The organism is Paenibacillus sp. FSL R7-0313, from assembly GCF_037969885.1.
Taxonomy (GTDB): domain Bacteria; phylum Bacillota; class Bacilli; order Paenibacillales; family Paenibacillaceae; genus Paenibacillus.
In genome coordinates this window covers 6,168,882-6,913,689 of record NZ_CP150219.1, presented here as the reverse complement: position 1 = coordinate 6,913,689, position 744,808 = coordinate 6,168,882, and the positions used below count along the sequence as shown (strand labels likewise).

At 46.2% G+C, this 744,808-nt stretch carries 690 protein-coding genes, 7 tRNA genes, 4 pseudogenes, 3 riboswitches and 2 other annotated features; of the genes and pseudogenes, 535 read left to right on the top strand and 166 right to left on the bottom strand.

Features of this window, described 5'->3' with window-relative positions; all coding sequences use genetic code 11:
* Positions 1-508: 508 nt before the first annotated feature.
* Together NSQ38_RS30310 and NSQ38_RS30305 are read right to left on the bottom strand one after the other, a co-directional pair.
* A complete protein-coding gene (locus tag NSQ38_RS30310) occupies positions 509-1,351 on the bottom strand; it encodes a 1,4-dihydroxy-6-naphthoate synthase (protein WP_339785961.1) in 843 nt (280 codons plus the stop codon).
* The gene (locus tag NSQ38_RS30305) at positions 1,348-2,253 is read right to left on the bottom strand and encodes a futalosine hydrolase (RefSeq protein WP_082762993.1); all 906 of its coding nucleotides are present in this window, start codon (positions 2,251-2,253) and stop codon (positions 1,348-1,350) included. Before NSQ38_RS30305 ends, NSQ38_RS30310 begins: the two co-directional genes overlap by 4 nt.
* Positions 2,254-3,478: 1,225 nt before the next feature.
* On the opposite strand from NSQ38_RS30305, the gene NSQ38_RS30300 reads away from it, so the two are divergent.
* From NSQ38_RS30300 to NSQ38_RS30250, 11 genes are all read left to right on the top strand, one after another.
* Positions 3,479-3,868, top strand: a complete 390-nt coding sequence (locus tag NSQ38_RS30300) for a GntR family transcriptional regulator (protein WP_091034217.1) — start codon at positions 3,479-3,481, stop codon at positions 3,866-3,868.
* Positions 3,861-4,763 carry an ABC transporter ATP-binding protein gene (locus NSQ38_RS30295; RefSeq protein ID WP_339785958.1) on the top strand — a complete coding sequence of 301 codons (903 nt, stop codon included), beginning with the start codon at positions 3,861-3,863 and terminating at the stop codon, positions 4,761-4,763. The genes NSQ38_RS30300 and NSQ38_RS30295 overlap by 8 nt, the downstream gene beginning before the upstream one ends.
* Positions 4,738-6,765 carry a hypothetical protein gene (locus NSQ38_RS30290; protein WP_339785955.1) on the top strand — a complete coding sequence of 676 codons (2,028 nt, stop codon included), beginning with the start codon at positions 4,738-4,740 and terminating at the stop codon, positions 6,763-6,765. The genes NSQ38_RS30295 and NSQ38_RS30290 overlap by 26 nt, the downstream gene beginning before the upstream one ends.
* Positions 6,766-7,054: 289 nt before the next feature.
* Positions 7,055-8,176, top strand: coding sequence for a hypothetical protein (locus NSQ38_RS30285; RefSeq protein ID WP_339785952.1), 1,122 nt, complete (start codon positions 7,055-7,057; stop codon positions 8,174-8,176).
* A gap of 94 nt (positions 8,177-8,270) precedes the next feature.
* Positions 8,271-9,284 (top strand): alpha/beta hydrolase, encoded by a 1,014-nt coding sequence (locus NSQ38_RS30280; protein ID WP_339785949.1) that lies wholly within the window; start codon positions 8,271-8,273, stop codon positions 9,282-9,284.
* A gap of 52 nt (positions 9,285-9,336) precedes the next feature.
* On the top strand, positions 9,337-9,873 hold the full coding sequence (nikR, locus tag NSQ38_RS30275; protein ID WP_339785946.1) for a nickel-responsive transcriptional regulator NikR: 537 nt from the start codon (positions 9,337-9,339) through the stop codon (positions 9,871-9,873).
* 286 nt (positions 9,874-10,159) lie between these two features.
* A complete protein-coding gene (locus tag NSQ38_RS30270) occupies positions 10,160-11,818 on the top strand; it encodes an ABC transporter substrate-binding protein (RefSeq protein WP_339785944.1) in 1,659 nt (552 codons plus the stop codon).
* Positions 11,819-11,860: 42 nt separating this feature from the next.
* Positions 11,861-12,856: an ABC transporter permease gene (locus NSQ38_RS30265; protein ID WP_339785942.1), complete on the top strand. Its 996-nt coding sequence runs from the start codon at positions 11,861-11,863 to the stop codon at positions 12,854-12,856.
* Positions 12,853-13,860: an ABC transporter permease gene (locus tag NSQ38_RS30260; RefSeq protein WP_339785939.1), complete on the top strand. Its 1,008-nt coding sequence runs from the start codon at positions 12,853-12,855 to the stop codon at positions 13,858-13,860. Before NSQ38_RS30265 ends, NSQ38_RS30260 begins: the two co-directional genes overlap by 4 nt.
* A 2-nt stretch (positions 13,861-13,862) precedes the next feature.
* A complete protein-coding gene (locus tag NSQ38_RS30255; RefSeq protein WP_339785936.1) occupies positions 13,863-14,819 on the top strand; it encodes an ABC transporter ATP-binding protein in 957 nt (318 codons plus the stop codon).
* Positions 14,809-15,426: an ATP-binding cassette domain-containing protein gene (locus NSQ38_RS30250; RefSeq protein WP_339785933.1), complete on the top strand. Its 618-nt coding sequence runs from the start codon at positions 14,809-14,811 to the stop codon at positions 15,424-15,426. Before NSQ38_RS30255 ends, NSQ38_RS30250 begins: the two co-directional genes overlap by 11 nt.
* Positions 15,427-15,605: 179 nt before the next feature.
* Here the strand turns inward: NSQ38_RS30250 and NSQ38_RS30245 are convergent, their stop codons facing one another.
* Positions 15,606-16,799 (bottom strand): MalY/PatB family protein, encoded by a 1,194-nt coding sequence (locus tag NSQ38_RS30245; RefSeq protein ID WP_339785930.1) that lies wholly within the window; start codon positions 16,797-16,799, stop codon positions 15,606-15,608.
* A gap of 411 nt (positions 16,800-17,210) precedes the next feature.
* On the opposite strand from NSQ38_RS30245, the gene NSQ38_RS30240 reads away from it, so the two are divergent.
* Positions 17,211-17,897 carry a stalk domain-containing protein gene (locus NSQ38_RS30240; protein ID WP_339785927.1) on the top strand — a complete coding sequence of 229 codons (687 nt, stop codon included), beginning with the start codon at positions 17,211-17,213 and terminating at the stop codon, positions 17,895-17,897.
* Between the two features lie 118 nt (positions 17,898-18,015).
* On the opposite strand, the gene NSQ38_RS30235 is transcribed toward NSQ38_RS30240, so the two are convergent.
* Complete coding sequence (locus tag NSQ38_RS30235) at positions 18,016-20,031, bottom strand: S9 family peptidase (RefSeq protein WP_339785924.1); 2,016 nt, start codon at positions 20,029-20,031, stop codon at positions 18,016-18,018.
* Between the two features lie 505 nt (positions 20,032-20,536).
* Here NSQ38_RS30235 and NSQ38_RS30230 point away from each other — a divergent pair.
* From NSQ38_RS30230 to NSQ38_RS30205, 6 genes are all read left to right on the top strand, one after another.
* Positions 20,537-21,094: an STM3941 family protein gene (locus tag NSQ38_RS30230; RefSeq protein ID WP_339785922.1), complete on the top strand. Its 558-nt coding sequence runs from the start codon at positions 20,537-20,539 to the stop codon at positions 21,092-21,094.
* 43 nt (positions 21,095-21,137) lie between these two features.
* Positions 21,138-22,004, top strand: coding sequence for an aldo/keto reductase (locus tag NSQ38_RS30225; protein WP_339785919.1), 867 nt, complete (start codon positions 21,138-21,140; stop codon positions 22,002-22,004).
* A gap of 224 nt (positions 22,005-22,228) precedes the next feature.
* On the top strand, positions 22,229-22,615 hold the full coding sequence (locus NSQ38_RS30220; RefSeq protein ID WP_036606428.1) for a GntR family transcriptional regulator: 387 nt from the start codon (positions 22,229-22,231) through the stop codon (positions 22,613-22,615).
* The gene (locus NSQ38_RS30215; protein ID WP_339785916.1) at positions 22,608-23,306 is read left to right on the top strand and encodes an ABC transporter ATP-binding protein; all 699 of its coding nucleotides are present in this window, start codon (positions 22,608-22,610) and stop codon (positions 23,304-23,306) included. The genes NSQ38_RS30220 and NSQ38_RS30215 overlap by 8 nt, the downstream gene beginning before the upstream one ends.
* Entirely contained in the window at positions 23,303-24,043 is a 741-nt protein-coding gene (locus NSQ38_RS30210) for a hypothetical protein (RefSeq protein ID WP_339785913.1), read from the top strand. The genes NSQ38_RS30215 and NSQ38_RS30210 overlap by 4 nt, the downstream gene beginning before the upstream one ends.
* A 181-nt stretch (positions 24,044-24,224) precedes the next feature.
* The gene (locus NSQ38_RS30205; protein ID WP_091034173.1) at positions 24,225-24,728 is read left to right on the top strand and encodes a hypothetical protein; all 504 of its coding nucleotides are present in this window, start codon (positions 24,225-24,227) and stop codon (positions 24,726-24,728) included.
* Between the two features lie 119 nt (positions 24,729-24,847).
* On the opposite strand, the gene NSQ38_RS30200 is transcribed toward NSQ38_RS30205, so the two are convergent.
* Together NSQ38_RS30200 and NSQ38_RS30195 are read right to left on the bottom strand one after the other, a co-directional pair.
* Positions 24,848-25,732, bottom strand: coding sequence for a WYL domain-containing protein (locus tag NSQ38_RS30200; RefSeq protein ID WP_339785911.1), 885 nt, complete (start codon positions 25,730-25,732; stop codon positions 24,848-24,850).
* Complete coding sequence (locus NSQ38_RS30195) at positions 25,680-27,035, bottom strand: WYL domain-containing protein (protein ID WP_339785909.1); 1,356 nt, start codon at positions 27,033-27,035, stop codon at positions 25,680-25,682. Before NSQ38_RS30195 ends, NSQ38_RS30200 begins: the two co-directional genes overlap by 53 nt.
* A 371-nt stretch (positions 27,036-27,406) precedes the next feature.
* Here NSQ38_RS30195 and NSQ38_RS30190 point away from each other — a divergent pair, with 371 nt between their 5' ends.
* From NSQ38_RS30190 to NSQ38_RS30180, 3 genes are all read left to right on the top strand, one after another.
* The gene (locus tag NSQ38_RS30190; protein ID WP_339785907.1) at positions 27,407-28,900 is read left to right on the top strand and encodes a TROVE domain-containing protein; all 1,494 of its coding nucleotides are present in this window, start codon (positions 27,407-27,409) and stop codon (positions 28,898-28,900) included.
* Positions 28,901-28,926: 26 nt separating this feature from the next.
* Positions 28,927-29,730, top strand: a complete 804-nt coding sequence (locus NSQ38_RS30185) for a nucleotidyltransferase domain-containing protein (RefSeq protein WP_339785904.1) — start codon at positions 28,927-28,929, stop codon at positions 29,728-29,730.
* A gap of 161 nt (positions 29,731-29,891) precedes the next feature.
* On the top strand, positions 29,892-30,524 hold the full coding sequence (locus NSQ38_RS30180) for a copper amine oxidase N-terminal domain-containing protein (protein ID WP_339785901.1): 633 nt from the start codon (positions 29,892-29,894) through the stop codon (positions 30,522-30,524).
* Positions 30,525-30,652: 128 nt separating this feature from the next.
* On the opposite strand, the gene NSQ38_RS30175 is transcribed toward NSQ38_RS30180, so the two are convergent.
* Entirely contained in the window at positions 30,653-31,045 is a 393-nt protein-coding gene (locus NSQ38_RS30175; RefSeq protein ID WP_339785898.1) for a RidA family protein, read from the bottom strand.
* 277 nt (positions 31,046-31,322) lie between these two features.
* On the opposite strand from NSQ38_RS30175, the gene NSQ38_RS30170 reads away from it, so the two are divergent.
* A complete protein-coding gene (locus tag NSQ38_RS30170) occupies positions 31,323-31,574 on the top strand; it encodes a hypothetical protein (protein WP_047841868.1) in 252 nt (83 codons plus the stop codon).
* A 68-nt stretch (positions 31,575-31,642) separates the two neighbouring features.
* Here NSQ38_RS30170 and NSQ38_RS30165 read toward each other — a convergent pair whose 3' ends face one another.
* Entirely contained in the window at positions 31,643-32,431 is a 789-nt protein-coding gene (locus NSQ38_RS30165; protein WP_047841869.1) for an S-layer homology domain-containing protein, read from the bottom strand.
* 225 nt (positions 32,432-32,656) lie between these two features.
* Positions 32,657-33,577, bottom strand: coding sequence for an AEC family transporter (locus tag NSQ38_RS30160; protein WP_339790792.1), 921 nt, complete (start codon positions 33,575-33,577; stop codon positions 32,657-32,659).
* A 121-nt stretch (positions 33,578-33,698) separates the two neighbouring features.
* On the opposite strand from NSQ38_RS30160, the gene NSQ38_RS30155 reads away from it, so the two are divergent.
* The 3 genes from NSQ38_RS30155 (at position 33,699) to NSQ38_RS30145 (ending at position 36,529) form a co-directional block, all read left to right on the top strand.
* A complete protein-coding gene (locus NSQ38_RS30155; RefSeq protein ID WP_339785895.1) occupies positions 33,699-34,214 on the top strand; it encodes a mismatch-specific DNA-glycosylase in 516 nt (171 codons plus the stop codon).
* Between the two features lie 142 nt (positions 34,215-34,356).
* The gene (locus NSQ38_RS30150; protein ID WP_339785894.1) at positions 34,357-34,932 is read left to right on the top strand and encodes a sigma-70 family RNA polymerase sigma factor; all 576 of its coding nucleotides are present in this window, start codon (positions 34,357-34,359) and stop codon (positions 34,930-34,932) included.
* Positions 34,910-36,529: a hypothetical protein gene (locus NSQ38_RS30145; RefSeq protein WP_339785892.1), complete on the top strand. Its 1,620-nt coding sequence runs from the start codon at positions 34,910-34,912 to the stop codon at positions 36,527-36,529. Before NSQ38_RS30150 ends, NSQ38_RS30145 begins: the two co-directional genes overlap by 23 nt.
* A gap of 228 nt (positions 36,530-36,757) precedes the next feature.
* Here the strand turns inward: NSQ38_RS30145 and NSQ38_RS30140 are convergent, their stop codons facing one another.
* Positions 36,758-37,819 (bottom strand): LacI family DNA-binding transcriptional regulator, encoded by a 1,062-nt coding sequence (locus NSQ38_RS30140; RefSeq protein WP_339785890.1) that lies wholly within the window; start codon positions 37,817-37,819, stop codon positions 36,758-36,760.
* Between the two features lie 383 nt (positions 37,820-38,202).
* Here NSQ38_RS30140 and NSQ38_RS30135 point away from each other — a divergent pair, with 383 nt between their 5' ends.
* On the top strand, positions 38,203-39,522 hold the full coding sequence (locus tag NSQ38_RS30135; RefSeq protein ID WP_339785888.1) for a glycoside hydrolase family 125 protein: 1,320 nt from the start codon (positions 38,203-38,205) through the stop codon (positions 39,520-39,522).
* 303 nt (positions 39,523-39,825) lie between these two features.
* Here NSQ38_RS30135 and NSQ38_RS30130 read toward each other — a convergent pair whose 3' ends face one another.
* Both NSQ38_RS30130 and NSQ38_RS30125 read right to left on the bottom strand, forming a co-directional pair.
* Entirely contained in the window at positions 39,826-40,881 is a 1,056-nt protein-coding gene (locus tag NSQ38_RS30130) for a Gfo/Idh/MocA family oxidoreductase (RefSeq protein ID WP_339785885.1), read from the bottom strand.
* A 48-nt stretch (positions 40,882-40,929) separates the two neighbouring features.
* Positions 40,930-41,817, bottom strand: a complete 888-nt coding sequence (locus tag NSQ38_RS30125; protein ID WP_289391380.1) for a sugar phosphate isomerase/epimerase — start codon at positions 41,815-41,817, stop codon at positions 40,930-40,932.
* A gap of 129 nt (positions 41,818-41,946) precedes the next feature.
* Between NSQ38_RS30125 and NSQ38_RS30120 the strand changes: the two genes are divergently transcribed.
* Complete coding sequence (locus NSQ38_RS30120) at positions 41,947-42,843, top strand: AraC family transcriptional regulator (protein ID WP_339785883.1); 897 nt, start codon at positions 41,947-41,949, stop codon at positions 42,841-42,843.
* 282 nt (positions 42,844-43,125) lie between these two features.
* On the opposite strand, the gene NSQ38_RS30115 is transcribed toward NSQ38_RS30120, so the two are convergent.
* Positions 43,126-43,809, bottom strand: a complete 684-nt coding sequence (locus NSQ38_RS30115) for a serine/threonine protein kinase (RefSeq protein WP_338591644.1) — start codon at positions 43,807-43,809, stop codon at positions 43,126-43,128.
* A gap of 514 nt (positions 43,810-44,323) precedes the next feature.
* Between NSQ38_RS30115 and NSQ38_RS30110 the strand changes: the two genes are divergently transcribed.
* Positions 44,324-45,241, top strand: coding sequence for a PD-(D/E)XK nuclease family protein (locus tag NSQ38_RS30110; protein ID WP_036606467.1), 918 nt, complete (start codon positions 44,324-44,326; stop codon positions 45,239-45,241).
* Positions 45,242-45,408: 167 nt separating this feature from the next.
* Here the strand turns inward: NSQ38_RS30110 and ald are convergent, their stop codons facing one another.
* Positions 45,409-46,542, bottom strand: a complete 1,134-nt coding sequence (gene ald / locus NSQ38_RS30105) for an alanine dehydrogenase (RefSeq protein WP_339785880.1) — start codon at positions 46,540-46,542, stop codon at positions 45,409-45,411.
* Positions 46,543-46,731: 189 nt separating this feature from the next.
* Between ald and NSQ38_RS30100 the strand changes: the two genes are divergently transcribed.
* Complete coding sequence (locus NSQ38_RS30100; protein ID WP_339785878.1) at positions 46,732-48,402, top strand: PucR family transcriptional regulator ligand-binding domain-containing protein; 1,671 nt, start codon at positions 46,732-46,734, stop codon at positions 48,400-48,402.
* A 59-nt stretch (positions 48,403-48,461) separates the two neighbouring features.
* Here NSQ38_RS30100 and NSQ38_RS30095 read toward each other — a convergent pair whose 3' ends face one another.
* A complete protein-coding gene (locus NSQ38_RS30095; protein ID WP_338591651.1) occupies positions 48,462-48,752 on the bottom strand; it encodes a hypothetical protein in 291 nt (96 codons plus the stop codon).
* 436 nt (positions 48,753-49,188) lie between these two features.
* Here NSQ38_RS30095 and NSQ38_RS30090 point away from each other — a divergent pair, with 436 nt between their 5' ends.
* Positions 49,189-51,258: a hypothetical protein gene (locus tag NSQ38_RS30090; RefSeq protein WP_339785875.1), complete on the top strand. Its 2,070-nt coding sequence runs from the start codon at positions 49,189-49,191 to the stop codon at positions 51,256-51,258.
* A 47-nt stretch (positions 51,259-51,305) separates the two neighbouring features.
* On the opposite strand, the gene NSQ38_RS30085 is transcribed toward NSQ38_RS30090, so the two are convergent.
* Positions 51,306-53,021, bottom strand: coding sequence for a sigma 54-interacting transcriptional regulator (locus NSQ38_RS30085; RefSeq protein WP_339785873.1), 1,716 nt, complete (start codon positions 53,019-53,021; stop codon positions 51,306-51,308).
* Between the two features lie 451 nt (positions 53,022-53,472).
* On the opposite strand from NSQ38_RS30085, the gene NSQ38_RS30080 reads away from it, so the two are divergent.
* Complete coding sequence (locus NSQ38_RS30080; protein WP_339785870.1) at positions 53,473-54,540, top strand: hypothetical protein; 1,068 nt, start codon at positions 53,473-53,475, stop codon at positions 54,538-54,540.
* Positions 54,541-54,769: 229 nt separating this feature from the next.
* Here the strand turns inward: NSQ38_RS30080 and NSQ38_RS30075 are convergent, their stop codons facing one another.
* Complete coding sequence (locus NSQ38_RS30075; RefSeq protein WP_339785869.1) at positions 54,770-55,693, bottom strand: proline dehydrogenase family protein; 924 nt, start codon at positions 55,691-55,693, stop codon at positions 54,770-54,772.
* A 214-nt stretch (positions 55,694-55,907) separates the two neighbouring features.
* On the opposite strand from NSQ38_RS30075, the gene pruA reads away from it, so the two are divergent.
* A complete protein-coding gene (gene pruA, locus NSQ38_RS30070; RefSeq protein ID WP_339785868.1) occupies positions 55,908-57,455 on the top strand; it encodes an L-glutamate gamma-semialdehyde dehydrogenase in 1,548 nt (515 codons plus the stop codon).
* 128 nt (positions 57,456-57,583) lie between these two features.
* Positions 57,584-58,888 (top strand): RNA polymerase factor sigma-54, encoded by a 1,305-nt coding sequence (rpoN, locus tag NSQ38_RS30065; protein ID WP_339785867.1) that lies wholly within the window; start codon positions 57,584-57,586, stop codon positions 58,886-58,888.
* A 124-nt stretch (positions 58,889-59,012) separates the two neighbouring features.
* On the opposite strand, the gene NSQ38_RS30060 is transcribed toward rpoN, so the two are convergent.
* Positions 59,013-60,446 carry an aspartate ammonia-lyase gene (locus tag NSQ38_RS30060; protein WP_339785864.1) on the bottom strand — a complete coding sequence of 478 codons (1,434 nt, stop codon included), beginning with the start codon at positions 60,444-60,446 and terminating at the stop codon, positions 59,013-59,015.
* A 334-nt stretch (positions 60,447-60,780) separates the two neighbouring features.
* Between NSQ38_RS30060 and NSQ38_RS30055 the strand changes: the two genes are divergently transcribed.
* The 3 genes from NSQ38_RS30055 (at position 60,781) to NSQ38_RS30045 (ending at position 64,082) form a co-directional block, all read left to right on the top strand.
* A complete protein-coding gene (locus tag NSQ38_RS30055) occupies positions 60,781-62,058 on the top strand; it encodes a methyl-accepting chemotaxis protein (RefSeq protein ID WP_017690252.1) in 1,278 nt (425 codons plus the stop codon).
* 198 nt (positions 62,059-62,256) lie between these two features.
* A complete protein-coding gene (locus NSQ38_RS30050; RefSeq protein WP_339785861.1) occupies positions 62,257-63,102 on the top strand; it encodes a hypothetical protein in 846 nt (281 codons plus the stop codon).
* A gap of 272 nt (positions 63,103-63,374) precedes the next feature.
* Complete coding sequence (locus tag NSQ38_RS30045; RefSeq protein ID WP_339785859.1) at positions 63,375-64,082, top strand: hypothetical protein; 708 nt, start codon at positions 63,375-63,377, stop codon at positions 64,080-64,082.
* A 148-nt stretch (positions 64,083-64,230) separates the two neighbouring features.
* Here NSQ38_RS30045 and NSQ38_RS30040 read toward each other — a convergent pair whose 3' ends face one another.
* Positions 64,231-65,205, bottom strand: coding sequence for a ring-cleaving dioxygenase (locus tag NSQ38_RS30040; protein ID WP_074093825.1), 975 nt, complete (start codon positions 65,203-65,205; stop codon positions 64,231-64,233).
* A 455-nt stretch (positions 65,206-65,660) separates the two neighbouring features.
* Here NSQ38_RS30040 and NSQ38_RS30035 point away from each other — a divergent pair, with 455 nt between their 5' ends.
* Positions 65,661-66,422, top strand: coding sequence for a TIGR02206 family membrane protein (locus NSQ38_RS30035; RefSeq protein WP_339785857.1), 762 nt, complete (start codon positions 65,661-65,663; stop codon positions 66,420-66,422).
* 139 nt (positions 66,423-66,561) lie between these two features.
* Here NSQ38_RS30035 and NSQ38_RS30030 read toward each other — a convergent pair whose 3' ends face one another.
* From NSQ38_RS30030 to NSQ38_RS30020, 3 genes are all read right to left on the bottom strand, one after another.
* Entirely contained in the window at positions 66,562-67,356 is a 795-nt protein-coding gene (locus NSQ38_RS30030; RefSeq protein ID WP_036612094.1) for an SDR family NAD(P)-dependent oxidoreductase, read from the bottom strand.
* A gap of 203 nt (positions 67,357-67,559) precedes the next feature.
* The gene (locus NSQ38_RS30025; protein ID WP_036612099.1) at positions 67,560-67,823 is read right to left on the bottom strand and encodes a YqkE family protein; all 264 of its coding nucleotides are present in this window, start codon (positions 67,821-67,823) and stop codon (positions 67,560-67,562) included.
* 484 nt (positions 67,824-68,307) lie between these two features.
* Entirely contained in the window at positions 68,308-68,955 is a 648-nt protein-coding gene (locus NSQ38_RS30020; RefSeq protein WP_339785854.1) for a peptidylprolyl isomerase, read from the bottom strand.
* A gap of 257 nt (positions 68,956-69,212) precedes the next feature.
* Between NSQ38_RS30020 and NSQ38_RS30015 the strand changes: the two genes are divergently transcribed.
* A complete protein-coding gene (locus NSQ38_RS30015; RefSeq protein ID WP_339790789.1) occupies positions 69,213-70,427 on the top strand; it encodes an MFS transporter in 1,215 nt (404 codons plus the stop codon).
* Positions 70,428-70,529: 102 nt separating this feature from the next.
* Here NSQ38_RS30015 and NSQ38_RS30010 read toward each other — a convergent pair whose 3' ends face one another.
* The 3 genes from NSQ38_RS30010 to NSQ38_RS30000 all read right to left on the bottom strand — a co-directional run bounded on the left by NSQ38_RS30010 (position 70,530) and on the right by NSQ38_RS30000 (position 71,416).
* Complete coding sequence (locus NSQ38_RS30010; protein ID WP_339785851.1) at positions 70,530-70,721, bottom strand: hypothetical protein; 192 nt, start codon at positions 70,719-70,721, stop codon at positions 70,530-70,532.
* A 39-nt stretch (positions 70,722-70,760) separates the two neighbouring features.
* The gene (locus NSQ38_RS30005) at positions 70,761-71,132 is read right to left on the bottom strand and encodes a hypothetical protein (protein ID WP_036611534.1); all 372 of its coding nucleotides are present in this window, start codon (positions 71,130-71,132) and stop codon (positions 70,761-70,763) included.
* 122 nt (positions 71,133-71,254) lie between these two features.
* Positions 71,255-71,416, bottom strand: a complete 162-nt coding sequence (locus tag NSQ38_RS30000; protein WP_017690239.1) for a hypothetical protein — start codon at positions 71,414-71,416, stop codon at positions 71,255-71,257.
* Positions 71,417-71,561: 145 nt separating this feature from the next.
* Between NSQ38_RS30000 and NSQ38_RS29995 the strand changes: the two genes are divergently transcribed.
* Both NSQ38_RS29995 and NSQ38_RS29990 read left to right on the top strand, forming a co-directional pair.
* The gene (locus NSQ38_RS29995) at positions 71,562-71,843 is read left to right on the top strand and encodes a hypothetical protein (protein ID WP_017690238.1); all 282 of its coding nucleotides are present in this window, start codon (positions 71,562-71,564) and stop codon (positions 71,841-71,843) included.
* Between the two features lie 153 nt (positions 71,844-71,996).
* Positions 71,997-73,895, top strand: coding sequence for a HAMP domain-containing sensor histidine kinase (locus NSQ38_RS29990; RefSeq protein WP_339785848.1), 1,899 nt, complete (start codon positions 71,997-71,999; stop codon positions 73,893-73,895).
* Positions 73,896-73,969: 74 nt separating this feature from the next.
* Here NSQ38_RS29990 and NSQ38_RS29985 read toward each other — a convergent pair whose 3' ends face one another.
* Together NSQ38_RS29985 and NSQ38_RS29980 are read right to left on the bottom strand one after the other, a co-directional pair.
* A complete protein-coding gene (locus NSQ38_RS29985) occupies positions 73,970-74,230 on the bottom strand; it encodes an NHLP leader peptide family RiPP precursor (protein ID WP_339785846.1) in 261 nt (86 codons plus the stop codon).
* A 36-nt stretch (positions 74,231-74,266) separates the two neighbouring features.
* Positions 74,267-75,214, bottom strand: coding sequence for a hypothetical protein (locus NSQ38_RS29980; protein WP_339785842.1), 948 nt, complete (start codon positions 75,212-75,214; stop codon positions 74,267-74,269).
* A gap of 447 nt (positions 75,215-75,661) precedes the next feature.
* On the opposite strand from NSQ38_RS29980, the gene NSQ38_RS29975 reads away from it, so the two are divergent.
* On the top strand, positions 75,662-76,399 hold the full coding sequence (locus NSQ38_RS29975; RefSeq protein ID WP_339785839.1) for a hypothetical protein: 738 nt from the start codon (positions 75,662-75,664) through the stop codon (positions 76,397-76,399).
* 37 nt (positions 76,400-76,436) lie between these two features.
* Here NSQ38_RS29975 and NSQ38_RS29970 read toward each other — a convergent pair whose 3' ends face one another.
* Positions 76,437-77,690, bottom strand: coding sequence for an acyltransferase (locus NSQ38_RS29970; RefSeq protein WP_339785836.1), 1,254 nt, complete (start codon positions 77,688-77,690; stop codon positions 76,437-76,439).
* A 140-nt stretch (positions 77,691-77,830) separates the two neighbouring features.
* Complete coding sequence (locus tag NSQ38_RS29965) at positions 77,831-78,826, bottom strand: LCP family protein (protein ID WP_339785833.1); 996 nt, start codon at positions 78,824-78,826, stop codon at positions 77,831-77,833.
* A gap of 184 nt (positions 78,827-79,010) precedes the next feature.
* On the opposite strand from NSQ38_RS29965, the gene NSQ38_RS29960 reads away from it, so the two are divergent.
* From NSQ38_RS29960 to NSQ38_RS29945, 4 genes are all read left to right on the top strand, one after another.
* Positions 79,011-79,562, top strand: a complete 552-nt coding sequence (locus NSQ38_RS29960; protein ID WP_339785830.1) for an undecaprenyl-diphosphatase — start codon at positions 79,011-79,013, stop codon at positions 79,560-79,562.
* A 206-nt stretch (positions 79,563-79,768) separates the two neighbouring features.
* On the top strand, positions 79,769-81,508 hold the full coding sequence (locus tag NSQ38_RS29955) for a methyl-accepting chemotaxis protein (RefSeq protein WP_339785827.1): 1,740 nt from the start codon (positions 79,769-79,771) through the stop codon (positions 81,506-81,508).
* 345 nt (positions 81,509-81,853) lie between these two features.
* Entirely contained in the window at positions 81,854-84,847 is a 2,994-nt protein-coding gene (locus NSQ38_RS29950; RefSeq protein WP_339790786.1) for a glycoside hydrolase family 9 protein, read from the top strand.
* A gap of 88 nt (positions 84,848-84,935) precedes the next feature.
* Entirely contained in the window at positions 84,936-88,211 is a 3,276-nt protein-coding gene (locus tag NSQ38_RS29945) for a glycoside hydrolase family 48 protein (protein WP_339785824.1), read from the top strand.
* 78 nt (positions 88,212-88,289) lie between these two features.
* On the opposite strand, the gene NSQ38_RS29940 is transcribed toward NSQ38_RS29945, so the two are convergent.
* Positions 88,290-88,424, bottom strand: coding sequence for a hypothetical protein (locus NSQ38_RS29940; RefSeq protein ID WP_339785821.1), 135 nt, complete (start codon positions 88,422-88,424; stop codon positions 88,290-88,292).
* A 312-nt stretch (positions 88,425-88,736) separates the two neighbouring features.
* On the opposite strand from NSQ38_RS29940, the gene NSQ38_RS29935 reads away from it, so the two are divergent.
* Entirely contained in the window at positions 88,737-89,531 is a 795-nt protein-coding gene (locus tag NSQ38_RS29935) for an SH3 domain-containing C40 family peptidase (protein WP_074093837.1), read from the top strand.
* A gap of 120 nt (positions 89,532-89,651) precedes the next feature.
* Here the strand turns inward: NSQ38_RS29935 and NSQ38_RS29930 are convergent, their stop codons facing one another.
* Positions 89,652-90,560 carry an ArsR family transcriptional regulator gene (locus NSQ38_RS29930; protein ID WP_339785818.1) on the bottom strand — a complete coding sequence of 303 codons (909 nt, stop codon included), beginning with the start codon at positions 90,558-90,560 and terminating at the stop codon, positions 89,652-89,654.
* Between the two features lie 179 nt (positions 90,561-90,739).
* On the opposite strand from NSQ38_RS29930, the gene NSQ38_RS29925 reads away from it, so the two are divergent.
* On the top strand, positions 90,740-92,245 hold the full coding sequence (locus NSQ38_RS29925) for an alpha-N-arabinofuranosidase (protein ID WP_091034043.1): 1,506 nt from the start codon (positions 90,740-90,742) through the stop codon (positions 92,243-92,245).
* A 527-nt stretch (positions 92,246-92,772) separates the two neighbouring features.
* On the opposite strand, the gene NSQ38_RS29920 is transcribed toward NSQ38_RS29925, so the two are convergent.
* Positions 92,773-93,525, bottom strand: a complete 753-nt coding sequence (locus tag NSQ38_RS29920; RefSeq protein ID WP_339785815.1) for an MBL fold metallo-hydrolase — start codon at positions 93,523-93,525, stop codon at positions 92,773-92,775.
* Between the two features lie 132 nt (positions 93,526-93,657).
* Here NSQ38_RS29920 and NSQ38_RS29915 point away from each other — a divergent pair, with 132 nt between their 5' ends.
* Positions 93,658-94,089 (top strand): Lrp/AsnC family transcriptional regulator, encoded by a 432-nt coding sequence (locus NSQ38_RS29915; protein WP_339785812.1) that lies wholly within the window; start codon positions 93,658-93,660, stop codon positions 94,087-94,089.
* A gap of 40 nt (positions 94,090-94,129) precedes the next feature.
* On the opposite strand, the gene NSQ38_RS29910 is transcribed toward NSQ38_RS29915, so the two are convergent.
* From NSQ38_RS29910 to NSQ38_RS29900, 3 genes are all read right to left on the bottom strand, one after another.
* Positions 94,130-94,630 (bottom strand): hypothetical protein, encoded by a 501-nt coding sequence (locus NSQ38_RS29910; protein WP_339785809.1) that lies wholly within the window; start codon positions 94,628-94,630, stop codon positions 94,130-94,132.
* Positions 94,631-94,734: 104 nt separating this feature from the next.
* The gene (locus tag NSQ38_RS29905) at positions 94,735-96,552 is read right to left on the bottom strand and encodes an ABC transporter ATP-binding protein (protein ID WP_339785807.1); all 1,818 of its coding nucleotides are present in this window, start codon (positions 96,550-96,552) and stop codon (positions 94,735-94,737) included.
* Entirely contained in the window at positions 96,545-98,287 is a 1,743-nt protein-coding gene (locus NSQ38_RS29900) for an ABC transporter ATP-binding protein (protein ID WP_339785805.1), read from the bottom strand. The genes NSQ38_RS29905 and NSQ38_RS29900 overlap by 8 nt, the downstream gene beginning before the upstream one ends.
* 360 nt (positions 98,288-98,647) lie before the next feature.
* Here NSQ38_RS29900 and NSQ38_RS29895 point away from each other — a divergent pair, with 360 nt between their 5' ends.
* The 8 genes from NSQ38_RS29895 (at position 98,648) to NSQ38_RS29860 (ending at position 110,107) form a co-directional block, all read left to right on the top strand.
* Positions 98,648-99,571: an S-layer homology domain-containing protein gene (locus NSQ38_RS29895; protein ID WP_339785802.1), complete on the top strand. Its 924-nt coding sequence runs from the start codon at positions 98,648-98,650 to the stop codon at positions 99,569-99,571.
* Positions 99,572-100,395: 824 nt separating this feature from the next.
* On the top strand, positions 100,396-101,367 hold the full coding sequence (locus tag NSQ38_RS29890) for an ABC transporter permease subunit (RefSeq protein ID WP_133386662.1): 972 nt from the start codon (positions 100,396-100,398) through the stop codon (positions 101,365-101,367).
* 15 nt (positions 101,368-101,382) lie between these two features.
* Positions 101,383-102,291 carry a carbohydrate ABC transporter permease gene (locus tag NSQ38_RS29885; protein WP_036668765.1) on the top strand — a complete coding sequence of 303 codons (909 nt, stop codon included), beginning with the start codon at positions 101,383-101,385 and terminating at the stop codon, positions 102,289-102,291.
* A gap of 41 nt (positions 102,292-102,332) precedes the next feature.
* The gene (locus NSQ38_RS29880; protein WP_339785798.1) at positions 102,333-103,928 is read left to right on the top strand and encodes an extracellular solute-binding protein; all 1,596 of its coding nucleotides are present in this window, start codon (positions 102,333-102,335) and stop codon (positions 103,926-103,928) included.
* A 107-nt stretch (positions 103,929-104,035) separates the two neighbouring features.
* Entirely contained in the window at positions 104,036-105,322 is a 1,287-nt protein-coding gene (locus tag NSQ38_RS29875) for an alpha-L-fucosidase (protein ID WP_339785795.1), read from the top strand.
* Between the two features lie 63 nt (positions 105,323-105,385).
* Complete coding sequence (locus tag NSQ38_RS29870; RefSeq protein WP_339785791.1) at positions 105,386-106,408, top strand: carbohydrate-binding family 9-like protein; 1,023 nt, start codon at positions 105,386-105,388, stop codon at positions 106,406-106,408.
* Between the two features lie 7 nt (positions 106,409-106,415).
* On the top strand, positions 106,416-109,049 hold the full coding sequence (locus NSQ38_RS29865) for a transglutaminase domain-containing protein (RefSeq protein ID WP_339785787.1): 2,634 nt from the start codon (positions 106,416-106,418) through the stop codon (positions 109,047-109,049).
* Positions 109,050-109,054: 5 nt separating this feature from the next.
* Positions 109,055-110,107 (top strand): glycoside hydrolase family 18 protein, encoded by a 1,053-nt coding sequence (locus tag NSQ38_RS29860; protein WP_339785784.1) that lies wholly within the window; start codon positions 109,055-109,057, stop codon positions 110,105-110,107.
* Positions 110,108-110,306: 199 nt separating this feature from the next.
* Here NSQ38_RS29860 and NSQ38_RS29855 read toward each other — a convergent pair whose 3' ends face one another.
* Both NSQ38_RS29855 and NSQ38_RS29850 read right to left on the bottom strand, forming a co-directional pair.
* Positions 110,307-112,607: an AraC family transcriptional regulator gene (locus tag NSQ38_RS29855; RefSeq protein WP_339785781.1), complete on the bottom strand. Its 2,301-nt coding sequence runs from the start codon at positions 112,605-112,607 to the stop codon at positions 110,307-110,309.
* Between the two features lie 316 nt (positions 112,608-112,923).
* Positions 112,924-114,438, bottom strand: coding sequence for a glycoside hydrolase family 43 protein (locus tag NSQ38_RS29850; RefSeq protein ID WP_339790783.1), 1,515 nt, complete (start codon positions 114,436-114,438; stop codon positions 112,924-112,926).
* A 178-nt stretch (positions 114,439-114,616) separates the two neighbouring features.
* Here NSQ38_RS29850 and NSQ38_RS29845 point away from each other — a divergent pair, with 178 nt between their 5' ends.
* Positions 114,617-115,480, top strand: coding sequence for a helix-turn-helix domain-containing protein (locus tag NSQ38_RS29845; RefSeq protein ID WP_339785778.1), 864 nt, complete (start codon positions 114,617-114,619; stop codon positions 115,478-115,480).
* Positions 115,481-115,559: 79 nt separating this feature from the next.
* Here NSQ38_RS29845 and NSQ38_RS29840 read toward each other — a convergent pair whose 3' ends face one another.
* The 4 genes from NSQ38_RS29840 to NSQ38_RS29825 all read right to left on the bottom strand — a co-directional run bounded on the left by NSQ38_RS29840 (position 115,560) and on the right by NSQ38_RS29825 (position 118,839).
* Positions 115,560-116,129, bottom strand: a complete 570-nt coding sequence (locus tag NSQ38_RS29840; RefSeq protein WP_339785776.1) for a YdeI/OmpD-associated family protein — start codon at positions 116,127-116,129, stop codon at positions 115,560-115,562.
* 11 nt (positions 116,130-116,140) lie between these two features.
* On the bottom strand, positions 116,141-116,650 hold the full coding sequence (locus NSQ38_RS29835; protein WP_339785774.1) for a DinB family protein: 510 nt from the start codon (positions 116,648-116,650) through the stop codon (positions 116,141-116,143).
* 83 nt (positions 116,651-116,733) lie between these two features.
* Positions 116,734-117,651: a YafY family protein gene (locus NSQ38_RS29830; RefSeq protein WP_339790780.1), complete on the bottom strand. Its 918-nt coding sequence runs from the start codon at positions 117,649-117,651 to the stop codon at positions 116,734-116,736.
* 270 nt (positions 117,652-117,921) lie between these two features.
* A complete protein-coding gene (locus NSQ38_RS29825; RefSeq protein WP_017690213.1) occupies positions 117,922-118,839 on the bottom strand; it encodes a winged helix-turn-helix transcriptional regulator in 918 nt (305 codons plus the stop codon).
* Positions 118,840-119,236: 397 nt separating this feature from the next.
* Between NSQ38_RS29825 and NSQ38_RS29820 the strand changes: the two genes are divergently transcribed.
* The 8 genes from NSQ38_RS29820 (at position 119,237) to NSQ38_RS29785 (ending at position 128,861) form a co-directional block, all read left to right on the top strand.
* Positions 119,237-120,148 (top strand): glycoside hydrolase family 43 protein, encoded by a 912-nt coding sequence (locus NSQ38_RS29820; RefSeq protein WP_053061664.1) that lies wholly within the window; start codon positions 119,237-119,239, stop codon positions 120,146-120,148.
* 132 nt (positions 120,149-120,280) lie between these two features.
* The gene (locus NSQ38_RS29815; protein ID WP_339785771.1) at positions 120,281-121,621 is read left to right on the top strand and encodes a sugar ABC transporter substrate-binding protein; all 1,341 of its coding nucleotides are present in this window, start codon (positions 120,281-120,283) and stop codon (positions 121,619-121,621) included.
* Positions 121,622-121,778: 157 nt separating this feature from the next.
* Positions 121,779-122,669, top strand: a complete 891-nt coding sequence (locus NSQ38_RS29810) for a sugar ABC transporter permease (protein WP_036611613.1) — start codon at positions 121,779-121,781, stop codon at positions 122,667-122,669.
* Between the two features lie 26 nt (positions 122,670-122,695).
* Entirely contained in the window at positions 122,696-123,538 is an 843-nt protein-coding gene (locus NSQ38_RS29805) for a carbohydrate ABC transporter permease (protein WP_036611483.1), read from the top strand.
* A 56-nt stretch (positions 123,539-123,594) separates the two neighbouring features.
* Positions 123,595-125,016 (top strand): arabinan endo-1,5-alpha-L-arabinosidase, encoded by a 1,422-nt coding sequence (locus tag NSQ38_RS29800; RefSeq protein WP_339790777.1) that lies wholly within the window; start codon positions 123,595-123,597, stop codon positions 125,014-125,016.
* Positions 125,017-126,290: 1,274 nt separating this feature from the next.
* Positions 126,291-127,271, top strand: coding sequence for a family 43 glycosylhydrolase (locus tag NSQ38_RS29795; RefSeq protein ID WP_339785768.1), 981 nt, complete (start codon positions 126,291-126,293; stop codon positions 127,269-127,271).
* Positions 127,272-127,468: 197 nt separating this feature from the next.
* A complete protein-coding gene (locus NSQ38_RS29790; protein ID WP_339785765.1) occupies positions 127,469-128,314 on the top strand; it encodes an EcsC family protein in 846 nt (281 codons plus the stop codon).
* A 58-nt stretch (positions 128,315-128,372) separates the two neighbouring features.
* Positions 128,373-128,861 (top strand): YbaK/EbsC family protein, encoded by a 489-nt coding sequence (locus NSQ38_RS29785; RefSeq protein WP_339785762.1) that lies wholly within the window; start codon positions 128,373-128,375, stop codon positions 128,859-128,861.
* A 420-nt stretch (positions 128,862-129,281) separates the two neighbouring features.
* On the opposite strand, the gene NSQ38_RS29780 is transcribed toward NSQ38_RS29785, so the two are convergent.
* Positions 129,282-130,556 (bottom strand): MFS transporter, encoded by a 1,275-nt coding sequence (locus NSQ38_RS29780; protein WP_339785760.1) that lies wholly within the window; start codon positions 130,554-130,556, stop codon positions 129,282-129,284.
* Between the two features lie 247 nt (positions 130,557-130,803).
* Here NSQ38_RS29780 and NSQ38_RS29775 point away from each other — a divergent pair, with 247 nt between their 5' ends.
* Entirely contained in the window at positions 130,804-131,022 is a 219-nt protein-coding gene (locus tag NSQ38_RS29775) for a hypothetical protein (RefSeq protein ID WP_339785759.1), read from the top strand.
* Between the two features lie 365 nt (positions 131,023-131,387).
* Here the strand turns inward: NSQ38_RS29775 and queF are convergent, their stop codons facing one another.
* The 6 genes from queF to NSQ38_RS29745 form a co-directional block, all read right to left on the bottom strand.
* Positions 131,388-131,879: a preQ(1) synthase gene (gene queF / locus NSQ38_RS29770; protein WP_076209554.1), complete on the bottom strand. Its 492-nt coding sequence runs from the start codon at positions 131,877-131,879 to the stop codon at positions 131,388-131,390.
* Positions 131,880-132,027: 148 nt separating this feature from the next.
* Positions 132,028-132,801 (bottom strand): 7-carboxy-7-deazaguanine synthase QueE, encoded by a 774-nt coding sequence (gene queE, locus NSQ38_RS29765; protein ID WP_339785757.1) that lies wholly within the window; start codon positions 132,799-132,801, stop codon positions 132,028-132,030.
* On the bottom strand, positions 132,794-133,285 hold the full coding sequence (gene queD, locus NSQ38_RS29760; protein ID WP_036611465.1) for a 6-carboxytetrahydropterin synthase QueD: 492 nt from the start codon (positions 133,283-133,285) through the stop codon (positions 132,794-132,796). Before queD ends, queE begins: the two co-directional genes overlap by 8 nt.
* Complete coding sequence (queC, locus tag NSQ38_RS29755) at positions 133,282-133,962, bottom strand: 7-cyano-7-deazaguanine synthase QueC (RefSeq protein WP_339790775.1); 681 nt, start codon at positions 133,960-133,962, stop codon at positions 133,282-133,284. The genes queD and queC overlap by 4 nt, the downstream gene beginning before the upstream one ends.
* A 366-nt stretch (positions 133,963-134,328) precedes the next feature.
* Complete coding sequence (locus NSQ38_RS29750; RefSeq protein WP_036668803.1) at positions 134,329-135,033, bottom strand: AIM24 family protein; 705 nt, start codon at positions 135,031-135,033, stop codon at positions 134,329-134,331.
* Positions 135,034-135,051: 18 nt separating this feature from the next.
* A complete protein-coding gene (locus NSQ38_RS29745; protein WP_036611459.1) occupies positions 135,052-135,507 on the bottom strand; it encodes a hypothetical protein in 456 nt (151 codons plus the stop codon).
* Between the two features lie 331 nt (positions 135,508-135,838).
* Between NSQ38_RS29745 and NSQ38_RS29740 the strand changes: the two genes are divergently transcribed.
* The 3 genes from NSQ38_RS29740 (at position 135,839) to NSQ38_RS29730 (ending at position 138,041) form a co-directional block, all read left to right on the top strand.
* Positions 135,839-136,006 carry a hypothetical protein gene (locus NSQ38_RS29740; protein ID WP_167544395.1) on the top strand — a complete coding sequence of 56 codons (168 nt, stop codon included), beginning with the start codon at positions 135,839-135,841 and terminating at the stop codon, positions 136,004-136,006.
* 207 nt (positions 136,007-136,213) lie between these two features.
* Positions 136,214-136,918 carry a hypothetical protein gene (locus tag NSQ38_RS29735; RefSeq protein ID WP_339785754.1) on the top strand — a complete coding sequence of 235 codons (705 nt, stop codon included), beginning with the start codon at positions 136,214-136,216 and terminating at the stop codon, positions 136,916-136,918.
* Positions 136,919-137,069: 151 nt separating this feature from the next.
* The gene (locus tag NSQ38_RS29730) at positions 137,070-138,041 is read left to right on the top strand and encodes a WYL domain-containing protein (protein ID WP_339785752.1); all 972 of its coding nucleotides are present in this window, start codon (positions 137,070-137,072) and stop codon (positions 138,039-138,041) included.
* Positions 138,042-138,107: 66 nt separating this feature from the next.
* On the opposite strand, the gene NSQ38_RS29725 is transcribed toward NSQ38_RS29730, so the two are convergent.
* On the bottom strand, positions 138,108-138,779 hold the full coding sequence (locus NSQ38_RS29725; protein WP_339785750.1) for a 3'-5' exonuclease: 672 nt from the start codon (positions 138,777-138,779) through the stop codon (positions 138,108-138,110).
* A gap of 434 nt (positions 138,780-139,213) precedes the next feature.
* Between NSQ38_RS29725 and NSQ38_RS29720 the strand changes: the two genes are divergently transcribed.
* A complete protein-coding gene (locus NSQ38_RS29720; protein WP_339785748.1) occupies positions 139,214-141,160 on the top strand; it encodes an FAD-dependent oxidoreductase in 1,947 nt (648 codons plus the stop codon).
* Positions 141,161-141,529: 369 nt separating this feature from the next.
* Entirely contained in the window at positions 141,530-143,314 is a 1,785-nt protein-coding gene (locus NSQ38_RS29715) for a proline--tRNA ligase (RefSeq protein WP_339790772.1), read from the top strand.
* A gap of 601 nt (positions 143,315-143,915) precedes the next feature.
* Here the strand turns inward: NSQ38_RS29715 and NSQ38_RS29710 are convergent.
* The 3 genes from NSQ38_RS29710 to NSQ38_RS29700 form a co-directional block, all read right to left on the bottom strand.
* A complete protein-coding gene (locus NSQ38_RS29710) occupies positions 143,916-145,715 on the bottom strand; it encodes a 5'-nucleotidase C-terminal domain-containing protein (protein WP_339785747.1) in 1,800 nt (599 codons plus the stop codon).
* Positions 145,716-145,887: 172 nt separating this feature from the next.
* Positions 145,888-146,304 (bottom strand): ImmA/IrrE family metallo-endopeptidase, encoded by a 417-nt coding sequence (locus NSQ38_RS29705; RefSeq protein ID WP_101314157.1) that lies wholly within the window; start codon positions 146,302-146,304, stop codon positions 145,888-145,890.
* A gap of 42 nt (positions 146,305-146,346) precedes the next feature.
* The gene (locus tag NSQ38_RS29700; RefSeq protein ID WP_082219000.1) at positions 146,347-146,790 is read right to left on the bottom strand and encodes a helix-turn-helix domain-containing protein; all 444 of its coding nucleotides are present in this window, start codon (positions 146,788-146,790) and stop codon (positions 146,347-146,349) included.
* Positions 146,791-147,482: 692 nt separating this feature from the next.
* Between NSQ38_RS29700 and NSQ38_RS29695 the strand changes: the two genes are divergently transcribed.
* The 7 genes from NSQ38_RS29695 to NSQ38_RS29665 all read left to right on the top strand — a co-directional run bounded on the left by NSQ38_RS29695 (position 147,483) and on the right by NSQ38_RS29665 (position 153,543).
* Positions 147,483-147,965, top strand: a complete 483-nt coding sequence (locus NSQ38_RS29695; protein ID WP_017690187.1) for an ArpU family phage packaging/lysis transcriptional regulator — start codon at positions 147,483-147,485, stop codon at positions 147,963-147,965.
* A gap of 42 nt (positions 147,966-148,007) precedes the next feature.
* Positions 148,008-149,738 (top strand): GAF domain-containing sensor histidine kinase, encoded by a 1,731-nt coding sequence (locus NSQ38_RS29690; RefSeq protein ID WP_339785745.1) that lies wholly within the window; start codon positions 148,008-148,010, stop codon positions 149,736-149,738.
* A gap of 18 nt (positions 149,739-149,756) precedes the next feature.
* Positions 149,757-150,491, top strand: coding sequence for a response regulator transcription factor (locus NSQ38_RS29685; protein ID WP_339785742.1), 735 nt, complete (start codon positions 149,757-149,759; stop codon positions 150,489-150,491).
* A 194-nt stretch (positions 150,492-150,685) separates the two neighbouring features.
* Positions 150,686-151,261, top strand: coding sequence for an NAD(P)H-dependent oxidoreductase (locus NSQ38_RS29680; RefSeq protein WP_339785740.1), 576 nt, complete (start codon positions 150,686-150,688; stop codon positions 151,259-151,261).
* Between the two features lie 52 nt (positions 151,262-151,313).
* Complete coding sequence (locus NSQ38_RS29675; RefSeq protein ID WP_338591805.1) at positions 151,314-151,772, top strand: VOC family protein; 459 nt, start codon at positions 151,314-151,316, stop codon at positions 151,770-151,772.
* On the top strand, positions 151,769-152,404 hold the full coding sequence (locus NSQ38_RS29670; protein ID WP_339785737.1) for a VOC family protein: 636 nt from the start codon (positions 151,769-151,771) through the stop codon (positions 152,402-152,404). Before NSQ38_RS29675 ends, NSQ38_RS29670 begins: the two co-directional genes overlap by 4 nt.
* Before the next feature lie 188 nt (positions 152,405-152,592).
* The gene (locus tag NSQ38_RS29665) at positions 152,593-153,543 is read left to right on the top strand and encodes a hypothetical protein (protein ID WP_339785735.1); all 951 of its coding nucleotides are present in this window, start codon (positions 152,593-152,595) and stop codon (positions 153,541-153,543) included.
* Between the two features lie 95 nt (positions 153,544-153,638).
* Here NSQ38_RS29665 and NSQ38_RS29660 read toward each other — a convergent pair whose 3' ends face one another.
* A complete protein-coding gene (locus NSQ38_RS29660; protein ID WP_339785733.1) occupies positions 153,639-154,121 on the bottom strand; it encodes a hypothetical protein in 483 nt (160 codons plus the stop codon).
* A gap of 576 nt (positions 154,122-154,697) precedes the next feature.
* On the opposite strand from NSQ38_RS29660, the gene NSQ38_RS29655 reads away from it, so the two are divergent.
* Positions 154,698-156,548, top strand: coding sequence for a DUF4127 family protein (locus NSQ38_RS29655; RefSeq protein ID WP_339785731.1), 1,851 nt, complete (start codon positions 154,698-154,700; stop codon positions 156,546-156,548).
* Between the two features lie 4 nt (positions 156,549-156,552).
* Here NSQ38_RS29655 and NSQ38_RS29650 read toward each other — a convergent pair whose 3' ends face one another.
* The gene (locus NSQ38_RS29650) at positions 156,553-156,897 is read right to left on the bottom strand and encodes a DUF3139 domain-containing protein (protein ID WP_339785729.1); all 345 of its coding nucleotides are present in this window, start codon (positions 156,895-156,897) and stop codon (positions 156,553-156,555) included.
* 434 nt (positions 156,898-157,331) lie between these two features.
* On the opposite strand from NSQ38_RS29650, the gene NSQ38_RS29645 reads away from it, so the two are divergent.
* The 16 genes from NSQ38_RS29645 to NSQ38_RS29570 all read left to right on the top strand — a co-directional run bounded on the left by NSQ38_RS29645 (position 157,332) and on the right by NSQ38_RS29570 (position 170,045).
* Complete coding sequence (locus tag NSQ38_RS29645) at positions 157,332-158,255, top strand: hypothetical protein (RefSeq protein WP_339785727.1); 924 nt, start codon at positions 157,332-157,334, stop codon at positions 158,253-158,255.
* 173 nt (positions 158,256-158,428) lie between these two features.
* Positions 158,429-158,629 carry a hypothetical protein gene (locus NSQ38_RS29640; RefSeq protein ID WP_339785725.1) on the top strand — a complete coding sequence of 67 codons (201 nt, stop codon included), beginning with the start codon at positions 158,429-158,431 and terminating at the stop codon, positions 158,627-158,629.
* Entirely contained in the window at positions 158,629-160,092 is a 1,464-nt protein-coding gene (locus tag NSQ38_RS29635) for a phage tail sheath subtilisin-like domain-containing protein (protein WP_339785723.1), read from the top strand. The genes NSQ38_RS29640 and NSQ38_RS29635 overlap by 1 nt, the downstream gene beginning before the upstream one ends.
* Positions 160,093-160,314: 222 nt before the next feature.
* Positions 160,315-160,722 (top strand): phage tail tube protein, encoded by a 408-nt coding sequence (locus tag NSQ38_RS29630; RefSeq protein WP_339785721.1) that lies wholly within the window; start codon positions 160,315-160,317, stop codon positions 160,720-160,722.
* Between the two features lie 174 nt (positions 160,723-160,896).
* Positions 160,897-161,331 (top strand): hypothetical protein, encoded by a 435-nt coding sequence (locus NSQ38_RS29625; protein WP_017690174.1) that lies wholly within the window; start codon positions 160,897-160,899, stop codon positions 161,329-161,331.
* 35 nt (positions 161,332-161,366) lie between these two features.
* Positions 161,367-161,489: a hypothetical protein gene (locus NSQ38_RS29620; protein ID WP_256337973.1), complete on the top strand. Its 123-nt coding sequence runs from the start codon at positions 161,367-161,369 to the stop codon at positions 161,487-161,489.
* Positions 161,490-161,513: 24 nt separating this feature from the next.
* Positions 161,514-163,259 carry a hypothetical protein gene (locus NSQ38_RS29615; protein ID WP_339785719.1) on the top strand — a complete coding sequence of 582 codons (1,746 nt, stop codon included), beginning with the start codon at positions 161,514-161,516 and terminating at the stop codon, positions 163,257-163,259.
* A 56-nt stretch (positions 163,260-163,315) separates the two neighbouring features.
* Positions 163,316-163,948, top strand: coding sequence for a LysM peptidoglycan-binding domain-containing protein (locus NSQ38_RS29610; RefSeq protein ID WP_339790769.1), 633 nt, complete (start codon positions 163,316-163,318; stop codon positions 163,946-163,948).
* Complete coding sequence (locus NSQ38_RS29605; RefSeq protein ID WP_339785716.1) at positions 163,945-164,934, top strand: phage portal protein; 990 nt, start codon at positions 163,945-163,947, stop codon at positions 164,932-164,934. The genes NSQ38_RS29610 and NSQ38_RS29605 overlap by 4 nt, the downstream gene beginning before the upstream one ends.
* On the top strand, positions 164,927-165,337 hold the full coding sequence (locus NSQ38_RS29600) for a hypothetical protein (RefSeq protein ID WP_145146389.1): 411 nt from the start codon (positions 164,927-164,929) through the stop codon (positions 165,335-165,337). The genes NSQ38_RS29605 and NSQ38_RS29600 overlap by 8 nt, the downstream gene beginning before the upstream one ends.
* A complete protein-coding gene (locus NSQ38_RS29595) occupies positions 165,330-165,785 on the top strand; it encodes a DUF2634 domain-containing protein (RefSeq protein WP_339785714.1) in 456 nt (151 codons plus the stop codon). Before NSQ38_RS29600 ends, NSQ38_RS29595 begins: the two co-directional genes overlap by 8 nt.
* Positions 165,786-165,789: 4 nt before the next feature.
* Positions 165,790-166,929 carry a baseplate J/gp47 family protein gene (locus NSQ38_RS29590; RefSeq protein WP_339785712.1) on the top strand — a complete coding sequence of 380 codons (1,140 nt, stop codon included), beginning with the start codon at positions 165,790-165,792 and terminating at the stop codon, positions 166,927-166,929.
* A 137-nt stretch (positions 166,930-167,066) separates the two neighbouring features.
* Positions 167,067-167,657, top strand: coding sequence for a YmfQ family protein (locus tag NSQ38_RS29585; RefSeq protein WP_339785710.1), 591 nt, complete (start codon positions 167,067-167,069; stop codon positions 167,655-167,657).
* Positions 167,657-169,168 carry a tail fiber protein gene (locus NSQ38_RS29580; protein WP_339785708.1) on the top strand — a complete coding sequence of 504 codons (1,512 nt, stop codon included), beginning with the start codon at positions 167,657-167,659 and terminating at the stop codon, positions 169,166-169,168. Before NSQ38_RS29585 ends, NSQ38_RS29580 begins: the two co-directional genes overlap by 1 nt.
* 13 nt (positions 169,169-169,181) lie before the next feature.
* Positions 169,182-169,460, top strand: a complete 279-nt coding sequence (locus tag NSQ38_RS29575) for a hypothetical protein (protein ID WP_339785706.1) — start codon at positions 169,182-169,184, stop codon at positions 169,458-169,460.
* A 42-nt stretch (positions 169,461-169,502) separates the two neighbouring features.
* The gene (locus NSQ38_RS29570; RefSeq protein WP_339785704.1) at positions 169,503-170,045 is read left to right on the top strand and encodes a phage holin family protein; all 543 of its coding nucleotides are present in this window, start codon (positions 169,503-169,505) and stop codon (positions 170,043-170,045) included.
* Between the two features lie 127 nt (positions 170,046-170,172).
* On the opposite strand, the gene NSQ38_RS29565 is transcribed toward NSQ38_RS29570, so the two are convergent.
* On the bottom strand, positions 170,173-170,472 hold the full coding sequence (locus NSQ38_RS29565) for a hypothetical protein (protein ID WP_339785701.1): 300 nt from the start codon (positions 170,470-170,472) through the stop codon (positions 170,173-170,175).
* A 207-nt stretch (positions 170,473-170,679) separates the two neighbouring features.
* On the opposite strand from NSQ38_RS29565, the gene NSQ38_RS29560 reads away from it, so the two are divergent.
* The 10 genes from NSQ38_RS29560 (at position 170,680) to NSQ38_RS29515 (ending at position 192,151) form a co-directional block, all read left to right on the top strand.
* Positions 170,680-171,636 (top strand): glycoside hydrolase family 25 protein, encoded by a 957-nt coding sequence (locus tag NSQ38_RS29560; protein ID WP_339785698.1) that lies wholly within the window; start codon positions 170,680-170,682, stop codon positions 171,634-171,636.
* A gap of 941 nt (positions 171,637-172,577) precedes the next feature.
* Positions 172,578-174,227: an ABC transporter substrate-binding protein gene (locus tag NSQ38_RS29555; RefSeq protein ID WP_339790767.1), complete on the top strand. Its 1,650-nt coding sequence runs from the start codon at positions 172,578-172,580 to the stop codon at positions 174,225-174,227.
* Positions 174,228-174,401: 174 nt separating this feature from the next.
* Positions 174,402-175,406 carry an ABC transporter permease gene (locus tag NSQ38_RS29550; protein ID WP_017690144.1) on the top strand — a complete coding sequence of 335 codons (1,005 nt, stop codon included), beginning with the start codon at positions 174,402-174,404 and terminating at the stop codon, positions 175,404-175,406.
* A 230-nt stretch (positions 175,407-175,636) separates the two neighbouring features.
* On the top strand, positions 175,637-176,536 hold the full coding sequence (nikC, locus tag NSQ38_RS29545) for a nickel transporter permease (protein WP_253431493.1): 900 nt from the start codon (positions 175,637-175,639) through the stop codon (positions 176,534-176,536).
* 1,338 nt (positions 176,537-177,874) lie between these two features.
* Positions 177,875-179,755 (top strand): molecular chaperone HtpG, encoded by a 1,881-nt coding sequence (gene htpG / locus NSQ38_RS29540; RefSeq protein WP_076327316.1) that lies wholly within the window; start codon positions 177,875-177,877, stop codon positions 179,753-179,755.
* A gap of 690 nt (positions 179,756-180,445) precedes the next feature.
* Entirely contained in the window at positions 180,446-181,861 is a 1,416-nt protein-coding gene (gene dgt, locus NSQ38_RS29535) for a dGTP triphosphohydrolase (RefSeq protein WP_076209597.1), read from the top strand.
* Positions 181,862-181,903: 42 nt separating this feature from the next.
* The gene (locus NSQ38_RS29530; protein WP_339790764.1) at positions 181,904-182,908 is read left to right on the top strand and encodes an MsnO8 family LLM class oxidoreductase; all 1,005 of its coding nucleotides are present in this window, start codon (positions 181,904-181,906) and stop codon (positions 182,906-182,908) included.
* 285 nt (positions 182,909-183,193) lie between these two features.
* A complete protein-coding gene (locus NSQ38_RS29525; protein ID WP_338591911.1) occupies positions 183,194-184,906 on the top strand; it encodes a methyl-accepting chemotaxis protein in 1,713 nt (570 codons plus the stop codon).
* A gap of 486 nt (positions 184,907-185,392) precedes the next feature.
* On the top strand, positions 185,393-190,993 hold the full coding sequence (locus NSQ38_RS29520) for a X2-like carbohydrate binding domain-containing protein (protein WP_339785696.1): 5,601 nt from the start codon (positions 185,393-185,395) through the stop codon (positions 190,991-190,993).
* Positions 190,994-191,173: 180 nt separating this feature from the next.
* On the top strand, positions 191,174-192,151 hold the full coding sequence (locus tag NSQ38_RS29515; protein WP_339785693.1) for an RNA methyltransferase: 978 nt from the start codon (positions 191,174-191,176) through the stop codon (positions 192,149-192,151).
* 178 nt (positions 192,152-192,329) lie between these two features.
* On the opposite strand, the gene NSQ38_RS29510 is transcribed toward NSQ38_RS29515, so the two are convergent.
* A complete protein-coding gene (locus NSQ38_RS29510; protein WP_339785691.1) occupies positions 192,330-193,286 on the bottom strand; it encodes a D-2-hydroxyacid dehydrogenase in 957 nt (318 codons plus the stop codon).
* A gap of 207 nt (positions 193,287-193,493) precedes the next feature.
* Here NSQ38_RS29510 and thpR point away from each other — a divergent pair, with 207 nt between their 5' ends.
* Both thpR and NSQ38_RS29500 read left to right on the top strand, forming a co-directional pair.
* Positions 193,494-194,096, top strand: a complete 603-nt coding sequence (gene thpR / locus NSQ38_RS29505) for an RNA 2',3'-cyclic phosphodiesterase (protein ID WP_339785690.1) — start codon at positions 193,494-193,496, stop codon at positions 194,094-194,096.
* A 130-nt stretch (positions 194,097-194,226) separates the two neighbouring features.
* Positions 194,227-195,084: a cell wall hydrolase gene (locus NSQ38_RS29500; RefSeq protein WP_091033869.1), complete on the top strand. Its 858-nt coding sequence runs from the start codon at positions 194,227-194,229 to the stop codon at positions 195,082-195,084.
* 274 nt (positions 195,085-195,358) lie between these two features.
* Here the strand turns inward: NSQ38_RS29500 and NSQ38_RS29495 are convergent, their stop codons facing one another.
* Complete coding sequence (locus tag NSQ38_RS29495) at positions 195,359-196,573, bottom strand: glycosyltransferase (protein ID WP_339785689.1); 1,215 nt, start codon at positions 196,571-196,573, stop codon at positions 195,359-195,361.
* Between the two features lie 382 nt (positions 196,574-196,955).
* Between NSQ38_RS29495 and NSQ38_RS29490 the strand changes: the two genes are divergently transcribed.
* The 4 genes from NSQ38_RS29490 to NSQ38_RS29475 all read left to right on the top strand — a co-directional run bounded on the left by NSQ38_RS29490 (position 196,956) and on the right by NSQ38_RS29475 (position 205,682).
* On the top strand, positions 196,956-197,537 hold the full coding sequence (locus NSQ38_RS29490; protein WP_036611349.1) for a TetR/AcrR family transcriptional regulator: 582 nt from the start codon (positions 196,956-196,958) through the stop codon (positions 197,535-197,537).
* Between the two features lie 206 nt (positions 197,538-197,743).
* The gene (locus NSQ38_RS29485) at positions 197,744-200,026 is read left to right on the top strand and encodes a YhgE/Pip domain-containing protein (protein ID WP_339785687.1); all 2,283 of its coding nucleotides are present in this window, start codon (positions 197,744-197,746) and stop codon (positions 200,024-200,026) included.
* A gap of 671 nt (positions 200,027-200,697) precedes the next feature.
* Positions 200,698-205,296, top strand: a complete 4,599-nt coding sequence (gene gltB, locus NSQ38_RS29480) for a glutamate synthase large subunit (RefSeq protein WP_339785685.1) — start codon at positions 200,698-200,700, stop codon at positions 205,294-205,296.
* Positions 205,297-205,526: 230 nt separating this feature from the next.
* Positions 205,527-205,682 (top strand): hypothetical protein, encoded by a 156-nt coding sequence (locus NSQ38_RS29475; RefSeq protein ID WP_221819112.1) that lies wholly within the window; start codon positions 205,527-205,529, stop codon positions 205,680-205,682.
* Between the two features lie 97 nt (positions 205,683-205,779).
* Here NSQ38_RS29475 and NSQ38_RS29470 read toward each other — a convergent pair whose 3' ends face one another.
* Positions 205,780-206,148: a helix-turn-helix transcriptional regulator gene (locus NSQ38_RS29470; protein WP_017690127.1), complete on the bottom strand. Its 369-nt coding sequence runs from the start codon at positions 206,146-206,148 to the stop codon at positions 205,780-205,782.
* 378 nt (positions 206,149-206,526) lie between these two features.
* Between NSQ38_RS29470 and NSQ38_RS29465 the strand changes: the two genes are divergently transcribed.
* The 28 genes from NSQ38_RS29465 (at position 206,527) to NSQ38_RS29330 (ending at position 233,792) form a co-directional block, all read left to right on the top strand.
* Entirely contained in the window at positions 206,527-206,931 is a 405-nt protein-coding gene (locus NSQ38_RS29465) for a hypothetical protein (RefSeq protein ID WP_339785683.1), read from the top strand.
* A gap of 155 nt (positions 206,932-207,086) precedes the next feature.
* Positions 207,087-207,845 carry a CpsB/CapC family capsule biosynthesis tyrosine phosphatase gene (locus NSQ38_RS29460; protein WP_105597655.1) on the top strand — a complete coding sequence of 253 codons (759 nt, stop codon included), beginning with the start codon at positions 207,087-207,089 and terminating at the stop codon, positions 207,843-207,845.
* A 38-nt stretch (positions 207,846-207,883) separates the two neighbouring features.
* Positions 207,884-208,633 (top strand): Wzz/FepE/Etk N-terminal domain-containing protein, encoded by a 750-nt coding sequence (locus tag NSQ38_RS29455; RefSeq protein WP_017690124.1) that lies wholly within the window; start codon positions 207,884-207,886, stop codon positions 208,631-208,633.
* Complete coding sequence (locus NSQ38_RS29450; protein WP_221819114.1) at positions 208,614-209,291, top strand: CpsD/CapB family tyrosine-protein kinase; 678 nt, start codon at positions 208,614-208,616, stop codon at positions 209,289-209,291. The genes NSQ38_RS29455 and NSQ38_RS29450 overlap by 20 nt, the downstream gene beginning before the upstream one ends.
* A 189-nt stretch (positions 209,292-209,480) precedes the next feature.
* Positions 209,481-210,383: a UTP--glucose-1-phosphate uridylyltransferase GalU gene (gene galU, locus NSQ38_RS29445; protein ID WP_339785681.1), complete on the top strand. Its 903-nt coding sequence runs from the start codon at positions 209,481-209,483 to the stop codon at positions 210,381-210,383.
* Positions 210,384-210,418: 35 nt separating this feature from the next.
* Complete coding sequence (locus NSQ38_RS29440) at positions 210,419-211,078, top strand: sugar transferase (protein WP_047844154.1); 660 nt, start codon at positions 210,419-210,421, stop codon at positions 211,076-211,078.
* 34 nt (positions 211,079-211,112) lie between these two features.
* Complete coding sequence (locus NSQ38_RS29435) at positions 211,113-212,489, top strand: O-antigen ligase family protein (RefSeq protein WP_339785679.1); 1,377 nt, start codon at positions 211,113-211,115, stop codon at positions 212,487-212,489.
* Complete coding sequence (gene pssD, locus NSQ38_RS29430) at positions 212,486-212,944, top strand: PssD/Cps14F family polysaccharide biosynthesis glycosyltransferase (RefSeq protein WP_036668906.1); 459 nt, start codon at positions 212,486-212,488, stop codon at positions 212,942-212,944. The genes NSQ38_RS29435 and pssD overlap by 4 nt, the downstream gene beginning before the upstream one ends.
* Positions 212,941-213,420, top strand: a complete 480-nt coding sequence (gene pssE, locus NSQ38_RS29425; protein ID WP_339785677.1) for a PssE/Cps14G family polysaccharide biosynthesis glycosyltransferase — start codon at positions 212,941-212,943, stop codon at positions 213,418-213,420. The genes pssD and pssE overlap by 4 nt, the downstream gene beginning before the upstream one ends.
* A gap of 37 nt (positions 213,421-213,457) precedes the next feature.
* Positions 213,458-214,525: a glycosyltransferase family 4 protein gene (locus tag NSQ38_RS29420; protein ID WP_338591952.1), complete on the top strand. Its 1,068-nt coding sequence runs from the start codon at positions 213,458-213,460 to the stop codon at positions 214,523-214,525.
* Between the two features lie 21 nt (positions 214,526-214,546).
* Entirely contained in the window at positions 214,547-215,491 is a 945-nt protein-coding gene (locus NSQ38_RS29415; RefSeq protein WP_338591954.1) for a glycosyltransferase family 2 protein, read from the top strand.
* A gap of 11 nt (positions 215,492-215,502) precedes the next feature.
* Positions 215,503-216,525 (top strand): glycosyltransferase, encoded by a 1,023-nt coding sequence (locus NSQ38_RS29410; protein ID WP_339785676.1) that lies wholly within the window; start codon positions 215,503-215,505, stop codon positions 216,523-216,525.
* Positions 216,526-216,568: 43 nt separating this feature from the next.
* On the top strand, positions 216,569-217,474 hold the full coding sequence (locus NSQ38_RS29405; RefSeq protein ID WP_339785673.1) for a glycosyltransferase: 906 nt from the start codon (positions 216,569-216,571) through the stop codon (positions 217,472-217,474).
* Between the two features lie 8 nt (positions 217,475-217,482).
* Entirely contained in the window at positions 217,483-218,859 is a 1,377-nt protein-coding gene (locus NSQ38_RS29400; protein ID WP_338591963.1) for an oligosaccharide flippase family protein, read from the top strand.
* Positions 218,846-219,874: a polysaccharide pyruvyl transferase family protein gene (locus tag NSQ38_RS29395; RefSeq protein ID WP_338591965.1), complete on the top strand. Its 1,029-nt coding sequence runs from the start codon at positions 218,846-218,848 to the stop codon at positions 219,872-219,874. Before NSQ38_RS29400 ends, NSQ38_RS29395 begins: the two co-directional genes overlap by 14 nt.
* A complete protein-coding gene (locus NSQ38_RS29390) occupies positions 219,871-221,253 on the top strand; it encodes a sugar phosphate nucleotidyltransferase (protein WP_339785670.1) in 1,383 nt (460 codons plus the stop codon). Before NSQ38_RS29395 ends, NSQ38_RS29390 begins: the two co-directional genes overlap by 4 nt.
* A gap of 31 nt (positions 221,254-221,284) precedes the next feature.
* The gene (locus NSQ38_RS29385; protein ID WP_339785668.1) at positions 221,285-222,616 is read left to right on the top strand and encodes a UDP-glucose/GDP-mannose dehydrogenase family protein; all 1,332 of its coding nucleotides are present in this window, start codon (positions 221,285-221,287) and stop codon (positions 222,614-222,616) included.
* A 13-nt stretch (positions 222,617-222,629) separates the two neighbouring features.
* On the top strand, positions 222,630-223,550 hold the full coding sequence (locus tag NSQ38_RS29380; RefSeq protein ID WP_338591972.1) for an LCP family protein: 921 nt from the start codon (positions 222,630-222,632) through the stop codon (positions 223,548-223,550).
* A 21-nt stretch (positions 223,551-223,571) separates the two neighbouring features.
* Entirely contained in the window at positions 223,572-225,731 is a 2,160-nt protein-coding gene (locus NSQ38_RS29375; RefSeq protein WP_339785666.1) for a hypothetical protein, read from the top strand.
* 10 nt (positions 225,732-225,741) lie between these two features.
* Positions 225,742-226,326, top strand: coding sequence for a VanZ family protein (locus tag NSQ38_RS29370; RefSeq protein ID WP_339785664.1), 585 nt, complete (start codon positions 225,742-225,744; stop codon positions 226,324-226,326).
* A gap of 84 nt (positions 226,327-226,410) precedes the next feature.
* The gene (locus tag NSQ38_RS29365; RefSeq protein ID WP_339785662.1) at positions 226,411-226,932 is read left to right on the top strand and encodes a hypothetical protein; all 522 of its coding nucleotides are present in this window, start codon (positions 226,411-226,413) and stop codon (positions 226,930-226,932) included.
* A gap of 251 nt (positions 226,933-227,183) precedes the next feature.
* Positions 227,184-227,435: a hypothetical protein gene (locus NSQ38_RS29360; protein WP_143023589.1), complete on the top strand. Its 252-nt coding sequence runs from the start codon at positions 227,184-227,186 to the stop codon at positions 227,433-227,435.
* Between the two features lie 32 nt (positions 227,436-227,467).
* Entirely contained in the window at positions 227,468-228,376 is a 909-nt protein-coding gene (locus NSQ38_RS29355) for an ABC transporter ATP-binding protein (RefSeq protein ID WP_047841976.1), read from the top strand.
* Positions 228,369-229,160 carry a DUF2705 family protein gene (locus NSQ38_RS29350; protein WP_338591987.1) on the top strand — a complete coding sequence of 264 codons (792 nt, stop codon included), beginning with the start codon at positions 228,369-228,371 and terminating at the stop codon, positions 229,158-229,160. Before NSQ38_RS29355 ends, NSQ38_RS29350 begins: the two co-directional genes overlap by 8 nt.
* Before the next feature lie 174 nt (positions 229,161-229,334).
* On the top strand, positions 229,335-230,408 hold the full coding sequence (locus tag NSQ38_RS29345; RefSeq protein ID WP_081745953.1) for an AI-2E family transporter: 1,074 nt from the start codon (positions 229,335-229,337) through the stop codon (positions 230,406-230,408).
* Positions 230,409-230,624: 216 nt separating this feature from the next.
* Positions 230,625-231,020 carry a GntR family transcriptional regulator gene (locus tag NSQ38_RS29340; RefSeq protein ID WP_264931832.1) on the top strand — a complete coding sequence of 132 codons (396 nt, stop codon included), beginning with the start codon at positions 230,625-230,627 and terminating at the stop codon, positions 231,018-231,020.
* Positions 231,021-231,361: 341 nt separating this feature from the next.
* Positions 231,362-232,144 carry a DUF5808 domain-containing protein gene (locus NSQ38_RS29335; protein ID WP_339785660.1) on the top strand — a complete coding sequence of 261 codons (783 nt, stop codon included), beginning with the start codon at positions 231,362-231,364 and terminating at the stop codon, positions 232,142-232,144.
* A gap of 58 nt (positions 232,145-232,202) precedes the next feature.
* Positions 232,203-233,792 carry a stalk domain-containing protein gene (locus tag NSQ38_RS29330; RefSeq protein WP_339785658.1) on the top strand — a complete coding sequence of 530 codons (1,590 nt, stop codon included), beginning with the start codon at positions 232,203-232,205 and terminating at the stop codon, positions 233,790-233,792.
* A gap of 121 nt (positions 233,793-233,913) precedes the next feature.
* Here NSQ38_RS29330 and NSQ38_RS29325 read toward each other — a convergent pair whose 3' ends face one another.
* On the bottom strand, positions 233,914-235,272 hold the full coding sequence (locus tag NSQ38_RS29325) for a hemolysin family protein (RefSeq protein WP_091033797.1): 1,359 nt from the start codon (positions 235,270-235,272) through the stop codon (positions 233,914-233,916).
* A 376-nt stretch (positions 235,273-235,648) separates the two neighbouring features.
* On the opposite strand from NSQ38_RS29325, the gene cls reads away from it, so the two are divergent.
* Both cls and NSQ38_RS29315 read left to right on the top strand, forming a co-directional pair.
* Positions 235,649-237,088 carry a cardiolipin synthase gene (gene cls, locus NSQ38_RS29320; protein ID WP_047841979.1) on the top strand — a complete coding sequence of 480 codons (1,440 nt, stop codon included), beginning with the start codon at positions 235,649-235,651 and terminating at the stop codon, positions 237,086-237,088.
* Positions 237,089-237,436: 348 nt separating this feature from the next.
* A complete protein-coding gene (locus NSQ38_RS29315) occupies positions 237,437-238,348 on the top strand; it encodes a YitT family protein (RefSeq protein ID WP_036611290.1) in 912 nt (303 codons plus the stop codon).
* Between the two features lie 55 nt (positions 238,349-238,403).
* Here NSQ38_RS29315 and ligD read toward each other — a convergent pair whose 3' ends face one another.
* From ligD to NSQ38_RS29290, 5 genes are all read right to left on the bottom strand, one after another.
* Positions 238,404-239,294: a non-homologous end-joining DNA ligase gene (ligD, locus tag NSQ38_RS29310; RefSeq protein ID WP_133386729.1), complete on the bottom strand. Its 891-nt coding sequence runs from the start codon at positions 239,292-239,294 to the stop codon at positions 238,404-238,406.
* Positions 239,295-239,334: 40 nt separating this feature from the next.
* Positions 239,335-240,285: a DNA ligase gene (locus NSQ38_RS29305; protein WP_339785655.1), complete on the bottom strand. Its 951-nt coding sequence runs from the start codon at positions 240,283-240,285 to the stop codon at positions 239,335-239,337.
* A gap of 35 nt (positions 240,286-240,320) precedes the next feature.
* Positions 240,321-241,433 carry an endospore germination permease gene (locus NSQ38_RS29300; RefSeq protein WP_339785652.1) on the bottom strand — a complete coding sequence of 371 codons (1,113 nt, stop codon included), beginning with the start codon at positions 241,431-241,433 and terminating at the stop codon, positions 240,321-240,323.
* Between the two features lie 177 nt (positions 241,434-241,610).
* The gene (locus NSQ38_RS29295) at positions 241,611-242,480 is read right to left on the bottom strand and encodes a VOC family protein (protein ID WP_339785650.1); all 870 of its coding nucleotides are present in this window, start codon (positions 242,478-242,480) and stop codon (positions 241,611-241,613) included.
* A gap of 317 nt (positions 242,481-242,797) precedes the next feature.
* Positions 242,798-243,712, bottom strand: coding sequence for a Ku protein (locus tag NSQ38_RS29290; protein WP_339785647.1), 915 nt, complete (start codon positions 243,710-243,712; stop codon positions 242,798-242,800).
* Between the two features lie 263 nt (positions 243,713-243,975).
* Between NSQ38_RS29290 and NSQ38_RS29285 the strand changes: the two genes are divergently transcribed.
* The 7 genes from NSQ38_RS29285 (at position 243,976) to NSQ38_RS29255 (ending at position 250,390) form a co-directional block, all read left to right on the top strand.
* Entirely contained in the window at positions 243,976-244,272 is a 297-nt protein-coding gene (locus NSQ38_RS29285) for a hypothetical protein (RefSeq protein WP_338592010.1), read from the top strand.
* Positions 244,273-244,276: 4 nt separating this feature from the next.
* Positions 244,277-244,453 carry an H-type small acid-soluble spore protein gene (locus NSQ38_RS29280; RefSeq protein WP_026081228.1) on the top strand — a complete coding sequence of 59 codons (177 nt, stop codon included), beginning with the start codon at positions 244,277-244,279 and terminating at the stop codon, positions 244,451-244,453.
* A 263-nt stretch (positions 244,454-244,716) separates the two neighbouring features.
* Positions 244,717-245,199: a tRNA (adenosine(37)-N6)-threonylcarbamoyltransferase complex ATPase subunit type 1 TsaE gene (gene tsaE / locus NSQ38_RS29275; protein ID WP_339785645.1), complete on the top strand. Its 483-nt coding sequence runs from the start codon at positions 244,717-244,719 to the stop codon at positions 245,197-245,199.
* Positions 245,200-245,201: 2 nt separating this feature from the next.
* Positions 245,202-246,050: a tRNA (adenosine(37)-N6)-threonylcarbamoyltransferase complex dimerization subunit type 1 TsaB gene (gene tsaB, locus NSQ38_RS29270; RefSeq protein ID WP_339790762.1), complete on the top strand. Its 849-nt coding sequence runs from the start codon at positions 245,202-245,204 to the stop codon at positions 246,048-246,050.
* Between the two features lie 18 nt (positions 246,051-246,068).
* Complete coding sequence (gene rimI, locus NSQ38_RS29265) at positions 246,069-246,590, top strand: ribosomal protein S18-alanine N-acetyltransferase (protein WP_036668955.1); 522 nt, start codon at positions 246,069-246,071, stop codon at positions 246,588-246,590.
* Positions 246,587-247,642, top strand: a complete 1,056-nt coding sequence (tsaD, locus tag NSQ38_RS29260; protein WP_133386735.1) for a tRNA (adenosine(37)-N6)-threonylcarbamoyltransferase complex transferase subunit TsaD — start codon at positions 246,587-246,589, stop codon at positions 247,640-247,642. The genes rimI and tsaD overlap by 4 nt, the downstream gene beginning before the upstream one ends.
* Positions 247,643-247,733: 91 nt before the next feature.
* Positions 247,734-248,092, top strand: a binding site (T-box leader).
* 67 nt (positions 248,093-248,159) lie between these two features.
* Positions 248,160-248,499: a binding site (T-box leader), on the top strand.
* A gap of 331 nt (positions 248,500-248,830) precedes the next feature.
* Positions 248,831-250,390, top strand: coding sequence for a 2-isopropylmalate synthase (locus tag NSQ38_RS29255; protein WP_339785643.1), 1,560 nt, complete (start codon positions 248,831-248,833; stop codon positions 250,388-250,390).
* 635 nt (positions 250,391-251,025) lie between these two features.
* Here NSQ38_RS29255 and NSQ38_RS29250 read toward each other — a convergent pair.
* Complete coding sequence (locus NSQ38_RS29250; protein ID WP_338592023.1) at positions 251,026-252,984, bottom strand: ABC-F family ATP-binding cassette domain-containing protein; 1,959 nt, start codon at positions 252,982-252,984, stop codon at positions 251,026-251,028.
* 279 nt (positions 252,985-253,263) lie between these two features.
* Here NSQ38_RS29250 and NSQ38_RS29245 point away from each other — a divergent pair, with 279 nt between their 5' ends.
* The 11 genes from NSQ38_RS29245 (at position 253,264) to NSQ38_RS29195 (ending at position 261,367) form a co-directional block, all read left to right on the top strand.
* On the top strand, positions 253,264-253,902 hold the full coding sequence (locus NSQ38_RS29245) for a 5-formyltetrahydrofolate cyclo-ligase (RefSeq protein ID WP_339785640.1): 639 nt from the start codon (positions 253,264-253,266) through the stop codon (positions 253,900-253,902).
* A gap of 15 nt (positions 253,903-253,917) precedes the next feature.
* The gene (gene moaC, locus NSQ38_RS29240; RefSeq protein ID WP_280530852.1) at positions 253,918-254,421 is read left to right on the top strand and encodes a cyclic pyranopterin monophosphate synthase MoaC; all 504 of its coding nucleotides are present in this window, start codon (positions 253,918-253,920) and stop codon (positions 254,419-254,421) included.
* A 37-nt stretch (positions 254,422-254,458) separates the two neighbouring features.
* A complete protein-coding gene (locus NSQ38_RS29235) occupies positions 254,459-254,944 on the top strand; it encodes a MogA/MoaB family molybdenum cofactor biosynthesis protein (RefSeq protein WP_017690080.1) in 486 nt (161 codons plus the stop codon).
* 208 nt (positions 254,945-255,152) lie between these two features.
* The gene (gene tatA, locus NSQ38_RS29230; protein WP_036668966.1) at positions 255,153-255,401 is read left to right on the top strand and encodes a twin-arginine translocase TatA/TatE family subunit; all 249 of its coding nucleotides are present in this window, start codon (positions 255,153-255,155) and stop codon (positions 255,399-255,401) included.
* Between the two features lie 78 nt (positions 255,402-255,479).
* Complete coding sequence (gene tatC / locus NSQ38_RS29225) at positions 255,480-256,262, top strand: twin-arginine translocase subunit TatC (RefSeq protein WP_192133095.1); 783 nt, start codon at positions 255,480-255,482, stop codon at positions 256,260-256,262.
* Positions 256,263-256,662: 400 nt separating this feature from the next.
* A complete protein-coding gene (gene groES / locus NSQ38_RS29220) occupies positions 256,663-256,944 on the top strand; it encodes a co-chaperone GroES (protein ID WP_017690077.1) in 282 nt (93 codons plus the stop codon).
* 73 nt (positions 256,945-257,017) lie between these two features.
* A complete protein-coding gene (groL, locus tag NSQ38_RS29215) occupies positions 257,018-258,652 on the top strand; it encodes a chaperonin GroEL (RefSeq protein WP_036611259.1) in 1,635 nt (544 codons plus the stop codon).
* A 221-nt stretch (positions 258,653-258,873) separates the two neighbouring features.
* Positions 258,874-259,296, top strand: a complete 423-nt coding sequence (locus NSQ38_RS29210; RefSeq protein ID WP_339785637.1) for a hypothetical protein — start codon at positions 258,874-258,876, stop codon at positions 259,294-259,296.
* Positions 259,297-259,419: 123 nt separating this feature from the next.
* A complete protein-coding gene (locus NSQ38_RS29205) occupies positions 259,420-259,656 on the top strand; it encodes a hypothetical protein (RefSeq protein ID WP_339785634.1) in 237 nt (78 codons plus the stop codon).
* Between the two features lie 222 nt (positions 259,657-259,878).
* A complete protein-coding gene (locus tag NSQ38_RS29200; protein ID WP_339785631.1) occupies positions 259,879-260,931 on the top strand; it encodes an NAD(P)/FAD-dependent oxidoreductase in 1,053 nt (350 codons plus the stop codon).
* An 88-nt stretch (positions 260,932-261,019) separates the two neighbouring features.
* Entirely contained in the window at positions 261,020-261,367 is a 348-nt protein-coding gene (locus NSQ38_RS29195) for a hypothetical protein (RefSeq protein ID WP_339785629.1), read from the top strand.
* Between the two features lie 120 nt (positions 261,368-261,487).
* On the opposite strand, the gene NSQ38_RS29190 is transcribed toward NSQ38_RS29195, so the two are convergent.
* From NSQ38_RS29190 to NSQ38_RS29180, 3 genes are all read right to left on the bottom strand, one after another.
* Positions 261,488-262,057, bottom strand: coding sequence for a hypothetical protein (locus tag NSQ38_RS29190; protein WP_339785628.1), 570 nt, complete (start codon positions 262,055-262,057; stop codon positions 261,488-261,490).
* Positions 262,058-262,326: 269 nt separating this feature from the next.
* Positions 262,327-263,754, bottom strand: a complete 1,428-nt coding sequence (locus tag NSQ38_RS29185; RefSeq protein WP_339785625.1) for a VanZ family protein — start codon at positions 263,752-263,754, stop codon at positions 262,327-262,329.
* Between the two features lie 176 nt (positions 263,755-263,930).
* Complete coding sequence (locus NSQ38_RS29180; protein ID WP_339785623.1) at positions 263,931-267,053, bottom strand: glycoside hydrolase family 2 TIM barrel-domain containing protein; 3,123 nt, start codon at positions 267,051-267,053, stop codon at positions 263,931-263,933.
* Between the two features lie 93 nt (positions 267,054-267,146).
* Here NSQ38_RS29180 and NSQ38_RS29175 point away from each other — a divergent pair, with 93 nt between their 5' ends.
* Positions 267,147-268,013 carry an AraC family transcriptional regulator gene (locus tag NSQ38_RS29175; RefSeq protein WP_339785620.1) on the top strand — a complete coding sequence of 289 codons (867 nt, stop codon included), beginning with the start codon at positions 267,147-267,149 and terminating at the stop codon, positions 268,011-268,013.
* A gap of 5 nt (positions 268,014-268,018) precedes the next feature.
* On the opposite strand, the gene NSQ38_RS29170 is transcribed toward NSQ38_RS29175, so the two are convergent.
* Positions 268,019-270,073, bottom strand: a complete 2,055-nt coding sequence (locus NSQ38_RS29170; protein WP_339785617.1) for a helix-turn-helix domain-containing protein — start codon at positions 270,071-270,073, stop codon at positions 268,019-268,021.
* A gap of 494 nt (positions 270,074-270,567) precedes the next feature.
* Here NSQ38_RS29170 and NSQ38_RS29165 point away from each other — a divergent pair, with 494 nt between their 5' ends.
* The 7 genes from NSQ38_RS29165 (at position 270,568) to NSQ38_RS29135 (ending at position 276,702) form a co-directional block, all read left to right on the top strand.
* The gene (locus NSQ38_RS29165; protein ID WP_339785614.1) at positions 270,568-271,788 is read left to right on the top strand and encodes an amidohydrolase family protein; all 1,221 of its coding nucleotides are present in this window, start codon (positions 270,568-270,570) and stop codon (positions 271,786-271,788) included.
* Between the two features lie 56 nt (positions 271,789-271,844).
* The gene (locus tag NSQ38_RS29160) at positions 271,845-273,011 is read left to right on the top strand and encodes a hypothetical protein (RefSeq protein WP_339785611.1); all 1,167 of its coding nucleotides are present in this window, start codon (positions 271,845-271,847) and stop codon (positions 273,009-273,011) included.
* A gap of 256 nt (positions 273,012-273,267) precedes the next feature.
* Positions 273,268-274,203 carry a helix-turn-helix domain-containing protein gene (locus NSQ38_RS29155; RefSeq protein WP_339785608.1) on the top strand — a complete coding sequence of 312 codons (936 nt, stop codon included), beginning with the start codon at positions 273,268-273,270 and terminating at the stop codon, positions 274,201-274,203.
* 27 nt (positions 274,204-274,230) lie between these two features.
* Positions 274,231-274,719: a DinB family protein gene (locus tag NSQ38_RS29150; RefSeq protein ID WP_074093953.1), complete on the top strand. Its 489-nt coding sequence runs from the start codon at positions 274,231-274,233 to the stop codon at positions 274,717-274,719.
* A 190-nt stretch (positions 274,720-274,909) separates the two neighbouring features.
* Entirely contained in the window at positions 274,910-275,197 is a 288-nt protein-coding gene (locus NSQ38_RS29145; RefSeq protein ID WP_339785605.1) for a hypothetical protein, read from the top strand.
* A 172-nt stretch (positions 275,198-275,369) separates the two neighbouring features.
* Entirely contained in the window at positions 275,370-276,062 is a 693-nt protein-coding gene (locus tag NSQ38_RS29140) for a hypothetical protein (protein WP_339785603.1), read from the top strand.
* A 118-nt stretch (positions 276,063-276,180) separates the two neighbouring features.
* Positions 276,181-276,702: a GNAT family N-acetyltransferase gene (locus tag NSQ38_RS29135; RefSeq protein WP_339785601.1), complete on the top strand. Its 522-nt coding sequence runs from the start codon at positions 276,181-276,183 to the stop codon at positions 276,700-276,702.
* 53 nt (positions 276,703-276,755) lie between these two features.
* On the opposite strand, the gene NSQ38_RS29130 is transcribed toward NSQ38_RS29135, so the two are convergent.
* Positions 276,756-277,106 (bottom strand): hypothetical protein, encoded by a 351-nt coding sequence (locus tag NSQ38_RS29130; protein WP_339785598.1) that lies wholly within the window; start codon positions 277,104-277,106, stop codon positions 276,756-276,758.
* 438 nt (positions 277,107-277,544) lie between these two features.
* Here NSQ38_RS29130 and rhaD point away from each other — a divergent pair, with 438 nt between their 5' ends.
* The 9 genes from rhaD (at position 277,545) to NSQ38_RS29085 (ending at position 292,427) form a co-directional block, all read left to right on the top strand.
* Positions 277,545-278,396, top strand: coding sequence for a rhamnulose-1-phosphate aldolase (gene rhaD / locus NSQ38_RS29125; protein WP_339785595.1), 852 nt, complete (start codon positions 277,545-277,547; stop codon positions 278,394-278,396).
* Between the two features lie 324 nt (positions 278,397-278,720).
* Entirely contained in the window at positions 278,721-280,538 is a 1,818-nt protein-coding gene (locus tag NSQ38_RS29120) for an APC family permease (protein WP_339785592.1), read from the top strand.
* A 343-nt stretch (positions 280,539-280,881) separates the two neighbouring features.
* Positions 280,882-281,844, top strand: coding sequence for a sugar ABC transporter permease (locus NSQ38_RS29115; protein WP_339785590.1), 963 nt, complete (start codon positions 280,882-280,884; stop codon positions 281,842-281,844).
* Positions 281,841-282,662: a carbohydrate ABC transporter permease gene (locus NSQ38_RS29110; RefSeq protein WP_339785588.1), complete on the top strand. Its 822-nt coding sequence runs from the start codon at positions 281,841-281,843 to the stop codon at positions 282,660-282,662. The genes NSQ38_RS29115 and NSQ38_RS29110 overlap by 4 nt, the downstream gene beginning before the upstream one ends.
* Before the next feature lie 366 nt (positions 282,663-283,028).
* Positions 283,029-284,387, top strand: coding sequence for an ABC transporter substrate-binding protein (locus tag NSQ38_RS29105; protein WP_339785585.1), 1,359 nt, complete (start codon positions 283,029-283,031; stop codon positions 284,385-284,387).
* 187 nt (positions 284,388-284,574) lie between these two features.
* Positions 284,575-285,729 (top strand): copper amine oxidase N-terminal domain-containing protein, encoded by a 1,155-nt coding sequence (locus NSQ38_RS29100; RefSeq protein WP_339785582.1) that lies wholly within the window; start codon positions 284,575-284,577, stop codon positions 285,727-285,729.
* A gap of 611 nt (positions 285,730-286,340) precedes the next feature.
* Positions 286,341-291,914 carry a 5'-nucleotidase C-terminal domain-containing protein gene (locus NSQ38_RS29095; RefSeq protein WP_339785580.1) on the top strand — a complete coding sequence of 1,858 codons (5,574 nt, stop codon included), beginning with the start codon at positions 286,341-286,343 and terminating at the stop codon, positions 291,912-291,914.
* A gap of 96 nt (positions 291,915-292,010) precedes the next feature.
* Positions 292,011-292,175 (top strand): hypothetical protein, encoded by a 165-nt coding sequence (locus NSQ38_RS29090; RefSeq protein ID WP_339785579.1) that lies wholly within the window; start codon positions 292,011-292,013, stop codon positions 292,173-292,175.
* A 33-nt stretch (positions 292,176-292,208) separates the two neighbouring features.
* The gene (locus NSQ38_RS29085; protein WP_339785576.1) at positions 292,209-292,427 is read left to right on the top strand and encodes an immunity 17 family protein; all 219 of its coding nucleotides are present in this window, start codon (positions 292,209-292,211) and stop codon (positions 292,425-292,427) included.
* 619 nt (positions 292,428-293,046) lie between these two features.
* Here NSQ38_RS29085 and NSQ38_RS29080 read toward each other — a convergent pair.
* Together NSQ38_RS29080 and NSQ38_RS29075 are read right to left on the bottom strand one after the other, a co-directional pair.
* Positions 293,047-295,635, bottom strand: coding sequence for a glycine betaine ABC transporter substrate-binding protein (locus tag NSQ38_RS29080; RefSeq protein WP_339785574.1), 2,589 nt, complete (start codon positions 295,633-295,635; stop codon positions 293,047-293,049).
* On the bottom strand, positions 295,601-296,830 hold the full coding sequence (locus tag NSQ38_RS29075; RefSeq protein WP_307414572.1) for a glycine betaine/L-proline ABC transporter ATP-binding protein: 1,230 nt from the start codon (positions 296,828-296,830) through the stop codon (positions 295,601-295,603). Before NSQ38_RS29075 ends, NSQ38_RS29080 begins: the two co-directional genes overlap by 35 nt.
* Before the next feature lie 501 nt (positions 296,831-297,331).
* Between NSQ38_RS29075 and NSQ38_RS29070 the strand changes: the two genes are divergently transcribed.
* Complete coding sequence (locus NSQ38_RS29070) at positions 297,332-297,907, top strand: GbsR/MarR family transcriptional regulator (protein WP_338592117.1); 576 nt, start codon at positions 297,332-297,334, stop codon at positions 297,905-297,907.
* A 127-nt stretch (positions 297,908-298,034) separates the two neighbouring features.
* On the opposite strand, the gene NSQ38_RS29065 is transcribed toward NSQ38_RS29070, so the two are convergent.
* The gene (locus NSQ38_RS29065) at positions 298,035-299,666 is read right to left on the bottom strand and encodes a helix-turn-helix domain-containing protein (protein ID WP_339785572.1); all 1,632 of its coding nucleotides are present in this window, start codon (positions 299,664-299,666) and stop codon (positions 298,035-298,037) included.
* Between the two features lie 184 nt (positions 299,667-299,850).
* Positions 299,851-301,137 (bottom strand): DUF5050 domain-containing protein, encoded by a 1,287-nt coding sequence (locus NSQ38_RS29060; protein WP_339785570.1) that lies wholly within the window; start codon positions 301,135-301,137, stop codon positions 299,851-299,853.
* 243 nt (positions 301,138-301,380) lie between these two features.
* On the opposite strand from NSQ38_RS29060, the gene NSQ38_RS29055 reads away from it, so the two are divergent.
* Both NSQ38_RS29055 and NSQ38_RS29050 read left to right on the top strand, forming a co-directional pair.
* Entirely contained in the window at positions 301,381-302,394 is a 1,014-nt protein-coding gene (locus NSQ38_RS29055) for a Gfo/Idh/MocA family oxidoreductase (protein WP_339785568.1), read from the top strand.
* 32 nt (positions 302,395-302,426) lie between these two features.
* A complete protein-coding gene (locus tag NSQ38_RS29050) occupies positions 302,427-303,413 on the top strand; it encodes a Gfo/Idh/MocA family oxidoreductase (RefSeq protein WP_339790759.1) in 987 nt (328 codons plus the stop codon).
* 3 nt (positions 303,414-303,416) lie between these two features.
* On the opposite strand, the gene NSQ38_RS29045 is transcribed toward NSQ38_RS29050, so the two are convergent.
* The 3 genes from NSQ38_RS29045 to NSQ38_RS29035 form a co-directional block, all read right to left on the bottom strand.
* Positions 303,417-304,211, bottom strand: a complete 795-nt coding sequence (locus NSQ38_RS29045) for a MurR/RpiR family transcriptional regulator (protein WP_339785566.1) — start codon at positions 304,209-304,211, stop codon at positions 303,417-303,419.
* A 136-nt stretch (positions 304,212-304,347) separates the two neighbouring features.
* Positions 304,348-305,181, bottom strand: a complete 834-nt coding sequence (locus NSQ38_RS29040) for an ABC transporter permease subunit (RefSeq protein WP_339785564.1) — start codon at positions 305,179-305,181, stop codon at positions 304,348-304,350.
* Positions 305,174-306,079, bottom strand: a complete 906-nt coding sequence (locus NSQ38_RS29035) for an ABC transporter ATP-binding protein (protein ID WP_339785563.1) — start codon at positions 306,077-306,079, stop codon at positions 305,174-305,176. Before NSQ38_RS29035 ends, NSQ38_RS29040 begins: the two co-directional genes overlap by 8 nt.
* 444 nt (positions 306,080-306,523) lie before the next feature.
* Here NSQ38_RS29035 and NSQ38_RS29030 point away from each other — a divergent pair, with 444 nt between their 5' ends.
* Together NSQ38_RS29030 and NSQ38_RS29025 are read left to right on the top strand one after the other, a co-directional pair.
* Positions 306,524-308,359 carry an HSP90 family protein gene (locus NSQ38_RS29030; protein WP_339785561.1) on the top strand — a complete coding sequence of 612 codons (1,836 nt, stop codon included), beginning with the start codon at positions 306,524-306,526 and terminating at the stop codon, positions 308,357-308,359.
* Positions 308,359-309,408 carry a hypothetical protein gene (locus tag NSQ38_RS29025; protein ID WP_339785559.1) on the top strand — a complete coding sequence of 350 codons (1,050 nt, stop codon included), beginning with the start codon at positions 308,359-308,361 and terminating at the stop codon, positions 309,406-309,408. Before NSQ38_RS29030 ends, NSQ38_RS29025 begins: the two co-directional genes overlap by 1 nt.
* Positions 309,409-309,559: 151 nt before the next feature.
* On the opposite strand, the gene NSQ38_RS29020 is transcribed toward NSQ38_RS29025, so the two are convergent.
* The 4 genes from NSQ38_RS29020 to NSQ38_RS29005 all read right to left on the bottom strand — a co-directional run bounded on the left by NSQ38_RS29020 (position 309,560) and on the right by NSQ38_RS29005 (position 314,224).
* On the bottom strand, positions 309,560-311,767 hold the full coding sequence (locus tag NSQ38_RS29020; RefSeq protein WP_339785556.1) for a serine hydrolase: 2,208 nt from the start codon (positions 311,765-311,767) through the stop codon (positions 309,560-309,562).
* 50 nt (positions 311,768-311,817) lie between these two features.
* Positions 311,818-312,588, bottom strand: a complete 771-nt coding sequence (locus NSQ38_RS29015; protein WP_339785554.1) for a DUF3169 family protein — start codon at positions 312,586-312,588, stop codon at positions 311,818-311,820.
* Position 312,589: 1 nt separating this feature from the next.
* On the bottom strand, positions 312,590-312,799 hold the full coding sequence (locus NSQ38_RS29010; RefSeq protein WP_017690042.1) for a helix-turn-helix transcriptional regulator: 210 nt from the start codon (positions 312,797-312,799) through the stop codon (positions 312,590-312,592).
* A gap of 174 nt (positions 312,800-312,973) precedes the next feature.
* Positions 312,974-314,224: an MFS transporter gene (locus tag NSQ38_RS29005; RefSeq protein WP_339785551.1), complete on the bottom strand. Its 1,251-nt coding sequence runs from the start codon at positions 314,222-314,224 to the stop codon at positions 312,974-312,976.
* A gap of 165 nt (positions 314,225-314,389) precedes the next feature.
* On the opposite strand from NSQ38_RS29005, the gene NSQ38_RS29000 reads away from it, so the two are divergent.
* Entirely contained in the window at positions 314,390-316,276 is a 1,887-nt protein-coding gene (locus NSQ38_RS29000; RefSeq protein ID WP_339785549.1) for an ABC transporter substrate-binding protein, read from the top strand.
* A 245-nt stretch (positions 316,277-316,521) separates the two neighbouring features.
* On the opposite strand, the gene NSQ38_RS28995 is transcribed toward NSQ38_RS29000, so the two are convergent.
* The gene (locus tag NSQ38_RS28995) at positions 316,522-318,012 is read right to left on the bottom strand and encodes a serine hydrolase (protein ID WP_339785547.1); all 1,491 of its coding nucleotides are present in this window, start codon (positions 318,010-318,012) and stop codon (positions 316,522-316,524) included.
* Between the two features lie 247 nt (positions 318,013-318,259).
* On the opposite strand from NSQ38_RS28995, the gene NSQ38_RS28990 reads away from it, so the two are divergent.
* The 6 genes from NSQ38_RS28990 to NSQ38_RS28965 all read left to right on the top strand — a co-directional run bounded on the left by NSQ38_RS28990 (position 318,260) and on the right by NSQ38_RS28965 (position 326,861).
* Entirely contained in the window at positions 318,260-319,456 is a 1,197-nt protein-coding gene (locus NSQ38_RS28990) for a DUF4367 domain-containing protein (protein WP_338592156.1), read from the top strand.
* A 395-nt stretch (positions 319,457-319,851) separates the two neighbouring features.
* A complete protein-coding gene (gene alr, locus NSQ38_RS28985) occupies positions 319,852-321,039 on the top strand; it encodes an alanine racemase (protein WP_339785545.1) in 1,188 nt (395 codons plus the stop codon).
* Between the two features lie 260 nt (positions 321,040-321,299).
* On the top strand, positions 321,300-321,581 hold the full coding sequence (locus tag NSQ38_RS28980; protein WP_017690037.1) for a ribbon-helix-helix protein, CopG family: 282 nt from the start codon (positions 321,300-321,302) through the stop codon (positions 321,579-321,581).
* A gap of 3 nt (positions 321,582-321,584) precedes the next feature.
* The gene (locus tag NSQ38_RS28975; RefSeq protein ID WP_024630714.1) at positions 321,585-321,935 is read left to right on the top strand and encodes a type II toxin-antitoxin system PemK/MazF family toxin; all 351 of its coding nucleotides are present in this window, start codon (positions 321,585-321,587) and stop codon (positions 321,933-321,935) included.
* Positions 321,936-322,171: 236 nt separating this feature from the next.
* The gene (locus tag NSQ38_RS28970) at positions 322,172-324,361 is read left to right on the top strand and encodes an alpha-galactosidase (RefSeq protein ID WP_339785543.1); all 2,190 of its coding nucleotides are present in this window, start codon (positions 322,172-322,174) and stop codon (positions 324,359-324,361) included.
* Positions 324,362-324,638: 277 nt separating this feature from the next.
* On the top strand, positions 324,639-326,861 hold the full coding sequence (locus tag NSQ38_RS28965; protein ID WP_339785542.1) for a Tex family protein: 2,223 nt from the start codon (positions 324,639-324,641) through the stop codon (positions 326,859-326,861).
* A 180-nt stretch (positions 326,862-327,041) separates the two neighbouring features.
* Here NSQ38_RS28965 and cmpA read toward each other — a convergent pair whose 3' ends face one another.
* Positions 327,042-327,185 carry a cortex morphogenetic protein CmpA gene (gene cmpA, locus NSQ38_RS28960; protein ID WP_017690033.1) on the bottom strand — a complete coding sequence of 48 codons (144 nt, stop codon included), beginning with the start codon at positions 327,183-327,185 and terminating at the stop codon, positions 327,042-327,044.
* A 181-nt stretch (positions 327,186-327,366) separates the two neighbouring features.
* On the bottom strand, positions 327,367-327,723 hold the full coding sequence (locus NSQ38_RS28955; protein ID WP_017690032.1) for a hypothetical protein: 357 nt from the start codon (positions 327,721-327,723) through the stop codon (positions 327,367-327,369).
* Between the two features lie 119 nt (positions 327,724-327,842).
* Between NSQ38_RS28955 and NSQ38_RS28950 the strand changes: the two genes are divergently transcribed.
* The 3 genes from NSQ38_RS28950 to NSQ38_RS28940 all read left to right on the top strand — a co-directional run bounded on the left by NSQ38_RS28950 (position 327,843) and on the right by NSQ38_RS28940 (position 328,568).
* Positions 327,843-328,304: a SprT family protein gene (locus NSQ38_RS28950; RefSeq protein ID WP_339785539.1), complete on the top strand. Its 462-nt coding sequence runs from the start codon at positions 327,843-327,845 to the stop codon at positions 328,302-328,304.
* Positions 328,305-328,397: 93 nt separating this feature from the next.
* Positions 328,398-328,473, top strand: a tRNA-Asn gene (locus NSQ38_RS28945).
* 6 nt (positions 328,474-328,479) lie between these two features.
* Positions 328,480-328,568 (top strand) — tRNA-Ser (locus NSQ38_RS28940).
* Positions 328,569-328,752: 184 nt separating this feature from the next.
* Here NSQ38_RS28940 and NSQ38_RS28935 read toward each other — a convergent pair.
* Positions 328,753-329,451: a winged helix-turn-helix domain-containing protein gene (locus NSQ38_RS28935; protein ID WP_339785536.1), complete on the bottom strand. Its 699-nt coding sequence runs from the start codon at positions 329,449-329,451 to the stop codon at positions 328,753-328,755.
* A 164-nt stretch (positions 329,452-329,615) separates the two neighbouring features.
* Between NSQ38_RS28935 and NSQ38_RS28930 the strand changes: the two genes are divergently transcribed.
* Complete coding sequence (locus NSQ38_RS28930; protein WP_143760274.1) at positions 329,616-330,218, top strand: flavin reductase family protein; 603 nt, start codon at positions 329,616-329,618, stop codon at positions 330,216-330,218.
* Positions 330,219-330,500: 282 nt separating this feature from the next.
* Positions 330,501-331,172 (top strand): MgtC/SapB family protein, encoded by a 672-nt coding sequence (locus tag NSQ38_RS28925; protein ID WP_339785533.1) that lies wholly within the window; start codon positions 330,501-330,503, stop codon positions 331,170-331,172.
* 64 nt (positions 331,173-331,236) lie between these two features.
* Here NSQ38_RS28925 and NSQ38_RS28920 read toward each other — a convergent pair whose 3' ends face one another.
* Positions 331,237-332,133: a Cof-type HAD-IIB family hydrolase gene (locus NSQ38_RS28920; protein WP_339785531.1), complete on the bottom strand. Its 897-nt coding sequence runs from the start codon at positions 332,131-332,133 to the stop codon at positions 331,237-331,239.
* Between the two features lie 4 nt (positions 332,134-332,137).
* A complete protein-coding gene (locus tag NSQ38_RS28915; RefSeq protein WP_017690024.1) occupies positions 332,138-332,914 on the bottom strand; it encodes a DeoR/GlpR family DNA-binding transcription regulator in 777 nt (258 codons plus the stop codon).
* A gap of 313 nt (positions 332,915-333,227) precedes the next feature.
* Between NSQ38_RS28915 and NSQ38_RS28910 the strand changes: the two genes are divergently transcribed.
* The 4 genes from NSQ38_RS28910 to NSQ38_RS28895 all read left to right on the top strand — a co-directional run bounded on the left by NSQ38_RS28910 (position 333,228) and on the right by NSQ38_RS28895 (position 334,176).
* Positions 333,228-333,299: transfer RNA gene (locus NSQ38_RS28910), tRNA-Glu, on the top strand.
* 106 nt (positions 333,300-333,405) lie between these two features.
* Positions 333,406-333,481, top strand: a tRNA-Lys gene (locus NSQ38_RS28905).
* A 17-nt stretch (positions 333,482-333,498) separates the two neighbouring features.
* Positions 333,499-333,581 (top strand) — tRNA-Leu (locus NSQ38_RS28900).
* Positions 333,582-333,750: 169 nt separating this feature from the next.
* Complete coding sequence (locus NSQ38_RS28895; RefSeq protein ID WP_036610863.1) at positions 333,751-334,176, top strand: helix-turn-helix transcriptional regulator; 426 nt, start codon at positions 333,751-333,753, stop codon at positions 334,174-334,176.
* Positions 334,177-334,287: 111 nt separating this feature from the next.
* On the opposite strand, the gene NSQ38_RS28890 is transcribed toward NSQ38_RS28895, so the two are convergent.
* The 6 genes from NSQ38_RS28890 to NSQ38_RS28865 are packed head-to-tail and all read right to left on the bottom strand — an operon-like array spanning position 334,288 to position 339,071.
* Positions 334,288-335,190, bottom strand: coding sequence for an urease accessory protein UreD (locus NSQ38_RS28890; protein WP_339785529.1), 903 nt, complete (start codon positions 335,188-335,190; stop codon positions 334,288-334,290).
* Complete coding sequence (gene ureG, locus NSQ38_RS28885; protein ID WP_017690021.1) at positions 335,165-335,884, bottom strand: urease accessory protein UreG; 720 nt, start codon at positions 335,882-335,884, stop codon at positions 335,165-335,167. Before ureG ends, NSQ38_RS28890 begins: the two co-directional genes overlap by 26 nt.
* A 33-nt stretch (positions 335,885-335,917) precedes the next feature.
* On the bottom strand, positions 335,918-336,613 hold the full coding sequence (locus NSQ38_RS28880) for an urease accessory UreF family protein (RefSeq protein ID WP_339785527.1): 696 nt from the start codon (positions 336,611-336,613) through the stop codon (positions 335,918-335,920).
* A gap of 33 nt (positions 336,614-336,646) precedes the next feature.
* Positions 336,647-338,365 carry an urease subunit alpha gene (ureC, locus tag NSQ38_RS28875; RefSeq protein ID WP_091015311.1) on the bottom strand — a complete coding sequence of 573 codons (1,719 nt, stop codon included), beginning with the start codon at positions 338,363-338,365 and terminating at the stop codon, positions 336,647-336,649.
* Positions 338,362-338,751, bottom strand: a complete 390-nt coding sequence (locus NSQ38_RS28870; protein ID WP_076209471.1) for an urease subunit beta — start codon at positions 338,749-338,751, stop codon at positions 338,362-338,364. Before NSQ38_RS28870 ends, ureC begins: the two co-directional genes overlap by 4 nt.
* 17 nt (positions 338,752-338,768) lie before the next feature.
* Positions 338,769-339,071, bottom strand: coding sequence for an urease subunit gamma (locus NSQ38_RS28865; protein WP_076209470.1), 303 nt, complete (start codon positions 339,069-339,071; stop codon positions 338,769-338,771).
* A gap of 261 nt (positions 339,072-339,332) precedes the next feature.
* Between NSQ38_RS28865 and urtA the strand changes: the two genes are divergently transcribed.
* From urtA to urtE, 5 genes are all read left to right on the top strand, one after another.
* On the top strand, positions 339,333-340,583 hold the full coding sequence (urtA, locus tag NSQ38_RS28860; protein ID WP_339785524.1) for an urea ABC transporter substrate-binding protein: 1,251 nt from the start codon (positions 339,333-339,335) through the stop codon (positions 340,581-340,583).
* A 180-nt stretch (positions 340,584-340,763) separates the two neighbouring features.
* A complete protein-coding gene (urtB, locus tag NSQ38_RS28855) occupies positions 340,764-341,669 on the top strand; it encodes an urea ABC transporter permease subunit UrtB (RefSeq protein ID WP_036610830.1) in 906 nt (301 codons plus the stop codon).
* A gap of 21 nt (positions 341,670-341,690) precedes the next feature.
* Entirely contained in the window at positions 341,691-342,782 is a 1,092-nt protein-coding gene (gene urtC / locus NSQ38_RS28850; RefSeq protein WP_339785520.1) for an urea ABC transporter permease subunit UrtC, read from the top strand.
* Complete coding sequence (gene urtD, locus NSQ38_RS28845) at positions 342,745-343,554, top strand: urea ABC transporter ATP-binding protein UrtD (RefSeq protein ID WP_339785517.1); 810 nt, start codon at positions 342,745-342,747, stop codon at positions 343,552-343,554. The genes urtC and urtD overlap by 38 nt, the downstream gene beginning before the upstream one ends.
* The gene (gene urtE, locus NSQ38_RS28840; RefSeq protein WP_338592204.1) at positions 343,532-344,227 is read left to right on the top strand and encodes an urea ABC transporter ATP-binding subunit UrtE; all 696 of its coding nucleotides are present in this window, start codon (positions 343,532-343,534) and stop codon (positions 344,225-344,227) included. The genes urtD and urtE overlap by 23 nt, the downstream gene beginning before the upstream one ends.
* A gap of 29 nt (positions 344,228-344,256) precedes the next feature.
* Here the strand turns inward: urtE and NSQ38_RS28835 are convergent, their stop codons facing one another.
* The 3 genes from NSQ38_RS28835 to NSQ38_RS28825 all read right to left on the bottom strand — a co-directional run bounded on the left by NSQ38_RS28835 (position 344,257) and on the right by NSQ38_RS28825 (position 346,091).
* On the bottom strand, positions 344,257-344,892 hold the full coding sequence (locus NSQ38_RS28835; RefSeq protein ID WP_339785515.1) for a hypothetical protein: 636 nt from the start codon (positions 344,890-344,892) through the stop codon (positions 344,257-344,259).
* Positions 344,893-344,919: 27 nt separating this feature from the next.
* Positions 344,920-345,123 (bottom strand): hypothetical protein, encoded by a 204-nt coding sequence (locus tag NSQ38_RS28830; protein WP_017690011.1) that lies wholly within the window; start codon positions 345,121-345,123, stop codon positions 344,920-344,922.
* Positions 345,124-345,389: 266 nt separating this feature from the next.
* A complete protein-coding gene (locus NSQ38_RS28825) occupies positions 345,390-346,091 on the bottom strand; it encodes an urease accessory UreF family protein (RefSeq protein ID WP_162158974.1) in 702 nt (233 codons plus the stop codon).
* Positions 346,092-346,516: 425 nt separating this feature from the next.
* On the opposite strand from NSQ38_RS28825, the gene NSQ38_RS28820 reads away from it, so the two are divergent.
* A tRNA-Leu gene (locus NSQ38_RS28820) sits at positions 346,517-346,599 on the top strand.
* Positions 346,600-346,746: 147 nt separating this feature from the next.
* Here the strand turns inward: NSQ38_RS28820 and NSQ38_RS28815 are convergent.
* A complete protein-coding gene (locus NSQ38_RS28815; RefSeq protein WP_036610823.1) occupies positions 346,747-347,226 on the bottom strand; it encodes a glutathione peroxidase in 480 nt (159 codons plus the stop codon).
* A gap of 371 nt (positions 347,227-347,597) precedes the next feature.
* A riboswitch (cyclic di-AMP (ydaO/yuaA leader) is annotated at positions 347,598-347,773 on the top strand.
* A 115-nt stretch (positions 347,774-347,888) separates the two neighbouring features.
* Here NSQ38_RS28815 and NSQ38_RS28810 point away from each other — a divergent pair.
* Together NSQ38_RS28810 and NSQ38_RS28805 are read left to right on the top strand one after the other, a co-directional pair.
* Positions 347,889-348,287 carry a hypothetical protein gene (locus tag NSQ38_RS28810; RefSeq protein ID WP_235193755.1) on the top strand — a complete coding sequence of 133 codons (399 nt, stop codon included), beginning with the start codon at positions 347,889-347,891 and terminating at the stop codon, positions 348,285-348,287.
* A 193-nt stretch (positions 348,288-348,480) separates the two neighbouring features.
* Positions 348,481-349,164: an HAD family hydrolase gene (locus NSQ38_RS28805; RefSeq protein ID WP_165980370.1), complete on the top strand. Its 684-nt coding sequence runs from the start codon at positions 348,481-348,483 to the stop codon at positions 349,162-349,164.
* Positions 349,165-349,300: 136 nt separating this feature from the next.
* Here NSQ38_RS28805 and NSQ38_RS28800 read toward each other — a convergent pair whose 3' ends face one another.
* A complete protein-coding gene (locus NSQ38_RS28800; protein ID WP_036669231.1) occupies positions 349,301-350,596 on the bottom strand; it encodes an Nramp family divalent metal transporter in 1,296 nt (431 codons plus the stop codon).
* Positions 350,597-350,994: 398 nt separating this feature from the next.
* Between NSQ38_RS28800 and NSQ38_RS28795 the strand changes: the two genes are divergently transcribed.
* The 16 genes from NSQ38_RS28795 (at position 350,995) to NSQ38_RS28720 (ending at position 365,417) form a co-directional block, all read left to right on the top strand.
* Positions 350,995-351,414: an organic hydroperoxide resistance protein gene (locus NSQ38_RS28795; RefSeq protein ID WP_017690005.1), complete on the top strand. Its 420-nt coding sequence runs from the start codon at positions 350,995-350,997 to the stop codon at positions 351,412-351,414.
* 210 nt (positions 351,415-351,624) lie between these two features.
* Positions 351,625-351,870 (top strand): zinc ribbon domain-containing protein, encoded by a 246-nt coding sequence (locus NSQ38_RS28790; RefSeq protein ID WP_036610816.1) that lies wholly within the window; start codon positions 351,625-351,627, stop codon positions 351,868-351,870.
* 99 nt (positions 351,871-351,969) lie between these two features.
* Positions 351,970-352,248, top strand: coding sequence for a hypothetical protein (locus NSQ38_RS28785; protein ID WP_017690003.1), 279 nt, complete (start codon positions 351,970-351,972; stop codon positions 352,246-352,248).
* 188 nt (positions 352,249-352,436) lie between these two features.
* Positions 352,437-352,859, top strand: coding sequence for a thiol-disulfide oxidoreductase DCC family protein (locus NSQ38_RS28780; RefSeq protein ID WP_339785512.1), 423 nt, complete (start codon positions 352,437-352,439; stop codon positions 352,857-352,859).
* A 61-nt stretch (positions 352,860-352,920) separates the two neighbouring features.
* Positions 352,921-353,784: a DUF6612 family protein gene (locus NSQ38_RS28775; RefSeq protein ID WP_339785510.1), complete on the top strand. Its 864-nt coding sequence runs from the start codon at positions 352,921-352,923 to the stop codon at positions 353,782-353,784.
* Positions 353,785-353,928: 144 nt separating this feature from the next.
* Positions 353,929-354,312, top strand: coding sequence for a VOC family protein (locus NSQ38_RS28770; protein ID WP_017690000.1), 384 nt, complete (start codon positions 353,929-353,931; stop codon positions 354,310-354,312).
* Positions 354,313-354,473: 161 nt separating this feature from the next.
* Positions 354,474-355,691, top strand: a complete 1,218-nt coding sequence (locus tag NSQ38_RS28765) for a ParA family protein (protein ID WP_339785508.1) — start codon at positions 354,474-354,476, stop codon at positions 355,689-355,691.
* On the top strand, positions 355,688-356,992 hold the full coding sequence (locus NSQ38_RS28760; protein WP_339790758.1) for an ATPase, T2SS/T4P/T4SS family: 1,305 nt from the start codon (positions 355,688-355,690) through the stop codon (positions 356,990-356,992). The genes NSQ38_RS28765 and NSQ38_RS28760 overlap by 4 nt, the downstream gene beginning before the upstream one ends.
* A gap of 40 nt (positions 356,993-357,032) precedes the next feature.
* Positions 357,033-357,776: a type II secretion system F family protein gene (locus NSQ38_RS28755; protein WP_339790756.1), complete on the top strand. Its 744-nt coding sequence runs from the start codon at positions 357,033-357,035 to the stop codon at positions 357,774-357,776.
* 12 nt (positions 357,777-357,788) lie between these two features.
* On the top strand, positions 357,789-358,658 hold the full coding sequence (locus NSQ38_RS28750) for a type II secretion system F family protein (protein WP_047842033.1): 870 nt from the start codon (positions 357,789-357,791) through the stop codon (positions 358,656-358,658).
* An 11-nt stretch (positions 358,659-358,669) separates the two neighbouring features.
* Positions 358,670-358,858, top strand: a complete 189-nt coding sequence (locus NSQ38_RS28745) for a Flp1 family type IVb pilin (protein WP_339785506.1) — start codon at positions 358,670-358,672, stop codon at positions 358,856-358,858.
* Positions 358,842-359,516: a TadE/TadG family type IV pilus assembly protein gene (locus NSQ38_RS28740; RefSeq protein ID WP_339785503.1), complete on the top strand. Its 675-nt coding sequence runs from the start codon at positions 358,842-358,844 to the stop codon at positions 359,514-359,516. The genes NSQ38_RS28745 and NSQ38_RS28740 overlap by 17 nt, the downstream gene beginning before the upstream one ends.
* A 91-nt stretch (positions 359,517-359,607) precedes the next feature.
* Positions 359,608-361,725, top strand: coding sequence for a hypothetical protein (locus NSQ38_RS28735; protein ID WP_339785499.1), 2,118 nt, complete (start codon positions 359,608-359,610; stop codon positions 361,723-361,725).
* Entirely contained in the window at positions 361,722-362,786 is a 1,065-nt protein-coding gene (locus NSQ38_RS28730; RefSeq protein WP_339785497.1) for a pilus assembly protein, read from the top strand. The genes NSQ38_RS28735 and NSQ38_RS28730 overlap by 4 nt, the downstream gene beginning before the upstream one ends.
* Before the next feature lie 17 nt (positions 362,787-362,803).
* Positions 362,804-363,313 carry a prepilin peptidase gene (locus NSQ38_RS28725; RefSeq protein WP_339785494.1) on the top strand — a complete coding sequence of 170 codons (510 nt, stop codon included), beginning with the start codon at positions 362,804-362,806 and terminating at the stop codon, positions 363,311-363,313.
* Between the two features lie 337 nt (positions 363,314-363,650).
* Complete coding sequence (locus tag NSQ38_RS28720) at positions 363,651-365,417, top strand: DUF6382 domain-containing protein (protein WP_339785492.1); 1,767 nt, start codon at positions 363,651-363,653, stop codon at positions 365,415-365,417.
* A 25-nt stretch (positions 365,418-365,442) separates the two neighbouring features.
* Here the strand turns inward: NSQ38_RS28720 and NSQ38_RS28715 are convergent, their stop codons facing one another.
* Together NSQ38_RS28715 and NSQ38_RS28710 are read right to left on the bottom strand one after the other, a co-directional pair.
* A complete protein-coding gene (locus NSQ38_RS28715) occupies positions 365,443-366,354 on the bottom strand; it encodes a TIGR01777 family oxidoreductase (RefSeq protein ID WP_338592247.1) in 912 nt (303 codons plus the stop codon).
* A gap of 158 nt (positions 366,355-366,512) precedes the next feature.
* Positions 366,513-366,980: a DUF2621 domain-containing protein gene (locus NSQ38_RS28710; RefSeq protein WP_339785490.1), complete on the bottom strand. Its 468-nt coding sequence runs from the start codon at positions 366,978-366,980 to the stop codon at positions 366,513-366,515.
* A 170-nt stretch (positions 366,981-367,150) separates the two neighbouring features.
* Between NSQ38_RS28710 and NSQ38_RS28705 the strand changes: the two genes are divergently transcribed.
* Both NSQ38_RS28705 and purU read left to right on the top strand, forming a co-directional pair.
* Positions 367,151-368,257 (top strand): deoxyribonuclease IV, encoded by a 1,107-nt coding sequence (locus tag NSQ38_RS28705; RefSeq protein WP_315938224.1) that lies wholly within the window; start codon positions 367,151-367,153, stop codon positions 368,255-368,257.
* Positions 368,258-368,300: 43 nt separating this feature from the next.
* The gene (gene purU / locus NSQ38_RS28700) at positions 368,301-369,194 is read left to right on the top strand and encodes a formyltetrahydrofolate deformylase (RefSeq protein ID WP_339785488.1); all 894 of its coding nucleotides are present in this window, start codon (positions 368,301-368,303) and stop codon (positions 369,192-369,194) included.
* Between the two features lie 74 nt (positions 369,195-369,268).
* Here the strand turns inward: purU and NSQ38_RS28695 are convergent, their stop codons facing one another.
* Entirely contained in the window at positions 369,269-369,748 is a 480-nt protein-coding gene (locus NSQ38_RS28695; protein ID WP_339785484.1) for a hypothetical protein, read from the bottom strand.
* Positions 369,749-370,182: 434 nt separating this feature from the next.
* Between NSQ38_RS28695 and tkt the strand changes: the two genes are divergently transcribed.
* The 5 genes from tkt to NSQ38_RS28670 all read left to right on the top strand — a co-directional run bounded on the left by tkt (position 370,183) and on the right by NSQ38_RS28670 (position 375,889).
* Positions 370,183-372,225, top strand: coding sequence for a transketolase (tkt, locus tag NSQ38_RS28690; RefSeq protein WP_289391539.1), 2,043 nt, complete (start codon positions 370,183-370,185; stop codon positions 372,223-372,225).
* 335 nt (positions 372,226-372,560) lie between these two features.
* Positions 372,561-372,878 (top strand): pyrimidine/purine nucleoside phosphorylase, encoded by a 318-nt coding sequence (locus tag NSQ38_RS28685; RefSeq protein ID WP_017689983.1) that lies wholly within the window; start codon positions 372,561-372,563, stop codon positions 372,876-372,878.
* A gap of 236 nt (positions 372,879-373,114) precedes the next feature.
* Positions 373,115-374,470, top strand: a complete 1,356-nt coding sequence (locus tag NSQ38_RS28680) for a glucose-6-phosphate isomerase (RefSeq protein WP_017689982.1) — start codon at positions 373,115-373,117, stop codon at positions 374,468-374,470.
* A gap of 178 nt (positions 374,471-374,648) precedes the next feature.
* Complete coding sequence (locus NSQ38_RS28675; protein ID WP_036669098.1) at positions 374,649-375,281, top strand: YigZ family protein; 633 nt, start codon at positions 374,649-374,651, stop codon at positions 375,279-375,281.
* A 5-nt stretch (positions 375,282-375,286) separates the two neighbouring features.
* A complete protein-coding gene (locus NSQ38_RS28670) occupies positions 375,287-375,889 on the top strand; it encodes a TetR/AcrR family transcriptional regulator (protein ID WP_017689980.1) in 603 nt (200 codons plus the stop codon).
* A gap of 189 nt (positions 375,890-376,078) precedes the next feature.
* On the opposite strand, the gene NSQ38_RS28665 is transcribed toward NSQ38_RS28670, so the two are convergent.
* Positions 376,079-376,480: a secondary thiamine-phosphate synthase enzyme YjbQ gene (locus tag NSQ38_RS28665; RefSeq protein ID WP_091033577.1), complete on the bottom strand. Its 402-nt coding sequence runs from the start codon at positions 376,478-376,480 to the stop codon at positions 376,079-376,081.
* A 346-nt stretch (positions 376,481-376,826) separates the two neighbouring features.
* Here NSQ38_RS28665 and cysT point away from each other — a divergent pair, with 346 nt between their 5' ends.
* From cysT to NSQ38_RS28585, 16 genes are all read left to right on the top strand, one after another.
* Positions 376,827-377,642 carry a sulfate ABC transporter permease subunit CysT gene (gene cysT, locus NSQ38_RS28660; protein WP_076209445.1) on the top strand — a complete coding sequence of 272 codons (816 nt, stop codon included), beginning with the start codon at positions 376,827-376,829 and terminating at the stop codon, positions 377,640-377,642.
* Positions 377,639-378,436, top strand: a complete 798-nt coding sequence (locus tag NSQ38_RS28655; RefSeq protein ID WP_017689977.1) for a sulfate ABC transporter permease subunit — start codon at positions 377,639-377,641, stop codon at positions 378,434-378,436. Before cysT ends, NSQ38_RS28655 begins: the two co-directional genes overlap by 4 nt.
* A gap of 1 nt (position 378,437) precedes the next feature.
* The gene (gene cysA / locus NSQ38_RS28650; RefSeq protein WP_036610770.1) at positions 378,438-379,502 is read left to right on the top strand and encodes a sulfate ABC transporter ATP-binding protein; all 1,065 of its coding nucleotides are present in this window, start codon (positions 378,438-378,440) and stop codon (positions 379,500-379,502) included.
* A gap of 25 nt (positions 379,503-379,527) precedes the next feature.
* Positions 379,528-380,592 (top strand): sulfate ABC transporter substrate-binding protein, encoded by a 1,065-nt coding sequence (locus NSQ38_RS28645; RefSeq protein WP_339785482.1) that lies wholly within the window; start codon positions 379,528-379,530, stop codon positions 380,590-380,592.
* A 219-nt stretch (positions 380,593-380,811) separates the two neighbouring features.
* Positions 380,812-382,419 (top strand): ABC transporter substrate-binding protein, encoded by a 1,608-nt coding sequence (locus NSQ38_RS28640; protein WP_339785479.1) that lies wholly within the window; start codon positions 380,812-380,814, stop codon positions 382,417-382,419.
* Between the two features lie 54 nt (positions 382,420-382,473).
* Entirely contained in the window at positions 382,474-383,424 is a 951-nt protein-coding gene (locus tag NSQ38_RS28635; protein WP_339785477.1) for an ABC transporter permease, read from the top strand.
* A gap of 6 nt (positions 383,425-383,430) precedes the next feature.
* Complete coding sequence (locus NSQ38_RS28630; protein WP_339785474.1) at positions 383,431-384,276, top strand: ABC transporter permease; 846 nt, start codon at positions 383,431-383,433, stop codon at positions 384,274-384,276.
* Between the two features lie 46 nt (positions 384,277-384,322).
* Positions 384,323-385,348 (top strand): ABC transporter ATP-binding protein, encoded by a 1,026-nt coding sequence (locus NSQ38_RS28625; RefSeq protein ID WP_339785472.1) that lies wholly within the window; start codon positions 384,323-384,325, stop codon positions 385,346-385,348.
* Positions 385,345-386,280 carry an ATP-binding cassette domain-containing protein gene (locus NSQ38_RS28620; protein ID WP_339785469.1) on the top strand — a complete coding sequence of 312 codons (936 nt, stop codon included), beginning with the start codon at positions 385,345-385,347 and terminating at the stop codon, positions 386,278-386,280. Before NSQ38_RS28625 ends, NSQ38_RS28620 begins: the two co-directional genes overlap by 4 nt.
* 55 nt (positions 386,281-386,335) lie before the next feature.
* A complete protein-coding gene (locus NSQ38_RS28615; RefSeq protein ID WP_339785465.1) occupies positions 386,336-386,782 on the top strand; it encodes a hypothetical protein in 447 nt (148 codons plus the stop codon).
* Positions 386,783-387,066: 284 nt separating this feature from the next.
* A complete protein-coding gene (locus NSQ38_RS28610; RefSeq protein ID WP_339785463.1) occupies positions 387,067-387,873 on the top strand; it encodes an MBL fold metallo-hydrolase in 807 nt (268 codons plus the stop codon).
* 118 nt (positions 387,874-387,991) lie between these two features.
* Positions 387,992-388,864: an RNA polymerase sigma factor gene (locus NSQ38_RS28605; RefSeq protein WP_339785460.1), complete on the top strand. Its 873-nt coding sequence runs from the start codon at positions 387,992-387,994 to the stop codon at positions 388,862-388,864.
* Positions 388,865-388,882: 18 nt separating this feature from the next.
* Positions 388,883-389,464, top strand: coding sequence for an ATP-dependent Clp endopeptidase proteolytic subunit ClpP (clpP, locus tag NSQ38_RS28600; protein WP_339785458.1), 582 nt, complete (start codon positions 388,883-388,885; stop codon positions 389,462-389,464).
* A gap of 229 nt (positions 389,465-389,693) precedes the next feature.
* Positions 389,694-390,068, top strand: a complete 375-nt coding sequence (locus NSQ38_RS28595) for a GntR family transcriptional regulator (RefSeq protein WP_036610760.1) — start codon at positions 389,694-389,696, stop codon at positions 390,066-390,068.
* A gap of 5 nt (positions 390,069-390,073) precedes the next feature.
* The gene (locus NSQ38_RS28590; RefSeq protein WP_339785456.1) at positions 390,074-390,940 is read left to right on the top strand and encodes an ABC transporter ATP-binding protein; all 867 of its coding nucleotides are present in this window, start codon (positions 390,074-390,076) and stop codon (positions 390,938-390,940) included.
* Complete coding sequence (locus tag NSQ38_RS28585; protein WP_339785454.1) at positions 390,933-391,559, top strand: ABC-2 transporter permease; 627 nt, start codon at positions 390,933-390,935, stop codon at positions 391,557-391,559. Before NSQ38_RS28590 ends, NSQ38_RS28585 begins: the two co-directional genes overlap by 8 nt.
* Positions 391,560-391,700: 141 nt before the next feature.
* On the opposite strand, the gene NSQ38_RS28580 is transcribed toward NSQ38_RS28585, so the two are convergent.
* On the bottom strand, positions 391,701-393,122 hold the full coding sequence (locus tag NSQ38_RS28580) for a PLP-dependent aminotransferase family protein (protein ID WP_338592294.1): 1,422 nt from the start codon (positions 393,120-393,122) through the stop codon (positions 391,701-391,703).
* Positions 393,123-393,242: 120 nt separating this feature from the next.
* On the opposite strand from NSQ38_RS28580, the gene NSQ38_RS28575 reads away from it, so the two are divergent.
* Positions 393,243-394,181: an EamA family transporter gene (locus NSQ38_RS28575; RefSeq protein ID WP_339785451.1), complete on the top strand. Its 939-nt coding sequence runs from the start codon at positions 393,243-393,245 to the stop codon at positions 394,179-394,181.
* 64 nt (positions 394,182-394,245) lie between these two features.
* On the opposite strand, the gene NSQ38_RS28570 is transcribed toward NSQ38_RS28575, so the two are convergent.
* Positions 394,246-394,815 (bottom strand): TetR/AcrR family transcriptional regulator, encoded by a 570-nt coding sequence (locus NSQ38_RS28570; protein ID WP_289391549.1) that lies wholly within the window; start codon positions 394,813-394,815, stop codon positions 394,246-394,248.
* 156 nt (positions 394,816-394,971) lie between these two features.
* On the opposite strand from NSQ38_RS28570, the gene NSQ38_RS28565 reads away from it, so the two are divergent.
* Positions 394,972-396,498, top strand: a complete 1,527-nt coding sequence (locus NSQ38_RS28565) for an FAD-dependent monooxygenase (RefSeq protein WP_339785448.1) — start codon at positions 394,972-394,974, stop codon at positions 396,496-396,498.
* A 330-nt stretch (positions 396,499-396,828) separates the two neighbouring features.
* On the opposite strand, the gene NSQ38_RS28560 is transcribed toward NSQ38_RS28565, so the two are convergent.
* A complete protein-coding gene (locus tag NSQ38_RS28560; protein WP_339785445.1) occupies positions 396,829-397,632 on the bottom strand; it encodes a Cof-type HAD-IIB family hydrolase in 804 nt (267 codons plus the stop codon).
* 278 nt (positions 397,633-397,910) lie between these two features.
* Positions 397,911-398,915: a lipoate--protein ligase gene (locus tag NSQ38_RS28555; RefSeq protein WP_338592308.1), complete on the bottom strand. Its 1,005-nt coding sequence runs from the start codon at positions 398,913-398,915 to the stop codon at positions 397,911-397,913.
* A 189-nt stretch (positions 398,916-399,104) separates the two neighbouring features.
* Between NSQ38_RS28555 and cobD the strand changes: the two genes are divergently transcribed.
* The 11 genes from cobD (at position 399,105) to NSQ38_RS28500 (ending at position 410,663) form a co-directional block, all read left to right on the top strand.
* Positions 399,105-400,295: a threonine-phosphate decarboxylase CobD gene (gene cobD / locus NSQ38_RS28550; protein ID WP_339785443.1), complete on the top strand. Its 1,191-nt coding sequence runs from the start codon at positions 399,105-399,107 to the stop codon at positions 400,293-400,295.
* Positions 400,292-401,122: an adenosylcobinamide amidohydrolase gene (locus NSQ38_RS28545; RefSeq protein ID WP_339785440.1), complete on the top strand. Its 831-nt coding sequence runs from the start codon at positions 400,292-400,294 to the stop codon at positions 401,120-401,122. Before cobD ends, NSQ38_RS28545 begins: the two co-directional genes overlap by 4 nt.
* A gap of 44 nt (positions 401,123-401,166) precedes the next feature.
* Complete coding sequence (gene cbiB, locus NSQ38_RS28540) at positions 401,167-402,147, top strand: adenosylcobinamide-phosphate synthase CbiB (RefSeq protein ID WP_339790753.1); 981 nt, start codon at positions 401,167-401,169, stop codon at positions 402,145-402,147.
* The gene (locus NSQ38_RS28535; protein ID WP_339785438.1) at positions 402,138-402,824 is read left to right on the top strand and encodes a histidine phosphatase family protein; all 687 of its coding nucleotides are present in this window, start codon (positions 402,138-402,140) and stop codon (positions 402,822-402,824) included. Before cbiB ends, NSQ38_RS28535 begins: the two co-directional genes overlap by 10 nt.
* A 160-nt stretch (positions 402,825-402,984) precedes the next feature.
* A riboswitch (cobalamin riboswitch) is annotated at positions 402,985-403,121 on the top strand.
* A gap of 409 nt (positions 403,122-403,530) precedes the next feature.
* The gene (locus tag NSQ38_RS28530; RefSeq protein ID WP_091033535.1) at positions 403,531-404,529 is read left to right on the top strand and encodes an ABC transporter substrate-binding protein; all 999 of its coding nucleotides are present in this window, start codon (positions 403,531-403,533) and stop codon (positions 404,527-404,529) included.
* A complete protein-coding gene (locus NSQ38_RS28525) occupies positions 404,526-405,572 on the top strand; it encodes an iron chelate uptake ABC transporter family permease subunit (RefSeq protein WP_133386799.1) in 1,047 nt (348 codons plus the stop codon). Before NSQ38_RS28530 ends, NSQ38_RS28525 begins: the two co-directional genes overlap by 4 nt.
* Positions 405,569-406,381 (top strand): ABC transporter ATP-binding protein, encoded by an 813-nt coding sequence (locus NSQ38_RS28520; RefSeq protein WP_339785436.1) that lies wholly within the window; start codon positions 405,569-405,571, stop codon positions 406,379-406,381. The genes NSQ38_RS28525 and NSQ38_RS28520 overlap by 4 nt, the downstream gene beginning before the upstream one ends.
* A 45-nt stretch (positions 406,382-406,426) precedes the next feature.
* Positions 406,427-407,548, top strand: coding sequence for a nicotinate-nucleotide--dimethylbenzimidazole phosphoribosyltransferase (gene cobT, locus NSQ38_RS28515; RefSeq protein WP_339785434.1), 1,122 nt, complete (start codon positions 406,427-406,429; stop codon positions 407,546-407,548).
* Positions 407,545-408,105, top strand: a complete 561-nt coding sequence (gene cobU / locus NSQ38_RS28510; protein ID WP_338592325.1) for a bifunctional adenosylcobinamide kinase/adenosylcobinamide-phosphate guanylyltransferase — start codon at positions 407,545-407,547, stop codon at positions 408,103-408,105. Before cobT ends, cobU begins: the two co-directional genes overlap by 4 nt.
* The gene (gene cobS / locus NSQ38_RS28505) at positions 408,102-408,992 is read left to right on the top strand and encodes an adenosylcobinamide-GDP ribazoletransferase (protein ID WP_339785432.1); all 891 of its coding nucleotides are present in this window, start codon (positions 408,102-408,104) and stop codon (positions 408,990-408,992) included. Before cobU ends, cobS begins: the two co-directional genes overlap by 4 nt.
* Positions 408,993-409,118: 126 nt before the next feature.
* Positions 409,119-410,663 carry a cobyric acid synthase gene (locus tag NSQ38_RS28500; protein ID WP_339790749.1) on the top strand — a complete coding sequence of 515 codons (1,545 nt, stop codon included), beginning with the start codon at positions 409,119-409,121 and terminating at the stop codon, positions 410,661-410,663.
* 126 nt (positions 410,664-410,789) lie between these two features.
* Here NSQ38_RS28500 and NSQ38_RS28495 read toward each other — a convergent pair whose 3' ends face one another.
* Complete coding sequence (locus tag NSQ38_RS28495) at positions 410,790-412,490, bottom strand: methyl-accepting chemotaxis protein (protein WP_289391560.1); 1,701 nt, start codon at positions 412,488-412,490, stop codon at positions 410,790-410,792.
* 353 nt (positions 412,491-412,843) lie between these two features.
* Between NSQ38_RS28495 and NSQ38_RS28490 the strand changes: the two genes are divergently transcribed.
* From NSQ38_RS28490 to NSQ38_RS28480, 3 genes are all read left to right on the top strand, one after another.
* Positions 412,844-414,241, top strand: a complete 1,398-nt coding sequence (locus tag NSQ38_RS28490; protein WP_091033512.1) for an L-cystine transporter — start codon at positions 412,844-412,846, stop codon at positions 414,239-414,241.
* A gap of 377 nt (positions 414,242-414,618) precedes the next feature.
* Complete coding sequence (locus NSQ38_RS28485; RefSeq protein ID WP_017689950.1) at positions 414,619-415,302, top strand: queuosine precursor transporter; 684 nt, start codon at positions 414,619-414,621, stop codon at positions 415,300-415,302.
* Between the two features lie 211 nt (positions 415,303-415,513).
* A complete protein-coding gene (locus NSQ38_RS28480; RefSeq protein WP_249911471.1) occupies positions 415,514-415,867 on the top strand; it encodes a hypothetical protein in 354 nt (117 codons plus the stop codon).
* Between the two features lie 247 nt (positions 415,868-416,114).
* Here NSQ38_RS28480 and NSQ38_RS28475 read toward each other — a convergent pair whose 3' ends face one another.
* Positions 416,115-417,203 carry a Xaa-Pro peptidase family protein gene (locus NSQ38_RS28475; protein ID WP_339785430.1) on the bottom strand — a complete coding sequence of 363 codons (1,089 nt, stop codon included), beginning with the start codon at positions 417,201-417,203 and terminating at the stop codon, positions 416,115-416,117.
* 262 nt (positions 417,204-417,465) lie between these two features.
* Here NSQ38_RS28475 and NSQ38_RS28470 point away from each other — a divergent pair, with 262 nt between their 5' ends.
* Positions 417,466-418,677, top strand: coding sequence for a PQQ-dependent sugar dehydrogenase (locus NSQ38_RS28470; protein WP_339785428.1), 1,212 nt, complete (start codon positions 417,466-417,468; stop codon positions 418,675-418,677).
* Positions 418,678-419,249: 572 nt separating this feature from the next.
* On the opposite strand, the gene NSQ38_RS28465 is transcribed toward NSQ38_RS28470, so the two are convergent.
* Both NSQ38_RS28465 and NSQ38_RS28460 read right to left on the bottom strand, forming a co-directional pair.
* Complete coding sequence (locus NSQ38_RS28465; protein WP_338592343.1) at positions 419,250-419,981, bottom strand: MBL fold metallo-hydrolase; 732 nt, start codon at positions 419,979-419,981, stop codon at positions 419,250-419,252.
* A gap of 56 nt (positions 419,982-420,037) precedes the next feature.
* Positions 420,038-420,580, bottom strand: a complete 543-nt coding sequence (locus NSQ38_RS28460; protein ID WP_339785426.1) for a hypothetical protein — start codon at positions 420,578-420,580, stop codon at positions 420,038-420,040.
* Positions 420,581-420,684: 104 nt separating this feature from the next.
* On the opposite strand from NSQ38_RS28460, the gene NSQ38_RS28455 reads away from it, so the two are divergent.
* Complete coding sequence (locus tag NSQ38_RS28455; protein ID WP_339785424.1) at positions 420,685-421,548, top strand: SDR family oxidoreductase; 864 nt, start codon at positions 420,685-420,687, stop codon at positions 421,546-421,548.
* A gap of 47 nt (positions 421,549-421,595) precedes the next feature.
* On the opposite strand, the gene thrS (NSQ38_RS28450) is transcribed toward NSQ38_RS28455, so the two are convergent.
* The 3 genes from thrS (NSQ38_RS28450) to NSQ38_RS28440 all read right to left on the bottom strand — a co-directional run bounded on the left by thrS (NSQ38_RS28450) (position 421,596) and on the right by NSQ38_RS28440 (position 426,587).
* Positions 421,596-423,596 (bottom strand): threonine--tRNA ligase, encoded by a 2,001-nt coding sequence (gene thrS, locus NSQ38_RS28450; protein ID WP_339785422.1) that lies wholly within the window; start codon positions 423,594-423,596, stop codon positions 421,596-421,598.
* 472 nt (positions 423,597-424,068) lie between these two features.
* Positions 424,069-425,829, bottom strand: a complete 1,761-nt coding sequence (locus NSQ38_RS28445) for a HAMP domain-containing sensor histidine kinase (RefSeq protein WP_339785421.1) — start codon at positions 425,827-425,829, stop codon at positions 424,069-424,071.
* Positions 425,826-426,587: a response regulator transcription factor gene (locus NSQ38_RS28440; RefSeq protein ID WP_017689941.1), complete on the bottom strand. Its 762-nt coding sequence runs from the start codon at positions 426,585-426,587 to the stop codon at positions 425,826-425,828. Before NSQ38_RS28440 ends, NSQ38_RS28445 begins: the two co-directional genes overlap by 4 nt.
* A gap of 220 nt (positions 426,588-426,807) precedes the next feature.
* On the opposite strand from NSQ38_RS28440, the gene NSQ38_RS28435 reads away from it, so the two are divergent.
* Entirely contained in the window at positions 426,808-427,908 is a 1,101-nt protein-coding gene (locus NSQ38_RS28435) for a peptidoglycan DD-metalloendopeptidase family protein (RefSeq protein WP_339785419.1), read from the top strand.
* A 96-nt stretch (positions 427,909-428,004) separates the two neighbouring features.
* Entirely contained in the window at positions 428,005-428,508 is a 504-nt protein-coding gene (locus tag NSQ38_RS28430; RefSeq protein ID WP_339785418.1) for an N-acetyltransferase family protein, read from the top strand.
* 115 nt (positions 428,509-428,623) lie between these two features.
* Here NSQ38_RS28430 and NSQ38_RS28425 read toward each other — a convergent pair whose 3' ends face one another.
* Complete coding sequence (locus tag NSQ38_RS28425) at positions 428,624-429,115, bottom strand: DinB family protein (protein WP_339785416.1); 492 nt, start codon at positions 429,113-429,115, stop codon at positions 428,624-428,626.
* A 285-nt stretch (positions 429,116-429,400) separates the two neighbouring features.
* On the opposite strand from NSQ38_RS28425, the gene NSQ38_RS28420 reads away from it, so the two are divergent.
* The 10 genes from NSQ38_RS28420 (at position 429,401) to NSQ38_RS28375 (ending at position 439,586) form a co-directional block, all read left to right on the top strand.
* Positions 429,401-429,820: a hypothetical protein gene (locus tag NSQ38_RS28420; protein ID WP_338592364.1), complete on the top strand. Its 420-nt coding sequence runs from the start codon at positions 429,401-429,403 to the stop codon at positions 429,818-429,820.
* Positions 429,817-431,106, top strand: a complete 1,290-nt coding sequence (locus NSQ38_RS28415; protein ID WP_036610695.1) for an ammonium transporter — start codon at positions 429,817-429,819, stop codon at positions 431,104-431,106. The genes NSQ38_RS28420 and NSQ38_RS28415 overlap by 4 nt, the downstream gene beginning before the upstream one ends.
* Before the next feature lie 341 nt (positions 431,107-431,447).
* Positions 431,448-432,389, top strand: a complete 942-nt coding sequence (locus NSQ38_RS28410) for a YwqG family protein (protein ID WP_339785414.1) — start codon at positions 431,448-431,450, stop codon at positions 432,387-432,389.
* Between the two features lie 400 nt (positions 432,390-432,789).
* Entirely contained in the window at positions 432,790-433,293 is a 504-nt protein-coding gene (locus tag NSQ38_RS28405; RefSeq protein ID WP_339785413.1) for a DinB family protein, read from the top strand.
* A gap of 57 nt (positions 433,294-433,350) precedes the next feature.
* On the top strand, positions 433,351-434,307 hold the full coding sequence (locus tag NSQ38_RS28400; RefSeq protein WP_339785411.1) for an aminoglycoside phosphotransferase family protein: 957 nt from the start codon (positions 433,351-433,353) through the stop codon (positions 434,305-434,307).
* Positions 434,308-434,333: 26 nt separating this feature from the next.
* Entirely contained in the window at positions 434,334-435,038 is a 705-nt protein-coding gene (locus NSQ38_RS28395; protein ID WP_026081203.1) for a response regulator transcription factor, read from the top strand.
* Positions 435,039-435,093: 55 nt separating this feature from the next.
* Positions 435,094-436,227: a HAMP domain-containing sensor histidine kinase gene (locus NSQ38_RS28390; protein ID WP_338592375.1), complete on the top strand. Its 1,134-nt coding sequence runs from the start codon at positions 435,094-435,096 to the stop codon at positions 436,225-436,227.
* Positions 436,228-436,325: 98 nt separating this feature from the next.
* On the top strand, positions 436,326-437,066 hold the full coding sequence (locus tag NSQ38_RS28385; protein WP_338592377.1) for a hypothetical protein: 741 nt from the start codon (positions 436,326-436,328) through the stop codon (positions 437,064-437,066).
* Positions 437,060-438,928, top strand: coding sequence for a PBP1A family penicillin-binding protein (locus NSQ38_RS28380; RefSeq protein ID WP_339785409.1), 1,869 nt, complete (start codon positions 437,060-437,062; stop codon positions 438,926-438,928). Before NSQ38_RS28385 ends, NSQ38_RS28380 begins: the two co-directional genes overlap by 7 nt.
* A gap of 112 nt (positions 438,929-439,040) precedes the next feature.
* Positions 439,041-439,586: a DUF2569 domain-containing protein gene (locus NSQ38_RS28375; protein ID WP_339785407.1), complete on the top strand. Its 546-nt coding sequence runs from the start codon at positions 439,041-439,043 to the stop codon at positions 439,584-439,586.
* A 130-nt stretch (positions 439,587-439,716) separates the two neighbouring features.
* On the opposite strand, the gene NSQ38_RS28370 is transcribed toward NSQ38_RS28375, so the two are convergent.
* The 14 genes and pseudogenes from NSQ38_RS28370 to NSQ38_RS28305 form a co-directional block, all read right to left on the bottom strand.
* Complete coding sequence (locus NSQ38_RS28370) at positions 439,717-440,175, bottom strand: threonine/serine exporter family protein (protein ID WP_339785405.1); 459 nt, start codon at positions 440,173-440,175, stop codon at positions 439,717-439,719.
* Between the two features lie 18 nt (positions 440,176-440,193).
* On the bottom strand, positions 440,194-440,955 hold the full coding sequence (locus NSQ38_RS28365; protein ID WP_339790746.1) for a threonine/serine exporter family protein: 762 nt from the start codon (positions 440,953-440,955) through the stop codon (positions 440,194-440,196).
* 235 nt (positions 440,956-441,190) lie between these two features.
* Positions 441,191-441,496: a hypothetical protein gene (locus NSQ38_RS28360; RefSeq protein WP_036610673.1), complete on the bottom strand. Its 306-nt coding sequence runs from the start codon at positions 441,494-441,496 to the stop codon at positions 441,191-441,193.
* A gap of 64 nt (positions 441,497-441,560) precedes the next feature.
* The gene (locus NSQ38_RS28355; RefSeq protein ID WP_339785402.1) at positions 441,561-442,604 is read right to left on the bottom strand and encodes a S66 peptidase family protein; all 1,044 of its coding nucleotides are present in this window, start codon (positions 442,602-442,604) and stop codon (positions 441,561-441,563) included.
* A 97-nt stretch (positions 442,605-442,701) separates the two neighbouring features.
* Positions 442,702-444,021, bottom strand: coding sequence for a DUF4179 domain-containing protein (locus NSQ38_RS28350; protein ID WP_339785400.1), 1,320 nt, complete (start codon positions 444,019-444,021; stop codon positions 442,702-442,704).
* Complete coding sequence (locus NSQ38_RS28345) at positions 444,018-444,533, bottom strand: sigma-70 family RNA polymerase sigma factor (RefSeq protein WP_339785398.1); 516 nt, start codon at positions 444,531-444,533, stop codon at positions 444,018-444,020. The genes NSQ38_RS28350 and NSQ38_RS28345 overlap by 4 nt, the downstream gene beginning before the upstream one ends.
* Positions 444,534-444,703: 170 nt before the next feature.
* On the bottom strand, positions 444,704-445,231 hold the full coding sequence (locus tag NSQ38_RS28340) for an ankyrin repeat domain-containing protein (RefSeq protein WP_339785396.1): 528 nt from the start codon (positions 445,229-445,231) through the stop codon (positions 444,704-444,706).
* A 68-nt stretch (positions 445,232-445,299) separates the two neighbouring features.
* Positions 445,300-446,163, bottom strand: coding sequence for a helix-turn-helix transcriptional regulator (locus tag NSQ38_RS28335; RefSeq protein ID WP_339785393.1), 864 nt, complete (start codon positions 446,161-446,163; stop codon positions 445,300-445,302).
* A gap of 18 nt (positions 446,164-446,181) precedes the next feature.
* Positions 446,182-446,583 carry an NUDIX domain-containing protein gene (locus NSQ38_RS28330; protein ID WP_339790744.1) on the bottom strand — a complete coding sequence of 134 codons (402 nt, stop codon included), beginning with the start codon at positions 446,581-446,583 and terminating at the stop codon, positions 446,182-446,184.
* A 210-nt stretch (positions 446,584-446,793) separates the two neighbouring features.
* Positions 446,794-447,282, bottom strand: a pseudogene (locus NSQ38_RS28325) (GNAT family protein); the annotation flags it as partial.
* A gap of 149 nt (positions 447,283-447,431) precedes the next feature.
* Entirely contained in the window at positions 447,432-447,842 is a 411-nt protein-coding gene (gene flgB / locus NSQ38_RS28320) for a flagellar basal body rod protein FlgB (RefSeq protein ID WP_036610664.1), read from the bottom strand.
* Positions 447,843-448,025: 183 nt separating this feature from the next.
* Positions 448,026-448,841: an adenosylmethionine decarboxylase gene (speD, locus tag NSQ38_RS28315; protein WP_036610662.1), complete on the bottom strand. Its 816-nt coding sequence runs from the start codon at positions 448,839-448,841 to the stop codon at positions 448,026-448,028.
* A gap of 157 nt (positions 448,842-448,998) precedes the next feature.
* Positions 448,999-449,577, bottom strand: coding sequence for a DUF1273 domain-containing protein (locus tag NSQ38_RS28310; protein WP_026081201.1), 579 nt, complete (start codon positions 449,575-449,577; stop codon positions 448,999-449,001).
* A 59-nt stretch (positions 449,578-449,636) separates the two neighbouring features.
* Positions 449,637-450,785 (bottom strand): RluA family pseudouridine synthase, encoded by a 1,149-nt coding sequence (locus NSQ38_RS28305; protein ID WP_339785391.1) that lies wholly within the window; start codon positions 450,783-450,785, stop codon positions 449,637-449,639.
* Positions 450,786-450,974: 189 nt separating this feature from the next.
* On the opposite strand from NSQ38_RS28305, the gene NSQ38_RS28300 reads away from it, so the two are divergent.
* Complete coding sequence (locus NSQ38_RS28300; protein WP_339785389.1) at positions 450,975-451,382, top strand: hypothetical protein; 408 nt, start codon at positions 450,975-450,977, stop codon at positions 451,380-451,382.
* A 216-nt stretch (positions 451,383-451,598) separates the two neighbouring features.
* On the opposite strand, the gene NSQ38_RS28295 is transcribed toward NSQ38_RS28300, so the two are convergent.
* Positions 451,599-452,309, bottom strand: coding sequence for a GT-D fold domain-containing glycosyltransferase (locus NSQ38_RS28295; protein ID WP_339785388.1), 711 nt, complete (start codon positions 452,307-452,309; stop codon positions 451,599-451,601).
* Between the two features lie 312 nt (positions 452,310-452,621).
* Here NSQ38_RS28295 and NSQ38_RS28290 point away from each other — a divergent pair, with 312 nt between their 5' ends.
* The 6 genes from NSQ38_RS28290 (at position 452,622) to NSQ38_RS28265 (ending at position 458,836) form a co-directional block, all read left to right on the top strand.
* On the top strand, positions 452,622-453,311 hold the full coding sequence (locus NSQ38_RS28290; protein ID WP_339785386.1) for a glycosyltransferase: 690 nt from the start codon (positions 452,622-452,624) through the stop codon (positions 453,309-453,311).
* Positions 453,312-453,329: 18 nt separating this feature from the next.
* A complete protein-coding gene (locus NSQ38_RS28285) occupies positions 453,330-454,319 on the top strand; it encodes an SDR family NAD(P)-dependent oxidoreductase (protein ID WP_339785384.1) in 990 nt (329 codons plus the stop codon).
* Between the two features lie 66 nt (positions 454,320-454,385).
* Complete coding sequence (locus tag NSQ38_RS28280; RefSeq protein ID WP_339790741.1) at positions 454,386-455,915, top strand: nucleotide sugar dehydrogenase; 1,530 nt, start codon at positions 454,386-454,388, stop codon at positions 455,913-455,915.
* Positions 455,902-456,648 (top strand): methyltransferase domain-containing protein, encoded by a 747-nt coding sequence (locus NSQ38_RS28275; protein ID WP_339785382.1) that lies wholly within the window; start codon positions 455,902-455,904, stop codon positions 456,646-456,648. The genes NSQ38_RS28280 and NSQ38_RS28275 overlap by 14 nt, the downstream gene beginning before the upstream one ends.
* A gap of 591 nt (positions 456,649-457,239) precedes the next feature.
* Complete coding sequence (locus tag NSQ38_RS28270; protein WP_339785380.1) at positions 457,240-458,370, top strand: glycosyltransferase family 2 protein; 1,131 nt, start codon at positions 457,240-457,242, stop codon at positions 458,368-458,370.
* A gap of 151 nt (positions 458,371-458,521) precedes the next feature.
* On the top strand, positions 458,522-458,836 hold the full coding sequence (locus NSQ38_RS28265; RefSeq protein WP_339785378.1) for a hypothetical protein: 315 nt from the start codon (positions 458,522-458,524) through the stop codon (positions 458,834-458,836).
* Between the two features lie 319 nt (positions 458,837-459,155).
* On the opposite strand, the gene NSQ38_RS28260 is transcribed toward NSQ38_RS28265, so the two are convergent.
* The 3 genes from NSQ38_RS28260 to NSQ38_RS28250 are packed head-to-tail and all read right to left on the bottom strand — an operon-like array spanning position 459,156 to position 460,590.
* Entirely contained in the window at positions 459,156-459,680 is a 525-nt protein-coding gene (locus NSQ38_RS28260) for a DUF5412 family protein (protein ID WP_339785376.1), read from the bottom strand.
* Positions 459,681-459,697: 17 nt separating this feature from the next.
* The gene (locus NSQ38_RS28255) at positions 459,698-460,165 is read right to left on the bottom strand and encodes an effector binding domain-containing protein (RefSeq protein WP_339785373.1); all 468 of its coding nucleotides are present in this window, start codon (positions 460,163-460,165) and stop codon (positions 459,698-459,700) included.
* Positions 460,162-460,590 (bottom strand): AraC family transcriptional regulator, encoded by a 429-nt coding sequence (locus tag NSQ38_RS28250; RefSeq protein WP_339785370.1) that lies wholly within the window; start codon positions 460,588-460,590, stop codon positions 460,162-460,164. Before NSQ38_RS28250 ends, NSQ38_RS28255 begins: the two co-directional genes overlap by 4 nt.
* 114 nt (positions 460,591-460,704) lie before the next feature.
* On the opposite strand from NSQ38_RS28250, the gene NSQ38_RS28245 reads away from it, so the two are divergent.
* The 9 genes from NSQ38_RS28245 (at position 460,705) to NSQ38_RS28205 (ending at position 473,590) form a co-directional block, all read left to right on the top strand.
* Positions 460,705-462,525, top strand: a complete 1,821-nt coding sequence (locus NSQ38_RS28245) for an ABC transporter ATP-binding protein (protein ID WP_339785367.1) — start codon at positions 460,705-460,707, stop codon at positions 462,523-462,525.
* On the top strand, positions 462,518-464,479 hold the full coding sequence (locus NSQ38_RS28240) for an ABC transporter ATP-binding protein (protein WP_339785365.1): 1,962 nt from the start codon (positions 462,518-462,520) through the stop codon (positions 464,477-464,479). Before NSQ38_RS28245 ends, NSQ38_RS28240 begins: the two co-directional genes overlap by 8 nt.
* A complete protein-coding gene (locus NSQ38_RS28235) occupies positions 464,476-464,745 on the top strand; it encodes an Rpn family recombination-promoting nuclease/putative transposase (RefSeq protein ID WP_339785362.1) in 270 nt (89 codons plus the stop codon). Before NSQ38_RS28240 ends, NSQ38_RS28235 begins: the two co-directional genes overlap by 4 nt.
* Before the next feature lie 346 nt (positions 464,746-465,091).
* The gene (gene recQ / locus NSQ38_RS28230; protein WP_249911442.1) at positions 465,092-466,972 is read left to right on the top strand and encodes a DNA helicase RecQ; all 1,881 of its coding nucleotides are present in this window, start codon (positions 465,092-465,094) and stop codon (positions 466,970-466,972) included.
* A 1,070-nt stretch (positions 466,973-468,042) separates the two neighbouring features.
* Positions 468,043-470,085: a B12-binding domain-containing radical SAM protein gene (locus NSQ38_RS28225; RefSeq protein WP_339785359.1), complete on the top strand. Its 2,043-nt coding sequence runs from the start codon at positions 468,043-468,045 to the stop codon at positions 470,083-470,085.
* Between the two features lie 511 nt (positions 470,086-470,596).
* Complete coding sequence (locus tag NSQ38_RS28220) at positions 470,597-471,637, top strand: hypothetical protein (RefSeq protein WP_339785356.1); 1,041 nt, start codon at positions 470,597-470,599, stop codon at positions 471,635-471,637.
* A 34-nt stretch (positions 471,638-471,671) separates the two neighbouring features.
* Complete coding sequence (locus NSQ38_RS28215; RefSeq protein ID WP_339785354.1) at positions 471,672-472,223, top strand: hypothetical protein; 552 nt, start codon at positions 471,672-471,674, stop codon at positions 472,221-472,223.
* Positions 472,224-472,350: 127 nt separating this feature from the next.
* Positions 472,351-472,995, top strand: coding sequence for a DUF3885 domain-containing protein (locus NSQ38_RS28210; protein ID WP_339785351.1), 645 nt, complete (start codon positions 472,351-472,353; stop codon positions 472,993-472,995).
* A gap of 115 nt (positions 472,996-473,110) precedes the next feature.
* A complete protein-coding gene (locus NSQ38_RS28205; RefSeq protein WP_339785349.1) occupies positions 473,111-473,590 on the top strand; it encodes a hypothetical protein in 480 nt (159 codons plus the stop codon).
* Between the two features lie 70 nt (positions 473,591-473,660).
* Here the strand turns inward: NSQ38_RS28205 and NSQ38_RS28200 are convergent, their stop codons facing one another.
* Positions 473,661-474,305: a hypothetical protein gene (locus NSQ38_RS28200; RefSeq protein ID WP_339785346.1), complete on the bottom strand. Its 645-nt coding sequence runs from the start codon at positions 474,303-474,305 to the stop codon at positions 473,661-473,663.
* A 193-nt stretch (positions 474,306-474,498) separates the two neighbouring features.
* Between NSQ38_RS28200 and NSQ38_RS28195 the strand changes: the two genes are divergently transcribed.
* The 3 genes from NSQ38_RS28195 (at position 474,499) to NSQ38_RS28185 (ending at position 476,134) form a co-directional block, all read left to right on the top strand.
* Positions 474,499-475,065 carry a histidine phosphatase family protein gene (locus NSQ38_RS28195; protein ID WP_339785343.1) on the top strand — a complete coding sequence of 189 codons (567 nt, stop codon included), beginning with the start codon at positions 474,499-474,501 and terminating at the stop codon, positions 475,063-475,065.
* Between the two features lie 88 nt (positions 475,066-475,153).
* A complete protein-coding gene (locus tag NSQ38_RS28190) occupies positions 475,154-475,504 on the top strand; it encodes a hypothetical protein (protein ID WP_339790739.1) in 351 nt (116 codons plus the stop codon).
* Between the two features lie 45 nt (positions 475,505-475,549).
* A complete protein-coding gene (locus NSQ38_RS28185; protein ID WP_339785341.1) occupies positions 475,550-476,134 on the top strand; it encodes an AAA family ATPase in 585 nt (194 codons plus the stop codon).
* A 42-nt stretch (positions 476,135-476,176) separates the two neighbouring features.
* Here NSQ38_RS28185 and NSQ38_RS28180 read toward each other — a convergent pair whose 3' ends face one another.
* On the bottom strand, positions 476,177-476,545 hold the full coding sequence (locus NSQ38_RS28180) for a hypothetical protein (protein ID WP_339785339.1): 369 nt from the start codon (positions 476,543-476,545) through the stop codon (positions 476,177-476,179).
* A gap of 164 nt (positions 476,546-476,709) precedes the next feature.
* Between NSQ38_RS28180 and NSQ38_RS28175 the strand changes: the two genes are divergently transcribed.
* The 23 genes from NSQ38_RS28175 (at position 476,710) to NSQ38_RS28065 (ending at position 496,488) form a co-directional block, all read left to right on the top strand.
* On the top strand, positions 476,710-477,003 hold the full coding sequence (locus tag NSQ38_RS28175; RefSeq protein ID WP_339785337.1) for a hypothetical protein: 294 nt from the start codon (positions 476,710-476,712) through the stop codon (positions 477,001-477,003).
* Positions 477,004-477,140: 137 nt separating this feature from the next.
* Positions 477,141-478,181 (top strand): iron-siderophore ABC transporter substrate-binding protein, encoded by a 1,041-nt coding sequence (locus NSQ38_RS28170; protein ID WP_339785334.1) that lies wholly within the window; start codon positions 477,141-477,143, stop codon positions 478,179-478,181.
* A 1-nt stretch (position 478,182) separates the two neighbouring features.
* A complete protein-coding gene (locus NSQ38_RS28165; RefSeq protein WP_339785332.1) occupies positions 478,183-478,959 on the top strand; it encodes an IucA/IucC family C-terminal-domain containing protein in 777 nt (258 codons plus the stop codon).
* Positions 478,960-479,004: 45 nt separating this feature from the next.
* Positions 479,005-480,726 carry a helix-turn-helix domain-containing protein gene (locus NSQ38_RS28160; protein WP_339785329.1) on the top strand — a complete coding sequence of 574 codons (1,722 nt, stop codon included), beginning with the start codon at positions 479,005-479,007 and terminating at the stop codon, positions 480,724-480,726.
* A gap of 331 nt (positions 480,727-481,057) precedes the next feature.
* Positions 481,058-481,663 (top strand): oxidoreductase, encoded by a 606-nt coding sequence (locus tag NSQ38_RS28155; RefSeq protein ID WP_339785326.1) that lies wholly within the window; start codon positions 481,058-481,060, stop codon positions 481,661-481,663.
* A 221-nt stretch (positions 481,664-481,884) separates the two neighbouring features.
* Complete coding sequence (locus NSQ38_RS28150) at positions 481,885-482,301, top strand: hypothetical protein (protein ID WP_253506615.1); 417 nt, start codon at positions 481,885-481,887, stop codon at positions 482,299-482,301.
* Between the two features lie 37 nt (positions 482,302-482,338).
* Complete coding sequence (locus tag NSQ38_RS28145) at positions 482,339-483,025, top strand: hypothetical protein (protein ID WP_338592480.1); 687 nt, start codon at positions 482,339-482,341, stop codon at positions 483,023-483,025.
* 112 nt (positions 483,026-483,137) lie between these two features.
* A complete protein-coding gene (locus NSQ38_RS28140) occupies positions 483,138-483,446 on the top strand; it encodes a hypothetical protein (protein ID WP_289391619.1) in 309 nt (102 codons plus the stop codon).
* Positions 483,447-483,472: 26 nt separating this feature from the next.
* On the top strand, positions 483,473-483,862 hold the full coding sequence (locus NSQ38_RS28135) for a hypothetical protein (protein WP_339785323.1): 390 nt from the start codon (positions 483,473-483,475) through the stop codon (positions 483,860-483,862).
* A 495-nt stretch (positions 483,863-484,357) separates the two neighbouring features.
* A complete protein-coding gene (locus NSQ38_RS28130; RefSeq protein ID WP_339785320.1) occupies positions 484,358-484,570 on the top strand; it encodes a hypothetical protein in 213 nt (70 codons plus the stop codon).
* 125 nt (positions 484,571-484,695) lie between these two features.
* The gene (locus NSQ38_RS28125; protein WP_339785318.1) at positions 484,696-484,827 is read left to right on the top strand and encodes a hypothetical protein; all 132 of its coding nucleotides are present in this window, start codon (positions 484,696-484,698) and stop codon (positions 484,825-484,827) included.
* Positions 484,828-485,030: 203 nt separating this feature from the next.
* Entirely contained in the window at positions 485,031-485,477 is a 447-nt protein-coding gene (locus tag NSQ38_RS28120) for a hypothetical protein (protein ID WP_339785315.1), read from the top strand.
* Between the two features lie 55 nt (positions 485,478-485,532).
* Positions 485,533-485,991, top strand: a complete 459-nt coding sequence (locus tag NSQ38_RS28115) for a hypothetical protein (protein WP_339785312.1) — start codon at positions 485,533-485,535, stop codon at positions 485,989-485,991.
* Between the two features lie 108 nt (positions 485,992-486,099).
* Entirely contained in the window at positions 486,100-486,321 is a 222-nt protein-coding gene (locus tag NSQ38_RS28110) for a hypothetical protein (RefSeq protein WP_339785309.1), read from the top strand.
* A 308-nt stretch (positions 486,322-486,629) separates the two neighbouring features.
* On the top strand, positions 486,630-487,868 hold the full coding sequence (locus NSQ38_RS28105; protein ID WP_339785306.1) for a WXG100 family type VII secretion target: 1,239 nt from the start codon (positions 486,630-486,632) through the stop codon (positions 487,866-487,868).
* A gap of 12 nt (positions 487,869-487,880) precedes the next feature.
* A complete protein-coding gene (locus NSQ38_RS28100; protein WP_339785303.1) occupies positions 487,881-488,192 on the top strand; it encodes a hypothetical protein in 312 nt (103 codons plus the stop codon).
* A 456-nt stretch (positions 488,193-488,648) separates the two neighbouring features.
* Positions 488,649-489,644 carry a hypothetical protein gene (locus NSQ38_RS28095; RefSeq protein WP_339785300.1) on the top strand — a complete coding sequence of 332 codons (996 nt, stop codon included), beginning with the start codon at positions 488,649-488,651 and terminating at the stop codon, positions 489,642-489,644.
* Positions 489,645-489,809: 165 nt separating this feature from the next.
* On the top strand, positions 489,810-490,553 hold the full coding sequence (locus tag NSQ38_RS28090; RefSeq protein ID WP_339785297.1) for a hypothetical protein: 744 nt from the start codon (positions 489,810-489,812) through the stop codon (positions 490,551-490,553).
* Between the two features lie 118 nt (positions 490,554-490,671).
* Positions 490,672-492,324: a dsDNA nuclease domain-containing protein gene (locus NSQ38_RS28085; RefSeq protein ID WP_339785294.1), complete on the top strand. Its 1,653-nt coding sequence runs from the start codon at positions 490,672-490,674 to the stop codon at positions 492,322-492,324.
* Positions 492,324-492,875, top strand: a complete 552-nt coding sequence (locus NSQ38_RS28080; protein WP_339785291.1) for an ABC-three component system middle component 1 — start codon at positions 492,324-492,326, stop codon at positions 492,873-492,875. Before NSQ38_RS28085 ends, NSQ38_RS28080 begins: the two co-directional genes overlap by 1 nt.
* A complete protein-coding gene (locus NSQ38_RS28075) occupies positions 492,850-495,522 on the top strand; it encodes an SMC family ATPase (protein ID WP_339785288.1) in 2,673 nt (890 codons plus the stop codon). The genes NSQ38_RS28080 and NSQ38_RS28075 overlap by 26 nt, the downstream gene beginning before the upstream one ends.
* Positions 495,523-495,940: 418 nt before the next feature.
* Positions 495,941-496,141: an aspartyl-phosphate phosphatase Spo0E family protein gene (locus tag NSQ38_RS28070; RefSeq protein ID WP_339785286.1), complete on the top strand. Its 201-nt coding sequence runs from the start codon at positions 495,941-495,943 to the stop codon at positions 496,139-496,141.
* Positions 496,142-496,161: 20 nt separating this feature from the next.
* Complete coding sequence (locus NSQ38_RS28065; RefSeq protein ID WP_339785284.1) at positions 496,162-496,488, top strand: hypothetical protein; 327 nt, start codon at positions 496,162-496,164, stop codon at positions 496,486-496,488.
* A 103-nt stretch (positions 496,489-496,591) separates the two neighbouring features.
* Here NSQ38_RS28065 and NSQ38_RS28060 read toward each other — a convergent pair whose 3' ends face one another.
* The 3 genes from NSQ38_RS28060 to NSQ38_RS28050 all read right to left on the bottom strand — a co-directional run bounded on the left by NSQ38_RS28060 (position 496,592) and on the right by NSQ38_RS28050 (position 502,222).
* Positions 496,592-498,271 carry an ABC transporter substrate-binding protein gene (locus NSQ38_RS28060; protein WP_339785281.1) on the bottom strand — a complete coding sequence of 560 codons (1,680 nt, stop codon included), beginning with the start codon at positions 498,269-498,271 and terminating at the stop codon, positions 496,592-496,594.
* A gap of 317 nt (positions 498,272-498,588) precedes the next feature.
* Positions 498,589-500,199 carry a response regulator gene (locus NSQ38_RS28055; protein WP_339785279.1) on the bottom strand — a complete coding sequence of 537 codons (1,611 nt, stop codon included), beginning with the start codon at positions 500,197-500,199 and terminating at the stop codon, positions 498,589-498,591.
* A gap of 208 nt (positions 500,200-500,407) precedes the next feature.
* Positions 500,408-502,222, bottom strand: coding sequence for a histidine kinase (locus tag NSQ38_RS28050; protein ID WP_339785276.1), 1,815 nt, complete (start codon positions 502,220-502,222; stop codon positions 500,408-500,410).
* Between the two features lie 275 nt (positions 502,223-502,497).
* Here NSQ38_RS28050 and NSQ38_RS28045 point away from each other — a divergent pair, with 275 nt between their 5' ends.
* From NSQ38_RS28045 to NSQ38_RS28030, 4 genes are all read left to right on the top strand, one after another.
* Positions 502,498-503,355 (top strand): ABC transporter permease subunit, encoded by an 858-nt coding sequence (locus NSQ38_RS28045; RefSeq protein WP_175623691.1) that lies wholly within the window; start codon positions 502,498-502,500, stop codon positions 503,353-503,355.
* A gap of 16 nt (positions 503,356-503,371) precedes the next feature.
* Positions 503,372-504,244, top strand: a complete 873-nt coding sequence (locus NSQ38_RS28040) for a carbohydrate ABC transporter permease (protein ID WP_047842119.1) — start codon at positions 503,372-503,374, stop codon at positions 504,242-504,244.
* Positions 504,245-505,310: 1,066 nt separating this feature from the next.
* Positions 505,311-506,315, top strand: a complete 1,005-nt coding sequence (locus NSQ38_RS28035) for a TIR domain-containing protein (protein WP_339785274.1) — start codon at positions 505,311-505,313, stop codon at positions 506,313-506,315.
* A 323-nt stretch (positions 506,316-506,638) separates the two neighbouring features.
* Positions 506,639-507,280, top strand: coding sequence for a FusB/FusC family EF-G-binding protein (locus NSQ38_RS28030; protein WP_339785272.1), 642 nt, complete (start codon positions 506,639-506,641; stop codon positions 507,278-507,280).
* A gap of 66 nt (positions 507,281-507,346) precedes the next feature.
* On the opposite strand, the gene NSQ38_RS28025 is transcribed toward NSQ38_RS28030, so the two are convergent.
* A complete protein-coding gene (locus NSQ38_RS28025) occupies positions 507,347-507,934 on the bottom strand; it encodes an NAD(P)H oxidoreductase (RefSeq protein WP_339790737.1) in 588 nt (195 codons plus the stop codon).
* Positions 507,935-508,180: 246 nt separating this feature from the next.
* Here NSQ38_RS28025 and NSQ38_RS28020 point away from each other — a divergent pair, with 246 nt between their 5' ends.
* The 15 genes and pseudogenes from NSQ38_RS28020 (at position 508,181) to NSQ38_RS27950 (ending at position 516,394) form a co-directional block, all read left to right on the top strand.
* Positions 508,181-508,579: a helix-turn-helix domain-containing protein gene (locus NSQ38_RS28020; protein WP_047842123.1), complete on the top strand. Its 399-nt coding sequence runs from the start codon at positions 508,181-508,183 to the stop codon at positions 508,577-508,579.
* Positions 508,576-509,070 (top strand): NUDIX domain-containing protein, encoded by a 495-nt coding sequence (locus NSQ38_RS28015; protein ID WP_339785269.1) that lies wholly within the window; start codon positions 508,576-508,578, stop codon positions 509,068-509,070. Before NSQ38_RS28020 ends, NSQ38_RS28015 begins: the two co-directional genes overlap by 4 nt.
* A gap of 60 nt (positions 509,071-509,130) precedes the next feature.
* On the top strand, positions 509,131-509,520 hold the full coding sequence (locus NSQ38_RS28010; RefSeq protein ID WP_339785266.1) for a hypothetical protein: 390 nt from the start codon (positions 509,131-509,133) through the stop codon (positions 509,518-509,520).
* Between the two features lie 100 nt (positions 509,521-509,620).
* Positions 509,621-510,484, top strand: coding sequence for a DUF4085 family protein (locus NSQ38_RS28005; protein ID WP_339785263.1), 864 nt, complete (start codon positions 509,621-509,623; stop codon positions 510,482-510,484).
* A 35-nt stretch (positions 510,485-510,519) separates the two neighbouring features.
* Positions 510,520-510,792, top strand: coding sequence for a hypothetical protein (locus NSQ38_RS28000; RefSeq protein WP_133383999.1), 273 nt, complete (start codon positions 510,520-510,522; stop codon positions 510,790-510,792).
* 22 nt (positions 510,793-510,814) lie between these two features.
* Positions 510,815-511,030, top strand: a complete 216-nt coding sequence (locus NSQ38_RS27995; RefSeq protein WP_133384000.1) for a hypothetical protein — start codon at positions 510,815-510,817, stop codon at positions 511,028-511,030.
* Positions 511,031-511,073: 43 nt separating this feature from the next.
* Positions 511,074-511,622 (top strand): HAD-IIIA family hydrolase, encoded by a 549-nt coding sequence (locus NSQ38_RS27990; protein ID WP_339785260.1) that lies wholly within the window; start codon positions 511,074-511,076, stop codon positions 511,620-511,622.
* A gap of 20 nt (positions 511,623-511,642) precedes the next feature.
* On the top strand, positions 511,643-512,116 hold the full coding sequence (locus NSQ38_RS27985; RefSeq protein ID WP_339785256.1) for an NUDIX domain-containing protein: 474 nt from the start codon (positions 511,643-511,645) through the stop codon (positions 512,114-512,116).
* Positions 512,117-512,238: 122 nt separating this feature from the next.
* Positions 512,239-513,057: a phosphotransferase gene (locus NSQ38_RS27980; RefSeq protein WP_339785254.1), complete on the top strand. Its 819-nt coding sequence runs from the start codon at positions 512,239-512,241 to the stop codon at positions 513,055-513,057.
* A gap of 18 nt (positions 513,058-513,075) precedes the next feature.
* A pseudogene (locus NSQ38_RS27975) lies at positions 513,076-513,201 on the top strand (MepB family protein); the annotation flags it as partial.
* A 65-nt stretch (positions 513,202-513,266) separates the two neighbouring features.
* Positions 513,267-513,470 (top strand): MepB family protein, encoded by a 204-nt coding sequence (locus NSQ38_RS27970; protein WP_339785251.1) that lies wholly within the window; start codon positions 513,267-513,269, stop codon positions 513,468-513,470.
* Positions 513,471-513,729: 259 nt separating this feature from the next.
* Complete coding sequence (locus tag NSQ38_RS27965) at positions 513,730-514,146, top strand: MerR family transcriptional regulator (RefSeq protein ID WP_091033235.1); 417 nt, start codon at positions 513,730-513,732, stop codon at positions 514,144-514,146.
* 25 nt (positions 514,147-514,171) lie between these two features.
* Positions 514,172-515,143 carry an aldo/keto reductase gene (locus NSQ38_RS27960; protein ID WP_339785248.1) on the top strand — a complete coding sequence of 324 codons (972 nt, stop codon included), beginning with the start codon at positions 514,172-514,174 and terminating at the stop codon, positions 515,141-515,143.
* A gap of 317 nt (positions 515,144-515,460) precedes the next feature.
* Positions 515,461-515,844 carry a hypothetical protein gene (locus NSQ38_RS27955; protein WP_339785245.1) on the top strand — a complete coding sequence of 128 codons (384 nt, stop codon included), beginning with the start codon at positions 515,461-515,463 and terminating at the stop codon, positions 515,842-515,844.
* 253 nt (positions 515,845-516,097) lie between these two features.
* On the top strand, positions 516,098-516,394 hold the full coding sequence (locus NSQ38_RS27950) for an SHOCT domain-containing protein (RefSeq protein ID WP_339785242.1): 297 nt from the start codon (positions 516,098-516,100) through the stop codon (positions 516,392-516,394).
* A 138-nt stretch (positions 516,395-516,532) separates the two neighbouring features.
* On the opposite strand, the gene NSQ38_RS27945 is transcribed toward NSQ38_RS27950, so the two are convergent.
* Entirely contained in the window at positions 516,533-517,516 is a 984-nt protein-coding gene (locus tag NSQ38_RS27945) for a cation diffusion facilitator family transporter (RefSeq protein ID WP_062833290.1), read from the bottom strand.
* A 293-nt stretch (positions 517,517-517,809) separates the two neighbouring features.
* Here NSQ38_RS27945 and NSQ38_RS27940 point away from each other — a divergent pair, with 293 nt between their 5' ends.
* The 10 genes from NSQ38_RS27940 to NSQ38_RS27895 all read left to right on the top strand — a co-directional run bounded on the left by NSQ38_RS27940 (position 517,810) and on the right by NSQ38_RS27895 (position 524,977).
* A complete protein-coding gene (locus tag NSQ38_RS27940) occupies positions 517,810-518,487 on the top strand; it encodes a response regulator transcription factor (protein ID WP_062833291.1) in 678 nt (225 codons plus the stop codon).
* Positions 518,484-519,860 (top strand): HAMP domain-containing sensor histidine kinase, encoded by a 1,377-nt coding sequence (locus tag NSQ38_RS27935; RefSeq protein WP_339785239.1) that lies wholly within the window; start codon positions 518,484-518,486, stop codon positions 519,858-519,860. Before NSQ38_RS27940 ends, NSQ38_RS27935 begins: the two co-directional genes overlap by 4 nt.
* A 67-nt stretch (positions 519,861-519,927) precedes the next feature.
* The gene (locus NSQ38_RS27930; protein ID WP_339785236.1) at positions 519,928-521,058 is read left to right on the top strand and encodes an ABC transporter permease; all 1,131 of its coding nucleotides are present in this window, start codon (positions 519,928-519,930) and stop codon (positions 521,056-521,058) included.
* On the top strand, positions 521,055-521,732 hold the full coding sequence (locus tag NSQ38_RS27925) for an ABC transporter ATP-binding protein (protein ID WP_339785233.1): 678 nt from the start codon (positions 521,055-521,057) through the stop codon (positions 521,730-521,732). The genes NSQ38_RS27930 and NSQ38_RS27925 overlap by 4 nt, the downstream gene beginning before the upstream one ends.
* Before the next feature lie 163 nt (positions 521,733-521,895).
* Positions 521,896-522,456 carry an NUDIX domain-containing protein gene (locus NSQ38_RS27920; RefSeq protein ID WP_339785230.1) on the top strand — a complete coding sequence of 187 codons (561 nt, stop codon included), beginning with the start codon at positions 521,896-521,898 and terminating at the stop codon, positions 522,454-522,456.
* A gap of 22 nt (positions 522,457-522,478) precedes the next feature.
* Positions 522,479-522,991: a DUF4275 family protein gene (locus NSQ38_RS27915; RefSeq protein ID WP_243391489.1), complete on the top strand. Its 513-nt coding sequence runs from the start codon at positions 522,479-522,481 to the stop codon at positions 522,989-522,991.
* 28 nt (positions 522,992-523,019) lie between these two features.
* Positions 523,020-523,613 carry a DUF4304 domain-containing protein gene (locus NSQ38_RS27910; protein WP_339785227.1) on the top strand — a complete coding sequence of 198 codons (594 nt, stop codon included), beginning with the start codon at positions 523,020-523,022 and terminating at the stop codon, positions 523,611-523,613.
* 42 nt (positions 523,614-523,655) lie between these two features.
* Positions 523,656-524,150, top strand: a complete 495-nt coding sequence (locus tag NSQ38_RS27905) for a hypothetical protein (RefSeq protein WP_339785224.1) — start codon at positions 523,656-523,658, stop codon at positions 524,148-524,150.
* Between the two features lie 58 nt (positions 524,151-524,208).
* Entirely contained in the window at positions 524,209-524,664 is a 456-nt protein-coding gene (locus tag NSQ38_RS27900; RefSeq protein ID WP_339785221.1) for a phosphotransferase, read from the top strand.
* Positions 524,665-524,683: 19 nt separating this feature from the next.
* A complete protein-coding gene (locus tag NSQ38_RS27895; RefSeq protein ID WP_339785218.1) occupies positions 524,684-524,977 on the top strand; it encodes an RNA polymerase alpha subunit C-terminal domain-containing protein in 294 nt (97 codons plus the stop codon).
* A 19-nt stretch (positions 524,978-524,996) separates the two neighbouring features.
* On the opposite strand, the gene NSQ38_RS27890 is transcribed toward NSQ38_RS27895, so the two are convergent.
* Complete coding sequence (locus NSQ38_RS27890) at positions 524,997-525,935, bottom strand: hypothetical protein (protein WP_339785215.1); 939 nt, start codon at positions 525,933-525,935, stop codon at positions 524,997-524,999.
* Between the two features lie 358 nt (positions 525,936-526,293).
* Between NSQ38_RS27890 and NSQ38_RS27885 the strand changes: the two genes are divergently transcribed.
* The 46 genes and pseudogenes from NSQ38_RS27885 to NSQ38_RS27660 all read left to right on the top strand — a co-directional run bounded on the left by NSQ38_RS27885 (position 526,294) and on the right by NSQ38_RS27660 (position 558,053).
* Positions 526,294-526,800, top strand: coding sequence for a DUF2569 domain-containing protein (locus NSQ38_RS27885; protein WP_339785212.1), 507 nt, complete (start codon positions 526,294-526,296; stop codon positions 526,798-526,800).
* Between the two features lie 120 nt (positions 526,801-526,920).
* Positions 526,921-527,535, top strand: coding sequence for a histidine phosphatase family protein (locus NSQ38_RS27880; RefSeq protein ID WP_339785210.1), 615 nt, complete (start codon positions 526,921-526,923; stop codon positions 527,533-527,535).
* 144 nt (positions 527,536-527,679) lie between these two features.
* Complete coding sequence (locus NSQ38_RS27875) at positions 527,680-528,336, top strand: pyridoxal 5'-phosphate synthase (RefSeq protein WP_339785207.1); 657 nt, start codon at positions 527,680-527,682, stop codon at positions 528,334-528,336.
* Positions 528,337-528,417: 81 nt separating this feature from the next.
* The gene (locus tag NSQ38_RS27870; protein ID WP_339785204.1) at positions 528,418-528,993 is read left to right on the top strand and encodes a GNAT family protein; all 576 of its coding nucleotides are present in this window, start codon (positions 528,418-528,420) and stop codon (positions 528,991-528,993) included.
* A gap of 29 nt (positions 528,994-529,022) precedes the next feature.
* Positions 529,023-529,655, top strand: coding sequence for a hypothetical protein (locus NSQ38_RS27865; RefSeq protein WP_339785201.1), 633 nt, complete (start codon positions 529,023-529,025; stop codon positions 529,653-529,655).
* 139 nt (positions 529,656-529,794) lie between these two features.
* Positions 529,795-530,751: a radical SAM protein gene (locus tag NSQ38_RS27860; RefSeq protein ID WP_339785198.1), complete on the top strand. Its 957-nt coding sequence runs from the start codon at positions 529,795-529,797 to the stop codon at positions 530,749-530,751.
* 208 nt (positions 530,752-530,959) lie between these two features.
* A complete protein-coding gene (locus tag NSQ38_RS27855; RefSeq protein WP_339785195.1) occupies positions 530,960-531,973 on the top strand; it encodes a phosphodiester glycosidase family protein in 1,014 nt (337 codons plus the stop codon).
* Positions 531,970-532,983, top strand: coding sequence for a bifunctional glycosyltransferase family 2/GtrA family protein (locus NSQ38_RS27850; RefSeq protein ID WP_091033179.1), 1,014 nt, complete (start codon positions 531,970-531,972; stop codon positions 532,981-532,983). Before NSQ38_RS27855 ends, NSQ38_RS27850 begins: the two co-directional genes overlap by 4 nt.
* Positions 532,984-533,108: 125 nt before the next feature.
* The gene (locus NSQ38_RS27845) at positions 533,109-533,369 is read left to right on the top strand and encodes a DUF962 domain-containing protein (protein WP_339785192.1); all 261 of its coding nucleotides are present in this window, start codon (positions 533,109-533,111) and stop codon (positions 533,367-533,369) included.
* 21 nt (positions 533,370-533,390) lie between these two features.
* Positions 533,391-534,101, top strand: coding sequence for an AAA family ATPase (locus NSQ38_RS27840; RefSeq protein ID WP_339785189.1), 711 nt, complete (start codon positions 533,391-533,393; stop codon positions 534,099-534,101).
* 67 nt (positions 534,102-534,168) lie between these two features.
* Positions 534,169-534,663 (top strand): isochorismatase family cysteine hydrolase, encoded by a 495-nt coding sequence (locus NSQ38_RS27835; RefSeq protein WP_339785186.1) that lies wholly within the window; start codon positions 534,169-534,171, stop codon positions 534,661-534,663.
* Between the two features lie 446 nt (positions 534,664-535,109).
* Positions 535,110-535,631: a GNAT family N-acetyltransferase gene (locus NSQ38_RS27830; RefSeq protein ID WP_339785183.1), complete on the top strand. Its 522-nt coding sequence runs from the start codon at positions 535,110-535,112 to the stop codon at positions 535,629-535,631.
* A 15-nt stretch (positions 535,632-535,646) separates the two neighbouring features.
* Positions 535,647-536,066, top strand: coding sequence for a hypothetical protein (locus tag NSQ38_RS27825; protein ID WP_339785180.1), 420 nt, complete (start codon positions 535,647-535,649; stop codon positions 536,064-536,066).
* A 149-nt stretch (positions 536,067-536,215) separates the two neighbouring features.
* Positions 536,216-536,698, top strand: a complete 483-nt coding sequence (locus NSQ38_RS27820) for a hypothetical protein (RefSeq protein WP_339785177.1) — start codon at positions 536,216-536,218, stop codon at positions 536,696-536,698.
* The gene (locus NSQ38_RS27815; RefSeq protein WP_339785174.1) at positions 536,695-537,402 is read left to right on the top strand and encodes a hypothetical protein; all 708 of its coding nucleotides are present in this window, start codon (positions 536,695-536,697) and stop codon (positions 537,400-537,402) included. The genes NSQ38_RS27820 and NSQ38_RS27815 overlap by 4 nt, the downstream gene beginning before the upstream one ends.
* Before the next feature lie 131 nt (positions 537,403-537,533).
* Complete coding sequence (locus NSQ38_RS27810; RefSeq protein ID WP_339785172.1) at positions 537,534-538,046, top strand: GNAT family N-acetyltransferase; 513 nt, start codon at positions 537,534-537,536, stop codon at positions 538,044-538,046.
* Positions 538,047-538,058: 12 nt separating this feature from the next.
* On the top strand, positions 538,059-538,562 hold the full coding sequence (locus tag NSQ38_RS27805) for a DUF4188 domain-containing protein (RefSeq protein WP_339785169.1): 504 nt from the start codon (positions 538,059-538,061) through the stop codon (positions 538,560-538,562).
* Positions 538,563-538,587: 25 nt separating this feature from the next.
* A complete protein-coding gene (locus tag NSQ38_RS27800) occupies positions 538,588-539,088 on the top strand; it encodes a hypothetical protein (protein WP_339785166.1) in 501 nt (166 codons plus the stop codon).
* Positions 539,089-539,258: 170 nt separating this feature from the next.
* Entirely contained in the window at positions 539,259-539,510 is a 252-nt protein-coding gene (locus tag NSQ38_RS27795) for a hypothetical protein (RefSeq protein WP_339785163.1), read from the top strand.
* Positions 539,511-539,539: 29 nt separating this feature from the next.
* The gene (locus NSQ38_RS27790) at positions 539,540-539,932 is read left to right on the top strand and encodes a hypothetical protein (protein WP_339785159.1); all 393 of its coding nucleotides are present in this window, start codon (positions 539,540-539,542) and stop codon (positions 539,930-539,932) included.
* Between the two features lie 5 nt (positions 539,933-539,937).
* Positions 539,938-540,285: a hypothetical protein gene (locus NSQ38_RS27785; RefSeq protein WP_339785156.1), complete on the top strand. Its 348-nt coding sequence runs from the start codon at positions 539,938-539,940 to the stop codon at positions 540,283-540,285.
* Positions 540,286-540,537: 252 nt separating this feature from the next.
* A complete protein-coding gene (locus tag NSQ38_RS27780) occupies positions 540,538-541,257 on the top strand; it encodes a class I SAM-dependent methyltransferase (protein WP_339785153.1) in 720 nt (239 codons plus the stop codon).
* Between the two features lie 25 nt (positions 541,258-541,282).
* Complete coding sequence (locus NSQ38_RS27775; RefSeq protein WP_339785151.1) at positions 541,283-541,744, top strand: hypothetical protein; 462 nt, start codon at positions 541,283-541,285, stop codon at positions 541,742-541,744.
* A gap of 59 nt (positions 541,745-541,803) precedes the next feature.
* Positions 541,804-542,646, top strand: coding sequence for a hypothetical protein (locus NSQ38_RS27770; protein WP_339785149.1), 843 nt, complete (start codon positions 541,804-541,806; stop codon positions 542,644-542,646).
* Between the two features lie 220 nt (positions 542,647-542,866).
* Positions 542,867-543,358 carry an NUDIX hydrolase gene (locus NSQ38_RS27765; protein ID WP_339785147.1) on the top strand — a complete coding sequence of 164 codons (492 nt, stop codon included), beginning with the start codon at positions 542,867-542,869 and terminating at the stop codon, positions 543,356-543,358.
* A 15-nt stretch (positions 543,359-543,373) separates the two neighbouring features.
* Positions 543,374-543,943: a phosphoglycerate mutase family protein gene (locus tag NSQ38_RS27760; RefSeq protein ID WP_339785145.1), complete on the top strand. Its 570-nt coding sequence runs from the start codon at positions 543,374-543,376 to the stop codon at positions 543,941-543,943.
* Positions 543,944-544,035: 92 nt separating this feature from the next.
* Complete coding sequence (locus NSQ38_RS27755; RefSeq protein ID WP_339188813.1) at positions 544,036-544,551, top strand: nucleoside deaminase; 516 nt, start codon at positions 544,036-544,038, stop codon at positions 544,549-544,551.
* A gap of 26 nt (positions 544,552-544,577) precedes the next feature.
* On the top strand, positions 544,578-545,120 hold the full coding sequence (locus tag NSQ38_RS27750) for a GNAT family protein (RefSeq protein ID WP_339785143.1): 543 nt from the start codon (positions 544,578-544,580) through the stop codon (positions 545,118-545,120).
* A 20-nt stretch (positions 545,121-545,140) separates the two neighbouring features.
* Positions 545,141-545,806, top strand: coding sequence for a Type 1 glutamine amidotransferase-like domain-containing protein (locus NSQ38_RS27745; RefSeq protein WP_339785142.1), 666 nt, complete (start codon positions 545,141-545,143; stop codon positions 545,804-545,806).
* A complete protein-coding gene (locus NSQ38_RS27740) occupies positions 545,799-546,692 on the top strand; it encodes a PhzF family phenazine biosynthesis protein (protein WP_339785140.1) in 894 nt (297 codons plus the stop codon). The genes NSQ38_RS27745 and NSQ38_RS27740 overlap by 8 nt, the downstream gene beginning before the upstream one ends.
* A 174-nt stretch (positions 546,693-546,866) precedes the next feature.
* Positions 546,867-547,706 (top strand): GNAT family N-acetyltransferase, encoded by an 840-nt coding sequence (locus tag NSQ38_RS27735; RefSeq protein ID WP_339785138.1) that lies wholly within the window; start codon positions 546,867-546,869, stop codon positions 547,704-547,706.
* Positions 547,707-547,736: 30 nt separating this feature from the next.
* The gene (locus NSQ38_RS27730; RefSeq protein ID WP_339785135.1) at positions 547,737-548,327 is read left to right on the top strand and encodes an HD domain-containing protein; all 591 of its coding nucleotides are present in this window, start codon (positions 547,737-547,739) and stop codon (positions 548,325-548,327) included.
* Between the two features lie 58 nt (positions 548,328-548,385).
* Positions 548,386-548,826, top strand: a complete 441-nt coding sequence (locus NSQ38_RS27725) for an NUDIX hydrolase (RefSeq protein WP_339785133.1) — start codon at positions 548,386-548,388, stop codon at positions 548,824-548,826.
* 20 nt (positions 548,827-548,846) lie between these two features.
* Positions 548,847-549,176, top strand: a complete 330-nt coding sequence (locus NSQ38_RS27720; protein ID WP_338592641.1) for an HIT domain-containing protein — start codon at positions 548,847-548,849, stop codon at positions 549,174-549,176.
* Positions 549,177-549,324: 148 nt separating this feature from the next.
* The gene (locus NSQ38_RS27715; RefSeq protein ID WP_339785130.1) at positions 549,325-550,104 is read left to right on the top strand and encodes a hypothetical protein; all 780 of its coding nucleotides are present in this window, start codon (positions 549,325-549,327) and stop codon (positions 550,102-550,104) included.
* 134 nt (positions 550,105-550,238) lie between these two features.
* Positions 550,239-550,919 carry a zinc dependent phospholipase C family protein gene (locus NSQ38_RS27710; RefSeq protein ID WP_339785127.1) on the top strand — a complete coding sequence of 227 codons (681 nt, stop codon included), beginning with the start codon at positions 550,239-550,241 and terminating at the stop codon, positions 550,917-550,919.
* Between the two features lie 98 nt (positions 550,920-551,017).
* The gene (locus NSQ38_RS27705) at positions 551,018-551,440 is read left to right on the top strand and encodes a hypothetical protein (RefSeq protein WP_339785125.1); all 423 of its coding nucleotides are present in this window, start codon (positions 551,018-551,020) and stop codon (positions 551,438-551,440) included.
* Between the two features lie 27 nt (positions 551,441-551,467).
* Positions 551,468-552,028 (top strand): GNAT family N-acetyltransferase, encoded by a 561-nt coding sequence (locus tag NSQ38_RS27700; protein ID WP_339785121.1) that lies wholly within the window; start codon positions 551,468-551,470, stop codon positions 552,026-552,028.
* 131 nt (positions 552,029-552,159) lie between these two features.
* A complete protein-coding gene (locus NSQ38_RS27695) occupies positions 552,160-552,657 on the top strand; it encodes a PH domain-containing protein (protein WP_339785119.1) in 498 nt (165 codons plus the stop codon).
* A 5-nt stretch (positions 552,658-552,662) separates the two neighbouring features.
* A complete protein-coding gene (locus tag NSQ38_RS27690; protein ID WP_339785115.1) occupies positions 552,663-554,216 on the top strand; it encodes a PH domain-containing protein in 1,554 nt (517 codons plus the stop codon).
* 97 nt (positions 554,217-554,313) lie between these two features.
* Positions 554,314-555,089, top strand: a pseudogene (locus tag NSQ38_RS27685) (Cof-type HAD-IIB family hydrolase).
* A gap of 109 nt (positions 555,090-555,198) precedes the next feature.
* A complete protein-coding gene (locus tag NSQ38_RS27680) occupies positions 555,199-555,369 on the top strand; it encodes a YHYH domain-containing protein (RefSeq protein WP_094030640.1) in 171 nt (56 codons plus the stop codon).
* A 94-nt stretch (positions 555,370-555,463) separates the two neighbouring features.
* Entirely contained in the window at positions 555,464-555,925 is a 462-nt protein-coding gene (locus NSQ38_RS27675) for a GNAT family N-acetyltransferase (protein ID WP_339785113.1), read from the top strand.
* Positions 555,912-556,574, top strand: coding sequence for an HAD family hydrolase (locus NSQ38_RS27670; protein WP_339785111.1), 663 nt, complete (start codon positions 555,912-555,914; stop codon positions 556,572-556,574). The genes NSQ38_RS27675 and NSQ38_RS27670 overlap by 14 nt, the downstream gene beginning before the upstream one ends.
* 295 nt (positions 556,575-556,869) lie before the next feature.
* Positions 556,870-557,382 (top strand): NUDIX domain-containing protein, encoded by a 513-nt coding sequence (locus tag NSQ38_RS27665; RefSeq protein WP_339785109.1) that lies wholly within the window; start codon positions 556,870-556,872, stop codon positions 557,380-557,382.
* Positions 557,383-557,396: 14 nt separating this feature from the next.
* The gene (locus NSQ38_RS27660) at positions 557,397-558,053 is read left to right on the top strand and encodes a DUF3298 domain-containing protein (RefSeq protein ID WP_339785107.1); all 657 of its coding nucleotides are present in this window, start codon (positions 557,397-557,399) and stop codon (positions 558,051-558,053) included.
* 299 nt (positions 558,054-558,352) lie between these two features.
* Here NSQ38_RS27660 and NSQ38_RS27655 read toward each other — a convergent pair whose 3' ends face one another.
* Entirely contained in the window at positions 558,353-559,513 is a 1,161-nt protein-coding gene (locus NSQ38_RS27655) for a glycosyltransferase family 1 protein (RefSeq protein ID WP_339785104.1), read from the bottom strand.
* A 426-nt stretch (positions 559,514-559,939) separates the two neighbouring features.
* Here NSQ38_RS27655 and NSQ38_RS27650 point away from each other — a divergent pair, with 426 nt between their 5' ends.
* The 7 genes from NSQ38_RS27650 (at position 559,940) to NSQ38_RS27620 (ending at position 567,921) form a co-directional block, all read left to right on the top strand.
* Positions 559,940-560,509 (top strand): hypothetical protein, encoded by a 570-nt coding sequence (locus NSQ38_RS27650; protein WP_339785102.1) that lies wholly within the window; start codon positions 559,940-559,942, stop codon positions 560,507-560,509.
* A 63-nt stretch (positions 560,510-560,572) separates the two neighbouring features.
* Positions 560,573-560,857, top strand: a complete 285-nt coding sequence (locus NSQ38_RS27645) for a hypothetical protein (RefSeq protein WP_339785100.1) — start codon at positions 560,573-560,575, stop codon at positions 560,855-560,857.
* A gap of 234 nt (positions 560,858-561,091) precedes the next feature.
* The gene (locus NSQ38_RS27640; protein ID WP_339785098.1) at positions 561,092-561,547 is read left to right on the top strand and encodes a PTS sugar transporter subunit IIA; all 456 of its coding nucleotides are present in this window, start codon (positions 561,092-561,094) and stop codon (positions 561,545-561,547) included.
* Entirely contained in the window at positions 561,547-561,864 is a 318-nt protein-coding gene (locus tag NSQ38_RS27635) for a fructose PTS transporter subunit IIB (RefSeq protein WP_017689749.1), read from the top strand. The genes NSQ38_RS27640 and NSQ38_RS27635 overlap by 1 nt, the downstream gene beginning before the upstream one ends.
* A 29-nt stretch (positions 561,865-561,893) precedes the next feature.
* Entirely contained in the window at positions 561,894-563,012 is a 1,119-nt protein-coding gene (locus tag NSQ38_RS27630; protein WP_339785096.1) for a PTS fructose transporter subunit IIC, read from the top strand.
* A gap of 210 nt (positions 563,013-563,222) precedes the next feature.
* Complete coding sequence (gene mngB, locus NSQ38_RS27625; RefSeq protein WP_339785094.1) at positions 563,223-565,901, top strand: mannosylglycerate hydrolase; 2,679 nt, start codon at positions 563,223-563,225, stop codon at positions 565,899-565,901.
* Between the two features lie 52 nt (positions 565,902-565,953).
* Entirely contained in the window at positions 565,954-567,921 is a 1,968-nt protein-coding gene (locus tag NSQ38_RS27620; RefSeq protein WP_339785092.1) for a BglG family transcription antiterminator, read from the top strand.
* Between the two features lie 159 nt (positions 567,922-568,080).
* On the opposite strand, the gene NSQ38_RS27615 is transcribed toward NSQ38_RS27620, so the two are convergent.
* Complete coding sequence (locus NSQ38_RS27615) at positions 568,081-568,854, bottom strand: sporulation protein (RefSeq protein ID WP_338592693.1); 774 nt, start codon at positions 568,852-568,854, stop codon at positions 568,081-568,083.
* A gap of 185 nt (positions 568,855-569,039) precedes the next feature.
* On the opposite strand from NSQ38_RS27615, the gene NSQ38_RS27610 reads away from it, so the two are divergent.
* The 22 genes and pseudogenes from NSQ38_RS27610 to NSQ38_RS27505 all read left to right on the top strand — a co-directional run bounded on the left by NSQ38_RS27610 (position 569,040) and on the right by NSQ38_RS27505 (position 589,717).
* A complete protein-coding gene (locus NSQ38_RS27610) occupies positions 569,040-569,480 on the top strand; it encodes a hypothetical protein (protein ID WP_339785090.1) in 441 nt (146 codons plus the stop codon).
* A 21-nt stretch (positions 569,481-569,501) separates the two neighbouring features.
* Positions 569,502-570,041 (top strand): hypothetical protein, encoded by a 540-nt coding sequence (locus NSQ38_RS27605; protein WP_249911333.1) that lies wholly within the window; start codon positions 569,502-569,504, stop codon positions 570,039-570,041.
* A gap of 8 nt (positions 570,042-570,049) precedes the next feature.
* Positions 570,050-570,589 (top strand): annotated as a pseudogene (locus tag NSQ38_RS27600) (GNAT family N-acetyltransferase).
* Positions 570,590-570,637: 48 nt separating this feature from the next.
* A complete protein-coding gene (locus NSQ38_RS27595; protein ID WP_339785088.1) occupies positions 570,638-571,162 on the top strand; it encodes a YfiT family bacillithiol transferase in 525 nt (174 codons plus the stop codon).
* Between the two features lie 34 nt (positions 571,163-571,196).
* A complete protein-coding gene (locus NSQ38_RS27590; RefSeq protein ID WP_339785086.1) occupies positions 571,197-571,712 on the top strand; it encodes a GNAT family N-acetyltransferase in 516 nt (171 codons plus the stop codon).
* A gap of 123 nt (positions 571,713-571,835) precedes the next feature.
* Positions 571,836-572,219 (top strand): VOC family protein, encoded by a 384-nt coding sequence (locus NSQ38_RS27585; protein WP_339198274.1) that lies wholly within the window; start codon positions 571,836-571,838, stop codon positions 572,217-572,219.
* Between the two features lie 221 nt (positions 572,220-572,440).
* Entirely contained in the window at positions 572,441-573,160 is a 720-nt protein-coding gene (locus NSQ38_RS27580) for a class I SAM-dependent methyltransferase (protein WP_339785085.1), read from the top strand.
* A gap of 50 nt (positions 573,161-573,210) precedes the next feature.
* Positions 573,211-573,981 carry an SDR family NAD(P)-dependent oxidoreductase gene (locus NSQ38_RS27575; RefSeq protein ID WP_339785084.1) on the top strand — a complete coding sequence of 257 codons (771 nt, stop codon included), beginning with the start codon at positions 573,211-573,213 and terminating at the stop codon, positions 573,979-573,981.
* A gap of 185 nt (positions 573,982-574,166) precedes the next feature.
* Entirely contained in the window at positions 574,167-574,856 is a 690-nt protein-coding gene (locus NSQ38_RS27570; protein ID WP_339785083.1) for a response regulator transcription factor, read from the top strand.
* Positions 574,853-575,857 carry a sensor histidine kinase gene (locus tag NSQ38_RS27565; RefSeq protein ID WP_339785082.1) on the top strand — a complete coding sequence of 335 codons (1,005 nt, stop codon included), beginning with the start codon at positions 574,853-574,855 and terminating at the stop codon, positions 575,855-575,857. The genes NSQ38_RS27570 and NSQ38_RS27565 overlap by 4 nt, the downstream gene beginning before the upstream one ends.
* 116 nt (positions 575,858-575,973) lie before the next feature.
* Complete coding sequence (locus NSQ38_RS27560; protein ID WP_339785079.1) at positions 575,974-576,729, top strand: ABC transporter ATP-binding protein; 756 nt, start codon at positions 575,974-575,976, stop codon at positions 576,727-576,729.
* On the top strand, positions 576,726-578,651 hold the full coding sequence (locus NSQ38_RS27555; RefSeq protein WP_339785077.1) for an ABC transporter permease: 1,926 nt from the start codon (positions 576,726-576,728) through the stop codon (positions 578,649-578,651). The genes NSQ38_RS27560 and NSQ38_RS27555 overlap by 4 nt, the downstream gene beginning before the upstream one ends.
* A 199-nt stretch (positions 578,652-578,850) precedes the next feature.
* The gene (locus tag NSQ38_RS27550) at positions 578,851-579,396 is read left to right on the top strand and encodes a ClbS/DfsB family four-helix bundle protein (RefSeq protein WP_339785075.1); all 546 of its coding nucleotides are present in this window, start codon (positions 578,851-578,853) and stop codon (positions 579,394-579,396) included.
* Complete coding sequence (gene pgsA, locus NSQ38_RS27545; protein WP_339785072.1) at positions 579,396-579,935, top strand: CDP-diacylglycerol--glycerol-3-phosphate 3-phosphatidyltransferase; 540 nt, start codon at positions 579,396-579,398, stop codon at positions 579,933-579,935. The genes NSQ38_RS27550 and pgsA overlap by 1 nt, the downstream gene beginning before the upstream one ends.
* Before the next feature lie 192 nt (positions 579,936-580,127).
* The gene (locus NSQ38_RS27540) at positions 580,128-582,797 is read left to right on the top strand and encodes a LuxR C-terminal-related transcriptional regulator (protein WP_339785069.1); all 2,670 of its coding nucleotides are present in this window, start codon (positions 580,128-580,130) and stop codon (positions 582,795-582,797) included.
* A 135-nt stretch (positions 582,798-582,932) separates the two neighbouring features.
* Entirely contained in the window at positions 582,933-585,005 is a 2,073-nt protein-coding gene (locus NSQ38_RS27535) for an S-layer homology domain-containing protein (RefSeq protein ID WP_339785067.1), read from the top strand.
* Positions 585,006-585,182: 177 nt separating this feature from the next.
* On the top strand, positions 585,183-585,665 hold the full coding sequence (locus NSQ38_RS27530; protein ID WP_339785065.1) for a GNAT family N-acetyltransferase: 483 nt from the start codon (positions 585,183-585,185) through the stop codon (positions 585,663-585,665).
* A 21-nt stretch (positions 585,666-585,686) separates the two neighbouring features.
* Positions 585,687-586,112, top strand: a complete 426-nt coding sequence (locus NSQ38_RS27525; RefSeq protein ID WP_339785062.1) for a GNAT family N-acetyltransferase — start codon at positions 585,687-585,689, stop codon at positions 586,110-586,112.
* 36 nt (positions 586,113-586,148) lie between these two features.
* Positions 586,149-586,586, top strand: a complete 438-nt coding sequence (locus tag NSQ38_RS27520; protein WP_339785060.1) for a GNAT family N-acetyltransferase — start codon at positions 586,149-586,151, stop codon at positions 586,584-586,586.
* Between the two features lie 108 nt (positions 586,587-586,694).
* The gene (locus NSQ38_RS27515) at positions 586,695-587,117 is read left to right on the top strand and encodes a hypothetical protein (RefSeq protein WP_338592731.1); all 423 of its coding nucleotides are present in this window, start codon (positions 586,695-586,697) and stop codon (positions 587,115-587,117) included.
* A gap of 177 nt (positions 587,118-587,294) precedes the next feature.
* Positions 587,295-588,515 carry an RtcB family protein gene (locus NSQ38_RS27510; protein WP_339785057.1) on the top strand — a complete coding sequence of 407 codons (1,221 nt, stop codon included), beginning with the start codon at positions 587,295-587,297 and terminating at the stop codon, positions 588,513-588,515.
* 23 nt (positions 588,516-588,538) lie between these two features.
* Entirely contained in the window at positions 588,539-589,717 is a 1,179-nt protein-coding gene (locus NSQ38_RS27505; RefSeq protein ID WP_339785055.1) for a DUF4272 domain-containing protein, read from the top strand.
* Between the two features lie 149 nt (positions 589,718-589,866).
* On the opposite strand, the gene NSQ38_RS27500 is transcribed toward NSQ38_RS27505, so the two are convergent.
* On the bottom strand, positions 589,867-590,907 hold the full coding sequence (locus NSQ38_RS27500) for a LacI family DNA-binding transcriptional regulator (RefSeq protein ID WP_310333732.1): 1,041 nt from the start codon (positions 590,905-590,907) through the stop codon (positions 589,867-589,869).
* 528 nt (positions 590,908-591,435) lie between these two features.
* On the opposite strand from NSQ38_RS27500, the gene NSQ38_RS27495 reads away from it, so the two are divergent.
* From NSQ38_RS27495 to NSQ38_RS27450, 10 genes are all read left to right on the top strand, one after another.
* A complete protein-coding gene (locus NSQ38_RS27495) occupies positions 591,436-592,815 on the top strand; it encodes an extracellular solute-binding protein (protein WP_339790734.1) in 1,380 nt (459 codons plus the stop codon).
* Positions 592,816-592,937: 122 nt separating this feature from the next.
* The gene (locus NSQ38_RS27490; protein WP_339785054.1) at positions 592,938-595,865 is read left to right on the top strand and encodes an extracellular solute-binding protein; all 2,928 of its coding nucleotides are present in this window, start codon (positions 592,938-592,940) and stop codon (positions 595,863-595,865) included.
* Between the two features lie 75 nt (positions 595,866-595,940).
* Positions 595,941-596,852, top strand: a complete 912-nt coding sequence (locus NSQ38_RS27485) for a sugar ABC transporter permease (protein WP_339790731.1) — start codon at positions 595,941-595,943, stop codon at positions 596,850-596,852.
* Between the two features lie 2 nt (positions 596,853-596,854).
* Complete coding sequence (locus NSQ38_RS27480; RefSeq protein ID WP_017689719.1) at positions 596,855-597,718, top strand: carbohydrate ABC transporter permease; 864 nt, start codon at positions 596,855-596,857, stop codon at positions 597,716-597,718.
* A gap of 11 nt (positions 597,719-597,729) precedes the next feature.
* Complete coding sequence (locus NSQ38_RS27475) at positions 597,730-599,196, top strand: NHL repeat-containing protein (RefSeq protein ID WP_339785053.1); 1,467 nt, start codon at positions 597,730-597,732, stop codon at positions 599,194-599,196.
* Positions 599,177-599,797 carry a YIP1 family protein gene (locus tag NSQ38_RS27470; protein WP_289391783.1) on the top strand — a complete coding sequence of 207 codons (621 nt, stop codon included), beginning with the start codon at positions 599,177-599,179 and terminating at the stop codon, positions 599,795-599,797. The genes NSQ38_RS27475 and NSQ38_RS27470 overlap by 20 nt, the downstream gene beginning before the upstream one ends.
* Positions 599,798-599,811: 14 nt before the next feature.
* Entirely contained in the window at positions 599,812-602,397 is a 2,586-nt protein-coding gene (locus NSQ38_RS27465; RefSeq protein WP_339785051.1) for a DUF5696 domain-containing protein, read from the top strand.
* Positions 602,394-603,293, top strand: a complete 900-nt coding sequence (locus NSQ38_RS27460) for a sugar ABC transporter permease (RefSeq protein WP_091032970.1) — start codon at positions 602,394-602,396, stop codon at positions 603,291-603,293. Before NSQ38_RS27465 ends, NSQ38_RS27460 begins: the two co-directional genes overlap by 4 nt.
* Before the next feature lie 28 nt (positions 603,294-603,321).
* The gene (locus NSQ38_RS27455; protein ID WP_339785048.1) at positions 603,322-604,332 is read left to right on the top strand and encodes a carbohydrate ABC transporter permease; all 1,011 of its coding nucleotides are present in this window, start codon (positions 603,322-603,324) and stop codon (positions 604,330-604,332) included.
* 29 nt (positions 604,333-604,361) lie between these two features.
* Positions 604,362-605,324 (top strand): glycosyl hydrolase, encoded by a 963-nt coding sequence (locus NSQ38_RS27450; RefSeq protein ID WP_339785047.1) that lies wholly within the window; start codon positions 604,362-604,364, stop codon positions 605,322-605,324.
* Positions 605,325-605,471: 147 nt separating this feature from the next.
* Here NSQ38_RS27450 and NSQ38_RS27445 read toward each other — a convergent pair whose 3' ends face one another.
* Positions 605,472-605,738, bottom strand: a complete 267-nt coding sequence (locus tag NSQ38_RS27445) for a hypothetical protein (protein ID WP_133384083.1) — start codon at positions 605,736-605,738, stop codon at positions 605,472-605,474.
* Between the two features lie 233 nt (positions 605,739-605,971).
* Between NSQ38_RS27445 and NSQ38_RS27440 the strand changes: the two genes are divergently transcribed.
* The 12 genes from NSQ38_RS27440 to NSQ38_RS27385 all read left to right on the top strand — a co-directional run bounded on the left by NSQ38_RS27440 (position 605,972) and on the right by NSQ38_RS27385 (position 620,632).
* Positions 605,972-606,508 (top strand): hypothetical protein, encoded by a 537-nt coding sequence (locus tag NSQ38_RS27440; protein ID WP_339785045.1) that lies wholly within the window; start codon positions 605,972-605,974, stop codon positions 606,506-606,508.
* Positions 606,509-606,712: 204 nt separating this feature from the next.
* On the top strand, positions 606,713-608,290 hold the full coding sequence (locus NSQ38_RS27435; RefSeq protein ID WP_339785043.1) for an extracellular solute-binding protein: 1,578 nt from the start codon (positions 606,713-606,715) through the stop codon (positions 608,288-608,290).
* Positions 608,291-608,335: 45 nt separating this feature from the next.
* Positions 608,336-609,283 carry an ABC transporter permease subunit gene (locus tag NSQ38_RS27430; RefSeq protein WP_339790729.1) on the top strand — a complete coding sequence of 316 codons (948 nt, stop codon included), beginning with the start codon at positions 608,336-608,338 and terminating at the stop codon, positions 609,281-609,283.
* Positions 609,284-609,352: 69 nt separating this feature from the next.
* Complete coding sequence (locus NSQ38_RS27425) at positions 609,353-610,216, top strand: carbohydrate ABC transporter permease (protein WP_157116298.1); 864 nt, start codon at positions 609,353-609,355, stop codon at positions 610,214-610,216.
* A gap of 43 nt (positions 610,217-610,259) precedes the next feature.
* Positions 610,260-612,677 carry an AraC family transcriptional regulator gene (locus NSQ38_RS27420; protein ID WP_339785041.1) on the top strand — a complete coding sequence of 806 codons (2,418 nt, stop codon included), beginning with the start codon at positions 610,260-610,262 and terminating at the stop codon, positions 612,675-612,677.
* A 42-nt stretch (positions 612,678-612,719) separates the two neighbouring features.
* Entirely contained in the window at positions 612,720-614,237 is a 1,518-nt protein-coding gene (locus tag NSQ38_RS27415) for a sulfatase-like hydrolase/transferase (RefSeq protein ID WP_339785039.1), read from the top strand.
* Between the two features lie 150 nt (positions 614,238-614,387).
* Positions 614,388-616,283 (top strand): hypothetical protein, encoded by a 1,896-nt coding sequence (locus tag NSQ38_RS27410; RefSeq protein WP_339785037.1) that lies wholly within the window; start codon positions 614,388-614,390, stop codon positions 616,281-616,283.
* 23 nt (positions 616,284-616,306) lie between these two features.
* Positions 616,307-617,380 (top strand): formylglycine-generating enzyme family protein, encoded by a 1,074-nt coding sequence (locus tag NSQ38_RS27405; RefSeq protein WP_339785035.1) that lies wholly within the window; start codon positions 616,307-616,309, stop codon positions 617,378-617,380.
* 168 nt (positions 617,381-617,548) lie between these two features.
* The gene (locus tag NSQ38_RS27400; RefSeq protein WP_339785033.1) at positions 617,549-618,157 is read left to right on the top strand and encodes a DUF1349 domain-containing protein; all 609 of its coding nucleotides are present in this window, start codon (positions 617,549-617,551) and stop codon (positions 618,155-618,157) included.
* 78 nt (positions 618,158-618,235) lie between these two features.
* Positions 618,236-619,081 carry an AraC family transcriptional regulator gene (locus NSQ38_RS27395; protein WP_339785031.1) on the top strand — a complete coding sequence of 282 codons (846 nt, stop codon included), beginning with the start codon at positions 618,236-618,238 and terminating at the stop codon, positions 619,079-619,081.
* Positions 619,082-619,295: 214 nt separating this feature from the next.
* On the top strand, positions 619,296-619,847 hold the full coding sequence (locus NSQ38_RS27390; protein ID WP_339785029.1) for a nucleotidyltransferase family protein: 552 nt from the start codon (positions 619,296-619,298) through the stop codon (positions 619,845-619,847).
* A 50-nt stretch (positions 619,848-619,897) separates the two neighbouring features.
* Positions 619,898-620,632 carry a YdcF family protein gene (locus NSQ38_RS27385; RefSeq protein WP_339785027.1) on the top strand — a complete coding sequence of 245 codons (735 nt, stop codon included), beginning with the start codon at positions 619,898-619,900 and terminating at the stop codon, positions 620,630-620,632.
* A 99-nt stretch (positions 620,633-620,731) separates the two neighbouring features.
* Here the strand turns inward: NSQ38_RS27385 and NSQ38_RS27380 are convergent, their stop codons facing one another.
* On the bottom strand, positions 620,732-622,051 hold the full coding sequence (locus NSQ38_RS27380) for a M56 family metallopeptidase (RefSeq protein ID WP_339785025.1): 1,320 nt from the start codon (positions 622,049-622,051) through the stop codon (positions 620,732-620,734).
* Between the two features lie 6 nt (positions 622,052-622,057).
* Positions 622,058-622,432: a BlaI/MecI/CopY family transcriptional regulator gene (locus NSQ38_RS27375; protein ID WP_133384094.1), complete on the bottom strand. Its 375-nt coding sequence runs from the start codon at positions 622,430-622,432 to the stop codon at positions 622,058-622,060.
* A 167-nt stretch (positions 622,433-622,599) separates the two neighbouring features.
* On the opposite strand from NSQ38_RS27375, the gene NSQ38_RS27370 reads away from it, so the two are divergent.
* The 17 genes from NSQ38_RS27370 (at position 622,600) to NSQ38_RS27290 (ending at position 636,737) form a co-directional block, all read left to right on the top strand.
* Positions 622,600-623,121 (top strand): hypothetical protein, encoded by a 522-nt coding sequence (locus NSQ38_RS27370; protein ID WP_339785023.1) that lies wholly within the window; start codon positions 622,600-622,602, stop codon positions 623,119-623,121.
* Positions 623,122-623,237: 116 nt separating this feature from the next.
* Positions 623,238-624,128 (top strand): TIGR01777 family oxidoreductase, encoded by an 891-nt coding sequence (locus NSQ38_RS27365; RefSeq protein ID WP_339785021.1) that lies wholly within the window; start codon positions 623,238-623,240, stop codon positions 624,126-624,128.
* Between the two features lie 155 nt (positions 624,129-624,283).
* Positions 624,284-625,285: a beta-ketoacyl-ACP synthase III gene (locus tag NSQ38_RS27360; protein WP_339785018.1), complete on the top strand. Its 1,002-nt coding sequence runs from the start codon at positions 624,284-624,286 to the stop codon at positions 625,283-625,285.
* Entirely contained in the window at positions 625,275-626,567 is a 1,293-nt protein-coding gene (locus tag NSQ38_RS27355) for an ATP-grasp domain-containing protein (protein WP_339785017.1), read from the top strand. The genes NSQ38_RS27360 and NSQ38_RS27355 overlap by 11 nt, the downstream gene beginning before the upstream one ends.
* Positions 626,564-627,559 (top strand): NAD-dependent epimerase/dehydratase family protein, encoded by a 996-nt coding sequence (locus NSQ38_RS27350; RefSeq protein WP_339785015.1) that lies wholly within the window; start codon positions 626,564-626,566, stop codon positions 627,557-627,559. The genes NSQ38_RS27355 and NSQ38_RS27350 overlap by 4 nt, the downstream gene beginning before the upstream one ends.
* Positions 627,553-628,413 carry an MBL fold metallo-hydrolase gene (locus NSQ38_RS27345; protein WP_339785013.1) on the top strand — a complete coding sequence of 287 codons (861 nt, stop codon included), beginning with the start codon at positions 627,553-627,555 and terminating at the stop codon, positions 628,411-628,413. Before NSQ38_RS27350 ends, NSQ38_RS27345 begins: the two co-directional genes overlap by 7 nt.
* Positions 628,410-629,738: a F390 synthetase-related protein gene (locus NSQ38_RS27340; protein WP_339785011.1), complete on the top strand. Its 1,329-nt coding sequence runs from the start codon at positions 628,410-628,412 to the stop codon at positions 629,736-629,738. The genes NSQ38_RS27345 and NSQ38_RS27340 overlap by 4 nt, the downstream gene beginning before the upstream one ends.
* A 68-nt stretch (positions 629,739-629,806) precedes the next feature.
* On the top strand, positions 629,807-630,727 hold the full coding sequence (locus tag NSQ38_RS27335; RefSeq protein WP_339785009.1) for an SDR family oxidoreductase: 921 nt from the start codon (positions 629,807-629,809) through the stop codon (positions 630,725-630,727).
* A gap of 215 nt (positions 630,728-630,942) precedes the next feature.
* Entirely contained in the window at positions 630,943-631,524 is a 582-nt protein-coding gene (locus NSQ38_RS27330) for a DJ-1/PfpI family protein (protein ID WP_339785008.1), read from the top strand.
* The gene (locus NSQ38_RS27325) at positions 631,521-632,099 is read left to right on the top strand and encodes a GNAT family N-acetyltransferase (protein WP_339785007.1); all 579 of its coding nucleotides are present in this window, start codon (positions 631,521-631,523) and stop codon (positions 632,097-632,099) included. The genes NSQ38_RS27330 and NSQ38_RS27325 overlap by 4 nt, the downstream gene beginning before the upstream one ends.
* Positions 632,096-632,980, top strand: coding sequence for a serine/threonine protein kinase (locus NSQ38_RS27320; protein WP_339785005.1), 885 nt, complete (start codon positions 632,096-632,098; stop codon positions 632,978-632,980). Before NSQ38_RS27325 ends, NSQ38_RS27320 begins: the two co-directional genes overlap by 4 nt.
* A gap of 88 nt (positions 632,981-633,068) precedes the next feature.
* Positions 633,069-633,440, top strand: coding sequence for a hypothetical protein (locus NSQ38_RS27315; RefSeq protein ID WP_339785003.1), 372 nt, complete (start codon positions 633,069-633,071; stop codon positions 633,438-633,440).
* Between the two features lie 29 nt (positions 633,441-633,469).
* The gene (locus NSQ38_RS27310) at positions 633,470-634,159 is read left to right on the top strand and encodes a GNAT family N-acetyltransferase (RefSeq protein ID WP_339785001.1); all 690 of its coding nucleotides are present in this window, start codon (positions 633,470-633,472) and stop codon (positions 634,157-634,159) included.
* A complete protein-coding gene (locus NSQ38_RS27305) occupies positions 634,159-634,629 on the top strand; it encodes a GNAT family N-acetyltransferase (protein ID WP_339784999.1) in 471 nt (156 codons plus the stop codon). The genes NSQ38_RS27310 and NSQ38_RS27305 overlap by 1 nt, the downstream gene beginning before the upstream one ends.
* A 67-nt stretch (positions 634,630-634,696) precedes the next feature.
* Positions 634,697-635,083 (top strand): hypothetical protein, encoded by a 387-nt coding sequence (locus tag NSQ38_RS27300; protein WP_339784997.1) that lies wholly within the window; start codon positions 634,697-634,699, stop codon positions 635,081-635,083.
* A gap of 295 nt (positions 635,084-635,378) precedes the next feature.
* Complete coding sequence (gene murI / locus NSQ38_RS27295; RefSeq protein ID WP_338592819.1) at positions 635,379-636,161, top strand: glutamate racemase; 783 nt, start codon at positions 635,379-635,381, stop codon at positions 636,159-636,161.
* 24 nt (positions 636,162-636,185) lie between these two features.
* On the top strand, positions 636,186-636,737 hold the full coding sequence (locus NSQ38_RS27290; RefSeq protein ID WP_339784995.1) for a histidine phosphatase family protein: 552 nt from the start codon (positions 636,186-636,188) through the stop codon (positions 636,735-636,737).
* Positions 636,738-636,806: 69 nt separating this feature from the next.
* On the opposite strand, the gene NSQ38_RS27285 is transcribed toward NSQ38_RS27290, so the two are convergent.
* Both NSQ38_RS27285 and coaA read right to left on the bottom strand, forming a co-directional pair.
* Positions 636,807-637,169, bottom strand: coding sequence for a DUF423 domain-containing protein (locus NSQ38_RS27285; protein WP_017689687.1), 363 nt, complete (start codon positions 637,167-637,169; stop codon positions 636,807-636,809).
* 64 nt (positions 637,170-637,233) lie between these two features.
* A complete protein-coding gene (gene coaA, locus NSQ38_RS27280; RefSeq protein WP_036610217.1) occupies positions 637,234-638,163 on the bottom strand; it encodes a type I pantothenate kinase in 930 nt (309 codons plus the stop codon).
* Positions 638,164-638,358: 195 nt separating this feature from the next.
* Here coaA and NSQ38_RS27275 point away from each other — a divergent pair, with 195 nt between their 5' ends.
* The 7 genes from NSQ38_RS27275 to odhB all read left to right on the top strand — a co-directional run bounded on the left by NSQ38_RS27275 (position 638,359) and on the right by odhB (position 646,245).
* A complete protein-coding gene (locus tag NSQ38_RS27275; RefSeq protein ID WP_339784993.1) occupies positions 638,359-639,147 on the top strand; it encodes a DUF3891 family protein in 789 nt (262 codons plus the stop codon).
* A 237-nt stretch (positions 639,148-639,384) separates the two neighbouring features.
* A complete protein-coding gene (locus NSQ38_RS27270; protein ID WP_339784991.1) occupies positions 639,385-639,894 on the top strand; it encodes an 8-oxo-dGTP diphosphatase in 510 nt (169 codons plus the stop codon).
* A gap of 27 nt (positions 639,895-639,921) precedes the next feature.
* Complete coding sequence (locus NSQ38_RS27265) at positions 639,922-640,287, top strand: nuclear transport factor 2 family protein (protein WP_339784989.1); 366 nt, start codon at positions 639,922-639,924, stop codon at positions 640,285-640,287.
* A gap of 241 nt (positions 640,288-640,528) precedes the next feature.
* Entirely contained in the window at positions 640,529-641,026 is a 498-nt protein-coding gene (locus NSQ38_RS27260) for a GNAT family N-acetyltransferase (protein WP_339784987.1), read from the top strand.
* Positions 641,027-641,461, top strand: a complete 435-nt coding sequence (locus NSQ38_RS27255) for an NUDIX domain-containing protein (RefSeq protein ID WP_339784986.1) — start codon at positions 641,027-641,029, stop codon at positions 641,459-641,461. It begins immediately after the preceding gene.
* Positions 641,462-642,094: 633 nt separating this feature from the next.
* Positions 642,095-644,968 carry a 2-oxoglutarate dehydrogenase E1 component gene (locus tag NSQ38_RS27250; protein WP_339784984.1) on the top strand — a complete coding sequence of 958 codons (2,874 nt, stop codon included), beginning with the start codon at positions 642,095-642,097 and terminating at the stop codon, positions 644,966-644,968.
* A 5-nt stretch (positions 644,969-644,973) separates the two neighbouring features.
* Positions 644,974-646,245 carry a 2-oxoglutarate dehydrogenase complex dihydrolipoyllysine-residue succinyltransferase gene (gene odhB / locus NSQ38_RS27245; protein ID WP_339784982.1) on the top strand — a complete coding sequence of 424 codons (1,272 nt, stop codon included), beginning with the start codon at positions 644,974-644,976 and terminating at the stop codon, positions 646,243-646,245.
* Between the two features lie 129 nt (positions 646,246-646,374).
* Here the strand turns inward: odhB and NSQ38_RS27240 are convergent, their stop codons facing one another.
* From NSQ38_RS27240 to NSQ38_RS27225, 4 genes are all read right to left on the bottom strand, one after another.
* On the bottom strand, positions 646,375-647,355 hold the full coding sequence (locus NSQ38_RS27240) for an alpha/beta hydrolase (RefSeq protein ID WP_339784980.1): 981 nt from the start codon (positions 647,353-647,355) through the stop codon (positions 646,375-646,377).
* A gap of 41 nt (positions 647,356-647,396) precedes the next feature.
* Positions 647,397-648,374: a type I phosphomannose isomerase catalytic subunit gene (locus tag NSQ38_RS27235; protein ID WP_062833413.1), complete on the bottom strand. Its 978-nt coding sequence runs from the start codon at positions 648,372-648,374 to the stop codon at positions 647,397-647,399.
* 189 nt (positions 648,375-648,563) lie between these two features.
* Entirely contained in the window at positions 648,564-649,148 is a 585-nt protein-coding gene (locus NSQ38_RS27230) for a class I SAM-dependent methyltransferase (RefSeq protein ID WP_339784978.1), read from the bottom strand.
* Positions 649,149-650,102, bottom strand: coding sequence for a TIGR01212 family radical SAM protein (locus tag NSQ38_RS27225; protein ID WP_339784976.1), 954 nt, complete (start codon positions 650,100-650,102; stop codon positions 649,149-649,151).
* Positions 650,103-650,420: 318 nt separating this feature from the next.
* Between NSQ38_RS27225 and NSQ38_RS27220 the strand changes: the two genes are divergently transcribed.
* Both NSQ38_RS27220 and trmB read left to right on the top strand, forming a co-directional pair.
* Entirely contained in the window at positions 650,421-650,621 is a 201-nt protein-coding gene (locus tag NSQ38_RS27220; protein WP_036610190.1) for a hypothetical protein, read from the top strand.
* 152 nt (positions 650,622-650,773) lie between these two features.
* Positions 650,774-651,529: a tRNA (guanosine(46)-N7)-methyltransferase TrmB gene (gene trmB, locus NSQ38_RS27215; protein WP_091032872.1), complete on the top strand. Its 756-nt coding sequence runs from the start codon at positions 650,774-650,776 to the stop codon at positions 651,527-651,529.
* A 130-nt stretch (positions 651,530-651,659) separates the two neighbouring features.
* Here the strand turns inward: trmB and NSQ38_RS27210 are convergent, their stop codons facing one another.
* Entirely contained in the window at positions 651,660-653,912 is a 2,253-nt protein-coding gene (locus tag NSQ38_RS27210) for a helix-turn-helix domain-containing protein (protein ID WP_339784974.1), read from the bottom strand.
* A 408-nt stretch (positions 653,913-654,320) separates the two neighbouring features.
* On the opposite strand from NSQ38_RS27210, the gene NSQ38_RS27205 reads away from it, so the two are divergent.
* From NSQ38_RS27205 to NSQ38_RS27195, 3 genes are all read left to right on the top strand, one after another.
* On the top strand, positions 654,321-655,226 hold the full coding sequence (locus NSQ38_RS27205) for an ABC transporter permease subunit (RefSeq protein ID WP_017689672.1): 906 nt from the start codon (positions 654,321-654,323) through the stop codon (positions 655,224-655,226).
* Positions 655,227-655,256: 30 nt separating this feature from the next.
* Positions 655,257-656,186, top strand: coding sequence for a carbohydrate ABC transporter permease (locus tag NSQ38_RS27200; protein WP_081745926.1), 930 nt, complete (start codon positions 655,257-655,259; stop codon positions 656,184-656,186).
* Positions 656,187-656,292: 106 nt separating this feature from the next.
* Positions 656,293-657,840, top strand: a complete 1,548-nt coding sequence (locus tag NSQ38_RS27195) for an extracellular solute-binding protein (protein ID WP_339784972.1) — start codon at positions 656,293-656,295, stop codon at positions 657,838-657,840.
* A 139-nt stretch (positions 657,841-657,979) separates the two neighbouring features.
* On the opposite strand, the gene NSQ38_RS27190 is transcribed toward NSQ38_RS27195, so the two are convergent.
* Together NSQ38_RS27190 and NSQ38_RS27185 are read right to left on the bottom strand one after the other, a co-directional pair.
* Positions 657,980-659,131, bottom strand: a complete 1,152-nt coding sequence (locus NSQ38_RS27190) for a glycosyltransferase (protein WP_338592867.1) — start codon at positions 659,129-659,131, stop codon at positions 657,980-657,982.
* A 50-nt stretch (positions 659,132-659,181) separates the two neighbouring features.
* Positions 659,182-659,709, bottom strand: coding sequence for a phosphatase PAP2 family protein (locus NSQ38_RS27185; protein ID WP_017689668.1), 528 nt, complete (start codon positions 659,707-659,709; stop codon positions 659,182-659,184).
* A gap of 710 nt (positions 659,710-660,419) precedes the next feature.
* Between NSQ38_RS27185 and NSQ38_RS27180 the strand changes: the two genes are divergently transcribed.
* The 9 genes from NSQ38_RS27180 (at position 660,420) to NSQ38_RS27140 (ending at position 669,262) form a co-directional block, all read left to right on the top strand.
* A complete protein-coding gene (locus NSQ38_RS27180; protein WP_036610177.1) occupies positions 660,420-661,658 on the top strand; it encodes a glycosyltransferase family 2 protein in 1,239 nt (412 codons plus the stop codon).
* 334 nt (positions 661,659-661,992) lie between these two features.
* The gene (gene infC / locus NSQ38_RS27175; RefSeq protein ID WP_017689666.1) at positions 661,993-662,487 is read left to right on the top strand and encodes a translation initiation factor IF-3; all 495 of its coding nucleotides are present in this window, start codon (positions 661,993-661,995) and stop codon (positions 662,485-662,487) included.
* 24 nt (positions 662,488-662,511) lie between these two features.
* Positions 662,512-662,715 (top strand): 50S ribosomal protein L35, encoded by a 204-nt coding sequence (rpmI, locus tag NSQ38_RS27170; protein ID WP_017689665.1) that lies wholly within the window; start codon positions 662,512-662,514, stop codon positions 662,713-662,715.
* Between the two features lie 88 nt (positions 662,716-662,803).
* The gene (rplT, locus tag NSQ38_RS27165) at positions 662,804-663,163 is read left to right on the top strand and encodes a 50S ribosomal protein L20 (protein ID WP_017689664.1); all 360 of its coding nucleotides are present in this window, start codon (positions 662,804-662,806) and stop codon (positions 663,161-663,163) included.
* 579 nt (positions 663,164-663,742) lie between these two features.
* A complete protein-coding gene (locus NSQ38_RS27160; RefSeq protein ID WP_339784970.1) occupies positions 663,743-664,783 on the top strand; it encodes a BMP family ABC transporter substrate-binding protein in 1,041 nt (346 codons plus the stop codon).
* Between the two features lie 301 nt (positions 664,784-665,084).
* Positions 665,085-666,623, top strand: a complete 1,539-nt coding sequence (locus NSQ38_RS27155; protein WP_127544457.1) for an ABC transporter ATP-binding protein — start codon at positions 665,085-665,087, stop codon at positions 666,621-666,623.
* Positions 666,616-667,695, top strand: a complete 1,080-nt coding sequence (locus tag NSQ38_RS27150; RefSeq protein ID WP_074094292.1) for an ABC transporter permease — start codon at positions 666,616-666,618, stop codon at positions 667,693-667,695. The genes NSQ38_RS27155 and NSQ38_RS27150 overlap by 8 nt, the downstream gene beginning before the upstream one ends.
* Positions 667,696-668,658 carry an ABC transporter permease gene (locus NSQ38_RS27145; RefSeq protein ID WP_062833426.1) on the top strand — a complete coding sequence of 321 codons (963 nt, stop codon included), beginning with the start codon at positions 667,696-667,698 and terminating at the stop codon, positions 668,656-668,658. It abuts the gene before it with no gap.
* A 214-nt stretch (positions 668,659-668,872) separates the two neighbouring features.
* Positions 668,873-669,262, top strand: coding sequence for a hypothetical protein (locus NSQ38_RS27140; protein ID WP_249911280.1), 390 nt, complete (start codon positions 668,873-668,875; stop codon positions 669,260-669,262).
* Positions 669,263-669,268: 6 nt separating this feature from the next.
* Here NSQ38_RS27140 and NSQ38_RS27135 read toward each other — a convergent pair whose 3' ends face one another.
* Complete coding sequence (locus NSQ38_RS27135) at positions 669,269-669,715, bottom strand: GNAT family N-acetyltransferase (protein WP_091014845.1); 447 nt, start codon at positions 669,713-669,715, stop codon at positions 669,269-669,271.
* A gap of 600 nt (positions 669,716-670,315) precedes the next feature.
* Here NSQ38_RS27135 and ilvB point away from each other — a divergent pair.
* From ilvB to NSQ38_RS27115, 4 genes are all read left to right on the top strand, one after another.
* Positions 670,316-672,067: a biosynthetic-type acetolactate synthase large subunit gene (gene ilvB / locus NSQ38_RS27130; RefSeq protein ID WP_091032851.1), complete on the top strand. Its 1,752-nt coding sequence runs from the start codon at positions 670,316-670,318 to the stop codon at positions 672,065-672,067.
* Entirely contained in the window at positions 672,064-672,546 is a 483-nt protein-coding gene (gene ilvN, locus NSQ38_RS27125) for an acetolactate synthase small subunit (RefSeq protein ID WP_024628317.1), read from the top strand. The genes ilvB and ilvN overlap by 4 nt, the downstream gene beginning before the upstream one ends.
* A gap of 261 nt (positions 672,547-672,807) precedes the next feature.
* Positions 672,808-673,800, top strand: coding sequence for a ketol-acid reductoisomerase (gene ilvC, locus NSQ38_RS27120; RefSeq protein ID WP_036669754.1), 993 nt, complete (start codon positions 672,808-672,810; stop codon positions 673,798-673,800).
* A gap of 140 nt (positions 673,801-673,940) precedes the next feature.
* The gene (locus NSQ38_RS27115; protein WP_339784968.1) at positions 673,941-675,482 is read left to right on the top strand and encodes a 2-isopropylmalate synthase; all 1,542 of its coding nucleotides are present in this window, start codon (positions 673,941-673,943) and stop codon (positions 675,480-675,482) included.
* Positions 675,483-675,864: 382 nt separating this feature from the next.
* Here the strand turns inward: NSQ38_RS27115 and NSQ38_RS27110 are convergent, their stop codons facing one another.
* Positions 675,865-676,845, bottom strand: a complete 981-nt coding sequence (locus tag NSQ38_RS27110; protein WP_221822893.1) for an aldo/keto reductase — start codon at positions 676,843-676,845, stop codon at positions 675,865-675,867.
* 233 nt (positions 676,846-677,078) lie between these two features.
* On the opposite strand from NSQ38_RS27110, the gene leuB reads away from it, so the two are divergent.
* From leuB to NSQ38_RS27040, 14 genes are all read left to right on the top strand, one after another.
* Positions 677,079-678,164 (top strand): 3-isopropylmalate dehydrogenase, encoded by a 1,086-nt coding sequence (gene leuB / locus NSQ38_RS27105; RefSeq protein ID WP_133384120.1) that lies wholly within the window; start codon positions 677,079-677,081, stop codon positions 678,162-678,164.
* A 277-nt stretch (positions 678,165-678,441) separates the two neighbouring features.
* The gene (locus tag NSQ38_RS27100) at positions 678,442-678,981 is read left to right on the top strand and encodes a peroxiredoxin (protein WP_036610146.1); all 540 of its coding nucleotides are present in this window, start codon (positions 678,442-678,444) and stop codon (positions 678,979-678,981) included.
* Between the two features lie 356 nt (positions 678,982-679,337).
* Positions 679,338-679,754 carry a hypothetical protein gene (locus tag NSQ38_RS27095; protein ID WP_017689649.1) on the top strand — a complete coding sequence of 139 codons (417 nt, stop codon included), beginning with the start codon at positions 679,338-679,340 and terminating at the stop codon, positions 679,752-679,754.
* 447 nt (positions 679,755-680,201) lie between these two features.
* Positions 680,202-681,308, top strand: coding sequence for an ATP-binding protein (locus tag NSQ38_RS27090; RefSeq protein WP_338592902.1), 1,107 nt, complete (start codon positions 680,202-680,204; stop codon positions 681,306-681,308).
* 121 nt (positions 681,309-681,429) lie between these two features.
* Complete coding sequence (locus NSQ38_RS27085; protein WP_339784966.1) at positions 681,430-682,395, top strand: MoxR family ATPase; 966 nt, start codon at positions 681,430-681,432, stop codon at positions 682,393-682,395.
* Between the two features lie 4 nt (positions 682,396-682,399).
* A complete protein-coding gene (locus NSQ38_RS27080) occupies positions 682,400-683,515 on the top strand; it encodes a DUF58 domain-containing protein (RefSeq protein WP_339784964.1) in 1,116 nt (371 codons plus the stop codon).
* On the top strand, positions 683,512-684,825 hold the full coding sequence (locus NSQ38_RS27075; RefSeq protein ID WP_339784963.1) for a DUF4129 domain-containing protein: 1,314 nt from the start codon (positions 683,512-683,514) through the stop codon (positions 684,823-684,825). Before NSQ38_RS27080 ends, NSQ38_RS27075 begins: the two co-directional genes overlap by 4 nt.
* Positions 684,826-684,908: 83 nt before the next feature.
* Complete coding sequence (locus NSQ38_RS27070) at positions 684,909-685,865, top strand: aldolase catalytic domain-containing protein (protein ID WP_047842252.1); 957 nt, start codon at positions 684,909-684,911, stop codon at positions 685,863-685,865.
* Positions 685,866-686,155: 290 nt separating this feature from the next.
* Positions 686,156-688,282 (top strand): EAL domain-containing protein, encoded by a 2,127-nt coding sequence (locus tag NSQ38_RS27065; RefSeq protein WP_338592911.1) that lies wholly within the window; start codon positions 686,156-686,158, stop codon positions 688,280-688,282.
* Between the two features lie 161 nt (positions 688,283-688,443).
* Positions 688,444-688,514: transfer RNA gene (locus NSQ38_RS27060), tRNA-Gly, on the top strand.
* Between the two features lie 518 nt (positions 688,515-689,032).
* A complete protein-coding gene (abc-f, locus tag NSQ38_RS27055) occupies positions 689,033-690,925 on the top strand; it encodes an ABC-F type ribosomal protection protein (RefSeq protein ID WP_339784962.1) in 1,893 nt (630 codons plus the stop codon).
* Between the two features lie 597 nt (positions 690,926-691,522).
* Positions 691,523-692,557 carry a phenylalanine--tRNA ligase subunit alpha gene (gene pheS / locus NSQ38_RS27050; protein WP_124113690.1) on the top strand — a complete coding sequence of 345 codons (1,035 nt, stop codon included), beginning with the start codon at positions 691,523-691,525 and terminating at the stop codon, positions 692,555-692,557.
* An 82-nt stretch (positions 692,558-692,639) separates the two neighbouring features.
* Positions 692,640-695,093 (top strand): phenylalanine--tRNA ligase subunit beta, encoded by a 2,454-nt coding sequence (gene pheT / locus NSQ38_RS27045; RefSeq protein ID WP_339784961.1) that lies wholly within the window; start codon positions 692,640-692,642, stop codon positions 695,091-695,093.
* A gap of 138 nt (positions 695,094-695,231) precedes the next feature.
* Positions 695,232-697,940, top strand: coding sequence for a hypothetical protein (locus NSQ38_RS27040; RefSeq protein WP_339784960.1), 2,709 nt, complete (start codon positions 695,232-695,234; stop codon positions 697,938-697,940).
* A 104-nt stretch (positions 697,941-698,044) separates the two neighbouring features.
* Here the strand turns inward: NSQ38_RS27040 and NSQ38_RS27035 are convergent, their stop codons facing one another.
* Both NSQ38_RS27035 and NSQ38_RS27030 read right to left on the bottom strand, forming a co-directional pair.
* Entirely contained in the window at positions 698,045-698,431 is a 387-nt protein-coding gene (locus NSQ38_RS27035) for a cytochrome C oxidase subunit II (protein WP_339790727.1), read from the bottom strand.
* A 220-nt stretch (positions 698,432-698,651) separates the two neighbouring features.
* Positions 698,652-699,011 (bottom strand): phage holin family protein, encoded by a 360-nt coding sequence (locus NSQ38_RS27030; protein WP_017689637.1) that lies wholly within the window; start codon positions 699,009-699,011, stop codon positions 698,652-698,654.
* A 187-nt stretch (positions 699,012-699,198) separates the two neighbouring features.
* Here NSQ38_RS27030 and NSQ38_RS27025 point away from each other — a divergent pair, with 187 nt between their 5' ends.
* The 4 genes from NSQ38_RS27025 to NSQ38_RS27010 all read left to right on the top strand — a co-directional run bounded on the left by NSQ38_RS27025 (position 699,199) and on the right by NSQ38_RS27010 (position 704,086).
* On the top strand, positions 699,199-701,565 hold the full coding sequence (locus NSQ38_RS27025; protein WP_339784959.1) for an endonuclease MutS2: 2,367 nt from the start codon (positions 699,199-699,201) through the stop codon (positions 701,563-701,565).
* A gap of 71 nt (positions 701,566-701,636) precedes the next feature.
* On the top strand, positions 701,637-702,056 hold the full coding sequence (locus NSQ38_RS27020) for a DUF350 domain-containing protein (protein WP_036610109.1): 420 nt from the start codon (positions 701,637-701,639) through the stop codon (positions 702,054-702,056).
* Between the two features lie 119 nt (positions 702,057-702,175).
* Positions 702,176-702,742, top strand: a complete 567-nt coding sequence (locus NSQ38_RS27015; RefSeq protein ID WP_338592927.1) for a hypothetical protein — start codon at positions 702,176-702,178, stop codon at positions 702,740-702,742.
* Between the two features lie 129 nt (positions 702,743-702,871).
* The gene (locus NSQ38_RS27010) at positions 702,872-704,086 is read left to right on the top strand and encodes an MFS transporter (RefSeq protein ID WP_339784958.1); all 1,215 of its coding nucleotides are present in this window, start codon (positions 702,872-702,874) and stop codon (positions 704,084-704,086) included.
* A gap of 89 nt (positions 704,087-704,175) precedes the next feature.
* On the opposite strand, the gene NSQ38_RS27005 is transcribed toward NSQ38_RS27010, so the two are convergent.
* On the bottom strand, positions 704,176-705,396 hold the full coding sequence (locus NSQ38_RS27005) for an FAD-dependent oxidoreductase (protein ID WP_339784957.1): 1,221 nt from the start codon (positions 705,394-705,396) through the stop codon (positions 704,176-704,178).
* A gap of 97 nt (positions 705,397-705,493) precedes the next feature.
* Here NSQ38_RS27005 and NSQ38_RS27000 point away from each other — a divergent pair, with 97 nt between their 5' ends.
* The 7 genes from NSQ38_RS27000 to NSQ38_RS26970 all read left to right on the top strand — a co-directional run bounded on the left by NSQ38_RS27000 (position 705,494) and on the right by NSQ38_RS26970 (position 709,748).
* Positions 705,494-705,730, top strand: a complete 237-nt coding sequence (locus tag NSQ38_RS27000; RefSeq protein WP_036610100.1) for a hypothetical protein — start codon at positions 705,494-705,496, stop codon at positions 705,728-705,730.
* 30 nt (positions 705,731-705,760) lie between these two features.
* Positions 705,761-706,156, top strand: coding sequence for a spore coat protein (locus NSQ38_RS26995; RefSeq protein WP_062833450.1), 396 nt, complete (start codon positions 705,761-705,763; stop codon positions 706,154-706,156).
* A gap of 160 nt (positions 706,157-706,316) precedes the next feature.
* Entirely contained in the window at positions 706,317-706,817 is a 501-nt protein-coding gene (locus NSQ38_RS26990) for an Lrp/AsnC family transcriptional regulator (protein ID WP_024628343.1), read from the top strand.
* Positions 706,818-706,830: 13 nt separating this feature from the next.
* Positions 706,831-708,039 carry an aminotransferase class I/II-fold pyridoxal phosphate-dependent enzyme gene (locus NSQ38_RS26985; protein ID WP_036610094.1) on the top strand — a complete coding sequence of 403 codons (1,209 nt, stop codon included), beginning with the start codon at positions 706,831-706,833 and terminating at the stop codon, positions 708,037-708,039.
* 142 nt (positions 708,040-708,181) lie between these two features.
* A complete protein-coding gene (locus NSQ38_RS26980) occupies positions 708,182-708,448 on the top strand; it encodes an aspartyl-phosphate phosphatase Spo0E family protein (protein WP_017689627.1) in 267 nt (88 codons plus the stop codon).
* 168 nt (positions 708,449-708,616) lie between these two features.
* Positions 708,617-709,168 carry a hypothetical protein gene (locus NSQ38_RS26975; RefSeq protein ID WP_338592944.1) on the top strand — a complete coding sequence of 184 codons (552 nt, stop codon included), beginning with the start codon at positions 708,617-708,619 and terminating at the stop codon, positions 709,166-709,168.
* Positions 709,169-709,205: 37 nt separating this feature from the next.
* Positions 709,206-709,748 carry a bifunctional adenosylcobinamide kinase/adenosylcobinamide-phosphate guanylyltransferase gene (locus tag NSQ38_RS26970; protein WP_017689625.1) on the top strand — a complete coding sequence of 181 codons (543 nt, stop codon included), beginning with the start codon at positions 709,206-709,208 and terminating at the stop codon, positions 709,746-709,748.
* Positions 709,749-709,833: 85 nt separating this feature from the next.
* Here the strand turns inward: NSQ38_RS26970 and NSQ38_RS26965 are convergent, their stop codons facing one another.
* The gene (locus tag NSQ38_RS26965) at positions 709,834-710,445 is read right to left on the bottom strand and encodes a DedA family protein (protein WP_091014720.1); all 612 of its coding nucleotides are present in this window, start codon (positions 710,443-710,445) and stop codon (positions 709,834-709,836) included.
* Positions 710,446-710,593: 148 nt separating this feature from the next.
* On the opposite strand from NSQ38_RS26965, the gene NSQ38_RS26960 reads away from it, so the two are divergent.
* The 8 genes from NSQ38_RS26960 to NSQ38_RS26925 all read left to right on the top strand — a co-directional run bounded on the left by NSQ38_RS26960 (position 710,594) and on the right by NSQ38_RS26925 (position 718,137).
* Entirely contained in the window at positions 710,594-711,169 is a 576-nt protein-coding gene (locus NSQ38_RS26960; protein WP_339784955.1) for a cob(I)yrinic acid a,c-diamide adenosyltransferase, read from the top strand.
* Complete coding sequence (locus NSQ38_RS26955; protein WP_339784953.1) at positions 711,166-712,149, top strand: RluA family pseudouridine synthase; 984 nt, start codon at positions 711,166-711,168, stop codon at positions 712,147-712,149. Before NSQ38_RS26960 ends, NSQ38_RS26955 begins: the two co-directional genes overlap by 4 nt.
* Positions 712,150-712,549: 400 nt before the next feature.
* On the top strand, positions 712,550-712,915 hold the full coding sequence (locus tag NSQ38_RS26950) for an arsenate reductase family protein (protein ID WP_017689621.1): 366 nt from the start codon (positions 712,550-712,552) through the stop codon (positions 712,913-712,915).
* A gap of 368 nt (positions 712,916-713,283) precedes the next feature.
* The gene (locus NSQ38_RS26945) at positions 713,284-714,177 is read left to right on the top strand and encodes a 5'-3' exonuclease H3TH domain-containing protein (RefSeq protein ID WP_017689620.1); all 894 of its coding nucleotides are present in this window, start codon (positions 713,284-713,286) and stop codon (positions 714,175-714,177) included.
* Entirely contained in the window at positions 714,174-715,289 is a 1,116-nt protein-coding gene (locus tag NSQ38_RS26940) for a phosphodiester glycosidase family protein (protein WP_339784951.1), read from the top strand. Before NSQ38_RS26945 ends, NSQ38_RS26940 begins: the two co-directional genes overlap by 4 nt.
* Before the next feature lie 31 nt (positions 715,290-715,320).
* Positions 715,321-716,007 (top strand): MOSC domain-containing protein, encoded by a 687-nt coding sequence (locus tag NSQ38_RS26935; protein ID WP_339784949.1) that lies wholly within the window; start codon positions 715,321-715,323, stop codon positions 716,005-716,007.
* Positions 716,008-716,080: 73 nt separating this feature from the next.
* Positions 716,081-716,959: an ROK family protein gene (locus NSQ38_RS26930; protein ID WP_047842269.1), complete on the top strand. Its 879-nt coding sequence runs from the start codon at positions 716,081-716,083 to the stop codon at positions 716,957-716,959.
* Positions 716,960-717,135: 176 nt separating this feature from the next.
* Positions 717,136-718,137, top strand: a complete 1,002-nt coding sequence (locus NSQ38_RS26925) for an HRDC domain-containing protein (RefSeq protein WP_339784947.1) — start codon at positions 717,136-717,138, stop codon at positions 718,135-718,137.
* Positions 718,138-718,207: 70 nt separating this feature from the next.
* On the opposite strand, the gene corA is transcribed toward NSQ38_RS26925, so the two are convergent.
* Positions 718,208-719,143, bottom strand: coding sequence for a magnesium/cobalt transporter CorA (gene corA, locus NSQ38_RS26920; protein ID WP_062833460.1), 936 nt, complete (start codon positions 719,141-719,143; stop codon positions 718,208-718,210).
* Between the two features lie 451 nt (positions 719,144-719,594).
* A riboswitch (SAM riboswitch) is annotated at positions 719,595-719,718 on the top strand.
* 236 nt (positions 719,719-719,954) lie between these two features.
* On the opposite strand from corA, the gene metA reads away from it, so the two are divergent.
* The 6 genes from metA to NSQ38_RS26890 all read left to right on the top strand — a co-directional run bounded on the left by metA (position 719,955) and on the right by NSQ38_RS26890 (position 726,850).
* Complete coding sequence (gene metA / locus NSQ38_RS26915) at positions 719,955-720,872, top strand: homoserine O-succinyltransferase (protein ID WP_076209189.1); 918 nt, start codon at positions 719,955-719,957, stop codon at positions 720,870-720,872.
* 24 nt (positions 720,873-720,896) lie between these two features.
* Entirely contained in the window at positions 720,897-722,084 is a 1,188-nt protein-coding gene (locus tag NSQ38_RS26910; protein ID WP_339784945.1) for a PLP-dependent transferase, read from the top strand.
* Positions 722,081-723,253, top strand: coding sequence for an aminotransferase class I/II-fold pyridoxal phosphate-dependent enzyme (locus NSQ38_RS26905; protein ID WP_036669808.1), 1,173 nt, complete (start codon positions 722,081-722,083; stop codon positions 723,251-723,253). The genes NSQ38_RS26910 and NSQ38_RS26905 overlap by 4 nt, the downstream gene beginning before the upstream one ends.
* A 241-nt stretch (positions 723,254-723,494) precedes the next feature.
* Positions 723,495-724,631 (top strand): cyclic dehypoxanthinyl futalosine synthase, encoded by a 1,137-nt coding sequence (gene mqnC / locus NSQ38_RS26900; RefSeq protein WP_339784943.1) that lies wholly within the window; start codon positions 723,495-723,497, stop codon positions 724,629-724,631.
* Between the two features lie 231 nt (positions 724,632-724,862).
* Positions 724,863-725,840, top strand: coding sequence for an aldo/keto reductase (locus tag NSQ38_RS26895; protein ID WP_339784941.1), 978 nt, complete (start codon positions 724,863-724,865; stop codon positions 725,838-725,840).
* Entirely contained in the window at positions 725,837-726,850 is a 1,014-nt protein-coding gene (locus NSQ38_RS26890; RefSeq protein ID WP_339784939.1) for a zinc-binding alcohol dehydrogenase family protein, read from the top strand. The genes NSQ38_RS26895 and NSQ38_RS26890 overlap by 4 nt, the downstream gene beginning before the upstream one ends.
* Before the next feature lie 84 nt (positions 726,851-726,934).
* Here the strand turns inward: NSQ38_RS26890 and NSQ38_RS26885 are convergent, their stop codons facing one another.
* From NSQ38_RS26885 to NSQ38_RS26870, 4 genes are all read right to left on the bottom strand, one after another.
* Positions 726,935-727,840: a YitT family protein gene (locus NSQ38_RS26885; protein WP_339784937.1), complete on the bottom strand. Its 906-nt coding sequence runs from the start codon at positions 727,838-727,840 to the stop codon at positions 726,935-726,937.
* Positions 727,841-727,951: 111 nt separating this feature from the next.
* Complete coding sequence (locus NSQ38_RS26880) at positions 727,952-729,190, bottom strand: cation:proton antiporter (protein ID WP_076289901.1); 1,239 nt, start codon at positions 729,188-729,190, stop codon at positions 727,952-727,954.
* Between the two features lie 4 nt (positions 729,191-729,194).
* A complete protein-coding gene (locus NSQ38_RS26875) occupies positions 729,195-729,689 on the bottom strand; it encodes a cation:proton antiporter regulatory subunit (RefSeq protein WP_036610059.1) in 495 nt (164 codons plus the stop codon).
* A 285-nt stretch (positions 729,690-729,974) separates the two neighbouring features.
* Positions 729,975-730,379: a hypothetical protein gene (locus NSQ38_RS26870; RefSeq protein ID WP_339784935.1), complete on the bottom strand. Its 405-nt coding sequence runs from the start codon at positions 730,377-730,379 to the stop codon at positions 729,975-729,977.
* Positions 730,380-730,550: 171 nt separating this feature from the next.
* On the opposite strand from NSQ38_RS26870, the gene NSQ38_RS26865 reads away from it, so the two are divergent.
* The 12 genes from NSQ38_RS26865 (at position 730,551) to aroF (ending at position 744,603) form a co-directional block, all read left to right on the top strand.
* Positions 730,551-731,504, top strand: a complete 954-nt coding sequence (locus NSQ38_RS26865) for a putative sporulation protein YtxC (RefSeq protein WP_051447153.1) — start codon at positions 730,551-730,553, stop codon at positions 731,502-731,504.
* 414 nt (positions 731,505-731,918) lie between these two features.
* Complete coding sequence (thrS, locus tag NSQ38_RS26860) at positions 731,919-733,856, top strand: threonine--tRNA ligase (RefSeq protein WP_339784933.1); 1,938 nt, start codon at positions 731,919-731,921, stop codon at positions 733,854-733,856.
* A 175-nt stretch (positions 733,857-734,031) separates the two neighbouring features.
* On the top strand, positions 734,032-734,823 hold the full coding sequence (locus NSQ38_RS26855) for a 3D domain-containing protein (RefSeq protein ID WP_339784931.1): 792 nt from the start codon (positions 734,032-734,034) through the stop codon (positions 734,821-734,823).
* A 111-nt stretch (positions 734,824-734,934) separates the two neighbouring features.
* Positions 734,935-735,150 (top strand): hypothetical protein, encoded by a 216-nt coding sequence (locus NSQ38_RS26850; RefSeq protein ID WP_036610057.1) that lies wholly within the window; start codon positions 734,935-734,937, stop codon positions 735,148-735,150.
* A gap of 197 nt (positions 735,151-735,347) precedes the next feature.
* A complete protein-coding gene (gene liaF, locus NSQ38_RS26845; RefSeq protein ID WP_339784929.1) occupies positions 735,348-736,376 on the top strand; it encodes a cell wall-active antibiotics response protein LiaF in 1,029 nt (342 codons plus the stop codon).
* Positions 736,377-736,379: 3 nt separating this feature from the next.
* On the top strand, positions 736,380-737,405 hold the full coding sequence (locus tag NSQ38_RS26840) for a sensor histidine kinase (RefSeq protein ID WP_036669825.1): 1,026 nt from the start codon (positions 736,380-736,382) through the stop codon (positions 737,403-737,405).
* Between the two features lie 18 nt (positions 737,406-737,423).
* Positions 737,424-738,086: a response regulator transcription factor gene (locus NSQ38_RS26835; RefSeq protein WP_017689597.1), complete on the top strand. Its 663-nt coding sequence runs from the start codon at positions 737,424-737,426 to the stop codon at positions 738,084-738,086.
* Between the two features lie 148 nt (positions 738,087-738,234).
* Positions 738,235-739,899, top strand: coding sequence for a trypsin-like peptidase domain-containing protein (locus NSQ38_RS26830; protein WP_091014685.1), 1,665 nt, complete (start codon positions 738,235-738,237; stop codon positions 739,897-739,899).
* A gap of 176 nt (positions 739,900-740,075) precedes the next feature.
* A complete protein-coding gene (locus NSQ38_RS26825; protein WP_036610048.1) occupies positions 740,076-740,765 on the top strand; it encodes a response regulator transcription factor in 690 nt (229 codons plus the stop codon).
* Position 740,766: 1 nt separating this feature from the next.
* Positions 740,767-742,227, top strand: coding sequence for a HAMP domain-containing sensor histidine kinase (locus tag NSQ38_RS26820; RefSeq protein WP_338593004.1), 1,461 nt, complete (start codon positions 740,767-740,769; stop codon positions 742,225-742,227).
* 67 nt (positions 742,228-742,294) lie between these two features.
* Complete coding sequence (locus tag NSQ38_RS26815; RefSeq protein ID WP_339790724.1) at positions 742,295-743,248, top strand: 4-hydroxy-3-methylbut-2-enyl diphosphate reductase; 954 nt, start codon at positions 742,295-742,297, stop codon at positions 743,246-743,248.
* A gap of 290 nt (positions 743,249-743,538) precedes the next feature.
* The gene (aroF, locus tag NSQ38_RS26810; RefSeq protein WP_036610039.1) at positions 743,539-744,603 is read left to right on the top strand and encodes a 3-deoxy-7-phosphoheptulonate synthase; all 1,065 of its coding nucleotides are present in this window, start codon (positions 743,539-743,541) and stop codon (positions 744,601-744,603) included.
* Positions 744,604-744,808 lie beyond the last annotated feature (205 nt).

Here is a 744,808-nt window from a genome sequence, read left to right as displayed (position 1 = left end):
CAAACCACAAACCGCAAACCACAAACCCGGTAAGGCTTATACAATCTTGCTGGAAAATAGTGATTCAGCGAAATAAGTGCGGGGGAGTATAAAGGACAGAATCCGATTCGTGTCCTCCTGAATACGACCTTTATTAACCGGAAGTAACCAAGCTCTAAAAAAACAAGACGCAAGGACGCCGCCATCACCCTGGTTGGCTAAGTGGTTTGTATCCATGAATGAACCCCGAATAGGTTTCTACCAAGCTTACTCCTCAGAACACCTCGGGGCGGACTCAAACGAACCGAGCACACGCTATTCGCTGAAAAAACGCACACACCAATTTCTAACGAATCGTAGAAGCGTTATTGTGCGAATTATGCGAGTTGGTCGACGATATGAACGAATTTTAGCCGAATACGGTGTCTGAGATTCTTTAGAATTCTCATACCACGTTATTCGGCTAAATAAGATGTGCTGTGTTCTTTAGATATAGAGCAAAGAGAAGCTAACTCAAATTAAAGTAAAGTTAGATTCGCAACAGATCAAGGTCGAACTCGGGAACGAGTCCTTCGTTCATGGCACGACCAAGCAGTGCAGTGATTGCACCGTAACCATCATCACCCAGGTTTGCGCTGAACTCATTAACATACAGTCCGATATGCTGTGCAGCTACGTCAGGGTCCATTTCTTGGGCATGTTCCATAACGTATGCTCTCGACTCATCCGGGTGCGCCCATGCATATTCAACGGAGGCGCGTGCCCATCCGGCGAGGGCATGAGCGTCCATGTTGCGACGTGCGATGATCGCTCCAAGCGGGATCGGAAGGCCGGTGTCGCTTTCCCACCAGTTCCCAAGATCTGTCATTAGTTTGAGGTCATAGTTCTGGTACGTGAAGCGTGCTTCATGGATAACAAGTCCGGCATCAATCTTGCCGTCTCGCACAGCAGGCATGATCTGGTCGAATGGCATGACAACAATCTCGCCTACACCGCCGGGAACATTTTGCGCTGCCCACAGACGGAATAATAGATATGCTGTCGAGCGTTCACTTGGCACAGCAACCCGTCGTCCAGACAGATATGCTGGATCGGTCGTGCCATTTGCGGTCAGAACCAAAGGACCACATCCTCTGCCAAGTGCGCCTCCAGCAGGAAGCAGAGCATAGTCAGATAACACGTATGGCAGTGCTGCATAAGATATTTTCATCACTTCAGGTGTGTCGGGTCCGTCCGGATTTGCCGCCAGACCATTGGTAATATCAATATCAGCATAACGGACATCCAGCTCAGGTGCGCCCGGGATCAATCCGTGCACCCACGCGTGAAAGATAAATGTATCATTTGGACAAGGGGAAAATGCAATTTTCATGATGTAATAACCTCCCGTAAAATGGAACTTGCAGCCTGAAGCGCATCGAGGGCATCCTTGATGCGCCAAGCGTCGCGGTCGCGTGGACCGACCGCGTTGGATATGGCCCGCAGTTCGAGTGCTGGCACGCCGAACTGCTGGGCAGCTGTTGCCACGCCGAAGCCTTCCATACCTTCGGCGGCGGCATCCGGTACGCGGCGCAATAGCTCCGCGGCCGTCTCCGCTGTTCCGGTCGCCGTGGACACGGTGACCGCAGTGCCTCCGCTGACAGCGAGCCCAGCCCGCTGTAGCTCATGGCGCAGGCGAGCGGCAAGCTCCGCGTCCGCCGCCACAATGGACGAGCCGAATCCGAGCTCGTCCACACTAAGGAAGCCATCTGGCGTCTGCGAGCCCAGATCGGCAGCAACCATGGCGTCGGCTACCACGAGGGAGCCGACGTCTGCCCGGCCGGGGAACCCGCCGCCGATGCCGGCACTGATCACCAGCATGTAGGCTGGTGAATATCCGGCTCCGGCAAGGGGCCCCGGCCTTGAAGATGTGGCAGATGCCTGTGCCACATCGGATGGGCTTGGCGCAGTGGAACCCTGCGCTAACGCCCTAGTGCTTGCAGCCGCTACGGCATATGCCAATGTAGCGGCTGTTCCTGCTGCGGCCGAGGCTGGGCCAACGCCCGCTGCGATGACGTCAAATCGTTCCGCGCCCGTGTCTCCCAAACCACGGAGGACCGCATCTTTCTCCGCATCAACCGCGGTTACAATTAACACACGTTGTGATGAATTTGCTTGTACCGGACTTATATCTGAAGTGTTTATTTCCCCAGTTGAATCCCCGTGGTGTCCATTATTTTCGAATGATGCGTTGGGTTCATTATTTTGCTCTTTATCCTGTCTATGTTCATTCATCTCGGATTCTCCTTGTGAGGTATTCGAAGCGTAACCTATGCCTCCATAATATCTTTCTTACAGCAAGCTTTTAGCTACACTTCTTAGGGTTATTACTGCCTTCTATATTTCCGTGTACATGTATAGTTCAACTTATATAAATGGAATTCGGACATAGTTTTGTCCACTACAAAAGGACATTTATCTTCATTTTGTCTTTCAAAGAGTGGATACTTTTTCTAAAAAGGTACTATACCCATCCTTTAAAATAACACACTACATATAGATTTTTTCGGACGTAAAATTACAAATGATCTATATGTAAAAATCAAACTCCAGAGTGCTTTCTCATGTCTGTGTCCACCCTTTGAAAGACATATCTACAATATGTATGCTCAGTGCGGACAGCACGAGTTGGCGCTCCAAAAGGTCAGATAAACGATTGAAAAGGCTGGAGTCTGCCCCGACTCAATCAACGCTAATCATACATGGACCTTCGGATTTTAAACCAACAAACCAAATAAATAACTGGCCAAGTCTACACCCGATCCCTATATAGTAGCTCATTTGTGCAGACCAGAATTTAAAGCAAGTACATAGTCTCGCTAACTCTAATTTAGCTACCTGCTGAACAGCCAACTACTGTTCAGACAATAGATCTATAACGCAACACAACATATATAACGCATAACAGACCTAACAATCAATCAGGTTAAACGTGCACAAAAAAAGTAACCAAGATACAGTGATTATTGAACAATACTTCATCTCCATCATAACGGAAGGGGAAAGACCTGAACAACCTTTACATGTAATTCTGTCAAAGCGGTAAAGCAAAGGTTTTGGGTAGCTGGCCGCATCACTTCTTCAAGTAGCCACATCTAGCCACATCGCTTCAGATAGCCGTTTTGCCTCACTTCATGTGAATGCCACTCCTGATCCGATCACCGTCCTAAACCGGAATGAACCTGCTTCCCAAAATTATATATGTCAAATAAACCATATAACCTCTCTTTATTAACGTACTCCCAATAAAACAAGAAGTCAAAGTCAACGGTTGACAATTCGATTTAACTGTATTAATAATAGTAGTACAGTTAATACACCTAAGAGTTGAATAGTACGGCACTACAGCTGTACAGCTTAGGTAACGCCTTTTTACACCTAGATATTTGCACATACACCTCAGATACAGTCATTTAAAACCGATAGGTTATTTCACACATGTACAGAAAGGAGGTGCGGGATGTTCGAATTAGATGTACGCAGCCGTAAGGCGATCTACGAGCAACTAGTGGACAAAGTCAAAGAAATGATCGTATACGGTATTCTAAAGCCCGACGAGCAGCTTCCTTCCGTTCGTGCGTTATCCACGCAGCTGACCGTAAATCCAAATACGATTCAGAAAGCGTATCGCGAGCTTGAACGTGAAGGTTACATTTATTCTTTGAAGGGAAAAGGGAGCTTCGTATCATCGTCTGTGGAACATCCGAATGAAGCCATGAGAGATGAGATCAGAGAGTCTCTGGTGAAGTTGATTGCAGAAGCTTCGTATTCCGGTTTGACCAAAGCGGATATGACGCTTTTGTTTGAGGAAGCGATGGCCCGTATAGAGAAGGAGGAGCCTCATGATTGAGCTGAATCAAGTCGTCAAAGCATTTGAACAGGAAAAGGCAGTGGATGGCGTAACGATGCACATACATAAGGGGTCGATCTATGGTTTGCTCGGTTCCAACGGGGCAGGCAAGACATCGCTGCTCAAAATGATGGCTGGCATTTACCGTCAGGACAGCGGGACTGTTCGTATCGAAGATAATGAGATTTATGAAAATATGGATCTCAAAGGCCGCACAATCTTTATGGCCGATTCGCCCTACTTTTTCCCGCAATCTTCAATAACTCAGATGGCTGCATTTTATCGTTCGGTATATCCACGCTGGAATGAGGAGCGGTTCAAGCAACTGGCTACCGTGTTCAAACTGGATGTAAAACGCAAGCTGCATCGCATGTCCAAAGGCATGCGCCGCCAGGCAGCCGTATGGCTGGGACTTAGCTGTATGCCTGAAGTGCTGCTGATGGATGAGCCGATTGATGGCCTTGACCCGGTCATGCGTCAGCAGATCAAAAACTTGCTGTTCCAGGAAGCAGCTGAGCGTCAGGTGACCATTGTCATCTCGTCCCACAACTTGCGTGAGATCGAAGATCTGTGTGACCATGTGGCGATTATGCACAAAGGCCGAATTATTGTAGAGAAGGATCTTGATGATCTGAAGGCCGATACGCATAAAATCCAAGTCGCTTTCCGCCACCCGGACCATGCCAAAGCCATGGATGAGCAGATTGATATTTTACATGAAGAGAAACGGGGAAGTGTATCCCTGTTCATTGTCAAAGGCAACCGACAACAGGTAACCGATCAATTCCGTATACATGATCCGTATCTGCTGGATGTACTGCCTTTGACGCTCGAAGAAATCTTTATTTACGAAATGGAGGACGCAGGGTATGATATTCAACCGATTGTTCTGTAACCGGGGCATCCTGATCCAAAATTTCAGACAGCATGGATGGATAGGCATTTTATTTCTCATCACATTGTTGTTCTCGTTACCTTTATATATTGCTACCGAGTACAGAGATGTGCCACAGCAGATTACAAGTTTGTTTCAGGCCAATGGTGAAGTGCAGATTTTGTTCGCTATCACACTGCCCGTAGCGGCTGGAATCTTTCTTTTTCGGTACATTCAATCTGGTGCACCTTCGGATCTGTTCCATAGTTTGCCGTTACGTCGTAAACATCTATTAACGATTAATCTGTTGACCGGATATGCCATGATCCTGATTCCAATCTGGATTACAACTGCGATTACCGGCTGGGTATGGGCGGTACTGGATCAACCTGCGTTTTTGTTCGATGGCAGTACAATCTGGATGTGGGGCTTGAGCATGAGTATCTACTCGCTATTTATGTTCATGCTAACTGTAGCGGTCGGCATGTGTATTGGTCAATCTGTATTGCAGGGACTCACCGTGTACGCACTCGTCTTGTTACCTGTTGTCGTATGGTTCATTATGTCACTTCATCTCCAGCATTATTTGCTCGGATATGCTTTTGAAGAAGTGGGCTTTAATGCGGAGAAACTCTCACTTGTCCTGCGTGTGGGTTCGATCAGTAACCTCCCTGTAATCCGTCTGGAGTTAATTATCTATGCTATATTTACAATCCTGTTTATTCCTCTAACCTATTTACTTTATGCGAAGAGACAGGTTGAATCTGCTACTCAAGCAGTTACGTTTAAACTTATAAAACCTATATTCCGCTTTGGATTGATGTTTACATTGGTTCTGATTGGCGGAGGTTACTTTACAATGATTGCTCCAAGAGGATCAGCTGGGTGGGGAATCTTCGGATATATCCTCGGCGGAATTGTAGGTTATATCGTTGCCGAGATGATTATTCGCAAAACATGGCTGATCTGGAGCAGCAGGCTGCTACCCAAGCTGATTCTATATGGTATCATCGCTGGTCTGATACTGTACGTACCTATTGCCGACTGGAATGGATACGCCGCTCGAGTGCCTGAAATGAGCAAGGTGAACAGCATCAAGCTTGGTGGGGAGAGTTATACGTACAGTAACGGTGTCAGTCAGAAAAAGGACGATGCTCACCTCTATTCTAATGATCCGGAATACATGGGGGCAGTTATCGCTCTTCATCAAAAAATTGTGGATTCCGATCTTCCTTTACTGGATGATCCGATTAATACAGGTATGCGTAATGATGAGTCTATATTAATTAACTACAAGCTGGATAACGGCAAAGTGATGAAACGTAAATACTACATTCCAGAAGCCGAATTCCATCAGGAATTAAAGGCTCTGAAACAGTCCCAGGATTACAAAAGAGTCGCCTTTGAAACGTATAAGCTCGATGAAGATGCATTAAGTTTCGGCATTCGCTCTGCCATAAGTTCATACCGGAAGGTTTATATTAGCAATCCGGAGCAAGTCCGTGAGTTCAAAGCATTGTTGAAACAGGACATTTTGGATCAGACCTATGAAGAACAGCGCTCCCCGTGGCAGTCGTTTGCCTACGCGGAGATGAATCAGGATTCGTCTTCAAAAGATCCATTTCAACCGAAAGAGATGTGGAATTTTGAGATCAAACCTAGCTATGATCGGGTGTTGGATTGGCTGAAGGAGAACAAATTATACGACCAGTTGCTTGTTCAGGCAGATGAGATTGTCTCGGCTCAGTTTGCGAAGCAGGAGATTAACAGTCCGGGTTGGCTTCAGTGGACTACTCCGCAGCCAGAATATATCGATGGAAATCTAAGTGGTAACAAACAGATAGCGACTAAAAACAAAGAAATCATTAGTGATTTGCTCAAACGTCAACGGTCTGGTTATCTAACAGAGAAAGATACCATTTATCAGATCAAGTTGAATGTAACTCGTGGCGAGAACATCTATATGATGCTGAAAGAAGAGGATCTGACCGAGGCAATGAAAGCTATTTTGGTCAATCAATAAGTTGAGCTGTATACGTTGTTGATTAAATGCGGGAAGGGTTCTCCCGTTGTTTGAAGGGTTGATATTAGACCGGTTAAACTAGTACGACTTGACCAGATACAACGAATGGAATATATTAGAAAAAGAAAAGGTTCGAGCGACTCGTTCAATCGAATCTCATATGGAACGGCTTATGAGGGAAGCACCCGTAAGAGCAGGCAAATGCCTGACTTGCGGGTGCTTTTTTGTCGTTCGCTGATTTCATTGGCTATTCTGCTAAATATTTTAGAAGAAAGGGTGTTAGAGACGCATGCAAACAGAAACGTGGAAGGAAACGATAAATGAACAGGAGGCAATGGAGTGTTGTTCTTCCCTATTGGAACGAACAAACTCACATAACTTCATAGAACATGACGGCCTATTGGAAGAAAAAAAGGGGCGACAGCATATCGAAGATATAGCTACAGAAGATATAGCTACAGAAGATGTAGCTTTAATGGAGACGAGTGACATACTATTCCCTTCTCCAATAGCAGGTAGCCATAGTCACATGATGGATCAAAGTAAAGTCCTGCGTGGTCAATTGTCATCATTCGCTCCTCTTATATTCGGATCACGCCTGCTCATAGGGCTTGTGATTTTTTTCAGTGTAGGCACGATGTATTTTACTTCAACAGCCGAGGCAGCGGGCATAGATCTTGGCGTCACAGCGCAGAAAGCATGGGATTCCGTTCTGAAAAAAGCCGATAAACAGACCCAATTAACCTTGCAACGAGCATACGAGAAAGTGGGGAACTGGAAGACACAAGAGCAGGCTTGGGAACAAAAAATAAAGACACTTCATGCCGCCAATACCGTGGAATTGGAGCGATTACGTGTAGAAATAAGACAAACCGATGATGCGAAGATCGCGGCTCTAGCTGAAAAGGTAAAGCAAACCCAAGCCCGATATGAACCGCTATTCGCCCTCTATAGTTCAGTCAATAGACAGTTGGATGCAGCCAAAGCCATCAAAAATAAGGAATGGAGTGCAGCGATCCGTACGCAGGCCGACACATTGAGACCCGTTGTGCAGGTTGCCAGAGAAGACATTCGGATCAAGAAAAAGGAGCTTGCCGAAGCACGTAAACGGAAGAGCGCTGAGATAAAACGTTTACGAGCTATGCTGGCAGGGGCTGACTCCGCGAAGAAACAGATTCAAACGGCTAAAAAACAGGCGAGTCTGGCTAAAGAACGATATTCCAACGCACTACAACAGTTCAAACAGAGTACAAAGCAAGGCCAAACGTCACGTGTACTCAGCTCATTGAACACATTGGCTTCTGCAGCAGAGAAGTGCGCAGGTACAAAACAAAATATTTATACACTGGAGCAAAAAGTATCCACTACATATGTGAAAGTCAGACAGGAAATCGCCAAGAGACCCAAATAAGAGGAAACCCGGTCCTCTCCGCAACGTACACAACTTTAGATGTAAAGACGCTTCGATGAGATGATGGAACGAGGTGGAACTATTGCAGTCCAAGTTGGAAACGAAACGTACGGGGGCAAAAGGTTTTAAACGTAAACGTTACTGGATTCCCAGCGTTGTACTAATTTTGATCATAGGTTTTATCGGGATTGGTACACAATGGACACCCAAAATAGCTGTATTTTTATTAAAATCATTAATTGAAACTACTAATCCAGATACGAGCAGCAAGGACCGTATGATCTCGGAAGGCGTAACTCGTGTTGTGGATGTACCCTATGCAGACGAAGGGCGTAATGACAGTACGCTGGATATCTATTATCCTTCCGTAACATCGGAACCTTTGCCTGTTGTGTTGTGGGTTCATGGCGGAGGATGGGTCTTGGGTGACAAAAAGGATATCGCAGATTATGCCGTACAATTAGCCAAGCAGGGTTACGTTGTGGTCAGTATAAATTATGCGCTCGCACCGGATACGAAATATCCCATTCCCGTGATCCAGACGAATCAGGCTTTGACTTACGTGAAGAACCATGTCAGTGAGTATCAGGGTGACCCGGAAAACATATTTCTCGCAGGCAATTCAGCAGGTGCCCAGATTGCAAGTCAGACCGCGGCAGTGGTGACGAATCCTTCTCTCGCCAAGCTGATGAATATAACACCAGCCGCCCAGCCGGAAGAGTTGCGTGGGGTTCTTCTATACTGTGGTCCATACAATCTAAGTACGGTAGCCAATACAGGTTTTCCACTCATACGGACATTTCTCTGGTCATATACAGGAGTCAAAACATTCGAAGATTATCCCCGTTTGCATGAAATGTCGACCGTGCTTCAGGCCACAGCAGCGTACCCGCCTGCATTTATTACCTCAGGCAATAATGACCCGTTGACCAGTCAATCGATTGAGCTGGCACAAGTATTGAAGCGCCTTGATGTTGAGGTGGAAACCTTGTTTTTCTCGAACTCGTCAGAGAAACTGGGACATGATTATCAATTTGATCTGGAGAGTGACGCTGGACAACAGGCGATACATTCGGCAGTACGATTCATGCAACAGTATAGTCGATGAGCAGACAAGTCTGTGGTACACTCGAAGCAAATGAGGGCGCAGGAGGAGAAGCATGGCAGATAAAGAAGATTTGACCCGGTTCGGGGTGGCGTTTCCTACACCTCTGATTGAGCAGTTTGACCAGTATATTGAGGAACAGGGATACAAAAACCGATCCGAGGCTTTCCGTGATCTTGTTCGAAAAACATTACTGCAACCTTCTGCATTACAATCCGACCAGGATGTGGCCGGCACCATTGTGATGGTCTACGATCACCATATCAGTGATCTTCCCATTCGTTTGATGGAGCTGCAGCACGAGGCGCATCATGACATCATTTCCAATATGCACGTACACCTGAACCATGACCAATGCCTGGAGGTTATTGCCGTACGAGGGAATCTGGGGCGATTGCGTCATCTGCATCAACAGATCCAGGTGCAAAAAGGGGTATTGTATGCAGAATTGTCTGTGACTTATGTGGATGAACTCAACAAACTGGCTCATGCTCAGAGTCATGATCAGGATGGCAAGCCGGATCAAAGTCTGGATCACAATCAAAGTACCGGGCAGCATGGTCACAACCATCATCATCGCTCTGCGGAGTAAGACAAATACGAGTGTAATTTCTATGAAAGTATAGCAAATCTAAAAAACAGACTATTGGTTAGATGCCAACCGTCTGTTTTTTTTTGTTTGTTATAATACCTGACTCTATAGAACGCTACAAATGCTCGGCTATATAACTATTTAATTATTAATTCTGAAATATGAAAAAATATGGATTATGAAGTTAACTTTGTTGACATATGATTTGTATTTTGTGCTACAATTTCTCTAAAAAGTAACACGAAATAAGTGAGTGAAGTACAACTTTAGAGGGGGAACGACCAGAATGGGCAGATTTTCATGGAGATGGGGAGAGCGAAAAGTTAGAACAGGATTAGGCATCTTGCTTGTATGTTCCATTGGTTTATCTGGTTGTGCACAGGGCACAGCGCCAACAGCTTCATCAGCAGAGAATGGACAATCAGGTACAGCCTTAACCAAAGATGAATTGGTGCTGGCCGTTGGCACCGAACCGGAAGGTGGGTTTGATCCAACAACCGGATGGGGGCAATATGGGTCACCACTTTTCCAGAGTACCTTGCTGAAGCGGGATGCCAAGTTACAACTGGTTAATGATCTGGCTACGGCATACTCGGTTAGTGAAGATGGGCTGATCTGGACGGTTACACTTCGGGATGATGTGAAATTTTCGGATGGGGAGCCTCTAACGGCTGAGGATGTGAAATTTACGTTTGATACGGCTGCTCAAAGTGGATCTGTGATTGATTTGACGAATATGGCTGATGTGCAGGCACCTGACGATAGCACGGTTGTATTCACATTGAAGTCGCCGCAGTCTACATTTATCAGTCTGCTGACGACACTTGGCATTGTACCTGAACACGCCTATGGTGCTGATTATGCGGAACATCCGGTCGGATCAGGGCCGTACAAGCTGGTACAGTGGGACAAAGGACAACAGGCCATCGTGGAAGCCAATGAAGAATATTATGGTAACAAGTCTGCATTCCACAAACTCACCTTCCTCTATCTGGATGAAGATGCGGCCTACGCCGCTGCGCAGGCAGGTACGGTGGATATCGCTGCTATCCCGGCAGCGTTTAGCAAACAACAGGTGAATGGCATGACATTAGAGGCCATGAAAACCGTAGATAACCGGGGCATCATGTTCCCCATGCAACCTGCTGGTGCCAAGTCGGGAGATGGTCTTCCCGCAGGGAATGATGTGACATCTGATCTGGCGATTCGCCAAGCGGTGAACGTTGTGATTGATCGTGAGGCTTTGGTTGAGGGCGTACTGGAAGGGTACGGTCGTCCAGCGTATTCCGTCAGTGATGATCTGCCTTGGAGCAATGCAGATGCTGTATTTACGGATGCCAATCTCGAAGAAGCAAAGCGCATTCTGGCATCTGGTGGCTGGGTGGATGCGGATGGTGATGGTATCGTTGAGAAAAACGGCGTTAAGGCCGAGTTCAATCTGCTTTATTTTGCAGGTGATTTAACAAGACAATCTCTGGCGTTAGCTACTGCGGATATGGTTGCCCAGGCGGGAATTAAGATCAATGTTGAAGGCAAAAGCCGTGAAGAGACAAAAAAGATGGCTTACTCCAACGCTGTATTATTTGGTTGGGGCAGTCATGATCCTTTGGAAACGTATAACCTCTATAGCAGTACCCACAAGGGAGAAGGATATTACAATGTAGGACTGTACAGTAATCCTGTCGTGGATTCATGGATGGAGAAGGCCCTTCAGGCAACCAGTGAGGAAGAGGCATTGCCTTTCTGGCAGAAAGCGGAATGGGATGGCACAACAGGTTTCAGTTATCAGGGGGATGCACCTTGGGCATGGCTCGTAAATATAGATCATCTGTATCTTGTTAAGAACGGCCTGAACATTGGCGAGCAACAGATCCACCCCCATGGTCACGGCTGGCCGGTGACATCCAATCTGGAGGAATGGTCCTGGGATAACAGCACGAAATAAGAAGCTCAGCGGTAGCTTTAGCCTGAATTGGGGAGAGATTGGATGACGGGCAGGAATGGATGGGCTAGATTTGTTGGTTTTAAATTGTTGCGACTTGTATCTCTGTTGGTTGGGGTCAGTGTGTTGTCTTTTATATTAATGCAATTCTCTCCTGTGGACCCGATCGAAGCTTATATTGGTGGAGACATGATCAGGGTAAGTGCCGAACAGCGCAGTTTAATCGAAGAACGTTGGGGATTGAATGAATCTCCCATGGAACGATTGCTGACTTGGGGACAAGCGCTGATTCAGGGAGATCTGGGAACTTCGATGATCTACAGACAGCCTGTAGCGGATATTATTCAGGAACGGTTCATGAATTCTGTCGCGCTTATGGCTGTAGCTTGGATGTTATCCGGCATCATTGGTTTCACTCTTGGTGTAGTTGCTGCCATGAGACGGGATTCGAAGCTGGATCGCCTGATCTGCTGGTATTGTTATACGCTGGCCTCCACGCCGGTATTCTGGATTGCGCTGTTGCTGCTGATGGTATTTGGGGTGTGGCTCGGATGGCTGCCAGTTGGCCTTGGGGTACCCGCAGGGATATCGGCTGATCAGGTCACATGGGGAGATCGGGCTATTCATATGATTCTGCCAGCGTTGACTCTCAGCTTGACTGGGGTAGCTTCTATTGCTTTGCATACCCGGCAGAAGCTTACGGATGTGCTCGAGTCAGATTATATTCTGTTTGCGAGAGCGCGGGGTGAGCGTGGATTTCAGCTGTTCCGTCGACATGGGTTCAGACATGTTGTTTTGCCAGCCATAACACTACAGTTTGCTTCGTTCAGTGAAATGTTTGGTGGGGCTGTGCTTGCAGAACAGGTATTTTCATACCCCGGCCTTGGTCAGGCAACGGTTCAGGCGGGGTTGCGTGGAGATGTTCCACTGCTGCTTGGACTTGTGATGTGCAGTGCAATTTTTGTTTTTACAGGTAATATGGTTGCAGACATTCTGTATCGTATGATTGACCCGCGGATGAAGGAGGAGCTGATGTCATGAAGCAGACGGTAGAACGCTCCTCTGAGCAGACGGCAGAAAAAGCCCAAATACAAATAGTGAAAACGGAGACTCCAGAGGTAAGGTTCAACATTAATCCGGGGTTACTACAAGCTGAGACTGGAAAAGGAACAGGAACAACACGCCAAACGAGAAAAGGTTATGTGGGTGCCAGAGACCAAAATTTCCGCAATCCTCGCCAAAGAGCGGTGATCTGGGGAAGCCTTGCGGTGATCTGGATTGCCGTTGTGTGGTTGACGGGTAGACTACTTCCCGCTGGTTCTACCCTAACCTCATTAATGGATCGGAATCTGGCTCCAACCTGGGCGCATCCATTTGGCACAGATTGGCTCGGAAGAGATATGTTCATGCGCACATTAAAAGGATTGGCAACCAGCATTCAAGTGGGATTACTTGCTGCATGTGGTGGCGGATTTATCGCGATGTTATTGGGTTTGGCTGCCGCTTCAAGCAAGGCTGCTGACCGGGTGATCTCATGGATTATCGACCTGTTCCTGAGTGTACCTCATCTGGTATCGCTGGTTATGCTGGCCTTTGTATTTGGTGGAGGTTTGGCAGGAGTGGCGGCAGCGATTGCGCTGACTCACTGGCCGAATCTGGCCCGGATTGTACGAGCAGAGATGATTCAACTGAAATCCGCAGAATATATTCAGATTTCACATAAGTTAGGTCAATCACGGTTACAAATTGCGGTGCAGCATATGCTGCCACATCTGGTTCCACAACTTTTCGTGGGCGTGCTGCTAATCTTTCCCCATGCGATTCTGCATGAGGCAGCCATTACGTTTCTGGGGCTTGGGTTGTCCCCGCAACAACCGGCAATTGGAATTATTTTATCAGAGTCGATGAGATATTTATCTGCTGGCATGTGGTGGCTCGCCTTTTTCCCGGGACTGGCATTGTTGTTGGTTGTTCGTGCGTTTGATGTATTGGGCAACAGTCTGAAGACAATGACGGGGACAGGTAGTTCAAGGGAGGTGAGGTAAATATGGCTCTTCTTGATATTGAGGGAGTATCGGTGTCATTTCGGCGTGCTCGTGGTTGGTTTGGACACGAACAGACTTACGTTATTCAGAATCTGGATCTTTCCATAAACGAGGGCGAGATCGTGGCTGTTGTAGGTGCAAGTGGATCGGGTAAAAGTGTGCTGGCGCAGGCCATTGTGGGCATCCTGCCTGCCAATGCCAGGTTGGAGGGGAGAATAAGCTATAGTGGCAAGCCTTTGACTCCAAAGCGGCAGCTTCATCTGCGTGGTGAGGAGCTGATGTTGATTCCACAATCCGTCAGTTATTTGGACCCGTTGATGAAGGTGGGAAGGCAAGTTCAGCCAGTGACCCGAGATGTGGGAAGGAAGCGCAGATTGATGACTCGATCCCACTTGAAAAAGACGGAGCAGGAGCTGACGGATCGTTATCATCTTCCTCAAGGAACAGGCGGGAAATACCCTTTTGAGTTGTCCGGAGGGATGGCAAGGCGGGTGTTGATGGCGACAGCGACCACGGGTCAAGCCAAGCTGATCATTGCAGATGAGCCGACACCAGGCATTCATCCCGAAGTACTGGCCGAGACGATGAAGCAATTTCGCAAGCTTGCAAATCAAGGCGTAGGTATCCTGTGGATCACCCATGATATCACGACAGCCCTGACGGCAGCTGATCGCATCACTGTATTTTATGCGGGGACCAATGTAGAGACGACGCAGGTAGATGATTTTACGGGAACTGGAGAACGTCTGCGTCATCCATATACGAAAGCCCTCTGGAATGCGTTGCCACAGAATGGATTTCAGCCACTTCCTGGCTCCCAGCCATTGGCGGGTCTAGAGATTGCAGCAGGATGTTCATTTGCTCCCCGGTGTAGCGCAGCAACCGCAGCATGTACCCGCGAACGTCCTCAGCTTCGTAATATACGAGGCGGAGAGGTGAGGTGTTTCCATGTCACTTGAAGCACGGAATGTAAGTTACCGTTACGATCAGAAATCGTGGGTGTTTCAGCAGATGAATATGCAGGTGCAACAGGGCGAAGTCGTTGGCTTGTGGGGGCCGAGTGGCTGTGGCAAAACAAGCCTTGGGCGCATCCTTGCAGGATATGCCGAACCTGTGGCAGGACAAGTACTTTTGGATGGAAAACCACTCCCTCGTAAAGGAGTATGTCAGGTTCAGCTGGTGTTCCAGCACCCGGAGAAAGCCGTGAATCCACGCTGGCGGATGCGTCGTGTACTTCAGGAGGCGGCTGTGCAGGATGAACAACTGCTCGAAGCTTTAGGTATTCAGCAGAATTGGCTGGACCGCAGACCGGGTGAATTGTCCGGTGGAGAACTGCAACGATTCTGTGTGGCGCGAGCACTCGGTACAGCGACACGTTATGTGATCGCAGATGAGATGACAACGATGCTGGATGCAATCACTCAGGCACAGATCTGGCATACCGTGATGGAAGTGGCTCGAAAGCGTGATCTGGGGCTATTGATCATAAGCCATGATCGGGAGTTGCTGAACAGATTGTGCGACAGAATTACACCGATGCCGATAAAGATGTCATTATCATTTTAATTATGTTTTGAATAAATAAAATGATCGAATACAAAAGGGGTGCCCCTTGTGAAGTCATTGACCATGAATGTGAGTCATGGACTTGACTAGGGAGCACCCCTTTTTCCATTTTACAAATATTCACCATTTAACGAACAGTACACGTTCTGTTCGCAACGCATATAGATGTAACTGGCAGCTTATTTGCCCGACACATTGCTTAACAACACAGATAACCTGCGCATCGCCTCTTCAACCGTAGAACGTGGACAGGCTACATTAATACGCATGAACCCTGTACCCTCTGTTCCAAAGAAGCTCCCGTCATTGAAAGCAAGCCCTGCTTCATGAAGAAGCATATTGCATAGTTGTGCATGTGGGATATTCAGCTCCCGGAAATCCATCCATAACAGATAGGTCGCTTCGGGCAGATGCATTTTAATCTGAGGAATATGTTCCGCAACATATTGCTGTACATATTCCATATTTCCACGGATATAGGCAATGCACTCATCCAGCCATTCCTCGGCTCCGTTGTATGCAGCTTCGGTTGCAACAGCCCCCAATGTGCTGATATTGGCAAGTCCCATCGTTTTTACACCCTGCGCGAACGATTCCCGCAACTTGGCATTGGGGATGATGATGTTGGATGTGCAGAGGCCAGGAATGTTGAACGTTTTGCTTGGAGCCGTGCAGATGATGCTTAGATCAGAGACGGCGTCCGAGATCAGGGTCAGAGGTGTATGAGTTCCGCGCTGATGAGCAAGATCGGCATGGATTTCATCTGAAACCATCAGTACGTTGTATTGCAGACACAGTGACGTAAGACCTTCAAGCTCTTCACGAGTCCATACCCGTCCAACCGGGTTATGAGGACTGCACAGAATCAGCATTTTGACCCGACCGGTCTGCAAGCTGGATTCCAGTTGTTCCAGATCCATCGTGTAATGACCGTTATTCTCTACTAAAGGATTGGTGATCAGTTCACGACCTTGACCACGTACTACTTCATAGAAGGGCGCATACACCGGAGTTTGGATGACCACTGCATCTCCCGGCTGAGTGAATCGTTGTACAGCAATGCTGAGTGCGGGCACAATACCTGGAGTGAATACGATCCAGTCATCGTTAATTTTCCAGTTGTGGCGCCGTTCCATCCAGTCTGCAACAGCTGCATGATACGCTTCAGTCCGTACTGTATAACCAAAAATCCCGTGCTCCATCCGTGTTTGCAGGGCCTGAATGACGGATGGTGGAGCAGCAAAATCCATATCGGCCACCCACATCGGAAGCGCATCAGCAACGCCGAAGATATCCTCAAGTGCATCCCATTTTTCTGATCCGGTAGAGATCCGGTTAATAGACTGATCAAATGTACTGTTATTGTTATTCATCGTATTTAATCCCCCTTGAGTTCCGTTCCTTCGACCACAAATCGACAAATAATTATCTAATACATTGATTAATTTCGCAACTGTTGTGCGTGTATGATTTGCTTCATATGTATGGTCCGGAATTCAGGACTTTATTCATATAAGAACAACTTAACGAGCCAGAGAAGAGCAGGCATACAACAAAGACTATTTTTGTACGCCCTTGGTCCTGTTTTGTCCATTTATCGTTTACAACCTCTTGTTAGATGCTATTATATTGCTAACATTTGGTGGAACAACGGGCTGTTATCCGAATAAGCTCGTGCCCATACATGATGAGCATAACTACATGAGTCTTTCGCGTACATCGAGCGATCGTCTTGAATCGTATTATGCATAAGGCTGACATTTGAACTCAGGAGGCGTTTAGGGATGAAAAGCAAAAAGTGGTTGATTGCTGCGGGTGTGTTTGGCATGGTGTTAACCGGATCGGCAGGTGTATATGCAGGTACACAACTGGAGACGATCAAAGCTTATCTAAACCATGGGCTCGCCATCGAAGTGAACGGACAGAAATTTACACCGACAGGTGACCAGGGCAAAAAGCTTGCGCCAATTACATATCAAGGCAGTACATATCTCCCCGTTCGTTCGATTGCCGATGCGTTGAAGACCGAAGTGAAGTATGATTCCCAAAACAATAAAGTAAGCATCGGCTCTTCAAGCTCTTCTGGCGGATCAACATCCACAGGCAACAGCGGATCGCAACCATCTACAGGCACGAACACACAGGCGGCAGGTGTGAAGTCCAAGTATCTGCCAGCAGATTTCCCATTACCTAAGGATGCGAAGGCAACAAGTCTCATTGAGAACATAATGGATGGTGACAAAAAAGTAGTGCTCACGTACACAACGAAAGAAACGTTGCTAACCGTTGGAACATCCTACAAAGACTATTACCAGACCAAAAACTTGAGTCAGAATACTCAGGATATACAGGCAGACGGCTTCAGTATTGTGGGTCGTGAAGATGGCAAATATGCCGTAACGATCACAGGTTCGGTGTCTGCAACCAACAAGGATCTGAATGAAATCACCGTAGTGTGGGGCGAAGAGTAATCTTTCCTTCTATAAAAGGTGAACAGCAAAAGCCGTCCGTTGAAATCATAACAGATTTCATTTGACGGCTTTTAGGGTTGAATCTATATCTGGTTTTATGTTTTGAGCTAGCAGTCCGTTACAGGTACTCGTTAAACCATCCGGCAATATGCTCCAGGCGCCGTACCCTCAGATGAGGGTGACCCCCACGAGATAACTCGTGGTTGGCACCTGGGAAACGAACAAGACGAGTGGTCTGTTTGCGTCGTTTCAACGCAATGTATAATTGCTCAGCCTGTTCAATCGGACACCGCAGATCCTGTTCGCCATGTAAAATGAGCAGCGGAGTACTCACGTTGCCGACATAAGCGAGTGGCGAATGTTTCCACAGTTTTTCCGTGTCATCCCACGCGTTACCACCAATCTGATCCTCTGTGAAGAAATAGCCAATGTCACTGACGCCATAGAAAGATAACCAGTTGGAGATGGAACGTTGGGTAACAGCGGCTTTGAAGCGATCGGTGTGTCCAACAATCCAGTTGGTCATGAAGCCACCATAACTGCCTCCGGTTACGCCCAATCTGGATTCATCGATAAACTCATATTGGGATAGGGCATAATCCACGCTCTCCATAAGATCGCGATAATCTCCACCGCCGTAATCTCCGCGACATGCGTCTACAAACTGCTGCCCGTATCCGAGGCCACCACGTGGATTGATATACACAACAGCGTAGCCTTGTGCGGCGAGAATCTGGAACTCGTGCATAAATGTAAAACCATACATCATGTGCGGGCCGCCATGAATCTCCAGAATGGTCGGGATTTTGACCCCGTCGACCATGCCATGAGGTTTCATGATCCATCCTTGCAGACGCAGGCCATCTGAGGAATTAAACCAGAAGGTTTCCGGTGTACTGAGATAGATCTCATCCTCAAGCTGTGGATTGCTGCGGGTGAGCTGAATCGGTTCTACACCGGAATCTTCCGGTTGTTCATACATATAGAGATCACCAGGATTTCGTGTATCGGCAACAGCGGCAACGATCTGTCCGTTTTCCAATTCCGCAAATTGATAAATCTCCCGTTCGTCAGGCCATATATAGTCGGCACTGCTGTCGTCTCGTGCGAATTTGGCGATGCGTACACTGCCATGGATAGTCGCCAGACAGAAGATTGAAGAACCATCCCTGCTGAATACTGGCCCCGTAGTTGTCAGATGTGATCGCATGTCGCCAACAATGCTGTGATTCAACTGTACGTCCCAATCCGTGCTCAGACATACGAGTTCACCACCTGATACTGGAAGGGTGTACAGCTTCACAAGTGTGGCATTTCCATAGGAATGGTCACTGGCGAGCAGTGCAATGGATTGCCCATCCGGTGCAAAGGCCAGTCGGCTGAACGTATATCCTTCCGGGGTTAACTGCTGCACATCCGATCCGTCTGCTTTGGCAAGGTACACATGATTAGTCAGTGTGTAATCATTATGGTCCTCGCCTTCTTCAGGCATTTGCGTGATCCATACGATGGATGTTCCATCCGGGGACCAGGCGTAGTCTCCAACGTCATAATGACCTGTAGTTACCGGGGTTGCTTCCGCGTACGCGTCAATCGGCACGATGGTGAAGAGATGGGAACGTCTTCCGTTCCATAATCCTCCTGCATCTGATTTCATTCGAATCCGGTCTACAACATGTTCTTGCAGCAGTTTGGGTTTATCGTTTATAGGATCTGTAGGTTCTAATTCTTCTTGTCCGCTCATATCCACGGATGATTTCACAAGTAAAGTATGACCATCTGGTGACCAGAGCAGGGAACTGACGCCATGTTTCAAGTGACTGATTTGCTGTGCTTCTCCGCCATCAGCTGCGATAATCCACACTTGGGATTTTCCGTCAACCTCTCGTATAAAAGCAAGCTGGGACCCATCCGGCGACCAGGCTGGGGAATGATCCTTCTCTCCAGAGGTAAAGGGCCTGTCCTTCTGACTCCCCAGATGCAACAGTCTTAGGTGAGAACAATAACCGTCACGTGCTTCATTCGTTTTCCGGCTTACATATACCAGTTGTCCGCCTTGAGGGGACGGAGTTGGATCGTTAACCCATGTAATCTGATAAAGATCTTCCGATGTTATGCCGCGCTGACTCATCATTGTTTGTCCTCCCACCCTGAATTAGAATTGGTTAATTTCCTAACCTTTCCATTTATATTAACGGAAAGCTAGGGGCAGGACAATAAGGGTGACAACGGAGGGGACAGAAATAACCTGAAGAAGCGGAGCGTTCGCCTAAAAGCTTTCTGTAAGAAAGCTGCATCGGAAGCATAGGCTATCCCCGGATTTTCACTTTGAAAAAGTGGAATCGAAAAATCTGGGGATAACAGCGATCGGAAGGTTGTTCTGTCATCGGAGTGACCCGTGTGAAAATTCTTTAGTTCAATTCATATAGGTGTGTTAAAGGATTTGCTCGAAGGATGACGAATCCTAATGTTGAATAAGCGCAGAAATGACGAAAAATGGTCTTAATTTAATGTTTAACATTGGTGAATTTGGTTTAATGTACAATGCAATTCCTGTTCAACATTCAGGTATTTGGTTCATAACCATTCGTTTATATAGAACTTGTATGATTCAGTCGCAATGGAGGAGGAACGTCACGTTGAGCACATCCTATGAGCAGCATGTAGAATATCCAAACCGGAAACGAATGGCGTGGCTTACGGCAGGGGCGGCACTCTTTGTGGCAGCCGGATTTTTTTTGATTTTTGATCGTTCTTCAGTTACGAATGATTCCATCCTTTCGGATGTGATTGGACTTCTTTCCATTTTATTTTTTGGGCTATGTTTTTGCTACAGTCTGGTAAAGATGATTAAGAAGGAACCTTCTTTTGTAATCGATGAGGATGGGTTTGTGGATGCATCTTCTTATACCGCAGGAGGAGCAGTGGCCTGGAAAGATGTTGAGAATATTTTTATGTATGAATTGATGGGACAGAAAATGATCGGGGTCAAATTGCGGGACGAGAAAGCCTTTCTGGATCGCCAGAACGGGATGAAACGCAAGTTGATGACGGTCAACAGCAATATGGTCGATGCAACCATCAGCGTTGCCCAAAGTAGCCTCACAATGTCACTGGATCAGTTGTATATCATGATGATGAACCACTGGAGGCATGTGAGTGATAACATGATTTATGATTCGTATAATCGTCGTTAGAGAGGTTACAATGTCCATAAGTCTTCAGAATGGAGGAGTATAGATGATGCATGGTAATCAAACACGCACGATTCTGCTTCCTGATGGAACTGCCCTGCCTGCGATAGGACAAGGCACATGGTACATGGGAGAGAAGCAGTCCAGCCAGGAAGAGGAAGTACGGGCACTACGTTCCGGTATTGAACTTGGAATGACCGTGATTGATACAGCGGAGATGTATGCAGAAGGTGGGGCAGAAGTCGTTACGGGAAAGGCCATCTTGGGCCTGCGTGATGACGTTTTTCTCGTATCCAAAGTATATCCCCATCATGCAGATCGCAAGCAGATGATTACCGCTTGTGAGCGTAGTCTCATGCGTCTTGGTACAGATCGTCTGGATCTGTATTTGCTCCATTGGCGGGGAGGAGTACCACTTGAAGAGACGGTTCAGGCCTTGGAACAATTGAAGCAATCCGGTAAAATTTTGCGGTGGGGTGTCTCAAACCTGGATACAAGGGATATGCAGGAATTATGGAGTCTGCCGGAGGGGTCTCAGTGCATGGTGAATCAGGTGCTTTACCATGCAGCTTCGCGTGGTATTGAACATGATCTGCTTCCATGGATGCGGGAACGTAGCGTTCCTGTAATGGCGTATTGTCCACTGGCACAGGGTGGCAGACTTCGCAGTGAATTGTTGGAGAATCCAGTCATTCAGGAGATTGCGCAGGATCGAGGAGTTACGACTTCGCAGATCGCATTAGCCTGGGTGATCAGGGACGGAGATGTGCTGGCGATTCCCAAGGCGGTACAGCTGAATCATGTGGCAGACAATGCAGCAGCAGTGAATATCGTTTTGACACCAGAGGAACGGACCCGTTTGGATGAGGCATTCCCTGCGCCTAAAGGTAAGGTACCTTTAGATATCGTGTAGCTGGTTCTACTTTATCGGATAAGCATATGAATGAGATGACAATACGATTAATGAGTTATGCAGAGCAGATCTTCACGATCTGCTCTTTTTTTGTATGTATTTCGATAACCAAAGCTTGCTCATCAACTGAGCGATTATATATTTATAACAAATGGGCTTTACAACACTATTTCACTAGTGTACTATGTAACTAACACACCAGTACAGAGAGGAGCGAGAGCTTTGTGACTATAGAATTTGATAACAACTTACCGATATATCTGCAGATCATGCAGTACATCAAAAGACAGATTGTAACCGGGACACTTCAGGCAGGTGACAAAATTCCTTCGGTTCGTGAACTGGCGGCTGAACTACAGATCAATCCAAATACAGTACAACGGACATTTCAGGAGCTTGAGCGGGAAGAAGTGGTCGAAACCAAACGGGGCTTGGGCAGATATGTGACCAGTGAGGAGCGGAAGATTATGACGATCAAAAAAGAGATGGCCGGTGAATTACTGGAACGTTTTCTGACCGGAATGCAGGAACTGGGGATTGAAGAGCAGGATATCTTATCCATCGTAGCCGATGCCGTTGCGGAAGGAAAGGGAGGAACAACGCATGAGTAACATCCTTGAACTGAACCAGATCAATAAAACATATGGCAATAAGAAAGCGCTCAGTAATATTACTTTGGATATTGCTCCAGGGAGAATCGTAGGTCTGCTGGGTAGCAACGGCAGTGGCAAAAGTACGCTCATGAAGCTGGTTGCAGGTTTGCTGCATCCGAGCAGTGGAACGATTCAAGTCACAGGTAAGCCTGTGGGGCTGGAGACGAAGTCAATGGTTTCATTTATGCCGGATCGTCCATTAACCGAAAAGTGGATGAGAGTGCGGGATGCGATTTCGTACTATCGCGATTTCTATGCTGATTTTGATGAGGAGAAGGCACGGGAGATGCTGGACTTCATGAATCTTGTCGAGAGTGACCGGGTACGGCATCTGTCAAAAGGGATGAATGAACGACTACAACTAACACTGGCACTTTCTCGTAAGGCTCGTCTGTATTTGCTGGATGAACCGATTGGCGGAGTAGATCCGGTTGCGCGTGGCAAGATTCTGGATGCGATCGTCAAGTTCTATGATGAAGAGAGCAGTCTGATCATCTCCACACATCTGGTGAATGATATCGAACGGATTTTTGATGAAGTGGTCTTCATTCGTGAAGGTCAACTGGTGATGCGGGAAGAAGTGGAAACGCTCCGTCTGAAATATGGGAAAAGTGTGGATGAGATGTTCAAGGAGGTCTATGCGGAATGATGACATTATTGAAGTATGACTTTAGAAGGAACTGGAATACACTGCTGGCTGGGCTAGTTATTTTGATTATCGCTCAAGTAGGGCTTTCCCTTTTCGTGTCTGAGGTCACAGGGATTGTGCTTGGCATTATGGGTTATGTTGGAGTTGGTGTGGCTATTTATGTGAAAATGATTAAAACATACACGTCCAATATCCGCTCTTATAATCGCCGTCTGTTACCCGTAACGGGCCTATCACATGTGTTGTCTCCTTTGATCTTTGGACTACTTTGCGGGTTGGGGTTAGTCATTATTTTTACGACTCATGCCTACATCTATATTTCAATGAAGCTCAGAATGAACATGGCTAGCAATATTGATCTTTCGGGTCTGCATGTTTCGGATTATATTAGTTTGTTGCTGTTTAGCGCATGGGTTATGGTATTCATGACCGTCATTATCTTCCTTTCGATCTCGATTGCAGGCAGCTTCCGCTGGAAAACGGGACCATGGATCGGAATCGTTGCATTCTTTGTCCTCGTTAATCTGATTGGCTGGTTGGAGAATATTATTACGACTGGACGCTTCAGTCCAAATGAGATGTTCCGGTATACGGAAGAAAGTACAGGTATTGCAATCACAGCCAATGGCGTATTATGGTCGGACGGCATGTGGGTAAGCATTGTATTTGAAATGATCGTAGCCGTTATCTTGGTGTGGGCAACCATTTACCTGAACAACAAAAAAGTTGAAGTCTGATGACAGGATAACTTGAACATGATGCGAGCAACCAGGGTTGCTCGTTTTTTTTACATCCAGTGTTAATCCATATTTTGAATCCACTACCATTAATTATACGTATATATAGATATATTGTGTGCTCGATGCGAGATTAGGTTAAACAGAACAAAAGGATATGTAAGGGAAAGGAGCAATCGTTATGGAACTATACTTTAGGGATAACTTTTTTAATGCGGGTTACACCGAGATCATGAATCCAAATCAGGAACAGGCCGGGCATCTCGATTTGAAAAGTGTTTTTGGCTCTTCGCTCGATGTATCAGATAACTCGGGATTGGTTTGCAGTGGCAAATTCCGCATGTTAACCAATCGTTGGGATATCACTGCAGCCGATGGGAGACATCTGGGCGTATTGCGAGCGAGATTTAGTTTCTTCAGCAAAAAGTATGAGTATGATGCAGGATCGCGCGGTACGTATGATGTGTCTGCTCCAGCATTTTCGCAGGAATATGATATAAGTGGCAGTGGTGGCCGCATCGTGGCCAGTTTCCGTCGCACCAGCGGCTGGTTTAGTTCGGGGGCATTTGTACTAGATAACCAGTCGGAACAACTGGACACGTATGAATTAATTGCAGTGGTCATGGGCGTGCATGCGATTAACAAAAGGCGGAATTCAGCTGCCAGCAGTGGTGGAGCAACGTAAGTGGATCGAGTAGAATTACTTCCGCTGATAAGTTTACGACATTTTTACGAGCAAGTAGGTATAGCGAAAAAAGGTTTGGATAAGGTTATCCAGACCTTTTTTTCGTGTATGGGACCAAATCAATGACCATCGGCTTTTGCAAGAGGTTTTTCCTCGCGTTGGGGGTGCTGAACTTCATTGGAGTGTTCGGGATGCATGTCAGGATCTGTCTCCGCATAACGGGCCAATGCCTTGGCAGCTGTCTCGGACATCCGCTCCCGCAGCATCGTGTGGTCAGCGATTCGAACCCGTTTGCCTAGAAAACGCATCTTGGATAAGACATAATCCATCTCATTGCGCGGAACGGTCAGCTCGATCCGATACGTCTGCTCGGCTTCCAGGTACTCGACCTGTTTCTCAAAGCAGGAGAAGGCATAGAGGATTCGGGACAGTTCCTGATTGAACTCGGGCAGTACCTCGATGGTGATGGTCGTTTTACGCTTCTCTGTTATCGCAGCAATTCGGGCAGTGTAACCCGAAGCGGTATCCGGCTCAACGGGTTGGGCTTCCACGGTAACGATGCTGTGCAGCTTGGTGGACATGAGCTTGTCGAAGCGAGGCGCGTACCAGAGCACATACCATTCTTTTTTGACCATGGAATACTCCAGTTTATACGGGAAACCAAATTCATCATGGCTTGTGCGTCCATTACGGACGCGGCCTGTCATTCGAAATCCCTGATGATGCAGTATGATTAGCCTTAACTGTCGAAGTAGTGGGTGAGAGACACTGTTTTCTTCGCTTTTGGCTTTTTCGGTCAGGTAATCTTGAAGGTTCAGGTCCTGCTCACCATTCAGCATGTTGTACATTTTATCCAATGTTACAGGGCTCAGTGCTTCTCTCGCAGCAGGATGATTCAGCATCATGCGAAGCCAGGCCCGTTCCTGTGAGGTCCAGGTGAACAGTCCGGTTTCATTCAATCGCGTCATCATCTGGTAATTGAACATCTTCTCGAACAGGTTCATAATATTCCGCAATCTCCTTCCATTCCTTGATCATCTCCTGGCGTAGTCTCTGAGGTGCGATTATTTCGCAGCTTGAGCCAAAACTCCGTAACCACGGTTTGATCTCGGTGGTACCGTTGACCTGGATTTCGTAGAGAAAGGTATGATCCGTTTCGGGTATAATCTTGCCCCATTGACCTTGCAGACGAACCCGATCCAGAATGAAGTTGCGCTGACCACGCTCCGGGTGGAAAAAGCGTGCTTGAACCGTCACGGTATTCCCCGTATCCACGAGCCAACTGTAGCGACTAATGTCGGTCCACTGCTGCTTCAATTCGAGCATGTATTCCTCTTCTACTGAATCCTGTTCCTCCAGTTGGGTTATGCCTTCCATCCGGAATTTAACAAAGCCGCGGCGCCCCTGATATCCAATTACATACCAACGACCATACTGATGGTCATAAATCACTTCAAGGGGCACGATCCGATTGGATCGACCATCTGCTTCCCGTTCAAAGCGTGGATTCGTATTCTGTGAACTGTAGCTGGATGGTTTTTTCGGTGAATAGTATAGGAACTGCACACGTTTGCGCTGACGAATCGCACTAAGCAGCGTGTAGAGATGAGCTTCGTCCAGAATACGAGAATAATAGTGATACTTATAGATATAGGGTTCGGTAGCTTCTTCTTGCGGAAAACTTACCGTAATGGCTTTTTTCAAACTGTCCCGCAATAAGTACCCCTGTACGGAAGGAACTTGGGTATTCGCCATCATATCCACAAAATCATACAACTCCAGCTGTTCCTCCACAGTTAATTGGGTAAGGACATCCTGTTGTAAAGCATATCGATATGGCCTGCCACCTGGCTCTTTTCGAATAACCCCAACCTCTTCCAGATACTTTAGATCAGAGCGAATGGTTTTCTCGTCAGGTAACGCTAGATCTTCCGGCAGATCAGCACAGCAGGCGTCCAACAGTTCCATCGCGGTCAGGGCTGTATCTTGTAGGGTATGCAAAAGGACGGAAAGACGCTGAACTTCAGTCTCTTTCATCGACTTGGCGCGGAAGAGGAAGAGCAGCATTGGTTCAGCGGATTCGCCATACTGGAAGCGGACGAGATCCGCCATTTCCCGGCTTGCTTCGGCACCTGAGCGTTGGTCGGCGACGGTCTGCATGATTTCTTTTAATCTGCGATTGGTTTTATCAAAGGTATGTACGGATATGCCAAGCCGCTCGGCATACTGTTTGCGGTTATACGCACCGCTTGTTAGGGATAACATGCGTAAGAACTGAATTTCTTTGTCAAAACTCTCTCTTGCCATGAACATTCACTCCTTGTTATCCCTTCATTGTAGCAGGATGAGTGGCAGGTTTCATTTTAAACTTGTGAAGATTGACTTCATTTCAGAAATTGAGTCGTCGTCATACTTTTACCATGTTCGTGTGTAGGTGCGTGAGGCATAATGAGGTTGTGAAGCGGGACAGCAACAAGCACTGTGGATCAAGGTTCCGAGGCGCCAGGGAGGGTTACTTCGACTGTTAATCGACCAGGTCGTTGGTTCGAATCCAATCGCCGCCGTTCATGGCGGTGTAGCTCAGCGGTAGAGCGGGTATTATACCTTCCCACCTTTTTCCTCGGAACATTTTATTATAAAAGAACAGCAAATAGACTCACACCGGGAGGTCATGAGTGATGAGCAGAGCGAAACAATTATTTAATCAACCTCAGCCAACGACACGTAATCATGGGGGCTACGGAGCCTATGAGCGATTGGTAGAGGAACAATATATACAGATGTTGATGACCAATACATTGAACAATACGTTCTATGCAGATACCCAGCAACTGATGGACGATGCGATGGTCAGTCATCAGGAGATGGCTGAGGTCGATGCAGGGTTTATGGCGCGGGCACTGGTCTATGCTCGTAATGAAGGTTTGATGCGGTTGCAGCCTCTATATGGGCTGGCACTGCTGTCCAAAGTGGATGTGGATCATTTTGCAAAGGTATTCTCCCAAGTAGTACAGACACCGGCTGATTTGGCCGATTTTCTGACTATTCTGAGAGGAACAGGTCGGGGGCAGGGCGGTCGAGCGGTGAAGCGTCAGGTGAGTCAATTTTTGAACGGCATTACTGAATATTGGGCGATCAAATACAACGGGCGAGGACGTGGATATAGTCTGGGCGATATGATCGCCACAGCACACCCCAAGCCAACAGATATGAAGCAGCAAGCCTTGTTTCGTTATTTGCGCGGGCATGAGGTGGATCTTACGGAACTGCCGCAGTTGCAGGCGCTGGAAAAGCTGAAAGCTACCCCAAACCCGGCAAGTCGGATGCATCTGATCGAGAAAGGTAAACTGCCGTATTCGGTGGTCACCTCGATTATGCAACCTACACGTACGGTGTGGGAGGCGTTAATGTCACAGATGCCGACCTTTGCGTTGCTGCGCCATCTGAATGCAATGGATCGGGCAGGTGTTTTTGAAAAATCGAAAAATATCGATTACGTAACAGGTCGTCTAACGGATGCAGAAGCCCTGCGCAAGTCGCGAATCTTACCTTTCCGATTCGCCAGTGCATATGAAATGATTGCGAGGGAAGAGTTGCGGGATGCTTTGCGGCAAGCGGTGGAGCTATCCATTGGCAACCTGCCAACGCTGCCGGGAAGAACGGCTATTTTCCTGGATCGCTCCGGTTCCATGCAAGGGGATTATTTGCGGATTGGTTCGGTGCTGGCACTGGCGCTTTATAAACAAACACGAGGTAACGCACTGTTCTGGTTATTCGACCATATGGTTGAGGATGCTCGTCCCAAGATGGATGAGAGCATTCTTTCCCAAGCTCACCGTATTCGAGCACAAGGTGGAACAGACACGGGTCGACCGGTGCGGGAACTTCGGGATATCGGAGAAAAAGTGGATCAGATCATTATGATCACCGATGAACAGCAGAATGAAGGCAGCCCGTTATATGCCGAGCTTGAGCGATATCGCCGGATGATGAATCCGGAGTTGAAGGCATTTATTGTGGATATAGCACCTTATCGGCAGGCAATGGTACCGCCACGGGATGGCAAAACCTTTTACATCTACGGTTGGAGTGAAACGGTATTGACGTATATTGCCGAGACTGTGGCAGGATATGATACACTCGCGAACCGGGTTAGAGAGATAGAGATTTAATTGAGGGAATTTGGAGGCGGCTGACCATGACCTACGTTCATGAAGAAATGAGAGATACGATTAGACAACAGCTGAAGCAGATTGAACAGGAGGAGCAGGTACGGATCATCTATGCCTGTGAATCAGGCAGCCGGGCGTGGGGGTTTCCTTCTCAGGACAGCGATTATGATGTGCGTTTTCTGTATGTGAGACCGCTGGAATGGTACTTGTCGATTGAGGATAAAAGGGATGTTATCGAACGCCCAATCAGTGACCAGCTCGATATCAATGGTTGGGATCTGCGCAAGGCGTTGAAACTGTTTCGCAAATCAAATCCACCACTGCTGGAGTGGCTGCAATCCCCAATTCAGTATGATGAACAGTATAACGTGGCACAGCATATCCGTGCGCTGTCGCCTTTGACCTTCTCGCCCAAGTCCTGCATGTATCATTATCTGAATATGGCAAAGGGGAACTTCAGGGATTATTTACAAGGGGACCAGGTGAGGATCAAAAAGTATTTTTATGTTCTTCGGCCCTTACTGGCTTGTGGCTGGATCGAACGTTATGATGCGATGCCACCCATGGCATTTGAAGAGCTGGTGCAAGAACTTGTACCTGCAAATACACAGCTATATACGGAGATTCATGAATTGCTGCGCCGGAAAAAGGCGGGCGAGGAACTGGATCTGGAGCCGCAGTTGCCCGCAATACAGGCTTTCATAACGGAGAAGATCGAGCATTTTGAACGACTGGCTGGCCAGATGGAGAATGAACAGATTATTCAATTTGAAGAATTGGACCGGATTTTCCGTTTGGCACTGCAAGAGGTGTGGGGCGAACGGGGGTAAGAGGAAGAAAGTTGTGTGTTGGCAACGCTATCAATGGAGTCGGAGTGAGTATACCCGCGTTTGTGAACTGTTATGTGAAAATAAATTTTGTTATTCACCTATATTGTATGGGTAATTATGGTATGATACTCTGGCTAAACTAATTGCTGGAGGTTATCCGTATGCGTATCAAAGTAATAAGCAGTTTGCTTGCCATGTTCATGATTTTTGCTACTGTTGCGTCTGCTCATCCAGGAAGAACAGATTCGAGTGGAGGGCACACCTGTCGTACCAACTGTGCAAAATGGGGGCTGAAACAAGGGGAATATCACTATCACAACGGAGGTTCCTCTTCGAGTTCCAAATCTTCATCTTCAAGTTCATCCAGTTCAGGAAGTACCAAGAAAAGTAACAAGTCTTCAACGACAACCAAAAAGAAAGCCACTCCTAAACCAGAATATATAACGTCTTCTGTTCAGGTGAAGGTGAATGGTTCCAAGGTTATTTTCACTGAATCTCCAATTGTAATGAATAACACAAATCTCGTACCCCTGCGTGAGATGGCCAAAGCAATGAAAGCCAAAACGTCTTGGGACAGTAAGACTCAAACCATTACCATTACCAAAGACAAGTACAAGCTAATCTTTACCTTGGGCAGTAAAAAGGTGAAGGTTAACGGGAAAGAAGTCACCCTACAGGCAGCACCCAAAGAAATTAAGGGAACGACGTACATTCCCCTCAGAGTTTTGGTAGAAGGGCTTGGGGCATCCCTCACTTCATCTGGTAATACGCTGACGGTGAAGGTGAAAGAATAAAAAAGCATAAAAAGCAGCAGGTTGGGATCTAATCCCAACCTGCTTTTTTTAGGTATGAAATTCAATAAAGCGAGCATCTCATCAGTCCGTTTGCTGTGTGCTGTAACTTTTGACATGACCTGGATCAGTTAGTTGGTATGAGCCACGGCGCGAATCTCAATCAGTTGATGAGGGAAGGCGAGTCCAGATGTCCCAACCATCGTAACAGCTGGACGATGCGTACCAATGTACTCTTTATACACGGCAACACATGGCTCAAGATGCTCCTGCGGGTGAACCAAAAAAATCTCCAGTTCAGCAATGTTCGACTTGGTCACGTTAAATCCTGCGAGCACGCGATCCAAGTTATCCAGTGTCTGGCGAACTTGTGCTTCAATATCATCAACACCAATGAACGTTCCCTGCATATCATGCGAAAATTGGCCTGCAATGTAGATCATACCATTAATGCTGTATCCCTGAGCAACGCTAAATGCTTCTTCCCAGGGCACACCGTGGCTATATATTTGAGCTGTAGTCATAAGTTTCTCTCCTTTGGAATTCAAGATAAGGTTAGTATAAACGGAGAAAAACGACTTGGGCAGTACGCACTTTCATGACAGTGACTATCCAAAAGGATAGCGTGAAAGGGGGGGGTTAGTAAGCCTAACGACTCATTTCGGAGAATCTTTATATCAGGATATTTAATTTAGGTATAACTAACTTAAGTCCTATATCCTTCCCCTAGAATCTGGGTAATAATTATAGTAGGCAAGTGATTAATGGAATCTCATAACGTAACGATAGGGGGTAACCTGTATGGCATCCGTGATTCTGCTGGTGAAACAGACGGAGGACGATGAGAAGGTTATTTATCGATTCGGACCGAATGAGCGAAAGATGGGGCTCATTGAGATGAATAAGATCAAGGAAAGTGTGAGGGAACTGGAACCTGTCCAGGTGGATGGGGTAAGCCCGAGTTTTTTCTTTAACCGAGCCGCGCAGCGACTGGTACGATGTTTATTCAGGGAAGGCGGCAAGTTCCCGGAACGAACGACGTTTGAATCATAGTACACACTCGTTAAAATAAAACACTCTGTATCCCATGTTGTAGACTGGATACAGAGTGTTTTTAAGTTCTATTTGCTTGAATATTTTTTAAGTGTACCATCTGCTTGTAAATCGAGATATAACCTGTGAAGAATAGTTGCTGCTTCTGCTCTTGTTATTGTTTTTCTGGGATTAAACAGGCCTTCATTTGCTGTCATTATACCTTTCTTTTGTAAGGCTGCGAGACTGCTACCAACCAAAGCTGAGTGATCATCACTAAGTTCCAGTCCTTCAAAAAGTAACGGGTAGACCTTATTGGTCCCATCAACTTCATAGTTAAAGCGTCCATCTTTCAAATGTTCATCACTATACTCGCGTTTGGGGATATCCTTCATCGTGTGTAGAATGTCGTAGACTTCTTGACTGTCATCAATCTCATCGTATAAGACAGGTAGCAGGTTTACTACTCCGATACGAGTGAGCTTGTTATCAGGATAGAAGTAGTTGTTTCCCTTCTTAATGGCATATGTTGAATATGTAAACTGTGAGAGTGCTTTGGATGTGGAACTGTAAGCCCAGTGACTAGCAGGAACATCTTTAAACTTTCGAGTTGGCATGTCATCGTTCGTTATGTATTTATTAAATAACTGTGAAAACATCGTGATGAATTCTGCTTTGGTCACACTATTATCGGGTTTAAATGTGCCATTTTGGTAACCTTTGATTATTCCCTTCTTACTCATAAATTCAATGGATTCGATAGCCCAAGAGTGTTTGTTTTGGGTGACATCCTTGAAGGTGGAACCTTTGGCACTGGCAGCTGTAGAGCCTGCGATGAGAGATGACAAGAGGAACATGATGATAACTAGCTTTTTCATGCTGACTTCCTTTCTAAATGTAGATTCAAATTTTGGAAACTCCTAAATCTTAGCATAATAAATTTCGAGCGTATACTTATTTCAGGGAATAAAGGGACTATTTATCTATTCTAAAAAGGGTGCTGTGGCATTTGCTTAATATAATGAATGAAAAAAGACCCATCTCCACAATGTGAAGACAGGTCTTTCCAAGAAAGATGTATATATTCGTTACATATCTAAATTTCAGAACGTTTTGGCATAAGAGATCAGTGCCGTAATCGTAATGATGTTCAAGAGCGTTGAGATCAGCACCGTCTGGGCTGCAAAATCGGGTTCGTTATCGTATTCTTCCGCCAGGATGGATGCGTTGACACCGGTCGGCATACCCGAAGCGATAATGAGTGCCTGTGCAGCGATACCTTCCAACCCAAGCAGAAGCACAATTGAAATGCCGATAGCCGGGCCAATCAGGAGACGCAAAAATGTGCTAATATACACATCAAGACGGTACAGTCGAATTGGATATTTTACAATCTGTGCTCCGAGTGTCAACAGCGCTACAGCGACCATACTTTGCTGCGCATAGGTTAGTGGCATGGACAGGAACGTAGGCAAGGGAACCTTCCACATGTGGAACAGAATCCCCAGCAAGAGCGCATATGGAACAGGCATTTTTAGAAAACCAATAATCACCGCACGGTAATTACCTTTGAGCTTCGCGCCCTGAATGGACAACACGCCATAGGTGAATGTCAGTAATGCCTGTAAAGACATGACCAGCGCCTGAATGGAAGAGGCGAGTGGATCGCCGCGGAATACCAGTGCATTGATAGGCAGTCCATAGTTGCCTGCGTTATCCAGCATAATGCTGTTGTTGAAGGCAGCTTTCATGCCTTTATTCATCCGAAGCGAGCGTGCAAATACAGAACCTACAATATAGAGAATCAATACATATATCGCGTAAAAGAGTGTCACGGTCCCAAGCAGTTCGCCCGACATATCCGAGTGGTACATGCTCATAAAGACGGCTGCGGGGGTAATACAATAGAAATTGATTTTGGCGAGTGTGTACAAGTCCAGCTTGAACACCTTTTGCATCCAGGACCCGACGGCGATCAGGAGAAAGACGGGCAGGACGACTTCAAGCATGATGTCTGCAATCATTAGTTCAGCTTCCTTTTTCATGAAAATTTCAATCCGATTTCGAAAATGCTTTGCTCATTATATCATTTTATACACACACGAACGTGAGAATAGGCTAAAAAACATCAGGAGGTGTTGCATCATGATTCCAGATCATCTGGATGTTGGTTTATCGATATTGTTTATTGGTTTCAATCCGAGCATTACGTCTGGAGAGACGGGTCATCATTATGCCTACAAAGGAAACCGTTTCTGGCGCATTCTTGAACGGTCGGGATTAACCCCGCGTTTATATGATGCACAAGAGGATGGAGAGTTACTGAAGCTTGGGTACGGATTCACGAATATTGTGGCCCGTCCCACCAGAGGTATGGAAGATATTACGAAGGAAGAGTACGCTGAAGGACGACAGATTTTACGGCAAAAGCTGGAGGAATACCGACCGGACATCGCCTGTTTTGTCGGGAAAGGGGTATACACCCAGTACAGCAAACGTGCCAAAGTGCAATGGGGATTCCAGGACGACCCAGTCGTCCTGGAAATTCAGGAGTTCGTCGCTCCGTCGTCCAGTGGACTCGTGCGCATGTCGATGGATGAGATTGTGGCGATCTATTCACAGCTTGCTGATTTTGTCACGGAGAAGAACGGGGAAGATTAAGAGGCAAGTAAGCAGAGTTCACCCAGTCGGCTTCGCCGATAAGGGCGAATTCTTTTTTTTGGATAAAGTGAGAGGTTTCGGGAACGGCTACCGTCTATATAGTACAGAACCATGCATGGAAGCTGTAGAGAAGGGGGATTACATGACTCAACAGATACCGGAGGAGGAGCTGATTCAGCGCATTGTTGCAGGGGATAAGCAGTTATTCTCCGTGCTTGTGGATCGATATAAAAATAAAGTCTACGGCATCATGCGCGGAATGGGCGCGAGTCATCCGGATGCACAGGATCTCGCTCAGGATACGTTCATTCGCATCTATCGTTATCTCCCGTCGCGGCGGGAGGGAAGTCGTTTCTCGTCATGGGTGTACACCATTGCGGTGAATCGGATGCGGGATTTTATACGGGAAAAGAAACCCGTGATGTCTCCGGTCGATCAGGCGATCGAACCTGTCAGTAATGAAACACCGGAAAAACGTGTGCTGCATAAGGAGATGCAGCGTGAAATATATCGACAGCTCGAACAGTTACCTGAATCGTATCGCCTGGTGTTATTACTAAAGTACACAAACGAGTTGAGCTATGAAGAGATTGCAGATATTACAGGCATGAGTTCAACCAAAGTGCGTAACGCCCTTTATCGCGGGAAAAAAACGCTGAGGAAGCAAATGGAACGCAAAGGAGGTTTAGCTACGTATGAAGCCTATTTCAAGGGATGAGGATCGGTTGTGGGAAGAGCACCTGTACCGTGAGGAACCGGATGCAGATTTTACGCTGAAGGTCATGCAGAAGCTGGATGGGGTGTCCATGGAAAATGGAGAAGATGAGCATCCATTCGTGAAAAAATCCAAGAGAGCGCATTGGATGCGCCGGACGGCTATCGCTGCAGCGGCAGTTGTGATCTTTGCCGGAGGGGCCTGGTTGGCTTTTGACCGTACAGCAGAGCCGGCGCAACCCACGGTAAATGCTGTAGATCAGCGGCTTCCCGACATACCCGTACCAGAAGAGATAAGATCTGCTTATCTGACGGACGATTACAAACGTCTGAAACCACTTGATCTTGTAATTAACCCGAATATTCAAATTCTAGATCAGGGGTATACGCTCAAGATTAGCGATGTCCTAGTGGATCGTTCACAAATTATTATTATAACAGAACAAAGCGACCCTAAAGGCAGCGCGATACCGGCTGTTTATCTGGATGCGGGAAGAATTCATGTTACAGATGAAAAAGGGAACAGTGTTGCTTCCATGGCTGTAGATACGAGACTTAGCAGTGGGAAGTATCAAAGGTTTGTATTCCAACTGAATGATGATATTCCAGATCACGTATTTGTACGGGGGGAATTAAGTTATATAAAAATCCCTGATCATTATAATCTTGATACTGGAAAAATTACACCAAGTAATACAACGGTGGATTGGAGCTTCCAATTCAACTTCGATATGACCAAAGCCAAATTAATGGCTGTTGAAGCTCCCATGGACAACACCTATACCACTCCTGATGGCTTGAAATTGGATATGACACAGCTTGTACGTACGCCAAATGGGACCCGACTTGACATGAACATCAGTCTGGATGATCAACTTCGTGCCAAAGTAGGAGAAAATTGGGCGGACGATATGGATTTAATGTATCATATCGAAATTCCAGAAACGAATGAGTATCGAATTTTTAACGAGAACAGACCCAATGCCCGTCAAGCCAAATTTCGGTTCCGAGATATGAGTAAACTGAGTGAGAATAATGATGGTCAGATGAGGTTTTCTGAGACATGGGACCCTGCTTATGTTACGGTAGATGCGAAGAACATTCGCTTTGTTCTGGATGGATATACGATTCCGGTGTGGGAGGAGAAGTCCGTGGAAGTGGATTTGGAAAAGATGCGTAAGAATGCTGAATACTACACCTACGTACTACAGTTTGAACAGTTTGGAGATGAAGTTTTATTTTCCAAATACAATTATTGGCCAGTGCAGCAATCATTAAAGCTGCCTGAAAGAAACTTTGAAGGGACCTCTTCTCTTGTTTTGGAGGGATCAGGGACTTTCAAAAATGATATTAATGGAGATCAATGGGTGGCTATAGATCATAAAGGAAAGGAGTATCCCGTTGAAGTGATGGGAACTACGAATCAGCCTAACAAAAACGAAGAATACATCGTAAGTGATCTCAGGTTGATTATCCATGGTTATAAAAAAGAAAATGGAACGAAATTCACTTTGAAACGAACCGCAGTTAACCGAGAGTATCGCGATGTGAATTGGGAAGTGGATCTTCCGTCGTACAATAGCTTGCCTTGGCTGAAATAACCAGTAGTACAATTCTCAGACATGAAGTAAATGAAGCTTTGAATGGATGATATAAGGATTGATCAACTGATTTAAGTGTGGATGTATAGAGACATATAAGCGTATAAGCCTAATATACGAAAAGGCCCTGCATAATGGTATGCGGGGCCTTTTTCGTATGCACCAGATTTACCGGGAATGCGAGTACCTAACGAATCCATCTTCAAAAGAGCGGTTACCCTTTCCGAATTAGGCCGATTCCCTTGGAATCAACGTAGTCGATAACATAACCGTTTCTTTCGGTGTCCCCGGGCGTTCGATCCGGCGTTGCAAAGCCTCTACGGCTCGCTGTCCAAGTTCCTCTTTGCACAGGTTAACCGTGGTTAGGGGCGGGGAAGACGTAACTGCGGAATGTACATTGTCGATACCGATGACAAGGCAATCTTTAGGTGTGGAGATACCGATCTCCTGTAGTTTGTGCATCCATTGCAAGGCGATATCATCATTAACACCGATCCAGGCGTCAGGACGTTCGTTATCTGGCATGTTTTGAATTTTGGTGGCCAATTGGTTAACCCATTCCCCGTTCTCATACGGAATATTCCATTCTCTGAAGCTGGTCGTATGACTGGTGTCCACATGGAAATGGTTCAGGGCCAACTCAATCCCGATCTTCCGCTGCGCAAAGCTGGCAGCACGACCATCATCTGTGATGAGGCCAATCCGTCGGCAATTCATAGACATTAGATATCTAGCCACAGTGATGCCAGCTTCCAGATTATCATGGCTGATCGTATCACAATTCAGCAGGGGTTCCTGATGATCTACCAAAATAATAGGCCGACCCGTCTGAGAGAGTCGTTGCAGAACCGTATGCGGGAAAGCCCCCATGACAATAATCCCGGCACAACGTTCCCAGTCCAAGTGAGGAGCAATAGCTTTTTCGGGAGAGGTGTTCTCGTCCGTCACTCCGAGTGAGGGAGATACAATGGCATGATGCCAACCACGCTCATTACAGGCGGAGATCATGCCTGACAGAACACGTTGCCAGTAGTGAGGTTCACCGCGGTTGAGCTGATTCATGCATATGAGAGCAAACGGTGGATCGGAAGGATCCGCATGGTTTGCGGCAGCAGGACTGTTGGTAGCACCAGGAGTACTTTGGCGATATCCTAAAGCCCGAGCGAGTTCGAGTACCCGTGCGCGTGTCGCTTCACTGACACCCGTCTTGCCACTGAGTGCGCGGGAGACGGCATATTTGGATAATCCGAGCTGGTCAGCCAGCGTCTGAATGGATACTTTACGTGACATATCATTACTCCTTCATTTGACGATCATCTTCTGACACAGTACACTTACAAATAATAATGTTATTATAATTTATCATAACAAAAATAACAATAGTGTTAGGATCATATAGTCAATCTAAACCAATCTATATAAGTTGAACTAATCATTTACACGATAACGGAGAGGACAGAAAAAAATTGACAAAGCGAAGCTAAAAGCTTTCGGCAAGAAAGCTGCATCGGAAGCATAAACTTCGCCTTTATCACCGGATTTCCCCTTGAGAAAGGGGATCGAAAAAATCTGGGATAACAGCGATTGGAGAGTTGTTCTGTCATCGTAGTGCCAGTGTAAATAATCTTTTGTCAACTTATACATAAAACCTCAATTCAAAGGAGACGACATCCATGGAACAGTTCAGATTACCGAAAATCCCTATGCCGCAACTGGAATTACCGCAAGCTGTGCAGGATATTCTGACTGAGGCGGACGAGCGTTTGCAACATCGACCGAGGTTGCTGGCTCAGTTTCGCAATTGTTTTCCTAATACGTTGGAAACGACCACAAAGCTGCTCGATGATGGGACAACCTTTGTGATTACAGGAGATATTCCCGCCATGTGGTTAAGGGATTCCGTAGAGCAGGTCATGCACTATGTTCCACTTGCGAAGAATAATGAGAAGTTGCAGCGTATCATTGGAGGGCTGATCAAACGTCATACGTTCTACGCTGATAAGGATATCTATGCCAATGCATTCAATGAAACGGCGAATGGATGGCATTGGGATGCTAATGATGAGACGGAGATGTCACCTTGGGTGTGGGAACGGAAGTTTGAACTGGATTCCCTTTGTTTCTCCATGAAGCTGGCTTATACATATTGGCGGGAGACTGAACTTACGGATATATTCGACGAGCGCTTCAAGAAAGTGATGGAGAATATCGTACAACTATGGGAGACGGAGCAGCATCACGCAGAGCGTTCATCTTACCGGTTCATGCGGCGCAATTGTCCTGCCCATGATACGCTGCGTAATGAAGGATTGGGTATGCCTGTGAATTACACGGGGATGATCTGGTCCGGATTTCGTCCGAGTGATGATGCTTGTGATTTTCATTATAATATTCCGGCGAACATGTTTGCTGCGGTAACCTTGCGTCAGATGGGGGAGATCGCGAAGTGGGTGTTCAGGGATGAACAACTGGTAAGCCGGATGGCTCGTTTGGAAGAAGAAATACGACACGGTATCTCTCTGTACGGTACTTATCGTCATCCAGAGTATGGACAGATCTATGCCTATGAGACGGACGGTTACGGTAACTTTTGTCTAATGGATGATGCGGGCACACCTGGACTCATGTCTATACCGTATATGGAATATGCTTCGATTGAAGACAGGGTGTATCAGAACACACGTCGATTTATTCTGAGTAAGGAAAATCCGTTCTATTATGAAGGGCAGGTAGCCAAAGGTATTGGTAGCCCCCATACCCCTCCGGGATACATCTGGCATATGGCGCTATCCATGCAGGGTCTGACCGCAGACAATGACGAGGAAATGCTGGAGATGATTGAATTACTGGAGAACACAGATGCGGGTACCGGATATATGCATGAGGGTTTCCACGCCGATGATCCCAACACGTTCACCAGACCATGGTTTGCCTGGTCCAACAGCCTGTTCTCACAGTTGGTGTACAAGGCAATGAAAAAAGGAATTCTTTAAAATGATGAAAGTTCCAAAAAATTGCTCACTGATCGCGAAGCAGCCGTTCCGGTTACGAATCGTTCTTTTGATCGCTGTTATCCCCGGATTTCCTGATCGACTTGTGTAAAGTCGAAATCCGGGGATAAAGGCGAGCACTTCGTTTCTTCAGAATCGATTTCGTCCCCTACACTACTTCGAGTTTTTGTCAGAAACTTTTTTGTACCCTGTATAGGCAAGGGAAGTAGGTAAAAAAACAAGAAAGCCCAAACTGCTGAACTTTGCAGTTTGGGCTTTGTTTAATTGAAAAACACAGGCGCTTCGCTATGTGTTTTTCAGCAGGTCAGCGATGAACACTTTCTGTCCTGTGCGGGCGCTTTCCAAGGATGCGAGGACCATGGCCATGCTGAACTGGTTATCACTGCAATCGGTTTCAGGCAGTCGGCCGGATTCCAGTGCAGAGAACATGTCTTCTAGGCAGCCATGGTGTCCTGTTTTCTCCATGATTGGCAGTTCCGCTTCAATCCGCTCGCTTGGCTGGAAAAAGGATGGTTTGCCGTCAGCATCCAGGTTTTGCGCAACAACTACTTCAGCATAGATGTCATCATGACCATCCCAGATGGCGGTTCCCTTTTCACCGATTACACGCCAGCTTGCTTCCCATGATGTGGCTACACCTTCTGCGCACCAGGATCCGCGATAGTTGAATACGGACCCGTCAGACATCTCAAATATACATAACGCCATCGCATTGCCCTGATACCAGGAACCTGGAGGATTGAACTCATGGCAGTATACCGATATCGGGTTGGCTCCGAGAATATACCGTGCCTGATCAAATGTATGTATCGCCATATCGAGCAGCAGCGGACTATCCATCAGATCACGGAATCCGCCGAAGTGTGGCCCGAGGAAGAAGTCGGCTCCTGCGTAACCTACCTGCCCTATAGCCCCGCCGGAAATGAGGTGCTGGTAGGCGCGGATACGCGGATCGAAACGACGATTCTGCATGACGGCTTGAATGTGTCCTGTGCTGCGAGCGGTTTGCACAATGTCTGTGCATTCGGAGAAGGACTCTGCTAGTGGTTTCTCGCCAAATACATGACATCCTTCCTTCAAGGCTGTCATGGCAATGCCGTAATGACTCGCCGGAATCGTGACATCGAATACGATATTCGCGCCAGTCGCTTGAATGCCTTCACGGATATCGGTGAACGTAGGGCAGGTGAGGCCATGTCTCGTAGCAAAAGTAATGGCTGTCTGTTCATACAGATCGACCAGTCCGACGATTTCTGTATCCGGCCTTTGCAAGGCATAGTCCGCCCACGTGTTTGCCATAGCACCGCAGCCAGCGATAATTACCCGATAAGGATGAGTCATGTTCTCATCTCCTTCGTATGGATTGTGTTATACAGCTCGCATGGTTTCCTATACCGGATTGGGCACAAAATCGCCGCCGCGGCATTGTTTCAAATATCGCAATGCATGCACCTGTCCGGTCATTTCGAGTTCGTCTTTGTAGACGGGATCATGCCAGCCTTCAATATCAATCGTGCCCTGATAACCGTTCTGGCGCAGAATGGTGATGATGTCTGCCCAGTTGTTATCCCCGAAGCCCGGAGTGCGGTGCCAGACAAATTCACGTGGGCCATGCACGCCGTATTCCTTAACAATATCCCAGGCGATCGTGGCATCTTTGCCATGGACGTGGAAGACTTTATGAGCCCATTTGCGTAGCTGTGGAATAGGATCAATCAGGCTGGACATTTGATGGCAAGGCTCCCACTCCAAGCCGACATTTTCATCAGGAACAGCATCAAACATCATCTCCCAGGCCGTTGGGTTATGTGCGATGTTCCAGTCGCCTGTCTGCCAAGTGCCTCCCATATCACAGTTTTCAAAAGCAATCCGTACACCCCGGTCTGCTGCCCGGCGTGCCAGTTCACCAAATACTTCCTTGAACCGGGGGATGGACTCGTTAATGGGTTGATCGGTCAATCTTCCAGTGAACCCGGAGACGATATCTGCACCGAAGAGCTGTGCATTATCGATCACTCGCTCCCAACTTGCCAATGTATCGGCGTTGTCTCCGGCTCCTGTGAGCGGGTTACCAAATACACTCACCGCGGAGATGACAATACCTTGTTCGTCCACGATTTCACGGACACGTTTGGCTGTCTCTGCCAGGTCCAGGTCACCAGTTGTTTGCCAGAAGGTCAGGTTAAATGATTCGAAGCCGTGTTGCATGATCTGCGGGATAACGCGGACGGCGTCCTGCCCGCCTACAAGGGTACCGATGCGTAATGATTTATTCATGGTTGTATTTCACTCCAATATTGGCTTATAGTACTTCGTGACACACTCATTATAGCCGTGGATTAACGGGATGGCTCTAAACAATCTTGTGTAATAATAGTCGGATCTTGTGAAGAGGGGGAAGAAGTCGTGCTGGATCTGAAAGCGCTTCACGAAAATACCCGAATTGACCATAAATCACATCCATTTCAGCTGTTCCAAAATCGGTGTTCAGATATGAAAGCTGAAGAATGTATTCTGTATTTGCATTGGCATGAACATTTCGAACTGATTATCATGCGCAAGGGAAGTGCGCTTTTTCATATTGATAGCAAACCTTATGTGGTTCGAGCAGGTGAGGTCATTATCATTCCTGGAGGTACATTGCATGTTGGATATGCTCTGGATGACGGGGATGTGCATTATGATTCCGTTGTAGTGAACCGTGCACTGTTCCATGATTTCACTCATGATCCTGTGCATGAGCAATATGTCGCGCCGTATTTGGAAGGAAGAGTGAGATTCCCGGTCAAACCGGCAGAGGAAAACACAGCCTGCACAGGCTATTATTCTTTGCTGAATGAAGCTGTGGAGGAAATGGCGTCACAGCCCCCGGCTTATCAGCTCGTAGTGAAATCCAAGCTGCATGCCTTGTTCACCCTGCTTGCGCGAACCTTTATGCCGCAGCAGCTACCGGATAAATCGGTCGGATCGTATTTTCCCAACCGCGAACGTTTCAAACAGTTGATTGCACAGATTGAAGCGGACCCCACAGGTAAGATGTCTGTTACGGAAGCGGCGAGTCATGTGGGATTGAATGCGTATCACTTCTGCAAAATGTTCAAAAAGCTGACCGGACGTACTTTTGTGGAATACGTGAACGGTTGCAGGATGAGTGAGGCAGAGCAACTGCTGCAAGGCAGTAGCCTGACCATTACAGAGATCGCCGCCAGAGTTGGCTGCGACAATGCGAACTATTTTACGAAGTTATACAAACAATACAAGGGGATGACCCCCTCGCAGGGACGTGGAAGAAAAGAAGGTTGAGCACGACCAGTTTAGCAATAGTCTCGAATAAAATGTCTATAAAGATGAGTGTGACACTAAGTAACTCGCAGTCGCAATTGTGAGCAGAAGCAGAAGCAGAAGCAGAAGCAGAAGCAGAAGTAGAAGTAGAAGTAGAGCACACCGCAGTGATTACCGTAATAATAACCATACGCAAATACGCACATCTACAAAAAACCACCCGGATAAAGGCCTCTTCAAGGCTGTTATCCGGGTGGTTTTGATTCAATAATATCAAGACAATCCTCTATGTGTACAACGTGCTTATTTCATAAATCTGGAGAACAAACGATTGGCTTTCTTGGCGAGGTCGTCCATTTTGATGTTGGCATGATCGAACTGATTGTATCCCCATTTGATCGTTTGCAGCATGCGTGGAGATATGGGTGTTCCTTTGATGCGCGGATAGATGTTGTGATAAGCCCAGACCAGATGCTCCCAGCGATTGTCATTGCCGTCCTGAATATACTCGGATACGTCAATTACTTTCCCGCGTCCGTTCTGAAGAATTACATTTTTCAGATGAATGTCGCGAGGGTTCAACCCGCGGCTGCGAACGGCTTCTCGCGCTGCGTCCACATCGAGCATCACCTGCTCGGGGACAGGGATTCCTTTTTCCAAACATTCCAGCAAGGTATCCCCGGGTTCAAAACTGATCACGAGCACGTTCCGGCCACTGCCGTAATAGGTAGGAAAGTATGGCAGGCCTTTGAGCTGTTCGTACACCTGCTTTTCATTTTCGAGTTTGTCCAAGGCATGATCCGAGTACATCTTGAAGGCATACTGCGGCAAGCCGTCATACGTAAATACAGCCGCGTCTGTACCTGTGCCAATGCAATTTAAACCTTCTACATCGCCGATGATGTTCACCAGCTCATTCCGGTCGCTTCCGATGACTTGGATCTGTTGTAATGCTTCTTCCGCCTGGAACCAATCCGGTCGATTCATGGGTGGTGCCTCCTTTTAGGATATGCCTGTACAATTTTTTTTCATATAATCATTTTCTAACGAACCGAGTAAGTCTTATTTCACGTAAATCGGCAGCTTAGAAAATGTAACGAACCAGAGACACGCTATTGGCTCATTTGCTTGCAGTAATCACGTTCTACAACCGGAATAAGACTAATTAGCGTGTCTGGGGTTCGTTAGATTCCGTAAAACCTCATGATCCACGTGATAAGGTGTGTGAGATTCGTTAGCGCCGGGCCCGCACTGGCCCCGGGCTAGACCCGTACTAGCATCCAGGTCCCAGATTCGCTGCCCTCTATAGAGTATATTATGCGTTCTGCTCCGCAATTTCATCTTTTGGTGATGTTACTATATAAACGATACGGATCGAATCGGAAACGGTTGCGTCAGAAGAAAATAACGGAAGCGCGCTTGCGGCAAGGTTGCCCGGGCTTTATACTGTGAGCATCAAGGGATCTCATGCAGATCCGGCATACAGAAAGGCAGATTACTTATGGCACAATACCCGCAGTGGTCTTATTCGCAGTCGCGGGCGAGTATGTTCGATGAGTGCCTGCGCAAATATTATTATCATTATTACGGTGCCCATAACGGTTGGAAGACAGACTCTGCTGATGAGATGCAGGTTCGTCTGTACCGTCTGAAGCAGCTCAGCAATCTGTATCTTGTCTTCGGAGACCTCGCGCATCGGATGTGTGAGTCGGCGGTACGCAGCAGAGAAGAGGGCAAAGATAAACCGCGTGAACACTTTTTGGAACAGACCATACGCAAGCTGCTGAATCAGGCGTATGTGGAATCGATGGACGCGGATCAGTGGCGGCTGAACCCCAAGAATCGCACGATGCTGTCCGAGATTTATTACGGGGATGATACGTTGAATGACCGGATCGCCACGATTAAGGAGCGGGCTTCGGCCTGTGTCAGTAACCTGTACCAGACGCTTACGTGGGAGGACTTGTCCCGGGCAAGTACAGACATTCTGGAGATCGAGAAATGGGATACCATGATGCTGCACGATACACGCGTTTATGTGAAGATGGATTTATTATATCGTCGCAGTAACGGCAATATTGTCATTGTGGACTGGAAGACCGGCAAGGAAGATGACTTCTCCGATCAGTTAATGCTGTACGCATCCTATGTGAGAGAGCACTACCGGGTTCCGTTGGAACAGATTGAGCTGCGAGTGGAGTACCTGTTAACCGGAAAACACCGAGAGTTTACAGCCACAGAAGAGGATATCCGGAAGGTGGAGGAGAACGTGGGTCGTTACATCGAGGAGATGCGATCCTGTGTTGAGGATGAATACTATAACCGTCCAAAGGACGTCACCTACTTTACAGCGATGCCTTCCCACCGGTCCTGTCGGGATTGCAACTTCCGCGAAGTTTGCAGTGAGCGAGCAGTCTGAAGCGCCAAAACCGGAGCAACCTAAAGGCCTTATACCAACTAATGAGTTATTTCATATGTGAAAAAAAACAAGAAGCGCAAGCCGGGAACATCATCTGCCCGACTTGCGCTTCTATTACGTTCCACAGGCCTGGCGACAAGGCGCCGGGTGGAACGATCGTATCAAGATTACTGGACAGCGGCGGTATTCTCCAGCGCCTGACCCGCAGGAACATAGGCATGCCCGAGATCCCGGGCAACCGCCTCATACGTGATGTGTCCATTCAGCGCGTTGACCGCGCTGCGAATGGACGAACTGCCGCGAATCACGGCGGCTGCACCATGGTTGGCCAGCTGCAGCGCATAAGGCATGGTGGCGTTGGTTAGCGCCACCGTGGACGTACGCGGCACGGCGCCCGGCATGTTCGCCACCGCGTAATGCACGACGCCATGTTTCACATAGGTCGGTTCATCGTGGGTCGTGATATGATCAATGGTCTCAACGATCCCGCCCTGATCAATCGCGACATCCACAATGACCGAACCCGGTGCCATCGTCTTCACCACTTGCTCGCTGACAAGCGTTGGCGCCTTGGCGCCCGGAATCAGCACCGCACAGATCAACAGATCTGCCGCCGCAACAGCTGTTGCAATGTTGGACGGGCTGGATACCAGTGTGTGGATCTGATTGCCGAAGATATCATCCAACTGGCGCAGACGATTCAGATTCAGGTCAAGGATGGTCACATCGGCGCCAAGACCAATAGCAATTTTGGCTGCATTTGTCCCCACCGTTCCGCCACCGATAATGACCACTTTCCCCCGACTGACGCCGGGTACACCGGACAACAGAATGCCCTTGCCACCTTCCGTCTTCTCCAATAACTGTGCTCCGATCTGGGAGGCCATGCGGCCTGCAACTTCACTCATAGGTGTTAGCAGGGGTAGAGTACTGTTGACCTCCAGCGTCTCATACGCAATGGCCGTTACCCGACTTGCAATAAGTGCTTTTGCAAGCTCAGGTTCCGCTGCGAGGTGCAGGTAGGTGAACAGAATCAGTCCCGGACGAAAATATCCATATTCACTGGCAAGCGGTTCTTTCACCTTGATGATCATATCGGCCTCGGTCCACACTGACTTGGCATCCATCCGAATCTCGGCTCCCGCAGCTTGATATTCATGATCCGTGAATCCACTGCCGATCCCCGCGTCTTGTTCAATCAGTACCTGGTGACCGGCTCTGATGAAATCAGCAGCCCCGGCCGGAGTCATTGCTACACGATTCTCATTATTCTTGATTTCTTTGGGAATTCCGATTCTCATCACCATGCACCTCGTCCATTTATTGGTTGTTAGCTTATACTACAAGTTTATGACTTGGATAATCGTTTTGCACCTTACTTGATGTCTAATCTTTAGAAATTGAACTCAACATATTGTCGAAAAAGACTGTTCAGGACATTTGTCCATGGATTATAATGTAAGAAAAAATAACACGAAGAGGGATCGCCATTGCAAAATGACCGTGTGTTTACGATCAAAGATATCCTTGCACGTCCGGTATTTGGCCGAGCACGACTAGCGGCAGGGAAGGATGGAGTGAACCGTCAGGTTGGCTGGGTTCATGTGTTGGAGATTACCAATGTATCTCCATTCGTGAGCCCCCATGATCTTATTTTATCCACTGGACTGTGGCTTCAATCGGAAGAAGGACGCGAAGAGTATCTGCTTCAGCTCATTGGCAGTGAGGCAGCGGGGCTGTGTGTGGAGTTTGGTACCAGCATATACGGAATCCCGGAAGAACTGATTGAACTGGCGGACAGACACCAGTTTCCGCTGATCGTGTTTGAACAACCGGTCCGCTTTGTCGAGATCACACAGGATATTCACTCTCTGCTCATTAATCATCAGCATCAACTGCTGAAAAGTCTCGAAGCATACTCCCGTCAGCTTCAGCAACGAACATTACAGAGTACGGATATGTCTGCTGTGCTGAACCTGCTGCATGAGTACGCTGCCAAACCGGTGGTGTACATTTCGTCTATGGAGCCGGGCAGTTTTGTGCCCGAACTTGTTCCGGAGATGGAACAGGCCATCTATACCTGGTATGAGCAAGAGGTAGAACATCTGGATTTGAATGATTCAGATACCGAATTATGGTTCCACATGGACGAAGAGAAGGCTCTGTTGTGTCATCCGGTCGTCTGTTTTGGCCAGGTATTTTCGGCTGTAGGCATGATTGTGCATCCCGCAGCTCCAGTGGAATATCTCAAGCTGTTGCTCGATTATACGGCGAAGGCGGCGGCAGCGCTTACGCTTCGTTCCCAGTTTCTTGAAGAGAAGATGGTCCGCAATCAGAATGAACTGATCCAGGATCTGATGAATGGCAACATCCATCAGGAGGAACAGGCTCAGACCCGAATGGGGCTTCGTTTACTGGTGAAGGGACAGTATTGGTTTGCTGGAGGGGTTATAGAGATTGAGCATAGGTTGAAGGGTACAGGCCGGGAGCGAATGGAAGCGAATCATCAGGATGTTCTTGTCCTGCTGCGTTCCCTGCTCAAGAAGAACAATCTGCCTAGCCTGATTATGCTGAAGAACAATCAGGTATATCTGTGCTGTGCGAAGGAAGCGGTATCGGCTGCTGCACGTCATCAACTGCTGCGATTGCTGGAAGGGATTGCCCAGGACGTGAAACGGTTTGCCAGTCGTAACTTGAAGCAGGTTATGATTCATGTGGGATTTGGCAAGTTACGCAGCCGTTTGACCAGCCTGCCGGAGAGCCTTCAGGAGGCCTATCAGGTGATCGAAGTTTCGAGATCGGTAGATCCGATGGAACATGTTCACTTTTACGAACGTATGGGTATATATCAAATGTTAAAGGCGTTACCCCAATCCTTTCTGCAACCCTTTGTCCAGGATCACCTGGGTATGTTGATTGAACATGACCAAACGCATCACCTGCGATTGGTGGAGACGTTGGATGCTTACCTGCAGAACTTTGGTTCCAAGCGCGATGCGGCCGCCCAGTTATTTATTCATCGGCAAACGTTGTACAACAGACTGGAGAAGCTGGAAGAACTGATGGGTCCAGGTTACATGGATCAAGGGAGAAGAATCTGTCTGGAGATGGCGCTGCTCGCGCACGCGATGATCGAGAATGGACAGTGGCAATCCTCTTGATGAGGTGAAAGGGATGCAACACAGACTGTGCATCGATCTTACACTACCTTGTGCACAGTCTAGCAATTTTTACTAATCCGCCGGGTATGTTGTAATGAAGCAGGCAGGCGTTGCAGGGTGGAAGTGGAGCGTCGGCCCCGATACAGCTTCGTTTGACCGGAGGAAGGTGCCAGTGATAATGAAGAAGGAGCAGCCAGCCGATACGGGGGTGACGACCGGTCGGGACGTCCTTCCTGTTCTGCTTCATTGTCCTCCATTGAAATGCCACTTTGGTGCAGCCATTCATTAAGTCGTTTGGGATTGATTCCAAGTTGTCCGCTCAGATTACAGATATCGAGGTTTATTCTCACACAAATCCGCCTTTCCTGGAATATCGGGCTGGTAGTAGGGTATGAAAGGGAAGCATGAATTCGAGATCAGTAAATGCTCATATGCATGTTGGCTGTGCTTGATCGGCGGAATGATTCATTAAGTTAAGAAAAAGCGTGGAGGCGTCTATATACCGTGTTAAACGTTTCCATGTCCGCTGTTTTGAATATTTACTATAAATTGGCTTTTAACAAGATTCTATCACTTCACATGCAATTGCGCGTCTCAATATAGTCTCAATTTTGTGAGAAAATAGAATCAATTTCATAATACCTTCAGCTGCTTCAATCAAAGGTAGATATAGATCAAAACGATTCAATTTGTCTATGTCTAGTTACAAAATTGATAGTTTACTGAGTTATGAAATTGATTCAAAAAATATATTAAAAGTACCAGTATCTAGTACGGAGGACATATATGGGAAACAGTAGTGAGGCTCAATACGACAAATATGTTGAGGATGGCAAACGTTTCATTGGTCGAGCCAAGGAACTGAAGACACTGGAGCGGTGGTTCAATCATCCGGAAGCCCCATTAACCATATTTTCAATTACGGGCATGGGAGGCATTGGTAAATCTTCCTTGCTTTCAGAGATGTTATCTGTCTCTCGGGATCGAGGTGCGACGGCAATCTGGATGGATGGTCGATCATGTGGGGCGACTCCTTCCGTCTTTATGGATTATCTGTCCTCTACATTAGGATTGGAAACAATGGATAGTGAAGGATACCCGCGGCCATTGAGTCTGCTGAGAGACTCATCGATTGAGAAGAGATTGGTCCTGGCCGTGGATAATTATGAAGAGCTCGCTCTGTTAGAAAGCTGGTTCATGGAAGTCTTTGTATCCAAACTTCCGTTAAGAGGGATACTTGTCATTCTTGCATCACGCCCGGAACTGGCATCCACCTGGCGGACACATCCCCGATTACATCAGAGATTTATACAGATGCGGCTTCAACATTTTACAGTTGATGAGATTACGGAATACATCACGGTGGCAGGTTTTCTGAATCAAGGGATGGCAGGTACCATCACGAGAATGACCGATGGACATCCGCTGGGGCTGGCCCTTGCTGTAGAAGCTGCAGATCAGAGGAGGAATCTTCCGCAGTCCGAATGGGCTGAACTGTCACATATGATCAGTGCTCGATTATTATTGGAACTTACGACACCCCGTCTGCATCCCGTAGTGGAGGTACTAACACTGCTTGAGACAGCCAATCAGGAATTATTATCATCAGTACTGGATATGACCGTGACAAAAGAAGAGTACCACATGCTGAGACAGATGTCGTTTATCCGTTCCGGCCCGGATGGTCTTGCCCTGCATGATATGGCCAGAGTACATCTACTACGAGATTTTCGCCAGCGTGAGCCTCATCGGTTGCAGACCATGCGTATCAAGATTGTGAAGCTGCTGAAACCACTGCATGAGCAGGCGGGTCCACATGAGCGTCGCCAGATCGCCCGGAAGATGCTGTTGCTCTGTCAGGAATCCATGCTTCAATACCGCAAGTATGCAGATGTGTCCCGTGATTCCTTGTTCTCACCTCTTGAAACGATGAGAAGCGAGGATCTGCCCGTTCTGCACAGCCTGTTACAGCAATGGTGTGAGTACAGCGTGGAACCATGGCAAGCCGCATCCTATGGTCCCTTCCTGGATGAACTGGCACATCGTTATCCCGAAGGAATCGTATTAATGCGTGACAAGCTTGGGGAGACAATTGCCATGTTCATTACCATCCTTGTACATAGGGAGAGTAGTGAGTTGTTACTAAAATATTTTCCAAATGAGATGTATGAATGTTTCACACCACAGGAACTTGAGAATGACCCGGATCAGAGTGATACGCACTTTGCTTTGCTGGCTGCGGCAAGAGATGATGTGCCTGGTTATACACGAGAAGAACTGGTGGGATACATGGCACTGGATCGACTATCTCTACTGGGTGATGGTGCGCGAGCGATACTCGTTGCAACGAATCCTCATTTGAAACTGTTTTTGCAGAGCATTGGATTCCAGATGCGAAGAACCCGCACCCGTGTCTGTGACAGATTCGAGGACCGGGCGGACGTACTTGATTTGGATTTGCGTAGTGGGCAATTCGGAGAGTGGGTCATGTCTCTGCTTGATCCGGAATCAACAGAAGATCGTATACAGCCGGAAACAACGGAAGTGGATGGTGTAATCTGGACTGAACAGGATGTTCGCAAGATGTTGGGGGATCTTCGTTCCCCGGGAGAATTGCATGAATATGCTGGCAGGGTTAGAGGAGTAAAGGATGGAATCCAGTTACAGCTGTATGTCATGGATCTGTTGGAAGGCAGAGTACATGGCCTATCTCCACAGGATCAGATGCTGTTATACGCGGCCTACTGGACGCATGCTGGCAATCCAACTGCCGCAGCCCAGACGTGTTCCATGAGTCGGGCGACATTTTATCGCCATCTCAGAACAGCGCTGACTCGCTTGGCGCGGATTTTGTAGGGTTCTATTCGTTCATCATACCGATCATAACGACAAGAAGAGGCTGGTCATAGACCAAGCCTCTTCATGCGATTATAGAGCGTTGCTCTGGAGATGCCGAGTTGTTTGGCGAGTGTTCGTTTGTTGCCACCTGCTGCTTTCAGATATTGAATTAGAAGTTTCGCCTCATAAGTATCCAATTTTTGCTGGTAGGTAACGTTGGAGACAAGTTCGGAATCATCTGAATGATCTAATTCGTCCGCATTTGCAACCGTTCGAGGTTCTTGTTCTGGTTCTGCTCCCGCCAAATCCTGACGTTGTTGATTTTTGCTGTAGGCATGTGAATGAATGCCAGAATTCAGTTGAACTTCGGACTGTTCTTGCATGATGAGGGAGGTAAGGGTATCAGGCAGGTATTCCTGCTTCACCTCACCATCTGTCGTCAGAATGGTCAGGCGTTCGATCACATTTCGTAGTTCACGTACATTGCCTGGCCAATCATACTGGAACAGCAACTTGAACACTTCAGGTGGAACCAACTCAATATGACGGTTATAGAGCAATGAGAATTCTTGAAGGAACGTCTGGGTTAATTCATATATATCTTCCTTGCGCATGCGCAAAGGAGGGATCACAAGGTTAATGACATTCAGCCGATAGTAGAGATCTTCCCGGAATTGATTGCGGGCAATCATACTTAATAGATTCTGATTGGTCGCAGCGATAATCCGGCAGTTGGCCTGTTTCATGCGCGTTCCCCCCACAGGAAAGTAACTCCTCTCCTGCAACACCCGAAGCAGTTTCACTTGCAATTCCAATGGCATCTCACCGATCTCATCCAGAAAAAGAGTCCCCCCTTCGGCAAGCTCAATCTTGCCCTTTTTGCCTTTGGGATCAGCTCCGGAGAAAGCGCCTTTCTCATAACCGAATAACTCACTTTCAAACAAGGAAGCAGGGATTGCCCCACAGTTAATAGCGATGAACGGTGCAGTCTGCAATTCACGAAGATCATGAATGGCTTTGGCGAATAACTCCTTGCCTGTGCCGCTCTCTCCGAGGATAAGTACAGTAGCTGAGGTGGTACTGATCTTGCGGATGGTCTCCATGCACTGCTTGATGACCAAGCTGCTGCCCTTGATTCTGGCGAATGGATCTAATTCGGGCCGTAGCCGAGCAACGGCTTTCTCCAGATGCTGGACTTTGGAGGTCATATGTAATAGTTCCTGATGTAATCGGATTTCGGTTGTTATATCCACTTCGGCAGCAACTGCACCCACAATATGTCCATCCAGTTGGACAGGACGAGCATTAATCAGGGCGAACAGGTCGGGCCGTGGCTGATGCTGTTTGCGATAGACCGTTTCGCCGGTATATAACGTCTTGAGAGACTGTAGCCGATCTGGAGGAAAAAAGTCCGCTGCGGGTTGTCCGATGATGTCTTTTTTGCTGATCGAAAAAACATGCTCCGCGCCAGTTGTCCAGTAGGCCACCTTGGCATCTTCATTAATTAATGTCAGAGCTGAACCCGCTGTCTCCAGTGTGGTCTCAAAATAAGCTTCTATTAGGCGATGTGCATGCATCATGGCATGCAAAACATCGGATACGGCGATATATCCCAATAGGGGTCCATCATCCTGAATGAATAGATAAGAAGATGTGTCGAATAAGGAGAAGGCATCTACCAACGATGTTGATGACGGAATGGTAAGTGTGGAGAGGTCTGTATCCAGAACATCCATATCCGTACGCAATAAAGACATTAATTCTGGAAGTAAATGTTTCATCGGTATCACCTCAATTAGAACATAACTTTTGGAAACAACTTCTTTTACACAAGTTACTTACAAGTGATCTGCTTATGAAATGACTGGAGAATGATGGTTACCCACATTATAACTTTCCAAATGAGGTGTGTATATATTTTTTGACATGAAGCATACATGTTGTCGGCGCAGAAGAGATAAATGTTGGATTTTCATTTCTGGAGTTCCCTTTTATTTTTATTAAAAGAAATTAATGCTAATTTGTATGGACCATTCAATAATCTAGGTGAGGGTTGAGTTATTTAAATTGACATTCGAGTTATTTGATTAAAACTGTTATCTCTCAATCTGCTACACGGCAGTTGAAGTGATTATTCATATAGTACATGAATTGTCCACACCACTAAGAAACTTCTGAATAATGCTATATGAAGGCAATCCGCATGAAGAAGAATCAAAGGAGGGTGATGAAATGGCCATTCTATCAACTGGGCCCATTGAGAATAATATTTCAGGAATAACGGGGATCCGACCAACTCAATCCGTTACGGTCAAAATCGATAACCGGAATGCGACAGAAATGTTCACGGTGCTTCTTCGGGGCTATTACCTTAATGGAGTCAGAACATTATATGTAGAAGAACTGCTCAATGTATCACCTAATCAGGTCATCACCAAAGTTTATAATGGGAATTTTGATGCTTTTGAGTTTGTATTTTCAACCTCAGACACGGCTGCTCCAGAAGCACAAATATCCGTATGGGGTAAAGATGGCGAAGGCGAATTAGTCGCGGCTCACCGATTGGTATCCCAGGAGTTGTTGGGAGAAACGCTGAGCACAACGGGTGTGACAGGGACCACGGGCGTCACAGGAGTTACGGGTGTGACAGGGACCACAGGAGTTACTGGAGTGACAGGAGCGACGGGCATCACGGGCATCACGGGCATCACGGGCATCACGGGAAGCACCGGTGCCACCGGAGTAACAGGAGCCACGGGCGTTACAGGAGTAACAGGAGGCACTGGCGTTACGGGAGTAACAGGAAGCACTGGGGTTACCGGAACAACAGGCGTCACCGGAGTAACCGGAACGACAGGTGTCACTGGAGCAACCGGTACAGCAGGGCAAGGGTTGTCCTCGTACGCTTATATTTTTAATACATCAGCTCAAACTGTAGCTATTGAAGCGGATGTAATCTTCGACAGCAACGCAAATCTTACCGGTATTATTCACACGGCCAATACCGCTGCGATTATTATTGGTAATGCCGGGGACTATGCGGTGTTTTTCAACGTTGCAGGTGTGCAGGCAAACCAATTTACCCTTTATCAAAACGGAGCCCCTGTAGGTGGCAGTGTCTATGGTTCAGGAGCTGGCACTCAACCGAATCCAGGCATGGTCATTATTACGGCTGCTCCCGGTGATGTGCTGACATTGCGGAATCATTCCAGCGCATCAGCTGTTGGTCTGCAAACACTAGCAGGTGGAACACAGACAAATGTTAATGCTTCTATTCTTATTCAACAGTTAAGCAGTTAGCCTTTTCGAGCTTGTAATTTTGATTAATAAATGGGTGTGTCCAAAAAAATAGACATTTAAAATTGGGGATGCTAATTTTTTAGACATTAAGAGAAGAACCGGAGAAAAGGAAAGTTGGATGATCTGGTAAAGTGTTTGTACAGAAAAAACCATGTGCCCAGAAAGAAAGAGGCAGCATGGTTTTATTTTTGCTGTTTTTTATTTATATATTGATACAGCTGGAAAATAACTATCGGAACATATTCTTAACGACCATCCAGAGATTAGCCGGTTTTTCAGCCAAACGACGGGTATAGTACGGATACCACATGGTGCCATAAGGTACGTAACAACGAATGCGATAGCCTTCTTTGGCGAGACGTTCCTGTTCGCTCATGCGCAGACCATATAACATCTGAAATTCAAAGGCATCCGGCGAAATTCCCCGATCCTTGGCGTATTGTTTCGTCCAGTTAATGATGTGATCATCATGCGAGGCAACTGCAGTGTACACACCCTGATCGAGGTGATTACGAATCATCGTTTTGAATTGATGAATGACTTCAGAAGCATTCTGATAGGCGACTGATCCGGGTTCTTTGTAAGCACCTTTAACCAGACGAAGCCGAATGCCTTCCCGAATCATATCACGTGTATCTTCTTCGGTGCGATGCAGGTAGGCTTGCAATACTGTGCCTGTATTATGCAGTCCTTCCGAGTGCAGTCTTCGAACCATATCCAGCGTCGCTTGAGTAAATGGACTATCCTCCATATCAATTCGAACAAATAGATCATGCAATTTGGCTTGTGCGGCAACGGTACGGATATTTCGATAACCCTCTTCCGGGTCGAGTGCGAGGCCCATCTGGGTTGGTTTCAGCGAGACGTTGGAGTCTGCTCCTTCACGTGCAATGCCTTCTACCAGTCGTACATACTCATCCCTGTATAATGCCGCTTCGCTCATGCGGGTGATACCTTCGCCCAAGTGATCGAGCGTAGCCATAATGCCTTTATTATTGAGTATGTGGATCTCTTGGAGAGCTTCTTCCAAGGTGTTTCCTGCAATAAATTTGCCTGCCAGCTTCTTACCATATCTAATGGACAGGTTCTCTACTGCTTTGTTGCCTGCCACGGTTAATAAGGTTTTGCGATATATTTCCGTTCCCACACTCATCTTCGTTTCCTCCTTCAGCATTGTGCATCCTTAATTCAAGCAAGAAACGTGCCAGAACCAGCAAGATTCAATGTTTTTTATTTTTCAGTGAAAAATATTTCAATCTCAACCGGAGTTGGCACGGATTTTGCTACATATATTTGGTGATGAGTAACATGCAAAATAATTCAGGCGAGCAGCCAGCGAACCCCACATCCTGAAGGAGGAATCATTGATGAATATCCCTTTTGTTAACGAACCATTCACACCCTTTGCAGTCCAGGCGAACCAGGAAGCATTTGAAGACGCACTTCGTCAGGTAGAAGCTGAACTTGGGCAGGAATACCCGATTATTATTGGTGGGCAAAAAATAACAAGCAGCCGCACGTTAACTTCCGTGAATCCCGCAGCCAAAAATCAAGTTGTCGGAACGATCCATCAGGCAGATCAGGAATTGGCCGAAAAGGCCATTCAGACAGCGGCGGAGACATTCCACACATGGAAACATACTGACCCGAATGAACGGGCTCGTTATCTATACAAAGCCGCTGCCATTATGCGTCGTCGCAAGCATGAGTTCTCCGCATGGATGGTTTATGAAGCCGGCAAGACTTGGCCTGAAGCCGATGCGGATACAGCGGAAGCCATTGATTTTATGGAATTTTATGCACGGGATATGCAGCGACTGAGTGAACCGCAGCCCCTCGTGCGGATTGCAGGGGAAGATAATGAACTGAGTTATATACCGCTGGGCGTTGGTGTTGTTATTCCACCTTGGAACTTCCCGCTGGCGATTATGGCAGGCATGACCTCTGCTGCACTGGTCTCCGGCAACACGGTGGTATTAAAGCCTGCCAGCACAACTCCGGTGATTGCAGCGAAGTTTATGGAGCTGCTCGCAGAAGTTGGCCTGCCGGATGGCGTCGTGAACTTTTTACCAGGACCAGGCAGTGAAGTGGGCGATTATCTCGTGGATCATGCGCTCACCCGGTTTATCAGTTTCACCGGTTCCAGAGACGTAGGACTGAGAATTAATGAACGTGCAGCATGTACAGCACCAGGTCAGAAGTGGATTAAACGGGTCATTGCAGAGATGGGCGGCAAGGATTCCATCGTAGTAGACAGTGACAGTGATCTGGAACTCGCGGCAGAGTCCATTACCGCTTCGGCATTTGGTTTCTCAGGACAGAAATGTTCGGCGTGTTCCCGTGCCATTATTCATAAGGATGTATATGATGAAGTATTGCAAAAAGTGATTGAACGGACACAGAAACTGACGATGGGCAGTCCACTCGAAGTTGGCAGTCAGGTTGGGCCGGTTATCGATGACAAGGCATATGCAAAGATCACGGAATATATTGAAATTGGCAAGGGTGAGGGGCGTCTTGTGCACGGTGGCGGTACAGGGAACGTTGAAGGTTATTTCATTGAACCAACCATAATTGCCGATGTGGACCCGAAAGCCCGAATTGCTCAGGATGAGATTTTTGGACCTGTGCTTGCGTTCATCAAAGCAGAATCTTTCCAGGATGCATTGGATATCGCCAATAATACAGACTATGGTCTGACCGGCGCGGTGATTTCACGTAATCGTGAACATCTGGAACAGGCAAGACGCGAATACTTTGCGGGTAATCTGTATTTCAACCGGAAATGTACCGGAGCACTGGTAGGCACACATCCATTTGGCGGATTCAACATGTCAGGCACGGATTCCAAGGCAGGTGGAAGAGACTATCTGTTGTTGTTTACCCAGGCAAAGCTGGTATCGGAGAAATACTAGACAGAAACCCATGATCCGACTAAAAACTTCTTACATTTGCTTGAATAGTATGCTATTATCCCTGCAAATCCTTTTGTTCGTATAAGAAACATAGATGCTTATTGCCGAAGGCATAAGGAGGGTAACGGATGTTAGGTGTTCAGTTGGTGCAGGAACAACGTATTCGGCTGTCCATCACGCCGGAGATGAAACAATCCTTTCATTTGCTAACCATGTCTGGCCAGGATCTGACTCGTTACTTGCTGGACGCAGCAGAGGAAAATCCAGTACTTGAACTGGAAGAACAAGCTGCGCCCCTCGCCCGGATTCCGCGGCGAATGGATCAGCGCAGGTATGATTCCTACGATCCGCTGCTTCAGGCCAAAGGTGCTGAACCTACTCTGGAACAATTGCTGATTACGCAAATTCGAGTGATGACAATTCCAGACGAATTGGAAAATATGGCAGTATATTTGGCAGGGTGCGTTAATCATGATGGTTATCTGACGGTTGAACTGGCAGAGGTGCAAGCAACACTTGAGCTTCCGATGGGCAAGATTGCAGCGGGACTGGAGCTTCTCCAATCGCTGGACCCTGCTGGTGTAGGGGCGCGGAATCTGCAAGAATGTCTGTTGCTCCAGATCAGACGTGATCCATTGGCTGTTCAGTACGCTGAACGTATGGTGGAAGCCGGATTGGAAGCACTGGTTCCTTTTCACCCAGGTAGAACAGGACGTCGATTAGGCATGACTTCGCAAGAGGCTCAGACTGCCTATGACTATATTGCACGTCTCGATCCCAAGCCCTGTCGATCCATCGGATGTACAGAACGGCCACATTACATTATTCCGGATGCCATTGTTGGGGTGCGTAACGGTGAGGTCCATTATAGTTTGCATGCAGCAGGTAACCCTCGTGTATCGATGAATGAAGTGTGCTTCCGCTGGATCAGGGAAGAGGCTCCTGACGAAATCTGGGCAACCCGAGCGGCAGAGGCGAGGGCTATCATTCGGAGTGTACACTTGCGGCGCAGGACTTTAGTGCGTGTGCTGGCGGTAGTGATGGAAGAGCAGAAGCACTTTTTGGTCAAAGGCCCATCCGGGCTAAAACCGCTTAATCTGGGTGTTATTGCAGAGAAGATTGGCATGCATGAATCAACGGTAAGTCGTGCGGTGAACGGTAAATACATTGAGACCCCACATGGTGTATATGAACTCAGGGCTTTTTTTGCCTCGGGAATCAGTACAACGTCAGGGGATAAAACATCGGCATCAGCGGTAAAACGCAGATTAAAAGAAATCATTCGCATGGAACAGGCTCAGCGTCCATACTCGGATAGTCATTTGGCCACACTGCTGGCCGAGGAGGGGATTGTCATCTCCCGCAGAACGGTTGCCAAGTACAGGGAGGAACTTCAGATTCTGCCTTCCCTTGAGCGTAAACGGTGGATTTAATTGAATAGCTGGCGTCTTATCATCTCTGAATACAAGAACCCCCGCAAACCGGATGAATGGTCTGCGAGGGTTCTTGTTAATTATTCGTTCGTGTTTGGGTTGCTGCATCAGTTTTCCTGATTACCTACAAACGTTCCATATTACGCAAGAAGTGTTCTCCGGCAATCCCTGGTGTAGTCATCTGTTCCGGATGAAGAATCTCTTCCAGTTCTTCCGGTGTCAGCAATCCGCGTTCGAGAATAATCTCTTGCAAGGAAAGTCCAGTCTTGAGCGCTTCCTTCACGATGGAAGCTGCCACATTATAACCTAAGTGCGGATTCAACGCCGTAACCACACTGAAACTTTGCTTCATGATTAATTCGCAGCGTTCACGGTTAGCTTCCATCTCTTCAACTGCATAACGTGTGAACACATCGATGCCGTTATTCATAATTTTCAGCGATTGCAGCAAGTTGAACGCAATAACTGGGCCCATGACATTCAGCTCGAATTGACCGGCTTCACACGCCATACAGATCGTATGGTCGTTCCCCATCACCTGGAAGGATACCTGGTTAATGACTTCCGCCATAACCGGGTTGACTTTGCCCGGCATAATGGACGAACCTGGCTGACGTGGTGGCAGGCGCAGTTCATTGAATCCTGCACGTGGACCTGAAGCCATCATGCGAATATCATTACAGATTTTGGACAGGCTGACTGCACATACCTTCAGCGCCGCTGAAAGTTCCAGATAGGCATCCGTGTTCTGTGTTGCATCCACGAGATCCTCAGCAGTTTGCAGGGGCAATCCGGTAACATCAGACAGGTGTTCCGTAACCTTAACGATATATTCGGGTTTGGCATTAAGTCCAGTACCTACCGCAGTTGCACCCATGTTAATGGTAAGCAGGCGGCGATTGGCGAATTCAAGACGCTCAATATCCCGTCCGATTACACGGGCATAAGCTCCGAATTCTTGTCCAAGGCGAATAGGTACGGCATCCTGAAGATGGGTACGGCCAACCTTGACCACATCGTTGAATTCCACTTCTTTTTTACGGAACGCATCCTGTAGTCTTCTCATGGTAGCGAGTAACGTCTCCGACAGTTGGTACGCCGCAATGCGCAGTGCTGTAGGAACCACGTCATTAGTAGATTGGGACATGTTCACATGATTATTGGGATTGCAATGGAAGTAGTCTCCCTTGCTTTTGGTTAACAGTTCCAGCCCGCGGTTGGCCAAAATTTCGTTCATATTCATATTCATGGAGGTGCCTGCACCGCCCTGAATGGAGTCTACAATAAAATGATCCAGATGATGGCCTTTCATCATTTCTTCAGCCGCCATGACGATCACCTCGCCAATCTTGCTTGGCAGCATCTTCAACTCCATGTTGGTAATCGCTGCTGCCTTCTTCACCGCAGCCAGAGCCGTGATCAGCTCCCGGTGTACCGGAACGCCGGTAATCGGGAAGTTTTCCACGGCCCGTACCGTCTGAATTCCGTAATAAGCATAAGCCGGGATTTCTTTTTCACCGATAAAATCTTTCTCCGTCCGTGTGGACATAGTAGACATCTCGTTCGCCTCCAGTGGCATCAATAAAAATAGTTCGGCTCCAGCGTTGCTGAAGCGCACTCAGTATATCATTTAAGCAAAATGGATGCCAATCTAAATCATTTGGCCTCTTGTGCCGATAATAAATAAAATTAGGGATTTTAAATGGAATATTATTCAATTTTTAAGAAAGGGAGGGGCGGCCAAGCTTGTCTTATACATTATGCGCTTTATGGTAGAGAAGTCATGCATGAACGGCAAGTATGGGGGAAATAGAACGGTTTCAGTGATGTATATCACATGAAATTTGGTACATGATTGGTAAAATAGGAAAAAAGGACTACGGGGTGTGCACATGAAATGGACTTTAGGAGCAAAGACTGTCGCAGGTCTGGTACTGATTTCGATTATTACCTACGGAACTAGCGGCTTTTTTATATTTTTTGTCAAAGACTGGATTACGTTAGATATTCCGAATTGGGTATACATATCGATTATCCTGATCATGGGAGTATGCTGGAACGGGATTCTGGGATGGTTTGCTTCACGCTGGCTGACTCGTCCAATCGTCCACCTGTCCCGGGCTGCGCAACAGGTTTCAGCGGGTGATCTGACAACCGAAATTCCGCAGCGACGCACGCAAGATGAACTTACCGTATTATATGATGCTTTTCGCGCAATGGTTTCTAACCTTCGAAGTATTGTAAATGATATTGCAGACAGTACAAGAACGACTTCACAGAACGCACAGTCTCTGAGTGAAGCGATTACCCAGGCCGCCGAACAGATCGAGATGATGTCGGATGCGGTAGATCATATTGCGGTAGGCGTAGAAGAGCAGAAGGTTACTTCCCATCAATCTCTGATCACTGCGGATGAGATGCTGAACGATTTCCAGCGTATGCATAGCCAGTCCATGGACATGACAGAGATGTCCGGTCAGATGGAACGATCGGTGGATCATACAAAACAGACTTTCTCATCGTTGATGAAAGGGATGGACGAGCTGGCCGAGTCGCACAATCGTTCCCGCGACATTATGCTGTTGCTGGAGAAGGAAGCCTCCGATATCGAGGTAATTACCCAATCTGTCAAAAACATCGCTGAGGAAACAGGGTTACTTGCCCTGAATGCTTCCATTGAGGCTGCACGAGCTGGCGAAGAAGGTTCTGGTTTTGCAGTCGTGGCGCAGCAGATCCGCAAGCTGGCAGACGAAAGTAAGGAATCGGTACACCGTATTAATGAGCTGATTAGTCGTGTGCAGCAGCGGATCAGGGAGACAGCCCAACTGTCTCATGAGCAGCATGGTCTCGTGGTTAATGAATCGGAGCGGACCGTCTCTGTGGATCAGACGTTGCATGAACTGACAGGAACGGTGGAAGTATTTATGAAGGGTGCGCATGATATCGGTTCCAAGATTGCAGAACAGACTGGTCGCGTGGAACAAACGCACGGTCATGTGAAGAAGATCCAGGGGAAAGCCGGATCGTTCTCGGATGAGGCGAGACGAATTATGGATGCCGCACACGAAGAGACAGCCATCATGGAGGAGATTTCATCCTCGGCGGAAGAACTGAGACAATTAACCGATCGGTTATTGGACAAAACCAAAGCATTCCGAATGCAGCCTTAAGCTGTGTTCGGGATTTTTTTTGTTTTTGGAGAACAGTTTTGGTATGATAATTTGCTTATTCTGGTTAAAGCCGAACGTTCTTTCGTGAAAACGGAAATTTGTAAAGATTATTTTATGAAAGATTAACAAATTCGCAACTTGCAGGCGATAAATGAAGATATAATAGGATTATCACAACAGATAAAGGAGCCCAGTATATTGAAAACTTGGACAGGTATCCTGCTGATGATTATTTTGGCGGTAGCTACGATTAGTACAACTTCGGCTGCCAGAACCATGAATGAATCGCAAAAACAGCTTAATATAGATGATCAATCCAGCCAGACCGCAGAGGTCGAGGCTTCCAATATAGATAAACTGCATGACACAGCGAAGACAACACAGGAATCCATTCCTGTGAAAGATGAATACGTTTCGGTAGCTCCAGAGAATGAGAACGTCAGATTATACCCTATGAAAGTTGAAGGTTCAGGATATATATACAACGGAATGATTTTGGAAGTGGACGGCAAGACAAGAGAATTTAGTGATTGGCAGGGAGAAGGCGGGTCTTACAAACCCGAAGTGCACGAGCTGGATCTGAATGGAGACGGCCAGAAAGAAATAATCGTTTTGTACACGGAAGGTCATGGAACAGGTATTTATTTGGGACAAGCACGTATCATTGATCCGGTAACGCTGGAAGAGATGAAGATGCAATCTCTGGATGAGATTGCAAAACAGCATGTGAAGTCGAAAGTTACGGTTAGATCAGACCGCGTGGATGTTGATGTCGCCGTTGATGGCGTCCAAGCAGAACCTTTACGGATCGAGGGAGATACGAGTGGCGGCGTATATAACGAAGAGTTGGGATTTGGTGGAGTAACCTATTACAGTGTGGAGGATGGCCAACTTGTCGTATCAGCAGCAGGATCTTATGGTGCAGCTTTATATGCTGGTGATCTGACATTTGCTTATGAGTATCAAGATGGCGAGTGGAAGGCTGTAGATTTGAAGTACAGCATGGAAGTGTATGAAGAAGAATATTATGAATCTTTTGATTGATATCATTCTGTTGAAATCGTAGTGCAGCGGGGATTGGAAGTAGTTCTCAAAGTGTGGGGGTTAGTGAGCATCTGATAAGAATATCTTCCTTTCTATCTTTGCGGACAGTAAGGAACAGGGCGAGGCTGAAAAAAATCGGGACATACAGCCTCGTTTTGTGCTGCTCGGAAATAGGCAATGTGTACTAAAAGCGTAGGAAACAATTGACATTATCACTTTAGTGGTTTAAATGTATAAAGGACAAATCATTTTAACATTCAGGAGGGATTTTGATGAAGAAAAAGGTTGTACTGGGTTTGATGGTAGGCACATTAACTCTTGGGATCGGGACGGGTGCACTCGCAGCAACAGGGTTGGAACAGATTAAAGCCTATCTAAACAGCAAGATTACGCTGAAAATGAATGGTGCCACGGTGACAGCCAAAGATGCCAATGGTAAAACGGTGTTGCCTATCACTTACAACGGAACGACTTATTTGCCTGTGCGTGCTGTGGGATCATTGCTTGGGACAGAGATCACTTATGACAGTGCAACTTCATCCGTCCTGATTGGCGGAACGAATGGATCTGCGCCCGTAACCAACGGAAAAGTAACGCTGAGTGCACTTGGAACATCCGTACTGGGATCTACTGCTTGGCACACCAAAGATCCTAAGGATACCACATATAAAGGCAAGGATTACAAGGATGTTTATCTGCATAATGATCCTACGAAACAGGGGGATGATATCCAGATTAATACGGGTAAAAAGTATTCTTCTCTGCACTTGGAACTTGCCGCGCTAACAGGAAATCAGGAGATTCATATCTATGATCAGGATCTCGCGACACTCAAAAAGTTCAATATCACTCCAGAAAACGGTATGATGAGTCTGGATGTGGATGTTAAAGGTACAGACGCTGTCTATGTCGAGATTGTATCTGAAGATCCGGGTTCGGCTCTGTTTGTACCGCTCACAACATCGTATCTGACGAAGTAAAACACAATCTGCAAGTTTGCCACGTTACAGAAGGGGCAAGGCAAACATAAACATAAAAAACGATGATTCACTAGGCAATTTCTGAACCGTATCCGTTATTCAGAGTTGCCTGGTGAACATCGTTTTTATTTTTGTTTTGTTACGAATATTAGCGGATCATGGTATCCAGTGGTTTCAGGTTCGCTTCAATCTCAGCGCGGCGTCCTTCTAGAAACGGAGGCAGCGCCAGTGATTCACCCAGATGCTCCAATTCTTCGTCTGTATCAAATCCCGGACCATCGGTTGCAAGTTCGAACAAAATACCATTTGCTTCACGGAAATATAGGGAGCGGAAGTAGAAGCGATCTACAAACCCTGAGTTAGGGAATTGGAAGTTATGAACCCGTTCCACCCATTGTTTGAGTTCTTCCTCATTATCCACACGGAACGCAACATGGTGTACGCTGCCACGTCCAGGACGCTCTTGGGCAAGGTCATTCCGTTCCTCAACATGAACCTCGGAGCCGCTGCCACCTTCGCCGGATTCAAAAACGAGTACATCAGGCTGACCTGGAGTAAAGGCAGGGTAACTTCCTTTAGCTCTGAAACCGAGCAGTTCGGTAAGAACCGGAGCGGTAAGGGAAGCATCTTTTACCGTAAGATGGATAGGGCCTAGGCCTACAATGCCATACTCGGCAGGTACAGGGCTCTGATCCCATGGTTTACCACCAGCGACACCTGTATTGTTTTCATCCGAGACCAGAATCAGACGTTGTCCTTCAAAGTCTGTGAACGAGAGCGTGGCACGGCCACCCCGTTCAACAATCTCTCCATGTGGGACTTCGAATTCGTCAAAACGTTGCTGCCAGTACGTAAGTGCCGCATCACTTGGAACGCGCAGTGACGTTCCAGATATGCTGTTCACCCCTTCACGAGTCTGTCCGGCCATCGGAATCTCGAAGAAGGTAAGTTCGGTACCCGGATTACCTTTCTCATCGCCATAGAAGAGATGGTAGACGGACACGTCGTCCTGGTTGACCGTTTTTTTAATGAGGCGCAGACCCATGATATTAGTGTAGAAACGATAGTTCTGATCGGCATGTGCTGTTAGAGCTGATACGTGGTGAAGTCCTTTGATTTGCATAATAATTCCTCCTAATTAGGTTATACGTTCAACTAAGGATTATTTACACTGGCACTCCGATGACAGAACAACCTTCCGATCGCTGTTATCCCCAGATTTTTTGATCCTTTTTAAAAGGGGAAATCCGGGGATAGCATATGCTTCCGATGTAGCTTTCTTTCAGAAAGCTTTTAGGCGAACGCTCCGCTTCTTCAGGTTTTTTCTGTCCTCTCCGTTATCATGTAAATGTTTAGTTGAACATTTGTTGAGTGCTGTATTTGTATTATTTCGATTAAGAAAGTTACTAACTTTTCGTTTGTTTTGTTTCTGAATTTATCTTAACATAAAGATATTTAAATTACAATGCTTATTTAGAATTCCAACTGGACAGTAATTTCATTCAATGGCAAAATGAAAAAGTTAACATTAAAGAGAGATAATGTTGGTGAGATGCTTGTAAAGGAGAGAAGAGATGCATGGCGTATCCACCATGGCTGGACCCTTATGACGCAGAGCCGTTTATTCTGTTCTCCACTTCACATATCGTTTCCATTAGCGTAATTACAGCAATGATTGTACTGCTGTTTTTGCTTCGACACCATCTTCGATCATGGTCAGAGAGGGCACGCCGCATACTGCGGATTGTTCTGGCCTGCATCATGTTTGCCTGCGAAATCATGCTGCAGCTCTGGTATGTGTACGGAGGGATATGGAGCCTGCAGACGTCACTGCCACTCGAACTATGCAGTCTGTCTCTGCTATTATCGGCGTTGTTACTACTGACACGCAGTCGACTGTTACATTCTGCACTGCTGTTTGCAGGCATTGCTGGAGCCCTTATGGCGATCCTGACTCCTAATCTGGGTTATGGTTATGCACATTTTCGATTCATTCAATTTTTCGTCGCTCATGCCTGCATCATTCTGGCTTTACTCTACATGACCTGGGTGGAACAGCTGCGACCTAGCTGGAGATCTGTAGCAGGTTCGATGATATTTGTGAATGTGGCAGCATTAATCGTATATGTTGTAGATGTCATGCTTGACGCGAATTATATGTTTTTGAGACACAAGCCGAGTACACCCTCGGTGCTTGATATGTTAGGTCCGTATCCCATGTACATCCTTGGGGAAGAGATACTTGCGCTTGTTTTGTTCTCACTAATGTACATTTTGCTCTTTGCCATTCCAGACCGGTTGAAGCATCGTGTGAAAAAAGGTAAAAGTTCCGCGGTGTAGTGATAATCCTTGTAGTTGCAACTGCGCAGGATTATAAACTTCTTATAAATAAAACATCCCGCAGTAATCTGACTGGATCAGATCGCTTGCGGGATGTTTGGGCGTTGTCCCTGAAAGGGGGCCAACTTATATTTATATTTTATCCACGGAGCAGAGATTCCGCACCATCCACATAGATTCGTGTACCTGTAACATGAGAGGCTTCATCGGAAGCAAGGAACAGAACGAGGTTTGCCACTTGCTTCGACGTTCCAGGTTCGCCCTTGAGCGGATGTTCATGACCCTCAGGGAATTCAACAGGAATCTGTACTTCTTTCAGATCATCCGACGGGTAGGTGTTATCATCGATGTTGGTATCGATGGCTCCTGGGCAGACGGCGTTTACACGGATCTTATAACGAGCCAGCTCCAGTGCAGCCATCTTCGTAAACGCAGTTTGTCCCGCTTTGCTGGAAGCGTATGCAGAGAAACCGATCCCTGAGAAGACCCGGTTACCGTTGATAGAACTGGTGATAATGATGCTTCCGCCGTGTTCTTTCAGATGGGGGATGGCATATTTGACGGTTGCGAAGGTTCCGCGCATATTGATCTCCATCGTCTGGTCCCAGTCCTCGATTTCCATCGTTTCAATCGGGGCCATCGTTCCGTTAATGCCGGCATTCGCAAATATGATATCCAGTTTACCCGCTTCAGCCGCAGCCTGATTGATCGCCTTTTGCACATTGTCCGGTTTGGAGATATCACATTCGATCACATACGCTTCTCCGCCAGCCTTTTCAATCGTCTGCTTGGTTTCCTCCGCATTTTCGGGTGTGCGATCCAGCATGTACACTTTGGCCCCATGCTCGGCGAAACGAATAGCGGTAGCCTGACCAATCCCCGATCCACCTCCGGTTACAATCGCGACTTTGCCTTCCAAACGTTGTTCTGTCATCTCTGATCCCTCCATGAGTTAGATTATCGTTGTACGCTCTACTTCTAACATACCCGGCTCAAGATGCGTGAATCATATGTGTATTATCAAAAAGAACAGGACCGCAATGCGGCCCTGTTCTTTGAACAGATCATCTTCATGATCTGTCTGCTGTAATATTATTTTGGCATGTGTGAGAAGACACCCTTAGGTCATGCCCTGGTTTACTTATGTTTCTTCCAGTCCATAGCGCTGTTATTAAGCAAATATTCGAAGTCGTTATCCCGGCGCTTCTGCTCCGCTTGGCGAGCTTCTTCTGCTTGCTGACGTTCCTGCTCTTTAAGAGCCGCTTCGGCAGCCTTGGCTTCATCCGCCTGAGCTTTCAGCTTCTCCAGCACATCACTGCTAAGCAGATCCTTCAGTGTTGTGGGTTTATCCTGTGCTACTGCTGCTTTGGGAGCAGGAGTGCGTTTTTTGGATTTTGCCATAGGAAAATCTCCTTTCCAAACATGAATCAGGTTCCATTTAACGTACAGTAGTCATAGTATATCAGGTTCCCGTAAAGCATTCCATGAATCTGCGGAACAAAAGCAGGAAAACGAGGGTTGCGTGACGAATGAAAACGGGTATAAAATCATATACTATTACCGATACTGCGACTATTCCCTGGAGAAAGGAGTCGTTGTTCGTGGAAGTAAACCGTGGTTTACTGAAAGGGCTTGCATGGGGCGTTGCCTTTAGCTGCCCGTTATGGATTGCGATTATCGGCTGGTTACGTTTGATGGGATGGATGTATTGAGGATGATGCCGGAAGAGGTCATTTTTTATAAAGTCATAGATGTAACCGCTGTCATTAAAATCAAAAAATAAAGCTCTGCCTTGCGAGATTCGCAAAGGACAGAGCTTTTGTTTGTTTAGATTTCATTAACAAGTCATAACCATGGATTATCATCCGTTTGGCATGGAAGTTCATTAAGGCATTTTTACCGGCTCTGGATATTCCAGACCGTGGGTGTCTACCGTAACTTTTTTCATAACTTGATCGGAAACCGGTTTGTCAGCTTCGCCGATTTCCTGAGCTGCAATACCATCAACAACTTCCATACCTTCGGTCACTTTACCAAAAGTAGCATATGCATTATCCAAATAATCAGCATCTGCTAACATGATGAAGAATTGGGAGCCTGCGGAGTCCAAATCATTTGTACGCGCCATGGAGATAACCCCACGCGTATGATTCAGATGGTTTTTATGACCATTGGATGTAAATTCCCCTTTGATCGTATAACCTGGGCCGCCTGAACCGTTACCATTTGGATCACCACCCTGAATCATGAAGCCCGGAATGACCCGGTGAAAGATCAGGCCGTCATAGAACCCTTTATTCGCCAGTGAGATGAAGTTGTTCACCGTATTGGGGGCGATTTCGGGATATAGCTCAATGACAATCTTCTGTCCATCTGCCATTTCAATGGTAGCTACCGGATTGGGGCCCGTTGGTTCAACTGGAGCTGGTGTTTCTGTAGCGCCACTTGAAGGGCGTCCACAACCACTAATGACGATAAGCAGCATCGCGAGAACCAACGAAACTACTGTGTTTTTTTTCCACCGTAAAGACATGAAAACGTTCCTCCTTGCATCTCTGCATTATATATTTGCTCCAAAATCATATTTGGATATTTACCCAACTATCATACCGTTTTTGTGGACAGGATGGCAATGTAATACATGTGTTTATGGTGAACAAGGGATGGCCTTCATGGAATGATGGGTGTAAAATAAGGAAAATGCTTCCGCATCGGGGACGTACGGGTCTGTTCCGTCCGCTCCAACACACGGCAGTCCCGGCGTCAGTAACGGAAAGGGCGTGCGGGTATATGAACTTCTCGTGGAAGCGCAATCTGGTCATATTGTGGATTGGTGTATTTTTTTGCAGCACCGCGTATTCGATCTCGATTCCATTTCTGCCCCTGTTTCTAAGTGCTGACTTGGGGGTTCGTGATCACCTGGAATTATGGTCAGGATTGGCATTTGGCATTACGTTTCTTGCGAGTGCACTCGTGTCTCCGTTCTGGGGATCACTGGCTGACAAATACGGACGCAAGCCCATGCTGATCCGGTCGGGATACAGCCTTGCCGTCTTGTATTTAATCAATTATTTCGTGCAGGACCCGTATTCGCTGATTGTTGTTCGATTGTTTCAGGGTCTGCTTGCAGGGTTTGTTCCAGCTGCGATTGCCCTGGTAGGTACGAATACACCTGAAGAGAAGACTGGTTATGCACTTGGTATTATGTCCACTGCAGGAGCCACTGGTGGTATTATCGGACCGTTAATTGGTGGCGTGGTGAGTCATTATTATGGCAACCGGAATGCATTTTTGTTTTCGGCTATTGTTGTGTTAGTCTCAGCAATCATCGCAACCTTCTGGGTAAAAGAAGAGAACTTCAACCGGAACAAAGCTCGTTCCCACGTCATGGATGACATTCGTGAAGCGAGAGCGAATCGTTTGTTTATGACGGTGCTTGGCATGATGGGCATATGTACATTCTCCGTCATGATTCTGGAGCCACTATTGACGGTCTATGTGATGGAGATGGGCGTTCAGCCGGATCGTGCCTCACTCAGCTCGGGTATTATTTTCTCAGCGGTGGGGGTAGCAACAGTTATTATGGCGCCGCGGTGGGGCAAGATTGGTTCAAGGATTGGATACGGTAAAGTGTTGATCATTGGACTGGTTGGTGGGGCTGTAGGGAATCTTCTGCAGTTCTTTACAACAGGTTATATAGCATTCGGCATTTTAAGATTTGTGTACGGTTTATTCTTTGCGGCTGTATTTCCGGCAATTAACGCCATGATTGTGCAGGCTACCGCATCGAGTTTCCGGGGAAGGGCCTTTAGTCTGAATCAATCCGCTGCCCAGATCGGGACGATGGCGGGACCGATTATTGGTGGTGTACTTGGGGGCTGGCTGCCGATACGCTGGATATTTATTATTAATGGACTTGCACTGATCATCACTGCGATTGTAGCGAAGTGGTCAGGATTGGATCACAAACTGCCCGTGACAAGTAAGGTTTCCGCTAAGCGATGATGCTGAATCACTAAGAGTAAGTGAACTTACAGGTAACAAAAAAGATGACGCTGTGAAATTACAGACGTCATCTTTTTTAAGTCTACTACGGATCTATATAAGTTAGTCATCTGAAGAGGGCTTACGAGAAGCCTTCTCTTTAGGAATGGCATGCTCGACCGCATCACGTTGATCCTCATCCTCAAGCGCTTCGGGGAAGGAGTCCTCAGTGAACAGTCCGAAATTCGGGTCAATATCCCGTTCGGTCACGAGATTATCCGGTTCATGCACATGCTTTTGGCGATCTTCCTTCATCGTGTATGCACCTCCTCATTCAGGATGTCATAACAGCTGTTAATGTCGTGGTGGAATGTCGTTCTCTGGTTTGGCATCCGCACCAGCACCATTAAGCAGATCGGTACCATGCAGCGCATCCGGATCGGGTGCAGCAGGATCAACCGGACTGTTCGGTTGCAGAAGATCTGCATCCGGTACAGATTCCAGCGGTGTCTCAGCCAAACGTGAATCCAATTCCGGCTCGTCCACAGCGGTTGCGGCTACGGGGGCCAGATCCGAATCTTCCGTTACAATCCGTCTGCCGGAAACTTCATCAAAGGTATCCATATCGCCTTCCGGGACTTCCGTTTCTGGCGGAATATCGCGGGACCTCTGATAACGGTCATAATAGCGGTCGCTCTCTTCGTTACTAATTGGTTTGTCAGACATGAGTAACACTTCCTTTCGTTGTCGGTTGCCCAAATGTTTCTTACCCCGTAGTTACCCAAAGCGCTAGTGTTGTAATCTTGCACAGGTTATTATCTCCGGGTGTTCACTACGATATGAATGCCTTAGAATTTGGGGAATACATATTTAACCAAGAAGTATAAGAATCCGAAAAAGATAATGATATATGCGGCATATTTAATAAATGTGGAAGCGACCATACTTGAATCCGATTTATGCTGAACATCCTTATGTTCCACCTCAACCGTACGATGGGGCTCATTCATTGTAATCATCTCCTTAGCGTGTTTGTTTGCTTTGAGAAACCATTACACCCGGAACAAAGGATTGAATCGCAGCCACCGTTTTTACAGCTTTTCCTGTTTTGCCTATGTTATGATGAAGCTTGAATATGTAAGGGAGGAATTTCATGTGGACTGGTTTACACTGGGCAATATGATCACACGCATCCGTATCGGACAAAAGGCGTCCACACCCGGGTTCTCCCGTACCGTCATCCGTCGTCCGGATGGTTTGTTTTGGGTAGGCGGTATATGGTCCGGGCAAGTTGTACAGTTACGAGATTTCCTTTTCTCAGACATATGGACCATCTATGATGATGAGGAGACAGAGCAGTGGCTTGAATTTCGCAGTCAAGTTGAACAGAAAGAACGGGAAATGATAGTGAACCAGTTCGAAGACCTGCGTGATTAATCGGATAACTTTAACAATAAAATGGAAATAAGACTATAAATCGACTTAAATGTGAAATTTCATTTTATCTCAAGAAGGTGACGTGACAAACGGTGGCGAATGATAAATGAGAGAATTTAAGATAGGGAAAATTAGAACTTTGAGGTGCTGTGAATGAAAAATGTGCCCAAAGCTATCGTCATCTTATGGATGAGTGTATTGATTATTCTAGGCATGCCACATGGGATAGTCTTTGCAACTACAGGAGCGGTTCAGCAACCTGTATCCATTACAGGATGGGAAGTAAAATGGGGGAACGTTGACGATCAAGGGTTCATCAGTGAGGTTAAGGGAGCAGACGAGATATGGGAAAAGCAGGGCAGCGATAAGTTAGAGTATAGCAATACGGATCGATCGAATTCCTTATGGACACGCCTGACCATCCCTGAATTGAGTGAGGAAAGTTCAGCCATTCGATTTGAGAACATTAAAGGCAATCATATTGTCATCTATCTGGAAGACCGCAAGGTCTACGAGAACTACCATTACAATTATGATAATAATGCTGTGTTGCTGCCCTTATCCAGCGAAAATTCAGGTGACACGCTCTATGTATGGTCGCAAAATGAGAAAGGCCGTCTGGGGATACAAGGTACTGTTCAGGTTGGACCTTATGCCGCGTTACAGGAGAAATATATTCATAACGGACTTATTGATGTAATTTTGGGCGCGACCTTTGTTTTCACAGCGATTACGATGCTGAGTTGTACGTTCTTCCTTGGCAAGTTCCATAAGGGATTATGGATCTCGCTATGCATCGTAATGGGTTCCATCGGCACGATGATCATTACGTACTCGCAATTTTTGTATACGTTCTATCAGGTATATGGTGACCTGTATTCCGTAGTCTTTGATCTGGCGATGCTGCTGGGTATGCCAGCGCTATGTTATTTTTTTGAACAGATTATCGGACCAGGACTGCATGGGATCTTCACCAAACTGCGAAAAATACTATTCATATATTCAGTTATCGCTGTGTTCTCTCTATTTATCTATGTTACTTCAGGTGGGCAATGGGAGATCCTCTACAATCTGCTCGTACAGCGTGTGGTTGGCATGGTGCTGGTCATTCTGCTGACAATCCTGTTGGTGGGTACCATCGCCAAAGCGCTGCAACGAAATAGGGAAGCTATGCTGCTTGCGACGGGATTCGGTACATTTGCCTTGATCAGTGTGGCTGAACTGTTGTGGTATTATCAGCGGAGTGGAACGTATCATCTGTTATGGTGGAAATGGTCCATGGTTGCATTTGTGATCTCGTTGATTGCCATTCTCGGAAGTCGTTTTGCCGAAAAACATACCAAAGTTTTAGAGTATTCCAAGGAACTGGAGCTGTTCAACAATGAGTTGCAGCGATCCGAAAAGATGGAGATTATTAGCGAACTGGCCGCTTCCGTTGCCCATGAAGTACGTAATCCACTTCAGGTGACAAGAGGGTTCTTGCAACTTATGACGGAACAGGAAGACAACAAAAATAAGGGGTATGTGCGAATTGCACTGGAAGAACTTGATCGGGCTTCGGGCATCATAACGGATTTTCTTACCTTTGCCAAACCTGAGTTTGACCATATTATCTCGCTCAATATCTCGGATGAGTTCAATCATATTGAAGGCATTCTTGTACCGATGGCTAATCTGGAAGGTGGTAAAATCACCACTGACATTCCGCCAGATCTATATATTCGAGGCAATTCCTCGAAGTTCAAGCAGGCTTTTATCAATATTATTAAGAACAGTATTGAAGCTCTGCAGGGACAAGGCCAGATTGATATCTGGGCGTACAAGCAGGACGGAATGATTAAGGTGCATGTCAGGGATAACGGAGAAGGAATGGACGAGGAAGCACTTTCCCGGTTGGGCGAGCCTTATTTCTCCAATAAAATCAAAGGCACAGGCCTCGGCATGATGGTGACATTCCGAATTGTTGAAGCGATGCAAGGACAGATCAGCTTTACAAGCACCAAAGGGGTAGGAACAGAAGCGGTTGTATCTTTTGCCGAGTTCGTCGATTGACGAACTCACAGAAGGATACAGCGGCTTTTTTGTTCCTACCCCTAATTTCTTACATTACCAATAACTCACCCGGTTTAACTTCTCCAAGGTCCGCAATTCACATCATAATTTACTTTGGAAGGATTTGGAGGTATGACAAGAACATAGTCATTCTGCTGCTCCTCAACGGTACGCACCTGAATGTGTTCCGGGATTATGATACCGAAAGCTTCACGAAGCGCCTGCTTCGGATTGGAGTGCAATTGTTGTCTGAAGTGCTCGTCAGTCCAAGCCTTTTCAATAATATCCTCATGCAACGTTTTCTCTGATACCATCATCGTCAACATTCCCTTCATATTTAAAATTAAACTGAATCAGCTTCATCCTTATGTTCAGAATCCCAACTGTTGCTCGCTAATCCAGTGATGAAACCCGCCATGGAGGAGCCGTTTCTTCCGTTGTGTAATGTCCTGAACAGCTTGTACTAAAGTGCTGCATAAATTAGAATTAAACGCCTCAAGATGCGATGTTCCTAAGTTAGACGATGTTAGTGTACGATTATAGTGATAAGCAATGTCTACGTAAGAGTTCATGAGTTGTGTATTGTATACATTGTCATGTATACGTTCGCTTAGAGGATAAACTGGATAGTTGTGATTCAGTGCTGCGGATATGTGGGAGAGGTAGCTGTTGTAGTTTGCATGCACAGCATCTTGTTGCGTGTCTGTGAAGTCATCGGTCATTTGAAGTGTCATGAGTGTAATGTTGATAGCAGAACACACCGGGATGATCCGGTCGGACTGATTCAGCAGAAGCAGTGCACCAGTAGCTCCAATGAGCAGAGGGGCAGCCTTTTGCGCAATCAACAAGGGATTCTGTTGGAAATAATCAATGGAGTGCTCACCCGTAACACTCACGGCCCAATCCACTACATATTGTCTGAAATAGACCCAGAACGTGGAGGAAAGATTGAATAATACCGAGTAAGATTGAAGTGCATCCATGTAATATAGATTACCCAGGGATAACTTCAATGTGGCATTCTCCGGTTGTTCATCCATCACGTCGTCCTGATTCAGAAAATATAACATATGGATGAGGCAGGCTGTACTTAATTGGTGTGCTTTCTCTGGGGGTAGTTTATCTGAGTGTTGCATCCAAAGTGGAATGATGTACCCGATGTAGCTGTGCCCCGAATCTCGTAACAGCGGATTAACCGAACGAAGCTGCTCTAATGCATGTCCTGACAAGGGTTCGGGATATTTCCGTACGAGTTCTTCCGCTGAAGCAAACACGACCTCCAGATCGGATCTAAACGGATCTAACCAATCTTTCCGCATTATTACATATCGTCCTTCCTGCGATAAGGTAATCCAGGACTGTTAAACTATATTAGTTGAAATAATCATTTACACGATAACGGAGAGGACAGAAAAAACCTGAAAAAGCGAAGCGTTCGCCTAAAAGCTTTCTGAAAGAAAGCTACTTCGGAAGCATATGCTATCCCCGTATTTTCCCTTGAAAAAAGGGAATCAAAAAAATCTGGGGATAACAGCGATTGGAAGGTTGTTCTGTCAGCGTAGTGTCAGTGTAAATAATATGTAGTTCAACTGATATAGATCATGAAGTTACACTTAGTATAGCGGAAATAAACTGAAAAAAATAGGATTTTTTGTGATCAATTGTGAGAAAAATGATGACTTTTTGTATTTTATGGCATAAAAAAGTGGATTTTAGGCTCAAACTAGGAAGGCACAGGATTTCGACATCGGAAAGGCGGCAGAAAAATGAAATTGAAATGGAAAACATGGATGGCAGCCGGATTGGCAGCCGTAGTCATAACAGCAGCAACAGGACATGTAGCATTCGCTGATTCAACGGTTCGGATTGAGGAACATGAAGATGCGTCAAAAGCTTCTTCCTCTGCTAAACCAGCGAAGCCGTGCATGCAGGCAGGACACGGTCTGTTCATGATTGGTGAGACGGCAGACTTGCTTGGCATTGGACTTCGGGATCTGAAAGAACAGATGGAACTTGGCAAGACGTTGTCCCAGATTGCGAAAGAGCGCAAGGGGCTTAGTGAGGAGCAGTTATTGCAGAAGTTGAAGCCTACACTCACACAGCGTCTGGATCAAGCTGTAGAAGAAGGCTGTCTCACCAAGGAACAAGCTGCAGCCACGAAGGCGGACATGGATACCAAGTTGAAAAAGGTCATCAATACTCCGCTTCGTGATTTGCGGCGCGAGTTTGCCCACCATGGCAAACGTTCCATGGTAGATAAGGGCGAAATTGCCCGGTTTATTGGAGTCACCCCTGCTCAACTTCACGAACAGCTTCAGGGAGGGAAATCTCTGGCTGAGATTGCTCAGGCAAAAGGCATTAGTGAAACGCAGCTGGTGGACAAGCTGAAGGAACAATTAACGGGTGATCTGAAGAGATTTGTGAATCAGAAGGGCAACGTGCATCCAGCCCCGGGTCCCCAGGAACCTGTTCCTGGACGATCAACTTCGAGCGAAGTGAAATAAAGAAGAGCGTCTCCGTGAGGGGACGCTCTTCTTTATTTTAAAACGGCTCACTCGTTCCCGGACTGCGAGTTGGGCCGGGTGACGGAGTTCGCTCAGGTGAATTTTTTTTGCCCACAGCAGCTGATGGATTGGGGGTTAAACGTGGTTTGCGCATTAACCCTACGGTGAAACGTGAGCCAGGAAGCTTGGACAGCGCCCAACTGATTGCAAGAGCGATAACAACCGTTACAAGGAACGATAGCAACGTTACAGGCAGATGCCATCCACTGAGTTGAAGCGGTCTGGTTACATAAGCGATCGCATAGATCACCAGTGCATGAACCAGATATCCACCAAATGAATAGCGGCCAATCCAGGATAACAGGCGCTGAAACCGTGTATCTTTGCCCCGCATTAGTACAAGGAAACCATACATCATAAACATCTGAGCCATAATGATCAGGAATGTAGTTGGTTTCAGATAGGTGGAGATATTCAGATTAACGACATCCCCGGACCCACGCAGCACATCGTAACCAAGCCATATATACATCCCTATAAACAGACAGATCGTCCATGGCAGGATCTTGGTGGTCCAACTCCTCCAGCTATCCACTGACCAGGCACATACGGCACCCAGTAAAAAGTAGAACCAGTACATCACCCATGAATAGGAGCGATATTGCAGTAACGTTGACCAAGGCTCGGACATGGATTCTGTCCAGCCCCCCATATTATAGTAGGACCATTGCATAAGCAGAGCATATAGTGCTGCTGCAAAGAGAATTAGCCCCATCATGACTTGCATGGGTGTGAAACGCTTGGCGTTCTGGATACGTCTCTGAATGGCTTTCGCTCCCGCCAGGAACAGGGGGAACAGAATATAGAACTGAAACACCATAATGACAAACCAGAGATGGTATCCTGTCTGCGGGACAAACAGTTCACGAATCAGACTGCGAAAATCCGGTATACCTGTAAGCCAGAACGCGGGGGTGAAGATACGGACAGAAAGCCAGTAGATCAGTGTCCATACGACAAACGGCATATAGATATCGCCAAATCGCTTTCGAATGAAGCGAGGATAATCCGGTTTAGTGTTACGGTGATGGTAAAACAACATTACACCTGATAGAAATACAAACGTTGGCGTACCAAATCGGGTCAGATGATAAATCATGGTCAGCATAATGGAATCCGGTTGTTCAATATCAGCGCGATAGATATACTCAGCGATACTATGCTGCATGACAATCGCCAGAAAGGCAATGCCCCGCAGTTCGGTCCATTCCGCTATTCGTGGTTTTTTCACATTGTAATCCTCCCTCCAGGAACCGGAGTTCATCATATAAGGGTACCCGTTAAACATTAAGGCTGCATTAAATGGAGAAAATAGGTACAAAAAAAGACGGCTTTGGCCGTCTTTTCTTTTGATATATCTCATGCTTATTTTTAGTTCTGTTCCTCTGTTGATGGGGTCTCTGAGGACGCGGCATCTTCTTCAAACAGTTTCTGAATGTAGGACTGGAGTTTGGTTACATCAACACCCAGCACCTGAGCTGAGCCGACCAGTTCATTGGTGAGTAGCTTGTTCGGTGGAATTTGCTGCTGATCAATATCGTTCACATGGATATCGAAGCCAAGTGATGCGAGTTTTAACATCTGGGTTGGACTAAGGTCTGTCTCAATGTATGGAGCGATGGCTTCCAGGATATCCGGGATTTTGAAGAGCGACGTGGTACTCTGCATTTTCTTGGCCAGCTCGGTCATGAAGATCCGCTGCCGTTCGGTGCGTGTAAAATCCGAGGTGGCATCATGCCGGAACCGAACATATTGCAGGGCGGTCTTGCCGTCCATATGCTGCAATCCTTTTTTCAAGTCAATGTCGTACATATGTTTATCTGCTTTACTGGTGTAATACATGTCTTTCTCCACGTCGATCTCAATACCGCCTACCGCATCAACAAGTGCCATGAAACCTGTAAAGTCTGTGTAGACATAATGCTGAATGGGAATACCGAGCAGGTCACTTACGGTTTGTTTGGTCAGCTCCGCACCCCCGTAGGAAAAGGCTGCATTAAGTCTGCTTTTGCCATGCCCCGGAATGGCTACATAGGTATCTCGCAGTACGGAGAATAGATGGGCTTTCTTGGTGACCGGATCAATGGAAGCGACCATAACCGAGTCTGAGCGTCCTGCATCGTCACCTCTTGAGTCTCCACCAAGGAGCAGAATGTTCACCCGTTCCTGGCCCTCCCATCTGGGAATCGTTGTAGATGGTGTGTCTGAATCGCTGTCTGTGCCGGAAGAGGACGAGTTGGATGAAGTCCCGGAAGCAGTGGAGATGCTATTGGCAAAATGAACAATCGAATATCCGTAATATACAACGATACCTGTAACCGCAAGTGCCAGGGTCAGGGCTGTACCCCATAACCATTTTTTAAGCATAATCTTCACCTTTCTATGATTGAACTGATATGTAACCCAAACTAGTTTAACAAAAAGAAAGTAAAATGTCCTCTTTGATTTCGTAACTTCGGTCAATGTGAGGATTGTTTGACAAATAGTTAGTGAATATTTATTATGTAAAAACTAATCTTATTTTGTGTAATGGGGTTATTAAAAGCCGGTTATGAATCAATCACTATTTAATTGGATTAATCAGTTTGCAGACCAAATACCGTTTCTGGACTGGTTTATGATCACATCATCCGAGTATGCGGTTTGGGTCATGATCGCACTGCTCGTTATCGTATGGTTTCTCGGCGATCCGTCGAAACAACGAATTGTTTTTTATGCCTGTGTGGCTTCCATTGTAGCGCTAGTTCTGGCCAAATGGGGGATATCACCAGCAGTGGGTCATCCAAGACCTTTTGTAGAAGGGACTGTGCATCAGCTGGTTGCCCATGTACCTGATCCTTCTTTTCCAAGTAAACATGCTTCCTTTGTATTTGCTCTCGCGGCTGCTTCATTCTTCATTGGAGGTCGCTTCGGGTTATGGATGCTGTTACTCGCTGTGTTGACAGGGGTGTCTCGTGTATATGTTGGTGTGCATTATCCAGGAGATATTCTGGGAGGATTCATTCTCGGAAGTCTGCTTAGTGTGGTTCTGATTACAACCCGCAATTATACCAAGTCGATTCCCGACTTTTTCATTAACATACACCGACGTGTTTTTCGTTAACGTCTGAACGTAATATGGAGCGAAATCGTAATAGTTTTGTTCAATAAAGAAGTCTCTTATCTCTGGTTCTGCCAAAGATGGGAGACTTTTTTTGTGTTATGTTCGAAGTTACATGAAATTTATAGAAATTGAATTCTAACATCTACAATTCACGACGATAGGTGACGATATATTATAAATATGTATTATTTTGAGGAGTGGGACACATGGAAGACACGCGGGGGAATAAGTTGGGGATATTGAAGTTAACGATTCGAGGCAAGTTACTGACTGGTTTTCTCATAGTCGTGGCTCTGTTGGTTGTTGTAAGTGTATATGCGTTAGTCCAGATCCATAGTATGTCTAACAAAGCGAATGATGTGGATCAGACTTGGATGCCGAGTGTCAGCCTGCTCGGCATGATGAACGGCGATGTTTCGGATGTAGAGCGTTTGGCGCTTGCAGTCATCGTTGAACAGAACGAAGACGAATCGGTTAAGCTGAATGAAGCGTTGCAGCTACTTCTCAACAAGATTGAAGATGAACGAGCACAACTGCAAACGTACATTGGAAGTAATGAAGAAGCACTTAAGCTGTATAATGAGGATTTCAGTACGAATTATGAAGCCTATCTCGCAAAAATGCCTGCATTCATCGAATTGGGTCTGAAAAACGATTATGCGGGAGCAAGCAGACTTCATACTGAAGCTTATCCTATGTGGTATACAGCAAACGACACACTTGCCAAGTTAATTAACTTGGGCAATGAAGGATCGGATGCGGCAACAAATGGATCTGTTGAATTGGCAGAGAATACATTTAATGTGATTCTGGCAGTAACGATTTTTGCTTTCCTGGTTGCGATGTTCATTGCTTTCTACATTGCAAGTATCATCTCACGTCCAATTAAGAAGATGAATGTAGCTGCGATGGCGATTGCCAATGGGGATCTCACGGGTGAGACGATTGTACTTAAGAACAAGGATGAATTGGGAACGCTGGCAGCTTCCTTTAATACCATGAGTGGCAATTTGCGCTCCATGATTGAATCGGTATCGATCACTTCCGAACAGGTAGCCGCTTCATCGGAGGAGCTTCTTGCAAGTGCAGAGCAAAATACTCAAGCCTCGGAACAGATCTCCCAAACGGTCGAAGAACTGGCTGTAGGTACGTCGGATCAAGTTGATATTGTGAAGCGTTCTTCACAGGCGATGAATGAAATGGCTCTCGGATCAGAGCAGATTGCCGAGCTTGCTCAGAGTGTATCCGTATCTGCTGTAGATGCGGCGAATCAATCTTCCGAAGGAAATATGATTATTCAGCAAGCGGTTGAACAGATGGGTTCTGTTCGAAATTCTATTGCTTCGCTTACTGAATTGGTTACAGGGCTGGGGGAACGTTCAGCAGAGATTGGAACCATTACCGAGGTAATCAACAACATTGCCCGGCAGACCAATCTGCTTGCACTGAATGCAGCCATTGAAGCCGCACGAGCAGGAGAGCATGGACGTGGTTTCGCTGTGGTTGCCGGAGAAGTGCGTAAGTTGGCTGAGGAATCTTCCACATCTGCGCAAAGAATTACGGATCTCGTTCAATTGATTCAGAAAGATACGGATCATGCTGTTCAGGCAGTCAAAGTGAACAGCAGCGAGACAGAAGCAGGAATCGAGATGGTTACTGCGGCAGGACAAGCGTTCGAGCAGATCTCGGATGCGGTCAACAAAGTAGCGGGTGAGATCCAGGAAGTATCCGCTGGTTCAGAGGAAATGTCGGCGAGTACAACTGAGGTTGTAGGATATGTAAGTCAGATCTCCAACATCGCCGGAGAGGCAGCGGGCGGGGTTCATAATGTATCTGCCGCAACTCAGCAGCAACTGGCTTCCATGGAAGAGATCGCTTCATCCGCAGGTTCATTATCCAAAATGGCCGAAGAACTGCAGGAGCAAATTAACAAGTTCAAAGTGTAACCAAAGAAAGAGATGTTCTGATACCTAAGGTGTACAGATACATACAGACGAGATGGTCAGAGTGCCATTTGATCTGTGGTGTTGATCAAAGCAAGGGCGAGAAGCTGTTTCTCTAACGCGCATATGCGTCAGAGAAACAGCTTTTTTTGTCGCTTGACGAAGAGGAGGTCACAACAATGTTATTTCAGAAGTCACCAACGCTTATATAGCAAGTTAAACAAAAGACTATAATGGTAATTAATGGTGGAAGTTACACTGAAATACACCATGGAGAGGAGCAATATATACTCGCAGTCCAAAGTAATGCATACGGAACATTGATGAAGAGGAGATGAATAGTTGAACATGAAAGGGAGCTGGTGGAGACGAGTCGCCATGATCGCGTTATCGGCAGGACTACTGGCAGGGAGTTTATCGATGGGCACAGGAATTCGTAAGGCGGATGCGGCCGCCGGAAATCAAAACTATGCTGAAGCACTGCAAAAGGCCATTTACTTCTATGAAGCACAGCGTTCGGGTCCATTGCCGGCGAGTAATCGGGTCGAATGGCGTGGTAATTCAGGCATGCAGGATGGGGCTGATGTAGGCGTTGATCTGACCGGGGGATGGTATGATGCCGGAGATCACGTGAAGTTTGGTTTTCCGATGGCTGCTTCCGCAACGATGCTCGCCTGGTCTGTCGTGGAATACAGCGACGGATATGAACAGGCCGGACAACTGGAGGAGATCAAGGATAATATCCGATGGGCGACCGACTATTTTATGAAAGCGCATACGAAACCAAATGAATTATGGGGACAAGTGGGGGCAGGCAATACCGACCATGCCTGGTGGGGGCCCGCAGAAGTCATGCAGATGAACCGTCCTTCGTTCAAGATTGATGCTTCATGCCCGGGCAGTGATCTGGCGGCAGAAACGGCTGCAGCGCTGGCAGCGTCATCGATTGTATTTGCAGATGATGATCCGGCTTATTCGGCAAGACTGCTCCAACATGCAAAAGAGCTGTATAACTTCGCAGATACATATCGGGGGAAATACACCGATTGTATCACTGATGCTGCAGCGTTTTATAATTCGTGGACAGGATACGAAGACGAGCTGGCATGGGGCGGAGCATGGCTATATTTAGCTACTAATGATAGCGCTTACTTGTCTAAAGCCATTGCAGCTACGGACCGGTGGTCTTCTAGCGGAGGCTCAGCCAATTGGCCGTATACCTGGACACAAGGTTGGGACAGTAAACATTATGGTGCCCAGATCCTGCTTGCCCGTATTACGTCCAGTTTGAACATGCCGGAGGCGACGAGATTTATTCAGTCGACTGAGCGCAATCTGGATTATTGGACGGTTGGAGTCAATGGGACACGAGTCAAGTATACGCCAGGAGGTCTGGCGTGGCTGGATCAGTGGGGCTCGCTCCGATATGCAGCGAATGCATCCTTTATTTCTTTTGTATACTCCGACTGGGTCAGTGATCCTGTGAAAAAATCAAGATATCAGGATTTCGCTGTCTCACAAATGAACTACATTTTAGGCGATAACCCGCGTCAGAGCAGTTATGTGGTTGGATATGGACAAAACGCACCTCAACATCCGCATCATCGAACCGCTCACGGTTCATGGCTTAATAACGAAGATATCCCGGCTAACCATCGCCACATTCTGTATGGTGCCATGGTCGGCGGACCGGATGCATCCGATGGATATACCGATGATATCGGGGATTATGTGAGCAATGAAGTCGCAACCGATTACAATGCTGGTTTTACCGGCGCACTGGCAAAAATGAATCTATTGTTTGGTCAGAATCATCAGCCCCTTGCCAACTTCCCTGCACCTGAGGTGAAGGGGGATGAGTTCTTTGTGGAGGCTGCCATCAAATCATCCGGTGCCAATTATACGGAAATCAGAGCACAGCTGAATAATCGTTCCGCTTGGCCTGCCCGAATGGGAGATCAACTTTCTTTTAAGTATTTCCTGGATTTGAGTGAAGTGTATGCTGCTGGACGTACTGTATCGGACGTTCAAGTGACAACCTCCTACACGGAGGGGGCGACGGTATCCCAACCAATTGTGGTGAATGCAGCCCAGCATATCTATGCCATTACGGCGAACTTCGGTAATACCAAGATCTATCCAGGTGGGGAAGGAAATTATCGTAAAGAAGTACAGTTCCGCATTACAGGCCCACAGGGTGCATGGAATGCAAGTAATGATCATTCGTTCCAGACGCTGACCACAGGCACTCCTGTGAAGAGCATATACCTTCCAGTCTATGATGCAGGGGTGAAGGTGTATGGACAGGAGCCTGGTGTTACACCAGTCACGGTTCCAGGCGCACCTGCTGGCGTGCAGGCTGTGGCGGGAAGTAGTCAGGTTAACCTGACTTGGGCCGCTGTATCCGGGGCTGAATCGTATACGGTGAAGCGCTCCGAGGTGAGTGGAGGACCATATACAACTGTTGCGACAGGGGTTAATGGATTGACCTACACAAACACGGGGCTGACCAACGGGACGGCTTATTATTATGTAGTGACTGCTGTGAATTCAGCAGGGGAATCATCGGGTTCTGTACAGGTGTCGGCTACCCCGCAAGTAGCTTCGACGGTGCCGGGAGCACTGACTTTAAGTGGGACAGCTGGCAATGCGCAGTCGGTCCTGACCTGGACAGCAGCCTCGGCCGCTACTAGCTATAAGGTACAACGTTCGGTGGCAGGCGGGACATATGCAGATGTGGCAACCGGTTTGTCCGTGTTGACTTACACCGATACAACAGCGCTGAATGGTACCACGTACAATTACCGGATTGCAGCTGTGAATGCGAACGGACAGACACTGTCCAATGTCTTGGCACTGACACCTACTTCACCTCCGGTGACGACCGGTACACTCGAAGTGCAGTACCGCAGCGGAGGTTCCGGGAATTCAAGTAATGCGGTGACTCCGCAGTTCAACGTGAAGAATACCGGAACACAAGCGATTGATCTCAGTACCGTAAAGATCCGATATTATTTCACCAAGGATGGTGCGGATCAAATGACTTTCTGGTGTGATTATGCCGAAATGGGCACGGCCAATGTTGAAGGTACATTTGTCGCAGTGAATCCGGCGAAGGGTACCGCAGATACGTATCTGGAGATTAGCTTCAAGTCGGGAGCAGGCAGTTTGGCCGCTGGAGCAGAGACCGGCGTGATTCAGGCACGCTTTTCCAAAAATAACTGGAGCAATTTCGATCAAAGTAATGATTATTCCTATGATGCTTCCAAGACGGCTTTTGCCGCATGGAACAAGGTAACTGGGTATCAGGGAAACACCAAAGTATGGGGCTTGGAGCCGTAACTAGCTCAAGATCATAGGCAGAAGGACAGCATGGGCAGACCAACAGCGTTTATATTCAATTTCCACTATTCCAGGGAGGTATATATTAATGTTGAAATCAGCTGCGAAAAAAAGTTTAACAGCCATGCTGGCGGGAACCGTCATGTTGACCGGATACACCGGACTCTGGGCAGGGCCGCAAACAGCACATGCCGCAGATCAGGCCATCGAGATTCAGGCAGACAGCATTAATGAAGCCCGATTTTTGCAATTGTATGATCAGTTGAAAGATCCGGCGAACGGATATTTTTCGCCAGAGGGTCTACCGTATCATTCCATTGAGACCCTGCTCAGTGAGGCACCGGATTATGGTCATATGACAACGTCAGAGGCATACAGTTACTGGCTGTGGTTGGAAACCATGTATGGCCATTACACTGGAGACTGGTCCCAACTGGAAGCAGCTTGGGACAGTATGGAGAAATACATTATCCCGGTCAACGAAGGTGACGGCAAGGAAGAGCAGCCTACGATGAGCTCATACAACCCAAACAGCCCTGCTACGTATGCAGCGGAAAAACCTTTTCCTGATCAATATCCATCGCAACTTAATGGTCAATATGCAGCGGGTAAAGACCCGATTGATGCCGAACTTAAGGCGACCTATGGTGACAATCAGACCTATCTCATGCACTGGCTGGTCGATGTGGATAACTGGTATGGATATGGCAACCTGTTGAATCCATCACACACGGCTACCTATGTGAATACGTTCCAGCGTGGCGAGCAGGAGTCTGTGTGGGAAGCCATTCCGCATCCATCCCAGGATGATAAATCTTTTGGTAAGGCAAACGAAGGTTTCATGAGCTTGTTCACAAAGGAAAATCAGGTACCGTCAGCGCAATGGCGTTACACAAACGCAACGGATGCCGATGCACGTGCTGTACAGGTGCTGTATTGGGCGAAGGAGATGGGATACAACAATCCGGAATATCTGGATAAAGCGAAGAAGATGGGGGACTATCTGCGCTATGGCATGTATGATAAATACTTCCAGAAAATCGGAAGTGCAAAGAGCGGTACACCGACTCCGGGTACAGGCAAGGATTCCAACATGTATCTCATGGCTTGGTATACGTCTTGGGGCGGTGGCTTGGGTCAAGGTGGGGATTGGGCTTGGCGCATTGGAGCGAGCCATACCCATCAGGCTTATCAAAACCCGGTTGCAGCGTATGCTTTGTCTGATCCGGCTGGCGGCTTGATTCCGAAATCAGCAACAGCGAAGGCAGATTGGAATGCTACGCTGAAACGTCAGTTGGAATTCTACACTTGGCTACAATCCCATGAAGGAGCTATCGGCGGGGGAGCAACGAACAGTCTGGATGGTTCATACAAAGCCTATCCGGCAGGCGTAAGTACATTCTATGACATGGCCTATCAAGAAGCACCAGTGTATCGTGACCCGGATTCCAACACCTGGTTTGGATTCCAGGCATGGCCGCTGGAGCGTGTAGCCGAGATGTACTATATTCTTGCGGAGAGCGGTGATTTGACCTCGGAGAACTTCCAGATGGCCAAAAAAGTAATCACGAAGTGGATCGACTGGAGTAAGGATTATGTATTTGTAGGTGAGCGTCCGGTGACCGATGCGCAAGGTTATTATCTGAATGCGGCTGGACAGCGCATTTTGGGTGGAACTAATGTTCAGGTAGCAACAACGCCGGCGCCGGGAGAGTTCTGGATTCCGGGTGGTCAGGAATGGCAGGGTCAACCGGACAAGTGGAACGGATTCAGTTCGTTTACGGAAAATCCGAACTTCCGTGTAACGACCAAAGATCCAGTGCAGGACACAGGAGTTCTGGGAAGTTACGTTAAAGCTCTGACCTTCTTCGCAGCGGGAACACAGGCAGAGAACGGCACACTTAGCGCGGAAGGCCAAGAAGCCAAGGATTTGGCCGAGGCTCTGCTGGATACAGCTTGGGATTACAATGATGGTGTGGGGATTGTTACGGAAGAAGAACGTAAAGACTACTTCCGCTTCTTTGCCAAAGAGATCTATATCCCGGCGAACTGGTCAGGAACCTTTGGTCAAGGCAACACGATTCCAGGTACAGCAGGTGTACCTTCCGATCCGGCGAAAGGCGGCAATGGCGTATACATTGGATACTCCGATCTGCGTCCGGCCATCAAGCAAGATCCGGCATGGGCTTACCTGGATAACCTGTACAAAACGTCGTATAACCCGACCACGAAGCAGTGGGAAAACGGTGCACCTACCTTTACGTATCACCGGTTCTGGTCACAGGTGGATATGGCTACAGCGTACGGCGAGTATGATCGTCTCCTCGGAGATTCCGATAGTCCGGAAGTGGAAGTACCCGCTGCTCCTGCTGGCGTAACAGCAACTGGAGGAAGCGAGCAAGTGGTACTGAATTGGAACGCAGCTGCTGGTGCGGCCTCGTATACTGTGAAACGTGCAACAGTGAACGGTGGTCCTTATACGCCTGTAGCGACAGGAGTCACAGGATCGACATTCACAGACACAGGTTTGACCAACGGCACAACGTATTATTATGTCATCACTGCGGTGAATGCCGTAGGCGAGTCCGTACCGTCGACACAGGCATCTGCAACACCATTGGCAGGTACCGTTGTGCCAGGTGTATTCAACCTTACTGGAACGGCTGGCAATGCCCAGGCGGTACTGACATGGACAGCATCAACTGGTGCAGCAAGTTATAAGGTGCAACGTTCGGTAGGCACCGGAGCATATGCTGATCTGGCAACTGGTTTGACTGCACTGACGTATACCGATGCTACAGCGGTGAATGGTACGGCTTATAATTACAGAGTCGTAGCCATGAATACGAGTGGTCAGACGAATTCGAATGTATTGGTGTTGACCCCATTAGCACCTCCTGTCACAACGGGAACGCTTGAAGTACAATACCGTAATGGTAGTTCAGGAACTTCGGGCAATGCGATTACTCCACAGTTCAATGTGAAGAATACAGGAACAACTGCTGTCGACTTGAGCAAAGTGAAGGTCCGGTATTATTTCACGAAGGATAGTGCCGCTGATCTGAGTTTCTGGTGTGATTATGCACAGGTTGGCAGCGGTAATGTGGAAGGGCATTTTGTTTCGATAGATCCGGCCAAGGGCACGGCAGATACGTATCTGGAGATTGGATTCAAAGCGGGTGCAGGCAGTTTGGCCGCGGGTGCCGAGACTGGAGTCATCCAGGGACGTTTCTCGAAAAATAACTGGACGAATTTTGATCAAACGAATGATTATTCCTTTGATTCCACTCAAACGGCCTTCAGTGCCTGGACGAAAGTGACAGCTTATCAGGATGGCGCCAAGGTATGGGGAATTGAACCTTAATGAGTTGATCGACTAGCTGTAGAGTGATGTTACTCATCATACAGGTTAAGCCGGGGAGAGATCCCTGGCTTTCTTTTTTTATGGAAAAGCAAAAATGAAATACGAAATAATCAAACGAACACTGCTGATAAATCGATCCGTATTGAGGCTGGAGGCAAAAATGTGAATTCGGGCAACGGTAATCGGCAAATGAATCATAGTAATGTTTACCATATTTGCGATTTTAAACATTAAAATCTAGGTCATATGGCATATGCCCTGAATGAGAAACGACCTAGCTCTTGTATCGCGGAAAAATCAAGCCTATCAAATAGTTACAATAATTTAACCTTTCAAAAAGAAGGGATCAGCAGTGAATTTTTCCAGCAGATCATGGACAGAACCTGATACTTAGTGCTCAAATGTGCCTATATCAATACAGGACTTTCGACTGATGAACGTTATGGATAGCCCGTTTACAATGGGGCAAGCCCGGGAGAACCAAGCCAGGTTAAAATTCTGTAACATCAGGGGGAACTCGACATCATGAACTGGAAGAAAACGATTATTACGGCAAGTGTCACAGCAACGATGCTGATGGGAAGTCTGACGACAGGAGCACTAACGGCACAGGTATCGGCAGCTGCTGTTGACAATTCACAAGTAAAAGTAATTTGGGGCGTAAACCTACGCACAACACCTTCTTCTTCTGCGAAGATTGTTCGCTTGGTTGCTAAAGGGGAAACGGTAACGGTGCTTCAGCAATCCGGTTCGGATTGGTATAAGATTAAGGATTCTGCTAACCGGACAGGCTACATATCTTCTTCATCCAAATACACACAAGCGATTAGTGGCGGCACAAGCGGATCGGGTTCGAATAGTGGTACATCGGTGACCGGCAATGCATCTGTAGAAAAAGTGATTGCAGCGGGAATGAAATACTTGGGAACACCTTATGAGTTCGGAGCCAGTCGTAACAGCACAGCGACTTTTGACTGTTCCAGCTTTGTACGTCAGGCTTTCATCGATGCGCTGGGCATCAAGCTTCCAGCGGATTCCCGCAAACAGGGAGCTTATGTAAAAGCCAAGGGTACAGTTCAGACCAACTGGAAAAACCTGAAACGCGGAGATCTGATGTATTTCATGTCGTATAAAGGCAGCTCTGCATCATCGTATTCCGGCGTGAATAAATCTACCGCAACAATTACTCACACAGGAATTTACCTGGGCGACGGAAAAGTATTACACACCTATTCTAACGCTGGCGGTGGTGTAACAACTAGTGATATCTCCGGCAAACACTGGGAGTACCGCTTCCTGTTTGGTGGTAGTGCGCTGTAGGTTAGAACAAGAACCTTCTTAAATAATCCACGCATGTTCGTATGCATACAAAACACCTTCCATTCTGCCTTTGACAGGCGAGTGGGAGGTGTTTTTGTGTTATTTATTATTTTGAAAAACTCAATCGTGATAGTACAGTCGGAACAGGATGTCCTGGTTGTAGTTACCGAATCCCTCGCCATATAAGGTAAGCCCGCCCACATGTTGAGCATCTTCCTCCACCGAAAGACGAAGAGTCCATTGGTTGCGTTCAACCGGGATATCTGCGAGTGTAATGTCGGATAGATGTTGTCCATCAATAAACGTACCCTCATTGGTAATTCGGAGTACCTTGAGCATGCCGTATTGATTGACACTGTCACTCCACCATTCCGGGGTGAACATGCCACGTCCGTTGCCTGAATCCCCAGGGCTTGTCCATTCCCCTAATTGGATGCCATTCAGCATGAATGTAATATCCGAGGGCCAATTCGGATTAACCGAAGGGGCTTCTGACCCGATCTCGAGGGACAATTCAATGGCATTGATCTGCTGTCCGGATAAGATATAGTTTGGAATTTTGTACTCCACAAATCCACGACCAAACCACAGAATATGCGCATGCATCCGCTCGGGGTCAAGAAAATAACGAGGATCATCATACTGTCCGATAACATGATTGGACGTAGCCAGACCACATGTCGGATATACGTCAAAGTGGGTATAGTGTCCCACAGGTACAGAAACTTCGTGCAGCTTGCGCGCTGTCCCGCTTTCCTGCGGCATGGAGATGCCAATCCAGTCTACAGCAAGACTGTTCATTTTATGTGTGCCGCCGTCTTTGCGTATCATTTTGGACTGAATAATGCCCACATCCTGAAGTTTGCGGACATGCATAGTCACGATAGCACTACTCAGACCTAGTGAAGCAGCAAGGTCTTTCACATTCATCGGAGTCTCTGCAACAAGGCGGATGATCTGTAGACGGACTTCACTGGCAAGTGCTTCATATAGGGGGAGCCATTCGGCATCGGTATTTGCTCTGATCACAGTTGTTCCTCCATTTTTTCTATATAGAATTAAGTTAAACATAAATTCAGTAAAAAGAATAACATTTTGCAAAATTCAGGTTGAAATTAAGGCTATAATCGATTTTAATATAAATATGAACGTTGATCCATAGAATATCAATTAATTTTTATATTAATCTTAAGGAGTTGAAATTCATTATGGAAAAAGCAAAAATGACGGTAGATAAAGATTTTACTATTGGTGTAGTGGATAAGCGCTTGTACGGATCATTTATTGAGCATCTGGGACGTGCAGTCTATGGCGGGATTTACGAGCCAGGGCATCCATCAGCGAACGAACAGGGTTTCCGCACAGATGTGCTGGAGATGGTCAAGGAGTTGAATGTACCGATTGTACGTTATCCTGGAGGTAATTTTGTATCCGGTTACAATTGGGAAGATTCGGTTGGACCTGTGTCAGAACGCAAACGCAGACTAGAACTGGCCTGGAGAACGATTGAGACCAATGAATTTGGCTTCAACGAATTCGTGGACTGGGCGAAACAGGCTAATTCTGAAGTCATGATGGCCGTTAATCTGGGAACACGGGGCGCCGATGCAGCACGTAACATTGTAGAGTACAGCAACCATCCAGAAGGTTCGTATTATAGTGATCTTCGCATCAAGCATGGATATAAGCAGCCACATGCGATCAAAACATGGTGTCTGGGCAATGAGATGGATGGCCCTTGGCAGATCGGTCACAAAACGGCAGAAGAGTATGGACGTGCAGCCGTTGAAGCGGCAAAAGTCATGAAGTGGACGGACCCGACGATTGAACTGGTAGCCTGCGGAAGTTCAAACCTGAATATGCCATCATTCCCGGAATGGGAAGCAACGGTGCTGGATCATACGTATGATCACGTGGAGTATCTGTCCTTGCATCAATACTACGGCAATCAAGAGCAAGATACGCCAACGTTCCTGGCACGCTCGCTTGAAATGGATCGTTTTATCGATACCGTGAAGGCGACTTGTGATTATATCAAAGCGAAGAAGCGCAGCAAAAAGACGATGTATCTGTCCTTTGATGAGTGGAATGTATGGTATCACTCCAATGAAAATGATTCGAAGATGGACCCTTGGCAGATTGCCCCACCACAGCTGGAGGATATCTATAACCACGAGGATGCACTGCTTGTTGGTTGTATGTTGATCAGTATGCTCAAACATGCGGATCGGGTTAAAATGGCATGTTTGGCACAACTCGTTAACGTGATTGCACCGATCATGACAGATACGGGCGGTGGTTCATGGAGACAGACGATCTTCTATCCATTCATGCATACGTCTCTCTTCGGGCGCGGAACAGCATTGGTGCCATTGATTCAGTCTCCGAAATACGATACAAAACAAATCACAGACGTACCTTATCTGGAAGCTATTGCAGTTCATAACGAAGAGCAGGGTGAAGTGACTGTATTCGCAGTCAACCGTCATCTGGAAGAATCCCTTCCGCTCGAGGTGGACCTGCGCAGCTTCGGGAAGTGTACCGTGATCGAGCATATCGTGCTGGAGAGTGATGACCTCAAAGCATCTAATACAGCCGCACAACCGAACCGTGTTGCTCCTCATAATCGTGGGGGTGCAGTTGTATCTGAGACCCTGATTACGGCGAGCTTGGCGAAAGCATCATGGAACGTGATCCGTTTGAAAGTTCAGTAATGGATTAGCGTAAGCGTAAAGGGATAGGACACGTGAGGGCGCAATGGCAGGCTTGATGCCTGAGAGGGAAGCCAGCGAACAGCGGATTAGCGTGTTCCTTCAATCAAAAAAGCTGGGTTCGAGTTCATCGCATCCAGCTTTTTTCGTTATATTTTATAGGAAAAGGGAAGGAGTGGGGACATGAGTGATGATGTGGCAGACAAGGTAGATATAAGTTAGATAACGGCGTATGTTGAAAATGAAGTACATGGTCCTGTCATACGCATACGCGCTAACGAATCTAGGACACCTTATAGTGCCGATTATCGTTATAGTAGAAATTTAACGAATCGGAGACATGTTATCCTGACAAAATGATGGGTAAATCTCGGAAAAGCATGCCCAGAGCTGAAATAACGTGTCTAGGATTCGTTAGAAAATTAGAGTAGCCAAAAACAGACTAATAGCGTGTGCTGAGTTCGTTACAATCCACCCACCTATGTGAAAAGGTTAATTATCTTCTGCTTTGATTCAGCGTAGCTTCCGCTTCAAAATTCAAAACTTTCACCATCACGCGGAATGAGCACCTGACCATCCATCTGCTCGGTTGCCAGATAAGTGGCGAGATCCGTGCGTGATACCACACAATGGTTAATCGCATCCATGTGCACAGCGATGACATGAGCAGAAGGCGCATGGCGCTTCACGGCGACAACGTCAGGCCCGTCCATCGTAATGGGATCACCCTCCACGAAGCGTGCACCTCCGGCATTCACAACTATGACTTCAGGGGCATATTGGCGGATGGCCTCGGCAGGTTCTTCACACCAGATCGTATCCCCCGCAATATAGGTGACAGGTTCTGCATCTGATTCAAGTACGAAACCGGACACGTCGCCCATACGTTCACCGATTTCACCTGTGCCATGATGCCCGGATGTACGGGCGAATCGGACAGAGTGATGCTCATGTTTTTCACCTACAGCTGTTACATTCGTGAATCCGGCACCCAGGAATACATTCTCGTCCCCAGGCTGGCAGATCAGAGGAATGTCTTTGCCAAGTTGTTTCGCCGCTGCTTCATCCCAGTGATCCAGATGGGTGTGTGTCACAATCAACAGATCCGGATTCAGATAATCCGTTTCGGTTTCGGGCAAGCTCACTCTTGGATTACGTAACTCATTGGGTGTGTTCGGGAATGCAGGCATGACTTCGGCGTCCATCAACATCGGATCAACGAGAATCTTCAGCCCTCCATATTCCAGCCACAGTGTAGCATTGCGAATCAATTGAATTTTCATTATATTTGCACTCCTTCGAGTTGTTTAATAGTATTACCCTTATATGGTATACAACCCGTTTAACGGCGTACATAACATGATGAATGGAATTAGGCCACGCTAATTTCACCGTGAAAGGATTGCTGAAGCAAGATGAATGAAATGATAGATGCCACAGATATACGTGTTTTGCAGATTCTGATTCAGGATGCCAAACGTTCTCACAAAGAGATCGGTGAAGAGGTTCATCTCACGGGACAGGCCGTTGGTGCAAGAGTGCGCAAGCTGCAAGATCTGGGTGTGATTGAAGGTTATACGGTAAAATGGAACCCGGAACGCCTTGGCCTCGGCCTACAAGCATTTGTCACAGTTTTCTTGAACTCCGGCGACAGACATGCTGCTTTTCGTACATTCATTGCTGAACGTGAGGACATCGTTGAAGTCCATCGAGTCAGCGGAGAAGGCTGTTATCTGATGCGGGTGCAGACCAGCACCACAGAACAACTTGGTCAACTGCTTGAAGCCTTGCTGCCTTACGGCAATTACAAAGTCAGCCTATCCATAGGTGTAGAGAAATCACAATGATGTGTGGGAAGCTGAAGTTTGTCCTCATCCATGCTGATACTCAACCATTTTGCTGCTGTTCCTGCAAAGTCTTCTGAAGCAAAATCACTGCCTGGTTCAGCTCTTTTTTGCTGAGTAGATGATCCGTTTGAATATGAGTCCGGGTGCCGTCCTTCAGGAACAGAACGATCATGGGAGAAGCAGACAGGAGCCACTTGCTGCGGGCAGGTGAGGCGAGTTCGACTTTGCGAATCTTGCTCCATGGAATCTTCCGTTTGCCCGTGCTCAACGCATCATCATCCCAGGATAACAACACGGCAGGGGTTCTGGTTAGTCGTGACACAAACATGAAGAATAGCGGTCCGATCAACCACATACCCAGCACGGCTGCAATGGAATAGTATATGGTCTCCAGTCTTTCGGCTTGTCCGTCCACGATGATCCATAATAAGCTCACGCACAAGAGAAGGAACAGGAAGCATAAACTTCCCTTCCACAGAGCTGTGCTGCGTTGGTAACGAATCTGCTGATGGTCACGCTTGGGTGTTTCGGGTTGTTGCATAGATGTTCCTCCTAACTAACAATGCTGATCGATATGCCAAACGTGCCGCCTGCATGAGCAGAGCGGCATGTTCAACGTTCTGTATTTACTATAACTCAGGTTCATTACCCTGATATAGCTGAATTTTTACCTGCATCACGCGCATGGGTGTACAAGTCTGCATATACGCCTTTGGCTGCGATTAGTTCCTGGTGCGGGCCTTCCTCCACAATCTCACCATTCTCCATCACCAGAATTCGATCGGCATGCATCACCGTGGACAGACGATGGGCAATGACAATGGTGGTGCGTCCCTGGGATACCGATTCCAGCGCCTGCTGCACAAGCTGTTCCGTGTGTGAGTCCAGATTGGCGGTTGCCTCATCCAGGATGAGCACTCGGGGCTGGAACACCACGATCCGGGCAAATGAAATCAACTGCCGCTCCCCGGCGGATAGTCCGCTTCCGCGTTCGGATAGATGCGTATCATATCCTTGAGGCAAACGTGAAATCATGGCATGTGCTCCGACAAACCTGCAGGCCTCAATCGCCTGCTCTCGCGTAATATCCTCACGAAACATTCTCACATTATCAATGATGGAACCGGAGAACAGGAATGGTTCCTGTTGAATCAGACCCACGATCCGATGAAGCTTAGCCTGCGGTAGATGCCGGATATCGGTACCATCAATCTCAATACTGCCCTTGTTTACATCATAGAAGCGATTGAGCAGGGAGATCAGTGTGCTTTTGCCAGCGCCCGTTGTGCCCACGATACCTACCATTTCACCCGGATAGAGGTGTAGGTTCATCTGCTGGATCAAGGGCCGGTCTGCCCGATAACCAAACGACACATCGTTAAAATCAATCTGGCCCATCACATTTTGTGGTTCCAGCGAGGAGGCTATCCTAGGCTCAGGATCGGCAACTTCAGGCCGTGTATTCAGAATGTTCCAGATGCGATCCATGGATACGGTCGTGGACTGGAATGTATTCCATTGCATCGTAATCTGGTTAATCGGTTGAAAGAACTGGCGGATATAGCTGATAAACGCATACAATACTCCGACTTGCAGGGACTCACCCAGTACGGCGCGACCTCCAAGCCAGACCATCATGACCAGTGCCGCATTGCCAAGGATATCAAACGTCCGGTTGAATATGACATTGGAGCGGGCTTGAGCAATGTTGGCTTTCAGATGGAGCGCATTCTGTTCCGAGAAACGTTTCTTCTGTTCTTCCTCCTGGTGAAAAGCCTGAATCAGGAACATGCCGGACAAGTTTTCCGCCGTAAATGCGATCAAACGGGAAAGACGGGTACGGGCATTTTGATAAGCTTTCCGCAGTCGACTACGGAATAATACCGCAACCACCGCAATGACAGGCAGAACGATCAGGGAGTATGTCGCCAGCACAGGATCAAGTTGGAACATAAAGACGATAATGAGCACCAGCATCATACCATCCCGAATCAGACTGAGCAGTACTTGAGTGAAAAAGCTACTGATGGTTTCCGTATCACTGGATACGTTTGTAACCAGACTGCCGATATGAAAACGGTCAAAGAAGGACATGGACATCTTGGAGATATGCTTGAACAGGTCCTTTCTGATCCGGGATACAATGTTCTGTCCTACGTGCTGCAACAGATTATTCTGGATATAGGTAAAAATAAAACTGATGACAGCCAGCCCGAGAAAGATGGCTGCGAGCTGAACGAGAAAGCCCACACTGGTCTGGCCCACGGCCAGATGATCATCGATGGCGATCTTCACCAGATAGGGTTGTAACAAATCTGCCGATATGCCAAGCAGTGAACAGAAGAAGATACCCGCAAAAGCCCATTTATGCGGTTTGGCGTATGCCATCATCGCTTTAAACGAAGTTCGTTTACTCTGATCAGCCTCTGCATCTGGGTGAAGTTCAGGGTTAGCGTTAGACATGATGTAATCCCTCCTCCTGCAAACGGTAGGTGGCCGCATATAACCCCTTGGCAGCCATCAGCTGAGCATGTGTTCCCTGTTCAGCGACTCGTCCTTCATCCAGCACGATAATATCGTCCGCATGACGGACCGCGCTGATGCGATGAGAGATAATCAATGTGGTCTTGCCCTTGCCGATTTCACGCAAACTGCGCAGAATACCACTCTCGGTGACGGCATCAACCGCACTCATGCTGTCATCCAGAATAAGTAACTGTGCTTGTTTGATCAGTCCTCTTGCCAGGCTCGTTCGCTGACGCTGTCCACCAGACAGGGTGAGTCCGCGTTCGCCAAGCAGTGTATCAAAGCGATCAGGAAAACGGACAATATTGTCATAGATCATGGCTTGCCGTGCACTATGTTCCACTGTATCCAGCGATACTTCCCGGTCGCTGAATGCGATGTTATCCCGGATGGTGGTACTAAACAGGAAACCATCCTGAGGGACATAGGCGATGCGTGATCTCAGACTTTCCAGCGATAGCTGCCGAATATCGGTACCATTAATGCGAATTGTTCCTTCAGGTGGTTCATATGTACGCAGCAATAGCTTAACGAGGGTACTTTTACCTGAGCCGGTCTTGCCTACAATACCGACCGTTCGCCCGGCACGGATATTGAGTTGAATGTTTTTGAGGGCAGGAGATGAACTGCCAGGATAGGAGAAGGTTAGATTCTCCATGGTGATATCTTGTACGGTTTGGAGCGCTGTGGCTTCAGGAAGTTCACGTACATCCGCTACTTCGCTGAGCAGGTCATTCACCCGCTCCAGTGATGCGCCTGAGCGCTGAACGGTATTAATAACATTGCCGATCTGTTGAAGCGGTCCCATGATCATGCGCAGATATAAGGTTAAGGCGACAAAACTCCCGAGTGTAATAGAATTCTGCATGGTCATAATACCTCCGACAAGCAGAGAAACGACCAATGAGATAGCTCCCAGCAGTGGGAGCAAAGCCTGAAACAACGAAGACAGGCGAACCAGTCGAAGCTGTTTGCTCTTGATTGCATCGACGGTAGTTCCAAAGCGTGCACGAGCACTGTCTTCAATGGCAAACGTCTTGGTTACGCGAATGCCACCCAGCTGCTCTTCTGCCGATTCCGTCATGGTTGCAAGAGCTTCCTGCACGTCGCGAGAGCGCTTGCGAATCCGCGGACCAAAAAACACGACCAGAAATGGAATCGCCAGCAAAGGCACAACGCTGATTAGAATGAGTGTCAACGGAATCCCGCTAAGCAGCATCATGACAATGCAGGACAACAGCAGGAAGGTGGCATTGGTCATGAGTGTCACACCATTGGATATCGCTTCACGTACGGAAGTAACGTCATTCATGACATAACTGAGCAGTTTTCCGTTCCCCTGTTTGGAGAAATAATGTTCGCTAAGTTCGGAAAACTTACTGAATATACGCTCACGTGTCATGAATTCGAAGCGTCGACCGAGCTTCATAATCATGAATTGCCCGGTACCGAACAGCAGATTATACCCGATGGCAATAGCCAAAAGAGACAGGCTGTACCTTACGACCGTCTGCATCTGAAGCGTGTTCTGCATCAACTGATCCGTGAAACTGCCGAGTATGCGGGGCAAGGATGCTTGCCCAACATTGGAGGCAATAATCAGAAGAACAGCAACCAGATAAACAGGCCAGTTCGACACAACATAACCGCGAAGTAATCCTTTCTTGGACATAAGCGTTGTTCTCCTTTTGTTATAGGTGAAGTCAGTTCAGCAGGTGGAGTCAAGAAAAGGGCCGACACCTGTTATTAGCGCGTCGTGCCCTCTTACTGTATGCGATCCAGTTCGTTGTTTATCCGTCATCCGATAGATTTCTCTATTCTTATTTTTGCGCTAATCCAATGGGATGTCAACGAAGCCAGTTAGCAAAAAGCAGGTGATCGGATTAGCGGCGTCGGAAAGGAGCTCTATGCCGTGTTCCCGTGTTGTATTCACCAGATGTCGAAATTACTGAAACATTTTTCGTGGGTATGCCGTCTGTAGGAATGAAGAGGTAAAAAATAGGCTTTACTAATCATATGGAGGTGCCAGGAAATGAAACATAAAAAAGGTTTGGCTGCAACACTTGCGCTCTGCGTTTCTTTGACAGCAGGAGGTGCATCGGTATTTGCTTTCACAGATGTGAAGGATGAAGGTCAGAAGTCGATTGTGGATTCATTGAAATCAAAAGGCATTGTTAGCGGAGTAACAGCGGATCTGTTCCGTCCAGATCTCGCATTGTCCGAGCCACAGGGTGTTCAACTGATTGTGAACGCATTTGGTCTGAAAAATGAATTTGCGGAAGCATCCGCTCAGAATAAAATCAGTCCGGATACGTGGTATGCCGATGCGGTGCAGGCCGCTACTCAGAATGGACTGTCCATTCCGGTAGAATTGAATCCCCAAGGCAAGATGACACGCGAGCAATTTGTTATTTTGCTGCATGAAGGCATTAACACAACCGGGAATTATCCAGTCATCATGAAGTATAATCTTGTTAAGGACGAAAATAAAATCGGTAAGGACGCCATATCTGCAGTCCAGAACTTGCTGAACATGAACATCATTGAACTGGATAAGGACGGTAACTTCCGTCCAGATCAGTCGCTTACCCGTATGGAGGCTGCAAGCATGATCTTCAATGCACTTGAATTTGTGGATAAACACGGCAATGGCGGCTCGACAGAGCCAGCTCCAACTACTCCAGGTGAAGGCCAACAAGCGATTGTACCTGAAGTAACAACGACGAAGGTTGATGACAAAACAACCAAAGTTAAACTCACTGCTGAAATGCCGCACCCTGGTTATGGATTGAAGATTGATGATGTGAAATTGGAGAAGGATGGACGTGCGATCGTGCTCTATTCCATTATTCAACCTGATCCAGACATGATGTATCCGATGGTTATCACAAATGTGACTGCAGAAACGGATATCCCAACAGGGTATACAGCAGAAGCTCAACCTTCTGGTAAGTAAATTCACTGCAAACCCTATAAACTGAACATGGTTAAAACGGATGTGAATCTTCAAAACCACTCTCCATACATGTATGGAGAGTGGTTTTTTATTTGAGTTGAAACTGTACACAGGTTTTTATATGATCATTTATATTACATGTAGTGTAATTAATTATGTCATTATTTATGAATGAAATGGATATCTGCTTAGGTTGTAAAGCCATTTCGTGTTAGCGGAATGGCTTTTTTTAATGGTCTTTTCCGAAATATCTACTGTTTTCAGATTCTACGCCTTGTGCGAAATCTACATATATGACTTCATATTTCTAGTATTTATAAGCGTTTATGTATCCTACAGGCAAGATAAAAACAACATATATACGAAAGAGGGAGGAGAAATATAGAATAAAGGCAAGCCATTACAGGCTTGTAGTATGCGAGAGATGTATGATAGATAATATCACATTGTATCACATCGGTAAAACCTTGAAACCTGCAATCCTTAGAATTCAGTATGATGCTTGTAGACTTGAATACCGTGTCCAATGCGTATATGTGGGTTTTGACTTTAAGGTCTGTTTTCTAACCTAAGTTTGGATCTGACATCTTTCAAGTTCATGTAATGAAACTCTCAATGACAACTATAGGAGGGGAATAGGTCAAATTCTACATGTTTTACAACCCCGAAATGACAATGACAAGCTGGCAACAAAAGTGTAAACCCCTGTTGTAACAGTATATTCCGTGATTTTAGAAGTGAAGATTGAAATGGCATATTTACGGATTAGGCAATGAACCATAAACTCGGTATGTAAGCGTTACCAAAAAAGGAGGAAACAACTGATGCAACCAGATGGGAAGTCCGCCTTATCGCAAAACTTATCGGTATACACCAATCCGAGCAGTAAGAAAAATAAATTATGGAGAAGGACGATTCGGAACTGGGAGTTGTATCTGTTTATTGCGCCAGCCTTTTTATACTTTCTGATATTCCATTATGGTCCGATGTACGGCATACAAATTGCATTTAAAAACTTTATCCCTACGCTTGGTGTCACAGGAAGCCCATGGGTCGGATTCGATCATTTCATCCGTTTCTTCAATTCGTATTATTTCTGGGATTTATTATGGAATACCCTTAGCATCAGCTTGTATGAGCTGGCTATAGGTTTTCCACTGCCGATTATTCTGGCGTTAGCGTTCAATGAAGTGAAGGATTCCTTCTTCAAGCGTACTGTGCAGACCGTCACGTATGCACCGCATTTCATTTCGGTCGTGGTGATGTCGGGGATGATCATTACTTTTTTATCACCCTCGTCAGGCATGATTGTCAATTTGGTACAGGCCCTTGGATTTCAGTCACCTCAATTCCTGACGGACCCTGCGTGGTTCAAAACAGTCTACGTACTATCGGGAGTCTGGCAAAGTGCAGGCTGGGGCACCATTATATACCTTGCCGCTCTATCGGGTGTGGACCCGCAACTGCATGAAGCGGCTGTGGTGGATGGTGCGAGCAGGTTCAAACGGATTTTGCATATTAACATACCAGCGATCATCCCTACGATCACCATCTTGTTAATTCTGAATATGGGCAGTATTCTGGGCGTCGGATTCGAGAAAATCCTGCTGCTGCAAAATCCGCTGAATATGGGATCGTCCGATGTCATCTCAACATTTGTCTATCGATCCGGTCTGGTCGATGCGCAGTACAGTTTCTCTACGGCGGTGGGGTTGTTCAACTCCGTAGTTAATGCGATTCTGCTTATTACCGTGAATCAGATTGCACGCCGCACCAGTGAAAACAGCCTGTGGTAAAAGGAGGGAATACATATGTCATCCGCTGTGAAAGAAAGCAGAAGTGATAAATTGTTCTTATTGTGCAATTACATCTATCTGACGGTAGCGCTCGTCATTGTGCTGTATCCGCTGTTATACATCATCAGTGCTTCAATCAGTGATCCCAAATATGTAGCCTCTGGTGAGATGTGGCTGCTTCCAAAAGGGATTACGTTTGAAGGTTATGCCCGGGTGTTTGAGAACACCAACATCTGGATTGGGTACAAAAATACGATTATCTATACCGTTGTAGGCACCATCGTTAACCTGATTGTTACACTACCGGCAGCTTATGCGCTCAGCCGCTCGGATTTTGTGGGACGTGGATTCTTCATGGCGATGTTTATGGTAACGATGTTCTTCGGCGGAGGGCTTGTCCCGAGTTACCTGCTGGTTAAGGATCTTGGTATGGTGAACAGCATGTGGGCGCTTATTCTGCCTGGAGCTGCATCCATCTGGAATATTATCGTATGCCGGACGTTCTTCCAATCGACCATTCCCAAGGAGTTACAGGAAGCGGCGCATATTGATGGGTGTACCAACACCCGGTTATTCATCAAGATTGTGCTCCCGCTTTCCATGCCAATCATTGCAGTGATGGCGCTCTTCTATGGAGTTGGACACTGGAACAGCTATTTCAGTGCCATGATCTATCTGAATGATTCCTCCAAGTACCCACTGCAGCTCTTTCTGCGCCAGATCCTGGTGCTTCAGGAAATGGCGGCACAGGGGGGAGGCGCTATCGATACGTCTTCAGCAACCGCGATGAATACCAAAGCGGAGATCGCTGCACTGGTCAAATATGCTGTCATTATTGTTGCCACCCTACCGGTCATTGCGGTGTATCCATTCCTCCAGCGTTACTTTGTACAGGGTGTTATGATCGGTTCCGTTAAGGGATGATCTTAATCCATATACCACATTAAACAAGGGGAGTTGTTGTTATGAAAAAGCTTCGCAAGGCTTCATCCATTACACTCTGTCTCACCTTATTCGCAACATTGCTTGCAGCTTGTGGTTCAACCAATGAAGACGGAAGCACGACCTCCAAAGTTGAGGGAGTCAAAAAAGAAGGTTTCCCCATTGTAGACAAAACGTTAACGTTGAAGGTTATGTCCCAGGATGCGGGCGTAGCCGACTGGAGCACGATGCCTGTGCTGCAAGAAATGGAGAAACTGTCGGGCATCAAGCTGGAATACCAGCTCTCACCGATCGATAGCTTTGAAACGAAAAAAAATCTGGTTTTCGCGAGTGGGGACTTGCCGGATATGTTCTATGCTGCGGACCTCAAGCCTGCCGAGCAGGTGACTTATGGCAGCCAGGGCATCCTGATCCCGTTGGAAAAATACATTGACGAAGGTTACGCCCCAAATATCAAAAAGATACTCGATGAGAACCCGGATGTCCGCAAATCATTTACAACACCTGATGGGCATATGTATGCACTCCCATTCATTGATAAAGCGGCCGTATGGTATAGAGGTCCGATGTGGTACAACGGGGAATTCTTGAAGGCACTTAACGTAGAAGAGCCCAAGACTACGGAAGAATTGTATACGTATCTCAAGCGTGTAAAAGAAGAAGATCCTAATGGCAATGGCCAGCAAGATGAAATTCCGCTTACTTCTGTGAAACTGGATGATCTTCGCATGTTTTTCTTCGGCTTCTGGGGAATGTACAACGAAGGCATCTATTCCGATAAGGACGGTAAAGTTCACTATCCTTATCAAGAAGAAGGTTACAAAGGTTATCTTACATTCATGAACCGCTTGTGGAAGGAAGACTTGCTTGATCATGAGACCTTCTCTCAAACAGGTGATCAGAAAAAAGCTAAAGGTGAAAGCAACAAACTTGCACTGTTCAACGATTACCATCCATACTTCACACTCGGCGGTGAACCTAGCACGGATCATCCGCTGATGACACCGGTGAAGAGCGAGGTGGCAGATTCTCCGGTATACGGCAAACATCCGGGCATGTCGGCTCGCGGTACCTTTGCTATTACGAGCAGCAACCCGTCACCCGAGGCGACGATGCGATGGATCGATTACTTATACAGTTATGAAGGTGCGACTCTGTTCAATCAAGGTCCGGAAGGTGTGTTATGGCAATTCAAAGACAAGGAAAATCACGTTAAAGAGTGGCTCCCTGTTCCTGGCGGCGGTGATCGCGAGGAATACCGGGGTAAAATCACGCCGAACTTTGGTATCTTGACACCGGGTATTAATGATCCGGATGTAGCGAAGGGTCTTCGCACCGAATTTGATGAGTGGATTGACCAGCAAAATCAAGAGAAGTTGGTACCTATCGGAAAAGCACCATTTCCTAACGTTTATTTGACGAATGAAGAGCAAAGCGAAGCAACCGCTCTATTGTCTGACCTGGATACGTACGTTAAACAGATGGAAGCGAAGTTTGTGACCGGCCAGGAACCACTTGAGAACTGGGATAAGTACATTACACAGATGAAGAAAATGGGCAGTGACCGTATCATCGAACTGTATCAGGGGGCATATGACCGCTGGAATTCGGGGCAATAAAGCCTATCGAGGTACATCTTATGCAGAAAGACAGCAGTTAGCTTCAATAAGGTTAGCTTTATTAAATTTTTCGCATATAAGAATTCTCGGGGGAGGTGTGAACCGTTATGCAGAAATGGTTTGAAGAAGCCAAACTGGGGATATTCATCCACTATGGCATCTATGCGGTGGACGGGGTAGCGGAATCCTGGTCCTTCTATAATGGCAGGATATCCTATGAAGAATATATGAAACAGTTGGATGGTTTTACGGCATCGGAATTCAATGCAGAGAAGTGGGCGGACCTGATTGAGAAGTCTGGTGCCCGGTATGCCGTGTTAACAACGAAGCATCATGATGGCGTTGCTCTATGGGATACGCAATATAGCGATCTCAACGTCGTCAAACAGACACCAGCCAATCGGGACATTGTGAAGGAATATGCGGAAGCGATTCGGGAAAAGGGCATGCATCTGGGGATGTATTACTCGCTCATTGATTGGTCACACCCGGATTATCCTAGCGTGTATGAAGGTGGAAAAGTACCGGAGGATCTCAGTAGTGTCAACCGGCATTCAAGTCCTGTGGACGGCGTTCAGGATCAGGCAAAGTGGCAGAAGTTCCTGCAATTCAATAACCATCAACTGAGTGAGATTTTAACAAATTACGGAAAGGTGGATCTGCTGTGGTTTGATGGGGACTGGGAACGGAGTGCACAGCAGTGGAATTTGCCGGAGTTCAAGCATTATCTGCAATCTTTTAACCCGGATATCATCATCAACTCCCGCCTTCAAGGTTACGGGGATTACAAAACGCCGGAGCAGGGCATTCCGATTACAAGACCGGAGGGACCCTGGGAGTTCTGTACCACGATTAACACATCTTGGGGTTATGTGCCAACCGATCATAAATATAAATCCCTGAATCAGATCATTCGGATGTTCTGTGATTGTATATCGATGGGCGGTAATATGTTGCTGGATATCGGTCCGCGTGAAGATGGCACCATCGATCAGAGGCAGGAGGATATTCTGCTTGGGCTGGGAGCATGGATTCGAACCCATGAAGAGGCCGTCTTCGGAACGGGTGAAGGCATTATGCCTCGCTATTATCTGGGGGGAAGCACCGTATCCGAGGATCGAAAGACGCTTTACCTGTTTGTGTATGACGATCCAAAAGAGAATGTGTGCATCAAGGGGCTCTGCAATCCGATCAAGAAAATTACCGTGCTGCATTCGGGCAAAGAGCTTAATCATGAGATTCATGGGGGCGTGCCTTGGTTCAATATCCCTGGGACAACGTGGATTAAGATGACCTCGAAGGATACACATGAACAGGTGACCGTTCTTAAGCTCGAATTCAATGAGGAGCTGGAAATGTACGGCGGCTCTGGAGCCGTTGTCACCCATAACTAACCATTACGGGGAGGGCGTGTGCCGATAGACGCATGCCCTCCCTTACGAATTGGAGAGAGTGATATGAACCGAAGTGGAGTGCCTGAACCCAGGATTGAGTATGCTCCCAAACATTATATATGCAAGCGTGCGCAGGAACCGCTGGTGTTAGATGGGCGTGTGGATAAGGCATTTTGGAATGCGGCTCATTGGACGGAGGAATTTGTTGATATCGAAGGTGATCTTCGTCCGAAGCCAGAGAAACAGACACGGGTAAAAATGCTGTGGGATGACGACTATTTCTATTTTGCTGCCGAGCTGATTGAAGATCAGATCTGGGCTACCCTGACTGAGCGTGATTCCGTAATTTTTTATGACAATGACTTTGAAATTTTTATCGATCCCGACGGGGATTCCCATCAATATTATGAGTTCGAGATCAATGCACTCAATACGGTATGGGACCTGTTATTAGTGAAGCCGTATCGGGATGGTGGGCCTCCGGTTAACGGTTGGGATATCAAGGGTTTCAAGACGGCCGTATATATCGATGGGGAACTGAACAGACCTGGTGCAGAGAACCGGAAATGGAGCGTGGAAGTTGCGATTCCCTGGGCCAGTCTAAAGGAATGTGCCGAGGGAAGCCGTCCACCTTCGCCGGGTGAGTTCTGGCGTGTCAACTTCTCGCGTGTGGAGTGGCAGACGGAAGTGCAGGACGATGAGTACCGCAAGGTATTGAATCCAGAGACGGGTAAACCTTATCCCGAGGACAACTGGGTGTGGTCACCTATGGGCATTATCAACATGCATTACCCGGAGTTATGGGGTTATGTTGTATTCTCGGATGACGGAACGGATCAGTCATTTGAGTTGCCTGAAGACGAACGAATCAAATGGGAGCTTCGCAAGCTTTATTACCGTGAACGTAATTATTATGAAAAGCATGGTGAATTTACCCAAGATATGAAGTTGCTTTTGGGTGAGGAATTGTTGAGCTGTAAGCCTATTATTGAAACGACTCGCAGCCTGTTCCAGATTACTGCGCCGTCTTCGGACGGAACGGCCTTGATCTGTATTCGGGAAGACGGAAAGCTGTGGAAGGAGTGATAACGCGATGACCAGCCAAACCTTGGTATTTTCCCTTGATGCACAGTCATTGGAGAGGATCGAGCAAAAGTTCCAGGAGAAGGTACGTTTTGCAGAGGCCCGCAAAACGGAGTTGTTTCATATTTTTCAGCAGGAGCTAACGCAAGAAGAGACTTGGGCGTTGAAGTATGTCTATGCCTATATGCCGGTAAACGACATGGCTGATTATAACGGGGACTTGTTCTTGAGCCATGTGCGCCAGGCTTTGGACACCCGTAAACGTGTGCCTTGGGGAGAACGCGTTCCTGATCATTTGTTCCTTCATTTTGTACTGCCTTATCGCATAAATACGGAAAATATTGAAGATTACCGCGGCTTATTGTATGACGAATTAGCCGAGCGGACTACGAACTTATCCATGGCAGATGCCATCTTGGAGACGAATTACTGGTGTCATGAAAAAGCGACCTATATAGGTAGCGATCTGCGCACGATATCCCCGCTGACGATGATCCGCAATGCTCGTGGTCGATGCGGCGAAGAATCCACGCTGGCGGTGGCCGCTCTTCGCAGCATCGGCATACCTGCCCGCCAGGTCTATACGCCGCGCTGGGCTCACTGTGACAGCAATCATGCTTGGGTAGAAGCTTGGGCAGATGGTCAATGGTATTACATCGGGGCATGTGAGCCGGAAGCCCGTCTGAACCAAGGGTGGTTCAGTCCACCAGCCCGCAGGGCCATGCTGATTAATACGAGAATCTATGCCGACTATCCCGGACCAGAGGATATTACGCTTTCCGAAAAGGGATATACGGAAATTAATTTGCTTGAAAACTATGCGCCAACACGCAACATCTATGTGAAGGTGAAAAATGAGCAGGGAGAGCCCGTACCCGGCGCGAGCGTCCGTTTTGAGCTGTACAATACGGCTGAATTTTATCCAATTGCCGAGATTAGGACGGATGCACAAGGGGAAGCGACCTTTAAGACTGGCTGTGGTGACCTTTTGATTCGTGCGGTCAGCGGCGGCAAGTGGAGTGAGATCCTATTTAAGGCTCAGGAAAACAAGGCTATAGAGCTTGTGCTGAACTCATCAGAGCAGCCTACAGGGATTGTAGATTTCGATATGGTTCCTCCTCCGGAAAGGGAGGGAGAGGCCGTGATTGTGTTACCGGAAGAGAAGATCCAGATTCACAATCGTCGGCTGGAGGAAGGAGCGCAGATCCGTAGCGGGTACGAGGACACTTTCCTGCGTGAGGAGGAAGCTGTCTCGCTAGCTAAAGGGATTGAACTACCCTCGGTGCGAGTGTGGGGAATTCTCCAAAAGGCACGGGGGAACAGCCGTGAAATTGCAGCTTTCCTAGAGGAGTGCTCCAATTCATACGGTGAGTGGCCGCTCCGGTTGCTGGAGTCGATGAATGAAAAAGATTTAATTGATACCTTTCGCCAGACGCTGGACGATCATCTGATTGGTGCACTCTCGCAGCAAGGAACATGGGCGGAAGATACGTTTGTAAGATACATCCTGTGTCCGCGGATTTCCAATGAGATGCTGGTTCCTTATCGAGGTGTATTCCAGAATGCCTTTTCGGCGGACGACGCAGCAGCATTTAGGAAGAACCCTTCGACGCTTGCCCGAATGCTGGAACAGGAATACGAATACTATGAAGATCTTCCTAATCTAAAAGGTAAAGGGAATCCGATAGGGACGTTTAGTCTAATGAAGGGAGACTCTCAGTCGCTGGATATTTTGTTTGTGGCTGTATGTCGCAGTTTGGGTATTCCGGCCCGATTACATCCGAGCGCACAGAAACCACAGTATCTAAGTGACAGAGGCTGGGAGGATGCAGTGTTTAGTCTCGCCTTACCTCAAACTCAGGAGAGCACAAGCTGGGGAATGCTCCAACTTCATAGGGATATAAAAGCTTCGCAGGATACACCTGAAGCATCCTATTTCGAGAACTTTACGTTTGCCCGTCTGGAAGATGGCGTCTACAAGACGTTGATTTATCCTTATGGCAGTACAGATGTCTACAGCGAGCCATATGAGGTTGAACCAGGCGCTTATCGCTTAACGACAGGCGTTCGTCTGAACGATGGAACGGCAAAAGTACGCTTCGTTTACTTTACCGTGAACGCCGGAGATACAACTGAAGTTGTATTGTCTTATCGCGAGACTGAGTTTGATATTCCTGTACTGGGTAAACTTGCACCAGGAAGTATACTGACCCGTCTGGATGGTTCAGAGGTAGAACTGGAGGAACTTCTGGGATCGGAGGGTGCCATTGCTACCTGGATTGAACCGGAGCGGGAACCGACCAAACATCTGATTCGTGAACTGTGTGAGCTGGCAGAGCCGCTGGATAAGCTGGGTATACCCATCGTACTCATGATCGGAGATATGGAATGGAACGCTGCCTTTGACCCTGCTGGTTATCCAAAACTGCCTGTACGCACGGTTTTTGTACGAGATTCCAGTTATGCTTCCTTGTCCGGCTTCATTTCGAAGCCTGCAACTCACGAAGCGGGTTATCCACATCTGTTTGTGCTGGATACTCAGCATCAAGTTCGTTATTTGGCTTCCGGGTACAAGATTGGTACCGGGAAGGAAGCCTTGCAGATTGCTGCTGCGATATCTCAATCATCGAACGGATCGGAGTGAAGAGAGTGACCAAATATATTGCTGCCGGTTATGCTGTTGATTCAGTTCTCCCCGACATGACACATGAGGATCTCTTGAAGTTAACACATCTGAACGTAGCCTTCGGACATGTCAAGAATGATGCAATCACCACCGAGCATTTAAAAAACGGCCATGTGATCCAGCACATCAAGCGGGAGCATCCGAATCTTACAGTGCTGTTGTCTGTAGGCGGATGGAGCGCTGGCGGTTTTTCCGAAGCCGCCTCAACCCAGGCGGGGAGGGAGAGCATGGCTGCATCGGCGGTTAGGGCGCTGGAGGAATATCCTTTTGACGGGATCGATCTGGATTGGGAGTATCCTTGTTACGGTGAAGCCGATATTACATCCAGCCCTGATGATAAACGGAATTTCACCTTGCTTCTCAAGACGATCCGGGAGACATTGAGTGCCAAGGGAGCCGAGGATGGTCGTCATTATCTGCTCACCATTGCGGCAGGGGCCGATCAATACTACGTTGATGGTACAGAGATGGTTGAGGTGCAGCAGTACCTGGACTACGTGCAGTTGATGACCTATGATATGCGCGGCGGTTTTCAGGTTCTGACCGGACATCATACGAATCTGTACACGCCAACAGGAGATCTGTTTCGAATCAGTACGGATGCTTCCGTGAACCTGTTTGTTCGCGCAGGCGTTCCGAAGGAGAAAATTGTGATCGGTGCCGCCTTCTATTCACGGATCTGGACTGAGGTTCCTGACCGAAACCACGGACTCCATCAAATGGCCGGTAGTACAGGCGGATATGGACCATCATTTGCCGAGCTGGAAGCGAAGTACATCAACAAGGATGGGTACACCCGTTATTGGGATGAAGAAGCCTGTGCACCGTTTCTGTTTAATGGGTCCAGCCTCATATCGTATGATGATGAAGAATCGATTCAATGCAAATGTGAATACGTAAAGGATCAAGGTCTGGCCGGGATCATGTTCTGGGAGTACGGCTGTGATCCAACTCACCGTTTGCTGGGTGCAGTGCATCAAGGGCTTCAAGATTTTTCTGCTGGAAAAATAGAATAAACACCTCAGGGAGCCAATGGGTCAGATGGTGTAAACGGACTAAAAACATACGAAGGGTCCGTCCTATAGTCATGAGCATGACGTATAGGACGGACCCTTGTTAGCGTTATTTTGGTCTAACGAATCAGGCACGGTTACTCGCTCTCATATACATTGTTTACTGTTCTGAGATGTAACCATCATAGAGACGATATCTCCCTTATCCGATACACTCCTCGTCATCATCATCAGGGGAATCGGCGGAGTCGTTGGGACGGTGCATTTTACGGTATTGCCCTGGGGTATAACCCGTCTCTTTTTTGAATTTGCGGATGAAGTTTGGTGTATCCAGGTAACCGACACGCGTGATGATATCTTTTAACGGATCGGTAGTATGCAGCAGTAGTCGAATGACCTCATCCATCCGTTTCTGCCAGATATATTGGGTAAAGTTCATGCCGATCTTTTCTTTGAAAGAACGACTGAAATAGGATGAAGAGATCGTGAATTTCGATGAAATCGTACCTAGACTGAGGTCATAGTCCGAGAAATTGGCATCAATATAAGCAACGATCTCATCCATCAGGGAGCTTTCTTCCGTCTCACTCTTCGCCTCGACATGGGCACAGATTTCGGCGGCAAGGCCTTTCAGTTTTTTCTCCAAATCCTCCAACGAGTCGTAGGAAGTGATCCTTGGAAGTTGATCAACGACATGATGGATGCCAAGCTCCGAGGCGGTTTTGAGCATTGTATTCAGAATATCAAAGCAGATGCAACGCAGCAGTGGTACAGATGGCATTTCAGCTTTCAAATTGTTCAACGCGGTTGACACCATCTGAACCGCCACATCATAGCTGCCCTGTTTTAAACTCTGAACCAGCTTTAATAACACATCCTTAGGGACCCAGAAGGAAGAATCCTGTACATCGGAACCGGAAAGGTTGTTAAAGTATGTACTGCTGCCCTGTCCATGCAGCATCGATGCTTCCAGAGCGGTCGAGGCCTCAATGTAGGACTGATTCAGCTGTTTCGGATAAATGTACCGATTGCCTATCCCGATTGCGGGCGCTACCCCGGTGTGTTCTGTCACCATCCATTGCAGTTTTTCAACAATAGGCTCCATACGAGCATTCAGGCTACCTTCATGTTCTATTTCGGCATCGAATCCCACGATAAGGGCCAATTGGTCTGCCTGTGGCAGCTCCACGCCGTAAGCATATGCAGACAACTCCGGCAGCTCCACATCGTTCATCAGCTGCATGACAGTAGGTTGATCGGGGTTATCACCGATAGGAAAAGCATGCATTTCCCAGCCTATGATCATGACAAAATAATGGGATCGGTTAAAGCGTATGCCAAGCTTATCCGTAAACTCAGATGGGAAATCTCCGGTGTGACCGTGCTTCAGCAACATGAGCAAAATATGATTGCGAGCATACGGCTCCTGAAGATCTACGCGCTGACTGTAATCATGCAATGTTTTCTTGATCCATTCCAGCTCGTTAGTGGTGGAGGATGGATCAGGAACATTCTTCATCCGAATGAACTCCATTAGATCTGAAATCGGATGGTATTGTCTTCGAGCCAATAGAATGGCGAGGAACGTGCCCATCACCACCATGAAGGAGAAAACGAGAACAACAAAGGTGCGAATATGAACGATTCGGCTAAAAAATTGGTTGCTGGGCATAGCGGTTACATAAGTCCAACCCGCATCCGATTTAACGGATACAACCGAATGTGGTTCTTGATTTAAGGAGATGCTGTGCGTTCCGGGTTCAAGAGCAAACAGAGCGTTAACTTCCTGTTCGGATATGATTTCTCCCTTGTAATTGGCTGCCAGTACTTGCCCGTAATTATCGAAAATATAAGTCATCCCGTGATAGTCGCTGAGGATGGAATCAATTAGGCCCGTCAGATTGGACTCGTGAATCAGGTACATGACGGTTCCATGGGCGGGCGTATTGTTAGGTGCAATCGGTACAAGGTAGGCCAGCATGGAATTGGGTATTCTGGTTCCTTGGACGACCTGTTCCGCTGGACGTATCGTGGGAGACTGTACGTTATTCAAATCCCGGATCATGTCTGTTTTGTTCCACGTAGTAAATTTGTAGCGGCCAGTGAATACATCCAGGTTCTCAGAGCCTTGAGAAGAATAGATGTTATCATCTCCGCGGAAGAACAGGAATAACTCATCGATAATGGAACTGGTGGCTTTGTATTTGACCAATGCGCCGATTGATTCCCGGCTATAGTACGGATGGTGGGTCCAATACCGCGTTAACTGCTCATCGTAGGCGATGCGAAAAGCGATGTCTTGGAGTTCCTTCATGCGATCATCAATGACAGTTTTGGCTTGAGTGAGCTGATTAACATTGGTCTGCTCGATCTCTGAACGGAGCGTGTCCACAGCGTTGTGATAAATAATGATGGTTAAAATAACAAGAGGGATAAGGAAAATGGAGATATAGGATAGGGTGTACTTAAACAGAAGCTTGGACTTGAAGTGATTCCATTTCATATCTGCAACCTCCCGTTTTTCTTTCGTGCTGCAGCGATAGCGCTCTCATATGGGCAGTGAAGTTATTGCCAAGATGGGAACTGCTGGGGTGTTCCTTCTAAAAATACTAGGAGAACTTCTCTAATAAAGCAATGGTTCTTTTATAAATTCAAGTGCAATCCGTAATAAAGATATAGCTATAGCAAAATCCCCTCAAAGTTCACTCATTTCCTTATGCTACCACACAAGGCTTTTCAAAGAGTATCTACTTTAAGGGGATAATTTTAGCTTATCATATATTATATTTTTCTATTACTGAATATAGGAGTTAAAACGATTATTCGTCCAGAGGTTCATAGTCAAACCAATCGTAACTTGCAGGTGTACACTCCCCCGATGGAGCATAAGCGTACATGGCGATCATCACACCTGTGAAACCACTTGCTACTTCGGTAGATAACAGATGTGTTTCCCCTGAACCCACTTCGATGGCATCGGATGAACCTTGCTGGTAGAGGAACGTGAAGTGATTACGGTCAGCCTTGATTTGTAATACAACCGGCCCCGTGTCACAGTCAAACACCTGCTCGGTTCGCAGAGAGCCGACGGTTCGCCGTAGTATGATTTTCTTCTGCCCATCGATCCGTGTTACAACCAAATCGTAATGATATTTATCATTCATAAATAAGGTTAATCCAGCTTCCTCACCGCTCACATTTGGCTCATAACGTAGCTCGGTTGCCATATTGCATAAGAAATGGCTCAATCGACGCCCGACAAAGGCTGGATTTTGTCCATCATCCAGTGAAACCGAGTGACCTCGGAGGATGAGTTGCCCGGGATTTTCAGTGAGCGTCCAACTACCCGGAACTGGATTACGTAAGAAGATCCAGTTCATGCCTAATGATGGTTCGTCAAAATCATCCCGAATAGCCTGAGGTGACCAAGGGTGCTCAGCCAACAAAGGCCCAGTCATCTCCTGCTCAATATGTCCGTCCACACCGATCATCGGCCAACCGGTATCCGTCCAAGTGACAGGTGCCAGGAACGTTTCACGTCCCATATGGTGCCGCATGGGGTAACCTGCTGGACGAATGCCAAGAGACACGGCCCACCAGCTTCCATCCTGGATCTGGACAAGGTCTGCATGACCGGTTGCATGAATGCTGGATTTCATGCTCCGATTGGACAGAATCGGATTATGAGGACACGGATCAAATGGTCCGTATGGCTCTGTGCTCCGAGCAATGGTCTCCATATGACCATACTCGGTTCCACCTTCGGCGATCATCAGATAGTAGAGGCCGTTTATTTTATACATGTGGGGAGCTTCGGGGGCTGCTCCTCCGGTTCCAGTCCAGATCAATCGGCTATCGGTTAGTCTGGCTCCGGTCGTGATGTCTATCTCGCACTGATAGATGCCCTCACCTTCATCGCCGTTACAGGCCGTTTGAAAATACACATGTCCATCTTCATCGAAGAGAAAAGAGGGATCAATGCCGCCCTGATCAACAAAAATCGGAGCAGACCATGGTCCCTCGGGCTGGGCACTACGTACATAAAAATTTCCGCCGCCGCTGACATTGGTTGTTGTCATATAGAACCAACCATCATGGTACCGGAGTGTTGGGGCAAAAATGCCGCCAGAGCTGCCTGCGTTCGCTAAAGGGAGTTGCTCAGTGGTTGTGAGGACATGGCCGATCTGTTGCCAGTTCACAAGGTCTTTGCTGTGGAAGATGGGCACACCAGGGAAATATTCAAAGGTACTGGTTACCAGATAATAGTCTTCATCTACACGGCAGATACTCGGATCTGGATAAAACCCCGGAATCACCGGATTGGTATATTTCATCATTTATGCTCCTATTCATTTCGAGAGTTTAATATGGATCTGAACGTGAACGTATGAAATGTATCCTTGCTACAAGGGGAATTATATCGTCTTTAATCATTTCCAACCTTGATTTTTCGGTCCTCGAATAGCATGATATAGACATTCAACCCAACATGGTTTGCGGAGGGGAATGCTTTTGAGTAATGCATATTTGAGATGGTTTACTTCAGATCAACAGTTTCCATTTTTCATTCAGTATGGTGGACACGACCAAGACATGGAACTTCATAATCATGTGGACTTTACGGAACTTGTCATTGTTCTGAGTGGTCATGCAACCCATGTGGTGAACACCGAGGAATTTTTTATTAAAAAAGGGAACGCATTTGTGATTAATGGCGACACCCATCACGCGTATAAAGACCCTCATGATTTTAGGATCTGTAACATTATGTTCAGTCCTGAGATGCTTGCTTCGGCTGGGCCCGATCTGAAAAAATCTAACGGCTTCCAGGCGCTGTTTGTTTTGGAACCGTTTTATCGTAATATTCACTCGTTTCCGAGTAAATTGGCGTTATCCATTTCCAGTCTGGAGTATGTAGAATCACTGATATCGTTCATGATTGAGGAGTATCAGAGTAAACAGCAAGGGTATCAGACGATGTTGATCTCACGTCTTACCGAGATGGTTGTTTATTTGTCGAGGCAATATGATACGCAAGAGAAGGGCATTGAGGGTAATAATCTGATGCATCTGGCAAATGCCATTTCATATATTGAAGATCATTATCTGGAGCCACTGTCGCTAGAAGATATTGCGGGGAAGTCGAATATCTCAATAAGGCATCTGAACCGGATTTTTCGATCCTATTATCAGATGACCCCGATCTCTTATCTGCAGAAGTTACGTCTGGAGAAGGCATGTCATTTGTTGAAAAACGGGAACCTGTCCATCACGGAAATTTCGTATGAATGTGGATTTAACGACAGTAATTATTTCACCCGCCAGTTTAAGAAAGCTTTTGGCGAATCTCCCAAAACATACAGGCAGAATCATTAATACCTGACCGAATAAAAAAAGCAAAACAGGGCCTCCTCATAGGGAGGTCCTGTCTGCTGTCTCAGGGAAAAGGGAAAATTCAATAGTTCAAGAGCCGTCCGTTGTCATGCCATTGACCGTACATTTTATTTTCCTTTGTGTTGGTTATGAACTTATCCAATCTGCTCTGGAATAATGCTGGCTGATTCTTAACACTTTGGATCGTATCGATCCGAACGTTTTGATACAGGGTAGGAAAGGACATGAAATTTGCATAAACCTGATGGTCTTCTTTCAGCTTTTGTTCGATCACGCCATCAATAATGAAAGCATTCTGATCCATAACAGGAAGAACCCTTCTCCCCTCGTCATGCATCAAGCCCAACTTTTCAAGACGGCGGACACGTTCCTTGTTCAATTCAGTCCATGAGCTACGTTTACTCCTAGGAGATAATCTCTGTGCTAATTGAGTCTCGGATATTTTCTTTTTGACTCCATCGATCCAGCCAAAGCACAGCGCCTCCTCAACCAAGTCCAAATACAGCAGGGTATTTGGCACGGGTTTTATGCTTATCATTACCCAGCAAGATTTCTCGACTTTTCCATGCTCTCGCAACCAATTTCTCAATTCATCCCTCGACGTCACGGGGATACAATGTACATGTTCCATCCGATTGTCAACTATACTTGAGTCTGTTCCTGATACCAAAAGAGTGAATAGTCATTCATGATGGAGGCATGCCCTAATTGACGCAGCATGGTAGAAACATTGCCTCGATGATAGGTGCCGTGGTTAACTGCATGGAATACGATTTCCGATAAGCTGGTTTCGCGAACGCCGGCAAATGGATTATCGAGTAGAATGGTTTGCTCCAGATCCGCTTGGCCTCGTAACCACTCACTGTATTGTGCCGACAGGTCGGTAAAACGTTTGATGTACTCATCCACAGAACCGTGAATTTCACTATTGAGTGGTATACATGCTTGCAGTGCCTCGGGCATGCCAGTGCCATTCAATACCTCGTACCACATTTTATCTACGGCGTAGATATGGCTGAGTGCGTGAGCAATGGTTGGAAAGGAACTGTTCACTTCCTGACTCAGTACGGAAGAGGGCAGTTCCTTGATTCTGCCCAGGATGGTTTGAGTGGCCCATGCGTGGTAATTATACATTTGCTCCGGATGATTCATTGATAATCGTCTCCTTTAATTTCGCGATAGATTGGGTTAACTTACTGAGATGATTATAAAAAAAGAAGTATGACAACAGCGTGTCATACTTCTTCATAGAGCTTAAGTGCGTTTCGAAGTTGTTCTTTCAGGATGCCTCGTAATTCAATCGGTTCAAGCACCTCAGCACCACTTCCCAAACTAAGCAGAAACGACCAAAGCCATCTGGCTTGTAACGGTTGATGAACCTGGATCCGCATCGTCATACTTCCATCCTCATGAAATTGCTTATCTGCCTGTTGGAAATGATCCATGGCTTCCGCAAGTCCTTCCGGATTCACCCGAAATACAACATCACTTACCTGATCTTGCCATGACGGATCTGATACAACCGTCTCTTGAGGAAGCTCAAGATGGGGTGGGAAGTGTTCCGATGTCAGTTGTACGTTCATCATCCGGGACAGTCGGAACTCGCGATAATCCTGCCGTGTCTGGCAAAATCCATACACATACCAATTACGATATTTGAATTGCAGCCTTACTGGTTCCAGATGGCGGGGTGTATGTTCATTTTTTGTATTGATGTAGTCAAAACGGACAACCTGATGTTCTGTAATACCTTTACGCAGATGAGGAAGGGCATCGGGTTCCGTTCGGCGAGTCTCCAGATCCACAGACAGACTTGAGTTCTGATGCTCCGGTCCAATCGTCTGCAGACGTTCAATTGTACCCTGTGCACGTGCATCTTCAAAGACCGTGGAGAGACTGCTCAGGACCGTGATCAGGGAATCCACATCATAAGAACCGAGCAAGCTTTTATCCATTTTGTATCCGTCCATCATGCCGTAGCCGCCTTTGAGTCCCTGATGGGAGACGACCGGGAAGCCGGCGGCACAGATCACATCAATATCCCGATAGATCGTTCTTGGGGACACCTGAAACTCTTCCGCCAAGGTGGAAGCAGACAACACTTCGTTGTTCAGCAATTTGTATATGATTGAGATTAATCGCTCCAATTTCAAAAGGTATCCCCGCCCGTTATTCCATTTTGTCATTACAGGCCATTATTATATCACGACATGCTGAACAACATGGAGGATCGCAGGGGGCTATAAGAAGTCATATCATCCAGTATGTTTGTTTCAACTTGGTTAAATAAGTTCTTAGGCGAGATGAAAAAAAAGAGTGCTGGATAGCACCCTTTTGAAGACACATTGTTGTTGCTGTTGTGTTGAACAGTTATGTTAGCAGATCGGTTGAGCTTAATATCGAGTTAACAGACAGAGCTGGCTCTACTCTTCTTGCACGTTATAGAGAACCCGAGCGAGCAGATTCTGTCCATAGTTTCCGAAATTTTTACCAAAGATCGTTAAGCCCCGTTTGTTCAAAGGTCCGTCCGTAACCGCAATGCGGAAATGAATATCGCTTTTGTAATCCAGCCCAATCTGGTCCAGCGTTACGTCCGAGATGCGGCATCCGTCGATATAGCTGCCTTCCTGTGTAATCCGGATCAGCTTCAGCATGCCGTACTGATTCAAGTGTGGAGGCCACCATTCCGGATTAAAGGTACCGCGTGTATTGCCAAAATCCCCCGGACTTGTCCAGCAGCCAATCTCAATCCCATTGACATAGAAGTAAATATCCGAAGGGTAATTGTCACAAAAGCCAGGGGCCTCCGATCCCAGTTCCATCGACAACTGAATTTCGCTAAAGGACTGATTAGGTTTGAGATAGTTTGGAATCCGATACTCGAGATAACCTTCAGCCAGCCAGATCATCTCCGCATCAATTCGCAGTGGATCAGCAAAGTACCGCGGATCATCGAACTCTCCAACAATGCTGTCCCGTGTAGCGAGACCACATGTGGGTGCAGCCTGATAATCGCTGTAATGACCGACCTGAATTTCCACCTCATAACGATTGTTAATCTCCTGTGAACGCAGATCAACCATCAATTTTTCCTCATTGAGATAACATATCTTCTGAATGCCATGTTTGCCAACGGCGGTGTTGATCTCGATCAATCCGCTCTCTTCAAGCTTCTTGATATGCATTGTGATGGCACCATTGCTCAGTCCCAGCTTGGTTGCGAGATCATTGAGATTAAGGCTTTGGTTCTTGGCCAGCAGCTCGATGATCTGAATCCGGATTTCCGAACTGAGCGCTTTGAAGATATTCACACCCGACATCAGATCTTTAATATAAATCATAGGTGGATTTCCTTTCCCCGTTCTGAACAAAGTCTTCGACACAGACATTTGCACATTTATATGTTTTATTTCAGATAATTATAAATCATTCCCTCATGGAAGGGAAGGGTGGAGAAATAGAAGTCAAAACCCTTGTGTATAGCGCAAATACGAAAATATAATCTATATTTTGTTCACTATTCCGGTTAAAATAAGTGTTAATCAGTTCACATATATTTGAAATATACCATTGAAATGTAATGTAACCGCTTTTATAATCCTATTATACCTAAATTGATTCATTACTTCATGAACCTAATTAACCATTTGATCAGGAAAGGTGGAGTTTGGTTTGGAAAAGTTAAGCAATGTGAAGAGGTTTAAGTGGAAACGGTTGGCGTTACCGGCATTACTTGTGATGGTATTACTGCTGGCAGGTCAGTCAAAAGCTTTGGCGGCGTTCTGGAATCTGACCGGAGATACCGCTGTTCATGATCCGTCGATTATCAAAGAGGGCAGTTCCTGGTACACCTTTTCAACCGGCCCGGGCATTCAAGTATTGAAATCCGATAATGGATCGTCCTGGTATCGTGTTCCACAAATCTTCTTAAGTAAGCCATCCTGGTGGGCTTCTGCCGTTCCGGGACAAAGCGGATTGGATGTATGGGCACCGGACGTAGAGCAGTATAACGGAAAAGTATGGCTCTATTATTCGATCTCCACCTTTGGCTCCAATCGGTCTGCGATTGGTCTTGCGTCTGCGAACAGCATTGGAGCAGGGCAGTGGAAGGACGAAGGATTGGTGCTTCAAACCACGACCGCCAATAATTATAATGCCATTGATCCGAATCTGGTCATTGATGCTTCAGGCAATCCATGGCTGGCCTTCGGTTCTTTCTGGAGCGGTCTGAAGATTGTCAAGCTGGACAAAAATACGATGAAACCGACGGGAAGTATAACTTCCATTGCTGCGCGCCCGAATAACGGAGGTGCTATTGAAGGACCAAGTATTGTATATCGTGGCGGTTACTATTACCTGTTTGCTTCCATCGATTCTTGCTGCCAAGGGGTGAACAGTACCTACAAAATGGTCTATGGACGTTCGACCAGTATAACAGGCCCTTATGTGGACAAAAACGGTGTTAATATGCTGAATGGTGGCGGAACGATATTGGATACAGGCAATGTGAAATGGAAAGGTCCAGGTGGTCAGGACGTGTACAACGGCAATGTCATCGCAAGACACGCCTATGATGCAGAGGATAATGGCAATCCGAAATTGCTGATTAATGACTTGCTTTGGGACTCGAATGGATGGCCGAAATACTGATTTATTTTATATAAATATAAAATGTTTTATAAAAGTGTTGACTAAAGTGATCTGGATTTGATAAATTTAACAACAGAAATCTTATTTCATCCAATTGAATACGGTTACAAGTCCAGATCAGGAGGGGTTCAGATGGTAAAGAAAAAGAGTTGGGTCACATTTATGCTTCTTATGCTGGTAAGTGCACTGGTACTTGCGGGCTGCGGAGGAGGCAGCAGTGCAAGTGGGGACAAGGAGTTAACGTTTATGTTCCGCGGCGGTACAGACGAGCAGAAAGCATACCAGGCGGTGGTCAAGAAATTTGAAGAAGATCATCCGGGTGTGAAAGTCAAAATTATCGTAACGGCTGCGGATCAATATGCAACCAAGCTAAGAGCGGCAATTACAGGCAACAGCTTGCCTGACGTATTTTATATCAATCCGGGTGACGTGAAAGCGTATGTGAACAGCAATGTGCTGATGAACCTCACTTCGTATATTGAAAACAATCCGGATGTGGATCTCGATAATATCTGGAAATACGGCGTGGACCTGTATCGTTATGATGGAAAAATGGCAGGACAGGGCGATATCTACGGTATGCCGAAGGATCTGGGGCCATTTGCACTGGGCTACAACAAAACGTTGTTTGAAAAAGAGGGCATTCCATTCCCTGACAAGGATAAACCATACACATGGGAAGAGTTCATCAAGGTGAACCAGCAAGCGACCAAAGATACCAATGGGGACGGTAAACCGGATGTATACGGTACTGGATTCAACGTACAGTGGGCCCTGCAATCCTTTGTATGGAGCAACGGTGGGGATTGGTTGGATGAGACTAAAACAAAGGTAACAATTGATGATCCGAAATTCGCTGAAGCCTTGCAATTCTTCGCGGATATGCAGAACGTATACAAAATTACACCTTCCATTGAGGAAGCGCAAACATTGGATACGTACCAACGCTGGATGAAAGGTGAGATGGCTTTCTTCCCTGTAGGCCCATGGGATATGAGTACATTTGAGAAATTACCTTTCGATTATGATTTGCTGCCATTCCCTGCGGGATCTACTGGTAAATCGGCAACGTGGATTGGATCTCTGGGAATCGGAGTATCCGCGAAAACGAAACATCCAGAAGAAGCAGCGGCATTGGTGAACTACCTTACGGCTTCGAAGGAAGGCATGCAGCAACTGGTAGATGCCAAGGTACAAATTCCGAACTTGCTTGATATGGCGGACGAGTGGGCCAAAGATACATCCACAAAACCAGCCAACAAACAGGAATTCATTGATATCGTTGAGGATTACGGCCGGGCACTGCCAGGTAACTACACGTACAATGCGGAATGGTATGACCTGTTCTTCACGGACATCCAGCCGGTATTGGATGGCAAGATTACAGCCGCAGACTATGTGAAGCAGCAACAACCGAAAATGCAGAAACTGCTCGACAAAGCGGTTGAACAAGAAAAGAAATCTCAGAAATAGTAGATAGGAAAGGGCGATGCCGGCAGCCTGCAATCATGCTGCTGGCATCATTCGTATTGGGACTTATTGGATTCCATACGGGCATGTGGCATTCGTTGATCGGCAAGGTTCAATCGAAGAATGCCACATGCTGATACTAGAAACAGGGGTGAACGCCGTGATTACGAAATCGAGTTTGTATCGCAAAGAGATGCTGTACGGATATCTGTTTATTTTACCTCCGATTCTTGGGTTGCTAATCTTTGTCATGTTCCCATTCCTCTATTCCCTCTATGGCTCCTTTACGGATTGGGATGGACTGGGACAGATGAATTTTATCGGTTTGGCCAACTTCAAGGATCTGCTCACGGATGACCTCTTCTATAAAGCGATGTTTAATACATTCTTCCTGATGCTCGGTATCCCGATTGGTCTGTTGTTGGCTTTGTTGCTGGCAATGGGTCTGAATCGTAAAATTCCCGGCACAACGACATTCCGTGTAATCTATTACATTCCGGTTATTTCTTCCCTCGCTGCGGTGTCCATCATGTGGAACTGGGCATACAACGGGGATTACGGTCTGGTAAACCAGTTCCTTGACCTGTTTGGTATCAAGGGTCCAAACTGGCTCGCGAACAAAGACACGGTCAAACCCGCTCTGATTATTATGACGGTGTGGAAGGGTCTTGGATACACAATGTTATTGTACTTGGCGGCACTGCAAAGTGTATCACGTACATACTACGAAGCGGCTGAGCTGGATGGAGCCAATGGGTTCCAGATCTTCCGCAACATCACCTGGCCTATGGTGAAGCCGGTTACTTTTTTCCTCATTGTTACAAATATCATTGGTGGTTCCCAGATCTTCACCGAGATGAACATTATGACGCCTACGGGTGGTCCTGAATATTCTTCGGCATCGATTGTCTTCTACATCTGGCAGAAAGCCTTCAGTAACTTGCAGATGGGTTATGCCTCAGCGATGGCCATGATTCTTGGTATTTTCATTTTTGTCATTACCCTGGTGCAATTCAAAATGAACGAAAAATCAGCCTATGATGGGGATTGATTGTCAAGGAAAGGAGTGAACCGGAGATGTCTTACAGTCAAAAGAGGAAATTAACAAACTCGATCATCTTTATCGTACTTGCGATTGGGGCAATTGCAATGATTGCACCACTGATCTGGATGTTGTCCACGTCATTGAAGGAGAAGCAAGATGTGTTCGCGCTTCCGCCTGTATGGATACCTGAAGTATTCCAATTTGGAAAGTATAAAGAAATCTGGGAAGCAGGTCCGCTGCTCAGCGGGATCAAAAACAGCCTCATCGTTGCGGTAAGTGTAACGGTGGTGGGTACGTTTACGTCCAGTATCGCGGCCTTTGCCTTTGCCAAATTAAGATTCCCGCACAAAAATAAACTGTTTCTCGCGTTGCTGGCATCCATGATGATTCCTTATCCAACAGTCATGATCCCGCAATTCATCATGTTTGCGAAGTTGGGCTGGGTGGATACGCTGTTACCACTGATTGTTCCTGGCCTGTTCGGTAACGTAATCATGATCTTCTTCCTGCGCCAATACCTGCTTAGTGTGCCTGATGCAATTATTGAGGCAGCCAAAATCGATGGAAGTTCCTACTTCCGGCTGTACTCCAGTATTACGTTTCCACTCATCAAACCGGCGATTGCTGCACAGTTGATTCTCTGGTTCATGGGCATCTGGAACGATTATCTGGCACCGATTATCTATCTGAATTCACCGGAGAAGCAGACGTTACAGCTCGTTATAGCAAACTTTAATGCCACGTATGCAATTCAAACCGATTACCCACTTATTATGGCGGCGTCGATTGTGGCTCTGTTACCTGTATTAATCATCTTCCTGATCTTCCAGAAACAGATTATTGAGTCGGTTGCGATTTCAGGAGTGAAGGGATGAACCAGCGGAAGAAATTCCGACGGTGGTCGAATTCAGGAAAAGGAGTGGTTGCTTCCATGTTGTTATTGTTGATTGTTGGAGCTACTGGTTGTTCTGGAGAAGGAGCAGGAGAAACGGTGTCCCGTCCGGTCTTTCCTGAAGCTCCTCAAGATACTCAGCTGTATGACACATCCATACTGGATGATGAATCCCGTTGGACGGTGAACAATGCGCATGATCCAGCTATTATCAAAACTGATCAGGGATACTATGTCTATTCCACAGACGTTCGTGTAGCAGGAGAGGCGAAACCCGGTGTCATGGTACGAAAATCAGATGATCTGATTAACTGGACATGGGTAGGTCAGGCTCTGCCCGGTATTCCGCAAGAAGCGCTGGATTGGACAGGTGCAGTCAATCTGTGGGCACCGGATGTGATTCAGGCTGGTGACACCTATCGGATGTATTATTCGGCTTCTTCTTTTGGCAGTACCCAGTCGGCTATTGGTCTTCAGACATCCTCATCTCCCGAAGGTCCTTGGACAGATGAAGGGCTCGTTGTGAAAACTTCTGCGAATGAACAGGACAAACTGAATGCGATTGATGCCAATCCCATTGTGGATGCCGAGGGCAATTCGTGGATGGTATATGGTTCATTCTTTGACGGCATCTACATTGCGCCACTTGATCCCGACACCGGGAAATTCAAGGACGAGGGTTATGGTACTCGCATTGCTGCTCGGGATCGTGCAACTGAAGAGGGTGCAGTGGAAGGTCCATACATTGTGTATAACCCGGAGTTCAAAAAATATTATCTGTTTGTCTCCTATGATTCCTTGTTCGAAGATTATAACGTGCGGGTTGCGCGTGCTGATTCAATCACAGGACCGTATACGGACATAAACGGCAATAACATGCTGGATACAGAGTATCTGCCGCAATATGAGATCGGCACCAAAATTCTCGGCGGTTATCGCTTCACAGAAGGCGAGGGCTGGGTTGCGCCCGGACATAACTCCGTTCTGAAGGACGGAGACGATTATTACATCGTGCATCATGCACGGGGCGAGACGGATAAAAACTGGCCATATCTACATGTACGCAAAATGTTATGGACGAAGGACGGTTGGCCTGTCGTTTCACCTGAACGTTACGCTGGTGAAACAGCACAGGATGTTCCGAAGTCCATGATTGCCGGGGAGTGGGAAGGCATGGCAATTGATCCGTCCGTGGACGGGCAAATTCAAGCCGTGCCTTATACCCTAACGGACAAAGGAAAAATCCAAAGCGAAAAAGGTTCAGGAACCTGGACGTTTGATGACAAACAAACACTGACACTAAAGTGGAAAGAAAGCCCATGGGGCGGAGCTTCCACGGAAGAGCTGAAGCTGCTCCCGTCCTGGGACTGGGAGCGAAGCCAACCCGCGCTGGTGGTGACAGGCCTCAATGACCGCGGCGTGGCGGTCTGGGGCAAGCAGATCAGCGCTGTGGAGGAATAAGGGTCGACCCAGAGGTTGCACAGCTGGCCACAAGATTATAGGCCAGCCGTGCACTTGGTTGGGAGAGTCGCTCAGGGCAAAGCGGTCCACACTATATTTACCGAGCTACATTCAAGGCTCGAAGTGAGGCTCTAACCCAACGAGCGCGAAAAAAGCGAGCTACCGCTCTAAGGGTGCACAAGCAGAGAGGGGGAGGAAGGAGCCGCAGGAGCGAGTTTGGCATCCGATTTCAACCGCCAAGAGCGGTGAAAAAAGAAATCGGAGGACAAGAGAGCATCAAGGCCCTACCACTCCTGAACGCCCGCTGTGCACGACAAAGCTGGCCTATAGCTCTGCGGCCAGCCCAGCATTACATGGGGAGAGTCGACCGTGCGAAGCGGTCGACCCCATTAGACCGAGCCAACAAAAAGGCTCGGAGTGAGGTTGTAACCCAGCGGGCGCGGTAAGAGCGAGTTGCCGCTCCGATGGTGCACAAGCAGTGAGGGGGAGGAAGGAGCCGCAGGAGTGAGTTTGGCATCCGATTTCAACCGCCAGAAGCGGTGGAAAAGAAATCGGAGGACAAGAGAGCACCAAGGCCCTACCACCCCCGAACGTCCGCTGTGCATGACAAAGCTGGCCAGTAGCTCTGCGGCTAGCCCTGCATTACATGGGGAGAATTGACCGTACGAAGCGGTCAACCCCATAAGACCGAGCCAACAAAAGGCTCGAAGTGAGGTTGTAACCCAGCGAGCGCGGTGAGAGCGAGCTGCCGCTCCGATGATGCACAAGCAGTAAGGGGGAGGAAGGAGCCGCAGGAGCGAGTTTGGCATCCGATTTCAACCGCCAGGAGCGATAGAAAAAGAAATCGGAGGACAAGAGAGCGCCAAGGCCCTACCACCCCCGAACGTCCGCTGTGCACGACAAATCTGGCCAATAGCTCTGCGGCCAGCCCAGCATGACATGGGGAGAGTTGACCCTGCGAAGCGGTCAACCCCATAAGACCGAGCCAACAAAAGGCTCGAAGTGAGGTTGTAACCCAGCGAGCGCGGTGAGAGCGAGCTGCTGCGCCAAGGTGCACAAGCAGTGAGGGGGAGGAAGGAGCCGCAGGAGCGAGTTTGGCATCCGATTTCAACCGCCAGGAGCGGTGGGAAAAGAAATCGGAGGACAAGAGAGCACCAAGGCCCTACCACCCCCGAACGTCCGCTGTGCACCACCCAAAAAGGTTTTCGTTTTTTAGCAATTGGGTTACATATCTCAACTTCGAGTCAAACAACATTTGAAAGGGGAGCATTCCCATGACTGATTCTATTACATTTACTAATCCCATTCTGGAGCAGCGCGCTGATCCTTGGGTGTACCGTCATACAGATGGTTACTATTACTTCTCCGCTTCCGTACCAGCCTTTGACCGGATTGAGATCCGGCGAGCAGAGACTTTGGAAGAGTTAAGAGATGCCAAGCCAGTAACGGCTTGGACGAAGCGTGACACAGGGCCAATGAGTGCCAACATCTGGGCACCGGAGATTCATTTTATCGATGGCAAATGGTACATACACTACGCTGCGGCTCACACCAGTGAGACCAACGAAGGACTGTTCGATCATCGGATGTATGTTTTGGAGAACGATTCCGCGAATCCACTCGAAGGAGAATGGGTAGAAAAGGGACAGATACACACACGGTGGGAATCATTCGCGCTGGATGCAACAACCTTTGAACATAAAGGAATACGCTATCTGGTCTGGGCACAAAAAGATCCGGATATTGTGGGCAACTCGAACCTGTACATTGCTGAAATGGAAAACCCGTGGACGCTACGCGGCGAACAGGTCATGATCTCTACGCCTGAGTACGATTGGGAAATCATCGGCTTTAAGGTGAATGAAGGCCCGGCTGTGATGCATCGTAATGGAAGGTTATTCATTGGATACTCGGCGAGCGCGACCGATTACAATTATTGTATGGGTCTGCTCACCGCAGATGAAAATGCCGACTTGCTTGATCCGGCCAGCTGGGTGAAATCACCCGAGCCGGTATTCCAGACTTGTGAAGCGAACGGTCAATACGGTCCGGGCCATAACAGCTTTACGGTGTCACCGGATGGAAAGACCGATATTCTGATTTATCATGCCCGTAATTACAAAGACATCGAGGGTGATCCCTTGTATGATCCGAACCGTCACGCCCATGCCCAAGTGATACGTTGGCGTGAAGATGGCACACCTGATTTCGGTGTTCCGGCACCGGATGGCAGCGCAGTAGCGGAAGCAAAATAAGAGGTCGTTTAACCTTTCATACGAGAGTCCTTAGTTAGCGAGTGATGCTGATTAAGGGCTCTTCTGTATGTGAACGATAAGATAGAGTAGCCTGAACATATGTGTCCTGGACACAAAACCCAAAGCAACCACAACGATGATTTCTGCGTATGAGAAAGATACAGATTACGATGCAGAACCTATTAGGAGGATCACATATGGATTCACGCGAGGCGTTGGATAAGGAACTTGAACAGATTTTGAAATGGGAAAAACAACAGAAGGACTTGTTTATATGGGATAAAATCGGGCGTTTGCCCTTTGCGATGTTGGATAAAGTGATGCCTAAAGCGCTGAAACAGAAGATTGGAGATTCCCTGAACGACGTGGGTCAGTATGTACAGCATGGGGGCAAGTTCCTCGTACAGAAGAAAAAAGTAGCCAAGCTGCTGCAAGAGGAAGCAGAGAAGTCCGGTTATTCCATGATGGACACGACCTATCGTCTGGAGCAGGAAGCTGAAGCGGAGGGAACAGCGAAAATTAATAGTGTGGAGAATCTGCCACTTCAGGTGCTGGACCAGGTAGCCGATAACATTACCGAGAGTCGAACGAAGTTTGCCGCGGCTCAGGGAGCAGCTACAGGTTTTGGTGGCATTGTAACCATTGCAGCAGATATTCCGATGGTAATGGGGCTTTCTCTGAAGGTACTGCAGGAGATGGCACTATGTTACGGTTATGATCCAGATGAACCGCTGGAGCGTATCTTTATTGTCAAATGTCTGCAATTCTCTTCTGCCGATATTGTGGGCAAGAAAGCCATTATTGAAGAACTCGCCGCTTACGACGATCCGGACAAGCCTATCGAGGTGGTATCGCAGATGCAGGGGTGGCGGGAAGTGTTTAACTCCTACAGTGAATCCTTTGGCTGGAAGAAGCTGTTCCAACTCGTGCCGATTGCCGGCATGGTGTTTGGTTCCGTGAGCAACAAAAATACAATTCGAGATGTAGCCGAAGCAGGCAAAATGTTGTACAAAAAACGGCTGATCCTTCAGCGTTTGAAATAAGGTTACAGAAGAAGTAGTCTTAGAGAAGAATATTTATATTGAAAGAGATGAATTTGCTATGTTAAACAAACAGGGTTTCTATGATCTTTTAGATCGAAATAATATCGTTTACGAAAGTATTGAACATCCCGCAGTATACACGATGGAGGAGATATTCTCTTATCAGATTCCACATACAGAACGTATTGTTAAAAATCTGTTTCTGCGTGATGACAAGAAGCGCAACTATTATCTGGTGACGATTGCTGGAACGAAGTCCGTTGATTTGAGAAGTTTAAGCGAAAAGATACCTAGCCGCAAACTCAGTTTTGCTAGTGAAAAGGATTTGTTGGAGTTACTCGGATTGGAAAAAGGGCACGTGAACCCTATGGGAGTGTTTAATAACATACAGAAAAACGTGACCGTAGTTTTTGACAAGGATCTAGTCGATCAGAAAATCGGAATTCATCCCATGGAAAATACAGCAACGGTATTCCTTGAATTTGAAGATGTGAAGGAACTAATTACAGCTCAAGGTAGCAACGTTGTCATGTGTGACGTGGAATAAACGGTTGAAGCTAAATACGAGAACAACAAATATAAAAAAAGGGTTCCTGCAAGTCTGTAAATACAGAGTTGGCAAGAACCCTTTTGTTTTGGTTCAAACATTTTATTCATACTGTAAATGCAGGTGACTAAAGTGAAATCTAACAACTCAGCAGACGTTATTCGGCGATATTTCACTAATCCCGATTTCTAAAGAATCTCAGACACGTTATTTCTGCATTTCAACGCACATTCCAAGGTTTTCGGCCTTTTTCTCGGGAATAGCGTTGCTCAGATTCTTTAGATTGCGAAACCAGCAGTATTCGTTCAAATAAAAGCTTTCAGGTTCGTTAGCGCAAGATAACGTCTTATAAGGGCGATGCTGCCACGTAAGGATTGGATCTAATATAGAATAAAAAATGGACACCTGTTGATGTATTTTTTACTCTTCACTACCGTTTTCTTTTGCCCAGATATTCAGCAATTTATCGGATGGAAGCAAGAACGTGAAGATCCCGAGCAGGGGCAGGAAGCTGCACATCTGCATTACGGGTGATACACCGAAAACATCAATCCAATTGCCCAGCACGAGTGCGCCCAGGCCTCCCATACCAAATGCCAGACCAGTAATTAGACCGGAAACTGTTCCGATTTTGCCCGGAATCAGCATCTGTGCGTACACAACCGTAACTGAGAAGCTGGATAACATGATAAAACCAATAATGGTTAGCAGTACGCCTGTCCAGAACAGATTCGCATAGGGCAGCAACAGTGCCAGCGGAGCAGCTCCAGCCATGGAAAGGAAGATCAGATTACGTTTGCCAAATCGATCCGCCAGTGGGCCTCCGAAGAATGTACCAAGTGCTCCGGCAGCAAGGAACAAGAAGATATAGATCTGAGCGTCCTCTGTGGACAATCCAAAGGTATCTTTCAGATTAAACGCATAGAAGCTGCCAATGGAAGCGATATACCAGGAACGAACAAAGACAAGCAAGATCAATAGCGTAATGGCGGCAGTAATCTTTTTGCGCAAAGCAGGATTGGGTGCACGACGGGCAGCAGCCTGTCTACGCAGGTATCCTCCCGATTGCAGCATACGTCCATACCAACGGGCTATGTAGATTTGAACTGCAATTCCCATGGCAGCAATGCCTGTAAATCCAATGGCACCAAACAATCCAAACGGGATAAAGATCCAGCGTGTGAGCAATGGGGCAAGAGATTGCCCGGCGTTACCACCGACCTGGAAGATGGACTGTGCCAGTCCACGGCGTTGACCGGCAGCCATGTGTGATACACGCGAACCTTCTGGATGGAAAGCAGCGGAACCCAGACCGACAAAGATAACGGAAATCAGAACAGCCATATAACTGTCAGCGAAGGCCAACAGCAACATGCCGGTAAATGTAAAACCCATGCCTATAGGTAGAATGGATGGCGTCGGTTTTTTATCAGCAAACCAGCCTACGACAGGCTGCATAATGGATGCGGTAAAGTTGATAGCAAATGAGATCCATCCGATCTGAGTATACGTGAGATGCATAGAGTCTTTCAGAATCGGAAAAATGGCGGGAATGACCGACTGGATCGAATCATTGAACAGATGAACCAGACTTATTGCAATGAGTATCCGGTATACGGTGCTTTGGGCATCCAATCCGGGTGGGGCTTTCGAACGCGCTGTGGCGTCCTTGGTTAATGAGGTTTGTGTAGACATGTACAATTCTCCTTTGGTCGCGGTCACGAGGGATCAGCGCCTGATGTTGTATTCTATGCGTGTAAGCATATTGTTACATAATAGGATAGATTGATTGGACCGACAAGGGGAACAAGAGAAAACGTTGATGAATTCAACCCTATTTCTGAGGTGTTTATTAATAGCATTACATTTACAAAATAAACGTATTACTTTAGCATCTACTGTAAGAAGACCCATGTTTATGTGTAAGAAGGATAGAGCAGGGATGAATATGAAATCCTTATCACCTTATGAATCCGCCAAACGTGAGTTGGTGATGACTATTTTGTATATGGCTGTAATAACCTTTCAGTCTATATATGTTGCCCCAGCATCTTTGTCTGTGGCTATCGTCATATTTATCATCTTTCAATCCATTGGTGTGCTGATGTTGAGACATTACGTCAAAAAAGTCAGAGAACTAAAGGACGATCAGTCTACTTGAAAGTGTCTCCAAGCTTAGGATTGAGACAAGGAGGTTCTACAGGTTTATACTAAAAAGCCGAACTTTTTAAGCTATATAAGCTGAATTAATCATTTACACGATAACGGAGAGGACAGAAAAAACCTGAAAAAGCGAAGCGTTTGCCTAAAAGCTTTCTGAAAGAAAGCTGCATCGGAAGCATACGCCATCCCCGGATTTTCCCCTTTAGGAAAGGGAATGGAAAAAATCTGGGGATAACAGCGATTGGAAGGTTGTTTTGTCATCGTAGTGCCAGTGTAAATAATCTTTAGTTCAACTTATATAGCAGAGTTCGGCTTTTGGCATTCTATGATTCTATCTTATACAGAATAGATGAACCTGACGGATTAACGATTATCAATTGTCTCCGGATACATATCATGATTCATCATGCGGTGCTCAGCCATTTGCTCATACTTCGTTCCTGGCTTACCATAGTTCGTGTAAGGGTCAATGGAAATGCCGCCGCGCGGTGTGAATTTGCCCCATACTTCGATGTAGCGTGGGTCCATCAGCTTGATCAGGTCGTTCATGATGATATTCACACAATCCTCGTGGAAGTCACCATGGTTACGGAAGCTGAACAGGTACAGCTTGAGTGATTTACTCTCGACCATTTTGATATCAGGAATGTAACTGATATAGATCGTCGCAAAGTCCGGCTGACCCGTAATCGGGCACAGGCTGGTGAACTCCGGGCAGTTGAATTTTACAAAATAATCGCGGTACGGATGTTTGTTATCAAAGCTCTCCAGAATGCCCGGATCATATTCAAACGTATATTTTACGTTCTGGTTGCCCAGCAACGTCACATCTTGCATCTCATCAGGTTGTCTCATCGGTTATTAAACGCTCCTTGTTTCCGCCAAAGCCCAAAGCCTCGCGGTATATATGAATAGGCCATTTTGCCTGTTAAATTCTCTTTTTTTCTAAGGACATTTCATCCTCATCCTTACATCATGCCGCCCATTCCACCCATACTGGCCATCACACGCCGCGTTTGTTGCCCCATACCAACGTATGAAGCTGCGGAAGCACACGAACGTTGTTCAGGTCATCAGATGCACTAACTTGGTCAATCAGCCACTCATAACGAGCAAGTAGCGAGGACGCCAGATCTGGCGTATCGGCAGAAGTCACATCCGGGTTCCCGGTTTGTAAAAATAGATCCGTGCCCGGATACCGTGCATGCACACGGCGGGCATAGTCCAGGTCTGTCTCATCGAAGATCACGATCTTCAGACTATAGCTTCTTTCTACCGAGCCAGCGGCCAGCCGTTCGATCAGATCATCCAGCACGGCCCAATCGGTGTCCATGCCGGAGCTGGGTGGCTTGGGCGAGACAGTGACTTCGTCAATGTCCGCCAGCCAAGGCTGCCAGCGGGAGCCCTGCGTCTCCACCGCAGTGCGGATGCCGTTCTCCCGCAGCAGGGCAACCAATCCGCCCAGCGAAGCGAGCAGGGCGGGATTACCGCCTGAGATGGTGACATGGGAGAAACGGGTGCCGCCAACGCGGCGCAATTCTTCCCATACATCCTCTGGCGTAATCATCCGAATCTGGTCCTTGCCACTGCCGTCCCAGGTAAAGGCCGAGTCGCACCAGGAGCAGCGATAATCGCAGCCCGCGGTGCGAACAAACATCGTTTTTTGCCCGATGACCATGCCTTCGCCTTGAACCGTTGGACCAAAAATCTCCATCACGGGAATACGAGCCTCTTTGCGAGATCCCGTCTCATTCATCTGGTGTGTCACACTACTCATCGATCATCCACTCCCGTCTCGCTTCCGCGTAACTGGTTGGTGTCTCGAAGAGTCGGACAAACTCCGTTCGCCCACCATCGGTCAGCCCGGCATAGGGCTCCGTCTGGAGCGCATGTTCCATCTGTTCGAACAGCCAAACGACCATATTTTCAGCTGTTGTATTCATTAAAGGAAGTGTCTCGTTGAGGTACTGATGATCCAGATAGCCCTCAATCTGAGTTTTCCATATATCTTTGATATGTCCAAAATCAACCGTCAGCCCGGTTTCACCCGGATAACCGCTGATCCCAAAAATAACTTTATACGTATGACCGTGCAGGTTCTTGCACTTGCCTTCATAACAATGCAGGTGATGTGCTGCGTCAAAGGTAAATTCTTTGCTTACAAGCACACGTTTGCGGTGATAGCGCAGCTGGGTGGGAAGAATATCTTCTCCGATGCGTTGCAGATGCTCTACAATACGGAATGTTCCAGGTTCTCTCATCGTACATCCACTCCCGCCGATTCAGCAGCAGAACGTTGCTGTACATAGCGATCCAGTCCGGCTTTGCGCAGTTTGCAAGCAGGGCATTCTCCGCATCCATCGCCGATCACGCCGTTATAACAGGTCAGGGTACGCTCGCGTACATAATCAAAGGCACCGAGATCATCGGCCATCTTCCACGTTTGGGCTTTGTCCAGCCACATGAGCGGGGTATGAATGACAAATGGATAGTCCATCGACAGATTAAGCGTCACATTAATCGACTTCACAAATGAATCCCGGCAATCCGGGTATCCGCTGAAATCCGTCTCGCATACACCTGTAACCAGGTGACGTGCTCCTTTTTGCTTTGCCATAATGGCCGCAAAACTGAGGAACAGCAGATTCCGTCCATCTACAAATGTACTCGGCAGTTCGCCTTCTTCATGCGTAATCTCGACATCCGTGCGAGTGAGCGCATTGGGGGCAAGCTGATTTAACAGGCTCATATCGAGCACCGTTTGCTGTACACCCAGATCACGAGCAATCTCGGCTGCACATTCAATCTCCTGCTTGTGGCGCTGACCGTAATCAAACGTAACAACCTCGACTTCGGCAAACTGTTGTTTGGCCCAGAACAGACACGTGGTGCTATCCTGACCACCGCTGAATACAACGACTGCTTTTTCTTCGTTCAACATAAAAAAACCTCTCTATCTTCTTGAGATCAAACCATGCACGTAGGCATAGAGTGTCGGAAGAACAGAGAAGTTCATGAACTGGCATCCATCAAAAAACACACCTTCTCGATAACCGCTTCAAAAAAGCAGGCAAGAGCAAGTGTCCTTAGTTTTTTACGTACATTCCGTTAAGTAACGTGTACGCAAGACTTATACTGACCATCACATGGTCAAGTCTTATAGAGGGAGTTCGCGAACCTCTCCCATGCCACAGGCATGGATTTTCTTCTTCAATTGTCTGAACCATTATAACATGAAACCGCGTGGTGACCACCCCACTGGAGCATAGTGGCAGCTAATCGGTCGGCTCCATCAACTAACAGCTTATTTGATCAATACATTGCCGAAAGGGATCACTTCTTTCAGAATTCGTTTGAACAGTCCCTCATCGTTAAGATCCTGTTCCAAGCGGTGATTCTCACGTCCAGCCTGAAAGAGTACAGATCCATGTCCTGTCATCTTCCAATGATAATTCATATGCTGACTGGCAAGGTTGTTACCATATACGGTGAGTTCCAAATGTGCATTTTCGGGATAGGCAATAATGCTGCCAGCATCCACATAGAGCGGCGCTGTTGGGTGAAGCTCCTGTTGGCAGACCTGGCCTTGAGTGAGCAATCCGATTTTGCCTTTGCCGGAAAATTTCATTTTCACTGCATCACGGGTGATCAGCATGTTTTTGATTTTCTGAATTTTGGTATGCATGGTTACACCATCAGAGTAGAAGAACAGGTGGCGGAAGTCATAGAGCAGATCACTGTCCTCCGTGAGCTCCACTTCCTTCATCGTGAATCCGGGAGGCAGGGCAGCCACAAATTGGCAAGGTCCGGTAATTTCGGATTTAATCAGCTTTTTTTTGCGATATATGCCCGTAATATTCATGAATTTATCATTGCGACTCCCACTTGGACCGCGGAAGGCCACAATTTGCTGCGGATGCAAAATATGAAGGCGGTCATCTTTAATGAGTGAAAATGTGACAACTTGTCCAGCTCCGCCTGCTTCAGCATTGTTCAGGTGTATGTTCATGCAGTTGCTCCTGTTCTTTTATACTCGGCCGGAACGGCGACGCATTCCCCAGCGCATCACACGAATCAGAACAAAGTAACCCAATATGAGAGAAACGACAGTGATGATCGTCGTCTGAATTCGTTTGGTGGTAGCTGCTTTGGCATTCTGGTCGTCCTGTAATTTACTTACCATTTCAGTGAGTTTCTGGTTCTGAGCCAGCAGTTGTTCGTTCTGGGTCTTAAATGCTTCGACATTGGCCTGGGCTTGTCCCAACTGAGCAGACGTTTGATTTAATTGCTCCATCGTTTGTTTATAACTTTCCTGCAGAGCATTCACTTCTCCGGGCAGTTCGGAGACTCGCTCCCATCCGCTGTATATATCCGTAAAAATATTGGCACTGGCTGCACTTACTGTCGAAGCGATCGAAACGGTAAATAGAATGCATGTGGTGAATAACACCCGAATGAAATAACCCTGAATGGATTTTGGCATCGTTAACACCTCTTTCTTCGGTTAGATAGATCCATCGCCGAATTCGTCGTCTATTGTTGAAATACGGCTCTTACATTATACGTCAAAACCGGGACGATGGGTTCAAGATGATATCGTTTTATTACCCGAAATATCTAAAATTATTTAGGAACAGGGCTGTTTAACTTACAAATCTGTGGGGTAATAGAACGATAGGCAAGCACACCGGACCGTTTTAACAGATCTTTTACTTCAGTTCCGGGTGCATGCTATTCACAAATGCGCAATTTAATGAACGATACCAATATATCCGATTGAATATAAGATCGTGAACATGAAGGAGTAGAAACATATGTACACAACAGATCAAAACACATCAACCAAAACGATCATGATCACTGTTAATGGAGAGCCAGTAGGGCGTAAGCTGGTCATTGACAGTGTCACCTATGCACCGGTAACCGAAGCAGATGGTGCACAATATTTACACAAAATGGGAATCGATCATCCTACTGTTTAATTTGGGACTTGTCATAGATAAGTGATTGATAAGCTTGGCCTAGTGCCAGGCTTTTTCGTCGTTTATTGTCGTATTGAGACGGATTTAGGGATATAAAACTAATATATTGGAAAAATTTAATGAGAACATGTGTTCCGTGACAATATAGTGTCCATTCACCCTGATAACTTAGAAGATAATACACATAAATCGGGGGAGAGACTACCAGTGAACTCAGTCTTTGAAGTATCTTATTCGTGGAATAAAGAGGCCATACCGACAGGGGGAGCCGACCCCGTATATATGATGGTAGAGTGGCGTAACGGTGCCCCTGCCAAAAGACTTAGGAAAATAGCACCCAAAATTGTATCAAGAGATTTGGAACTTTTGCTCAAACCGGAATATGGAGTACAGCTAAAAGGCATCTATGGATGTCGTTCCAAAGAAACGGATATTGGCTGGTTATTGAGACTTGGGGATATGTACAAGGGAGAGAGTAAACAAATTTTGCTTGAATTCGTCATGGGACCCCGTGTATCAGGAAAAGCTGCCGTATGTTCAGCCTACTGGAGCACAAGGAAGTTGAAGCAAAGTCAACGTGTATTGTTACGAAGAGAACAGTTGTATATTCAGTACACCAGTCATCTGGGCATGCTGCGACAACCGGAAGATCCCAAGGTGGAGAAGACGATCAAATTAAGTGAAACCGTGCCCCTGATCAAACAAGCCCTGCGCGCCTACGAAAGAGGCCGGGTTCAGGAGGGAAGTAATATGTTGCGTCGCCATGCTGATGCGTTGTTAATTGAAGCTGCGCGGAAGCAAGATCTGGACTATTACGCGGAAGCCGAGATCGTTGAAAAGTTGCGTTATCACTATGAGATAACGTTTACAACCGGATATCATAACCGTGAAAAAAAGATATTAGGCGAATAGGGATGATTTCAGATGGTAACGGTATAGAGAGAGTCTACATATTTGAAGGTGAAGTTTAGGAGAAGGTCGAATGTATGTATCAATATCATATTAAACTATGGATGGAGTTGTATCAAATTTATTGAAACAACATCGTGGAGGGTCCGGCAAAATGACAGACCGACTAATCCGATTAATGCGCATTATCACGCTAGTGCAAGCCAAGCCGGGCATTCTGGCACGTGAGCTTGCCCAGCGATGCGAGACAACGGAAAGGACGATATACCGCGACATGGAGGCCCTCAGTGCAATGCATATCCCGATCGCCAATATGGGACACGGACAAGGGTACATGTTTATCAGCCATTTTGCCATGTATCCGCTAAATTGGTCTGATGAAGAAGCCCAAGCATTCATGCATCTTGCTGAAGTTATGGAGAACATTCGTCCTTTGCTGAAACCTGCTTTTGAGAGCGCTTATGAGAAAGTGGTTGCTTCGAGTCAGAAAAACAAAACAGAACGAGTGGAATGGTCGGAGCAAATTAGTGGATTGTTCAAAGCGGGATTGCCCGCATGGCAAAATGAAAACAACGATTCGCAGAATCAATCCCTGATTACCCTGCTTCAGGCTGGCATTTCACAGAACATCATTGAAGGGGAGTATCTGTCTCAAGGTAAAAAAGGGATCGTACGTATAGACCCTTACTGTCTTATCCCTCGTGAATACAGATTTGAGCTGTTAGGGTATTGTCACCTGTCGGAGAAACTTCGAATATTTCAGGTGAGCCGGCTGCAAAAGATACGGATATTGCCACGCACGTTTCGCAAAGAGGATTATCTGATACAATCCCACTTCCGCATTCCTTGGGCATACGAGGGAAGCACGGAGTGGACTGCATTCAAAATTCGATTTGCACCCCATGCTGTAGAGCGTGTGATGCAGGAACAATTCTTTATACGCCCCATCTTAACCATAGAACCGGAAGGTAGCCTGTTATTTGAAGCCATATTAAGTGATGTTGAGGAATTTCTCGTATGGATATCTAAATATGGACCTGATGCGGAAATTCTCGAACCTGAGATCTGCCGCATCAAGATGAAAGAACGCCTGAACAGCTGGCAACAAATGTACAATAGAAGTTGAGATTAGCATGCAATCTGAAGCAGAACAAAGATGCTAAAACACCAATAAGTACCGTACTGTGGACGGTTACTCTTTGGTTTTGAAAAGGCTTGCCAGATTGCCAAAAGGTGATTCTTTCTCTTCATCTTCTGTGGAGCTGGAATAGACAACCTTGGATGTAATGCCCTCATCATCGGCTGCACAGTTGTTTTCGAGAGTGAAACGGTCAAATTGATGCATAAACACCTTGGCTGTATTGATGGCATCATCCAAGGCACGGTGCTGGGTACCATCAAATTCAATTCCGCAGATTTCAAGAGCCTGAGCGAGTCCGAGTTGACGGAACTTGCCTTCTTTACGAACGGTGCGGGACCATTGTTGCTGGAGATCGTTATGATTGGTGATCCAGGCCACATCAAGTTGATGGGTGCGACAATGAGAGATCAGTTTGCTGCGGTCATCCGGTCCCCAGGAACACATGTAATAGGCGTCACTTCCCATCCAGGCAATGAATTGGTTCAATGCTGCCGGAAAAAGAGGGGCTGCATCAATATCTTTCTGCGTGATACCTGTAAACTGAATCGTGTCAGTGGACAGAACAGACTTATTGGAAGGACGAACATACGTATGGAACGTATCCGTTACGACCAATCCATCTGCACTTTCCGTAACTTTGACGGCACCGATATCAATAATTTCAGAAGAATAGCGAGTATTGCGGCTTACCGTGAATTCAAGATCATATATGATATATGGCATAGGACAAACTCCTTTATCGATTAATACCTGTGATAGATTTCTATTTCTCTATATTACAGGGAACGTGCTGCCATGTCAGCCATCGCCAGAGAATTCATTGTATTCGGGTGAATGAACAGTCTGAGTGTTTAATGATCTTTATGATGCATTTCCGGTTTTGGTAAGTCTTTACTTCACAAAAAGTGGTCGTTATAATGAGGAAAGTTAGGGACTTTCCTATATTTTGTTTGTATTTATGGCAACATAAAAGTAGAATTTTCCGTCTTATTATCAAAACTTCCTAACACCGTTTGAAGTGTTGGGGAGTTTTTTATTATTTATAGCATACTCATGTAGGAAAGGAGAAAAAGTTAGTCGGTTGTTGGTATAACATAGGAAAATTACATCATGAGTTAGTACTATTGAATTTAAAGTACATATGGAGGTTTGTTTCTTTGATTAGTAGAAAATTGAAAATAACAGCAATTACAGCCAGTGTGTTTATTGTTTTAATGAGCGCTGCATATGGTGCATTCTATATTTGGAACAAGAATTATAAATTTAATAATAATTATGTATGGCAGCCTTTGGAGGACGTGCAATCTACACTAAACCTGAAAGATTCCTATAACGTTATTGTAGCTGGAACGGATCCGGAAGGTATTACTGCTGCTTTATCAGCTGCTCGTAATGGGATGCGTGTATTGCTGGTGGAAGCAAGAGATCGCAACATGTTGGGAGGCTTGTTGACCGAGGGAGGACTTAATACGCTGGATCTAAATTATTCCCCTGAACAACCGCAGTTATTGAGTAGTTTGCGGGAGCCTGACTTTTTGAACAAAGGCATTTTCCAGGAATGGTTCGACCAGATCGAGGGTAGTTCATTTGATACCAATACAGCGGCTAACATTTTCTATCGGATGGTTCGTTCTGAACCTAATATTGACCTGTTGATGAATGCTAAGGAATTAGTTCCCCTTACTGAACAATCTACGGGAGATCACACGACAATAACGGGTATGAGCATAACTAAAGAAGATGGAACAACTGTTCAGATCTCAACCCGCTCCATCATTGATGCGACGCAAGATGCGGATATTGCAGCCGCTGCAGGAGTTCCATATTCCATAGGTAGACAAGATATTGGAGATGGTAAATCCAAAATGGTCTCTACGCTTGTATTCAAGCTAAGCGGTGTTACTGATGAGGTATGGCAAAAGTTTAGGGAAAGAGAGGGAACCGGGGTTGATAAGATGAGTGCTTGGGGGTACGGTGATGCTAGAAAATATGAATCCTCCAATCCACAACATATTAAGATTCGCAGTCTGAATATCGGAAGACAAAATGATGATACAATCTTGATTAATACAATGCAAATCTTTGGGGTAGATCCGTTAGATCCGATATCTGTGAAAAAAGGTCTGGAAATTGGGCGTAAAGAAGCTCCACTAATTGTTGATTTTCTGAAGGAAAATTATGATGAATTTGCAGGGCTACAATATGCTGGAACAGCGAACGAACTTTACGTAAGGGAATCACGTCATATCTATGGCGAGTACCGATTAACATTAGCTGATGTCATGGAGAATCGTGATCATTGGGATGCCATTGGATACGGTTCATACGATATTGATATTCAGAGCACAAGTGTTGGAAATCCCGGCACGATTATGTTGAGTCCGATTCAATATGGTGTACCCTTTCGCTCGCTTGTACCGCTAAAGGTTGATGGTTTGCTCGTCGTTGGACGTGCAGCAAGTTTTGATACAATCCCACACGGTAGTGCAAGAGTTGTCCCACTGGGAATGGCAGAGGGGGAAGCAGCAGGAGCGGCGGTCAAGCTGGCATATATCCATAAGGAGTCCTTCCGCGAACTCTCAACTTCCGAAGAGCGAGCATCTGAACTACGTAAGATGCTGGAGAATCAGGGGATGGATCTGAAAGTACATCGTTTCGAACAGCCTGATTATATGGAACATAAGGATTACAAGGGATTGCTGGCTGCAGCGAGTATGTATATGACTTCAGGCAATTATAATAACGATGGTTGGGAACTGGATAAAGGAATGAATCCAGAACGATTTTTAAGTAAATTGAAAAGAATGCAAGCGATGTTTCCAGAAGCCTACTCAGGCAGTGCCGACCAAGCTCTAGCAAATATGGAGAATGCCGTAACCCTACCTTTAACGTTGGATCAGGCTGCGTATATGTTATGTCTGGCAATGGGATCTTCAGAAACGGAAACTTCACTTGAACAGGCACTTACTCATTTGCAAACACAAAACTTTATAAGTGACGACACGCTTGCTGGTATTGCTGACAAGAACAATCTTACCAATGGGGATGCGTTTATGCTCATTCGTGATGTAGTGGAGTATTATTCTGGAGTTGTATTCGACTAATTGGTTGACAATTACTTGTAAATGAACTAATGTGGTCAAAAATGATAACAGCGTTATAACGAGGACATGATTGTGCAAGCCAGCTTCAACAGAGAGGGAACAGTGTGGTGCAAGGTTCCTGTAGCTGCTTCATAAATTCCTACCTCGCGAGCTGCGGAAGAGAATGCCCAGACAGGGTTGCAACCTCCGCCGGCAGGGCCCGTTATGCCCCGTAGGACTGCATGTTACAGATCGCATAGGTTGCGAACGGATTAATTTGCAGTTAAATAAGGGTGGTACCACGACACATTCGTCCCTTGACGGATGTGTCTTTTTGCTGTTTATGCGCCGTATTTTGATAACAAAAAGGAAGATTAGGAGTGTGTTATGATGCGTCAAAGTGAAATGCTTGTCCCAACATTACGTGAAGCGCCAGCGGAGGCAGATGCAGCAGGGCATCGCTGGTTACTGCGTTCCGGTATGATTCGCCAACTGGCAGCAGGGATCTACAGTTACCTGCCCCTTGGACGGCGTATATTGTTAAATGTTGAACGGATCGTTCGTGAAGAGATGGATCGTGCCGGGTGTCAGGAAGTGTTGCTGCCGATTATGCAGCCTGCGGAGTTGTGGGAAGAATCCGGAAGATACACACAGTATGGTCCCGAATTGATGCGTCTGAAGGATCGTCATGCACGGGAATTTGCTCTTGGACCAACACATGAGGAAGTCGTAACCGCTTTAGCGCGGGACGAGGTGAGTTCGTATCGTAAGCTGCCATTCACCCTGTACCAGATCGGAACCAAGTTCCGGGATGAACGCCGTCCTCGATTTGGATTGCTGCGTGGACGTGAGTTCATCATGAAGGATGCGTACTCTTTTGCTTCGGACTGGAAAGAGCTTGATCGGACTTATCAGGCGATGAACACAGCGTACAGTCGCATTCTGGAGCGTTGTGGTCTGGACTATATCCGTGTTGAGGCTGACGCAGGAACGATTGGCGGTCAAGGAGAAACACACGAGTTCATGGCTCTTGCTGATGTGGGTGAGGACACAATTGTAACCTGCAAACATTGTGGATATGCTGCAAATCTGGAGAAAGCGGGTTATCAGACTTCTGGAGATATGGAGAAAAAAGAAGGAAACTTGGATGTTCCAGCCGATTCTGCAAGTGCAGACTCCACGCTTCAAACGGATGAACATTCAGGAGCGGAAAACGTAGTACGCATCTCCACACCTGGCGTTCGTACGATCGCAGAGTTAACCACTTTTGTGGGCAAAGGTGCTGAACATATGATCAAAACGCTGCTTTATGTGGCGGATGGTCAGCTCGTCGCTGCGCTTGTGCGTGGAGATCATGAATTGAATGACATCGCATTGAAGCAGGTGTTGGGGGCAGAGGAACTGATCCTTGCAGACGATGCAGCCATTGCGGCACATCCAAATCTGAAGGTAGGATTCCTGGGTCCAATTGGACTAAATCTGCCGATGATGGTGGACGCTGACGTGGCAGTGATGAAAAGTGCAATTACAGGAGCCAATGAAGTGGATGTGCACGTTTCCGGCGTACGCCCAGGCATTGATTTTGCATTGGAGCGAGTAGAACGAATCCGCTTTGCTGCGGAAGGGGATGCTTGTCCAACATGTGCATCACCACTTGTGTTTACCAAAGGTATTGAGGTTGGACACATATTCAAATTGGGAACAAAATATAGTGATGCCATGGGTGCTTCATTCCTGGATCGTAATGGTCGGCAGTGTGCGCCAGTCATGGGATGTTACGGCATTGGCGTATCCCGCCTGATGGCCGCAATAGCTGAGCAGTATGCAGGAGATGATGGCATAAGATGGCCTGCCGCTGTTGCGCCTTATGATGTGCATCTGATTACAGTAAGTTGGAAGGATGAGCAGCAGCGTCAGCTCACCCTCGAACTGGAACAACAATTAATCGATGGCGGTTTCACCGTATTGGTTGATGACCGGGATGAACGTCCGGGTGTGAAATTCAAGGATGCAGAGCTGATCGGATTGCCTGTGCAGATCGTTATTGGCCGAGGAGCAGCAGAAGGACAGGTCGAACTGGGATCACACGCACTTGCAGCATCAGGTGAATCGAAACGAATCGCTTTGACCGCACAGGAGGCTGTGCTTTATGTGAAGGAACAGCTCACTTCCTAAATTCAGGGGACTCGCTAATTATATGAGTTCATATAATAGTACCGAATATAATGCGGTAGCTGATTTTGATTGCTGAAATTCTAATGTGAGCATGAAAAAGAGGGCTATAGGCATGCAATTTGGTAGGGTTCTATGAGTGATATCATACGAAATAACTATATTTGGATAGTTGTATTTAGTATACAAATGATTTTATGATTAAGGATTTGAAGATGATCATACTCAGGCGAATCTATGTGCAAGTATGCAATTTTGAGAAGATAGAGATGTCGAAATTAAATGTACAATAACCGCATGAACACGGTCATTCCTGAGAGTTTTTATATAGTTCGGTGTCGAAGGCACATGATAAAGTTGGTCCGTAAAGGCCTGGCTGGGATTTATTTTTGCCTCAGATGATTGTCAGGATTAGCAGGATATGTCCACAGGAAATGTTCAAGTATCTGATGTGGATTGATGTTAAAGAACAGAGATACAAAAGGGTGTCCCCTCAACCAGTAATCTGGCTTGGGGGACACCCTTTTGGTTAAGACAAGATTAATCCATTATGATGTTGCGTCTTATAAGCGATCATGCCTATATGCACTTTGCTTTGCTGAGCTTAAGAAGCTGTAGGCAATTTCAATTGTTGACCTGGATAAATCCAGTGTGGATTTTTGATATTGTTCAGCTTTTGCAATGCCTGCCAAGTTGTGCCGTATTGTTTGGAGATAGAGTACAGGGAGTCTCCGGATTTCACAACATGCAGTTTGGCTGGAGCTGGTTTGCTTGGCGTTGGTTTAGACGGTTTTTCCGGTTTTGGTGTTTCTGGTTTTGGCTTGGTTGGAGCTGGTGTTTCTGTTGCCGGAGTTTCCGGCTCTACTGCAGGTTTTACCGCTTCACTGATCCGACCATCTGTTTTGATGTCTACAGCGCCAAGCTTCTGCATGTAATTGATCAATGCTTCGTCCAGCGCGCCATACATACCCGTAGTTGGGTATTTGGCGAACATGGTGTATTCGTCACCACCAACAGCTGTGAAATCATTGGTTGCCAGTGTATATGTTGCTTCCGGATCAAGGGCTTTATCGCCCACGGTTACGGAATGTACACGGCTACCTTCAGCAGCGGAAGTGTCGATCTTGAACTTGATACCAGATACTTGTGGGAATCCACCGCTTGGTTCCGGGTAGGAAGCTACACCGACTTCAAGGGCTGCCAGAATATCGGACCCTTTCACTTCAAGCGTTACAACTTGGTTACCAAAAGGAAGCACTGTGATGATATCACCTTTGGTTACGATCCCTTTTTCGATGGAAGCACGGATACCACCACCGTTAGTCAATGCAATATCGGCTTTGCTGACATCACGAATGGCATCTGCAAGCAGGTCACCCAGGTTAGTTTCACCTGCACGTACCTGTTCACGTTTACCATCCAGCAGAATAGCTGTATTGGCTACTTCTTCTTTCAAGATAGGTTCTTGTTCTTTTTGAATGGAGTTTACGAGAGTTGCAACCTTCTCATTTGGTTTGATGTCTTTTGCTTCCGTTTCATCAATTAATGTTGCTTGTTTCTTCGTTACTTTACCACCGTCTACCCACAGATCGATGACACCAACGTAGTTAGTGTATTCTCCTGCACTTGCAATCAATGTTCCATTATCGGATACAAGGCCATCTTGCAGTACAGTGTGGCTGTGACCATCGATGAATACGTCGATGCCAGGGACTTCTTTAACAACTTTAAAGCTAGTATCCGTGCTGGATGCATCTTGACCAAGGTGTCCCAATACAACAACAACATCTACTTTGCTGCGGATTTTGTTTACCAGAACTTTGGCTTCCGCAGATGGATCTGTAATATCAAGACCTTCTACGTTTTTTGGATTCGTTTTGTACAACGTTTCTGGTGTAGTCAAAGCGATGATACCAATCTTCACACCATCCACCTCTTTAATGAGGTAAGGATCGAAGAGACGTGTTCCGTCTTTTTTCTTCACGTTGGCACTCAGCATAGGGAAGTTCATCATGTCCGCCAGTTCGATCAGACGATCTGAACCATAGTTGAATTCGTGGTTACCGGGTACGATGGCTTGGTATCCCATTTCATTCATGACTTTCACGATGCTCTCACCATTCACGATAGTGGCAAAAGTTGTACCATGTACAGCATCTCCAGCATCAAGCAAGAGTGTGTTCGGGTTTTCGCTACGATATTTGTCAGCGATTCCAGCTACTTTGGCAAAACCCATAGCAGGTGAAGATTCAACTGCACGGGCATGCGTATCATTCGTATGTAGAATGGTAATGTGTTTACCTGTGCCCGGAGTGGTATCCGTTGCAGCTGCGGCAATACCTACACTGCCAAACAGCAAACAGACCGTTAGCAGAAGTGAAACGTAATTCTTCCAGATTTTCATATGAATCCGAAACCTCCCAAAATAATAATCTACTTGAGCGTTTACACAGCTCACGTAGTATTTTAACAGACTATTATTAGGAAATCTCGCGAATTACGTAAAAATACGTAACCTGAAAGTGACATGTAAATCTGCTGTTGGAAAATATAATCTCTTTAAGGAACGTATGTTCTTAAATGGTGTAAAAAAAATGCTGCGCTTCACGCGGCAGTCCGGTACGTAAACAAAATTTCTCCAAAGATTCATCCGGTTCAGGCATCACTCCGGAGGTTAGCAACTGAATGGCAAAACGGTTAGCCTGTCTTTCCAGCTTGCCTGGAGCAAAATAGGAATGTTCCTCCAGAAAGAATCGATTAATTCCTTTATGAAGCCGGTCATGACCAAGCTCATGTGCGCACACGAACCTTTGCCATTCCGGCGGCAAATCATTGTGTATGACGATAAACCTGCGCCGGAGCTTGCGAAAGTAGAGTCCCTTGGTGGACTTCCCCAAATTGGTGAAACGAATCTGTATTCCAACCGCGCGGGCAATGCTGAAAGGGCAGTTGGTCCGGTGTTTTCGAATCAGCTTTGTTACGATGTCATCCATATGATCTCACCTGCTGCCTCATTAAATTCAGTGGGTCATGCCTCATGGGCGATTGTCCGATTCGTCTGTCTTTTTGCGTTTGTTCATCTGTTTGGCTTCCCAGAACAGACCTGTCAGTACATCCTTGATTCGTTTCTTGTCCTCTTCATCGAGTGGAATGCCGTCAAACATCAGATCATCATCGTCCTCCAGCATCTTTTTGAAATCACGACGGTCTTTGTATGTAGCCCATTCCGGTACGTCCTGAAGTTCAGCAGCACTCCCTGGTTCAATATAACCAGCCTGCTTCATCATCTCTGTATAAGGCACCGAGAGTGCATCTGAAATCTTGCGGATGGTCGCTGGTTTTGGCACACCCCGGACCCCATTTTCGATACGTGAAATCTGTGAGTTGCTTATTCCAGCTGCTTCGGCGAGCTGATTGATGCTGTATCCCTGTTGCTCGCGCAGTTGTTTCATATAAGGACCAAAAGCGTGCTCCACAATTATGCCAACTCCTTCGATTCGTACAAGTGCTTGAATTATAAATTAAGAGAGCTCGTGCTGCACAGATCACTCCGATGACAGAACAACCTTCCGATCGCTGTTATCCCCGAATTTCCTGAATGTATATCCTCATAGGTGGAATTTCGGTGATAAAGGCGAACGCTTCGCTTCTTCAGGTTCTTTCTGTCCTCTCCGTTAACGTGCATATCTAATCCAAATCTTAACTTATAAAAATCAAATGACTTGTACGGAAGTTCATTAATTAAACAGTACTATAACGTATATATACCATTAGGTAAAGAGATATGAAACAATTATGCCAAAAGGCATAGGAAATGAGAGCGAAGGTTTTATTTTATCGTCAAAACGAACCAAAATGAAGGTTTACTCCGATCTCCAGAAAGTGGTATCCTCAAATAGAAATACGAACACTATACGAACAAAATGTAACAATGACACAGGTTGGATTTTAGAAGTGACTCTTTGAAGAAGGTAATTCCCCGGATTATACCGATTTGGAGTGATTCCAAAAGGCAACAGGGGAAAATTGAAAAAATGTCGTTACTTTTTTAGGAAACTGGACAACTCTATGAATAAGAGCGTTTTGCCATCGAGCAAAGAACGATTGCAAAACAACATGACGTGAACGATAGAGTGAGTGATATGAAGAATACTAAAGGAGGAAGATAAATATGGAATTGATGCTGCCCGAATTGGACCGACGCAAAACGCAAACAGCTGTTGAGGCTGCGCTGGAGAAATACCGAATCTATAAAACCATTGCATTTGAAGAACGAGAGGTTATGGTGACGGCAAGTTATGCCGAGCGTTTCCACGGTGCAACCAATGTGACGGGGGATTCCACGGCGAGAACGGCGATCTACAATGTGGACGTACAGCGCGCACGTCAGGCATATTGCGATACGATTGATTTTGTTGTGTCCCGACTGAGTGAAAAGGAACGTGTACTCGTCTGTGAACGATATCTGAAAGACGATGATGTGTTTGACTATAAAGTGTATAACCATGTGTTTGATCCACCTGTCAGCAAGGATACGTACACGAAGATTCGTACACGTGCTTTCTACAAAATGGCACTGGCTCTGTCAGATCGAGGTCTGATTAATATGGAGCCTTTGTCTGTGTCCCGCAAAGAGCGACAGAAGCTGGGCTGAGTGAGTGATTGAAGAAGTTGATCCTTTAATATCCAAGGTGGATTGGGTACAATAGTTGAACAAACCACAGTTGGCACAGCCAAAGGAGAGAAGTCTGCCATGTCGGAAGAAGTCGGAATGCAGGAAATGGTCACGTTGAAGACAATCGCGGAAACGCTCAATACGTCCAATGATCTGAACTTAATGCTGGATACCGTTGTCGGCAAATTACTGGAGTTGACCGGATTAACGGCAGGTTGGATGTTTCTGATTAATGAACGTGGAGACTATACCTGTGTTTCAAATTACAATCTGCCCCCGGCATTGCTGCGTAAAGATAAGGAGCCCATGCGAACGGGTACCTGCTGGTGTGTGAACCGCTTCAAGGACGGTCGTCTGAATCATGCGGTCAACATCATTAACTGTAAACGGCTGGAGGATGCGGTGGAATTCCAATGGGGAGATACCCATGATATTACCCACCATGCAACCGTCCCGTTAAGGTCAGGTGAGAAGATGCTCGGCCTGCTCAACGTGGCTGCGCCAGCCAAGGAACATTTCAGTGACAGTGAACTGGCACTGTTACAGGGCGTGGCATACCAGATTGGTAGTGCGATAGAACGGATGAGATTGTATCGTGCGGAGCAGCGACGGGCTGATCTGTATGCCAAGCTGGGGGAGTTCAGCACGGCCTTGGGTCTTGCAGTGAACGAATGCAGCAATTCTGAGGCTTTTTCTTTAAAAGTTGTACAGCTGCTTGGGCAGCATTATGATTGGCCTTTTGCTATAATTATTCAGCAGAAAAACGGAATGTTCGTTTTGCAGGCAGCCTATGTAGATGATGAGGTTCGAACGTTATCAAGTACTCCGTTATCTTCAGAAGTGGCAAACCACATGAACCGAGTAATCAATAGTCATCGTGTAACATCTCTGTCTGCAATAGAGATCGCTGAGATATTTACCCTGTGCGAGCCTGACCAGACTATGAATTCCATTGCCTCGGGAATTGCTGCCATCCTTCCGTACCACACGCCAGGGGAAACGGGAATTCTGGTAATCGGAATAGGAATAGGATCAGCATTTCCTGCGCAGGCGGACCGTGAAGTGCTGGAGGCAGTGGCTGAACATATTGCTGCCTCATGGGAGAGTCTGAAGCTGGCGGAGAATCGCCGCGAACTGGCACGACTCGAAGAGAGGAACCGGTTGGCTCGCGATCTGCATGATTCGGTTAATCAGGTTTTATTTTCACTGTCGTTAACGGCTAAAGGCGCGGAAAGTATGTTATCCGGCTCCGAGCAGCTGCACCCGGCAGCGGAAGCGATGAAGGATATTCGGGCTTTGTCTCAGGAGGCTCTCAAGGAAATGCGCGCATTGATTATGCAGCTCCGTCCCGCGGGACTGGAAGCAGGGCTGCTCCATGCGCTACAGGAATACGGCACCAGCCAGGGGCTTCAAGTGGTGATGAATCGCACGGGAACGCGGTCTTTACCGCGTAATATAGAAGAAGCATTGTGGCGAATCGGACAGGAAGCGCTGAATAATGTACGGAAACACGCTGATGTTTCTTCTGCTGAGGTCACCCTCAAGTTAAGTGATCATGAAGTGGTGTTCACCGTCACAGATCAGGGAAAAGGTGGTGCGAACAGGCCAAAAGTGTCGTCTGGAAGCTCGCTTGGCCTGTCCATTATGAAGGAACGGGCCCAATCGCTCGGGGGCAGCTTAGAAATAGTGAGTTCTCCCCGCAAGGGAACAACAGTAACGGCAGTCATTCCACTTCCGTTCGAATCTGTATAAAGTCAGGGGGAAGAAGAGATGCCGATTACGATATTGCTCGCAGATGATCATGCGATGGTGAGACGAGGGCTGCACGTTTTTTTGACCACACAGCAAGACATGGAAGTTGTTGGTGAAGCATCGAACGGGCAGGAAGCTCTGGCGCAGGCGGAATTGTTAAAACCTGACGTGGTATTAATGGATCTGCATATGCCGGTCATGGACGGAATCGAAACAGCCAGACGGCTGCGTGCATTAATGCCAGGAACGCGAATTATTGTGCTCACATCGTTTTCGGATCAGGATCATGTCGTTCCTGCTGTGCGTGCAGGGGTGAAAGGATATCTACTCAAGGATATTGAACCGGAGGATCTGGCTGTGGCCATTCGCAATGTGCATGCAGGTCAGGTAGAATTGCATCCTGCCGCAGCAGGTCAATTGATGCATGTACTGGCTTCATCCGAGTGGTCTATAAACGATCAGTTATCAAAGCATATAACCGCAGATCAGTCAGCAGATAGTCAACATCAGGAGCCAAAGCAGGTTGGAAAATCAAATGAAACATCCCTTGGTGGTCCGGATATGCTTACTCGCCGTGAACAAGAGGTATTGGGGCTGATTGCTCAAGGATTGAGCAACAAGGAAATTGCAGTTCAATTGGTCATCACCGAAAAAACGGTCAAAACCCATGTCAGTCATCTGCTCGACAAACTGGGTCTGGCGGATCGGACACAAGCGGCTCTTCATGCCGTAAGAAATGGCTGGGTCGTGTGACCAATTCCGACATATGTTCATACTTAAGTCGTATAAACTCAACCTAAAGGTTGAGTTTTTTGGTATTTCAAGTTAAGTCTATCTGCTGACGATTTGGATGCAAAAGAAAGGTAAGATAAGGATAGCCAAAGACGGATCGGTTGAAGGAACGTTAGAGTTTGAAACAATAAAAAAAACCAAGGAGAGTGACATGAATGAAGATTGTTATTTTGGCAGGCAGCAATCGGAACAATGCAACCAGTACACGTCTGGGAGAGTATGCTGTGGAGATTATTCGCGGTCAGGGACATCAGGCTAGCCTGTTTGATCTGTATCAGACACCACTTCCATTCTATGCACCAGATGAAAAGCAGGCGGATCATGAACATCTGGCAGACCTGAACACACGTATGCTCGCGGCAGATGCCATCATCCTGTCTACACCAGAGTATCACGGCAGTATTAGCGGTGTGCTCAAAAATGCACTGGATCACCTGAGTCAGGCTCATTTCAGCGGCAAGCCCGTCCTGTCCATCAGCTCCTCTGGTGGAGCGGTGGGGGTAAGTTCACTTTTACAACTGCAAGCGATTGTCCGCAATCTGCATGGTATCAATGCCCAAGAGTGGATCTCCATTGGTGGTGCGCAGCGCAGACGATTCGAAGCGACATTTGACGGATATGAAGAGTACGAAGGTAGTCAGGATATAGAAGAACGGGTGCAGCGGGTTATTGGATCGTTTTTAAATCTGGCCCAGACGTTAACGAATGCGCGGAATTCTACGATGAGTTGAGAACCAAGGAAGATGAAAATGGGAAAAGAAAAAGGAAAAGAGGTTGAGCATTATGATTACAGGCATATTTGAAACACATCTAAACGTGACGGATTTGGAGAGATCCCATCATTTCTATGAAACGGTCCTGGGTTTACCCCATGCTTATGGGCAGAAAGAACGTGGGAACTCCTTCTACTGGATTGGTGGAAAAGGCAATGCCATGCTGGGATTGTGGCAAAAGGATCCTTCCGAGGTGAAGCGTCAGCACTTTGCTTTTCATGTATCTCTGGAGGATATGAAACATGCGGTGGCTCACTTGGAGAACAAAGGAATCAAGACACAGAACTTCCTGGATGATGATATCGGTGAACTGTACGTCTTTGGCTGGATGCCTGCGGTATCTGTGTATTTTAACGATCCGGATGGTCACTCGCTTGAATTCATCGCCATGCTCCCGGATGAAGCGAAGCCTGAGCTTGGCATGGTGCCATGGAGTCAGTGGGAGGAGTTGCAGGAGAAGGCTGTATGATGATCGAAGAATTGCAGTTATATACAACACGGCTGGAGGACCTCAAGCATTTTTATCGTGATACGTTGGGAATGGAGGTGTCCAATGCGACAGATCAGGCCTTCAACCTGCAGGTTGGAGGGACAAAGATGATTTTCAAACCGTGTGAAACAGATCATGAGCCCTTTTATCATGTGGCCTGGTTGATTCCGACAAATCAGTTCAAGGAAGCAAAGCAGTGGGCAGCATCACGTGTTGTTTTAAGCAGGGAAAAAAATCGGGATGAGACATACTCTGCTAATTGGGACTCTCATTCTCTCTATTTTGAAGATCCAGCAGGCAATATTATTGAGCTGATTGCTCATCATCGTATTCAGAACGAGAGTGACCATAACTTCTCTGCTAAAGACATATTACAGGTGTGTGAAATTGGACTGGTGACGGAGGATGTTCTGTCTACCGTGAATGAGCTTCAGCAGATTGGACTCACGCGCTGGGGTGAGGTTAGTGAAACCTTTGCCCCTGTAGGGGATGTACATGGTTTATTTATTGTGGTGAAGAAGGATCGAACATGGTTTTTCTCCAAGCAAAAAGCAAAGATCTATCCCCTGGAAGTATCCATCCGTGGCGTGGGCAAGCTTCGAATTGGCTAAACTTTGTATTCCGGGGCAAAACGGGCATATGTGGAGCATTTCCATCATGTTATAGAAGTAAACGCTTTATTTATTCATTAGGATATATAAGTTTAACTAAATTTACACGATAACGGAGAGGACAGATCTTAGTTCAACTTATATAGTTTCTCTGATCGGCTTACATATGATGAAGGGTGGTGGCAAGCTTGGATCGACGTTTGTTGGAAGAGGGACTTGCGATTATCGTTTCCAGTCGGGAACGTACAGGAGATCTGTGGCACGCCCATTATGGGGCGGGTGCGATTGCGGCATATTTTTGGGTACGGGAAAATCGTCTCACTGCCCTTGCCGCCGGCAGTGTTACCGCCGAAGCAAAAGCCATGCTTCGCCAGCATGGAATCAGCCCTGGTCAGACCTCTCCGATTGGTGAGATGATGCCTAGGGAAGATGCCGAAGCGCGTATTACGGACGCATTGGATCGAACGATTGGAGAGCTGCACTGGGTTGGACACCAGGCCATCTACGGGGCAATCAGTCTGAAAGCTATTCGCGAACTGGATGGATGGGGCACTGCGGAGGACATTGGTCGGCTGGTTGAACTGATCGATTCATTCGATCGAACCATCCCGGGAAGATCTTGGATGAACACAACGCTGAAAGAAATTCGCAGTCTGAAGCCGGAAAAAAGCGACGGTTTTCCTGAGATCGAAGATCCAGTTCAGTTGTCACGTCTGATTCTGGATGAGCTTGGTGCGTTCCAGACCATATATCACGCGGAAGCGCATCATGATCTGATTGGTCATATGCTGACCTATGGACATGCGCTTAACATATTATATGAATTGGGTTATCCGGCATTATTCCACAAAGGCATCCCGCCTTTCCTTACCATGGTGAAGGCACTACGCTTAAGCCGAGATGTGGATATTGAACAGGAGATGCCGACATTGCAATCACCTGTAGACCTGCTACCACTAGAACGGGCGGAACGATCAGTGGCGCTCCCCCATGAGCTGGAATATTGGCTCACCGATAGACGTTCCCGTGACTGGAACGGAGGTCATATATTCAAATTCCCGTTCAGCTTCTATCATCATGCGAAGAACGGGGAGCCTGTACCGGAAACATGGGAGAACTTTCGTTATATCATCGCGTGAGATAAAACATACATTTTACAAGGGGTGTCCGTCATAACGGACACCCCTTGTAAGCATTATTCTGGTTTACCGAATTGTGGGCATCCTGTACCTTTTTAACGGGGCCAAATTTCAAGGATAAAAAGGATCAGCATGACTCTGGACACCAGCATGTATGGTGATTTTTGTACGGGCTGACGCGCTGCCCATATTCCCCAGGAACTCATAAGTGCAATACTCCCCCAGAACATCCATAAGGAGATGCCTTCGGGTGTAGATAGAAAGGACAGCTTGGGCAGTCCCCTGTTGCCAGCCCCAAGAAGAACAGTGGTCATATAGACGAGGACAAGGAAAAACAACTCGAAGAGCAGGGTTTGCAGCCAGAAATAATAGATGTTGAACACTCGTAGCATGATGACTGTAATCAGGATAAACAGGATACCAACGGATAAGAATGTTGCCGCGGTCCATCCAATGAGAGATGTTGTTATAACATCTGTTTCCTGATATAAGATGTACATCGCCAACGCATACATAGCTGGGCCCGCCATATAACTGGTGACAGAAATCCAAAGATAGAAGAAATACCTCTTTTTCATCGTCATATCCATCCTTTATTGTTCGTAGGATTTGAAAGCTACTTATGTCATATAAACATCATCAGGATGGGTTTGGTTGGATTGTCGATAGGATTTTCTCGCGAGAAACCGACATTTAACCGCCACGGAGACGACCACATTCATGCGTAATTCATCCCGATTTCCATCAGCGCGAGTGGGCAAAGGCGGTAAAATGGTATTATCGGATCAGCAGCAAGGAAGACACACTGACAGCTCATACGCTAAAGTACAGACCGGCCATGGGGCCGGTTTTTTAATTCGGTGATTGCATCCTTGCCTTGATCGGGTATTAAAGACTAGATATATAAGTTGAACTAACGATTTACACGAGAACGAAGAGGACAGAAATAACCTGAAGAAGCGGAGCTAAAAGCTTTCTGCAAGAAAGCTACTTCGGAAGCATACACTGCGCCTTTATCCACGGATTTCTACCTTTATATAAGTGGATCAAGAAAATCCGGGGATAACAGCGATCGGAAGGTTGTTCTGTCATCGAAGTGGCAAGTGTAAATATTCTGTAGTTCAACTTATATAGATAACAGGAGGCTACGTGATATGAAAATAGTATTGTATGTTCCACTGGATGATCGTCCAGCGAATCTGGATGATGTGATTGTGCAAGGGAAAGCAGCCGGTATCCATATCGTTACACCGAACCTGAGTGATATTAAGAATCGTCTGGACTCGGAGAAAACCGTAGATGGCACAACGCTGCTTGGCACCTCCACGCCGGTGTATGGCAAACCGTCCAAGATTCACGACTTTATTCTGAAACATGCTGCCAAGGTCGACGGATTCATTATCTCATCCGATATGCTCGCTTATGGCGGTCTGATTGGCAGTCGTCAGCTCCGCGAAGATGGAGGAGGCGCCTATCCAGAATACGATGATGAGACCACGCGTTTGCTGGATGTGATCCGGGTGATCAAGCAGAAATATCCACGCAAACCCGTATTTGTCATGGACACCATCATGCGTTTGGCTACAACCTCGTTTGCAGATGGCTTGGCGCTCGATGCATATAATGAGTCCCGTGCGTTGATGCAGCAGCCTCGTCAGACATACACTGAGTTTGAGGATATTATCGAAGGATATAACCTGTCCCCCGATGGGGCGGAATATGGGACAACGACCTATTTTGATAAAGAACAGTATTACAATACAAGACAACATAAATTCAAAACAAATCTATACATTCTGGATCAGCTGGCTCGCACAGGTTATATCGATTTCCTTGCGGTTGGCGTCGACGATGCAAACACGCAGGGTGTTCAGATCAATGAAATCAAATATGTAGAAGCGCGGATCAATGAATGGCTGGGTGGAACCAATGGACAAAATCCGGATCGTGCTATCATCTTGCCGGATGCGGATGGTCTGGGGCACGCTTTGGTTGCTCGCATGGCTAACCAGTTGTTCCGAGGTGGGGCGAGGACACGTTACGCAGTGAAATATTTTGGTCCTCATGGCAATTCCATCATTAACACGTATGAATACATGGATGTACACGAGAATGTGGTTCGTCATGTGGATATTGTAGGTGGTGTGCTTGTAGCGGATTCGGCATATCCTGAACCGGAGGTGGTGACGGATGTGGGTGCTGGCTTGGAAAATGAACAGCTGGTGGCTGTAGCAGCCGATCAAGTTGTCCCGTTTGACATGGCCTCCGAACTGGATCGTATGACGAAGGGTCACCCAGGTAATTCCGGGGAGAACACGGGCATCGACATTGAGATTATTGCCATTACCGCTCTGGATCAGGTGCAGGCTGCGTTGGAGCAATTGACGCTGAATAGTGAGCAAGGTCTGCCTTCGGTATTGATTGATTTTGTGGGTAAAGGACCAGCCAATGTTGATGTTGCTGAAGCGTTGCTAAACAGTCCGTATACCGGGCGGGTTCTGGGATACAGTGCTTGGAATACACCGGGCAACAAGATCGGTATTGCCGTAGGCATGGGACAGTCGAGGTACGCGTTAATTACAACAGAGAAGCATGCGCATAAGTTGCGAGATGCAATGAATGCGCATGGCTCGCTGTTGTTTAAGCGTTTCCTGAAGGATTATTATTACAAAGCGGTAGCGATTGCGGACATCCGTACGTATTCCCGAGCCCATGCGCTGTATACCAACGTGGCTACCCTTTCGGATCAAAATATGTTGCTGTTCAACTCAGAGGAAGACTATGCCCATTTGCAAACATTGCTCCGTGATTTGATGCAAACTTACACAACGGCGCTTGCGAATAAAACAGCCTTCCAGACAGGCAATGTAGCGATTAAGCAGATTTGTGATGACGAATTGTCCTATGCGACGTATGGCAGTGTGCTGCTGGAAAATGCGAATCCTGATTTCATTTGGGGGCGTGCATTTGAGATTACGTTGAACCCGCAGGTTACGCTGAACTAAACGGTTATCTCACCATGGGCTCCTCATGCTTGGGATCATCACTGGTATGACTGTACTGCTTAATCTCTCCGTTGTTAAAAATGATATATTGATACTTCGCTTCGAGTTCATCCGCGAATGTTACTGAGGCACCGTAAGGTGCTTCAGAACTTTTTGAGGAGTAAGTACCTTGTACTTCGATAAGCTGTTCGGGTGAGTAACCTTTCTGTTCAATCAGGTAAGTGGTTACCTGTTGTTCAGCATCACTTTTCTTGAGCGGATTACCAAGCAGTCCGATGTAAGCCCAGCAGGATATCCCGAGTATAAATACTAAGATGACAAGTGAAGTGATCTTGAATGTTTTACTCATAGGTATTTCTCCTTCTTTTACGTAAGAGACAATGAATTTGATAATGAAATATTAATATATTTGGATAAATTTATCAATTCATTGAACTTAATGCTTAATTATTTATTCGTTAAAATGATGATTGCAGAATCGTCTTTTTTCCACCCGAACGACTCCCTTAATCGCACCGAAGTCGTACGGAACACCATCCGCGCTAGGAAAAAAAGAGTGTAAGATTGTATTATCGGATTAGTAGCAAGGGACGCACCGAAAGCACATACGCTAATGTACAGACCGGCCAAGTGGCCGGTCTTTTTGATGCGGTGAATGTAGTCCCGTTACTGGTTCGATAGCAATACAGACTCTGAGTTAAAAGGGGGAGTCTACTGCTGCTGCACTGTCGCTGCATCGTGTGGGCAGATCTCAAACTTGCAGCCAAAGGGGGCGAAATGAATGTGTCTATGAGAAATGAAATTAGCACTACCGTGAGTACCAGTAAAATGAGTACGATCATTAAAAAAACGCTGAAACAGAAACTCGCGGTACTTGTTCCAGATTGGGATGGTCATGTACTGGATGTACCTGCGTCAGGCGCAGTGTTAACCGGGCCTTGTGCAGTGGTTGCGTTTGCCGAAGAAGTGCCGAAGTCTGCTTGGGCGGGATATCGACGGATCATCAAAATCTCACCATACGCTCGTCCGGAAGATGGAGGCGCTGAACAAGTGGAAGCATGGTCAGCCCTTCTAATCGAAGGGTTACACCAGGTAAGGCTGGTGGATGAAGCAGATGGGGCATTCACCTGTATCTATCTGGGTTCTTCAGATAGTGATCGGGTGGATGCAGGGTCTGGAATGCACACACGTAGTCTACGGTTTGGGGTGTATGTTCCCGAAGAATCGGGAGCTGTCCTCGCTGAAACAGAGGACGCGTGGTTAGCTGCGCTTCAAGGCTGGACACAGCAAGAGCTTGGCTCGAACTGGTCGGTATATGGTGATGTCTGGCCTAGAGGATATGAGATGCCGTCTGTGTTATGGCGATTGGCCGGATGCAGCACGTCTGTGGCGGGTACTTCGGCATTGGAGGTTCGACAACAGTGGATTGGGCATGTGCTCACCGATCATTCGGTGTTAACACGCCAGACCGTTACTCGGTTGGTAGAGCAACTTGCAGTGCAATCTCGTCTTGCCATCACTGAAACGGGTGGCGAAGAGCACGAAGGTAACACGCGATATATCACAGTGGATGAAGTCACGGCAGATTTACAGGCAGATGCCTATCTGAACGGTCAGATTCGCCTGACGTTGCAACAGCGGATTCGTCGTCCGGGTACGAATGTACCTTTGATTCGTGAGATTCACCATAGCAAAGGCATGGAGTAAACGTTAATTGAGAGGAACCATCTATATAAAGGTGGTTCCAGATTATAGCTTTGAAATGATAGATGTAGCTTCAATATTATAGCTTCATATTCATAGGATCAAAAATTCATAGATCAAGCTTAAAGATCATCAATTCACGAAATTAGAAGTCCAACAAATGAGGTGAGATGGCCATGGCAAGCTCGGTGAAAAAAAGCAAACAGACAGCCCCGCGGTATACACAGGCAGAACTGATGAATCATGCAGAAGCCCTCTTTGCCGTTAAGGCAGAGGTGCTGTACGGTGCGCTGTACGAAGCGGCGCAAGAGACGTTTTCCATTGAAGAAACGCAAGAACGAATTAACCAATTTATGAAAGCGAAGGTGAAGGGATAATGGCAGGTGGAACTTGGGAGCAAACGAATCGTCCGGTCCTTCCGGGATTATATATGAATTTTCAGGCGGCAGCATCTTCGGCCATTCAGGCAGGTACGCGGGGAACGGTCGTTGTGCCAATCAAGGCCAACTGGGGTCCGGTAGGGACTTTTGTTGAGGTAGGGAGTGAAGCGGCGATTGAACGTATCTATGCGGCGAATGTGCTGGACAACGGTACGGCTTATACGTCCTTGAAACTTGCCTTGTTGGGTGGTCCGAAGAAGTTACTCGCTTATCGGGTAGCAAGTGCTGCGGCCAAAGTAGCTACGCTTACTTTGAAGGACAGCAGTGATGCCAATGTGCTGCAACTGGATGCGAAGTATCCGGGAGATCGTGCAAATGGATTCTACGTCACCATCCAGCCAGGTGTGATTGATAATACGAAGCATGAAGTGCGCCTTTTTGAAGGTAACCGGATGTTGTATGCGCTCCTGACAGCGGATATTACAGCAGCATCTCTGGCAAAAGAGATTAACGCGGATGAACAAAATGTCTGGGTAACGGCTCAGGCGATTGGCGATGGTACTGGCGTTGTTGCTACCGTTGCGGGTGCGGCATTCAAAGGCGGCGTAAGTGGCAACGATGACCTGACCAATGCGGAGTACATTGGAGTACAGGGTGCGCTGGAAGGGGAGCAATTCGACGTCTTGGCTTTGGATCAGGCGGCAGATGCACCTCTGCTTGCGAGTTTTGCGGCATGGGTGAAACGTGTGCGTCGTGAAGGTAAACCGGTGGTGGCTGTATTTGGCGGTTCCGCAGCGGACGATACCTCTGCTACAGCAGCACAAAAAGCAGCATCACGTTCGCTTGCGCTGAACCATGAAGGTGTGATTAATGTCGGTACAGGCGTGCGCTTTGGAGATGCATTCTACAGCTCTGCGGAAACATCCGCCTATGTTGCAGGTCTGATCGCCGGACAACGTCTGAACCAATCCACAACCTATGCAGCTACTCCGTTCGATGATGTGACACGTCGCTGGACGCGTGCAGAACAGGAGCAGGCAGTACAGAATGGTGTATTTATTTTCTTCCATGATGGACGTCAGGTGAAAGCCCTCCGCGGTGTAAATACACTGGTAACTCCGGCCGCTGGGCAGAATAATGCGTGGAAAAAAATCCGTTCCATTCGTGTGTTGGATGCCATCAACACGGATCTGCAACGTTCTGCGGAAGATACGTATATCGGTAAAGTGAACAATACCGAAGAGGGTCGTCAGGCACTGATTAGTGCCATGAAGGCCTATTTGGCGCTGCTCGCACAGAGCAATGTGATTGAAGCTGACGGTTATGATGTCATTCTTGACCCGGCATATTATGGCGCGGCACCAGTTCTCAAACCGGAAGCAGATCAAGTATTCCTGCAATGGAATGTGAAGCTGACGGATGTGATGGAGCAGTTGTTTGGTACATTTTACGTGCAATAAGGTTTCTAGAATAATTACTATATGTTGAACTGATGGTTTACACGATAACGGAGAGGGCAGAAAAAATCTGAAGAAGCGAAGCGCTCGCCTTTATCACCGGATTTTCCCTTTTTGAAAAGGAATCAAAAAAATCTGGGGATAACAGCGATCGGAAGATTGTTCTGACTGCGGAGTTATACCGTGTAATATTTATTAGTTCAACCAACCCAAGGAGGAAAATATATGTTGGATGCGTCAAGAGTAATTCTAGGTACCCATGGTCAGTTGCATATCGATGGTGTGTGGCAGACAAACATTAACAAGCTGGAAGCGAGTGTGGAGATTGAAAAGCGTGAGCTGAACCTGGTTGGTAACGACTGGAAGGTGCACAAGAATGGCGCGAAAAAAGGAACAGGCACGATGACGGGCTACAAAGTCACTTCGGATATGATCCAGCGCGGCTTCACCAAATTCGAGATTATTTCCAAGCTGAACGACCCTGAATCGTATGGACATGAGAGTGTATTGCTGAGAGGTTGCATGGTGGATAAAATCCAGCTTGCCAACTGGACAGCGGGTGAGGAAATACCGGAGGAAACGGGCTTTACATTTGAAGGATTTGAATTGCTGAATCCGATCGTGGCGAACTAAACTTTGAAATAGGCAAGTGATTGAGCTAGTTTGCTCAATCATGATTGCATAGTTACTTCATATCATATGGACACCAATGCAGGCCGAGATGATCTCGGTCTCTTTGTTGTCTCTACAGGCTTGGAAGCTGGCATAGATAAACCCATTTGTGAAATGAGAAGGAGATTAACCCCGATGAGTATGAATGAAAATATGTCCGAAGAACAAATTTTGGACCAGTTGTTTGAAGCTGCAGAACGTTTGCCAGAAGAAAATGTACGGATTCAGCGTCTGGATTTGTTGTTGACCTTGCGTGGACTGACGTCTTCCAAAGTGGATCACATTCGCGAACGCTGTACGATTCGTAAAACGACCAAAGGCCGCACCGAGGAAAAGGTGGATACCGAAACATTTAACGCGCTGCTCATTTCCGAAGCAACGGTGAAATTGAAAGTCCGCAGCCTGGAATTGTCCGGCTGGGGTGACACACGCATTACCGGCCGCATGAAGTTGTCCGGTGGCGAACAGGCGGTACGTCGTATGTTGCTGGCTGGTGAACTGGATGCCGTAGGTGATAAAGTGCTGGAGCTGTCCGGCTTTGGTGTGGAGATTGAAGACCTAAAAAACTGATTCACTCCGGCGGGATGACCACGTTCCTGTATCACATGTGGGTACGTCATCATCTCCGGCCCGGAGAGTTCTGGTCTTTGCCACGCGGGGAGCGCTCGCTGTTGATTGCGTTCTCGGAAGAAGAGATGGCAGCAATAACCTCGCAAATGAATCGATAACGAAATAGGGCAGGAGGTGAAAAAATGGCAGAAATGATTGTAGGTTTGTCTAAATCTAATGCGGAAATGCGGACAACCCTTCGTTATCTGGATCAGATCCAACGCTCAACCGAACGTCTGGGCAGAGTTCGTTATCAGAGTCTGATTAAGGTGAACAATGAACTGAGAACGACTGGACGCAGGTTGGAGCATATTTATAGTATGGCTGTGCGAATCAGCAGGCTGCGAATCACACCAACGATTGGGTTGATTGATAAGCTGAGTCCGGCACTGGATCGCGCATGGGTTAAACTGAATAGATTCAGAGACCAGATGGTAACGGCTTCAGGCACAGTATCGCTTGAGGTTCGGCAGAAGATCGAAGTGGCGATGGGCAAAGCTGGGCCAACTGGACCAACTATGGCTGTCGTGATTCAAAATAATAAAAATATCACTAACAATGCGAAAGAAGAAGATAGCTGGATTGATAAGGCTAACACTTGGATGGAATTTTTTAATAACCTCAATGATATTTTTGATAACATCATTGATAAAGTTGGTAAAATTATCAATTTGTTCAAAAAGAAAAAAGAAGAAAGTCCTGCATCAGATCCAACCAGAAGTCCAGCATCCAAATGCTGCTGTTGCACAGGTGGAAAGATGGGCAAAAACCGTAGAGTTCGTTCACCGAATGCGGATGGTGGTGGATCAGATCGTGGAAGACGAAATTACCGAAGCGGTAGAAGGTCTAGTAATCGTTCGAACCGGGGCCCATCACCAGTACCCAATCCTGTACCTGATACTCCAACTCCTCCGGCCGATCGCAACCGTAATAGGGGAGGCGGTAGAAGAATACGAGGAAGCGGTAGATTAGGATTTGCGGATGGTGGATTGGGATCTTTAACCGACATGCTGGCTGGTAATGGATTGATGGATAATTTAAGTAGTGGCTTTGCCAAAGGAGCAAAAAGGTTGCTTGGACCCATCAGCATGCTTGCTGATGTGGCAAATGTAGCGACAGCACCCCCGGAAGAGCGTGGCCGTGCTGTGGGTTCGATGATTGGCGGCACAGCAGGTACTGCGATTGGTAGCGCCATCGGTAGCGTTCTTTTGCCTGGCATCGGGACATGGGTTGGTGGTGCAGTAGGTGGTTGGGCCGGAAGTGCAGCAGGCGGCTGGATTGGAGACAAAGCGAAGGATATTGGAAACTTTATGTCTAGTGCTACCGAGGGTGTAGGGGATGCATTGTCGGGTGCAGCTGATTATGTTTCTGAGAAAACAAAAAAAATCACGGATGGCATATCCGGCTTCTTTGGATTTGGTTCCAAAAAAGAAGAAAAGACGGTCTCGGCAGCAACGGTGGCTGCACCGTCTCCAGTTGCAACAGGCCCGCAGATGGCACCTGCCTATATGCCACCGACACTGACCATGACAGGCCCAACGGCTTATATGAACAGCAAAGTCGGTCAGCCTACATCTGCTGGATTCATGGGAACAAGCATGATGCAGAGCCAAGCGATGGCGCTTGGTAACGGTGCGCAGACGAATGGGAAATCGTCCACGATGACGGTACAGATATCTGAAGACCAGATGAGCAGTCTGTCCGGATACTTGAAGGATTTCAAAACCGAAACTACCAATCAGATTGCGATCAATATTCCACCAGGTGCGGTGCAGGTGACCGTGCGCGAAAATGCGATTGATTATGACGCAGTTTCTCACCAGGTGGGGCAACGGATCTCTAACGAGTTCCGTCGTGCGATGCAAAATCGCAAAACAATTATGGCCTAAGCAGAAAGGAGGCCGCAGATATGTCAGTACTTGAAGATAAAGTTGGTCCTAACAAAATGTCATTTACGTTGAAGGACGGCAACACTCCATTTCAATTCCCAGTGAACCCTGAAGAAGTTAATATTTCCAGGTCCAAAGGGTATGAAACGGTCAATATGTTGGAGCATGGCGAGTTTGATTTTGCACAAGGGGAGAAGGTGAAGGAGATCACCTTCTCTTCTTTTTTTCCAAAAAGATTTGATCCGTCCTATTGCATGGATGAAAAATCTTTTCTGGATCCACGTGTGGCGATGAATGTGTTGAACACCTTTCTGATCTCCAAAAAGCCGCTGCGTTTCATCATTTCAGAGACGGGCGTGAACGTGCCTGTTTTTATTGTTTCGCTTAATTCGAGCTTTCGTGGGGGGGAGACAGGGGATATTTATTTCGACCTGACCCTGCGCACATGGCGGGATTCCAAGGTGGAAAAGGTGGGCTCTGCGGCATCCGGGAGCAAGTCAGGTTCTCGTACCGATTTGAAAAAAAACAGCAAGACCTACACCGTCAAATCTGGTGACTCCCTGTCCAAAATAGCAAAGCTGGAGCTGGGCAGCAGTTCCAAATGGAACGAGATCTACAAGCTTAACGCAAAGATCATCGGGAGTGATCCGAACCGGATCAAGCCCGGACAAAAGCTGGTGATGCCATGACCTACAAGGTCATTGTCGACGACAAATATGACATCACCAAGCTGGTGGAGACGATTACACTGAAGGACTCGCTCGACCAGATTGCTTATCAGGCCAACATCCGGCTGGCGGTGTCTGCGTCTTCCGGTCTGCCTTCGATCTCACCGGGCATGGTAGTGCGGATTAGCGGGGTTCCTTTTGGCGAAAAATCCATGGTTCATCTGTTGCATCCTGCGGTGATCTGGGAGGTAGAAAGCTCGAACAGCGGCACCAAGCGGCTGTCTCTCACGGTGTACGACCGGATGATTTATCTGGAAAAGTCGGAGGATGAGTTCCTGCTGCCGAAGGATCAGACTGCTACGCAACGACTCAAAACCTACGCCAAAGAGTGGAAAATTCCATACGCTACATTGCCGGAAACCAAGACAAAGCTGGGAAAAGCCGTGTATCGTTCACAGACAATCTTTTCGATGATGTTTGCCGATCTGAAAGAAACGGCAAAGTCCGGCGGGGACATGTACCATCCACGGATGACGCCCGGCGGGTTACAGCTCTTTCAGGTCGGAAGTAATGCGAAGGTGTATGAACTTGATCGACTAATTGATCTGACCCAGATGCGTACGCTCGAAGGGGCGGTTACCAAAGTTAAAGTGATGGCAGCGTCGGAGTCCGGTGGTAGTGGCAAAGAGGTACCTTCGAAAGTGCTGGCGATTGAGCAGAGTGATACGGAGCAGCTAGGTACGTTGCAAAAACTGATCGAGGATGATCAGGTGAAAACAGCCGCCGCCGCGAAGAAGCTGGCAAAAAGCAAGCTCACAGGTATTCAGGAGACGTTTACAATCTCCGCTCCGGATATCAATACGATTCGCGCCGGGGACGCAGTGTTGTTAAAAGGGCTGAAGTTGATCGTCATGTCGGTAAGCCGTGATCTGTCTGCCGGGCCTGGAACAATGACGTTGGAGCTGGGGACGGCTGAGCTGGTGAAAAGGAGGTATTACCTTGAATAAAGATGATCCGTATGGGCATTTTGCCGACGTTATGCGGGGTGCGATGAGTACACATTCCCGTCAGGCCGTGAGTGGTCTGGGCGCGGTTTTGGGTACGATGACCTCATCCGGCGTGAAGCTGGATGATTTCAAGCACGAAGTGCAGGATTATCTCGTGGCCGAGTTGCCGGGCACGCTTGGATTGCCGGAGCGCGAGGCTACTGGCGCGATCTCGGGTATATCTGACGTGGCAAACGGCGGAACGACGGGCACGGGACGGTTTCTTTTGCAAGAAGAGGAAGTGGAAGAAGCGGTGTGGTCTCTTGGTAAAGGATTGAAGGCGGGAGATCGCGTACTGGCGATGCGGGTGAATGGCGGTAACGACATTGTGGTGCTGTGTAAGGTGGTGAGTGCGCATGCCTAGTTTGTTCCCGGAAACGGGTGTGGTCTGGGGAGATGAGGAGGATCTGTCGGGGGCGACTTCGGAAGAGGTTCGCTTTGGGCGGAGCTGGCGATTCGATTACGATGCGGGGGATTTTGTACTGACTCCGAGTGGCAAAGTTGCTGCAGCTGGTGGGCGTGAAGCCTGGGTGCAATGGTGCATCAAGGCGGTGAAGACGCCGCGGTACAGACATGTGATTTACTCCCGGAACTATGGCTCGGAACTGGAGGATTTGGTGGGTCATGGTGATAGTCGCGGCGTGATGGAAAGTGAAATTACCAGGATGGTGACGGAGACGTTGCTGGCTGATCCACGCACGGATTCGGTAGACCAGTTCACGTTTGGTTGGAATCGGGAGCAGTGCATGTTCTCGTGCCGGGTGGCGAGTGTGCAGGAAGAGATGTTTATTCTGGAAAGTGAGGTGATCTGACGGGATGGCTGAGATTCCGCGTTATTTGGAGGACCAGACGGAGGAACAGATTATGCAGCGCATGCTGGATCGTCTGCCCGCGGATCTGGATAAATCGGAGGGTTCGTTCCTGTGGGATGCGGAGGCCCCGGTAGCGTTTATGCTGTCTGAGGCGGCTTTGTGGGCGCAGGAATTGCTGCGGCGTGGGTTTGCAAGTACGGCTGCGAGCAGTGATCCGAATTTTCGTTCGGAAGAGCTGGATCTGCGGGCGGGAGAGCATGGCATTACACGGCGAGCTGCGGTGGCGGCTCAGGGTGCTGTGAGGTTCATAGGTACGCCGGGGAAAGTGGTGCCTGCTGGAACGGTCGTGGCTACGCTCGCGGATGAAGTATCTGCAGAAGCTTCGCTCGAATATGAGACGGTAGGACGTGTGGAACTTGATGCAGAGGGCTTTGGGGTGGTAGGCGTGCGAGCGCTTGTTGCTGGAAAAGAGAGCAATGTGCCTGCGGGCACGGTAACTGTGCTGTCTACACCTGTAAGTGGCGTGACTTCTGTCACGAACGTTGATGTGATCAAAGGCGGTGCGGATATTGAGGCAGATACAGCGCTTCTGGAGCGTTTTTATGCCAAAGTCCGCAACCAAGGGACAAGCGGCAACAAGTCGCAATATGTGCAATGGGCCAGTGAAGTGCCAGGTGTTGGTGCAACGCGTGTGATTCCGTTATGGCAGGGACCAGGTACGGTGGGATTGTATCTGCTGGACACGGACAAACGTGCTGCGGGTACCGATCTGGTGGCGGCCGTACAGAAGTACGTAGATCCAACGCAGGATGGGCAAGGTGAAGGTGTTGCGCCCGCGGGGCCAGTGGTGTCCGTGATGCCAGCTGAGGAAGTGCCGATGAACATTCAGGTGAAGCTGACGCTGGCAAGTGATGCCACACTGGCAGATGTGAGGGCGTTGATTGAGGGCGGGGTGACCGCGTATCTGAAACAGTTGGCTTTTGCCGATCCGCTCGTTCGTTACACTCGCATTGCTGCGATCCTGCTGGACATTCCGCCCATTATCGACTATTCGGAGCTTACCGTGAACGGTGTAAGTGACCAGAATATCGAGATGACAGCGAGTCAGGTGGCCGTGCTGGGGGCGGTGGATGTGAATGAGTAGTGTTGGGCAGATGGTGGATGAGGAAGTTATTAGCGAGTGCAGAGACCAAGGGAGATTGGGAGAAATACGCCAATCTGGATTGGATCTGGTGAGTGAGAAGCTCCATGATGATGTGAAAGGAAAGGAGGATGCTGGTCATGAGTGCTCCTTCTACTGTAGATGTTGGACTGACGAGTGAGAAAGGACGGGAGCTGTTCTCGTATTTGCCGAGGTATTACGAGACTTCGCGTGTCATGCAGGCTGATATGCAGGCCAAAGGCACCGAGATGGATATGCTATACCAGGCGCTGGATGAGACGTTGGAGCAGTTTTTTGTTCGTACAGCTACGTGGGGGCTGGATTTCTGGGAGCAGGAGCTTGGCATTGAGACGGATCGTCTCAAACCTGTGGAGCAGCGGCGTGCCGTGGTGGAGTCCAAGCTGCGTGGTGCCGGGAAGTTTTCGGGCAGACAAGTTGCGAACGTGGCTGAGGCATATGCCGGGGGCAAGGTGGATGTGACTTTTCAACCGGAAGCATGGAGTTTTACGGTGAGCTTTGTGGATACGATGGGCATCCCGCCCAATATCGACGATCTCAAACGGGCGATTGAGGAATTGAAACCGGCCCATATGGCCGTGGAATATAAATATCGCTATCTGGTCTGGGATGATCTGGACAACAAACAAATGACATGGGACGAACTCGATGCCGCGTCCTTGACGTGGAATGAACTGGAGGTGTGGGCGTAATGCCAAAAGAAACAGATCGACTAAAATTACCTCTTCCCTTGGGGAATGAGAATGTGACTCGGGAGAGTATTAACGGAATTTTTGAAAAGATTGATGCAGGTATGGCGACACGAGAATCCATCCTTATACCTGCGGAATCGGATCTAAATAGCTATATTACAGAAGGGGAATATTATTGCCCAACGAATGCCACAGTAGGAACTTTAGCAAATTCTCCAGTAGGAGTAGCCTTTCATTTGACAGTAGAAAAACATGCTGGTGTGGTCCAAACTCTAACAACCTTTGAACCGAGTAACCTACAAGTTTTCCAAAGGAACTATTATGTCGGATGGGGTCCATGGAAAAAAGTACCTACAAGGGATGATATTGAAGAGGTAAAGGTATACACCGATCAGAAAGTCGAGGAAATCGCTATTAATGATGCATCCTTAACAGATAAGGGTATCGTCCAACTGTCCAACGCAGTTGATGGCACCCGTGAAGATTTGGCTGCTACGGAGAAGGCTGTTAGGGATGCGAGAATTGCGGCTAGCACTTTAGGGACGGCTAATGCAAAAATGTATACTGATAGCCAAATTAGCCAAGTTTCAAAGTCACTCAATATATTTTCGGCAGCGGTTCGATCCTCTAATAACATTTTTGTTTGTGCCTTTAATTCCGCACCAACTGTTAGTAATGGATTCTCATTTAAAGTTCAATTTAATACAACAAATTCAGTAGTGAATACACCAACTTATCTACAAATTAATGGTACAAATTATCATCTTAGAGCAGAGCATTTCAAAAACTACACTTTGCCAAACAACTTCATTGATTCAAGTGTGGTATATGAAGTGATATACGTCAGTTCAGTAGGTGCTTTTGTTATGAATGAGGTTTCAAGAGATGCTGATTTACGGGGTGGAGAAGTTACGGTTCGAGTTGGGAAAAACACATCGACTGCACAGTTTTCTACCATTCAGGCAGCAGTAGACTTTTTAAAAAAATTTAATGCAGGAGTAAGAACTATTAGAGTTGAGAACAGTTCAACTTCTAATAGTGAAACTTACACTGAAAAAATTACAGTAAAAGAATTTCATGGTGCACCATTATATTTTGTATTTGACCCAAGAATTAGATTAGAAGGTTATTTCAGTATAGATGACTGTAGTGCTGAGGTGCTTATTAACGGAAATTATGAAGTTCCATTAGAGATAGTAAACGCTAACTTGTATGGTATATATGCTCAAAATTGCAGTAAATTAAGATTTTTTTATGTAAATAAAACGACGGCCGGATTTGGTATACTGTGGGCTGTAAGAATACAAGGTCTATATGCTAGTAGTTGTAAAATTTCAAATCAGTCTATGTGTTTTGATCTATCTGATGGATGCGTCGCTGTTTTTGATAACATTACAGGTGCCAATAACACTTACGGAGGAAGGATATCTTCATCCATACTTATACTTAATAATTACTCAGTAGGAGGAGGTTCAATAACCAAATCAGGAGGAGCTCAATTATTCCAATAAGGAGGTATAAAGAATGAACGCATACTTTTTTGAGATTAATTCAAGGGAAGTCAATTTGATTATAAAAAATATTCAACAAATAACTACTAATGAAGTTATAGGTGAATTTGAGACATTAGTATGGTTAAATACCGAAGAAGAGAATATAGATTTCATAGTTACTGATAAGGAAATTATTATCGGGGACAAAATTCCATTAAACGAGAGTAATTTTGTAAATAAGTTTAAAAATGAATCACCTGAAGAGCGTATAAAAAAACTAGAGGATATAATCTCGAACTTAATTAAATAGATTTGCTTTTTTACTTAATTAAGTATCTGAGGAGGTGAAACCATGCAACAGGAAAACCTAGGGAAATGGCTCCTCGCTCTCCTAACCAGCTCAGTAACCTACTTCTTTGGAGGTTGGTCAGGCGTACTCGGCGTACTACTCGTGTTCGTCATCCTTGACTACCTAACCGGTATCGCGGCGGCGGGTATGACTGGCAAGTTAGAAAGTAATGTCGGAATGTTCGGTATTGCGCGGAAGGTATTTATATTTGCAATGGTATCGGTGGCTCATCTGGTGGACGGTGTTCTGGGAGACGGACATTTGTTCAGGGATGCGGTCGCCTTTTTTTATATCGCTAATGAGTTGTTGTCCATTATTGAAAATGGGGGTAAGTTGGGCGCTCCAATCCCGCCAGCAATCCGACAGGCGATTGAAGTACTCAAGGGGAAGGCGGGAGAGGGTACCATTTCTAATCATTTACCTTTTAGTCCCCCAACAGAAGACAGCGAGAAGGGGATCAATAGCCCTAATGGAGATGCGAAGTCGCTAGAAAAGAAAACGGAGCATAGCAGTCCAACTGCTGAGAAAAATGATTACCATTTGTAGTGAATCAGCTCTCTAGTAATGTAGATAAAGATAAAATGGATAGAAGTAAAATTGGAATGAGAAAAGCACCCGATCCGGGTGCTTTAATATTTTCCGATACTCATAGACTGTATAATCTTCTTACTAACTATTTGTTTAGCTTAACAATAAGTGTATTGTAATAAATCAACTGCTCCAGATAAGAGTCTTCCTTCATGAGACTAGCTCTGTATGCTGCTGAAGAAGTTTCAAGATAATCTCTTTTGGCCTGCAAGATTTCAATCTGTCCTTTGATTTTTTTGATTTGTTTTTTGTAGTAAGCCATCTTCTCTTGGTATGTACTTTCTTTCTTTTTGGCAGCAGCCTCAACGCTTGGCTGAATGACAACAGCTGAAGTTGCAGACAGTAGAACGGTTAGACTGAGTACGGCAGTTAATAGCTTTTTCAATTATCCTTTACCTCCAATGAAGTGTTTTTACAATCTGTATTAATGAGTCTTTATCTAATAGAAGTAGTCTAACAGATACATTATGGATTTACTATTGAATGAATTGGTAATATCCAACACATCAGGGACACGCACACAAGCAACTCCTAACTCAACCGCATTAACTATATACAAACGGCAATTTGCCGCATAAAGGGTGTGAGAAACATGCAAACGAGAAGCTCGGGCAACACACAAGGGATTGACGTCTCCCGATACCAGGGCAATATTGACTGGGCGAAGGTGAAGGCAAGTAGCATGACATTTGTGTTCATCAAGGCAACCGAGGGACAGACATATACCGATCCGAATTACCAGAAAAATGTAACAGGCGCACTGGCGGCGGGTATGCTGGTCGGAACGTACCATTTCTTCCGTGCGACATCTACCGATGGTGCCAAGGCAGAAGCAGCTCATTATGCCAATACACTTAACAAAGTTGGAGGCGCCAAGGCGTTACAACTGCCACCTGTCATGGACTACGAGAACAACCCTGGCAACCTGAGCAAAGCACAGATGAATACAGTTGCCAAAGCTTTTTTAACCGAATTACAACGTCTGACAGGTGTAAAACCGATCATATACACGGGCAATTCATTTGCCGGGAATTTTGATACATCACTCAGCTCATACGATCTGTGGATCGCGCGTTACAGCAGCACCCGTGTACCAGACGACCAGCCGGCATGGAAGCGGTGGACGTTCTGGCAGTACACGGATTCGGGCAAGGTGAATGGCATTAGTGGAAACGTGGATATGAATGAATTCGAGGGAACAGCGGCACAGCTCAGAGCCAGATACGCAGCAGCAACCCCGAAACCGCCGGAACCAACCAATCCAACGAATCCAACGAATCCAACCAACCCAAATCCACCAACCGAACCACCGAAAGGGGGCGAACCGATGACAGTCGAAGAGAAAGCAGCGTTTGATGCGCTTAAGTCCCAGGTTGATAAACTGCAGGCGCGTCAGCAAATGGAAGTTCCAGTATGGGCGAAAGCAGCTGTGGATGCAGCGCTGGCATATGACACCAAGAATCCGTTGTTCAGCATTGATAATGGGGCGAGTTATGATTTTTACCGTTTTATTACCGTGATGCATCGCAGAGGTTTGTTTAAAAAATGAGCTGATCCTTAGCAAATTAAAATATTGGTTTTATCTGAATGTGGATGGAATGGAGAAGGGACACAAGACGCTTTTTGTCGAACTGTGTTCCTTTTTTGTGTTTTGTGTAAGTAATATTAACGCATATAATAAAGTTGAAGACTTATGTCTGTAAATCTCTTGTCTAATTGATTAATGTGATGTAAAGTAAGTTACACGAAATTGTTTTTTACCACAGTTTATTTACACAATCCTCCTCATCATGACAAAACCATAACATATGAAGTTATTGTAATGTCTCCCTGTTGTACAATCCAACATCTCAAGATGACTCGTTCATACGTTTTACACATCCAATCTGCAAGAGAAAACCACCGTCATAAACAACTTACACATCTAAGCAACCTAGCCTATGTTGAGTTTCTTTCATACGTATTGCAAACGAACGAACGATGCTTAATTGGGTTCCCACACTCCATGCTCCAAGTCGACATGCTCAAGGAACAGACTTTATAGCGTAGCCAGCTATGTAATATCCTTATGCCTACTTATATTTTCAATCCACTGACTTAAACTTGCTCGTACCGGTCCTTAACCATTTGCTGTTGCTAATTGACCTTAGTTCAAATAAATCGCAACAATTTCAATCAATTGCATAGATTCATCTCGCAAGATACTTCATTCGTTGGGTGCGTTTTCTTTTTCTATAAAAGTAATCGTCCATATCCGTAATCCATGTGCATGGTGATCTGACTTTTACTTATATTGTTCACCTGTCTGCCATGCTGTTTTTACAGTTTATATACATGCCTTACTTTTCCCGGAACTTTAATTCAGGTATCACAGGCACCTAAAGCCTTTCATTGATACAAGCAAGCACCGAACCAATGGCTATCATTGAAGTTTTTTCATGCCAGTATCACACACATTATGAGACAGGGAAGGGTGTTGTACGTATGCGAATGAGAAAGAAATGGATGTCCGGTTTTTTGACTCTGGCTTTGAGTACCGTCTTGGTGTTGTCAGGTTGCTCGAGCAATGAGGGGGCTGGGAATTCGCCTGCTCCGGCGGAAGGCAGCGAGCCACCAGCCAAAGTGACGGAAGCGCAGGATACGATGATTATGGGGCGTGGTGGGGATTCCGTAGCACTCGACCCGGCGATTGTAACCGATGGGGAGTCACTGAAGATTGGACATCAGGTGTTTGATTCATTGCTGGACTACAAGGAAGGTGGAACAGAGGTCGTTCCTGGACTAGCAGAGAGCTGGGAGATTTCGGCGGATGGACTCAAGTATGTGTTTAAGCTGAAGTCCGGTGTGAAATTCCATGATGGAACTGACTTCAATGCGGAGGCTGTTGTGTTCAATTTTAACCGCTGGGGTGATCCGGCGAGTGAATATAAATTCGAAGGAGATTCCTTCGATTATTATGACTCCATGTTTGGTCCAGAGGACGGACGTGTGATCAAGGAAGTGACGGCGACGGACGAGACTACGGTGGAGTTCACATTGAACCAACCACAAGCGCCTTTCCTGCAAAATATTGCGATGACGCCATTTGGCATTGCCAGCCCAACCGCGATTCAGGAGAAAAAAGAAAACTTTAAGAGTGAGCCTGTGGGCACCGGCCCATTTGTATTCAAAGAGTGGAAGCGTAACGACTCCATCACCCTGGAGAAAAACGCGGATTATTGGAAAGAAGGACTGCCGAAGCTGAACAAAGTAATCGTGCGTTCCATTCCGGATAACACCGCTCGCTTCAATGCCCTGCAAAACGGCGAGATTGATGTCATGGAAGACCTGAACCCGGACGATCTGTCCATCCTTGAAGGCAACAGCGAGTTGCAGAAGATCGAGCGTCCACCGTTCAACGTGGCGTATATCGGCTTTAACTTCAAGAAGAAACCATTTGATAATGTCAAAGTCAGACAAGCCCTCAATCATGCGGTGAACAAGCAGGCCCTTATTGATGCGTTTTTTGCTGGACAAGCTGAGCCTGCCGTGAATCCGATGCCGCCAACGCTGTGGGGGTACAACGATACCATTGAGGATTACCCATATGATCTGGAAAAAGCAAAAGCTCTACTGGCCGAAGCTGGCTTCCCTGACGGTTTGCCTGATCCGGTAACCTTCTATGCCATGCCGGTATCTCGCCCGTATATGCCTGATGGCAAGAAGGTTGCGGAAGCAATCCAGGCTGATTTTGAGAAAATTGGCGTGACCACAAACATTGAATCCCCAGAATGGGCGACGTATCTGGATGATGCCAAAGCCGGGGAGAAAGACGATATCTATATGCTCGGCTGGACGGGTGACAACGGGGACCCGGATAACTTCCTCTACACCTTGCTCGACAAAGACGCCATTCCGGGCAACAACCGCAGCTTCTATGTCAACGAAGAGTTGCATGTGTTGCTGACCGATGCGCAGAAGGAAACAGACCAGGAGAAACGTGCCGAGCTGTACAAACAAGCGCAGGTGATTATCAAGGAAGACGCACCGTGGATTCCACTCGTGCACACTACGCCAATTTTGGCGGGTAAATCAAACCTGAAAGGTTTTGTACCATCTCCGCTGGGCAGTGAATCCTATGCTGGTGCCTACTTCGAATAGCGCAGAGGGAAATTGAATCTGAATATGCATCTAACGCATTAACCATTCTTTCTATCAAAGCGCTGGTGAGACGCAATGCTTGGCAGACCCCACATCCGGACGTAACTATCCAAAGCATGCGTTTCTGCCGGCGCTTTTTATTTTGCACGATATGTCGAAGGCAGGTGAACAGGATTGAACAGCTATATTGTCAAACGTGTGCTTGTGTTGCTGCCCGTACTGCTGGGCATGACCCTGATTGTCTTTTCCATCATCCACGCCATTCCGGGTGACCCCGCTGAGACCATACTTGGGCAAAAGGCAACCGAACAATCCAAGCAGGCCCTTCGTGACCAGCTCGGTCTGGATAAACCCTGGTTCCAGCAATATTTCGCCTACTTGGGCGATTTGCTCAAAGGAGACTTGGGAACGTCCATCCGCACCAAGGTGCCTATTGCCCAGGAAATTGTGCCTTATCTGACAGCAACCCTTGAATTAACGATGGCAAGTATGTTGTTTGCTGTCATTATTGGGGTGAATGCCGGGATTGTCAGTGCATGGAAGCACAACTCCTGGTTTGATTATTGCTGCATGGTCATTGCGCTAGTGGGTGTATCGATGCCGATCTTCTGGCTAGGTCTGATGGAACAATGGCTGTTTGCGAACAAATTACAGTGGCTGCCATCCATTGGACGAATGAATGCACGTGATCCGGTGGAAGCCATTACGGGCTTGTATGTGCTGGATACGATGATTGCTGGACAATGGAATCAGTTGTGGACCGTAACGAAACATTTGATTCTGCCAAGTGTTGCACTGGGAACGATTCCAATGGCTGTTATTGCCCGGATGACCCGTTCCAGCATGCTGGAAGTGATGAGTTCCGATTATATTCGTACAGCAAAGGCGAAGGGACTGGGGCCGTTTTTTGTCGTATATGGACATGCACTTAAAAATGCGTTTATACCCGTGCTTACCGTTATCGGCATCCAGACTGGATCGTTGCTCGGGGGTGCGGTGTTGACCGAAACGATCTTTGCTTGGCCTGGCGTGGGACGTTATATATATGAAGCAATTAGTTCGCGGGACTATCCAGTGATCCAGAGTGGCATTCTGATCGTGGCGTTCTTTTTCGTGGTGATCAACCTGATTGTAGATTTACTCTACGCCGTGTTTGATCCTCGTATTAGTTATAAATAGGGACTCAATAAAGAACCAATCTGCAGAAGCGAAGCTAAAAGCTTTCTAAAAGAAAGCTACATCGGAAGCATAGGCTGCGCATTTATCACCGGATTTTCGCCTTTAAATAGGTGGATCAATATAATCTGGGGATAACAGCGATCAGAAGATGATACTGCAATCGTAGTGCTTGAGTGTAATAGAACTCGTTGATCTTTTGTTATATTCATTTCCAGGAAAGGGGACGCCGCATGGCCAAATTATCGACCAATACCGGACCATCCATTGATGCTGCAACAGCGAGTACATCCGGTCCATGGCGGGAAGCGTGGAGAACGTTTCGGAAAAATCGGCTTGCGCTTGCTGGTCTGATTATTATCGTATTTTTTATACTTTTGGCCTTTCTCGCGCCATACATTGCACCTTACGATTACAAGGAACAGGTGCTGGTGGATCGGCTTCAGGCCCCTTCGGCAGAGCATTGGTTTGGTACCGATGATCTGGGGCGTGACGTTTTTTCCAGAGTGCTGCATGGGGCGCGTATTTCCTTGTGGGTGGGCTTTTTCTCCGTCATTGGTTCCATTATTGCGGGCACGCTGCTGGGTCTGATTGCCGGATTTTATGGAAAATGGGCGGACATGCTCATCTCGCGTTTATTTGATATCTTGCTCGCATTTCCCGGGATTTTGCTAGCCATCGCCATTGTGGCGATATTGGGCCCGTCGTTGCAAAATGCACTGCTCGCCATCGCCATCGTGAACATCCCGACCTACGGAAGGTTGGTGCGTTCACGGGTACTTAGCTTGAGACAGGAGGAATTCATAACGTCGGCACGGACACTTGGAGCGGGCAACGGGCGAATCTTGTTTCGTCACATCTTGCCCAACAGCCTTACTCCGCTGATCGTGCAGGGTACACTTGGAATTGGGACGGCGATCATCGAGGCCGCTGCACTCGGATTTCTAGGCATGGGTGCGCAACCACCCGACCCGGAATGGGGCAAAATGCTGTCGGACTCCCGTCAGTTTATACAAAAAGCCCCGTGGACGCTGATTTTCCCCGGCGTTTCCATCATGTTGACCGTGCTTGGCTTCAACCTCATGGGTGATGGACTACGCGATACCCTTGATCCGAAAATGGCGAAAAAATAGAAGGCTCTGACTCTAACCGTAACGCTAACTTCTGCTTAAACTCAAACCGAAACCGAAACCGAAACTGAAACCGAAACTGAAACTTATAACCCAAGCTCGAACTCAAGCTGTAACTTTGATTTGAAATTCTAGCTCTAACAACGCTAACTTATTCCGTAACACAGCATGCGTGCCAAAGGCAACTTTAACACAAACCGTAAGCACTAATTTTTATCGCAATCCTATTTGCAGCTGTAACGCCAACTTTTGCTTCAACTCTAACGAACCTACGAGGTCCTATTTTACGATTTCCAGCAAATTTTCCAATCTAACGAACTTCACGCACGCTATTTTGCGAAAAACATTCGGAAAGTCTCGAAAGGTTGGCTAAAGGTAAGAATTAGCGTGTCTACAATTCGTTAGCTTACGAAATCCTCCTAAAAAGGCCATTTAACGCCTCTGAGGTTCGTTAACGCGTGACTGCCATGCTGCTCAAGACATTCAAGCAACCACAATACCAAGGTACCAACATACTAATATCCCAACGTACCCATACATCAGTCTCAACACAGTAAGCCCGAGGATACTCCAAGGTACATTAGATGAAATATGTTTTAACGCTATCTACTATATCAACAGACACATCACAATCAATCTTTCACCATGCCGGTTCGAACTTTGGTTCGAGGCGGCTTTTGTTTTACCTGTGGGATTACGTTAAAATGATTGGTGATGTGCAAAAGTTGAAGGGGTATTCAATCTTTTTGTTAAAATAACCGCCTGCGTATTGACACCCAATTTTCCCATATGTTATATAAAAGGAAGGGTTTAGCACTCCGATCATTAGAGTGCTAACAAATGATGTTTTTACTATACGCCTACATATGGGATGATTCTGTTTTTGAAAATAGATATTGAACCTGAGTCAGACATGCGAATCCCAAAGGGGCACAACAGACCTGAAGCGGCATTCCACGTTTAATAAAAGATATCACTTCATTGATGATCTCTATCCTAAAAAATCAGTCGCTGATCAGATGCAAAAATAGTGCAGGGGACGAAATCGATTTGGAGGAAGCAGAGCGTTCGCCTTTATCACCGGATTTCTCCCTTTTTAAAAAGGGAATCAAAGAAATACGGGGATAACAGCGATCCGAAAAACGATTCGTAACCGGAACGGCTATATTGCAGAACGTCATGCACTTATTTTTTATAATGAGCCATTAGAGTGAATCACATATCTGTGGACTAGAGCGATCAAGGTTTTTGAGTCTACTAATGGCCGCAGGATTATCTCAGTTACTTCCTATTTTCAATCCAATCATTCGATATCCCAATTTGAAAGGAGTCCAACCATTCATGGCTAAAAAAGAATTCCAGGCAGAATCCAAACGTTTGCTGGATATGATGATCAACTCCATTTACACCCAAAGAGAAATCTTTTTGAGAGAATTGATCTCCAACTCCAGTGACGCCATTGATAAAATTTATTACAGAGCACTAACCGACGATTCACTCGTTTTCAACAAAGAGGACTACTTCATCAAGCTCACAATCGACAAAGAAAACCGCACGCTCACACTGACGGATACCGGAATCGGGATGACGCAGGAAGAGCTGGAGAACAATCTGGGCGTGATCGCGAAGAGTGGTTCCCTGGCGTTCAAGAAAGAAAATGAAGCAAAAGACGGCCACAACATCATCGGACAATTCGGGGTTGGTTTCTACTCGGCATTTATGGTGGCGGACAAGCTGACCGTAACAAGTAAAACGCTGGGCAGCGACGAGGCTTGGAAATGGGAGTCCGAAGGCGCGGATGGTTACACGATCACACCAGCTGAGAAAGATTCTGTAGGTACAGAGATCGTCCTGACGATCAAAGAAAATACCGAAGAAGATTCGTATGACGAATTTTTGGAAGAGTACCGCCTGAGATCCATCATCAAGAAATACTCAGATTTCATTCGCTACCCGATCAAGATGGATGTAACGGGTCAACGTCCGAAAGAGGGCACGGAGAACGAGTTCGAGGAATACCAAGAAGAACAAACCGTGAACAGCATGGTGCCGATCTGGCGTAAAAATAAAAGCGAATTGACTGAAGAAGATTACACTAACTTCTATATGGAAAAACGCTACGGTTTTGACAAACCGCTCAAACACCTGCATATCAGCGCAGATGGCGCAGTGGTATACAATGCAATCCTGTTTATTCCGGAGAACACGCCGTTTGACTACTATACGAAAGAGTATGAAAAAGGCCTTGAACTCTACTCCAACGGTGTACTGATCATGGATAAATGTGGGGATCTGTTGCCAGATTACTTCGGATTTGTCAAAGGTATGGTGGATTCCGAAGACCTGTCCCTGAACATCTCCCGTGAGATGTTGCAACATGACCGTCAGCTTAGCCTGATCGCGAAGAACATTAAGAACAAAATCAAGAGCCAACTGCAAAGCCTGTTGAAGGACGAGCGTGAGAACTACGAGAAGTTCTACCAAGCGTTTGGACGTCAGTTGAAATATGGCGTATACAGCGACTATGGTGTGAATAAGGATACATTGCAGGATCTGCTGTTGTTCACGTCTTCCAAAGAGAGCAAACTCGTTAGCCTGGACGAATACGTCTCCAGAATGCCGGAAGATCAGAAGTACATCTACTATGCATCCGGTGAATCCATTAGCCGTATTGAGAAGCTGCCACAGATCGAGGGTGTTCTTGAGAAAGGGTACGAAGTATTGTACTTTACCGATGACATCGACGAGTTTGCAATCAAGATGATCACGAACTACAAGGAGAAAGAATTCAAATCCATCTCCAGTGGTGACTTGGGCATCGAAGATAGCGCGGACAAAGAAGAAACGGACGCTCAGGACAACGACAACAAAGAGCTCTTTGAAGCGATGCAAGCTCAATTGGCGGGTAAAGTCAAAGCGGTTAAAGCTTCCAAACGTCTCAGAAGCCACCCGGTATGTTTGTCCACCGAAGGTGAGCTGACGATTGAAATGGAGAAAATCCTGAAAGCTATGCCAAACAGCGAAAACGTACAAGCCGACAAAGTGCTGGAAATCAACGTAAATCACGATGTCTTCAAATCGTTGAAAGACGCTTTCGCGCAGGATCAGGAAAAACTGAACCTCTACACAAGCCTGTTGTACCATCAGGCATTGCTGATCGAAGGATTGCCAATTCAGGACCCAGTAGAGTTCACCAACGATATCTGTAAGGTTATGGTGTAAACTTTCGCAATATCGCAGTGATATAATAACGGTGCACTGAATCAAAGTGATTGAATGTTCCATGCGGTTTCCGGGTGAAAGGCTCAGAGCTTATATAGCCTGGAAACTACAAAATACGGTTGCACCCACTATCTCCACCCCGACAGGGCGTTTCAGACCTGTCGTTTTTTTTGTTTTTACCCACAACGGGGAGGGCGCGGGGGAGACAGACTATCATTGAAGCTAATGATGATATTATTATAAGTTGAACTTGATCTTCACTCCAATTTTAGCGAGATAACTGGTGAATACCATTATGTATTTTAAGTACAGCAAAAGTAGTGAAGGGGACGGAATCGATTCTGAAGAAGCGAAGCGTTCGCCTTTGTCTCCGGGTTTTTCCCTTAGTAAAGGGAATTCAGAAAACCTGGAGACAACAGCGATCATAAGAACGATCCGTAACCGGAACGGCTACGCAAACTGTATAAGTCACTTTTTTTCATCATTAGTCACGATAGTGTGAGTTTAATATGAATCATTGTCATTTAGATGCACGGATGATAGTCTGGCAGGGTATAATAAGAGAAGATGACTGTTCATTACAAGTTGATGTAAGAAGAGATGACAATCGCAGACAGGTTTTACTTTTCGAAACCACAGATGTTGTGTATAATCACTCAAAATAGAGACAGTCGGCTAGGAGTGATCCCCATGCAATGGAACGATCTGAGAGAACATAGACAATATCCCGAATTAACCAAATTGGATGGATCTCGTGCAGCGTATGAACGGGACTATTCGAGACTCATTCATTCACCGACCTTCCGTCGGTTACAGGGCAAATCGCAGGTGTTTGGCGCAGGAACGGGTGATTATTATCGTACTCGTTTGACCCATTCCCTGGAGGTGGCACAGATTGCACGCGAGGCTGCCCGCAGTCTGATTCGCCGTTTCCCCGAGGTGGATTGGGACCGTGCGGACAACCCCGGCCTTATTATTGATTCAGAAGTGGTGGAGTGCGCTGCAATCGCACATGACTTCGGTCACCCGCCGTTTGGACATAAAGGTGAAGAAGTATTGGATGGCATTCTGGATGACCTCATTAACACCGAGGCTAAGAAAATCATGAAAAAAAGCCGCAGCGCCAAAGTTCCCAAGGTGGAGTCTGAAGTCCGTGCCGAGTTAAAACGGAAATACGAGCATTTTGAAGGCAATGCGCATAACTTCCGTCTCATTATGCACTTGGAGAAGCGTGAAGATATCGACGGACTGAACCTGTCTGATGCGGTATTACTAGGAATCAACAAGTATCCGTACCCTGGGACAGAGAGCAAAAAAGGCATGTATCATCATGAGTGGCAATATATTCGGGAGATCCGTGATCGCTGGAACGTGCCGGCAGGCAAGAAGACGCTGGAAGCACAGCTGATGGACCTTTGCGACGATATTGCGTACTCCTCACATGACCTCGAGGATGGCATCAAAGCAGGCAAAATTGAAGTACATGAGCATTTCCTGCAAGATCCACATGTGAATCGACTGATTGTGGATAAAATTACAACGCTGGAGGATCTGTTCTGGAACGGATGGACCCGAGAAGCGATTGGGCAAAAGGTAGAAGAGGTACTCGCTTCGTTCCTGCGCATCTGGAATGAAAAGATGCCTTTCTGCGAACATGATTACTCGCGTACCCGTCGTGAAGTGAAAGCCTACTGGGTGAGCTTTTTTGTAGGGAGTCTGGGCGTTATTGACGATGGCGACTGGAAGAAGGTAACCTTTGTCCGTGAAGGGGCTGAAGACCTCGACATGCTGCGTACGGTGAGTGTGCTCAAGAGTTTTGCCTGGGTGACCATGATTCGTGACCTGCGTGTACAGCGGCTACAGAAGCGCAGTGAGTGGATGATTAAGCGATTATGGGATGCATTCCTCGATCCGGAAACGTCCAAATCCATTATTCCATCCGACTGGCTGCAGCGGTATGAGAAGGATCAAGCCAAAGCCCAGCCAATCTGGACTTGGGAACACATGGTGATCGATTATATCGCAGGAATGACGGATGCATTTGCCGAGAAAATATATAATGAACTCTACGGTCTGAAGGTGGGTTCGATCTACGATCTGGATTAAAATTAACCGATATAAAGGGAGATGAGACGCGTGGCTAAGCGAATGAGTGAGACGTTCAGTCTGGGCGTACTTGACCTTGTTCCAAGGTTAAACGATGCCACAGCGGAACAGGCGCTTCAACAATCGGTGACACTTGCGCAACATGCCGAGGTTTGGGGATACGTACGATACTGGACGTCAGAGCATCATGATATGGCTGAATTGGCATCGGCCTCTCCCGAAGTACTGTTATCCCACATCGGAGCAAGGACAACAAAGATCCAACTTGGCTCTGGTGCGGTCTTGTTGCCGCATTATAGCCCGCTCAAGGTTGCGGAGTCGTTCCGCCTGCTGGCTGCGCTCTATCCGGGGCGCATTGAGCTTGGGCTCGGACGTGCTCCTGGCGGTGGACCTCATGCCACGATGGCACTCAGTGGCAATTACTTGCAGCATGTGTCCAAGCTGCCTGAATCGCTCGCAGCACTCACGGAACTGCTCGAAGACCGCTACATGTACGAGGATCATCCCGTGACAGCTCGTCCGATTCCCAAGCTTCCGTTATCACTCTGGATGTTGGGAACTAACGTGAAGAGTGCAGAATTTGCGGCACGGTTTGGCATGGGATATGTCTTTGGTCAATTCATGAGTGATGCCGATGGTACAGAGGCTGTAAGGCGATACCGAGAAGGATTTATTCCCAGTGCAACGATGAAGGTGCCTGAGGTTATGGTGGCAGTGAGCGTATTGTGTGCCGAGTCAGAGACGGATGCTTTGGACTGGAGTCGTGACATGGTGGAGAGGCGCAAGCTGGATGGGAAAGAACGTTCAACGGAGCCGAATTCAAGTGGTATCGCGGTCTCTAACACGAGTGATGAAGCCGTTAGTGATCAAAATGAATCGGTACGGCACTATGCAGGTACACCTGAGCAGGTATGGGCTCGATTGCAACAGGTGAGTCGCAGGCTGGATTCGGAGAGGTTGCTTCTGGTTACGGCAGGACCAGATTATGAGCGCAGGTTGGATTCATATCGATTGCTGGCTGAGCATAAGACAGCAATACTGAACTAGGCTGATCGCTTTATGATGTTAGCCGTTGAAATCCGAACAAACCGAAGAGCTGCAGATCGGGACTTTACCGTATGCTGCAGCTCTTCGGTTTGGACTTTGTCAAGATTCAACAATCTTTTACAAAACCAAGCATCTTAATGACAAAATAATGTTATAATACTTTACGTCTATTTTCCTATCGATATAATATAGATAAGCTCTTTTGGCAAGAGGTCAAAAGAAGGGGAAAACAATGACAAAAGCACCTGAATTCGGGATGACCGAAGAGGTCAAGGGGGAAATCATATGTTCAGCAGATTTAAGATCAAGAGTATCGGTCTGCGTATCAGCATCGCGTTCTACTTGTTAATCCTCTGTTTAATTATTTTGAGTGTCACGATTGTCACCCGGATGAATTCAATTGAAACCAACACTAATGAAATTACGAACAATTGGATGCCATCAATCCAGCAAATTAACCGGTTAAATTATACCACAGAGCATGTCCTGTCACTAAGTTATCGTCACTTTGACGCGGAAGAAACAGACAAGGCATCCTTGTCAGAAGAGCGTACCAAGTATATTCGTGAAACGACGCAGGCGATTAAAATCTATGATCAGCAGGAGAAGTCTCCGGAAGAGCTCGAACACTGGACTGCGTTCAAGAACAAGTGGGAAGCATATCTCAAGATTAATACGCAATCGATTAAGCTGAGTGATGAGGGTCAGACACAGCTGGCGAAGGAAGTAGCTGATAAAGGTGCTGATTCCTTTGACACCATGCAAGTCGATCTCGATTATCTCGTGGAATATAATCAGGAACAGTCCAATCTTGCGGCGGCCCAAACGATCAGATCGGTGCAGGATGGTAGGTTAAGCATCATTATCGGTGTTCTTGTCATGATTGTCATTACAGCGATCAGCATTCCGATTATTCGTTCACAAGTCGTGAAACCACTGCTACGTGTCATTAGTGCGGTGAAACTGATTGCAGAAGGCCAATTGAATGTTCAGGACATACATACCAAACATGAGGATGAAGTCGGTGTTCTGGCCAAAGCGGTGAATGACATGAAAGGTAACCTGACTTCCATGGTTCTGAGCGTCAGACGAATTGCGGAAGCTGTCAATCTGCAAAGTGGGGAACTGGCAATATCCTCAGAAGAGGTTAAGATTGGTAGTCGCCAAATTGCTGTGACCATGGAAGAGTCAGCCAAGGCCGCAGAGAGCCAGGCAGAGACAGCCGTGGAATCAGCCCGGACGGTTGAAGCGTTGAATGATCACATTCAAAATCATACGGAACAAGGCAGCCAGCTGCGCGTCATGTCGGATCTTGTTCTGGAACAAGGGCTGAATGGTCGCAAGGCGATGGAACAGTCGGTGCAGCAGATGCAACAGATTTCCGGTTCGGTCTCGGCTTCCATGAACAAGATGGAACGGTTGAATCGTAAAAATGAAGATATTTCCAAACTGGTTCAGGTCATTCATGACATTGCACGCCAAACCAATCTTTTGGCATTGAATGCCTCTATTGAGGCAGCACGTGCGGGAGAGAGTGGACGTGGATTCGCTGTAGTTGCATCAGAAGTGCGGAAGTTATCTGAGGCTGTGCAGACTTCGGTCGAAGAGATCACGGCGATTACCGAGGATATTCAGCAAGAGTCACAAGGGGTGGTTTCGGAATTACGTACAGGCGTTCAGGAGACCGAACTGGGTCAGGAACATGTGCTTGCTTCAGGTCAACTCTTCCGTACAATTAACGAATCGGTAGAAGGCATGGTTGGTGTCATCAGCACGATGACAGATGGACTGGCAGGCATGCAGGAAGCAAGCGGACGAATGAATGATTTCAGTCAGCAGATTTCCGCTGTTTCGGAACAATCGGCAGCGAGTGTGGAAGAAGTTTCTGCATCGGCGGAAGAGCAAGTAAGTTCCATGGAAACGATTAGCGGCAACATTCAAAGTCTGAAAGAATTATCGGAAGATTTGCTTACATCCATTGAAAAATTAAAAATATAACTTTCTTCTTATAATAAAAGAAACATAAAGTCGTTTCCAAAAACAAGGTTTTCCCAAATACAGGGGAGGCCTTGTTTTTTTGATGAACTGTTAGTTTCCGTCAGTTGATTCGATAGAAGGGAAAACGTAAGACTGAAATTTTATAATAAATAGGCCTTAATAACCAATTTAATAAGTATCTGGAGTAAATTAAGTAGATATTAACAGCTTATATATCGTAATTCGACAAAAAAATGCAAAAAAAATATGATTTCGATATATTTTTAAAAGGAATTCTTAAAAATTTTATCGAATTTAAAAGTGTATCATTCTACCTGTTGTATGAGGTTTCGAAAAGTGCAAGAAACAGGGGGAGGAAATTACCGGTGGAAGGAGGTCTACGTTCACTTCAACTCTGGAATGGGGTAAAGCGGAAAAGAGACAGTGGAAGTGTGTAATTGGAATTTGATATGAATTTGATAAGTATGATTATGGAGGCAAAGAACTATGACAAGAAGGTTTAAGTCATCGATTTTTTCACGAACAGGAATGGTATTACTTGCTTTTCTAACGATGATTCAAGCCGGTGCGCCTTATATTTACGCTGCTCCTGCTGTGCCTCACTCCTTTGTAACGAAGAGTAAAGAGACGCTACCTACCGGTTCGATGTCAGATGCAGCATATGGTAACGGACGCTATATCGCTGTTGGCGAAAAGGGAACGATTATTCAATCTGCCGATGCTGATCATTGGGAGAATGTAAAAACAATTGCGGACATTAATTATACCGGGGTAACAGATCCCTCCAGTTTTACTTTTTATGGTGTTGCTTATGGTAATGGCGCCTTTGTCACTGTCGGTAGTGATGGGGTTATCCTCAGTTCTGCTAACGGGGAGGATTGGACGCAACGTGCCTCGGGCACGGATCTTCTGTTATACCGGATTGAATTTTTAACCTTTAACGGTACAGGGGCTTTTTATGCACTTGCGAAAGGTAGATATCTCACTTCAACGGATGGAACGAACTGGACCACCGTTACCCCAACGGGAATAGGTGCTGATAAACAACTTACACAGGTGACGGTGGGGAATAACGGAACTCGGTTAGCATTTTCCAGTGAAGAAGGAAAGATTTATTCGACAACTACGGGTACCGACTGGACTTCAATCCAGCCATACACTCCGGATTCTATTCCAGCTAATGGAGCCAATTTCCTGAAATGGATGAATGATCGTTATTTTATGGCCGATATTAGTGGATTCATCTGGACCTCTACGGATCTCGTGACATTCACCCTAATGGGTCCTCCATTTAAACAGACTTTTTCAACTGGAACCAACCAGATGCGAAAAGGTTTTTATGATGGAACTACGTATTATCTGTTTGGTAGCGAGGGGAGCAAGTATGGGGCAGTTTATACATCAACGGATGCAATCAATTGGACGTTGCAGCCTTACGAGAGAGAATTTGTTGATCAGCAAGCAGAGTATATAAACGGCAAATATTTTTTGCTTGGTAACGAGGGATTGAGCGTCTCGGATACGGGCTCCGACTGGAAGTATAAATGGGGCGGTAATTTTAACGAAATTATATTTGATGGCAGCAAGTATATTGCGGCTGGACAGTTAGGGAAAGAAGGAACGATCTGGATTTCGACTGATTTGTCTTCATGGACGAAGGTGGAGATGTCCGGACAAGCGGATGCGTTTACATCTGTAGCCCAGGGGAATGGTAAGTATGTAGCAGTTGCTGGACCGTATCATGGAGAGACAAGCTTGGCTACTTCTTCTGATGGTACCAACTGGGGGCTTCAGAGCAGCTTGATGGGTGCGGAATATTTGACCGATATTGCATACGGGGCTGGGCTCTTCGTTACTGTAGGTGCAGTCTCCAATCAGGCGGTTATTGAGACTTCTATGGATGGTGTAACATGGACCAGTCAGACAGTCCCATCCAGTTTATTGAATTATCTATCCTCTGTTACCTATATTAACAATGAATTTGTGGCTTTAGGCAATTCTTATAACTCCAATGGAAATATTAGTGAAGTGGCTATTCTAACTTCACCAGATGGAATTCATTGGACAGATCGTTCGGGCGATTATCCAAATACCACCGATTTTATGGGGAATATTATTTATGATGGAAGTCAGTATATCTTGCTAGGGTACGATTCATCAACCTACGAGGTGATTACGCGTACGAGCCCTGATCTGGTGACGTGGTCTTCTGCTCGGTTCACGGGTGGATATTTGTTGTATGGTGGATCAACATTTATAGGGAAGAAAGACAACACGTTATATGCATTACTTACAAATAGCACTTATAAGGTCAATGATATTTATTATTCCAATGATGACGGGGTTACTTGGTATACCTCATCTAGTTTGGATAACACACTGGGAGCATCTGCGTTAATGAGTGTAAACGATGAGATTGTTGTATCCGGGCCGAACAAACTGGTCTTGGCGACATCGGTAACTTCTTCATCGGCGATCAGTCCAGGTACAGCGAACTTTGATAAAGAAACGTCAGCGCAAGCAGATGTGAGTGTGACCCTGACGCTGAACGGCAACACGCTGAGCAGCATCACGAATGGAGCAACAACGCTAACAGCCGGAACAGACTACACGTTGTCCGGTAACGTGGTGACAATCAGCAAAGCCTATCTGGCGCAACAAACGGAGGGCACGACAAGCCTGACGTTCAACTTTAGCGCGGGAGCGGCGCAAGTGTTGACTGTGACGGTGAGTGATTCCACGCCACCTGAACCAGAAGACAGCAGTTTGAGCGAAACAACAGCGAACTTTGATAAAGAAACGTCAGCGCAAGCAGATGTGAGTGTGACCCTGACGCTGAACGGCAACACGCTGAGCAGCATCACGAATGGAGCAACAACGCTGACAGCCGGAACAGACTACACGTTGTCTGGTAACGTGGTGACGATCAGCAAAGCCTATCTGGCACAGCAGACGGTGGGCACGACAAGCCTGACGTTCAACTTTAGCGCGGGAGCGGCGCAAGTGTTGACTGTGACGGTGAGTGATTCCACGCCACCTGAACCAGAAGACAGCAGTTTGAGCGAAACAACAGCGAACTTTGATAAAGAAACGTCAGCGCAAGCAGATGTGAGTGTGACCCTGACGCTGAACGGCAACACGCTGAGCAGCATCACGAATGGAGCAACAACGCTGACAGCCGGAACAGACTACACGTTGTCTGGTAACGTGGTGACGATCAGCAAAGCCTATCTGGCACAGCAGACGGTGGGCACGACAAGCCTGACGTTCAACTTTAGCGCGGGAGCGGCGCAAGTGTTGACTGTGACGGTGAGTGATTCCACGCCACCTGAACCAGAAGACAGCAGTTTGAGCGAAACAACAGCGAACTTTGATAAAGAAACGTCAGCGCAAGCAGATGTGAGTGTGACCCTGACGCTGAACGGCAACACGCTGAGCAGCATCACGAATGGAGCAACAACGCTAACAGCCGGAACAGACTACACGTTGTCCGGTAACGTGGTGACAATCAGCAAAGCCTATCTGGCGCAACAAACGGAGGGCACGACAAGCCTGACGTTCAACTTTAGCGCGGGAGCGGCGCAAGTGTTGACTGTGACGGTGAGTGATTCCACGCCACCTGAACCAGAAGACAGCAGTTTGAGCGAAACAACAGCGAACTTTGATAAAGAAACGTCAGCGCAAGCAGATGTGAGTGTGACCCTGACGCTGAACGGCAACACGCTGAGCAGCATCACGAATGGAGCAACAACGCTGACAGCCGGAACAGACTACACGTTGTCTGGTAACGTGGTGACGATCAGCAAAGCCTATCTGGCACAGCAGACGGTGGGCACGACAAGCCTGACGTTCAACTTTAGCGCGGGAGCGGCGCAAGTGCTGACTGTGACGGTGAGTGATTCCACGCCACCTGCACCAGAAGACAGCAGTCTGAGCCAAACAACAGCAAGCTTTGATAAAGAAACGTCAGCGCAAGCAGATGTGAGCGTAACTCTGACGCTAAACGGCAACACGCTGAGCAGCATCACGAATGGAGCGACAACGCTGACAGCTGGAACAGACTACACGTTGTCCGGTAACGTGGTGACAATCAGCAAAGCCTATCTGGCGCAACAGACGGAGGGCACGACAAGCCTGACGTTCAACTTTAGCGCAGGAGCGGCGCAAGTGCTGACTGTGACGGTGAGTGATTCCACGCCGACGATCGGTGAAGCCCCCCTCTTAACAGAGGCCGTTGTTCAAAATGCACGAGTCAGCTTGCAGTGGAGCCCTTCAAATGGCGCAACGGGTTATAAAATCTACCAAGCTCTTCAATCCGGCGCATACGGAACAGAAATTGCTTCCGTGAGTAATTCAGTGTTCGAATATGATGTTACAGGCTTAACAAACGGAACAACGTATTATTTTGTAATAAAAGCTGTTTATGCGGGCGGGAACAGTGCGCTTTCTAATGAAAAGCAGGCAACACCACAAACGTTACCGGGAATACCGACGGATATTTCAGCTATAGCCGGAGATGGCAGAGCAACTATCACATTCACTGCTCCTGCCAATAATGGTGGAAGTATGATTACGGGGTATCAAATCCTTGATCAATCTGGTCAGATTGTTGCAACAGGGATATCCAGTCCAATTACGGTAACAGGCCTGACGAACGGAACAGGCTATCGATTTACTGTAAAAGCATTAAATGCAGTTGGAGCGAGTGAAGCTTCGGTTAACTCAAATACGGTTATACCCGTTGTTGCCTCCAGTGGCGGAGGGGGATCAACAGTACCATCGAATTCAACGACGCAGCAACCAACTTCAACAACCCCACCAACTGAAGTCGGCAAGGGTGTGGATATTTGGATCAACGGCCGTTTGGAGAAAATCGGAGTAGCTACGGATACGACGGTTAATAATCGACAGGTTACAACGATCAGGGTTGACCAGTCTGTCTTTGAAAGCAAACTTGCCAGTGAAGGCCAAGGGGCAGTTATAACGATTCCGTTTAGTTCGAATAAATCTGATATTATAATTGGTGAGTTGACAGGACAGATGATTAAAAGTATGGAAGAAAAGCAAGCCATTCTTGAGATTAGAACGGAGCTTGCAACTTATACCATTCCTGCTTTGCGTATTAATGTGGGTGAGATTGCCAAGCAACTCGGTCAAACGATCGACCTCAAGGATGTCACAATCCAGGTTGAAGTGGGTGCTTTGAACGACGATATGTTGAACGTTGTCCAAAGTTCCGCCAATAAAGGTAACTTCAAGCTTGTTGCTCCATCCCTTGATTTCTCAATACGCGGAATTTATGGTGATAAAGTTATTCCTGTAACTCATTTTAATGCTTATGTGGAACGTACCATCGCCATACCTGATGGAGTTAATCCCAATCAGATTACAACCGGAATTGTAGTAGAGCCCGATGGAGCGGTTCGCCATGTTCCTACGAAAGTAATCCGAAATGACGGGAAATATTACGCCACAATTAACAGCTTAACGAACAGTGCATACTCCATCATCTGGAACCCTCTTGAATTCGAAGATGTAGCGAAGCATTGGGCCAAGGATTCAGTGAATAACATGGGCTCGCGACTGGTTATTAATGGAGTAGGCAATGGGCTGTTCAATCCTGACGATGACATTACGCGTGCTGAGTTTGCAGCAGTTATGGTTAGGGGGCTTGGCTTGAAGCTGAAAGACAGTGGCACAGTCTTTAGCGATGTAAGTGCTGCGGCTTGGTATAATTCTGCCATTCAAACAGCGTACAACTATGGTCTGATTAATGGATTTAAAGATGGAACCTTCCATCCCACTGATAAAATTACGCGTGAGCAGGCGATGGTGATCATCGCCAAAGCGATGACGATCACAGGGGTGGATGAAAAGCTCGCTATGAATAGTTCCAAACGAGGAATCTTTGCTTTTGAAGATGCAGTAAAAGCTTCTTCATGGGCAACAGATGACATCGAGAATGTGCTGATTGCCGGAATTGTTACTGGTCGTAGCGAGGCTATGCTTGCACCTAAAGCTAATATGACACGAGCCGAAGTTGCAGCTATTGTAGAACGCTTATTGAAAATATCCGGTTTGATCTAATTAAAGAGCACTCTCGTCCCGATCAGGACGAGGGTGTTTTTATTTTTTGTTGTCTAGCGGTCTAACATTGTATACAATGACTACCTGAAGCTTTCGTAACAGCCGATATTTGATATGTCTTCAATGAGCTTACTATTTATATAGAAGAAACATGATTAATGAAGGAAGGGGAGGAGGATTTTGCCTGATGAAACACTGGGTACACACGGTACTTCTGGGAAACACCTCTACACCTTTGCTTGCCACGAGAACGAGCGCGAATTATGCATGCTGGAGCTGAATACGCTGCTTGAACCGAGTTCAGAGATCCGTATGGATATGGGGTCTTATGTGTGGTCTGAACGATGTATTCCACCTGGACGCAGCCCTTTTATTCACGGCAGACTGGACGTGATCGGCGAAGGGGGCAGCGTGACTGATCTGCTTCCTCTTGCCAAAGAGATTCATCTGTTGCCAGAAGAGACATTTAAGGTAGTTTGTCTGAAAGAAGGCGATCATGCCCCTGATTATGAACAGTCTCGCCAACTGGAAAAAGAAGTTGGTATGTGCATTAAAGGCAAGGCACAGATGAAGCAACCTAAGGTGACTTTCGGCCTAATCCGAACAGGAGAAAAATGGATCTTGGGCCAGTGGACAGAAGCTGATCGATCATGGCAGGTTCATCGGCAGAAGCCGCAAAATTACTCAACTGGATTTGGCATCACGCTTGCGAGAGCGCTGGTTAATATTGCTGTTCCGAACGTGGAAAACAACCGATTACTTGATCCGTGCTGCGGTATGGGAACGGTTGTCATTGAGGCTTTATCCATGGGAATTGATGCAAAAGGTAACGATCTCAATCCTCTGGCTGTCCGAGGTGCGCGAATCAATCTGCCGCATTATGGATATGATTCAGATCGAATCACACTGGGGGATATGAATGAACTGCAAGATCTGTATGATGCAGCAATTCTGGACATGCCTTATAATCTCTGCTCTGTACTTCCGGATGCTGAGCAACGAGCCATGCTGGAGAGTTTGCGCAGATTGGCAAAACGGGCGGTGGTTGTTTCCACAGAGTGGGTAGAAGAGCACTTGTTGGAAGCGGGATGGACTGTAAAAGAGTACCGAACAGTACACAAAGGCACGTTTATACGTCATATTTGGCTATGTATGTAAGCGTAAAAAAACAAAAGCTCTACCTCTAGGGAAACTTACCAGAGGTAGAGCTTTTTACTGTGTACATTTCAATTGAACTAACTGTTTAGACGAGAACGTAGAGGACAGAAATATTCTTTAGTTCAATGTATATCGTTGATCTGATTTGCACAATATTGCATGGGAACGGGTGTTTGTGTTAATATTTATGACTATAATCCACAAGGTTCACCGGCAGGGTATCGCCAGCGACGTAAGCTTCCAGATTTTTGACGAAAATATCGACTGCTCGATCCGCGTATTGCTCTGTACTTCCTGCGATATGAGGCGTAATTAACACGTTATCCATGCCCCATAGCGGGTGGTCTGCAGGAAGAGGTTCTTCTTCGAACACGTCCAGTGCGGCGAAGGCAACCTGGCCGTTTTGGAGTGCATTCAGCAACGCTTCCGTATTCACACTGGGGCCACGGCCGACATTGACGAAGCAGGCACCGGATCGGAACTGCTCAAATGCAGTTTGATCATATATATGTTTGGTTTCATCAGTTAGCGGTAAAATGTTAATTACATAATCGCCCTGGCTCAAGGCTTCATGTAAACCGGTCATGTCGTACATTTGGTCCACATTGGGGACATCCTTACCTGAGCGGCGAACTCCGATCGTACGCATGCCGAGGGCTTTGAGAATACGGGCTGTTTCTGTGCCAATCTCACCTACACCAACGATGACTGCTGTTTTGCCATGCAGTTCCGGCAGTGGTTTGGCAGGAGCTTTCCATTCGGCCTGCTGTTGATGCAGCATAGCTTGTCTCAGCCAGCGACTGTGGGATAACATCATGCCCAGAATAATTTCGGTGATTGGAATCGCGTGAACTCCATTTGCACTGGTGACCTGAACGTTCTTTTGTTGCAAATCTGCGAAGGGGAGATTGTCCACACCGGCAGACCAGACCTGAACCCACTTCAACAGGCTGTCCTGTTTCAATGCATGTTCTGTGACGAGTGGGGACCAGCCGAGAATAATCTCAGCTTCTTTCAACTCAGCAGGGTCCAATTCCTTGGCTTTTCCGAATTTCAGGGTGTATCCCGGTGCAGCATGCTGAATGCGTTGTTGCTGTTCTTCGGATAGAGATGGAAAACATACAATTTTACCCATAATGTGTGGTCCTCCTGAGATAAATAGTTTGATGAGTTTGATAATTAAAGTGTATCAGATTTGGTGTTGGATGTGCATTAAGGTGGGAAATGCAGGAATCTAGCCTTATTTGCAAATGGTTATATTTGTGTCACTCTATACTTACCCAACTTGAAACGATATGTATGGTCATGAAATAATAGAGCGAACTTTAGAGAGGTGTATGCAATGAATAACCAATCACATCAGGATCATTCATCCCGACGGGAAAGATTGTTTGTGGCAATTCGTCTTCCTGTTGCTGTTCAGCAGTCTCTTCAGATGGATGCAAGGCTTGTACAGAACAAGCTAGATTTTCGTAAATGGACAGATCATAGAGATTATCATATAACCTTGCAATTTCTGGGGGATACGTTAGTTAGTGACATCGGGCACCTGCGAAAAGCATTGCGCTCAGCAGCAAGCGGATTTCAGCGGTTTGAACTTCAGCTTTCCGATTGGGGCACATTTGGACTTGAAGAAGCACCTAAGGTGCTTTGGAAAGGTGTTAGCGGAGAGATAGAGCACTTGTTTTCATTGCAAAAACAAATCGTGCAGGCGACTTCGCCCCTTGGGTATGAAGCTGAATTAAGACCTTATGCTCCCCACATTACCATTGCCAGAAAATATCTGGGACAGCTTCCAGGTAATGAAAATAAAGGGGTATCTGGAGTGCTTCCGGAACATTCCACAGGTGCTAATTCATGGATGGTGGAGGACATTGTACTTTATGTGACAAGGCTGGGCCAATCGCCAATGTATGAGGTCGTGGATACGTTCGCTTTTTCCTGATAATCATTTTTATGCCATAAAATCACATTGACATAACGTTTATCCCTATGTAATATTAGCCATCGTTATTCAAATTCTTTTTTTTGGGTTACTTAGTTAAGGGAATTGTTTCGACAGGAGGAATCTTCGAATGAACATTATAAGCAAAAATCGTTGGGTAGCACCGATGTTATCAGTGCTGCTTGTATGTATAGTGGGGGTAAATGTCGTTCAGGCGACGGGGAAGTGGAATGAAGCTAGTGATAGTAAACAGATGACCGAACTTGCGGCTTCTGTGCAAAATAACCAAACATCTACGCAAGAAGAGAGGCGTATGATGGAAGATGGGACAAGTCTGTCTTCTAATCTGTCTGCCCAAACCGTAGCGTGGACTGAATCTCTGCCAGCGAAGAACTGGCTTACGACTGCTCAAGAAGAGCAGGAACTGCAAGAAGCCAAGGCCAAGAACAAAGCTAGAGCGGTAGCTGCGGCCAAAGCCAAAAAAGAAGCTGCACTGAAATTGGCCAAAGTGAAACGTGCCAAAGAAGTCGCTGCTGTAACAACTCCCCCCCAAAAACTATACTTTACACGGACCAAACTTCTGAACCAGGAAGACTCGAAACTCGCAACCTGGTCATACAGTGTGTCCGATAAAGAACTGCATCTGCTGCAAAAAATCGTCATGGCAGAAGCGGAAGGTGAACCGTACGAAGGCAAAGTGGCAGTTGCCAATGTTGTCTTAAACCGGCTGCGGTCAGCCAATTTTCCCGATACCATTTACAAGGTCATCTATCAGAAATCCCAGTTTAGTCCTGTAGCGAACGGACGTATGAAACGTGTGGTTCCCAACGAGGACAGCATCAAAGCAGTGAATGCTGCGTTGAACGGGAAGAAGGAAGTTGCTGATGATACGTATTATTTCTTATCATTGACGCTTGCCGACGATCTGACAGTTGCCCGCTCGCAGAAAAAAGTAAAAACGATCGGTCATCATACTTTTTACAAGTAATCGACCCGTAAATTCTGCAAACAGGCAGGGTAGTTAACTGTGTGTGCATCACACGGCCCTTTAAAAAGCCTGAATCGTAGTTTTATTTCGTTATTTAAAATATCGTTATACTCTAAATTACCCTTTTTTCAGCCAAATCATACGGTGGAATTAGTGAAAATAAAAGAAGGTTCCCTTCCAAAAATTTGGAAGGGAACCTTCTTTGTATATCGTGAGCAATTGTCTTGTCCCCTATAACACCTCGTGAGAGCTGTTCTATAGGTCCATAGAGGCGTCAGAATGGTATTCTGGTACCTGACAAGGACGTGGCAGCAATTCCGGCTGTGAAGCGCTCCACGGAGGTTGTTGTGACTTCTGCCGTAGTCGGGAACAATAAGTTATGAACAGCTTGAGCACAGCACTTCGGATCATAGGCCGAATGGTTACCTGAAATATGTGCTACGTTCAGCGGGCTTTCAGTTTGAGTAGACGCCTGTTCCACTAGTTGTCTGAAACGATTGGTGATCACGTCGGCAGAGTGAATGACCTGGCCGTATCCGGCTTGTACAAAGTATTCACAGTTCTCTTCCTCTTGACCTGCAATCGGAGGAATGAACAACATCGGTAGACCCTTGGCCAGCGCTTCAGTGCATGTCATGCCACCTGGCTTGGTGATCAGCACATCGGATACATCCATCAGTTTGCTTACTTCCCGTGTATATCCCAGAATACGAATATTCGGATGATGGAAGCAAGGCATTTCCTTCATTTTTGCGATCATTTTTTCATTGCTTCCTAGACAGAAGACCAATTGAACACGATCTGCCCAGGACGTGAGAGCTTTCATATGATCCTCATCAAACGAAAGTCCCCATCCACCACCCATAAGTAGCGCCGTAGGCATGTTCTGAAGCCCCATCTCTTCCCGTAGCTTCACCTTATCTCCTGCTTCCCAGAAGTCTGGATGCACAGGGATTCCAGTGATCTGAATATGGGAGGGATCGACACCACGGATCTCAAGCAAAGCTTTGACCTGAGGGGTAGAGACCAGATATTTGTTCACTTCCGGATTAATCCATGTTCCGTGCACGTCATAATCCGTCACAACGGTATAGAGTGGGATATTCAGACCCTGGCGTTTGAGCCGGGAGATGACAGCATTCGGAAAAGGATGGGTACAGATCACCGCATCGGGTTTCAGTTGGGATACGACCTGTGCCGTCTGTGTATAGAAAATTCGGTGCAACGCCAGCTTGGTAAAACCATTTAAAGATTTGTTGTACTGTGTGCGGTACAACAGGCTGACCAGTTTGGGTTGAACCGATAGTGTTTTTCGATATGCAGAGAAAATTAGTGGAGCTACGGTTGGGTTCAAAAATTTGCCTAGTTCAATGACACGACTGTGAACATGTGGACTGACTTTTTTGATGCCATGTGCCAGCGCATGAGCGGCCTGAGTGTGACCGGTACCGAAACCTTCCGATAATAAGAGCACTCTTGGTTTTCGCATGAGTTCACCTTTATTCATAAGTTTTAATTCAAAATGAAGATATTCATTGTTTATTCTAGCTATGGAATGCGTTACTACATGAATATACATTGAAGCGCAAAATCATGTTTCTTCTATGAATATTTACACCATATATCTTACAATGAGACAACCTAAACTTCATTATATATACGTATTATCTGAGTCATCTTACACTATAGACGACGACAGAAGGAGTTTCCACTGCATTTAGGTTAAAAAATATTAACACAATTTTTAAAATGTTAGGGTTGCAATCTGTTTTCGAAGGTGGTATTGTAGTTTTTGACCGAATGACTGAATTGTATTTTTGGTCATTTATGTAGAGCGATTGAACAATGAGTGCGATTAAAGGAGGGATTAGATGGCTCCGATTGACAGGAGACAGCAGGTTATTCATGCAGCAGCCCAGTCGTTTGCCATGTTTGGATACAAAGCAACGACGATGGATCAGGTCGCCAAGATTGCGAACGTTGGCAAAGGAACGATCTATACGTTTTTCACCAATAAGGAACAATTGTTTGATCAGATCCTTGTAGAAGTGATTCAGGAAATGAAGAACATCGCGCATCGTGAAGTGCATCAGGAAAGTGCATTTTTCGATAATCTGTTTCGAGTACTGGATGCCTTGTTGGAGTTTCGTCGTGATCACGATCTGCTCGTTAAGTTATCTCAGGAGCTGAAGGACTTTGGAACGCTGCAGGCCAAGGAAGGTTTGGACAAGGTGGAGAAAGTAATCTCCGACTTTCTGGCTAAGGAGCTTGAGAAAGCAAAAGACAATGGAGAGATTCGAGATTGTGATCCGCAAGTCGTCGCATTTATGATGATTCGCCTGTATATTGCATTAACCTCAGACTGGAGCAAACAACATCAACCGCTGAGCAAAGAGGAAATTAAGACTTACTTTCGCCTTTTCTTAATGGAAGGAATTGCTGCTGTAACGTAATCCGAATTTAATCTACTATAATATAAGGATTTTTATGCGTATCAAGCAGGGAGGCTTGTCGGAAGACAGGTTGTTTTTTTGCCCTGAAGTGACCGTTTGAGGAAAGTAGTCACTTCGTGTTTCAGTATGTTTTCTGGAATGCGACATTGTATTTCATTATGGTTATTCCTGCTCATGGAGCAGAGAGATTAAGGGGAGAAAATGACATGAAATCTTTATCCGTGTTTTTCAAGGATGTGGGATCGGCCGTGAGAAACCCGAAGGTGTTGATCCCTGTTATTGCAATTATGTTTATACCGATCCTGTATAGTGGCATCTATCTGGCGGCATATTGGGACCCGTATGGTCATGTGGATGAGATGCCGGTTGCCGTTGTTAATCTGGATAAAGGTGCTGAGCTGGAGGGCAAATCCCTCCATGTAGGTAGTGATCTGGTGGATGAACTGAAGAAAAATGCCGATTTCAAATGGGATTTTGTCAGTGCAAGCCAAGCCAAAGAAGGCATGAGTAATGACAAATATTATATGCAAATTACGATTCCGGAGAACTTCTCATCCCAAGCAACAACATTGCTCGATGACAAGCCGGAGCCGGCTGATCTGATCTATGAACCGAATGGCAATTACAGCTTTGTCGGTGCACAGATCGGTAAGACCGCTATTAAGGACCTGAAAGCAAAAGTCTCAGCCAAAGTAACGGAATCCTATGCAGAGACATTGCTCGACAAGTTCTCCGAAGTATCGGATGGCTTGGCTGAGGCAGGCGATGGGGCAGGTGAACTGAATACCGGCGCAGGCAAACTGGATGATGGTGCTGTTAAGCTCAAGGATAACCTGGCGAAGCTTGCATCCGGAACGCTTGAACTTCAGGAAGGACTTTCTCCGTTAAGTGATGGTGTTAACGCGCTGCACACAGGGGCAACCAAGCTTGAAAGTGGAACATCGAATCTTGTATCCGGTCTGCAACAGCTTCAGGCAGCTGCTTCGAGCCAGCTTCAGAGCGGGGCAGATCAGTTGAAGGATGGCAGCGCCAAGTTGGAAACCGGACTCCAGTCTTCACTGGATGGCACAAGTAAGTTGCAGTCTGGCCTGAAATCGTCAGAACAGGGCAGTGCGAAGCTGTCGGATGGTCTGCAAAGTGCCGTTCAGGGCAGCGGCACACTGGCAACAGGCTTGCAATCGGCTGTAGATGGCAGCTCCAAGGTTGCTGATGGTGCACAGGGCGTAGCCGCCGGATTGAAACAGCTTGCTGCATCGAACCCCGAACTGGCCGAAAATGCGGATGTACAGAAGCTGCTTGCGGCAAGTGAGGCTGTCGCTGATGGCAGTGCACAACTGCATGAGAGCGAGCAGAAGCTGGCGCAAGGTGCAGATCAGCTGCATCAGGGCAACCAGCAACTGGCTGCGGGTGCAGTCGAGCTTCATGGAGGCCAGGAGCAACTTCTTGCTGGTGCGAACCAACTGGTGGATGGTCAGAAGCAATTGCTGGCTGGTGCCGGACAGCTTAGTCAAGGAGGAGCGAAGCTCTCCGATGGCCTGAAGCAGTTCAGCGGCAAGCTGGGCGATGCTGCAAGTGGCGGTACATTGCTTGCAGATGGTGCCAAGCAGCTGGGCTCAGGGACAACAGCTTTGCAAACGGGTGTAGGTAAACTAAGTGGTGGCGTTAGTTCACTAACCGATGGTTCCAAGCAACTGGGTGATGGAGCAGGTAAACTGGCTGACGGTCTTACTGAACTAAAAGATGGCTCAAGTGAACTTGAAACCAAGCTGAATGATGCCGCACAGAAAACATCCGAAGTTAAGAAAACGGATGATGTAGTGAACATGTTCGCTGAACCGGTGAACTCCTCGGAGAACACAGCAGAGAACGTAAGCAATTATGGTACAGGATTGACACCGTTCTTCCTGTCGATCGGTCTGTTTGTAGGATCGTTGATTTCCACGATTGTATTGAAAATGCGGGAAACGTCCGTACCTGGTGCAACAGGCTGGAATCGTTTTGTCAGCCGGACACTGGTATTTGGCTCGGTGAGCATTTTCCAATCGGTTATCGTGGCAAGCTTCATGTTATATGGTCTTGGACTGGAGACGCACAGCGTAGGGCTGTTCTATCTGTTTACCATTATTACGGGGCTGACCTTCATGTTGATTGTTCAGGCACTTGTAACCTGGCTGGATCTGCCTGGACGGTATGTTGTCATTCTGCTGCTGGTCTTCCAACTTGCGGCGAGTGCAGGAACCTTCCCGGTAGAACTGATTCCATCATGGCTTCAGGCATTTAGCCCTTGGTTGCCAATGACACACAGCATTATGGGCTTCAAAGCCGTGGTATCGAGTGGTAATCTGGATGTGATGTGGCATCAGGCAGGAATTCTTAGCATCTATGCAGGTGTATCCATTCTGCTGACGCTTGCTTACTTCCTCTGGAATGGCAGACGTCCGAAAAAAGAAGTCGAACAGGCTGATTCTGGTCAAGTTGTGACGGCATAAGTCGAACCTGATCTTCAGCAGGGTCATATTTTTGAAAAAAACTTTATTTTCTTGTAGTGAAATTATGCAATATAGTAGTCAAATAGTGCAAATAGCCTGTGGCCCCAAAAAGGGGTTGCAGGCTATTTTGTATACAAATGCATAGAGAAGTAAATTTTCGCTGGCTTAAGCAGTGAAAATTTGGTGGAATTATGGATAAACCTAGGCCGCACATGGAACGATTTTCTTCTGTCAGCAATTTAATTCAGTTGTACTCTGGCATAAAAAGTGTATAATTATTCGAAAAAGAGATGAATTTAAACGTCACTACTGTAAAGCTGTACTGCAAAACATTTCTTATCAGAGGTATTAAAAAGTTTAAATTGCGCTGATGTTAGGTCGGTGTTAAAATAATAGAACTATATCAAAAAAACGTCGCTCCATTTCAGTAGCCGTGCCAGCGGCTGCGTGTTGATTTATACATGCTGTTTGCCGGATCGTCCGGATCAGCTCATCTCATTCAATGGCTTCTGCCCAATAGCGGGCATTATTTTTGACAGTCTCATGCTGTCACCTCTTCTATCTAGCAGGCTCTATCGCAAGCGAAAGGCCAGCTCCTCCCGTTTCATTGTTGCCTGTTGCCTATGTTCTTGATCTTTCCGAAATACTTCATTATAGAAAGGTTGCGTTCCATGAGACACATCGGATTACCTCCAAAACAGGGTCTGTATGACCCGCAGTTCGAAAAAGACGCATGCGGAATGGGTTTTGTTGCCAACATCAAAGGAGTACCTTCACACGATATCGTTAGTCAGGCACTGACCATGCTCAGTAACATGGAGCACCGTGGAGGACAGGGAAGTGAACCGAATTCCGGCGACGGAGCAGGTATCCTGATTCAGATTCCACATCGCTATTTTGCACAGGAAGCAGAACGTCTTGGTTTTGCATTGCCAGAACAGGGTTTCTATGGCGTAGGGATGTTGTTCCTTTCCCAAGACCCTGCCATTCGTAGTGCACATGAAGAGAGCCTTAAGAAGATTATTGAAGAAGAAGGACAGACGTTCCTGGGTTTCCGGGATGTTCCTACTTTTGATGAAATGCTTGGCCGTTCTGCGCTTGCAGCGAAACCTTATGTACGTCAGGTGTTCATTGGAAGATCCGCAGATGTGAAGGATGAGCTTGGATTCGAGCGTAAGCTGTATGTTATTCGCAGACGCGCTGAGCTGGCTATTCGTTATTCGGCAGATGAAGCAGAAGGCGGTTCATTCTACCTTCCAAGCTTGTCTTGTCGCAAAATTGTATATAAAGGCATGCTGACAACGGAACAGGTAGGAGAGTTCTATCTGGATCTGCAGCAAGACCTTGTTGAATCGGCTATTGCACTTGTGCATTCCCGTTTCAGTACAAACACCTTCCCAAGCTGGGAACGTGCCCACCCGTATCGCTTCATGATCCACAACGGTGAGATCAACACGATGCGTGGTAACGTGAACTGGATGCATGCTAGACAGTCCTTGTTCGAGAGCGAGTTGTTCGGTGACGACATCGCGAAAGTAAAACCGGTCATCAATCCAGACGGTTCGGATACAGCGATGTTCGATAACACGCTGGAGTTCCTGTATCTGAGCGGCCGTTCCCTGCCACACGTGGCCATGATGATGGTTCCTGAACCTTGGAGCACAGATGAGGGCATGGATCCTGCCAAAAAAGCATTTTATGAATATCACAGCACAATGATGGAGCCTTGGGATGGACCAGCAGCAATGGCCTTTACAGATGGTTTGCAAATTGGTGCAACACTTGACCGTAACGGTTTGCGTCCAGCTCGTTATTATGTAACCAAGGATGACCGTATTATCCTGTCCTCCGAAGTTGGGGTACTTGATATCGCGCCGGAAGAGATCCTGTACAAAGATCGTCTGCGCCCAGGTCGGATGTTGCTTGTGGATACACAAGAAGGCCGCATCATCGCGGATGAGGAAGTAAAAGCAATCATCGCAGCCGAGAATCCTTATCAGGATTGGCTTGATGAGCATTTGATGGATCTGAGCGAGTTGCCGGAAGCACCGGAACTTCCTGATCCAAAACATGATAACGTGACCCAGCTTCAGCTGGCATATGGTTATACATTTGAAGAACTGCGTAAAATCCTGGAGCCCATGGCAACAACAGGTATGGAAGCTACGGGTTCGATGGGTTATGATGCACCGCTGGCTGTGCTGTCGGATCGTCCGCAGCGTCTGTACAACTACTTTAAACAGATGTTCGCCCAGGTAACCAACCCGCCGATCGATGCAATCCGTGAAGAGATTGTAACGTCTACGGCAACAACCATTGGTCCTGAGCGCAACTTGCTGAACCCTGAACCGGAGAGTTGTCGCCAGATCCGTCTGGATACACCGGTATTGTCTAATGAAGACTTTGCGAAGATTCGCCATGTGCGTCGCCCAGGCTTCCGCTCCATGACGATTCCAATCTTCTTCACCGCTGCGGAAGGAGCAGAAGGACTTCGCAAAGCGATGGATTTGCTCTTCGAAGCTGCAGATCGTGTCATCGACAAAGGTCATAACATTCTGATCCTGTCTGACCGCGGTGTGGACGCAGAGAATGCTGCCATTCCTGCGTTGCTTGCTGTAGCAGGTCTGCATCACCATCTGATTCGCCAGGGAACCAGAACAAAAGTCAGCATTATGCTCGAATCGGCAGAGCCGCGTGATATTCACCATTACGCGTTGCTGCTGGGTTACGGTGTAAGTGCAGTGAACCCTTATCTGGCTTTTGAAACGCTGGATGACATGATTCAGCAAGGGTTGCTGCGTGGTATCTCGCATGAGAAAGCAGTGAAAAACTACATTAAAGCAGCTACCAAAGGCGTTACTAAAGTGTTGTCCAAAATGGGGATTTCTACGATTCAATCGTATCGTGGAGCTCAAATCTTTGAAGCGGTAGGTCTGAAATCAGACTTCGTTGACCGTTACTTTACCTGGACACCTTCCCGTATCGGTGGAATTGGGCTGGAAGAAGTGGCAGCCGAAGCGCTGACACATCATAACCGTGCCTTTACTGAAAAAGACGGTAACGATAAAGTATTGGATTCCGGTGGGGATTATCAATGGCGTAACGACGGAGAAGAGCATCTGTTCAATCCGCAAACCATTCATACCCTGCAACATGCGGTACGCACTGGGGATTACAAGCTGTATAAAAAATATTCCAAACTTGTACAAGGTGAGAATGATCAATTGTTGACCATTCGCTCCATGCTGAAGCTGAAACCGGTTGGAGCTTCCATTCCACTCGAAGAAGTTGAATCCGTAGAAGATATCATGCGTCGTTTCAAAACAGGTGCAATGTCCTTTGGTTCGATCAGTAAAGAGGCACATGAAGATCTTGCCATCGCTATGAACCGTGTTGGAGGTAAATCCAATACCGGTGAAGGTGGAGAAGATCCGGCTCGCTTCATTAAAGATAGCAACGGGGATTCCCGTCGCAGTGCGATTAAACAGGTAGCATCTGGACGTTTTGGTGTTACATCCAACTATTTGGTTAATGCCGACGAGATTCAGATCAAAATGGCTCAGGGAGCTAAACCAGGTGAAGGCGGACAGCTGCCAGGACGTAAAGTGTATCCTTGGGTTGCTGAAGTTCGTGGATCTACACCGGGTGTAGGTCTGATCTCGCCACCACCGCATCACGATATCTACTCAATCGAAGATCTGGCAGAGTTGATCTATGACTTGAAAAATGCCAATCCGCGTGCTGAGATTAACGTGAAGCTGGTATCGGAAGTTGGCGTGGGTACCATCGCAGCTGGTGTAGCCAAAGGCCGTGCCGATATTATCCTCGTCAGCGGTTATGACGGTGGTACAGGTGCATCACCGCAAGGTTCGATTCGCCACGCAGGTATGCCTTGGGAACTAGGTCTTGCAGAGACACATCAAACGCTGATGCTGAACAATCTGCGTGACCGTGTTGTCCTCGAAACAGACGGCAAAATGCTTAACGGCCGTGACCTGGCGATTGCTGCCTTGCTTGGAGCAGAAGAGTATGGATTCTCTACGGCACCGCTCGTTGCACTTGGCTGTATCATGATGCGTGTCTGTCAGATGGATACCTGTCCGGTTGGTGTAGCGACACAGAATCCGGAATTGCGTAAAAATTATATGGGTGATCCAGCTCATGTGGTTAACTTCATGCGATTTGTTGCTGAAGATGTGCGTGAGATCATGGCTGATCTTGGTTTCCGTACTATTCAGGAGATGGTCGGACGTACAGATTGCCTCGAAACGGTAGAAGCCGTAGATCACTGGAAGAAAAAAGGTGTGGATCTGTCTGTATTGCTGCACGTGCCTGAAATGCCGGAAGGCTCTGCACGTTACCGCACACAGCATCAGAATCACCAATTGGAAGAAACGCTGGATATGCAACAATTGCTGCCACTGGCACAGTCTGCTATTGAATCCGGTCAACCGGTTGAAGCGGTGCTTCCAATTACAAACGTTAACCGTGCAGTAGGTACCATTTTGGGTAGTGAGATCACACGCAAATATGGACTCGCAGGATTGCCTGAAGATACGGTTAAATTCAAATTTGTCGGCTCTGCCGGACAAAGCTTTGGGGCCTTTGTACCTAAAGGTATGACCTTGACCGTTGAAGGGGATTCCAATGACTACGTAGGTAAAGGACTGTCCGGAGGTAAACTGATCGTGATGCCTTCTCCGAAAGCAACGTTTGAGGCGGAAGATAACATCATTATCGGTAACACGGCTCTCTACGGAGCAACAAGCGGCGAAGCGTATATCCGTGGTATTGCGGGTGAGCGATTTGCTGTACGTAACTCGGGCGCCAAAGTCATCGTTGAAGGTGTAGGCGACCATGGTTGTGAGTATATGACAGGTGGACGTGTCGTTGTACTGGGCGATACAGGTCGTAACTTTGCAGCAGGGATGTCCGGAGGTATTGCCTATGTGTATGATCCGGAAGGCACATTCCTGAAACGTTGTAATCTGGAAATGGTTCTTTTGGAGCGTATCGAAGATGTGGCCGAAAGTGCAGATCTGCGAGGCATGATTCAACGTCATGTTGCCAATACAGGAAGTGCTGTCGGTCAGCGCGTTCTGGATAACTGGCAAGATGCGCTGAATCAGTTCGTTCGGGTTATTCCGAAGGACTTCAAACGTATGACAGAACAGATCGAACGGGTTCAGGCAACAGGTTTGACGGGAGAAGCAGCGCTGCTTGCAGCATTTGAAGCGAATATGCGTGAACTTGCACGTACTGGAGGTTAATAACTTCCTTGTTCAAAGGTATAAGTGCATGAACAGGTTGTATTAAGAATAATAGGAGCAATGTGGTTGCCATTCCGGCACCATATTGCTCCTATTTTGCTTTCGACAAAATTAGAACCCCTTCAAAAAACGTTATCGCCATGAGACGACAACATCGAAGAACGTTCTCAAGTATAATAAGGCTAGTTTTGGAGGGCAGGGAAAGTATAAAGATAAGAGAGGTTAGCGGAATGAATATGAAGCATCCAAACAGGGACGATCGTAGGCCGACAGGTAAACCAGTCGAAGCAACCCAGATGGACATCATGAAAGTTTTACTGCAATGCGGAATCGACCCGGAGCGTTGGACCCATTTCGTATCCTCCGTCAACAACAAGCGTCCTTGACACAATAGACAAGCATGGAATGAAAGGGAATTAAGACACAAAAAAAGCCCAGAAGCCAGAGAGGTTATCTCTCGGGAACTGGGTCCTCTTTTCGGGTTTAGTCCATACTGCGTTCCATTCGGACAAACGCAATAAAACGACGTGCCTCTTCTTCTGTTAAGGACTTCCCATCAATCATCAGATCGAAGCGTTCCAACACTTCCTTATCCGATAACTCCAAGGTATCAACGAATTCACGTACGTCTTCATCCATCACGACATCGCTTTGCTTCGTACGTCCTATAAGATAATCAATAGACACCTCAAAGATGTCAGCAAGTCTCGTTAACACTTCGAAATCCGGTTTACGACGGTTCTTCTCGTAGTGGGAGAGAGCAGCTCTGGTGATATGAATGGAGCTCGCAAGTTCTTCTTGAGTAAGTCCCCGCTGTTCCCGTAATTCAGCAATGCGATTTCCGTAGCTCATAAGCTATTTCCCCCTGAACGACATCAAATATATATTGAAACAATCCTGAGCCAAGTGTTTGATCAGGGCAGCTTTCCTGCAAAAGAGTAACTCCTCATGTGTTTCCTTTAACCCATTTCCATTTGTAAATAGGTCTGTCTAAGGACATCTCAAATTGTCGTAAATCAAAAGAACCATGTCCAAATACCGCTTGACATGATACGTATTGTATCGTAAATTGGACGTATGGAGTTACAAAATGTATCATTTGGAATATTTTAAGTATCTCCTTGTTGCCTGGACCATATACCTGTGAGAAGGAAGTAGAGGCAGTCCATGTAGGCTAATCCATTCTAAAGGAATGAAACCATGTATTCAATAATTCAGGAATGGGCTGATATGAAATTAAATGTCCATATGTACATTCAGGAGTTTCATGGGAAAATGGTAGACCGCAAAAGACGCCCTGTTCTGTTACTTGGAATGGACACTCAAGCAATCACCTTCCTGAGCGACCTGAACTTGCCAGTATCATCAGAAATGCTCATTGGTTTGGATGTTGAAGATCATCATGTATGTGTAAGACTTCACGCAAGGTTGCAATGGAAACAGCCCTTCGGAGAGCTCACAATGTATCATTCAAACTTGCATATTCAGCACGAACAGAAACTATATATAACTGGACAGTTAAACACAATGCTTACTGAAGTTCAGTTTCCCGCGGTTTCCCGTTTTCAGTATGAAAAGGCAACAGAGCAGAAGGCTCTGCAGAAACCCTATCATTACATTGATTTCACCATATAATTCCAAGTCGATTCTTAACATTTTCTGAACAAAACATGTACTTAACGCCATTTTACTATATTTCATAGCGTTATGCATTAGTTCTTTAACACCAAAAGCATTTGCGCAATGAATAAAGGGGCGAGGGGGCTCATACTATTTCAGGAAGTTTGGATATGGTTGAAATGCACTGCCACATATTATCCGGCCTAGATGATGGTCCTGTTCGAATGGAGCAGTCCGTTGCGATGGCTGAGAAGGCGGCAGCCTCAGGAATTACCTCCATTATTGCTACTCCGCATCACCTGAACGGGCAATACAACAATGAACCGATGGTGGTCAATCAGGCCGTGAACCTGCTTCATGCAGAACTTCGCAAACGTAACATTCGCTTGGAGATCCGTCCCGGACAGGAGATCAGGGTGCATGATAACCTGATTGGAGACTTATATGCAGGAAAGTGCTGCACACTCGCCGGAAGTCGTTACATGTTGCTGGAACTGCCCTTTGGTCATATTCCCTCACAGTTCCCCAGGATACTGCATGAATTACGAATAGCGGGAATTACCCCTATTATTGCTCATCCGGAACGCAATCGTGTCATTTTGAAGAAGCCAAGGTTGTTGGCTGATTACTTGAGTCAGGGCGGACTATGTCAGCTCACAGCTCAATCTTTCACTGGGCTTTTCGGACGGAAAGTTCGGCAGTGGTGTTTTCATTTTTGTAAAGAAAACGGGTTTCATTTCATTTCATCAGATGCACATGATACGTGCAAAAGGACATTTGCCATAAGTGAAGGAGAGCGGGCCATCGAGCGTCGTTTTGGAGCTGAAGCCGTTAAGCGGCTGGCAGAGAATGCGTCGCACATTCTATCGAATTCGTGTCTGGTCACTGAACGCTGGAAACCTCGCAAATGGCTACTGTCCATCTGGTAGTTACATAGGATAGATCACAACGTATAGGAGGAATGAAAGTGGAACTGAAAGGATATTTTCGACTCTTACAAAAGAAACTGTGGTTGATTGTTGCAATTGCTTTGATAGCCGGTGTGGGTGCAGGGGTCAAAAGCATTTTCTTCACCCAGCCCATCTATGAGGCAAGTTCCAAACTGATCGTGAACCAGACCTCTAACGTTCAAGGCCAGGCGATGATGGACTTTAGCATGATTCAAACCAATATCAAACTCATTAACTCATACAGAGAAATTATTAAATCTTCGGCCATTATGGATAAAGTCGCTACTACGTATCCGGACTTAGGCTTAACCTCTGCTCAACTCATGAATAGCACCTCCGTCTCTACAGCCAGCGAATCCCAAGTGATGAGCATAACTGTACAAGGGACTACCTACGAAAAAGCCGCCAAAACGGTCAATGCCATCTCCAACGTGTTCCAATCTCAAATCCCCCTAATTATGAAAATCGATAATGTGGCTATCCTCAGTGAAGCAAAAGTGGATAGTAACGCATCTCCAATCAATATGAAAACCACATTAAGCATCATTGTCAGTCTGTTCGCAGGTCTTGTGCTCGCGATTGCACTTGTATTCTTGCTGGATTATCTGGATGACACATTCAAATCCGAAACTGAACTTGAAAAAGAGCTGGGCCTGCCTGTGCTTACCGTGATATCCAAAATGAAAAAAGATGATCTGAAAAATACGAAAAATTACGTGTCTCAACAGAAAGTGGGGGATGGCAAATATGTCGCGGCAAACCAATGAAAATAACAGTCTGGTGACCTATTTTAACTCCAAATCTCAAATCTCGGAGGGATACCGTAAATTACGGACGAACATCCAGTTCTCCTCAATCGACAGTCATATCAAAAAAATCATGGTGGCTTCCGCTGAATCCGGCGAAGGCAAGACCACAACCATTAGCAACCTGGCGGTAACCTATGCCCAGGAAGGCAAAAAAGTTCTGCTGATCGATGCGGATCTGCGCAATCCTTCCTTGCACCAGGTGTTTTCCGTACCCAATCATATCGGTCTGAGTAGTGTGCTGTCTAATCAGTACAGTGTGGAAGACGTGCTTAGAGAGAGCTACATCGACAATCTCCAATTATTCACTTCTGGCCCAATTCCGCCGAACCCTTCCGAGATGATCGGTTCCAACCGGATGAAAAGGCTGATTGAGAAGTTAGAGGATCAATATGATGTCATCATGTTTGATACACCGCCGGTGCTCGCTGTAACGGATGCACTCATTGTGAGTTCGCTGTGTGATGGTGTGCTGTTGGTCGTGAACTCGGGCAAGGTCAAGAAGGAACTGGTGAAGAAGACCAAGGCTGCTCTGGAGCATGTGAATGCTCGAATCCTGGGCGCAATCCTGAACAATATCAAAAACGTTGCAGTTCCGGTGGGTTACGGAGAGAAGTAAATCTTCCATCCAATGCTCCCAAGTAAACAGGTAATGTCTACTGCACCTTTATCACTGTAGGCACTCGGTCATGCTGTGGGTTCAATGAACCTTAGACGTTAATCGTCGAAGGTATGACGTGAGGACGGGTTAGATGCCCTGGTTCAACTTTTATCAAACTAAAAAAAAAAAGAGGATAGGGTGGTATTTATGAAAAAAGTGAGAAAAGCAATCATTCCTGCAGCTGGACTAGGTACACGATTTTTGCCAGCCACAAAAGCGATGCCCAAAGAAATGCTCCCTATTGTGGACAAACCAACTATACAGTATATCGTTGAGGAAGCCATTGCCTCTGGAATTGAAGACATCATCATTGTAACCGGTAAAGGGAAGCGGGCAATTGAAGATCATTTCGACAACGCTTTTGAACTGGAGCACAACTTGCTGGAAAAAGGGAAACTGGGCTTGCTTGAAGAGGTCCGCAAATCTTCTAACGTGGATATCCACTACATAAGACAAAAAGAGGCCAAAGGACTTGGTCATGCTGTCTGGTGTGCACGTAACTTTATCGGTGACGAACCTTTTGCCGTGTTGCTCGGAGATGACATCGTCGTATCGGAAGTGCCATGCACCAAACAATTGATTGATCAATATGATCAGGTTCAACATTCCATTGTTGGCGTACAGACCGTACTTGCTGAACAAACAGACAGATACGGCATTGTAGACCCGCTTCAATCGGATGGCCGTTTGACAGAGGTTCTCAGGTTCGTAGAGAAACCTGCCCAAGGCACAGCGCCTTCCAACCTGGCGATTATGGGGAGATACGTACTGAGTCCAGAGATTTTTGATCATCTGGAGCAACAAGAGATTGGTCAAGGGGGAGAGATTCAATTAACAGATGCGATTCAGCGCTTAAATGAGACACAAGGAGTGTATGCTTACGATTTCGAGGGAGTACGTTATGACGTGGGCGAGAAACTGGGATTCATTTTGACAACCATCGATTTCGCTCTGCAAAAACAGGAACTTAGAATTCCAATGCTGCAAGCTCTGCAACAGATTCTGGAAAAAGAGTCGGTAGAACATGCAGCCGGGGGGGAGTTTGAATGAGTCCATCTCCCCAATCGAAGGAAGCGGAGATTGTTATGGACCCAAGTCTGGGGTACAATGCATCAACGATGTCAGGACAAAATGCGGATAAAGTGTATCTATTTATGAAAAGAATGCTCGATTTGCTGGGTTCTTTCATAGGTTTGATCATTTTGTGCCCCTTGTTTGCGGTCATCGGATTACTGATCAAAATCGAGGCCCCGCAGGGGTCTGTTTTTTTTCGTCAGGTACGGGTGGGACAGAATGGAAAAGAGTTTCATATGTACAAATTCAGGTCCATGGTTGCGAATGCAGAAGATCTGCTGGAACAATTGATTGATCAGAATGAAGTGAATGGAAATATGTTCAAAATGAAAAATGATCCCCGCATTACCCGGATTGGCAAGTTCATTCGGAAAACCAGCCTGGATGAACTGCCTCAGTTGTGGAACGTATTCAGAGGAGAGATGAGTCTCGTTGGACCCAGACCGGCTCTGCCCAGAGAAGTGAAGAACTACACTTCCTATGACAGACAACGCCTTCAGATGATCCCGGGATGTACGGGATTATGGCAAGTCAGCGGTCGAAATAGTGTTGGTTTTGAGGAAATGGTGGAGCTGGATCTGACGTATGCCCGTGAGCGCAGCATGATGGTGGATATCAAAATTATCTTCAGAACGTTCAAGGTGCTGGTAGGTTCGAAGGATGCGTTTTGAAACACGATTCTGGCTTTGAGGTGGCATAGCAGATATGCAAAAGACCGGTATACTTGCTGCATTAAATATGAAGTCGTTTAATATCATTCTTTTTTCGCTGGTAATTGTCTTCGCAGCAATCTATCTTCCGCTAGTCTCGGTTGTTGCACTCATAGCTGTGATTCTGCTGGGCGTTTATATTAAACAGCCCAGCTGGATTTTTATGATTCTCATCGTAAGTTTTTCATTGTCCATTGATAAAATATTTAGCATTCATCTGGCAGGACTGGATTCGCTGTCCTTCTACAAGCTGGCGATTCTGGGTTTTGTGGTCTCTCTTTTTTTACGCTTTGGTATTCGCAAAGATCTGATCTATCCTGCACTGGCGATTGGGTTTTTATTTGTGGAAAGTTATTTTCTATCTGATCTGCCCAGCAAGGTTAGTCCGCTCGATCCATTTAAGGCCTTTCTGGGAGTCATTGTTCCTTTTTTGTTGCTGATGCCCCATTTTTCAAGAGAGATCAGTCAACGAATTATACGTGTACTCGCATGGTTGCCGCTGTTCAGTCTGGCTGGTGGTTATATTCTGCAACTCGCCGGCATATTGTCCATTACTAACCTGGAGATGTCGGGTGTAACCCGGTTACAAGGAGCTAACATCGCCGCGCATCTGGCCATGTTGTGTTTTATCTCCATTTGTGTCTGTCTGATTCAGATCAAGCAAGGCCATCAGGTTGTTCTGTATTACATGCTTACCTTGACACATCTGGTTATTCTGGTCCAGACGGGAACAAGGGGGCCGCTTATTGCGCTTATTCCGATTATACTGGTCTATCTTTTTGATCAACTGAAAGCCTTCATCAAAGGCAGAGTCAGTGCCATTATTCCTCTCATTCTGTTTGTTGTCGCTGTGGCCTATATGGTGATAGCGCAGTGGGACAATTATGAGATGAGGTCAGAGAGCAAAGGCTTGTCGGGAAGGGATGTAGCCTGGAATTATTTTATTGGCAAAGCAAATGAGTATCCGATATTTGGACGTGGACTCGGCTCAACTCTCGTAGCGAATGATGGAAGTATCTTTTCTGGATTCGTTGTTCCGCATAATGAATACATTCGTTTTTATTACGATGGAGGTTTAGTTGGAGCCATCCTGTTGTTTCTAGCGCTGCTGCTGGTGTTCCGGGCCGTGTACTTCCGGTTGAGCGGCATGAACCGGTTGTATTTTGCCGGAATGATTATCGGTTTCCTGACCTATTCCTTTTTTGACAATACCCTGTCCACGGTTCATCTGATTGCTCCATTCTGTATCTTCCTGAACGCGTTATATGCTACGGGAAATAGAGTTCATTCCAAGTCAGTGGCTGAAGCAGAAGTGGATATACAGATACAGAGAGCCAAGGACGTATCCTTTTCAAAGGAGATTAGAACATGAAGGTCTGTTTGATCAGTTCTACAGGCGGTCATTTTGATGAATTAACCAAAATTATTCCTGCGGTTGAAGAACATGATTATTTCCTGATTACCGAGAAGAATAAAAGCAGAAAAGTAGAATCGTCTCAGGGCAAAGTATACTTCTTAATGCAGCAAGAGCGTAAAAATGCGATGTTCTTGCTAATCTTTGTGGCTAATATTATCAAGTCGTTCTTTCTATATCTGCGTGAGCGTCCAAAGGTGATCATTACAACAGGGGCGGGAGCTACCTACCCTTTTTGCCTCATCGGTAAAATCTTCGGTGCCAAGCTGATTTATATCGAAAGTTATGCCAAAATCTATTCCTCCAGCGCAACCGGGAGATTGATGTACAAAATCTCGGATGAGTTCTTCATCCAATGGGAAACGTTGCAGGATAGCTATCCCAATGCGAAGTACAGGGGGGCTTTATTTTGATATTTGCTATCGTTGGAACCCAGCGTTTTCCCTTCAATCGGATGTTTGAGCTTATTGATGAGGCGATTGAGGCAGGAATAATTGAAGAAGAGGTTGTTGCCCAATCCGGATATACCGAGTATAAGCCGCGAAATTTCACTGTGATTCCTTTCCTCACGCAGGAAGAGATGAATGAATATGTGGAGCGCAGCAGATGCATTATCTCTCATGCGGGTGTTGGCTCCATTACGAATTCGCTCGAACGTGGCAAGCCGGTGATCGTCATTCCACGCCGGAAAGAATGGGGCGAGCATGTGGATGACCATCAGCTTGAGATCTCCAAGGTTTTTCAGGATAACGGCTATGTGGCCGTCGCGGAGAGTCAGGCTGATTTGCAAAAGCTAATTCCTTGCATAGAGGAGCTGACGTTCCAGCCCTATATAAGAAAACAGTCTGATCTGATCTCATCCATTAAAAATTACGTGAATAGTCTGTAAGTGGTCTGAAGATTAACGATGAAAAAAGGAGTCTATCATGAAACCAAAAGTATTGGTTGTTGGATCATCCTTGAAGGATATGGGCGGAATTGTGAGTGTCATCAAAAACATTGAGGATTCCTCCATCTCGGAAATGTACGCCATGCAGCGGGTCGAAACGTATATCACGGGCAGCGTGTTCTCACGACTGCTTATTTTTATACGGGGATTCATTCAATTCTGGATGAAGCTGTACACGTTTAAGCCGGATATCGTGCATATTCATATGGCGAATAACGGGAGCTTTTATCGGAAGTCTCTATTTCTGCTAACGGCACGAAAGTTGTTTCGAAAGTCAGTCATTCTGCATATTCATGCGGCCAGCTTTGATGATTTCTACAATCAATTTGCTCTGCAGCGCAAGTATTGTCACTACATTCTGAATCAGGCAGACAAGTTGATTGTCTTGTCCCAGACGTGGAAAGAATACTTTGCTACGATTGTGCCGGAGACAGCGATTGAGGTTCTTTATAACGGGGTCTTTGTCAAAGAACCGTTTGCGAGAGAACAACAGGCAGCCGTTAATGCTCTCTTCATGGGCAGACTGGGTGAGCGAAAAGGAGTCTACGATCTGCTTCAGTCCATTCAGCAATTGAAGGCGCTGGGCGTTACTGCCACCTTTAATCTGGCAGGGGATGGTGAAGTCGAAGAAGTCAAAGCAATCGTGCAGCAGTATGGAATAGAGGATCGTGTCAATGTACTCGGCTGGATTAACGGAGAGCAAAAGGAAAAGCTGATGCGGGAAGCGGATCTACTGGTCCTGCCTTCTTATCATGAGGGATTACCTATGGCCATACTTGAAGCAATGAATTGTGGCTTGCCCATTATATCGACCACCGTCGGAGGCATCCCCGAAGTGATTACATCCGGTCATAATGGGCTGTTAATCGAGCCGGGAGATGTGCACGGGCTGACATCAGCGCTGGAATATCTCATCATGGATGAAGAGGTTAGAGCAAGAATGGGTTCACATAACAGAGCGATTATATCGGATAAGTTCGATATGAATCTTCTCGTGGGCAGATTGTCAGGAATATATGATGCACTTCAAGTGAAGGTATCCTAGTGAACAGGAAAAGGTGATGAAATGAACCCCTTGGTATCTTGCATCATTACGACCCATAACCGGGCCGAGTTATTGAAAAATGCGTTGAGAAGTGTACGGGAGCAAACACATCCGTATCTGGAGATTTTCATTGTGGATGATGGTTCAGAAGATCAGACGCCAGAAATCTGTCAGGCGTGGACCCGGGAAGATTCACGGATTCGGTACATCCGGGTTCCATATCCCAAAGGAGCCAACCATGCACGGAATGTAGGGATATCCCAAGCCAATGGCAAGTACATTGCCTTCCTGGATGATGATGATGAATGGATGCCTGACAAAATAAAAAACCAGGCGGAAGTGCTGGAGCGTACACAGGAATCATTCACCTTTTGCAGCAAGTATCTCGCATACACGAATGAGCAGCATCAGGTGGTCAAACGGAAATTGTCGGTGGAACCTCGCGATGTTATTCGGTATGAGGATCTGCTTACATTCAACTGGATCGGGGAAACGTCCAAAATCATGGTACTTACCTCACTGGCCCGTGAAGTTCGATTCGATGAAAATCTGACATCCGCTCAGGATTATGACTTTTATCTGCGCATATTGAAACGAGGCTACATCGCCGTGAATGTGAAAGAACCGCTGGTGGATATCAACATCCACAGTGGACCACGAATTTCAACCTCTACAACGGCCAAGTACAAGGGCCAACGCAAGATTATTTTGAAATACTACAATGACATGTCCAAGGAACAGAAGCGCCGTCAGTTACACCATTATCGAATGCTGGAATGGTCGAGAAATACGCTTCGCAATAACGTTTATTTGAAAAAAGCACTGTCGCTGTATCCCTGGTGGAAAGATTGGGTACTGCTCAAGCGTAATACCAAAATTATGCTGCAAGGATTTCTAATGAGATTTCATGCAAGGCGCGCAGTTGGAACGTATACAGAGGAACCTGTGCGAATGAAACTAAAGTAAGAGGTGCCTGGATGGAAAATCCGACGGTGTATATGCTGCCCAAGATGATTGAGAACAATAAATTCAATGAGCTGTTATCCGATTCCATTGAGAACAAAGGATGGGAAGTGAAACAGTTTACCAAAAGAGATCTACTCAAACTGAAAAAAAATGATGTGCTGCATTTTCATTGGCCCAGCTTCTATTACAGAGGTTCTTCACTGCTGACAACAGTGATCAAGTCCATTCTGTATGTATTGATGATTTGTTTTGCACGCTTGCGTGGGGCCAAATTGTTCTGGACGGTGCATAACATCTGGCCTCACAACAGCGGCAAGACGCGGTTTGATTATTGGATGAGAAAAATACTGGTCCAAAATTGCTCCAAGCTGATTGTCATGGGTAAACCCTTGATCTCTGAGATCTGTTCGACGTTTGGGATTGACTCCAGCCGGATCGAGGTTATACCGCATGGACATTACAAGGGAGTGTATCAGGGTAAAGGCGTGAATATCCGCTCCCGGTTTGGCATCCCGGAGGATAGTTATGTGTATGCGTTCTTCGGTCAGGTGTCGCCGTATAAGGGCGTGGATGATTTGCTGGAGGCATTCAAGGATCTGGATTCCGAACAAGCCCATCTGTTGATTGCCGGTAAAAAGGTGAAGGATTATGACCTTGGAGATGAATTTCTCAAGAGTGGACATATTCATACCCATTTTCATTTCATTGAAGATGATGAATATTCGGACTATTTTGATGCAGTCGATTCGATCATCCTTCCTTATAAACAGATTGCAACTTCTGGCAGTGCGATTCTGGCATTGACCTTCTGTAAACCGGTGGTGGCACCACGGATTGGCTTGTTGGAGGAATACCTGCCGGAAGATTGTGCGGTACTCTATGAACCTTCGGATCCGGATGGATTGCTCAAGGCAATGAATATGATCCGATTAAAACAATCGGAGTTTCAGGAAGGCAGTGGTTTTGTCAAAGCGTTGGAGCGGCTGGATTGGCCAGTGATTGCCCAAAGGACACTTACCCTGTACTCCAGTTAGTGCAGATGAACGGGTGGACCTAATTGAAAAATATGGGGATGAAATGATGAAGGTAACCGTCGCGATCTGTACGTATAACCGTGCACATGATGCGGTAGAGGCCATACGAAGTGCAATACAACAGAATTATGCAAGCAGCGACTATGAGATCATACTCATTGATAACAATTCGAAAGACAACACACGGGAAATTGTACTTCAAACCATCTTGCAGCATGAGAACCATTCGATCCGTTATGTGTTGGAAGAAAAGCAAGGCTTGTCTGTAGCCCGCAATCGGGCCATTCACGAGGCGCGCGGCGAATATATCCTGTTTCTTGACGATGATGCCTTTGCTTGCAGGGACTGGATTCACCAGATCGTTAGCGTGTTTGAGATGAATGAAAATATCGGTTGTGTCGGTGGCAAGATTGACCCGATCTGGGAAGTACCTGAGCCGATGTGGATTCCACCGGAGAACAGGTCGCTGTTCACCATTCTGGATTTTGCAGATGAAGTCACTGAAATGAAAAGTCCTTATATTCCATTTGGTGCAAATGTGGCTTTTCGTTTATCCGTCTTTGATCAACTGGCTCCCTTCCGTGAAGATCTTGGAAGAGTGGGGAACAACCTTCTCTCCAGTGAAGAGAGTGAATTGATTGCAAGAATACGGACAAAGTTCAAGGTATATTACACGCCGTACGGCGCGGTACAACATAAAGTAGCCAAAGAGCGAACGACAAAGAACTGGTTTCTGCGCCGAATCTATTGGCAGGGTGTGAGTGATGCCATTCGGGATCAGGATCGTGGTGTTGTGCGTACGGCCAAACATGGCATCAAGCTTGCCCAGGGGATCACAACCTCTCTGATCTACATTTATAATGCAGATCGGTTCACACGTCAGCTTGCCAAAGTATGTTACCGAAACGGCATGATTGTTGGGTCGCTTCGTCAAAACAGTAAGGGATGAGGATCGCTATGGCGCAAGTTGCACTTCGCAAAGTATTCAGAGGAAACGGCTTAATGAGTGCCATATTCCAGACAAGTGGAACCAATCTGCTGGTCATGACACTGACGATGTTGTCTTCCATTTTGACGTCACGCATGTTCGGCGTAGAGGGAAAGGGTGCATTCTCGGCCATCCTGTTCTGGCCAGCGCTCTTAACCGGATTGGTCGGATTTGGACTACCAACTTCTATTATTTATAACATCAAACAGAGCGCAACCGAGAAGAGTGCACAGTATGTTCGGTTAAGCTTTCTTTTTCAAGTTCCGGTGTGCATCATCATTGGTGTTGTGGCCTGGTTTGGATTACCTTTCTGGCTCTCCAGCTTTCCGCCAGAGGTCGTGCAGATATCCAGATGGTATACGATTGCTACCGTTCCGGTACTTATTGTCATCAATCTCATATCAGCACTCTCGCAGAGTCGGGAGAAATTCGCTGTATATAATGGTATCCGGTTAATGATCCCCCTGTTTAATGTAGGCGGGCTTTTTGTGTTATGGGGCCTGGGCATGCTGAGCATTCAGCTCGCGGCTGCGATCTATTTTGTAACCAGCTTCTCCGTGGTAGCGTGGGCTATCTATGCTAACCGTAATGAATTGAGACTGAGATGGTTCAAGGATCGGGTGGACCAGAGTTCAGCCAAGAAGCTTTTTGGTTATGGCAGCAAGGTGTATGGTGTTGAATTGTTAGGAACGCTGTATACCCAGTTTGATAAAATCATTATTTTGGCGTTGCTCACCCCGCGTGATTTTGGACTGTATTCCGTCGTATTTGCGTTATCCCGAATCTACAATGCGGTTCAGACGGCGATTAGCAATGTTGTTTTCCCAAAAGTGACCGGATTGCCTCAAGAGCAGATTATTCGAACAGTCGGTAGAGCCTTCCGCATCTCGCTCATGGTCATGATGATCATTGTTATACCTACCATGTTTGTGGGGAACTACCTGATGGGTCTTCTGTTTGGCTCCGAATTCCTGGAAGCGAGTGTCGCATTTTATATTTTGGCTGTGGAATGCATCATTGGTGGTGGCTCCTGGATTCTGGCATCCGCATTTAATGCACTTGGTCGGCCAGGGCTTGTGATGATCAGACAGCTCATTGCACTCTCGGTGACGGTGGCTTTGTTCTTTGTATTCACCCCGCTGTGGGGGCTCAACGGCATTGCAATTGCCTTATTGATCGGGTCCATTGTACGAATGGTGGTTACTGTGGCTGCGATGAAGATTGTATTTAAGGTGAAGTTTGCCGCCATGTTCTATGACAAGGAAGATATACCGTTTCTCTATGAACGGTTAAACAAAAAAAGAAGAAGAGTCACCCAAGGAGGAGATGGAGATGCTGGGCACTAACAATATTCATCCAATGGAAGAGTTGAAGGGACATTTACGTCAGATTTTGAAGGTCATTCCACCGCGTACCGAAATCTATTATTTGGATTACCCGGTGCATAGCAATGGTGGTGACTTGTTGATTATGAAAGGTACTGAGGCTTTCTTCCGAGACAATGATATTCATGTACGTGCCAGATACAGCATTCTGGATTGCCCTTTGTCCCTCAAGGTACCGGAAGGTATAACGATCGTGTTGCACGGGGGAGGTAACTTTGGTGATCTGTACCCTGCCCATCAGAAATTGAGAGAACGCATGATTGCACAACATCCGAATCACCGGATTGTCATTCTGCCACAGACGATGTTTTACAAGAGTGATATTGAATTGAAGAAGACAGCCCAAGTATTCAATCGTCATAAGGATGTACACTTTTTTGTTCGGGACACCTTATCTTATGAGATAGCCAGTAAAGAATTTCAACAAACCAATGTGTATCTATCTCCCGATATGGCGCATCAGTTGTGGCCTTTGAAGTCCAAGAGCAAGCCTACGGCAGAGATGTTGTATTTCTTCCGTAAAGACATTGAGAAGACTCAGAATCAGGTGCATTACGAATCCGTCAGTGGACCCAAGGCCACGTTTAAAGACTGGGAGACATTGTACAACCGGGTAGACCGGAAGATCATTCGCATGATTACATCCCGGTTGAAGTCAGGGAAAGGCAGCTCTTTTGCCCGCTGGTTGTGGTACAAATACTCTGATCGGATGGTACATACGGCCATTAAGGAATTCAATCAATACCAGACCATCACGACATCCCGTCTGCATGGACATATTCTGGCCTGTCTCCTGGATCAACCGAACATCCTGCTGGATAATTCATACGGCAAGAACTCAAATTATTATGCAGCTTGGACCAAGAGCAATCCGGCAGGCAGACTGGAATCCAATCAGACCAGCACATATAACAAGCCAACCGAGACCAGCAAGGGAGCGAGTACGGTTGTGCTGTCGGATGGTGCAGCGCTATGAGAAGTATTCTGTTATCCGGCGGTTCTGGCAAGCGTCTCTGGCCGTTATCCAACGATTCCAGATCCAAGCAATTTCTTAAAGTACTCCATGGGCCTGAGGGGAATCCGGAATCCATGGTACAGCGGGTATGGCGACAGCTGAATCATGCCGGACTTGCATCAGAGGCGCTTATTGCGACCAGTTTGCCACAGGTTGAGATTCTGACTTCTCAGCTGGGAGACGATGTGAGACTGGTTGTGGAGCCTGAGCGCAGAGATACGTTTCCAGCGATTGCGCTGGCAGCCTCTTATCTGTATTCCGTAGAGAGTGTGAGTCTGAATGAGACGATTGCAGTGTTGCCTGTAGATCCCTTTGTTGAAAAAGAATTCTTCGAAGTGCTGGCAACCTTACCGGAGATGCTTGATAAGTCTGGTGCTGATCTGGCCTTGATGGGAGTTGTGCCGACATACCCGTCAGAGAAGTACGGATACATCATTCCGCAATCCCTATCTTCCAGTGAAAATAACAATGAATACGTGAATGTAGCGAAGTTCCAGGAGAAACCCTGCGAATCCGATGCGGTCCTCATGATTGAGCAGGCCGCATTATGGAATTGCGGGGTTTTTGCTTTTAAACTTGGTTATTTGATTAATCTACTCATTGAGATGGAACTGCCGATCCAGTATGACGAAATGCTGAAGCAATACGGAAGATTGAACAAGATCAGTTTTGATTACCAGGTTGTCGAGAAGGCGAATCAGATTATCGCTATTCCGTATAACGGCTTCTGGAAAGATCTAGGCACGTGGAACACACTCACGGAAGAGATGGGAAGCTCGGTAGTAGGAAAAGGGTGGATTACGGGAGATTCCCTGAATACCCACTTGGTCAATGAATTGAACATTCCGGTTGCCATATTGGGCTTGTCAGATGTGGTGGTCGCCGTGAGTCCGGATGGCATTCTGGTCAGTGACAAAGAAGCCAGCCCACGGATCAAGGAAATCTTGAAGAATGAGGATCAACGCCCCATGTATGAGGAGCGCAGGTGGGGTTGCTACCGGGTTCTGGATTATACAAGAAACGAAGCTGGCGGCGAGGTTCTCACCAAACGAATCTGCATCAGTGCCGGGAAAAATCTGAGTTATCAATACCATTTGCTTCGCAATGAGGTATGGACGGTTGTATCGGGAACAGGGGAATTGATTCTGGATGGGAAGAGCCGAATGATCGGGCAAGGAGATACGGTGATCATTGACCGGAGTATGCTTCATTCCGTCAGAGCCGTTACGGAACTGGAGATCATTGAAGTACAGATCGGCAGCCAGCTGATTGAGGAAGATATCGTTAGAGTGTCTACCGAATGGCAGGACATTGTTCAGACATATGTGAAGCACGCGTAACAACACATTAGGACATGGGGGAGATTATGGAATGAATATTACGGTGATTGGCACAGGGTATGTGGGTTTGGTATCGGGCGTATGTTTTTCGGAACTGGGAAATAACGTGATCTGTGTAGACAACAATTTGGAAAAAGTGAATATGTTAACGGACGGTCATGTTCCGATCTATGAACCGGGTCTGAAGGATATCATGAATGCCAATATGAAAGCAGGAAGGCTGTCCTTCACCACCAACATTCAGGATGCCATCAGTCGTTCGGATATTATTATCATCGCGGTGGGTACGCCATCCCTGCCTAATGGCGAAGCAAATCTGAGTTTTATTGAGCTTGTCGCGCGAGAAATAGGTTCTTATATGGATAATTATAAAATAATAATGACTAAAAGCACTGTTCCTGTCGGAACCAACGATCGTATTCAGGAATGGATCAGCAATTTGACGAATCATCCATTCGACATGGCATCGGTACCGGAGTTCCTGCGAGAAGGTACCGCTGTCCAGGATACGCTCTATCCTGACCGGATAGTCATTGGGACACATAGTGAGCGGGCAGTCGCCACGTTGAAAGAGCTGCATCAGCCATTAACCGATCAGATTATTGTTACGGATATTCGCTCGGCCGAAATGATTAAATATGCATCCAACGCTTTTCTGGCAACCAAGATCTCATTTATCAACGAAATCTCTAACATCTGTGAAAAAGTAGGAGCAGATGTCAGCCGCGTTGCCGAAGGCATGGGCTATGACAGACGAATCGGTGCCTCCTTTCTCAAGGCAGGCATTGGTTACGGAGGTTCCTGTTTCCCTAAGGATACACAGGCTCTGATACAAATTGCAGGTAATGTGGATTATGACTTCAAATTGCTGAAGTCCGTGGTGGAAGTGAACAAAGATCAACGCTTCAACGTCATCCGCAAATTGGAAGACGCACTTGGTTCACTCGAAGGGAAGCAAATTGCCATCTGGGGGCTCGCCTTCAAGCCGGATACCGATGACGTACGTGATGCTCCGGCAATTGAGATCATTCAGCGTTTGCTTGAGCAGGGGGCAGTGATTCGGGCATATGACCCCATCGCGACCGAGAACTTCCGCAAAGAGGTGGATTCCCCATCCATTACGTGGGAGGATCGTGCCATGAAAGCGGCGGAAGGCGCTGATGCACTCTGCGTTCTGACGGAATGGAAAGAGTTCATGGAGGTTAATCTGACTGATTTGGCAGCGCATATGAATCAACCCATCCTGATTGATGGAAGAAACATCTACGGAGCAGATCAGATTAAAGATACGTCCTTCCAATACTACTCCGTTGGTCGTCCAGGTCTAACCAATATCGATGCAAGAAAAACGGCAGTCATCTAACGGAGGCCATAACATGAGACGCGGGATCAAAATAACATTAGGTGCCCTTTCCCTTGTTGCAGTTGTCATGATTGGATATTCGGTGTATCTGTATCTGCATGTTAAATCTGCGGCGGATCAAATGTATGAACCCCGGGAACCCATCAAGCAGGTATCTATTGTTGACCAGCGGGGTGGGGGAGATTTCCCTGTGGACATGGAGAATGAAGAACCTTTTAATGCTTTGATCCTGGGTGTGGATGAACGTTCCAATGATCGGGGGCGCTCCGACACCATGATTGTATTAAGTATTAATCCTGCGAAACAATCCGCACTTATGTTTAACATCCCCCGAGATACCAGAACGAATATTGTTGGTCACGGCACGGAGGATAAGATCAACCATGCCTATGCTTTTGGGGGCGTTAACATGTCTGTGCAAACGGTGGAACAATTGCTTGATGTTCCCATACATTACTACATGAAAGTGAATATGGAGGGCTTTGCACAGGTCATCGACATGGTGGGTGGGGTGGATGTGAATAACCCGTTTGCATTTGACTATGAAGGTTATCGGTTCGAGCAAGGAAATATTCATCTGGATGGTGCAGCAGCTTTGGGATTTTCGCGAATGCGTTATGATGATCCGAAGGGGGATCTCGGGCGGAATGACCGTCAGCGGGAGATTATCAAACAAGTGCTGAAGAATACGGTTCAGGTATCCAACGTGTTGCAACTGGAGACGTTGCTGGATGAAGTGAGTGCTCACGTGAGAACTGACGTTACCTTTGATGAAATGAAGCAGATGTTCTCCAATTACCGCCCGGTGCTGAATCATATCGAGTCTGTTGAGATCAAAGGCACGGGCAAGAAAATAGACGGAGTGTATTACTATATCGTGGAACAGTCAGAGCGAGACAGAATACATCAGATGATTGAAGAACATTTAAAATGATCGGATAGGGCGGTGAACCAGATGCGTATCTCCAGGCTATTGAAATTATCTCTGATTGTGCTCCTAATGTATATGCTCATGATACCTGCAAGTACAAACGTTGTTCAATCAGCTCAAAACTATCAATGGAAGAATATACCTATTGGTGGTGGGGGGTACGTTACAGGTGTGGTTATTCATCCGACTGAGCCTGATCTGGTTTACGCTCGAACTGACGTTGGAGGAGCCTATCGGTTGGATGCAGCCTCAGGAGATTGGGTCCCGCTACTGGATCATTTCGGAGATGAGGACAGCAATCTGTACGGTGTGGATGGGATTGCACTGGATCAGCAAAACCCTAATATCGTGTATATCGCTGCTGGGAAGTACGGGAATGTGGGGCCGAGCGATATTCTGAAATCTACAGACCGGGGAGAAACCTGGATTCGAACCGGACTTAATCTTCGGAATGAATCGAATGGAAATATCCATCGCGCCATGGGAGAGAGCATCGCCGTCAATCCCACGAACTCCAATTACCTGCATGTTGGTACACGATATGATGGATTGTACACTTCCAGTGACGGGGCAGCAACATGGAGCAAGGTATGGGATGTACCTAGCGGGCTGTCCGGTGAGGGAATACGAAGTGTAGCTTATGGATTGAATCCCGTCACGAAGCAAGGTCAAGTTGTGTATGCGGGGGTTCGCGGCATTGGTGTGTATAGCAAAGCACCAAGAAGCAATGGGCAGACCACCTGGCAACTTACCGGAAGAAGTCCCGAATATCCTGCACGTATGACTGTGGCGAAGAACGGGACGTTGTATGTGACCACGGATAATCAGGGCGTCTACAAGTTCAATGGTGTGCAGTGGACGAATATAACACCCAGCCCCAGTTACTCATCTTATTATGGAATCACGATTGATCCCAATAATGATAATCACATCCTGGCAGCCGTTCGAACAGGCGGAGATAATCTGCCACTGTATCGTTCCGTTAATGGCGGACAGAGTTGGACAACAGTGAGCAAAACGCTGGTATCCAAACCGTCATGGTGGACACCCAACATGTTTTTCTCAGCGACATCCAGTATCAAGTTTGACCCACATAACCCGGGCACGGTATACGCTACAGACTGGTTTGGCGTGTACAAGACGGAAAATATCAATGGTACCAATGGATTGACCGGTAGTACTGCGAGTACTTGGGAAGCCATTACCGATGGTCATGAAGAAGTCGTCGCACTCACTGCATCCACACCACCTCAGGGTGTTTCATTCTTTAGTGGTTTAACGGATCAAGTCGGATTTAGACATGAAAATGTAAACGATGTTCCTCTTAATAAAATCCCGCTCGCAGGTATGCGAGAAATTGTGAGTATTGACTATCATGAGGCAAATCCGAACTACATGATATTTCTGGGAAGCAGTGACTGGTATGGTACGACCACACGTTTATTTGTCTCTTCCAATAACGGAGTTACGGTAACGCCGGTAAACGTTCCAGCAGGTTCTACACTGGGGCGGGTGGCCTATTCAGCCATTAATCCAAATGTAATTGTTTATTACCCCCAGACAGGTAATCCGGTCAGAAGCACGAATCGTGGCGCAACATGGCAAAATATGAATGGTGCCCCTTTTCAGGCTATCGGGGGAAATATGGTCTTCGCCTATAATCATCCACTGGCTGCCGATCGCATCAATGGATATAAATTTTATATGTATGCTGCTGGTTATATGTATCGCTCAACGGATGCTGGTGCCAACTGGTCCAAAGCCAATACGGTTCGCCTTCCTGTTAATACGGATATCAATACAAGCTTCATTAAAGTTGAAGCTGCACCTGGCGTGGCGAATAATGTATGGGTGAGTCTGGGAACCGATGGACTATATGCATCGACGAACTCGGGAAATACATTTTCCAAGATCCAGGGTGTACAGAACTCCAAATTATTTGCCTTTGGTAAAGCTCAGCCCGGCAGATTGGTTCCAGCTGTTTATGTATATGGCACCGTAAATAACGTGAATGGATTCTTCCGTTCAGATGATATGGGGGTAACCTGGAACAATATAGGTCCTTTAGGTAATGGAATCGGGCTGGGCAATGAACCGCAAATTATGGCGGCAGATCGTCAAATCTATGGTCAGGTATATGTAGGTACAAATGGCAGAGGTATGTACGTTGGATCAATAGAATAACAAGAGAGATATGAAAGTGGTGAAGATCAAAATGATGGAGGAGGGCTCCGGGCGCACGAGACAAAAGCATGTACGAAGAACGTACGGATTTCTCATTGCTCTGCTGTTGATTGTGATCTGGATTCTGGTTATCTGGTCCATGTCCACACAATCCTCTCAACAGCAAGACATTCAGCCTTGGCTTCATAAATGGTCTCAAAAATTGCACATCGGTTTTACGCTTCCTGATGTGCAATTCACTTACGGGGAGTATGAGTATTCGCTGAAGCAGAGGCCGTATGATTTTGCAGAGTTCATCTTTCGCAAGAGTGCGCACTTATTTGTATACGCTGTGCTCGCCGTGCTTGTGTACGGCGGGCTGCGGTACAGAAGAACATCCCTTGTGACCAGTATCGTTTCTGCTCTGGCTGTGGTGTTTGTTATAGCCTCCATTGATGAATATATTCAGCAGTTCAGCCCGGACCGGACAAGCTCGATACGTGATGTTGGAGTAGACTTGCTCGGCGGCTGCTGTGGGATTGCCATATATGCAGGAATTCAGTTCATTATCCGAAGGATCAGAAAGGGAAAGCGTACTTCCATTCACAGTGAGTGATTTCCCAGGAAATTAGATGTATCGTTCAACTTCTACTTGTCTGCCATCCATCATAAGTATGGAGTAGGACAAGGAGGACTGGACATGCTGCGAAGAAGGAACCGGAATGTTTTGCTCAAAAAGATCGGGTTCATCGCGATCATTGTATTATTGCTGTGGTTGATTGCCAGAACCATTCCGTATTTGTTTCAGGCAGATACATCGGATGAAGCTGCTGCTGTTGCCGAAGAGTTTTACAAATATGAGCAGACGGGTGACTTCGGCAGTTCATGGGAACTCTTTCATCCCCTGATGAAAGAGCGGTTTCCCAAGAGTGCTTACGTACAGAACAGAGCACATATATTTATGCAGCACTTTGGCGTGGAAACGTTTGAGCTGGAGATGGAAAAGCCGGAGCGCGAGTTTGATGTAACGGTGATCGATGGCGTTAAGCCATTTTCTGAAGCCTACAGAATCCAGGTCACCCAGAAGTACTCAGGTACCTTTGGCCAATTCGATATTGTGCAGACCTGTTATCTTGTAGAGGATGGCGATGAGTGGACATTACTCTGGTATTATCCAAATCAGAAAAATGAGGATACCTCGCAGGTCGACAATAGTGACTGATCAGGAAATAATATTAACCCATACGTTGCACCGAATTGTATCATTTACCTTACATGAAGCTCTGTAAATGCGAGACTTTTGTCGCATTTATGGAGCTTTTTTTGTGTTTTTCTTGTTTTTATGCCTGTAAAGCCTTGACAATAGTCCCGGTGTCAAGTAAATTACGAGATAGATACAAAATGTATCAATTTTCAGCGTCTAACGACAAATAACAAGGACTTCTAAGCTCCTTGTGAGGGGAAGGAATATCATTGATCGAAACGGGCCGCTTTTACTGTGTCAGTTGTGGGATGATTGTGTCGGTCGCTAGAAGCTCTGTCGAAATGAAGGAAGAGGGCAATGGAGGCAATCACGTATTTCGCACCGGATTCTACCGGAGTGAAATGCCGCTTGGATGCTGTGAAGCGTGTGTAGTTGAAGCGAAACGTCAGGGGAAATCCCAGTTTGCGGGACAATATACTAAAGATTATGATACACTATGTGCATATGAGAAACGGGCATGAAGTATATGCTCGTCCATGAAGGAGGGGATTGAATGCAGCAGGAGCCGGTCGTCCGGATTCAGGGCGTCAGCAAAATCATATCCTCCCGATCATTGGTCAGCGACCTGACTCTGGATATTTCTCCGGGGCAGGTTTTTGGTTTTTTAGGACCTAATGGCGCGGGGAAAACAACAACGATTCGGATGATGGTTGGACTGATGTCCATCAGTAAAGGTGATATTTTCATCTCGGGACACAGTGTGAAGAATGAATTTGAGAAGGCGGTAGCCCAGGTAGGAGCTATTGTGGAAAATCCGGAAATGTACAAGTTTCTGACCGGGTACCAGAATCTCGTTCACTTTGCCCGCATGTCGCCGGGAGTTACGAAGGAACGTATTGCTGAGACGATTGAGCGTGTGGGGCTTACGGCCCGTATTCACGATAAGGTCAAAACCTATTCACTGGGCATGCGCCAGCGTCTGGGTGTCGCGCAAGCGATATTACATAAACCGAAGCTGCTTGTACTGGATGAGCCGACTAATGGTCTGGACCCACAGGGTATACGGGAACTGAGAGATTATTTGCGTCAGCTTACCCAAGAGGAAGGTATTACAGTCTTTGTATCCAGTCATTTGTTGTCAGAGATGGAGCTGATGTGTGATACGGTGGCCATCATCCAGAATGGCAAGTTGATCGATGTAAGAAACCTTCGGGCTGAAGCCGGTTCGGATGCATTAATCGAAGTTGCTTTTGAGCTGAATGATGCAGATCGTGCTGCGGATCTGATTCAGGGTGCTGTCGTACAGGGCAATGTCCTGGTGATGCGGGTGTCTCGTGAGCAGATTCCGGATATCAATGCCAAGCTGGTTAGCGAAGGGTTTCAGGTATACGGTATTCGTAACGTGACTCACACCCTGGAAGAACAATTCTTGCAAGTCACTGGGGGTGGAGGCATTGGGTAGTTTTGGTAATCTGATATTGAATGAGAATATGAAAATTTTCCGTCGTCCCCGTACCTGGATCATGTTATCGATTCTGGCGCTGATCTCGCTATTAATGCCAGTGTTACTGCGAGAAGGCATGGGGTCCAATGAAGTGTTGTACTGGGAAGCGGCTGTAACGACCATCCAGATTACGTTTTTCCTGAACACGATCTTCTGTGTCGTGATTGCAGCGGAATCGGTTGCGGGCGAATTTACGTGGGGAACCATTAAGCTATTGCTGATCCGTCCATGGTCACGAAGCAAAGTTCTCGCTTCCAAATATCTAACCGTCATTGGCTTCAGTATTGTCAGTACATTGCTGGTCATCGTGATGGCCATGCTAACGTCTTATATCCTTTTCTCGCATGATGCGCCGGGAGGAAGCAGTAGTCCGGCTACGAATGCTCTGACGTTATGGGGATATTTGTACGTTGATCTGTTCATTACGCTTGCGATTGCCTTTATGGTGTCCTCCGTATTTCGTTCAGGTGCACTTGCGATTGGATTATCCCTGTTCATTATGTTCTCACAGAGTATCTTCTCACTCATATTCAATCCGGTCCGTTATGAGTGGGCCAAGTATGTTCTATTCAACAACATGGATCTTAGCAAATACATGACCTCCGGGGCGGATTTTGCGTTAATGGGTGGTCCAAGTGCAGGAATGACACTGGGATTCTCTATTGCAGTTCTGGCGGTGTATTACGTTATTTTCATGGTGATTTCCTGGGTTGTATTCAGCAAAAGAGATGTGGCAGGCTAACGCCTGCTTTTTTTTTTGCTCCAATGCTGTTTTGGAAAGAAAAAAGGGTATATTCAACATCGCCTGTGGCATGACTGTCATTTAAGGGTACTTAGTATCATAAGTAAATGACTAGATATACATATGAACGCCGCAGTCACTTTGGCAGAGCAGCGCATGGAGGGATCACGTTTCTTGATAAATAACAAGTTCTACCGCATATGCACAGCGATTATTCTGCTGCTGCTCATCGTGTATCTGGGGGAAAAAGTGAACTTTATTTTCAGCCCCCTGACCTCACTGATTCACATCATCATCATTCCGCTGCTGATTGCCGGTTTCTTCTATTATCTGCTGCGTCCGCTCGTCGATTATATGGAAAGGCATAAGATCAAGCGTGCATTATCAGTTCTGATTATTTACGTCGTAATTGCATTAATACTTGCAGGTTTTAGTGTGCTTGTATGGCCTTCCCTGCGTGAACAATTAATGAATTTCGTGGAGAATGCTCCAGCGTTGGTTACTTCACTCAGCGATCAGTTGAATGCACTTGAAAAGAGCAATGTTGTATCCAGATACCTGCCTGATGATTCCAATCTATTCTCACGATTATCCGATGTTCTGAGCCAAGGGATCACTCAGGTAACCAATTATGTCTCCGGGTTATTCTCCGTGGTATCCAATCTGGTTATTATTCTGGCAACATTCCCGATCATGTTGTATTACATGCTTAAGGAAGGCAGCAAGTTTGGAACGAATCTGACCTTATTGTTGCCAAGGCATTATCGAAAGGATGGGGAAGAAACCGTCCATGAGATTGATGAAGCACTAAGCAACTATATTGTTGGCCGGGTTATTGTTAATGTAGCCCTGGGGATTCTGATGTACATCGGTTTTCTCATCTTAGGTTTGCCTTACGCATTGCTGCTGACTGTTGTATCGATTATTCTGAACTTCATCCCTTATGTGGGTGCTTTGCTGGCAGCTATTCCGGTTGTCATTGTTGCGTTTATCGAATCACCTTCGATGGCGATCTGGTCACTGGTCATCATTGTAATCGCACAGCAAATTCAGGATAACCTGATCTCACCTTATGTCTATGGCAAACAGCTCGATATTCATCCACTGACTACCGTTATCCTTTTGCTCGTGGGTGCTGACCTGGGAAATATCTTGGGTATGATCATCGTGATTCCCCTATATATGATTCTGAAAATTATAGTTCGCAAAATCCATTATCGGATTGTCGAAGATAAGACTGAAACTTAAATGGAATTTGAAATACAACGCTGTCATGTGTAACTACTAATGTTTGTTCTTGAATCACATCGATAAGCTCAACAGGATAAGCCGCATATCAATGGTGAAGGGTCAGGTAAGTTTGCCCTCGCCATTGTTATGCGGCTTTTTTCTCATACATATTGCTCACTTATGTTATACCTGTTATACTTGATATATAACAGATAACAAAAAGAAGGTGAACTCTTGATTATTCAACTGGATATGCAATCCGAACTTCCTATCTATTCGCAACTTGTTTATCAAATTATTGAAGGCATTGCTAGTGGTGAGTTACAGCTAGGTGAGGCGTTACCTTCAGTTCGGAATTTGGCCGCAGATATCGGTGTTAACCTTCACACCGTCAACAAGGCTTATACATTACTCAAGCAAGATGGATACATCCTGGTTCATAGACAAAAGGGAGTTGTAGTGAACCCTGATGGAATGCCTGGTTTAACGGATGATTTTTTGAAAAAGCAGCAAAGCGAATTAAGACCGATTATTGCCGAAGCGATCTGTCGCGGAATGACCAAAGAGGAACTATCTGCGGTGTTAGACCAAATGTATGATGATGTGAAGATGGGTCACAACAGAGAATAACGAATCAAGGGAGTGTGTTATGTATGCAACTATTTAGTATATTACCTATCATTTTAATCTTTGCTCCATTAGCCTTACTTCTATCCTTTACACCATACCTGACAAGGGAAACCATTAGCTTTGGGGTTACGGTAAGTCAATATAATTACTACACACCCATCTTACGTAAGCTAAGAAGTACGTTTGCTACAGTAAGTCTGATCGGAAACGGGATGCTTATACTTGTCTGTCTGTATTTTCTCCGATCTGCTAATGAAGATTCTACCGCAATGATTACCGGTGTTAGCACAATGATATTTATTGTGTACTGGGCAGCACTACACATATTATTTCATTTCAAGATGAAAAAGATAAAAGGATCACTTACAACTGTAGAAGCACCTCAAAGAGTTAAAATCGATACCACCTTCCGCCAAAATAAACTCACCTATTCCAACTATTGGTTTCTCATTCACATTGCTATTATTGCAGCCGTTGCGATCATTTCGATCCTGAATTATAAGGCACTCCCTAACGTCATTCCAATAAAATATGATCTTCAGGGCCATGTCACTTCCAGTGTGCCTAAAACCTACCTCTCGGTACTGGCTATTAATCTTGTACAGCTAGGAATCATTGCACTTATGATGTTGGTTAACTGGAGTATTAAATCAAGCAAACAACAGCTTACTACGTCTAATCCGGGCCAATTTGCTGCTGAAAATATTCAATTCCGCCGTAAATGGTCCCTATTTACGCTTGTAACAGGCTTACTTCTTACCATTTTATTTGCCTTAATTCAGATCAATATGTTCGTCCCTAATCTGGTCTTGTTAACAGCTATTAGCTTCATCACTCCTGTGGTGATCGTGTTAGGTGTTGTATGGCTGTCTCTCACAGGCAGACAAGGCGGCGGGAAAATTCGGAATCATCAGGAAGATCGCGAACGATCCAAAGAACAGCCTGTGAATGACGATGATCATTGGAAGCTTGGTTTTATTTACTTCAATGCCAATGATCCTTCTTTAACCATAGAAAAGCGTTATGGAATAGGCTGGACGATTAACTTCGCTCGTCCACTATCTTGGGTCCTGCTGTTATTCATCATTGCTATTGTTGTTATAAGCATAGTCCTAAGCCAATAAAGGCTCATAATGCTATGCATATAATAGATGAAATTAATTATTAGGAGGAGTTATTACAATGAACAATTGGAAAAAGCTATTACTTTCTCTTACTTTCGTAGGTCTCATCCTTCCAGTAACATCCATCTCAGAAGCTGCTGAAAAATCCGCTGGTAGTGGAAATCTTGTTCCTATTCGTGAGATTGCAGAAAAGAATGGGGCAGAGGTATCTTGGCAACAAAAGACAGGAGAAATCACAATACGAAAAAGTGAGCTTACGATTGTAGTTAAGGTAGGAGAGAACGAGGCGATGGTGAATGGGCAAGCCATATCCTTAGACAATCCTGTTCAGTTAACGAAAGGAGTTACCTATATGGATGGGACATTTCTTTCCGAGACGCTGAAGGCAGAACCTGAGGATATATTCATTTCCCTTATTAGTGAGGGCGATGGCAAGGAGGCTGCCAAGTATGTTCATACCTCTGTGAGTGGAGTGTTGTCACCCACGTTGTTGAGTCAGCTATGGGGAGCTTTAGAAGGACAAAATGGCAAAATTACAAGTGAAGCCATAGCTAAACACGTAGAAAATAACACAGTGCATCGCAATGTCACCTATACGTTCAAAACAGAGCTGACTCGTTTAAATATTACGGTCAGAATGAATCATAACGGACTTGTGGATGATTTGCATATTGCCGCCGCTACGCCAGATGTGTATCAAAAACCAAGCTACGACGACCCATCTGCCTATACAGAACAAGACATTACGGTTGGTCAGGGTGATTTAGCTTTGCCAGGGACATTAACTTTGCCCAAGGGAGAGGGACCTTTCCCGGTTGTCATTCTGGTACAAGGATCCGGGCCTAGCAATCAAGATGCTGCCATTGGTGGTGCAAAACCGTTTCGCGATCTTGCGGTAGGTTTGGCTTCACAAGGAGTTGCTGTATTAAGATACGATAAGGTTACGTATGAGCATACCTATAAGGTGGCTTCACAGCCTAAATTCACATTAAAACAAGAGAGCGTAGATCAGGTAAACGATGCAGTGGAATTGCTTAAAAAGAATGCACATATTGATTCTACAGCGATTTTTGTAGCTGGACATAGTCAAGGCGGGTTTGCAATGCCGTTAATTATTGCTGAGGATAAACAACATGATATTGCAGGAAGTATTCTGCTTGCTGCACCAAGTAGTAGCTTTGCGGATGTGCTTACCGAGCAGCAGGACGAATTGGTAGAGCGGATGAAGCAGCTTGGTTTAGACACGGATGTCATTCAAGGGCAAGCTGATTTTTATAAAAATGTGGCTGCGATGGTTAAAGATCCAAAATATTCTGTAGATCATCTTCCTGAGGCGTTTCCACTTCAACCTGCTTATTGGTGGTTTGAGCAGAGAGATTATGTACCTGCGGAACTGGCTAAAACACAAAATACACCTATGCTTGTTATACAAGGCGAAAACGATGTGCAAGTGTCTATGAATCAATTCCAAACCTGGAAATCGTCTCTTCAAGGTCATTCCAATGTAACGTACAATAGCTATCCAAAGGTAAATCATCTGTTATCCAGCTATGATGGACTTTCAATCGGTCAAGAGTACGCTGAGCCATCTAATGTCTCCAAAGCCATTATCGATGATATTGCGAAGTGGGTATTAAAATCAAACTAAAACGGGAGTTCCATTCTTTGGTCGAGTGATAACATGGGGAAGTGACACATGGGGCGAAATATAAGAAAAGGAGCACTTACCATTATAGGCAAGTGCTCCTCTTCTTATTTCTAAATTTGCTTTATTTAGACCAATTGGACTCTTTCTCGTCTTCATCGGTATAATCAGACATGGTCAGTGGTTCCTTGGGAACAACGGCCACTTTGTAGAACCGATTCTTGTCTTTTTCCAGCAAAACAAAGATTAGATTCTCGAACTCATATTCTTCCTGTTCGTTCATCTCGGGACGATGGCTGTAGAGCCATCCACCAATGGTGTCCCACTCATCTGCATCCAGGCTGGACATAAACATGTCGTTCACCTTCGATAAGGAAACCTTGCCATCCATAATGACATAGTTCTCATTGATGACTTGAATATCTTCCACTTCGTCTGCGTCGAACTCGTCGCGAATCTCACCAACAATCTGCTCAAGCACATCCTCAATGGTTACAATTCCGGAAGTTCCTCCATATTCGTCGACAAGTACGGCGATATGTACGCCATCCTTCTGCATTTTCTTGAGCAAGTCCTTCACAGGAGTTGTTTCGTGAACAGCCGATACAGGCTGAATCAGGGAGGATAGATCGACAGGTTCATCGTTTCCGTATAGTTCCAGGAAGAATTGTTTCGTATTAATGATACCGATGATATCGTCTTTACTCTCATTCACTACTGGAAAACGTGTGTATTGTTCTTCACGAATGATCTCCAGGTTTTCCTCGTTTGTTCTATTCACATAAAGGCAGACCATATCGGTCCGGGGTACCATAATTTCTTTGGCTAACATCTCATCAAAAGCAAAGATCCGGCTTACATAACCGAATTCGGCTTGGTTGATTTTACCACTTTCAAAGCTTTCATTAATGATGATCTGCAACTCTTCTTCGGAGTGTGCATCTTCATGTTCAGAGGCAGGTTTGATTCCGAACAGTTTTACCAGTTGGTTCGCTGAGCCGTTTAACAGCCAGATAAAAGGATACATAATTCGGTTAAACCAGATGATAGGTGTAGACGTTAGCAGCGCAACAGTCTCGGCTTTCCGGATTGCAATCGTTTTTGGAGCGAGTTCACCAACCACAACATGCAGATACGTGATGGAAGCAAACGCAATAACAAACGATAAGAATGAAGAAACCGCCTCAGGAATTTGCATGCTTTCGAACACAGGGTGGAGAATCTTCTCTACCGTTGGTTCTCCCAGCCAGCCCAGTCCCAGAGATGTGATCGTGATTCCAAGCTGGCAGGCAGACAAATATCCGTCCAGATTGGCAACGGCTTGTTTAACAGCCAGCGCACGCTTGTTTCCTTCTGCAATCATTTGGTCGATCCGGCTCGGTCTAACCCGTACCAGAGCGAATTCCACTGCGACAAAAAACGCCGAAAGTCCTATCAAAATCGCAACCAATACTAAATTTAACGCATACCTCTCACTGTCCATTCACTACTGTTCTCCTTTAAGTAATAAGTTTTTAACGATTATTATATCTAATTTTACGTAAGAAGACCACCTCCAGACAAAGAAATGAGGAAGAGTCTGGAAGGTGGAATGAGCAGATTGGCGTCACAATGCGAATCTGCTCCATCATTAAACTGATATGTAGAAGGTAACACAGTCAGAATATACAATGAACAAAGTAGAAATTTGAATTTCCAGAATGAAGTATTCCGTCGGCTTATGTAAAGTTTTATCTAAGCAAACGTTACGAATAGGGGGTACATTGGGTATCTATGATTAGCTGTATACATAATCGTCAAAGATGTGTAGGTGAGAGAAAGGCAAGGTCATGAAGCTTGCCACTTGAGGAGGAAGCCGAATGTTCTGGCTGGTCATTATATTACTCGTATTTATTTTCCAGGCAGCCACAATTCTTTTGCTGGAATTTCGTAATCCGGCTAAAGCTGTGGCTTGGCTGTTTATTTTGTTCTGCGTGCCTTTGATCGGTTTTGTAGTGTACTATTTTGTGGCGCAGGATTATAACAAACGAAAAAAGCTCCGCAAGGGTGGATCGCGCATCTTCCGTGAAATGAAGGAAACGATCTGGGAACAAGCCCACATCATTGGAGATGTCGAACAGATGCCGGGCGATCGTTTCAGTCACCAGCATCGATTGTTTAACCTGTTATCCCATCTGTCGGAGAGCCCGATTACAGGTTGTAACCACAGTACGGTGCTCACAAATGGTGAAGAGGCATTTGCGGCAATGCTGAGGGAAATGGAAAAAGCAAAGCACCATCTGCATGTGGAATTTTACATTTTCCGTGATGATGTGATCAGTACGAAGTTTCAGGATGTCATGATTCGCAAGGCACAGGAGGGCGTGAAGGTTCGGTTTATATGTGACGGTCTCGGCAGTCACAAGATGAGCTGGAGTTTTATCCGCAAACTGCAGGATGCAGGTGTGGAGTTTCATTATTTTCTACCGCCACTGATTGCCACGATTGACCGAAGAGTCAACTACCGGAATCACCGTAAAATAGTCGTTGTGGATGGACAGGTTGGCTTCGTGGGTGGCATCAATGTAGGCGATGATTACCTTGGACAATATCCGGAGGTGGGTTTCTGGCGGGATACACATGTGCAGATCGAGGGAGATGCTGTATATTTCCTGCAAAGTACGTTTCTTAACGACTGGAAATTGGCTTCCGGTGAGCGAATTACCGAACCCCAGCTTGCGGAATTGTTTCCACCTCATATCTGTAGCGGGGAAGAACGAATTCAGATTCTGGCCAGTGGGCCGGATCAGGACTGGGATGCGATTCAGGAAATGTGTTTTGGGGCCATTTCGGTAGCCTGTGACCGGATTTACATTACCACCCCTTATTTTATTCCTGATCCTGCCCTGTATGAGGCACTCAAAACAGCTGCTGTCAGTGGCGTTGATGTGAAAATTATCATTCCGTATCAATCCGATTCAAAGCTTGTTCATTTGGCGTCCCTTTCATACGTAGAGGAGTTACTGCGAGCAGGTGTTGAGTTTTTCCAATATCGCAAAGGTTTTGTACATGCCAAAGTGATGATTGTGGATGAGTTGCTAGCAACGGTAGGCACGGCCAATATGGATATGCGCAGTTTTTTTTGCAATTTTGAGTTGACGGCTGTCCTGTTCGAGTCCTCTCCGATTCGTCGTTTGATCACTGACTTTGAACGTGATCTCGGGGAATGCAGTCAGATCGATGGGGAGGTATTTCAGAAGCGTTCACGACGGCAAAAAGGTGCAGAAATGCTTTCTCGGATGCTTTCACCGCTTCTTTAGCCGATTTAGGGCAGATTTCTGAAGATAAGTTCACTTTTTGTGAATTTATCTTCTTTTTGCTAAGTATTTTGCGCAAATTTGATCTTTTATGATATAATAGATATATAAATCATGTCTTGGCGAAGGAGGGGAGTCTGCGGGAAAACAGGCTCCCTTTTGCTCTCTTTTGAAAGTGCAAACCGGGATGAATAACATTTTGAATCCATTTTATATCGCTTTTAGATGCTTGCGCTGTATAGCCAGGGTACATATAGAACGCAGTTTGCTGTTCTCCATATGTAGATTCACCCTGAGTATTTAAATGATTTATAAAATGGATTCACACACTGATTTAACGGGGGGGATACCATGTCCAATGTAACAGTGAAAGAACTAACAGCCAAGCAAGCTGACCGCGGGGTCAAAAGCTCGGTGTTTACATTAAAGCTGCTGCAACGTATTGTGATGATTCTGATCGGTGCTGCACTAATGGCTGTATCGCTTGAAGTGTTTCTCGTACCGAATGGTGTTATTGATGGTGGGATTACGGGGATTTCAATTATGGTGTCAGAACTTACAAATTTGCCACTCGGAGTATTCCTGACCTTGCTCAACTTGCCTTTCCTGATTCTGGGTTACAAGCAGATTGGTAAAACATTTGCGTTATCCACGCTGCTGGGGATTGTGGTCATGTCCATCGGGACATCATTATTGCACCATGTTCCTGCATTAACACCAGGGGAGCCTTTGCTCGGAGCTGTATTTGGCGGATTGATCCTGGGTGTGGGTGTTGGACTTGTCATTCGGTCTGGCGGTTCACTGGATGGTACGGAGATTGTGGCCATCTTGCTTAGTGAGAAGTCACCTTTGTCTGTAGGACAGATCGTATTGTTCATTAACGTGTTTATTTTCGCAGGTGCAGGATTTGTATTCGGCTGGCCGAATGCCCTGTATTCCATGATTGCATATTATATTGCGATGAAGATGATTGATATTGTGAATGAAGGGCTTGACCAGTCCAAATCGGTATGGATCATTAGTGAGAAATATCGTGATATCGGTTCAGCCCTGACAGACCGTCTTGGTCGTGGTGTAACTTTCCTGGATGGAGAGGGCGGATTCAGCGGGGACGAGAAAAAGATCATTTTTGTCGTGATCACCCGTTTGGAAGAAGCGAAGCTGAAGACCATCGTTGAAGATTGGGACCCGCAAGCCTTTGTGGCTATCGGTAACATTCATGACGTGAAGGGCGGACGTTTTAAGAAAAAAGGTATCCATTAGCGAATTATATACGCATGAATGATAATAGCCGACACCCTTGTGATGAGGGAGTCGGCTATTTTTTCTTCAAATGTTTGAGAATGAGCTCTACCGGTTGGGGTTCAACAGCTGCGATTAAATCACCGGTTTTGTTCAAACGTTCAATAATGTTCATCAGATGGTAATCCTGGATGGAGACGTTACTTCTAACCTCTTCCCAGGTAAGGGGTGTGGAGACAGTGGCGCCGGATTTGGCACGTGGTGTATAGGGAGCGGCAAGGGTCTTGCCACCGTAATGCTGGAGGTAGTCAAAATAAATGCGGTCTCCACGGTCCTTTTTGAGTCGTTCCAGTGTGAACAGATCCGGGTGCTTTTGAGTGACATATTTGCCCACAAAATAACCGATATCTCGTAATTCATCAAAGGTTACACCTTGAATAATCGGAACGATGATCTGAACGCCTGTTGCGCCCGAAGTTTTGGGAATCGACCTCAGACCAAGGGAAGTCAGGGTTTCGCCAACGATGAGTGCAGCTTGCATGATCCGGGGTTCATGTTCCTGAGAGGGGTCCAGATCAATCATCCATTCACTGGGAAGATGGCTCCCCACAGCATGCAGTGAAGGATGAAATTCAAGTGCGGCCAGATTGCCAAGCCATAACAATTCGGGAAGTCCATTCATGACTACATAGCGGATGCCGTCGTGAACTTCAGTCCGCACATAATCTGGTACAGGCTCAGGGGCATTCTTTTGATAGAAAAATGTCCCTCCAGCACCGTGAGGATACCTTATTGTGGTGAGAAGTCGATTGCTCGTATACGTGAGCAGATAAGGAGCCAGAGCGGCCAGCTTTTGCAGATAGATGGCTTTGGTGACACCCGCATCCGGCCATAACAGCTTGTCTGGGTTCGTGACCGTCAGTTCTATGCCTTCTATTATGATGGTTCCCTGGATCTTGGGGGCCATATGGAATACCTCCTATACGTGTAATCAATCTTGGACTGACTCATTGAAGAAGCTGGTTCGCCAGACAATCCTCACGGGTTACATCCGCGAAGGTCTGAATACTGGGATGGCGTAGAGTATTATGATGAGTTAGCTCCATATATTGCACTTTGACTCCTATTCGCGGTTCGACCCAGGTGGTCTCTGCACTGCGCTCGGGTACATTATGGAACGGCCTGTCCTGCCTGATCAGAGGCTCGACTTGATGTGTGAGTTCCCGCCACGTATTGGAGTTCAGTTTGCCAGTCCCAACATGACCAATATAGATAAAATCAGGCCCATCATATACACCAACCGCGACGGCATTCACAATACCGCTCCGGTACGTGACTCCCCCGATCATGGCATATACATCATGCATGATTTTGACCTTCTGCCAGCGCTGGTCCTTGCCCTGTATGCCATAACTGCTGGTGAGATCCTTGCAGACAATGCCTTCCATCTGATGTTGTCTCATGACCGTAAGCAGGGAAGGGGCATCAAGTGTATTGGTAACCTCCTGAACATGGGGAGCGGTGTTAAGAACCTCGTGCAACAGGCGCTGTCGATCTGCCAAAGGCTGATCCGTCACCCATTTCCCCTCATAGAACAGGATATCAAATACCATATATGTGACCGGAATCTGATGTATGGCTTGGGCGATGCCTTCGGGTCTGCTCATGCGGTCCCGCCGCAGAACGTGATAAAACGAAGGTTTTCCGGTGTCCGGGTCCAGCGCAATAACTTCTCCATCCAAGATGTAAGAGGAGCCTGAACATAAATTGCGTGGTGTTACCAGCTCGGGATACTGTGCGGTTCGATCATGTAATCTTCGATTCACCAGGCGCAGCTCATGCCCGTCCTCATAGGCAAGCATGCGGACTCCATCCCACTTGACCTGGGCAATCCATTGCGGACCTGTGGGCAAAGTATCTCTGGATATAGGTTCGAACGGAATCAACGGTTTGAACATGGGGAACTCCTCTCTCGTACACCAATTAGCGCAGGTTAATTCGGAATTTTACTATTTTTTTTGAAGCGGGACTTCATATGTTGCACCAGAATTAGAAGTAAAGGAAGTGCTATGCCACAGGTCAGATCCCAATCAATCCAATAGGGAATAACGACCTTGAGATAAAAGTTCTCGTTCGGAGAGATTAGAATAGACATGGCGAGAATAAGCATGGCACCCGGCAGGATCAGAGAACGGTGACTGGACAAGCGAAACAGGTGAGCGACGCCCAGGACAAAACCATAGAAGAACAGAGCGGCTTTGAAGAAAACAGCGATAATCCAGACCGATGCTATGAAGGCTTCGATGCGTTGCATAAAGTTTCCGATATTGATTTTCTGTGAAAGAATGAATGAAGCGAACCAGTGATGCTGGGTCATCCATGGTCCCATAACGAGCAGACACATACTGAGCGTCAGTGTGAGTAACAATCCGCCAATCATTCCTGCTAACAGGATGTCCTTCTCCAGATGGGGCTCTTTTTTTGTGTAGGGAAAAAGCATCATAAAGATGCATAGTTCACAGTAGGGATATGTGAGTACAGCAACAAAACCTTTGAATGGATCAAGAAATCCTTGTGCAAGCACAGGTTGGATGTTGGCCAAATGTACATGGGGGATTAGACATACCGTCAGAATAAGCAGAAACAACACGATCAGAGGAAGAAAGACCTCAGCAGTTTTACCAATGCTCTCCAGACCAGACAGAAGCCCCCAGACAAGCGCACACATAAAAACCAAATGCAGAATCAGTAATGGAGATTCCGGCAAGATCTGGGTAGACATAAAATCGCCAATCTCCCTAATGAACGTTGAGGTACTAAGCAGGAAATAAAAGAGATAAAAAGAGCCAAACAAGGTTCCGATCCAGGGTCCCAGTGTTCGAAGGGCATTTTGAATCAGATTCAACCGGGGATGCAGTTTGTAGGCAACAAGCATAATGAAGAGTATGCCAAGGCCCCCTGCGACTCCCAACAAGGCTGATAACCAGGCATCCTGATGAGCGTAGGATGTGATCATGGAAGGGAAGACCAGAATCTGCTCCCCAATTGTGCACAGGAACATGAGTGAAGCGAGCTGTCTAACAGTCAAACGTCCCTTTTCGATCATGAGGTATCTCCTTAACATATCTTGTCTATGTATTGGTTAGAATGCACCAATTGTGCCAGTTTTATAAAAGCCAACTCAAAAAGCCCGTGCTACCGATCTCTCTGTGATGTAGAGAAATCAGTTACCCGGGCTTAATAAAATGAGGTTAAGCAAACATATGGTAACGCCTAAACAAAATCAGTTCGCAGTTGTCAGACGGATACGAATATTTTGTGGGTCTACCGTAAACCATTTACCCTCCACTTGTGTAACGACTGCACCGGATTGGCGCAATTGTTCAAGTGCCTGATCCAATTGTTCGTTTGTGGCGTACACAATGGTGAAGTAGTCAATTCCTGTAGCGTTATCTGGATTAACAGGTGCATTCACTCCTGCCCAGATATTAAGTCCCAGATGATGATGATAACCGCCTGCGGATACAAATAGTGCTGACATGTTCGCGAAGTTACCCACGATATCAAAACCGAGTATGCCGGTGTAATAGTTGCGGGCTTCTTCCAGGCTGCGGACGTGGAAATGTACGTGACCAATAACGGTGCCAGCAGGCAGACCCTGCCAAGGTTCATTCTCCGATATGGCAAACAAGCTTTCCACATCAACAGGATCACTTGCCATCACGTAGTTATTGTCGCTATCCCGTTTCCACGTATCACGTGCACGGTCAGCGTAGATCTCAATCCCGTTCTGATCGGGATCGGAGATATAGAAGGCTTCGCTGACCAAGTGATCGCCTTGGCCGATATCGATACCGGATGCAGCCAGATTACGAAGAGATAGACCCAGGGACTTGCGGTCAGGCAGCAGAATGGCGAAATGATACAAGCCAGCGTGTGAGCGTTCCGGCAGGGTAATTCCATCGGTGAGCTCTTCCAATCGCAGCAGGGACTGTTTTCCGTCGGCTGTCAACGTGGCCACTTTGCCACTACGGTCCAGTAATTTCAATCCAACGACATCGGTATAGAACTTAATTGAACGCTCTAGGTTCATAATTCGCAGACTCACTTCACCCAGATGGGTTGTCGCAGGGATTTGATACGTTGTATTCATGATTGTTTCCTCCTGAGAATAGATAATATGGGTTCTCGTTTGATTGTGTATATGCGTTGAAAACGGATTATTTAATTGCATACTGTTGAAGCAGAATTACAGGGTGACTGTATATTCATAAATAAGTTACTTTTCATAAGTTAATATAAAATATAAATCAGCTTTCGTCAATCGTATTTTGCAATTATAGCTGTAGTTGTATTGACAAGAACTGCTTCGATAGTTCTGTAAAACAAAAAAATCCGACTGTGAAGCCGGATCGGAGTAAACATCATGACATGAGTTATATAACGGAATCGGTCTTGCCTGGGCGACAGTCAAACTTTTGGTTTGGGTGTGGCCTTTTTTCTTTTGGTTGGTGCAGCAGGTGTATCGGATTCACCTCCGGCAACCGCTTGAGCAGGCGTTTTTCGCGGTGCACGTTTCTTAGGCTTGGCCGTTGTTGTTCCAGGGTCAGCCGGAATAGGCTTCACGGCCTCGATGCTTGCCTGCAAGGCAGCCATCAAATCCATCACATTGGCTTCAGGTTTGGCTGGAGCAATCTTAATTTCTTCGCCTGCCACTTTGTGCTGGATAAGATCCAGCAGTTTGCTGCGATAGTCATCGGTGTATTTACCGGGTTCAAAAGGCGTGGACAATTGATCAATCAGCAACTTTGCCATCGTAAGTTCCTTTTCATTCACGTTCTGCACTTCCGGCAAGTTGGGCACCTGGGAGACAGGACGAATCTCGTCCGGATAGAAAATTGTCTCCATGGAGAGGCAATCTTCCAGCACGCGTATGGCAGCCAGACTGCTCTTCGAGCGAATGGAGATTTTGGCGATGCCAATTTTGCCGGTATCCCGCATCGCGTTCATCAACAGTTGGTAGGCATTTCCCCCAGCCTGATCGGGCGATAGGTAATATGTTTTCTGAAAATAGATCGGGTCAATCTCAGTCAAGTCGACAAAATCCAGTATGGTAATGGTTTTGCTGGTGGAATCATTTAACGCTTCCAATTCATCTTTCTCGAAGAGTACAAACTTTCCTTTTTCATATTCATAGCCTTTGGTAATCTCTTCCCACTTGACGTCCACTTCACAGGATGGACATTGACGAACATAAGCGAGCGGGCTGCCGCAGACTTTATGGATGTATCGCATGGAGATGTCTTTGTCTTCGGTAGCCGAGAACATTTTGACAGGGACATGCACAAGGCCAAAACTGATTGCACCTTTCCAGACGGTATGCATAGATCGGCTCCTTTCATTGAGGTACCTTTTAGAGGTTGTTCAAAAATTCCATCTTCTCGGTACTGAAACCGGACTTTTTGAACACGGATTTATATTTAATAGTATGGGCATCTGGCGCAAGGGATAATCGTCTAATGGACGAACGAATTCGTATGGTTCGGCGAGACTCGGGGATGATAACAGAAACATGCTTGAATTCCTACGGGAAGATGGGCATGGGATAGGTAGTTATTCTCGCAGGGCATATGCCGGGAGGTGCAATATTGAAGAACAGACGTGATGAGGAAGAAGCACACAAGCATGCATTTTCTCCGTATCCTCTTGGGGAAGCCGAAAGCGCTGAAGAATTTTATACACCAGCAACAGATGTGAATTGGGAAGCGGTCACTTCTGAAGAATTGCCCCTTGATCGGGAGTCCTTCATGCTTGACATTGACCGGATGGTGAATGAAGGGTTAGGTGGGGGACAGGTTACGGAAGATAACGGATATATTGGTGAAAGTACAACAGATAGCATGGTTCGAGAATCACATGATGATCCGGAAGGGGAGTATGAATAAGATGATGGATGCAAAGCGCGCCAAAGCGATATATGATTCGAAGGATACCATTGCCGTTACGCTGGAGGGAGATCCAGTCTGGATCGAGAATGTGGATGAAGCGAATGGCATGGCAACCGTTCAGGTTGGCAGCAGACCGGGAAATACCCAGACGGTACGTGTGGATCGTTTGGAGGAGTAGATAGAGGTAACATGATTGAGGATTTGGAGAATGAATAAAAGCTGAAATATATGCCTTGCATGGCCGGTACCGAAAGGTGCCGGTTTTTGGTTTTTCCTGGTGGGTGTCTGAAAACTTCGAAGAAAGGGAGTTTTGAGACACGTCTAATCATGCATGTTTATATTTCGGCTTGCCTCCTTGGATGTTGCGGGGGAAGAAAGGGACCGATATAATAAGGTTCAAAGTGAACTCAGGCGGCTGGACCGCCAAAGGTGGGGCGAATATTGAATCAGACGCACGAGCAGTGGGTGTATCAATCCCATGGCATTGCAGATACAGAAGCACTTGCTTCCGCACTCGCCAGACAGGCAAACGAAGGTATGGTGATTGCTTTGGATGGTGATTTGGGCGCGGGAAAAACGGCATTTTCACAGAAATTTGCCTGGCATTTGGGTGTGCGTGATGTGGTAAGCAGTCCCACATTCACGTTAATCAAGGAGTACGAAGGGCGTTTGCCTTTATATCACATGGATGTATATCGCATTTCGCTGGAAGAAGCGGATGAGCTTGGACTTGATGAATATTTTTATGGAGCCGGAGTCAGTCTGGTGGAGTGGTCAAGTATCATTCCCGAATTGCTGCCGCAAGAGCACTTGCATGTGCAGATTGAAACAACGGGCCTGGAGGATCGAACGATTACACTGGATGGGTACGGCGAGACTTATGCAGCCATGTGCCGACAGTTCAGACAGAATGGAGTCAAATGATGATGGAAGATTTACAAAAAGAGCCGCGTCAGCGGTTTTTGGCGTTGGATACATCCACCGCAGTGATGGCAGCGGCGATGATGGAAGGTCATGCGCTACTGGAAGAGCGCAATGAACGGGCTGAGCGCAACCATTCGGTACATGTTGTACCGGTGATGGAGCAGCTGCTGGCCGCCAGCAACACACAGCCTGGCCAACTGGACGGCATTGCCGTTGGCGTTGGCCCAGGCTCGTACACGGGCATCCGCATTGCGGTGACCGCGGCGAAGACACTGGCCTGGGCATGGGACATCCCCGTAGCCGGGGTGTCCAGCCTTCAGGCCATCGCCTGGGGCGGCTGGCACAGCGGCCTTGCCGCCAAGGCAGAAGCTGCGGCAGAGGATGCCGCAGCAGGGGCTGGCGGAACGCCATCCGCGGACCAGGGCAGCACAAGTGCTGCCCCTGTCCACTGGATCGTTCCGCTTGTGGATGCACGGCGCGGTCAAGCGTGCACCGCGCTGTTTGCCTCCGCCGGGAGCGATGCGCCCCGGCGTCTGGCGCCTGATGCCATCCGCAAGATGGACGGATGGCTGGAAGCCCTCGCCGCCCGCATGGCGGAGGCGGCGCCGGAAGAGCGGCCCGCAGCCGTCTGGATCGTCGGCGAGACGGGCCCTCATGCTGCGGCAGCGGCGGAGCTTCGCTGCCCCGCAGGAACGGCGCTCCAGCTCGTACCTTATGAGCTGGAAGGCCGCTGGGTGGGGCGCCTTGGCGCCGCCGCGCTGCTTGCAGGTCAGCGTGATGACGTGCATGCGCTGGTGCCGAACTACACCCAGCTTTCTGAAGCGGAAGCCAATCTTCTGCGCAAAAGCTGAAGGGGGAGGGGAAAGCAGATGGACAACGTGGCGAATAATAAGCAGGAAGCAACGCTTCAGTTCAGGTTCATGACACTCGCGGATATTCCCGATGTGATGGAGATTGAACATGAGGCCTTTACCCTGCCCTGGACGGAAGAAGCATTTCAAAATGAATTGACACACAATCATTTTGCTAAATATATGGTGATGGAATTAGAAGGAAAAGCCATTGGCTATGCAGGTATGTGGACAATCATGGATGAAGCCCATATTACCAATATTGCAGTCAGAGGCGCGTATCGTGGACGCAAGCTTGGCGAAAAGTTACTGGATGAATTAATGAGCACAGCGGCTTATCTCGGGATGGAACGAATGACGCTGGAGGTCAGAGTCTCGAACAGCATTGCACAGCGTTTATATCAGAAAAAAGGGTTTGAATCGGCGGGTCTTCGTAAAGGGTATTACTCCGATAATGGGGAAGATGCGATGATTATGTGGGCGAACTTGCCGTCTGCAGGCCGGAGCGGCGAAGAGGAAGGAAGCGTACTGGATTCATGAACGAACTCAATGAAAAAATAAATTCTGCACCATCCTACATTTTGGCGGTGGAGACAAGCTGTGATGAAACATCGGTAGCAGTAGTCAAAGATGGACGGGAAGTGCTGTCCAATCTGATCTCAAGTCAGATCGAGACGCATAAGGCATTTGGTGGTGTTGTACCTGAAGTGGCTTCACGCAAACACGTTGAAGTCATTACGTTGATGCTGGAACAGGCGATCGAACAGTCCGGCATTCGTCCACGTGATCTAAGTGCAATTGCCGTGACGCAAGGTCCGGGGCTGGTCGGTGCACTGCTGGTGGGTATTGTTGCGGCCAAAACGATGGCCATGGCACTGGGCAAACCGCTCATTGGCACACATCATATTGCCGGGCATATCTATGCCAACCGACTTACTCATGAACTGCAATATCCAGCGATGGCACTGGTCGTATCTGGTGGACATACAGAACTTGTGCATATGGAATCCGAGGGTAAGTTCAAACTGATTGGTCGTACACGTGATGATGCTGTAGGCGAAGCGTATGACAAAGTAGCACGTGCATTGGGTTGTCCTTATCCGGGTGGCCCGCATGTCGACCGGATGGCATCTGAAGCGGAGGACGTAGTGCCATTACCACGGGTATGGCTGGAAGCAGGTTCGTACGATTTCAGTCTCAGTGGTCTGAAGTCTGCTGTACTGAATGCGCTCAACCAGGCCAAAATGCGCGGAGAAACCTTGGAGCCGTCTGCGGTTGCACGTGGTTTCCAGGAAGCTGTTGTTGAAGTGTTGGTGGAGAAAGCCGTTAGAGCAGTTCGTGAGTATGGTTCACGTCAACTGTTATTATGTGGTGGTGTTGCAGCTAACCGGGGGTTACGCTTGGCATTACAGGAGCGATGCACGAAGGAAGGGCTTGAACTGTTAATCCCGCCAATGGAATATTGCACGGATAACGCGGCCATGATTGGAGCGGCTGCGTATCTGAAATGGCAGCGGGGAGAAATTGCTGAATTTGATGCGAAGGCAGATCCTGGACTTTCTCTGGAGGAATGGTCCGTTCAATCCGTATAGTCAGGCAGTTTGAGATTAAGAGTTGACAGCTGGGATGTAAAGAATGTATATTTAGTTACAAATTTAAACAGGAATTCAGATTCCTGAACTGATAAACGCGATGAACAGGAATAGTAAGGTCATTCCCGGTCTTAGAGAGCTGCGGTATGGTGCAACGCAGTCGAAGGAAACCTGAAACTCACCTGGAAGCGGAACGATGGAACACGGTGACTCCCTGGGAGAATCCGAAGGCCGATCATGGCCCAAAGTACATGGTTACGGGTTGCCTCCGTGAATGGGCCGTTGTCGGTAGGACCGTTATTACAAGGATCAACTGACGATAACTGAGGGGGCTTTCAGGCTGCTTCAAGGGATCCGGATATGCGAAAGCATTCAGGGGTTGTCTTGAATGAACAGGAAGGAAGTCAACAAGAGTGGTACCGCGAAGGTGAACAGCCTGTCGTCTCTTGCATTATTGCATGAGGTGGCAGGCTTTTTTTGATTTTCAAAATAAGGATGAATGAAGTTAGGTCATATTATAAATGTGATGAACGGGAGCAGTAGAACGATAAAGCGCTCAGAGAGCTGCGGGGTGGTGCGACGCAGTGGCTGGAATCATTCGAATCTCGCCCGGGAACGGAGCTGTGGAAGCGTGGGGACGATATCAATCGCCCAGTTGTCCTGATGGACAACAACATGTGTTACATAGCAACGGTTAACCTCCGTTATAGGGTGTTTCTCCGAATTCCAGTGGTGTCGTGTGCACATGCACAATCCATTGGATCTCGGAGACGACGAGGTGGATGGAGTCTGGCGCAAGCCTGGCCCATCAAGCGAGAGTGGTACCGCGGAGGGGATAATAACCCGCCGTCTCTTATATGAGATGGCGGGTTATTTGTGTTTGCTGCCGGCAGCAGGGTGGGCATGGGAAGAACCATATGGAGATTGAAAAGTCAGAAGGTCAGGGTGTAAGTCGACGTACACTCTGTTATGAGGGTAAGCAGTATATGCAACGAGTAATGAACATCGAACATCAAGTATAGGCACTAAAAATTAAACAGGCTTTAATGATTACCAAGGACTAAGCTACAAATAACATACGCGTTTACAAACAAAATATATAACAACAGTGACGGCGATTAGCGGGTGTTCTGTGGCTCATGGATCGTAACGAAAATATTTATAAAAATTTGATGGAGGTTGATGGACATGACAACAACTAATAACAAACGCATGATTGAGATTTTTGATACAACGCTGCGCGATGGAGAACAGGCACCAGGAGCAAGTCTGCAACCCGAGCAAAAGATTGAACTGGCACACCAACTGGCTTCTCTGGGTATCGACGTCATTGAGCCTGGATTCCCGATCTCCAGTCCAGGTGAGTTCGCGGCGGTTCAGGCGATTTCGAGACAGTTGCAGAACGTGGAGATCTGTGGATTCGCGCGGGCGGTCAAAGGGGATATCGATGCTGCAGTTCAAGCAACAGCGGATGCAGCACGGCGCCGAATTCACCTGTTTATCTCTTCTTCGGATATTCATATTGAGCATCAGCTGCGTCGTCCACGTAGTGAAGTAGTGGCTACGGCCCGTGAGATGGTGTCTTATGCACGACAGTTCACGGACATCGTAGAGTTCACAGCCATGGACGCTGCTCGCACCAAGATGGATGATCTGATTGAAATGGTTGAAGTCGCCATTGAAGCAGGGGCCACCATTATCAATCTGCCGGATACCGTTGGTTATGCTCTGCCACATGAGTATGGCGAGATGTTCCGCCGGGTACGTGAGGGTGCAAGAGGTGGCGATCAGGTTCGCTATAGTGCCCACTGTCACAATGATCTGGGCCTGGCCGTAGCCAATAGCTTGGCTGCGATTGCCAATGGAGCTACCCAGATTGAAGTGACCATCAATGGTATCGGAGAACGGACGGGGAACTGTGCACTGGAAGAGCTGATTATGGCGCTGGAGACTCGGGGAGACGCAATTGGTGCAACGACGAACATTAAGCTGAATCAGCTGTATGAGACTTCACGTCAGATTAGCCGGGCGATGCACTTCCCGATTGCGTACAACAAACCAGTGGTGGGACGTAATGCGTTCCAGCATGAATCTGGCATCCATCAGGATGGTCTGCTGAAGAATCGGAACACCTATGAGATTATGGACCCGGAAGCGCTGGGTATTCCGCGCAGCATGATTATTTTGGGCAAACACTCCGGTCGTCACGCCCTGAAGGATCGGGTTCGCAAATATGGTTTTGAGCCGGATGAGCAACAGATGGAGCAATTGTATGAGGTGTTCAAAGAAACCGCAGACCAGCAAAAAGTGGTCAGTGACGACCAGTTATTGCAGATGGTTAGCCAGACCATGAATATTCCTGCACAGGACTATGAACTGGTTGAATTGCAGGTGACGGCGGGCAGCATGACGGATCGAATGGCCGCTGTACGTATTCGCACAAGCGCTGGAGAACAATCTTACTCCGCTGTTGGCGGTGGACCCGTGGATGCGACCATTCGTGCGATTGGTCAGAGCATTTCCGATGATATTGCATTTGTTGATATGGAGATGCATGCATTGAGTGGGGGAGAAGGTGCAAGTGCAGAAGCTGTAGTTACCGTGGAGCGTGCAGGGCGTGAGTTCCGGGGGACGGCAACACATAATGATATCGTCATGGCTGCCGGTCTTGCTTATGTAGCGGCTTGTAATGCTGCTGGGCTGAAGGCGGAATCTTCCGAACATCATGAACAAGAAGCACATGCGTAAAACATCTTTGCCAGATCGCATCTACAGCGACAATAGTAGCAATTGCAATTCGATGTAAATATGCATGGCATATAGTAAATAAATGACGGGCAGGCCTTGAACAACAAAGGTCTGCTTTTGTCTTATTATGGAGGTGCATTGAGTAGCAGGAGAATGCATTTGTCAAGGTGTGACTATAGTTATCCACATATCCAGTGTAATTTGTGGGTAACTACCGCAAAGTCAAACCAGTATAGTTTTCGAAAGGAAAAGGGTTTAGGGGATAGAATGACTCCTTACTATCCACAAAGTTGTGGATAAAGTGGATAACTTGGTGGATAAATATGGTTTTTGTGTGTGAAAGGCTATTCTACCGCTGTATAATTAAGCTTATTAATGTGCTTGCTATCTTGCTTTCTTGTGGATAAGTGTGAGGCAAAGGGGGATAAAAAATATTTCTCTTCATTCGAGTAAATTTGACAAAAGCCAAAACAGGGTTAGAGTTCAATCTCAAGGAACATACAGAACATAAGGTACATGGCTTCAATACTCGTCCTCAACAAACAAAAAGCTGATCCCAATAAGGAATCAGCCGGTGGTACAACTATACTTGTATGGGAGTGATCAAGCCATGGTCTGAGTCTGTACTATTCGTACTATTCCATAGCTAGTTCTTCCCAGTCCTCGTATGCCTTGGTGAGTTCTGCTTTGTGTTCCTCCGATTGTTGCTGGAGTTCTTGCAGCTTCATGTAATCCTGATAGATTTCAGGCAGAGCCATCTGTGACTCAAGCTCTGTAATCTTCGTTTCCAACTCCGCAATCTGTTGTTCCAGAGCTTCTTGCTTGCGTTGCCGGTTACGCTCTTCGCGCTTCGCCTGTTTTTCCGCTTCGAATGAAGCCGCTCCGGATTTTTCGGTTGTGACTGTGTTCAGATCGGATTTGGACGAGTTCTTGGCCGAAGCCTGACGTGCCTCAGCAGCTTCACGTGCGATGTCCTCAAGCTCCTGTTTTTTCTCCACATAATCATCATAATTACCGAGATAGTGCTCCGTGCCGCCTGGATGAAGCTCGACTATCCGTTCAGCCATTTTATTGAGGAAGTACCGGTCATGGGAGATGAACAGCAGGGTGCCTTCATAATCCATTAATGCCGCTTCCAGCACTTCTTTGGCAAACAGGTCGAGATGGTTCGTAGGCTCATCCAGAATGAGCATGTTGGCTTCCTTCAGCATCAGCTTGGAGAGAGACACACGTGCCTTCTCACCCCCGCTGAGGGAGGAGATCTTCTTGAGTACATCGTCACCGCTGAACAAAAAGTTCCCCAGTACGGTCCGAATGCGTGCTTCTTCCATCCCGGGATAGGCACTCCACAGTTCTTCCAGAACCGTGTTGGACGGATTGAGGCCAGTCTGTTCCTGATCATAATAGCCAATCTGCACTTTTGTTCCCCATTGGATATCTCCATGTACCGGACGTAAACTTCCGGTCAGACACTTCAGCATGGTGGATTTACCAATACCGTTTGGTCCAATCAGAGCAACGGTTTCCCCGCGCCGCAGATCGAAGGAGACGTTGCGGAACAATGGAGAAGCCTCATCATAAGCGACAGACAGCTGATCCACTCGAAGCACTTCCTTGCCGGACATAACGGCGGTTTCGAAGGAGAAATGGGCTTTTTTCAGATCTCCCATCGGTTTATCAAGCCGCTCCATTTTGTCGAGGGCTTTGCGGCGGCTTTGCGCCCGTTTGGTTGTCGAAGCACGTACGATATTTTTCTGAACAAAATCTTCCATCTTCGAGATTTCGCCCTGTTGTTTCTCATATTGCTTCATCTGAGTTTCATATTCGGCAGCTTTGAGTTCCATATAACGGCTGTAATTGCCCGTATATTTTTTGGAGCGGTGCCGTTCGATCTCAACGATGGTCGTTACGAGTCGATCAAGGAAGTACCGGTCATGGGATACCACGAGCAGTGCGCCTGAATAACCTCTTAGATAATCTTCCAACCAAGTAAGGGTGGCGATATCGAGATAGTTGGTAGGCTCGTCCAGCATGAGCAGATCAGGTGCCTGAAGCAAAATACGAGCTAGCGCAAGGCGTGTCTTCTGCCCGCCGCTCAGAGTAGCTATGGGGGTGTCTGGCGAAAATTCGCCGAATCCCATCCCGTGCAGTACGCTGCGAATGCGGGTTTCCATCTCATAACCGCCATGGTCCTTGAACCAGTCGGAGCGTTTCGCATAACGTTCCAGCAGGTCCGCGTACTTTTTCTCGTCATCCATCTGGGCAGGGTCGGCAATGTCGCGTTCCATCTGACGTAAATCGGCTTCAGCCTGTGTCAGGTGAGCAAACACGTTCATCATTTCTTCCCAGATGGTGCGGTCGGATTGCAGCCCGCTGTTCTGAGCCAGGTAACCAAGCGTTGTTTCTTTGGATTTGAAAATTTGTCCTCCGTCATAGGACATTTCACCGGCTACGATTTTGAGCAAAGTGGATTTTCCTGCACCGTTTACACCAACGAGGCCGATGCGCTCGCGTTCTAATATTTGTAAGTTCACGCCGTCCAGGATTGGATCGACACCAAAACGTTTGATAATTCCGGATACTTGCAGCAGCATAAAATTAAGTTCCTCCATAGGTCCAGTTCTTGATATGACAACTATATCCCAGTTTACATGAAATACAGAGCAATTGCACCGATTGGGAACGCATGGGGCATGTAGTCTTTTTGATCAATCAATGATAAACTGAAAGAAGGCATGTTATTACATGAGGATTTTGCAGAAAATGAATCATTTTAACCATTTCAACAAGATGACAACTGGTCATAACATATAAATCATTTTTAATGAGAGCTTTTTTCTACCTTCCCTATCAACAGGAGGTTATTCAAGGATATGCAGGATCATGCGGAACTGAAAAGTCAGCTTCGATCCAGACTGAGACAGAGCCGTGATTTGATGGATGCAAGCATGCGTCAGCAGGCAATGACTAAGATTAACGCTGGAGTGAAGCGGGAGCTGGAGCGCCTTAGACAGGCCAAGAGTAAGGTCGTGAACAGACCACTCGTTATATTCAGTTATTTGTCCTATGGAAGCGAAGCATCTACAGCTTTTCTGTTTCAAGAGGGCTGGAACCATGGAGATGTGATGCTTGCACCAAAAGTATTGGCGAATCCACCCCGAATGGAGCTACGGCGAGTGACCGGAGAACAGGATCTGGAGCCAGGCATATGGGGGATACCCGAACCTAAGGATTCCTGTGAAGTCCTGACGTCTGAAGATTGGCCGGATATCGATCTCGTATTGGTACCGGGGCTTGGTTATGATCTTCATGGCGGGCGTATTGGTTATGGTGGCGGTTATTATGATCGTTTTGCCGAGACGCTTGCAGCAACATGTGTGATGACGGGCAAGAAACCGTTGATGGCTGCGATGGTATTGCCGGGTCAGCTACAAGAGGAGATACCGATGGACCTGCTCGATCTGCGGATTGATCTGTTGATAACAACCGAAGGTATATTACATATCGAATAAAGGGTTGTGATGTGATTGAGTTCAGAAGTGAACAACGGCCAGTCTTCGGGTGGCAAACTGACCCATTTTAATGAACAGGGGCGGGCCCGGATGGTTGATATTTCGGGTAAGGAAATTACCGTACGTACGGCTGTGGCCGTAACCAAGGTGACGATGAATCCAGATACACTGGAAGCGATTCGGGAGGGCCGAATCGGTAAAGGTGATGTTCTGGCTGTGGCTCAGATTGCCGGGATTCAAGGCGCGAAGAAAACGTCGGACTGGATTCCGATGTGCCATCCGCTGGCACTGACGGGTGTGGATATTCGTTTTCATGATAACGGAGTGGATGAATTACACATTGAAGTTACTGTCAAAACCGAAGGCAAAACGGGTGTTGAGATGGAGGCGCTCACGGCTGCCTCAGCTGCAGCACTGACGGTCTATGACATGTGCAAGGCCATGCAAAAAGATATGATTATCGGTCCAACCATGCTGAATTCCAAGAGTGGTGGCAAAAACGGTGATTACAGCCGATAGGCAATATTTATTTTCATAGAGGAGAAGGGTGATCTTTATGGTGTGGAGAACAGCAATCCTGACAGCCAGTGACAAAGGAGCCCGCGGGGAACGTGAGGATACGAGTGCACAAGTCATTCGGGAGCTGGTGGAAGAAGAGCTGGGTGGTCAAATCGTGGAGTACCGTATCGTTCCGGATGAACCCGATGAGATTATTGCGGCTTTGATTGAGATGACGGATTATTTTCACGCCGATCTGGTGCTGACTACCGGTGGCACGGAGCTGGCCATTCGTGATATTACTCCGGAAGCGACCCGGCGTGTAATTGAGCGGGAAGTTCCCGGGATGGCAGAGGCCATGCGGTACAGTGTAATGAGCAAAAACCGTTCTGCAATGCTGTTCCGTGGGGTATGTGGCATTCGTGGACGCACGCTGATTGTTAATCTGCCAGGTACGCCAAAGGGTGTGCACGAACATCTGGCTGCCATTATGGATCAGCTTCCGGAAGCGCTGCTGATGGTTACGGGTCAGTTCAAGCAATAATCGAGCATGGACTCTGGGCAAGGATATCCGATTCGCCATGACTGTTGTTAGATTGTTCTAGTGACATCTCTTATTTGTGAATTTTGCGGGTTATGTAAGTGGTTACATCTATGGTATGATGGGCTTAAATTAAGAACGCAGCAGAGACATCTATGAACATCTGGCCGAATATGCGCATCTTCGAAGCTTGAGACGAGGAGGAATATCAATGTTTAGTTCCATTGGACCAACGGGGTTTATTTTGCTGGCCGTGATTGCATTGTTGTTGTTTGGACCCAACAAACTTCCGGAACTGGGACGTGCAGTTGGGCGTACCTTCCGTGAATTCAAAGAGGGCGCTCGCGAGATTATCTCTGAGGATGACTCGTCCAATCGCAAAGAGCAGGAGAAAGCGAAACCGCTGGCGGCTGAGAGCACACCTGCAGACAAGCCTGCTGATAAACGCCTGCCGGAATAATCTTGACGGCAATGAAAGAGAAATCCCTTCCTGCCGGAAGGGTTTTGTATTTTAAGCTGGCAATAATGGGGGGCAGGCATGACGCAGCAAATGGAAGAAATGTCGATTACGGAACATCTGAGTGAGCTGCGGAAGCGGCTGATCTACGTATTAAGTATTTTTGTGCTGGGACTGATTGCAGGATTTTTTGTGGCGGACCCGGTATACCAATATCTGACCAAGGCAGAGTCGGCAAAAGGTTTTGTGTTACATGCCTTCTCGTTCTGGGACGGGATTGGCATCTACATGAAGATTGCCGGTTTGTTTTCACTTATTATTACGCTGCCGTTTACGGTGTATCAGATCTGGAAGTTTGTTAGTCCAGGGCTAAAGCCGCGCGAACGAAAAGCAACGCTGAAGTATGTGCCCTATGTGTTTCTTTTATTTCTGACAGGTATGGCTTTCTCGTATTATGTTATTTTTCCGATGGCACTCGCCTTCACAACAGCGATAACGGAGAAGATGGGACTTGTGGAGACCTACGGGATGAAGCAGTATTTCAGCTTCCTGTTTGGCATTGTGCTGCCTGTGTCTCTGTTATTTGAACTTCCTTTACTTATTATGTTTCTGACAGGACTGCGGATTCTGAATCCAATTCGTCTTCGCAAGATGCGCAGAGTTGCTTATTTTGTTCTGATCTTCATTGCAGTGGTTATTACACCTCCAGACTTTATATCTGATCTGCTGGTGATGATTCCTTTGCTCCTGTTATATGAGATCAGTGTGTTATTATCCGCAATCGTATATCGCAAGCAGCTTGCAGCCGATGAAGAGATCGAATCCCGCTACGTTCGTGCCGAGGATAAGAAACATGTGGGCTGAATGAGGATAAGCTGTAATGTGCCCGGAGAAGACGGTGTGTTCTTATCCGGGCTATTTCTGTAGACTGCCGACCAACACGACAGGACAAGCAGGCATATTATGTTCAACAATGGATACAATGGGAAAGGGACTGTCCGCTAACGTTGCAGAAGGGCTAAACAATTTCGTAGAATAAGATTAGTGAATTGCAACATATAACCAGGCGCAGCGGGTGTAATTTGGTTATGTTCGTGTAAATTCAACGTAAATTCTCGCAGGAATTCGTCAAAAGGACTTGAAATCATGCTTCAAGTTGAGTATCATAAAGTTGGTTGTTAGCACTGAACACTGTCGAGTGCTAATACATATGGCTACAACCTACAATGTAACGTTATATAATTTCAAAAGGAGGCTATTTTTCATGATCAGACCTTTAGGTGAACGCGTATTGGTAGAACCACTGGAGCAAGAGCAAACAACTTCTTTCGGGATCGTACTCCCGGACTCCGCCAAAGAAAAACCGCAAGAGGGTAGAATCATTGCAGTTGGTGCTGGAGTATTGAAAGACGGCGTACGTGTAGCTCTGGAAGTGAAAGAAGGAGATCGCGTTATTTTCTCCAAATATGCCGGTACAGAAATCAAATTCGAAGGTAAAGAATATTTGATTATGAAAGAGAGCGATATTCACGCGATTCTCGACTAATTCAAATTTAATCGGATAACCGAACCATATAGCACGACCATTTTCCAACAAAAACTAGGGAGGTTTTCTTAACATGGCTAAAGACATTAAATTCAGTGAAGACGCTCGTCGCTCCATGCTTCGTGGTGTGGACGCATTGGCTAATGCAGTAAAAGTAACACTCGGTCCTAAAGGCCGCAACGTGGTTCTGGAGAAAAAATTCGGAAGCCCGCTCATCACTAACGATGGTGTAACCATTGCTAAAGAAATCGAACTGGAAGATGCATTCGAGAACATGGGTGCACAACTGGTTAAAGAAGTAGCAACGAAAACGAACGATGTTGCCGGTGACGGTACTACAACAGCAACTGTATTGGCGCAAGCGCTGATCACAGAAGGTCTGAAAAACGTAACTGCAGGCGCTAGCCCAATCGGTATCCGTAAAGGGATCGACAAAGCGGTTAAAGCTGCGGTTGCTGAATTGCAATCCATCTCCAAACCAATCGATTCCAAACAATCCATCGCACAAGTTGCAGCAATCTCTGCAGCTGACGAAGAAGTAGGCGAACTGATCGCTGAAGCTATGGAAAAAGTAGGTAAAGATGGCGTAATCACAGTAGAAGAATCCAAAGGATTCGCTACAGAGCTTGAAGTGGTTGAAGGTATGCAATTCGACCGTGGATACATCTCTCCTTACATGATCACTGATACGGACAAAATGGAAGCTGTTTTGGACAATCCGTACATCTTGATCACTGACAAAAAAATCTCCAGCACGCAAGATATCTTGCCATTGCTTGAGAAAATCGTTCAACAAGGCAAACCGCTGGTATTGATCGCTGAAGATATCGAAGGCGAAGCACTGGCTATGCTGGTTGTGAACAAATTGCGTGGTACATTCAATGCTGTAGCTGTTAAAGCTCCAGGATTTGGTGACCGTCGTAAAGCAATGCTGCAAGACATCGCTGCCCTCACTGGTGGCCAATTGATCACGGAAGAACTGGGTCTGGACCTGAAATCCGCTGTTGTGGAACAACTGGGTACAGCTCGTCAAATCCGCGTAACAAAAGAAAACACAATCATCGTTGACGGTGCTGGTAACAAATCCGATATCGATGCACGTGTTAGCCAAATCCGTACACAACTGGAAGAAACAACTTCCGAGTTCGACAAAGAGAAACTGCAAGAGCGTCTGGCTAAATTGTCCGGCGGTGTAGCAGTAATCAAAGTTGGTGCGGCTACTGAAACAGAATTGAAAGAACGCAAACTTCGCATCGAAGATGCCCTGAACGCAACTCGCGCTGCGGTTGAAGAAGGTATCGTATCCGGTGGTGGTACAGCGCTCATGAACGTATATAGCGCGGTTGCGGCTGTAGCTCTGTCCGGTGACGAGCAAACAGGCGTAAACATCGTCCTGCGTGCTCTGGAAGCACCAATCCGCACAATCGCAGCTAACGCTGGCGAAGAAGGTTCCGTAATCGTGGAACGTCTGAAAAAAGAACAAACAGGAATCGGCTTCAACGCTGCAACTGGCGAGTGGGTTAATATGATCGAAGCTGGTATCGTTGACCCTGCGAAAGTAACTCGTTATGCATTGCAAAACGCTGCTTCCGTAGCAGCAATGTTCCTGACGACTGAAGCAGTTATCGCTGACAAACCAGAACCTGCAGGTGCTGGTGGCGGAATGCCTGACATGGGCGGAATGGGTGGAATGGGCGGCATGATGTAATAAAGGTGTAAAAACCTTTAAAGCACCATGTGCCTGGCAGAGTGAATTCTCGTTACGATGTGACAAGAATTTGTGAAGCAGTCACTGTTACAAATTATAAATGAATACAAAAACCACTTCTTAGAAATTATTAAGGAGTGGTTTTTGTGTTATTGAGTATTTTATAATCAAAGTAGTATCAAGAGATATGGAGGTCATATATCATTAAATATATTAGAAAAATGATAGTGGCAGGTTTGCTGTCTACTGCTGTTATCATCTTAATTTATAATTTCACTTCCAATTCTGAAGGAAGATTCGTAAAAGCAAATGAACCTATAAATACTCCATCAACTCCATTAACAGTAATTAATAATGAGAATTTCGCAGGTACTACAAATACGCATCGGTTTGATATTCCGGCAGGATTTAGTTATGTGAAGGTGAGTTTTAAAAACACGGGTTCGAAACACTTCACGTTCACGATTAATAAAGGATCTACTAGTGGAACCGCAATAACGTCTGGAAGTGTTCCAGCAGATGGAAAAGAGCATACATATTATAGTGACAAAGCGTTGTCGACGGGTTTGTATTATGTAAGTACCTCTTCTGCGCAAGGGATGTCTGGCACATTAGATGTTTCTCTGGGAACTGATGTTAATTAAAGATTCGGTAATTCGCTCTAAATGCAGATTTGAAGCCTTGTGATTGAAACCTCGTTCCTATGGTTTCGTATGTACTGTGATACATAGAGAGCTTAATCAGTAACGACTTGAGGAGGAAATGATTTGAGAAAGGGTACAAAGTGGACATTGTTGATTCTGGGCTTGATGCTCGCTGCAATATTTATCAACTTTTTTATGAATCTATATAGCTTTGCTTATGCACTGATTACCGTGCTTTTACTTGCCTTTATGGGATGGGGATTCTTAGCAAAGTTAAAGAACGACGTTCGTCAGCATGAAGATTACCATAGAAGAGAGCACCAATCTGCGATCGATGACATTGATCGATACACCAGGTAATAACTAACGAACGAACGAAAGAACATATCATACTTAGCATCAAAGTTAAGTTATATGCAACCTACGCTGCAATGAGTAAAGGCTCCCGTGAGGGAGTCTTTTTAATATTAAATTTTCTTGAAAAAAGTACTGATCTTTGCATCTATTGCTAAACTGACAGTTGTTAAGTAAAATATACATATGAATAAGTACTCATATATTAATACGTAAATGATATTGGAGATGAGACATATGTATGATGTATTGGTTATCGGAGCTGGGCAAGCAGGCTTGGCAGCAGGTTACTATCTTCAGAGGTCGGGGTTAACCTTTTTAATTGTCGACGCTGCCTCATCTGTCGGGGAGTCTTGGCGTAAACGGTACGATTCCTTGCATCTGTTTACTCCACGAATGTATGATGGGTTACCGGGAATGCCGCTTAGGGGGAATGAAAATGGCCTGCCAAGCAAAGATGAAATTGCAGATTATTTTGAAAGTTACGCCAAGAGAATGCATCTTCCTATAAAGTTAAACTGTGAAATCTCGCGTCTCTCGAAACAAGATAAGGTGTACTATGCTGAAACCAATGATGGAATGATTGAAGCGCACAATATTATCGTTGCGACGGGGCCTTTCCAGACCAAGAATGTGCCTCATTTTGCGAAATTATTATCCGAGAGTGTAATTCAGCTTCATTCATCAGAGTATAAGAATATGTCTCAATTGCTTCCTGGAACAACAGTAGTTGTAGGTGGAGGGAATTCAGGTGCCCAAATCGCCGTAGAGTTAACATCAGATGATAAACAAACCGTATACATATCCATAGCTCGAAATATTACCTTTAGGCCTTTGCATATTATGAGACGAAGTATATTCTGGTATTTTGAAAAGCTCGGAATATTACGTGCAAGTGCAGACCATATGGTTGGAAAATGGTTGCGAAATCAGCCAGAGTACGTCTATGGCTATGAGTTAAAAGAGTTGATGACCCAGGGCAAAATTAACCTGCGCCCACGTGCCATTAATGCAATAGATGATCGCATCCTGTATGAGGATGGTAGTGAGACAGCAGTAGACAATATTATTTGGGCGACTGGGTTCAAACGAAATGATAGTTGGATCGATATCAATACTGCTTTTGATGCCCAAGGTGTAATTATACACGAGAGAGGCGTATCACCGGTTGCTGGGCTGTACTTTGTAGGGTTACCTTGGCAAACATCTCGGGGTTCAGCACTGTTGGGATGGGTTAAATACGATGCTCAGAAGATCGTTAGTCATGTGATTCAAAGGTAAGACACATTATACTAGAGTAGATGCTTAGGAATGATTAGCAAATATCATAACTCACATTTTTGGGTATATTCCTAAAAGGAGGGATTTTATGAAATTATTTAAACTGCCAATCATTCTTTGTGTTATATTACTTTTATCTATTGTCTCAGCTTGTGGTGCGGATGATAGGCTACATGGAAAAAGCGGTAACTGGGATGTGTCTCTTCAGAGATCGACAGGGAGCTATAGGATTACTTATATAGGTGATGAAAAGCGTATAAAAGATTTTGTGTTTGACCTTACCGGCAATAATATAAAACAACAGGGGAAAGCGCTTGAGGAACAAGGGGTACCGTTTAGTATGTCGGGAACGGTTACTGAGGCGGAGAAAACGAAAGACCCGATTACCTTTAAAATGAGTTGGAACAATCAAAGCGAGACTGTAACTTTTGAGTGAATCTCGCATTCGGGAGGTGTTCATCATTGGTTTGGTGGCAACTATTAAACCATTTCTAAAGTACATATATCATACGTTAGGCCGTTCCTTCATGGAGCGGCCTTTTTGCACAATCGTATCTTATTTCGCAACAGTTATTTCAAAAGTCGAGTGATCATGATCCTGTACGTTGAAGCGATATTCCAATCTGTTTCGAACCGTCGCTTCATCAAAATCAGACTGATTCACATCGCGATCCAATAGACCAATATCCTGGATGACATCTTGTGCATCGTTATACGTGTACTCACTATTGGTTGTGAGAATGAGTGTGGCGATAGCGGTCAAAAAAACTCCACCCGTTGGTTCGCTCGTATCACCAGTTCCATATAACCGGACTTCCTGTACGCTCTCATCTGCATTCACTACACCAACCAAGCGCAATTCATCATTGAATATATACTCGAAAGCGCCAGTGCCCTGCTCAGAAGAGTTATTCATATTCAAGCGGGTAATACTCAACCCATTCAGTCGGTATTTGCCTACGGCGCCATTAAACTTGTTTTTAAATTCATCGGTAGTCATATGGAGGCCAGAAAGTTTAATCTGGGGTGAAGTAGCCGGATTTTTTTCTGTTGTAGCGTCACTTGATTCGTGTTCCACCGCCTGATCTATTTCAGACTGAGTAGGGTTCGAAGATAAAGTCAGCATGCCATACAATCCTATTGAAGCAATCGCAAAACAAGCCGTCGTTAGAAAAATATATCTGATCGGGAACCTATTGCCTTTGCAAATAGATAGGATCATCCCAACAACAAATCCCAAGAAAGCGATAAAACCAAGAATGAAAAGAGCGGTAAACGGATATTGCAAATTCTCACCTCGTAATCAAAATAATTTCAACGTTCTAGCACCCCATTTATTATAATGTTCTCATGAAAAACTTCAAACTCATGCATCAAGACACGTAGAAGCTGAAATCAATTCTTTACTGCTGGGATCAAAGCATCCCAATGCTCTCCATTAATCTCTCCTTCGAATCGATAAACTGGCTGATAATAACCTTTTGAGTCATAGGTGTAAGTCAGTTCATACTTGTTCACATGTAGTTTGTCTCCTTTCTTTAAGTTGTTATAGATCGAAAAGTTTCCCTTGGGAATTTCTTCGTATGCTTCAGCCGGACTGATAATATCAACCACTCGCACATAAATATTTTTATTCATAGAGTAAAATAAATTCTGAGGAATCATAGGTTCTGCTGATGGGACAATCATAATTAGTCCGGTATCATAATCGCTGTCACCCTTCGCGATATCTGTAACTGTGTTTTCGATATCCCATCGAACCGTGTCTCCATTTTGCGTGCTGAATATCGCTTTCTTAGGCAATAAGTCATTCTGAGTCAACCAACTGCCATACTCTTGTCCTTGTTTGATTAAATCTTCCGGTTTTACAGGAGTGCTTGCTTCGATATTAGATGCCAGCCACCATGTGCCGCTACTGACGTCATAATTAAAGGTATATTCTGTTCCCGTATTGTCAAGAAAAGTCCAAATTCGGTTGTATCCATCAATAGATATGCTACCTTTCTGATGTAATTCAAAATAATCCTTCATTAGAGAGGCAACTCGTTTGGCATATTCCAGGTTGTGAATTTCACTACTGCGATAAAGAGACACTTTCTCGGCCTCATCAGGTAACCTTGTGTTAAGCGTGATTTCGACTTGATTCATATTTTGAGAAATAGCTGGACGTATGGAGAGATTACCAAGTTCTTTGTTGTGATAAATGATAAAAGCACTGGAAAAAAGCATCGTAAAAACTAGTGGTATGCAGAGTGCCTTCCATAGTGATCTTAAGGTGATCTTTCTTTGCTCAACACTGTCGAGGATCGCTCTCATCAACAAATATCCTGCCACACTACCTAGTGTATTATGTAGAATATCATCAAGTTCAAATATCCCCCTGCCGGTGCTCATTTGAAAAATTTCGATACCCAACGTTACCAACAGCGATATGAGTAGCACGGGCTTAACGTGACGCGTTTTCATTCCGATATGCGGAAGTATGAAACCGAGTGGTGCGAACATCAACATGTTAAAAATGATGAGCTGGAATTCGCTCAACGACCATTGATTCCATGCATTTATATAGCCACTGAATAGCTCTAAATTGATCCAACCCTCATAATTAGCTCCTCTGCTAAATGTGGTTAAAGTCATGACAATAACAAACCAACCCAAGAGCAAAAATGACGCTATAAATTGCCTGCGGGCTATGCTTCGTTTACCCCCTCTTTTTTTGTATGCAATATATACGGAATAAGTAATACCGATTACAACAACTCCCGCAGCCAATGCAATAGCTAAGATAGGCAATATTCTGCCTATAATCTGTATTAGATCCATTTGTAACCCCTCCATTTATTTTATATATTCATTGTCAGCATCTTGTTGGTTTAAAGTATAATCAATGTTGGTTGTAACTCCTATGTATCTATCTTTCACGAATCTTTCAATAATGTAAGATTGTATGAATACAAAAAAAGCACTGCTGGCAGCATGCCGGCAGTGCTTGCTTGATGTTATACAGGTTTTACCGTAAAGGTGAAGTGATACGCGCGGTTGGCTGGCAAGGTGTATTCAGCGTGGGTACGTGCGCCCCAGCTGTCATCTCCGCCAACACCCATTTGTTTGTAATTGATGCGGGCGACAGTCTGTGTGCTCTGAGGTAATTTGTACACATGGTCGTTTGCTTCCAGTTCCTCCGGTGTCCACGGCAACGCATTGATTTCAAATGGTATGGTGGCTTCTACATGCAGGCCACTTTGACCATCCGTTGACGTTATTTCAGCGAAGCGTACATCCGTTTTGTTACCACACTCTTGTGGTTTCAGATATGGAACAAATTGATCTCGAACCGCACCTGTGTAATAGCCGAGACGTGCACTGGTTAGACGGTCTGCATAATTGTCATGCGGGCCTCTGCCGTACCAAGAGATTGTATCCAAGCGGTTATTCAGTTGTAGCAGCATACCGAATTCCGGTAGATCAGGTAAGCCTACGCCTGGAATAAGGGATTGACAGATTTCCAATACACCATCCGCATCAATTCGGTATGTGATGGACAGTGTGCATCCCGGATGTTGATCCCACGTATAATCGGTCGTCACGAGAATGCCTTGCTCGTCTGCATTGTGCTCGAAACGAATTAATCTGTTGGTAGCGTGAGCATCTCTCCAGAAGGCAGAACGCTCATTCAGGCGGTTCCCCATATCATTGTCTGTCATGGCTCTCCAGTAATTCGGCCGGACAGGTGCGAGCAATTGCTCTTGATTGTTGATTTGATAAGACGTTAAAGCGCCAGTAGCTGGATTGAAGCTCAACGTGACTTGGCCTGTAGCCACTTTCAATTCATCTTGCAGATCTTGTACCTGCGGAGCATTGCCTTGCTCTTGGTGTACCGCTTGGATTATTGGACGCAATCTCGGAGATACCATGAACTGATCCCAGGCAATCTCATGACCTGTTCCTGCCCATTTGGTTGCAACTTTCGTAACCAGAGATACAGTCAGCACCGCTTCGTGGAACAGATCGGACGATGGCGTATATGGGATACGGACTTCAGCCGATTCGCCAGGAGGTACTGCGATATCCAGCGTACCGTTCTCTACAGATACACCATCGTGTGTTACTGTCCATACGAGCGAATATTCGCTCAGATTCGTGAACAGGAACTGGTTTCGGATGCGCAGCAGGCCGTCTTTTATATCAATAGCCTCCATACGAACGTTCTGATAACATTTCTTCACTTCTTCCAGCTTCGGTGTAACCGTCTTATCCGCCAGAATGAGTCCGTTCCCGCAGAAATTGCCATCATGAGGAGATTCACCGAAATCGCCGCCATAAGCGAAATATTCTACACCGTCTGCCGTAGTGGTACGAATGGACTGATCAACCCAGTCCCAGATGAATGCACCCTGCAACACATCATATTTATCGAATAAATCCCAATACAGATGCAGACCTCCACAAGAGTTACCCATGGCATGGCTGTATTCGCAGATAATATAAGGTTTTTTCGGACCCTTCATGCGCGCGTATTGCTCCACATCTTGTGGGCTGATATACATCGTCGATTCAATGTCACTTGCCGAATCGGAGGGGCGATAATGGAAGGTGCCTTCATAATGAACGAGACGGGTTGGATCGACCTGTTTCAGATAATCGTACATGGCGATGAAGTTATCGCCGCCGAAGGATTCATTACCCAGAGACCAGATAATAACGGACGCATGGTTTTTGTCCCGCTGGAACATCGAGTTACAGCGATCGATTACGTTATTACGCCATTCGGGCTTGCTCGCGGGAATATTGTTCTCGTTCATTTCCTTTTGCCCATATTCCCAGGTACCGTGAGTTTCCAGATTCGTTTCGTCAATGACATAGAGGCCATATTCATCACACAGTTCGTACCAGAGTGACTGATTCGGATAATGGGATGTGCGCACGGCGTTAACGTTATAGGACTTCATCAACTCGATGTCACGGATCATGTCTTCCCGCCCAATGGCTCGACCCTTATCCGGGGAAAATTCATGACGATTGACGCCTTTAAACACAATGCGTTTGCCATTGATTTGCATCAGGCCGTCCTTCAGTTCAAACTTGCGGAATCCGATCCGGCTGCGAACAGCCTCCAGTGTTTCGCCTGATTCGTCCTGAATGGACAGCACAAGTGTATACAGGTTAGGGGACTCAGCGCTCCATAGTAGCGGCTTCATAACCTCTGCTGACAACTGGAATGAAAGTTCATCCTCGCCCTGGAAAGTAACGGCTGCAGTAAGTGGTTGCTTCAGTACAGTCTGCTGTTGTGCATCATAGAGCTGTGCCTGAACGGACAATCCGGTAGGGGTCTGCGCGGCATTATGATTAAATAACTTCAGGTCCAGCAGTAGCTCCGCATCCTGATACGCGTCATCCAGTTCAGTACGAACAAAGAAATCGGCGATCTGAACTGGTGAAGGTGAATGCAGGTATACACCACGGAAGATGCCGCTTAACCGCCAGAAATCCTGATTCTCCAGCCAGCTCGCATCACACCAGCGATATACCTCCACAGCGAGCTTGTTCTCACCTTCCGTTAGATACGAAGTGATATCGAATTCTGCGGGCGTGAACGTGTCTTCACTATAACCGACGAGTTCCCCGTTGACCCATACATAAAAGGCAGATTCAACGCCCTCAAAGTGCAGCAGGACCGGCCGGTCTTTCCAGTCTGCAGGAACCGTAAACGTACGGATATACGAACCCACAGGATTATAGGTTGTTGGTGCAAATGGTGGCTTCAATTCAGGCTCACGCTCGACCCACGGATACGTCATATTTGTATAGTGGGGATAATCGTAACCTTGCAGCTGCCAGTTGGAAGGAACGGCGATCTCGTCCCAGTCACTGGCATCATAGTTGTTCTCATAAAAGGATGTAATCCGTTGCTCCGGTGTCTCCGCAAAGGCAAACTTCCATTGACCATTCAGTGATTCGTACCATGGCGATGCGCTGGAATCATTGGACAATGCTTCTGTTATAGATGGAAACGCTACCATAGACGCATGTGCGGGTAGACGGTTTACTTGAAAAGTCTCGGGATTATTGTTCCATTCCGGGTATCCATTTGCCGGAGGGGTGTGTACCAGTTTCTTTCGCATAACAGCAACTCCTTCTGAAATGTTATAATATTGTCATTATAGAATTGAATGATGACTTAGAGAATAAAGAATATTGCCCATATATATCACAATATGAAACTAACGATGAAGAAAGTGGTGTACTGGATGGATACCCGGATTTTTTTTGGTAAAACAGAAGAAGCTGCTCGCCTGCCGATCTATATGACCACGGTTGGTTACTGGGAACACCAATATGAAACCGAGCGTCCAGAGGGATTCCCGGATTATCAGATCCACCAGATTATTCATGGTCAGGGGAGACTGATTATACAAGAAGACGAGTATATCGTTGGACCGGGTGACGTTTTCTTTCTGTATCCCGATGTCCCGCATCGATATATGCCCATCAGTGACCGTTGGGAACTGGCGTGGGTCTCGTTTCAGGGGAGAGAAGCCAGCCAGTTATTATCTTATGCGGGGATAACCGGTTCACGCGTATGCAGACTCAGGACAGCCACGCTGCTGCGTGGCCTGGAGCAACTTCTGGTTAGAGGAGAGAATGGGGATACTACGGATTACGCAGATTACGATGTGGAATGCTCCAAACAATTATATGCCCTGCTGCTGGATCTGAAGCCACTACTCATTGCATCCGCCAATTATAATGATGAACTGGAGCGTTTGAAGCCTGTGCTGCGTTATATCGCAGAACATCTGGACCGTTCACTTTCGTTGAAGGAACTGGCCGATGTGGCGGTGGTATCTCCCCAATATTTGTGCAGGCTTTTTCAGAAGGCGCTCCATACCAGACCTGTATTTTACGTGAACCAGGAACGGATCAATCGGAGCAAACAACTTATGTTCAGTGATAGAGAGCTCCGAATATATGAAGTTGCTGATCTGGTGGGTTACGAGAATGCCAGTTATTTCTGTGCGATGTTTAAAAGGCATACAGGCATGAGTCCAGAGCGTTTTCGCAAACTGCACGGACTGAATTGATGGAGTTACAATTTTAATGCTCCACTCGCGGTAGGAGCAACAGAGTATACTTCGCTTAAATGACATGCCAGATACACCTTCATCCAACCCTCGGAATCGTTCAGATCAATACCTAGAATCTCCTCTATTTTGCGCAGGCGCAGATACAACGTATTGGTATGAATATGCAAACGTTCTGCTGTGGCTTGCACAGATCGATTCGCAGCAATATAGGTTTTGAGTGTGAGTTCAAGCTCTCCTGATTTTTGCTGTTGAAGAGGGGACAGAATTTCATGAATGTAATTCTCGATATCGGAAGGTTCCTGATTCAGAAACAGCCGATTGATCCCGATTTCTTCGTAGAGCATCACGCCAGCTTTGTTTTGTTTCAGCAAAAAGGACAACGAGCGTGTAGCCTCATCATTGCTTTTGGACACATACTCAAGTCCTTGATAAAGTCCACCGATACCGATGGATAGGGCAGGAGTTTTGGAGGTGGTCCATTTCTCCACAGCCGTTTCCAGCCTGCTGATGATCCAGTGTCTGACCTTGGGCTCGGATGCAGCAGCCAAAATCGTAATTTTGTGATGTGCACTGAACAATAGATGTTCACGGGTGCCTAGTTCCTTTTCGATAAAGCCAATCAACTTGCGCACCCAAATTTCAGTTGTTTTCATATCAGGATGTTCCCCATAGAGCTGCAATTGTGCGACGAACAAGGACTGATGGGCTGGCAACTGAAAGCTGGAAAGTCGTGCCTCCAACTGCTGTGGTTCTCGATATTGCACGAGATCGCTGAAAAAATCATGGTTTTTCCGATAGGACATCTCGGTGAGTGAGTAGGTATTCACCATCTCCAGCATTACAATAGCTCCGCCTTGTTCCAAAATCACATGATCCAACTGGCCTAATGGATGATCTAACTGGATGGCAAAACAGCCAAGCACCAGAGATCCATTCACAATGGGATACAGGTAATAATCGCTATGATCATTTCCACCGGATAAGGTGATAGGGTTAAACTGACTGTCTAGAGCGGTATAAATATCGAGCTCACTTAGCAAGACACTTTCCGGGAGGAGCGGGTACCAGTCATTTCTCGCCATATCCACATAATAGGTGGGAAGCTTCAGCATCGATCCAACCGTCTCAATGATATGACCGAGGCTCACATGTTCAATGGAAAGTGCCGTGAATTGATTATGGATTTCATTGCGGCTAACGAGATATCTATTCGTTTCCAGCAGTTCTGAATACATGGTGGCGTTGGAGATGGCAATGGCTGCCTGATCCGCAAACCCCTGCATTACATTCAGATCATGCGGGGCAAATCGTCTGTTTTGTTCAAATTGGTATACCAGCATCACCCCGATTTTGTGGGTGTTCATGGTCACGGGAACGGCGATAAGTCCTTTAGCCATAATACCGTCTGGCAGTGAACTTACAATGATATTCGCATTCTCCTGACTGACATTGCCCATATCCTTAAAGGCATCATCCGGTGTGCTATACATTCGGCCAATGCCTTCCTCGTAGACCTTTCCCGTAATTCCCTCATCCAGCTCGCCTTGATACTGATAGACACTATCCTGAAAACCGACCTTGGCTCTAGGAATCATCTTGCCAGAGTCCGGATCAACCATCATGAACAGTCCGCAGGAAAGAGAGGGGATGACATGCAGCGCATTCTCCATGATTTTGAGTAACAAGTCGTTCAGCTCCAGGGAACAGGTCAGCTCCCGCAGTCCGGTCAACCAACGATCATTGTGCGCACGTTCCATCTCAATCTGCTGCTTCAGCAGTCCTTCCCGAATCAAAGACTCCAGACGTTCACTCTGTAGCAGAGTAAGTTGCTTCTGGGTATCGATAACCACACGAATGTTGATATTGGACAAAAAAACAAACGTATACCTGAGAATCTTCCAGGAAGACTCGATCTGTTCTTGATCTGTATATTCAGGTACCTCTCCTTCACGCAGCCAGTTATTCCACTGGAAATCGTATTCATCCTTGATCCAGATTCCGTACGGAGCAGCTCCAAAGACCTGAACCATAAATGAGCGAACCGCTTCATGAATCATAGCAAACGTCCCCCCTTCGTGTTCACATGGAAAAGTACTTACATATATAACATGATCTTCACTATGCTGTGTGATTTATATTTTGTATTGTGTATATCACCATAATTAATATTAAAATGCTGTTGCTATCAACAATGACATTATACATTTGCAACTTATATAATGTCATTAACTTTAACACGATACAATTTCATTGTAGTACAACAGTAGAGCTGTAAATCGAACATGTACACGTAATATTTAAGTTCAACTTAACTTTTTACACGAGAACGGAGAGGACAGAAATAACGTGAAGAAGCAAAGCGTTCGCCTAAAAGCTTTCGCAAGAAAGCTACTTCGGAAGCATAGGCTATCCCCGGATTTTCCCATTGGAGAAGGGAATCAAAAAAATCTGGGGATAACAGCGATCGGAAGGTTATTCTGTCATCGGAGTGGGAGTGTGAATATTCTTTAGTTGAACTTACAACCAAGTCTGAAAATGAGGTGGAGTACAGATGACTCAAATTACTGCTTTTACAGGTGCATTGTTAATCGATGGACAAGGTGGAGAGCCTGTTTCCGATAGTGTGGTCCTGGTTGAGAACGGGAAATTCATAGCTGCGGGTGCGAAGGCAGCCGTTCCAATCCCGGAAAATGCCAAGCTTGTTGATGTAACAGGCAAAACGGTGATGCCCGGATTAATCGATGCTCATGTACATGTGCACGGGGCCAAAAATCTGAATATGGCTGCGGTGGCGCTGGAAGCCAATGAACTTCAAATGGGGAGAGCACTTCAGGATCTGCCGAAGCTGATCAACGCGGGTTTTACAACCGTCAGGGATGTGGGTAGCCATGTTGCTGTATACATTCGCGATCTGATCAAGGAAGGTGTGGTGAAGGGGCCGCGGATTAAAACTTCCCGTCATATGCTCTCTCAGACGGGTGGGCATGCAGATATCCATATGATTCCAACGGAACTGAATATCTTCACCGTGTGTGACGGCGTTCCGGAAGTCATTAAGGCAACACGCACGCAGTTCCGTGAAGGGGCAGATTTCATTAAAGTGTGTTCCACAGGCGGGGTACTTTCGGAGAAAGATGACCCTCGCTGGTCACAATTCCGCATGGATGAGCTGAAGGCAATCGTGTATGAAGCGGAAGCGGTGCAGTCTTATGTGGCTGCACATGCGCAAGGTGCACAGGGGATCAAAAATGCGTTGGAAGCGGGCGTACGCACCATTGAACACGGGATCTACATTGATGAAGAAGGCATTGGCATGATGCTGGATCAAAAGGCGGTTCTGGTTCCAACGCTAGCCATTGTACATCGGATCATCAAAGAAGGGCATAAATACGGTGTTCCCGAATTTGGTATTCGCAAAGCCAAAAGTGTATATCAGGAGCATATTGAGAACATGATTATCGCGCGTAAGGCAGGCGTAACCATCGCAGTAGGGACAGACTTCTGCACGTGTGCACCTGTTGAGCATGGCGGGAATGCACTCGAACTGCGATTGCTTGTTGAAGATGTTGGATTTACGCCGATGGAAGCGATCGTAGCTGCAACAAGAGATGCGGCGAGAGCGATGCAGATGGAAGCGGAGATCGGTACGATTGAACCTGGCAAAGCTGCTGATCTGCTGGTATTGAATGTAAATCCGTTGACGGATATTGGACTGCTCGAACACACAGAGAATATCGAACAGGTCTATTTATCAGGTGAACGCTTGAAATAAGAAAGATGGTTCCACGTGTACTGAACTGACAACATAGAGAATGGGGAGAAGCCACCATGTTTAGTCAACCGATATATATCGCCACAGTATTACTTGTTATTTTAGCTATAGGGGAACTGGTTTCGATCTGGTCCAAAGCGCGAATTCCTTCCTTGCTTGTTATTCTGATCGGATATTTGCTGCTGAACTGGGCGGGGTTATTTCCTAAAGGAGTGGTCTCCAGTTCTGCTCTGACGGCGTTCGGGGCTCTCATGGTGGCTCCGCTGATTGTACACATGGGGACATTAATACCGTTGAAATTAATACGTTCCCAATATAAAGCAATACTGATCTCACTGTTCGCATCACTCACGGCGACAGGTCTGATCCTGTTGATCGTATCACCGTTCTATGGTTATCCTACGGCTGTTGCCGGATCAAGTCCGGTTGTCGGTGGCATTATCTCTTATCTGATCACAACCACGAAGCTGCAAGAGATGAACCTGGGTCATCTGATTACGATTCCGGCTGTTATTCTGGGTATTCATTCCCTCGTGGGGATGCCGATTGCAACCAATATGTTGCGCAGATATGCGTTAAAACTGCAGAAGCAGGGTGCTTTTGAGAACAAGGTTGCAGGGGAAGGCCATGTGAACATTAAAGAAGAGAATGCCAAAACATTCCTTCCACAGCGATTCCAGACCGCACCTATCCTGCTGTTGCTCTTGTTCATTATGGGTAGTCTCTCCATTTATCTGGGCAATGTAACCGGACTTAGCTACAGTATCTGGGCTCTGTTGCTCGGGGTTCTGGGACATCTGATCGGACTGTTCCCATCTCGTATTCTGGATAAAGCAAGTACATCGGGAATTGCCATGATAGGTCTGATCGTAGTCGTTATGACAAGTATGGAGTCGATCACTTTTGATGCGGTGGTTAGTTCCATTATTCCAGTGTTGTTCATTATCGCAATCGGTGTAATCGGGGTGCTGATCGGTGGATTTGTTGGCTCCAAGCTGTTCAAATGGGACCCGCTTAAAGGTCTGCCTGTGGCACTGACTGCACTATTCGGTTTTCCGGGGGACTACATTATCTGTGAGGAAGTAAGCCGTTCAGTTGGACGTGATGAAAATGAACGCAAAGCCATCCTCGATGAGATTTTAACGCCGATGCTGGTAGGTGGATTCACAACGGTCACAACAGCATCCGTGTTAATTGCGTCCATACTGATCAAGACACTTTAAGAGGTTGTTCAAAAACGTTCTTTTCGGACATACACTATAAGAAAAATTGATGTTTTTTTCATCCCAATTTCAGTTTCCATTAAGGTTGGGAAGGTAAGATAAGTCTTGTAAACCCCTTCTCGTGTTAAATAGATGTGTGACTGGCCCTATCGGATTGTCCTCCGGTAGGGCACTTTTTTTCTTCATTTCTTCGGTTGGTGGTATGATAGATGAATACATAATGTGTAACCAACTCTAGTGATCGGAGGATGGAATTGTGGAACACAGCCTGCACCCGTTGTTTAAGCCTATTCAGATAAATGGAACGTACCCTAACAGTTATTATGTTGAGAAAATACCTGCTGCCGGCTTGATGGCTTATGTGGCCTGTTATTGGGAATCAGGATCTCTTCCGAACACACATGAGGATGTTGCTAATAGAGAAGGTCCAGAGCGATCGATGACGACGGCACCTGCCCGGGTATTGCCGGATGGTTGCACGGACATGCTGATTACATACGACCCAGTCTGTTCAGAGCACTCCTATGCTTACTGTGGCAATTATACACAGCCGTTTGCTGTACCTGAGCCATCCGATGATGGTTCCCCTGCTGGAGACTACACCTTTGGTGTCCGGTTCTTCCCGGGTGGAGCGCATGTCTTCCATGGCATGCCTCTGGAGTGGTTTACGGATAAGCGAATTGCCCTTCAGGAATGTTGGCCGGAGAAGCTGAACGAGCTTCAGGAACGGATGGCCGAAACGAATAGTTTTGCAGAGCGAGTAGAGGTTATGAATGCGTACTTGAGTCCGTTTCCCGTGCAGGCAAGCACATCGGAGAACAATTTGATGAAAAACGTGCTGCACCGCATCTTTATAGATGGGGGACGTATGAGTGTCCAAGAGCTGGCGATGCGTGAAGTAATCAGTGAGCGGCAGCTGCATCGCAAGTTCTCGGAATGGGTAGGAATCAGCCCCAAGCGATTCAGTGAGGTGGTTCGTTTTCATCGTGTGTTGAGCGATATTCATCAGGGGAACACGGCAGACTGGGCAATGCTTGCCCAGAATCATGGATTTTTTGTCCAAGCCCATCTGATTCGGCAATTTCGCAATTTTTATGGAGAGACTCCGTTGACGGCAGCCAGGGAGCATGGCAGAATGTTGTCCGATTTGTACAATAGATCTGTAGCACCTTCGGTTATACTGAAGTCGTGAGAATAAAAGATAAGGGAGACATCATATATGAATGGAACATTGCAGATTCGGGATCACTTGTTAAATGAATTGGAAACAGGCGTACGGACGGGGGCTTCGTTAATTCGCTTGATCCGTTCGGAGGATTGGTCGTATCGTCCACAGGAGAATATGCGTTCATTGGTGGAGCTTGTGCATCACTTTATCCAGATTACCGCATCCGATCTTGCCATTATGCAGGAAAAAGGTGAAGCTGAGGTTGGGCTTGTAGAGAATAGCCTGTCGGGGACTCAGGATATTGAGAAGCTTGAAGCAACGTTATGGAGCAATTTCGAATCCTACAAAGCCTATATTACGGGATTGAGTGAAGATGACTTTTTGAATCGTTCAACAAAAGCTTTTTATATGGAACATGGTCACTTGCAGGTTCAATGGCAGATTGAAACGGTAACACATGTATTCCATCACCGTTCACAGCTGTATAACTATCTCAAGCAGCAGGGCCATGAACTAAACTTTTTCATGCTGTATGCGTAATTAAACCTGTAATATTAAAGTAAGCTTAGTTGGCTTCACCGGATGGTCCGGTGGGGCTTTTTTTTGCGTACAGTCGTCTATCAATCTATGAAGTCTATCAAAATTGGACATTATGACGCTGGTAATTCACCGTTGCTTTAATAGATTTCAAGCATAGAATACCGTATCACAGCAAAAGGAGGTGATTTCGATGGCCATCCTTTTACCGCAACAGTTTTACAATCTTCCAGCAGGTGTAGGTAAGTCTTACTACGAAAACTTGGCTGGAGGCACCAATGCCAGCGCTACAGTGAACAACTTTGGACCTTTTCCGGTATCTCTCGTGATTACACGTGTTAATGCACCAGTAGTCACTTACGTTGTTCCTGTAAACAGCAGTCTTACCATTTCTGCAGGTGGAGTTCTGGTTTTTGCCTTGTTAGCTAACCTTGGCGGCGCAGCTTCCGGAACAATTCAATTTGCCACAGCAGATTTGTAATTGATGTGGACTGGATTGGAATGGCCTCTGTCGGACATCTTGTCGGCAGGGGTCTTCTTTTTTTATGTGGAACCTTCTGGATTGAAAGTGATATTATACTAGAGTCTTATTATTTGATTAATAGGTTGTTATAAGAATGAATTTCTTATACAGCGAGAGAAAGGGAGATTTGATGTTTAGAAAGATGTTCATCTGTATTTTGGGGATAACCTTAGTATTGTCTGTAATTCTGTTACCACATGTTGCTCAGGCTGCGACTGAGTTGGCTACTCTGGAGTATGGCAATGGGGCTATATATTATGGAGAGACCAAAAATGGAAAACCTCACGGGAATGGAACCATGACCTGGGGGAAAACCAAAACCTACAAAGGAAGCTGGGCACAGGGGAAACGTTCGGGACACGGCGTATATAAAGTTATAACACGCGGAGAGGACAGTATTACAGAGTCCAAGTATGATGGGAACTGGAGGAATGACAAAAAGGATGGTAAAGGTAAACTTCAGGTTAACGAAATAGCATTGACTGGAGATATGCTGGAATCGCGAATCCAAACAGGGACATTTGCAAAAGATCAGTGGATTGCAGGCTATGATGTACGAAATGGAGAATATGATCCGCCATATTATTTTGCTTACAAAGATTCGAAAATGAGTCTTAAGATCTTGGGAGATGCCGGAAATATTTTGAATGGATTAAAGAATAACTATTTCTTCTCGTTTACATACCAAAAGGGAAAAATATATAAAAGTGTTGGTGTTGGAGATGAGTATAATCCTAAGCAATTTAGTTCCTTCATAAAAAGTGTAGAGAAAGAGATCAAGCCTCACATCAATCAATTTGAGGAATTGGCTAAGCAATTATAAGTGTGATTAGAAGGTATGAACGTATACAAATATAAATGTTGTTTATCCTGACGGTCATTCGATTAATTTAAGGTATAGGCGGCACGCAGATTGGTGTTGGCATACAGGAGGTTAGTGGATGATGAACAGAACAATCTTATTTGAAACGGAACGGTTGGAATGTGCGACTTGGAACGAAGGAGATCGTGCGCTGGCGTTTGCATTGTGGGGCGATCATGAGGTTGCCAAATGGATTAGCAGCAAGGGATTTCTGAGTGAGGATGAAGTAGAAGCGCGATTAACACAGGAGATTCAAAGGCAGAAGGAAGCGGGAGTGCAATATTGGCCCCTTTTTGAGAAAGAGACGGAGGTGTTTGTCGGTTGCTGTGGCCTGCGTCCGTATTCTTCAGAAGAGGATATGTATGAATTGGGATTTCATCTAACCCGGGATCACTGGGGCAAAGGGTATGCGCAGGAAGCGGCACGGGCGGCAATTGGTTATGCCTTTGACAAAATGAACGTGAAGGCACTGTTTGCCGGGCATCATCCGGATAATGAAGTGTCACGTCACATCTTGATCAAGCTGGGATTTGAGTATACAGGTGATGAACGTTATGAACCGACAGGAAAGATGCATCCATCGTATGTGCTGCGAAAATAAGAAACCCTCGACCAGCAAAGGACAGGGATTGAGGGCATCTGGTTTCCCCCCTTTTATAGAACTAGTTCATTCGAAACAATGCGATGTGCGGTGACAATTTGCCCGGTGCTGTCTTTTCCCCACACTGAAATTTCAGTTAATGCAGCTGCGCCTCCACCCGTTGTGAATACATATTCGTATCCATCCAGGTTGGCAAAGTAGGTTTGAGAGAAGACTTGCCCGGGGGTCAGATTAACGGATTGAAGCACATATAAGGTCCTCGTTCCATTCAGGAAATAACCTTGAATGAGTACATTGGACGTATTGATGGAATCGGTGTTGACCATTTTGATGGTGACTTGTTGTGTAGGCCTGCTGCCACCGGAGAGATTGTTCTCGATCGGGCCTGTAGAAAGGACTGCCATAGGTTCATCTCCTTTTATATGAATGTCTTTTCCTGAGAAAAGCTAGAATAGTATATGTTAGAATTGACGAAAGCGTTTGGACAGAGAGATAGATGTACTGACTGAAAAGAAGGCACTCAAATTTCTGTCCACCGGGGATATATGTTTTCATGCTTTTTTTATTTCGCTTTCAGCTTCTATTAAGGTAGCGGAGGTATGATAACTCTTGTAAACCCCTTCTCGTGTTAAATAGATGTGTGACTGACCCCGCCGGACGCCGGTGGGGTATTTTTTTTGTTTTATTTTCAAATAAACAAAACTAAACAAAAATAAATAAAAGTATATTTCTGTGTTTTTTATTGACTATCAAAGATAAACAAAGGTATAATGAATGTGAAATAAAGAACTTACTATGTACGTGGCAAGCCATATGATTTTCAATATAAGGAGAGATTGATCATGAACGTGACCCTTACGAATGACACAACACAGGTTGCAGGTTTCCATATTCCATTTGTCCGTGAGATGGCTGAGATTACACAACATATGTGGAAAAATGGCTGGGATGAGCGCAATGGTGGTAATGTCAGCTATCTGCTGGAGGAAGAGGAAGTAGCCCAATATATCGATATCCATCATGTGATTCGCAAGATCAAACCGGCATTTTCGGTGCAAGAGCTAGCAGGCAAGTATTTTATTGTGACGGCATCGGGCAAATATTTTAAAAATGTACTCGCTGATCCCGAGAGCAACCTGGGGTTGCTACGTGTATCGCAAGATGGTCAGGAGCTGGAAGTGCTCTGGGGATTGAAGTCGGGGGCAAACCCAACAAGTGAGTTGCCTACACATTTCATGAGCCATATTGAACGTTTGAAGCTGGACCCCAACCACCGGGTTGTCATGCACAACCATGCCACTCATGTATTGGCCATGACGTTTATCCACGAATTGGATGAAGCAAAATTCACCAAGACCCTCTGGCAGATGTGCACGGAGTGTGTGGTTGTATTCCCGGATGGAATTGGCATTATTCCATGGATGATTCCTGGATCGAACGAGATTGGCCGCGAAACGGCTGAGAAAATGAAAGAATACCACGCGGTCATCTGGCCGCAACATGGTATCTTTGGAACAGGCACAACGATTGACGAAGCTTTTGGTCTGATTGAGACCATCGAGAAGGCAGCCCAAGTGTATATGCTGGTTGCTGGTCACGAGATCCGGCAGAGAATTACGGACGAACAGCTGACCACACTGGCACAAGCGTTTGGTGTTACTCCTCGTCCAGGCATTCTGGACGTGAAGGTGTAACGAATTAATCCGAGGTTAACAACAATTGAAAGGTTGATCTGACGCGTAGTGATTCTGATTGAGAATATTGATTCGTTATATACAGGAAGTGGTCTTTGGTTCACTGAACCAAAGGCCATTTTCTGTTTTTCGGCTAACAAACGTCGTTTTGGTTCAAAATAGTTCAAAATACTAAACAAGAATGGCTTTGTTATCGATTATTGAATCGTAGAATGCATTATCACGCGCTGGCGAAATTCGGGTGAAATGACGTATTGTCAACGGCTCTGCGATTTTGCATAATAACAATGCTTCACAGATGAGAGACGGAAGGATGTTATGATCATGCTTGGCAAAATGAAGAGAATCTTAATAGGCAAGCCAATGAAATCGGCTCAACTGGATGGAGAAAAATTGGGGAAATGGAAGGCGCTCGCCATCCTGTCCTCTGATGCCCTATCGTCCGTTGCCTACGGTACGGAACAGATTTTGCTGGTGCTCGTTGCGGCCGGATTCGCCGCCCTGTGGTACTCCGTTCCGATTTCCATCGCCGTGCTGGGATTACTCGTCATTTTAATTTTTTCCTATCGCCAGACGATATTTGCTTATCCAACAGGGGGCGGCGCTTATATCGTAGCCAAGGATAACCTGGGTACAACATCCAGTCTGATTGCCGGAGGATCTCTGCTGGTCGATTATATTTTGACTGTTGCAGTAAGTTCGTCCGCAGGGACGGATGCGATTACGTCGGCTTTTCCTATGCTGCATGATTACAGTGTTGTGATTGCACTCATTATGATTGTTTTTCTAACGATTATGAATTTGCGGGGAGTAACGGAATCAGCTTCTGTGCTGGCGATCCCCATCTATCTGTTTATCTTTTCGATTGCAATTCTGATTATCTCGGGCGGAATCAAATTTCTTGCCGGGGGGATGGAAGCAGCTGCACCTGAATTCGGAACAAGTCTATCCCATGTGAGTATGTTTCTGTTATTAAAAGCATTCAGCTCCGGATGTTCGGCCTTGACTGGTGTGGAAGCGGTAAGTAACGCGATCCCGAACTTCAAGCAGCCTGCCGAGAAAAATGCCGCAGGTACATTACTGCTCATGGGTTGTATATTGGGAGCCATGTTCATTGGTATCACCTTACTGGCTTATGGATACGGAGTGAAGCCTGATCCCAAAGCAACGGTCATTTCCCAGATTGCTGAAGCGACGTTTGGCAGGGGCATGATGTATTTTATCATCCAGGGTGTAACGGCACTAATCCTGTTCCTGGCAGCCAACACAGCATATTCGGCTTTTCCACTATTATCCTTCATGATGGCAAAGGATAAATACATGCCGCATGCATTTATGGTCAGAGGAGACCGCCTTGGGTTCTCAAACGGGATCATTTTCCTCAGTGTGATGTCTGCGCTGCTGGTGGTCGGGTTCAAAGGAAATACGGAAAGCCTGATTCCGCTCTATGCGGTAGGGGTGTTCATTCCATTTACTCTGTCGCAGCTCGGTATGATGATTCGCTGGATCAAAGTCAAACCGTCTGGCTGGCAGATGAAGTTGCTGGTCAATACGGTCGGTATGCTGACTACATTATCGATTACCCTGATCTTTATTTTCACCAAGTTCACGCAGACATGGGTCATCTTTATCTTTTTGCCTTTCGTTGTTTATGTGTTCATGCGTATTCACCGTCACTATTGCAACATTGCCGATGAGCTGCGGATTGATATTCAGGTTGATAAGCCAGCCAAAAAAGGCAATACGATAGTCATTCCTGTTGCAGGCATTACCCGGGTTGTCATGAATACGATCAGTTACGCCCAGACGATGTCGGATCACGTGGTCGCGCTGTACATTGGATTCGATGATGAGGCTATACGCAAAATGGAGCAGAAGTGGGAAGAGTGGAATCCAGGTGTTCGTCTGGTTGTGATCAAATCGAGATACCGTAGCATTATGGGGCCGCTGAAGAAATTCATTGATACTGTAGAGTGGAAAACGGCCGAGACGGATCACATCACCATATTGATTCCACAATTCATCACCAAGCACTGGTGGCAAAATGTACTGCACAACCAGACCAGCTTCATGATCCGGGCTTATCTGATCAATTACAAAGACGTGATTGTCACCACGGTGCCATATCATCTTAATCGTTAACTCGAAGGATTACTCGCTTCACCTCGTTTGGAAGATTTACAGATTATTGTAAAATGAGTCGCTTTTATTAATAGGCAAACGTTCATATTCCATTTACACATCAAACCGCAGGGATATCTCCAAACAGGGGAGTTCCTGCGGTTTTTTGTCATGAGATAAGGTCTGGATACCGCTTTCGAATGGATGCACATTTGCGTAAACTCCCTTGTCCATGATTAACGTTACGTTGATTCAGAATGAATTTTGCTGTGACATTCGACTCGTACACTAGATAACGTGGTGCTGAAGTTGATGTAACATTTCACACACACTGAATGCGTGAAACAAGGGGGAAGAAAATCCGATGAGTGAGCTTGATAACCGGATCAGCTTGCCCGCCGCCAAACGGCGCGTATCCGGTACGAGTGCGCGCCGGACAGCCTCGCTGCGTGTGCAGCGAATGCGGGAGAATCTGCTGGCCTATGGTTTCCTGGCACCATCGCTGCTTTTGTTTGCAGTGTTTCTGTTTTACCCGATGTTTAAGTCCGTGTACCTCAGTCTGCATTCCACAGATCCGACGGGGCAGATTGCAGCTTATGTAGGACTGGATAACTTCAAGGCCGTGTTCCAATCAGGACTGTTCATGCAAGGGATGAAAGTGACGTTACTATTTGTGCTGTTTACAGTCCCCACAGGTATGTTGGCTGCTCTGATTCTGGCTGCACTGACTCACAACCGGTTCAAGGGAATGCGTATATTCCAGTTTGTGTTCTCTCTGCCCGTGGTGTTATCCGTCGGTTCGTCAGCGGTCATCTGGAAGTTTCTCTTCCATCCGACCCTGGGCATGCTGAATTATCTGCTTGGCAAAGTAGGCATCGACCCAATTCCCTGGCTTACCAGCCCGGATTGGGCATTGATCTCGATCTCCATCATGACGATCTGGATGAATCTTGGATTCAACTACATTATTCTATCCAGTGGTTTGGCAGGCATCCCGGATGAGATCTACGAGAGTGCCAAGATTGACGGCGCAGGACCATTGCTGACATTTCGCAAAATCTCGATGCCACTACTGTCACCCACGTTATTTTTTGTTACGGTCGTATCGATCATTGGTGCTTTTCAATCGTTCGGTCAAATCAACATTCTAACCCGGGGTGGTCCGATGGACAGTACAAATGTTTTTGTATATTCCATCTATCAGGAAGCCTTTGTTAATTTCCGCTTTGGTACAGGTAGTGCACAGGCACTGATCCTGTTTGTGGTGATTATGCTGCTGACCCTGATCCAGTTCAAATGGGTAGAAAGGAAAGTGCATTACCAATGAGTGCGACTTGGACCAAAACGCTGTTGTATGGATTACTGACGATCTGTGCAGCGCTTGTGCTGTATCCGGTGATGTACACCTTTTTCATGGCCGTCATGACACCGGAAGATGCGAGCGCTTATCCGCCGCATATCATTCCAAATTCTATCGATCTGTCCAACTTTAGCGAAGTATTTGATATTGTTCCGATTGGTCGATTTATAGGCAATACCTTCCTTGTTGCAGGACTGACGACACTTGGTCAATTGATTACAGCGAGTATGGCAGCCTATGCTTTTGCGAAAATGCAATTCAAAGGCAAAAACGTCATCTTCAGCATGTTTGTCACAACGATGATGATTCCATGGGAAGTGACGATGATCCCCAACTACCTGACAGTTCGCAGTTGGGGTTGGCTGGATAGTTATCAAGGGCTTACGGTGCCGTTTCTGGCAACGGCGTTTGGTACATTCCTGCTAAGACAGTTCTTCATGCAGCTACCCAAGGAACTGTTCGAGGCAGCGAGGATCGATGGTTGTGGTCATATTCGCTATTTCATATCGCATGTCTTGCCTTTGTCCCGTCCGGCACTTGGTACACTGGCAATCTATTCATTCTTAAGCATGTACAATTCGTATCTCTGGCCGCTGCTGGTGACAAACACACCGGAAATGAGAACCGCTCAGATCGGGATCTCGATGCTGGAGTTCCAGGAATCCACAGCGTGGAATCTGGTATTTGCCGGAACAGCGATGGTCATTCTACCATCCTTACTGTTATTGATCTTCGGGTTGAAACAGCTTGTCCGCGGAATGGCCGCAGGCGCGCTGAAGGGGTAAGGAGTAAGGTTTTAAAACTATTTAATTGAAGTGTAAGCTCTGAAGGTTTTGATCTAAAGATTTTGATTTAGAGGTTTTGAATAAACCATGTATCAGGTCTTAAGGTCTGGATACCAGGAGCGAATAAAATGAGGCTCGTGCTTCAAATAAAATGTTGAAATGAACGACGGTAGTAGTGGAGGGGACGAAATCGATTCTGAAGAAGCAAAGCGTTCGCCTTTATCCCCAGATTTCCCCCTTTGAAAGGGATGAAAGAAATCCGGGGATAACAGCGATCAAAAGAACGATTCGTAACCGTAACGGCCACACCGCGTCATCCCCAAGATTTTATTGTACGCGAGCCATATAAAAGGAGAGCGATTTCGTTTGAAAAAAAGAGGAACATTTGCATTAATGCTGGCTGCACTCATGTTGGTCATTTCCGCTTGTGGAACAAAAGCGGAAACAAGCAGCCCGGCAAGTGGAGCACAAGCAGAAGCAGCCGCAGCCGAAACAACACAATTGACGTGGTGGCATTCCATGTCTGGCGCAGGGGAGAAAGCCATTAACCAACTCGCTTCCGACTTTAACGCTAGCCATCCCGACATTCAGGTGAAACCCATCTATCAAGGGAAGTACGATGAGAGTCTGAATAAACTCAAAGCATCCATGGGCTCAGACAGCGGTCCTGACATTATCCAGGTCTATGAGATCGGTAGCAAGTTCATGATCGATTCGGGCATGATTACACCAGTACAACAGTTCATCGACAAGGACCAGTTTGACCTGTCCCAGCTGGAGCCAAATATCATCCGATATTACACCATCGATGGCAAGTTGAACGCTATGCCGTTTAACACATCGAACCCGATCCTGTACTACAACAAGGATATGTTCAAAGCAGCAGGTCTGGACCCGGAGAACCCGCCGAAGACGTATGAAGAGTTTGAGCAAGCGGCAAAAGCACTGGCGAAAGACGGTAAGCCAGGAGCATCCATGGCGATCTATGGCTGGTTTATGGAACAGTTTTTTGCAAACCAGAATGCAGATTATGTAAACAATGGAAACGGAAGAACTGAAGCAGCTACAGAGTCTCTGCTGAACTCCGAAGCTGGAGTGAAGACATTAACGTGGTGGAAAAAGATGATTGACGAGAAAACCCTCTCCAATCTGGGACGTAGCACAGACGATACAACAGCAGCATTTACCGCCCAGCAAATCGGTATGACCCTGGATTCCACGGCTGGCCTGCGTAAAATCGTAGAAGGTTCAGGTGGCAAGTTTGAACTGGGAACAGGCTTCCTGCCTCGTCCAGCGGATGCCAAAGAAGGCGGCGTTGTGGTGGGTGGAGCAAGTTTGTACATTATGAATAACAAATCAGAAGCACAACAACTAGCGGCATGGGAATTCATCAAGTACTTGGCTACACCAGAGGTACAAGCGAACTGGAGTGTTGCGACAGGATACTTCCCTATTACGACAGCAGCCTACAATGAGCAAGTATTAAAGGATAATATGGCGAAGTACCCGCAATTCCAGACAGCAGTCGATCAATTGCACGCTTCCGCGGATTCGACAGCAACATCCGGGGCATTAATGGGAGTATTCCCGGAAGCCAGACAACTTGTCGAAGGAGCGATTGAAACGGTTCTGAATGGACAAGGTACACCACAGGAAGCATTGGATGCAGCAGCCAAACAAATTACAGACAAGATTGCGCAATATAACAGCACGGTGAAGAAATAATTTAATTCATATCAGTGTTGAATGCAGTGATTAAGCTGCATTCAATTTTTTTGTTTTACTAAAAAGAAAGACTAACATTTTTTGTTAATGATTCCGAAAATAGAATAGGAAGCTGAAAGGGGTATCCCAATACATGGATTCATGAAAAGCAATGGACAATATTAAAAATAAGAAGGAGTACAAGTGAATGAAAAGAGTAACGGTTCTAATGATGGCATTTATGTTGTTGTTTGTTTCAAGTGTTTATGCGGAGGAACTTAAAGTTAAAGATATTGAACTCATCCCTAATACTTCAGTTTCGGTCGGTGGTAAGATTAATCTTAATATAGTTGTTGTGTATGATGACGAAAATTCAATACATAGCGATAACGATCCATACTACAGAAGAAATACAGGTCTTACAAAAACAGATTATACGATCAGTGAACCTCATATACTTCAAGTGCTGAGCACTGGGATGGTAAAGGTAATAGGTGTAGGTTCTTCAACAATTACTGTTAAAGTCGAAAATGTTGAAAGATCAGTTACTATTTCAGGTAGTTTGGATGAAGCAATTGATGGAGGATACATAAAAAATGGTGTGACTCTTGTTCCGATGAAAGAGGTATTCAAGGCACTGGGAGGGAGTGTTAGTTACATTGCTCAACAGGACGCCTTCGAGATTAAAGTTGGTTCTACCAAACTAACTCTCCCGAAAACGGGAACAAAAGCAACGTTAAATGGAGAGCCATTAACTCTCAAGTCCCCGTTGCTTGTTCAAAATGGCGTAACTTTGTTTCCTGCTTCTGTTCTCTCAGATGCTCTGGATGGAACTGTGACTTATAACTCTAAATCTAAGCAGATGCAAGTATCCATTGGTAAAGGTAAAATGACTATTAATATTGAACAACCTCAAAAACAAAACAGTGTAACAGGAACAACTCCAACAAAAGGGAAACTTTATGCTGTGCCAGCTACTGGAGATATGAAAGGGTGGAGCATTCTCAAGGGTCATCCTTACGAAAAAAGCATCCGTGTGTACTTCAAAGTCAATGGGTCAAATGTACAAATATATACTAAGGATATAAGGAAGGTAGATCTGAATAAAAAAGTAACATGGACCGATTTAGAGGGGAAAAAACACACAAATACGGTAAAACAGTTGTATACTGTTTTTGGGGAATTAAGTAATGAATATACTAGTGACATACTATATAAAATGTTTGGAAAAACATATTCAGACTGGATCGGCTCAACTTCACTGAATGCAGATCGATACGTTGACCAGTACTTGGAGCAACAAGGATTAATTGAACCCTATGGAAGTAATATTACTTTGACACCAGACACAGAAGTATATTGAAAACCGTCTGTAACATTTCGAAAAAGTGAAATTAGTATCATTTTTCATATTTTATATTATCCCACAAGAAAGTCTCTGAGAGTAATTGGAGATGTTCTTGTGGTTTTTTTTGATGTGGTTATATGTCTTTGTTAATTATCAAGTAATAATTAACATTCCATTAACTCATACTGATTTTGCGCTTAATAGTTCTCTTTTATACTCAGTTAATGTGGTGATCTAAAGTGATCCGTACATATCGTTTTTCATGTGAAAATGCATGTCTCAAGACTCAGGTTTTAGTGGGTTTAAAGAAATGAGTACTGTCACTAAATGTCGAATTCGTATATATATTCAGTATAAATGTTAATTTAATTGACGTTAAATAACCGTATATCTAACATTTGTATAACTTTAGTAGGCTTAATAACATGTTTTTAATCAAAATTCAGTACTATTTATTCATTATTATAGAGATTCGTTTAGGATGTGTAATATTAGTGTTCTATTTTCTTTCATTAAGAAGAAATATTGTTTACACAAGCCTGTTATTCAGTTATCTTATATTTGAACTAATGTACAATCTGTCTGAACAAATGATTGAAAATTCAAAACATGGGGGTAGGAAAAAGATGCAAAGTAAGCAAATAAAGAGTTGGCTCAGATTATTCTTAGCTGTAGTTCTGCTGATTACGGGTGCCATACCGGCTGGCTTATTCAACAACGAAGTTGCAGCGGCTGATGAGCCGCTAACAGTTGCGGAGGCACTCGCTCTTGGTTCGGATGAATCAACCGCCACAGTTGAAGGTTATGTTGTCGGGACCTACAGCAACGGTCCAAGTGTAAATTTGAATCCCCCCTTTACTGTAAACACCAATTTTGCAATTGCTGATAGTCCAGCCGAAACAGATATTAGCAAAATGATGCCTGTTCAAGTACCCACAACTGCTCCTCGCAGCACGTTCGGACTACAAAGCAATCCCTCCTTATATCAATCCAAAGTACGTATTAACAACGGTTCGTTATCTCAATATTTCACTTCTAAAGGTATACGATCCGTTACATCAACAACTTTTCAACTGATTGATGAGACACCGGATACGGAAGTGGCTAATGTCACAGCTAATCCGTCCTCAGGGGCCGTTCCGGCAGGAACACAGGTTACTTTAGGAACAACTACAGTCGGTGCTGCCGTATACTACAAGTTAAATGATGAAAATGCGTTTCTTCCTTACACAGTTCCCATCACGGTGAATGATGCTATGCACATTGAAGCTTATGCACATAAAGAGGGCTTACTGGATAGTGCAATTGCTTTATTTAATTACACGATCGTTGACAATACTCCAATTTCAATCTCTGATGCCAGAAACAAGCCTGAAAACTCTTCGGTTACCGTTCGAGGGATTGTAACCTACCGAGAGGAATCCGGGGGAATGGCGAATCTATATATTCAGGATGAGAATGCCGGAATCGTCATTCGTGGTACAGATTCAACTGTTGAGCCAGGTGACCGGATTGAAGCGTATGGTCCACTCACCATTTATAACGGTCTACTCCAGGTAGAGAAGGATAAACCAGGATTTCCAGGCGGTTATATTAATATCTTGGATAAAACACAAGAAATTCCTGAACCGCTTACGTTGACATCCAAAGACTTTGCGCCTGCTGAAGGCGGAGGCAAGGGTACGGGCGGCAACTATGAAGGGATGCTTGTCGAAGTCAATGGGGTCACAGTGACAAGAAGTAGCAGTTCCACCTTTTTTGCGACAGATGTGGATGGTCGAGAGATCACGATCTATGCCAAAAATAGCCCCACTGCACTGGCAATAGGCAAAACATACGAAAAAGTGACAGGCGTCATGACTTATCACACAAGCTATGGTCTCGAATTAATCCCACGCACAGCAGCGGATGTTGTCGAAAATCTGCTTTCTGTTACAGCTAGTGTTCCTTCAGGGGGGATTGTAAAAGGATCTACAGTGACTTTATCCTCACCAATGGCGGGAGCAGAAATTTATTATACGGTTAATGGCACTAACCCTACATCAACATCTACGCGGTACACTGGGCCGATTATAGTAGATGAAGATATTGTTATTAAAGCTATTGCAGTGTCTGGCGGGAATACAAGTAATGTATATACCTATACTTACAAGGTTCTTCAGGAACTGAACAATCTCAGAATCCACGATATTCAAGGGGCCTCCCATAATTCCTTATATGATGGTTTGGCTGTGCAAAATGTTGAAGGTATTGTGACTCATGTTGTAAATGCAACTTCCTTCTACATGCAGGAGCTTCCCGATATGGAAGATAACGATGACAGAACATCTGAAGGTATTCTGGTCTATAAGTCTTCACATGGAATGACGGTAGGTAACAAGTTAAGCGTATCTGGACAGGTGAAAGAATATGCAACAGCAACGACTGAGCTGGCAATAACGGAGATTGTAGCTACATTAATTACGGTTGAAGAGAGTAATAAAGATCTGCCTGAACCTGTGGTTTTGGGTGCAAACGGTCGAATGATTCCTACCGTAATTGATTCCGATCAATTTGGTGAGTTTAATCCAGATAAGGATGCCATTGACTTTTATGAAAGTTTAGAAGGTATGAGAGTCCAACTCGATAATGCTATCATTATCGGTCCATATTCCAGTGAACCGGGGCTCGCTGTAGTTGTAGATAATGGTACAAAAAATGCGCTGCGCACTCCTGCAGGCGGTGTTATTCTAACAGGCGATGGTGCAGAACCGTTTGAGAGCTCACTTAATCCGCAACGGCTGTTCATCAATAAAAAACCGTCTCAGGCCGTTAAAACGGGGGACAAGCTGAGTGGCTCCGTTAATGGGGTTATGACATACTCGAATGGAAACTTCAAAGTGATTCCTGAAGGTAATCTTCCAGCGATTACACCGAGCCCTCTCGAACAAGCAACAACAAAAATTCAACCTACGAATGACAAACTAACAATTGCGACCTTCAACGTTGAAAATTTCAGCCAGAAGGATGCAGCCAGAGCTGTTAAAATCGGTGGAATTGTTGTCAATAATCTGAAAAATCCGGATATTATCGGCATTATGGAAGTGCAAGATAATGATGGAGAAACAGACAGTGGAGCAACAGCTGCAGATGCTAGTTTCCAAACCCTAATCGATGCCATTGCAACTAAAGGTGGTCCTACGTATAAATACACAGATATCGCTCCGGAAAATAACAAGGATGGCGGAGCACCAGGGGCCAACATTCGTGTAGGGTTTCTGTATAATGAAGCACGTGTGTCCTTGAAAGAAGGAATTAAAGGAAGTGCGACAACAGCAATTCAGGTAGGCGCTGACGGCAGTCTCTCCAATAATCCGGGTCGTATTGCACCAGGGGATGCGGCGTTCGCCAGCTCCCGCAAACCGCTTGCCGCTGAATTCGAATTTAATGGTGAACGTGTAGTGGTGATTGCCAACCACTTCAATTCCAAAGGCGGAGACCTGAAACCTTTTGGAAATATACAGCCTGCCACTCGAAGCAGTGAAGTTCAACGGGCGAAACAAGCTGCATTGGTGAATGGATTTGTGAAAGAGTTACTGAACAAAGACCCTGACGTAAATGTCGCCGTTCTCGGTGATTTCAATGACTTCCAATTCTCAAATACATTGAACATTGTCGAAGGTAATGAACTGGACAATCTGGTAAACGAACTGCCAGAGAATCAGCGTTACTCCTACATCTATGACGGCAACTCTCAGACACTGGATCACATTCTGGTGAGCAAAAATCTGACTGAGACAGCAGCCATCGAAGTGGTACATGTAAATGCCGATTTTGAGACAGCAGATGGACGAGTGAGCGACCATGATCCACTGCTCGCACAATTGAGTATTGGAGATCCAGTGGAAGAAGGGGACTTCAACCTTCGCGTGCTGCACACAAACGACACGCATGCGCATCTGGATAACATCCCGCGCCGAGTAACGGCAATTAAGGAAACACGCAATGATAATACCCTGGTGCTGGATGCAGGGGACGTATTCTCGGGTACATTGTACTTCAATCTGTTTAACGGTCTGGCTGATCTGGAATTCATGAACATGATCGGATATGATGCCATGACCTTTGGTAATCATGAGTTTGATAAAGGTCCAAGCGTACTGAAAGCATTTATTGAAAAAGCAGAGTTCCCGTTTGTGAGTGCCAATATTGATTATTCAAAAGATGCGAATTTAAGTGGTTTGTACAACAATCACATCGGGAATCCGGGTGAGAAAGCCGAAATCTATCCGGCGATTATTACGGAAGTGAATGGTGAGCGAGTCGGTATTTTCGGACTGACAACACCGGACACGGTATCTCTTTCTTCACCGGGAGATGACTTGAAGTTTGTAGATTATAAGGCAAGTGCACAAGCAACCGTGCAGATGCTGCAAAATGAAGGTATCAATAAAATCATTGCTTTGACTCACCTGGGCTACTCAGAGGATCTCAAATTGGCTGAAGCCGTAGAAGGAATCGACATTGTGGTAGGTGGTCATTCACACACCATTCTGAACGCACCAGTTTTGGTGGATACCCATGCGGACCCAACTTTGGTTGTGCAGACTGGGGAATATGATGTTTCTCTTGGTCAACTGGATGTTACGTTTGATGAAGCAGGCGTATTGAAAAAGTGGAACGGCAAATTGCTGAGTCTGGATGCCAAAGATGCAAACGGCCAATTCGTCTATGCTGATGATGTGGAAGCCGCAAACAAGCTGAAAGAATATGCGCCTCAGCTGGAACAATTCAAGAAAAAAGTTATTGGTAAAACGAATGTCTTCCTGGATGGAGAACGGGGCACTGTGCGGAAACAGGAAACCAATTTAGGAAACCTGATGACAGACGGTATGCTGGAGAAAGTGAAATCCATTGTGCAGGAAAATGACGTCAAAGGATACGTGGCGATCCAGAACGGCGGTGGCATTCGAGCTTCATTCCAGACAGGGGATATTACGCTGGGCAATCTCCTGTCTGTGATGCCATTCGGTAATAATCTGTCTGCTTTGAAAATGACAGGTAAAGAAATCACAGCCGCACTGGAAAATGGTGTTAGTGGTGTGGAAACGGGAGAAGGGCGCTTCCCGCAAGTGGCAGGCATGCGGTTCTACTACGATTCCACGAAACCAGGCGAGAAAATTGATGCCACAACCAACACCGTAACCCAAGTTGGTCAACGTGTAGTCAAAGTTCAGATTAAGAATGCAGATGGTACGTACACGGATATCGATCCGAATGGGTATTATATCGTCGCAACCAATTCATTCATGGCTAACGGTGGAGACTTCTATCGTGCTATGAGAATGGCGAAAGATGATAATCGATTCTACGAATTAAATCTGGTCGATTATGAAATCTTCCATGAACATCTGGACCGTGTAGGTACAGTTGATCAAAAGACGGAAGGACGTAGTACGGATCTGAAGGGAGCGCCACTTCCGGGGGACGGTAATGGAAGCAATCCTGGTAATGGTGGCGGCAATAATGGAAGTAATCCGGGCAGTGGTAACAATGGTGGAGGTTCTACAACACCTACTACGCCTGTAACCCCAACCACACCGACTACACCAACCAATCCCACAAACCCAACTACGCCAACCGTTCCTGGTAATGGAGGTACTAATCCAACCACTCCGGTCGTAGACCTGAAGGACATCGGAAATCACTGGGCAGCTGCTGCCATTGAGCAGGCCATTTCCCGGGGAATTGTGAACGGGTATCAGGATGGTAATTTCCGTCCGAATGCACCAGCCACACGCGCCGAATTCATTGTTATGTTAGGGAGAGCATTTGAACTTCCAGCCAGCAACAAGGCATTGACGTTTAAGGATGCTGCGGGAATACCTGCATGGGCACAATCCTTTATTGCTCAGGCAGTGGATCAAGGCATCATTAGTGGGTATACGGATGATACGTTCCGTTCATCGGGCAAAGTATCGCGGGTAGAGATGACAGTTATGCTTGTTAGAGCACTCGGTCTCCCGGTACAGTCGAATCCGGCACTGAGTTTTGCGGATGCAGATAAAGTACCGGTGTGGGCTGTTCCATATATCGCTGCTGCATATGATGCAGGACTGGTGAAGGGAACAGGTAAAAATATGTTTAACCCCCTCGCTGAAGCCACACGTGCTGAAGTGGTGACTCTGCTATTGTCGGCAAGCGAGTTGCAAAAGCAATAAAACGCATGATACAGACGTAACAGAACAGCTTGCAGACTTCCATCTGCAAGCTGTTTTTTTCTAGGGCGTGTCTGAAAACTCCGAAGGAAGTAGATTTTGCCGAACTTTCGTTCCAAGCAAGGGAGTTTTCTGCAGGCGTGCCGGGGCACGTCAAGGGAAAGTGACGCAGCAGGGGGCGAAGAGGCGGTGAAAGATGCACTTCAGCGAGATTTGAGATACGCCCAATTAATGCCTGTTAATTTTCACCAAGTGAAGGTATAGTAGACAGGATTATATTGAAGGAGTGTTGACGAGATGCAAGATCAACCCGTTTTAATCGCACTATTTGCCATAGCGGCAGGAATTTTTAGTTTGCTTGGTGGTATCAACAATTGGGACTGGTTTATGAAGAGTTTTAGAGCAGGAATCTTTGTGAAGACCATTGGACGGCAGGGCGCAAGAGTGGTATATGGTATTCTTGGTGTAGTCATGATTGTCATTGGTGTACTATTGTTGCTGATTGGTAAAGTGTAGAATAGAAAAGAAAAGAGAAGAATTTGCAGATCCTGAGTACATAATTCAGTTTCACAGCCCTTTAATGTAGAAGGTAACGATTAGTACGTTTAGCTTTATGCTTGAGATTTTCGAAGTTAGTTAGGATGTGGAGATTAGCTTTTTAAAATGTCTTGAAGCCCAAGCCTTTATACCCTGGGGAAAGGGAGACCATTTTCTAAGGAACTCAGGACGCCTTATTTCGCCTTTAGTTCTTCTCTTTACAAAGTAAGGAACATCAGACACGTTATTAACTGGAATCCCTGACAAAAACACAGCAAACGACTGTTTTATTCTGATATAGCGTGTCTCAGATTCTTTGGATTTCTGGAATCACTTCATATCCTTGAATAAGACGTCTCCGATTCGTTAGCGCTTGTATTTGCTCTGCTCTAACCGTGAGTGAGTATTCTACTCCTGATCCTATCCAGAGCGAAGCTTTTCATTAAAAGGGAGAAAATCCACTTTAACGGCACTTCAGGTACATTCAGGCTTTGATTAGGTTTGAAGACATTACCAAGTAAAAGTTACACTCAAAAAGACCACCGAAAAATTTCGGTGGTCTTTTTACCAAATTCAGGTTTATACAACTCAATCTGGTTTAATTATCTTTTAAGTCTGCAATGGAGTTGATGTCCATGTAGGCTGGTACAACCAGACCAGTTTTGGCACCGTCCATATTCGGACCCAGATCATCGATCTGATCCTTATACTTGTTGTAATAATCGGATGAAGTAAGTGGCAGCCATGCGGCTGGCGTAGCATCTACATCACCGTTGGCGATTCCCGTCCACATTGGACCGATTTCAACTTGAAGGGAAGTTACGTTGTAACCGAGTTTCTCCTTCAGAACATACTCCAGCAAGTTGGTACTTGCAATTTCGGAGTCCCAGGCCACATAACTTAGTTTGATGGATTCGCCATTCACCGGGGTAAGACCTTTGGTCCACTCAGCGATTTGGTCACTATGCTTCTCTGCATATGTAGCAGCAGCTTGCTGAGCATCTTCTCCATTTTGAATAGCGATCATTATTTCACCCATCTCTTCAGTTGTCCAAGAGAAGCGATCCAGGAATTCATAGGCGACAGGTTTGTCTTCCTTTAACCCTTTACGGGCAATCGTATGAATCTGTTCGGCTTCACCGTAAACACCTTCCGGATCCTCCAGGTATTTCAGGTCGTAAGCGTTGAACATCCAATGTGGTGTCCAACCAGTAACAATAATCGGCTCCTTATTCTTAACAGCTTTATCCAGCGTAGCTGTCATTGCGGCTCCTGAACCTTCAACCAGTTTCCAGTCAGACAAACCGTATTTCTCAATGGCACTTGCTGTGGATCTCATAATTCCGGCACCTGGATCGATACCAATAATTTGATGATTCACTTCTTTACCCACATTTGCACTTGCCGATGGAGTGGAAGAAGCGGCACCTGTCTCCAGATCTGCAATCGAATTGACTTCAGTCATGTAACTAGGAACCACGAGGCCTGTACGTACACCCGTCATGTTGGCACCCAGATCGTCCACCTGGTCTTTGTAACGTTCCCAGTAGTCTGCGTGTGTCAATGGCAGCCAAGCTGCTGGAGAGGCATCTACGTCGCCTGAGGCAACACCCGTCCACATTGGTCCGGCTTCGACTTGTAGAGCGTTAACTTTATAACCCAATTCGTTTTCCATCACATATTTCAGCAAGTTCGTACTTGCGATTTCGGAATCCCAAGCCACATAGCTCAGTTTGAATGCATCACCGTTCACTGGAGTCAGACCTTTGGTCCACTCAGCAATCTGATCAGCATGTTTCTCAGCATAAGCTTTAGCTGCTTCTTCTGCGGATGTGCCATCCTGAATGGCAGTCATCATTTCACCCATTTCATCCGATGTCCACTGGAAACGGGACAGGAATTCAAACGCAACAGGGTGATCTTCTTTCAGACCTTTACGGGCGATGGTGTGAATTTCTTCAGCATCACCGAAAGATTTTTCTGGATCTTCCAGATATTTCAGATCATATTTGTTGAACATCCAGTGCGGAGTCCAACCTGTAATAATGATTGGATCTTCATTTTTGATGGCTTTGTCCAATGTAGCAGTCATGGCTGCACCAGAGCCTTCAATCAGAGTCCAGTCAGTCAGTTTATAGTCTTCGATCGCTTTTGCAGCGGACTTCATGATGCCAGCCCCTGGATCGATACCAATAATCTGATAATTTACTTCTTCACCTACAGCATTGGCTGCTGAATTGTTGCCACCAGCGGAAGTTGTGCCACCAACAAAGTATTGTGAGAAACCAGCTACAAGCACAAGGAATGTTGCCGCAGCAGTAATCCATGCTTTTTGCTTGGCTGTAATGCGTGAGGTCTTTTTGCGACCTGGCATAAACACATTTTGTGTAAAACGGTCCAGAACAATCGCGAGTACAACAACGGCGAGACCGGCTTCGAAACCTTTACCGATTTGCAGTTGTGTTACGGCACGATAGACTTCCGCACCAATACCTTGTGCACCAATCATGGATGCAATAACAACCATGGACAGTGACAGCATGATGGTCTGGTTAATACCCGACATCACGGTAGGCAAAGCGAGTGGAAGCTGTACTTTGAACAACTTTTGCATGGAAGTTGAGCCGAATGCATCAGCTGCTTCAACCAATTCGCCAGATACCTGTCTGATACCCAGGTGAGTCAGACGAATCGTTGGCGGAATCGCAAATATAACGGACGCGATAACACCTGGAACGACACCTAGACTAAAGAATGTGACCGCAGGCAGTAAGTAGACAAATGCAGGCATTGTCTGCATGAAGTCAAGCAGCGGTGTAATGATACGCGCCGCAGTTTTACTGTATGCAAGCCAGATTCCGACAGGCACACCAAGCAGGATCGAAACCAATCCTGAAGTGATAACCAGACCGAGTGTGTCCATCGATTGGGACCAGTATCCCAAGTTATCTACGAGCAAGAACCCGATAACCGTAAATAGTGTCAGTGGGAGTCGACCTACGAGGAACGCAAGAACTCCCAATATAGCAATGAACAAGAGTGGATGCGGCAGCATGAACAGCCCGGAGAAGAATCCGACTACTGCCTGAATAACAACAGAGATTACATTAAACAATCCGGAGAGCGAGGAGCTCATCCAGTCAACGATGGATTCAATCCACGATGCTAGTGGTATTTTGGGAATCATTCACAAGTTCCTCCTTTACTGCAACTTCACCGCTAAGCGCACCCAGCAGGGCACCGCGGACGATAACACCTTGCAGACGGCCATTCTCACCAACAACAGCGAGCGGCACATGGGCAGAACTTACAATCTCGAACAATTCATGAATCAGGGTCTCAGGCGACACCGTCGGCCCGTCCGTGATCAGAATGTCGTTCAACAATTTGTTTTCGCGCATGGCACGGGTTGCATCTTCAGCTGTAATAACACCAAGTAGTTTGATCGAACGGTCAATGACAAACAGGTTGGAAATACCACGTTCGCGCATTAATTCGAGGGCAACACGAGGACCACGATCAAGCGTAATTGTTTCAGGGCGGCGCATTACGTGAGATGCTGTAAGGACCTTGGACAGATCCACGTCTTCGACGAAGCGGGCCACATATGAGTTGGCCGGTTGAATCATGATTTCTTCCGGTGTACCGATCTGCACAACTGCGCCGTCTTTCATAAGGGCAATACGATCGCCGATGCGCAGCGCTTCGTCCAAGTCATGGGTAATGAAAATAATCGTCTTTTTCATTTTATCCTGAAGCTCGATCAACTCATCTTGCATATCACGACGAATCAATGGATCAAGTGCACTGAAGGCTTCATCCATTAGCAGTACTTCCGGGTCATTGGCAAGTGCACGCGCCAAGCCGACACGTTGCTGCATCCCGCCACTGAGTTCATCTGGCATTTTGTCTTCCCAGCCCTTAAGGCCAACCAGCTCAAGTGAGGTTTTTGCTTTCTCCCGGCGTACTTCCTTATCTACTTTTTGTATTTCCAATCCATACTCCACATTATCAAGAACGGTACGGTGCGGGAACAACGCAAACTTCTGGAAGACCATGCTGATCGTTTTCCGGCGCACTTCGCGCAATTGTTCTTTGTTCATCTTGCGTAGATCCTTACCATGGACCAGGATTTCTCCGGATGTTGGTTCAATCAGACGATTGAACATCCGAACCAGTGTGGATTTACCACTCCCGGACAGTCCCATAATAACGAAAATCTCGCCTTCTTTAATGTCCATGTTGACCCGGTTGACACCAACCGTTATCTGTTTTTCTTTGGCCAACTTTTCTTTACCCCAACCTTGCTCCAGTAATTGCAGACCTTGCTCGGTTTGGGGTCCAAACAATTTACTTACGTTTTTCACTTCAAGTATGGTCATGTTTTCACCCCTTCTGATGTGTTGTGCACTTCGAACGGCTTTCAGCATCCATAAGCCCATACACTTATGCGCCCAGCCACGAAATCCGGTAGTTGTTGCTTCGCTTCCCGTCTTTCTGGGTAACGTTTTGTATTCTAACAATACTTACCCCGTATAGCAACCGAATAAACAGTACATAATGTTTGTACAGTAAAAACTGTACAAAGTTTTCCTCCCATATGCTCCGTCATTCTCCTTATTCTGCCTAATAAGGTTCCTTTACATTTGATATCGCTTTTTCTACAATAGAAAATGAGCTGAATTGAAGCTGAATTTTTTGGTTAAAAGATAGTCATAGGCAATTGTAGCCTGGTAAAGTTCCCATTTTCATACATTGGGTGAATGAAAGCCCTCTGGCATATATGATGTCCGGCCGAGTGCTTTCCCATGTAAGCAGGACTTTTAAAGTGTTGCAATTATTTCGCCAAAGACTGTGGAATGTTCAGAATGGAGGTTGCAAGCATGGGCTTGGACCATTTACAAGAGGAACAGCAGGCAACCGTGCTGAAGATTCGTAAGCGCGTCATTGAAGCCATTGGACGTAATATGGATCTTTACGGCGTTACGCTGTCGACGGGACACTTATATGGATTGCTATTTTTTGCAGACAAACCAATGACCCTTGACGATATGGGACGGGAAATGGAAATGAGCAAAACGAGTATGAGTACAGGTGTACGAACACTGCTGGATTTGAAAATGGTAAATAAAGTGTGGAGCAAGGGCTCCAGAAAAGACCTATATGAAGTGGAATATGACTGGCATCAGACGTTTACGGATTATTTTGCCATTAAGTGGAGAAAAGCCGTGGAGAGTAACCTTCAGGTTCTACGCAAATCAATTGAAGAACTGAATCGATTACTCGAAGATCTGGATGAAGAGGCGGATGCTGAACTGATCCACATCCTGATGGAAGACAAACACAAAGTTTTGCAAGCGGAAGCATATTACAAATGGTTGGATCGGTTGATTGATACCATGGAAAATGAAGAGATATACAAGCTTGTTCCGAAGGAAGAAATCAAGGAACATTTATAATTACACGCAAAGGGCCCTTTCCGTTATAGGAGAGGGCCCTTTGGCCTGTGCAATATCTTACTGAATTATAATGAAGAAACACGATGTAAAAGATAACCTTGCCCATCGTATCGACCTATGTTCACATCTAATGTCCGATCAGACCTGCCTGAGGAAAGACTACAGACTGCTGAGCAATCTCTTCGAGTTCGTTCAGAATCTGCAACCGGCCCGCCGGGGTCCAGCATAAACGTTGCCAGTTCGAGATATCGTGAACGTTACCATACAATACAGCAGGAGATCGATTCCACGATGCTGTCTGTTTCATGCGTCGGAACAGCTTTTCACTGGCAGGCTGAAGCGAAGCACGATGGATCAACAGGTAATCCGTGTCCAGCACGGGAATACTATCCGCAACATACTCATTTCTGGAGCTTTCGGGAGATACAAGCTGAGCAGGCTGGAGTCCCAATTCAGCATACAACAAGTGATTTAATGGATGTTCGCCAGTCCCTTGTAAGCGAATGAACTGATTCGTAACCTCCATCAGAGTCAATCGTTTTTGTCCGAAATAGGGTTGCAGGTTCAGGCTTGTTTCAAGCTTGCGAAACTCTAGTTCTTTGAAATTCAGCAACGCCTGCTGCTCACGTCCAACCAGTTCGGCTATGCGAATATGGTTCTCTTTCCAGTCATCAGTGGACTCCAAGATGATGGTGGGTGCAATATTTTTCAGGCGATCGTAATAGGGCTTATGGTAAAAATCACCGATGATCAAGTCTGGCTTCGCCTGCCGAAGTTGATCGAATTGTCTGGTTAATCGGCGTTCTTGTTCATATTCATCCGTTTCTTGGTCAAACACACCTTCACCTTCCAGCACAGCTACCGGGCGCAGTCCAAGCGAGGCCAAGTTCTCATGGAATCCCATAATAGATGCCGTAGCTACGCGAAGTTGGTCTCTTTTCATATATACGCTGGGGGCAATCCCCAAGGTTTGTTTGAATTTGCGGCTAAAATAATACTCATTGCCATACCCGACAGATACCGCGACGTCTTTGAGGACACATGATTCCTCTGCCAGCTGTTTTTTGGCTTCTTCTATACGTAAACGATTCAGGTAATCGGTCGGTGACATGCCTTTGGCCTTCTTGAAACTGCGGGAATAGGAGCTGGGTGTGAGTCCAGCAATCTTGGCAAGCTGATCCATGCTAATTCCTTCACTCATGTAACGTCGCATATACATAATACTGCGTTCCAAGGCAGGGTCCACTTTCTCATGATTGGCTTCCAGCCTGTTCTCCGAGAGAAACTGCAGCAGATCATGCAGCTGGCTATGTATGCTGATAAAGTGATCCGGTTGAAGACCGCGATAGGTTTCATAGAGTTGCTCGAAACGTAATTTAGCCTGCTGCTCGTGACGGACCAGCAATCTGCCTGTTTGCCAATCCAGCGGGAAGGCGGGTGAGGAGGCCATTTTCCATTCCCCGCGTACTTGCTGCAAACGAACCGTATCCATGCTGAGCAATATACATTCGGTCACATTCGAGCGTGCAGCGGCCTCAATGGTTGTTCCTGGCTTCAGTACAAACAAGCTGCCTGCTTGCGCCGTATAGACTGTATCATTCAGGACCAGAACACCGTCTCCTTGCAAAATAAGACAGAGCATGGGCCGTGACACCGTCTTGCCTTGCACACGGAAATTCTCCCCACGACGCACACGGCACATGGAGGAGAGGAGCGGTAGAGATGAGGTTTCAGCAATGAAGGGAAACTGTTCAGTCATACGGACCATCCTTTTGTCTTATTTTCTTAATGATAACAATTATCATTCTCATATGGAAGATGTTTTTAAAAAATAGTTTTCGATAACCAAAAAAGGACTACCAAGCGCCGTTATGGCTACCGGGTAATCCTTTTGATATGGACAAGTCCGTTGAATGGCTATAAGCCTGAATCAACAATATATGTTAGTACGGTGTCACCAATAGAATATTGTCGAGGAAAACGTCACTCATTACTTTTTTCCCTGTTCCACCCGTTTGCACGTGATATAAGCGATATTGATCTTTGGCATTGATGTAGAAGAGGCCCGCAACATCATCTCTGATATGGAATGCATCCCATTCGTCCCCGGTAAGTTTCGTTACCTTGAGAGCTGTATTAACCGAATAGAGTCCGTTGTTGCCCGAGATGTATGCAGCCGTAGCTGTACCATTGGTCAATTGATTCGCAACATACGTTACATTGTTCAGGTTCAGGTTGGCAGACTTGGTCACTTTGTTGCCCGAGACCGTTTTGGCATAAGCCTTTTTGTCTGTATCAATAAGGACAACCTTGTCTGTACCTAAGGCACTTACTTCACGAACGCTCTTGTTATGAAGTTGAAGTGTTTTGGCTGAAGTCGTTAACGCAAACGCTTTGCCTTTGGCATAATTGTAATCCTTGTTGCTGTCGAGAACGATTCCTTTGTTATACACGTAAAGATTGTTTCCCCAACCACCGGAATATACAGCATTCACATCCAGTTTGGCTTTGGGATTAACAGCGGTCGCCTTACCAGTGTTGTAAGTCACCTTATACATGACAACAGCATTGGTGGAATAGAAATCCTCGTACGGGTCTGTATTTACCATCAGTTGCAGTTCGTTTTTGGCTTGATTTGTAAAATAACGTCCTTCCACTGCGCCTGCGGCAATCCGCTGCACAGCTCCAGAACCGTTGGACGTTTTGGACACGATCCACGTGTTTCCATTAACCAACGCATTATAGTAGGCACGCCCTTTGGTTACCAGGAGAAACGGAAAGTCGGTATCGGCCTTGTCAGCAATCTTGGTGACAGATGAAGCGTCACTATTGCCATTCGCCCGATAAATGGTACCTGTAGCATCCAGATAATAGATGAATCCGTTATCCGTATAATAGCTGAGTACATCTGTAGCAAATGTCTCTGCCGCATCGCTGGACCCGTCATTCGGAACCCGAAGTAAGGTTGTGGAAGAAGCAGTCTGCGTATAGTAGAGATAAGAGCCTGCCGCGAGCAAGTCTACACCTTGGAAATCAATTAATACTTCTGTTGTATTGCTGCCATCCGCGGATACTTTGTACAAAACTCCGTCAGATTCATAATACACTGTGGATTGGCTGAGTGAAGCTGCCTGGGCTGCGGTTCCACCTCCCAATGTCACTGCTGCAATGAGTGTAAATAACAGCAATGTACAGATGGTGCGTTGTAAGTATGTATACCCTGTTTTCATTCGTTCATCGTCCCCCTCGTTCTTCTATATGTATGTCGTTAATTCCTTATGTTATATCGGTAAACTATGGAAGATATGTTAGATCTCAAACATGAAAAAAAGAAGAGGATGAAATTGAATTTCATAGTCATTCAAACCTGAAATCGAATTGCGCATGATGCTGCCAATCCCGTCCCAAAGCATTCTCCGCCTGACTTGATCGTGATAACATAACTCTCAACCAGAGCAGAGGAGTGAGCGATTATGGAATTGAATATGGCGATCATCGGATTTGGGAACGCAGTGGTGAATTATCATTTGCCTTATCTGGACAAGAAAGAAAATATCAAGGTGAAGACAATATACCGTCGCGAGGAAGACCGGGTTGGCGATACAGAGCGTGAATTACTTTATCCCGAGATTACTTTTTCGACCAATTTCGAAGACATATTCCAAGATGATGAGATTGAATTGATTGTTGTCGCCACCCATGTGGATAGCCATGTAGAATACGCCAAGCTGGCATTGGAGAACGGGAAACATGTGCTGGTCGAGAAACCTTTTGCCTCCACTTCTGCGGAAGCCAAAGATATCTTTGAACTAGCCAATCGTAAAAATCTCATCGCCATGGCGAATCAAAATCGCAGATTTGATGGTGACTTTCTGACATTGAAAAAAGTGATTGAGAGCGGCAAACTGGGGGATATTGTTGAAATTCAGTCCCACTATGATTATTTTCACCCACAGTACGCCAGAAGTGGATTTGGACTGCTGCATGGTTTGGCCGTACATACCATCGATCAGTTGATCTTCATCTATGGCGTAGCTGACCGAATTGATTATGATGTTCGGAGTTTGATCGCGCCGGGTGAATCCGATGATTACATCGATATTGATTTTCGATATGGAAGAATGAAGGCCACGATTAAGTGCAGTCTGCTTGTGAAGATCGAGCATCCAAAATTCATTGTCCACGGGGATCGAGGGAGCTTTGTTAAATATAGCAGTGGGCATCAAACGAAAAATGGAGATGGACGAACCCGGGTATCCATTCAAGCTGAACCGGAGGATAACTGGGGTATGATTAGTTATGTGGACGATGAGGGGACATCACATACGGAGAAAGTTCCTTCGGAAGCGACAGACTATGGCATTTTATATGATCAACTGCTTCAAGCCATTCGACATAACGGTGATAAACCGGTCAAGGATGAAGAGGTTTTATATGTATTGGATATTTTACATGACGGAATCGAAGCGGCGAAGAGAGCCAACTGACAAACAACCAACGACAGGAGCGAGACGATATGATGAATATAGCAACGATTGGTACAGGGTCCATTGTGGATGCCATTTTAGCTGCGATTAATGAACTGGATGATGTTACGTGTACAGCGATGTACTCCCGGAAGAGAGAGACAGCACAGGAGCTTGCGGGTAAGTATGGGGTCGATACCATCTATACGGACCTGGAATCTCTATTTTCAGATACAAATGTAGATCTCGTATATATTGCTTCACCAAACAGCATGCATTACGAACAGGCCTATCAGGCACTTCAACATGGCAAACATGTCGTCTGCGAAAAACCGTTCACGTCCACGCTTCAGGAAGCAGAAACGCTGATTGCATTTGCAAAAGAAAAGAATCTGTTGTTGTTTGAAGCCATCTCCAACATTCATCTGCCCAATATTAAAGTCATAGAGGAGCAACTACCAAAGCTTGGTCCGATCAAACTCATCCAGTGTAACTACAGTCAATACTCGCGCAAATACAATGATCTGCTTGCAGGGCAAACACCAAATGTATTTAATCCACAATTCTCTGGTGGCGCGCTGATGGATATCAATATTTATAATCTTCATCTGGTCATGAATCTGTTTGGCAGTCCGAATACCGTATCGTATACCGCGAACCAGCATGCAAACGGCATTGATACATCAGGAGTAGTGGTTCTCAAGTATCCGGATTTTATTGCCGAATGTGTAGGTGCCAAAGACACAAACAGCATGAACTTTGTGCTCATTCAGGGCGAGAAAGGTTATCTTCAGGTTGTGGGAGGAGCAAACGGTTGCCGGGAGATCAAGCTTCAGATCGGGAATGAGCCTGCTGAGGGGTATAATGAGCAGACCAAATCCAATTGGCTGTACTATGAGTGGGAAGCGTTTAGGGACATCCATGCAAGTGGGGATCACAAACGGTGTTACGAACTGCTCGAACACAGCCAGTCTGTGATGAGTGTACTCATGAGTGCACGTAAGGATGCCGCGATTGTATTTGCAGCGGACCAGCTTTAATCGTTAATACGTATCGCTAATGCTCCCCATGTATAACATGTCGAAAATGTAGAGTACCGAGACCATCGAAGACATTTTGGATAGCCTTAATTGTTCATTGTATCCATAAGCCAGCAGCGTTTCATCACAATGCTTGGATAGGGTTGAATGGTTGTTGCCCGTGACCGCGATGACTTTCATCTGTTTGCTATTGAGCACTTTGGCGGCTTCAATCATGGATTGGTTCTCACCTGTGTGCGATATAACAAAAGACAGCGTCAGGCTATTCGGATTCATCGTGTTCAAATAATGCATGTTCGGACTATTGTGAGCAATCGCAGATATGCCGAGTTCATTCCACTTGGTACAAGCCTGTTGAGCCAGATAATAATTCATATCACTGCCATAGACATCAATGCGTACGGATTCTTTGACCCAGCTAGCGATTCGTAGCAAAACAGGAGCGTTTAACATCCGGCGGGTATCCTCCAGCGCCTGCTGGTACAGGTAAGGAACCGAGTCGATGGCAGCCAGCACGTTGCCTTGTTCTGCAATTGCATGATCCTGCGTCTGCAACGCGGAAGGTATCTGTTGGTATTCAAGAGCAAGCTTTAACTGAAAGTCTGGGTACCCCTTGGTACCCAGCTTTTTGCATAAGCGAACAATAGTGGATGAGCTTGTATAGGTCTGCTGAGCCAGTTCATGGGCTGTAGAATCAAATACAACTTCGGGATTGTTCAGGATATAGTCCACAATATGTTTCTCCTGTGCCGTTAATTGTGAAGCATATTTTAATTTTTGAAGTAGTTTGGATTCCATACAGTTGTTCCATTCCTCTCTAGAATCATCCCGTAGCATATATCTCCACATCATAACCCGCGTATATTTATTTCTCAATCTGTATAGCGGAGCGACAGTGTGATCTGTTGAATTTCCTCGTTACACTCCACATCATTCAGATCTGACTTTCCGCCAGTTGCTGACGACTATTCCACGCTGTGACCAGACGAAGAAGAACCAAACTTATGAGCAGGAGCACTGCTCCAATCATGAGTAACATCCAAGGACCAATCAGCAGCATGCCACTGGCTTGACCAGCGACTAAGGCGATGAGGGGAAGGACAATTAATCCGCCGAGCTGATAGGCTTCCTGGAACCCACGGACCTTGGCCGAGATCAGAACGTTCAATAAAATGACCATAAGACTGCAAGCGGGAACAACCCAGATGACAAGTATTATCCAGTTCAGATTGGGAAACATCAACGTTCCAAACATGGGGTACATCAGAATATTGGCAATGATTCCGTAGATCAGGAAAGTAACCCAGGATAATAGAATGGAAGGAATCAGTGCAGCTAGCACTTTGCCTTTAAAAAGAGTGTTCATACTGATCGGTGTGAACAACAATCCTTCCAGCGTCTTACGTTCCTTCTCACCAGCGAAACTATTGGCCGTCAGAATACTGGAGGCCATCACCGGAATGATGAGAAACAAGGGGGCGAACATATACATGGCCAAGTAATAGACAATACGATGATTATCTGTAGGCATGGAAGCAAGCTGAGGAATCTGTCCACCATGGGTTAACGCATCCAATGATTCGAGTAGAAAGCTGATGTTGCCCAGAGAACGAAGTTCCATTCTGGAGGCCGCCCACAGGAGAGCAGAGGGCATAATGATTCCAATAATCAGTGGGACGATCAACATGGGCAACCAGAGCTGAACGCTGGCTGTGACGGACCTAATATCTTTGCGTACCAGTGCACGTACGGCTTGGCGGTTATTCATGTTGTTGTGCCTCCCTTATGGCAAAATAGATACTTTCCAGATCACTGCCCGTGATGCGGGCCTGATAGACTTGACCATGCTCCGTTAATTGCCTTAGCAGTAATGGAATATCTTCACGCGATGTAAGCTGAAATACTGCTTGATGTGCGGAGATTATTTCAGGTGTAAAGTCGGTTGCCGTGTGCCATCCATCGGGTATGTCGGCTTCTACTTCGAGCTTCGGCGTGGACAGGTACCGGCTAACAATCTCCTGTTCCGTGCCTTCCTCAACGATGCGCCCCTTTTCCATGAAAATATAATGATCACAGACGGCTGACAGCTGGGACAGCACATGGGATGAGACCAGAATCGTCATCTTTTCTTCCTTATTTAACTGACGGATAATGCGCAGCACCATCTGAATTCCATCCGGATCAAGGCCATTGGTGGGCTCATCCAGAAACAGGATGGAAGGACGGTGCAAGAGTACTCGTGCAAGGCCCAAGCGTTTCTTCATGCCTGTGCTATAGGTGCCGACTTTTCGATGCTGATAATCCTGTAACTCGAACAGAGTTACAAGCTCGTCGATTCGTTTCTTGGCATGCTTCAGGCCAAAAACATCTGCGAAGAAAGTCAGATTGTCACGCCCACTCATATTTTCATATAATCCACTTTGTTCGGTAAGGGTGCCACACATGGCCAGTACTTTCTCCGCCTCACGAGCGGCGTCCAATCCGTTAATGGTTACCTGTCCACCGGAAGCGCCCAAAACACCATTCATGATACGGATCAGTGTGGTTTTGCCCGAACCGTTGGGTCCAATCAACCCTGTGACACTGCCTTGTTTAACTGTGAAACTGACATCATGCAGTGCTTGATGCACCTTGAATTGCTTGGATATGTTACGTACTTCGATCATGTATATTCACCGTCCGATCTGAGTTTGGAGATTATACGTGTGGTAGGCTGATATCGTTCAAATGGACGACAAAAAAGATATTTTCCTCCTTCAATAGTCCCGAATGGAGGATGCACAATTACCCTGAAGTCTGCCTGAAATCGGGTCTCAGGTTTGTTTTCACTCTGTCTTGTAACATGTATCCTTATTTTAGGGTAGAACATCCGTTTCATTGCTATTCATAACGTGGTAATGAAAGATAAGGCCTTACGTCTCATGAATGCCTTTAATATTCATATAACGCCGGTCTTGGTTATCCAGGGGCGGCTTGACGTGATGTTTAGGCGTGCCTGTCACGGGAACGTCTGTTTTTAACGATTACATAATGAATTCGTCTAACACATCCATATGATTACATCGTATGGGTACATATTGTGTTTGGACTTAGAGGAAGGTGAGTGAGTCATGACAGCATCCAATGAATATCGTTTTCAAGTGAACCTGAGCGGGATGATCCAGATTTTATCCAACCATCTATATAGCAGTCCGAAAGTGTTCTTGCGAGAACTGATGCAGAATGCGACGGATGCGATTACCGCACGAACGGAGGCGGAGCCAGGGTATCAGGGTGAAGTGCGTGTTGAACTGACGGGAACAGGTGAGCAATTGACCATGATGGTGGAGGACAACGGCATCGGCTTGACTGAAGCTGACATCCATGAATTCCTGGCGATGATTGGACAATCCTCGAAGAGGGGGCAGCAAGCGCTGCTGGATGGAGAGACTTCGTTTATCGGGCGTTTCGGGATCGGGTTGTTATCCTGTTTCATGGTGAGTCACGAAATTGTCATGCTGACGCAATCCGCGAAGGGCGGCCCTTCGATGGAGTGGCGGGGCAAGCCGGATGGCACCTATACGATTCGACAGTTGGATACACAGCTGTCCCCGGGGACCAAAGTATATCTGCGTTGTACACCGGACGCAGCGCACTACTTTGAACCAGATTATGTGAAAGAAGCTCTGTTCTATTACGGAGCGTTATTACCGTATCCAGTCACGCTGGATCATGACGGAGCGCAACATGTGGTGAACAGCGAGACACCGATCTGGCTGATGGACCCTGCACTCGCACGCTCACGCAGAGCGGAGGTATTGGCATTTGGTGAACGGCTGCTTGGAGAGCAGTTCCAGGACTTCATTCCGTTGACGACAGCTTCAGGCCGTACCGGGGGTATTGCTTTTGTACTGCCACACGCGGTTAATCTGAATGCCAAGCGTTCTCACCGGGTTTACCTGAAGAGAATGCTGATTTCGGAGAAGGCTGAGAACATTTTGCCAGAATGGGCTTTCTTCGTGAAATGCCTGATCTGGACAGATGAGCTTCAACCGACGGCATCACGGGAACATTTTTATGAAAATGAAAAGCTGGAGGAAGTTCGCTCCGAACTTGGAGACGCACTTCGCAAGGGACTGGCCGACATGGCTGAGAGTCAGACGGAACGGCTACAGAAACTGATTCGCCTGCATGCCTTGTCCATGAAGGCACTGGCTGTACAGGATCAGGCATTCTATGCCATGATTCATCGCTGGCTGCCATTTGAGAGCACGAGGGGTCACCGTGAACTGGGTGAGCTAATCGATGAAGGAGAGAAGTTGTATTTCACGTCTTCTGTCGATGAGTACCGTCAGATTCACCATGTAGCATCCGCACAATCGATGCTGGTGATTAATGGTGGTTATATCTATGACGGTGAGTTGATGGAGACATTGCCGATGGCTGTGCATAATGTACAGACGGAGCGTCTACAACCGGACCAGGTTTCGATGAGTTTCACCGATGTATCTCCCGCTGAACGCAATCAATATTATGATGCATTGCGACTCGCAGATTCTGCCTTACAGCGCTTCCGTTGTCGGGCTGAGGTGAAAGGTTTCAAGCCATCGGATCTGCCGGTGTTGTTCACGCTGTCTCAGGAATCTTCAACACTTCGTGCACTGGAAAAAGCAAGCGAGGAGAGCACGGAATTGTTCTCATCCGTTCTGGGTTCATTGTCTTCTGGCATGAGTTCAGCAGGATACTCAACCTTGTATCTGAACGTGAGTAATCCGATCATTCAGCGGGTACTGACATCACCGGATGATCAGATGACACCGATTGCCATTGAAATGTTATATGTCAATGCACTGATGATGGGGCATTATGCGATGAGCAAACAGGAGCTTGAAGTGTTAAATCAGGGCATTGTTCGTTTTATAGATTGGGGTTTACGTGCAAATACAGATCGTAAGGGGGATGCCTGATGAAGACAGAGATGGATTTTGAAGAATTGATGGACGAGGCCTATGGCTTACCCAATGGTCCGGCGAAGCTTGGTATGCTGGAGGAAGCGGCAAGAGTTGCCGATGTCAATGGCATGGTTATGGAGGCGTACGAAGCACGCTCAGAGATTGTGGATGTAGCCACCTTCTGTGGATATCCGATGAAAGCTTTGATTGCTTTTTCCTGGCAGCTGGGCAAGTTCGACCAACAGCCCGAAGAATATGATGAAGAAACATTAATGTGGTCGTACAAATGGATATTGGGCAAGATGCCCGACTTCCCGGAAATATCACGCGAGAAGATCCTGGAGTTGTTGGAGGATTTTGGACGGCGTTTCAAGTCGTACGGTTACAGCGAACGCTCATACTGGTATTATCGGTTCCGGATCTTTATGGATTTTGGGGAGCTGGAGGAAGCGGGACGCAGTTATGATCGATTCAGAACGATGGACCGTGACTTTATGAGTGACTGCGAAGCCTGTGAGCAGGATGAGATTATGCGATATTTCCTGTTAAAAGGAGACGATGAGAAGGTGTTGGAGGCGGCACAGCCTATCCTGAAAGGGCGTATGAGCTGCGCGGAGATTCCTCATCTGACCTTGTCAGAGATTTTGATGCCGCTATACCGTCTGGGACGGACTGCAGAAGCAGATAAACATCAGACCAAGGGATATCGCCTGATCAAAGGCCAGAACGATTTTGTGCAGAGTTTTGCGGAACAGATGGATTATCTCACACGTACGAACCCTGCAAAAGGCATTGATGTGCTGGAGGAAACACTGGTGTTCGCTGCGGATCATGAAGATCCTTACGCCAAAATGTTGTTTTATGCCAGAGCAGCATCGTTGCTTCGCCGTTGGGCGGAAGAATCTCCAGAATACCGATTGCGTCTGCCAGCGTCCTTCCCGTATGAAGGCGATCCAGGCGATCTGCTCAAGCTGGCCGATTACTTTGCGGAGCATGCTCAGACCGCTGCAGCCAAGTTTGATCAGCGCAACGGGAACCACCATGTATCTTCGTTGATCGAATAGAGACGGATATCACTCAGTAACAGATCGCTATAATAATAAGTTATGAAAAGTAACGAAACAGGCTTGTTCAAGAAGGATCGTATCCTTCTGAACAAGCCTGTTTTTCTTGTCATAAGCATGATAAATCTAATCGGTATGAGATATTTTATTTTTATTGTGCTGATGCTGCAGAAGGGACCGGCGCTGGTACAGGAACCGGCGCAGTTTCAGATGTCTCCTCTGCAGGCTCGGCTCCTTCAGCAGGTTCAGCTTGCGGCTGCTGAGCAGCCATCAGTTCAGCGACGATTTGATCTGTTGGTTGGGTAAGCAGCGCATACATAATCGCAGCCTCTTCCTGACGAATCAGAGGTTTGCGGGAAAGTAAATCAATGGACCCATCTTCCAGCACTTTTACCTCAGGTCCATGGATACCAAGCTTCGCCATCATCTGAACGGCTGGTACAGCCCATGGGTCCGTGTGTCCCGCAAGTTTGACATCTGTGAACAGTTCACTAGGATATTGCAGTTGCAGAATTCTCCACATCATGACCATGGCTTCCTGTCGGATAATCACTTGATCCGGTTTAAACTGCGTTTCATCTGCGCCCGTAATCATACCCAATTCATATCCAAGTTGAATATAACCGGCTGCTTCATGGTCTGCCCAGTCGGTGCCTGCAGGAGGTGTTGTTTTGCTGGGCTTCAATCCACTCAGTTTAAGCGTGTTCTCAATAAATTCAGCTCGTGTCACAGCTGATTTTGGTTGGAAAGACTTGTTAGCATCATTCTCATAATATCCAAGAGATTGTATGGCATAGATGGCTTCAGCATAAGGACTGTTCTCACGAACATCCCGGAAGCCCATAGGCTTTTGTCCTTTTTTCTCATAACCCATAGGGTTGAGATAAGGTTCTTTCATGTATGTGGTACCATCTGTATATTCTTTGAATGCTGTGAATTGACCAGTCAATTCATCTTTGAAGAGATTATCTTCCACTTGAATCAGGTTGCGTTGACCCAGAAAAACATCCGAAATGCTCAGTTGTCCAGGCTCTGTACCTTCATTTTTCAGGGAGCTGACGATCGTGCTAATTCGTAAATCCGCGTACAATCCGGTGAAGCGTTGTAGCTCAGCTGCGGATTGCGGCGTGTATTCCTTGAACTGTACAGGCTCTGCATATTGCGGGAAGAAACTTTGAATGAATGCCGGGTAGAACAGATTACGAAGTGCTCCATTTTGATTATACGTCAGGAAAACGCCTGTATTTTGCTCGGGAATAAGGAAGAGATAAGAGCTGAATCCGGTCAGGTCGCCTCCTTTTGTAATGATACTTGGATTACTTCCTGCTCCGGGAAGCTGAAATGCAGCTTCGAATCCATACGTGGTGTTTGGTAACAGTGGATGAATGGAAGACCGGTACTGTTCCATGCTTTTCACTGTGGATTCCTTGAGAATACGCTCGTTGTCTTTCACGCCATCATTCAGGAACGCAATCATGAACTTCCCGATGTCTTCTGCGGTAGACAACATGCCACCTTGAGGCATTGGTGTTGGAGAGATGGTGTACAGATCAAGCGGATTGTGTGCCGCATCATAGCCTGTAGCAAGCTGCTTCTGGAACTTTTTGTCCAGCACGAAACTGCTGTTATCCATTCCCAACGGTTTGAAGATATGCTGTTGCATGTAGGATTCAAAAGGCTCGCCGCTTACATTCTCGACAATCATGCCAAGCAGCAAAAACGAAAAATTATCGTACATGTAGGCGCTACCAGGCTCTCGAACGACAGGAGGCATGTGTTGCTGTGCGTAATCCTCCATCGCTATGTACTTGTCAAAATCAGTATGGATGTCTTCCTGCTGCGGATCACGGATCTCGAATCCGGTCGTATGGGTGAGCAGGTTCTCCACAGTTACAGGTTTGTCAAAAGGATTATCGAATTCGAGCCCTTTCACATAGGTCTGAAAATCAGCTTGCAGATCAACCTTGCCTTGCTCCACCAGCTGCATTACAGCAGCAGACGTGAACGTTTTGGAGACAGAGGCTACACGGAAGGCCGTATTTTTCGGATCGATCGCTGTCTTGCTCTCCACATCGGAGAAGCCATAGCCTTTTTCCGCCAGAACTTTGCCATCCTTCACAACAACAACGGAGGCTCCCACATAATGGGCTTTTGCCTCAGGTGAATCGAAGAATGAATCCAGAAATGCTGTAGCCGATTCAGTTGTCAGCGCTTTCGTCTTTCCTTGTTCAGCAGCTACTGGAGTCGCTGTCTCCGCCTGGACTGCGGGTACCCATAGACTGAGAGACAGAACCACAGCCATGAAAGCTCCTGTTAGGGAGGTGAACCTGAAACGGGTCTTTCGTTTGGATAAATGCATGCAAACACTCCTTTATGAAAATATTTACAAAATAGTTACTTACCCATGTATTACTGATTACTCGCACGATAGGTTTCACGATAATAGATTCCAATGTTGGCAATCCAGATCACAGAGAGCATTACAATTGGGAATGGAGCAAAGGTAAAGAGCATCGAATATAGAAACATAGAGACCATTCCAACACCAAGAAGTACATTCATCATCTGAAAAGAACGATAGGCTGCGCGATACACGATCCATTTCTCACCTTCATCTAATTTCTCGAAGTGATCTTTTTTCATATTGCGCGAGTTCAAATCCAGCGCACGATCAGGGAAATAAAGGTTGTATCGCTTCACAGTCAGAGTTTGCACGACCACAACGATGATAATAGAGATGCACGAAGCAACAAGATTCAAGAGGTTAAACAGTTCTGGAGAATTCGGCATGGTTCGGTTGGATGCATACAAGGACAAGGCAAGTGCTGCCCAGGTAAACGTAAGAATAACACTGAATCCGCTGAGTATCATCGCTTTTCCGAGGGAGCGCTCTGCGGGAGAGATGAGTGAATCGGAGTCTCCATATGCATCATCTTCCATGGGAGGGACAGATGGCGTGCGGGAGAGACTGAAGATGTTCCACACCGTCATAACTACCACAAGAGCCGCCAGTATTGCGAATAAAAGATCATAGTCATAGTACACGGACAGCGTCCAGTTCAAGTCAGAAGGGACTTTACTGACTCCGCTAGCTCCGAGAAAACCAACTACAGCGCCACCTGCTGCATACAAGGGAAGACGCAACCGCTTTTTAATGGACGAGGATGATGAATTTTTCATTTTAATCTCCACCTTTCAGTTCAAAGATTTTTTCGACAGGTTCACGAAATACATGTGCTATTTTTAGTGCCAGAACGACCGACGGAGAGTAATCTCCACGCTCAATCAGGGCAATGGTTTGACGGGATGCACCAATGAGTTTGGCCAGTTCCGCTTGGGATAGCCGGTCTCTGGCTCGTAACTCCCGAACGTGATTGTGTAATTCTTCCACTTGCTCACCTCCATGAACCTAATGTACATGATATTTTACTAAATGTAAACTATAATATACAAAATGTTAAAGATAATTTACCTGTATGCGATGAGATTGGTCATGAAAAAGAGAGCCTGGCAGGCTCCCTTGGATGATTATTTTGTTGTCGGAAAAGTTGTCGGAAAAGTGAAATCAAGATGCATCTGCACACGGCAGATGTTGATTCTGTTCCTCTGCCTTCCGAAGTAACATTCGGAAAAAGATGAGCGCTCCAAGCCCCATCAGGATATACAGACCAGCCATCGCATAGGAGGGCAGAAAGGCTCCAATAGTTAACCCAATACTGCCGAGGAGGGCAGCAACGTTATAACTCAACCCGTCAGCAGCCATATAGGCAGCACGGTCCGAATCTGGAATCATACCCGCGAGCATGACCAGACGAACAGGGGCGTACATCAATTCTCCAATGGTCAGCAATATAGCGGAGAAGATAAGTAACCAGGCCCAGTTGCTGAAAGCAAGTACGGTGAAACCTGCGGTATAGAGGAGCATACCGACAGTCATGATAGATCGGGACTGGAAGCGACCTATCCATTTGGAGAATGGAATGGCAACCAAGGCGACCAGTACGGTGTTGATGACCATGATTAGGCTGAACATATGCAAACCTGAGATATCTGAGCCGAACAGTTGAGCGGTGAATTCATTTTTTAGACGAACAGCGATGTATTTATCCAACTGAAATTCCAGGGAGACTGCAAGTACCGTAGCCGTGAAAAATATCATGAAACGTTTGTCCTGAAAGACCGCCCAGTACGTTTTCAGTATGTTCCTCTGGATGGGAGCATCGCCATAACCTAATGCGCGTTTATACATTGTTTCACGAATCATGAAGACCAAAATAAACAGGGTAGCTATACTTTCTAGGCATACCAGACTGAACAATAGGAAACGAAATGATTCGAAAAATAGCCCGCCCATCAGTGCGCCAAAGGTTACAGCAACGTTTGTTGTCCAATATTGCAATCCATATACATAGTGACGTTCATGTTCACTGCTCACGTCGACAATCATGGCATTAGCAATCGGCACTGTGATCCCTGAACTGAGACTGCTGAGCAGAAACATGAGACAAGTGACAATGATCGAATCCATCCACGGTGAATTTGCGATGGCCAAACAAAATAAGGCCACTACCTGCAGAGTTTGTGCAATCACCATTAACTTCTTCCGTCCAATTCGATCAGACCAATATCCTGCCCACAATCCAACAATCATGGAAGCTACAATATTGACCGTCAGCAATACCCCCGCCATACCTGCGCCAATCTGAACACTCAGATAGATCGCCATGAATGGAATGATGGACTTCTGGGTCAAATCGGTGAAAAAATCAGTAATGATTCGTATCCTGATGTTAGGGTGCAAATCGGCGTATTTCATAAGTCGTTCTTCTTCCTTCCCACTGGTCATGTTGATGTTACTGAGTATAATGGAGGAAAACCTGAAGAAAAACTGTAGAAGCAACCAGGAAGATTTCGTATTTTAGCAGAATGAGGAAGGAAATTAAAAGATAGAAATTTAGAATGAGAAGAAGGTAGGGCATATATGGACGTATCAGAACATTACATTCAACTGCGGTTAAACTTTCCACATGTGCATGATGAACAAGAAGTACATACAACGGTAGGTGAACTTGCCGATCTTTTATGTTGTACGATGCGAAACATGAACCTCATTATGAACAAATTCAAGGAGAACGGATGGGTCAGGTGGAACCCTCAGCGTGGCAGAGGCAAAAAATCGATGCTGGTATTTTACGTCCCGTTGCTTGAAGTGGCGCATGAACGGTTCGACTATCTACTGAATGGCAACAGGATGGAGGATGCCTATGAACTGGCCGCTACCTTGCCAATACCGATGCGAGAACATTTGATGCAACAAATGCAGCATCAATTCGGTCTGCGTTCGAATGATGGGGACAGAGGCCGAGTGGATACATTGCGGATTCCGCAGAATACACCATTTAAGACTCTCGACCCAACGCAAACAGGGATGTGGGGAGAAGTTTTCATCATTGCAGAGGTCTATGATCGTTTGGTTCGTTATAATGCTGAACGCCAAGTCTGTGAGCCGAGTCTGGCTATGGCATGGGAGAGTCATGCGGATGGAAGGGAATGGACCTTTTATCTGCACAAAGGCATACCTTTTCATCATGGAAGGATACTGGATGCCGAGGACGTCAAGTTTACCTTTGATCGCATTATCTCTGACAAGAGTAACCCGTGCAGGCCTTTGTTTGGGTCCATTGAGAGCATAGAAGCGTATGACCAGTTGACTGTACGTTTTGTGTTGAATAAGCCCAACTTCATGTTCCTGGATCTAATGAGCAGTATGTGTGCATCTATCCTGCCTAGAGATGTGGAGATGACCCCACTTAATCCAATTGGCACAGGACCTTATCGGTTGACTCGTCATGATTCGAAGCTGCTTGTGCTTGAGGTATTCCTTGCTTATTTCAAAGGGCGGGCTTATGTGGATCGTGTTGAAGTGTGGCAGCTCCCCCACTCGGGCAAAGCGGAGTCCATCATCAAACATGATTTATTTCCGGATGCACAACCTCGTGCTGTACAGCATGAGATGCAGGGCGGAGTGTATATGACGTTTAATATGCAAAAGGAAGGGCCGCAGCATGATGTGAATTTTCGCCGGGCTGTTCAACAGCTATTGAATGCGCAGGAGTTGTCGGAAGCACTCGGAAGCCCGAACACGCAGGCTGCTTATAGTCTGATTCGAGGACGAGTACAGAAGCAACATCTTACGGAGGGTGCGGATCAAAGGGAGCTATGGAAACAGCAATCGGAACAATCGGATGGTTCGGTCACACCTGAAACAGTACTTTCTGTCGAGACCTCACTGGCGCGGGCCTCAGTATTATTGCGTCGTAGCTCTTACCAAGGGCAGAGTTTAAGTCTGTGGGTGGAAGAAGGAGAGAAGATGGAGGCAGATATGGTCTGGTTTGCAGAGAGATGTAAACAGATTGGCCTACATATTAACATTATCGCGGGAGATCCGGTTCATGCAGTCTATCAAGATGGATTCAGGGATTGTGATCTGATCTATACGGGAGAAGTGTTCAATGATCATATCGTGCTGAGTCTGGTGACGATGTATACCTTTCAGAACACATTATTCCTGATTGCGATGAATGATTACTGGAGACATGAACTGGAACAGGAATGTGGACGAGTGATCATGATCCAGGAACCTGCGGAGCGGTTGAATAGATTGATTCAGCTAGAAGATCGATTGATTCGGGAGGCGTTGCTTCTGCCCGCGTACAGCTTCAGGGAGGAACACGCCCATCATGAATCGCTGCGAGATTATCGTGTTGCGGGTTATGGTCTGCCTGATCTTCGCAGATTGTGGGTGAAGAGAAATCCCGGTGCCGCTGAAGAGGATGCGAGTTACCCGGTGTATATTCCGTTGTGGTAGGTAGGTTTGGCTACCACAATGGAAATGAAGCAAGTGTTCTCTATATAAATTGAATTAAACATTTATACAAAACGGAGAGGACAGAAATAACCTGAAGAAGCAGAGCGTTCGCCTTTATCCCCGGATTTTCCCTTTATGAAAAGAAATCAAAGAAATCTGGGGATAACAGCGATCAGAAGGTTGTTCTGCCATCAGAGTGACCAGTGTAAACATTAATTAGTTTAATTTATATAGGTTTTGATCATTTACGAAACCCTAATGAATTCAATAGGCTTTGTACCCGGTTCAAGCAACAAAGGAATGGAGATGGATTGTGCAACTTCTGATTCATTCAGGGCGAACGTATACGTGACCTTCAGACCGAATAACACAAATTCGACGGAAAACGTATCTTTTCCGGTGTATTCCATAGGCATTTCGATGGCGTTAAAGGTTGCTTGTAACCCGTCCGATGTTTCCTTAATAGACATCTCGCCATAACCAGGATTCGTGTAAATACCTGCATAAGTGATGAGAGGACGATCACAAGGTGTAATGTGAGGTTCTTCAACTTTTTCCTCAACGGCAGAGTCTGGCTGAATAGGTACTTCCAAAGGATTCTCCGGATTAGTCTCCGTTTCTGCTGATGCTTTCCCCATTAATTTGCTCATTCTGGAACTCCAATTGACGGGTTCCAATCCAAGCAGTCGGTCCATGATATGAAAAGCAACCGTATATGGAATAACACTTCCGTTGGTATTGCTCAGTACTACGATCCCGATCTGCTCCTCTGGCAAAAAGGCAACCTGTGATGCGAAGCCATCAATAGCCCCACCATGATGAATCATGGCATGTCCACGATATGGCTCAATCATCCAGCCCAGACCATATGTACTCACAGGCAGTTCTTGGCTTATGAACGGCGAATCACTGGGCATCTGAGGACTATGCATAATCTTCATCTGTTCCTTAGAGATCAATGATTTTCCTTTCCATTCTCCTGAATGCAATTGGAACTGAAGCCATGCAATCATATCGACTAGATTACTGTTAATGGAACCAGCGGGTCCTATGGTATCGATGGCTCGAAAAGGAGTTCTAATATTCTGACCATCTTTCTCTATATAAGGACAGGCATAGTCAGTCTGAAGCTGCATCTCATCGACAGAGAATAGGCTTGAGTTCATACCTAGTGGGTCAAATAGAGACTTCTGAACAACCTCTTCCCACGAATTTTCTTTCAATTGTCCAACCAGATAACCTGCCGTCATGTACATCAGGTTCTGATACTGCCATTTGTTTCGGAAATCTTGATTTGGCTCCAGATACTGTAATGTACGAACAAGTTCTTCTCTTGTGCGTGGGGAGTTGTACCATACCAACTCATGCCTTGGAAGACCGGAGCGATGACACAACATGTCGCGAATAGTGAGACGTTCTGTTGCGACCGTATCGAACATCTTGAAGTCTTTCATATACGACTTCACAGGGGTATCCCAGTCCAGTATCCCCTGATCCACAAGCAGAGCAGCGGTTGCTGCGGTAAAGGCTTTGGTACTTGAACCGATGGCAAACAACGTATTAGGGGTAACTTCAAGTTTGGACTCCAGGTCACGATAACCGTAGCCCTTTTGCCAGATGACTTCATTCTTATGAATCACAGCCACCGCTGTGCCGATACCATTCCATAATCGAAGCTGCTCGTCGATGAATTCATCCAGTCCTTCCAGTGATGTACGAAGCTTAGTTGTCGTCATACCTTCCCCTCCCAATATTCAATAAACGAATAATTTCCTACAATCCACTATGCCTTTTCTGGATAAAGTTAACATCCTCCCCGAGACTGATTTTGCGTAGCAATGCCGTATTAACGGACTTCACCGATTGCTTGTCAAACTAGTCCGCATATATCGAACAAGTCCCTCATAACATGTACTAATCAAGTAGGGGTTCTGCTGCAAGCACAATCCTGAAGTGAAAACATGTGCTAAAGGGGATGATGTCATGCGCCGAATATCATGGATGCTTGCCATGGTATTGGTCTTATCGGCCTTACTTGCCGCCTGCGGGAAGAAGGATGCGGCAGCTGTGGTCAAAGATCTGAACGAAGTCGTAGGAGAGATGGAAAGTTACCAGGGGGCAGGCGTGATGACGCTGCATACCGGAGATACGCCGCAGCAGTACAAGGTCGAGGTATGGCATCAGAAGCCTTCCTATTATCGTATTGCGTTAACGAATGCCAAAAAGGATGTAACACAGATTGTACTGCGTAACGATGAAGGCGTGTTTGTTTTGACGCCGAGCCAGAACAAAAGCTTCCGTTTTCAGAGCAATTGGCCAGATAATCAGGGACAGGTATATCTCTATGAAACATTGATTCGGAGCATTACGGGGGATACAACCCGTCAGTTTGCGGATGAGAAGGAGAGCTATGTTTTTGATGTAGCTGCCAATTATAATACACACGCACTTGTCAGACAGAAAATCTGGCTGAACAAATCGGATTACGCACCTAAACAGGTGGAGGTATCCGACTCCAATGCCAATGTGGTTGTGGATGTGAAGTTTGACTCCTTCAAATTCGGGACTGAATTTGAGAAAGATGCATTTGATATGCAACGTAACATGACAGCCAATACAGAAGAAGGCGGCAAAACAGGAACGGATTCTGGTGTAACTCCTGCGGAGCAAACAGGTGAGGGCGGTAAAGAACCTGCCAATCCTCAGACAGCGCCTGAACCTGATGGAGCCGTTACTGATGGACAGTCGGGTGTAGGTGGTGACACAGAGCAGCAAGGTACAGAGGGTGCTGCAACAGGTCAGGAAGGCGAAGAACCAACGCTTGCAGAGCCGGAAGGGGCAGACAGTTTTGGTGTAATTCAGCCGACTTATGCGCCAGAAGGTGTGCAGCTCAAGGATGATCAGATTCTGGAAGAGGCTGGGGACTATTCGGTTATGCTTCGTTATGAAGGAACATATAATTACACGATATTCGAAGCCAGACCGCAGGATCGAGCCGTATCGCTTGCTCCATCCAGTGTAGTGGATCTTGGATTCACACTGGGGATGATCAGCGGAGATGCGTTGCAGACACTGACATGGATGACAGATGGTATAGAGTATCGGATCACCAGTGCAGACCTGCCTCAGAACGAAATGGTACGCATTGCAACATCGATGCAGGAAGAGTCAGGCAAATGATTTTTGAACGAATGAACGAATAGTAGCATAAACATAAGGAATGCTAAGAAGCATCGGAGACCCGTTCTCCGGTGCTTTGCTTTGATGTAAGACAGGTATTCATCTGGCGCCGTTTTTCTTACTCAATACACCCAATAATGCAAAATGCGCTTCTACGCAGAGGGAACCGGGTAAATAATCGATATAAGCAGATTTTGCTGGGGTGGGAAAGTGGAATTTAGCCCTGCCAATCTCGCTTATTGGTCTTCTTCTGTGTTCGCATTTGTTCCTCAAACGGCGCACCTTACATCTGTTTTTGAATGCGAAACTTCGGTTCATTTGACAGTCACATGCTGGAGCATTACGATGGAGTCTGACGTGAGCCGGATTAAGATAATTAGAGAAGGTGACTTAACGTGCAAGGACAATATCGGCCGACCCAAGCGGACATCAATTTGGATCATTTGTGTACTAACGTAGAAGCTTTCCGCGAGGCATTGCCTCAGGGCATGAAATTCCTCGCCTGTGTGAAGGCCAATGCCTATGGACACGGAGCGGTGGAGACGGCTAGAGAACTGGAACGAGTGGGTGTGGATTACTTAAGTGTGGCTTTTCTTGACGAAGCTCTGGAACTGCGACAACATGGGATTACGATTCCAATTCTGGTATTGGGTTATACGCCGCCTGAAGGGATCGCTGTTGCATGGCAACATGATGTGACCGTCACACTGTTCAGCAGGGAAGTGCTTGACGCCATTCGACATCTGGATGCGAGCACATTCGCTAACAAACTGAAGGTTCATATTAAAATCGACAGCGGCATGGGCCGATTAGGCCTGTTGCCTGGCGATGAGGCATTGGCTTTCATTCAGGAAGTAGCTTCGCTCAATCAGGTGATGCTGGAAGGCATGTTTACCCATTTTGCCAGAGCAGATGAAGAAGACAAAACCTATACACTGGAGCAGTATAGACGGTTCCAAGGCGTGGTTCATGCGCTCAGGGATCAGGGATGTTCCATCCCGATTATACATACGGCGAACAGCGCCGCTGCCATTGATACACCGGAATTGTCCTATGACATGGTACGTGTGGGAATAAGCCTGTACGGACTGTATCCTTCGGCTGAGGTGAATCATCAGGTGGTGAAGCTGTCCCCGGTATTGACGCTGAAGACAAAAGCGGTTCTGGTCAAAACACTGCCACCCCATTGGGGGATCAGTTACGGAACCCGTTATTTTACGCAAGGTTACGAACGAATAGCGACCCTGCCGATCGGATATGCAGACGGATTCTCCAGAATGCTGACAGGTAAAGCACAAGTGCTTGTACGCGGCCGCCGCGTCCCTGTCGTCGGTACGATCTGCATGGATCAGTGTATGGTGTCGTTACAATCTTTCGCGGAAGAGGCGGAAGAAATTCAAGTCGGCGAAGAGGTTGTCCTCATCGGTCATCAGTCTGGTGGCGTTATAACCGCAGACGAGGTGGCATCCCAGCTCGGTACGATTGCTTATGAAGTGATCTGCATGATGGCGCACCGTATTCCGCGGGTATATACCCGCGGGGGAGCAGTAGTCGCCAGAATCAATCCACTTTTGACATCCTGATAGTTAAACTGGACGTCATTACCAATAAACTTTTTTTCAGAACAGAAGGAAAACTGTCGGAGCATCTCGAATTATGTATGACGGTAAGGATTTAATTCCTGAATTGAGATGTTTGGTCTGTACGAATATTGTTCCCCGTGTTTATAATGGAGTACAGCATACTTGATATACTCGGGGCATATATATTCCTTTGTATAAAAGTTCTGGAAAAACGTAATACTGGTTCACAATGGCGAAAGGTTTGTGGGGGTGGAAGAAAGGTGGCCAACTTGCAGAACACCAAGCGGATCATGATCAGTTTACCTGATTATCTTTTGCAGGAAGTGGATGGCATCGTAGCGCTGGAGAATTCCAACCGCAGCGAATTGATTAGGCAGGCTATGAAGCTGTATTTAACGGAGCGTAAGAAACGTTACATCCGTGAAACGATGCAGCGAGGGTACATGGAGATGGCAAAAATTAATCTGACCATGGCATCCGAAGCCTTTCATGCGGAGGAAGATGCGGACAGCACTCTGGACCGCTTAGTTAGCGGGGTGTAGACATTGATCGTAAAACGTGGTGACGTTTTTTTTGCGGATCTTTCTCCCGTTGTCGGTTCCGAGCAAGGTGGAGTCAGGCCGGTTCTGGTGATCCAGAATGATATCGGCAACCGGTTCAGTCCAACTTGTATTGTGGCGGCTATCACCGCCCAGATTCAGAAGGCAAAGCTGCCAACGCATGTTGAAATTGATGCGGCGGCACATGGCTTTGACCGGGACTCGGTTATTTTGCTCGAACAAATACGGACGATTGATAAGCAGAGGTTGACTGACAAGATTACCCATCTGGACGAGGAGACCATGAAATTGGTCAACGAAGCCTTACAGATCAGCCTTGGTTTAATTGATTTTTAGGCAGTAACCAGCGTCTTGTACGCTGCCCTGCCGTCCGTTGGCAATGGATGTTCCTGTAAGGGAACACACTGAATTCAGACTGTAACCAAAAGAGCGTATGACAACCTTCGGGCTGTTATGCGCTCTTTTGATTAAAGCTTGATGAAAGCGTAGAACATTGGCGATCTTTTCGCTATAATGAAACCTGAGAAACCGTTTACCCGAAAGACCTATATATATAGAGGTGGAGGAGACATATGAGCATTTACATCAATCAGGAGAAACTTCAATTTCATTTACAGACCCGTGAGGCCAGTTACGTATTTCAGGTACTGCCTTCAGGATATTTGGTGCATTTGTATTATGGCAAAAAATTACGTGACACCGATCTGAGCTGGTTGCATGTTCGTACAGAACGAGCATCTTTCAGTCCGAACCCGGTACCAGAGGATCGTACAATCTCGTTCGATACGTTGCCAGTAGAATTACCAGTGTATGGCACGAGTGATTTCCGTAATCCTGCAATCCAATTGGAACTTGAGAATGGCTCAACGGTTTCGGAGTTTACGTATACAGGCCATCGATTGGTCAAAGGAAAGACAGCGCTTACTGGATTGCCAGCAACGTATGTTGAATCCGATGACGAAGCAGAGACACTGGTTATTGAGTTGGAAGACCGCGTCGCTGGTATCAAAATCGAGCTTTCTTATACAGCCTTTACGGCATTTAATGCGATTACACGCTCCATGCGTATCGTTAATGAGAGCGCTACCTCAGTGAATGTGGTGCGTGCGCTCAGTTCTTCTGTTGATTTGCCGCATGCGGATTATGAATTGTTGCAATTGTCAGGTGCATGGACACGGGAACGTGATATCGTTCGCAGACCGCTTGCGTCAGGCCTGCAAGGGATTGAGAGCCGTCGCGGTTCAAGCAGTCACCAGCAGAATCCATTTATTGCGCTGATGACACCAGGCACGGATGAAGACCAAGGTGAAGTTTACGGATTCAGTCTCGTTTATAGTGGCAGCTTCACCGCACAGGCTGAAGTGGATCAGTTCCACACCACCCGTGTATCGCTCGGGATCAACCCGTTTGAGTTCAGCTGGAAGTTGGAGCCACAGGAAGCGTTCCAGACACCTGAAACGGTTATGGTATACTCGGATGCAGGTTTGGACGGCATGTCACAGTCCTACCACGAATTGTATCGGGAGCGTCTTGCGCGTGGTAAGTTCCGTAATGCGGAACGTCCGGTTCTGGTCAATAATTGGGAAGCAACCTACTTTGGATTCAATGCAGATAAGATTGAACAGATCGCTCGTGCTGGACAGAAGCTGGGTATTGAGCTGTTTGTTTTGGATGATGGCTGGTTTGGACACCGGGACAGTGACAACTCCTCGCTGGGCGACTGGATTGTAGATAAGAACAAATTGCCACAGGGACTGGATGATCTGGCTAACCGGGTAACAGGTCTGGACATGCAGTTCGGATTGTGGTTTGAGCCTGAAATGATCTCACCAGACAGTGAGCTGTACCGTGCGCACCCAGACTGGTGTCTGCATGTGCCTGATCGTCGCCGGACAGAAGGACGTCAACAATTGGTACTCGATTTCTCTCGTCAGGATGTACGTGATGAGATTGTGCGCATGTTAACAGACGTACTTGGTTCTGCACCAATTACTTATGTGAAATGGGATATGAACCGGAATATGACGGAAGTGGGTTCCGCGTTGCTTCCGGCAGATAGACAGCGTGAGACAGCGCATCGTTACATGTTGGGATTGTATGACGTCATGGAACGAATCACTTCGGCGTTCCCGAATATTCTGTTCGAGAGTTGTTCAGGTGGTGGTGGCCGCTTCGATCCAGGTATGCTGTATTACATGCCACAGACGTGGACAAGTGATAACACGGATGCTATATCCCGTCTGCGGATTCAATACGGTACCAGTCTTGTGTACCCGGTAAGTTCGATGGGATCACATATCTCAGCGGTACCGAATCATCAGGTCAACCGGATAACTTCTCTTGAGATTCGGGGACATGTTGCGATGTCGGGCAACTTCGGGTATGAGCTGGATTTGACGAAATTCACCGAGGAAGAGAACGACATCGTGAAAGCCCAGGTTGAGCTGTACAAAGAGATTCGTGGAACGGTTCAATATGGAACATTCCGTCGCTTGCTCAGTCCGTTTGAAGGCAATGAGACAGCGTGGATGTTTATTGCACCAGACGGAAGCGAAGCCGTTGTATTCTACTTCCGCGTGCTCTCTGAGCCCAATGCGCCACTTCAGCGGCTGAAGCTGAAAGGATTGGACCCTAATGCGGATTACCGTCTGAAAGGCGGCTCGGAGACCTTTACCGGCGATGCCTTGATGTATGGTGGTATTTCGGTAGGCAGCACATCAGGAGACTATCTGAGCGAGATGTTCCGGTTCGAGCGCGTCTAGATTGCTATTTTATTTAAAGCTTTAAAAAAAAGGAAGGACCGGGGAGCGTCGTGATGACGTTTTTCGGTCTTTTTTTGACGTAATGGGGAAGGCTGGAGGATAACATGATTCTGTCAGAACTTGTATGCTCAAGGATTGATGGAAATCTGGACGTGATTTTGTGATAATATAGGGTAGAGTGGAAGAAACAAATGGTTTAACTATACTGTAATTACAGCAGCAAAGCTGCCCTGAAATGATTGTAACGAACGATTCAGGAAGGAAAGAGGGATTTATTTTGTCTGAACAGGAAACGGTTCTGGAACCCAATGAAGAAACAATAAAGGCAGAACGCCATGAACGAATCATCAAACAGGTAGCCAAGGAACTGTCACTGTCCTTGAAGCAGGTCCGCACAACGTCGGAGCTTCTGGACGAAGGCAATACGATTCCATTTATCGCCCGCTACCGTAAAGAAATGACTGGAGAGCTGGATGAGAACCAGCTGCGATCGATTGAAGAACGCATTGTTTATCTGCGCAATCTTGAGGATCGCAAATTGGAAGTCATCCGTATTATAGAGGAACAGGGCAAGCTGACCGGAGAACTGAAGCAATCCATTACGCAGGCTGTGAAGCTGCAGGAAGTGGAAGACTTGTATCGACCTTACCGTCAGAAGCGGAAAACTCGTGCCAGCGTGGCAAAAGAAAAAGGTCTTGAACCCCTTGCTGTATGGATCTGGGGTCAACCGAAACAAGGCGATGCACTTCAGGAAGCTGCGAAATATATCAATGCTGAACTGGGTGTAGAAGATGCGGAGTCGGCACTTCAGGGAGCCAAAGACATTCTCGCTGAGAACATCGCAGATGATGCTGCCATTCGTGCCTGGATTCGTCGGTACACCTTGGATCACGGGATGTTGACTTCAGAAGCGAAGGATGCTCAAGAGGAATCCGTGTACGAGAATTATTATGATTACCGCGAACTAGCCAAAAAGATGCCTCCACACCGTATTCTCGCGATTAATCGCGGTGAACGTGAGAGTATTCTGAAAGTCGGCCTGGACGTACAGGCAGAACCAGCCCATCGCCATATGGAAGGACAGATCATTCGTGGTGCTTCTGCCGTGCAGGATATCCTGCGTGATGTGATTGAAGATGCATACAAGCGGCTGATTGCGCCTTCCATCGAGCGCGAAGTTCGTGGAGAGCTCACGGAAAAGGGTGAAAATCAGGCTATATCGGTATTCTCGGCCAATCTGCGTAACCTGCTGCTTCAACCGCCGATTCATGGCAAACGTGTGCTGGGTGTCGATCCGGCCTATCGTACCGGTTGTAAACTGGCTGTAGTAGATGATACGGGCAAGTTGCTGGAAGTGGCTGTGACCTACCCAACGCCACCACACAACAAGAAACGTGAAGCTGCCGAAGTATTCCATCGCATGATCAAGCAATATGATATCGGACTGATCGTCATTGGTAATGGTACCGGATCGCGTGAAACGGAGCAGTTTGTTGCCGAGATCATTCAGGAGAACGGTGATGAAAGTCTTGTGTACCTGATTGTTAATGAAGCAGGCGCGAGTGTTTATTCTGCATCCAAGCTGGCCCAGGAAGAGTTCCCGGATTTGGATGTTGCGGAGCGCAGTGCAGCTTCCATTGCACGCCGTGTACAAGACCCGCTTGCGGAGTTGGTTAAGATTGATCCAAAAGCCATTGGCGTGGGTCAATATCAACATGACGTTTCCCAGAAGGTTCTGGAGGAAAGCTTGAAGGCTGTCGTGGAATCCGCAGTTAACCATGTGGGTGTGGATGTAAATACGGCATCACCTTCGTTGCTGTCATATGTTGCTGGAGTTAACGCTACGATTGCCAAAAACATCGTGAAGTACCGGGAAGAGAATGGCCGGTTCACGAACCGCCGTCAGCTTCAGAAGGTGCCACGTCTGGGTGCCAAAACCTATGAGCAGTGCGTAGGATTTATGCGTATTGGTGAGGGCGAGAATCCATTGGATCGTACACCTATTCACCCTGAGTCTTACAAGGTTGTGGATCAGCTGTTCAAGGAGCTTCAGGTTGCACTGGACAAGCTGGGCAGTAAGGAACTGTCGGTATTACTGTCAGAGCAACAGCCAGAGCAATTGGCTGTGAAACTGGACGTAGGTGTGCCTACATTGCGTGACATTCTGGACAGCTTGCAGCGTCCGGGTCGTGACCCGCGTGAAGAAATGCCGTTGCCAATCTTCCGTACAGATGTATTGAAAATTGAGGATCTGGTAGAAGGCATGGAGCTGCAAGGTACGGTTCGGAACGTAATTGATTTTGGTGCCTTTGTGGATATTGGAATTAAGAGTGATGGGCTTGTCCATATTTCACAGCTCAGCAACGGATATGTTAAACACCCGATGGATGTTGTATCTGTCGGGGATAATGTAACGGTCTGGGTTATGAATGTGGATACCAAAAAAGGCCGTGTCGGCCTTACGATGAAGAAGCCTGCTTCTGCGCAACAGTCTTCTTAAGTAATAGGATTGGAGAACAGCCTTCCCTGACCGGGAAGGCTGTTTGTTGTCTACAGTAATAGTCCCGTTGTTCGTTCTAATTCCTCTAGTAAGTACGGTGGGCAATATGTGCATTTTCTTAAAGTGCGTGTTCAAAAGGCCATCCTTCGTAATCCGATGCAGACTTTTATGAACAACCTCTTAAAGTTCGTTCTCCGCGCTGCGTGGTGTGCCATTTGCTGGTTTGTTACGATAAAAGAACCAGCATTCGTTCAGCAACTTGATTTGCCGGCTGTCCTTTTTGTGAAATGCACGCATCAGTTGATTGCAAAGCCATTGAGGCAAGGGTATCTCCTCCTCTTGCATAATTCATCTGTACGTTAGCATATGTGGCAATAGCCTGGACTGTGCGGGATAAGTGGAGGCCCTCCGGCAAATCAATCTTTTTTACTCAAAAAAACACAAATCCCAATTCAGGGAGATGTGCTTTTTGTTCTCATCATTATAAAATGATACCTGCGGTGAATTAGAGAGCTTCCATCTCTTCTTCATACCATTGTTCCAATTGGGCCTGAAGAGCCCGGATTTCGGTAAGCAGAGAAATCAAAGGATAATGGCTTTCACGTAGTGCTGCAAAAGATTCTTCAAGCGCATTGATATAATCAAGGCCGCCGATGATAGTAAGATTTTCGTTTAGGAGATCGAGGCTGTCACATTCGGCGATCGCCCAAGGCAGGACAGGGACATCTGCTGCAGTGAGTTTATCAATTTCCTTGTGCAGGCGCAGGTTGAGCGCACTGAGTTGATAGGCGTAATCTGCCGGCATTTCCACGAACTGCAATTGTTGTTCCTGCTGCAGGATGACATAGCGCATTGTAGGCATAACGAGTAATAATCTCCCCTCATACATTCTACTTGACAGTGTAGCCTACGAAACGGTTAAAATTCAAGTATTATGCCGGAAAAACAAATGCTCCGAGGGGGTGCAAGGAGAGGATACCGATGGAAAATGAGGAATTGCAACAATGGATTGAACAGGTATCACTGGATCATTTCGGAGTACCGTTCACCCATGAAGCGTTGTTTAACAGTCGCCTGACCACGACGGGTGGGCGTTATATGCTCAAAAGTCACCGGATTGAGATCAATCCGCATCAACTCGAAGCCTATGGGCGAGATGAGGTTGAGAAAATCATCAAACATGAGCTGTGTCACTATCATCTGCATATTCGTGGGCGCGGCTATCAGCATCGTGATCCGGAATTTAAGGCTTTATTGCAGAAGGTAGGTGGCTCGCGTTACTGTCAATCGCTTCCTGACGGCAAAGGCAGAAAGCCGCTGCCATATCGTTATAAGCTGGTGTGCAAGAGCTGTGGTACGGAATATTTGCGCAAGCGGAAAATAGATCCGAAGCGTTTCCGTTGTGGTCGTTGCGCGGGAAAACTGGGGCTTCAGAATATCTGATGTGTGTATCATCCAATGTATTAAAGAAAGTGATGGAAGGGATGTTGACTTGGATTATTAATCATGATAAATTAATCTTATTCAAGTTAATTTTCCCTGATAGCTCAGTTGGTAGAGCACTCGACTGTTAATCGAGTTGTCACAGGTTCGAGCCCTGTTCGGGGAGCCATTTCTTGGAGAGATACCCAAGTGGCTATAAGGGGACCCTCTGCTAAGGGGTTAGACTGCGTAAGCGGTGCGAGGGTTCGAATCCCTCTCTCTCCGTTAGGTTCGTCGGAGCATAAGCTTCGTTAGCAATACTTCGCAGTCTCGAACGAAGTGAGAGTACCCCTCTCTCTCCGTTCTGATTGCACAAAAAATCCTCTTCACATTAGACCGGTTAACGGTCAGTGTGAAGGGGATTTTTTGCGTTTATTCATCTTTGCTTATCCCTTGTATACGCTTCTGCTTAAAGTGAAATGCTCAACACCTCGTATAAACCTTTCTTGCCTGCTTCCGTCACTTCGACAGAGCGACTTCCTATTTTTTGACGAATCCAGTCCAGTTCCGCTAACCGATGTCTGAGTTGTTCCCCAAGCATACCTGAGAGATGATGACGGCGTTCGCTCCAATCCAGACATTTGCGAGCGATGGCCCGGCGTGATCCTGGCTGCATCTGAAGTTTAATTCCAAACGAAGTGAACCACTGTATTCCTTTCTCTGTAACTTGATAATCCTTGCTGTGTGCCTCTTCGGGCTCTGAAAGATACCCCTTCTGTAATAAGGCTTCACAGAGCGAGATTCCCAATTTTCCGGCCAGATGACTATAACAGGTCCGTGCATGGCTCAGTTGTTGAAGCTGATCGGATTGTTTGAGAGAACGGATCTGTACAGGCGGAGCAATACTGGCCATCGTTTCAATCAGATTAGCAATTTCTTTGTTTGCCAGACGGTAGTATCGATGGCGTCCTTGTTGTTCAACTTCAAGTAATCCTCCCTCTACGAGTTTAGCTAGATGGCTGCTTGCCGTCTGGGGAGTGACACTTGCCATATGAGCAAGCTCTCCTGCGGGCAACGCACGCCCATCTAGCAAGGATGACAGAAAAATAGCACGGCTTGGATCAGCGATTAACGACGCAATAACAGTAATATTCGGATATACATTCATACTTCGATCATATCTGAACTATTACTGTATTACAATCCAGTTGTATCGTCCCATATGGGTCAGATTGAGCTTATAAATCATTGGAATGGGAACAGGAGAGGTACAGGGTGAAAAAGATAACGAAACAGGACTTTGCTACAGGGCAGTTGTCCGAGAGTCCAGCAGTGATTCAACATGAAACGATTAATCCCAGTATTTTATATTATGGTACGCCTGTATTGCTGCTAAGCACATTAAATGAGGATGGGTCAACCAACCTGTCACCATTATCTTCGTCTTGGGCGCTTGGAGACTGTCTGGTTCTCGGTCTAGGTACTCAAGGCAAAGCCTATGAAAATCTGAGTCGACATCGGGAGTGTGTGATTAATTTGCCGGATGCGACTATGTGGAAACAGGTTGAGGCATTGGGTCGTTATACGGGAGTTAGCCCGGTTCCTGAGGAGAAAAGGCAGATGGGCTATGAATATTGTCATGATAAATTCACCGTAGCTGGACTGACATCTGAATCATCGGTTCAGGTGGCTCCAGATAAAATAGCTGAATGTCCGCTCCAGATTGAAGCGGCTGTACAACACATACGTATTCCTGAACACACACCGTTCATGGCGATTGTGGAAGTGAAAGCGGTGAAGGTGCACGCGCACACAAGGCTAATATCTGGACCGAACAAGATTAATCCAGAAGAATGGCATCCGCTGATATATAATTTCAGACATTATTACGGATTGGGAGAGAGACAAGGGGGCAATTTTCGGGCAGAGAATTGACCTGAGTAGAGGCTTTTTATTATATAAGATGAATTAATCATTTACACGATAACGGAGAGGACAGAAAAAACCTGAAAAAGCGAAGCGTTCGCCTTTATCCCCTGATTTTTCCCTTTAGGAAAGGGAATAGAAAAAATCTGGGGATAACAGCGATTGGAAGGTTGTTCTGTCATCGTAGTGCCAGTGTAAATAATCTTTAGTTCAACTTATATGGTCAGTGAAAGATTGGGTAATAGTAAAGATACACATGTAAGCATATACATAATGAAAGAGGTGATGTGCATGGAAGTGGAATATTTGATGCGTGTACTCATAGCTGGAATATGTGGTGTGCTAATCGGATATGAGCGCAAGAATCGAATGAAAGAGGCGGGTATCCGTACTCATTTTGTGGTTGCTGTAGGTGCCGCCCTGATGATGATTGTATCGAAATACGGATTCCAGGATCAGGCTGGCTGGGACAATCTGTCCCTTGACCCTTCAAGGATCGCTGCACAAGTCGTTAGCGGTGTGGGGTTCATTGGAGCGGGCATGATCTTCACACAGCGTCACACGGTCAGGGGATTAACCACAGCAGCTGGCATATGGGCTACGGCGGGCATGGGACTTGCCGTGGGTTCAGGTCTGTATTGGACGGGTGCAGGCGTGACGCTGCTTATTGTCGTGGCACAGATGTTACTGCATAGACCTACACGCTGGCTGGTATCCGCCCGAACAGAGACGTTAACCATCCATCTGCAAAATGAGGGAGAGGCCCTGAAGACTGTTTTGGCACTGATGGGGCAGGAGAAAATCTCGGTCATCGGATTTAAGACTGAACAGCAAACAAGCACAGACTCCGTGGAAGAGACTGTGCTTGAGTTCACGTTGCAACTGCCGGGTTCATACCGGGGCGAGCAACTGATTATTTTGTTACAGGACGTGCCTCACGTTCGATCTGCGGAGTTAAAATGAAGCGAACCTGCATGGCTCAACAGGCGACCATGCAGGTTCAGTGCTTAATTCAGTATGGGTTCAATTACTGACCTTCTCCGACAATCGTTTCTGGACGGGACACCGGTTTACCTTCAAGCAGGCACTCGATGGCATGGGCAACACCGTGCTCCACATTGGTCAGCGTTATGGCTTTGGCTAATGCCTGGATTTCGGGTTCGCCATTACCCATGGCGATGCCGAGTCCTGCCATTTTTAACATGGAGACATCGTTGAAGTTATCACCGATCGCTACTGTATCTTCCATGGAGATGTTCAGGTGAGCCGCCAGTTTGGTTAGGGCATTACCTTTGGATACGTCCGGGTGCTGCATTTCGAAGTTATGCTCAAAGGATACAACCATGGCGACATCGGATCGGGAAGCGAAGTATTCTCGTCCTGTCTTTACTTTGTCCGGATTCATGGAGAAGGCCATAATATTATAGATGTAGGCTTCTGCCGGAATTTCGAGATGGCTGTTTACGCGGTGGTAGTCTTTTTTGTCATAGTGTTTCTTGATGGAGCGAATCATGCGTGCAATGTCCTCACCAGGGTTTGAACCAAGAACACGTTCCATCTCGGCGAGCAAGGTCTCATGACTGCTACGCGGGGCATAGATGCCTTGTTGCGTTGAAGCCTCATAATAGACATCATGATCTTCCAGCCAATGCATGACGGAAGCTGCTGTGTCACGCTCGAGCGGAAGGTGGAACAAACGTTCACCGTCTGCATCATGAATTGTTGCTCCGTTGGAGCCGATAATTGGGGTTTTGATCCCGCCTTCGCGGCTGATGGTCACAACATCGGAATAGACGCGTCCTGTAGCAATGGTAACCTTCATACCGGATTGCTGGGCCTTTTGGATGGCTGCGGCGTTCTCCGGGCTAATCTGGCTATCTATGTTCAACAAAGTTCCATCTAAATCTGTGGCAAATAATTTCATATATTTACAACTCCTTATCATCTGTTGGTTCAGGAATGAGAATCTCAACCTGTTGTTCGGCTAGAAAAACAAGCCATTCTTTGGTTGGCCATTGATCCGTAATCAATACATCCACCAATGACCAGTCGGCAAAACGATAACCATAACGTCTATCAAACTTGGATTGATCTGCAAGAACAACAACCTTCTTGGCAGCTTTCATCATTTGGTGTTTAATTTTCCCTTCCTCTTCGGAAGCGCTGAAGCCATCCATGGTGATACCGCCAATACCGATAAAGGCTTTATCTACATAATAGTGGGAGAGGGTCTCGATAACAGAGGTACCGTAGACATAACGTTGTTCCTTATCTACTTTGCCTCCGAGCAAACGAATCTGGACAGCAGTGTGATTGGAGAGAAGATCAGCGGAATGAATCGAATTAGTAATGACGGTACAGGATTTGCCGTTCAAGTTCTCGGCACAGGCCTGCACAGTCGTGGAAGAGTCCAGAATAATGATCTCGCCTTGCCTTACAATGGCCGCAGCGAGTTTGCCGATGGCCCTCTTTTCCTCAGATACATCGAGTAAACGGTCTTTGTAGGATCTGAATTCTTGCGGAGGAGGGGGGAGAATCGCGCCGCCACGTGTTCGGATAATGGCATCCTGTTCCTCAAGCTTAATCAGATCCCTGCGTGCAGTATCCCGTGATACATCAAACAAGGCGACAATATCATCGGCTGAGATGCGATTGTGTTTGCGTAGATGTTCAACAATGAGCTGCATTCGTTCTTCTTGAAACAAACATGTCACCTCCGAGTGTATGGATGACCGTACTTATACTTATACTGATACTTTAATTATAAGTATTCTTAATGTGATTTGCAATATTATAAGTGAACGTAAGTTTTTATAAGTGTTTTCATGAATAGTTAACATTGTTCCTGCACGGGGATGACACTGGCATGAATGGGGAAATGGCTAATATTAGGGATCTGAAGAGCCGTGTGCCAAAGACAAAAACGCTTGAAAAATAAATTTTAAAAAAAGTATTGCAAGTTCAAATTGTCCTGTGGTATACTCATTCTTGTCGCCAAGAAAGACAACTTGTTATTAAGGCCCGTTGGTCAAGGGGTTAAGACACCTCCCTTTCACGGAGGTAACAGGGGTTCGAATCCCCTACGGGTCATATCTTCACCACCTCATGAGATCTACATTTTCGATGAGTAATCCTCAAAGTCATTGCTCTTATAGACAAGAATGAAGCATGGCACATCCGGTGAAGTTTACAGCAAGAGCCATTAGCTCAGTTGGTAGAGCACCTGACTTTTAATCAGGGTGTCGAAGGTTCGAGCCCTTCATGGCTCACCATTTTTACAATTGAATATGCGGTCGTGGTGGAATGGCAGACACGCTATCTTGAGGGGGTAGTGGGTGTATACCCGTGGAGGTTCGAGTCCTCTCGACCGCATCACAGCAACAATATAAGATAGACTTCTATGATCATTCATGGGAGTCTATCTTTGTGTTATACGATATACATCATTCTGTGCCAGGCATATAAAGGCTGAGCATTCAGGAATAATGTGGTATAATTCAAGCAGATGAGTTGATTATTACGGTTGGAAGGCGGTTCTTGTATGCAGTCGATCTATGAGCGAATTGAACACCTGATTGCCGAACGAGGAATGACCAAGAAGGCTTTCTGCCAACAGCTGAAGATTAGCACAGGCAATCTGGGTGATTGGAAACGTGGCAAGTCTATTCCGAGTACGAATAAATTAATTGAGATTGCTTCGTTTTTTGATGTGAGCCTCGACTGGCTCATGATTGGACGCCCATCGAAGGAAGCGATGGTTCGGGAAAAACGGGAGGATTATTTTTTTGACGTTTTGCGGCAATTGAATTGCCAAGAAAGTGAATTATCGACTGTGGAACAGTCTTTTATCAGCGAATATATTGAGTTCACCCGTTACCGCAAATCGAAAGAAAGTAAGGATGCAGGCGACTATCGCTACAAACCTGAGAACAAATCAGAGAACGATTCTGAGGAAAACGAAGCGTAAGTGATATGAGCAGCATCCATAGACTGAATGTACAAAAACCTCTGGACTAATCCGAACACACTCGGAGACAGTTCAGAGGTTTTTTGTATTAACCATGCATGCTTCATGCCCTTATTTACGAAAGACAAGAGTTTCTTTGCCCAGCAGATGGGGGCGGAGTGTGTTCCAGATCTGAAGACACTGCTCCTGAAGCTCCCAAGCTGCCATGCCAAGGAGTCGAACGCCGATGCCTCCGGTTGCCAGCAAACTTGCACCTGCGAGCATCCGTCCATCTGGTGGCAGCGCGGATCTGACTTGCTCCAACTCCGCAGTACCAAGCCCCGGTGCGATCATCCACAACGCAGCGGTATGGGTATAGTGAAGGAGAGACGCGGAGTGTTTGGGATCATCGGTATCCGGTTCGAGTCCGAATCGATCCCAGACAGCCAGTTGTTCACCTTGCCATATCTCCGTCAAGCTGCGGTAACGCTCGAATTGGAAAACTTCTCCCCGATGAATCCGTCCGGCAGACCAGATATCTGCATAGGCCAAGATTGCCCTTTCTTCCAGCTCAAAGGTTACAGCGAGCGAAGAAGAACTTCCTTTGAAGGGAATGACGCATTCAGGAAAGTATTCCAGCGTGGCCCCTTTTCCCAACCGAAAGTGATGATTAACGGATGAGGGAATGGAAGGTGTAGGATGAAGTCTGGTAGCAGATGTGCTGCTCAGCATGACATGGGTACCTTCACCTAATTCCCACTCGGAATGATAATGATCCCCGTTAAGGACTCCGGGAGAGACGTCTGACGTGTACACACATAATTCGGTTCCGCCTCCGGGAGGTCGAAAGGATCGGCTAAACCGGAGAGGTGCGCTGTAATAACGATCAGTCATGACAGTCCGGTCGCCTTGGAAGGCAAAGGTGGCCCGAAGCTCGCTGCGGCGTGTGACGGGCGCACCTGCACTTTCATTCCCATTTATCTCTGTTCCCGTGGGGACAGAAGATAAATTAATGCGAGTGAGTGCCATGTTCATGGCTGTGTGAATGCAGATGTGCAGCGGAAGCATCGTCATCCATATATTGATGTTCAAGCCAGTGGACAATCTCGGATACACCTTCACCGCTCATTAGATTAGACATGACATAAGGGCGGCCTTCGCGTACCCGCTCGGTATCATTTTTCATAACTTCCAGGCTTGCTCCAACGTAAGGGGCAAGGTCGGTTTTGTTGATTAACAACAGATCTGAACGCGTGATGCCAGGACCGCCTTTGCGAGGAAGTTTCTCCCCTTGGGCAACGTCGATAATGTAGATGAACACATCAGCGAGTTCCGGACTGAATGCAGCAGAGAGATTGTCACCACCGCTCTCGATAAAGATCAGTTGCAGATCCGGGAAACGTTCAATTAACTCGTCAACTGCTTCGAAATTCATGGAGGCATCCTCACGAATAGCGGTGTGCGGGCATCCGCCTGTCTCTACGCCAATAATGCGCTCTGGTGCCAGTGCATTCTGACGCAGCAAGATTTCGGCATCTTCCTTGGTATAAATGTCATTCGTGATGACAGCAAGGCTATAACGTGTACGCAGTGCCTTGGACAGCTTCTCCACCAGGGCTGTTTTACCTGAGCCTACCGGTCCACCAATTCCAATTCGCATCGGACGACTCCGATCAAATGCCTTACGTTCCCACTCTGGATGATGCGTATGATTAGCTCCTCCACACATAACAATTCCTCCTTGGTTAGATAAAAGTTGTAGTTAAGACATAAACAGCCGCGCGGGTAAGGTCTCATGCCGCATGGCGTAGATTTCCTGGGCGATTCCGAAGCTGTGCATATCTTCGGGGTCATTGTCCCGTATGAGAGCCCATTCCGCTTCGATATCATCAAGCAGTTTCTGAATCAACATCTGCGCTTCGGTTTGTCCGATGGGCAGCAGGCGAAGTGCGCTGTTCACATAAGCGTTCACTGAGGTATACAGATGCCCGGTAACGGCTTCATCCAATTCAATCTCCAACTGATAGTTGATATAACCGTGAATGGTCGTGATGCCGCAATACGCGCCATGTTCCCGGATGGCCTTATCAATCAGGGAAAAGTCCATCCATGGATAGAGTGAACGGGCCAGCTTGAGCAGTCGTTTTCCCATTTTGTGGCCGCTTTCCCTGAGTTCCCGAGGGGAGCGCTGGGCGTGGACACGTTTATCATACAGGGCAAGTAGAGCGGCATCTTGCTGTTTTATCGCCTGATAGACGCCTTTGATGGCAAGACCATCTAGTCGTACAAGACTGGAATGAAGTTGGCTGCGAATAAACTGTTCAAGCTGCGCGGTATTTTGCACGGTGCCATCATGCGTGTAAGCTTCCAGACCGAAGGAATGGGAGAAACCACCGATGGGCAGGGCCGAATCCAGCAGCTGAACATAACGGAGTAGCTTCGTGCCACTGTTCATCATGAGTGCCCCCTTATCAGCTAATCCGTATTTCTATCAAAACATAAAGTACCGCTGTGCCATAGGCAACTCGTCTGCGGGTTCACAGGTGAGAAGCTCGCCGTCGGCGCGCACCTCATAGGTCTCGGGATCGACTTCAATGACAGGGGTGACGTCGTTATGAATCATGTCTTTTTTACTGACCGAGCGACAGCCCTTGACGGGTTCAACCCGCTTTTTCAGGCCCAATGACTCTTTGATCCCCGCATCTGCTGCGGCTTGGGAGACAAAGGTGATGGATCCGCTGGCAATGGCGCTCCCATAAGCTCCGAACATGGGTCTGCCAAATACCGGCTGAGGTGTCGGGATGGATGCATTGGGATCACCCATCTGGGCGAATGTAATCATGCCACCCTTGATGACAATCTCGGGTTTAACTCCGAAGTAAGCCGGTTTCCATATGATTAGATCGGCCAGCTTTCCAACTTCCACCGAACCGACGAGATGACCGATTCCGTGTGCGATAGCTGGATTGATGGTGTATTTGGCGACATATCTCTTGATCCGATCGTTATCGGAGGGAGAATCCGGGTTGAGTTCAAGTTTACCGCGCTGTTTTTTCATTTTGTCGGCTGTCTGCCACGTACGGATAATGACTTCGCCCACTCGGCCCATGGCCTGTGAATCGGAACTGATGATGCTGAACACGCCAAGATCATGCAAAATGTCTTCTGCTGCGATGGTTTCGGGACGAATCCGTGAATCGGCAAAAGCGACATCTTCCGGGATGGAAGGGTCCAGATGGTGACACACCATCAACATATCAAGGTGCTCTTCTACGGTGTTGCGTGTGTACGGTCGTGTTGGGTTGGTTGATGAGGGGATAACGTAGGACTCCCCAGCGGCCCGGATAATATCCGGTGCGTGTCCGCCACCAGCGCCTTCCGTATGGTACGTGTGGATCGTCCGGCCGTTGATCGCAGCCAGGGTGTTTTCGAGAAATCCGGTTTCGTTCAATGTATCGGTGTGGATAGCGACTTGAACATCATGTTCCCCGGCGGCAGTCAGGCAGGCATCGATAGCGCTCGGGGTAGTGCCCCAATCTTCATGCAGCTTCAGGCCGATTACACCCGCTTCAATCTGTTCGATTAAAGGTGCGGTACTGGAACTGTTGCCTTTGCCAAGGTAACCGATGTTCATGGGAAAAGCCTCTGCCGATTCTAACATCCGGTGGATGTGCCAGGCTCCTGGTGTGCAGGTGGTGGCTTTGGTTCCTGTTGCGGGTCCTGTTCCGCCGCCGATCATGGTCGTGACCCCGGAGGATAATGCAGTCTGAATCTGCTGTGGGCAGATGAAATGAATATGGGTATCAATGCCGCCAGCAGTTACAATCATGCCTTCACCGGCGATGATTTCGGTGGAAGCACCGATGACCAGTGCGGGATGAACGCCATCCATTGTATCCGGGTTACCGGATTTGCCGATGGCGCAGATGTGACCATCCCGAATGCCGATATCCGCTTTTACAATGCCCCAATGATCGATAATGATAGCGTTGGTGATAACGGTATCAGGAGTGCCGTCACTTCGCAGAGCAGTCGTAGACTGGCCCATCCCGTCGCGGATAACCTTGCCGCCCCCGAACTTGCTCTCATCTCCGTATACGGCATAATCATGTTCAATCTCTGCCCATAGTTCGGTATCTGCAAGTCTTACGGCATCGCCGGTTGTCGGTCCAAACATGGACGCGTACTGTTCACGGCTCATTCGTTTCATGAAGATTCACCCCCATCTTGTATGGGAGGGGAGAACGTCTTCAGGAATGCCTCCAGTTTCAGTGGATCAGGAGCTTGATCCGCAGAGCCTTCGGTTAATCCGTTGAACCCGTGAATCTGGCGTTTGCCGCCAAAGGTTGTGAGTTCAACAGGTTTCTCTTCACCAGGTTCGAAGCGGACTGCGGTGCCTGCCGGAATGTGCAGGCGATGTCCAAAAGCTGACGTGCGATCAAAGTCCAGTGCTGCATTAACTTCATAAAAGTGAACGTGAGAGCCGACCTGGACGGGGCGGTCGCCGCGGTTAAGGACAATGAGTCGTAGGGTTAAACGATCCGGATGACAGATGATGTCGTCATCTGGCTTCAAACGGTATTCACCAGGAATCATGGTTTCTCCTGCCTTTCTCAGCGTATAGGTTCGTGTACAGTAACCAGTTTCGTACCGTCAGGAAATGTGGCTTCTACCTGTACTTCAGGAATCATATCGGGAACACCATCCATACAGTCTTCACGTGTCAGGATGGTGCCTCCGTATCTCATTAATTCGGCAACACTCATTCCATCCCGTGCTCGTTCCATCAGTTCGGAGGTCAACAAGGCGATGGCTTCGGGAACATTCAACTTGAGTCCGCGTGCTCTTCGTTCACGGGCGAGGTTAGCGGCCACGGTAATCAGGAGTTTTTCCTTTTCCTGCTCAGTCCAGTGCAAGGCAATCCGACCTTTCGCTTATAATGTCTGATATGTTCATGGATCATGTTATATGTTAAATATACTCACACAGGGTGAATCCTTTGTCAATAAGCTTCAAGGCATATTAGCAGTATGCATGAAACGAGTAGGCATGAAATAAAATTATGTAAGCTATATTGACATGAAGAGTGTAACCCTCCATAATTTGGATCAACGAACATTTCGGACACAAATGACCTTAATGTTCGTCAATAGACTAAAAAAAGGGAGTGTAGGCTATTGAAGAAGAGGTCGGTCAAGTTATGGAGTATTTTGCTCGGTGTGGTCATTGTGATGACAGGATGTGTGGAGGGCACTGCGCCGCCTGAAGCTTCGGGTTCAGGTGGTACAGGAGAGCCGGCTGCCTCCGGTGATACGATTAAAGTTGGCATTCTTCACTCTCTCAGCGGAACGATGGCGATCAGTGAGGTATCTGTTAAAGATGCCGAGATGCTTGCTATTGAAGAGATCAACGCCGCGGGCGGAGTTTTGGGTAAACAGATCGAGCCTGTAATTGAGGATGGCGCTTCGGATTGGCCTACTTTTGCGGAGAAAGCTGGGAAGCTACTACAACAAGATAAGGTCGCTGCAGTATTTGGTGGATGGACCTCTGCAAGTCGGAAGGCTATGCTCCCAGTGTTCGAACAGAACAAAGGTCTGTTATTTTACCCGGTACAATATGAAGGATTGGAATCATCGCCAAATATTTTTTATACAGGAGCAACAACCAATCAGCAGATCGTTCCATCTGTAACCTGGTTACTGGAGAACAGGGGCAAGACGTTTTATCTGCTCGGTTCAGATTATGTATTTCCGAAAACGGCCAATCAGGTCATTAAGGCACAACTCGCAGCAGAGGGCGGCGAAGTGGTGGGTGAAGAATACACACCGCTGGGCCATACCGATTACAGTACCATCATAAGCAAAATCAAGGCTGCGAAGCCGGATATTGTATACAATACGCTGAACGGAGACAGCAATGTGGCCTTCTTCAAACAATTGAAGGATGCCGGAATCTCCTCGGATCAGATGACAACCCTCTCGGTAAGTGTGGCGGAGGAAGAAATCCGTGGTATTGGCGCAGACGTATTGAAGGGGCATCTGGCTTCGTGGAATTATTATCAGACAACCGATACACCTGAAAATGCTACATTTGTTGCCAAGTACAAAGAAAAATACGGTGCTGATCGAGTGACTGCTGATCCGATTGAAGCGGGATATGTGGCGGTTTATCTCTGGAAAGCGGCGGTGGAAAAAGCAGGATCAACCGACGTAGAGAAGGTGAAGGCGGCTGCCAAGGGTCTGGAGTTTGATGCCCCGGAAGGTAAGGTAACCGTGGATGGAGAGAATCAGCATATCTACAAAACCGTACGGATCGGTGAGGTGCAGGAAGATGGGCAGTTCAAGGAATTGTGGAATTCTGGTGCGCCTGTCAAGCCGGACCCTTATCTGAAAACGTATGATTGGGGAGCTTCCCTCAGCGCTAAATAACATAGAAACCTCGCAATAAAACAGGCAACTCGCTTCAAAGCAGCCGACACATAAACGAGGGTGTGACAACACATCCTCTCACCGCATTGCGGTAAAGCGTTACTGTGATATGAAAAATATTGCTGCCGCTAATTTAAGTTGTGAAATGTCGAGAGTCACGGTATGGAGGAGGGGATAGCGATGGATATGTTTATCCTGCAGATGTTCAACGGTCTGAGTATCAGTTCAATTCTGTTGTTGATTGCATTGGGGCTTGCAGTAACGTTTGGGCTGATGAATGTCATCAATATGGCTCACGGTGAACTGATCATGATCGGTGCATATGCAACGTATGTAACACAAAATCTGTTTATGTCCTATGCTCCAGCGGCGTGGTTTGGTGCCTACTTTGTTGTGGCTCTACCGATTGCGTTCATTGTAGCGGCTCTGATTGGCTGGTTGCTTGAAGTGGTGCTGATCAGGCATCTATATGGCAGGCCGCTGGACAGTCTGCTTGCGACATGGGGTGTAGGCATGATGCTGCAACAACTGGCCCGTACGATATTCGGAGCGCCAAATGTAGGAGTATCTAGTCCGGCCTGGCTCAATGGGGGATTGGCGATCTCGGATGGCATTGTATTCCCATATAAACGAATTTTCATTATTGCACTGGTTGCGGTTGTGCTGCTGTGTATGTATCTCTATATCTATCGAACGTCTTCCGGAAGACGAATGAGGGCTGTAATGCAAAATCGGAGCATGGCGGGGTGTCTTGGGATTTCGACCAGGCGGGTAGATGGCATGACCTTTGCGATTGGTTCGGGCATTGCCGGAATTGCTGGCTGTGCATTAACGCTCATTGGTCCGATTGGTCCTTCACTTGGTACGTATTATATTGTGGATGCGTTCATGGTCGTTGTCCTGGGTGGTGTGGGAAAATTGGTCGGAACCGTGTGTGGTGCATTGGGGATTGGTATGTTCAACACGCTATTCGAAACCTATACATCGGCTTCCATTGGCAAGGTGCTCGTGTTTGTATGTATCGTTGCTTTTCTGCAATGGAAACCACGCGGTTTGGTCGCGATGCGTACACGAAGTCTCGATTAACGTGAAAAAGGGGGTTAGTTCATGTCCGCTTTACTCAAGACTGGCAGTCTCAAAATGAGGATTATCTGGGCGGTTGTACTCATCATGATGTGTCTTGCTCCACTGATCTCCACGGAGTTTCGTCTAAGTCTGTTAGCCAAGTTTTTGGCGCTGGCAATCCTGGCCATTGGTCTCGATCTGATCTGGGGTTATGGGGGTGTGTTGAGTCTTGGGCATGGTGTGTTCTTTGGGCTAGGTGGATACGCGATGGCGATGTATCTGAAGCTTCAGGCCAGTGGAGCAACGCTTCCTGACTTCATGGGATGGAGTGGTCTCAGTGGTCTGCCATGGTTCTGGGAACCATTTCGCTCTTTCCCGGTGGCGCTGTTATTGGGGATAGCCCTTCCGGCATTGCTTGCCTTTGCCCTGGGGTGGTTTACGTTCCGTAACCGGATCACCGGTGTTTATTTTACCATCCTGACTCAAGCCTTGGTTCTTATTACGGTAACACTCTTTGTTGGTAAACAGGAATGGACGGGTGGAACAAATGGCATTACCGGATATAATTCGATCTTTGGTTTTACACTTCATTCCGCTGGAACGACGATTGCTCTCTACTATATAACGCTTGCTGTTCTGGTGATCGCATATATGCTCTGTCGTCGAATGGTGAACAGTCGGTTCGGCCAAGTGCTCGAAGCTGCGCGGGATGGGGAGAATCGGGTACGATTCCTCGGATATGATCCGGCAGGATATAAAACGCTGGCTTTTGCTTTTTCCGGTGCGCTTGCAGGCATCGCGGGCATGTTGTTTGTTCTTCAGGTGGGTATTATCTCGCCATCGATGATGGGGATTGTGCCCTCCATTGAGATGGTCCTGTGGGTTGCGTTGGGTGGTCGCGGTACGCTTATTGGAGCGGTCATCGGAGCGGTGGTGCTGAATGCGGCCAAAACAGGCATAAGTGAGGCTTACCCTGAAGGGTGGCTGTTTGTCATTGGCGGGCTCTTTGTAACGGTAGTTTTGTTCATGCCAAACGGAATTGTAGGTGTGTATCGTCATATCGTTCGTTTGCTGAAGCGGAGAGGAGAGAGTGCGCATGTCCAAGTCACTCGGGAAAAACCTGAAGTCTACTGAGGAATCGACGGTGTTGGTAGCCGAGGATATTACGGTGGCCTTTGGTGGGTTCGTTGCTGTCAAAGGCATGAATCTGAAGCTGCATGAACATGACCTGCATTTTCTGATCGGACCCAATGGTGCTGGGAAAACAACGATGCTGGATGTGATATGCGGCAAAACCAAACCGATGTCCGGCTCGGTAAAGATGGCGGATGGTACGGAATTAACAAGACTGAAGGAGCACCAGATAGTTCGCAAAGGGGTGGGACGCAAATTCCAGGCGCCATCGATCTTTGCGGGTCTGACGGTGCAGGAGAATCTGACGCTGGCGGCGGAGACTCGCCGTTCCCCTTTGCAAGCCATCGGTATTCGGAGATATGGGAAAATGAGTGCTGCCATGGAGGTTGTTACCCTCCAGATTGGTCTGCAAGACCGCGTTGATGCTCGTGCAGGAGCGTTATCACATGGGGAGAAGCAGTGGCTGGAGATCGGCATGTTGCTTCTGCAGGAGCCACGGGTGTTGTTGCTGGACGAACCAGCTGCAGGCATGACGGATGAAGAAACACACAAGACCGGGCGACTTCTGCAAGAGATTGCGCGTGAACGCTCGGTTGTGGTGGTGGAGCATGATATGGAGTTTGTGCGAGAGTTCGCAGCCAAGGTAACGGTGATGCATGAAGGGAAATTGCTGAAGGAAGGTACGATGGCGGAGGTACAGGCAGACCCGAAAGTGGCAGAAGTGTATCTGGGCAAAAGGAGGGATGACCATGCTGTCGCTGCAACGAATTGAATCCGGCTACGGCGAAAGCAATGTGCTTCGTGGTGTGAACCTGGATGTACAGCCAGGACAGGTGGTGTGTCTGATGGGCCGCAACGGTGTAGGGAAAACAACGTTGATGAAAACATTAATGGGGCTGCTCAAAACACGCAAGGGCAGTATTCAGTGGCAAAACCAGGAGTTATCCACCTTGGATACAGCCAAGCGGGCAAGGGCGGGGATTGGTTATGTACCGCAGGGGCGGGAGATTTTCCCGCAGCTTACGGTGAAAGAAAACTTATTGCTCGGTCTGGAGACAAGTGCACCGGGAGTAAAAACGTTCCCGGAGGATGTACTGGCGATGTTTCCAGTGCTTGCTACGATGTATGGACGGCAGGGCGGGGATCTGAGTGGTGGACAGCAGCAACAGTTGGCATTCGCTCGGGCATTGGCTTCGCGTCCGGGGTTGTTGCTCCTTGATGAGCCGACAGAAGGCATCCAGCCTTCTATCGTGGAGGACATTCGGCAGGTTATTTTGCAGCTCAAGGCAAAGGGGAACCTCTCGGTTCTGCTGGTAGAGCAGAGTATTGATTTTGTACGGAGTGCCGCAGACTACATCTATATCATGGACAAAGGGGCCATAACCCTGCATGGGACACCGCAAGAATTGGATATGTCGCAGTTTGAACATCATCTCTCCGTGTAGTTGTAGTTAGTGTGGCGAGTGGAGAGGTTTCAGGAACGCTTGTCCAGGATATTCGAGTATTTGGGATATAACCGCCGGATGCATTCCGGACAGATGTCATGGGTGAATTCGGCGTGGGTATGCTTCTCCAGATAACTCTCAACGGAGTTCCAGTGTTCCTCTTCGTCCTTGATTTGTTTGCAGACGGCGCAAATAGGCAGCAGTCCGCGCAATGTGCGCACTTCAGACAATGCCTTCTTCAATTGGTGTTCTGTCTTTCTCTGTTCGGTAATATCCATGTGTGCAATCAAAGCGAGATCGGTATCCTGAATTGAATTTGCATAAGATAGAGGGGTGAGTTCTACACGAAACCACCTCTTTTCATTGTATACAGTATACACGCAGATGTCATATGTATGATTTCGATTAAAGGGTATTCCGCGTTCTTTCAAATTCTGTGCGACAAGTGCCATGTTAGCGTTCTTGCCTCGTTTTGCCCAGGCTTCCGTCAGATGCAGGTAATGTCTATGATTACTGTGTGTATCCGGGGATGGTGAGCATTGACCGAGTCCTTGTTGCCAGGCACGGTTACAACTTTGGATAATCCAATTGTGATCAATGATGATGAGTTGGTGACGTATGGACTGGAACGACAGCCTCTCCAGATCGGATGTAACATGTCTCATGGATAGGACCCTCCTTTGGCAGAAATCTTATCTCAGTTCATCTGGAATATCCAAAATATCAGCGACCAGGTGCCTGAATCGGGTTGCTTTGCGTGTGCCGTGAATGAGATTGGATAAACGATAGGGTGGGATGCCATGCTGTTCACAAAAGGTCTTCTGGTCCACTTGAAGTTCGGTTAGCCGTCGTTTGATGGCCCATCCGAACGGAGTAACTGGTTTTTTCTTGTTCAAAAGGGTTCACCCCTGATTAGAATGTAGTATTCAGCCGCCCTTTCTTCATGTAAAATATATAGAAATGCGAGCTGTATGTTTCATTATATACGTAAATTCGTCATCTAACAATTAAAAAAGACGGAAAAAAGTGTATTTTGTGATGATAAATGGCGTAAATACGTAAATAAAACAAATAAAATGACAAAAAACACGTCGGCAAGGAGGTTGCCGCGTGTTTTTTAGTTTGTCTGAATAAAGGGGAGCAGGTATGAGGAGGAAGAGGATTAGGCCCTGTAGGCATGAAGTCCAGCTCCAAGCATATGGAAACTGGGAAAAAATGATTTCATGGACATCGAGGTTGGCTGTGCCAGTCCATCCGCAGCCGAGGCGCTGACGGTCTTCCATTCATTCTCCAGATCTGTGGCCAGGCGGACCATCAGATCCTTGGTTGTATCGTTGTTCAGGGGAATGACTTTGGAGGCTTCGGTTATGCAGGCATTCATGGCTGAATGCAGGTAACCAAGGACCGCCTCCTCGACCGGGATGTCGAGGTGGTGGTTAATCCAGGCGTGAACAGTGGAGAGGCAGCCAACCGAATCGTATTTGGCAAAGATCTGTTCGAGCTGGCTGAATTCAATCCAGGGGTGCAGAGCGCGTGCAAGTCTGATCAATCGTTTACCCATGGCGGCAGCTTGTTCTCTGAGATCTCCAGGGGTTCGCTGAACATGAACGAGCTTGTCGATTAGAGCTATCCGCCATGTATCCTTGTGATCTGCTGCGGTATAGATGCCTTTGATGGCCATGCCTTCTAGACGAACGATGCTCGGATGCAACTGACAACGCATGAATGATTCGAGATCTTCAGCATTACGAATGGTACCCTCCCTGATATGGATATCCATGCCGAAGGAATGGGTGAACCCTCCAACCTGAATAGAGGAATCAAGCAGTTTGACATAATCGAGCAGCTTATTCCCACGGTTCACAATCATTCGCCTCCTGCGTTCGTTAAATGTCACTTAAAGTGACATTTATATTCCTTTTTGTTTGCTTTATGTTTAAAAATCCGAATTATATGATAGTTATCATCCCATAAATGTCCGCTTTTTGTCAATAGTATCCGTGAAATTTAATGGATTAAATCTAGGATTCAATATTTGTGTTATTTTATATAACATATAAGGTTAAATATCTGCGAAGTGCAGGGAGGACTAGATATAAATGAATCAATAAGATCAGCTCAATCCGGAAAGGAGGGGATCAAATCTAATGTATGCAGTTCATGGGTAAAGATGACGAGAATATGCGTTTTTTGTGGAAAATACCTAGCTGTAAAAGAAGTATTAAAAAATACTTTACTTTTAGTTCTGAACCCGGTATAATCAATTCTGTTGCCGATTATTTACGACATGCGGTCGTGGTGGAATGGCAGACACGCTATCTTGAGGGGGTAGTGGGCGTATGCCCGTGGAGGTTCGAGTCCTCTCGACCGCATCATATGAACGATTAAGAAGAAGCTTTCCATTAATGGAAAGCTTCTTTTTTTTGTTTTTTTAACAGTCTGACATCAAAGTTGAGAAAAAAGGCCATCCATTACCGGGGCAATGCTGCTCTACCTTCCGGCTACGGGTGGCCAATGTATTATTTTTGCAGCAAGTTCTTGATATCTTCTTCAATCTTGTCCGGTGTTGTTTTGGGAGCATACCGTTTAATGACCTGTCCGTTCTGATCCACAAGGAATTTGGTGAAATTCCATTTGATTGCTTTGGAGCCGAGCAGGCCAGGAGCTTCTGTGCTAAGGTGCTGGAAGAGAGGGTGAGCGCTTGAGCCGTTCACATCAATTTTCTCAAACATAGGGAAGCTTACGCCATAATTCATCTGACAGAACTCGGCAATATCATCGGAAGAACCTTTTTCCTGTGCAAACTGGTTACTTGGAAAACCAAGGACTTCAAATGGCGCATCCTGGAACTTGTCTTGCAATTCTTGCAGACCTTTGAATTGAGGGGTAAGTCCGCATGAGCTTGCCGTATTCACAATCAGGAGCACTTTGTCACGGTAGTCGGACATTTCAACTTCTTGACCGCGAAGGGTATTCACTTTGTAATCGTAGACTGTCATCTAAATCGCCTCCATTTATTTACTCTTATATCTTCTATTATATTGGTTGCAATTAAATATTGCAAAACTAATATGGTGTTAAAAGCACCAAAACAGGCAAGTTGTGCAGAATACGTGAATGAATTGCGAAGTGATTTTCGTCAGAGTGAGAATTAGATAGATTTAAAGAGATGGATAGAGTATGACCTTGTTGTAAGCGCTATTATATGTGAGTATTGCCGAAAATCTGTCGATTCGGTGATCTGTGCGGACTTTACACCGACATGGCGCGGGTGTATGATTCATAACGTAATTTCAATTTAAACTAAATTGTACCTGAAAAACGAAACAAACGATAATATCGCTCGATCTTATTTTAAGATATACGAACGATGTTTTAATCGCTGAGTTTCCATTCATTGATGAGTGGGAAACGGGGGAACCAACAGAATGCGCTGTCCAGGACAGTAGGCATTCATGGGGTGAATTTTCCGGTGACAGCCGGAAATAGGGCGACTCTCGCGCCCGAATCCGTCAGCTAACCTCGTAAGCGTTAAAGGGAGAGGCAACAAGCCGTACGCTGGTTCATGGCGTTTTCGCCATGGGTTCTTTAAGAAGCGTTCGGGAGGCCTTGGTCCCCCACGCTTCTTTTTTGTTGTCTTTTCACGCCAAGGGAGGAACGAATGATGGATACTGAGATGATCTTAGTGACTGCTCCAAATGAAGCAGGACGCAAATTTATCAAATTGCTGATGTACAAAAAAATGCCGTTTGCCGTTCTAACCAACAGTGCAGGGGAAGAGCGCAGACTCCGTAGAATCGGAGTAGAACATGTCATTCGCATGAATACGGCTGCAGCTCAAAAATGGTTTTTGCCGCAGGGCAGCGTAGGCAACGTGTTTATTTTCGAGAACAGCCTGAATCTGACCTGTCGTTATTTACAGATCTGCCGTTCATGGACATCGAAATCCCTGTGCGTCATTACAGAGCAGAGTCATCCTAAGGGCATCTATCGGGGCATGGGCGCAGACCGGATTGTATATTCGCTCAATGGGGAAGTTGGCTTTCTCCTCAATGGGTAATGCCATAGCTTGTGATTGCTCAGGTGTAAGGTGCCTGTTATAATTGAATGTATCGATAAACGGAAATTTGAGGAGACTCATGCATGATGGTGAGTCTTCTTTTTTATGGTTTTAAAGGTAGTTCAAGACTTTTTGAACACGAACTTTTAGATTTGGATCAGGAATCACCTGTGGCTTACAAGGAGGAATTGGCGTGCCGGATGTAGGTGGATTGAAATGGTTGTTTTTTGATGTTGGAGATACGCTGGTGGATGAATGGGAGCCGGTTGATGATATTATTGGACAGTTCGTCCGTGAAGCCTGTGCTTTGGGATATCCGGTAAAGATTGAGGCGGTACGCGAACTGTTCGCGAACTGTTACCGAAAATATGAGCAATGGCCTATGAGAGTGGCGATTCGCACATTCGTTGAAGACGAGGGACACCAGAAACAGATTCAGGACAAGCTGAAATTTCAAAAAGATCTTGAACGTCCTTTTCCTTCAGCGGATTCCGTTCTTCAGCAGTTGTCACGGTATTATCGTATTGGCATTATTGCCAATCAGAGTCCTGGAACGGAAGAAAGACTGGAGAGCTACGGCTTGCGGAAGTATGTTGATGTTCTGGCGTGTTCGGCTGAAGAAGGAGTGTCCAAGCCAGACCCTGAGTTATACGCTGTGGCCTTGAAGCAGGCCGGTTGTGAACCGGAGGAAGCCGTCATGATCGGCGATCGGATCGATAACGACATTATACCTGCTCGGAAGCTGGGCATGCGTACAATTCGGATTATGCAGGGTTACGGAAGATTCCAGCCAGACCGATCGGATGACGAACGTGCGGATTGGACTGTTAATTCATTGGATGAACTCCTGCCATTACTGGTGCCCAATCAGGATTAGATAATTGTTTATTAGAGTTTAGCGTTTTACTATAAAAGGAAACACGTTGCTGTACTGCAACAATAAAGGCTGATCAACTTGGTATTGCATACCAGAGTTGATCAGCCTTTATTGTATTTGGTCGATAAGAACGAGATTAGAATAACCGAATCGTCTGAATGATCAGATATACATTCAGCACAACGATAATCGCGGCAATGACCCATGAGATGATTTTGAGCCACAATTTGTTGGCGAATGCACCCATGCTTTTTTTATCACTCGTGAACATCACCAGGGGAATTACAGCAAAGGGTAATTGAAGAGACAGCACGACCTGGCTCAAAATGAGCAGTTCTTCTGTGCCATGTTCTCCTGCAATGGCTGTGACAATTACAGCCGGGATGATGGCGATCAGACGTGTGACCAGTCTGCGCAGCCAAGCCGGAATTCGAATGTTCAGGAAACCTTCCATAACGATCTGCCCAGCGAGTGTACCTGTAAGGGTGGAGTTCTGACCTGATGCTAACAGCGCCACACCGAACAGAATACTTGCAACCGTAGTACCCAATAGAGGTGTCAGCAGATGGTACGCATCTGCGATCTCGGCAACCTGTGTCATACCAGCACTGTGGAATACAGCAGCAGATACAATCAGGATGGCTGCATTAATGAACAGGGCCAGTGTCAGCGCGATCGTAGAATCCATGGTCGAGTACCGAATGGCTTCTTTTTTGCCCTGTGGTGTCTGTTCGATCTGACGGGTTTGCACAATGGAAGAATGCAGATACAGATTATGCGGCATCACGGTTGCTCCGATAATACCAATGGCGATATAGAGCATAGCCGGGTTTTGCAGAATCTCAACATTTGGTACAAAACCGTGGAGAACACCGCCCATATCCGGTTTCGCTAGAAACAGGTCAATACCGAAGCATAGGGCAATGGTCGCCATGAGCACAATGACGAGAGTTTCCAAAGCGCGGAATCCTTTGTTTTGCAGTACAAGAATCAGGAGTACATCAACTGCGGTGATGATCACGCCGTATAACATGGGGATGTTAAATAACAGCTTTAACGCGATGGCAGAACCTATGACCTCAGCCAGATCGGTAGCTGCAATGGCGAGTTCACACAGAATCCATAACATCATGACAACAGGCATGCTGAATCGTTCACGACAGGCTTGGGCCAGATCCCGTCCAGTAACGATGCCGAGCTTTCCAGCTAATGATTGAAGTACAACGGCCATCAGGTTCGATAACAGGATAACGGATAACAAGGTATACCCGAACTGTGAGCCACCTGCGATATCTGTTGCCCAGTTCCCGGGGTCCATGTAACCTACGGCAACGAGGTATCCTGGGCCTACAAAGGCGAGGAATTTCTTCCACCATGCAGCATTCTGCGGGACTTTCATGGAACTATGTGCTTCTCCAAGCGAAGGGGCCATGCCCGCAGTAGACAATGATTCTCTTGAAGGAGCGTTGAACGGATTTTTTTTACTCATACGATAATCACCTGACTTTGAATTATTGATTTGGTAATATTGATGCGGGACAAACCACGCATGATATATCTAAATTTTTATGTTTATTGTTACATTGTACTCCTTCAATAATTTTTGTCTAGTGCAACTTTTATGTATTAACACAAAATTTAGGTTCTAATTTGAAGATGCCCCTTCGTATATTACCCAACCTTAGGAAAAATACAGCCATGGCGTTGAAATGCATGAAAATAATAAAGTTGTAAAAGCTTATAAAGAACTAAAATGCGTTTCAAAATGAGCCAGAAGTTTAAATTGAAAGGAAGGCAGTAAAAACTAAATGGATAAGGGAGAGATTCTTAATGGAAGCTTTATATACAGCAGTAGCGACAGTTAAAGGTGGACGTACAGGTTCAGTAACTTCTTCGGATGGCGTGCTCAAACATGATTTGAAAATGCCGAAAGAGCTTGGAGGTTCCGGTGGTGAAGGTACCAACCCTGAGCAGCTCTTCGCAGCTGGATATGGAGCATGTTATGAGAGTGCCCTTGCCAATGTTGCTCGTAAAGCAGGTGTGAAATTGGAGAATGTGGTCGTTACAAGTAACGTATCCATTGGTAAAGACCCAGCGGATGACGGTTTTCAATTATCTGTTCGCCTGGACGTGAGTATGCCTGGGGTGGATCACAGTCAAGCAGAAGATCTGGCCCGCAAGGCACATGATTTCTGTCCGTATTCCAAAGCGACACGTGGCAACATTGATGTTGTATTAAACGTAGTCTAAGATTTGACTCCCTGCAAGTAAAGGGAACATATAGAGCAGGGTATCCCAGATACCTGATGTTCGACTACAAAGCCCTGCTGGCAATCGGCAGGGCTTTGTGTTGATTATAATATAAGGACATGATGCAGGAGATTAGATGCCAGATCGCGTACTATTTTACATAATTGCACTCTCACTTCATGCTACACATTCCATAAAGGGGGAACAAAGATGAGTATTGAAGAGATGATCGAGCGGCGATTTGTGTGTACAAAATGCAGAGGCACGGATTGTAACATTAAGGAAGTTTCCATGTCAGGAGCAGGCCTGAGCAAGATGTTTGATATACAGCATAACCATTACCTGTTCGTGGCTTGTGCTTCCTGCGGGTATGTTGAAGTATTTGATCCGGATGTCTTGAAAGGGAAAAAACAGGGGCAGGTAGGGACTATTCTGGATATTCTGTTTGGCGGGTAGACATGCGCGAGTTGACATTGAACTGAATTTTCTTTAATATAACTTAGTACTGAGTAGTGTCATTGCATGAACCAAATTTGAATTAAACAGGTGATATCCATGTCTTATAGACCGCGTATTGCAGATTTAGAATTAGCTTATGGTAACAAGGAAGACGGATTGTACGAATTTAAAATGAATTTGGTAGACGGTACAAAATGCCGTGTATTCTACTCCCGTTCCCCGGAATGGAAGATGACCAATATCAGTCGTTTGCAGAAAACGCCTTGTCCAGTATGTCGCAAAGATTTCATTTGCAAATGTATGGACCAGTGGGCAAGTGACCTGCATCAACAGATGATCGATGACCAATGGATGGAAAAGGCAGTTACGGAGTAATTGTCGGACAGATACGAGCGCGGGCACAATGCCTGCGCTCTTTTTCTTTATATTTCCAATAAATGCGTGTTCAAAAAGAGCGGTTTTCAGTCTTTTTGAACTACCTCTAGAAATAAATTTAGAATTAGTCAACAAGAAGGCCCAGATTGGGTAAGTTACTCTAACCGCAACAATAGGAGGCAGCCAATATGACAGCAAATCAAACAGATGTGCATCAGGGACATCCGATCGTACTGGTGGATGGTGTCTGTCACTTCTGCCAGGGCTTAACCAAATGGATTATTAAGCGTGACCCGGAAGGGAAATATCATTTTGCTTCGCTCCAATCAGATGTAGCCAAGGAACTGCTGGAGAAAGGCAATTTGTCGACAGACAGTATGGATACCTTTGTTCTGATTGAATATGGAAAATACTATACACGTTCAACCGCCGCACTGCGACTGGCTAAGAGTCTGAAGTTTCCTTATCCGTTGTTATATGTGTTCATTATTGTACCGAAATTTATTCGTAATGCAGTCTATAACTGGGTTGCTCGCAACCGTTATCGCTGGTTTGGCAAGGATGAAGCGTGCATGTTGCCTACACCGGAGATCAAAGATCGATTTTTATGATTAATAACGGAAATAATTGGGTAATGAATACAGATCATATCTATTTTGGGAGGACAACAACTTGAAGAAGTGGACTACATTATTTATCGGGGCATTATTAGCAGTGAGCTTGGCAGCATGCAGTAACGATACAGATAATACGGCAACGCCGCCAGCGACTAACAACGAAACATCTAACGAGGGTAATACACCTGCAGAGCAGGAAACAAAGATCCCTACCCTGGACGAATTGATTACCAAAACCAATGCAGCAACCAAAGAAATGAAAAGCTTCACAACTGAAGCAAACATTGATCAGAATCTGAAACTGGATGCTGGTGAACAGTCCCAGGATCAACAGGTTAAAACATCGCTCAAGATGGATATTATCAAAGATCCAATGATGATCTATCAAGAGATGAAAATGGAAATGTCGGGACAGGAAGCTCAGAACGTGAAGCAGTATATCACATCGGATAAAATCTACTCTCAAGTTGGGGATCAATGGGTTGCGATTCCTGAAGCTCAAACCAAGGAACTGATTGAGCAGATGAAAGCAAGCATGAACCCGGAAGGTGAATTGGAGCAATTCAAAAAGATTGAAGAAGATACTGAAGTGACCGAAGAAGGCGACAATTATGTGATTAACGCTGACGTATCCGGTGATAACGTGAAGGAACTGGCCAAAGCCGTGATGGAGCAGAACGGATCGGATACCCAGATGCAAGCCATGCTTGATCAGATGAATATCACCAGCATGAAGATGAAATACATGATCAACAAAGAAACCTACCTGCCTGCAAGTACGGACGTAACCATGGTCATGGAGATGGAACAGAATGGACAGAAAATGACGATGGACATGAAGATGACCAGTACGTTCTCCAACCAGGATCAAGTGGAAGAGATCAAGATTCCACAAGAAGCATTGGATAGCGCTAAATAAAACAGGCACCTCTGAACTAGATCTGTGTGAGCCGAGAGGTTTACCAGATTAGAATCAGGGGTGTTTTTCTGTTTAGCGGAGATTATGGTCAGGGTTGAAGGTGTTATAGTATAGTCATATTGAAGTAGAGAGGGGATATAAAAGATGATCGAATATGCACACATCCACCATGTTAGTCTGGCTGTACGTGATCTGGAAATCGCGAAGAAATTCTATTCGGGGTTACTGGGAATGCAGGAGATTGAACGCCCGCCTTTCCGCTCCACAGGTACATGGTATGCCATCGGTAGCCAGCAGCTTCATCTGTTACAGCACCCGGAGGGGCACACGTTACGTGAGGCTGGGATTGATACAACAGACGGCCACTTTGCGATCTGGGTCACCAGTTATTCAGGGACTATAGCTTGGCTGGAGCAGCAGGGAATTGAGTATGAAGCGAGACCGGATAGTGTAGCGGGATTCGCACAGATTTTTGTACTTGATCCTGACCGTAACATTATTGAGTTCGATTCACCGTATAACTCTTAAGGAGAAATGGGTTAGAATAAATCCCTTGCTCCCCCAGAAATTGTATGCTATATTATCCATACATTCATAGCACGTGACGGAAGCACCGTCCATATACTGCATATTCATGCGGTTATTGGACGGTGCTTTTTTGTGCTTTTTGACAGGGAGGGAAGGAAAATTTGATTGTACTGAAGGTAGTTCTGGTTTCAAAAGATAGAGATTACATTAGCGCCTGGCTTGATTATGTACAGGGAAATTCGCCTGGTCTCCATGTGCGTTTCACGGCATTCTCCCAAGGGGATTCGTTCAAGGATCACATGAATGAGCAAGAAGGTCGAGAATTACCGGATCTGGTTATTGCAGAACCGGAGTTTCTGAATGACTGGCTGAATAACGGGGGAGAAGGATCAGGTGTACCTTGGCTAATGCTTAGTGAAGGGATGGAAGAGGTGGATGAGGCCAAGCGGCTGATGAAATACCAACCCTTGCCTGCTTTGCTGGATGCTGTGATGCATGCTTGCCGACAGCCACGCCGTAAGAAGGTTCACCATCCGGGGCAAGAGACGCTCTCCATCGGTGTAGTATCCGCTTCGGGTGGAAGTGGCAAAACGGCAGTAGCTCTGCATATGGCGAAGCAATTGGGACTTGCAGGATATGCTGTTCTCTATCTGAATCTGGAGACGCTGGACAGTACGCTCCCGTTTCTGGAAAAGGGACTAACTAGAAGTGGGCAGCGTAACCCGGATGCGGAGACGGGATTGTCACGTCTGTTATACGATCTGAAGGTGGGCAGAAAGGAATCCGGCAAGCAGTTACAGGTGCAATCTAAGGCTGTGGATAGATATGTAGTCCGGCATGAAGCGCTGAGATCCGATGTGTTCTGGCCATTATCGAATCGTAAAGAACTGTTGCAAATGACTCGTGAGGATACGTCGAATCTTATTTGTTATTTAACGGATTGCGGACAATATGACGTGTTGATTCTGGATGGGGATTCCGATTGGGATGGGCGCAGTGAAGGGGTACTGGATGCAGCAGATGCATTTGTCTGGCTCGTTGAGGATGATATATCTGCCATGCATCGATGGGGACAATGGTTACAGCATGCTGAGCGTACGAAACCAGATCTATACGAAAGTATACTGGAGCGTTCACGCTTTGTGGTTAACAAATATCGGGACAATGTCGTCAATGCACTCCCACGTCCTGATCTGCATCTGGATGCAGTGTTGCCCTATATCCCTTCTTGGAAGCAACTCAGTCAGGAGGAGGTAATGCTTAGTTCTCCGATCTTCCAACGTGAAGTGAAGAGATTATGTGCCATGCTGGTACAAGATGGCGAAGAAGAATTGAAGCAGACGGGACGAATTCAGAAGCAGGATCGGTGGGCACTATGACGGATTCATCCAATAGAATGCTGGATCGTGAAGAACAGTTTCAGATGATGCGCAGGGAGGTCAGGGCTGGACTCGATTTAACCTCTTCCGCAGGAGATGATGAACTGTGGCAGGGGATAGAACGCAAAGTTCTGTCTGACCCGAAGCTGGATAATCTGACCTCAGGAGAGCGGCATACGCTGGTACAGCGATTGTTTGACTCCTTTCGTGGATTGGATATTTTGCAGCCACTTGTGGATCATCCCGATATTACGGAAATTATGATCAATAGTCACAAGGAGATTTTTGTGGAGCAGGAAGGTGAAGTCAGCCAGATCACCCTTGAATTTGAGTCCAGGGAACGGCTCGAGGATATCATCCAGATGATTGTGTCCGGGGTAAACCGGATTGTGAATGAGTCTTCTCCAATCGTAGATGCCCGTTTAAAGGATGGTTCGCGGGTCAATATCGTGCTGCCCCCTATTGCCTTGAAAGGTCCCACGATGACGATTCGTAAATTCCCCAGTGAACCGATGAAGATGTCCGATCTGATTGAAAAGGGAGCCCTGCATGAAGAAGCGGCAGAATTATTGCAGCAGTTGGTACGGAGCAAATACAACATCTTCATTGGAGGCGGGACCGGATCGGGAAAAACGACCTTTCTGAACGCATTATCACAGTTCATCCCTGCCGATGAGCGGATTATTACCATTGAGGATTCGGCTGAGTTACAGATTGTTACGGTACCAAATCTGGTGTCACTGGAAACGCGGAATGCAAACACCGAAGGCAAGGGACAGATATCTATTCGGGATCTGATCAAATCTTCCTTACGGATGCGTCCAAACCGGATTGTGATTGGTGAGGTAAGGGGCGCAGAAGCGCTGGATATGTTACAGGCCATGAACACTGGCCATGATGGATCTTTGTCTACAGGGCATGCGAATACCATCTCTGACATGATTAGCAGACTCGAAACGATGGTACTTAGCGGTGCAGATCTTCCTATTGCGGTTGTAAGGCAGCAGATTAGTTCAGCAATCGATATTTTTGTACATCTGTCCCGGCTGCGAGATCGTTCACGGCGGGTGACAGAGATTAGTGAAGTGATTGGCATGCAGGACGGTGAGGTTATGCTGAATCCACTGTTTCGTTTCCAGGAACAAGAAGAGCGTGAAGGCAAAATTATTGGCGGGTTAGTACAGGTTGGAAAGTTGAATCAGGTGGATAAAATTCAGATGGCTGGGCTTGGGGAATGGCTGGATGGATACATAGAACAATATAGTATTGAAACAAATTCATCAGATAACAACGTGAATTAAAGTCATTGGAAGGTGATTACTGTTGGGTGAAGCCAGACAGATGTTGACGGATTACACCGTATATACGCTTTCCCGGAGACAACGAATGGTCTGTATGTTGATTAGTGGTCTGCTGTTTTTTGGCATCGGAATTCTGTTCTACCATCACTGGTTGGCTGGAGCGATCCTGGCTGCGGGTTGCATAAGGGTACCAAAACATTGGACTAAAGTGCTGTTGGAACGAAGAAGAATGACACTCAGTTTACATTTTAAGCAAGCGTTATATGCATTATCTTCGGCACTAGCCGCGGGAAAATCGGTGGAAAATGGATTCAAGGAATCCGTGGAGGATCTGCGGATGTTGAACCCGGAAGCGGATACCGATCTGATTCGTGAGTTCACGATATTGCGGACACGGATGGAGTATGGACAACCAATCGAAGAGGCACTACAGGATTTTTCGGATCGGGCGCAGATTGAAGATATTACGAATTTTGCAGATGTGTTCATCACGTGCAAACGAACTGGCGGGGATCTGGTTGAGGTTGTGCGTCGTACCTCTGCGGTGATTGGGGAGAAGCTGGACATTCAGCAGGATATTATGGTCGCGGTATCGCAGAAAAAGTTCGAATCAAAGGTGATGTTTGCCGCTCCATTTATTTTTCTGATATTCCTCAATCTGACCGCTAAAGACTTTATGGAGCCGTTATATAGCGGGATGGGCTACCTCATCTCAAGTGGTGCCTTGGCAGTACTCGCCTGCTGTTATCTGTGGATTAATCGCATTATGGATATCAAAGTATAAGGAGCTGAAACGATGCTGCTTCCCGTTATAGTCGCAGGGATGCTCGGAGCGGGATGGCTGGTGCTGGATCGAACCCGGGGACAGACCTACCGGCATCTGCGCAAGCTGGATATGGAAGGATTACGACTGAAAAAATTACATGGCCCCTTCCTGTTTATATTGGACAAGTTTGAGATTGGACGCAGATTGCCAGTGCTCATGTTTCGAATGCAACATGCCATTCAGAAAATGTATGGCATACAGCACAGTGGAGAAAAAACGATGCTGTATTGCGCCGAAATGTTGACCTACACGTGGCTCATGCTGCTGGTGGGCTGCCTGTTATCACTCGTTGGAGATATGGGCATCGGAGGTATGGTAGGTGGGCTCGCGCTCGGTGCAGCGTTACCTTTTGCGCTCTACAAAGACCTCAATACAAAGGTGCAGCGAAGAGACCAGGATATTCTTATGGAACTGCCTGAGCTGCTGAACCGAATTGTACTGCTGGTTGGCGCAGGGGAGACCGTGCAACGTGCCATCGTTCACTGTGTGACAAGCCAGGGGGAACGGAATCATCCGTTGTACAACGAACTCCGGAAGACGGTGGGAGATTGGAATAATGGTTACTCGTTTCAACAATCATTTGAACAGTTCAGCCGCCGTTGCGGTGTACAGGAAGTGACGATTTTTACGACAACAGTGCTGCTGAATTTCCGGCGTGGGGGAGGTGACTTTGTATTGGCGCTGCGGGATCTGTCACATGTGTTGTGGGAGAAACGCAAGGCTGTCAGTCGGGCGAAGGGAGAACAGGCTTCTTCCAAACTGGTGTTTCCGATGGTACTGATCTTTTTTACGATTGTGGTCATGATCGGGGCACCTGCTTTTATGATGATGAATATGTAGGAGGAATTGGGATGATGGAATTATTGAAAAACAAGGTAAACGCATTTTGGAAAGAAGAGGACGGGCTCGGCACGTTGGAGCTGATTCTGATTATCGGGGTTATTATCATTATTGCTTTGATTTTTAAAAACCAAATTAAGACGTTGGTAGAGAGACTTTTGAAGAATGTTAGCGATAAAAGTAATGAATTTTTCGAATAACAAGTACAAAAAAGAAGAAGGGAGCTTCACGGTTGAAGCCTCCCTGATCTTTCCTGTTGTGCTGTTTATTCTTGTGTTGTTGCTCTTCTTTACCATGTACATGTATCAAAAGACATTTTTGAATCAACATGCCTATGCAGCTTCCGAACGTGCAGCCTATAGCTGGGACAACAGCCACAAGCAGGCGATGACGGGTGAAGTTGTCGCTGGAGAACATGACAATCTGTACTGGAGACTGACGGATGATCGTATGCTTGGAGCACTATTTGGCTGGGCGGGAGCGGATAATCAGGTTAGCGTTTCTATACCTGCTGGTGAAGGCGGCAATCTTTCGGAACAGAAATTAGCACAAGCGGTGCAGCATATGCCCTCAGCTATGAAAGGAACGATTGAGTATCAGAATTCTCTGATTCAGCGGAAAATAACAACCAAGCTGGAACAAGTAATTTCTTTGCCTCTTCCTTCTTTTTTGTTCGATTCAGGTAACCGTGTCCTCACTCAAGGATCGTCCGCAGTTGTTGAACCGGTTGAATTCATTCGAACGGTAGATCTGGTCCGTTATTACGCAGCCAAGTTTAAAGGTAAAGGCGGTGCGGCGACCAGTACAGCGGCAGAAGCCGGACAGGTTGTGCAGCATTTTGGCAAAAGCAAAAAGTGAGAAAAGGAGGAGGGCGGAGCTGTTTAGAAAAAAAGACGGTGAGTCGGGAGCCGTAACCCTTTTTTTAATATTAATATTGGCCGGAGTTTATATGTTTGTCGCAATATTTATTGATTACGCTCGTATAGCGGCATTCAAGGTGCAGACCGAACGCATGACTCATGCTGCGATGAGATCCGTCATGTCAGCCTATGACACATCACTCCGGGAGTATGGTTTATTCGGGTATGGGGACAGCAGTGGGGATGCAATTATGGCTAAAGTACTGAATGATAGCGTGAAGCCTTCAGCTGTAAAAGATGGATTTCCCATTCTGGATATCCAGTGGGATACAACTTCGCTGAGCATGGAGCGTGAACTGGGCAGATACGATATATTTAATCGCCAGATTCAGGAGGACATGAAGTATCGGGCTCCGGTTGATTTTACCCTTGAAGTGATCAATCGGTTCAAACCGATGTCAGACGAGATGAAGGAAGCTGCGCACACGGTAGACTTGCTGAAAAAATTACAGAAGTTATATGACAAACGTGAAGAACTACTGGATGAAGTCATTGCTAATCAGACGGAATCCGCGGAGAAGCTGAAGAATCTTCCAAAGTTGATCATGGACCCGCCTTCACAAGTTATCTATGAAGAAATGTTGGAAGAAACACCAGAGACAGCTGCCGAGGCAGCAGCACGTTATGCAGATTATCTTAACAAGAAACAGGCGGATGAGGGATTGCCGTTCAGAGAGCAACGATACATATTGGAACTGGCTCGTTATCGGGCCGGTGTTGGTAATGTGGTGACAGGCATCAGCATGATCATGCAGCCCGCGTTACAGGCCCATCAAACGAAGCTGGAGGAAGCACAGTCGAAGATCGAAGAAGCACGCAAGATCAATGAGGAAATGAAACGTGTGATCGCGGAGGGGGAGAACCGTTCGGAGAATGCGAGCTATGACAACGTGGGCAACTCGAATTTGCCTGGAACGAGTCCTGTATCTGAAGGATCAGGCACTGAAGCTAAAAGTACACGTTCTCTTGCTTCGGAGCTTGTGAGGGCAGATAGCCTATTTGATCAATTGAAGGCACGGGTTGTTTCCCAGAATACGGACTTCTCTAACGTCAGAAGAGACAACATGGAATTGAATACACAGCTTCGCAGTGTCACAGGCATGAGCGGTGTTCCGATTAAACCGGCGGTCAGACAGGCAAGTCAGGTTACGGAGCGATATATGGACACCTATGTACGTAGCGGTCCTGCCAATCTCATCCTGCAAAGTAAGCAGCAGCTGGAGAGTGGTCGTGGGTCGGATGCCCAGCGCAAAGCGAATGACAAAGAATCCAAAGGGAAATTGAAGGATGTCAAACGAATCTTGTCGCAGATTCAGAATGGAAGTTCGGGTTCCATGGACGCTTTCAAACAGCTGGAGGAATATTACAACGCTAATATTGCTTTTAACGAGGCTAGTCGTGAGGAGGCCAAAAAGGCAGAGATTGCTGGTGATCCCTATGAGTCTGGTGGCGATGCCATGAAGGGAATGGACAGTTTGTTTGGCGGGATGTCCGGTCTGCTGGATAGTCTTGGCGACGAATTGTTCCAGAATGAGTATGCTCTAGCCTATTTCAATTCCATGGATTTTGGTCAACTATTTACCTGGACTGAAGGTGGTGGAGATGCTGGTGATGTCTTCAAATTGGAGAATCAGGAACTGGAGTATATCGTTTACGGGTTTCATAATCCATCGGGTAACATCGCTGCGGCATATGCGGAAATCTTCGGAATGCGTCTGGCTATTCGAACGGCAGAAGGGTTAATTGAGCACAGCAAGCTAGGGAACCCACTTCTGGTATTATCGGCGGCAATCTTATACGGGATTACAAACGCCATTGCCGATATGGTGAAACTAGCAAAAGAGGGCAGTGTGGAATTGTCCAAGTATATCAAGGTCAAATTGACGTATAGGGACCATCTTCGATTGTTCCTCTTGATGCACAGCAACAATGAACGCAAAATGTCCAGAATGCTGGCGCTAATTCGATTGAATACCGGTGTTAATCCAGATGAGAAACGGACGTATGCTTCGGGTAACATGCGTAGTAGCATCAAGCTGTGGTTTTTACCAGGGGTGGTTAGAAGCATAGGTGCAGTTATGGGTAGTGAGGATCAGGTTGAAGATGGGCGATTTTTCATTGAGAGGAAGGCGGATTATTCCTATTGAATGATCAGGATCGTTTTGGTGGAGGGATTATGGATAAGCAGCAACATTATGAAAAAGAAAGCATACAAAAGCAGATTCGTTTAACACGAATAATCAGATTGCAACGATTGAAGTCTTTGAATAAGCAGATATGTTCTCCGAAAAAGGAACAGGGCAGCATGGTTCTGGAAGCCTCACTGGTGTTACCTGTCTTTCTGTTCTTTATCATGTTTCTCATTTTCATTGTGCAAATGACTCTAATCTCCACAGCGCTACAGAGCACTTCAGGGGAAGCAGTAAAGCAATTATCAACGAAAATATATCCCGTTTCCCTGGCATTCACACCTTCTGATTCTGCCGGCGGAGAAGGTTCTGGAGGGGGTTGGAAGATACCAGAATTATCTCTGACGGAATGGGCAGAAGGTTATGCTTCTTCTCTACCTGAGCCATTAAGTGATTGGGTACGTTCAGCAGCGGCTAGTGGTGAACAGCCACTACAGGAGGTCAAGACATCCGTCTTGGAAACTGTACTTGATCCCACGGTAAAACCGCTGCTTCAACCATTTATCGAGCCAACGCTGCTGAATATGGAACGTGTTCATGTGAATGGCATTTCGATACCTGATCTAAAAAACAAAACAAATCCATATTTCCGACTTGAACTGAGTTATGAATTGCCGGTAAAAGTTCCCTTTCTCAGTAAACCGCTACGGATTCAGGCTGCTGCGGCAGAACGGGTATGGATTGGAGATACCGGAGAAGGATCAGATGGCAGCGCAGGAGACGGGGATACTGCGGGTTCAGCAACGGTACTGTCGAAGCCTGACCCGGCTTACATAGGCAACAATGCAACGATCAAGGTGAAGGTAGAACCAGGAGCGACAGCCAACTTAACGATATTTTACAAGTCAGGTGAAAGTTCTGCGAAGCACATTGGCTGGGCCACCGCAGATGAGAATGGAATTATTGAATGGAACTGGTTTGTTGGTACTCGGACAACCGAAGGAACATGGAGTTTTGTTGTTGAGACAGGGGACGGTGCCAAGACGGAGACTACGTTTACCGTGGCATCCAGAAAATAAGGAAGGGGATGATGGAGGTGGAGTGGTTTTACATAGTCTGTGGCATTTACATTATTGCAGCTTTTATTACAGATATTCGTTCCATGAAAATTCCAAATCGATTGACTTTACCTGTGACTGTTGCAGGCGTACTGGCCCATATCATATGGGGAGGTTGGGATGGTTTTTTGTTCTCAGCCGCTGGATTTGCAGCAGGTTTTGGCATTTTGTTTCTGATGTATGCGATTGGGGCCGTAGGAGCAGGAGATGTGAAATTGTTTGGTGGGATTGGCGCATGGACAGGGCTTGCTTTTGGCATTCATGTCATTATTTACTCCGTTTTGTATGCGGGAGCCATTGGTTTAGTGATACTTCTATTCCGCAAGGACTCAGCGAAACGGATTCGGGGTATGGCAGGCAGTCTTGCAGGTTTTTTCATGCTCGGTTCGCTCAAGCTGGTAAATAAAGAGAAGACATTGAAGTTTCCGTTTATGCTGGCGGTGTTACCTGGATTTATCACGGTCCTTGTCTCAGGACTTTTCCCTTGATATCAGGAGTCTGGAAAACGTTAGGATAACAGCGATCGAAGATAGCACTGCGATTGGAGTGGAAGAGTGTGGTGTATTGTAACTCAACTTATATCAACTAAACTTTTTACACGAGAACGGAGAGGACGGAAAAAACCTGAAGAAGCGGAGCTAAAAGCTTTCTGAAAGAAAGCTGCATCGGAAGCATATGCTTCGCCTTTATCCCCGGATTTTCCCCTTTACAAAGGGAATCAAGAAATCTGGGGATAACAGCGATCGGAAGGTTGTTCCGTCATCGAAGTACCCAGTGTAACTTTCTTTAGTTGATCCTATATAGCAACGGAAAGAGAGGATTGGCATGTATGGATTAACGAGAGATTTTATTCGTAACGGTGGAGCGTTCATGGTTTTGGAAAAAGCAGAAGGGTTACGAATGGAGGAATTGAGCCGGGTGCAGATGGGGATGTTGTCCTCCAATCAGATTCCGCGACTTCTTCCTGTTCATATTCGGGAAGTCGATCGAAATGTAACTTTGCAGTACGACATATCAGGGTACAAGATGTTATCTCAGATGTTAAAGTCAGGCAAAATCAAGTTGCGTGTTCTGTATGGTCTGTTGTTTCAACTAGCCGATGCCTTTATGGAATGCCGGCAATATATGCTGGAGCCACGTAAATTATTGATCCAGGAAGAGTACTTGTTCATCAATGGTTCATTGGAACAGGGTGAGCTTGGGATGGTATATGTACCAGTCATGGATAGGGTTGAAGTTGATCCAACATCTCAGCAATTCCGTGAGCTGGTGATCAGGCTGATGGCACATGTACAGGAACTGCAGGGAGAAGGCATTCAGAGTGTTCTGCAGTTATGTGACAACGAACGCTGGGATATCAGACAGTTGCGAGAGCTTCTGCTGGAATTATATGCTGACGAGCAAGAGAATGGAGGAAGCGCAGCATTTCTCTCGTCCAGAACTTCGGAAACCTTCGATGATTCAAGAGGTAATCTTCATTTGTCGATTTCTGAGCGGGATAGCAGATTAGCCAATTCTCGATCATATCAACCCGGTGCTCCTGTTCAAAATGCTGCTGTGGAGCCACAACTAAATTTCCGACATCCGCAGAAAACGAGCAAATCCCAGGTTGAAGACATTCCGGTGAGATCTCGAACCTTTACAGGCAGGCGCTCATCTGAGCAATCTTCATTAGAGAGATCAAACAGCATTGATCAGGGACTGAGTAATCGGTATGATTCTCTAGAGCGTGTTGATATGGAAGTAGAGGAGAAGCCCGGTTCTTCCAAAGTAACCTATATGATATTGGGCTGCATGGTTGTCATGGCATTGGTATGGAGATTTATTTACATGGAGCAACCGGGACAGACGCAGATGATCCTGTGCATGGTACTAAGCCTTGGCTTGCTTGGTGTAGCAGGATGGACGTGGAAGCGCAAGGGAAGTCCTCATAATGACGCAAAGAATAAGAGGCCTTTTTCATTTAATTTAGGTAAGAACAAAGGCAAGCAAACGGAAGAGGATGAGGAATTATTTCAGGAAAGTTGGCGCTGGAATGCAGCTGAAAGGCCAGCAGAACGCATAAATCAAACAGTTGCATCCGCCTCAGAAGGTGGTAGCGAGCATTCTCGTTATCAAAGTCTGCATATGACACCTGAACACTCCGAACCACCGATCGTTCAGCGTCATGTGGAAACGGTAGCTTCAACTTCAGAGCTAATTCGACAGGATGCAGTTGCGGAGGCAACCGTGAATTTGCAGAATCTGAGTGGAGGTAATGTTATAGGGGCAGGCCCGGTGATGGCGTCTTATTATCTTGAACGAAGATCTGGAACCGGTGACCAACATGAACGGATGGATGTGAAAGGAGCATCTTTTGTCATCGGAAGATCAGCAGACATGGTTCAGTGGGTGGACACAGCGACCGGCGTGTCCCGTGCTCATGTGGAATTGAGCCGGAACAAATCGGGCTATGTGATTAAGGATCTGGGTTCCGTCAATGGCACCGTTCTTCAGGGCAATATTCTTGCTCCGTATAAGGAGTATCCATTGGCGGATGGAGACACATTTACACTTGCGGAATCAGTTTACACCTATCGGTCGGTTGGATAAGACATAGTTCAATCTCGTGGTACAATCAGTCGGATAAGCCACGGTGCTTCAGATCTTCAAGAGCCTGTGTTAATGTTGGGAAGGTGAACTGGAATCCGTGGTCGAGAGCTTTTTGCGGAATGACTCTCTGCCCCTGAAGCACGACAACGGATAGTTCTCCGACCAAGGTTTTAATTAGGAAGCTGGGTACGGGGAACCAATGAGGGCGATGATACACCTTGCCCACCGTGCGACCGAATTCATCATTGGTGACAGGGTTTGGTGAGGAAGCATTGACCGGACCTGATACTTGTTTATTTTGAATGCTAAAATCAATGAGTCTTACGATATCCATAATGTGAATCCAGCTAGTCCATTGCTTGCCACTGCCGATTTTGCCACCAACACCCAGCATGTAAGGAAGTTTCATCAATGGAAAAGCCCCTCTTTTATGTCCAAGAACCAGACTTACCCGAATTTTAACGAGTCTTACATTTTTGATTGCATCTGCAGCAACTTCCCATTGTTCCGAGACCCGGGAAGGGAAATTCATTGATTTTTGCGGACTATTCTCGTCAAAGGTTTCGTTAGGGGAGGTTCCATAGATGGCCATGGCCGAAGCCTGAACGACCACTTCCGGCTTTTGTTCTAGGGATTCCACCAATCGGGCTACCCGCGCTACGGTCGTGACTCTGGATTCAACAATCTCCAGCTTCGCCTTGGTTGTCCAACGTTGATTCAGCGTTTCTCCGGCAAGGTTAACGAGAGCGTCCATACCTTCCAGCAAGTGAGGTTGTTCTTCGACTTGTTCCCACGATATATATGAAAGATTTTTACTTGGATTATGCAAGTCAGGCAGTTTTCGTGTAATAACTTTCACATGGTGCCCGGCTTGCAGCCAGTAATCTACAAGTGCTCCTCCCACAAATCCGGTACCTCCACAAATGGCAATTTTCATATCAAACATCCTCTCTGATTTTCACTGCGCTGATATATACCGTTGAATCGACAAACAGCCCCGTGCGGTAAGCAATGCCTGTTGGGAACAACTTACCTGACGGAGCATATCTGTATCTAATTAACCAAATCCATATGCCACTTAACTCATCTTTTATTTTATTTAATCAAATGTTGATAAGGGGAATAATCGATTTTGTTTTTCTCCAAAAATTTCACCAAAAACTTATTATCCCGCTTCGGTGTGGCAATAATGTATCCTTTAATGCAATGATCTCTCGATACTTCCGTTGCGTTGTCTTCGACTGCAATTTTACCAATCTCTGCAGCAATGGAATGTTTGGCGATGTCACGAAATGGCCCAGGTACAGGCTCCACGAGTTGATCCAAAAAAGCTTTGGCTTCATCAGTCCACAAGTGACGGCTGGCTTCAACCCAATAATTCTGCCAATCCAGTTTGGACTTTCCGTCTGCTTTTGGTAGCACTTTTAAAAACTTGCGCATCATGAAAAATCCACCGATACACATGCTGCCAAGCAATACAAAAGTCCAGAATGCGATTGTATTCATAAACCAATTGCTGGGGGAACTGCTGGTCAGTATCATCGCGTAGGAGTCGAAAATCATTGCGGAGTCACCTCGGTTCATTGATTTTCACGGAAAGACGGATTCCGCCTACCCATGTTCCACATATTAGCTGTTAAAAATAGCCTCTATCCCGAATTATAGCGCATTTCTAGATTTATTTCGATAATCGCGTTAGAATAAGGGATAATTCAGATTAAGGGGGATCAATAATGCTGAAAATCGGCTCCCACGTGTCCTTTTCGGACAAGGGATTATTGAGTGCAACGAAGGAAGCGTCCTCGTACGGTTCCAGTTCGTTTATGATATATACGGGTGCACCACAGAATACACGTCGCAAGCCAATTGAATCCATGTATATTGAAGAAGGCAAGCTTGCCATGCAAGAGGGTGGAATGGAAGATATCGTTGTCCATGCACCGTACATTATTAATCTTGGTTCATACAAAGATAACACGTATAGACTGGCTGTAGATTTCCTTCAGGAAGAGATCCGTCGTACACATGCCATTGGTGTGAAGAACATCGTATTACATCCCGGCGCATTTACAGACAAAGATGCCCACTATGGGATCGGACGGATCGCAGAAGGGTTGAATGAAGTGCTGGAGGGTGTGAAAGAGACAGATGTGAACATCGCTCTGGAGACCATGGCTGGCAAAGGTACGGAGATGGGACGCAGTTTTGAAGAGATCGCACAGATCATCGAGAAAGTAACGTATAACGAGCGCCTCACTGTGTGTATGGATACATGTCACATTCATGATGCCGGATACGATATTGTTAACGATATTGACGGTGTACTGGAACAATTCGATCGTACAGTAGGACTTGACCGCATTGCCGTAATGCATATTAATGATAGTAAGAATGCTGTGGGTGCGCACAAGGACCGTCATACACCAATTGGCTCCGGCTGGATCGGGTTTGAGGCGATTAACCGCATCGTCAACCATGAGAAGCTTCAAGGACGTCCATTTATTCTGGAGACACCTTGGATTGGTAAAGAGGCCAAGACACAGCGTCCAATGTATGAGGTGGAGATTGCCCTGCTTCGTGGGGATGTTGCCGGTCGATTCGGCCAGGATTTCCTGACAGAAGTAGAACAGTTGCAACACTTTTTCAAAGGTAAAGAGATTGAGTCTCGTTCGTATATTCTGGATGTGTGGACATTGCTCAAAAATGATGCCAAAGCCAAAAAGGCAGATCCGCGCGAACCGCTGGAACGCCTCTATGACATGGTGACTGAAGCTGCACTGTTCCCGCATTTGAATGAAGAACAACTGAATCATCGCTTGATTGCCTGGCTTGCGGGTTAACCCCCGCAGGTCATGGCTTAATTGAAGGAGGAAGAATAACCCGATGGAGATCCACGCTAAACAAGTACGCCCTGATTCTAAAAACCGCGCCAATCGTGCGCGCATGCTTATTTCCTGTCCAGATGGTCCAGGAATTGTTGCTGCCGTATCTCATTTCCTGCACCAGCATGGTGCAAATATTGTTCAGTCGGACCAGTACACCATGGACCCTGCTGGCGGCATGTTCTTTATGCGGATTGAGTTTGATCTTACGGAATTGCTCCACAACCTGCCGAAACTGGAAGCTGATTTTGCAGAAGTAGCAAGCCGTTTTCAGATGGAATGGACGTTATCTGCGGTTAGCCGCAAGAAGAAACTGGCTATCTTTGTATCCAAAGAAGATCATTGTCTGGTTGAATTGTTGTGGCAATGGCAGGCAGGCGACCTGGATGCCGATATTGCGCTTGTGGTCAGCAACCATCTGGACATGAAGGACTATGTAGAATCATTTGGCATTCCATATCATCATATTCCGGTTACAGCAGATACCAAGAAAGAAGCAGAACAGCGTCAACTGGACGTCATTGGCAATGATGTGGATGTGATTATTCTGGCTCGTTACATGCAGATCATCTCTCCCATGTTCATTGAGCACTACCGTAATCGAATCATTAATATCCACCATTCGTTCCTGCCAGCCTTTGTGGGTGGTAAACCGTATGCGCAGGCGTACAACCGTGGTGTCAAAATTATCGGTGCGACAGCGCACTATGTTACGGAAGAACTGGATGGCGGCCCGATTATTGAACAGGATGTGCAGCGTGTAAGCCACGGGGACGATGTAACCGAGCTGAAGCGTATTGGACGTACCATTGAGCGGGTTGTGCTTGCACGTGCCGTGAAATGGCATGTCGAAGACCGTGTTCTTGTTCACGAAAATAAAACCGTTGTATTTTAAGCTCATGCTTTAATACTGTGCAAGGTTGATTCGGAACCACGTAATAGACTAACAAAAAGGCGACCCTAATTCGTTTACGAAGCGGGAGTCGCTTTTTTTGCATTCATAATATACTTTCCGCACAAGCCAAGCACAATACCAAACAGCAGATGTCCTACAATCCAGTAGAAGATGGCGGCCACATCGTACAGGTCTGGAACACGTGATGACAATTGAGAGAGTGGAATGTAGAGCAGGGATGAAGCGGCACCGAGCAAGAATCCTTTGAACATGGGACGCCCTGTGCGCCGTATCCACCACAGATAGAAGATGCCAATCACAACGGAAATAACTAGATGCAGAGAAAATTCAATCAATTCGGGTAAGGTTGGCGGAAGACCAGGTACAAAATCAATATTCAGCAGCAGGGTATATACTTGTTCACCTGTGTTGGCCTGAATCACTTTAAGGAAAAATCCCAGGATAACTCCCGAGAGAACCCCCGTTAAAATACCGGATATCCAGGGTAATGAGTGTTTTACCGATGTTGATGGGTGAGCCGCAGGATCTGGCATGATCGCAACCTCCTATGATTGACGTATGTACATCTGAAAAGTAAACCATAGCCCAATTTTCGAATCCATATTCAGGAACATTATATGTGAATTGAGGATGAATATCTAAAAAATGCATGGTTTTCAGGTTAAAGGTTATACTTCATGCGATGGATTTGTGAGGCTCCTTAAGTCTGCTTTTGGAATTTAGTACCTTTTAAAGTACGATTTTTGCTTGATTGGCCAAGGATTATTCATCACAAACAACCGATTTTTCACGAACTTCTAAAAGAAGGTTATGGAAAAGCTTCACGCCAAGTGATACAATACAAAAGTGAATAAGTCAAAATGAAACACTCAAGCGGATTCACTTATTGTGAAATTCGGTTTGCTTGTATGATGAGAGGGATTCGCTTGCGCACCCGACTTATCTAAAGACATGAGGAGGACAAACCATGACTGACAAGAACGAAGCGATTCAAAAGGACGAGAACACTACAATCGACAACCTGTCGATTACGACCGTACGTACTTTGGCGATTGATGCAATTGAGAAGGCAAATTCCGGACATCCGGGTATGCCTATGGGCTCCGCTCCAATGGGGTACCAACTTTTTGCAAAAACGATGACTCATAACCCGGACCACCCAACTTGGGTTAACCGGGACCGTTTTGTCCTGTCTGCAGGACATGGCTCCATGTTGCTGTACAGCTTGCTGCACCTGAGCGGATATGATCTTCCAATGGAAGAACTGAAACAGTTCCGTCAATGGGGAAGCAAAACACCGGGTCACCCGGAATTCGGACATACTGCAGGTGTTGATGCAACTACCGGCCCACTGGGTCAAGGTATTGCAATGGCTGTAGGTATGGCGATGGCTGAAGCTCAACTGGGCGCAACATACAATAAAGACAAGTTCAACGTAGTTGACCACTACACTTACGCAATCTGTGGTGATGGTGACTTGATGGAAGGCGTATCGCATGAATCAGCTTCCCTGGCTGGACGTTTGCACTTGGGCAAATTGATCATGTTGTTCGACTCCAATGACATCACGTTGGATGGTAAATTGGATCTGTCTTCTTCCGAAAGCATCGCGAAGCGTTTTGAAGCTTATGGCTGGCAAGTGCTGCGCGTTGAAGATGGTAACGATCTGCCTGCAATCGAAAAAGCAATTCAGGAAGGTCAAGCAGATACACTGCGTCCTACACTGATTGAAGTTAAAACGGTTATCGGTTACGGTAGCCCGAACAAACAAGGTAAAGGCGGCCACGGCGGTACTCACGGATCTCCACTGGGTGCAGACGAAGCCAAATTGACTAAAGAGTATTACAAATGGGTTTATGAAGAAAACTTCCACGTACCAGCTGAAGTTCGCGATCACTTTGCACAAGTGAAAGATCGTGGTATCTCTGCTAATAAAGCTTGGGACGAGAAATTTGCCGAGTACAAAAAAGCATATCCTGAGCTTGCAGCTCAATTCGAAACAGCGATTAACGGCGACCTTCCAGAAGGATGGGACCGTGATCTTCCTAAATATGCAGCAACAGACAAAGCGCTCTCCACTCGTGTAGCATCCGGTAACGCTCTGAACGGTCTGGCACACAACGTGCCACAACTGACAGGTGGATCTGCTGACTTGGAAAGCTCCACAATGACTCACTTGAACAACCTGGAGAACTTCACACCTGAAGATTACTCCGGCCGTAACATCTACTTCGGTATCCGTGAATTCGGTATGGCTGGAGCAATGAACGGTATGGCACTGCACAGCGGTGTGAAAGTATTCGGAGGTACGTTCTTCGTATTTACCGATTACCTGCGTCCGGCTGTTCGTCTGGCTGCCCTGATGGGATTGCCTGTAACGTATGTTCTGACTCACGACAGTATCGCTGTTGGTGAAGACGGTCCTACGCACGAACCGATCGAGCAATTGGCATCCCTGCGTATCATTCCTAACCTGACGGTTATTCGTCCGGCTGACGGTAATGAAACTTCGGCTGCTTGGGCTTACGCGCTTGAGAACAAGAGCAACCCGGTTGCACTCGTACTCACTCGTCAAAACCTGCCGATCCTCGAAGGTACCGTTGAAGGTTCACGTGAGAACGTGAAACGTGGTGCTTATGTTGTCTCTGATGCAAAAGATGGCAAAGCGGTAGCACAAATCATCGCTACAGGTTCTGAAGTGCAATTGGCTGTTAAAGCTCAAGCAGCACTTGCAGAACAAGGCATCCAAGTTCGCGTAATCAGCATGCCAAGCTGGGATCTGTTCGAGAAACAAGACAAAGCTTATAAAGAGTCCGTTCTTCTTCCGGATGTTAAAGCTCGTCTTGCAATTGAAATGGCTTATCCAATGGGCTGGGAGAAATATGTTGGCGATCAAGGTGACATTCTCGGAATCAGCACATTCGGTGCTTCCGCGCCTGGCGACCGTGTTATCCAAGAGTATGGCTTTACAGTGGACAACGTGGTTAGCCGCGTAAAAGCATTGCTGTAATAGAGGTTGTTCAAAAAGTCTGCTTTTGATTACGAAGGATGCCTCACGGCATCATCAGCATCGAATATGGGATTCAGCCGAAATGTCCGTTGCTCACGTAGTTTTCTCCTACGCTCTGCTACTCCATTTCTAGCTTCATCCCATCTTCTCGGTACTGAAAACCTGACTTTTTGAACACGCACTTAAAGCTTCATAAACGCTGCTATGGTTGGGAGGGCATTATGCTGTCCTGATCCATGGCAGCAAGTTATTTCCGCAGAACATGGGCGGTGAGTCGTTATCGCCCTGATCTGTTTTGCCTTTTGTTTTCATTAACTTCAGGGGAGCGGGTACGCATGTCACAATTCGATCAAGTCAGTGTAGTGAAAGAGGCCAACATTTATTATGATGGTCAGGTAACCAGCAGAACGGTTATTTTGGGGGATGGCAGCAAAGTGACTCTGGGCATCATGCTTCCAGGCAGTTATGAGTTCGGTACGGATTCTCGTGAAATTATGGAGATTCTGTCCGGAGATCTGAAAGTATTGCTTCCCGGAGAAGAAGAGTGGCAAGAGATTCAAGGTCAAGCTACGTTCCACGTGCCTGCCGAATCCAAATTTAAACTGGAGATACGCAGCGTTACTGACTACGTCTGCTCGTACCCGGCGGAATAACATAAGAAGGGTAAGCAGAACCGCAACCTGCGGATTCGGTTTACCCTTTTTACTTCTTGAATTCTAACGACAAAGTTCGAGCTGCAAGCTTGTCAGCCCCGTGGATTTGAAGTATCCTTAAGGCAAGTTGTTTAGAATGGAATACGGACATAATATAAGAGGTTGTTCAAAAAGTCCGCTTTTGATTACAAAGTTTGAACACGCACTATAATCGAAATCAGGAGGTTTTTGAGATCATGGCTAAAAAAGTGACATTTGACTATAGCACGGCATTGCAATTTGTAAATCAGCACGAAGTGGATTATTTCGCAGAACCGATTCGTCTGGCTCACGAGCAGCTTCACAACGGAACAGGAACAGGCTCCGATTATCTGGGCTGGATTGACCTGCCAACAGCTTATGACAAAGAAGAATTTGCCCGCATTCAAAAAGCGGCTGCCAAAATCCAAAGCGATTCCGAAGTACTGATTGTTATCGGTATCGGTGGATCATACCTGGGTGCACGTGCAGCGATTGAAATGTTGACACATTCTTTCTATAACAATCTGCCAAAAGACAAACGCAAAACGCCTGAAATCTATTTTGCAGGAAACAATATCAGTTCCACATATGTAACTCATTTGCTGGATCTGGTTGAAGGTAAAGATTTCTCCGTAAATGTAATTTCCAAATCCGGTACAACAACAGAGCCAGCAATTGCATTCCGTATCTTCCGTGCAGCACTGGAAGAGAAATACGGTAAAGAAGAAGCACGCAAACGCATCTATGCTACAACAGACAAAGCGCGCGGTGCACTGAAAGAACTGGCAAATGCAGAAGGATACGAATCTTTCATTATCCCTGATGATGTTGGTGGACGTTACTCCGTTCTGACAGCTGTAGGTTTGCTGCCAATCGCAGCAGCGGGTATCAGCATCGAAGAAATGATGCAAGGTGCGGCTGATGCATCCAAAGAATACAGCAACCCGAACGTAGCAGAGAATGAGGCTTATCAATATGCTGCTGTTCGTAACGCTTTGTATCGCAAAGGCAAAGGCACGGAGATTCTTGTAAACTATGAGCCTTCCCTGCACTTCGTGTCCGAGTGGTGGAAACAACTGTTTGGAGAGAGTGAAGGTAAAGACTACAAAGGAATCTATCCAGCATCTGTTGATTTCTCTACAGATTTGCACTCCATGGGTCAATTCATCCAGGAAGGTAGCCGGAATATCTTCGAAACTGTTATCCAGGTTACTGAAGTTGCTGAGCATATCTCAATCAAATCTGATCCGGACGATCTGGATGGTTTGAACTTCCTTGAAGGCAAAACTATGGACTTTGTTAACAAAAAAGCGTTCCAAGGAACACTGCTTGCACATACAGATGGTCAAGTACCAAACCTGATTGTGAACATTCCAGATATGACTCCATATTCTTTCGGATATCTGGTATACTTCTTTGAAAAAGCATGCGGTATCAGTGGCTACTTGCTGGGCGTCAATCCATTTGACCAACCAGGCGTGGAAGCTTACAAGAAAAATATGTTCGCATTGCTGGGCAAACCAGGCTTTGAAGAAGAGAAAGCAGCGCTCGAAGCGAGACTTTCCGAATAATTCATCGGTCTGCTCATATAGTTGAATAAGGTAATGTAAATCTAACCGGGAATCACTGTTCAAGTAAGATGCAGGGTTTCCCCGGATGTAGATAACCAGGGCAGTTCGTCCGCGTTCGCGCGGTGAACTGCTTTCTTGTAAAATGGACTCAGGAAAAGATCAGAAAGTTGGATTTAGGATGATTGAACGTTATCGCACGGTTCGAGGACCGGGCAATCTGGAAATTGTAATCAAGAAGTCGCGATTTATCGGTCATATTATGCCGGTCACGACAGAGGAAGAAGCTGTTGCTTTTATTGATGAGATCAAGAAAAAACATTGGAATGCGACTCACAACTGCTCTGCGTACATGATTGGGGAGCGGGATGAGATCCAGAAGCAATCCGATGACGGGGAACCCAGCGGAACAGCAGGGAAACCCATTCTTGAAGTGATCAAAAATCAGAAATTAAAAAATGTGGCAATTGTAGTTACGCGATACTTTGGGGGAATTATGCTTGGAGCCGGTGGGTTAATTCGTGCTTATACGGATGGTGCTGTAGCAGCCATTGAAGCCGGAGAAGCCATTACCAACGTGCTGCATCGTGAAGTGTTTGTTGAACTGGATTATACGTGGCTGGGTAAAGTGGAAAATGAGTTAAGAAGCCGGGAAGTCCGTACAGGTGAAACTGGATTCACCGATAAGGTTACGTTGACTTGTCTTCCGCCGGATAGTGAAACCGAGGCATTTATAGCCTGGATCACGGATTTGACGCAAGGGCAATCCCGGATCACGGAGGGACAGCGGCTTTATTTTATTGAAGGGGAATAAAATATATGGCTAGAAGAGCAGTCGAACAGGAGTTGTCGAGGGAGCGGATACTGGAGGCGGCGAGGCACCTTTTTATTACCAAAGGATACCGCGCCATTTCGATGCGAAGCATCGGCCAGCATCTGGGCTATAGTCATGGGTCGCTGTATTATCACTTTAAGGAAAAGGCAGAGCTGTTCTATGCCATCGTGGTTGAAGATTTTAATCATCTGGGGCATTTGCTGCTGCAAGCTATGGTCAGGCCGGTTCGTGATGATGTGAGCAAGGTAGAGCACATTATGATGGAGTTTATTCGCTTTGGTCTGGAGAATCCATACCAATACGAAATCATGTTTATGATCAGGGACGAAGAACTGTTGTCTTATTGTCGTACCGAACAGGGACGTTGCTTCGAATTGTTTGCATCGATTATAAGGCAGTATATGAATGAAGAGAACTGTACGGAAGAGGATATTCAAAGAGTACCGCGTACGCTATTTTTGGCTATGCACGGATTCATTTCTTATTACATTCAGGACCGTTTAACGTTTGTGGAGATTGAATCGTCTGCGCTGTCTCATGTCAAAGTGCTGTGCCGCAATCTGGGTCAGCAGCCTGGCGTCCAATAATGGCGCTATTGTTGCACCCCTACACTTCAGGGCGGTGATTTGTCATAACTTTAATTCTTTATAACGTTATCTCGCGAAAGTTAATATGCGCAGCAGACCAAGTCAGGCGGCTCCGACCCGAAATGAGGGTGGACCGCCTGTTTGTGTTTGCAAAAATGAATGAGTAGGTGGCAGGTCTAATGGACCCAACTAGCCTTCCATAATTTTGAGAAAATATTCCCGCTCACGTGGTCCATCGAATTCGCAAAAGTAAATGCCTTGCCAGCGGCCAAGCAGCAGCCTGCCTTCGTGAATAATCACAGTCTGTGATGGCCCTGTTGTAATGGATTTGAGGTGAGAGGCTGTATTGCCTTCGGCATGTCGATACTCGGGATGCTCCCAAGGGTACACTTCGTCCAGGCGCAACAAGACATCGTGTTTCACATCCGGGTCTGCATTTTCATTGATGGCTATACCGGCCGTCGTATGTGGACAGTAGATGAGCACCGTCCCATTCTGCACCCCGCTACGCTGGACAACCTGCTTCACGTCCCATGTGATATCCTTCATTTCATCTCGTGTGGAAGTGGATATATTCTTCGTATATAACATGTTAAATCACTCCTTAGGATCTCATTTCTTACCCTCGATTGTACCTTAACCACTACATACCAAACAAACCACATATGCAAGGTGAAAGAGCAAATCGCATGATAACGGAGAGGACAGAAATAACCTGAAGGGATTTTATTAATTGATCTCGGATGTGCCCCAATTTTATTCAATAAAAGCATTGACGATTAGCACTGCAAACTGGTAAAGTATCAGAAAAGCAAAACCAAGTAGACTAATGGGAATAATATTAAAGCAATATCATCCAACTTAGGAAAAATGTCGTATTGAAGCCAGGAAGACTGCCGACCGGAGTTAAAGCCGGAGGCTGGGAGGGAACGCAGCAATGAATACCGTTCTTCGTCATAAGGGATGGACTTGGGGATTTCGCAGTACCGTGTTGTTATATTTTATCGTACTTATTGTACTTCCAATCATCGGTGTGTACGTCAATTCCTTCTCTGAAGGATGGAGCAACTTTGTTCAGAGCATTATGGACCCCATCGCGTGGAAGGCCGTACTGCTGACCATTCGGCTGGCCGTCATTGCCACGCTGATTAATGTGGTTTTGGGCACGATGATCGCCTGGGTTTTGACAAGGTATCGCTTTGTGGGCCGATCGTTTCTAAACAGTCTGGTTGATCTCCCGTTTGCACTGCCAACAGCGGTGGGCGGCTTGATGATTATGCTGCTTTTGGGTCCGGTCAGTGTCATCGGGAAACTCGCAGAATCCATGGGATTTGAGATTGTATTTCACCAGCCTGCCATTGTTATCGCGATGACCTTTGTCACGTTTCCGTTTGTTATCCGTGCAGTGCAGCCTTTGTTGGAAGAAATTGATCCTTCCGAGGAAGAGGCCTCGTACACGATGGGGGCATCCAAGGCTCGCACGTTCATGCAGGTTATTCTGCCTTCCATGGCACCTGGCATGATCAGTGGGGGGATGCTCGCTTTCTCCAGAGGACTGGCTGAATTCGGGGCTGTTGTGCTGGTGGCTGGTAACATTCCAGGAAGAACACTGACCGCTTCCGTATTTATCTACGGGGAGATTGAAAGTGATAATCCAACGGGAGCCGCCGCTGTATCCGTGTTGCTCCTGACGCTCTCCTTCCTGATCCTCTGGCTGATCAATCTGGTGCAGATGCGGGGGAGAAGACGATGAGACGACTGTTAATCGGACTGACGTTTGCGGTATTTATTGTACTCCTGATCATCCCGCTTGGACGCATTTTTATTGGCGCATTTGAAGACGGGGCAGGTGGATTCCTGAAAGGGTTAATGCGCCCTGAGGCGTTACATGCCTTGATGATGACCGGACTGGTTGTTCTGGTGGTCACCCTGTTAAATACATTGTTTGGCATCATGATGGCTCTGTATCTGGTTCGTGCCGGATGGCTGAGTGAACGGATAAAAGGGCTGCTGAACAGCATTGTAGACCTGCCTTATGCCGTATCTCCTGTCATTGGCGGTTTGATGATTGTGTTGATGTTGGGACCTAACAGCATTATGGGTGCTTTTTTTGAAGGGATTGGATTCAATGTGGTCTATGCCTTCCCAGGTATGGTGATCGCAACGTTATTTGTTACCTTTCCACTGATGGTCAGAGAGGTTATGCCTGTCCTGCAGGAACTCGGTTCTCAGCAAGAGGAGGCCGCATCTACACTTGGCGCTTACGGCTGGAGAACGTTCTGGAGTGTGACATGGCCTTCGATCCGCTGGGCGGTAGTGTATGGTCTAGTCTTGACGGTTGCGCGCTCGCTTGGGGAATTCGGTGCAGTGCTGGTTGTATCCGGTAATATTATGAACAAAACGCAGACTGCAACAACCCTGGTGTATCAGGATGTTGAGAATTTTAATGTAGCTGCCGCAAATGGTGTGGCATTGGTGCTGGTCACCTTCTCCGTCGGGCTGCTGCTTATGATGGAATGGGCCAAGAAGCGAAAGGAAGTGCATTGATATGCATGTAGAAGTCCGTGATTTGAACAAACATTTCGGTGATTTTCATGCGGTAAAAGATGTCTCATTCGATATTGCCAAAGGCCATCTGATCGGTCTGCTTGGGCCCAGCGGAGGCGGAAAAACGTCCATTCTGCGGATGCTGGCGGGTCTGGAGAATCCGGGTTCCGGAGAGATTCGATTTCATGGAAAAGTCGTGAACCATCTTCCTCCACAGGAGCGGGGCATCGGATTTGTATTCCAGAACTATGCCTTGTTCAAACATATGACGGTATTTGAGAATATCGCCTTTGGACTCAAGGTCAAGAAGACGCCAAAAGCCCAGATCCGTGATCGGGTTATGGAACTGGTTGAATTGACTGGGTTAAAAGGTTTCGAACAGCGCTATCCGCATCAGCTGTCTGGTGGGCAGCGTCAGCGTGTGGCTTTTGCCAGAGCACTCGCCCCGGAGCCACAGCTGTTATTGCTGGATGAACCGTTCGCGGCTATTGATGCGAAGATCCGTCAGGAACTGCGTTCATGGTTACGGGAGCTAATCGAGCGAGTGGGAATCACTTCGATCTTTGTAACGCATGACCAGGATGAAGCAATTGAAGTCGCGGACGAAATTATGATTATCAGCCAGGGTCGTCTGGAACAGAAGGGCACACCTTGGGATATCTACAAAAACCCGCAGACACCGTTTGTCGCTACATTTATCGGGGAGTCTACAGTTGTGGAGGATGCTTCCCAGCTGAAAGGATTCGAACATGCCGTTGAGGGTGAACATACCAAAGCGCTTATTCGACCGGAGTATATTGAGATCGGCTTGAAAAACGAGTTCACCATGTTGTCTGCAACGGAAAAAGGTACAGTCAAACATCTTCATTTCCGCGGCAGTGAATGGATGGTAGAGGTGGACGTACAGGGGCACAAATTAATTACCTATCGTTCCCTGGAGAAAACGACATTGGAGATTGGTCAACAGATTCGCGTCCTTGTACACCGTGCATACCTGTTCAATGACTCAAACAGTTGGGTGGTTGAGAACCGACTGAAGGAAGATCCGATGCCGGTGATGATTTAGATCAAGTGGAAGAAGGGGGCTGCCCATGCAGACGAGGAAGAAAAAAGCCATACTCTTATATGTTGCCCTCATGCTTCTGCTCGTCTGCATGACCGCTGGATGCAGCAAGCAGGAGGAGTCAAGCGAACAGAACGAGTCCGCTGGTAACGATTCATCCAATACGCTGGTGATTGGTGCTTATAGTGTAGCGAAAGATGCTGTAGGCGAATTGCTGCCCAAGTTCCAGGAGGAGTGGAAGGCGAAGACTGGACAGACAATTAACTTCCAGGAATCCTATGAAGCTTCGGGTACACAGGCCAGAGCCATCGTTGGTGGATTCGAGGCTGATGTGGCCTTGCTCGCGATGGAGAGTGATATCGAGAAGCTGGTCAAAGCCGATCTGGTTAGCTCCGATTGGAAACAGACCCCTAATGAGGGCATGATCACCCGTTCGATTGTTGTTCTGGGTACAAGAGCAGGCAACCCGCTCGGAATTCATGATTTTCAGGATTTAACCAAGCCGGGAGTGAAGGTGCTCTACCCTAATCCAAAGACATCCGGGGGCGCACAATGGGACATTAATGCCATCTACGGTGCTGGATTGAAACTGTCGGAAGAGCAAGAGGGGAAGAAAGATCCTGCCGCAGCCAAGGCTTTTCTCGAACAGGTACATCGTAACGTTGAATCATTGGACAAGAGTGGGCGTTCTTCGATGGCGGCATTCGAATATGGTGTGGGTGATGTAATCGTCACGTATGAAAATGAATTGCTTGCCCGGATTGCCAAAGGTGTAGATTATGACATCGTCATTCCGAAAAATACGATCCTGATTGAGAACCCGGCAGTTGTGGTGAATAAATATGCCGATAAACATGGGAATCGTGAATTGGCGGAAGCTTTTGTCGCATATCTGCGTACACCAGAAGCACAGCGCATTTTTGCCAAGCATGGTTTTCGTTCAGTAGATCCGGATGTATTTGCACAGACCGAGTCGACATTCCCAACGCCTGAAGGACTGTTTGATATCAACTATCTGGGTGGATGGGACGAGGTACGCAGTACGTTGTACTCCAAACGCGGTGTGTGGTATCAGGTGCTTGCGGGAATCTAACTGAACCTAGTAGTACCAGGTTTTTTCCTGAATCATACAATCATTATAAAAACCTTCAATTCACGGAACAATGTGAATTGGAGGTTTTTTGAATAGATGGACAATAATGCGATTTCTTTTAAAACCGATAGGTTAAGTTGGAAAAAAGCGTTGCTTTTTGTCGAATCCTTGCTATACTAGCTAACAGAACGTTAATTTACAGCGAGGGGAAATATCATAATGAAATCTAAAAAAATATGGCTGTCATTGATGCTGGTTCTGGTTGTTGCGGTCATGAGTGCATGTGGCAGCAGCGGAGATAAAACCAGTTCTTCGTCTAATACGGGTTCAAATACAGCTTCTACTGATGATGGGCAACCGAAAGATGGCGGTAGCATCATTATTGCGGTTCAAGATGATCCTAAAGTAATGAATCCAATCTACGCGGGTGACCGTGTAACGTTGACGATTGATCAATCTTTGTATGCTCCACTGTTCAATGTAAACGATGGCAAAAAAACATATGTGCTTGCAGAGAGCGACAGCTTCTCTGATGATCACCTGACCTATACATTGAAGCTGAAGGATGGCCTGAAATGGCATGATGGACAGCCCCTGACGGCGGACGATATCGTGTTCACAATGGACAGTATTCTGGATGAGAATCAACACAGCTCTTCCCGTAGTCAATACATTTTTGATGGCAAACCGGTTAAAGTAACAAAGGTGGATGACCTGACAGTGACGTTTGAATTGCCGGAAGTGTCTGCTGCCTTTGAAGGCGCGCTTGTATCCTTCTCTCCGATCCCGAAACATATCTTTGAAGGGGAAGCCGACATTGAAAAAAGCGACAAAAATAACAATCCGATCGGTTCCGGTCCGTTCAAGTTTAAAGAATATCGTCCAGGCGAATATGTAACACTGGAACGTTTTGACGATTATTTTGCAGGTAAAGCACATCTGGATAGCGTAACGTACCGTGTAGCGAAAGATCCAAATGCAGCGAACCTGGCTCTGCAAAATGGTGAGATTCAAATGCGTATGGTCGACACACAGGACTACAACAAATTGAACGATACAGGCAAATTTAACATGCTGACTTATCCGGAAGGCCGCTTGCAGTATATGGTGTTCAACCTAAACGTTCCTGCGATGCAAAATAAAGAAGTTCGTCAAGCGATTGCGTATGCTCTGGATAAAAATGAACTGATTACCGCTTCGTATTCTTCAGCTGACTTTGCTGAACCGGCTCCGTCGATCCTGACACCGGACACATTGTACCAAACCGATGATGTCGAAAAATACGATTACAACCTGGAGAAAGCCAAGCAACTGCTGGCTGATGCAGGCGTAAGCAACCTGAAATTGCGTCTTGCTTATACGAACACAAACAAACCACAAACAAGCCAAGCCCTGTACATTCAGCAAAAACTGAAAGACGTTGGGATTGAAGTGGAATTGCTACCAATGGACGGAACAGCGTATGGTAATCGTACGTTGGATATGAACAATACAGACTTTGAACTGTCTTTTGGTGGATACATCATGGGTTACGAGCCGGATGCCTACAAATCCCTCTTCCTGAGCGATGCAGCGTATAACTACTCTCATTACAAAAATGCTGATTTTGACAAGCTGTGGAATGAAGCAGCCGTTCAAATTGATGAAACCAAACGCGGAGAATTGTACAAACAAATCCAACAAACCGTAGCAAATGAAATGACGGTGTATCCAATTGCTTACACGAAAGCTGTAGTTGCTGTAGACAACACATACGGCGGTGTTGAGGATGCAAATCCGAAACCTGTCGTGATGCTAGAAGATTTGTCCAAACTCTTTAAAAAATAAGTAACAAGCCAATAACGCCGGCCGCGAGGCCGGCGTTGATTCGGAGGTGTCCATGTGAACAACTATATTATCAGGAGGATCGCACAAGCGATCCCTCTTCTATTTGTAATCTCTATCGTGTCGTTCACCTTGATCAAGCTGGCGCCGGGCGATCCGGTACTTTCTTTTGTAACCCCGAATATGGGGGCAGAGGATGTAGAACGCATTCGGCAGAATCTCGGACTCGACCAGCCGATGTACGTGCAATATGTAGTTTGGCTCAAAAATGTCTTGACCGGTGATCTTGGGTATTCGCTCGTAAACCATCGTCCGGTTGCCCAGATGATCATTGAACGTCTTCCTGCTACGTTTGGTTTAATGGGGGCGTCACTGTTATTATCTTTGCTTATTTCCATTCCGTTGAGCATGATTGCGGGCTCACGCCAGAACAGTTTGTTTGATCGGGGTCTCAGTCTGATCTCCTATATCGGGATTTCCATTCCGAGCTTCTGGTTTGGTATGATGCTGATCTATTTCTTTGCGGTAGAACTACATTGGTTGCCCAGCATGGGCATGCGGACCATCGGTGTGGATTCGGCGTGGGATATCATCAAACATGGTATTCTACCATGCACGGTCCTGACCTTCATGAATGTGTCGGTATACATGCGATATATTCGTTCGAATACCATTAGTCAGCTGGAGGAGGACTACGTTCAGATCCAGTATGCTTACGGTGCTACCAGAGGCACGATTTTACTTCGACATGTTCTTAAAAATGTACTCCTGCCCGTCATCACGATTCTCGGTATGTCTTTGCCAGAACTGATTGCCGGAGCATTTATTACGGAATCCGTGTTCTCGTGGCCAGGTATGGGTTCACTTGGAATTTCAGCGGTACACGGGTTGGATTATCCGATTATTATGGGTATTACGATGATATCGTCTGTACTGCTGGTAGTCGGAAACCTGGTAGCAGATATTTTATATGGCGTGGTAGATCCACGAATTAAGACAACGGGGTGAGACAACATGAATTCAATGCGCTGGCGTAATTTACGGACGCAGTTCAGGCACCAGAAGCTGGGCCTTGCGGCTGTCATCATATTGGGCATATTTGTGCTCGCATCCCTGTTTGCCTTTCTGTCTCCCCATGATCCCAATGAAATTGTCGTCATGGAGCGATTGCAGCAGCCAAGTGCCGATCACTGGTTCGGTACAGATGATTACGGAAGAGATTATTTGGCCCGTGCGTTATACGGAGGTCGGGTCTCTCTTGCTGTAGGTTTTCTCTCTATGGCGATTGCAGTCATAGTGGGTACACTTGTTGGTACAGTAAGTGGCTTCTTTGGCGGATGGGTGGATAATACGTTGATGCGAATCGTGGATGTGCTGATGTCCATTCCATCCTTCTTCCTGATGCTGATCCTGAACGCGTACCTCAAGCCTGGAATCGGTACGATAATTATCATTATCGGGGTGTTGAGCTGGATGAACATTGCCCGTATTGTCAGGGCAGAAGCGATGTCGGTTAAGCAGAGAGAATATGTTCTGTATGCGAAGGTATCCGGACAGAAGCCGGGCCGCATCATTATGAAACACATCATCCCCAACATTATGCCAACGATTATAGTAGCAGCAACAATCAATATCGCAGGTGCCATTCTAATGGAATCATCACTGAGCTTTCTCGGTCTAGGCGTGAAACAGCCGAACTCTTCCTGGGGCAGCATGTTGAATGATGCGCAGGGCTTTATCAGCGAAGCGCCGTATATGGCGATCTTCCCAGGGCTGTTTATTCTGCTCACCGTGTTATCTTTCAACTTCCTCGGTGATGTGTTCCGTGTAGCCTTTGAGCCAAAAGCAAACAAGCGTTAAAATATGACTGCCCATATAACTTGTACACAGCGGGGTGAATACAACAATGACAGATTTATTATCAGTCAGACAACTAAAAACGTCCTTTGCAACTCGGGAAGGAGAGGTACAGTCTGTCCGAGGTGTGAGCTTTACTTTGAATGAAGGTGAGGTGGTTGGACTGGTCGGGGAATCTGGCAGTGGCAAAAGTGTAACGGCCCGATCGCTTATTCGATTGATTCAGCCACCGGGACAGATTACGGATGGGCAGATTTTGTTTCGCGGAGAAGATCTGCTGACCAAGTCAGAAAAAGAGCTGCGCCAAATCAGGGGGAACCATATCTCTATGATTTTTCAAGACCCGATGACATCTCTCAATCCGGTAGTACGTGTAGGCAAACAAATGACAGAAGTAATTCGCCGTCACCGAAAAATGGACAAGGTAGCCGCACGTAAGGAAGCGATTGAATTGTTGCGTTCAGTGGGCATACCTTCTCCTGAAAAACGGATTGATCAATATCCACATGAGTTCAGTGGTGGAATGAGACAACGGGTGATGATCGCCATAGCTCTGTCTTGCAAGCCAGAGCTTCTGATCGCCGATGAGCCAACAACAGCGTTGGATGTGACCATCCAGGCACAGATTTTGCAGTTGATGCAGGAGCTGAAGGAGTCTACACAGACATCCATTTTGATGATCACGCATGATCTGGGTGTTGTTGCTCAGGTCTGCACACGGGTCATCGTGATGTATGGTGGATTGATTATGGAAGAGGGGCCGGTGGAACGCATTTTCGCTCATCCACAGCATCCCTATACCCAAGGACTGCTCCGTTCCATTCCGAAGCACGGCGAGGAAGGTGGACGCCAGCGGCTGGCAACCATTGAAGGTACACCGCCCAATCTGCTTCATCCACCAACTGGATGTCCGTTTATGGAACGTTGCCCACACGCCATGGAGGTATGCAAGCAAATGCCTGTATATACCGAGACTGCACCAGGTCACAGAGTGCTATGCTGGTTGCTGGATGACCCGGCTAGCGAACAGCATCAAGTACAAGCGAGATTATCAGCAGAGGGGGTGGAGAAATGAGTACTGGAATAGATCAGCGTGAAGTATTACTCGATGTGCGTGGATTGAAAAAGTATTTTCCGGTGCGCGGAACTGGAAAAGGCAAAGAGGTACTAAAAGCTGTGGATAATGTCAGTTTCCATATTCACAAGGGAGAGACGTTTGGACTTGTGGGTGAGTCTGGTTGTGGCAAATCAACCACTGGGCGCAGCATCGTTAGACTTTATGATGTGACAGATGGAAGCATTATGTTTGGTGGGCAAGATGTTGCCAAGATGAATGAACGCCAGTTGAAGCCATTTCGCAAACGGATGCAGACGATTTTTCAGGACCCATATTCTTCACTGAATCCGGGAATGAACGTCTTGCAGATTATTAGCGAACCGATGGAGATCCATAATTATGCTTCCAGAGCAGAGATGAAGGGCCGGGCACTTGATCTGATGAATCGGGTTGGCTTGAAACCTGAACACGCAGAACGATACCCGCACGAGTTTAGTGGAGGTCAGCGCCAGCGGATCAGTATTGCCCGGGCATTGTCGGTGAATCCAGAGTTTATTTTGTGTGATGAGCCGTTGTCCGCGCTGGATGTATCTGTTCAGGCACAGGTGGTTAATATGCTGGAGGATTTACAGGCAGAGATGGGATTGACCTATTTGTTCATCGCACATGATCTCTCGATGGTACGTCACATTTCGAACCGAATCGGTGTAATGTATCGCGGGAAACTGGTTGAAGTCGCACCGACCGAAGAACTGTACCGTAATCCGGTACATCCGTACACGCAGGCATTACTAGCAGCAATTCCTGTACCTGATCCAAGTGTGCGTAACGAGATGCCTCCGATCTATAGTAGCGATACGGATTCCTCCGCACGGGGACGAGACGAAGAGCCTGAATGGATGGAAGTGTCGCCGGGACACTTTGTCTCTGGCTATCGGGACAGGATATAATAGATTAGAATATCAATGGAATAATGATATATCGTGTCAGGAAGGTGTGAATTGGATGAGTTCAGAGATCAAATTATCCCAAAGTACAGCGATTCGACTGGAGCAGGCCCGCGGTAAGGGGATGCCTGAGGAAGAAATTTTGAAAGCTATTCAAGCCAAAGATGTTTCCGCTTTTGACGCCGTGTCTGAAGAGGAATACCGATATAACGAATTTTTCTCGTATGCGGACGAGCATGGTGAAAATCTGGAGGCAGCAGTGAAAGACGGCTACCGGATTACTTTTAACACACGTGGTGGACTCGGAATCTGGTTGGAAAAGGCCTTTAAGGTACAGCCGGAGAAAGACTTCACGGTGGGTGAAGGTATAGTAACCGGATTACAGTTAAAACCGGAACAGGCAGAGGTGCTGGCGAAGCGGCTTGCATCGAACTGGGTCATTACAGAATCGAAGGATGTACCCGCAGGCCGGGAACTGACATTGAAGCTACGGGCACTGGTTTAATTCTAGCGTTGGGTTAATGTGACTCGAATCAGTCGGTCATGGCCTGTGAAAAAGGTAAGGCCTGCTCTTCATATGGGTGACCCGCTTATAAGGTTGCATCACATGCTGATGAAGTGTACGCTCCCGAATGGAGCGAAGCATGGAATTAAAGTCTGACGGTGAATAGTCAGACCAGGGACTGTCCCGAATTGCAGTGGATAACTGCAGCGGGATGGTCTTTTTTTTTGCAAAAACAGGGGTGGACGATTACAATTTACATATCATTAATTCAGGGGGAATGCGGATTGAATCAGCTAACATTTCTGGGCACTGGCGATGCGATGGGCGTTCCACGTGTGTATTGTGATTGCGACGTATGTACAGAGGCAAGGCTTACGGGAGAGAATAAACGGAAACGTTCTTCTGTTCTAATTGACGGTGGTGGGGAGGGTACGAGTGAACAGTTCATGATTGACTGCGGACCAGACTGGAGATCACAGATGGAGGATCAGGGATTACGTATGGTGCATACGCTGCTCATTACGCATGCCCATTTTGACCATATTGGAGGACTGCCGGAATGGGCAGATGCGTGCCGCTGGTTGGGTGTAAAAGGGCGTTTGTATGCACCGCGTGAAGTAATTGCCACCATTCAGGGACAGTTTCCCTGGTTGGGTCGTCATATGGACTTTCTGGAAACGGATGATGATATTGAACTCGGTGGCTGGAAGGTACATTCCTGGAAAGTATGCCATGGGCATAACGGGTATTCGTACGCCTATCGATTGGATCGAGGTGGGTATAGCTGGGCGTACTGTTCAGATACCATTGACCTGAAGCCATCCGAAAAAGAGCCGTTGCACGGACTGGATCTGCTGGTGCTTGGAACGAGCTTTGTGCATGAACTTGCGGAATTCTCAACACGTTCCGTGTACGATATGCGCGAGGCGCAAGAGTTGCTGCGGGAACTGAAGCCGGGTCATACTTATTTTACACATATGTCTCATGACGTAGATGTACGGCAGAATTATAATCTGGATCAAGGCATTACGATTGCCCTTACCGGGATGAAGGTGCCGATTGGAACATTAAAGCTGGAAACGAATGCGTAACCCAACTTAACTAGCGTAACAAAAATAAATTCAGAAGAGCGTATCCTTTACAAGGGGTTCTTCGTTTACATAGTGTAAGTCAAAATCAATCAGGAACCAGCAAAGGGGGGCCCCCAAGATGGCCTTTGTGAAGTCCGTGGATTGCAGAATCAACAGACCACATGATGATGGTAAACAAGATAAATTCGATATTGAATTCAATGGCAACGACAGAAAAAATCAATTGAACCAAAGCATCCATACCGTATTACCCGATCTGATGGGGTCGTTGTATGCGTATTGTCTATCTCTGACGAAATCAGTTCCAGACACAGAGGATCTGGTTCAGGAGACCTGTCTCAAAGTGTTGTCGTCGAGAGTGGTTGGAACTTCCGAGATGAATAAAGATATAAACTGGGAAGCTTATCTGATTCGTATTGCACGCAACAGCTGGATTGATATCTTACGCCAGCGGGAGAGATTAGCCTGTAAAATGGATAGCTTGAAGCCGCTCCTGCACGAGATGGAGGAGGAAAGGCGATTCGAGGAGATGGAGTCTGCCATACAACTTCTTGTAAATGCGCTACCACCGTGGCAGCGAGTGATATATGTATTACGTGAATTAATGGGTTATAAGGCGGCAGAGACTGCGGAAATGTTGGATACAACAGAAGGTGCTGTGAAAGCGGCATTAAGTCGTGCCCGCTCTGCCATAGCCGAGGTGAGGCACAGGTTGGAACAATCAGACGGTGAATTGCAGTATGAGGAGGGCACAGTGGTGGACAATCGGGAGGAACTGCGCAGTTATCTGCTGGCATTTCGTAATGGAGATACAGCTCAAATCATTGATCTGTGCCTGAATCGTTCGGATGATCCGATGGCTGTGGCGGGAACGATTTTGCAGCAGGCTTTGCCGTCTCCATCCATGCAGCCAATGATGTACGGGTACTCCACTTCTAGTATGAACTCGATGTCGTATGGAGGCGGGTACACGGTCAACATGGTTGCCTAAACCGAGGAGGCGACATATATGAATGTAGTGCCGTATGTAGTGGAACAAACTGCTCGCGGAGAGCGGAGTTATGATATTTATTCCCGTTTGCTCAAAGACCGGATCATTATGGTGTCCGGAGAGATCGAGGATCAGATGGCAAATGCCATCGTGGCCCAGTTATTGTTTTTGACTGCAGAGGACCCAGAGAAGGACATCCAGATGTACATCAACAGTCCTGGTGGGTCGGTGACTGCGGGATTCTCGATCTATGACACGATGCAATTTGTGAAGCCGGATATCTCCACGATCTGTACAGGGATGGCGGCAAGCTTTGGTACGATATTGCTGGTAGGTGGAACAAAAGGCAAGCGTATGGCGCTGCCCAACAGTGAGATCATGATCCATCAGCCACATGGCGGTACACGAGGGCAGGCGTCGGATATGTTGATTCATGCTAACCGCATCATTCAGCACCGTCAACGTCTTAACAAGCTGTTAACCGACCATACAGGACAGTCAATTGAGCGGATTGAGAAGGACTCGGATCGAGATTATTTCCTGACCGCTGCTGAAGCAGTCGAATATGGATTGGTGGATAAGGTCATATCCAGCTCATAACAGTAGCCCGGAAGGTCATGTGACCTTTCAGGCTTGATTAACCAAGAGGACGAACAGGAAACTGACGTCCTCTTTTTTGTCGTCCAGATTAACCAAATCCACGTTTAGGGAATGAATCAGAATGAAAACAATCTGAAATTAAGATTGACCATCAGTAGGTATAGTGTATATATTATATATACACACTATACCTACCGAAAACTATTTAACATCAATGGGGTGAGGAAAGATTAACATTTTAATATCGAACGCTTCGAGCGATCCGATCTACATGCAGATTCTAACTCAGATCAGACAGAGCATCTTGAGCGGAGAATTGGTTGCTGGAGATAGTCTTCCCTCCATTCGGCAGCTCGCCAAGGATCTGCAAGTCAGTGTTATTACAACTAAACGTGTCTATGAAGAGCTGGAGAAGGAGAAACTGATCGATTCAGTTGTAGGCAAAGGGAGCTTTGTATCTGGAGCCAATCAGGACTTTATTCGAGAGCGGCGGATGAAACAATTGGAAGAGAAGATGCTCGAAGTGATTCGTGAGAGCAGAGAACTGGGCATGAGTTCACAGGATGTAATCCATCATCTTACATTGTTGGTTGAGGAGGAATAAGCATAATGAACGCTATCGAATTACGTAATGTAACCAAAACGTATCCCTTATTTAAAGTAGATAATGTGTCTCTTGATGTGAAAAAAGGATATATCACGGGACTTATTGGTCCGAATGGGGCGGGAAAGAGTACTTTGATCAAAATGATCACGGGTCTGATTCATCCCGATAAGGGGAGCCTCAAGACATTGGGCAGTGAGATGCCCAATCAGGAAGTTAACATCAAGCAACGCCTTGGCATTGTGTCTGATGAATGTTTTTACTATGAGCATCTAACGATCCGTGAGATGACACAAATGATTGCTCCTTTTTACACCAAATGGGACAATAAAGCGTTCAATGACTATTTGGATCAGTTCGAACTGTCTCCCAAAAAGAAAATTCAGGATCTGTCCAAAGGCATGAAGATCAAGTATTCTCTCGCCGTAGCTTTGTCGCATGAAGCAGATCTGCTAATTATGGATGAACCGACATCCGGACTTGATCCTGTATTTAGGCGGGAATTGCTTGATCTGCTTGCGGATATGATACAGGACGAAACAAGGTCCATTATTTTCTCGACTCATATTACGACCGATCTGGAACGTATTGCAGACTACATTACGTTTATTCATCAAGGAAAACTGGTGTTTAATGAAGCCAAAGATGATGTGCTGGAAAGGTATACGATTGTAAAAGGGGATACGAGTCTGCTTGATTCCGACATTCGGAAACATTTCATCGGAATACGAGAGACAGCCGTTGGTTTTGAAGCGTTGTCGGATCATAAAGCAGAAGCCGAACAGTTATTTGGGAGGTTAGCTCTTTTACAAAGACCTACGTTGGAAGACCTCATTTATTTTACGGCGAAGGGAGGACGCAAATATGCTTAACTTGCTTCGTAAAGATTTCATTGTACTAAAAAGTTCACTGTGGACGATTGGGTTATACCTGGTGGTATTTAGTCTCGCCTTTATACCAAAGAGTGAAATGTCAATGTATTTTGTAGGCATCTACACAGCCTTTGGTTCGGTCATGCTGGCAACCATGATTGATATCAAGAACCATAATCATAATTTTCTGGTCACGCTCCCGGTTAGCCGCAAACAGATTGTGAAAGCCAAGTACCTCTCTGCTATAGTCTATACATTTTTCGGGGTGCTCGCGTCGTACGGAATTCACGAGCTTGTGAACCTGAATTATCCTGAACTGAACAAACCGAATTATTCACTTAGGGATATTGTCATTGCCGTAGGCATGGTGCTTGCGTTAGTTTCCATATACATGCCTCTTTTCTACGGACTTAGCAAAAAAGGGGCAGGCATCATCAATGCGATATTCATGGTCTGCATGATTATACTGGCGCAACCCGTTGCGTACCTCATGAGCATGGCCAACGAGAACGGTATGATTACCACAACGACAATGGCTTTGGTTTCCGTAGGCATTATAGGTTTGTTTGTGGTGTCTTATCTCATTACGATTCGCTTGTTTGCAAGAAAAGACCTTTAAAACACAGAGCGGATGCAGGTAGAGAATATAGAACACCAAAAGTAAAGTCGCCACAAGGCGACTTTTTTTGATGCAGCGATACGAGTGCCAAATTACACTTGATATTCTTCGGAGTGACGTCAGTTCCTGGAAATCCAAACCTTACATTTCTTTAGCTAGGGTAATGAGCCTGCTCATGCCTTCCCGAATCTGCTGCTCATGTGCATAAGAGAAGGACAGGCGCAGCTTGCGACTGGCTGAATCATCCGAAGAATCAAATACGGTTCCAGGTACAAAGGCGACGGATTGTTCCATGCATCGGTGAAGCAGTCTTCCGGTATCCACACCCTCAGGAAGCTCCACCCAAAAGTTGAGTCCGCCCTCCGGCCGGGTCCACGTCCAGTCCGTTTCCAGCAGAGATTGTTCCATCACTTCCATCCGTAGCTGGATGGCGGTCCGCAGCTTGGACAGATGCTGATGCATACGTTCTGACTGAAAATAACGGAGAAAAAGCTTCTGGTTCAGAAGGGGCGATCCGTTATCTGTCAGTGATTTTACAGCCTGTAGTCCTGGCATGAATCGCTGGCGGCATATGATGGCTGCAATCCGTAGCCCGGGTGCAACATACTTGCTGTAACTGCGAATGTACAGAGTGTGTCCGGTGGTGTCGTAGGTGAAAATGGGTGCAGGAGGTTTCTCCTTAAAATAGATATCATAGGTACTGTCGTCTTCGAGCAGAAAACAACCATACTGTTCTGCAAGTTCGGGTAACTGCTTGCGCTGTTCTACTGGAACATTCATACCGGTTGGATTCTGAAAGGTCGGTGTCATATAAAAGAGACGTGGCTTCTCACTCTTCATCAGATGTTCGATCTGCTCCAGATCATAACCCTCGGGATGAATGTCGGTAAAGACGAGCCGGGCACCTTGTTTGCGGAAAATCTCCATTGCCGGTCCATACGTAGGCCGTTCCATCAAGACCCGATCCCCGGGCTTGACCAGCGTCCGCGAGATGACGTCGATCGCTTGCTGGGCACCCGATGTAATTAACACCTCGTCTGCGGAGAGGTAGAAGCGTTCCTTGGTTGTCAGATGGCTTGCCAGCGCATTACGCAATTCCAGATCTCCCTGAATCGTGGAGTACGTTCCGAGCAGACGTGGATATTGATCCAGCAGATCACGCATCAGTTCTCCCCAATACCGATTGGGAAGCAGGGCGGGATCAATCAGTGATTTGGAAAACTGGAATTCGGCTTCAAGCGACTGTACACGTGCGAGGGAGTCCCAATGCAGCCATGCAGACACGGCGGGATCATCCGCCTGATCCGTTACTGAGAATGGAGTTGCTGGACTGACATAATAGCCGGACTTATCCTTCACATAGACATTCCCACGTTCTTTTAACTCCTGATAGGCTTTGAAAACAGTCAGACGATGTACGCCGAGTAGCTCGGACAGGCTTCGTACAGATGGCAGTTTTTCATGTTCGGCCCACTCTCCCGCTTCTATACGTACAACGAGATAATGGATTACTTGCTCATATAGTTTCAGGCTATTATCTGTCATCATCATGGTTCTGCCCACCCGGCTCACACTCCTTTTGAACTCTATTGTAACAGCTAATGGGAGAGAACTGTTCTGTTTTGTTCATTCTGTTCTATAGACCATGAGATATGATGGAGAACAGATAAAGGAGTGGTTATCATGGTGGGGATTGCATTTACGGTCATGTGTCTTATTTTCGGTACAACGTTTCTGGCTATTAAAATTGGAGTAGAGGCTGGCATGCCGCCTTTTCTGTCAGCTGGATTGCGATTTGTAATCGCGGGAGCGCTGATGTTTGCATGGATGTGGATGAAGGGCAAAGTGAGCTGGTCGCTCCTGTTCCGCAAGGAGATGTTGTTGACGGGAGCGGGTCTGACCTTCGGCACCTTTGCCACATTATATTGGGCTGAACAGCATGTGAGCTCGGGTGTGGGTGCCATTCTGTCAGCGACAGGGCCGCTGATGATTATGTTGATGCAGACGGCGTTGTTACGGCAAAAAACATCTGGCCGTATGATTACAGGCTGCCTGATCGGGTTCACCGGTGTGGTTCTGGTTGTGCTGCCAGGTGTATCGCTTGGTGCAGGTTCTCTATTCATGTGGGGTTGTATCGCGGTTCTGGTGGGGGAAGTTTGTTATTCAGCAGGTGCATTGTACTCCAAAAAGGTCATTCATCAGTTCAAGGAGGCTAGTCCTGTAGCGATCAATGCGGTGCAGATGATGTATGGGGGATTGCTCTTAACTCTGCTCTCGGCCGGAACGGAATCGTGGAATATGTCAGCTCTGGACTGGGTGCCTGCCGTCTCGTCGGTGATCTATCTGACTGTCATTGGCTCCATGGTGGGGCATAGTCTATTCTATTGGATTATGTCGCGCACCAATCCGTTATTCCCGGCAACCTGGTTATACATTTCACCACCCATTGCTGTAGGTCTTGGTGCTGTTGTCTATGGTGAGCATGTCAGCTGGGTTACATGGATCGGCGTGGTACTGGTCGTTTCAGGTCTGCTGGCGATGAATGAGAAGGTGAGCGGCTGGTTGAAGAAAGGAAAGCGTGCGAGGGTGACAGTGCAGGCTTCCGAAACTGTTTTAAAATAGGTAAAGTTTGAAGGTATGCAGCTCAATCTCAAAATCAGCCCTTGATTTTAGGTTGAGCTGTTTGTTATTCCAACATGATGTTCTCGTTAACCAGTTGGTAGTAATATTCATCCATCTGTTCTGCCGTAACATTTTCATCGAAATGTTGTATCCACCACGTCACAAGTAAACGAATAACCCCCGAGTGGAACTCGGCTACCAGTTCAATGGGAAGTGAAAAATGTTTACCTCTTCTCTTCAATTCCAGAAAATCTCGTCTGAATATCTCTCCGATATAATGTATGAAAAAGTTGTTAAACCCCTCATCCTTCTGCTGGTTCTGCACGATAGTCTCCAGTACATTTCCGAACAGAATTTTAGATACGCTTTGCAAAGGCTGCTGTATCCGATCTTCTACATTCATGTGTAAATAATCCCGAAGGACCCAAGTTAGGGTGGAGGACAGTAGAGCAAATTTATCCTTGAAATGTTTGTAAAATGTTGTTCGGTGAACCATAGCTTTGTCACATATTTCATTAATTGTGATGTTGCTAAATAGCTGGCCTTTCTCACATAACAGATCGAGAAGCGCCATCGTTAACAATTTATGAGTTCGGGTAACTCTCAAATCCACCTTTTTATCAATCATTTTCATCTACATCATTTCCTTATTGTAGTTTAGCTATATAGTATCCTGATATTGATTCTTACTTGATGCGAGATTCCAAGTGTATATTGGTATTATAAGTAATTTTTTGATAGGGCTACAAGTGTAGATAAAATATGATGGATTAGAGAGGATGAAGTGGCGATGTCCGATATGAAAAAAGCTGTGGTAATTGGGGCAGGTATTGCAGGATTAATAACTGCAAGGATGTTATCTGATTATTATGACGAGGTGTGTATCATTGAGCGAGATGAATTACCTTCTGAACCGGGGAATCGGCAGGGTGTGCCTCAATCCTTTCATCCACATCGTGTATTACCGCGCGGCGGACTCATTCTGGAAAAGTACTTTCCCGGATACAATGACGAATTGGTCGCGCTTGGTGCCATTCCTTCACATGAAGAGAAATTTGTGATTGCCAATCGCTACGGTACATTAGTTAATAAGGCAAATGCTAATTCCTCATTCAAAATTGCATCAAGCAGTAGAGCTCTCCTGGAATGGGTACTGCGTCAGCGCGTCCAGAACATCGATCATATAAGCTTCTTAACGAGTACGGAAGTTACCGGGTTAATGGCATCAGAAGATCAGCGTTCGATTACAGGCGTGTATACCAAGGAAAGAGGCCGGAATAACCGGGAAGCAATGCTTGCAGCAGATATGGTTATTGATGCCGCGGGGCGTTCTTCCAAATTGATCAGATGGCTTGAACAGATAGGGTTGTCCGTGCCTGAGCCGGAAGTGCTGAAGGTGTCGCTTGGTTACAGCACTCGCTATTATAAGATACCATCCTCAATTCGAAATGACTGGGGAACGGTGATAACAGAGTCCGATCCTGTGCAAGGAATTCGTGCAGGCATGTTGTGGCGCATTGAGAATGAGATCGCTGGACTATTACTGTTCAACGCAGGAGGAGATGAATATCCTTCAACCCATCCGGATGAGTTCCAAGAGCAAATCAAACATCTGTTTGCTTCGGATGAAATCGTAGCGTTGGCAGACCAGCTGGAGCCGTTTCAAGGACCGCGGGGATACCGTATTTCCGAGTCTGTCCGTCAACATTTTGAACTCATGGAGAATTGGCCTTCCGGATTACTGGTCCTTGGCGATGCATTTTGCAGCTTCGATCCGATCCATGGCCAAGGCATGACGGTCGCAGCAATTGAAGCCGAGACCATAGGAAAATGTTTGGATGAGCAGCGAATACATCCTGAGCCGCAGTTTGAGCGCCAAATCCTGCTTCGTATGCAGCAGGCGATTGAACCGGCCTGGTGGCTTAGTTCTGTGGCCGATCTGCGATGGAAAGGGGTCGAACATGTTGGGCCTTCCCGAATGAAAGGGGTTGCGTTTGCTCAGAAGTATATAAACTTGTTTACTAAGCAGGCGATGAAAAAGGCGAGTCAGGAAAATAATAATCATCTCTTTTTTACCCAGTTCCTGATGAATGCTCTAATCCTTCCTCCAAGTGAATACTTTAAAGGTGAAATCCTGAACATGATCCTGAACGACAATGGTTCCGAAGAAGAAATGGAGTTAAGAGCGGAGCTTGGTGTCCAAGATCCGGAGCTATTCCAGCAAAGAATAGATGAGATCATTCCGCCATTTCAACTGGAATTTGATGGGCAAATTAAGAAACTGTTGGAGTCTTTCCAGCATGCCATGAGCAAGTAAGAGACAATGAATCGTGGTGCGTGAAAGTAGGCAAAACATGAAACGAATAATTTTAAATTTCATAGCTAGCATTTTAATCTCATTTATTGTATTTTTTATTGTTTTGTTTTTTGCTGATGTCCCAGATACAAATCGTGTCATCTTATCTATGGCGATTACGGTTTCACTACAATTATCCTTAATCACGGCATTATTACTTTCAAAACATAAAAAATAACAGAGAAATATACCTACTATAATCGTTCACACAGAAAAATGAAAATGTCTTTAAAATCAAACAAACAGCCCTGCACGGCGAAATTCGCCGACTGGGCTGTTCGTTGATCTTAATTACTCTGCGTTCAGCACAAACTTCTCGATTACCTCTTTTACGCCGTCTTCGTTATTACTTGCCGTAATGTAGTCTGCCAGCTCTTTCAGCGCAGGAATGGCATTCCCCATCGCTACACCAAGACCAGCAACTTCGAGCATCTCATGGTCATTCCAAGAGTCGCCGATGGCAATACACTCGCTGAGTTGGTGACCGAAATGGTCAGCCAGGAAGGTCAGGGCGTGGCCTTTAGTTCCTTCATTGTGCATGATTTCCAGGAAGTAAGGTTTGGACTTCGTGATATGCACTTGAGGTCCGAGCAATTCACGCAGGTCAACAGCAACCTTATCCAAGTAGTCTGGCTCATCGATAATAAGCAGCTTCGGAGTTTTTTGTTCGATGACTTTGATGAAATCAGATTCGATGTAATATTGAGTGCCGTTTAATTTGGCATAATCCCGCAGCTTGTCGTTTTCCTCACGGGCATACAGCTTGTCCTCAATGTATGTTTGAAGGTGGAGATTGTTCTCCAGGCAGTAATCATACAATTTGCGGGAAGCTTCCTGTGGAACGTAACGCTCATAGAGGACTTTTTCGTCCAGCAGGTTTTTCACCAATGCGCCTTGATACGTAATGATCGGCACGTTAAGTCCGGTTTGACGAGCAAGCGCTTGTGCGGAAGCATAAGCACGTCCAGTCGCCAGCGTTACAGTTACACCATGGGCAACCGCTTGTTCCAGTGCAGTCTGTGTAGCAGGGGTTACTTCCTTGTTGTCGTTGATCAGGGTGTCATCAATGTCGATTGCAATCAATTTGTAGGTCATCTGTATTTCTCTCCTTTTTTTATCTGTATCTATACTAACGAACGAAAAATAAGTTTTACACGAGGCCACTCCGAATACAGATTCATCTTTCGATCGCTGTTATCCCCGGATTTTTGATTCCATTCCCCAAGGGGAAATCCGTTGATAAGCGTATGCTTCCGATGTAGCTTTTTTTCAAAAAGCTTTAAGCGAACGCTTCGCTTCTCCCGATGAATTCTGTCTTCTCCGTTAACGTGTAATCTTAGACTTCGTTCTAAAACTATAATTACATCTAAATCCTACTCTTCTAGAAAAACAAGGCCAATAAAGTCTTCTAGCTCAAGGTTGCCGAAGTAATGTTTTACATCCAGGCCCTCAAGTGCAGTACGCACCTCGGATTCCTCATACCGCTTGCCGCGCAGCATATTTTCGATATCCGCCACATCACCTACACCGAAGAAGTCGCCAAAGATTTTGATATCTTCGATACGTCCATCCTTGATGTTCATGCGCAGATCGATGATGCCGACAGGGAATTTGCGAGTGTGCTTCACATTGCTTTCCGGAGACAAGCCATAGTTCCAGTCCCAGTTGTTATAACGCTCAGCGGAGATTTCTTTGATTTTGTCCCAGTCTTTGTCAGTGAGCGTGTACTGTGGAACGTCCTTAGGCTCCATCCCGAAAATGTGACGTAACAGCTCATCGCGGAACTGCTCAATCGTCAGGTTGGTGTCAATCAGGTCCCGTATGTTGGCGACCCGGCTGCGTACGGACTTGGTGCTCTTGGATTTGAATTTCTCGGGATTGACGTTCAGGGAAGCCTGAACATGCTCCAGATTCAGATCAAACATCAATGTGCCATGACTGAACATACGCCCACGTGTGGAAAACTGGGCGTTGCCCGAAATTTTCTTTTCGCCCACTTGCAGATCATTACGCCCGGTCAACTCGGCATTTACACCAAGCTCGTGCAAAGCTTCAACCACAGGTTGGGTGAACTTGCGGAAGTTGTGGAAGGATTGACCGTCATCAGCTGTAATAAAACTGAAATTCAGGTTGCCCAGATCGTGATATACCGCTCCGCCTCCCGAAAGACGACGAACCACCTGCACACCGTTATCCTGAACGTACTCGATATTAATTTCTTCAATCGTATTTTGATGTTTTCCGATGATGATTGACGGACGGTTGATGTAGAACAGCAGATAGCTGTCATCCTCCATCGGCAGATGTTTCAGAATGTACTCCTCAATGGCAAGGTTTACAGAAGGATCTGTAATGCCCTGGTTGTCAACAAACAGCATGGTCATTCCTCCATTAATGTATGTGAGGGATTGCTAGTCCCTTATGTAGTGAACCTTGTATATCAAAAGGAACCGAAATTCCTCTTCTATTGTAAACGAATTATGGTTGGGACACAAAGAAAACAGGATTGACCCACACCTCCCGTGCCATCCATAATAAAAAGGACATACAGAAAGGATGACGGAAGAATGACCGGTTATATCGAAGTGTTCGGACATGGCGGGGACGTGGAGACGGCTGCGTCACGATTTGGGAGAGAAGCCGCTGATTTTCTGGATTTCAGTGCCAACATTAATCCGCTCGGTCCGCCCAGAGGGGTGCTGAAGGCTATACAGCAAGGATTACAGTCGGTGATTCGGTATCCCGATCCGGGGCATCGGGGATTCAAAGCACTGCTGAGCGAGCGTCTTGGTGTGATGCAGGAGCAGATTTCTGTGGGCAACGGTGCAGCCGAAAGTATGGCGCTCATTCTGCTGGGGCTTGCCCCGCGCAAGGTGGGTACGGTGGAACCTGGATTCTCGGAGTACCGCGCGTTGGCACGACAATTCGGTGCCGAAGTTGTGCATACGGAGGGCAGAGAAGAGCTGGCGTGGCGAGCGGAACCCGAGGAGATCGAGCAGCTCATGGAGAAGGTAGACTTGCTCTTCCTTGGCCAGCCCAACAATCCAAACGGTGTACAATATCCGCTTGAGGTATTGCAAAGGCTTGCCAGCAAAGCGGAAGAAACGGGAACTGTAATCGTTATTGATGAGGCATTTATGGATTTTATTCCGGTAGCCCGGCGCCAGTCCCTGGCAGCACATCTGAATGACTATCCAAATGTGATCATCATTCGCTCGATGACGAAGTTTTATGCCATTCCGGGCTTGCGTCTCGGATATGCTTTGGGCCGTGCCGAATACATTCAGGCGATGACGAAGAAACAGGTGACCTGGAGTGTCAACGGTCTGGCGCTCATGGCAGGGGAAGCCTGTCTGCGCAGCGGAGAACGGTACGAACAGGAGACCATAGCACAGATCACGCGGGAACGGGAGCGTCTCATCGAAGGACTGAAGGCGTACGGATGTGCGGTGACACCGGGAGAGGCGAATTTTATTTTGGTACGTGTGCCGGCCCCTTGGACAGCAGCATCAATGCAGGAGGCGCTGGGCCGAAGGGGCATCCTGATTCGCAGCTGTGCCATGTATCCGGGGCTTGACGAAGGTCATGTACGTTTTGCAGTCAAGGATGCAGACGCCAATGCTACATTACTCAAAGTGCTGGGCGGCGTGCTGGAAACCAAGGGATATCCAAATGTCGATCAGTCCTCCATTCATGAATCAAGTCAGCAGGAGCAGACGAAAGATTCGGAACAGGCACAGGGAGGGAAGCGGTCGTGACACTCCCGTTTTATAACTACTTTGCGAATGGAGAAACAGGCGAGAATGAATATGCTTCCTCTTCCTGGCCCGGACTGAACATATCCGCATATGAACGACATATCAAAGCACAGAGCCCAAGGGCTGCCCAAGCGCTGTCGAGTGCGGTATATGGCGGTGGGATGATTGAACTGGATCGCATATTTAACATCTATGTGGACAGGCATTACCGCTGTGATGATCCGCCGCGTGATATCGAACAGGCGCTGAATGAATGGCATGAGCCGCGGGATCAATGCGCCGGATTATTGACGGCCGTAAGGCTGGAGCATACGTCCATTCAGGAATATACAAGTGAAGAATTTGGTCTTCTGTGCTGTACCACTGCGGGTGTATCGAATGCAGCACGTGCGGGATCGGAGAGAACGGTATTTGATACGGTGGGAAATAAGAAGATGTCTTCCGGCAGGGAGCGCTCTGCTCCTTCAGCACGAAATCTAACGATGGCCCCCTATGTCCCGGGTACAATTAACATCATGCTCTGGTTGAATGGACGCATGACCACCGGGGCGATGGTTAATGCGGTACAGACGGCGGTGGAAGCCAAAGCGGCAGCGCTGGCGGATGCGGGTGTTCTGGATTCGGAGAACGGGTTGCCCGCCACCGGCACCACAACCGATGCCATTGTGTTGGCGGTACGTCAGGCAGTGGAGGAACCTCAGCCGATGATTACTTATGCCGGGACAGCAACTACGGCAGGAGCGGCGATTGGCAGATTGGTATACGACACGGTGACGGAGAGCCTTCAGGCCGGACTGTTATGGAAAGAGAGGATCAGGCACAAATGACTTTTGACGTGGAGCATCTATGGACTTGGCCGTTCTGGACAGGCATGGCGGGAGCCTGGATTATTATAATGGCGTACCTGTTGGACCGATGTATCGGAGATCCGCGCTGGATTCCCCACCCGGTGATTGGCATGGGAAAAGGCATCTCGGCGTTGGAGCGTGTCATTCGCTCGCGTGTGCGCACAGATTCGGGGCTGAAGAGAGCCGGGCTGTTGTTCCCGATTTTGATTGCGGGGGGTTCTTTTGCCATCACCTGGGGACTCGTATATGTGCTTGGGCTAATCCACCCTGTCATTGCAGCGGCAGCTGAAGTGGTGCTCATTGCAACGACTATTGCTTCAAAAGGGCTGAAGGATGCAGGTATGGAAGTGTATCGTCATCTGAAGCAGCAGGATTGGCCGGCGGCCAGACGTTCACTGGGCATGATTGTTGGACGTGATACGGGGCATCTGGATGAATCGGAGGTTGTACGGGGTACGGTAGAGACGGTTGCCGAAAATATCGTGGATGCCATTGTATCACCGTTATTCTATGCACTTATTGGAGGCGCTCCACTAGCTATGGCTTATCGGGCCGTCAACACGCTGGATTCCATGGTCGGATATAAAAATGACAAGTATCTGCATCTTGGCTGGGCCTCGGCCCGTTTGGATGATGTGGTGAACTGGATACCTGCCCGGCTGACCGCAATTCTGTTAATCGTGGGTGCCTGGGTCATGAAGCTGGACGCCAAAGGAGCAGCACGCATGGTCACACGGGATGCAAGACTGCATCCAAGTCCGAATAGCGGTTTTCCCGAATCTGCGGTGGCTGGAGCACTGGGCATCCGGCTTGGGGGACATAACGTGTATCACGGCGTTGCTTCATTTCGTGCCTATATGGGCGAGGCCACAAGGTCGATGGAAGCCGAGGATATTGTGCAAACATCACGCCTGATGTTCTGGTCGGCAGGGGCTTTTGTTGTACTGTGCATGTTCATAACGCTGGGTGTGTGGCTGGCAGGAGGGACGCTGTTATGGCTGTAAATAAAGGGAATGCAGGCAATGAAGTACATACGGATCAACCCGGCTCACTGAAACGAAACATTCTGTGGGTCCGTCACGGGACAACACTGTGGAATGTGGAAAAAAGATACCTGGGGCATACCGACATCGGTCTGCTGCCAAATGCCAAAGAAGAACTGGCTCCGCTTCATGAACAATTGAGCCGTGTTTCGTGGCACGAGGTATATTGCAGTGATCTGCTTCGCTGCCGGCAGACGCTGGAACAGATTCTTCCTGATGCCAGCGGACAGGTGAAGTTCGACTCACGCCTGCGCGAGAATGATTTTGGACAGTGGGAAGGGCTGACGTATGAGCAGCTCAAGGATAATTCTGTGTACCGAAACTGGATAGATGCCCCGCAGGAGGTCACTCCGCCTGAGGGGGAATCGTGGCAGGAGTTTACCGGACGGTTGGACTCCTTTCTCCAAGAGATGTTGTTGGAGGGCTGTCCTTCGACGCACGTTAATGAGGATCAAGTGCCAACCATAGTTGTGGTTACGCATGGTGGTGTCATCCGGTATGCCTTGTCCCGTCTGATTGCCGGGCTTGGGTTCTGGGATACACATGTCGTACCGGGACAGGCGATTCAGGTTCAGCTTGAACAACAGGGGAATCAATGGTTTGGCAGCAGAGTGACTTTTCCGCCAATCGGGTTGTAAGGATGTACAATATACCCTATAATCACAACAGAAGTGTGACTTCAGCATGGTACAGATATGCTTCAGGTTGTGAAGCCTGAACGAGTATGCAACATGCAGAAATTACACGACAATGGTTTACCATATCAGCGACCAAGGGTCCCGCGTGTGAAGGCTGTTTTCATGGCAGATTAGTACGAGTCACGAAACACACAAGGGTGAAATGGGGAAGCCGGTGCAAATCCGGCACGGTCCCGCCACTGTAAAACAGGATGATTCCTGTAAGTCAGGTTACCTGCCCTGGACGTACAAACCGGTGTTCCTTCGAGGAAAGGACAGCGTTTCGGGCTATTCTATGCGCATGGACAACCCTTGGTTGAACATGTACAGATCGCCATATGCGAGACGTCATCCCTGATCCTTGTCCAAGGATTGGGGATTTTTTATTGTTCATGTAAGATGAACCGAGACCAATTTTACACGAGGTCACTCCGATTGCAGTACCATCTTCCGATCGCTGTTATCCCCAGATTTTTTGATTCCCTTTTTGAAATGGAAAATCCGGTGATAAAGGCGAACACTTCGTTTCTTCAGATTGGTTCTGCACTCTCCGTTAGCGTGTAAATGTTGCAGTTCAAACCTTACACAGGAACACCAAGACATGGGGAATAAGAGTTCGAGCACGATGCAAGAAAATAGTACAAATAGAGAAGGGGAGAATAAGAGAATGAATTTCAAGAATTGGAAAAGCGTAGCGTCGCTGCTAAGTGCAGCGGCACTTGCACTGGCTTTGGCCGGATGTGGCAATGCAACAACAAACGAGGGCACAGGTACTTCACAGCAACCGGCACAGGAGCAATCCCAAGGCCAGGCTCAGACGGACCTCAAAACACAATATCCACTTACCGTTACGGATGCAACGGGTGAATCGTTCACCTTTGAAAAGGCACCGGCCAAAATCGTATCCGTGTCTCCGGCTGAAACGGAATCCCTGTTTGCCCTTGGATTGGACGATCAAATCGTTGGTGTATCCGACTATGACGATTATCCGGAAGCGGCAACAACCAAAGCTAAAATGGGCGGTATCACCAAGCCCAATGAAGAGTCCATCATTGCCGCAGAAGCCGACATTGTCTTCACAGGTATCTCAATGAGCGAAGATGCAGTGAAAAAGCTGCGCGAACTGGGTATTACCATTTTCAAAACGGATCCTAAATCCATTGACGATGTGATGAACAATATCGAAACCTTCGGTAAAATTACCGATCATCAGGAAAAAGCACAAGAAATCATCACCCAGATGAAACAGGACGTGACGGATGTAACCGAAGCGGTGAAGGCAGTTAAACCGGAAGAGAAGAAAAAAGTATACGTTGAATTCTCCCCAGGCTGGACTGTGGGTAAAGGCGAATTTATGGATGAACTCATCACTGTAGCCGGTGGCAGCAATATTGCTTCGGACAAAGAGGGTTGGTATGAAATCAATGAAGAGAACGTGATTGCCTCCAACCCGGATGTGATTTTGTATGCTAATGATGTAATTGATGAAAACTCCAAAACACTGGATCAGATCATCAAGGCGCGCAGTGGCTGGGATCAAATTACGGCTGTGAAAAATGACGCGGTTATTGGCCTGGATGCCAACCTGCTGAGCCGTCCGGGTCCACGGGTAACTCAAGGGTTGAAAGAAGTAGCCAAAGCGATCTACCCTGACTTATTCCAATGAGTAAAAAGCTGATCCTGTTCGGAACGACGGGCATGGTGCTGCTGGTGCTCACCGTGCTCATCTGCACGGGCATTGGTTCAGTAGCTTTGCCGATCCGGGATATTGCAGGTATCCTGATTCACAAAATTCCCTGGGTGGGCGATTGGATTACACCGGATTGGAATAAGGCAGCCGAACAGATTATCTGGAAAGTCAGATTCCCACGTGTACTGCTTGCCGTGCTCGTTGGCGCATCGTTGGCGATTGCTGGTGCGGGATTCCAGGGGGTTCTTCGGAACCCGCTGGCAGACCCGTTCACCCTGGGCGTATCATCCGGTGCTTCGGTGGGTGCAGCCTTTCTGATTTTCTTCGGATTGCAGTATGCACTGATCGGAATCTGGACGTTGCCACTGGTGGCGTTTTTGACGGGTGTAATCACGTTATGGTTTGTTATGGCACTGGCTCGTGAAGGGCGTAAAATACCTACACACAGCCTCATTCTGGCTGGTGTGGTCATGCAAAGTTTCCTGGGCGCAGTTGTTTCCTTCCTGTCGACCATGTCGAAACAGACGATTAATGAAATTATATACTGGACGATGGGAAGTCTGGCTCTGCGTGGGTGGTCGTATACGGCCATCCTTTTCCCGTATTTTCTGTTAGGGCTGGTCTTTCTCTGGAGCCGCGCACGCTCGTTGAATGTGCTTGCACTGGGAGAACGTCAAGCGGCACATATCGGGATCGGAGTGGACAGGCTCAAGCTGTCCGTGCTGGCAGTTGGCACACTGCTGACTGCAGGCGCTGTCTCGGTATCAGGTGTCATCGGATTCGTTGGATTGGTGATCCCGCATATGTTGCGGCTGGTGGTGGGACCGGATTACCGACTGCTGGTACCTTTGTCAGCCATTGGTGGAGCGATCTTCATGGTGTGGGCAGATACCATAGCAAGGTCGTTGCTGGCGCCAACTGAAATTCCGCTCGGTGTTGTCACCGCCTTTGTTGGTGCGCCATTCTTTGCTTACCTGCTGCACCGGAACAAAAAGTTGCAGAAGGGGATGATGCCATGAATTCCAGTACCAGTTCCAACTCGACTTCACTTATCTCCATTAAGGGAGCAGGGAAGTCATATGGCAATCATCAGGCATTGCGCAATGTAGACTGGCATGTTGGCGAAGGTGACTGGTGGGGAGTTGTCGGACCAAACGGCAGCGGCAAGTCCACCCTGATCCAGCTTATTGCCGGAACGGAACAGTTAAGCGAAGGTCAGATCCGTATCGATGGTCGAGACATCGGCTCTTACAGCCGTAAGGACCTGTCGCGGATGATCGCTGTATTGCAACAGGATGGCTTGCCAGCCATCTCCTATCCTGTACGAGACGTGGTGGAGATGGGGAGATATCCATACCAGAACTGGCTGGGGCGGGAAACGGGTGATGGGGCACTTGTAGTGGACAAGGTGCTTGAAGATCTAGGATTGACAGAGCTGGCGGACAGACCGCTGGATGCACTCAGCGGCGGGCAACGGCAGCGAGTCGCACTAGCCAAAGTTATGGCTCAGGAACCGAGGTTACTGCTGCTGGACGAGCCGACCACGTTTCTGGATATTAAATATCAATTGCAATTCATGGAATTGTTATCGGCATGGCGACAGAGAACTAATATTACAATTGTGGCTGTGCTGCATGATTTGAATCTGGCCGCGTTATTTTGCGATCACATTCTGGCGCTCCGTGAGGGCATGGCTGTTGGAAAGGGCACGCCTCATACGTTGATCAACGATGAGAATATCCAGGATATATTTCGCGTCAAACCCGCAATTGTCTCCCATCCCGACCATGCCATACCTCAACTGCTGCTGCGGCGGGACATCGATTAAATGAAGCGGGGCAACCCATATTTTGATGAAGGAAGTGCTGGTTGTATGAATAATGAACAGGTGTTGGAGCATTTAAGAAGTAAGATTACAGCTCCTAACCAGGAAGTCGCGGCAGAAACCTCTGCGCATGTGGATTCGTTGACGAAGCCGCCGGGAAGTCTGGGCAAATTGGAAGAGCTGGTGATCCGCCTGGCAGGTATGACGGGCAATGCACGTCCGCGTTTTGATCACCGGGCGGTCATTGTCATGGCCGCAGATCACGGCGTAGTAGAAGAAGGCATTAGTGCTTTTCCTGCTGAAGTGACTCCGCAGATGGTCCTGAATTTCCTCGCTGGGGGCGCAGCCGTGAATGTGCTTGCCCGCCACGCCGGAGCTGATGTGATCTGTGTGGATATCGGGGTGAATGCCGATCTTGAACATCCGGACCTGCTTTCCCGTAAAATTCGTAAAGGCACGGCCAACATGGCCCGAGGGGCAGCGATGACCCGGGATGAGGCAGTTCGGGCTATCCTTGCAGGAGCCGAAGTTGTATCGGCAGAGGTGGCGAAGGGAACACAGCTGTTTGTCACCGGGGAGATGGGAATTGGTAACACCACTGCAAGTGCTGCGGTAATGAGCGCGTTAACCGGAGTTGCACCAGCTGCCGCTGTGGGGAGAGGTACAGGGATTGATGATGCAGGCTTGCAGCGCAAGGCTGCTGTAGTCAGCCAGGCGCTTAGCGTAAACGCACCGAACCCGGATGATGCACTTGATGTCCTGTGCAAGGTGGGGGGACTGGAGATTGCCGGACTCACGGGGGTTATCCTCGCCGCCGCTGCTCATCGTTGCCCGGTCGTTGTAGATGGGTTCATCTCTACAGCGGCAGCGCTGGTGGCGAGACAACTTGCACCTCTGAGTACGGCTTATATGATCGCTTCTCATACTTCACATGAAAATGGACATGGAGCGCTGCTGCGTGAACTGGAGCTGAAATCGATGCTGGATCTGGACATGCGTCTGGGTGAAGGCACAGGCGGCGTGCTCAGTCTTCATCTGATTGACGCAGCATGTCTCATTCTGAACGAGATGGCAACCTTTGCAAGCGCGGGTGTCTCGGACGGGGCAAGCCATGCTTCGGACTCTGCTGCGTCGGTTGATTCATCCCTGCAAGGAGAGAGTTCCCGATGAGCGTACTGGTGACAGGCGGCGCACGCAGTGGCAAAAGCTCCTTTGCCGAGCGTCTCTGCATGCAACGTTCCTCGGAGGCCTGGTATGTGGCGACAGCTCAGGCCTACGATGATGAAATGCGTGAGCGTATCGCCATGCATCAGCATCAGCGTGAGGCATCGGGATATCTGTGGCATACAACGGAAGAGCCGATACATCTGCCTGCTTTGATAAACCGCATGGGTGAAGGGCATACAGGGACTTCTGCACCCACCGTTCTGGTGGATTGCCTGACGCTGTGGCTGACAAATGTTTTGTTAGCGCATGAGCATGACGAGAAGCAGGTGTTACAGGGACATTTGGACGCGCTGGTTGAAGCGATTCGAACCTATCCCGGTTTACTTGTTCTGGTTACGAATGAAGTAGGGGACGGGATCGTACCGGAATATGCCCTTGGCAGGAGATATCGGGATTTGGCCGGTGTACTGAATCAGCGCATTGCGGCGATATGTGGTGAAGTGTTTCTGGTGACCGTAGGCATTGCGATTGAACTAAAAAGCAAGGAGTACCGCTTATGAAGGATGGCACGCCTGCTCCTCAGCGCAAACATGCGGCGGCAGCCGCTTTTCAATTTTTGTCCCGTTTCCCTGTCAAAATGCAAATCGATTTTGTCCCGCCGCTGCTGCGGGAAAGTGTTGTCTTTTACCCGCTGGTCGGTGCAGCAATTGGTCTGTGTGTCTGGCTCATGGGAGCCTTAAGCGGTGCAGTGCTTCCCGCCTTCCCGGCTGCCATCCTAACCTTGACGTTATGGGTATGGCTCACCGGAGGGCTCCATCTTGACGGATGGATGGATACGGCGGATGGTTTGCTCAGTTATCGTACCCGTGAACGAATGCTGGAGATTATGAAGGACAGCCGTGTAGGGGCCATGGGCGTGATCGCCTGCGTCTTGCTGCTGATGATGAAAGCGGCGCTGATCGCCGATTTTATTGCCCAGGGTCACTGGGTGTACGGTGCGCTGCTGATCCTGCCCATGATCTGGAGCCGCTGGTTCATGGTGTATGCGATGTCGGCCTGGCCGAATGCACGCGGAGATGATGGACTTGCCGTATTGTTCAAAGGTCTCGGTGAGCGGAAGGAAGTCCAGCGTGCAGGCAGCTCAGCCGTGGGGTTGACCTTGATCGCAGGGGCAGTTACGTATGCCGCGGTGTGGCTTTTCAAGCCGGATATGGGGATTGCAGATGCGATGGTGAGTGGGCTGGGAACACTGCCATGGTGGCTATACCCGGTGACGGCGGTTATCGTACTGCCTGTGGCGTGTTATTATATCGGCCGATTCGTGGCTGCCCGGATCAGTGAACGGCTCGGCGGTTTAACCGGGGATACGTATGGTGCCATGAATGAACTGCTGGAGGCGGCTTTGTTGACCGTGCTGAGCGTGCTTCAAGGACTGTTCTGGCTGTAACTTTTGAAGTAAGAAGCAGTATAGAAAGTGTTACGCATGAGGTTGGGAGCAAGGTGATCTGGATATAACACGGAGACAGGGGGAGAGAGCGTGGAAGATAGGCCATCACAACCAGCGGCGGTACTGATGCTGCAAGGAACGGCTTCCGATGTAGGCAAAAGTGTCATCACAACGGCATTGTGCCGGATTTTTAAGCAGGATGGCTTCAAGCCAGCCCCGTTTAAATCACAGAACATGGCACTGAATTCCTATGTGACGGAAGATGGCAAGGAGATTGGTCGGGCTCAGGGGGCACAAGCTGAAGCCTGCGGTATTGAGGCGACAACCGACATGAACCCGATCCTGATCAAACCGGTGCGGGACATGCATTCGCAGATCGTGGTACACGGTGTACCTTTTGCCCAGATGAGTGCATCAGGTTATCGCCAGAAGTTCCTGCCTGAAGCAAAGCAGACGGTGATGGATGCGTTGAATCGGCTACGGGATACCTATGATATTGTGCTGATGGAAGGAGCGGGCAGTCCGGCCGAGATCAATCTGAAGGACCGGGATATCGTCAACATGAATCTGGCAGGCTGGGCCGATGCGCCGGTGATTCTGATCTCCGATATTGATCGGGGCGGAGTGTTTGCTTCCATTGTAGGTACGCTGGAGCTGCTGGAACCCCATGAGGTGGCGCGAGTCAAAGGGTTCATTATCAACAAGTTCCGCGGTGATCTGTCCCTGTTGCAGCCGGGACTCGACTGGCTCGAAGAACGGACAGGCATTCCAGTATTAGGTGTGTTGCCTTACATAAGAGATATTCAGATTGAAGCAGAGGATTCAGTGGTGCTGGACTCCATGCGTCATGGGAAATCCGGCAAAACCGAGCTGGATCTGGCGGTGATCCGATATCCGCGAATTTCCAACTTTACAGACTTTGATGCACTTTCCCGTGAACCGGATGTGAATGTGCGTTACGTGACCTCGCCAGAGGAATTGGGCAGTCCTGATGCCATTCTTCTACCGGGTACGAAGGACACCATAGGTGACCTGGCATATCTGCGTGAGTCTGGACTGGAGCAAGCGATTGCCAGCCAGACCGAACGTGATAACGTTCAGCTCGTAGGGATATGTGGTGGATACCAGATGCTTGGAAGACATCTGAAGGACCCCTTTGCTGTGGAGGCGAATCAGATTCAGGAAGCGAAGGGACTTGGCTGGCTTCCGCTATCGACAACATTTCTTCAGGAAAAACAGACAGTCAGGGCTTCCGGACGGGTGCAACCTCAGAATCCGATTCGTCTGTTTGGTGAACCAGATGTGGAAACATCTCCATTACCTATTCATGGATATGAGATCCATATGGGTGTTACAGAGTGCCACGAGCCTGAACGTGTAACCGCACTATTTGAAATATCCCATCCAGGTGGCCAACCTTTCCAAGAAGGCTGGGGCTCAGTAGATGGCAGCGTGTGGGGAACCTACCTGCATGGTTTGTTTGAAAGTGATCAATTCCGACGTTCTTGGCTGAATGCCTTGCGTGAAGGAAAGGGACTGGCTCCACTTCAGGAGACATATAGTGCGCATGAACGTAAGGAGATGGAGTTCGATCGGGTAGCCGAATCGTTGCGTTTGGCATTGGATATGAAACGTGTGTACGAGATTATGGGTGTTCAGGCACCCAAGTGAAACAACAATACCCCCATGCCCGACAACCCGTTCTCTAGAAACGGAATGTTAGCGGCATGGGGGTATTGTATATCCTATGATTAAATGAGGTTTAAAACAGGTGATGATAGGTTAATGGTTAACCTGTTAGTTTATTTTGAAATTCTTCATAGCGGATTGCAGCTCTACAGCTTGTTCATGCAGATGACGAACTGTATTCGAATGTGAATCCATCTCGCTGAGCTGAAGATCTGCTGTTGAAGCAATCTGTAGCATACTTTCACGGGATTTGGTCGTAATCTGTGCCGTTTCTTCAACGGACGCACTCACTTCTTCAGCACCAGCAGATACTTGTTGTGTAGAAGCAGAGACGGTCTGAATGGTCAGATTCACGTTCTGGATCAATTCATTCAGCTGCTGGAAGGCTGAGCCTGCTTGTTGAACAACAGTTGTACCTGAACCAATCTCCTGGGTTACACGGTTCATGGCGTCAACGGAACGTTCAGCGTCTTCACGAATGGTACCCAGATAATCCGAAATTTCTTCGGTGGCTGTCTTGGATTGCTCGGCAAGTTTGCGAACTTCTCCAGCAACAACAGCGAATCCGCGGCCATGTTCTCCGGCACGTGCTGCTTCAATGGAGGCGTTGAGTGACAGCATGTTAATCTGTTTGGTGATTTCAAAAATGGAAGCAACAATGGTGCCGATAGCTACCGAACGTTCATTCATAGTTTCGACATAACGCAACGATTCGCTTGCTGTCTGGCCTACACGCTCCATCTGCTCAATGGCATTCTGAGCCAGTCGGTTACCGTTAACTGCCTCGTTGGCTGCTTCACCAATCTGGTCAGATACTTCAGCGGAAGAAGAAGCAATATGCATGATACCTTGCGTAATTTCTTCCATAGCTCTCGCGTTCTCGGATGCGCTTGAGGCAATGCTGATGCTGCCTTTTTCTGCATCTTCTGCGGAGCGGCTGGAGTTTCGAACCATACCAGACATCGATTCAACTCGCTGAAGCAGGTCATTGGAACCTGACACAACTTCATTGGATGTAGACAAGGCACGGCTAATCATTTCTTTCAGGTTATGCGTCATCGTCTGGAAGCTTGCGGCAAGCTGGGCAATTTCATCTTTGCCTTTGATCTCTAGCTCAGCGGTCAGATCGCCTTGGGAAATTTGTTTACTATGTTGGACAAGCTTGATGATCGGTTTGGTCACTCTTTTGATCATACTAGTGGAGATAAGCCACCCGAGCACAAACACTAATGCTGTAATCCCAAGACATAACCAGAAAATCTGGGTAATCTTGTCTTGAATGAACTGGGCATCCATGCTCACAGCCATAATCATGTTACTTCCTGCAATGGGGATAAAGGCTGCTTTATGTACACCAAAGGAATCGGAGTAGACCTCACTGATTACCATTTCTTTGTTCTCAATAGCTGCATTCATTGCGGGTTCTACACTGATCTCATCCTGCGCTTTCATGCCTGAGGAAGAGTTGGCAACAACCACTTTGGCTGAGCCATCTTGAATAGCAACAACGTAAGCCGCATCCAAATTATGTTCTTTTGCTTTATCTGCCAGATACGATTCCACGGTCATGGCAGCACCTTCAGAACCGGCTCCGCCACTCTGTACCTGTAGGATTTTGGATGCTGAAGTATTCTTGTATATATCCTGAATGGACGTGTTTAGGACTTTGTCAAACTGCGGCAGCACGTAGCTTTGAATAATATTCATCGAAACGGCGTAAAAACTAATACTGAACAACAGGGAAGCAACCAGCAGAACGAGGAACAAAGTGCCTCTGATTTTACCGGCAACGGTGCGATTACGAAACATATGATCATCCTTTCACGTCAAGTTCATTAACATTGTCGCTTTTCCGTAATCCTAAGACCTATCTACCAATGAAGAAAGACCTAAATTATACGTTGAGAAAACTTGGGAATAAGCGGATATACCTATATTACAAAATTAACCGGAGGTTGAATAGAACAATTTTCACGATTTGGTGTATTTTTTTCAGAAATAGATGAATCTGTTACATGCATATTACATAATATCAATTAATACCTACCAGAATAGTTTGTTATATGTTATATTGTAAAATGTCTTTGTCGGAAGTACAAAAGATAAAAGAGAAAATCGGATATTTTCCGGTTACACACATACCTGAGGAGGATTTAAAAGAAATGGATACTTTTCTAGTCATATTGAATGTAGTGGTTATGCTTGCCTTACTTGGCATCCTCTACTGGATGCAGAAAAAGCATATCTCCTTTACGAAACGCGTATTTGCGGGTCTGGGACTGGGGGTTGTGTACGGGGTTATTCTTCAATTGGTGTACACATCAGGTTCTGATGTAGTTACGAAATCAGTCGATTGGTTCAATCTGGTCGGTTCAGGATATGTTCGTTTGTTGCAAATGGTCGTGATCCCATTGATCATGGTGTCCATCATCTCGGCCATTATGAATCTGAAGGGCAAACAAAATCTCGGCAAGATGAGTGTTTCCATTATTGCCATTCTGTTGATCACGACAGCGATTGCCGCAGGGGTCAGCATTGTGACCAGTCTGGGCTTCAACCTGACTTCCATTGAGATTCAAGGAGGAGACCGGGAGAATGCGCAGATTCAGAAGGTGGAGGAACGGCTTGTTGATGTGAAGGATCAGACCATCCCGCAGCAAGTGCTAGAATTCATTCCTTCGAATCCATTTGCAGATATGACAGGAGAACGTCGTACATCCACACTGGCGGTGGTTATCTTCTCCGCGTTTATCGGTGTAGCCGTACTTGGACTGGATCGCAAAAAACCACAGCAGGCGGAGACGTTCCGCGGTATGGTTAATGCGGTGTATGCGGTGGTTATGCGAATTGTTACACTGGTGCTGAGGCTTACGCCTTACGGGATTTTAGCACTGATTACAAAGGTAACGGCGACAACCAATGCGGAAGAGATATTAAAGCTCATCAAATTCGTGATTGCGTCTTATATCGCGCTGGCGATCATGTTTATTATTCATCTGATCATTATCTCTCTGTCCGGCTTCAACCCGGTTACGTATTTGAAGAAGGTGTTGCCAACACTGGTATTTGCCTTTACGTCCCGTTCAAGTGCAGCGGCGATCCCGCTGAATGTGGAGACACAGACGAAGAAACTCGGCGTATCGGACGGCATTGCGAACCTGTCTGCAAGCTTTGGGGCTACGATTGGGCAAAACGGCTGCGCCGGGATCTATCCGGCCATGCTGGCGGTGATGATTGCTCCGACGGTCGGCATCGACCCGCTGAGCTGGGACTTCATTGTGACTTTGATCCTCGTAGTCATGATCAGTTCGTTTGGTGTGGCTGGCGTTGGCGGCGGGGCAACCTTCGCTTCCCTGATCGTATTGTCCACCATGAATCTGCCTGTGGCTCTGGTTGGACTGCTCATTTCCGTGGAGCCGCTGATCGACATGGGTCGTACAGCGCTTAACGTGAACGGGTCGATGACATCAGGACTCGTGACGAGCAGAATTTTGAAGGAAAACGATCGGGACACGTTTAACGATCAAAGCCGTGAGCTGGATTCTGCGGCTCAGGCTTAATACAGAATGGGATTAGATAAAAGCTCACATTAAGATAGCTAGAGCCGTCTACAAATCAAGTGAGAAAAGCCGTCCTTCGGAGGAATCCGGAGGGCGGTTTTTTTTTGCGGAAATCAAGCTAAACTGTGCACGGTGGTGAAGCAGTCTTCTTTTTCGATACATGGTGCAAGGGGAATAGGGGTAGTAAAAACTAGTATGGTCAAGAGGGAAGCGGGAGGAATATAGAAGGGATCGTAGTCACTCAGGCACACTTGGAGTTATTTAGTTCTGTTCATGGGACGAGAAATGTGATAGAGTATTCATGTTTTGGCCCTGAGCCAAACCGCGGTTCGTAACCATCCCGCGTAATCAAAACTAGGAAGGCAGTGTATGTATTTATGTTTAACTTAGGGTGGGGAGCAGTTTTTGTTCTCGTAACTTATGGATTTTTCTTGCTGTGTTACCGCTTGTTCGGTAAAAAAGGTCTCTATGCCTGGATTGGTGTGGCTACGGTTATAGCCAACATTCAGGTGACCAAAACGATAGATATCATGGGAATCGTGCTGACGCTTGGTAACACGATGTATGTCAGCATGTACCTGACCAGTGACCTTCTTAATGAGAAGTATGGACCAGGTGAGGCACGCAAAGCCGTATGGTTCGGTTTTTTTACGTTGATCATGACGACGGTTCTGATGCAGATGGTGTTGTTCTTTGACCCGGCACCGACGGACTTTGCACAGGAATCCATGGCGAAGCTGTTCGGTCTGCTGCCACGTCTGGCACTCGGAAGTCTGACGGCTTACTTTATCAGTCAGTTCCTGGATGTACGATTGTACTCCTGGCTGCGCAAGGTGGCCCCAGGACGCAATCAGTTGTGGATACGCACCAACGGTAGTTCGATCATCAGTTCATTTGTGGATACACTGGTGTTCTGCACAATCGCGTTTGCGTTTATCTACCCTTGGGATGTTTGGCTGGAAATCTTCCTGACGACGTATATTATCAAATTTGTATTAACTGCGGTTGGAACACCGTTTCTGTATGCCGCACGCAGCTTTAAGTTTAAGGATGAAGCTTAGACAATATTCAAAGAGTATCACTTAAAATCACCCTCTGCGCAGTCAATTGTAATTCGGACTCAGCAAGGGTTTTTTTCATAGAAAAGTCCCGAAACAAGAAAAATCCTTTTTACATTTTTATGAAAAAGTTATAATATAAACGACCTGTCGTTTATGAGCGTGTATCATTTATTATTAGCCAACAATGACTTCATACAAAGGGGAATCGCACATGTATTCTACACTGCGTTATACACTGGAAAGCAATGGCACAACCTACGAGAATGATAACATTAATGCCTCGTTATTGGTGGAGTTGATCTCCAATCTGGAATTGCATGAATACGTAGTACTTAAACCTTCGGAGCTGGTGGAGGGAAGTATGTATATGCAGGCTGCTGCGCTTGAGGAACCAGGGCAAATGGTGGCGGAGATTCGTTTGCAGGAAGGCGAGGACGGTTTCCTGCATTACAGCTACAGCACAACAGATACAACTGGGATTATTCAATGGTTTCTGGATTACTGGGGGAAGCAACAGTTGCCACAGCTAGAGTCTTGGCAGGATATCACGCATGAGTTTGACTAATGGTAAATGAGTGAGCAGGAATAAGATTACGTAGAATGCAGACGGAGTAATTTAGGATATGCTTTGTATTAATTAAAATCCCGCAACCCATGATATTCATGGATTCGCGGGATTTTTGTGTTCGCGTGTGTATTTTATATTATTGAAGATACAGTTCAGCACAGTTGCGTGCAGTTTAGTTCATGATACATAATATCGGCTGAGCATTGGATGTATATGGGCTGTTTTTGACATAGATCCAATTGAATTAGTCGGTAAGGATTTGCAGTTCTTTTGGATATGTTGTCAGAACTTCGACACCCGTCTCGGTCACAATTACATCATCCTCGATACGAACGCCGCCTGCTGCGGTATAGATGCCCGGTTCAATCGTGAATACGGTACCTTCATTCAGGATGTCCATATTCTCTCCATGGAGGGAAGGATACTCATGTACGTCGATACCCAATCCGTGGCCTACTCTATGCATAAAACGTTCGCCGTATCCCGCTACTTCCGTTACCTGGCGTGCTGCACGATCCACTTCGGCGCAGGTAATGCCTGGTTTCACGATTTGGATAGCAGCTTCGTTCGCTGCGAGCACAGTGTCATAGATGGTTTTGAGTTCAGGTGAGATGTCACCAAAGGCGAATGTACGTGTGATATCCGAGGCATATCCTCCAGCATACACACCCATGTCAAACATCAACAGGTCACCATGTTGCAGTTTCCGTTCACCCGGTGTACCGTGTGGCAGACCTGTTTTGGGTCCCGTGAGCACCATGGTATCAAAGGAAGGGCCATCGGCACCCAGCTTTTTCATCTGATACTCCATCTCTGCGACAAGTTCAATCTCGGTTACGCCTGCACGAACATGAGAGAGGCCTTGACGAAGAGTTTCTTCAATTAGATGAATGGCGTGGCGAATGCGGGCTACTTCATCTGGTGTTTTTTTCACACGTAATGTGCGAAGCAACGGGCCAACATCTTCAAAGCTGGCTGCACCCAGAGCGGCGGTCAACTGCTCATAACGTGCGACCGTCACGTATTCTTTCTCGAGACCAACCCGGCCCAAGCGCCCCTGATAACGATCAAACAAAGCGTACGGATTATCCGTATCCGTGTGCGTGGCAATGTTGGATACCGAGGAAGCGGCAGCGGCAGCTTCTGCGTCCAGTGCGGGTACAATCAACAGGGGCTCTTCGCCGCGTGCAAGAACCAGACCAAGGAAGCGTTCATGCGGATTGCTCGCAAATCCAGTTAAATAGTAGATATGTTTCGGATCTGTGATCAGCATGGCGTCCAATCCTTGCCCGGACAGATCGGCTTCAAGACGAGATAAAGGGTTTTGATTCATAAGTGTAGTTGTCCACCTTTCCATTCATACTATCCTTCTATTATAAAAGATTATGATGGAATTCCAAACTGCGATGATTTCATGTCCTCGGGATCCCTTGAATTCTCGGTTTAAGCGGCTGGTATGAAGGGTAATACAGGGCGAAACCGCTTTACACATGAATAATAACACCACAACAATAGAGTACAATATATTAACAATACGTTGAAGCTTGGCTTAATTATTTTATACAAAAGAACGATATGCGAAGGGAGATGTAGTCATGAATAATCGAGTAAACGTTCCGCTGTATGCTTCATTATTAAGTGTGGCACTGTTAACCGCGTCATGTTCTTCAGGCGAAACCTTTACGGGAGGGACAGAGCAGACGTCTCAGGGACAGGGAACAGGTCAGGGACAGACAGCCAACGGCGGCAATACCAGTGTGGGTGGAAAAGAGAGTGAAGCGCAGGGGGAGACGGTTATTCCGTATCAGGCGTCCGTTCTGGTTGAAGGATTGAATGCACCATGGGAGATTGTAAGTGTGCCTGATGGTCGGATGTTTGTAACGGAACGCCCTGGTGCGATTCGGGTCATTGAGGATGGAAAACTGGCCTCTGAACCACTGATTGAATTCTCAGCTCCGTTTAATGAAGAAGGGGAAGGAGGTCTGTTGGGTCTTGCAGCTGATCCGGACTTTGAGGAGAACGGTTACTTGTATGCATACCACTCCTATCTCGAAGGCGACAACATTGCCAATCGGGTTTTACGCCTCAAGGTGAATGATGGCAAAGCGGTCATAGATAAAGAACTACTAGGTAACATTCCAGGCGGAACAAATCATAACGGTGGGCGGATCAAGATTGGCCCGGACAAGTTGCTCTATATCACAACAGGTGAGCGGTATGAACCGGAACTGTCACAGAACCAAGATAGCCTTGGAGGTAAAATATTGCGGATAGGTCTCGACGGATCGATCCCGGCAGACAACCCATGGCCGAATTCACCTGTATACAGTATGGGACACCGTAACGCACAGGGACTGGCCTGGAACCCGGACAACGGTTATCTCTACTCCACTGAGCATGGTCAGCGTAATCATGATGAGATCAACCGGATTGTAGCTGGTGAGAATTATGGCTGGCCTGAGGTGGAGGGAGACAACGATGACAATGGCGCATATCAGGCTCCGCTTGCACATAGTGGGAATGATACATGGGCACCGTCTGGTGTAGCTTTTGTTGAAGAAGGACCTTGGGCTGGATCACTGATTGCTGCGAATCTGCGTGGAGAGCAGTTGCTGAAAGTTACTCTTTCGGAGGATGGTACACAGGTCGAGCAGGTGGAACCGATCTTCGAAGATGAATGGGGTCGAATTCGCAATGTGAGTGCTGGTGAGGACGGAAAGTTATACGTGCTTACGAACAATCGGGATGGACGAGGATCGCCACGAGATGGAGATGACAAGCTGATTGTACTTACTCCGGAGAGCTAAGTCGGGGTCAAAGGAGATAAAATCAGTGTTACAGGACAGCGTCGAACCGGATTGGTATCCCCGTAAGGTTGAGGATGGAGTAAGTTTAAAACGAACGGTTGCCGCTTAACTTTAAGCCAAAGCCCTGAAGTGCCCTAATCTGAATCGCTCTAAATAAAATTATTCTAACGAACCTGACGCACCTTAAATAGAGGTTTGGTGGCGTTCATAGTATATAACGAACCTCAGTCACGTTATATCGCCAAAATTCACTAGAAACCTGCCGAAAAACCAATGAAATGAGTAACTAAGGTGTCTGGAGTTCGTTAGAAAATACTGATACTCAAAATTCTGCGTATAGGGTGTCAGAGATTCGTTACAAAACAACTCCAGTGCAGTAGTATATGCACATGGTTAGTTAATTAAAGGAGCTGTTCCCGTCAAATTCATGACTTATGGGACAGCTCCTTGATTGTAATGTATGTGTCGCCCTAATCTTGAATGAGCTACTCCGCACAATGCCGCACGAAGAGAAACAGCGTTAATAGGATGCTTGTGTCATTCCAAAAATACTCACAGCTCCGCGTTCTTTACTACTCTGCGCTCTCCGCAAGTGTGGCAATGCGCTGAGCGGGATCATTCGTGTACTCTCCACCGTGATAACAGAGGACTTTATCGAGCTTAAGGTCGGTCAGTTTCTTCAGGCTTCGTAGCGCTTCAGGCATGTCCGGTGTCGCGGGTGGCGCTGGGCCAACCAGTTCATCATCGACCACACGAAGTTCATCGGCAGCGAGCAGGAACTGCTGCTCACCGAAATACAGGCAGATATGACCTGGGGTATGTCCCGGTGTATGAATAACCTGTGTACCACCTTGAAGGGGTAACAAGTCTCCGTCCGCCAGTGTTCTGCTGATGTTCACTTCAGGCAGCTGCAAGAGCAGTTGATCTGCCAGTGCCAATACGGGCGCGGGCAGCAACGCACGACGTTCAGGCGTGAACTTTATCAAAGATTTCTCACCTGTTAGATATGGAATCTCGTCGGCATGTGCCCAGATTTCCAGATCGGGAATAGCATCCAGAAGAGCGCCCAGATTACCGATATGATCGATGTCCTGATGGGTAATAATCACACGTTTGACGTCCGAGAGTTGAACGCCTTCTTGTTCCAAAGCGGATTGAAGTTCAGCAAATTGTCCAATCATGCCTGTATCCACCAGGGTTACCCCATCTTCGTCACGAAGCATGACGGGGAATATGGGGCTGTTCCCAGAAGGTGTGGGAATCTGAAGATTTAGCACAGTAATCGAAGTTGTTGGATGGCTCATGGTTGTCCGGACCGTAGTCCGGTACACCTCCTTTTCTTTTTTAGCGATGATTGTTGTTATTCAGGGCGATTATATTTTAAGTGTTTTCTATATTTTTTTACCGTATGGAGTAATGTTTCAAACGTTTCTTCTTCATTACTGCCATCCTTAACGATGGAGACAAATGAGAAGTTATCATGAACAAGTTTGTTCCTCGTCTGAAACACCTGGCTAAGGGCTTCTGCGAAGTGTTCTTTTTCGGATTCAAGAGCAATGAATTCTTTACTCAGTTCGGCTTGAATAATCTCCATGTTGGAGCGCGCACGATAGGCAGGAGTTTTCATCAGCTGGGTCGAATTAAACTTTTTCTGATATACGTCTCTGTACAGTTGATGTAACATTTGTTCAATAATGGCGCATAGTTCGATGACCAGTGAAGCATATCTTCGGTTTTTGCGTTTTCGGGTGAGCTCACGTGTTTCTTCCTGGTCAAAGATACCGTATTTTTCATACAGCGTAGAATCAACGTTCTGCAAGATTTCCTGATATTCCTGTTCGAGTAGTGCGATTTCAAGTTTGGCTTGTTTTTTAACTTTTTTAAAATCTTCTTTGGTCAGCATACTTGTCCTCCCATGGAAACCGAGATGTGATCCTATCATTATCTCATATTGTCCGTCGTTGCGCCTCTAATTTCGGAACCTCAGGTTCAGAAGGGAAGTACCTCATGTTCAACCAGACAGCAATTGTAACAGGAGCTAACTCAGGTATGGGGTTGGCAACCACTATTGAACTTGCAAGACAAGGATATCGGGTAATCATGGCATGCCGCAGTGAGAAGCGCGGACAGGAGTCTCTTCAGGAAGCTGTGCGTCAGTCCGGCTCTTCTGCGATTGAATTGATGTTGTGTGACCTGGGTTCACTCGAAAGTATACGCCAGTTTGCCCGCACATTCCGCGAGCGCCATGACAGCCTTGACGTTCTGGTTAATAATGCGGGGGTGGTGATGGTCAAGCGGAAGGAAACCTCAGACGGGTTCGAACAAAGTATCGGTATTAACCATCTGGGGCATTTCCTGTTGACCTTACTTTTGATAGAACCTCTGAAAGCTGCGAAGCAGGGACGGGTTGTGAACGTTTCGTCAGGTGCATATAAGGCCGGCAAAATCCACTTTGAAGATCCACATTTGCACAAAAGTTATAATCCGATCAAAAGCTACGCCCAATCCAAATTGGCTAACGTGTTGTTCACTCGTGCGCTGGCCCGCAAACTGTCAGGCACATCTGTCACGGTGAACTGTCTACACCCTGGTGCGGTGGGAACGAGCATTGGCGTAGATCGCAATACTGGATTTGGCACACGCATTATGGCGTTTGTGGGCAAGCTGCCATTCTTTTTGTCCCCTGAAGAAGGGGCGCGAACGGCTATTTATCTGGCCACAAGTCCTGAAGTTGTCGGCATCACCGGGCGTTACTTCTATCAACAGAAAGAGCAGCAGCTGAAGGCACATGCCGTTGATGATGCTTCAGCTGAGCGTTTCTGGACATGGAGCGAAGAGCAGGTGGGGCTAAAGCCTGATGAGAAGTTGTAATTCAGCACAAGCTGATAAGTGACCAATAGATAGAGTCGTTACTTCTTTTATATTTTTGCCTTCACAGCTTGTTGGATCATTTCAATAACAGCTTCAATACGTTGGATGCCTTGATCTCCCTGACCGTATGCACGGACAGAGGCAGATGAGGCATTTTTCTCATTCTCACCAAGTACGAGCGAATAAGGCACTTTTTCCATCTGGGCTTCACGGATTTTGTACCCGAGCTTCTCGCTGCGCAGATCTGTTTCTACCCGAATGCCCGCAGCCCGGAGTTGGCTCTGTACTTGGAGCGCATAGTCTGCGTAATGATCTGACACAGGTAGGAGCTTCACTTGCACAGGTGCGAGCCAGAGTGGAAATGCTCCTGCATAGTGTTCAGTCAGAATGCCGATGAAACGATCAATGGAACCGTAGATGGCACGATGGATCACGACAGGACGGTGTTTCAGGCTATCCTCGCCAATGTAAGTGAGGTCGAACTTCTCCGGCATTTGAAAATCAAGCTGGATTGTTCCGCACTGCCAGCTACGCTTCAGCGCATCGAGGATATGAAAGTCAATTTTTGGTCCATAAAAGGCACCGTCTCCTTCGTTAACGCGATACTCCACGCCGCGGCGATCCAGTACATTTTGCAATGCACGTTCCGCTTGATCCCACAGCTCTTCCGATCCCATGGAATCTTCCGGGCGAGTGGACAATTCAATCTTATATTCGAATCCAAAGATATCGTACATACGTCCGATCAGTGAGATCGCCTGATTAATCTCGTCCTCGATCTGCTCTGGCATGACGTAGAGATGAGCATCATCCTGGCAGAATGTCCGCACACGCATCATGCCGTTCAGGGCACCTGAGAATTCATGACGGTGAACCTGACCAAATTCCATCATGCGAATCGGTAATTCGCGATAGGAATGGAGTGTGTTTTTGAAGATCAGCATGTGCCCAGGACAGTTCATCGGTTTCAGTGCAAAAGTGGCATCGTCCACTTCGGAGAAATACATGTTGTCCTTGTAATGCTCCCAATGGCCGGATTGCTCCCACAGCCGGTTGTTCATCATGAGAGGAGTCCGAACTTCCTGATAACCTTCCTGTAATTGCAGCTCACGCGAGAATTGCTCCAGTTCAGTGCGAACAGTCATGCCTTTGGGCAAGTAGAAGGGCATGCCTGGCGCTTCTTCGGAGAACATGAACAGTTCAAGCTCTTTGCCGAGTTTACGATGATCCCGTTTTTTTGCTTCTTCGAGCATGTGCAGATGTTCATCCAGTTGGGCTTTGTTGGGGAAAGCAGTGCCGTAGATACGTTGCAGCATCTTATTATCCGAGTTACCTCGCCAGTACGCACCGGCTACATTCAACAGCTTAAACGCTTTGATTCGACCAGTGGATGGAAGATGGGGACCGCGACACAGATCGAAGAACTCTCCTTGATCATAGATTGAAAGTTCGGCGTCCTTCGGCAAATCCTGAATGAGTTCAAGCTTGTAGGGGTCCTGGATCTCTCCGAAGATACGGAGGGCTTCCTCCCGGTTAACGACCCGGCGACTGATCTTATGATTCTCCTGAATGATTTTGCTCATTTCCCGCTCAATGGCAGCCAGATCACTGATGGACAAGGCATGCTCCAGATCAACATCGTAATAGAATCCATCTTCAATGACTGGGCCGATACCCAGTTTCACTTGTTCTGCACCGTAGATGCGTTTGAGCGCCTGTGCCAGCACATGTGCTGCGCTGTGACGATAACGATACAGACCTTCCGCGCTGTCCAAAGTAACAATAACGAGTTCGCAATCTTGCTTGAGCACCCAATCGAGATCGACATTCTGACCATCTACAATACCGCCGATAGCCTGTTTCCCAAGACTTGTGCTGATGGATGAGGCGACCGCCCCTACAGTGATGCCTGCTTCGTAAGAACGTATCGCGCCACCTTGCAGACGGACCTCAATGGAATGACTGGATGGTTGAAGATCATTTGCTTGGTTGTTTATTTCGTTACCTGATTTGTTGCTTGCTGAGTTACTGCTTTCTTGTTTGCTCATGTGAACCACTCTCCATTTCTTAAAATGAAAGCGCAAAAAACACCCGTCCCGGAAAAGGGACGAGTGCGCTTGGCTCGTGGTTCCACCCTAATTTTGGTTATGGTGCACCCTGATCTCGGCCAGCCGCCGGAACAGAAAACATCATAACCCTCATTGGAATCCGTTATCGGGGATCAGGCGGTGAACTCTACTGACAGCATGTCGAACATCCAAAGGGGTCCAAAATGCTGAGGTTCGAGGTCACGGCTGCAGAGGGGTAATTCCGGTCCGTTCGCTGAAGAAGGTTTCACCAATCCCCTCTCTCTCTGGGCAGCACGCAAACGAAATCTTGTCTCTGGTCATCGCCAAATATGTTAGATCAAACTCATTTGAATTATTCTGAAATGTGTTGCATTCAATATTAATATATTGGAACAGGTGTTATTGAGTGTCGATTATATAGACTGAAAATGGAAAGGTCAAGCGGAACATTTTATTTGGTTTCGGACGGCTCATCCCATATTAAGCGAATGATCGTTCCTTCACCAGGGGTGGACTGTACCTCAATACGACCATTCATGGCTTCGATCAAACCTTTGGTTACCGCCATGCCCAGCCCTGATCCAACGTCCGATGTACCTGTATCTGTACCGCGATAGTATCGTTCAAATAACTTCCATACCGTCTCGGGGTCCATGCCTTTTCCATTATCGGCAAACTGAATGCTGAATTCATCTGCCTGCGTACCAGAATGCACACTGACAACCAGGATGGACTCGGGCGGATTATGAAGAAGGGCATTGGCGGTCAGATTATCCACAATTCGTTCAAACGACGGAATATGGACAAGTCCATACACAGGCACTTCGGACGGTTGGAATATGATGCGACCTTCTCCATATGCCGGATTCCGTTCAGCGCGCTGGATCAGATCACGGAGTAACGTATTTACGTCAGTCTTTTCCACCACAGGTTGATATCCTCCACTGCGTAATCGATAGGTCATGGCAAGGTCGTTGACAAGCCTGTCCATATACATGGACTTATCGAGCATTATGCCTGCGAATTCTCTGACTTCCTCCGCGGTCCAGCTATACTTATCCGCCTCAAGCATATGCGCATATCCCTGAATGGAGGAGAGGGGTGTCTTCAGGTCATGTGTTATGCCAGCAATCCACTCCTCCCGCAGAGAATCGGTCTGTTTCCGAAGTTCTTCATCTTGCTTCAAAGTGTGAGACAGGGCCTGCATGGAGCGAAGCACTTCAGCATACACGTTGTATTTTCGCTTCCACTTTCCGTTACGACGCTGACTGCGAGGCACTCCAAAGGCTCCGGTAGGTTCCTCGTAATGTCCTCGTTCCAGACGCTGTAACCATTGGAGCATATGCAGCATAGGTGAGCCGAAGCGGTTGGCATACCAGAAGGCAAGCAAAATGAGCAGAATGATGATGGACACGATCAATACAACCAATGCCGGTTCCAGAATAAAACTGTAGGGGTTTTGATTTCCGGTCGCCAATGGATCGCCAGGGATGCTAATCAGCCAGGTGGTTTCATTCTTCTCATCGTACCACGTGGCAACAGACATGCCTGATCGACTCGGATAGCGAATTTGCAGAACCAGTTCCTGAATGGTGTATTCGCTTGGTACGCCCATGGCCGGTTTGTTATAGGAGGAGAGTTCGCTTCCTGACGCGTCCAATACTTGAAGATAAGCATTGGCGGCACGGAGGGCCTCCTGATGGTCGGGCTGAAGATCAAGCTTCCCGTTGGTGAAAGCGAGGTCTGAACGAATGTTATTCATTAAGGACTTGGCCGGGTTACTCTCGCCATATAACAAAGTGAATTCCTTCCCGTTTTTCTCCCGAATCAGCATGACAATCTGATAAGGGAACGGCTTCTGGATTTCCCAGTATGCAATCAATTCCCCCGGTTTATAGTGAGTAGGAACATCGGCAGGTGTGTGATATTCATCAATAGCGTAACCTTGTTCATCCAGAACCTGGAGCCAGCCTTGATTTTTATCCACTTGTTTCAGCAGTTCGGGGTCATATCGGATCGTATTATCTGGCAGAATCTCTGCTGTATTAATCAATTGGTCCAGACCATTAACAGCAAAATCATCCACCAGATTCACTTCATTTACCTTTTGCACGACCCAGTAGGTGGCTACAGACCCAAGCAGGATGATAAGAACGACTGCACCGGCAAGCATCCCGATAAACCGGGTCATTAACCTGCGACGAATACTCATGGGCGTGACACATGTTCCGGCTGAATCAGTTTGTATCCCAAACCTCGGACGTTAACGAGAAACACTGGATTGGAAGGATCGGCTTCAATGCGCTCCCGAATGCGGTGAATATGAACCATCACGGTATTGTCATCACTAATGGCTTCAGAGCCCCAGACCCGTTCATATAGATCTGACTTGGTGAAGATGCGATTGGGATGTTTGCAGAAAAAGAGTAGTAGTTGAAACACAAGTGCCGGACAGGATACGGACTCACCTTCAACACGAAGCTCACCAGCCCATTCCAGCACTTGAAACCGTCCAAAGTCGTACACGCCTTCCGATGTGCTGGGAGATGACGCATTTACGTTAGATGGGACGTGATCCGAGATCGCTGCGGTTTTGGAAGGTAAGTAACGCTTCAGTAATGATTTAATTCGAGCAACGACTTCCAGCGGATTAAAGGGTTTGGCGACATAATCGTCGCCACCAACAGCGAATCCGGTTAATTTGTCATAATCGGTTGTTTTGGCCGTCAGAAACAGGATGGGCGCATCGGTGACCTGCCTTAGAAAAGGACAGATTTCCAGTCCGCTTTTGCCAGGAAGCATGATGTCGAGCACGATGCAATGATAGGTCTTGTTGTTGCATGCCTCAATGGCAGCTTCGCCTGTTGTAACGGTATCAATATCGAGAAACTGCTCTTTGAGCAGAACGGTTTTGAGCATATGCAGAATGGCCTGTTCATCATCCACAAGCAGTAATGAGACGTTATCCATAGTTTAAAAATGACCTCCTGATCCTTCCGTTGTGTGTATTGCTAATCATACCATCCAAGAAGGCTGTATAGCGTATGAGCTATCTTAACGGAATCTTAATTATACAGCGTTAGAGGGCAAGACGAGTTTAGCTACTGGTAAGTTGGGGTTAGACGAAGGATAAGACTCATTCTGTACACTTAACTGGAAAGTATAACGATTAGTAGAAGGGATGTTGAGAATGAACAGAGAAGGTCATCTGAAATCAGAGCAAAATACACATTTGAAATTACAGAATAAAAGGGGTTGGAAGGTGCTTGCGATTACCCTTGGAGCTTGCGTAATACTGTCTGCTTGCGGCAACAGTAACTCTATTACTTCCGACCAGGCCGAGCAGCAGTCAGCCGAAGAGGCGTCCAATAATGAAGCGAGCGAGAACTCGAATCAGGAGCAGAACTCAAGTTCAGAGGTGAGCACGATGGTTACACCAGACAATTTCATAGATACGCTGATGAACGGTTCAAAGGATGCAATCTACAGTCAGTTTTCTCCGGAATTGAAGGGAACGTTAACGCTTGAGCAGTTCAAGGAAGCTGCTAACCAGTTTCTGGAGGGTGTGGAATCTTGGGAGCTAGTAGTAGATGCCCAAATGAATCAAATAACCGAGCATAGCTGGAAGGATCAAACCGGAACGAAAGGTGTTCAAGTTTATTTTTCTGAAGAAAATCAGATAGAGGGTCTCTTAATTCAGCCGTTAGAAACTTATGAGGATACGGACAGCAAAGTCACAAAAACAGAGTTCCAATTCCCCATGAAGGGGGAATGGTTTGTATTCTGGGGAGGCAATGATGTGTTGTCCAACTATCATTATGCGCATGAAACCCAGCGCTACGCCCTGGATATTGTTCGTACACAGAATAATTCAAGTTATCAAGGTGAGGCAACGGCAAACGAAAACTACTATGCTTTTGGTGAACCACTCTATGCTGCTGCGGACGGAACAGTCGTCGAAATCAAAAACGATATTCCGGACAATGTACCGGGTGTCATGAATCCGGAAGAGCCGGCGGGTAACTATGTGGTGATCGATCATGGAAATGGTGAATACAGCATCACAGGACACATCAAGGAAGGCAGTGTTTCGGTCAAAAAAGGAGATAAGCTCAAGCAGGGAGACCCTATCGGTGAGCTCGGTAATTCGGGTAACTCCAGTGAAGCTCATCTGCATTTCCAAGTGTCGGACGGCCCGGATCTGTTCACATCTCGCTCAATTAACATTCGTTGGGCAGACCAGAGTCAGCAGTTCACTCGTGGGAACACAATACAGGGACTTCCAGAGTAATTCTCTGTCAGAATGTTAGAGGTGACGAAAACTTCTCTTCTCCGTTATAATATCCTCTATGATAATAGAACGATCTGAGATGATGGAGGAATAGCGATGAAACTGGAAGATGTGCAGATTGAATATGCGCGACTGGAGGACTTGCCGAGGATTGTGGAAATATATAATTCCACTATTGAGGGCCGTATGGCAACAGCGGATTTGGAGCCGGTGACGGTGGAGCAGCGTATTCCGTGGTTTGAGGACCATTCACCGGATCATCGTCCGCTTTGGGTGATGAAGCAGGCAGGGCATGTGGTAGCTTGGGCAAGTCTCAGCTCGTTCTATGGACGCCCTGCGTATAATGGAACGGTGGAAGTCAGTGTATACGTGGATCAGCAATGCCGCGGAATTGGGGCTGGCGGACGTTTGCTCGAAACGGTATTTTCAGCATGTCCTGCACTTGGAATTACAACCATTCTCGGATTTGTCTTCGGGCATAACGAACCGAGTCTGGGGTTATTGCGCAAGCATGGTTTTGAACAGTGGGGATATTATCCCGAAGTGGCCGTGTTGGATGGTGTGAATAGAGATCTGGCGATTTTGGGCAAAAAAATATAAGTGTCGTTCTTATTCGTAACATAAGAACACTGAAAACCTCCAACCTAAATTAATAGGATTGGAGGTTTTTTTGTCGTTAGACTATATTCTTCGCTATGTGAAAAGGAGGTTGTGTTTATACGCCAAGCTGCTGTTTAATCTCTTGGATCTGTCCCAGATGACGTTCCTCATGATAACTTGTAAAGTCAATCCATTGGGTAAGATCCATCTCACCAAATACGGGATGAGGAAAGGACTTGCTGCGCAGCAGGTCAGGATCATGATCCAATGCAAAGTTGTTTAACGCTTGGTGAGATTCGTCCAGATCACTGCGTACGTCTGCAAGTGCTTCAGGCGCTGCTGGAGGCTGAAGATGGGGTGGTGCCTCGACGGAGCGGCTGCGGTCCAACGATAATTCATATGGTTTTTTGTCCACAGACACCGTCTGTTCCTTCTCTAGGGCAAGGCGGGCTTGTTTTCCAATTACATTTTCCATCAAATTCAGATGTCGTAGTACTTGCATAATACTCCATTGTTGGGGTGAAGGTTTTTGGTTCAATTGTTCTTCTTCGAGTCCCGAGACTGCTTCCCAGATTTGGTTGCGTATATTGTCATTACGAGTAAACATTGTGCAATCCTCTCCTTATATATAGGTTCTATGATGCGGGTAGTCTGTGTATGTTCATTACCCCAAAAGTGGATGCTTATTCTATAAGCATTGAGAATGGAAAGAGTGAATGCGAACCTGGGCAAGATTAGCCTTGTTAGATGTAATCTGTGCCAAATAAAAAAAGCCGTTCTCCATGAACGGTTCATTTAAATCCATCACAAGTCCAAAAAAAGATTGACGGGTAGACCCCGGCAAACTATAATCGGTACAAGTAACTTGATATGTAAGGAGTCCTGACATGATATGTTAGTAATCGACGAGGTGTATCACCATACAGCATTGCAAATATCATCGTCCGATTTATTGTACCTTATCGAACGGCTGAAGGTCAAAAAAGAAAATGAGATCGAAACGCTCAAACAGAAGATCGAACAGTTCGAACAAAAGCGTCGAGCGGAAGAGATCGCTTATCAATCGTTGTCGCCCGTACGCAAATGGTTTGCGGGACGCCCCGCATCCCATCATCAGGCGGTGGAGTATATGGTGCAGGTGAAGGAACGTTTTCGCAAGATGGAACAGATTCGCAGACGCATACGTGAATTGGATCAGATCGCAGAGCGAATTAAGCATCCGGACAGCATTGAGCGGGACAAGATTGAGCTTGCGCCCGAAACAATCCGTGAGCTCAGACAGCTTAGTGAAACGGAGGATGTACAAGCATGACTTTGGAGACGTTAAGCACCGGGATTGATACGGTCTGGGTCGTACTGAGTGCAGCGATGATTTTATTGATGGAGGGTGGATTCGCCCTGCTCGAGGCTGGCTTTGTGCGTTATAAAAATAGTGTGAACATTATTATGAAGGTATTTGCTGACATTACGATTGGAACGTTACTGTTCTATGCCATCGGTTTTGGACTGATGTATGGTTCGGACGTTGGCGGTTTTGCGGGAGTAACGGGATTTTTCCTGAATGGGGATTTGTCTCATCTGGACGTACCGGTATCTCTGGAGACATTCTGGTTGTTCCAGGCTGCCTTTACCATTGCCGTTATTTCCATCGTTTCAGGAGCGGTAGCCGAGCGCATCAACTTCCGTGCCTACCTGTTATATATCATATTGATGACGGCGATCATCTATCCAATTGGTGGACACTGGGCATGGGGCGGCGGCTGGCTTAGTCAGCTGGGGATGCAGGACTTTGCCGGTTCGGCTGTCATCCATGCACTCGGCGGATTCTCTGCACTCGCTGCTGCGATTATCATTGGTCCGCGTAAAGGAAAATACACGCCGCTTGGCGTAAGTGCCATCGCACTTCCGAGCAATCTGCCACTGGCCTCTGTAGGTGCATTTCTGTTATGGTTCGGCTGGTTTGGCTTCAATGCTGGGAGTACACTCAGCGCGACGGATGTAAGAATTGGTCACATTGCGATTGTCACGATGTTATCTGCGGCTTCGGGTGGTGCGGTTACGTTACTGTATACGTTATTCCGCTTCAATCGTTCAGATGCACCATCGGTCATTAACGGTTCGCTTGCGGGACTGGTCGGCATTACGGCAGGCTGTGCTTTTGTTGGCGATGTAGCAGCGATATTCATTGGGGCCGTATCCGGCTTATTGATGATGGCTGCCACCAACTGGCTGGACCGTCGGCAGATTGATGATCCAGTTGGTGCTTTCCCGGTGCATGCCGCATCAGGGATGTGGGGCACGATTGCCGTAGGTCTGTTTGCCACGGATGGTGGATTATTCATGGGCGGCGGCTGGAGGTTGCTGGGTGTTCAGGCACTTGGCCTTACAGCCTTGGTCATCTGGGGATTCGCCATGACCTGGATCGGGTTAAAGTTGATTGGCAAAATTGTGCCTGTACGTTCGACAGAAGAAGAGGAAGATCTGGGTCTGGATATCAGCTATCATGGTGTGATGGCAGCCCATCAGGCCCATGAATTCCTGGATGGTGAGGAGCATATGCGTGCTTACCAGGAAAAGTCCTCTGATCCGAATCGTTAAATGCAATATAGGATAAAGAAGTAGACTGACAAGGAATGTCAGTCTCTTTTTTCTATATAAATTGAAATACACATTTACACGAGAACGTAGAGGACAGAAAGAACCTGAAGAAACAAAGAGTTCGCCTTTATCCCCGGATTTTTACCTTTGCAAAGGTGAATCAAAAAAATTCTGGGGATAACAGCGATCGGAAGGTTGTTCTGTCATCGGAGTTGTAAGTGTAAAATATTCTTAAGTTCAATTTATATAGAAGCAGGGAAAGACGTCTGGGCGGAAGAATATACAGGTGTGAACCTGAATATGTCTCAGCATAGGTGTATTGTCAAAAGGAGAGGATCTATATGATTAAGCCAGAACAATGTGAACGTCTGACCAGAAAAGCCCGTAAAACACTTGAGGAATATGGTTTGGGAGTTGCTGCCGATCTGCTGTTGTCCTCAAGCCGCTGGGGAATTCGCCTCGATGTATCCACACTGGACGAATATCGCAGGACAGGAAACTCACGTGTGGGTGGGCATCCGGATTTGCCGAGTCGCATGGAATGGCCCGTAACACAAGAAGGGGTTCCAATGACTTTCCTGGCCCAACTGAACCTGGTGGATTTGTCGCCGTATACGCCGAATGATGGGCGCGGGACTTTGCCTGAACGTGGAATGTTATACTTTTTCATTGGCACGGATGAATCTGCTTGTCCCATTGAACATCGTGTGATTTTTGAACCGAGTTCTCATAACCTAATAAGGCGAGAGCCTGAAGGTGATACCGCGCTGGATGGAGCCCCGTTTGTTGCACATTCGGTGACTGTACTGCCTAATCTGGAGTTTCCTACATATGCATATATAGACGCCAACGCGCTGAATGAGCTCTCGCCGCCTCAGCTTGAGACCGATGAGGCCGAAGCGGAAGTGAGTCTGTATGACCGATACCTTGAGTTCGAGTCGAGCTGGAATCATCCGAGTACGCTGAATTGGGGTGGAATGTTTGGATATCCTGACGGGCAGCATCCGGATGCCGAGTATCGGGCCTTGTTACAGATCGCATTGGGAGAAGAGTACGATTATAATGAGCAGGAGTGTGAGAAGAAGCTGACCAAGCATTACGGCGGTGATGAGGATCGGACATGGCAGGAACTATCCGATACGCTGCTGCTGTTGAAGATAGATACACATGATGCTATTGGTTTCCAATGGTGGGATTGCGGGGAGCTGCAATTTTTCATTCGCAAGTCTGACTTGGAGGCTGGACGATTCGAGCAAACGTATTGTTCGTTATACTCAAGTTGAGCAAAGATTTGAACTCATATAGGCAACAAAATGTCCTGAATCCCGTCTATAAGAAGGAGGAAGGACTTTTTTGTTCGTAGATGTTTATATAAATTGAACTAAAGAATATTTACACTGCACACTCCGATGACAGAACAACCTTCCGATCGCTGTTATCCCCAGATTTTTTTGATTCCTTTTATAAAGGGGAAATCCGGGGATAGCGTATGCTTCCGATGTAGCTTTCTTGCAGAAAGCTTGTAGGCGAACGCGTTGCTTCTTCAGGTCCTTTCTGTCTTCTACGTTATGTATAAATGTTTTGTTCAATTTATATAGATTTGGGGTATATATTAGGGAGGGATATCTTGGTTGATAACCGATCATATGTTCTGTATAATGGGATAAAAAGGAAGTGTATCTGTTGATTCAATCTGCGTTCAAACATATTGACGTGGCCGTAACATCGTTGATTGATATATGTGATCAGTTGTCGGAAGAAGACTTGGCTTTGACTCCAATTGAAGGTAAACGGCCTGTTGGAGAGTTACTAGCCCATCTGTCTGTGATCTGCCGAGCGGATGTTTATATTTCCGAAGGTGCATCGGAGGAAGAGATGGCTCAATTCTATGCAGAGAACCAGGTGCATTCGCTCCCTGAGATCAAGCAGGCACTGATTGATAACCAGATGTATCTATACCAACGTTACAGGCAGTTTAACACGGAAGAGTTACTACATGTGACGGATTCGTACTGGGGAGCTTCCTATAGTCGGCTGGAGTGGTTGCTTGAGATAATGGGGCATGTATATCATCACAGGGGACAATTGTATACGATGCTGACCCTGACGGGCAAAGAACCCCAGTACTTTTTAAATAGAAACAGATCGAATACATATAAGCATGTTATAGGAAGCATCATGGGTTAAAGTGGGAATAGACCGACGATACTACACGTTATACGTGAAATAACGGAGGATTCTGGTATGGAAAGACATAATACATGGAATGCATCGATGGACAATACGTTGATTGACAGGTTAAAACAGATTCCTGAACTTGATCAGGCTACACGGATTGAACCCGTTATGAAGGGGTATTCAGCGGATGCTAAATTCAAAATGTTTGTCCCTGGCCAAGGCCATGTGTTGGTGAGGATATATGATGTTGCTGAGGAATGGATGAAGCAAAGGGAATATCAATGTTTGAAGAGCATGCAACAATTAGGTGTACTGTGTCCAGCAACGTTGGGCACAGGTAGATTGGATGAGAAGAACGGATATATGATTCTTAGCTACATTGAAGGCGAAGATGCTTCCGAGAGACTGCCTCAACTGAATGAACAGCAACAGTGGGCGGTTGGCTTTGAAGCAGGAGCGCAGCTACAACTGATTCACAAGTTGCCGATGGAGGAACAGACCGAATCATGGTACATACGCAAGAGCACGAAGCATCAACGTTACGTAGAGCGTTATAAACAGTGCCCGATCGTGATGAAAGAGGATCAGGCCATTCTAACGTTTATTGCAGACCATCTCGGTTGGATGAAAAATCGTCCAGATGGATTTCAACATGATGACTTCCACCCGAGCAATCTTGTCGTTAAGCAGGATAAGCTCGCAGGAGTGATTGATTTTAATCGTTATGATCAAGGGGATCCCATTCATGAATTTTTGAAGCTGGGTTTGTTTGCTTCGGAGATCAGTATTCCATATTCCATAGGTCAGATTCAGGGCTATTTCGATGGCAATGAACCGGATGAGTTATTCTGGAGATTGTATTCACTGTATACGGCTATGGCGCTGGTGTCTTCTGTGGTGTGGATTCAGCAGGTGAAGCCGGAAGAGACACATGAGATGATGACCAAGATCGAGCGTGTCCGTGAAGATCACGATGATTTTCGCAGTTTCATCCCTCGGTGGTATACTTTGAACAGATCATGAATTATGGAAGGGAAAGGAATAATGCCGTGGCACAGCCAGCAACCATTCTGCTTGTGGATGATGAGCAGGAGATTATTAAACTGATGGAAATTTATTTTGGCAACGAGGGTTATCGGATTCTCACTGCGAATGATGGGCTTGAAGCACTGGAACAATTGAAAAAAGAGTCGATTGATCTTATTATTCTGGATGTTATGATGCCAAATATGGACGGAATCGAAGCTTGTATGAAAATTAGGGAAGAGCAGAAAATGCCGATTATTATGCTGTCCGCCAAAAGTATGGATATGGATAAAATTACAGGGCTAAGCATCGGTGCTGATGATTATGTGACCAAGCCATTTAACCCGCTTGAACTTGTGGCACGGGCCAAATCTCAGCTGCGCAGGTATCATACCTTCAATGAAGGTCGGGAGAACAAAGAGCACGAGTGGGTTATTGATGATCTGGTCATTAATACCGATACACATGAAGTTTGGGTGGATGAGCAGCCGGTTCGTCTGACTCCGCGTGAATTTGCTGTTCTTGAATTACTGGCTCGCCACCAAGGTTCAGTACTCAGTATGGAACAGATCTATCGTCAGGTCTGGAAGGAAGAATTCATGGAGTCGAATAATACTGTCATGGTACATATTCGCAAGATTCGTGAGAAGATTGAACTCGACAGCAAACATCCCAAGTTCATTCAGACCGTATGGGGTGTGGGTTACAAGATGATCAAACCGCAATAAACATGTACATCCACAGGATGTCATGTGACATGAACACATTCAGGGAGTTCCTATTATGAATTCAAAGTTGATTAATACAGTCCGATGGAAATTTATCTATGCATTTTTGCTGAGTGGCATATTAACTGCAGTTATTTTGTACGGAGGTAGTCAGGTGGGGCAGACCATCCTGGAAGCTCAGACGTATCCGGATTATTCCATTCCGGCCCAAGGGATCAGGTGGTTGGTGAATAATATTGGTTCAGTGCCTTTGATGATTGTGGTAGGCGTGCTCAGTTTTGTGCTGTTTTTTTTCCTGTTCTCTCGCAAGGTGATGCGAGTTCTGGATGAAATTACGGCAGGAATTCAGGAAGTTGCCAAAGGAGAGCTGTCCCATCGCATCGAAGTGAAGACCTCGGATGAATTCGGAGTGGTTGCTGCAAGCATTAATCAGATGGCTGAACAATTGCAGTTATCACTTCAGGAAGAGCGTAATGCAGTTGCTGCCAAAAACGACCTGATTACGGGGATATCACATGATCTGAGAACACCACTCACTTCTATTCTGGGATTTCTGGAGTACATTGAGAAGGATCGCTACCAGGATGAGATTGAGATGCGCTATTACGTTAGCATCGCCTATGAGAAATCCCTGACTCTTCGCAAGCTGATTGATGACTTATTCGAATATACGCGTGTGAGTGGCGGGAGTCTTCCGTTATCTTTGCAAGCGTTGAACCTGAATTCGTTTCTAATGCAGCTGGCTGAAGAGTTTGCTCCCATGCTGGAGGATGCTGGCATGACCTACAAGATCATTGGCGGGCAAGAGCCACTATGGATACAAGCTGCTCCTGGGGAGCTTGTACGAGCATATGAGAATCTGTTCAGCAATGCCATTCGGTATGGTTCGCAAGGTAAACTAATGGAGATTGGGCTGGCCCTTGAAGGTGAAGAGGCTGTAGTCCGCATCAGTAATTATGGTGAACCGATTCCGGCACAAGATCTGCCACATCTGTTTGATCGATTCTATCGTGTGGATAAATCGCGTTCCCGTGAAACGGGAGGTACGGGTCTCGGCCTGGCGATTGCCAAATCGATGATTGAATTACATCGAGGAAGTATCGTTGCCTACAGTGAAAATGGCAGAACGGATTTTGTTACCCGATTCCCTGTAACTGCTGCTCCGCCAAGTAATTACGAAGAGCAGTAATAATTAAGAATTTGGTAAGAAGTTAACTACTTCCTTATTAAGAAATATTCGGTATGCTACCTCTATTACTTATTGTTGTATAGAGGAGGATACCGAATATGAAGACCCGATTCAGTACTGTAAGATTAAGATACATATACATTGGAGGAGCAAGCGCGTTACTGAGCGCAGCGCTCCTTTTTGTCGTTTATCATGTGCTGCGATTTGCGCATAACCATGTCCTTCCTGATACAGCATGGATAACGCGTATGATGAACTGGGGAATCAACCATATCGGAACAAAGCCGTTTTTCATCTTCATTGGTGGAGCCGTATTTGCGATCTTTTTCTGGATTCGATCCCAGAAGATTGCGGAAGATCTCAGTCAACTTGCGCGCGGAACAGCCGAACTTGCATTGGGCCACCATCCTGGAAGAATTGATGTTCTCAGTGGTGGTGAACTACGACAAATTGCTGCCAATCTGAATACGATTGCTATTCTCCTTCATGAGGATGGGCTGAGCATATCAGAACCGAAACAGGAGAGAAGAGAGATAGAGGGAGCGTCTATTAAGCATGAGCAACCCGGACTTCAGCAACATATTGCAGAAGACAAGGAGAATGCTGAAACTAGTTCTACACAGGTGGACTTACCGATAAAACTTACTCTCTACGGTATTCAATCTTCTCTGGATGAGATCATCCAAGGGCGGTGCCAGGACGAGGTGGAAGTTCAGCATTGGGTCAAGTTCGCGTATGAACAGACATTGCTGCTTCAACATGCTCTGGAGATTACACAACGAGATAGACAGGAACACGAAGTTTCAATGGAACGGGTACACAAGGAGCCTGAATGTTGAAGCGCGGGAGCAAGCGATGGATTTATACCGTATTTGATACAGCAGTGGTTGTCGTTTTGATGTTGGCCTTTTTCTATCTCTATCTGATTACTTATGGCGAAGGAATGATTCGAAATCATCCAGAGGCCATGCAGGTGGCCTCTTCAACCTTTATTACGAATGCAGAGGGGACCGAAATTTCGAGGTTGCATACGCAGACCAAAGGGGTTTCCGAATATGCTGACCTGAGCGCCATGCCAGATTTATTAAAGATGGCTTTTTTGGCTACAGAAGATCGACGTTTCTACAACCATGATGGACTGGATTTCATCGGTCTCGGCAGGGCCATAGTGCAAGATATTATACATATGAATCTGAGTCAGGGAGGAAGCTCCATCACGCAGCAACTGGCAAGAAATCTGTACTTGAATGGGGATAAAACGTTGAGTCGAAAGGTGAATGAGATGTCCATTGCAATGGCTCTTGAGAAGAAATACAGCAAGGATGAAATTCTGGAAATGTATCTGAATCAGATCTACATGGGACGCCAGCAGTATGGTGTAAAGGCGGCAGCCTGGCGGTATTTCGGAATTAAGGATATGCACCAGTTGGAACTATGGCAGATTGCTACATTGGCCGGAATGCCAAAAGGTCCATCCATATACAATCCAGTAGATCATCCTGAACTTTCCAAACAAAGACGTGCCGTTATCCTTGGACTAATGCATGAACAGGGACTAATTACACGAAAGCAGATGCTCAAAGCCCGTGACGTCGATTTCACGCCGCCTGAAACCGTATTGAATGCAACAACTTCACCGGGCTTGAGCAAGCCCGCATATGTGTCTGCCGTGGATGCTGTGATTCAGGAGGCTTCTCGGCTCACAGGTAAAAGTGAAGCGGAGATTCAATCGGCAGGTTGGGTTATTCAAACCGGGCTAGACCAGCAGGCACAACTGGCGATGGAAGAAACATTTGCAGACAATACCCGATTCCACGATGATCGCCAAGACGAGCAGGTCCAGGCAAGTATGGTTATTATCGACCAGCATAACGGTGAAGTAAAAGCGATGATGGGTGGGCGTAATCCCTTAAAAGGTGGTATCAACCGAGCGATTATGGATGCACGGCAGCCAGGCTCTTCTTTTAAACCAATTATTGCATATGGCCCTGCTTTGGAGTCGGGGAAGTTCAAGCCAGAGAGCATACTACCGGATAAACGCATGAGTTATGGCAACTATCACCCCAGCAATCTGGGTGGGCGTTACAGTGGTTCAATATCCATGTCCCAAGCCCTGCAAAAGTCCATCAATGCCCCAGCCGTATGGCTGCTTCATGAGACAGGGCTAAACGATGCACATCAATTTGCGGCACGACTCGGTATTGAACTGGGGAAAGAAGATCTAAACCTCTCGATTGCTTTGGGAGGTGTGCATCAGGGGGTGTCACCAATGAAGATGGCTCAGGCCTATACCGTGTTTGCGAATAATGGTAAGTTGAATACAGCCCATCTGATACGCAAGATTACAGATTCCCGTGGACGAACAATATATGCTCATAAGTCGGAAAATAAGCAGGTAATCTCCTCGAGCACGGCGAATGCCATGACCAGAATGCTGCAAAATGTAGTCAGTCAGGGGACAGGAAGTCGTGCACAGTTAGGTCAACACAAGGTAGCAGGTAAAACGGGAACAACACAGGCTGCATTACCTGGTGTGGGAAGAGAGGCCAATCGGGATCTGTGGTTTGTGGGCTATACGAGTAACTGGACTGCGGCGGTTTGGATGGGATTTGATCATACGGATGCAAAACATTATATGAGGTCAGGAAGTGGTGTTGCAGCGGAGTTGTTTGCAACGGTAATGAGACGTGCTACCCAATAGAATGCAAGAGAGAGAGACTATAGTCCAGTCGGTTCTTTCCTTCTCTTGGATAACACAGTATGTAGCCTCTAATGTATAATATGTGTCTAATCTATCGTAAACGGAGGCTGAAATGAACTATAAATATAGGAACTCGGATACAGATACAAGCTCGCTGCAGCCTAAAAGTGGTATCAGACCGGAACGGCCTGGCATCTCCGGATTAGGCGGATGGCTAATTTTAATTCAGATTGGCCTGTGGGTCTCACTGGCGCTTCTGATCGCGGATATGTCGCAGGTAAATGTCATTTTGGATCCGGTAAGATGGGAGGGTGTCCGCGGTGTCGACTCGGAACTTTATACTGAGGGAATACGCCCGCTCCTTTGGTTCGGGGTCATAAGCAGCGTCATTTTACTAATGATTGTTATCGTGAATCTCGTATTGTTGTATAAGAAAAAGAAACAGTTTCCACGCATGATGATTGTGCTGTGCATTGTGAATGTATTCATTGGAATCATGACATGGATTATGATCGCACGAATTGAGATTCCGAGAGAACAGCATGTGCTCGATCCAACATCAGCATTTAATTTGACGATACGATCCATTCTGACGTGCTGTATCTTCATTCCATATTTCCTGAGGTCGGTACGTGTGAAGAATACGTTTGTGAAGTAAATAGACTTCTTTGATTGTCTCACTGCACTATAGTGCTCTATAGGATAGTGATACGTAAGGCCCGTAGATATACAAGATTTTATCCTGTATGCTAACGGGCCATAAGTGTGCTGATATGTGAAAAGAATAATCATTTCGATGATGATTTTGCCCGCAGTGAGGCGGGAATTCGGCGTATCATCTGGTTTAATACCTCGGAGAGCACAAGGCCTACGGCAATAGCGCCGGATAACATGAGTGCTTTGGCGGCCATCTCCATAGCGGCACTGTAGTCATTTTGCACAAAACTTCGCATCGCATTATACGCCAGTCCACCAGGAACCAGAGGAATGATGCCTGCAACGCTAAAGATGATGACGGGTGCGCGAAACATGCGAGAGAATATCTGGCTGATGACACCTACGGCTATGGTCGCTGCAAGTGTAGCAGGCACCGCATCCGCTGCATATTCAAGTACGATATAGATAATCCAGCCGATCATGCCGACAAATCCACCGTGTAGCAGCATGCGCCGGGGTGCGTTGAAGATGATCCCAAACGCGGCTGAGGCGACAAAACTGGTTAAGGCTTGTTCAATAAAATGGAGCATATCCTGCATTCCTCCGTCTTACATAAAAAGTGAAAATACAACTGCAATACCGGTACCTATGGCAAAGGCAGTCAGAAATGCCTCGGCTCCCTTGGATAATCCGGATACGAGATGTCCGGCCATCAGGTCGCGTACAGCATTGGTAATCAGCAGCCCCGGAACCAGCGGCATCACCGAACCAATAATGATTTTGTCCCGTTCATGACCCACTCCCATATAGATCAGGAGAAAAGCGAGTATGCCAATAACAAAGGATGCCGTAAGCTCGGCAAAAAATTTGACCCGTACCAACCGGTGAAAGGCAATAACGGCTGCATAACCTATGCCCCCACAGATCAGCGCCGGAAGAAAGTCGCTCCAACCTCCGCCAAACATAATGGTAAAACAACCACTGGATAACGCCGCGGCCGTAAGCTGCACAGCCGTTGAATAGGAGGAGGGCTTACCTTCGATCTGTACCAACAGATCATGGGCTTCCTGAGCGGATAGCTCACCTTGTCCAATGCGGCGGGAGACCGCATTCACCTCGGACACCTTGTCCAGATCCGTTGTACGCTCAGAGATGCGAATCAGCTTGGCGGGTTCGGTTGCATCAACAGAGAAGAAGATGCCTGTCGGAACAACGTAGCTGTGCGAATGGGGTAAACCCAGCGCCGCCGCCATACGTTTCATCGTATCTTCCACACGGTAGGTTTCACCACCGCTTTGCAGCATGATTTTGCCTGCGAGCAGACAGATGGCAATCACGCGGGATTGTTCAGTAGGGTTGCTGCCAATCATACCCGTCTCGACTTGTGATACGGGTGATGAATCATGACGTATGTATTCCAACCGGATCAAGCTCCGTTTCATATGAGATATGGGGTGGTGCGACACCATTGTATCATATTTCACACGCTCGCAAGGAATCATGCCGCACCATAGCCGAGACCATAAAAAAGCTTCGTTCCCAAGACTTGAAGATCTCAGGAGCGAAGCTTCTTGGAACAGGTGCGGATATAGAAGTACAATGCCACTACATCAACAGTGTGATAACCAACAATTCATACAGCACAAGCGGCAAAATCGTTGGTCCAAACAAGGCACGCGGTTCAGGATATCCATGCATCGGGGTGACCTGGAGATACAAAATCCCCCGGTCTGCACTGATGATGACACCTTCCCACACTTGCCCATCGATATTCTGGACTTGTACCTTCTTGCCTATATGCTGCCGAGCTGTATGATGAAGCATATTCCGCACACTTTGCACGGATTGAAGCATCGGTTGATTGGCTTGATACACGACACGCGTGGATGGCGTGGATGTGGATTCAGACATGATGCACAACCCTTCCTCAAAATAAGTTCTTACTTCAAGGTATGCATCTGCCTATAAAAGGTGATTACACAAACGCCATCTCAAGGCTCCCGCGTCCATTTTCATAAGCGACTTTGCCTAATGCTCCATTCACAAAGGTGAGCTGGGGCGGAACATGGCCGAGATCCACATCGTACAGTACAGGGACATCCAGATCCCCAAGTGCAGAGGATAGGGCATCGGCAAAATTGAAATCGGCTGTATCGGAATAACCCGCAGGTCGGCCGAACATGAAGCCTTTCACACCTGCAAACCAGCCGGCCTGTCTCATCTGCCACAGATGACGGTAGATATCCCCCGCATTCATCTCACAGCTCTCCAGATACCAGATCGTTCCTTCGTCTGCACAGTACTGATCCAGATACGATTGGACGGGTGCGTATGGCGTACCAATCAGACTAGTGATCGTATCCATACAGCCACCGATCAGCCGACCAGAGAACGACACAGCGGTATCTGCATCTTCTGAGTGGGCGAGCTGTTTCCATTGCGAAGGTGTGTCCAGATTAAATCCAGGCAGTTCCATTTTCCATGCCGATTGATAGTGTGTGGAAGACGATTGAGTGATCTGTCCGCCGTATTTGGTCTGTAAAACATCAATCCAGCGCGCAGTCACCGGATCGAGAGAGCTTGATCTTAGATCAACATAATTGGTGCCGTGCGCTGTCGCTGTGCCGGTGAGCAGGGTGTATGCGAACAGGAAGGTACTGATATCCGAGTATCCCATGACCCATTTGGGCGGCAAGGTTTTCAAAGCTTCCCAATCCAGCAGGGGCAGGATATCCATAAGAAACTCTCCACCCCATGGAGGGATAATGGCCTGAATATTAGGATTGCGAAAAAATTCATTCATCTCTTCGGCGCGTTCCTCTTTGGAGGCACTCACGCATTTGGTGTTATGACGTAGAGAGGGGCTTTCCATCACGCCAAAACCCAGGCGCTCCATATTGCGTTTGCTCTCCTCAAGATAATGGTGCAGGGATTCACCTACACCGCTGGAGGGGGCTGCCACACCGATGGTATTACCCGGAGCGAGTGGCTCCGGGTAACGGATCGAACGTTGATTCATTGTGGAAACACCCTTTCTTGTGAATATATCGATTTAATGTAGATGTTTAATATTATCATTATAGTGCATGACTACGATTATGGCTGTTACATTATATTTAGGGAGTCACAGGAATTTCAATAGAGAACGGTGAACGAATTTGATCAGGGTAAGAGAATATTTCCATGGTCAGATTTCCTTTGGCCGCGGCTCCATTTTTAATGACAACTCTTGCTTCAAAGACGGAAGGGCTCCAGCTTACTTCATTAATGTCGAAAGGGTTTCCTTTACTGTCCTCTATATTGGTAAATGATAGCCCTGAAGTAGCATTTTGAGCATCTGCAATTGAAAACTCGAGGATCAGATTTTTGCCTTGGACCGTGCTTTGCAGCAATTTCAAACTCGATGGACCGCCTTGTATTTCACCTGAAGAGGGATCGAAGATGATAACCAGTTCATCCTGATCCACTGCTGAAAGGCCAGACCCTTGCAAAGTCAATTTTTTCGGAGTGGAGAAGTACATGCTTTCGAAAAAGACGGAACTTCCAGAGCCTCCGATGGAAGATGAATCGGTTCTCCATGCTCGGCCTTGCTCATCTACCAAGTGCAGATCACGAATGCCGAAGATTTTTTTGGTGTTGTTCCGATCATATTCGATATCAAGTACAAGACGAGTGGGATACAGAACGGCCTGTTTCACATGGATACGCTGTCCGTCCACGTTCATAGTTTGGTTTACGGGAATGATTTTTTTCATGCCTTTTGTTAAGTTGTGATCCACAGGGAAGGTGACTTTCCACTTATTATTCGGTTCCTTACCTCGTTCCTTAAATACAACGGTCAGCTCTTGTGGCGGTAAAGATTCTGTGAATGAGACATCGATTTTGTCCTCGTAAACGCCACTTTCTGAAGCCGGCTTAGGAGAGGAATAACTAAATCCAACCGGAAGATCTTTACCGTTCTCATCCAACAAATCGATATCATATCCACCCTTCTCCGGATCTTTCATGCCTTTCATTGTGTAAAAAATGACCATACGTGACTCGTCTGTAATAATGCCTTCAACGGTCAAGGAAGTACCATCATGCTCGTCAGTGACACCGACCTGCTGTAAGAGGGACTTATCGATGGCCATCATTAATCCTTTGTCCTGGCGAATCATACTCACAATGCCTTCCATTCCCGGCAATTGCTCCACCAAGGACGCAAAAGCGGGAGAGACACGGATACATCCGGTAAACAGCAGGATGAGGGCCGCTGCCGAGATGGAGCTCATATACCAGCGCAGCCTGGACTTGCGTTTGCGGGCCGCCTGGCGAATTCCCGCTTGCACAGCTTGGTAGGCGGCAGTATCCGGTACAGGCATGGTTTCGTATTCTGTTTTGCGAGCATTCAGCCGTTCCTCCAATGCGTCAAATGATCTTTGTTCATCCGTCATGAGGATGCATCTCCTTTCGTTTCAAGTTGATCACGGAGCTGTCCGAGTGCCCGATGTAATCGGGATTTTACGGTTCCGGTCGGGATGTCGAGAATATCGGCAACTTCAGTTAAGGAGAACCCTTCGAAATAACTCAGAATAATAATATGTTTGCAATCCCGGTCAAGGGTGGATACGGCCGCAGCAAGATCGGGGTCCGCAGGACGATCCCAGCTGCTGGATTCATGAATCTCGGTGACGGGACTGAACCGACTTTTGCGTTTGCGTTCGTCCGCACAGTAGTTGAGCAGAATGCGGATGAGCCAAGTGCCAAAGTAGGAGGGCTGTTTTAATTTTTTGAGTTTATGGAACGCCCTAAACGTTGATTCCTGAATCGCTTCGAGCGCATCACCTTCGTTATGCAAATAGGCATAGGCGATACGGTACATTCGGCTCTGATGTAATTCCATTAAGGCTGCAAAAGCCTCGGCATCCCCTTTTTGTGCGGCGATGATGAGCTGAATAGGGGTCACATGGCTCCTCCTTTCATGGATATGTTGAGTATTAGACCGTGTAAGGCTCCAAACGGTTCTTATTTTCTAAAAAAAATGTAATCGAACAACAAATAACCGTCAGTACTTCTCTTTGTACTCCAAAAAGAGTCCTGACGGTTATTCACGGTATTGCTCACGTTATCTAATCATTATTGCTGTTGCGCCGTTACGGCTGCTCGCAGACATGAAGCTGTAGACGTGTTGCCACGTTCAAGTGAAATATCCAGTGCGGTCTGCCCCACTGAGTTTAGCACGTTTGGATCAGCTCCATGCTGAAGTAACATCTCGATAAGTTCGATCTGATCCGTATGAAATGCTGCCGAGTGCAAAACATATTGTCCATCACTATCTAGAATACTCGTGGATGCTCCATGCTCGAGTAAAAGTTGGATAACTTCTGGCGAACGTTCTCCAGCAAGAGCGGCATGCAGTGCAGTATTGGATGGAATAAAGGAAACCTTGGAATGAGAAAGGGCGTTAACATCCGCTCCATGCTCCAGAAGAAGACGAACTGCTCCTGCTTGTCCATAATGAGAGGCATATCCCAGCGGAGTTAACCCGTCCTGATTTTCAGTATTGGTGAGTTCCGGGTGAGAAGTGAGCAGTAATTGCAGGTTGGCCAAATCTCCAGACTGAGCAGCCTGAAATAGTTGATTCATCTGTTCTGCATGTTTCATAAGGAATACCTCCATCTGATGAGATAATTTAATTATAGATGTTCCTCTTCAGAGGTTCTTCTTCATAATCACCTTTTTGCTCGTAGCTGAGAAGGAGAGCTATGGAAGCGTCTAGTGAATAATGAACTGAACGAACCGAGGCTTTCGAAGCCCACATCATAACAGATATTGGTGACAGACCTGTCCGAATCTAGCAAAAGCCCCTTCGCAGCCAATAGTCTACATTCAGTCAGATAACGATGGGGTGAAGTACCAAACAACTTTTTATAACTGCGTAGAAAATGATTCACGGATAGTTGTGCAGCCGCTGCTGTCTGTTCTAGCGTTAACGGCTGATCATAGTAGGCGGAGATATACTCATGCCCGATATACACTCTTCGGTACAACTCTTCTCGGGTTGAACGTCTGATCATATCCAGTTCGTTGATCTCTTGCTGAACGTTACGGTGTAGATCCAGCATGTGAACAGCAAGCTGATGAAGCTGCTCCGCTATTGCCCAGGAATCCAGCGTGTCTTGACTGTAGAAATTACGCAAATGATTCAGGGCTGCGCCAAGCCGATTATCCATCGCGTATGTACGTTCTACCCACTCCATCTTGTTTGAGGATGAATAACTATACGGCTCATCAAGTAGCTGAAGATCACTGGTAATTAGATTCCGGCCGATCTCTTCCACATAACCAGGAGGGAAGAAGATACAGAAGGATTCAACTGGAGTAGATGAATCAATGTGAAGACTATATTCCTGGCCCTCATTCAGAAGCAAATAGTTCTCATTATTGACTGCGAAGTGACCGCGCCCCGCTTCATAGAGCGTTTTTCCGTTATGGAATGTTTTCAGTGATAGCGAGCCGCTGCCTTTCCAATCGAATTGGGAACTCGATTCATGCAGAATGAAGGGTACAGGTCGAGGAAGAGGAATCTCCAACACTTGCAAGCACCTCCAAGCTTAATTCTGGTTATATAACTTCTTCACAGCTTCCAGCCCAGGTATGGCAAAGCAGGCGAGTGGAGAGGGCAGATCATGGAGTGGGAACCAGCCGATCTCACCAATGGCTCCGCCTTCTTCCAGATTACGAGCATGGCCGCCAATCACCTTGGTGGAATAGAGCACGGATATCCAATGTTCCTTCTGCTCTGGCTGGATCGTCTCCGCCGTACAGAGCAGACTGTCGATGGCGATATCCAGATTCACTTCCTCCTTGATTTCACGGATGACGGCAGTCTCCAGTGATTCATAGGGATCTACTTTCCCGCCAGGAATACTCCAGGTGTGCTGCTCGGGCTGACGATTTCGCCAAGCGAGAAGCACTTCGCCCCGTTCATTCAGGATGACCGCACCTACACCGATGCGAGGTGAAATTTCAGATTCACCTTTTGGAACTGAGCTTAATTCCGACAGGGACAGCGCAGCTTGTTCGTTCCCGTTACGTTGTGTAAAACCACCCGCGTCCATATCCCCAGATTGAGGAGTGTGAGTAGACTGGAATGACAATGGAAGCCCAGACTGTGCCGACCATTCTTCGGCAAGGATACTCATCGAGATCAGGTCGTAATGCATGCCATCCCGCAAAACTGCAGAGCGCTGGCGACCCTCTTCCCGAAATCCAGCTTTTAGATACGCACGTCTAGCCGCTTCATTGTATTCGATGACTTCCAGCGCAATACGGTTCAGGTTCAATTCGTGGAAGCCATATCGAAGAATCAGAGCTAAGGCATCGCTGCCGTATCCTTTACCCCGATCATTTTCTTCGCCGATACCAATGGCCAGACGAGCGGAGCGATTGTTCCATTCAATCCGGTAGAGGGCTGTGAATCCAATGAATCGGTTACCCTCCAGTGTACGTAATGCAAATTCAAATCCGTTGTCTCGGCGGACAGAGGAGGAGCCTGTCTCATCCGGCGTTAACGGAATAGCGATATCAGTATCCATATTGCGCAAATATTCATAATCATCTGTGAAGCGGGAGAGACGCATGCAATCTTCCGGGCATGGGGCCGCTAATCTGACTTTGGATCCTTGAAAACCATTTAAATGACGTGGAGCCATGTTGCACCTCTTTTGTTCGATATGAAATCAATCGTTTCTCCCCATTATACTACGAACAGGAGCGGATACCGAAAATTGGCACAAAACGAGCTACACTCAGGGGAAAAGACCATAAAAAAAAGCAGCCATCGCGGGCTGCTGTACATTCATTATTTCAAATCATTCAATAAATTTTTCATTTTTTTGTAGTGTCCACTGACCCGATCAACCATGTAGTTATACATGAGCTGATTCTCCGAAAGATTAGCCATTTCCTTGTCAATGTCAACGTTATTGTTGTTATTGTTCATGGCTGTTTCGTTGTTCTCGACAATTCGGTACTGTACGATGGAAGAATTGGGATCACTGATAGGGAAGTGTTTGTCATGAGTCCGCTTCATGGCGAGCTGATCGGTTTTGCCATTTTCAACGATACGTCTAAGCTCTTCCTGAAACTCTACCGTTTTCTTTTTGTAGTTGGGCGTGTCTGCATTGGCAATGTTATTGGTGATGGCATTGTGTTGTGCAGTAAGCGCTTGTAACAGTGATTCGTTACGTCTTGTTGTATTCGTTTCGATCACGGGCTCAGTCTCCTTCACTGTAGATTGTACAGTTACTTCTATAATAAGAAATAAAGTTGCACACTGTCAACAAAACAAAGAAAAAGACAAGCACATGCCAGAGGTCCCCCGAAAAGAAGAACCCTGCCTTCATGAAGTCTTGTCTTAGACCTTGCCCTTATGGATCAGCGTTGAACAACCTCTTTAAGAGGGACGATTAATATTTTTGCCGTAATAGATCTCGTCCATCTCCAGCTTCAGCCACTCCGTAATCTCCTGTTGTTCCTTCTTGCTGAGCTTATCTTTGGTGTACCCGAACAGATAATTGTCGAGATCGAATTCCCGCAGTTTACACTTGGTATGAAAAATGTTTTCCTGATAGACGTTGACGTCAATCATGTCGAAGCTACTCTTGATCTCGTCCGGAATATAATTCTGTATTGAGCCGATCTCATGGTCAATGAACAGCTTACGTCCGCTCGTATCCCGCGTGAAACCACGTACCCGGTAATCCATCGTCATAATGTCCGTATCAAACGAGTGGATCAGATAATTCAGCGCCTTGAGCGGTGAGATCTCACCGCAGGTGGAGACATCGATGTCCGCACGGAAAGTACTGATGCCTTCGCTTGGGTGAAATTCTGGATAGGTGTGCACGGTGATATGGCTTTTATCTAGCTGCATAACAACGTTATCTGGCAGAGGGCCGGGAGATTCATCGAGTGATTCCTCGGGGATTTCCACAATCGGGCCTTCCGAAACGAGCATCGTCACACTTGCACCTTGAGGCACGTAATCCTGTTGCGCAACATTCAGGACATGAGCACCAATGATGTCAGAGACGTTGTTCAGAATTTTACTCAGCCGGGCGGCGTTATACTGTTCATCAATATATTCAATGTAAGCTTCGCGTTCGTCTTTGGTTTTGGTATAACAGATATCGTACATATTAAAGCTGAGCGACTTGGTCAGGTTGTTAAATCCATGCAGTTGAATGCGCTGCTCTGGCGTAATTGTCATGGTTGCAGTTCCCCTTATCCCATACGACATATCATCGCAGTTATAATACTACTTATACCCAACCTGCCTCGAAAAAAAACATATGTACGTCATTCGAAATACGATTCCCCTCTGGTGAAAGCTATGCATGAAAGGACTTCAGATGATCTACATTTTTTCAGAATGAAGAATCGTCGAAGTCCGCAATATCGTTCATGCGCTCATCCTCAGCTACAGATTGAATATCCTCTGAAGTAACACTGATGATTGTATAGTCCTCGTTCTGCTGTTTCTTCACGGCTTTTTCCTTCACAAATCGGGGACTGCCTTCCCCGGCATCTTCGTCATAGACGAGCAGAAGACCGTCGCTTTTACGCAGCAACAGGTCATCCCGTGCAGTGAACTGCCACGGCCCGATATAAGGTTGATTGCTAATCGCACCGTAATAGTCCACACCCGAGAGGATGGAACGGTAATACTCCTGCTTGTCTTCTTTCCATTGCTCCTCCGGATTCTGAAAGGCAGTGATGATCGACAGCTTCAGATGTGGATACGTCTTCTTCAGATCAATGACCACTTCGCAGGCCCACAGGTCCACACCGTATTGTCCCGGCGTCAGCACCCATTCCAGACCATCCTCGACAAGGGGAGTGAGGCGGGAAGAGATGGCTTTTTTGATAAAAGGAATACCTTCATGTTTCTGTCCAAAAATTTGCAATTCATGTGCCCGGTAACCGGTGATTAACAGGTTTTTCAGTGTCCGTTCCTCCTTTCAGGCATGATCAATCGATCAGTCGATTCTATATAACGATGCAGTTATTTCACAGGTGGAGCTTCTGCACGGAACGGATACAGGAATGGCTTTGGAATATCCGTTTCGAATGACATTAACTCATCCGTTGTGGGATGGATAAATGAGAGTATACGTGCATGAAGTCCGAGACGGCCGAGATCTCTTGTACGTGCACCATATTTTCTGTCACCAGCAATCGGATGTCCGAGATCTTCCATATGCACACGAATCTGATTTTTACGCCCTGTCTCCAGACGCACTTCCAGCAAGGAGAACTCACGGTTCGACTTCAGACGTTTGTAATGTGTAATCGCATGTTGTCCATCATTTGGACGAGAGCTGGAGTACATTTTCAGCGTTTTGGTTTCCTTCAGCCAGGAAGAGATGGTGCCTTCTTCTTTGGCTACTGCACCTTCAACAAGGGCAACGTAGACGCGGTCCTGCACATTTTCTTTCCAGTTGTTTTGCAGCTTCTGCTGTACCTCTTCACTTTTGGCAAACATCATCACACCCGACGTATCCCGATCCAGACGATGGACAACAAAGATCCGGTTGAGCGGATTGGTGCGACGCACATGCTCTGTCAGTTGGCGGTATGCCGTCAGGTCATCCGTCTTGTCAGCGGCAATGGACAATAGTCCGGCTTCCTTACGGATCACAATGATATCATCGTCTTCATGCAAAATGTTAATACCCGTCAAGGACGGAGCAGCGACTGCACCTTCTTTTCGAATATAGACAATCTGACCTGGCGTCAGCGCTTCATTAAACTTGGTTACGACCTTCTGATCCACGGACACCTGTCCACGACCCAGAATGGACTTCACCGCGTTCCGTCCTGATTTCAGATGCTGCAACAGGAAGTTCAACAGTTCGTCCGGTTCGGTTACTTTGTACTGGCGTGGTGGTTCCTGCTTGCGATAATAGGAATTACCCGGCCGTTTGGATGCACTGGCATTTTTGGATTTGTTACCTCCAGTTTTCTTCGGTGCGGCCGAGGATTTGGCAGCTAGTGGTTTCTTATTTTCCTCCGTATTGCGTGATGCGGAAGCACCTGATGTTTTGGCAGATGAGAAGTTGGACTTGCCGGACCGTGCTGAAGATGAACCTGCATAAGATTTCCCCTTGGCCGAGGCCGATGTCTTGCCTGTTGGACGTTTGCGTTTATTCATGAATAATAATCTCCTTCTGAACAGCCTGTACCGCTTGTGTGCATACGATCCGTTCATTTCGTTATGCAGTTCAATATACCACTAACAGTCGACAAATAAAAATAGGTTCATGGAATCTGCTATACATCCAATCCGAAGAGTTGTGAGATTCATAGGATATGTTATCCCATAGCATTGGAGGTGTTACTCATGGGCGTGTTTCTCGATATGAGAACTTCGATGAACTCGGGAAGCGTAGGACAGCCCGGTTTATCTCTAGGTCCATCCCCGGAAGCATTCGGCACAATTGGTCTTCAAACCCAGGGTGTGGTGAATCCCATTATTACGTTGAACGGGACAGTGGGCGTTACGGGAGAACTGGGAGATACCTTTGTTGTGGAACTGGTACGGGGATTCCTATATGATCCCTTCTATGTGATCTACCGTGCTGAAGGTACGATTGGACAGAATGGCGGTGCCGAATTTCATTCATTCACTGCTCAGGATCTGTCTGCACCACCAGCATTGGAGAGTGTGTATACTTCGTTCATCTCGGGCGTGTCCACAGCAGTAAGAACCGGGCCGGAGATGTTATACGGTATTGCAGCCACCGGTTAGTAGTGAAAGGCGAAATATAACAGGCAGAGTGCTTCGTCATCACTTTGTTGACGGCAGAGTTCGCTTCATACCCCAGAAACGCAAGACAATGCAGCGATAGGTTTCGACTAGCGCTCAGCAAGAAACCCCCGGCTTAAGAAGTCGGGGGTTTTTGCCGTACAAGTATCTGCGCGACTCAATACAACTCACGAATCTAAAGTTTGGAACTGTCCAGGATCAGTTGGCACGGCCTTTCAGAATGATGTTGTTGGCTTTGCCAAAGTCGATGGCAACTTTGCCTGCGAGTGCAGCTGTTCGCTCCGCAAGGATAACCGCGTTGACGCCACAGGAGAAGAGAGCAACATCGAAGGTATGTTGATTATTCTGAATCCAGTGCAGCGTTTCATCCATCTGATCATAGCTGTCGAAGGGCAGGGCAGTCACAATGTTCAGATTATACGGCTCACGTTCGAGCATGACACGCAGAGCCTCAATCTCACGAGTAACGAGTAACACACGCTTGCCTGCAAGCATCTGCCAGAAACGTGGGTTCTGCGCCAGTTCCCGATTAACACAGGCATGACAAGTCATCGGAGGAGAGATGCCAAAGTGTGCAAATACCATATCGGTCAGGGGTCTTTTGAGATAATCCGGAGCATTAATAGTGTTGTCACCACGAGGAAGAATGCCCACGATATCGGCACGTTGCAAGGAAGCGGCGACTTCATCCCGGAGTTTCGGGTTGGGCAGACGAAGTCCCTTTTGCCCTAAGTTGGCTTTCTTGGCCCAACGCTCCTGAAGGACCTGTTCCGTGGGCCATACGGTTTCTTGAGACATGACGATATTCTCGCCATCACCGACTCTTACAAGAGACAGCGGTCGGTGTTCCAGGAGTGCCACTTCGAGCTGATCAAGCACACCTTCCATTTCAAGATAGATCGAATTCATTCGATGGGTTGCCTCCTTTGAAAATTGAACTGTTCTATTCTATGTTGCGACTACAGTTACGATATGTACGTTCGACCCGAAGGGCGCCATCTTTGGTTGTATATCAATCTATTTATAGGAAAGTTAGTACATCTGTCGGTACCGCTTCTATCAACGTTTCATACGTTATAGAGTGCTGGATTCACAAGCGAGATGTGGCTTGTAAACGATCAGATAGATAGAAGATGGTCTTCGTAGGAAGACGGCATCAAAACTATGAAAACAGTCTGTATCCGACAAACGGAACATGCAGCGTACATGAGGAGGAGTGTTATGTCCAGGAAAGTTGTGATTGAGATTAACTTTAACAATTACGGAATGGACCCGCAGCGATTGACGCGAGAGTGGCTTGAGCGTCGGATGAGCATCTTCCGCACGTTCACATTGCATTGCCTGAAGGCACAGACGAATCAGGATTTCCTCACAGTGGTGAAGTTGTCCAAGGAATCCGGGGAATTAATGCAGGAGATTCTGGCGGGTCAGGAGCCGCTTCCTTCCAATATTCGTTTTGGAACCAATATCGAGAGTGTGCGTGCCATTTTGGCGTTTGCCAAAGGTACGGAGCAGCTATATATTGCCCGTCTGGATTCGGATGATCTGTATCATAAAACCTTTGTTCAACAGCTCTACGATATTCAACCACAGCCGCAGACGATGGCACTGATCAACCAGAACGGATATCTGTGGGACAGTGTGAATAACGAGATGGCCCCAGCGTTTCACCGTTCTCCACAATTCTATGTCTACTTATATCAGACAGCCGAATACGCAGCAGGATACCGGGTCAAGCTTCCGGGCAGAGGTACACATGGCAATGTCATTGATCTGCCGCATGAGCTCCTTGCTCCGCGTAATTATGTCAACATCGTACATTCGAACAATACTTCAATCAAAAAGGTACCGCCCAAAGACCGGTTAAGCCGGGATGAGATGGCACAGGTACTACGCGAGTTCATGATCTGATCAGGGAGGGATTCATCCATGATTCAAGGACAAACAATTCTGATCACCGGAGGAACGGGCTCCTGGGGTCAAAAGCTGACTGAGGTGCTGCTGGAGCAGAACCCGGCTGAGATTCGCCTCCTGTCACGTAATGAATACGCCCAGATTGCGATGCAGCGAGAGTTCAACCATGATCCGCGTCTGCGATTCATCATTGGGGATATCCGGGATTATCGGGCAGTGGAGGATGCCTGCAAGGGCGTGGATGTGCTCTTCCATCTGGCTGCGCTGAAGCATGTCCCGGTCTGCGAGGACCAGCCGGATGAAGCGTTCAAGACCAATGTGATCGGGACGCAGAATATTATTCGGGCTGCGATACGTATGCAGGTTGCCAAAGTCATCGATGTGTCCACCGATAAAGCGGTAGATCCGATTAACGTATACGGCATGACGAAGGCATTGGGTGAAAAAATGATGATCCGTGCCAACTTTCTAAGTGAAGGTACTCGATTTGTCTGCATCCGTGGGGGCAATGTGCTTGGAACCAGCGGTAGTGTCGTGCCTCTGTTCCGTCGTCAGATCGATGAAGGCAAAAGCCCGACCATTACGGACAAAGGCATGACCCGTTTTTTCCTGACGCGTACCGAAGCTATACATTTACTGCTTAAAGCGGCTGAGGCGGCTGTAGGCGGAGAGACTTTTGTGATGAAAATGAAAGCTTGCAAGATGACGGAACTTGCATCCGTCATGTTGGAACAAGCAGGCCGTCCATCCTTCGATTATAAGATGACGGGAATACGTCCAGGCGAGAAATTACATGAAGTCCTGATCTCGCCCTTTGAAGCGCCGCGTACGTACCAATACGATGCGCAGTATTATGTGATCCTGCCGGAGCACAAGGACAAGAGCTTGACGGATCAGTACAGCAGTCTGCCTCGTGTGAACTTCTCCGAGTATCGCTCGGACAGTGACATGATGAACAAACCGGCGATTGCCCGGTTTTTGCGTGCAGGGGGCTATATCGATTAGGGTGTGTCTCAAAACTCGTTCGGAGTTCTCAGACACGCCCACCGAAGGGAGGCGGAGCGTTTGGAGGTGGAAGGAATGGAAGAGAGTCATCAGCCTGAGCAGAACGAAGGAAATGAAGAGTTACAGCAACGTACCCTAATACAACATATTAATGACCGCTCCCTGAAAGCTGTTGTCATCGGTCTCGGTTATGTTGGTTTACCCATGGCCGTAGAGATGGCACAGGCTGGTTATCAAGTCCACGGGATTGACATCGATACTTCGAAGGTAGCTAAGCTGCGTGCCGGGCATTCGTATGTCATAGGCATAGAAGATAATGTTGTGCAGTCGCTTATGCAGGCTGGGTTATTCAAGGCAAGCACCGATTATGCAGCGGTGGCGCAGGCAAATGTCATTGTAATCTGTGTGCCTACCCCACTGACCGCTGAGCATCAACCGGATATCTCGTATATCTCGGCGGCGGTGGATGGCATGACTCCGTATTTGCAGGAAGGCAGCCTGGTTATTCTGGAAAGTACGACCTATCCGGGCACAACGGAGGAACGCGTGAAACAACCGATTGAAGTGGCAAACGGCTGGAGAGCTGGAGAACAGTTCTACGTCTGTTATTCTCCCGAGCGGGTAGATCCGGGCAGTGTGCATTATGGTGTGAAAAATACCCCAAAGATTATTGGCGGTTCCACACCTGCTTGTCTGAATTATGGTAAACAGTTCTATGGCTCGTTCCTCAACGAAGTTGTTCCGGTTAGTTCAACGACGGTAGCAGAGACGGCAAAACTGTTCGAAAATACATTCCGCAGTGTAAATATTGCCCTTGTGAATGAGCTGACCCCAGCCTGTGAACAGATGGGGGTAAACATCTGGGAAGTACTGAATGCGGCGGCAACCAAGCCATTTGGTTACATGCCATTCTATCCCGGTCCCGGAATCGGCGGACATTGTATTCCAATCGATCCGATCTATCTGTCCTGGGCTGCAAATCGTCAGGGATCGGAGTTGCAATTCATTCAGCTGGCGGATGCAACCAATCGGCAAATGCCAGAGAGAGTGGTAAAACGTGCCGCTGAGCTGTTGGAGCAGAAGGGTGTATCTGTGCGGGGAGCACGTGTTGTACTCGCGGGTATGGCTTACAAAAAAGACATTGACGACTTGCGCGAATCGCCTGCGCTGGACGTCTTCCGGCTGCTGAGCGCAGCGGGCGCAGATGTGGTTTTTACCGATCCAATGGTGCCTGTCTTCCGCAAGGATGACGGTACAGTGCTTCACGCTAGTCCGGCGGTGCCGGAATTGTGGACAGGAGCTGATCTGGTGATCATCACCACGGATCATTCGGGATTTGATTATCAGGAGATGGCAGATCATGCAAAGCTGATTTTTGATACACGCAATGCAACGGCCGGATGCCACGGGGGAAATATTGTGGTACTGGGTCAGCCTGTACGGTATGAGGCGAAGAGAGTTTACGAGCAACAGGAACGAGTAGAAGGGTCCGGGCAAAAAGAGGAAGTCAAGGTGGCAGTCGAGGGCGCCGTAACTCGCCGTGAAGCTGCGATCGGTCCCGACGAGGATCAGGGAGATGCCCATGGCAAATCATGATCGTGTAAGCGAACGCTATTACGGCGAGATTAATTCGGAAGATTCTCATGAAGCGACGAGAACGCGTATCCACTGGATGTGCCGTGAGGCAACAGGCAAACGCATCCTGGATGTCGGGTGTAGCCAGGGCATTACGTCCATTCTGCTGGCACGTGAAGGATTTCGTGTCACTGGCATTGATTTGGAGGAAGAGAGTATCCGGTATGCCCAAGGCGAGCTTGCCAAAGAATCCCGGCCGGTTCGAAACAATGTGGATTTTCGGATGCTAGATATTACGCAATGGAAAGTAAGGACGATCTTTGATACGGTGCTGCTTGGAGAAGTGCTGGAGCATTTTGCTCATCCGGAGACGTTATTGATCCAGATTCATCGGCTGTTGCAGGAAGATGGGACGCTGGTTGTAACCGTGCCGTATGGGTATCACCCGTTCTATGACCACAAGCAGACCTTCTATGCGGGGAGTCTGGCAATGACCCTGATGCCGTATTTTGAAGTCTTGAAACTCGAAGTTCATCATAAATATCTATGTTGCGTGGCCCGCAAACGGCGGAATACACAGCTGCATATGTCGCCGACTTTGGATCAACTAATGGAGTGGATGGAGCTGGATCATGTCCATTTTGCCGAGGTGGAACATCAGCACCTCCGTGTAATGAAGCAGCGCAAGAAGGCTCTGGACAGTGCAGTGGAGCAGGTGAAACGGCTTCGCCGTCAGGAGAGTGGGGAAGGGTAGCGGTGTTGTTTAGTATGACGACAGAACTATTCTATGTTCTAACGAATCTCACACGCCTTATTTTTGATGATTTTGGAGAGATGAGAAATGTAACGAATCTCAGCGACGCTATTTCATCCGAAAGCTGCGATAAACGACGAATGGTTGCCTAAAATGTGAAAATAGCGGGTCTCAGATTCGTTATATTTTTCAAGTGGCTGAAATGCACCGAATAGCGTCAGCTCAGTTCGTTAGCCACGGTGAAAATGAAATGAATTCCGTGACCAATACCACATACCAAATAAATTGGAATAAACATTTACACGAAACGGAGAAGAGAAAAAGAATCTCAAGAAGCGGAGCTAAAAGCGTTCTGAATGAAAGCTGTATCGGAAGCATATGCTTCGCCTTTATCCCCGGATTTACCCTTTATAAAAGGAATTAAAAAAATGGGGATAACAACGATCGGAAAGTTTCTGTCATCGGAGTGTCCAGTGTAAATATCTTTTAGTTCAACTTACGAAAGTACTTTGTTCGAAGTATTTAACCAACGAAAGAACAAATCCGTTATGAAATTTCGCAATACGCGTACGACAGGGAGGGGCTCAAAACGTGATCACCATCAGTCTGTGCATGATTGTGAAGAACGAGGAACGCACGCTGGCGCGCTGTCTGGACTCGGTTGCCGGCATCGCGGACGAGATCGTCATTGTGGATACCGGTTCATCGGATCGCACGATAGACATCGCTGCGCAGTATACCGACCATGTCTACACGTATGAATGGAAGGAAGACTTTGCCGCAGCGCGGAATGAGTCATTCGCCAAGGCCACGCAGGAGTATATCCTGTGGCTGGATGCGGATGATGTGTTGCTGCCCGCGGAACGGGCAAAGCTAGAGGTGTTGAAGCAACAGCTTCCGTCTGAGGGGGAGACGGCAGCTGTGATCTTGAACTACACGCTGGCTGAGGGGGCGGAGGGAAGTCCACTTGTGACGGACCGACGCCTTCGCCTGGTCAAGCGGGATGCCGGGTGCCGCTGGCATGGCCGGCTGCACGAGCAGCTCAGCTTCCCGCGAGGCGAAGTCATTACGGCAGACATTGCCGTCACGCATCGCCGCGAAGCGGGACATCATTCGGCGCGGAACGTGCGCATTCTGCGCAAATGGATCGCCGAAGAGGGCGTAGCCCAAGGTCGCCTGCTGTTTTATTATGCAGGCGAATGTTATGACCGCCAGCGTTATGCGGCGGCGGCACGCGGGTACGCGAAGCTGCTGGAACAGCCAAGCGGTTACCGCGAGGATCGCCTGATTGCCTGCGCGCGGCTGGCGGAATGTTATGAACGACTGGGTGAGCCGGGCCGTAAGCTCGGCGCATTGCTGCAGTCGTTCCAGTATGATCTGCCACATGCCGACTTCTGCTGTGCCATTGCGGCCTGTTTTCATGAGCGGCAGGAACCCGTCTCGGCAATCTACTGGTATATGCAGGCGGTGGACGTGAGCAGCCGCGATCCGGGTCTGCGCCCGGTGCCTGTGGCCTGCCGCACGTGGCTGCCACATGCCCGTTTATCCCTTTGTTATGCTCATCTTGGCAACTGGGAGCAGGCACTCATGCATAACACCAAAGCCCGTGAGTATTTGCCCAACGATCCCGGATTGCTTGCCAATCGGCAGAAGCTCGAAGTGGTGGTACGCAAAGAGATGAAAGAGCGGGAAGAACGTGGTGAAGTGTCACCTCGTAAGTAGGTAGATGAAGTGGGACAGATGAGGACAAACGAGTTTGAAGCGGGAGTAGAGATAGAGAAAAATAGATTGAAGTAGAAGTGAAATAACAACAAAAACTAATTAGTTGCTGGTAGGGTGCGATAGGGCGGATCAGTGTGAAAATAAGGGTTGAGTGGAGATAGAGTGTAAGGCACAATTGCGAGCAGAAGCAGAAGCAGAAGCAGAAGCAGAAGCAGAAGCAGAAGCAGAAGCAGAAGCAGAAGCAGAAGCAGAAGCAGAAGCAGAAGCAGAAGCAGAAGCAGAAGCAGAAGCAGAAGCAGAAGCAGAAGCAGAAGCAGAAGCAGAAGCAGAAGCAGAAGCAGAAGCAGAAGCAGAAGCAGAAGCAGAAGCAGAAGCAGAAGCAGAAGCAGAAGCAGAAGCAGAAGCAGAAGCAGAAGCAGAAGCAGAAAGCAGAAGCAGATTAAGAGATATCATAGATAAATTATAATGCTGCTATATGTTTTAAGTACGATAGATACGAATTTAGAGTGAGCGAGCATATCAGACCACAAATGAAGTATAAGTAAATAAACGATAAAATGTAGAACAAGAGTAGCCCCGCTTAACCGAAAGAGTCGGTGAGTGGGGCTTTTAATGCTTCTCGTGCCGCGTGTATCTCCTACCATGGTGTAATAAAAGTAGGCATGTGGCGAAAATTTCACAAGGCTTACAGAGCGTTGGAACTTCTGACATGCGGTGCAGTGAGGATTACGCATCAAGATGAGACTTCGAGTATTCAAGGCCATCATATTAGCTGCTAAGTTGTTTTATTTTTCGGGTGCCGGGCATCGCACAGACTGGTCCTTCATTCGTAAGCTTTTGCATGCCCAGCCCCATCCATCATATATTTCGTCATCGATATTGAGGGTAATGGTTTCATCCGTATATTCATTCCAGTTTTCAATCCGAAGTGTGTTTTCACTTTCCCATTCAAGATGGTTATTTCCGTGGTGCTCGGCACGATATAACGTTTTTACCGAGGAGTCCTCAGGGGCATTTGTCTTTTTTACATCGACCCAGATTGTAACGCCGCCCGCGGCACCACCATAGAGCACACCATAAATCTCGGCAGTATACTCACCATTCCGTGAAGGCATGGAATAGCTCAATTCCCCCCGTTCGGAACGGTCAAATGTGGAGAAGTAAGGACGGAGCCAGAAATACAGGAATACAGCGGCAAACAGTACAAGAATCAACAATGTAAATGTAGTGAGAATAGGGTGTCTACGTATCCAAGGTTTGCGAGAATTTGTATTGGATGAACTTGAATTAGCTTGAGTATTTGAGTCCATAAGCATCTAACCTCCACCTACAGTGAAATTTGCTTTGCAGGAATATAAATGTCCAACTCTCCGTAGTGGTCCTGAGCCAGACTGCCGTCAATTCTTTCAAAATAGTATGGATCACTCTTCTCGTACCCCGAATGGCTCTGCCAATATTCATCGATAAATGTCCAGACACTGTCCAGATGATCAATGTTAATTAGACTTGGATGGAAATCACAGACGAATTTGAATACGGCATACTGGTTGGCCGGGACCTCAATTCCGTCCAGTTCTTCAGGGATATGATCCAGAGTGGTCACTTCTACAGACGGCTGATATGTACTGTAATCCTCATTAATTTCATTGGTAAATCCAATATACACGTTAGGCTGCAACACATTAGGAATCGAATGAAAGTGTTTTTCAAAAAAATCGTTGCCTGCTGAATTGGCTTCATAGTGCTCTTCATTATCTGTATACCGAATGTGGGATCGTTGCCCAATGAGTTTCATAGCCGGTTTTCGTCATACGTTGGTGTGAAAATATAACCGTACGGAAGCATCGTGATCATGGATGAAGTCATGCGGGCTGTGAATTCAAGGTCTCCAGCTCCCTGTTTGCGATACTGCAGGGGTGTAATGCCGAAGGCTTGTTTGAAAGCACGTATGTAGGATTGTTCATGTTCGAACCCGTAATGTCCGCTGATATCGATGATTTTCCAATTCAGGTTCACCAATTGTTCCAGGCTGCGTGCCAGTTTGCGTGAGCGAATGTATTCTCCAGGCAATTGTCCGCTTACATGTTTGAACATGCGATGCAGGTGGAACTTCGATATATGAGTCACAGATGCCAGATGATCCAGCGTTAACTTGTCTTGGATATGGTCTTCTATGTAGTCGAACAGCTTATCCAATGTGCCTAGCAGATCGTGTTGCATATCAATCTCCCTACTTCTAATAGTACTTACAGCAATAAATGTTCATTTTTTCCTTATCACCGATGATATCATAACCAAGTACATAATTTAATGACAAGATTGGAGAAACCATCCATGTTTGCTGACAAAAGAACTTATACAACGTTAGGCATGTTAACTCGATTATGGACACTAACGGGCAAGTACCGTATGTTCATCATTCTGTTACTTTTCGCCGCATGTTTGGTCTCCCTGATTGAGGTCGGTTATTTGGAATCAATCCGAAGACTGGTCAAAGGCGCGACTGAAGCACAATTCTCGTTACTCTACTCAGGTTTGATCATAGGCGTTAGCATTGTAGTATTACGATTGATTGTAACCGCATTCATGACAAGGGTCGAGACGTTATTCCAGCAAAAGACATTATTGTCTGTGCAGTCTCTGTTGCTCTCCTCCCTTGGTAACACAGAGACACGGGATCTGGCACATTATCATACGGGTGACCTAACCTCCAGGATCTGGACTTCAGCCAAGGAAGCACAGAAGGGGATCAACCAACATGGCATTGAACTCGCCAAAAATATCATTCAGCTGATTCTTGCCTTTGCTTACTTCAGCTGGGTGAACTTGCCGCTGTCGTTAGCTATCATTGCATTCACATTGATCTATCCTCTTGTAACGGTAGGACTTGGTAAACGTCTACAAAGACGGCATGATCAGTTGAATGCCAGCGCAGCGTCAAGAGATGAGATACTAACTGAAATCATCCAAGCCCCAGTTGAGATCCGAAGTTACGGACTCGCAGGTTATGTACACCATCATTTAAAAGATCGAATGGATCAAGTATTCAGACATACGATGTCTGTATCTGTGTTACAACGACTTTCGGAAGCAGCCGGACGGGTCTCGACGTATGGTGGCATGATTCTGATTCTCTATCTAGGCGGCATGCAGGTCCTGAATGGACATATGGATGTAGGCGGACTGGCAGCTTTTCTGGTAGCAAGCAGTCAATTAACTCGTCCGATTGAATCGTTATCTGGGCTGTGGAATAATTTTATTGGTTCGGCTTCTCATGCGTCCAGAATCTTTGAAGTGTTGGATTTGGAGAAAAAGAACACGGTTGCTAATACCAGTACAAATACATATGTACAGTCCGATACGCATTTAGGGCAGCTTGAAAAGCAATCTAAACCAGCTGGCATCAATGTGAAGCATGTGTCTTACAGGTATGCGGAGCAAGAAGAAGTGTTAACAGATATTTCTTTTGAGGCCAAGAAAGGAAAGCTTACTGTGATCACGGGGCCAAGTGGATGTGGGAAAACCACGTTATTGAAATTAATAGCTGGATTAGATACACCGGTTACTGGTTCGATTAAGGTCATAGATCAGAAGAATTCACTGAAGGATATGCACGAAGTTCAGACAGGGAATATCAATCAGGTGTATGTTCCGCAACAAGCTTTTATTTTCACAGGTACAGTGGAAGAGAATATTGTTTTTGGACAAGAGGGGGTATCTGCCGATCAAGTAGAGGTTGCGGCCCATATGACGCATGCACATGAAGCGATTATGCGTCAATCGCTCGGCTATGGGACAGAGCTTCAGCCGCAAGGCGGGACGATGTCGGGTGGTGAGCTTCAGCGTATTAGTTTAGCCAGAGCGATGCTGAGGAACCCGGATATTTTATTGTTGGATGAACCGACGTCATCTCAAGACCCGTGGCATGAGCAACGATTGAATGATCTCTTTGCCCGAATCACTGCTGACAAAGGTACAACGGTTATTGCAGTTACTCATCGATTATCGCTGATCGAACGGGCAGATCAGGTCATCTATATTCAGAAGGGACGCGTCGAAGATACGGGGACTCATCGTGAATTGCTGGATCGTGCAAACGGATATCGAAGTTATATTGCGGAGCAGGATACGGAAGTGGAGGAACAGCATGAGTAACAAGATCGAAGATGCAGCATATACCGATGACGTTGAAATGAAGAGCAGTCATGAGAAAAGTGGAGCATATGAGATAAATGAAAATAATGAAAATGAAAAGTCTGAAATAGAAGCTCATCATCAGATGAACGAAAGTGATGTTCCAGATGACCCAAAACAAGTTGTATCACTGGCAACGGTGTGGCCCGTTATTTTTCGCTGGATGAAGCCTTATGGATTAGCTGTAGTGATCTTGCTCATTTTTATTGCAGCAGATGCGGTCTTTGATTGGGGACTTGCCTTTGTACAGGGATTCTTCGTGGATGCTATTCATGATGGGGGACAGGAACAGCTTAATGCCACCGCAATGATTTTCATCGCCATTCTGGCAGGATTTATTGTATTGCTCGCGATGCATCGTTATGTGCTGGTATGGCTCAAAGAATCGATGCAACGGGATATGTCCATGGATCTGTTGAAACTTTTAAACCGGATGCCTTATTTCTGGGTGCGCAGACAGAAGTCCGGAGATGTGATGCTTCGCCTCAAAGAAGACACCAAGCATGGTGCAGAAGTTGTGGAGGCTATTGCAGAGGGTGTTACGGTTGTATTCATCATTGCTCTATCGCTGGGATACTTGTATAGAGCAGATGCATGGGTTGCGGTTATTGCCTTGGTAAGTGCAGGGGCAATCTGGTTTACGGCGAGGTTGTATGATCAGCGAATTGTACATCTGTCCGATGAGGTCGAATCCAGGGAAGGCGAGTCCCAAGAACAGATCCAACAGTATGTTGAAGGGATACCGGTGATTCAGATGTATAATGCTTCACCGTGGTTTCTCGCTCGTTTTCGGACACAACAGCAATCACTGAATCGTGTTCAGGCCAAGTTACAGATGACCCTGAGTATGTCGGATAACGTGGCGATGGCGGTGTTTGGTTTGGCTCAATTGGCAGCGTTGTTCCTTATTGCTTTGTCAGCGGCTAGGGGGACTTTGTCTCCGGGCATGGTTGTTGCAAGTAGTCTGCTGTTTGAACTGGTGGTGTGGCCAGTACTCGGCTTGTCCAGCCAGTGGAGTCAGATGCAAGCCAGCGTGGGTGCATTTGGACGTATCTCTGCATGGTTGAAATTGGCGGAGAACAAGAAGACAGACGCATCTAATACGAAGCACGAGGAGCTTGCACAGGGAATGTGTGACCAAGATCAAGGGAGTACACAAAAACGGGCACATAAAGAGAACGAAATGGCGACGCTACGTCTTAAACAGGTAACAGTAACCGATGAAGACAGTGGTCGGAAGATTTTGGATCACATTACGCTTAATCTCGTTCCTGGTGAACTGGTTGCGGTAGTTGGCGCCAGCGGTGCTGGCAAATCTACACTGTGCCAAGTGTGTGCAGGGCTGATCGAGCCAACACACGGAAGCATATTGCTGGGTGATAAACATGTTGCAGAGTATGTAGAGATGGATGACCAGTCCAGACTGACGTATATGCCGCAGACACCAACTTTTTTCACAGGAAGTATTGAAGACAATATCCGTCTGGGTTCAGACGTTACATTGGACAAGGTAAAGCTTGCGGCAGGGCAGGCAGGTTTGCATGAATACATTGAGGCACAGGAAGGACAATACGCAGCAATGTTGCAAGAGAAGGGGGCCAATTTATCTGGAGGCCAACAGCAGCGACTGTCGCTTGCTAGACTCTTTATGAGGTCATCGGATCTGTATATTCTGGACGAACCAACGTCATCACTGGATATTCAGACAGAACAGAAGGTGATGAATCACTTGTTGAACTTTATGAAAGGCAGAATAGGATTGCTCGTCACACATCGCATGGAGGTTGCCCGTCAGTGCTCTCGTATCTTTGTGATGGAACATGGCCGAATTGCCGAGGATGGGACGCATGAACAGCTGATGCAGAGGAAAGGATTGTATTATCGCATGAATGCAAAAGGCGGTGATACAACATGAATGAATCTGGGATTAAGAAAGTAAGGGATACGTCGGAGTTACTCAGTCAGGATCGGGAGGCACGTCGTTTGTATGAAGAGCGGCAGAAGTATTTGCATGATGAAGCTTCCATGAGTGAGTGGGCTACGGAAAAGGGCATAGCAAAAGGCGAACAAAAGAAGGCTATAGAAATTGCGGAAAACATGCTCTCATTAGGGATCGAAGTTTCTGTTATTGCAAAGGCCAGTGGCTTGCCGGAGTCTGAGGTAGAGTCGTTAATAGATTAAAGTAAAGTTGTAAGGTGTAGTAGGTTCACCAGATGAATAGGCACGGGGACACAAGCTTGATATGAGAGTGGTTCGTGAACAAAAGTTTACAGCAATCGTTTTGTCCAACTAGGGCAGGACGGTTGTTTTTATTTTCATGAAGAAGGTTCAAACGTTTTAAAGTAAAACGCGGTTGCTCATTCGGGGCTGGGCCGTTAAACTAAAGGGAGCGGCGTTTGCTTGACGGACAAGTCATGAGAACGCCATTTTGTTGTCAAGGATGCGGTATATGAGCCGCTTTCGGATGTCAGAATCGGATCGGACCAAGCTGGTGGAGAAACACCGGTGATAAGTAAGGAGTCTTTACATGAGTGTGCAAACACCTACATTAGAAGAAGCGCAGGGTCTCCTGCAAAAATATTATGGCTACCCCGACTTCCGTGAGGGACAGAAAAAGATTGTAGCCAGCCTGCTCGAACGTGAAGATACGTTGGGGATTATGCCAACCGGGGGCGGTAAGTCTATCTGTTATCAGATCCCAGCCCTGTTATATTCGGGTCTGACGCTTGTTGTCTCCCCGTTGATCTCATTGATGAAGGACCAGGTCGATGCGTTGACGACCGCCGGAATTGCTGCCGCGTATATTAATAGTACACTTAGCGGCAAAGAAGTGAATGATCGCATCCGCGCGGCGCAGCGCGGTGAGCTGAAGTTGCTCTATGTCGCGCCTGAGCGACTGGAGCTGGATTGGTTCCGCGAGGAGATGGGCTATTTGCCGATCTCTTGCGTTGCTGTGGATGAGGCCCACTGTGTGTCACAGTGGGGGCATGATTTTCGGACAAGCTACCTGGCGGTAGCGCCGTTTGTGGACAGTTTGCCGGAGCGGCCGGTGGTTGCGGCCTTTACGGCGACAGCGACGCCCGAGGTCATGGGCGATATTCTGCGGTTGCTGCGTTTGCAGGACCCGCAGACATATGTGACCGGACTTGGGCGGGATAATCTGGCGTTTAGCGTGCTGCGTGGCGAGAGCAAGAAGGACTTTGTCCTGAATTATGCGCGTGAGCATGCCAGCGAGCCAGGCATTGTGTACGCCGCGACCCGTAAGGACGTGGACGATTTGCATCAGCGTTTGTTGCAGGCGGGATTGCCCGCTGGACGTTACCATGCAGGCATGACGGACGATGAACGGGCCCAGAGCCAGGAAGCTTTTTTGTACGATGATATCCGAGTGATGGTGGCGACCAATGCGTTCGGGATGGGGATTGATAAATCGAACGTGCGTTACGTCATTCATAACAGCATGCCGAAGAACATGGAGGCATATGTACAGGAAGCCGGACGTGCGGGCCGGGACGGAGAGCCCAGTCAGTGTATTCTGTTATTCGGGGCACAGGACATTATCACCCAGAAGTTCCTGATTGAGCAGAATCCGATGGAGGGCGACCGCAAACAGAACGATTACCGGAAGCTGCAACAGATGGTGGATTACTGTTACACAACGCGTTGTCTGCGCAGTGCGCAGCTCGATTATTTTGGTGAGGTGCATGACGATACGCCTTGCGGTATTTGCAGTTCCTGTACGGACGACCGCGAGCTGGTAGACATGACGATTGATGCGCAGAAAATATTCAGCTGCATTCACCGCATGCGTGAACGGTATGGTGTATCGCTGGTCGCTTCGGTGCTCAAAGGCTCCCGTGCCAAAAAGGTGCTTGATTACGGCTTCAACTCTCTGCCAACCTACGGCGTGATGGGCAATCGAACAGAGCGTGAGATATCGGAGATCATCAACGTGATGGTATCCGAAGGATATCTGATGTTGTCCGAGGGACAGTATCCGGTTGTACGTCTGCAACCACTTGCGGTGGAGGTGCTCAAAGGCCAGCGTGAAGTGATGCAACGTGTCGTCCGCAAAACAGCGGCAACGGCTTCGGGTACGAATTACGGCGGACGTCGTGGACGCGATGCAATGCCATCTGCAGTTAATGAGACGGTATTTGAACAACTTCGTCTGATCCGTCGTGATCTGGCGGCGAAAGAGCATGTACCATCGTACATTATCTTCAATGACGCGACCCTTCGTGAGATGAGTGTGGTATGTCCACAGACAGAACGTGACATGCTGGATATCAAAGGGGTCGGCGAGGTCAAGTACCGCAAGTACGGACTGCCGTTCCTGGAGTTTTTCCAGAAGCAATCGGGTGAAGAAGTGGATACGGATGACGATGCGTTTTACGAGTATGAGTGAGTATGAAATGAGTATAAATTGTTAAATTTCACTTTCCAATCTTTGAAGTTCATGTGCTTAAAGCTCAATGTTTGAAAAGATGATAGATATGTATCTAGAGGGTATCTTGAAATCTGCCGAAAGCCGAAGCACAATTGAGTGTCAGGGGCGGAACATGGAGCGGAAGTGCTAACGAACCTGTGACGTCTTATTCAGGGATTTGAAGCGCCCACAGCAATCTAAGGAATCTGAAACTCGCTATATTAGGATAAACAGCCGTTTACAGCAGGTTTGTCAGGTGATTTTGGTCAATAACGTGTCTGATGTTCCTTACAAAATAAAAGGAGGACCGGATGGCCAAATAAGTCGTCCTCGGTTCCTTAAAAAATCGTCTGGACAATTCGCCAGGATTAGCAAGCCTGTGTTCTCATTCACAGCATCTTCCTGCTCCGTGCAATTCTTTTGTTCCACAATCCGTTGGACAGTTCCATCTTCTCCGGTGCAAGGAATGATCGATCCTTTGGCCGAGTTTAAAGCTACAGTTGCTGGGGTAGGGGTTGGACCTTGGGAATCCTTTCAACGTATCTCTTGCCTGAATTTGAAGACACGCTCAAGAAGAATTCGATGGCTTCTCCATGATATGGGTGAAGTGTCCAGTAGAGGTTCGAGATTAAAGGCTCAAGGCAGTAATATGGGGATAACGAATTGTGGATGGAACACGATTGAGGTCTTTTACAGGTTGAAGTTGAGTTTGAAGTTGATTATTTTGTCTCTGTAGAGTGGACAAATGGTGGCGAAATGTCTTTCAAAGGGTGGACATTTGCGTTAGAAATGGCTGACCGCATCGTATACAACATGTAGGTTAGAGGTGCGTGTTTTATACTGTATGTTGTGGTTTGGGTTTGGCGAGGTGTATGTGTCTTTTTGAAAAGAGTGTCCACTCTTTGAAAGACAAAAGTTGGATATGTCCATGAGACATGGAATGGCTAGTTCAAAAGGGTTAGATGAACAGCATCCGGGGAAGGATGGCTGTGCAGCTTTCTTTTTACCAAAAAAATATGGTCTGGGTGTCCAGGCAAAGGTTGTGAACCATGAAGGTTATTCTTTCTACATTAAATGCAAAGTACATCCATACCTCCTTGGCCTTGCGGTGTCTGAAGGCATACAGTGAGAAGGATTTTGATATTGACCTGGCGGAATATACGATCAAGGATCCGGTGATGAATATTGTATCTGATCTGTACCAGCGCGGTGCGGACGTGATTGGTTTCTCTTGTTACATCTGGAACATCGAAGAGACGATTAAGGTCATTGATAATCTGAAAAAGGTTATGCCGAACGTGAAAATTCTGCTGGGCGGGCCGGAAGTGTCCTACGACACGGAATATTGGATGAACCGGATTCCCAATGTTGATTTCATCGTGATGGGTGAAGGGGAAGAGACGCTACATCAGCTGTTGACGGAGCTGCAAGGAAGCAAGAAGTTCCACTTCGTGTATGGACTGGCGTATCGCAAAGGGGAAGAGGTCATTCTCATGCCAGGTCGGCCGAAAGCGGATCTGAATGATCTGCCGTCACCGCATCGATTTGAAGAGGATATCCCGGAGCTTGGGAAGCGGGTTGTTTATTTTGAGACCAGTCGGGGCTGTCCGTTCAGTTGCCAGTTCTGTCTATCCAGTATTGAGGTCGGCGTGCGGTATTACGATATTGAGCGGACGAAGTCGGACATTCTGTACCTGATTGAGAAGGGTGCGAAGCTGATCAAGTTTGTGGACCGGACGTTCAACATCAAGCGGGATTATGCGCTCGAAATGTTCAAATTCCTGATCGAGAACCATCAGGGGACGGTGTTCCAGTTTGAAATTACAGCAGACATTATGCGTCCCGAGGTACTGGATTATCTGGCAGAGAATGCGCCGCCGGGCACATTCCGCTTCGAGATCGGGGTTCAGTCCACGAATGATCCAACGAATGAACTGGTGAAACGCCGCCAGAACTTTACCAAGCTGAGCCGGACCGTCAACAAAGTCAAAGCCAGTGGAAAAATCGACCAGCATCTGGATCTCATCGCCGGACTGCCGGAGGAAGATTACAATACGTTCCGCAAGACGTTTAACGATGTGTTTGCATTGGGGCCGGAAGAGCTTCAGCTCGGATTCCTCAAAATGTTGCGTGGTACGGGTCTGCGTCTGGATGCGGAGAAGTACAACTATACGTATATGGATCACGCGCCGTATGAGATTCTGGGCAGTGATGTGTTGCCGTTCAGCGACATCGTACGCCTGAAGCGTCTGGAGGATGTATTGGAGAAATACTGGAACGCACACCGGATGGACCACACGCTGAAGTATCTGATGGAGCAGGAGTTCAATTCGCCGTTTGATTTCTTCCAGGCGTTCGGGGATTACTGGGAAGGTCAGGGTTGGCAGAAGATCGGGCACCAACTGGAGGATCTGTTTACTCGATTGCACAGCTTCCTGGAGTCGCGGAATACGCCGCATATGGATATCGTGCTTGGCTTGATGAAGCTGGATTATTTCCTCGGTCACAAATATAAACCGCGTAAAATCTGGTGGGAAGATCCGCTTCAGAAAGACCAGTGGGCGGGTTATATGAAAACGTTGGCTGAACGTCCGGAAGACGTTCGTCTGCCACGTGTTGCCGGTGCCGCAGGCACGGCATGGCTGGAAAGCAGCGGCACAGGTCCGAGTGTCGCTGCGGGAAGTTCGGCTGCTGCCGAGGAAGACTCTGCCGCGGATGCGGCGGGTGTGATCGGCAGCGAAGCCGGGGGTGCAGCGTCGCTTGCTTCGGGCGACGCAACAGGGTCCGCCGCGGATGGGGCGGTGGACATGGTGGACGGCAACGCTTCGCGTGCGTTGCCGATGACCTCGGCCATGACCGCACAGACGGTCATGGGTGCCCGTGCTTTCGCCGACCTTGGTCTCGGCGAAAAGGAACTGCAGAAGCACACCGTATTGGATGTGCTTCCGTTCCGGCTTGAGCGTGTGCTTGCTGGCGCCAGCCCGCTTGCCGCGAAAGGCCGGACGCTGCTGGTCGTTGTATACCAGCAGCATGAAGGGCAGCAGGCGCAGTATTACACGCTGCCGCTGGGAGAAGAAGCCGCTGCCATGTAGGTGCAGCGGCCTTTGAAAGCACCGCGATCATTGACGCGGTGCAACCCCAATAATGAGCTGCGCCCATGGAATACAGCTTTAACATAACCCGCATGGCTGGTTGGTGGCATGCAGTGGAAGGAAGTACCACGCCTTTACGGTCGTGGCACGCACCCGTTTGTTCTATCTGGATCTGATGCAAGCTTCCCTATGCCTAAAATTGATTATAAAATATTGGAAGGTCCTGAATTCCCCGAAGGGATGAGAAGGACCTTCCTTTTTTTGCTTGGATCAATGTGAACACCAATACCGAGCCTAAGCACTACTACTTCAGTTTCGCCATACTTTCACCATGTCCAGAAGGAATTAATACAGATTAAAATAATGTGAAATCAAACATGGCAGAAAGAAGTATGATTGCTATTGAATTGTGGTTATCAAACATTGGGATGATTATAGTAATTTTAATGTGTCTAATGGTATGTCTTATAATATTCTATGAATACATGATCTTAGATTATAGGAGGTTTAGATGAAAGAAAAAGAATTTCATATTCCTTTCCCTGTCTTTGGTAGGAACTGTATAGAAGAAAAGTTAATTACACAGTGTATGATGAATGTGTGGGATGAAATTACATCTACGATCTCATCTTTTACCATACATACTGATGATAAGCAGATAAATGTGAGTATTGATTGGGGAATGCATCTCAATACTATAAAAGAAAAAATATTTACGGATGCCATGTCAATGAAAGAATACATTAAAAACAATCATAATTTTTTGGATGAAGAAAATTCTTCTGATGAATATTTAGAGTTGGTATGTAGGATTTCTTGTAGACAATTAGATGAATTAAATTCACAAGCTTCTGATATCGAATTAAAGTATTATTTAGAAAATACATTTTATCATGTTTTTTTAATGATAAATTTAAGTGCACCAGGTGCTTTCAATCCGTATAGTCCATTTTTGAAGAGTAGAGAAAACTTGGGGTTAGAACTTTATAAGCTGTCTTCCTTCGATTTTGAAAACTCATGGATAAACTCAATTGAAGTTGGATGGCCAAGTATTAGTTATATTCCATTTCCAAAAGTGTGGGCTTGGTATAGCCAACTAAATATAGGAACAAGGCAAATTGCATCAACCCGATTAGAAAGAGCGCTTTTCTCGCTACTTCACTGTTCATTAAGTGAAGGGGGGATTTCCCCGACTGATCTTATATGGGTATCTCATGCCCTTGAATCTCTTTATGACACACCAAACGGTTTAATTAACAGAATATTAGTAGATAGAATCTCGATGTTCTTAGAATTACCACTAGTTAATTCAAGAAAACTGAAAAAGAAAATAAGAGATTTTTATGAAATAAGAAGCAGGTTTGTACATGGAGAATTAGATATCTCTCATCCAACAAATAATGATATTTTGGATAAGAGCCTAGACAGTTATACAAATAATCTACTTGAAAACTACTATTTTGGTTTTTCTATAGTGTTAGCAACAATTCAAAAAATGATAGCTAATAATTGGAATGAAATTCGATTCAGTGAGAACTATACTGGAGTATGAGCTAAAATAAACATTTGTTGAAAGGACGTCAAACATGATTATTTTCAAAGCAACGCAGCTCACATTAAAAGATCTCCATGTTAAACCAGAAATCATTCAAGAGAGTGATGGTTTCTATAGCTGGCATGTCAACTTTTTCACCCTGTATGGCAGAAAACACTATGTGTTTGTAAATGACTTATCTATATTAAGTTTAACGGTTAGTGGAATAAGAACAAATCAGGCTAGTAAACTGCTAGCTATTTTTAAAGAGAATTTGGGATCCTATATGACTGCTGAGAAGATTCCAGATGAATGGGTACATTATTATCTGGACAAATGTAACGAGCGTACGATCACTAAAACGGATAATCGAAGTATTATAAGTACAATGAATGATCTCATGCTTGTGATGAAGGCACTTGAAATTGAAGATAATGATTTCCTGGATAAAGATGTGCGGCACAAGTGGAATAATAGAACGATTTACAAACCCATCGACTACAATAAACCAATTGATGCTTTGTTAAAGAACTTCAAGCAAGGTATGAAATTGAGAGCTAAAGAATTAATCAGGCAATCTTCCGATCAGAAGATTGGAACCTGAACTACATCCTACTAAGAGATACAGTTTATAAAGATGCAATGGTTAGTGTTTGTAATGTCGAGCTTGGACACGAGGCGTTAAAGGAAATTTATCATATAGATTCAGCAATAAAAATGGAGGCCACAGAATGGATCTGAAGACTTACCTGGCAGAGCATTTTCCAAACCTGACCTTAGAGCCACCTCTTTTTTATAATTGGGATGTTGCAATACGATTCGAACTTGGCAATCCGCTGATGTTTGGAATGAATACGGAGCATTACATGGAACAAGTTTATCATCGATCACTTGAACTATTTAAGGCTCTTCATGATCAAGAAGATGAAGTCCTATTAATAACTCAAGCTTATTTTGCAGATAAGCCTAAACACAAAGTGAAAAAATTGAACCTGTACAGAAAATATATCAAGAAGAAAGGGCCAATTAGAGCCTTGAGCCTTGAGATATTTCCAGGTCTGGATTGTGAAACAGGTGACATCTCAGACCCAAGGAACAACATGTATAGGTACTGGACTAAATGTAGAGTTGAGGACTTGAAATATAATCAGTTAATCAAAGCTATATGTAATCATGATGTTGGAATTAAGCCAAAGATATATCATAGGGTGTATTTCATTAATATAAGTAAGAAAACGATATTTCATATCTATGATGATAGAGGTTGCGATGTTATTTCAGCATCAAGGGGAAAGCTAGTGGATACCTATAGAGAATATAACGATTGGATTTTAGATTATGATAGAGACAGAATTAACAATATATTTATAGGATAATGGGGTGGATGATCGATGACAGTTTTCGGGTGTTGATCGCGCAGGGATAATGTATTATTTGAAATACAGGTTTGGAAAGAACTTTAAGAGTGTTCAGATGTAAGGAGTAAGGGCTATGAATAAAAAAGAAAAGAAGTTTATTATTGCTATGATTGTACTTGCTGTAGTTGTATTAGGAACTATAGGGTACATAAAAGTAGGATATTTATTAAAGAAACCAGAGATGCCCGAAGCAAATATTGCAATTCAGACCCAAATGGTCGATGGTGGTGCGATTAGTTTACGAAATGCTGATTACACCGAAAATCAAAACAAGGTTGGATATGAAGTGAAAGGGTTCAGTTTGGAGGAATATAATATTGCTTGTGAGCTTTATCGTGACGGACATTTGATTTCAACTTCTGGCTCAACAGGTGGAGGTTTGATAGAACTGGACGAAAAGCATCATTACTTCATTGGTTATGAGAATATAACTGAAATGAATCTTCCTGAATCTATACATCTAAACGTGAAGATTAAAGTGACACCCAATGATTACAGACAAAAATCGATAACTTCAACATTTGACGTTAGTCTTGATAAAGAAGTGCAATAGTTTGAAGAGGGCAGTCATTCCCGGTGATTAAGACAACTGCTAAAAGGATGATTGTTGTATGGTGAAAGCCTCAATTCAAATGGTACTTCTTCATGACAGAGTCGCGAAATGTCGCGTAATCGGATAACTCTTGAGAAGTGGAGGATTGAGGTACACTATATTGACTTATCCCTTCAAGGCTGAATTTGCCTAAGTTATCATTGATTAATCCATAATCACCAAAGGTGTTTTTCATCAAGAAAAGCACACTTTTATCACCCTTCTGAAGTTCTACATAGTCATCAACTGTATATTTGACATCTCCTTCGAGGCTAACAGGTTCAATGATTGTCAATTCGTTCTGATCCGAAGGGATATCTTCGGGTTTCTTCAATATCTTTTCAATCTTGATATTTGTATTGGTGTGATAGGATTGCATGGTTCCATCATCAAATGCAGTAATAACATGCTCTCGATCTCTGAAATCTTCTGTGGCATAACCAATAACGATCAGTTCAGCGAACGCATCCAGCTTATCTATTTCATGAAATATTAAAGAGTTGGCTGAGAGGTTAACGACTTTATGAATGGGCACGTCCGCTTTCGATTGACCATTTACGTAAGCGATTGCAACAGCAGAGATAGCCAATATGAATAAAGAGACTAGTAAAACCTTCCTTTTGAAAAAAGACATGATCTCATCCTCTCCGTTAGTTTTAACTTCTTTTGAAAACATCTTGCTTCATTTCTACTATACACATATTTGAAAATTATTGTAAATTAAATGTCTGACAGAGTATCAATCCTGAATTCAGAATCTAAAATATGGTGGCACCATGTAATTGATTTTTGGAACGGAAAGACAAAATATGTTGAAAGACCTAAAGCGTGACCATAAATTTTGATAGATGAAACTCAAGGAGGGTCCTATGAAGACCATCGTTTATATGGTAAGGCATGCGGAGTCACCGTATACGGAAGGAACGGAAAGAACGAGGGGGCTTACCCTGGAGGGCAAGATGAATGTAGAACGAATAACGGAAATATTAACGAATGAAGGAATACATTCAATTGTCTCAAGTCCTTATGCCAGGGCTATTCTCACCTTAGAGGGTCTGGCAGTAGCGTTAGAATTAGATATTCAGATCATGGAGGATCTGCGGGAAAGACATTTTTCAGATGATATGATTGCGGATGAAGAGTTCGAGCCTGCTTCGAAGAAGATGTTTGATGACCCGGATTATGCATTGCCAGGAGGCGAGTCGAACACGGTTTGCCAGAATAGGGCAGTAGGCGTGTTGAATCAGATTTTAGAAGAATACAAGGGTAAAAAAGTAGCGATTGGCACACACGGACATGTAATGACGTTGATGATAAACTACTTTGATGCGAGTTACGGATTGGATTTTATGAATCAAACCAAGAAACCGGACATTTATCGATTACAATTTGACGAGATGGAATTAGAGAGCGTGACAAGGCTATGGAACGAATAAGATTAAAGTGATAGGCGTGAACGCTTGTTCATAATTTTGGTTGCAGGTAATATATAGATATTGTTAGATGTGGAAGGGATTGATTCCAATGACGTTACCAAGCTTATTTCACGAAAAACCAACTAAACTATGGAACGAGAGAATGATTGAAGGCGGAGATGAGCTTTTCACAGAAGAGAGATTACTCATGTCTGATCAAGCCCTGGATACATATTTACACCAATTAATAGCATTACAAGAAACGAAAGATTCTGAGCGCATGATGAAGTCTGTAGAAGAAGTTGTGGTTAGGTTTAATGAAATGAATGATGCCAATGGTTACTTTATTGAAACGATGGAACGTGAAGAATTGGCTGATTTTATAGACAAGGCGGCTAGGCTGGCTGGGTTAGACATTCAGGAGGATGAAGATATTACGGAAGAATGGAGAGAGTGGTAATTCGGCAGAACAGTGTTTTCCAATTTAATGATAAGGGTGATCAATATGGAACGAGGACTCATTATATTTTTGAACGGAACGTCAAGTTCGGGGAAGACGAGCATTGCGATGGAAATGAAAAAGCAGGGAGACATTCCGTTCCATCATCTATCTGTAGATCAATTTCTGCATAATTATGATCAGTTTATCGACAATACATATCCAGATATGAAACCAACAAGAGAAGTGGAACACCATGTGATGACCGATATCCTGTTCGACCCGATCAATTCGATGTACTGTGCAACCATTAAACTGTTTTCGGAAATGGGTTTGAATGTCATCGTGGATACGGTCATCAGCAATGACAAGTGGTTTAATGATTTTTATGATTTACTATCGGATTATCCGATATTGTTTGTAGGTGTGCATTGCTCAAAAGAAGAACTCACCAGAAGAGAGCAGAGCAGGGGAGATCGTGAGATTGGACTTGCCCATTCCCAGTTCGACTACATCTACTCCTATGATGAATATGACCTGGAAGTGAATACGGAAGAACTCAGTTCAGCTGCATGTGCGGAAAAGATATTAAGTTATATGAAGTCCGATAAGGAATGCTCGGCATTTAAGAAGTTAAGTAGAAGAGACTGAAGCTGATTGCGTTAGATCATATGATATCCATTCCAATGAAAGTTAGGGATTCGGCCAAATCTTTTTCTTAGAGTTGCTGCCAGGACCTAATAAGTAGATTTCATCAATATTCCCATAAGTATTAGAAAATGAAATTGTGAAGTCTTTACTACCACCGATAGGAAGTTTACTGCCTTTAATCTGAATGAAAAGTGAATTGTTATGATGTGAGAGGTAGTAGCCGTGATATCTGCTAATACTGTCTGCAAATCCACCTTTTACCGTAATAAGCTCAGGAGAAACTTCAGTTCTCGTAACCATTGTCTCGTCAGGATCGACAATCTTGTTCAACATGTACAATCCAATGATAATAGGAACAACGACAATAATAACTGCGCTAACAATAAAGCTATACTTCATTTTTGGTCGCATACTCAGGTTTCACCTCATAATTAGATGATATGAATCGATGTCTCAATACTCATTGGGCATCGATTTATTGTATTTAATCAGAACAGAATTCTACGTTTAGAAATATTAGGCTCATTTAAATAATATACTAATTTATTTTTTGTAGAGATAGGGGGGAGTAATTGATGGAAATTAACGCTATGAATCCAGAAGATCATATTCAACACATGTTACAGGTAATCATTAAACAAACACAATCCATCATCAACGATAGTCGTAAACAATCTTTTGGATCACTGGAATATTTCCTGGGACATATTTTGGAGTATCGGGATGAACAGGAATACCTGACAGATGAGTGGCATATCCGCACACCGCGCTGGTTAGGGGAGTATGGGAATACGCCGGAGGAAGAAGAGCTTCTTTCGGACATCTACCGACTGCAAGGGTATATCGCTGAGAAATTAAAGGGCGGATAAGCGGCTCGCGATGTCGCATTAGTCCGGCTGAAATGTCGCAAAAGTACATGGTAACACGATACGGAGATCGTATATACTCTCTTTATGTTTCGATAATGAAAATCATTATCACCAGTATACATAAGGGGGATTTACAAATGAAACAAGGAACAAAGGGGCAAACGGCTGGTAACAAAGCCTACACTGCTCACAAATCACGATTACTCATGGGCTTGATGATGGCCCTTATTCTAGTCCTGACGGCTTGCGGTGCCGCAACAGGTACAGATAGCGGTAAGCAATCTGCGGCAACGCCAGCGGAGACACCTGCGAATGCGGAAACGCAGACGGACGGAGCTTTTCCCGTAACGATCAAGGGTATGAAGGGTGACATCACTCTAAACGAAAAACCACAGAAAATTGCGGTGCTAGATGTTAAATTTCTGGATCAGATGTTAGCGGTTGGCGAGAAGCCGGCTGGTAGCGTTATTGCTGGAGGCAACACCGATTTTCCAGAATACTTAGGCGATCAACCGAGTGACGTACAGGTTCTGGGTACACGGGACGAGCCTAATCTGGAAGCGATTGTAGCGTTGGACCCGGATCTGATTATCATGACGGACTTCCAGGAGAAGCAGTATGAGAGTGTAAGCAAAATTGCACCTACCCTGGTACTCGATTTCTACGAAGACTGGCGTGATACGTTAGCGACGGTTGCTAAAATTACAGACAAGCAGGACGAGGCAGAGAAAGTGCGCACATCCTATGAGGAAAAAGTTGCTGGTCTGAAGGCACAGCTGACAGAGAAAATGGGAGATGAAACAGTAGCTCTTATTCGTCCGCGTAAAGAAGGTATCCGTGTCCATGGCATCGAGCACCGCACAGGCGGCATTTTGTATAATGATTTGGGCTTGAACATGCCTGAACTCGTTAAAGAGATCAAAGATGATACCTCTGTTGAAATCTCGATGGAGAAAGTCCCTGATATTAAGGCAGATCGTTATTTTGTGCTGTCGGATGAGCTGTTTGCAGCAGAGGCAGAGGCGATGTTAAGTAATCCCGTCTGGAAGTCCCTTGACGCTGTGAAGAATAACCGCACGTATGACGTAAACTCAACTCTGTGGATCGCTTATTACGGACCGCTTGCGATTAATCTGATTGTAGATCAGGCATCGGAAGCCCTGCTCGGATCGAACTAATATGAACCCATATCTCTCGACAGACTTATGGAAAGAGACGGTAGAGGATCATTCGATTTTGCTTGGTGAGCCGCCTGAACATAGTGTCCGTACCATTGCTTTGAGTGAGTTGCATGACGAAGAGGCGTGTCGAGAGTATATCCGCTGGTTTCAGAACTATATCGATGCGCCTGACATGAAAGTCGCAGCCTCCATGTTAGCCAAGCGGCTTGGCTTTCTATGGACGACTCCGCTCGTGACCGCGATGACGTTTCATCATCAGCATGTAACCTTTCAGCTGGAGAACAGCTTTCTCTATCATCCGGCGCTCTCAGATCATGAGGGCGGCACACGATTTCCTTTTTTAGCGGTGAATGGGCTTCAGGCTGAAGGACTAACGGGAGACAGGGGAGCATGGCGGGAAAAGGTGCTCGAGGAGATGTTTGCGGTACAGCTTACACCTCTGTTAAAGACACTTGCTGCGATTGCGCCTCTTTCGATGAGTATTCTCTGGGAGAATATCATGGTACGTATCGGCCGACTATTCGCTTCTGATGAAGCCGAGACAGAGCAGGAAAGTAAGATCATTCGAGAGGACTTTTCCTATCTGACGCAGGTGGCATCCGGAGAGGTGTTTGGTGAGAGGAAGAATCCGTTAACCCGCTTCACCGATTGTAAGGACAATGTGCATGTTGCCAAAAGCGAGCGAATTACCTGCTGTTTCTATTACCAGATGTCAGGTGAATATTGTCTCAAATGTCCGAAAATTGACAATGAGAAAGAATCTCAACTAAAATGACAACAGCAAGAATTTTACCTTTGCGATTGTCAGGAGATGAGAGAAATGCCGCTGCAAGAACAGACAAGTCTATGGAGTAATACAACGATCAAGATGCTTGACGGGTATAGCGGTACTTTGCAGACAGGCAGCGTTTTACACGAAACGGATTTAACTTCAAATGTGCTGCTGCTGGCATATGGAGGGGAAGGGGAGCTTGCAATGGATGGCGAGGGTTGCCACATTGGAGCTTCTTTTGCCTGTCATGTGGTGAAGGGATCATCCTTTACGCTGACGGCCAGATCAGACGAACTTTATTATATCGTGATCATGTACGAGGCTTCTTCCATGGAAGGAGCCTCCCATGCCATGCCCTCGTATCGCAAACATCCGCTGCAAAATTCGTTTATTCAGAACCCTGGGACTCAGGCAGAATGGATCCAGAATGCGGAAAAAATCGTTGCCAAATGGCGTCGTGGCGAAGGACTTGAACGGTTTCATGCCCATGCGTTGCTCCAGGGGATGATCTATGAACTGATCATGGAGTATGAACGTGGTCAAGGCGGAGCAGAGTCCGACATGGTGGATGTGGTCGTGTCATATATATCATCGCATTATCGCCAGAATCTGGAGCTTAAAGAGCTGGCGGCTCTTGCCGGTTGCAGCGTAAGGCAGTTACAGCGACGATTCAAACAAGAGAAGCAGCTTGGACCAATGGAGTACGTCATCCAGCTACGAATGGAAAATGCATCGCGGATGCTGCATCATACGGATGCGTCCATTGGGGAAATTGCTGACAAGATGGGCTACCGCGACATGTATTATTTCAGTAGGGCCTTTAAGAAATATTATGGCGTTCCTCCGCTGCGATATCGGCTTGATGCTGTTAAGGAAACAGATGAAAACTATGCTCAATCCTTGCTGCGGGATCGCATGGCTTCTTCGTACGAGTCGGACCAAGGTCCAGTGATATGCCATATGCGAGGTGAATATCCTGTCACCCGTTCTCCGCAACGTATCGCCGTACTTGATGTGCAATATGCAGATCATTTGCTTGCGCTTGGATTATCTCCAGCAGGAAGTGTGGGATTGGGAAGTGGAACGTTCCATTTCCCGCAATATATCAGGACGGGACTTCAGAGTACCCAGATACTCGGAACGTATGAGTACCCTGATCTGCTTGCTGTCGAACGACTGTCCCCGGATCTGATTATTTGCACCGAGGTACATGATCAGTACTATGAACGGTTAAGCCGCGTCGCTCCAGTTCTTATGTTTAAGCGCAATGAGAGCTGGCAGACCATTCTTGGCCTGTTCGGTGAATTAACTGGTAAACGAGCAGAGGCAAAACGTATACTTGCGGATTATCACCGACGAACCACATTGCTTTCTGAAGAACTTGCTCCAGTACTGGCAGGTAAGAGCGTGGCACTGATTCGTCCACTAGATTCTCTCGTTCGCGTACATTCTGCCTCGCATCGTACAGGCGCTGTGCTGTACCGTGATCTGGGTCTGCCTGTCCCGTTATTTGTAGCAGATACCACCGACACGGCCTATCATATCTCTGTTGATAGACTACCGGCTGTACAAGCGAGCCACTACTTTTTGCTTAGCAATGAGATCATGCAGGAGGGTATATCCTCAACAGAGCAACGTGTCTGGGGGATGCTTGATACGGATGAGCGACAGCAAATACACTCCGTAGATGCCGCGACATGGATCGGTTGTTATGGACCAACAGGCATCAATGGCATTGTGGATCAGATTGAACAGGCGTTGTTGGCTTGATAGATAGTTGCTGGTGCTAGCCTCGCTTGCAGCGAAAGTTGGTACGCGCTACCTTTTTAAAAGTTGATATTTTCCAAAAGCACTGGAAGGTCGTCGGATTCCCTATGGGATGAAGAAGGGCCTTTTTGTTTTATTACTATAATAAAGGACTCACTGCATACTCGCACTCTGTACAACCCTGCATATATTCAGCGTATTTAAAGCCCGTAGGAGCGTATGGATACGGGTTTGAGAAAACTAATAAATCTCCCTTATTCGCCAATTTCCTTTCGCAATTGTAACAATATGGGTTATCATATACGTAGTTCAGGCACTAGTAGGAGGTGATTCAATGAGAAAAAATATAGCATTAGTCATACTAATGGTTGGATTGATAATAAGCATGTATTTCAACTATCAATTCAAAGCGTACAAAGACAATCAAGAAGTTGATTACGCGGTTAAAATAAATCATGGAACTCAAATGGGTATAAAAGAATCCATCTACAATTTAGATAATGTGATAAAAAGCTTAGAGGACGGCTCTTCCAAGGAAACAGTCATACATGCCTTAGGAAATGTGGCGGTATCTTTGAAAGTCGGTGAAGAATCATTCGTCTTTCTGAATTCCGACTTCAAGGAAGATCAATTATCATCAACCAATTTAATCTACAATGTGTTTAGAGATATGTATACGTATATAAGTGTAGAAATCACAGACGACATTTTATCGAATAAGATATCGCTAGAAAAAGAATCCAGAAATCAACTAATTAAGGATATAGGAGTGCTTAAACAAGATTTGGAGTATATCGATAGTCAATTTAACGAGGATATTCTGAAAGAACAAAGTCCTAAGTGGATTGAAAATAAATGGAAAGAGTTAATTGGAGAGATTGTAAATCGAAATACGGAATATAAGTTATATGAAAGAATGAAAACGAAATACAATCTATAAGTGTTTTGTGGAAGACAATTGACATCTAAATAACAACATATCTACGCTACGTTGCCTCCACTTCTTTGTATACCGAGGGTTTCGAAGAAGTGGAGGTAGCAGGTAACCCTGAACTACCTTATTGAATTGCGACAAGTCGCTGCACTCTTTAAGGTAGTGAGGGTTAGTAGATATAAGAACACTTTATGAAATTCTCGATAATACTTTTTTGGGGAGAACTGATGAAACCATTACAAATTATCAAAATGCCTCCATACTTTAAGATTCTAAATTGTAATATCACCGAGGTTCTAGATGGATTACTAATAGAAGATAATTCTATTTTATTTTTAGACATTTACCATGAAGAAGATCTCGATACCTACTTATCTAAAAATAAAGTATTAAAGTTAGATAATGTGATACAAATAATCGATAACTCAAATAAGATGAGTTTTATACCATATATCAAATCCAAGAAAGATTTATTAGAGCAATATAGGTATCAAGACTGGGACTTTTCTTGTATTGTCTTTGATAAAAATTTAAAGTGTCTTTTCTACATAAGAGGGATAGAGGACGCAGGAGAGAATGGAATTAGAATAAAAGAAATGGAGCCAAATTTATATAATAAATATTTTTTTAATTATCAAGAATAGAAAGTAACTCTTAAGTAGATGAGTAAGGAGGGACATTATGAAGCTTTTTCGTGGAAAAGAAGCCTTAATTCAAGGTACTGATCATATAAAACCTTCAATATATACGCCTCTAGGAACAATTGAACTTTCTCTTGCTGTCTCCAGCGAATGTTATCTTCCTACTCACTGTGCTCAGCTCAAACATGGCGGCACACTATACCAGTATTACTACGACTCGTTTGATTGCGAGTTATTGCTCTGTAATCTGAACCATAATCTTTCTTCACCTCAGGAAGTAGACGAATGCTGGGGGGCCGTATTTAGAATCAAACCCAATGCATATCATCAGATAAGCACGTGTAGCTTTTCTGCTTCGTGGAAAGAGGGATACAGCTGGGAAGATCACGGAGCTGACACGGGAGAAAATCTTGAAGCTGTAGAATATGAGAATGAACAATACCGTCTACACATAGGAACTCAAGAAAAACCACTGATAATGCGAAAAAGAAACCAAGGTGATATGATTCCTAAATTTCTTGCTTTAAACTCTGATTTTGAGAAGTATAGTTCTGTCTTACATTCTGATCAAGGCGTTGAAGTACCTATGATACAGATGGATTCCCGCGAGATATGCCAAGTACATTTTTTGATAGCGTGGAAGAGAAAAATAGAAGGGGATATTTCTACTTGGTTAGCTGTAGACCAGCCCACCAAAGAAATCTTAAAGGAAGAAGATATTTGGTAAACGATAAACGAAAATAGTATATAAAGAACAAGAGACACATCCTTGATCAAGTAGTGGGAGAAGTATATATAGGATATTTTTGGTACGTCTAAGGTAGAAGGAGAGAATGGATATGAACAACATAAACTCTCATAATTGTAACCTAAATATAAGATATGACCTGCCTGTTGAGGTATGGGATAAAGTTTCTAAAGTATATGAGAGTATGCCAGGGTGGATTGGTTATAAAAGTGGAATTCCATATTGGTTTGGAACTGAAGAGGATGATGTTTTCATTGAAGCATCCGTTGAGCCTAGTGGATTATCATTTTATGCACAGATGGATAGCGATGTATGGATGTCTTGGATAGAAACATTTAAGTTGGAAGCGACAAAAGTGTTGGGTTTTGATGTTGGTGAACCTGAAGATGGATATGTGTGATGAAAGAAGGAGGATAAAAAGAAAAAATGATAAACTCTATTAGCGTTGATGAACGGAATGGGACCACATTTAATGAAGAGATCGTTATGAACCCTACATGGGCAGACAGTTTACGTTTTTTGAGAAAACTCGATGGAGATAAATTTACATTAGTTTTTTTTGAGGTATCAGACACGGGTTCAGCATTAGTTGGAGGCGGACCGGAATATTTTGTAGTGTCTATTACAATTGATGAACATATATATACGCTGATGAACGATAAACAGGGAAATAGTGAAATTTCTCTAGTAATTGGTGGTCAATTGGGAAATTATTGCGATAACATTTGTATAGAATTAATACCCATGCTGGAAGTGCTAAAGTATTTTTATGAAACTGGTAAACTACACGAATTACATCAATGGAAGCAAGAATAATAATTACGGGTCAGTTAGGGTTCACGGGCTCGTAAACACTAAATGTTATGTGCAATTGTATTAAAAGAGTTGGAGTAGGAGAGCTCAGTGGTGAAGAGGAAATTCAAAAGTCATTCTTTTTATATTGTTCTACTGTCAGTTCCATTTGTAGTATTAGAGATTTTACTTTTATTAAAATATCCTAACACCGGGTTAGGCAGGATTATAAGCTTGCCCATGACCTTTTTGGTGAATAGCGTGATTATTCTGATCTCATCCAGTTTAGTTTATTATTTGCTTAGATACACCAGATTTAGAGTTGTTGGGCGAGTTATTCTAGGATTAACGATATGTTTAACTCTTATCGTAACAGTATGGTTGTATCCGCAGGATTCATCCAAACATATTTCAAAAACTATAGTAGAAGATATTAAGAGTTTATGGAGTAAATAAGGAATTTAATTGTGGAACAGACAAAATCAATTTACTAAGATATTAGATGTGACTGTATGAATCATGAACTATTCAATAAAATTAATGGATATTTTAGAAGGGGTAAGTAATTTAATTACTCACTTCGGAGGATGCTATGGGCACGAATATCAGTTTATAAAAATTGATTCGCCATTAGAACGAGCAATAGAACTTCATAATACTAATAGTAATTTAAAAGATCACAAAGATGTTAAATATGTAGGACTACGTGGATTAGATGGATTGGAAGGATGAGATATTTAATATTACCGCAAGATGGTTTTTCTCTTTATTTCGCTTACAAAATTTTGGCGTAAGTGTTAAATATCCGGACACTGATGGAGAAACGCCTGCAGAACTAAGATAAAGAGTCAAATAACGTGAGTAATGAACTGATTAAACTGTTGGAAGAATTCTTTGAAGGGTCAAATATTAAAGCTTTTAGACTGGTAACAGAGGTTGACTGGAAAGATGAGTTTGATTGGGAACAGATTTATTTTTTCGCTAGGTAATGAAGTATTTATCTTAAATCTATATCAGTGGGGTTAAAGGACAATCTTACAAATCTCAGTCTGTCGAAGAGAATTAGTAGGATAGCATGAGTCATTATTTAATGATGAAATAAGATCATGATTGCTTTCAGTAGACTAGCGATCGCACTTGAACTTGCAAACACGGATCCTAAAATGAAGAAAAAATTAAAGGAGTTTCCGAATTGAAGAATCAAAAGCGTGCAATGATTTTAATATTTCTTTTAACAATACTCGCCCTAAGTGGTTGTAGTTCAAGCAGTGTGAAGACGGATGAAATTGTTGAGGATGGGTTCATAATAAACTCAATTTCATTTGGACTGGGTGAGAGCGAAGAAGATGCAGGTATTACAGTGGTAACATACAATTTCAATCTTCGGAATAGAACCAATACATCAATAATGTTAAAAACAGTTGAACCGATCTTGAGTAAGGATATTCAGGAGCGATTAATTGATAGGGACATTAAATTGGACATAAATGAGAAAGTTGATGGTAATAGCTCGGAAGAACTGACAGGTACTTTTAAATTAGATACTAGAGGGCTGGATAAAGAAGGAATAATCAAGTTAAACATTAATGTTAACGAATTTAATATAGCATTTGAACAAGTCATAGGAATGAATGAATAAATAACTAATTTGAGATATCTCCAAGAAAACATACTTAACAAAGAGGTGTATCTTTATGGAAAGAAAAAAAGATGATAACAATCAGATGGGTGTAATTCTAGAGCACCATAGCCCTGTTCGACATATGCTTAATGAAGCAAATGGATTACCGAGCAATCAATTTATAGACAGTTTTGAGAAAGCTGCAGATACTCCAGATGCATATGTAATTATGGAAGGTGATGATGGAGGACAAATCTATTTGTCTTGCCCTATGAAACTAGTAAACTGCAGTGAAGAGACATTACATACTCTATTAAAAGATTTAGATACCATTGCATGGGACTGTAATGAGGGAGAAGGCCAAGGATTATATTTCGAAAAACACTTTCCTGGTGACGGAATTGGTGGAGGTATGGGGGGAGGAGATGTTGAGGAAGGACTATGGATTCATGAAGAATTTATAGATTTACAATTATATGATGAAATTCATGATGTCATATTAGGCAATAAAGAAAGAATAACCAAGCAATAAAATGAATGAATCATAAGGCCCATCAACATCGGATAACAAAGTGTTCATGTGGATGGGCAAACTGTTGAAGTACTGCATACAGAGAAAAAAGAATATGTGAGGTGAGTTATGGGCGTAAGAAAAAAATATAAACGTAAAATCGTTCGCTCCAATCGATTATTTTATTGGTATGTTGAACCGGATATAGACGATGAAGGGATAATCAAATTACATATCGTTTCTGAGGATAAGAGGTTAATCGTCACTTATGAAGTGGGACAACAAAGTATTAAGAATAAGATCCCATTTATAGTCATCATCGGAGAAGAATTCGAGGGCTGGTCGTTATAATATATAGGATACAGAAGAGTATTAACACCACAATGGAGCTATGAGATCATAACGCCAAAATTGATAGGTGAAATTATTGATTGGTGCCTCTTGAAAGATAAAGAAATAAACATCGTTAATTGGAAAGGTGAAATTCTTTGACCTCTCTCCTGAATGGAGTGTAATTGCATTTGAGAAAAGGGCTCTAGTTCAGATTGTTCAGTGGCTTATTGCTGCATTATTTGACACAGGTAATAAATGAACAGTAAAATCCAGATATTCCCTGAATTCAGAAACTAAATATTTCTTTAGTAGGTGTGAGGTATTCTATGACGAGAATTATGGTTACGCCAGAGCAACTTTTTACAATTAGTAAACAGTTCTCTACAGCTTATACTACTCTTCAACACATGAATGAAAGTCTTCTGCGAAGCATGACTGATATTGAAGCGAACTGGGATGGGAGTACTAGAGAAAGGTTCTACTATGATTTCAAGAAGTCACAGCTTGTTATGACTGAAGTTGTCACACTCATGAGTTCAATATCAACTGTGTTACATAACCATGGAGAAAGATTTCTCCAAGCTGATCACGGGTCGGAAGGGCAAGTAGACATGAACTGTTTACCACCACCCCCACCGAATGCTTGTGGCCCACAGGAAGGTATAGACGATCGTAATGCAGTTGAGAAGTCTGTAGATAGTTTAAAAGAGCTAGGACAAGCATTTATACAATCGGCAGACGACCGATATAAGAAGAGATATGATAGTGTAGGCGGATTTCTGGATTACTGGACATTTGGTATTCCGAGTGGACTCGTAAACGGGTATGTTGATCGAGCTGACAAAGCTTTTGAGTCGCCTCAAGACACACTGAACTGGTTGACATTTGGAGTCCATGGAACGATTAGAGAAGCCGTTTTACCTACAAATGCTTGGTCAAGTGAACATTGGGCAAGTATGCTTGGTACGGGTAGTATGGTATTAGGCGTCAGCTCTGTTTTCAAACCTAAGCTGCATATCGATACCCCTGTCAAATATGAGGGTGCAGTGGATTTTAGACAGATTTTAAGTGACGGACAACGCAATGAGCTTCCGCTGACGGATAACCAAAAGATTGAGATAAAGAGTTACTTGAACAAGCTTGATTTCCCCGAAGAAAATATCTTAATCGCACAACCTGGTTATTATGATACCTGGAATACAGGCATGATGTATAATCGCTTGGTCATCAATACGGATGTCTTACCAGCAGCAGCCCCGGGAGTAGGGACTTTGAGTGCGAATACACGCATTTCAATGAATGCTACACTAGCTCACGAGATCGTTGGACATTATGAATCTTCTATTGCAGGTAGAGCGTTCTCACTTTATGATCTTCCTCCTAAAGTCATCAAAAGAAACTATGCTCTTGATGAGGCTCAGGCAAGTATCCGGGCAGCAAGGTTTGCTCCTGAATTAGATTCTACTGAACGATATGCTTTATTAAGAGATGCGATAGTTAGACTTCGTAATGCTGATCTCAGGGTGAGAGATGTCAAAGGCGAGCTATTCATAGATCAGAGATAAGGAGGACACAGAATGGAAACTAAAATGCTGTTTGGCGTGGGGTTAGTCTTCGATACACCGGAATTCGGAACCATCGTCATGGGAGCCAATGAAGAGTTGGATGAACTAACTCCGTCAACAATCAAAGAGATGATCGGTGACCAGATTATTATCAAAAAAACGGATGGGGAGGAGCAAGTGTTTGAAGTTGTTTCTACTCAAATTAACCATTCTATAGCCGGTAAAAAAAATATCGGTATATGTTTGGGTAATAGTATATCCCCAGACGAAATATCTGCTGGTTCAATTGTCTACTGTAATTCATCAGGACAAATTGATCAATAGTGCAGCTTGGGTAAAGATGCTAAGGAGTAGCGGTTTGTTATTGAATTTGCTGTGCCCATCTCTACTTCATTACATCCTATATATTCAGAAAGCATCGGAAGTCGTCTGATTCCCTATGGGATGAAGAAGGGACTTCCTTTTTATTTAGATAGCTGGCTGTACAAGTTACTTAGGAAAAGAAATTCTACGCATTAAAAGTAATTGTACTAAGATTTACTTAGTCATTAGGAAAAGTGTAATACCAAGCCTACACTTTTTGAACAATAAAAAGATTCAGCGCTACCAGTGTTAGCTGATTATTAAGTGGTTAGGGAATAAGAACTAATTTTAGTTCCTGAGACATAGATGTTTCCCTTCGCATATACCACAATATGGGTTATTATGTATGTAGTCAGGTAAATACAGTATGTTTGTAAATTAGATGATCCACAACATAACTGAAAGGAATCATAACAAATGAATTTTGAAGAAACAGTATCTGATTTTTTGCTTCTTAAAGATGGTGAGAGTGCTTCTAGACCAAGAGGATATTATAAAGATCTCATTGTTTTTAATGCGTATCTAAAGTCCATTGATGTAACAGATAACAACATAACTGAATTTGTAAAGGGAATAAATACCGACACAATTATTAAAAGCATAGATTTTTACATTAAGCAAAATAACATAAAGAAAATGTCCACAGTTCAGAGGTACGTTTCGGCAGTGAAAGAGTTTCTTTTATATGTTGTTACTACTGGATATGTCAGTAACACTGGATTTATTCAAGAGTTAGGAGCACCAGCTTACACAGAAGAATCCTTTAGAAATAAAGTTAACCTATACATAGCTGAATGTACTTTGCTTGATAAATCTGCATCTTATGATCCATTAACTTATCATGAAGTGAAAGATTTAATTGAAGAATGTGATTTAGCTTTAGATATTCCTACTACCGGAATAAAAAGAAGTAAGGAGATGAATATGACAACAGCAGCATTGATCATTAAGTTAATTTTATTAACGGGCATTCCTTATAGAGAAATTATAAAAATACCACAAACATCTTATAACAAAAGTTTGGGCTCTTTTTGCGCCAATGGGATGACTATTAGATTACCAGAAGGATTAATAAAACAATTTAACAGTTACATAGAACTGAGAGCAAAGATAACTCATGTGAAAGAATTATTTGTAACCTATGATGGACAGGCATTATCATCTAATACAGCTCAAGTTGTGTATTGGTTGAAACGATTATCCGGTAGACAAGATTTAACAGGAATCATAAAATTTGCGATTATTCAAATGATGAAACTTGATGTTAACCAAGTTATTATCGAGAATTTCACAAAAGTTGGAATGAAAATTATTCAATCGTGTAAAGAACAGTTCCTATTAGAGCAGGCGTTAACAATAGAAGTAGATTTAGATTCAAAACTAAGAAGATCAAAGATCTTTAATATTTTGTAAGAGTAATCTAAGTTTGTTACACTCTAATACATTTTACTACAGAGAAAGAGATTTCATTGAGCTTTGGTCTGAATGAAGAGATAAGGAGACATTTCGACATAAAAACCAGTTGGGTTGATGAACAATGAGATTTTCTATGGAGTTTATTTATGAAGGAGGAATATCATGTGGGATTTCATTGATGTAATGATAAAAATTATGCCACTGATTGTTGCTGCAATTGCTATTGCAAGATTTATGATTACTACTATGAACAAATCAATTATTGAAATAATTCTAACACCAAATATTAAGAAACATTGGGAAGGGTTTTACGAACTTGTTGTACTTTCATTTATAGTTACAGCGGGAATATCTGTTCCGGGATTTATTAAATCTCCTCTTTCGGATCAAGTTATCAATATTCTTTTTATTATTGATTTAGTTATAGTAATTGCTACAGGAATTACAGTATTAGTTATGTTGATTGTTAATAATTGGAAAGATATGAGTGATAAAAAAAAATTAATTGATTTTAGTGTTTTAGGTAACTTTATATCAATTGTATCACTAATGGCTCTTATTTTTACTGTATTATACAAGGAAATGAATCAATTATTAATTGATCATCAAAATTCAGAACTTTTGTTTGTCTATATGGGTTGTACGTTTTTTGTTCTTTCTCTTTTTCAACTATATAGTATTGTATATAGAAATCTTAGCAAACCGAAGAAAAAAATATATCAAATTGAGTCAATTGAATCTTCCAAAATTAATGAAGAATTAAAATTCCTTAAATTTGAATTTATGCTGGATGATGAAAGGCATGTATTTAGTACATTATCAACCAGATCTTCTTTAGATTTACCTTTATATATTTACTATCCTAAAGAAGAGAAATTGATTAAATATTTTAAAATTGAGTGTTAGAACTGGTTCCTCTTTTCAATGATACAATATCTAGGTGAGTCCTAAAATTATAAAGATATTAACAGAAAAAGAAATACAATTACGAGATGATTATAATATTTGAGGAGTTTACTTTATTATGGATAAATTAGAAGAAATAATCCAGTACTATATTGACAACAAGGAAGATAAGAACGCCAAAAATGTGGCATTCCTACAAGAGAATGTGTTAGGTAAGTCTAGTAATGATATAGCTGCTTTAATTTCAAAAATTGCACCCGAAGAAACGGGAGGAATTGTTGCAATATCGGGATTTCATTATCAATTTTTAGTCGCAATTGAGTATATGATAGATATGCTCAATGGCAAATGGGATTACATATTTATAGAGCACCTCGATGACATCGTGGTTGGGAAAGATAACTTAATAAGGTTCATTCAAGTTAAAACCAGCGAGAAAGTAATAATAGAGGCTACTTCTAGTCCTGCGTCGGGTTTGTACTATCGTGCACCCATTGCAGGTAGAATAGAAAAGAAAAACAACAGTTGGATAGATAAGTTGGTTTCTAAAGCAGAACTGCTCCAACAGAAAGACGGGTACATCACGCAGTTCCAATTATATTCAAGTTACCATTATATAAAAACTAAGGGTTTTGATTTTGATGTGTATACAGGAAACTCTAATTACGATATGGATATAGCCAATACGGATCATTTGCTATTAAAACTTAGTGCTCCCGCTTGTGATAAAAATGGAGAACGTTATGATTATGAAATAAAATGTGGAGAGAAACCCGAGGAACTTTTAAGAAGATTCTATATGCATACGGGTACGAGTCTTCATAAATTAGAGGTGTTTGAGGATCACTTGTGTATGAAACTTAGTGAGTGGTTATTCCGTGATGTTGGGGATAGGGTGAGGGTTCACCCCAACGATTTAAACACTTTAATTGGTCACTTATGCACGAGATGTACATACAGAGATAATACAGAAAGGTTACTTATCACTAGGGAGAAATTGGGGGCGATTTTGGATGAAATTAGAGCAAGGTGCTTAGACTCGGTGGAGCATACTTCTGAGAAACATGGAAATATGTCAGCTGTTTCTAAAACTATTGATTCCATAGTGAGTGAAATTGAAACCTGCGCGCACGCATCTGCATTTAAAGATAAATTATACACCTATCGTGATTATCTAAAACAATGGATTGATAATGGAGGAAACATCAGGGCTTTAATCGAGCGATATGTGGATGGCACAATTAAAAGCTCTGCTTACGCTAACTTACAGGAATTAAATAGGGAGCAAAAAATGCTTGATTTTTTCAATATTGTTTTCATTATGATGATTGTCAAAGACTCCTTTCTTGAATTCACTGATTCGAATAGTTTACTAACAAAAAAATGTACGGTATCTAACCTGCTATTCTCTTTTTTAAGTTTGGAATCAAGAAATAACTTACAAGCAGGTATACAGAAACTTGAATCAATCATTCAACAATCAGACACAAATGATCATATAAATATGTTGGATAAAACGCTAAGGATAGTATTTCAAAATTATACAGATAGAACTTTTACGGGGACCGTTCGTCATGAAATAAAAAGCTCCTCAGACATTCAAGTAGAAGGATTTGATGATGAGCAACCTCTTAATAAGGTTACGTATCTTGTTGACATCATTCCAGGAGTAGAGATGAAATTAGACTTTTTAGAAGCTTTGAATGAGCAAGATTGTTTTCGAGATAAAATGCAAGAGATTTGGGAAAAGTACTGCAGTGAGGTGAGCTGATGGATATTTTTAACACAACACATAACCGATTGCTTGATAATGGTTTTGGCGTGTACTACAGTAAAGAAATTGAAGCTTTGGGTGCCTCATTTTATAAGTCATCTATAAATAATGTGGTATTAAAAAAACTTCACTATGAAGAAGAGTTAAGTTTAATAAAAACATTTTCAGTGGATTTAAGATCTATATTAATGGAAGGTAAGGAGAATATCTGGAATACATATGTTTTATTCTGTGTAGATGATGAAATTGATTTCGAAACAAACTATAAGATCGAACGTGATACTAAGTCGTTACGCAAATACGCTATTTGTAGTGAATTAGATCTGAACCGTGTTCCTTTTTTAGACGAATATAGAGAGATAAAAAAGCCAACTAAGAACGATGTGGATTTGGGAGATGGAAATGAGTACCTGAAAGAAATCATTCATTTTCTTCAAGAGAGTGACGGAAGACAGAATAAATTGACTGTTGATCAGGTAAATGCACTTATGAATAAAATACTAAAGATGGTGGAGCTGCGCTATGAAAATAGACAAAATAACTCTTAAAAATTTTAGGAACTATTATGGAGAAGTTTCATTTGATTTGACGAGAAAAATAACCATTCTGCATGGAGATAATGGGTTTGGAAAAAGCTCTTTTTTTGATGCCATTGAATGGTGCTTTACAAGTAAGATTTCGCGTATGTATGGCACTGATGCAGAAATAAAAAGGGACATTTTTAATAAACGTTGTAAATTCCAAGAGAATGAGGTTTTATCAGTTTCTATTGAATTTGATGGAAACACATTAACTCGTTGGTTCAGTGTTACTGGAAATGGACATGGAAACGACTATGGAAATACGAAGGTTGTCTTAAATAGTAGCGATGGAAAATCTTATCGGGGACAAGTGGACGTTGAAACATTCTTGAAACAAGGAACTTTAGATCAGACAAGCTTTGGACGCGGCAGTTATGGACAACTTATTAAACAGACATTTATATTATCGCAAAGCCAGGTCGCGGATTTTGTTACATCGGAAGAACCTTCTGAACGATTCAGAGCGCTGGCGGATATTATGGGATTCAGGGCCTTACTAAATGAGTCAGATAATATGAAAAAAATACACACGTCTTTGATCAAGCAATCTGAGGCTATAAGTAATAAAATTACCTCTCAGGAGAATTCAATGAAGGGAAAGGAGGAGGTGAAAAAGGAAGTCAATATTTTTGAGTTTAATAAGAAGCTACTCGATATTGGTTTTAAAGAGTTTGATAGTAATATAGATACTCAAATTAATGAATCTCACAAGCAGGCACTTTCAGATAAGGTTAATGCCGAGAAGTTTTTAGAACTTTACGAAGAGATAAATTTAGAGCGTTTTGAAACAGTGAGAATTATTGTAAATCAAATTTCAGAAAAAGAATCAATTCATGAAAATTTGAAGACCCGAGGGGAAGAAGTAAAAGAATTATTGAAGAGAATAAACCAGAGAACGGATTCCCTTATAAAAGAAAGGGAGAATATTCAGAAGTACAATCAAACGCGAAAAACCATTCAAGAAAAGGAACAAGAGTTAGCCTTATACGACATGAATTCTGTGGGCTTAGATAAGGTCAGGGAGAAACTAAATGTTACTAGAATGAAGGCCTCTTCCTTAGAATTTGTGCTGTCTTTCCAACCTACAATCGCACAAAATTTAGAGCAACAAAAAAACCTACCAGCTAACAGGAAACTTTCTATAAAAATGGAAGCTACTCTTAGAAGAAGAAAAGAAAAGTTAGTTAATTTGACGAAAAAACTATCTCTGGTTATACAAGAAAACAAGGACAATTTACTTCTTCAACTTATTGCAAACATAAAAGATATAAAAGGTTATGTCGCTGTAAATAACTTGGAGAGATGCCCAGTATGCTCTTCTATCCCCGAAGAAAACTTGGAGACTTGCATTGATCATAACATTCTTTCATATACAACAAAGTTAGAAGAGGATACTTCTTACGTTAGTAAAGCTATTTCATTAAGAAGTAAGATCTCGAATAAGTTGGCTAAAACGGATGAGAGAATAAACGAAACGAACAGTAACATCACAAAAATGAATTTAGAATTGGAACGTTTGAAAGAGGAGTACAATACCTACAGAAATAACGATTTGTTTTCTGAAGAGCTAAGTCAAGCTGCGGTTTCTGAATTAAACGATGAGTTAAGCAAGGTGAGAGAAGAAATTATCTTGCAGCAAAAAAACATTGAATTGAAAATTTCACTTGAAAAACTAAAAGATGAATTGAAGGATTTTGGAAATGAAACTTCTTCAAAGATAATAAAAACGGAGAATGAGATAGAACAGTCGATTCAACGAATGAGAAGGGCGAGTGGCAAAATAGTAAAGCATCAGAACCAAATTGAGAGCAATATTAAACAACTGTACTCTGATATTCAGGATAACCAAATTATTTTAAAGCGTCTACATCCATTTCTAAACCCGGAACAGTACGATATTCCACTCCAATCGTTAATTTCTAAAAATAAAGATTTGATTTCCAGTAATGAACGAAAGATAAGCAGACTGACAGATGTAAGTCAAGTGCAATATACAATTAAGCACAATCAGGAAATTCAAAATCAAATTCAAGAAGTCAAAAAAACAATTGAGGATCTTGATAACAAGAAAACTGAAATTGATCAGATTGCTGATTCTTTAAAGAAATATATTATGCAGTTATTTGACTTCTTCGATTCAGACACAAGGGATTATTTAAACGACAATAATTCTCCTATACAAAAGTACTACAGGTATCTGAATCCACTTCCATCTAACAATCTGATTCAGTTCGACGGAGCAGATGAAAAATTGTCTATTAAAGTTGTTTTCGAGGATGGTTTTGAAGAAAATAATGCACAAAATATATTGAGTTCTGGGCAACTAAACGTCCTGGCAATCTCTATTTTTTTGGCAATTAATGAAGCTCAAAATATTAATGCTCTTGACTTTATTGCAATTGATGATCCTATTCAAAATATGGATGATGTAAATCAGTATTCCATTTGTGATGTGTTAGGTCAGCTGGATAAGCAAATTATTTTTTCTACACATGATTTAGACTTTGTGAAACTATTCTTGAAAAAGAATGAACATAAAAAAGAAGATATGCAGGTTTTTAACTTTACAAGCCCGTTCCTTGTTCAGAATAAAATTCAGCATATTCTATATTAATGATATTAAAATACACATCTAACAAATCATATAAGTAGTGTTAGTAAATCCGTTGAATTTGGAGTCATACGATATCATTAATTGAAAAAAAACGGCGGATCCACAGAACGTAGCCTTCATGATGTTTTTCTAAACACTTTATTTTAGACCAATTCACAATTTTATTAATTTGTGTGAGAGTCAAACAATTGAGGTATAACCCGACTATTATATGCTTATACAAGAAGCGCACTCAATGCCATTATCTAATTAATGTTTTTAGATTTTATTCGATATCCGCATTATAACGATCATATTTTATATTACAATTCGAATAAGAAGAGAAATGAACTTCCTGTCAGTAGCCATCGCCTTAAAGTTACCGTGTTTACCATTAACAAGACATGGCGCAGTTTAGACCCATCAGAGAGGTGGATGTATGAGCCGGTTGCTTGACTTATTGGAAGAGGAACGGCGCAAGCTTAATCAGCTTGGTGAGGCATCCTTGAAGCAAGCGATTCCGTTGTGGGAGAACCCTGAGGTTCAGGAACAGAGCCGAAGGATGGACGAATTGGTGGCACGAGTTAGTGAAATAAAGGCGAAACATAGCCGAGGGGTACGATGGAGTGAGAGTACATAATGCGTAGGGGAGGAGAAGCATTGGTTTTTCCATCGTGGTTGCAACGAGTGATTCAGGCAAGGCTAGATGAAGTATCTGCCCAAATCGAACATGATCCTGAACTTAATCGTGTACGTGGGGAAACAGACGAAGCGTTCGAAGCTTTGTTAGCTAGCAAAGATGTCGAGCAGACACCTGAATATGCTGAGTGGGAGAGTCGATACATTGTCACCAAAGGGATAGAGAATGAGCGGTTGTACATGCAAGGACTGAGGGACGGCATTCAGCTCACAGTTTCCTTGTTGGGCCAGTCGATGTTTGAGGAGACAAATGCAAAGGCTGATCAGTCCATTAACGCGAACCCATAAGTCAGGGGGAGCGACCCTAATCTCTACCTGAAAAAAACAGCCGAAGCGTGTAACTTACCGCTTCGGCTGTTTTCTAATTCTCTACTTTTCCAAAATCCAAATCTTACTTCCCACTTACCGACTTAAACCAATCATTCACTTCTTGAGTGATTTGATCTCCGCCGTTGGATTTCCAGTTGGCGACGAATTGGTCAAAGGCATCAATTGGCAGATTGCCGTAGATGATTTTGTTGAAGGTTTCCATCTCGGACTGGCGGAGCAGGTTCCATTTGGACACCATGGTTGGTGTGGCTGCGCCAGTAAAATGGTTTTGTTTACGGATGTCGATCTGGGACATAACCACTTTACCTGCATACCAGTTTTCCGGTTTGCGGAACTCGGCCATTTGTTTCTCGTAAGGTGTTTCAGGCTTCTCGCCGTTGGCCAGCTTCACGAGTGTTTTCATGTACAGATCCGGGATACGTGCTGGGCCGGTCAGGAAAGGGAATTCGTTGGAGAAGTCTTTGATCTTCTCTTTGTCACTGGTCGGTTGTCCGTCAATGATATCCCAGTCGTAACCTTTGGCGAAGCCGTATTCATACTCACTGCCCGCAGCCGGGTTAGCCAGGTTATCGAGCAAGTAGTTGTAGTACAGGAAGATGGCTTCTGGATGCTTCGCATCCTTGTTGATCATGATACTTGCGTTGACACCAGAGTTCTGCCATTTCGTACCGATCTTGCCGTCTGGGCCAGCTGGAACAGGGTAAGCTTTATACTTTGAGCCAGGTACGTTCTTCAGCAGGTCGGGTGCAGGCCAGTCCGGTACCCAGTTTGCGCCAGGCAGAATTCCCGCTTTGCCCGCTGTCCAGCTTTCAGCGGATTTGCCTTCGTCCCACAGAGCGGAGTCAGCGTGGATATAACCTTTATCCATCCATTCAGCCAGCTTGGCAAGGGCTTGTTTGGCACCCGGGTTAACGGAGCCGTACTCGAGATTGCCGTTCGCGTCTTTGTTCCATTGCTCCTCGATTGTACCGTATGCACCGAACAACCAGTCGAGTTGACCCATCCAGGTGTTGGTGTTATTTTTCAGCGAGATTGCCAGCGGGAATACTTTGTCTGGAGACAGACCATCCGGGTTCTCGTTTTTGAATTTGTCCATGATGTTCTCAAGGTCTGCGATGGTTTTCGGAGCTTCCAGGTTCAGCTTCTCCATCCAGTCCTCGCGGAGCCAGAGCAGTGTATCATCGTTATCGGTGTACTCCATGATCGGCATGTTGTATTTCTTGCCGTCCTTGGTGAACGGATACCACAGTTCAGGATGTGCTGCGGCGTGATCTTTCAGGGTCTGACTCGCGTACTTGTCGAACAACTCATCGATGGCGATGAATTGACCGGAGTCGATCAGCTGATTAGTCAGTACCGCATTGGTGGGTACCGTTACGAAATCAGGCAGCTTCTCGCCAGAGGCGATAGCCAGTTGCAGCTTTTGTCTGTATTGATCGTCATTGGCCGGATACCAGGTATCTTTATGCTTCATACCCAGCGTTTCGAGCATCCAGCGATCGTGCACGTTATTTTCTTTGGTATCTCCTTGCACGTATTTCTTCGGCATCAAAACCGAACTGAACTCGATGGGTGGGTCATATTTTCCTTTGGCAAAAGCAGCTTCTGCTTCAGCTGAGCCGACAGTTCCCGGCGTATTATCGCTACCATTGTCACTGGCTGTCTCGCCACTGCCGCACGCAGTGATCGTGATGAGCGCGATAACCATGAGCAGTGACCACCATGTTTTTAATTTGATCATTGTTCAATCCCCCTACGGTGTATGATCTTTACAAATGCGTGTTCAAAAAGGCCGGTTTTCAGTACCGAGAAGATGGGATGAAGCTAGAAATGGAGTAGCGGAGCGTAGATAGAGCTACGTGAGCAACGGACATTTCGGCTGAATTCCATATTCGATGCTGATGATGCCGCTAGGCATCCTTCGTAATCAAAAGCGGACTTTTTGAACAACCTCTACAATGTAACTGTACCAATTTGGGCGGGAGGGCATCTATATGAGTTTGTTAGTTTCGATAGGACTCTATTAGTGAATGTTCCAAAAGAACGTTTTTCAGTATGTTATTTGTGCTGGTCTCGGTACTCTTGCGGCGTAACGCCGAACTGGCGCTTGAACACTTTGATAAAATAAGCCGGGTCCATATAACCAATCTCCATGCTGATTTCATACACTTTTTTGGTGGTCGTGACCAGTTTGTGGCAGGCCCGATCCATACGCAGGCGCGAGATATAATCACTGATGCCTTCACCCGTTTCGATCTTATAGATTTTGGACAGGTGGGTCGGGTGCAGATTGACATGGTCGGCCAGTACACGCAAAGACACATCCAGATGCAGGTTCTTATCTGTAAAATCCTGAATCTTCTTCACATACTCGGAACGGATGTCCTTGATCTCGTTAGACGTGCCTTCCTTGAGTTTGCCAAGCACACTGAGCGACCATTTCCGCAATTTGCTGATGGTAGCGAAAACTTCCCCACTTTGCAAATCCTCGACATCATTTCCCATTAAAGTAGTCAGAGTCAGCTTGTTCCGGTGGGCGATATTGGTGAACGAAGCCGTAATAAGAAAACCTGCCTCCATGCAGTGCTCCCAGGATTCCGACCATTTTTCATCCAGCTCAGCGCAGACCGCGAGGATTTTCTCTTCGGCAGCATCCCACTGTCCGCTCTCTAGCAAACTAATAAAGGTGGGCGGGGTGTAAAGGACATCCAAGGGACCTTGTGCCGCAGGTGTCTCGACATCGCTGACGCGCATGACAAATTCGCGCTCGTCTCCAACAATCTGCCGGAAATAGGCGGAAGCCTGACGGAAACGATCGTAAAGCTGATCCGGAAAGGTGAACCACTCGGTGATAACGATGGAGAGGGAGCCTTTCAGAAATTGTTTTACTTTGGATTGAAGCTGAATGGACAGCTTCTCCAGAATGGTTTCTTTCCCAATATCGCTTTTCCGTTCTTTCAACTGAAGTAAAAACACCAGATATCCGTGCTCCTCCTTGACGCCCCACACTTCCATAAACTCACCCATAATCTCTTCCGCCATGTTGATGATGGCATATTCGATCAGGGTCTGATCATTGCTGTCATAGTGTCCGAATTCTTCTTCCAAACGAACCAGCATTAATGCGGCATCCCCGGTATGTAAGGGCAGAGCGTAATTGGCAAGTTTCCGATCCCATTCCGCAGCGGCGATTCGTTGTCCCTGCAACGCCCCTAGGAGCAGTCGTCCTCGCAAATGGGGGAGATTCTCTCGCAACGTAAACTGTGTTCGTGTCAGTGAACTGACAAGTTCCCATTCGTTGTTCAATTGATCTATGGCCTTCTGGACAGCGCCCATTAGTTCATCGTCTGTGGGCGGCTTCAGCAGATAGTCTACGGCTTCGAACTGGATGGCTTTTTTGGCGTAATCAAATTCGGAATACCCGGATAACAGGATACATTTTATTTTTTTGTCCCGGATGCGGATGCGTTCGATCAGTTCAATACCTGTCATTTCAGGCATCTGGATGTCCGAGATTACGATATCGATGGGGTGGGTGTCGATCATTTGTAGTGCTTCGTGTGCCGAGTATGCTTTGTGCACATGTTCGATCCCCAGCGTGTGCCAGGGCTTGGTCATGGACAGGTTATCGACCCAGTGTGCTTCATCGTCTACGATCATCATGTGCATTATAATGTCTCCCTTGGTGGTTGAACTAAGGCATATTTACACTTGCCACTCCGATGACAGAACAACCTTCCGATCGCTGTTCAAGCCCCATTTTCTGACTTAAATGATTATAAGGTTAAAATGGTGCTTGAAAGGCGAACGCTTTGCTTCTTCAGGTTTTTTCTGTCCTCTACGTTCACGTGTAAATGGTTCGTTCAAAATCAAATAGTCAACGTATATTATCGGTATTACCTTTATCGGAATCTGTGTCCTCTTTTGGTATCTCCCAGATGATTTCGGTTCGGAATCCGCCAAGTGGGGATGGGCCGAATAGGAGGTAGGAGTGACTGCCGAACAGGTGCGTGATTCGTTGGTGCGTATTCCAAAGGCCGCAGCCCATTTCTTCTTGTAAAGGTTCTTGCATCTTCAAGTTCAGCGCTTCGTACTGTTCTGGGCTGAGGCCAGGACCATCGTCGTCGATGTATATTCTGCCAAAACCATTCAATCGCTCTCCGGTAATTCGGATTTCCCCGGAAGAATAGGACTTCGCCACGCCGTGAATTACGGAATTCTCAACCATCGGCTGAAGCATTAATCGTGGCACCGACTGGGAGAGCATATCCTCAGGGATATCGATGTGATACTCAATGCGACCATTGCGCAGCTTCTGGATATCCAGATAGTTGATCAGCAGCTTGATCTCTTCTTGTAGCGACGACGTCTCCCGTTCCATACGGGTGGTGTAGCGATAATACGCACTTAGGTTATGCGCCATGGAGACCACGGCTTGCTCGTCCTTCATCTGAGCCATGTTGATGATATAACCTAGACAATTATATAGGAAATGCGGATTGATCTGCGCTTGTAATTGCTTCAGCGTAGCTTCCCTGGCTCTAATTTTCTCATGGAATACATTCTCGATCAGATCCTGAATCTGATGGGACATATCGTTGAATCGGCGGAACAGGAATGAGAACTCATTCTGGTTTTTGCTATGCAGTCGGACAGAATAATCCCCTTGCTCTACGCGGCGTAAGCCTTTAATTAGCTTTTTAATCGGATATTGCACATTCCGGTACAGCAGGATTGAAGCAGAGATGCCCACCACCAACAGCAATATCATACAGGTGTAGAACAGATTCTGACTCAGCGAGATGGGTTTCAAAATCTGATACAGCGGGATCACGTCCACCAGATGCCAATCCAGATAAGTGGACTTCACAGAGCTAACCAGATAGTTCTTCCCGTTCAGATTCACGACATCTTGGGTGGTATCTTCCGGGGAATGCGTATTCAGATACTGAATGAGTTCTGCGGATAATTGCTTGTCCGCGCTGCGATTGAGAATGGGTGAATTTCCTTTGTGATACAAGAAAGGATCGCCTTGTCCGCCCGCTTTATACGTATCCAGCATATTTTGAATATTCTCATAACTGAAGCTCGCTTCAATCACCAGATTACTTCCTGTGAGCATCCCCGGCTGTGCCAAGGAATCGGTATAAAACCAATAGAAGGAATTTAGTTCGTCCTGTGATGCGGCTCCCTGATCCCCATAGGTCCATCGTCCACTCATATTTTTTTTCAAATACGCCTCATCATATCCTGTCGTTTGGTTGTAGTTGGCTATGACATCCTTATTCTGCTGTGAATACACCGCATATCGAGTAGGCCATATATCCGTAACGCCGGTTTGCAGCGTCATCTTCTCTTGTATCACATAACGGGTCTGCATCCGGTCATATCGATCATCCCACATATTAAGGCCGTTGAATGCTCTGACATTGGGATCTCGGGAGAGAATCAGGCTGAAATCCATCATCTGATTGATGCGTGAGTCGATCTGACTGGACAGAAACGTGAGCTGTTTGGTGTTGGAGATCTGCAGTTCTTTGCTGACGACATCATAGGTGACGTTATTCGAATAGGTGTACATGATCAGAATGGGGATGAACAAGACCACAATTAACAAGTTTATTTTGGCAAAAAGACTGAATCGGGATCTGGTAGTACCTTGAAAAGGCATTAAGCGCTTCCATATATGCATGAAAAGTCTCCTTCTAATTCGTGTGTAAACAACCTCTTCCGATGATACCCTAACAAAACACTATCAAGCCTAACAATGTTATATAGTCAGACCTCAGAACGGCTTGATACTATTTATATCAGAGAACCCGATCACACACAAAAACTTTTTTTGGGAACAGGAGAAGCGCTATGGAGGCTAAATTGGAGGGTAAGCGGATCCCGCAGGCAAACGTTGGGAACAAGCTGGATAAAAAGAGAAAAAAACGCTACAAACAGCCATGGATTCTGCACTTCATGGTGTTGCCGGCGGCTATTATGGTCTTTATATTTTCATACATTCCGATGTCCGGGATTTTGATGGCATTTCAGGATTATAAACCTGCACTGGGATTTTTCAATTCCGAATGGGTAGGACTGAAGCACTTTAGGTATATGTGGGAAAATGATTATTTCCTGCAAATTACGTGGAACACGCTATTTTTTGCCTGTACGAAGATCGTCATGAATCTGATCATTCCGTTTATCTTTGCCTTATTGCTTAACGAGGTACGGAAGATGGCACTGAAAAGAACAATTCAGACGCTGGTGTATCTTCCTCACTTTCTGTCCTGGGTTACGTTGTCAGGCATCCTGATCGACATTCTGGCCCAGACGGGTATTGTCAATCAGTTCCTGGTATCCGTATTTGGTATCAAGCCGATCTTCTTCCTGGGGGATGGAAGCTGGTTCCGGTTCACGATTATTGCGAGTGATGTCTGGAAAGAGTTTGGTTTCAACACAATTATCTTCCTCGCGGCACTGTCCGGCATTAACCCTGCACTTTATGAAGCAGCTGAAGTGGATGGAGCAGGACGCTGGAAGCAAACGATGTATATTACCATTCCGGCACTGATTCCCATTGGGATTGTAATCGCAACACTGGCACTGGGTAATGTACTCAACGCCAACTTTGACCAAATCTTTAACTTATATAGTCCGTTAATTTACCAACAAGGTGATATTATCGATACGTTTGTGTATAGAGAAGGTCTGTTAAGTGGGCAGTTCAGTTTCGCTACCGCTGTGAATCTGTTCAAGTCGGTCATCAGCCTGATCCTGATTGTGATCTCGTACCGACTGGCTTACCGATTCGCCGGATATCGAATTTTCTAGAAAGGATGACAAACGAATGTACCATAAAACGATGCCTTACCGCATATTCAGCATATTCAACAATGTGTTCCTGACCATCCTTTCACTGCTCTGCTTGCTGCCTTTGTATCACTTGCTCATGGTATCACTTAGCGCATCCGCACCTGCAAATGCTGGTCTCGTCACGTTCTGGCCAATTGGATTCACACTGGAGGCGTATGCGAAGACATTTGCCAATACAAACTTCCTCTCCTCCTTATGGGTATCTGTGGAGCGGACGGTACTCGGTACTGGACTTGCGTTAATTGTTAATACGCTTGCAGCCTATGCGCTTTCCAAAGAGACGCGGGTGTTCCGCGCACGTAACATCTATCTGTGGTATTTTGTCATCACGATGCTGTTCAGCGGTGGCCTCATTCCGGGGTATATCCTGATTCTGAAGCTGGGACTGATGAACACATTGCTGGCCTTGATCCTGCCAGGATTGGTTGCGGTGTTTAACATTATTCTGTTGCTGAACTTCTTCCGTACCGTTCCCAAAGATTTGGAGGAAGCTGCATTTATCGATGGCGCAGGTCACTTGCAGACGTTTATCAAAATCTATCTGCCTGTCTCCGTACCTGTTATTGCAACGGTTTCTCTCTTCATGATGGTTGGGCATTGGAACGCGTACTTTGACGGGATTATCTACATCCGTGATGCGGAGAAGCTGCCACTCGCGACATTCATGCAGACGATCATCGTGCAGGCCGATATGTCGAAGCTTGATCCAGAAGCGGTGAAGAACCTGTCCCAACGGACGATTCGGGCTTCGCAGATCTTTATCAGCGCGCTGCCGATCCTGCTTGTGTATCCGTTCCTGCAACGTTATTTTGTAACGGGGATTGTGGTTGGTGCTGTTAAGGAGTAGTTGAATGTAGGGGTTAGAATAGGGTTTGAAAAAGAAGTCACTGAACTGGGGAAGGCCAGGGAGGTGGCTTCTTTTTTTGTTTGAAACTATTATAATTGAAGTGATTTCTTCTTTATTCGTAATTATTTTTGATGAAATTTGAAAGGGGGATTATTTGAAAGTAAAAAAAGACTTACTTAAGTTACCGATGACATTGATTACAAATTGTTTAGCTAATATAAGGGAATTTAGAGTATGGAGGTTAATAATGGATATTTTATTAAAGGTATTATTAAGCACGACTTTAATCTATTTTATTCACTTTATCATTAAGACATTTACTGCTAATGAATTTGATAAGTTATTCTTGTTGAAACATCAAATATACTTACATAATACTTTTTTATTTACTCTCATTTTTGTTGTTTTAATGGCGTATTCAGCTCTTTTTGTAGTTATTTTTGAAAAATTAAAGAATATTAAATATATTGATTTAGCAATAAATTGTATGTTCATTTTGTATTTTATAAGTTTATTTATCATAATAGTTCTGTACCTATACAAAAAAATAAAAGACAAACATAGGGATGCAGAGTTTAAATTATCAGCAAAAGTGACAGACTCTTTTTTGTTTTGTGTATTTTTTCTTAATATACTTGTTTTCTCAGTAGTAATACATAAGTTTCTAATGAAAGATGGCCTTATCGGGAATATAGTAAACAGTGTTATTCTATTTTGTCTTTTAACTTATTTTCTATTAAGATCTAATTTATATCTTCAAGGAATAAGTAGGAGAAAATGGCATTATGTAATATCTCCTACTCCAAAACATATCCATGAAAGGTACTTATATGTACTATATTCGCTAAGTGCTACAACTTTGGTTTTGTCAGATGATCCTAGTAATAAAAAATACCCAAGAAGCGTTTACTTATTTGACTTGAACAGGAACTCGTATACTTGTTTCAACAGAGTTATAAATATACAAAAAAAGGAGTGGTACTAGGTAGTCCCAAAAAGTGTTTAAGTATGGGTACTTAATCGGCTTACTATAATATTAATTAGAAAATATGAGATGGGGGTCTGTATGGAGATTACACCGGAGTTAATGATGAAAGATTTAAATGATTTTTTTCAGAGTAGAGGTATAATTGTCTCTCGAAGTGTTGTAGATATTTTTTTGGAATTCGAGTGTCTATGTTATGAAAATGATAAATATCCATTTTATCATTACTTACTACTCCCACTTATCAAACGATATCCTCAATTACAAGATGCAATTCAAGCAGGTGGTGGTGATTACAAGAAGGCTATTCAACTACTGGAAAATAACTTCAAAGATTTTGACTCTTTCGATGGTTATGCTGTAGGAGAGGATTTTTATTCAAGTTTAACCGAAAGTGTTGGTGATAGTAGGACAAACATTATAAGAAAAGCTTTTGAGATATTGGAAAAAAATAATTCAAAAGTCTTAAGTGAAAGGGAACTCTTATTTTCAATTCTTGATTATCATGATCAAATTCATCCTATTTTTTCAAATGGTGATTACATAGACGAACGCTTCTGCACACTCTTTCATACTCTAGCCCACCTTGTGCCAATATACGATGAATCTCTTTGGGTGAAATTTGAATTTATACGGAAGTACCTTAATGGACACTATGACATGGTAATTTCTTTTGCGGGAGAAGACAGAGAACACGCAAAATATTTCGCTGATGAACTAACCAAAAAACACTATAGAATTTTCTACGATGAGTACAGCAAATCTGATCTTTGGGGAAAAGATCTCTACACGCATCTAAATGATATATACACCTATAAGGGAAGATTTTGTTTAATGCTAATTTCAGAACATTACGCCAAGAAACAGTGGACGAATCATGAGCGCAGAGCTGCCCAAGCACGAGCCTTTAGAAATAGTAGTGAATATATTTTGCCACTAAAACTTGATGATACCATTATTCCAGGAATACTGGAAACAACGGGCTACATTGATTTTAGAAAAACTACAAAGGAAGAAGTTTTGGAGCTAATTTGCGAAAAATTAGAAATTAGAGAGGCTGAAAAAGGGTTATTTGATTCAGAATAAAACATAATAGAAAAGTTGAAGAAATATATATAAGTCCTCCATTTGCATCGAGTAGTCTGAGCGCTGAAATATTGCCCACTCACCTCCATCCCTGATATAATTTCGATATATCTACTGCATTGGGGGTTATGACGTGGCAATATGGATGATGCCGGATTGCTCGTTCGCTAGAAAGCCTTACGCAAAGCCTGAATAGGGGCGGACTTTGTGTAGGGCGCGACAAAAATGAGATTGTTGCCCTGAAATCAATATCAACATAATGTTACATCCCGCAGGCTTTGCACCTTATTTGTTCTTCCAATAAAAATAAGGGGCTGAACGCCATGCTAACACCATTTATTCAGAATCATCAATTTAATTATATTCAAAAACAAGCTGATTTCCTGCTGAAAACGCTACGCTCGGTTGTAGATCCAAAAGTATTGGAAACCGTCCGTTATACGGTCGGCACAAATGCGGTGAGCATCTTCGATGAACTCACTCCGGAGCAGAAGCAACTGTTGGAGCAGTTATCCACGTATGAGACGACACATGAATTGCAGACGTATCTGAACCAGCTCGAATCATATCTGATTCCATATCCGCAAGTATCAGCGAAGCAGATCCAAAAGCTGTTTCCGAAGGCCAAAAAGCTTAAAGTGCCTGATCTCGAATCCATCGATTACGCACACACCACCTATCTGAGATGGACTGACATTGCGACAAGTCGTTTGTTCATCGTGTACCCGTATGAAGGCAGATTTCTTGGTATTGAGGGACGGATTACACCCACGAACAAAAAAGGGTACTGCATGTTCTGTCATCGTCATCAGGAGCTTGGATTCTTCAACGTGAAGACCAAGGCTCATTCGCCAGACAACTTTTCTTCCATTGCTCAGTACGTATGCACGGATAACACAGCTTGCAACCATAGTATTACCGACATCACCATGCTGGAGAAGTTTCTTCTCTCGACAGTAAAATAATGCAAGACACACAGACAGGGTCGCTCTACGGAGCGACCTTTTTGCCGTGTTCAAGCCGTAATACGATCATGGAGTCGGAATATCGTTGGCATAGTTCAGTCCCAAGTGATGTGCATGATTCAGTAATGCCTCATAATGCTCAGGCTTGGATTCCAACGTTTCATATAAAAACTCAACCCTTGATTGGGACACGCCGCAGTAATCGGCAATACCCACATTGAGCAAATTGGCGATTGATTGACCATAGTTGCGCTTGTGCATCTGTTCTTCCGTCACACCCGAAAGAGCGATCCACAATATCTGCTGATGAGGGAGCTTGTTCGCGCCATAGGCAAATCCGTTATTCATGACACGATCCACATAACCTTTCAGCATAGCTGGTAGATGCCACCACCAGAGAGGAAACACAAAAGCCACAGCATCGTGTTTCTTCAATCGCTTCATCTCGGTTTCAACCTCAAGCGAGAAGACCTGATTTTCTTGGGTATAGTCTGGTTCATCCATCTCACGAAGAATCGGGTCGAATCCAATCCCATGCAAATCCAATATCTCATAACTGTGACCAGCCTCGGTAAGCCCCTGTGCAAAACGTTGAGCTACCTGGAAGGTCAAGGAATCTTTTCGCGGGTGGGATACTACAACGAGTACGTTCATCTTAACGTTCACTACCTTTCTGGATTGCAGTCTTGTAGCCATAAATCAGTGGCTGATGCTATTATAAACAGGTATGAAAACATCTGGAAGTACGCACTTTGATGTTCTATAGGAAGAATGAAGTGCCATAGGAACATTAAAGTACCCTGAATGGATGCCTCGAAATGGGCTTAAATAATGGAAAAAAGAGCAGCATGAAGATTATATTTTCACTTGGGATACAGCCTGATTATGGAGGGGTTCAAAATGACGGAACATGAAGACACAAACGCTACAAAGAAATATAAAGTTGGCGTGGAAGCGGCCTTGGAAGTGATGGGCGGGAAGTGGAAACCTTTGATTATTTATCATTTGATGACCGGACGGAAACGCACGTCGGAGCTTCGAAGATTGATACCGGACATTACGCAGAAGATGCTGACAACACAGCTCAGAGGTCTGGAAAAGGACGAGATTGTACAGCGCAAGGTATATTCGGAGGTTCCTCCCAAAGTGGAATATGAGTTGACGGACTACGGCTGGGGACTCAAGCCTGCCCTGGATCATCTATGTTATTGGGGAGAAGAGCATCTTGATAAAATCCACGGAGATAAGTTTAAAGTTTTGGAGGACTTCGATTCTGAAGAGAAGGGGGCGAGAAATTGAATGGTACAGAGCACGTGAAACAGGTAGTCCCTATTCGTTGTGAAGGCGTGGCTGTAGTTCTGTTGAAGAAAAGCCTCGATCAATACCGTGTACTGATGCTGAAGCGGGCTGGTCGTATGTTGCATAATGAGTGGTGTTATGTTGGCGGCGGGATAGAAAAGGGCGAGAAGGCTTGGGAAGCTGCACTCAGAGAAGTTCACGAGGAAACAGGTATTACGAAAGTCCGGTTGTATTCTGCCAATCAATTCGAACAATATTATTCACCCATGGAGGAGTATATCTATACCGCTCCCGTATTCGTAGGATACGTGGATGAACGCCAGCCTGTCCGGTTAAATCATGAACATACCGAGTACCAATGGATGACGTTTGACGAAGCAAAAGAAAATGCAGCATTGCCTGGGATTGATAACATTTTGGATTTTGTTGAAAAACATTTTGCCAGAAAAGTCCCTTCCGAGTGGCTTCGGATTAATGGAGAGAATAATTAGGAGGTGGAACTCATCACATACAAGACGATTTATCCAAGAGCATGGTTGAGCCTACTATGTATGTTGGTCATTGAAGCTATACTTTTCAAGGATGGTATTTACGATAAAAATGGTATTCTGAAGTACTCCCTGATCGTTATATTGACCTTTATTCTCGGTTATATCGTTTTCCTGCTCTGGCGTTTATTTTTCACTAAACCCAGTATTACGCTGGAAAGCGATCATGTGATTTCTATGAAACATCAGAGATATGATGCATCTCAGATTGAGTGTATCTATATGAATTACAGACGGATTGGCATCAAACTCTATGGTAAACGGTTAGTGCCGATGGATCTATGTTTTTATTTTCAACGAGGTCAGGAATCCGCAGGCGTAGAAGCTGTGCATGAATGGGCCGCGCGAAACGACAAAGAAATAAAACACAAATTGTTTCAAACCTTGGGGTAGACCAGTACGTCTGTTGAGTATAAGGAGTCGTTAAGGCTGAAGATTTTCGAGGAGTAGCGATGAAAAAAAAGACTTCTAAAAATCAACAGGAGAGATGCATATGAGATATCTAACGAAAGAATGGTATGAGCTTTGTCAGCAGACACATCTTCATTTTGGTTTAAGAGTACATAATGGAGCTAACGAGTCAGATGAGGATGTATTTTTAAGGCTGTATAAAAGAAAGGAAAAAGCACATGTGAAGCAGGAGCGAGAGCTATATAACTTGGACCCACGTTTCATGCTGGAGCATGATGGTCAGGTCATGACTCGTGTAGAGAAAGCCTTTAGCGGAGAAGAAGTGACAGAAGAGGATCAAATGGTTTTTCACATGCCGCCGGAACAAAGAGCGCATATCGAGAAACTCATTGCAGAATATGATGTACGCCCTCCTTTTGATGAGAAGAAATGTAAGGAAGAGTACAAAGAATCGATGGAGTGGAATTTTCAATACAAGGCGGAGAATTTGCCACAGGAAATCGTTGAACAAATTGCGGATATCCGTGTCTTTACGTTGGGTTATTGCACGAGAGAAGTTATGCTCCAGCTGAATAAACAGAGTGCAGAGAATAGAAGAGAAATGGAACGCATATCGAAAGAATTTAGAGAAGTGATGCTGGCACAGGATATTTCCGATGAAATACATAGCCGGGTTCAATATCATGATTGTACAGTGACAGAACTGCTGACGGGTGATGAGGTGGTCATTCGTTTTGACACCCGTGGGGGCTTCACAAATATAAATAAACTTACACTGGTTGCGCCGGAAATCCTTAAGCAAGACGGTGGGATTGTAGGCAGTTACTGGCTGTATCAAGAGCTGTATCGGATCGATAACGGATATGAGCTTCATGTTCTATTTGGTGGAGAAAATATGCCTGAATTGATTGTGCGCTGTGCTGACATTCTTGTAGAGGAAGAATGAGAGAGACCAAGAGGATGAATATGGAGGGAATAGAGATGGAATGGACCACCAGTACGTTTGGTTATTTATCTACTCCCGTATTTGTCGTGGGTATTGCATGTTACTTCTTTCCTGATTTTCTATACAAAATATTTGTCCTGATGAGATATCGAAATATTAAACCGAATTACGAGTTTGAAGATAACCCTCCCAATAGTGATATCCCTAAACATATCGAAATAATATTAAAAGTACTAGGCACCATTATGGTTATCCTGGGGATTATATGGTTTTGGTTTTCAGAAGAGTTTTACAACTTATTTTTTTGACAGCAAGGAGTTGAACACCATTTTGGAGTTTTATGGAGCTCTAGTAGTATCACTTATAAGTTTAATTGTCGTTCTTATCTTTGCTGCAATTGTACGGTATGCGATAGATTCATCCAAAACATCGAAAAAGCTGGATGTATTGATCAAAGAAGTACACTATCTAAAAACTGAAATTAAAAAATTGCAACACCATAAACAGCAAGATGGTAGCAAGCATATTATCGATGAGAAAGTATAGATGAACGACACGACTTGAAATTTTTCTGAGAAGGGAACAGACCATGATGAAACCACAGGGAAACGTACAAGCTGTTTTTATAGACAGAGATGGAACAATCGGTGGTACAGGTCATTTTATTCATCCAAGAGATTTCAGATTATACCCCAATGCTCAAGAAGCAATTATGCTTTTGAAACGAGAAGGAATTATGGTGCTGGCTTTTACGAATCAATACCGAATCTCACGTGGAGAAGCAAGTGTTGAGGATTTTGAAGAGCAATTTCGCGAGTACGGATTCGATCACTCCTATATATGTCCGCATGAGCAAGAATGCAGTTGCAGAAAGCCACAACCCGGAATGTTACTACAGGCCTCAGAGGAACACGGTCTGGATCTATCCAAATGCGTAGTAATTGGAGATGTAGGAGATACAGATATGCTTGCTGCCCATGCCGTAGGAGCGACCAAAATCATGGTGAGAACAGGCTGGGGGGAATCTTCATTAACCAAATTTAGAGACAAATGGACGGAGACTGAACCTGATTATATCGCAGAGGATATTTGGGATGCCGTACAATGGATCATTGATGGAACGGAATTTAGAAAATAGAAGACAGGAGGTAACTGTGCATGGGCATGTCAGACTATTACAAAAACCTCAGGGAAAAGATCGGAAACGAGCTTATTTTTATGCCAGGTGTAGCTGGGATTATCCGAAATGAACAAGGGGAGATCCTGTTCGGTCGTAAACATAACGAATCAACCTGGGGGCTGATTGCTGGAGCAATCGAGCTTGGTGAGACACCGGCGCAAGCGATGGTAAGAGAGGCACTGGAAGAGACAGGTCTGGTTGTTGAACCGGAGAAGATTATCGGAATATACGGGGGTGAAGCCAGACGGTTTACATACAGCAATGGTCATCAGGTTGAATATTTGACTATCTTATTTGAATGCGGGATCAGATCTGGACAACTTACGCCCGATAATGAAGAGATGAAGGATCTGCAGTTTTTCCCGGAGGATCAGCTTCCACCCATGGCAAACCAGTACCCAGATTATATTTTTAGTTCCAACCAAGAGGAATGGGCGCATTTTGAAAGATAAGCCACTGTGCAATTGGAATCTAAACCACCTTATGTTAACCAAATGAATCAAGATCCTAGTTATATGAGGAGAACCATATGTTAATTAATCCAACGATAAATGAGGTCAATAACTTATTCAAGATGCATCATATCAATGAAGAAATATCTGAAATTCAAAGTTTGTCAGGTACCACAGCTGGACGTGTTTATCGGTTGAGTACAAGTCTGAATAAGCACTATATTCTGAAATCAGATGAATCCGAACAGATTCACATCGCCAGGCAGTTTTTGGATACGTATAAGAATTCTTCTTTATTGCCTGAAGTTGTGTTCACTGATCCGGATAACACTTATTTTATTTATACGTATCTGGAAGGCACGACCCATTTCAACAGGGGACAGAAGAGAGACTGGTTAACTCGTCTGGTGAAAGAGTTATTCAATACATATGTGCGTTCTACAGATACGAAATCATGGGGGAGAGTGGAGTTCCCACGGAGGACATGGAAGGAATTCAATCAGATTAGTATTCATGAAGCAAAGATGAATATTGGAAGTGTTTTAACGACAGATGATTATAATCTGGTTCAATCCAAAGTGGATCGGTTGTTTCATGAGGAAGAAGAGAAGTTTCTTTTGCATGGTGATACGGGGGTTCATAATTTTGTATATGATCAAAATGAACTCATCGGCGTTATTGACCCATCTCCAATGGTTGGACCTATCGTCTATGATTTCTTGTATGCTTTTAGCTCTTCGCCAGATGATATCAACACCGAAACATTATTTGCTACGTTCGAACTTTTAGAGCAAGTAGATATGGATAAATCCAGATTGATAGAGGAAGCTCTGGTCCATCTGTATTGCCGAATTGGGCTGAGTAACAAGCATCATCCGGATGATCTGCCTGAGTATTTAAAGGCATGGAATGAATGGAAAAGACTATGTCAGGGATGGTAAAATAGTAAAGTTTTCACCTTGAATTCTTTCTCCATTCGATTTCGCGTCGCCAAAACCACGCCAACCAAGGTTGGACAATTTGTTACCCTATGGCAGCGGAGTGAGGATGGATCGACACAGCCATATGATGTATCAGATCCAGCAGATATGTATGTCATTAGTACGCGCTCAGGTAGCCATTTGGTCAATTTGTATTTCCAAAGCATGTATTGTTACAGCGAGATATCGTATCGGATCAAGGCAAAGGTGGCAAGCGCGCCATACGTGTATATCCGCCCTGGGATAAGCCAACAAGTAAACAGGCTCTAAAAACGCAGCAATGGCAGCTGGAATACTTCTTGGAAGTACCTTTTACCGAACCATTGAACTGTGATCAAGCCAGGGTACTTTATGCTACTGAACGATTAAAGTAAGTGAAATAATTGCTCAGATTCCCCAAGTTTTTTTCTCCGAATCCCAGCTCTTCACCCGATCTTTTCGACATATCTCCTCTATTCGTTATTTCCCAGTACCGAAGCGTGTGCTATGTCCTCCATTTGTTAAAAATAGTGAACATCAGTGAATTTAATTTTTTTGAAATTAGTGCTTGCCTTAATGTGAACATTAAGCCTTAGGATGTAAAAGAACCGGCCAATACATTCCACAAATGAACATAAAGGAGGAGTCAGCATTATGGCTTTCTCGATAAAAGAAGCTTCGGAGCGGCTGGGTTGTCCTGCACATAAAATTCGTTACTACGAGAAGGAGGGACTGCTCCCTTACATTCAACGGGATCAACATGGAAATCGGATGTTTGAGGAAGAACATCTGGATTGGATGCGACTGATGTCTTGTTTCCGGGCAACGGGGATGAAAGTATCTACACTGAAACATATGGTTAGTCTGGCGCTGGATGGTGACTCAACGATTCCACAACGGAAAGCGATCCTTCACGAATATAAAGAAGAATTACATCGCCGCCAACTTGAAATTGCCGAAGCACTTGCAGCGGTGAATAACAAATTGACCATCTATGAAGACATAGAAACAGGAAAGCTTCCATCAGAGAGCAAGTTGCTAGACCAAATGGAAAGCATCGGTAAAGACTAATATTAACGGATGGAGAGATGGAGAAATGAAGCAAAGAGTGCTGGGAAATAGCGATATCGTCGTATCTTCGATTGGACTGGGAGTTATGGGCATGTCTCCGGGAATGTACGGGGAAACCAATGATGAGGAGTCAATGAAGACCATACATCACGCGCTGGAGATTGGCGTTACACTGCTAGATACAGCAGATGTGTATGGGAACGGTCATAATGAGGAACTACTGGGGAAAGCGCTGAAGGGACGTCGGGATCAGGCCATTATTGCTACCAAATTTGGATACACTCCGAACTATGAAACGTTGAATGGCCATCCGGATTACGTGAAAAAGGCTGTAGAAGCAAGTCTTCGCCGGCTGAATACAGACTATATTGATCTGTACTACCAACACAGGGTAGATCCTCAGATTCCGATTGAGGAAACCGTTGGTGCGATGGCTGACTTGGTTAAAGAGGGAAAAGTCCGCTGTCTAGGCTTGTCGGAAGCATCGGCTTCCACTTTACGTCGGGCACACGCCATTCATCCGATCTCTGCGTTGCAGAGTGAATATTCCCTGTGGAGCCGGGATATTGAGGACGAGATTCTACCGACTGCGAGAGAATTGGATATTACTCATATTGCATACAGTCCATTAAGCAGAGGGTTTATCTCAGGTGAGATACGGACATTCGAAGATTTGGATGTTAATGATCTGCGCAGATATATGCCGAGGTTCCAAGGAGACAATTTCGCCAAAAATGTAGAAGTTGTGGATAAAATCAAAGAGATCGCGATGGAGAAGAGTTGTACGCCTGCGCAATTGGCTTTAGCTTGGACCATGGCTAACAACGCATTGCCGATTCCGGGAACGAAACGAATCAAATATTTGGAGGAAAACGCGAACGCTGCAACGATTGAACTGACATCTGATGACTTAGCTCGTATTGAAAAGGTAAGCCCCAAAAATGAAGTCCATGGAACACGTTATATGAAAGAAATGATGACTCAGCTTAATGGGTAAATAATATTTTTATAAGTTATTATCCGTAGCGACGTAGTCGCTCAGTAAAATACAATATAGAATACAAATAGAGACTCTCCTTTAGTGAAAGTCTCTATTTGTATTCATTTCCAATCGAGAGACACGAATGTTGAAAGCGGACAGGCAGGGGAGTCTAAAAGGCAAAAAAGAAAGTGTGATTTAGTGGAATATCCTGTATAATTTAGAGAACAGTCATGTTTACCTTTCTGTAGAGAAAGAAGGATCTGCGATTGGAAAATAAGGTATCTTTATTATGGTAGTGATTTTACTGCCACTTTGAATACTGGAGTGTGGTCATGATCGTATTAACGTCAGCAATAGCATTTACCATCCTGATCCTAATCGTGATTCTCTTTCAGGTTGCTTTAGCGGTAGGTGTGCCCTGGGGAGAGTACGCCATGGGTGGAAAGTTTCCCGGGAAATACCCCATCTCCATGCGGTTTGCTTGTATAGTTCAGATTGCGATTTTAGCATTCATGGGTATCATTGTTCTGAGTAAAGCAGGATTACTTTGGCCTCAGTGGTCTGTTTTTGCAGAGACAGCGATCTGGTTTATCGTCGCGTATGTAGTACTTGGGACGATTTTGAATCTGATTACGAGAAGTGTATGGGAACGAAGAATCTGGGCGCCCGTAACATTGTTGATGCTGATAACGAGTATAATCATTGCCATTTCATAATAGTGGAAAGAAACGAGATAATTCAATTACAGCCTTGGCATGGGTGCTAAGGCTGTTTCTTAATTGCCAGTTGTCATTTATACTAATGAGAATAAATACATACATAGAAATGAACACAATCGGGAAGGAGAGGGAGTATTGCGAAGCAACAGCTTCACACCGTATTTAAGTTTTATAGGTTTTGGTTTAGTCATTCTGACCTGTCTTTCCTGATTTTGATAGAAACATACATAACATTTAGGAGGAACATTCATTGAAAGCATTATCGATCGTCAGTCTTATTGGGTTCGTACTCAATTTTTTATTAATCGTAGTTTTTATAGATGGTTCGCAAGAAAGTGCGGAGGTAGCGGCAGGTTTGGGGATTTTGGGTGTCCTGTATGGTCTGCTTTTCTCAATTGTAGCTCTAATCATTTCTAGCAAGAGAAAAAAGGCCCCTGTAAATGTTCATGAACAACTGCTACAGTTGGGTGAATTAAAAGAGAAAAATATCATTTCGGAATATGAATTTGATCAGAAGAAAGAGAAGCTACTTTACAGATACAAGTAGTCCAGATTGCGACAAGGTAAAGAAGATATTCCATTCTCTGCTCATGCAAAAAGCTGAACTTCTGCAAACAAAAACAGGGCGTTCCCTTCACCGGGGAATCTGCCCTGTTTCTGTTTGCAGCTATATTTCATACAGATCTCAATGGTGATGATGCGCGTGGGCATCTGGTGCGTCGCCTTTGACGGTACATAGTACGGAGGTATCGTGCAGATGTTTTTCGGACTCGACTTGGAGCGTCACATGTTTGATTTCTTTATGCTCCAGCATATGTTCGATCTTCTGAACCAGGATCTCGGATGCATAGACATCCATCGTTCCGTCTACCACGATATGTGCGGTCAGCGCATTAAGGTTACTGGTGATGGACCAGACGTGTACATCATGAACGCCTTTGACGCCATCGACTTGTTTGATGGTCTGCACCAGTTCATTCACATCGACATTGGCGGGAGTACCTTCCATCAAGATATGGAGGGATGACTTGGTGACATAGAAACCACTTCGCAATACCAGTGCCGCGACAATCACACTCGCAAGTGGATCGGCCCAACCCCAGCCAAAGAACATCATGAGCAGTGCCGCCGCAATGGCCCCAACCGATCCCAACATGTCACTGATGACATGGAGATAAGCACCACGCATATTCAGATTATTTTCCGTATCGCTACCACGCATCATGATCCAGGCCACCAGAATATTGATGAGCAATCCAATGACGCTGATGATTAACATGCCTACGGTTGCCACTTCTGGCGGGTTGATAAAACGACCAATCGCTTCGTAGAAAATATAGAGTGCAATGGCGATTAACGTAATTCCGTTTAACGTAGCGGCCAAAATTTCAAAGCGTCTGTAGCCGTAGGTTTTGCCGGTATTTACTGCTTTTTCACCAAAAGTGAACGCCAGCAAGGCAATCCCGAGCGCAATGGAGTCGGACAACATATGGCCTGCATCCGAGATGAGTGCGAGACTGTTGGTGATGAATCCACCAATGGCTTCAACGATCATATAGATGGTAATAATAATGAAGGAAAACAGAAGTACTTTCTTATTATTGGTGGTGTGAGCGTGGTTGTGTCCATGATCGTGCCCATGGTTATGACTGTGATGATGTCCAGACATATTAAATCCTCTCCTTTGGAGCGAGGCTCCGTTATGTAATATGATTTCTAGTGTGGCTATAATTGATCCTTAGCGATGGTTAATCACTAACGAATGAATATATGAGCGTTTGTTCATATGTTATGAGTTTATTATAGTTGCGCCTCATAATAGTGTCAACCAGATTCATGGAAATGTAAACATGGCCGCGGTGTTTCAGGGAATGTATGCTAGCGAATAAGATTACTTTTATGCTACCATCTGTGCAGGATCAAAGTGAGATGTACTCGTTACATAGAAGGGCGGACAAACTTATGAAACATCTGCTGCTGGCAGACGATGATGCCAATATTCGAGCACTCCTGCGGCATGTCATGACTAAGGAAGGATACCGTGTCCATGAAGCGCAGGATGGATTGGAAGCGGTCAAACTGATGCAAGAAACGCCAATCGATCTGGCGATCCTTGATGTCATGATGCCAGGCATGGACGGACTGGAATTATGTGATTTCATTCGGCAGCATTACGACATTCCAATCATGTTGCTGACGGCTCGAGATCAGCTATCCGACAAGAGAGATGGTTATTTGAAAGGAACAGATGAATATGTGACCAAGCCGTTTGAACCGGAAGAATTAGTCTACCGCGTAAAAGCGTTATTTCGTCGGTACCATCGCACATCCAGCGATATCATCCGTATGAACCGGATTGTCATTGACCGTAACAATGTGGAGGTTACCGATGGGCAGTCCATTCTCTTTTTGCCGATGAAAGAATTTGAATTACTCTCACAGCTTGCCCAGTTTCCGGGCCGTTTGTTCTCGCGGGATGAGCTCATTCGGCTCGTTTGGGGAGCAGACTACGAAGGAGATGACCGTACCGTTGATGTGCACATCAAGCGGCTGCGTGATCGTTTTGCCGATTATACGGACGATTTCGTCATTCAGACTGTGCGGGGCATTGGTTACAAGATGGAGGTGAAAGCACCTTGAGGACCTTGTACGTCCGGGTATTCCTCATTACGATTGCGGTGATTATGGTCAGCGGCATGCTCGGTTTTCTTTTGTCCAACATCTATTATCATACAAAGCTCAAGGATTTCAATGATGAGAAGCTGGTAGGCATCGCGACGCAAATGAAGCAATTTGTGGAACAGCAACCTGGCACGATGGAGCAGTATCTGAACAATGCCGCCGCACTCGGGTATGAAATCTATGTGACGGATGGAAAAGGCAACGACCAATTCTACGGCCGTGAATTCCGTGAAAAAGATCTGGACAAGCAAGCTGTGGAACGGGTGCTGAATGGTGAGGTATACCATGGCGTCGCCCAGTTTCCAAGCAAACCGTTCATTACCGGCTTCTTCGATAATCAATTAAGCAATACCGTGGGTGTTCATCTACAGCTAGGCAATGCGAATTACGCCCTCTTTATGCGTCCGGATGTAATCCTGCAATTCGGTGAGCTGCGAATCTTTTTTGCGTTGATTGGAGCATTTACGATAGGTATTAGTATCCTGATCTTTCTGATCAGCACCCGCTATCTGGTCAATCCCATTGAACGTCTGTCCGAGGCGACCAAGCGCATTGCGCAAGGAAAATATAATCTGAAATTGCCTACCGCAAGGCGGGATGAGATTGGACAACTGGCCCAGCATTTCATGACCATGAGTCGTGAATTGGAAAGGGTAGATCAGGCGCGACAGCAGTTTGTATCCAACGTCTCGCATGAGATTCAATCGCCGCTGACCTCAATTCAGGGGTTTGCCCAATTGGTGGCGGATCGGGATCTCCCTGAACAGGAACGGGAGCATTATGCATCGATTATTGAGGAGGAGAGCCGTCATCTCTCTTTGCTCAGCAAACAACTGCTTCTCCTGTCCTCCCTCGAACAAGGCAACGAAGATCTGACCAAGGTAAAGTTCTCTCTGCGAGATCAATTCCGGCAAGCGGTTCAGGTGCTGCAATGGCAACTCGAAGAAAAAGAACTGCTGCTTCGGATATCAGTGCCCGAATCCATTCAATTGGTCGGCAATGAAGTACTGCTCATGCAGGTGTGGATGAATCTGTTGGGAAATGCAGTGAACCATCTGCCACAGGGAAGAAGCATCGAGATTCATGCCGAGCAGACGGATAACCAGTGTGTGATTCAGATTCGGGATACAGGAGACGGAATTGCAGCGGAGCATCTGCCTTTCCTGTTCGATCGATTCTATCGGGTGGACCGTGCGCGGGAACGTTCTTCCGGACGAACCGGGCTTGGACTTGCCATTGTGCAGAAAATTATCCGAATTCATGACGGTACAATCGAGGTTTCCAGTTCGCCTGACGGTACTGTCTTCACTGTGACCCTTCCGCAGATGTAATCTGTTATTCATTTGCCGTTCATTTTCGCCTCCTATACTTGGGTTATCAAGAGGGAGGTCACAGAACATGTACTTGGCTATTCGGGAAATGAGGTATGCCAAAGGGCGCTATGCCTTAATTGCTACAATCATGGTGCTGGTTTCATTTCTGGTACTGTTTGTCACAGGTCTTGCACAGGGGCTAGCGTATGATAACGCAGCTTCGGTCAAAAATATGGCAGCAACCCACTTTGTGCTGGAACAGGATTCGAATCATCGATTTACCCGGTCACAAGTGGATCAGGATCAACTTAATCAAGCTCGCTCCGTAGTGGGGCAAGAGAACGCTGAGCCACTCGGTGTGAAAATGACAACCGTCAGTCCAACGGGCGACACAAAAAAGATCGATGTCACGCTGTTCATGGTTAATCCGGAGGGCTGGCTTGCTCCAACGGTGACTGAAGGGTCTCTGATTACGGATCAGACAAAAGGGCAGGTTGTGGTGGACCAAAAGTTGTCTGAATCTGGTGTCACGATTGGTACCGTTCTGGTCGATCAAGCTTCGGGAACGGAGTGGACCGTTGGTGGATTTGTACAAAATGAATCCTTCAGTCACTCCCCAGTGGTGTTCCTGAATGAACAGGAATGGCTTACGCTTCAAGGAGGTTCACGAACTTCGCAAGGTTCAGCAGACACCAATGCCAATGCTCCGATATACAATGCTATTGCGATTAAGGATGGGGGCGATCAGGTAGACCGCCTGAGTGCTGCGATGCCTAATACGGAAGTCATCACAAAGTCGGATGCCGTATCGGCCATTCCTGGATATAAGGAAGAACAGGGATCGTTGCTCATGATGATCGCTTTTCTATATGTCATCTCGGCGTTTGTGCTTGCGGTATTCTTCTATGTCATCACGATTCAGAAAACGAGTCAGTTCGGCATATTAAAAGCCATCGGAACGCGGAATGGTTATCTGGCGGGTAGCGTTTCTTTGCAAGTCTTGGTCTTGTCGGTTGGTAGTCTGGTCATTAGTGTACTGTTGGTTCGACTGTTCGAGTCCATCTTGCCAGCATCAATGCCATTTCAATTAGGTTTTTCCACCCTCGCACTGACCTGCGTATTATTCATACTCATGTCTGTGGCGGGTTCATTGTTCTCGGTGTGGAAGGTTACCAAAATTGATGCACTTGATGCGATTGGGAGGACTGCAGCATGAGAAACCGATTGGTATTACAAGGAATTACACAGACCTTTGAAGATGGTGGCAGTAAACGGACGATTCTGGACAAGTTGGACCTTGAAGTTGCTGAAGGAGAACTTGTGGCTGTGATGGGGCCTTCCGGCTCGGGCAAAAGTACATTTCTGTCTATTGCAGGCGCACTTCTCGAACCGACGGAAGGACAGGTTCTGTTGGACGGAGCAAGTGTTATGGGTAAAAGCAAACAGGATATATCCGATATGCGGCTACAGCAGCTTGGTTTTATATTTCAAAGTGCCAACCTTATTCCTTATCTGAAAGTAGAAGAACAACTCATGGTCGTTGCAAAGCTCGCCGGAACGGATAAAAACAAGGCGGAGAAACGAGTGGATGAGTTGTTGGATACGGTAGGGTTGACCCATCGGCGGAAGGCGTATGCGGAGAAGCTGTCTGGCGGGGAACGTCAGCGGGTCGCCATTGCACGGGCCTTGATGAACGATCCGGCTGTTCTGCTGGCGGATGAACCAACAGCAAGCCTGGATGCGGAGCGAGGGCTGGATATTGTCGGCATGATTGCACGGCTCGTAAAGGAGCAGGGCAAGAGTGCAGTGATGGTCACGCATGATGAGCGGATCTTGCCGCTCTGTAGCCGGGTTCTTTTTTTGGAAAATGGGAAACTGGTGCAGCACTAGAAGGAGAATGGCCTGAGAGTCTGGAGAGAACACTGTTCCAAGGCTTAAGTGGAGAGATCGTAAGAAGGGGTCACATATTCCCGGTGGGAAGGTGGCCTTCTTTCTTTGTTTGCGACTATAATTGGAAGAATAGTGGATTTTACATAGAGAGGAACAGATGCGGATGAGCAGCTTAAATGCAGAACAATTCCCGGCACTGAGTACGTCGATTCATTGGGGGATTATTGAGGCAGAGTTCAGATTAAACGACATCGTGGATGAAAATCTGGTGAGTAATATTAGCATCATTCCATTTGTTGGGGATCAATGTGTCGTCTTTCAACTGGATAATGGAGACTGGGAGCTGCCCGGAGGCACGCTTGAAGCAGGTGAGCATTACATGGATGGACTGAAGCGCGAACTGATGGAGGAACTTGGGGCAGAAATGCGGTCCTATCAGATTTTTGGCCAATTCCACTGTACATCCAGTGCGTTGGAACCGTATCGACCACATATCCCGCATCCCCATTTTGTACGAATCATCGGATATGGAGATGTTGAACTTGTCGGTGATCCGCTGAATCCGGAAGATGGCGAGCAGGTGGTTGCAGTTGAAGTGGTAGAGATTAATGAAGCGATCCGAAGATTCCAGGAACAGAACAGACATGACATTGCGGAGATGTACAAACTGGCTTATGTACTGCGAAATGAAGCTAAACAGTCAGGCAAGGACCAGGTATTCTAATTCCAGATAGCCTACGGAGGTAATGATGATTCGAGATAAAATTAACGAGCTGCTGGATGCGTTACCCGAAATGGAACTGAACCGAGCATATTGGGGGATTGAGCGTATCCATCAGGAATATATGTTCAAGAAGAAATTGCAGGATAAGGGGGTTGTCGTATCCGAACTGTATGAGGAATCCGAAGGGATTGTACAGCAATGGGACAGCGTATTTGCCCATAATATCGATGATGTGGTCAAAGAGTCTATCCATTATAGCCAGTACAAGTGGCATATGTTCAGTTATGAACAACAGAAATGTCTGACACATGATGAAGCACGAGATGCTTTCGATGCCGAGCCGAAAGATGAAGTATATGTGATGTATGAAAGTGGTGGTTGGGTGCTTTTATACGAAAACGCGAATCGGGTCATTGCAGCGGATTTTGATTCGGAGCAGGATATCTATATCTTCGACCGAGCGTTTACATGGACGTACGTGTATACGCACGAATCCATGTGTGGCCCTTATTTTTATAAAATAGAACAAGCATGATTCTGAACAAATGGGGAGTGCATATCTAATGCAGGAACTTTTTAAGAAGATCATCAATACAGACGTCAAACCCTTATTTGCCAAACACGGCTATTCCAAGAAAAATCTGAATTTCTACAAAGCGGATGGAAACCTCACATATAAGTTCAACATTCAAAAAGCAAAGGTTAACACCAGTAGTCAAGTCCAGTTTTATGTTAATTGTGGAATTCATTCCACCGAACTTGCGGAGTTGCAGTCCGTTGAATTGAGTGGAACCATATTGGAGAACATATCTCATTTTACCTGCCGAATCGGAGAAATAGTCCCTTCCGCTCCGGCCCACTATACCTTAACGCCTAATATCGATCCAGACGCTTTAGCGAAAGAACTGGTGTCGCATTTGGAAGAGGGCATTTCATTCTTACACTCGCTAACAGGGGCCAGAGATATAGTCCATTATTATATGGCGAAGATAGCGCTACATTTAAGTGAAGAGACTTTCCGCTTTCTGCTACAAGCCGGTGATACGGAAGAAGCCAAGCATTATTTAGAGCAACTACATGCCAAATACGGAGCCGAAAAGCGCTGGGCCATATTTGCAAAGAAATATGCAGCCATTTTTGCCGAGTATGGATTGTAAGCTTTGCTCCAGACAAATAGCCAAAATGAGAGGGGATAACATATGAACGATACTCTATATAATTTAAATTTTGAGAAACTGTGTAATGAATTACAGCTTGGTGAATTGATCAGTACGCCCAAACCGATTTCAGGTGGACTTCTTCATCGAATGTACGCCATTGAAACGACACAAGCTAATTATGCAGTTAAGGCATTGAATCCCCAGATTATGATAAGGCCTGCTGCTGTGCAAAATTATATGGATTCAGAAAAAATCGCAAGCGTGGCAGCCGAACATATCCATGCTCAACCTGCAAAAAGGTTAAATGGTGCTTCAGTGCATAAAATTGATAATCAATTCTATCTAATATTTGATTGGATTGAGGGTCAACGTTTGAAACAAGATGAAGTTACTATCAATAACAGTTCTCTGATGGGAACGATCCTTGCAGATATCCATAAAACGGATTTTAGACAACTAGAGCTGGATAGTTCACAGGCGACTAATTCTAAAAAAAATAGATTGGATGTTTTATCTGAACAAAGGAAGAAATGAGAATTCGGAATGGATTGAGATTTTGGATTCCAATATGGATAAGCTGTATGAGTGGAGCATGAAAGCTAAGAATTCATCTTCCATGTTAGCATCCAATAATGTTATTAGTCACAGAGATCTGGAGCCTAAGAATGTGATGTGGAGACAAGACATACCTATTATTATAGATTGGGAATCGGCAGGTTATATTAATCCGATGCATGATCTGGTAGAAACAGCTGTGTATTGGTCAGTAGATAGCTCTGGAAGTATAAACGAGGAAAAGTTCTTGGCTTTTATAAGTGGATATAAGAAGCGAGTGGGGAGTCTAACAGCCAATTGGGAAGTGGTTCTGGATATTGGTTTTGCTGGAAAGTTGGATTGGCTCGAGTATAGTCTTAAACGGTCACTGTGGATTGAATGTACGGATATAGAGGAACAGTTAGTAGGTACATCACAAGTCATTTGGACTTTAGAGGCTTTAAAACAATATGAAAATATGATTTCAGATATTAAGAACTGGTTGAATACTTAATTCAGGAGAGGATACCCACATGGCAAACGATAAAGGAACACTCAGAACATGCGAACAAGGACATTCGTATTATAAAAAAAGTGATTGCCCAACCTGTCCGACTTGCGAAGCTGAACGTAAACCGACAGAGGGATTTCTAGCCTTGTTGTCAGCTCCCGCCAGACGTGCTTTGGAGAATGAAGGGATTACAACACTACTGCAACTCGCGGAGTACACGGAGAAAGAAATCCTGATGCTGCATGGAATCGGGCCATCTGCCATGCCTAAACTGCGGAACGCATTGGAAGAAGAGGGATTGTCTTTTAAGAAATAACCCTCTTCAATCCTGTCATTTAATCCAAACCTGAAGTAATCTCCTCGATGGTTACCTGGTATAACAGGTTATCTTCACTCAGTAGCAGACGATGTTGGCGAAAATCCTGCCGTGCCTGCTTGAAGGGCTGACCATCTACATTTAATAAACCAATCTTCTGCCCCTTGCTCAATCTACCGGGTTTCTCCATTTTTTTAAGCACAAACGTTCCATGTTTACCGTACCCGGCATCAAACAAGAAATGATAACCATCCGTACTGAAGCCGGAGGAACCGGAGATGTTTGGATTCATAAATGTAACGTTAGGTTCATTGGTTCCCCCTGAGATACAACCGAGTTCAAAATCGGTATAGAAGTAGAACCAGACCTGCTTCTCATTTACCACATTGAGTGAGTAACAATCTGCAATATCAGCTGCGCTGTTTTCGTACACTTTATTACCGTGCTCATCCCAGGCCAACAGACCGTTTGATCCAATTGGATCGCTCCATCCGTAGTTACCAAATACCCCTTCATCGAAGTAACTGGTCCAGATCGTTCCCTTCTCTGTGACCTGTACACTTTGGATACCGTCTCCCAACAGAAACTCGCGAATTGTATTTCCGTCCAGATCACACACTTTGGCGTTCAGATCAAACTGTTCATTTCCGTAATTCGCACATCGTGCTCCGACGAGCAGCAGATGATCATGTAATGGTTGTACGTAATGATAATTGAACGTCTGCCCCCAGATGACAACTTCCTCGATAGTTTGATCTGTCACAATAAGCACTTTGTACGTATAGCTTTGCTTCAATTTACTTTGGACGAACATACCTCGCTCTCTTTCGGGGATCTGATTCATCAACAGCACATAGACAAGGCCATCACCGCCCCACTGGGTGGAAACGATATCGAAGCCTTCGACATAATTTGAAATATCGGCAAAAGGCAGAAGTTTTACTTTAGGATTGGGCATATCCATATCCTCCTTTGTAGTCCAATGCAGAGTCACCACCTGCATCTGTATAAGAGCATTATGACGTACGTGTACTTTGCTGAACATGGTGGAAGTATAGCGAAGGTCTTCTTTGGTTTTCATAGTGTATGAGTACAATCTTTTGAAATGGCTGCTTCGTACTTGACACTCGTAGTACAATAAGGAAGTTGTGTAAAATTCTATAAAAAAGAAGGATGGAGAGGTACAATAAGGAGAGTGTGAGATTACATACAACGCACGTAAAGTAGGGTGAAAGAATTATCCGTAGATTCAATTGGCAATATTACAAGGAAGACTCATCTCAGAAAGACAAAACTGATTAAGGAAGTGTTACTAAGTGGAACCACATATTCAAGAGCAAAAGACAGACTACCGTCCACTAGGCGTATCGGGCTTAGGTGGTTGGCTGATTCTCACCCAGATTGGATTATTTCTTACGGTGATTTTTCTGGCGATCCAATTGATTCTGTATTGTTTGCCCATGCTTACAACAGAGACTTGGGAGCTGCTAACTTCGGAGCAATCTGAATATTATCACCCGTTATGGGGACCAGTCGTTATTTTTGAAACAGTATATAACACGCTCTTTTTAGTGTTTGGCATTTATACGATCATTGCTTTTTATAGCAAAAAATCGATCTTTCCTCGTCTTATGATCATGTTTTATAGTGTCAGTCTAGCCGTGAGTATCATTGATTATTTATTGTTGCTTCAGATTCCGATGGCAAGAGAACTTGAGGATGGAAGCTCGTTAAGAGATATTGGCAAGTCGGTACTTAGTTGTGCCATCTGGATTCCTTATTTTATCAAATCCGAGCGAGTTCATAACACATTTGTAAGATAGATGGTAAGCAGGAAATGCCCGATCTTGGATAGAAGCTATCTGAGGTCGGGTTTATTTGATACATACGAAAGTCGTTATAGATGAAAGTTAACCTGTTCAATGTGAAACGGAGGAGAGATCTTGAAAATTTATCTGATAAGGCATGGGATGGACGAGGAAGGATATCGAGGCGGATGGAGTGAGCGTGGACTTACGGAACAGGGGATCAATCAATCCAGGAGACTGGGCGAGCATTTGCATCATCATGCTGAGGAGTACAACATACATACGATTATTAGCAGTGATCTTCCTCGTGCAGTACAGACTACACGGGAAATTGAGAAGAAATTACATATGCAGGCTAGCTTAATGAAAGATTGGCGGGAGATGAATAACGGAGATATGGCAGGCATGCTCCATAAGGATGCTGAAGAACATTACCCGGGAGTTTATTTCAACACCCTTGAGATGGATTCACCTTTTCCAAGAGGAGAAAGTCCAAGGGATTTTTATAACCGGATAAGCACATCTTTCGAGAGTCTTCTTAGAGATATAGAGGAACAAACAGTCAAGTCCAATGTTCTGTTAATTACTCACGGCGGAGTGATTAACATCCTGTATTACCTGCTTGAGAAGAGGGAATGGAGCAATAAGTCCAGTTTTTATCCCATGGACAACACCAGTGTACATACCGTTGAAAAGGGAAGGCATGGTTGGAAACTAAGCAACGCAAATGTGTTGAGTCATCTAGATTAGTTGTTTGATATGTCTAACGGAATGGGTGAACCACGGATGCTCTTGGGTATTTATTTTGAAGAAGACAATGATCTGCTTACATGGGAAGCGGAGAGTAAAGGATAAAAATAAACGAATAGTTAAATAAAAGAAGGAGGCGATGGCATGACTGATCAACCCATTGAACTGTTACAACATTTGAAGTCTTTATCTGGACCATTTCCAACGTGGGATATGGGGCAGTTGCCGGAGCGGCCAGGGAAACTATTTTTGGATTGGTTAAGATTGGCGGTTGAGAACGAAGTGAAAGAACCTCATGCCATGACGATCTCGACTGTGGATCACGACGGTTACCCTGATGCGCGGGTGTTGATTTTGAAAAACGTAATTGACGAAACGTTTTATTTTGCCTCCAGTTCGGAGAGCCGAAAAGGGCAGCAGTTGAAGGAGAACCATCATGTGGCTCTCACCTTCTACTGGCCTTCCCTTGGAAGACAGATTCGGATAAGGGGAATTGCCGAAGATTGTGGAGATGAAGCGGGCGCTAATGATTTCCGCAAACGTTCAGCTGGAGCGAGAGCAGTTGCCATGACAGGACATCAGAGTGAGGTTTTGGATAGCGAGGAAGTACTGGATCGTTCCATCGAAGCTCAGAAAGTAAGGATAAGTCATGATCCCGGTGTCGTTACACCTAATTGGCGTTTATATGCCGTGAATGCACAAGAGGTGGAATTTTGGCAGGGAGATTCGGAGCGCAAGCATGTACGAGTCCGATATTCGATGCAAGATGGGCAGTGGAATACACTCAGGTTGTGGCCTTAATTTTAGAACAGATGAGCTAGGCAATACGGACCGAACCGCTGTGTGTTTCTTTTTCCTAACAATCTGAGGGAGGATAAATTTATGAAAACGATTGAAAGTTTCTTCGAACCATTTCCCGTGTTGGAAACCGAACGGACGTTACTCCGACCTCTTACCTCTGATGATCTGGAGGATATGTACAGTTACTGCGTTGTACCTGCTGTATCGGAGTTCACCACTTGGGACGCGCATCAGAGCATAGAAGACACCAAGGCTTTTTTGGATTTTGTCATGAGTCGCTATGAGACGGATCTAATAGGCCCATGGGGGATTGAAGATAAACACACCAATAGGCTGATTGGTAGTTGTAACTATCTAGGATGTGACAGCGATAACAGGAGAGTTGAGCTGGGATATGTATTATCTGATCAATTTTGGAATCAAGGCTACATGACCGAGGTAGTGAAACGAATCATCCAATTTGGATTTGACGAAGTGGGGCTCGAGCGAATCCAGGCCAGATGTTTAGTGGAAAACACAGGTTCCGCCAAGGTCATGGAGAAGGCAGGCATGCAATTCGAAGGTGTGCTGAGGAAATACATGAAGGTGAAAAATGAGCTTCAGGATCTGAAGATGTATGCTATCGTAAAAGAAGACTTCTATACTCGTATTAAATAAAGAATGTATTTTTGAAAGGGTGATCGAGGTTGAACAAAGGAATTCTGTATCTTATGTTATTCATGACTTTTTTAAGTAGCTCAGAAGTGACATACAATCGTAATGCCGTTTCAAAAGAACCTCCTGCACCTCATGCAACTAAGATATTTACTGAGGATGAATTCCAATTTCAGATTAAATCCAAAGATATTACGATTAAATTAGGAAGTACTCGTGAAGAGGTTGAGCAGCAACTTGGACTCCACGTGGATTATTACTACTACACGAATGTCTATCAGTACAAAGATATGAGAATTCATTACAAAGATGGCATTGTGGATGGCATTATGATTGATGGCCCGGCAAAGTTCAAAAAGTATAAAACGCCAAGAGGGATAGGTTATGGAAGTACAGTTCAGGAGGTCTTCCAACAATACGACAAAAAAGCTTTTATAGATACTAAAAAAGGAAAAGTAAAAAGTATTACATATGTCATGGAGAAAAATAAACAAGGAGACTACCATGTCATACCGTCCTTTGATCATGCAATATTGGAAGGAGGATTTGAGAACATGAAAGGGTTGTCCATGAATTTTGATCAAAAAGGTCGTGTCTCATTCATCATGCTGGCAAGCCATGAGTTTGCCTATAATCCAGAGTTCAACGTGGATGACATACAATAGAGGGATGCTGGAATTACCTTGCATCACACATTACAACAACCAACGTGCATAATGTTATATCGTCAACCGTGTGCCATCCGCTATACTCTTCAAGTTATCCAAACGTGGATAGAATGAAGGAACCAGGAGGTACAACGAATTGATAGCCAAAAACAAATATAAATCACTTGAACTGGAAACCCCTGGCGTATATGAGCTGGAAGGGCTTGAAGTGGGAGTGACGTCGAACTGCAATTATAAATGTGACTACTGCTGTGCCTACAATCGGGATGATGGAGCATGTATTACTAGTCAGGAAGTTATCCGTATTATTAGTGAACTTCCTCGTCTCAAGCGAGTGCGATTGTCCGGAGGAGAAGTAACACTGAAATACCAGGATTGCCTGGAGATTGTGACGTACTGTGCAGCACATGGCATTGATACACAATTGAATAGTAATGCTAGTCTGCTGACCGAAGAAAGGATTCTCGCGTTGCGTGATGCAGGCTTGTCCAACATCCATATCTCGTTCAATTATACGGATGCGGAGTCCTATGCTGCGTACTACCGTGTGCATCCTCGCATGTATGAAAGACTGGAGCAGAATATCCGTTTGTGTACGGAAGCCGGTCTGGAGACGGTGCTAGAAACGTTACTGTTTGAAGGTAACCAAGCGAACATGCAGGCCATTAGCAATAAGGTGTATGATCTGGGTGTGCGCATCCATGAGATCCAGAATAGCATTAAGATGCCACATACCGATTGGAGCCAGATTGTATCCAAAGAGTCCCTTGTTCGATCTGTGACGGAATTAATTAAACATAAAAAGCCAGATACAACGCTCTATTTTACCTGTATGGATCGGTTTGCTGAACAGTTGAATTTGCGTGAACAACCTGGTGTGTATTTCTCGAATTGTGTGGATGGCACGAAACAGCTGCACTTGCACGGCAACGGGGATATTCTCATCTGTGAGTTATGCCATCCTGTCGTGATTGGCAACATTTATAACGGAACGTCGTTGAAGGATATCTATGCTCAGCAGCCACCGGCGTTAACGGAATTTTTGGAAAAGCGGCCATGTCCCGCATACGATGCTCTTTTTGCAGACGCATAACAGGAAGACCTGTTGAAGATGTGATATGAATGTTGAACGAAATATGTACACGATAACAGTGACATTTAGGGTTCTATAGATTAAAAAATCAAGGTGATCTGATTTCCTTAATAGGAAAACGGATCACCTTTTTTGATATGGTTTCAGATTCATTTAAGCTACCCGGCCTAATATGACCTTAAGACTTAGATGAAGAGGTGAGCTTTACATGATGAAGATCTATGAGAAACCAACCCGGAAAGACCCAAATAAAAGACCGATCTCCCCAAGAAAGCGCAGATGGCTCATCATCACACTGGTCATCGTGCTTGCGGTAGGTGGAATCCTGTACAGCTTGGCTGACCGTTACCTGATCCGGCATGTGCAGGTGATTGTGGCGGATGAGAACACGGCAACGGCAACAACAGGCAACGCCAATGATTCCAGCAGTACTACGACCACTACGACTGAAGTAAATGCAACGTCAGATGATTGGAATTATTCGAGTGATGATATGAAAGTCAATATTGAAAAGGTACAGACTGGTTCAGGCTCGGATCAGATTACGTATTATGTTGCTGACGTTCAGCTAACAGATGCAAGCAGCCTGCGAACCGCGCTGGCGGATAACAGCTTTGGAACAAACATTACCGAAAATACGTCAGAGATTGCCGCAGCCAACAATGCGATCTTTGCCATTAACGGTGATTACTATGGATTCCGTGATGATGGTGTCATTATTCGAAATGGAACATTGTATCGGGACAGCCCCACGCGGGATGCACTTGCCCTGTTCAATGACGGAACGATGAAAACCTATAACGAGAACGAGATTTCTTCCTCGGAATTGCTGGCCGAAGGTGCAACCAATACGTTATCCTTTGGGCCCATTCTGATTCAGGATGGCGAGATCGTCAGTGATTTTAGCAGTGTGAAAATCGATAACAACTTTGGCAACCGCTCCATCCAGGATGCGAATCCAAGAACTGCGATCGGCATGATTGCTCCGAATCATTACGTCTTCGTGGTGGTGGACGGACGGCAGGACGACAGCCGTGGCATGACCTTGGCAGAACTGGCTGATGTCATGAAAGGCCTTGGAGCAACCGAAGCCTACAATCTGGACGGCGGCGGTTCATCCACGATGTATTTTATGGGCAGAGTCGTTAATAACCCGCTGGGACGCAACCAGGAACGTGGCGTAAGTGACATTTTATATCTGACGGAGGGACAAGGATCATGACGATATTAATTCCATCATATGAACCCGATGTGCGTTTGCTAAATCTTGTTCTGCAGTTACAGACATTTAAGCTTGGACCTATTGTGATTGTGGATGATGGTAGTGGACCCGGTTACCGTGGCATTTTTGAAACAGCAGAAGCCTATGGCTGTACGGTCCTGACACATCCCGTCAATCTGGGTAAGGGCAGGGCGTTGAAGACAGGCTTCCAGTACATTAAGGAGTTTGGACCTCAGGGTGGTGTCGTGTGCGCAGATAGTGACGGACAGCATCTGCCACATGATATTAAGCGTATCTTCGAAGTATTGCTTGCACAAACGACACCAGGAATTGTACTCGGCAGCCGTCGCTTCAGTGGTAAAATTCCAGCACGCAGCCGTTTTGGCAACACCGTCACACGGGCGGTCTTTTCCCTCACAACAGGTACCAAAGTATATGACACGCAGACGGGTCTACGCGGTTTTCCTTACTCCATGCTGGACTGGCTGAACCAGATTCCCGGGGATCGGTTTGAATACGAGATGAACATGCTGTTAACGGCACACAAGGAAGGGTATGAGATTACGGAGGAGTTTATTGATACGGTGTATCTGGATCACAATGAGTCCTCCCATTTCCGCCCGCTGGTTGATTCATTCCGGATCTATATGCCAATCCTGATGTTCAGCACATCTTCGGTGCTGTCCGCTCTGATTGATTTTGGACTATTATTTGTTATTCAGTATTTCACACACAATCTGTTTCTGTCGGTTGTCGCAGCAAGACTATGCAGTTCCATCTTCAACTATACGATTAATCGGAAGTATGTATTTTCCGCTGGACGAACCTCGAAGGTTCGGCAGTCTTTGCCCAAATATTTCTCACTTGTCTTGCTGGTGCTGTTATTAAACTATGGTTTATTGTACTTTTATAATGAAAAACTGATTATTCCACTGCTCGCAGCCAAATTATTGACCGAGGTATCGATCTTTGTATTCAGCTATTGGGCGCAGCGCAGATTTGTCTATTAACCTGAAGAAAGAGTAAGCCTATGGCTTGCTCTTTTTTGGTTGAAACGGTTTCATATGTACCCCGAAATAGGTTACGATGGATTGGGAAATAAGGAGCCTTATTATAGGTGAATGGATGTGGGTTGATGTTGAATCGTCTGCGCAAGGACTTGCGTTATTACCTTCAGGAGCATCAGGATCGGAATAACCGCATTTTGCATTATTTCGCGTTTATATCGGCGTTTGTGGCATGGATTTTTTTGTTTATTGATATCAAAGTCACGTTGCTACTCGTTGTCATCCATTACGCTTTATCCTGGATTGGGCACTTCTATTATGAAGGCAATAAACCCGCAGCTTTTCGTTATCCTCATAATTGTAAATATTCTTTAGTTAAACTTATATAAAATAAATGTGGGAGGATGATTATGTATCTTCGAAGTGTGGAACTCATGTCGGCCAAGATTGAGAATCGGGACCAATATCCTTTTGACATCCCCGCGATACGGTCCTTGGAACGTTTGGAGCTCACGAATAACATTACTTTTTTTGTAGGTGAAAATGGTTCTGGGAAATCTACGCTGCTGGAAGGCATCGCTCATCAATGTGGATTCAATACCGCAGGGGGCGGCAGGAATAATACCTATGAGACACATGCTTCGGAATCCTCGCTCGGGAATTATCTCAGGCTGGCATGGTTGCCCAAAATAACGAATGGTTTTTTCATGCGCTCTGAATCCTTCTATCAATTCGCATCACATGTGGATGCGATGCCGGAGTCACTTCAATATTATGGCGGGCGTTCATTACATGAACAATCGCACGGAGAGTCTTTTCTCAACTTGTTCGTCAATCGCTTCAGTTCCAAAGGCATCTATCTGCTCGATGAGCCCGAAGCCGCTTTATCTCCAGCTAGGCAGCTTTCCTTATTGCGTATCCTTCATGATCTCTCAGGCACTTCGCAATTCATTATTGCGACGCACTCACCCATTCTGCTGGGGTATCCGGGGGCAGAGATTTTAAGTTTTGACGATAGCCATATTCAAGAGGTAGCCTATGAGGAGACCGATCATTATCAGATTACTCGCAGTTTTCTGGAGAACCGCGACCGGATGCTGAATGAATTATTTAAAGATTAAGTTCTCAGTTTAACAAAGGAAGTTACTAAGCCATGAGACGTAAAATTTATTATTGAGGAGAGATAGGATGAAAGTAGGTTTGCTAATTGTTGATATGCAAGAGAGTATTGTACGGAAAAAGATGGACCAGACTTCGATAGACCATGCCTGTGAGTACATTAACCATGTGGCTAACGTGCTGCGATTGAATGAACATGTGGTCGTTCACGTGCAGGATGTGGAGGGAATGGAGGAGGCCAAACCGGAAGAGTATCGTATTATTCCCGAGGTGGATGTGAACGAGAAGGATCTCACGGTTACCAAGGAAGCTTCCAATGCCTTCTGGCAGACCGATCTGGAGCAGGTGTTGAAGAGTCATGGAATCGAATTGGTGATCATCGCTGGTTTTGCCGCAGAAGAATGTGTTCTATTCACCTACAACGGAGCGATGGAGCGTGGTTTCCGGCCGGTGATGTTGCAAAATGGAATTCTTAGCACACATCACGAAGCGGTGACTTCAACGTACAGAGATCGCAATGTGATCTCATATCCTGTGGTTGATTATCTATATAAGTTCAACTAAAGAGGTTTACACTGAGCACTCCAATGACAGAGCAACCTTCCGATCGCTGTTATCCCCAGATTTTTTTGATTCCCTTTTTAAAGGGGAAATCCGGTGATAAAGGCGAACGCTCCGCTTCTTCAGGTTATTTCTGTCCTCTCCGTTTTTGTGTAAAAAGTTTAGTTGAACCTATATAATTCAATAATTATTAGCTAAGTGCTAATGGATACTTGGTGAAAAATAAAGATAAGACCAATAATCGGACTCTGTAGGGAGTCTTTTTTTTTTGCACAAATGTACACTTCCACTACGACAGTTAAGGTTACTCTATGATTTAAACCAAACTTTGCCTATATCTGCTGTGGTTGAAAGGATATATTGAGAACAGGGCACAGCAAACTCGTTGTGGACATCGGAAAGGTTATGTATGGATCACTAACCAACTCATTAACTAAGGGAGATATGTAATGAAGATGAATGTACAAATTACGAGTATTTTGCCAGAGCAGAAGGAATTGTTTCTCAACCTGTACAACTTGTACTTATATGATCTGTCTGAATTTTCTGGCGAGGATCTACTAGAAGAGGGGAAATATGATCCAACTAACACCTATTTATATTTGGAACGTGATGAATTACATCCGTTTTTGATTCAGTATGAAGGGAAGGTTATTGGATTCGTACTGGTGTGCTCACCTCCATATGTGCCGGAAGAAGTGGATTATACCGTGCAAGAGCTGTTCCTGGTGAAAAAATATCGCGGGCAGGGGCTGGCAGCACAAGCGGTTGACTTGGTTTTTGCTCAATTTGAGGGTACATTCCAAGTGGAACAGCTTGCTAACAATGCAGTGGCAGTTTCGTTCTGGAAAAGATATTATGAGCAACATCAGATTGAATATACCGAGTCTGAATATAACATTGAAATTGACAACATCGCTGGTAGCCACCGGATTTTGTCCCAGACTTTTGTGCGTGAAAGAGAGAAATAATATTTGAATTAGAAGGTGATTGCTCTGTTCATTATCGCAGCAACCAAGGGGGATTTGAAGTGGATTTCGGGTGTATTTCAGGCAGAAGATGTAGCTAGACAGTACATGGATCTTATACCAGATGAGCTTAAGGGATACCAGAAATTCGTTCAGATAGAGAACCTCACATATCCTTTTTATATTATAGAGCGTCAGGAATCTCCGTTTAGGTTTCTCGGTAAATATGAAGTGATTTCACTTTTCGATCATACGGATGTATCAGAGGACGAAGATGAGGTGCACTTTAATATCTACATGGTGGATTCAGATTATAGACCAAAGAAACCTGGAACAGATTATATGGGAATGCTGAGGCATGATCATGTGACCAATGAATTTATAGAGATGTATCGAGAAGAAGGAACAAAATTTCTGAGTAAACGAAGGATTTTATGAATGTAAGGAAGTTTTATCCCGGTCCTATTTACTTCTCCTAATTAGGGAGCTAGATAGGATCTTTTTCAATTTCCATTTACCAATACATGGGTTATGATGAATTAAGAGGAGTCCTATGTGAGTGACGTGTAAGGGGGAAGTACGTAGGAATGCCAAAGCATTATTTTGTTATCGAAAACAAATCGCAAGTGGACGGGAATATCCATACCTCCTACTCATGGGATTCACAAGGGAGAATACAAGGAAGTGGATTAACCACAGAGAATCATGCGACCTTGGAAGACGAATTCATTGCGTACATCTATGATTCCCTTTGTTGGTTGGATACTTGGAATCCATCTACCTGCATGAGATGTAGTGGGCTGAACAACTATGGAATAACCGTTATTGAAGAACAGGATGTTTTGTTGAAGTTTCATCAACTCATTCGGGCCTGGATCGATCTATTTAACCATGCGGCGGATCCGATTGTTCTAACAGGGAGTTACTGTGTTGATGGAGAAGAACGGAAGGGCTACTACGAGAAACTCGTGTACAACAAAGTTGAATTAATCAACGAATTACATAAGCTTGCTAACATGGCAAAGTATGCTGAGGTAAATGGGAAGTGTATTGTGCATTTTGGGATATGAAATTTAACTCTTTTAAGATCCAATTTACTATAAAAGGAGTTTTTATATTGCCTTGGCCTATGGTTCATTTTGCAATTGCATCCGAGTTGATATCCGAGCCATCCCCTGAATTGTTATTGGGAAGCCTTGCTCCAGATTCCATCCATGTAAGAACCAATCTTCGTACCGAGAAGGCAAAAACCCACCTCATGCCAGAGGCAGGAAGATTTGCAACTGACGAAGAACTTAAAGAATTTTTTGAATCCAACAAGAAGGTAGCCTATAGTGATCCCAAATTCATGCAATATCTGTGCGGTTATATCGCCCATATCTATACGGACCGTGTGTGGACATTCGATATTTATCCTGCATATGAAGTTCATCCCAATGGAAGAAGCGTGTATACACAGGATGTCACGAAGTTGGAGTTTTTGATTTTACGGAATTGGAACAAGGCCAACGATTGGTTAAGTGCGCTGAAAGTGGGGAGAGCATTTAATTTAGGCGGATTGCTGGAATCTGAGGTGTATCAGTATAGAGGAGAGAAACTGGCGTTTTTAGCTAACCCTGACAACGAACCTTTTGGTGACTTAAATATTTTATCCATGGAAGCTATGGAAGAGTTTATACGTACAACAGGATTGGCGCTAAAACAATTGTTTACGAAATGGAATGTGTATACAGATTTACGTGAAGGGAGATCCTATCATGCAAAAAAACAATAATAGAACATTCTGATCTAATGAAGAAGTATCCCAAGAGTGCAGCATTTTGATTATCTATCGTTGTGTTGAATTTGGTATATACCTTTGGTAGGGATATCGGGGTGTGGCTTTACCACCTGACTCATTAGAAAATGATTGTAATGAAAGGAGAGGGTCTGGATATGGGAAACTCAATTCGGTTGGCTCTTTATCACGAGCAATATGACCAAGATTTGGATGATTTCGCTCTAAGAGGAGATCAGCTTCAGTTTACTGCAATGCCTGCGGATGTGATTGATGAAGCTATACAAAATCCGGACAAAGACCCGATGGTTATCCTTCATGAAGAGAAAGCTGTTGGATTCTTTATACTACATAAAAATTCTGAATACGTTGAAGATAAAGATGCATCTCATACCATACTGATACGTGCTCTATCCATTTCGATGGAACACCAAGGAAACGGGTATGCGAAGGCAGCAATGAAGGCATTGCCTGAATTCGTTCTCCATCGCTATCGGGATATTGATGAGATTATTTTGGCTGTAAATGAAAGAAATATTGCGGCACAGCAGTTATATCTGAAATTGGGTTTTCTCGACAGGGGTGTTCGAAAGATGGGCATCCATGGTCAGCAACTAATCTTGCATAATAGAATCACATAAAGGAGGAGAGACGTGCCGAATATATATAAGGGAAGATATTCAGCTCAGATTGAGGGAGAATTTGTTGTTTTTATCATCGGAATGAGGATCAATCGTCTGTGGGCTATACATAAATGGCTGCCTGTCTTAAAGTCCATGGGCCCGATGATTAAAGAACTGTATATGAATCCGGAGACCGGATTTCTGAGTACAGAGTATTTTATAAGCTGGCGTGGGGTGACGCTACTCCAATACTGGCGCTCTTACGATGAGTTGGAGAAATACGCACGGGGCGGATTACACTTGGAAGCTTGGAAAAGATTCAACCGATCCATTGGTACTGACGGAACAGTAGGGATCTATCATGAGACATACAAGGCTCAGTCGGGTTCCTTTGAGACCATATACGCCAACATGCCCAAATTCGGATTAGCTAAAGCGTCTGACCATGTGCCTTCGACAGGGAAGATGGAGACATCCAGACGCAGAATGGGCGGAGAGAATGACCCTGCAGTGAAAGCACCAGAGAATCCTTAAAGTGGTGAATAGAGAGGAGCATGTTATGAAGGCTAAACTTCGATCAGAAGATGTACATTCAAAACAGCTTAGCTGGTTGTGTATTAAACCGATGCTTGTTTCTGTACGGGGCAGAGATATGGCAGCCAAAACAGAGATATACCGAAAGTTACACGAAGGGCAACAAGCTTTATTTCTGTTCTATTCCTATCACAATCACACGAAGAGTCTGGCAGAATTTTATTGGTTTTCGGCATATAACATCATTGAGATCAAGAGTTGGAATGGAATTAAAAAAGGGATGCACTTTTTTCATTTAGATGAAATGGTAACTGTACTGGACCAGATAGAAAGTCTGATCACGGACAAAAACAGAGTGGATGAAGTGTGGCGTGAGGTACTGCCAACGGATCTGGAGAAGGACCCGATCTTGCTCCAGAGAACAGAGGCATTATATGCTGCATATCAGACTGTGGCACAAGCAGCTATTGCACACATGAATGAGATAATCCTGCAAAATCAGGAGATGTATCTGGAGATTGAGTAAGGTTATATGAATGTATGAATGCATAGGGGCTACTCATGAGTGAGTAGTCTTTTTATCATGTATGAGAACATTGGCTGCACATCATCGCTTTTTATTTTTATGCTAGAATGGATAGCAGGAAAAAAGCGGAAGAGTTAAATAACATTCTCAAGTAGGTAAGGAGAACAAGTATGAACGAGGAAGAACTGCTGGAGTTATACGGATTGGAGCCTGATGACATCCATCGAGAGCCGATCCGAGAACTATTGAAGCAAGAGATTGAGAACCGAAAGTCAGTCAGACTTTATTTTATCTGGAAAAAATGGACGGGGGGCAGGCCCATGAGGAGTTGCTTTACCTTAAACAGTGCGAGCCCGTATGATTTTGTTGATTTTTCCAAAGCGGAATGGGTCTCAGACTATAAACAATATTACGGTGTTTGATATATGTGCATACTGGAAGGAGAGGTACTATGCCAAGTTTGCATGACAACATCATATTAAGTTACGAAGTCGATTTAGAGAACGAAAGGATAAGGATGTGTACTCGTTCAAGTCATGATGTGCCGAAAAATATGGATGTCTTATTCTCTGGTGTAATGGCCCATGCGTTTGATACACCGCTGCATGGCAGTATTATTTTGGATCTCGATGAGTGGGACGTAGAGCATTTTATCCCTCATAATCGAGAGTTGTTAGAGTCGGGGAAGGGCTACGGTTGGCCTGTCAGTTATGTTTCCTATGAGGAATTACAAACTCGGCTAATAGAAGAGAAATACAAGTACATGGTGATCTCATCCTCCTATGGATTGAGTGGTTGGGTTTTGGCGAAGAACATAGAAATATCGGTTAAAGAAACGGGGTGAATGGTATGGAGCGTGAGAACACGCAGCATGGTAGCAAGAGGGGCGCGGGACTAAGAGTGGGCATTGTTGTGCTTGTTGTTCTGCTCGTTATTCTAGTCATGACCAATCCAAACGAAGAAGATTTTGTTGCATGGCTTGCAAGTGAACATGACATCCATTTATCGTATGATGTGAATGAAGGCAGGCCGTTTACGCAGACAATTGACGGTGAGGGAAAGAAGCTTCATTTTAAAGGTGGACATATACGTCATATGGGGATTTTTTCAACATATAGTTACCGTTTTGCGGATAATGAAGAAAAAGAGATTCAGATTGAAGCGGTCGGCATAATGAATATGCTATTTAATAGATAGGTAGTTTGATTGTGGACAGTTACAAAATTTGGGAGAAAGTTCTGCTGATATACGCGCTCTTTGCATGATGTAACTCGTGCAGAGAAGCGTGTTTTTTTGCGTGAAAAGTGCTAGAAATAGAGATGGTTTACTTCGTTTATTCGCAAATTCCACATTATGGGTTATGATGTACCTTGAGAGAAAATTTTACATACATAGGAAGTCTTCTTCTTTTAAATTAAAAGCAAAGTCATAACCGGGATGGTGTTTTCCGTGGATGAATTGAAGAAACATTTGAGTACGCATCGGGCAGGGCAGGTATTGGACGTAGGCACGGGATCAGGTAGATTTATTCCTACTTTACTTGAACTATTCAGTGGTATCGAACAGATTACTGGAATGGATACGGATATGGATTCGTTACGTCAAGCAGAGGCTACGTATGCGGGCCATGGAAGGATTCAGTTTAAGCCGATGGATGCGAGTAACATGGGATTTGCAGATGGGACGTTTGATACGGTCTGTATTTCGAATGCATTGCATCATTTACCGCCAGGTGCACAGGTCCTGGAAGAAATGAAGCGAGTTGTGAAAAGAAACGGTCTGTTTCTCATGAATGAATTAGTCAGTGATGAGCCGAATGAAGCCCAGCTGACTCATATTTTATATCATCATTTCAGTGCCGCTATAGATCAGCGTTTGGGAATATACCATCATCACACGTACACGCGTCAGGAAGTCAGGGATATCGTTACTGCCAGTGATATACGTATACATTGGACATACGAATACAACGAACCCAAGCCGGATGTTATGGCAGAACGGGATATACATTTGGTTACTAATACCTGCAAACAGCATATGGAACGGGCCAAGGCGTTTGAAGATTATGCGGCTTTTGCAGAACAAGGTAATTCTATCATCGAACGTTTGAAAACGGTCGGAATTCAGCGCCCAACGCAGCTCATGATCGTGGGAGGTTTGGAAGATTAGACGAATGCTGATCGGAGGATGGAATATGAAGAAGTTAATGATAGTTTCATTAATATTTCTACTTCTGGTGGCCTGTCAGAACAAAGGAAACACTGAAGATGCACAGCAAGATGAAGAAATATCGACATCCCAAGAGAAAGAAGACATCCCACCAGAGTACCTCGATGAAACAAACTATACAGGGGATGAATTGGAAATCGTCAAACTTATGAATGCCCGTATGCGTTATTTATACGAAAAGGATGAAAAAGCATATATGAATCTTTTTGATCCAAAATCTCCTATATCGGGCATGGGAAGATACAAAGTTCTCAAGGCTACTTCGATGAGCGATATAACTATACAGGAGCAAAGGAAGCTCTATCAGGCAGCGGTGACGGTTAATGAGTTAAAAGAGAACAACGAAGAGTATAACATTACGATGGTGTTTTGGAAAAAGAAAGAAGATGGCGATTCTGCGCAATGGGTTATTGCAGATATCGATTAATAACCTAGTGTCTGACACATGGAAGATCCATATCTTCACACAAACTAAAGGATGATGTAATGATGACAAGGCGATTAATACTGATTGAAGGATTACCGGGTTCAGGCAAGTCAACGGTTGCCCAAATGGTATCCGAAATTTTAAAGGGAAAAGGCAAGGAGGTACAACTATTTCAAGAAGGGAACCTGGATCACCCTGCTGATTACGAAGGTGTTGCTTTTTATCATACTGGAGACTTCAGGACCCTATTAACCACACATGAAGAATACAGAGAGATTCTTGAAAGTAATGCAACTGTCCATGGTCAAGGTTTCCTAATTCCTTATCGTAAGATGAAAGAACAATGGGGAATAGAGCTTCCCGATCACCTTCTACAGGATATTTTCAGCCGAGATATTTACGAAATTCCTTTTGAGCAAAATGTAAAGCTGATCACCGAGAAGTGGCAAGATTTCGCCCAAAACGTGTTAAACGCGAATGATGATTGCATCACGATATTTGAGTGTTGTTTTATCCAGAATCCACTGACTATGGGTCTCGTAAAATGCAATCAATCCAAAGAGCAGAACGTGCAGTATGTATTGGAACTGGGTCGTATCATTCATGCTCTGAATCCACTTCTCATCTATATCGACCAGAAGGATATATCCTATACCTTTGATAAGGCAGTTAGTGAAAGACCAAAAGAATGGTCAGAGGGATTCATTAATTATTATACGAACCAGGGTTTGGGGCAGGCACAGGGTTATCAGGGTGTTAAAGGTACGGTACAGGTTTTGCAGGAAAGAAAGAAGCTGGAGTCCGAAATCTATGGGTTACTTCAGATGGATAAGGTATGGCTGGATAATTCGGATTATGACCGCGAGGCTTGTAGGCACAAGCTAGAAAAGATTCTGGAGTAACCTTAATGAAATACGAATACATACCGGAGGACAGTTTGATGACATTTTATGAAGTAGCCTTAATTGCAACAACCGCAATCTTAATTATTATAGGTGTTTGGAGCAAACGGAAAGTAATTCTTAGATGGGGCATAGCCAGTTTAATTTTATTGCTCGTACTCATTATTCCCTCATTCATCATGGGATTCATGGACGGATTTGCTGATGGATGGTCAGCGAGATGACCACTGCAGATAACAATAATATATCGTATGAACAAAATAACAACAAAATCAACTTCCGTGTGGCAGGTATTGTTATGGATGCGGGAAGAGTTCTTTTGCATACGACTGAACAGGATGATTTCTGGAATCTGCCCGGAGGGCGGGTGGAATTGAACGAAACAATAGAAGCGGCTATTGTGCGAGAGATGATGGAGGAACTGGGTGTTCATGTAGAAGCGCACAGGCTCGCATATGTTAGTGAAGATTTCTTTGAATATGATGGCCTGAAGTATCATGAAGTTGGTTTTTATTATGTCATCACATTGCCGGAAGCCCATAAGCTTTATAGTGAAATAGAATTCAAAGGTCTAGAGGATAACGGTAAGTTAATCTTCCGATGGTTTTCCTTGGACGAACTGGAGCGAATGGAAGTCTATCCTGTGTTTTTGAGAAAGGAACTGACTACTCTCTTTGATGCAAAAAGCATCAAACACTTCATTCAGAAATAGAGGAATAGAGGTCTTATGGACATTACATTTATTCGTCATGGTCATGGCGAACACTTGAAAGACTATCCTAATCAATTAAATTGTCTGCATCCTGGCCTCACTGAATTGGGAAAAAGTCAGGTCATAGCGTTGCGAAGAAAAGTGGTTTTTGCACCTGAAGACGTCATTTTGGTCAGTCCAACAAAACGTACTATTGAAACAGCACAACTTCTGATTCCTAACAAAAATCTTGTGTTCTTAAGCCCGCTGGTTGGCCCAAGAATGTTTCCTCAGAATCCAGAGTTTGTACCTTTCGTCTGCGATCAGACCTACTCCAAGGAAGAACTCAGCCATCAGTATACTGACTTAAAAATGGTTGAGTTGGGATTGGATTGTTGGGAAGAGAGTATTAATCAGATGGATGCACGTCGATTCAAAATATTAGCTGAGCAGCTTCTTGAATGGTGCAGGCAACAGAGCGGCAATACGTTTATCATTTCCCATGATGGTACGATATCGAACTACAGGATGGTACTCGGAGAAGAAGGGGTAACCAAAAGTGATTTTCTTGGTGAAGCAGGGCAGTACACGATCAAGAACTTTTAACTTTTAAAGGAGATCCCGACAATCTCTTTTACTACACATTAGACAAGGATCTGCTTTATAAGCGACTATAACTGCACTTAGGGGGATTTTCAATGAAGTTATCGGATTATGAGTATCTAACTTTGGCTCTGGAAGAAGCAGAACAATCATTTACTGAAGGAACGTATCCGATTGGTGCGATAATCGTGGATGTGGATGGGATTGTCGTGAGTAAAGGCCGGAACCGAGTCTTCTCGGATTGCGACCCCACCGCACATGCTGAGGTGGATGCCATTCGTCGGGCAGGAAAACATTTGCTGGATGTAGAGAAGAAGAAATTCTCGAAGAAGAAAGACTTGACGCTTTATACTACCTGTGAGCCTTGTCCCATGTGTTCGTGCACCATATTAATGTCGGGGATTAAAAAGATTGTATGGGCAGCAGATGATGAAGAATATGGCGGGCTTCGACGTTTCAAGGAAGGGCCTCATTTTATCCATATGTTTGACACGTTATCATGCGTTGCAGCACCCTACCTTGATCTGGAAAATAAACAGAGAGCTTTGCTCGCCAAATGGAATATTGGTAGAGGTGTGCTTAATACAGAATGGGAGATTCCCAAACAATGATCCTAATCCAAAGGGGATGAATCCACATGGAATTTGTGGGAGAGAAGGTCAGAATAACAACAGTCACAGAGCAGGACCTCGACTTCATAGGTCAACTTGAATGTGATACAAACATATGGAGCTTTGAGGAAACTGTTGAAACGGATGAGGAAAAGGTCCGTGAGAAATATCGCAGCTATTTTGCTGTCGCAGATGAGAAACCGTATGCCTATGATTTCGTTATACGCCGCTTGAATGATCCAGAAGATACACCCATTGGTATCGTTCAGATGTGGAGTTATGTGGATTACCGAAAAAGCTGGGAACTTGGATTCGCAGTACTTTCGGAATACGCAGGCAACGGATATGGGAGCGAGGCTACCCGTCTTTTGTTACAATTTGCATTTCAAGAGTTACAAGCTCATAAGGTCGTCGGCATGTGCAATTCACAAAACGTTCGCTCAGCCGCACTGATGCAGCATGTGGGTATGACACGGGAGGCCATCTTCCAGGAAGAGCTATGGTGGAACAATCAGTGGACAGACCAGTACTTTTTCTCGATTTTGGATAGAGAATTTAAGTCAGTCTAATAGGTACGGGAGGAAGTAAGATGACTACGTTGGTTCTTCTAAGTGATTTGGTATTCGAATCTAACGATAAATTGGATCAGAGAATATTACGCTTATTCAACAGCGAACAGCCTTCCATCGGATATATCCCTTCGTGCTCCGACCCGGAGCGGAAATATTTTGAACACACTAGACGTTACTATAATCAAATAGGAATAGATAACATTCAATATTTCGACCTTGATCTGGAGTATGAGGAGAGCACATTTGGCTCTATTTTCGAATGTGATGCGATTCATCTATCCGGAGGAAATACGTTTTATTTTCTAAGTTTATTACAGAAGAGAAATGTGCTTGGTTTGCTGCGTTTCTATGTGAAGAGTGGCGGCATTCTGATCGGGGTCAGCGCAGGCAGTATTCTGACTACACCTACCATAGATATAGCGGGATATGGGGAAGATGCTGATGAAAACAATGTAGATCTGAAAGATATGCAAGCACTGGGGCTCGTTGATTTTGAATTTGCACCGCACTGGGATGGTTCGGAAGACACCCTGGATTCATTAAGAGAGTATAGCCGTGTTAATCGTACGGCGGTTTATGCGTGCCAAGATGGTGGCGGTCTTGTAATTGATGGTGAAAGCGTAGAGTTATATGGAAATGTGCGTCTCATAGATTACAGAGAGAGTGGGTCTGTTGATGAGTAATATTAAGGTCTATCATTATGATGCTTTCTCTACAGTTCCTGGTCAAGGTAACCCTGCAGGAGTGGTTTTTGATGCGAATCATTTCAGTGAGACGGAGATGCAGCAGATCGCTTATCAAGTTGGTTTTAATGAGACGGTATTTGTGTTGAACTCTGAAGTTGCAGATGTCCGACTACGTTATTTTACGCCGGGCCATGAGATTAATCTGTGTGGTCATGCCACAATGGCATCACTGTATGGTTTGAAGACGCGCGGTATGTTGGGTGACAAAGAGTTAATCACGATTGAAACCAATGTAGGTATATTACCCATACGATTTGAGCGCAATGCCGACACCATTTACATGGAAATGAAACAGGATCAGCCGCAGTTTATACCGTTCCAGGGGGATATTGAGAAGCTGGTAAGTGCCATAAACCTAACTCTGGATGATGTCGACCTTTCTACGCCAATCGTTTATGGGAGTACGGGAACGTGGACGTTATTAATCCCGATTCGTGAATTGAACTCTTTTATGAAAATGAAACCGGATTCTTCCCTGTTCCCAGGAATTCTAATTGAGAATCCCCAAGCTTCCCTACATCCCTTTTGTTTCAAAACCCGTGATTCCGATGCCATGATGCATGCCAGACATTTTTCATCACCTTACTCTGGTACGACGGAAGATCCAGTGACTGGAACAGCTTCCGGGGTGATGGGTGCTTATTATTTAACTTATGTGAAACCGGAGATCGATGAGGTACAGTTTGTGATAGAACAAGGGCATGAGATTGGTAGAGATGGAAAGGTTCAAGTGAGTGTGATTCGGGATGGTGAGGATATGGATGTCAGAATGAAGGGGACAGCAGTATTTGTACGTGAACTGAACGTTGAATTGGACACCTGAACATATACGAAAGCAAAAAGCGTGAAGGGAGATTAACATGTTGCAAATTTTTGATATTCGGCAGAAGTTGGACTTGCTGCAAGAGGCAGTACAGTATTTCTGGAAACAATGGGGTTCGGAATCAAGCTTCCACACACTTTAGAGCTTTGTTTTGAATTCGGGAGGAATGAACCTATGATTACCGAGATTAATAAACATGATTTCCACAAAGTAGAACATCTCACGGACTCGTGTCCGAATATTGAAGTCAAGGCGGTGGCGTCTGGCTTGAACCCGGGACGGATCTATGTAGATGATGCAGAGAATATAACAGCAGCTCTAATTTGGATACATGGACAATCTGGTTTTCAGTTGATCGGAGACTCTCGAAGCGAGCCCTTTCTGAATGAATTGAAAGAGTTCATGCGGGAAAGTATTGAACCTGAGTTATTGAACTTACATATGCATGCTGTTGAAATTGGTGTGGTGGACGAGTCCTGGGAAGATATTCTTCAGCACATCTCAGGGAAAAGAGAGATCTCCAGTGACATTCAGCATGTATTCAAATTGAATCCAGATCCGATAAGTCATCAAGATCCTCTCGACATATGTCTTTCACAGGACGGGGAAGTCAGAATTCTCAGGATAGATGAAGTACTACTAGGGGAGAAAAGATATAACAATTCTCCATTCCTGAAAGAAAAAATCTCTCACTTTTGGCTGACAATAGATGATTTTTTACAACATGGCTTTGGCTATATTGCAGTGCATAACGATGATATCGCGAGTGTTTGCCTTTCGGCATTTATCGCAGATCAGACACATGCGGTTGATATTGAAACGGTTGAAGTATACAGAAGAAGAAATTATGGTGCGATGGTGGCAAAAGCTTTTGTAGAAGAATGCGGTCGTGTAGGCATACATCCGTATTGGGATTGTTCACCGGACAATGCAGGCTCAATTCATCTGGCACAAGGCGTGGGGATGTCACTCGATTTTAACTATAGAGTTTACTGGTATGATCTATCCACGTAAATGGGTATCGGGTATGAAGGAGGAAGTGCTGTGAGCGAATTATTACAGGATCAGATTCAATTTCTCATTGAAATTGATAAACTCAAAACGATTGAACGAAAGACGAGAATAATGCATGGTGAGAGACTTGAAAATGATGCAGAGCATTCTTGGCATCTGGCGATGATGGCTTTGGTTTTACAGAGTCATGCCAACAAGGATGTGGATATTCTTAAAGTCATTAAGATGCTTCTCGTTCATGATCTGGTTGAGATCGATGCGGGAGATACTTTTGCCTACGACACGGTGGGGAATACGGATAAATATGATCGTGAACTTCAAGCGGCTCATCGGCTATTTGGTATGTTGCCTAAGGAACAGGCTGAAGAACTACTCCAGTTATGGTTAGAGTTTGAAGCAAAGCAGACGCCTGAAGCACAATTTGCCTCATCTCTTGATCGGTTGCAGCCTCTTATCCACAATCATCAGAATGAGGGAGATACGTGGCAAAAATATAACATTACAAGTGAACAGGTGTTAAACAGAAACCGTGAAATTGCAAACGGTTCCGAAACATTGTGGGAGTATGCGCAGCAGCTTATTCAGAAATCCGTGGATCAGGGAATCTTGACCAAATCATAAGGATACGTTTTAACGTATGCACATTGAAGATGGAGGAGAAGCATGGATGGGATATATCATGGAGCTAAGAAAATTGGTAGGCCCGCGTCCTTTAATTATGGCGGGCTCATGTGTACTCGTGTTCAATGAGGAAGGTCACCTGCTGCTGCAAAAACGTACAGATAGCTTGGATTGGGGGACACTTGGGGGATCCATGGAACCCGGGGAGTCTTTGGAGGAAACAGCTGCGCGGGAATTGTATGAAGAGGCCGGACTGAGAGCGGGATCATTCAAACTCATTAGCATTTTTTCAGGTGAGGACATGTACTATCAGTATCCACACGGTGATGAAGTATACAACGTCATGGCTGTTTATGAAGCTGCAGGTATCCAGGGCAGCCCAACCATTATGGATGATGAAGGGCTGGAACTCCGATATTTCGATCTGAATCAGCCGATCCCTGAGATCAATCCGTTTACGGAATATGTGTTGAAGAAGGCAGGATATATTAGAACTTAATAGTAAGAAGGAGGAGTATTATGACACAGGACTTCTATTGTGATGAGGTGCTGAGTGGTAAAACGCAAGTCAAAGTTGTCATGGAAACAAATAACGTTATGGCTTATCATCACACTCGACCATACTACGAACACCATATCGTGGTTATTCCGAAGATTCATATTCAATCCTTCATTTCAGAAGAGGAAGAGAATAATGATGAGCTGCTCTTAGAAATGATGCAGGTCATTAAAAAAGTAGCTGCTGACTTGTTAGCTCAGACAGGCTCATCGAAGATTGTAACTAACTTGGGCAGTTATCAAGACTCGAAGCATCAGCATTGGCATATAGTCAGTGGTGAACGAACTTAGGAAACTGTATACCGGATTATAAATCTTCCACCTTTCTAACATTCACCATCTACACACTCGAACAGAATTATCATTTTTCTCTCAGTGTTTTATCTTTCCTAATCTAGTATGATTAACGCATCAATCCAGTAAAGAGAGGGTTAATGACATGGATGCTTTTTTAGAGCAAATTAACGAGTTAAACGAGCTTCAGAAAGACTTGGTCAGCCTACATCCTTTGTTTGCAGAACATTATCCAGTGGTTGTAGCCTATGAAGCTTTATTATATATCTATGATTATTCGTCCAAAACGCAGCAATATGAGTGGGTGAAGACGGTTCCGGACGATTTATATATTCCAGATGAATGCCTTGCTGCGATGCCGGTGCATCATATGAACGGACGAATGTGTGCGATTGTAACGGATACAGCGTTCAAAGATCTGGAGCAGAAAGTTTATCTGTTCCACGAATATGTTCATTGTTATGTATATGAGAAATATGATGAGCGGATCGTCAACCGTCTTCAAATTAAGCATAAAATGGACCAGCTGAAGCGCGTAACATGGGAACTGGATTATGAATTTCCGTACGAAGATGAAATCGTTGTGGAGCGGATTAACTCATTGTTGTCTGCTTTGAAGTGTAAAGACCTGACACAAGTACACACAGCTAGAAAAGCGTTGTTCACTTCATTAAATGAAGAACAAGCCGAGTACTGGAGCTGGTTGGAATGGAACGAGGGTTACGCGCGTTATATTGAGAATCTGATTCGGGCAAAATTTGGACAGGAAAGTAATCATTTTGGAGATACAGCTCCGTTTAATCGTCTGGTATTCTATGAGTGTGGGTCGGAATATATTGGTCTGCTTGTTAAGCAGCACCCGGAATACCATACGGATCTGGAGCAACTGTTTGAGCGGATGCAATTGGAGAGAACACAGGGTTAATTACGCAATTACGATGAAAAAGGACTAGCATAACGGAGTCTCACCATTCCAGTGATCTGCGTTGCACCAGTAAGTTATATCGTTTCTTTTTCTAAGTATAGTAGAATACTTCCCGATAGAAGGAGATTAACTCTATGCCGTTACCTATGGTTCATCTCAATATTGCTAATCTGATTGCAGACTCGCTGCAAATGCAGGCTGATCGAGGTTCATTCTATCTGGGGAATATCGCCCCGGATTCCATACATATGCGCGAAGGTACAACCAGAGAGGATAAGGAGTACACCCATTTCAACCCGACGGATGAAGGAGATTACGTCGGAGGACTGAAGGAACCCTACTCATCTTATATGCAACAACGTACTGATGAAGGGTGGAAGTGGTTTGTTCGTGGGTACTTTATGCATGTGATGACAGACTATTACTGGTTCCGGAGTGTGCATCCTGAATTCGTCGAACGGGTCAACAAGGTAGATCAATATACAGGAAGTAGCAGATTGAAGGATGAACTAGCGCGTTTATATTACCAGGAGACGGACCAGATCGATTTTAATCTCTATCAAGGCTCAAGTTGGAGTGAAGAAGTGTGGCAGGTGCTTAACGGTTCATCAGGCTATGACATGGCGGATCGTTTAACTGCGGATGAGATTGTTCGCTGGCGGGACCACACGTTTTCTTTTCTTAATGGGGAAGAACCGGGAATTACTCCTGAGTTCATCACGGGTGAGAGAGTTCAGGTATTTGTGGAAGAGACCGTAGAACGACTGATCACTTTGTTGTCTTCATGGGACCCGGAGTTACGTAACTGGAGATGACTACAGATAGTTAGTGCAGTTGAGTCACTAGATGCTGTATTTATTACTTCTCTACTCATTACTGGTCTATTTACTAATAAGTTAGGGAGGCATGCAGTATGGTGAAATATGTAGGAGTGTTGCTCGTATTTGTCGTTGTCACGTTCATTGCAGGGTGCAGCAAACCGAATGAATCGAACGTGAAAGAGGGGCTTCCTATGCTGATCACCTTAACCTGTAATCCAAACCTCACCGTGGAACCATGCCAAGATGTTGAGTTTGATCGATCTGACGAGATTCGGATCATGATGGAGGCCATACATAAGGCTGTGCGTTTGCCGGGCATTCTTGATTATGGTACAGAGTACGTCATGAGCATAACAAATGCGGACAGCTCGATAACACGGTATGATTTTTCATTAGGAATGGATCCCAAGATGCAAGGCCTGTTAGTAAACCAGGAAGACTCTCACACAGGGTATAGTATTCCTCTTGAGGATTCGAATCAACTAAGAAGACTGATTCAGAGACGTACTGATTAAGAAGGTATATGGAACGGAGAAGAACCTGTGGATGACAAAATTACCATTGAACCTTTGACGCGATCAGATGCAGATGGAGTGTATCAGGTGTTCGAAACAACCATTCCCGCAGCATTTGATCAGGAGGGAATAGGCTTGCTTCTGGATGATATTCAGGATGAAATAACACACAAAAAAGCGATGATTCACAAGGCATTGCAAGCAAAAAACAACATCAAAGCAAGTGTATTTTTCCTTGTCGCCAAAATGGGAGATGTTATTGTAGGCACAATCTCGTATGGACCGTGTGGTGAGGAGATTCGAGAATGTACAGAGGGTCGGCTGAACGATATCGGAGAACTAGGTAGCCTGTATGTGTTGCCCGAGGTTCAAGGACAGGGGGTTGGTTCGGCGCTCATTCTCGCCCTGGTTACTGAACTGCAACGGCTGGGAATTCAGCAATTCTGCCTGGATAGCGGTTACCAGATCGCACAGAAGAAGTGGCAACGCAAATTCGGTGAACCCTATGTCGTGGCAAAGAACTACTGGGGCGAAGGAACTGATCATATGGTTTGGCTGTGTGAAGTACAGGATTTTATAGTAAAATGAAACGTACAAAAGAGATGACGACCTGTATTGTATAGGGGTCATCTCTTTATCTTTTTGCATCGATCGTGGACGATTGTTCGTACATTGTAACATGTGTGTTTTGATGTAGATGGAAAAAAAGGAGTGAACAAATGTCAATCCAGTGGAATATACCCGAGCAGAGGCTTTCCCCTTATGCGGTAAACTTGTGGAGAATTAGCGCCATCCTATGGAATGTAATAGGTTTCCTGATCCTTGCCGTACTGTTAATACTCGACTCCATCTATGGATGGAAGACGTGGATTGGTTGGATTTTGTGGGGCTTTACGGCCATATCGGTGGTCTATGCGGTGTGGGATATTTTCATCCAGCCGTCATGGTTATACAAGCATTGGTACTATGATGTGAATGAGGAGTTCCTGCAACTGAAGCGTGGGGCGCTAACCAAGGTACATCAGATCATCCCCATGGCAAAAGTGCAATCGGTTACAACTAATCAGGGACCTTTGATGCGAAAATATGGACTCTATTCCGTATCGGTTGGCACGATGGGTTCATCACATGAAATCCCGGCATTGCCAGAGGAAGTCGCGCTTGCACTCCGTCATCAGATTGCGTCCTATGCGCGGATTAATGAGGTGGATGAATGATCGATATGAAGCGACATCATCCATTAACCATGCTGTGGAGTCTATGGAAACTGGTGAAGAATTCGTTCGCCATCATCCTGTTTTTGTTTGTTTTCCGTCAGGGCTCAGAGTCCCAATGGCTCTTCTATGGAAGGATCACCTTTTATGTAGGGATTTTCATCGGCATCGTGTCAATCATCTGGAAGTGGTTTACTTCTCGTTATACAGCAGACAATAAGGCCTTTCACATCTACAGTGGTGTGTTCAACCGTACTCGAAGAACGATACCGTATACCAAGGTCCAGAACGTGAACCGACATACAACGTTGTTTCATCGGTTGTTCAGCGTGACGTCGATCCGATTCGAGACCGGGATTAAGGGAGAAGATGCTACCTTTCAGTTACACGTTGTTTCACTTTCCGAAGCAGAACAGTTGGAGAAGATTGTAGCGGGTTATCTGGCAGAGGATGCAGAATCAGCAGGGGAAACAGAGGAACATGATACGTTGGATGCAGTTCAGGTTATGGGAGAGGGAGAGACGCAATCTGACCCCGATATAACCGATGAAGCCATGTCTCTGCCTGCAAAAGAAAAACAGGAACGGGTTGTTCATTATCATTCCACCCGCAAGGACATATTCAAAGCATCCTTTACCTCGCTTAGTTTTCTCGTACTGATTCCGGTCCTGGCTACACTATATTCTTGGGTGAAGGACTTCTTCCCTGATGAAGAAGTAACGGAAAGTTTGTTGTTAACCTGGCTCGATTCCTGGTGGATTGCCAGTTTGATGATTTTGGTTTTATTGATCATATCTATTGCCTTGGGTATTGTCAGAACATTCGTGAAGTATGGAAATTTCCAGATCACCTCGGATGCCAAGCGAATCTATATCACGAAGGGTATGATGGAGCAAACGTCATTTTCAATCCTGAAAGAACGCGTTCAGGCCGTGAAAATCACACAGTCACCGATGAAAAGGCTGCTTGGATTAGCAGAAGTAGAACTGACCACTGCGGGTAGTCTGGGGGAGTCCGAGCAGGAGGTCAACTCGCTCTATCCTTTCTTGCCAGTGAAGCAAGCCTATACCCTGATTGAGGAGATCCTGCCATCCTATCGGGTTACGCAGGAGATGGAAAAACTTCCACGAATATCACTATGGCTGCGCCTGCTCAAACCAAGTTGGGGGTGGATCATGATCACGGGTTTATTGTGGTATTTCAAACCATTGGTGTTTGGGCAGAAACATGCCTGGTGGATGATTTCTACGATTCTCCTCGTATGGATTGCAACATGCAGAGTGATGGACTTTTTCCATACCCGATACATTCTGCATCAGAATTTCATTCAACTTCGAACCGGTGCGCTCACTTCAACACTCTTCATCTCCAAACGTGAGAAAGTCATCGAAGTGCAGATCACCCGTAATGTGTTACAGCGTTGGTTTGGTGTGGCTTCCATTCATACCGTAAACCGTGCCAAACCTGTTCTGCACCATCGGGCACATGACATTCCCCTGAATACGGCGGAATCATTTCAATCATGGTACATGGGACGTACCCAAGATGTTCAGACCCGTTAATCGCAAGAGCAAGTGCAGGAAGACCACATCAGGTTATTCTGTACTTGCTCTTTTTACTTGAATTCCCAGGAAGCCAGAATAGAGGAGGAAGAACATTTTGATGAAAGCTGTGTTCTTTGATGTGGACGGTACATTGCTGAGCGAAATGGATCGGAGTTTATCACCGAGTACAGCTGAGTCGATCCGGGAATTGATTCGTAAAGGCGTTCAAGTCGTACTCGTCACAGGCAGGCCCTATAATTTATGCGAAGAATTCAGAAATCTCGGAATCGATACGATCATTTCGGCTGATGGGGCATTGATCAAAGCAGGTGATGAAGTGATACATAAGTCTGTACTTTCAGCACAGATGGTTAGAGCATTCAGTGAGTTTGCCGAGTTGCATGGGCACAGTATTTCATATTTTACAGAGTCATTTGAGACGAACGGGTTGTGTACAGCAGATGGTCGTGTTACTGAAGCCTTAAGTGATACGCTTGGACTCATGGATTTCCCGCAGAAAATCAGCACGTTGGAACAGGACGTATATTGCATTTGTTTATATGCGGATGAGGCGGAAACGGAGAAGTTCCAATCCAGATTTCCTTCTTTACGATTCGTGAGATTCCATCCGTATGTAGTAAATATGCTGGAAGCGAGCGAAGTCAGCAAATCCATAGCCGCAGAGAGAGTTCTCGACTACCTGAAGATATCCAGAGAGGATACAATAACCTTTGGTGATGGGGAGAATGATGTGGATCTGCTAGAGTATGCGGGAATCGGAATTGCGAGGGAAATGGCGGAGAACGAATAAAACAAAGCGCCGATTATGTCACCCTGCGGGCAAGTGAAGATGGAGTCACCCATGCATTGAAGCAATTTAAGATTTTATGAGAATGGATCGGCTAAAAAGATGAAGGATATCCAAATTGTGGATTTTCATGTAGAATGATATAGCACGTATTAAGCCCTGAAGCATAGGGTGTTGATCGAAGGGTGACTTATGAAAAAGGTTGTTATCGTAATCCTGTCTCTTGTTGTACTTGTTGGTGTATCCTCTTCCGCTTATGCTCATCCAGGCAGACTGGACAAGAACGGTGGACATAACTGTTCAGCCAAATCCAAGCAAAAGGGTCTGTGCACGGGTTATCACTATCACAAAAAGAAAAAATGAGAATGAGCTTTACAAGATAAACCCGGCCATCGTTCAATGTATGGTTGGGTTTGCATGTGTACCATTGATTTAACATGTTGGAGGCGGTTACACCATGCGGATTCAGGAGATATCGGTATGGAATCATGACGAATTAGTGCCGATGCTGGCTGAAAGCTCCAGTGAGGGGTTCAGACATATCGAGCGATTAATCCATGAATATGAGACAGGAATCAATACATTTGAGCAAAAAGGTGAAGCGCTTTTTGAATGCAGAATGCACGATAAGGTTGTTGGGATCTGCGGTCTGAACAGAGATCCTTATTCTAAAATGACGGATACCGGAAGAATTCGCAGGCTTTATGTGATGAGAGAATTTCGAAGACATGGGGTTGGGCGCAGGCTGATGGATGCGGTTATTCAAAAAGCGGAAAATCATTACGCTCGACTGGTTCTGTACACGGATCAACCGGTTGCTGGATCTTTTTATCACAACTTGGGATTTAGAGAAGTGACGAGTATGGAAAAGATAACGCATGTACTGGAATTGGGGGAGAAGGAAGATGGATCATATTAAAGCGGTTATTTTTGATTTGGATAATACGATTCTGAACAGAACGATGACCTTTGACGGCTTCACGCAGCGTTTAATCAAGACCTATTTTGGTCACCTTGAGTCAACTGAAGATATAAGTAAACGAATTATTGAACTCGACCAGGATGGTTATAAGGACAAACCCTTTCTGTTCAACGAGTTGCTGCATGAACTGCCTTGGGCAGAGCATCCGCCACATGCAGAACTGATGGAGTTCTATGGCAGAGAGTATGTGCGAAGTTCAGTTCTGATGGAACAGGCGCGAGAAGTGGTTCAGCATCTGCGGGGGAAATATCGAACCGGGTTAATTACCAATGGACAGACCGATATTCAGTATGGGAAAATCGATCAACTCGGTATCCGGGAGGATTACGACCATATTATTGTTTCAGAAGAGGCTGGAGTCAAAAAGCCCGACCCACGCATATTTCAGCTTGCGCTTGATCATTTCGGTCTAAGCCCAGAGCAATGCATCTACATTGGCGATCATCCCGTGAACGATATTGAAGGAGCAGCAAGCGTAGGCATGAGCACCATCTGGATGAAGGTCAACCAGCCGTGGCAAGACAGCATTACGTCGGGTCCTTTACATACGATTGAACATCTAAGTGAGTTGAAGAAACTGCTTTAGAAGACGGTTATATAAATTGAATATAACATTTACACAAAACGTAGAGGACAGAAATAACCTAAAAAAGCGAAGCTAAAAGCTTTCTGAAAGAAAGCTACTTCGGAAGCATACACCTCGCCTTTATCCCCGGATTTTTCCCCTTAGGAAAGGAATCAAAAAATCTGGGGATAACAGCAATCGGAAGGTTGTTCTGTCATCGGAGTGGCTAGTGTAAATATTCTTTAGTTCAGTTTATATAGATAAAGATTACTATAAACAAAGTTTGGAAAGCGAGGAACATATGGAGATTAGACAGATGGCTACAGCGTTTTTGAGCAATGGCTCAGATATGCTGATGATGAAGAAGGCGGGCAGCAGATTGTTTAATTTTGAATTCTGGGGTGGCATTGGCGGACATCTGGAACAAGGGGAACTGAACGTACCCATGAGCGCCAGCTATCGGGAGATTGAAGAAGAGACCGGGTTCAAGCAAGAGGATGTCGAACATTTTCGGCTTCGATATATTCTGTTGGAAGTTAATAGTGGTGAGATTTGGCAGCAGTTTGTATATTTCGGAGAGACTACGCATCGACAATTAGTGTCCTCAGATGAAGGAGAGTTATTCTGGATACCGCTGGATGAGGTACTGGATTTACACTCGTCTATTCTGATCAAAGCAACGCTCAGGCACTATTTACAACACCCAGGCGCAGAAGACATCTGGATTGGCAACGTTCAGAGCGGAACAGACCTAAGGGGCACTCCACAGGTAATATGGAACAGAATGCAGGAAACGATATCATTTGAGCCAAAGGGGGTTAATCGATAATGTTGAAATATAGAATGGAAAGAAAAAAATTGAGATGGATAAATTACCTGTTGATCACTGTACTGATTGCTATCATTCTTCCGAGTAGTCATGTAGAGGCAGGCAGCACGATTACAGTGAAAACGAAGGTCCAATATTACAAAGGACAGCCATACATACATCTAACAGGTGGAAATAAATCTGTGACGGATAAGCTGAACAAGACATTTAAACTCCACGCAGTGAAAGCAGCTCGCCTGGACAAAGAAGAAAAGAAATCAAACAAAAATTATTTCTACATTACCATGGCCAGTGTAAAATACAATGCAAAAGAAAAGTTATCTGTGGTATATGAAGATCATGTGTACACTGGCGGAGCACATGGAATGGATGCGACAAAATCATATAACTATGATTTAAGAACAGGTAAAGAACTAAAGCTAAGCGAGTATGTCAAAGACGATATTCAGATGGAGAAGGTAGAGAAATCAATCTCCAACAGTCTATTAGCCATGTATAATGCAGGAGTTTCTATTTTTGAAGAAAATATTTATGATTTTCAGATTGATCAAACATCTGAATTCTTTTTATATGACAAAGGCATCGTCATCCGATTCTATCCTTATGAGGTTGCACCCTACGCTAAAGGGTTTGTAGATATCAAAGTCCCGTTCAGTAAATTCAACACATAGATGGTATGCAATGAAAGGCATGATTTAGTTCAATGAGATCATGTCTTTTTTCTATATATACAATCATTCAAAATATTTTAAATAATTCTAATAACTGCGGCTCTATGTGTCTACATACCGTGTAATAGCTCAACCCATTCCAAGATGAAGGTTTTGTTATGAAATGTATTGGAAACATGTTTCAGGCCGACCGTAGCAGCGTGCACATGCTGCGGCAGCCTGAACGGACGCACCGGTTTAATTTTGCATAGGGCAGTGGCGGTAGTTATGGGTTGTTGGCATAACCTCAAGACATCTGATTACGCTGTAATAATTCGATCTTTCGTTCGTTTATTCCGATGTTCTATAGCTTCCTCATAATCCCCGATCAGTGTATCAAAAATATGCTCCCACGACCGCTGCTCAGCCAGCTTTCTGCCTTCCAATCCCATCATTCGCAATTGGTCTCCGTGATTTCCCCAGAGACATATCTCCCGAATCAGTGCATCAGCCTGACCTGGCTCGAATAACACACCATTGCGGTGAGGGGATATCAGATCCTTTACACCTCCGGCATTGGCCGCCACCACAGGAAGTCCTGAAGCCATCGCTTCCAGCACCACATTGCCAAATGTCTCCGTAGAGGAAGGAAACACAAACAGATCTGCCGAAGCATACATAACAGCAAGTTCTTCGCCATGCATATAACCTGTAAAGGTGACATTGGGTGGGGATTGCAGACGCATTTTCGGGAGAGATGGGCCGTCACCAACGATGATCCAGTGTACACGGGACTGCATTTCCTGGGGCAACTGCTGCATGGTAGTCGTGAGTGTAGCGATATCTTTTTCCGGGGCAATGCGTCCAACGTAGAGTAGAATAAGGGGAGCTGTGATGTGGTATTGTTTACGGATATCCGAGCTGCGTTTATCAGGGGAGTACAGGTTACAATCAATCCCGCGAGACCAAAGTTTCAGACGCTGAATGCCTTGGGCTTGCAAGGTGTTTAACGTTTCCTGCGATGGAGTTAGGGTTGCATCACAGGCACGGTGGAACCATTGGATATATTTCCAGTAGAGAGGAATCATACTTTTCAACCGGTAGTATTCGAGATAACGATCGAAGTGGGTATGGTAGGAGACAACATGCGGAAGATGGTGTTTGAGCGCATACCTCAGACCAAGCAACCCCATATTAAAAGGCGTGGCGATATGCAGCAGATCGGGTTGAAAGGTGTGTAGCTGCTTGTGTGTGTCTGCTCTGTTGGGTAGAGCAATACGGCATTCGGGATACAGAAAAAAAGGGATGTTGGCAACCGATCGGACTTGAGTCTCATGGCTTCCTTCAATGACGGAGTTCGGCGTAAACAGCAGATGTTCAATTCTTCTGCGGTTCAGATGGTTACTCAAGCGGTGGAGCGTGCCAGCAACACCATTGGTTTCCGGAAGATAGGTGTCTGTGAACAAGGCCAGTCGCATCATTACCCCTCCCAAGACTCGTGATGCCAAGATCATAACAGCGGAACATTTTCCCGAGGTCAAGTGCGCGTTAACTTGACGATGTTCCCTGTAAATTGTTAAAGGATATACTATACCAACTTCCATAAGTTCAACTTATATAGCGTATTCTGATATGATGTAATAACGTGTCGGCGTAGTTGAACTTGAAATTTACACGATAACGGAGAGGGCAGAAAAAAACTGAAGAAGCGGAGCTAAAAGCTTTCTGCAAGAAAGCTGCTTCGGAAGCATACACTTCGCCTTTATCACCGGATTTTACCCTTTAATAAAGGGATTGAAAAAATCTGGGGATAACAGCGATCGGAAGTTTATTCTGACCGCGTAGTGGTCCAGTGTAAAAAACACGTTCAAACTATTTAGACAGAGAGATACAGGAGGCAGAGAAAGATGAACAAGTTACAAGAAGAATTGCAGGAGTTGTTACCACTTGATCAGCTTGAGGAGATGTCAGGTGAAGAAGTGGTGGGGAGTGTTGCCATGGACCTTTATCGGGCTGAGTTCGCTACGATTCGAGAGAGTGGGTCGGAACTTCCGCAAGTATTGCGAGATATCATTCTAATCATTGATCTGGATACCGAGCTGTCCATGAACGGGATGACCGGTTTCCTTGAGAATGCCAGCGGACAGTATCTGGGTGAGACGATAACAGCTATGGAGCGGATCGGCAATGATGCAGATTCCTTGATCTTGAAGAAGATAGAGCAGATGTTGTCCGAGAGCGGCGTAACGCACGGGCAATTACGAGATAATGTGAATGGCCTGTCCGAAGACGACATCACGACAAGCCTGCAAACACACGGGGAACAGATTCATGAGGTATTGCAGCAGATTGAACTGGAAGCCGCGAATTTGAGCATGCAATCGGATAATGAAGAAAGCTTCGACATGCTGTATCAGTATGTGGACGAAAATAAAGATCGTTTGAAACAGGAGATGCAGCACATCTTGTCCAATTAAATGGAAAGAGACTTCGTATAAAGGCATCCTTCCTAACCATAATTGAGGAGGTAAATGACAAGCATGAACAAACGATTAGCGATGGAATCCGTTCTGGTTACCTTGTTATTCATCATCGGTTTTGCAGCTTGGAATGTCATTCAAGGCATGATCATGACTATGAATTACGTACCTGATCTGATGAACACCGCTTCTTCTGGTACCCCATTGCAATCCAAGGTTGCTTTTGGAACTATGGTTCGGTGGGATATAACATCCATGATCATGGCTGTTGCCGGATTCGTTTTGCTCGCCGCAGCATATTACGGGCTTCGATCAGGAATGCAGCGCTGGACACAGCGTTCCTGATGTTTTATCCGCTTAGAGTCCAGGTTCTGTACTTACTTAAGCTGCCTTTGCAGCGCACCATTGAAACTCATTTACAACTGCCCTGAGTCTATTAGACTCAGGGTTTTTACTATGGCTAATGTTTTTCCGCTTCGAAGGGGAAATTTTCTAGATCCAAGGTCCAGCCAGAATCCGTTACAATGATCTTGTAAGCGCTTATCGTTTTGGATAGAGAGAGGAGGAGAGACAGAGATCATGATTACAACCAATCAGATTTATCTCGATCAGACATTGCATAGCAAAGAGGACGTATTTGATTTTATATCTGCGGAGGCAGAGCGTTACAGCATCACTACAAACCGTGCACAACTTGCGGCTGATCTGTGGGAACGCGAACGTGTCTACTCCACCGGACTTCAGGATCACTTTGCGATTCCCCATACCCAGAGTGAAGTTGTAACACGTCCGGCAGTGATGGTCATTCGATTACGGGAGCCCATTGAATGGGAATCTCATGACGGCAAGCCGGTAAAATATATTTTTGCCATCCTTGTGCCTAAAGGTCATGTAGACGTATCCCATCTGCAAATCATCTCTTCACTTGCCACCTTATTGCTGGAAGATTCATTCAAAGAGGCCATCGCAGAAGCGGTGCAGCCGGAAGATGTATATACGTTGCTTCATCAATATACGGAAGGACTGGTGTCATAATGAAAATCGTAGGTGTAACGTCATGTATCGCAGGTCTCGCCCATACCCCGATGGCCGCCAAAGCATTGGAGAAAGCAGCTCAGCAACTGGGATATGAGATCAAAGTGGAACAGCAGGGAGCCATGGGGCAAGTCAATAAGTTAACGGAAGAAGATATTGCTGCAGCGAATTTTGTCCTAATTGCAGCGGATCAAACGGTGAAGGACATGGATCGGTTTGGCGATAAAAAAGTCGTACGTGTCAAAATCGGTCATGCCGTAAGTCAGGCAGAAGCGGTATTAACCAAAGCCGTTGAGGCTGTGAACGCACAAGCTTAACCCCACCTTCCACATGAGGAGAGAGTACGATGAGAAAATGGTTTGGTGAAGCAAAAACACATCTAATGACAGGTATCTCCTATCTGCTGCCGGTCATTATCGCGGGTTCCCTGGTCGTTGCCATCTGTAAAATTATCGCACTATCAATGGGCATTACTGATCTTGATCCGTACAAAGATGGAAGCGGATTCTTGCATATTTTATATCTCGTGCAAAATGTAGGATGGAGCGGCATCGGACTATTAACGATTGTCCTGTCCGGTTACATTGCGTACTCCATTGCCGACAAACCTGCGCTGGCCGCAGGTTTGATCGGCGGGGTGCTGGCACAGCAGACCAACGCCGGTTTCCTCGGCGCGTTGATCTCAGGCTTCTTTGCCGGATACATCACCTTGTGGGTTAAAAACAAAGTTAAAATTACAGGTCCGGCCGCTGGCTCGGTACCGTTAATCATTTTACCGCTGATTACCGTTGGTTTAACCGGATTTCTGATGGCGGTCATTCTGGGTGGTCCACTGGGCGCACTGAATGAGTATCTCATTGCTTGGGTTCAAAACATGAGCCAGAGCGGAACCAATACCGTTGTGCTTGCGATTATTCTGGGAGCGATGATCGGATTTGATCTCGGCGGACCCGTCAACAAAGCGGCATGGATGGCAGGCAACGCCCTGTTCCTGTCCGGTGTATATCTGCCGAATATTTTCATTAATATTGCCATCTGCATCCCGCCGCTTGGTTATGGCTTGGCGACATTGCTGATGAAGAAACGTTTTTCCAAAACCTATCAGGAAGCGGGCAAAGGTGCAGTGATTATGGGCGTGATCGGTATCACGGAAGGTGCAATTCCGTTTACACTGCGTAATCCTGCCAAAATGATTCTGGTCAACATGTTTGCCTGTGCGACGGGGGCTGCTCTGACTGCATTGCTGGGAGCGCATATCATCATGCCACCGATCGGTGGGTTATATGGAGCAGTGTCAGTAGGTACCCCAATCGCGTACCTTGCCGGAGGAATAGTCGGCGCATTGATCGTGGCGGCGGGCACCATGCTGGTGAACTTCCGTGATGAAGAAGAGAAACAACCTGCCAAGACTCAGGAAGCTTCAGTGAAGAAAAACGGGGAAGAAATCGAACTCGTTTTTGACTAAAAGTACGTGTTCAAAAAGATCGTTTTTCAGTATCGAGAAGATGGGATGAAGGTAGAAATGGAGTAGCGGAGCGTAGGGAAAACTACGTGAGCAACGGACATTTCGGCTGAATTCCATATTCGATGCTGATGATGCCAACAGACATCCCTCGTAATCAAAAGCGGACTTTTTTGAACAACCTTTAAAAAGCATCTGGAGGGATATAGAGATATGAGTGAAAGAAATCGTACCAAAGTCCATGTGATTCCACATACACACTGGGACCGGGAATGGTATTTTACGACCTCCCGTTCCAAAGTGTATCTTGCCAAACACGTCAAGGAAGTATTGAACGCACTGGAGAATATCGAAGGATTTCATTATTACCTGCTGGATGCACAGGGCTCACTGCTGGATGATTACATCCGCTGGTGTCCAGAAGATGAGGAACGTATCCGCCAACTGGTTTCAGCCAAACGACTGATGACGGGACCCTGGTATACACAGACGGATCAATTGGTGATTTCCAGTGAATCCATGGTCCGAAACCTGTATTATGGTATGAAAACAGCACAAAAGTACGGACATGCGATGAAGGTTGGTTATGTCCCGGATGCATTTGGACAATCGGCACAGATGCCGCAGATCTACCGCGAGTTTGGCATCGAACGTTTCCTGTTCTGGAGAGGCGTATCAGATAATACGAATCCACATACCGAGTTTACGTGGGAAGGATCGGACGGTAGTCGTGTATTTGCTGTGCAGATGCCGTTCGGGTATTACTACGGCGGTAACATTCCGGAAAATGAGGAAGATCTGATCCCCTATCTGGAGAAACAGATTGGTGCCCTTGAACGCAAAGCATCCACCAGACATATCTATTTCCCCAATGGGTTTGATCAGGCGCCTGTCCGGTTAAACCTGCCGGAATTGATTGAACGGTTCAATGCGCTGGATACAAAACGCGAATATGTGATGAATGAACCGGAACGTTTTCTGGCGGAGATTGAAGCGGATAGTCAGGACCTGCCTCTACTTCGGGGTGAATTAATGGAAGCCAAGCATATGCGGATTCACAAGTCCATTTTTTCCACCCGTGCCGATCTTAAGCAGCAAAATAACCGGATTGAGAATCTGATCGCTAACACGCTAGAACCGGTACTTGCCATTAGCCATTCTCTCGGGCATGACTACCCGCATCGCATTGTGGAGGACATCTGGAAGCTATTGTTTGAGAATGCGGCACATGACAGCATCGGTGGCTGTAACAGCGATACAACAAATCAGGACGTTGCGTTCCGTTACAAACAGGCCTATGATATCGCACTGAATTTGCTTGACCTGCATATGCGGATGATTGCTTCAACGATTCAGCAGGAGGAGACATTTGCGTTCACCCTGTTCAACACGCTACCGTATGTGCGAGGCGGGGTTACTGAGATTGAAGCTTATATTCCGGAAGAATCCTTTGTGATTCGGGACACGAAGGGACGCGAGCTGGCCTACACTATAGTGGAAAAAACAGACCAGACCGATTATGTGCTTGGACAGCACATCGATCTCAATCCAAGCCGCAAAGTACATCTGCCGGAACGGGTATATCGCGCCAAATTGCTGGTGGAACTGCAAGAGGTCCCGGCGATGGGTTACACCCAGATTGTCTTTGATTTCAGCCAGGGCGCTGCATCTGTCATTGAGCGACGTAACGGGGACATGATTGAAAATGAACATTTCACCATTGCGCTGCAAGCAAACGGCACCTTGCAAATTACGGACAAGCGATCAGGCCAAGTGTATGCAGATCAAATGGTCTTTGAAGATAATGGGGATGACGGGGATTCCTACAATTATTCTCCACCCGAGCGGGATCTTATTGTTTCTTCGGCAGGTAGCCAGATGAGTGCGACTACTACCCAAACGTCAGTATCCCAGACACTATCCCTGCGTTTCACGCTGGATGTTCCCTACGATCTGGAAGAGCGCGCCGCAGGCATCACGTCGGGAGCATTGCCAATGCAGGTGCAGATATCTCTTCGCAAAGGAGAGAAGCTGATCCGCTTCCAGGTTCAGGTGCAGAATGAGGTGTTCAGCCACCGTCTGCGTGTTCTTTTTGATACAGGAATTGCTTCCGCCCTATCCATTGCAGATCAGCCTTTCGGTGTGATTGCTCGTCCAACCTCATTGCCAGAAGTGGAGGTATGGGAGCGCGAACAATGGCAGGAGAAACCGATCACCATTGAAGCGATGCAGAGTTATGTTGGGTTGAACAACGGTTCGCATGGTATGGCTGTGATGACGGAAGGTGTACGTGAATATGAGATTGTTGGCGAGCAAATGGATACCATTGCACTGACCTTGTTCCGTACGTTCGGTTTTATGGGTAAGGAAAATCTGTTATATCGTCCTGGACGGGCCTCCGGCGAGAAAATTGTAGCAACACCAGACGCACAATTACTTAGGGAATTGTCCTTCACCTTTGGCCTGCATATCCAGACTTCTGGATTCAACGAAGCAAATGTAGCCCGTGCAGCACGTGAATATTTGACACCAATCAGCAGTTATCAGCTATGCGACTTTTTGAACGGACGATTAATCTTTGCTTTCCGTGATGAGGAACGTGTGCTGGATCCGGACTACAGCCTGATGTCGTTCAGTGACGATTCCAACGTGGTGTTAAGCAGCTTCAAGAAAGCAGAGCAGAGTGACGGATACATTGTACGTGTGTTCAATCCGTATCTGTCACAGCCTGCTAACGTGAACATACACTTCAATCAGGCTGTACATGCAGAGCGTGTATCTCTTGCGGAACAACCACTGGAGCCTAAGCAGAAGTTAACCGATGGAGAAGAGGTTGTTCGTTTGCCAGAGCTTGCACATTGCAAATTGATGACTGTACTTGTATCGATATAAAGTGAGCTTTAGTTATACACAATCCTGATCAGAAGGGAGGTCGGATATCGGTATGATTTTTCCAACTAAACGGTTGAAAAAGCTGTTCCACCTCATTCATGGTGAAGGACAGGAACAGTCTTGGACGAGCCAAGCACTTGCAGACAAGCTGGAAGTTACGGTGCGTACCATTCGGGATGATCTGAAAAAGTTGGATCATATCCTTGCGGGGCATGGCGGGAGCCTGGAATCCAAACGTGGGCGGGGATATTCCATTCGTGTGCATGATGCAAAGCGGTATGATGAGCTGTTGGAGGAACGACAGGATGATCGGCAGAAAGGTGCGCCCGTACCTGGGTCACCGGATGAACGCATACGTTATGAATTGTTCAAGCTGCTTGGTGAACCGGGGCATATCAAGATGGAAGACCTCGCTGATCAGTTGTTTATAAGCCGTGCGACGATGAACAATGACCTGAAGATTATTCGTCAGATTCTGGAGAACTATCAGCTTCAGCTTCAGATCAAGCCAGGACATGGTGTGAAGGTTGTCGGAGACGAGCAAAGGTTCCGTTATTGCCTTGCCGAGTACGCCGATGCGCGAGATGAAGAACTGGGTCTCGAAGGAATGACTGCTGCACAGGAACGTTTGTTGTATCCAATTGAACCCGCGCACATCCGCGAGATCGTTATTCGCCATGTAGGCCAACAGGATGTTCGTATTGCAGATGTGGCACTGAAAGATTTGATTACACATCTGGCTGTTATGGTATTGCGTATTAAACAGGGGCATGAACTGAAGCGATTCGAGAAAGTGGAGGCGAATGCTCAGGATCAGCAACTTGCACAGCAGATTATTCAGGATCTGGAGTTGTTATATTCCATTCATTGTCCAGTCGGAGAGCGAGATTATCTGTTGCTTCATATTGTTAGCAAAAAAATGACCGCTACAGATTGGAATGGACTACAAAGTGACCCATTATATGTTGCTGTACAGCAGATGCTGGGTCATATCTACGATCGGTACACCTATGATCTGCGGGATGATGAACGCTTGCCAAATGATCTGTATGCCCATCTGAAGCCCATGATTACTCGCCTGGAACATGGTATGAATATGCGGAATCCACTGCTCGGACATATACGTAAATATTATCCGCTGGCCTATGAAATTACGATCAGTGCAGTGAAACAGCTACAAACATATGTACCTCATGAGATCAATGACAGTGAGATTGGTTACCTGGCTCTCCACATTGGGGCAGCATTGGAACGTAAATACCAGATTCCTCATCGCAAACGGAAATCCGTATTACTCGTCTGTGGGTCAGGATACGGCACAGCCCGTATTCTTGAATCGAGATTGCGTTCTTTATTCGCCGAGTTGGAGGTATCTCGTGTAGTTTCGCTAAGGGAGTACGAGGAGATGGGGAGTGTGCCTGAAGACTTGGTCATTTCCACGATCCGTTTACGCGAGTCCAAAGGCAAGCCGTCGGCTGTCATTGCTGCGATTCCATCGGAACGCGACATGGCAACGATTACTCATCTGGTGCGAACCAGTGATGAGCAGGAGGAAATGACGCTACTGCGTTACTTTGATCCAGCATTGTTCATGTTTCGGTCCGATCAGCCTGACAAAATGACACTTATGGCTGAGATGAGCGAGGCGCTGTTGGAGAAGGGAATTGTAACCGAGCAATTCTGGCCCGCTGTGCAGGAACGGGAAAAGATGGCTTCAACCGCGCTTGGAAGAGGCATGGCGATTCCGCATCCCATGGAGCTGAGTTCAACCCGTACGACCGTATCCGTATGTCTGCTCGAGAAGCCGATTCCGTGGGATGAGGAGAATGAAGTACATGCTGTATTTATGTTATCTATCTGCAAAGAGGATTACGAACAGGCAATGGGGATCTATGATCTGTTTGTAGAATTGATCCGGCAGGAGGAACAGCTGGAAAGCCTGCGATCCTGCGGCAGCTTCGATGCGTTTGCCCAACTTGTATGCGAAACGTTGAGTCTGAAAAGTACCGAAGTGTATTAATATATAAGGATAATTCCACTGACACTCCGATGACAGAATAACCTTCCGATCGCTGTTATCCCCAGATTTTTTGATTGCTCATATTAAAAAGGGAAAAACCGTCCTTCATCAGATTTGTCTGATAGAGGACGGTTTTTATTCGTTTACACAAACTATAGATTAGATATGTTTGGAAATGACTTCTTCCAGTCCTTGAGCGACAGAATGCGCACCCCGCGCCAGATGTCTTTCATACAGATGCAGGCGCACAAAACTTTCATCCGTGCCCATCGCTTCCGAGAATATTCCACTGAGCCCACGAGCGCGGCGATCGATCTGTAATAGCAGCTCAAGCGAATCGCCCATCGGATAGAACAGCACTTCCAACTCATCCAGATGCCCACGGAATTTGTTTGTTGGTACAAATTCAAATTCCTGTACAAATGGTAGATTGCCGCCCAGCTTTGGTGCGTAGTCATTGGTTACTTCACGCAGTTTGAAACCAAGGATATCAATTGCATCGAGCACGGTATTCATGTCTTTGCTAGGAACAACATGCAGTCTGTCCCGATCTGAGGGGTCCACGGCGCTTGAGATATCGAGGCCTGTTTCTACCCATACTTCTGCACGATGCAGTGTAATTGGCAGATTTTCTGGGAGGTCAAATGAAAAGTCTTTCTCCAATTTGGCTCCAGGCTGTAAGGTGAATCCTTCGGTGAGCAAATATTTGGCTATAACAGCTGTTTCTTTTACTTTGCGATCATCGCGCTCCCGTATGTAATGGGTTTTGATTGAAAGATAGATTCGATCTACATTCTGTTCCACATCTCCACCTTCAATGTACACAACCCCCGAGATGATTCCTCCAGGTGTGACCTCTGGTGTATGCAATTCCGTATTTACTTTGGCTGCTCCAACACCTACACTGGCTAACATTTTCTTAAAAAATGACATGCGCTCAACCTCCAGATCAGATGGTTTTATTATAGGGGATACATACGACTTCGACCTTAATACGGAAGCCGGAAGAGAAGCGTTTCAAATTTTAGCAAAGATATATCGCATACCCAAACAGGAGATTCGCCTAGCCGATGTCGAATGTTAGAATAAAGGGATTTTTTGTCAGGAGATGAAGGCGATTGAACACAGAATTCTCAGAACAGAAATATGGTGAGACGGGTGTCAAAACCAGCTTCGAGCAGATGGCGAACGGGGAACAGAAATATAAAATGATCGCAGAAGATGGCAGTTATTATTGTAGAACCGTTGCTTCTTCCCACGGAGCATGGCAAAACAGTCATGTACATATCCATCTAACGGAGTTTTATGTGGTGCAATCCGGATGGATTGCTTATGCCAGTTATGGAGACGATCAGGTGCTTTCAATTCAAGTGATGCGTGAAGGAGAGCATATCATTGTCCAACCTGGAATCCACCATAATATATACATGTCTGCACATAGCGCGATCCATACCATCAAACATGGATTGAATACCTCCAGTGATTGGACGGCTTCACCCGAGTTGGATGGGTTAACGCAATCTTTAACAGAGAAGGAGCTGCTCCGGAAGTATGAATAACCAGACGGGAGGATCAGACCGATGCGTAAAAGTACAATATTTTGGCTTACGGGAATAGCCATAATTCTCTTGGTGACTCTGCTCATATACAGCTATGTAATTCCAAGTGTGAGTGCACAGGATGTTGTGATGGCAGGCACAATCAGGCAGATTGATACGGATGCAGTTGAGGTAGAGTTAGAGATAACGCGAAAAAGAGAAGACAAGGATCAACATATGGTGTATCCCGTTGTCCCTGGATGGGAAGGGGTCACATTCACTGAGGAACAAGATGATGCGTGGTACATGCCTTCGTCTGTTGGCAGCTCCTATTTGGATCAAGTCATTCTGGAAAAGTATCTGAAGGCGCAGGGGAAAACCATGAAATCAACTGATAATCTGATAGGATTTGCGATACCTGATGAGATAGGGAGCTACAAGTTGCGGTTAACGCTCAAATCTTTGGATGGAACGACTCAGCCGCTTGAGAATCCCATGGTGTATTATGTTCACAACGAGCATTTGTTAGGGAAGGATCTGAGTTGGGTTACGGGTGAGAATCTGGAGATCAATAAGGAGTAATCAGAATGATGAATGTATATGAATCGAATGAAATCACCGTACGTTTCTTGGAAACAGAAGATGAACGACATCTGGTGAAGTGGCTGTCAGACCCGGAAGTTCTTCAATACTATGAAGGACGTGATCGGCCGCATGATTTGGAGCAAGTGAGAGAACATTTTTACAATCAGAAAGATGATGCTACTCGTTGTATCGTTGAGTATGGAGGACATCCGATTGGATACATTCAGTTCTATGAGCTTGAGGAAGAAGAGCGAACGGAGTATGGTTATGGAGACACGGATGAGATCATCTATGGAACGGATCAGTTTATTGGTGAGGTAGACTACTGGAATAAAGGCATGGGTACACAGTTGATGCAATCCATGCTGGCTTATCTGATTAATGAGAAACAAGCCCGTAAAGTGGTGATGGACCCTCAATCCTGGAACTTGCGAGCGATATCCTGTTACGAGAAATGTGGTTTCTAAAAGATTAAACTGTTGGAGAAACATGAGCAGCATGAAGGACAGATGCGAGACTGTTGGCTTATGGAATATGCTCCTTAGATAATGTTAAAAGTTATTTTAAATCATAGAAACAAGGAGGAATAATGGATGGATGAAAGATTTCCGATAGGACCATTTGTACACACGGGTGAAGTTACTTTGGCACAGCGGGAGAAGTGGATTCAGGACATTGCTGAGTTGCCTGAACGCGCACGAGAAGCGGTAGAGGGACTAAGTGAAGAGCAATTAAGTCTGCCGTATCGAGAAGGTGGATGGATGCTCAAACAGGTCATTCACCACATGGCAGACAGCCATATGAACAGTATGATTCGTTTCAAGTTGGCACTGACAGAGGATACACCAACGATTCGGCCTTATTATGAAGAGCGCTGGGCTGAATTGAGTGATTCAAGAGACCTGGATGTTGAATTCTCGCTTCAGATTCTGGATGCCCTCCATCGTCGTTGGGTGTTTCTGTTAAACGCGCTGACAGATGCAGATTATGCCAAACAGTTTTATCATCCCTCATCGGAAGAAACGACAAGACTGGATTATAATCTGGGCATGTATGCTTGGCATGGCAAACACCATGTTGCTCACATCACATCGCTTCGGGATAGACTGGGAATATAGCAAGAAGAAATATCTTTTTAAGGAGGATTCATCATTGAGTGTACATATCAGACTATTAAATGAGAGCGATCCTGTAATCATATCAAAGGCGTTTCAGGAGCAGGGTTGGGGGAGATTCGCTGAGCAGTATCTTCGTTACTTGGCTGAACAACAGAATGGGGAGCGCGTAACCTTGGTAGCCGAGTTAAATGGAGAATTTGCCGGATACGTGAATGTATTGTGGAATTCCAGCTACCCGTCTTTCAGGGAACAAGGCATTCCCGAAATTAACGATTTTAATGTACTGATGAAGTTCCAGCGCCAAGGTATTGGTTCACGGTTGATGGACCGAGCAGAGGAAGTTATTCTGGAACGAACGGATGTAGCAGGCATTGGTGTAGGTGTGTTTTCCGATTATGGCAAAGCGCAAATTTTATATGCCCATCGCGGGTACATACCAGACGGTCACGGTGTACACAGACATGATCATTACATTCAGCCGGGTGAAGAAACAATTATGGACGACGATGTTGTACTCTATCTTACGAAGAAGTTAAAAGGCGCGCAATAAGTCTAATGCGTACTGACAAAGAAAGATGATAAAAAAGCTGTCCTGCATGTTATACTCTATTGGAATTTGAGGAATGATAAGCAGGATGTTGAGAGATTAGATGATCAGAGGAGTGATTGATCCATGTTTAGCAAAGTCGGCCAGATTATGTTGTATGTCAACAATCAGGATGAATCACTGGCATTTTGGACGGAAGTTGCGGGGTTCCACATTGTGGATGAAGTAAACCTTGACGAGGGTATGAGATGGATTGAGATTGCGCCTACCCCAAATTCGCAGACAAGCATTATTCTTCATGACAAGGAGTTTGTGGAGCGGATGTCGGCGGGTGTAAATCTGGGCACACCTTCGTTAATGTTCTTCACCGAAAATCTGGATCAGTTATACGCCGACTTGTCGGGTAAACATGTAACGGTTGGAGAGATTGTTGAGATGCCAACGGGGCGTGTTTTCAACTTTGCTGATAACGAAGGAAATTACTTTGCAGTCTTGGAACGGGCCAAGTAAATTACAACTCAAAACCGCTACGCTTGTAAACGATCGACATCCATGTCGGTCGTTTTTTTTGTTGGGAAAAAGCTTATGTTTTGGAGTAGAAAAACATAAGAAAAATAGAGAATTAATGGGTAAAAATGTTATAATAGAGTGTGGCTGATTTAATGAGAATTACGAGAAATGAATAGTCGGATATGAAGGTTCGGATGGAGCATTGAAGGAGGAATGTGGTTGTGGAAAAGACGATTAAAAGTGTACAGGATCTGTATGATATGCTCGATGCGGACTTCAGATCTGCCAAGCAATTTTGGGAACCTTTCTATGAGGATCGGAACAGACCCATCCCCTTTTTCCCAAACAAACCGGATGAGAATCTGGTAACGCATGTGAATGCAGGTCTGCTGACAGGTGGCAAGGCATTGGAACTGGGTTGTGGCCCGGGCAGAAATGCGTTGTATTTAACCCGCCAAGGCTATCAGGTAGATGCTTATGATCTTTCGGAGACAGCGATTGCCTGGGCTAAGGAGAGGGCGGCAGAAGAGCAACTGGACGTACACTTTGAATGTCGATCTGTGTTCGAATTGTCCCCAGAGCAAGAATATGATCTTGTCTACGACTCGGGTTGTCTGCATCATCTGTTACCACATCAGCGTATCCCCTACATAGAGATGATCCACAATGCACTCCGGCCTGGAGGATACTTTGGAATGACTTGTTTTGCTCCTGGTTTTGGAGATATTGGTGGACCTGAGATCGTTATGAATGATTGGCAGGTGTATCAAGAGAAGTCGATGCGAGGTGGTCTTGCATTCACGGAGGAGAAACTTCGCTACATGCTGGAAGATGGCTTTGAATGTGTCGAGTTCCGTGCAATGAAGGCGATGGAGCAGCATGAACCGTGTTTTGGTGTACCTTTTCTGTGGGCCACGTTGTGGAGAAAGAAAGATTCATAAGTTTATATGGGGATATGATCGATTGAAAATAGAGGAGGAGTGGTATCGAAATGGAAACAGAAACAGAAACAGGAAGAAGACACTTTATCATTACAGGCACATCCAAAGGGATCGGTTTACAACTTGCACAGTTATTATTGGCTAAGGGGGATTACGTTTACGGTATTTCACGAGGGAGTTCGGATCTGTTGGAATCAGGCGAGGAATGGAGGTGGCGTTACCGCCATGTTCAGTACGATCTTGCCGACCTGAATGGGATTGATGATTTGATTACACGCATATTGGACGAAATTCCGTCTCAGGAAGCCGATTTCATTGGACTTATTAATAACGCAGCGATGCTAGAGCCTCTAAAACCTATAGATCAGTGCAGTGCGGCAGAGATAAGTCAAAGTCTCAACATCAGCCTCGCAGCGCCAATGATATTGAGTTCATCTTTTATTCAACAAACAAATCACCTGTCCGCCAGACGTAAAATTGTTAATCTCTCATCGGGTTCGGGCAGTTATCCCGCGCCTTCAATGGCAGTGTACTGTACATCCAAGGCAGGCATGAACATGTTCACCCAATGCGTATCTTTGGAACAAACGGGCCAACAGAGCCCTGTTGAGATTATTGCTTTTGATCCGGGGATGGTCGATACGGAATTGCAGGCTGTTGCACGAGGCAAAAGTGCAGAGGAGTTCGCCCTTGCAGGTATGTTCAATCAAGTATATGAAGCAGGACAATTAAGATCGCCACGAGACGTAGCGATGCAGTTGATCGAGCGGATGGACGAAAACAGTGATGCAAGCCATGTTATACACACCATGGAGAGCTAATATGATATATGTATTTCGGATCGTTTTCTTTACGAAGTAAGGATACCTTTTGATATAAGCCCAACTTCCCTGTACACTGGAATCAGCGATCGGAAGAACGATTCGTAACGGTAAAGGTGATCCTGCAACAACGGAGTCTAATTACCTTTTTCAACCTTAGAAGATCAGAAACGTGGTGAAGTCTCTTGTTTAAAATTATGCTCATTGAAGACGACGAATCGTTATTCAGTGAAATCAAGGAACGTTTGTCCCAATGGTCGTATGACGTGTATGGTGTGCAGGACTTTGGCAAGGTATTGCAGGAGTACAGCGTAATTCAGCCGCAACTGGTCATTATTGATATTCAGTTACCTCAATATGACGGGTTCCATTGGTGCCGGATCATTCGTTCGCACTCCAATGTGCCGATTATCTTTTTGTCCTCACGCGATCATCCTGCGGATATGGTTATGTCCATGCATTTGGGTGCAGACGATTTTATCCAGAAGCCTTTTCACTTCGATGTATTGATTGCCAAAGTCCAAGCGACATTGCGGAGGGTGTACAACTATAACACAGAGCATACTGAACTCCGAACCTGGCGTGGTGCTGCTATTGAATATGTGAAAAATACACTGACTTGCGGGGATGAATCTGTTCTGTTAACCAAAAATGAGATGTTCATTCTTAAAGTGCTGGTCGAGCACAAAAATCAGATTGTTACCCGTGAGGAACTCATCCGGAGCTTGTGGGATCATGAGCATTTCGTGAGTGACAATACGCTGACGGTTAACGTTAACCGGTTACGGAAGAAACTTGAACCCATCGGCTTGGAGCGGTACATTGAAACCAAAGTAGGTCAGGGGTACATGGCAACGGAAGAGGCAGAAGCATGATCGGAAAGTACATACGAGAAAGGGCTAGTTGGTTATGGCTACTGGTAAGCATACAACTTATTATTTTATTGGTGGCCTACCTGGACTCGTCCATTCCATTCCAATCTGTCATGTATATCGTAGGACTGAATGTGGTGGTATGTCTTGTTTTTATCTGGGCGAGATACCTGAAAGAGACTCGTTTCTATAAAAAATTGAGCATCTGGGATCATACCTATGATCTGGGAGAACTCGACATCGCCGAAAGTCCATATGAGCAGATTGTACATGAGGCCGTCAGTTCCCAGACAGAGCGGTATCGTAAGGAGTCGTCACATCATTTTATCGCTCTGGAACAGGAGAAGGACGAGATGTTGTCCTGGATTCATGAGGTGAAGACCCCGCTGACTGCGTTGCAACTGATGATCGAGCGCTTGCCAGATGACAAGCTGCAGAGCCAAATGACATATGAATGGTTACGAATCCATCAGTTGCTGGATCAGCAGCTTCATCAGAAGCGTATTCCGTTCATGCATAATGATCTGTTCATCGAAGAGACGGAATTTGAACCGGTATTGAATAGTGAGATTCGAGCGCTGAAATCGTGGTGCATATCCAAGGGCATTGGCTTTGATGTGTCTTTAATGGTATCGCGCGTGCTCACAGACAGCAAATGGTTAGGCTTCATCCTCCGGCAGTTGTTGAGCAATGCGGTGAAATATAGCGATTCATCGGATATCCTCATTGAAAGTCGGGAACAGGATGGACACATCATACTCATGATTCAGGATCACGGGCGAGGGATTGAGGCTCAAGATCTGCCGCGTATATTTGATAAAGGATTTACGTCTACCCGAGGCAGAATGGATGGAGCGGCTACCGGGATGGGGCTGTATCTGGTTCGTCAGGTGGTCCAAACCCTTCATATGAGCATTCATGTAGAGTCTTCTCTTGGCGAGGGCACAACCGTCACACTTACTTTTCCGCGAAAAAACGACATGGTGCATCTTGCAGGCGTGTGACAACAATGTCACATGCTTTTTGGTTTTGTTCGGTGAATCACACGATAACACTGCACATTCCGCCTATGATATAGACATGAGCATTTTGCAGAAGATTTAAGAGGAGTGAGTGGGATATGTGGATACTGGAAGCCAAAAAAATTCATAAAGTCTATGGGAATAAACTGAATAAACAGGAAGTGCTGAAGGGGATTGATCTTGGGGTAAGCAAGGGAGAGTTTGTTGGTATTATGGGGCCTTCGGGTTCGGGTAAAACGACGCTGCTTAATGTACTTTCCTCCATCGATCGGGTGAGCCAGGGAACGATTGATATTGAGGGCAAGGAATTCACCGGAATGAAGGAGAAACAGCTGGCTGAGTTCCGCAAACAACATCTGGGCTTTATTTTTCAGGAATATAATCTGCTGGATACCCTTACGGTGAAGGAAAATGTATTATTGCCGCTCTCGATCACGAGCATTCCAAAACAGGAGGCACACCGGAAGTTTGAACAGATTGCCCGTGAACTGGGAATCTACGAATTGAAAGATAAGTATCCATCTGAGATTTCGGGTGGGCAGAAACAGCGAACGTCCGCAGCACGGGCATTTGTCCACGATCCAAGTATCATTTTTGCGGATGAGCCGACAGGAGCGTTGGATTCCAAGTCCGCTTCGGATCTGCTCGGCAAGTTAAGTGATATGAACAGCGCACGAAAGGCGACCATCATTATGGTTACCCATGATCCGGTTGCCGCAAGTTATTGTAGCAGAGTGATCTTCATTCGAGACGGTCAGATCTACACCCAGCTGAATAAAGGAGACGAGTCCCGGCAATCGTTCTTCAACGACATTATTAAAACCCAGGGCGTATTGGGTGGTGTACAGCAATGAGCTTGAATTATATCATCATCCGCAATCTCAGGAAAAATCTTAAGAATTATTATCTCTATGTATTTGCGCTTGTGTTCAGTGTGGCTCTGTATTTTTCCTTTGTGACGTTACAGTATGATCCTTCCATGGATGAGGTGGCTGCTTCAACGAAAGGTGCGGCGGCTATAGGCGCGTCTTCGGTACTGTTAATCGTCATTGTCGGCATCTTTTTGCTCTATGCCAATACGATCTTTATCAAGCGGCGTAGCAAAGAAATTGGATTATTTCAATTGATCGGACTGACGAAAGGCAGAATTTTTGGTATTTTGAGTGCGGAGAACAGTATTCTTTATTTTGGCTCCATGGCTATTGGTGTGTTAATTGGGTTTCTTGCGTCCAAGCTGGTATTGATGATATTGTTCAACATTCTCGGTGTGGATGCGATTACGAAATTGTATTTCTCTCCGATGGCACTGATGCAAACGGTGATTGTTTTTACGATAATGTATTTGCTTATCATGCTGATGAACTACACTTTTATCAAGAGACAGAGTATTCTCTCGCTCTTTCGGGTGTCGGCGACTACGGAGCAGCAGGTGCAGAAGATGTCTGTCGGACAGATGATTATTGGCGTCTTGGGTATTGCTCTGATTGTGTATGGATACTACATGTCTGCACGGCTGTTCAGCGGTGAGGCAATGGATATGCAGCAGTTGATGTATACGATGATCCTGATTCTGTTCTCGGTCATACTGGGGACATACCTGTTCTATAAGGGTTCGGTAAGTTTTATTTTTAATCTGGTTCGCAAAAGCAAAAACGGCTACCTATCCATTCATGAGGTGTTATCGTTATCTTCAATCATGTTCCGCATGAAATCCAATGCATTGCTGCTCACGATTATTACAACCGTATCGGCACTTGCTATTGGCATGCTGTCACTCAGTTACATTTCGTATTATTCGGCAGAGGCTCAGGCGAAGGAAAGCTTGCCAGAGGATTTCTCTTTTGCTCAGGTAAATGTGAAAGATCGCTTTCTAGCCGAGTTGAAACACAAACAGATACCATATGAAGAGAAGCACAGAGAGCCTGTTTATATTGAAATTGATGCTCACAAAGTGATGGATGAGTCCATGACGGAACAGTACCTGTTCAGTAGTGTGTTGAGTGACAACATGGTAGATAACATTGATTTGCAAGCGGGTGAAGTGGTCTTCATGGGATATGGAAATGCCCTTCAGCAGTTAATTTCCATTCAGGAGAAAGGTCCAATCGTCTTGAGCGGGTTGAAACATACGTTGGCACAACAACTGATCGGAACAACCAAACTTGGAGTTCTTCCCACGTATTATACTGGGGGCACGCCTGTAGCGGTGGTAGATGAGAAGGTATACCAGCAGCTGCGGCAGGATCTCAATCCCAAGCTGCAAAAATCCGAGTGGGCTGATTACTATGGTGTACGTATTCTGAACGAGGGGCAGGCTGAAGAGGCATATGCCGTATATAAGGAGCTGCAGTTGGAAGCACCGAGCTTCTCCCAGATTGAGTTTAGAAATAACCAACGTAATAATATGGGACTGATTATGTTTATTGTTGGGTTCCTGGGGTTGACGTTCTTGATCACATCGGGATGTATCCTTTACTTTAAACAAATGAACGAGAGCGAAGAGGAGAAGGGCAATTATACCATTCTGCGAAAACTCGGATTTACACAAGGCAATCTGTTGCGTGGAATTCAGATCAAGCAGTTGTTTAACTTCGGTATTCCGCTTGTGGTGGGATTGAGTCATAGTTACTTTGCCGTGAAATCAGGTTGGTTTTTCTTTGGTACGGAGCTGGCGACACCCACGGTCATTGTCATGATTGTGTATACGTTGTTTTATTCGATCTTTGGTCTGTTGTCTGTGTGGTACTATAAACGTGTGATTAAGGAAGCTTTGTAGAATTGGCATCAGGAGTATGCGGATATAGCAAAATAGAGTGAGTAAAGGGCAACTGTATTGTTTACAGACTGCCCTTTTTTCTTGCAGAAATGAATAGAGCAAAACTGAAAAAAAGGATGATTATGGAATTAGTCGAAATGATGATAGAGTCCATGCTTCTGATTCATGTATAACGGTGAAACGAGGGGAGAGGAGTAACTTGCCTAGAGTTCTATATGCCTCGAAGAAAGAATTAAGTGAGACGATTCGACGCACCTATGTATTGTTTGAGGGTGAATTCAATGACATCCATAACAGCGACAAAGATAAGTGGGTTGAAGGTGTGGATAAGACTCCTGCCCAGATGATCGCCTATCAGCTGGGATGGATGAACCTGGTGATGGACTGGGAGCGCAATGAACAGTTGGGACATGAAAGTCATATGCCCGCACCAGGATATAAATGGAACCAATTGGGATCGTTAAATGAATCGTTTTACGAAAAATATTCAAGTTATACGCTGGAGGAGCTGCGCTCTTTGTTTCGGGAGACAGAACAACAATGGCAGAACTGGATTGACTCGCTGAGCGAAGAAGAATTATTTGTACAAGGGATGAGACAGTGGACAGGAATGAAGCCTGGGTGGGCTATGGTGAAGTGGATCCAGATTAATTCGGTAGCCCCTTTCAAATCTTTTCGGACCCGAATTCGTAAATGGAAAAAAGGTCAGTTAGGTGGCATGGATGTGAGGAGTGGAGATATCTAATGAATCTGGCAAATCAAATCACCTTGGCTAGAATCGTTTTGATTCCATTGTTTATGATTTCTTTTCTGAATCAACAAAGCATGATAACTGCACTACTTATTTTTGCAGTAGCGGCAGGCACGGATAAACTGGATGGATACGTGGCAAGAAAATATAATCAAATTACGAATCTGGGCAAGCTGCTTGATCCACTAGCGGACAAACTGTTGATTGCAGCGGCGCTGATCATGATGGTTCAGGAGAATATGATCAGTTCATGGATTGCTGTAATCATTATAGGACGTGAAATTGTGATTACAGCTTTACGAATGGTAGCCACAGAGCAGGGCATTGCTCTTGCAGCGGATCGATATGGCAAGATCAAAATGGTACTTCAGGTGGCAGCCATCATTGCCATTTTGTTGAACAATGTTCCGTTTAGTTTGCTGACTGAGGTGCGGGTTGATGTAATTTTATTGTGGCTGGCGGCAGGCGTTACGCTGTTATCGGGATTGAATTATATTGTAGTAAACTATAAGTTGCTACAGACAGGAAGATAGAAAGCTTCGATTGGATCATGGCTTCACAACGCAAATGGTACCCTGCATTCAACGTGCAGGGTTTATTTATCGTTTGTTTCTGTTCAAAAATATGTGGGGCCTAGTCATGGTTCCTTGTATACTTAGGGTATCTGAATGTACATATAATGAATCGGAAAAAAGTGCACCATGGTGCTGATTCGGGAGGATCTCATGCAACAGGAACATACCGCTGGTCTCCACGGGGACTGGCTTCAATTTATGATTTTAACAACCAAACTGGAACTTCCACCCTTGCCAGCAGATACAATGGACCGTCCACGGCTAAGTTTGCAACACAAAGAATTGTTCCAATCCAAAGTCACTTTGTTGACTGCCCCGGCGGGTTCAGGGAAATCAACACTGTTAGGCAGCTGGGTGAGAAGTGAAGCTGTTCATGCAGCCTGTGTCTGCCTGGATGATAAAGATCAGGACCCGCTTCAGTTTTGGCTCTACATTATTCATGCACTGGATCGAGTGAGTAAGGAACTCTGCAGAGATGTACTGCCACATTTTTTGCAACGGTACCCGATAGACCCCAGGTCAGCATTGATATTATTGTTGAACCGTGTTGCCCAGACCAATCAACATACGCTGCTCATTCTGGATGACTATCATGCAGTGACCCAGCGGGAGATTCATGAACAGATGCAATACTTTATTGAAAACCTTCCCCTTACCATTCATCTAGTCCTTTCTAGTCGAACATACCCTCCATTCAAGCTTGAAAAGCTGCGCCTGAGAGGTGAATTGAAGCAATTTACGCTTCAGGAACTGGCATTTACGCCAGAAGAGGGCATTGAATTTTGCCAAGAGATCATGCAATTGGATATTGCCGGGGGAGATGCGCGTGGTTGGGTACAGCAGACGGAGGGGTGGGCTGCCGGATTGAAGCTGCTCGCTTTATCTCACGCATGGGGTGGCAACGCGTTGGTCAGCCCTATGCATTCGATATCGTCAGCTCTGTCTCGTCAAGATCATGGACCAACTGGCGAGAGGACGATTTCGGATTACCTGCTTGAAGAGGTGTTCCAGCGTCAGTCACCGGAAATGCAGCAATTTCTGCTCCGAACAGCGATCACAAGAAGAATGAACAGCAGTTTATGTCAGGTATTAAGTGATATACAGGAAGCCCCACAATTGTTAAGGCAATTGGAGAAGGAACATCTTTTTCTTGTTCCACTTGATCGGGAAGCACACTGGTATCGTTATCATCATTTGTTCTCTGCATTTCTAAAGCGTGAGCTGGATCGTTGTGGTACAGAAAAAGTAAATGAATTACATGCTCTTGCTGCACTGTGGTATGAGCAACAAGGATACCCGGCAGAAGCGCTGGATCATTATATTCTCGGACAACACATGCAGGATGCAGCGAGACTGCTGGAAGAGCTGTTTGCCCATTTTATTATGGGAGAGTGGTGGACGCTCCGGCGATATTTTGATGTTTTACCACTGGAGATCGTGAAATCACGTCCAAAATTATATATGTCTTACCTGTTCCTTGTTGCACGTGAGATGCCTTATGGACAGATGGTAAAACAGCTGGATGAACTGGAACACCTGATTCGGGTCCATCTTCAAGGGCAGCTGGAACCTGAGATCATCGGGTATTTGTTGCAAGTTATATGTGTGATGCGAGCATACATGGCCTATTTGAACAGAGATTTGGATGGGCTGGCTCATTATTTGGTGTCCTACATCGATCAAGGTTATCCTGATGATATTGCCTTTCAGTATATGGACTATGATCGGAGAGAGAGTATGCGCCTACGCAGCTTTCATGGCGTTAATGGCTACTTGAGACGTGGGGAAGCTTGCTTCGGGGCGATTACGGAACGTTGGTATGCTGAACATGCCTACGTAACGTCCTACTATGGTGTTGGATATGGTGAGATTTTAATGGAGCAAAATCAAATTGCAGAAGCGGTCAGATATGCGGACCGAGCGCTTGAAGTGGCTTTGCAGATCAAGGTGGCTGCGTTGCTCGTTCCAGCTTATGTGCTCAAAGCCAGACTTGAACTTACACTGGGTCGACCTGAAGAAGGCTTGAAACTGCTTCAGCAGGTCTCAGGTTTATTATCTGGGAAGGATATGGAGTACTGGCAGCCAGCACTGGAAACACATCAATACCGTATTTTAATTGAAATGAGTCCGGTGGAATCGGCCCACACCATTCTGGCTAAGCCTGCAAATGAAGGAGATGTGGCTGCTGAGATCAGCTGTGATCAGTTCTTCCGTTCCATGGTTCGCATACGTGCGATGATCATCCTTGAGCAGTATGATTATGCACGAGAGGAACTGAGACGACTTCGTAAACAGGCTGAAGAACGGGACTTGCTTGCGGAACAGATAGAGTGTGCTCTGTTAGAGTCAATCATGCTGCAAAAGCAGGGATTCACAGATGCCAGTGTTGTGGCGTTATCCCGTGCTCTGGTGCTGGGAGGACCCGAAGGATATATCCGTTCATTTGTTGCTGAAGGTGAACAGATGAAACAGCTGCTGCAGCACTATCTCTATCTACGTCGTACAAAGGCGATACACGATGATGGTGTGAAAATGGCTTATGTGAAGCAGTTATTATCTGCTTTTGCAAGAGACAAACGATTGAGAGGCCCCTCATCTGCAGGAGAGGTAAAGCTGGATACAAAGGAAGTGGGACTCAGCCCGATGGAGCAAAAAATATTCGGTCACATCGCTGAGGGCCTGACCAGCAAACAGATTGCTGCCGAGTTTGGCATCTCGCCCGGAACTGTTAATACACACATTCGACGAGTGTTCGCAAAGCTGGGTGCGAGTAGTCGAACTCATGCTGTTCAAATCGCGGAGCAGCGGGGATTATTATAATTTTGTGAAACAGTGTCTACTCTTTTGTAGACTGTTTTCAAGCTAAGGTCTCTCCTACAATGAAGATAATCAAATAACGCTGACGAGTCTTTGCTGACACCAGAGTTATGTTCACGTGGGAGGTAACGTTAAGAGATGTCAACACGAATATCCAAACGAAAAGTTCATACAAAAAATAAGCTCCATAAGGTCTCGCCTTATTTGGCAGCCCTTCTGTCTTTATCCGTCATTTCTGTTCCCGGGACAGTACATGCAGCGACCGATGCAGTAAGCATTCGTGACTTGCAGCAGGCAGCACCGTGGGCCAAACAAGCCATTGAAAGGGCTGCCGAGCAACAGATGATTCTGGCGGACGAAGCAGGGAATTTCAACCCGATCGCAACGTTAACAAGAGGGGACCTTGCGTACACGCTGGCTCAACTGTTGGAAATGAACGTGCCTTCGTTGGTTCAACTTCCAGATCTGTTATTCAGGGATCTGGATCGTAATGCTGAGAATGGATCCTATATTCATGCACTTCAATTGGCTGGAATTATGAATGGTTATCCGGATAGAACGTTTCGTCCAGCTGGTCTGGTAACGAGGGAAGAGCTGGCAACGACGATTATTCGGGCTTTGAAAGCTAAAGGATATAATGAAACGTTAAATGTGACCAAAGAGTTGTCATTTAAGGATACTTCCGACATCAGTGCCTGGGCTTTGCCAAGTGTACAACAGGCTGTTGAGTTGGGAATCTTGAAAGGGGACAATGGAAGCTTTAAGCCGAAGCGTTCTACTTCCAGACAGGAAATGGCCGTGATCGCATTACGCGCAACTGAAGTCATTCAAGCGCTTGATGAAGCTGCGAGTCAAGGGGGCACCAATTCGGAATCGAATCCGAATGAGCCAGGAAAGGTAACTGAGGTACAGGGTACAACTTCAGGCGGCAATAACGCAGGGAACGGTACAGGAAACGCAAACGGTAATTCCGGTGTGACACCAGGGAATGGAAATGGCAGCACCGGTGGAGGAGGTGGATCTACGCCAACTACTCCAACGAATCCTTCCACTCCGTCCAATCCAGGTACGGGGAACAGGGCGCCACTGGTTATTAGTGGTGGTTTGCCTGATCAGGAACTTACACTAGATCATGCCGCATTGGATTGGAACGTTTTAACGTATTTTAGTGATCCAGATGGTGATGAATTGCAATTCAGTGTCATAGCCGGAGATGAAACCATTGTTTCCTCCACTGTGGTAGAAAAAGTGATTCGACTTGTTCCACAGGCTGCTGGAGAAACAACACTGACGATCAAAGCAGTTGATGTCCATGGCGCCAGTGTCACGGCACAACTCAAGGTTAAGGTACAGGCCAATACGATAAGTCGCCAATTCCCTGATCCACATTTGGCTGGAGCGATTGCTTATTGGTTGCAAAAGGATGTGGATGATCCACTGACCAAAGATGAATTGGTGGAAGCTCTCATTCAGACCAATGGAGGATTGTATGCGAGAAATGCGGGCATTTCCGATCTGACAGGAGTGGAGATATTCAAAGGATTGAATGTAACCGAAATTGATCTGTCCGGAAACGACATAAGCCAAGCGGATGCCTCTGGATTTGATCGTTTGAATTGGCTTGATTTATCCCGTAATGAACTGACGCAAATTAATGTGACAGGACTGGACCAGCTGGAGTATCTGAATCTCGCGAATAATCGACTTCCTTTATTGGATGTGAGTGGAATAGACTCCTTGCAAGAACTACATCTGTACGGTAATGAGCTTGTTCATCTACCGATTGGAGTTGCTGGGTTGTCTGATCTGCAATACTTGGATGTGAGTAACAATGCCATACCCCTGAGAGAAGAGCCTGATTTCGCTCTACACCAGATGCTGCTGCAACGTTTGGACATGTATGACTTTGATGATGCTCCCCCTGTACTGGTGGAGGCACCTGCGGGTAATACCGCTTATGTTCATGGAGATGAGATTGAGATCGACCTGTCCTTTATGTTTGAGGATGAAGATGACGCTAGATCAACCCTCATCCTACTGGCTGACTCCCCTGATCCACAACTGGCAGATGTCAGAGTGGTTGGACAGAAACTATACGTTACTGCACTGGGGACGAGTAGTGAGCCTCTTCGGATTGAGGTGAAGGCTACGGACCCTCTGGGCAGAGTTGGTGTAGGTCACGTGTACGTGGATCTGAGAGAGATAGAGTAGCGTATTTTAAAACAGAATTTGTGAACTAATGCAAGTTACATCAACGTGCCTTCCTCTATGGAAGGTGCGTTTTTTTATTTTGTATGGGAAAAATTTATGTTAAAATATGCAATAAACGGAAGCTGGTGCGAGTAACGGCGTCCAATGTTGATCAACTGGAAAGAAGGAAATAATCCCATGTTATCGATTCATCGAGCGGAGTACCAACATAAATCAACTTTACGGAATCTGATGGAATTGTACAAATATGATTTTAGTGAATATGACCCGGAAGATGTTAACGAAAACGGGTTATATGAGTATGTGTATCTGGATCATTATTGGACAGAAGCAGGTAGACATCCTTTTTTGTTTCGGGTAGAAGGACAATTGGCGGGATTTGCACTGGTTCGTGAAATTGAAACTGGACAGGGAACAAGGATATATCAAATGGCGGAATTTTTTGTAATGAAAAAATACAGAAAGCTGGGAGTGGGCGCGCAAGCCGCCATTCATGTGTTCAATCTTTTTCCCGGAACATGGAAAGTAGCGGAGATGGAGACAAATGAGCCTGCTCAGATTTTCTGGCGTAAGGTCATTGCGCGCTATACCGATGATAATTACCAAGAGGTTAGAGAGCCTGACTGGGAAGGCCCTATTCAGATATTTACTACGAAGTAATGACGAGAAGGGGAGAAGAGGATGTCCGAAATAAATATCAATCCAAGTACTTCAGAAGATTCAGCGTATGTTCGCGAGCAACTTATTGCATTTAATGCTGCACATGTGAGCGAGGAATTAAGGCATCGTTACGAAGAATTGAATTTTAATATCAAAAATGAGACTGGCGAGATTGTTGCAGGTGTGCTTAGTACACTTTGCTGGAATTGGCTGGAGATTGATATTCTTTGGGTGGATTCGGAACAACGGCATCGGGGATATGGTTCCCGGTTGTTGCTTGAAGTTGAGCGAATGGCACGAGAGAAATCTTGTGATTTTGTCATGTTGAACACTTTCTCCTATCAAGCACCGGAATTTTACAAGAAACATGGCTACCAATTGATCACAACGATCGAGAATGCACCGACTGGACACAGTCATTATTATTTCAAAAAGGACCTCACTTAAGACAACAACGCGAATTAGGACAAAATCAGGAGGGTTATGATGGTTACCATTAAAGGAATCGAACTCGAAGATTTACCGGCATTAAGCCAGCTATACCATGAGTTGATGGGAATGCCTACCAATGAACAGCAGATGAAAAAGATGTTCCATTACATACAGCAAAATGGTCATTATCATGTGCTTGGGGCATTTTACAATGGAAAACTGGTAGGGTCTGTTATGGGGATTGAGTGTATGGATCTGGTGGGTCCATGCAAGCCGTTCATGGTTGTGGAAAATGTGATTGTATCGGATCAGTTACGCAGACAGGGCATTGGGCAGAGATTAATGCTCCAGATTGAGCGGATTGCGAAGGATCTGGGTTGTGGTTACATGATTCTGGTGTCTGGCGATCAGCGCAAGGAAGCACATATATTTTATGAGAAGCTGGGTTTCAAGGATGAGAAGGTTCAGGGTTACCGGAAGCATTTCTGAATAACCAAGCGGATGAAAATTTCTTACACAAGTGGAAGGATTACTTAAGGAACATGGCGAATAAGGCATAGTCTTAACAAAAGAAACGAATAAGAGGGAGGCACTCTCGTGCTCAAAAAATGGGCTAATGTTTTCATGATTCTGAGCCTGGTATTCGCCGTATGTTCCCCAACCTCCTATGCTGCCGCCAAAACGGTTAAGGTAACCGTGACGTTGGTGAGCGCAGAGCTTGTCGAGAATAACTCTGTGGGTAATGAGTGGGCCATCGGAGCAAGTGTGAACGGCAAGGATCTGGAAGAGGGTTCATCGGTCACCTTAAATCTGAAGTCCACAGGTACGTTGAAACTGGAGGCCATTGCCGAAGAACAGGACAAGATTCCCGATTACGGGAGTAAAAGCACCAACGTCAAACTATCTTCGTTCTCCAAATCAACCAACAAGACACTTTCCGTGGTGGTGACCGAGAACAGAGGCCGATATTCTGGTAACACAGCGACTTGGGCGTTCAAGTTTAAGATTAGCAAGAAGTGAATAGGAATCAACCGTGAGAAAAGGGAGCCTAGCTCTCTTTTTTTAATGCGTAGCTAATTGGTGATCTAAAGGAAGAGAACGTTTCGAGCCACGCTGATCTTTGTTAAACTAAGGAAAGCAACAGATAGAAATTTAAGATGAAATATTCAAAAAAATACATAGGAGGTTAACACAATTATGCGTATCATAGATAACATTAAAGTCTGGGGGGAGCCGCTGGAAAACGCCGTAAGTCAGGCGGTGACTTGCTCGCAATATGGAGATGTATTGGGTGTGGCTCTGATGGCCGACCATCACAAAGGTTACTCACAACCCATCGGTGGTGTTGTCGCTTATCGGAATATGATCAGTCCGTCAGGTGTCGGATACGATATTGCCTGTGGCAACAAGGCTGTGCGCACAAATCTGATGTGGGAAGATATTCGGGATCAGATTGTAACGATTATGGATGACATCAATTCGACCATTTCTTTCGGCGTGGGTCGTAACAATCCAACACCCGTGGATCATGAACTGTTCGACGACACGAGCTGGAAGCTGTTTGATACCATTGAGCCGGGATTACAACATAAGCTGAAGACACTCGCACGCAACCAACTTGGAACCGTAGGCAGTGGTAATCATTTCGTGGATATTTTTGTAGAAGAGGCAACGGGAAAAGTGTGGATCGCAAATCATTTTGGCAGCCGCGGGTTTGGTCACAAAGTGGCCAGTGGGTTCCTTAACCTTGCCGCAGGGCGTCAGTTCAGTGGCAAAGCGCCGGGCGAATCGATGGATCAACCGCCTACGTTGTTTGACCTGAACAGCGAAATGGGTGATATGTATTGGGATGGAATGACTTTGGCGGGCAGATACGCCTATGCAGGACGTGATTATGTCATTGAACAGGTGCTTGGAATTCTTGGGGCAAGTGCTGAATACGCCGTTCATAATCATCACAACTTTGCCTGGAAAGAAAAACACATGGGTGAAGAGGTAGTTGTGGTCCGCAAAGGTGCAACGCCATTGGCACCCGGGCAACTCGGTTTTGTCGGAGGCAGTATGGGGGATATCTCGGTAATTGTGGAGGGAATCCACAGCGAGGAGAATACCGAGTCATTCCGCAGCACCGTACATGGGGCAGGGCGCACGATGAGCCGAACCCAGGCGGCTGGCAAAATGAATTACAAGCTGCGCACACGCATGGGCGGCGAGATTAGCGAAGCACAGATGCATGAGGCGATTCGTGCCTATGGTGTCGAGCTGCGGGGAGCGGGCACAGACGAAAGTCCGTTTGTGTATAAGAAACTGCAAGACGTACTGAATGCACATGCGAATACGCTGAAAATCAACCATGTACTGCGTCCCGTTGGTGTCGCCATGGCCGGAGGTAATGAATTCGATCCATATAAGGATTAGTCAGAGAGAAGAGGGTGAACTTCATGAGAAATTGTGCGATATATAGCTCTCAGTTTGACCTGGATCAGCTGTTTGAAGTGATTCAATCCATTTATCCTGAGGGGACGATTAAACGCCAGGAAGACAAGACTCATATTCAAGTGACTCAGAAGAAATGGCTCAATAAGAAAACCAAAGGCTTTAATATCATGACCAGCCAGACACATCCTGAGGAATTTACGACAATGATTCAGGGGATGCTTGGATTTTTGAGTCAGATTAAAGGGCGCAATGCTTCGCTTCAGGAAAAGGTATTGATCAAATGTTCCACGCTTAATATGGTGATTGGTATTGAGACGGAAGAGGATATTTCGGAAGAATTCTTCGGCGAGTTATTGCGATTGGCTGATGCTCTGGATGCTGTTATCTTCTGGGGAGGTGGATCTCTGCTGAACGCACAAGGCCAGCTATTGCTGGATGTGAATGGAGAATCTGAGGTGGAGGATTACACGGTGACAGCGCACACCAGTCTCCTTGACGGTAACAGACCCCAGTCGGAGTCGGGCATTCAACGTAAAGCGCGTTCAGAGCAACGGTTGACTGAACAAGGCATTCCGTATAATGTAAACTTGCCTGCAAGGGCCGGAGACGAGCACACCACGATTCGGAGTAAAGAGGAAGTTGCGCGCCGTGCGGTTGCCCTATGTCTTGCCGCGCTTAAGGGTGAGTGTCTGGGAGCAGGCGAAAGTGCGGATGATACCGCAGCACTGGTTCAGGAAGTGATCGACAAGTATGAGGCTGAATCCTTTTTCTCACCCGTAGAGAAGAGGTTTATCGACCAGCACGGAGCAGAGCAGCAGGAGATCATCTCCTTCTCTTGGGGATATGAAGCGTACCACGTAATGTTGTGGGCGCTTGGTTATGTGAAGGAATTGGGTGCACCAGCGGAGTTATGTAACGTAGGGAAGGATGTCGGTTATTTGCAACAGAAGGATAGCTTTACCGACTTTCTCTCGGATGCATCTCTGCGTAACAAGAGCGAGATTCTGGATGAAGCAGATCTGATCTACCGTTATAACTGGGTGTGTGTCGATAGTCGTGTGAATGACAAAACACCTCCCGCTGGACTGAATGGTGGAGTGGCTTATGAACGTCACCGTGCATTGAACTGGCTGATCTGTTATCTGGATCAGGCGTGGGATGATGTGCGTACAGATACGTAGAACGGGATGATGTGACGGCCTACTGTAAATAAACAATAAACATTACACAACATACAACAATGCAAATACCCCTATAGCCGCACGAATACGGTTAAAGGGGTGTTTGGCGTGCTGTTCTGTGTGGACATAAGCTTTATCCATATATGCTTTTATCCACTATGCCTGCCAAACTGTTCACGAATAACGACGTCAGCAAGAATTAACTTTTTCTCGACGTTACTCTCTGGATTCGCAATGCGCCATAACATCTGATCCACTGCACGTGCACCGAGCAATTCCTTGTTCACATTGACTGTAGCCAGTAATGGGATATTGTCGTATAGATTATCAAATCCCGTGACAACACACTGATCAGGTACACGAATACCCATACTCTCAAGGGCTTCTATGGTGTATAGCCCATAGAAATCATTCGCACATACAAACACTTCAGGCAGGTTATCCTCATTGATCACCGAAGTGAACGTCTGGCGGAACTCATCCAATGCCTGATTACTTAGCTCAGGAATCTGATGTATTTCCATCCCATGGCCCATAAGCACAGAAGTGTATGCAATCCAGCGTTCATAGAAGCTATGAGCATCCCCGATATTGCCAACAAACTGGAAGGTTTTGAAGCCCTTGCGGAGCAAATAGAGCATGATCTCTCGCATGGATGCAAAGTTATCGGTGAATATGCTGTCACTGTGAAAAACAGGGTCCAGGTGATCCACCATCACAACCGGAATACTGAGACGTTTGATTTCAAGCAGAATCGGGGTCGAAATAGAGCCAACGGTAATGATTCCACGAATGGCATCCGGGTTGAGCAGGGTAAATAGCTGGTCTGCCGAGGGTTCCGTCAAGGTCAGAATATTAATCCCTTTTTGGTTCAGCTTGGAAGAGATCCCGTTAAAGACGGGTCCCCAGTATACGGAGTCTTGATTTTGGTACCGAACATTGGGAAACAAAATCAAGATCGTTCCGCTTGAACGTGTGTTCTTTGGTTCCTGAGATTCATTGTTGTTATACAGTTCACCAGACAACATGCTGTTATCTTTGAAATATCCAAGTTTGCCAGCGGCCTTGAGAATGACATCCCTCGTTTGATCGCTAACTCCCGATTTTCCAGACAAAGCTCGTGACACCGCGAATTTCGACAAACCCGTAAAATGTGCAATCTCCTGAATTGTTACCTTTGTCTTCATCATACCATCCTTACACTCGTAGTTCTGCCGTATTCCTTATTTGGAGCGATATCCAACTGTTCCTAGTATAACATGATGTATTTCTCTTAATCTAATAACGGACAGAGAATTCAAAATGTTAGTGATGCACAGTATTTTAGGATGAACGTTCAACGTGACGGTAAGCATATTTTCAGATAGAATGACGAATTTTGTCTGTTAAATTATTATTTTGTTATTTTATAAAAATAACAAAATAAACAAAGTTATAATCATGTTTTAATAAGTTTGTACTTAGAATCCAGGATATTGAATAAGCTGTGATACAGATAAATTACAGATTTATCAGCATTTTATCAGAATAATTAGAAAATGTTAACAACAAAAATGTTGACGCTTACATTTTGCTGTGTTAAATTTTGTTTGTCAAAAACAAACAAGAAAATAACAAATGGTGGTGGTTTTTTATTTTCGATTGGTTGGTGAATGGGGTTAACGATTTAGGGTGAACCATGATTGGTATACACATTCGGGGAGGTTGTTAAAATCATGATGAGAAGATGGAATGTTCTACCTCTGATGTTATTGGCCGTGATGCTTTTTGTATCCGCTTGCAGTGGTGGGGGGACAGCGCAGACGGGGACCGAAGCAGAGGGAACAACGAACTCAGGTAACAGCACCGAAGTCGCTGAGACAGAGAAAGAGGGCGGAGCGGAAGAAGCTGTGGTTAATGTGCCTGATCTGGGTGGGCGTGTCATTAAGGTTGCGGCCTGGTGGGACTTGAAACCAGCGGGAGAGACGGCCTCCGATAAGGCCAGACTCGATAAAATTGCAGAGGTCGAGAAGAAATACAACGTGAAACTGGAGTTTGTTAACGTACCTTTCGAAGAATACATGAACAAATTCACAACGTCTGCACTGGCTGGCGAACCGTTCGCCGACATCGTTCAGATGGAGTACAAATCCGCACTACCTGCCATCCTCAAAGGGCAACTATTGCCCATCTCCGAATTCACTACACCTGAGAATAACATCAACCAAGAGGCTAACCTGATTGCAAAATTTCCTGCCATTGCAGGCAACGAATACGCCTTCGAATCTCCAACCAGCATTGGTCTGGGACTTCACTATAACCGTGACTTGTTCAAAAAATTATCTTTGCCTGATCCTCAAGAATTGTATAACCAAGACAAATGGGATTGGGATAAATTCATGGAACTTGCCAAACAGGCAACCAAAGATACCAATAACGACGGCAAAACTGACGTATACGGATTTTCTGGCTGGGCGCTTGATGTCGTTCGCCATTTTACCGCAGCCAATGGTGGAACGATCGTGGATGATACCAATAGCAAAGAAGGATTGTCCGATCCGAAAACGATTGAAGCTGCCGAATTCGTCAAACGCCTGTATAACGTGGAAAATGTCGTGAAGGTCAAAACCGGCGACAAAACCAATTGGGAGGAAAGCAATACGTTCAAAGATGGAGATGTAGCTCTGTTCACCGCTGCTGAATGGCAGTTGGGCGATCTCACCTTTGCAGTTGGTGTTGTGCCGATTCCGAACGGGCCACAGGGTAGCAAAGAGGTAACGTATGCAAACAACGCGGCATCGGCGAAGTTCATTCCAAAAGGTGTGGAGGATCCAAAGATCGTCTACCAAATCTATGAAGAGACCTTCGACATCCCGCAGATTGAAGAGTATCCAGGTCAGGATTATCTGGAGAGTCGTTATACCGACGAGAAGGATATCGCCATCATTCGCGAGCACATCGCTGGAACGGGCCGCATTTTACTGGATGATGCCTACACAGGATACCCGTTCGGGGATTTTGTGAACGATATCATCAAAAACAATGCTTCCGTGACGGCAACAGCCGAGAAATACAAAGCACAGGCACAAGCTGCCATTGATAAACTCGGTAAACAATAAGAACTTAACACCAGCAAGCGATTCAGGCAGGGGCTCGTGTCGGCAATGTTGCACGGAGCCCCTTTTCCTGAACCACCAAATCGGCATTGCTGGCATCAGCCTTGATGAGGAGGACTCTTAGGATGGCTGGAATTCTACAACGTAAGACATGGGTATTGTCCACAGTAATCATCGTGGCGGCAGCCTGCATCATTCTATATGTAACTTCCGGCGCTGATGGGAAGAGTGCAGACATTCCACCTGGCAGTCTGCCTGCCATTGAAGTGGATGCAATCTTGCAGCAGACCCGGCAGAAAAAGGGATACGAACAGTATCGATCCGGAACGGATCAGGCTACACAGCCGAGTGTGGACATCACCATTGAAGCAGGAGATTACATAAAAGCCGAAGGTGAAAACGTCCGCAAACTGACGAATTATGAGGGAATGGATGGTGTATCTCTCCATACCGGAGAGACAGGACAAGTCGAGTGGAAAATTAGCGTGCCGGAGACCGGGCTGTATAATCTGTCCGCAATCTATTTTCCCGTTGAAGGCAAGAGTTCGGCCATTGAGCGTGCATTGTACATTGATGGTGAACTTCCTTTTGCGGAAGCCGCCTATTTGCAGTTTGACCGGGTATGGGCGAATGAGAAAGATGTTGTGGAGCAGGACAATCAAGGCAATGACTTACGCCCGAGACAAGTGGAGAAACCTCGCTGGATGGAAGAAACGTTTCAGGACTCCGACGGGTACGAACAGGCTCCATTCAAGTTTTATTTGGTAAAAGGGGAACACACGCTAACGCTAAAATCATCGCGTGAACCCATGGTGATCCGGTCCATTCGTCTTTTCAATGAGAAGACAGCCGTTCCTTACGCAGAGACTGCGGGTGCACAACAATCGGATTCCTCCGGGCAGCCGAAGGATGTACTTATTCGCATTGAAGGTGAAGCCGCTGTTGCCAAATCTTCACCTACGTTATACCCGACGAGCGAAAGGTCAAGTTCTGCTGTGTCTCCTTATAGCGCTTCCCAGGTACGCATTAATACGATTGGCGGCTTTAACTGGCGTCTGCCGGGACAATGGATTGAATGGGAAGTGGATGTACCGGAGAGCGGACTGTATAATATCGGATTTACCGCACAGCAGAATTTTGTTAAAGGCATCTATTCTACGCGCAAATTGACCATTGACGGTGAAGTTCCGTTTGCAGAGATGGCCAAAGCCCCTTTCCGTTATCAGAGTGACTACCGCATTGATGTTATGGGTGGCAAGGAAGCATACAAATTTCATTTGGAAAAAGGAAAACATGTGCTACGGCTGGAGAACAGCCTCGGTGACTTTGCACCCCTTATCCGCAATGTGGAGGACAGTCTGTACAACTTGAACTCCATGTACCGACGCATTCTGATGATTACAGGTACCAAGCCTGATGAATTCCGGGATTATCGGGTGGAAAAGCAGATCCCGAATCTGCTGGAAGTATTCAGCGGAGAAAGTAAACGTCTCAAGGACGTGGCCGCACAGCTTCGTCTTCTATCCGGGCAGTCCAGCGATCAGGAAGCCTTGATTAAGACGATGGCGCTTCAACTGGACGAGATGATTGACAAGCCAGATACCATTCCAAGACGGCTTGCGGCTTATAAAACCAACACAGGCGGTCTCGGCACATGGGTGCAACAGGCACGAGAACAGCCCCTGGAGATCGACGCACTGTACGTCACTTCGATTGACCAAGATATTCCCGGAACAGGTATGGGGCCACTTGCCAAGCTTGGTCATGAAGCGAAGATATTCTATCATTCGTTCTTCATTGATTATAACCAGATTGGCAATGTAGCCACATCGGAAGATCAGCGGACGGTGACCGTCTGGATTGGTAGTGGACGTGACCAGGCAAATACGATGAAAGCGATGATTGACAAGACCTTCACACCAGACAGTGGCATTAACGTGAATCTGAAGCTGGTCAACATGGGAACCTTGCTGCCAGCGACGTTGTCCGGTGAAGGACCGGATGTAGCGATGCAGATCGGCAATGATCTGCCGGTGAACTTTGCGATGCGGAACTCGGCTGTAGATCTTACGCAATTCAGTGATTATAGCACCGTGGAACAGGAGTTCAGGGAAAGCGCGATCGTGCCGTATGCCTATGATTCAGGTGTATATGCCCTGCCGGAAACACAGACCTTTAACATGCTGTTTTATCGTAAAGACGTGCTCGAAGAACTCGGGCTTGAAGTGCCTCAGAACTGGGAGGATGTCGAGGCTCTACTCGCGATTCTGAGCAAAAATCATATGGAATTCGGTATGCCGATTGTGACCCAGGCGAATATGCAGGGTGTCAATATTCCGCCGAACTCACAGTATGCCACGATGCTGCTTCAGAACGGAGGCGCTTTCTATCGAAACGATGACAAGGAGTCGGATCTGGATTCCCGGATTGGAATCGAGACGTTCAAGCAGTGGACGGAATTCTATACCGATTACAAGCTGGAGCGGGAATATGATTTTGCCAACCGTTTCCGGACAGGACAGATGCCTATTGGACTAACGGATTACACCATGTACAACCAGTTGTCCGTATTTGCACCGGAGATTCGGGGACTATGGGGCTTCGTTCCTGTCCCGGGAACCGTTCAGGCGGATGGAACCTTGAATCGGGACGTACCGGGTGGAGGCAGCGCAGTCATGATGCTGGAGGGTGCCAAGGATCAGGATGCGGCGTGGGAGTTCATGAAGTGGTGGACCAGTACACCGATTCAGGCTGAATTTGGACGGGAGATGGAAGGACTGATGGGTGCCGCTGCCCGTTATCCAACGGCCAACATCAAGGCGCTGGATTCCCTGCCGTGGCCTGCGGAGGATTACGCCAATCTCAAGGCACAATTCGAAACGGTGAAGGGCATTCCTGAAGTACCCGGTGGTTATTTTACAGGCCGCCATCTGTTCAATGCATTTTACAAAACCGTTGTTGGCCAAGTGGAAGCCAGGGAATCCATTATGGATTATACCCAATATATTCAGGACGAGATTCGCGTCAAACGTAATGAATTTGGTCTTCCGTAAGCAGAGGGAGGGTTAATCGTGCCACAAATATCACTCCGAGACGGACAAAACAGTCCTCCTGAGAAAGCGTCAAGGATGGGCGTGAAATCGTGGTGGAGCTGGAAGCTCCAGGAAATGAAGGCCAGCAAACATTCCTATGTTCTGCTTGCACCTTATATGCTCCTGTTCCTCATGTTTACCGTGATTCCGGTTGTCATCTCGATCATACTCAGCTTCACCTACTTTAACATGCTGGAATTCCCGCGGTTTATTGGCTGGCAGAACTACACTCGCCTGTTTCTGGAGGATGATGTATTCCTGATTGCGATCAAGAATACGCTGCTGTTTGCCATCATTACCGGACCGATCAGTTATATTGCCTGTTTTGTCTTCGCGTGGATCATTAATGAGTTAACACCGAAATGGAGAGCGTTCATGACGCTGATCTTCTACGCGCCCTCCATCTCGGGCAATGTGTATTTTATCTGGCTGATGATTTTTTCGGGAGATCGTTATGGTATTGCCAATGGGCTGTTGATCAAATGGGGTTTTCTGCTGGAGCCGATCCAATGGCTGAAGACAGAAGCTTATATTATGCCTATTCTCATTCTCGTGCAGCTATGGCTGAGTCTCGGAACTGGATTTCTGGCGTTTATCGCCGGTTTGCAGACGGTGGACCGGACATTGTACGAAGCGGGAGCGGTGGATGGCATCAAGAATCGCTGGCAGGAACTATGGTACATTACCCTGCCTTCGATGCGTCCGCAGCTCATGTTCGGTGCAGTCATTCAGCTCACAACCTCGTTTGCCGTGGCCGATGTGTCGATCGCACTGGCCGGGTTCCCAAGCGTGAACTATGCGGCAGAGACGGTGGTCACCCACTTGATCGACTTCGGTACAACACGGTTTGAGATGGGCTACGCATCGGCGATTGCCACCGTGCTGTTCATGATTATGGTGGGGACCAACTTGCTGGTACAGAAACTGCTTCGAAGGGTGGGAGAATAGCTATGGCTGCAATTGCGACAGGCAAAAAGCGGGTGAATCGCTCGCTATCGGGAAGCCTCTCCCTGTTTGCCCTTCTGCTCGTATTTGGTGCCTTCATGGTGCTGCCGCTGATCTATGCGATCAACAATGCATTCAAACCATTGGATGAGATTTTCACCTTTCCACCAACGCTGTTTGTCAAAAATCCGACGTTCAGCAACTTTACAGATCTGCTGAACCTGCTGAGTGACTCGTGGGTGCCGTTCTCACGTTATATATTCAACACGGTATTTATTACAGGCATCGGTATCGTAGGCCATGTGCTGCTGGCTTCTGCAGCGGCGTACCCGCTTGCCAAACACAAGTTTCCGGGCAAAGTATTCATGTTCCAAGTGGTCGTACTGTCACTGATGTTCACACCTGCGGTGACGGCCATTCCAAACTATATGATCATGTCATGGCTCGGATGGATCGACACGTACTGGGCCGTCATTATTCCGGCATTTGCCTATTCACTCGGGTTGTATCTGATGAAACAGTTCATGGAGCAGATCCCGGATGCACTGCTGGAAGCGGCCAAAATTGATGGTGCCAGTGAATACCGGATCTTCTGGTCCATTGTTATGCCTAATGTGAAGCCCGCGTGGCTTACATTAATCATCCTGCTGTTCCAGATGTTATGGGGCAGTGATGGCAATGGATACATCTACAGCGAGCAGCTCAAGACCCTGCATTATGCAGCAGGGCAGATTATTCAGGGCGGAATATCCCGGGCAGGAGCGGGTGCTGCGGTAGCACTGATTTTGATGAGTGTGCCGATCACGCTATTTATTTTCTCTCAGAGCCGAATCATTGAGACGATGGCGAGCTCGGGCATGAAGGATTAAGGGGGAACGATATGGCACGCACAGTGAAAAGATGGCTTGTTCTCCTGGCGGCAGTATCTCTGCTGCTGGTGAATGCCGTGCCTGCGGCGGCCTCCCCGGCGCCGTATGAGAGTTATAACTACAACTACTGGAAAGAGGCTGTACCTTCACCGGATGCCTATCTGCCCGAGCGTACCATATCAGGCCGTGACCTCGGCATTAGTGAGTTCAAAGACCCCGGTGATGTGAACGTTTCACCCTCCGGGTTGATCTATATTTTGGATAGCGGCAACAATCGAATCATCGTATTGGAACCAGACTTTAAGCTGCTGCGCGTAATCGATGGATTCATGATGGAGGGCAGCAAGGAGACCTTTAATCTTCCAGGAGGATTGTTTGTAGATGAAGAAGAACGCATATATGTCGCCGATACAGGAAACAGTCGTGTGGTTGTCCTTGATGGAGAGGGGACGCTGATACAAACCATCACGAAGCCTGAGTCGGATATCCTGTCGACCCAATTCCAGTTCCAGCCCTTGAAACTGACGGTGGACCATGTAGGCCGAGTTTACGTTGTGGCACAGGGGGTCTACGAAGGGATTATGCAGTTTGACGAGAGTGGGAAATTTATCGGATATGTCGGTACGAACAAAGTGGAGCGGGACTACGGCGAATATATCTGGCGCATGTTATCAACCAAAGCTCAGCGCGCACAGATGGTACTTTTTGTTCCAACGGAGTTCTCCAATGCGGATATTGACCCCAAAGGATTCGTGTATGCGACGAATATTGATCCCGGCTCGAATGAACCGATCAAGCGGCTTAACCCGTCTGGCGAAGATGTACTGAAACGGTTTGGTTATTACGATGTCAAAGGCGATATCCGGTTCCGTAACAATCCCGGTCCATCCAAACTGATTGATGTGAAAGTGCTTGGCAATGGCATGTACAGTGTATTGGATGCGACACAGAACCGGGTGTTCACGTACGACGATGAAGGTCATCTGCTCTACATATACGGTGGCAAAGGAAATCAGGTCGGCACGCTCAAAACACCTGTCGCGATTGAACAATCGGGTGAGCACCACTTGGTTCTGGATCGGGGCAAGAACAACCTTGTCGTCTATGAGCCAACCCGTTTTGGTGCCCGTGTGAATGAAGCGGTGGCACTCCACTATCGGGGCGAGGACACAGAGGCCGTGAATATATGGAGAGAAGTGCTGAAGCTGAATGCTAACTATGACATCGCTTATATCGGTATCGGCAAGTCCTTATTAATGGAGAAGAAAAACGAGGAAGCGCTAGGTTACTTCGAACTTGGAATGGACCGCAAGAGTTATTCTGTGGCGTTCAAGAGGCATCGGCGGGAGATGATGAAGGAACATTTTGGTACATTCCTGACCGCTGCAATCGCGCTGATTGTCATTCTGATCCTGACCCGGGTGGCGGTTAAATGGAGACGGAGGAGGCAGGTTGATCGTGAAGCAGGATTTCATTAAGTTTCCGCTGCATCTCATTTTTCACCCCATTGATGCATTCTGGGACCTCAAGTCGGATAACCGGGGACGGCTGCTTGTTGCTTTTGCAGCATTGGCGCTTACCATTGTCATGATGATTTTGCAAAAGCAGTACGCAGGATTTCTCGTCAATTACATCGATCCTCGTACGATTAACAGCATCATCGAGATCGCCACGGTTGCAGTACCTTTCTTTCTATGGTGCATGGCCAACTGGGCAGTAACGACCTTGATGGAAGGGGAAGGCAAGTTCAGGGAAATCGTTCTGGCGACAGGTTACTCGCTCATTCCGGTTATTCTGATCTATGCACCAATGATCGTGATCAGCCGGTTCATGGTGCAGGAGGAGACTGCTTTTTATTATCTGTTCAATAGCATCGCGTTTTTCTGGTTTATACTTCTTCTGTTCATTGGCATGATGACGGTACACCAGTACACGGTGATTAGAACGATCATTACGATGGTGCTGACACTCATTGTGATGGGCATTATTGTATTCCTTGGCGCACTGGTCTTTAGCATGCTGCAACAGCTGTACGAATTCGGTTATAACATTTACCGTGAGTTGATTTTTCGGACCTAAAGGAGGCGGCATCCGTGAACAAAAGGCAACGATTATATACGGTGCTGGCTGGTGGTGCAGCTGTAATCATGATTGCAGCCGGGCTGCTGTATATAAACAACAGGGGAATTCCTGCCGTAGAAGCCGCGGCTTATTTGGAGACAACAACCCAGGCCATGCCCGTCACGGAGGACCCGTTGCAGTTCCTTAGCGACTCTTCGCAGGGTGTGCCTGGTATGCAGTTAGTCGCCGAGGATCAGGGATTGGCCCTGTACTATAACGAGGAGACAACGGAAATTGCAGTACGGGACGGGAAAAGTGGAGAGATTTGGTACAGCAATCCGAAAGAACGGGCTGAGGATGGTCTTGCTTCTGCATATGAAAAAGATGTACTGTCCTCACAGTTGAACGTGTCTTTCCGGGATTCGATGGGCACACTGGAGAACTTTCCAAACTTCAGTTCGAGTATTAGCAACAAACAATTCACAGTGGGTCAGATCGATCAAGGGATTCGGGTGAACTATAAACTTGGTGATACATCACTTGGTATTGATGCACTACCGAAGTTGATCAGCAAACAGCGTCTGGAGGAGAAAGTGCTTTCCAAGCTGGATGCTACTGTCGCAAGGTACACATCTGCCCGATATTATCCAACCAAGAACAATCCGGATATTTTGGAACGGCTGGATGGACAGATTTCGAAGCAACTTGTGCTGAACAAGATGCTGGGTGCCTTTGAGACGGCGGGTTACACGGCGGACGATCTGGCTTTTGACAATCAGGAGAATGGAGTCGAAGGCGGAGGCGTATCGGATAAGCCCAGCTTCGTCATTTCTGTGGAATATCGACTTGAGCAGGGAGCACTTGTTGTGACCGTGCCTCTGAGCCAGGTAGAGGAAAGTGGGCAATACCGCATTCGGAATATTGATTTGCTCGCTTACTTTGGTGCTGCGGATACGAAGGGTAAGGGTTATATGCTCGTGCCCGACGGTTCAGGCAGCCTGATCCATCTGAACAACGGAAAAACCCAGGAAGAGCAGTATGTACAGCGTGTATATGGCACAGACCCAAATGATAATTCGCTCAGTCGTCCTCAGGTTAGTGAATCCGCGTATATGCCTGTGTTTGGTCTGAAGAACGGGGAGAATGCCTGGTTTGCAGTCATTGAAAAAGGGGATGGCATTGCCAGTATCTCCGCGGATATTGGAGGCAGACAGAATAGCTACAACCATGTACACGCGACCTTCTCTCTGCGCGGAGAGGATGAGCTGGAGATGTACACCTCGCAGAAAATGCAGGAGATCCAGCTGCTTAGCGAAGAACCTTTCCGTGGAGACATTCAGGTCCGTTATCATTTCCTTCATGGAGAAGATGCCAGTTACTCGGGCATGGCCCGCCTGTATCAGCAGCAGTTGATCAAGCAGGATGTACTGAAGCCACTCGCAGAACAGACGGAGTTGCCGTTCTATGTGGATGTGCTTGGTGCAGTGGACAAAAAGGCTTCGTTCCTAAGCGTGCCCTATCGGACCACCTTAGCCATGACGACGTACGAACAGGCCACCGAAATGGCGGCGAAGTTACAGCAAGAAGGTGTGAACCGCGTTCAAATGCGCTATCAGGGATGGTTCGGCGGTGGCATCAGTCATCATACGCCAACCCGGGTGAAATTGGACAGTGAAGTAGGCAGTCGTTCTCAGCTACAAGCGTTGTCCGCCAAGCTGGAGCAGTCGGGTGGAGCTCTGTTCCCGGATGTGGCTTTCCAGCACATTTATCACGATGATATGCGTTTTGCTCCTTCCTCGGATGCGGCGCGGTTTGTCACAAAGGAGACAGCAGAACTGTATCCATACAATCCTGCGCTTAATCGCATGGATCAGAGTAGGGACAGCTATTATTTGCTCTCAGCGGCCAAGCTTCCTTATGTGGTGAGTGAGTTTGCAGACAAATTCAATCAACTGGACCTCGGCGGATTATCCCTTCGTGATCTCGGGCAGGTCCTGACTTCCGATTACCGGGATAGTCGGGTGATTCATCGGGAGACGGCGAAAAACATTGTGAAGGAGCAACTTGGCAAGTTGGAACAGTCCTATCCGAACCTGATGATATCTGCTGCAAATAGCTACGCTTGGGGTAGTGCACAACATGTTGTGAATGTACCCGCAGGGTCGAGTCGGTTCAATATTACCGATGAAGAAGTTCCTTTTTATGCGATGGTCATTCATGGATACATGAACTATGCGGCATCTCCGATGAACACATCGGGGGATCAGGATCTCCGCAAACAATTGCTGCGTAGCCTGGAGCTGGGGGCAGCTCCGTATTTTCAATGGACATATGAACCATCTTCCCGGCTGAAACTTACGAATTATGATTTGGCATACGCAACGGAGTACAGCTATTGGGTGGATGAAGCCGTTGCCTTGTATAAGCAGGCCAATGAAGTGCTGGGAAATCTGGCGAATGAGCAGATTCTCAAGCATGAACGCATTCAGGATGGCGTGGTCCGGATCATCTATACTGGCGGTACATCTATCCTTGTGAATTACAATGCGGATGCAGTTACCGTGGATGGAACAACAGTTGGCGGGACGGATTATGTGGTGGAAGGAGTGAGCCGATGAGAACCATTCGATTATCGCTGAAGTCACGGAGAGCTTTGCTTGGACTTGCATTTATATCGCCGTGGTTGGTCGGCTTCATCTTCCTCTTTGCCACACCGCTCCTGCAATCGATTCGGTTCAGTCTGAGTAATCTGTCCGTTGCTCCAGGCGGGTACGTTCTGGACTATGTCGGATTTAAAAATTTCAAGGATGCGCTTCTGGTTGATGCTACATTCAACCGAATTCTGGTCGATTCGGTTGGAGCGATGGTACTTAACGTGCCGATGATTCTGTTCTTCAGTCTGTTCACGGCGACACTGCTTAACCAGAAGTTCAGAGGCAGAACGATGGCACGTGCGATCTTTTTCCTGCCGGTTATTCTGGCTTCCAGTGCAGTTGCAGCAGCTGAGTCTGCGGGATTAATCAATCTGATGGGAGATGCAAGTGCGGTCGATGCGTCTGCTGATGGCGGGGCTTCGTTCAATGTGGTGTCCATTGTACGGATGCTGGCGGATGTGGGATTGCCGATGGCCTATGTGGATTACATTGTAGAAGCCATCATGCGGATCTATGAGATTATTAGCAGCTCTGGCGTTCAGATTCTGATCTTCCTCGCTGCGTTGCAATCGGTACCGGGATCGATGTATGAGGTTGCGAAGATCGAAGGGGCGACAGCTTATGAATCATTCTGGAAAATTACATTTCCCATGGTCAGTCCGTTGATTCTGACGAATGTCATCTATACGATCATTGATTCATTTGCCGGGAGTCCAGTCACACAGGCTATCTACCAAACTGCATTCAAAACCCAGAACTTTGGCTTAAGCTCGGCGATGTCTTGGCTGTATACACTGGTGATTGGCCTTGTACTGATCGTAGTGGGCTGGGTCTTGTCACGGCGGGTTCACTACAACTGACGGTTAACATTAAGGGAGGCTTCAGATTATGGCTGCATCAGGGACAGATCGCATGGTGGTAGTTCCGAAGCAGAATTATCACATGCATCGGGTGCGAAACAAAACATCGGACCTTCTCTATTCCATATTCAGATATGCACTGGTCATCGGCATTTCATTTATTATTTTGTACCCGTTATTTCTCAAAGTGTCAGTTGCGTTCAAGGATAAACAGGATATCTACAATCCGACGATTTATATGATTCCTCAGCATTTTACATTGGATAATATTCGGCTTGCGGCGCAAGTGATGGATTACCTGCCTCTGCTGGCGAACACGTTATTGTTCGTTACCATCACAACGCTTCTGACAGCGATATCCTGTGCACTTGCCGGATATGGCTTCGCCCGGTTTTCGTTTCCGGGTAGCAATGTGCTCTTTGTGCTGGTGATTCTCACAATTCTGGTACCGACAAGCACGCTTATGGTGCCGATGTATCTGCATTTCCGCAGCTTTGACTTTATAGGCATCATCCAGTTGTTCACGGGAAAGAATGGCATCAATCTGCTGAATACGTATTGGCCTTCAATGATTACGGCTGCTACAGCGGGAGGACTGAAGGCGGGGTTGTTCATCTATATCTTCCGTCAGTTCTTCAAGGGCATGCCGAAGGAAATCGAGGAGGCTGCTCTGATTGACGGCGCAGGCGGATTCAAAACGTTTGCCCGAATCATGTTGCCCAATGCAATCTCACCGTTGATTACGGTCATTCTGTTCTCGTTTGTATGGCAGTACAACGATACGTTCTACTCCGCGTTATTCATGAGTGAAAGTCCGCTGATTTCACTGAAAGTGGCTTCTTTACCGGCTCAGGCGAACCAATTAATTCCGCAACTGATGGGCTTTGGTTCGAACTCGGGTATCAAGGCTGATCCGAATTACGTGGCCATGATCGTGGACACAGGCATTTTGCTGGCGATTGCACCGCTGATCATTCTGTACCTGTTCGTGCAACGTTATTTCGTGGAGAGTATTGAACGTTCTGGTGTAGTGGGTTAACATGGTAAATCCAATTGGAGGTGTTAGTGATGACGGTGCGTACGATCAACAGTGCTCCGGTGAATAAAGCAGCGACTCCCGAAGCAAAAGAACTGATGGCGTTCCTGGTCGAGCGTTATCAAAAAGGGATGTTGGCAGGCCAGCAGGATTACAGCAATCTTAACTGGATTAATGAAAATACAGGCCAGAAGCCAGCTGTGATTGGCTTTGATCTCATGGAATATTCGCCATCAAGAACAGAGCGTGGTGCGGTCTCCCAGGAGATTCGGGATGCGATTGCATGGCACCAGCAAGGTGGGATCGTGACGCTATGCTGGCACTGGAACGCACCAACGGATCTGATCGATGAACCAGGTAAAGAGTGGTGGCGGGGGTTCTATACGGATGCGACAACCTATGATATTGCCTCCGCGCTAGCTGATACTGAATCGGAAGCATATCGGTTATTGATTCGGGATATCGATGCGATTGCAGCCCACTTGCAAGAGTTGAAGGATGCGGGTGTACCTGTATTATTCCGACCACTTCATGAAGCGGAGGGTGGCTGGTTCTGGTGGGGAGCGAAAGGTCCTGAACCTGCCAAACAGTTATATCGTTTGTTGTATGATCGATTGGTTCACGAGCATCAGCTGAACAATCTCATCTGGGTCTGGAACTCGGAAAAACCGGAATGGTATCCGGGTGATGATATCGTGGATATTGTCAGTGTGGATGTGTACCCTGAAGCAGGAGACCACAGCCCGCTGGCTGCACGTTACACCAACCTGCGAGAGCTTGTACAGAACGGCAAAATCATCGCACTGGCCGAGAACGGTTCCATCCCTGACCCTAAGCAGATGAAGGAACAGGATGTGCACTGGAGTTGGTTCTGTACCTGGACAGGTGGATTCCTGAGAGACGGGATGCATAATGAACTAACGTTTTTGAAGGAATTGTACCATAGTGAAGAGGTCATTACGCTCGATCAGTTACCGAAGTGGAGTTGGCTATAAGCATCTCGCTTCCAACTTGAATTGGAATCAATGAAGCGTTAGTATTCGCTGTAAGAATTCATGCGAATATTAACGCTTCATTTGTTGGTAGCGCACATATGTCAATGGAACGCCTCATCCCTGAAACATGAGAAGTTGAACAACAATCTAGTTTGACGGGTGCAACATAGCTTGGATATTGGTATGTAAAGTCACGCTGGAAGTGAATAAAATATACGATTGATTAACCGTGCGGATCAGAATCCTTTCGCTTGTGCCATTGACTGGACCGATCCGAATGGCGGATGGTTCGCTGCCACCGTACGTATCATCCAGGGTGACCGATGTGATATGTGCGATAGGAATTTCAATTTTGGAAAACTGCCAACGGATGACCAGCTGATCTTCTATTTTTTTCACGTTAACACCAAACATAAGATGACCTCCCTTTAAGCCCTCTGAAGATAAATATCTTTTATTAGTCTACCACTTATTGGTTAATATTTCCTTAATAATAGTGGATTTCCCCCGTGCAGTGAAGTGCCCAAGTGTAACTTATCTCCACAATGAATAATTTGCTACAGATATTTCCATAAATGATGGCATGATGTACACTATGACTAACGAATATGGATACGGAACGATTTGTTGGAGGTGGTGAGATTCCTATGACGGATTTGAAGGCGTATCATTATTTTGAACAAAGTCTTGGACCTTTCCGCAATCTCTCCAGCCTGTCTAATGAAGAAGCCGAAATAGTTACTCAACAAATCCGTGATCAAGGCCGGAATTTTGCCAGTCAGCGATCAGCGGATTATATGACCATCCGTAGAGCACTTGAACATCAAGAGTACGAGCAGTTTAAGGCCAAGGGAGGAACCCCCACCAATCGATATCCCCACTATCTGACCCTTGGTGCATGTGAATGGCTGTCATCTTGGTATAACGAACCGGATCAAGTGATGATTCCGTGGGAAGATCTGTCTGCCAAAGTTGTGAGCTTCACGTATGGAGATCTCTTTCCAACCATGCGTTATCTGGATGATAAACCTTACCGTAAGCAGATCTACACCAAAGATGAAATTCTGGAAATTATTCAGGCCTATGGTTGGCCTCAAGAATGGAACCGTCAAGGCGATCAAGGCCCGGAACGATATATTGAAGTACAAGTGTGGGACGAGCGCATTATCAGACCTTATCATTGAAGCAAAGGGGTTTAGGGCACATTTTTACCGTTTATAACCGGTGCAAAAAAGTGCAATTGCAGGAAATACGGGTGTTCGTTATAGTGAGTGAAAGCTTTGACCGGTCAAGAAGAATCTTCTTCAAAGTCCTGTCAAAGCCCCTTTTTTAATCGTTAATCCGATTAAGACTATAGGTTTAAGAGACTAAGGAGGATGGGAAAGCCTATGCAAAAAGTGGGGAAACGCAACACCCGTAATCTGGCCTGGATCATATCAGTTGTTATGGTCATGTCCGTGGTGCTTAGTGCATGCGGAAATAAAGAAGAAGGACAGGTAAGTGGCAACAGCGGCAATGCCGACGATCCGTTGGAAGTCAGTATTATGACCATCACGCCGAGTGCCGTCCCTGCTGCTGATGATAATGTAATCAAACGCGCCATTGAAGAAGCGACTAACTCCAAAATGAATATCCAGTGGGTCTCCAACAATATCTACGGTGACAAGCTCAATCTGACCCTGGCTTCCGGGGATATACCTGATCTCATCATGATTAATGATCCATTTGGAAGTACCTTCACCAAGATGGTCAAACAAGGTGCTTTTTGGGATATCACCCCTTATATCAAGGACTATTCGAACCTCAGCGGAGGCATTCCCGATATTGCTTGGGATACAACCAAGGCAGCAGATGGCAACAATTATGGGATCCCGCGGCCTCGCCCGGTCACTGGAGATTCTTTTTTTATCATCCGCAAGGATTGGCTTGACCGATTGAATTTGCAGGTGCCAGAGACCACGGATGAGTTGTTCAATGTGATGGAGGCTTTTGTGGAGCAGGACCCCGATGGTAACGGAACCAAAGATACCACCGCACTTGCTGCTTATATCAGTCCTGATGATCTCGGTTGGGGAGGTAATCTCGGCCCAGTACTCGGTGCCATTGAGAATTCTTTTATCGGAACCAATAGCAGTTGGAAATGGGATGAGTCGCAGGGGAAGCTGGTCTACAGGGAGCTGTTGCCCGAGGTGAAAAAGTCCCTTCAATATCTAACCAAAGCCTATAGCAGCGGCATGATGCCGGAAGATCTGCTTTCGCTAAAGCTGACGCAGGCCAGGGAACTGTTCAAGCGCAATCAGGCGGGCATTATCGTGGACAAGACAGGCACGATGCGCAAAATCTATGCCGATGACCTGAAGAAGGTCGATCCTTCTTTTAAATATACGGATTTCTATCCTTTGACCAATCTGAATGGATATAATCCGAAAGGTTCGGGATACAACGGTATTCTGGCGATCCCTGCCAGTGTGCCGGAAGAGAAGATGAAACGAATTCTCCAACTCGTTGATACCTGGATGAATCCGGAAGTATTTGAAATTCAGCAGTTCGGAATTGAAGGTACGCATTATGAAGTGGTGGATGGTAAAAAGGTAGCGAGTAGTGAAAAATTGACGGCGGATAACGCGTCGGATTTCAATCATATCGTTAACGTCATCGACCTACCTTGGGATACCACGGGTGAAACGGATGAAGAGACACAGGCCAATGAACTGTTCAAAAAAGTGGAGGCAGAGCGAGACAAAACGAGCGTGGCGGATCTGGCCGCTGGCCTTCAATCCGAGACCGGGCAGAAGGTGCTACCTGAACTCAACAAGAAGATCCAGGATCTAAAAGCAAAGATTATTCTTGGCCGGGAGCCGATTGAAGCTTGGGATGCCTTTGTGGAAACCTTGCGGAATGATCCGAATTTCCAGGCCATGAGTGATGAGATGACTGAAGCCTACAAGAAAAGAAATGGACAGTGAATCTGAGGGAAGGAGCTGCAAACCATGAGCACCCATGAGCAACGAATGAGTACGGTTAAGGGGAAGCAGACTTCATCCAAAAAGAAAGGGTTAAACCTGCTGTCCGCACTTCGGCGTGACCGGTCGTTATATATGCTAGCACTGCCGGGCGTATTGTTCTTCCTCATTTTCAAATACATCCCGATGTGGGGCATCATTATTGCGTTTCAGGATTACTCGCCCTTTCGGGGGATTCGGGGCAGTGAGTGGGTTGGCTTGCAGCACTTTACAGCACTCTTTGGTAATCCGGACTTTGCCTTGTTGTTCCGAAATACGCTTGCGATCAGCATGCTTAATCTGATTTTGTTCTTTCCTTTTCCAATCCTGATCTCTCTGGGACTCAATGAACTGCGAAGTGTGGCGTATAAGAGACTGATTCAAACGATTATCTACATGCCGCATTTCCTCTCCTGGGTGATCATTGCCGGGTTAACACTGTTGCTGTTCGCCAAAGGAACGGGACTGATTAACGAGTTATTCACTTTATGGGGATGGCCCCGCGTGGATATATTGACGAACCCGGACAGCTTCTGGATCATGGTCACTTTGCAAGCGATGTGGAAGGAAGCTGGTTGGGGCACGATTGTGTTTCTGGCTGCCATGGCAAGTGTGGATACTCAGCTGTATGAGGCGGCACGAATGGATGGAGCGGGACGATTGCGTCAGATCTGGCATATTACTTTGCCTGCCATCCGCAGTGTCATCATCGTGCTTTTGATTTTAAGACTCGGAGACATTATGGAGGTGGGGTTTGAGCAAATCTTCCTCATGTACAACGGTGCTGTATCTGAAGTGGCCGAAGTATTCGACACCTATGTATACCGCACAGGGATCGAGCAGGGCGATTTTAGCTACAGTACAGCGGTGGGACTGTTCAAATCTGTAATTGGTCTGGTGCTGGTCGTTGTCGCAAATCGTGTGGTAAAACGCATGGGTCAGGAAGGCGTCTATTAATTTGTTCCGGTACCTACCCATACCCGGGCCAGCCATTAATCAATGGAGAGGAGGTTTCGAATGCATCGCATGAAATGGAGTGAGCGGATTGGACAGTCCCTGAATGTGGTTACGCTTGGACTACTGGCTGTGGTTATGTTTTTCCCGCTATATTATGTTTTCGTCGTTTCATTCACGGACCCTGGAGAATATTTGCAAAAGAAAATTGTACTCTTTCCGGAACGCTGGTCTGTTGAAGCCTATACGTATTTGTTATCCACGCCTGCCTTTGCACGCTCGCTGGGGAACAGTGCATTTCTGGCAACCGTCGGCACGGTGTGCAGCCTGGCTGTATCATCCTCTCTGGCTTATGCGCTGTCCCAGAAGCGATTCCACTTCAGAAAAATACTGATGTTCCTAATTGTACTAACCATTTTGTTTAGCCCGGGCATCATCCCAAATTACCTGCTGGTACGGGAACTGGGGCTGATCAATAATATCTGGGCACTGATCCTGCCTGCGCTCGCCAATGGCTGGACGGTGTTGCTGATGAAAAATTTCTTCGACAGCCTGCCCGCAGAGATCAGCGAAGCGGCATCCATTGATGGCTGTAGTGCCATCCGAACCTGGTACACGATTGTGTTGCCCTTATCGATGCCTGCGCTTGCTGCTTTTGGATTGTTTTTCGCTGTAGGCTACTGGAATCAATTCTTCGCGGCACTGTTATACCTGAATGATTCTGCCAAGTGGCCTATCCAAGTATTACTGCAAAACATGTTGCTGAACGCATCCAATATTGATCTGGTTGCGCCTGGACAGCAGGTGGAGACACCACCGACAGAAATGTTGAAGATGGCCGCGATCATTGTGGCTATATTGCCAGTGCTGGTAGTGTATCCGTTTATACAAAAGCATTTTGCAAAAGGAGCACTAATCGGCTCGGTCAAAGGATGAATCTGCATTCAGGCGGGTATTCCCGGGAAGGAGATCCATACAGATGATATTCAAGCGCAGAGCAGACCCATTACCCAAAGGGCGTTATTTCAGGCGCAGCCTGATGATGATGCTGTTTATCGCCTGCATTCCGGGAGTCATTACAGGGGTGCTGCTGTATGGCTGGGTTACCGTCAAAATGGAAAAGATTTTGCAGCAAACCCATCTGCATCAGTTTGAACAACGTACCGTGTGGGTTGGCGATCAATTGGATGCGCTTGAATTGACCTTCTCGCAGTGGGCCTTCGATCCGGTTTTCGATAATCGTCTGAAAGAGCTCGATTTTGTATTCAAATATAAACAGGTTCATGAACTGTACCGATTGCTGCTGATGATTCAGAATTCCAATACATTGATCGGCAAAGTCCAATTGTATCTGGGGGAACCCCAGGCCGTGAAGATGGATTCTGAACGGTATGATTTTATCAAAGACGCTGGGGAGATCGAGAAGTATGAACGGTTGACTCACCAGCCCCAGGCCATATATTGGTCCCACTCCATGGATGGCAAGTCCATGATGATGGTGAATCGACTTCCGGGTGGAAGCGACGATGGACTGGGTGCACTAACGGTCACGCTGGATAACAAGCAATTGAGCAACATGCTGCAGACCTTGTCTCCGTATAATGGAGGGACGACTTTTTTGTTGGATGAGCAGGGCAAGCCCATGCTTCCACAAGCGCAAGAACTTGGTGGATTACAGCATGCTGTCCGTGAACATCTGTTGAACCTGGAAGGTAATCTGTCTTCATTCCTGATGGAATATGAGGGACTGACCTACTCGGTTCAATCGGGCACCTTCCGCAGATTGGGTACCGATTGGACTTACGTTTCCGCGGTTCCCCTCAATGAAATTGTAGCTCCGATTGTGTCTGTACCCCGAATCGTTCTTCTCATCAACGGATCTGGACTCTTGCTGGCTCTGATCCTGTCGTGGGTCGGTTCGCTCCAGCTCTATAAACCGTTTACGAAATTACTGCGAATATTTACCGTGACTGGAGCACCGGTCGATGCTATAGCGCCAGAAGTGTCATCCTCTCCTCAATTGTCGTACGCAGCTTCTACTCGTTCAAATGGGTCTGTACAACTGGATGAAATCAAGCATATTGAACAGCGCTGGATTGGCGTTAATCAGGAGAGAGAATCGTTGCAGCAACGGTTGGAAGAGCAACTTCCACTCGCCCGGGAGAGCTTGTTGATTCAACTCACGTTGGGTCATCTGTTACTGTCATCCGACCATGAATGGAAGCAACGTCTGGCACAGCTGGGTTGGGTTCTTAGGGATGAGCGGTTTATCATCCTGTTTGCTCACATTCGTCCGAGTGCAGTTCTTCTATATGGGGCTAAGGAGCGAAATCGGAGTGAATCTCAGGAGTGGATCAGTTTTGCCGCAACCGACATTCTGAACAGGCAGTTGGTGGAACTTCCTTACCGGGCTGAAACGATCAATTACCATGACATGTCCATTGCGCTGTTGCTCGCTGTCCCTCCAGAGGTCCAGCCAGAGACACCTGAATTCAGAGAAGAATTATCTCGGATGGCCCAACATTGGATTGAAACTGTGCAGTCGGAATGGAACGTTCGCATGACAGTTTCGATCAGCAAACTTACATCAGATGCTTCTCATATCCCACAGCTGGTCAGAGAATCAAGGTCTTTATTGAGGAAAAGACATTTCTCAGCCAATGCGACCATCATTGATATGAATGAGGAGGCAGAACAGGCTGTGAATGCGCAGGGCGCTTATCCGCTTGAGCTGGAGCAGTCCATCATCTCAGCGTTACGCAGTGGTGAACAGAACTCTGCCCTGGAACAGTTCAGCATATTTATTGGTATGTATGCCGGAACAGAATCGCCAGAAGAGCACGTTCGTCAGGCCTTGTTCCAACTGCTGGCACGCATACAACATACCCTTTTGCAATTAGGGGAAGATCCGGTCGAATTGTTTGGGGTAGGGATGTATGAAGAGGTGCTGCAACTGCAAGATCTGGATGAACTGTTCCTGTGGTTCAGAGAACGGATTGTGCACGTATGTGTAGAGGAATTCACAGGCAAGGAAGAGAAGCAGATACAGATGGCTGTCCATCAGATGAAGGAGCATGCGCAGCAACAGTATGCAGAAGCGTTATCGCTGGATGAATTGGCAGATCTTCACGGAATTCATTCCTACACATTAAGCCGGGCATTCAAGCAGGCATTTGGGCAGAACTTTGTGGACTATCTGACTGAGGTAAGGCTCCATCGGGCCAAAGAGCTGCTTGAATCAACAGACGTCAAGATCAGTGAAATTGCGGAGCAGGTGGGCTATCAGCCCAGTTACTTCAATCGTTTGTTCAAAAAAAGTGAGGGAACGACGCCAAGTCGTTACCGGGAAGACATTCACAAGCATACCGGGCACAATCGGGGTAACCGCTCCGTTTAAATCACGCCTTAGTTTTCAGCCCAAAGGAGAGTGAGATGTGACGTGTCACAGGACAAGCCAAATATTATTTTTCTCATGACAGATCAGCAACGATGGGACTGTATTGGAACGTTCAATGAACATATTCATACACCGAATCTCGATAAACTTGCAGCCGAGGGAATCACGTTCCACGATGCGGTCTGCCAATCGCCAATGTGTGCGCCAAGCCGAAGCTCCATGATGATGGGATATTATCCGTCACAGCTTGGGGTTCGAACGAATTATGGCGGATTGTTCGAGGAAGACAAACTGCCTTCCGAACCGTTGCCGGAGTTAATGCACCGCGCAGGGTATCAGACAGCCGGATTTGGAAAAACGCATTGGAACCATAGCGAGAGCGTAGAGGAGCCTTCCACACGAGGATTCGAAGTAAGATCCATCGGACTTTCTCGTCAAAGTGGTCATTATGAACAGGGAGCGACAATGATGGGTGACTCTCATCCCGAAGCACTGGAAGCATACCATGAGGAGACCAAGCATTTTGGTAGCGGTGAGGAAAATGTCAATGGCTATACAGGGCTTACGAGTCAGATTCCGATGAATCACCATCGGGATGGCTGGGTAGCCGAGCAGGCATTGCAATTTTTGGATGTAGGGGTAGACCCGGAGCGGCCGCTATTTTTTTATCTGTCTTTCCTGAAGCCACATGCCGGGTTCAATGTACCCCAAGCATTTGAAGACCTGTACAGGCTGGAAGATATACCGGATATCCCGCAACCGCCTTGGGAGGATGAAATGCAGACTCACCTGGCAGCTTCCGATGAATTGAATTCGAATAGTCGACAGTCGTATCTCGACAAGAAGAAGGTATGGGACCAACGCAGTTCGGAGGAGCGGAGGAGGACTACGTTAAGATACTGGGCGAATTGCTCCTGGCTCGATCATTACTTTGGACTCGCTTTGGAGAAGTTGGAGAACCAGGGGAGGTTGGAGAACGCGCTGATTATATTTGTCTCGGATCATGGAGAGATGCTGGGGGAACGACAGTTTCGCTTCACCAAATATAATCTGTATGACAGCAGCGTGAGGGTGCCGCTCATATTGTCTGGTACCCACATTGAGGAGCAGAAGCGCGGAACGATTGATCAGGGGCCTGCGGAGTTGGTGGACCTGGTACCCACTTTGACACGTGCAGCCGGACTTCAAGCGAATCCGATGCTGCCTGGTGTCGATCTGCTGGGCGATCTCCGGCATCGCGGAACGTTCTGTGAATTTCATGGAAAGGGGGTAACCGCGCCTCATTCGGCTCCGGCCTATATGTGGCGGACCACGGAGTGGAAGCTCATTCTGTACCTGGAAGGTTCTGTCGCAGAGTCTGCATCCAGAGTGCATGAAACGAAGGGTGAATTGTATCACCTCACGGTTGACCCTCATGAGTGGACGAACCTGTATGATGAGGATCAGCATGCTGTAATTCGGGAGCAACTAAAGACCGAACTGCTGATGCATCTGGCTGTCAGTTGGGCGAAAGGCCCCTTTTTCTATGATCGTGGAGGAACCAAGCCGTTAGAGCGGTAGATAGACCATGTTGACCGGGCATCCGGAGGCAAAGCAGTTATTGCTGAACCAGATCAGTCGATCTCATTAGACTGGCTCGTAGGGACAGAGATAACAGGCTTTGCTTTTTTTGTACGCATATACTAACCAATCGATGGAGGGGAATTGTAAATGAAAACCAAATCAACTGTGGTCAAAGGAACAAAAGTACTATTCACATTGCTGTTAAGTGGAGTTATTGGATGGACTGGTGTTTCACCGGGAGGGGGCATACTTCAGGCAGATGCAGCAGAAGGATCTGCACCACGTCTGGTTGAAAATCTGGGAAGAGGTCTCACTGCCGTATATCTGGGAGAGAGCAAGGTATATCTGAGCTGGCGTCTGCTTGGGACCGAACCGCAGCAGGTTGCATTTGATATCTATCGTCGGACGGGTACAGAAGAGGTGAAGCTGAATGACCAGCCTTTGACACAGGGAACCAATTATACGGACACCAATGTAGATGTAACCCAGAGCCATACGTATATCGTGAAGTCTTATGTGGAGGATAGCTTACAGGATGCGAGTGACGAGGTCGTATTGGCAGCCAATCCCGAGATCCGCAGTTATTTCAGTATTCCGTTGCAAAATATAACATCCAATCCGTCTGATTATTTTGTGCAGCATGGCTGGCCTGGGGATCTGGACGGTGATGGGGAATATGAATACGTCGTCACCCGCATTCCGGTGAACGGAGGCAATAAATATGTGGAGGCCTACAGTCTGACCGAAGGTTTCCTGTGGCGGATTGATCTGGGGCCATACAGTGTCACAACGATAGATACATATAATGCGCCGCCTGCTTCCGTCAGTGAATTTGGGGTGCCGGGACTTGGAGGCTGGCGGGACAACGACAATATAACGGTGTTTGATCTGGACAGTGACGGGAAGGCTGAAGTGCTGCTGCGTACCTTTGAAGGGGTAGCGTTTGCGGATGGTCAGGTCGTTCCTGCCACAGCGGAGCGTGCACAGTATGTTTCCGTCGTGGATGGATTGACGGGAACAGAAGCGGCACGCACAACGATAACCAATGATTATGCAGCTGATGGTCCGCTCAGTGGGCACTTTGGCATTGCTTATCTGGATGGTGAACATCCAAGCCTGATTACGGCGCTCAAAAATCGTGCGCTCAGCCGCAACTTTCAGTATGTGACGTCAGCCTATGACTATGCAAGCGGTGCCCTGACCGAGCGTTGGAGACATGCGGGAGCGGACGGTGAGTTTTTCCACCAGATTCGTATACTGGATCTTGACGGGGATGGGAAGGATGAGGTGTCATTCGGAGGCTGGGCGCTGGATGATAACGGAGAGACCTTATACAGTCTGCCGGGTGTAGTCCATGGCGATCGTTTTCACATTACAGACATTGATCCGGATCGACCGGGGCTGGAGCAATTCGGGATTCAGCAGGCGGAGAACGGAAACGTCAATCAATTCCCTTGGTTTTATGCCGATGCGGCGACGGGCGAGATCATTCGTACAGGGGAAATCCCGCAGGATGTCGCACGGGGAACACTGGCGGATATTGATCCAACGCACAATGGGCTTGAGATGTGGTCTAGTTCAGGCAATATCTACAATGTGGATGGCGAAGTGATCAGCTCAGTTCAGCCCTCAACCAATTTCAGAATTTGGTGGGATGGTGATGTGCTCGGCGAGCTGCTGGATACGAATTTTGTGGAAAAGTGGGATTGGGAGCTGAACACAACAACACGTCTGTTTACAGCCGATGATGTTCGCGTGAATTCCAGAAACGCCCCTGTGCTCTATGGCGATCTGCTCGGGGATTGGAGAGAGGAAATTCTCTATGAAACGAGTGATTTCACAGCATTACGTCTGTACACAACAACGATACCTTCCGATGTCCGCATCTACACGTTGCCGCATAACCCGGCCTACCGCAATGGACTGGCGGTGAAAGGATATATGCAATCCTTGTTGACAGATTATTATCTGGGTGAGGGGACGACAACACCAACCGTTCCGAACATTCTTCCCGTCGTGTACAATGGGGATCATGAGTCTTAAACCAAGGGAAGGGGATGCTTCAGATGCATGGTCAGATATCCAAAAAGGAAACTTCCTGCTGTTGTTCTGCAAGTCGAAGCGGCCGGATGGAAGTGAAAATTCAATTAGAGGACAAGCCCGAATTGACGGCTTCCCGTGACATGAGTGTAGCGTCTGACCATGCATCTCCACTTTCCGTTGACCGCCTATCGCTTAGTGCGCTGGCGGGAGATGATGGATACATCGCCGGGCGAAAGGACAGGGACCGCATATGGATTGAAGGTGGACGTTTCCTTATGGGCACCAATGATCCGGAAGCTTTTGCAGGTGATGGGGAAGGGCCTGTCCGGGAAACCGAGGTGGACTCCTTTTATCTGGATGAATGCACGGTGACCAATGCGCAGTTTGAACAGTTTGTAAGGGAGACAGGTTATCGAACGGAGGCCGAGCGATTCGGCTGGTCCTTTGTTTTTCATTTATTCGTTTCTTCGCAAACGGCTGCTCATGTTCGTACTGTGGTGCAGCAAACGCCCTGGTGGTGGGTTGTTGAAGGTGCGGACTGGTCTCATCCCGAAGGACCTGACTCTGATGTAAATGACAGGGCTGACCATCCCGTTATCCATATCTCCTGGAACGATGCCAATGCGTATTGTGGCTGGGCGGGTAAGCGCCTGCCCTCAGAAGCCGAGTGGGAATATGCAGCCCGAGGTGGATTAATCCAGAAGAAATATCCCTGGGGTGACGTTCTGCGGCCGGATGGACAGCACCAGTGCAATATCTGGCAAGGAACCTTTCCAACTCAAAATAATGCCGCAGATGGTTATGCAGGTACAGCTCCATCCCGATCCTTTACTGCGAACGGATATGGATTGTACAACATGTCAGGTAATGTATGGGAATGGTGCGTTGACAACTATGTTACGGATCATGAAAAGTCTATACTTGCTCAGACGGTTGCTTCTCCCGATGAAGTTCGCAAGGTGTTAAAAGGTGGTTCCTACCTTTGCCACCGTTCCTATTGCAATCGGTACAGAGTGGCAGCACGGATTCCCAATACGCCGGATACATCCACCGGACATATCGGTTTTAGATGTGCATCCGATGTATTGCCGGCATAGCGTGCTATTGATTGGACATACCGAATACGATTATGTATATGAAAGGAATACAAGCGACTCATGTGAGTCGCTTTTTTCCTTTTACTGATCCGAAAGGATAATTCCGTTATTTCACGAATACAACAGAGAACTCAGCGAATTCAAAATTACAGACAAAGGGTGTGCCACATGACGAATCTATTCGAACAATGTTCAGGTCAAACATTATCTGCCAATCTGGGATGGCTGAACGAGCCAGCAGATTGGTCCATTGAAGACGGCAAAGTAACGATAACCGTTTCGCCGATCAGTGACTTTTTTATTGATCCGGGAGGTGACCCGGTAAAAGCCTCAGCTCCATTTTTACATACGAGCATCAAGGGAGATTTCAGCATTGTCACTCAAGTACAGGTGGACATGAAAGAACAGTATGATTCGGGCTGCCTGATGGTGAGAGTGGACGATACGAATTGGGCTAAAGTTTGCTTTGAGTATTTCGAAGAACAGCCGTCCATTCTCAGTGTCGTGACTCGTGGTAACTCGGATGATTGTGTATCAGCACCTGTAGAGGTTAGCAAGCCTTATTTACGTGTAGCCCGGGCAGGCAACAGCTTTGCTTTCCATTATTCTCAGGATGGAGAGAAGTGGAAGCTGGTTCGTTATTTCGGTCTCGACTGCCCGGAAGAGATCAAAGTTGGCATTGTGGCCCAATCCCCCATTGGGCAAGGGACCACGGTTACTTTTACAAATGTACAGCTTCAACATGGATTGACCGGAAGTGTACGCCGGGTAGAATAACCGGACAAATGAAAGCACAGCATGACAGGTTATTGGGTTGGTTTTCAGTTATATTAGACATCAAGGAGTGATTAACACATGAACTGGATCAACGCATTACAGGTCGCTATTCAATATATGGAAGACCACTTGCTCGAAAATATGACGATGGAGCAGATTGCAGCGCAGGCTCATATCTCTCCTTTTCATTTTCAACGTACCTTTGCCTTATTAACTGATGTTACTGTAGCTGAGTACATAAGACGCAGACGATTGACTTTGGCGGCACATGAGCTGCTTCAGAGTGATGTTAAAATTATCGATTTGGCACTTAAATACGGTTACGACACACCCGAATCTTTCTCCAAAGCTTTTCGGAGACAACACGGTATTGCACCCAGTGAAGCACGCAAAAATAGTAACGCTGTCAAATCATATAATCGTCTGGTGATTCAAGTGAGTCTAAAAGGAGCAGAACCGATGAAATATAAAATCGTTGAACATCCCGAATTTACGTTGGTCGGAGTAGAGCAAACTTTCTCATATGCAGATGGAGAACATCTGCAAGGCATCGGAAAGATGTGGCAGGAAGCGTGGACGAGCGGTACAGAGGATCGTTTGTTTGAACTGAACAATGGGGATATTCCAGGTTTACTCGGTGTCGTTGTGGATCAGAGCGAAATTCAGGAGAAACAGATGCAATACTGGATTGCTACAACTTACGATGGTGAAGTACCGGAAGGATTATCAAGCTTTACCATGCCTGCTTCCAAATGGAGTGTATTTGAAGTAGAAGGCCCGATGCCGGAGAGCATGCAGCTTCTGTGGAAACAGATTATTTCGGAATGGTTTCCATCCAATCCTTATGAGCACGCGTATATGCCAGAGCTTGAAGTATACCCGGGGCCCAATCAGCCGCCACAAATCTGGATACCAATTAAATAAATTTTAACCGTTTCAAATGTTATAAATGTAGCCCGTAAACACTCGGATAACCGAAGCTGTTTATGGGTTATTTGGTTATGATTAATCAGAGATTCGAAGTTGTACAGAGGATGTTCAAGCGTTGTTCATTTTATTGCAGCCAGGTAAACATGATATATTGGAATGAAGGTTAACAGCTATAAGAGGACAATGAGGTAAACCGCAGGAGGCAGACATGTTGCATGAGGAGAAATTCGTTCGAGCGATTATGGATCATGAGGAATTAATGCACGACCTGCGGCGAGTTCGAAGTCTGCAATTGCCTCAATGTTACATAGGCGCAGGATATATTCGTAATTACATCTGGGATGTTCTGCATGGATATGATCTTCGTGAACTTCATAGCGATATTGATGTTGTTTATTATGATGCGTCAGACCTGCGTGAGGAACGAGACATCGAGTTGGAGCGTCAGCTTCGTGAGTTGACAGGTAATGCCAAGTGGTCGGTCAAAAATCAGGCGAGAATGCATCTGCGCAATGGCACAGTTCCTTATCATTCTACTGAAGATGTTCTTCGCTATTGGCCAGAAGTTGTGACTGCGATAGGAGTACAGTTGGATGAAGAGGATCGGGTGAACATCTGTGCTCCGCATGGTTTGCATGATCTGTATCATCTTATAGTCCGCAAAAGTCCGTTTTTCACGGATGCTGACTATTATAATCAGAGAGTACAGAAGAAGCGCTGGCAGGAAAAATGGCCGAAACTAACGATAATAACAGCTTGAATAATAAGTGATTTGCGGAATAGTGGGTACAAGAAGGAGTGTCTACGGATTTGATAAAAAAGTTCTTACAAAAAAACGGACTGATCATTGATCTTGTCCTGTTGGCATGTTTTGTGGCATTTCTGGCCTTCTGGGGCCAAAGGTTTGCAGTCATGTTTTTTGGAATGATCACGGTGGCTTTTATCGTGCTAAGACGGATTGACTATCAGAAGCATATTATTCTGAAACGGATTATCCTTACCGGATTTGGCGTGGTTGCCGTCTCTTTTGTCATTATTGAAGCACTTGTATTCACACAGCTTGGTGCGAATGATCCGGAAGAAGCGGACTATGTCATTATTCTGGGTTCAGGCATCCGTGGAACGGAATTGTCATTAACCCTGAAGCAAAGGTTGGATGCCAGTCTGGACTACATTCGAAGTCACCCTCAGACACCGGTCATTGTATCGGGTGGGCAGGGACCTGGAGAATCCATTCCCGAAGCGCTCGCCATGAAAAACTATCTAATTGAACAGGGGATTAGCCCCGCTCAAGTCATTATGGAAGATCGCTCCACAAGTACACAGGAGAATTTGGCCTTTTCCAAAAAAATCATTCTTGAATCCGGGTTAGAGCATCCCGAGATCATGATTGTCACCAGTGACTATCATATGTTCCGCTCCAAATATATTGCTGCCAAGAACGGTTATGCGGCAGAATATGGCATATCGGCCCCGTCACCGGGTTATCTGAAACCCGTCAACATGATCCGTGAATATTTTGCTACGATCAAAACATTTATCTAATGCACATGACAGAAAAACGGAAACAGGACGAAGCGGAGATCTATGATCTATGCTTCGTCTTGTTTGCATATAAGGTGGCTATTGCTTCTTAAAGATAGGTTATTTTTCTGAAGGAACAGGTACAGCTTTGGTGACCTGGGCCTCGGAAGGGACGGATACGATTTCAGGAGATCCACCCGTAGAAGGAACAGTTGCTGCTTCTACAACTTTAGCCTCAGAAGGTTTAGTAGTAGAAGGTACAGTAGCAGACGGAACTGGCGCAGCTTCGGAAACTTCATCCTCAGGGAGAGCCACGATTTCAGGAGTTTCGGAAGTGGAAGGAGCAGTTACAGCTTCGGAAATTCCGACCTTGTTGGGAGAAGCTACGATTTCAGAAGATCCATCAGTAGAAGGAACAGGCACAGCTTCAGTAGCATGGGCCTCTACTTTAACTGTGTGGTTTGATGCCCATACGGCAGTGGACGTACTTATGCCTGTAATAAGCAGGAGGGCTCCTATACTTAACATCCAATGTTTCTTTTTCAGTTTCTTTACATTAAACATAATCATCAATCTCCTTTTTAATTGTTTGCCTTCACCCGATAGGGACGAACAGAATTGAGCAGGCATTTTCTTGGTTCCCGCCATCACATTTAAAATCGTTTCACCATATCGTCTTCGCTGTTCATGGGACATCTCTTTCACCACATCTTCATCACAGGCCAACTCGCTCCAGGTATGAATGTCCCGGCGAATCATATGAATCAGGGGATTGAACCAGTGCAGTGCACTAACCCCCAAGGTCACAGCTTTGACCCACAGATCTTTATGTTTTAGATGTACCAACTCATGATGAATTACCATGCTGATGTCCATTTTCACCGTATTTTCGGGTGGCAGATATATCGTTGGTTTAAACAAGCCAACCAGTATAGGGCTTCGTACTATGGTGCTGTGAGCAAGCGTGATATTGCGTTTGAGACCCAAAGCCTCTTGGATTAATGGTAGCTGTATAGCTGCCTCACTATGACGGAGGACTGGCGTACGTGTACGAGATAGTTCATTCAAAAATCTTCGATAACAGTACAACTGCCATGCAGAAAAACCTATGACTCCAATGCCCCATACGAATAACAAGAACCAGGCTGTGGTTACCGAGATGGTTTGTTCCGGGATAAACGTTCCTGCAAGTCCGCCCGAAGATGCTGCATTCTCCGTACCCGGTATAGTTGATGTCGTTTGGAATGCCATATCCAAAAGCCATGAAAGGCCAAGAGATACCGGGAACAGATAAAACAAGATAGCCAGTTTACCGATTCTGTAGAGCCACTTGGTCGGAAAAACAGATACGGGTATAAGTCGTAGTGCCAAAATACAAACAGAAACGATACTTCCCGCCACGGTCAGGCTGCACAGAATTTCAAAAAAGATGTTCATCATCTGCACCTACTTTTCCGAAAGCCATTTTTTCAGTTCTGAAATGTCATCGTCTGAAAGCTTGTCACCGTCATACATGGCCGAAACCAAATTCTTGACTGAACCTTGATAGAGTCCATCAAGAACATGCTGCGTTTCCTGTAGTTTGTAATCTTCGGGCTGTAGAAGAGGTACATAATCATTGGTTCGTCCACGTCTCGTGACGGTAAGTGCGCCTTTATCCACCAACCGTGACAAAAAAGTAGACATAGTCTGCGCTTTCCACGCTTTTCCCTTATCAGCGAATATGTCTAATAGTTCTGTTGAAGTGACGGGTGGATCGCATGACCATATAACGACCATTAATTCCATTTCTGTTTCGGATAATTTTTGAATCTGGTTCACCGTGAACACTCCTTAACATCGTTATGCGTCCATAACAATTGTATTACTACACTACGTAGTACGTATAAACTACTACAACTTGTAGTGGATAGTCAAGTTATCCTGATAGATGATTGCCAAACCATGTTATAATATAGGTCATTAATAGAAGAACGATGTAGGAGTGAATGATCATTACAGCATATCAATTACCTGCTCTCTATGAGCAGCAGCGAGTTTCAATGTACGAGATGGAAGAGATTGTACGCCTGTTGGCCCAGGCACCGCTATTATACGATGATGGACAGAGCATTCAGGTTCAGGATTACATGGGAGGCTTGGAGGTCGAACTTGAGCATGAGGTACGCCGTGCAGTGACCGAGTTGTATGAACTGGCTGTTCAGGCCTGCCGCGTCTTCGCTGATCCATTGGCATACGAGCAACTTCAGGATGCGCTTGGGTTACAGGCTGAGTTATGGCAGGAGGAAGTGCTTACTCTTGCAAAATGGATGGACTGGCTGAAGCAGATCAGTGAAGGAAAGAGAACACTGCCCGAGTACAACTTTACAGCGATGCTTGGGAACTTGCCGGAAGGATTCATGATCCATGATTTTTATGATGAACTCCGATATCAGCTGGAACAAAACCCTGCAAACGAATGGGCAATCAAAGAGCGGGATCGCTTGTACGCCTCCCTGGGTGCGAAATAAATCAAACTAACGGCTCACCGGCGGTGTTAATCTAATATCTGCATTTTGCATGCATAGAAACATTCCAATCTATATCTTGCGAATTCTTTACCCAGTATGGGAAATGAGGGGATACCGTGAAGAAGGTTGTATTAGCTGGTGGAACAGGATTTGTCGGACAGGATTTTGCCCAAAGATTCAAGAAACTGGGTTATGAGGTATTGATCATCTCGCGTCAGCCCGGTCAAATTGCTTGGGAGGATCGTGCAGGAATCATAGAGGCACTGGAAGAAGCAGAAATGTTGATTAACCTGGCAGGTAAATCGGTGAACTGCCGTTATACGGAGGAGAATCGCAAAGTCATTCTGGAATCCAGAACCCGGACAACGCGCATTCTCGGCGAAGCCGTCCTGGCTTGTAATCATCCTCCCGAACTATGGATTAATTCGAGTACAGCAACCATATACAGACATGCTGAAGATCGTCCCATGACGGAAAAAGAGGGCGAGATTGGCTCCGGATTCTCGGTCGACGTTGCCAAGGCATGGGAACAGGCTTTCTTTGAATTCAGTCTGCCGTCTACGCGTCAGATTGCACTGCGGATTGCGATTGTGCTGGGCGAGGGTGGTGTGATGGTGCCCATGACAAACCTCGTCCGTTTTGGACTGGGAGGATCGCAAGGCGCAGGAACACAGCAGTTCAGCTGGATTCATATCGAGGATCTCTTCCGCATGGTAATTTATATGCAAGAGCATCCACACTTAAATGGTGTGTTCAATGCGTCCTCTCCGCATCCGGTGACGAATCGGGAGCTAATGGCGCGTCTGAGAGAAAAGATGGGTGTTCGGATTGGACTACCTTCTCCTCGCTGGATGCTTGAACTGGGCGCACGTTTCATTCAGACCGAGACGGAACTTGTTCTCAAGAGTCGTTGGGTGATTCCCGAACGAATGGAGAGGGAAGGATTCACTTTCACATACGGTACACTAGATACCGCTCTTGCCGAGATTCTGAATAAGAAGAAATGACAGCACAGTATAAATAATAAAACACAACAGTGAGGGCAGAGGCATCTGCCCTTTTATTGTATATTTCAAAGCTTCTATTTGTTGGGGTTTCGCCATTCAAGGTGAGGTGTAAATTTCATTTATATCAGTCAGATGAACAGAAAGAGGTTGGGGAAATGCAACTTAGAAGAGTAAGGATTACAGGAACAGGCAAGTACCTGCCTGAACAGGAAGTCACCGATGAGGAACTGGATCGCCGCTTGGGCGTGCCTGCGGGCTGGGTTAGCAAAGCCACAGGCGTAGGTGTACGCCATTATGTCTCTGGCGAAGAAACCTCCTCCTTCATGGGCGCGAGAGCTGCCGAAGCTGCACTGGCGGATGCAGGATTACAATTCAGTGATATCGACTGTCTGGTGTGTACCAGTGGCACGAAGGAACAACCGTTGCCAAGTACGGCGGTATTTATCCAGCAGGCCATGGGGCAGCAAGATTCAGGCGTACCTGCCTTTGACATGGATGCGACCTGCCTGAGTTTCCTGAACGGACTCGATGTGATCTCCTATATGGTAGACGCCGGACGTTACCAGCGAGTACTGCTCGTAGCCACCGAGATTGCCTCCGCGGGACTAAATTGGTCTGATAAAGAGAGTGCGGCCCTGTTCGGAGATGGAGCGGCCGCTGTTATTATTGAGCGTTCGCCTGAAGGGTCATCCTCACAGATTGTACATGCTTCCCTTCAAACCTACAGCCGAGGTGCTCGGTTCTCGGAGATTGCAGGTGGAGGTACACGGCTGCATGCTTCGAATTATAAGGCAGATCAGCCTGAACCCTACCTATTTCATATGGATGGACAGGCGATCTTCCGCATGGCTTCCAGACTTCTGCCTGGATTTATTGGTGATATGTTGCAGGCGACCGGAAATCATATGGAGGATTTCCAATTGGTCATTCCTCATCAGGGAAGTGCGATGGCGATGAGACTGATTCGCAAGAAGCTTGGCATTGCTGAAGATCGGTTTATGGACATCACACGAAATCACGGCAATACAATTGCGGCTTCGATCCCGATGGGTCTGCATGAAGCGATTAAACAACAGCGTATTCAGCGGGGAGATCGGGTGTTGATGATTGGCACGGCTGCAGGATTATCATTGGGAGGACTCATTTTTGACTACTAGATCTGGGGAAACCAGACATCGTACAGCTGCTTCTCTCCGTGTGCTGCTTACAGGCGGAAGGGCTCCCGTAACGCTTGATCTGGCACGCATGCTTCATCGGGCAGGCCATCGGGTTTATGTTGCGGAGAGTGCTGCACGGCATCTGACCAGATTATCCAGTGCAGTGGAACAGTGCGCTGTGGTCCCGTCGCCACGTCATGACACACGTGCGTATCTGGCGGAGCTGGAACGGTTGGTTCAGGATTGGCAGATCGACCTGTTGATTCCGATGTGTGAAGAAGTATTCTATGTTGCTCAAGGGGCAGACAGACTGCGTGCATTTTGCCGTGTTCTGGTTACGACTCTGGAGCAGCTGCATGTGCTGCACCATAAATATGATTTTATCCAGCTAGCAGGGTCATTCGGCCTTTCAGTTCCGGATACACACCTGATCCACAGTCGGCAGGAATGGATGGAAGCTCAGTCTGTTCTAGGAAAAGTAGGAGATTGGGTGTGGAAACCGGTGTATTCCCGATTTGCCGCCAAAGTTCGCATGCCAGCACTCATGAACGATGAGGCTAGGGCAGGGACGGTTCAGGAAGGAAACGTAAGTGAAAAGAAACGTAGACATTTCCGTAACGACCCTCCAGACGAAGTAGCATTATCATCTAGTTCACCTTGGGTTGCACAGGCCTACATTCCTGGTCAGATGTTATGTACATACAGCATAGCGCTTGAAGGGCAACTGGTTGCACATGCCACTTACGACAGTCGCTATCGTACAGGAAGCGTGGGAGCCAGTGTTTTTTTTGAACAGGTGGAACATGAGGGTGCCCTTGCGTGGGTGAGACAATTTGCCCAGGCAACGGGTTTTAGTGGACAGATTGGGTTTGATTTTATAGAAGGTCAGGATGGGCAAGTATATGCAATTGAGTGTAATCCGAGGGCAACGAGTGGCATTCATCTATTTCACCCCGGAGATGACTTGGTGCGTGCATTGACTGAACCGGAGACGTTGGTCAAAGAAAGAAAAATGATCAAGCCCGCACGGGACAGCAAAGCCATGCTCATGCTTCCCATGTTGGGAAGTGGAGTACAGCAGATCTTTGGCAAAGGGAAACTCCGTGCATGGATAGCTGCGTGGCGTGGAGCCAGGGATGTGGTCTATGGAGGGCAGGATATCCAGCCTGTATTTGAACAATTTGCAGTGGTGCTAGCCGCATGGCGTCTGTCAAGATCACAGAAGTTCTCGCTGACTGAAGCTTTGACTTACGACATAGAATGGAACGGTGAACAACAATGAATAGAGCACTGGTTACAGGAGCTACGGGATGTCTGGGCAGGCATCTCGCGATACGGCTTACACAAGAGGGATGGGAAGTAACTGGCATGGGCCGACAGCCCAAAGTTGGGGCAGAACTTGAGTTGGCAGGAATCAGATTCCTGAATGGAGATATACGGGATGAGGCTTCAGTAAACGAAGCATGTGCGGGGCAGGATGTGGTGTTTCACTGTGCGGCACTATCATCGCCATGGGGCAGATATCGTGACTTTTACAGCAGCAATGTAGAAGGTACAAAAAACCTCATTGATGGCTGCCTACATCATGAGGTGCAGCGATTCATACATGTCTCGACTCCAAGTATATATTTTAACTACAACCCGCGATATAACGTACATGAGAATGACCCGTTGCCATCCAAACCAGCCAATCATTATGCAGCCACGAAGCTTCTCGCTGAGCAGGTTGTGATGGAGGGGCATGCGAAGGGACTTCCGTCGATCATGATTCGACCGCGAGCGATCTTTGGTCCGTATGATCAGACGTTATTTCCCAGAATTGTCACAGCAAACGCAAAATCGGGCGTGCCCATGATTGGTGGTGGACAGGCGGTAATCGATCTGACATGTGTGGATAATGTGGTGGATGCCTTGTTGTTGTGCCGCGATGCCTCTGATGAAGCGCTCGGCAAAGCTTACAATATCTCCAATGGCGATCCAAGGGCGTTCATTGAATTGGTAAGCAGTTTGTTTGGTATGTTGGATATGCCGTTGCGTCGTCGAAATATTCCTTATCGGACGGCCTATGGTGTGGCAGCGTTGCTGGAGCGAGTTCATGGCTTTATTCCTGCGTTGGGTGAACCTGCGTTGACACGGTATACAGTCGGCTCCTTATCCATCCCACAGACATTGGATATTACGGATGCAAGGGAGCAATTGGGGTACGTCCCTCGGGTGTCCATTGAAGAGGGATTGCAACAATTTGCAGACTGGTGGAGGGCTGAATCATGCTGACAACAACTCCGGTGAAACTATATTTGGGTGCGGCGGGTTACTGTACACATCCAGAGTTTCTGACGCTGCGTGGTGGTCGATTAAGTCCAGTACCTTTCCCGGCAGGGTTTGCCTGCATCATTCATCCCGTACATGGACCGATCCTGCTGGATACGGGATATAGTTCCCGCTTTTTCGAGGAAACGGCTCATTTGCCTAACGCACTGTATCGTCATATTACACCTGTGGTCTATCGTGAAGAGGATAGTGCCGTTCATTTTTTGGCTCATATTGGACTGAAAGCTTCGGATATTCGGTATATCATCCTCTCGCATTTTCACGGCGATCACATCGCGGGTGTACGTGATTTCCCGGAGGCACAATTCATCTATCTGCCAAGAGCCTATGATGCTGTGCGCTCACTCGGTCCAATTGCGGCTGTAAAGGCAGGTTTTCTTGCCGGGTTGTTGCCCGAGGATTTTAAGGCCAGATCATTGCCTGTTATGTGTCAGCCTGAGCGATGGACGAGAGCGGGGGAAGAGTTCCCTTTTGATGAGGTCTACGATATCTTTGGTGATGGAAGTCTGCTGGGGGTGGATGTATCCGGTCATGCAGAAGGCATGATGGGAATACTTTTGCGTACGGAAGAACATGACTATTTCCTCTGCGCGGATGCGGTGTGGTCGAGTCGGGCCTTTCGTGAAGAGCGCAGACCTCATATTCTTGCTGGGATCATTATGTCGAATCGACAGGAATACCATCGTAACTTTGACAAGTTGGTACAGCTGCATCAGCAGTTTCCTCACATTCGGATAGTGCCGAGTCATTGTCGAGATGCACTGGACGCTTGGGGTGAAGGAGGGCCAGCACGATGAGTAATACCTTTCGTATTGTGGTTCATTATGCGCTTGCACGTGGGCTGCGAACATGGAAAACGCGAGAACAACTGGAGCGCTGGCAAGAGCGCCGGATTATTCGGCATGTCCATCAGATCCGTGCCCGATCCCCGTTTTACCGAAAGTGGTGGGGTGGCGTGGACGCATCCAACTGGAGAAGATTTCCGTTGATTGATAAATCAATCATGATGCAGCATTTCGATACACTGAATACGGTAGGCATTACCAAGGATGAAGCGCTGGCTCTTGCAGGTGAAAGTGAAGAAACGCGTGACTTTAAACCCTCCATTCAAGGTGTGACCGTTGGACTTTCTTCCGGTACGTCAGGGAACAGGGGAATATTTCTGGTAAGTGATCGGGAGCAGGATGCGTGGACGGGCACGGTGCTAGCCAAGTTGCTGCCTGGTGGACTGTGGAAACCTGCGAAGATTGCATTTTTCCTGCGGGCTAACAGTAATCTGTATGAATCGGTGCAGCGTGGCAAATTGCAGTTTCAGTACTTTGATCTGCTGGAACGTGTGGAGACTTTGGTGAAGCGGCTGGAAACCTACCAACCTACCGTGTGGGTGGCTCCTCCATCCATGCTGCGTCTGTTGGCGGACGCCTATGTGGCAGGCCACCTGACCGCTGTACCGGATAAAATCATCTCGGTTGCCGAGGTGCTGGACCCCCTGGATCGCAAGGTGCTGGAGCAGGTCTTCAGACAGACCGTTCATCAAGTCTATCAGTGTACGGAAGGATTTCTGGGTGCGACCTGTCGTTATGGCACACTGCATTTGAATGAAGATATCGTGCATATTGAAAAAGAGTTCATTGATCCCGCCACCCGGCGGTTCGTGCCCATTATTACGGACTTCTCCAGAACATCACAGCCGATCATCCGGTATCGGTTGAATGATATTCTGACCGAGGCGGCGCTGCCATGTGCCTGTGGTTCCCCGTTTACCGCCATTGAGCGGATTGAAGGCCGCTGTGATGACACGCTTTATTTTACACAACTACATACGGGTGAGGCGGTACCAGTCTTTCCGGATTTCGTTACCCGTTCGGTCATTGCGGCTTCGCCGGATATTGAACATTATCGTGTGGTGCAGCAAGGAGACGGAACAATGGAAGTATCCCTTCGGCTTGGCGGGAGCGCAGTGCTGGAGCAGGTCGAGACGGATGTACGGAGTGAGCTGATGAAGCTGGGAGAGCGTCTGGAATGCACCTTACCTGAGATCAGATTTGTTCCGTATACGTTCGAACCGGGAATCACGAAGCTGCGCAGGGTGGAGAGAAAAGATAACGGAGTGGCGGATTAAGCAGCAGGGGCCGTGCGGTATAGGTAGGAACGGAAGTAAGTAATTTACCGAGGAAAGAAGGACACACCGTGACAGCTGATGAACACTTAACAGAGGACGAGCAAGGACGAATTAATACTGGTCTTGATTCAGTGAGTAAGACAAAGGAGAGAGATAACGCTCCGGTGGCCTTAATTACAGGTACCTCCAGTGGTTTTGGTATGCTCACAGCAATCACCCTTGCCAAGCAGGGGTATCGCGTTGTTGCTACAATGCGTGATCTGAGTCGAAGAGAAGAATTGGTGAAACTGGCTGAACAGGCGGGGGTAGCTAAACGTTTGCAATATGTGCAACTGGACGTGACCGATGCTGAATCGGTGCAAAAAGCTGTGGGGTCCGTACTTCTTAATAATGGCCGAATCGACATGCTGGTGAACAATGCGGGATTTGCGGTGGGCGGGTTCATTGAGGAAGTATCGATGGAGGATTGGCGGCGCCAGATGGAAACGAATCTATTTGGATTAATCGCCGTGACACGTGCGGTCCTGCCTGTGATGCGTGAACAGAAGCAGGGGCTGATTATTAACTTGTCCAGTGTAAGTGGGTTATCCGGTTTTCCAGGGTATGCGCCTTATGCTGCCTCCAAATTCGCTGTGGAGGGATTCACCGAAAGTCTGCGGCATGAGATGTCTTCGTTTGGCGTTCGGGTGGTATTGGTTGAACCAGGTGCTTATCGCACGCTGATCTGGAATAAAGGTTTGGGTGAGATTCACCGGAGCGAGAACTCCCCATATAAGCATAAGCTGGATGCGGTTCTTCGTTATTCCCAACATGCGAGCGAGACGGCACCTGATCCACAGGAAGTGGCAGATCTGATTGGCCGAATTGCGCGGATGCGTGCACCAAGACTTCGATATGCGCTCGGAAAAGGTTCGCGTGTGCTCATCATAGGCAAAGCCGTGCTACCCTGGAAGTGGCTGGAGTGGATCATTGCCCGTGGATTAAAATAGAGATAAAGTACGATTCACGATTGCAGAATTTCCGAAAGGGAGGGATTAACCATCTTCGAATTCATCGTTATTATTTTACTTCTTGCGATTGTGGTTCTGCTCTTTCGAATCAACAGCAAGCTGCCGGAACGTGATTGGGTGAAGGAAGCGATGGAACGGGATCGGAATCAGAAACTTAATCAGGATGCTCCAAATTAAAAAAGCGGAGGTTACCAATGAAAATTGCATTCGTTTTGTTTGATGGACTGACTTTCCTTGATTTTGCAGGGTTTTATGATGTGATCAATCGGTTGAATTTCTTTGAACCAACCAAAGGAACGACGTGGGAAACCTGTGCCATGACAGATCAGGTCACGGATGAGTCAGGTTTAACGATGAAGGTGGATCGAGTGAAGCCTGACCTGTCGGAATATGATCTCGTGTTCATCCCCGGGGGCATGGGAACGCGCAAGCTTCGATATGACGAGGCATTTGTAGGTTGGCTGAGACAGGCTGCGTCTGTACCTTTGAAGGTTTCGGTGTGCACAGGATCTCTGCTGCTGGGTGCAGCTGGTTTTTTATCCGGTAAAAAAGCAACAACACATCCCTATGCATATGATTTGCTTGAGCCGTATGTCGATGAGGTGATTCAGAAGCGGATTGTAAAAGATGGAAATGTCATTACGGCCGGTGGAGTAGCCACGTCCATTGATCTGGGAATTTATGTTGTTGGATTGCTTGCAGGACAGGAAGCGGCAGCGAATGTAAAACTTCAGATCGATTATCCTTATGAAATGCAGGGAGTGGTCGAAGAATGAACGAAGGCCGAAAGCAAGAGACCTATACCATTCGTAATATTCAGCGGGATGAAGCAGACATCTACTGGCCTTTGCGACTGGAAGCACTGAAAACACATCCTGAAGCCTTCGGGGCTTCGTTTGAATTGTCGATTCAGATTCCCATGAATGAAGTACAGGAACGCATACATAATGAACCGGATGATTATATTCTGGGAGCATACACAGAAGAAGGAATCTTGGCGGGAATGATGGGTTTCAAAAGGGAACACGGCCTGAAACTCAGGCACAAAGGCATGATCTGGGGCGTCTATGTTGCTCCGCCATATCGGGGAAGTGGGCTGGCTTCGCGTTTGCTCCGCGAGGTGCTGGATCGGGGAAGACATCTGGAGGGCATCAAGCAGATTAATCTGAGTGTAGTGACAACCAATGAATCAGCCCGACGTTTATACGAGCGATATGGATTTGAAGTTTATGGCATCGAGCGCAACGCATTGGAAGTCAACGGTCAGGGATATGATGAGGCGCATATGAATTACTTTTATACGGAGCATTCAACATTGAATGAAGATATCACAGCAGGAGGGGCCCTATGACAGATCAGGTTGAACTTGAGATAGACGGTGTTTCGTTTGTCATAAAAGAAGCCCACTCTTTCGATTGGTTACGGCCCATGGGTACGGTATTTCGCGTATTTGATCAGCAGGATTCAGGGAATCTCTCCTTCGGTATTGTACAAAAGGATGGAAAGCGATTGTTCGTAAAGTATGCGGGAGCACATACAATTCATGCGAATCATACGGGAAATCCCCCGGAAGCCATTCGTAATCTGAAATCATCTGTTTCCGTTTATGAGGATCTGGCGCATGACACGTTGATTCGATTAACGGATCATTTTGCAACGGATGAGGGTTATGCCTGTGTATTCGATTGGGTGGATGGGGAGTGTCTGCACTCCCATTGGTATTTTCCGCCTCCTGCTAAGTATGAAGATCCGCGTTCGCCATACCATCGGTTCAGACAGCTTCCAGTGGAGACACGCATTCGGGCGATGGAACAGATTCTGGATTTTCATATCGAGGTGGAACGAAGAGGTTATGTGGCTGTAGATCTGTATGATGGCAGTCTGATCTATGATTTTGACAGAAACTTTATGAAAATTTGTGATATCGACTTGTATCGGAAGGGCTCTTTCACCAATACCATGGGGCGCATGTGGGGATCTTCCCGCTTTATGTCTCCGGAGGAATTTGAGCTGGGTGCACCCATAGATGCGGTTACCAATGTATTCAATATGGGGGCAATGGCGTTTGGGTTGCTGGGCGGGGAGAAAGATCGTTCCTATGCCAGATGGGATGCTGGAGAAGCGTTGTATCAAGTTGTGATACGCGCCGTGAGTGCTGAGCGGTCCCAGCGGTACGCATCGATTGCGGAACTTGGTGAGGCTTGGAAACAAGCTGCGGTTAAAGGTCAATGAGTGAGTGGTGGAATTTTCGCAAATATGCAAAATCCATTCGTATGTGCGTGTGAAATCCCGTATAATGGAAATTATTAAGGGGGTGCAGATGATGTGCAGATATGCCATGTCAGGACCATATAAAGACATCTATGCATGTTTCATTTGTCGCAAATCATTTAAACAAGTCTCCAGACATGACCTGAGCCCTGAGGTGGTGGCACAACTTGAATATAAATGCCCGCAATGTGCCACGTCTATGGTTAGCATGGGACACGATTTCCAGGCACCTAAACAAAATGATACCAAACAATGGACCAAAGTGATGATGCTGTACCGTCATGGTTATACCTATCATAATTGCGGGTGCGGGGCTGGATATCGCCCGTCTGATTTACGTGAATTATCCGATTTTCTGGAGCAGCAAGAAGCTGGTAAAGGCAGTGAAGGCAAACGATTATTGCAAAGGTTAACTTCATAGTTATGGTCCCGAAATCAAACCTGTCGTCTATGGAAATGTTGAAAATACAGGTGAGTACTTTATATACGATCAACGAGCAGCAGCGTCTATTAAGCATCAACGAGCCAGGTGGTGGGCAAGCTCCAGCCATTTTTATCGGCATGACTTCTGCTGGTTCACTGATCTATTACCATGAGCAGTTACCGCCTAATCTAATGAATGAGTTGGGTAAGGATTGCGAGCTTCCGTTGGATATTCCGAAACTGATTCGCAAGGTGGAAACCTATGAGCTCGTTAACCGTGTGTGGATGGGACCCGCCTATGCTTTTTCTGAGTTATCTCACGAGTGGAATCAGAAGGTTCAGTTGATTGGTCAGGAGCAGCGTTATATGCTGGCAGAGCATTTCCCGGAATTAACGGATCACTTGCATGAAAAAAGCCCTGTTGCCGCTTATGTTATTGGGGATTCTGCTGTGGCAGTGTGCTGCTCCGCAAGGCTCTCCGATCATGGGGCGGAAGCGAGTCTGTATACAGCACCGGGTTATAGAGGACATGGATATGCAGCGGAGACGGTAAAGTGCTGGCAGTATTATGTCAAGGAGCGTGGACGCGTGCCAATCTATAGTACATCTTGGGATAATCTCGCTTCACAGCAAGTTGCCCGTAAACTCGGATTAATTCAGTTCGGTGTGGATTTCAGTATCACAACTGTGGATTTGAGGAAGGACTGTGACGTCTGATGATCCGCACTTTCGTACAAAAAGATCTGCAGTATGTCATTGAAGCGCATATCCGAATCTATCGAAACGAGTATAATTATGATCATAGCTTTGCTGAATTTATCACCCATGCGGTGAATTCGTTTGGAGTTACGGGCAATTACGCGAGGGAGATGTTATGGATTGTTGAGTTAGATCAGAGAGCTTCCGGCTCCATAGGACTTACTCAGGTGAATGAAAATACGGCTCAACTGCGCTGGTTTCTGATCGAACCGGAAGCACGTGGCGCAGGATGGGGCGTGAAGCTTATCGAACAGGCAATTCTTTTTGCAAAAGAAAATGACTACACATCCGTGATCCTGTGGACCAATGAGTCTTTGATTGGCGCGCGTAGATTATATCAATCTGTGGGCTTTGAAGTGAAGGAAGTCCGCAAGCAGATGTTGTCAGGTCAGGAGCTTACCGAAGAACAATGGGAACTTGTTCTGTAGTTGGCCGGGGGCTTGAGCTTGAAAGCCGAATCTGTAGTGTTAACTCGTTGTTGAAAGGAGTGGTACAGTGAATCGAAGAAGACTGATTCTGGGTTTGTTATCCGTATGCACTGCACTGACGGTAGTAGCATGTTCGACTCGGACAGAAGACCAAGCATTATCAGCAACAATTGAAAGCAACCTGCAGCAGATGGTTAGCGACCCTGTCCTCCTGACCAGCAGCAATCCGAATGATTATATTGCTGGTAACCGGGAGGCTTACGACAACATCTTGAATACGGGTGAGGAAGGATTGAATCTGCTACTACAGCAGCTCGAATCCAGTCCGGATAATGGTCTTAAGGAATGGATCATGGCTCAGGCAAGTACTGAACTGCTTGGAGAGCTTAACCCTGTAGAGGCGTGGCATAGTGGCAAGGACTGGCTCAGACAGTATAAAATGAGCGTAGAATAATGGCTTATCTTCTCTATAGTACCTGACTTAGCGGAAGTAATGGAGGGGGCGGAATCGATTCTGAAGAAGCGATAGCGTTCGCCTTTGTCTCCGAATTTATACATCTATAAGGTTATTTAAGAAAATTTGGAGACAACAGCGATCAGAAGAACGATCCGTAACCGGAATGGTTCCCGCAAGCCGTCAAGCACTGTAGTGTGTGATGAGCCGGAAGTACAAACCTCACCTCCAGTCAGCATGAGCAGCATTGAGAGGTTCTTGGAACCCGAAAGAATACATTATAGAGGTGAAATCCTTGAATAAGAAAATTGCTTTTTTTGATTCAGGTATCGGTGGTTTAACCGTTTTGCATAAGGCATTACAACAGTTTCCGGAAGAAAAATTCCTGTATTACGCGGATACTTTACATGTCCCGTATGGAACCAAGTCTGCGGATGAGGTTAGAGGACATATTTTTGATTGTGTGGAAGCGATCGTTCAGGAGGATGTCCAGGCAATCGTGATTGCTTGTAATACAGCAACAAGTCTGACTGTTAAGGATCTGCGCGCCAAATACGATATCCCGATCATTGGCATGGAGCCTGCGGTGAAACCAGCCGTGGAGATGAATCGTGATAGTGGGAAGAGAGTGCTTGTATTTGCCACGGCCCTCACCTTGAGCCAAACCAAGTATAACGAACTGGTATCGCGTGTTGATGATCACCACAGTGTGGATTCCATTGCGCTGCCGGAACTTGTGGAGTGGTGTGAACAGCTGGATTTTGATCCGGGCAAAATCGCTGATTATTTCCGGTTCAAGCTGGCAGATCTTGATCTTCATATGTATGGCACAGTGGTGCTTGGTTGCACGCATTATCCATACTATACGTCCATTCTGCGCACGGTTCTGCCAGATCATATACAGATTATTGATGGCAGTACAGGTACGGTGAACCATCTGAAGCAGCGGCTTGGACTGGTGGCTCAGCATGGAGACAGAACAGGGGAGCAGGTCACTTTCCTCAGTTCATCAGGCCGACCGGAAGAGCAGGAGAAGATGCACAGTGCACTCCAATATCTTAAGAAGAACTCCATGTAGGTTACACCATAGGAGGTGATAGCTATGAAGTCCATTTACCTTATCCGTCATGCCAAGGCCACAGGGCAGGAACCCCATGCAGAGCTTACAGATGAAGGGATCAGGCAGGCTGAAAAACTTGCAGATATCCTGGCTCATCATTCCATAACGTATATTGTCTCCAGTCCATGGAAAAGGGCAGTTCAGACCGCTATGCCACTAGGCTTAGCAACGCTGCAACATATACATACCGATGAACGTCTCCAGGAGAGGATACTTAGCTCTCTTGATCTGCCTAACTGGATGGATGTACTGAAACGTACATACGATGATGTGGATTGGGTGGAAGAAGGCGGGGAATCTTCGAGAAACGCGGCTGCAAGGGGGCTGGCACTTCTGGAAGAGTTGTGGAGCAGACCGGAACAGCACGGGGCCGTGGTTACACATGGGAACTTGTTATCACTGCTTATTCGTGAGTATGAACCATCCTTTGGTTATGAAGAGTGGACCAAACTATCTAACCCGGATGTGTATGTGCTGGAGAGACAACGACCATATGAAGGGCAGTTCACTATTCGAAGAATTTGGACAGATTAAACAGTAAAAGAGTGCTCCAGCGATATTATATCAGCCAGAACACTCTTTTCGTTTATCATCGGGGCATGTTTACAATGCGGCAATCATGATCATAACCCATCCAGCCAAAAATGCGACTCCGCCAAGTGGGGTAATGGCTCCCAATTTGCGAACACCCGTTACACTTAAAGTGTACAGGCTGCCGGAGAACAGGATGATCCCGGCGAACATCAGCCATCCGGCAAGCATGACGAGTGAAGAGGATTCAAGACGGTCTGCCAGCAGTCCGATCAGGATGATGCCAAGTCCATGGATGAGGTGATATTGAACACCGGTTTCATAGATTTTGATCATGTCAGCGGATAGTTTGCGCTTGAGCGCGTGTGCACCAAAAGCACCCAATGCAACAGCCAGGAACATCATAATACTGCCGAGTATAATCAGGGTTTGCAATGTGTTTTTCTCTCCTTTTAAGGGTAATTAGATATAACATCAAAGTGTACTGCACGAATGTTGTCTACAGTTTGCGCAATTGAATCTGCCCAATGGAGTGATCGGCTTCCTTTTTCAGAATCAGTCTGGCACGCCCTTTGGTTGGCAAAATGTTTTCATGCAGGTTTTTGGCATTGATATCCTGCCAGATCTGGTTGGCCGTACGCACGGTTTCTTCTTCATCGATATTGGCGAATCGTTGATGGAAAAAGGAATCCGTGTTCTGGAACGCTGTATTGCGAAGCAGCTTGAAACGCTCAACGTACCAGTGTCGTATATGCTCTTCTTCCGCATCAATGTAGATGGAAAAATCGAAGAAATCACTAACCAGCAAAGGTGTTTCCTTTTTGATCTGAAGTACATTGATACCTTCAATAATGAGAATATCGGGCTGACAGATCTGCTTCTCTTCCCCTTGAATGACATCGTAGGCGAGGTGAGAGTAGACGGGTGCTTTCACTTCGGGCTTGCCAGATTTTACATCACCCATGAACTGAATCAGGGATTTGATATCATAGCTTTCCGGGAATCCCTTGCGGTTCATGATGCCCTTCTCTTGCAGCACCGCATTGGGATATAAGAAACCGTCGGTTGTGACAAGGTCAACCTTCGGGCTATTCTTACCTCTGGCGAGCAGTGCCTGTAGCAAGCGGGCTGCTGTACTTTTGCCCACGGCAACACTTCCCCCGATTCCAATGATGTAGGGGGTGGGGAGGGCTTCTTTTTTCATAAAGGAGGCCGTCAGTTGATTCAGCTCTCGTGAAACTCTTGCATATAGGTCAATAAAGTGGGTCAGAGGCAAATATATATCTTCGACTTCTTGAATCGATACCTCTTCATTCAATCCCTTTAACTGTTCTAATTCGGCTTCCGTCAGTGGAAGAGTGGTCTGATGTTCTTTAAGTTCAGCCCATTCCTTGCGGTTAAACTCGATGTAAGGAGAGTATAAATTCATGAGATCCCGCTTTCTGTATGTAATATAATTGTGGACACAACCTTTAGTGTATCAAATTTCAGGAAACTGACAACACCTTTACATTGTGCCTTTCATAATGCCTTTCGTCAAAATGGAGCGAAAAACAACTTACTAGGAAAGTTTAACCCAATTTATGTTAAAGTCAACGTATACCATGCGGAAGGGTGACAGCAAATGATCGTATATGAGAGAGAGCATGATTTTGTTTTGACCGCACAGCATGAGCATGGATTAGTAGCCGGAGAGATGGCTTTCCACTGGAAAAATGAATTATTAGCCGATGCTGCGCATCGGGATGAATTGATTCTAGCGGCCAAGGAACATGACCGTGGCTGGATTGAACTGGATTCATCTCCGTTCTGGAATGATTACAGTCAATCGCCGTATTCGTTTCGTGACTTTCCATTGCGTCCGCGTTTTGTATTCTACCATAAAGGGATTGAAGAAGTTCGTCAGAAAAACCTTTACGCCGGATTATTGTGTAGCTTGATGTATACGGAACTGTTTCAGAAAAATCTGGGGGCCAATGCTCAGGATGATGATGAAATCCGAGATTATCTGCAGCAAGAACACGAACGTCAGTTGAGTTGGGAGAAACAGCTTGGTGGTGATGCTGAAGCAGTGAAACAGAGGCTGCAAAGTGATGTGGAGATCATGCTTTTCTGTGATCAGCTCAGTCTGTTTCTCTGTATGGAGGAACCTGGAACACCTGCTGCGCGTTATGATTTTTTTGCAGAAGGGCTCAGTTGTACGTTTGATGCCTGTTCCAGACAACCAATTCAGGCAGAGTGGTTATCCAATGAAAAAGTAGGCCTGTCTTTTTTTCCGTTTGATGAGGACTTTACGGTCGTTTTGCCTTATAAATCGGTGCCAAAGGCAAGTATCCGCAAATTTGGTATGCAACAGGCTTATCGCCGGGCTGAATGGAAGGAACGCCGGGTGTTGATTACGGAATTGAACTGAGAACTGGAAACTCCAAGCTTGAGTACAGAGCAGCATAGAATATCACAAAACAGGCGGGCTTCTATGTACAGGTGTACAGGGCGTCCGCCTTTCGTATGCATATATATCATCATAGACTATACTGTGAGACCGGTGAAAATACCAATGAATCAGAGTGGGAATAAAGAAGGGAAACACAGGTTATTCCCAGAAATGTTAGTGTACAGCAGAGAAGCGCATGTTAGCAGGAGGACGGATATGGATACTAGAATAGAGATATTAACGATGTGTATGGTATGGGACAAAATGAATGATCAGGTGTTGCTAATGAATCGGCCGGATCGCAAAGGATTTCCGGGATACATCGCTCCTGGGGGGAAGGTAGACTTTCCGGAGAGTATCGTGGATGGTGCCGTGCGGGAGGTTCTGGAGGAGACGGGGCTAGCGGTCAATGAGATTACGTATAAAGGGCTTGATGAGTTCTGTGATCCCGAACAAGGATTGCGGTACATGGTATTTAACTATTTGGCGACTTCATTCGAGGGTCAGTTATTGCAAGATCCGCCCGAAGGCGAACTGTTATGGGTGCCTATGAAGCGGGTTTTTGAGTTGCCTATGCAGGATTGGTTTGCTGAACGTCTCCCGCGTTTTTTCCAAAAAGGCACTTTTGAGCGGAGTGTGATCTGGGAGAAGTCATCCGGACGTACACTGCAAGAGACATTTATGGTGTATAGCGATTCGGTACTTGAACAGAGTGGGATCCGATAAGTTAAATCGTCAGAAGGAGGAAAAATCATGGGATACCAGCATGCCCTGCAAAGCTACATTGCGGCGACAAATACACATCAGTTTGATGAAGTCAGTAAATGGTTATCGCCACAAGCCGTATACTGGTTTACGGGAACGTCCTGTACTACCCCTAACGAAATTCGGGCTTATTTTGAGAACGCTTGGGAGACAGTCAAGGAAGAAGTGTATCGTGCTGAAGATGTTAAGTGGATTACAACTAGCAAAGAGCAGGCCGTTTGTATTTATACCTACCACTGGAAGGGAATTTATCAGGGAGAGCCGGCTTATGGCAAGGGGCGGGCCACGAATGTATCTGTTGCTGGGCTTGATGGGGAATGGAAATTAATCCATGAGCATTTAAGCTTGGGTTAGGATAAAAATAATGCCTCATAATGTATCATCCATATCTATATATTTATATCCAAATATTATGATATAATGAAGTTTACTATTTTTATAGGAGATGACTAGTCTGTGGGTAATAGTGTGTGACTAATAGATTGAGAAAACTAGTTTGTTGAATGAAGAATGATATATTTGTGGATTTGCCATACATAGGCTTCTGCAAACAGGACGTAAATGAATATTGTACGATGAAAAGGTGGAGATTGGCATGAAATTGTCGTTCCGGATTTTGGACTGGGAAGAAGAGAGACCCTACGAACTTTTATTGATGGCTGATCCTTCAAAAGCAATTGTGGATGAGTACCTGAGTCGGGGTGTTTGTTTTATTGCCGAGTATGAAGGAGAGATGGTTGGGGAGTTCGTATTGTTGAAGACTCGTCCAGAGACTGCGGAGATTGTTAATATTGCCGTACAGGAAGAACTGCAGGGACAAGGTGTAGGCAAACACATGATTAAGGAAGCGATGGAAGCTGCACGTAGATTGGGCTGCCGGATTCTCGAAATTGGGACGGGCAACTCCAGCTTTCATCAATTGAAGTTATACCAACGTTGCGGTTTCCGCATTATCGGGGTTGATCGTGACTTCTTTGTGAGGCATTATGAGGAAGAGATTATAGAGGATGGTATCCGCTGTGTGGATATGATCCGTATGGCCATAGATCTGGATGCTATTACAGAGGATGAAGACGAAAGGAAGAGCCCTTAAGTGAATCGGCATACACATATTGGGGTATATGGCTTGGTTGCTTGGGAGGACCAAATCCTGTTGATTCGTAAGGCTCGCGGAGCATATCAGGGGCAATGGGATTTACCAGGCGGAAGGCTGGAATTTGGTGAGCAGCCAGAGACTGCTCTTCATCGTGAGATTGAAGAAGAGACGGGCCTGACCCATCTACAAGTGATGATTCGTTCTGCGGAGTCTACGGTACTGGAATGGGTGTATCAAGGTAAGCCGGAAGAGTTGCACCATATCGGGATGTTGTATGATGTTGTTTTGACCACAGCCAGTCAGCCGGATCATATCAAAAAAGAACCCGATGGTGAAGATTCGCTGGGCGCGGACTGGTTTACATTGGAGCAGGTTAGAGATCTTTCCCTAACGCCGTTTGCAGAGTATATGATTAGTCTAAGGACATCTTGATGCGCATCATCAACTATATTGTTAATTCAAACTTGCTATACCAAAGAAGCTGCTCGGATAATTCATGTCTGGGCCAGCTTTTTTTCAGTTAATCTCCTGAAGAAAACCCCAATTATTTGTTGAATGTGACGTCAAATGGTTAATGTTTAACTTGACGTTTGTTTTTGAACATAATGGACCACAATTCAATTAAGGAGGTAAAATGGGAGATCGTATGCCTATTTTGTTGTAATTAAGTGTTCGTTGTTCTATCCAAATTGACCGATTTATTCGATTCATCTAATTTATGCATCAATTGAACTAAAAATAGGAAATGCTCCTGAGCGTAAAAGTTTATAGAATAGATATTAGAACATGGACTTCACTTGAAGAAGAGGAGAAAGTGTAACCTTCGAACGGATCAGGACAGTATTCGACATCTGTGCGACGGTATATACAATCATTGTTTTACTTTGATTTTGAAAACGCAGACAAACCTTGACGGGAGCGTCGGACTAACGTTACTACCACCAACAGCACGATTATTGGACTTCATGAAAAATTTAGCTTAAAATGTTGAACGAACGCAAATTACGGCTTAGTCAATGATTTCCGTCAAAAACTTATGACTAAATCAAGACGGAGGGAACGTCGATGACGATCGTGGAAGGCAACAAGAAGCCCTGGGAAAGTTACTATGGCCCCAATATGGGATACGTACAGGAACAATATGAATTATTCACTCAAGACCCTGGTTCGGTTACACCGGCCTATCGTGAACTATTTGAACAATGGGGTGCACCGCCGATGTCTGGCAGGGATGCACGCACAACCTTGAATTCCGGCAACGCCCAATCGGCTTCCGGAAGCGTAGGCATTCAACTATTACAGAAAGCGGTTACAGCGGGTAAACTGGTATGGAACATCCGTACCTATGGTCATCTTGCTGCAGATATAGATCCGCTTGGAATCAGTGAAGATACAGACACATCTTTGCTGGAACCTCAGCATTTTGAATTAAACGAAGAAGATCTGAAAGCTTTACCTGCTTCCCTGATCTGGGAAGGTGCAGATGGGCAGACAGCAACCGGATGGGATGCAATCCAACGCTTGCGTCAAATTTACACTGGACCCATGGCCTATGAATTCAGTCATGTGCACGAAGTTCAAGAGCGTGAGTGGCTGAATCGTCGTGCGGAATCCCGGACATCACCGGCTCCACTTACGCCGAAAGAACGTAAGGCTTTGCTGGAACGTTTGGTTGAAGTTGAGCAATTTGAAGATTATCTTCACAAAACATTTGTTGGGCAGAAACGTTTCTCCATCGAAGGTAACGATGTGCTTGTACCGATGCTGGATGAAGCTGTTCGCATCATGGCAGAAGCCGGATCAAGCCACATTCTGATGGGTATGGCCCACCGTGGACGGTTAAATGTACTGGCTCATGTTTTGGGCAAACCGTACAGCAAAATTTTCTCTGAATTTCATCATGCTCCGAACAAAGATTTGGTTCCATCGGAAGGATCGACTGGAATCAACTACGGTTGGACGGGGGATGTCAAATATCATATGGGTGCCAACCGTTTTGTAAAAGACGGGGAAACTGTACAGGCACGCCTTACTCTGGCGAATAACCCGAGCCATCTGGAATACGTTAATCCGGTTGTACAAGGGTTTGCACGTGCGGCTCAGGATGACCGTCGTGACCCTGGATATCCGAAGCAAGACGTGACGAAGGCAGCTACCATTTTGATGCATGGTGATGCAGCATTCCCTGGAGAAGGGATCGTTGCAGAGACGCTTAACTTCAAAGCTCTGCCAGGATATCAGAATGGTGGAACCATCCATATTATCGTCAACAATCGTCTGGGTTTCACTACAGATAGCAGTGATTCCCGTTCAACGTACTACGCAAGTGACCTTGCTAAAGGGTACGAGATTCCGATTGTACACGTGAATGCGGACAATCCGGATGCTTGTATTGCAGCCATTCGTATGGCAGCCGAGTATCGCAATCGTTTCAAAAAGGATTTCCTGATCGACTTAATCGGTTATCGTCGCTACGGCCATAATGAAACCGATGATCCCGAAACAACTCAACCTATCGTTTATGACAAGGTGAAAAACCATCCAACGGTAAGCCACTTGTATCAGGATCAGTTGAAAGAGGAATCGATTATCGATGATGCATCCATTACGAGCATTCGCGATGGAGTAACGAACAAATTAAAAGAAGCTTATGACCAGATGAAGAAAAATGAAGTACATGAATATTACCAACGGAAAATCAGTGAGCCGGAGGCTGTTACGATTACTCCGACTGCGGTACCACTGGAGAATCTGCGCAGCATTAATGCTGATCTGCTGAAATGGCCTGAGAACTTCAACGTGTATCCGAAGTTACAGCGGATTTTGCAACGCCGGAGCACTTCCCTGAACGAAGGGGAAAAAGTGGATTGGAGCCTTGCGGAGACACTCGCATTTGCAACCATTCTGGCAGATGGTAAGCCAATTCGGATTAGTGGACAGGATGCCGAGCGCGCTACATTCGCTCATCGGAATCTGGTGTTGCACGATTCGGAGAATGGAGCAAAGTTCTGCCCATTACATCACTTGCCACAGGCAAGAGCATCTTTTGCAATCTATAACAGTCCGTTGTCGGAAGAATCCGTTGTTGGATTCGAATACGGATATAACGTATATTCACCAGATACACTGGTCATCTGGGAGGCTCAATTCGGTGACTTTGCCAACTGTGCACAGGTTATATTTGACCAGTTTGTATCAGCGGGTCGCGCCAAATGGTCTCAGAAATCCAGTCTGGTTATGTTGCTTCCACATGCGAATGAGGGTCAGGGACCTGAGCATACAAGTGCTCGTCTTGAACGCTTCCTGCAGCTTTGTGCAGAAGACAACATGACGGTTGCCAACTTGTCGAGTGCATCTCAGTACTTCCACTTGTTGCGTCGTCAAGCTTCGTTGACTGAAACGGAAGATGCTCGTCCACTTGTGATGATGTCACCGAAAAGTCTCATTCGGAATCCGCGTGTTGCTTCACCGGCAGTCGAATTCAGTGAAGGCAAGTTTGAGCTTGTGCTGGAGCAAGCTGGACTGGGTACACAGCCGGATCGCGTAGAGCGCATTATTTTGTGCAGTGGCAAGATTGCCATTGACCTGGAAGATGCTTTTGAAAAAGATAAAGCAGATTGGTCATGGCTTCACATCATTCGCGTAGAACAGCTGTATCCCTTCCCGGCAGAAGAGATCAAACGTATACTCGCACGTTTCAGCAATGTAAAAGAACTGGTATGGGTACAGGAAGAAAACAAAAACATGGGTGCCTGGACATACATGGAGCCTCGTCTTCGTGAAGTTGCTCCGGAAGGCACAACCGTTAGATACGAAGGTCGCCCGGAACACGCAAGTCCTTCCAGCGGTTATCAGCTTGTGCATAGTATGGAACAGCAACAGATTATTACATCTGCGTTGAAACAAACGACGAAGAATAATATTCCACTGGGGAGGTAACAGCTGTGAGTGAAATTAAAGTACCTGCAATGGGTGAGTCAATAACTGAGGGAACTGTATCCAGATGGATGGTTAAAGAAGGGGATACCGTTAATCAGGGTGATGTGCTTCTTGAACTGGAAACGGATAAAGTAAATATTGAAATCAGTGCAGAAGAAAGTGGCGTGCTGGAGAAGATCATTCGTCAGGAAGGAGAGACGGTCGAGATCGGTGAAACGATCGGTACACTCTCAGCTGGTTCTGGAGGAGGAAGCGGTGCACCCGCTTCCGAACCAGCAGCTGAAGAGAAAAAGGCCGTTACTCCTGCACCTGAAGCTCCAACACCACCACCAGCACCTGTTGCGGCAGCACCGGAGTCATCCGATAGTGCCAAGACGGCTTCACCGTCTGCCCGTAAGCTTGCACGTGAACGTGGTATCGAGTTGGATCAGGTTCAGAGCAAAGATCCGATTGGACGGGTATACCAGGATGATGTGAAGAGCCATAACCATCAGCCGCCTGCTCCTGCTGCTCCACCTGCGAGTAAAGCTCCAGCAGCACCAAGTGCTCCGGCAGCTGGAAGTTCTACCTATACCAAACCAGTGGAGCGTCAACGCATGTCTCGTCGCCGTGCGACCATTGCCAAACGTTTGGTAGAGGCTCAGCAGACAGCAGCGATGTTGACTACGTTTAATGAAGTAGATATGACTGCGATCATGGATGTACGTAAACGCCGTAAGGACAAGTTCAAAGAGAAACATGAGATTAACCTGGGCTTCATGTCCTTCTTCACAAAAGCGGTTGTGGGAGCTCTGAAAAAATTCCCTACAATTAACGCAGAGATTGATGGCGAAGATGTTGTTCTTAAAAAGTATTATGATATCGGCATTGCCGTATCAGCGAAGGAAGGACTGGTTGTACCGGTTGTACGTGATGCCGATCGTCTGGGCTTTGCCGAGATCGAGAAGAGTATTGCGGACCTGGCATCCAAAGCTCGTTCCAACACGCTGGCGTTATCTGATCTGCAAGGTGGAACGTTCACCATCACCAATGGTGGAACATTTGGTTCCTTGTTGTCTACGCCAATTCTGAATACGCCTCAAGTGGGTATTCTGGGGATGCATAAGATCCAGCTTCGTCCAGTGGCTATTGATGCAGAACGGATGGAGAACCGTCCAATGATGTACATCGCGTTATCCTACGATCACCGGATTATCGACGGTAGTGAGGCTGTTCGTTTCCTCGTGACCGTAAAAGAACTGCTTGAAGACCCGGAATCCCTGTTAATTGAAGGTTAGTCCATAAAGCTTGTTTATAGCTATTATTCATATCGCTTAACAAGAAAACCCCTGAACTGGAGCCCAGCGTGAGCTGTCCATCCGATTCAGGGGTTTCTTTTGGATTTTGGTATGTTATCTCCGACTCTATTATATAGAGTCAGCCATCTCAGCAGGGCTCACTGCATCGTCGTGTTCACTAGAGTTAGGTGTATTCCGCTCTAGCCAGTCTACAACGTGCTGAGCCACTTCTGTTCGGTTGATCTCATGCAGCATTTCATGGCGTCCATCCGGATACAGGCGATACTCAATATTCTCCAGCTGAAGCTTCTTATACTGGGAGACCAGATTAAGAACGCCTTTGCCATGAAGTCCGACAGGGTCCTTCTCACCTGAGAACAGGTAAACGGGTTTGTGTTTGGGTATGCGCTCCATATTGTGTGGAAGATGTACTTCAAGCAGCAATTTGAAGAAGTCGCGGAAAAAGCCTGCTGTACAGACTGCTCCGCACAGGGGATCATCAATGAATCGCTGAACCTCTTGTGAGTCCCGGGACAACCAATCAAATGGTGTCGTTGCAGGGCGGAAAGAGCGGTTAAATCCACCAAATACAATTGCGTTGAGCAGCATGCTGGGGTGGGTAGCACCCTGAATGCCGCACTGCAAGAAGGCCAGCTTCTCTCCAAATCGGAGGAGACCGCGTCTGCCGTTTGTCCCGGATAAAATAAAGGCATGGTACTGCTCATGACCAGCGTACATGAGATGTTGTACCAAGAATGAGCCCATGCTATGTCCCATTAGAAACAGGGGCACCCCAGGATTCTCCTTGGCGGCTACTTCGCCCAGATTAATCATATCACTCGCCATCCAGCGGAAGGCATCGATACCAGCATTACCAAGCAACTTGGCATTCTCCACAGTTTTGCCATGACCCCGATGGTCATTGGCATAGACTGCATAGCCATTTTGGGTAAGAATGCTGGCAAATTCTGCGTATCGGGCTGCCGTCTCGCCCATGCCATGTGCAATTTGCACTACACCTTTAACGTTGCATTCCGGATCGGGAAGCCAGCGGTACACATGAATACGGGTACCTTCACTAGCGACCAAGGCAAAGGTAGATTCCTGCATCTCGTGTAAATCCTCCTTCACAGGTTACATATAAGCTTGATTTATGGCAGATAAGAGCGAAGAACAGTGGTATTTCCATCTAATGTATAAGAACCCAGATTGGCTGGCAAGAGATAACATTGTCCAGCTTTCAATTCAATGTTGTCTGATTCAGCATGTGCCCACGAAAGTGTTCCTTCGCCTTCACAGACAACGAGAATCGTGAAGCTGTCAGGATTGGTGGAGAGTTCCCACCGTTCAGTCACAATCCCTTTTTCCACTACAAAATAAGGGCATTCCGCAAGCTTGAGCCATTCACCAGGAGTAGCGTTATTTGTTTTCATCGTTGAGGCACCTGCGCCCTCATAGGCGGTAACATTTAATGAGTCTTCAACATGCAACTCACGTGGTTTGCCATCCAGCCCTGGACGATTGTAATCGTAAATTCGGTACGTCGTATCCGAGTTTTGCTGAATCTCAGCGACAACGACACCTGCACAGAGCGCATGTACTGTTCCGGCAGGGATAAAGAACGTATCACCAGCTTCTACAGGTACCTGACGAAGGGTATCCATTACCGTTCCGTTTTCCAATGCTTCTTTTAATGTTGCCCGATCAACGCCTTCATTCAAGCCATAGATGATGTGTGCGCCCGGTTTTGCATCGAGTACATACCACATTTCTGTTTTGCCAAGCTCGCCAGGAGGAAGTGCCTCATACTCGTCTGTTGGATGAACCTGCACGGACAGGTCATCGTTGCAGTCAAGCAGCTTAATCAGAAGGGGGAAACGGCCGCCTTTTTCGGAAACGCCTTTGGTTCCAAGCCATTCGGTGCCCAGTTGTTCACGAACTTCATCCAGACCCTTGCCAGCCAGTGCTCCATTTAATACCTTGGTTGTACCGTTTGGATGATCAGCAATCATCCATCCTTCTCCGATATGTCCTTCAGGGGGCGTAAGGCCGAATTGCTCCAGCGCACGACCGCCCCATACACGTTCTTTGAATTCGGGTTGGAATTGTAATGGGTATGGCGTAGACATCAGTAATCTCTCCTCTAGTATATGAAATGGTGGATCGCTTTAATCAGTCATGGGCGTGTAATCGCCATGAACAAACAAGTGAATACGTTTGCATATGTAGATTTAGAACACAGATCGCAGGAAGAAAAAGCCGTTAATAGCTCGCTTTGCGATTGTGTCTAGTTTATTGTATTTGGTGAACAAAGGAAATTATTTTTTCTCGATTCCGATCAGAAAAGGAGAAGTTTCTCGCTGCAATTGGCGATACATCACAACCTGTGCCTGTTCCACCGGCAGGGCAGAGGACCATTCCAATACGGCTGCTGCTTCCTGTGCGCCTCCGTCATGACCAGGGTAAAGCACAACCGTAATGATTCCGCGAGGGCGTAATAAAGCGAGTGCAGCCTCGAGTGCAGCAATCGTGCTGTCAGTCTCGGTTATGATGGAGGAATCTGCACTTTCTGAAGGCAGGTACCCCAGATTGAACATAACTGCACCAACCGCACCAGGCCATGACTCAGGAACCGCTTCTGCCATTCGATCATGGCTTAGTTGAAGCATGGAGATGGAGCCAAGTTTGGCTTCATCGTTTTGTTTTCGAATCCGGGCCTGTGCCAGCGTGAGGGCTTCACTTTGAATATCGAATCCAATGACTTGACCACGCCTGCCTACTTGTTGTGCCAAAAATAGTGTGTCTGCTCCTGTACCCACCGTTGCATCTATGGCCAGATCGCCTGGCTGCAGACGGGAAGCAATCCACTGATGCGCACAGCTGAGAACCGAAAGAAAGCCCATCTATGCTCGCCTCCAATACTTACCTTGCCATGAATCCCGCTCTCGCAGCTCACGATCAATGGAGTTCAAAACTTCCCATTTGTTCATGGACCACATCGGTCCAATCAGCAGATCACGCGGTGCGTCGCCTGTAAGGCGGTGTACGATCATTTCCGGTGGAAGCATCTCCAGTGTATCTACGATCAGCTTGATATACTCGTCCTGATCCAGAAAACGTAAAAGACCAGCTTCGTATTGCTTCACCATCGGCGTTTTGCGCATCAGATGCAGCAGGTGAATCTTGATTCCCTGTACATCCATATTGGCAACTGCCCGTCCAGTGTCCAGCATCATCTCATGTGTCTCTTGAGGCAGACCATATATGATATGTGTACACACTCGTATATTCCGTTTGCGCAGTTTCTCAACCGCTTCTTCATAACACTTCGTGTCGTGCGCGCGATTAATCAATGTTGATGTGGAATCATGGATGGTTTGAAGCCCCATCTCAACCCACAGGTAGGTTCGCTCGTTCAGTTCAGCCAAATAATCAACAACGTCATCTGGCAAACAGTCCGGGCGAGTGGCGATGGATAAACCAACAACACCGGGTTGCTCAAGAATTTCTTCAAAATATTCGCGCAGCTCCTCAACCGGAGCATACGTGTTCGTATAGGCTTGGAAGTAGCCAATATAATGGGCTGTAGGCCACTTGAGGTGCTGTTTATCTCGAATTGTATTAAACTGGGTGACTAGATCTTCACGTCTGCTGCCAGCAAAATCGCCTGATCCACGCGCACTGCAGAAGGTGCAACCACCTTTGGCAATGGAACCGTCGCGGTTGGGACAGGTGAATCCAGCATCCAGCATCACTTTGAAAACCTTATTGTTAAATTGATTTCGCATCTCATAATTCCAGGTATGGAATCGTTTATCTCCCCACAACAGAGGGGACTGTAATGCAGGTGCATTCATCTTCAGGGTACTCCTTTGGCTGTCGAATTACAGTAATCATACGTGAACAAAAGAAGAAGCGCTATGCGATTTCCGTCATAGACGATTGATAGCGATTATAGATGTCTTCATGAACTTTTATCATTGTATCAAAAAACTAAAAAAAAAGGGAATCGAAACGCAAAAATAGGCCGTAAAATCAAGGTTTTCTCCTTGCTATAGTTTACACCTTATGTTATATTTAAATCAGCGTCAGACACCATCTAGTGGGTATTATTCATCATAGCATTTGAATCAAGATTGACGTCATGGACCATACTATACCGTGAGGTGATATGAATGAATTCCCAAGTTAAAAACAATGAATTGAATCATGTGTCTGTTGAATTGACGGCAGAAGAAGCACTGGCTTTAACAGGTGTTCGTTTTAATGGAAATCCGAAAGTGAAAGCGGCTGCAAGACAAAAAGTTCGCGATGCTTTCGAAAAGACATTTGATTTTTCACACCAAGATAAGGTAGACTATGAACTACTAAAGTAGTTGGACCCCAATTCCAAATAAATCGAAGAGGGAATCTTTGAGATTTGCCCAAAGTGGCAGATCCGAAGATTCCCTTTTCATTGCTCTTTACAATTTGCCAGTTCTTCGGCAAAATAAGTCTGAGACAAGTATGGGACAAACGGAGGAATAAAATGCGTTTACGTGGCAGAAAAGGGATAAGAGAAAATCTGGAGCAACAAGTTGATCTTGTTGTACTGGACCCCAAGCAACATAAAGGAAAATGGTCTGAACTGTTTGGCAATGATCACCCGATCTTCGTGGAATTTGGTATGGGTAAAGGTCAATTTATCAGCCAAATGAGTTTTAAATATCCGGAATTTAATTTCATCGGTATTGATATGTATGATGAACTGGTGCGTCGTGCCAGTGAGAAAGCTCGTAATGCGTGGAGTCAGGCTGATGTGGAGACACCCCCTAACCTGAAGCTTGCGCTGGCAAATATCGAACAGATCGAAGAAGTTTTTGAACCGGAAGAACTGGAGCGCATTTATTTGAACTTCAGTGACCCTTGGCCAAAAGCAAAGCATGCACGTCGTCGGTTGACGCACCCGCGCTTCCTGAAGAAATACACGGAATTGCTTAATCCCAAAGGTCAGATTCATTTCAAAACCGATTCGGAGACGCTGTTTGATTTCTCGCTCAATGCTATTGCCGACTTCGGCCTGCAAATGACCAATATTTCTTTGAATCTGCATCGTGATGGTTTGAATGAAGAACATGTGATGACGGAGTACGAGCAGAAATTCATGGGTAAAGGTATGAACATTCACCGGGTTGAAGTGATCGTGGGCGAAGAGGCCCTGCGTGAGTATCAGCAGACACGACTGGACAAGTATAAAGTTCGTGAAGCTTCTGATGAGTCCGGCGAAGATCAGGAACAGGAATAAATCGAAATTTAACTTAAACTCATTAAAGAAGAGCGACACATGAGGTGAATGATTCATTCTCATAGGTCGCTCTTTTTTTTGCATTAACAATCGATGTGCAATACTCCATAAACTCAAGTCAGGGATGATTTCAAAAGTTCTCTGAATGAAACTCTTTGCGGCGATAATCGTTTGGTGTAACACCGTTGAACTTTTTGAACATGCGATAGAAATATGAACTGTTGGAGAATCCGGTTCTCTCGGCAATATCGGCAACGGAGTTTTCTGTCTCCACCAGCAGATGCTGGGCCTTGGCTATGCGGGTTTCGTTAATCACGTCCGTGAGCCCTTTCAGGGTGAGCTGTTTGTAGAGCCTGCTTACATAAATGGGCGACATGCCCAACTCATCTGCGATAGAAGTTAGACATAGATTGGGGTCCGCATAGTCCCGCTCAATAATGCCATTGATTTTACGAATCAACTCTTCGTGCTTCAGTGTACGTTTCTCCTCAACTTTGGAACCAAGCTCATCAAACATTCGATAGAAGTGTTCATGTACTTCACTGATGTCTTCGGCGTCTTTGACAGGCAGCATTAGACCATCCGAGACTGAATCAAGCGTGAGTTGATTATTCTTCTTGAGGGTATTTCGTACATGGTTCAGTGTCATCGTCAGATGGGATAAGGCTAGCTGGAAGACGGTAAACGGATATGCAGCTGTTTCGCCGACGATATCTGCATAGACTTGTTTTGCTTCTCGTGTCTTACCTGTCATTAAGTGATCGACAAGTTGTCTTTCCTTACCTGCTGGAAATGCGTACTCCTTGGCGTGATAAGCCATGATGTCAGCGGTATAGATCAGACAACTTGGTCCCATGAACAAGCGATGCAGTGAGGCTTCGGCTGATCTGGTGTAGGATGCAATACTGTCTTCCAATGAATTTTCTTCCGTGCCGATCGTACAGGAGATGGAGCATTTCAGATGGGTCATTACAGCAGCTTGCATCATGCGCAGCAGCTCTTCGATCCGGTGATGGGCAGGTTGCCCAAGTTCATGGTTTTCCGCTTTTTCATTGAAGATGAGTGTGATCAGATCACCGCCCATGTCCACAGCTTCCGCATTGTAGTGGAGATCGGCTGTCTCGGTACATATGTTCATCATGGCGTATTTTACAAGCTGGGTCTCGTCACGATACGTTTCGCAGAATTCGGTAAAATGGTCAATACGCAGCAATACCAGTCTGGATGCACGCTGAACATCAATGGAGGAACCATAGAACTTCATCCGTTCTTCCAGCATACCTCCAGTTACTGTTTCGCGGCCCTGCAGGGCCCCTCGCAGAAAATCCTGGCGTAACAAATGAAGACTGCCACGTCGCTCTGCTTCCATCACACGTAAACGAACAAGCACCTTATCAATAGGGTGATATAGTTTTCGGGACACAAGGTAAGAGAGCAGCAACCCTGCGAAGAGAAGTCCAACACAAAACAGAACGGTATGTGTGCGCATACTCCGTATATCTGAGGTAATCAGATCATAAGGGGTTATTCTCACATAACGCCAACCCAGGTCATCGGGAGCGGTATAGGTGATGAGAGATTTTTCTCCGTCGACCTTCTCGGTAAAGTAAGCTGACTGCTCCGTATCCTGCATAATTGGCTTCATAAAAGCTTCGCTGGAGAGATTTTTCATCAATGCACGGTCGCCAAAGTCAGATAAAAGGTCTCCATTCTCATTCACGATAAAGGTCTTGCCTGGTTGATCCACAGCGTTCATATTTGGACCGAGCCAATCATCCTTGATATTAACGATGACAGCATAGTTTAGCTTTGCGTTGTCATTGATCGTGTCATAACAGAGATAGGTGTAACTGTTAACCTCTGTTGCCTCGGTAGAGCCGACCTGATATGTACGCGGGATGGGAACAAAAGGTTTATAGTCATGGAAGCGTTGGAGGATGCTTGTAATCCCCTGATCGTCGATCTCCGAGACGGACTGCTGCCCATTACGAACGTTGGAACTAATAAAGAATTCATTGCTTTTAGAGTTATATACATAGATGGATTCAATAAAGGGAAGGGACATACGGTAGTTGTCTAGCTGCTCCATCGCCGATGTGATCTCATAGATATTTGGTTTGGAATAGAGCAGTAATGAAGAGATGGTGTAGTCTTGATAAATCTGATATGACAATGATTTTGCAGTCTCAGTCATTTTCGCCACTTCACGGCTGGTTTGTGTAAGACTGTTCATATCTGTACGATACACCTGGCGAAGAGCAATCCGATTATAGTTGACGTACAAAATAGAAGAAGCCACAAGTAAGGTAGCGACCGTACTGATAATAATGCCGATCAGAATCCGTGTGAAGACCTTTTGACTGTCCTCTGAACGTTTACGCATTCTTCTTCCCCCTCAGACCTCCTGTTTTGGGTGAACAACGTAGAACTTCATATACATACGCTAGATTTCATATATGGATGAGCAGAAGAGCAAGAGTATCTTGAATTATATATCATGTATGCGTTTACATCAATGCTGGACAAGCCATTTCACCTGTTTTGTCTACATAAAGTTCAACTTTCGCTGGATTGTTCACTAGGTGTAGCCTATGCACGATATCAATATTTGTGAACGGATGTGTGTGAAGGTCTGTTCATTTCAGAGTTCGTTCGTTTTGTTCATAGTTCATTTCGCAGAATCGTTCATTTTCTGACGGGAAGCTTCAGTATCCGTGAGCGAAGAGAGCATCTACAATAAAAAGAGAGCTCCACCACGCAGCACCGCAAGAAATTCGGGAGGGATCGAGCCATGCTCAAAGAATTGAACAAAAACAAAATCATGTTTCTGATGCTGTTGCCCACGCTGATCTTTTTTCTGATTAACTCGTATTTTCCGATGGTCGGCATCTATTATGCGTTCACCCGGTATGATTTTGAAGGCGGATTATTTGGTAGTCCATTTGTCGGTCTGGAGAACTTTAAGTTCCTGTGGCAATCCGGAATGCTGCTGAAGCTTACAACCAACACTGTGGGTTACAATCTTGCTTTCATTATATTAGGAAACGGTCTGGCGATCTTCTGTGCGATCATGCTTAGCGAAATCCGGGGGAGGTTATTCAAAAAAATCACGCAATCCGTCATGTTCTTACCGTATTTCATCTCATTTGTACTATTAAGTGTAATCGCTTACAACATGTTTAACTACGAGTCGGGTTTTGTGAACACGGTGCTCAAACGTTTCGAGGCAGGCCCGGTCGACATTTATAACACACCCTGGATCTGGGTGTTCCTGATCATCATCTTTTATCTATGGAAAAATCTTGGATACAGCATGGTCATCTATCTGGCCGCCATAACGGGTATCAGTGACGAGTATTATGAAGCTGCCCGAATCGACGGAGCCAATATATTTCAGCGGATCTGGTACATTACGGTACCGATGCTGAAGCCAACCTTTGTCATCCTGCTGTTGTTCTCGCTTGGCAGCATTATGAAGGGGCAGTTTGACCTGTTCTATCAACTGATCGGCAACAACGGGGTGCTGTACAATGCTACAGATATTATTGATACGTATGTGTATCGTTCACTGAAAGTAACATTTGATATCGGGATGGCAACGGCTGCTGGTCTGTATCAGTCCTTGTTTGGATTCATTTTGATCATGACCGTCAACTATATTATCCGCAAAGTCAATGAGGACTACGCCTTGTTCTAGAACGCCCGCAGGGCAGGAGGGAGAACGATCATGAACACGCCAATGAATACTCACACGCGTACGAATACGCGTCTCAGAGATTCGGAATTCACTTTCATGTTTCAACTGATTTCCTACAGCTTCATCATCATTTTATCAATCATGTGCTTGCTACCGTTTTTGCTGATTCTATCTGGTTCATTCAGCAGCAACGAGTCCATTGTGAGGGATGGTTACCACCTCTTTCCAACGGACTTTTCCCTGGAAGGTTACAAAATGGTGTTCAAATTCCCGACTCAGGTACTCAAGGCTTATGGGGTAACGGTCTTTACAACGGTGGTGGGGACTACGCTAGGGCTGTTCCTCATCACGATGGCCGGATTTGTGCTCCAGCGTAAGGACTTTAAATATCGGAACACGTTCTCGTTTTTTATCTACTTTACAACCCTGTTTGGTGGGGGACTTGTGCCTTGGTACATTATGCTGGCGAACTACTTCAATCTCACAGATACGTACACCGTACTGATTTTTCCGGGGTTGATGACGCCATTCCTCATTATCCTGATGAAAAACTTCATTCGCTCGGCTGTGCCGGATGAATTGATTGAGTCCGCCAAAATTGATGGAGCGAATGACTTCCGCATCTATTTCAGCATTGTGTTGAAACTGGCGATGCCTGGTATCGCAACCGTAGGTCTGTTTCTCGCGCTGGGTTACTGGAATGACTGGTTTACCTCATCCCTCTTCATTAACAACCCGGATATGTACCAACTGCAATTTTATCTCTACAACACGATGAACACGATTACATTCATTGACCAGATGGCGATTGGCACAGGGATCACACTCAGTCAGGATGTGCCTACCGAATCAACCAAGATGGCAATGGCTATCGTTGTAACGGGACCGATTTTGTTTCTGTATCCGTTTGTACAACGTTATTTTGTCAAAGGACTCACCATTGGTGCAGTGAAAGGTTAGAACGTGAGCACGCTGTGGGTATTAGGCCATTAACATCATTTACGGTCTGAAACATGGCGAGTCTGCGCTAACATATAAAGGTTCACCACAAAAAGGGAGGATGCGTATGCGTAACAAAACAATTCGGCACCTGTCTCTGGTACTTGCCCTGATGTTGTTCGCCGGGGTACTTGCCGCATGTAATAACGGTTCGGGGGGATCGACGCAAGGAAGTGAGCAGGGAGGAACATCCGGGAACAAAGGCGAGAAAGTCACGCTTCAATTTTACATGCTTGGGGATGCTCCGAAAGATCTGCCTGTTATTGAATCCGAGATCAATAAGCTGGCTGAGACTGATCTGAACGTCAATGTGAAATTCAACTACACCTCATGGACCGACTGGGATCAAAAATATAAACTGCTTCTGTCTTCCGGACAGCCGATCGATCTGATCTTCACAGCGGATTGGACATTCTACCAGTCCTATGCGAAGAAGGGCGCGTTCCTGCCACTGGATGAAATGCTGCCTACAGCAGCGCCAGCACTGAAAGCTCATGTACCTGATGACATGTGGAATGCTGTCAAAATCAATGACAAAATCTATACTGTTCCATCAACTTGGATTGAGTATGTAACCGAGGGGATTGCATACCGTGAGGACTTGCGCGAGAAGTACAATCTTCCGAAACCGGAATCCTTGGAGACGCTCGAAGCGTATCTGGAGGGCATCAAAGCCAACGAACCCAATATGATTCCGATTGCGGATAGCAATGCCAACCATACCCATGGTATTCGTCAATTGACATCCAAGCTGGTTAATACAGCAGGTCAACTTCCATATGGACTGGATATTATGTATGACTCACCATCAACCGTGACGTCCTACTGGGGATCCGCGCAACACCTGGAAGACCTGAAAACATACAAACGTTGGATGGACAAAGGATTTTTCCCGAAAAACGTACTGAATGTAAAGGATACTTCCAACTCATTGCTGCAAAATGGAAAAGCGGCTGTTGTTCTTTCCGGGGAGAACCCGAACAAATTTAATGCAGATGTAATCAAGGTGCAGTCTACGCATCCAGATTGGAAACTGGCTTATTTCCCATACCCGAATGCGAAAGGGTTTGCACAACCGGTTCACCCGATCCACAATGGTTTTGCGATTCCGCGTAGCAGTAAAAACCCGGAAAAAGCATTGGCATTTTATGAGAAACTGGTGACAGACAAACGATATAACTGGTTGACTGAATACGGCGTTGAAGGCAAAAACTTCGAGGTAGATAATGGATACTACAAGATGGTAGGCGATGCACAAACAAATGGCTTCCCGCGTGAGGGCATGAATGGTTGGGCATGGCGTAATCCGGAATTCATGCTCTATGACAAAACCTTTGATGACGTGCTGACCATGTTTGAAGATCTCGACAAAATCAAAAAGCCGGATATTTATACCGGATTTGCTGAAGACTGGACACCGTACCAAGCCGAGAAGGCTGCATTGGAACAAGTGGAAAAACAATATCTGTATCCGCTTAATGTAGGTTTGGTGGCAGACGTAGAGGCTGGATTGAACACATTTATGGAGAAGGCTAAACAAGCAGGATTGGAAAAAATTCAGGCAGAATACACCAAGCAGTGGCAGGAGTACTTGAAGTCAGCAGGCATTCAATAGTTTGTACTTTCCTTCATAAAGAAAAGGTGCCTTCAAATTCGAAGGCACCTTTTCAATGTGGTTGCAGGCTTGTTTGAAGCCGTTGGTTAGAGGCGTGATTGGACGAAGAATACGGGAAGCAGCACCTTATTCAATAAATTCATAAACGGGCCTCTTCTGCGGATGAAGGACGGACGTCCTCCAGCAGATCGATAATACTTTGAGCGCTCTGCATCGGATGAACCTTGGCGATTTCCGCCAGATGACGTTTGCGTTTACGTACAACATCTGGGTAGTGATGCAACAGCTTGTTCATCCATTTAACCACTACGTCGGGCGAAGTTATGGGTTCTCCCAACCCTCTTGCCGTAAAATAATGGACGTTTTCTTCTTCCTGACCAGGTATAGGGTTGTGGAACAACATGGGAATTCCTTTGGCCAAGCCTTCACTGCATGTCATTCCCCCAGGTTTGGTAATCAGAAGGTCGGATACTTCCATTAATTTGTCCACTTCGTTGGTGTATCCCATAATGTGAATGTTTTCTTTGCGATACATGGGGTTCTGTTCCATGCTGATCCGTGCTTTATCATTGCGACCCAGACAAAAAATGATCTGAATATCTTCATGCCAGCGTGTCAGCAGCGGATGGACCAGCTTGTCGCTGAGCATTCCCCAACCGCCGCCCATCACCAGTACAGTAGGCATGTTTTTGAGGTTAAATCTGCTTCGGATCTCTTCTCGCCCGGGATGCTCCCAGAAGTTTGGATGTACCGGAATGCCCGTGACTCGAATGTTGTCTGTAGGTACGCCGCGTAGCATTAGTTTGGACTTAACCTCATCTGAAGAAACCAGATAAAGGTCTACTTCACGGTTAATCCACGTCCCATGTGCATCATAGTCGGTGATGACTGTGCATAGGGGAACCTGTACACCCAGACGCTTCAGTCTGGATATGACAGCACTTGGAATCGGATGTGTACAGACGATCGCATCGGGACGTAACTGGCGCACAACGCTGCGTGTGTGTGTATAGAACAATTTATGCAACGCCAGTGTCGTCAGCCTGTTCAATGATTTTTTATATTGGTGTCTGTAAACGTATCCGAAAAGTTTGGGTTGGTTGGTAACCGTTTTTTTGTATGCTGTTATAATCAGAGGTGCAACCTTGGGATTTAAGAAACTTCCCAGTTCAAGCACTTTTGTCTGCACGTCTGGCGAGAGCTTTCGCAAATTGCTGGACAGTGCATAAGCGGCTTGAGTATGACCCGTACCAAAGCCTTCAGATAATAGTAATACTCTTTTTTTCTCCACGCTTGCTTCACCTGTTCCTGCTAGGTTTTTCTGAGTCTAACATATCGGCTTTAAGACCAGAATGCAACTGTTGCAAGTGCGACTAAAGTACCTATTGTGGCACCCGCCAGAACATCAGAAGGATAGTGTAACCCCAGATAAATTCGAGAGAATCCGACAATAAGGGCTACAGGCAACAATATTAGCAATAAGATCGGATCAGTGGTCATAAAGGGAACTGTGACCGAAAAAATGGCAGTCGTGTGCCCTGAAGGAAACGAGTGATCCGTCAGCGGATTACGGAACGTAATTGTATCCGGCAAGGCCAGGTAAGGTCGAATGCGTGGATACAATTTTTTCGCGATGGCTACAGGGATGTGGCTGACCGCAAGGGCGATACATGCCTGGAGTCCTGTTGTGCTCCATGGAGCTGGAGCAAGCAGCCAGATTAACAAGGATATTGCAATAGATGAAGTTGCTCCACCCAGATGGGTGAAATAATACAGCCAAAAATTCATAAAACGATTATGAAGTCGGCCGTTGATCCACATAAAAACATTTCGATCATAATCTTGAAACTTTAAGAATAAACGGCTCATATTGGCCTCCTGCCAGTCAGGCCGCCCGTAATGGCGGCATTATTTCCGGTGATTTTCTGCATCCGGTTTCGTCCTGATTAGTATATAACCGTTTTTCATGAACTTGAGGTTATTTCAGGTATATGTTTATCATATTTTTAAATGTTGTCCTTTTCAAGAAGAACCCATGTAAAGAACGTGAAATTCATGTTAAAGAGTGGATATATACCCATCTTAACTTTTTGACTTGGGTCAGCCAAAAAAGATACAATGATTCAACATGGCTGAAATGAGGTAAAAAAATGTGAGTTCTGTTTCAAACTTTTTGAGGTCTGTTTGCGTTATTTGTTATAGAGCCTCTGACGAAGAATAACATGCTGATGAAAAAAGCAGGGACTTTAGAAATAAAAATCAAGTAAACGGCTGAAAATAAGATATAACAGGCATGAATGCGAGGTTGTGGTATCACAAAGTGTCTATTCAGCGTTTAAAGATCACATTTCTGCTTCAGAAAGTGGAATTGGGGTTTTGACAAATGACTGAAAAGGATACAGAATCGATAAAGCAGCCAACTGATAGCAACCAAGCTTTGAAACATTGCCTGATATAATCACGTAGTACACAAAAGAACAGGGTCATATTCTGCAGATCAAAAAAAAATAAATTGCAGAATCAGGAAGAGAAATGCTTGAGTAAACTGGGTTTTGAAAAAAAGGGGGTAACAGAGAACGATGTTGGACGCTATATTCGTCACGATGCAGGTCATTCTGGCACTGCTAGCCGTGTACCAATTCACGTTTTCGCTGTTCGGTCTGATTAAGAAAAAGAAAAAGAAACATTATCCGGCGACAAAATCATTCGCTGTACTCGTCGCAGCACACAATGAGGAACAAGTCATTGGTGCCTTGATGGAGAACTTGAAACAACTTGATTATCCGGAAGATCTGTACGATGTGTTTGTCATCTGTGACAACTGTACGGATGGAACGGCTCAAATTGTCAGAGAGCATGGATTAAACGCCTGTGTACGTACTAATGCCGATTTAAGAGGTAAAGGGTATGCCATCGAATGGATGCTTAAGTACCTGTGGAAATTGCCACGTCAGTATGACGCAGTTGTTATGTTTGACGCGGATAACCTGGTTGACCGTAACTTCTTGCTTGAGATGAATGATGACTTGAACAATGGTTCGCGTGTTATCCAAGGATACATTGATACGAAAAATCCGGAGGATTCCTGGATTACTGCAGCTTACGGAGTATCTTACTGGTACATCAACCGTCTATGGCAGTTGTCTCGTCATAACCTGAATATGGCGAATTTCCTCGGAGGAACCGGAATGTGCTTTGAGACCAACCTGTTGAAGGAAATTGGTTGGGGTGCAACAAGTCTGGTTGAAGATCTGGAGTTTACGATGCGCAGTGTGCAACGTAATGTGTATCCTGTTTTCAACTATGACGCCAAAGTATTTGATGAGAAGCCATTGACATTCAAAGCTTCAGCGAGACAACGTCTGCGCTGGATGCAAGGTCACTTTACAGTTGCGCGTAGATACTTCTTCCCGCTGCTCTGGCAGTCCATTAAGGAAAGAAGCCTGGTGAAATTTGACCTTGCTATCTATGGAGCCAATGTCTATGTGGTATTGCTTACGTTCCTGATGACGGCTGTGATGTGGGTAGACATGGCTATATTCAGTGGTCCGCACATTGCTAATATTTATGGATACTTCCCGTTATGGGTTGGGTTCGTGGCTATTGGTTTGAACATCCTGACGTTCCTGTTGTCCATGGCGCTGGAGAAGGTTACCTTTGCCAAAGTTTATCTATATCTGATTTTGTTCCCGATTTACCTGCTGTCATGGTACCCAATTACGTTCTACGCTTTCTTTACGCAGAACAACAAACAGTGGAGCCACACGCAACATACACGTGTTGTACGGTTGGATGAGGTGCAGAGCAAACAAGGGTAAGGAACATGCATATGAGACTTTGTCGACATCTGATATAACAAATGTATAATTTACAAAAAAAGTTGTGAAGAATGTTGACAATGTGTTTTATGGGTGATATAGTATTCAAGTGCCTTAAAACGAATAGAAATGGAATCACAAGCAGAAGTCCGACTTCTCACCTGATCAACAAACATGTTGGCTGGTCAACGATCCCAATAATTTATGAAGTGTATACTCATGAAGAATTGTGTTGATTACAGGGATGTCGGTAGCTTGACCGGCATCCCTTTTATTTTTGTTTAACTGGATATTCAAAATGACCTGGAGGTGGACGATTATTAGTAAAGATCACATGATTAATGATGAGATTCGGGCGAAGGAAGTACGCCTTGTCGGAGCTGAAGGAGAACAAATTGGGATTACGCCCATTCGCGAAGCACTGCAAATGGCGATTGACCTGAATTTGGATCTGGTCAATGTGGCACCACAGGCTAAACCGCCGGTGTGTCGTATTATGGACTATGGCAAATTCCGTTATGAGCAACAAAAGAAAGATAAAGAAGCCCGTAAGAACCAGAAAATTGTTGATATTAAAGAAGTATGGTTCCGTTCCAATATTGAGGAGCACGATTATCAAACGAAGCTTCGTAATGTAGTTAAGTTTTTGAACGAAGGCGACAAAGTGAAATGTTCTGTTCGTTATCGCGGACGTGAAATTGCACATGCCGCGATTGGTCAACGGATTTTGGAGCGCGTTAAGGTAGAAGTTGCAGAACTTTGTACTGTTGAACGTCAACCGAAATTGGAAGGCCGCAGTATGATCATGATCTTGGCTCCTAAAGCCTGATAACATTGGAGGAGGAAACACAAAATGCCTAAAATGAAAACACACAGCAGTTTGAAAGGACGCTTCAAAATTACCGGTTCCGGTAAGGTCCTTCGTTACAAAGCTCACAAAAACCACTTGCTTTCCCACAAATCTAAACGTGCTAAGCGCGTTCTGAACGGTAACCCAGTTATGGCTGCCGGGGATGTTAGACGTTTGAAACAAGGTTTGGCTAACTTGAAAGGCTAATTCTAATTAGTACATTCCGTATGGGGGATCGGCTACGGCCGTACACATACCACGGATACATTTATATTTATTTGGGAGGTTCTTTAATATGGCAAGAGTAAAAGGCGGTTTTGTAGTACGTCGTCGTCATAAAAAGGTTTTGAAACTGGCAAGAGGTTATTTCGGTTCCAAACACCGTATTTTTAAAACAGCTAACGAGCAAGTAATGAAATCCCTGGTATACGCATACCGTGACCGTCGCAACACGAAACGTAACTTCCGCAGACTGTGGATCGTTCGTATCAATGCTGCAGCACGTATGAATGGTTTGTCTTACAACAAACTGATCCATGGTTTGAAACTTGCTGGAGTAGACATGAACCGCAAAATGTTGGCTGATCTGGCCGTTAACGACATCAATGCGTTCAACTCTTTGGCTACTGTAGCTAAAGGCAAAATCAACGCTTAAATTGTATGATACAAGCCGCCGTACCTATATGGCGGCTTTTTTTACGGCTTGGAAGAAATCCGAAGCCCAATCTCTGAAAGAGTAGGCGAATAGGCTATGGTCTGGAAGGGAACAATGAAACCAGATAACTGGTTGAATAACAGACCATGGCGATACATAAAATACGAACGGTGAAATAATACAAAAGAAAACAGGTAAATTCCACTTAGCACTAAAGTTCACGATATGTTTTTGTTATATAACATCACATCGTTGTAACGTTAGTGTGTTAAATCGCTAAATTATTAAGCGTTTTCAATAAAAAAAGAACAAAAATATGTGATATTTGGTGATGAAACATCTGGATTTTAACACTGGTTGATTGTATAATCACCTCTAGTAGGCTAGTCCTAGATTTTTCTCTCCATGTCATAATGTTCGGTTTTTCGACAGATGATAGGATGCTACAAGGGTGAGAATGCGCTTTTAATGTCGAAGAAACCATACATTCTGCATAAAAGTCATTCCTGCTATCTGTTAACCGTTCAATTGTAGGCTGGATTGGAATGAGGGATATATCATTAAGGGGGAAAAAGAGAAATGAAAAAGATGCTCAGCTTGTCTTTGGTAATGTTGCTGGCGGTATCGGTTATGCTCGCAGGTTGCGGTAGCAAACCGAAAGAAGAAACAAATGCCGGAGGAGATACAGGTGGCACATCCACTGAAGCGAAATCCGACCTCAAAATTGGTATGGTTACTGACGTAGGTGGAGTTAATGACAAATCCTTTAACCAATCCGCTTGGGAAGCTCTGCAAGCGACTGAAACAGAAACAGGTGCTGCTGTTAAATACCTGCAAAGTAAATCCGATGAAGAATACATTCCTAACTTGAACGAATTCGTTAAAGGTGGATATGATCTGACTTGGGGTATCGGTTTCCAATTGGCTGATGCAATCAAAACGGTTGCTGACCAAAACCCGGATGCCAAACTCGCGATCATTGACAGCGTAGTGGATTCCCCTAATGTTAAATCCGTAACTTTTGCTGAAGAAGAAGGCTCTTTCCTGGTTGGTGTTGTTGCGGGTCTGACAACAAAAACGAACAAAATTGGTTTTGTTGGCGGTATGGAAAGCCCACTGATCAAAAAGTTTGAAGTTGGATTCAGAGAAGGTGTTAAAGCAGTTAACCCTGACGCTAAATTCATTTCTAACTACACAGGTGCATTTGATAAACCTGACCTGGGTAAAGCAGCAGCAGCAACACTTTACAATGAAGGCGTAGATATTATCTTCCACGCTTCTGGCGCAACAGGTAACGGTGTGTTTATCGAAGCAAGTGCTCGTAAGAAACAAGGTCAAGATGTATGGGTTATCGGTGTTGACAAAGACCAATCTCTTGAGTTTGGTGATGAGATCACTTTGACTTCCATGATCAAAAAAGTTGACGAAGCTGTTAAGCGCGTAAACCAAGAAATCATCGATGGTACCTTCAAAGGCGGAGCTGAGAATCTGACTTTGAAAGACAACGGTGTAGGTGTCGCTGATACTTCCACGAAAAATGTTTCTGCTGATACACTTGCAAAAGTGGACGAGTACAAAGAAAAAATCATCAGCGGCGAAATCAAAGTTCCTACAGAGTAATTTGATCTTCGTTGCAAAAGAATAATTATTGGGGCCGGTCTTGACCGGCCTTATGATTGCAAGAACAGGAACATTTGATCAAGTCATCATAACAATTGTACAAGGTCACACTGTGCACCGACGCTCCGGTAGGAGCTTTTCTTAAGATAATGGAATGTATATGTTCTTAATTGAGTTGCACCATTCGATTATCGCAAGAAAAACTTCAGCTAAGCGAGGTCTGTCTTCTTTGAAAGTACGTCGATAGACGTTTTTTTTTACGTTTGCGGAACCACACTATATCAGTTATAAGGGTGATTACATGGGTGCAGCAACCCCCGTCGTTGAGTTAAAACAAATTACGAAGCGTTTCCCAGGCATTGTTGCCAACGACGCCATCAGCCTTCAGCTTCGTAAAGGCGAGATCCATGCGCTACTGGGCGAAAACGGCGCTGGTAAGTCAACGTTGATGAATATTGTATTTGGTCTCTACCAGCCAGATGAAGGTTCCATTGAAGTGAATGGCAAGCCTGTCATCATCGACAGTCCTAACCGAGCGATCGATCTTGGCATAGGCATGGTGCATCAGCATTTTAAACTTGTACAGCCGTTCACGGTAACAGAGAACATTATTTTGGGATCTGAACCAACGAAGGGTCTCAATATTAACTATAAAAAAGCAGCCGCTGAAGTTCAGCGTCTTTCCGAACAGTATGGACTGAAGGTGAATCCTCATGCCAAAATTCATGATATTTCTGTCGGAATGCAGCAACGTGTAGAGATTGTTAAAACGTTGTATCGCGGTGCAGATATTCTGATTTTTGACGAGCCTACAGCCGTATTGACTCCTCAAGAGATTAAAGAATTGATAATCATCATGAAGAAGCTTGCTGCTGAAGGAAAGTCCATTATTTTGATCACACACAAACTGAAAGAGATTATGGAAATCTCCGATACGGTAACCATTATTCGTCGGGGTAAAGTAATTGATTCGGTTAAAACATCGGAAACCAATCCGAATGAGCTGGCAGAGAAAATGGTGGGGCGGAATGTCACATTCAAAGTGGACAAAAAACCGGCTACACCTGGAGCTAATGTGCTCGAAGTCAGTAAATTAACGGCCAAGAATAAAGAGGGTATTTCGGTTCTGAACCAACTTAACCTGAACGTACGTGCAGGAGAGATTGTCGGAATCGCAGGCGTGGATGGTAACGGCCAAAGTGAACTGATTGAAGCCCTTACCGGACTTCGTAAAGTAGAGAGCGGTTCGATTCTTTTGGAGGGCAAGGAGCTGTCCAATCATTCTCCGCGCCATATCTCGGAGTCGGGTGTAGCCCACATTCCGGAAGATCGACATAAACACGGACTTGTACTTGATTTTTCAGTGAGTGAAAATATCGTTCTGGAATCGTATTATAAAGCACCATACACCCGTAAAGGGTTCCTTAACTTCGATGCCATCAAACAGCAGGCGAAGCGGCTTGTTGAGGCATTTGACGTGCGTACACCAAGCATTGAGACCAAAGCTCGGTCCTTGTCCGGAGGAAACCAGCAAAAGGCCATTATCGCCCGTGAGGTAGATAAAAACCCTGAACTGCTTATCGCTGCGCAACCAACACGTGGTTTGGATGTAGGGGCTATTGAGTTCGTGCAAAAGCAACTGATTGCACAGCGCGACCAAGGGAAGGCTGTTCTGCTGATTTCATTTGAGCTTGATGAGATTATCAATGTATCTGACCGAATTGCAGTTATTTATGAAGGACAGATCGTTGGCGAGGTGCTGCCGGAAGAAACCAATGACAGGGAGCTCGGCTTGATGATGGCGGGCAGCACCCAAAAGAGAGGTACTGCGCATGAATAACGTATTGAAATGGTTTACCCGAGATTCATTTATTTTGCCTGTAGTAGCTATTATTATGGGTCTTATTCTCGGTGGAGTTGTCATGCTGATTGGTGGCTACAATCCAATTGAAGCCTATGGTGCATTGTTCACCAAGGTATTTGGCGACATGTACAACTTTGGTGAAGCAGTACGGGAAATGACACCACTAATTATGACTGGACTTGCATTTGCATTTGCATCACGTGCAGGGTTGTTTAACATCGGGGGAGAAGGTCAATTTCTCGTTGGTATGACCGCTGCAACATTTGTTGGTGTTAAATTTGCAGGTTTGCCGATCTACCTTCATGCGCCACTGGCTTTGATTGCCGGTGCATTGTTTGGTGGTCTGTGGGCCGCTATTGCTGGTTATTTGAAGGCGGCACGTGGGGTCAATGAAGTTATCAGTAGTATCATGTTGAACTGGATTGGTCTGTATCTGGCCAACCTTATCGTACGCCAATTCTTGCTGTTGAAGGGCGAGAATCGTTCCGTGGATATCAGCGAATCGGCGTCGATTAGTTTGACATGGCTCTCTGAACTGATGGGCAATTCCCGTGTACACATGGGGACGTTGATTGCCCTTGTGATGGCTGTGCTCTTTTATATCTATATGTGGAAAACAAAACAAGGTTATGAAATCCGCGCGGTAGGTTACAACCCTAATGCGGCTGAATATGCAGGTATGCATGTTAACCGGAATATCGTAAAAGCGATGTTTATCAGTGGTATGCTTGCCGGTCTTGGTGGTGCCTTCCAGGTTCTTGGTGTGTTCCATTACCAGACCGTAATGTCGGGTTCACCAGGTACAGGCTTTGACGGAATAGCGGTTGCACTGATTGGTTTGAATCATCCATTTGGAGTGTTATTGGGTGCAGTGCTGTTCGGTACCCTCACGTACGGATCTGCAGGTATGAGTTTTGCTGCGGATGTTCCGCCTGAAATTATTCGGATTGTGATCGGTTCGATTATCTTCTTCATTGCGGCACAAGGCATCGTGCGCTGGATACTTAAACCGTTCTATTCGAAGCGTAAGAAAGAGAAGGTGTTGTAGATGGACTTGTTGACAATTGGGCAAATTATCAATACGACGCTTGTCTTTGCTACGGCATTGATTTTTGCATCACTCGGCGGAATTTTTTCGGAAAAATCAGGTGTAACAAACCTTGGACTTGAAGGCTTTATGGTCTTTGGTGCCTTTGCAGCTGGAATCGGGGCGCATTATGCTCAAGAAGCGGGCATGGGTGGAACGACATCGGCCTGGATGGGGGTTTTGCTCGCGATTGTATTGGGCGTACTGGTATCGCTGATTCATGCCGTTGCGTCCATCACATTTAAGGCAGACCAGATTATCAGTGGTATCGTCATTAACTTTTTGGCAGCAGGAAGTACGTTGTACTTGGTTAAACTGTTGTTTGAAGGTTCTGGTGATTCACCGTTGGTTCAAGGCTTCAGCAAGTTTGATGTGCCATTCTTGAAAGACATTCCTTTGCTGGGAGAAGCCTTCTTCAAGAACGTATATCCAACGACATATCTGGCCATTCTGTTCGTATTCCTGACGTATTACATCATGTTCAAAACGCCATTTGGTCTACGCCTTCGTTCTGTAGGTGAACATCCAAGTGCGGCTGATACGGTTGGTGTTAAAGTGCTTCGTTATCGCTATATTGGCGTTATGATCAGTGGTGCGCTTGCGGCCATTGGTGGAGCTGCGATTACGTTGACGACTACGGGTACATTCTCACACAATACGGTTTCCGGCCAAGGTTATATTGCCATTGCAGCTATGATCTTTGGTAAGTGGAATCCGATTGGTGCCTTTGGTGCGGCTGTCTTCTTTGGATTCTCACAAGCGATCCGAAACTATGTACAGTTGTTTGAGTGGTCACAAAGTATTCCCCAGGAAATTATTTTTATGTTGCCTTACCTGCTTACCATCATCGTTCTCGTTGCAGCGGTTGGACGTTCTTCGGCTCCGTCTGCACTCGGTGAAGCATATGATCCGGGTAAAAGGTAACAACCTTTCCCATATCAGGTTAGCTATTCAGAGTTTTGATAAAGGGTCCGCCTTGTGCGGGCCTTTTTTTGTTTTCTTAAACGCCCATCGACCTTTACATGCTTAACTTGGTTCTCGTGCAGATACCCATATTTTCAGGTAGGGACAAAGAAACAGGCGAATTCAGTGATGGACGAATACACTGTTTTGAACGATCCGAGGAGGAGGGGAAAGTATGAAACAACAAGTTACGCGTGATGAAGCGATGAAATTAATAGGCAAAAATATTGTTGCAATCAAAAAAGACGGCACTCGGGTTACGGGAAAGCTGTTGAAAGTATCGGGCAACAAACTGGTACTGAAGCGTCTGAATGGCAAAAAAGTACGTACAAAAGCGATTCTGCCACTGGTATTGTTTGATCTGCTCGCTATTGCCACACTGCCTTATGCTTATGGAGGTGGTCCCGGCTTCGGTCCCGGATATGGACCTGGACCAAAACCAGGCCCTGGATATGGTCCAGGCTACGGACAGGGATATGGACCTGGAGGACCTGGTGGCGGATATGGACCTGGTCCTGGATTCGGCCCTTATGGTCCAGGTCCACGCCCACCAGGATTTTTCTAGGACATTCTATAATGTTTTTTCCAATTCGTAGCAGCGGCTTATCATGATGTATCGAATCGCGCTGTATCCATTTTTTTGATAAAACTGAAGCCCTTTGGTATTGCCCTCATCCACCATTACTTTAGATCTTCGACAACCTCGGGATGCCGCAAAGCTCTCTGCTTTGAGCAACAAAGTTTGCCCGTAACGTTTGCGTTGTTCTTTCGGACTAACGGCCATCATATCGACATAGAGCAATTCCCCATGCATGAGAAAATGGATGAATGCCACAGCAGCTTTGTCTGGCTCCGGCGAGACAACAAAGGTCATGCCCCTGTTCATTCGCAGGGGTATTTCTTTGCGGATTTTATTAATTTCCTTTTCGCTCATATGGGATAAAGGAACAAGTTGAGTGTCAATCAGCTTCATGATGGCGCCATCATCCAGCTTGGATGTGCGTTGCCGAATCACCATGCGGAGCCTCCTTTCAGGACCAGTCGTGCTGCTCGTATATCCTATGCCCGAAGCAAGATAAAAGGTGACTGAATGAAGCGCTGGGATTAGGGCAACCTTATAGGCTGAAGAGGGAGGAAGGAAGGTTCTCTGAATTTTTATGCAAAACAGGTATTGACTTATCGGTTGGAGGAATCATATAATGTTCCTAACATTTAACGAGAATATTTCATCGGCTATGAAGAGGACGAAGTTTTAAGGGCTCTTTTGCTCAGAGAGTGGCTGGAATTGCTGAAACCACCACCATTATCCCTTATATACGAGCTCACCTCGGAGCTGTTTTCCTGAAAAGCACTGGATGTCACTCCTTTCGCGTATTAGGGAAAATCGTATGTCTGCGTTACAGACAACAGGTATGGGAAACGACTATGTTCGTTTGAGCTATTCGTTTTGTTGTACCTGGTAAGGTCCGTTATTGCGAAATTTCGGGCAAAGTTGGGTGGTACCACGGAAGCGATAACCTTTCGTCCCTCGCAAGCATGAACTTGTTTGCAGGGATGGAAGGTTTTTTTTGTAACTTTAAATGTCAGAATGGTGTAAATTTCGAGAGGAGGATGACTGATGGGAGCTCAAATTCCAGAAGTACGGTCAACAGATGAATTACGTGAAAAATGGATGAAGCCGGAGGTCATTAGCGGATCCGAAATTCTGCTGAGAAGTTTGTTACTTGAAGGTGTCGAGTGCGTATTTGGTTACCCGGGCGGCGCAGTGTTGTACATTTACGATGCGATGTATGGTTTCGAGGATTTCAAACACGTTCTCACTCGTCACGAACAAGGTGCAATACATGCAGCTGACGGATATGCACGTGCAAGCGGCAAAGTTGGTGTCTGCATCGCGACTTCCGGACCAGGAGCAACGAATCTGGTTACAGGTATTGCAACAGCGTATATGGATTCAGTACCACTCGTAGTCATTACGGGGAACGTTATTTCAAGCTTGATCGGTTCAGATGCTTTCCAGGAAGCGGATATTACGGGGATTACAATGCCAATCACCAAACACAGTTACCTGGTGAAAGATGTAAAAGATCTGTCCAGCGTAATTCATGAGGCATTCCATATTGCCAATACCGGTCGTAAAGGTCCTGTACTGATCGACATTCCAAAAGATGTATCAGCGAACAAAACATTGTTTGAACCAACAACTGAACCTGTTATATTGAGAGGGTACAATCCACGGACAGTACCAAACAAACTGCAGGTTGACCGTTTGGCCCAAGCCATTCAGGAAGCAGAACGCCCAATGATTCTGGCTGGTGGCGGTGTGGTATACTCGGGAGGACATGAAGAACTGTTCGAGTTTGTTGAGAAGACAGGCATTCCAATTACGACTACTCTCCTTGGTCTAGGCGCATTCCCAAGCGGTCATGAATTATGGACGGGTATGCCAGGTATGCACGGAACGTACACTTCCAATCAGGCTATTCAAAAAGCGGACCTGCTGATTAATATCGGCGCACGATTCGATGATCGGGTAACAGGCAAGCTGGATGGATTCGCTCCACATGCCAAAATCGTTCATATCGATATTGATCCGGCTGAGATTGGTAAAAACATTGCAACCGACATTCCAATCGTTGGTGATGTGAAGACGGTACTGGAAATAGCCAACAAAGAAGTTGGACGTGCAGAGCGTGCAGATGCATGGAGAGACCAGATCAAACAGTGGAAACAAGAGAAACCTTACAGCTACACGGATTCAGACGAAGTGCTGAAACCCCAGTGGGTTGTTGAAATGCTGAATGATACAACCAAAGGTGAAGCGATTGTAACTACGGATGTGGGACAACATCAGATGTGGGCAGCCCAATATTATAAATTTAATCAACCGCGTTCATGGGTAACTTCGGGTGGTCTCGGTACGATGGGCTTTGGATTCCCTTCTGCCATAGGTGCTCAGATGGCCAATCCGGACAGACTCGTTATCTCCATTAACGGTGACGGCGGAATGCAGATGTGTTCCCAAGAACTCGCGATCTGTGCCATTAACAATATACCGGTAAAAATCGTAATCATTAACAATCAGGTACTCGGAATGGTTCGCCAATGGCAAGAGATCATCTATGAGAACCGTTACAGCCATATTGATCTGGCAGGAAGTCCGGATTTTGTAAAACTGGCTGAAGCTTATGGCGTAAAAGGATTGCGTGCAACCAACAAGGAAGAAGCCCAGCGTGCTTGGCAGGAAGCCTTGGATACACCAGGACCAGTCGTTGTTGAATTCGTAGTGCGCAAGGAAGAAAATGTATATCCAATGGTTCCGCAAGGAGCGACAATTGATCAAATGCTGATGGGGGATGCTGACGAATGATAAGACATACGATCTCGATACTGGTAAACGATCAGCCTGGCGTCCTTCAGCGGGTATCAGGGTTGTTCGGTCGACGCGGATTTAACATTGAGAGTATTACAGTAGGTCAATCGGAAGAACCTGGACTCTCCCGGATGGTTATTGTCACCATTGGTGACGATAAAACGCTGGAGCAGATTGAGAAACAATTGTACAAAATCATCGATGTTATTAAAGTGGTTGATTTCAGCCTGAAACCGATGGTAGCCCGGGAACTTGCCCTGATCAAAGTGAAAGCAGAGCCTTCCGAGCGTCCTGAGATTCTGGGTGTGGTAGAAACATTCCGCGCATCCGTTGTAGATGTTGGTCCAGGCAGCCTGATTGTGCAAGTAGTCGGAGATACGGACAAAATTGATGCTATGATTGAATTGCTCAAGCCATATGGCATTCGCGAATTGTCCCGTACAGGCATAACTGCATTGGTACGCGGCAACGTATAAAGCTATAATGAATGAAGAGGGACGACGGTTAGCTAACATATACAGTTGATCTTATGTGAGTGTCAGTCCCTTAACAGTTGTAATTTAACATTTTAGTGATGTAACGCTTGAAAATATAGCTACATTCCCGCATTAATGGGCGGGTGTCTGAACGGATCGGATCAGACCAGAGATGCTTTTGATACGCCAAGTGAGTCGGTCCCTTGAGACACCCGCTCATTAATGAAGGGTTCTTTACAATACAAAGGAGGACTTATAAACATGCCAGTAACTACTTATTATGAACAGGATGCAGAGCTTAACGTATTGAAAGGAAAAACGATCGCGGTAATCGGTTATGGTAGCCAGGGCCACGCCCAAGCTCAAAACCTTCGTGATAGCGGATTGAACGTAGTCATCGGACTTCGTGAAGGTAAATCCTTCGACACTGCAAAAAATGACGGATTTGAAGTTCTGTCCCCGGCTGAAGCAACAAGCCGCGCAGATGTAGTTCAAATCTTGCTGCCAGACGAAACTCAAGCTTCTGTATACAAAAACGAAATCGAACCAAACCTGAAAGAAGGCGCTGCATTGCTCTTCTCACACGGTTTCAACGTTCATTTCGGTCAAATCGTTGCTCCAAAAAACAGCGATGTATTGCTGGTAGCTCCTAAGTCCCCTGGTCACATGGTACGTCGTACTTATGTGGAAGGTTTTGGTGTACCAGGCCTGATCGCGATTGAGCAAGATGCAACGGGTAAAGCTAAAGAAATCGGTTTGGCTTATGCTAAAGGTATCGGTTGTACACGCGCAGGGGTTATCGAAACTTCCTTCCGTGAAGAAACAGAAACAGATCTGTTCGGTGAGCAAGCTGTTCTGTGTGGTGGTGTGAGTGCATTGGTAAAAGCTGGATTCGAAACATTGACAGAAGCGGGTTACGCTCCTGAAATGGCATACTTCGAATGTCTGCACGAACTGAAGCTGATCGTTGACATGATGTATGAAGGCGGACTTTCAAGCATGCGTGATTCCATCAGTAACACAGCTGAGTACGGTGACTATGTAACTGGACCTCGCGTGGTAACTGAAGATACGAAGAAAGCAATGAAAGAAGTGCTGACGGATATCCAACAAGGTAAATTCGCACGCGACTTCATTCTGGAAAACCAATCCGGACGTGCATTCTTGACAGCAACTCGTCGTAACGAAGCTGAACACCCAATCGAAGTGGTTGGCGGACAATTGCGTGAGATGATGCACTGGATCAAGAAGTAAGCATTAACTTCTAGAACATGCACTTTAAGGTATTCAAGTAAACTTAGAGCTTTAACTGGGAATAGCGGCCGTGCTTTATGCGTGAGCCGCTATTGCTGGTTCAGAGAAACATATAATAACAAGTACAGGAGGTGCGAAGCGTGCGTAAAATCTATGTATTTGACACAACGCTGCGTGATGGAGAGCAATCCCCGGGAGTCAATCTGAACACTCGTGAAAAGGTGGAAATTGCCCATCAGCTCGAGCGGCTGGGCATTGACCGGATGGAAGCGGGTTTCCCGGCGGCATCTCCAGGTGACCTGGCAGCTGTCAATGCAGTAGCAAATGCGGTCAAAAATGTGACTGTAATTGGCTTGTCCCGTTCCAGAGAGCAAGACATTGATGCGGTTAAAGAAGCACTTAAAGGTGCACAGGACCCGTGCATTCACGTTTTCCTGGCAACTTCACCTATTCACCGCCAACATAAATTGCGCATGGACAAAGCGCAGGTACTAGATACAGCTCGTTCCGCGATTCGTTATGCAAAGAAAACATTCTCGAAGATTGAATTCTCACTTGAGGATGCAGGTCGTACCGAGTATGATTTCCTCGTGGAAATGGTGAATATGGCTGTTGAAGAAGGTGCAGCCGTTGTGAATATTCCGGATACGGTTGGTTACCTGAGCCCATATGAATACGGAAACATTTTCAAACATCTCAAGGAGAATGTGTACGGCATTGAAAAGGTACAGCTGAGTGCCCACTGTCATAATGACTTGGGTATGGCGACGGCCAATACACTTGCAGCCATTCTCAACGGAGCTGATCAGATCGAAGGTACGATCAATGGCATTGGTGAACGTGCCGGGAACACGGCGATCGAGGAAATTGCTATGGCGCTGGAGACACGTCAGGAATTTTTCCAGGCGAAAACATCGCTGCAGTTGTCTGAGATTGCACGGACCAGTCGTTTGGTTAGCCGTTTGACAGGAATGGTTGTGCCTGGAAACAAAGCCATTGTTGGGGCGAATGCCTTCGCACATGAATCCGGGATTCACCAGGATGGCATGTTGAAGGAAAAAACAACGTATGAGATTATGACTCCAGAGTCCATCGGTCTGAAGGAAAGCAAACTTGTACTTGGTAAACATTCTGGTCGTCATGCCTTCCGTGAACGGTTGATTGATCTGGGGTATGAGCTGGAAGAAGAAGCATTGAATCGTGCTTTCGCTCAGTTCAAAGATCTGGCTGATAAGAAAAAAGAAGTTACTGATGAAGATCTGCTCGCTGTAATTGAAGAGAAATTGCAGGATGCACCTGAGGTGTATAAACTGGAATCCATCTTCGTAACGTACGGAGATGAATCGGTACCAACGGCCAAAGTCCGCATTGCGACGCTTGACGGGGATACGATTGAGAAGCAAGCAGAGGGTAACGGATCGGTAGATGCAATCTACAATGCGATTGACCAGGTGAGTGGGGAAGACGTAACGTTGTCTGACTATTCCATCAAATCGGTAACGCATGGTAAGGATGCATTGGGTGAAGTACATGTTGTGTTGACTCAAAATCAGGTGTCGGTACAAGGACGTGGTGTAAGTACGGATATACTTGGTGCAAGTGCACGTGCTTATGTGGACGGTCTGAACCAATTGATTGAGAAACGCAAAACATATACGAACCGTGTAAACGTTAACCTGTAGGCTCCGATGAAAGAAGCACGCCCCCTTCTTTGAACTGAACTTTAAGCTGGGACGTATGTACGCTGCCAGGAAGATCTATCTTGATCTGAATTGATGTGGTAGATCTTTCGGCTTGCTTTGTTACGTTTAGTGAGGGACGTAAAGAGTCTGACTCTCCTGTGGAGGGTCAGACTCTTTTGCTTGTATTTAAGCATTTTGCATAAATCCTCTAAGCGTCTTCCAATCAGCAAGATATAGATCGAAATGATTCTGTTCGTCTATATCTTGTACCCGTGAGCGGTATAATTCGAATTATGCAAAATGCTGATTTATATAATTATGGCAGTGAAATACAGTACATTTTCTACGCTTACCTATTGCATTGGCTTACGCTATCAAGCTATTACCACGCGTATGCATTAGGTGCATGTCCACCTGGACCCGGGAAAATCTCATCCAGACGTTTGAGCACAGCTTCATCCAAAGTCACGTCCAGACATTTGAGTGCGGTCTCAAACTGCTCCAGCGTACGCGGTCCGATAATCGGGGCGGTCACTGCCGGATTGGCTGCAACCCATGCCAAAGCCACCGTATCCTGTGGTTCACCGAGATCACGACAGAGTGCGGCAAAGTCTTCAAGCTGAGTCTGCTGCTGCTCGATCCGTCCAGCGATGCCGCCACTGCGTGTTCCTTCCAGCTTCTGCAGAGCGTTACGTCCCAGTAATCCACCATCCAGTGGACTCCATGGAATGACGCCGAGGCCCAGCTCTTTGGCTGCGGGCAGTACTTCCAATTCAGGCAAACGACAGTTGAGACTATATTTATGTTGTTCGGAAACCAGGCCGAGGAAATGGCGATTCTTGGCTTCGCTTTGAGCGATTGCAATCTGCCATGCAGCAAAGTTACTCGATCCTACATAACCGATCTTACCTTGATGAACGGCATTCTCAAATGCGCCCCACAGTTCGTTCCACGATACGGCAGGGTCCACATGGTGCATCTGGTACAGCTCGATATGATCGGTCTGTAAGCGGCGGAGGGAACCCTCCAGATGCCGTCTGATTTTGTAGGCGGAAAGGCCAGCTTCGTTGTTGGGGCCATCTGTATCATCATGCATGGAGCCATAGACTTTGGTGGCCAGAACCACTTTTTCACGTCTGCCCCCGCCCTGATTGAACCAGCGTCCGATAATTTCTTCGGTAAGACCGGAATTCTCACCCCAGCCGTAGATGTTAGCGGTATCAAAAAAGTTCACGCCTGCATCAAGTGCTGCGTCCATAATGCGGAAAGCTTCTTTTTCATCTGTAGCAGGCCCGAAATTCATGGTACCGAGACAGATTCGGCTGACCTTGAGGCCTGATTTACCCAAATACGAATATTGCATGTTGCTTATCCCTCCTGCGTACCTGATTTGAATTCAGCTATATTTTACCCCACCGGGAGGTCAGGAACAACTTGGAAAGGCCAATCTCTATTAGCTTATAGGTAAAATCTATTAAAGTCATAGATTGTATATCTTGGTCAAATGACCTTGGAATATGATACAAAAGAGAGAGTTAATATGAGACGTTACTTTATGAATAATTAATGAATGAAATATAAGGAGTGGACAACCCAATGGCAGACGTGAAAAAAATTGCAGTTATTGCTGGTGATGGAATCGGCCCTGAAGTCGTAGCTGAGGCTGAGAAAGTGCTTAAACGTACGGAGGAAGTATTCGGTTATCGTTTTGAGACAGAGCATGCGCTGTTTGGCGGAATCGCAATTGATGAGAAGGGTACACCTCTTCCTGAAGAAACATTGACTGTATGTAAAAGTGCAGATGCAGTCCTGCTTGGAGCGGTTGGCGGTCCAAAATGGGATAACAACAGCAAGGAGCTTCGTCCGGAAACAGGCCTGCTGGGTATTCGCAAAGCACTCGGATTGTTCTCCAACCTTCGTCCGGCTGTCGTATTTGATTGCCTGAAGGATGCTTCAACTCTGAAGCCGGAAGTACTTGAAGGTACAGATTTGATGGTGGTACGTGAGTTGACAGGTGGTATCTACTTCGGAGAGAAGTTCAGACGTGAAAGTGCACAGGGCGAAGAGGCAGTAGATACTTGTGCATATAATGTAACGGAAGTGGAGCGGATCGTTCGTCAGGCGTTCGAAATTGCGCAAGGACGTCGCAAAAAGCTGGCTTCTGTAGACAAAGCCAACGTATTGGAAACTTCCCGTCTCTGGCGTGAAGTCGTGAACCGGGTAGCACCGGATTATCCGGATGTTGAACTGGAGCATGTGCTTGTAGACAACTGCGCGATGCAATTGCTGCGTCGTCCGTCCAGCTTCGATGTCATCGTAACGGAAAACATGTTCGGAGATATCTTGAGTGATGAAGCAGCGATGTTGACAGGTTCCATCGGTATGCTCGCATCTGCATCACTGGGAGAGGGCAGCTTTGGACTCTATGAGCCGGTACACGGTTCTGCACCGGATATCGCAGGTCAAGGCCTTGCTAATCCGATTGCAACCATTCTCTCTTTGGCATTGATGTTCCGCACAACCTTTGGTTATGCAGAAGGTGCGGATGCTATTGAAGCAGCTGTGTCGGATGTATTGAACGCAGGACACCGCACAAGTGATATTGCTGTAGACAAGAGCACAGCGATCAGCACGACCGAAATGGGCGATTTGATCGTAGCGGCTATTCAGAAACAGGCGTAATTATATTATCAACTTCAGGCAGCCCTTTGTTTCCAGTTATGGAATGTACAGAGGGCTGTTCCTTTATCATTTTTGCCACGAAAAATCCTTATTTATAATTATTATAAAAAAATAATGTTTATAATCTTGACTTTGGGAAGTCCGGATGATAACATTTTACTTGTACTTGTTATCAAGTATCAAATTATTTTAATTACAGGAAAAGCGTACGCGTTTTTCTTGATGATGAGCAATCCGCAAGGATGCTTACATAATCCCAAAGGAGGAATTTTTAGTTATGGCAGAACGTTTGGTTGGTAGACCAGCACCGGATTTCGCAATGGAAACAGTATCGGGAGACGGACAAGATTTCGGTTCCGTTAAACTGTCCGATTATCGTGGCAAATGGCTTGTATTCTTCTTTTATCCTTTGGACTTCACATTTGTGTGCCCAACTGAAATTACAGCTTTGAGCGTTGCTTCCGAGCAATTCAAAGCTTTGGATACTGAAATCCTTGGCGTGAGCGTAGACTCCGTACACAGCCACAAAGCATGGATCAACACACCTGTAGACAGCAATGGTCTGGGTCAATTGAACTTCCCGCTGGCTTCTGACATCACGAAGCAAGTGGCTAAAGATTACGGCGTTCTGATCGAAGAAGAAGGCGTAGCATTGCGCGGCTTGTTCATCATCGATCCAGAAGGTGAATTGAAATATCAAGTGGTTAACCACAACGATGTAGGCCGTAGTGTTGAAGAAACACTTCGCGTACTGCAAGCACTGCAATCCGGCGGATTGTGTGCAATGAACTGGAAACCAGGCGACACTAACCTGTAAGCCAGGTTAACTTGAACGGTTTTTGTTCAAGCCCTCATCCCGTTAGGGATTGAGGGCTTTTTGCACCCTTTTGCCGGAAGTTATCACGAAGTTAATCAAAAGTGTTTGAACAAGCAGCTAAGCGTGTTAATAATATATTAGAAGAAAGTCTTCTTTTTATCTGTTGAAAGAGGAATTGATGGCCTTCAAGGCGAATAGGGTATGGAAACCCGGTAAATATTCCGGTGCTCTGCATTTATAATCTGTACATGAATGTGATACACTGATGGAACTATTCCTTTTCGGAAGTGCTGGAAGTGTACGGGATGGCATTTTAACAAAAAAGTCCCGGCACGTAATAAGGAGGGTGAACAAAAATGAGTTACTGTTGTGGGGCAAGTATGGTTGGAACGAAGGGCACGCTGAAGCATTACCGCACCCAGGTTCATAATGTTCCCCTGCTGTTTTGCCCGGTGTGTCACCGGGTCGAGGTGCATTATAAAGTGGAAAACGAATACGAAATTCTGGCTGAATATGCGCATGGAGACGGTGCATCCGAGATCGATTTTCAAGATTATGTGACAGAAGATGAAGATGCGATTTTCGAAAACTGTGTAAACCGTGAGAGCGAGGATGCCATGGTCATTGTGCAGCGCCAGATTGATATGGCTCTGGATTTGCTCAGGCTCGCCAAAGAAACCAAAGACGAGAAGTGGGAAAGCGAACTTAAACGTCGATTAGCTGTGATGAGTCAGCGCAGACTGAAAATTCAGCATAATAAGACCGGACTATAGATGAACTCGGATATATCACCAATTAAAGATATTAAAAACGAAGCTGATTTGCCTATTGGGTGAAACGGCTTCGTTTTTGTGCTGTATTCTGGAACTAATTCGAGGTTTTTTTTAAAATAATTTCCATTCGACACTTTCTCCGATTGACTCTCTTCTATAAACTTGTCTATGATAAAAACAGACTTGCAAAAGAGGCGGAGCAAAAAATGTTCGTGTTTGGGAATAGGAGAAGGTCAGAATGGGACAAACGTATATGATTTTCCGGATCGACTGTTGGTTACCGGGAATAGACCAGCTTGAGTTCCGGCCATGCCATCCATATTTTCGGCTCAGCCCCCCAACGAAAGGGCACCGGTAATGAAAAATAAAATCGGCCCTTCCTGTTTCTGTGATGATATGATGTCCGAATGGCAAGTTTATCATTTACGTGAAAAGGAGGAACCTGACATGATTAGTGAATTTCAGGATACAGTGCCTCAACCAACGGATGGATTCCCGCCTGTGCATCTGGATAACAACAAGTACGAGAATGTACTGGAACATCTGGATAGCGGTATTATGTTGTTTGACAGTCACGGTGTATTGACGTTTATTAACGTTCAGATGGCAAAGTTGTTGGAACTTCCAAGAAGTCTGTTGAGCGGCTGCACCCTGATGCAAATGCTGCATCATCCACAGATGAGCCGATTCAAGAAAAAGAAAATTTTACGAATCTATCGGGAAACCATTTTTCACCGTAAGCGCTATCATGAATTGATTGATGAATACGGAAGGCATTGGCTGGTTACTGTGACGTATGGTGATCAGATGGATGGCGACTTCTTGTTCAGCGTCAAAGATGTATCTGATTATAAACAAATTGAACAGACCGCTTATCAAAATGACAAACTTGCGATGCTGGGGCGAATTTCAGCATCTATTGCTCATGAAATTCGTAATCCGTTGACTGCAATCCGTGGGTTCATCCAACTGCTCAGGCCCCATTTGCTGCAGCTCGGCAAAGACGAGTACGCTCGAATCATACTGACGGAGATTGATCGGGCGAATGACATCATCTACGAATTTTTGAATTCTTCCAAACCGTCAGCTCCACAGAAGACCGTGATATCCGTCGACTCTTTGCTCAAAGAGGTGGTCTTGCTGACCGAAAGCGAAGGGTTGATGAAGGGATGCGAGATCGTACTGGATGAAGGGGATGCCCCGTTGAATGTGTCCATTGATGTCAAACAGATTAAGCAGGTTATTTTGAATATGGTGAAAAACGCAATGGATGCCATTGAGGAAGTTGGCGAAGAACATACGGGTCTAATTCGAATATCTACCGCCACGGAAAACAAGTTCGTGCAGATCTCCATCGCGGATAACGGTCATGGGATGGACCATAACACGCTTGTACGTCTGTTTGATCCATTCTTCACGACCAAGGAGAGCGGAACGGGGCTTGGACTTTCGGTGAGTTACCGGATCATCAAGAACCATGGAGGCACCATCTCTGTGGATAGCAAAAAGGGCGAAGGCACGCGGTTTATGATTATGTTACCCTTGGTATATTGAGAAAAGCGGGGAGTTAAGGGGTTGGCCATTTGCCAACTCCTTTGTTTTATGTTGCCAATAAGGGTTATAGTTAGTAATGAATGCGAATACATAAGCTCCATAACGGAAGGATGAGATGCAGATGGAAATCCAAGGAATGGAACGAATGAATCAACAATTGATGGATCACGTGGGAAAAGTGATTGTGGGAAAAGAGCATACCATAGAGCTGGTGATGACAGCGATCATAGCGTCAGGACATGTGCTGCTGGAGGATGTACCGGGTACCGGGAAAACGATGCTTGCCAAATCGGTAGCCTCTTCGTTGGACTGCACATTCCAACGGATACAGTTTACACCGGACTTGCTGCCCTCGGACTTAACAGGGATTCATTTTTTTAATCAAAAAGAAGGGGATTTTGAATTCCGACCCGGCCCCTTGTTTGCCAATCTTGTACTAGCCGATGAGATTAACCGGGCTACACCGCGTACACAATCAAGCTTGCTGGAGTGCATGGAAGAGCGCCAGATCAGTATCGACGGTTCAACGAGACAACTGGAACGGCCATTTATCGTTATTGCTACCCAGAATCCTATAGATAACCAGGGAACTTTTCCACTACCTGAAGCTCAGATGGATCGTTTTATGATGAAAATTCGCATGGGTTATCCAAGCAGTGAAGAGAGTGTAGAAATTTTGAGACGTACGGTAGCCAGTCGTTCTGTTGATGATCTCTCGGCAGTGATCAGTCGTGAAGAACTTTTGAAGGCGCAGGATACGTATAAAACAGTGCAAATCAACGAAGATTTGTTACGATATATCATTCAGTTAACCGAAGCGACAAGGCAACATCCCGAGCTCTCGCTTGGCGTAAGTCCACGAGGGGCTCAGGCATTACTTAAGGCAAGTCAGGCCTGGGCTGCACTGCATGGCAGAGACTTTGTTTTGCCTGATGATATTAAAGTTCTGGCGGAACCTGTGCTGGCCCACCGACTGGTATTTCGTAATCGGATCAGACAACAAGAGGGCTTGGCGGAGCGTATCATCCAGGAACTTCTGAATCAGACAGAAGTGCCTACGGAGAATCTCGCTACAAGCGGGCGTTAATCTTATGGCATTATTATGGCTTGTCCTTGTTGGAGGCATTGTCGTTGTTATACATGGTGTGTGGTTTGGACGACCTGCACTGCGAAAACTCAAGTACAGCAGACAATTCAGCAAGCTGCGTTGTTACGCTGGAGATGAACTTGAGATGGTGGAGACGATATCGAATGAGAAACGAGTCTCCGTACCGTGGCTCAGGCTTGAATCTATGATGCCAGTGTCGTTTGTATTTCGTTCCGGCTCAGGAATGGATATTAGTCAAGGCGAAATCTATCAGAACCATAAGAGTATTTTTACGTTAAAACCGTTTACTCGTATTACGCGCAAGCATCCTTTTACATGTACTCAGCGTGGGATTTATCCATTAAATACAGCAACGATGACAGGTGGGGATCTCTTTGGTGTGTGGCGTTCTACCAAACCGATTCCTTTGCAAATGTCTATGATCGTGTATCCTTCATTAGTGAATGCAGAGGATCTTCCTGCAATTTATCAAGTATGGCAGGGAGAAGTGGAAGTATCACGATGGATCGTTGAAGATCCTTTCTTGATCCTGGGTGTTCGGCCTTATGGTGCAGGCGACCCCATGAATCGTATTCACTGGAAAGCGAGTGCACGTACAGGTGAATTACAAGTCTACAAACAGGGATGGACGGCTGATCCGCAATCCTGGATTGTAGTGAACATTCAGGAATCAGCAGATATGTGGAGTGTGGTTACTCGACCGGAAAAGATTGAACGTGCACTCCGATACGCTGCCACGGCTGCAGTGGATGCCATCGGTAGAGGGTTGCCGGCAGGCTTCGCCCATAATGGTTATCATGTGGGTGGAGGCCGCGATACACTTCGGATTGAGCCGGATTATGGCACGCCCCATCTGGAACGGTTACTGGAAGCTATGGCTGAGACAGAGTTGAAATGCATGGTGCCCATGGAGCAATTCCTGAATGATGAAGTACGTCTGAATGAAGAAGCGCAGCAAATCCGCAGCTATCTGCTGATTACATCCTATGTATCTGCCGCTATGGAGCACGAGATTGCACGTCTGCACGAACAAGGACATCGTGTAACGATTCTCCCGGTAGAGGAAGTGAAGGGTAATACAAAGGCGGTGAGTGCATGAGGAGCAGACAGGAAGCGACGACCAAAGGACTCATAGCGATGCTTGCCGTCTTGATGGCGGGCATATACCTTTTTCCCATATTTACGATCACTTCATTCTACGCAATGGAACATTTGCTGTTCACATTATTCATCCTGGTCGTTTTTGTAGGTTGGTTGGGACAGTTCATTCAGCATAAAATTCCAGGTTTTAGCGAGAAGAGTACATTCATTCGTGGAGTAACGGCACTCTTCATAGGATTTCTCTTCGCACTCGTTGTTGGGATGAGCCTCATTCTCCCGTTGCCGGATATCATCACATTGGTACTGTGTGGAGTCATCTCGGCTTATGCAGGTCTGACCTTCCAGCCAGTCTTTCATTCTGTGTTGTTATGGCGCTTGCAGATTATGGGTGTAATCAGTGCGATCGTGCTTATGATTGCTTCGAACTCGCTGGAATTCATGCAGCCGATACGAACCTATACCCTATGGATCTATGTTGCGGGAGTGATCAGCTTTGCCTTTTGGCTGGTGGGACGATATATGCTGCAACTGGATCAGGCAATACTCAATGACGGCAAGAGAAGATTGGTATTAAGAGATTTTGCACGTGCGAATCATCAGCGGTTCATGTGGATGTTTATTGTTATCGTTGCAATCGGTGCTTTCCCAAGCCTGGCTGCCTGGCTGGGGCCGCTACGTGACCGCTTGCTTGCATGGATCAGGGGATGGTTTGGTGCGATTTCCGGTGAGGAGCCTCGATTACCAATGGACAACCCCAATCAGCCGTTAAATTTACCGAATGACTGGAGAGAGCCGCCATCCGAGCCCTCAATCTTTTGGAACATCCTCGGTTGGGTAGTGATGTGTGCTGTAGCAGGAGCAATCCTGTGGCTGCTTCTGAGGTTGGGACAAAAAACGATAAACAGACTTATGGACCGATTCAAGGGGATGTTACAACCAGGTGAAAAGAAGGCAGAACCACGGACGGAGTATATCGATGTCAGTGAGACGCTTGATGCGCCAGCAAAAGTCCGAAAGAATTGGTTTCGGAAAAAAGAAGCGCCACCTGCGCAGGATGCTGAACGTGTTCGCTATTACTACCGGACTTGGATTGAAAGAGCCGCTCATCGAGGCGTGGAAATACAGGGCACGCACACTCCACTGGAGGCTGCACAGACCATTATTCAGAATGGTGTGAAGGTAGAAGAAGATGAGCTGTCTGCGAGATTGCCAGATACGTATAATGCCGTCCGTTATGGAGAGAAAGCTCCCGATCGTTCCGATATGGTTGAGATTGACCGAATCTGGAGATCTTATCGAAGTAAATAAGTCCGGAATCCCTTTACTTTTCTTGTCACGTTCAAGTATCATGAGAGGAATACACAAGTTGGTCAGAAAAGGAGCAGACATTAATGAAGACAAATCATTGCAAAATTGTAGATTGTACGATCCGTGATGGCGGATTGGTGAATAATTGGGACTTTAGCGTGGACTTTGTTCAACAGCTATATGCTGGATTGAATGAAGCTGGCGTTGATTATATGGAAATTGGATATAAAAACTCTCCGAAGTTGCTTAAAGGCGCCGAGGAAGCAGGACCATGGCGTTTCCTGAACGATGATTTCCTGCGTAAAGTTATTCCTCAAAAAGGAAATACCAAACTGTCTGCTCTGGTTGACGTAGGTCGTGTGGACGAAAATGATATCTTGCCTCGCAGCGAGAGCATGCTGGATCTGATCCGGGTTGCCTGCTACAGCAAAGATGTGGACAAGGCACTTGCACTGGTTCAAACATTCCACGATCGTGGATATGAAACTACACTTAATATTATGGCACTCTCCAATGTTATGGAGAATGAATTGCTGGAAGCATTTGAATTGATCAAAGAAAGCGCTGTGGATGTTGTTTACATTGTAGACTCCTACGGTAGCTTGGACCATAATGATGTGAAATATCTGGTAGAGAAGTTCAAGACTCACTTGCCTAACAAACGTCTTGGTGTTCACACACATAATAATATGCAACTTGCGTTTTCTAACACATTGGTTGCGGCGGAACTTGGCGTTGAGCTGCTTGATGCTTCTGTGTATGGTATGGGCCGTGCGGCAGGTAACTGTCCAACCGAATTGCTCGTAGCTCATCTGAAAGGAACAAAATACAATCTGCGTCCAGTACTTGGTGTATTGGAACAGTTGATGGTTCCACTGAGAGAAAAAGAAGAATGGGGTTACATTCTGCCTTACATGATTACAGGTGCGTTGGACGAGCATCCACGTTCAGCGATGGCGATTCGCTCATCGGAAGACAAGGATAAGGTTGTTGATTTCTATGATAAATTAACAACACCAGAAGTGAATTTTGATAAGTAATATAGTCTGAAATACAGTTGCAAAATAGGAAAACATGGACTCTAACGGGAGATCCATGTTTTTTTAGTTCTTAATGCCTTGTTTTTCTCTATATTTATGAATAAATATTCCTAGGAGTGACTATTTTTTAGTTCACGTATACAAAATTAAATGTTATTATGTACCAGATAGCATGTGTATGCATGTGAATTGAACGTTGGTTAATATGTTTTTTTGTCGAATCGTGTAGTAAGCTGTTAAGTTTGGTTAATGTAATTCAGGATAGGTGATCCCGGGAAGGAAAACACGGCATGAAGGTTAATCTGCAAGATCAGAGAAAAATAAGTTGGGTCGCTGTATGCGGCTTATTGTGTTTCCTCGCAAGTCAATGGTTTCGTTCTTCTTCAAGCTCTGATCTGACCATATCGGGTTACCCGGTTTTGACACTCTTGGGTGGATTTGCTGCGGCAGCAGCTTGTATCGGCATCTATAATCAAAGCTGGTTGTTTCGGACACAGAAGCTAACTCTTCGGAGAACATTATTGACAACACTCTTTTTATTGATTGGTCTGTTTGAACTGGTTCATATCGTTTCATTTGCAGAAGAGATTCCAAATGGAGCCATGATGGAATCGGAGTTCTCCTTAATGATGTCAACCATGGGATCTTTGGTATGTTCCGTAGGTTTACTGCTCGTGTATACCTTAAATGAGAAAGAAATTGCATTACCACGCAAATTCTTACTGTTCAGTGGGACATTGGGTACCTTTGTTATTTTGTACATACTGGCTATTCAGGAATGGAGTATGTTGCCTAGTATGCTTGATGGGGATGTGCTTGGTGGAATCTTCACCCGCGTTCATTTTATGGTTGGATTGCTCTATGGCATGATTGCAGTTCTTTTGTTTGTACAATGGAAAAAAACCAAAGATGGTGATCTACCAACCATTCTGTGTGGCATTCTGTGTTTCTTTTTTGGTGAATGTTATTTTGTTTCAGCAACTGGGGTGAACGACCTCAATTTGCTGTTAGGATTGCTGAGTAATTGTATGGCATATTTTTTCATTCAAAAAGGGCTGTATACGTCCGTAGTGGACACACCTTTCCTGCAACAGCAGGTCGCGGAAGCCAAGATGAACTATATTGCTCATCATGATGATGTAACGGGACTTCCAAACCGTCGTCGCCTTTCACAGCGGTTGAAAAAGATGATGGATGATGCCGTGGTGCAGGAACAGCTTGTTGGTGTACTGGTCCTGAATATTAATCGGTTCAAGACCATTAATGATTCGCTCGGACAGCAAGCAGCTAACCGGGTTTTGCGTCAGGTAGGTCAACGACTGAAACATTCGTCACTTCCAGGAGAAGAAGTCTTTGGATTGGGAAGAGATGAGTTTGCATTAATGATGACAGATTTCAGTTCAACCGATACAGCGTTGCGTCGGACAAGATCCATTTTGCAACTTTTTGAGAAACCCGTCTTGGTTGATGGCAATGAGTATCATCTTACACTTGGGATCGGGATGGCCATTTTCCCACATGATGGTGAGTCACCATTGGAGATTATTCAGAATGCCGATACGGCTCTGCACAGTGCAAAGGAACAAGGAATGGAACTGAATCGTTTTGCCCATGCGATGCAGATGAAGGCACAGGAGCGTTTGCAGCTTGAGAATGATCTGCGCAAGGCGTTGGATCGAGGTCAGTTCTACCTGGTCTACCAGCCGCAGGTTAATCTGCAAAGTGGGCTAATCGTTGGCATGGAAGCATTGGTGCGTTGGCAGCATCCGCAGCGAGGCTCGGTATCTCCGGCGGAATTTATTCCTCTGGCAGAAGAGAGTGGGCTCATTGTGCCACTTGGTGAATGGGTGCTTCGTGAAGCGTGTGCACAGAACAAACAATGGCAGGAAGCCGGTTATCGTAAACTGTGTGTTTCGGTAAATCTGTCGATGAGACAATTCAGGCATTCCCATTTGTTGGACAATATCAATGGCATTCTCAAAGAGACGGGACTAGAGCCTGTATGGCTTGAACTGGAGATTACAGAGAGCATGACATTTGATAAAGACCGGTCATTCGAACAATTGCGCAAAATCAAAGAAATTGGTGTGCATATCAGTATTGATGATTTTGGAACGGGATACAGCTCGTTGCACTATCTGAAGGATCTGCCGATTGATCGACTCAAGATTGACCGTTCATTTGTCAATGAAGTCATGGAGGACAGCAATAACGCTGCGATCGTATCTACCATCACTTCAATGGCGCATCATTTACAACTGAAAGTGACAGCTGAGGGTGTGGAGAACGAAGATCAGATGGTCTTTCTTCGCAATCAACACTGTCACGAGGCTCAGGGTTATTTCTTCAGCAAACCGATTAAAGCCGCTGAATTTGAAAAGCAGTTTTTGAGAGATGTGGATAAGCCTACAGGATAGGAAACAGCGGGGGTGCGAGGGTACTCCTGCTTTTTTAAGATGGGTGCGTAATGAAAAAAATGGGAAATATGACTTGCATGCTATAGAGGATCATGGTATATTATTATTTGTAAAATCATTGTTAAATTCCTAAGGAACTTAACAATTAAATGTTCAATCATGCGGGTGTAGTTCAATGGTAGAACTTTAGCCTTCCAAGCTAATAGCGTGGGTTCGATTCCCATCACCCGCTTAACGAAGTAGTACCGGAGTCCTTGCGATGCAAGGGCTTTTTTTATTGCGCTAAAGGAAATCCCGTGGTAACAGCGAGCAGAAGGTTGTTCTGTTTTCGTAGTTACGAGTAGTAAGTATTCTTTAGTGTAATTTATATACCCTTTGCTTTTTTACAATGATCTGTTACAATAACGGAGAAATTGATACTACACATGAATGAGAGGTAACCATACGTCCCATGAAGTAAAACACATGAATTGAACCCCAGTTAACTGCAGACGGTTTTATAACGCAGTCAGCCAGAGCGGCTGAGCAATGAGGGGATTCGTGTGTCCAAATTCAGCTATGGGAAAAGGTATGGAGCAAGTAAGCCTTGAAGGTTTACGTGTACCCTGTATTTTGGGTTTCTTTGTTCATGCCGTAGCTTACCTTAGATCTGTCTTTGAATGCTTGATCCAACCCTGAATTGCCAAACCGCCGGCTGATGCCAGCGGTTTTTTTTGTTCAGCAAAAAGGATGCAGGAAGGATGAGGCCTCATGATGACATTGGTACGCTTACATGAAGTATCAAAAGAGTGGAACGGTAATGAATTGTTTACAGGATTGAATTTGGAGATTAATGAGGGCGAACGACTCGCCATTTTGGGTCGAAACGGATGTGGCAAGACAACGTTGTTACGCATCATTTTGGGTGAGGAGCATGGTGGCGGACGGATAGAACGTCATATCCCTCAGCAGGAATGGGGGTTCATGCGCCAGCGCTCGGAGATTGAGGCCGGGATGAATGTACTGGATGCGGTCCGGCGTGAGAGCGGTCAGATCTATGAAGTAAAACGGAACTTGGAAGAACTGGAACAACGTCTGAGCATCAGCACTGAAGCGGATGAAGAACTGCTTGCAGCTTATACACAAGTGATGGAGCAATATGAACAGTTGAACGGTTATATGTGGGAGACTGAGGTAGAGAAAGTACTGACTCGTCTTGGATTATCCGCAGAGCATTGGAATAGACCCTATCATTCCTTGAGCGGTGGACAAAAAACAAAGGCTCGTTTGGCGGGGCTGCTTGTCAGCAAACCCAAATTCCTGATCCTGGATGAACCTACGAATCATCTGGATGAGGGAAGCATGCGCTGGCTTGAAGAGTGGTTATCCTCATATGAAGGTACGCTGTTATTTGTATCACACGATCGTACGTTTATTGATCAGGTAGCAACAGGCGTCATTGAGTTCAGTCCAGATGCCCTGACCAAATACAAGGGCGGATACTCCGACTACAAGCTCCACAAAGAGCGTGAATTACGCGAACAGGAAACGATCTACCGCAGGCAGGAATTGGAACGTAAGGCGCTGGAAGAAACGATTCGAAATTATCAGGAATGGTTCCATAAAGCGCATAATTCGGCGACTGATGTGGAGGTGAAGATCACCCAGAGCTTCTACAAGGCCAAAGCCAACAAAAATATTTCACGTTACCATGCGAAACAAAAGCAGCTGGAACGTTTGGAGCGGGAACGGGTGGATAAACCTCGTGAAGCTGCAAAGTTGAACATGGAATTACAGATGAATCCACTGGCTGCACGCCAGCTGCTTGCGCTGGAAGAGGTGAGTTTTTCATATACGGGAGACAAACCATTGCTGCGTGATCTTCGAATTACTGTGGAACGTGGAGATCGGCTTGCTGTACGGGGCCCTAATGGAACGGGCAAGACAACACTGCTGAAGTTGATGATTGGTGAGCTGGAACCTTCACAAGGCAAGGTCACACGGCATCCACAGCTGAAAATCGGTTACTTTTCACAGGAGCTGGAAGGGCTCCCCGAAAATCTGACGCTGCTGGACAGCTTGCTTACTCTTCCATCCATGACACAAAGTGCGGCACGTACCATTCTGGGATGTTTCCTATTTTCCAGAGATGATGTGTTCAAGCGCATTGGGGATTTGAGCATGGGGGAAAAGTGTAGAGTGGCATTTCTGAGACTGTACTTTGGCGGAGCAAATCTGCTGGTGCTGGACGAACCGACGAACTACCTGGACATCGATACCCAGGAAGTCATGGAGAATGTATTAAAACAGGCTTCAGGTGCTTTGGTGCTTGTATCCCATGACCGGATGCTGACAAAGACACTCGCGAATCGATTGTGCGATCTGGAGGCTGGGGGCACAGCAACCCTGTTTGAAGGAGGCGTGTCGGATTGGGAGCAGTCCAGCAAACTTCGGGAGCATGCGCTGGAGACTCGGGAATCCGATGACGAGCGGTTGCGATTGGAGATGCGCCTATCGGAGTTGCTGTCTCCTGTGAGCGCTACTGGAAAAGACAGTCTGACACAACCCGAGCATTCGAATGAGCGAGCAGTCGAGGCAGCTGAGATTCGCGAAATCCAGCAGCGCCTGAAACAATTGAAAGATAAGGGTGCAAGCATAAATTAGAACATGGACGGCTTGCTATTTCGATCTATTTTGCATATAATTATGAACGATCATCGATGATTACATCGATATAGGTAAGTGTTCAAAAAGATCGGTTTTCAGTACCAAGAAGATGGGATGAAGATAGAAATGGAGTAGCGGAGCGTAGGGAAAACTACGTGAGCAACGGATATTTCGGCTGAATGCCATATTCGATGCTGATGATGCCGTCAGGCATCATTCGTAATCAAAAGCGGACTTTTTGACAACCTCTAGAGGTTTAACTAACAAAGAAACGTGATGATGGAGATAAGTAAGCAGTACCTCTGGACAGGGAGGAAGCGCCGTAGATTGAGAGCGTTTCTGTAGAACAAGGCTGCCGAAATTCACTCCGAAGCGGTTCCCTGAACCTGTTTGTGTGCAGACACAGAGGCAACAGTAGGGGCAAACGGTTAACGGTCGTTATTCCGTACAAAGTGAGACAAAACCGGTTGCAGGCCAGAAGGTCCGTGCAGCAATGGATGTCTAACAAGGGTGGTACCACGGTCTTTTCGTCCCTTCAGGGGAGAGAAGGCCTTTTTTTGTTGCAAAAACACCACAAAAAGGGGGCAATTACACATGAAAGAACGTTTAGAGGCATTGAAGATCGAAGCGCTGGAGCAGTTGTCTGGTGTGAATGATCCGCAGACGCTCGGTGATCTGCGTGTAAAGTATTTGGGGAAAAAGGGTGCATTGACTGAGATTTTGCGAGGTATGGGTGCACTTAGTGCAGAGGAACGTCCGGTTATTGGTCAAGTAGCCAATGATGTTCGGGCTGCCATAGAGGAAGTTATCGACAGCAAGCAGGATCAGTTCCAGAAGGAAGAGACAGCGAAGCGTCTGCAATCCGAGAAAATTGATGTAACTCTGCCAGGACGTCGTGGACGCCAAGGCGGACTGCATCCACTGACCAAAGTGGTACAGGAGATCGAAGATATTTTCATCGGCATGGGATACCGCATTGCGGAAGGTCCTGAGGTCGAAATGGATTATTACAACTTTGAAGCATTGAATCTGCCGAAGAATCACCCGGCGCGGGATATGCAGGACTCCTTCTATGTTACCGAAGACTTGTTGATGCGTACCCATACGTCTCCGGTTCAAGTACGTACCATGCAGAGCATGAAGGGCGAAGTGCCTGTTAAAGTCATCTGCCCAGGTAAAGTATACCGCCGTGATGACGACGATGCGACGCACTCTTTCCAATTCAACCAGGTTGAAGGATTGGTCATCAGCGAAAACATTCGTATGAGCGATCTGAAAGGAACCCTACTGCAATTCGTGCGCGAAATGTTCGGTTCCCATACGGAAATTCGTCTTCGTCCAAGTTTCTTCCCGTTCACGGAGCCAAGTGCGGAAGTGGATGTAACCTGTGTACAATGTGGCGGCAGCGGCTGTCGGGTATGTAAGCAAACAGGCTGGCTTGAAATTCTGGGCGGCGGTATGGTTCACCCGAAAGTACTGGAAATGGGCGGCTATGATCCGGAGAAATACAGTGGTTTTGCATTCGGAATGGGCGTAGAGCGTATCGCGATGCTGAAGTATGGAGTCGATGATATCCGTCATTTCTACAATAGCGATCTGACCTTCCTGAAGCAATTCGGACGGCTGTAACTTTAAGACAAGAAAGATTAACCATATAGAGCAAGCGAATGAACCGGGAACACCAATTTATAGATGAAGGAAGTGAACGTCCATGAGAGTATCGACAGATTGGCTGTCTGATTATATTTCCCTTGAAGGTGTGACGCCACAAGAATTGGCGGAGAAAATCACCCGTGCGGGTGTCGAGATTGATGTAGTGGAGAACCGCAACAAGGGCGTGAATAAAGTTGTTGTAGGTTATGTGAAGAGCAAGGAGAAACACCCCGATGCAGACAAACTGAATGTATGTGTCATCGATGCCGGCCAGGAAGAAGATCTGCAGATCGTGTGTGGTGCGAAAAATGTGGATGCAGGCCAAAAAGTAGTCGTAGCTCTGGTTGGAGCGAAGCTCCCTGGTGGATTGGATATCAAAAAAGCCAAACTGCGCGGTGTTGTATCCCTTGGCATGATCTGTTCCGCCAAAGAGCTGGGCATGAACGACAAATTGCTGCCGAAAGATCAGCAGGAAGGTATTCTCGTTCTGCCAGAACAAACAGAGGTTGGTACGCCAATCAGCCAGGTTCTTGGTCTCGACGATCATGTGCTTGAACTGGACCTGACACCAAACCGTTCCGACTGTCTCAGCATGCGTGGTGCGGCTTATGAAGTGGGTGCCATCCTGGGTCGTGAAGTGAAGCTGCCGAGTCCCAAAGACCAACTGGTTGAAATTGGTGATGCAGCTGCGAATCATATCTCTGTAGAGATTAAGGCACAGGAGCAATGCAGTCACTATGCAGCTCGTTATGTAACCGGCATTAAGCTGGGTGCTTCCCCGCTGTGGATGCAAAACCGTCTGATGGCGGCAGGTGTTCGCCCAATCAATAACATCGTTGATATCACGAACTATGTCATGCTTGAATACGGTCAACCGCTACATGCATTCGATGCGGATAAGCTGGAAAAGGGCCATATTGAAGTGCGGATGGCCAACGAAGGCGAAACGATTGTTACACTGGATGGACAGGAGCGCAAGCTGGAGCCGCACATGTTGCTCATTACGGACGGCGTGAAACCGGTAGCCATCGCTGGGGTTATGGGTGGCGAGAATTCCGAGGTATCGGAAGGCACGGTGAATCTGCTCTTGGAGTCCGCCAAGTTCGACGGCGGAACCGTTCGGAAAACGTCGCGCCAACTGGGGCTGCGTTCCGAAGCAAGCATGCGTTTTGAAAAGGAAGTAGACCCGGGTGCGGTCATTACGGCTTTGGATCGTGCGGCTGAACTGATTCAGCGTTATGCTGAAGGTGAAGTGCATCAGGGAATCGTGGAAGCTGGAGCAGAAGCTGCGGAGAAACGTGTGATTCAATTGTCGCTGGACAGACTGAATCGTTATCTGGGAACTGATCTGTCTTTGCTTGAGGTGAAAACGATCTTCGCTCGCTTGCACTTTGCATGTGGTGATGCTGATCAAGGATTGCTGGATGTGGAAGTGCCAACACGCAGAGGGGATATTACGCTCGATGTAGACCTGTTTGAAGAGATTGCACGCCTGTACGGATACGACAACATTCCAACCACATGGATTGAAGGACCGACAACTCCGGGGGCATATACACGCTCTCAAGCGATGCGTCGCACCATTCGTGGATTGCTCTCAGGCAGTGGCTGGCAGGAAATGATCAGTTACTCCTTTGTACACCCGGATAAAGCGACATTGTTCCCGGCATTGACACAAGGCAGTAAAGCCGTGAAACTCGCGATGCCTATGAGTGAGGACCGCAGTGTGCTTCGTACGAGTATTTTGCCGCAAATGCTGGATGCAGCGGTGTATAACATGAACCGTAAACAGGATTCACAGGCTGTATTTGAAGTGGGCAATGTGTTCTTCACCGAGGAAGATCAGTTGACCAAGCAACCGCATGAAATCCCAGTACTGGGGCTGTTGCTCACCGGGAATCGTGCAAGCCAGCAGTGGAATGTTGGAGCGGAGAAAGTAGACTTCTTCGATCTGAAAGGTGCCCTTGAGCAACTGTTCGCTTATGTGGGACTTGAACAACGCATTCGCTTGGTAGCAAACAGCCCTGAAGGATTCCATCCGGGACGTTCCGCATCGGTTTACCTGGAAGGCAAAGATGGCGGGGAAGGCACTCTGATCGGTACATTGGGTCAATTGCATCCGGAACTGCAACAGCAGTATGATCTGAATGATGTGTATATCGCAGAGATTGCACTTGAATCAATCTACAGTGAAGCGGACGCCGATATTCGTTATCGTGAACTTCCGCGTTTCCCGGCTATGGAACGTGATATCGCAGTTGTTGTGAATGAAGATATTGAAGCTGGAGATATGCTGCGCGCCATTCGTGAATCGGCAGGTGAATTGTTACAAAACGTACAGGTATTCGATGTGTTTACTGGCAGTAAACTGGGTGAAAACAAGAAAAGCGTGGCAATGGCCCTGGTGTACCGGAATCGTGAACGTACACTTACCGATGAGGAAGTTACTGAAGTTCATGCCCGTGTAGTGGCTCGTCTGGAAGAGCAATTCGGAGCGGAATTGCGTAAATAGGACAGAAGAAGATTTTTTGAACAAAGATTAGCAGGAATTGTTTGAAGTCACATCGAATCCTTAGCATTAGAGGATCGATGTGACTTTTTTGTGATTACAGCTTAGAATCAACATACAGACTTGAAGGAGGGCACAACTGTGACTACACCTGATCGTACACGCGTCACCGTAGAGATCTACGGGACTTCCTATAAACTGGTTGGCAGCAGTGCCGACTATATGAAACAAGTAGCTAACCTGGTAGATGAGCGTATGAGCGCGATCTCCAAGCAAAATTCCCGTCTGGATACTCCGCGTATTGCGGTACTGGCGGCTGTACATATGGCTGAACAGTCTCTTCAGACTCAGGAAATCCGTAATGAACTGAAGATGCTTACTGGAGAACGTACAGAACTGAGAAACGAATTGAATCGGTTAAACGCCATACAAAATGAACATCAACAAGAATTGGAACGGCGTGACCAGGCTCTTGCTGATTTGCAAAAGCTGAAGATTGAAGCAGAGCAGGCGCTGCAAAAGTCCGAATCGGACAAAAATTCAGAGATAGCCAAGTTGAATACGCTGCTGGAGCAAGAACGCGCCCAAGCAACGGAGCGAGTGCAGAAATTGCAGGCCCAAGCGACGGCACAATTGAAGGAAGCAGAAGCCAAGGGAACGAAACAGCTGAAGGAAATGGAAGAGAAGACGGCTAACCAGCTTAAAAATGCACAGGCACAGGCTGCTTCCCAGCTCAAAGAAGCTCAGAACCGTTCTGCAGCCGAATTGCAGCAGGCGCAGGCCAAAGCTGCGGCGCAATATAAAGAGTTGCAGGACAAGACAGCAGCTCAATTAAAAGAAGCCGAAAGCCGTGCCGTTGCAGAACGTCAACAGATTGAAGCCAAGGCTGCGCAGCAGGTTCAGACAGCCAAGGAAGAAGCCGAGTCCGCCATTCTGTTAGAGTTGGAACAGGCTGAGAACAACCTGAAGAAAGCTCAGGAAGAAGCAGCGCTGCAATATAACGAACTTCAGCAACAGATGGAACTTCGGCTCCAGCAGGCTGAAGAAAGAGCGCTGGAACAGACCCAGGCTCTGACGGATCAAGCGAATCAGGAGCGGGCTGCCTTGCAGGAACAAGCGGAGCAGAAGCGCCTGACTGAGATAAATCAGTTGAATGCGGAGTTCAAGGCGTTATCCGAGCAGTTGGAACTCGAATGGATGGAAAAAGAAGCAGCCCTCGAGGAACAATTGCAGCAAGCCAAGGAAGCAGCAGCGTCCCAGGCGAAAGAAGCCGAAGCTGCGGCAGAGGCCTTATTGCAAGAAGAACAGGGCAAGCTCAAGCAGCAGCTTGAGGAACAACGTAAACAGGCGGAGACTCGACTATTAGATGTCGAAGAACAATTGGAAGAAGTAATGACCCAGCTCATCAGTGCACAGGACATGGTTGCAGAGCAAGAACAGCAGCTTCAGCACGAGCGCGGTCAATTGGAATCGTTACGTCATGAGCATGGTGTCCGTAAACAGGAGCAGGAAGTTCAGACTCGCCGAATTACGGAACTGGAGCAACAACTGGAGCAGTTGAAAGAAGACCGTTCCCAGTTGCAGGAGCTTCTGCGTGAAACGGAGCAGGCTGCCCAGCAATCCCGTGATTCACAGGAACAATGGAAACAGAAGTATAATGAAACTGTGGATAGAGAAACCTCTCTCACAGCACAGCTACGCAAACTTCAGGAGCAGCATGCACAGCTTGAACAGGAAGTGCAAAAGCTTCGTGAGGCTGAAGTGAAGTCGGAAGAGGAACAGCGCAGGTTGCATAAGGTGCTTGAACAGGCTCATGCCGCGGTGCGTACATTGCAGAATGAGATCGGCACGCTTACGGAACGTGAGCAGTCCTGGAAGGACCTTGCTGAGCAGCGATTGGCTGAGATCGGAGACCTGGAGAATCAGATTCTTGAAGTTGCTGAACAAAATGAAACGTTGGAGTCTGGTGTGCAATCCCTTCATGATGAATTGTCCGTGGTGAAGGAAGAGTCTCGTTTCAACCATGAAGAGGCTGTGCAATACCAGAAGGATGCAGAGCTTTTGGAAGAGAAACGCAATCAACTTGAAGTTGAGCTGAATGTTGTTCGGGAAGAGCTGAACCGACTTCAGGATAACTATAAACAAATCCGTAACGATTACAGTGATGCATTACAACGGGAAGAGAATTACAGTTCCAAGCTGGATGAATTGAGCAAGGAGAAACAAGAGATTGTGAGCGCACTTGAAGAAGCGAGACAGTCTTCGGCTAAACTTTCCGAGCGTTACTCTGAGCAAGAGAGCCGGCTAGCCCAGACTGAGGAAGAAGCGTTGGAATGGCAGATCAAACACGAAGAACTGTCAGCCAAACAGGCCGAGTTGTCTTCCCGTTTGGAGCAGTTGACAAGACGTGAAGAAGAACTTCGCTCAAGCGTTGAACAAGCAGAGCAGAACGACCAGGTGTGGCAACGCCGTGCAGATGAATGGGCGGCTCAGGAACAATCCTGGCAGGAACGCTGGGCTGCACTTGAGAATGAACTGACGGTTTGGAAGAGCGAAAGTGCTGCAAGTAGTGAGTTGCTGGAGGGACTGGAGCAAGAACGACAGCAGCTGGACAAGTTACGTGCAGAAGCAACCCAAGAGAAAGAGATCATGGAAACTGAACTGCTTGAGATGGGGGAGCGTTACGAATTAGCGGCCAATCAATTACGTTTGTTACAGGTTGAACGTGAAATGGAGCAGGAGAAGGCAGAGCAGCTGAACACAGAATATCGTCAGTTGCATGATGAATATACGAAATTGCAGACGGAATATAACGAATGGATTGAATTGATTGAACAGGACCAGACCTAGTGGAATGAATGTAGCAGAACTGGCTCGTGGGCAACGTACTCTGGTACAATTTGTTATACTAAAGAAGGAGCTCCCGTCGCTGCGGGGGCTCCTTGTCTTGAATACTATTCTTCAACGATAATTTTGGAGATCATGCTGCTGTGTCCTGAACCACAGAAGACAGAACAGGACATTTCAAACTCACCAACTTTGTCCGGGGTTATGACTTTGGAGCTATTTCTGGTATCCAGTTGAAGATTCAGCTCAGGCACAAGGATTCCGTGATTTCCGTTTTCATTTTCATAAACAATGTTAACCGGAACGCCTTTTTTTAGATGGTACTCAGGTTGATCGAATTCATAGTTGCTTGCCTTGATGACCAGTTCTTCACTGGCTGTAACTTCAGCATCGGATCCATTACTGCCAGATTCTGCGGACTGTTTCGCCCCTCCACATGCAGTGAGGACCAGAATTAACATACAGGCAGCGAGCCATGTTATGCCTTTCTTCATCATGTGCCTCCTTAAAGCGTGATATGGATAAAATTTGAATGATTGCTCCAGTCATCATACCGCAATATGTGGATGCCTGTACACGCTGCGTATGTCGTTTTTTTGAAAATTGTACGTGTACGGCAGAGCGTGCGTACTGCCTGAATGAAATAAACCCCTTCCGGCCCAGGGCCTTCAGAGGTTTAGGAAAATTCATGGGGATGTTAAGGTGAAGTGGAGATTAACTTTTGGAGCTTCGTCCGGCATCAAAAGGGGTGGATACCGGGATGAAGAGATCGATAATCCCGATAACGAGCGCAGCGAGAATGGCACCGAGCAGGCTGACTTCAACATGATCTACAACATATTGACCAAGCCAAATCACCAGTGCGCTAACGATAAATCCGACAATACCGCGACCAAACGGGTTAACTCTTTTGCCGAAGATACCTTCAACGATCCAGCCGAGCAGGGCAATGACGAGAGCAAGCAACAGGGCGCTCCAGAAGCCACCAACGGCGAATCCGGGAACGATCCAGCTAACCACCATTAATACAATTGCGGCGATGATAAATCGCACGACATGTCCCAGGAAATTCATGGTGTGTACCTCCTTTTATTCGGATTGAACTGAGCAGGGCAACTCCAAGGGGATGGAGAGGTTGCACAATCCTGACACCTGTAGTTTGTGGTGCTATGGCTGAAGTTATGTGTGGAAGGATTCGTTAAATAGCGTAAGAAAGTTTCTTTCGTTATAATACAGATATAGTTTGGAAGGAGTTGTACACTTGGACACGAAAATTTTACACACATTGGAATATCGCAAAATTTTAAATACATTGCTTAGCTTTGCCCAGACAACCATGGGAAAAAAGAAAGCGGAGCAACTTGAACCAAGCAGTGAACTTGAAGAAGTGAAGCGGTTGCTGCAGCAAACCGATGAAGCCTTCACATTTGATCGCCTGAAAGGCTCACCGTCGTTTGGGGGAATTGTCGATATTACGGCTTCCGTCAAACGTGCTGAAATTGGAGGCACACTTAACCCTCACGAACTGTTGGGAATATCCAATACAACCTTTGCGGCGCGGCGATTGAAACGTCAAATTGGTACTTTGCATGAAGATGAGCCCATCGAATCCTTGTTCTATATCAGTGATCAACTGTCAGAGCAAAAAACGCTTGAGGATGCCATCAAAATCTGTATTGACGATAATGCAGAGGTTGCCGACAGTGCAAGCGTAACGTTGGCGCAGATTCGTCGTGAGCTGCGCGGCGGAGAAGCACGGATTCGCGAAAAACTGGATTCCATGATACGATCCTCTACCGTATCCAAGATGCTTCAGGATCAGCTCATCACCATCAGAGGAGACCGTTTTGTTATCCCGGTGAAAGCTGAATATCGTTCATACTTTGGCGGGATTGTGCACGATCAATCCGGTTCGGGTGCGACATTGTTCATTGAGCCGGAATCGATTGTTGCAATGAACAACAAATTACGCGAGACCCGGATCCGGGAAGAGCGCGAAATAGAAATTATTTTGCAGAAATTGACGGCACTTGTCAGTGAGCAGGGAGAGTGGCTGTTGTATGATGTCGACTTGCTGGGATCACTTGATTTTATCTTTGCCAAAGCACGTCTGGCTCGTGAACTGAAAGCAACATTGCCTCGCATGAATGATCGCGGGTTCCTCAAACTTAAAAAAGGTCGGCATCCACTGATTGCGATCGAAAACGTGGTTCCAATCGACATTGAGCTGGGCAATGATTACACATCCATCATCGTGACAGGTCCGAATACGGGTGGTAAAACCGTAACGCTCAAAACGATTGGATTGCTGAGCCTGATGGCAATGTCCGGTTTATTTGTTCCGGCTGAGGATGGCAGTCAGTTATGTGTATTTGATGCGATCTATGCAGACATTGGGGACGAGCAGAGTATCGAGCAGAATCTGAGTACTTTCTCCAGTCATATGACCAACATCATTCGCATTCTGAAAAACATGACACCGAAAAGTTTGGTATTACTCGATGAACTTGGCGCAGGGACAGATCCGGCTGAAGGTTCCGCACTGGCGATCTCCATGCTGGAGCATATGCACCGGACGGGATGTCGCATGGTTGCAACCACTCACTACAGTGAACTGAAAGCATACGCATATGAGCGTAAAGGTGTCATTAATGCCAGCATGGAATTTGACATCAACACACTGAGTCCAACCTATCGCCTTCTGGTGGGTGTACCTGGACGAAGTAATGCATTTGCCATTGCAGAGCGACTGGGACTGCCGGGTTACATTCTCGACTACGCCCGTGGCGAAGTGAAGGAAGAGGATCAACGGATTGAGCACATGATTGCTTCTCTTGAAGAGAACCGTCTTACGGCTGAACAAGAGCGTGAGAAGGCAGAGAGCTTGCGCCAGGATATGGAGAAATTACGCAGTCGTCATCAGACCGAACTGGAGAAGCTGGAACAGCAGCGTGATCGCCGGATTGAAAAAGCAGAAGAAGATGCACGCAGCATTGTGGACAAGGCTCGCGCGGAAGCGGAGAAGATTATAGCAGATCTTCGCCTGTTGGCTATGGAAGAAGGTGCTTCCGTGAAGGAGCACAAACTCATTGCTGCCCGCAAACAGTTGGACGAGGCAGAACCTGAGAAACGCAGGAAAACGGTCAAGAAGACGGCAACAGCGCCGAAGACGCGTGCCATCGGTCCTGGTGATGAAGTGCTTGTCTATAGTTTGAATCAAAAAGGCCATGTTGTAGAGATGGCGGGCAGCAAAGACGCTATGGTACAACTGGGGATTATGAAAATGAAAGTATCCCTGGATGACCTGGAACTACAGCAGTCGGCTCCCGCAGCCAAACCGAAACAAAAACCGGTAACGGGTATGAAACGCACACGTGATGACAATGTGAAAAGTGAATTGGATCTGCGCGGTACCAACCTGGAAGAAGCCCTGATGGAGACAGATCGGTTCATTGATGAAGCTTTCCTTGCCAACCTGGGTCAAGTTTATATTATTCACGGTAAAGGTACAGGAATTTTACGTTCCGGTATTCAGGATTACCTGCGTAAGCATAAACATATTAAAAGCTACCGGCTGGGCAATTACGGAGAAGGCGGGAACGGTGTGACCGTCGCAGAATTGGAATAGCCGGTCCATGAATCAATGATATTCTGTGACCTTATTCATGAAGGTCGCAGATGGGGAGAGGGGAACGGTGCGTGATAGAAAGCATTGACCAATTGCTGTCTCATCCCTTGGGGATGGTACTCGGTTTTTTCTCGGTAGCGATTATGGAGCTGCTTGTATTTCTGGCTTGCTTCGAACTGGTGACCAAGTATAAATGCTGGACGGAGATCAAGAAGGGCAATGTGGCCGTTGCGATGGCTACAGGAGGCAAGATCTTCGGGATCTGCAACGTATTGCGGTTCTGCATACAAGCGAAATCTTCGGTGTATGAAGCCATGACGTGGTCATTTGTAGGGTTTATCCTTCTGCTCATTGCCTACTTTTTGTTCGAATTCCTGACACCCGTGTTCTCCATTGATAAGGAGATCGAATCGGATAACCGAGCTGTCGGATTGATATCCATGATTATTTCAGTCTCGCTGTCGTTTGTTATTGGCGCGAGCATTATCTAGGGGGACCGGTCATGAAGATATTGATACGGATTCTGTTTGCGGCATCGATCGTGTTTTTTGCCATCGGTGTCATCTATGTAATGAATACATGATTATATGAAAGAGAAAGGTTGATCAATATGGAAACAACAGTATGCCCTTGGTGTCAGACGGAGATTGTATGGGATGAGGAACTCGGTCCTGAAGAAGAGTGTCCTTATTGTCACAATGAGTTAAAAGGATACCGTACACTCAACATCAACATCGATGATGAAGAGAACGATGAAGCTGAGGACGACATCTATGATGTAGACGATGTAACGAACGAGAAACAGACTACGGATCTTTCTGATCTGTGGGGGGATGAAGTCGAACTCAAATTGCCGGAGTTGCGAACGTTAACCAAATATGCGGATGAAGGTAATGACCTCATTCAGTATGAACAAGGTGTCCAGAAGCAACTTGATCATCAGGAAGAAGTGCCGGAGTGCCCGAATTGCCGGGAATTCATGATTCTCGCAGGTACGCAAGCTGCAACGCAGGATAACTTCGTGCCAGTTGCTAACGCAGCTTCAGGCGAAGGGTCACTATTGTCACCACCTTTTAAGGTATTGACCTATGTATGTTCGGGATGTTTCCAAGTTCAATACAGTCTGTCTGAGGAAGATCGTCTGCGTCTGATCAAGAACCTGAGTACGCAGGAATAAACATTTCGGAGATTCTAACCAATTTCATAGCAATCCTGAAGATTCATCATGTTTTCCTCTTGCTTGGGGCACGTTAACCCTGAGACCTACCTGTACACAGTTCACTTCAGGTGGATGAAGGAGGAGCAGATGAAGATTACTTTAGGCCGACAATCCATTCTGCTTTTGGGCGTGAATGGATTGTTTGCGTTAGCCGGAGCGTTGTCGGGAACCTTTTTGAATGTGTTTCTGTGGAAAAGCCGTCCGGATTATGCCATGTTGGGGTGGTTCACCCTCAGCCAGCAACTGGCCATTGGACTGACATTCTGGCTTGCTGGCAAATGGGTCAAGGAACACAATAAAATGAGTGCACTACGATTAGGTACTGCGCTGTCAGGCATATTTTATATGATAGTCCTCTGGGCTGGTTCCAAAGCTGTAGACTGGATATGGCCTCTGGGTATACTACTGGGTTGTTCCCTGGGGCTATTCTGGATCGCATTTAATGTTGTGTATTTTGAAATAACGGATCGGGAAAACAGGGATCTATTCAATGGCTGGGTGGGGTTACTTGGTTCGATGACAGGAATTATAGGTCCTTGGTTCTCCGGATTGATTATTACTCGCATGACAGACAACACAGGATATCGGCTCATTTTCACGGTATCACTCGTCATTTATGTCATAGCGGTAGTCTTCAGTTTTTTTCTGAAAAAAAGAAAGGTGAGCGGTACATACCGCTGGGCTGAACCCTGGATACAGCTATCCAAGCCAGAGAGTCCCTGGAGGACCCTAGCCGTGGGTTTGTTCGCTCAGGGCGCAAGGGAAGGTGTCTTTGCCTTCCTGATTGCACTACTTGTATATTTAGCCACCGCACAGGAGTACAAATTGGGGCAGTTCTCACTCATCACTTCAGCTGTGGCACTTGTAAGTTATTGGGCAGCCGGCAAATGGTTCAAACCACAGTATAGATCAAAAGGCATGTTCATTGGGGCACTCATTCTGCTCGTTGTGCTTCTTCCTCTTCTCTGGAAAGTGACATATGGTACGCTGTTAATCATGGGGATTGGGAGTGCTGTTGCGATGCCGTTATATGTACTACCGATGATATCAGCGGGATTCGACATGATGGGCACGAGTGGCGAAAATGTGGAGAAAAGGGTTGAACTTGTCGTTTTGAGAGAGTTATGCCTGATGCTTGGCAGACTATGTGGGTTGGCCATATTTATTGTGACGGTCTTAAATGCTCCGTCTCTACGCATGTTAACCTGGCTTATTATTGTCCTCGGTGCTTCTCCGCTAATTGGATGGATATTTATGCGCAAGTTATTGAACCGAACGGAAGGACAAGAGCCCTCGGCTTAGCAGGCTTCCCAATATATAGAACAGGGTACAGCGGCGGGAAAGAGAACTTTCCGTGTGCTGTACCCTGTTTGTATTGATTTATTTTGATGTTATACAGGAGATGGTTTACTTGTACGTGTGAGAGAGAACAGATCCATATCAGGGTTTTGTTTGCCAGTAATAGCATCCGCAATTAAGGAAGCAGCAATCATGCTGTATACGGTCCCGTTACCTCCATACCCTTCTACAAAATATGAATGCGGATAATCGGGATGTGTACCAATTAGAGGCAGGCCATCATTCGTATTACCAAACACAGCCCCCCAGGCATAATCGACTTCAAGATCATCTAAAGGGAAATAGGAACGGACCTCTTCCAGGAGTGTGTCTCCCCGGTGTTTTGACCGTATTTCACGTTGATCCTCTCGAGGTGTTTCTTCATCCAAACCGCCTGCAATGATTCTTCCGTCCGGTGTTGTTCGCATATACAAATATGGACGAGCTGTCTCCCAAATCATGCTGTGTTCAAACCATGCACTAAGATCAGACAACGGTTTGGTAGCAATCGCGTAGGTCGTTTTCAGATAGGCTCCGCGATCCTTTTTGATGTCCTGTGTCTCGTAACCGGCAGCAAATATGACCTTCTTGGCACGGATTTTACCGTTGGCAGTGTGGCAGATTACACCATCTTCATCGTATTCACAGTGTATCATCTCTGTCTGACCATAGATTCGTGCGCCACGCTTATTTGCGGATTCAAACAAGGCATGAACAAAACGATAGGGATTCACTTCTGCATCTCCCATTGTGTACAGTGCAGCGGGTTTGCTGAAGGGGAAATGCTGGCTTATTTTGTCGGCATCCCACAGTTCAGCTTCAAAACCATAACGCTTCAAGGTCTGATATTCTTCCTCCAATAGGGCTACATCATCTTCACTGCTTGCAAAACAAAGACTTGTTCGTGGGATAAACCAAGGGTCTGTATCCAGGCTGTCTGCAATTTGAGCAAGTTGTTTCATGGCTTCACGACAAAGCTCATAAAAACGTACGCCTGTTGCTTCACCAAAAGTGTGGATACATGAGGTTAGTGTCTTGTCATTGGTGTATTGTAAAAGACCTGTATTGGCAGAACTGCTGCCGTGGGCAATGTCTCGCTTATCAATCACAACAGTGTTGACACCTTGTTCCGTGAGTAGTTTAGATGTCAATGCGCCCCCCATGCCCCCACCAATGATGAGGCAGTCACAAGAGATGTCTTCTTGTAGCGCAGAATAATTAAATGTTGAATTGAAAGTGGAGGGCCAGAAAGGTGTGCCATAGACCAGATCCATTAGAAACATCTCCTTTATAATTTAAATTTGTATACTTTTGTGTGACCGGGTTAACAATAATTGCGCATAAACTTTATGCCGAGGAGGCCATCGAAACATGCAGAATCATACTATGCAAGCGCTGAGTCCCAAGGAATTGAACTACATTGCGGACTCGATCACCAATGAAGAACTGCTGATTAAGCAGTGTGCAGCCACAGCTTCCATCACACATAATCCACAAATTCAACAAGCTCTGAATCACTATGTTCGCTCACATGAACAGCATCTGAACACGCTTGTCAATGCACTGCAGCAACATCAGTCTCTTGCACCGGCGCAAGTCAGTAATTGAGAAAACTCTAACTGTATAGGAGGAAAACGCATGTATTCTCAATCTTTATCATCTAATGGCGCTTTTATGCAGGAGCAGGATCTGTTGAAGTCGATTCTTGCAGATTTAAGACGAACCTCGCGCGAATATACGACTGCGACAACGGAAGCTTCCTGCCCCATGACACGTCGGATGTTCACAGACCTGACGAACGATACCCTAAGATTACAAGGGGAACTATTCAATCTGATGCAGCAAAACAACATGTATTCTGTCTCGTCCAAGGCACTTCGTCAGGATGTGGACAAACAAATTCAGTCCGCCCACCAGACCCAACAAAAGTGTCAGCAATTCATTCAGGAAAAGAATACGCAGAACAGTTCATATAGCCAAGCTCCTAATGTGCCTCAGCATCAACCGAATTACGGTAACCCTTATTACATGTAACCTTTGCAAAAGAGGTTTGAAGCACCTAACGTTAAAGGACCATACCACCGCTTGCCTGAATTCAGGGCAGGCGGTCTTTTGTCTATGCATCAACGTCAAATTCATGTAATATAAGTATTAATTCATTTTCAGGAACCTGGATGACGCTGGAGGGAAAACCATGAAAGATTTGAACGATCTGCAATTAAAAGTTCTGGATCTGCTGAAGGAAGACGCGAGAAGGACTCCCGCACTGCTGTCGACGCTGCTGGGGGAGTCGGAAGACAAGATCAAGAACGCCGTGGCACAGCTAGAACAAGACCACGTCATCGTGAAATATGCAACCGTCGTGAACTGGAGCAAAATAGATGATGAAAAAGTAACGGCCCTGATTGAGGTGCAGATCACGCCGGAGCGTGGTCGTGGTTTTGAAGGGATTGCCGAACGCATTTATCTCTATCCGCAAGTGAAGTCCGTATATCTCATGTCCGGTGCATACGATCTGCTCGTTGAAGTAGAAGGTGGCAACCTGCGTGAAGTCGCTAATTTTGTGTCGGAGAAACTGTCTCCGATAGACTCTGTACTGTCAACCAAAACGAATTTTATTCTTAAAAAATATAAGCAGGACGGGATTATCTTTGAAGACCATCAGGAAGACAACCGTCTCATGATCTCGCCGTAAAGGAAGATGTGTCATGATAGTGAATGAACAGACAACCGGGAACAACAAGAAAATGACATCTTATCTGGCACCCCTCGTGCAGCAGATACCTCCATCCGGAATTCGTAAATTTTTTGATCTGGTTGGAGACAACAAGGATATTATCACATTGGGTGTGGGTGAACCTGATTTTGTTACCCCTTGGCATATGCGTGAAGCTTGTGTATACTCGCTGGAAAGAGGTATGACCAGCTACACATCTAACGCAGGTATGCCGAAGTTGAGAGAAGCCATCAGTGAATATCTGGATACTCAGTTTGATACCAAATACGATCCCAAGGATGAGATTATTGTTACCGTGGGTGGCAGTGAAGCGATTGACCTGGCTTTGCGCGCATTAATCGTACCTGGCGACGAGATTCTCATTCCTGAACCTTCGTACGTGGCGTATTCACCAATCGCTTCAATTGGTGGCGGTATACCAGTTGGTGTTGAAACCTACGCGAAAGATCAGTTCAAGTTAACGGCCGAAGCACTTGAAGCTGGTATCACACCGAAGTCGAAAGTGGTTATTCTGTGTTATCCGAGTAATCCGACTGGAGCCATCATGACGTATGAAGAGTGGCTGCCTATTGCTGAAGTGATTAAAAAGCATGATCTGATTGTGATCGCGGATGAAATTTACGCTGAATTGACGTATACGCAAAAACATGTTAGTTTTGCAGCTATCCCTGACATGAAGGAGCGGACTATTCTCGTAAGCGGATTTTCAAAGGCTTTTGCAATGACAGGTTGGCGGATCGGTTACATGTGTGGTCATCCTGAGCTTATTGCAGCCATGCTCAAAATCCATCAGTATACGGTAATGTGTGCGCCGGCCATGGGTCAGGTTGCTGCACTTGAGGCGTTGACGAATGGTTTGGGTGAGAAAGATCGGATGGTAGAATCATATAATCAGCGTAGACGTTTAATTGTGCAGGGATTCAGAGATATTGGACTCGATTGTCATGAACCTCAGGGAGCATTCTATGCATTCCCGAGCATTCAAAAGACGGGTATGAGTTCCGACCTGTTTGCTGAGCGATTGTTAACGGAGAATAAAGTGGCTGCTGTTCCGGGCAATGTTTTTGGCCCTCAGGGTGAAGGCTTCTTGCGTTGTTCCTATGCTACTTCCGTAACCCAATTAAATGAAGCTTTGGAACGAATCGGAAACTTTGTTTACAAACTTCAAAAAGAGGGTTAATTTAAAGTAGAATCTTTTTACAAATGTGATATTGTTATCATTGGAAAAAAATAACTTTCTTTTACAAAATAATGTGATATAATTTCAATTTGAAATAAGTTTTCATAAATTTGGAAACCATTTTTCCAAGGAGGGGTTAGCTTTGTTTTGTGTTGAATATGATTTACCGACGAATCGTGGGCACTATCTGGCAGAAGGCGATCATGGCGACCGATGGTCGGTGAAACCCGATAACGCATCTTTGCATGACATTTCCTTGGAAGATGAAATTCATATGCTTCGTCGCAAGATGGAACAGATCTTCCTCGAAGAGAAATCATTCACATCCGATATTGTAATTGAAATCAGCAGTTTGCTTGATTTAAAGATTAATGAATATATGAAGGCTAACCCGATTAAAGCAAAATAACGTTTATGCTGGAGCGAAACGTTTCATTAATCGAATTAGAAAGGGAGACCTGAGAGGGTCTTCTTTTTTTGTATGTAAAGGCAGGGTGATCCCCCGATAAGCCAGGTTATTTTTTTGCGTGGAACAATTGTGATATATTGGACATAGGAGACTAAAGGGGGAACTGGAATGAAGAGATTTTGGGGGCTTACTGCAATCATTTCTATCGTTTTTCTGCTTGCTGGTTGTGGAGGTAAAGATGGTTTTTCCATATTCATCATTGATAACCAAGGAAATCCATCTGTAATCTCAGAGCAGTTACAGGCCAATCTGCAACAGAAACTGGGTGAGGAACCCAAGGTGGAAGTGATTACCAGTGCAATGTATGATGTTCAGAAAATTATGGTAGAATATGCGGCTGGAGGACATGATATCTTCATTTTGCCTGAGTCCGACATGAAACAATACGGAAGTAATGGCTCCAATGTTCCGCTGGATGATACTTTTGATCCCAAGAAGTTTGAACGGGGTGTATTTGAGGGGGGAGTATTGGTAGAGAAGGGTGAAGGAGATGGAGGTTCAGATCTCAAGCAAGAAACACATCTTTACGGCATTCCACTCGAAGATATGAAAATGTTTAAAGATGTAGAATATGCTGCGAGCAATTTGTTCGCCACCATTCCAGTGTCATCTTCCAATGTCGAAGAATCCAAAAAAGTGCTGAAGGCGCTGACAGAGTAAAGAAAATTCAGAATGGCTATGGAAGGAGGGAAGCGGATTGCTGATTACGGTCACAGGCGGCATAGGTAGTGGTAAAACCCGGTTTGCCCTCAAGTACGCAGCCGGGATTAGCCGGGAGGGTGTATATTTATCCACTGGTGATCATGATCCCGTTATTCCCGAATTGCCATCCGCTCATTATCGTGCCATTCATGCCGGGAACGGTCAGCATCTGACAGAGGTGATCACCCAGATTAATCGGGAATCCAATCTGTTTTTGGCGGATCAGCGAATTGTAATTGTAGACAGTCTGACCTCCTGGATGGCTGCCGGTTTCAGGGCAACAGAGGATCTGGATCATCAGCGTTCAGAGACACAGCTTTTGCTTGATGCTTTATTGTCTTATCAGGGGAAGTTGCTTGTGATTACCAATGAAATGCATGGCACATTGCATCCTACCGAGGAAGAACGAATATTTACAGCGAGAATGGCTTCGGTTAATCGGATGCTGCAGATACATGCTGAAAAGATGTACTTGCTGGTATCTGGTCTGGCTATCGATCTGAAGAGTCAGGGCATGCGAAATGAAGATGAACGATAGCGAGATGACATAAACGGGTGACATAAAGAAGCCTCCTTAACCACGAATTGGTGGCGAGGAGGCTTTATTTATTAAGTTATCCTTTTTATTTCTGCTTTTTGCTACGTCTGATCCACCAGATGATACATCCGATGACAATGATGGCCAGAATGACGTACACTACAATGGAATAGACGTCCATAAAGTGCAAAATGCTCTCCCATGATGCGCCAAGCGCAGCACCAACGCAGACCAGAATGACATTCCAGATCAATGTACCAATGGTTGTAAAGAGAAGGAATAAACCAAATTTCATATTGGACATGCCTGCGGGAATGGAGATAAGACTACGGACGAGGGGAACCATTCGGCAGAATAATACGGTCCACATGCCATATTTGTCAAACCATGCATCGACACGGTGAATATCCTCTTTTTTGATGCGCAGAACATGTCCCCAGCGTTCCACAATTTTCTCAAGGCGTTCGACGTCAATGAGTAGACCAATACCATACAGGAGAACAGCACCAAGGACGGAGCCAATGGTTGCGGCGATAATAACTCCTGGAAGAGTGAGACTGGTATAGGTGGTCATGAATCCGCCAAACGGCAGAATGATTTCGGATGGAATCGGGGGAAATACGTTCTCAAGAGCAATAATGAGTGCAATGCCTATGTAGCCGTATTGTTCCATGAAATCGGTTATCCAGTTTTGCATAATCGTCTCCTTTACTTTTGGTTTCCTTCGATTTGTCGTATACTCGGCAGAGCACACCAATTCTTATATACGTGTAAAGCGATAGACGGGTTTCTGAAAAAATGGCATTCCCTTATTCATTATTATATTACCAATTGGAGGGATAACGATGGGCATATATACACGAACAGGTGACGAAGGACAGACTTCGGTCATCGGTGGACGCGTCATCAAGGATGATGACCGAGTTGAGGCTTATGGCACGATTGATGAATTGAACTGTTTTGTAGGCCAGGCGATCAGCCTTATTGACTCTGCTCAAGGGGAATTTGAAGATCTGCGTGAACATCTGCTGGAAGTTCAGCAGGAACTGTTTGATTGCGGGTCGGATCTGGCCTTCGTGAAGATTAGTGTGACCAAATATAAGGTTAGAGATGAAATGGTCACACGTCTGGAACAATGGATTGACCAGTATGATGCAGAGAATCCAAAAGTGGAACGGTTCATTATTCCTGGTGGCAGTCAGCTGTCTTCTGCTCTTCATGTGTGCCGTACTGTATGTCGTCGCGCAGAGCGTCGCACGGTAACACTCGGACAACATACGGACATTAACCCGTCTGTACGACGTTACTTAAACCGACTGTCTGATTACTTCTTCGTGGTTGCACGGACAGCCAATGCGAGACAACAGGTGGCGGATATTGAATATGTGCGGAGCAAAAAAGTCTTCCGCCGCAAAGAATGAGCCTATACTACTCGCCGATTGTCTACACGGTGACCGAACAAGAAGATGGCTGGCTGCTGAAGACCGTGCTTCAGCGGCGGCTGCTGGTGTCGCGTAAGCTTTTGTCCAAAATCAAGCTGACGGAGCAAGGTGTCATGCTTAATGGAGAGCGCGTGTACATTAGCGTCAAGGTAGCTGCGGGCGATGTCGTAGAAGTTCGGATGGAGCAAGAGGAATCGGATGATATTTTGCCTGAACCTATTCCCTTTACCGTTCTGTATGAAGATGAGCACTTGCTTATTGTCAACAAGGATGCGGGCATCATCGTTCATCCGACACATGGACATTACACGGGTACTTTGGCAAATGGCGTTGTTCATTATTGGAAATCCAAGGGTGAGCGCTTCCGGTTCAGACCGATTCATCGACTTGATCAGGAAACGTCAGGTGTGCTGGCCATAGCCAAGAACCCTTATGTGCATCAGCATGTGTCTGAACAGATGATCGCGGGAACAGTGGATAAGAAATATATTGCACTTGTACACGGCAGCCCTGTCCCGGAACAAGGCGCAGTGGATGGCCCGATTGACCGCGATCCTGAAGAGCCACACCGCCGAATCGTAACACCTGATGGTTACGCTGCAAGAACGTTGTACACAACCTTAACACGTTGGGCAGAAGGTAGCGCCAGTGCGATAAGTCTCAAGCTTGAAAGTGGCAGAACCCATCAGATCAGGGTACATATGACGTCCATCGGCTGTCCATTAATTGGTGATCGAATGTACAAGACACTACCTGTGCACGAGATCGATGAGCAGACCATGGCTGTTCAGGAAGAACGGGACAGCTGGATCGAAAGGCAGGCATTACACGCTTGTGAATTGACGTTCGAACATCCCATTCTACAGGAACGCATAACGTTCCAAGCTCCTTTTCCAGCAGATATGGCCGCGTTGGAGCAGCGTTTGAATGATGAGGCAGCTCCCAGAGAAGAACTGTAGGAAGCTGCGACGGGGCTCTTGGTTCTGCACCCTATGTCGCATTCTCTTGCACGGCCCGTCCTGCTTGGGAGCAACAATGATTGGCTATTCCATGTGAGGGGGGCTTAATGCACCCGAACAACATGCCGTAGGCTAATCTTACGGTTTCATGGTTTAATGTATTGATGTTTACCAATTTCATGTTAAATATTTCAAGAATTCAAATCTCAAAAGCTTTTAAGGATATAAAAGCTGTAAGATTTTGACCCAAAAAATATAGCGAATGTGTGTTTTGATCTCATTCGCAAAAGTCAGTAAAATTACATGGCGATGGTATCGATTTGGAGCGACTTTTGGATTTGCGAAGCAAACCAAGGGAAGCGAGAAGTCGATACCGGAGCATTTGGAGGAACACAAATCAATGAGTAACTTAAAAGTATATCAATATGCCAAATGCGGCACATGCCGCAAAGCTGTAAAATGGCTTGAAGCTCAAGGACATGAGCTGGAGTTAATCCCTATTTTTGACTCACCGCCGTCAGAATCTGAACTAACAGAACTCATCCAAAAGAGTGGACTGGAAGTGAAAAAGTTCTTTAATACGAGCGGGGAAGTGTACAAAGAACAACAACTGAAGGACAAACTTCCGGGAATGTCAGCTGATGAACAGATTCGTTTATTGGCTTCCAATGGTCGTCTGATCAAACGTCCGATCGTTACGGATGGAGAAAAGGTGACGGTTGGATTCAAGGAAGAAACGTACGAGCAGGAATGGAATAACGCGTAAACGCGCTGAATATCAGCCTTGAATTGTTCAAAATTCAGGGCTTTTTTGGCTGATCGATGGTTGGCGGAACTATGCTATAATGATAGAATTAGTTCGATATTTTATTTGCTATAGAAATTGAACTAAACATTTACACGAAAATGGAGAGGACAGAAAGAACCTGAAGAAGTGGAGCGTTCGCCTAAAAGCTTTCTGAAAGAAAGCTACTTCGGAAGCATATGCTATCCCCGGATTTTCCCTTTTGGAAAAGGGAATCAAAAAATCTGGGGATAAAGGCGATCAGAAGGTTGTTCTGTCATCGGAATGGTAAGTGTAAATATACTTTAGTTTAATTTCTATAGAATCAGGACAGGAGAGAACAAATTCAAGTGAATCAACGTAATGAACCTACTTTGTTGCTGGTAGACGGTATGGCGGTGTTGTTCCGTGCTTTTTATGCGACATCTGCAAGCGGATATATCAGACGTACAAAGGCAGGATTGCCTACCAACGCAGTCTACGGATTTATCCGTTATTTCTGGGATGCGGTTCAGACTTTTGGGCCAAGTCATGTCGTATGTTGTTGGGATATGGGCGGTAAGACGTTCCGCGGTGAAGAATATGCAGCCTACAAAGGCAACCGGGCCGAAGCTCCGGATGACCTGATTCCCCAGTTTGCCCTGATTCGTGAAGTCATGGATAGCCTGGGTATTCCCAATATAGGTGCACAAGGATTCGAAGCCGACGATTGTATCGGGACGCTTGCGAAGTATTATACCGAAGAGACCGATATGAATGTTATGGTGCTGACGGGTGACCACGACATGTTGCAACTGATCAATGACCGCACGAGTATCATTATTATGAAAAAAGGCCATGGCAACTACATGGTGTACAACCCTGAAACGCTCATGGCAGAGAAACAACTGACACCTCGTCAAGTGATTGACATGAAGGGTCTGATGGGAGATGCCAGTGACAATTATCCCGGAGTACGGGGAATTGGTGAGAAAACAGCGTTGAAGCTTGTACAGGAATACGGCTCCATTGAAGGGATTTTGAGCAACATGGATAAACTGACCCCTTCGGTGCGTAACAAGATTGAGAATGATCTGGACATGCTTCATCTGTCCCGCAAACTGGCAGAGATTCATTGTGCTGTTCCGGTTGCCTGTGCGCTGGATATCTGTGAATTGCGTCTTGATCCGGATATGGTGATGGACAAGTTTGAACAACTTGAGATGAAGAGCCTTGGCTCTTGGATGGGAGTGGCAATAGGGTGAGCAACAAGCAGAACGTACGAACAGGCAAAAAGTGGTGGACAGGGGCTATGGCCCTCGTCCTGGCCTTGCCCGTAATTCTTTCGGGAGCAGTAAGTGCGCCACAGACAGTGGATGCCAAAGCAGCAATTAGCACCAAAGTACAGAAAGTAAAAGCAGCAGGACGTAATTTTACCGTGCAGACCGTTTCGATTCCAAAGGGAACACCGGTTACCGTGGGACTCGCGAAGAAGCAAGTTGGCCAGACGGCAACATTGCCATCAATTGTGAAAGCCTATGGTGCACAAGCAGCCATTAATGGAGCATTTTTTGAAGCATACAACGGAGCACCAGATCCATACGGCATGTTAATAGCAAATGGTAAGGTCATACATATTGGAAGATACGGAACATCCATTGGATTTAAGGAAGACGGCTCGGCGATCATGGATTCACTTCAGGTGAGTTTGACAGGTAAAGTAACGGATACAAAAGGTAAATCACGGAGTTGGTATGCAACCTTTATTAATCGAACACCTTCAGCGAACGCAAGCATTACGATGCTGTATACGCCTGAACGAGGTGCCACAGTCGGGTTCAAAGGTGGCACTGCGGTTGTCATGGAGAAAGGTATCGTGACCAAAAAATTGCCCAATACCAATGTAGCGATTCCTAAGAATGGCTCGGTATTGGTCTTCACAGGTAATCAGAAGTCTTCTTCGGACCGTTTCACCGTTGGTTCGACCGTAGAAATGAATTATAAGTATACGAACGCAGCAGGCAAAGAGATCCCTTGGCAAGATGTAGTGACTGCTGTTGGGGCAGGTCCCCGTCTGGTGAAAGACGGCAAGGTAGCTGTCAATCCGACGAGCGAAGGTTTCAAGGATGCCAAGATTCTTAATGCTTCCGGAGCCAGAAGTGGTATTGCGATCATGGCGGACGGTTCTGTTATGCTGGCTACCGTTTCCGGAGCAACAATCAAGGAGTGGGCAGCGGTGATGCAGAAGCTTGGTGCCAAACAGGCCATGAATCTGGATGGAGGTGCTTCCTCGGGTATGTATGCCGGGGGCAAAATGCTGACTTCTCCAGGTCGGCTATTGAGTAATACACTCGTATTTGGCGGCTCTGTGCGTTAAAAGAAAGTGATTATGGGAGGTATGACGCCAAATGACACTCACATCTGATCGAAAGCCAGGGGAGAGCAATACAGCTGTTCTGGCCATTAATGTAGGCCTGCCGCAGCCGCTCCCTGGGCAGAAGCGTGAAGTGCTGAGCGGCATTGTGAAACATCCTGTATCCGACGTGGTTTTCCTGTCATTCACTGGAATGACAGGGGACGGCCAGGCGGATCTGGTGCATCATGGCGGCCCTGACAAAGCCGTTTGTGTATACGATTACAGTCGTTATCCGGCGCTGGAACAACTGATGGATCGCAAGCTGGATTGGGGAGCTTGTGGAGAAAATCTGACGGTTGAAGGCTGTGCCGAAGAAGACGTACGGATTGGTGATGTGTACGAGTTGGGCGAAGCCACAGTGCAGGTCAGTCAGCCCAGACAACCTTGCTTCAAGCTGGGTGCGAGGTATGACTATAAGGAGCTGCCTGTTTATTTTCAGGAGAGTGGATATACCGGCTTTTACTTTCGTGTACTGCAAGAAGGTGAGGTAAGGCCTTCATCGATATTTCGACGGATCAGCACCGATCCAACATCAATGACAGTTCTTGAAGCCAATCGAATTATGCATCAGGGGAAAGAAAATGTCGATGGTATCCAGGCGTTGCTGGCCATTCCTGCGCTGTCAGACAGCTGGAGGCAAACGTTAATGAAACGATTGTCCAAGCTGGAGAACAAGTAGCAGGGTAATTATAGTGTCATCAAGTAAAATAATCCGAATTCCTTTTTTAAACTAACTTGGGAGTGTGACTAACATGACGATCTTAGGCGCAATTGAAGCAGGCGGAACCAAATTTGTATGTGGTATTGGCACAGAAAACGGAGAAGTTCTGGAACGCGTAAGTTTTCCAACAACAACACCGGAAGAGACAATGGCTCAAGTGATTTCATTTTTTGAAGGCAAAGGCATTGAAGCTCTGGGTGTAGGTTCATTTGGTCCGATTGATCCGATTGAAGGAAGCCCAACATATGGTTATATCACAACAACACCAAAACCACATTGGGGACAGTATAACGTGATTGGCAAGCTCAAGGAGCATTTTGATGTGCCGATGACATTTGATACCGATGTGAATGGTGCGGCACTTGGAGAAGCAACCTGGGGCGCTGCACAAGGTCTTGAGAGCTGTCTGTACATCACTGTGGGTACAGGTATTGGTGCAGGTGCTGTGGTTGGCGGTAAAATGGTCCATGGATTGTCACATCCAGAGATGGGACATATCATTGTACGCAGACATCCGGAGGATACATACGAGGGTTTCTGTCCGTATCATGGTGACTGCCTCGAAGGCCTTGCAGCAGGACCGGCCATTAACAAACGTTGGGAGCAACCGGCTTATGAACTGCCGGCAGATCATAAAGCTTGGGAGATCGAAGCACATTACCTGGCACATGCACTGATGAACTATGTTCTGATTCTCTCTCCGCAGAAAATCGTCATGGGTGGCGGAGTAATGAAGCAGGAGCATCTCTTCCCGATGGTGCGTAGCAAACTGCAGGAGTTGCTGGCTGGATACGTTCAGCATCCTGCACTTCAATCCGACATTGACCAGTATGTTGTTTCACCAGGACTTGGTGACAATGCGGGTCTGTGTGGTTCGCTGGCGCTTGCCAAGTTGGCATTGAATAAGTAGTTCATTAAGGGATTGACGAATTTTACCATTGTGGTATGATATGGGCAACAGCATAGTACGGTTAATGAGGAAGCACCTCTCTTGCATGGATTTTGCAGGAGAGGTGTTTTTTGTGCTGCCTGCAGGTAGCGTAACTAACCCGTATAGGCTGAAATGTTAAAGGGAGGGAACAGAAAATGGAAGTCATTTTCATGAACAGATTGTCCAGAATGTCAGATCAGAATGCAGAGTATGCACAGCTATGGATTGGGGAAGAGGAAGATAATTGGCAACTGGGATGGAGTCGCTACGAGGAAGGAGAGCGTGAGGACAGCATCTGGTATGAAGGGACTTCTTGGGAGGAGCTGCTTCATATTTACCGTCATCAGCTTGCCATACAGATGAGTGAGGGGTACCGACCGCAGTTGCAGGGGTTATTTCATGAGAATGATGATCTGAAGTCACGCAGTTATGGTGGACAGCGGCTCCATTGTTACAGTGAGTTATACGGCAATGAGCAATTATATACGGATCTGTGTACATGGCGCAGGAAGAGAGCTGTGTCTGACCGGAAGGCACCGTATTTTATTGCAACGAATCGTCTGCTGCGTTTGATCAGTGCTTTTGTTCCGCAATCGTTGGATGAACTGATGCAACTGCCGGGCGTAGGAGAGAGCAAAGCGACTGAGTATGGTACGGAATGGATGGAGATTACAAACGGGTTGGAGCGTTCAACGACATTCCCGCTGGACTGGGTATACACGGCGCTGAAGGAAGAAGAGTATGAGAGTTGGTTATACAAGCAGAGAGAGCAGAAGTACAAGCAGGAACTTGATAAGTTCACCACGCGCAAGCAGGTGCTTGAAGGCATGAAGGAAGGGTATACGTTAGAGGAGATTGTTAATCGATCCGGATTATCCCGACGCGAGTTGGTTGAGTTGTTAGAGGCACTGGATCATGAAGGTTATGACACCGATTGTCTTCTTGATGTGGAGCTGGCAGTGATGCCAGAGAACGAACAAGAGGCCGTATGGAGTGCGTATGAGGAGCTGGGAGATACGTTCCTGAAGCCAGTATTACATAAGGTGTATGGAGGAGAGAAACCCGATGGAGGAAGTCTGGAGCAGGTCTATGAAAGACTGCGCATGATTCGAATCCGTTTTCGTCGGCACGCAGAGACAGAGAAGAATGTTGGTTAATGATTAGAAATGAAAAAAGACGAGGCGTTGCTCCCGGAGGAGCGCTTCGTCTTTGTTGTTTCATACGAGTTCATACCCAGTCTTTCTTACGGAAAATGAAGAACATGCTTAGGCCCAGAGTAACCATCAGGCCAATCACAACAAAATAGCTGTATTTCCAGTTAAGCTCTGGCATATTCGTAAAGTTCATGCCGTATATACCGGTAATGACCGTCAGCGGCATGAAGACCGTGGTAATGGCGGTAAATACACGCATGATCTCATTCGCCCGGTTCGCAATACTGGATTGGTAGGCTTCTCGCAAGTTGCCCATCAGGTCGCGATAAGTCTCAAAGGTTTCAGATATTTTTACAGCATTCTCATAGATGTCACTGAAATACTTTTGCAGTTGATCATCGATGAGACGCAGATCTTTTTTGTTCAGGGTGTTAATGACCTCTTTCTGAGGTCCGAGCACTTTCTTCAGCCACAGAATCTCACTGCGCAGCCCGATGATTTCATTCAGATGTGACTTTTTGGTGTGCATCAGAATGTCTTCCTCAAGCTTCTCGATCCGTGCTTCAATTCGGTCACCTACGGTGAAATAATTATCAACAATCAAGTCAACCAGCAAATACAGCAGACGATCCGGTGTACTGATTTCCTGTTCCCACAGGATTGGTTTCAGTGTACGCAATTCGCTGACCTTTTGCTTTGTAACACTAATAATGAAATGTCTGCCGAGGAACAAGTTCACCGCACGTAGAAATATTTCTTCATCATCGAAACGGATACTATTAATTACAATAAAATAATGGTTTTCATAAATTTCAATCTTCGGACGTTGTTCTTCGTCACTGAGACAGTCTTCCACAGCCAGATCATGCATCAAGAACAGCGGCTGAAGTACCGCCAAATCGTCTACGTCTGCATCAATCCAGTAAAATCCTTCCGCTGGTGGAGTCAGCGCCTGCTGAATGTCGTCCACCGGAATAAATACACCGTTGTTTACCAACCGGATTTTCATCGTTAATCTACTCCTTCTGCACCCGCCAACTTGGCGGATATTATCATTATGGGCGCAAAAAGAACAAATCAGCCGGTCGGCAGCGGAGCCTGGAGATCAGGGCTGCGTTCACTATATAATCAAACGGAAGTCACGTCCCGCTGCCGGCATGCTGATGTCAATTCTCTATGCAGTTTGTCGGAATTCGGCTGCCAGTCAGGCCTCGGGTCGCCATCCATTTAATATGTCACCTCTCACATAAGGGTTTATAACACCTTGTTTAGTATACCGCTGGTACAAGGTGCTTTCAAGCGCAAAAATGTGTCTATTTCGCGCCCTGAGGCAGTGTATGACAACGGATGATGAACGGTTCCGATCTGGGAAGCAGACATCGAACTGCATCTTGACGTGAGGGCATTAATGTAATAAAGTAGACGGTGAACCATATTTAATTACAATCTAATACAGCGAAATCTTATCAAGAGTAGGTGGAGGGACTGGCCCGATGAAACCCGGCAACCGGCGGTATACCGCACGGTGCTAATTCTTGCAGCGACTAAGTGTCAAGTGGCACTGTTGTAACTGAGAGATGAGAGAGGCGCATATCTTTTTTACATATGACCTTTCTCGAAATCCGAGGAAGGTCTTTGTTATATGCCCCGACTTCTCAGCAGTGATTTTCGCTAAGGAACTTGAGGTTGTTTGTAACGTTGGATGAAAGAGCAATTCAATGTTTTTACAAGCTCAAGGCAGTCTATACCTGTATTGATGTGAAGACATCAAGCCAGGGGTGGCTGCATCTATCTATGCAAAAGGAGGAGTTAGACTTACTATGCCAATCAAAATACCCGATACTCTACCAGCAAAAGAAGTACTTGAAGGAGAGAATATCTTCGTCATGGATGAAACTTCTGCATATCAGCAGGATATTCGTCCACTCCGTATCGCTATATTAAACCTGATGCCCACAAAGGAAACGACCGAAACACAATTGCTTCGTCTGGTGGGAAACACGCCTATTCAGGTGGATGTCGTTCTCGTACATCCCAAATCCCATACGTCGAAGAATACGTCTCAGGAGTATTTGGATCTGTTCTATAAAACCTTTGATGAGATTGAGCACCGCCGTTTCGATGGAATGATCATTACGGGTGCCCCGGTGGAACAGATGGATTTCGAAGACGTGAACTATTGGAATGAAATCCAGGAGATCTTCGAATGGACCAAAACCAATGTGACTTCAACCCTCCACATATGTTGGGCTTCCCAGGCAGGTTTATACCATCATTTTGACGTACCTAAGGTTGCACTGGATGAAAAGTGTTTTGGCGTTTTCCCGCATACCATCAATAAACCACATGTTCCGTTGTTGCGTGGATTCGATGAGGTATTCAACGTTCCACATTCCCGTCATACGGAAGTGAGACGCGAAGATATTGAAAAGAATGAGAATTTAGAGATTTTGGCTGAATCCGAGGAAGCGGGGATCTTCCTGGTTGCTACCAAAGACGGCAAACAGATTTTTGCCACAGGACATGCCGAGTATGACCCGTTCTCATTAAAGTGGGAGTATGACCGGGATACAGCCAAAGGGTTGGATATCGCATTGCCTAGACATTATTATCCGAATGACGATCCTTCCCGTGTGCCACCGGCTACTTGGCGCGCTCATGCCAACTTATTATTCTCTAACTGGCTCAATTACTATGTGTATCAAGAAACACCTTACGATATTGGCCCGCAAATCTAATCGAGATTACAGGAGGATGCAGCAATGGAAGACAACAACAAGTTGAAAATCGAAAGCCGCTTAGCACAAATTGGGTCCATCAATGAACCGGTAACAGGCGCCATTAACTTTCCGATCTATCAATCCACTGCGTTTCGCCACCCGAAGCTTGGACAAAGCACGGGGTTTGATTATATTCGTACGACTAATCCAACCCGTAAAGTATTGGAAGAAGCCGCCGCAGCGCTGGAGTCCGGTGATGCAGGGTTTGCCTGTAGCTCGGGAATGGCCGCGCTGCAAACGATCTTTGCCATGTTTGGTCAAGGGGATCATCTGATTGTATCGCTGGATCTGTATGGTGGAACCTATCGTCTGCTTGAACGCATCTTGTCCCGTTTCGGCGTAACTGCCAGTTATGTGGACACAAATGACCTTGCAGCATTGGAGAAGGTTCGTCAGCCGAATACCAAAGCTGTATTCATTGAAACACCAACCAATCCACTGATGATGATCACTGATGTGGAAGCTGTTGCTTCCTGGGCGAAAAGTTACAACCTGTTGACCATTGTTGACAACACGTTGTTGACTCCATTTTTCCAACGTCCGATTGAACTCGGTGCCGATATCATCATTCATAGCGCTACCAAATATCTGGGCGGACACAATGATGTGCTGGCCGGACTAATTATAACCAAGGGTGAGGCATTATCTGCAGAGATGGCATTCCTGCATAATTCCATTGGAGCGGTATTGTCACCAAGTGACTCCTACCAGTTGATGAAAGGTATGAAAACGCTGGCTCTTCGCATGGAGCGTCATGAATACAATGCGCTTACCATTGCCAAATATTTGCTTGAGCATCCAGCGGTGGGTGAAGTGTACCATCCAGGCCTGTCGGATCATCCGGGGTATGAGGTGCAGAATAAACAATCCACGGGTAACACAGGTATCTTCTCGTTCAAAGTGAAGGATGCACGTTATGTTGAACCATTGCTGCGTCATATCAAACTCATTGCTTTTGCCGAAAGTCTCGGCGGAGTCGAATCCCTCATGACCTACCCAGCGGTACAAACGCATGCGGATATTCCGCTTGAAATTCGTGAAGCCGTAGGTGTGGATGACCGTTTGCTCCGGTTCTCTGTAGGCATTGAACATGCGGATGATCTGATTGCAGATCTCGGCAATGCTCTGACAGCTGCACAACAGGAAGTGGAAGGAGGCGTGCACTCATGAGTGAGTCCAATAACAAGCCCAATTCGGAATTGAAATTTGATACCAAATTGCTCCATTTTGGAGATGAAATTGACAAAACAACTGGAGCCTCCAGTGTACCAATCTATCAAGCTTCAACCTTCCATCATTTTGATATCTTCAATCCGCCTCAACATGATTACAGTCGTTCGGGTAATCCGACACGGCAGGCTTTGGAAGATTACATCACACTGCTTGAGGGCGGTGCACGAGGCTTTGCCTATTCTTCGGGGATGGCTGCGATTTCAAGCGTGTTCATGATGTTCTCCGCAGGAGATCACATGATTGTAACGGAAGACGTATATGGAGGTACGTATCGTTTGCTTACTTCCATATTAAGCCGTATGCAGATTGAGACAACCTTTGTAGACATGACCAACATTGATGAAGTAAAAGCGGCACTCAAGCCAAACACCAAGGCAGTTTATATGGAAACACCGTCCAACCCAACCCTGCGAATTACGGATATCGCTGCCGTAACTGACTGGTCGAAGGAACATGACCTGATCACGATTCTGGATAACACCTTTATGACACCGTACTATCAGCGTCCAATTGAGCTTGGTGTGGACATCGTCGTACATAGTGCTACGAAGTTTCTCGGAGGTCACAGTGATGTACTGGCAGGGTTAGCCGTTGCTCGCACGGAATCACTTGGCGTACAACTGAAACAGTTGCAAAATGGACTTGGAACTGTACTCGGTGCACAAGAATCCTGGCTTCTGATGCGCGGCATGAAAACCTTGGGGGCTCGCATGGCTCATAGTGAGCGAAGCACAGCCAAACTGGCGGCATGGCTTAATGAACGCAGTGATATTACCGCTGTCTTTTATCCTGGACTGGAGGATCATCCGGGCCGCGAGGCACATGAGCGTCAATCCACAGGATATGGAGCTGTCGTTTCATTTGACGTCGGTTCAGGTGATCGTGCAAAAGCAGTTCTTAACCGGGTGAAGCTACCTATTGTTGCTGTAAGCTTGGGAGCTGTGGAGAGTATTCTGTCCTACCCAGCCATGATGTCTCATGCGGCAATGCCAGCTGAGGTTCGCCGTGACCGTGGCATTACAGACGGGTTGCTGCGCTTCTCCGTAGGTCTGGAAGATATCGAAGATCTCATTGTAGATTTGGAGCAAGCACTTCAGGAATCCTAGCAAAAGTGGATGCCCGAATACGCCGATGCGTATCACTTAAGTTCGAACTAATTCTTTTCCATATGTAAAAATTTTTACTTATTTTTAAAGCACCTGAACATAAGGTGCTTTTTTTCACATGTAACCTGTGTTACGATATGTGGAGTACAGAAATACGATGTTGCCACCAGAACTTGCTTCTCTTGAACAAGTTGGGACGGATCGTTATATAATTTCTCTTCATGAGGGAGGCTTTTTTACGATGAGTACGGTAGACCGTATCTTAGATAAAGCCCTTCGGGGCGAACGTTTGGACTTGGAAGACACGATTCAGTTATTTGAATCCGATGAAGTGGACAAAATCGGGGCAGCTGCTAATGTCATTATGAAACGCATGCACCCTGAACCATACAGAACATTTGTAATTGGGCGTAACGTCAACTACACAAACGTGTGTGATGTGTACTGCCGTTTTTGTGCTTTCTATCGCAGACCCGGTTCGGATGAAGGGTATGTGCTTCCAGACGAAGTTATTTTCCAGAAGATTCAGGAAACGGAAGATGTGAATGGTACCGAGATTTTGATGCAAGGTGGAACGAATCCAAACTTGCCTTTCAGTTATTATACAGACCTGTTGAAAGCCATCAAAGAGCGTTTCCCGAACATCACGATGCACTCTTTCTCTCCAGCGGAGATTATGAAAATGGTTGAAGTATCCGATGGCCTTACATTGGAAGAGGTTGTTCGTGCCATTCACGAAGCTGGACTGGATTCCTTGCCTGGTGGCGGCGCTGAAATTCTGGATGACCGCACACGTCGGAAGATTAGCCGTTTGAAAGGCTCATGGCGGGATTGGATGGACGTTATGCAAACTGCACACCGCATCGGTATGAACACCACGGCAACAATGGTTATCGGCCTTGGTGAATCGATGGAAGAGCGTGCATTGCACTTGCTCCGTGTACGTGAAGCTCAGGACGAATGTATTGCGAACAAGTATGACTCCGAAGGTTTCCTGGCGTTCATTCCGTGGACTTTCCAGCCAGACAATACCAACCTGAAGCTGGAGCGTCAGACTCCAGAAGAGTACTTGAAGACTGTAGCCATCAGCCGACTGGTGCTGGATAATATCAAGAACATTCAATCCTCTTGGGTAACGATGGGTCCTGAGATTGGTAAGAAGTCGCTTGAATTTGGCTGCAATGACTTCGGTAGCACCATGATTGAAGAGAATGTAGTATCTGCTGCTGGTGCAACTTACAAAGTTAACATTGAATCCATTCTGCGTTTGATTCGGGAGTCCGGTTATATTCCGGCACAACGTAACACCCGATACGAGATTGTGCGCATGTTCGACGAAGAGAATTCCGTGCATGAAGATTTCGTAATGCAGAACTAATCCTGATTATTTGAATACTACTCCCATAAATGCTGATCGTTAGATAAGTATTTATGAAACCAAGCCCGCTGACTACTCCGTTTGGAGAGACGGCGGGCTTTTTGATTTGTTTCTGCGGATTGAGGTCATCAAACAGTACATGTTACGCAATTGGCGATATTTTATATTGAAATTGAACTGTTACAATGAAAGGGAACTTGTGTAGTCAGACACGCTGGAAGGGGTAAACCGATGAAGAGAAGAATACTTGGCAAGACGGAACTGGACGTACCTGTATTGAGCTTTGGGGCATCCTCACTCGGTTCTGTATTTCGTGACATTGACCGGGACGAAGGGATTCGCACTGTACATGCGGCCGTAGATGCGGGGATGAATTACATAGACGTTTCACCTTACTACGGCCTGACAAAGGCGGAGACAGTGTTGGGTGAAGCCATCCGCAGCTTGCCGCGCAGTTCATATATGTTATCAACCAAAGCCGGACGGTATGGGGAAAATGAGTTTGATTTTTCACGTCAGCGGATTCTGGATAGCGTGCAAGAGAGCCTGGATCGACTGCATACAGACTATATCGACATTCTGTTCCTGCATGATATTGAATTTGTGCCAGCAGAGATCATCGTAGAAGAAGCCTTTCCAACGTTGCTGCGACTGAAAGAGCAGGGAGTTATACGACATGCGGGCATTTGTGGATTGCCCTTGCCTTTATTCGAGAAGGTTCTGCCACAGATCGATGCGGATGCGATCATCTCGTATTGTCATTATTCATTGAATGATACCTCATTATTATCGTTATTGCCCTTGTTGGAAAAAAAAGAAATTGGCCTTGTGAATGCTTCGCCTCTTTCTATGGGCTTGTTAAGTACTCGAGGTGCTCCTGCCTGGCATCCGGCAGATGAACGGGTGAAACAGCTCTGCCTGAAGGCTGCCCGCTTCTGTGCAGAACAAGGCAGTGACATTGCCAAGCTGGCCGTGCAATTCTCGACGGCGAATGAACGTATTCCAACAACACTGGTGAGCAGTGCCAACCAGCGCAATATCGTTAATAACGCAGCCTGGATAGAGGAACCGATAGATCAGGGTCTGCTGGATGAAGTGCTGCGCATTCTGGCTCCATTGCATAACGAGACGTGGTCAAGCGGACGTCCTGAGTATAATACAAAGCATAATAACATGACATCAGAAGCGTCCAAGGGGGAACAAGGATGAGAGGCATTGTATGTGAAGAAATAGACCGTTTGGAGCTGCAAGATCTGCCACAACCGGAACGAGCAGAAGGGGAGGCGTTGATTGCCATTCGACGGATTGGGATCTGTGGAACGGATCTGCATGCGTACAAAGGCAATCAGCCATTCTTTACCTATCCTCGTGTTCTGGGTCATGAACTGGCGGCTGTTATTGAAGAAATCGGTCCGAACGAGGCTGGGTTACAGCCTGGGGATCAGGTAAGTATTATTCCGTATCTTCATTGTGGTCACTGTATTGCATGTCGCAGTGGAAAAACCAATTGTTGTGCGTCCATGCAAGTCATGGGTGTGCACGTAGACGGAGGCATGAGAGAAAAAATCAGCATGCCTGTCTCACATTTGCTCTCAGCAGAAGGTTTGACGCTGGATGAGACGGCAATGGTAGAACCATTAAGCATTGGAGCCCATGCCGTCAGAAGAGCAGGAATTAAACCTGGTGAGCATGTGGTTGTGATTGGAGCTGGCCCTATTGGATTGGGTGTGATGGCATTTGCCAAACAGGCGGGGGCGCGTGTTATTGCCGTTGATCGTAATCTGGACAGGCTGGAGCTTAGCCGAACATGGGCTGGAGCGGATGTACTGGTTCAAGCTAATGAACAAGCTGTGCAGCAAGTGGCTGAAATCACGGGAGGCGACTATGCTACGGCTGTCTTCGATGCAACAGGTAACGTGAATTCCATGAATGAGGCCATTCAATATGTTGCGCATAGTGGTCAACTCATTTTTGTAGGACTGGTGAAAGCGGATATTACCTTTCATGATCCTGAGTTTCACAAGCGGGAAATGAGTATCCTGGGCAGTCGAAACGCAACCCGTGAAGATTTTGAACAGGTCCTGTCCACCTTGCGTCAAAAGAAATTAAGTATGGATGGGTATATCACACACCGCGTGGAATTTGATGAGTTACCTACTGCAATAGACCAATGGCTATTGCCAGATTCACATGTAGTCAAAGCCATCGTTGAACTATAATATCAATTAATTATAAAAACAGAAAAAACGCTCTCTGACCTTGTTGGACAATACTGTCCATCCATAGGGTAAGAGAGCGTTTTTTTATTTTTCCGGATTTGTCACAATACCCGCATGTGGATCAATGTGATGCACAATGGACTTCAACCAGATCATCTCCAGCACATGTACCTCATAATAAAGTGCACCCGGGATTTGCCTGATCCATCCTTCCGCCATCGCGAGTTGTGTTGAGTCAGAAGTGGCTTCCAGAATTCCAGGTTCACGGCGTAGCCGTTTGCGTACAGCTTTTTCAACTTGAGAGCTTTGTGTGGTCAAAATGCATACTTTGCGTTTGGAAGAGAAGCCCCTGAACGCAATGTACACCATTTCATAAGCAATAAGGTAGGCGATTACGGAATACATCGCTTGGTCCCAGCCAAAGACAACACCAGCGGCTGTCAGTATCAACAAGTTAAGCAGCATGATTATTTTTTCGATAAGCATCCGTTTTCCGCTAAATACACGTTCAGGTGGGCGGGAAGACGGATCACCGATTTCCAGCGTATCCAGTGTCCCGCCATACCGCACGACGAGCCCAATTCCGAGTCCGAGGCATAATCCGCCAAACATGGCGGCAGCCAGCGGATGCTCTACAAGTGGCGGCATGGGATGAAGCACAATGGCACCGATCGAAAAGACAACCAAACCTAGAACAGTAACCAGTACAAATTTCTTCTGCACAATCTTGTAAGACAGAAATATAAACGGAACATTGAATAAAAATAGGAACAATCCAATCCTCATTTCGGTCCAGTGGGCGAAGAGTGAGGAAATGCCTGTAATGCCTCCAATAATAATCTTATTGGGGTGTAAGAACAATTCAAGTCCCACGGAGGCCAGAATTCCGCCCGCAATAACGAGAAACAGGTTTAACCAGCGGCGGGTAGACGATATCCTGGTCTTGGCGGTGTTTGGCACCGGATTAGCCGATATCAGAGGTGCTTTCATAGGTCATCCTCCTTAGTGCGGCTTTCGAGCCATCCCCCTGGGTTAGTCACAGAAAGATCGGCGTAGAGCCGCGAAGTACGATAGTATGTCTGTTCTGCACAGACATAGGGATTATCCTTCTTTCTGCAGAACCTTCGGTTCTTCTTTCTTTTTCCGAGGATCTTTGAACTTAAATATTTTATCCAATAAACGGAATACATGTTTGGACTCTTTGGTTAATAAAGGACCCAGAATGGCCAGAATTAGGACATACAGTGCGGCAAACGGTTGAATCATTGGCAGCAGTCCTCCTGCTTTACCCATGTTGGCCAAGATGATGGAGAATTCACCCCGTGACACAATGGTTAATCCAATATTGGCCGATGCTTTGGGCGATAGTCCTGCACTGCGTCCGGCCATCATACCTGCCAGGAAGTTACCGAACAATGTAATAACAACTGCAATCAGAGCTAACCATACGGCTTCGCCACCCAGAGATAATGGGTCAATGGACAATCCAAAGCTGAAGAAGAAGATGGCTCCGAAGAAGTCACGGAACGGCAGAATCAAGTGCTCAATCCGCTTCGCGTGTTCTGTTTCAGCAAGCACCAGTCCAACCAGTAATGCACCAATCGCTTCGGCAACATGAATGGTTTCAGAGAAACCGGCTACCAGGAACAAGGCTCCAAATACAACAAGAGAGAATAGCTCATTCGATCGAATTTTAAGCAATTTGTTTAGTAGTGGTGTTGCTTTGCGTCCAAGGATAATCACGATAAGCATGAATCCGAGGGCAATAAGTGCGGACATGATGACGCCTCCGATGGAGGATGAATCACTAAGCACAAGTCCGGACAAGATCGAGATATATACAGCGAGGAATACATCTTCGAACATAATAATACCGAGTATCATCTCTGTTTCCGGGTTGGCCGTTCGTTTCAAATCAACGAGTACCTTGGCCACGATGGCACTGGAAGAGATGGTAGTTATACCTGCGATAATAAGTGCTTCTGCAACTGGGAAACCGGACATAAATCCGAATATTAATCCCAGCGTAAAGTTAATCCCGATGTAGATCGAGCCGCCAACTGCAATAGAGCGACCCGATTTAATTAAACGACCTACCGAGAATTCAAGTCCAAGGTAGAAGAGAAGGAACAGGATACCGATCCGACCCATAAATTCAATAAAAGGCTGACTCTCAATAAAACGGAAGTCCAGATGCCAGATTTTCATGGCATGTGGCCCAACGGCCATCCCGATCAGAATATAAAACGGAACGACCGAAAATCTTAGTTTTGCCGATAAAAGGCCGGCTGCCGCAATGAGCACAAGGGCCAGACCTACTTCGAATATCAAATGATCCATCTATTTACCCCCTTCCAGTCAGGAGGAGGGATTTAAACAGTTTCTGCTGATTGCGTTCGCCAACGGCTACTACCGTGGATTCTGCACTGATAACTACCTCCGGACCTGGGCTGATATGTTTTTTGTGATTTTTCTCTACAACGGCGATAACCGTTGCCCCAGAGTTTTGACGTACGTCCAATTCACCGATGGATTTGCCGATACTCCCAAAGGAAGGTTCGATTTTGTACCACTCAATAATCAGGTCGTCAAACGTTACTTCAATATTTTCAAGCTGCTTTGGTTTGTAAGTTAATCCACCAACAATAGCAGCAATTTGTCGTGCTTCGTAATCGTCAAGTGTGATCATCGAGATGCTTTGATCGGGATCATCATACTCGAAGTGGTACATTTCCCGGCGACCGTCATCGTGAATAATAATGACAATTTTATCACCGCTGCTTGTTTCAATCTGAAATTTTTTGCCGATTCCCGGCAAGTCTGTTTCGCGTACATCCATGGATTGTTGCCTCCTTATAATTAGGGGCTGGCCACAGAAGACAGGCTTATTTCCCGAAAATGATAAATCTGCTGCTCAAAGGAACATCAAAAGATGCGGGTAAACAGAGCCAGAAATTCCTGACACAGCCATATGATTTGAATTTGTCGTACAACAAAAATAGGTACTGTGTAAACATTGGTTTATCTAACGTGTGCTAAAAGGGTTATAAGTTATGCACAAGCGCACCGTCTTAAATACAGAGGTGTCTCCATGCAAAAGCAACCTGTAAATACGGTGTAACGGCTAGTGAAGAGCGTTCACGTATTTTGGTGCTATAGGGGTGAGGGATACATACATGCTGGTAAACTTAATAGGTAGCAGAAATAATCTGCGTTTAAACAGACAATACCACGGTTTAAAGGACAGACCCGTTGTAGGGATTCGCAGCATCAATAACAATGCGAGGACAAGAAAGACAGGCTTATTATGCGTAACCGCAATCAGCTTGGACATGACTTGTGGGTATTTGCGAATAACAGGTTTCTGCTGGGATTCGGGTATTTGCGACAGCACTTCCTTGTTGGAAGTTGCGTCAACAGACACCCCAACGGCAGATTCGGACTGCATCGGAATAGGGAAGCACAAGGCTTGGAAAACGCACAAAATGATAATGATAGTGTAGTGGAGTATTCTAGGTTGTTGTCTCATTTTGGCTTCCCTCCTTTTCCGTGAAACATACTGTTATTAAAATAATAACACATTTTTGTCTTAACTCCAAACCTCTTCATAATATACTGAGAAATCATGACACGCTTTCCATCAATCCGCTTCGTATATCCCCATCGGCCTTGCCATATACTTTGAACAGGAAGGAAAGGAGTGATTCTTGTGGAACTGTTTGCTGTATGGACCGATGTATCGGGGCAAGAGGAAGCGGATCAATTTTATCGTTGTGTCAAGGAAAAAACCAAAGGTTTACATATAAGTAAAAGAGGATTTCGGCTCACCTTCAAACATAATGATGGAAGAGCAACCTGGGTATGCAGAGGGAATGAGAATCACGAAGACTTCCAGCAATGGCTTCCCCGGATCAGTGATCTGCTCTCCCTTGGACTCGCCGACTTCATTATGGAGACACAAGAACGGAGCATGGTGGAGGATATGATCGCCAAGGCATGTTCTGTCATGGATGAGCATGAGGTGGAGAAGGTCAATCGAATCTGCATGCCACTTCTATTAAATGGTGATCTGGATCAGCCCGGACTTCGGGAGCGGCGCCGTACTACGTTAGCCAGTGGACTACGGCAGGACCTGGAGGATGTTCATTTTTTTCACCTTGAAGGCATTATCAACTTCCGCATACGGCCATACAAGCAGGAGCTCCAGGAATTAGTGGAGTATGCGCTGGATGAATTCTGGATGGATCGGCAGTATGAAGAGTTTATGGGGCTGTTGAAATATTTTGTGTTTTTTCAAGAAGCCAAAGTACCTCTGGTCCATCTTGTACACAAGGGAATGCATGAATTTCAGGTGCTGGATGCGGGACTTAATCTGTTACCCGTGCAAAAGGATGAACAGGTTGTTGTGGAAATGCCGGGTCTGGAACTGGAGATGGATATTGAAGATATGATTGTAAGTACACTCATTTCAATCTCTCCTGAGAAAGTCATGCTTCATACACGTACCCCGGATCTGCCAATCATCTCGACCATATGCCAGATCTTTGAAGACAAAGTGCAAATATGTCATCATTGCCCGGAATGCGAAGTGCTGCGCTCAGGATTGTTGACAGGTCTTGACGCAAGTGATCTCGGCAATTATAATAACTGTTGATCCATGAATTTTTCATGTGAACCATTGAACCAAAAGCGTTGACAAAGACAATGACCACACGCTAGATCAGTGCAGAGAGAGGAACCTAGGCTGAAATTTCCTCCGGATATCACGTATGGTTTACCCCTTTGTAGCTGCAATTTTGAAAGTGGAGTTAGAATATCGCCTTTATTGGGGATTATCCGCGAGTAAGGATCTGCCGGGTCATGCCCGTTATCGTCATGCCAATGAGGGCTGTATTTTCGAATAGGATGAATCAGCTGAATTAGGGTGGAACCACGAGTATATAACACTCGTCCCTTTGCCGGGACGGGTGTTTTTTGCGTTCCTTTGCAAAATGACTGGAATAGCAATAGATAATCAGTCCAAGAACATTTGGATGTGAAGGTTACATTAACAGGAGGAATGAGACAAATGGCAGTGAACATTAAATTACCGGATGGTTCGGTACGTGAGTACGCGGATGGCAGCACCATTGAGGACGTAGCCGCTTCAATTAGCAGCGGATTGCGCAAAAATGCCGTAGCCGGCAAGCTGGATGGTATCGTGGTGGACTTGTCCACTACCCTTCATGAAGGAGCATTGGTGGAGATCGTAACTCTGGATTCACCAGAAGGACTTGAAGTGATGCGTCATAGTACAGCTCACTTGATGGCTCAAGCAGTGAAACGTTTATATGGTAATCAAGAGGTACGCCTCGGTATTGGCCCTGTCATCGAAGATGGTTTCTACTATGATATGGACCTCGAACACCCGCTTAATCCTGAAGATCTGCAAAAGATCGAGAAGGAAATGGAACGTATTGTAAACGAGAACTTGCCAATTGTACGTAAGGAAGTTAGCCGCGAGGACGCGATCAAAACGTTTGAAGAAGTGGGCGATCCTTACAAGCTTGAGTTGATTCGTGATTTGCCAGCGGACAGCGTGATCACGATTTATGAGCAAGGTGAATTCTTCGACTTGTGTCGTGGCCCTCACGTTCCATCGACTAGCAAAATCAAAGTGTTCAAACTGATGAATGTTGCTGGTGCTTACTGGCGTGGAGATAGCAAAAACAAAATGCTTCAACGTATCTATGGTACGGCTTTTGTGAAAAAAGCACAGCTGGACGAGCATTTGCACTTCCTCGAAGAAGCTAAAAAACGGGATCACCGTAAGTTGGGTAAAGAGCTGGAAATGTTCACATTCTCCCAACTGGTCGGTCAAGGCTTGCCAATCTGGTTGCCTAACGGTGCGAAGCTGCGCCGTACTCTGGAGCGTTATATTGTGGATCTGGAAGAAAGCCTGGGATACCAGCATGTATACACACCAGTTCTGGGTAACGTGGAATTGTACAAAACATCTGGACACTGGGAGCACTACCAGGAAGATATGTTCCCGAAAATGGTAATGGATAACGAGGAACTTGTTCTCCGTCCAATGAACTGTCCTCACCATATGATGGTGTACAAGTCCAGCATGCACAGCTACCGTGATCTGCCAATCCGGATTGCGGAGCTTGGCATGATGCACCGTTATGAAATGTCGGGGGCGTTAACAGGTCTGCACCGTGTACGTGCAATGACACTGAACGACTCACACATTTTTGCACGGCCGGATCAGATCAAAGAAGAGTTCGCTCGTGTTATCGAGTTGATTCAAACCGTGTACAAGGATTTTGGTATCAACGAATATCGTTTCCGTCTGTCCTATCGCGATCCGAAGGATACCGAGAAATACTTCCAGAACGACGAGATGTGGGAGATGTCCCAACGCATGCTGCGTGAAGTTGTGGAAGAACTTGACCTTCCTTTCTATGAAGCTGAAGGTGAAGCGGCGTTCTACGGTCCGAAGCTGGATGTGCAGATCAAAACAGCCCTGGGCAAAGAAGAGACATTGTCTACAGTTCAACTGGACTTCCTGTTGCCTGAGCGCTTTGAACTTGAATATGTGGGAGATGACGGACAGAAACATCGTCCGGTCGTTATTCACCGCGGTGTAATTAGTACAATGGAACGTTTCACAGCATTCTTGCTGGAGAACTTTGCAGGAGCTTTCCCGCTGTGGTTGTCTCCGGTTCAGGCTAAAGTGATCCCGGTATCCGGAAACTTCGACGATTATGCGCGTGAAGTGGAAGCGAAGCTGAAACGTGCGGGAATCTCTGCTGAAGCCGATCTGCGGAATGAGAAGCTTGGATATAAAATCCGTGAGGCGCAGCTTGAGAAAATGCCTTATATGTTTGTTGTTGGTGAGAATGAGCGTAATGCAGAAGCAGTATCCGTGCGTAAGCGTGGAGAAGGCGATCTGGGCATGAAACCGGTTGATGAAATTATTGCTCAATTGAAAGAAGAAATTGCAACACGTTTGGTATAAATGAACAAATGATCTATCAGATAACCAGTGCATAAGCTGCGCTGATCATCTCCATAACGCCTGGATAACATGGGATTGACCTATGTTATCCAGGCGTTTTTTCGTAGTGTTTGCAGTAAAAAGTATAGATTAATTGCTTTTTGGAAAACCTTTGCAGTGAGGGGGAGGTTATACAATGAAAAAGCAATTCTCAATTCAAAAGAAACATATACGGGGTTTATTGTTTGGCTGTGTGATATTCGCCGGGATGATGATTAACCTGAATCAGGCGGATGCCTATACATTTGAAGAGGAAAGTACGGTACTGCATGTCGAGAGTCAGAGCAGCGGCAGTGAAGGTCTGATGATTGAAACTTCGAGCAAGTCTGATCAAGAATTTCCGGAACAGGTCAGCCATCAATACAGCGATGAGGCCCAGCTGACAACCATGGTGTATATGGCTTTATTGTGGTCACCACAACCAATGGTCATTCCAAGACCTGAGCTTCCAGAAAAACAAGTGGCAGATCCTTCTATGCCGGTGCTTGCTCCGCGTTCAGAACAAATTCTGGGTACACAAAAGGTTACAGCAACGGGATATACGGCAGGTGTGGAGTCTACAGGAAAAGGACCCAAACATCCTCAATACGGAATTACGTATTCCGGTGTCAAAGTACGCCGTGATAAAGAAACAGTTTCCACGATTGCAGCTGATCCAAAATTATTCCCAATGGGTTCCATTCTGTACATTCCGGGCTATGGTTACGGAATTGTTGCAGATACGGGTTCAGCGATCAAAGGCAATAAAATCGATCTGTATTTCCCGACAACCAAGCAAGTGTACAAAGAGTGGGGCAAAAAGGATGTGGAGGTACAGGTGATCAGGCAAGGCGCTGGAAAGTGTACAGAGAAGATGCTCAGCGAGTTAGCCGATGCAATCGACGTGTACAAATCCGTACCGGATTCCTGGTTGGACAAGGCCATTTAATTTCACATGTGAACATGAATAACAGAAGTGCTCTCTCCACATAATATTGACTGGGGACGAACCCCGCGGTGCAGCAATGCATCGTAAATATGAAGAGAGAGGTGATTCGTTGTGGCTAAAAAATCACAAGGGTACCAAACGCCAAACGAGAAGTACAATGCAGAGTTTGGAGAAGAGAATGCAGCAGCAAAAGTGAAGCAATCCGCTCAAAACAAAGTACAAGATAATTTCCAAACACCTGATGAAAAATACAATGCCGAGTTCGGTGTAGAAAACACAGGACAAACTGGCCAAGGTCAAGGCAAAGCATCAAAATACAAAAAATAATTGAAGATTCATTAATCAGATGATGATTCAGCACCCTGGAGCAGCAGCTCCGGGGTGTTTTACATATGCGAAGTTTTTACATTAATATCCTCCCATCTCAGTCTCGAGACCGAGATGGATTCCATCTGCCGCCGCTGTTCTCATTGTCTTGTCTGAGTTACACTGGATACATAATACAGACAAAGGAGACATGAGCGATGAAACGATCGACGCGTGACCGCTGGTGGGTTGGCATACCTCTTATTGCTATTGGTGCGATGATCTTGTTCAGACAATTGGGATATGACATTGATGTAGGATATATTTTCAGAACATATTGGCCGTTATTTCTAATCTGGTGGGGGGCCAAAGGAATATCCGAGATTCGCCGCAACGGGGGTTACGCCTTTATTGGACCGGTAATTGTACTGGCGATAGGTGGTTACTTTCTTGCCCGTAACCTGGGATGGATTGATTACTCCATGGGGGAGTTCATTCGTTATCTGATCCCGGTTATGCTGATTGGCGGAGGATTGTTTGTACTGATTGGGCCACGACGTCGTGATCGGAAACATCATGACAAGATGCAGCCACCTCCAGCACCTGAGCAACCTTATAAACCGTTGTCCCCTGAGGATTTGGAGATGCCATCTTCGTTTGACGAACAATTCGAGAAAACATTTGGCAAACCAAAACAGGAACAGAAGAACGATGCACATGGCCCTCATTTCACAGGATCAACGGATTCATCATCACAAGGGCATCAATATAAGAAGAAACATCAATCGTATAACTCTAACGATACCGGATATGGAGAACATTATGATGATGGCTACGGAAATGGTTATGGGGATTATGGCAGTGGCAATACCATTAACAAATCGGCGTTCATCGGTGATCTGTACATGGGGCAGGAAGTGTTCTCGTTGAAACCAATGAACATCTCGGCTTTTATCGGAGATACTGTAATTGATTTGACCAAGGCACAGATTCCTTATGGGGAGACGAAGATTGTCATTTCTTCATTTATTGGGGATGTGAAAGTATTTGTTCCAGAAGATATGGATCTGGGTGTGACGGTGACGACAAATTCCTTCATTGGAGATATGTCACTGTTGAACCAGAAACGCGGCGGATTCCTGAGTAGTGCTCAAGCTGAAACGGCTCATTATCGTGAAGCAAGCAAAAAGGTACGCATTATTGTAAGTGTGTTTATCGGAGACGTCAAAGTGAATAAGGTGGGTTAACGCATGATTCGAACAATTCTCAAGGCCAATAAATGGGAACTGATGATGTATTTTGCGCTAACTGGTCTGATTACGCTGGGCGGCTTCTATCTATTGTATGGAGAGGTATTGATGGGGGCTGGTCGTCAGCGGGCATGGACCTATGTAGCCGTTGTTGTGCTGGCCACCGTTATTACCGGATATATCGCTGCATTACGACTTCAGCGTAAGATCGACCTGCTAGATCTCAACATGTTAAAAGTATCCAAGGGTAATCTGGCGGTGCGCATGCCTGAAGCGGATGACGCTTCATTTGGTCGTGTCTATCAGGAGTTCAATGTCATGATGGATTCAATTGAGAAAAAGATGAGACTGCTTCAGCGCCTCGGTGAGCAGGAAGTCATTGAGAAGGAGCAAGCCTCGGAGCGGGCTGTGCTTGAAGAGCGCAAACGAATGGCAAGGGACCTCCATGACACGGTTAGCCAGCAGCTGTTTGCCATGCATATGTCGGCTTCGTCCTTACCTCGTCTGCTGGAGATGAATCCTGAACATGGCGGTAAAGTACTGGACCAGTTGATCCAGATGTCACATATTGCACAGCGTCAGATGCGAGGACTGATTGCCCAACTTCGACCGGTGGAGCTGGAAGGGCGTGACCTCACCGCAGCACTGGATAGTTGGTTTCCTGATTATTGCAGGCAGAATGGTCTTAAAGGTGTGAAAGAGCTGGAACTGGATGGCGGAATCTCGGATGCCATTGAGCACCAGCTGTTTCTTGTTATTCAGGAGGCAGTTGCCAATGTTGTGAAGCATGCAGAGGCGGGAGTGGTTAGTCTGTCCATACGGGAGAGTGAACATCAGATCAGCATGAGCATCAGCGATGATGGTCAGGGATTTTTGCAGCAAGCGGAGCGTCCGGGTTCATACGGGTTATCTACCATGCGTGAACGGGCGGAGAAGCTTGGGGGGCAAGTTCAGATTATATCGAAACCGGGAGCGGGAACGACGGTGCGGGTATTGATCCCGAAATTCCCGAACGTTCCTGAGTGAACCAGAGGGGGAGACGGAATGAGTGGTAAAGTGAACGTGATGATTGTGGATGACCATGATATGGTGCGCATGGGGTTGAAAACATATCTAATGCTGGAACCTACTTTTCATGTGATGGGAGAAGCGGGCCACGGGCAGGATGCGCTTGATCAGTTACGTAAGTTAAATGATAGTGAAATGCCGGACCTGATTCTAATGGATCTGATGATGCCGGTAATGAATGGCGCTGAAGCAACAAAAGCCATTATGACTGAATTTCCAGGGATGAAAATTGTGATGCTCACCAGTTTCCTGGAGGATGATCTGGTTGTGCAAGCGATTGAAGCGGGTGCGGTAAGTTATGTACTGAAGACAGTCTCTGCTGAAGAACTGATCTATGCTCTGCAAGGGGCCTATAGAGGCATGCCTGTTATGACAGGTGATGTGTCGCAGGCGTTAACCCGGGGAATCAGACAACGTACAGCGAGAGAGAGTGAATCGGGTCTGACTGAACGGGAGAAGGAAGTGCTGCTGCTTATTGCAGAGGGGAAGACCAACAAAGACATTGGAGAAGAATTACATATCAGTATCAAAACCGTCAAAACACATGTGAGTAACCTGCTGATGAAATGTGAGATGGATGATCGTACACAATTGGCAATCTATGCGCATCGTCAGGGATGGGTGAAAACGAAAGGGTAAAATGCTGTCATGACGGGGAAAAGAGTCTATTCTTACGTGCTTTTATCTCCTTTTTAATTGTTTTTAAGGTACGGTTAAGGTTTAAAGTACAAAATAAGGACAGTTAAAGAATATCTCTTGGGAATAAGAGATTGGGAGGTAGAGAGGCATGGACGAACGCAACTATAGATCGAACCGTCAAGACGAGGAAAACGAAACCAAACAAACGGAGAACCGCAATTCTTCCGGAACGGACGAATCCTCCTATTATTATTCTTATGGACCTTTTCAGTCCGTGAATCAGGAAGATACAGCAAATCACATGGGAAGCAATAATCAGCGTGAAGAAGGAAATGTAGAGATTACAAAACCTGATCCGGTGAGACCCGTACCTACTTACTATAATAGTGAATCATCCGAACAAGCGAAAAGATCATCAGCAGGCGGCGGAAACGGCTCAGGTAACGGTGGAGATCAAGGGAACGGAGGCAAAGGCAACTGGAACTATAATAACCGCAAGCCACGTTCTTCCGTAAGATCACTTCTATTTTCCTTTATTGCCGGTATGCTGGTCATCACCGTTCTCATGTACACAGCTGACAGAACAAACATGTTTACACCGGAGACGGCACTTACGAACACGGACAATCAAAGTTCAGGACAGGAAGCGTCCACAAACACAGGCGGAGGCAACAATGTCACAGCGTCGTTACTGCCAACAGGCAAAGAAGATGTGTCTTCCGTAGTAACAAGTACAAGTCCGGCTGTCGTCAAAATCGAAACACTCGCGAAGCAGTCCTCACGTACAGGATTGGGTCAGGGTGGATCAAATACAAGTGATCCGCTGTACCAATACTTCTTTGGTAATGGTGGCGGAACAGAAGGCAATCAAGGCCAAAGCCAGCAACCACAAAGTAGTAATCAGCTTGTGCCTATGGGCATTGGTTCCGGGTTCATTTTTGACAAAGAAGGATATATCCTGACGAACCAACACGTGGTTCAGGGTGCAGACGTAATCCAGGTAACCCTGGAGAACAACAGTAAACCTTATGAAGCTAAATTGCTGGGAAGCAGCTTTGATCTGGATTTGGCTGTATTGAAAATTGAGAAAAACAGTGGTGACGATGCGTTCCCTGTAGCTCCACTGGGTGATTCCAACAGTACTCAAGTCGGTGAATGGCTTGTAGCTATTGGTAACCCTGAAGGATTCGAACACACGGTTACAGCAGGTGTATTGAGTGCCAAAGAACGTACGATCAGCATTCCAGATGAAGAAACAGGAAAAACACGTGAGTACAGTCATCTGCTGCAAACAGATGCTTCGATTAATCCGGGTAACTCCGGTGGTCCGTTGCTTAACCTGAATGGGGAAGTTATCGGAATGAACGTTGCAGTAAGCGCAGATGCACAGGGTATTGGTTTTGCAATCCCGTCGAGCGTCATTTCTGAAGCTGTTAAATATCTTAAAGAAAACAAAGAAGTTCCCAAAGAGCCAGTACCCTTTATCGGTGCGTCTCTGATGGCTCTCACGCCTGAAGTTGCTAAACAAATGGGAACAGACGTTACCGAAGGTTCTGTCGTAGCCAGCACGATCTTCCAATCACCGGCTTACCAAGCAGATCTTCGTGCATATGACATCATCACAGGTGCCAACGGTACGCCGTACGCGACAAGTCAAGATCTGATTGATTTTATCAAGAAACAGGAAATCGGCAGTGAAGTGACATTAAACGTGGTCCGTGACGGTAAGAAGATGGATCTGAAAATCAAAATCGGCAACAAAAATGATTTTGATACTTCACAAACAACAGATACACAACAGCAGCAACCATAAATATCGGGCAAGGATTAACAGAACGGAAGGGTTTGAAGGCCCTTCCGTTTTTTTTGCCCTGATGGAGCAAGGTTACAATGGACCAGGACGGATTGGAGACGCCTACTTGAAGATGCAGATTGTGCTTCTGCCTGTTACAATGGGATAAAACGTTAGGATAAAGGAGAAAGACCACCATGCGCTCAACTATTTTGATTGTGGATGATGACGAAAAAATTGTATCCATGCTCCGCCGGGGGCTGGCTTTTGAAGGATATGAGGTACAGACGGCTTCCAATGGAGCCGAAGGCCTCAGCAAACTGATGGACAAGGAGCCGGACATCGTTGTGCTGGATGTGATGATGCCGCAGATTGACGGATTTGAGGTATGTCGCAGATTGAGAGAAGCAGGCAGTAAAGTGCCTGTGCTGATGCTGACGGCCAAGGATGAAGTACAGAGCCGGGTGACCGGACTGGACACAGGAGCCGATGACTACCTTGTAAAACCTTTTGCGCTGGAAGAATTATTGGCACGTGTCCGTGCATTGCTGCGCCGCAAGTCAGATAGTGCGGGTACGCCGGACAACCGCTTAATGTATGAAGATATCATTTTGGACAATGACTCACGTGAAGTATTGCGAGATGGGCAGCGTCTGGAGCTGACTGCCAAAGAATTTGAACTGTTGAATCTGTTCATGCAAAATCCAAGACGGGTACTGTCCCGTGATCTGATTATGGACAAAATCTGGGGTTATGATTACAGCGGTGAGTCTAACGTGCTCGAAGTGTACATTGCCATGCTCAGACAGAAGACCGAAGAATACGGTGGCAAGCGTCTAATCCAGACCATCCGGGGAGCCGGCTATATTCTGAGAGGTGACTCCTGATATGTCCATCCGGTTAAGACTAACCGCATGGTATTCTGGCATTTTGGCGGCTGTTCTTATCTTTTGGGGCGTTGTAATCTATGCCTTTGTGTATTTTAACTCCTATCAGGAAGTCGAACAGCAATTGAAGGTGAAGAGTACCCGGATTACGGAACAGATTGGTGTTAATCCTCTTTCACAGTCGTTGGATCTGGACCCCTTTACAGAGAGTCAGCTTCAGGAGGCACAAATTTACATTCAACTCTGGGATTATCAGAGTCGCTCAGGCATAATTTCCGGCAATATGAAAAAATTGGAGATTCAGTTTCCGGTATTAAAAGCCAATGAAATTCTTGAAAAGCGAGGCATATCCAAGATCTATGTGGATGGTACACCCTTTCTGGTGAATCAGCTTCCCCTTTCTCTTCAGGGAACCAATGAAGTACGTGGGATTCTTCAGGTTGGTGCGAATGTAAGTTCACAGGAGCGCTTGCTGGAAGCGTTGCTTAATATTTTGGTTTTTGGCTGGCTGGTAGCGATGGCATTGGCTATTACCTCAGGTCTCGTCTTGGCTCGCAAGTCGATGCGTCCGCTCGTGACTGTCATTGATGCCGCCAATCAGATTCAATCTGGAGATGACTTAAGTGTACGTATTCAATATGCTGGGCCGAAGGATGAGATCGGGCGTCTGATTGAAACGGTGAATAATATGCTTGAACGTACAGAATTGTCATTCCGTGGTTTGGAGGAGACGAATGCTGCCCAGCGCCGCTTTGTATCCGATGCATCACATGAACTGCGTACGCCGCTGACCACCATTCGCGGGAACGTAGACTTCCTGAAGAAGCTGTGGGATCAGGAGGGAACCGACCGACCGAATCTGGATGAGGAGACCGTCAAACAAATGTCGCTGGAAGCCATTGAAGACATGGCGGACGAGGGAAAACGTATGAGCAGGCTGATCAGCGACATGTTATCGCTGGCGAGAGCGGATACGGGTCAGAAAATTGAACTGAATCCGATTCCGCTGCAGATACTCGTACAGGAAGTGGCACGCAGAGCACAATTTCTGGATCGTCAGGCAGACTGGCTTCCAGGAGATTTTTCCATCCTTAACGGCATTTATGTGAACGGTAGCAAGGACTATCTGCAACAGATGTTGTTTATTTTCATCGAAAATGCGTTTAAATACACACCTGAAGGCTCTGTGACGCTGGATGCCGTATTATACAAGGGCCAGGTGGGACTACGCATCAGCGACACCGGTATTGGGATGGATCGGGACGAAGTGCCGTTCATCTTTGATCGCTTCTATCGGGCGGATGAATCCCGTGGGGCGACACCGGGCATCGGTCTGGGACTTTCGATTGCAAAGTGGATTATTGAGGAACACCATGGATCGGTTGAGGTTGTGACCAGACGTGGAGAAGGAACCACCTTTATTATCTGGTTGCCGGTTGTCTTTGCTCCGCCTATCGAATAAAGGTATAATAGACAGGACTGCAATTACATCGGCAACGTTGCCGAGAAAGAAAGCGGGTGGCAACCAAGTGGAAGTACTACGAATTTCGCCGCGGGGATATTGTTACGGCGTTGTGGATGCGATGGTGCTCGCGCGTCAAGCGGCACGCAATCTGGATTTACCACGACCTATTTATATATTGGGTATGATTGTGCATAACCAACATGTGACGGATTCCTTTGAAGATGAAGGTATTATTACATTGGATGGTCCGAACCGGATGGATATTTTGAGCCAAGTGGAGAGTGGCACGATTATTTTCACAGCTCATGGTGTATCTCCTGAAGTGCGCAAGCTGGCACGGGACAAAGGATTGACAACAGTGGATGCAACATGCCCTGATGTCACCAAGACCCATGATCTCATTCGGGAGAAGACGGCAGAAGGTTATCAGATCATCTATATCGGCAAAAAGAATCACCCTGAACCAGAAGGTGCCGTAGGTGTTGCACCAGATCTCGTTCATCTGATCGAGAAGGAAGAAGAGATCGAAGAACTGAACGTACCTGCAGGCAAAATCCTTATTACGAATCAGACAACGATGAGCCAGTGGGATATCAAACACATTATGAGCCGTCTGCTGGAGAAGTTTCCGGGCGCAGAGATTCATAATGAGATTTGCCTCGCAACTCAGGTTCGTCAGGAAGCTGTTGCGGAACAGGCAGGTCAATCGGACCTGGTTATCGTGGTGGGTGATCCTCGCAGCAATAACTCTAACCGTCTGGCACAAGTGTCGGAGGAGATTGCGGGTGTTACGGCCTATCGTGTATCTGATGTTTCCGAGATTCAGCAAGAATGGCTGAAAGGTGTAAATAAGGTGGCGGTTACTTCGGGTGCATCAACACCAACACCGATCACGAAGGAAGTCATCCTTTACCTGGAGCAGTATGAACATGACAAGCCGGAGACGTGGGAGATCAAACGTACCGTGAACATGAGCAAACTGCTGCCTCCAGTTAGAGAAAAAACACGTACACCTTAGGGCACGGCTAATGTAAAAGTAAGTCTAAGTGTATGTGAATTAAAAACGAGATGTGAATGAGAAGAATCCTGTTATGCAAATCCGAATGTCGGAGCTTGTGGAGCAGGGTTCTTTTTGTATGTGGATAAGGAATGTGTACCTTGACGCAATAAGATAACTATGGTATATTCACTTTAACGGATAAAAGCTTAAAAGCGAACAAGCGTTTAAGCGCGACAGAGTTTTTATATTTAATCAGACGCACGTTAAGAAATGATTGTGCTCTCATACAAGGAAGGATGGGAATTAATATGATCGTTATTGCAGGCAAGGCTACACCGGAGGAACAGATTCAGGATATCGTTGCAGTTATTGAAAAAGAAGGGCTTCAGGTGCATATCTCTCGCGGAGAGGATCGTACCATCATTGGTTTGATTGGTAAAGTTGAACCTAAAATGCAAGAGCATCTTCGCCAAATGAAAGGTGTCGAGAATGTCGTTAAAATCTCGAAGTCCTACAAATTGGCAAGCCGTGACTTCCATCCGGAAGATACGGTAATCTCCATCAAGGGTGTAGATATCGGCGGAAAAGAACTTGTTGTCATGGGTGGACCATGTGCGGTTGAATCCGCTGCACAGATTGATGAGATTGCCGGGCTTGTGAAAGCTGCTGGTGGGCAAGTGTTACGTGGGGGAGCATTTAAGCCTCGTACGGGTCCTTACAGCTTCCAAGGAACGGGCGTAGAGGGATTGATCATGATGGCGGAAGCAGGAAAGAAACATGATCTGCTGACCATTACAGAAGTCATGACACCCGAATATGTGGATATTTGCGCCGAGTACGCCGATATTCTGCAAGTAGGTACACGTAACATGCAGAACTTTGACCTGCTCCGCAAATTGGGTGAGTGTGGCAAACCGGTATTGTTGAAACGTGGTTTCAGTGCGACATACGATGAATTGTTGAATGCGGCTGAATACATTCTTGCGGGTGGTAACCCAAATGTTATGCTGTGTGAGCGTGGTATTCGTACGTTTGAATCCTACACACGGAATACGCTGGATCTGTCAGCGATCCCTGTTCTGCAGTCTCTGAGCCATTTGCCGGTTATTTCCGATCCGAGCCATGGTACTGGACGCCGTGAACTGGTAGAACCGATGACAAAAGCTTCCGTTGCTGCGGGTGCCAATGGCCTGATCATTGAAATGCATACTGATCCGGATAACTCCATGACAGGAGATGGTGTGCAATCCTTGTTCCCTGACCAATTCGCCAACCTGTTGCAGGATCTGGAGAAATTGGCACCAATCGTGGGTAAATCATTCAGCACAGCCAAACAACCGGCAGAATTTTTCCCGGCACGTGTAGGCGTATAATAAGAATTTCATAGGCAAGGTCTGGATCATCATCCGGGCATCTCCTCTGGTCTCGTTCATTGCAACGGAATCAGATAGATGCTCGGTTTTTTGCATATTTTGCAGTTTTGAACGTATTTATTAATCAATGGTGATAAGAAACATTTATGATGTGAAGTTTTTCCCATGATTTAGGATAAAAAAGGGGTCGCTTTACCGCATTAAA

Excerpts from the sequence above, each read along its gene's own strand:
- NSQ38_RS30310 (WP_339785961.1), bottom strand. The coding sequence starts at position 1,351 with ATGAAAATTGCATTTTCCCCTTGTCCAAATGATACATTTATCTTTCAC.
- NSQ38_RS30305 (WP_082762993.1), bottom strand. The coding sequence starts at position 2,253 with ATGAATGAACATAGACAGGATAAAGAGCAAAATAATGAACCCAACGCA.
- NSQ38_RS30300 (WP_091034217.1), top strand. The coding sequence starts at position 3,479 with ATGTTCGAATTAGATGTACGCAGCCGTAAGGCGATCTACGAGCAACTA.
- NSQ38_RS30295 (WP_339785958.1), top strand. The coding sequence starts at position 3,861 with ATGATTGAGCTGAATCAAGTCGTCAAAGCATTTGAACAGGAAAAGGCA.
- NSQ38_RS30290 (WP_339785955.1), top strand. The coding sequence starts at position 4,738 with ATGATATTCAACCGATTGTTCTGTAACCGGGGCATCCTGATCCAAAAT.
- NSQ38_RS30285 (WP_339785952.1), top strand. The coding sequence starts at position 7,055 with ATGCAAACAGAAACGTGGAAGGAAACGATAAATGAACAGGAGGCAATG.
- nikR (WP_339785946.1), top strand. The coding sequence starts at position 9,337 with ATGGCAGATAAAGAAGATTTGACCCGGTTCGGGGTGGCGTTTCCTACA.
- NSQ38_RS30270 (WP_339785944.1), top strand. The coding sequence starts at position 10,160 with ATGGGCAGATTTTCATGGAGATGGGGAGAGCGAAAAGTTAGAACAGGA.
- NSQ38_RS30265 (WP_339785942.1), top strand. The coding sequence starts at position 11,861 with ATGACGGGCAGGAATGGATGGGCTAGATTTGTTGGTTTTAAATTGTTG.
- NSQ38_RS30260 (WP_339785939.1), top strand. The coding sequence starts at position 12,853 with ATGAAGCAGACGGTAGAACGCTCCTCTGAGCAGACGGCAGAAAAAGCC.
- NSQ38_RS30255 (WP_339785936.1), top strand. The coding sequence starts at position 13,863 with ATGGCTCTTCTTGATATTGAGGGAGTATCGGTGTCATTTCGGCGTGCT.
- NSQ38_RS30250 (WP_339785933.1), top strand. The coding sequence starts at position 14,809 with ATGTCACTTGAAGCACGGAATGTAAGTTACCGTTACGATCAGAAATCG.
- NSQ38_RS30245 (WP_339785930.1), bottom strand. The coding sequence starts at position 16,799 with ATGAATAACAATAACAGTACATTTGATCAGTCTATTAACCGGATCTCT.
- NSQ38_RS30240 (WP_339785927.1), top strand. The coding sequence starts at position 17,211 with ATGAAAAGCAAAAAGTGGTTGATTGCTGCGGGTGTGTTTGGCATGGTG.
- NSQ38_RS30235 (WP_339785924.1), bottom strand. The coding sequence starts at position 20,031 with ATGATGAGTCAGCGCGGCATAACATCGGAAGATCTTTATCAGATTACA.
- NSQ38_RS30225 (WP_339785919.1), top strand. The coding sequence starts at position 21,138 with ATGATGCATGGTAATCAAACACGCACGATTCTGCTTCCTGATGGAACT.
- NSQ38_RS30215 (WP_339785916.1), top strand. The coding sequence starts at position 22,608 with ATGAGTAACATCCTTGAACTGAACCAGATCAATAAAACATATGGCAAT.
- NSQ38_RS30210 (WP_339785913.1), top strand. The coding sequence starts at position 23,303 with ATGATGACATTATTGAAGTATGACTTTAGAAGGAACTGGAATACACTG.
- NSQ38_RS30205 (WP_091034173.1), top strand. The coding sequence starts at position 24,225 with ATGGAACTATACTTTAGGGATAACTTTTTTAATGCGGGTTACACCGAG.
- NSQ38_RS30200 (WP_339785911.1), bottom strand. The coding sequence starts at position 25,732 with ATGAACCTGTTCGAGAAGATGTTCAATTACCAGATGATGACGCGATTG.
- NSQ38_RS30195 (WP_339785909.1), bottom strand. The coding sequence starts at position 27,035 with ATGGCAAGAGAGAGTTTTGACAAAGAAATTCAGTTCTTACGCATGTTA.
- NSQ38_RS30190 (WP_339785907.1), top strand. The coding sequence starts at position 27,407 with ATGAGCAGAGCGAAACAATTATTTAATCAACCTCAGCCAACGACACGT.
- NSQ38_RS30185 (WP_339785904.1), top strand. The coding sequence starts at position 28,927 with ATGACCTACGTTCATGAAGAAATGAGAGATACGATTAGACAACAGCTG.
- NSQ38_RS30180 (WP_339785901.1), top strand. The coding sequence starts at position 29,892 with ATGCGTATCAAAGTAATAAGCAGTTTGCTTGCCATGTTCATGATTTTT.
- NSQ38_RS30175 (WP_339785898.1), bottom strand. The coding sequence starts at position 31,045 with ATGACTACAGCTCAAATATATAGCCACGGTGTGCCCTGGGAAGAAGCA.
- NSQ38_RS30170 (WP_047841868.1), top strand. The coding sequence starts at position 31,323 with ATGGCATCCGTGATTCTGCTGGTGAAACAGACGGAGGACGATGAGAAG.
- NSQ38_RS30165 (WP_047841869.1), bottom strand. The coding sequence starts at position 32,431 with ATGAAAAAGCTAGTTATCATCATGTTCCTCTTGTCATCTCTCATCGCA.
- NSQ38_RS30160 (WP_339790792.1), bottom strand. The coding sequence starts at position 33,577 with ATGATTGCAGACATCATGCTTGAAGTCGTCCTGCCCGTCTTTCTCCTG.
- NSQ38_RS30155 (WP_339785895.1), top strand. The coding sequence starts at position 33,699 with ATGATTCCAGATCATCTGGATGTTGGTTTATCGATATTGTTTATTGGT.
- NSQ38_RS30150 (WP_339785894.1), top strand. The coding sequence starts at position 34,357 with ATGACTCAACAGATACCGGAGGAGGAGCTGATTCAGCGCATTGTTGCA.
- NSQ38_RS30145 (WP_339785892.1), top strand. The coding sequence starts at position 34,910 with ATGAAGCCTATTTCAAGGGATGAGGATCGGTTGTGGGAAGAGCACCTG.
- NSQ38_RS30140 (WP_339785890.1), bottom strand. The coding sequence starts at position 37,819 with ATGTCACGTAAAGTATCCATTCAGACGCTGGCTGACCAGCTCGGATTA.
- NSQ38_RS30135 (WP_339785888.1), top strand. The coding sequence starts at position 38,203 with ATGGAACAGTTCAGATTACCGAAAATCCCTATGCCGCAACTGGAATTA.
- NSQ38_RS30130 (WP_339785885.1), bottom strand. The coding sequence starts at position 40,881 with ATGACTCATCCTTATCGGGTAATTATCGCTGGCTGCGGTGCTATGGCA.
- NSQ38_RS30125 (WP_289391380.1), bottom strand. The coding sequence starts at position 41,817 with ATGAATAAATCATTACGCATCGGTACCCTTGTAGGCGGGCAGGACGCC.
- NSQ38_RS30115 (WP_338591644.1), bottom strand. The coding sequence starts at position 43,809 with ATGAATCGACCGGATTGGTTCCAGGCGGAAGAAGCATTACAACAGATC.
- NSQ38_RS30110 (WP_036606467.1), top strand. The coding sequence starts at position 44,324 with ATGGCACAATACCCGCAGTGGTCTTATTCGCAGTCGCGGGCGAGTATG.
- ald (WP_339785880.1), bottom strand. The coding sequence starts at position 46,542 with ATGAGAATCGGAATTCCCAAAGAAATCAAGAATAATGAGAATCGTGTA.
- NSQ38_RS30090 (WP_339785875.1), top strand. The coding sequence starts at position 49,189 with ATGGGAAACAGTAGTGAGGCTCAATACGACAAATATGTTGAGGATGGC.
- NSQ38_RS30085 (WP_339785873.1), bottom strand. The coding sequence starts at position 53,021 with ATGAAACATTTACTTCCAGAATTAATGTCTTTATTGCGTACGGATATG.
- NSQ38_RS30080 (WP_339785870.1), top strand. The coding sequence starts at position 53,473 with ATGGCCATTCTATCAACTGGGCCCATTGAGAATAATATTTCAGGAATA.
- NSQ38_RS30075 (WP_339785869.1), bottom strand. The coding sequence starts at position 55,693 with ATGAGTGTGGGAACGGAAATATATCGCAAAACCTTATTAACCGTGGCA.
- pruA (WP_339785868.1), top strand. The coding sequence starts at position 55,908 with ATGAATATCCCTTTTGTTAACGAACCATTCACACCCTTTGCAGTCCAG.
- rpoN (WP_339785867.1), top strand. The coding sequence starts at position 57,584 with ATGTTAGGTGTTCAGTTGGTGCAGGAACAACGTATTCGGCTGTCCATC.
- NSQ38_RS30060 (WP_339785864.1), bottom strand. The coding sequence starts at position 60,446 with ATGTCTACTATGTCCACACGGACGGAGAAAGATTTTATCGGTGAAAAA.
- NSQ38_RS30055 (WP_017690252.1), top strand. The coding sequence starts at position 60,781 with ATGAAATGGACTTTAGGAGCAAAGACTGTCGCAGGTCTGGTACTGATT.
- NSQ38_RS30045 (WP_339785859.1), top strand. The coding sequence starts at position 63,375 with ATGAAGAAAAAGGTTGTACTGGGTTTGATGGTAGGCACATTAACTCTT.
- NSQ38_RS30040 (WP_074093825.1), bottom strand. The coding sequence starts at position 65,205 with ATGCAAATCAAAGGACTTCACCACGTATCAGCTCTAACAGCACATGCC.
- NSQ38_RS30035 (WP_339785857.1), top strand. The coding sequence starts at position 65,661 with ATGGCGTATCCACCATGGCTGGACCCTTATGACGCAGAGCCGTTTATT.
- NSQ38_RS30030 (WP_036612094.1), bottom strand. The coding sequence starts at position 67,356 with ATGACAGAACAACGTTTGGAAGGCAAAGTCGCGATTGTAACCGGAGGT.
- NSQ38_RS30025 (WP_036612099.1), bottom strand. The coding sequence starts at position 67,823 with ATGGCAAAATCCAAAAAACGCACTCCTGCTCCCAAAGCAGCAGTAGCA.
- NSQ38_RS30020 (WP_339785854.1), bottom strand. The coding sequence starts at position 68,955 with ATGTCTTTACGGTGGAAAAAAAACACAGTAGTTTCGTTGGTTCTCGCG.
- NSQ38_RS30015 (WP_339790789.1), top strand. The coding sequence starts at position 69,213 with ATGAACTTCTCGTGGAAGCGCAATCTGGTCATATTGTGGATTGGTGTA.
- NSQ38_RS30010 (WP_339785851.1), bottom strand. The coding sequence starts at position 70,721 with ATGAAGGAAGATCGCCAAAAGCATGTGCATGAACCGGATAATCTCGTG.
- NSQ38_RS30005 (WP_036611534.1), bottom strand. The coding sequence starts at position 71,132 with ATGTCTGACAAACCAATTAGTAACGAAGAGAGCGACCGCTATTATGAC.
- NSQ38_RS30000 (WP_017690239.1), bottom strand. The coding sequence starts at position 71,416 with ATGAATGAGCCCCATCGTACGGTTGAGGTGGAACATAAGGATGTTCAG.
- NSQ38_RS29990 (WP_339785848.1), top strand. The coding sequence starts at position 71,997 with ATGAAAAATGTGCCCAAAGCTATCGTCATCTTATGGATGAGTGTATTG.
- NSQ38_RS29985 (WP_339785846.1), bottom strand. The coding sequence starts at position 74,230 with ATGAAGGGAATGTTGACGATGATGGTATCAGAGAAAACGTTGCATGAG.
- NSQ38_RS29980 (WP_339785842.1), bottom strand. The coding sequence starts at position 75,214 with ATGCGGAAAGATTGGTTAGATCCGTTTAGATCCGATCTGGAGGTCGTG.
- NSQ38_RS29975 (WP_339785839.1), top strand. The coding sequence starts at position 75,662 with ATGAAATTGAAATGGAAAACATGGATGGCAGCCGGATTGGCAGCCGTA.
- NSQ38_RS29965 (WP_339785833.1), bottom strand. The coding sequence starts at position 78,826 with ATGCTTAAAAAATGGTTATGGGGTACAGCCCTGACCCTGGCACTTGCG.
- NSQ38_RS29960 (WP_339785830.1), top strand. The coding sequence starts at position 79,011 with ATGAATCAATCACTATTTAATTGGATTAATCAGTTTGCAGACCAAATA.
- NSQ38_RS29955 (WP_339785827.1), top strand. The coding sequence starts at position 79,769 with ATGGAAGACACGCGGGGGAATAAGTTGGGGATATTGAAGTTAACGATT.
- NSQ38_RS29950 (WP_339790786.1), top strand. The coding sequence starts at position 81,854 with ATGAAAGGGAGCTGGTGGAGACGAGTCGCCATGATCGCGTTATCGGCA.
- NSQ38_RS29945 (WP_339785824.1), top strand. The coding sequence starts at position 84,936 with ATGTTGAAATCAGCTGCGAAAAAAAGTTTAACAGCCATGCTGGCGGGA.
- NSQ38_RS29940 (WP_339785821.1), bottom strand. The coding sequence starts at position 88,424 with ATGGTAAACATTACTATGATTCATTTGCCGATTACCGTTGCCCGAATT.
- NSQ38_RS29935 (WP_074093837.1), top strand. The coding sequence starts at position 88,737 with ATGAACTGGAAGAAAACGATTATTACGGCAAGTGTCACAGCAACGATG.
- NSQ38_RS29925 (WP_091034043.1), top strand. The coding sequence starts at position 90,740 with ATGGAAAAAGCAAAAATGACGGTAGATAAAGATTTTACTATTGGTGTA.
- NSQ38_RS29920 (WP_339785815.1), bottom strand. The coding sequence starts at position 93,525 with ATGAAAATTCAATTGATTCGCAATGCTACACTGTGGCTGGAATATGGA.
- NSQ38_RS29915 (WP_339785812.1), top strand. The coding sequence starts at position 93,658 with ATGAATGAAATGATAGATGCCACAGATATACGTGTTTTGCAGATTCTG.
- NSQ38_RS29910 (WP_339785809.1), bottom strand. The coding sequence starts at position 94,630 with ATGCAACAACCCGAAACACCCAAGCGTGACCATCAGCAGATTCGTTAC.
- NSQ38_RS29905 (WP_339785807.1), bottom strand. The coding sequence starts at position 96,552 with ATGTCTAACGCTAACCCTGAACTTCACCCAGATGCAGAGGCTGATCAG.
- NSQ38_RS29900 (WP_339785805.1), bottom strand. The coding sequence starts at position 98,287 with ATGTCCAAGAAAGGATTACTTCGCGGTTATGTTGTGTCGAACTGGCCT.
- NSQ38_RS29895 (WP_339785802.1), top strand. The coding sequence starts at position 98,648 with ATGAAACATAAAAAAGGTTTGGCTGCAACACTTGCGCTCTGCGTTTCT.
- NSQ38_RS29890 (WP_133386662.1), top strand. The coding sequence starts at position 100,396 with ATGCAACCAGATGGGAAGTCCGCCTTATCGCAAAACTTATCGGTATAC.
- NSQ38_RS29885 (WP_036668765.1), top strand. The coding sequence starts at position 101,383 with ATGTCATCCGCTGTGAAAGAAAGCAGAAGTGATAAATTGTTCTTATTG.
- NSQ38_RS29880 (WP_339785798.1), top strand. The coding sequence starts at position 102,333 with ATGAAAAAGCTTCGCAAGGCTTCATCCATTACACTCTGTCTCACCTTA.
- NSQ38_RS29875 (WP_339785795.1), top strand. The coding sequence starts at position 104,036 with ATGCAGAAATGGTTTGAAGAAGCCAAACTGGGGATATTCATCCACTAT.
- NSQ38_RS29870 (WP_339785791.1), top strand. The coding sequence starts at position 105,386 with ATGAACCGAAGTGGAGTGCCTGAACCCAGGATTGAGTATGCTCCCAAA.
- NSQ38_RS29865 (WP_339785787.1), top strand. The coding sequence starts at position 106,416 with ATGACCAGCCAAACCTTGGTATTTTCCCTTGATGCACAGTCATTGGAG.
- NSQ38_RS29855 (WP_339785781.1), bottom strand. The coding sequence starts at position 112,607 with ATGAAATGGAATCACTTCAAGTCCAAGCTTCTGTTTAAGTACACCCTA.
- NSQ38_RS29850 (WP_339790783.1), bottom strand. The coding sequence starts at position 114,438 with ATGAAATATACCAATCCGGTGATTCCGGGGTTTTATCCAGATCCGAGT.
- NSQ38_RS29840 (WP_339785776.1), bottom strand. The coding sequence starts at position 116,129 with ATGGAACATGTACATTGTATCCCCGTGACGTCGAGGGATGAATTGAGA.
- NSQ38_RS29835 (WP_339785774.1), bottom strand. The coding sequence starts at position 116,650 with ATGAATCATCCGGAGCAAATGTATAATTACCACGCATGGGCCACTCAA.
- NSQ38_RS29825 (WP_017690213.1), bottom strand. The coding sequence starts at position 118,839 with ATGATTTATATTAAAGATCTGATGTCGGGTGTGAATATCTTCAAAGCG.
- NSQ38_RS29820 (WP_053061664.1), top strand. The coding sequence starts at position 119,237 with ATGGTATTACTGCTGGCAGGTCAGTCAAAAGCTTTGGCGGCGTTCTGG.
- NSQ38_RS29815 (WP_339785771.1), top strand. The coding sequence starts at position 120,281 with ATGGTAAAGAAAAAGAGTTGGGTCACATTTATGCTTCTTATGCTGGTA.
- NSQ38_RS29805 (WP_036611483.1), top strand. The coding sequence starts at position 122,696 with ATGTCTTACAGTCAAAAGAGGAAATTAACAAACTCGATCATCTTTATC.
- NSQ38_RS29800 (WP_339790777.1), top strand. The coding sequence starts at position 123,595 with ATGTTGTTATTGTTGATTGTTGGAGCTACTGGTTGTTCTGGAGAAGGA.
- NSQ38_RS29795 (WP_339785768.1), top strand. The coding sequence starts at position 126,291 with ATGACTGATTCTATTACATTTACTAATCCCATTCTGGAGCAGCGCGCT.
- NSQ38_RS29790 (WP_339785765.1), top strand. The coding sequence starts at position 127,469 with ATGGATTCACGCGAGGCGTTGGATAAGGAACTTGAACAGATTTTGAAA.
- NSQ38_RS29785 (WP_339785762.1), top strand. The coding sequence starts at position 128,373 with ATGTTAAACAAACAGGGTTTCTATGATCTTTTAGATCGAAATAATATC.
- NSQ38_RS29780 (WP_339785760.1), bottom strand. The coding sequence starts at position 130,556 with ATGTCTACACAAACCTCATTAACCAAGGACGCCACAGCGCGTTCGAAA.
- NSQ38_RS29775 (WP_339785759.1), top strand. The coding sequence starts at position 130,804 with ATGAATATGAAATCCTTATCACCTTATGAATCCGCCAAACGTGAGTTG.
- queF (WP_076209554.1), bottom strand. The coding sequence starts at position 131,879 with ATGAGACAACCTGATGAGATGCAAGATGTGACGTTGCTGGGCAACCAG.
- queE (WP_339785757.1), bottom strand. The coding sequence starts at position 132,801 with ATGAGTAGTGTGACACACCAGATGAATGAGACGGGATCTCGCAAAGAG.
- queD (WP_036611465.1), bottom strand. The coding sequence starts at position 133,285 with ATGAGAGAACCTGGAACATTCCGTATTGTAGAGCATCTGCAACGCATC.
- NSQ38_RS29750 (WP_036668803.1), bottom strand. The coding sequence starts at position 135,033 with ATGAACATACACCTGAACAATGCTGAAGCAGGCGGAGCTGGACAAGTT.
- NSQ38_RS29745 (WP_036611459.1), bottom strand. The coding sequence starts at position 135,507 with ATGCCAAAATCCATTCAGGGTTATTTCATTCGGGTGTTATTCACCACA.
- NSQ38_RS29740 (WP_167544395.1), top strand. The coding sequence starts at position 135,839 with ATGTACACAACAGATCAAAACACATCAACCAAAACGATCATGATCACT.
- NSQ38_RS29730 (WP_339785752.1), top strand. The coding sequence starts at position 137,070 with ATGACAGACCGACTAATCCGATTAATGCGCATTATCACGCTAGTGCAA.
- NSQ38_RS29725 (WP_339785750.1), bottom strand. The coding sequence starts at position 138,779 with ATGCCATATATCATATATGATCTTGAATTCACGGTAAGCCGCAATACT.
- NSQ38_RS29715 (WP_339790772.1), top strand. The coding sequence starts at position 141,530 with ATGCGTCAAAGTGAAATGCTTGTCCCAACATTACGTGAAGCGCCAGCG.
- NSQ38_RS29710 (WP_339785747.1), bottom strand. The coding sequence starts at position 145,715 with ATGAAAATCTGGAAGAATTACGTTTCACTTCTGCTAACGGTCTGTTTG.
- NSQ38_RS29705 (WP_101314157.1), bottom strand. The coding sequence starts at position 146,304 with ATGGATGACATCGTAACAAAGCTGATTCGAAAACACCGGACCAACTGC.
- NSQ38_RS29695 (WP_017690187.1), top strand. The coding sequence starts at position 147,483 with ATGGAATTGATGCTGCCCGAATTGGACCGACGCAAAACGCAAACAGCT.
- NSQ38_RS29685 (WP_339785742.1), top strand. The coding sequence starts at position 149,757 with ATGCCGATTACGATATTGCTCGCAGATGATCATGCGATGGTGAGACGA.
- NSQ38_RS29680 (WP_339785740.1), top strand. The coding sequence starts at position 150,686 with ATGAAGATTGTTATTTTGGCAGGCAGCAATCGGAACAATGCAACCAGT.
- NSQ38_RS29675 (WP_338591805.1), top strand. The coding sequence starts at position 151,314 with ATGATTACAGGCATATTTGAAACACATCTAAACGTGACGGATTTGGAG.
- NSQ38_RS29670 (WP_339785737.1), top strand. The coding sequence starts at position 151,769 with ATGATGATCGAAGAATTGCAGTTATATACAACACGGCTGGAGGACCTC.
- NSQ38_RS29660 (WP_339785733.1), bottom strand. The coding sequence starts at position 154,121 with ATGAAAAAGAGGTATTTCTTCTATCTTTGGATTTCTGTCACCAGTTAT.
- NSQ38_RS29655 (WP_339785731.1), top strand. The coding sequence starts at position 154,698 with ATGAAAATAGTATTGTATGTTCCACTGGATGATCGTCCAGCGAATCTG.
- NSQ38_RS29650 (WP_339785729.1), bottom strand. The coding sequence starts at position 156,897 with ATGAGTAAAACATTCAAGATCACTTCACTTGTCATCTTAGTATTTATA.
- NSQ38_RS29640 (WP_339785725.1), top strand. The coding sequence starts at position 158,429 with ATGGCAAGCTCGGTGAAAAAAAGCAAACAGACAGCCCCGCGGTATACA.
- NSQ38_RS29635 (WP_339785723.1), top strand. The coding sequence starts at position 158,629 with ATGGCAGGTGGAACTTGGGAGCAAACGAATCGTCCGGTCCTTCCGGGA.
- NSQ38_RS29630 (WP_339785721.1), top strand. The coding sequence starts at position 160,315 with ATGTTGGATGCGTCAAGAGTAATTCTAGGTACCCATGGTCAGTTGCAT.
- NSQ38_RS29625 (WP_017690174.1), top strand. The coding sequence starts at position 160,897 with ATGAGTATGAATGAAAATATGTCCGAAGAACAAATTTTGGACCAGTTG.
- NSQ38_RS29620 (WP_256337973.1), top strand. The coding sequence starts at position 161,367 with ATGTGGGTACGTCATCATCTCCGGCCCGGAGAGTTCTGGTCTTTGCCA.
- NSQ38_RS29615 (WP_339785719.1), top strand. The coding sequence starts at position 161,514 with ATGGCAGAAATGATTGTAGGTTTGTCTAAATCTAATGCGGAAATGCGG.
- NSQ38_RS29610 (WP_339790769.1), top strand. The coding sequence starts at position 163,316 with ATGTCATTTACGTTGAAGGACGGCAACACTCCATTTCAATTCCCAGTG.
- NSQ38_RS29605 (WP_339785716.1), top strand. The coding sequence starts at position 163,945 with ATGACCTACAAGGTCATTGTCGACGACAAATATGACATCACCAAGCTG.
- NSQ38_RS29595 (WP_339785714.1), top strand. The coding sequence starts at position 165,330 with ATGCCTAGTTTGTTCCCGGAAACGGGTGTGGTCTGGGGAGATGAGGAG.
- NSQ38_RS29590 (WP_339785712.1), top strand. The coding sequence starts at position 165,790 with ATGGCTGAGATTCCGCGTTATTTGGAGGACCAGACGGAGGAACAGATT.
- NSQ38_RS29585 (WP_339785710.1), top strand. The coding sequence starts at position 167,067 with ATGAGTGCTCCTTCTACTGTAGATGTTGGACTGACGAGTGAGAAAGGA.
- NSQ38_RS29580 (WP_339785708.1), top strand. The coding sequence starts at position 167,657 with ATGCCAAAAGAAACAGATCGACTAAAATTACCTCTTCCCTTGGGGAAT.
- NSQ38_RS29575 (WP_339785706.1), top strand. The coding sequence starts at position 169,182 with ATGAACGCATACTTTTTTGAGATTAATTCAAGGGAAGTCAATTTGATT.
- NSQ38_RS29570 (WP_339785704.1), top strand. The coding sequence starts at position 169,503 with ATGCAACAGGAAAACCTAGGGAAATGGCTCCTCGCTCTCCTAACCAGC.
- NSQ38_RS29560 (WP_339785698.1), top strand. The coding sequence starts at position 170,680 with ATGCAAACGAGAAGCTCGGGCAACACACAAGGGATTGACGTCTCCCGA.
- NSQ38_RS29555 (WP_339790767.1), top strand. The coding sequence starts at position 172,578 with ATGAGAAAGAAATGGATGTCCGGTTTTTTGACTCTGGCTTTGAGTACC.
- nikC (WP_253431493.1), top strand. The coding sequence starts at position 175,637 with ATGGCCAAATTATCGACCAATACCGGACCATCCATTGATGCTGCAACA.
- htpG (WP_076327316.1), top strand. The coding sequence starts at position 177,875 with ATGGCTAAAAAAGAATTCCAGGCAGAATCCAAACGTTTGCTGGATATG.
- dgt (WP_076209597.1), top strand. The coding sequence starts at position 180,446 with ATGCAATGGAACGATCTGAGAGAACATAGACAATATCCCGAATTAACC.
- NSQ38_RS29530 (WP_339790764.1), top strand. The coding sequence starts at position 181,904 with ATGAGTGAGACGTTCAGTCTGGGCGTACTTGACCTTGTTCCAAGGTTA.
- NSQ38_RS29525 (WP_338591911.1), top strand. The coding sequence starts at position 183,194 with ATGTTCAGCAGATTTAAGATCAAGAGTATCGGTCTGCGTATCAGCATC.
- NSQ38_RS29520 (WP_339785696.1), top strand. The coding sequence starts at position 185,393 with ATGACAAGAAGGTTTAAGTCATCGATTTTTTCACGAACAGGAATGGTA.
- NSQ38_RS29510 (WP_339785691.1), bottom strand. The coding sequence starts at position 193,286 with ATGGGTAAAATTGTATGTTTTCCATCTCTATCCGAAGAACAGCAACAA.
- thpR (WP_339785690.1), top strand. The coding sequence starts at position 193,494 with ATGAATAACCAATCACATCAGGATCATTCATCCCGACGGGAAAGATTG.
- NSQ38_RS29500 (WP_091033869.1), top strand. The coding sequence starts at position 194,227 with ATGAACATTATAAGCAAAAATCGTTGGGTAGCACCGATGTTATCAGTG.
- NSQ38_RS29495 (WP_339785689.1), bottom strand. The coding sequence starts at position 196,573 with ATGCGAAAACCAAGAGTGCTCTTATTATCGGAAGGTTTCGGTACCGGT.
- NSQ38_RS29490 (WP_036611349.1), top strand. The coding sequence starts at position 196,956 with ATGGCTCCGATTGACAGGAGACAGCAGGTTATTCATGCAGCAGCCCAG.
- NSQ38_RS29485 (WP_339785687.1), top strand. The coding sequence starts at position 197,744 with ATGAAATCTTTATCCGTGTTTTTCAAGGATGTGGGATCGGCCGTGAGA.
- gltB (WP_339785685.1), top strand. The coding sequence starts at position 200,698 with ATGAGACACATCGGATTACCTCCAAAACAGGGTCTGTATGACCCGCAG.
- NSQ38_RS29475 (WP_221819112.1), top strand. The coding sequence starts at position 205,527 with ATGAATATGAAGCATCCAAACAGGGACGATCGTAGGCCGACAGGTAAA.
- NSQ38_RS29470 (WP_017690127.1), bottom strand. The coding sequence starts at position 206,148 with ATGAGCTACGGAAATCGCATTGCTGAATTACGGGAACAGCGGGGACTT.
- NSQ38_RS29465 (WP_339785683.1), top strand. The coding sequence starts at position 206,527 with ATGAAATTAAATGTCCATATGTACATTCAGGAGTTTCATGGGAAAATG.
- NSQ38_RS29460 (WP_105597655.1), top strand. The coding sequence starts at position 207,087 with ATGGTTGAAATGCACTGCCACATATTATCCGGCCTAGATGATGGTCCT.
- NSQ38_RS29450 (WP_221819114.1), top strand. The coding sequence starts at position 208,614 with ATGTCGCGGCAAACCAATGAAAATAACAGTCTGGTGACCTATTTTAAC.
- galU (WP_339785681.1), top strand. The coding sequence starts at position 209,481 with ATGAAAAAAGTGAGAAAAGCAATCATTCCTGCAGCTGGACTAGGTACA.
- NSQ38_RS29440 (WP_047844154.1), top strand. The coding sequence starts at position 210,419 with ATGGACCCAAGTCTGGGGTACAATGCATCAACGATGTCAGGACAAAAT.
- NSQ38_RS29435 (WP_339785679.1), top strand. The coding sequence starts at position 211,113 with ATGCAAAAGACCGGTATACTTGCTGCATTAAATATGAAGTCGTTTAAT.
- pssD (WP_036668906.1), top strand. The coding sequence starts at position 212,486 with ATGAAGGTCTGTTTGATCAGTTCTACAGGCGGTCATTTTGATGAATTA.
- NSQ38_RS29420 (WP_338591952.1), top strand. The coding sequence starts at position 213,458 with ATGAAACCAAAAGTATTGGTTGTTGGATCATCCTTGAAGGATATGGGC.
- NSQ38_RS29415 (WP_338591954.1), top strand. The coding sequence starts at position 214,547 with ATGAACCCCTTGGTATCTTGCATCATTACGACCCATAACCGGGCCGAG.
- NSQ38_RS29410 (WP_339785676.1), top strand. The coding sequence starts at position 215,503 with ATGGAAAATCCGACGGTGTATATGCTGCCCAAGATGATTGAGAACAAT.
- NSQ38_RS29405 (WP_339785673.1), top strand. The coding sequence starts at position 216,569 with ATGATGAAGGTAACCGTCGCGATCTGTACGTATAACCGTGCACATGAT.
- NSQ38_RS29400 (WP_338591963.1), top strand. The coding sequence starts at position 217,483 with ATGGCGCAAGTTGCACTTCGCAAAGTATTCAGAGGAAACGGCTTAATG.
- NSQ38_RS29395 (WP_338591965.1), top strand. The coding sequence starts at position 218,846 with ATGCTGGGCACTAACAATATTCATCCAATGGAAGAGTTGAAGGGACAT.
- NSQ38_RS29390 (WP_339785670.1), top strand. The coding sequence starts at position 219,871 with ATGAGAAGTATTCTGTTATCCGGCGGTTCTGGCAAGCGTCTCTGGCCG.
- NSQ38_RS29385 (WP_339785668.1), top strand. The coding sequence starts at position 221,285 with ATGAATATTACGGTGATTGGCACAGGGTATGTGGGTTTGGTATCGGGC.
- NSQ38_RS29380 (WP_338591972.1), top strand. The coding sequence starts at position 222,630 with ATGAGACGCGGGATCAAAATAACATTAGGTGCCCTTTCCCTTGTTGCA.
- NSQ38_RS29375 (WP_339785666.1), top strand. The coding sequence starts at position 223,572 with ATGCGTATCTCCAGGCTATTGAAATTATCTCTGATTGTGCTCCTAATG.
- NSQ38_RS29370 (WP_339785664.1), top strand. The coding sequence starts at position 225,742 with ATGAAAGTGGTGAAGATCAAAATGATGGAGGAGGGCTCCGGGCGCACG.
- NSQ38_RS29365 (WP_339785662.1), top strand. The coding sequence starts at position 226,411 with ATGCTGCGAAGAAGGAACCGGAATGTTTTGCTCAAAAAGATCGGGTTC.
- NSQ38_RS29355 (WP_047841976.1), top strand. The coding sequence starts at position 227,468 with ATGCAGCAGGAGCCGGTCGTCCGGATTCAGGGCGTCAGCAAAATCATA.
- NSQ38_RS29335 (WP_339785660.1), top strand. The coding sequence starts at position 231,362 with ATGAAAAAGATAAAAGGATCACTTACAACTGTAGAAGCACCTCAAAGA.
- NSQ38_RS29330 (WP_339785658.1), top strand. The coding sequence starts at position 232,203 with ATGAACAATTGGAAAAAGCTATTACTTTCTCTTACTTTCGTAGGTCTC.
- NSQ38_RS29325 (WP_091033797.1), bottom strand. The coding sequence starts at position 235,272 with ATGGACAGTGAGAGGTATGCGTTAAATTTAGTATTGGTTGCGATTTTG.
- cls (WP_047841979.1), top strand. The coding sequence starts at position 235,649 with ATGTTCTGGCTGGTCATTATATTACTCGTATTTATTTTCCAGGCAGCC.
- NSQ38_RS29315 (WP_036611290.1), top strand. The coding sequence starts at position 237,437 with ATGTCCAATGTAACAGTGAAAGAACTAACAGCCAAGCAAGCTGACCGC.
- ligD (WP_133386729.1), bottom strand. The coding sequence starts at position 239,294 with ATGGCCCCCAAGATCCAGGGAACCATCATAATAGAAGGCATAGAACTG.
- NSQ38_RS29305 (WP_339785655.1), bottom strand. The coding sequence starts at position 240,285 with ATGTTCAAACCGTTGATTCCGTTCGAACCTATATCCAGAGATACTTTG.
- NSQ38_RS29300 (WP_339785652.1), bottom strand. The coding sequence starts at position 241,433 with ATGATCGAAAAGGGACGTTTGACTGTTAGACAGCTCGCTTCACTCATG.
- NSQ38_RS29295 (WP_339785650.1), bottom strand. The coding sequence starts at position 242,480 with ATGAATACAACGTATCAAATCCCTGCGACAACCCATCTGGGTGAAGTG.
- NSQ38_RS29290 (WP_339785647.1), bottom strand. The coding sequence starts at position 243,712 with ATGCATACCGTCTGGAAAGGTGCAATCAGTTTTGGCCTTGTGCATGTC.
- NSQ38_RS29280 (WP_026081228.1), top strand. The coding sequence starts at position 244,277 with ATGGATGCAAAGCGCGCCAAAGCGATATATGATTCGAAGGATACCATT.
- tsaB (WP_339790762.1), top strand. The coding sequence starts at position 245,202 with ATGGAAGATTTACAAAAAGAGCCGCGTCAGCGGTTTTTGGCGTTGGAT.
- rimI (WP_036668955.1), top strand. The coding sequence starts at position 246,069 with ATGGACAACGTGGCGAATAATAAGCAGGAAGCAACGCTTCAGTTCAGG.
- tsaD (WP_133386735.1), top strand. The coding sequence starts at position 246,587 with ATGAACGAACTCAATGAAAAAATAAATTCTGCACCATCCTACATTTTG.
- NSQ38_RS29255 (WP_339785643.1), top strand. The coding sequence starts at position 248,831 with ATGACAACAACTAATAACAAACGCATGATTGAGATTTTTGATACAACG.
- NSQ38_RS29250 (WP_338592023.1), bottom strand. The coding sequence starts at position 252,984 with ATGCTGCTGCAAGTATCCGGAATTATCAAACGTTTTGGTGTCGATCCA.
- NSQ38_RS29245 (WP_339785640.1), top strand. The coding sequence starts at position 253,264 with ATGCAGGATCATGCGGAACTGAAAAGTCAGCTTCGATCCAGACTGAGA.
- NSQ38_RS29235 (WP_017690080.1), top strand. The coding sequence starts at position 254,459 with ATGGTGTGGAGAACAGCAATCCTGACAGCCAGTGACAAAGGAGCCCGC.
- tatA (WP_036668966.1), top strand. The coding sequence starts at position 255,153 with ATGTTTAGTTCCATTGGACCAACGGGGTTTATTTTGCTGGCCGTGATT.
- tatC (WP_192133095.1), top strand. The coding sequence starts at position 255,480 with ATGACGCAGCAAATGGAAGAAATGTCGATTACGGAACATCTGAGTGAG.
- groES (WP_017690077.1), top strand. The coding sequence starts at position 256,663 with ATGATCAGACCTTTAGGTGAACGCGTATTGGTAGAACCACTGGAGCAA.
- groL (WP_036611259.1), top strand. The coding sequence starts at position 257,018 with ATGGCTAAAGACATTAAATTCAGTGAAGACGCTCGTCGCTCCATGCTT.
- NSQ38_RS29210 (WP_339785637.1), top strand. The coding sequence starts at position 258,874 with ATGATAGTGGCAGGTTTGCTGTCTACTGCTGTTATCATCTTAATTTAT.
- NSQ38_RS29200 (WP_339785631.1), top strand. The coding sequence starts at position 259,879 with ATGAGACATATGTATGATGTATTGGTTATCGGAGCTGGGCAAGCAGGC.
- NSQ38_RS29195 (WP_339785629.1), top strand. The coding sequence starts at position 261,020 with ATGAAATTATTTAAACTGCCAATCATTCTTTGTGTTATATTACTTTTA.
- NSQ38_RS29190 (WP_339785628.1), bottom strand. The coding sequence starts at position 262,057 with ATGCTGACTTTATCTTCGAACCCTACTCAGTCTGAAATAGATCAGGCG.
- NSQ38_RS29185 (WP_339785625.1), bottom strand. The coding sequence starts at position 263,754 with ATGGATCTAATACAGATTATAGGCAGAATATTGCCTATCTTAGCTATT.
- NSQ38_RS29180 (WP_339785623.1), bottom strand. The coding sequence starts at position 267,053 with ATGCGAAAGAAACTGGTACACACCCCTCCGGCAAATGGATACCCGGAA.
- NSQ38_RS29175 (WP_339785620.1), top strand. The coding sequence starts at position 267,147 with ATGAAACTAACGATGAAGAAAGTGGTGTACTGGATGGATACCCGGATT.
- NSQ38_RS29170 (WP_339785617.1), bottom strand. The coding sequence starts at position 270,073 with ATGATTCATGAAGCGGTTCGCTCATTTATGGTTCAGGTCTTTGGAGCT.
- NSQ38_RS29165 (WP_339785614.1), top strand. The coding sequence starts at position 270,568 with ATGACTCAAATTACTGCTTTTACAGGTGCATTGTTAATCGATGGACAA.
- NSQ38_RS29160 (WP_339785611.1), top strand. The coding sequence starts at position 271,845 with ATGTTTAGTCAACCGATATATATCGCCACAGTATTACTTGTTATTTTA.
- NSQ38_RS29150 (WP_074093953.1), top strand. The coding sequence starts at position 274,231 with ATGAATGGAACATTGCAGATTCGGGATCACTTGTTAAATGAATTGGAA.
- NSQ38_RS29145 (WP_339785605.1), top strand. The coding sequence starts at position 274,910 with ATGGCCATCCTTTTACCGCAACAGTTTTACAATCTTCCAGCAGGTGTA.
- NSQ38_RS29140 (WP_339785603.1), top strand. The coding sequence starts at position 275,370 with ATGTTTAGAAAGATGTTCATCTGTATTTTGGGGATAACCTTAGTATTG.
- NSQ38_RS29135 (WP_339785601.1), top strand. The coding sequence starts at position 276,181 with ATGATGAACAGAACAATCTTATTTGAAACGGAACGGTTGGAATGTGCG.
- NSQ38_RS29130 (WP_339785598.1), bottom strand. The coding sequence starts at position 277,106 with ATGGCAGTCCTTTCTACAGGCCCGATCGAGAACAATCTCTCCGGTGGC.
- rhaD (WP_339785595.1), top strand. The coding sequence starts at position 277,545 with ATGAACGTGACCCTTACGAATGACACAACACAGGTTGCAGGTTTCCAT.
- NSQ38_RS29120 (WP_339785592.1), top strand. The coding sequence starts at position 278,721 with ATGCTTGGCAAAATGAAGAGAATCTTAATAGGCAAGCCAATGAAATCG.
- NSQ38_RS29115 (WP_339785590.1), top strand. The coding sequence starts at position 280,882 with ATGAGTGAGCTTGATAACCGGATCAGCTTGCCCGCCGCCAAACGGCGC.
- NSQ38_RS29110 (WP_339785588.1), top strand. The coding sequence starts at position 281,841 with ATGAGTGCGACTTGGACCAAAACGCTGTTGTATGGATTACTGACGATC.
- NSQ38_RS29100 (WP_339785582.1), top strand. The coding sequence starts at position 284,575 with ATGAAAAGAGTAACGGTTCTAATGATGGCATTTATGTTGTTGTTTGTT.
- NSQ38_RS29095 (WP_339785580.1), top strand. The coding sequence starts at position 286,341 with ATGCAAAGTAAGCAAATAAAGAGTTGGCTCAGATTATTCTTAGCTGTA.
- NSQ38_RS29085 (WP_339785576.1), top strand. The coding sequence starts at position 292,209 with ATGCAAGATCAACCCGTTTTAATCGCACTATTTGCCATAGCGGCAGGA.
- NSQ38_RS29080 (WP_339785574.1), bottom strand. The coding sequence starts at position 295,635 with ATGATTCCCAAAATACCACTAGCATCGTGGATTGAATCCATCGTTGAC.
- NSQ38_RS29075 (WP_307414572.1), bottom strand. The coding sequence starts at position 296,830 with ATGACCATACTTGAAGTGAAAAACGTAAGTAAATTGTTTGGACCCCAA.
- NSQ38_RS29070 (WP_338592117.1), top strand. The coding sequence starts at position 297,332 with ATGGGCTTGGACCATTTACAAGAGGAACAGCAGGCAACCGTGCTGAAG.
- NSQ38_RS29065 (WP_339785572.1), bottom strand. The coding sequence starts at position 299,666 with ATGACTGAACAGTTTCCCTTCATTGCTGAAACCTCATCTCTACCGCTC.
- NSQ38_RS29060 (WP_339785570.1), bottom strand. The coding sequence starts at position 301,137 with ATGAAAACAGGGTATACATACTTACAACGCACCATCTGTACATTGCTG.
- NSQ38_RS29055 (WP_339785568.1), top strand. The coding sequence starts at position 301,381 with ATGGAATTGAATATGGCGATCATCGGATTTGGGAACGCAGTGGTGAAT.
- NSQ38_RS29050 (WP_339790759.1), top strand. The coding sequence starts at position 302,427 with ATGAATATAGCAACGATTGGTACAGGGTCCATTGTGGATGCCATTTTA.
- NSQ38_RS29045 (WP_339785566.1), bottom strand. The coding sequence starts at position 304,211 with ATGGAATCCAAACTACTTCAAAAATTAAAATATGCTTCACAATTAACG.
- NSQ38_RS29040 (WP_339785564.1), bottom strand. The coding sequence starts at position 305,181 with ATGAATAACCGCCAAGCCGTACGTGCACTGGTACGCAAAGATATTAGG.
- NSQ38_RS29035 (WP_339785563.1), bottom strand. The coding sequence starts at position 306,079 with ATGATCGAAGTACGTAACATATCCAAGCAATTCAAGGTGCATCAAGCA.
- NSQ38_RS29030 (WP_339785561.1), top strand. The coding sequence starts at position 306,524 with ATGACAGCATCCAATGAATATCGTTTTCAAGTGAACCTGAGCGGGATG.
- NSQ38_RS29025 (WP_339785559.1), top strand. The coding sequence starts at position 308,359 with ATGAAGACAGAGATGGATTTTGAAGAATTGATGGACGAGGCCTATGGC.
- NSQ38_RS29020 (WP_339785556.1), bottom strand. The coding sequence starts at position 311,767 with ATGCATTTATCCAAACGAAAGACCCGTTTCAGGTTCACCTCCCTAACA.
- NSQ38_RS29015 (WP_339785554.1), bottom strand. The coding sequence starts at position 312,588 with ATGAAAAATTCATCATCCTCGTCCATTAAAAAGCGGTTGCGTCTTCCC.
- NSQ38_RS29005 (WP_339785551.1), bottom strand. The coding sequence starts at position 314,224 with ATGAAATACGCCGATTTGCACCCTAACATCAGGATACGAATCATTACT.
- NSQ38_RS29000 (WP_339785549.1), top strand. The coding sequence starts at position 314,390 with ATGGACGTATCAGAACATTACATTCAACTGCGGTTAAACTTTCCACAT.
- NSQ38_RS28995 (WP_339785547.1), bottom strand. The coding sequence starts at position 318,012 with ATGACGACAACTAAGCTTCGTACATCACTGGAAGGACTGGATGAATTC.
- NSQ38_RS28990 (WP_338592156.1), top strand. The coding sequence starts at position 318,260 with ATGCGCCGAATATCATGGATGCTTGCCATGGTATTGGTCTTATCGGCC.
- NSQ38_RS28970 (WP_339785543.1), top strand. The coding sequence starts at position 322,172 with ATGAGCATTTACATCAATCAGGAGAAACTTCAATTTCATTTACAGACC.
- NSQ38_RS28955 (WP_017690032.1), bottom strand. The coding sequence starts at position 327,723 with ATGCCTACAATGCGCTATGTCATCCTGCAGCAGGAACAACAATTGCAG.
- NSQ38_RS28950 (WP_339785539.1), top strand. The coding sequence starts at position 327,843 with ATGGAAAATGAGGAATTGCAACAATGGATTGAACAGGTATCACTGGAT.
- NSQ38_RS28935 (WP_339785536.1), bottom strand. The coding sequence starts at position 329,451 with ATGAATGTATATCCGAATATTACTGTTATTGCGTCGTTAATCGCTGAT.
- NSQ38_RS28925 (WP_339785533.1), top strand. The coding sequence starts at position 330,501 with ATGGAAGTGGAATATTTGATGCGTGTACTCATAGCTGGAATATGTGGT.
- NSQ38_RS28920 (WP_339785531.1), bottom strand. The coding sequence starts at position 332,133 with ATGAAATTATTTGCCACAGATTTAGATGGAACTTTGTTGAACATAGAT.
- NSQ38_RS28895 (WP_036610863.1), top strand. The coding sequence starts at position 333,751 with ATGCAGTCGATCTATGAGCGAATTGAACACCTGATTGCCGAACGAGGA.
- NSQ38_RS28890 (WP_339785529.1), bottom strand. The coding sequence starts at position 335,190 with ATGAACATGGCACTCACTCGCATTAATTTATCTTCTGTCCCCACGGGA.
- ureG (WP_017690021.1), bottom strand. The coding sequence starts at position 335,884 with ATGTGTGGAGGAGCTAATCATACGCATCATCCAGAGTGGGAACGTAAG.
- NSQ38_RS28880 (WP_339785527.1), bottom strand. The coding sequence starts at position 336,613 with ATGATGAACAGTGGCACGAAGCTACTCCGTTATGTTCAGCTGCTGGAT.
- ureC (WP_091015311.1), bottom strand. The coding sequence starts at position 338,365 with ATGAAACGAATGAGCCGTGAACAGTACGCGTCCATGTTTGGACCGACA.
- NSQ38_RS28870 (WP_076209471.1), bottom strand. The coding sequence starts at position 338,751 with ATGATTCCTGGTGAATACCGTTTGAAGCCAGATGACGACATCATCTGT.
- urtB (WP_036610830.1), top strand. The coding sequence starts at position 340,764 with ATGGATATGTTTATCCTGCAGATGTTCAACGGTCTGAGTATCAGTTCA.
- urtC (WP_339785520.1), top strand. The coding sequence starts at position 341,691 with ATGTCCGCTTTACTCAAGACTGGCAGTCTCAAAATGAGGATTATCTGG.
- urtD (WP_339785517.1), top strand. The coding sequence starts at position 342,745 with ATGTCCAAGTCACTCGGGAAAAACCTGAAGTCTACTGAGGAATCGACG.
- urtE (WP_338592204.1), top strand. The coding sequence starts at position 343,532 with ATGCTGTCGCTGCAACGAATTGAATCCGGCTACGGCGAAAGCAATGTG.
- NSQ38_RS28835 (WP_339785515.1), bottom strand. The coding sequence starts at position 344,892 with ATGAGACATGTTACATCCGATCTGGAGAGGCTGTCGTTCCAGTCCATA.
- NSQ38_RS28815 (WP_036610823.1), bottom strand. The coding sequence starts at position 347,226 with ATGACAGTCTACGATTACAAAGTGAATACCCTTCGCGGTCAAGAAGTT.
- NSQ38_RS28810 (WP_235193755.1), top strand. The coding sequence starts at position 347,889 with ATGATGGATACTGAGATGATCTTAGTGACTGCTCCAAATGAAGCAGGA.
- NSQ38_RS28800 (WP_036669231.1), bottom strand. The coding sequence starts at position 350,596 with ATGGCCCCTTCGCTTGGAGAAGCACATAGTTCCATGAAAGTCCCGCAG.
- NSQ38_RS28795 (WP_017690005.1), top strand. The coding sequence starts at position 350,995 with ATGGAAGCTTTATATACAGCAGTAGCGACAGTTAAAGGTGGACGTACA.
- NSQ38_RS28790 (WP_036610816.1), top strand. The coding sequence starts at position 351,625 with ATGAGTATTGAAGAGATGATCGAGCGGCGATTTGTGTGTACAAAATGC.
- NSQ38_RS28785 (WP_017690003.1), top strand. The coding sequence starts at position 351,970 with ATGTCTTATAGACCGCGTATTGCAGATTTAGAATTAGCTTATGGTAAC.
- NSQ38_RS28780 (WP_339785512.1), top strand. The coding sequence starts at position 352,437 with ATGACAGCAAATCAAACAGATGTGCATCAGGGACATCCGATCGTACTG.
- NSQ38_RS28770 (WP_017690000.1), top strand. The coding sequence starts at position 353,929 with ATGATCGAATATGCACACATCCACCATGTTAGTCTGGCTGTACGTGAT.
- NSQ38_RS28760 (WP_339790758.1), top strand. The coding sequence starts at position 355,688 with ATGACGGATTCATCCAATAGAATGCTGGATCGTGAAGAACAGTTTCAG.
- NSQ38_RS28755 (WP_339790756.1), top strand. The coding sequence starts at position 357,033 with ATGTTGACGGATTACACCGTATATACGCTTTCCCGGAGACAACGAATG.
- NSQ38_RS28750 (WP_047842033.1), top strand. The coding sequence starts at position 357,789 with ATGCTGCTTCCCGTTATAGTCGCAGGGATGCTCGGAGCGGGATGGCTG.
- NSQ38_RS28745 (WP_339785506.1), top strand. The coding sequence starts at position 358,670 with ATGATGGAATTATTGAAAAACAAGGTAAACGCATTTTGGAAAGAAGAG.
- NSQ38_RS28740 (WP_339785503.1), top strand. The coding sequence starts at position 358,842 with ATGAATTTTTCGAATAACAAGTACAAAAAAGAAGAAGGGAGCTTCACG.
- NSQ38_RS28735 (WP_339785499.1), top strand. The coding sequence starts at position 359,608 with ATGTTTGTCGCAATATTTATTGATTACGCTCGTATAGCGGCATTCAAG.
- NSQ38_RS28720 (WP_339785492.1), top strand. The coding sequence starts at position 363,651 with ATGTATGGATTAACGAGAGATTTTATTCGTAACGGTGGAGCGTTCATG.
- NSQ38_RS28715 (WP_338592247.1), bottom strand. The coding sequence starts at position 366,354 with ATGAAAATTGCCATTTGTGGAGGTACCGGATTTGTGGGAGGAGCACTT.
- NSQ38_RS28710 (WP_339785490.1), bottom strand. The coding sequence starts at position 366,980 with ATGATTTTCGACTCCTACGCGATGATACTGACCAGCAGTTCCCCCAGC.
- NSQ38_RS28705 (WP_315938224.1), top strand. The coding sequence starts at position 367,151 with ATGCTGAAAATCGGCTCCCACGTGTCCTTTTCGGACAAGGGATTATTG.
- purU (WP_339785488.1), top strand. The coding sequence starts at position 368,301 with ATGGAGATCCACGCTAAACAAGTACGCCCTGATTCTAAAAACCGCGCC.
- NSQ38_RS28695 (WP_339785484.1), bottom strand. The coding sequence starts at position 369,748 with ATGCCAGATCCTGCGGCTCACCCATCAACATCGGTAAAACACTCATTA.
- tkt (WP_289391539.1), top strand. The coding sequence starts at position 370,183 with ATGACTGACAAGAACGAAGCGATTCAAAAGGACGAGAACACTACAATC.
- NSQ38_RS28685 (WP_017689983.1), top strand. The coding sequence starts at position 372,561 with ATGTCACAATTCGATCAAGTCAGTGTAGTGAAAGAGGCCAACATTTAT.
- NSQ38_RS28680 (WP_017689982.1), top strand. The coding sequence starts at position 373,115 with ATGGCTAAAAAAGTGACATTTGACTATAGCACGGCATTGCAATTTGTA.
- NSQ38_RS28675 (WP_036669098.1), top strand. The coding sequence starts at position 374,649 with ATGATTGAACGTTATCGCACGGTTCGAGGACCGGGCAATCTGGAAATT.
- NSQ38_RS28670 (WP_017689980.1), top strand. The coding sequence starts at position 375,287 with ATGGCTAGAAGAGCAGTCGAACAGGAGTTGTCGAGGGAGCGGATACTG.
- NSQ38_RS28665 (WP_091033577.1), bottom strand. The coding sequence starts at position 376,480 with ATGTTATATACGAAGAATATATCCACTTCCACACGAGATGAAATGAAG.
- cysT (WP_076209445.1), top strand. The coding sequence starts at position 376,827 with ATGAATACCGTTCTTCGTCATAAGGGATGGACTTGGGGATTTCGCAGT.
- NSQ38_RS28655 (WP_017689977.1), top strand. The coding sequence starts at position 377,639 with ATGAGACGACTGTTAATCGGACTGACGTTTGCGGTATTTATTGTACTC.
- cysA (WP_036610770.1), top strand. The coding sequence starts at position 378,438 with ATGCATGTAGAAGTCCGTGATTTGAACAAACATTTCGGTGATTTTCAT.
- NSQ38_RS28645 (WP_339785482.1), top strand. The coding sequence starts at position 379,528 with ATGCAGACGAGGAAGAAAAAAGCCATACTCTTATATGTTGCCCTCATG.
- NSQ38_RS28640 (WP_339785479.1), top strand. The coding sequence starts at position 380,812 with ATGAAATCTAAAAAAATATGGCTGTCATTGATGCTGGTTCTGGTTGTT.
- NSQ38_RS28630 (WP_339785474.1), top strand. The coding sequence starts at position 383,431 with ATGAATTCAATGCGCTGGCGTAATTTACGGACGCAGTTCAGGCACCAG.
- NSQ38_RS28625 (WP_339785472.1), top strand. The coding sequence starts at position 384,323 with ATGACAGATTTATTATCAGTCAGACAACTAAAAACGTCCTTTGCAACT.
- NSQ38_RS28620 (WP_339785469.1), top strand. The coding sequence starts at position 385,345 with ATGAGTACTGGAATAGATCAGCGTGAAGTATTACTCGATGTGCGTGGA.
- NSQ38_RS28615 (WP_339785465.1), top strand. The coding sequence starts at position 386,336 with ATGAGTTCAGAGATCAAATTATCCCAAAGTACAGCGATTCGACTGGAG.
- NSQ38_RS28605 (WP_339785460.1), top strand. The coding sequence starts at position 387,992 with ATGGCCTTTGTGAAGTCCGTGGATTGCAGAATCAACAGACCACATGAT.
- clpP (WP_339785458.1), top strand. The coding sequence starts at position 388,883 with ATGAATGTAGTGCCGTATGTAGTGGAACAAACTGCTCGCGGAGAGCGG.
- NSQ38_RS28590 (WP_339785456.1), top strand. The coding sequence starts at position 390,074 with ATGAACGCTATCGAATTACGTAATGTAACCAAAACGTATCCCTTATTT.
- NSQ38_RS28585 (WP_339785454.1), top strand. The coding sequence starts at position 390,933 with ATGCTTAACTTGCTTCGTAAAGATTTCATTGTACTAAAAAGTTCACTG.
- NSQ38_RS28575 (WP_339785451.1), top strand. The coding sequence starts at position 393,243 with ATGGTGGGGATTGCATTTACGGTCATGTGTCTTATTTTCGGTACAACG.
- NSQ38_RS28570 (WP_289391549.1), bottom strand. The coding sequence starts at position 394,815 with ATGAAAATGATTGATAAAAAGGTGGATTTGAGAGTTACCCGAACTCAT.
- NSQ38_RS28565 (WP_339785448.1), top strand. The coding sequence starts at position 394,972 with ATGTCCGATATGAAAAAAGCTGTGGTAATTGGGGCAGGTATTGCAGGA.
- NSQ38_RS28560 (WP_339785445.1), bottom strand. The coding sequence starts at position 397,632 with ATGACCTACAAATTGATTGCAATCGACATTGATGACACCCTGATCAAC.
- NSQ38_RS28555 (WP_338592308.1), bottom strand. The coding sequence starts at position 398,915 with ATGCTGTTTGTTGACAACCAGGGCATTACAGATCCTTCTGTAAACCTT.
- cobD (WP_339785443.1), top strand. The coding sequence starts at position 399,105 with ATGACCGGTTATATCGAAGTGTTCGGACATGGCGGGGACGTGGAGACG.
- cbiB (WP_339790753.1), top strand. The coding sequence starts at position 401,167 with ATGGCGGGAGCCTGGATTATTATAATGGCGTACCTGTTGGACCGATGT.
- NSQ38_RS28535 (WP_339785438.1), top strand. The coding sequence starts at position 402,138 with ATGGCTGTAAATAAAGGGAATGCAGGCAATGAAGTACATACGGATCAA.
- NSQ38_RS28530 (WP_091033535.1), top strand. The coding sequence starts at position 403,531 with ATGAATTTCAAGAATTGGAAAAGCGTAGCGTCGCTGCTAAGTGCAGCG.
- NSQ38_RS28525 (WP_133386799.1), top strand. The coding sequence starts at position 404,526 with ATGAGTAAAAAGCTGATCCTGTTCGGAACGACGGGCATGGTGCTGCTG.
- NSQ38_RS28520 (WP_339785436.1), top strand. The coding sequence starts at position 405,569 with ATGAATTCCAGTACCAGTTCCAACTCGACTTCACTTATCTCCATTAAG.
- cobT (WP_339785434.1), top strand. The coding sequence starts at position 406,427 with ATGAATAATGAACAGGTGTTGGAGCATTTAAGAAGTAAGATTACAGCT.
- cobU (WP_338592325.1), top strand. The coding sequence starts at position 407,545 with ATGAGCGTACTGGTGACAGGCGGCGCACGCAGTGGCAAAAGCTCCTTT.
- cobS (WP_339785432.1), top strand. The coding sequence starts at position 408,102 with ATGAAGGATGGCACGCCTGCTCCTCAGCGCAAACATGCGGCGGCAGCC.
- NSQ38_RS28500 (WP_339790749.1), top strand. The coding sequence starts at position 409,119 with ATGCTGCAAGGAACGGCTTCCGATGTAGGCAAAAGTGTCATCACAACG.
- NSQ38_RS28495 (WP_289391560.1), bottom strand. The coding sequence starts at position 412,490 with ATGTTTCGTAATCGCACCGTTGCCGGTAAAATCAGAGGCACTTTGTTC.
- NSQ38_RS28490 (WP_091033512.1), top strand. The coding sequence starts at position 412,844 with ATGGATACTTTTCTAGTCATATTGAATGTAGTGGTTATGCTTGCCTTA.
- NSQ38_RS28485 (WP_017689950.1), top strand. The coding sequence starts at position 414,619 with ATGTTTAACTTAGGGTGGGGAGCAGTTTTTGTTCTCGTAACTTATGGA.
- NSQ38_RS28480 (WP_249911471.1), top strand. The coding sequence starts at position 415,514 with ATGTATTCTACACTGCGTTATACACTGGAAAGCAATGGCACAACCTAC.
- NSQ38_RS28475 (WP_339785430.1), bottom strand. The coding sequence starts at position 417,203 with ATGAATCAAAACCCTTTATCTCGTCTTGAAGCCGATCTGTCCGGGCAA.
- NSQ38_RS28470 (WP_339785428.1), top strand. The coding sequence starts at position 417,466 with ATGAATAATCGAGTAAACGTTCCGCTGTATGCTTCATTATTAAGTGTG.
- NSQ38_RS28465 (WP_338592343.1), bottom strand. The coding sequence starts at position 419,981 with ATGAGCCATCCAACAACTTCGATTACTGTGCTAAATCTTCAGATTCCC.
- NSQ38_RS28460 (WP_339785426.1), bottom strand. The coding sequence starts at position 420,580 with ATGCTGACCAAAGAAGATTTTAAAAAAGTTAAAAAACAAGCCAAACTT.
- NSQ38_RS28455 (WP_339785424.1), top strand. The coding sequence starts at position 420,685 with ATGTTCAACCAGACAGCAATTGTAACAGGAGCTAACTCAGGTATGGGG.
- thrS (WP_339785422.1), bottom strand. The coding sequence starts at position 423,596 with ATGAGCAAACAAGAAAGCAGTAACTCAGCAAGCAACAAATCAGGTAAC.
- NSQ38_RS28445 (WP_339785421.1), bottom strand. The coding sequence starts at position 425,829 with ATGAGTATTCGTCGCAGGTTAATGACCCGGTTTATCGGGATGCTTGCC.
- NSQ38_RS28440 (WP_017689941.1), bottom strand. The coding sequence starts at position 426,587 with ATGGATAACGTCTCATTACTGCTTGTGGATGATGAACAGGCCATTCTG.
- NSQ38_RS28435 (WP_339785419.1), top strand. The coding sequence starts at position 426,808 with ATGAACAGAGAAGGTCATCTGAAATCAGAGCAAAATACACATTTGAAA.
- NSQ38_RS28430 (WP_339785418.1), top strand. The coding sequence starts at position 428,005 with ATGAAACTGGAAGATGTGCAGATTGAATATGCGCGACTGGAGGACTTG.
- NSQ38_RS28425 (WP_339785416.1), bottom strand. The coding sequence starts at position 429,115 with ATGTTTACTCGTAATGACAATATACGCAACCAAATCTGGGAAGCAGTC.
- NSQ38_RS28420 (WP_338592364.1), top strand. The coding sequence starts at position 429,401 with ATGTTAGTAATCGACGAGGTGTATCACCATACAGCATTGCAAATATCA.
- NSQ38_RS28415 (WP_036610695.1), top strand. The coding sequence starts at position 429,817 with ATGACTTTGGAGACGTTAAGCACCGGGATTGATACGGTCTGGGTCGTA.
- NSQ38_RS28410 (WP_339785414.1), top strand. The coding sequence starts at position 431,448 with ATGATTAAGCCAGAACAATGTGAACGTCTGACCAGAAAAGCCCGTAAA.
- NSQ38_RS28400 (WP_339785411.1), top strand. The coding sequence starts at position 433,351 with ATGGAAAGACATAATACATGGAATGCATCGATGGACAATACGTTGATT.
- NSQ38_RS28390 (WP_338592375.1), top strand. The coding sequence starts at position 435,094 with ATGAATTCAAAGTTGATTAATACAGTCCGATGGAAATTTATCTATGCA.
- NSQ38_RS28385 (WP_338592377.1), top strand. The coding sequence starts at position 436,326 with ATGAAGACCCGATTCAGTACTGTAAGATTAAGATACATATACATTGGA.
- NSQ38_RS28380 (WP_339785409.1), top strand. The coding sequence starts at position 437,060 with ATGTTGAAGCGCGGGAGCAAGCGATGGATTTATACCGTATTTGATACA.
- NSQ38_RS28375 (WP_339785407.1), top strand. The coding sequence starts at position 439,041 with ATGAACTATAAATATAGGAACTCGGATACAGATACAAGCTCGCTGCAG.
- NSQ38_RS28370 (WP_339785405.1), bottom strand. The coding sequence starts at position 440,175 with ATGCTCCATTTTATTGAACAAGCCTTAACCAGTTTTGTCGCCTCAGCC.
- NSQ38_RS28365 (WP_339790746.1), bottom strand. The coding sequence starts at position 440,955 with ATGATTGGCAGCAACCCTACTGAACAATCCCGCGTGATTGCCATCTGT.
- NSQ38_RS28360 (WP_036610673.1), bottom strand. The coding sequence starts at position 441,496 with ATGTCTGAATCCACATCCACGCCATCCACGCGTGTCGTGTATCAAGCC.
- NSQ38_RS28355 (WP_339785402.1), bottom strand. The coding sequence starts at position 442,604 with ATGAATCAACGTTCGATCCGTTACCCGGAGCCACTCGCTCCGGGTAAT.
- NSQ38_RS28350 (WP_339785400.1), bottom strand. The coding sequence starts at position 444,021 with ATGACGGATGAACAAAGATCATTTGACGCATTGGAGGAACGGCTGAAT.
- NSQ38_RS28340 (WP_339785396.1), bottom strand. The coding sequence starts at position 445,231 with ATGAAACATGCAGAACAGATGAATCAACTATTTCAGGCTGCTCAGTCT.
- speD (WP_036610662.1), bottom strand. The coding sequence starts at position 448,841 with ATGACAATTACGCCAGAGCAGCGCATTCAACTGCATGGATTTAACAAC.
- NSQ38_RS28305 (WP_339785391.1), bottom strand. The coding sequence starts at position 450,785 with ATGAATAAACGCAAACGTCCAACAGGCAAGACATCGGCCTCGGCCAAG.
- NSQ38_RS28300 (WP_339785389.1), top strand. The coding sequence starts at position 450,975 with ATGGGCGTGTTTCTCGATATGAGAACTTCGATGAACTCGGGAAGCGTA.
- NSQ38_RS28295 (WP_339785388.1), bottom strand. The coding sequence starts at position 452,309 with ATGAATTCGATCTATCTTGAAATGGAAGGTGTGCTTGATCAGCTCGAA.
- NSQ38_RS28290 (WP_339785386.1), top strand. The coding sequence starts at position 452,622 with ATGTCCAGGAAAGTTGTGATTGAGATTAACTTTAACAATTACGGAATG.
- NSQ38_RS28285 (WP_339785384.1), top strand. The coding sequence starts at position 453,330 with ATGATTCAAGGACAAACAATTCTGATCACCGGAGGAACGGGCTCCTGG.
- NSQ38_RS28275 (WP_339785382.1), top strand. The coding sequence starts at position 455,902 with ATGGCAAATCATGATCGTGTAAGCGAACGCTATTACGGCGAGATTAAT.
- NSQ38_RS28260 (WP_339785376.1), bottom strand. The coding sequence starts at position 459,680 with ATGGACTCAAATACTCAAGCTAATTCAAGTTCATCCAATACAAATTCT.
- NSQ38_RS28255 (WP_339785373.1), bottom strand. The coding sequence starts at position 460,165 with ATGAAACTCATTGGGCAACGATCCCACATTCGGTATACAGATAATGAA.
- NSQ38_RS28250 (WP_339785370.1), bottom strand. The coding sequence starts at position 460,590 with ATGCAACACGATCTGCTAGGCACATTGGATAAGCTGTTCGACTACATA.
- NSQ38_RS28245 (WP_339785367.1), top strand. The coding sequence starts at position 460,705 with ATGTTTGCTGACAAAAGAACTTATACAACGTTAGGCATGTTAACTCGA.
- NSQ38_RS28240 (WP_339785365.1), top strand. The coding sequence starts at position 462,518 with ATGAGTAACAAGATCGAAGATGCAGCATATACCGATGACGTTGAAATG.
- NSQ38_RS28235 (WP_339785362.1), top strand. The coding sequence starts at position 464,476 with ATGAATGAATCTGGGATTAAGAAAGTAAGGGATACGTCGGAGTTACTC.
- recQ (WP_249911442.1), top strand. The coding sequence starts at position 465,092 with ATGAGTGTGCAAACACCTACATTAGAAGAAGCGCAGGGTCTCCTGCAA.
- NSQ38_RS28225 (WP_339785359.1), top strand. The coding sequence starts at position 468,043 with ATGAAGGTTATTCTTTCTACATTAAATGCAAAGTACATCCATACCTCC.
- NSQ38_RS28220 (WP_339785356.1), top strand. The coding sequence starts at position 470,597 with ATGAAAGAAAAAGAATTTCATATTCCTTTCCCTGTCTTTGGTAGGAAC.
- NSQ38_RS28215 (WP_339785354.1), top strand. The coding sequence starts at position 471,672 with ATGATTATTTTCAAAGCAACGCAGCTCACATTAAAAGATCTCCATGTT.
- NSQ38_RS28210 (WP_339785351.1), top strand. The coding sequence starts at position 472,351 with ATGGATCTGAAGACTTACCTGGCAGAGCATTTTCCAAACCTGACCTTA.
- NSQ38_RS28205 (WP_339785349.1), top strand. The coding sequence starts at position 473,111 with ATGAATAAAAAAGAAAAGAAGTTTATTATTGCTATGATTGTACTTGCT.
- NSQ38_RS28200 (WP_339785346.1), bottom strand. The coding sequence starts at position 474,305 with ATGTTTTCAAAAGAAGTTAAAACTAACGGAGAGGATGAGATCATGTCT.
- NSQ38_RS28195 (WP_339785343.1), top strand. The coding sequence starts at position 474,499 with ATGAAGACCATCGTTTATATGGTAAGGCATGCGGAGTCACCGTATACG.
- NSQ38_RS28190 (WP_339790739.1), top strand. The coding sequence starts at position 475,154 with ATGACGTTACCAAGCTTATTTCACGAAAAACCAACTAAACTATGGAAC.
- NSQ38_RS28185 (WP_339785341.1), top strand. The coding sequence starts at position 475,550 with ATGGAACGAGGACTCATTATATTTTTGAACGGAACGTCAAGTTCGGGG.
- NSQ38_RS28180 (WP_339785339.1), bottom strand. The coding sequence starts at position 476,545 with ATGCGACCAAAAATGAAGTATAGCTTTATTGTTAGCGCAGTTATTATT.
- NSQ38_RS28175 (WP_339785337.1), top strand. The coding sequence starts at position 476,710 with ATGGAAATTAACGCTATGAATCCAGAAGATCATATTCAACACATGTTA.
- NSQ38_RS28170 (WP_339785334.1), top strand. The coding sequence starts at position 477,141 with ATGAAACAAGGAACAAAGGGGCAAACGGCTGGTAACAAAGCCTACACT.
- NSQ38_RS28165 (WP_339785332.1), top strand. The coding sequence starts at position 478,183 with ATGAACCCATATCTCTCGACAGACTTATGGAAAGAGACGGTAGAGGAT.
- NSQ38_RS28160 (WP_339785329.1), top strand. The coding sequence starts at position 479,005 with ATGCCGCTGCAAGAACAGACAAGTCTATGGAGTAATACAACGATCAAG.
- NSQ38_RS28155 (WP_339785326.1), top strand. The coding sequence starts at position 481,058 with ATGAGAAAAAATATAGCATTAGTCATACTAATGGTTGGATTGATAATA.
- NSQ38_RS28150 (WP_253506615.1), top strand. The coding sequence starts at position 481,885 with ATGAAACCATTACAAATTATCAAAATGCCTCCATACTTTAAGATTCTA.
- NSQ38_RS28145 (WP_338592480.1), top strand. The coding sequence starts at position 482,339 with ATGAAGCTTTTTCGTGGAAAAGAAGCCTTAATTCAAGGTACTGATCAT.
- NSQ38_RS28140 (WP_289391619.1), top strand. The coding sequence starts at position 483,138 with ATGAACAACATAAACTCTCATAATTGTAACCTAAATATAAGATATGAC.
- NSQ38_RS28135 (WP_339785323.1), top strand. The coding sequence starts at position 483,473 with ATGATAAACTCTATTAGCGTTGATGAACGGAATGGGACCACATTTAAT.
- NSQ38_RS28130 (WP_339785320.1), top strand. The coding sequence starts at position 484,358 with ATGAACTATTCAATAAAATTAATGGATATTTTAGAAGGGGTAAGTAAT.
- NSQ38_RS28115 (WP_339785312.1), top strand. The coding sequence starts at position 485,533 with ATGGAAAGAAAAAAAGATGATAACAATCAGATGGGTGTAATTCTAGAG.
- NSQ38_RS28110 (WP_339785309.1), top strand. The coding sequence starts at position 486,100 with ATGGGCGTAAGAAAAAAATATAAACGTAAAATCGTTCGCTCCAATCGA.
- NSQ38_RS28105 (WP_339785306.1), top strand. The coding sequence starts at position 486,630 with ATGACGAGAATTATGGTTACGCCAGAGCAACTTTTTACAATTAGTAAA.
- NSQ38_RS28100 (WP_339785303.1), top strand. The coding sequence starts at position 487,881 with ATGGAAACTAAAATGCTGTTTGGCGTGGGGTTAGTCTTCGATACACCG.
- NSQ38_RS28095 (WP_339785300.1), top strand. The coding sequence starts at position 488,649 with ATGAATTTTGAAGAAACAGTATCTGATTTTTTGCTTCTTAAAGATGGT.
- NSQ38_RS28090 (WP_339785297.1), top strand. The coding sequence starts at position 489,810 with ATGTGGGATTTCATTGATGTAATGATAAAAATTATGCCACTGATTGTT.
- NSQ38_RS28085 (WP_339785294.1), top strand. The coding sequence starts at position 490,672 with ATGGATAAATTAGAAGAAATAATCCAGTACTATATTGACAACAAGGAA.
- NSQ38_RS28080 (WP_339785291.1), top strand. The coding sequence starts at position 492,324 with ATGGATATTTTTAACACAACACATAACCGATTGCTTGATAATGGTTTT.
- NSQ38_RS28075 (WP_339785288.1), top strand. The coding sequence starts at position 492,850 with ATGAAAATAGACAAAATAACTCTTAAAAATTTTAGGAACTATTATGGA.
- NSQ38_RS28070 (WP_339785286.1), top strand. The coding sequence starts at position 495,941 with ATGAGCCGGTTGCTTGACTTATTGGAAGAGGAACGGCGCAAGCTTAAT.
- NSQ38_RS28060 (WP_339785281.1), bottom strand. The coding sequence starts at position 498,271 with ATGATCAAATTAAAAACATGGTGGTCACTGCTCATGGTTATCGCGCTC.
- NSQ38_RS28055 (WP_339785279.1), bottom strand. The coding sequence starts at position 500,199 with ATGCACATGATGATCGTAGACGATGAAGCACACTGGGTCGATAACCTG.
- NSQ38_RS28050 (WP_339785276.1), bottom strand. The coding sequence starts at position 502,222 with ATGCATATATGGAAGCGCTTAATGCCTTTTCAAGGTACTACCAGATCC.
- NSQ38_RS28045 (WP_175623691.1), top strand. The coding sequence starts at position 502,498 with ATGGTGTTGCCGGCGGCTATTATGGTCTTTATATTTTCATACATTCCG.
- NSQ38_RS28040 (WP_047842119.1), top strand. The coding sequence starts at position 503,372 with ATGTACCATAAAACGATGCCTTACCGCATATTCAGCATATTCAACAAT.
- NSQ38_RS28035 (WP_339785274.1), top strand. The coding sequence starts at position 505,311 with ATGGAGATTACACCGGAGTTAATGATGAAAGATTTAAATGATTTTTTT.
- NSQ38_RS28030 (WP_339785272.1), top strand. The coding sequence starts at position 506,639 with ATGCTAACACCATTTATTCAGAATCATCAATTTAATTATATTCAAAAA.
- NSQ38_RS28025 (WP_339790737.1), bottom strand. The coding sequence starts at position 507,934 with ATGAACGTACTCGTTGTAGTATCCCACCCGCGAAAAGATTCCTTGACC.
- NSQ38_RS28020 (WP_047842123.1), top strand. The coding sequence starts at position 508,181 with ATGACGGAACATGAAGACACAAACGCTACAAAGAAATATAAAGTTGGC.
- NSQ38_RS28010 (WP_339785266.1), top strand. The coding sequence starts at position 509,131 with ATGTTGGTCATTGAAGCTATACTTTTCAAGGATGGTATTTACGATAAA.
- NSQ38_RS28005 (WP_339785263.1), top strand. The coding sequence starts at position 509,621 with ATGAGATATCTAACGAAAGAATGGTATGAGCTTTGTCAGCAGACACAT.
- NSQ38_RS28000 (WP_133383999.1), top strand. The coding sequence starts at position 510,520 with ATGGAATGGACCACCAGTACGTTTGGTTATTTATCTACTCCCGTATTT.
- NSQ38_RS27990 (WP_339785260.1), top strand. The coding sequence starts at position 511,074 with ATGATGAAACCACAGGGAAACGTACAAGCTGTTTTTATAGACAGAGAT.
- NSQ38_RS27985 (WP_339785256.1), top strand. The coding sequence starts at position 511,643 with ATGGGCATGTCAGACTATTACAAAAACCTCAGGGAAAAGATCGGAAAC.
- NSQ38_RS27980 (WP_339785254.1), top strand. The coding sequence starts at position 512,239 with ATGCATCATATCAATGAAGAAATATCTGAAATTCAAAGTTTGTCAGGT.
- NSQ38_RS27965 (WP_091033235.1), top strand. The coding sequence starts at position 513,730 with ATGGCTTTCTCGATAAAAGAAGCTTCGGAGCGGCTGGGTTGTCCTGCA.
- NSQ38_RS27960 (WP_339785248.1), top strand. The coding sequence starts at position 514,172 with ATGAAGCAAAGAGTGCTGGGAAATAGCGATATCGTCGTATCTTCGATT.
- NSQ38_RS27955 (WP_339785245.1), top strand. The coding sequence starts at position 515,461 with ATGATCGTATTAACGTCAGCAATAGCATTTACCATCCTGATCCTAATC.
- NSQ38_RS27945 (WP_062833290.1), bottom strand. The coding sequence starts at position 517,516 with ATGTCTGGACATCATCACAGTCATAACCATGGGCACGATCATGGACAC.
- NSQ38_RS27940 (WP_062833291.1), top strand. The coding sequence starts at position 517,810 with ATGAAACATCTGCTGCTGGCAGACGATGATGCCAATATTCGAGCACTC.
- NSQ38_RS27930 (WP_339785236.1), top strand. The coding sequence starts at position 519,928 with ATGTACTTGGCTATTCGGGAAATGAGGTATGCCAAAGGGCGCTATGCC.
- NSQ38_RS27925 (WP_339785233.1), top strand. The coding sequence starts at position 521,055 with ATGAGAAACCGATTGGTATTACAAGGAATTACACAGACCTTTGAAGAT.
- NSQ38_RS27920 (WP_339785230.1), top strand. The coding sequence starts at position 521,896 with ATGAGCAGCTTAAATGCAGAACAATTCCCGGCACTGAGTACGTCGATT.
- NSQ38_RS27915 (WP_243391489.1), top strand. The coding sequence starts at position 522,479 with ATGATGATTCGAGATAAAATTAACGAGCTGCTGGATGCGTTACCCGAA.
- NSQ38_RS27910 (WP_339785227.1), top strand. The coding sequence starts at position 523,020 with ATGCAGGAACTTTTTAAGAAGATCATCAATACAGACGTCAAACCCTTA.
- NSQ38_RS27905 (WP_339785224.1), top strand. The coding sequence starts at position 523,656 with ATGAACGATACTCTATATAATTTAAATTTTGAGAAACTGTGTAATGAA.
- NSQ38_RS27900 (WP_339785221.1), top strand. The coding sequence starts at position 524,209 with ATGAAAGCTAAGAATTCATCTTCCATGTTAGCATCCAATAATGTTATT.
- NSQ38_RS27895 (WP_339785218.1), top strand. The coding sequence starts at position 524,684 with ATGGCAAACGATAAAGGAACACTCAGAACATGCGAACAAGGACATTCG.
- NSQ38_RS27890 (WP_339785215.1), bottom strand. The coding sequence starts at position 525,935 with ATGCCCAATCCTAAAGTAAAACTTCTGCCTTTTGCCGATATTTCAAAT.
- NSQ38_RS27875 (WP_339785207.1), top strand. The coding sequence starts at position 527,680 with ATGACTGATCAACCCATTGAACTGTTACAACATTTGAAGTCTTTATCT.
- NSQ38_RS27870 (WP_339785204.1), top strand. The coding sequence starts at position 528,418 with ATGAAAACGATTGAAAGTTTCTTCGAACCATTTCCCGTGTTGGAAACC.
- NSQ38_RS27855 (WP_339785195.1), top strand. The coding sequence starts at position 530,960 with ATGATGAAGATCTATGAGAAACCAACCCGGAAAGACCCAAATAAAAGA.
- NSQ38_RS27850 (WP_091033179.1), top strand. The coding sequence starts at position 531,970 with ATGACGATATTAATTCCATCATATGAACCCGATGTGCGTTTGCTAAAT.
- NSQ38_RS27845 (WP_339785192.1), top strand. The coding sequence starts at position 533,109 with ATGTTGAATCGTCTGCGCAAGGACTTGCGTTATTACCTTCAGGAGCAT.
- NSQ38_RS27840 (WP_339785189.1), top strand. The coding sequence starts at position 533,391 with ATGTATCTTCGAAGTGTGGAACTCATGTCGGCCAAGATTGAGAATCGG.
- NSQ38_RS27835 (WP_339785186.1), top strand. The coding sequence starts at position 534,169 with ATGAAAGTAGGTTTGCTAATTGTTGATATGCAAGAGAGTATTGTACGG.
- NSQ38_RS27830 (WP_339785183.1), top strand. The coding sequence starts at position 535,110 with ATGAAGATGAATGTACAAATTACGAGTATTTTGCCAGAGCAGAAGGAA.
- NSQ38_RS27820 (WP_339785177.1), top strand. The coding sequence starts at position 536,216 with ATGCCAAAGCATTATTTTGTTATCGAAAACAAATCGCAAGTGGACGGG.
- NSQ38_RS27815 (WP_339785174.1), top strand. The coding sequence starts at position 536,695 with ATGAAATTTAACTCTTTTAAGATCCAATTTACTATAAAAGGAGTTTTT.
- NSQ38_RS27810 (WP_339785172.1), top strand. The coding sequence starts at position 537,534 with ATGATTGTAATGAAAGGAGAGGGTCTGGATATGGGAAACTCAATTCGG.
- NSQ38_RS27800 (WP_339785166.1), top strand. The coding sequence starts at position 538,588 with ATGAAGGCTAAACTTCGATCAGAAGATGTACATTCAAAACAGCTTAGC.
- NSQ38_RS27795 (WP_339785163.1), top strand. The coding sequence starts at position 539,259 with ATGAACGAGGAAGAACTGCTGGAGTTATACGGATTGGAGCCTGATGAC.
- NSQ38_RS27790 (WP_339785159.1), top strand. The coding sequence starts at position 539,540 with ATGCCAAGTTTGCATGACAACATCATATTAAGTTACGAAGTCGATTTA.
- NSQ38_RS27785 (WP_339785156.1), top strand. The coding sequence starts at position 539,938 with ATGGAGCGTGAGAACACGCAGCATGGTAGCAAGAGGGGCGCGGGACTA.
- NSQ38_RS27775 (WP_339785151.1), top strand. The coding sequence starts at position 541,283 with ATGAAGAAGTTAATGATAGTTTCATTAATATTTCTACTTCTGGTGGCC.
- NSQ38_RS27770 (WP_339785149.1), top strand. The coding sequence starts at position 541,804 with ATGATGACAAGGCGATTAATACTGATTGAAGGATTACCGGGTTCAGGC.
- NSQ38_RS27765 (WP_339785147.1), top strand. The coding sequence starts at position 542,867 with ATGACCACTGCAGATAACAATAATATATCGTATGAACAAAATAACAAC.
- NSQ38_RS27760 (WP_339785145.1), top strand. The coding sequence starts at position 543,374 with ATGGACATTACATTTATTCGTCATGGTCATGGCGAACACTTGAAAGAC.
- NSQ38_RS27755 (WP_339188813.1), top strand. The coding sequence starts at position 544,036 with ATGAAGTTATCGGATTATGAGTATCTAACTTTGGCTCTGGAAGAAGCA.
- NSQ38_RS27750 (WP_339785143.1), top strand. The coding sequence starts at position 544,578 with ATGGAATTTGTGGGAGAGAAGGTCAGAATAACAACAGTCACAGAGCAG.
- NSQ38_RS27745 (WP_339785142.1), top strand. The coding sequence starts at position 545,141 with ATGACTACGTTGGTTCTTCTAAGTGATTTGGTATTCGAATCTAACGAT.
- NSQ38_RS27740 (WP_339785140.1), top strand. The coding sequence starts at position 545,799 with ATGAGTAATATTAAGGTCTATCATTATGATGCTTTCTCTACAGTTCCT.
- NSQ38_RS27735 (WP_339785138.1), top strand. The coding sequence starts at position 546,867 with ATGATTACCGAGATTAATAAACATGATTTCCACAAAGTAGAACATCTC.
- NSQ38_RS27725 (WP_339785133.1), top strand. The coding sequence starts at position 548,386 with ATGGAGCTAAGAAAATTGGTAGGCCCGCGTCCTTTAATTATGGCGGGC.
- NSQ38_RS27720 (WP_338592641.1), top strand. The coding sequence starts at position 548,847 with ATGACACAGGACTTCTATTGTGATGAGGTGCTGAGTGGTAAAACGCAA.
- NSQ38_RS27715 (WP_339785130.1), top strand. The coding sequence starts at position 549,325 with ATGGATGCTTTTTTAGAGCAAATTAACGAGTTAAACGAGCTTCAGAAA.
- NSQ38_RS27710 (WP_339785127.1), top strand. The coding sequence starts at position 550,239 with ATGCCGTTACCTATGGTTCATCTCAATATTGCTAATCTGATTGCAGAC.
- NSQ38_RS27705 (WP_339785125.1), top strand. The coding sequence starts at position 551,018 with ATGGTGAAATATGTAGGAGTGTTGCTCGTATTTGTCGTTGTCACGTTC.
- NSQ38_RS27695 (WP_339785119.1), top strand. The coding sequence starts at position 552,160 with ATGTCAATCCAGTGGAATATACCCGAGCAGAGGCTTTCCCCTTATGCG.
- NSQ38_RS27690 (WP_339785115.1), top strand. The coding sequence starts at position 552,663 with ATGAAGCGACATCATCCATTAACCATGCTGTGGAGTCTATGGAAACTG.
- NSQ38_RS27680 (WP_094030640.1), top strand. The coding sequence starts at position 555,199 with ATGAAAAAGGTTGTTATCGTAATCCTGTCTCTTGTTGTACTTGTTGGT.
- NSQ38_RS27675 (WP_339785113.1), top strand. The coding sequence starts at position 555,464 with ATGCGGATTCAGGAGATATCGGTATGGAATCATGACGAATTAGTGCCG.
- NSQ38_RS27670 (WP_339785111.1), top strand. The coding sequence starts at position 555,912 with ATGGATCATATTAAAGCGGTTATTTTTGATTTGGATAATACGATTCTG.
- NSQ38_RS27665 (WP_339785109.1), top strand. The coding sequence starts at position 556,870 with ATGGCTACAGCGTTTTTGAGCAATGGCTCAGATATGCTGATGATGAAG.
- NSQ38_RS27660 (WP_339785107.1), top strand. The coding sequence starts at position 557,397 with ATGGAAAGAAAAAAATTGAGATGGATAAATTACCTGTTGATCACTGTA.
- NSQ38_RS27655 (WP_339785104.1), bottom strand. The coding sequence starts at position 559,513 with ATGATGCGACTGGCCTTGTTCACAGACACCTATCTTCCGGAAACCAAT.
- NSQ38_RS27650 (WP_339785102.1), top strand. The coding sequence starts at position 559,940 with ATGAACAAGTTACAAGAAGAATTGCAGGAGTTGTTACCACTTGATCAG.
- NSQ38_RS27645 (WP_339785100.1), top strand. The coding sequence starts at position 560,573 with ATGAACAAACGATTAGCGATGGAATCCGTTCTGGTTACCTTGTTATTC.
- NSQ38_RS27640 (WP_339785098.1), top strand. The coding sequence starts at position 561,092 with ATGATTACAACCAATCAGATTTATCTCGATCAGACATTGCATAGCAAA.
- NSQ38_RS27635 (WP_017689749.1), top strand. The coding sequence starts at position 561,547 with ATGAAAATCGTAGGTGTAACGTCATGTATCGCAGGTCTCGCCCATACC.
- NSQ38_RS27630 (WP_339785096.1), top strand. The coding sequence starts at position 561,894 with ATGAGAAAATGGTTTGGTGAAGCAAAAACACATCTAATGACAGGTATC.
- mngB (WP_339785094.1), top strand. The coding sequence starts at position 563,223 with ATGAGTGAAAGAAATCGTACCAAAGTCCATGTGATTCCACATACACAC.
- NSQ38_RS27620 (WP_339785092.1), top strand. The coding sequence starts at position 565,954 with ATGATTTTTCCAACTAAACGGTTGAAAAAGCTGTTCCACCTCATTCAT.
- NSQ38_RS27615 (WP_338592693.1), bottom strand. The coding sequence starts at position 568,854 with ATGTCATTTTTTAAGAAAATGTTAGCCAGTGTAGGTGTTGGAGCAGCC.
- NSQ38_RS27605 (WP_249911333.1), top strand. The coding sequence starts at position 569,502 with ATGCGTAAAAGTACAATATTTTGGCTTACGGGAATAGCCATAATTCTC.
- NSQ38_RS27595 (WP_339785088.1), top strand. The coding sequence starts at position 570,638 with ATGGATGAAAGATTTCCGATAGGACCATTTGTACACACGGGTGAAGTT.
- NSQ38_RS27585 (WP_339198274.1), top strand. The coding sequence starts at position 571,836 with ATGTTTAGCAAAGTCGGCCAGATTATGTTGTATGTCAACAATCAGGAT.
- NSQ38_RS27575 (WP_339785084.1), top strand. The coding sequence starts at position 573,211 with ATGGAAACAGAAACAGAAACAGGAAGAAGACACTTTATCATTACAGGC.
- NSQ38_RS27565 (WP_339785082.1), top strand. The coding sequence starts at position 574,853 with ATGATCGGAAAGTACATACGAGAAAGGGCTAGTTGGTTATGGCTACTG.
- NSQ38_RS27560 (WP_339785079.1), top strand. The coding sequence starts at position 575,974 with ATGTGGATACTGGAAGCCAAAAAAATTCATAAAGTCTATGGGAATAAA.
- NSQ38_RS27555 (WP_339785077.1), top strand. The coding sequence starts at position 576,726 with ATGAGCTTGAATTATATCATCATCCGCAATCTCAGGAAAAATCTTAAG.
- pgsA (WP_339785072.1), top strand. The coding sequence starts at position 579,396 with ATGAATCTGGCAAATCAAATCACCTTGGCTAGAATCGTTTTGATTCCA.
- NSQ38_RS27540 (WP_339785069.1), top strand. The coding sequence starts at position 580,128 with ATGCAACAGGAACATACCGCTGGTCTCCACGGGGACTGGCTTCAATTT.
- NSQ38_RS27535 (WP_339785067.1), top strand. The coding sequence starts at position 582,933 with ATGTCAACACGAATATCCAAACGAAAAGTTCATACAAAAAATAAGCTC.
- NSQ38_RS27530 (WP_339785065.1), top strand. The coding sequence starts at position 585,183 with ATGTTATCGATTCATCGAGCGGAGTACCAACATAAATCAACTTTACGG.
- NSQ38_RS27525 (WP_339785062.1), top strand. The coding sequence starts at position 585,687 with ATGTCCGAAATAAATATCAATCCAAGTACTTCAGAAGATTCAGCGTAT.
- NSQ38_RS27520 (WP_339785060.1), top strand. The coding sequence starts at position 586,149 with ATGATGGTTACCATTAAAGGAATCGAACTCGAAGATTTACCGGCATTA.
- NSQ38_RS27510 (WP_339785057.1), top strand. The coding sequence starts at position 587,295 with ATGCGTATCATAGATAACATTAAAGTCTGGGGGGAGCCGCTGGAAAAC.
- NSQ38_RS27505 (WP_339785055.1), top strand. The coding sequence starts at position 588,539 with ATGAGAAATTGTGCGATATATAGCTCTCAGTTTGACCTGGATCAGCTG.
- NSQ38_RS27500 (WP_310333732.1), bottom strand. The coding sequence starts at position 590,907 with ATGATGAAGACAAAGGTAACAATTCAGGAGATTGCACATTTTACGGGT.
- NSQ38_RS27495 (WP_339790734.1), top strand. The coding sequence starts at position 591,436 with ATGAGAAGATGGAATGTTCTACCTCTGATGTTATTGGCCGTGATGCTT.
- NSQ38_RS27490 (WP_339785054.1), top strand. The coding sequence starts at position 592,938 with ATGGCTGGAATTCTACAACGTAAGACATGGGTATTGTCCACAGTAATC.
- NSQ38_RS27485 (WP_339790731.1), top strand. The coding sequence starts at position 595,941 with ATGGGCGTGAAATCGTGGTGGAGCTGGAAGCTCCAGGAAATGAAGGCC.
- NSQ38_RS27480 (WP_017689719.1), top strand. The coding sequence starts at position 596,855 with ATGGCTGCAATTGCGACAGGCAAAAAGCGGGTGAATCGCTCGCTATCG.
- NSQ38_RS27475 (WP_339785053.1), top strand. The coding sequence starts at position 597,730 with ATGGCACGCACAGTGAAAAGATGGCTTGTTCTCCTGGCGGCAGTATCT.
- NSQ38_RS27460 (WP_091032970.1), top strand. The coding sequence starts at position 602,394 with ATGAGAACCATTCGATTATCGCTGAAGTCACGGAGAGCTTTGCTTGGA.
- NSQ38_RS27455 (WP_339785048.1), top strand. The coding sequence starts at position 603,322 with ATGGCTGCATCAGGGACAGATCGCATGGTGGTAGTTCCGAAGCAGAAT.
- NSQ38_RS27450 (WP_339785047.1), top strand. The coding sequence starts at position 604,362 with ATGACGGTGCGTACGATCAACAGTGCTCCGGTGAATAAAGCAGCGACT.
- NSQ38_RS27445 (WP_133384083.1), bottom strand. The coding sequence starts at position 605,738 with ATGTTTGGTGTTAACGTGAAAAAAATAGAAGATCAGCTGGTCATCCGT.
- NSQ38_RS27440 (WP_339785045.1), top strand. The coding sequence starts at position 605,972 with ATGACGGATTTGAAGGCGTATCATTATTTTGAACAAAGTCTTGGACCT.
- NSQ38_RS27435 (WP_339785043.1), top strand. The coding sequence starts at position 606,713 with ATGCAAAAAGTGGGGAAACGCAACACCCGTAATCTGGCCTGGATCATA.
- NSQ38_RS27430 (WP_339790729.1), top strand. The coding sequence starts at position 608,336 with ATGAGTACGGTTAAGGGGAAGCAGACTTCATCCAAAAAGAAAGGGTTA.
- NSQ38_RS27425 (WP_157116298.1), top strand. The coding sequence starts at position 609,353 with ATGAAATGGAGTGAGCGGATTGGACAGTCCCTGAATGTGGTTACGCTT.
- NSQ38_RS27420 (WP_339785041.1), top strand. The coding sequence starts at position 610,260 with ATGATATTCAAGCGCAGAGCAGACCCATTACCCAAAGGGCGTTATTTC.
- NSQ38_RS27410 (WP_339785037.1), top strand. The coding sequence starts at position 614,388 with ATGAAAACCAAATCAACTGTGGTCAAAGGAACAAAAGTACTATTCACA.
- NSQ38_RS27405 (WP_339785035.1), top strand. The coding sequence starts at position 616,307 with ATGCATGGTCAGATATCCAAAAAGGAAACTTCCTGCTGTTGTTCTGCA.
- NSQ38_RS27400 (WP_339785033.1), top strand. The coding sequence starts at position 617,549 with ATGACGAATCTATTCGAACAATGTTCAGGTCAAACATTATCTGCCAAT.
- NSQ38_RS27395 (WP_339785031.1), top strand. The coding sequence starts at position 618,236 with ATGAACTGGATCAACGCATTACAGGTCGCTATTCAATATATGGAAGAC.
- NSQ38_RS27390 (WP_339785029.1), top strand. The coding sequence starts at position 619,296 with ATGTTGCATGAGGAGAAATTCGTTCGAGCGATTATGGATCATGAGGAA.
- NSQ38_RS27380 (WP_339785025.1), bottom strand. The coding sequence starts at position 622,051 with ATGATGAACATCTTTTTTGAAATTCTGTGCAGCCTGACCGTGGCGGGA.
- NSQ38_RS27370 (WP_339785023.1), top strand. The coding sequence starts at position 622,600 with ATGATCATTACAGCATATCAATTACCTGCTCTCTATGAGCAGCAGCGA.
- NSQ38_RS27360 (WP_339785018.1), top strand. The coding sequence starts at position 624,284 with ATGCAACTTAGAAGAGTAAGGATTACAGGAACAGGCAAGTACCTGCCT.
- NSQ38_RS27350 (WP_339785015.1), top strand. The coding sequence starts at position 626,564 with ATGAATAGAGCACTGGTTACAGGAGCTACGGGATGTCTGGGCAGGCAT.
- NSQ38_RS27345 (WP_339785013.1), top strand. The coding sequence starts at position 627,553 with ATGCTGACAACAACTCCGGTGAAACTATATTTGGGTGCGGCGGGTTAC.
- NSQ38_RS27340 (WP_339785011.1), top strand. The coding sequence starts at position 628,410 with ATGAGTAATACCTTTCGTATTGTGGTTCATTATGCGCTTGCACGTGGG.
- NSQ38_RS27330 (WP_339785008.1), top strand. The coding sequence starts at position 630,943 with ATGAAAATTGCATTCGTTTTGTTTGATGGACTGACTTTCCTTGATTTT.
- NSQ38_RS27325 (WP_339785007.1), top strand. The coding sequence starts at position 631,521 with ATGAACGAAGGCCGAAAGCAAGAGACCTATACCATTCGTAATATTCAG.
- NSQ38_RS27320 (WP_339785005.1), top strand. The coding sequence starts at position 632,096 with ATGACAGATCAGGTTGAACTTGAGATAGACGGTGTTTCGTTTGTCATA.
- NSQ38_RS27315 (WP_339785003.1), top strand. The coding sequence starts at position 633,069 with ATGATGTGCAGATATGCCATGTCAGGACCATATAAAGACATCTATGCA.
- NSQ38_RS27310 (WP_339785001.1), top strand. The coding sequence starts at position 633,470 with ATGGAAATGTTGAAAATACAGGTGAGTACTTTATATACGATCAACGAG.
- NSQ38_RS27305 (WP_339784999.1), top strand. The coding sequence starts at position 634,159 with ATGATCCGCACTTTCGTACAAAAAGATCTGCAGTATGTCATTGAAGCG.
- NSQ38_RS27290 (WP_339784995.1), top strand. The coding sequence starts at position 636,186 with ATGAAGTCCATTTACCTTATCCGTCATGCCAAGGCCACAGGGCAGGAA.
- coaA (WP_036610217.1), bottom strand. The coding sequence starts at position 638,163 with ATGAATTTATACTCTCCTTACATCGAGTTTAACCGCAAGGAATGGGCT.
- NSQ38_RS27275 (WP_339784993.1), top strand. The coding sequence starts at position 638,359 with ATGATCGTATATGAGAGAGAGCATGATTTTGTTTTGACCGCACAGCAT.
- NSQ38_RS27270 (WP_339784991.1), top strand. The coding sequence starts at position 639,385 with ATGGATACTAGAATAGAGATATTAACGATGTGTATGGTATGGGACAAA.
- NSQ38_RS27265 (WP_339784989.1), top strand. The coding sequence starts at position 639,922 with ATGGGATACCAGCATGCCCTGCAAAGCTACATTGCGGCGACAAATACA.
- NSQ38_RS27260 (WP_339784987.1), top strand. The coding sequence starts at position 640,529 with ATGAAATTGTCGTTCCGGATTTTGGACTGGGAAGAAGAGAGACCCTAC.
- NSQ38_RS27250 (WP_339784984.1), top strand. The coding sequence starts at position 642,095 with ATGACGATCGTGGAAGGCAACAAGAAGCCCTGGGAAAGTTACTATGGC.
- NSQ38_RS27240 (WP_339784980.1), bottom strand. The coding sequence starts at position 647,355 with ATGCAGGAATCTACCTTTGCCTTGGTCGCTAGTGAAGGTACCCGTATT.
- NSQ38_RS27235 (WP_062833413.1), bottom strand. The coding sequence starts at position 648,374 with ATGTCTACGCCATACCCATTACAATTCCAACCCGAATTCAAAGAACGT.
- NSQ38_RS27230 (WP_339784978.1), bottom strand. The coding sequence starts at position 649,148 with ATGGGCTTTCTTTCGGTTCTCAGCTGTGCGCATCAGTGGATTGCTTCC.
- NSQ38_RS27225 (WP_339784976.1), bottom strand. The coding sequence starts at position 650,102 with ATGAATGCACCTGCATTACAGTCCCCTCTGTTGTGGGGAGATAAACGA.
- NSQ38_RS27220 (WP_036610190.1), top strand. The coding sequence starts at position 650,421 with ATGAATTCCCAAGTTAAAAACAATGAATTGAATCATGTGTCTGTTGAA.
- trmB (WP_091032872.1), top strand. The coding sequence starts at position 650,774 with ATGCGTTTACGTGGCAGAAAAGGGATAAGAGAAAATCTGGAGCAACAA.
- NSQ38_RS27210 (WP_339784974.1), bottom strand. The coding sequence starts at position 653,912 with ATGCGTAAACGTTCAGAGGACAGTCAAAAGGTCTTCACACGGATTCTG.
- NSQ38_RS27205 (WP_017689672.1), top strand. The coding sequence starts at position 654,321 with ATGCTCAAAGAATTGAACAAAAACAAAATCATGTTTCTGATGCTGTTG.
- NSQ38_RS27200 (WP_081745926.1), top strand. The coding sequence starts at position 655,257 with ATGAACACGCCAATGAATACTCACACGCGTACGAATACGCGTCTCAGA.
- NSQ38_RS27195 (WP_339784972.1), top strand. The coding sequence starts at position 656,293 with ATGCGTAACAAAACAATTCGGCACCTGTCTCTGGTACTTGCCCTGATG.
- NSQ38_RS27185 (WP_017689668.1), bottom strand. The coding sequence starts at position 659,709 with ATGAGCCGTTTATTCTTAAAGTTTCAAGATTATGATCGAAATGTTTTT.
- NSQ38_RS27180 (WP_036610177.1), top strand. The coding sequence starts at position 660,420 with ATGTTGGACGCTATATTCGTCACGATGCAGGTCATTCTGGCACTGCTA.
- infC (WP_017689666.1), top strand. The coding sequence starts at position 661,993 with ATGATTAATGATGAGATTCGGGCGAAGGAAGTACGCCTTGTCGGAGCT.
- rpmI (WP_017689665.1), top strand. The coding sequence starts at position 662,512 with ATGCCTAAAATGAAAACACACAGCAGTTTGAAAGGACGCTTCAAAATT.
- rplT (WP_017689664.1), top strand. The coding sequence starts at position 662,804 with ATGGCAAGAGTAAAAGGCGGTTTTGTAGTACGTCGTCGTCATAAAAAG.
- NSQ38_RS27160 (WP_339784970.1), top strand. The coding sequence starts at position 663,743 with ATGAAAAAGATGCTCAGCTTGTCTTTGGTAATGTTGCTGGCGGTATCG.
- NSQ38_RS27155 (WP_127544457.1), top strand. The coding sequence starts at position 665,085 with ATGGGTGCAGCAACCCCCGTCGTTGAGTTAAAACAAATTACGAAGCGT.
- NSQ38_RS27150 (WP_074094292.1), top strand. The coding sequence starts at position 666,616 with ATGAATAACGTATTGAAATGGTTTACCCGAGATTCATTTATTTTGCCT.
- NSQ38_RS27145 (WP_062833426.1), top strand. The coding sequence starts at position 667,696 with ATGGACTTGTTGACAATTGGGCAAATTATCAATACGACGCTTGTCTTT.
- NSQ38_RS27140 (WP_249911280.1), top strand. The coding sequence starts at position 668,873 with ATGAAACAACAAGTTACGCGTGATGAAGCGATGAAATTAATAGGCAAA.
- NSQ38_RS27135 (WP_091014845.1), bottom strand. The coding sequence starts at position 669,715 with ATGGTGATTCGGCAACGCACATCCAAGCTGGATGATGGCGCCATCATG.
- ilvB (WP_091032851.1), top strand. The coding sequence starts at position 670,316 with ATGGGAGCTCAAATTCCAGAAGTACGGTCAACAGATGAATTACGTGAA.
- ilvN (WP_024628317.1), top strand. The coding sequence starts at position 672,064 with ATGATAAGACATACGATCTCGATACTGGTAAACGATCAGCCTGGCGTC.
- ilvC (WP_036669754.1), top strand. The coding sequence starts at position 672,808 with ATGCCAGTAACTACTTATTATGAACAGGATGCAGAGCTTAACGTATTG.
- NSQ38_RS27110 (WP_221822893.1), bottom strand. The coding sequence starts at position 676,845 with ATGCAATATTCGTATTTGGGTAAATCAGGCCTCAAGGTCAGCCGAATC.
- leuB (WP_133384120.1), top strand. The coding sequence starts at position 677,079 with ATGGCAGACGTGAAAAAAATTGCAGTTATTGCTGGTGATGGAATCGGC.
- NSQ38_RS27100 (WP_036610146.1), top strand. The coding sequence starts at position 678,442 with ATGGCAGAACGTTTGGTTGGTAGACCAGCACCGGATTTCGCAATGGAA.
- NSQ38_RS27095 (WP_017689649.1), top strand. The coding sequence starts at position 679,338 with ATGAGTTACTGTTGTGGGGCAAGTATGGTTGGAACGAAGGGCACGCTG.
- NSQ38_RS27090 (WP_338592902.1), top strand. The coding sequence starts at position 680,202 with ATGATTAGTGAATTTCAGGATACAGTGCCTCAACCAACGGATGGATTC.
- NSQ38_RS27085 (WP_339784966.1), top strand. The coding sequence starts at position 681,430 with ATGGAAATCCAAGGAATGGAACGAATGAATCAACAATTGATGGATCAC.
- NSQ38_RS27080 (WP_339784964.1), top strand. The coding sequence starts at position 682,400 with ATGGCATTATTATGGCTTGTCCTTGTTGGAGGCATTGTCGTTGTTATA.
- NSQ38_RS27075 (WP_339784963.1), top strand. The coding sequence starts at position 683,512 with ATGAGGAGCAGACAGGAAGCGACGACCAAAGGACTCATAGCGATGCTT.
- NSQ38_RS27070 (WP_047842252.1), top strand. The coding sequence starts at position 684,909 with ATGAAGACAAATCATTGCAAAATTGTAGATTGTACGATCCGTGATGGC.
- NSQ38_RS27065 (WP_338592911.1), top strand. The coding sequence starts at position 686,156 with ATGAAGGTTAATCTGCAAGATCAGAGAAAAATAAGTTGGGTCGCTGTA.
- abc-f (WP_339784962.1), top strand. The coding sequence starts at position 689,033 with ATGATGACATTGGTACGCTTACATGAAGTATCAAAAGAGTGGAACGGT.
- pheS (WP_124113690.1), top strand. The coding sequence starts at position 691,523 with ATGAAAGAACGTTTAGAGGCATTGAAGATCGAAGCGCTGGAGCAGTTG.
- pheT (WP_339784961.1), top strand. The coding sequence starts at position 692,640 with ATGAGAGTATCGACAGATTGGCTGTCTGATTATATTTCCCTTGAAGGT.
- NSQ38_RS27035 (WP_339790727.1), bottom strand. The coding sequence starts at position 698,431 with ATGAAGAAAGGCATAACATGGCTCGCTGCCTGTATGTTAATTCTGGTC.
- NSQ38_RS27030 (WP_017689637.1), bottom strand. The coding sequence starts at position 699,011 with ATGAATTTCCTGGGACATGTCGTGCGATTTATCATCGCCGCAATTGTA.
- NSQ38_RS27015 (WP_338592927.1), top strand. The coding sequence starts at position 702,176 with ATGGAAACAACAGTATGCCCTTGGTGTCAGACGGAGATTGTATGGGAT.
- NSQ38_RS27010 (WP_339784958.1), top strand. The coding sequence starts at position 702,872 with ATGAAGATTACTTTAGGCCGACAATCCATTCTGCTTTTGGGCGTGAAT.
- NSQ38_RS27005 (WP_339784957.1), bottom strand. The coding sequence starts at position 705,396 with ATGGATCTGGTCTATGGCACACCTTTCTGGCCCTCCACTTTCAATTCA.
- NSQ38_RS27000 (WP_036610100.1), top strand. The coding sequence starts at position 705,494 with ATGCAGAATCATACTATGCAAGCGCTGAGTCCCAAGGAATTGAACTAC.
- NSQ38_RS26995 (WP_062833450.1), top strand. The coding sequence starts at position 705,761 with ATGTATTCTCAATCTTTATCATCTAATGGCGCTTTTATGCAGGAGCAG.
- NSQ38_RS26990 (WP_024628343.1), top strand. The coding sequence starts at position 706,317 with ATGAAAGATTTGAACGATCTGCAATTAAAAGTTCTGGATCTGCTGAAG.
- NSQ38_RS26985 (WP_036610094.1), top strand. The coding sequence starts at position 706,831 with ATGATAGTGAATGAACAGACAACCGGGAACAACAAGAAAATGACATCT.
- NSQ38_RS26975 (WP_338592944.1), top strand. The coding sequence starts at position 708,617 with ATGAAGAGATTTTGGGGGCTTACTGCAATCATTTCTATCGTTTTTCTG.
- NSQ38_RS26965 (WP_091014720.1), bottom strand. The coding sequence starts at position 710,445 with ATGCAAAACTGGATAACCGATTTCATGGAACAATACGGCTACATAGGC.
- NSQ38_RS26960 (WP_339784955.1), top strand. The coding sequence starts at position 710,594 with ATGGGCATATATACACGAACAGGTGACGAAGGACAGACTTCGGTCATC.
- NSQ38_RS26955 (WP_339784953.1), top strand. The coding sequence starts at position 711,166 with ATGAGCCTATACTACTCGCCGATTGTCTACACGGTGACCGAACAAGAA.
- NSQ38_RS26950 (WP_017689621.1), top strand. The coding sequence starts at position 712,550 with ATGAGTAACTTAAAAGTATATCAATATGCCAAATGCGGCACATGCCGC.
- NSQ38_RS26935 (WP_339784949.1), top strand. The coding sequence starts at position 715,321 with ATGACACTCACATCTGATCGAAAGCCAGGGGAGAGCAATACAGCTGTT.
- NSQ38_RS26930 (WP_047842269.1), top strand. The coding sequence starts at position 716,081 with ATGACGATCTTAGGCGCAATTGAAGCAGGCGGAACCAAATTTGTATGT.
- NSQ38_RS26925 (WP_339784947.1), top strand. The coding sequence starts at position 717,136 with ATGGAAGTCATTTTCATGAACAGATTGTCCAGAATGTCAGATCAGAAT.
- corA (WP_062833460.1), bottom strand. The coding sequence starts at position 719,143 with ATGAAAATCCGGTTGGTAAACAACGGTGTATTTATTCCGGTGGACGAC.
- metA (WP_076209189.1), top strand. The coding sequence starts at position 719,955 with ATGCCAATCAAAATACCCGATACTCTACCAGCAAAAGAAGTACTTGAA.
- NSQ38_RS26910 (WP_339784945.1), top strand. The coding sequence starts at position 720,897 with ATGGAAGACAACAACAAGTTGAAAATCGAAAGCCGCTTAGCACAAATT.
- NSQ38_RS26905 (WP_036669808.1), top strand. The coding sequence starts at position 722,081 with ATGAGTGAGTCCAATAACAAGCCCAATTCGGAATTGAAATTTGATACC.
- mqnC (WP_339784943.1), top strand. The coding sequence starts at position 723,495 with ATGAGTACGGTAGACCGTATCTTAGATAAAGCCCTTCGGGGCGAACGT.
- NSQ38_RS26895 (WP_339784941.1), top strand. The coding sequence starts at position 724,863 with ATGAAGAGAAGAATACTTGGCAAGACGGAACTGGACGTACCTGTATTG.
- NSQ38_RS26890 (WP_339784939.1), top strand. The coding sequence starts at position 725,837 with ATGAGAGGCATTGTATGTGAAGAAATAGACCGTTTGGAGCTGCAAGAT.
- NSQ38_RS26885 (WP_339784937.1), bottom strand. The coding sequence starts at position 727,840 with ATGAAAGCACCTCTGATATCGGCTAATCCGGTGCCAAACACCGCCAAG.
- NSQ38_RS26880 (WP_076289901.1), bottom strand. The coding sequence starts at position 729,190 with ATGGATCATTTGATATTCGAAGTAGGTCTGGCCCTTGTGCTCATTGCG.
- NSQ38_RS26875 (WP_036610059.1), bottom strand. The coding sequence starts at position 729,689 with ATGGATGTACGCGAAACAGACTTGCCGGGAATCGGCAAAAAATTTCAG.
- NSQ38_RS26870 (WP_339784935.1), bottom strand. The coding sequence starts at position 730,379 with ATGAGACAACAACCTAGAATACTCCACTACACTATCATTATCATTTTG.
- thrS (WP_339784933.1), top strand. The coding sequence starts at position 731,919 with ATGGCAGTGAACATTAAATTACCGGATGGTTCGGTACGTGAGTACGCG.
- NSQ38_RS26855 (WP_339784931.1), top strand. The coding sequence starts at position 734,032 with ATGAAAAAGCAATTCTCAATTCAAAAGAAACATATACGGGGTTTATTG.
- liaF (WP_339784929.1), top strand. The coding sequence starts at position 735,348 with ATGAAACGATCGACGCGTGACCGCTGGTGGGTTGGCATACCTCTTATT.
- NSQ38_RS26840 (WP_036669825.1), top strand. The coding sequence starts at position 736,380 with ATGATTCGAACAATTCTCAAGGCCAATAAATGGGAACTGATGATGTAT.
- NSQ38_RS26835 (WP_017689597.1), top strand. The coding sequence starts at position 737,424 with ATGAGTGGTAAAGTGAACGTGATGATTGTGGATGACCATGATATGGTG.
- NSQ38_RS26830 (WP_091014685.1), top strand. The coding sequence starts at position 738,235 with ATGGACGAACGCAACTATAGATCGAACCGTCAAGACGAGGAAAACGAA.
- NSQ38_RS26825 (WP_036610048.1), top strand. The coding sequence starts at position 740,076 with ATGCGCTCAACTATTTTGATTGTGGATGATGACGAAAAAATTGTATCC.
- NSQ38_RS26820 (WP_338593004.1), top strand. The coding sequence starts at position 740,767 with ATGTCCATCCGGTTAAGACTAACCGCATGGTATTCTGGCATTTTGGCG.
- aroF (WP_036610039.1), top strand. The coding sequence starts at position 743,539 with ATGATCGTTATTGCAGGCAAGGCTACACCGGAGGAACAGATTCAGGAT.